The organism is Saccharopolyspora gloriosae (assembly GCF_014203325.1).
GTDB lineage: Bacteria > Actinomycetota > Actinomycetes > Mycobacteriales > Pseudonocardiaceae > Saccharopolyspora_C > Saccharopolyspora_C gloriosae.
Map to the genome: position 1 here is coordinate 5566817 of NZ_JACHIV010000001.1, position 922746 is coordinate 6489562.

Sequence of the window (922746 nt, forward strand, 5' to 3'; positions counted from 1 at the left end):
GCCTGCCTCGCGGCCGAAGGCCGTGCCGTGGGCGGCGAAGCCAGCCTGCCTCGCGGCCGAAGGCCGTGCCGTGGGCGGCGAAGCCAGCCTGCCTCGCGGCCGAAGGCCGTGCCGTGGGCGGCGAAGCCAGCCTGCCTCGCGGCCGAAGGCCGTGCCGTGGGCGGCGAAGCCAGCCTGCCTCGCGGCCGAAGGCCGTGCCGTGGGCGGCGAAGCCAGCCTGCCTCGCGGCCGAAGGCCGTGCCGTGGGCGGCGAAGCCAGCCTGCCTCGCGGCCGAAGGCCGTGCCGTGGGCGGCGAAGCCAGCCTGCCTCGCGGCCGAAGGCCGTGCCGTGGGCGGCGAAGCCAGCCTGCCTCGCGGCGAAGCCGTGCCCGTATTCGCGCAGCGAATAGCCCACGCAAGCAAGGTGACCACCCGCGGGTTCTCAGTCGGTCTCTCGCGAGGACAGCTTTTTCCCTCGTGGCGGAGCCACTCGGGAAAAAGATCCCGCAGCGAGAGACCGACTGAGGTTCCGCTACCCGGACACCCCAGCAACACCAGCCGTGGAAGCAATCAGTAAACCCGACATTCCACGCACCACCGAAACCACACGCCCAGCCGGGGAAGGCTCTAAAACCCCCACGTCAAGCCGAACCCGACTAGGGCCGCAAAAGCGCGGGGCGGGGTTCTTCAGGTGAGGGCTTTGACCACTCGGGAGGGGCTGGGGCGCCCGAGGTGTTCGGCCAGCCAGGTGCTGGTGGCCGCCAAGGCCCGGAGGTCTACGCCGTGGTGGATGCCCAGGCCGTCGAGCATCCAGATCAGGTCTTCGGTGGCCAGGTTGCCGGTGGCGGACTTCGCGTAGGGGCAGCCGCCGAGGCCGCCCGCCGAGGAGTCCACGGTGGTCACTCCTTGGCTGAGTGCGGCGTAGGTGTTCGCCAGCGCTTGGCCGTAGGTGTCGTGGAAGTGCACCGCCAGCTGCGAGACCGGCACGCCCGCCGCGGTGAACGCCCGCAGCACCGACTCCACCTGGCCCGGGGTGGCGACGCCGATGGTGTCGCCGAGCGAGAGCTGCGCGCAGCCCATCTCCAGCAGCCGCCGACCGGCCGACACGACCTGCTCGACCGGCACCGGCCCTTCCCACGGGTCGCCGAACACCATCGACAGGTACCCGCGCACCGCGATCCCCTCGCCGACCGCGCGGTGCACCACCGGCTCGAACATCGCGAACTGCTCGTCCAAGCCCCGGTTCAGGTTGCGCCGGGTGAAGGACTCGGTGGCGGCGGCGAAGATCGCGATGTCGCGCACCCCCGCCTCCAGCGCCCGGTCGAGGCCGCGGGCGTTGGGCACCAGGACCGGGTACCGCACCCCGTCCCGCTCCTCCAGCCCGGCGAGCACTTCGGCGGCGTCGGCGAGCTGCGGCACCCACTCCGGGCGCACGAAGCTGGTGGTCTCCACGATGCTCAGCCCCGCGGCGCCGAGCCGGTGCAGGAATTCGAGCTTCACCTCGACCGGGACGACGCCCTGCTCGTTCTGCAGCCCGTCGCGCGGACCGACCTCCCAGATCGTCACCGCGTCCGGCAGCCCGGCCGGCTCCGGCGACGGCACCCGTGCGGGCAAGCCCAGGTCCAGGGTGCTCATCGGCGTTCCCACCTCTCCTGGTCGTCCTGCTCGGACTCGTCGTTGACCTCGCGGTAGAGCAGCGTGTGCACCCGCTCCACCTTGGGGATGTCGTCGAACTCCAGCGGCTCGTCGGACGCCGACTCGACGATCAGCGTGCCGCAGCCGAAGAGGCGGTCCACGATGCCGTGGCTGAACCGGACGCTGTTGATGCGCCACATCGGGATGTCCACACCGGTGCGGGTGAACACGCCTTCGCGCACCATCAACCGCCGCGAGGTGACCACGAAGTGGGTCGTGCGCCAGCGGACCAGCGGCGCCAGCGTCCACCAGATGATCAGCACCCCGCCGACCGCGCCGAGGGCGATCCACAGCGGCACGTTCCAGGGCAGCTCGGCGGCCAGCGCCGCGAGGTAGGAACCCCCGCCGACCACGATCAAGAACAGCACCACCGGGACGACGAGCATCTTCCAGTGCGGGTGCGTGTGCACCACCACGTACTCGTCTTCACTCAGCAAGCCGTCCGGATATGCCACCGGAGATCCCTCCCTCAATCACCACCGTCGATCACGCTACCCGCCCGGGATGCGTCGCGGGACGCGCTGCGCAGCGGGTCGAGCGGCGGAACCCGGGCGGCGGTCCGGGTGCGCGGTCGCTGCTCGGCGACCCTGCCGCTGAGCAGGACGAACGGGTCGAGGACGTGCCGGGCGTCAGCTCGGGCGGAGGTGGACGACGTCGCCCGCCGAGACGGGGGTGCTGGCGCCGTCGACTCCGCGCACCACCAGGCGTCCGCCCACGTCGATGTCGGTGGCCGTGCCGAGCAGGTCGTTCCCGCCGAGCTCCACCCGGATCCGCTGCCCGAGCGTGCCGCACAACCGCTGGTAGCGGTCCAGCAGGCCGCTCGCCACCACGTCCCCGTCCGCCGCGCGCCACAGGTCGTCGGCGGCGGCGAGCGCGGTGAGCAGGCGGACCGCGAACTCCTGGCGGTCCACGGCGACCCCTTGCTCGGCGAGCGAGGTCGCGGGCAGCCCGCCCGCTCCCTTCGGCAGGTCGTCGGCGCCGTGGTGGACGTTGACGCCCATGCCGAGCACGATTCCGAGGCCTTCGGCGGTGCTGACCGCTTCGGCGAGGATGCCTGCGGCTTTGCGCCAGCCGTCCCCGTCGCCGAGCAGCAGGTCGTTGGGCCACTTCAACGTCGCGGACACCCCGAACATGTCCCGCACCGTCTCGGCGAGCGCGACACCGGCGATCAGCGGCAGCCACGCGAGCGCGCTCTGCGGCACCGCCTCCGGGCGCAGCACCACGCTGACGTGCAGGCCGTAGCCGCGCGGCGAGATCCACGAGCGCTGCAACCGGCCGCGACCGGCCTGCTGCTCCTCGGCGAACAGCACCGTGCGGTCGGCCGCGCCCTCGCCGACGGCGGCGACCAGGTCCGTGTTCGTCGACCCGGTCACGGTGACCACGTCGAGCGCCGAGTACGGACCCTCGTCCACCAACCGCCTGCGCAGGTCCGTCACGTCGAGCAGAGCAACCATTCCCCCAGGTTACGAGCGCTCACCGCCCGGCCCGCCACCGACCTGGGCCACCGCCCCCCGAACGCGGCACGGCCGCGGCGCCGAGTGCGCGCCGCGGCCGTGCCCACCTCGCCCCCGCTCCTGACCAGCGGGTGCGGGCGTCGATCAGTAGGTCAGGCCGAAGCCGAGCGGGAACAGCGGCTGCTGGCCGTCGCCCGCGTTGATGGGCTGCTGGTCGAACGAGCCCATCCAGGTCATCGGCAGCTTCCCGCTCGGGGCGTGGTCCCCGAACAGCACGTCGGCCACGCCCTGGCCTTCGGTGCCGGGCAGCCACGACGCGAGCAGCGCGTTCCAGCCCTCGACCTCACCGCCGATGTCCAGCGGACGCCCGGACACGGTCACCACGACCACCGGCACCCCGGATTCGCGCAGCTTCGCGATGGTGGCGAGGTCCTCGTCGTCGAGCTTGAGGTCCTCGGGCCGGTCGCCTTCGTACTCGGCGTAGGGGGTCTCGCCGACGACCACGACCGCGGCGCCGTAGCTGTCGTCGATGCCTTCGCCGTCGCGCGAGTAGGTCACCTCGGTGTCCGGAGCGGCCTGCCGGATGCCGTCGAGGATCGTGGTGCCCTCGGTGATGTCCCCGCTGGAGCCCTGCCAGGTGATGGTCCAGCCACCGGTCTGGTTGCCGATGTCGTCGGCGTTCTTGCCCGCCACGAACAGCTTCCCGCCGTCCTTGGACAGCGGGAGCACGCCGTCGTTCTTGAGCAGCACCTGCGATTCGCGGACCGCCTCGCGGGCCAGCTCGCGGTGCTCGGCCGAACCGACCGACGGCAGCAGGTCGCGCTGCGCGAAGGGGTTCTCGAACAGGCCCAGCTCGAACTTCTTGGTGAGCACCCGGCGGTTCGCGTCGTCGATGCGCTCCATCGGGACCTGGCCGGAGTCGACCTCCGCGCGCAGGTACTCCAGGAACAGCTCGTGGTTCTCCGACATCATGATCATGTCGAGCCCGGCGTTGACGGAGTCCCGCACCTCGTCGCGGGTGAACTCCTCCTCCTGGCCGTCGATCTTGTCGATCGCGTCGTAGTCGGACACGACCAGGCCGTCGAAGCCGAGCTCGTCCTTGAGCACGTCGGTGACCAGGTAGCGGTTGGCGTGCAGCTTCACGTCGTTCCAGCTGCTGTAGGACACCATCACCGAGCCGACGCCGCGGTCGATCGCGGCCTGGAACGGCGGCAGGTGCACGTCGCGCAGCTCCTGCTCGCTGAGCTCCGCGTTGCCCTGGTCGTCGCCGCCGGTGGTGCCGCCGTCGCCGATGTAGTGCTTGGCGGTGGCCAGCACCGATGTGGGCGAACCGCCCAGCTGCTCGCCCTGCAGGCCGGTGACCGCGCTCGCCATGGCCGTGACCTGCTCCGGCGTCTCGCCGAAGGATTCGTAGGTGCGTCCCCAGCGGTCGTCGCGCGCCACGCACAGGCACGGGGCGAAGTCCCAGTCGATGCCGGTGGCGGCGACCTCTTCGGCGGTGGCGGCGCTGATGCGCTGCACCAGGTCGGGGTCTCCCGCGGCGCCGAGGCCGATGTTGTGCGGGTAGATCGTGGCGCCCTGCACGTTGTTGTGCCCGTGCACCGCGTCCACGCCGTAGATCAGCGGGATGCCGAGCGGCGTGTCCAGGGCGGCGCGCTGGTAGGCGTCGTACATGTCCGCCCACGCCTCCGGCGTGTTCGGTTCCGGAGCGGACCCGCCGCCGCTGAGCACCGAGCCCACCCGGTGCTTCGCGGCCTCCTCCGGAGGTGCCGCGACCCGTTCGACCTGCACCATCTGGCCGAGCTTGTCGTCCAGGGACATCCGCGACATCAGGTCGTCGACCCGTTCCGGGATGGGCGCGGTGGGGTCGCGGTAGTCGATCGGGTCGGCCATCGCCGGCGCCAGGCCGGTGGTGAGCAGTGCGATCGTCGCCAGTCCGGCGGTGGCCAGCGACGATCTCCGCAAGCGGTTGCCCCGCATCCGTTCTCCTCCTTGAGAGCGTTCCGAGCGCGCGTTCGGCGATGAAGCCCGCGCTCCGGCCAACCTATGGGAGCGCTCTCACGCCTCCTACCTCCAAACGGAGCCCGCTCTGGACCGATTTCGGGCCGGAGTGAACGGACCGTTCGCCCAACGGGATGGGACCAACGGTCCGTTCACTCCCAACCCGAACTGAGTCAACGGCCCGTTTGCCCAATCCCATGGGACGAACGGTCCGTTCACTCCCGCGGCCACACTTTCGGCAGTGGTCTGGACATGATCTCGGCACCTAAGCTGCCGTGAAGATCATCGGAGGTGGCCGTGCCGACATTCGCTTCCCCGCGCCGAGCACCGGCGCTCCTGCTCTGCGGCGCGCTGCTGGCGCTGACCGCGACACCCGCCCTCGCCGCGCCAGGAGCACCGGCCGACGCCGCGCGACCGGCACCCGAACCGCGCAGCCAGCCCGTCTTCGCCGACGAACCCGTGCGCGAAACGGTGTGGGTCGACACCGGGCTGGACGGCGACGGCGACGGGACGACCGACCGGGTCGCCGCCGACATCGCCCGGCCGCGGACCGACGCGCCCACTCCGGTGATCATGGACGCGAGCCCCTACTACTCGTGCTGCGGACGCGGCAACGAGAACGAGCTCAAGACCTACGACGACGAGGGCCGCCCGGTCGGCTTCCCGCTGTTCTACGACAACTACTTCGTGCCGCGCGGCTACTCGACGGTGCTCGTGGACCTGGCGGGCACGAACCGCGCGCAGGGCTGCGCCGACGTCGGCGGCGCCTCCGACGTGACCTCGGCGAAAGCCGTGATCGACTGGTTGAACGGCCGCGCGAAGGGCTACGACGCCGCCACCGGCGGAGCCGAGGTCGGCGCCGGCTGGTCGACCGGCGACGTCGGCATGATCGGCAAGTCCTACGACGGCACGATCGCCAACGGCGTCGCCGCGACCGGCGTGGAAGGCCTGCGCACCATCGTGCCGATCGGGGCGATCAGCTCCTGGTACGACTACTACCGCTCCGACGGCGTCTCCTTCGGCGCCGACCCGAGCGGGCTGGCCGAGACCGTCGAGGACGGTGGCAGGCCGGAGTGCGCCGCCGTCAAGCAACGGCTCGACGAAGGCGCCCCGGCCAACGGCGACGTCACCCCGCTGTGGACCGAGCGCGACCACGTGCCCGACGCGGCGAACGTGACCGCGAGCGTGTTCGCGGTGCACGGCCTCAACGACCTCAACGTCAAGACCATCCAGTTCGGGCAGTGGTGGGACGCGCTGGCCGCCCACGACGTGCCGCGCAAGGTGTGGCTGAGCCAGACCGGCCACGTCGACCCCTTCGACTTCCGCCGCGCCGAGTGGGTGGACACGCTGCACCGCTGGTTCGACCACGCGCTGCTCGGCATGGACAACGGCATCGACGCCGAGCCCGCCGCCAGCGTCGAACGAGCCCCGGACGAGTGGTCCGACGAGCCCTCCTGGTCCGGCGAGACCGCGGCTCCGACCGCGCTGCACCCCGTTCCCGGCGAGACCGACGGGCTCGGCGGGCTCACCAGCGCCCCCGCTCCCGCCGACGCGCGCGCCTCGTTCACCGACGACCCGCGGCAGGACGAGTACGCCTGGGCGCAGCAGCCCGACCAGGCGTCCCCGGCGCGCTCGCTGTTCACCAGCGCCCCGCTGCAGGAGGACCTGCGGCTGGCGGGCACCGGGTCGATCTCGGTGACCGCGAGCCCGTCCACCTCCAGCGCGCACCTGTCGGCGGTGCTCGTCGACTACGGCCCCGCCACCACCCGCGACCACCTGGGCGACGGCGAGGGCATCCGCACGCTGGAGACCGAGTCGTGCTGGGGCGAGAGCCGCGACGGCGACGACGCCTGCTACCGCGACACCGAGGCCACCACGGCCGACGTGGACTACCGGATCGTCTCGCGCGGCTGGGCCGACCTGGCCAACCACGAGTCGCTGGAGCAGGAGTCCCCGCTGACGCCCGGCGACCCGCACGAGATGACGTTCCGCCTGTCCACCGCCGATCACGTGATCCCCGCCGGGCACCGGCTCGGGCTGATCATCGCCGGTACCGACGGCGCGTTCATCACCGCTCCGGACGAACCCGGCCGGGTCGACCTCGACCTGGCGGGCACCGCGGTGTCGCTGCCGATCGTCGGCGGATCCGGTGCCGCGGTGAAGGCCGGGCTCGACGCCCCCGCGACCGGCACCGCCGCGGTCCGGCCGGAACGCGCACCGGCCCGCCCCGAGATCCACCTCAACGGCGGCTCCTTCACCGGCTGAGCGGCGCGAGGCCTGCCCGGCACCCCGCCGGGCAGGCCCGCTACCGCAGGATCAGCCCGTGACCAGGGACAAGCCGTAGGCGCTGAGCGCTTCGCCGACCGGCTGGAAGTACGTGGTGCCGCCCGACGAGCAGTTCCCGGAGCCGCCCGAGGTCATGCCCTGGGCCTGGTTGCCGCTGATGAACGAGCCTCCGGAGTCACCCGGTTCGGCGCACACGTTGGTCTGGGTGAGCCCGCTGACCGCGCCTTCCGCGTAGCGCACCGTCTGGTTCAGCGCCTGCACGGAACCGCAGTGCCACCCGGTGGTCGACCCGGAGCGGCAGATCGACGAGCCCGCGGGCGCCGTGCCGTGCCCGGTGACGACCCGCGCGCTGCCGTTGTACATGTCGACCCACGGCCGGGCCGTCCAGCTGCTGTTCGCCGACACCCACGCGTAGTCGTTGCCGGGGAACGAGGAGCCCTGGAAGGAGCCGAGCGCGGCCTGGTTGTATCCGGAGGCCGAGGTCCCCGGGGTGCCGCAGTGCCCGGCGGTGACCATGCCGAAGCCGCCGCTGGAGGTCCGGACGGGGAACCCGACCGAGCAGCGACCGCCGCCCATGTAGAACGCCTGGCCGCCGACCAGGTCGTAGAGGGTGCGCGGCGCTTCGGCGACCTCGTCGACCCGGATCGGGGCGTCGGCGGCGACGTCGGCGAGGTAGGTCTCGGTGGCCGCGTCCCTGGCGCCTTCGCGGACGTTGACGACGACGGTGTTGGCGATCTCGTCGACGTACCAGCCGGTGACCGACGCGGGCGCGGTGCTCTCCGCGCTGTCGAGCTCCGCTTTGACGGCGTCGAGTTCGCCGCTGCTGTGCGCCACGACCCGGGCTTGCGCTCCGGTGGAGCGCACTTCGGCGAGCTTCGCGGCGTCGGTGACGCCGACGACGAGCTTGCCGAGTTCGGCGTCGAAGTGCGCGCCGCCGAACGCCGCGCCCAGCGAGCCGCGGACCTGCTGGTCGATGTCCCGCGCCGCGTCCTCCTGGGCCAGCCGGGTCTGCGCCTGCTGCGCGGTCAGGCCGAAGTCGCGCTGCATGGCCGTGATCAGTTCGGGGGATTGCGGTGGGGGCGCGGCGACGGCGGGCATCGCCCACGCGGTCACGGTGCCCGCGGCGAGCAGCGCCGCACCTGTCAGCCGAAGGGTTCGCTTGCGACTCATCGTTGGTCTCCCTCGATATCCGCGATGACGGGTGGAGCCGGCCCGCGTGCTCGGACGTGATCGGCGTTCGAGCGCGCGGGAACGCGGACGGACGTCCGCGATGTGGGGGGAAGTGCTGACCGGCCGTTGGGGCGGGCCGGGTTCCGGAAGGAAGTTGATCCACGTGGAACCGAGCTGGTCGTTCGCGGACCGGTGAGCGCCGCCGGTGTCCGCAAGAAGGACATTAGGAATCTTCCGCCTGAACCAGGCACCGCCATTAGAGCTATGCCGTTCACTGGGAACGCACGAAACCGCACCGCACAGGCTTGTGCTCGGCGGTCGGCGACGGCACGGGGAGGCGAGCGCGGCACCCGGGATCGCCGCGGTCGGCGCCGACTACAGTCGGCCCGTGCGTTTTGTGCTCGCTTCCGCGTCCCCCGCCCGCCTCGCCGTGCTGCGCGCCGCCGGCATCGACCCCGTGGTGCGCGTGTCCGGGGTGGACGAGGACGCCGTCGCCGCCGCGCTGACCGCCCCCGCGCCGGGCGAGCTGGTCACCGCGCTGGCGCTGGCCAAGGCCGAAGCGGTGCTGCCCGACGTGGACGGGGACGCCGTCGTCGTCGGTTGCGACTCGATGCTGTCCATCCACGGCGAGGTCGTCGGCAAACCGGGCGAGCCGGAGATCGCGGCGAAGCGCTGGCGGGCGATGGCCGGCGGCACCGGGGAACTGCTCACCGGGCACGCCGTGGTGCGGTTGCGCGACGGCGAAGTGGTGGCGCGCGCGCACGACCACAAGGTCACCGTGGTCCGCTTCGCGGAGCCGAGCGAGGCCGAACTGGAGGCCTACGTCGGCACCGGGGAACCGCTGCGCGTCGCGGGCGGGTTCACCCTCGACGGCCTCGGCGGCTGGTTCGTGGAGGGCGTGGACGGCGACCCGTCGAGCGTGATCGGCATCAGCCTGCCCCTCACCCGCGGCCTGCTCTCCCAAGTCGGCATCAGCGTCACCGACCTCTGGACACCCCAACAGCACTGACCGCCCGCGATTTCTCGCGAAATTGAACGCGCCCGGCGCGTCGGACACCCCTGTGGACAACCGTCGTAGCCGCTCACCGCGGGTGCCGGGGCCGCGGAAGGCGGGTTTCACCCCGTTCAGGTGGTGCAATTTCTCGCGAAATCGCGGGAATGGTCCACAACGTGACCGCGGGCGTGTCGGACGAGCCGCCCAAGATCGAATGCTCGGGCGGGGCGCGCTCGACGAGCCCGGGAGCCGGAGCCGGGGCGTCCACCCCGCACGGAACCGCTGGTGAACGTGAACACAATTCGGTTAATTCGGGATGGTCTGGACCGAGCACCGGGTTACAACTGTTCGCGATGGGAGCTCAGCGGCGTTATCTGACTTCACGCCTGCACGTCGATCTGCGACGGCAGGCCAGCAGCGTCTGTCCCTGACCGGACCTCCCCGGCCGGTGATCCACCGGCCGCGCGTCGCGGTCGCCGCAGCCTGAAGTCCCAGCGCGCTCCGCCGCGGCACCGCCTCCAGCGCACCCTCCCCCGGCGCCACCACGCGTCGCCTCGCGAACCTCAGGAGATCCCTGTGTCCACCACCCCTGCGCCGGAACGGCGACGACTCCGGTTCAACCCGAAGTACTTCGCCGTGGCCGTCGTCGCCTCCCTCGTGCTCGGTGCGCTGCTCGGCTGGATCGCGAAGTCGACCGGAGCCGAGTGGCTGATCACCACACTGGACACGATCGGCTCCACGTTCACCAACCTGCTCACCTTCACCGTGCTGCCGCTGATCTTCACGGCGATCGTCGTGGGCATCACGAGCCTGCGCGCCGTCGGCGGCGGGCGGACCGCGGCCCGGCTCGGCGGCAAGACCGCGCTCTGGTTCGCGATCACCTCGCTGATCGCCGTGGTCATCGGCCTCGCCGTCGGGCGGATCATCCAGCCCGGTCAGGGCCTGGTGCTCGAACCCGACCCGGAGCGGCTGAAGTCGATCGGCGAGAAGACCCAGGGCTCCTGGCTCGACCTGATCAACGGACTGATCCCGAGCAACCTGGTGAGCGCCTTCTCCGAGGGCGAGACGCTGCAGGTGGTGTTCGTCGCGCTGATCATCGGTGCCGCCGCCTACAGCCTCGGCGACACGGCGAAGCCGTTCGTGGACTTCAACCGCTCGGCGTTCGAGGTCATCCAGCGCGTGCTGGGCTGGATCATCCGGCTCGCTCCGCTGGGCACCCTCGGCCTGATCGGCAACGCCGTGGCCACCTACGGCAACGAGTTCTTCGCGCCGCTGCTCAAGCTCATCGGCGCCACCTACCTGGGCTGCGCGCTGGTGCTGTTCGTCGTCTACCCGGTACTGCTGCGGTTCGTGGCGAAGGTGAGCCCGGCGACGTTCTTCGCGAAGGCGTGGACGGTGCTGCAGTTCGCCTTCGTGTCCCGCTCGTCGAGCGCGAGCCTGCCGCTGAGCAGGCAGACCGCGGAGAACCTTGGGGTCAGCAGCTCGTACGCGAACTTCGCGGTGCCGCTGGCGACGACGACCAAGATGGACGGGTGCGCGGCGATCTACCCGGCGGTGGGCGCGATCTTCATCGCGAACCTGTTCGGCATCCAGCTGGGGCCGGTGCAGTACCTGACGATCGTGGCGGTCGCCGTGTTCGGTTCCATCGCCACCGCCGGGGTCACGGGCTGGTTCACCATGCTCACCCTCACCGTGAGCGCGCTCGGCTTCCCGCCGGAGGTCGTGGCCACCGGCATCGCCGTGGCCTACGCCGTGGACCCGATCATGGACATGGCGCGGACCGCGACGAACGTGGCGGGCCAGATCGTGGTCCCCACCGTCGTCGCCCGCGGCGAGGGCCTGCTCGACGACGAGGTCCTCAACGCGCCGAGCGCACCTCCGCTGCTGGCGTCGGACCGCGCCGCCACCGCCTGAGGCGAGGTGCCCTCCGGTCGCCCGGCCGGAGGGCACCGCCGTCCTGCGTCCGGCCGCCGGAGAACTGCTCCCGCACCGGCGGATCCACCGCGGGACGGCGCCTAGGATGGCGAGGTGCGTGAGAGGGACAAGAACCTGCGGATCGGCGATGCCGAACGGGAAACAGCGATCACGCTGCTCGGCGACCACCTCAGCTCCGGCAGGCTGGACCTCGTCGAATACGACGAGCGCTGCGCCCGAGCCGCCGCCGCCCGCAGCAAGGCCGATCTCCGAGCGCTGTTCACCGACCTCCCCGCCGCCGGCGCGGCGCCCGCCGGAACCTGGTCCCCGGACAAGGCTCCCGCGCGGCCACGTCCCCGCACGGAGATCCTGCTCGGACTGGGCGGCGCGGCGCTGCTGCTCGTCCTCGTCGCGGTGACCCGCGATCTCTGGCTGCTGGCGTTCCTCGGGGTGTTCGTCATCGCATGGGCGCTGCGCAGGCGATGACGACTCGCGGCGCGCGACGGAGTTCACCCGAGACCGACGCCGCCTTCGTTACGGTGAAGCTCATGCAAAGCTCGCGGACCGCCACAGCGCGGAGCGGCCGGACGTCGGCCGGGCGGCTGGGCGGAGTGTGCGCGGCAGGACTGCTCGCCCTCTCCGGATGCGGAATCCTCCGGTCCGAGCCCGCCGCGGAGACACCGGCCCCTGCCCCGCCTCCGCCGCCCATCCCCACTTCGAGCACGCCGCCGCCTCCGCCGCCCCGGCCGTTCGAGCTGACCATGACCGATGTGGACCCGTGCGAACTGCTCACCGAGGACCAGCGCGGGCAGCTCGGGTTCAACCGGGACCCGCTGGCCGACACCGAGGGCGGTTTCGGCGACGCCCCCACCTGCAGCTTCCGCAACACCACGGCGAAGGTCGGGGCGCGGCTGTCGCTGATCACCACCGAGTCGATGAGCGTGTGGACCGACGACACCGCCCAGGTGCAGGCCACGCCCGTCGTGATCCACGGCTTCCCGGCGCTCGTGATCAAGACGCCCGACCTGGACCTGTCCTGCAACGTGGCCGTGGACGTCGCCGAAGGCGAACACCTCGACGTGCTCTACCGCGACGACGGCGGACAACCCGCCCCGCCGCTGGACGCCCTGTGCGCCGGGGCGCAGCGCGTCGCCGAGGACGCCGTGACCTCGCTGGCCGACCCGGCGCCGGAGACCTCGGACACGTCGGCGTCCTCCGAGGACGCCGCGGAGTCCACGACCTCCGAGTCCTCGGAGCCACTGGTCACCCCCCGACCGACGGACTGAACGCGCGCACGAGCGCCAACGTCGTGCCGCCGATCAGCCGATCGGCGTTGATACTCACCGCGTTTGGAGCACTCCCCACCGTGACGAATAGTGATTAGAGTGAGCGCGGACGTTTTACCCGTGGGAGGGAAACCCCGTGCCGCTGTATTCGCCGTCGGGGGACGGCTCGCCGGATTACACCGCGCCATCGGGACCACCCGGCGCCGGTGGATCGATGCGGGTCGAGCCCACCGCCATTCCGGGCCTCGTGAGCGCCTTACAGTCCTCGCTGGACCAGGTGGGCGTCGAGATCGAGCACGCCATCACCGAGCTGCGCATCCGGCCGTGGGCCGGGGATCCGATCAGCAGCACCGCGGCCGAGCAGTTCAACCAGCGCTCCGTCGGCGGCGACCAGGACGCGCTGACCGCGCTGTGCGGCTACCGCGACCAGCTGCAGTCGGCCGCGGAATCGCTGCAACTGGCCAACCAGCACTACCAGGACACCGACGACGTCAACGCGGTGCGCCTCGGCGGAGGGTGCTGACCGTGACCGGTGCGATGGGAGGCGGAACCCGATGAGCGATCATCGCTGGCAGGGCTACCGCCACGAAGAGCTCTACGAGCAGATCCACCAGGGACCGGGTGCGGACGGTTCGACGGATTCGGTGCGCCGCTGGAGCGAGCTGACCCGGACCCTCGGCAACATCGACGGCGATCTCGCCGCGGCGCTGAACTCCGCCATGTCGGGCTGGCAGGGCGACGCCGCCGAGAACGCGCGCGGCGGGATCCGGCCGCTGGGCGACTGGGCGTTGCAGGCCCAGCAGGCCGCCGAGCTGATGCGGGACCGCACCGAGCAGCAGGCCACGTTCGTCGGCAAGGCGCGCGCGGACATGCCGCAGCCGCAGCCGACGACCACCGAGGACCCCGGTAGCGCGATCACCGGTCTGGTGCACCTGTTCGGCGGGCAGACCGACTACGAGGTCCAGGAGGCGAAGCAGAACGCCGCCGAGCAGCGCGCGTTCGAGGTGATGCGGACCTACGAGGCCTCCACCCAGGCGAACACGACCTCGCTGGCCTCCTTCACGCCGCCGCCGCAGGTCGTCGTCGACGGTCCGGCTTCCTCCCCCGGCGCCCCGAAGGCGTGGCAGCAGCCGGGCATCACGATCAGCTGGGGCGGCACGCCGGTGCCCGCTCCGCGCGCCGCACCGGGTTCCACCGCCGGCGTCCAGGGCTCGCGCAGGCAATCCGGGCGCGGCGGCGGGCGCGGCGCCGAACGCGGCCGGACCCACCCGACCGGTTCGGGCGGTGGCCGGACGCGGCGCCGCGACGACGACTCGGTGGACCGCGCGGTGACCGAGCGGGTCGGCGACGGCACCGGATTCTTCGACGAACCGCAAACCCTGTCCCGCCCGGTCATCGGCGGGGACCTCGACCGATGATCGACGGCGCCGCCCTCGCGGGGGCGGGCCCGGTCCGGTTGTCCGCGTTGGAGTTCGACGTGCTCGTCGAGCACTTGGGACTGGACACGATGCCGCTGGTGCTGCGGGTTCCGTCGCCGGGACGCACCTGGTCGGAACGGGCGGAGCTGGCGGAATCGGTGTGGCGGGCGCTGGGTTCGCGGCGGCTCGGCGATCGCCGCGACCTCGATCCGGCGCTGGAGCGGATGCTGCGGCTGCTCGCCCATCCCCGCTCCGAACTGGACGGGCGGACCTGGTTCGACCGCAGCGTCCGGGTGCTCGCGGCGTCCGGCGTGCCGGACGGCAGCGGCGCGGACGCGGTGCTGGTCGTCAAGGACGAGGACGCGCTGACCTTGCGGCCGGTGTCGGCATCGGGACTGGCGCGGGAGGCGACCTCGGTGCTGCCGGTCCTGGCGGCCGGACCGGGACGGTCGGTGACGGTGCGCAGCGCGGACCTCGACGAGGCCGCGGCCGGGACCGGCGGGAACACCGAGGCGTTGGAAGGCGAACTGGTGCGCCGCGGCGTGCGCGGCGACGACGCGGAGATGCTGACGTCGATGGTCCGCGAAGCGGGAGCGCGCGGTCAGTTCGGCGCTGCGGCGCGTGACCGGCTGGGCCGCCGGGTGCGGGCGCAGCGGGTCGTCGGCTTCTTCGACACCCCGCACGGCCGCTACGCGCAGCTGCGCCGCGACTCCCCCTCCGGCGATTCCTGGAGCACGATCGCCCCGGCCGATACCCGCCGCATGACCGCCCACGTCGAAGAACTGCTCACCGACCTCAGCTGAACGAACGCAGCGGACCGCCCGTCCACGAAGGACGAACGGTCCGCTGCGCGCCCGATGAGCCAGGAAGGGCCTTCGTCAGCTGCCCTGCCCCATCAGCGGCGGAGCCGCTGAGTAACCAGCCTGGGCCCTCAGTGAGAAAGCCGCTGACGGCTGCCTTTGATCTTGCCACTCCAGGTGAGCGACGTCGTTGGTCCTTTTCCTGTCAGCGGCGGAGCCGCTGAGCAGTGACCGGCTTGGAACGACCACCGGCGGTTCTCAGCGGTTTCCTCGCGAGGACGGCTTTTTTCCTCGTGGCGGAGCCACTTGGAAAAAAGATCCCGCAGCGAGGAAACCGCTGAGGTTCCGCTGAGCGACCCCTTCGCAGGCCGCCCAGAACATGACTAAGCGATCGGTTCGGTCAGTTCTGTTCGGACTTCTGGTGCTGCTGAGCGCTTCGCGTCCGCGGCCTCGTCGTCGGGCTGCGTCTGCGAATCCCGCTCCGCTTCGACGCGCGCGGTGTACACCTCGACCTCGCGGGCGATGCGCGCCTCGTCCCAGCCGAGCACTTCCGCCATCAGGCGAGCCACCGCGTCCGCCGACTCGACGCCGCGGTGCGGGTACTCGATGGAGATGCGGGTCCGCCGCGTCAGCACGTCCTCCAGGTGCAGCGCGCCCTCGTGGGTGCACGCGTACACGACCTCGGCCTGCAGGTAGGCGGACGCGGCCGGGACGGGCTTGAGCAGTTCCGGCCGGTCGATCGTGGGCGCCAGGACCTCGTGCACCTGCGAGCCGTAGCGGTCCAGCAGGTGCCGGATGCGGTACGGGTGCACGCCGTGCGCGGTCGCGATCTGGTCGGCCTGGTTCACCAGCGCGTGGTAGCCGTCGGCGCCGAGCAGCGGGACCTGGTCGGTGATCGAGGAGGCGACCCGTCCGGACAGGTCCGGAGTCACGGCGTCCACCGCGTCGGCCGCCATCACCCGGTACGTCGTGTACTTGCCGCCGGCGATCGCCACCAGGCCCGGGGCGACGCGGGCCACCGCGTGCTCCCGCGAAAGCTTCGAGCTCTCGTCGCTCTCGCCCGCCAGCAGCGGGCGCAGCCCGGCGTACACGCCTTCGATGTCCTCGTGCTTGAGCGGCGTGGCCAGCACGGTGTTGACGTGCTCGAGGATGTAGTCGATGTCCTTCTTGGTCGCCGCCGGGTGCGCGAGGTCCAGGTTCCAGTCGGTGTCGGTGGTGCCGACGATCCAGTGCCCGCCCCACGGGACGACGAACAGCACGGACTTCTCGGTGCGCAGGATCATCCCGGCTTCCGAGACGATGCGGTCGCGCGGCACGACGATGTGCACGCCCTTGCTGGCCCGCACCCGGAACCGGCCGCGGCTGCCGGACAGGCGCTGCAGCTCGTCGGTCCACACGCCGGTCGCGTTGATCACGGTTTGCGCGCGGACCTCGGTCTCCTCACCGGTCTCCACGTCGCGCAGCTGCACGCCCGCGACCCGGTCGGCTTCCCGGAGGAACCCGGTGACCTGGGTGGAGGTCGCCACGACCGCGCCGTAGCGGGCGGCGGTGCGGGCCACGGTCATGGTGTGGCGGGCGTCGTCGGACTGCGCGTCGTAGTAGCGGATGCCGCCGATGAGCGCGTCCCGCTTCAGCGCGGGCACCATGCGCAGCGCACCGGCCCGCGACAGGTGCTTCTGCCCGGGGACGGAGCGGGCGCCGCCCATCGTGTCGTACATCAGCAGCCCGGCCGCGGTGTACGGGCGTTCCCACACCCGGTGGCTCAGCGGGTACAGGAACGGCACCGGCTTGACCAGGTGCGGGGCGAGGCGCGTGAGCATCAGCTCGCGCTCCCGCAGGGCCTCGCGGACCAGGGAGAACTCCAGCTGCTCCAGGTAGCGCAGGCCGCCGTGGAACAACTTGCTGGAACGGCTCGACGTGCCCGCCGCGAGGTCGCGCGCCTCCACGAGGGCGACTCGCAGTCCGCGGGTGGCGGCGTCCAGCGCGGCGCCGGCGCCGGTGACTCCGCCGCCGATCACGACGACGTCGAACTCCTCCGACCCCAGCCGTCGCCAGTTGCGCTCCCGGTCGCCCGGACCGAGCCTGCCCTGGGCCTCTTCCGAGGCGCGGGTGGCATCGGTGGCACCGGTCGTTGCGGATGATTTCTCGTCGTGGGACACCTGGCGTCCTCCTCGCTCGAATCGCGATCACCGCCGACCCGCGCCCCATCGGCACGTTCCGCGGTGGTCATCATGCCCGGCCTGCGCCTTGCACGCCTGCCGCGCCATTGCTGCTCGGACCTGCTGCGGCCAGGTCCTTCTTCGACGTTTCCGCATGGATGTCGCCGGTCCGCCGGACCGTCGCCCCGCGTTGCACGAGGACCTCGATCTCGGCGTCCGGCGTCGCCGAATCGACGATCACCATGTCGAACTCCTCCGCGGGCGCGACCGCGTGCAACGCGCGCCTGCGGAACTTCGTGTGGTCCACGTAGAGCACTCGGCGGCTGGCCGCGGCCAGCATCGCCTTCTTGATCTGCACCATCTCCTGCTGCGGGTAGCAGCAGATCCCGTCGGTGACCGCCGAGACGGACATGACCGCGAGGTCCACCCGCAGCCCGCGCAGCGCGTCCAGCGCCATGCCGCCGACGAACGCGTCGGCCCAGGGCAGGTAGTCGCCGCCGATGGAGATCAGGTGCACGCCTTGGTGCGCGGCCAGTTCACCGAACACCCCTCGATGGTTCGTCACCACGGTCAGCGGCGCGCGCTCCGGCAACCGCCGGGCCAGGTAGACGCCGGTGGTCGAATCGTCGAGCACCAGGGCCTGGCCCGGTTCGATCAGCTCGGCCGCCGCCGCCGCGAGCTCGTCCTTCTCCGCCTCGTTCTGCTGCATCCGGTATTCCGAGGCGGCCTCGTAGAGCAGCGAGGACGCCGCGGAGACGTAGCCGCGGTTGCGGTGCACGAGGCCTTGCGATTCCAGATCGGCCAGATCCCGGTACACGGTCATGGCGCTGGCGCCCACCGTCGCGACCAGGTCGTCGATGCGCAGCGAGCCCTCGGCCATCACCAGCTCGGTGATCCGGCGTCGCCGGTCCTGCTGCTTTCCGGACGGGCGTCGACCGGACGTAGCGGACATCGTCGTCCCCCTCACCGCCGTATCCCCTGCGGGGACTTCCACCATTGGATGCCCATCCTCCTGGCCGAACCCGCGCCCGACCGTCGCGCCTCGCGGCACGAGCGCCGCTGACTTCGGCTTCACCGTACATCGCGATAAAAACACCATCGCAAAGCTATTGCAATGTTTGTTTTCACATGCCTAATGTGACCGTGTTCTCCGGCGCGTCCGGCCGCCGGAGCGGCTCCAACGGAGGAGGTCGACGTGCCCATGCCCGCAACCGGGACTCGCCGCCGACCCGTGATCCGGCACCCTCGCCAGGCCGACCGGAACCACTCCGCCCGACCGATCGCGACGCGCCCTCCCGCGCTACCCGCACGCCGGACGATCAACGCACACCCGACCGCGCCGATGGCGCCGCGACGAGGGGACCTGGGACATGAGTCTGGGTGAGATCTTCCTCTGGGAATTGATGGGAACCGCCGTGCTGACCCTGATGGGCTGCGGGGTGGTCGCCAACGTGACCTTGCGCAAAGCGCTGGGCAACAACGGCGGCTGGCTGCTGGTGAACTTCGGCTGGGGCTTCGCCGTGTTCGCGGGCGCGAGCATCGCCGAACCGACCGGGGCGCACATCAACCCGGCCGTCACGCTGGGCCTGGCCGTCGACGGGCAGGTGCCCTGGAGCCAGGTGCCGGTCTACATCGTCGCGCAGCTGATCGGCGGCACGCTCGGCGGCGTGCTGTGCTGGGCCGCCTACAAGCTCCAGTTCGACACCCACGACGATCCCGAGGGCACCCTCGGGATCTTCAGCACCGCCCCCACCGTGCGGAACACGACGTGGAACCTGGTCACCGAGATCATCGCCACCTTCGTGCTGGTGCTGTGGATCATCCAGACGCCCGGTTCCGGGCGTGGTGACGACGGCGCCTTCAGCTTCGGCAACGACGCGCTCGGCTACGCGGCGGTCGCGTTCATCGTGATCGGGCTCGGTGCCTCGCTCGGCGGGCCCACCGGCTACGCGATCAACCCGGCCCGCGACCTCGGTCCGCGCCTCGCCTACGCGCTGGTGCCGATCCGCGGCAAGGGCCCCGCGGACTGGGGCTACTCCTGGATCCCGGTCGCGGGCCCGATCATCGGCGGCGTCCTGGCGGGCGCGCTGGCACTGGTGCTGCCCGCGACCTGAGCGCGCTCCCGTTCCGCGCGAGCGCACGCCGCGCGGAACGGGGCCGCCCGCCGCGGTCCGGGGCGGCCGATCGGCGCACCGCAGGTGGCGTCGGAAGGCTGCCCCGCCGGCCTGCGCGGGTGACACTCACCCCAGGCCCACCACGCACATCTCGGAATCCATCGAAAAGGACGACATCATGGCCTCCTACGTCGCCGCGATCGACCAGGGCACCACCTCCACCCGCTGCATGATCTTCGACCACGGCGGCCGGGTGGTGGCCGTCGACCAGGTCGAACACCGGCAGATCTTCCCGAAGGCCGGCTGGGTCGAGCACGACCCGGAGGAGATCTGGAGCAACACCCGCCAGGTGTGCGCGGGCGCCCTGGCCAAGGCCGACCTGGTGACCTCCGAGATCGCCGCGGTCGGCATCACCAACCAGCGCGAGACGACCGTCGTGTGGGACAAGACCACCGGCAAGCCCGTCTACAACGCCATCGTCTGGCAGGACACCCGCACCGACACCATCGTCGGTGAGCTCGCCGACGAAGGCGGGCAGAACCGCTTCCACGCCAAGACCGGCCTGACGCTGTCGCCGTACTTCTCCGGCACCAAGATCCGCTGGATCCTGGACAACGTCGACGGGGTGCGCGCCCGCGCCGAGAAGGGCGAGCTGCTGTTCGGCAACATGGACACCTGGGTGCTGTGGAACAGCACCGGTGGCCCCGACGGCGGCCTGCACGTCACCGACCCCACCAACGCCTCCCGGACCCTGCTGATGGACCTGGAGAAGCTGGAGTGGGACGAGGACATCTGCCGCGAGATCGGCGTGCCGACCTCGATGCTGCCGGAGATCCGGTCGTCGTCGGAGGTCTACGGGCACTTCCGCGAGCGCGGCGTGTTCGGCGGGCTGCCCATCGCCGGGATCCTCGGCGACCAGCAGGCCGCGACGTTCGGGCAGGCCTGCCTGTCGCCCGGTGAAGCCAAGAACACCTACGGCACCGGTAACTTCCTGCTGCTCAACACCGGAACCGAGCCGGTGCTGAGCAACAACGGGCTGCTCACCACGGTCGGCTACAAGATCGGCTCGAACGACACCGTGTACTGCCTGGAGGGCTCCATCGCGGTCACCGGGTCGCTGGTGCAGTGGCTGCGGGACAACCTCGGGCTGATCGGCACCGCGCCCGAGATCGAGCAGATCGCGCGCAGCGTCGAGGACAACGGCGGCGCTTACTTCGTGCCCGCGTTCTCCGGCCTGTTCGCCCCGCACTGGCGTTCCGACGCGCGCGGCGCCATCGTCGGGCTCACCCGGTTCGTCAACCGCGGTCACCTGGCCCGCGCGGTGCTGGAGTCCACGGCGTTCCAGACCCGCGAGGTCATCGAGGCCATGAACGCCGACTCCGGGGTGCCGCTGAAGTCGCTCAAGGTCGACGGCGGCATGGTCGGCAACGAGCTGCTCATGCAGTTCCAGGCCGACATCCTCGGCGTCCCCGTGATCCGCCCGACGGTCAGCGAGACCACCGCGCTCGGCGCCGCCTACGCCGCCGGGCTCGCCGTCGGGTTCTGGGCCGGGGAGGACGACATCCGGTCCAACTGGGCGAAGGACAAGCAGTGGGACCCGGTGATGCCGGAAGAGCGCCGCGCCCACGAGTACGCCCAGTGGCAGAAGGCCGTCACGAAGACCTTCGACTGGGCCTGAGGACCGGCCTCGAAGACGGGATTCGAGGTTGCACCGACCGCCGGCGGGCCGAGTGCCCGCCGGCTCGCGGCTCCTCGGTGCGCGGGCGCCCTCCGCACCGGGGAGCCGCCTCATCCCCTCGGCTGCGGCCAGGTCATGTCGGTCGTGACCGTCATCGGCTCGCCGGTCACTTCGATGCGGCGCGGCTCGTTCGGTTCACCGCTGGACATCACGACCAGCACGACCCCGATCAGCGCGGCCACCGCGACCGCCCAGGACACCGACACCTTCGGCATGCGTCCCCCTCAGCCCGCCGGCACCGTGCCGGCCCGCTACCAAGGTCGCCGAAGTCGGCCGACTCGTTACTCCGGCCGCCTCGGCAGGCCGGACGCGGTCAGCCGCCACACCAGGTGGGTGCCGGAGCCCGCCGGTGCGAGCTGGTCCTCCGGAACGGGACACCGGTCGACCTCGATGAATCCCAGGGACTTCGGGATCGCCCCGCTGCGCGCGTTCGCCTCGTCGTGCCAGATCTCCAAGCGGTCCGCGCCCAGCCGGAAGCCCTCGTCGATCAGCGCGATCACCGCCCGGCGCATGATGCCGCGCCCCTCGAAGTCCCGGTGCAGCCAGTAGCCGATCTCCAAACCGCCGGGCCCGATCCGGCTCATCAGGCCGGCCGCCCCGATCACCTGCTGGTCCGGGCCGAGCACCGCGTAGTTGAAGGCCGTGCGCTGCGCCCAGTCGCGGTCGTTCTTGCCGACGAAGTCGGCGGCCTCCTTCATCCCGTAGCCGGGCTTCGCCCACGGCAACCACGGCCCCAGGTGCTCCAGCGACTCCGTCACGAGCCGCAGGACGACACCGGCGTCCTCCAGCCGCCACCGGCGCAGATCCACTCCATCGTGGTGCAGTTTCTCGTGCGGCTCCATGCCGCAGGAGTCTGCTGCACTCCGCCCCCGAGCGGTACCGGTTTTCCCACGCCCGCCCCGGCCGGCTCCGTCCGGCGGGACGACCGGCGAGAACCGACCGCCCCTCACCACACCGCGTAGGGGCCGATCTTTGATCCTCGTCCTGTCAGCGGCGAAGCCGCTGAGCAGCGACCACGCACGCAGCCGGACCACCCGCGGGTTCTCAGCGGTTTCCTCGCGAGGACGGCTTTTTCCCTCGTGGCGGAGCCACTCGGGAAAAAACTGCCACACCGGCCAGGGGCGCAGCGAGGAAACCGCTGAGGTTCCGCTGAACGACCACCTACGCAGGCCATTCCGAAAGAACCTGCTCGACGACGTCGGCTGCCGTGCGGGCACCACCGGCTTCCTGGATCTCCTGCCGGATGGCCCGGGACCTGGCGAGCAGCTCCGGGTCGTCGCACACCTGGTCCAGCGCCGCACGCAGCGCCTCCGGGGTCGCCTGCTCCTTCGGCAACCGCACCCCGATGCCGAGCTGCTCGATCCGCTCGGCGTTCGCGAACTGGTCCGCGGCCTGCGGAATCGCGATCATCGGCACGCCGGAGTACAGGCCTTCCATCGACCCGCCCATGCCGGCGTGGGTGATGAACACGTCCGCGTGCGACAGCACGTTGAGCTGCGGCACCCACCGGTGCACCTCGACGTTCGCGGGAATCTCCCCCAATTCCGCCGGGTCGACGACCTTGCCGATGGTGAGCACCACCTGCCAGTCGAGACCGCCGAAAGCGGCCAGGCAGGAGCGGTAGAGCTCCAGCTGATCGGTGTAGGCGGAGCCCATCGAGATCAGCAGCACCGGCCGCTCGTCGGACGGTTCCCATGCGCCTTGGGAGGAACGCTCGGTCAGCATCGGCCCGACGAACGTGTACTCGTCGGCGACCGAATCGCCGTTGTACTGGAACGAGCGCGGAATCGCGACGACGCAGCGCTCGGGATCCATCGTCGCGAACGTCATCGGCACGCCCTGCGCGGCGAAGAACTCGTCGGCGCGGGCGTGGACCGCTTTGAGCTCCGGGGTGTCCTGCGAACCGAAGACCTCTTCGATCCCTTCGAACCGCACGTGCGTCGAGGACAGGCAGATCGCCGGGACGCCCCACTGGTGCGCGAGCACCGGCGCTTGCAGTGCGCCGATGTCGTAGACGATCAGGTCCGGCCGGTCCTGGTCGTAGGCGGTGGCGAGCTGCGCCCGCACCGCGATCATCTCTTCGACGAACAGCAGCACGGCGGCGGCCTGCTCGTCCGGCCACTGCTCTTGGGTGGCCGCGGAGGGCAGCGTCGACTCGTAGCGGACCGGCGTGGCTCCGACTTCGGCCACCTGCGGCACGAAGTCCTCGGTCACGGCGTAGGTGACGCGGTGGCCGCGAGCGGTCAGCTCGGCGACCAGCCCCAGGCCCGGGTTGATGTGGCCGTGCGCGGGCACCGCCATGAAGGCGATGTGCGCACGCTCGTTCGGCACGTGATCCATTCTGATCCACTCCACGATTCGGGAAGCCGTCCCCGCGCGCGGGGACGAGCTCGGAATGTCGGCGAGCACCTGCGCGTCGAACCGGCCCCGGAAAGCGGGCGGCGCGCGGCGCGGTTCAGCCGCAGGCGGCGAACTCGCGCGGGCACGTCACGGGTGACGTTCTTCCGCAGGTGGGCGGAGATCAGAGGTAGAACTGGTGCCAGAACATGCCGGAACCGTAACCGGGCCGCACCGGGGCCGTCGCGTCATTTTCGCCGCTGCGCCGACCAGCGGTGACCGGTTCAGGCGGTGCGCTCGGCGATGGCGTCCTCGACCATGCGGCGGGTCTGCCACAGCTCGTTGCCGTTGACCTCGTCGCGCAGCGCGACCAGGTCGGCCATGGTGGCTTCCGCCGGTCGTCCCAGCTTGTCGAGGCTCTTGAGCAGCCCCAGCTGGGCCAGCGCCATGCCGCGCGGTTCCCGGATGGCTCGGAACTTCCCGTGCGCGTCCCGGTAGGTGCGGGCGGCGTCGCCGTACCGGCCGGCCCGGAAGTGCACGTTGCCGCGCATCTTGCGGTTGTAGGCCAGCGCGCTGGAGAGGTCCATCCGGCGGCAGGTCCCTTCGGCGCTCGTCAGCAGCTCCAGCGCCTGCTCGTGCTCACCGCGCAGCGACAGCACGTCCGCCTGCCCGCGCAGCGCCCACGCGTGGCCGCGGTCGTCACCGGAGTTCGCCGCGACGTGCGCGGCTTCCTCGAACCGCTGGGCCGCCGAGTCGAGGTCCCCGGTGTTGCGCTCGATCTGGGCGAGTCCTTCCAGCGCCCACACGATGTGCCGGGATTCCTCCCGCTTGCGCGCCTCGGTGAGCACGTGCTCGTGCAATCCGCGCGCCTGCTCGAAATCGCCCTGGATTCGCACCGTCTCGGCGACACCGGCGAAGGTGTAGCCGTAGGCGACGATGTCCCCCGCCGCCGCGGCCAGGTCCCGCCCCTGGCTGAGCCAGCGCAGCGCCAGGTTCAGCTCTCCCCGCTGGCGCGCCAGCGTGCCCCCGCTCCACAGCGCCCACGCCCGCGCGGCGGTGTCGCCGGCGGTGCGGGCCGCGCGGTAACTGGCCTTCCAGGCGAGCTCGGCCTCTTCGAGGTGCCCCAGCCTGCGGCAGGATTCGGCGACGGCCAGCTTCGCCTGCGCGACGTCGAGGGCCGTGCCCTGCTCGGACGCCCACTGCTCCCGGATTCGCGCCTGTCCGAGGACGTCCTCGTAAGCCGTGTTCACGGACATGTCCTGCAGCGCGCCCTGGTATTCCGGTGCGAACGCCTTGTTGCCGTTCATTCGAGTCCGCCTCACTTGCCTGATCGCCGATGCCCGGCGTTGTCGTCACCGATACGGGTGGCCACCGCTGATGCCTCGTGGCAGTGGCCACCCGCGTCCCTCCGCACCCCTTGCACGAATGAATCTAGGTGCGGGCACGGGCCGTGCGGATCGGCCGAAGTGGCGCGGTTGAAGTCGATCGATAGGCCGTGGACGCGGATCGTTCTCATACTTTCGGCCCGAGTGCGCCGACCCCTCGATCGTTCGTGGCCGAGGCGGACGCCCGCCCCTGGCGGAGCACGCCTGGTCAGGCACCCGGCCGCTGATCGGCGGGCAGCGCGCACGCCGGTGTGGACCCCGGCAGCCGGTAGCGGTTCGCGGCGATCCACCGGTACGCGAACGCGGCGAGCGAACGCAGCACCGGCAGCGACAGCAGCGTTCCCGGCACCGACCACGGGAGGCCGCAGTGCCGGAGCAGCGCGGCGACCGCGTCCGCGCCACCGCGCACGCGACCGCGTTCGCCCACCCAGAGCACTTCGTGCCGGGCGCGCTGCTCGGTGGTGCCCAGGGCGGCCAGGTCGGCCTCCTGCCACGCGACGATGCGCGCTCGCAGCGGCAACTTCTCGGCGAGCCGCACGCTGCGGGTGCAGAACCCGCAGTCGCCGTCGTAGATCAGGACCGGTGTCGCCATGTTCCACGCCTCCCGCGCTCCAGCGTCCCCGTTCCGGGGACGCCCGTCGATCCCGCGGCGGGCACGAGCGGGGTCAGTCGAGGTCGTCGTGGCGCATCAGCTGGCGCCCGGCCTCGGTCAGCGAGCCCGACAACGACGGGTACACCGAGAACGTGTTGGCCAGGTTCTCCACCGTGACCTGGTTCTGCACGGCCAGCGCGATCGGCAGCACCAGTTCGCTGGCGTTCGGGGAGACGACGACGCCACCGATGACCACACCGGTCTGCGGTCGGCAGAAGACCTTGAGGAAGCCTCGGCGCAGCCCTTCCATCTTGGCCCGCGGGTTCGTCGCCAGCGGCAGCGTCACGATCCGCGCGGGCACGTCACCGCAGTCGATCGCCTGCTGGCTGATGCCGACCGTGGCGATCTCGGGGTGGGTGAACACGTTGCCGGCGACCGTCTTCAGCTTGATCGGGCTGACGCCTTCGCCCAGCGCGTGCCACATCGCGATGCGCCCCTGCATGGCGGCGACGGAGGCCAGCAGCAGCAGGCCGGTGCAGTCCCCGGCCGCGTACACGCCGGGCACCTTCGTGCGGGACACCCGGTCGACCTTGACGTAGCCGCCGCGGTCGGTCTCCAGGCCGAGCCGTTCGAGGCCGATGTCCTCGGTGTTGGGCACCGATCCGACCGTCATCAGGGCGTGACTGGCCTCCACCTGCCTGCCGTCGGCGAGGTGCACGACCACGCCCTTGTCGGTGCGTTCGACGCGCTCGGCGCGAGCGTGCTTGACCACCTCGGTGCCGCGCTCGGCGAAGACCTCTTCGAGCACTCCGGCCGCGTCGGCGTCCTCGTGCGGCAGCACGCGGTCCCGGCTGGAGATCATCGTGACCTTGACGCCCATCTCGGTGTACGCGGAGGCGAATTCCACGCCGGTCACCCCGGAGCCGATCACCGCGAGGTGCTCGGGCAGCTCCGGCAGGTCGTAGAGCTGCCGCCAGCTCAAGATCCGCTCGCCGTCGGGCACCGCGCCCGGCAGAACGCGCGGAGTGGCGCCGGTGGCGATCAGCACCACGTCGCCGATCAGCTCCTCGGAGCCGCCGTCGGCCCGCTCGACGCCGATGTGGTGCTGGGCCATGCCGTGTTCACGGTCGGTGAACCGGGCCCGACCAGCGATGATCTTGACGCCTTCCCGGCGGACCCGAGCCCGGATGTCCGCGGACTGCGCCAGTGCGAGCCCCTTGACCCGGCCGTGCACCACGGCGACGTCGACAGCGACGGATTCGGGACTGGTGCGGATGCCCAGCTCGCTCACGTCACGCGCGGAGGAACGCGCACCCGCGGAGGCGATGAACGTCTTGGACGGGACGCAGTCGTAGAGCACGCACGCGCCACCGAGCCCGTCCGGTTCGACCAGCGTGACGTCGGCGCCGTTCTGCGCGGCGACGAGGGCCGCCTCGTAACCGGCCGGCCCACCTCCCATGATCACGATGCGGGTCACTTCGCGTTCCTCCAGAAATCCGAGCCTTGTGGGCGCCGCAGCCACCCTATGTCGCAGGCGTCGCCGACGATTCGGGCGGTACCCACCGGTTCGTCGCGTTCCGATCACGACTCGCCGTCGACGGTGACGCGGTCCACTCCGACATCGGGCGTATCGATCGCTACCCTGTGGGGCGTGCCGCTGTACGCCGCGTACGGGTCCAACATGGACCCGGCCCAGATGACAGAGCGAGCCCCGCACTCCCCCTTGGCGGGAACGGGCTGGCTGATGGACTGGCGGCTGACCTTCGGTGGTGAGGACTACGGCTGGGAAGGTGCGCTGGCGACGATCGTCGAGCACCCCGGCGAGCAGGTCTTCACCGTGCTGTATGACGTCAGCCCCGAGGACGAACGCCAGCTCGACCGTTGGGAGGGCTCCGAGCTGCGGATGCACAAGAAGCTGCGGCTTCGCGTGCAGACCCTCGACGGCCCGGTGCTCGCCTGGCTGTACGTGCTCGACGCCTACGAGGGCGGGTTGCCCTCGGCCCGCTACCTGGGGGTGATGGCCGACGCCGCGGAAGCGGCGGGCGCACCCGAGGACTACGTGGCGAAGCTGCGCACTCGGCCCTGCGGCAACATCGGACCGTGATCGGCTCGCCGCCGTCGAGCGATCCGGTCGCCACATCCCGCGTGTGATAATCACACCGACGGCACACGTCGTGGGTGAGGTGGGTGTGGCCCAGGTCGACGGGACGGTCTCCCAACAGCAGCGGCGCGAGCAGATCCGGCAGGACGTGCTCGCCCACGGCCACGTGCGCATCGAACAGCTCGTCGAGGAGCACGGCGTCAGCGGGATGACCATCCACCGCGACCTGGACCTGCTGGAACGCCAGGGCTGGCTGCGCAAGATCCGCGGCGGCGCCACCTCCACGCCGGGTTCGCTGCTGGCGAGGTCGGTGGGCGCGCGACGCTCCGACGCCGCGGACGCGAAGGCCCGGATCGCCCGCCACGCGCTGCGCCACATCACCTCCGGCCAAGTGGTCGCGATCGACGACAGCACCAGCGGGCTGGCGGTCGCCGAACTGCTCGCCCCGGCGGCTCCGCTGACCGTCGTCACCAACTTCCTGCCGGTGATCAACCTGCTCAGCGGGCAGGACGGGCTGCACGTGATCGGCCTGGGCGGCGATTACCACCCGGGCTTCGACGCGTTCCTCGGCCTGCACGCCGCCGACATGGCGGACACCTTGCGCTCCGACGTGCTGCTGCTGTCGACGACCGCCGTGGTCGACGGGCACTGCCTGCACCGGTCGCAGGAGACGGTGCAGGTGAAGCGGGCCCTGATGCGCACCGCAGCCACCCGCGTCCTGCTGGCCGACCACTCCAAGTTCGAACGCCGAGCCGTGCACGAACTGGCGCCGCTGACCGATTTCGACCTGGTCATCGTGGACGCCGACACCCCGCCCGCGGTGGTCGAAGGCCTGCGCGGTCGCGGCGTGGCCGTGGAGATAGCCGAGGCCTGATCCGGCGTCCGGGCGAACTACCGGGCTCGTTGCAGCCGTTCCACCGCGGCGGGCACGTCGGCCAGCGAGAACACCGCGATGTCGGGCTCGTCGAGCTGCTCCCGCGTCGGATCGGGCGGTGCCTCCCCGCGAACCACCCAGACCGTGCGGATCCCCAGCCGCTGCGCGCCGCGGACGTCGGAGTCCAGCCTGTTGCCGACGTGCACCGCGTGCGCCGGCGACACCCCGGCCCGGTCCAGTGCGTGCTGGAAGATCGCCGGATCCGGCTTGGCGGCGCCCACCAGCTCCGAGATGGCCCAGTAGTCGATGAACGAGGCCACGCCGTCCCGGCGCAGCGCGTCCACCACCAAGGCCCGCTGATTGGCCACCACGGCGATCTTGTAGCGCTCGGAGAGCTCGCGCAGCGCGGGCAGCACATCGGGATGCAGCGCGGAGGGCGGGTAGAACCAGTAGCTCTCGGCGCGGTCGGACAACCGCTGCCGGTCCCCCTCGCGCAGGAAGCGCTCCGCCATCGCCGTGCGCAACGAGCCTTCCTGCGACTGCCGCCGCGCGTCGTAGACGCGCTGGAAATCCGCTTCGAGCAGCACTCCGCCGTTCTCCGCGACCAGTTCGCAGGTCGCCCGCAGCAGGGCTTCCCGGTACCAGGAATCGTCGTAGATCGGCCCGCCCACGTCCAGCAGGACCAGTTCGATCCGCTCGCCCGGCGTCCTGGGCGCCACCGCGGACCCCGGCCCGGAGTCCGCGGGCGCGGCGGCCCGCTCCGGAGCCGGGAGCTCGCCGGGGGACTTCTCGCTCTGTCGTGGCACTTCGCGTCCTCCTCGTCCCGCGGCCCTGCTGGATCCGCACGCCGAAGCGGCGGACACCGACGTCGGCTCGGGCCGGAATGCCGGGCTCCTCGCTGAACATAACGCATTCGAATGCGGTCATCACAGCCGTTCGTGTGATGTTCGGGAGCCGGTTCACGACCGGCCTCCGGTGGGCAGGGCAGCCTCGATGCGGGCCACGACGGGAATGGCTCCGGACGGGCCGAGTCGGGCCAGCTCCAGCAGTTCGGCGGCGCGCCGGGTTCCGCGCCGATCGCGCCGTCGCGCCACCTGCTCGGTCACGACCGCGTGGAACCGGACCGCGGCCGAGCCCAGCGCTGCCAGCGCCTGTTCCAGGCAGGCCAGCGCGGTCCGGCGCTCACCCGTGCAGAGCATCTCCGCGAGGGCGGCGTCCAGCGCGTACACCCGGAGCCCGTCGAGTTCGATCACGTCGGCCTCGCGGACCCAGGTCTGCTTGATCGCCAGGTCCGGCGCCGGGCGGAGCTGGCGGTCGTAGGGCACCGCGACGTGCACCGTCCGGTCGGCGATCGCCTCGGTGCAGCCGTGCATGGCGACGGCGGTCGGGCCGCTGAGCACCGCGTGCGGTCCGGCGCGCAGCAGCGCGGCCTCCGCTCGCGCCAGCGGGTCCCCGGCTCGTTCGGACGGCAGCACCACGCCGGACCACGGCTCGATCCACCGGCCGTCGTCCAGCGCCGCTCGTAATCCGTCCGCGCCGAACGCGCGTTCGGCGCTGGACCGGCGAAGCGCGCCGTGCAGCGTTGCGCCCGGGACCTCGGAGGCTGGCCGGGGCGCGGCACCTCGATCGGTGCGGCCGGGTGGTGCCGGCCCGCGCCGCTCGGCGGGGATCTCGGGAGGAGCCGTGGGAAGCAGCAGGTTCGCGGTCATACCTATAAGAGGGCGCGAACCCCGGAACTGATACATCTCGTTCGAGTGAACGCCGCGGCGGAACTCCCGGCCCCGCCGCGCGTTCGACTCGCGAGGACGTCACGGCCGGACCGGACGCCTCGCCCGACGCGTCACTTGGTCAGCGCCGCCAGCGCCGTCCCGACCATCACCCGGATGCCGACCAGCAACGCCCGCTCGTCCAGGTCGAAGGTCGGCTGGTGCAGGTCCCGCGCCCGCGCCTGTCCGGAACGCACGCCGAGCCGCACGAACGAGCCCGGCACGTGCTCCAGGTACCAGCCGAAGTCCTCGCCGCCCGAGGACTGCGGAGTGCCCGTGACCGCGTGCTCGCCCAACGCGGCCTGGATCGCCGCGGACATCAGCTCGGTGCTCGCCGCGTCGTTGACCACGGGCGGCACACCGCGCCGGTGCTGCAGGTCGAAACCCACGCCCAGCGGCGCCAGCAGGCCCGACACGAGCTCCCGCGTCAGCGGCTCCAGCTCCGCCCACGTCCCCCGATCGCCGGTGCGCAGCGTGCCGGTGAGCACGCCGGTCTGCGGGATCGCGTTCGGCGCCTCCCCCGCGTGCACCGCGCCCCAGGTGAGCACCGTTCCGGTGCGCGGGTCGACGCGGCGGGACAGCAGCGTCGGCAGCCCGGTGATCACGGTGCCCAGCGCGTGCACCAGGTCCGCGGTCAGGTGCGGCCGCGAGGTGTGCCCGCCGGGCGAGTTCAGCCGCAGCTCCAGCAGATCGCTGGCGGAGGTGATGGCACCGGCCTTCACCCCGACGCGGCCGACCGGCAGCCGCGGATCGCAGTGCAGCCCGAAGATCTGCTCCACGCCGTCGAGCCCACCGGCGGCGAGCACGTCGAGCGCGCCGCCCGGCATGACCTCCTCGGCGTGCTGGAAGATCAACCGGATCCGGCCGGGCAGCTCCGGCCCCGTCGCCAGCGCCAGGGCCGTGCCCAGCAGGATCGTCGTGTGCGCGTCGTGGCCGCAGGCGTGCGCCACGCCGTCCGCGGTGGAGGAGAACGGCAGCCCGGTCGCCTCGGTCAGCGGCAGCGCGTCGATGTCGGCGCGCAGCGCGATGGTGCGGCGCGGCTGCGCGTTCTCCGGCCCGAGGTCGCAGAGCAACCCGGTGCCGCCCGGCAGCACGCGCGGGCTCAGCCCGGCCGCGGTGAGCCGCTCGGCCAGGAACGCGGTCGTGCCGTGCTCGGCGCGGGAGAGCTCCGGGTGGGCGTGGATGTGCCTGCGCCACGACAGCACGTGCCCCGCGTTCGCGGTGAGCCACGCGTCGAGCCAGGCCGGGCCCCGTCCGGCACCCAGGTCTTCCAGCGCGCCGTGACCATCGGACCCCACGCCGGACATGGTGTCGCCGCTGTCGCCGATCGGCTCGCCGGGCGGCCTGGCGCCCAGCTCGGCCTCCCGCCACGCGTCCGCGTCGTCCAGGCCGCCGTTGTTCGCTGTCTTGCGCGGCTCGGGGCCGCGAGAATCCACTACCGTCACGCCACGCCTCCCGACGTGTGTTGCCGTCGCGCCGAGCCCGGGTCGGCCCCGGATCCGGCGGCGTTGTGCTTCCCGGTTCGCACCGGGCGGTCTTCGGCCGAGGCCGCGAGCCGCGATCTCAGGCCGGGTTCGGTCGCCGCCGCCACGGCCGTCCACGCCATCGCCACCGCCGCGTCCAGCACGGCGCGATCGGCCGACGGCGACGCGCACGCGGCGGCGAACTCGGCCTGGTGGGTCACCGCGTCGCCGCAGTCCAGCGCGATCATCGGGTGGATCGCGGGCAGCACCTGCGTCACGTTGCCCATGTCGGTGCTGCCGATGACCCGTTCGGCCTGCTCGGCGCGAGGAACCGGCCGGCGCCCGAGTTCGGTGATCGCCGCGCGGTACGCCTCGGAGAGCTCGTCGTCGCAGGACAGTTCGGCGTACACCGGGGATACCTGCACGACCTCGTGGGAGCAGCCGGTCGCCGTCGCACCCGCCTCGAAGCAGGCCCGGATGCGGTTCTCCAGGCGCTCCAAGGAAAGCGACTCGGCGGCGCGCAGGTTGTACATCGCCGCAGTGTGAGCGGGAACGACGTTCGGCGCGGCGCCGCCTGCGGTCACGATACCGTGCACCATCTGGCCGGATTCGAGGTGCTGGCGCAGCAATCCGATCGCGACCTGGGCGACGGTCAGCGCGTCGGCGGCGTTCACGCCGAGCTCCGGAGCCGCCGCCGCGTGCGCCGCTCTGCCCGCGTAGCGCACTTCGAGGTCGTTGATGGCCAGCGACCTGGGCGCGCAGATCTCCTCCGGGCCGGGGTGCACCATCATCGCCATCGCCAGGCCGTCGAACGCGCCTCGTTCCAGCATCAGCACCTTGCCGCCGCCGAGCTCCTCGGCCGGGGTGCCGAGGACGCGGACGGTGATGCCGAGTTCGTCGGCGACCTCGGCCAGCGCCAGCGCGGCGCCGACGGCCGCCGCGGCGATCACGTTGTGCCCGCAGGCGTGGCCGAGTTCGGGCAGCGCGTCGTACTCGGCGCAGATCCCGATCACGAGGTCGCCGTGGCCGCGTTCCGCGGAGAAGGCGGTGTCCAGCCCGGCGACGGGCGCCTGGACGGTGAAGCCGTGCTCGGCGAGCAGCGCGCTCACCTCGGCGGCGCTGCGGTGCTCGGCGAAGGCCGTCTCGGGCTCCGCGTGCAGGCTGCGCGCGAGTCCGATGAGCGCGCGCTCGTGGCGCCGGACGGTCTCCCGGCAGGTGGCGCGGATGTCGGAGCGCGGTGCGGCCTCGCGGGCGGATGGGTCCTGGTTCATGTGGCGACCATCCTGCACGATTCCGGAGCGCTGAAGCCGCAGTGCCCGCGACGGTCCGCCAGCCGGTCGGCGGATTGCGCTCAGCGGCACCGTGTGATCAGCCGCGGGATAGAAGTTCCACATTCAACTTCTTCGCGGGCTTTCCGAACTCCGCGCACACATCCGAGTGCGCCGTACCGGAAGCAGAACTCCGTTGCGAAACGCAATGCGGGACAGGAGAGGCACGGGAAAGCGGAACTCGCCGAAGGCCACGGGCGGACCCGAACGATTCCGCGGTCAGCGCCGGCCAGCGCGGCTGCTCGACGGCGATTCCCCAAGCGGCGGAACGCTTTCCGCCGCCGGACCACTGTCGCCGCAGGCCTGGCGCGGCATCCGAACAAGGGATGTCCACAGCGCCGAAGGCGGGCTGAAAGAGGGTGTGGGCCGGCACCGGTCGGGGGGCTTCCCGGTGCCGGCCCACGTCTGCGAGGGGTCACGACCCCAAGTAGTGCACCGTCCCGCCGGGAGTGCGGAGTGCGCCGAACCCGGCTCGCACATCCCGTGCAGTTGTGAAAATCCCACAGGTTAGCCCGCCAGGTCTAGTCCATAGCGGGAAATCTTCGAAAAGAATGCCGAAAACCGACCCCGTTGCCCTTTTTCCCGGAGCACCGCGTGAGGGGTTGCCCTACCTTTTCCACTTGAAGCTGAGGATCGGGCGCTTGCGGGCCTTCCGGGAGAACAGCACCGCCGCGATGAGCACGAAACCACCGATGCCGACCGCCAGCCGCTGCTTGTCGTCGAACGCGCTCTGCTGGTCACCGTTGAGGTCCGGCCCCGGCGGGGCGGTGGGCTCCTGCGCGACCAGCGCGGTCGCGGCGACCGGTGCCTGCTCGGTCGCGGCGACGGCGGTGCCACCGGCCGCGGGCGAGAGCAGGAGGACCCCGCCGAGCGTCAGGACCGCGAGCAGTCGCCCCATGCGTGCCATCAGCACTCCACACCTTTCCACGCAGCGCTACGCGGCGACGGGCCGCCGCACCAGGCCATTTGATCACATCGCGACCGGTGGACGCTCGCGTCCGGGGCAGGTTGCCCGGATCGTCGCAACGCCTCCGGTCAGGCCGTGATGTACGTCGAGATCCCCTGCTTCGCGCACAGCGCCTTCTCCCGCTCCTGCGGCGTGGACGCGCAGCCGTAGCCCTCGAAGTTCGCGAACCGGCCGCTGCCCTGGTACTCGTCCGCGGGCAGCGAGAGGTACTTGGTCATCACCCGCTCCGCCTCGGCGCAGCCCAAGGTCTTGCCCGACTCGTTCTCCGCGAACAGCCGGTACGTGACGCCCGCCCGGTTCGTGATCTCGCCGCAGTCGGTGTCGCCGGTGTCGGGCGGAGCGGTCGATTCGCCGGTGTCGGACGTGGGCGTCGTCGACGACGAATCACCGGTGGTCACCGACGTGGTGGCGGGGGCCTCGCCGGTCGCCGAGGGCTCCGCGGGGCCGCTGGGAGCCGCGTCGGCGGTGGGCGGCGGCGGTTCGAGGGCCTTCGGCAGGGTCACCACCGCGGGCGGCTGCTGGGCGGGCGCGGACTCGGGTGCGGCGCCGCATCCCGCGAGGCAGAGCCCCGCGATCATGGATCCGGCGATCAGTCGGGCACGCATGGTCGCTCCTCGTTCACTGGGTCCGCCCTGCCAGGAAGGAGGACGCGCGGCGCACCCGCCGAGTTCACCGGAAGTGGGGCGGGCCACAGCCGATCCCCTCGGGGCGCTGTGCCCAGGAACGGTACCGGCGACCGCACCCGGCTCGGCGTTCACCGCCGGTCTTGCTCGCGGCCGATGCGCTCGCCCAGGTCGTCGACGACCAGGTTCTCCCGGCGGATGCTGTCGGTCCGGTACGCCGCGCGCCCCACCAGCTGCGCCAGCACCGGCGCGGTGAGCATCTGGAACAACGCCACCAGCCCCAGCGCCAGCGAGTAGTGGAAGTCCAGCTGCAGGGCCGTGCCGATGAGGATCAGGATCAGCCCGAGCGTCTGCGGTTTGGTCGCGGCCTGCAGCCGCGCGGTGACGTCCGGGAAACTCAGCAACCCGATCGCCCCGAACAGGCAGGACAGCGCGCCCACGATCAGGCAGCAGGCGGAGACCACATCGAGCTGGTTCACCGGTACGGCTCCTTCTTCTCGACGAGGCGGGCCGCGCTGATCGAACCGATGAACGTCAGCAGCGCGAACGCCGCGAGCAGTGCGATGTTGGAACCGTCGCGCAACCAGCCCATGCTCACGCAGGTCCCGGCGACGATCAGCGTCAGCAGCACGTCCAGCGCCACGATGCGGTCCAGCGTCGACGCGCCCAGGATCAGCCTGATCAGCGTCAGCAACCCGGCGATGCACAGCAGCGCGAAGGTCACGACGAACACCACGTCCATCAGGATTCCTCCTTGATGCCCGCGTCCCGCGCGACGCGTCCGACGATCTCGAGCTCGCTCGCGGAACCGACGGCCCGGACGATGCGGCGTTCCAGGCCCAGCACTTCGCGCCGCACCGCGTCCTCGCCCCCGGCCCGCATCCCGAGCGCGTAGACGTAGCAGATGCGGTGCCCGCGGTCGATCTGCATGACGAACTTGCCGGGCGCCAAGGACACGGCGTTGGCGACCATCGCGGTCAGGTGGTCGGAGTCGGTCAGCAGCGTCACCTGCACGATGCCCGCGGTGGTGCGCGGCCCGTGCCGGACCGCCTGCCACGACACGCGCACCGTGGAGATGACCAGGTCCGCGGCGAGGTAGCAGATCAGCCGCAGCAACGGCAGCGGACGCGCCACCATGTGGGTGGTGACCGAGGGCAGCGGGAACATGGTCGTCACGAGCAGGGCCACCACCACGCCGAACACGAGCGTGCCCAGGTCCAGCGTGCCCCACAGCAGGATCCACACCGCGGTCAGCCACAGCACCAGCGGCAGGCGGCGCAGCGTGCGGCGGGCGAATCGGGTCATCGCGCACCTCCCAGCACCGCTTCGCGGTAGGTCTCGCCGTGCATCAGGTCGTCCGCGGCCCGCTCGCTGACCCCGGCCAGCGGCCCGGCGAACAGGGCGATCACGACGCTCGCGGTGACCAGCACCCCGGTGGCGGCGACCATCGGGCGGGTCGAGTTGCCGGTACCGACGACCAGCTCGTCGTCGGGGTCCGGGTCGGGTTCCGGCGCGCGGACCTGGCCCCAGAACGCCCGCGTCCACACCCGCGCCATCGCGTACAGGGTGAGCAGGCTGGTGAACACCACGCCGCCGGTCACCGCGTACGCCGGCCAGGTCCCGGCGCCCGCACCGGCCTGCAGCAGCGCCAGCTTCGCCACGAACCCGGAGAACGGGGGCACCCCGGCGAGGCTCAGCGCGGGCAGCGCGAACAGCACGGCGATCATCGGCGCGGCCTTCGCCAGCCCGCCCATCCGGCTCAGCGCCACCGTGCCGGTGTGCCGGGTGATCAGACCGCTGACCAGGAACAGCGTCGCCTGCACCGTGATGTGGTGCACCACGTAGAGGATCACGCCGGTGAGCCCGATGACGTCGTAGACGCCGAGCCCGAACAGCATGTACCCGATGTGGCTGACCAGCAGGAACGACAGCATCCGGTTGAGGTCGTTCTGCGCGAGCGCGCCCAGCGCCCCGACCAGCATGGTGATCAGCGCGATCACCAGCATCAACGTCCACGGCTGTTCGTGGCTGAACACCAGGGTCTGGGTCCGGATCAGCGCGTAGATGCCGACCTTCGTGAGCAGCCCGGCGAACACGGCGGTGACCGGCGCGGGCGCCGTCGGATAGCTGTCGGGCAGCCAGAAGTGCAGCGGCACCATGGCCGCCTTCACACCGAACACGATGACCATCAGCAGGCCCAGCGCCACCTGGAGGCCTTCGGGCAGCAGCGCGACCTTGTCGCCGAGGTCGGCCAGGTTCACCGTCGCGGTCGCCGCGTACACCAGCGCGATCATGGTGATGAACAGCAGCGACGAGGTGAGGCTGACGATCACGTAGGTCATGCCCGCGCGCACCCGGCTGGCCGTGGTGCGCCGCGTGATCAGCACGTACGAGGAGGACAGCATGATCTCGAACGCGACGAACAGGTTGAACAGGTCGCCCGCGAGGTAGGCCAGCGACACCCCGGCGCACAGCACCAGGTACATCGGGTGGAACGTCGTGCTGGCGCGCTCCCGGCCGTAGTCGGTGAGCCGCTGGCCGATCGAGTAGATCAGCACCGCGAAGGTCACCACCGCCGAGACCACGAGCAGCAGCGCGGAGAGCCGGTCGGCGATCAGCGTGATGCCCGCAGGCGCCGCCCAGCCGCCGACCTGCAGCACGACGGGGCCGGTGCGGTCGGTGGCGTAGAGCAGCACGCCGGCGTCGACGATGATCGCCGCGAGCACGACGAGCCCGATGATCCGCTGGAAGTCGGCGAACCGGCCGAGCGCGAGCGACATCCCCGCGGCCGCCAGCGGAAGCAGGACGGGCAGGGCCACGAGGACGGTCACTGAGTGGCCTCCCGTTCGAGTTCCTCTTCTTGGGCCTCGTCCTCGGACTCGGCGAGCCTGCGCTCCAGCCGCCGGATGCGGCGGTCCTCGACGTCGTCGCGGACTTCGTCGTGGCCGAGCAGCACCCACGAGCGGTAGGCGAGCGCGAGCAGGAACGTGGTGAGCGCGAAGGTGATGACGATCGCGGTCAGCGCCATGGCCTGGGGCAAGGGGTCGGTCATCTGCTCCGGTGCCGCGTCACCGAGGATCGGCGCCCGCCCCGGCGGTCCCCCGGCCAGCTGCAGCAGCAGGTTGGCGCCGTGCCCGACGATCACGGTTCCGATCAGGATGCGCATCAGCGAACGCTGCATGAGCAGGTAGAACCCGGCTGAGTAGAGCGCGGCGAGCACCACGGCCATCGTGAAGTTGACGGTGAGGTCGTCGGTCATGCCTGGCCCCTCTCCGCCGCCGCCGCGTCGGCTTCGACGCCGGATCCGAGGGTGCGCAGCAGGTCCAGCACCACTCCGATGATCAGCAGGTACACGCCGATGTCGAGCACGATGCTGGTGACGAACTTGATCTGCCCGAGCAGCGGGACGCCGATCTTGTAGATGGCGCTCTCCAGCAGTTCGTTGCCGAACATCAGCGGGACGAACCCGGTGAGGGTGGCGATGGTGAGGCCGAGCCCGATCAGCACCGGTGGGCGCAGCGAGATGATCGCGCTGTCGTCCATCCGGCCGCCCGCGAGGTAGCGCAGCGCGAACGCCTGCCCGGCGACGAGGCCGCCGCTGAACCCGCCGCCCGCGCGGTCGTGCCCGGCGAACAGCAGGTAGATCGACAGCACCAGCACGGTGGGGAACACGATGCGGGCCGCGAGTTCGAGCAGCATGGCGCGTTCCCGGCCGTCCCGGGGGAAACCGGACAGCAGCCAGCGCTCCCGCGGCGCGTCCCACCCCGTCCACGGCCCGCGGTTGCGCTGGCCGTTCTGGGGAGCGGTGATCCTGGGGTCGGTGGTCATTCCTGCACCTCCTCGTGGCGGTGGCCGTTCCCGCTGAGCACCGCGCCGGGCTTCTCGGCGGACGCCACCGCGGCGGCACCTCGGGTGCTGCGGCGCCTGCGGTCGAACCGGGAGGCCAGCACCAGGCTGGCGACGCCGGTGGCGGCGACGGCGAGCACGGAGATCTCCCCGACGGTGTCGAACGCGCGGAAGTCGACCAGGATCGCGTTCACGACGTTCGTCGCGCCCGCGCCCTTCTCGGACTGCGCGATGAAGTCGGCGCTGACGTCCGGCGGCCGTTGCCGGGCGGCGCTGAACAGCACCGCCGCGAGCGCGATGACCACGCCGCCCGCGACCGACAGGGCCAACTTCGGCCAGCGCAGCGACCGCGCCGCGTCGCCCTTGGTGAAGCGCGTGGGCAGCCGCCGCAGCACGAACACGAACGCGACCATCGTGAGCGTCTCGACCAGGAACTGCGCCAGGGCGACGTCCGGTCCGCCGTCGACGATGAACAGCCCGCCGATGCCGTAGCCGATCACGCCGACGACCAGCACGGCGGTGAGCCGCCGCTTGGCCCGCACCGCCGCGATCGCCGCGATGATCACCAGAACGGCCAGCGGCACTTGCAGCAGGTTGTGGTAAAGCCGCATGTCATCGGGGATGTGCGCGTGGTAGAGCAGCACCGAGCCGGGAACCGCGAGCACGGTGAGCAGGATGATCGCCAGGTACGTCGGCAGCGAACCGACCTGCGTCCGCCCGGTGACGCCGACCGCCGTGCGCTCCAGCAGCGCCATCATCCGCTCGTAGCCGCGTTGCGCGTCGAGCAGCTTCGGCAGCCGGTTGCGCACCGCGGTGAGGCGGGCGCGCGCCGCGTGCGCCCACAACCCGGCGGCCACGGCGAGCACGGAGAACAGCAGCGGCAGCTCGAAGCCGTGCCACAGCTCCAGGTGGGGCGCGTCCGCGCCGGCGCCGAACACCGCCGCGTAGGAACCGGCGAGCTCGTCGGTCAGCGGGTAGCCGACGCCGAGCACCACGCCCGCGAACGCGGGCACCGCGGCGGGCACCAGCAGCAGGGCGTTCGGCGGCTTCGCCGCGGTCGGGTGCACGCCCGGCTTGTCGCCGAACGCGCCCCACAGCAGCCGGGCGCTGTAGGCGACGGTGAACACCGAGCCGAGCACCAGGACGAAGTCGACGAGCAGCCCGCCCCCGCCGGTGCCGAGGAACGCGCCGAACGCGGCCTCCTTGCCGAGGAAGCCCAGCATCGGCGGCAGGCCCGCCATGGAGGCGGCGGCGAGCAGCGCGATGATCGCCAGCGCGGGCATCCGGCGGCCCAGGCCGGACAGCTCCCGCACGTCGCGGGTGCCCGCCTGGTGGTCGACGGCGCCGACCACCAGGAACAGGGTGGCCTTGAACATGCCGTGCGCCAGCAGCATCGCCGCCCCGGCCAGCGCCGCCGCGTAGGTGCCCTGCCCGACGAGCACCATCAGGAACCCGAGCTGGCTGACGGTGCCGTAGGCGAGCAGCTTCTTGAGGTCCGTCTCGTGCAGCGCGCGCCACCCGCCGACGACCATGGTGAACAGGCCGAACACCAACGTCGGCACCCACCACTGCGGCACCCCGACGAACACCGGGCCGAGCCGGGCGACGAGGAAGATGCCCGCTTTGACCATCGAGGCCGCGTGCAGGTAGGCGCTGATCGGGGTGGGCGCGACCATCGCCGTGGGCAGCCAGTTGTGGAACGGCATCTGCGCGGACTTGGTGAGCGCGCCGACGAGGATCAGCGTCGCCGCGACCGCGAGCTGCGCGCCGCCCGGCGGCTCGTCGATGATCTCCGAGATCCGGTAGGTCCCGGCGGCTTCACCCAGGACCACGAAGCCCAGCAGCATCGCCAGCCCGCCCATGGTGGTGATCATGAGCGCCTGCAGCGCCGAACGGCGCGACTCGCGGCTGATGCCCGCCTGCCCGACCAGCAGGAACGAGCAGATCGTGGTCAGTTCCCAGAACACGTACACGGTCAGCAGGTCGTCGGCGAGCACCAGCCCGAACATGGCGCCCGCGAACGCGAGCAGCAGCGGGGCGGAGCGCCGGGCGTCACCGCTGCCCGGCTGGAAGTAGCCGATCGAATAGACCAGCACCAGCACGCCGATGCCCGCGACGAGCAGCGTCATCAGCAGCGCGAGCGCGTCGAGCCGGAAGGTGAACTCCAGGCCGAGCAGCGGCGCCCACGGGATCTGCTCCACGACGGCGTCCCCGCTGAGCACCGAACCGGAGCGCGCCAGCACCCAGGTCAGGGCCGCGGCGGGGGGCACGGCGGCGATCGCGAATGCCGCGCGCGTGTTGCGCCGGGCTACCGCCGGCAAAGCCAGAGCCACCAGCAGATGGACGAGGACGAACGCGGACAAGGGCACCTCCTCGGCGAGCCGGTGATCAACGACCGTGGACCAGGCGACCCCGTGGAATTGTTCGTCACTCACGCTGCGCCCACCATCGCGCGACCCCACCGACGAGCTGATGGGGCCTCCAGGACACTCTCGACGGCCCGCCCGAAGGCGGATGCCGAGTGGTGCGTGACGGGGTCGCCGAACGGTTTGCTCCCGCTGGCGGTGGTCCCGGCCGCGCCCAACTTATCCGAATCGCCCCGTCCGGCCATAATCCCGAGCCGCGGCGCCCGCTCGCGGACGAAGCCCGTCCGGAGGGGTTTTTCGTTGCGACGAAATAATCTTGGACACCTGCGGTGGCCACGGGGCGGAACCGCCCGCGTGGGAAACTTCACTACCGGTAACACCGCTACCCTGCTCACCGGGCCCTTTCGATCACGCTGAGTGATACGTGCTGTTGGTCGACGAAGGGCCGGGTTTCGACCGAGCACGACGGCGCTGGATGGAGAATGAGCGCGTGCCCACCACTGAGGAAGAGACCTCCGCAGGCGCGGATCGGCTGATCGCCGACCGGTACCGGCTGGAACAGCGCATCGGCGGCGGCGCCATGGGCATCGTGTGGGCCGGCACCGATGAACTGCTGCGCAGGCCGGTCGCCGTGAAAGAGGTCCTGCTGCCCAAGGGCATGCCCGAGGGCGAGGCCGCCGAACTCCGCGAACGCGCCCTGCGGGAAGCGCGGGCCATCGCGCTGGTCACCCATCCGAACGTGGTGACGCTCTACGACGTGGCCCGGCACGAGGGCGAACCGTTCGTCGTGATGGAGCTGGTGCCCTCGCAGAGCCTCGCGGCGGTGCTCAGCGAACACGGGGCGCTCGGCGACCCGCAGCTCGCGCTGGTCGCCGACGGCGTCGCCGCCGCGCTCGACGCCGCGCACCGGGCCGGGATCGTGCACCGGGACGTGAAACCCGGCAACGTGCTCATCGGCGACGACGGCCGGATCAAGCTCAGCGACTTCGGCATCTCGCGCAACGTCTCCGAGCACACCATCACCAGCACCGGGATCATGCTGGGCACTCCCGCGTTCATCGCGCCCGAGATCGCGTCCGGGGAGGCCGTCACCGACGCCGCCGACCTGTGGGGCCTCGGCGCGACCCTGTTCGCCGCGTCCGAGGGCGCGGCGCCCTACGGCACCGACGACGATCCGCTGGCGACGATCACCTCCGTGGTGCGCGGCCCGGTGCCCGCCGCCCACCGGGTCGGCCCGATCGCGGAGATCATCGCGAGCCTGATGATCAAGGACCCGGCGCAGCGGATGTCGGCGCAGGAGGTGCGCAGGCAGGTGCAGGGCCTGCTGCCGCCGTCCGGTTCCCGCCCGTTCGAGATGCTGCTCGACCCGGACGCCCCGACGGTGCGGGTGCGCAAACCCGCGAGCACCGCGCGCAGCAGCACCGAAGCGCAGGCCGAGCAGGAGCCGGCGCAGCTGGCCGCCGACCCGGGGCCGTTGCCGTTCATGCTGACCGATCCGCCGCCCGCGCCGCGCAAGCGCTTCCGCTGGGCAGCGGTGGCGCTGGTGCTGGCGGCCGTCGTGCTGTTCGCCGGGTCCGCCGCCGGCGGATTCGCGGCGACCCGCGTGCTCGCCGGACGCGACGTGCTGCCGCAGCTCGACCGCCCCGCGCCCGTCAACCCCACCACGCCCCGGCTGGCCCGCTACGTCGACGAGGCCGACCGCACCGAGGACGGCCGCGGCTCCTTCGAGGTCACCGCACCGGAGGGCTGGTCGTCGTTCCGCGGCAGCCGCAACCAGCCCACCGAGAGCATGATCGTGTACCTGGTGTCGCCGGACGGGGCCTCCGAGGTCGCCGTCGAACGGTTCCAGGACTACTACGGCGACGGCTACACCTCGCAGGACTACGTCGACGTGCTCGAGCAGCGCTCCGCAGGCCAGCACGGCCGGTTCTCCTTGGAAGTGGACGAAGCGTCCGGCGCCGTCGAGAGCACCAGCGGGGAAGCGGACCGTCACCTGCGCTACACCAGCAGCCAGGGCGGACTGATCGGCCCGGCGTCGACGGCCGAAGGACGCGTCACCACCTCGCAGGTGATGCCGCGCGGCGGTGACCTGTGGGTGCTGCGCGTGACCAGCCCCGGTGATCGGCCCGCCGACAACGACGAACTGTTCACCACCGCGCTCAACAGCTTCCGGCTCACCGGGGCCTGAGCGCGGCGAGCGGTGCGGGAAAGACGGCGATCCCGGGTTGCTCCGGCCACCCACCCGGCGGCCGGGAGATGACTACGCTGGTCGATCGTGACGTCTTCTTCGACCTCTGATCCGTTCGCCACCGCCAGCGCCGCCGCGGCCGCTCTCGCCGAGAGCACCGGAGCGGCCCACCACGACCTGGCCGTCGTGCTGGGCTCCGGCTGGCGACCCGCAGCCGAAGAGATCGGCAGCCCCGGCGCCGAAGTGACCATGTCCGACCTGCCCGGTTTCGAACCGCCGAGCGCGAGCGGGCACAGCGGGCGGATCTGGTCGGTGCCCGTCGCGGGCAAGCAGGTGCTGGTGTTCCTGGGCCGCACCCACCTCTACGAGGGCAAGAGCATGGACTCGGTCGTGCACGGCGTGCGCACCGCGGTCGCCGCCGGATGCCGGACGGTGGTGCTCACCAACGCCGCCGGCGGCCTGCGCGAAGGCATGTCCGTGGGGCAGCCGGTGCTGATCAGCGACCACGTGAACCTCACCGCCCGCTCCCCGCTGGTCGGCCCGCACTTCGTGGACCTCACCGACCTGTACTCGCCGCGGCTGCGCGGGATCGCCCGCGAGATCGACGAGTCGCTGGAAGAAGGCGTGTACGCCGGGCTGCCCGGACCGCACTTCGAGACCCCGGCGGAGATCCGCATGCTGCGCGGCAACGGAGTGGACCTGGTCGGCATGTCGACCGTCGCGGAGGCCATCGCCGCGCGAGCCGCGGGCGCGGAGGTGTTCGGGCTGTCGCTGGTGACGAACCTGGCCGCCGGGTTGTCCGGTCAGCCGTTGAACCACCAGGAAGTGCTCGACGCCGGGCAGGAAGCAGCGGGCCGGATGGGCAAACTCCTCCACGCGTTGGTCGAACGGTCTTGAGAGTGCCCGCCCGGTTGGTTTGGGCGTGTGGTCGGGTGGCGGAACCTCAGTGCCTTCCTCGCTGCGGGATCTTTTTCCCGAGTGGCTCCGCCACGATGGAAAAAGCTGTCCTCGCGAGGAAGGCACTGAGAACCCGCGGGTGGTCGGCTCTTTGACGTGGGCTATGTGCTTCGCACATCCAGGCACGGCCTGCAGCCGCAAGGCAGGCGTGGCTTCGCCCGCCCAGAGCGCGGCTTCGCCGTAAAGCACGGCTTTGCCGCGGGGCTTTGCTTGGCGGGGTGGTGTTTTGGAATCGCACTTGGGCCGGGTGGCCGGTCCCTATTGGAGGATGTGACGTCGTGGTCACCGGTCAGCATCTTGATCAGGGGTTGGTGGACGCCGCTCGGGACTGGGTCGACGGCGACGTCGACCCGGTGGCTCGGGGCGAGCTCACCGAACTGCTCGACGCCGCCTCCGCCGGGGACTCGGCGGCGGCCGACGAACTCGCCCAGCGCATGTCCGGCCTGCCGACCTTCGGCACGGCCGGCCTGCGCGGCACCGTGCGGGCCGGGGCGAACGGCATGAACCGGGCGGTCGTCGTGCGCACCACCGCCGGAGTCGCGCGCTGGCTGCTCGACCAGGGTCACCGGGGCGGGATCGTCGTGGTGGGCCGGGACGCGCGGCACGGATCGCGGGAGTTCGCCGAAGACACCGCCGGAGTGTTCGCGGCGGCCGGGTTCGACGTCCGCGTGCTGCCCGAGCCGCTGCCCACCCCGGTGCTCGCGCACGCGGCCCGCGCGCTCGACGCCGTCGCCGGAGTGCAGATCACCGCCTCGCACAACCCGCCGCAGGACAACGGCTACAAGCTGTACCTGACGGGCGGCACCCAGCTGATCGGCCCCGCCGACACCGAGATCGAACAGCACATCGCGCGCAGTCCCGCCGCGTCCGCCGTCCCCCGGGCACGGACGTGGTCGGTGCACGAGCGGGCGCTCGCGGACTACCTGGCCCCGGTGGCGGCGCTGCCGCGCGGTACCGCGCGCACCCTGCGGGTGGCCGCGACCGCGCTGCACGGGGTCGGGGCGGGCCCCCTGCAACGTGCGCTGGAGGCGGCGGGCTTCACCGACGTGCACTGGGTGGCCGAGCAGTCCGCGCCGGACCCGGACTTCCCCACTGTCGGCTTCCCGAACCCGGAGGAGCCGGGAGCCACCGACCTGCTGCTGGCGCTGGCCGCGGAGACCTCGGCGGACCTCGCGATCGCACTGGACCCGGACGCGGACCGCTGCGCGCTCGGCATCCGGGACCGGGACGGCTGGCGGATGCTGCGCGGCGACGAGACCGGCGTGCTGCTGGGCGAGCACGTCCTGTCGACGCTGGACCGCTCGGCCGCCCCGGATCCGCTGGTCGCGACCACGATCGTCTCGGCGACCATGCTGCGCTCGATCGCGGACCGCCACGGCGTGCGCTTCGACGAAACGCTCACCGGCTTCAAGTGGCTGGTCCGCTCCGGCGACGGCAGCGGAACGGGGCTGGTCTACGCCTACGAGGAAGCGCTGGGGCACTGCGTCGACCCGGAGCGGGTCCGGGACAAGGACGGCATCTCGGCGGCGGTCCTTGCCTGCGACCTGGCGGCGACGCTCAAGGCGCGTGGACGCGGCCTGCCGGACCTGCTCGACGAGCTCTCCACCGAGCACGGCGTGCACCGCACCGGGCAGGTGTCGGTGCGCGTCACCGACCTCGACGTGATCGCGGAGACGATGCGGCGGCTGCGCGCCGACCCGCCGACCGCGCTGATCGGGACCGAGGTGTCGGTCCAGGACCTGCTGCCGGACACTGACGCGCTGCTGATCACCGGCGCCGGTGGGCTGCGCCTGGTGGTGCGCCCTTCGGGCACCGAACCGAAGCTCAAGTGCTACTTCCAGGTCGTGGAAGCCGCCGAACCCGACCTGGCGACCGCCGAGCAGCGCGCGGACGAACGGCTGGCGCTGCTGCACGCCGCGGTCTCGGTCCTCGTCCGCCCGGACGCCTGAGCCGGGACGCACGCCCCCGTCCCCCTTGCCGCCTCGAGAACAGCGGAGTCGCCCGATGCCCAGGTTGCTGATCGTCCACCACACCCCGTCACCGGGGATGCAAGCCATGTTCGAGCAGGTCGTCGCCGGGGCGACGACCGACGAGATCGAAGGCGTCGAGGTGGTCCGCAAGGCCGCGCTGGCGGCGACCGCCTCCGACGTCCTGGACGCGGACGGTTACCTGCTGGGAACCCCGGCGAACCTCGGCTACATCAGCGGAGCCCTGAAGCACTTCTTCGACACCGTCTACTACCCGTGCCTGGACTCGACCGCGGGTCGCCCGTTCGCGTGCTACGTGCACGGGAACGAAGGCACCGAAGGTGCTGTGCGCGCCATCACGACGATCACCACGGGACTGTCCTGGCGGCAGGTCGCCGAGCCGCTGTGCTTGTCCGGCCAGCCCGACTCGGCGGGCCTGTCCGCGTGCTGGGAACTGGGCGCGACGGTCGCCGCGGGGCTCGCGCCCTGACGTTCGGACGCCGCATTTCCGATCTTGCGCCCGGCCATCGGGACTCCCGTGCGATCTCCGCTCGAACGAGGGCGCGCGCGTGGATTTTCCCACAGCAAAGCCGAAACCGCCCCTGTTGATCTTGATCGAAGATCACCCGGTAAGGTGATCAAGGCCGTCGGGACGCGCACCCGCGCGGCGAACGGGACGCCCTGGATGACGGCCCGCCTTCCCTCAACTGTCGTGTCGAGTTCAGGGCGTCCCCCTCGAAGCGAACCCCGGGCCCGAGCAAGCCGGCGCCGCCGCGCCCGCTGCTCCCGCGAAACCTGCCCTGACGCGGGACAACCGCTCACCATACCGACATTCGACCAGGTCACCGGCTACGCGTTACCCTTTCACGGTGAGTGAGGAAACGATCGAACTCGAACTCGACGACTCCGGCGTCTCCGTTGATCTTCCGAAGCCCGCCCACCCGCGGGACCAGGTCCACGGAGTGCCTTACCGGCCGGTCGAGTTCCGCGACGACGATCTGCCGACCGCATTGGAACGGTCCGCCCGCTGGCTGCGCGAAGCACAGTCCTGGTTGGGCGAGCCCGTAGATGTCATCGCAGTCCACCTGGACTACGACGACCGCAAAGGTGCGCCGTACTACGAATTGAAGTTGCTCTGCAACGAAGAAGACCTGGCCGGCGCACCACTCGCCCTCCGCAAGCATGAAACGGATCACGTCGAAGACTGATCGCTGACGTCATCCGCCCACCGTGTGGCCCGTTCCTCCGGGAGCGGGCCACACTCCGGGGTCAGCTCCCGCTGCGGCGCCCCTTCCAGGACACGGTTCCCCGCAGCACGCGGACCGCGCCGTCGAGCAGCACACCGCCGAACAGCGCTCCGGTGAACGGGGCCAGCGGCGCCAGCTTCGGCTCGGCCCGCATGTAGCGCGCGGTGTGCGCGTGCGCGACGCCCTGCGCCGTCCAGCCGAGCGCGCCGAGCGCCGCCAGCAGCGGCCGGCGGCGGCGAACCCCGACGGCGACCGCGGCGGGCGCCGCCAGCGACAGCGCGATCTGCCCCAGCCCGCCGCCCAGCAGCACCGGCACCGACTGCCGGGTGCCCGCCACGAAGCTCTTCCGGAACGACGCCCAGCCCTGCGAGAACGGGTCCATGCCGGTGGTCGTCACGTGATCGAGCCCGTCCACCATGCGGGTCACGCCACCGTGGTCGCGCACCGACGTGGCGATCGCGATGTCCTCGTTGCGCAGCGCGGCCAGCGAACTCCAGCCGCCGATCTTCTCGTAGTGCGAACGGCGCAGCAGGATGCAGTGCCCGATCGCGAACGCCTTGCTGCCGCGACCGTCCGGGGCGGCGTTCTCCCCGATCATCTGCAGTCCCGGCGGCATCAGCAGCGGCCAGGCCGCCGAGCGGTCGGCCGGGGGCCCGCCGGGCGTGGAGACGAGGTCGGCGTCGACCGCGTCGGCCGTGGCCAGCAGCCGCGACAGCAGGTCGGGGGCGAGCACCGTGTCCGCGTCGACGAACAACAGCCACTCCCCCGCTCCCGGCGGCCCGGCGGCTTCGACGCCGACGTGCATCGCGTGCACCTTGCCCGCCCAGCCGGGCGGCGGACCGTCGACCCGCACGACCCGCACCCGATCGTCGACCGCCGCGTGGGCGCGGGCGATGTCGCCGGTGCCGTCGGTGGAGCCGTCGTCGACCAGCACCACGCGCAGCGCGGACGGGTCGCCGTCTCCGTAGGTCTGGGAGCGGATGCCGCGCAGGCAGTCGTCGAGGACGGCGGCCTCGTTGCGCGCGGGGACGACGACGGTGACCGCGGCCGGGATGACGCTGCGGGGCGGAGCCTCGTGCAGCGGTACGAGCGATCGGACCTGGCGCACCGTGCGGAGGCTGCGATAGCTCGCCCCCGCGACCGCGCCACCGAGTAGAGCGGTCACGACGGCGGTTCTACGTGGAGCCACCACCCCAGCCTGCCACGAAACGGGCGAAACACCTGAGATCGCCCACGCGAACACCTCGGGAACTTCACGAGTCCGGCCGCGGTCGACGTTCCCGCGCCGACGGCGGGGTTCAGCCCTTGGGCTTGGCGGAACGTTCCAGGAAGTCCGCGACCTCGGCGATCTCCCGCCGGTCCCGGCCGACTTCGCGGACCAGGGTGAGCGCTTCGTCCTCGTCGGCCTCGATCCACCAGCCGTTGACGTCGCACATGGCGACCGCGGCGATCCAGCCGAGGCGCCAGTTGCCCTCCAGCAGCGGCCGGGTGCGCACCAGGGAGTCCAGCAGGGCGGCCGCTTTCAGCCACAACGTCTCGTAGGCGGGCACTCCGAGCACCTCGGCGCGCGGCCGGTACGCGGCCGAATCGAGCAGGCCGCTGTCCCGCACGACCAGGTCACCTCGCGTGACGGCGGTCGCGAGCAGCAGCAGATCGGAAGCGTCGAGGTATACGAGCACCGATCAATAATCGATCATGCGGGTCCGAGTTTGTCCAGCAATCCCCGGTAATGCGGCAGCACCCGCTGCATCACCTCGCCGAGCTGCTGGTCCTTGCACTGCCGGGCCCACCGTTCGGCGAGCGCGGAGCGCACGATCTCCTGCTTCGAGCGACCTTCGGCGGCGGCGAGCTCCGCCAGCCGATCGCTCTCCTCGTCGGTCAGCCGCAGTGTCATCGCCATGGCCCGGATGGTATCTCGCTGATACCACCCGGACCAAGGTGTCGTTCTGCCTCTTTTCCCAGCGTGGGAGTGGTGCTACACGGCGCCGTACTCGCGGTCCCCGGCGTCGCCGAGACCCGGCACGATGAAGCCGGACTCGTTGAGGCGCTCGTCGACGCTGGCCGTCACGACCCGCAGCGGCAGCCCGGATTCCTCCAGGTGCTGGATGCCTTCCGGCGCGGCGAGGGTGCAGATCGCGGTCACGTCGGTGGCACCGCGCTCGACGAGCAGGTGGATCGTGTGCAGCATCGAGCCGCCGGTGGCCAGCATCGGGTCCAGCACCAGCACCGGCAGCCCGGAGAGGTCCTTCGGCAGCGACTCCAGGTACGGCGTCGGCAGCAGCGTCTCCTCGTCGCGGGCGAGCCCGACGAAGCCCATCTGCGCCTCCGGGATCAGCCGGTGCGCCTGGTCGGCCATGCCGAGCCCGGCGCGCAGCACGGGCACCAGCAGCGGCGGGTTCGCCAGCCGGTAACCGGTGGTGCGGGCGACCGGCGTGTGGATCGGCGCTTCGGCGACTTCGGCGTCGCGGGTCGCCTCGTAGATCAGCATGAGGGTGAGTTCTTGCAGCGCTGCCCGGAAGGCGGCGTTCTCCGTGCGCGCGTCGCGCATGGTCGACAGCCTCGACTTCGCCAGCGGGTGGTCCACGACCCGAACGTCCATGGCCGAGCACACTAACCGGCACGGGTCTCGCCCCGAGCAACGGCGACCGCCCGATGTGCGCCACGTCCCGCCGAACCATCCGCGCCCGGACGGCAGCGCTCCGGCCCTCTCCCGCGAACGGCGTACGCCCACTCGAACGAGTGACGGTAGGAGCGCGCGTGCCGGGTAGTCCGGAATCGATGCGCATACCGGCACGTGCGCGTCCGCCCGGCGCGTCCGCGCGCCGGAACCCGTCACCGGCGGAGGTGTTTCCCATGAAGGCAGTGGTCTACCGAGAGCCGTTCGCGGTCGCCGTCGACGAAGTCGACCGTCCGAGCATCCAACATCCCAACGACGTCATCGTGCGCGTCACCTCGACCGCGATCTGCGGTTCCGACCTGCACATGTACGAAGGACGCACCGCCGCCGAACCCGGCATCGTGTTCGGGCACGAGAACCTCGGGATCATCGACGAGGTCGGCGCCGGCGTCGTCGGCCTCAACCGCGGCGACCGCGTGGTGATGCCGTTCAACGTCGCCTGCGGGTTCTGCATGAACTGCATGGCGGGCGACACGGCGTTCTGCCTCACCGTCAACCCCGGCTTCGCGGGCGGCGCCTACGGCTACGTGGCGATGGGGCCCTACACCGGCGGGCAGGCCGAGTACCTGCGGGTGCCGTTCGCCGACTTCAACTGCCTGGTGCTGCCACCGGACTCCAGCAAGGAGACCGACTACGTGCTGCTGGCCGACATCTTCCCCACCGGCTACCACGGCTGCGAACTCGCCCAGGTGTCCCCGGGCGAGACCTGCGTGGTCTACGGAGCGGGCCCCGTCGGGCTGATGGCCGCGTACTCGGCGCTGCTGCGCGGCGCGTCCCGCGTGTTCTGCGTCGACCGCATCCCGGAGCGGCTGGCGAAGGCCGAGCAGATCGGCGCCGTCCCGATCGACTTCAGCGCGGGCGACCCGGTCGAGCAGATCAAGGACCGCACCGAAGGGGTCGGCACCGACAAGGGCATCGACGCCGTCGGCTACCAGGCGCAGACCGGCGACGCGTCCGGCGAGGAACCGGCCGTGGTGCTCAACTCGCTGATCCACACCGTGCGGGCCACCGGGAGGCTCGGCGTGCCGGGCCTGTACGTGCCCGCCGACCCCGGCGGACCGGACGCGAACGCCAAGCAGGGCATGCTGCTGGTGGCGATCGGGAAGATGTTCGAGAAGGGGCAGGTCATCGGCACCGGGCAGTGCAACGTGAAGCGCTACAACCGGCAGCTGCGCGACATGATCACGGCGGGCCGGGCCGCGCCGAGCTTCGTGGTCTCCCACGAGCTGTCGCTGTCCGAGGCCCCCGACGCCTACACCAAGTTCGACCAGCGAATAGAGGGCTACACCAAGGTCGTCCTGCACCCGTGAGCACACGCCTTGTCCGCGAGCTTGTCCTGCGTAGCGGGTCCGGTAGCGGAACCTCAGCGTTCTTCTCGCTGCGGGGTCTTTTTCCCAAGTGGCTCCGCCACGAGGGAAAAAGCCGTCCTCGCGAGAAGGCCGCTGAGAACCCGCCGGTGGTCGGCCTGCTCAAGCCGGTCACTGCTCAGCGGCTCCGCCGCTGACAAGACAAGACGGAACCCGAAGCTCGCACACCCCAAGACAGGCGGTCGGTGGTCGCGCGCTCGGCGACCCGCTGCGCAGGCCCAAGATCCGAACGATCACCCGGGCGAAGGCATCGAGGGTGGGCCGGTGCTGACTTAGACTGCGCGCATGGTCGAACCACTGCCGACGTCGTCGTCGGGTGAGCAGCGCGCGGGCTCGTTGCCGCCTGAGCTCGCCGAGGCCACCAGGGATGAGAGCTCGCTGCGGCGGTTCCTGCACGGCCTGCCCGGAGTGGACCAGGTGGGGCTGGAGCAGCGGGCCGCGGGCCTGGCCACCCGCAGCATCAAGAAGGACGCGAAGACCTGGGCGATCGACGCGGCGATCGGCATGGTCGACCTGACCACGCTGGAAGGCGCCGACACCGAGGGCAAGGTCCGCGCGCTGGCGGCGAAGGCGCGCCGGCCCGACGCCGACCACCCGGACGTGCCTGCGGTCGCCGCGGTGTGCGTCTACCCGGACCTGGCGGCGACGGCCGTCGAGGCGCTGGCCGGGTCCGGCGTGGGCGTCGCGTCCGTCGCGACCGCGTTCCCCTCCGGGCGGTCCTCGCGGCAGGTGAAGCTGCACGAGGTGGAGCTCGCGGTCGCCGCGGGTGCGTCCGACGTGGACATGGTGATCGACCGGGGCGCGTTCCTGTCCGGCCGCTACGGGCAGGTCTTCGAGGAGATCCAGGCGGTGAAGGCGGCGTGCGGCTCCGCGCACCTGAAGGTCATCCTGGAGACCGGCGAGCTCGCCACCTGCGACAACGTCCGGCGGGCGTCGTGGCTGGCGCTGCTGGCCGGGGGCGACTTCATCAAGACCTCCACCGGCAAGGTCTCTCCCGCTGCGACGTTGCCGGTGACGACGCTGATGCTGCAGGCCGTGCGGGAGTGGCGGGACAGCACCGGGCAGCTGCGCGGCGTGAAACCGGCGGGCGGCATCCGGACCACGAAGGACGCGATGCGCTACCTCGTCGCGGTGCACGAGGTGGCCGGGCCGGAGTGGCTGACCCCGGAACTGTTCCGCTTCGGCGCGTCGAGCCTGCTGGGGGATCTGCTGATGCAACGACGAACGCAACGCACCGGCCACTACTCGGCCGCGCACTACGTGGCGGTGGACGCATGAGCTTCTGGGAGTATGCGCCCGCGCCGGAATCGGCGTCCGTGGCGAACCTGCGCGACCGGTACCGGATGTTCGTCGACGGCGAGTTCGTCGACGGCGCGGGCGATCCGCTCACGACGATCAACCCGGCTACCGGCGAACCGCTCGCCGAAGTCGCCACCGCCGCACAGTCCGATGTGGACACCGCGGTCCGGGCGGCGCGACGCGCCTTCGAGCGGACCTGGGGGCCGATGCCCGGCTCCGAACGCGCGAAGTACCTGTTCCGCATCGCCCGGCTCATCCAGGAACGCGGCCGGGAACTGGCCGTGCTGGAGACGCTGGACAACGGCAAGCCCATCAAGGAGGCCCGCGACACCGACATCCCCACCGCCGCGGCGCACTTCTTCCACCACGCGGGTTGGGCCGACAAGCTCGGCTACGCCGGGTACGGCCCCGATCCGCGACCGCTGGGCGTGGCCGCCGGGATCATCCCGTGGAACTTCCCGCTGCTGATGCTGGCGTGGAAGATCGCTCCGGCGCTGGCCTGCGGCAACACGGTCGTGCTCAAGCCCGCCGAGACCACGCCGCTGACGGCGCTGGTGTTCGGCGAGCTGTGCCAGGAGGCCGGGCTGCCCCCGGGCGTGGTGAACATCCTGCCCGGCGCCGGTGACGTGGGCTCCCGGCTCGTCGCGCACCAGGACGTGGACAAGGTCGCGTTCACCGGTTCCACCGCGGTGGGCAAGGAGATCCAGCGCACCCTCGCCGGTACCGGCAGGAAGCTCACGCTGGAGCTCGGTGGCAAGGCCGCGAACATCGTGTTCGACGACGCGCCGCTGGACCAGGCGGTCGAGGGCGTCGTCAACGGCATCTTCTTCAACCAGGGCCAGGTGTGCTGCGCCGGCTCCCGGCTGCTGGTGCAGGAATCCGTCGCCGACGAACTGCTCGGCAAGCTGCGCGCCCGGATGGAGACGTTGCGGGTGGGCGATCCGCTGGACAAGAACACCGATGTCGGAGCCATCAACTCCGCGGAGCAGCTCGCCCGCATCACCGAGCTCGTCGCGGCCGGGGAGGCCGAGGGCGCGTCGCGCTGGAGCAGCTCGTGCCCGCTGCCGGAACGGGGATTCTTCTTCTCCCCCACCGTGTTCGAGCAGGTGCAGCAGTCCATGCGCATCGCGCGGGAGGAGATCTTCGGCCCGGTGCTGTCGGTGCTGACCTTCCGCACCCCGGGCGAGGCGATCAGCAAGGCCGACAACACCCCGTACGGCCTGTCCGCGGGCGTCTGGACGGAGAAGGGCTCCCGCATCCTGTGGGCAGCGCAGCAGCTGCGCGCCGGCGTGGTGTGGGCCAACACGTTCAACCGGTTCGACCCGACCGCGCCGTTCGGCGGCTACCGGGAATCCGGGTTCGGCCGCGAAGGCGGTCGCGCAGGTCTGGAGGCATACCTTGACGTCTGAGCAGCACGAGACCGGCCGGGTCGCGGTGGCCAAGACCTGCAAGCTCTACGTCGGCGGGAAGTTCCCCCGCTCCGAGTCGGGCCGGGTGTACCCGGTGCGCGCGGCCGACGGCGCGCTGCTGGCGAACGCGGCGCTGGCCTCCCGCAAGGACGTGCGGGACGCGGTCGCCGCCGCGCGCGGTGCGTTCCCCGGCTGGTCCGGCGCCACGGCCTACAACCGCGGGCAGGTGCTGTTCCGCATCGCCGAGGTGATGGAGGGCCGCCGCGCCCAGTTCGGCGCGGACGTCGCCGCCGCGGAGGGCCTCGGCGCGGACGAGGCCGCGGCGGTGGTGGACGCCGCGATCGACCGGGTGGTGTGGTTCGCGGGCTGGACGGACAAGATCACCGGAGTGCTGGGCGCGGCGAATCCCGTTGCGGGGCCGTACTTCTCGTTCAGCGTGCCCGAGCCGACCGGCGTCGTCGGCGTGCTCGCCCCGCAGGACTCCTCACTGCTGGGCCTGGTCAGCGTGCTCGCCCCGGTGCTGGCGGCGGGCAACACCGCCGTCGTCGTGACGAGCGCCGAGCGCCCGCTGCCCGCGATCACGCTGTCCGAGGTGCTCGCGACGTCCGACGTGCCGGGCGGCGTGGCGAACCTGCTCACGGGCACGGTCGCGGAACTCGCGCCGCGGCTGGCGTCACACGCCGACGTCAACGCCCTCGACCTCACCGGAGCCCCCGCCGACCTGCGCCCGGAACTGGAACGGGCCGCGGCGGGCACCGTCACGCGCGTGCTCCGCACCGGCCGCGCCGAACCGGACTGGACCGCCGCCCCCGGCCTGGAACGCCTTCGCGCCTTCACCGAGCTCAAAACCGTCTGGCACCCGGTGGGCACCTGACCGCTCGCCGTCGCGCGGCGGCGAAGCGCGGTACTCGCCCGGTGCGGCGTTCGGGCGAGCGCGGCCTGATCAGCACCTCGCGGGCCGCAGCCCGTGCGGCCCGCGAGCCGGGTGCCGCGCTCAGGCCGGAGGGACGACCCGGCCGCGCCGGATCGCGGCGAGCAGCAGCAGGACCGCGCCCGCGAGCAGCACCGCGCCGAGGGTGATCGCCGCCCATCCCGGCAGCTCGAACAGCACCGGCGCCTCGCCGAGCAACCGGTCCACCACGTTCGTCCCCGCGATGGCGAGCAGGCCCGCGACCACCGCACCGGCCAGGTACCAGCGCCTGCCGCGCAGCGCGGTCGCCGAGCGGAACGCCGCGCCGACGGCCACCACGATCAGCAGCAGCATCCACACCGCTCCGACCGCGTCGGCGAGCACGAACGGCACCGGCCCGCGGAAGCCGTCGATGAAGAACTCCAGCCCGAACAAGGTCAGCGCGGCGGTGCCGAGCGCGCCGGCGAGCACGGCGGGCCGGGACAGCTTCGCGGGGTCGCCGTCGAGCTGCGCGGCGACGTGGGCGGCGTACTCGCGCGGGGTGCCGAAGGCCTCGACCGGGTCTTCACCGGATTCGGCGAGGTGCGTGTCCACCTCGGCGAGCACGTCCCCGACACGAGCTCCGGAGATCTCGTGCATCCGCAACGCGATCAGCAGTTCGTCCCGGTACTTCTCGGTCTCGATCGTCATCGCCCCGTCCCCCGTTCGATCACCGAGCTCGCGTTCTTCGCGAACTCCGTCCACTTAGGTCCCTGTTCGGCGAGCACCGCGCGCCCCTGTTCGGTGAGGGCGAAGAACTTGCGGCCGGGGCCGCTCTCCCCCGCCCGCCACTCGGTGCTCAACAGCCCGTCGGCGGCCAGCCGGTTGAGCAGCGGGTACAGCGTTCCCGCTTTCATGTCCGGCAGGCCGGCGTCGGCAAGTCGTTGCAGCAGCAGGTATCCGTAGCCCTCACCGCTCTCGGCGAGCAGCGCCAGGACCGCCAGGTCGAGGACGCCGCGCAGCCATTGGGTCTGCCGCGCGTCGGGCTTCTTCTCAGGCACAACACGAAGGTAGCACCTACTAGTTGGTGACACAAACTAGTAGGTCGACAGCGGGGACGTTCGGACAAAGAGAACCGCCCACCCGGGGCGATCCGAGTGGGCGGCGATTCGAAGAGCTGTCCGCACCGGCGACACCCCGCGCCCCCGACCGGAGCGCGGACCACCGGCGGCGTCAGCGGATCTGCCAGTCCAGCCTGCCGTCTTCGGTGACCGTCGGGTGGCTGTGCCCGGCGGAGGCTCCTTCGGTCAACGACCGGTGCACGTCGGTGAGCATCGCCGAGATGCTGCGCCACTCCGGGCGCTGCACCTGCCCGGCCTCCTGCTCCCACTCCAGCACGCACCCGCGCAGCGGTCCCGGCCGCAGGTCCACCACCAGTTCGTCGGCGAACCCGTCCCCGGCGATGGGAATCCACGCCGGGTGGTAGCTCGACCCCGGCGCGCCCGCGTAGTAGTCGCAGGCGGGCCGTTCCCATTGCGCCGCCCAGGTCTTGCGGTGCCCGCTCCACACTTCCCACGCGCGCTGCGCGCTGTAGGGCGTGTAGAACGGCGGCAGCACATCGGCGAGGACGTCACCGTCGGTGCCGCCGCAGCTGGTCCACCACTCCCGCAGCTCCTCCGGCAACCGGATCTCGAATTCCGTTTCCAGCTCGGCGAAATCCGGCGGCGGGGAAGGCGGAAGCAGGGCCGCTGCGGTCACCGGCGCGTGCTCACCCAACCAAAGCACGATTCTCGTCCACAGCTCCGTGACATCCATTCGAACCATGATCGACGGGGCGGCCGGACGCCGGTACCGCCAACCGTGACCGCGCGCCGCTGCTCACCTCGGACGACCGCTCGAACCCATTCGGTTGCGACGGCTCTCGACAAGGTCGATACGGTAGGCAGCCCGACCGGACGGCAGGCGTGCGTCGGGCAACCCGTAGGCTTCGCGGACGTCTGGTTCGGCGACCGGAGGTAGGAAGATGGCGCAGGACATCGTCCCCATCGAACTGGGGCTTCCGCAAGGTGACGTGGTCACCCTGTGGGCACCGCGATGGCGTGAGGACGGCGAGGACTGGGAGGCCTTCCTCGGCCACGAGGAGGACCTCTACGCGTTCCCCGACGCCGCGAGGCTCGCCGCGTTCGTGCGCACCGCGCACGAGCACGACCTCGACGATCACCCCGCCTGGCACGTGGTGCCCGCTCTGTCCGCGGTCGAGCTGAACCCGGACGAGGACCACCAGTTCGACCTGGTGGGCGTGCCCGAGCTGGTGGCCGACACCCCGGACGTCTGGGCGATCAACGAGCTGCACGACATCGTGGAGATCGCGCGCTCGCTGGCCGACGTGTGCGAACTGGACACGGTGCACGAGGTGCTCGACGCCGCGGACGGCTTCAGCCTGCTCGACCAGGGCACGCTGGTGTTCACCGGCAAGGACGGCCAGAAGCGCTGGTCCGAGCTGTGCGCCGTGGTCGCCGAGCGCTGGGACGAGCTGCTCGACGCGCTCGACTCCGTCGTGAGCACCCCCGAGGTGCCCGCGGACGCCGTGGCCACCGCGGAGACCGAGCTCGCCGAGGCCCTGGAGCACGACGAGGCCGAGCAGACCGACTCCGAATCCGATGTGGACCCGGTGGACGAGGACTCCGAGCCCGGCTTCTGGGGTGAGATCGGCATCGACCCGATCCGGATCATCACCGGCCAGGGCGAGTTCTACTCGCTGCGCTGCTACCTCGACGACGACCCGGTGTTCCTCGGTTCCGACGGGCGCATCGACGTGTTCGGCTCGCCCCGCGCGCTCGCCCGGTTCCTCGCCGAGGGCGAGGCGCTGGAGGACAACGACCTGGCGCGGGTCGCGACCTGGCCGCAGGTGACGCAGCGGGCGACCGGCGGTGAGCTGGAGATCGAGGTCGACCCGGACAACAGCTACGTGCTCACCGGGCTGGACGACGACCTCGCCGCCGGCCCGTCCGAAGTGGACCCGAACCAGCTGGACCTGGCCGAGGAACTGCTGCTGGACGCGGCGACCTGGGCCGACGACAAGACCGTGGACGAGGCGTTGCAGCCCTCGGAGCGGCTCGGCTGGCTGGTGTCGTTCGTGCTGCGCCCGAACCCGAACCGGCTGCCCCCGAGCCCGCCGTTCGACACCGAGGTGGAGGTCTGGCGCGAGCTCGTCGCCCAGTTCGAGGACCAGCGCCTGCGCAAGCACTGACCTCACGACGCGCGAACGGGCCGCCCGATCAGATCGGGCGGCCCGTTGCTCGTTCGTGCCCCGAGATCACCCCATCAGGGTGGCGTACCCGGGCTTGATCGCGTCGTTGATGATCGCCAGGCGGTCGTCGAAGCCCAGGAACGACGACTTCATCGCGTTCACCGTGAACCACTGCATGTCCGCCCAGCCGTAGCCGAACGTCTCGTGCAGCGCGGCGAATTCGCTGGACATCGTGCAGTGGCTCATCAGGCGGTTGTCGGTGTTGACCGTGACGCGGAACCGCAACCGGCTCAGCAGCCCGATCGGGTGCTCGGCGAGCGAGGCCGCGGCCCCGGTCTGCAGGTTCGACGACGGGCACATCTCCAGCGGGATGCGCCGGTCCCGCACGTAGGACGCGAGCCTGCCCAGGTGCACCTCCCCGTCCTCGTCGACCTTGATGTCGTCGACGATCCGCACGCCGTGCCCGAGCCGTTCCGCGCCGCAGTGCTGGATGGCCTCCCAGATGGAGGGCAGCCCGAAGGCCTCACCGGCGTGCACGGTGAAGTGCGCGTTGCGCTGGCGCAGGTACTCGAAGGCGTCGAGGTTCCGAGTGGGCGGGAATCCGGCCTCCGGGCCCGCGATGTCGAAGCCCACCACCTCGGCGTCGCGATAGCGCACGGCCAGTTCCGCGATTTCCGCGGAACGCGCGTTCTGCCGCATCGCGCAGAGAAGTGTTCCGATCCGGATAAGTTTCCCTTGCGATTCCGCACGCCGTTCCCCTTCGCGGAATCCCTCCTGCACGGATTCCACGATCTCCGGCAGGCTCAGCCCGCCTTCCTGGAACAACTCCGGCGCGTAGCGGACCTCGGCGTAGACCACCCCATCGGCCGCCAGGTCCTCGACACATTCGGCGGACACCCGGCGCAGCGCATCGGCGGTCTGCATCACCGCCACGGTGTGCGCGAACGTTTCCAGGTACCGCTCCAGCGATCCGGAATCCGCCGCTTCTCGAAACCACGAACCGAGGGTTTCCGCGTCCTGGTGCGGCAACCCCTCGTATCCGGCGTCAGCGGCCAGGTCGATCACGGTCTGCGGGCGGAGGCCACCGTCGAGGTGGTCGTGCAGCAGGACCTTGGGGGCCAATCGGATCGTGTCCAAGCTCACCGGTGTTGACATGGCACTACGTTACAACCCGGCCACGACGGCTCCGCGCGGGCGGCGAGGGCCGAAAAACCACCCGAATGCACGTCGCCACAGAAGTCACCCGGATAGCCTAAGCGCAACCCCAGCGCCCTATTGACATACAAGAACGCTGGGCTGAACGGCCTAGTGCCCGGCCATCATTCAGAGTGACGCTTCACGGTGCGCTAACTCAATGTATCCGGGGGTGGCTGGGAACGCGGGAAACGACTAGCTACGCTCCATTGGTCCTCCCCTGCCCCTCGACGAAGGACGTCCGAGCCGTGAACGAGAACATGTCCTTCGACCGCATGCGGAACATGCTCACGCGTGCGGCCGAAATCCGCGAGAGCGAGCAGCAGCAGATTTTCGACGCACTCGACGAGATCCACGCCCGGATGTCCCCGCTCGAATCGCTGGGTTCCGTCCGCAAGCGGTTGTCCGAACTCCCCGACCGCACCGAACTCGGCGTGCTGACCGAGCGGGTCGACGAAGCCCTCTCCAAGATCGACGCCCAGGACGGGGTCATCGGTGACGTCAAGCTGGCCGTGGACGGCCTGTTCGACAAGCTCGCCAAGCCCTTCGCCCAGCTCGACGGCCGCCTCGACGGCGTCTCCGGACGCTTCGACGGCGTCGCCGGCCGGATGGACGGGTTGGAGGACAAGCTCGCGCACATCCACAAGCGGCTCGACGAGCTCGGCGGCCACCTCGACAAGCAGGACACCCGGCTGGAAGCCATCCCGGGTTCGGTGACCGGCCAGGTCCGCGAGCGCATCGACGGCCTGGAGACCAGCCTGCGCGGCCGGTTCGCCGAGATCGACGAGGGCGTGCACGAGCACCTCGACGGCACCCGCGAATCCCTGCAGCGCGCGGTCACCGAGACCGGCAGCGGCGTGCAGGGCGCGCTCACCGAAGCCGTCACCGGCAGCCGCGACCAGCTGCAGACCGGTCTCGACGCGCTCGCCGAGCGCCCCGCGGTCGACCCGACCGAGAAGCTCGACAAGCTGGCCGAGCGCCTGGAGCAGCTCACCGAGCGGCTCGACCGCGTCTCCGGCCGGTTGGACAACGTCGAGGACAACGTGCACACCCGCATCGAGGCGGTCGAGCAGGGCGTCAGCACCCGGCTCGACACCGTCGAGGAGGGCGTCAAGTCCGGGCTCGGCGAGCTCGGCGGCACGCTGGCGCAGAACCTGTCGCAGATCAGCGGCACGCTCGCGTCGCGGCCGGACTCCGACGCGGTGGACACGATGGTCCGCCAGGCCAACGAGGAGACCGAGCGGCGCCACGCCGGTCAGCTCGACGAGGCCATGGCCACGTTCGCCGAGCTGATCCTCGGCGGCAGCGGCCCGTCCAGCCCGCCGCCGCCCACCACGCTGCCCCGCCAGCAGCGCGGGCGCGGTCGCTCGAAGAGCGCCAAGCGCGACGGCGACGCCAAGGCGCTGGGTTCGGACGACTCCTCCGACGAGGGTTACGCCGCCGAGAGCGCCTGACCCCGCAGCACCGAGCAGGGCCGCGGTTCCCACCGGGAACCGCGGCCCTGTCGCACGTCCGGCACCGGATCTTTCGAAGTGAACGGACCGTTCGCCCAATCTGATCGGACGAACGGTCCGTTCACTCCACCCCGGAGCACCGACGACGGTTTGAGTGAGCGGACCGTTCGCCCGATCTCGTTGGACGAACGGGCCGTTCACTCACCTCGCTTCGCGGGTCAGGGGCGGATCGTGTCGAGGATCAGCGGGGTGGCGGCGGGAGCCTCGGCGGTGATGGCGACGGCTTCGGCGAGCGCTTCGCGGGCGGCGGGGAGCTTCTCGGGGGTGTCGGTGTGGAGTTCGAGCAGCGGGGCGCCCTCGGTGACCCGCTCCCCCGGTTTCGCCAGGCAGCGGATGCCCGCGGCGTGCTGCACGGCGTCCTCCTTGCGCGCCCGGCCCGCTCCCAGCCGCCAGGCGGCCAGCCCCACGGCGTAGGCATCCAAAGTGGACAGAACACCGGTCGCCGGAGCCGCGAAGGTCTCCACGTGCGCGGCGGTGGGCAGCTCCGCGTCCGGGTCGCCGCCCTGGGCGCCGATCATCGCGCGCCAGGAGTCGTAGGCCTTGCCCGAGGCCAGCACCTCCGCCGGATCCACGTCGGACAGGCCCGCGTGCGCCAGCATCTCCCGCGCCAGCGCCAGCGTCAGCTCCACGACGTCCGCCGGGCCGCCGCCCCGCAGCACCTCGACGGACTCCGCCACCTCCAGCGCGTTGCCCACGGCGGATCCCAGCGGCACCGACATGTCGGTGAGCAGCGCGCTGGTGCGGACGCCGTGCGCGGCGCCGATCGAGACGAGCTCGTCGGCCAGCGCCCGCGCCTGCTCCAGGTCCTTCATGAACGCGCCGGACCCGCACTTCACGTCGAGCACCAGGGATTCGGCGCCCTCCGCGATCTTCTTGCTCATGATGGAGCTGGCGATCAGCGGGATGGACTCGACGGTGCCGGTGACGTCGCGCAGCGCGTAGAGCTTGCGGTCGGCGGGCGCGATGCCCTCGGTGGCCGCGCACACCACGGCGCCGATCTCGGCGAGCTGGGCCCGGATCTCGGGCGCCGAGAGCCGGGCGCGCCAGCCGGGGACGGACTCCAGCTTGTCCAGCGTGCCGCCGGTGTGCCCGAGCCCCCGGCCGGACAGCTGCGGCACCGCCGCGCCGCAGGCCGCGACCAGCGGGGTCAACGGCAAGGTGATCTTGTCCCCGACACCGCCGGTGGAGTGCTTGTCCACTGTGGACCGCGGGACGCCGCTGAGGTCGAGCCGTTCCCCGGAGCCGATCATCGCGGCGGTCCAGCGGGCGATCTCGGCGCGATCCATGCCGCGCAGCAGGATCGCCATCGCCAGGGCGGCCATCTGCTCGTCGGCCACCGCGCCGCGCGTGTAGGCGTCGACCACCCAGTCGATCTGCTCGTCGTCGAGCCGGTCGCCGTCCCGCTTCGCGCGGATCACGTCGATCACCGAGTGCGCCATCAGCCAGATCCCCTCACCGCGCCCGGTCCTGCGCCGGGTGCTGGCCTGATGAGATCACCTCGCCCCCGGACTTGTCGCCCGCGTCGAGAACCCGCCGCGCGGGCGTCAGAGCTCGAAGGCGTCCGGCAGGACCTCCCGCATCGGGATGATGCCGCGCGGGGTGTCCACCAGGCAGTCCGGACCGCCGAGCTCGTAGAGCAGCTGGCGGCACCGCCCGCACGGCATGAGCAGCTCGCCCTGCCCGCTGCGGCAGGCCACGGCGACGAACCGGCCGCCGCCGGTGAGCCGCAGCTGCCCGGCCATCGTGCACTCGGCGCACAGCGTCACCCCGTAGGACCCGTTCTCGACGTTGCAGCCGACGACGAGCCGCCCGTCGTCGCAGACCGCCGCCGAGCCCACTTGGAGCTTCGAATAGGGGCAGTACGCCTTCGCCGCGGCCTCCACGGCCGCCGCGCGCAGCGCCTCCCAGTTGATCGTCTCCATGTCCACTCCTGATCTCGTAGGCTCTCCGGTCGAATGTCGCACTCGCCCCCGCCGCGCGGGGCGGCGACACGGTTCCCGGCGGTATTGGAAGCCGCCTGGAGGCGGACTCCGCGTTTCCCACCGGAATTCGCCGACCCGATACGCGGCGCACGTCCGGTGACATGGCTCTCGAAAACAAGACTTGACGCTGCCGCTCTCGCATTGCGCCGGTGTCACGAGTTGATTTCTACATCGATCCACCAGCCTGGGGCCTTTGTCTGGTCGATCACACAGAGCACAGGCGAGTAGGCCGCAAGGATGGCGCGGGTCTAGCATCCGAGAAGTCCAGGCCCTAGTTCAGGTGGCCGGTGACGGGCGTACGAATGATGACGACTCGGACCGGTCGTCACGTTCCCGAACGGGCCGTCAGTCCACCAGCGACGTTGGAGGCCTTCCACCATGGCCAGCACCACCGCCTCCGCGGCGGAGGCCCCCCAGCGCGAGGGCAACCCTCGTGCCAAGGGATCCCTCTACCGCGGTGATTTGGGCATGTGGTCGTGGGTAGCGCACCGCATCACGGGCGTGCTCACATTCTTCTTCTTGTTCGTGCACGTGTTGGACACCGCTCTCGTGCGGGTATCGCCTGAGGCGTACGACACGGTCATCGAAACCTACAAAAGCCCGATCATGATCCTGTTCGAACTGGGTCTGCTCGCGGCGGTGCTGTTCCACGCGTTCAACGGCATCCGCGTCATGCTGGTCGACTTCTGGGCGAACGGACCGAAATACCAGAAGCCGATGCTCTGGACCGTTCTGGTGTTGTGGCTGGTGCTGATCGTTCCCGCCGCCATCAGCATGCTCACGCGCGCCGTCACGGAACTGTTCGGGGGGCACTGACCCATGACCACCATCGACGCGCCGCTGTCGGTCGACAAGCCGCGGTCCCCGCACCGCCCGGCCGCCCGCCGCAGCAACTTCGAGCTCTACAGCTGGCTGTTCATGCGCCTGTCGGGCGTGCTGCTGCTGTTCCTGGTCCTCGGACACATGCTGATCATGCTGTTCCTGGACGGCGGGGTGCACCGGATCAACTTCGCGTTCGTCGCGGGTCGCTGGGCTTCGCCGTTCTGGCAGTTCTGGGACCTGACGATGCTGTGGCTGGCCGGCCTGCACGGCGGCAACGGGCTGCGCACCGTGATCAACGACTACTCCCGCAAGGACGCCACCCGGTTCTGGCTGAAGATGCTGCTGTACGTCTCGGTCCTGCTCACGGTCGGTCTGGGCACCTTCGTGCTCTTCACCTTCGACCCGAACATCGGCTGACGACACAGCGCAGGCTTCGAGGCCCCGCACTGAGCGGACGGCCTCGCCAGCGGCCCTAGGAGGCGACCATGCAACACCACAAGTACGACGTGGTCATCGTCGGCGCCGGCGGCGCCGGGATGCGCGCGGCGATCGAGTCGGGCCAGCGGGCCCGCACCGCCGTGCTGACGAAGCTCTACCCCACGCGCTCCCACACCGGCGCGGCGCAGGGCGGCATGTGCGCCGCGCTGGCCAACGTCGAAGAGGACAACTGGGAGTGGCACACCTTCGACACCATCAAGGGCGGCGACTACCTCGTCGACCAGGACGCCGCCGAGGTCATGGCCAAGGAGGCCATCGACTCGGTGCTCGACCTGGAGAAGATGGGGCTGCCGTTCAACCGGACGCCCGAAGGCAAGATCGACCAGCGCCGGTTCGGCGGGCACACCCGTGACCACGGCAAGTCCCCGGTCCGCCGGGCCTGCTACGCCGCGGACCGCACCGGCCACATGATCCTGCAGACGCTGTACCAGAACTGCATCAAGCACGGCGTCGAGTTCTTCAACGAGTTCTACGTCCTCGACGTCACCATGAGCGAGGACGAGAACGGCGAGCAGGTCTGCACCGGCGCCGTCGCCTACGAGCTCGCCACCGGCGAGATCCACGTCTTCGAGGCGAAGTCCGTCGTGTTCGCCACCGGCGGTTTCGGCAAGGTCTTCAAGACGACGTCCAACGCGCACACCCTCACCGGTGACGGCATGGGCATCATCTACCGCAAGGGCCTGCCGCTGGAGGACATGGAGTTCTACCAGTTCCACCCGACCGGCCTGGCCGGGCTGGGCATCCTCATCTCGGAGGCGGTCCGCGGCGAGGGCGGCATCCTGCGCAACGCCGACGGCGAGCGGTTCATGGAGCGCTACGCCCCGACGATCAAGGACTTGGCGCCGCGCGACATCGTCGCCCGCTCCATGGCTCTGGAAGTGCTGGAAGGCCGCGGCGCCGGTCCGAACAAGGACTACGTGCTGCTCGACGTCACGCACCTCGGCGCGGACGTGCTGGAGCAGAAGCTGCCGGACATCACCGAGTTCTCCCGCACCTACCTGGGCGTGGAGCCGACCACCGAGCCGGTGCCGGTGTACCCGACCGCGCACTACGCGATGGGCGGCATCCCCACCAACATCGTCGGTGAGGTGCTCAAGGACAACGAGACCACCATTCCCGGCCTGTACGCCGCCGGCGAGTGCGCGTGCGTCTCGGTGCACGGCTCGAACCGCCTGGGCACGAACTCGCTGCTGGACATCAACGTGTTCGGCCGCCGCGCCGGCATCGCCGCCGCGGACTACGCCAACGCCCACGAGCACGTGGAACTCCCGGAGGAGCCCGCGAAGCTCGTCGAGGGCATGGTCGAGCACCTGCGCACCGCGCACGGCGGGGAGCGGGTCGCCACGATCCGCACCGAGCTGCAGGAGACGATGGACGCCAACGCCTCGGTGTACCGCACCGAGGAGACCTTGAAGACGGCGCTGTCGGACGTGCAGGCGCTCAAGGAGCGCTACGGCCGGATCGCGGTGCACGACAAGGGCAAGCGGTTCAACTCGGACCTGCTGGAGGCCATCGAGCTCGGCTTCCTGCTGGACCTCGCGGAATCGCTGGTGAACGCCGCGCTGGCGCGCAAGGAGTCCCGCGGCGGGCACGCCCGCGAGGACTACACCGCGCGCGACGACACGAACTTCATGCGCCACAGCATGTCGTACAAGCAGCTGCCCGACGCCGAGGATCCGAACGCGCCACTGGGACTCACCGGCTTCCAGTCCGACATCCGGTTGGACTACAAGCCCGTCGTCGTGACCCGGTACCAGCCGATGGAGCGTAAGTACTGATGACCGCAACCGTCACGAACACCGAACAGACCACGGACCTGCCTTCGGACGCCCCGCCGATCCCCGAGGGCGCGACCATGGTCACGGTCCGCATCCAGCGGTTCAACCCCGAGGTCGACGAGGACCTGCACTGGGAGTCCTTCCGGATCCCGGCGCTGCCCAGTGACCGCGTGCTGAACCTGCTGCACTACATCAAGTGGTACGTCGACGGCTCGCTGACGTTCCGCCGGTCGTGCGCGCACGGTGTCTGCGGCTCGGACGCGATGCGCATCAACGGCGTCAACCGGCTGGCGTGCAAGGTCCTCATGAAGGACCTGTTCGCCAAGAACGGCGAGACGACGATCAGCGTCGAGCCCATCAAGGGCCTGCCGGTGCACAAGGACCTGCTGGTCGACATGGAGCCGTTCTTCGAGGCGTACCGGGCGATCAAGCCGTACCTGGTCACCTCGGGCAACGAGCCGACCCGCGAGCGCACCCAGTCCGTCGCGGAGCGCGCGCGCTTCGACGACACCACCAAGTGCATCCTGTGCGCGGCGTGCACCACGTCGTGCCCGGTGTACTGGTCGGAGGGCTCCTACTTCGGGCCCGCCGCGATCGTCAACGCGCACCGGTTCATCTTCGACAGCCGCGACGAGGCCGCCGAGGAGCGCTTGGACATCCTCAACGACGTGGACGGCGTGTGGCGCTGCCGCACCACGTTCAACTGCACGGACGCCTGCCCCCGTGGCATCCAGGTCACCAAGGCGATCCAAGAGGTCAAGCGGGCCTTGATGTTCCGCCGCCGCTGACCCCGCGCAGCACTCCCGGAAGCGCCCGCCTCCCCCGGAGGCGGGCGCTTCCGCGTCTCCGGGGCCGGTCAGCGCGGGGCGTCGGTGAAGCGTTCGTGGCCTACGACGCCGAGGAGTTCGAGCTTGGCGTGGCCCTCGGTGCCGGGGGCGGCGGTGAGCACGAGCAGCGCCTGGGACTGGTCCTCGGTGAACAGGATCTGGCAGTCCAGTTCGATCGGGCCGAGTTCGGGGTGCAGCAGGGTCTTGTGGTCGGCGAAGCGCTTCGCGACCTCGTGGCGCTGCCACAGCTCGGCGAACTCCGCGCTCTCCCGCTGCAACGCCCGCACCAGGTCACCGGCGGCGGAGGCGTCGCCCATCATCCCGTAGCCGGCACGCAGGTTCGCGACCTGCGCGCGGCTCTGCCGGTCGCGGTCGGCCTCCGGGTACATCCGGCGCTCGTGCTCCGGGGTGGTGAACCAGCGGTAGACCTCGCTGCGGGACAACCCGGTGTAGCCGGAGCGGTCGCCGAGCAGGGCGACGGCCAGCCGGTTCTGCACCAGCGTCTCCCCCAGCGCGGACAGGATCAGCGCGGGGGTGTCGTCGAGCCGGTCCAGCACCCGCAGCAGCGCGGGCGCCACGTGCGTCGCCGCGACCACCGGCGTGGGGGCGTTGTGCCCGGCCACGCGGAACAGGTAGTCCCGCTCGTCGTCGGTGAGCCGCAACGCCCTGGCCAGCGCGGTGAGCAACTGCGCGCTGGGATGCGGGCCGCGGCGCTGCTCCAGCCGCGTGTAGTAGTCCGTGGACATTCCCGCCAGCGACGCCACCTCCTCGCGCCGCAACCCCGGAGTGCGCCTGCGGGCGCCCGGGGGCAGGCCGACGTCGGCGGGGCGCAGCGCCGCCCGGCGGCGGGACAGGAAGGTGGCGAGCGCGGCGCGGTCCATGTCCCCAGCATGGCCCCGGCGGGCGGCGCCGACCAGGGACCGCGGATCCCCCGATGACCGGTCTCTGCACGGGGCGCCACGGCCCGCTGAGACTCGTGGCATGCACATCAACGGCAACACCGTCTTCATCCCCGGCGCCAGCAGCGGCATCGGCCTCGCCCTCGCGCTGCGCCTCCAGGCCAAGGGCAACACCGTGATCATCGGCGGGCGCCGCGAGGAACTGCTCGATCGGATCGTCGCCGAGCACCCCGGCCTCGACGCCGTGCGGATCGACACCCTCGACCCGGCGAGCATCCGCGACGCGGCCGCCGAGGTGCTGGCGCGGTACCCCGAGCTCAACGTGCTCGTCCCGATGGCGGGGATCATGCGCGTCGAGGACTGGCGCAAGCCGGCCGGTTTCCTCGAATCGGCCGAGGACGTCATCGCCACCAACGTGCTCGGCCCGATCCGGCTCATCGCCGAGTTCGTCGAGCACCTGCAGACCCGGCCGGACGCCACGATCCTCACCGTGTCCTCCGGGCTCGCGTTCAGCCCGCTGCGCGCCACACCCAGCTACAACGCGTCGAAGGCCGCGATCCACATGCTCACCGAATCGCTGCGGCTGCAGCTGGCGGGCACCAGCGTGCGGCTGCAGGAGCTCGCGCCGCCCGCCGTGCGCACCGAACTGCTGCCCGGCCACCAGGAGAGCGCGCACGCGATGCCGCTCGACGAGTTCGCCGACGAAGTCGTGTCGCTGCTGGAATCCGAGCCCGAGGCCCGGGAAGTCCTGGTCGAGCGGGTGAAGTTCCTCCGCTACGGGGAGGCGCGCGGCGACTACGACCAGGTGGTGGCCGCGCTCAACGCCGCCGACCCGCACGGCGACTGAGCAACGGACCGGAGGAGAAGACCATGCCGTTCGCGAACCTGAAAGTGCCCGCCGGATCGCTCGACGCCGAGCAGAAGGAACGGCTCGTGCACCGCGTCACCGACCTGTACGCCGAGATCTACGGCGAACGGGCCCGCGCCACCACCCTCGTTCTCGTGGAGGACGTCGCCGACGGCGGTTGGGGGATCGGCGGGGACGTGCTGACGCTCGCCGCGCTGCGCGGCGAACCGCGGGCGGGCTGACCGCGCCGATCAGCCGCGGGTCGCGCGCAACGCCCGCCAGCCGAGCACGCCGATGGCGGTGCCCAGCACCAGCGACACCGCGGCGATCACGAAGTGCACGTAGAGGAACGGCGTGGGCGAGCCCGCCTGCCAGGAGTTCTCGCTGATCCAGATGTTGCGGAAGAAGGTCGGCCACAACAACCAGGACCAGACGCCGAAGGCGAGCAGGAGCAGGGCGGTACGGCGGGAGAGCGTCACGCGACCCAGTATCGTCCCGCCCTGGTCGCGGGCTCGCGCACCCCGGTCGGCAGGTGGGCCAGGTCTCCCGGCGGCCCGCTCGGGCGGTGGCCGGTGGAGCGGCTCGTGATGATCTCCGTGGACCGGGGATCATCGCGCCGCCGCGTTCGCTAGCCTGAGCTCGTGCCCGTGAGAGCTCACCGCCCGGTCGCCCCGGTCCGCACAACTCCCCCGTCTCAGCCGAGGAATCCGGCATTCACGCCGAATGCCTCGGAAGCGGGATCGTTCGCGGATCGGCGCAGATCGCCTTCGGACCACCGGCCGAGCTCGACGGGCCTGCGGCTCGCCGTCGCGGGATGCGCCGCGCTCCTGCTGCTGGGTCCCGTGCCGCTGACCGCGACGGCCGCCCCCGCGCAGGCGCCGGGCGGCGGTTGCCCGAACGCGGCCGCGCCACCGGCTGCCGTGGACACCTCCGAGGTGCCGCCGCCGGGCGTGCCCGCCCCGGAACCGCTGCCGATCCCCGCGGAACCCGTCGGCGGCCCGCGGCTCGCCGAATGCGGCGAGGTCCGGCCGCCCGATGTCCCGCCCGCGCCGATCGACCCGGTCGCCTCCCAGTCCTGGGTGCTCGCCGACCTGGACACCGGGGAGGTCGTGGCGGCGCGCGACCCGCACGCGCGGCACCGCCCCGCTTCCACGATCAAAGTGCTCACCGCGCTGGTGACCATTCGGGAGCTCGACCTGGACGAGCGGATCATCGCCACCCAGGCCGACGCCGACCAGGAGGGCAGCCGGGTCGGGCTCGAACCCGGCGTCGTCTACACCGTGCGGCAGGTGCTGGCCGGGTTGATCATGCAGTCCGGCAACGACGCCGCGCACGCGCTCGCGATGAAGCTCGGCGGTGTCGAGCAGACCGTCGGCAAGATGAACGCGCTCGCCGCCGAGATCGGCGCGCTCGACACCCGCACCGCCACACCGTCCGGTTTGGACGGTCCGGGCATGAGCACCTCCGCCTACGACCTGGCGCTGATCTTCCGGACCGCGATGCGCCACCCCGAGTTCGCGAACGCCGAGGCGACCCGGGAGATCCAGCTGCCCGGCAAACCGGGCGAACCACCGATCCCGGTGGAGAGCGACAACGCCGTGCTGTGGAACTACCCGGGAGCGCTCGGCGGCAAGACCGGCTTCACCGACGACGCGCGGCACACCTTCATCGCCGCCGCCGAACGCGACGGCAGGCGGCTCGTCGCAGTGCTGATGCGCGGCGAGAACAAGCCCGTCAAGCAGTCCCAGCACACGATGCACCTGCTCGACTACGGGTTCTCGCTACCGCGCGACGCCGCGGTGGGCGAGCTGGTGACCGAGCCGTCGCCGACTTCGGAGGCCGAGCAGGAACCGGAACCGCAGGCCGCGGCCGCCGCGGACGAACCGTCGTCCCCCTTGTACGGCACCGTCGGCGGACCGCTGACCCTGCTGGCCGTCGCGGGCATCGTCGTCGCCGGCGCGTTCGCCGTGCTGCGCAGGCGCCGCGCCAAGCTCGCCGCCGCCCGCCGTGCGGCCGACCGCACGACCGACCACCCCTGATCCGCGCGCTGCCCGGCCGAGAGTTGGGTTTCGAAGCGGAAACGGCCCCCCGGCCCGGTTCGGGGCAAGGCCGGGGGACCGCGCGCCCCGTGCGGTGGCCACCGCACGGGGCAGGAGCCGGTGACCGGTTCGGGGTCGCACCGCGAGGGCGGCCCGTAGGTCAACCGGGCTCACCCGCCACCAACTCCTATAAACGAGAATGCCGGGTCTAGCTTCAGAACGAAGCAGTGCGACTACCCGAGTACTACCTAGCCCGTCCGAGTGATCACCGCAGCGCGGCAGCGCCGGGCATTGAACTCGCCGCTCCAGACGAACAGCGTCCTTGATCCTTGTCTTGTCAACGGCGAAGCCGGTGAGCAGCAACCACCCTGCCCACCGGCACCGCAGCGGGTTCTCAGCGTTCTTCTCGCGAGGACAGCTTTTTCCCTCGTGGCGGAGCCACTCGGGAAAAAGATCCCGCAGCGAGAAGAACGCTGAGGTTCCGCCACCCGCCCCCTACGCAGAAAAACAACGACACGGAGGATCAACGACGGCGTCGGAGGCTCCAGCCGAGCAGAGCTCCCAGGCCGAACAGGCCGATCGTCGTCGCGCCGCCGGACTTCCGGACTCGCACTTGCGGGCGGATCACGGCCGGTGGGGGCGGTTCCGGGAGGGCGCGCCGTTCGTTCTCGGCGGCCGAGGCCGTCCAGGCCGTGACGAACAGGATGAAGCGCGACGTCAGGTACGCGAACACGAGCAGACCGAGGATGGGGCCGAACGCGGCGGCCGCGGGCGAGCCGGTGACGCTGCCCAGGTAGATCACGCCGACCTGCTTGAGGACTTCGAAGCCGACCGCGGCGAACAGGCCGCCCCACATCGCGCTGCGCAACGTCACCGGGGTGCGCGGCAGCCGCGCCAGCACCCAGGTGAACACCAGCCAGCCCGCCAGCAGCGAGAGCAGGATCGTCAGCACCGACAGCACGATCCGCGCGGGCACCGTGTTGCCGATGCCGAGCAGCCCGAACAGCGCGCGCCCCGCGCCGCCGCCGAGCGCGCTGAGCCCGAACGAGAGCGCCATCGCCAAGCCCAGGCCGAGCAGCGACAGCAGGTCGGAGCCGAGCCGCTTCAGCATCGGCGGGGCCTGCTGGTCCTGGCTCCACTGCGCGGTCAACGCTTCGCGCAGGTTCGTCATCCATCCCAGCCCCGAGTACAGGGCGACGAGCAGACCGATGATCCCGACGGCGCCCGCCTGCTCGATCGCCTGCCCCACGACCTGGTTGAGCATGCCGCTCATCTGCGGGTCCGGGACGGCTTCGGTGATCGAGCGGCGCAGCTCGTCCAGCAGGTCGGGGTTGCCGCCGAGCACGAATCCGGCGACGGCGAAGGAGATCATCAGCAGCGGGACGAGCGCGAGCACGCTGAAGTAGGTGATCGCCGCGGCGTAGTAGTCGCCGTACTGGCCTTGGTAGCGCGCCGCCGCCCGGATCAACCGGTCCAGCCACGGGTGGTCCCGCCGCAACCGTTCCAGCTGGCCGGATACGCCCTCGCCGGGTGTGGCGCTGCGCGCCGGTTGACTGCGATCCGTCACGGATTCACCTCCAGGCCCATCCGGGACTGCCCCGAACGGGCCTGAGGCTACCGCCGAATGATCTCCTCAGCGCAGAGGCGGCAAGAAGCCGACGCGCTCGTAGGTGAGCCGCAGCGTCTCGGCGGCGACCTCCCGCGCGTGCTCGGCTCCTCGGCGCAGCACCTTGTCGAGCTCCGCGGGGTCCGCGAGGTAGCCGTTGACCTTCTCCTGGAACGGCGTCGCGAATTCGACGAAGGTCTCGCCGACGGCCTTCTTCAGGTCGCCGTACCCCTTGCCTTCGAACTCGGTCTCCAGGTCGGCGATGGTGCTGCCGGTGAGCGAGGACTGGATCGCGAGCAGGTTGCTCACGCCCGCCTTGTTCTCCGGGTCGTAGCGGATTTCGCGCTCGTTGTCGGTGACCGCGGAGCGGATCTTCTTCGCGGAGCGCTTCGGCTCCTCCAGCAGGTCGATCACGCCGCTCGGCTGCGACTTGCTCATCTTCGCCGACGGGTCCTGCAGGTCCTGGATCTTCGCGGCTTCCTTCGGGATGTGTGCGGCGGGCACGGTGAAGGTGTCGCCGTAGCGGGAGTTGAACCGCTGCGCGAGGTTGCGGGTGAGCTCCAGGTGCTGGCGCTGGTCTTCGCCGACGGGGACCTGGTTCGCCTGGTACAGCAGGATGTCCGCGGCCTGCAGCACCGGGTAGGTGAACAGCCCGACGCTGATGTGGTCGGCGTCCTGGCGGGCCGACTTGTCCTTGAACTGGGTCATCCGCCCGGCTTCGCCGAATCCGGCGAGGCATTCCAGCACCCAGCTCAGCTGGGCGTGCTCGGGGACGTGGCTCTGCACGAACAGGGTGGACGCGTCCGGGTCGATCCCCAGCGCGAGCAGTTGCGCCGCGGACACGCGGGTGCGCTTGCGCAGCAGCTCCGGGTCTTGCGCGACGGTGATCGCGTGCAGGTCGACGACGCAGTAGAAGGCGTCGTGGTCGGCCTGCATCCGCACCCAGGACCGCAGGGCGCCCAGGTAGTTGCCGAGGTGGAAGGAATCGGCGGTGGGCTGGATGCCCGACAGGACGCGGGGACCGCGTCCCGTCGCCGAGTCGCCTGCTGCGGAAGTGCGCGGGTTCTGGGTGGCCGAGTCGTCGCTGCTCACCCGTTGATTCTCGCAAGGTCCGCCGGGTCGGGGGGACCGGGTCGCGCATGTTCGCGGCGGGAACGCCGCGCGGTCAGCCCTTGCGCTGGTTCTCGGGCTGGATCTCGATCTTCTTGCGGCGGAGCACGCCGGCGAGCATGCCCACGACGCCGAAGCCGATGGCGGCGAGCCCGACCGGGGCCGTCGCGACTTCGAAGAAGTTGTCCTGCGCGAGGATCCGGCCGCTGCCCGCGGCTTGCGCCGTCGCGGTACCCAGGATCGTGGTGGCCATCAACAGCCCCAGCACCAATCCTCGCGTGGTCATGCGAGCAAATCGGCTACGCACGAGCGTTGCCTCCCTTAACGGTTAACCCGTACGGGTCATCGAACTCTCGACCCGGTTGCGGACCGTACCGATCGCGAGTGAACACCACGATCGCGTTGCGTAAACCGGTCACAACGCAGAGATCCTATTTACCCCCTGAAGCGTGGCCGCAGCGGGTACCCGAAGCGGCGATCATCACTGATCGCAGCTGGTGAGCCGGACTTGCTCGCACGATGCGTTGAATTAACACGATTCGACCGGTGACCAGTGCCATACCGTGCAAGGCGGCAAGACCGGCAAGGGACTGAGCCGTCCGGCCCAGGGACGGGCCCCGAATCGGCAGAGCCTTCCGGACGGACGGCGCGGGGCTCCGCTCCGCGCGCCCCGGCCGCTCCGGGGGTCGCGGCGAACCTCGCCGAACGTCACCCGAAGCACACCTGGTCGCCGTCGGATTACTCCTTTTCGCCCTACCCAAGTTCCCCGAACGGGCGGAGTATCCGACGATCATTCACTGATCGCTCGGTACGAGTGTGCCGTGGGAGGACACGTGTCACCACATCGATCGACATCGCGAATGCCTGGGAAATCCCTGCGCATCGCGGGTTCCGCGTTGGCGCTGAGCCTGCTGGTCCCGGCCGTCGCCGCCGTCCCGTCCAGCCTTCCCGAGCCCAGCGCGACGGCCGCCGCGTCCGCGGCGCCCGCGCACTTCGTGGTGCTGGGGCCGACCGGCGACGGACTCCGCACCACCGAGGACTCGGTGCGGGCCGTCGGCGGGACCGTGGTGCAGAGCTGGCCGCAGATCGGGGTGGTCGTGGCGACCGCCACCGATCCGGGCTTCGCCGCCGCCGTGCGCGCGCAGCCCGCGGTGGAGCAGGCGGGCGCGAGCCGCAACCTCGCCGAACAGCTGCCGCCCGCCCCGCCGAGCACCCGGCTGGAGACCTTGGAGGGCACCGCCGACGCCCGCCCCGCCGCGATCAACGGGCAGGAGCCGCTGGAAGCCGACCAGTGGGACCTGCCGCTGATCAAGGCCGATCAGGCGCACGCGATCTCCCAGGGCAGCCCGGAGGTCACCGTCGGCGTGCTCGACTACGGCATCGACCCGGAACACCCCGACCTGAAGCCGAACCTGGACCTGGCGAAGTCGGTGAGCTGCGCCGAAGAGGGCATCCCGAACACCGCCGTGGAGGCGTGGGCACCGGAGGACGAGACCCAGGCGCACGGCACGCACGTCGCGGGCACGATCGCCGCGGCCCGCAACGGAGTCGGCGTGGCGGGGGTCGCGCCGGACGTCGGCCTCGCCTCGGTGCGCGTGATCGACGACGACGGGTTCATCTATCCCGAGTACGCGGTGTGCGGGTTCATCTGGGCCGCCGAGCACGGTTTCGACGTCACGAACAACTCGTACTTCGTCGACCCCTGGTACCTGTGGTGCGAGAACGATCCGGACCAGCGCGCGGGCGCCGAAGCGGTGCGCCGCGCCGTCGCCTACGCGGCGGGCCACGACGTGGTGAACGTGGCCGCGGCGGGCAACAGCGGCTGGGACCTCTCGCAGCCGATCCACGACACGAACAGCCCGAACAACGGCGGCCCGGTGCAGGACCGGCAGACCGGGCACGACTGCACCGTGCTGCCGGGCGAGCTGCCCGGCGTGGTGACCACGTCCTCGGTCGGCGTGGACTCGGTGAAGTCGTACTTCTCCAACTACGGCCTGGGTTCGACGACGGTGACCGCACCGGGCGGCGACGCGAAGCAGCTCCCGCCGACGCCGTCGGCGAACGGCCGCATCCTCTCCACCGTTCCCGGTGGCGGCTGGGGCTGGATGCAGGGCACGTCGATGGCGTCGCCGCACGCGGCGGGCGTGGTGGCACTGCTGCGCAGCACCCACCCGGAGTGGAACGCGCCGCAGACGACGGGCGCGCTGTCCGGCCAGGCGGACGCGCTGCCGTGCCCGACGGCCTACGACCCGGACGGCGACGGCAAACCGGACGCGGTCTGCGAGGGCGGTACCACCGGCGCCGGCTTCTACGGTGCCGGACTGATCGACGCCCTGGACGCCGTCAGCTGACCGGACGCCGGTGCGCCTTCCGGAAGGAAGGCGCACCGGCACGGCCTCTTTTGATCCTTGTCTTGTCAGTGGCGAAGCCGCTGAGCAGCGACCACCAAAGCAAAACGACCACCAGCGGGTTCTCAGCGGTTTCCTCGCGAGGACAGCTTTTTTCCTCGTGGCGGAGCCACTTGGAAAAAAGATCCCGCAGCGAGGAAACCGCTGAGGTTCCGCCACCCGCCCCCTACGCAGGTCCTTCCGACGGGGCCATCAAGCTCCTGGCGCCACCCAGCCGCGCCGCTCTCCCTCGTTGATCAGCTCTTGCACCGCCGTCCACAGCGGAGTCGACGCCTCGCCGATCACGGCCTTGCGCTCGCGCACCACGTCCGCGGTGACGCCGGGAGTGCGCCACGTCCCGCCGCCGGTGAGCCAGTTCAGCAGCAGCGGCTGCACCCGGTCGATCGCCTTGGCGAAGCGCGCCTCCGGGGTGCGGCGGGCCTCGAACTCGTCCCACAGCTCCCGGAAGCGGCGCTCCTGGTCGTCGGGCAGCAATCCGAACAACCGGTCCGCGGCGGCTTCTTCGCGCTGCTGCTGGCTCTCCCGGCCTTCGTCGTCGTAGAGCGGGGTGTCGCCCGCGTAGATCTCGATGAGGTCGTGCACGACGACGAGCTCGATGGTGCGGCCGACGTCGATCGGCTCGTCGGAGTGCTCGGCCAGCACCGACACCATCAGGGCGAGGTGCCAGGAGTGCTCGGCGTCGTTCTCCCGCCGGTCGGCCGCGGCCAGCGGCGACTGCCGGAGCACCGTCTTGAGCTTGTCCACCTCGGCCACGAACACCAGCTGCTCCCGCAGCCTCCCGACGACGGAGCCGGGCAACGGGCTGCGCTGGGCGATCAGTTCATCTTCGGATTCCACCCGCCCAGATTGGCCACCCCGGCACCGGCGATCAACACCCGCGCGGTCCTCGTCGCCGAATCGGCCGCGCTACTCGCCGATGCGTCCGTCGATCCGTTCGCGCAGCAGGTCGGCGTGGCCGTTGTGCCGGGCGTACTCCTCGATCATGTGCACGAGCAGTTCGCGCAGCGTCCGCACGCCCCTGTCGTGCCCGACGAAGTCGAGATCGGTCTCGGCCGCGAACCGCTCGGCGAACGCGACCTCGTCGCGCCAGGCTGCCCACGCGTCGTCCACCACGGCCGGGTCCGCCACGGCACCGTCGAAGTCGCCGTCGGGCTCGGTGGCGGACTGGTAGCGCTTGGGCACGTCCTGCCCGGCGAACCGGCGGCGGAACCAGCCGCGCTCCACGTCGGCCAGGTGCCGCAGCAGCCCGAGCAGCGACATGGTCGACGGCTCGACCGCGCGGCGGGCCAGCTGCTCGGCGTCCAGGCCCTCGCACTTGATCTGCAAGGTCAGCCGCTGGTAGCGCAGGTACTCCACGAGCGTCGACCGCTCGTCCCCCGGCGGCGCGTCGCTGTCCCGAGGGTCGACCGCGGGGTCCAGGAACAGGTCGGCGCGGTGCTGAGGCGAGGTCATCCCCCGATCCTCACCACGCCCCACCCCCCGATCAACCGAATTTCCGCGCGCACCCGCGGTACCGATCGAACGCAGGCCCCGGCTGGGGCGGTCAGCGGTCGTAGGTCGTTGTGACCGGGGCGTGGTCGCTCCAGCGCTTGTCGTAGGACGGGGCCTTCTCGACCCAGGACTCGGTGGCCAGCTCGGCCAATCCGGGAGTCGCGACCTGGTAGTCGATGCGCCAGCCGGAGTCGTTGTCGAAGGCCTTGCCGCGGTAGGACCACCAGGAGTATGGGCCCGGCCCTTCGGGATTGCGGGCGCGGAAGACGTCGACGTAGCCGAGTTCGTCGAAGACGCGGCTCATCCATTCCCGTTCCTCGGGCAGGAAACCCGCCGACTTCTGGTTGGCCTTCCAGTTCTTCAGGTCGACTTCGCGGTGCGCGATGTTCCAATCCCCGCAGACGAGCACCTCCATTCCCGCCGCACGCGCGCGTGCGCGCAGGGATTCGAGGTAGGGCAGGAATTCCGCCATGAACCGTTCCTTCTCGTCCTGGCGTTCCGTGCCCACCTCCCCGCTGGGCAGGTAGAGGCTGGCGACGACGAGCCCGGGGAGCTCGATCTCGGCGTAGCGCCCGCTGTCGTCGAATTCGGCGCTGCCGAAACCGATCCGGGACGCCGAGGGTTCCACTCGGGAGTACAGCGCGACGCCGCTGCGCCCCTTCGCGGAACTGGGCGCGAGCAGCGGGAACCAGCCTTCGGGCTCGCGGACGGCGGCCGTGAGCTGGTCCGGTTCGGCGCGGGTCTCCTGCATGCAGATGACGTCGGCCCGGGTTCCGGCCAGCCACTCGACGAATCCCTTTTTCGCGGCGGCGCGCAATCCGTTGACGTTGACGGTCGAGACGGTGAACACGACGAGGAGCGTAACGATCGGCACCGACGAACCGACGTTGCGTTCGACGCGGCACTGCGGGGACACTGCTCGCGCATTGACGCAACTGGGGAATCACCGACATGTTGATCATGAGATACTGCACCCGCCGGATCGCCTCACAACTTTCGTAGGTAGTGCGATGCGGTGAGCTAGACTGCCCTGTCGGGCAACGGTGCGTACCGGAGTCATGACGATGTGTCGATGGAAACGACCGTGTGGAAAGCGGGAGGTCTGGACGTGACCACGGATGGTGCCGCGACCGGCGGCCCCACCGCTCGCCGGCTGGTCCTGGGGAGCCAGTTGCGCCGGTTGCGCGAAGCCAGCGGCATCTCCCGCGAGGACGCCGGCTACGAGATCCGCGGCTCCGGCTCCAAGATCAGCCGCCTGGAGCTCGGCCGGGTCGGGTTCAAGGAACGCGACGTCGCCGACCTGCTGACCCTCTACGGCGTCACCGACGAGTCCGAGCGCGGCTCCTTCCTCGAACTCGTCCGGCAGTCCAACCAGCCCGGCTGGTGGCACCGCTACAGCGACCTCGTCCCGTCGTGGTTCCAGGACTACGTGGGACTGGAGGAGTCCGCTTCGCGGATCCAGACCTACGAGATCCAGTTCGTGCCCGGCCTGCTGCAGACCGAGACCTACGCGCGGGCGATCTCCAGCCAGGGCAGGCCGGAGGCCGTCGAGGACGAGGTCGAGCGCCGCGTCCGGCTGCGGATGCACCGGCAGCGGCTGTTCACCCAGCCGAACGCCCCGCGACTGTGGGCGGTCATCGACGAGTCGGTGCTGCACCGGCCGATCGGCGGCGTGGAGGTGCTGCGCGAGCAGATCGACCACCTGCTCGAAGTGATCAAGCTGCCCACCATCTCGTTGCAAGTACTGCCGCTCGACCTGGGCCGGTCCGGGGCCGAGGGAGCGTTCACCATCCTGCGGTTCGCCGAGCAGGAGATCCCGGACATCGTCTACCTCGAGCACCTCTCCGGCGCGCTGTACTTGGACAAGCCGGAGGACGTGGAGCTCTACAGCAAGGTGAGTCACCGGCTCGCGGTCGATGCGCAGACCCCCGAGGCGACCCGGAAGACCTTGCACGCCGCCCGCAAGGCGCTCCACAAAGAGATTTAGGTCACACTTCTCCGAAGAGTGTTACGCGCCTGTCGCCGATGGCGCATCGTGCACACCGCCGTAAGCAGGATTAATCTGCGATTGCGGTGGTAGCACTTCGACTCCGCGTGATCATCTCTGCGCGGAACGTCACCGACCCTCGCTCCCGTGCGTCTGCACGTGCATTCATCATTCCAACGTTCAGTGATACGGTCCTTGCACGATCGAATGCACGTGCAGTTGGTCGTTGCAAGCAAGTCGGGGAAAGGCTGGGACCTTCGATGCCGGAGATCCGAAACGGAATGACCGCAGGACACCTGCCCGACGCCGCTTGGCGCAAGAGCGCCTACAGCGGATCGGTCGGCAACTGCGTGGAGCTGGCCTCCCTGCTGGACGGGGAGATCGCCGTCCGCAACTCGCGCTACCCCGACGGCCCCGCCCTCATCTACACCCGAGACGAGATCGCGGCCTTCCTGTCGGGGGCCAAGGACGGCGAGTTCGATGACCTGATCGTCTAGCCCCTTCACGTCTCACCAGCATTCGACCAGCGTTCGCGCATAACCCTCGGTGGCGTCATGAAAGACATAACGGACGGCTTGCAGGCACTCATCGCCCGCGACTTCCACTTCGCGCACCCCCGTGACTCGAACGGCACGTTGATCGCCGTCGTCGGCATCCGGGTGCACCACGGCGTGATCGACATCGTTCAGCTCTACGGCGAGGACGACGCCGACGCGGCACGCATCCCCGGCGACGAACCGGACGTGCTTTTCCCGAAGACCGTCTTGTGGCGGACCACGGGACAGGCCGGCGACGTCATCGAAGCGGCGCTGGCGCTGGAGAACCCGGCGGCGGAGCCCCCCGCGCAGACCAAGGGCTGCTGGGTTCCGACGAACACCGGGCGTTCGGCCTGGCTCGCCGCCTCCGCCTGAAGTCACCGGACCGGCGCGGGCCAACGCCGTCCCCGTCGGCCCCGGTTCCACGCAGGACGTTCGCCGAAGCGCGCCGGTAGGCGATCCGCGCGGCTCCCCGGAGTTCTCCCGGGTCGAGCGCGGGATCGCCGCCACGGCGCGGAATCCCTCCCCGTCCGATGCCGTCGGGCGTCGGGAATCCGGCCGGGTCGGCCGGTCGGCGGGAGGTCGAGGAAAGGTCGCGATCGGACCAACTCTCGTTGAACTCCGCGGCGCCGCGGTGGCGCGACGACCGCTCGAATCGAGCGAATCTCCCTGACATCGCTGGTCGTGCGCGCATCGAGCGGGTGGAGCGCATGCCGGACGCGACCGGACCGTGCCGCACACTCGATCATGAGCGCGGCACCCGCACCGTTCGGCCTCGGCCATCCGGCGGAGGCGGCACTCCGCCCGCCCGGCGACCCGGTCGCCCGCCGCCGCATCGGCGCAGGCGTGCGCGCCGGGGCTGTGAAACCCCCGGCACGGCAGGGATTCCGGCGCACCACCGGCGCGCCGGGCAAGATCCGGAATGAGGCGTTCGAGCAACTTCGGGTGCACTCGAACGTCCTAAGAACAGCACTCACCCGGCACGCCGCGGTGGCCGGTCATTCCGGCCGATGGGCCGATCCGCCCGGCCGCCGCGATGGGTGAACGTGTCGGACGACCGGCCGCAGCAGCGACCGGACCAGCGGCGAGGAGGACGACATGTCCGGAGGAATCCCGGTGAGCGGCGGCGCGGTCGTCTCGCGGGTCACCAAGCGCTTCGGCCGACCGGGCCGGGAGACCACGGCGTTGGACTCGGTGGACCTGCGCATCGCGCCGGGGCGGTTCACGACGGTGATCGGGGCGGCGAACTCCGGCAAGTCGGTGCTGATGCGCTGTCTGGCCGGGCTGGAACGGCCGACGTCCGGTGCGGTGTTCGTCGAGGGCACCGACCTCGCCTCGCTCGGCGAGCTCGACCTGACCGAGTTCCGCCGCGAGCGCATCGGCATGCTCTTCCAGCAGAGCAACCTGCTGCCCGAACTCACGGCGCTGGACAACGTGCTGCTGCCGTTCGACATCGCGGGCACCCGCCCCGATCCGGCGCTGCTGGAACAGGTGCTGGACGTGCTCGCGGTGCGGGATCTGCTGGAGCAGCGCCCGACGCGGATGTCCCCTTCGGAGCGGCACCGGATCGCGCTGGCGCGGATTCTGGCGCAGCAGCCCGACATCGTGCTCGCCGACGAGCCGATGAAGTCGCTCGACGCGGTCACCGCCCGGCACCTGCTGCGGATTCTGCGCCGCTGCTGCACGGAATTCGGCCGGACGGTCGTGCTTTTCTCCGCCGATTCGACCTCCGCCGCTTACTCCGATCGCATCGTGTCCCTCAAATCCGGCCGAGTCACAAATGATCAAGAACGGCCCGCGGATTGCCCTTGCTGCCCGGACGGCGGAGTTCCCGAGATCGCATGAGCGCGGGCTCGTCGAACTGATTCGGTCAAGCGCTCGCCCTTCCCGCGACGGCGAACTCCGGTCGCTCCGGCGCCGCGCACGGCCGGTGCGACGACCGCTCGGCACCGGGAAATGCGCGGTGAGCTGGCCCGGAGCAATTCGCGCTCACCACCTCGTTCCGAGCGCGGGGTATGACCGACGACACCGTTCGGTAAAAATGCGATCATGGGTGCCGCGCGGCGCGCCAGGAAGGCGCCCGCGTGGGAATCCCCCACCGACCGCCGCGCCGAGGTACCGCCTCCTTCCGCGAATCCGGCGGCCCGCCCGCTGAATTCCCGGTGAAGACGACGGCGTGACCGCCCGGCGCAGAACGAGAGCTGTTGATGCCTGAACAGGTTCCCGGACCCATGCGAGTGCGCGACCTGTCCGTCGAGGCGCACGGCTCGACGGTGCTGATCCTGCACGGAGACGGCGACGAGCCGGAACGCCGGGTGTTCCAGGGGATTCCGGTCGCGCCGGGGGACGGACTGGTGCTGGCGTCCTCGATCGCGGTGCGCACGAGCTCCTTCCGCAGCGCGCTGCGCCACGCCTGCCGGATGGCGTTGACGGCGGCGGCCAAGCAGCGGATCGATGACTCCGCCGAACCGCGCCTGTGGCTGGCCGTGTCCGGGCTGGGCCGCGGTGACGGGCGCGGCAAAGCGGTGGCGCAGAAGATCGCCCGCGAGTTCTCCGCGGAGGTGTTCGCGCCCGACGGGCCGCTGACCTTCGTCGCGGGCGGGTCGATCTTCGCCGGAGCCGATCACCACCGGTGGATGCGGTTCGTCGAGGGCGGCCCCGGTGAGTTCCACAGCGCGCGCTACCCGCAGCCGGACTGGGAATCGCAGCTGCCGCGCGGCGAAGTGGCCGACGGCGGCCTGCAGACCCGCCCGGTCCCGGCGGGCCTGTCGGTGAGCGCGGACGACGTGCTCAGCCATTCGGTGGCGGTCTCGGCGTGGCACCCGCGGCTGGTACTGGGGTCGCCGGGCGGCGATCTGATCGCTCCGCACCAGGTCGCGGCGTTGCTGCGGCGGTTCCCGAAACCGCTGCTGGACCGCATCCAGCTGGTGCCCGCCGATCCGCGCACCGCGTCCAGCCAGTGGCTGCGCAAGCTCGCCGAACTCGTCGAGCACGACGTCGTGAGCGCGACCGGCCTGGTCCGTCACGACACCCGCACCGAGTTCGTCTACATCGCCGACGAGGCGGGCAATCCGCTGTGGCAGCCGTTCCCGGCGATGCTGCGCTACTCCCCCACCGGCACGACGACGCCGGTGCTGGCGGGGCCGCCGCCGCGCGGCTGGACGCCGGGTCCGCTGGTGTACCGGTGGGGCGGAGCTCCCTCGCCGCGGCCGGTTCCGCAGGAGATCGTGGCGAAGGTGGTGCCGTCCGGGCTCGCGCTGCTGCCCGCCGCCGAACTGGGCAAGCCCGGCGCGGCGGATCGGCTGGCGTTCGAGTCGAACCGGTTCACGGTGGCGCTGGGCTGGCCGTGCGCGCCGGTGCCGGAGGGCACCCAGGTCGCGCTGTACCGGCTGCTGGCCGGGTTGGCACCGGAGCAGTCGGCGCGCCTGCGGGTGCTGGTGCTCGGGGTGGCCGACGAGCGGATGCGCTCGGAGATCCTGTCCGCCGCGGGCGAGTGGGCGCCGCGGGTGTCGTTCCCGTCGGTGCTGACGGCGCCACTGGTGGCGCCGCAGCACGCGCGTGCACGCGGGTACGGGTCGGAGGCCGCGGCCGAAGCCGCCGCCGCTGAGGCCGCCGGGACGAGCGGCGGTGCCATCCGGCGGGCTTCGGAGGCCGACGGGGAGTCCGGCGCGGGCGGGTCCGCTCCGCCGGCGGGCTCCGGCGAGTCCACTGAGGACTCAGCTGAGCCGACGGCTCCGGACGGTTCCGAGGCAGGTTCTCCGCAGGAGCAGGGCACGACCGGTTCCGGCGCGGAAGCCGCCGCCAGGGCGGAGCAGGCCGTCAACGGAGTCACGCCCGTGGTGCCGCCCGCGCCGAACACCGTGTCGGCCTCCGATCCGGTGTCCTCGGCGACCGTGCGGTTGTCCCGGTCGTTGATCCAGACGGCGGTGGCCTCGTCCGCCGTGGCGAGCACCGCGGTCGCCGCGCAGGTCCCGGCGACGTCCTCGGCGAAGTTCACCAAGGTCCCGCGCACTCCGGTGAGCGCGTCGGCGGTGAGCGGCGGCGCGTCGGCCGCGAGCGGTTCGGCGGGCCGCGGCGCGGCGGACGCCGTGGCCGGCGGTGGCGCGGCGACCGAGCGGCCCGCGAACCGGCCCGCGGTCACCGCCACGGCGAGCGCGGACGCGGAGGCCGGAACTACGACCGGTGCCACCGCGAACGGTGCACCGGCGCAGGCCGCCCGCCCCCGCGAGGCGTTGCCGAAGCGGGAGCCGGGCGCCTCGCCGTTGTCCCGCGAGTCCGCGAAGCGCCGCGCTGCCGCCGCCGCTCGGCTGGCCGCCGCGCAGGAACGAGCCCGGCGCGCCACGTCCGCCGACGCCGCTCCCGAGCCGGAGGCGACGGCCTCGGGGGACGCGGCGCCCGGCTCCGGCTCCCCGACGACCGCCGCAGAAGCGGCACCAGAACCCGTTGCCGTGGAACAGGTCGCGGCAGAAGCGGTTGCGGCGGAACCCGTTGCTGCGGAGCGGACGCCGCCTGAAGCGGAGACCACCGCCGCGTCCACCACGGGCAGCGGAGCTGCCGCTGCGGCGGCGGGAGAACCGGCGGAAGCGGACCGCGGACCACACTCCACGCCGGCCGGAGAACGCTCGGACTCGGCGACGGCCGCGGAACCCGCCGACGCGAGCACCGAGGCCGCTGAGCAGGCATCCACACCGGCCGAGCGGGCCGCGCCTGGTCGGTCCACATCGGACTCAGCTGATCCGGGCACGGTCCGGATTCCGCACCTCGGAGCCGCCGCGAGCACCGAGGCCGTCGAGCAGCCGTCTCCGCAGGTCGAGCGGGCCGCGCCTGGTCGGTCCACATCGGACTCAGCTGATCCGGGCACGGTCCGGATTCCGCACCTCGGTGCCGCCGCGAGCGCCGCCGCGCCCGACCCGACTCCGGCCGCCGAGCAGACCATGCGAATCCCCGTCGTTCCCGCGCAGCCGCCGATGACGCCCACGGCCCCGCCGGTGCCCCCGGCCCCGCCGATGACGTCCTCGACGATGCCCGTCACCTCGTCCGGACCGGTCGGCAGGTCGCAGCCCGCGCCGAGCCGCCCCGCGCCACCGGCCCCCGCCGAGCGGGCGGCACCGCCCGCCGCGGAACCGGACGCGGCGCCCACCCAGGACGCCACGGCGAGCGCGACTCCCCGCACCGACGAGGAGGCACCGGGCCAATCCGGCGGAGAGCCGCCCGCCGAACCCGCACCGGCGTGGCTCCCCGCCGAAGCACGACCCGAGTTCGGGCCCGACCACCAGAGCACCGAGGCGCAGCGGACCGCGTTCGCCCGCCTCGTCGGCGACGCGTACGAAGCCGCGCTGCCCTCGGTGAACACGGCGCTGGCCACGTTCCCCGCGCTGCGCGAGGAGCAGCTGCAGGAGGCCAAGAGCGACTTCGTCGCCGTGCACGTGTACCTCGGCGACGGCGATTTCGGGGCGGCCACGGTGAACGCGGTGCTGCGGCGCGGCATCATCACCGAACTCGGCGACTACCTCGCCTGCACGCTGTCCGGGCTGCGGCGGCTGCCGGTGCACCGCGGGCCGGTGTTCCGGCTGCTCGACGCGGAGGTGCTCGACGCCTACCGGCCGGGTGCGCTGCTGACCGAACCGGCGTTCCTCAGCGCCAGTTCGGCACCGGAGATCGCCGCGCCCGCGCGCTCGGAGCACCGCACCGACGTGATCATCTGGTCGCAGTCGTCCCGGCGCACCTCCGCGTTCCACCGGCTCGGGCTGGTCGACGAAGTCGTGTTCCCCGCGGGCAGCCGGTTCCGGGTGCTGGCCGTGGACCGGCCGGACTCCGACGACCCGCCCGCGCTGCTGCTCCGCGAGCTGCGCGCCGACGAGGACCCGGCGCCCGGCGAGCTCACCGACACCGATGAGGCGATGCTGCCCCGGTTGCGCCGCGCGCTGGACCGGCGTCGGCGCAGCGAGCCGCAGGAGCTCACCGGCGACGCCCTCAACCGCATCACGACACCCGTCGGCCTCGTGCCGAACGACTGAGCGGTCGCGCTAGTCGGCCACGGCGCGCGCGAGGTTCCCGGCGATCTCCGCGAGGTGCTTGCGCAGCTCGTCGGGGCCTTCGACGGTGAGCGGCACGGCGGCGGTGGACATCGCGAGCACATCGAGCGTGATGTCCTCGATGGTGTCCGCGGTGAGCCGCACCGCGCAGCTGCCGTCGTCGAGCTGCCGGACGCTGCCGGGCAGCGGGCCGCGCAGCACGGCGTGCACGCTCTCCGCCGGGGCCTGCACGGTGGCCTCGACGGTGTAGCGGTGGGGAGCGTCGGCGAGCGATCTGCTGACGTAGGCCGCGGGGCTCGGCGCGGGCAGCTCGCGGGGCTCGAAGCCGCGCCCGGTGGGGACGGGGCCGGTGAGCCGGTCCAGCAGGAACGACCGCCACTCGGCCCGGTCCAGGTCGTAGCCGACGAGGTACCAGCGGTGGTGACCGGTGAGCAGGTGGTGCGGTTCCACCCGCAGCTCGGCGTCGTCGGCCTCGCGCGTCCGGCAGGTGACCACCTCGTGGTCGCGGCAGGCCGCGGCCAGCACCGCCAGCACCTCCGGGTCGACCCGCCCTCGCCCGTCGCCCGGTGCCGCGGCGGAGGTGCCGCCGAGCGCACTGACCCGGTGGCGCAGCCGCGCGGGCAGCACCTGCTCCAGCTTCGCCAGCGCCTGCGCGGAACTCCGCTCGACCCCGGTGACGGCGCCGCTCGCGGCGGTGAGCAGGGCCGCGGCGATGGCCACCGCCTCCTCGTCGTCGAGCAGCAGCGGCGGCAGCGTCGCCCCGGAGGCGAGCCGGTAGCCGCCCGCCACCCCGGTGGTGCCTTCGACGGGATAGCCGAGTTCGCGGAGCCGTTCGACGTCGCGGCGCACGGTGCGCCCGGTGACGCCGAGCCGGTCGGCCAGTTCGGCTCCCGGCCAGGCACGCCTGCTTTGCAGCAGCGACAGCAATCGCAGCATTCGCGCGGGCAGATCCAAGCTCATGTCGTCACGGTGGCACGATTCGGCGAGCGCATCCGGCGATTGGGTGATTCCGTCCCCTTCGACCCCGATCGACCGCCCGAACTTCTCTCCCCGAAACACCGGCGAGGCCACTCCCGCTAACACGATCCCGCGCAGGAACTACCGCTCCCGCGCGGCACCGAAGACCCGTTCCCGCAGTTCACAGGGGCCGTGGAGTGCGGATTGCGAAGGGATTTCCCGCCCGATTCCCCGTGAAGCGGCGCGAATCGCCCATTCCCGGAGGATTCGTCCGCGAGTTCGGTTCCGGGAGCCGTGCGCGTCCGCGAGGAGAACGGCGTTTCCCGAGTCGGATCACCATTGCGGACGACAGAAGTCCGCGATCCGGTGGAGTGAACGGACCGTTCGTCCAATCCCGTTGGACGAACGGTCCGTTCACTCCGGAGCAGGCCCGGCTCAGCCGGCGCGGGCCGGTTCTGGGTCCAGCAGCGGGGTTTGCAGCATGCGGACCGTGCGGCGGCGGTTGACGAACTGGGCCCGGCCGGGCGGCAGCGTCTTCGGTCGCAGGTCGCCGAGGAACTTGCCCTCGTCCTTCGGGCAGGACATCAGCATCGCCGGGGTCCCGAGCTCCCACATGCGGCGGATCACCTGGTCCATCATCGCCCGGCTGGCACCCGAGGTGCTGCGCGCGATGATCAGGTGCAGGCCGATGTCCGACGCCTGCGGCAGCAGCGAGGTCAGCGACTGCAGCGGGTTGTTCATGCCGCTCTGGATCAGCTCGTGGTCGTCGACGATGATGTAGAGCTCACCGCCGTGCCACCAGTCCCGCTTCGGCAGCCGGTCCGGCGTGATCTCCGGGCCGGGCAGCCGCTTCGTGAGCAGCCCGGTGGCCTCGTCGACCGTGGTCCCGAAACCGTCGCCCGCCACCGAATAACCCAGGTGGTAGTCGGCGGGCACCGAGTCGTAGAGCTCGCGGCGCAGGTCGGCGAACATGATCCGCGCCTGCTTCGGCGTGTAGTGCGCCGCGATCGATTTGGCGATGTGGCGCAACATGTTCGTCTTGCCCGACTCGGTGTCGCCGAACAGCATCAGGTGCGGCGTGACGTCGAAGTCGTGCCACAGCGGCGCCAGGTCCACGTCGTCGATGCCGAGCGCGATCTTCGGCAGTCCCGCCACCCCCGGCTGCGGGGCGGGCAGCTCCGAGATGTGCACCTCGGCGGGCAGCAGCCGCACCGGCGGGGCCTTCGGGGCGCCGGGCACGGCCATCGCGTCCACCAGGTCCTGCACCGAGTCGGCCAGGTCGTCCACCGACGACCGCCCGTCGATGCGCGGCAGCGCGATCTGGAAGTGCTGCTTGTCCATGGTGAGGCCGCGGCCGGGCTGGTTCGGCACCTTCGCGGCGAGCCGCGAGTTCACCTCGGAGTCGATCGGGTCGCCCAGCCGCAGCTCCAGCCGGGTGCCGAGCACGCCGCGCAGCCACGCCCGCATGTCCGACCAGCGGCCGGAGGTGATCACCAGGTGGATGCCGTAGGTGAGGCCGCGGGTGGCGATCTCCTGGAACCGGTTCTCCAGCTCCTCGAACTCCTGGCGCACGGTGTGCCAGCCGTCGACGACGAGGAACACGTCGCCGTACGGGTCCTCCTGGAACTTGCCCTGCCTGCGGGCGCGCCGGTAGGACACCATCGAGTCGAGGTTGTTGTTCTGGAAGAACAACTCGCGCCGCATCATGAGGTTCATGACCTCCTGCACGGTGCGCGAGACCCGGTCCCGGTCGAGCCGGTTCGCGACGCTGCCGACGTGCGGCAACCCCACCAGCGGCGCCAGCGATCCGCCGCCGAAGTCGAGGCAGTAGAACTGCACTTCGCGCGCGCTGTGGTTGAGAGCCAGCGCCGCGATCAGCGTGCGCACCAAGGTGCTCTTGCCGGCCTGCGGGCCACCGGCGACGCCGATGTGGCCCTCGGCGCCGCTGAGGTCGATGGTCAGCAGTTCGCGCCGCTGCTGCGCGGGCAGGTCGATCAGGCCCAGCGGCACCCGCAGGCCGTCGGAGGTCTTGCGGTCGGCGGCGCGCACCCCCGACTCGGGGTCGTCGAGCAGCGGCGGCAGCAGTTCGTCCAGCGTCGGCGAGAACCGCATCGGCGGCAGCCACACCTGGTGCGCGGCCGGTCCGACGCCCTGGAGCTTCTCGATGAGCACGTCCACCACGGACAGCTGCGATTCGCCTTCGGGCTGCTCCTCCGCGGGTTCTTCGGTGCGGCGCACCCGCGGCTCGATGAACTTGCCGCTGAACGCGACGAGCTGCTCCTCGATGACCTCGCGGCTGCGCTGGCGGCGCGGCGTGCGGTACGGGCCGGAGACGTAGGCGGCCTTGAACCGCATCAGCGTCTGGGTGTCCGAACGCAGGTAGCCGTTGCCCGGCCCCGAGGGCAGCTCGTAGGCGTCGGGCACGCCGATGACGGCGCGGGAGTCCATCGCGGAGAACGTGCGCAGGCCGATCCGGTACGACAGGTGCGTCTCGACCTTGCTGATGCGGCCCTCGTCGAGGCGCTGCGAGGCCAGCAGCAGGTGCACGCCGAGGCTCCGGCCGAGCCGGCCGATCATGGCGAACACGTCGATGAACTCGGGCTTGCTCACGAGCATCTCGCTGAACTCGTCGACGACGACGAACAGCGACGGCATCGGGTCCAGCGGCACCCCGGAGCGGCGGGCCTTCTCGTAGTCGCGCCGCGAGCTGTAGTTGCCCGCCGAGCGCAGCAGTTCCTGGCGCCGGTTCATCTCACCGGTCAGCGCGTCCTGCATGCGGTCGACGAGTTCGAGCTCGTCGACGAGGTTCGTGATGACCGCCGAGGTGTGCGGCAGCTTCTCGAACCCGAGGAACGCCGCACCGCCCTTGAAGTCCACCAGCACCAGGTTCAGCTCGTCGGACGGGTGCGTGGTGACCAGGCCCAGCACCAGCGTCCGCAGCAGTTCGCTCTTGCCGGAGCCGGTGGCGCCGACGAGCATGCCGTGCGGCCCCATGCCGTCTTCGGCGGATTCCTTGATGTCGAGCTCGATGGGCGTGCCGTTGCCCGCGATGCCGATCGGCACCCGCAGCCGCTGCCAGGCGGAACGCCCGCGCCGCAGCCGGTCGGTGTCGAAGGTGCGGGCGTCGGAGATGCCCAGCAGCGTCGTCAGCTCGTAGTCGGTGGCCAGCGGTTCGCTGGTGTCGTTGGAGGTCCCCACCCGGTTCGGCGAGATCGCGCGGGCCAGCGAGGACGCCGCCGCGAAGCTCATCGCGTCCGGGCGGCACAGCGGTTTGGTGCTCTCCCGCCCGGCGCGGTCGAAGTTCACCGTGCGGATCTGCTCGGAGTCGACCTCCAGGTGCAGCACGGAACGGCTGGCCTGCCACTTCAGCGCGCCGTCCATGTCGATCACCACGGCGTTGCGGTAGCCGGCACCGGCGAACCGGTGGCCCGCGGGCACGGTGACGCCGTCGACGACGATCACCACGAAGGACTCGCTGGCGGTGACCGGGGTGGACGGTTCGAAGCGGGGGCGTTCGGTGAAGACCTCACCGCCGAGCATCCGCTCCAGCTCGGTGACGTTGTCGGAGATCATCCGCAGTGGACCGGCGCCGTCGCGGCGGTCGTCGTCCTGGGCGTGCGGGAGCCACTTCACCCAGTCCCACTCGGGGCGCTGCTCGTCCCCCGCGCACACCGCGATCACCAGGTCGCTGGGCGAGTGGAACGAGGCCAGCTGCGCCAGCATCGCCCGCACCAGGGCGCGCTCGGCGTCCGGCTCACCCCGCATCTGCACCCGCGCGAACCCGCGCAGGTACACGGCGATCGGCGCCGACGGCAACGTCGTGTAGGCGCGCAGGAACCGGCGCAGCGCGTGCGCCGCCAACGGCTCCAGGTCCTCCACCGGCTTCGTCTGCGGCGGCACCATCTTCACCGCGGCGCGCTGCGGGCCGAGCCCGATGCGCACCTCGCCGAAGTCCTCGTGCGCGGCGCGGCGCTCCCAGAGCCGGTAGCTCAGCACCAGCGACCACAGCGAACCCGGCGCCGGGTGCACCCAGGTCGACGCGCGGTGCTGCTCACCGAGGGTCTTGCGGACCTGCCTGCGGGTCTGCGCCAGGTAGCGCAGGTAGTCGCGGCGATCACCGGTGAGCTGGTGCTTGCGGTCGGTCTGCGCGCGCAGCAGCTGGCTGACGAGCATGAGGATCATCGCGGTCCCCATCAGACCGCCGCCGACGTACATCATCGGACCGGACGCGCGGCCCGGTTGCATCATCATCATCATCATCGCGCCCGCCATGAGCGCCATGGGCAGGTACATCAGCACCATGCTCAAGCTGCTGCTCTGCGGTTGGGGCAGCGACGGCGGTTCCTGCAGGTCCACCTGGTCGGTGGGCATCGCGGGCCCTACTCGACGGGCGGGCCTGCGGAACAGCGTTGTGCTCAACGCATGTCTCCCTCTGGTGCGGGGTTCCCCTCCGATTTGCCCCCGGAAGACCACGGCCGCGCGCGCATACGCGTGCGCGGATTAGGTTTCCGAGTTGTCACGGTCTCGGCCAGCCAGCCAGGAAGGAAACCGGACACCAACGTGGAAGACGCCACCAAGAATGTCACAAACCAGCTTTGCAGGCTACGACTGGTCGTCCGGGACCGGTCCGTGGAAATGGCGTTGCCGACCGACGTAGCGTTGATCGACCTGCTGCCCGCGATCCTGCACCACGCGGGCGGTGACCTCGCCGACGAAGGCGTGGAACACGAGGGCTGGGTGCTGCAACGACTCGGCAAGGCCCCGTTCGACGAGAACCGCACCACCTCGGAGCTGGGGCTGCTCGACGGCGAAACGGTCCACTTGCGACCGCGCGCCGCGGCCCTGCCGGAGATCGATTTCGACGACCTGGTGGACGGGATCGCCGAGCAGACCTCGATGCGCCCGGACGCCTGGACCGACCGGTTCAGCCGGTGGATGCTGCTGGCCTTCGGCGGTGTCGCGTTCCTGCTCACCGCGGCGACGCTGCTGATCCCGGGGCCGCCCGCGCTGGCCAGGACCTTGTTCCCGGCGGTGGTGGTGGTCGCGCTGCTGCTGGCCGCCACGATCCTGTCCCGCAGCCGCGGTGACGGGGTCACCGCGACCGTGCTGGCCTGGGTGGCGGTGCCGTTCGCGGCGATCACCGGCTGGATGCTGCCGCTGTCGATCGACGCGACGTCCGGCGTCGGAGCCAGCCTGGCGTGCGCGCTGGTGCTGGTCGTGGCGGTGCTGGTGCTGGGCATGCTCGGTACCGCGGAGGCGGGCCTGCTGTTCATCGGCGGGTTGTTCGTGAGCGTCATCGGCGCGATCACCGCGCTGATCGGCGCCTTCTCCCCCGCCGAGCCGCACCAGGCGGCGGCGATCGGCGTGGTGCTGAGCACGGTGGTGCTGGGCTTCGTGCCGACGACCTCGTTCCGGCTCGCGGGGCTGAGCCTGCCCGCGCTGCCGACCAGCGCCGAGGAGTTCGGCGAGGACACCGATCCGGTGCCGCACCAGGTCGTGGTGCAGCGCTCGGCGATGGCGAACCGGTACATGAGCTCGCTCTACCTGTCGCTGGGAACGCTGCTGCTGGTGCTCACGACGGTCGTGCTGGCCGCGGCGAAGATGTGGCCGATGATCATGATCGCGGTGCTCGGCGTGGTGCTGCTGCTGCGGTCCCGCCACATCGACGGCGCCCTGCAGCGCTGGGCGCACCTGGTGCCCGCCGGGTGGGCGCTGGGAGCGGACCTGTTCCTGCTGGCCGCGGGCGTCGACCCGTTCTCCCGGATGCTCTACGTGACCAGCGCCGTGCTGCTGGCAGGAGTCCTGCTGGTGGTGGCCGCGGCGACGCTGCCCGGCCGCAAGCTGCGCCCCTACTGGGGCCGAGCCGTCGACATCTTCGAAATGCTCACCGCGATCTCCCTGCTCCCCCTCCTCCTAGCAGTCCTCGACGTCTACATGTACGTCCGCGGCCTGGCCGGATGACGGACCGATCTTCATCTTGTCAGCGGCGAAGCCGCTGAGCAGCGACCACCAAAGCAAGCCGACCACCCGCGGGTTCTCAGCGTTCTTCTCGCGAGGACAGCTTTTTCCCTCGTGGCGGAGCCACTTGGGAAAAAGATCCCGCAGCGAGAAGAACGCTGAGGTTCCGCCACCCGGACACCAGAGCACAACGACTCCCGCACCTCGGAGATGAATAATGCAGTCGCGGCGTGACCAGGTGCAGGCCTACTTCTTCGTCGTAGGCAGGCTGATCTCGGCGATGATGCGGGGGCGGCCGGACGATCCGGCGACGCCCACGCGGCGGTTCGTGATGGGCGCGGTGATCGGCACCATCATCGGTTGCCTGGTGGTCGCCGGTTTCGGCGTGTACGGGCTGATCCGGCCGGGCGGCAAGACGTCCTGGCAGGAAGCGGGCGCGATCATCGTGGAGAAGGAGACCGGTGCGCGCTACCTCTACATCGACGGTTCGCTGCGCCCGGTGCTGAACTACTCGTCCGCGCTGCTGGCCGCGAACAACCCCTCCGGCGGTTCGGTGAAGCTCGTGTCGCAGGCCTCGCTGGAAGGCGCCCGCCGCGGCGCGCCCATCGGCATCCAAGGCGCGCCCGACTCGCTGCCCGACGCCGAGAACCTGAGCACCGCGCCGTGGGTGGTGTGCGCCGCGACCGAGACCGCGCCCTCCGGTGCCGAACAGCCCATCACCGATCTGCAGGTGCGCCGGCCGACGGGCACCGTGCTCAACGACGACCAGGGCGTGCTGGTGTCCACCCCGGACGGCGTGACCTACCTGGTGTGGCAGGGCAAGCGGCTGCGGCTGCCACCGGAATCGCTCAACGCGCTGGGCTACGCCAAGCACACCCCGTTCCCCGTCACCAGCGGCTGGATCAACACGCTCACCAGCGGCCCGGACCTCGTCGCCCCGGACGTGCCGGGCATCGGCACCAGCCTCGGGACGGTCGGCGGGCAGCCCGCGCGGGTCGGGCAGGTCTACGAGATGAACAACCCGGTGCTGGACACCAGCGACTACTACGTGCTGCGCCAGGACGGCTTCGCCCCGCTGAACCAGACGATGGCGAGCCTGCTCGTCAACGACCCCGGCACCGCCGCCGCCTACGGCGGGCAGAAGCCCGAACTGATCGAGCTCGGCATCGAAGCGCTCTCCGAGCAGCCCACGTCCGCCGCCGACAGCGTGCCCGAAGGATTCCCGTCGGTGCCGCCGCAAGTGGAACGCGTCGACGTCGGCGGCAGCACCCGGCCCTGCGTGGCGTTCGGCGTGAACAAGGGCAACACCGTCACCACGAAGATCGGGCTGGTGCCGCGCAACGAAGCCACCGGCAAGGGCAGGCCGCCCTCGGGGACGGCGGAGAACGCGCTCGCCGACCGGATCACGGTGCCGCCGAACCAGGGCATCCTGGCGCGCGACCTGCCGACTCCCGGCGTCGCCGCGGGCACCAACTACCTGATCTCCGACCTGGGGGTGAAGTATCCGTTGGCGACGCCGGAAGTGGCGGGGGTGCTGGGGTATTCGGGGGCTGCTCCGATGGCCGTGCCCAGTGCGTTGCTGAATCTGTTGCCGTCTGGTCCGTCGTTGGATCCGGCTTCTGCGACTGTCGAACAGCCGTTGGGCGTGACGCCTGCTTCTAACTGAGACTGCCCGCCCGGTCTTTTTGGGCGGGTGGTCGGGTGGCGGAACCTCAGCTTCCTTCTCGCTGCGGGATCTTTTTCCCAAGTGGCTCCGCCACGAGGGAAAAAGCCGTCCTCGCGAGAAGGAAGCTGAGAACCCGCGGGTGAGCGGCTTCTCGACGTGGGCTATTCGCTTCGCGAATACAGGCACGGCCTTCGGCCGCCAGGCAGGCTTGCTTCGCCGCCCGAGGCACGGCTTCGCCGTCAGGCACGGCCTTCGGCCGCGAGGCAGGCGTGGCTTCGCCCGCCCACTGCACGGCTTCGCCGCTCACCGCGCGGCTTTGGTTGTGGGGCTGGTCGAGCTTTGGTGGTTCGTCGGGCCGGGGGGTCGGGGGTTTCGGTGTGTGGTGGGGGTTGGTTCGTTCGGGGGGTTGCGGGGGTGTTGTTGCTTCTCGTTCATGTGCGGGTTGTCGTTTTGACACCGGCGGGGCGGGGGGGGCGCTGCGCGAACTGAGGGATACCCCTGGACGGAGCGGTTTCGGTCGGGTATGGCGCCGAGGTGTGCTCGTCGGTGATGGACTGGACCTCGTCACCAAGAGCGTTTCCTCCGCTGCGGCGGCCACGTGAACCGCTCCCACTACAGACCAGAACGAGGTTGACATGGCCGGGCAGACCAGGCTTACGCAGTCCCAGCTCAACCAGCTGTCGCAGCAGCACATCGAGACCAAAGAGTCCGTCAACAGCCAGCAGCAGAACCTGGCCGCCAGCATCAGCGCCCTGCTCGGCGCCAACAAGGGCGACATGATGATGGCCCTGCAGCGGACTCACGAGGCCTGGGACGCGCAGTGCAAGAGCATCACCCAGAACCTGCAGGGCATGGCCGAGGCCGTCAAGCAGGCTTCGCAGATGACCGGGCAGCGCGACGAGGAGTCCGGCCAGGCCGTCGGCAAGATCGAGGTCCCCGGGATGGCCAGCCACCTCGGCTGAGCCCGTACCGGCTGATCCGTCAGTCCTTCTTTCTCTTTCCCAGCACGGCCGATTGACGAGGAGACTTCGATGGCCGACGAAATCCAGTACCAGCACGCGGCGATCCAGCAGGGCATCGACGACATGAAGCGCGTCACCCAGCAGATCCGCTCCCAGGTCGACGGCCTGCGCCAGCAGACCCAGCGTTCGCAGGAGTACTGGGAGTCCAGCTCGGCGGAGAGCTACAACGTCCTCTCCAACGACATCACCAAGGACTTCGAGAACATCAACCAGATGCTGGAGCAGCTCAGCATGGCGGTCGGCCAGGGGCAGACCGACATGCACGACATGGACGCCAAGGCTGCCAAGAACTTCCAGTGATCCGACCTGCCAGGTCGATCGCGGTGGCGCCATGATCATGCCGCCACCGCCCATCGTGGATGACGTGCGGTGCCGGAGTGGGGATCCGCTTCCGGCACCGCATCCACGCGGCACCACCGGGGCGTGCGCGCCCCGCAGAGACTTCTGACATCGCCAGATTCGCGGCCCGAGGATAGGGGAGCGTTCCACCATGGCCGAAGACAAGACAGCTCTGGACTTCGCCGAGGTGCGCAACTCCGGCACTGCCATCGGAGATCTCGCCTCCGATGTGAACGGCTTCTCCGAGCTCAACGACATCAACCCGCAGCCCGGTGAGTTCGAAGTCGGCAGCTGGCTCAAGACCCTCGTCACGGGCCGTCGCGACGCCCTCTACGAGCACTGCAACGAGTTGCAGCAGACCCTCCAGGAGGTCTCCCGCAAGCTCAAGGAGATCGCCACCGAGATCGAGGGCGTCGACCAGAACAACGCCGACGCGGTGAACAAGCTCAACGGTGAGCTCTCCGGCACCGTCGGCGAGATGCAGAGCCGGATCAGCAGCGTCGCGCCGGGACTGTCCGCCGACGCGTCCAGCGGGATGATGGGCACCTACGCCGGCATGGAAGGCATGCCCGCCGACGGCATGACCACCGAGGGCCAGACCACCTACCCCGACCAGGCGACCGGCGGCTACGCGCCCAGCGGCATGACGCCCGGCTACATGCCGGCGAACGCTCCCACCATGGGCGTGCCGATGGGGCAGATGCAGCCGACGACGCAGGGCATCCCGGCGAGTCCGGGGATGCCGGCTCAGCCGCTGCAGCCCACGATGCAGGGCACTCCGGCTCAGCCGCTGCAGCCCGTGCGCGCGACCGAGGCACGCCAGCCGCTCGAACCGATGCAGGCCGGCAGGCGCCTCTCCACCGAGGCCGAGCCGCTGGAACCGATGCAGCCGAGCAGGCGGATCGCCACCGAAGGCCAGCAGCCCCTCGAACCCCTGCAGCAGGCGCGGGTCGGCACCGTCCAGCACCCCGTGGAGCCCGCGCAGCAGGGCGAGCGGATCGCCACCGAACCCCTGCAGCCCCGGCACTTCACGTCGGCGGAGCCCGCGCAGTTCACGCCGATGCAGCAGGGCGAGCCCGCGCAGTTCACGCCGGCGCAGCCCACCATTCCGGCCGAGCCCGCGCAGTTCACCCCGCAACTGCAGGGCGAGCCCGCGCAGTTCACGCCGATGCAGCAGGGCGAGCCCGCGCAGTTCACGCCGGCGCAGCCCACCATTCCGGCCGAGCCCGCGCAGTTCACCCCGCAACTGCAGGGCGAGCCCGCGCAGTTCACGCCGATGCAGCCCACCATTCCGGCGGAACCCGCGCAGTTCACCCCGCAGCAGCAGGGCGAGCCCGCCGAGTACGTGCAGCAGACACCGCTCGAGCCCCGGCAGTACTCGCAGTTGCAGCCGCAGATCCAGGGCGAGCCCGCCCAGTACCAGGAACCGCTCCAGCCGCTCTACCGGCGCAACGCCGGCGAGCCGCAGGCGTGACGTTCCCCCTCATCTCAACCTGAACAACGCGAGTTCCCACCCCACCTGGTCTCGGCCCGGACGCGCGGACCTCCCTCAGCGCGCCGGGCACCGCCAACGTTTTCGGTTCCCCGGGGACTCCTCGCAACACGACTTGGAGAATCCGTGGCCGACACGCAGGAAGACGAGACCTACACGGACTCGTTGTTCGACAACCCCGAGGACAACTGGGACGACCACAAGAACGACGACGGCAGCCGCGACTGGTTCTCGCCGGAGGAACTCGAAACCGACGGCGAGGACTACGACAACGTCTCGGCGAACGAGGACTACTTCGACGACAACGTCGAGAACGCCGACGACTCCTCGCAGGAGATCCTCGACAGCGACGAGATCCCGGACGAAGAGGCCTCCGACGACACCCAGGACGAGCTCGACGACGCCCTGGAGGACACCGGCGCCGCCGACGAGACCTTCGAGATCGAGGACGCCGAGGCTCCCGACACCGACGAGGAGTCAACCGGCGAGGAGTCCACGGGCAGCGGCGGCCAGCAGGGCACCGGCACGGGGAGCCAGACCCCGCCCGCGCCGATGGAGGACTACGGCAGCTTCTCCATGCAGCAGGTCATCAAGAGCCTGAACGGGGAACCGAGCAGTCTGCAGGCCGCGGGCGAGTCCTTCAAGACCATCACCCAGCGGCTCGACGAGGCCAACCAGTCCTTCAAGGAGCAGGTCGGCAAGCTCGGCCAGTCCTTCCAGGGCGCCGCGGGCGAATCCTTCGGGCAGTACGCGGAGAAGCTGCTCAGCTCCGCCGACGAGGTCGTGACCGCGCTCAAGGACGGGCGCTACGCCGAAGGCCTCCAAGAGGCGGGCGACCAGGCGGCGCGGGCCAAGGCCGCCGTCGTGCCGCTGGTGCAGGCCTACCTGAAGGCCTCGGCCTGGGCGGACGCGTTCAACTCGATGGCCGGGCAGCTCAAGGGCGCCGAAGCCGCGGCCGAAGTGTGCGTGAAGACCGCCAAGAAGATCCTCGACTCTGCTCGCGAGGTCGTCAGCTCCCTCGCCGACAGCTACCAGTCGACCGGTTCGGCGCTGACCCCGCTGACCACCCAGCTCCCGATGACCTCCTCGGCCGGGGGCTACGGCCCGTCCGGGACCGGGTCGGGTTACGGGTCCGGTGGTTACGGCTCCGGCGGTTACGGCCCCACCGGCACCGGGTCGGGCTACGGGTCCGGCGGCTACGGCAGCGGCGGCTACGGCTCCGGTGGCTATGGCCCCACTGGCATGGACACCGGCGAAACCGGTTACGGCACGGGCGAAACGGGCCAGACCGGCTACGGCACCGGCGAAACCGGCTACGGCACCGGCGAAACCGGCTACGGCACCGGCGAGACGGGCTACGGCACCGGCGAAACGGGTTACGGCACCGGCCAGACCGGCTCGGGCACGGGCTCCGGCACGGGTTCCGGCGAGACGGGCTACGGCACCGGCCAGACCGGCAGCGGCACCGGGTCCGGCACCGGCAGCGGGACGGGCAGCGGCACCGGTTCGGGCACCGGCAGTGGCACCGGCTCCGGCCAGGGCGGCGTCGACCCGAACGCGATCGGCGGGGCGCTCAACGAGGCGACCAGCGGCGCCGAGCAGATGGGCCAGGAAGCGCTGTCCGGGCTGGCCGGTGCGGGCGACACCGGCAGCGGGACCGGCGGCGACCTGGGCTCCGGCACCGGCAGCGGCACGGGTTCCGGTACCGGCGGCGAGACCGGCGAAACCGGCTCCGGGACCGGCGAGACCGGTTCGGGCACGGGCGGCTCCGGCGGCGGCTTCATGCCGGGCGGCATGGGCTCCGGCACCGGCAGCGGTACCGGCTCCGGCACGGGCGGCAAGAAGCCCGGCGAGCAGTCCGGTTCCGGTGGCGAACAGGAAGCGAGCGTCGACCCGAACGCGATCGGCAACGCGCTGGAAGGCGCCACCAACGGCGCGGCGCAGGCCGGGCAGGAAGCACTGGAGGGGCTGTCCGGCAGCGGCGGTTCCGGTTCCGGCGGCGGACTGCCCGAGACGAGCTCCGGTTCCGGGTCGGGCGGCTCGGGCGGCGGACTGCCCGAAACCAGCTCCAGCGGCGGCGACACCGGCTCGGGCAGCGGGGACACCGGCTCCGGCAGCGGCGGATCGAGCATCGACCCGGGTGCCGTGGGCGACGCCCTCGACAGCGCCACCAGCGGCGCCGAGCAAGCGGGGCAGGAAGCCCTCGAAGGCCTCACCGGCGGCGAATCCGGCTCCGGCACCGGCGGGCTCGGCAGCTCCGGTTCCGGCGGCGGGCCGGGCTCCGGCGGCTCCAGCGGGTCCGGGGGCAAGGGCGACGAGCCGAGCATCGACCCGAACGCGGTCGGCGACGCCCTCGACAGCGCCACCAGCGGTGCCGAGCAGGCCGGGCAGGAAGCCCTGGAAGGGCTCACCGGCGGCGACTCGGGCAGCGGCAGCGGCGGTTCCGACTCCGGCTCCGGCGGCGGCGAGTCCGGCAGCGGCTCCGGCGGCGAGAGCGGTTCGGGCGAGGATTCCGGCTCCGGCGAGGATTCCGAGGAACCGAGCATCGATCCCGACGCGGTCGGCGACGCCCTCGGCGACGCGACCGACGACGCCGCGCAACTCGGCGAGGACGCGCTGGAAGGCCTCCAGGGCTCCGGTGGCGAAGGCGAGGGCGAGGACGGCGAGATGCCGACCAACCCGGACGGTTCGCCGATCGAGGTCTCCTCGGACAAGGCCAGCGACATCGTCGACGACATGGCCGAGCAGGCCCGCGAGGACGGCCAGGCCGCCCTGGACGAGATGTTCGGCGAGGACGCGGCGGGCTCCGAGGAGGCGCAGGCCCTGCTCGACGACGTCGTGGAGCAGGCCCGGACCGCGGGCGAGGAGGCCATCGGCCAGCTCGGCGCGGACGGCGAGCCGCTGTCCTACGACGAGATGAGCGACGTCGTCGACGGCGTGGTCTCCGCCAGCGACGAAGCGGCCGACCAGGCGATGGCCGAGCTCACCGGCCAAGAGGCGATGTCGCCGCTGAGCAAGGACCTCAGCGACTTCCTCGCCCCGGCCGAGGACACCATGCACACGATGGACGACCTGTCCGCCGATGCGGGTGCGGCGCTCGACGACATCGGCGGCGCGGCCGGTGGCGGCGTCGGCGGTGGCGGCGGGGCCGGTGTCTCGCTGCCCGACGCCGGTGGCGCGGGCGGCGTGTCCCCCGACCTCGCCCAGCCCGGTACGACCACGACCAACGCCGCGATGGACCCGAACGTGCCGAGCGCGCAGCCCGACATGGCCGCGGCGCGCGCCGCGGGCGGTGGCATGGGCGGCGTCGGTGGCGGCGCCGGTGCCGGTGGCATGCCGATGATGCCGCCGATGGGCGGCATGGGCGGCGCCGGTGCGGGTGGCGGTGCCGGCCAGAACCGGGAGTCCAGCACCTGGCTGGTGGACGACGGCAACTCCTGGCACGAGGACGGCAGCGAGGCGGTCTCCCCCGTGCTGGGCCGCGAGGGATAATCCGGTGTGGACTGATCAGGCCCGCGGCAACGTTTTCCCGACCGAGGAGCGATTTCGATGAGCACGCCCGATGTCCAGGCGGACCCGGCCTCCGGTGGTCAGGCCCCGCTCGGCGACGGAACCTCCGTGCCGGGAGACGTGCAGCCGCAGCCCGATCAGCAGCCCCCGCCACCGGCGGGACCGCCGCTGGAGTCCACGGCGCAGATCCTGGCGACGGGCAACCCGCAGCAGTTCTACGCGGACGGTCAGCGCTTCGACCAGATCGCGGGGCGGCTGCGGGGCCTGTCCGACGGGTTCCGCAGCGAGCTGCGCCGCGTCGAGCAGTCGTGGCGCGGTCCCGGCGCGGAACTGTTCCAGGACGCCGCGCAGAAGATCACGCAGTCCATCGAGCGGCTCATCGACACGATCAGCGCGCCCGCCTACAGCTCGGTGATGAACCAGCTCGGCGACGCGCTCGCCGAGGCGCAGCGCCAGGTCAACGACGTGCAGACGCAGCGGCAGCAGGGCAGGGACGCGCTGGCCGCGAACCCCGCAGCGGCGGGAGATCCGGCCGCGCAGGCCAACCAGCAGCAGCAGGAGACCGCGCAGGGCGAGCACGCCAACCAGGTGTTGCAGCAGCTCGCGCTGACCTACCAGAACCTGGGTTCGCAGCTGCGGGTGCTGCCCAGCCGCAACTCCTCCGGCGGTGCCGCCAACGACGGCGGCAGCGGAGCGTCGGCGAGGTCGGCGGGCACCATGTCGACCGGCGGACCGGCCACGATGGACTCCTCCGGAACCGCGGGGACCATGATGGCCCCGATGTCGGTCGGGACCACGACGCGGATGTCCGGCGACGGCAGCGTTCTCGGTCGCGAGTCGGCGGGGACGTGGGGCGCGCCGTCGGCCGACGATTCGGTCGTGGAGAGCGCGGGCCTGACCGATTCCGGCGTGCTGGCACCGCAGTCGGGTTCGGCGGCGCCGATGATGGGCGCGTTCGGCGCGACCGGCGCGGCCGGGTTCGGCGGCGCGGCATCGCAGGCCAAGCGTCGCTCCACCTCCTCCGGCGGCTCCGGCGCTTCCGGCGACTCGGGTGCCGGGGAGATGACGACGTTCGGGATGCCGGCTTCGATCGGCGGCGGCGAGCGCGCCACGACCTCGTCCTCCGACGGTGAGCGCGGCGGCAGGCCCTCCACCGAATCGCTCTTCGAGCAGCGGCGGCAGCACTGGGCCGAGACGCTCGGCCAGCCCGGCACCGACGAAACGACCGGCGAGGCGGGGCGCACCGCTGAGGCGACGGCGTTCGGCTCCGGTGAAGCGGCCGTGCCGGGTCTGCCTCCGGGCACCACCGGTGGTCCGGCCGTGCCGCCGGGAGCTCCGGCCCCGGGTCTCGAAGGCACGCACCCCGCCGCGCACGCACCCGCCACCGGCAGCGCCTCCGCCGGTTCCGCAGGGACCGCGGGCGGTCCGTCGGCGAAGCTGCCGTCGCTGCCGAACGTCACCGGCGGCCTGCCCGCCACCTCCGGGTTGTCGGCGTCGCCGTCGCTGCCCGGATCGACCTCGTTGCCCGGGGTGGAGACGGCGGGGGCTTCGGTCCCGAACGGCGCGTCTTCGGCCGTGCCGCGCGGAGTTCCCGGCGCCGGGATGCCCGGCGGCGTTCCGGGCGCCGCGGGCGGAGGCATGGGGTCGCCGATGATGCCGCCGATGGCGGGCATGGGAGCGGGCATGGGCGGCGCGCTCGGTTCGCGCGGGAACCAGGACCGGGACCGCAACACCCTGCAGCAAGAGGACGAGGACGTTTGGGACGCCACGGACGGGCTCTCCGGCGGAGTCCTGGGTCGAGACTGACCCGCCGCCCACCCGACAGCGATTGGAGAACGACCATGACTTCCGGATTCTCCGGGGGCGGGATGCCCGACCTCGGCGCGGCCATCGAGGCCTTCGAGCAGGAGCAGGCCAAGCTCGCCGACTTCCAGCGCAAGCTGTCCGAGACGACCACGGTCGTCGAGTCGAAGAACCACATGATCACCGTGACGCTGGACGGCAACGGTGAGCTCTCCGACCTGAAGTTCAACACCACCGCGTACCGGTCGATGGCGCCCGCCGAACTCGCCTCGGCCGTCACCGAGGTCCTGCAGCAGGCCCGGCAGCAGAGCCTGAAGACCATGCAGGAACTGATGGGCGGCTCGCCCGTGCCCGGTTACGAGCTCGACGAGCTGGCCAGCGGCGAAGCCGATCTGGCCGCGGTGCTCGGCAAGGTGATGGAGCCGTCGCTGAACCTCGTGCGCGAAGCGGGCGGCGACTCGCCCGCCGCGGCCAAGCGACCGGCCGAGCACAACGATGACGACGACGGCTGGGAACGCCGCTAAGGACCGCTCGGGGAGGGTGTTGGATCATGGCAACAGATGAGGTGTACCTCAACGTCCCGGAAGCCGAACGGGTCACCAAGGGGCTCGCCGACGGCGTGGACAACCTCGGCAACGCGATCGACGAGCTCAAGGCCGCGTTGCAGCGCGACCACGGGTGCTGGAGCGACGACAAGATCGGCAAGGGCTTCGAGTCGTCCTACCTGCAAGGCGCCACCGACACCCAGGACGGGTTGACCAAGCTCGCGAAGTCCCTCAAGGAGTTCGCCGACGAGGGATTGCCCGCCGTCATCAAGAACGTGGAGGACTTGGACTCCCAGTACGGCGAAGCCGTGGACAGTTACGGGGATGCCTTGTCCGACTACCAGCGCCACTCGGAGCGCTGAGCACTCCTTCCTGACCGACCGTGACTACCTGACGCCTTAAGGACGCGCGATGCCCACAGAACTCCCAGCAGGCCTGCAGAAGGCGCTGGAGATCGTTGGTGGGCAGCCGTGGCCGGAAGGCGACGAGGCCGGTCTGAACCGGATGGCCGACGCCTGGCAGACGGTCGCCCAGCAGATCGAGGTCTTCGACGAGGTCCTGCAGCGGTCCGTCGACGGGCTCAACGAGGCCATGCGCGGCGAGTTCGTCGACGCCTACACCCAGTACGCGGCGAACGAGCTGAAGCCGATGCTGGAGCAGCTGCGGTCCAGTTCCGAGGAGCACGGCAACCTCGCGAAGAACACCGCGGCCGACATCCAGTACTCGAAGATCATGATCGTGGTGCAGCTGGTGATGCTGGCCGCGACGCTCGCGCTGTCTTGGATCCCCGGCATCGGGCAGGCGCTGGTCGCCGCCGCGGCGGCCACCGCCCGCGCGGTGATCATGCAGATCATCAAGCAGGTCTTGATGAACATCGCCATGGGCATGGTCATCAACACCGCGATCGAGGTCGGCCTGGACGCCGCCATCCAGGGCATCCAGATGCTCACCGGCCAGCGCACCGAGTGGAACGAGGAGTTCACCAAGGGCGCCGCGATCAGCGGTGTCGTCGGCGGCGCCGCCGGTGGTGCGGCGGCCGGCCTGGTCAAGGGCATCGGCGAGCACATGGCGGGCGGCTTCATCAAGAAGGCCGCCGACGACATCGCCAAGGGCGCCGACGGCAAGAGCGTCCCCGACGTGAAGAAGATGGGGCCCGCCACCGAGAAGCTCGCCGACATGGGCGGCGGCGCGCAGAAGTTCGCCAACAGCGGCTGGGGCAAGGGAACCTACGACGTCACCTTCGCCACCGGGCAGGGCTTGGGCGCGCTCGCCGGTGACGTGGCCGGTCAGAAGTTGGGCGGCGATCCGAAGGGTCGGCCCGGCGAGGCGGAGGACCCCGCCAACCCGTACGCGTTCACCTCCGGCTTCCTCGGCGGCCTGCAGGGTCGCGGTGGTGGTCGCGGCGGTGGCGGCACCGCCTACGGGAAGTCCGGCGAGCACGTCGACACGGGTTCGCTGGACGGCCTCAGCGACCTCAAGAACATCGGCGACGTCGATGTGAAGCTGCCCGACACGGAGTCCTCGTCCCCCGGGGACACCGGCACGGGCAACGAGAAGGGCACCGGCGGCAACGACTCCGAAACCGGTGTTCAGGAGCACCTCGACGCGCCGCCGACCTACGAGCAGTCCCAGGCCGACTACGGCCAGAGCGACGGCGACACCACCGGCACGGGGAACACCGGCACCGGGAACTTCACGGGTACGGGGAACTTCACCGGGACTGGTCAGGGTCAGAACTCTGGCCAGGGTCAGAACTCTGGCCAGGGCCAGAACTCTGGCCAGGGCCAGAACTCTGGTCAAGGTCAGAACTCTGGCCAGGGCCAGAACTCTGGTCAAGGTCAGAACTCTGGTCAAGGTCAGAACTCTGGCCAGGGTCAGAACTCTGGTCAAGGTCAGAACTCTGGCCAGGGTCAGAACTCTGGTCAAGGTCAGAACTCTGGCCAGGGCCAGAACTCTGGTCAAGGTCAGAACTCTGGCCAGGGCCAGAACTCTGGTCAAGGTCAGAACTCTGGCCAGGGCCAGAACTCTGGTCAAGGTCAGAACACCGGCCAAGGCCAGAACACCGGCCAGGGCCGCGACGGAGGAATCCAAACCACCGGCGGCGACAACACATCGACGACCGGCAACACCGACAACAGTTCCACTACGCCGTCGCAGCAGACGGACTCCAACACCGGACATGCGACCGAGTCCGGTTCGCGTGACTTCAACGAGTCCGGTTCGCGTGACTTCAACGAGTCCGGGTCTCGCGACTTCAACGAGTCCGGGTCTCGCGACTTCAACGAGTCCGGTTCCCGTGACTTCAACGAGTCCGGTTCCCGTGACTTCAACGAGTCCGGTTCCCGTGACTTCAACGAGTCCGGTTCCCGTGACTTCAACGAGTCCGGCTCGCGTGACTTCAACGAGTCCGGCTCGCGTGACTTCAACGAGTCCGGTTCCCGTGACTTCAACGAGTCCGGTTCCCGTGACTTCAACGAGTCCGGTTCCCGTGACTTCAACGAGTCCGGCTCGCGTGACTTCAACGAGTCCGGCTCGCGTGACTTCAACGAGTCCGGTTCCCGTGACTTCAACGAGTCCGGCTCGCGTGACTTCAACGAGTCCGGCTCGCGTGACTTCAACGAGTCCGGTTCCCGTGATCTCGGCCAGTCCGGCTCGCGTGACTCGGTTCGCAATGGGTCGCCTGATACCGAGCTCAACAGCGCTCCGGTTCAGGAGCGGACGGGCGTCGGGGTGGATCAGGCTCCGCCGAGGGCGGTGCAGGACTCGCCGGGTCAGCAGTCGAACCAGCCCGTCACCGGTGTCGTCGACGGCGGCACCACCGACCGCGACGTCTCGCCGAACGAGGCGAACCGCGAGCAGAGCGCGGACGTCGATTCGCGGCAGAGCGAGACCGCGAACCTCCCCGCGCAGCCGCCTACGAGCAGCATCGGCGACGGCGGCCTCACCAACGACACGACGCAGCAGTCCACGACTCCCGTCCCCCAGCACGTCGACCAGGGGACGAACGGCCAGAACTCCGGGCTCGTGGACGGCGGAGCTTCCCGCGGCCAGAGCGATCAGTCCTCGACGGTCGATCGGAACTCCTCGGTCGATCAGTCCTCGACGGTCGATCGGAACTCCTCGGTCGATCAGAACTCGACGGTCGATCGGAACTCCTCGGTCGATCAGAACTCGACGGTCGATCGGAACTCCTCGGTCGATCAGAACTCGACGGTCGATCGGAACTCCTCGGTCGATCAGAACTCGACGGTCGATCGGAACTCCTCGGTCGATCAGAACTCGACGGTCGATCGGAACTCCTCGGTTGACCAGAACTCGACGGTCGATCGGAACTCCTCGGTCGATCAGAACTCGACGGTCGATCGGAACTCCTCGGTTGACCAGAACTCGACGGTCGATCGGAACTCCTCGGTTGACCAGAACTCGACGGTCGATCGGAACTCCTCGGTTGACCAGAACTCGACCGTCGACCGGGATTCCGGTGACGATGGCGCGGTCACTCCGGTGCAGGAGCATTCGAACGCGCCGCTGGGCGGAGTCGCACCCGTGCACGGCGGCGGGAATCCGACGCCGGCCCCGCAGACCGGTCAGACCGGTCAGACGGGAACGCCGAACGCGAACACGGCGAACACCCCCAACCCGAACGCGACCGGCACCCCGCACACCCCGGCGCAGCAGCCCGCCGCGAGCGGGAAGCCCAACGTCAGCACCGAATCCGGCGGCAGCACCACGCGCACCGGCGGCGACCAGCGCCCGGAGACCTCCAGCACCACCAAGGACAACGCTCCGAGCGCACCGGGCAAGAACACGCCCACGCACACCGCCCCGACCCCGTCGGCCACCGCGCCGCCGCGCACCGCGACCGCGACCCCGGAGACCGGGACGACCGCCGGCCGCCGCGGCGGCGACGGCGTCACGCCCGTCGTGCCCCTCGGCGGACCGGAAACGCGCGGCCCGCTCGGCCGCAACGGCGAACCGGACGCTCGGAACAACCGTGGCGATGACGCCGCGAAGAACGATCCGCCGAAGGGGCCGCCGCGCGATCCCAAGGGGGACAAGCCGTTCCGCGAGCCGTCCACGTGGCAGGACGCCCGCAAGAGGACGCCGTGGACGGAGGTCCGCACCGAACGGTTCGACCCCGGCGTCCACGGGTTCAAGGGCCCGAAGTCCGGTCTCCTCGACGGCGCGGGCACGATGATCCGCTACGACCACCGGCGCATCCCGCTGGGCGACGGCGGCCACGTCTCCGAGTTCACCGTGCGACTGGGGCTGCGCCCCGGTGAGGACGGGATCACCCGCGCCGACATGCAGGCCGTCGCCGACCGGGTCCGGAACTCGCTCAACACCGAGATCAACGGGCACTACCGCCTCGGCAACGGCGACCAGTTCCACGTGAACGTCGAGTTCACCCGGAACGACCCGCACGCCGTGGTCGACGTGGTGAACCTGGTCAGCGACGCGGAAGCGCAGCGGGCCGCCGAGAACGGGATCACCAAGCACAGCAACACGACGCAGGGCGCGTGGGGCAAGGACGAGCCGCGCGCGACGCTGGTCCACGAGGTCATGCACTTCCTCGGGCTCGGCGAGGGCTACCGCGACAAGTCGATGCTGTTCAACCGGGACAACGAGCCCGGCGTCATGGGCCTCGACGCGTTCAAGGGCCGCAAGGGCAGCCCGGACGAGGCGGTCGCGCCGACGCTGACGCCCAAGAACCTCGACCAGATCTCCTCCGTGCTGGACAACAGCCGGAGCCCGGAGCGCTCGCCCGGCACCGAGACCCAGTCCCGCGACACCGACCCGACCGAGCACCGGCCGGCGGCGACTCCCCGCGACCGGGTCCCCGCACCTCCCCCGAGCGAGAACCCGGCCGCTCCGCTCACCGACGTCCGGAACACCCGCACCTACGGCCCCGGCCAGTTGGAACGACCGCGCAGCAGCCACCAGCGGCGCCTCGAAGCGTCGGTCCCGAGGGACCGCTCCGGTGCTCCCGCGCTGTTCCCGAACCCGCGTGGCGCGACGTTCGCGCTGGCCGGGCCGGTGCGGGCGCTCAACCGCTCCAACCCGCGCAACTCCACGTTGACCGACGCGGGCAGCGCGGGCTGGGTGCAGCAGATCAACCCCGGCCCGCCGCGCGGCGGCAGGCGCACGAACTGCTTCGACAGCGCGCTGTCGTTCCTGTCGACCTGGTACGGCCGCCCGACCGTGGCGGCACCGGTGTACGACGCCCACAACAACATCAACCCGAACGCGGTCGAGCAATCCGGTTCACGACGCGGCGGCGACTGGCTCAACGCCGGATGGCGCACCTCGTCGGAGCCGCGGGACGTGACGCTGGGCGCGGTGGCGAACCGGCTGACCAGCCACGGGCACGGCTCGTCGGCGATCGTGATCTTCCAGCGGCCGAACGGGAACGTGCACGCCGTCAACGCCGTCAACCACAACGGCGACGTGCTCTGGGTCGACTCCCAGTACGGCCGGGTGGACCGCCGTCCGATCTACGAAGGCGCGCAGTTCATGTCGATCGAGCTCGACCCGTACGGGCGGCCGATCGACCGGGTCACTCCGCTGCACGAGCGCAGCCTCGGCTTCGAGAACCTCAACCTCGACGACGATGCGGGTGGTTCCGGTTCCGGCGGCGGTTATGGCGGCACCGATCGCGGTGGCTACGGCGGCACCGATCGCGGTGGTTATGGCGGCACCGATCGTGGCGGTTATGGCGGCACCGATCGCGGTGGCTACGGCAGCAACAGGGACGCCTACGACGGCGGCGGCCGTGGCGGCCGGGAACGCTCCAGCCGGAACTACGACGGCTACGAGCAGCGGGAATCCGGCCACCGCAGGCACCGCCGTTCCAGCCACTACTACGAGCAGCCCGCACCGGCGCCGGTCCAGTACTACTCGACGCCCGCACCGCCACCGCCCCCGCCGGCGCAGTACTACGCCCCGCCGACGAGCGACCCCTACTCGGGTTCCACTCGCGACTCGTACTACCCGTCCAGGTCCTACGACCCGTACTACTCCGGCGGTCACCGCTACTCGTCCGCGCCGTCCGAGCTGAACAGCGACGGCGCGACGACCGGGGACCGGTCCGGCGACTCGTTCGTCGCCCCGGACACCACGACGGAGGACTCGGCGCGCCAGCCGTCCACCGCGCCGCGGGACGGCGAGGCCGATCCGGGTGAGACGCCGGGCCGCAACGCCTTCGAGATGGAGCGGCCGTCCGAGGCGGACCTGCTGGACGCGTCGCGCGACACCACCGAGTCGGACCGGACGCCGGAGCCCGAGGGCCGCAGAGCTTCGGAGATCGAGCGCGAGACGCCCACCGCGCGCGAAAGCCTCGACCAGAGCTGGAACCGGTTGGCTCCGGGCGAGAACCTCTCGCCCGACGTCATCGAGCGCACCTACGGCATCCCCACCGAGAACCAGCAGCGGCTCCAGAGCTACGCCGACCGCCACAACCTGGCCATCGACGTGCGCCCGACCAACCCGGACTCGGTGCGGCTGCTCAAGGACGGCGCCTACCCGAAGCCGATCGACATCAAGGCCAAGACGATCAACGAGCTGGACGTGCAGCTGGGCGCGCCCGCGCACGGCATCGGCTCGGTCGGCTTCTTCGCGCCGCGGATGCCGGAGGGCCTCGACCCGGTGGACCCGGCCGCGGACGCGTTGCAGGCGCGGTCGGACTTCCGCCTCCGCGAGTACCAGGAGCTGTCCGACAAGATGCGGCTCCTGGAGCACCAGGGGCAGTACCGGGTGGTCGACGGCCAGGTCCGCACCGGGCCGGAACTGATGCGCGGCGACCGGCCGGTGGGCGACCTGCCGGTGGCGGGCGACCACGACGTCTTCAACATCCGGGACGCGAACGACGGCCGCGTCCTGCCGGATTCGGCCTACCAGGACCACGTCCGGCAGATGGTCGACGAGGACATGGGCGTGCAGCACGGCGCCCACCGGTACTGGGAGACGCTGCCCGGCACCTACGAGCGCAACATCTACGACCTGATCATCGGCAGCCACGACATCGGCGGGGAACCGCTGGTCCGGTTCGCGCCGGGACGCCCGCCCGAGGCGCTGCACTCGGACCTGCCGGACGTGCCGCAGGCGGCGTCCGACTTCGGCGACTCCATGAACGGCGCCGTGGACCGGATCTTCGGGTCCGACGACGGGATCTTCGACGGCGACATCACCGTCGACGACGGCGCCGGGAACCGGCCCGCGGTCGGACTCGACCCGGTCGACGCCGACGGCGCCGCACCGCACCACCTCCCGGGCGGCCGGACCGGCGATCCCGTCGGCAGCAGGTCCGAGGACTCCACCCGCCAGGACGGCAGGCCCTCGCGCTCGCAGCGGTGGCGGTCGGCGACGACCGACTTCTTCCGCGACATGAGCAAGCTGTTCGACTCGAACGGCTCCGCGCGGGTGCGGGCCGGGGAGTCGTCCGATGCTCGAACCACCGCGGAACCCGCCGGGCGCGCCGCGGAGACCTACGAGCTGCAGGACCTGCCACCGCGCTCCGAGGGCGCGCCGGTGCGCCGCCCGGACGAGTCCGCAGTGGACGGTCGCGCCGTCGACGAGGTCGCCGTCGAGCAGCCCACGCGCGAGCAGGACTCCGACGCCCAGGTCCAGGAGCGCGGCCCCGCCGAACAGCGGGCGGACGCCGAGGGCGACCTCACCCGTGACGACGACTCCGCGCTCAGCGACCTGGAACTGCCCGAGCTGCGGGCCGAACTCCTCGAACGGGAATCGGGCGAGGGCACCGGGAACCGGTCCGACGGCGACGGCGTCGTCCGAGACGACGGCTCCTCGATCTACAGCGACGACCTGGAACTGCCGGAACTCCGGCCGGACCAGAACCGCGATCCGCTCGACCTCGCCGAACAGGGACTCGGCGACGGCCTCGTCCGAGACGACGGCTCCTCCGTCTACAGCGACGACCTCGAACTCCCCGAACTCCGGCCGGACCAGAACCAGGACCCGCTCGACCTCGCCGAGCAAGGACTCGGCGACGGCGTCGGGAACCGGTCCGAGGACGGGCTCACCCGCGACTACGACAGCGAGTCCGTCTACAGCGACGACCTGGAACTGCCGGAACTCCGGCCGGACCAGAACCAGGATCCGCTCGACCTCGCCGAACAGGGACTGGGCGACGGCCTCGTTCGCGACGATGCCAGCGAGACCGGCACCGGATCGGCCCGCGGCGACGACCTCGACCTGCCGGAGATCCGCGTCGAGGACACCTCGCAGAGCGACGGCCGCCAGAGCCGGGACGACGCTCCGGAGGACCGCGCCGGGGACCAGAACCGCGACCAGCAGAGCCGGGACCAGCAGAGCCAGCAGGATCGCGACCAGCAGGACCAGCAGAACCGGGACCAGCAGCAGGACCAGCAGCGCACCGAGCAGGACGGTCGCGAGTCCCGCGCCCCGGAGCGCTCCGGCGACGCGATCATCACCATCGACCCGCCGGTGGACACCACCCGCACCTCGTTCACCTCCCCGGTCGGCGAACGCACCCAGCACCTGCGGGACCTGCGCAACATCGGCGCCGTCAAGGCCGACAACGTCGAGGGCGGCACGCTGCGCGCCGACGTGGACGAGATGCTCACCGACCTGGGCGTGCCGCAAGCGCGCCGCGAACGGCTGCTGCACGGCCTGTCCAACATCACCCTCGAAGACAAGTGGACGCCGCTCAACGGCAGCCGCGGCCTGGTGCTCAGCGACGGCCAGGGCAAGGACGCCATCGAGATCATCGCCAAGGCCCGCCCCGGCGACGACACCTCCACAGTGGACACCTCCACGGCCGGCACCTCGAAGACCGACGGTTCCACGGCCGGCACGTCGAAGGCGGGCGGTTCCAAGGCCGCCGAACCGGCTGAGGGCTCCGCCGCGAGCCGCGCCGTGAACGCCTCCGACCCCACCAAGAGCGACGGGCAGCCGAACCCCGGTCCGCGCGACCCGCGGATGAGCACCGTCAAGACGGGGCCGAACAAGGAAGTCGCCAAGTCCTCCCAGGAGGTCTCGGCCACCACCTCACGCGACGCACCGTTCACCTTCAACGCGATGTTCCCGCGCGGCACCGAGACCGCCTTCCGGACCTTCGAGGCGATCGGCGGGTTCCAGGGCCTCACCTCGCAGCCCACGGCGAGCACCGGCGCGAAGACCGAGCTGGGCACCGGTTCCAACCACACGCCGGTCAACAACTGGCGGCAGAGCAGCCACGACCTGCTGCACGACGTGACCGTCCGCACCGGTGACGGCCGGACCGACCACCGCGCGGGCCGCCACCAGGGCGACACGCGGCTGAGCTCGCCGGAGATCCTGCGCGACTACGGCAAGAACACCACCGACGTCACCGGAGTCCCGGAGCGCAGGCCGCGCGCGACGCTGTTGCAGGGCGGACAGGCCCTGTTCGACAGCGTCGCGGGGACCCTCGATCAGCATCCGAAGTGGCGCGGCCGCACCGACGAGATCGGTTCCGAGCTGCGCCACGACGTCGAGGAACTCGTCAGCGGCGGAAACCTGTCCCGCCACGGCGACGTGCTGCTCGACGGCGGCACCCTCGTGAAGGACGTGAAGTTCCACGACGCGTTCGGCGAGCACTCCGCGCGGGTCGAGATCACCGCCACGCAAGGCACGTCCCGCCTGTCCACCGCGGACCTCGACCCGGAGGCTTCGACCTCGCGCGGCGACGGCGATTCCGGCACCCCCCGCGACGAGGCCGAGTCGTCCCGCCGGTCGGAGCCGGAAACCGACGAATCGGGCCAGCCCAAGCCGCCGAAGCGATCGGACACCGAGGTGTCCGAGAAGGCCGACGAAGAGTCGAAGATCGTCTCGCAGGAGATCGGCCGCACCACCGAGCAGACGACCACCACCGGCGGCAAGCACGCGACGGACCTCACCGGCACCGGCGCGTTCGGGATGAACTGGAGCCTGGGCGAGAAGGCCTCCGACCCGGGCAAGCCGAGCTTCTCCTACGGCGACCGGGCCGACCTCCGGCCCGAGTTCCACGGCGGTCGCAGCGCCAGCGACGAGCACGGCACGACCCGCACCTCCGGGACGACCAGCAACACGTTCCGCAGCGACCACGGCGCCTTGCAGACCCGCCGCACCGACCTGACCTACGACGTCCGGGTGCACTTCGACGACCAGCACCGCGGCGCCGACGGCGAGCCGGGCGCGCACAGCGCCGAACCGGCGCGGGGCAGCGCGACCACCTTCACCGTCGAAAGCGACGGGACCCCCGCGAGCAGCGGGCGGAACTCGTCCGACGTGGCGTTCGCGCCGCAGAAGGTGCTGGGCGCGGCGGAATCCCGGTTCACCCGGGTCGACGAGGTCTCCCAGCAACTGCGCGAGATGCTTCCCGACGGGGTGCTCAGCAAGGACGGCGCGGGCTGGCGCGGGCACATGCCGAACGCGGTGCTGCACGCCGTCGGCAACGTGCTGGGCGACAAGCCGCACGTCACCGCCAACGAGTCGCTGGTCCACGAGCTGGTGTCCGACTCCGGGTTCACCTCGCACTCGGCGGACCTCAACGGCGACGGCATGTCGTTCCTGCTGACCCGCGACGTGCACGCGGGCACGGCCTCACCGAACGACCTGGTGCGAGTGCTGATCGAGGCGGTGCCCCGCGAGGACGGCGGTACGCGCAGCCTGCCCGGGTCGGACACGACGCTGCGCGGTGAGTCCTCGACGACCAGCAAGACCGCGCACAGCGACACCGTGACCTCGCACAACACCGCCGGCTGGGGCGTCACCGGTCGTGGCGGTTTCGGTTCCACGCAGACGGTGCGGGCGTTGGAGGGCAACGCGGGCACCGATCACAAGTTCGGCGGGAAGCAGACCGCGCTGGAGTCCTCCACCGGCCACGAGCACGGCCAGGGCTGGAAGGCGCACTCCGGCACCCAGGAACACTCCCGCGGCGTCGACTACAAGATCACCGTGTTCGGGGCGGACTCCCCGACGACGCGCACCGTCGAAGACGCCCAGGTCACCACCGAGACCGGTGGGCGCACCCACTTCACCGGACGGGACCCGCTCGCCCTCGACGGCGGTTTCGAACGCGTCGACCACGACGCGCCGCAGCGCCCGGCGGAGTGGCAGGCCGGGCAGCTGCCGCACCACTTCGTGGTGCACGGCCTGGACCTCCCGGAGGGCGCCGGTTCCCGGCTGCGGGAGGACCTCGGGGACTTCGGCGACAACGCCCACATCGCCGACCACCAGCTGCACACCTTCAGCAGCCACGACAACGTCGCCGCCAACCTCGACCGCGCCACCACCGGCACCTACGGCACCCCCGTCCACCGCTACGGCGAAGGGGAGTTCCTCGGCTTCAAGGACCGGCTCGGCGATGCGCGCATGCAGCTGGCGCTGAGCAACCCGCGCGTCGGGGCGCCGGCGGAGAACGTGACGCTGACCTTCACCGACAAGACGACCGGATCCACCGGCCACGGCGCCGACACCGTCACGCAGCACAGCGGGAACGCGGGCGCCGCCCTGACCGTGGTGCCGCACCAGCGGGTGTGGGCGGGTCCGCAGGGCGGCTACTCCTACGCCCGCGGCGGCGTCGAGGGCGACTCGGTGAAGTCGGAGTTCGAGCAGACCACGACCCGCAAGTACCGCGGCCCCGCCTACCTCGTCACCTACGACAGCACGATGCTGCTCAGCGGACGCGACGTCGACCACGTCGGCGTCAACGCCTACGACGGCAACGGCATCGGCGACTGGCAGCATTCCCAGGCGCACCACGGCAATTCGGTGCAGGTGTGGGTGCCCAAGAGCGAGATCGACCAGGTGGGCCTGCCGCCGGAGCGCGTCGCGGAACTGCGCGCGCAGGACGACGGCACCGGTTCGAAGGACTCCGACACCGGCGACGCGGGCACCAGGAACGCGGCCGAGGACTCCGCCGTCAAGGACCCTGCCGCCGAGAACACCCCGCCGGAGAACCAGGGCCGGTCGACGGACGCGAAGGGCAAGCGCGTCGCCTTCGAGTCCCCGGAGCGTTCCGACGTCGGCGAGACCTCGCGAGACGGTCAGCGCGCGGAGGACCAGCGCTCCGAGGACCGCGCCGAACCGTCCCGCGACAAGGGCAAGGAGCCGGAACGCCCCGTCGAGCAGGATTCGGACTCGACGCAGAACCGGGCGCCGCAGAGCCGACCGCAGATCGACGAGCACAACCCCACCAGCTTCTCCCCCGAGGTCACGACCCGGCTGCTGGACGGCGTGAAGCAGGCCCTCGACCTGGTGCCGCCCGCCGATGTGCCGCCGAACGTGCTGCGCCGGTTCTACGAGGCCATCACCAACGAGACCATCGGCCACAACCTGCGCTCCGCCTACGAGCACACCCTCGAAGGCATCAGCAAGGCCGCGTTCGGCAAGAGCGACCGGCTGGCCAGGGAGCAGCTGCTCGCCGACATCACCGGAGACATCTCGCCGCGCGGCCTGCAGGGCCTCTACGCCGACCTGAACGGGCCGGGCAAGACCTGGTCCACCACCGTGCGCGGGCCGCTGGGCTCCTACGACGTCTCGCTGAACCTCAAGGGCACGCCGTCCACGGGCCGGCTCACCGGGATCGAGCAGGGCTGGTCCAACGAGCACACCACCAAGACGAAGATCACCGAGGAGCACTCCGCCACCGCGAAGCGCACCCATGATCTCGCCGCGGGCGTCAGCATCCCGACCTTCCCGGACCACACGACGATGCGCGGTCCCGGCTGGGCGACGGGCACCGGCCTCAGCTTCTCCTCGGAGAGCAAGCAGGTCACCGGCGACGTCACCGAGACGACGCGCTCGCACACCACCTCGGGCGACGCGGCGCGCTACACCCGCGACCTGGACCTGGACCTGACCGTCAACAAGACGGCCCACGCCGGGCGCGCGCCGCGCACGCTGACCTTCGGCCTGCTCGGCTGGGCGGCGTCCGGCGGGTCGCCGAGCACGCACGCGCTGGGCACCATCCCGGACGCGGTCAACTCGTACGTGCCGCTGCGGGATCTCGGCGCCGGTACGCACACTCCGCACGACCCGATCTCGACGCTGCCGGAGAACCACCACTCGGTGGCGAACTCGCGCAACGTCGGCGGCGTGGTCGACGACATCCTCGACGGCGTGCAGCCCGGTGAGCCGTCCACCCGGACCCGCCACGAAGTGCCGCGCGAGGCGACCTGGACCCGGCAGACCGTCAACACCGGGGCCTCCAGCGCCGCGTTGTCGGCGAACCTGCCCGCCGCGATGGGCGACGGCTACCGCATCGGCGGGCTCGACCACGACAACCACTACAGCGCGGGCTACGGGCACGGGAACCCGTTGAAGTCCCTCAACTTCCAGGTCGAGAGCCTGGAGAACGCGCACGTGCAGCCCGTCGGGGAGCCCTCCCCCGGCAAGGAGATCACGCTCGACGAGATCAAGAAGAGCACCGGCAAGGAAGAGCACAAGTCCGGGCCGAGCTGGCGCGCGCCGAACATCCGGGTGCCGCTGACGATCTTCCCCACCCAGCACGCCCAGGGCAGCTGGGAGCCCGGCGTGAACGTGCGGACCGCGCCGACCGCCGGTCTCAACGCCCCGTCGCTGGAGTGGAAGCACAAATCCCACAACGACTACGAGGGCAAGCAGTCCGAGACCTGGAAGACCTCCAAGGGCGAGACGTACCTGGTCACGGCGGACGCAAACTGGAAGATCACGCCCGAGTACCGGGACGCCACCCACGGCGACGGGCCGCGCACCGCGCGGGACACCGTCTACGTCCGCACCGACGCCGACGGCCTGCGCGCCATGGGCCTCGAACCACCGCACCTGGACGACGACGCGTCCTCGGTGCACACCGAGCTCTCGGCCGACCGCGACGGCGACGGCACCGGCCGCACCGGCGAGGAGACCACCCGCAGCACCGAGGAAACCGCTCGCGGCGGCGAAGAAACCTCCCGCAAGAGCGAAGAGAACACGCGCGACGGCGAGGACACCCGCAGCGACGAGCAGACCTCCCGCGAGAACGACCAGAACACCCGCAGCATCGAGGAGACCGCTCGCGAGGGCGAGGAATCCTCCCGCCGGAGCGAAGAGAACACGCGCGACGCCGAGAACAGCCGCAGCGACGAGCAGACCTCCCGCGACACCGAGCAGCAGCCGCGCGAGACAGGGGAAACGGCGCGCGACGCGGAGGAGACCGCTCGCAACAGCGAGGAATCCTCCCGCCGGAGCGAAGAGAACACGCGCGACGCCGAGAACAGCCGCAGCGACGAGCAGACCTCCCGCGACACCGACGAAGTCGCCCGCGACAGCGAGAGCGTCCGCGACGGCGGGGAAACGGTCCGCGACGGTGGCGAGACCGCGCGCGACGGCGACGGGACGTCCCGCGGCGGTGAGCAGAACGGCACGGTCCGGTCCGACTCGCGCTCGACGCGTTCCGAGGACCGCGGCCCCGACTCGCGCGGCACCTCCCCCGCCCGCGACGGCGAGGTGCTGGTCGAGGACCCGGCCCGCGACGGCACCCGCGACTCCGACACCGAGAGCTCCGACGGGGAGTTCTTCGACGCCCGCGAGCGGCTCGACGACGACAGCGACGGCGAATTCTTCGACGCGCGCGAAACGCTCGACGACACCACCGGCGACGAGTTCGTCGACGCGGGCACCACCGTCGACAACGGCATCGAGCACCGCGGCTCCGCGGCGCCGCGCACCGCCCTGGACGACACCGGCGCGGAGAGCTCCGGGCGGCGCGCCTTCGAGCTGGCCGACGAGCTGGAATCCGGCGGGATCCTCGCCCAGCACGAGCAGTCCGACCCGCGACCGCCCGGCGCGTTCCCCGACGACCCGGTCGCCACCGACCGCGGCCCCGGCCTCGAAGGCGACGGCGAGGCCTTCGAGCTGGAGTCCACGCGGTCCGAGCAGAACTCCGACGCGGTCATCTCGGCAGAAGACCGGGCGGCGCGGGAATTCCTCGACCAGCCCGGCGACGCGCGCACCGACCACGTGCGCGACCTGCGCCGGATCGGCGCCGTCAAGGCCGACTCGGTGGACGGCACCGCGCTGCGCGAGGACGCGCGGCGGCTGCTCACCAACCTCGGCATCCCGCAGGTCCGTCGCGACCGGATGCTGCACGGGCTGTCCGACATCACCCTCGAGGACAACTGGGTGAGCCTCAACGGCAGCCGCGGCGTCGTGCTCAGCGACGGCCACGGCCGCGACGCCATCGAGATCGTCGCCCGCGCCCGGCCCGGCGATGACACCTCCGCGACCCCCGCCGCTCCCGGCGCGACGGCGCCGCGCAACCCGGTGCTGGCCTCGCTCAAGGCCTACGACGGCAGCACCGGGAAGTCCTCGCACGAGGTCTCGGCGACGCCCGCCCGCGACGGCTCGCTGTCGTTCAACGGGATGATCCCGCTGGGCACCGGCAACTTCTTCCGCTCGCTGGAGCTGGGCTTCGGCATCAAGGGCTTGACCTCGCAGCCCAGCGAGACCACCGGGGTGTCCTCGGAACTGCCGAAGTCGGCGACGGTGACGCCGGAGAACCAGTGGCGCTCCAGCACCCACGACCTGCGCCACGACGTCACCGTCCGCACCGGCGACGGCCGGCAGTCCCGCGCCACCGGGCAGCAGCAGGGCGGCACGAAGCTCAGCACCCCGGAGATCCTGCGCGACATCCGCAGCAACGAGTTCGACGCCACCGGGCAGCCGGAGCGGCGACCGCGCGCGATCTCGTTGCACGGCGGCCAAGGGCTGTTCGACGGCGTGAAGGAAGTCCTGGACCGGCACCCGAGCTGGCGCGGCCAGTCCGACGTGCTCGGTTCGGAGCTGCGCGCGGACCTCGGTGACCTCGTCGACGACGCCACGCTCTCCCGCGAGGGCGAGAAGCTGCTCGACGGCGGCAAGATGGTGCGCACGGTGAAGTTCCACGACACGGCCGGTGAGCACACCGCCCGGGTGGAGATCACCGCGACACCGGGCGAATCGCACGGTTTCCGCGCGCAGCTGCCGCGCGACGAGTCCGACACCGACCCGACCGGCACCGACCCGACCGCCTCCGGCACGGACCGCGGCGACGGCACCACCGGCGACCGGACCGGCGACGGGGTCGACCGCCGCGACTTCGCCGCTGCCGACCGGCGGCCTTCGAAGGTCGTCGAGCAGGACATCGGCCGCAAGACCGAGCACGTCAACACCTCCGGCGCCAAGCAGTCCCTCGGGCTCTCCGGCATGGGCGCGGGCGGCATGCACTGGAGCACGCGCGAGGACCCGACCCAACCGGGCAAGGACAGCTGGTCGTTCGGCGACCGCTTCGACCTCCGCCCCGAGGGCCACGCGTCCCGCAGCGCGAGCGACGAGCACACCACCACGCACACCGAAGGCACGGCCAGCAACACCTTCCGCAGCGAGAGCCGCACGCTGCAGGGCCGCGACACCGGCATGATCTTCGACGTCGAGGTGTTCTTCGACGACCACCACCGGGGGACCACCGACGGCGCGCACGGCGAACGCCTCGGCCGCCCCGTCGACGGGCACGCCACGACGTGGACCATCGAGGAAGGCGCCCGGCCCGCGCACGACGACAACGCCGACCCGAGCCTCGCCTTCGAGCCGCAGAAGGTGCTCGGCGGCGCGGCGACCCGGTTCACCCGCGTCGACGACGTGCGGACCGAGCTGCGCTCGATGCTGCCGGACGGCGTCCTCGGCACCGAGGGCGGAGCGAGCCGGCACCTGCCGGACCAGGCGCGGCACGCGGGTGCCCCGTGGCTGAGCGAGAACCGCTACACCGCCGCGAACGAAGCGCTGCTCAACGACCTCGTCTCCGACTCCGGGTTCACCTCGTACTCCGCCGACCTCAACGGCGACGGGATGTCGTTCCTGCTGCACCGCGGTGAGCACGCGGGCACGGCCTCACCTGACGACGTGGTGCGGGTGCTGATCGAGACGGTGCCGCGCACCGAGGACGCCGGCCAGGCCGGGCCTTCCGATCGCAGCGGCGCGACGCGCGACGGCGGTGAGTACGCCTCCGACTCGATCCTGCGCGGCGAGTCGAAGACGAGCACCACCACGGCGCACAAGGACTCCGTGAAGTTCGACAACGGCTTCGGCGGCAGCGCGACGCTGCGCGGCGGCTTCGGCTCCACCGCGGACGCGCCGCGCACCCTGGAAGGCACCTTCGGCGCCGACGGGCACGTCAAGTCCACCGGGCACACGCTGGAATCCTCGACCGGCCAGGAGCACAGCCAGGGCTGGAAGACCACGCCCGGCACCCGCGAGCACACCCGCGCCGTCGACTACAAGATCACCGTGTTCGACAAGGACGGCGCCGGGCAGCCGCACTTCGTGACCGGCGGGCACGCGATCAGCGAGACCGGCGGCACCACGAAGTTCACCGGCCGCGAAGCGGGCGACAGCGGCTTCACCTCCGTCGACCGGGACGCCCCGCGCCGCCCGGCGGGCTGGCAGCCCGGACAGCTGCCGGACCACTTCGCGGTGCACGGCCTCGACCTGCCGCAGGGCACCGGCAACGAGATCGGCCGCAACCTGCTGGGCGAGTTCGGCGACAACGGCCACATCGCCGCCCACCAGCTGCACACCTTCAGCAGCCACGACAACGTCGCCGCCAACCTCGACCGCGCCACCACCGGCACCTACGGCACCCCCGTCCACCGCTACGGCGAAGGCGAATACCTCGGCTTCCAAGACCGCCTCGGCGACGCCCGCATGAACCTGGCGCTGAGCAACCCGCGGGTCGACGCGCCCGCGCAGCAGGTCACGCTCACCTTCACCGACACCACCAGCGGCTCCATCGGCCACGGCAATAGCAGGGACACCTCCGGCTGGAGCGCCAACGCCGCGCTGGCACCGACGTTCGTACCGCACGACCGGGTGTGGACCGGCGTCAACGGCGGCTACTCGCACGGCCGCGGGGAGAACGTCGGCGACTCGGTCACCAGCGGCTTCGAGAACACCACGAAGACGAAGTACCGCGGCCCCGCCTACCTCGTCACCTTCGACAGCACGACGCTGCTCGGCGGCCGGGACGTGCAGCACACCGGGGCGGCCGCCTACGAGGGCTATTCGGCCGGCGACTGGAAGCACGCCGAAGCGCACCGCCAGGAGTCGGTGCAGGTGTGGGTGCCCAAGAGCGAGATCGACCAGGTGGGGCTGCCCCCGGAGCGGGTCGCCGAACTGCGCGCGCAGGACGACTCCGCCCGCGACACCGAGACCGGCCGGCCGCGCGAGGACGCCCGCGACGCGGAAGGGTCGAAGCAGGACCGGGCCGCCGACAACGAGCTGTCCGAGAAGGCGCGCGGCAAGCTGCCCGCGCGCGACGCCGAGGACGTCGCGGAGAGCTCCCGGACGCCCGAGACCGCTCCCGAGCCCCCCGCCCGGTACGGCAACGACGACAACGCCCCCGCGCGCTTCCGCCCGGAGGTCACCGACCGGCTGCTGCAGGGCGTCAAGCAGGCCCTCGACGGCGTGCCCGCCGACCAGGTCCCGCCGGGCGTGCTGCGCCGGTTCTACGACTCGATCGCCGCCCAGACGATCGGCCGCGCCGAGCAGCTCGTGTTCGGCAGCAGCGAGCAGCGCGCCCGCGACCAGCTGCTGCACGAGATCTCCTCGGACATCTCCCCGCGCGGCATGAGCGGGCTGTACTCCGACCTGCGCGGGCCGGGCAAGACGTGGTCCACCACGGTCAAGGGCCCGTTCGGTTCCTACGACCTGTCGCTGAACCTGTCCGGGCGGTCCTCGGTCGGCCGCCTCGACGGCGTGGAGCAGGGCTGGTCCGACGAGCACACCTCGAAGGCCACCAGCGGCACCGAGCACACCGTCAAGACCACCCGCAAGCACAACGGTTCGCTCATGGTCAGCCTCCCGACCTGGCCGGATCACCTGACGGTCCGCCAGCCCGGGTTCGCCACCTCCACGAGCATCACCGGGACCTCCGAGCACACCCGCACCGAGGGCTCCAGCACCGAGACGTCCCGCACGTACCACTCCAGCGGGGACATGGCGCGCTACGCCCACGACCTCGACCTGGACCTGACGGTCACCAAGACGGCGCACGCCGCCCGGCTGCCGCGCACGCTGACCTTCGGGCTCGCGGGCTGGCTGGCCTCCGGTGCGGAACCGACCACGCACCACCTGGGCACCATGACCGACGCGGTGCACACCCGCGTCCCGGTCGACGAGATCGGCGCCGGCACGCACACCGAGCACGACCCGATCACCGAGCTGCCCGCGGTGCACCACTCCACGGCCCGCTCCGGCGAGGTCGGCAACGTCGTCGACGACATCCTCGACGGCGTGCGCACGGGCGAACCGGCCGGCTCGCAGGCCCGGTACCAGGTGCCGCACGAGGCCACCTGGACGCGCCAGACCGTCAACACCGGCGTCGCCGCGGGCGCGCTGTCCACGCACCTGCCGGAGGCGATGGGCGACGGCTACCGCATCGGCGGCCTCGACCACGACAGCCACTACAGCGCGGGCTACGGGCACGGGAACCCGTTGAAGTCGCTCACCTTCCAGGTAGAGAGCCTGGAGGACGCGCACGTCCGGCCGGTCGGCGAACCACCGCGCCACGGCAAGGAAATCGTGCTCGACGAGATCAAGAAGAGCACCGGCAAGGACGAGAGCGTCCTCGGCCCGACGTGGAGCACGCCGGACGGGCGAGCACCGCTGACGCTGTTCCCCACCCCGAAGGACAACGGCTCCTGGATCCCCGGCGTCAACGCGCGCAACGCGCTGCAGGTCGGGGTGAAGGGCCCGACGCTGGACTGGCAGCGCGGCGAGAAGGCCGAGTACGAGGGCAAGCAGTCCGAGGACTGGAAGACCTCCGACGGGCAGACCTACCTGGTCACCGCGCGGGCGAACTGGAAGATCACGCCCGAGTACCAGGACTCCACCCACGGCGACGGGCCGCGCACCGCGCGGGACACCGTCTACGTCCGCACCGACGCCGACGGCCTGCGCGCCATGGGCCTCGAACCGCCGCGGCGCGACGACGACTCCTCCTCCGAGTCGAGCGAGGACGGCTCCTCGCAGTGGGCGACGACCGAGGACGAGTCGAGCGGGTCGGAGAGCTCCGCCTCGGAGCGCTCCGGTTCCGGGAAGAGCTCGGACAAGAGCTCCAGCGAGCAGGACGGCAGCTCCAGCACGAGCTCCAGCACGAGCTCCCGCAAGAGTTCCAGCGAGTCCGACCGCGACTCCAGCTCCGAGTGGACCACCACCGAGGACGGCTCGACCACGTCGCGCTCCAGCGACGACGAGTCCGGGACCGGCACGGACCGCTCCTCGGACTGGGTCACCACCGACCGCTCGTCGGACTGGGTCACCACCGACGACGAGTCCTCCTCGCAGCCGTCCGACCGCAGCAGCCGCGACTCCTCGCAGCGGACGCGGGATTCCTCCGTCGAACGCACGGACTCGGAGTGGACGACCACCGACGACGGTTCCTCGCTGCGTTCCGGCGAGAGCGTGCAGCGGCCGTTCACCCCGGACGACAGCGGCTACGACGCCGACTCGGAGCGCTCCACCAGCCCCGAGCCGGACGACGCCTCCTCCACCCGCACCCGGCGGGATTCCGAGCAGGAGTTCTTCGACGAGCTCGCCGACCTCGAATCCGGTGTCGTGCGCGACGACCCCGGTGTCGTGCGGGACGATTCCGGTTCCGTCCGCGACGATTCCGGTTCCGTCCGCGACGATTCCGGTTCGGTGCGCGAGGATTCCGGCACCGAGTACTTCGACGCCCAGGAGCGGTTCGACTCCACCGGCGACGAGTTCTTCGACGCCCGCGACACCTTCGACAACGACACCGACCACCGGGGCGCGGCGGCGCCGCGGTCGCGGGGCACCGACGAGCCCGCGACCCCGCTGTCCACCGCGATCCCGCCGGGCTCGCAGGTCGACCCGGCCACGCTGCCCGGTGTCGTGGCGTTCGCCGACAAGGCGCACGACAGCGTGCGCGACGGGCTCGCCGAAACCGACCCCGCCGCGCGCCGCACCCACTTCGACGGCGCGCTGGAGCACCTGCGCACCCTCGACCGGGACTGGCGCGGGCTGCGCGCGGTCACCAGCTCCTACCAGGACCGGTTCGGCACGAACCTGGCGGCGGACCTCGCCGAGCTCGGCGGCCCCGAGCGCAAGGCCGAAGTGGATCACGCGATGGGCGAGGTCCTGTACCCGGTCGCGAGCCAGGCGCAGGTCGCGCAGTGGCACGAGGCCCTGAAGAACACGACGTTCGAGAGCCACGAGCACGGCACCGTGCCGATCCGCACCGACCACCCGGACACCGGCGCCGACCTGCGCGCCCACCTGTGGTCGCTGGAACTGCTCAAGCAGGGCGCGATGCCCAGCAAGATCTTCGTCGGCCGCTGGGACCCGCCGCTGGTGATGACCTCGGAGCACGCGAACGGCTCCAAGCCGGGCAAGCCGGGCACCGTGGGCTGGGCGTTCCACGTGGCGCCGGTGGTGCGGATGGACCTGGGCAACGGCCAGGCGCGCCCCGTGGTGCTGGACCCGACGCTGAGCGCGCGACCGCAGAGCGTCCCGCAGTGGCTCGCGCAGATCGGCGTGGACCCGCGCGACGGCCGCAACAGCATCTACACCGACGTCGCGAACGTGCAGCGCGACATCGACGCGGACGCCCAGACCCACCCGTGGACGGAGGCCCCGGACGGCACGCTGCTGCCGAAGGGCCGCGCGCTGGTGGCCTTCACCGGCGTCAACGCCCTGCAGTTCCCGGAGCCGGGCAAGGTGCGCATCCCGCCGGAACTGGGCATCACCGACGGCATCGTGCGCCGCCACCAGGACTCCATCGTCGAGCACAACCGCTCCGCCGAGGTGAAGGCGCGCGTCCGCGAGGCGATGGCGGCCCGCGACGCGCAACGGGCGAACGACGAGGCGCGGGCGAACGACGGAAGCCCGGCGCGGCCCGACGCCCCGCCGCAGCGGCCCGCCGAGGGCGACTCGGCCACCCCGGCGCGGGAACAGTCCGATGTGGACGCTTCGGCGCGGCGCGCGGACCAGGACGGCGACTCCCGCACCGGCGACGCCCAACGGACCGAGGAATCCCAGCGGACCCAGGACCGGGCCGAGGACTCCGACAGGACGCAAGAGCGGACCGAAGACTCCCGCCGCACCCAGGAGCCGACCGAGGAATCCCAGCGGACCCAGGACCGGAGCGAGGACTCTCAGCGGACCCGACAGCAGGCCGAAGACTCCCGCCGCTCCCAGGAGCCGACCGAGGGCTCCCAGCGGGCCCAGGACCGGGCCGAGGACTCCGGTGACCAGGCGCGCGCGGATCAGGAGCAGGCGCAGGCCGAGCGCTCCGGCGACTCCGCGCGTACGCAGGACGCCGACGCCACCCCGGCCGCGCAGGAGCGGACCGGCACTCCCGAACCGCAGCGCGCCGAGCAGCCCGCGCGCACCGGTGAGTCCGCCGACACGACCCGGACCGAGCAGCACACCGACTCCGAGCGGACCGCCGACACCGCGAGCCCGGAGCGCACCGCGGCGGCCCGCGAGCAGGACGCCGCGGCCACGCCGGACCGCTCGACCGAGCAGGCCGGGCTCACCGAGGGCGTCGACCGGATCGACCTGTCCCGCGAGCAGCAGCCCGAGTCGGTGGCGCCGTCGACGACGACGCCCGTCATCCCGAAGACCGAGTCGTACCCGTGGCAGCTGCCCGCGGTGATGTCCTTCGCCGCCAAGGCGCACGACGACGTCGCCGCCGGGCTGGCCGCGACCGACCCCGCCGTGCGGCAGCGGCACTTCGACGGCGCGATGCGGCATATGGACGTGCTGCAGCGCGACTGGCGCGGGCTCCACGCCGTGGGCAACTCCTACTCCGAGCAGTTCTCCCGCAGCCTGTTCGACGACCTCAACGAACTCGGCGGTCCGGAGCAGAAGGCCGAGATCGACCGGGTCATGGGCAACGTGCTGTACCCGGTGGCGACGCTGGAGCAGGCCGCGCAGTGGCACGAGGCGCTCAAGGACACGACCTTCGAGAGCCACGTCCACGGCACGGTCCCGATCCGCACCGACCACCCCGAGTTCGGCTGCGACCTGCGCGCGCACCTGTGGTCGCTGGACCTGATGAAGATGGGTGCGAGCCCGAGCAAGATCCTGGTGGGCCGCTGGGATCCGCCGCTGTGGCTGACCACGCCGAACGCGACGGGGTCGAAGCCGGGCAAGCCGAACTCGGTGCAGTGGTCCTACCACGTCGCACCCGTGGTCCGCGTCGACATCGGGGGCGGCAAGTCGCGCCCGATGGTGCTGGACCCGGCGACCGGTGACGGGCCGCAGTCCGTGGAGGCGTGGCTGGGGCGGATGAAGCTCAGCCCGGACGCCGAGACCGGGCTCAACCCGCGCGATCCGTCGTCGGTGACCATCTACTCCGGTGAGCCGGGCAGGATCCAGCAGCTGATCGACGCCGACCACGCGAAGAACCCGTGGGCGACGGCGCCCAACGGGGCGATGGCCCCGAAGGGCCGGGCAGTCGTGGTCGCCACCACCGCGAACGCCTTCCAGTACCCCGAGCCGGGCAGGCTGCGCATTCCGCCGGACATGACGATGACCGACCTCATCGTGCGGCGCAGCCAGGACAACATCGTCGAGCAGAACCGCACGGCGGAGGTCAAGGCCCGCGTCCGCGAGGCGATGGCCGCCCGCGAGGCACAGCGCCAGGGCGGCGAACCCTCCCGGCCCACCGGACCGTCCATGCGGTCGGCGGAGCCGGTCGAGGTCGCGCGGGATTCCGACGGGTTCTTCGACTTCGACGAGGCGGGCTGGGACCGCGACACCGAACCGGCCGCGAACCCGCGTCCGCTGCCGGACTCGTTCGACCCGGACGCCTACCTCCGCGCGGACACGAACCTGGCCGACGGGCCCGCGTTCGACGACCTGGGCAACCCCCACACCGACGCCGAGCGCTCGGACGCCGAGTTCCAGGAAGCCGACCGCACCGCCGAGCAGCAGGACGTCGCCGACGCGCCGCGCGAACCGGCACCGGTCGTCGAGGACACCACGCCGTCCTCCCCGCTGGCGGCGTTCCTGTCGCCGGAGCCGCAGTCCGCGCTCGCCGGGTTCCTCGACCCCGCCGAGACGACCTCGCCCGCCCAGCGCACCGGCGAACCCGAGCCGAACGCCCGGCCCGAGCAGTCCACGACCGAAGCGCCCGCCGAGCACCGGCCGCAGCCGCGCAGCGAGACCACCACGCCGCCGCGCCCCGCGCTGGCGACCAGCAGCGCCGACCCGGCGGCACCGCGCACGCGGGCTCCCGGCGACGGCGCTCCGGAGCGCTCACCGTCGCCCGAGGACCTGTGGAACTCCGGCCCGATGCGCAGCGCGCTCCCGCCGATCGACCCGTTCGCCGCGCAGACCCCGCTGCAGATCGACCCGGCGAACGTCACCCCGCTGCGGCTGACCGGGGTGGACGAGCACGGCAACACCGTCACGTTCACCTCGAACGACGTGGTGAACCGCGTAGTGCGCAGCAGGGACGGAGACATCGGCGTCTCCTACACCCGCGAGACCACCGACACCGCCCGCTGGATGGCCAACGGCGACCACGGCCGCATCATCCGGACCCTGCCGGGCGAGAGCACCGAGCAGGCCACCGCCGCACCGCACCGCACCGCCACCGAGCACGCCTCGGCGTGGAACAGCGGCTACCGCGACGCGAACGTGCGCCGGCTGTTCCTGGAGGCCGACGCGCACCGGGACGGATTCACGCTGCCGCTGCACGACGGGCGGTCGGTGCGGGTCGGCGGCGACACCTACGGCGCCGTGGTCCGCGACGGGATCGCGTTCCGGGACTTCGCCGAACCGGGCCGCAAGCACCACTTCGTGCTGCTGTCCGGGAACTCAGCGAACGGGTCGGCGAGCGCGCCGTTCCACAACTCGATGGTCGACCGGGGGCTCAACCCCGTCACCTTCGCACCGCGCGGCGACCTGTCGACGACGGGCGCCGGTGACGAACTCACGATCGGCGTGCACGACAACGCCGGCTGGGAAGCGGCGGGCAGCTCCAACCCCGGCCCGCGCTCCGCGTACGCCAAGCACGACGTGCGGACCATCAAGTGGTTCGAGCAGCACCTGCCCGACTCCCGGATCCCGCGCGGCACCGAGGAACGTCTCGCCGGAGTGGTGCGCGACGGCACCGACACCGTGAAGAAGTTCCACACGCACCACGTCAGCTCCGACGCGCTGCTCAAGGACGGCCGGAACATCGGCGTCACGCTCGCCGCGAAGACGCAGGACCGCAACCTCGACAAGGCCTGGGCCAACGGCCTGCAGCCGATCACCGAGGTGCTGCGCACCCAGCCCGGCGAGGACGGCGTGCCGTTCGCGAAGAACACCCCGGACCGCAAGGCGCCCGCTTCGTGGCAGGACGACTACGCGAAGGGCCTCGAACCGAACTTCGTGACCACGCACGGCAACACCAAGGCGTTCCAGATCAACATCGACGAGCGGGGCAAGCAGACCTCGATCGAGGTCTCACCGGAGGTCTACGCGCGGGTCCTGGTCAACAACGCCGACTTCCAGGCGATGTACGGGCGCAACCCGGAGGGTTCGCTGGTGCACGTGGTCTGCCGCACCGCCACCGGTGCGAACCTGACCCGGCTCACCGACGCGCTGACGCACTACGGCATCCGCAACACCGGGCACGCCGCGCTGGACAAGGTCGGGATCACCTACGACTCCGACCACAAGCCGAACCTCTCCGTCGCGAACAACGCGGGCTGGGCCAGCTACCGCACCGGCGAGCAGGTGCGCCAGCACCCGGAGACCCGCTACCCGGAGGGCGCCGCGAACACCGCCCAGCAGCCCGGCGAACCGGCGGGCAGCGGTCGCGGCCTCACCGAGCAGCAGGCCGGCCCCGCGGACCGCGGCGAGCCGGACGCGGGCGGCGAGCGGCGGAACGCCGACGGCGAGCAGGACCTCGCCGCCGAGGGCACCGGGGACCGGCGTCCGGCCGAGCACGAGGGCACCGCCGACCAGGCCGGCGCGGCGCGGCGGGAGGACTCCCCCGCGCGCGAGGAGGACGTCTTCGTCGACGCCCGCGAATCCCTCGACGACGAGACCACCCCGCTGCTGGAGTCCACTTCGGACACCGAGGTCGCGGCCGGTCCGCCGCGCACCGGGGACGCCGTCATCGACATGCGCGACGATCCGGCCGCCGCCGACCGCCACGTCCAGGGCGACGACCCGACCCGCGCCCCCGAGCTCGGCCCGGTCACCGAACGCACCCAGCAGGTCCGCGACCTGCTCGACCGCAACGCCGTGCGCGCCGACGAGATCAACGGCGACGCCCTGCGCGCCGACGCCCGCCGGGCGCTGGAGCAGGCGGGAGTGCCCGCGCAGCGGATCGAGCAGCTGCTGCACGGCCTGTCCGACCAGGAGCTGACGAACGACTTCACGGCGCTCAACGGCGAGGGGCTCACACTCACGTCGGGGATCGGCGCGGACGCGGTGGAGCTCACCGCGCACGCCCGGCCCGCCGACCGCAGCGGCGGCGAAACCGACACCACCCGGATGCCTGACGCGGGCGACAACAAGATCGACAACGGGTCCGGCGGCTACGGCAAGACCAAGCGCGGCGTCGGACTGCCCGGCGGCCCCGGCAGCGGGTTCGGCACCCGCGCCGGACTGCCCACTCCGCACGGCGTCACGATCAACCCGGCCGTGAACGTGAAGGGCCTGACGCCGCAGGCGAAGTGGAAGGCGGGCAGCAGCGAAGAGCTCCAGCACGCCACCTCCATCGACCCGACCGGCGACCGCACCGCCAGCACCCACGACCTGCACCACGCCGTCACCGTGCGCCGCAACGACCAGCCGCCCGTGCACCTCACCGGCCACCAGGCCGACGGGGCGGCGCTGAGCACGCCGGACTCGCTGCGCGGTCTCGAACAGCGCCCGGCCGACGAGTGGGGCGACCAGGACACCGGGCCGCGCTCGGCCTTCCTGCGCGGCGACGCGGAGCTGTTCGCGAAGGCGGCGGCGCTGTTCGACCGGCACCCCGACTGGGCCGGGCAGGCCGACCGCATCGGCGGCTCGGTGCGCGGCACGCTGCACGACATGCTGGGCAGCACCAACCTCACGCACCGGGGTGACGCGCTGCTCGACGGCGCCACCACCACCGAGGCGGTGTCCTTCCGCGACGACTCCGGCCGCACCCGCACCGCGAACATCGACCTCCAGGTGCACCGCGGCGAGAGCCGCCCGCTGACCACCGAACCGTCGAACGGCGGCAAGCAGCCCGAGGGCAAGCTGACGCACAAGACGGGCCTCAAGGACGAGCAGTCCGTCAAGAGCACCGCCAAGCAGCCGCTGGACATGACCGGGCGGCTGCGGCTCACCTACAACATGACCGAACCCGCCGAGGGCGCCGACGGGACGCGGCTCGACGCGCGCGGCGTCGTGCAGGGCAAGCGGTCCAGCCACGAGAACCACACCGCCGCCACCGCCGACGAGCTGCGCACCGACCACGTGTGGGAGAGCAAGGGCGGCGCGTTCGGCGGGCGCAGCACCGACCTGACCTACGACCTGCGGGTCCGCTTCGACGACGGCAGCCAGCACAGCGACCGGCACCAGGTCACCGACGGCGCCACCACCTGGCGGCCGGACACCGGACCGGCGCCGGTCTCGCCGTCGACGACGACGCAGCCGATGCCCGCGCGGTCCGTGCTCGGCGCGGCCGAGACGGTGTTCCCCAACGTGGCCGCGGTCGGCGGCGCGCTGCGCGAGATGCTGCCCGAGGGCGTGCTGCGCTCCGGCGACGCCGACGCGAAGGCGCACATCGCCGACAACGAGACCGTGCTCGCCGACTTCGTCTCCGACCAGGGCTTCACCACCCGCTCGGCGGACCTCAACGGCGACGGCCTGTCGCTGATGTTCACCCGCGACACGCACGCCACCGCGGGCAGCCCCGACGACCTGGTCGGCGTGCTCATCGAGGCCGTGCCGCGCGCCGAGCAGGCGTACGAGCCGGGCTCCGGCTACGGCACGTTCGACCGGCCCACGGCGCCGGTGGACCAGAACGGCACCGGCCGCAACGTGCCGGGCACGACGCTCAAGGGCGAGTTCACCGGCAAGAACACCGTCGAGCACAGCGACGGCGCGAAGTCCGCCACCGCGCTCGGCGGCGGCGGTGGCCTGCGCGGCGGCCTCGTGTCGGACGGCTCGACCCGCACCGTCGACCTGCACGGACAGCACGTGCAGCGGGTGGAGGACTCCCGGACCACGCTGGAATCCTCCTCGGGCACCGGGCGCGGGCACGGCTGGAAGTCGTCCGACGTGCGCTCCGACCAGGACCTGGTGGACTACCGGATCACCGTGACCGGCAAGGACGGCGTGCTCGACCAGCGCATCGTCGACGGCGGCGTGGCCACCACCTACACCGGCGGCAAGCTCGCGCCGAGCAGCGGCCCGCGCGCGGCCCGCGACGACGCCGACGGCGCGTTCCGCGAGGTGCGCCACGACTCCCCGCGGCGCCCCGAGGGCTGGCGTCCGGGCGCGCTGCCCGACCACTTCGCCGTGCACGCGCTGGACCTGCCTTCCGGGCTGAGCAAGCAGATCACCGGCGAGCTGCTCGGCGGCCTCGGCGAGCACGGGCACGTCGCGCAGCACCAGGTGAACCGGTTCGCCGGGCGGGAACGCCTCGCGACGAACCTGGACGGCGTCACCAGCGGCACCTACCGGACTCCGGTGCAGCGCTACGCGGGCGGCGGGCTGCTCGGCGCCGAGGACCGCCTCGGCGACGCGAAGATCTCCGCCGCGCTGAGCAACCCGCGCATCTCCGGTCCGCCGCAGAAGGTCGAGCTCAGCTTCATCAGCAAGACCAGCGGCGCCACCGGCCACGGCACCGAGAACGCCACCGGCCACGACTCGACCGTCCGCGCCCGCTACGCCGGGCACCAGCCCGGCCAGCAGTTCACCGCGATGCCGATCACGGGCTACACGAACTCGCCGTCGAACGCGGCGGGCCGCTCCGCCGCGCACGAGTTCGAGCACACCACGACCACCACCTACAAGGGCCCGGCCTACCTGGTCACCTACGACACGAGCACGCTGCTCGGCGGCCGGGACGCGCACGACGGCGACGCCGGCGGCCCCTGGAAGCACAGCGAGGCGCACAAGGCCGACTCGGTGCAGGTGTGGGTCCCCACTTCGGAGATCGACCAGGTCGGGCTCTCCGACGCGGACCTGCCGGACCGCGCCGCCGACGAGTCCACCTTCGAACCGTCCACGTTCGACGCCGACGGCCACGCCCCGGCGACGATCCGCCCGGAGGTCACCGAACGACTGCTCGACGGGATCAGGGAAGCGCTGCGCGAGGTGCCGCACGACGAGGTGCCCGCCTCGGCGCTGCGCCGGTTCGGCGACTACCTGTCCGGGCTGGCCGAGCCGCTGGTGTTCGGTTCCGCCGACCAGCACGCGCGCGCCGACCTGCTCAACCAGAGCATCCGCGACATCGCGCCGCGCGGCCTCGGCTCGCTGTACTCGGACCTGCGCGGACCGGGCAAGACCTGGTCGACGACGGTGAAGGGCCCGCTCGGCGCCGTCGACGTCACGCTCAACCTGAAGGGCCGCCCCGGCCCCGGCACCTTCGACGGCGTCGAGAGCGGCTGGAGCGACAAGCGCGAGACGAAGACCACCGACAGCGAGACCACGACCACCACCACCGGCCACGCGCACCGCATCGCGCCGATGGTGCTGGCCCGCGGGCACACCACCGACGGGACCGGCGGCGCACTGCTGGCGCAGCCCGGCGTGACGCTGAAGTCCGAGGGCAAGCTCACCGAGTCGACCAGCACCGACAGCTCCCGCCAGGTCACCACCAAGGGCGACGTCGCGAAGTTCCGCCACGACCTCGACCTGGACCTGACGGTGCAGAAGACGGCGCACGCCAACCACGCGCCGCGCACCCTCACCGGGGGCCTCGCCGACCTGCTCCTGCCCGAGCACCCCGCGGTGACCCGCTCGCTGCCCACCGCGAAGGACGCCGTGCACACGCACGTGCCGGTGGCCTCGCTCGCGACCGGCGAGCACCAGCCGGGGCGGATCGAGTCGCTGCCCAGCGGACACCGGCAGACCGCGGCGAACTCGGACGCGGTGCACTCCGCCGTGCAGGACGTGCTCGACGGCAGCATGCCCGGCGAGTCCGGCCGCACGCCGCCGCCGGTGCCCGAGCGGGCCACCTGGGCGCGGCAGGCCGTCAACACCGGCACCAGCACCAGCGCCCTCTCGGCGCACCTGCCGGCCGCCATGACCGAGCGCGGCCACCGCGTCGACGGGCTCGACCACGACAGCCACTACAGCGCCGGATTCGGCCACGGCGACCGGCTGAAGTCGCTCACCTTCCACGCCGACCTGGCGGACGCGCACGTCACCAAGCTCGGCGACGACGGCGGGTTCAAGAGCAAGGAATCCACGACGATCGCCACCAAGGAGCAGCACAAGAGCGGTCCGGGGTTGAAGCTCAACGCCCGGGTGCCGCTGGACTCCTCGGCCGACCCGCGCGCCATCGCGGGACGCGCCGGCGGCGCGAACTACCGCAACGCGCCGCAGCTCACGCTCGCCGGGCCCGCGTTCGACTGGACGACCACCACGAAGGCGGACTCGAAGACCAAGCAGCACGAGAGCGACCGCAAGTCCGACGGCCCGATGTACCTGGTGCGGGCCACCGCGAACTGGACGATCACGCCCGAGTACACCGGCAACGCGCCCGCCGAGTGGAGCACGCCGCGCACCGCGCGGGACCGCGCCTACATCCACACCGACGAGGACGGCCTGCGCGAGATGGGCCTGCGGCCCCCGCGCGAGCAGGGCCCGGAGGCGCCGCGGACGGAGGACTCCCCGTCCACGGCGGCGGATCGCGCGCCGGACCAGTCCACTTCGGACACGCGGACGGACTCCCCGGTCCGCGCGGACGAAGGCGCCCAGCGCCCCGACGACGGCCAGCGGTCCGAGGACGGGCAGCGGTCCGACGACGGCCAGCACACCGACGACGGGCAGCACGCGGAGACCGTCCAGCGCGCCGAGGACGTCCAGCAGTCCCGCGACGGTGAGGACTCGCCGACCGCGACCGAGCCGCGCGACCGCGCTCTCGACGAGGACGACTCCCCTGCCTCGCTGGAGGACTACGAGTACGGCGACTCCGACGCGGAGTACGGCGCCACCCACACCACCCGCGCCGACCGGCAGCCCCGGTACCCGGACGGCTACGGCGACGGCAGCTACTACCAGAGCTACCCGCAGGGCTACGGCTCCGGATCCCACTACCCCACGACGGGCTACGACCAGTCGGCCACGCCGGGCACCACGGTGCCGGTCGCCCGGTACACCGACCCGAACCTCAAGATCAACGGCTGGGACAATCGGGGCAAGAAGATCAAGTTCCGGCTGAGCGAGATCTACTACCGCCCGCTGCCGGGCAGCGACGACAGCACCACGGGCGTGTCCTTCCACCGCACCACGAACTACTCGCTCAACGCGAACTCGGCGACGTTCGTGCAGACCCTGCCGGGCGAGACGCCCGCGCACGCGTCCGGGCGCACCAAGCGGCCCGACCACCAGTGGAACAACGGGCGCACCTTCTTCGCCGAGATCCCGCGCGACGGCGAGGACTTCAAGCTGGTCCTCACCGACGGCGCCGCCGCGTCGATCTCCCCGGAGACGCTGGGCACGGTGCTGGAGCAGGTGACGCAGTTCGACCGGTTCGGCGACACCGACGCCCGGTTCCGGGTGGCGCTGCTGACCTCGTCCAAGGCCAACTTCAAGGGCGTCGCCGACCAGCTGCACAAGGGCTGGTTCGACGGCACGGTGCTGCGCAACCGCGGCGCCGTCTCGCAACTGCCCGACGGCCGGTTCGGCGTCGAGGACAACCAGGGCTGGGCCGGTTACCGCGGCACCAGCAAGAAGACGCTGCACGGCACCTACGGGTCCGGCAACGTCCGCAACATCAAGTTCTTCGAGCGCTACCTGCCGGGCTCGACGGAGATCCCCGACGCGGAAGTGCCGCTGACCTCCACCGACAAGGAATACCGGCCGATCGAGTTCACCCAGGACGAAGTCGTGCGCAACACCAGCTCCGTCAAGACCGCCGGGTTCACCCGCATCAACGGTGTCAACTTCTTCACCAAGCAGGGCGAGCTCGACGGCGAGAACCACATCGCCTCGGAGATCGACCGGATGCGGTACATCGTGCGGACCTCCCCGGGCGAGCCGTTCCGCAACGTCCGCAACCGGTACCTGGACAAGATCTTCAGCGAGGACCCGGAGCAGCGCCTGGCCCGCGTCCCGTGGAAGGTCGACGAGCGCGTCGTCTACGACGCGAAGCGCGACCGCACGCACGACGCCGACGTCGGGCCGAGCCTGATCAGCACGCACGGCAACGACGAGGAGATCGCCCTGCACCTGCAGCGGGGCAAGACGCGCACCGAGATGTGGCTGCCCGGCGACACCTACCTGAAGCTGCTGGTGCAGATGCCGGAGTTCCAGAAGATGTACGCCGCCAGCCCGGAGAGCGAGTTCCTGCTCACCAGCTGCGACACCGGCGCCCCCGAAGGCAAGGTGTTCATGGCGTTCCTGAACCAGGCCCGGACCTTCGGGATGGGCAACATGTTCTATTCGGGGCGGGACTCGGTGTCGGTGCGCTCGACCCGGAAGGCGGCGTTCATCTCGGTGGACAACAACCAGGGCTGGATGTCCGGCTCCGTGGAGAACGGCCGCATCAAGCGCGCCTTCCACAAGTACACGACCTACAGCACCGAGCCCGCCGCGGAGTGAGGCTCGGCCCCGGCCGCGAGCAGGCGGGGTGGCCGCACGGGGCAGACTTGAGGTGTCGCGGGCCGCGGCGCGCGGCGAGAACGGCGATCAACGGGAGAGTTCGGTGCACGACGACAGCACGGCGCCTGGTGCGGGCGACGCCGAGCAGCGGTGGGCGCTCGTCCTCGACCCGGCGTGGCAGCCCACCGCCGAAGGCGAGGCCCCGCCGATCGAAGCGGTGCTCGGCGCCTGGGCGCTCGACTCCGACGGTGTCACCGGGCCGTTCCGCGCCAACCCCGGCTACGTGCCCTCCGGCCCCGGCTCGCCCACCGACCCGGTGGACGCGGCGGTGCGCGGCGCGGCGCGCGGCGAGCACGACGAGGCGGCCGTGCTGGCCACGATGCGCGACGCGCTGTTCGGCATCGCGCTCGACGAGCAGGGCGCGGCGATCGTGGCGCCCGCTCCCGACGACGTGCCCTCGGTGCTGGTGACCACTTCGCCCGCGCACACCTGGCGGGTCGACGCGCCCACCTGGCAGGAGATCACCGCGAAGGACCTCGCCGACTCGCTGCCCGCCGAGGGCGTCGACCTGCTGCTCAACCCGGGCGCTCCGGAGTCGATGCGGATCGCGGCGATCGCGTTCAAGACCGTCGTCGCCGACACCGACCCCGTCGTGCTCGGCGATCCGCCGTTCCCGGCCTGAGCACTCCCCGAAAGGACCCGGCATGGCGGACACCTCCCCCACCGACACCGCGCCCACGGACACCGGCAGGGACCAGTGGGCGCTGCTCGTCGACCCCGGCTGGCAGCCGGAGGACGAAGACGCCGAGGTACCGGAGTCGGCGATCGTCGGCGCGTGGCTCGTCGAGGCCGACGGCACCACCCGCACGTTCCGGGCGAACCACCTGTTCCAGCCGTCGAGCCCGGACGTGCCGACCGATCCGGTGGACGCCGAGCTGAAGCTGGTGCTGCGCGGCGAATCCGACACCGCGTCGCTGCTCGGCACGCTGCGCCCCGCCGAGCTCTGGATCGCCGTGGACGAGCAGGGCGCCGCGATCGTGACGCCCGCCCCCGACGACGTGCCCTCGGTGCTGGTGGCGACCGCGCCCGTGCAGGCCCAGCAGCTGGAAGTGCCCGGCTGGCAGGAGATCGGCGCGACCGAGCTCGCCGCGGAACTCCCCGCCGACGGGGTCGACGTGCTGCTCAACCCCGGCGGCGCGGCCTCGGTGCGGATCGGCGCGCAGGAGTTCCGCGACGCCGTCGCCGACGAGGACGCCGCCGGGCAGCCGGTAGTGACCACGTCCGCGACGCCGGAGGCGGCACCGGCTCCGGCGGCGCGGGCGGACGGGCCGAATCCCGGCGACCCGGCCGCCGAGCACGCGCCGGCCACCGCTCAGCGGGCCACCGCCGCCGCACCGCCCGCCGCGACGGGCGAACCCGCGCCCGCCACCGCCGAGCACTTCGCGGCCGACCTCGCGGCCTGGCGGCCCATGACCGCCCCGGACGCCGAGCAGCCGCCCTACCCGGCCGAAGAGCTCGACGGGTTCGACGACCCGCTGCCGCCGCCACCGTCGTTCCCCGGCAAGCACTGACCCCCGACCCCGCCCACGACCGCAGGAGCACCGATGGCAGCCGACGACACCCCGAACCAGGAAACCGAGGACCAGTGGATCCTGCTGGTCGACCCGGCCTGGACCCCGGAATCAGACGACGCCAGGCCACCGGAGGAGGCGGTCGTCGGCGGCTGGTTCGTGCCCGCGGACGGCACCGCGCAGCGGTTCGAGCCGAACCCGAACTACGAACCGTCCTCGGAGGATTCGGCGACCGACCCGGTCGACGCGACGCTGCGGCTCGTGGTGCAGGGCCAGGCGGAAGGGGACGCGCTGCTGGCGACCTTGCGGGACGCGGTGCTGAGCATCGCCGTCGACGAGCAGGGCGAGGCGATCGTCGTGCCCTCCCCGGACGACGTGCCGTCGGTGCTGGCGGTGACCGCGCCCGCGCACTCCGCCCGGCTCGACGTCCCGAACTTCCGCGAGGTCAGCACCCGGGAACTCGCCGAAGCGCTGCCCGACGAAGGCGTGGACGTGCTGCTCAACCCCGGTGCCCCGTCCTCGATGCGGCTGCTCGCGAGCGCGCTCAAGGAAGCGGCCGGTCCCGCCGCCGCGCCCGCCCCAGAACCCCCGTTCCGCGCCGAACCCTGACCCGCACCGCGCCGAACCTCGTTCGAGAGCCCGCGATTTCGCGAGGAATCGAACGCCCCCGGCGAGTCGGACACCCCTGTGGACAACCGCCCGCACTGGTCATCGGGGCCACGGATCGAAGGGTTCACCTCGTTCGGGGGATTCGATTTCTCGTGAAATCTCCGAATTCGTCCACACCGTGACAGGTGACGTCCAGGAGGTCAGCCGGGGTATTCGCCGGTGAGCATGGCAGCTGCCAGCTCCACCCGGGAGCGGTAGCCGATGCGGGCGAACATCCGGGTCAGCCTGCCCTCGACGCTCTTCTCCGTGGCGCCGAACACCACCGCCATCTGGCGGTTCGTGAGGCCCTCCGTGACCAGCACCGCCAGCAGCCGCTCGTTCTCCGCGGTCGTGGCGCCCCTGCTCGGGATCGGCACGTTGTGGTCGCGCATCACCTGGCGCAGCCGCGACCGCAGCAGCAGCGCGCCGAGCCCGTCGGAGAGCCGGTACGCCTCGGGCAGCAGCTCCGCGGTCCGGTAGCCGGCCTGCGCGAGCAGCGTGAACAGCAGCGTCGTCTCGTACGGCTGGCCGCGGCGCCGCGCCAGCACCACCGCCTGCTCCGCCGCCGCGGTGTCGCCGAGCACCCGCATCCGGGTCAGCAGGTGCGCGATGCGCGCCTTGCCGGTGCCGAGCCGCTCGGCGAGCTTCTCCAGCCGCAGCAACGCTTCCTTCGCCTCGTCGACGTCGCCGCGCTCGTTCGCGCGGACCGCGACGTGCGCCCAGATGTGCTCGGTGCCGAACGCGACCCCGTCCGCTTCGGCCCGCGCCAGCCCGGTGCGCAGCGCTTCGTCGGCGGCGTCGAGCTCGCCGAGCACCTGCGACACCCGCGCCTCGGCGAAGTCGAACAGGTACCGCATCGGCCCCGCGCGGCCCGTTTCGATCATCTGCCGGGCGCGGCTGAGCATGCCGCCCTCGGTGTGCAGCAGCGCCGCGCCCAGGTACATCATCGGCTGCCCCATCGGGCGGGACAGGTTCGGCGCGGTCGCCATGGTGCGGCGGGCGGTGGCCATCGCCCGGAACCAGTCCCCGCGCATGAACTCGATCTGGAACTGGTCGGTGCCCGAGAGCAGAGTCGTCTCGAACTCGTTGCGCCGCAGCAGTTCCATCGCCCGGTCGAGTTCGCCGAGCCCCAGCAGCATGTTCGTCTGGTGGCGGATCTCCTCGAAGTGCTGGTCCGGCACGTCCCGGGCGCGCCACAGCTCCGGGCGGTCCACGAACCGGAACAGCTCGGTGGTGTCGCCCTGCGACACGGTCGCGCCGATCAGCGCGATGTTGCCGAAGTCCTCGGTGATCGGGTCGCCGCCGGTCCACACCTCGCGCTGCTCCTCCAGCAGCGCCGCGCACTCGCCCCATCGCCCCAGCATCCCCAGCGCCACGATGCGGGCCACCACCCGCTGCGCCGGACCACCGGGCAGCGGCTGGCCGGTGCCGTCGGCGATGCGCGCCAGCTCCGCGCAATCCCCGGTGGCGGCGGCGGAGACCAGGTAGATCACCTCGGCCTGCTGCAGCAAGGTGAACGGCAGGTCCTCGGCGTGGCGCCACAGCAGCAGCCGGATGCTGTCGGCGGCCTCCGCCGCGCGGTAGTGCATGGTGCAGGTCCCGGCGTGCGCGAGCAGCGTCAGCGCGCGGGCCTGCGGCTCGGTGACCTTCTCCGTCGCGGAACGCAGCCAGCGCACCGCCTTGCCGCCGTCGTCGAACATGGCCTGCACGCCGTGCGCGAGCAGTTCCTGCCCGGCGCGCTGCGGATCGATCAGCTTGCCCGCGTCGACGAGCCGATCGGGCAGGTAACCGGGATCGTCGGTCTCCGCGCTGCCGTCCCACAGCGCGGTCACCGCGAGCGCGGCGAGGTTGCGGCGCTCGAACGGCCCGAGGCTCGCCTCCAGCGCGGCCCGCACCATCGGCACCCGGAACCGCCAGCCGGCGCCGGAGGGCACCAGCACGCGCAGGCGCACCAGCCGGTCGATGCTCTCCCGCACGGCGTCCCGCTCGATGGCCGCGGAGTCCGCGATCAGCGCGGGGGCGGCGGTGCCGAGCGGCGCGAGCACGCTCATCGCCCGAGCGGTCGCCCATTCGACGTCGCCCGCGTCGCGCACCGGCAGCAGCAGCGGATGCCTGCCGGAGATGACGGGCCGCTCGTTGGTGCGGACCAGGTACGCGTGCCGGTCCACGACGCGCAGCGAGCGCGCTTCGCGGTGCCCGGCGAGTCCCGCGACGAGCGCGGCGGGCAGGCCGCGGCTGGCCCGGTGCAGTTCGTCGACGAGCGCCGCGTCCGGGTTGGCGCGCACCGTCTCGGCGATGATCTGCTGGCTCTGCCTGCGCGTCAGCGGGCGCAGCGTGACGGTCCGGGCCAGGCCCGCGTCCCGCAGCCGCCGCAGCGGCGCGGTGACGGCGTCGCGGGCGACGTCGGTGCGCACCGTGAGCACCATCGAGATCGGGCTGCCCGACATGTGCTGGACGAGCGGTTCCAGCAGGGCCGCGGTGGCGTCGTCGAGCCACTGCGCGTCGTCGATCAGCACCACCAGCGGCAGGTAGCGGCGGGCCGCGGAGAACACGGCCATCGCCAGCTGGGTCGCGGTGGAGGGCGCCGCCGCCGCGCTCGGCGAGCCGCTGAGCCGGGCCACCACGCCGAGCACGGAGGTCCGCACGCCGGCCGCGCTCGGGTCGGGACCGTCCAGATCGGACAGCAGCCGGTACAGCGCGCCGAAGGCGGTGCGCCGGTCGTGCTCGCTCGCGTTGAGGTTCAGCACCCTGGCGCCGGCGAGTTCGCCGCGCAGCGCGTCCAGGACGGCGCTGCGCCCGCTGCCCGCCTCGCCGGACACGACGGTCAGCGGCGGACCGCCGCGCTTCGTGGAACCGACCAGTTCCGCGATGATCTCTTCGCGGCCGTGCAAGCGAGCGGTGAGCGCCTCGGCGGCGTCCACGCCGAGCGCTCCGGCCTCGGTCGTCCCGCTCTTGCCGACTCTTCTCGCGCCGTCAGCCACCGGTTCCTCTCCTGACCTTGCGGGCAGGGTGACACGTACTGCCCCGGACGAGCACAAAACGTACCCTTGCACGACTGCGCACAGTGCACGTGCTCATCATTGTGGGTTACCCGAGGGATGTCCCTCGACCTAGGTCGGAGTAATAAACAACACGAATGGCTTAAGCTTCGCGGCGACTAGGAAGGGGCGAGCGGATCGGTGGCGCGGCGAGCCCCGCAGCCCCTTCCCCTGATGTGAAGTCGGTCCCCCAGCGTTGCGGCAGCAGCCGACCGGAGAGAGGACGGATGGCCAGGGAACGCGTGACGGTGTTCGGCCGCGACGAGCAGTGGGCGGCGATCGAATCGGCCGTGCAACGGCCAGGTGGCACGTTGCTGATGCTGCGCGGCAAGCCCGGCGAGGGCAAGACCGCGCTGCTGGACGGACTCACCCACGGCTGGCAGCGGCAAGGTCTGCACGTGCTGACCGCCGACGCGGCCGACCACAACGGACTCGGGGCTCTCGACGCCCTGCTCAACGGCGTGCGCGCGCACCTGGAACGCGGCCGGGACCCGCAGCTGCTGGACGCCGTGGCCGCCGCCGCGAAGCGCCGCCGCGACCTGGAGCTCTCCCCGCAGCAGGCGCTGCTGCCGCTGGTGCACGAGCTGGCCCGCACGATCGGCCTGATCGCCGCCCGCGAACGCACCGTGGTGATCATCGAGGACGTGGACCGGTGCGGCCCGCTGCTGGCCGCGGCGCTGCTGCCGCTGGTGCAACGGATCCGCGCGGTGGGCGCGGCAGTGATCACCTCGGCGCGCGCCCAGGACTTCCCCACCGCCGTCCCGGCCCAGCTGAGCAACCTCGCCGAGACCGTGGTGACGCTGTCGCCGCTGTCGGAGTCGAGCATCGCGGCGCTGGCCGCGCGCTGGAGCTCCGCCGCGGGCCGGGCGACCCTGGACCAGACGGTCGTCACCGCGCTGCGCACCGGACTCGGCCCGCTCTACGGCAACCCCGGCACCCTGCTGTCCACCGTGGACGACCTGCACGCCCGCGGCAGGCTGGTGCTGATCGACGAGCACTTCTGCCTCACCCCCGTGCACGAGCCGATCGCGCTGCCAGCCGAGCACGAACTGGTCCACGCGGTGCGCAGCGACGGCGACGGCACCGAACGCGTCGCCTCCGTCATCGCGGCCATCGACCCGGTCGGCGTCGACGACCTGCCGATGCTCACCGCTGCCGCCGCCGTCGGCCTCGACGAATCCGGCCAGGTCCTGGACCGGCTGGTGGAGACCGGAGTGCTCGCCGTCGACGAGCGCGAACGGCTGCGGTTCACGGTGCCCGCGCTGGCCGTGACGCTGCGCCGCCGCGCGGGCGCCAAGCGGCTGCGCGCGCTGCAGACCGCGCTGGCGCGCCGGATGCTCGCCCAGCTCGAACGGGACGTGCCGGTGGACCGCACCAAGCTGGCCGACCACATCGTGCAGGCCGGCCCCGGACTCGACGGGCAGCTCGCCGCCGGGGTGCTCATCGAGGAGGCCGACCGCGCCGCCGCGCACGCCCCCGCCCGCGCCGCCCGCTGGTACCAGGCCGCGCTGCGCCACCTGCCCGCCGAGGACCAGCGCTGGCCGCGGCTGCTGCGCGCCCTGCTGCGGCTGCGGATGTCGCTGGGCCAGTACCGCGAGCTCACCGAGGACGTCAGCCTCGTCGCGCCCGCCGTGCTCGCCGCGCCCTCCTGCGGCGACCAGGACAAGCGGGAGAGCACGACGCTGCTGGTCACCGTCGGGATGTGCTGGCTCTCGGCGCTGCTGCACGACGAGCGCGCCGCCGAACCCGACCGCTCCGCGCGGCTGTTCGAGTCGCTGGGCACCGGTTCCCGGTTCGACGCCGAGATACGCCGGTTCTGCTCGGCGATGTTCGGCGGACGCGTCGGCGAAGCCGCCGCGCTGCTCAACACCATGTTCGGCGTGCCGCCGGAACCGGGCGAGCAGCACCCGGTGGACCTCGGCGAGGTGCTGGTGCTGCTGAACGCGCTCACCGGCAGCGACACCGAGTTCCAGCACGCCTGGTCGGTGTGGCAGCGCCGCTGCCCCGAAGGCACCGCCGTGGACCCGCAGGAACTGCGGGAGGCGGGCGCGATGACGGACTACGCGACCGCGCTGGAACTCATCCTCGGCGACCGCTACGGCAAACCCAGCCGCGGCAGCGTGCTCTGCTACCAGAAGGTGCTGCGCGCCTACAACGCCGGCGAGTGGGACACCGCGCTGTCGCTGACCCGGCACTGCGAGACCGACCACCCGCCGGGCCGCGGCGCCCCCGCCCGGCACCTGTCCCGCGCGATCGCGGCCGAGATCTGCTCCGAACGCGGTGATCACCGCCGCGCCGCCGAATGGCTCGACCGCATCCCCCGGCTGATGGCGGGCGGGCACATCGTGGCGTGGGTGCGCTGCGGCGTCCGCTACCGCGCGGGCGACGTGACCACCGCGCTCGACGAGGGCTGGCAGGACTACCTGCGCTACCGCGACCAGGGCGCCCCCGCCGGGCTGGAACGGCTGCTCGGCAGGCTCGTCGCGTTCGCGCTGCGCGAAGGCGACGAGCCGCGCGCGAAGGCCCTGCTCGACGAGCTCGCCGAACTGGACGAACGGCTCGGCACCGCCACCTCGCGGGAGACGCTGCTGCTGATGCGGGGCGTGGTGACCCGCGACGCCGAACTCGGCGAGCAAGCGGTCCGGCTCGCCCGGGTCCGCGGCGCGCAGCCGCAGATCGCGCTCGGCTGCCTGCTGGTCGGCACGGTCAGCCCCGATCCGCAGCCGTGGCTGCACGAGTCCTACGTGCTGGCGAAGCGCTTCCGCTCCACCCGCGGCCGCGGCCTGGCGCAGGAGGTGATGCGCGAACGCGGCGTCACGCTGCCCCGCGCCCGCACCCGGCAGGCGCCGTTCTCCACCACCGAGATCCGTATCATCGATCTTGTCAGCGACGGTTTCACCAACCGGCAGATCGCGATGACCGTGCAGGTCAGCGAGAAGACCGTGGAAAGCCACCTGACCCGGCTGTTCGCCCGCACGGGCTGCCGCTCGCGGGTGGAACTGGCCGCCGCCTCCCTGGAAGGTCGGCTGCTCGCGCGGACCGGCTCGTGACCGCACCTGAAGGAACGCAGATGATCTCGGTCTCCCCGGCCATGCCCGGTAGCTTCCGCACCCTCACCGACGCCGTGTCCGCCGCCGGCGAGGGCGGGGTGATCAGCATCAGCGCCGGGCGTTACGAGGAGAACCTGGTCCTGACCAAGGCCGTCACGCTCACCGCGGAGGACGGGCCGGGGACCGTGGAGCTCGTGTCCCGCCAAGGCGCCGCGATCGCGCTGGCCGCGCGGACCGCGACGCTGTCCGGCATCACCATCCGCGGCGAGGACGCCGAGCAGGCCGCGATCGTCGCCGGCGAGGGCAGGCTCAGCCTCACCGAGTGCACCGTGGAAGCGGGCTCGTGGGCGGCGCTGTACGCGTTCGGCAACGGCACCTTCGCCATGCGCGGCTGCCAGGTGCGCAACCCCGAGGGCGCCGGTGTCGTCGTCACCTCCGCGGCGGGCAGCACCGTCGAGGAGTGCGTGTTCGAAGACCTCGGCACCTCCGGCATCGTCGTCGCCGACCAGGGCGTGCTCTCCGCCCGCGGCTGCCGCACCGGGCGCTCCGGCGGCAACGGGATCTGCCTCAACGGCCAAGCCAAGATCACCGTCGAGAACGTGGTGCTCAGCGACGCCACCAAACCCGCCATCGCCGTGGAGCAGCAGGCCTCGGCCACGCTGCACAACCTCGCGGTCCGCGGCACCACCGGCATCGGCGCCTACCTCGCCACCACCGGCGAGGTGCGGCTGGAGGAGTGCGCGTTCGAGGACACCGCGGCCGACGGGGTGCTCATCTCCGAGCAGACGAAGGCCACGCTGCAGCAGTGCACCGTGCGCCGCGCCTCCGGCCACGGCATCCGCACCACCGACGGCGCCACCGGTTCGTTCACCGAGACCACCGTCGCCGAGGTCGCCGGGGTGGGCGTGCTGCTGGCGGACCGGACGAAGTTCGACTGCGACCGCCTCACCATCAGCGGCAGCGACGGCACCGCGCTCAGCGTCACCACCGGCACCGAGCCGGTGCTGCGCCGCGTGCAGGTGCAGGACTGCTCGGGAACGGGCGTGGAGATCAGCGGCACCGGACGCGCCCGGCTGGAGCACGCGGAGATCGACCGCTGCGGCGGCGTCGGCGTGCTCGTCGCCGACAGCGCCCGCGCCGAAGTCCAGGGGTGCAGCGTGCGGGCCGCCGCCACCTCCGGGTTCGCCGTGAACCACACCGCCCACGCCGTGTTCGAGGACTGCGACGTGTACCGCAGCGGCGCCGACGGGATGTTCATCGGCCAGGAGGGCCAGGCCACCCTGGACCGCTGCCGGCTGCGCTCCAGCAACGCCAACGGCCTGCACATCACCTCCTCCGGCCGCGCGCAGCTCACCGGCTGCGAATTCCTGGAGAACGAGGGCGACGGCATCCGGGTGCACACCGAGGAAGAGGTCGTGGTGCGCCAGTGCCACGCCAAGGACAACGGCGGCGCCGGACTGCGCCAGCTGGTGCCGACGGCGACGCTCACCGTCACCGAGATGTCCAGCAGCGGCAACGGATTCCCCGACGCGCACGGCACCGCCGGGGGCGCGCCGACCGCGACGCCGCCCGCCGCCGCCCCCGCGCAGGCCGGGTCCGCCCCGGCCGCCGCGCAGCCGCAGCAGACGAAGGCCGGGGTCTCCACCAACAGCGCGCCGCTGGACGAGATGTACCGGCTCGTCGGCCTCGAAGGCGTCAAGCGCGACGTGGCCAGCCTGGTGAACCTGAACAAGATGGCCAAGCGCCGCCAGGAAGCCGGGCTGTCCGCGCCGCCGATGAGCCGCCACCTCGTGTTCGCGGGCGCGCCCGGCACCGGCAAGACCACCGTCGCGCGGCTCTACGGCGCGGTGCTCGCCGAACTCGGCGTGCTCAGCTCCGGGCACCTCATCGAGGTCGCCCGCGCGGACCTCGTCGCGCAGATCATCGGCGGTACCGCGATCAAGACCACCGAGGCGTTCAACACCGCGCTCGGCGGCGTGCTGTTCATCGACGAGGCGTACACGCTGAGCTCCGGGCAGGGCGGCTCCGGACCGGACTTCGGCCGGGAGGCCATCGACACGCTGGTGAAGCTCATGGAAGACCACCGCGACACCGTCGTGGTCATCGTCGCCGGGTACTCCAAGGAGATGAAGGAGTTCATGGAGACCAACCCCGGTCTCGAATCCCGGTTCAGCCACACCATCGAGTTCGCCAACTACGCCGCCGACGAACTGGTGACGATCGTGCGCCAGAACTGCCACCGGCACGACTACCAGCTCGACGAGTCCGCGGCCGACGCGCTGCACGAGCACTTCGAGAAGATGCCCAAGGACGGCACGTTCGGCAACGGCCGCACCGCGCGCAAGACCTTCGAGTCGATGGTCGCCCGGCAGGCCACCCGGCTCGGCTCGATGGCCGACTCCTCCACCGCAGACCTCACCCGGCTGCTCGCCGAAGACCTGCCCGGTCGCTGACCCCGGCCGTTCCGCTGCGCGCGGTGATCACGCGCCCAGCGGAAGGGTGAATCCGATGGGGCAAACGGGCTGCGTCCGCGCTGCCGAACGGCGGGGGCGGCCCGTCACCAGGCATGATCAAATCGACGGGCGACGATCGGAGGGAAGGTCATGGAGGAAGTGGTCCTGCTCGCGGAGGACGGGCACGCCATCGGCACCACCGACAAGGCGACCGTGCACCACGCGGACACGCCACTGCACCTGGCGTTCTCCTGCTACGTGTTCAACACGCGCGGTGAGTTCCTGCTGACCCAGCGGGCGTTGAGCAAGGCGACCTGGCCCGGCGTGTGGACGAACACCTGCTGCGGCCACCCCGCGCCCGGCGAAACCCCGCGGGACGCGGTGCTGCGCAGGCTCGGCGAGGAACTCGGCACCCACGTCCCCGACGTCGAACTGGTGCTGCCCGGCTTCCGCTACCGCGCGGTCATGGGCAACGGCATCGTGGAGAACGAGATGTGCCCGGTGTTCCGGGTGATCGCCGACGTCACGACCGACCCCAACCCCGCCGAAGTCGAAGCGGTGCGCTGGGTGCCGTGGGCGGAGTTCTCCGCCGACGTGCTCGCCGGGACCGCGGACGTGTCGCCGTGGAGCGCCCTGCAGATCACCGAACTCACCAAGCTCGGGACGGATCCTGCGAAGTGGGCGGTAGGAAACCCCGCCGACCTGCCCCCCGCGGCTCGTGAGCCTCTTCGGGCTGGTTGATTTCACGGCTCTTTTTGCTTTGGTGGTCGGGTAGCGGAACCTCAGTCGGTCTCTCGCTGCGGGATCTTTTTCCCAAGTGGCTCCGCCACGAGGGAAAAAGCTGTCCTCGCGAGAGACCGACTGAGAACCCGCGGGTGGTCGGCTTTGGACGTGGGCTATTCGCTGCGCGAATACAGGCACGGCCTTCGGCCGCAAGGCAGACTTCGCTTCGCTCGCCCCAGGCACGGCTACGCCGCCCAAGGCACGGGGCTCGGGTTTGGTGAGATCGGGCTCTCTTCGGGGTCGGGGTGGTAGTGGGGTTGTTAGCTTCGGGTGGGTCGTCCAGTGGAAGTGAGGGGTCATGACGGGGATCGCCGATGACACCGGGGCCTGGATCAGGCGGTTTCACCCGGCTGCCGCTCCGGGGCCGCGGCTGGTGTGCTTCCCGCACGCCGGTGGTGCCGCCTCCTACTACTTCCCGATGTCGAAGGCGCTCGCGCCCGACGTCGAAGTGCTCGCCGTGCAGTACCCGGGCAGGCAGGACCGGCGCGCCGAGCCGTGCCTGACCAGCGTCGAGGAGATCGCCGAGCGGGCGCTCGACGGACTCCGCGGCTGGGCCGCCGAGGGGCCGCTCACCTTGTTCGGGCACAGCATGGGCGCCTCCGTCGCGTTCGAGGTGGCCCGGCGGCTGGAAGCCGGCGGCACGCCCGTGCGGGCGCTGTTCGCCTCCGGACGCGCCGCCCCGCACCGCACCCGCAACGAGGGCGTGCACGCCCTCGACGACCAGGACTTCGTCGCCGCGCTCACCGCGCTCGACGGGAGCACGACGGCGGTGCTGGCGAACGAGGAACTGCTGCGGATGGTCATGCCGTCGCTGCGGGCCGACTACCGCGCCGCGGAGACCTACACCTACCGGCCCGGCTCAGACGTGAGCTGCCCCGTGGTGGCGCTGATCGGCGCGGACGACCCGAAGGTCACCGCGGACGAGGCGAGCGCCTGGCAGGAGCGCACCAGCGGATCATTCGAACTGCACACGTTCCCCGGCGCGCACTTCTACCTGAACGCCGAAGCCGAAGCGGTGCAGCGCGTCATCCGCAAGCACGTGTGACCTGAGCCACCACACCCTGGAGTTCGAGCGCACTGCAAGGCGCATCCTCGGGACGTGGACGAGCGGCGAACGACCCGCGAACACCTCGCGGCGCTGGACGAGCGCCTCCTGGCGCTGGCCGACCACGTCGAACTGGTGGCCATGGCCGACCGCTACTTCAGCCTGCTCGACGAGCAGGAATTCCCGCCCGGCTGGGCGGACTCGGTGTTCACCGCCGACGCCCGCCTGGAGTTCCCCGGCCGCCTGTGCCGCGACCGGGTCGCGATCGCCGAGTTCCTCAGCCGCGACGCCGAACGCTACGACCGCACGCAGCGCCTCGGCACCGGCCACCTGATCACCGTCCACGGCGGCACCGCGTCGCTGCGCTGGAACTCGATCGAGACCGGCGCCCTCCCGGCCGGCGACGAGGACCGCTACCGCAGCATCGGCGGCCGCTACCGCGCCGACGCCCGCCGCACCCCCGACGGCTGGCGCCTCACCAACCTCTTCCTCCGCCTCATCTGGACAAGACAAGAACGCTGAGACTTTGATCTCGGCTTGAGCAGTGGGTCGCTCAGCGGAACCTCAGCGGTTTCCTCGCTGCGGGATCTTTTTTCCAAGTGGCTCCGCCACGAGGAAAAAAGCTGTCCTCGCGAGGAAACCGCTGAGAACCCGCCGGTGGTCGGCTTGCTTTGGTGGTCACTGCTCAGCGGCTCCGCCGCTGACAAAGACAACGACCAACAAACGCCACTCACCTGGACAGGCAGTGAGCTTCCGCCACCCGACCCACCAGGCAAGCCGCCCCCGGCGAACCCTCAACAAGCCCGAGCTGACGCCAAAGCTTTGAGGAGCATTTCCTCGTATTCCGCCGTCGGGTCGGAGGCGAGCACGACCGCGCCGCCCGCGCCGACCCGCCAGTCACCGCCGGAGCGCACGAGGGTGCGGATCACGATGTTGAGGTCCGCGTTCCCGTTGCAGCTCAGGAACCCGAGCGCGCCGGAGTAGACGCCGCGGGCGGTGCCTTCGAGCTCGTCGATCAGCTCCATGGTGCGCAGCTTCGGCGCCCCCGTCATGGAGCCGCCGGGGAAGCACGCGCGCACGCAGTCCAGCGCGTCGCGGCCGTCGGCGAGTTCGCCGCGCACGGTGGAGACCAGCTGGTGCACGGTCCGGTAGCTCTCCACGTCGCGCAGCACCGGCACCTGGACCGATCCGGGCCGGCACACCCGGCCGAGGTCGTTGCGCAGCAGGTCGACGATCATCAGGTTCTCCGCGCGGCTCTTCGGGTCGGCCGCCAGTTCGGCGCGCGAGCGCTCGTCCTGCTCGGGGGTGTCCCCGCGCGGCGCGGTGCCCTTGATCGGCTTGGCCTCGGCGATCCCGTCGCTGATCTTCAGGAACCGCTCCGGCGAGGAGCACGCGACCTCGACCGCGCCGAACGAGAGGAAGGCCGAGTACGGCGCGGGGTTCAGCGCCCGCAGCCGCCGGTAGGCGTCGAACGCGCTGCCGCGCGGCGGGATCGCGGCCGAGGTGGTCAGGCAGATCTCGTAGCTCTCCCCCGCCAGAAGGTGTTCCTGGCAGCGCGCCACGTCCCGGCGGTAGGCGTCGCGGTCCAGCAGCGGCGCGACGTCCGCGCCGCCGCCGGTGTCCGGGGCGGGCAGCGGCCGCAGCCGCGCCAGCGCGCTCTCGGTGCCGGTGAGCCAGCGCCGCGCGTCGTCCACGCCGGACCCGGGTCCGCTGAGCGCCACCAGGTAGGTGGTGCGCTGTTCGTGGTCGACCACGAGGAACCGGTCGGCGAACACCCAGATCGCGTCCGGGGTGTCGGCGACGTGCCGGTTCGGGGAGCCGCATTCGGCCTTGAGCTCGTACCCGAAGTAGCCGACGTAACCGCCGACGAAGTCGAACGGCAGCCGCGGGGCGTGCACGTGCCGCCGGGCGAGTTCCCGCCGCAACCGGTCGAAGATCGACTCCTGGCCGGGGCCGACGCGGTGGCGCACGACCTCGGCGAGCGGGCCCGCGGCGTCACCGAGGTAGGAGAACCGGGACAGGCCGGGCCGCACCCGCGAGCTGTCCAGCCAGAACGCGTCCGCCGACGCCGCGTGCAGCTGCGCGAACGCCGCTTCCGCGTCGACCTCCCAGGGCAGCGTCGCGACGTGCGCGGTGTAGTGGATCGGCTCCTCGCCCTCCGCCGCGCGGGGTTCCGGCGCGGCGTGCCGCGCGGCCCCGTGCGGCGCCGCCACGACGGCCCGGTCTTCGCAGGCGAGGCGGCGGAAGTTCCGCAGCAGCAGGGTGCCGAGCTCCGTTTCGATCGACTCCGGGTGGAACTGCACGCCCCAGCGCGGCAGGGTGCGGTGCCGCAGCGCCATGAGCACGTCGTCCTCCGCCCACGCCAGGGCTTCCAGCTCCGGCGGCAGCGGTTCGGCCACGCACAGCGAGTGGTACCGCACGGCGTCGAACTCGGCGGGCATGCCGTCGAACAGCGCGTCCCCGGTGTGGCGCACCGTGCTGCGGTGCCCGTGCCTGGCCTGCGGGGCGCGCACCACTTCACCGCCGTCGGCGACCGCGATCCCCTGGTGCCCCAGGCAGACCCCGAGCACCGGCACGCTCGCCTTCCGCAGCACGTCCCGGCACACGCCGAAGTCCCGCGGCCTGCGCGGATCGCCCGCTCCCGGTGAGAGCACGACGGCGTCGTAGCCGTCCAGGTCGAGGTCCGCCGCGTCCACGTCGTTGCGCACGACCGTCGGCACCGTCCCGCTCACCTCGGTGAGCTGGTGGAACAGGTTGTACGTGTACGAGTCGTGGTTGTCGATCAGCAGGGTCCGCACCGCGCCATACTCCCCGCTCACCACCCCCGCCGGCCGCTGACGGCGGCCAACCCCACATCTCCGGTGCCCGCCCGCACACGCGGCGCCACCCGGCGTGCCGCCCGGCTCCTGGTGCCCGACGAAGATCAACGGCACACTTCTGCTGTGACCGAAACTGGAATCGCCCTGTTCGACGAGGACTACTGGGACCGGGCCGCCGAGGTCGAGCGGAGCCTGCGCGAGCAGGCCCCGGTGCACCTCGCCACCCCGAAGTCCGGCACCCCGCTGTGGGTGATCAGCCGCTACGCCGACGCCCGCGCGGCGCTCAACGACCCGCGCTTCTCGAAGGATTCCGACCGCCTCAACGCGGTCATCCTGAGCAAGCTGGACCAGCCGGAGGGCGAGCTCTCCGGCCTGTTCTCCAAGCACATGCTCAACTCCGACCCGCCGGACCACACGCGGCTGCGCAAGCTGCTGGCGCGGGACTTCACCGCCCGCCGCATCGCGAACCTGCGCCCCCGGGTGGAGTCGTTGGTGTCCGGCCTGCTCGACGAGCTGCCGACGGGTGAACCGCTGGACCTGATCGAGCGGTTCGCCTTCCCACTGCCGATCACGGTGATCTGCGAGCTGATGGGCGTGCCGGAGGCCGACCGCTCCCGGTTCCGCGGCTGGACGTCCGCGCTGATGGAGCCCGCGCGCCACGGCGACGGCCTGACCGCTTCCCGCGAGATGGCGGCGTTCTTCGTCGACCTGTTCGCGGCGAAGCGCGCGAACCCCGGCGAGGACCTGATCTCGGCGCTGACGGTCGCCTCCGACGACGGCGACCGGCTCTCCGAGGAGGAGTTGCTGGCCACCGCCTTCCTGCTGATCGTCGCGGGCCACGAGACCACGGTGAACCTGGTCGGCAACGGCGTCCGCTGGCTGCTGGAGTCCCCGCAGAAGTGGGCGGCGCTGCGCGAACGGCCGGAGCTGCTGCCCCGCGCGGTCGAGGAGGTGCTGCGGTTCGACGGCCCGCTGCGGATGGCCACCCACCGCTTCACCACCGAGGACGTGACCGTCGGCGAGGTGACCATCCCGGCGGGCGAGCTGGTGATGATCAACCTGACCTCGGCGAACCGGGACTCCGCGCAGTTCGAGCACGCCGACGAGCTGGACCTGGACCGCGCGCACTCGGGCCACATCGCCTTCGGCCACGGCCTGCACCACTGCCTCGGCGCCCCGCTGGCCCGCCTGGAGGGCGAGGTGGCGTTCGCCGAACTCACCCGCCGCTTCCCGTCGGCCCGCCTCGCCGTCCCCGGCGAAGACCTGCACCGCGGCACCAGCCTCGTCATGAACGGCTACCGAACCTTGCCGGTGGTCCTCACCTGAGGTGACTCGGCGGGAATTTCCGGTTCTTCCCGGCATTTCCCGGCCCGCTCGGCATCTCCCCGCGCTGTGCAGCCATTCAGGCGAACCGGACATATCACCCACTTGATTCGGGGAATCGCTGCTAACGTCGACCCGGTCGAAAGCCGCTGGGGAGCCGGTCGAGCGGGCCGCGAAAGCGTTCACCCGAAACCCTCGATCACAGCGCGAGCACAGGGGGATCAACGAGATGCCGTCCGCGAACATCGCCTCCGCGAAATCCGAACAGCCGAGAGGCGACCGCTGAAGCGGAGCGGAATCGTCGAGTTCGATTCATCGACTCGATCGGCAGCACGCGTCATCCGGTTCACCACCGCAGGAAAACCTGCCGGACCTCGCTGAGCCACCACCTCGGTGCGCTGGGAAAACCACCGCCTACGACCTGGCGGACTTCCGCGCTCTCCGGCGATCGACCAGAAGGAAACGGTTCCAACCTGCCCCGAAGGGAAACACCATGCGTCGCCATGCCCTGATCGCACTGGTCGCAATCATGTTCACGATGGGAATCACCGGAAGCGCCGCCGCGGACTCACCGTGGAATCGGGATTCCATCGGGCGCAACGGAAAGGTCACCATCAGCATCACCGGCGATTCGACCCGGTACTCGGTCCGCGGATACGCGAACGAGCGCTTCTTCGGGCACATCGACATCTGGGGTCCGGGCTGGCGCGTGAACGGCAAGGACGGCTGGTCGCCCAGCACCTCGGTGTCGGGCAAGTACGGGGCCGGAAAGGTCTGCGCGCAGGGCTTCGAAAAGCGCGGTGACGGCACCTACTTCTCGGTCGGCTTGCCCTGCAACCAGGTGAAGTGACGACCCGCCGGGGCGGGCTTCCGCCCCGGCGCTCCCCTGCCGCAGGCAACCTGCTGCGGTCTTCCCGCGTTCCCCCAGGTAGGACGATCACTGGGGAGCCGGTATGGGACGCACGGGATGGATCGGGGTCGCCGCGGCGGCACTGCTGGTGGGCACCGCGCCGCAGGCGGGGGCGACGACGTGGACGCTGGAGCCGCTGCCGGAGCGCGACACCTCCGCGACGCTCACGTCAGCGGCGAGCGGGGACGGCACGACCTGGGCGTTCGGCTCGTGGAGCACGTCGATGCCGCAGCAGCACAGCCTCGCCTACCTGCGGGATCCGCACGGCTGGACGGAGGTGCCGACGCCGGACATCGGCCGCCTCGACGACGCCGTCGTGGTGGCGGCCGACGACGTGTGGGCGATCGGCGCGGACGCCAAGTACGGCATCGGCTCCGCCCTGCACTGGGACGGCGAGCGGTGGGCGGAGGCCCCGTTCACCGCGACCGGCGGCCGCGACGGGGCGCGCGGCATCGACGCGTCCGCCACCGACGACGTGTGGGCCGTCGGCTCGTCCTACGACGACGGGGCGGGCACCGGGCGCGGCCTGGCGCAGCACTGGGACGGCGCGGCGTGGCGGGACGTCCCGGTTCCGCAGCGCACTGCGAACTGGACGTTCTCGGACGTCACCGCCGCGGCACCGGACGACGTGTGGGCCGTGGGCAACGACGGCGGCTACCAGGCGCAGGGCCTGGCGATGCACTGGAACGGCCAGGAGTGGACGGAGGTCCCGGTTCCGGACGTCGAGCTCGGCGAGCTGCGCGCGGTGCGGCTCACCGCAGTGCAGTCCCTCGCCGCCGACGACGTGTGGGCCACCGGCAACGTCCACGACGCCTCCGGCGGCACCACCACCTACGAACCGCTGCTGCTGCACTGGGACGGCCACGAGTGGTCCTTCGCCGACGCCGCGCGGGACGCGGGCGCCCGCGGTGACCTGGTGCGCGCCGGGGGCGGGCTGTGGTCGCTGGGCGAGCGGCTGCTGCACTTCGACGGCACCGGCTGGCAGCAGCAGGACGGGCCGCCCGCCGGCGTGCCCTCCGGTGGCGCCGAACTGGCCGACGGGCGGTTGCTGACCGTCGGCGGCACCGGCGGCTACCCCGACGTGGCACCGTTCGCGGCGGTGCGCCAAGGCTGACCCGACGCCGGGCGGCCGAGGTGGCCGCCCGGCGTCCGGGCCTTTCGGCCCGGGAAAGCGGGCCGTTGTCCTCTCACCCCCGCGCCCCGCGCCCGCCAAGCTCAGCGGACACGTCCGCGCACGAGCCGGGAGGGGACGCCGTGCACCGCTACGAACAACGCCTGCTCGCGGAGATCGAGAACCGGCTCACCATCGACGACCCGGAATTCGCCCGCGCGTTCTCCGACGACGAGCTGGCCACCGCCACCCCCGGCCGGGGACGGTTGGTGCTGGGCGTGCTCACCGGAGTGCTCGCCGTGATCTGCCTGCTGATCAACGACGCCGCCGGTTTCGCCCTGTGCACCGCCCTGTCCGCCGCCCTGATCACCACGAGAACGTGGCACCTCTGGTCCTCCTGAGGCGACGGCGGCCTCAGGCTCGTTCCAGGTCTGATTTCTTCGCGTAGACCCAGCGGTGGTGGTAGGAGACGGGGACGAAGGTCTCGGAGCCGCTGATCACGGTGTGGTTGTCCGGGTCGTCGAGCTCGTCGTAGGTCGCGTAGTAGTCGAGGGCGTCCGTGGGCGTTCCCGTGACGTACACCTGGCCCGCCGGGATCGTGTACGGCAGCGGTTCGAGCACTTGCGGGTCGATGCCGCCGGGGTAGTCCGCGGCGTCGGGCAGCGGCCTGCCGTAGGTCGGGATGCCGTCGCGGACGGGCGTGCGGAGGTCGACGTCCGAGGCGGGCGTCGTGTTCTTCCCGTCGGGGTCGTGCAGCCACGCCTTCCGGCCGTCGAACCAGATGGCGAGCCAGCCACCGGAGCGCTCCGCGACGGCGTACTGCCGTCCGGTCGTGGCCTTGTCTCCCCAGTCGTCGATCCGGGTCGTGCCGGGGCCGCCGTCGGGGTGCAGCACCTCGGAGCTCAGCAGCGGGGCGTGGGCGCGGGGTTCGGTGCGCAGCGGGAGGAAGTTCGCGGGCTGCGCGGGCAGCACCTGGCACTCCTCGTCGGGCGGGCAGCTGGTGACCTCGGGGCGGTTCGAGTCGAAGTCGGGGTCGATGGTGACCGCGTCCGCGTCCTCGCCGCTCGCCGCCGAGGGGGCGCCGATCAGGTCCATGTAGTGCGTCCAGTCCCAGAAGGGGCCGGGGTCGTAGTGCTCGCTGCCGGCCTTCGCCGCCGTTTCGGCGGTCACCTCGTCGTGGCCGAGGATGTGCTCGCGGTCGAGCGGGATGTCGTACTCGTCGGCGAGGTGGCGCACCAGCTTCGCGGACGCGCGGTACATCGGTTCCGTGTACCAGGTGCCGCCTTCGGCGGCCCAACCCTCGTGCTCGATGCCGATGGAGCGCATGTTGCGCTCCCAGCTGCCCGCGTGCCACGCCATGTCCTCGACGGGCACCATCTGCGTGATCTCGCCGTCGGAGGAGCGGATCACGTAGTGCGCGGCGGCTCCGTGCGCGGGGTTCTGGAACGCGGTGATCGTCGACTCGTAGGAGATCTCGGTGTCGTGGATGACGATCGAGTCGATGCCGACGTCGTCGGGCCGCTGCGCGGTGTCGTAGTTCCCGTAGCCCGCGGTGGGGTCCTCCGGGTCGGTGGGCTCGTAGGCCGCGGGGATGTACCGGCAGTCCACGTCCGCCGGGCAGTCCACTTCGGACTCGTCGACGCCGGGCGCGGGCGGTGCGGCCGGTTCCGCGTCGGCGACCTGCGCGAACGCGAGGCGCTGGCCGGTGGAGGTGGTGCGGGCCCGGCCTTGGCCGAGCACGTCGTACACGTCGTCGGCGAAGGCGCGGGCCGCGCTCGTGTCCGGGTCGCCGCTGAGCTCGGCGACCGCCGGGTACCAGTCGCCGACGGTCTCCGGAAGCCGGCCGTCGGCCCCGGTGGCGCGTTCCGCCAGCAGCGCCGCCCCGCCCCGGATGTTCGCGGCCGAGTCCGTCTTGAGCCGCGCCGGATCGGCGTCCACCAGTTCCGCGGCTTCGGTGAGGGTGTGCAGCGCCGGATCGGCTCCGAGCTCACCGAGCTTCGGGTTCCGGTCGCGCAGTTCCTGCTCGCTGAGCTCCACGAGGTGCATCGGGCCGTAGCCGCCTGCCCTGCTCTGCTCGCCGTGGTGGTCCTCCCACCGGGTGAGCTGGAAGGAGACCGCCATCAGCAGCGACTGCGGCACGCCGAACTCGGTGGCGGCGGACTCGTAGGCCCGCTGCTGCGCGGTGTCCGGGCCTTCCGGCGCGGCGGCGAGCGCGGTCGTCGCCGCGGGCGCGGTCAGCACCGCGGACACGGCCAGCACGGTCGCCGCGCGGGACGGGCGCCGCGGGCGCACGGCCCTGGCGTCGTTCGTTCGTCTCATGTGGACCTACCAGGTTTCCGGGGGCTCGCGCCCGCGAAGCGGCGACCCGGTGCGGCCCGGCGCCGAGGCGTGCGCCCGCGCGGTTCGCTCGCGAATGCGATCAGCCTACCGAGCCGAGACCACCACTCGCGGGCACGAAACAGGAACGAAAGGGCAGCGGAAGTGCCCGTTCGGATTTTTTCGAACCCGCGAACAACCCCGTTGCGGGGCAGACGTCTTACGGGGTGAAAAGAGCACGGGATGCCCGTGCAGGAACGAGAAGGGGGAACACCACCATGTCGCTCACCAAGACCCGCAAGCTCGGTGCCACCGCAGCCCTGTTCAGCGGCGCGCTGCTGCTGGTCGGGTGCGGCCAGGCCACCGGTTCGGTCCCGGAGGGCGTGTCGAACGCCGCGGTCCAGCAGGGCGGTTCCGCGGAGGACATCTCCGCTTCCCCGTGCTCCGCCGAGGACTACAAGGTCGACCTGATCCCGCAGCCGGACCGCGCCGGCGTGTTCCTGATGGCGGTCACCAACAACTCGGACGAGACCTGCCCCGTCTCCGGCTGGGCCTCCCTGACCCCGGAGAACATGGCCGGTGAGCCCATCGACGTGGCTTCCGAGAACGTCGAGATCCCCGGCGGGCCAACCGAGATCTCGCTGGAGCCGGGCCGCACCGCGTTCGCGGGCGTGCACATGGAGCTCGGCGACAAGAACGAGATCCCCACCGCCACCGGGTTCAAGGCCGGATTCCAGGACACCTCCGGTGAGGTCAACGTGAACATCGACAGCGGCGACCAGGAATACCTCGAATTCCCGATCGAGTCGATGCAGATCGGCACCCTCCAGCCGTCCGCGCAGGGCGTCACCTTCTGATCCATCCCGGTTCTCCACCGGCGTTCTTCGACGATTCCCGCAGTACCACCGCAATTCGCGGCGGGACCCGTGCTGCCCGGAAAACGGCCGCGCCGGAATTCGTCCCGCGAAGCCCCCGTTCGCCTCGCCCGACATCGGGCGTCGCGTCGGGGGCTTCGGACGTGCCTGGTCAGCGCGCGGCTTCGGCGGAGCCGAGGCGGTGGTTGATCTCGGCGAAGTGCGCGGTCATCGCATCCCGGGCGGCGGCGGAGTCGCCCGCGCGCAGGGCGTCGACGATCGCGGTGTGCAGGCGCACGGTTTCGGCCTTCTCGGTGTCGCCGGGCGCGCTGAGCACGGCGTGCGCGGTGCGGTAGGAGTCCCAGAAGACGTCGACGAGCTGGCCGATCAGCGGGTTGTCGACTCGCGCGTAGAGCACGCGGTGGAACTCCCGGTCGGTCTCCGGGTCCAGCTCGGTCTCGCCCATCGCGGCGCACAACGCGTCCAGTGAGTCCAATGTGGACTCGTCGAGCTCACCGGCGAGGCGGCCGACGACGCCGACCTCGATGAGTTCCCGCACCTCGATGAGGTTGCGCAGCCCGGCGAGGTCGTCGGCACCGCCCGCGACCGCGCGGAAGGTCAGCGACGGTGACAGCACCCGCAGCGACGCGTCGCCGACGACGGTGCCGTGGCCGTGGCGGACGTCGACGATGCCGAGCGCGCGCAGCGAGCGGACGGCTTCGCGCACGCTGTTGCGGGACACGCCGAGCAGTTCGATCAGTTCCAGCTCCGTCGGCATCGGATCACCGGGCCGCAGTCCGCGGTCGTGGATCAGCTCCAGGACCCGCTCGGGCAGCGGGTCCAGCACCGGGCGGCGAGTCGTGCCGATCGCCACGTCTGTCATCGGGATTCCGCCTCGCACTGTCGATCTCGGGGGTTTACAGGCCGCGAGGGGCACTCTACAGTTCCGGCGACACAGACGTCCAACGTCTGATGTCCAATGTCCGCACACCGAGGTGCGACATGCTCAGGAACTGAGGTGACCCATGCGACGTGCCGCCCCGACCGGCACCGGGAACGTGCCCTGGTACCGGCAGCTGGATCGAACGCAGTGGAAGGCGTTCGCCGCCGCCTGGATCGGCTACCTGCTCGACGGCTTCGACTTCGTGCTGATCACGCTGGTGCTCACCGAGATCAAGGCGGAGTTCGGGCTCACCACGGTGCAGGCGGCCACGCTGATCTCGGCGGCGTTCATCTCCCGGTGGATCGGCGGCCTCACCCTCGGGGCGCTGGCGGACCGCTACGGGCGGAAGTCCGCGATGATCGCCAGCATCGTGCTGTTCTCCGTCGGCACGCTGATCTGCGGTCTCGCGCCGACCTTCGGAGTGCTGTTCGCGGCGCGGCTCATCGTCGGGCTCGGCATGGCCGGCGAGTACGGCGCCAGCTCCACCTACGTCATCGAGTCCTGGCCGACGACGATGCGCAACAAGGCCAGCGGATTCCTCATCTCCGGCTACTCCATCGGCACCGTCGTCGCGGCGCAGGCCTACAGCCTGATCGTGCCCGCCTTCGGCTGGCGCGCGCTGTTCTACATCGGGCTGCTGCCGATCCTGCTCGCCGTCTGGCTGCGCCGGAGCCTGCCCGAGTCGCGGGACTGGTCCGAGCAGCAGGAGACCGGCACCGCCTCCCCGTCGGTGATCGGCATCCTGTTCACCGGGCGCCGCGCACCGCTCAACGTGATGTCCGGGCTGGTCGCGCTGGGCGCGCTGATCGCGATCTTCACGCAGGCCGCCGGATCGGTCTGGCTGATCGCGGTGCTGGGCGTGCTCACCGCCGCCGTGTTCGTGTCGTACATGGTGCAGTTCACCGGAGCGCGCTGGCCCACCGGCCTCACCGTGCTCGTCATCGTGTTCACGGCGTTCCTGTACTCGTGGCCGATCCAGTCGCTGCTGCCGACGTACCTCAAGACCGACCTCGGCTACACCGCCACCGAAACCGGCAACGTGCTGTTCTTCGCGGGTCTCGGCGCGGCCGTGGGCTGCTGCGTCGCCGGGTTCACCGGCGACTGGCTCGGCACCCGGCGCGCCTACTGGATCAGCCTGCTCGTCTCGCAGGTCGTCATCTTCCCCGTCTTCGCCATCGGCGGCAGCAGCCTGCTCGCGCTGGGCGCGCTGCTGTTCGTGCAGCAGATCTTCGGCCAGGGCATCGCGGGCCTGCTGCCGAAGTGGATCGGTGGCTACTTCGACGTGCGCCACCGCGCCGCGGCGCTCGGGTTCAGCTACAACGTCGGTTCGCTCGGCGGCGCCGTCGCCCCCGCGCTCGGTGCCGCACTGGCCGGCAGCCTGAGCCTCGGCACCGCGTTGGCCACGTTGTCGTTCGGCCTGACGTTCGTCGTGCTCGTCCTCATCGCCGTGGACGCGCCGTCCCGGATGCAGCGGTGGCTGCGGCCCGACGCGGTGTGGACGACCGACGCCGTCGACGGCGCCGAACTCCGCGCCGCCTCCTGATCCCGCTCCCGACATCGCAAGGAGAGACATGGAACTCCGCAACGGAGTCATCCCCCCGATCTGCACGCCGCTGACCCCGGAACTGGAGGTGGACACCCGTTCGCTGGCGCGGCTCGTGGAGCACCTGCTGGCGGCGGGCGTCGACGGGGTGTTCGCGCTCGGCTCGACCGGTGAGATGGCGTTCCTGACCGACGCGCAGCGCGAGCAGGTGCTGCGCACCGTCGTCGACGCGGTGGCCGGCCAGGTCCCGGTGCTCGCGGGCGCCATCGACACCACGACGCCGCGGGTGCGCGAGCACGTGCGCGCCGCGGAGCGGACCGGGTGCTCCGGCGTGGTGGCGACCGCGCCGTTCTACGCGCGCACCCACCCGGCGGAGATCGAGCACCACTTCCGGTTGCTCGCCGAGAGCACCGAACTCCCGCTCTACGCCTACGACATCCCGGTTTCGGTGCACTCCAAGCTGAGCTCCGAGCTGCTGCTGCGGCTCGCCGCCGAGGGCGTGCTCGCCGGGGTCAAGGACTCCAGCGGCGACGACGCCGGGCTGCGCGGGCTGCTCGTCGGCCGGAAGGCACGGGGTCTGGAGTCGTTCAGCGTGCTCACCGGTTCCGAGCTGACCGTGGACACGAACATGCGGATGGGCGCCGACGGTTCCGTGCCGGGCCTGGGCAACGTCGACCCCGACGCCTACGTGCGGCTGAACCGGCTGTGCGCGGACGGCGAGTGGGATCGGGCGAAGGCGGAGCAGGAGCGGCTGATCGAACTGTTCGCCCTCACCGCCGTCGGCGACCCGAACCGGATCGGTGCGAGCTCCTCGGCGCTGGGCGCGTTCAAGGCCGCCCTGCACCTGCGCGGCGTCATCGACTGCCCCGTCACGGCGCCGCCGCAGCTGCCGCTCACCGCCGACGAGGTGGACGGCGTCAAGGAGCGGCTGGTCGCGGCGGGATTGCTGTGACCGAGGTCGTGGGCGTCGACATCGGCGGCACCGGCATCGCCGCGGCCTTGGTGACCGGCGACGGGCGGATCACGGCGCGCTCCTCGGTGCCGACTCCGGCCACCGAGGGCGCGGGCGCGGTGCTCGACGCGGTGGCCGCCGCCGTCGGCGAGCTCGGCGGGTCGTTCGCCGCGGCCGGGGTGGGCAGCGCCGGGGTGATCGACCGCGCGTCGGGCCGGGTGCGCTCGGCCACCGATTCCCTCGCGGGGTGGGCGGGCACCGACCTGCGCGGCGAGCTCGCCGCGCGGCTCGGCGTCCCGGTCACCGTCGACAACGACGTGCACGCCCACGCGCTCGGCGAGCTGTGGACGGGTGCGGCGGCCGGGAAGCGCCACGTCCTGTTCGTCACGGTCGGCACCGGCATCGGCGGTTCGCTCATCATCGACGGCCGCCCGCACCACGGCGCGCACGCCGTGGCAGGCCACATCGGGCACCTGCCGATCCCGGCGGCGGCCGGAAAGCCGTGCCCGTGCGGCGGTTCCGGGCACGCGGAGGGCGTCGGCAGCGGTCCGGCGCTGCTCGCGGAGTACCTGGAGCGGGGCGGTTCCGCGACGGCGCTGCCGGAGGTCGCCGCGCTCGCCGAGTCCGGTGACGCGGTGGCCGCCGACGTGCTCGCCCTCGGCGCCGCGGCCACCGGGCAGCTGCTCGGCGGGCTGGTCAACGCCGTGGACCCGGAGCTGGTGCTGGTCGGCGGCGGCGTCAGCTCCTGCGGGCCGGTGTGGTGGAGCGCGCTGCGCGCCGCCGTCGCCGCCGAGGTGCTGCCCGCGGTGCGCGACGTGCCGGTCGTGACCGGCGGGCTCGGAAGTGATGCCGCGGTGCTCGGCGCCGCCCGGATGGCTTGGGACGAACTCGGATGAACGAAGTGCTCGACAGGTTGCGCGGACGGCTCGTCGTCTCGTGCCAGGCGTATCCCGGAGAGCCGCTGCGCGACCCGGACTCGATGCGGCGGATGGCGCTGGCCGCGCTGCACGGCGGCGCGGCGGGCATCCGCGCCCAGGGCCTCGACGACCTGCGGCTGATCCGCGAGTCGGTCGACGTGCCGATCATCGGCTTGTGGAAGGACGGTGCGGAGGGCGTCTACATCACGCCGACCGCGGACCACGCCGCCGCCGTCGCCGGGACCGGCGCGGACGTCGTGGCGTTCGACGCCACCGACCGGCCACGCCCCGACGGGAGGCCGATCGAGGACACCATCGCGGCGATCCACGACGCGGGCAGGCTCGCGATGGCCGATGTGTCCACATGGGACGAAGGAGTGCGGGCGGCGGAGCTGGGCGTGGACGCCGTCGGCACCACGCTGTCCGGCTACACCGGGGCGGGCCCGAAGCCCACCGGTCCGGACTTGGACCTGGTCGAGGGCCTGGTCGCCGCCGTCTCGGTGCCGGTGATCGCCGAGGGTCGCATCCACACCCCGCGGCAGGCGGCGGAGGCGATGGGCCGGGGCGCGCACGCGGTGGTCGTGGGCACCGCCATCACGCACCCGACGACGATCACGAGCTGGTTCGCCGACGCCGTCAACGGCTGATCGTCGCCGGGGCTCGCCGCGATTCGGCGGCGGGCTCGGGGTCGGCGATCTCGGGATTCGCGTTCTCGGAGTCGGCGGACTCCGGTTCGGCCCGCGACCGGCCGACGAAGAACCACAGCGCACCGCCCAAGAACGGCACGAACGCCAGCGATCCCCACAGCAGCTTGCGGCGACCGCCGAGGCCGGGTTCGACGACGACCCCGGCCAGCGTGCTCAGCGCCAGCAGCACCGCCATGCCGACCACGAGCTGTCCGAGGACGCCGAGACCGGCCGCTTCGAAGAAGTGGGTGAAGGTGTGCATGGGACGCTCCGTTCGCAGTGCTCCTCACCGGCTGGTCACCGGCGGGACCACCTTCGCAAGCGGGGCGCATCGGCCACGTCCGCCGATCGACTTGATCGCCCGGCCGAAAGTCTTGATCCACCGGCCTGATGGCCGAGCCGGGTGGCGATCATCGGAGGACGACTCGCCTGCGGGCGTCGGCGCGGCCGATCACGAACCACAGCAGGCTCCCCAGGAACGGCGCCATGAAGGCCACGATGACCCACACCAGCTTCATGCCGCCGCTCAGCGCGGAACCGAGGATGCTGATCAGCGCTCCGATGAACAGCAGCGCGTACGCGGCGAGGATGACCAGCGGGAAGTTGATCGCCAGTGCGGCGAGCACGCTGTCTTCGGAGATGAGCTCGGCCTGCTGCTGAGCGATCAGGGACATCATCGGGGGGCTCCGTTCCGAGTGGTTCTGCCGGGGCGTCCGCCACCGACGAGAACCACTCTCACAGCCGACGCCCTCCCCCACTTCGGCTGATCGGCCCGACCCCCCTTGACCGAAAGGCTGACCCCCACCCCGCTCGGATTCCCGCACCACAGCGAGGAATCCGAGCGGATCGGGCCGTTTCGGAAGGACCGGATGACCAACCCGCCCAGCACGACCGGAAACCTTCGATCGATGTCCGGTCAGCATCGAAGCCGCTGAGCGGCGAACCCGGATCAACTCACTTCGTGTTCTGCGACCGTCCAGGCTCGGGTCTGGTCGCTGAGGGTGATGCCGAGGCCGGGGCGTGCGGAGAGGTGCATCCGGCCGTCGGCGATCTCCAGGTGTTCGTTGAACAGCGGGTCGAGCCATTCGAAGTGCTCCACCCACGGTTCGTGCGGGTACGCGGCGGCGAGGTGGACGTGGATCTCCATCGCGAAGTGCGGTGCGAGTTGCAGCTTGCGCTGCTCCGCCAGGGCCATGACCTTGAGGAACTGGGTGATGCCGCCGATCCTGGGCGCGTCGGGCTGCACGACGTCGGCGCCGCCGGCGCGGATGAGCTCGGCGTGCTCGGCGACGCTGGCGAGCATTTCACCGGTGGCGATGGACGTGTCGAAGGTGGACGCGAGCAGCGCGTGGCCCTCCGCGTCGTAGGCGTCGAGGGGTTCCTCGATCCACACCAGGTCCAGCGGTTCCAGCGCCCGGCACATGCGGCGCGCGGCGGGCCGGTCCCACTGCTGGTTCGCGTCGACCATCAGGGCCACCCCGTCGCCGACCTTCTCCCGCACGGCGCTCACGCGGGCGAGGTCGGTGCCGTGGTCGGGGTGCCCCACCTTGAGCTTGATGCCGCCGATGCCGTTCGCGACGGATTCCGCGGCGCGGTCCACGACCTCCTCGATGGGCGAGTGCAGGAAGCCGCCGGAGGTGTTGTAGCAGCGCACCGAGTCGCGGTGGGCACCGAGCAGCTTCGCCAGCGGCAGGCCGGCTCGCTTGGCCTTCAGGTCCCACAGCGCCACGTCGAACGCGGCGATGGCCTGGATGGACAGCCCGCTGCGGCCGACCGACGCGCCCGCCCACACGAGCTTGTCCCAGATCTTGCCGATGTCGCTGGGGTCTTCGCCGATCAGCACCGGCGCGATCTCGCGGGCGTGCGCGAACTGCCCCGGTCCACCGGCGCGCTTGGAGTAGCTGAAGCCCACGCCCTCTTGGCCGGAGGCCGTGCTGATCTCCGCGAACAGCATGGCGACCTCGGTCATCGGCCGCTGCCTGCCGGTGAGGACCTTCGCGTCGCTGATCGGCGTCGCCAGCGGCAGCGTCACCGAGGAGATCTTCACCCGGGTGATCCGGTCGAGGGTGGCGGACGAGGTCATCGGAACGCTCCGTTCAACTGGGATGGACGGCTTCGGGCTTCGGGAGGTCAGGCCGCGTCGAAGGTGATCCGCTTGATCGGGCCCATCACGGCGAAACCGACCAGCGCGAGCAGTCCGTGCGCGGCGACGAACCACAGCGCGACGGTGAAGGACCCGGTGGCCTGCACGGTGTAGCCGATGACGATGGGGGTCACGATGCCCGCGGCGTTGCCGAACGCGTTCATCGTGGCGGCCACGAAGCTCGACGCCTGCGGCGGCGCGATGTCCGTGGTGATCGCCCAGCCGAGCGCTCCGATGCCCTTGCCGAAGAACGCCAGCGTCATCAGGGCGACGATCAACACGCTGCTGTCGGTGAGGTTGCACAGCCCGATGCTGGTGGCCAGCAGCATGCCCACCACCGACGGCACCTTCCGGGCCGCCGTCAGCGAATACCCGCGCCGCAGCATCCCGTCGGAGAGGAAGCCGCCGAGCAGTCCGCCGCCGAACCCGCACACCGCGGGCAGCGCCGCCACGAACCCCACTTCGAGCAGCGACAGGCCGCGGCCCTGCACCAGGTACACCGGGAACCAGGTGATGAAGAAGTAGGTCAGCGCGTTCACCGCGTACTGCGAGAGGTACACGCCCCACAGCGCGCGGGCCGCGAAGATCTGCCGGAACGTGGCCGCGTTCAGCGGGGCGCGTTCCTGGACGGGCGCCGCGCCCCCGCCCTTCGGGGCGTCCAGGTCGACGATGCCGCCGCCCGAGCGGATCTTCTCGAACTCCTCCGGCGAGACCCGAGGATGGTTGCGCGGCGAGTCCATCCACCGCAGCCACAGTGCGGCGAGCGCGAACCCGAGCACGCCCAGCATCACGAACACCCAGCGCCAGCCGAACTCGTGGGTGATCCAGCCCATGATCGGCGCGAACAGCGCGGTCGCGAAGTACTGCGCGGAGTTGAAGATCGCCGTGGCCCGGCCGCGTTCCGCGGTGGGGAACCAGGCCGTCGCGACCCGCGCGTTCGCCGGGAACGCGGGCGATTCGAACGCCCCCAGCAGCAACCGCAGCACGAAGATCACGGTCACCGCGACCAGCACCGGAGTCGTGATCAACCCGACGAAGCTCACGGCCAGGGTCACCAGCGTCCACAGCACGAGGCTGAACGCGTAGACCCGGCGGGCGCCGAACAGGTCCAGCAGCATCCCGCCAGGCAGTTGCGCGATCACGTAGGCCCAGCTGAACGCCGAGAAGATGTAGCCCAGCTGCACGGTGCTGAACCCGAGGTCCGCCTGCAGGCTGCTGCCGGTGATGGACAGGCTGCTGCGGTCGGCGTAGTTCACCACGGTGATCACGAAGATCAGCGCCAGCACGAGGAACCGGGTGGGGATGCGCGGACGGGCGGGTGCGCGCTCCGCCGTTCGCCCGGCCGCTTCCGTCTCGCTGTCAGACATCGTCGTCCTCCACTGTGGAAGGCGAGCCGGTCGTCCCCTGGGGAACTCCCGATCGCGGGGTGCCAGCAGACTAGGCGCGCACGACGATGCTCTTCTAACACCGATTCGGCATCATCCGATACCTGATCCGCATCACCGCCAGTGGCAGTTCCCGGACCCGCCGACCGGCGCAATCACCATCGCCAGCACCCCGCGTCCGGAGCAGCGGAACTCCCCCACCGAGCCGACCCGAACCCGAACTGCTCCGATCAGGTGATCCACCCCGAACGCGAAAACCCAGCCCGCACAAAGGGTTCCCGGCGGTCGCGCGAGCGACCCAGCCGACCTCCGGCATGAACAGAACCGCCCAGCCCCAGAAGCGGACGCCCGCCACGAGCTCCCACACTGGCCACCGAGTGCTCAGTCGCCGACCGGTCGCGCGTCGGCTTCCTTCGACGCACCCCGGAAGCGGCGGAAAAGGTCGGAAATCGAGGGGCCGCCCGCGAAGCACCACACGGCGATCACCGGGTCGCACAGGGCGCAGCCGAACGAGGAGTGCTCGGCGAACGGGATGATCGGGGTGCCGTTGAGGTGGTGCAGCACGTCCCACGCCGTGTGCAGGAGCCACGCGATCCCGATGAACGTCCACGAGCTCAGTCCGCGGTAGGCCACGTAGGTCAGCACGGCGGTGAAGGCGAACTCCCAGAGGCCCAGGCCGCCGCCACTGAGGTAGGCGGCACCGGCTCCGGCGACCACGATCGCGTTGAACGGGCGGCGGTGCCGCTCCGGGATCAGCGAGTTCAGCAGCACGTACAGGACGCCGATGAGCAGCGGCGCGATGATGGACATGGCCCGACGCTATGCCGCGACCACCGCCCCCGAGCAGTGGCGACGACGACAGGAACCGCCGGATTCCGGCCAAGTCCGGGACGTGCCCCGAAGCAACGCGGCGTGCTTCCCACTCCCCGAACCCGATCATTCGGCAGCCCGAGGACGCTGCAGGAAACCGCCTCACAGCAAACGGGACCGGCATTACGAATGCAGGATTTCCTACCTGAAAAGAGCATGTGTTCGCTGGTCTCAGTAGTGAAAGGTGAGCTCGGGAGGTAGGGCATGCCGGGGGAGCAGAGCCGAGGGAAACCGCTGCCGCAGCAGCAGTCAAGTCCACCACGGTGGGATAACACCGACACCGTGCCGATACCGGTGGTACGCGCACCGATGGCACCACCGCCCAAACCGTTCGCAATGCCTCCGACGACGGCCACGCGAGTTCCGGGAACACGCCGGACGTTCTTCGTCGGTATGGCTGGTGTCATCGCCACGGCGGCCACCTTGTGGTACACGGCCGCCACCAGTTCCCGTGACGAGCGCAGAAGCGCACGCGAGGAGGAACAGCACGACCAGGAGTTGCCTCCGCGATCCGGGCCAGCCGTCGCTCTCCACGATGTATTCCAAGACGAGTTCCTCTACGGCTGGAGGACGTCGTATGCGATGCCGGTGCGACTGCTCCCAACGGAGTTCCCGTCCAACAACGACCTGGACGCTCAACGAACCGAGGGATACCAAGCGATGCTCGCAGCAGGGGGAGCACCCTGCGGGCGAACTCGAGTGAACTTCGTGATCGAGAGTCTTCGGCGGACGTTGCTCATCCGAGGCATCCGTGTGCAGGTTCGCCAGCTCGGGCCGCCGTTCGCGGGCACGTTGTACGCGCCGATTCCGCTTGGCGGTGGACCGGGACAGTTCAGTGATTCCGCGCTCACGGGTGTCGATCTCGATGCGCCTCGGCCAGCGGTACGAATGCTTAAGGAAAGCTTCTTGTCGGATAGCGGGGACCGGCAACGTGCAGTGCGCGACGGGCTGCCGTTGCGGGACCCGTTTCCCGCAGGTCAGCTCACCCTCGGACCATACGACCAGCAACTCGTGTCAGTACTGGCCCAAGCACGACGCGGCGCTTATGAAATGCGGCTGTTCCTCGACGTGCTCGCCGACGGCGAGCGTCACACTGTCGAGATCACGTCCGAGTACGGCCGGTTCTTCCTCACTGCCCCGGCCAGCTCGTACGAATCAGTGTTGATCGAGTCGGTGCTCGATGACGGCCGTGGAACGCTCGTTCATACGAAACCAGGAGTGTTCACTGGCGATTCGTTCTTCACTGGCTAGCACTCCCTCGCAATCAGCACTTTCCGAGCAAGACCCACCGCTCAGCCCGGGGTGGCGATCCGGTCGAGCCATTGGGCCAGCAGGGCGCGTTCGGGGGCGGTGAGCTCGGTCAGTCCGTCCAGTCCGGCTCGCAGCGTCAGGGCCGCGCCGACCTCCGGCGGGGCGTCGCGCTCGGGACCGGGGCCGACGATCGCGGAGATCGCCGCTTCCCGCGCGAGGTCGCCGAGGCCGGGGTCCCGGTCCGGTGCCGCGGTCGCGATGAGCTCCCAGGTCGTGCCCGTCGCCGCGGCGTGCACCAGCCGGTTCGCGCGCGGCTCCGGGACGCGGAGCCGGCCGTCCCGGGCGATGCGGCGGATCGGGCCCGCGAAGATCTCCGCCGCCCGCCGCCGCGCGTTCGATCCGCCGCCGGGACGTGCCGGGGCGTGCGCTGCCGCGTACACGGCGGGGTGCTCGATCCCGAAGCGCACGTGCAGGTCCCAGCCGCGGCGCAGGTCCTCGACGGGATCGCGGCGGGCCGACCACGATTCGCGCCGCACGTAGGACGCGTAGACGTGCTCGGTGACGGCGTCGAGCAGACCGCCCTTGTCGCCGAAGAACCGGTAGATCGTCGGGGCCTGCACGCTCGCGGCCGCGCAGACCGCGCGGGTGGTCATGGCGTCCGGTCCGCCCTCGGCGAGCAGCGCGGACGCCGCATCGACGATCCGCCCGCGAACCCCGTCCGACACGAGTACCGATGCTAGTTCCCCCGCGATCGCGGCGGTAAGGCCGATTTTTCCCCGTTTCCCGGTCTCCGGCACCGAACGCGTCGGCGATGCGCACGTCCGGGCGGATCGGTGCGATCTCGCGGGTTCGAGTGCTCCGGCACGAAGGGCTTGCGGCCCTGAGGGTCCGGGCCGACGGCCGATCGTGGCAACGCTCAGCTCCGCTCCTCCCGACGGGACGAGCGCCGGCCCGCGCGCTGTTGTGCGGGCGGGTAGTGGGTGGTGCTGTTCGGTGTTATCAGCCGGTGCGACGCGTCAGGGGATGAGCAGGACGCGGCCGAAGGCGGCGCGGCTCTCGATGTGGCGGTGCGCGGCGGCGGCCTCGGCGAGCGGGAACTCCTGGTCCAGCACGACGGTGAGCTCACCGGACGCGACCCGCTCGACGAGCCGCTCGACGACCGTCCTGACGCGAGCCGGGTCGTGCTCCATCTCGCCGCCGAAGTAGACGCCGTTGAGGGAGGCGTTCTTGAACATCAGCGGCCCGAGCTGCGGCGGTCGCGTCTCCCGACCGGCCTGGCCGACCCAGCTGATCCGCCCCCGGTAGGCGAGCGCGCCCACGCTGCCCTCCAGGGTGCTCCCGCCGACCGAGTCGACGACGAGGTCGACACCGCGCCCGTCGGTGAGCTCGCCGACCCGCTCGGCGACGTCGGTGTCCTTGTAGTTGATGGCGTGGTCCAGGCCGAGTTCGGTGAGCCGGGCCAGCTTCTCGGCACTGGAGGCCGTGCCGATCACCGTCGCCCCGGCGGCCTTCGCGAGCTGCACGGCCGCCAGGCCCACGCCGCCCGCGGCGGCCTGCACGAGCACCGTCTCCCCCGCCTGCAACCGGCCGAACTCGAACAGGCAGTCGTCGGCGGTGCCGAACTCGACGGGAACGCCCGCGGCGAGCCGCAGGTCCAGCTCGTCGGGCACCGGGTAGACCTGCCGCTCCTGCACTACGGCGAGCTCCGCGTGCGAACCGGCGAACATGATCGCGACCACGCGCTGGCCCGCGCGCACCGAGGTCACTCCCGCACCGACGGCCTCGACGGTGCCCGCCGCCTGGTAGCCGACGATGTGCGGGGCGGTCTCGAACGGCGAGCCCTGCCGGTGCAGCAGGTCGCCGCCCTGCACGCTGACCGCCGCGACGCGCAGCAGCACCTCACCGGCTCCCGCCACCGGGTCCGGGACGTCCTCGTAGCGCAGGACTTCGGGGCCGCCGTTCTCGTAGTACACCGCCGCCTTCATGCCGGCCTCCTCGTGGTCGCGTGTTCCCCAGGGACATCGGCGCGCCGGCCCCGCCTCGTCAGCGCGGAGCCGCTGAGCAGCGCCCACCTCGACCAACCGGCGCCGCAGCCGGAACATTCCCGCTCGTCCTAAGTGGACTCCCCTGCTGCCGCGCCGAACCGGCGTGCCAGGCGCGCGAAGGCCGCCGCGAGCTCGGGCGGCCCGACTACCTCGACGTCCGCGTCGTACCTGCCGATCGTGGCGGCCAGGCCGACCCAGGACCACGACCCCAGCACGAGCCGGCAGCGCCGCGGACCGAGCTCCTCGACCACGCCGTCGTGGGCGAAGCGCGACACCGCGTCGGCGGGCAGGTCGAGGATCACCTCACCGCGGCAGGGCCACCCGGCGGAGCCCATGAACTTCTCGGTCACGAAGTCCGCCACGTCCCCACCGGGCAGCTCGCGCGGGGTGAAGCGGGGGCCGGTGGGCGTGCGCGGCGCGATCCGGTCGACGCGGAAGGTCCGCCAGTCCTCGCGGTCGAGGTCCCACGCGACGAGGTACCAGCGCCCGCCCCAGGTCACCAGGTGGTGCGGCTGCACCCTTCGCGGCGGACCGTCGTGCCGCGGCGCCGAGGCCGGGGTGTAGTCGAACCGCAGCACCTCGCGGGCGTGCACCGCGGCTCCCACCGCCACCAGGACTTCCGTGTCGACCTGCGGATACGTCCCGGTCCCGGCCCGTTCGACGGCGGTGACCCGCAGGGCGTCGATGCGGTGGCGCAACCGGGCGGGCATGACCTGGCGGACCGTGCTCAGCGCCCGAGCCGAGGCCTCCCCGATGCCCGCCCCGGTACCGGTGGCGATCTGCAGGGCGACGGCGAGGGCGACGGCCTGCTCGTCGTCGAACAGCAGCGGCGGCAGTTCCGCTCCCGCCTCCAGCCGGTAGCCGCCGTCGGGTCCTTTGACGGCCAGGATCGGGTACCCGAGTTCGCGCAGGCGCTGGACGTCGCGGCGCACGGTGCGCTCGCTGGTGTCCAACCGCTCCGCCAGCAGCGAGCCGGGCCAGTCCCGGCGGGCTTGCAGCAACGACAGCAGCGCGAGCAGCCGAGCGGAGGTTCCGTGCATGAATCCGATGATGCCCGCAGAAGCGGACGGTACCTGGCCGCTACCCCTGCGAGAGTCGTCCCGAACCACGACGACGACCCGAAGGATCCGATCATGACCGCCACCACCCCCGCCGTCGACGAGCGCGCCGACCTGCTCGCCGAACTCGCCGCCGCCCGAGCAGCGCTGATCACCACCACCCGCGGGCTCAGCGACGAGCAGGCCGCCGCGCGCCCCACGATCAGCGCGCTGTGCCTGGGCGGCCTGCTCAAGCACGTCACGAACGTCGAGCGGGGCTGGCTGCGCTTCGTCCTCGAAGGACCGTCGGCGATGAGCTTCGCGCTGCCCGACGGCGTGACCTGGGACGACTTCATGGCCGGCACGGCGAGCGAGTACCCGCAGTGGGCCATCGACCGGCAGCGGGAGTTCCAGGTGCTGCCCGGCGAGACGCTGGCGGGCATCGTCGAGGACTACGAGCGGGCCGCCGCCGAGACCGAGCGCATCGTCACCGACCTGCCCGACCTGTCCGCGACGCAGCCGCTGCCGGAGGCGCCCTGGCACGAGCCCGGTGGCCGCCACAGCGCCCGCCGCGTCCTGATCCACGTCATCGCGGAGACGACCCAGCACGCCGGGCACGCGGACATCATCCGCGAAACGCTCGACGGTCGTTCGGCGTGACCGCCGGGGAGCACGAGGTGGTCGCGGCGTGTTGACCCGGCTGTCCGCGCGGGCGCTCAACCGGGCCGCGCTCGCCCGCCAGCTGCTGCTGGAGCGGGCAGAGCTCGGGGTCCTCGACGCGGTGGCGCACCTCGGCGGCCTGCAGGCGCAGGAACCGCAGGAGCCGTTCCTCGGCCTCTGGTCCCGGCTGCGCGGGTTCGACCCGGCGGTGCTCTCGGACCTGCTGACCGAGCGGCGGGTGGTGCGAACGCACCTGATGCGCCGCACGATCCACCTGGTCAGCGCCGCGGACGCGGTGGCGTGGCGGACCCGGCACGGCGCGATGCTCCGCCAGCGGCTGCTCGGGGTGTACCGCCGGGAGCTCGACGGCGTCGACCTCGACGAACTGGCCGCGGCGGGCCGGGATCTGCTGGCCGACGACGAGCCGAGGTCGATGCCGGAGCTGGGGCGCGCGCTCGCCGACCGCTGGCCCGCCGCCGGACCGCGGGCGCTCGGAGAAGCGGTGATCGTCCTCGTGCCCGCCGTGCAGGTGCCGCCGCGCGGGCTGTGGCGGGCGAGCGGGGGCGCGCGCAACGTGCTGCTGTCCTCGTGGCTGGGGCGCGCGGTCGATCCGGCACCCGCGGACGGGTCGGATCCGGCGGGGGTGGCGCTGGTGCGGCGCTACCTGGCCGCGTTCGGCCCGGCCGCGACGGCGGACCTGCGCGCTTGGTGCGGAGTGGCCGGGCTGCCCGCCGCGGTGGCGTCGGTCCGGGGTGAGCTGGTCGCCTTCCGCGACGAGCGCGGGCGCGAACTGCTCGACCTCCCCGATGCGCCGCGGCCCGATCCGGACGTGCCCGCGCCGGTGCGCTTCCTGCCCGCGTTCGACAACGCGATCCTCGGCTACGCCGATCGCAGCCGGATCATCGACGACGAGCACCGCGGCCTGTCGGTGGCCGGGCGGCGCGCGGTGCTCGTCGACGGCCGCGTGGCGGCCACCTGGTCGTTCGAGGACGCGACCGTGCACGTCAGCCCGCTGCGCGACTTCTCCCGACCGGACCGCGCCGAGGTCACCGACCAGGGCCGGGAGCTCGCGTCGTTCCTGTCCGACGGCACGAGCGAGGACGTCCGCATCTCGGACTGACCGCCGGGGGCGCGGACTCCGCGGAGCCCGCGCCCCCGCCTCACTCGCTGTGCTCGGCGCCCTTCCCGGTCTGGCCGACGGTGCCGTGCGCCGTGGAGCGGCCCGGCTGCGCCGGAGCGCTCGGCCCCACCGGCGAACCGGTGCGCTTGTGCTCGGACACCTCCGGCATCTGCTCCTGCGAGCCGGACGAGGGCGTGGCGCCGTGCTCCAGCTCGTCGAGGCGGCTGCTGAGCAGCGTGGTCACCGGCACCCGATCGGCGTGGGCGCGTTCGTGCTCCAGCAACGTCCGGATCTGGTCCGCGTCCAGCGCGCGCATCCGGTGGCGCAGCGTCCCGATCGGCAGTTCGTCGTAGTCCGGCAGCGGAAGTCCTTGCTCGGCCAACAGAATCTCCTCACATCAGCGGTGGAGCTCGGGGTGGGCGCGATCAGGACGGCACGACCGGCACGACCCACCCGTCGTCGGCCGCGCTCCAGTCCGCTTGACGGCTCCAGCCCGCGGCGCTGAGCTCTTCGTCGGCGTGCTCGGGCTTCGACTTCTCCGCCGGCAGCTCCAGCTTCGTGACGGGCGTTCCGCGGTCGTCCCGCACGATGACCACCGGAGCACCGCCCGCGTTCGCGGTGATGAAGTGCGCGTTGTTCGCCATGATGTCCGCGTCCCCTCCGTGCTCGGCGAGTCCTTCCACCCCCGCCTACCCACCGAGCCGAACACCTATTCCTCGGGGCGATCCGACCCGCGCCGTTAGGGCGGCGGTCGAACCACTTTCAGGAGATCCCGCATTCCTGCGGAAATCAGCGGCGAACGAAACGGAACTGCCCCTATCGCCACCACATCGCGATGGTTTTAATTTCGATCCACTGTGGAGTAATTGACCTGAGCAGGACTCCGATCCACCTGCCCTTTCGGGCAATCCTGCGTGCCGGAAAAACCGAATCCGCCCGACACGGCGCCGCCATCGAGGCACTACGCAACGTGGCTGATTAATCGATCTATTGGTATGCTTGCAAGCAAGGCACACTCGAGCAACGATCATCGATCACTGAAAGTAATCGCACTTTCGGGCATCTGAACGAAAGCGGACTCCAACCGCAGTTCAACGAACCACCCCGGTGCGGCACAGTGGTGAAGCTTCTCCGCCATCCGAGGTGGGGCGGAGAAGCGGCAGATCCTGGTAGCGGCCCGCCCCGCAATGACGCGGTGACCCTGCCATGGGAGAACGAGGGCGGACTCATGACCGGACACGCATTGTTCATCGGTGTCTCCGAGTACGAATCGGACGGATTCGACTCCTACCCCACCGTCGGAGAATCGGCGCGCAAGCTGCACGACCTGTTCGACGCCAGCTCCCTGTGGGACGCGAGCCGCTTGGTCGAGAACCCGATCCGCGGCCGGTTCATGGACGAGCTCCGCTCGACGCTCGACGAGTGCGGGCCCTCGGACTCCGCGCTCGTCTACTTCTGCGGCCACGGTGATCTGCCCCCGTGCGGGCGCACCAGCCGACCCGAACTGCACCTGGCGCTCAGCGACAGCAAGCCGCACGACGCATCGACCCAGCTGCCCGTGCACCACGTCTACGAAGCGCTGGAGACGTGCCTGGCGAGCAAGAAGGTCTTGGTCCTGGACTGCTGCGAGTGCGGTCAGGTGCCGATGCTCAGCCACGTCGACGTCGAGATGCCCGAGTTCCGGGACGAGCGGACGTGGGTGCTCAAAGCACTGCGCTGGGGGGAGTCCTACGCGAAGGCGATCGATGGCGACCGCGGCGTGTACACCGCGTTCAGCGGCGCGCTCATCAAGATCCTCGACGGCGGACTCCCCGACGCGAGCAACCTGCTCGACATCGACGAGGTCTTCACCGAACTCGAGCGGAACCTGCACCGAGACCGTCACCCGGTGCCGGACATGATTCGCCGCGGACGAGGGTCGCTGGCACTGCTGGAGAACTCTTCACCGGAAGCCAAGCAGCGGATCCAGGACGAGCTGGAGTCCGCGAGCCTTTTCGAACTCGCGGCGATGTTGGACGGCGGCGCGGACCTCCCGGCGCCGGCGATCGAGCAGCAGCTGCGCGCCCGGCTGCGCACCAGCGAGAACGCGATCGACCTGGCGCACCAGCTGCACGAACGCCCGGCCCTGCACCGGGGCCTCGCCGACGTGCTCATGACCGGCGCCGAGGACGTCGCCGGAGATTCGGCCCGCCAGCTCTCGCGCAGCGCCTGCCCGGACTGCGCGCACTTCGCCCAGGTCCTGCTGGAGCGGGCCGTCGAGTTGGACGCGAACCGGTTCGCGGAGTTCCACCGAGCACTCGTGGCCGGGGAACCCGAGGTCACCCGGCTCGAACAGGACCTGGCGGGACTGGTCACCGGAGAACGCCTCGCCGCGCTGGTGAGCGAGCCGGAGGAACCGGCGGCCGAGGCGGCCGACCGCCTGCTCGGCCTGTTCGCCGCGGAGCGCCGGATGACCGACCTGCAGGAGGTGCTGACCGCGCTGTACGCGCGGGGCGAGCAGTTCGCGGTGGAGACCGTGCTGGCGAACGTGGCGCTGGGCCGGTCCGCGGTCGACGCGGCGAAGTTCGCGCAGCTGCAGCGGGACGCGGCGGAACGCGAAATCGGCAAGCTCGTGGTGCGCAAGCGGTTGCCGCAGGACGTCGCGGCCTACGTGGCCGCGTTCGACCTGCGGTCCGAGTCGGTGATGCGCGGCCTGCTGGCGGTCGCGGTGAAGACCTCGTCCTCTCACGACCTGATCCGGTTGGCGCGCGCGCTGCGGTCGCGGGGTTTCGCCGACGCCCCGGCGATCGTCATGGAGCGGGCGCTGCACGACGGTGCCCCGCCCCAGGACGTCTGCGACCTGCTCGACGGCCTCGCCGGCAGCGCCCCCGACCAGCGGACCGCGATCGAGGAGCTGTTCCTCACGCACCTGCGCGGCGCCTCGGTGGAGGAGCTGGAGACCTATCTGAGCCGCAAGGACTTCCTGGGCCGCTCGGACGCCTTGGTGCGCGACGTCGTCGCCGACCGCCCGATCGACGACGTGATCGCGCTGCACCGCCACGCCGCCGACGAGGACGCCGAACTGGCCTGGAACATCACGCACGCGGTGGCGGGCAGCCGCAAACCCTCGCACCTGGTGCAGTTCGCGCTCGCGTGCCCGCGCTACGCCGAGCAGCTGTTCACCGCCGTGGGACGGCAGCGCGACGGTGACGACATCGGTCTCCTGCTGCGGAAGTGGCACGAAGACGTCGACGGGCTCCGCCACAGCGTTCCGCTGGCCACCTGGTTCGCCGCCGTGGTGCCGCCGGAAGTCCTGCTGGACGCACGGGAGTTCCTGGTGGGCCTGGGCAAGAAGGAGTCGACGAAACCGGTGGACGACGTGCTCCGGATGGTGCTGCACGAGCACGCGCTCCGGTTGGCACCTCAGGAGCTCGCGGCGTTGCTGGTCGCCCTGCCCGCGCCGAGCTCGCGCAAGCTGTCCGAGATCACCGTGCCGCTGGTCCGGAAGCTGGACGAGGAGTTCAAGGACTTGCCGGTCCAGGAGCAGAGCGAGGAGCCCGGCGAGGACGCGGTGACGCTCACCTACCTGGCCCGGGTGGTGGCGGCGGTGTCGCACTACGACCATCCCGTCGCCGAAGACCTCGTGGCGCGGATCGACGGCGCCGTCTACAACCGGGACGACGCGGCGCTGCACCGGCGGTATGCGAAGGAGCTGGGCGAGAGCGGTGCGCCGGGGCGGGAACGCGACTTCAGGCGTCGGATCGATTCTTGAGCCGGATGAAGGATTCGGCCTCCCGCACACCGACCCGGTGGAACAGGAGGCCCGCCGCCCCTGCGGCCACCGCCAGCGCCACCGCGGTGATCCCGTAGAGCAGCGGATCTTCGAACCGGAAGAGGTCCTCGCGCCCGAGCATGAACTCGACGAATTCGGGGCGGCCCTCCTCCTTACTGGTCGGATCCGACAGGAGGTACCGGATCACCAGGTGGCACCAGGCCAGCGCCAGGAGCACCGCGAAGTAACCGAGCAGCCAGCGGGCCCGCCGCAGGTGCTCGGCCCGGTTGCGGTCGGTCTCCGAGCGCCGCGACCAGAACATCGCCGCCGCCACCACTGCCATCAGCGCGTAGGCCCACAGCAGCGTGATGAAGCCCGTGTAGAACGCGATCACCGTGCTCACGACGAAGCTCACCGGTGCCAGCAGCCGGCCACCGCGCGGACCGGGGAACATCTCCGCCTTCCACGACGCCTGGTAGGCCACGGCCGCGTAGGAGTAGACGAACAGGTAGATCACGCTCTTGGCGTCGGTGATCTCCGACCAGTCGCCCAGGCTCGTCATCAGCACCAGCACCGCGACGCCGAACAGGTACACGACGAACAGCACCTGCAACGAGCTGCGCATGGTGAGCCGCGGCAGCTTCAGCACGCTCTGGTCCGCAGAGGTCTTGAGCACGATGGCGGCCAGGTAGATGAACAGCAGGGCGTTGGTCAGCGGGGACAGGACGCTCACGACCGCTACCAGCAGGGATTCCGGGGAACCGGGCTCGGGGGCGCGCCAGGCGTCGTGCACCCCGACCGTGTACACCAGCTGGAGCAGGAGGTAGATCACCGTCGCGATGATCAGCGCACCGTAGATGGCGAAGCCGCGGTGCTCCTTGCCGGCCTTGTCGCCGTTGTCCACCGGCCCCTGGAACCCGGTGAACGCGAACATCATCCCGGCTGCCGTGATCACCGGGATCAGCATGGTCAGGGCCATGTCCTGGTCGGCACCGGTCGGCGCGGGAAGGATCAGGTAGTGCACGCTCGCGGCGCTGAGGACGAGCGCCACCAGCAGCACCGCTTTCGCCACGCTCAGCGCCAGGTTCAGCCGGAGCATCAGGCGAGCGCCGACGACGTGGATCGCGAACAGCCCGCTCAGCACGGCCCACGCGGCCAGCGCTCCCCCACCGGTCAGCGCGAAGCCGCCGTCGCTGCGCGGGTAGGACAACGTCACGCCCTCGAAGGTGCGGTCGAGCGCCAGCACCGCGACGAGCGCCCCGGCGGGAGGATTTCCCGCGTACATGGTGAACAGTCCGGCGTTGATGATGGTGCCGACGACGCGGCCGCTGCGGTCCTGCGCCCACCACGCCAACCCGCCCGACCGCGGATCCGTGCGGGCGAGCCGGACGACGATCGCGGCGACGGCGAGCACCACGACCAAGCCGACGAGCCACGGCAGGACGACGAGGTACACGGGGGAACCGGACTTCGAATACACCTGGTGCATCTCGGGAACCCCGGAAAGCCAGGCAGCGCCCAGGACGCCGCCCAGCGCCAGGGCCAACTGCTGTCCCCTGCTGAGCGCGACCGGTTCTCCGCTGTCGTCGTTCCGGTGCACCACACGGCTCCCAGTGCGTAGACGGATCCGAGTCGGCGACTCCGATGCCGCCAGGAGTGATCCATGTTACTGGCGAGCTTCGTCCGGTCGATCTGCTTTCTCCGATCGGATCGGCCCGTTCGTCGCACGTTCGGCGGTCGCGCGGAGGACGCCGGCGGGGTTCGTGGAGCCGTCAGCCGGAGGTCCCGTTCTTGAGCCGGATGAAGGATTCGGCCTCCCGCACACCGCTGCGGTAGAACAGCAGCCCCGCGACCACCGCGACCACCGCGAGGACGCTGGTGACGATTCCGTCCACCAGCCCGTTCTCGAACGGCGGCAGATCGCGGGATCCGCGCAGGAGGTCGGCGAGCGGGCCGGGGTCCGCGGCCAAGGAGTACCGGACGACGAAGTGGCACCCGCTCAGCACCAGCAGCACCGCGAAGTAGCCGAGCAGCCACCGGGCGCGGCGCAGGTGCTGGGCCCGGTTGCGATCCGCTTCCGCGCGGCGGGACCAGAACATCAGTGTCGCGACCACGACCATCAGCGCGCACGCCCACAGCAACGTGGGGAATCCGGTGTAGAACGCGATCACGGTGACCGCCGCGAAGCTCACCGGCGCCAGCGCGCGGCCCCCGCGGGTGTCGAGTCGCGAGTGCTCCAGGACGTTCTGCCGCCACGACGCCCGGTAGCAGACGGCGGCGTAGGAGTAGACGAACAGGTAGAGCACGCTCTTGGCGGCGGTGATCTCGGAGATGCCCGCCCACATCAGCACCAGCAGGCCGAACCCGAACGCGAAGATGACCAGCATCGGCTGGAACGACTTGCGCTTGTTGAAGCCGGGCAGCGCGAGCACTCCCTGCTCCGCGGAGGTCTTGAGCACGATCGCGGCCAGGTAGAGGAAGACCAGCGCGTTCGTCAGCGGCGGCAGGACCGTCGCGACGACCCGCAACGCGAACGGCCAGCCCGATCCGGGATCGGGCAGGTGCCAGTTCCCGGCAAGTCCCTCGGCGAACACCAGCTGGAGCCCCGCGTAGAGCAACAACGAGATGATCAGCGCGCCGTAGACGGCGAAGCCGCGGTGGTCCTTGCCGGACTTGTCGCCGTTGTCCACCGGCCCTTGGAACCCGGTGAACGCGAAGATGATCCCGGTCGTCGCGGTCACGGTGAGCACGGCGAAGACGGCGTCACCATCCTGGCCCGGGTTCGGGAGGATCAGCACGTGGGCGAACGCGGAGACGCCGATGAACACCAGCAGCAGGAGGACTTTCGCCGCGCTGAGCACCACGTTCAACCGGAGCATCGCGCGGGCACCGAGGACGTGGACCGCGAACAACGCGCTCAGCAAGCCCAGCGCGAGCAGCCCGATGCGCCAGTCCGCCACTTCGCACGTGCCGTCCTCGGACGTGCACCACCGCCAGCCGAACGCGTCGTTGAGCGCGGTCGCGGCGGCCAACGCCCCGGCGGGCGGATTCCCCGCGTAGACGACGAACAGTCCCGCGTTGATGATGGTGCCGACGACCCGGCCGCTGCGGTCCTGCGCCCACCACGCCAACCCGCCCGAACGCGGATCCGTGCGGGCGAGCCGAACCACGATCGCGGCCACCAGCACGAGCACGGCGAACCCGACCAGCCACGGCAGCACGCCGAGGTAACGGTGCGGACCGGTCACCTGCGCGACCTCGGGAATGCCGATGATCCAGCCGGACCCGAGGACACCTCCCAGGGCCAGAGCCAACTGCTGCCACTTGCCGAGCGCCACCGGTTCCCCGTTGCCAGCGTTCCGGTGCACCACACGGCCCCCAGCGCGTAGAAGGATCGGCGACTCGGCCGAGATCGATCGATGCTACCGACGATCCTCTTGCTCGCGAACGATCTTTCGTCGATCTGAGCGCGGGAAAGCTCGGGCGGGGGCGTTAGCGGACCAGGGGGCGCCCTACTGGAGCAGCGCCCGCTGCTGCGGGGTGGAACGGGTCAGCCGGGGTCTTCCTCGGATTTGCGGCTGTCGACGATGAGGGCTTCGGCTCGGACGAGGACGTCGATCTGGGCGGGGTTGTAGAGGTCGCGAATGGCCTTGCCGAAGGTCCGCTGGGCGTGGCGGACGCCGCCGGGGGCGTCGGCGTGGATGTCGCGCAATCCGGGGTTCGCCTCTTCGACGTCGCGGATGTAGGGGGCGAGGCGTTCGGCCAGCCGCTGGCGGGTGTCGTCGTCCGCGTCGGCGGTCAGCTCCTCGAACTCCTTGTCCGCGGCGTCTCCGGGGGCGTTGCGCAGCAGGTCGCCGTAGGTCTGCAAGCCCTGCGGGCCGAGGACCCTGGTCATGACCACGACGAGGGAGCGGTCCGCGTCGGAGAGCCCTGCGTTCGCGGCGACCGGGGCGAAGTCCGCGGGCAGGTCGGTGGGCGCGGACTTGCTCAGGATGAGGCCGAGTTCGATGCGGGCTCGCTGGAGCCGTTCGATGGTGGCGGCCAGTTCGGCGTCGAGGGTGCGCAATGCCTGCTCCGGGTGGTCGTCGGCGTCGCCCATGGCGGCGATCTGGGACAGCGAGAAGCCGAGGTCGGTCAACCGCTTGATGCGCAGCACCCGAACCAGGTGGGCCACGCCGTACTGCTTGTAGCCGTTGGCCCGCCGCTCGGGCTCCGCCAGCAGGCCGACCTCGTGGTAGTGCCGCACCGCTCGCAGGCTCGTCCCGGCCAGCTCAGCGATCTCACGCGTGCTCCATCCCACGCCATCACCTCGTTCGTAGAGCGTTCCGCCGACGCGGTCGCGCCGACGGGTTCCAGTGAAAACCGTGCCGTTGCGGCACGGTCAAGCGCGCGAGCGCCGAAGCACCGCGCACGAACAGGCATAACCCAGAAATGTGACCCATGACACTCTGCCGGGATCTTGAGCATGCCGTTGCGGCACGGCTTCTCCTGGTTCGCAGCTCACCCCACACCACGGCACACCGGGAGATCAGCGATGACCACGATGGACCGCATCGACGACCGCACCGACGAGACGACCACCGCACCGGCCTTCGAGCAGAAGCAGACGATGCTCGACCACCTGGGCGGTCCTTCGGGGATGGTGTACACGACGCTGCCGGTCGTCGTGTTCGCCGCGACCGTCCCCTTCGCGCCGCTGCCCATCACCATCGGGATCGCGGTCGCCGTGGCCCTGGTGCTCGCCGGAGTGCGGCTGCTGCGCGGGGAGAAGGTCTCGGCGGCGCTCGGCGGCGTGTTCGGCGTCGCGGCTGCGGGCGGCATCGCCGCGTGGACCGGGTCGGCCAACGACTTCTTCCTGATCGGGATCTGGGCCAGCCTCGCGGGCGCCGTCGTCACCCTCGCCTCGCTGCTGGCCCGCAGGCCGATCACCGGGCTCGCCTGGAACGCCCTGCACGGCGGCACGCACCACTGGCGCGAGGACCGGCCGTCGCTGCGCGCGCACTACATCGCCACGCTCGCCGCGACCGCCGTGTTCACCGCCCGGTTCATCGTCAAGGAATGGCTCTACCTCGCCGACTCCACCGGCTGGCTCGCGTTCGCGAAGGTCGCCATGGGCACCCCGCTGACGGCGCTCGCCGCCGTGGTCGTCGTCTGGGCCTTCCGCCGCACCACCAAGCGCCTCCTCCACCAGTCCTGACGTGCCCCGCGACGTCGCCGTCGCGGGGACGTCGCGGTGTACGGTGTTGTTGATCACCACCAGCCCTGAGCGCCGTGCGGAGGAACGAACCGATGAACGTCGACGATTCCTCCGCCGGCCGCACGGACGCGGCCTCCGACGGCACTTCCCGTGCGGACGCCGAGCGGATCGAGGTGTCCCGGTACGTCCCGGCCCCGGCAGGCGTGATCTTCGCGGTCCTCGCCGACCCGCAGGGCCACGTGGACATCGACGCGTCGGGAATGCTCATGGACGCTGAGGGTCGGCCGGTCGAGCAGCCCGGCGATCGGTTCCTGGTCCACATGAGCCGGGAAGCGCTCGGGGACCTCCCGTTGGGCGAGTACGACGTCGAGGTCGTCATCACGAAGCTCACCCCAGGCGAGGAGATCGCCTGGACCGTCGAGTCCCCGGGCCGGACGAACGTCCGCCACATCTACGGCTACCGGCTGGAACCCGCCGAGGACGGCACCCGCGTCACTTCCTACTACGACTGGTCGGAGGTCGACGAGGCGCACAAGGAGCGCTTCACCTTCCCGGTGGTCCCCGAATCCGCCCTCAAGTCCACCCTCGGCATCCTCGACCGCACCGCCCGCCGACGGCTCCGATCCGCCACCTGACCGGACGAGGTCGGCGGGCGCGGGCCGATTTGGAAGTGCGACGCAGAACGTCCGGGCACCGCCGATCCGAGCTCAGCGCTTGCGGGCCGCCGCCGCCATCATCACGGTGCCCACGGCGAAGGCGGCGCCCAGCGCTCCCCAGCCGGTCAGCGCGCCGCGCAGCACGACGACGGTCATGAACGGCGGGCCGACCGCGAACTGCACGGCCTGGCCGAAGTCGAAGGCGCCGAGGTAGGCGCCCATCGAACGCTCCGGCGCGAGGCGGTAGGACAGTTCGAACGCCGACACCGAGTGCATGTTCTCCCCCACCGTGATCAGCACGACCGCCAGCACCACGACCAGCAGTACGACGTCGGCGGAGGCGTTCTCCGCGGTCAGGAACAGCGCCGCCGCGGCCAGCAGCGGGACCAGCGCGCGGATCGCGGTGCGGCGCGCGGCGGGGATGGTGCGGGTCCACCGGGTCAGCGGCACCTGCAATCCCACGGTCAGCACGGTGTTGATCGCCAGCAGCGGCCCCACCCAGCCGTCGGCCAGCGGGGTCCTCGTGATGATCCACAGCGGCAGCAAGGTGAACAGCACCGAGTCGTGCAGCAGCAGGATCGCGTTGCCCGCCACCAGCGTGAGGTAGCGGGAATCCTTGAGGACCGCCTTGCGCCGCTCCGGGGATTCGACCGCTACCTCGTCCGGTTCGGGCACCGGTCCGCGTCCGCGCCGGATGAGCACCCGCACGACGGCCAGCAGCACCAGGAACGACAGCGCGTTGATCGCGAATCCGGTGAAGTACGCGGCGTCGGTGCCGATGGAGACGACGACGCCGCCGAGCAGCAGTCCGACGCTCATGCCGATGTTGCGGGCGGTGCGCAGCACGGCCATGGCGCGGCTGCGGTTCTCCGGGCGTTCGGCCTGGAGCAGGAACAGCTGCTGGACGGGCGCGCTCGCCCGGTCCGCCAGGCCCAGCACGCAGAGCAGGACCGCGTAGGCCCAGAACGAGGACACGAACGGGAACGCCGCGTACCCGACGGTCCGGACCAGCAGCAGGAACGTCCACACCCCACCGGCCCCGATCCGGTCGGACAACCACCCGGCCGGGCCCGGCGAGGCGAGCGCGATCAGGTTCGCGGCACCCACCACAACACCGACCTGGACCGGGTCGATCCCCAGGCGCACCACCACGTACACCGGGATGAGCACCAGGAACAGGCCGGTTCCCAGCGCGTCCACCAGCCCGCCGCCAGCCAGGACCAAACCCCGGCGGCTTCCTCGGGCGACATGCGTCAACTGCACGACAGAGACCTCTCAACACCGCGATCCCCGCGCCGAAAACCCGGCCGGGCCGCGCCCTCTCGGGGCAGACGTGAATGCTGTCATTTCCCCGGAACGGCCCGGAATCCGGGCGGCGCGCGGTGCGAGCGGCTTCGCCGAACGCCCCGCGATGCGCGGCGCGACGTTCGGCGAGCCGGACGAATCAGCGCGAGAAGCGGCCGGCCTTCACGGCTAACAGGAACTCGCTCCAGCGAGCGGCATCGATCGCCACGTACCCACCATCGCGGTCCTTCGTATCGCGGACCGCAGCACTTGAGCCGAGCTTGCCGACCTCGATGCAGTTGGAAACCAGGTGCGAGCGGGTGGACTTTCGCCAGTTCGTGGGCGTGACGTTCACTGCATCTCCCCTTCCAGATCACCGACCGAAACGACGGCGAGCTTCGCCGAGTGAGGTCAGCGCGAGTAGCGGCCGGCCTTGACGGCGGTGAGGAACTCGTTCCAGCGGACGTGGTCGGTGGTGAAGTGCCCGGCGGCGCGGTCCTTGGTGTCCCGCACGCCGATCACGGCCGGGGTGACCGCCACCTCGACGCAGTAACCCCCGGAGTTCGACCGGGACGACTTGCGCCACTTCGCGTCGTGAAGATCCACTGTTGGCCCCTTCTCGTGTCCGCGGTGGTTTTTGTAGGCATAGCGCTCGGTTTGCAGCGGCTCCGGGTCAGGTCAAGTTCAAAGCACGCCACCTCCGAAGCGAACGACTTGATGCCAAGTCTCCGGAAGCGCAGGGAATCCGGGCGATGCGGCGCGTCCCGGCGGACCCGGCTGCGCCGAACGTCCGCCGTGAGGACGCGACACTCGGCGAGCCGGGCGAATCAGCGCAAGAAGCGGCCGGTCTTGACAGCTAACAGGAACTCGTTCCAGCGATCACCGTCGACCGCCACATACCCGGCGGCGCGATCCTTGGTGTCCCGGACGGCGGCGCCGGGGCCGAGCCTGCCGACTTCGACGCAGTTGGTCTGCTGGCCTGATCTGCTCGACTTCCGCCATCCAGTCGGCGTTCGTGAAGTCACCGAGCCTCCTTCAGATTGTCGATTCGCTCAGCGATGAATTCGATCGACTGCTCGGTCGACATCGCTATGTTCGTCAAGTCTTGAACCGCGTTCAAGTACTCGTTGGCTATACCTGAGTTCGTCAACGACGCGGACGACCGGTAGTGCTCCATGTGCACGATCGGATTGGCTTTGGCGAACTCGTAGACGGTGAAAGAACCCATATGAGCGGGGTGCCAGCGCGTGGCTCCACTGCGCACCACCCGAACATCCACGTTGGGGCGCTCGGACATGTGGATCACATGTTCCAGCTGCTCCACCATGACCTCACGACCACCGATCAGCTCCCACAACGCGGATTCGGCCAGAATCGCGGTGAACCGAGGCGCATTTTTCTTCGCCAGGATCTCCCGGCGACCCACCCGCATGAGCACCAAGGTCTCCACCTCGTTGAGCGGGAGACCGTGCATGATCGCTCGGGCATAGTCAGCCGTCTGGAGCAAGCCGGGTATGACGCCGGTAGCGATGTCGCTGATGTTCGTAGCGGTGCGCTCGAACTCCACCAGCATGGTGAGTTCTTTCCGGGAACCACTCTTGGTGGTCGAAAGCCAATCTTCCTGGTCGGCGTCGCGCGCCATCTCGACCAATCGATCGCGTTCGGCCGCTGACACCCCGAGAGCAGTCAAGTACGTGGCCACGAGCTCTGGCTTCGGGACGATCTCTCCGGTCTCGTAGCGCTGAAGCTTGACGTGGTTGGTTTCGAGATCTCGCGCGAGCGCTCGCATGCTTCTGCCTGTGGCCTCACGCGCTTCGCGCAATTCGGCGCCCAGCGCTCGCGCTTTGGGGGCTCCGCCCGTGGTACGCCGCATGTACCAAGTCTAAAGGTAGACGATCTCACCCAGAGTCACCTGATCGAATCATTGCGTTACTGGTACGCGTAACACATGATGTTTCAGTAACACACCGGAGGTGGGCGATGGATGTTCTGATCTGGGCCGCGTCGTGCGGGCCGGTGGATTCGCGGTGGCACGTGGTGCGGCGGTCCGACGGCGGCGCGTTGCCCGCGCCGTGCGGGGCGTTCGTGTACGGGCCGGTGCACCTGCGGCGCGGCGCCTGCCCGGACGGCACGTTCGATCGGGACGCCTGCCGGGAATGCGTGGCGGTGAGCGATGCCTGACCGGCACTTCTGGCGTCCCGGCGGGGATGCGGTGCGGCACGCGTTCCGGGGGCGCCGCTGGTGCGGCCAGGTGAGCGAGACCTCGGTGTGCGGCACCGGCGTTCGGCTCACCGCCGATCCGTCCGAAGAGGACTGGGTGATCGCCCCTACCTGCACCGACTGCAACGCGGTGCTGCGCGCCGAACTCCCGGGGCCGGAGCCGGGCCTGTTCGGTTGAGGCCCTCGCAGAATGAACTCAGGTCGTAGTCCTGTCAGCGGCGGAGCCGCTGAGCAGCGACCAGCCAGAGCAAGCCGCTGAGGTTCCGCTGAGCGACCAGCTACGCAGGTCACTCCGATATGACTCCTGAACTCCCGGGCCGAGCGGACCCCTCCTCCCCGATTCGCTCGCAGCCCGGGTGGCCTCCCGCCCGTCGCGGCGCCGGAAACCCCGACCCGGCCCGCGCTCCGGGAGGCCGAGCGGGGGCGCACCTCGTCCTGGTGCGCCCCCGCTCACTCCAGCATCGTCACGAATTCGTCCACTGTGGTCGGTCGGGAGTCCCAGCCGAGTTCGCCCGCGAGGCGGAACAACTGCGGTAAGCGGTGCGGGGCGGTGTCGGTGAAGACCTCGGCGGGAGCGCCGTCGGCGACCAGCTCGCCGTCGGTGAGCAGCAGGACCCGGTCGAAGTTCTCCACGCAGAAGTCCATGTCGTGCGTGGTGGCGATGACCGTCCGGCCCCGCTCGGCGAGGTCCGCGAGCACCGCGCTGAGCACGTCGAGCGCGAACGCGTCCTGGCCGGTGGTGGGCTCGTCCAGCACCACCACCGGAGTGTCCATCGCCAGCACCGACGCGATGGCCACCAGCTTCCGCTGCGCGGGCGCCAAGTGGTACGGGTGCGCGTCCGCGAGCTCGGTCAGCCCGGTCGCCGCCAGCGCCGCCGCGACCTGCGCGTCCGCCTCGGCCGCCGAGCGCCCCAGGTTGCGCGGCCCGAAGCGGACCTCGGCCGCCACCGTGCGCGCGTGCAACTGGTCCGCGGGGTTCTGGAACACGAAGCCGACCTGCGCCGCGAGCGTCGAGATCGGGTACTCGGCGGTGTCCCGGTCACCGACCAGCACCCGGCCCGAGGTGGGGCGCGCGAGGCCGTTGAAGTGCTGCACCAGCGTCGTCTTGCCCGCCCCGTTGGGGCCGATGACCGCGACCCGCTCCCCCTGGCGCACGGTCGTGGAGATCCCGCGCAACGCGGTCACGTGCTCGTCGTACTGGTGGGTCAGGGACTCGACCCGGATGTCTGCCCGCACGGCGGGGCCTCCTCGACACGTCGTTTTCCCCGGTGCCGCCGGGGTTCCGGGTCAGCGGGGGTGGATCGGCTCGGGTGCGGCGAAACCCGCGGCGGCTTCGTCGAACAAGACCGGCAGCGGCCGGTCCGCGGGCCACCGGCCGCGTTCGGCGGCCTGCCGCGCCGCTCGGGTGTACCGGGTGGGCGAGACGCCGAAGCCGGGCAGCCGCTCGTCGGTGAACACCTCGTGCGGAGTGCCGTCGAGGGCGATCGCGCCGTCGGCGAGCACGACGATCCGGTCGGCCAGCTCGACGAGCCCCGCCACCTTGTGCTCGACCAGCACCACGGTGATCCCGCCCGCGCGCAGTGCCGCCAGGGCGCCGAACACGAGCGCGGTGCTGGCCGGGTCGAGCTGCGAGGTCGGCTCGTCGAGCACCACCACCTTCGGCCGCATGACCAGCACCGCACCGATCGCCACCAGCTGCTGCTGGCCGCCGGAGAGGCTGAACGGCGACCGGTCCGCCAAGTGCGCGATGCCCAGTTCGGCGAGCACGGCGTCGATCCGCTCGACCATCTCCGCCCGCGGCACGCCGAGGTTCTCCAGGCCGAACGCGAGCTCCTCGCGGACGGTGAACTTGGCGCCGGACATCTGGTTGAACGGGTCCTGCACGACCAGGCCCACATCGGTGACCGCCTCGGCGAGCGCAGTGGTGGCCATCGAGCGGCCCGCCACCCGCACCGCTCCGGTGAGGGTCCCGCCGGTGACGTGCGGGACCATGCCCGCGATCGCCGCCGCGAAGGTGGACTTGCCCGCCCCACCCGCGCCCACGACCCCGCACACCTGGCCCTGCGGCACCGACAGCGCGATGCCGCGCAGCGCCGGCTCGGCGGTCTCCGGGTAGGTGAAGCCGACGTTCTCGAACTCGATCACCGGGCGACTCCGACGACGTTGGCGACGACGGCGGCCACCGCGACCGCCGCCATGAGCAGTCGCGCCACCCGCTGCGCCGGGGAATCGGCGAGGGCGAGCAGCGCGGTGCGGCGGTGCGGGGCGCCGAACGCGCGCGCCTCCATCGCCACCGCGCGGGCCTCCAGGTCGGCCAGCGAACCCAGCAGCAGCGGGCCGATCAGCGGCAGCAGCGTCCGCACCCGGCGGCGCAGGCCGGTGGTGTCGAGGCCGCGCGCCTGCTGGGCGCGCAGCACGTTGCGGGCGCGGGCGCGGAACGCGGGCACGATCTGCAGCGTCGCCGACACCACGTAGCTGGTCTTCGGCGACAGGCCGCGTTCGACCATCGCGCTCATCAGCGCCCCCGGATGCGTGGTGAGCAGCAGGAACAGGAACGCTCCGAGCATCGCCACCAGCCGCAGCGAGGTGAGCGCCGCGAAGGACAGCCCCTCGGCGGTGACCGCCACCGGCCCCCACGCGGCCAGCACCGTGGTGCCCTCGGGGAAGAACAGCCCTTGCAGCAGGAACACCGAGATCACCAGCGGCGCCGCGAACAGCGGCAGCAACCGGGCGTAGGTGCGGCCCACCCCGGCGACCACGACCGCGGGCACCAGCACGAGCAGCACCAGCAGCAGCGGCGCCCAGAACACCGGGATCGCGAACGCCGTGGTGGTCACGGCCAGCGCGAGCGCCAGCTTCGTCACCGGGTTGAGCCGGTGCACGGGCGAACCGCCGTCCTGGAAGAACATCACCGCGCTCATGCGCCCACCTCCGCGGCGGCGCGCCGGTCGCGGCCGAAGACGCCGTGCTCCCGCGCGAACGGGAACCGCTGGCGCAGCCGGGCGGGCAGCGCCGACAGGACCGCGTAGGCCAGCAGGCAGACCACGACCTTGTCCAGCGGGTCGGCGATGAGCCCGTTGATGGTGGCGGCCTCCAGCATGCTGTTGCCGTAGGCCTGCAACGTCCCGATGACCACCGACTGCCCCAGCTGACCGCTCGCGTTGCCGAAGACGAACGCGGTGGTCGGCGCGGACACCATGCCGGCGACCACGCCGATCAGCGCACCGGCCACGACCACCGCGGGCGCTCGCCGGAACAGGCCGAACCGGGCGAACAGGCCCACCAGCGCGCCGACGGAGGCGGCGGTGACCGCGTAGGGCAGCGAACCGGGGTTGATCGTCATGCCGACGGTGATGCTCGACAGCGCCCCGCACGCCGCGCCCGCCGCGGGCCCGGCGAGCGCGCCGACGAGCACCGTGCCGATGGAGTCCAGGTGCACCGGCAGGCCGCTGATCCGCACCACCTGGCCGATCACGATGTTGAGGGTGATGGCCACCGGGAACAGCGTCACCGTGGAGGTGGAGAGCCGGGCCATGGCGCCGCTGACGATCAGCAGCGACCCCGCCAGGTAGCCGACGAGGGCGAGCAGCGCCGCCGAGCCGCCGACCCCGTGCGGGGACGTCGGCCGGGTCGCGATCAGGGACGCGTAGGTGAGCACGACCACGGCGGTGCCGAGGGCGGTGCGCGCCCCCGGCGACAACCGGATCGGCGGCGCGAAGCGGAGTGCGGTCATGCGCTCGGGCGGCCTTCCTGCCAGAGCACCGGGCAGTACTCGGGATCGGAGTAGTCGGGCACGCCGTCGGCGGTGCGGCGCACCAGCTCGTCGTGCTTGTAGGTGGTCTGCCTGCTGTCGGTGGCGAGCCGGTGGTCGCGGTAGGCGTTCGAGCCGTCCTGCATGTGCATGGAGATGGCCCGGCGCGGCCGGTCGCTCACGTTGGGGCCGCTGCCGTGGTAGAGGCGGCAGTGGTGGAAGGTCATGTGCCCCTTGGGAATCGTCATCGGCACCTTGACCACGTCGGCGTCGTTGCGCCGGGACGCTTCGGCGAGCAGGTGCTCGCGCTGCTGGTCGCCTTCGACGGCGGCGTGGCCCTTGCGGCTGTCCCAGCCGCGGAACTCCGACCACCGGTGGCTGCCGTCGACCATGGTGATGGTGCCGAGCGACTCGTCGCAGTGGTGGAACGGGATGAACGCGGTGATCAGGTCTTCGGAGCTGCAGGACGCCCAGTAGTACTTGTCGAAGTGCCAGGGCACGATGTTCGACTTCTCGCCGGGCTGCGGCGGCTTGTAGAGCAGGGTCGCCTGGAACATCCGGATCAGGTCGACCTGCGCGAGCCGCGCCGCGGTCGCCGCGATCTCGGGTTTGCGCAGGATCGCGGCGATGGCGTCGCTCTCGTAGTGCACGTAGTCGTTGTTGCGCTGCACGTCCCCGTCGGCGGCGGTCCAGTAGGACAGCTTCGCCGGGTGGTGCGGCAGCGTTCGGTCGCGTTCCCCGGCGTAGTAGCGCTCGCTCGCGTCGACGAGGGTGTCGACCTCGTCGTCGGTGAGCAGCTTCGGGGACAGGTACCAGCCGTGTTCGGCGTAGAACCGGACGTCGTCGGCGGAGGGCAGCAGCGCCGGGTCCGGGTCGAGCGAGGTGGTGTCGGGCACGGTTCTCCTCTCAGGGGTCGCGCGGGGCGGGTGTCCCGCGCCTGCGCGCGCTCGGCGGCAGCGGGGGCGCCGCACCGGTGCGGCGGGCCGGGCGGGGCGATCTCGTCGCCGCCGAACCCGGATCGGCTCAGCGGGCGGCGGGCCGCCCGGCGCGGAATGGGTCGCCGGGAAGATTCCCCTGATCTGCGAAGATGATCACGAGCGAGGAAACTAGCACGGCCCAAATATGCGCCGCAAGCACGCTAGACACCCCATAATTGCCAAGGCAACAACATTTACACGGGATCACCCACATGGATCAACAGTGCTGATATCGACGCCATCACGCGATCCCGCGAAAACCAGGACGAATTGACCGGCAAGACCAGAACGAGGTCTTTCCACACTGTTCCCGACTACACCTCCACCCCGCCCGGACGCATCATCATCGCCCGTTTTGCCCGGTAGACATGGTCTTTGACGTGGAAAGCAAGTACACGAACGGCCGAACAACCCTAGTAATATCACCAAAGTTCTGGTGCTGGAATCGAGACCAGAAGGGTTCATAACGACAGTTCGACCACATCAGATCGTGCACGTCAGCACCGATCCCCTCCTCATCGCGGCGAAATGGTGAAATCACCATTCCGGCCGCTATGCCCACGCCCTCGACCGGTGGTATTCACCGCCGGTCCGATGAGCGCGGGCGCACTCGCGGAGGGCACAACCACAGCACCGAGCGGAGCACCGTGTCTGAATTCGATTCCTTCGCCGACGCCTACACCACCGGACTTCGCGAGATCCTGGAGGGCGGTTCCGCCGTGCCCTCGGTGCGCGACCCGCACTCCAAGGCATCGGACTTCGGCCAGAAGGACCGCCCCTACCAGGAACTGATCGCCCACTCCTTCCGCGTGCGCGACCCCCGCAGCTCGCTCGCGATCAGCCCGGCGCTGCCGGTGAACCTGCCCTACTGCTTCGGCCTGCTCGCCTGGTCGCTGGACGGGCGCAACGACGTCGACACCCCCGCGCACTACCGGCGGGGCGCGCACGAGTACTCCGACGACCAGCACACCCTCAGCGGCGCCTTCGGCCACCGCCTGATCACGTCCTCGGGGAACCAGATCGGAGCGGTCGTCGAGCGCATCCGGCAGGACCCCGCGCACCGGCGCACCTTCGCCCTGGTGCTCGAACCCGAGGACAACTTCCGCCAGTCCCGCGAATACCCGTGCGCGGTGGGCGTGCAGATGTTCCTGCGCGACGACCGGCTGAGCTGGATCACCGTGATGCGCGCGCAGCAGGCCCTCACGGTGCTGCCCTACGACGGCTTCCTGTTCATGCTGATGCACCAGTGGGCGGCGGCGCTGCTCGGCGTGGAACCCGGCCCCTACATCCACCAGTCCGGCACGTTCCACTTCTACGACAACGAGATCGAGCTGGCCCGTTCCGTCGCCGACGGCCCGATCACCGCCGGATCGCTGCCCGCGCTGCCCGATACCCCGGAGCAGGCCCAGGCCGCTGTTCGCGAGCTCGTCGACACCGAGCGCGGCGTCCGCGAGGCCGTGGCGGCGGGCGACACCGCGGCGCTGGACCGGTTCGCCGCCACCAAGGCCGAATCCGACTTCGCCGACGTGGCCCGCGCGTGCCTGACCACCTTCGCCTACCGCAAGCTCGGCGACTCCACCACGACGGTGGACTCCCCGGCCGCCGCGGCCGAGGTGCGCGACCTGATCACCGCGCTGTGACCGCCCCGGTCCGAAGCACCGAGGGGAGTCCGAAGTGGACGTAGTCGTGCGCGACCCGCTGCTGCCCGAACCGGTCCCGGCCGATCCCGCAGGCCGGCTCGGCGACCGGCTTCGCCTGCGCCGCAACGCATTCACCGCCGCCGAAGGCGACCAGGAGGCGGCGCTGCGCTTCCCGGTGCTGGCCGCGCTGGTCCCGGTGGCCACCAACCGGGGCGGCGAAGTCGCCTACCCCGGCGACCCGATGTGCCTGTACTCCGCCCTGATCAGCACCGTCGAACGGTCCGCGCACCGGCGCGCGACCGGGCTGCCCGAGCAGCCCGACGTCGACGACGTGTACCCGGACTGGGGCCACTACCCGGACGTGCACTACCGGCGCAGCCAGTCCGGGCCGCGCACCGGGCTGGCCGCCGAGAACCCGACCACCGACGGCAAGGTGTTCGACCCGCGCATCTGGGACGCGGCCGCGCGCAGCGCGTTCCTCGCCCAGCTGCGCGCGCTGCGGCCGAAGGTGCTGCTGCTCAGCGCGGTCTCCGCCGGCCACCGGTACGCGCTGGAGATGGCCGCGGACGCCAAGCGGGAAGTCCCCGAGTGCTTGGTGGTGCTCGGCGGCAGGCACGCCGACGAGACCATCCGGGAGGAACGCGGCTCCGGCCTCGTGCAGCTGTCCTGGAGCAGCACCGTCGAGGTGCAGCGCGACGGGCGCAGCGACCGGGTGGTGGACTTCGTCGTCGCAGGCGACGGAGCTCCGCTGCTCGACCTGCTGCTGCAAGCGGTCGGGCTCGTCTCCGAACCCGGCTTCGCCGGGACCGACGTCGACGCGGTGATGGACGCGCTGGCACCGCTGGCCGCCACCCGCGCGGACCTCGCCGGAGTCGGCAACATCGTCGGCTTCGGCACCCGCGACGTGCTGGTGCAACCGGTGCGCGGCCGGGCGCTGAGCCGGTCGGAACTGCCCTCGCCGTACGAGGCGTTCTCCATCCGAGCCCGGTTCGGGGTCTTCGAACAGGCCGGTTCGTCCCCGCACGGCAGCCGGACCGCGCACATGATGACCTTGGACGCCTGCCCGTTCAAGTGCACCTTCTGCTCGGAGAGCAGCGCGATGAAGCGGCTGCCCACCCGGTTCGCCATCACCGAATCGCAGGAGGTCGCCCGCCGGGTGCGCACCCTCGCCGACTGGGGCGCGGAGGCGCTGTTCTTCGACGACCCCGTGTTCTGGGGCGGCAACTGGACGGCGATCAACGAGTTCTGCCGGGACCTGCTCGCGCTGGCGGAATCCCACCGCCCGCTGCGGGAACTGGAGTGGGGCGCGCAGCTGACCGTGGACGTCGTGCTCAACAAGGCCAAGCGCGACGAAGTGGCCGCCGGGCTCGACCTGATGCGCGAAGCCGGATGCACCTACATCTACATCGGCATCGAGTCGATGTCCGAGCAGGTCATGCGGCACGTGAAGAAGAACCTGCTGCGCCGCAACCCCGAACCGTGGGTGGGCAAGGTCCGCGCGGCGCTGGAGACGATCCGCGACCACGGCATCCGCGTCGGCAGCTCCGTGCTGTTCGGCCTCGACGGGGAGGACCGCGACACCATCGCCGAGACGATCGAGCAGATCGGCCTGCTCATCGACGACGACCTGCTGATCATGGCCAGTCCCAACATCCTCACCTACCACCCCGGCACCGGCGTGGCCCAAGAGCACGGGCAGGACAAGCTCGACTACCACTCCCGCCGGGAGAACACCCCGCCGTACACCTTCTTCGAGGAGGCCTACCCGGAGGTGGTCTCGAAGCTGCTCACCGAGGACGACATCTGGTACATCCACGAAACCGCCGAACGCCGCTGGGGAAACGTCCGCAACAGCGCCATCGACGAGAGCGGCGTTTCCGTCGGGTGATCTGCGTAGCGGGTCCGGTAGCGGAACCTCAGCGGCCTTCTCGCTGCGGGATCGATTTCTGATGTATGCCATACACGGCGAAATCGCTGTCCTCGCGAGAAGGCCGCTGAGAACCCGCCGGTGGTCACCTTGCTCAAGCCGGTCACTGCTCAGCGGCTCCGCCGCTGACAAGACACAGACCAAGAACACGCTGCAAGAACGACTGATGTTCGAGAGGGATGCGCGATGCTGGAACAGACTCTGAATCCGCCGCTGGAAGTGGATCGCGGCAGCTACTGGGCGCCGTACTTCACCTACTTCCCCGCCATGTCCCGCTATCTGCCGACCGGCGTGTACGCCCAGCAGGTGCGGCCCAGGGCGTGCGTGCTCGGTGCTTCGGACGGGAAGTTCGCGCTGCCGCTGCTGCGCGCGGGCTGGGAGGTCGTCGGGGTGGAGACCGACGAGCTGTTCCTCGACGGCGGGGAGCTCGACCTGGTCGACGGCCGCCACGAGGTGGTGGGGCTGCGCAAGCGGCTCGCCGACGAGGGCCTGGAGGACCGCTGCACCATCGTCGAGCAGGACTACATGACGCTGCCCGCCGACGGCGAGTTCCAGTTCGTCATGGGCAGCGGGCTGTGGTCGATGCCACCGAACCGCCACCACACCCTGCAGGCGCTGTTCGACCACGCCATGGGCATGGTCGCGCCGGGCGGGATCTTCTTCGCGGACTGGCTGATCGGGCTCAACCCGGAGGAACGCGCCTGCGGCTACTACCCCGGCTTGGAGGAGATGGGGCGCATCGTCGCCCGCGACGGCTGGGAGGTCTTCGAGAACACCGACCTCGGCATCTACGGCGAGAGCCACCTCGGGTTCGAGCAGTGGCACTACCACCGCTACGCCGCGATCGTCGCGCACCGCTTCCACGCGGCGGCCGGATGACACCGGCACCACCGCGCCGGGTGTGGGTGCTCGGCGGTTCGGCCAGCGGCAAGACGACGTTCGCCACCGAGTTCGCGGCCGTCGCCGGCGCCCGGCACGTGGAGCTGGACCGGCTGCACTGGCAGCGGGACTGGACGCCGCGGCCCGCGGCGGAACTGCGCGCGGAACTCGGCACGGCGCTGCGCGAACCGACCTGGGTGGTCGACGGGCAGTACGCCGTGGCGGTGGACGACTTCGCCGCCACGGCGGACTGCGTGGTGTGGCTCGACCCGCCGCTGCGCGTGTCCTGGCCGCGGCTGCTGCGCCGCACGATCCGCCGATACGTGCGGCGGGAGGAGCTGTGGGCGTCGGGCAACCGGGAGACGTTGCGCAGCGTCGTCGGCCCGCGCTCGATCCTGTGGTTCGCGCTGCGGCTGCGGCGGCGGATCGAGGAGGCCAACCAGCGGCTGTTCGACGAGCTCGACGGCACCGGCCCGGTGCTGGTGCGCAGCCGCACCTCCGACCCCGCCGCGCTGGCCAGGCGGATCGGCCGCGGCGATGTCGGCTGAGCGGATCGTCGAGGCGGTCGCCACCGACCTCGACGGCACCCTGCTGCGCTCGGACGGCACCCTGTCCGAGCGCTCCGCGCGCGCCCTGCGCGCCGTCGCGGCGGAACTGCACCTGGTGTACGCCACGGCTCGTCCGCTGTGGAGCGCGCGGGAGGTGCTGCGGGACGCGGCACCGGGCGACCTGATCTGCTCCAACGGCGCCGTGGTCGCCGACACCGGATCCGGGCGGATCGTGCGCACCGTCGCGATGCCCGCCGAGCTCACCGCCGCCGCCGTCGCCGAGCTGACCCGCCGGTGCCCCGAAGCGGTGTGGGCGCTGGACCGGGTCGAGGACCGGGTGCTCTCCCCCGGCTGGCCGGACGTCCTGGCCAGCGCGTCGGCGCGGGTGCACCGGGCGGAGGCCGTGCCCGCCGGGTTCGGCGTGCTGTGCCTCATGGTCGTCGGCTGCCCGCCCGAGATCGGCCGCGAGGTCGCCGTCGAACTCGGCCTCGGCTGCACCTCCTCGACCTCGGGCCTGCTGGAGTTCTCCGCTCCCGGCGCGGACAAGCGCACCGCGCTGCGGTGGGTGCTGGCCCGGCGCGCAACGACACCGGACGCCGCGATCTGCTTCGGCGACGCCCCCAACGACCTGGGCATGTTCGAGGTCGCGGGCACCGCCGTCGCCGTCGCCGGGGCCTCGCCCGAAGTGCGGCGCCGCGCCGACGCGGTGGTCGGGGGCAACGACGAGGACGGCGTCGCGGCCCATCTGGAAGAGTTGATGATCACACACCGCCGCACCCCAGAAGGACGACCGATGAAGCTCACCGCCTACGACCGCGCCGCCGAAGTTCCGGGGCAGGTGTGGGATTCCCTCCGCGAGCGGGCCACCACCTATTCGGCGTCGGGCTGGCTGGGCGTGCGCGAGGAGGAGCTGCCGGAGACCGCGGCGGCCCGCCACCTGATCGCCGCCGACGACGAGGGCGCGGCAGCCGGGCTGGAGACCTACGCCTTCACCGAACCCCCGCACCGCCTCTACGCCCCGACCTTCCTACTCGACGGCATCGTCGACGACGAGCGCGCGCAGGCCTACGAGCGGCGGCCGTACGTGATCGGCGCGGGCTGGTCGGAGTTCCGCGGCCAGCTGCCGGTGCGCCCGGGACTCCCGGCCGCCGACCGCGCCGCCGCCGTGGAGGCCCTCACCGCCGACACCCTCACGTGGGCCGTCGACCGGGACGCCGACCTGCTCGGCTACCTGTTCCTGCCGCTGGACCAGGCGCTGGAGGTGGCCCGCGCGCACGCCGACGCCGAGCCGGTCGTGGTGCTGCAGGACGTGGAGAACGTGCTGCGCACCGACTGGTCCTTCGACGACTACCTGGCTTACCTGCCGCGCAACCGCCGCACCCGGGTCCGGCGCGAGCTGCGCGAGTTCGCCGAGAGCGGGCGCACCATCCGCGAGGTGGAGCTGGCCGAGGTCGTCGACGTGATCGCCCCGCTGAACAACGCGCTCATGCAGAAGTACGGCCACACCTGGTACAGCCTGGAGCGCGCGCTCGACGTCTACCACCGGCAGGCCCGGCACCTCTCCGCCGACAGCTCGGTGCTGCTGGTCGAGGACGAGGGCAGGCCCGCCGCGTTCGCCCTGCGCTACCGCCGCGACGACGGGATCTACTCGCGGGTGGTCGGCTTCGACTACGACCTGCCGAACCGGGCGGACTACTTCAAGGTCCTGATGTACGAGGCGGTGCGCACCGGTGCCGAGCGCGGCATCGCGGAGATCGGCCTGGGGCTGGGCACCTACGAGGCCAAGCTCGGCCGCGGCGCGCAGCCGGTGCCGCTCTACAGCGTGTTCGCCGGTGTCCGCGAACCGCTGCCCGCCGCGCCGGACGCGGTGGCCGCGCACAACCGCCGCAAGGTCGACGAGTTCGCCGAGCAGTTCGGGCGCTTCGTCGTGGGCGGCGCGGACTTCGAGGCGTGGCTCCCGGAGAACCACCGGGCCTGACGCCCGCTCGGCCGGCGGTGCGCGCCCGTCCGAACGGGCGCGCACCCGGCCTCGCGTGACTGTCCACTCAGGACGAATGCGGTCTCGCCGCCGCGGCCCGGTGCTGCCCGAAAGCAGTGGCTCGGGATGGCCGCGAAGCCGATCACCCGCCCGCCTCGAATCCTCGACTCGGCACGTGACCGGGATGAGCCGCCCGACGCGCACCACCAGCAGCGTCGCGGTGACGTAGTTGGTCGACGCCGTCGACCGCGCTCGGCATCTCCAGCACGCGGCCTGGAGGGCTCCAGCGCCTGGGCGACGATGCCGGTGTTCGCCGCCGGGATCATCGTCGTCCAGGTGGTGTCGAGCAGGCTCTGGCTCGCCCGCTTCCGCTACGGCCCGCTGGAACGGGCTTGGCGCTGCATCACCTGGTGGGACCTGCAACCGATCCGCCTGCGAGCGTCCGCGAACTGACGGAGCTCCCCGCCGGTCTCACCGGTCGGGGTTCGCCGCCGCGAGCCTGGCCCGGATGGCGTCGACCAGCAGCCGCAGCACGTCGTCGAACGGCGGGATCCAGATGCCGAGCGTCTCCGGGGTTCCCACGGCGGCGGCGAGCTCGTCGGCGGGCGCGTTCGACAGGCCACCGACCACGGCGGCCGTCGTGGCCGCCCCGAGGACCTGCTGGGAGATCGCGCTCGCTGCGATCGCCCGGTCCTGCTCGGTGCCCCCGGCCTCGCGCAGCGCGGTGATGATCCGCTGCGCCAGCGCCAGCGCGTTCGGCCCGATCAGCGGTCGCGCTCCCGCGAACTCGGCGGCCCAGGTGTGGGCGACGAACGAGTCGTAGTACTGCTTCGCGACGCGGAAGACGACGTCGTCCCACGGCACGTCGTCGCCGGGCAGCGCGCTCGCCGCTTCGGCCAGCACGTGGTCGACCGCCAGGTCGATGAGATCTTCGCGGCGCTGCACGTACCAGTACAGGCTCGTCGCGTGCACGCCCAGTTCCGCCGCGACCTTGCGCATGGTCAGCGCGCTCGCGCCGTCGCGGTCGAGCAGCGCGACGCTCGCGGCGACGATTCGGTCCCGGCTCAGCGATGACTCCGAGCGGCGGGGACGTTGCGGGCGGTAGAAGACGCTGTCCGGCTGCTGCTCGGACGGTGTTTCGGACATGGGTCGAGCATAATCGAGACCTACACTGTTGGAGTTCTCTCCTACAGTGTATGTTGATCGTCATGATCACCGATGAGCACGCGCCCCAGCGCCCCGCCGGCACCGTCGACCCGGCCCGCGCCACGACCCTCCCGGCCCGCGGCCTCGCCGCCTACTTCCTGATCGCCTTCGGCTTCTCCTGGATCCTGTGGTGGGCGAGCACCGCGGTCCCCGGCGTGGACCCGATGGCGTTCGTCATCGTCGGCAGCTTCGGCCCGGCGGTCGCCGCGGTCGTGGTCACCGCCGCCCTGCACGGCAGAGCAGGCGTGGGCGCCCTGTTCCGGCGGTTCTCCCCGCGCGGTCGAGGCTGGTTCCTGCCCTACCTGATCGCACTGCTGCCCGGCGCGTTCGTCCTCGCCTCCGGCCTGATCCCGGTGCTGCTGCGCGGAGCCCGCATCGACGAGGTCGCACTGGCACCCGCCCTGGCGAGCCTGCCCATGACCTTCCTGTTCATCGCACTCGCCGGCGGCGGCAACGAAGAGCTCGGCTGGCGCGGCTTCGCCCTCCCGCGGTTGCAGTCCGCGCTGCCGCCGTTCGCCTCGAACGTGGTGCTCGGCATCATCTGGGCCGTGTGGCACGCCCCGCTGTGGGAGATCCAGGGCACCTCGCAGGCGGGCATGTCCATCCCGATCTACGTGCTGCTCGTGGTCGGACTCTGCGTCGCCTTCGGCACCGTCCACAACGTCGCGCGGGGCGGACTGCTCGCGATGGTGCTCGCCCACGCCGCCGTCAACACCGCCTCCGGGCTCAAGGCCGCCGCGCTCGGTTCGACGGGCGAGGCCGACGCGGTGATCGCGATGACCGTGCTCTGCCTGCTCATGCTCGCGTTCACCAAGGGACGCCTGGGCCTGCCCCGCCGCGAGAAGACCGAGCAACCCGAGTCCTGACCGGCCGCCCGCGCGCAGCGGCGACCGGACGAGCAGGCCCACCCGGCGGGAACTCCGAGTGGGCCTGCGGTGCGACCGGGTTCAGCGAGGCTCCGCCCAGGGGCTCGCGAGCGGCAGCGGAGCGGAATCCGCTCAGCCCTGCCCCTGCACGACGTCGGCGACGAGCCGGCCCGTCTCCTCGGGCAGCTCCACGTGGAAGTAGTGCGCGCCCAGACCGACGGGCACGAGGTGCATCCGATCCCCGAGCCGCTCGACGGCCTCCGGTGCGATCTTCTCCCCGACTCCGAACACCGTGATCGGATGCCGCACCTCGCTCAGCGCCGCTTCCATGTCCCACGCGATCAGGCCTTCGAACGCCTTGGTCCCGGCCGGTTGCCGCACCGACGACATCTTGGCGAAGTACGACTCCTTCAGGCCGGGATCGGTGTCCACCGGCGAACTCGCCTCGACCATGCTGCGCACGAACCCGGCGAAGTCCTCGCGGAGGGGCCGCAGCAGCCCTCCGGCCTGCTCCTCGTCCAGCGCGCCGAACACGAACAGGTAGTGCAGCGCGTCGAGGGCGACGATGCGGGTGACCACCTCCGGACGCAGCCGAGCGACCTCCACGACGACGGCGCCGCCCAACGAGTGCCCGACGACGACGCACTCGTGCACCGACTCCGCGTCGAGCACCGCCACCACGTCGCGGGCGAACTCCTCGACCGTCCAGACCTCCCGCCCGGAACGCGACTCGCCGTGCTCGGCGAGATCGACCGCGATCACGCGGTTCTCCTCGGGCAGGAACCCCGTCAACTCGTCGAACTCCGTCCGATTCCCCGCCCAACCGTGCACGAGGACCACGGCCGAACCCCCCACCGGCCCGCTGACCGTGTAGCGAATGGTCGTCTCCCCCGACCGCCGAACCTCGCGGTTCTCCGAATCCCTGCGCACTTGCGCCATGAGCACTCCTGAAATCGGTCCCTCGTGCCGGTGATCCACCCCGACGCTAGGCAGGCCATCACCACCGGTCAACGAAGCCCGAAGAGCGGGACGATCAGCGGCACCACCGGAATCCGCCGACCGCGCTTCGGAAATCGCCACGACCACCGCGCGTCGCCCACGGCAGCGGTCCGGAGCGCGCGGGCGACGCCTCGGCCCCGACTGCCCCGGGACGACGATGTCGTCGCTCCGCCGGTGCCGGTAGGGTGGGCCACCGGTTGAGCAGTCAGCCTGATCATGCACGCGAGTAGTCGCCGCTGATCACAGGCCTGGCTGCCCTCTTCGGGTCGCGTTCCCGCTGCGGACGTGTCCTCCCAGGCCGTGATGCGGCTGCGCCTCGACGAGCGCCGAGGAGGATCCCGTGACCGGTTCGCCTGCATCGTTCGGGCCCACGCCCGTCCGCGCCGGGAGAGCATCGACCGACTTCACCAGCACGCCCGAACCAGCGACGGCCCGTCCACCGCGAAGGCCGGGTCTGCGGCAGCGCGTTTCACGACCGGACCCGGACACGATCGTGCTCGCGGTCGACGGGGACATCGACGCCGGGACCGTGCGGAGCTTCGAGGAAGTCCTGCTGCCGCGGCTGTCGGCGACCGCTCGACTGCTCGTGGTGGACCTGAGCGAAGTCGGATTCCTCGGGCTGGCGGGCCTGGAGGTCCTGCGGCACGCGCGGTTGCGCGCGCTCAGCACCGGGTCGCGACTGCGGCTGGTGGTCCGCGGCCACGCAGTGCCCCACGCGCTCGACCGGACGGGCGTGGGCGCGGAGCTGAGCTGCCATCCCACCCTGGACGCGGCGTGCGCCTCAGCGCGCTGAAACCGGCCGCTACGGTGCTGGTCCGGAGGAGGAGAGGACCGCATGCAGCAGAACGAAGCTGAGGGCACCACCGCCTGGCAGGCCCAGCTCGACGAGATCACCGGCTCCCTGGAATCGCTGGCCGATGCCATGGATCGCGAGGACAGCCTCGACACGCTCCTCCACCGGGTCTGCGATCAGGTGCTGCGGGCGATTCCGGACGTGGACATGGCCGGGGTCACGCTGGAGACCGAGGACGGCCCCAAGACCGGCGCCTGCACCGACGAGACGACCTTCGAAGTCGATCTGGAGCAGTACCGAGCGGGCGCCGGGCCGTGCCTGCACGCCGCGGAGTCGGGTGAGATCGTGCGGGTCGACGCGGAGGGAGCCCGGCAGCGGTGGCCCGAATTCGCGGCGGCCGCGCGCCGCCTCGGAGTGGGCAGCTACCTGTCCGCGCCCCTGTTCATCGATTCCGAGTACCGCGGCGCGCTGAACCTCTACTCGTCGCGCGACCACGGGTACCGCGAACTCGACGAAACGGTCCTGGAGCTCTACACCACCGCGGTGGAGGGGCACCTGCGGACGTGGCAACGCTATCTGGCGACCCGCAGGCTGACCGAGCAGTTGCGCACCGCCCTGGACTCGAGACCCGTCATCGACCAGGCGAAAGGAATCCTCATGGTCTTGCACGGCTACGACGCCGACCAGGCTTTCTCCTGGCTCGTCAAGCAATCGCAGAACACCAACACGAAGCTGCGGGACGCCGCCGAGCGCATCGTCTCCGAAACCGTCACCGCGCGCTCCAACGGGACGAGCGGCTAGCCGCTCACGTCCCGGCCGGGGGGGAGCTCCCCCGCGCACGCGGGGAGGGGTGCATCCGCTGCTGTGCCGAACGGATGCACCCCTGCGCGCTGCCCGGCAGGGCACGGCTTCCGGCTGAACCACACCCCACCTCGGTCGGCCCCGCCCCGGGAACAACGCCGACTTGCCATGCGAGTTTCCCGATCACCCCGCTCCTACACGTGGTTCGGCGAGATCGGACCGATTCGGCGCACGACGAGTCGATGTTTGAACACGAGCCCGTCCGGGCACATCGATGTCGGACCGCCGGTTGAACGCCACGGCCGGCTGCCGGAACACCTGATCTGAGCGCGAATCCCGCGCCACACCGCTGCGCCCGGCCACCACGGGCGATTGCGGCTCACGCAGCGAGCTGTACCGGCTCGACCCGGCGCGCGGCCGTGGGCCTCCGAAACGGGATTCGCCGCGGGTTCTCGACCTCATCGGCTCAGCGGACGGACCTCCCTCATCGGACGCGCCGGCACCGAACCACGACTCACCGCCAGGAAAGGAAACCCATGCAGTACAAGGAATTCCTCGCACACCTGCGCCAGCACGGCGGCCCGCAGGACGACGACCAGGCGGATGCCGCGGTCAAGGTCGTGCTCGCCACCCTCGGGCAACGCTTGGCGGGCAACGAACCGCACGACCTGGCCGCTCAGCTGCCCACCGAACTCAAGCAGCCGCTGCTGCAGCACAACGGCGAAGCGGAGGTGATCGACGACGTCGACGACTTCCTCCGGCGGGTGGCAGACCGCGAAGGTCCCGGAACCACCCCGGAACGAGCGCGGGAGCACGCCCGAGCCGTGTTCGCCACGCTCGCCGGCTTCGTGAGCGCGGGCGAGATCGACGACCTCCGCGCGCAACTGCCCGCCGGATACGCGGCGCTGCTGCCCTGACCGGCGCCGGTCGAGCGAAACCGCCCGCGACCGGCCTTTCCGCCGCACGACCGAGCCCCCGTCGGTGACCGATCACCGGCGGGGGCTCCTGCGCGTGCAGCGGCACGTTTCCCCTCGCCACGCTACGACTCCGCGCAGGCAGCGGAGGTTCAGCGGCACCGGTCGGTCGGCTGGCGGCCCGGCCGATCGGCCGGGGAGCGTCCCCCGTGGGAGCTACGGGCAGGTGTCCACCTCGTGGTGATGATCTCGGCGCCCTGCGCGCTTAGCGTTCAGCGCAGCCGCAGCGCAGCTCGCGAAGTCGTGAAGGAACGCCGGATTTCGCCGCGCTGCACGGTGATCCGGCTTTTCCGATCTTTCTCCCGTGGAGGACAGCATGATCCGCACTGGCAAGGCGTCCGCTCTGATCGCACTGTGCTGCGCCGTGGCCGGTGCCGGGCTGGCCGGGTGCGGCGACGGCGCGCGAGCCGGGTCGATCCCCGGCGCCGAGGCGTTGCTCGACGACGAGGACCTGTTCACCGGGGCGAAGAAGTTCGACGTGGACGGCCGGTCGGTGAACGTGTCCTGCTCCGGTGTCGCGGTGCCCGGCAGGCCGGTCGTCGTCCTCCTGCACGGCGGCGGTGACGGGCTGGACGCGATGGCCGACCTGCAGCGGACCCTGGGTGAGAAGGGCCGGACCTGCTCCTACGACCGGCTCGGCGCGGGCGCCAGCGACCGCCCCGACGGGCCGCAGACCTTCGAGGACAGCGGGAAGGTGCTGACCGGGGTGATCGACCGGGTCGGCGTGGGCGAGCCGGTGGTGCTGGCCGGGCATTCGCTGGGCGGGCTGATCTCCGCCCGGTACGCCCCGGAGCATCCGGACGAGGTCGCGGGCGTGGTCCTGCTGGACGCCACCTCCCCGACGCAGACCGCCGACCTGGAGCGGGAGATCCCCGCGGACGCCACCGGCCCGGCCGCGGAGCTGCGCGACCAGAGCCTGGCGATCTTCCGCGGCGAGAACCCGGAGCGGCTGGTGATGCCCGACGGGGAGGTGGCCTCCGCCGGGGACATCCCGATCGAGGTGATCCAGCACGGGAAGCAGTACCTCGCGGCCGTCCCCGAGTACGGCCCCGGACTGGAGAGCGCCTGGGCCGCGGGCCAGCAGCAGTGGCGCGCGCTGTCCACCCGCAGCGAGGCGAGCACCGCCGTGAACAGCGAGCACTACATCTACCGCGACGAACCCGCGGTCGTGGTCCGAGCGATCGACCGCGTCGTCGCGCAGGCGGCCGAGGACGAGCTGTTCGGCTGACCGCCCGGGGAGATCAGGTCGCCAAGCCGTGCCGGTAGGCGTAGACGACCGCTTGGACCCGGTCGCGGAGGTCGAGCTTGGTGAGGATCCGCGAGACGAAGGTCTTGACGGTCTCCTGGCTGATCACGAGGCGCGCGGCGATCTCGCCGTTGGACAGCCCGTCCGCGATCAGGCGCAGGACCTCCAGCTCTCGAGGGGTGAGCGGGAGGTCCTGCGGCTCGCCGTCGACCGGCCGGATCCGGGCCGCGTACTCACCCACGAGCCGGCGCGTCACCTCGGGGGCCAGCAGCGCCGTGCCGGTGGACACGGTCCGGATGCCGTGCAGCAGCTGGTCCACCGGGGCGTCCTTGAGCAGGAATCCGCTGGCCCCCGCGCGCAACGCCTCGTAGACGTACTCGTCCAGGTTGAACGTGGTCACCACGAGCACCTTGACCGGCCGCGCGACCCCGGCACCGGCCAGCAGGCGGGTGGCCGCGATGCCGTCCAGCACCGGCATCCGCACGTCCATCACCACGACGTCCGGCCGCAGCCGACCGGCGAGCTCGACCGCGGCCTTCCCGTCCCCGCACTCGCCCGCGACCTCGATGTCCGGCTGCGCGTCCATGATCGTCACCAATCCGGTGCGGACCAGCACCTGGTCGTCGCACACCAGGACCCGGATCGGCGCGCTCACGACGCGGCTCCGCCGGGGATGCGGGCCTGCACGACGAAGCCGCCGCCCGCGCTCGCACCCGCGCTGAAGTCGCCGCCGAGGACGTCGACGCGGTCGCGGAGACCGGCCAGTCCGCGCCCACTGCCGCCGGGATTCCCCGGCAGCGCACCGGATCCGTCGGTGCTGACCTGCACGGCGATCTCCCCCGCGCCGTGGCGGACCCGCACGGAGGTGCGGCTGCCGCGGGCGTGTTTGAGGGCGTTCGTCAGCGATTCCTGCACGACCCGGTAGGCCACGACGTCCGCGCTGCCCGTCGCCGCTTCGCCTTCCTCGGTGAACTCGACGGGCTGTCCGGCCCGGCGGGTCTGCTCCACCAGCGCCCGGATCTTGCCGACGTGCGGCGACCCGGCGTCGTGGTCGGGGTGGAGCACGTCGAGCAGGTGCCGCAGATCGGTGATGGCGCTCCTGCCGGTGTCGGTGACGGTGGTGAGGGTCTGGTCGAGGCGCTCCGGCGCGGCCGTCAGGTACCGCGCCGCCTCGGCCTGCACGACCATCGCCGTCACGTGGTGGGTCACCACGTCGTGCAGTTCCCGGGCGATGCGGGCGCGTTCGGCGGCGCGGGTCTCCACCGCCACGCGGTGGCGGCGTTCGGCCTCCAGCGCGCGCGTGGACCGCACCCACGCCCCGATGCTCCACGCGATGACCGCGAGCACGTAGAACAGCACGTACCCGCTGGGCGGTTCCGGCGCCCCCAGCCGGACGAGCACGGCCACCAGCCCCAGGTACGTCGCGGTCAGCACGACGCACGCGGTGCGGCGGTGGTGGTCCAGGTGCACACCGGCGCTGATCAGCGAGAACGTCAGCGCGGTCCCCGCGACCATGTGGTAACTGCCCACTTCGGCGATGAGGAATCCCAGCACCACCAGGGCGAGCGACGCGCCCGGCCACCGCCTGCGCCAGGCCAGCGGCCAGCACTCGAGCGCGAGCGCCACGGCGGCCACCGCGTCGAAGGGACGTCCCGGCAGGTTCCCGACCTGCGTCTCCTGCCCGCGGAACATCGGCAGCAACGACGCGACGATCAGCAGCAGCGCGAGCGGGAAGTCCCGGGCCACCACGGGCTGCCGGTGCCACCACGCCCGGACGCGCCGCACCTTGATCATGGCGAAAGATTAGCGGTAGCGGCGGTGGCCCCGGCACGTCCGCGGCGCTGGGCCGAGCCGCCGCGCCGCCGGACCGGACCCGCCCTTCACCGCGCCTGATCCGGTTCGCGGCCCTCAGCCACGAATCGCGACCCGGCGCCAGAGCGGCATCGTCACGACGATCAACGCGCTCGCGATGGTCGCTGGCATCGGTACTTCCCAGGCGCCCAGCAGCACCCTCGCCACCAGGTATCCGATCAGCAACCCGAACGTCACGAGCCGCCCCAGCACCAAGTTGAGCATTCCCACCCCGACCGACCGCGTGGTGATCGAGCGCCCGCCTCCCCGCGCGGCGGCGAAGCCCTTCCAGCGCGGCAGCACTACGAGGATCACCACGCTCGCGATCAGGACGTAGGTCAGCTGCGTGCTCAGATCCGGGCGGAGATCCGTACCGGCACCGACCCCCAGGACCACCACCGCGAACACCCGCAGCAACCAGTTCGGTTTCGGCCTCCCGCTCGCCGCCGACGGGCGGCGTTCAGCGATCTCGTCGTGCACCGACTGCGTCCGCATCTCGAAACTCCACGTGATCGGCAGCGGCGAGCTCGGTGCTCGCCACGGGCTCTTGTACCGGCCCGAGCAAAACTATCCTCTAACTTTCCATTTGGCAAGTGCTTTCTTGATTGTCGGCATCGACACGGCCTGCATGGACACGACTTCAGCAGGTCACGGCGAGAGAGCCCTGACCGCCGCCGACCCGCTCCTTGCGCCCGTTTCTCGTCAGCGGAGCCACCGGCCGCCCGGGTCTTCGCACCGGACGACCGGCACCTCCGGCGACTCGGCCGAGCTCACCGCTCCCGACCTGACCGGCTCGGCCGACCCGACGACATCGTGTCCCCGGCCCTCCTCCGAGGTGATGCCCGTCAGCGGCGCAGCAGCGCGACCAGCGCGGCGGTGTCGTGCCTTCGGAACCAGGCGACGACGCACACCAGGACGAGCGTGACCGCCGGGATGGCGGCCAACCCCGGGTCCTCGACGGCCATCAGGACCGTCGCACCGATCATGAGGGGAACCTGGCATACCGAGGCGAGCCCGCACAGGCGCGGCACGAGCAGCGCGATCGCCCCGGCGAACTCGAGCCAGCCGACGACCACCATGCCCGGGATGCCGAGCCCGATCAGGTCGAACGGACCGACGGCGATCGGATCTCCCAGCATCTTCGGCAGCGCGATCAGCGCGAACGCGATGGCCAGCAGCACCTGCAGCACCCACAGGGCGGCGGTGGCGGCGGCCGGGCGACTCCGGGTGGCGGGCGATGTCGTGGTCATGGCGGTTCCGTTCATTCCGTGGCGACCGCGAACCGGTCGCCGTGCTCGATGGGTGCGAGTGGCTCGGCGCGCCGAGCTCGTGGGACAGGTGGACATCAGGCGGGAGGGCGCTGCTCCGCCAGGCGGCTGCGGAGCCGCTGCTGGAGCGCCCCGAGCTGCTCGGCGTCCGCGCGGACGCCGGCGTGCGGGAGGAGCTCGTCGGCGCCGTACCGGGGGATCACGTGGAAGTGCAGGTGGAAGACGGTCTGCCCGGCCGCCGCCTCGTTGAACTGGACGACCTGCACGCCCGCGGGGCGGAGCTCGTCGGTGAGGGCACGAGCGAGGCGCTGCACCACGTGCACGACCGCGGTGAGTTGCCCGGGGGTCGCGTCCAGCAGGGTCCGCGGCCGACCGCTCTTCGGGATGACCAGCACATGCCCCGGCGACTGGGGGAAGACGTCGAGGAAGGCGAGGACCTCCTCGTCTTCGTGGACGACGTGCGCGGGCTCCGCACCGCGGATGATCTTCGCGAAGGGGTTCTCGGGGTCGTAGTTCTCGGTCATCGGCGGCACGGCCTTCTCATCTCGCAGGGGCGGGGTGCGGGCGGGAGCGGCATCCCGCCTCCCTCCGCTGCTCGTCGCCGCGATTAGAGGCCGTGCCGTCGCGGCATGCTCAACCCGGAACAGCCCGTGCATGACGGGCATCACTCGCGCCGCGGCGCGACAGGCCCGTGGGCGGCGCTCAGGCTCGCCGGTGGCACGCCCGAGAACGGCAGGCGGGTGGCGCGCCGTCGCACCGCGGTCGCGCCACGGCCGACGCTCTCGGGGATCGACGGATCAGGAAGGGACTGCGGCAGGCGCGGTCGCGCGAAGCGGTCGAGGTGCGGGTGAAGCCGCCGCGCAGATGTTCTCCCGCGAGGGCCGCGCCGCGATCACCGAACCGGACCGCCGAACGGAGGCCTCCTGCCGATCGGCGCGCTGCACCAGCACTTCCTCGACAAGGAGGCGCCGTTGCGGGCGGTCGCGCCGACGCCGCCCACAACTCGAACGCGATGTTCGCGAAAACCTCGACGCCGTCCTGCACCGCGACGGCCCGCGCGGGCCACCGGCGCCGCGGATCACCAGCACGCGGGCGGCGGCGTCGGGGCGGACGGCATGGGCGACGTGCGGGCTCGACGGTCGCGGCGCTACCGGTCGCCGCCATCCGGCGCGTCGGGCGCAGCGGTCGAGCCGGAAGTGCTCAGGCTGTCCCACACCCGCATGACGTGGCCCACCGCCGCGTCGATGGTGCGCCGAGGAACGCCGTCGCGGGCTTCGGTGGAGATGCCCCACATGAAGCCGGCGAAAGCCGAGGCCAGCTCGGAAGGGTCGCACTGGGCGGGAAGGTCTCCGGCGGCGACGGCTCGTCGGATGCACGCGGTGAGGTCGCGGCGGACCAGTGCTCTGCGGTCGGCCAGTAGCGCGCGGGCCTGGTCGTGATCCGCCGCCCCCGCCGTGGCGGACAGCACCACCAGGCACCCGCTGGGGTGGCTCGGATCGGTCTGCATGGCAACGGACTGGCGCAGGATGCGCTCAACCGCCGTTCTAGGCGGAAGTTCCTCGTCCGCGACATCGTCGGTGACCTGGCCGAAGGAACTGTTGTAGCGCCGCACGACGGCGTCGAAAAGCCCCTGCTTGGAGGAGAAAGCCGCGTAGAAGCTCGCCGAGGAGATGCCCATCGCCGCGCGCAGCTGGGCCAGCGACGTCGCTTCGTAGCCGTGCTCCCAGAACAGCAACATCGCCCCGTCCAGGGCGCTGTCGAGGTCGAACTCCCGCGGCCGTCCCGTACGCGCCATCAGCCCTCTCCTCCCACCACTTCCAGACTAGACGATCCACAAGAAGCTTGACAGCCGTTCGCGGCTCGCCTCTACTTGTGGAGTGATTAATCCAGAATTGGTTCCGGCAGCCGCCAAGGCGGATCGGGAGCCGAACCACCCGAGGGACGAGAACAGGAACAAGTTGCCGTGGCCAGCCCTTTTGGCCATGGCCCTGACCGGATTCGTCATCATCATGACCGAGACGCTGCCCGCGGGTTTGCTCCCCGAGGTCTCCTCAGGACTGGCCGTGAGCGAGGGGGCGGCCGGTCAGTTGGTCAGCGCGTACGCGCTCGGCACGGTCCTCGCCGCGATCCCGGCGATAGCAGCGACGCGGAGCTTGAGCCGCAAGCCCCTCCTGGTGCTGGGCATCGCCGGGTTCGTCGTCGCGAACGCGGTCACCGCGCTGTCCGGCGCGTACTCGCTGACGCTCGTCGCACGGTTCGTCGCCGGCGCGTTCTCCGGACTGCTGTGGGGGATGATCCCCGGGTACACCCGCCGCATCGTCGCGGCGGAGCGAGCCGGGACCGGCCTCGCGGTGGCGATGGTCGGCACGCCGGTGGCCCTGTCGATCGGCACGCCGCTGGGGACCTTCGCCGGTGCGCTGATCGGCTGGCGGTGGACGTTCGCCGCGATGTCGGTGCTCGCGGTCGCGCTCGTGGTCTGGGTGCTCATCGGTGTGCCGAACGCTCCCGGGCAGCCGTCCGAAAATCGCACATCACTGCTGCGAGTGCTGCTCATCCCCGGCGTCGCACCGGTCCTCGCCGTGGTGCTCGGGTGGATGCTGGCGCACAACATCCTCTACACCTACATCGCCCCGTTCCTGGCCTTCACCGGTGTCGGCGGGCGGGTCGACGTCGTGCTGCTGATCTTCGGTCTCTGCGCGCTGGCCGGGATCTGGTTCACCGGAACGCTCGTCGATCGAGCGTTGCGCCGGCTCGTGCTCGTCTCACTGGCCGGGTTCGGCCTGGTCGCGCTCGGTCTCGGCGTCGCGGGCGGCGTGCCCGTCGTGTTCTACCTCGCCGTCCTCGTGTGGGGCCTGACCTTCGGCGGTGCTTCGACCCAGCTCAACACCGCCGTGGCTGACGCGGCGGGCGACGAGACCGACATCGCCGCCGCAATGGTCACCACCGCCTGGAACCTGGCGATCTTCGGCGGAAGCGCCCTCGGCGCGGTCCTGCTGGAGACGGACGACCCCGGATCGTTCCCGTGGGCGCTGCTCGTGCTGATCGCGGCGAGCCTCCTGGTCGCGCTCTTCGCCCGGCGGCACGCCTTCACACCCGGACCGCGCTCCGGCGACTCGGCCACCTGATCCGGCCGCACCGAACCACCTACCGGAAGCACGAACAGGAAACGCGAGGAGAGAACATGTCCACCGCTCTGCAGATTGGCCAGCCCGTCGGGGGATTCGGCTCGGTGTCCGGAACTCCCGGCTTGCCCGATGGCTTCGAGGAGGTGTTCGCCAGCCGGCTGGTCAACGTCGACGGCGTGCACCTGCACGTCGTCACAGGCGGGGACGGGCCGCCGGTGCTGCTGCTCGGAGGCTGGCCGCAGTTCTGGTACCAGTGGCGGCTGATCATGCCCGCGCTGGCGGAGGATCACACCGTCATCGCCGTGGACCCGCGCGGTGCCGGGCTGTCGGACAAGCCCGCCGAGGGCTACGACTCGGGCACTCTCGCCCGCGAGACCCACCGGCTCATGCAGGTGCTGGGCTACGACCGGTTCGCCATGATCGCCCACGACGTCGGCGGGTGGACGGCGTACGCCATGGTCGCCGACAACCCCGGCCCGGTCACCCGGCTGGCGATCGCCGAGATGCTCATCCCCGGCATCTCCCCCTCCCCGCCGCTGATCCCCGAAGACCGCTGGTCCAGCGACTTCGCGTGGCACTACAACTTCAACCGCACCACGGACATCAACGAGCGGCTGGTCGAAGGACGCGAACACCTCTACTTCGGCCACCAGTTCGCCACCAAAGCGGCCACACCCACCGCCGTCCCCGCCGCAGTCGTCGACGTCTACGTCCGCGCGCTGAGGATCCCCGGCGCGCTGCGCGCCAGCTTCGAGTTCTACCGGGCCATCGACGAGATCGTCGAACAAAGCGCACATCGCAAGAAGACACCGGTCGAGATCCCCATCCTCGCGATCTCCGGCAGCGCGGGAGGCCTGGACGTCGCTGCCGAGATGCGGGTCGGCGCCACCGACGTCACCGGCGTGGTCCTCGACGGCGGCCACTACATCTCCGAGGAAGCACCCGAAGCCTTCCTCGCGGCCGTGGAGACCTTCCTCAGGCGGTAGGTGCGCCTCCTTCCGCAGGCCGTCGCGGGGTTGGCGCCAGTGCGGTCCTGGCACACCGGGCGGAGCCACGGCGCGCCAGGACGGCTGCCCGGAAACGACCGAACCGTTCCCGCGGCGCAGCACCCGGTCAACCGGCGGTCGAACGATCGCACCGGCGAGCCGCACCGAAGGCCCCGAACGCGCCGCACCTCGACCACGGCGAAAGATCAGCGGCGGTGGCCGTTCTCCTGCTCCGCGCGAACCGACGGACACGCACCGGATCCGGGCGGCTCGCCGCCCTCAGCCACGAATCGCAGCCCGCCGGAGCGGCGTGGTCTCGATGCTGAAAGCCCCGGCAGCTCAGCGATCGAGAGCCACCGGTTCCGGGTTCCGAGGTTCGGGCGGCGTGGCCGGGACGTGGGTGCGCAGGAAGGCGAGCTGGTCGGCGATGACCTTCTCGAATTGCGGGCCGACGTAGATGTCGAAGTGCCCCGCGGGATAGCGGACGACCTGGCCACGGCGCGCCCTGGCGGCGTGGCGCAGGGTCGCCGCGGCCGGGGCGACGGTGTCGTCGTCGCAGACGCAGAAGAGGATCGGGCAGCGAACCTCGGGGATTCGTCGACCCGGGGCGTAGAACGGGATTTCCATCGCCACGCGTGCCGGCACGTCGTTGCGGTACTCCGCCTCGGTGAAGCCCGACGCCTCGAGCAGTCCTGTCACGCCATCAACGACGTCCGCAGCGTCCATCAGCCCGACCTGACCAGTGCGGGCGGCGACCTTGACACGCGTCGGCGCTCGGCCGAAGAGCCGCCCGAGCTGATCCTTGGCCGCGGCTGCGACCAATCGTGCGAGCGCTCGCGGCGAGATCTGCCGAGCGGAGACCAGACCGTCGGTGAAGGGGCACTGCGCGATCGCGGCGACCACGCCCGGATCGGCGGCAGCGGTGGTGATGGCATGCCCGCCGCCGAACGAGGTGCCCCACAGCACGACGCGGTCGCCGTTGACCTCGGGGAGCGCGCGGGCACATGCGACCGCGGCGAGCCAGTCCTCGCGCTGCCGGCGAACGCTGAGCAGTTCTCGTGGCTGCCCGTCGCTGTCGCCGAAGTGGCGGTAGTCGAAGACCAGGCATGCGTACCCCGCGGCCTGGAAGTACTCCGCGAACGCCGCGAGTCGCAGCGCCTTCACCGCGCCGAGGCCGTGTGCCATGACCAGCACCGGCGGCGGGTCGGCGGGCGCGTCGGTGTCCGGCAGGTAGAGCCATGCGTGGCACGTACCGGTGCCGGACGGAAAACGCAGCTCACGGCGTGCGGGCGGAGCGGTGTCAGTCATCGCGCGAACCTTTCTTGATTGGTATTCAAGAAAGGTGACGTGTTCTTGACCGTCTGTCAAGATGGAGTCGTGCCCCGCAACCGCCGCCCAGTGCCCAAGGAGCAGAGACGCGACGAGCTGGTGGCCGCCGCGGCGGAGCTCTTCGTCCTCGACGGCTACGAGGCCACGTCGATGAGTCGCCTCGCCAAGCAGGCCGAGGTCACCCCGAACACGCTCTACTGGTATTTCCGGGACAAGGACGAACTCCTGGTGGCCGTCGCCGAGCGCTACCTCCGCGCCTTGCTCCACGAGCACGCGTCGCTGGCCGACCGACCGCTCGCCGAGCAGTTCCTGTGGCTCGTCGAGCGCCTGCGCCCCGTCCGCCACCTGGTCTCCACGGTGCACAGCCGCGTTGCCGTCTCGGATGCCGTCCGCTCTTGGCACGACAGCTTCCACCGCACCTTCGAGGAGATCTTCGAACGCCGGCTCACGAGCCCGTTCGCCGCCGAGCACCGCGCCGGCGAAGTCGCGGCAGCGACCTTCGCGCTCGAGGGCGCGATCACCCACGACCTCGACGACACGACGACCCGCCGACTCTGCGAAATCACCGCCGACCGCCTCCACCACGCCGCCGCGCTCAACCCCGCGACGAGCGCGAACCCGTGAACGGCCTACCGCGCTCAGTCGACGCGCGTTGCGCGCCGCGGCCCTGACTCCGATACCCGAGATCCGGCAAGGTCGCGTCGACGCGGCATCTCGACGAAGAAGGGCATCTCGCCTCTCGCCGAATCGCTGTCGCACGGCGACCCCGGTGCGTCCGGGATCAACGGGGGCGCGTGCTCGGCGGTGTCGCGATCGAGCAACCCCACGCCTCGACAAGGGGCGGTTCCCACAGGGAACCACCGGCACGGCCGCATTTCACGTCAATCAGCCAAGATCAACGCCTCCCGATCCCTCCCGGACACGCAAGAACCCCCGCCGGTGAAGATCACCGACAGGGGCTCTGACCTGTGTGCGCGATACTGGGATCGAACCAGTGACCTCTACCGTGTCAAGGTAGCGCTCTCCCGCTGAGCTAAACGCGCCTGTTGAGTTGTGCTCGCCGTGGCGTGCGGGAACAGCATAGCGGAGGCGAGATCAACAGCCGCGCGGGCCCCGGCGGAACCGGGGCCCGCCGCTGGCGAAGCCGGTTCAGACCTCGCGCTCGAAGGTGATCAGCAGGCCTTCGACGCCGTCGGGACCGAAGCGGCCCTTGACGTCGGCGCCGGTGATCTCCTTGAGCCGCCAGCCCTCGGCGGCGTGCTCGTTGAGGATGCTTTCGAGCTTGTCACCGGACATCTTGCCGCCGAGCCACTTCTCCCAGAGCTCCACGACCTTGTACTGGTACGACATGCGTTCCTCCTCGGCTTCGGTCCCGCGCAGATCCCCTAGGTGGACGCGCGGGACGCTCGGAGGTTCCGAACGCGAAAACGCCACTCCCACCCCGGTTCGGGGCGAAAGTGGCGTCCGGTTACCGACAGCGGAAGATCAGCGGTCGGCCATCTTCTTCTGCAGGTTCTCGTCCAGCGAGGCCAGGAACTCCTCGGTGGTCTGGTAACCCTGGTCGCCGCCGACGAGCAGCGCGAGGTCCTTGGTCATCTTGCCGCTCTCGACGGTCTCGATGACGACCTGCTCCAGGGCGTTCGCGAAACCGGTGACCTCCGGGGTGGAGTCCAGCCGGCCGCGCTGGGCGATGCCGCGGGTCCAGGCGAAGATCGACGCGATCGGGTTCGTCGACGTCGGCTTGCCCTGCTGGTGCTGGCGGTAGTGGCGGGTGACCGTGCCGTGCGCGGCCTCCGCCTCGACCTTGCCGTCCTCGGTCATCAGGACCGAGGTCATCAGGCCCAGCGAACCGAAGCCCTGCGCGACGGTGTCGGACTGCACGTCACCGTCGTAGTTCTTGCACGCCCAGACGTAGCCGCCCTCCCACTTCATGGCCGTGGCGACCATGTCGTCGATGAGGCGGTGCTCGTAGGTCAGGCCCTTGGCGTCGTAGTCGGCCTTGAACTCGTTCTCGAAGACCTCCTCGAAGACGTCCTTGAAGACGCCGTCGTAGGCCTTGAGGATCGTGTTCTTGGTGGACATGTACACCGGGAACTCGCGCTCCAGCCCGTAGCGGAACGACGCGCGGGCGAACTCCTCGATGGAGCGCTTGTAGTTGTACATGGCCATGGCCACGCCGCCGTCGGTCGGGAACTGCGCGACCTCCTGCTGGATCGGCTCGGAGCCGTCCGCGGGCGTGTAGGTGATGGTGACCGTGCCCGGCCCCGGGACCTTGAAGTCCGTGGCCTTGTACTGGTCGCCGTGCGCGTGACGACCGATGACGATCGGCTTCGTCCAGGTCGGCACGTAGCGTGGGATGTTCGAGATCACGATGGGCTCGCGGAAGATGACGCCACCGAGGATGTTGCGGATGGTCCCGTTCGGGCTCCGCCACATCTTCTTGAGGCCGAACTCTTCTACTCGGGCCTCGTCGGGGGTGATCGTGGCGCACTTGACGCCGACGCCGTGCTGCGCGATGGCCTTCGCGGCGTCCACGGTCACCTGGTCGTTGGTGGCGTCCCGGTGCTCGATGCCCAGGTCGTAGTAATCGAGGTTCACGTCCAGATAGGGGTGGACCAGCTTGTCCTTGATGAAGGACCAGATGATCCGGGTCATCTCGTCGCCGTCGAGCTCGGCGATCGTTCCCTGGACCTTGATCTTGCTCATGTGGCGGGGTGCTCCTCTCGCGAGATGCAAGCGGTACAAGCGTACTGCTATCGGTATCGATTGTGCCCCGCCCCCGCCTCCGGCGACAGCGGCATGAGACGAAAACGCCCACCCGGCCATCGAGGACGAGATCACCTTCTAGTCTTTCGGGGGCAACGATCACGGGGGAGGCTGCATTGGCGACGGGACCCACACACGCCATGAGCGGGCTGGCGGCCTGGTCGGCGGTGACCGCGCTCGCCGACACGCACCTCATCGGGCAGCTGTCGCCGAAGACGTGGGTCGTCGGCGCCACGCTCGCCTCCGGCGCCGCGCTGCTGCCGGACATCGACCACCCCAAGTCGACCGTGGCCAGCACCTTCGGCGCCGTCTCCCGCGGGGTGTCCTCGCTGTTCAGCGGGATCAGCGGGTTCATGTACCGGCTCACCCGCACCAAGCGCGACAGCGACCGGGAGGGCACCCACCGCGGGTTCACCCACACCGTGGTCTTCGCGATCCTCGCCGGGCTCGTCACCACCGCCATCGTGCAGAGCAGCAACGGCACCGCGCTCGGCGTGCTCATGTTCGCGTTCGCCGGGCTCGCCGTGCGCGGCATCATGCACACCTGGAGCTCGCAGAAGGACGCGCTGCTCATCGCCGTGGCCTCGCTGGCGCTCACCCTGGCCTGCTGGTATTGGGCCGGGGACCAGCCGACCGAGGCGGCGGCGTTCGGGGTGGCGGTGATGCTCGGCTGCGTCGCGCACTTCATCGGCGACGCCATCACCGAGCAGGGCTGCCCGATGCTGTGGCCGGTGCCGCTGGACGGCAAGACGTGGTTCCCGGTGGCGCCGCCGAAGGCGATGCGGATGCGCACCGGCGGCAAGGTCGAGATGGTGCTGGTCGGCCCGGCGATGACGATCATCGCGGTGGTGCTGGGCTCGGTGGTGCTCTACCGGGTCGGGGCCGCCCCGTGGGTCGCGACGCTGAACCTGCCGCCCGAGATCATGAGCTGGCTGCCGCCGCGGCCGTGAAGTGACGCAAAACGCCCACACCGGCACGAGTCGCTCGATAGGGTGACGGACGGGCGGCGCGCGGGCGCCGACGGGACACCGGAGGAACCGATGCGAGCCGGTAAGCAGCTCATCGTCGCGGCAGCGCTGGCACTGCCGGTGCTCGCCGGGTGCGGCCAGCTCCAGGAGACCCAGGAGCAGCTCGACCAGGCCCAGCAGGGCCTGGACAAGGCCTCCGCCTGCCTCGACGCGGTCGACGTCGCCGGCTACACCCCGAACCTCGCGGACCTCGATCGGGCGCAGGACGACGCGCGCGCCAAGGCCGACGAGATCGGCGCCCTCGCGCAGCGGGTCGGCGACAAGACGCTGCAGGACGACCTGCTCGACGTGCAGGCCTCGCTGGAGCAGGTCGCCACCGGCCAGGTCAACCTGCAGAACGGCCTGAACTGGTCGCAGCAGCACCTGGAGAAGACCACCGCCATCGCCTCCACCTGCTCCGACGTCACCGGCGGCTGACCGCCCTCGCACGAAGATCGCCGCTGGTCAGCGGCCCGCGAGCACTGCGGCGCGGGCCGCCGGTCACCTAGCCTGGACGCGGAGGTGAGGGTGATGAGAGCAGCGATCGGCGATCAACTGCACGTGCACAGCCGGACGGTCGAGGAGACCGACCGCACCGGGCTGATCCTGGAGGTGCGCGGCACGGCCGGCGCACCGCCGTACCTGGTCCGCTTCGACGACGGGCACGAACGACTCGTGTACCCGGGACCGGACTGCATCGTCGAGCCACGGCGCGCGCAAGAGGCCTGACCCGCCCGGCGAAGGTGCCGTTCGACCCGGACGGCACCGCCGGGCGCGTTCACCAGGGCTCGGCCAGCAACGAGTCGATCTCCGCCCGGAACAGCAGTTCCGGATCCACCCCGGTTCCCGCGAACTGGCCCTGCACCTCCAGGCTCAGCACCCCGTACAGCCGGGTCCAGGCCAGCACCCCGCGCCGCAGCGCCGCTGCAGGCAGCTCCTCCCCCGACCGCTTCGCCCGCAGCGCCGTCAGCTGCCGGTCCAGCGCGGTGCGCCCCGGCGGCAGATCCGCGGGCACCAGCTCCGCGAACAGCGCTTGGAGCGTGCGCAGCGCGCGGTCGGCGAGTTCGTAGGTCTCCTCCGGCGCGGCGTAACCCGGCACCGGCGTGCCGTAGAGCAGCAGGTAGCGGTGCGGCTGCGCCAGCGCCCACCGGCGCCATTCCAGCGCGACCTCCCGCAGCCGCCCGGCGGGCGCCTTCTTGCGGTGCTGCTCGGCCGCCGCCTCCACCGCTTCGGCCATGTCCCGGTACGCGTCGACGATCAGGGCGCTGAGCAGCGCGTCCCGGTTCTCGAAGTAGCGGTACAGGGCGGGCCCGGTGATGCCCATGCGCTTGGCGATGGCGTTCAGCGAGATGCCCGCGGGGCCGGATTCGGCGAGCTGGTCCAGCGCCACCTCCTTGGCCTCGGCGCGGGTCTGGTCCCGGTAGCGCTCGCGGGGGCTGCGCTGCGGTGCGGGCATTCGTCGACCTCCCAGTTGACGCCGTGATGGTAACAGGTGCATCCTTGCGTTAGAGGTTCTAACGTTCACTACTAGCTATCACGGAGATGGCTCATGGAGACCGCCACGATCACCGGCCGCGAACTCGTGCTCACCGGGCTCGGCGACCCGCAGGACGTGCTCACCAGCAGGGAGACCGCGCACTCCGCACCCGCCGCCGGACGCGTGCTGGTCCGCGTCGAAGCGACCGGGCTCTCGTTCGCCGAAGTGCAGATGCTCGGCGGGCGCTACCCGATGCAGCCCGCCTTCCCCTTCGTCCCCGGCTACGACCTCGTCGGCGAAGTCATCGCCACCGGCCCCGGCGTCACCACCTGCCTGCCGGGGCAGCGCGTCGCCGCGCTCACCCGCACCGGCGCCTGGGCCGACCACGTCGAGATCGCCGCCGACCCCGCCGTCGTCGTACCCGGCGAAGTCCCCGCCGACGAAGCCGTCGCGCTGGTCACCAACGGCGTCACCGCCTGGCAACTGCTGCACCGCAGCGCCCGCGTGCCGCGCGGCGCGACCGTGCTGGTGCACGGCGCGGGCGGCGGCGTCGGCAGCACCCTGCTCCAGCTGTGCCGCCTCGCCGGCGTGCGCGCCATCGGCACCGCCTCCGGGCACCGGCACGAAGCGCTGCGCGAACTCGGCGCCGACCTCGTCGACCACCGCACCGAAGACGTCGGCCGGCGCGTCCGGGAACTCGCGCCCGCCGGAGTGGACGCCGTGTTCGACCCGCTCGGCCCCGACAGCCTCGCCCGCTCCTGGGAACTGCTCGCACCCGGCGGGCGGCTCCTCAACTACGGCAGCGCGAGCACCCTCGACGACGACACCACGTGGTGGAAGCCCTACGCCGACGTCACCCGGCTCATCGCCCGCTGGGAAGCGCTGCGGCTGCTCGGGCGCACCGGCGGACGGCGCGCTCGGATGTACTACGTGCGGACCGGCCGCCGCTACCGCGACGACCTCAGCCGACTGCTGGCGCTGCTCGCCGACGGTGCGCTGCACCCGCTGATCTCGCACCGGATCCCGCTCGCCGACGCCGCGGACGCGCTCGCGCTGCACCGGTCCGGCGCGGCCACCGGCAAGATCGTGCTGCTGCCGCAGCAGGGCTGAAACCGCCCAGGCGCAACGAAAACCACCCGAGCGGCCTCCTCGCGACGACGGCGAGGAGGCCGCGAGGTTCCGCCCGCGGACCGATCTGGATCACGAAAAGGCGGCAGGTTCACCAGCCGCACCGCACGCCTGATTAGGGTGGGCGCGGCGTGACGTCAGGCGAGGAGGCGGTGACGAGTTGCACGACGACCAGGCCACCGAGACCCCTGCCGACCTCTCGGAGCTGCTGGCGAGAGCCTCCGGCGTCGCACCCTCGGTACCGCTGCCCGACGGCGAACTGCTCGCCGAGCAGTCCACCCGCGCCACCGGCGACGAACCGCCGCTGTGCTGGATCAGCCACGACCGCCCCGCACCCCGGCTGCTCGGCGCGCTGCGCGGCGACCACCGGCGCACCGGGCTCTGGCCGCTGCTGCTGTGCGATGACACCGAGACCTACGGCAGCCGGTGCACCGTCGGCGTCGTGCCACCGGAACCGCTCGAACACATCGACCTGTGGCGGGCCGAGGACGTCATGCTGCGGATCTGGGACGGGCTGTGCCGCGCCGACGACGACCTCGGACCCGCCTACGACATGGACTCGCTGGCGCCGTTCGACGCGAACTGCCCCGAACTCGCCCCCGCCGGGAACCTGCTGGCGGACCCCGACATCCTCGCCAACCAGCAGGCCGCCCGGTTCGTCGACGACGAGACGCGGCTCGGACTCGTACCCGTGCGGCGCGGCTCCGACGTGCTCACCGTGCTCGGCTGGTCCGGCGCGGCCAACCACGTGTCCCGCACCGCCGGGCTCTCCGCGCTGCTGCGCAGCTGGGAAGACCGCTTCGGAGCGCGACTCCTGCGACTCGGACCGGACCGGCTGGACGTGAGCGTCGCCGCTCCCCCGCAGGACCCCGCGCACGCCACCTCGGTGGCCGCCGAACACTGGGCGTTCTGCCCCGACCGAGTCCTGCAGGACTCCGGCAGCATCGCGTCCTACGCCCGCGAAATCCGCGGTCGGCGGACTTGGTCCTTCTGGTGGGAGTAGAGCGCTGGGCTCATTCTGCTTCGGTGGTCGGGTAGCGGAACCTCAGCGGCTTCCTCGCTGCGGGATCTTTTTCCCGAGTGGCTCCGCCACGAGGGAAAAAGCTGTCCTCGCGAGGAAGCCACTGAGAACCCGCCGGTGGGCGGCTTCTTGACGTGGGCTATTCGCTGCGCGAATACAGGCACGACCTTCGGCCGCCGGGCAGACTTCGCTTCGCTCGTCCAAGGCACGGCTTCGCCGCTAGGCACGGCCTTTGGGGGCACGGCTCGTAGGGAGTTCGGCTGGGAGGCGTGACTCCGCTGCTCAGAAGGCGAGGGGGCCGCCGACGATGGTGACGGCTACTGCCATCAGGACCAGGCCGAAGCCGCCGTAGAGGATGAGGTCGACCGTGCGGGAGCGCACTGCGAGCAGGCCCACCTGGTCGCGCGTCAAGAACGCTCGTGCCGCCGCCGCTAGCAGCAGCGCCAGGCTCAGCAGCATCGAACCCTCGCGCCAGGCGTGCATCGCCACCCGCAGGAAACCGATCGCCGCGACCAGCAGCACCAGTGCGAACGGCACGTGCACCGCCCACTTCGATCGATCACCGAAGCGTTCGTTCATGCCGGCCTCCCACGCTTGCCCGAAGTGCCGGGTAATCGTAGAGCCCAGCCCGCGATGACCGTCCGAACCTTCAGCCGACATGGCGCTCCGCGGCCTCCACGACGTTGGTGAGCAGCATGGCCCGGGTCATCGGCCCCACCCCGCCGGGGTTCGGCGACAAGTGCCCGGCGATCTCGGCGACCTCGGGGTGCACGTCCCCGGCGATGCCCTCGTCGGTGCGCGTGACGCCGACGTCGAGCACCGCGGCGCCGGGCTTGACCATGTCCGGGGTGATCAGGTGCGGCCGGCCCGCGGCGGCCACCACGACGTCCGCGCGGCGCACCTCCGCGGCCAGGTCCGGAGTGCCCGTGTGGCACAGGGTCACCGTGGCGTTCTCGCTGCGCCGGGTCAGCAGCAGCCCCAGCGGGCGCCCCACGGTGATGCCGCGGCCGACGACGGCGACGTGCGCGCCGTCCAGCGCGACCTCGTGGCGCCGCAGCAGCTCCACGATGCCGCGCGGCGTGCACGGCAGCGGCGCCGGTTCGCCGAGGACCAGGCGGCCCAGGCTGATCGGGTGCAGGCCGTCGGCGTCCTTGTCCGGCGCGACCCGCTCCAGCAGCGGACCGGCGTCGAGGTGCGCGGGCAGCGGGAGCTGCACGATGTAGCCGGTGCAGGCGGGGTCGCCGTTGAGGTCGTCGAGCACCGCCTCCAGCTCGCCCTGGGTGCTCTCGGCCGGGAGGTCGCGGCGCAACGAGGCGATGCCGAGCTTCGCGCAGTCGTTGTGCTTGCCGCGCACGTACGACTGCGAGCCCGGGTCGTCACCGACCAGCACCGTCCCCAGTCCGGGAGTGACGCCGCGCTCGGCGAGCCGGGCGACGCGCGTCCGCAGCTCGTCGTAGATCGCGTTCTTGGTGGCCTTGCCGTCCAGGATCGTGGCGCTCACGGTGCCAATCGTGGCAGACGTGGCCCCGGCCGGATCACCGGCCGTCCGGCCCGTGCTCAGGCGCGCGCGGTGCGATCCGGGATGGAGGCGACGGCGACCGCGACGAAGGTGAGCCCGACGCCGATCACCGTGGTCACCGGGACCGCGGTGCCGGGCGCGGGCACGAACAGGTCGAGCAGCAGCGCGCCGAGCAGCTGCCCGGCCACCATGCCCATGCTCAGCACCAGGACCCCCGTGCGGTGCACCAGCGCCGCCGCGCCACCGATCACGAAGATGCCCAGCACCCCGCCGATGTAGAGCCACGGCTGCGCGGGCAGCCCGGACGGCAGGCCGCGCGCCGCGACCTCCACCAGCCAGGCCAGCAGCAGCCCCACCGCGCCGACCCCGAAGTTGATCACCGCGGCGGCGGCAGGGGACCCCGCGGTCTGCTTCACCCGCCCGTTCACCGCCTGCTGCCACGCCACGCCGATGCCGGCCAGCGCGGGCACCAGGATCAGCCAGCTCGCGCCCGACCCGGTCAGCTCGTCCCACACGGCCACGAGCACCGCGATCACCGCCAGCACCGCGCCCACCACGCGCGGCGAGGTCACCCGCTGCGGCCCGGCCGGGCCGAGCCCGACCCGGTCGACGACCAACCCGCTGCCGACCTGGCCCGCCACCACGGCCACCGTGAACAGCGCGACGCCCAGCGCCGCCGCCGACAGGCCCTGGCCGAACACGAGGAACCCGCCCGCGACCCCGCCGAGGCACTGCCACCAGCGCAGCCCTCCCCCGCGCAGCGCGTCGCGCACCGCGCGCAGGCCCGCCCGCGCCACCGGCATGAACGACGTCGCGATCAGCAGCACGACGAGCCCCGAGCCGAACGAGATCAGCGCCGCCGCGAGCCCGTCGTGCAGCTGCGCGCCGAGCGCGCCGTTGAGCCGCGACTGCACCGCCAGCACCACGCCGACGACGACGGCGCCCAGCATGCCGAGGCCTCGGCTGCGCGCGGCGGAACGGGAACCGGAATCGGGTTGAGCGCTCACGTGGCGGCAGTCTCCTCCGCGCACGGCGCCGGACGCGAGTTCCGGACGCTGGGGTGTGCCACGAGGCACACCGCCACCGCCGCCAGCACCGCCCCCATCGCGGCGGCCGCGGCCGGGCCGGACACGTCCAGCAACGCGCCCGTCGCGGGCGCCGCGATCGCCGAGCCGACCATGCCCGCGCTGGCCAGCCAGCCGAACGCCTCCGCCCGCCGCCCCTCCGGCGCGAGCTCGCCGAGCCGCGCGTTGGTCGCCGCGAACATCGGCGCGATCGCCAGCCCGCCCACCAGCAGCACCGCCGTCACCAGCCACGGCGAGCCGGGAACGGCCACCGGCGGCAGCACCGGGACGAGCGCGACGATGCCCGCGACGGCCAGCGCGCCGCGCAACCACACCCGCGGCCGACCGGCCGCCGCGCCCAGCAGCAGCCCGCCGACCAGCGAGCCGATCGCCCACGCCGCCGCCAGGTAGCCCGCCAGCTCCGGGGTGCCGCGCTCCCGCGCCCAGCCGACGATCAGCAGGTCCACGGTGATCACACCGCCGATCATCAGGCAGCCGAAGCCGAGCAGGAGACCGAAGCCCGGCGCCGCGAGCAACGACGCCCCGCCCCGGTCCGCCACCTCCGGCGGCACCGCCCGCAGCCCGGCCCGCCGCAGCGTCGCGGCGAACACGGCTGCACCGAGCGCGCCGAACGCGCCGCACCACAGGGTCGCCGCGAACGCGCCCTGCGCGGCCACGGCGAACGCGGCGAGGATCGGGGCGGCCACAAAAAGCAGCTCCTGCGCGGTCGCCTCGACGGCGAACGCCGCCTGCCGGGCGGGGCCGTCGGCGATCCGCACCCACATGGCCCGCCCGACCTGCCCGGAAGGCGGGAACGACAACCCCGTGGCGAACGCCACGGGCAGCAGCAGCCACCACCACGACGCGGGCAACCAGCCGCCCGGCCGCGCGAGCAGCGCGATCAGCCCCAGCCCGAGCCCGTAACCGCAGCCCGTGATCAGCAGCACCTTCGACGGCCCCGACCGGTCCGCGGCGCGACCCCGGAACGGTCCGGCGACGGCCTGACCGACGGTGATCGCGCCGCCGACGACGCCACCCGCCGCGTACGACCCGGTCCAGTCCGCGATCAGGAAGGTGAGCACCAGGTTGATCGCCGGTTGGTGCAGCCGCGCCAGCAGGCAGGCGCCGAGCAGCGCGAAGGCGTGCGGGACCTGGGCGAGCAGCAGGTAGGGGCGCAGCACTCGGATCACTGTGCCGGGGCGCACCTGTGACGGCCACCGAATTATCGTTCACCGGATCACACCTGGTGGTGTGATGTCGCTCGGAGCATCCACAAGGCAGGCTTTGGAGCTCGGAACAGCCCACCCGACGATCACCGCCGAGCTCACGGCGCCGAACCATTGCACCGAACTCACCCGGGAAGACACACCACGATCGACCCTTCGAGTAGCGTTTTCGCGGGGTGGGGTCGGTGTGCCTGGATGAGAGGGGGAGGATGTCACCCATGTCGCGTCCGACAGCGATCAGTCCGGAAGAGCAGGAACAGATAGCCCGCAGGATCGGCGTCCTGCTGTTGCAGGCCGCACCTGAGGACTGGCAGCAGATCACGGTCGAGTACCGCGCCACGGGCGAGTACCAGGATCTGCTCGGGGAGGTCGCCGCCCAGGACGGGGGCACCGAACCGTGGGAGCCGCCCGAAGAACTATGGGCGATCTTCGAGCACCTCCGCGAGGGCATGTACCGGCCCGATGTGGGTACCTGGCTCAGCGCGCTCTACGTGGTGGAGCGGCCGTCGAGCTACCGCATCGACATCAACTTCGACGCCGAGCCGCAGTGGCAGCGCCCGCTGCCGCGCGCCGCGTACGTCGACGAGCTGCGCCGCTACCCGCGCACCGACGACAACGTGCCGGACTGGATGCGGGGGAAGCTGGACGCCGCGACCGCCCCGGCGGACCCGGCCGGTCCCGGACCGGCCCAGCAGCAGGCGCCCGCCCCCCAGGCGCCGGCCGCGCAGGCTCCGGTCGCACCGCAGCCGACGGGACAGGTGCCCGCCGCCCAGGAACGCCCCGCCCCGGAACAGGCCGGGCCCGAGCTGCCGGTGCGGGAACCGTCCCGTCCCGAGCAGCACGCCCCGGAGCAGGCTCCCGCGTTCGGCGCCGCCGCCGAGCAGGCCCGCCCCGAGCCGCCCGAAACGTCCACTTCGGACGAACCGGGCGCCGGGTTCCGCACGGCGCTGGTGTTCGACGACTTCGACGAGCAGGGGCGCCCGCTGGTGGCGACCCGCGCGCCGGTGCACCAGGACGAGGTCGGCGCGCTGCGCCACTACCTGGAGAACGCGCCGATCGTGCTCGCCTCGCGCGACAACGACGACGACCTGCTCGACCCGAACGCGCCCGCATCGGTGCCCTCCACCTGGCACACCGACGGCGTGTGGGTGTGGCCGGGCGCGGTCCCGTACTACCTGGTGCAGTACGGCGTGCCGCCGCAGCCGGAGCTCGTCGAGCACGTCCGCTCCCGCCGGTTCGCCCTCGCCGAGGTCGACGACCGCACTCGGGACGCGGCCGTGCGCGAGCTGTTCGACCAGCCGGACTTCGACCAGGCCGACGCGACCGGCCAAGCCGGCTACGACGACCAGGCCACCGGCGAGACGCCGCGCGTGGAGGAGGACTTCGCGGTGCGGCTGCCCGCGCCCGCCCAGGCGCGCGAGGACTCCCCGGCCGAGTCGTGGCAGGACGCCCCCGCCGACGCGAACGCGTTCGCGGCTCCCCGCCCCGACACCGGCTTCGCGGCGAGCACTCCGCTGCTCACCCACCGCGACGAGCTCTCCGAGCAGGCCCCGGCCGAGGCGGACCTGCCGCTGCTCACCCACGATTCGGAGCCGCTGATCGACCACGACGCGGAACGCGTCGAGCAGGCTCCGGCCGGGCTGGACCTGGGCGACGCGGACGAGGAACCCGGGTCGCGCCACGGCGTCGACGCCGACGAGGACCTCGACGAGACGCAGGCGATCCTGGCGCGGCTGCACGACCGGCTCACCGAGCTGGGCGTCGACGGCCACGAGTACCGCATCGGCAGCCACTCCGCCGACGCGCGCTGCCTGCTGCGCGACGAACCCGGCTGGGTCGTCACCGCGGGCGAGGACGACCTGCACGGCGACCTGCACTTCGAGCACGCCGATCAGGCGGCGGCGTTCCTGCTCGGCAGCCTGCTGCTGTCCAGCACGGCGCCGCTGCCCGCCGCCGAGGACCAGCGGCGGCGTTCGCTGCCGGAGGCCGCGGTGGACGCGCCGGAGGTTCCGGAACCGTCCGCGCCCGAGCCCGACGTGGCCCGCGCCGCGGAGCCGGAAGCCGAGGCCCCCGCCGCCGTCGGCGGTGCCGCGCTGGTCTCCGGTGCCGCCGCGGGATTCGCCGCCTCGTCCGACGAGCGCAGCGGTTCCGGCGGGTCCGGCGGGTTCGCCGCGTTCGGCAGCACGCCCGAATCCCCTGCCGACGGCCTCTTCAAGGACCACCGGGAGGAGCCGGACGACGCCGCGGCCAAGCCCGCCGAGTTCGAGACCGCGGGTGCCGAGTCCGGCCCGGCGGAGGACCGCTCGGCAGGCGCTCAGCGCGAAGCGGCGAACGCCGAACCGGACGCGGGGGCCGAGGCCCAGCGCGCCCCGATCGGTGACCTGCCTCGCCGCGGCAGCACCCCGCCCGAGCCGGCGCAGCGCCAGCCCGAGGCGGGCACCGGCGGGCACTTCCTGTTCACCGCGAACCAGGGACCGGCCGAGGCGGAATCCGCCGACGGCGGCGACTTCCAGACCGCCGCCGCTCCCGACGCGGAGGCGACCCGGTTCCAGCCGCTGCCGACGGTGCAGCCCGGCTCGAACGTCAACGGCGCCGCCCCCAACGGCGCGGCCTCCAACGGCGCGGCGCCGAACGGTTTCGCCCCGACCCCGCAGGGCCCCGGTCAAGGCCAGGCGCCGCAGGGTCCGGGCGGACCGCAGGGCCCCGGCCCGCAGCAAGGCCCCGGTGGCCAGCAGGCACCGGCGAACCAGCCGTTGCCGCAGCGCGGCGGTCCGCGCCCCGAGCAGGACCCGGCCGGACGCCCGCCCGCGGGCGGCCCCGGACCGCAGGGCCCGCACGGCGGCCCGGGTGCCGCTCCGACCGGGGGCGCCGAGCGCCGTCCCGGCCCGCCCGGACCCGGCATGGCCGGTCCGCCGCGGCAGGGACCGGGCCCGCAGGGACCGCAGGGCGAGCCGCAGGGCCGCCCCGGCGGGCCGATCAAGCGCCCGCCGCAGAACGGCCCGGGTGAGCAGCAGCAGCAGCCGCACCCCCAGCAACAGCAGCAGCCGGCCGGGAACATCCAGCCGCTGCGCGGCGAACCGCCGTTGACGCTGTACCGGGACCGGCGGACCCTCGTGCTGCAGCCCGGCACCGAGCTGGACCGCTTCGGCGACCCGGCGGGCAACGTCACCTACGCCGCGCACACGCCGTACAGCCAGCGTTCGCTGCCGCCGCAGTGGTCCACCCGCCAGTACGCGGCGTTCCGCGTGCAGCGGCCGGTGCAGGCGCTGCGCGGCACGGCGGTCCCGTGGTTCGAGCAGCCCGGCGGCGGCACCGCCTACGTGCTGCCCGGTTCGGTGAACGACCTCCTCGCCGACGGCACCTTGCAGGAGATCAACGACGCCCAGCGCCCACCGAACGAATAACCCAGCAGCACAACGAGAACCGGCACCGCCTTGGGGCGATGCCGGTTCTTTCTTGCCTTAAAACCCCAGCGCCGTAAGGACAAAACGAGCAAGCCCGCCGCACCCCGGCCAACCCGCGCAGCGTGCGCCGAGGCCCCACCTGCCCACAACCGAAAGCCGTGCCCTAGCGGCGAAAGCCGTGCCTCAGGCGGGCGAAGCCGTGCAGTGGGCGGCGAAGCCACGCAGTGGGCGGGCGAAGCCACGCTTGCTTTGCGGCGTAGCCGTGCCTGTGGGCGGGCGAAGCCACGCCTGCTTTGCGGCGTAGCCGTGCCTGTATGTGCGAAGCACATAGCCCACGTCAAAAAGGTGACAACCCGCGGGTTCTCAGCCGGTCTCTCGCGAGGACAGCTTTTTCCCTCGTGGCGGAGCCACTAGGGAAAAAGATCCCGCAGCGAGAGACCGGCTGAGGTTCCGCCACCCGACCCCCAAAGCAAAACGACCGGCTCACTCCACGCGAAGCCCCATCGACGTGGCGAAGGCTAGGGCTGTTTGCATGTCTACTCGTGCTCCGGTGAGGGAGCTCTGCGCTAGGCCGTCCGCGTCGATGCGGGCTCCGCGCAGGTCGGCGTCGTCGAGCTTCGTGCCGAGCAGCCGCGCGCCGACCAGGTCCGCGTCCCGGAGGTCGCAGCGGCGCAGGTCGGCTTCGCTGAGGTTGGCCTCCCGGAACCGGATGCCGCGCAGGTCGACCTTGCGCAGGTCGGCGCGGCCCATCCCGGCCAGCGTCAGGTCCGTCTCGCGCAGCACCCACTGCCGCAATCTGCAGTCCACGAACGACGATCCGAGCAGGCTGCACCCGTCGAAGCTGGAATCGCGCAGCACCGCGCGGGTGAACCGGCACGATCGGAAGGCGGTCGCCCGATGCCGCGACTCGGCGAAATCGGTGCGGGTGAAGGTGCATTCGGTGAACACGCAGTTGCGCGTGCGCAACGCGCCGAGGTCGGCGTCGGTGAAATCGCACTGCTCGAATTCCCGGCCGTCCCATTCCGCACCGGTCAGGACCGCGTCGGTGAAATCCTCGCCGATGGTGCGTTGCGCCTCTGCCATGCGCCCAGCTTCGCAGAGCGCGCTCGGAACCGGACCGGTCACCCGTGGTCGTCGCAGTGCGCTGGGGGTGCTCCGAGCGGTGCAGCGGGGTGCGCGGATGAGAATTGATCAGATCGGCGGTTGCAATCCCGGCAACCGGCCCGCTCCGCCGCAATGGGGGCAGCTGCGCCACTCGCCCATCGACATGCCCGTCTCGGTCTCCCGCGTGGCTTGGATGACGTACAGGCGCGGTTCACTCACTTTGCGGAACCCCGCGCAGCTAAAGCACACGGTGTTCGGCCCTTGCTCGAATCCAGGCCCGTCCTCGCTCATGCCGACATCTTCACACGGACGGCCGATCCGTGAGACCGGATCAAGATCGCCCGCATTCGAGTCCACCATTCGGCGGAGCGGAAGAAAGATTAATCCGGCCGAGAATGAATGGCGGTTACGGAACGACCACCACGGGACGCACCGCTTCCACGACGAGCGTCGCGGGAACGGTGCCGAGGAGTCCGCCGCGCCGCCGGGACCGGCCCACGACGATCAGGTCGGCCCGGTACTGCTCGGCGACCTGCTCCAGGCCCACCGCCGGATCACCGCGGTGGTGCACGAAGTCCCAGTCGATGTCGATGTAGCGCAGGTGCGCCACGACCTCCTTCTTCAACTCCTCGACGAGGCTTTCGGCGGCTTCGCTGGCCACCGCGACCCCCATCGGGGACCAGTAGGCCACCCCGCCCACCGCCTCGACGTACACCAGGACCAGGCGCGCGCGTTCGCGACGGGCCAGTCCGGCCGCCCACGCGGCGGCGTGGAAGCTCGCGGGGCTGCCGTCCATTCCGACGACGATGCCGCCCAGCCCGTCTTTCCCGATTTCGAACTCACGCTCGGTCTTGTCGCCTTCGGCCACGCCGGAATGGTAGTAGCAGGCCCGCCACGTCCCGACGACCATGCGCCACACTCGGGGCGTGACGACCTATCGCAGCAGCTTCGAGCACGGCGAATCCGCGCACTCCGAGGTCGAGCGCCGGGCGCTGGACGCGGTCGACCTCGACGGAATCCTCCAGGACCTGCGGGAACTCGTCGCCATCCCCAGCGTCGGCGGCACCACCGGCGAGCAGGACGCGCAGCAGTGGTGCGCCGACCGGCTCCGCGGCCTCGGGCACCGGGTGGACCACTGGCGGATCGATCTCGACGAGCTCACCGCGCAGCCCGGCTTCCCCGGTCAGGAAGCGCAGCGGGACGCGGCCTACGGGTGCGTCGGCGTCGCGGGCGACGGTGATCCGGCGCTGGTGTTCTGCGGGCACACCGACGTCGTGCCGCCCGGCGACCTGGATCGCTGGCCCGATCGCGACCCGTACGCGCTGCGCGTGCGCGACGGCATCGCCGCCGGGCGCGGTACCTGCGACATGAAGGGCGGCATCGCGGCGTTCCTCGGCGCGCTGCAAGCGCTGCGCACGGCGGGGATCTCGCTGCGGCGGCCCGTCGGGGTGCACGCGGTGGTCGGCGAGGAGGACGGCGGGCTCGGCGCGTTCGCGACCTTGCGGCGCGGGCACCGGGCCGCGGCGTGCGTGCTCGCCGAACCCAGCGGGGGCACCATCGTCGCCGCCAACGGCGGATCGCTCACGTTCCGGCTGGAGATCAGCGGTCAGAGCACGCACGGCTCCACCCGGCTGCGCGGGGTGAACGCCGTCGACGGGCTGGCCGGGCTGCTGCCCGCGCTGCGGGAGCTGGAGGCGCGGCGCAACGCCGACCCGGACCCGCTCGTCGCGCACCTGGAACTGCCGTACCCGCTGTCGGTGGGTGTGGTCCGGGCCGGGGACTGGGCCAGCACGGTGCCCGACCTCGCCGTCGCCGAGGGCCGGTACGGGGTGCGGCTGGACGAGGACCTCGCGCAGGCGAAGGAGGAGTTCACCACCGCCATCGCGCGGGCCTGCGCCGACGACCCGTGGTTCGCGGAGCACCCGGTGCGGGTGAGCTGGCCCGGCGGCGTGTTCGCCAGCGGGCGGCTACCGAAGGGGCATCCGCTGCTGGAGGAGACCCGCGGCGCGGTGCTCGACGCCGGTGGCGCCGAGCCCGCGGTGCTGGGCGCCCCGTACGGCACCGACCTCCGGCAGTACGCCGCGGCCGGCGTCCCGACGCTGCAGTTCGGCCCCGGCGACATCGGCTACGCCCACGCCCACGACGAGCAGGTCTCCGTGGCCGAGCTGGAGCAGGTGGCGCGCACCTACGTCCTGCTCGCCCTCCGCCGCTGCGGCACGACCTGACCCCGCCCCGAAAGCACCACCCCTGTGTACAACTCCACGATCAAGGCCCCCGAAACACCCCCGCCCACCCGGCCACACCTTGTTCAACCACCCGCAATTTCGCGAGAATTTGCGAGGCAGCACCGACCGGCTCACCCGGAACTTCCACCCGAAACCGCAGATCAGTGGGCTATTGAGTGATCTTCGGCGGCGGTGGGGCGTTTCAATTTCTCGCGAAATTGCTGGAGTTGTCCACAGGGGCGTGAGGTGTCCACAGGGCGTGGGGTCACGGGCGGGGTCAGCAGAAGTCTCGGGAGGTGGAGGGGACTCGCATGTCGAGGCGCTGGAGGCGGTCGGCTCGGAGGTTCACGACGCCCTCGGTGCGCTCCACCGTCCCGCGGACCAGCAGCGCGGCACTGCCGCGGGCCACCGAGCGGTAGCGCGCCCACAGCCCCGGCGAGCACACCACGTTGATCATCCCGGTCTCGTCCTCCATGTTCAGGAAGGTGATGCCGCCCGCCGTGGCCGGGCGCTGCCGGTGCGTCACCGCACCCCCGACCAGCACCCGGCTCCCGTGCTCCACATCGGACAGACCGGCGGCCGGGACCGCCCCCAGCTCGTCCAGCCGGGAACGCAGGAACTGCACCGGGAAGCTGTCCGGGGACACCCCCGTCGCCCACACGTCCGCGGCCGCCAGCTCCACCCCGTCCATGCCGGGCAGCACCGGAGCCGCCGCCGTCACCGTCGTGCCCGGCAACCGGTCCGGACGGTCCCCGGCGGCGGCCGCCGCGTTCCACAACGCCTCCCTGCGGGACAAGCCGAAGCAGCCGAACGCCCCCGCCGTGGCCAGCGCCTCCATCTGCGGCGCCGTCAACGACACCCGCCGCGCCACGTCCACCAGATCCGCGAACGGGCCGTGCTCGGCGCGCTCGGCCACCAGCCGCTCCGCGACGCCCTCGCCGACGGTGCGCACCGACGCCAACCCCAGCCGCACCGCCTTCCCACCGTCCGACTCCGGGTCCGCCTCCAGGTCGGCCCGCACCCGGCTCGCGTTCACGTCCGGCCCGAACACCCGGACCCCGTGCCTGCGCGCGTCCGCGGCCAGCGACTGCGGCGAGTAGAACCCCATCGGCTGCGCCTTGAGCAACGCCGAGCAGAACGCCGCCGGGTAGTAGCGCTTGAACCAGGCGCTGGCGAACACGAGCAGCGCGAAGCTCAACGCGTGGCTCTCCGGGAAGCCGTAGTTGGCGAACGCCAGCAGCCGCGCGTACACCCGCTCCCCCAGCTCCTCGCCGATGCCGTTGGCCGCCATCCCCTCGAACAACCGGTCCCGCAGCCGCCGCATCCGCTCCCCGGAGCGCTTCGCGCCCATCGCCCGGCGCAGCTCGTCGGCCTCCGCCGCGGAGAAGCCCGCGACGTCCACCGCCAGCTGCATCAGCTGCTCCTGGAACAGCGGGACGCCCAAGGTCTTCGCCAGCGCGCCCTCCATCAGCGGGTGCTCGTACTCCCACTCCTCCAGGCCGTTGCGGCGGCGGATGTAGGGGTGCACCGAGCCGCCCTGGATCGGACCGGGGCGGATCAGCGCCACCTCCACCACCAGGTCGTAGAACTCCCGCGGCTTCAACCTCGGCAACGTCGCCAGCTGGGCCCGGCTCTCCACCTGGAACACGCCGATCGCGTCGGCGCGGCGCAGCATCTCGTACACCGCGTCGTCGGCCAGGTCCAGCTCACCCAGGTCGACGCGGCGGCCGTGGTGCTCGGCGACCAGGTCGATCGCGTAGTGCAGCGCCGAGAGCATGCCCAGGCCCAGCAGGTCGAACTTCACCAGGCCCGCCGCGGCGCAGTCGTCCTTGTCCCACTGCAGCACCGTGCGGCCCGGCATCCGCGCCCACTCCACCGGGCACACCTCGCTCACCGGCTGGTGGCAGAGCACCATGCCGCCGGAGTGGATGCCCAGGTGCCGGGGGAACCCGATGAGCGCGTTCGCCAGCTCCGTCACCTGGCTCGGGATCTCGTCGTCCGGGGGCAGCTCGTGCCAGCTCTCCACCTGCTTGCTCCACGCGTCCTGCTGCCCCGGCGAATGCCCCAGCGCCCGCGCCACGTCGCGCACCGCCGACTTCGGCCGGTACGAGATCACGTTCGCCACCTGCGCGGCGTGCGTGCGGCCGTGCTTGCGGTAGACGTACTGGATCACCTCTTCGCGGCGGTCCGACTCGATGTCCAGGTCGATGTCCGGCGGGCCGTCCCGCTCCGGCGCCAGGAACCGCTCGAACAGCAGCTCGTAGCGCACCGGGTCCGCGTTGGTGATCCGCAGCGCGAAGCACACCGCCGAGTTCGCCGCCGAACCCCGGCCCTGGCACAAGATGTCCTGCTCCTGGCAGAACCGCACGATGTCCTGCACCACCAGGAAATAACCGGGGAAGTCCAGCTGTTCGATCACCGCCAGCTCGTGCTCCAGCTGCCGGTAGGCGGCCGGGCTCCGCTGCGGCGGGCCGTAGCGGTCCAGCGCTCCCCGCATCGTCAGCTCCCGCAGGTGCCCCGCCTCGGTGCGCCCCGGCGGGACGTCGAACGGCGGCAGCCGCGGCGCCACCAGGCGCAGGTCGAACGCGCACTCCCGGCCCAGTTCCGCGGCGGCGGCCACCACGCCCGGGTAGCGGGCGAACCGGCGCTCCATCTCCGCCCCGGAACGCAGGTGCGCCGCCGCCGACGGCGGCAGCCAGCCGTCCATCGCGTCCAGGCTGCTGCGCGCGCGGATCGCCGCCAGCACCGACGCGACCCGCTCCCGGCTGGGGGTGGCCAGGTGCGCCGCCGTGGACGCCACCGCCCGCAGGTCGTGGCGCCGCGCCAGCTCGTACAGCGCGTCGTTGCGCACCGAATCCTCCGGAGCTCCGTGATCGGTCAGCTCCACCGCCACGTTGTCCGCGCCGAACAGCGCCACCAACCGGTCCAGTTCCGCCGACGCCGCCGACATCCCGCCGGACTCCCACGCCGAGCGCACCGCGCCCTTGCGGCAGCCGGTCAGCACCAGCCAGTGGCCCGCGGCCTCCGCGGCGAGTTCCGCCAAGTCGTACTGCGGCCGGCCCTTCTCCTGCCCGCGCAGCTGCGCGGTGCTGATCGCCCGGCACAACCGGCCGTAGCCCGCCGGGTCGCGGGCCAGCACCAGCAGGTGCCGGTCCGGCGGGTCCGGTTCCCCGGTGCGCCCGCTCGCCCGCCCGCCCGCCGGGCCGAGGCTCAGCTCGGAGCCGAACAGGGTGCGCATGCCGTGTTCGGCGGCGGCCTCCGCGAAGCGCACCACCCCGTACATGCCGTCGTGGTCGGTCAGCGCCACCGATTCCAGCCCGAGCCGGGCCGCTTCGGCGACCAGTTCCTCCGGGTAGCTCGCGCCGTCGAGGAAGCTGAAGTGCGAGTGCGCGTGCAGTTCGGCGTACGGCACCGCCGCGACGGCGGGTTCACCGCCGCCCGCGTAGGGCGCGCGGGCCCGGGTCCAGGCCGGGCTGTCCCCGCCGTCGCCGGGGAAGGACTCGTCGCGTGGCAGGGTTCCCTTGCCGGACAACGCCTTTTCCAGTTCCGACCAGGACTGCGGCGGATTGAACCAGCTCACCTGTACACCCCTTGCACCCACCACTCGTCGTTCTCGTGCACCAGCAGCAGGGCTACTTCGCCCTGCTCATCGGGATCTCCGCCCGCCGCGGCCTGCGGCCCGCCGGTGGCCCCGGAGCCAGGCGAGTTCGCATCGAACTCCGCCCCGGACCCGTCGTCCGGGCGCGAGGAGCGGCCGCCCCGGTCGTGCGCACCAGGTCCGGCCGGTTCCGCGTGCCGGTGCCCGCGTCCGGGCGACGGCCGCTGCGGGGCCCGACCGCTCGGCAGGTTCCGGACCGGCGCGACGGTGCCCGGCTCCGCGCGGCCGGTCTCCCCGGCCGGGGCCAGCACGACCTGCATCCGCGCCACCGTTCCCGGCGAGACACCTGCCCCCGCCACCTCCGGCCCGGCACCCGAGGCGGACGCCGCCGGACCCGCCGCGTCCGGGGCGCCGCGAGGCGGGTCCCACCAGCGCTCCCGCAGCGGCCACGGCCCGGCCCAGCCGACCACCGTCCGCGCGCGTCCCCGCACCAGCACCCGGTGCGGCGGTGCGGTCAGCTCCAGCCGGGAGGTGATCCGCACCGGCTCTCCCGCCGCGTCCAGGACCGTCGCGGGCCACGGCGACTCGGGCAGCACCGACGGCGACGGCGCCGGAATCCGCCCCGGCCACGGCCGATCCGGTTCCCGCTGCGGGCGACGCTCCGCGCCCCACGGCACCAGCGTCACCCGATCCCGCGCGTCCCGGCCGCCGGACGGGATTCCCACCAGCACCTGGTCCGGGCCGAGCAGACCTTGCACGCGCACGAACGCCCTGCCCGCACGAGCATCGGCTGCGCCGGTGGCCGAGCGCATCAGGTCCAGCTGGAGCCCGCCCGCGCCCACGACCTCCTCCGGGCACAGCTCCAGCACCGCCACCCCTGAGGTGGGGCGGGGTTCCCGCGAGCGGGCGCTGAGCCAGCCGTCGAGCTGCCAGCGCACCCGGTCCACGGTGTCGGCCGGGGTCAGCGGCTCCGCGCACCGCCACACCCGGTGCAGCTGTTCGCCGTTCTCGGTCCGCGCCGAGATGCCCAGCCGCGTGCAGGCGAGACCGCGCTCGCCCAGCAGCAGGTGCAGCCGTTCCGCCAGCGACTTCGCGGCGAACGCGGCGGCGTCCACCCGGTCCACCGGTGGATCCAGCCGCTCGGTGACCGCCAGCTCCGGCGGCGGGCGCCGCCGATCCGGCGGGCGTTCTTCCTCGCCGCGCGCGGCGCGCTGAGCCAGCAGCGCATCGGCGCCGAAGCGGGTCGCGACGTCACCGGGCACCAGCGCGGCGAACTCGCCGAGCGTGCGGATGCCCAAGCGGCGCAGCAGATCCACCAGTTCCGCCCGGTCCGTCGTGAGCCGCTGCGCGGGCTGGTCGATCTCGGCGATGTCGAGCGGGGCGAGGAACTCCCGGCTCCCGCCCGGTGCCACCAGCACTCCGCGCCGAGCCGCGAGCACTCCGGCGAACAGCCCGTCGGCCGCTCCCACCTGGCATTCCACCCCGGCTCGCGCGGCGACCTGGTCGACCAGCCGTTCCGCGGCGGCGTCCTCCGACCCGAAGTACCGCGCCGGCCCGCGTGCCGGGACCGCCACCAGCCCCGGGCGCACGATCTCCACGCCGGGCGTGAGCTGCTCCACCGCCGCCACGACCGGCTCGAACAGCCGCGCGTCCCGCGCGGGGTCGTGCTCGGACACCGCGAGCTCCGGGCACCGCCCCTGCGCTTCCCGGCGCCGCATCCCGCGCCGCACTCCGGCGTCCCGCGCCGTCGCCGAACAGGCCAACACCCGGTTCGCGCTGAACACCGCGGCGGGTGCCAGCGGGCCGAGCCCGTCGGCCAGCGCCGCGGCGACCACCGGCCAATCCGGGCACCACACGAGGAACCGCCGCACCGCGCGACCGGGCCGCGCATCCGGCTCCACCGCGCCCGGATCGGCGAAGCCCTCCACTGCCCGGCCGGGAGAGGAACGGCCCGCGACGTCATCCGGCACGGTCGCCACCCGCCACCGAACGCAGCGCCCCGCGTCCTCGGTCGGTCCGCGCGGAGCCGCCCGGCATTCCCGGGACCACCCAGCCGTCCGAAGCGTCCGGACCGCTTCCGCCCTCCGCGCCTCGACCGGCCAGGCCGTCCTGCCCGTCGCCCGGAATCCGGACCGGCGGCTCACCGACCTCCGCGTCCGGCACCGGCGACGCCACCGGTCCACCTCGGCCCGGCAAGAGCAACCGGCACGAACGCGGCCGGGAAGCCGCGCCTCGACCGCTCGCCCCCACCGTGATCTCCCGCTCCCGCAGGTGACCATGGCCCTGCCCGAGGCCGTGCCAGCGCGCCTGCGTGCAGCGCAACCGCACTTCGGCCCCCGGCCAGGAACCGAACGGCAGCAGCACCGCGCCACGGTGCCGAGCCCGCGTGGACAACCGGCGGGCATCGGCCTCGGTCACCAGCCCCGGTCGACCGACCACCACCAGGTCCACCCCGTCGAGCAAGGCGGAGATCACCGCGACCGGGTCGTCGCCCGGTCGCGGGACCAAGGCCAGCCGGGACAGCTCCACCCCGGCCTCGGCCGCCGCGGCCAGCCCGAGACCGGGCAGCCCGACCACGGCCGCCCAAGATCCCGCCGCCGTCGCCTCGGACAGCAAGGCGAACAGCAGCGAAGTCGATTCGTGCACCGCCACCGTGCTGCCACGGCGCAGGCCTGGCCATGGCAGCACGGCGGCGAATTCCGCCCGCGTGGGCAGCACCCGTCCCGCAACGGGATCGCCGCCCACCTCTGCGGCCGAGGAGGCCACGGACACCCCGTGAGCCGTGGCCACCCCGTCCAACGCCACCAAGGGCGTACTCGCGGACATCCGCTGTCTCCCCACCTCGTTCGCAGGGATGCCCGACCCCTTCTCGGGCATCCACGTCCGCTGTGGGGAGACAGCGGAGAGGTCGTGTCGTCTGCACCCGAACGACACCACCCCGTGGAGCAACCGCCCCCCGACGGCGATCGCTCCAGAGTTCTTCCAGTTCTTCCAGTCCTTCCGGCGGCCCCTCGCTCGCGGACCACCGCTGTTGCCGTTGCACCCCTTCCTCGACATCACCCGTTGACGATCACCCGTCGTTCCCGCACGCCCCCGCGACGCGGGGGAACCTCCGGATTCCAGCGGGCCGAGAACCCCGCGTCCCGGACCACCCAGGCCGTTCCCGGCCTTTTCCAGAGATCGAACTTGCGTTCGATTGACCTAAGTAAACCCTGGCCACAGCGCCGCCGTCAAGGCGTTCACACCAAAGAGCGAACACAAGTTCGATAACCGCAGGTCGACGTCGCACCGCCCCGTCCAAGCCCCCCGGCCTCGCCCCGGACGGACCCATCCTGCACCCGAACACCGACAATCCCGCCCACGGCGAAGCCCCGCCCGGACGTCCCCGGCGCACGAAAAAGGGGCGGCACGGGATTCCCGTGCCGCCCCTCCCCGGAGCCCTTCTTCTCACCGCTTCCAATCAGCGGCGAAGCCGTGCCTGGCGGCCGAAGGCCGTGCCTTGGGCGGCGAAGCCCGCCTGCCTTGCGGCCGAAGGCCGTGCCTGTATTCGCGCAGCGAATAGCCCACGTCGAAAAGCCCTCACCCGCGGGTTCTCAGCTTCCTTCTCGCGAGGACAGCTTTTTCCCTCGTGGCGGAGCCACTTGGGAAAAAGATCCCGCAGCGAGAAGGACGCTGAGGTTCCGCCACCCGACCACAGAGCAAAACGAGCCGTGAAACCCCAGCTCAGTGCGCGAAGTGTCGGGTGCCTGTCAGGTACAACGGCACGCCCGCCGCCTCGCACGCCTCGATGGTCTCGTTGTCCCGCACCGAACCGCCGGGCTGCACGATGGCCCGCACGCCCGCCTCGATCAGCGCCTGCGGCCCGTCGCCGAACGGGAAGAACGCGTCGGAGGCGACCACCGAACCGCGGGCCCGCTCACCGGCCCGGGCCACCGCCAGCCGCGCCGAGTCGACCCGGTTGACCTGGCCCATGCCGACACCGACCGTGGCGCCGTCATCGGCCAGCAGGATCGCGTTCGACTTCACCGCGCGGCACGCGCGCCAGGCGAAGCTCAGGTCGGCCAGCGTCGCCTCGTCCGCCGCGGACCCCGCCGCCAGCGTCCAGTTCGCCGGGTCGTCGCCCTCGGCGTCGATCGCGTCGGACTGCTGCGCCAGCACCCCGCCGGAGATGGCCCGCATCTCGATCCGGCCCGACCGCGGCGGCTGCGCGGTCAGCACGCGCACGTTCTTCTTCCGCGTCAGCACGTCGACGGCGCCGTCGGCGTACCCGGGAGCGACGACGACCTCGGTGAACACCTCCGCGATCTGCTCCGCCATCGGCACCGTCACCTCGCGGTTCGCCGCGATCACGCCGCCGAACGCGCTCACCGGGTCGCACTCGTGCGCCTTGCGGTGCGCGTCGGCGATGTCGTCGGCGACGGCGATGCCGCACGGGTTCGCGTGCTTGATGATCGCCACGCAGGGCTGCGCGTGGTCGTGCGCGGAGCGCCACGCGGCGTCCGCGTCCACGTAGTTGTTGTACGACATCTCCTTGCCGTGCAGCTGGGCCGCCGCGGCCAGGCCCGTCGCCTCGCCGCCGGAGACGTAGAGCGCGGCGGCCTGGTGCGGGTTCTCGCCGTAGCGCAGCGCCGAACGCCGCTCCCACGTCTCGCCCAGCCAGCCGGGGAACGCCGAGTCGTCGCCCGTCGGCACCCGGCTCATCCACCCGGCCACGGCCACGTCGTAGGACGCCGTGTGGCGGAAGGCCTCCGCGGCCAGCTCCACCCGCTCGGGCAGGGTGAAGCCGCCCGCGCGCACCTGCTCCAGCAGCCACTCGTACTTGCTCGGGTCGACGACCACGGCGACGTTGCCGTGGTTCTTCGCCGAGGCGCGCACCATCGCGGGGCCGCCGATGTCGATCTGCTCGATCACCTCGTCCGGGCCCGCGCCGGAGGCGACGGTCCGCACGAACGGGTACAGGTTCACCACGAGCAGGTCGAACGCCGGGATGTCCAGTTCCGCCAGCTGCTCGGCGTGCTCCGGGCGCCGGAGGTCGGCGAGCAGGCCCGCGTGCACCCGCGGATGCAGCGTCTTGACCCGGCCGTCCAACGCCTCCGGGAACCCGGTGAGCTCCTCGACGGGGGTCACCGGCACTCCGGCGTCGGCGAGGGCGCGCGCGGTGCCGCCCGTGGAGACGATCTCCACGCCGGCCGCGTGCAGCCCGGTGGCCAGGTCCAGCAGGCCGGACTTGTCGGACACGCCGATCAACGCCCGGCGCACCGGCCGCCGTTCCTGCGAGTTCTGGGTCACGGGATTTCCACCTTCCGTCCCTGCACGGTCCAGCCGTGCCGCGCGAGCTGTTCCAGGGTCTCGACCAGCAGCCGCCGCTCGACCGCCTTGATGCGTTCGTGCAGGCTCGCCTCGTCATCGCCGGGCAGTACCGGCACGGCCTCCTGCGCCAGGATCGGGCCGGTGTCCACGCCCGCGTCGACCACGAACAGCGTGCAGCCGGTGACGCGCACCCCGTAGTCCAGGGCGTCGCGCACCCCGTGCATACCGGGGAACGCGGGCAGCAGCGCCGGGTGGCTGTTGAGGTAGCGACCGCCGAAGCGGGCCAGGAAGCGCTCACCGGCGAGCTTCATGAAGCCCGCGGACACGACCAGGTCCGGTTCGTAGGCGGCGCACGCCTCGGTCAGCGCCTCGTCCCAGTCCTGCCTGGAGGCGTGGTCGGCGACGCGGCGCACGAACGTCGGGATCCCGGCGCGCTCGGCTCGGGCGAGGCCTTCGATGCCGGGCCGGTCCGCGCCGACCGCCACGATCCGCACCGGGTGCCCGGCTTGCGCGGTGGCGTCCAGCATGGCTTGCAGCAGGGTTCCGGAACCGGAGACCAGCACGAGCACGCGGGCGGGTTCGGCGGGGCGGAACCGCGTCGGCCCCTGCGCGGCCGGATCCGGCCCGGAGGCGCCGGGGGCAGGGTCCGGATGTGCTGCGGAGGCCGCGTTCGATGCGGGGGTGCTCAGCTCTGACTCCTGACAGTGCCTGGTCACGATCTCACCGAGCAGCGTAGGCGGCGGGCCCGTCCCGGACTCGGCCAGGTCCGGCGCGAGTGGCCCAGCCCTCACCGGCTCAGCGGTCGTCGGCCCGGGGTTCGGCGCCGGAGGACGGCGCGCCCGGCTCGGGCTCCGCGTCGTGGTCGTCGCCGGGCCGCTCGTCGACGGCGGGCCCCTCGTCGGCGTAGAGGTCCCCGGACCAGGACACCACCGGTTCGGCGGCGTCGGCCTGCTGGGCGCGCAGGACCAGGTCGGCCCATTCCGCCTCGTCGACGTCGAACTCGTCGGCTTCGAGGTCCACTTCTTCCAGTTCGGGAGCGTCCTGGTCCTCGTCGGCGTCGTTCTCGGCGTCGTCCTCGTCTGAGTCGTCCGCCGTTTCGGAGTCGTCCGCCGCGTCGTCCGCCACCTCGTCGACGACCTCGTCCGCCACGTCGGGCTCCGGCGGCGCCTCCGCGTCAGACTCCGCCGCGGGGGACGCCGGATCGGCCGGGAACAACCACATCGCGGGCAGCGCGGGGACCAGCACCCAGCCGAAGGTGACCAGCGCCGAGAGCACCGGATGCAGCGAGATCGGGTCGAATCCACCGCCACCGGCGCTGCCACCGGTCGCGGCGGCGACCACCAGCACGCCGCTCGCCGCGACCAGCGCGGCGAGCGCGACCGACGCCGACCGGTGCGCGCCGCCGAGGTCGCGACCGCAGCGCACGCCCACGAACACGCCCGCGGCGACCGGCAGCAGCACGACCGCGGACCACCACCACGCCGCGTCCCCCGGCGGGAGCGCCACCAGCAGCGGGAACTCCGGAACCGGACCGGGCGACGTGCCGTAGAAGCGCACGGCCAGCTCGCCGACGCCGATCCCCGGCCCGGCCGCGAACGACCACCCGGCCACCATCGCGTTGGGCAGGTACAGCAACGACAGCAGCAGCATCCCGAACACGTCCCCCGCCGAGTCCGCCCTGCTCAGCAAGTCCCCGACGCGCGGCGCGGACAGGAACAGCGCGATCACCGCCACCAGCGCGCCGGCGCCCAGCAGGCACGCCCAGGCCAGCAGGCCACCGCGGAGCCCGGCGCTGATCGTCGGACCCGCGAGCCGCCGCAGGGCGGCGAGCAGCTCGCCGTACCGGCAGGCCCCGGCCGCCGAAGCGGCGGCGGCGATCAGTCCGCAGCGCAGGAACGCCCCCGGCACCGACGCGTCGACGACTCCGCCGAGCAGCGCGGCCAGCGCCGCCCCCAGCACCGCGTGCGTGAAGCCGACCACGCCGATCACCCGGACCGCGTCGCGGGCACCGCTGAGCTCGTAGCGGCGCAGGAAGGCGGCGGTGATCGCGGCGATCAGCAGGCCGAGCGCGATGGTCGGCAGGAACGGCAGCACCGACAGCGGCGCGCCGAGGATCAGCAGCGGCACCTGGTGGGCGGCGAGCCACCCCGGCACCGCGGCGGCCAGCAGGGCCGGCAGCGCGACGTCCGCACCGCGGGCGGTGCCGGTGGCGAGCGCGAGCAGCGTCGCGGCCAGCAGGTAGCCGATCAGGGTCGTGGTGACCACGACCAAGCCGAGGCGCCGCGCCCCGATCCGGTCGCGGTGCTCCTCGTCGGGCTCGGGCACCAGGTCCGGATCGGGCAGCGATTCGATCAGCGGCATGCGGCCGAATCTCGCACCCGGCTCCGCGCGCACCGCCCATGACTCGCCGCAGCGTCCGCCCATCGGGCGACGTCGATCACGCTGCGTCCAGGCCGGTTCCGGAACGCGCGAAGGGCGCCGCCGCGAATGCGGTCGGCGCCCTTCGGCTCGCGGACCCGGTCCGCGCGATCGAACTAGTGCGAGGAACCCGGGTACGGCATCTGCCGCGTGCCCTCGGGCCCGTCGGGGACCTGCGACTGCGGGCCGGAGGCCGGGCCGGGGTCACCGGTGGCCGAGCCGCCCGCGGGGCTCTCCGGGCCCTGCGGACCGGGGCCACCCGGACCGCCCGGAGCACCGGGACCGCCGTAGCCGCCCGGCGCGCCCGGTCCGCCGTAACCGCCCTGCGGGCCCGGACCACCGGGGCCGCCCTGACCGGGGTGCCCGGGACCGCCCTGCGGTCCGGGACCGCCGGGGTGTCCGCCGGGCGGCGGCTGGCCGGGGCCGCCCTGCGGCCCGCCGTAACCGGGCTGACCGCCCGGCGGCGGTCCCCACTGCTGCTGGGGCTGGCCGGGCTGCTGCCCGAACGGCGGCTGGCCGCCGGGGCCGCCCGGACCGGGCTGGCCGGGGCCGCCGAGCGGCGGGAACGGACCGGTGTTCGGGCCTTGCTGGCGTCCGCGCGGCTCGGGCTTCTTGCCGCCGCCGACCGCGACGACCTCGGCCTCGGCGAGCACCAGCACGACGACGGCGACGGCCTGCACGAGGGCCAGGACCAGCTGCACGATCACGACGGCGCCTGCGAGTCCGCCGACCACGGCCTGCAGCAGCGCCAGCACGCCGTAGACCGCGAGCGGGGTGGCGGCGACCAGGGTGTTCGGGGACTTCGGCAGCTTCCGCATCCCCATCAGCACGGCGGTCGCGATGATCGCGAGACCGGCGGTTCCGGTGATGAGCCCGGCGGCGGCCGGGTCGAAGAAGCCGAGGACGTACGCGACGATCCCGGCGCCCGCGGCCACGAGGGGCAGGACGGACTTGATGTCGGTGCCGCCCGCGTCACCGGGCTGCGGCGTCTCCGCACGAGGAGGCCCTGCGTGCGGAGGTGCCTGCTGGTGGGGCGGGGGCGCACCGTAGGGCGTGGACATGATTGAGAGGACTCCTCCTCGCCGAGGGTCAGGAGAACGCAAGTGTCACTTGGAAGAGTGACACTCGAAACGGTATCGGACTGTGATTCAGCCGCCGAACGGGTACGACGATCCGCGGTCGTCCGCCCGAATCGCTCGGCCGAACCGCGCCCCGGCGCGTTCACCCCGGTCACCACCCGCGCGGAGCCCGCAGGGGACCGGCCGAGACGTGGCCCATCGCGGCGGCGGGCGCTCCCGGTTGGCAACTGTGGAGAAGTTCACCGCCGCGGCCCGGAACACGACCGGCCCCATGACCTCGGACGACGGGCCGGAACGACCGGGGCCGGGCACCCGAATAAGGTGCCCGGCCCCGGTCGTGAAGCGGAAAGTCAGCCCTTGACGATCTCGCGCATGAGGTTCGCGGTCTCGCTGGGGGTCTTGCCGACCTTGACGCCGGCGGCCTCCAGAGCTTCCTTCTTCGCCGCCGCGGTACCCGACGAACCGGACACGATGGCGCCCGCGTGGCCCATCGTCTTGCCCTCCGGCGCGGTGAACCCGGCGACGTAGCCCACCACGGGCTTGGTGATGTTGGCCTTGATGTAGTCCGCGGCGCGCTCCTCGGCGTCGCCACCGATCTCGCCGATCATCACGATCGCCTCGGTCTCCGGGTCGTCCTGGAACGCCTGGAGCGCATCGATGTGCGTGGTGCCGATGATCGGGTCACCGCCGATGCCGACCGCGGTGGAGAAACCGATGTCGCGCAGCTCGTACATCATCTGGTACGTCAGCGTGCCCGACTTCGACACCAGGCCGATCTTGCCGGGGCCGGTGATGTCCGCCGGGATGATGCCCGCGTTGGACTTGCCGGGCGAGATCACGCCGGGGCAGTTCGGCCCGACGATGCGGGTCTTGTTGCCGGTGGCGTTCGCGTGCGCCCAGAAGTACGCCGAGTCGTGCACCGGGATGCCCTCGGTGATGACCACGGCGAGCGGGATCTCGGCGTCGATGGCCTCGACGACCGCGTCCTTGGCGAACTTCGGCGGCACGAACAGCACCGACACGTCGGCGCCGGTCTCCTTCATCGCCTCGGCGACGGTGCCGAAGACCTTGAGCTGCTTGCCCTCGATCTCGACGGTCTGCCCGGCCTTGCGGGCGTTGACGCCACCGACGATGTTCGTGCCCGACTTCAGCATCCGCGCGGTGTGCTTGGTGCCCTCGGACCCGGTGATGCCCTGGACGATGACCTTGCTGTCGTCATTGAGGAAGATGGCCATGGGTCACGCCCCCGCAGCAGCAAGTTCGGCGGCCTTGTCGGCCGCGCCGTCCATCGTGTCGACCAAGGTGACCAGCGGGTGGTTCGCCTCGGCCAGGATGCGCCGGCCTTCCTCGACGTTGTTGCCGTCGAGGCGGACGACCAGCGGCTTGGTCGCGTCGTCGCCCAGGATCTTCAGCGCCTGCACGATGCCGTTGGCGACGGCGTCGCACGCGGTGATCCCGCCGAAGACGTTGACGAACACCGACTTCACGTCGCTGTCGCCGAGGATCACGTCCAGTCCGGCCGCCATGACCTCGGCGGACGCGCCGCCGCCGATGTCCAGGAAGTTCGCCGGCTTGACGTTGTTGTGCGCCTCGCCCGCGTAGGCCACCACGTCCAGCGTGGACATGACCAGACCGGCACCGTTGCCGATGATGCCGACCTCGCCGTCCAGCTTGACGTAGTTGAGGTCCTTGGCCTTGGCCTTCGCCTCCAGCGGGTCCTCCGCCTCGGCGTCGACCAGACCGGCCTGCTGCGGCTGCCGGAACGAAGCGTTCTCGTCCAGCGTGACCTTGCCGTCCAACGCGATGATCTTGCCCTGCGGGTCCTTGACCAGCGGGTTGATCTCGACGAGCGTGGCGTCCTCCGAAACGAAGGTCTCCCACAGCTTGACGATCACGTCGACGACCTGGTCGGCGACCTCGGCCGGGAACTTCGCGGCGTCGACGATCTCGCGGGCCTTGGCGGCGTCCACGCCCTGGATCGGGTCGATCGCGATGCGCGCCAGAGCCTCGGGCTTGGTCGCGGCGACTTCCTCGATCTCCATCCCACCCTCGACCGAGGCCATCGCCAGGAAGTTCCTGTTGGCGCGGTCGAGCAGGAAGGAGAAGTAGTACTCGTCGGCGATGTCGGAGGCGGTCGTGATCAGCACACGACGCGTCACGTGGCCCTTGATGTCCAAGCCGAGGATCGCCTCGGCCTTGGTCTGGGCCTCGTCCGGCGTCTCGGCCAGCTTCACGCCGCCGGCCTTGCCGCGGCCCCCGGTTTTCACCTGGGCCTTGACCACCACGGGCCCGCCGAGTTCATCGGCGGCTGCCTTGGCCTCTTCGGGGGTTACGGCCACGGAACCGGGCAGCGTCGGCACTCCGTGGGAAGCGAAGAGTTCCTTCGCCTGGTACTCGTACAGGTCCACTCGACTCTCCTGCGACGTCGGTGTCGGACTCGGCGACGATAGCGACCTGCGAGGACCGCCGGTGCGCCGCACCCGGTGAACTGGCTCACCTCATTGGCCCGATCGCCGCAGGTGAATGCATCCAGACCGGCTATTTCACCGAGTTGAAACCGCTGGATGCGGCGCGTAAGTGACGAACGGAACACCTCTTCAGGACCCGTCAAGGGGACCCAGAACACAATTTCCCCGGTTTTTCCGGAGCAGTGAGGTTCCGTCGGAGCACGCCGAACCGACCGGTTCGTCTCCGCCGCCGCCCACGCGGTCCGCGACGGCGGCCCCGGACCGCGACCGCGAGCCTCACCGCCCGCCTTTGATCTTGGCTTTCCGGCCGAGCAATGTTCTTGATCCGTGTCTTGTCAGCGGCGAAGCCGCTGAGCAGCGACCAGCTTGAGCAACCGGCACCGCAGCGGGTTCTCAGCGGTTTCCTCGCGAGGACAGCTTTTTCGCTCGTGGCGGAGCCACTCGGCAAAAAGATCCCGCAGCGAGGAAACCGCTGAGGTTCCGCCACCCGACCCACTACCCAGGCCAGGGACCAAGGGTCAGTCCCGGCGAGCGGCGAGGATCGCTGTGATCAGCAGGGTGAGGATCGCGGCCAGGGCGAACCACAGCCCCAGCGCGGGGGAGCCGCCCTCGGTGCGGTCGGCGGTGAGCGGGAACTCCAGGGCGCGCGCGGCCATCACCAGCGCCGCGCCGCCGAGCAGCGCCACCGCCCGCGCGGGACGGCTGCGGGCCGCGAGCACCGCGGCGATCAGCACCGCCGCACCTGCCCCGATCAGGCCCCACGAGGTGGTGCCGAACTCGGTGAACACGCCCGGCGCGGTGTAGCCGGGAGCGGCGAGCACCGGCAGCAGGACAGCGGCCAGGCCCAGCAGCGCCGAGATCCCGGCGGGCACCGCCACGACCGGCCGCCAGTCCCGTTCGGTGAGGTCCACGTCGTCGCGCTCCACGCCGCCGGCGAGCGCGGCCACGATCGCGGCGAGCACCGCGAGCACCATCGCCGCCCCGGACGTCCACGCCCCCGGGCCCGCGGTCGCCCCGGCGACTTGGGTGGAGGTGAGCACGGTGTCCAGCGCGGCGGCGCCCGCCAGCGGCAGCATCGCCCAGGCCACGGTCAGCGCGGGGCGCAGCGCGGTGGCGGTGCGCGGCACGAGCAGGCCCGCGCCGAGCAGCACCAGCACGACACCGCCGGGCCACAGCAGCCGCGCGGGGTAGAGCGAGGGGTCGTCGACCCAGCTCGGCATCTCCAGGTGCGGCAGGAGCGCGGAGGTGATCGCGAGCGCCCCGGCGGCCAGCGCCAGCACGCCCGAGGTCCGCAGCAGCTTCGTCAGCGCGGGCAGCGCCACGTCGCCGCGGTCGCGGTCGGGATTGCGCCCGCCCACCACGGCGAGGGCCACCAGCGCCACCGCCGCGGCCAGCCCGAGCACCGGGCCCCAGCCGAGCTGGAGCCGGGGCAGCACGGCCACCGAGAGCAGCGGTGGCACCACGGCGGCGGCCAGTCCGGCGGCGAGCCCGAGCAGTCCGCCGCGCACCAGCTCCGGATCGGTGGCTCCGGCCGTGAACGCGGCGGCGGCGGGCACCGCGATCGCCAGCAGCAGGCTGCCGACCGCGACCGCGACCGGTGCGTCCACGACGGACTTGGCCAGCAGGTACGGGTCGTCGGAGATGAACGGACCCATCAGCAGGCCGACCGCGGCGACGGCCGTCGCGCACAGCACCAGCGCGAGCAGGCCCTGCCGTCGAGCTCCGGCGGCGGAGGCCGCCCCGGCCTCGCCCGCGCGGGGGGAATCGTGCGGCGCGCCGTCGCTGACGGGAAGCCCGCTGAAGGGATCACCGCCGAACGAGGTGCCGGCGGTGTGCTCGAACAGGCCGCGTCCCGCGATCAGCGCGAGGACGCCCGCGACGAGGGTGAGCACGTGCCCGGCGAGCAGCACCCAGGTGCCGAAGGCCGGGGCGAGCGGGTCGAGCGTGTCGGGCAGCAGCAGTTCCGGGCGGGCGGCGAGGCCCGCGTCGACGACGAGCTGCGCATCGTGCGCGAGCCTGCCGGGCGCGAGCACCGCGGGCCCGAGCAGCACGGCGGCGGCCAGGGCGGGGCGAGCGCGCCGGGACAGCCCGGCGAGCACGGCGGGGATCAGCGCCAGGAGCAGCAGCACCGGCCAGGCCTGGAACGCCGCGGGCATGTCCGGCACGACCAGGCCCAGCAGCGGGGCGAGCCCGGTGAGCAGTGCGCCGAGGGCGGACAGCGCGATCGCCGCGGTGAGACCGGTCGGGGGGCCGCCGGGTTCGGGTGCCGCCGGACGGCTCATCTGCGCCTCCGAGGTTTCGAACGGGAGATCGGGCCGTGCGCTCACCGCGCCGACGCTAGCAACCGATCTACCGGGTTCCCCCTGGGGTTCAGCGGATCGCTACGGACGGTCGCGGCGGATCGGCCACGGGCGGCGGTTGCGCCCGCCCCGCGACGATCCCGGTGCCGTCGGGAATAACGGAGGTTCTTAGCGCGCTCGTACGACTTGAGGCCTCGGAAGGGTCATCGGGGTTGAGTGCATTGCGCTGTTTTTTCTGTGACTTGCGCCACACTCAGGCGTGTCTCGCTACCGGGCGAAGCGGAACGACCCCGTTTCCATAGTCCAAATGGGAGCGACTTCCTCGATCACGAACCGGCAGGCAGTGCCACTCGGTAACCCCGCCGGGATCGCCGTTTCACCGTGCGCGACCACCCGCGCCGACCTCCGCATCGCCACTGTCCGTGAGCGAACGGCCACTGATCGGGATTTGCCCCTAGGGGATCAGCCTGGTTACTGTCCCCCGGTCCGTTGTCACGGTCCGATCACGACTGCCGGTTACCCCGACCGGCGCCCCGGAACCCCGTCCGGGAGCGTGTTACGGACTCCCCGAGACGGAAGGGCAGGCCTTGTCTCGACACCGCTCCCCCGGCGGCGCCCCGATCGCCGAGGAGTCGTCCCCGCACGATCCCCCGCATCAGCGCCAGCGGCGGTTCTCCACCCCACCTTCGGTCATTCGCGGACGCCTGGTCGTCGCGGCCGTCGCGGCAGGCGCTTTCGCCGCCGCCGGTCAGTCGATGGCCAGCGGCGAGCCCGCTCCGGACCAGGACGGCATCAACCCGATGGCTTCCGGCCAGGACGCCGCCGCCTCGTTCGGCTCCGTCGTCGGTGACTCCGGCGGCGGCATGGGCGGCTCCGCCCCGGCGCCGGAGATGCTCCCGGTCCCCCGGGCCAGCAGCGCCGGCTCCGAAGTCGAGAAGCTGGCCAAGAGCGAGCGCATCTCCGAGCAGCGCGCCGAAGAAGAAGCCGAGCGGATCGCCGCTGAGGAGGAGGCGAAGCGGCCGAAGGTCGTCGCCCCCGCCGAGGGCTCCTTCACCTCCGGTTTCGGTGGCCGCTGGGGCACCACGCACTACGGCATCGACATCGCCAACAGCAAGGGCACCCCGATCGTCTCCGCGCAGGACGGCGTGGTCATCGAGGCGGGTCCGGCCAGCGGCTTCGGCCTGTGGGTGCGCGTGCAGCACGACGACGGCACGATCACCGTCTACGGCCACGTCAACACCATCACCGCCAGCGAAGGCGAGAGCGTCAAGGCCGGCGACCAGATCGCCACCATGGGCAACCGCGGCTTCTCCACCGGCACCCACCTGCACTTCGAGGTGTGGAACGCCAGCGGCAAGAAGATCAACCCGATGCCCTGGCTGAGCGCTCGCGGCGTCGACGTCAGCTGATCTCCCGCCATCCGAGCGGATGGCCCGTCCGACCGCACCCGGTCCGATGCGCCATCCGCTCGACGCGGCAGGGGTAGCCATCCGCTCGACGCGGCAGGGGTAGCCCTCCGCTCGTCCGTCAGGGCGGGCATCTCCTCGCGGAGGAGTTCGGAGAGGCGGCGCTTCTCGGCCAGCCGCCTACTGCGCGACGAGTTCGGACTCCAGGTGGCCCGCTCCGCGTTCACCGCGCCCCGGATTCATACGGCTTCTTCATTCCACGACTTCGTGCAGCAAACGTAGCGTCGGGTTCTCACCGAAAGCACACTTCTGCTGGGAGAACCGTCATGACCCGCGAGAAGGCCGACTTCACCGGTGCCCGAGCGACCATGCTCGCCACCCTCTACGGCCGGGCGCTGCACAGCCGCACCGAGAACCCGGTGCTGCACGACCCGTACGCGGAGGAGGCGGTCGCGCGCATCGACCACGACTTCTCCACCACGGGGTTGCGCGGTGGGGACGCGCTGTCGATCGCGCTGCGCGGTCGCACGTTCGACGACCTGACCGCGGCCCGGCTCGCCGCCGACCCGGAGGTCACGGTGCTGCACCTGGGCTGCGGGCTCGACAGCCGCGGGCAGCGGCTCGCGCCGCCGCCGAGCGTCGAGTGGTACGACATCGACTTCCCCGAGGTCATCGACCTGCGCGACCGGATCTACCCGGCGCGGGAGCACCACCACACCATCGGCTCCCCCGTCACCGCCCCTGATCTGCTCGACGGCATCCCGAACGACAAGCCCGCCCTGGTCGTCGCGGAGGGCCTCGTCATGTACTTGGAGGAGGCGGAGGGCGTAGCGCTGCTGCGGCGGATCACCGAGCACTTCCCCGGCGGCCACCTCGTCTTCGACGTCCAGAGCCCGCTGGCGGTGCGCTGGGCGCACCGCCTCAACGGAGCGGTCCGAGCGGCCGACGCCCGCTTGAAGTGGGGGGTCCGCAGCGGCACCGAACTGGAACGAGCGGTCCCCGGCCTGTTCCTCGACGAGGAGATGACCTTCTTCGACATCCCCGGCCTGGAACGCCTCACCCCCACCAACCGAGCCCTAGTCCACACCCTAGGAAAAATCCCGACCTTCAGAAAACAAGCCCTAATCCTCACCATGCACTTCAACTAACCCCCCACCCAAAAAAGCAAAGCAGCACCCCACGACCAAGACAAAGCCAAACCGTTACGGCGAAGCCGTGCAATGGGCGGGCGAAGCCACGCCTGCCTCGCGGCCGAAAGGCCGTGCCTAGCGGCGAAGCCGTGCTCTGGGCGGCGAAGCAAGCCTGCCTTGCGGCGTAGCCGTGCCTGTATGTGCGAAGCACATAGCCCACGTCAAAAAGGTGACGACCCGCGGGTTCTCAGTGGCTTCCTCGCGAGGACAGCTTTTTTCCTCGTGGCGGAGCCACTTGGAAAAAAGATCCCGCAGCGAGGAAGCCACTGAGGTTCCGCCACCCGACCACCAAAGCAAAACGAGCCCAGAGAACTCAAAGCTTAGTAAGCGGAACGCTGCCGATTAGCATGAGACGGACCGTGCCCGAGCTGCCGAAGTCGATGGTGGCCGTGGCGCGCGGACCTTCGCCTTCGGTGGCCAGCACCGTGCCCAGGCCGTACTTGTCGTGCGTCACCCGGTCCCCGGCGTCGAGCTTGATCGACACCGTGTTCTTCCAGCCGGGCGCTCCGGTGCTGCGCAGCCCGCGCGCGGCCACGGAGGCCTGCGCCGAGTCCGAACCGCCCCGGTCGAAGCCGCTGCGCCCGCCCCACGTGCTGCGCACTTGCGGCGCGGAGCGTTCCGGTTCGATGCGGCGCCATTCGAGCAGTTCTTCGGGGATCTCGCCGAGGAACCGGGAGGCGGGGTTCGTCATGGGCTGGCCCCACGCGGAACGCATCAGCGCCCGGGACAGGTACAGCCGCTGCTGGGCGCGGGTGATGCCGACGTAGGCGAGCCTGCGTTCTTCCGCGAGCTCCGCGGGGTCGCTCAGCGCCCGCATGTGCGGGAAGATCCCGTCTTCCCAGCCGGTGGAGAACACCACCGGGAATTCGAGGCCCTTCGCGGTGTGCAGCGTCATGAGGGTGACCACGCCGTCGCCGGATTCGGGCAGCGAGTCGGCGTCGGCGACGAGCGACACGCGTTCCAGGAACGCGGACAGCGAGTCGTCGGCGGGCAGGCCCAGCGCCTGTTCCTCGGTGTCCTCCACGGCCGGTTCCGGCGGCGCGACCACGGCTTCCGCGGAGGGGTCGGTGGTCTCGGCGTTCACTTCGCCCGCTTGCGGCGCGCGGGCTTCGGTGAATTCCCTGGCGACCGTGACGAGTTCCGTCAGGTTCTCCACCCGCGTCGCGTCCTGCGGGTCGTCGCTGGCTTCCAGCTCACCGCGGTATCCGGTGCGTTCCAGCACGGCGTCGAGGACTTCGGCCACGTCGGATTCGCGGGCCACTTCGCCGAGTTCGTCGAGCAGCGCCACGAATCCGGCGATCTGCTTCTGGGCGCGCGTGGCCAGCGCCGGGATCCGGTTCTGCGACGCCAGCCGCAGCGCGGCGGCGAACGAGATCCGCTGCTGGTCGGCGTGCGCGGCGACGACGGCCTCCGCCCGGTCCCCGATGCCGCGCTTGGGCACGTTGAGGATCCGCCGCAGGCTCACCGTGTCGTCCGGGTTGTCCAGCACCCGCAGGTAGGCCAGCGCGTCCCGGACTTCGCGGCGCTCGTAGAACCGCACGCCGCCCACCACGCGGTAGGGCAGGCCGAGGCGGATGAAGACCTCTTCGAAGACCCGGGATTGGTTGTTGGTCCGGTAGAACACGGCGATGTCGTTGAAGGTGACTTCGCCGTCGTCGACGAGCCGGTCGATCTCGCCCGCGACGAACGCGGCCTCGTCGTGCTCGTTGTCGGCGACGTAGCCGACGATCGGCGCACCGTCGCCGGCGTCGCTCCACAGCCGCTTGTCCCGGCGGTTCGGGTTGCGGCGGATCACCGAGTTGGCCGCGGTCAGGATCGTCTGCGTGGAGCGGTAGTTCTGCTCCAGCAGGATCGTGCGCGCCTGCGGGTAGTCCCGTTCGAACTCTTCGATGTTGCGGATCGTCGCGCCGCGGAACGCGTAGATCGACTGGTCGGCGTCGCCGACGACGCACAGCTCGGCGGGCGGGGTGCCGAGCTCGGTGTCCGCGGTGCCGACGAGCTCGCGGACCAGGGCGTACTGCGCGTGGTTGGTGTCCTGGTACTCGTCGACCATGACGTGCCGGAAGCGGCGCCGGTAGTGCTCGGCGACGTCCGGGTGGTCCCGCAGCAGGTCGACGGTGCGCATGATGAGGTCGTCGAAGTCCATCGCCTGCGAATCGACGAGCCTGCGCTGGTAGGCGGCGTAGACCTGCGCGACCTTGCGCTCCATGTCGTTGCCCGCGCGCTCGGCCGCTTCTTCCGGCGTGACGAGCTCGTTCTTCAGGTTCGACACCTGGATCGAGAGGGTCCGCGCGGGGTAGCGCTTCGAGTCGAGCTCCAGTTCCCGGCCGATCATCGTGATCAGCCGCTTGGAGTCGTCGGAGTCGTAGATGGAGAAGTTCGACGACAGCCCCAGCGTCTTCGCCTCGCGGCGCAGCACCCGCACGCACATCGAGTGGAACGTGGAGACCCACATCGCGTTCGCCCGGCGCCCCACCAGGTCGCCGACGCGTTCCTTCATCTCGGCGGCGGCCTTGTTGGTGAAGGTGATCGCCATGATCTGGCCGGGGTGGACGCCTTGCGCCAGCAGGTGGGCGATGCGGCTCGTGAGCACCCGGGTCTTGCCGGAACCGGCGCCCGCGACGATCAGCAGCGGCGAACCGGAGTGCACCACGGCGTCGCGCTGCTGCGAGTTCAGGCCCGCGAGCAGGGCGTCCGGCGCGTGCCCCGCCGGGCCGGAACCGGACTCGGAGGAACCGTCGTGCGGAAGATCGAAGAGGGTGCTCATCGCCGGTCCACGTTACCGGCAGCCCCCGACAGCCCCCGCCCGCGCCCGGCCGCCCGGACGCGCCGGAGATGATCCCACCTACCGGGAGCACCCTCCCGGCTGATGGCCGACGGGTTGCGGGTTGTGGCAGACTGGACGACGTGCTGACGCGGAAGCGCATCTCTTGCGCGAACTTTTTTTACGGGCGGACCGGGATTCCGACGCCCGTAGCCGTGTGAGCGCACACCACTACGACGCCCCGGAGTCCTCGGACTCGGGGCGTTTCACATGTCCGGTCCGGGGTGGGGGCCGATTCGGAGGACGAGTCATGAACGCCGCTGTGGACGGTGACCAGCACCAGCCCGAACCGACCGACCCCGCGGACGCCGCGCGTCCGGCCACGGAGGTCATCTCCGGCTTCCGCGAGGAGATCGACTACCTCGACGCCGAGATCATGCGCCTGATCAAGCGCCGCGCCGAGGTCTCCCGGCAGGTCGGCGAGGCCAGGATGGCCGACGGCGGCCCCCGCATCGTCTACAACCGCGAGATGGACGTGCTCGCCCGCTACCGCGAACTCGGCCCGGAGGGCCGCGAACTCGCCATGATCCTCCTCCGCCTGGGCCGCGGCCGACTCGGACGCTGAACCGACCGCGAAGTCGCACACGACCTGACGTGCGAATTCAGGCTTTGAGCCTGCCCCGTGCCGTAGGCCGCGAAGCAAACCTGCCTCGCGGTCGAAGGCCGTGCCTCGCGGCGAAGCCGTGCAGTAGGCGGCGAAGCGAGCCTGCTTTGCGGCGAAGCCGTGCCTGTATGTGCGAAGCACATAGCCCACGTCCAAAAGCCGCCCACCAGCGGGTTCTCAGCGTTCTTCTCGCGAGGACAGCTTTTTCCCTCGTGGCGGAGCCACTAGGGAAAAAGATCCCGCAGCGAGAAGGACGCTGAGGTTCCGCCACCCGACCACCCAAGCAAAAAGAGCCGTGAAACCCCCACCTCAGTGAGCAGTCCAGCCGCCGTCCATGGGGAAGGAGGAACCGGTGACCGAGGCGGTGTTGGGTCCGCACAGCCAGTAGATGAGGTCTGCGACCTCGTCGGGTTCCACGAGGCGTTTGACGGGGGTCCGGGCCAGCAGGACGTCTTCGACCACTTGCTCTTCCGGGACCCGGTGCAGTTCGGCCTGCTCGGCCACTTGGCGCTCGACCAGCGGGGTGCGTACGAAGCCGGGGCAGATGCAGTTGGAGGTGACTCCGTACCCGGCCGCTTCGACGGCGATGGTCTTGGACAGGCCTTCCAGCCCGTGCTTGGCGGCCACGTAGGCGCTCTTGTACGGCGAGGCGCGCAGGCCGTGCACGGAGGAGATGTTGACGATGCGGCCCCAGCCGCGTTCGTACATCCCGGGCAGGGCCGCTCTGGCCAGGCGGAACGGGGTTTCCAACATCACCTTCACCAGTTTGGTGAAGGTCTCCGGCGGGAACTGGTGCACGGGTGCGACGTGTTGCAGGCCGGCGTTGTTGACGACGATGTCGGCGTGCTCGCCCAGCGGCGCCGCCGCGTCCGGGTCTTCCAGATCGACGATGCGGACTTCGGCGCCGATCTCTTCGGCGATCAGCTGCACGGCTTCGGCTTCGCGGTCGACGACGATGACGGTCGCGCCGCCTGCGGCGAGGCGGCGGGCGGCGGCGGTGCCGATGCCGCTGGCGGCGCCGGTGACGACCGCGCGCTTGCCGGCGAGGGAGTACGGGTCCGGGAGGCCAGGAGACGGGGAACCAGCCGGTCGATCACTCATAGCCTGAGAACCTATGCGTGATGCCGATCTCAATCCAGTGGATCGGCACAACCGCTTTCGAGGCCTGCGGCACAACCCCAGCTCGGCGGCGAACTTGCCCGGCGGGGCCTCAGGGGAATCACCCATACCGGACGGGAGCGGGACAGGGCAGACTGGAGGCATGGGTGCACTCATCGGGATCGTCGCATTGCTCGTGACCTTGGTGGCGGTCGTCGCCGCCGTCGGGCACGGCGCTTATTTGGGGATGCTGACCTCGGCGGCGAAGAAGCGGCCCGGCGGTCAGCCCGTGGTCGACTTCGCGCGCAAGCGGCTGCCCGTCGCGGGCGCGACGGTGGGCGTCACGCTGCTGGCCCTGCTGATCTCCACCGGGACGAGCGTGGGCGCGGACGTGTTCGCGATCCTGCTCGGCGCCGGTGGTGGCGCGGCGTCGCTCAAGGCGTTGCAGACCAGCCAGTCGAAGTTCCGCAACAACGACTACTGAGCCGCGCGGACCGTTCCGCCGCCGGGCGCGGTCCGCTCCGACCAGGAGCGGGCCGCCGTCCGGAGTCGAACTCACCTCGATCGGCTCCACCGCGATTTCGCAAGATGAAATCCGCGAAGGCCCGTAGCTCGTTCGGGCGATCCTCGCCGCAATCACCGCCTCGTGTGACGCGCGGGACGGGCGATGCTGCCTAGCCTCCCCGACCATGACCCTTTCGGCGGTGCCGCGTCCGGCGGCGCCCTCCGCGCCGGCGTCGGCCGGTGCTCCGGCCGCTGATCGCCCCGGCCCGTCGTGGCCCGCGCAGGATCCGGCCGGTGCGGACCGGAGCATCAGCTGGAGCGGCTTGATCGAGCAGCCCGCTCCGGGCGCGGGACCCCACCGGATCCGGGCCGTGAGCGCCTGCACCGCGGACACCGGCAGGCACGACCCGTTCGACTTCACCGGCACCGGTGCGCTGCCCGCGCTCAGATCGGTCGTCCCGGTGAGCTCCGCCGAACCGTCCCCCGAGGGCGCCGATGATCTTCCCGGTGCGGACCCGTTCAGCGACACGACGCCGGTGGGCGGGCTGCACAAGTTCGACCTCGGCATGGTGCCCGCCTCCGTCACGCCCCCGCGCTCGTCGCGGCGCGCCGCGTGGTTCGCGGTGGCGTCCTCCGGTGCCGCGTTCGGCGGCCTGCTGCTGGTCGCGACCACGCTGGTGGGGCCGACCACGTCGATCGAGGGCCTGCAGCTGCCCGGGATGCCGCGCGCGACGCACTTCCCCGCTCCCGCCCCGGAACGCGTGATCGCCGGACCGTCCGCGCCCGCCGAGCCGTCACCCACGTCGGCGCCCGGCCACCCGCCGCGGCCGGCGGGAGCACCGCTGCCGCCCCCGTTCCCGCACCTGCCACCAGCCCCCGCGGAGCGACCGGCCGCCGTCGCGGCACCGGAGTCCTCCGCCGCGCCGGCTCCCGCACCCGAACCGCCGGGAGCGGCGGCACCGGAGCAGTCGTCGACCGTGCCGTCGCCGTCCCCGTCGATCAGCTATCGCGGGGAGCTGCTGACGCTGACCGACCCGCGGACGGTGGCGGCGCGCTCCGGGAACTACTTCGCGGCGGTGCGCGGCGGCGACCTCCGAGCGGCGTACGCGATGACGACGGGGCGCCTGCACGACGGCGGCTTCGCGGCGTTCGCCGCTCCGTACCGCGACGCCGCGTCGATCGAGGTGCTCGACGTGTCCGCCTCCTCGTCGAGCACGGTGACCACGCTGCGCATCACCGGGGCCGACGGCGCGGTGTCGCAGCAGCAACGGCGCTTGCGCTTCACCTCGGGCGACGACCCGCGGATCTACGCCGACGACGCCGTGACCTGATCAGCAGAGCTACTACCCGGAGTGATCGGTTGGGCTGTTCGAGGCGTTCGCCCAGCCGGGCCCAATCCCTTTCAGGTGAAGTCGCACTAAGAACCACCCGGGCACGCTCAGTGAGGAGTAGGAGTGCATCCAGAGCCGCCGTGTGACACCCGATCCGGCTACGCAGGACTGGCACTCGGTCGGCCTCGACCCGAAGGAGGCTCGGCGAACCGAGATGCGGCACCGAAACCCCACCCCGAGGGGAAGCCGTCACACGGACCAGGACGAACCGCAGGACACCGCAACGCGCACCGACCGGTCCCCGGAATCCGCCGCGCTCCCGCCGACGACGTGGCTCCCGTGGCGCTGGACCGGGCGGCACGAGCAGTGCCGATGTCACGCCGAACGCGCCGCGGACGAGTCGAGCGCCGTCACCGCGAAGGACAAGGACACCGAACCACTCGTCCTGCGCCCCGTCTTCATCGAACCGAGCCTGTCCGACCGGACCACCATCCCGGGTTACGGCACCGTCGCGGAACTGGTGCGGCGCAAGCCGAAACCGCTCTGGTTCGCACCGCAACCGCTGCGGTTGAGCGCGGAGGAATCGGCCCGCACCGAGCAGCTCGTCAACGACCTGCTCGACACCGACGAACCGAGCTTCACCCGGCCGGAATCACCGGCTGCCCGCGTCCTGGTCGGCACGCTGTGCACCGCGCTGATGGTCGGAGCGGCGGTCGCGACGGCCACGCTCACCGGGGGCGTTCCGCCCGGCGACGACGGCACCGCGCGCTCCCCTGGGCCGGAGGCGTTCGCGCCCGGCCTCGCCGTCGAAGCGGAACGACCGGCCCACCCGGCGGCGGCGCTGATCGACCCGGCGGCGGGCAGCGAACGCGCCGCGGTGGCGGCGGCCCGCGAGTTCTACCGCCGCCTGGACCGCTCCCCGGAGCTCGCCGAGCGACGACTGCTGGCGGACGTGCCCACCAGCGGCCGCGCCCCTTGGCGGGACGTGACCCGGGTGCGACCGCTGCGGGTGCGCGCGGACTCCGCGCACCAGGTGCTGGCCACCGTCGAGGTCGCGCACCGGGACGGCTCGCGATCGGTGCTGCGCCAGCGGCTCGGCCTCGGCGCGACCGGCCGACCGGACCGGATCGGAGTGGAAACGCTGTCGCTGCAGCACTTCCCCCGCTGACGGCGCTTCCCGGCGGCGGGCGTACCGTCGAGGTGGCAATCACAACAATGCGACAACGACGTTCCGACGTCCGTCGCCGCCGAGTCCGCTGCCGGGTCCGTTCCGGCACGAACCGGACACCGGCCGCACGCGCGGTGCCGGTGCGGGCACGCTCCGCCGCCGAATCGAGCGCTCCACGTGTGGACTGCGGAAACACTTCGGGCGGCAGGAGCGATCAGACCTACGACGGCAGCTCGCAGGACGCCGCAGGAGATCGGTACCGCCGATCTCACGACTTCGGGTCTACGGCGCGAAGGCGTCGGCTAGGCTGCCGTACCGCGGCCAGTTACGGCCCCCGGCCGAACCGGGTCGCGCTGAACGAACGTGTTACTTGTCGGAGGGCCGAACCGGTCCGCTCAAAACGCCGATGCCCGACGGGGCGGTGCCGATCCGGAAGTGTCCGGGTGGAATCCGCGCCGAGCGGGCATCGATAGCAGTACGGGGAGACGTCGGTGAGCGACGAAGGTCGCCTGGTCGCCGGACGCTACCGAGTGCAGCGACGCATCGGCAGTGGCGCGATGGGCGTGGTGTGGGAATGCATTGACGAACGCCTGCATCGCACTGTCGCGGTCAAGCAGTTGTTGCTGCAGCCCGGATTGGACCCGGGTGAGGCCGAGGAAGCGCGGCAGCGGGCAATGCGGGAAGGCCGCATCGCGGCGCGCCTGCAGCACCAGCACGCGATCTCGGTCTACGACGTAGCCGAGGACGAAGGCCAGCCAGTGCTGGTCATGGAGTACCTGCCCTCCACCAGCCTGGCGGCGATGATGTCCGACCACGGGCCGTTGCCGCCTCGGGAGGTGGCTCGAATCGGTGCTCAGGCGGCAGCCGCGCTCGGTGCCGCGCACGCGGCGGGAGTGGTGCACCGCGACATCAAGCCGGGCAACATCCTGCTCGGCGACAACGGCACGGTGAAGATCACCGACTTCGGCATCTCACGCGCCCAGGGCGACGTGCAGGTGACGAAGACGGGGATGCTGGCGGGCACGCCCGCCTACCTGTCGCCGGACGTCGCGATGGGCCAGGAGCCCTCCGGTGCCTCCGACGTGTTCTCGCTGGGCGCGACGCTCTACGCCGCGATCGAGGGCAGGCCGCCGTTCGGCTTGAACGAGAACACGCTGGCGCTGCTGCACTCGGTGGCCGCGGGCCGCATCGAACCGCCGCAGCAGTCCGGCGCGATGGCCCAGCCGCTGATGGCGATGATGCAGGTGCGCGTCGAGGACCGGCCGGACATGGCTCAGGTCCGGGAGATGCTGCTGGCGGTCGCCGACGGCAACGCGGTCACCTCGGTGCCCACGATGGCCGCGCCGATCCCGCCCGCGATCAGCCCGGAGCACGGCGGCAGCAGGCCGGACCTGCAGCCGACCAGCGTCGTCGGGCACGACTACGGCAACGGCACCGCCTACTACGACGAGGATCCGTACGGCGCGCAGGACTCCAATCCGCGCACCGCGTACCTGGGTGGTGCGGATCCGCGCAGCGACGTGGCGCTGGAGGACCGGCCGAGGCGCAGCAAGCGCCCGGTGGTGATCTCCGGCATCGCGCTGGCCGCGGCGGCCGTGGTCGCGGTGCTGGTGACGTCGGCGTTCCTCAGCGGCGGCAACGACCCGGGGCCGACCGGCAACCAGACCGGGACCAGCGAGCAACCGCAGATCCCGGTTCCGCCGCCGCAGACCACGGCGTCCTCGGAGAGCCAGACCTACGAGGAGGAGACCACCTCGGAGGAGACCTCCAGCCCCACGACGTCCTCGCAGCCGTCGTCGCAGCCGTCGACGACGGAGCAGCCGACCTCGACGCAGTCGGAGCCGACCGAGACGTCCGACGACAGCGACGACCAGCCGACCTCCACTCAGGAGACCGGCGCGAGCGAGACGAACTCGCCGCAATCGGGCAACGTCACCGCGTACCGGCTTCCGGGCTGACCGGCCCAGGTGGGGTCGTTCTCCGGGCCGGGGACGGGCATCTGCGGATGCGCGTCCCCGGCCCGGTGCGTTTCGCCCGGGTCGGTTCGCGCACCCGGACCTAGTGCGTTCGGCAGTCACCGCACCAGTAACGTGAACCCGATGAGCACGAGCCGGTCCGGGGGGCCCGGTCTAAGCCGCCACCACTGCAGCATCAGGAGAGACCTGTGAGCGCCGAGGGCCGTTTGATCACGGGCCGTTACCGGTTGGAAAAGCGCATCGGCAGCGGCGCCATGGGAATCGTGTGGCGCGCGGTCGACGAGCGGCTGCACCGCACGGTTGCGGTCAAGCAGCTGCTGCTCCAGCCCGGTTACACCGATGAGGAGACCGAGGAGGCGCGCCAGCGCTCGATGCGCGAGGGCCGCATCGCCGCCCGGTTGCAGCACCAGAACGCCATCGTGGTCTTCGACGTGGCCGAGGACGAGGGCCAGCCGGTGCTCGTCATGGAGTACCTGCCGTCGCAGAGCCTGGCGACCGTGCTCAGCGAGCAGGGCGTGCTGCCCCCGCAGTCCGTGGCGCGGATCGGTTCGCAGGTCGCGGGCGCGCTCGCGGCGGCGCACATGGCGGGCATCGTGCACCGCGACCTCAAGCCGGGCAACATCCTGCTCGGCGACAACGGCATCGCGAAGATCACCGACTTCGGCATCTCCCGCGCCATAGGCGATGTCGCGGTGACCAAGAGCGGCATCCTCGCCGGCACCCCCGCCTACCTGTCCCCCGAGGTGGCGCTGGGCCGCGACCCGGCTCCCGCCTCCGACGTGTTCTCGCTGGGCGCCACGCTGTACGCGGCGGTGGAGGGCGAGCCCCCGTTCGGCACGGACGAGAACGCGATCAGCCTGCTGCACCGGGTGGCGCGCGGCCAGGTGGAACCGCCGCGCCAGGCGGGGCCGCTGGCCCCGGCGCTGATGCAGCTGCTGCTGCCGGACCCGGTGGACCGGCCGACGATGGCGCAGACCAGGAGCATGCTGCTCGCGGTGGCGGAAGGACGACCGCTGCCCGGCGGGTCGACGCCGTCCTCCGGCTGGCAGCGCCCGGCCGCGGCGCCGCAGCAGGGCAGGCAGCGGGAGGCCCCGGCGACCCGGGTGGGCGCCCCGGTGCCCGCGGGCTCCGGCAATCCCCCGACCCAGGTGGGTCAGCCCGCGGTGGCCGAACCGGCCGGTGGCGGTTCCTCGTCGCGCAAGGCGGTGCTGCTGTGGGCGGCGGCGCTGCTGGTCGCGGTGCTGGTGGGCGTGCTGACCGCGAGCGCGTTCGGCTCCGGTTCGGATCAGCCCAAGCAGTCGCAGCCGACTCCGATCGCCTCTCCCCCCTCTCCCGAGCCGGTGACGACGACGGCGCCGCCGACGACCTCCGCGCCGACGTCCTCGGCTTCGCCGACGACGAGCAGCACGTCCAGCTCGGCCACCTCCAGCAAGGAGGACGACGACGAGCAGCCGTCGAAGGACGAGATCGAGGACGTCGTGAAGACGTACTACTCCTCGGTGCCGGACGACCTGGACAAGTCCTGGTCGCTGCTGGGGCCGGGGTTGCAGTCGGTCGGCAAGGACACCTACAAGGCGTTCTGGCAGTCGATCGACGACGTGAAGATCGTGTCCGGCCCCAAGTCCGCGGGGTCGAAGGTGCTGGTGGTCCTGCAGTTCGAGAAGGACGGCAAGACCAGCAAGGAGCGCCACGTGCTCGGCATGGTCGCCCGGGACGGCAAAGCGCTGATCAACAGCGATTCCCGGATGTGAGCTCAGGCTCCGGCGGCGGCGGTCAGGGCCGCCAGCAGTGAGCGCGTGGCCGGTTGGTCGGCCACGGTTTCGCGCGTCGCGACGTGGATGCGGCGGATCGGTTCCGGTCGGCGCACTTCGCGGACGACGACGCCCGGGTGCAGGACGCGGGTGGCCAGGCGCGGTTGCAGGCCGACGCCCAGCCCGGCGGCGACGAAGCCCTGCGCCGAGTAGTCCCCGCCGGTCTCCAGCGCGATCCGCGGCGTGAACCCGGCGGCGCCGAAGGCGTCCCGCAGCGATTCCGCGCACGGCCCCGCGCGCATGGCGTCCCCGAGCACGAAGGGCTCGTCGGCGAGCCGGGCGAGGTCGATCCGCTCCTCGTCGCACAGCGGATGCCCGAGCGGCAGCACCAGGTGGTACGGCTCGTCCACGAGGTGTTCGACGCGCACGCCGTGCGCTCGCGGCACGTCGCGGCCGACGACGATCACCGCGAGGTCGGCTTCGCCGGTGGCGACTTCGCCGAGGATCCCCTCGTCGATCATCTTCAGGTCGAGCCGCACCTCGGGCCGCTCCGCGCGGAACTTCGCCACTGCGGGCGGGATGAGCCCGACACCGGCGGTGTTGAAGTAGCGCACGCGCAGCACTCCGGTGCGGCCCGCGCGCAGGTCGGCGAGGTCGGCGTCGGCGTCGGCGAGCAGCCCGGCGAGTTCGGTGGCGCGTTCGGCCAGCAGCCGCCCGGCCGCGGTGGGGCGCACGCCGCGGCCCACCTTCTCCAGCAGCGCGGTGCCCGCTTCGCGTTCCAGCGTGGTGATCTGCTGGCTGATCGCCGAGGGCGTGTAGCCGAGGTTGGTGGCGGCACTGCTGATCGAGCCGCCGGTGACGACGGCTCTGAGGACCTGCATCCGGCGGGCGTCGAGCATGGACCCGACACTACAGCAGATCTGAAGTGTTCGTTCATTTTATTTCGATTGTGCTAATCGATCGTCCGCCGGATCGTGGTGTTCGCGGCCGCACGCTCACACCACTGCTCCGCCGACCGTCCGCGGGACGGGGCGGACCCACGAAGGGACGAACGATGAACCATCCGGCGAGCTACCTGCGGGTCGGCGCGTTGGCGCTGCTGTGGGGAGCCAGTTTCCTGCTGATCAAGCTCGCGCTGACCGCGCTGTCACCGGTGCAGGTCGCGTTCACCCGCATCGCGCTCGGCGCGGCGGTGCTGGTGGTGCTGTGCGCGCTGCGCGGCATCCGGTTGCGCGGCGATCGGCGGCTGTGGGCGCACGTCGCGGTGGCCGGGTTCTTCGCGAGCGCGCTGCCGTGGGTGCTGTTCAGCATGGCCGAGCGCACCGTGGATTCCGGGCTGGCCGGGGTGCTGAACGCGACGACGCCGCTGTGGACGATCCTGTTCGGCTTCCTGGCGGGCACGCAGCGCGACGTGCCGCCGCGGATGCTGGCGGGCCTGGCCATCGGGTTCGGCGGCGTGCTGCTGATCATGGCGCCCTGGGACGCCACCGCGAGCGGCATCGGGCTGCTGGCCTGCCTCGGCGCGACGGCCAGCTACGGCATCGCCTACGTGCACATCGGCCGGAACCTGACCGCGTCGCGCGACGGCGGACCCGCGCCCGTGCCGCTGGCGACGGCGGGCATGCAGCTCGTCGCCGCCACCGGCATCGCGGCGTTCGCGCTGCCGCTGGACGGTCTCCCGCCGGTGCGCTTCGACCTGGTCGCGCTGCTGGCGGTCGCGGTGCTCGGCGTGTTCGGCACCGGAGTGGGTTTCGCGCTGAACTACCGCCTGATCGCCGACGAGGGCCCCACCGCGGCGGCGACCGTCACCTACCTGATGCCGATCGTCTCGGTGCTGCTGGGCGCCCTGGTCCTCGGCGAGCAGATCGGCCCCCGGGTCGTGCTGGGCATCGCCCTGGTCCTCGCAGGCGTCGCCCTCACCCGCCGCACCAACCGCCCCAGCCCCCGCCGCCTGCCCCCCGCCGCCCGGGTCTTCACGGACCTCACCACCAACCACCCCATGAAGTGACCCCGAACCACCCACGCCGAAGGCCGCGCAGCGAGCGGACAAACCCCGCCCACCCCGCGGCAGAAGGCCGTGCCTAGCGGCGAAGCCGTGCAGTCGGGCTGCGAAGCAAGCCTGCCTTGCGGCCGAAGGCCGTGCCTGTATTCGCGAAGCGAATAGCCCACGTCCAAAAGCCGACCACCCGCGGGTTCTCAGCTTCCTTCTCGCGAGGACAGCTTTTTCCCTCGTGGCGGAGCCACTCGGGAAAAAGATCCCGCAGCGAGAAGGACGCTGAGGTTCCGCCACCCGACCACAGAGCAAAACGACCGGCTCGGGCCCACCGCCCACCAAAGCCGAACGAGGCTCAGACCAACCGTCGATCCGTAGCCCAACGCGAGAGTTCGTACCTGTTGGAGAGCTGGGTCTTGCGCAGCACGCTGGACACGTGGGTTTCGACGGTCTTCACCGAGATGAACAGCTCCGACGCGATCTCCTTGTACGCGTAGCCGCGCGCGAGCAGCCGCAGCACGTCCCGTTCGCGCGGGGTGAGCAGGTCGAGTTCGGGGTCTCCGATGGGCGCGGAGTTCGGCCCTTGGGAGAACGCGTCGAGCACGAACCCGGCGAGCCGCGGCGAGAAGACCGGGTCGCCCGCCGCGACCTGGCACACCGCGTCGGCCAGTTCCCGCCCGGAGATCGTCTTCGTGACGTAGCCGCGCGCGCCGCCGCGGATCACGGCGATGACGTCCTCGGCGGCGTCGGAGACCGACAGCGCCAGGAACACCACGTCGGGGTGGTCGCCGCGCACTCGGCGCAGCACTTCGGCGCCGCCGCCGTCGGGCATGTGCACGTCGAGCAGCACGACCTGCGGCTCGTAGTGGGCGATGCCCGCGACGGCCTCCCCGACGGAACCGGCTTCGCCCACGACTTCGACCTGGTCGGGCGCGGTGGCGAGTTCGGCGCGCACGCCGGAGCGGAACAGCGCGTGGTCGTCGACGAGGAACACGCGAACCGGGGCCCGGTCCGTTCCGTCGCTGGTCATGAGTCCTCCTCCGTCGACCACCGCTGCGGTCGGCTCATCAGCTGGTCTTCCTGGGCATGTCCATCTGCACTTCGGTGCCCGAGCCGGGTGCGGTCTTGATCCGGACGGAGCCGCCGTTGCGCTCCATCCTCCCCTTGATCGAGTCGGCGAGCCCGTGCCGATCGTCGGACACCCGTTCCGGGTCGAAGCCGGCGCCGCGGTCCCGCACGAAGATCGACACCCGGTCCGGTTCGACTTCCGCGTAGACGCTGACCTCGCCGACCCCGGCGTGCTTGGCGGCGTTCACCACGGCCTCCCTGGCGGCGGCGAGCGCGGCGGTGAGCGGCTCGTCGAGTTCGCAGTCGCCGACGACCACCTGCTGCACGGTGATCGCGAAGGCGTCCTCCACTTCGCCGCAGGCCCTCGTGAGCTGCGCGGACAGGGTCTGCGGTGGCGCGTCGCCCGGTTGCGCGGGGCCGGCGGGCCGGTCGCCGTCGGCACGCCCGTAGCCGTCGGGGCCGTAGAGCCAGGTCCGCAGCTCGCGTTCCTGCCCGCGGGCCAGCCGGCGGACTTCGCGTTCCGAGTCGGCCTGCTTCTGGATCAGCGCCAGCGTCTGCAGCACCGAGTCGTGCAGGTGGGCGGCGATCTCGGCGCGTTCCTGCGAGCGGACGCGACCGGCGCGCTCCACGTCGAGGTCCCGCATCAGCCGCATCCACCACGGCACCGTGAGCACGGCGGCACCGATCAGCGCGGTGATCGTGGACAGCATCGCGAACTGCAGGTCGCTGGCGGTGGCCGAGCCTCCCAGGAACACCACCGCGCCGATCACCACGAGCGCGGCGCCGGAGATGATCCGCACCATCGCGGCCCGTCCGCCACCGCCGCCGAGCACCGCTCCCGCCATGCCGGAGCGGGCGCCCTCCCGCCAGCGCCGCCGCTGCGATTCGTCGGCTTCCCGCCACACCACGGCCGCGCCGACGAGCGCGACGCCGAGCGGGCCGGTGAGCCAGCCGGGCAGGATGCCCAGCAGCCCGACGGCGACCGCCAGGCCCAGCCCCAGGATGATCAGCCCGAGCCCTTGCTGGCGTTCGCGGTCGGTGACCGGGGGTTCGGCTCCGGCGCTCTGCGGCACGAAGATCCACAGCAGTCCGTAGGCGAAGACCCCGGCGCCGCCGAACGCGGCGAGCACCGCGAACGTCGCCCGCACGCTCAGCACCGACACGCCCAGGTGGTCGGAGATCCCGCTGCACACCCCGGAGACCAGCCGCCCGCCGCGGCGGCGGTACAGCTTCGGGCCGGTCTCGCGGACGCCGTGCGCCGAGTTCGGGCCGTGCACCACGTGCCCGAACGGCACGGTCGGCGCTTCCTGCGCGGAACCCGGAGCGTGCGGTGGGGCCGACGGCGCGGGGCCGTGCGGAGCGGCGGTCGCGGCGGTGCGCGACCGGTGGAGCGCGCGTTCGTGTTCGCGCTGGGACCGGGTTCTCACACCAGTGATGGTCACACGCGCGCAAGATCAGCTGCATCGGGGAATTCCCAGGGCGTTCGGGGCGCCCCTCAGGGGCGTCCCCGATGCGTCGGCGATCGCGGCGGCTCGATAGTGGGTGGCATGAACGGCAACGACAGCGTCGGCGACACCCTGCGCGAGATGTGGGAGACCCGGCCGACCCGGCCGCGGCAGGGCCGCAGGCTCACCGGGGTGTGCGCCGCGATCGGCCACCGCTACGGCATCGATCCGGTGCTGGTGCGGGTGGCGTTCGTGGTGGCGACCATCCCCGGTGGCGGCGGCCTGGCCCTGTACCTGGCGCTGTGGGGGACGCTGCCCAACGCGGCACCCGTCGAGGAGCGGCACCGGCTGCTGCGGGTGCTCGGCCTGATCTCGCTGGTGGTCATCGGCATTCCCACCGCGCTCGCCATGCTCTACCCGCACGGCTGGCTCGTGTTCGCGGCGGCCATCGGCGGGCTGTACCTGCTGCACCGCAACCAGCGCGAGCAGGCTCCCGCCGTCGCGTCGACGCCGCCCGCGGCGGCACCGGTCGGCGAGAACACCTGGGTCTACCCGAGCTCGCCGCCGCGGACCGAGCCGCCGAGCTGGGATCCGCTGGGGGCCGCGCCGTTCGCGTGGGACCTGCCGGAGCCGTCGCAGGAAGCGGAGGCGCCGCAGCCGAAGCGGCCGTGGATCGGCTGGCTCGCGGTGGGCGTGGCCGTGGTGGCCTTCGTCGTGGTGCTAGCGGTGGGCGGCAGCGCGGCCGCCGCGTTCGCCGTGGCGCTGGGGGTGCTGGGCGTCGGCATGCTCGCCGGGGCGTTCCTGCGCGGCAGCCGGATGCTGATCGCGTTCGCGCTGCCCGTCGGCGCGCTGGCCCTGCTGCTGGGGGCCGTGGAGGACGATCAGCACTCGGCGGACTCGGAGTGGAACCCGCCGCGCAGCCAGCAGATCGTGGCGACCAGCTCGGACGGGTTGCAGGAGTACTACGAGCACATCCCGAACGGCCGGATCACCCTGGACCTGCGGCAGCTGCGGCTCACCGGGGACGAGCGGATCGAGACCGGCGCGAGCGTCGGCAACGGCCGCGTGGAGGTGCTGCTGCCCCCTGGTCTCGACGTGACCGCGACGTGCACCACGAGCAGCGGCGCCGTGGACTGCCTGGGCAACCGCCAAGCAGGCGGCCAGCACAACCAGCTGGAGATCAACGATCCCGGGGTGGACGGCCCCGGAGGCGGACACCTGACGCTCGACCTGTCCGCCGACAACGGAAACGTGGAGGTGCGCCGTGGCTGATGACGCCCGCGATGAAACGAGCTCGGCCCACCGCCCGGACACCCCGCTGCTGGTGGCGGGAGCTCTCGCGCTGACCGTGTCGGGTTCGGTGTTGTTCGGCGGCTCGCAGGACTTCTGGATCGAGTGGTCCCTGGCGGGCGCCGCGGTCCTGGTCGGCATCTTCCTGCTGATCGCCTCGATGCGGCGCCGGGACCGGTGAGCTCAAAGCCTGTCTTTGACCTTGCCGTGCCAGATGAGCGTCGTTTTGGTCCGTGCCTTGTCAGCGGCGGGGCCGCTGAGCAGTGACCAGCCAGAGCAACCGGCACCTCTCAGCGGCCTTCTCGCGAGGACAGCGATTTCGCCGTGTACGGCGTGCATGAGAAATCGATCCCGCAGCGAGAAGCCCGCTGAGGTTCCGCCACCCGCCCCGCCATGCGGGCCGAGTTGAAAAACGGTGCTCTACGCTGCCATCCGATGTCTGCCTCGACCGCAGTGCAGGCGAAGGGGGAGGAAGCGGATGAGCGTGCCCGGCGGGCGGCCGACGCTGGAGGACGTGGCGGCTCGGGCGGGGGTGTCGCGCGCGACGGTGTCCCGGGTGATCAACGACTCGCCGCGGGTGAGCCCCGAGGCGCGCGACCAGGTGGCCGCCGCGGTCCGCGACCTCGGCTACGTGCCCAACCGCGCGGCCCGCGCGCTGGTCACCCGGCGCACCGGCGCGGTCGCGCTGGTGCTCTCGGAACCGGAGAACAAGTTCTTCGACGACCCGTTCTTCGCCTCCACGGTCCGCATCGTCTCCCAGCACCTCTCCGCCGGGGACAGCCAGATGGTGCTGCTGATGGTGCACCGGCCGGACGATCACGCGCGGATCGCCCGCTACCTGGCCGCCGGGCACGTGGACGGCGCGCTGGTGCTCGCTCCGCACCGCGACGATCCGCTGCCGGAGGCGGTGCGGGAGCTGCCGCTGCCGGTGGTGTTCGGCGGCAGGCCGTGGATCCCCGAGCACGGCCTGCACCTGGTGGACCACGACAACGTGGGCGGTGGCAGGCAGGCCACCGAGCACCTGCTGTCGCTGGGCAGGCGCGGCGTCGTGACCGTCGCGGGCCCGCAGGACGAGTACGCGGGCCTGGAGCGGTTGCAGGGGTGGCGGGAGGCGACCGGGGTTGACGACGCGGCGACGGCGCTGCGCGCCGAGCCCGGCGGGTTCACCGAGCAGGGCGGCGAGCGGGCCATGGCCGCGCTGCTGGCCCGGGTGCCGGACCTGGACGCGGTGTTCGTGGCGAACGACCTGATGGCGAAGGGCGCGCTGCGGGCGCTGCGCGCGGCCGGTCGACGGGTGCCGCGGGACGTGGCGGTCGTGGGGTTCGACGACCAGCCCGCGATCGCGCCGCACACCGATCCCCCGCTCACGACGATCCGGCAGGACCCGGCGTTGCGCACGGTGCACATGGTGGAGCTGATGCGGCGGTTGATCGCGGGCGAGCGGGTCGCGCCCGGCCGGGAGATCCTGCCCGTGGAGCTCGTCCGCCGGGACTCCGCGTGATCGTCCGATCGGGTGGTCGAATTCCGTTCTCCCCGCATCGGGAGCGGCGAAAGAAGATCATCGAATCGGGCATTCGAATGGACGCGCGGGGCATTGTTTCCGGCCAATACTGGCAATAACGGTGATAATCGATTCGCCGAATCGCACAACCGGGTTCCGATGACCGTCCAATAGCGGCCGATCGGCGTAATCAGCCCGGGACTGCATCGATATAGCCTTTACCGGAACGTTTCAGGTGAGCAGCCTGTTCCGTTGAGAGCGCTCTCACCCTTCAACGTCCCCCCGCGAAGGAGATTTTCGTGTCCCGAACCGGTTTCAAGGCGGCAGCAGGCAGCACGCTCGCCGCGCTTTGCCTGTTCCCGTTCGCCACCGCCTCGGCCACCCCCGCGCCGGCCGCCCCCGCGGCGCAGCCGAAGGCCGAGGTGTTCTTCGACGACTTCTCCGGTGCCGAGCTCGACCGCTCCAAGTGGCAGGTCGAGGTCACCGGGGAGAACTTCGGCACGGTCAACCAGGAGCAGCAGGCGTACGTCGACTCCCCCGAGACCATCTACATCGAGCACGACGACGCGTCGACCGGTGCCACCAACGGTGCGCTGGCCCTGCACGCGCGCAACACCCCCGGCTTCCAGGCTCCCGACGGGAACACCTACGACTTCCAGTCGGGCCGGGTCAACACGAAGGACAAGTTCGAGTTCACCCACGGCAGCTACTCGGCGCGGCTGAAGCTGCCCGAGGGCGGCACCAGCCCGGGTCTGTGGCCCGCCTGGTGGTCGCTGGGCGCGAACATGGACGAGGTGGGCTGGCCGCAGAACGGTGAAGTCGACATCATGGAGAGCGTCGGCGAGCCGTGGACGAGCGTCGCGCTGCACGGTCCCGAGTACCACGGCGACACCCCGATCGCTGGCCAGCAGCAGTTCGAGGGCATGGACCCCGCGGACTGGCACACCTACAAGGTGGACTGGACGACCGACGGATTCATCTTCTCCGTCGACGACAAGCAGATCTACGAGATCACCCGCGCCGAAATGGAGCAGAACGGCTGGACTTGGGTCTACGACGACCCGCAGTTCATGATTCTGAACTTCGCCACCGGCGGACAGTTCCCGAACGGCGTCAACGGCGTGACCGAACCCTATTTCGGACTGCCGCAGGAATCGGTCGACAAGATCAAGTCGGGCAATGCCCGCTACTTGATCGACTGGGTCCGCGTCGAACAGTGATTCCCGATCACGTGCGTCGTGATCCGCGCCCACGACGCCCGTGAACCGGGTGGAGGCGTCGCCCCGGTACGTGCCCGGTCCGATCCCGGCCGCACCGCGGGCCACGCCCCCGAACTTCTGAAGTGAACGGACCGTTCGTCCAAGCTGCTTGGACGAACGGTCCGTTCACTCATGTCACCCGAGGACGCAGAACGGCCCGCGCGATGTCCGCGCGGGCCGTTCGCCTCACTTCCGGAGCCGGGTCACTCCCACTCGATGGTGCCCGGCGGCTTCGACGTCACGTCGAGGGTGACCCGGTTGACCTCGGCCACCTCGTTGGTGATGCGCGTGGAGATGCGCTCCAGCACGTCGTAGGGCAGCCGCGTCCAGTCCGCGGTCATCGCGTCCTCGCTGGAGACGGGCCGCAGCACCACCGGGTGGCCGTAGGTGCGGCCGTCGCCCTGCACGCCCACCGACCGCACGTCGGCGAGCAGCACCACCGGGCACTGCCAGATGTCCCGGTCCAGCCCGGCCGCGGTGAGCTCCTCCCGCGCGATGGCGTCGGCCGCGCGCAGCGTCGTGAGCCGGTCCGCGGTGACCTCGCCGATGATCCGGATGCCGAGGCCCGGCCCGGGGAACGGCTGCCGGTGCACGATCGTCTCCGGCAGGCCCAGTTCGAGCCCGACCCGGCGCACCTCGTCCTTGAACAGCGCCCGCAGCGGCTCCACCAGCTGGAACTGCAGGTCGTCGGGCAGGCCGCCGACGTTGTGGTGACTCTTGATGTTCGCCGCGCCGGTGCCGCCGCCGGACTCGACGACGTCCGGGTACAGCGTGCCCTGCACCAGGAAGTCCACGTCGCCGTCGGCGTCGGCGACCAGGTCCCGCGCCGCCTTCTCGAAGCTGCGGATGAACTCCCGGCCGATGATCTTGCGCTTCTCCTCGGGGTCGGTGACCCCGGCCAGCGCGTCGAGGAACTGGTCGACGGCGTCCACCGTCACCAGCTTCACCCCGGTGGCGGCGACGAAGTCCCGCTCCACCTGCGCCCGCTCGCCCGCGCGCAGCAGCCCGTGGTCGACGAACACGCAGGTGAGCTGCTCGCCGATGGCCCGCTGCACCAGCGCACCGGCCACCGCCGAGTCCACCCCGCCGGACAACCCGCAGATGGCCCGCCGGTCGCCGACCTGGACGCGGATCGCCTCGACCGTGTCGTCCACGATCGACGCCGTCGTCCACTGCGGCTTGATGCCCGCGATGTCCTGCAGGAACCGGCGCAGCACCTCCTGGCCGTGCGGGGAGTGCGCCACCTCCGGGTGGTACTGCACGCCCGCGAGCCGGCGCCGCCGGTCCTCGTAGGCCGCGACCGGAGTGTCCTTGCTGCCCGCGGTCACGGTGAAGCCCTCGGGCGCCTTGCTGACGGAGTCGCCGTGGCTCATCCACACCGGGTGGTGGCCGGGCAGGTCCTCGTGCAGCGTCCCGCCGTCACCGGTGATCTCCAGCTCGGTGCGCCCGTACTCGCGGGTCCCGGTGTGCTCCACGGTGCCGCCGAGCGCCGCGGTCATGGCCTGGAAGCCGTAGCAGATGCCGAACACCGGCACCCCCGCGTCGAACAGCGCCGGGTCCACCTGCGGCGCGTCCTCGGCGTACACGCTCGCCGGACCGCCGGAGAGCACCAGGGCCGCCGGGTCGCGCCGGACGATCTCCTCGACGGGAGTGTCGTGCGGCACGACCTCGGAGTAGATCTGCGTCTCGCGGACGCGGCGGGCGATCAGCTGCGCGTACTGGGCGCCGTAGTCGACGACGAGCACAGGGCCCTTCCCCTCGCGCGGCGGACCTGCTGCCGAGGACTGTTCAGGGCTGTTGGCGATACCGGACACGTCGTCGAAACCTCCAGGCGAATGCGTGCGCTGCACCCATCATCCCAGCTAGCCCGCACCACCCGGCCAGCGGCTCCGCCACCTGCCGAGCTCACGCGTCCGGCCGCCACCGCGATCACACCAGCGGCAGCCGCAGGGCCGCGGGAGCGTCGGCGGGCACCGCCGGGCTCTTCGGGGCGACCGGCTCCATCCGCCGGTAGCCGTCGGCCTGCGCGGCGCGCCGGTCCGGCTCGCCCTTGTTCGGCCACATCGAGAACGCCCGCTCCGCCTGCGCGGTGATCGTCAGCGACGGGTTGACCCCGAGGTTCGCGGTGATCGCCGAGCCGTCCACGATCGACAGCGTGGGGTGCCCGAACGCCCGGTGGTACGGGTCGACGACCCCGTGCTCGGCGTCCTCCCCGATGGCGCAGCCGCCGATGAAGTGCGCGGTCATCGGCATGTCGACCAGTTCGCCCCAGGTGCCGCCCGCGATCCCGCCGATCTTCTCGGCGACCCGCTCGTTGGCTTCCTCGCCTGCGGGGATGAAGCTGGGGTTGGGCGCCCCGTGCCCTTGCCGGGAGGTGAGCCGGGAGCCGAACAGGCCGCGCTTGACGCGGGTGATCAGCGAGTTGTCCAGGCTCTGCATCACCAGCAGGATGATCGTGCGCTCGCTCCAGTTGCGCACGATCGCCATCTTCAGCGCCTTCACCGGGTCGTTGCGCACGAACCGCAGCCACTGCTTCCAGCGCGGATCGGGCTGGCCGCCCTTGGTGGGGAAGGTCTGCAGCAGGCCCATCGCGTTGCTGCCCTTGCCGTAGCGGACGGGTTCGATGTGGGTGTCCTCGTCGGGGTGGAACGACGAGGTGATCGCGACCCCGCTGGAGTAGTTCTGCTCGCCGACCTGCGGCACCTGCGCCCCGATGATCGCCTCGGAGTTCGTGCGGGTCAGCTCACCCAGCTTCGCCGACAGCCGCGGCAGGTCGCCGCGGTCCCGCGCTCGATGCAGCAGGTTCTGGGTGCCCCAGGTCCCGGCGGCGACGACGACCTGGTCGGCGGTGAACACCGAGCTGCCGAAGGCGGTCTTCGCCCCGGTGCGCCGGGTCCCGATCCGCCAGCGCCCGTCGCCGCCTTCGGCGAGCCGGTGCACGGTGGTCATCGGGAACACCTCGGCGCCACCGGCCTCCGCGAGGTGCAGGTAGTTCTTGACCAGGGTGTTCTTCGCCCCGACCCGGCAGCCGGTCATGCAGGCGCCGCATTCGGTGCAGCCGGTCCGGGAGGGTCCGGCGCCGCCGAAGTACGGGTCGGCGACCGTCTCCCCCGGCTTGCCGAAGTGCACGCCCACCGGGGTCGGGTGGTAGCTGCCGCCGACGCCCATGTCGGTGGCGACCTGCTTCATCACCACGTCCGACGGCGTGGTCGTCGGGTTCGTGACCACGCCGAGCATCCGGCTGGCCTGGTCGTAGTGCGGGGAGAGCTCGGACTCCCAGTCGGTGATGTGCGCCCATTGCGAGTCGTTGTAGAACGGCTTCAGCGGCCGGTAGAGCGTGTTCGCGTAGACCAGCGAGCCGCCGCCGACCCCGGAGCCGGCCAGGATCAGGCAGTCCCGCAGCAGGTGGATGCGCTGGATGCCGTAGCAGCCGATCTGCGGCGCCCACAGGAACCGGCGCAGGTCCCAGGAGGTCTTCGCGAACTCGTCGTCGCTGAAGCGCCGCCCGGCCTCCAGCACGGCCACCCGGTAGCCCTTCTCCGTGAGCCGCAGCGCGGCGACGCTCCCGCCGAAGCCGGAACCGATCACAACGACGTCGTAGTGGTGGGGCCCTCGTTGACCTTGAGCACCGTTGCTGGAAGCCATGCGGACACGTTAGCCGTCATTACTCGCGGGTAGCCAGAGTTTTCGACTACTCCACCAGGCGGAATCGCACCTCCGGCACAGCAGACGCACGACCTACCCCACGAACGACACCACGAGCCTTGAACCGACCAGCCCGCGAACCCAAGATCAACGAACCCACACCTGCCCGCCCCCCGACCACAGTCCCGCGCATCGCGGCGAAGCCGTGCCTCGGGCGGGCAAAGCCACGCCTGCCTCACGGCCGAAGGCCGTGCCTTGGGCGGCGAAGCCGTGCCTTGGGCGGCGAAGCCACGCCTGCCTTGCGGCCGAAGGCCGTGCCTGTATTCGCGCAGCGAATAGCCCACGTCCCAAAGCCGCCCACCCGCGGGTTCTCAGCGGCTTCCTCGCGAGGACAGCTTTTTCCCTCGTGGCGGAGCCACTCGGGAAAAAGATCCCGCAGCGAGGAAGCCGCTGAGGTTCCGCTAAGCGACCACCAAAGCAGAACGAGCCGTGGAAGCACTCAGTGAACCCGGCATTCCACGCACCACAGCAACCACACGCCCAAACCCGGGAAGGCTCTCAAACCCGACACCACACGCCAAGCCGAGCAAGACTCCAAAGCCCGGCCACCAGAGCAACCCCCCGGCGATCACCGCCGCAAACTAAGACCGACCTTCTGGAATTCCTTGAGTTCCGAGTACCCGGTCTTCGCCATCGAGCGGCGGAGGCCGCCGAACAGGTTGATGGTGCCGAACGGGTCGCTGCTCGGCCCGAACAGCAGCGTTTCGAGGTCGGCGCCGGCGCCGGTGAAGCCGACGATCTCGCTGCGCGGCAGGTTCGGGTGCGCGGCGGCGGACGTCCAGTAGTAGCCCTGCGCCGGTGCCTCTTCCGCTTCGGTCAGCGCTTCGCCCAGCATCACCGCGTCGGCGCCGCACGCGATGGCCTTCGCGATGTCGCCGGAGTAGGACAGCGCCCCGTCGGCGAGCACGTGCACGTACCGGCCACCGGTCTCGTCGAGGTAGTCGCGGCGCGCGGCGGCGGCGTCGGCGATGGCGGTGGCCATCGGCACTCCGATGCCCAGGACCTGCGTGGTCGTCGCGGAGCGGGACTGGCCGAATCCGACGATCACTCCGGCGGCGCCGGTGCGCATCAGGTGCATCGCGGTGCGGTAGTCGCCCACGCCGCCTGCGATCACCGGCACGTCGAGGTCCGCGATGAAGCGCTTCAGGTTCAGCGGTTCGCCGTCGCGGGCGACGTGTTCGGCCGAGACGATGGTGCCGTGCACCATGAGCACTTCGACTCCGGCGGCCAGCAGGTCGGGGGTGAGCTCTTCGGCGTGCTGCGGGCTGACCCGCGCGGCGACCGTGACCCCGGAGTCCTTGATCTCCTTGATCGACTGGGTGAGCAGGTCGCGGCGCAACGGAGCCGCGTGCAGCTCCTGCAGCAGCGTGATGGCGGCGGCCGGGTCCTCGTTCTCCTCGGCGGTGCGCACGACTTCGAGCAGCTTCTCCTCGACGTTGGAGTGCCGCGCCCAGAGCCCTTCGGCGTTGAGCACGCCGAGGCCGCCGAGCTCACCGACGCGGATCGCGGTCGCCGGGGACACCACGGCGTCCGTCGGGTGCGTCACCAGCGGGATGTCGAACCGGTACGCGTCGATCTGCCAGGCCAGCGACACGTCCTGCGACGAACGGGTCCGCCGGGACGGGACGATCTCGATGTCCTCCAGGTCGTACCCCCGCATGGCCGTCCGGCCCATGCCGATCTCAACCAGATCCCGCACGTCAAGTCCTCCCTACCAGCACCACGGCACTCCAACGGAGCATTCTCTCTACTCCGGGCTCGGACCTCGCATCCGCCCCGGTCTTTCGGCTCCGGCGCCCGGTGCGTTCAGGCGTGCGGGGCAAGGCCCGCGACGGTCAGCCGGAACAACCTGTCGGCTTCGGCGGCGGCGTCGGCGCGGTGTTCGACGGCCAGCACGATGCCGACGATCACCGTGATCAGGTCGGCGAGGGCGATGTCCGCTCGCACCGCACCGTCGCGCACGGCGCGGTCCAGCAGCGGTGTTCCCGCTTCCTCCAGCGCTCCGGCGCAGGTGTTGCCCTGGACGGGGTCGGCGTCGGGTCCCGCGTAGGACAGCGCGACCGCCAGGCCGCGGACGGTGGCGCAGTAGGCGACCACTTCGTCGAGCCAGCGCAGTAGCGCGTCGCGGCCGTCGGGCGCACCGGTCAGTTCGGCGGCGCGACGGCTCAGCGCGTCGATGCGGCTGTGCGAGACCGCTTCGAGCAGGGCGCGGCGCGTGGGGAAGTGCCTGCGCACGGTCGCCGATCCGACTCCGGCGGTGCGGGCGATCTGCTCCAGGGACGCTTCGGCGCCGCGGGCGGCGACCTCTTGTTCGGCCACGGCGAGGATGCGGGCGTGGTTGCGCCGGGCGTCCGAGCGCTGCGCGCCGGTCACGGCGTCACCTCCTGCTTCACAAAACGGCGGGGTCCGCCGTATCGTACGGGAACACAAACGGCGGGCCCCGCCGTTTTTCTCCCGAGGAGCAGCATGCCGACCCAACCCGCACCCGTCCTGGTCTCCGGCGCCACCGGCAGGCAGGGCGGAGCCACCGCCCGCGCCCTGCTCGCCGCGGGCGTTCCCGTCCGCGCCCTGGTGCGCGACCCCGAGACCGAACGCGCCGCCGCGGTGCGCGCGCTCGGAGCCGATCTGGTGACCGGCGACCTCCGCGACCGCGACTCCCTGGCACCGGCGGTCGACGGCGTCCGCGCGGTCTTCTCCGTGCAGATGCCGGAGCTCACCGAAGACGGATTCGACTTCGACGGCGAGGTCGCCCAAGCCACCAACCTCGTCGAAGCGGCCCGCGCCGCCGAGGTGGCGCAGTTCGTGCACACCTCGGTCAGCGGCGCCGGTCAGCACACCGAGGTGCCCGGCATGGCCGAAGGCCGGTGGGGAGTGGCGCGCAGCCTGGGCGCCAAGAGCGCGATCCAGGACCGGGTCCGCGAAGCCGGTTTTCCCAGCTGGACGCTGCTCAAGCCCGCCTTCTTCATGGCGAACTTCCTGCCCTCGATGGGCTTCCTGTTCCCGCGCGGCGTCGAAGGCGGCCTGGTCAGCGTCCTCAAGCCGGACACCCGCCTGTCCCTGATCGCGACGGCGGACATCGGGGCCGCGGCGGCCGCCGCGATCGCCGAGCCGGCGCGGTTCCACGAGGTCGAACTGGAACTGGCGGGCGACTTCCTGCCGATGGAGCGGATCGCCGAAGTACTCTCCGGCGCGCTCGGCGTCCCGCTGACGGCCCCCGACATGACCGAGGCCGAAGCACTGGCCGCCGGGATGCCGGGCATGGGCGCCACCCACGACTACCTGAACGCGGTCGGCCAGCCGGCCCGCCCCGAGTTCGCCGCCGAACTGGGCCTGCCCACCACCGCGGTCGAGCAGTGGGCGGCGGAACACCTGCGCGCGGGCGCGTGACCCGCGAGCGAGGGGCTCGGGAACCGATCGGCTCCCGAGCCCCCGCGCCTCACCGGGTCGTGTAGTTCGGCGCTTCCACCGTCATGGTGATGTCGTGCGGGTGCGACTCCTTGAGCCCCGCCGCCGTGATCCGCACCAGGTTCGCCCGCTGCAGCTCGGCCACGGTGGACGCCCCGGTGTAGCCCATCCCGGACCGCAGGCCGCCGACGAGCTGGTCCACGACCTGCGACAGCGGCCCGCGGAACGGCACGCGGCCCTCGATGCCCTCCGGCACCAGCTTGTCCTCGGAGAGCACGTCGTCCTGGAAGTAGCGGTCCTTCGAGTAGGACTTCGACTGCCCGCGGGTCTGCATCGCGCCGAGCGACCCCATGCCCCGGTAGACCTTGAACTGCTTGCCGTTGACCAGCACCAGGTCACCGGGCGACTCCGCGGTGCCCGCGAGCAGGCTGCCGAGCATGACGCTGCTGGCCCCGGCCGCGATCGCCTTCGGGATGTCCCCGGAGTACTGGATGCCGCCGTCGCCGATCAGCGGGACACCGGCCGGGCGGCACGCCTGGTCGGCCTCGTAGATCGCGCTGATCTGCGGCACGCCCACCCCGGCCACGACGCGGGTCGTGCAGATCGAGCCGGGCCCGACGCCGACCTTCACCGCGTCCGCCCCGGCGTCCACGAGGGCCTGCGCCCCGGCGCGGGTCGCGACGTTGCCGCCGATCACGTCGACGGAGTGGCCCAGTTCCTTCTTCAACGTGGCCACCGTCTCCACCACGGCGCGGGAGTGGCCGTGCGCGGTGTCCACGATCAGCACGTCGACTCCGGCGTCGACCAGCGCCATCGCGCGCTCGTGCGAGTCGGCGCCGACGCCGACGGCCGCGCCGCACAGCAGCCGGCCGTCCGGGTCCTTGGTGGCGTTGGGGTACTGCTCGGTCTTGACGAAGTCCTTCACCGTGATCAGCCCGCGGAGCTTGCCCGCGTTGTCCACGATCGGCAGCTTCTCCACCTTGTGCCTGCGCAGCAGGCCGAGCGCGGCTTCGGCGGTCACGCCGACCTGCGCGGTCACCAGCGGCGCGGGCGTCATGATCTCGCGCACCCGCCGGGTGTGATCGGCTTCGAACCGCATGTCGCGGTTGGTGATGATGCCGACGAGGGTGCCGTCCGGGTCGGTCACCGGGACCCCGGAGATCCGGAAGCGGGCGCACAGCGCGTCCACCTCACCCATCGTGTCCTCCGGCGAGCAGGTCACCGGGTCGGTGACCATGCCCGCTTCGGAGCGCTTCACGACCTCGGCCTGCGCGGCCTGCTCCTCGACGGAGAGGTTGCGCTGCAGGATGCCGACACCGCCCTGGCGGGCCATGGCGATCGCCATCCGCGCCTCGGTCACGGTGTCCATGGCCGCGGACACCAGCGGCACCCGCAGCCGCACGTTGCGCGACAGCTGGGTGCCCGTGTCGACGCCGCTGGGGATCACATCGGACTCATCGGGAAGCAGCAGCACGTCATCGAAGGTCAACCCGAGCGTCGCGAACTTCGCAGGGAATCCGGGGGCGGTCAGTTCGCTGGTCATGGCGAGGCGGTGTGCCTTCCTGCAAGCAACGGTGTGGTTACCGAAGGTTCCGGGCGGGGGCGCATCGGCGATACCGGGCCACCGGAAACGGCGGTTCGACGACGTCCCCGGCGCGAGCGGCAGGTGCGATTCACCCATGATAGAGACCCGCTGGTCAGGGATGGTCAGCGGTGGGGCGCCCGCGCGTGCGCCCCCGCGCGGGCGCCCCGAGCGGGAGTGCAGGTCGCGGTGGGCGGTACCGTGCCGTCCGTGCCGCACGATCCGCTTCCCCCAGACCCGTTCGCGGGAGACCCGGACGATCCGAGCAGAGCGCTCGACGACCAGGACCCCGAGTTCGGCCCGCCGCTGGGCGAGGACGAACGAGCCGAACTGCTGTCCGATCTGACCGACCTCGCGGTCTACCAGGCGTTGCTGGAGCCGCGCGGAGTCCGCGGCATCGTCGTGGACTGCACCGACTGCGGCGAGCCGCACTACCACGACTGGGAGCTGCTGCGCTCCAGCCTGGAGCAGCTGCTGCACGACGGTCGGATGCGCCCGCACGAACCGGCTTTCTCCCCGGACCCCAGCGACTACATGAGCTGGGAGTACTGCCGCGGCTTCGCCGACGGCGTCACCGAGACGGAGAACGAGAGCAGCCGCTGACGGTGCGCTCGACCGGTTCCCGCAGCGATGCCGCGCGCCCGCGGCGGCCCTGATCCGGCACTCTCCCGCCCTGGTCCGGCGCGCGCCGGAGTTCAGCCACGAACGGGATTCATCCCGAACTCCGCCGAAAGAACGGATCCGCGCCCTGGTGGACGCGGATCCGGATGTTCAGTTCGGCCGGGGGAACAACCCGCCGCCGTGGTTCGGGTCCGAGGTGGAACCGTCGGTGCTCCCGCTGGAGGGCACGTCCGTGCTCCCGCTGGTCTCGCTCGGCTGCGTGGTCGGCTCCGTCGGCTCCTGCGAGGAGCTCGGCGTGCTCGGCGACGTCGGCGTCGGCAGGTCCGTCGGCGGCACCTGCGGGTGCGACGGCGGCGGCGGCTCCACGGTCGTCGTCGGCACGTGGTCCGAACTCGACGTGGACTCCGAGGTCGACGGGTCGGACGGGTGGGAGCCTTCGAACTGCTGCCGCAACGCCTCGTGCTGCGCTTCCAGCTCCTTCAGCCGGTCGCCGGCGTCCTGCATCGTCCGGCGCGCGAGTGCGAGCGAGGCCCGCGCATCGCTGCGCTGGCCCGAGTTCCACTGCTCCTCGGCCTGGTCGAGCTGGTCCTGGGCTTGCGCCGCGGCCTTGGACTCCTGCGCGTGGTCGGTGTAGAGCACCTGCGCCACACCCCACAGCATGTCGCCGGGCATCGCGTCCCGCGCCGCCAGGCCCACACCGGTGAAACCGATCATCAGCACCGCCGCGGCCGAGGCCACCGGAACCAGGTGCCTGCGGCGGGACTTGCGCCGCGGACGGCTGCCCGCGGCGATCGCGGCGACGGCGGCGTCGGTGTCCACGAGGTCACCGATCGGGGCCGCGTCGACCTCCCGGCGCCACGCGACGAGCAGCGACTCCAACCCGGGCCCGGTGTCCGCGGATTCCGCGGGCACGCTCGGGTTGGTGCCGCCGAGCGCGTCGAGCAGCGCGTCGTCGGCCTGCAGTTCGGAGAGGTTCAGCGGCTCCGCGCCGACCTCGTCGGGATCGATCAGCCCCGCGGCGGTCGCCTGCGCGGTGTCGGCGGCGGCATCGGTCGCCAGCGGGCGCTGCCGGAAGTCCAGGACGGTGGCGCCGGCGCTCACCGGCTCCGCCTCGAACTCCTCCTCGGGGCGCGCGATCGTCGACTCCGCTGCCGCGTCGTCATCCGCGCCGTCGACCCGCGCGGCGGGTTCGTCGTACGTGGCCGAATCGGCCGAATGGCCGGTAGAGTGGTCCTCGGCGTCCGGCACCGGACCGTCGGTGACCCCGGCGGCGTTCGACCCGGCTGCCACCGAGGTGGCGGAGTCGGACTCTCGATTGTCGATCAGCTCGGCTCCCTCGCCAGCGGCGGGCACGGCCGGAGAGTCCTCCGAAGCACGTGTCTCGCCCGCACGGTCGTCCTGCCGGCCGGAATCGACGGGAACGTCCGAGGTGTGCTCCCTTTTCGGGGAGCGCTCGGGCTCTTCCCGCTCGACCATTCAGACCACCTCCTCCGCGGACAGCGTCTTGCGTAGCCGGGCCAGTGCGCGGTGCTGTGCCACCCGCACCGCTCCCGGAGTCGAACCGACCGCTTCGGCGGTTTCCTCCGCGGACAACCCGACGACCACCCGGAGCAGCAGGATCTCCCGCTGCTTGGCCGGGAGGACACGCAATAGCTGCGCCATCCTGCCCGAAAGCTCACCTTGCATGGCCCGCTGCTCCGGTCCAGCCTCGGACTCCGGGGTGTCCGGAACGTCCGCCACCGGTTCGGAGCGGTTGCGGGCCGACGCTCGGTGCGCATCAGCCACCTTGTGTGCGGCGATGCCGTACACGAACGCCAGGAAAGGACGACCCTGGTCCCGGTAGCTGGGCAGCGCCGTCAACACGGCGAGGCACACTTCCTGGGCGACGTCATCCGCCGAAGCGAACGACCGTTCGTTTCGTCCTACCCTGGCGCGGCAGTACCGCACCACCAAAGGACGGATTTCGGCCAGCAAGCGCTCGATCGACTGACGATCGCCGTCGACGGCGGCGCCTACAAGTGCGTCCAGCCCGTCCCCCACGTTGCTCATCGCAGACAGCAGCCCTGGTGTTACGCGTTCAAGCGACTCGGATTTGCCCGGCGAACATCACGTGCTCCGCACGCAGCGCCGAGGTCACCGTACCGGGAAAGGACAGATCCCTGAACAGGGAGTGGGGGCCAGCGGCGGTCGTTGTCACGTAACCATAACTACCAGATATCCACCCGAGCATCGTCCGCCCAGTACGGAACTCGCACTGATCGACGGATGGTAAGGGCGGACGCGGCGACCGCGATCGACTCCCGGCTCGACCTGGCCGGGTCATGAGACGTGTCCGTCGCCACGTCCCGGTGCGATGCACCGGGGCATGGCGACGGAAGTCCTGCCGACACCGCCGAGCCCGAACGGCGGCGTCGAGGTGAACCGGGTGGCGGCCGAGGGCCGCGTTCCGGCGAGGGGCGTCACACAACAGGAAGGAGCTCCCACGGAACCTCCGCGGATCATCCGTCGAGCCCTCGCGCGCGAGAACTCGGTCGCCGGGCCAGGCCGGGCGCCGGAACCGTCCGGGACGTGCGCCCCGGAACCGGTGCGGCGCGGGGCACGGTCCGCCGCCCGCGGGCGATCGGCGCACGTGGCGCTCCGACCGGAACCCGGATGATCGAGCGAGCAGGTGGGCATCCGTGGCAGTCCGTTCGGCTCAGGCGACCAGTCCCCGGCGGAACCCGTGCGCCACGGCCTGCGCCCGATCCCGGACTCCCAGCTTGCGGAAGAGCCGGCGGGCGTGGGTCTTGACGGTGTCTTCGGACAGGTAGAGCTCGCGGCCGATCTGGCCGTTGCTCTTGCCCTGGCTCATCCCCCGCAGCACTTGCAGCTCTCGCTCGGTGAGCTGCACGCCCGGGTCGGACGGCTGCCGCGGCGCGGGGACGGACGTGCTGGCCAGGGTGTGCGCCAGCGCGGCGACCAGTTCCGGCCGCGAGGCGTCCCAGCGCAGGTATCCGCGCGCACCACCGGCGATCGCCGCCGCGATGCTGCCCGCGTCGTCCGGCGCACCGAAGACGATCACATTGGCTTGGGGATGAGCGGAGACGAGCCGTCTGGTGGCCTCGACACCGTTCGGCACCGCTCGCTGGGTGCCGACCAGCACGACGTCCACCGCTTGCCGCGCGAAGCGGGCGAGCAGCTCATCACCGTGGGCTACGCAATCAATCCGACTCACTCCGGGGACAGCAGACATCACGCGAGTGAGTCCTTCCCGGACGCTACGTCGGTCATCGCAGATCAGGACCGTCGTCACGGGAACTCCTTCCTGCAGGCGGGTGACGTTCCACTTCCCCTATCGGACGCAGCGGGGCGGACCTTGACACGATCTAGTGCTGAATCCGTCCAGAGATCGGCTCACGCCACCCCATCGAGATATTCACCGGAACGGAGCAGGGGCCGACGCGGGCACGCACGCCTTCCTACGTCACCCGCCGATTAAGGCCCATACCTGCGATGTTCACCCGTGCGTGGGCCTGCCGAGCGATCCGCCACCCGATCTCGCGACACCCGGCAATCAACTGACAACGTTCGAATGTGATTTGCGTCACGTTCTAGTCGAGAACGGTCCGGCCGATCAGTTCCGCCGCGCTCTCGAGCGAAGCGACCGTCTCAGCGGGAGCGGGTAACTTGCCCGGAGCCCATCCGGCGCCCATCGCGAGGACCACGGCGCGCTGCCGCTTGATGGGCAGGTCGGACAGCAGCGCGGGCGCCGCGTAGTGCGGCTGATCGGCCCACAGCACGATCACCGCGGGCGCCGCCCGGCGCACCGCCGCGTGCAGGCCCTCCGGCGGCAGACCGGCTCCGAAGAGGCGATGACCGATGCCGCGCGACGCCAGCTCCGCGGCCAGCGCGACCAGCTCCAGCTCCTGCTGCTCACCAGGCGCCGGCGCGAGCAGCACCGGGCGCGGATTGCTCGGTTCGGGCGCGCGGGCCAGCACCGCCCGCAACGCCGTCGACGCGTTGTCGGTGAGCAGGCGTAACGCCTCCACTCCGACACCGGTGTGCTGCCAGCGCTCGCCGGCCGCGGTCAGCACCGGGGACAGCACCTCCCGCCAGGTGGCGAGCACGCCCTGCGCCTCGATCGACTCCGCGAGCAGGCGCTGCTGGTGCCAGGCGTCCAGCGCGAGCACCGCGCGGCCGAGCCCGCGGGCGCGCGGTCCGGCGCCGGTGAGGCGCAGCCCCCGCCCGCCCGGGTTGGACGTCGACTCGACGGCCGGGGGTTCGAGGGGGTCCAGGACGCCGGAGATGAGGACGGGCTCGGCCGGCGCGGGCGGAGCCGCCTGCGCGCCGTCGTCGGCATGGCGCGGCAGCGGCGGAGTGGCCGCCAGCGCGTAGCGCGCCGCTTCCGCCGGGGAGGCGCCGCGCAGCAGCGCGCGCTGCATCTGCTCGAGCCGCGCCACGTCCTCCGGGCCGTACCTGCGGTGGCTGCCGGAGGCGTGATCGGTCGGGCCGAGCCCGTAGCGCCGGTCCCAGGTGCGCAGCGTCGCGGGAGCGACGCCGAGCCTGCGCGCGACGGCGGCCACCGTCAGCCGCGGTTCCTCCGGGGTGGAGCCGAGCACTCCTGCGGTGAGGTCGGACTCGGCGTCGGCACCTCGCGCACCGGAGGCTTCCACCTCGGGCGCGCGGTGGTGCCTTCCGGTGTCCGCCTGAGCACCGTCGTCGGCAGGCCGTTCCCCCGCCTCGCGGGCGATCTTGCGGCGGGCGTCGTCTCGATCTTCGTCGGCGTTCGCCGCGCCGCGGGGGAAGGCCGGGCCGTCCAGGTGGTCGGCAAGTCGTGGATCAACCTCCCGGGCAGCGCCGTGCTGCCCGGACAGGGGTTCCTCCCGCATGGTCACGCGGTCATGTTCCGGATCGAGACGGCCGGTGGCAAGCGGGCACTCCCGGATGCCACCGGTCAGAGATCACCCGTCAGTGAACAGCTTTCGGCGCGAAAGGGGTTGAACAAGTATTGGCGCGGTTCTACCTTGGATCATGCGAGGCCACGGCAGCCGCCGTGGCGGGGAGGGGATCCACCGGTGGGAGGTGGTTGTCGCAATGGCCGACACTCGACGTCTTCCAGGCCCGAACGCCGATATCTGGGACTGGCAGATCAAGGGTTCGTGTCGCGGAATGGACAGCGCGTACTTCTTCCATCCCGACGGCGAACGCGGCCCGGCAAGGGCGCGGCGTGAGGCGAAGGCGAAAGAGGTGTGCCAGCACTGCCCGGTTCTCGATCAGTGCCGTCGGCACGCGCTGGCAGTGCAAGAACCCTATGGAATCTGGGGTGGGCTCTCCGAGTCCGAGCGCGAAGTGATCATCAAGACCCGCAAGCGCAGGGTGGCCGCAATGGCCGGATGAGACGCGACCGCCGCGACGAACGGCGGTGGCGGCGCCGCACGGGCAGGCCGAATCGGATGACTGCGAGGGGCGTCATCCGCGGCGGCCCCCGAGGCAGGCGTGCAAAAAGATCAGGGGCGGCACCGCGAAGGTGCCGCCCCTGATCTCGTGTTGCACCCCTGAACCGGAGCCCCCGGACGGGCGCCCCGGTTCAGCGGGGGTCAGTGCGAGTGGCCGTGACCGTGACCGGCCGGCTCCTCTTCCTCCTCGGGCTTCTCCACGACGGCGCTCTCGGTGGTCAGCACCATGCGCGCGATGGAGGCCGCGTTGGCGACCGCGGAGCGGGTCACCTTCAGCGGGTCGACGATGCCCGGCTCGAGCAGGTCGCCGAAGGCCAGGGTCGCGGCGTTGTAGCCCGCGCCCCAGTCCAGGTCGCGGACCTTGGAGACCACGACGGCGCCTTCCTGGCCCGCGTTGCTGGCGATCCAGAACAGCGGGGCCTCCAGCGCCTTGCGGACCAGCCGCACGCCGGTGGCCTCGTCACCGGAGAGGCCGAGGTCGCCCTCCAGCGCCTTGGCGGCGTGGATCAGGCTGGAGCCACCGCCGGGCACGCTGCCCTCTTCGGCCGCGGCCTTGGACGCGGCGACCGCGTCCTCGATGCGGGACTTGCGCTCCTTGAGCTCGGTCTCGGTGGCGGCACCGACCTTGATCACCGCGACGCCGCCGGCCAGCTTGGCCAGCCGCTCCTGCAGCTTCTCGCGGTCCCAGTCGGAGTCGCTGGCCTCGATCTCCTTGCGGATCTGCTCGACCCGCGCCTGCACGTCGTCCTTGGCGCCGTGGCCGTCGACCAGGATGGTGTCGTCCTTGGTGACGGTGACGCGGCGGGCGCTGCCCAGGACCTCGGGACCGGCCTCGGAGAGCTTGAGCCCGACCTCGGGGGCGATGACCTGCGCGCCGGTGACGGCGGCCAGGTCGTCCAGGAACGCCTTGCGGCGGTCGCCGAAGTACGGGGCCTTGACCGCGACGACCTTGAAGGTCTTGCGGATCGCGTTGACGACCAGGGTGGACAGCGCCTCGCCCTCGACGTCCTCGGCGATGATCAGCAGCGGCTTGCCGTTCTGCGCGACCTTCTCCAGCAGCGGCAGCAGGTCCTGGATGTTGGAGATCTTGTCCCGGTGCAGCAGGATCTGGGTCTCCTCCAGGACGGCTTCCTGCCGCTCGGAGTCGGTGACGAAGTACGGCGAGACGAAGCCCTTGTCGAACTGGACGCCCTCGGTGACCTCGAGCTCGGTGGCCAGCGTCGAGGACTCCTCGATGCTGATCACGCCGTCCTCGCCGACCTTCTCCATCGCCTCGCCGACCAGCGCGCCGATGTTCTCGTCGCGGGAGGAGACGGTGGCGATCTGGGCGATGTTGTCGCGGCCCTTGACCGGGGTGGCCTTCGCCTTGAGGGCTTCGACGACCGCGTCGGTGGCGGCCTGGATGCCCTTGCCCAGCGAGGCCGGGTTGGCGCCGGCGGCCAGGTTGCGCAGGCCCTCCTTGACCAGGGCCTGGGCCAGCACGGTGGCCGTGGTGGTGCCGTCGCCCGCGACGTCGTTGGTCTTGGTGGCGACGTTCTTGGCGAGCTGGGCGCCGAGGTTCTCGTACGGGTCCTCGAGCTCGATCTCGCGCGCGATGGTGACGCCGTCGTTGGTGACCTGCGGGCCACCGAACTGCTTGTCCAGCACGACGTGCCGGCCGCGCGGTCCGAGGGTCACCTTCACCGCGTCGGCGAGCTGGTTGACACCGCGCTCCAGCGCGCGGCGCGCCTGCTCGTCGAAGGCGATCTGCTTAGCCATGTTTCAACAGCCCTTCAGCATGGGTGTTCAGGTGCCGGTCGCGAACGTCCCGGCGCGAGCTCCGACCGACCCGGCGCATCGCCCGGCCGGAGGCCGCGAGCGCTCGCGGGGCCGGGGCGTTGGTCCGGTCGGCTGTCGCCTGGGTGGGACGTCGGGGCGGCGGAGTCGCCGCGTCGCCGAGTGGCGTGCGGGGCGTGGCGTCCGGCCTGGGACAAACCACCGCCCCGGCGGTCCCGGAGGCGGGACCACCGGGGCGGTGGGGTGCGCATGGTGCGGAAGTCGTCAGTTGACGACGGCCAGCACGTCGCGGGCGGAGAGGATCAAGTACTCCTCGCCGTTGTACTTGACCTCGGTGCCGCCGTACTTGGAGTAGATGACGACGTCACCTTCCTGCACGTCCACGGGGACGCGGTTGCCCTTGTCGTCGACGCGACCCGGGCCGACGGCCAAGACCTTGCCCTCCTGGGGCTTTTCCTTGGCGGTGTCCGGGATCACGATGCCGGACGCAGTCGTCGTCTCGGCTTCGCTCGCCTGGACAACGATCTTGTCCTCAAGCGGCTTGATGCTCGCCACGGTGTGACCTCCACCTTCTGGGGCCTGCGTAAGCGTTGGCTCTGGTCTGGGTGACGGCTCCGTGGCTCCCCGTCGTCGCGGGTGCCGGGGCGCTGCGGCGCCGTGCTGATTGGCACTCTACCCAGCCGAGTGCCAAGGCTCAACCACCGGGCACCCGTTCAGCCGTCACTCGAAGGCGGACATCGGACGAGCGGGGCTTTCCCCGAGCTCCCCGGATCCTGCCGGAGCCGTCGCGATCTCCCGGAGCCGGCGTTCCGGGAACGCGCCCGATCGCGCCCCTCGCGCCCCTCGCGCACCGCTGCTCCGAAGGGGTGACGCCGGTGCCGCGAGACGGAAACGGCTCGCGCGGGGGCCTCCGGATCACCCGCGCGATCTTGCGCCCGGAGCGGCGCCGATCTTCGCCGGGAGAACCGGCCAGGTGAGCGGGCGGGAGCCCGCGCGAAGCGGGCCGGGCGGCGGCGCGGCGCGGTCGCCGCCGACCGGCCCTGATGCCGATCTTCGCAGGTAGATCGGCATGCGGGAAATGTCACCGGAACCCGATGGCGGTTCACACCATCGAGGCAATGTGGCTTAGGTTCTGCCGCATGGCTCCGACGAAGCCCACGAATCGCCCGTGGGAACGCCGCCCTCGCCCATCCCGTCCTCCCGGTCCGTCCGGGCCTCCCGGCCGGTCCGGCTGGCGCCCTCGCTGACCTTCCTCCCGTTCCGGTTCGCACCGGCCCCGGGAGACCTGCAGCGCGGGCGCGGTGATCAACAACCCGTCTTCGCCAGAAGTTAACCGGATGCCCACCGGGCGCGGATACCTTTCCACTCGTTCGAGTGAAGCCGAAAGCAGGACACAGCCCTGTTCGGCGTGCTCACGCACGCCTCGACGGCAGCCACCGACGTTCTGGGAGGACCGCCCGAATGCCCGACCCCACCACATCCCGATCCGTTTCCCGCCGGGCCGTGCTGCTCGGCGGCGCCGCCGCGGTGAGCACCGCCGCGCTGAGCGGAGCCGCCTCGGCCGGACCGCTGTCGCTGCCCGGCGCGGGCACCGGCAGGCTCGCCGACCCGTTCACGCTCGGCGTCGCCTCCGGTGATCCGCTGCCGGACGGCGTCGTGCTCTGGACCCGCCTCGCTCCTGACCCGACCGCCGACGACGGTGGCGGCGGCATGCCGGCCAAGGTCGTCCCCGTGCAGTGGGAGGTCGCCGAGGACGAGCGGTTCAGCCGCGTCGTCCGGCGCGGCGAAGCGCAGGCCGCGCCCGAGCTCGGGCACAGCGTGCACGTCGAACTCGACGGGCTCCGCCCCGGCGCCGAGTACTACTACCGGTTCCGCGCCGAGGGCGCCGTCTCGCGCACCGGGTTCACCCGCACCGCGCCCGCGCCGGGCTCGATGGACCCGCTGACCATGTGCTTCGCGTCCTGCGCGCACTTCGGCCAGGGCCACTTCACCGCCTACCGGCGGCTGGCCGAGGACCAGCCCGGCCTGGTCCTGCACCTCGGCGACTACCAGTACGAGTACGCCGCCGACGCCGACGACGTGCGGAAGGTGCTCGGGCCGGAGACCCGGACGCTGGCGAACTACCGGCAGCGGCACGCCCAGTACAAGACCGACGAGGACCTGCAGCTCGCGCACGCCGTGGCGCCGTGGATCGTCGTGTGGGACGACCACGAGACCGAGAACAACTGGGCCGACGAGACGCCGGAGAAGCCGGATTCCGGTTTCCTCGACCGGCGCAAGGCGGCCTTCCAGGCGTACTACGAGAACATGCCGCTGCGGTCCACGGCCAAGCCCGAGGGCATCGACATGCGGCTGTACCGGCGGTTGCAGTGGGGCGGCCTGGCCACGTTCCACATGCTCGACACCCGCCAGTACCGCGACGACCAGCCCTGCGGCGACGTCGGCAACGTGGACTGCGCGCAGCGGCTGGAGCCGGACCGCACGATCACCGGCGCCGAGCAGGAGCGCTGGCTGCTGGACGGGTTCGCGAACTCCGCGGCGCGCTGGGACGTGCTGGGCCAGCAGGTGTTCTTCTCGCGCCTGGACAACGACCTGACCGACGGCGTCGCGTTCAGCACCGACTCGTGGGCCGGTTACGTGGCGAACCGGGACCGGATCGCCGCCGGGCTCGGGCAGGTCCGCAACGGCGTGGTGCTCACCGGGGACGTGCACCGGCACTGGGCGGCGGAGGTGCAGGCCGAGCACGAGGACACCGGCTCGGCAGTGGTCGGCACCGAGCTCGTCACGACCTCGATCACCAGCGGTGGCGACGGGGACGACGACGCGAAGGACGCGGTGCTCGCGGAGAACCCGCACATCAAGTTCCACAAGAACCGCCGCGGCTACGTCCGCACCCGCTTCACCGCGGACGAGCTGCGCGCCGATTACCGGATCGTCCCGGAGGTGACGAAGCCCGGTGCGGAGGTGCGCACCGAACGCGGCTTCGTGGTGGCCGACGGCGAGCCGCGGCTGAAGCCGGCGTGAGCCTCGCGGGTGCCGCCCGGCGGCGGGCGGCACCCGTTCGGCCGCTGCACCGCGCGGGCCGGTGGCACGGCACACTTGCCTGATGCGTGGGCGATGGTGTGCGGCGGCGGGTCTGGGCGCGCTGGGCGCGCTGCCGTCGGTGTGGGTGCGGGTGCGCAGCTCGGGCCGGGTGCGGACGCTCGCCGACGTGCCCGCGACGGAGGCCGCGCTGGTCCTCGGCGCCGGGGTGCGGCGCGACGGGCTGCCGAGCCGGATCCTGCAGGGCAGGCTCGTCGTGGCCGTGGAGCTGTACCGGGCGGGCCGGGTGCGGTGGATCCTGGTCAGCGGCAGCCCGCGGTCGCGCGGGTACAGCGAACCGGTCGTGATGCGGGAATTCCTGGTGCGCAACGGGATTCCGGAGTCGGCGATCGAGCTGGACGAGTCCGGTGTGGACACCTGGGCGTCGTGCCGGAGCGCGGTCGCGGCGTTCGGCCTGCGGCGGGTCACGGTGGCGACGTCGAAGTTCCACCTGCGCCGGTCGATCGCGTTGTGCCGCCGGGCCGGGATCGACGCGTTCGGCGTGGGCCACGACGCGGCGGCGGACGGGCTGCGGCGGGTGTCGGCGCGCGGGGCGCGGCGCGAGTTCCTGGCCGTGACGAAGGCGTTCTGGTTCAGCCACTGATCGGCCGAGCATTGACCGAGGTTCGCAACGAACTGACTCGATGATCAGTTCCGAGCCCTGGACCACACCACTCCCCTCGCCTTCCTGTGCCTTCCGCTAGCGAGAACGCCACTTCCCCGCCGCGCCGTCGCACCCCGGACGGAGCATTGCGAATATCGCAACGCCCCTGCTAGCGTCGCCGCGCTACGGGCCGCCGCGAGCGGACCACGACAGGGGAGGGCGCATGAACGAGGAAGTGATCGTCACCGCCGCGCTGACCGGTGCCGGCGACACCGTCGGCCGCAGCGAGCACGTGCCGGTGACACCCGAGCAGATCGCGGAGTCCGCCGTGCAGGCCGCGAACGCGGGCGCCGCCGTGGTGCACATCCACGTGCGCGACGTCGAATCCGGCCAGGGCTCCCGCGAGGTCCCGCTGTACCGCGAGGTGGTGCGCCGCATCCGCGAATCCGGCGTGGACGTCGTGATCAACCTGACCGCGGGCATGGGCGGCGACCTGGTGATCGACCCGGACGATCCGCTCAAGCCGGTGGACGGCACCGACCTGGTCAACGGGCTCGACCGGTTGCCGCACGTGGAGGAGCTGCTGCCGGACATCTGCACGATGGACTGCGGCTCGCTCAACTTCGGCGAAGGCAGCCAGCTCTACATCAGCACCCCCGACATGCTGCGCGCCGGCGCGAAGCGCATCCAGGAGCTCGGCGTGAAGCCGGAGCTGGAGATCTTCGACACCGGCCAGCTGTGGTTCGCCACCAAGATGATCGAAGAGGGCCTGATCGACGCGCCGCCGCTGTTCCAGCTGTGCATGGGTATCCCGTACGGCGCCCCGGCCGACCCGGGCGTGCTGCAGGCGATGGTGAAGATGCTGCCGGAAGGCGCGAACTGGGCCAGCTTCAGCATCGGCCGCAACCAGTTGCCGTGGGTCGCGCAGTCGGCGCTGCTCGGCGGCGAGGTCCGCGTCGGGCTGGAGGACAACCTCTACCTGAGCAAGGGAGTGAAGGCGACGAACGCGCAGCTCGTGGAGCGCGCGGTGACGATCGTCGAAGGCATGGGCGCGCGGATCGCGACCCCGGACCAGGCTCGGGCGAAGCTCGGGTTGAAGCGGAGGAACGCCTGATGGGGGCTCCGGTGGAACCGGAATCGGTGCGCCACGTCGCGTGCGTCGGCGCGGGCGTGATCGGCGGCGGCTGGGTGGCGCACTTCCTGGCCCGCGGCTACCGGGTGACCGCGTGGGATCCCGCGCCGGACGCCGAGCAGAAGCTGCGGCGGCTGGTCGACGCGGCGTGGCCCGCGCTGACCGAGCTGGGTCTGGCGCCCGGCGCCTCCCGCGACGCGCTCACCGTCACGTCCACTTTGGACGAAGCGGTGGCGGGCGCGGAGTTCGTGCAGGAGAGCGCGCCGGAAGACCTGGAGCTCAAGCAGGACCTGCTGGCGCGGATCGACGCGGCGACCCCGGCGGGCGTCGTGGTGTCCTCGTCGACCTCCGGCTACGGCATGACGGAGATGCAGCAGCGCTGCGCCACTCCGGAGCGGCTGGTCGTGGGGCACCCGTTCAACCCGCCCTACCTCATCCCGCTGGTGGAGGTCGTCGGCGGCGAGCGGACCGCGCCGGAAGCGGTGCGGTGGGCGTCGCGGTTCTTCGAAGTGGCGGGCAAATCCGTCATCACGATGGACCGGGAGGTGCCCGGCTTCATCGCGAACCGGCTGCAGGAGGCGCTGTGGCGCGAAGCGCTGCACATGGTCGCCGAAGGCGAGGCGACCGTGGAGCAGATCGACGCCTCCATCACCGAGGGGCCCGGCCTGCGGTGGCCGTTCCTCGGACCGTGCCTGACCTTCCACCTCGCCGGCGGTGAAGGCGGGATGGCGCACATGCTGGACCACTTCGGGCCGTCGCTGAAGTCGCCGTGGACGCGGCTGGAGGCGCCGGAGCTCACCGCGGAACTGCGGGACCGGATGGTCGAGGGCTGCGAGGAGACCGCCGACGGCCGCAGCATCGCGGACCTGGTCGCCGACCGGGACCGGGCCGTGATCGCCGTGCTGCGCGCGGTGCGCGAGGTCCGAGGGGGCGGCGCGTGAGCGGTGAGTTCCGGCAGCGGGTCCGGCCCGAGTGGATCGACTACAACGGGCACCTCAGCGAGGCGTACTACGTGCTGGTGTTCGGGTTCGCCACCGACGCGGTGATGGACCGGCTCGGCTTGGACGCGGAGTACCGCACCTCGACGGGCCGCTCGCTCTACACCGTCGAGGCGCACGTCCGGTACCTGCGGGAGGTCGGGCCGGACTCGGAGCTGATCGTCACCTCCCGCGTCGTCGGCGGCGGGTCGAAGAAGCTCGTGCTGTGCCACGAGATGGCGGTCGGCGGAGAGGTCGTCTCGACCGAGGAGCTGCTGGCGCTGCACGTCGATTCGGCGGCGAGCAGGGCCGTCCCGTTCCCGGACGAGGTGGCCCGGCGGATCGCCGACGCCACCGAACCGGCTCCGCCCTACGCGGGCCGCGCCATCGGCTGAGCCGGGCGCTGATTTTTCGAAGTGAACGGATCGTTCGACCAATCCCGTTGGACGAACGGTCCGTTCACTCGCTCCCCTCCCCGGCTCGATTCGCCCACGGAGCACGGCGTTCGGGAGGGCTTTCGCCGGGTGAACGGACCGTTCGTCCAAGCGGATTGGACGAACAGGCCGTTCACTCACTCCTGAGATCCCGGCGCCGTCGCCGTCCGGAGCTCTTTCCGGAGTGAACGGACCGTTCGACCAATCCCGTTGGACGAACGGTCCGTTGACTCGGTTCGCCGCCCGGGTTCGGGTGTGCGGGCATGAGGGCGTTCGGGGTGCGGGGGTTTGGGGTGAACGGACCGGTCGCCCGATCCGGTTGGGCGAACGGGCCGTTCACCTCGCTTCGCGAGGGCGCGCACGGGCCTGTGCGCTGGGCCGTTCGGCGGAGCTGGGCTGTTCGGGCGGAGATCACGAACGGCCGTTGACCGGTTTGCCCGGGACGGCCAGGATCACCCGGCGAAGGCTCGGCCTTCCACAACAGAACACTCGCAGCATCGGGCACCAACGGAGGGCTCATGCGGTCCGCGCGCCACCCCCAGCTCATCCCGGCAGGAAAGTCCGCCCGCGTCCGGGCGTTGACGTCGCTGGCCGTGCTGCTCGTCGCGGCGGGGCTGCTGAGCCCGCCCGCGCAGGCCGCGCCGGTGGACGGCCCGAGCGATCCGGCGGCCGTCGAGTCCTACTTGGACGATCCGGAGCGCACCGGGGAGAACCAGGAGCGGCCGCACGCGCTGCTGCGCCCCTACGCCGACGCGGAGCAGGCGTTGCGCGCCGCCCGCGACGACTTGGACGCGGCGGCCGACGAGCCGACGCCGTGGACGTTGCCGTTGAACGGCCCGTGGCACTTCGGCTACGCCGACCACCACCGGGACCTGCCCGCCGGGTGGCAGCACGGCCGCGCGGACTGGCCGGAGACCGAGGTGCCGGGCGTGTGGCAGCAGCAGGGCCACGACCGCCCGATCTACCGGAACGTGCCGTCGGAGGTCGCGCCCTACGACCCGCCGAACGTGCCGGACGACGTGAACCCGACCGGCGCCTACGTGCGCGAGTTCGAGGTGCCCGACGACTGGGACGGCCGACGGCAGCTGCTGCGCTTCGAAGGCGCCACGAGCGGCTGGTTCGTGTGGGTCAACGGCCGCTACGTGGGTTACGACCAGGGCGGCTACACCCCGGCGGAGTTCGACGTGACCGATCATCTCGCGCCGGGCCGCAACACGATCGCCGTGCAGGTGCACCGCTGGGGTTCGGGCAGCTACCTGGAGAACATGGACTTCTGGCACCTGTCCGGGATCTTCCGCGACGCGCACCTCTACAGCGTGCCGCGCACGCACTTGGAGGACGTCACGATCCGCACGGAGCTCGACGACGCCTACACCGACGCGACGGTGCGGCTGGGCGTGGACGTGCGCAACGACGCGGGCACGGTCGGCGCGCACGAGGTGCGGGTCGCGCTGCACGACCCGGAGGGCCGCGTGGTGGACCGGTTCGCGCAGGGCGTGGACGTCACCGGTCCGGGCGCCTCGGTGGAGCTGGACCGCCGCGTCCGCGCGCCCCGGTTGTGGAGCGACGAGACGCCGGAGGTCTACACGGCGGTGGTGCAGCTCGCCGACGCGCAGGGCCGGGTCGTGCACACCACGCAGCAGCCCGTCGGGTTCCGCGAGGTGGAGGTGCGCGACGAGCAGTTGCTGCTCAACGGGAAACCGGTGGACCTGCGCGGCGTGAACCGGCACGAGCACGATCCGGAGACGGGCCGCACCGTGAGCCGCGACCGGCAGCGCGAGGACGTCGCGCTGATGCGGCAGCACAACGTCAACGCGGTGCGCACGTCGCACTACCCGAACGATCCGTACTGGTACCGGCTGGCCGACGCGAACGGCCTGCTGCTGGCCGACGAGGTCGACGTCGAGACGCACTACCGCGAGGACTGCACGGCGACCGGCGATCAGGACTGCCTCGCCGACCGGCCGGAGTGGCAGGCGGCGTTCGCGGACCGGTTCGAGGCGCTGCTGGAGCGGGACAAGAACCACCCGAGCGTGATCATGTGGGACACCGGCAACGAGGCGGGGCTGGGCGCCGCGCACTACGCGATGGCCGAGCACGCGCACGCCACCGATCCGACGCGGCCGTTGTACCACCAGTCGAACTCCCCCGACGGCGACGCGCCGTTCGCCGACGTGTGGGGGCCGCGCTACCCGTCGCCGAAGCACCTGCGCGAGATCGCGGAGCGGACGACGAAGCCGGTCGTGATGGGCGAGTGGCTGCACGCGATGGGCAACAGCCTCGGGCACTACGAGGACATGTGGCGCACCATCCGCGAGGACCCGTCGTTGCAGGGCGGTTTCGTGTGGGACTGGGTGGACCAGGGCTTGGTGCGGCCGCTGCGGATCGCGCCGGACTCCTCCGGCAACGACGTCCCGGTGCACTACGGCGGCGATCCGAAGCCGGTGCCGGGCGTGTCCGGGCAGGCGGTCGAGCTGTCCGGGCTGGACGACTGGGCGGAGGCCTACCGCGATCCGGCGCTGGAGATCACCGGCAAGGCCGTCACCTTGGACGTCCAGGTGAAACCGCTGTCCTGGCAGGGATCGGGCACGTACCTGTCCAAGGGCGACAAGCAGTGGGCGTTGCAGATGCCGGACGCCGGGCACGTCGAGTTCTTCGTCTACGGCGAGGATTCGTGGCACACGGCCCGCGTCGAGGTGCCGGACGACTGGTGGGGGAAGTGGCACCGGCTCACCGGCGTCTACGACGGGTCGCAGGTGCGGCTGCTGATCGACGGCGAGGAGGTCGCGGCGCAGCCGTACTCCGGCGAGATCGCGTCGAACACGATGTACACCGTGTCGGTGGGCCGCAACCAGGAGAAGCACGCGGATTCGTTCGCGGGCCGCACCGCGCACGCCGTGGTGGACTCGGCGCGGATCTACGACCGGGCGCTCAGCGATGCGGAGCTCGCGGCCGATCCGGCGCGGGAGGCGGCGCTGGCGCTGAACTTCGACGAGGAGCGGCAGCAGGGCACCTTCCACGACTACGGCTCGTCGAACTTCCTCGCCAACGGGCTGATCAACGCGGATCGCACGCCGCAGCCGGAGCTGGCGCAGCTGGCCTACAGCCACGCCCCGGTTCGGTTCGAGGACGCGGGGGCACCGGGCCGGTTCACCGTGCGCAACTTGAACCACACGCTGTCCACCGCGGCCTACGACCTCAGCTGGCGGCTGGTGGAGGCGGGCGAGGAACTCGCGAGCGGCACCCTCGACGTCGAGGTCCCGGCGGGCGGGGCGGAGCAGGTGCGGCTGGACCTGCCGCAGGCGGGGAAGACGGAGCGGTTCCTGGAGTTGCGGGCGCGGCAACGCGCCGACGCCCCGAGCCTGCCCGCGGGTCACGTGGTGTCGGCCGAGCAGCTGCCCGCGGGCGGCACCGACCCGGCGCCCGCACCCGTCGAGGGTTCGACGCCCGGCCGGGTCTCCGTGGACGGCGCCACCGTGTCCGGGCCTGATTTCCGCTACGAGTTCGACGAGCGGACGGGTGCGCTGAGCTCGATGGACTCCGGTGGCGTGCAGCGCTTGGTCGCCGGGCCGGAGCTGGACGTGTTCCGGGCGCCGACGGGCAACGAGTGGAGCGACTGGAGCGGCATCGAACCGGAGGCGAAGTTCCGCGCGGCCGGGCTGGACCGCCTGGTCACGCAGGTCCTCGGCTTCGACGCCACCGCGCTGCCGGACGGCCGGGCGCGGATCACCATCGACACCCGTTCGGCCGCGCCGGACGTGCCCGGTGAGGGGTTCGGCAGCCGCTGGACCTACACCGTGGACGGGTCCGGGGCGGTCGCCCTGGACCACACGGTGGAGGCGTTCGGGCCGCTCACGAGGGCCTTGCCGTGGCTGCCGAGGGCCGGGTTCGCGCTGCGGCTGCCGGAGTCGTTCACCGACTTCGACTGGTACGGGCGCGGTCCCGGCGAGTCCTACCCGGACCGGTTCCACTCGCAGCCCGTGGGGCGCTGGTCGTCGACGGTGGACGAGCAGTGGTTCGACTTCCTGCCGCCGCAGGACAACGGCGTGAAGATCGGCACGGCGTGGGCGCTGCTGTCCGGCCCCGACGGCGGGCTCCAGGTGTCCGGCGAGGACTTGGCGGTCGCGGCGGAACGGCACTCCAACACCGAACGCACCGACTTCGCCCACCAACTGCGCCAGGACCCCTTCGTGACCTTGCACGTAGGCGCGGTCACCGGCCTCGGCGACACCCCCGTCCCGGTCCAGGACCAGTACCGAGTCCGAGCCGACGTCCCGCACACGACGTCCGTCGTCCTACGGCCCAGCTGATCGGGGAGTCGCGCGGTCGGGCGTGTGGAGCGGCTTTCAAGCCTTCCCCGGTTCGGGCATGTGGTTGTAGTGGCGCGGTGGAAGGTCGTCTCTACTGAGTGCTTCCACGGCTCGTTCTGCTCGGGTGTCCGGGTAGCGGAACCTCAGTGGCTTCCTCGCTGCGGGATCTTTTTTCCAAGTGGCTCCGCCACGAGGAAAAAAGCTGTCCTCGCGAGGAAGCCACTGAGAACCCGCCGGTGGTCGGCTTTGGACGTGGGCTATTCGCTGCGCGAATACAGGCACGGCCTTCGGCCGCAAGGCAGACTTCGCTTCGCTCGTCCACTGCACGGCTTCGCCGCTAGGCACGGCCTTCGGCCGCGAGGTTCTCGTGGAGCAGCACCCCGGAAACCCTGGTGACCAGCGTTGACGTAGTCTTTTTCGCTGTGCTCGTCATTGCGTTGGACACTTCTACGCCTGCGGTGACCGCTGGACTGGTCGCCTTGGACGGCGGCGGGCCCCGGCCTCTCGCGCAACGCGTGACGGTGAACGCGCGGGCGCACGGCGAACTGCTCACGCCGCACTTGATGGCGGCCGTCGCGGAGGCCGGTCACCGGCTCGCCGATGCGGACGCGATCGTGGTGGGCTCGGGGCCGGGGCCGTTCACCGGGCTGCGCGCGGGCATGGTCACCGCTGCCGCGCTCGGGCAGGCCTTGGACGTGCCGGTGCACCCGGTGTGCAGCCTCGATGCCATCGCCGCCGCCGTCCCGGACGGCGCGGCGGGTCAGGGCGTCGTCGCCGACATCGGTGAGCCCGGCGCCGCGGTGTCGGGGGCTTCGGCCGGCGGTTTGCGGCTGCTCGTCGCGACGGACGCGCGGCGCAAGGAGGTCTACTGGGCCGCTTACGGCGCCGATCGCGAGCGGCTCACGGGCCCGCACGTGCACCGGCCGGCGGACGTGCCCGCTGAGATCGACGGGCTGGACTTGGACTTCGCGGTCGGTGAGATGGCGGCGCCGCACCGCGAGGTCTTCGGGCTCGACGTGCTCGGCACCGAGTACCCGACTCCCACGGGCCTGGTCGCCGCGGCGCGCCACGACCTGCAGAGCGGCGCGGAGCCGACGCCGCCGGTCCCGATGTACCTGCGGCGCCCGGACGCCACCGCGCCGGGCCCGCGCAAGCAGGTCAGCCCGGATGATCGGCGGGGAACGGCATGAGCGCGCCGTTCGTGGCGAAGCTGCGCCGCAGCGATTTGAAGCGGTGCGCCGAGCTGGAGCAGGTCCTGTTCCCCGGTGACGACCCGTGGTCGCTGGAGTCGTTCGTGGCCGAGATCGATCGCGGGCACTACTACCTGGGTGCTTACGACGCCGACGAGAACTTGATCGGCTACGCGGGCCTGTCCTTGGCGGGCAAGCCGCCGGAGGTGGACGCCGAGGTGCACACGATGGCCGTCGACCCGGCGCAGCAGGGCCGGGGCGTCGGCGCGGCGCTGCTGCGCAGGCTGCTGGCCCGTGCCGATGAGCACCGCGCCACCACGTTCCTCGAGGTGCGCACCGACAACGACCCGGCGATCGCGCTGTACCGCAAGCACGGGTTCGAGATCGTCGGCCTGCGCAAGCGCTACTACCAGCCTTCGGGCGCGGACGCGCACACGATGCGCAGGCCCGCGGCCGATTCCCCCACCGCGGAGGGAGGTGGTCCGTCGTGACCACCGACCGGATCGTGCTCGGCATCGAGAGCTCTTGCGACGAGACGGGTGTCGGCTTGGTGCGGCTCGGCGCGGACGGCTCGGTCGAGCTGCTCGCCGATGCCGTCGCTTCCAGCGTCGACGAGCACGCCCGCTTCGGCGGGGTGGTTCCGGAGATCGCGAGCCGAGCGCACTTGACGGCGATGACGCCGACGATGCGGCGCGCACTCGACGAATCCGGACTCGAACTGTCCGATGTGGACGCCATCGCGGTGACCGCGGGGCCGGGCCTGGCGGGGGCGCTGATGGTCGGCGTCGCGGCGGCGAAGGCCTATTCGGTGGCGCTGGACGTGCCGCTGTACGGGGTGAACCACCTCGGCGGGCACGTCGCCGTGGACACCTTGCAGCACGGGGCGCTGCCGTCGCGGTGCCTGGCGCTGCTGGTCTCCGGCGGGCACAGCCAGCTGCTGCTGGTGGAAGGCGTCGCGGAGCGGATCACGCAGGTCGGGTCCACGATCGACGACGCCGCCGGGGAGGCCTACGACAAGGTCGCCCGCATTCTCGACCTGCCCTATCCGGGTGGTCCGCCGATCGACAAACTGGCGCAGCAGGGCGATCCGAAGGCGATCGCGTTCCCGCGCGGGCTCACCGGCCCGCGCGATTCGCGGCACGACTTCTCGTTCTCCGGTTTGAAGACGGCGGTGGCCCGCTGGGTGGAGACCGAGCAGCGGGCGGGCCGGGAGGTCCCCGTCGCCGACGTGTGCGCCTCGTTCCAGGAGGCCGTCGCCGACGTGCTCACCGCGAAGGCCGTGCGCGCCGCGCAGGACCTCGGGGTGGACACGCTGGTCATCTCCGGTGGTGTGGCGGCGAATTCGCGGTTGTCGGCGCTGGCCGCCGAGCGCTGCGCGGCGGCGGGCATCACGCTGCGGGTGCCGAAGCCCCGGCTGTGCACGGACAACGGCGCCATGATCGCCGCGCTCGGCGCGCACGTCGTCGCCTCGGGTGCGAAGCCGTCGCCGTTGGACCTCGCCGCCGCGCCCGACCTTCCCGTGGACACCATCGTCGTGAACTGACGTGCCGAACGGGGAGGGGCCGGTGGTGGACAGCGACGTCAGGGCGCTCGACGATCCGGTCGGCGAGTCGCTGCGCGGCCACCACGCCCACCTGGCCCGCCGGGTCGGTTCGGCCGCGACCTACTTGCCGGACGTCACGACGTTCGCGGCGGTGCCCGCCGATGCGGGCGCGGCCGAGTGGGCGGACCTGGCCCGGTTGCTCGGCAGCGGGGCGCTCGCCGACCTGTTCAGCAGCCCGGCGACGCCGCCACCGGAGTGGGAACCGGTCTTCTCCCTCCCGGCGCGGCGGATGGTCGGCCCCGCCGACGGCGTCGCGGACGCCGAGCCCGCATCCGCGGTGGAGCTCGGTCCGGGCGACGTCGCCGACATGCTCGACCTCGTCGCCCGGACCGAGCCGGGACCGTTCTGGGCGCGCACCCGCGAACTCGGCACCTACTTGGGCGTCCGCGACGAGCACGGCGCGCTGGTCGCCATGGCGGGTGAACGGCTCCGGCCGCCCGGCTGGACGGAGATCAGCGCCGTCTGCACCGCCCCGGCGGCCCGGGGCCGCGGCCACGCCGCTCGCCTGGTGCGCGCGCTCGCCGCCCGCATCCGGTCCCGCGGCGAACGCCCCTTCCTGCACGTCACCGACTCCAACACCGCCGCCATCGCGCTCTACGAACGCCTCGGTTTCACGATGCTGGAGCCGGTGACCTTCCGCGGTTTCCGGGTTCCCTGACGGTCAGCCCTCGGCGCGTTCCACCGGGATCCAGAGTTCCGCGTCGGCGTGCTCGCCGTCCTCGGAGAGCCGGGTGCTGAGCAGTTCCGGGCCGGGCCTGCTGCGGTACGGGTTCGACGGGAACCACTGGGTGAACACGTCCCGCCACAGGTACTGGATCGACTGCGGCATCGGCCCGGAGCTCTCGAACACCGCCCACGTCCCGGCGGGCACGCGCAGCGAGTCGAGGTCATCGGGACCGGCGGCGCTCGCCGCCACCCCGTGGTGGTAGTCGAGCGTGGTCCCTTCCGCCCGGCTCTCGTCGAGGTCGTCGGTGGCCGCGATGATCCCGGCCGGTTCCTGGTCGGACAACGCGGCGATGCGCCGCAGCTCGTCCGCGCCGATGCCTTGGACGTGCTCGACGATCGCCGGGTTCATCCCCTCGTGGACGAGCGGGACCCTGGCCTTCTTGCCGACGATGAAGAACTCGTCCCGTTGCGCGATCCGGTATCGCATGTCGCTGCTCCCTTCGACGATGAGCCGGAAGGAGATCCGCTGCTGCGAACGCAGCACGGCACCGTCGCGCCGCGCCTCGCCGGGCCCGACGCCGTGCATCGCGCGGAACGCCCGCGCGAACGCCTCACCGGAGCCGTAGCCGTGGCGCACCGCGATGTCGAGCAGCGTGCGCGTCCCGCCGAGCACTTCGGCGCCCGCGCGGGTGAGCCGCCTGCGCCGCACGTACTCCGACAGCGGCATCCCCGCCAGCGCGGAGAACATCCGCCGGAAGTGGTGCTCCGACGTCGCCGCGATCCGCGCCGCCTCGGCCAGGTCCAGCTGCTCGTCGAGGTGCGCCTCGATGTGCTCCAAGGCCTCGTTCAACCGCTCCAGCACCGGGATCTCCTTCCCTCGTGCTCACCACGCTAGGAAGCCACCACCCCACCGCACCCGACATCGGCGTGCCCGATGCGGTCGGGTGCACGTGGGCGGACCGCCCCGTCCGGACGAACGGTCCGTTCACGCTGGCGTCGGCCCTCGTTCCAGCCTGGTGCAGCGGTGCCGGTCAGTCGCTCAGGCGAGCCACTTCGCTGTGACGTGCCCGGCGAGGACGGGGAGCAGGGATGCGGCTTCCCGGATGCAGCGCTGGGGGTCGGGTTCGACGTCGGTGAGGGCGAAGACGTCGGCGAATCCCGCTTCCCGCAGGCGTTCCGGCGCGAGCGTGCAGCGCCCGGCGACGGCGATGACGGGGATTCCGGCCGCCGCCGCTCGTTCGGCGACGACGGCGGGGCCCTTGCCGTGCAGGGTCTGCTCGTCCACCGAGCCTTCGCCGGTGATGACCAGTGCGGCGCCGGGCAGCGCCGCGTCGAAGCCGACGAGTTCGAACACCAGGTCCGCACCGGGTCGCTGCCGCGCGCCGAGCACGGCGAGCGCCGCGTAGCCGACTCCGCCCGCCGCGCCTGCGCCGGGTTCGGCGGCGGCTTCGCGCCCGCCCGCGCGGGTCACGGCACCGGACCAGCTGCGCAGCGCGGAGTCGAGCAGCCGGACCTGGGTGGGGTCGGCGCCCTTCTGCGGCCCGTACACGTGCGCGGCGCCGTGCTCCCCGAGCAGCGGGTTGTCCACATCGGACGCGAGCACGATGTCGGCTTCGGCCAGGCGCGGATCGAGCCCGGAGAGGTCGACCTCGGCGAGCTCGACGAGCCCCCCGCCGCCCGGCGGCAGCGGCCGCCCGGCGTCGGCGAGCAACCGGGCGCCCAGCGCGGCGACCATGCCCGCGCCGCCGTCGGTGCAGGCGCTGCCGCCGACACCGAGCACGATGGTGCGGGCTCCGGCGTCGAGCGCGGCGCGGATCAGCTCCCCGGTGCCGAAGCTGGAGGCGGTCATCGGCGCGAGTTCCCGCGTGGGCAGCAGCGCCAGCCCGGATGCGGAGGCGAGTTCCACGACGGCCGTGTCGTCGCGCAGCGCGAACTCGGCGGTGAGCGGTGCGCCCACCGGGCCGGTGACACGCGCCTGCATGCGGCGGAATCCGGTGGCGATGGCGGCTTCCACGGTGCCGTCGCCGCCGTCGGCGATGGGGGCGAGCCGCACCTCCACCCCGGGCAGTCCCGCGGCGAGCGCGCTCGCGACATCGGGGGCGGTCAGCGACCCCTTGAACTTGTCCGGCGCGATCAGGACGGGACCGGGCACAGCGCTCTCCCTCGGCTCACGGTGGTTACCCGCACATTCCACCCGACTCGCCCGATCAGCGGAACCCCATCCGGTCGCGTTCAGCGGACTGGGATGCCCTGCGCGGCACCGCTTCCGGCTGCGGGGTGGCCGGTGTTCTCCGGCCCGTACAGTGTGCGCACCGGCACCCGCTCCTTCCGGAGGCCCGCATGCATCCGACCGATCCGCAGGTCACCGCGGAGTTCACCACCGAACCGTTCCACGGCGAGGGCGAGCCGCCGCAGCACGCGCTGGCCGCGCGGGACCGGTTGCGCGAGGCGGGACTGGAACCGGATTTCGGCCCGCTGGGCACGTCGGTCACCGGGGCCCGCGACGCGGTGCTGCCCGCGATCTCCCGCGTCCTCGATTCAGCGCTGGCCTCGGGCGCGCACCGCATCACCCTCCAGGTCACCGTCGACGAGACCTGACCACCTCCGGGGACACCCGCGATTTCGCGAGAAGTTGAACGCGCCCCGCGTGTCGTACACCCCTGTGGACAACTCGTTCCCCCTGTTCAACGTGCGCCTCGCGGCCGTGAAGCGACGGGCTCGCCTCGTTCGGGTGGTTCAATTTCTCGCGAGATCTCCCGAGTAGTCCACAAGGTGACCGCGGGGCCGGCTGGGTGCGCGGCCGATCCTTGGTGGCTCCGAACACCGGTGGGCGACCGGGTGGCGCGGAGTCCTTACGCTGTCCGGGTGCATCCGCTCGCTTCCGCGATCGCGCCGTTGCTGGCGCAGCTCGGCGCCACCTCGGTTCCCGTCGAGGACCGGGAACCGAGCGACGTGCTGCTGTACTGGGAGGGCGAGCCCGCCGTCGCCGTCCGCCTGCCGGGCGCGGAGCTGACCAGCGCCCTGGACCGGCTGATCGCCGAGGTGGAGGCAGAGCTGGGCGCGGCGCTGCCGGAGCTGCCGAGGGCGGACAAGCAGCGCGCGGTGCGGCTGCTGGAGGAGCGCGGCGCGTTCACGTTGCGCAAGTCGGTGGAGTCGGTCGCGAAGGCCCTCGGAGTCAGCCGGTTCACGGTCTACAACTATCTGAACCGCGAATAACAGCCTCCCCCACCTGCAACTTCAACAAAGTGTTGACACCACTGGGTGCTGGTCGTAGCTTTTCGTCTCATCCGAGCGCGATGGGAACACCATGTCAGCACCCGACCGGTTCAACGGCCTGCCCAAGACCGAGCTCCTGCTGGAACTGCGAGCCTGCCTCGACGTCCCGCGCTGGGCGCAGCGGCTCTCCGACGCCCGCCCTTACGCGACCGCCGCGGACGTCCTAGCCCGAGCCGATGCCGCCGCCCGCGAACTCACCTCCGACGAGATCCACACCGCGCTCGCCGCGCACCCCAGGATCGGCGAGCGGGCCGACGGCCACGACACGTCCTCGACCTGGTCCCGCTCCGAGCAGTCCGGGGTGAACTTCGGCGATGATGCGCTGAAGTCCGCGCTGCGCGCCGAGAACGCCGAGTACGAACGCCGGTTCGGCCACGTGTACCTGGTGTGCGCGAGCGGCCGCAGCGGTGCGGAGCTGCTGGAGGTCCTGCGCTCCCGCATGCACAACGATCCGCGCACCGAACTGGGCGTGGTGGCCGACGAGCTGCGCAAGATCGCGTTGCTGCGCCTGGAGAAGGTGATCGCATGAGCGCCGTCACGACGCACGTGCTGGACGCGGCGCTGGGCCGCCCGGCCGCCGGGATCGCGGTCCGGCTGGAGGGCGCGGACCTGGTGGCCGACGGCGTCACCGACGGCGACGGCCGCATCGGCGACCTCGGCCCGGACGCGCTCCCGGCGGGCGACTACCGGCTGACGTTCGACATCGGCGCCTACTTCGCCGCGCGGGGCACCGACACCTTCTACCCGCAGGTGCAGATCACCTTCCGCATCGCCGATCCCGCTCAGCACCACCACGTTCCGCTGCTGCTGAGCCCGTTCGCCTACTCCACCTACCGAGGGAGCTGATCGCCCGATGGGCATCGTGTTGGGACCGAACCAGTACGGCAAGGCAGAGATCCGGCTCGTCGCGGTGGACCGCGACGGCGACCGCCACGGCATCCGCGACCTCACCATCGGCACGTCGCTGCGCGGCGAGTTCGACTCCACCCACCACACGGGCGACAACGCGAACGTGCTGCCGACCGACACCCAGAAGAACACCGCCTACGCGTTCGCGAAGCAGGCCCCGGTCGGCGAGATCGAGGATTTCGCGCTGCGGCTGGGAAAGCACTTCGTCGACACCCAGGAACCGGTGCGGGGCGCGCGAATCCTCGTCGAGGAGCACGCGTGGGAGCGCATCGAGGTCGGCGGTTCCGGCCACGACCACTCGTTCCGGCGCGGCAGCGATGAGAAGCGCACCGCCGCGGTCACCTTCGACGGCGGCACCGCGCACGTGGTGACGGGCTTGAAGGACCTGGTGGTGCTGAAGTCCACCGGCTCGGAGTTCTGGGGCTACCCGAAGGACGAGTACACGACGCTGCCGGAGACCTCGGACCGCATCCTCGCCACGGCGGTCACGGCGCGCTGGCGCCACCTGGGCACCGACGTGGACTGGGCGGCGAGCTTCGACTCGGTCCGCACGACGTTGCTGGAGGCGTTCGCGACGACGCACAGCTACGCGTTGCAGCAGACGTTGTACGCGATGGGCGAATCAGTGCTGAAGCAGCATCCGAACGTGGCGGAAGTGCGGTTGTCGCTGCCGAACAAGCACCACTTCCGGGTTGATCTGGAACCGTTCGGATTGGCCAACGACAACGAGGTCTTCTTCGCCGCCGACCGCCCGTACGGCCTGATCGAGGGCACCGTGACCCGCGACGACGTCGAGCAGGCGCCGATGGCCTGGTACAGCACCCCGGAGTTCTGACCCGCCCCGATTCGCCCGCGGGTGAATCCTCGTTGATCCGGTCGCCCGCGGGCGAATCCTCGTTGATCCGGTCGCCCACGGGCGGACCACCGTCGATCCGATCGCCCGCGGGCGAACCCGCCTTTCACCGAGCCGTTGTTCCGGCACCGATTCCACATCCGATCAGCCGATTCGTGCTGCCTTGGAAAGGACGAGGATCGGCGCCGGAGAATTGATCCGGCGGACACGCGCCGAAATCCGCGGAAAATCGTCGCCCGGTAGGAAATCAGCCGAATCCCTTCCCATGGCCGAGGAGTCCTCGATGGCCTTCAAGAAGCACGCCGGCACCGATGTCCACCCGGTGGACGAACTGCCCGCCCCCGGCAGGCTGGTGGCCTACGGCGTCCAGCACGTGGCCGCGATGTACGCGGGCGTCGTCGCGCCACCGCTGATCATCGGCGAGGCGCTGGGGTTGTCCGGGGTGCAGCAGACGCTGCTGATCGGGGCGAGCCTGCTCACCGCCGGGCTGGCGACCTTGTTGCAGTCGCTGGGGATCTGGCGGATCGGGGCGCGGCTGCCGTTCGTCAACGGCGTCACGTTCGGCTCGGTCGCCCCGATCCTGGCGATCATCGCGCAGCCCACCGGGGAGAACCCGCTGTCGGTGGTATACGGCGCGGTGCTGGTGGCGGGGGCGCTGGCGTTCCTGGTGGCGCCGTACTTCTCGCGGCTGGTGCGGTTCTTCCCGCCGGTGGTCAACGGCACCGTGATCACGCTGATCGGGTTGTCGCTGATGCCGGTGGGCATCGGGTGGATCGCGGGGCAGGATTCGGCGGCTGCGGACTACGGCTCGCCCGGCCGCATCGCGCTGGGCGCGGTGACCTTGGTGCTGGTGCTGCTGTTCAACCGGTTCCTGCGCGGGTTCTGGAACCGCATCGCGCTGCTGATCGGCCTGGTCGCGGGCACGGTGATCGCGTGGCCGTTCGGCTTGGTCGACACTTCGACGTTCGAGCAGGCGCCGATCTTCAGCCTGCCGGTGCCGTTCGCGCTGGGAGCGCCGAGCTTCAGCGTCAGCGCCACGCTCTCGCTGTGCGTGGTGATGCTGGTGGCGATGATGGAGAGCACCGCGGACATGATCGCGCTCGGCGAGATCGTGGACCGGCCCGCCGATGAGCGCACCATCGCCGCCGGGCTGCGCGCCGACGGCGCCGGTAGCGCGCTGAGCGCCGTGTTCGGCGGGTTCACCTGCAGCGCGTTCGCGCAGAACGTGGGGCTGGTGGCGCTCACCCAGGTCCGCAGCCGGTTCGTGGTCGCGGCCGGTGGCGGCGTGCTGGTGCTGCTCGGCTTGTTCCCGGTGGTGGGCGCGGTGGTCTCGCTGGTGCCGCAGCCGGTGCTGGGCGGGGCGGCGCTGGTGCTGTTCGGGTCGGTCGCCACCAGCGGCATCCGCACCCTCGGGCGCGCGGATCTCGGCGACCCGTTCCAGGCGTTGATCGTGGCCGCGTCGCTGGGCATCGGCCTGGTTCCCGTGGTGCAGCCCGATTTCTACGCGCAGGCCCCGGACGCGTTGCGCACGGTGCTGGATTCCGGCATCAGCACGGGCTGCTTGGCGGCGCTCGCCCTCAACGCCCTCTTCCACCGCCGCGCGCCGGAGCAGCCCGCTGATCACGCTGCGCCGCTGCGCGCCGATCCGGGTGAGTGATCTTTCCTCCTGATCGGATGAGCCGTCCTCCTGACCGCGCGCCGGGTGGACGGCTCGTCCGAGCGCGCAGGCGGATCTCCGGCTACCGCGAAACCGGTCGTCCGCCCGCTGAGAGGCACGATCGGGTGTCACTCGTGGGGTGAATGTGTCCAGCGAGGCGCACGGGGCGCCGGTGCACTGGTGCGGTCACCGAAGGAGGGGCCGTGCCGCGAAAGTGCCGACACATTAGCTTGACCACTGCCATTCTGCTGCTGCTCATGTCACCGACCGCCCTGGCGCGCGAGCGAACGGAGGGAGCGGACGCGGCCCGGCAAGTGATCTCCCGGAACTTCCCCGATCCCGACGTCTTCACCCACGGCGGAACGCACTACGCGTACGCGACGAACACCGCCGGGTACAACGTGCAGCTCGCCACCGCGACCGACGCGACGGGATCGTGGGAGCAGCGGGCCGACGCGCTGCCGCAGCTGCCGCCGTGGATCGGCCCGTCCGAAACGGGCAGCCTCAACGTGTGGGCGCCGGACGTGAGCGCCCGCGACGACGGCACGTTCCTGCTGTACTACACCGCGCACCACGCGCCCTCCGGCCGCCAGTGCATCGGCGCCGCCGTCGCCGGTTCCCCCGAGGGGCCGTTCATCCCGACCGGGCCGGATCCGCTGATCTGCGCTCCCGGCCAGGGCGACGTGATCGACCCGAGCAGCTTCGTCGACGACGACGGCAGCCGCTACCTGCTCTACAAGGACTCCCGCGGCACCCGCGCCCGCAGCGGCCCGTCGACCATCCACCTGCGTCCCGTCGCCGCCGACGGCCTCACGCCCACCGGTGCGGACGTGTCGCTGCTGCGCGCGGACCGGCCGGAGGAATCCGGCGTCGTCGAAGCGCCCACGCTGCTGCGCAGGCCGGGCGGGTACGTGCTGCTGTTCTCCGGCAACACCTTCGACAGCGGCGACTACTTCACGAACTACGCGACCTCGTCGAGCCCGACGGGTCCGTTCACGAAAGCGCCCGGTGCGTTGCTGAGCAAGGAGATCCTGGGCGGCGCGGTGCGGAATCCGGGCGGCCAGGACGTGTTCGACGACGGCGGGCTCATCGCGTTCCACGGCGACCTCCCGGAGCCGCCCGGTGATCGCGGGCTGTGGATCGCGGAACTGAGCTGGGACGGCCTGAATCCCGTGCTGTCGCGGGAAATTTCCTCTTGAACGATCATGGGAATCCACCCGATCGTGCACTGCTCGATGAGTTCTGCGCGGACACCTCCCCGGCTATCGTTCCGATCAGTCCCCTCCGATGGCGCGCGATCTCCTTGCGAGGCAACCGGATGGGGCAAGGGAGGGAGCGGACCCGATGTCCTCTGAGGACATCGGGTCCGTTTTATCCGTTCAACACTGCTCCGTTCGCAGCAATTCGCTGAACCGAACAGCGGCTTCTGGACTCGGTCATGTATCGGGACGAAACGTCGATCGTCAGGCTGTCGTTAATCGCCTGAACTTTTCGCCGAAACCCAGGAGCAGCCCATGCGTTTACGGGCCCTCGCAGTCACGGTCGCCGGCCTGACGGCATTAGCCACGCCGTCCGCCTCCGCAGCCACCACCAACGATCCCTTGGCCGGCCAGCAGTGGGGCCTCGACCAGATCCACGCCGAGCAGGCGTGGCAGACCAGCACCGGCGCCGGGCAGGTCATCGCCGTCGTCGACACCGGGGTCGACCTCGGCCACCCCGACCTGCAGTCCCAGCTCGTCCCGGGCGCGACGTTCGCCTGCGGCGGCGCTCCCGCGCCGTGCGGCAACGGCGACTGGGTCGGCGGTGACGGCGTCGGTCAGGACACCGACGTGCACGGCACCCACGTCGCCGGGATCGCGGCCGCGGCCGCGAACAACGGCATCGGCGGAGCGGGCGTCGCCCCCGACGCGAAGATAATGCCGGTGAAGGTGCTGGAGAACGGTTCCGGCGCGTTCAGCGAGATCGGCGCGGGCATCCGCTACGCCGCCGACAACGGCGCCAACGTGATCAACCTGAGCCTCGGCGCGCAGCCCGGCACCCAGCTGCTCACGCTGCTCGGCATCGAAGCGGACGCGAAGGACGCCATCGAGTACGCCCGTTCGAAGGGCGTCGTGGTCGTCGCCTCCGCGGGCAACGAGACCGCGCCGCTGTGCGACACCCCCGCGTGGGAGAAGGGCGCACTGTGCATCGCGGCCACCGACCGCGAGGAGAAGAAGGCCTCCTACTCCAACTTCGGCCTGAAGCTGGACATGAAGGCCGTGTCCGCGCCCGGCGGCGCGGGAGACGACGTCTGCGCCGACGACGTGATCTCCACCGTGCCGCGAGGCATGGGCACGCCGAAGTGCGGCCAGCCCGACTACGACGCGCTCGCGGGCACCTCGATGGCCGCCCCGATGGTCGCCGGTGCCGCCGCGCTGCTGACGGCGCAAGGTCGTTCCGTGGACCAGGTGGAGCAGGTCCTGATGGACACCGCGCACACCCCCGGCAGCGACAACACCGGGCAGTTCAGCCTGCTCACCGGGCACGGCGTCATCGACGCCGCCGCCGCGGTGAACGCGCCGGTCGTGCCGCAGCCCTGATCCGGTAGGTGGGCGGCCCCGCATCGGGCGGGCCGCCCACCGCCCGCTCACCGGTCGAAACGGCCGGATTTGAGCGTGTGCAAGAAGAATCCCCACTGCGCGGCCGGGACGGTGAAGTGCCCGTCCTCCGGCGCCTTGGAATCCCGCACCGCCGTGGACCCTGGTGACAGCGCGACTTCGACGCAGTTGTAGTCGCCGCTCCACGTGCTCTTGCGCCACTTCAGTTCAGCCATCTCCGAGCCTCTCCGCGACCGCCGAGATCATGTCGTCGGAAGTTGTCGCATCCAAAGCATGTTTGCCCAGCCCGTTGCACACTTCCACAAACGGTTGCACTGCTGAAGTTTCAGTGACGAAGACGCCGAAGCTGCGAGCTTCCACGAACACGTAGGGCGTCCCGTCCGCCAACTCGTAGAGCGTGAACGAACCGCGCAGCCCCTCGTGCGGCACTGCATCGAACGGCAGGACTCGGATCGCTACGTTATCCCTGCGCTGCACGGCGATGAGGTGCCTCAGCTGCTCTTGAGCGATCCTCGCGTTCGCAAGCGTTCGCCAGAGCACTGCCTCGTCCAAGAACATGGCGACTTTCGGCGCTCTCGGCTTCGACAGCACCGCTTGGCGCCCAAGTCGAGTAGCGACTTGCCGCTCCAGATCAACACCGGGAGCGAGGGACGACCCCAGGATCAAGCGGGCGTAATCGGCGGTCTGGGCGAGTCCCGGAACCAGCGCCAACTCCACCGCCGTGATCTCCACGGCCTCCCGTTCCAGGATCATCAAGCTCGTCACCTGGTCCGGTACGTGCTCGGTCGCGAGCCAGGCAGCGTTGTCCTTCGACTCCCCGACCCGCTCGATGAGCTCCTGCTTCTCGTCGCCGACGACGCCGAACACCGCGCAGAGCGCGCTGACCTCTTCGCGGCTGGGCGACCTGCTGCCGAGCTCCGTGCGGTTGATCGAAGCCGGTGAGACACCGAGCGATTTCGCCACCGATCGGGTGGATAAGCCCCTGCTTTCCCGGAGTTTGCGCAGTTGCACGCCGAGCCCCAATTGGCGCAGCTTGTCCGCGTGCCGCATCCGGTCACCTCCGCATTCGCCGATTCCTCTCGCCGAGCAGTGAGACGACGAAGCCACCGGCACCCATCGTGAGCTGCGAAGTCTCATCTTGGCGGAAACACAAAATAGCGATCTACCTTTCGTTTCGTCAGCGGTTCCGCTGGTGATCGAACCGAAAGGAGGACGAAATGGCGCTGCCCCACCCTTTCCGATGCCCCAGACCGGTGGCGTTCTGGATCGTCGGGCTGGCGCTGTACCTGCGCCACGCGACGCCTTCCCGGCCGGGCGCGCTGCCCGGCGGCGAGCGGGCCGCGACGCTGTGCGGCACCTGGATCCGCGTCCCCTTCGACACCCCGCCACCGCGCCGCCCCCGATCCGAGCAGATCACCGAACGGTGCCCGCAGTGCGCCGACATCGCCCGCACCCACGACTACCTGCTGCTCACCTGGGACTTCTGACACGACACCGGAATCCACCGGTCTCCGAACCCCGGCCCGTTGCGGCACCTCCCCGACACCGCACCGGACCGGCCGGTGGCCGGGCGCTCCCCCACTCCGTCGCGCCCGGCCACCACCCCCACCGCCGGTGAGTGAACGGACCGTTCGCCCAATCCCACTGGACGAACGGTCCGTTCACCCGCCCCCGGCCCGCCCTCGCCGGGCCGCCGCGAGCCGATCGAAGTGAACGGACCGCTTGCCCAATCGGATTGGACGAACGGGCCGTTCACTCGGAACCAGGCGTCCACGCCGTGACGGGTATCGGATGAAGTGAACGGACCGCTTGCCCAATCGGATTGGACGAACGGGCCGTTCACTCCAGCTTCGTTGGACGAACGGGCCGTTCACTCGTGTCCCGCGCCGGGGTGGGCTCCGCTCGACGGCAGCGCGGTCCGGTATGACCGATCTTCGCGTAGCCTGGCGAGGAGCTGATCTCGCCAGATCGTCCGCGGCGAGGTCACGCCCCGGCACCGGACGCAGGAGAATCCACAATGGACTTAGGCAAGCTGTTCAGCTCCCTCTCGCCCGCCAAGCACGACCACCGCTCCTCCCGCGACAGCAGCGACCGCCGCAGGCACCACCGCGGGCGCAGCCACTCCAGCAGCGACCACCGCCGCCGTCGCCGCGACAGCTCCAGCCGCAGCGGATCCGGCCGCCGCCGCCACCGCAGCCGCAGCTGAACGAGCCCGGACCAGCCGAGCCCGCGAGTCCGGCGCCACCGCGCCGGGCTCCGGCCGAAACACCCCGCACCTGCGAACGAAACGGTGGCCCGTGGCCGTTGACGCGCCGAGTTCCTACTACGGCGAAGACGACGACTGGGGAGCTCCCGGCCCCGCCCTGGAAGCCGGCGAGCACCTCGCTCCGGGCTATCGCGTGCTCTCCCTGCTGCGGCGGGGAAATCGGCTCGACGTCTACGACCTCTGGAGCGAGGAGCGCGGCTGCCGCTGCGTCGGCAAGACCCTGCGCCCGGAACGCGCCGAGGACACCACCGCCGCCGGGTGGCTGCGCGGCGAAGGGATGCTGCTGGGCTCCCTCACCCATCCGCACCTGGTGCGCGGCTACGAAACGGTGCTCAGCAGCGAGCCCGCCCGTCCCGTGGTGATCACCGAGACGCTGCCCGGCGCGACGTTGAGCTACCTGCTCGACCAGCACGCGCGGCTGCGGCCCGTCGACGCGGCGATCCTCGGGATCCAGCTGTGCTCCGTGCTCGGCTACCTGCACCGCCAGGGCTGGGCGCACCTCGACGTGAAACCGTCCAATGTGGTCTCCGCGGGCGGGCGGGCCGTGCTGCTCGACCTGAGCCTCGCCTGCCGCATCGGCGAGCACAACACCGCAGGCACCTTCGACTACCTCTCGCCCGAGCAGGCGCGCGGTGGCGAGATGACCGCCGCCACCGACGTCTGGGGACTCGGAATCACCTTGTGGGAGGCCCTTTCCGGCGCACCGCCGTGGGTCGACGTCTCACACCGGCAACGACGCGAGGACGGCTCCCGGCACTACCCGCAGCTCGACGGCGCACCGCCGCCGCTGCGCACCCGCCGCCGCCTGCCCGCCCGGCTGTCCCGCACCGTCGACGCCTGCCTGGCCCCCGACCCGGCCGCGCGCCCGAGCATCGACGAGGTCGCCACCCGCCTGATCACCTGGTCCGGCATCGACCCGACCGCCTGAGCGGGGACTGTCAGCGCTTGCGGCGGAACGCGATGGCGCAAGCCACGCCGATCGCCGTGAGCGCGAGCTGACCGCCCAGGACGATGCGGTTCACGCTCACCGCCGGATGCCAGACGGCGCCCTCCGAGGTGACCGCCCACGCGCCGACGGGCCGGGCCACGGCGCCGACTCCCCCGCCGGTTCCCCGCTTCTTCCTGCCGCCGAGCCCACCACCGGTGCGGACCTGCGCGACCGGCACCAACGTCGTGTCGCCCTGCTGCACGACCGGCCCGAAGACCTGGTCCTCCCGGAGGCGAGCGGCGAGCGCGGACAACGCGTCCTCGGTCGCGGCGAGCTCGTTGTCGTTCCCGGCCATGGCCCCTCCTCGAACGATCACCCGTCCCGCCAACCCTAGCCGCCCACCACCCCCACCAGACCCCCTTCAGCCCGACGCCCCTTCCGGACGAACGGCCCGTTCGCCCAACGGGATCGGACAAGCAGGCCGTTCACTCCGCCCCGACTCGCCTCCGACCCGCGCTTCCGGATCAAGTGAACGGACCGTTCGTCCAATCCTGTTGGGCAAACGGTCCGTTCACTCCACCCCGATCCGCCCCCGACCCGCGCTTCGGGAACGGACCGTTCGTCCAATCCCGTTGGGCAAACGGTCCGTTCACTCCATCCCGATCCGCCGCTGACGCGTGGTTCGAGTTCGGGTGAACGGACCGTTGGTCCAATCTCGTTGGGCAAACCGGCCGTTCACTTCATCCCGGCGCTGCGCGGGTGGGCTACTTCGAGTCGACTCGGCCGAGCGGGGTCGGGGTGGCCGCCAGGTCGGCGCACGCCTCCTGCCAGGAGGGGTCGCCGGGGTGCAGCGTCGAGCGGAGGTAGGCCGTGGTGAGCCGCCGGACCGCCTCCACCCGCTCGGGGTTCTCGTCGGTGGTCTCCGCGACGTCGTACCCGGACACGCCGCCGAGCCCGTGCCCGGCGCCGAACAGGGTGAGCAGCGATTTCGGGCCGGGCGCGAGGAAGTACGGGTCGGCGTGCCACTGCGGGCCGCGAACGGTCAGGTGCTCGGAGGCGTCCGCGTCCCCGGCGACGACCAGCGCGGGAGCGGCCATCTCGGCGAAGTCGATCCCCAGGAAAAACGGGTAGTTCTCGGCGACGAACTCGGTCACGGCGTCGCCGCCCCGGCCGGGCGCGGCGAGCAGGACGCCCGCCTTGATCCGCGGCTCGGTCAGGTCCACCACCGAGCCGTCGGTCGGGTCGGTGAGCCGCGAACCCAGCAGCATGCTCGCGGTGTGCCCGCCCATGGAGTGCCCGGCGACGGCGACCTTCTCCCGGTCCAGCCGCCCGCGCAGCTGCGGGACGGCGTCCTCGATCTCGTCGAACCGGTCGAGGACGGCCGACATGTCCAGCACCCGCGACCGCCAGTGCAGCGGCGCGTCGGGCTCGTCGGTGTCGAGCCGCAACGTCGTCGAGCTCAGGTGGGTCGGCTGGATCACGACGAAGCCGTGCGCGGCCCAGTGGTCGACGAGCGGCGCGTAGCCGTCGAGCGAGGAGAGGTGGTGGGAGTGGCCTTGCCCGTGCGACAGGAGGATCACCGGCAGGCCGGTCCCGGTGACGGGCGCGGAGACCCGCACTTCCAGGTCCACCGGGCGGCCCGGCACCGGCAGCACCACCGGGCGGACCGAGAGGACGGGTGCGGCGTCGGCCGCGTGGGTCGAGTCGTTCATGGTGCGCGTCTTCCCTTCGATGGCCGCCGCACCACCTCGTCGCGGGTCGGCGGCCGCTTCAGCACACCAAAGCGGAGCACTGTTCCGTTAAATATACGGAGCAGTGTTCCGCTTCGTCAACGCGGACGCGCCCGCGCAAGAAAACCGCCCGCCCGGCGCAACGGTGCACCGGAACGGGCGGAGTGGGACCTCCGACCCGGCGAGCGATCAGCCCGCCAGGTCGCGGCAGGTCAGAGGCGGGCGAGCGCCCGGAGTCCGGGCTCGTCGATCGTGGTCATCGCCTGCGCCTCAGCGGCGTCGATGGCCCCGCCGTCCAACGCGCGGACGAAGGCCGATGCCATCGCGCGGGCCGTGGCGGGCTCGTCCAGGACCGCGCCGCCGCCCGCGCCGACGTAAGCGGCGAGGCGGTGCGCCTGCGCGGGCGCCGTCTCGCGGAACGCGGCGAACACCGCCGCGTACCGGCTCACCAGCTGCGCCGGATGCAGGTCCCAGCCCTGGTAGAAACCGTGCGCCAGCGAACGCCGCACCAGGTCGTAGTGGTTGCGCCAGCCGTGGTCGCGCTGCTCGCCGACGGGCAGCACGTTCGTCGACCCGTCGGACAGGAAGATCCCGGTGCCCGCCGCGGCCACCTGCATCGCGTGCCGGGCGAAGTCGCAGGAACCGTGCGCCAAGTGCTGGTGGGTCGCGGTGAGACCGCAGCTCGCGGTGTAGTCGTAGGTGCCGAAGTGCAGACCGCTGACCCGCCCGGCACCGGCCGCGATGAAGCGCGGCAGCGCGAACCGGCCCGAACCGTCCACGATGGACTGAGTGGTCTCCACCTGGATCTCGAAGCGCAGCGACCCCGCCGCCAGGCCCAGCTGCTGCTCGAACAGCTCCAGCAGCTCGACGAACACCTCCACCTGCGCGACGTCGACGACCTTCGGGAAGGTCAGCACGAACCCGCTCGGCAGGCTCCCCCACCGCTGCAACAACGACGTCAGGAACACGTCGAGGGTGCGCACCGACCGCGCGCGCAACTCCGCGTCGTCGAAGGACTTCACGCGGAGCCCGAAGGTCGCGGGCTGCTGCCCGTCGCGCAACCAGCCCGCGACGACACCGGCCGTGCGCTCGGCGTCGGCGTCCTCCGCCTCGTCACCGGGCGCGCCGTAGCCGTCCTCGAAGTCGATCCGCAGGTCCTCCACGGCCGCCCCGGCCAGCTTCTGGCGCACCCGCGGATGCACCGCGTCGGCCACCGGACCGTCCAGGCCCAGCAGGAACGTCAGCGAAGCGGGCTCCGGCAGGTGCTCGTCGAACGTGCCCAGCGCCGTGTCAGCCCACTGCCGCAAGGTGCCCGAGTCGACCGCGCCCGCGGGCACGTAGCAGGTGTGCACCGGTTGCCGCGCGGCACCGGCTCCCGGATACCGCCGCGCCATGTCCTCGTCCACGGCCGACAACCGGGCCAACCGCGACTCGACCTGATCCGCGTTCAACGACGTCCGCACACACACCTCCGGCGAGAAAGAAGCCCTTGCACCTTGAACTTTGATCGTCGTCCGCCCGTGGCGGAGCCGCCGGACGTGAACGGATTCCCACGGCGGAAGAGGGGGCGGCACGACACCGCCCCCTCTTCGAAACGCCCGATCAGATCCGCTCGTACGCGGGCAGCGTCAGGAAGTCCACGAACTCGTCGGCGACCGCGACCTGCTCGAACAGCTCGACGGCCTGGCCCAGGTTCTCCGTCGGGAAACCGTTCTCGGCGCGCAGCGCCTTCTCCGTGTCGGCCAGCACCTGGCGCACCAGGTCGACGGTGACCTGCTCGCCACCGGCGAGGACCACGTCGTTGTGCAGCCACTGCCAGATCTGCGAACGAGAGATCTCGGCGGTCGCGGCGTCCTCCATCAGGTTGTGGATCGCCGCGGCACCGTTGCCGCCCAGCCAGGACACGATGTAGCGGACGCCGACGTCCACCGCCGCGCGCAGGCCCTCGATGGTCTTCTGGCCCGGCGTCCGGTTCACCGACAGCAGGTCGTCGGCGGTGACCGAGACGTCCTCGCGCTTGCGGTCGATCTGGTTCGGCTTGTCACCGAGGACGCCGTCGAACTCCTCGAAGCAGATCTCCACCAGACCGGGGTGCGCGACCCAGGAACCGTCGAAACCGTCGCCGGCCTCGCGGTTCTTGTCGTCGTGGACCTTGGCCATCGCCTTGTCGTTGGCCTCCGGGTCCTTCTTGTTCGGGATGAACGCGGCCATGCCGCCGATCGCGAACGCGCCGCGCTTGTGGCAGGTGCGCACCAGCAGCTCGGTGTAGGCGCGCATGAACGGCGCCGTCATCCCGACCGTGTTGCGGTCCGGCAGGATGTACTGGTCCGAGTCGCGGAACGTCTTGATGACGCTGAACAGGTAGTCCCAGCGACCGGCGTTGAGGCCCGCGGAGTGGTCGCGCAGCTCGTAGAGGATCTCCTCCATCTCGAACGCCGCCGGGAAGGTCTCGATCAGCACCGTGCCGCGGATCGTGCCGTGCGGGATGCCGAGCTCCTGCTGGGCGTGGGTGAACACGTCGTTCCACAGCCGCGCCTCGAGGTGGCTCTCCATCTTCGGCAGGTAGAAGTACGGGCCGCTGCCCCGGTTCACCAGCTCCTGGGCGTTGTGGAAGAAGTACAGCCCGAAGTCCAGCAGCGCACCGACGATCGGCTTGCCGTCGACCAGCACGTGCTTGTCGTCGAAGTGCCAGCCGCGCGGGCGCACCAGCGGCACCGCGTGCTGCACGTCGTCGCGCAGCTTGTACTGCTTGCCCTCCGGGGTGGTGAGCTCGACCTGCTTGCGCACCACGTCGTAGAGGTTGACCTGGCCGCTGACCACGTTCTCCCAGTGCGGGGTGTTCGCGTCCTCCAGGTCGGCCAGCCAGATGCGGGCACCGGAGTTCAGCGCGTTCACCGACATCTTGCGGTCGGTCGGGCCGGTGATCTCCACGCGCCGGTCGGCGATGTCGGCCGGGGGCGTGGCGACCTGCCAGTCGGACTCGCGGATCTCCTTGGTCTCCGGCAGGAAGTCGAGGCGGCCGTTGCGGGTGGCCTCGTCCCGGCGCTGCACGCGGCGGGCCAGCAGCTCGTCCCGGCGGGCGCCGAACTTCCGCTGCAGACCAGCGACGAAGTCGAGAGCCTCCTGGGTGAGGATCTCGTCGCCCCGCTCCACGGAGCCGCCGAGCACCTGCACGCTCGTCGCTGGGGTCGTGTCGGACATGGAAGCCCACCTTCTCTCGGGTACCTGCGCTCGCCGCCGCGCCGGGTCACGCCCGGTAGCGCCACAACGCTTCAGTGCTTTTCTGCATCGTGGATGTTAGTTTCCACGTATGGCCCGAGGCAACATGAGCTCGGGCACCGCCGACTAGAATCGATCACCAGGCCGACCTCCGAGGCCGACGAAGGGACCGCAGCGATGACCGGGCCACGCCGTGCCAACCAAGGCGGAGGGGTGCAGTCCATCGAACGCGCCTTCGACCTGCTGGAACTGATGGCGGACGCGGGCGGCGAAGTCGCGCTCTCCGAACTCGCCGAAGCCTCCGGGCTGCCGCTGCCGACCATCCACCGCATCATGCGCACCCTCGTGACCAGCGGATACGCCCGGCAGCAGCCGTCGCGGCGGTACTCGCTCGGGCCGCGGCTCATCCGGCTCGGCGAAACCGCGAGCCGCTCGCTCGGGTCCTGGGCGCGCCCCTACCTGGCGGAACTCACCGAAGCGACCGGCGAGACCTCGAACATGGCCGTGCTCGACGGCGACCAGATCGTCTACGTCGCGCAGGTCCCGTCGCAGCACTCGATGCGGATGTTCACCGAGGTCGGCCGCCGGGTCGACGTGCACGCCACCGCCGTCGGCAAGGCCGTGCTCGCCGACCTCGCCACCGACACCGTCGCGCAGCTCCTCGGCCGATCCGGGATGCGGGCGCAGACCGAACGCACCATCACCACCGTCGCCGCCATGCAGGACGAGCTGGGGCGCGTGCGCGAACAGGGCTTCGCCATCGACGACGGCGAGCAGGAAGTGGGCGTGCGCTGCTACGCCGTGGCGGTGCCCGGCGCCCCCGCCGGAGCGGGCATCTCGATCAGCGGCCCCGAAGGGCGCATGACGCGGATCGCCACGGACACGATCGTCCCGCTGATGCGACGGCTCGCCAAGGACCTCAGCGCCGAACTGCGGACCGCCTCACACAGCGCTTGAGGCCTCCGCGTCCGCCGAGGTCTCCGCGTCCGCGCGGGACCGGCGACGCCGCACCACGAGCACGATCGACCCGATCACCGCGGCGACCAGCACCACCGGCAGCCCGGCCAACCCCACCGCGGACGAGACCTGGTCGAACGCCGCCCCCGCGATCCGGCCGAGCGTGACCAGCAACGCGGCCCAGGCGAACGCGGCCGGGACGTTCACGGAGCTGAACCTGCGATGCGAGACGCCCGCGCGCCCGGCCAGGCGGGGCATCAAGGTGCGCACCACGCTGAAGAAGTGACCGGTCGCCACGGTCGCCGCCGCACGGCGGTCCAGGAACGTCAGCAGCCGGCGCACCCGCTCCCGCCCGATGCGCTGGATCAGCTTGCGCTCCAACCGGTTCGGCGGGTCGAGCAGATCGGCCGAACCCGCCTCCCGGTCCAGCAACCGGAGCCTGCGAGCCCGCAGGAAACCCCACTGGCAGCCCAGCGCCGAAGCCGCACCCGCCACCAGCACCGCCACCCACGGGTTCGCGACGCCCTGCCGCGACAGCAGCCCCAGCGCGAGCAGCGTCGGCGAACCGGGCAGGAACAGCCCGATCGGCGACCCGGACTCCATCGCCAGCACCACCAAGGCCACCGCGAACAGCCCGTACACCGGCAACCCCGACAAGAACTCGATCACCGATGTGCCCTTCCGCGCCCGAGCGATGTGCGAGCTCAGCCTACGGCCGGATCACGACCCCCGAATTACCGGCGGTCACCAGCCGCCACGTCCCGGGGAAACCCCGTTCCACCCCGAACGAGGGATCTCACCACCCGCAGCAACCCCGCAATTTCGCGAGAAATCAAACCCCCACCACTCCCGCAAAACCCCGAACCCCAGCAATAACCCCAGATCAAGCCACGTAGCTGCCCAGGCATCCACTTCGGGGGCTCGCAATTCCTCGCGAAATCGCGCGAGTCATCCCAGGTGAGGAGTTCGTCCCCAGCCGTTCGGGGAGGCCGAGGAAGGGGGATCAGGTGTGCCAGCGGTCGCCGTGGGGCTCCAGGACGACCTCGCGCACGTCGTCGGTACGGCGGTGCAACCGGATCATCAAGTACTCGTCGGCCAACCGCGCCGCGACCTCGGCACCCCACTCCACGACCACGACCGCATCGGTGAGATCGGTGTCCAGGTCCAGGTCGTCGATGTCCTCCAGCCCACCGAGCCGGTACGCGTCGACGTGCACCAGCGCCGGACCGTCCCCAGCCGGGTGGTGCACCCTGGCGATCACGAACGTCGGCGAGGTGACCTGGCCGGTCACGCCCATGCCCGCGGCGATCCCCTTCGCCAGCACCGTCTTGCCCGCGCCCAGCGGACCGTCCAGCACGACCAGATCACCGGCGCGCAACCCGGCGCCCAGGCGGCGGCCGAAGTCCAGCGCCTCCTCCGGAGTCGCCAACTCGGCGGTGGACGCCACATCCGCGCTCATGACCGGCCGCTCACTTTCTTCTCCCCGTTCGAGATCCGCTGCGCCGCGCGCTTCACCAAGCCAACCAGGTGCCCGGTGACCAGCTCGTGCTGCTCCAGCATCGCCATGTGCCCGGCGCCCTCGACCCGCACCAGCTCCGCCTCCGGCAACTCCCCGGCGATCACCTCGGAGTGCGAGAACGGCGTCATCCGGTCCAGATCGCCGCTGAGCACCAGCACCTCGGTGTGGCGCAGCCCGGCGAGCGCGGCCTTGCGATCGTGCGACCCGAGCGTCTCCAGGAAGTCCGTGACGACCTCGACCGTCGTCGCGGAGATCATCTTGTTCATCAGGTCCACCAGCGACGGGCTGACCTCGCGATCGCCGAACGACAGCGCCCGCACGATGCTCCACGCCAACTGCCCGCCGGTGCGGCGCACCCGCTCCACCAGCTCCGGCTGCAGGCCCGCCAGCACACCCAGGCCACGGGTGAGCGGGTTGTTCCGGGACAACCACGGCTTCGGCAGGCCGGACGCGCCGATCTCCCCGGCGGACGTGCTCATGAACGCGACCGCGCACACCCGGTCGCGGAACAACTTCGGCTGCTGCTCGGCCAGCGCCATGATCGCCATGCCGCCCATCGAATGCCCCACCAGCACCACCGGACCGCGCCGAGCGGTCGCCCGCACCACCGCGTCCAGATCCTTGCCGAGCTGTTCGATCGTGCTGTTGCGCCGCGACGAATGCCCGGACCGGCCGTGGCTGCGCTGGTCGTACTGCACCACCCGCACCCGCGGATCCGTCATCAGCGGCAGGTCGCGGCGCTGGAAGTGCCAACATCGCGAATCCAGCGCGTAGCCGTGCACCAGCACCACCGTGAGATCGGCGTGCCCGCCGTCGGCTGGCTTGATCTCCTGCACCGCCAGCGGCACGCCGTCATCGGCGGCCACCGTGGACTGCCGGTCCGGCCGCAACCGCCCCAGGCTCTCCTGCGCGTACAGGTCGTCCTCGTCGTGGCGCTGGGTCGCGATCCGCGAGCTGTGCGCGGCGACGCCGACGGCCGCCCCCGTCACCGCCGCGCCCAGCACCCCGCTGGACCAGGCGAGCGCCTGCCACACCGGTCTCATGTCGCCACCTCCGTAGGGGTGCGCGTCACCCGCGGCCGGAACATGCCGGTGACGATCTCGTAGTGGATCGTGCCCAGCTTGTCCGCCCACTCCGCGGCGGTCGGCGCACCCTGCTCACCAGGGCCGAACAGGACGACCTCATCGCCCACCGCGACCGGATCGTCGTCGCAGCACACCACCAGCTGATCCATGCACACCCGGCCCACCACCGGCCTGCGGCGCCCGGCCAGCCACACGTCCATCCGGCCGGACAGGTTGCGCGGCACGCCGTCGGCGTAGCCCACCGGCACCAGCGCCAACGTGCACTCGCGGTCGGCCGTCCACAGGTGGCCGTAGGAGACGCTCTCGCCGGGGCCGACGCGCTTGGTCAGCACCACCTCGGAGCGGAACGTCATGGCCGGGACCAGCCCGTGATCGCCCGCGTGCGGCACCGGGTCCAGCCCGTAGGCGGCGATGCCCGGCCGGACCAGTTCGAAGTGCAGGTCGGGGCGGGTCAGCAGCGCCGCCGAGTTCGCCAGGTGCCGGATCGGGGTGAGCCCGGCGGCGCGCGCCTGCTCGTAGGCGTCCTGGAAGCGGGCGGCCTGCGCGTCGATCGACGGGTGGCCCGGTTCGTCCGCGCACGCCAAGTGCGACCAGACCGCGGCCACCTCCAGCACGCCCGACGCCTGCGCCTTCGCCGCGCGCTCCACCAGCGCCGGCCACAGCTCCGGCGGGCAGCCGTTGCGGCTCAACCCGGTGTCGATCTTGAGGTGCACCTTGGCGACCCGGGACCGCGCGTGCGCGGCGGTCGCGATCGCGTCCAGTTCGGCGGCCGACGACGCGGCGAGCTCCACATCGGCCGCGACGGCCGCGTCGAAATCGTCACCCGGGACGTGCAGCCAGCACAGCAGCGGAGCGGTGATGCCCGCGGCCCGCAGCCGCAAGGCCTCCCCGATGGCCGCCACGCCCAACGCGGAAGCACCGGCGTCGAGCGCGGCGCGGGCCACCACCTCGGCGCCGTGGCCGTACCCGTCGGACTTCACCACCACCATCGTCCGGGCGCCCGAGCGCTGAGCCCGTTCGGCCAGCAAGGCGACGTTGTGGCGAAGCGCATCGACGTCAATGCGCAGGTCGGCGCGGTGCGCGGGCTGCTCAGTCATGGCGCCGACATCGTCGCACACGCATTGCCGATCACCGCCTGGTTGTGAAGCAGACCCTCATCACGTTCCTTGTATACCACCCTGGGAGACCAGCTGATCACCCTCCGTGCGCATTGCTGCTCCCAGCGCCCTGCGCACGGCGGCTCAGGTTCGGAGTGAACGGACCGTTCGTCCAATCCCGTTGGGCAAACGGTCCGCTCACCCCAGCCCGCCCCACGCGACGTGAGATTCCAGCTCCAGGTGAACGGAGCTCCCGTTGGGCAAACGGTCCGCTCACCCCAACGCCCACGCGGATCGCCGCACAGCGCACGCCCCTGATCCGAGTGAACGGCCCGTTCGCCCAATCCCATTGGGCGGACGGGCCGCTCACCCCCGACCCCGAACCGAGTCAACGGACCGTTCGCCCAATCCCGTTGGACGAACGGGCCGCTCACCCAGCCCGCGTGATCACCACACGGCGCGCGCTCTGAAACGAGTGAACGGACCGTTCGTCCCATCTCGTTGGGCGAACGGTCCGTTCACTTCAGCGGCGGGGCGGTGCGATCAGGTGGAGCGGAGGGTGCGGATCGCCGCCGGGAGCGCCGCGAGCAGGGCTGAAGCCCCGATCGGCGCACCGGCCTCCTCGCCGGCACCTCCGAGGGCGGCGAGCTCGGCGGCGAGGGCGTGCGCGTGCGCGGCGAAACCGCAGGCCAGCCACGGGTCCATCCCCGTGGCCAGCAGTGCCCCGATCAACCCGGTGAGCACGTCGCCCGACCCGGCCGTCGCGGGCCACGCGTGCGTCGAAGGGTTGACCAGCACTCGGCCGTCCGGAGCGGCGATCACCGTGGTGTTGCCCTTGAGCAGCAGCACCACGTCGTCGCGCCGCGCCACCTCCCGCGCCGCGGCGACCCGGTCCGGGCCCACCTCGCCCGCGAGCCGCTCGAACTCACCGGCGTGCGGTGTCAGCACCACCGCCGCGTCCGGCTCCCGCGCGTCCCACAGCGTCGGGTCCTGCGCGAACAACGTGATCGAGTCCGCGTCCGCGCACACCGGGCGCCCCGACTCCAGCACGTGCCGCAGCACCTCGCGCCCGCTGGCCCCGGTGCCGATGCCCGGCCCGACCGCCCAGGACTGCACCCGTCCCGCGTCGGCGACCGACCCGGTCGCCACCACCTCCGGCCATCGGGACCGCACCACGTCCGCGGCGGGCCCGGCGTAGCGGACCATGCCCGACGTCGCCTGCACCGCCGAGCCCGCGGCCAGCACCGCCGCACCCGGATACGTCGCCGACCCCGCCGCGACACCCACGACGCCCTGCGAGTACTTGTCGTCCGACGCCCCCGGCACCGGCCATCCCGCGCCGACGTCCGACGGCTCCAGCACGTGCAGATCAGGCTCGGGAAGATCATCGCCCAGGCCGATGTCGGCCACCACGACCGAGCCCGACAGCACCGCGCCCGCTCCCAGCACGTGGCACGGCTTGCGCCCGCCGAAGGTGACGGTCAGGTCCGCGTCGACGGCGGGCCCGTCCACCGCCCCGGTGATCGGGTCGACGCCGCTGGGCAGGTCGACCGCCACGATCGGCGCTTCGACCCGAGCGACCAGCTCGGCCGCCACCGGGCGCAGGCTCCCCCGCGCCGAAAGACCGACGATGCCGTCGATCACCAGGTCCGCGCGCTGCACCGCGTCCGTCGCGGCGGCCCCGATGCCGGCGGTGTCCGCGCCCGGCCCCGACGCCTCCACGACCCGGCCGCCCGCGCGGCGCAACGCCGCCAGCCCGGCCGGGTGCGCCTTGTCCGGAGCCAGCAGGACCGCGGTGACCCCGGCTCCTCGGCGGCGCAGCTCGGCACCGGCCCACAGCGCGTCCCCACCGTTGTTGCCCGCTCCGACCAGCAACGTCACGTGCCGGCCCGCGGTCGCTCCGGTCGTCTCGGCCAGCAGCCGCGCGCTGTGCGCGGCGACGGCGAACGCGGCGCGGCGCATCACCAACGGCTCCGGGGTCCGGGCGAACACACTGCGCTCGGCGGCCCGGATCTGATCCGGCGTCCACACTCCCTGCACGGAGACCTCCCACTCGCGGTTGCTGCCGTCTTACCCGATCACCGCGCCCCTGTCGCGCCACCCACCGCACCGACACCGTCTCCGAGTGAACGGACCGTTCGCCCAATCCCGTTGGACGAACAGGCCGTTCGCCCAATCCCGTTGGACGAACAGGCCGTTCGCCCAATCCCGTTGGACGAACAGGCCGTTCACCCCACCTCACCCTCCGGCCGGACAGGAACCGGACGGGAGTGAACGGACCGTCTGCCCAATCTCATCGGACGAACAGGCCGTCCACCCCGGCTCACCCCCCGAACCGAGCGAGAACCGGTTCGAGTCAACGGACCGTTCGCCCAACCTCCTTGGACGAACGAGCCGTTCACCCCAGCCGGAGAGCGGCAGCGGTTCCGAGTGAACGGACCGTCTGCCCAATCCCGTTGGGCGAACAGGCCGTTCGCTCGGGAGCGAGTTCGCCTCGGCGGTCCGCGAAAGCCGGACGGGCCGCTCGACGCTGTGGTCGAACGGCCCGTCCGGAGGCGCGAAGCGGCGGTGGTGATCACTCCACCGTGACGGATTTGGCCAGGTTGCGGGGCTTGTCCACGTCGTAGCCGCGGGCGCGGGCGATCTCCGCGGCGAGCACCTGCAGCGGCACCGTCGACACCAGCGGCTGCAGGAGCGTGGCCACCGCCGGGATCTCGATCAGCTCGTCCGCGAACGGGCGCACCGCCTCGTCGCCCTCCTCGGCGATGACGACGGTGCGGGCACCGCGCGCCTGGATCTCGCGGATGTTGGACAGCATCTTCGAGTGCAGCAGCGCCCGGCCCTTCGCCGACGGCATCACCACGACGACCGGCAACCGGTCCTCGATCAGCGCGATCGGCCCGTGCTTGAGCTCGCCCGCGGCGAAGCCCTCCGCGTGCATGTACGCGAGCTCCTTGAGCTTGAGCGCGCCCTCCAGCGCCACCGGGTAGCCCACGTGGCGCCCCAGGAACAGCACCGCCTTCGAGTCGGCGAGCTCGCGCCCGAGCGTGCGCACCTGCTCCACGGTGGACAGGGTCTGGCGCACCGCCTGCGGCATCGCGGCGAGCTCCTCGAACTCGCGCGCCACCTCGTCGGAGTACTTCGTGCCGCGCGCCTGCGCCAAGGCGAGGCCCACCAGGTAGTTCGCGGTGATCTGCGCCAGGAACGTCTTCGTCGCCGCCACCCCGATCTCGGGTCCGGCGTGCGTGTAGAGCACCGCGTCCGACTCGCGCGGGATCTGCGCGCCGTTGGTGTTGCAGATCGCCAGCACCCTGGCCCGCTGGGTGCGCGCGTGCCGCACCGCCTCCAAGGTGTCCGCGGTCTCCCCGGACTGCGAGATCGCCACGACCAGCGTGTCGCGGCCCAGCACCGGGTCGCGGTAGCGGAACTCGCTGGCCAGCTCCACCTCGACGGGGATGCGGCACCAGTGCTCGATGGCGTACTTCGCGAGCAGGCCCGAGTGGTAGGCGGTGCCGCAGGCGACCACGAAGACCTTGTCGATGTCGCGCAGGTCCTGCTCGGTCATCCGCTGCTCGTCGAGGACGATGCCGCCGTTGACGAAGTGCCCCCGCAGCGTGTTCTCCAGCGCCTCGGGCTGCTCTTCGATCTCCTTGAGCATGAAGTAGTCGTGGCCGCCCTTCTCGGCGGCCGAGAGGTCCCAATCCACGGTGAACGGCTTCGCCTGCACCTCGGCGCCGTCGAAGTCGGTGACCCGGTAGCCGCCGCGGTCGATGGTGACGACCTGGTCCTGGCCGAGCTCCACCGCGTCGCGGGTGTGCTCGATGAACGCCGCGACGTCGGAGGCGAGGAAGTTCTCGCCGTCGCCGACGCCCACCACCAGCGGCGAGGACCGGCGCGCGGCGACGATCTTGTCGGGCTCGTCGGCGTGCGTGACCAGCAGCGTGAACGCGCCTTCCAGGCGACGCGCCACGGCGCACACGCTCGCGGTCAGCTCACCCGCGGTCGGACCGGAGGCGTAGGCCGCGGCCACCAGGTGCGCCGCGGTCTCGGTGTCGGTCTCGCTGGCCATCTCGACACCGGCGGTCTCCAGCTCGGCGCGCAGCGCGGCGAAGTTCTCGATGATGCCGTTGTGCACGACCGCGACCTTGCCCGCGGCGTCCCGGTGCGGGTGCGCGTTGCGGTCGGTCGGCGCGCCGTGCGTGGCCCACCTGGTGTGGCCCATGCCGCTGGTCGCCGTGAACCGGGAGCCGTCCTGCCCGGCGAGCTTGCCCTCCAGGTTCGACAACGCGCCCGCGGCGCGTTCGACCGCGAGACCACCGGAGCCGTCGAGCATCGCGACGCCCGCCGAGTCATATCCCCGGTACTCCAGCCGCCTGAGCCCGTCCAGCACCACGTCCAGCGCCTGACGATGTCCTACGTAACCCACGATGCCGCACACCCGAGTCAGCGTAGCCACCGCCGCCGAACACCTCAGAACGGGCACGGCGCCCGCACCTGACGGTGCGACCCGGCACCTCGGTCCCGGGGAGATCGTTCTCGGACGATCATCGGCGCTGGTCAGCGGATCGAGGCGGGATTCGGCGTGGTGAGCGCGGCGGAACGATCGCCGCACCGGCACTCGAACGAAGGCGGTCCAGCGGCCCGGGAGAGCCGGTGAATCTCACCCGAGGCGTCCGCCACGTCACGGGCCGTCCGCCTCGCGTGGGCGAGCCCACTGCCGCGTCGGCTACCGTGACCCACCATGGCGCGGAATGCCAAGAAGGCGTTGGAAGAACTGTCCCACCGCGGACCGCACGAGGTGCTGCACGGCGACCTCGCGCTGGTCGGCCTGCCCGGCATCGTGTGCACGCCGCGCAGCGGCCGCGGGCTGCCCGCCGTGGCGTTCGGCCACGGGTGGCTGCAATCGCCCCGCCGGTACACCGGGTTGCTGCGCCACCTCGCGTCCTGGGGCATCGTCGCCGCCGCTCCCGGCACCCAGCGCGGCCCGCTGGCCTCGCACCGGATGCTGGCCTCGGACCTGCGCACCGCCCTCGACATCTGCACCGGCGTGCGCCTCGGCACGGGCGACATCAGCGTCGACGACGGCAAGCTCGGCGTCGCGGGCCACGCGCTGGGCGGCGGGAGCGCCGTGCTCGCCGCGGCCGACGACCCGCGGGTGCGGGCCGTGGCGACGTTCGCGGTGACCGAGACGATGCCGTCGGCGCTGGCCGCCGCGCACCGCGTCACGGCACCCGGGCTGCACCTCACCGGCGGGAAGGACCTGCTGGCACCGTCCGTCGCGAACGCCGAACCGATCGCGGCGGCGTGGGGCGGGCCGGTGCAGCTGCGCGACCTGCCCAAGGCCAGCCACCTCGGGATCACCGAAGGCAGGCACTGGACGGAACTGGTGCTGCACGGCAAGGCCGAATACCGCACCCAGCGCACGACCCGCGCCTTGATCACCGCGTTCCTGCTGCGCCACCTCAACGCCGACAAGCGGTGGGACGCGCTGCTCGACGGCGACGTCTCCGGTGCCGCCATCGACCAGGAGCACAGCCGGACGGCGAAGCAGCTCACGGCCTGACCGGGGTCGAATTCCGCACGGTCGCGGCGAAACGGCCCGCCGCGGCGATCACGTCGGCCACAATCACCGGCATGAGCGCGCCGCAGCCAGGACCCCACGGTTTTCCGCACGCCGCCCCGCCGCAGCAGGGCCATCCGCAGCAGGCGTACCCGGTGCAGCAGGGCTACCCGCAGGCACCGAGGCAAGCCCAGTGGACCTACCCGCAGCAGCCGGGTTTCCCGGCGCCGGGCGGACCGGCGAAACCCGCGTCGAACGGCCGCGCATCACCTTCGCCGTCGTGCTCTGCGTGCTCGCGCTCTTCTTCGTCGAAGAGGGGATCACGTCCATCGTGAGCAGCGCCGCCGCGTCGAGCATCGTCTTCGACGGGCAGACCCAGGTGGGCGTGAACATCGCGCTGTCGATGCTGCGCGGCGTCGGGATCGTGCTCGCCGGCGCGTTCGCGCTCACGGCGGCGATCCTGCACTTCGCCCGAGCACGCGCCGCCCGGGTGTTCGCCGTGCTCACGGGCGGCGCGGCGGTGCTCGGCTTCCTGCTCAACGCGGCCTACGAAGTGCACACCGTCGCCACCACGCACCTGCGGCTCAACTTCGACGACATCGTCGACACCCGCTTCGTGATCGTCCTGGTGCTCGGCGCGATCATCGCGGGCCTCTCGTTCGTCCCCGCGATCAACGGTGGCCCCGCGGCTCGACCACCGATGCCGCAGGGCTACCCGCCGCAGTACCGCTGACGCGGCTGCCGTTCACCTCAACCAGCTGCGGTTCGAGAAGTCGTCGTCCTCGTCGTCGAGGACCGGCCGCCGCCGGGCCGCGGGGCGCGGAGCGGGACGCGGCGGCGGCTGCTGCCAGCCCTGCTGCGGCGGCTCCGGACGGCTCTGCGGAGGAGGTTCCGGCCTGGTCTCCGCGACCGGTTCCGGCCTGCCCGCTGGGGCGGGCCGCGGGGCCGGGTCGGTGTACTCCTCTTCGTCGTCCTCGATGCCGACGTCGATCTCCGCGACCCGGTTGCGCTCGGCGTTCTCCCGCTCCGTGCGCTCCCGGATGCGCTCGGCCATCTTCTTCGCCGTGGCGACCGTGCTCTCGATGGCGGCCGTGGCCTTGTCCGCGCTCTCCCTGGAGCTCTTGGTGAGCTCGTGGCTGCGGTTCACGTCGTCGCTGACCAGCCGGTTCATCGATTCCCGGAACGCGCGCGCCTCCGGTGTCTCGGTGCTCATCTCAGGCGGTCCTTCCCCGCGTCACGCTCATCCCTGCCGGTCCTCACCGAGCACCGCCCGGTGCCGGGCACCGGAGTCGTCCACCACGTCGTCGAACAGCTGCCCCTGGGTGCGCCACGGGCTGGAGTTCGTCCGCTCCTGCTCACCGCCGCCGCCCTGCTGGCCGCCGCCCATCGCACCCATGCCGCCCATCATTCCGCCGCCCATGGCGCCGCCACCGGACTGCTGCTGACCGCCCTGCGCGGCGGCCGGGTCGGACATCGTGCCCATCCCGGTCGCCCCCTGCGGGCTGCCGGAGGCCGCGTCGTCCGCGCTGGCCAGCCCCGTCGCGCCCGCCTGCGGCGGTGGGCCGCCGAACGGTGACGGGTGCTGCGCGGGAGGTTCGGCGCCGAGGTCACCGGCGAACAGCTGCCCGGACATGCTCGCGAACGAACCGGACACGCCTTCGCTGGTGAACGCGCTGGCCAAGCCCGCCGACTGCGAGCTCGTCGGCGCCGGACCGTCGGGAACCTCGGGGGCGCTCGTCGCCGACGCCGCCGGAACCACCGGCTCGGTGCCGCCCGACGCCGGAGCGTCGAACCCGCCGACCTGCGGCGGAGTTCCCACCGGTGCGGACGGATCGAAGCTCGCGCCGGGGTCGCGTCCGACCGGAGCTCCGGCCGCGTCCGGCCCGAGGGGCTCCGCACCGGGCATCGCGGGCGGAGCGGGCGGAGCGGGCGGAGCGCCCGGCACGGCTCCGGGAGCGGCGGTGCGGGCGTCGGGTGCGGGCTGGTCGTCCGCGCCGAACTCCACGGTCTCCTGGATCGGCGGCCGGCCACCGCCGGCGTCCACCTCGACGTTGATCGAACCGTCCGGGGCACGCTCCAGGGTGATCGTGCGATCGCCCTCGTGGATCACGGCCTTGCCGTCCTCACCCGGCACCACCGGGATGCCCGGCTGCGGCGGCTGGCCTCCTGGGAACGCGGCGCCCGTACCGAGCGGGGCGCCCTCCTGACCTGGCATCGCGCCCGGCGTCGGGTTGGTCCCCACACCCGGCATACCTGGCTGGCCCGGCATCGCACCCGGCGTCGGATTCGTCCCCACACCAGGCATACCTGGCTGACCGGGCATCGCACCCGGCGTCGGATTCGTTCCCACGCCCGGCATGCCGCCTTCCGGGCCGAACCGCACGTCGTAGGTCTTGGGCTTGCCGTCCTCGCCGATGACCGTGACCTGCGAGGTGCCCTGCTGGTCCGGCTCCTGGATCTGAACGGCGTCCTGACCTTCGCCGATCGTCTCGACCTCCGGAGCACCCGGCCCGGCCGCGCCGGGCTGCGGCATCCCCGGCACCTCGGGCATCTCGGGGGCTTCGGGCATCTTCGGGGCTTCCGGCATCGCCGGAGTCTCCGGCATCGCCGCCGCTCCACCCGGCGAGCCGCCGGGGGATACACCGGGCGAACCTCCCGGCGAACCCCCTGGAGAACCACCGGGCGAACCTCCCGGCGAGCCGCCGGACGGAGCGCCTCCAGGGCCCTGCTGACCAGGACCTTGCTGGCCAGGCCCCTGCGGCCCGGCACCGTCCTGCGCCGGGCCGGGGTTGCTGAACGGGTTCTCCTCGGCCTTGCCGAGTTCCTCGTTCAGCTTCTTCCACGTGTCATCGACCGCGGTCTTGGTGTCGGTGCACTTCTTGTCGAAGTTCTCCCACTCGTCCTCGACCGCCATGGCGAAGCCGTCGGCCATCTCTTGCGCCTTCTTCTTCGCCGCCTCCTTCGTGGCGTCGTCAGCGTCCCCGCAGTCCTCATTGATCGGGATCTGCCAGATCGCCGCGACCTTGCGGATCACCTCGTCGTCATCGCTGCCGTTGGCCAGGTCGATCGTGGTGTCCCAGTCCTTGGTGCTCTTGCCGCAGGTGACCTGCTCGCGGCGCTTCTCCAGCTCCAGCACGTAGCGGGACTTCTCCCGGCACAGGTCGCCGAGGCCCTTCATCGCCGCGGTGGTGCTCTGCGCCGCCGTGCTCACCCTGTTGATCACGCGCTCGTTGACCGTGGGGGTGAACTTGTCCGCGAAGAACTGCTGCGAGCTCTCCGATGCCGCACCGCTCCAGCCGCCCCACAGCCGGCCGAGGCGCGTCGACATCTCCTCGTGCGCCTTGCGCATGCCCTTCTCGGCGGCGTTGAGGTCCTCGGTGCCCCGCGCGAACTTCGCGAACTGGATGCCGCGCTGCTCGTGGAAGCGATCTTCGGCCTGCTTGACCTGACCGACGCCGACGCGCTGGTTCTTGATCGCCCCGATCCGGTGGTACACCGGCAGCAGGTCGCGGAAGAAGCGCAAACCGGCGTTGCCCGCGTCCAGCAGCTCGTCCGAGGAGTCGGCTCCCGCGCCGCCCTTCTCCCCGTTGTCGGCCGCGCGCTGGGTGCCGTCGATCGTGGCCTGCCCGCCCTTGATCGCCTCGTCGTGCTTGCGGTCCTTCTCCCCCGCGGCGTCGGCCTGCTTCTTCGCTTCCTCGTAGGACTCCTGGAGATGTTCGTCCGGGTCCCACGTGGTGAAGCCCTCACCGGAGACCCGCCAACCGCTGTCGTCGTACTTGTCCATGTACGGATCGAGAGCGGAGGTGTCCTCGAAGAAGTTCCGCTGGCGGTAGATCAGCAGCAGGTTCCGCTTCGCCTCGTCCGAGACGTCGCCGTTGTCCAGGAGCGCCTTGACCTCGTCGACGGTCGGCTGCTTCTCCTCCGCCATCAGTTGCTCCCCGACTTGCCGACGGTCTCCGATGCGTCCGCGTCGGACCAGTCATAGCCCTGGCCGGTCTGCTCCAGCTTCTGCGAGAAGTCGTCCATCGCCTCGGCCATCGACGTCACGCACTTCGCGAGCTTGGCCATCGCGTCCTGGTACCCGCCGAACGCCTGCTGGTGCACCCGGCCGAAGTCCCCGGCCCCCAAGCCAAGGTCGGCGATCTTCGCGGCGTGCTCGTCGCGCACCGGATCCGCCGTGCCCCTGATGCTGCTCGCGGCGGCGACCAACTCCCCCGAGTTCGTCCCGAAACCTGCCATCGTTGCCCCTCCTCGCACTCCACGCCCCCACCGGATCGCAACGTTGCGACGTCAGGTGGCAACGCCAGGTTCCTCACCCTGGCAGCTGAGCGCGGCGAACGGGCCGAATCCGATGATCTCCTTGCATACGCGAAGGTTCAGCGCGGCGGATACGGCCCCTGCGGCGGGTAGGGCTGCGGCATCTGCTGCTGCGGGAACGACTGGGACGGCGGTGGCTGCGGCGGAAACCGCTGCGGCGGCGGTGGCTGCGGGAACGGCTGAGCGCCCGGCCCCTGCGGATATCCGGGCGGCGGCCCGTACTGCGCGGCGGCGCCGCCGAGCTTGACCTTGACGACGAGCGCGGCGGTCAGCGCGCCGGCACCCCCGCCGACGAGCAAGCTCACCAGCAGCATGATCACGTTCATGAGTCCCCCTCTTCTCCGCGCACAACGTATCGGAGGGCGCACGCGGACCACCGGCGGCTCGACGCGGCTCAGGACCCGCGGAATCGCCGGTGGCAGGAGGTTCGGCTCAGATCGAGATGATCAGCATCGCGAGGATCACCGCCAGCGCCATCCCGGCCAGCGGCAGCAGCACGATGACGAACAGATCCGCGAACCGCTCCCCGCGCATCTCAGGCCCCCGCTCAGCCGTGCCTGCGGGAACGGCGGTTGACCCACCACTGGCCGCCGTCGTGCACGGCGTTGAGGGCCTTCGTCCCGGCTATGCCGAGAGCGGAGAGCACGAGGACGGCAGCGACCAGGCCGATGGCGACAAGCCCGACGAGAACGGCGACAACGATGGCACCCATGTGAGCACCGTCTCACACTTTGGCCGATCAAGGGAGACTCAGATCACAAGATCACCGGATGGCAGCAACGACTTCGGCCAGACGCCGCGCCGTGGCGTCCGCGACCTCTTCGCTGGGCGCCTCCACCATCACCCGGACCAGCTGCTCGGTGCCGGACGGGCGCAGCAGCACCCGGCCCTTCTCGCCCAGCTCGGCCTCCGCCGCGGCGACCGCCTCGGACACCGACGGCGCCGCCACGGCCAGCGAGCGGTCCACGACCTTCACGTTCACCAGCACCTGCGGCAACCGGACCATCGTGGTGGCGAGCGACGCGAGCGTCTCGCCCGTCGCGGCCATCCGACCCATCAGGCGCAGCGCCGTGAGCACGCCGTCGCCGGTGGTGGCGTGGCCGGGCAGCACCACGTGACCGGACTGCTCGCCGCCCAGCGAGAACCCGCCGGCGCGCAGCTCCTCCAGCACGTAGCGGTCCCCGACCTTCGTGGTGCGCAGCTTCACGCCGTGGTCGCGCATCGCCAGGTGCAGCCCCAGGTTGCTCATCACCGTCGCGACCAGGGTCTCGTCGGCGAGCTCGCCGGACTCCTTCATCGCCACGGCCAGGATCGCGAGGATCTGGTCCCCGTCGACGACCTCGCCCGCGGCGTCCACCGCGAGGCAGCGATCCGCGTCACCGTCGTGCGCGATGCCCAGGTCGGCGCCGTGCTCCAGCACCGCCGCCCGCACCTCGTCGAGGTGGGTCGAGCCCACGCCGTCGTTGATGTTGAGCCCGTCCGGGTCGGCGTGCAGGGCCACCACGTCGGCGCCCGCCCTGCGGTACGCCTCCGGCCCCGCGCTGGAAGCCGCGCCGTTCGCGCAGTCCACCACGACCCGGATGCCGTCCAGCCGCTGCGGCGTCGCCACCAGCAGGTGGTCCACGTAGCGCTGCACCGAGTCCGGCACGTCCCGCACCCGGCCGACGTGCGACCCGGTGGGCCGCTGCACGTCCTCGTGCAGCCGCGCGGCGATCTCGTCCTCCACCGCGTCCGGCAGCTTGTGACCACCGGCGGCGAACAGCTTGATCCCGTTGTCGGGCATCGGGTTGTGCGAGGCCGAGATCATCACGCCGATGTCGGCGCCCAGCTCGCCCACCAGGTAGGCCACCGCGGGCGTCGGCAGCACGCCGACCCGCAGCACGTCCATGCCCGCCGAGGTCAGGCCCGCCGTGACCGCCGCCTCCAGCATCTCGCCGCTGGCCCGCGGGTCGCGGCCCACCAGGGCCACCCTGCGACGCGAGTCGTCCCGGTCGTAGAGGACGCGGGCCGCCGAGGCCGCCACGGACAACGCCAGTTCCGGCGTCAGGTCCGAGTTCGCGAGGCCGCGTACTCCGTCGGTGCCGAACAGCCGGGACATGTGCAGCGAATCCTCCTGGATCGACGGCAGAGCCATGCCAGGCCCGAACCCGGCATACAAAAAGACCACGGGAGCAGCCCCGGCGTCGCGCGGACGCCACGGCTGCTCCCGTGAATCGTACGAAAGGTCAGCGCTTGCTGTACTGCGGAGCCTTGCGGGCCTTCTTGAGGCCGTACTTCTTGCGCTCCTTCTCCCGCGGGTCGCGGGTGAGCATGCCGGCCTTCTTCAGCGCCGGGCGGTCATCGGCGTCGAGCTCGATGAGCGCACGCGCGATGGCCATGCGCAGCGCACCGGCTTGACCGGAGGGGCCACCGCCGTTGAGGTTCGCGTGCACGTCGAAGCCTTCGGCGCGCTCCACGAGAACCAGCGGTTCCTTCACGATCTGCTGGTGCACCTTGTTCGGGAAGTAGTCTTCCAGCGCCTTGCCGTTGAGCTTGAACCCACCGCTGCCGGAGGTCAGGCGCACGCGGACGATGGCTTCCTTGCGGCGGCCGACGGTCTGCACGGCGCGGCCGGACGGGATCGGCGCGAACTCCTGAGGCGCGTCTTCGACCTCGGTCTCGACGTCCGCCTCAGCGGTCTCGGCGAAGTTCTCGCCGATGTTCTCGACGACGTCCTCGCCGACGGTCTCGATAACCGGAGTCTCTTCCGGCTCAGGAGTGGTCACTGGCTGGTCCTCGGGTCCCTCGGTCACTTCTCGACCTTCGCGTTGATCTGGTACGGCTGCGGGTTCTGGGCCTCGTGCGGGTGCTCCGGGCCGGCGTAGACCTTGAGCTTCTTGCCCATGGCCCGGCCGAGCTTGGTCTTCGGCAGCATGCCCTTGATGGCCTTCTCCAACACCCGCTCGGGGTGCTGGGAGTCCAGAACCTGCCCCAGGGACTGCTTGCGCAGACCGCCCGGGAAGCCGCTGTGCCGGTAGTGGAACGCCTGGTCGCGCTTCTTGCCGGTCAGCGCCACCTTCTCAGCGTTGACGATGACGACGAAGTCGCCGGTGTCGAGGTGCGGGGCGTAAGTCGGCTTGTGCTTGCCGCGCAGCAGCAGGGCGGCCTGGGTGGACAGCCGACCGAGCACCACGTCCTCGGCGTCGATGACATGCCAGGCGCGGGTCACCTCGCCGGCCTTGGGGCTGTACGTGCGCACGGATCTACCTCGTCGTCGTTCGCGTCGGAATCTCGGTGCGGACCCCGTGTGTTCCTCTGGGGAGCCCATCGGAACCGTGCCGGGTCGGAAGCCCCGGTCTGGCCGGGGAACCGGCACGTCCTGGGTGTCACCAGAGACCTGTGGCCCCGGTTCGGCCTCGGCTCTCGCCGGGCGTTCCGTTGGGCCGGTCACCGCTCCAACACCGCAGTCGCGCACCGCACAACAAACAATCAGGGTACTCGCTGGCGAAAAGACCCACCGATACGGGGTCCCCCTCATCGGGAAACGCCGTCGACGTGTCTTGTCGCCGAGTGGATGCTACCGGGCGCCTCGGACGCTCCGGACACCCGCCCACCGGAACACCACCGACCCCGGGCCACGGAGGCGCACGGGGTCGGCGACGAGCACGGCGGGAAGATCAGCCACCGAAGCGGCCGGCGTTCTTCGCCTCACCGGCCTGGTAGGAGTCGTTCGCGGCGTTGACGGCCATACCCATCTTCGCGGCGATCTCGATCATGTTCTGGGCGGCCTTGTCCCACTCGTCCTGCGCGGCGCGGTACGCCTCCTGCGCCTGACCCTCCCAGGACGCGACGAGCGGCTTGAGCATGTTCTCCAGCTCGTCCAGCTCGGCCTGGATCTTGGTGGCGGCGCCGCCCAGGTCGTCGGCGGCCTGGCTCAGCTGGCCGAAATCAACCCGAATTTCCATGGTGAAGTCCCCTCACGTGAAGTGGTCGGAAGAAGGTGGAGAAAGAACGTCGGAGGCGAGCTCAGCCGCCGAGCATGCCCTCGATCTTGGAGATCTCCTGGGCCTGCTCCTCCTCGTTCTGGGTGTACGCCTGACCCGAGGTCTGGATGTTCTCGCTGATCTCGCCCAGCTTCTGGTTGATGGTCTTGGCGTTCTCGTTGAACGCGTCCATCAGGCGGCGGAAGACGTCGGACGCGCCGCCCTTCCAGGAGGTCAGGACCGGCTGGATCTGGCCCTCCAGCGTGCTGACCGCGGTCTCGACGTTGCCCCGAACCTCTTCGACCTGGCCTGCGGCCTTCGCCATCAGGTCCGCGTCGGTACCCATCCCGCTCATAGGTGGCCCCCTTCATTCGTTGCTCGAAGATCGATGAACCTACGACGCAGACATTGCCATGTTCGGTTCCGCCCTGTCCCGGCTTTTTCGCAAACGGTTGCTCCTGTGAACGAAGAACGCGGAACCCGCAGGTCAAAAGCCATTAGCGAATGCGAAATGGAGGCGAGCAGCTCGGCAGAACTCGATTCGCGCGAGTGATTTGCACAAGCGATTTGCACCCGCTATCGATTCTTCCCTCTCCCGCCCGTGCGAGAAAAGGCCCGCACCGGCGCACCGGGGTCAGCCGCCGACGGCGAGCGACGAGACGACCTGCTCGCAGGCGGACTCGACCTGCTGCTTGCCCGCGCCGGTGTAGCGGCATCCGACGCTGACCTGGAAGTGCCCCCGGTGCAGCACGAACCACTCCACCGTCGCCCTCGGCAGCGACTCGCGGTAGTACACGACGTCCTCGCCCGCGTACGGCAGCCGCTCGTCGAAGTCCGAGAACCGGCCGCCGTCGGCGTTCAAGCGGTCGTACTGCGCGCGCAGGTCGGCGACGGCGCGGGAACGCCCCTCCTCGGTGTCGTAACCGAGGTCGCCCTGCTGCACCAGGATCAGGTCGTCGCCCCCGGTGGGCGGCGCGATCACCGTCTGCCACAGCTGCGGGTCGCCACCGGTCTGCTGCCAGTCGCCGGGGTAGTCGAAGGCGTACTCGTACTGCGCGACGTGCCGAGCGGGCGGCTCGGCCTGCCCGCTGGTGGCCTGGACGGCCAGCAGCACCGCCACGACCACCACGGCGAGCGCCGCCACCGCGCCACCGGCCAGCACCCACGGCCGCGCCGGTCGCGGCGGCGGAGCGGGGGTGTGGAACACCGGACGGGTCCGATCGCTGCCGCCGATGACGACGGTCGAGGCCCGGCTCAGCGAGTCGTCCGCCGGGGCGGGCCGGGGTGCCCAGGCCTGCTGCGGCCCGCCCGCCACCGGGCGGCGCACGGTGGGCGCGTTCGTGCCCCGGTGCCCGCCCGCGGGAGCGAGCCCGCCGGTGCGCTCCGGGTCGAGCCGCACCGCGCGCAGCGCGCCCCGCGCCACCACCGTCTCCGGCTGGTCCAGGGTGGTCGGCAGGACGCCGGTGCGTTCGTGGATCAGCCGGGCCACCAGCGGGATCCGGCTGGAACCGCCGACGAGGAACACGCCCGCGAGCCGCTCCCTCGGTACCTGCCCGTCGTGGAGCGTGGCCGTCACCAGGTCCGCGGCCTTCGCCAGCGGCGCGGCCACCAGCCGCTCCAGGTCGGCGCGGGTGACGTGCGCGTCGGAGAACGGCGGCGGCATGGGCACGTCGGTGTAGGTGTGCCGGGACAGCGTCTCCTTCGCGCCGCGCACGTCCTGGCGCAGCACGCGGCGCCGGCGCCGGTCGGCCATCTCCCTGCCGTCGACGAGCTTGTGCCACGCGGCCGGGTCCATCCCGGACACGACGGCTCCGATGTGCTCTAACAGCGCCTGATCGATGTCGGCGCCGCCGAAGTTCGGGTCGCCCTTGGTCGCCAGCACCCGGAACGCCTGGCCCTGCTTGCACACGACGCTCGCGTCGACGGTGCCGCCGCCGAGGTCGAGCACGGCCAGCGCTCCCCCGTCGGGCAGGCCGTGCCCCGCGGAGTGGAACACCGCGGCGGCCACCGGTTCGGGGACCAGCACCAGTTCCTTCGCCAACCCGGCGGCGGCTTGGCGCAGCACGCCCGCGCGGACGGCGCCCCAGTCGGCGGGATGGGTGAGCACGAGCAGGTCGACGCCCGCGCCGCCCGCGAAGCGGCGGGCCTCGCCCACCGCGCGCTGCAGCACGGAGCGCACCACGTCGCCGACGCGCAGCACGCTGCTGCCGAGCAGCAGTTCGCCTTCGTCGATGCGGCGCTTGGGGTGCGGTTCGAACCGGGACGGGTCGACGGCCGCCTGCCGCTCCGCCTCGTGGCCGACGAACAGGGTGCCGTCGGCCGCGGCGAACACCGCCGACGGCACCAGCGGCTGGCCGTCGACGACGACCACCTGCGGTTCACCGCCGCCGACGGAGACCACGGTGCACGTGCTTGAGGTGCCGAAGTCGACCGAGACGTGCAGGGACACCCACTACTCCTTCGCGCACCGCCGCGCGGTCGTGGCGGTGTCTTCGCCGGGCCGCTCTCGCGGCGGGACGAACCGTGCGCGAACCCAGATTCCCCCGAACGGTTCGCGCGAGTCGGGGCTCCGATCCCGAATCCACCGAGCACCCTAGAGGCCGAGGGTGCGCACGGTTCAACAGTCTGCCCTCGATCGGGTGGCTTTCGCGACCGGCTCTTGACGCGATGCCCCGATTGTTCCGGAGCGGTGCGACGCGGAATCGCTGTCGTCTGCCGTCCGGTGCCGACTCGCAGGCTACCGGTCCCGTCGGAGACGACGATGCCGGTCGGAGCGGGGAACAAACCGCTCCGACCGGCATCGATGAAGCGGGTTCACGCGTTCCTGCGCGCTCGCGCGGTGAATCCAGGACGCACGTCGTCCGCTACCGCGGACTCAATCGGAATACTTGATCTCGGCCAGGAAAGTGCGCCATTGCTCGCGCCGGAAGCACAACACCTCGGTCTGATCCTTCGAATCCCGCACATCGACCCGCTTCGCGAGGGACCCCACCTCTACGCACGCCGATTGGCTACCGCTGTAGCTCGATTTCCGCCAACGTCCCGTCCCCATGTGCAGTGCCCTCCCAGCACTCGTACCTGCGCGCATAAGCCGCCACGAGTTCCATTGAACAATTCGGACTCAGCGCCGTCCGGCACAGCCTAGAACGAGCGTGCTGAAAGGGCGTTACGTCTTCCGGGTCATCCAGGAAAGCTCCGCAGCGGCGCTGTTCCAGATGGACGACCGGTCTGCTCCGGAGGAACTCCAGCAGCAGGAAGGGGCCGTCCATGCCGGTGTGCGCGCCCGCCGAGAACGGCACCACCTGCACGGTGACGTTCGAGGCCTCGCAGGCGTGCAGCACGGCGCGCAGCTGAGCGGCCATCACCGCAGGCCCGCCCACCGCGCGGCACAGCGCGGCCTCGTCCAGCAGGACCAGGTAGCGCACCGGATCCGCGCGGTTCAATATCCGCTGCCGGGACAGGCGCACCGCGATCAGGCGGTCCAGCTGCTCGACGGCGACATCGGTGGCGGCGAACAGGGCGCGCGCGTAATCGGGAATCTGCAGCAGGCCGGGAATGAGGACTTCGGAGACCTCGGTGATGCTCACCGCGCGGTTTTCCGCATCGATGAGTTCGGTGAGCTGCGTGGGCAGTCCGATACCGGATTCCCACCAGACCGGCTCGTCGATGTCGTACGCGAGCCGAAGCAGTCGATCCCGGTTCGCGCCGCGCACGTCGACCGCATCCAGGAATGCCCGCACCGAATTCGGCGCGAGGCGGCGGCGTGCCGTCTCCATCCGGCTGACCTTCGCCTCCGAACAACCGATCAGATCACCGAGCTGACGCAATGTCAGACCGGATTGCTCGCGGGCGACGCGCAATTCCTTTCCTAGCGCTCGGGCGCGGGGGGTATCCGGCATGGCCCACACCCTAGGCGCGACGACCGGCGAAGATCTTCGCTCGATCGTGTCATTCACCGAGAGCGACGAAGAACCTCCCCCACCGCGCGGATGGGGGAGGTTCTCGTTGCTCACCAGTGCGATCCGCCGATCACTCCGGCTGGATGTGCGCCGCCTGGATCAGCTGCGGGCCGCCGCGCAAGGTGCGGCTGACCATCATGCCGCGCCCCGTCGGCAGCTGCCGCGACTTGACGTTGCCGACCAGCTGGCCGTCGTCCTTGTTCGCGCTCATCGCGAGACCGGGCGCCGAGACCTCCCGCATCTTGCCGATGATCGGCTCGAACAGCGCCCGGCTGGCGTTGCCCGAGTTGCGGGCGATCACCATGTGCAGCCCCACGTCGGAGGCCTGGGCGACGTACTCCGCCAGCGGTGCCAGCGGGTTGTTGCCCTGGGGCGAGATGAGCTCGTAGTCGTCGACCACGATGAACAGGTCCGGCCCCTTCCACCAGGAGCGGTTGCGCAGCTGGTCCTGCGTGACGTCCGGTCCGGGCATCCGCTTCTTCAGGGCCGCGCCCACGTCGCGCACGTTGTTCTTGAGCTGGTCGACGCTGACCGCGTACTCCATCAGGTGCGGGGTCTGCACGACGCCCAGCATCGTCCGCCGCACGTCGACCAGGAGGATCATCGCCTCCTGCGGCGTGTAGCGGGTCGTGATGCCTTGCACGATGGTGCGCAGCAACGAGGTCTTGCCCGACTCGCGTTCGCCGAACGCGTAGAAGTGCGGCTCCGCCTTGAAGTCCAGGTAGACCGGGTTGAGCCCGTCCTCGTTGATGCCGATCGGCACCAGGTGCGGCCGGGGCTGCTGCTCCTTGGCGGGCAGCTGCTCGTAGGGCAGCAGTTCCGGCAGCAGGCGGACCTGCGGCGCGGGCCGCCCCTTCCAGGAGCTCTTGACCCGGTTGACCAGGTCGGCGACGCCGTCGGCGAGGTCCTCGTTGTAGAGCTCCCACGCGGGCCGCGGGTTCGGCGAGCCCTCGGGGGTGCGGCCCTCCTGCTCGGCCTTCTCGAACTCGGCCACGCGCGCGGCCTCGGCCTTGACGCGTTCGCTGAGCTGCTCGCTGTCCACTCGGGGCAGTGCCGTGAGGAAGTGCAGGCCCGTCGGGTGCAGTCCGCGGCCGGGGCGGCCGACCGGGACGATCTTGGCGATCTTGCGGTCGAACTCGGACTCGCCGGGGTCACCGAGCCGCAGCTCCATCCGGGTGCCGAGCGCGTCCTTGAGCTGGGGGCGGATGCCCGCCCACCGGTTCGCCGCGAGGAACACGTGGACGCCGAACGCGAGGCCCTGCTGGACCAGGTTGTTGATCTCCGGTTCCAGTGATTCCAGTTCGGACTCGGCGCGGAACGCCTCCCAGCCGTCGATGATCAGGAAGACGTCGCCGTACGGGTCGTTGGTGATCTCGCCGCGGCGCTTGCGGTTGCGGAAGTCGGCCATCGAGTCGATGCCCGCCTCCTGGAACCGGCCTTCCCGAGCCGTCACCAGCGACTTGATCTCGGCGATGGTGCGGCGCACCGTGTCCAGGTCACGCCGGTTGCCGTAGGCGCCGACGTGCGGCAGGTTCCGCAGCGCCGAGAGCGACCCGCCACCGAGGTCGATGCAGTAGAACTGCACCTCCTGCGGGGTGTGCGAGAGCGCCATCGAAGTGATCATGGTCCGCAGCAGGTTCGACTTGCCGGTCTGCGGCCCGCCGACCACGGCCCCGTTGCCCTCGGAACCGTTCGCGAACTTCAGGATCAGGTGGTCCTGGCGCTGGTTGTAGGGCACGTCGACCAGGCCGATCGGCACTTCCAGCTTGCCGGCGCCCGCGGACCCGGCCGCGGTGTACCCGCGGTCGTCGGTCGCTTGCAGCGGCGGCAGCAGGCCGTCCAGCGTGGGCGGCGCGTCCAGCGGCGGCAGCCACACCGAGTGCGCGGGCGGTCCCGCGCCCTCGACCTTCCTGATCACGAGCTGGAAGTCGGTGGGCGCGAGTTCGTCCACCTTCTTCTCCTTGGGCTCCTCCGCCACCGGGGTCTCCGGCTCCGGGGGCTTCTCGATGAAGTCCGGGATGAAGAAGCGCGGGCGCTTCTCGCCCGTCACCGGCGAGGCGGCCTGGCCCATCGGGCGCCGGCCGCTGGTCTGGTGCAGGTGCCCGGAGACGTAGGAGGCGCGGAAGCGCTCCATGCCCTCCGGGTGCTTGAGGTAGCCGTGCCCACCGGAGGCAGGCAGGTCCGCCGCGTCCGGGATGCCGATCGCGGCGCGGGACTCGGAGGCGTTGAACGTCTTCAGGCCGATCCGGTAGGACAGGTGCGCGTCGAGGCCGCGCAGCTTGCCCTCCTCCAGCCGCTGGGACGCCAGCAGCAGGTGGACCTGCAGCGACCGACCCACTCGACCGATCTTGGCGAACAGGTCCGCGAACTCCGGCTTCGCCTGCAGCAGCTCGCCGAACTCGTCGATGACCACGAACAGCGCGGGCAGCGGCTCCTGGGCGTTGGCGTCGCCGGCCTCGTAGAGCTTGCGGTAGTCCCAGACGTTCTTGGCCTTCGCCTTGTCCAGCACTTCCTGCCTGCGGTTGGTCTCCCCGGCCAGCGCGTCCTGCATGCGGTCGACCAGCGTGGAGTCGTCACCGAGGTTCGAGATGCTCGCCGACACGTGCGGGGCGGACTCGAAGCCGTTGAACGTCGCACCGCCCTTGAAGTCGACGAGGACGAAGTTCAACGACTCGGAGGAGTGCGTGGCCAGCAGGCCCAGCACGATGGTGCGCAGGAACTCGGACTTGCCGGAACCGGTCGCGCCGATGCACAGGCCGTGGGGCCCCATGCCGTCGGAGGCCGTCTCCTTGATGTCCAGGTGCACGATCTCGCCCTGCTCGCCGGGGCCGATCGCGACCCGGTACAGGTCCTCCTTCGGCCGCGGGCGCCAGGCCTCGTTGAGGTCGAAGGTCACCGGGTCACCGGCGAGGCCGAGCTGCTCGATGTAGTTGAGCTGGGTGGTCAGCGGCTCGACGGCCCCGCTGTCCTCGACGGCCGAGGCACCGGCCGCGATGCGGTACGGCGACATCAGGCGGGCCACCGCGGTGGCCTCCTCCATGGTCAGCGAGTCCGGCTCGCCGAACCACTCCACGCTGCCCGGACCGCGGGCGCCGATGCGGTCGGCCTCCACCACGATGCGCATGCCGCGGCGCTGGGTGATCTGACCGAGCACATCGGACAGGTCGATCATCGTGACGCCGGCGAGTCCGCCTTCGACGATCAGCTGCTCCTCGCGGCTGATCTCGGCGTCGTCGAGCAGGATCACGATGTGCGGCTGGCCTTCCGGCGGGGCCGCGTTGCGCTGGAACCGGGCGCGCTCGGCGAGCTGCTCGTCGAGCATCTCCTCGATGCCCCACAGCGACCCGGCCATCAGGCGCATCGGGCCGATGCCGTCGGTCTCGGTGGGGTGCTGGGCGTGCGGCAGCCACTTCACCCAGTCCCACTCGGTGCGGGCCCGCCCGCTGGAGGCGACCGCGATGATCACGTCGTTCGGCGAGTGGAAGGTGGCCAGCTGGGTCAGCATCGCCCGCGCGAGCCCGCGGGTGAGCGCGCGCTCGCCCTGCAGGCCGACGGCGGCGAAACCGCGCAGCGAGGTGGCGATCGGCAGTTCCGACACCAGCGAGTGGGCGCGCACGAAGCGGCGCAGCGCCAGCGTGGTGATCGGCTCCAGCTCGTCGACCGGGCCGGTCTGCGGCGGCACCAGGCGGGTCTCCAGCCGCTGCGAACCGCGACCCACCCGGACCTGGCAGAAGTCGTTGTCGTTCGGACGCCGCTCCCACATCCGCCGCGTGCCGTTGGCGACCGACCACAGCGTCTGCGGGTCGGGGTGCACCCACTCGCGCGCGAGCCGCTGCTCGTCGGCCGCTTCGCGGGCGCGGTCGCGCATCTGACCGAGGTAGCGCAGGTAGTCCTTGCGGTCCTCGTTCATCTCGGCCTTCTTCTGGCCGCCGTCCTTGCCGCCGCCCGCGATCATCCCGAAGGTCGACACGAGCATCATCATCGGCATCATCATCATCATCGGGTTGTCCTTCGCCCGCTGAAGCATGAAGACCATCATCCCGAGGGATGCCACGATCATGACGCCCGGAAGCACCTTCTGGACGATGTTGCCCGGAATCACCCGGGGGATCTCGGGTGGCGGTTCGAGGTGCACCTCGCCGCCCGGAGGCCTCGGAGCGGCCATGCGTGGCGTTCGCTTGAACTGCAGCGTGCTCACCGGAGGCAGCAACCTTTCAAGTCGTAGCAATGTGGAGCGGCGGGCTCAGTGGCGACGCCCCTACTGCCGCAGGCGGCATTCTGTACCGTCCACGGCACTGACTTCAGCAGGACCCAGGGCGTTCCGGTTCGTCCGTGACCAACCGGATACGAACCCGTTGGCACGAGTTCGACCAAACCCTTCACTCCCGCGTGGTCGGTGCGGCCATACTAGGGGCGCTCTTCGGCCGGGCGGGCCGCTTTCGGCGAGAAAAGCCGCACTTGGCCGGATCGAGGCGCAGAAGGACCCAAATGCAAGGACCTAGGAAGTAGGGGGCCTCAGTGGCGACCGGGACCACGGTGTTCAGCCGCGTGACAGTGGTGGCGCCGAATACTCGCATCGACTTGGCGCTGCCCGCCGACGTCGCGGTGGCGGACTTGCTGCCGATGCTGCTGGACATGGCCCGCGAGGGCAGCGTCGACGGCGGTTCGCGACACGGCGGCTGGTGCCTGGCGAAGCTCGGCGACGAGCCGTTGGACAACAGCCAGACGCTGGCGTCGCTGGGCATCGTGGACGGTGATCTGCTCCAGCTGCGGCGTCGTTCGGACAATCCGCCCCCGCCGCTGTACGACGACGTCGTGGACGCGCTCGCGGAGGCCGAGCCGGGCAGCTACCGGCCGTGGACGAAGGAGACGGCGGCCAAGATCGGGCACACCGCGGGCGTGCTCGGGCTCGTCGCCGCGGCGGCGTCGTTAGGGCTCGCCGGCCAGTTCGGCGGCATCCTGTTCCACGTCATCACCGCGATCGTCGCGGTCGTGGTGGCGGTGTTCGCCACCGGCATCGGCTCGGTCGTGACGCGCGCCTACGGCGCCGCGACGACCGGCACCGTGATCGCCGGGGCGGGCGCGTTGCCGATGGCCTTCGTGGCCGGGCTCAACGCGGTCCCCGGCAACGACCTGCGTCCGGCGCTGCTGCTGGCCAGCGCGCTGGTCCTGATCTTCGCCGCGATCTCGCTGATGGTGATCGGCACCGGCATCGTGACGTTCATCGCCGCGGCCACCGTGTCGGCGTTCGCGGTGCTCGCGTTCATCGCCACGCTCCTGCTGCCCAGCGGTGCCAGCGCCGCCGGTGTCGCGGCGGGCGCGGGGGCCGTCGGGCTCGCCGGGATCTCGCTGCTGCCGAGGCTGACCATCCAGCTCGCGAAGCTGCCGCTGCCGCACGTGCCGGGCAACGCCGACGACCTCAAGGAGGACGAGGGCTTCCCGGACTACCGCATGATCGAGCGCCGCACCGGCCTCGCCCACCAGTACATGACCGGCCTGATCATCGGCTGCGGCCTCACCGCCGCGCTCGGCGCGATCCTCGCCGTGACCGTCCCCGGCGGCGGGGTCTGGGGCGCGCTGTACGCGATCGTCGTCGCCGCGGTGCTGCTGCTGCGCGGGCGCAACTACGCCAACGGCAGCCAGGCCGTGGCGCTGCTGCTCAACGGCCTGCTCGCCGCCGTCGGCGTGGCTGCCGGGCTGCTGGTGCAGACCGCGCTGATGCCGGTGGCCGTGGCGTGGGTGTTCCCGCCGCTGGTGCTGCTCGGCGTGCTGGCGCTGGTGTTCGGCGTGGTGTTCCCGAACCGCCGGTTCTCCCCGGTGCAGCGCCGCACGGTGGACATCCTGGAGGCGGTGCTGATCGCGCTGGTGCTGCCGCTCGCGCTCGGCGTCATGGATCTGTACATGACCATCCGCGACCTCAACATCTCTCTCTGAGGGCGAATTCGATGCGCTTCAACTCGCGTGGCGGGAAGCTGCGGTGCGGCCTGGCGTTGATCTCCGTGCTCGGCCTGACCGCGCTGGGCCCCGCCCAGCCGGCCATGGCCGATGAAGTGGAGTTCCAGCCGCCGCCGCTGTCCCCGGCGACTCCGCCGTCCGGTCCGCTGTCGGTGAGCGGCAACTTCGAGCCGACCCAGGGCTGCATGCAGGCCAACACCAGCGGTTCCTCCGTCGAGGAGAAGCCGTGGAGCCAGCTCGTGCTCGGCTTCGAGCAGGCCCACGAGGAGGGTCTGACCGGCGCGGGCAAGACGGTCGGCGTGATCGACACCGGGGTGAACCCGCATCCTCGGCTCAACCTCAACGGTGGCGGCGGCAGCGCCGTGCCGGACGGCGGGGCGAACTCGGACTGCGACGGCCACGGCACCGTGGTGGCCGGGATCATCGCCGCCTCGGAGGACCCCAGCACCGGTTTCGTCGGGGTGGCGCCGCAGTCGACGATCATGTCGCTGCGCCAGTCGTCCTCGCTGTTCCAGGACAAGGCGCAGAACAAGACGATCGGCGACACCCGGACGATGGCGCAGGCCATCCAGTACGCGGCCGATCAGAACGTCGACGTCATCAACATCTCGCAGTCGTCGTGCCAGTCGATGGCCGCGGCGATGGCCGACGGCGGCGGCTACAACAACCTGCTCTACAACGCCGTCAAGAACGCCTACGACAAGAAGATCGTCATCGTGGCGGCGGCGGGCAACACGCAGGACAGCTGCCAGAAGAACCCCAGCGGCAACCCGACGACGGCCGTGCTGCCCGCGTGGTTCGACGAGTACGTGCTGACGGTCGGTTCGATCGGGCAGCAGGGGCAGCCGTCGGAGTTCACCGTTCCCGGCCCGTGGGTGGACGTCGCGGCACCGGGCGAGGACCTCGCCGCGCTCGACCCCGGCAGGGGCGGCTCGGGCGTGGTCAACCAGCTCGCCACCGGTCCGCAGGGCGAGCCGGGGCCGATCCAGGGGACCAGCTTCGCCGCGCCCTACGTGTCCGGGCTGGCGGTGCTGATCAAGGAGAAGTTCCCCGAGCTGTCGGCCAAGGAGGTCATGGATCGGATCGAGAAGACCACGCTGAGCCCCGGCGGCCCGAACGGGCGCAACGACATCGTCGGGTACGGCATGATCGATCCGATGGCGGCGCTGAGCGACGTCGTGCCCGCCGAGCACGGCAAGCAGCCCGCACCGGCCAAGCCTGCCCGGCTCGGTGCGGACGCCATCCCGCAGACCGACTGGGCCGCGATGACGATCGCGGTAGGCGGCTCGCTCGGCGGCATCGGCGCGGTCCTGTTCACCGCGTTCCTGCTCAACGCCGTGCGCACCGTCCGCGCTCGCCGCGCGGGCGACGACGAGGACTGAGCCCGCGAACGACGAAGGCCCGGCGGAGTCCCCTCGGACTCCCCCGGGCCTTTTCGCGTCCGCAGCCGGACTCCCGCCCGATGTCACGGTGTGGACGATTCCGCCAATTTCGCGAGAAATTGAACCACCCGGACGAGGCGAACCGCCCGATCCCGCCCCGCACACCCCCTCCTGAACAGCCAGAACAGTTGTCCACAGGGGGTGTACGACACGCTGGTCCCGTTCAATTTCTCGCGAAATCGCGGGACTACGGGTGCTTCTCCTGCTGCTTCTTCTTGGTGTCGCCGAGGACGGGTTCGGCCGCGGGCGCCGGGGTGCCGAACAGCTCGGACGGGTCCGCTTTGGCGCGGGGGCGCTTCGGGCGGCGTTGGCCGCCGCCCGCACCCGCTCCGGCCATGCCCGCCATCGGCATCATGCCGCCGACCATGCCGCCACCGGCCATCGCGCCGCCGGTGGCCGCCGCCGCGGGACCGGCCGCGGGGACGGCGTCGGCGCCGTTCGTGGCGTCCGGATCATCGGCCTGCGCGGAGACCGTGGCGGCGGGATCGTCGGCCTGGGCTGGAACGGCGGTGTCCGGTTCGTCGGCCTGCGCTGGAATCGTGGCGGCCGGTTCGTCGGCTTGCGCGGCGACCGTCACGGCCGGAGTGGGGTCCGCCGAGTCGCCGGGCGCCGGTTCCGCAGCGGTACCGGTCCCGAAGTCCGTCCACAACGGACTTCCCGACACCGTGGCGAGGTCGGGTGCGGACGGCAGCGCGTCCTCCTGCTCGGCGCAGAACCGGCCGAAGGCGGCCATCGTCTCGGTGACGGACTCCGCCAGCCCGGCGGCGGGGCGCCGGATCCGCATGAGGTGTTCGCGAGCCGCCGGCAGGTCGGAATCCGGTTCGCGCAGCGCCGCGTGCACCGGCCCGGCCACCGAAGCGATGAGCTCCCGCATCTCCCGGCCCAGCACCCGCAACGACTCGGCCACGCCGTCGAGCTCGTCGGCCAGCGCGGTCACGGCGACCGCCAGCTCGCCGCCGCGCGCGCCGATCCGGCGCACCTGCGCGACGAACGCGTCGGAGTCCGCCCCGTCCCAGCAGCCGTCGATGCCGCTGACCTGATCGGACACCAGGGACATGCTCGGGTGCAGCACGGACGCCGCCGCCCGCCAGGACTCGGCGGCGGGTCGCAGCTGCTCCCCCGCCCCGGTGGCGACGGCGAACTCGGGCCCGAACGGGTCGGGCACTTCGAGGATTCCGATGGCCTGGCGCAGGAATTCCAGCTGCACCAACACGTCCTGCCGGTCGATCTCGAACGCGGGCTCGGCGGGCGGCGCGGCCTCGGCGACCGGCGGCTCGACCGGAACCACCGGGTCGCCTTCCGCGTCCGCGGGCTCCGATCGCACCGCCGCGCGAACCGTCCACAAGTCGTTCGACTGCAACATCCCGGAGTCCCCCGGGTCCGCCGACGCCATCACGCCTCCCCCTCGCGACCCAGCTCTGCGGCGTGGTCCTCGTCGTCGGCCTCGTGCCGCGCGAGCACCGCGGCGAGCTCGTCGCCCGCGTCCGCTACGGCGTGCGCGGTCCCGAAGATCCGCTGCCGCAACGCCCCGACGAGCCGGTCGTAGGGCTCCGCGGCCGCCGCGCCCCAGGCGCCGAAATCGGCACCGCTCGGCGCCGCGCCCCGTTCCCGGCCGGCTTCCCCGACCGCGGATCCGGCCGCCCGCAACGCTTCCGCGTGCCGCGCCAGCTCGTCGGTCTCGATCCGGATCCCCGCCATCCGGCACCTCCCAGTAGTCGTCGTCCCCGGCCCCGAGGGCCGGAAAGCGGTCCGCCCGCAGATCCGAGTGGACCTGCGGGCGGACGCACCATCCCTGGGACGGGAACCGAGGCGCAACGGTTCCCCCTACGAATCAGCTACCGGTCGCGGAACTCCCGGACTGCTGCTGGGCCTGGGGATTCGGCGGCGGTCGGTTCACCCCGCCCGGCGGCACCGGGACGGAGTCGTAGACGTAGCTCGCCTGCGCCGGGTCGAGCAGGTCGCCCTTGGGCAACGTGCGCAGAATCCCCGACGGACCCGCCTGCAGCCCGACCGGACTGTTGATCACGCCGAGCCCCTGCGCGGTCGCGGCGTCCTTGATGCCGTAGATCACGCCCTGGTCGGAGACCAGGTACAGCGGGCCCGAGTCGGAACCGGCCTCGTTGGACGCTCCCCGCACGACCGCGGCCTTGCCCGCGGGCATGAAGAAGTAGTCCACCTTCGGCCCGGTCCCGTCGTGCTGGGCCAGCTTCACCGGGGCGGTCTTCGCGGGCGACTTCTCGCCCGTGGTGACCGTGATGTGGTGCTGCCCGTTGATGTTGCGCCAGCTCACGCAGGACGTCGCCGCCTGCTGGAAGTTCAGCGGCTTCGGGACCACCGTCGGGAACGCGTCCATGTCGAGCTTCTGCGTGTCCGCCGTCGGCGCCTCCGTGATGGTGCCCGTGGAGTTCGGGATCTCCTGGCTGCCGCGCTTGCTGGCGTGCAGCACCGCCGCCGCACCAGGGCTGATCTCCTGCTTGCCCTCGGGCAGCAGCGCGTAGAACTTCTCCGGCGCACCGGCGACGGTCTGCTTGACCACATCGCCCGAGTCGTACGGGTTCTGCATGTAGCCGACCGGACCGCTCGGAGCCTCCGGGATCTGCAGCGCGGGCGCGTCCGGCACGGAGTTCAGCATGTTCGTGCTGATCGTGCGCGGGGTCTGCCCGTTGAGCCCGTAGATGTCCATCACGGCCTGCTCGGAGCGGTCCACCTGGGCCTTGACGGCCTTCGTGTTCGGACGGCCCGGCAGGTTCTCGACCCGGTAGATCAAGTACTCCTGCCCGGAACTGGCGTCCTGCACGAACAGCGACTCGTCCGGCGCCAGTTCGGTGCCGTGGTCGGCATCGCCGCCGATGACCGTGGTCTCCACCTTGGTCGACCGCTGCGCCTGGTCCGCGTCGACGTTGTCCCGGACCTGGCCGACATCGCAGATCGCCCACGCGGGCTCGGCGATGTTGCCGGGATCCGGCAGGTAGTTGGGGGCGTTGACCATGCCGGTGCGGGGACCGCGCGGGAAGTCGGCCAGCGCCGACTCCTTCACGGTGGTCGCCTGCACGGCCTGACCGCCCTGGCCGCCGCCTTGCGCCATCACCAGGAGCTTCGCCGACGCCATGTTCAGCATCGGGATCAGCCGCTTCTGCGCCGCGTCGTCGGCGGTGACGACGTACACGCTGCCGCTCTCCTTGCCGACGACGATCGACCCCGGATCCGGAACCGAGCCCTTCCCGCCGAACAGGCCCCAGACCAGGAACCCGATCAGCCCGATACAGGCGAGGATGGCGCCGGCGACGGTCGCGCGCTTATGCGAGCCCATCGGATCGTGCAGCATCACCGCGTCTTTGCGCACCAGCGCCGATTCCATGCGGCGAAGGACGAACTGATACGCCTGAACCTGTGACTTCGTTGTGGGTGTTGATGCCATTCTTCGCCTACAGCTCTCCCGTCCGAGGTACGGTTCCGCAGGATAGCCGTAGAGAGGCGCCGCACGGGTCCGGTTCGATGGAACCCTTCCGCATTCTCTGGGAACGGCTGCCGAATGACCTGGTTGGCGCACCTACCGCGTGCGCACTACCTGCGAGGGGAAGAGACCGAACGGATGTCCGTCAGTACGCAACATCCGGCCCAGCCGAACGCCTCCGGTACCGGCGGTGGTCGTACGCGCATCCGAGCGCGTCGGCGCACCATCGGGGCCAGCCTCGGGGCGATGCCGGTGGCCAACATCGTCGTCATCGAGGTCGGCCTGGCGCTCGGCCTGATCCTCGTGTTGCTCAACGAGATGCTGTGGCCGGTGGCCGCGGGCGTCGCCGCGCTCGCGCTGATCATCGCGCTGCTGCGCAGGCGCGGGCGCTGGTTCACCCAGTGGTTCGGCCTCGTCCTGGACTACCGCACCCGCAGCCACACCCGCCGTTCCGTGCCGCCGTCGGACGACGTCAGCGAGTTCGCCGAGGACAAGAACGGCGACGGCATCATCGGTCCGGATGAGAACCACCGGGTGGCGCTGCTGCGCATCCTGGTGGAGGACCTCGTCGTCGCCCGCGGCCAGGACCACGACCGCAATCCCGTCGGATTGTCATGGCACAACGGCAAATGGACCGCGGTGCTGATGGTCGACCCGACGCCGCCGCTGCTCAACCCCGCCAACTCCGCGCCGAACCTGCCGCTCGGAGTGCTCACTCCGTGCTTGGAGGACCGGGGCGTGGTGCTCGACGCGATCCAGGTGATCTGGCACTGCTACCCGGGCAGCACCGCGCTGATGCCCGACTCGCCCGCGCTGAACTCCTACTTGGAGCTGATGGGCAATTCCTCCGCCGCCGCGCGTCGCACCACGTGGGTCGCGGTGCGGCTGGATCCGCAGACCTGCGCGAAGGCCATCGGGGAACGCGGCGGCGGCATCATCGGCGCGCACCGGGCGCTGATCGGCGCGCTGTCCCGGGTGCGCAACGCGCTCGCGGGGCAGGGCATCGTGACCCGGCCGCTGGACCCGGACGAACTGCTGCAGGCCGGGGTCGCCTCCGCCGAGCTGCAGGACGCGCTCGGCACCCAGCGCCCGATCGGCTTGAAGGAGCGGTGGAGCGGCGTCACCGCGGACCGCTTCAGCCACTCCAGCTACGCGATCACCGGCTGGCCGAACCACATGAGCGAGAGCATCAACGCGCTCACCGGGGTCCGGGGGCGCTCCACGAGCATCGCGCTGTCCATCGCACCGACCGGTGAGGACGGTGAGGTCGGGCTGCGCGGCCTGGTCCGGATCAGCGCGCGGAGCCCGGAGGCGCTCGGCACCGCCGACCACCAGCTGCGCAACATCAGCAACAAGCTCAACCTCACGCTCACCCCGCTGCGCGGGATGCAGCTGGCCGGGCTGACCGGAACGCTTCCGCTGGGAGGTGCGGCATGAGCCGGACCCGCACGCTCGACACTCCGGGCAACAGCACCGGTACCGCCCCGGAATTCCTGGTGCGGCCCGAGATGCTCGACCTGGTCGCCCCGCCCGGGGACCGCGGCGGCATGATCATCGGGGCGGGGCCGAACCGCGAACCGATGACGGCGTCGATCCTGCGTCCCGAACCGACGCGCCTGGTCACCGTCGGCGGCCTGTACCTGGCCCGGCAGATCGCGCTGCGCGCCATCGCCGCCGGCGCCTGGGTGCACGTGGCGACGGGGCGGCCCGCGGCGTGGCGGGCGGTGGAGCAGGCCGCCGGGCGCACCCCGGACGGCAAGCCCGCACCGGTGTTCAGCTTCCGCAGGCTCGCGCCGTACGACCTGCCGCGCGGCAGCGAGGACGCACCGCTGCTGATCATCCACGACGGCGGCGCGGTGCCGCAGGAGATGTTCGCGCCGCGCACCCCGTGGCAGACCACGATGTACGTGCTGCCCTACCTGCACCCGCAGGCGGGCAGCGGGACCGCGGCGAACGCCGCCGACCTGATCCTGCTGCAGCGGTTGCCGTTGCAGCAGGCGCAGCTGGCGGCCCGGTTCTGGTACTTCGAGCCGCAGCGCCGGCAGCAGCAGATCCAGCAGCTCACGCAGCTCTCGGACGACAGCGTGATCGCGCTCGGCGACATGATGTGGCGGCCGATCACCCTGGTCAGCGGCGCGAAGGAACGCGAGATCCTCGGTCCCATCCGCCGCGGCGACTGAGTCCACACCGCACCGCAGCACGGCCCGCGCCTCCGCGAAGGAGAGCGCGGGCCGTTCTTCGTTGCGGGGCAACGCTGCGCGCCTGCCAGCGGCGACCCAGCACGCGGGTCGGCCACCGGCGGGTTCTCAGCGGTTCCTAGTGCGGACGGCTTCCTCGTTCGGAGCACCGGTCTTCACGTCGAGGTCTTGATCTCGCCGTAGCGGGCGAGGGCTTCCTGGCGTTCCACCCCGTGCTCGACCATCGGCGGCGGGTACCCGTTCGGCGGGCCCTCCGGCAGGGTCCACGGCTGGTGGGTCCGCTTCGCGTCGAGACCGCGCAGCTCCGGGACGTGCTCGCGGACGTAGCTCCCGTCCGGGTCGAACTTCGTTCCCTGCGTGATCGGGTTGAAGATCCGGAAGTACGGGGAGGCGTCGGTGCCCGAACCGGCCGCCCACTGCCAGCCGTGCTGGTTCGACGCGAGGTCCCCGTCGACGAGGTGCCGCATGAAGTGCCGCGCACCCCACCACCACGGCAGGTGCAGGTCCTTGACCAGGAAGCTCGCCACCACCATCCGCACCCGGTTGTGCATCCAGCCCACCGCGAGCAGCTGCCGCATCCCCGCGTCGACGATCGGGAAACCGGTGCGGCCCGCGCACCAGTCCTCGAACCGCTCCCACGCGTCGTCACCGGTGTCCAGCCGCATCCGGTCGAACCGGGTGTCGAAGTTGTGCCGCGCGCTGCCCGGCCAGTTCCACAGCACGTCGGCGTAGAACTCGCGGAACACCAGCTCGTCGCGGTAGCTGCTCGCGCCGTCGCCGGTGCTGCCGTCCAGATCGGCGAGCAGGGTGCGCGGATGCACGCAGCCCCACCGCAGGTACGGGGACATGCGGCTGGTGCCCGCGCGGTCCGGGCGGTCCCGGTCCCCGTCGTAGCCGGTGAGCGCGGAGTCGCGGAAGTCGTCCCAGCGCTCCAGCGCGGCCCGCTCCCCCGCGGGCGGCAGCACGGTCCCGCCCAGGTCCTCGTCCTCGGGGATACCGGCGGCGCGCACCTTCCGCGGCAGCAGCCAGTCCACCGCGGACTCGTCGGTGTCCGCGGGAGCGGGCCTGCCGTGCTCTTCCCAGGCTCGCCGGAACGGCGTGAACACCTTGTAGGCGGTGCCGTCGCGCTTGGTGATCCGCCCCGGCGTGACCGCGTACGGCGAACCGGTGACGACCCAGTCGACCCCCAACGCGGCCCGGACCCGCTCGTCGCGTTCCCGGCCGTAGGGCCCGGCGTCCGCGGAGACGTGCACGGAGTCGGCGCCGACCTCCGCGACCAGCTCGGGCAGCACCTCCGTCGGGTCTCCGCGCAGCACCAGCAGCCGGCCGCCGATGCTCGCGTCGAGCTCCCGCAGGCAGCGGTACAGGAAGGTGCGCCGAACCGGGCCGGACGGCGCGAGCAGCGCCTCGTCCAGCACGAACACCCCGATCACCCGGCGACCGCCGTCCCCGGCCGCCGCCAACGCCGGATGGTCGCGGACCCGAAGGTCACGCCGGAACCACAGGATCGCGGGTGCGCTCATGCCCGCCGACCCTACGCACCGCGTCGGGACGTGGCCGGGCACGAGTCGGCCCCGGGACCGGCTGGGGAGCCGGGCACCGGGGCCTGGACGGAACGAGCGGGCCGATACCCGCCGCGGCCGGAGCCGCTAGGACGATTCAGCTTTCGATTCAGCTCCGCCGAAGACGAGTCCCGTCGAGCCCGCACGGCTCGCGGGGCGCGCCCGCCGGCGGCGCGGGCTCAGCGCTCGCCGATGGACCGGTAGGAGCGCTCCGCCTCGCCGGTGTAGACCTGGCGCGGGCGGCTGATCTTGCGGGCCGGGTCCTCCAGCATCTCCCGCCAGTGCGCGATCCAGCCGGGAAGGCGGCCGAGCGCGAACAGGACGGTGAAGTACTTCGTCGGGAAGCCCATCGCCTTGTAGATCAGGCCGGTGTAGAAGTCGACGTTCGGGTAGAGCTTGCGCTCGACGAAGTAGTCGTCGGCCAGCGCCTTCTCCTCCAGCTTGAGCGCGATCTCCAGCAGCGGGTCGTTCGCGCCGAGCTTGCCCAGCACCTCGTCCGCGGTCTTCTTGATGATCGCGGCGCGCGGGTCGTAGTTCTTGTAGACCCGGTGCCCGAAGCCCATCAGCTTGACGCCGGGCTCCTTGTTCTTCACGCGCTCGACGAACGAGTCGACGTCACCGCCGTTGGCGTGGATGCCTTCCAGCATCTCCAGCACCGCGCTGTTCGCACCGCCGTGCAGCGGGCCGAACAGGGCGTTGATGCCCGCGGAGATCGAGGCGAACAGGTTCGCCTCCGAGGAGCCCACCATGCGCACCGTGGACGTGGAGCAGTTCTGCTCGTGGTCGGCGTGCAGGATGAACAGCAGGTCGAGGGCGCGGGTCAGCGCCGGGTCGACCTCGTAGGGCTCGGCGGGGAACCCGAAGGTCATCCGCAGGAAGTTCTCCACCAGGCCCAGCGAGTTGTCCGGGTACAGGAACGGCTGGCCGACGGACTTCTTGTAGGCGTAGGCCGCGATGGTGGGCAGCTTCGCCAGCAGGCGCACCGTGGAGAGCTCGACCTGGTTCTGGTCGAACGGGTCCAGGCTGTCCTGGTAGAAGGTCGACAAGGCGGAGACCGCCGACGACAGCACCGGCATCGGGTGCGCGTCGCGGGGGAAGCCGTCGAAGAACTGCTTGAGGTCCTCGTGCAGCAGGGTGTGCCGCTGGATGCGGTCGGCGAACTCGTCGTACTGCGCCTGCGTGGGCAGCTCGCCGTAGATCAGCAGGTAGCTGACCTCGATGAAGTTCGACTTGGCGGCCAGCTCTTCGATCGGGTAGCCGCGGTAGCGCAGGATGCCCGCGTCACCGTCGATGTAGGTGATGTCGGACTTGCAGGCCGCGGTGTTGACGAAACCCGGATCGAGCGTCACCAAACCGGTCTGCGACAGCAGCTTCCCGAGATCAACACCGGCGGAGCCTTCGGTCGGCTCCGTCACCTGCATTTCGTGCTCGCCACCGTCGTAGCGCAGCGCGACGGTACGTTTGGCGGTCGCGTCGTCGGGCATTCGGGAACCTCTCGCGCTCGTGATGGGGGCTGGCGCTCCGCCGACGACTGCGCACTTCCCGGCACCGCAGTGCTCGAGCAGCGTGGTCGGTCGCGCGCGTGCGCCGGTCGGGGGTTTCCGGACCGCCGCAGCACCACCCCGTTGGGGTCCTGTCACGTGCCACGCTAGACCGCTCCAGGCCCCTCGCGCAGCAATCGTGTTAGCCCTTTTGGGCAGGTGGGACCACGATCACATCACCGATCAGCCCGGACGCCGGGTGCCCGGCACCCGACTGCCGCAACCGGCCCTCCGGCGCTGCTCCTCCGGCGCCGCCGCGGCGCGGACCGGTGATCCACCGCCTCGCACCCGCGTCCGGAATGCCCGAACCGCAGGCCCCGGCGCTCCCGGGCGCGGCGGAGCTGCCCGCGGAGAACGCCGGGGCCTGCGGTTGCGGGCCGGTGTCAGACGAGTTCGGCGGAGGTGGGAGGTTCCGCTCCGGGACGGGAGACGGTGATGGCCGCCGCGCGGGCGGCGAAGCCGAGCGCCTCGCGCCACTGGTCGTGGGTCAGGCCGCGCACCGCCTCCGGGGAGAGCGCGTCGGCGCGGTGCAGCCAGGCGAGCAGCGCCGCGTGCACCGTGTCCCCGGCGCCGATGGTGTCGGCGACCTGGGCGCGCACGCCGGGCACCTCGACGAGCTCACCGTCCCCGACCAGTGCCGTGAGCCCGTCCGCGCCCTTGGTGAGCACCAGGCCCGCCGGTCCGGCCTGCTGCCAGCGGCGCAGCGCCGACTGCAGGTCCTCGTCCCCGGCCAGCCACTCCGCGTCCTCCACCGACAGCTTCAGCAGGTGCACCGACGGCAACCAGCTCTCGAAGCGCTTGCGGTAGGCGGCGGGGTCGGCGATCAGGTCGGCGCGGATGTTCGGGTCCAGCGCCACGAACCGGCCGCGCTCGGCCTCCCGGAACAGCACCGCCTCGTAGGTGGTCGCGCCCGGCTCCAGCACCATGCCGAGCGTGCCGAACGAGACCGCGGTGACCTCGTCGGACAGCGGCCCGGGGTCGGCCACGAAGCGCGCGGCGGTCCCCTCCGTGTGGAAGCTGTAGCGCGCGGAGCCGTCCTCGCTGAGGCCGACCACGGCCAGCGTCGTCGGCTCCGGCCCGCGCCGGACGAGGTCCGTGCTCACCCCGGAGTCGACCAGCCGCTCCAGCAGCTTGTCGCCGAACTGGTCGGTGGACAGGGTGGCGTGGAAACCGGCGGGCACGTCGAGCCTGCCCAGTGCGATCGCCACGTTGTACGGGCCGCCCCCGAGGCGGGGGTGCAGCGGCCCCAGTTCGCCGCCTGCCGTGGCGGAGTCCGGGACGAGGTCGACGAGGGCCTCTCCACCGATGACGATCACGATTCCTCCGTGCTGGGTGCTGACGTGCTGAACTTCCGTTCCGGCCGGGGCCGGACACCGCGCCCGCGGCATCGCCGCCGGCCGGTCGGGGATCACGGACCAGTGTGCTCCGCGACAAGTGGGGTGATCCGTGAATCGTCGGCGACCGGTTCGAACAGGCCGCCCATCAGGAACTGGGACAGTTCGGCGAAGGCCTCCGCGTCGGTGAGGCCGGTGCGTTCGGCGATCTCGCCGCGCTGGATGGCGCCGATGGTGCCGCTGACCATTTCGGCGACGAAGGCGGCGTGGACCTCGCGGAACACGCCGTCGCGGACGCCGTCGCGGATGTAGCGGCGCATGTTCTCGGCGGCGGCGCGGGCGTTGGCCTGGTAGGTCGCGCTGGTGGCGGCGTTGGCGGCCATGTCGGCGATGAACCGCCGCGACGCCGGGCGCAGCTGTTCGGCGGCGGCGTCGAGGTAGGCGCGCATCCGGGCGCGCACATCGGTGACCTCGGCGACGGAGCGCTCGATCCCGGCGGTGGCGTTCTTGAAGAACTGCCCGACGACCCGGACCGCGAGCTGCTCCTTGCTGCCCGCGAGCGTGTAGAGCGTCGACTTCGAGCAGTGCAGGCGGGCGGCCAGGTCGTCGAGGGTGAAGCGGGCGAACCCCTCCTCCAGGAACAGCGCGCACAACCGGTCGAGCAGGTCGGCGCGGCGTTGTTCCTGGGTGCGCGCGGTGCCGCGGCGGGCCGCTCCGGCGGTCGCCTGGTCGGCGCGCGCGGCCGGGTCGGGGGCGTTCATGCGCACGAGACTGCCACAGCGCGGGACCTCGGTGGGTCTCCGGGCCTGGCGCGAAACGGACATCGACAGTACTCTGACGAGTCCTGCAGTACTGCTATCAGTACCGTTGATCCATCCCGGTGTTCGCGACCCGCGGACCCGTTCGACGCGAACCACCACCCCGGCTCGCCTCCCACCTCGGTTCCGCCCAAGGAGCGCCACCATGGCCGTCGACCGCCTCTTGCCCAGCCAGGAAGCCACCGACCTGCTCGAGCTGACCGCGGAGATCGCCCGCGACGAGCTCGCCCCCGCCGCCGCGAGCGCCGAAGAGCAGGAGCGCTTCCCGCGCAAGGCGTTCCAGCTGCTCGGCGCCTCCGGCCTGCTCGGCCTGCCCTACCCGGAGGAGCACGGCGGCGGCGCCCAGCCCTACGAGGTCTACCTCCAGGTGCTCGAAGAGCTCAGCAGCGCCTGGATGACCGTCGGCGTCGGCCTGTCCGTGCACACCATGTCCTGCTACCCGCTCGCCCACCACGGCACCGCGCAGCAGCGCGAACGCTGGCTGCCGGAGATGATCGGCGGGGAGCTGCTCGGCGGCTACGCGCTGTCCGAGGCGCACGCCGGTTCCGACGCCGCCGCGCTGAGCACCCGCGCCGAGCGCGACGCCGACGACTACGTCGTCACCGGCAGCAAGTCGTGGATCACGCACGGCGGCGTGGCGGACTTCTACACCCTGATGGCGCGGACCTCCGACGACGGGCCGCGCGGCATCAGCTGCCTGCTCGTCGACGGCGGCACGCCGGGGCTGTCGGCGGCACCGCCGGAACGCAAGATGGGCCTCACCGGCTCCCCCACCACGGAGCTGCGGTTCGAAGGCGCCCGAGTACCGGCGGAGCGGCTCATCGGCGACGAGGGCCAGGGCTTGTCCATCGCGCTGGACGCCCTCGATTCCGGCCGGCTCGGCATCGCCGCCTGCGCCGTCGGGCTCGCCCAGGGGGCGCTGGACCTCGCCGTGGACTACGCGCGGCAGCGCACGCAGTTCGGGAAGGCGATCATCGAGTTCCAGGGCGTGGAGTTCCTGCTCGCCGACATGGCCGCCGCCGTGCAGTCCGCCCGCGCCGCCTACCTGGACGGGGCGCGGCGACGCGACGCGGGCCGGCCGTTCGGGATGCAGGCGTCGGTGGCGAAGCTCGTCGCCACCGACGCCGCGATGAAGGTGACCACCGACGCGGTGCAGGTCCTCGGCGGCGCGGGCTACACCCGCGACTTCCCCGCCGAGCGCTACATGCGCGAAGCGAAGGTCCTCCAGATCTTCGAAGGCACAAACCAGATCCAACGCATGCTCATCGCCCGCCACGTTCGATCTTGTTCTGCTCGGGTGTCCGGGTAGCGGAACCTCAGCTGTCTTCTCGCTGCGGGATCTTTTTCCCAAGTGGCTCCGCCACGAGGGAAAAAGCTGTCCTCGCGAGAAGACAGCTGAGAACCCGCCGGTGGTCCGGCTGCGTGCGTGGTCGCTGCTCAGCGGCTCCGCCGCTGACAAGACAATGCCTGCCTGGCGCGCGGCTTACCGAGGTCGGACGAGCGAGCCGCTCAGAACGGACGCAGGCCCCACTGCGCTATCCAGTCCTCGCCGGGGGCGAGGGTGATGAGGTCGGTGCCGGAGTTGAGGGCGTCCGGTGGGCAGGTCATGGGTTCGATGGCGACGGCCCGGCCGCGGCCGGGGAACTCGTCGTTCGTGTAGACCTGCACCCACTTGAACACCGGGTCCGCCCACAGCTCCACGCCGTGCCCCGAGGGGTCGGTCAGCGAGTGCCGGACCAGGGAGTCGCCGGGCGCGGGGACGGCGCCGCCGAAGGCGGTGTCCAGCAGCACGCCCGCCAACCTGCGACCGCGGCGGAAGTCCTGCTCGTCGCCTTCCAAGGCGCGCGGCGGGCGCACCGGCAGCAACCGCTCCGGGTCCACCGGCAGCACCGTCGCCGCCGCCAGCCGCAACGTGCAGTCGTCGGTCTCGGCCAGCCCGGCGCGCGGGTACGGGTGCACGCCGACGCCGAACGGGACGGCGCGCTTGCCCAGGTTCTCCACGGTGTGCGTGACGGTCAGCCCGGCATCGTCCAGGGCGTAGCCGATGGAGGTCAGCAGCGGCACCGGCCAGCCCGGCTGCGCAGGGACCATCGCGTGCAGCACGATCGTCGACTCGGCGTGCTCCACCACCGTCCAGGCTGTGTGCCGGAGCAGGCCGTGGATGGCGTTGTGCCGCTCGGGTTCGGTGAGCGCGAGCTGCTGCGGCTCCCGCTCCAGGGTCCACGTGCCGTCGGCGACCCGGTTCGGCCACGGCACCAGCACCGCACCGGCGCCGCCAGGCGGGCGCTCGTCGGCGTCGTAGGTCTCGGAGTACGCCACCCCGTCGACGTCGTAGGAGCGCAGCGCGGCGCCGACCTCGGTGACCACGGCGCGCGCGGCGCCGTGCACGATCTCGAACTGCCTGCCGGTGGCCGCGACTGGATCATTCACACCGACCACTCTAGAACGTGCGCGCCGCGGCCGTGGCCGACGCGAAAAAGCCCCGCCCCGCGGGTTTTCACCGCGGGACGGGGCTTCGGGGTCCTTCCAGAATGATCTTCTGATCGGTGTCTCGTCAGCGGCGAAGCCGCTGAGGTTCCGCTGAGCGACCCGCTGCGCAGGTCATTCTGAAAGGACTCCTTCGGCGAGACCGGTTACTTGGCCAGCTTGTCCGGGTCGAAGTCGACGCGGCCGGCGATCAGCCGGTTCACGCCCCAGAACACGACGCCGATGAGCAGCAGGGCCCCTGCGACCAGGTATTCGGCGACGGGACGGCCCGACAGCGGGCTCGCGAAGAACAGGCACAGCACGGCGCCCAGCGCCGGAATCCACGTCGGGGCCTTGAAGTGCTTGTGCTCCACGACGTCCTTGCGCAGCACCAGGACCGCGACGTTGACGATGGCGAACACGACCAGCAGCAGCAGCGAGGTGGTGCTGCCCAAGTCCTCGATCTCCAGCAGGCTCACCAGGACCACGGCCAGGATGCTGGTGAACAGGATCGCGACCCACGGCGTCTGCCGGGAGCGGTGCACGCGGCCGAACACCGACGGGATGATCCGCTCGTTCGACATGCCGTAGACGAGGCGGCTGGCCATCAGCATGTTGATCAGGGCGGTGTTGGTGACCGCGAACAGCGCGATGATGGAGAACAGGATCGGCGGGAACCACGGCGCGGCGGCCTTCACGACCAGCAGCAGCGGCGCGTCGGTCGCCGCGAGCTCGTCAGTGGGCACCAGCGTCGAGGTGATCACCGCGATGATCAGGTAGATGGCGGCGGTGATGGACAGGCCGAGCAGCAGCGCGCGCGGGAAGACCTTCGCCGGGTTGCGGGTCTCCTCGGCCATGTTCACCGAGTCCTCGAAGCCGACCATCGCGAAGAACGCCAGCGCGGTCGCCGAGGTGACGGCCAGCAGCGGGCTGGACTCGGGGTTGAACTCCAGCAGCCTGCCCGGGTCCGGCGCGACCGCCGGGTCATTGGAGCCGCTGATCAGCGCGTAGGCGCCGAAGAGGATGACCAGCAGCAGCCCGCCGAGCTCCACGCAGGTCAGCACCACGTTCATCTTCACCGACTCGCCCACGCCCCTGAAGTTGATCAGGGCCAGGACGATCAGGAAGGCCAGCGCGACGACGATCGCGGCCGGACCCACGCTGGGGAAGATCTCCTCCAGGTAGTTGCCGCTGAACGCCTGCGCCGCGGAGGCGGCGGAAGTGATGCCGGAGCACATCACGGCGAACGCGATGATGAAGGTGATGAAGTGGATGCCGAACGCGCGGTGCACGTACAGCGGCGCGCCACCGGCCTTCGGGTACTTGCCCACCAGCTCCAGGTAGCTGCACGCGGTGAGGAACGCGACCACGAAGGCGACCACGAACGGAATCCACAGCGCGCCGCCGACCTTGCCTGCGACCTTGCCGGTCAGGGAGTACACCGTGGTGCCGAGGATGTCTCCCACCACGAAGAACAGGAGCAGTTTCGGCCCCATGACCTGCTTCAGGCCGGGCTGCGCACCGTCGGGCGCCTCGTTGTCCATGGTCGTGTCGTTGGCCATGGCAGGAAAGTGTGCCGGTTCAGCTGGGGCGATCTTGGGGCACCCCTGGTAGAACGCCTGCGCCACCGGACGCACCGGGTGCGGCCGAATGTCGCAGTGACAGTCCGCGGCCTGCGCTTTTCACGTCGCGCGGTGATCGGATCGCCGACCCGATCGGCAGATTCCGCGGCCGGATCGGAACCGGACCGTCACCGCCTCCCGCAGCACCGCGCGTTCGCTGCTCCGATCCGGTGAGATCGCGGGCCGCTCCGCGACGGCCGCCGCAAGAGGGTCAGGCCGTCGGCGCCCGGTACCGCCAGAACGCGGGGATCAGCAGCGCCGCGGCGAGCGCGCACACCACGACGAGCACGCCGCCCGCGGCGATGGTGGCCTGCGCGCCGATCGCCGCGCCCCCGCTGCCGTGCAGCACGTCCGCGAGCCGCGGGCCGCCCGCGACGACGACGGTGAACACGCCCTGGATGCGCCCGCGCATCTCGTCGGTCGCCGCCGCCTGCAGCATCGAACTCCGGTAGACCATGCTCACCAGGTCCGCTCCGCCGCCGATGGCGAGGAACAGCACCCCGAGCCACAGCGAGTCCGCCAGCCCGAACCCGATGATCGCCACGCCCCACACGAGCACGCCGATGGTGACGCCGACGCCGTGGCGCAGGATGCGGTGCAGCCAGCCGGACAGCACCCCGAACACGAAGGCGCCCAGCGGGATCGCCGCGTACAGCCAGCCCAGCGCCGCGCCGCCGCCCGGCGGGTCGCCGTAGACGCGCTCGGCCAGTTCGGGGAACAGGGCGCGCGGCATCCCGAACACCATCGCGATGATGTCCATCAGGAACGACGCGAGCAGCACCGGGTGCGTGGCGAGGTAGCGGAACCCGTCGATGACGGAGCGCAGCCCGGCCTTCGTCGGCGCCCCTTCCAGCGGCGGCAGCGCGGGCAGCCGGAACACCGCCCACACCGCGACGGTGAGCGCGAGCGCGTCCACCAGGTACAGCACCGACAGCCCGAGCAGCGGCAGCAGGACACCGGCCAGCAGCGGCCCGACGACTGATCCGAGCTGGAACACGGTGGAGCCCAGCGCCTGCGCCGAGGGCAGCAGCGGGGCCGGAATGATCCGGGCGATGGCGGCGCTGCGCGTCGGCATGTTCACGGCGAAGCAGGTCTGCTGCAGCGCGAACAGCACCAGCACCAGCCACACCGAACCGGTGCCGCTCGCGGCCACCAGCCACAGCAGGATCGCGGTCGCGGCGAGCCCGCTGTTGGTGACCAGCAGCAGCTTCCGGCGGTCCACGATGTCGGCGACGGCGCCGCCCCAGAGGCCGAACACCAGCAGCGGCACCAGGCCGAAGATCCCCGCGAGGCCCACGTAGGCGGAGTTGCCGGTGAGGTCGTAGAGCTGCTTGGGCACCGCGACAGCGCTGAACTGCGCCCCGACGGAGGTGACGATGCTGGAGGTCCACAGCCGCCGGTACGCCGGGTACTGCAACGGCCGGGTGTCGAGGACGACCTTGCCGAGCACCGATCGCCAAGATCGCCGGGTTTCCGTAGCGCGCCCGCTGTCCTCGTCCACGAAGGGCCACCCTAGCCATGAGCCTGGCTAAAGAAACCATCCGTTGTGACGCACCCGACGCCCCGCACCACCATCCAGGTGAACCCCCGAACCCACTCCCCCCAGCACGCCCACCCCAAGCCGAACAGGGCCAGCGGCCGAAAACCAAGCACCACAAGAAAAACCGAACCCACCCGCCCGGGAGGCCGTGCCTCCCAGCAGCAAAACCACCCCGCCTCACGACCGAAACCCACACCTAGCGGCGAAGCCGTGCCTCGCGACCGAAGGCCGCGCAGTGGGCGAGCGAACCCACGCATGCGTAGCGGCCATGCCCCGCGGCAAGGCCGTGCAACGAACGGCGAAACAAGCCTGCTCAGCACCGAAGGCCGCGCCGAGCGGCAAAACCGTGCAGTGAACGGCGAAGCCGTGCTTGCCTAGCGGCGAAGCCGCGCCTTGGGCGGGCGATAGCCACGCCTGCCTCGCGGCCGAAGGCCGTGCCGTGCGGCGAAGCCGTGCCTTGGGCGGCGAAGCCACGCCTGCCTTGCGGCCGAAGGCCGTGCCTGTATTCGCGCAGCGAATAGCCCACGTCCAAAAGCCGCCCACCCGCGGGTTCTCAGCGGCTTCCTCGCGAGGACAGCTTTTTCCCTCGTGGCGGAGCCACTCGGGAAAAAGATCCCGCAGCGAGGAAGCCGCTGAGGTTCCGCTAAGCGACCACCAAAGCAGAACGAGCCGTGGAAGCACTCAGTGAACCCGGCATTCCACGCACCACAGCAACCACACGCCCAAACCGGGGAAGGCCTTAAAACCCGACGCCACACGCCAAGCCGAACCCGGCTCCACAACCGCGGCTCACGGAGCCAACCGCTCCACGGACCAGCGTTCGTCGTTGCGGCGGAAGCGGAGCCGGTCGTGCAGCCTGTCGGGCCGCCCTTGCCAGAACTCCACGGCTTCGGGCCTGATCCGCCAGCCGCCCCAGTGCGGCGGCACCGGCACCTTCTCGGCGTCGGCGAAGCGGCGTTCGATGCCGTTGAGCGAGGACTGCAGCGCGTCGCGCCCGGTCACGACGCGGGATTGCGGCGAGGCCCACGCGCCGAGCTGGGAGCCGCGCGGGCGCACCGCCCAGTATTCGGCGGTCTCGTCGCTGCTGACCTTCTCGACGGTGCCGCGCACGTTGACCTGGCGTTGCAGCGTGAGCCACGGGAAGGTCGCGGCGGCGACGCGGGTCGCGGTGAGGTCGTGGCTCTTCGACGAGGTGTAGTTGGTGAAGAAGACCACCCCGCGTTCGTCGAATCCTTTGCACAGCACGGTGCGCGAGGAGGGGAATCCGTCGGCGTCCGCCGTCGCGAGCACCATCGCGTTGGGCTCCGGCACCTCCGACCGGACGGCCTCGTCGAACCAGATCCGCAGCTGTTCGTGCCAGGTGTCGGCGAGCAGGCCCTCCTGCAGGGAGCCAGCCTCGTAGGACACCCGCATGGACGACAAAGTGCCGGTGCTCACGGTGCTTTCGGACATCCGTCATTTCCTCCCTGACCCGACTGGTGTGCCTGTTGATCGGCGGCGCCGGAGGATACGAGCCGAACCGGTCGGCGCGGCAACCGCGGTGCGCCACGGGCACCGCTATGACGGTAAACGGCTTGGGAACGCACGCCGAACCGGTCGAAACGTCACGATCGATCCCGCAAACGATGCAGTGACGGCGAGCACACTCGAATGGCAGCAGGTTCAGGGCCGGTTCGTCCGGTTCCGTGCGGGCGCGCTGACCGCGATGTCGCCGTCCGGGTTGTCATCCGACGCTTCCGGGGGTTGCACTGCTGCTTCCGGGTGGTGTTGGAGTGCTCGGGTGAGTCTGCGCCGCGCGGTGACGACGTCGGCGGCGAGCGCGGTCGCGAGCGCTCCCCCGGCGGGCAGCGGCACCAGGGACCACCACGGGCCGCTGCTCGGGGTGGCCGGATCGGTGCCGCCGAGCAGGGTTTCGGTGCCGAGCACGCGGGCGCCCGCGAGGTGACCGGCGCTGTCCGCGAGCGGTCCGGGCCCGAGGTCGAGGTGCTGGCGCAGCAGCGGCACGCCGTCGCGCACGAGGTCGGTGGTGGTGCGCAGCTCTCCGGATGGTTCGCCGTGCCTGCCGAGCACGAGCACTTCGCGGCAGCGCAGCCGGGCGTCGGCGGCGAGGTCGGCGCGGAACGCGGCGCGGTGCTCGGCGCGGGCGGTCACGACGGTCGTTCCGGGCCGGTAGTCCACGCTGCCGCCGGCGCCGATCTCCATCCGCACGTCGGCGCTGCTGGCTCCGCCGCACCGGCCGGGCAGCGCGACGGTGGCGGCGGTGCCGCGCAGCTGCAGCCGCGCGCCGGGTCCGATGTGGACGCGCAGCCGCAGTTCGTCCCCGCCGAGCGGGGCGGCCGCCGAGCTCACCAGGTGCACGATCGCCCCGTCCGCGCCTGCGACGGCCGCGCGCCGGTGCACCAGCGTCAGCGGGGCCGCGCAGCGCAGTTCCCGCACGACGCTGCGGCCGCGCGCGTCGAGCTCCACCCGCAGCACCGCCGAGGCCTTCACCGCGAGCCCCGCCTCACCGGGGGTCCTGGCCGGGACCGCCGAGCCGCGCCCGGACCCAGGCGGAGACGTCCGGGGCGTTCGGGGTCTCGGTGAGCGATTGCGCGATCACCGGCAGCTCGCCGCGCATCCGGTGCGCGTCGGCGAGCATCACCGCCATGTCGGCGCCGACGCGCTCGGCGAGGTCCACCTTGTTGATCACGAGCAGGTCGGCGGTGGTGACGCCGGGGCCGCCCTTGCGCGGCACCTTGTCCCCGCCCGCGACGTCCACGACGAAGATCTGGTCGTCGGCGAGGCCGCGGCTGAACACGGCGGTGAGGTTGTCCCCGCCGCTTTCCACGATGACCAGTTCCAGTCCCGGGTGCCGGTGTTCGAGGCGTTCCACCGCGTCGAGGTTCGCGGTGATGTCGTCGCGGATCGCGGTGTGCGGGCACGCCCCGGTCTGCACGGCCTCGACGCGGTCCGGGTCGAGCACCCCGGCGGAGCGCAGGAAGTCGGCGTCCTCGGTGGTGTAGATGTCGTTGGTGACCACCGCGAGCCGCACTTCGGCTCCGAGCGCCCGGCACAGCGCGGCGGTGAGCGCGGTCTTGCCGCTGCCGACGGGGCCGCCGATGCCGAGCCGGAACGGCCGGCCGAGGCGGCTCACCGCGGCGTGCGGGTCGGGTCCGGCGGAGGCCGGGTCGAAGTCGACCTCGTGGGTGTGCCCGTGGCCGTGGTCAGGAGGCAAAGAGACGCACCTCTTCCTGGTGGTGGCGGTCGTGCGATTCGGCGAGCAGGTCCAGCGCGGGCGAGCCCGGCGCGGGCAGGTCGGCCGGGTCGGCCCCGGCGGTCGACGCCGCGGTGTCGGCGATGCCGGCGATGTCGGCGGCGAAGTCGGCGACGACGGCGTTCACGGCCATCGGGTCCAGGCCCAGCAGCCGCACGCCCGCCGAGGACGGTCCGCTGATGGCGAGGTACCCGGCGGTCAGCGCCGCTTCGCGGGGCGCGGCTCCGGCGGTGGCCGCCAGCACGCCCAGCACGATCGGGTGGTGCGGGCGCGGGGTCGCGGCGATCAGGTCGTCCAGCGCCGCCGACGGCCACGCCACCGTCCCGGACCGCACGGTGCCCCGCCCTTGCGCGCGGGAGGCCGCGCGCTGGGCCGGGGAGGGGGTGCGCGCGTCGAGCTCCGCGTCCAGCACCGCCCAGTGCCCGCGGGGAACGGCGCGGTGCGCGGCGTGGGCCGCGGCGGCGGCGAACACCGCCTGCACCGCGCCCGCGCCGCGCAGCCTGCCGTGCAGGAACTCGCGCAGGCTCGGCACGTCGGTGAGCAGTCCGCGCGCGGCGGCCTCCTCCACACCGCCGGAGTGCACGTGGCCGCCGCCGGGGAACCGCGCGTCGGCGAGCGCCAGCACCGCGAGTCCCGTCATCCGCCGCCTCCGATCAGGTCAGAACAGGAAGTACCGCTGGGCCATGGGGAGTTCGCGCACCGGCTGCGGTTCCACCAGATCACCGTCGATGCGCACCGCGAAGCTGTCCGGGTCCACCTCGATGTCCGGGGTGGCGTCGTTGAGCAGCATCGACGCCTTCGTCACCTGCCGCGTGCCGCGCACCGCGACGAGTTCCCGCTCCAGCCCGAGCCGGTCGCCGAGCCCGGAGTCCACGGCCTCCGGCGCCACGAAGTGCACACCGGCGCGAGCGGCGGCCCGGCCCGCCGCACCGAACATGGGGCGCCCGAGCACGGGCTGCGGCGTGGGGATCGAGGCGTTCGCGTCACCCATCTGCGCCCACGCGGGGAAGCCGCCCTTGAACACCACGTCCGGCCGGACGCCGAAGAACTTCGGTTCCCACAGCACGAGGTCGGCGAGCTTGCCCACTTCGACCGAGCCCACCAGGTGGTCGATGCCGTGCGCCCGCGCCGGGTTGATCGTGTACTTCGCGAGGTAGCGCCGGGCGCGCAGGTTGTCGGCGGCGCCGTCGCCGGGCAGCGGGCCGCGCCGGTCCTTCATCACGTGCGCCGTCTGCCAGGTCCGCACGATCACTTCGCCGATGCGCCCCATCGCCTGCGCGTCCGAGCTGATCATGGAGATGGCGCCGAGGTCGTGCAGCACGTCCTCGGCGGCGATGGTGCTCGGCCGGATCCGGCTCTCCGCGAACGCCAGGTCCTCCGGCACCGCCGGATTCAGGTGGTGGCACACCATCAGCATGTCGAGGTGCTCGTCGATGGTGTTCACCGTGTGCGGCCGGGTCGGGTTCGTCGAGGACGGCAGCACGTTCGCGGCGGCGGCGACCCGGATGATGTCCGGCGCGTGCCCGCCGCCGGCGCCTTCGGCGTGGTAGGCGTTGATGGAGCGGCCGTTGATCGCCGCGAGCGTGGACTCCAGGAATCCGGTCTCGTTGAGCGTGTCGGTGTGGATCGCCACCTGCACCCCGGAGCGTTCGGCGCAGCGCAGCGCGGCGTCGATCACCGCGGGCGTGCAGCCCCAGTCCTCGTGCAGCTTCAGCCCGCCCGCCCCGGCTCGCAGCTGCTCGTCGAGGGCGTCGCCGCGCACGGTGTTGCCCTTGCCGAGCAGCAGCAGGTTCACCGGCGCCTGCTCCAGCGCGGTGAGCATCCGGCCGAGGTTCCACGCGCCCGGCGTGACCGTGGTGGCCTTGCTGCCCTCGACCGGGCCGGTGCCGCCGCCGATGAGCGTGGTGAGCCCGGAGGCGATGGCGGTGTCGATCTCCTGCGGGCAGATGAAGTGCACGTGGCAGTCCACCCCGCCGGCGGTGAGGATCTTGCCGCCGCCGCCCACGACCTCCGTGGACGGCCCGATGACCAGCGCCGGATCCACCCCGTCGGTGATGTCCGGGTTGCCCGCTTTGCCGATGCCGACGATGCGCCCGTCGCGCACGCCCACGTCGGCCTTGACCACGCCCCAGTGGTCCAGCACCACGACTCCGGTGATCACCAGGTCCGGGGTGCCTTCGGCGCGGGTGGCCGCGGATTGGCCCATCGACTCGCGGATCACCTTGCCGCCGCCGAACACGGCTTCCTCGCCTGATCCGGCGGGCCCCGTGCTGCGGTCCTCGGTGACCTCCACCAGCAGATTCGTGTCGGCGAGCCGGATCCGGTCGCCGGTGGTGGGCCCGAACAACTCCACGTAGCGGGCGCGGTCCACGGACGGAGTGCTCACGCGTTGCCCTCCCCCACCGCGCCGTAGCCGGGATCGCCGGGCGCGGCGTCGCGCGCGTCCAGCTCCCCCGCGTACTCCTTGCGCAGCCCGCGCACGATCCGCGCGCCGCCGATCGGCACCAGGTCGACCTCCCGGTCCACGCCGGGTTCGAACCGCACCGCGGTGCCCGCGGGCACGTCCAGCCGGTGCCCCCACGCGGCCTCCCGGTCGAACGACAGACCGGAGTTGGCCGCGGCGAAGTGGTAGTGCGAGCCGACCTGCACGGCCCGGTCCGCGGTGTTCACCACGACCAGCCGCACGCGTGGGCGGCCGGGGTTCAGCGGCACCGGCTCGGCACCGGGCAGCACCTCTCCCGGGATCACGGGATCCGGCATGACGCCTCCCTGCTCATCGAGAACGACTCGGGCCCGGACCGCGGGCCCGCACGGCCCACGTCGAGGAGCCGACCACCAGCGCGGAACGCCCCTACGAGATCGGGTCGTGGACGGTGACCAGCTTGGTGCCGTCGGGGAAGGTGGCCTCGACCTGCACGTCGTGCAGCATCTCCGGCACGCCGTCGAGCACCTGGTCGGCGCGGAGCACGTCGCGCCCGGAGCGCATCAGCTCGGCGACGCCGCGCCCGTCCCGCGCGCCCTCCACGACGTGGTCGGTGATCAGCGCGACCGCTTCCGGGTGGTTCAGCCGCAGGCCCCGGTCCAGGCGTTCCCGCGCGAGCCGCGCGGCCAGGTGGACGAGGAGCTTGTCTCGCTCGTGCGGGGCAAGGTGCATGACACCTCTGTAGCACGGTCACCCGAACGCCGAGTGCCGATCAGCGCGGGAATTGATCCTGGTTAACACCCTTTTCGCGGGATTGTCACAACCGTCCCGCACCGGAGGCCGTGTGATCTTCGCCATCGGGACCGTCCGCACCGATTGCCTCCGCCCGCGCGCCGGGTGCAGTGTTACCGGCACAGCACAGGCTGCGACCGATCGCATTCGTGCTCATGCACCCCGCCACGTCCCGCCGAGCGCCGCAGCGCGCCCGGCCATCCGAACGACTCAACGAGGAGACGAGGCAATCATGGGCACCAGCACAGGCGGCTCCGACTTCCGCCCCGGCCTGGAAGGCGTCGTCGCGTTCCAGACCGAGATCGCCGAACCCGATCGGGACGGCGGCGCGCTGCGCTACCGCGGCGTCGACATCGAGGACCTGGCGGGCAAGGTCTCCTTCGGCGACGTGTGGCAACTGCTGGTCGACGGCCGCTTCGGCCGGGGCCTGCCGGACGCCGGAACCGCCGAGCTGCCGGTGCGCACCGGCGACGTGCGCGCCGACGCGCAGGCCGCGATCGCGATGCTCGCGCCCGCGCACGGGTTCGAGCCGCTGCTGGACATCACCGAGGACACCGCCCGCGACCAGCTCGCGCTGACCACGACGCTCGGACTGTCCTACGTGGCCCAGTCCGCTCGCGGCACCGACCTGCCCGCCGTGCCGGCGGCACGCGTCGCCGAGGCCGCGACCCTCACCGAAGCGTTCCTCACCCGCTGGCGCGGCGAACCCGACCCGGCCCACGTGCAGGCGCTGGACGCCTACTGGGTGTCGGCGGCCGAGCACGGCCTCAACGCCTCCACCTTCACCGCCCGCGTCATCGCCTCCACCGGCGCCGACGTGGCGGCCAGCCTCTCCGGCGCGGTCGGCGCCATGTCCGGTCCGCTGCACGGCGGCGCTCCGGCGCGGGTGCTGCCGATGCTGGCCGAGGCCGAGCGCACCGGCGACGCCCGCGGGGTCGTCGAGTCCATCCTGGACCGCGGCGAGCGGCTGATGGGCTTCGGCCACCGCGTGTACCGCGCGGAGGACCCGCGGGCGCGGGTGCTGCGCAACACCTGCGAGCAGCTCTCCGCTCCGCGCTACGAGGCCGCCGCCGAGCTGGAGCGCGCCGCGCTGTCGGTGCTGCGCGAGCGGCGCCCGGACCGGCCGATCGAGACGAACGTGGAGTTCTGGGCGGCGGTGATCCTGGACTTCGCCCAGGTGCCGACCGAGATGATGCCCGCGATGTTCACCTGCGCCCGCACCGCGGGCTGGTCCGCCCACGTGCTGGAGCAGCAGCGCACCGGCCGCCTGGTGCGCCCGTCCGCGCAGTACGTCGGCCCGGAGCCGCGCTCGCCGCAGCACGTCGAGGGCTGGGACTCGGTCAAGTTCCTGCCGGTCGCGGTCTGATCCCGCCCTCCGGCCGCGCGGGGCTCGTGCGGAGTTCGCCCTCCGCACGAGCCCGCGGGAACGCTCCGTGACGGAGCGGCGGCGCCCTGTCACTACGCGTATCGATCTCGGTACAGTGGCGGCATGAGCGGGGACAGCAGCCGCGAGGCCGCCATCGCGCGGGCCGAGGAACTCGAAGCGGACGCCGAGCACAGCGGCGAACGCACCGATGACCTGGTCGAAGCCGCGAGCTACTGGCGCAACGCGCACGAACCGGATCGGGAACGCGCCGCGCTGCTGGCCGCGATCGACGCCGACTCCGGTGATTCGCTGTTCGACCCGCGCGCCACCTACGCCGAGATGCTGATGCGGCGCGGCCAACGCGCCGAAGCCGACGCGCTGCTCAACGAGCTCATGGACGATCTCACCGCCCGCGAGCACACCTACATCGCCGCCTCCACCGCCTACCAGCACGCCGGGGACACGGCGGCGGCGTTGCGCTGGCTCCACATCGGCATCGGCCGCCTGATCCCGGACGTGACCGACCCCGATGCCGATCTCGGCGTCGACGACCCGGGCGTGGAGCTGCTGCGCATGCGGCGCGAGATCCGCACCGGTCTCGGCGAGCAGCCCGACGACCTCGACCGCGCGCTGGACATGATCTCCGACGCGGCGTTCGACCGGGACCTCTCCGAGGCGTTCTTCGAGGAGGTCGCGGACCGGCACGACGTGGTCGTGCTGCACTGGCCGGCCGACGCCCTCGCCGAACTCCGCAGCCGCGAACCGGAGCTGCCCCTCCCCCAGGACCACGACGCGCACCTGCTGGAACTGCAGCGCGAGATGCTGCTCGCCGACCGCGACGGCAAGCGCGCGACCGTCGTGGACGGCTCCGCCGACGGCTACGCCGCGTTCTGCGCCGAGGTCGACCTGCCCACCGGTGCCGCGGGCTCCCTGGAGCAGTACCGGACCGATCTGCTGCTGCGCGGCGAATGGCGCAGCTGGCCGCCGGAGCGCAACGCTGCGTGCTGGTGCGGATCGGAGCGCAAGTACAAGAAGTGCTGCGGCGCACCCGGCCGCACCGATGCCTGAAATGCCTGGTCACACGGCCTAGTTTCGATCACCTGAAGGTCCGGTTGCTGGCCAAAGCGCCTCCCGCGCAGTAAGTTGCCAAGCGGCTCAGGCACCTGCGGCGCACCCGGAAATTCACCTTTCCGACCCGTAGCCGCAACACGCACCGAGCCCTGAACCGGCAACGGCGCCGGTCACCGAGGCGACCGGGGGTCCGCCGAACCCCATCGTCCCCACGCAGGCGTTCCCCGGGAGCGGGGCACCCGTGCGACAAGCCGACTCGACAACACCCGGAGGCGCCGGAATGACGCAGGCCGAAACCGACCCGACCACCTTGAAGCTGCCCAGCGAGCTCAGCCCGTCCGACGGCCGCTTCGGCTGCGGCCCGTCGAAGGTCCGCGACGAGCAGCTCGCCCGGCTCGCCTCCGACGGCGCCGCCGTGATGGGCACCTCGCACCGGCAGAAGCCGGTCAAGGCACTGGTCGGACGGGTCCGCGAAGGCTTGGGCCAGCTGTTCTCGCTGCCCGAGGGCTACGAGGTCGTGCTCGGCGTCGGCGGCACCACCGCGTTCTGGGACGCCGCGACGTTCGGCCTGGTGCGGGAGAAGTCGCTGCACCTGACCTACGGCGAGTTCTCCCAGAAGTTCGCCAAGGCCACCAAGGGCGCGCCGTTCCTGGCCGACCCGGTCGTCGTGTCCGCCGACCCCGGTGACGCCCCGGCTCCGGTCTCCGACCCGAGCGTCGACCTGATCGGCTGGGCGCACAACGAGACCTCCACCGGCGTGATGGTGCCGCCGACCCGCCCCGCGGGTTCGGAGCAGGCGCTGATCGCGGTCGACGCGACCTCGGGCGCGGGCGGGCTCCCGTTCAACGCCGCCGACGTGGACGTCTACTACTTCGCGCCGCAGAAGTCCTTCGCCTCCGACGGCGGGCTGTGGCTCGCCGCGATGAGCCCGGCCGCGATCGAGCGGATCGGCGAGATCGGCGCTTCGGACCGCTGGGTGCCGGAGTTCCTGTCGCTGCCGACCGCGCTGGACAACTCCCGCAAGGACCAGACCTACAACACGCCCTCGGTGGCGACGTTGTTCCTGCTCGCCGACCAGATCGACTGGATGAACTCCCAGGGCGGCCTGGACTGGTGCTCGGCGCGGACCCGCGAGTCCTCGCAGCGGCTGTACCAGTGGGCGGAGGCCTCCAGCTATGCCACGCCGTTCGTGCAGGACCCGGCGAAGCGCTCGCAGGTCGTGGTCACGCTCGACTTCGACGACTCGATCGACGCCGCCGCGATCGCCAAGGCGCTGCGCGCGAACGGCATCGTGGACACCGAGCCGTACCGCAAGCTGGGCCGCAACCAGCTGCGGGTCGGCACCTTCCCCGCGATCGAGCCGGACGACGTCACGGCGCTGACGAAGTCCATCGACTGGGTGGTCTCTCAGCTTTCCTGAGCGCGGCGCGCCTGTCTCACGAGGTCGCCCGCGCACCATGGCGACCGGCACATCCGTGTCACCCGAACTGGCTGTTGATCACTTGCTGTGATCGGAATAGTGGTCGGATTTCGCCAAGTGTTCGCATGTCGACCGCTATTCAGGCAAGATCGGGTAGGGAGAGGATGGTCACGAAGCGACACCGAACCCGGCGTGGCTCCTCCGTCAAGAGGGCACGCCGGGTTACGGTCACAGCTTGGTGACAACGACCGGGGAGGCTGGCGTATGCGCGCGCTGCGGGTTGTCGGGCTTGATGAGGACGGTGAGACCGTCATCTGTGAAGACCCCGAGAACGGCGACCGTTTTTCGGTGCCCGCCGACGAACGGCTACGTGCCGCCGCGCGCGGTGACCTGACCCGTCTCGGCCAGGTGCAGATCGAGATGGAGGCGCAGATGCGCCCCCGCGAGATCCAGGCCCGGGTGCGCGCGGGCGCCTCGGTCGAGGACGTCGCCACCGCCGCCGGCATCCCGGAGCAGCGGGTGGAGCGCTACGCCTACCCGGTGCTGCTGGAGCGCGCGCAGATCGCCGAGCGCTCGCAGCGCGCCCACCCCGTCCGCGAGGACGGCCCCGACGTGCAGACCCTCGGCGAGGTCGTCGCGCACACCTTCGGGATGCGCGGGCACGACTTCACCGACGCGAACTGGGACGCGTGGCGCGGCGAGGACGGCAAGTGGGTCGTCCGGCTGCACTGGCAGGCCGGTCGTTCCGAGAACCACGCGCACTGGGTGTTCCACCCGGGTGCGCACGGCGGCACCGTCGCGCCGCTCGACGACCACGCGGTGGACCTGCTGGACCCGTCGCCGAACCGCCCGCTGCGGACGGTCCGGCCGGTGACGGCGCTGGCCCGCGAGGCCCTGGAACTGGACGAGTCCGAGGAGGAAGCGGTCGAGGACGAGGCCGCCACCCCGCCTCCGCCGGCACCGCCGAAGCAGGCGAGCCCGGTGATCCCGTCCCTGGACCTCGAACCGACTCCCGCGCCGTCCGAACCGGAACCGGAGCAGTCGGCACCGCTGGCCGAGCAGGCCGGTGAGGACGACCTGGAAGCGGTGGAGGACGAGGCCGCGCGCAAGACCGAACCGGCGCGCAGGCGCAAGAACCACCCGATGGTCCCGTCCTGGGAGGACGTCCTGCTGGGAGTGCGCTCCCACCGTTGACGCACGTGCGCGAGGCCCCTTCGCCGACGGCGGTGCCGTCCGGAGGGGCCTTTCGCGTGTGCGCGCTCGACCGCCGCGACAGCCTGGAGGAGATCGCCATGTCCGAGCCCCGTCCGCCGTTCCCGCCCTTCGACGAGGAGACGGCGGCGCGGAAGGTCCAGGCCGCCGAGGACGCCTGGAACACCCGCGATCCGCACCGGGTCAGCCTCGCGTACACGCCGGATTCGGTCTGGCGGAACCGGGACACCTTCGTCACCGGCCGCGAGGAGATCGTCGCGTTCCTCACCGCCAAGTGGGAGCGCGAACTGGACTACGCGCTGCGCAAGAGCCTGTGGAGCTTCACCGGTGATCGCATCGCGGTCCGGTTCCAGTACGAGTGCCGCGATCACGACGGCCAGTGGTGGCGCAGCTACGGCAACGAGCTGTGGGAGTTCACCGGCACCGGCCTGATGCGCCGCCGCGAAGCCAGCATCAACGACGTCCGCATCACCGCCGCCGAACGCCGCTGGTTCGGCCCCCGCCCAGCAGACCAGCACGGCGAAGACATCCCGCTCGCGTGAGGCGTCAGGGCCTGCCGGACCGGGAGGCTGCCTTTGATCTCGTCGTTGCGGCCGGGCAGGGTTCTTGATCCCTGTCTTGTCAGCGGCGAAGCCGCTGAGCAGCGACCCAGCACGCAGGTCGACCACCCGCGGGTTCTCAGCGGTTTCCTCGCGAGGACAGCTTTTTCCCTCGTGGCGGAGCCACTCGGGAAAAAGATCCCGCAGCGAGGAAACCGCTGAGGTTCCGCCACCCGCCCCACCTGGCAAGCCGAGTCGACGATTCCGATCTCGATCAGCCCAGCAAGGAGAGCAGCAGTGCCAGCCAGGCTAAGAGGACTCCGCCGGCTGCTCCGAAGGCGACCCAGCGCCAGACGGGGACTCGCCTGCCCAGCCAGATCGACGGGGCGAAGCCGCCGACCACGACGGCGTTGACCAGCAGCGCCAGCACCAGGCTCACCTCGGCCAGGCCGCGGCTGACCACCACCAGCGAGACCGTCACGATCGCGGCGATCACCACGCTGATCGTGATCCCGGTGGCCCACGGCACCGGTTCCGGCGGTCCGTCGGCGGGTGCCGCCCGGCGGACCCGGCTCATCCGGCCGCGGGAGGGGTCCCAGTAACCGACCTCGCCGCCGGTCTCGGCGGCGAGCCGCGCCGCGAGCTGACGGCCGCGGCGCGACATCAGGACCGCGGAGGTCTCGCCGGAGATGTCCTGGTCCGGCGGCACCGTGTGCACCACGTGCGCCCACTCGTGCAGGTCTTCCACCAGCGTCGAGGGCAGTGCGAGCCGCGCCGGGTCGTACTCGTGGACGGCTCGCCGCTCCTGATCCTCGGTCGCGGCTCGGTTGACGAGCACGGCGCGTCCTCGGCGCACCCGCAGTTCCCACCGCGAGCGCTGCGCTGCTCGGGTCATCGTGCTCCGCTCATCGCGTGGAACACGATCGCACCGGCGGTGGCGACGTTGAGCGAGTCCACTTCGGGGTTCATCGGGATGCGCACCGGCAGGTCCGCGGCGGAGATGGTGTCCTCCGCCAGGCCGGGCCCTTCCGAGCCGAGCAGCACCGCGACGCGGCCCTGGTCGAGCCCGGCGTCCCGCAGCGAGGCGGCCGTGGCGCGCGGCGTGAGCGCGGCGATCCGGTAGCCGTGCTCGGTGAGCGTCCGCAGCCCGCCGGGCCAGGCGTCGAGGTGCGCGAACGGGACGCGCAGCACGTGACCCATGGACACCCGGATGCTGCGCCGGTAAAGCGGGTCCGCGCAGCCCCCGCCGAGCAGGATCCCGTCGATGCCGAGCGCGGCGGCGTTGCGGAACAGCGCGCCCAGGTTCTCGTGGTCGCCGACCCCTTCGAGCACCGCGAGCCTGCGGGAGCCGCTGATCAGCTCGTCGGCGTCGACGGTGTGGGCGCGGTCGGCGACGGCGAGCACGCCGCGGTTGAGGTGGAAGCCGACGATCCGGCTCATCACGTCCGCGGACACCTCGTACGCGGGCACGTCGACGCCGGTGAGGTGGTCGGCGAGCGCGTCGAGGCGCTTGCGGACGCCGAGCAGCGCGCGCACCGGGTACGGGGAGTCGAGCAGTCGTTCGACGACCACGGTGCCTTCGGCGATGACCAGGCCGCGGCCACCGGGGCGGTCCGGGCGGCGGTCGGCGGTGGCGAGGTCCCGGAAGTCGTCGACCCTCGGGTCGTCGACGTCGGTCACCTCGTGCACGCGTGCCACGCGTGCATTTTGGCATTCCGCATCGCCCCGGCCGGAACGGTGTCGCGATCTTGCCGGGCCGCGGCCCGTGATGATCGAGCTCACAACGGTCGGGTGTGGGCGCTGGGCATAACGGGGACTCCCACATTGTTAGTTGCAGAGAGCAAACTGTCGTCGTCGCCCGTCTCGTTCCGGAGGCCCGGGCGACGCCCGGAACTCTGAGGCGTCCGGCTCGCCCGCGAGCGATCGCGACGCGGTGAGGCGGTTCGCAGGTGGCGTGCCGGGGGGCGCCCACCACCGACCGCACTCGCACCGATTCCGCCGGGCCGCAGCACGTCCGGTGGCAACCCGATGAGGAGACCCATGTCCACCGCCGAGGACACCACGATCGATGGGGCCCAGCGCCGGTTGGGGAGCAAGACCAAATTCGCGCTCATCCTCGGTGGGCTGACGGCTTTCGGGCCGCTGTCCATCGACATGTACCTACCTGCGCTGCCGCAGCTGACCACGGAGCTGGGGGCCACCGAGTCACAGGCGCAGCTGACGCTGACGGCGGTCCTGCTCGGCCTCGCGCTGGGCCAGCTGGTCGCCGGGCCGATCAGCGACTCCGTCGGCAGGCGGCGCCCGCTACTGGTCGGGCTCGCCGTGTACATCGTCGCGTCGGTGCTGTGCGCGCTGTCCGGGTCGATCTACGCGCTGGCGGGCCTGCGGCTGTTGCAGGGCGCGGGCGCCGCGGCGGGCATGGTGATCGCCCGAGCGGCGGTCCGCGACCTGTACTCCGGTGTGGAGGCCGCCCGGTTCTTCTCGTCGCTGATGCTGGTGACCGGGCTGGCGCCGATCTTGGCGCCGGTCGCGGGCGGGCAGATCCTGGCGCACACCACGTGGCGCGGCGTGTTCGTCGTGCTGACCGCGTTCGGCACGCTGCTGCTGCTGGTCGCGGCGTTCCTGCTGCCGGAGACGAAGCCGAAGCAGTGGCGCCAGCCCGCGAACCTGGGCAGCACCTTCCGGACGTTCGGTTCGCTGCTGGCGGCACCGTCGTTCCTGGGCAACGCGCTGACCGGCGGCCTGGGCATGGCGGCGATGTTCGCCTACATCTCCGGTTCGTCGTTCGTGCTGCAGAACATCTACGCGATGTCGCCGCAGACCTACAGCATCGCGTTCGGGGCGAACGCGATCGGCCTGGTGCTGGCCGGGCAGGTCAACGCGCGGCTGGTCGGCCGGGTGGCTTCGGAGGCGCAGCTGCTGGTGGGCGCGCTGCTGACCTCCTCGGTGGCGGGCGCGGTGCTGCTGTCGGCGGCGGTGCTGGACCTGCCGCTGCCGTTCCTGCTGGGAGCGCTGTTCGTGATGGTCTCGGCGCTGGGCTTCGTCATGCCGAACACGACGATGCTGGCGCTGGCCGACAACCGCGAGGTCTCCGGGAGCGCGTCGGCGCTGCTGGGCGTGTGCCAGTTCATCGTCGGCGCGCTGGCCGCGCCGCTGGTCGGGCTGGGCGGCACGGGGTCCGCGGTGCCGATGGCGCTGGTGATGTTCGGCGTCGTGGTGGCCGCGACCGCCATGTTCCTGACGCTGGGGCGGCGCGGGCTCAATCGCACGGAGGTCGTCGCCAGCTCCGCCGAGGTTCGCCACGGCACCCCGGCCGAGGCCCCGGCGGAGCCGGACCGGACCGGTTCCGACCGCTGACCTCGTGGTCCGCCGCGCGCGCGTCGTGCACCCCACGCAGGTGGACGACGCGCGCGGGCGAGGAAATATCGTGCGGCCCGGAGTCGCGATCACGCCCGGCTCCGGCACGGCTGTGCCGCCGACCTCCGACCGCACGCCGCACCCCGCTCCGGTGAGAGCTCCGGGAGGTGCGGGCCGGGCACGCGCCCGGTGAGGACACGACGACCGAAGGCAGGGTTTCCATGGCCCCACTGGGCACCACCGACCTCGACGTCCACCCGATCTGCCTGGGCGGCAACGTCTTCGGCTGGACCGCCGACCGCGACGACTCGTTCGCCGTGCTCGACGCGTACGTCGCCGCGGGCGGCAACTTCATCGACACCGCCGACCTCTACATGGCCTCCGCGCCCGGCAATTCCGGCGGCGAGTCCGAGACGATCATCGGCGAGTGGCTGCGGGCTCGCGGCAACCGCGGCCAGGTCGTCATCGCCACCAAGGTCGCGAAGCTGCCGGGCCGCCGCGGCCTGTCCCCCGACAACATCCGCGCCGCCGCCGAGGATTCGCTGCGGCGCCTCGGCGTCGACCACATCGACCTGTACTACGCGCACGAGGACGACGAGTCGGTGCCGCAGGCCGAGACGATGGCGGCGTTCGACGGCCTGGTGCGCGAGGGCAAGGTGCGCCACCTCGCGGCCTCGAACTTCACCGGTGACCGGCTGGCGTCGGCGCTGGCGGCCTCCGACCGCGAGGGCCTCGCCCGCTTCCAGGCGGTGCAGCCGCACTACAACCTCGTCGAGCGCGCCGAGTACGAGACCGATCTGGCCGAGCTGGTGGCGCGGGAGAAGCTGCCGGTGCTGCCGTACTTCGCGCTGGCGAAGGGATTCCTCACCGGCAAGTACCGGCCGGGCGACACGTTCTCCGACAGCCCGCGCGCGGATGCCGCGCGTAGTTATCTGGACGAGCGGGGTGTCAAGATCCTCACCGCATTGGAGGAGATCGCAACGCTGCGTGGAGTGCCGGAGGCGTCGGTGGCGCTGGCCTGGCTGCGCGCCCGCCCGTCGATCGCGGCCCCGATCGCCAGCGCCCGCAACACCGATCAGCTCACGGCGCTGCTGGTAGCGGCCGAGCTGGAGCTGACCGGAGCGGAGCTGGAGAGGCTCACCACGGCCTCCGACTGAGGTCTGGAAAGTCACTTTTCCCGCTGGTCAAGTGCGGTATTCGAGTGCTCGCTCGAACACCGTTTTGGACGCTGGTCCGCCGGGTACCGATGTGTCACGGTTGGTGTCCACCTAGCCGGCGTGCTGGCCGACCGAGCAGGGAGACGGCATGGGGAAGCACGTGACCAGTCGGGCTTTCACTCCTGTGGACCGGCAACGCTATCGAGACAAGATGCAGCGCGGCCTCGACGCGTTGGCGCGGATGCTCGCCGAGGGCAACTTCTCCTTCCCGCACCAGCAGATGGGGCTGGAGATGGAGCTGAGCCTCGTCGACGAGCGGATGGAGCCGTCGATGTCGAACGCGGTGGTGCTGGAGAAGATCAACGATCCTTCCTTCACCACCGAGTTGGGCCAGCACAACATCGAGCTCAACGTGCTGCCCCGCGCGCTCGCCGGGGACGGCGCGCTGGAGCTGGAGCACGAGCTGCGCAAGGCGCTGCTGCGCGCGGACGGCAAGGCGCAGGACGCGAACGCGAAGCTGGTGCTGATCGGCACGCTGCCCACGTTGCAGCGCGGGCACTTCGACCCGGGCTGGTTGTCGCACAACCCGCGGTACTCGCAGCTCAACGAGCAGATCTTCACCGCCAAGGGCGAGGAGATGCTGCTGGACATGGAGGGCGCCCCGCTCGGCGACGGCGGCCCGGAACAGCTCCGGTGCTACGCGGACTCCATCGTTCCCGAATCCGCGTGCACATCAGTGCAACTGCATCTGCAAGTGGCACCCGAGGACTTCGCCGCGCATTGGAACGCCGCACAATGCCTGGCCGGAGTGCAGCTGGCGATCGGCGCGAACTCCCCGTTCCTGCTCGGCAAAGCGCTCTGGCACGAGACGCGGGTGCCGCTGTTCCAGCAGGCCACCGACACCCGGCCGCAGGAGCTCAAGAACCAGGGCGTGCGCCCGCGGGTGTGGTTCGGGGAACGCTGGATCACCTCGATCTTCGACCTGTTCGAGGAGAACGTCCGCTACTTCCCCGCCCTGCTGCCGGAACCGGAGGAGGAGGACCCGGTGGCCGCGCTGCAGGCCGGGCGGGCGCCGACGCTGGCGGAGCTGCGGCTGCACAACGGCACCATCTGGCGGTGGAACCGCCCGGTGTACGACCTGGTGGACGGCGTTCCGCACCTGCGGGTGGAGAACCGGGTGCTCCCGTCGGGACCGAGCGTGCCGGACGTGATGGCCAACGCCGCGTTCTTCTACGGCGTGCAGCGCGCGCTGACCGAACAGGACCGTCCAGTGTGGACTCAAATGTCGTTCGCCGCGGCGGAGGAGAACTTCTACACCGGTGCCCGGCACGGCATGGACTCGCACCTGTACTGGCCGGGCGCGGGCTGGATCACCCCGGATGAGCTGGTGCTGCGCCGCCTGCTGCCGATGGCGCACGAGGGCCTGCGGCTGTGCGGGGTCTCCGACGCGGCGCGGGAGCACACGCTCGGCGTCATCGAAGCGCGCTGCCTGCGCAAGCAGACCGGCTCGTCGTGGCAGCGGGACGTGGTGGCGCGGCTGGAGCAGCGCGGCCACGACCGGCAGGCGGCGCTGACGGGAATGCTGCGGCGCTACGTGGAACTCACCGACGCCGGCGAACCGGTGCACGACTGGCCCGTGGAGTGAGGCGCGAAAACCCCTGTGCGCGGGCCTTCGGTCCCGGTGATTGAGATCAACCCCGCCCGGACTGCGGCGGCCGGACAGTTGCTACTAGATTTGCCATTGCTAGGGACTGTCAGCGATACGCGCACAGGGAGACGCTCAATGGCTCAGTACGTGCTGCCCGAGTTGGATTACGACTACGCGGCGCTGGAGCCCGCGATCTCGGGTGAGATCAACGAGCTGCACCACAGCAAGCACCACGCGACTTACGTGAAGGGCGCCAACGACACGATCGAGAAGATCGCGGAGGCGCGGGACAAGGGCGACTTCGGGTCGATCGTGGGGTTGGAGACGACCCTGGCGTTCAACCTGGCGGGGCACTCGCTGCACCTGGTGTGGTGGAAGATCCTCTCGCCGAACGGTGGCGACAAGCCGACCGGTGAGCTGGCGGCGGCGATCGATCAGGACTTCGGTTCGTTCGACAAGTTCCGCGCTCAGCTGGAGGCGGTGTCGACCACGATCCAGGGCAACGGCTGGGGCGTGCTGGCGTGGGACCCGGTGGGTCAGCGGTTGATCACGCAGCAGCTGCGCGACCACCACTCGAACCTGTCGATCGCCACGACGCCGCTGCTGGTGTTCGACATCTGGGAGCACGCGTACTACCTGCAGTACAAGAACGTCAAGGCGGACTACGTCAAGCAGCTGTGGAACGTCGTGAACTGGGACGAGGTCGGCAAGCGCTTCGCCGACGCGCGTGCCGGCTACAACGGCCTGCGCCTGCCCACCGCTTGATCCCGCCGCGCCGGGCACCGGCGCACCGCGGACGCTCGACACTTCGGGGCCTTCCTCTCGGGAAGGCCCCGAAGTGCTGTCCGGGGTGGTGCCGGAGCACCGCGCGTAGTGCTCCGGCGACGCGGGTCCGAACGCGAACGAACCCCGCCTCCCGGAGGAAGCGGGGTTCGCTCTGTTCCCGAACTGACTGCCGCTCCCACCACGAAGCGGACATGTATTAGGTTAGCCTAACCTCCCAGGCTCTGCAACCCCCGATCTCCGCCCCCGCCACAGCAGCAGTCCGCAACCCACCGCGGCCAGCAACGAGGCGAGCCCGCCCAGCAGCACCGGCGACCGCGGCCCCAGCACCTCCGCGAGCCAGCCCGAGGCCAGCCCGCCCAGCGGTTTCCCGCCGAGGAACAGCAGCATGTAGAGGCCCATCACGCGCCCGCGCATCGACGGGTCGACGCTCAGCTGCACGGTCGAGTTCGCGCTGGTCGTGAAGGTCATCACCGCCACCCCGACCGGGATCAGCATCACCGCGAACGACCAGTAGCCCGGCATCAGCGCGCCCACCGCCTCCAGCAGCCCGAACGCGGCGGCGCCGAACACCATCAGCCGCAGCCGCGAGCCCTCCTTGCCGCTGCGGCGCGCGGCGAGGGTGGCGCCGGACAGCGTGCCGACCGCGAGCATCGTGATCAGCAGTCCGTAGCCGTCGGCGTCGCGGCCGAACACGTTGCGGGCGATGACCGCGAAGGTGCTCTCGAAGTTCATGCCGAAGGTGCCCACGCAGAACACCAGCACCATCACCGCGACCAGGTCGGGCCGCCGCCGCACGTAGCGCAGCCCGGCGAGCACCTGGCCGCGCTCCTTCGGCACCCGGTCCGGGCGGTGCAGCTGCGCCGCGTTCATCAGCAGCAGCCCGCCCACCACGGCGGCGGAGCTGATGCCGTTGGCGAGGAACACCCAGCCGGTGCCGACGGCGGTGATGAGCACGCCCGCGATGGCGGGGCCCACGATGCGCGCCAGGTTGAAGGTCATCGAGTTCAGCGCGACGGCATTGGTGAGCTGCGACGGCCCCACCATCTCCACCACGAACGACTGGCGGACCGGGGCGTCGATCGCCGCGAACGCGCCGAGCACGGCGCACAGCGCGTACACGTGCCAGAGCCGCACGACCCCGGACACGTCGAGCAGGCCGAGCAGCAGTCCGCACGCGCCCAGCGCGATCTGCGTCGCGATCAGCAGGCGCCGCTTGTCGAACCGGTCGGCCGCGGTGCCCGCCCACAGCGTCAGCAGCAGCGTCGGCAGGAATTGCAGCGCGACCGCCACGCCGAGCGCGCCGGCGCTGCCGCCGGAGAGTTCCAGCACCAGCCAGTCCTGCGCGGCCCGCTGCATCCACGTGCCGGTGAGCGAGACGACCTGACCGGAGGCGTAGTAGCGGTAGTTGCGCACCCGCAGCGAGCCGAACATGCCGCCGCCGGAGCCCTCCCGGCCTGGCGGAGCGGCGAGCTCGCCGGTGGTGGATGTGCGGTTCGCACCGTCCGGGCCGTGCCCTGACGGGTGCAGCGATTCACCTGACACCGCCGACGTGCTCAGCTCCCCTCTAGCGCTCCGAGATCCGTTCCATGATCTCGGCGGCGCGACTCAGCGTCGCGCGCTCTTCCTTGGTCAGCTCGGCGAGCTGGATGTCGAGCCAGCGCTCCCGAGCGGAGATCTCCTCATCGATGCGGGCGCGGCCCGCGTCGGTGAGGTCGACGACGGCCTGCCGCCCGTCGGTGGGATGCGGGGTGCGCACCACCAGGCCGAGGTTTTCGAGGGCGGCGATGACCCTGGTCATCGACGGCGGCTGCACGCCTTCCTTCGCGGCGAGCACGCCCGGTGTCATGGCTCCGGCCTTGTGCAGGCAGGACAGCGCGGACAACTGGGAGAGCGTGACGACGGAGTCGGTGCTCTGCGCCCGCAACCTGCGGTTGAGTCGGACGGAGGCCATCCGCAGCCGAGTGGCCAGCGTGCGCTCACGTTCAGCGATCTCGGACACGTCGTTAGTCTACCAAACTATTTGACGACAAATCGGACGATCGACCCATGGTCGGGCGCGATGCGCGGAGCTTAGGGGACTCGACGTCCGACGATCACCCGAGGTGGCGAATTCGTACCCGATCGTCAGCCGTTGACGACTTCCGCCCCGGTCGATCTTGTCAGCGGCGGAGCCGCTGAGCAGTGACCACGCTCGCAGCAGGACCACCGGCGGGTTCTCAGCGGCCTTCTCGCGAGGACAGCCCGTTTGCCCAGTAGGCGGCTACTTCAAAACGGGATCCCGCAGCGAGAAGGCCGCTGAGGTTCCGCTACCCGGACACCTCCGCGAAGCAAGCTCAACAACGGCTTTCAGCCCGCGAACAGCGCGGAGACCGGGTCGGCGACGAAGTACAGCACGAACGCGGCCGAGACGACCCACATCAGCGGGTGCACGGTCCGCACCTTGCCGGTGGCCGACTGGATCAGCACGTAGCTGATGAAGCCGACGCCGATGCCGTTGGCGATGGAGTACGTGAACGGCATGACCACGATCGTCAGGAACGCGGGCAGCGCGATGGTGAAGTCGGACAGGTCGATGTCGCGGATCTGGGCCAGCATCATCGCGCCCACCACGACCAGCGCGGGCGCGGCGGCTTCGACGGGGATCACGCTGTAGAGCGGGGTGAGGAACATGGCGGCCAGGAACAGCAGCCCGGTGACCACGTTCGCCAGCCCCGTGCGGGCGCCTTCGGCGATGCCGGAGGCCGATTCCACGAACACCGTGTTGGAGCTCGCCGAACCCGCACCGCCCGCGACGGCGCCGACGCCCTCGACGGCCAGCGCCTTGCCGATGCCGGGCAGGTTGCCCTTGCGGTCGGCGAGCCCGGCTTCCTTCCCGAGGCCGGTCATGGTGCCCATGGCGTCGAAGAAGTTCGCCAGCACCAGCGTGAACACCAGCATCGCCGCGGCCAGCGCGGGCAGCCGCGTCCACGCGCCGAAGGAGATGTCGCCGACGAGCGAGAGGTCGGGGAAACCGAAGATCTGCTCCGGCGGCGCCGGGTAGCCGAGGTTCCAGCCCTGCGGGTCGGTGCCCTCCGAGGGGCCCGCGTGCACCAGGGCCTCCACGGCGATCGCGACCAGGGTGTTGATCACGATGGCGATCAGGATGCCGCCGCGGACCTTGCGCGCCACCAGGATCGAGGTGAGCACCAGGCCGAACGCGAACACGGCGGTGGGCCAGGACGCGATGGAGCCGTCGATGCCCAGCCCCACGGGCACGGTGGTGTTCGCGGCGTCCGGCAACCGGCGAACGAACCCGGCGTCGACGAGGCCGACGAAGCTGATGAACAGGCCGATGCCGACCGCGATGGCCGCTTTCAGCTCGGGCGGCACGGCGTTGAACACGGCGGTGCGGAACCCGGTGGCGACGAGGATCAGGATGATGATGCCGTCGACGACGACCAGGCCCATCGCCTCCGGCCAGCTCACCTGCTGGGCGATGGTGACGGCGAGCAGCGTGTTGATGCCCAGGCCCGCGGCGATGGCGAACGGGTAGTTCGCGACGAGCCCGAACAGCAGCGTCATGACGCCCGCGACGAGCGCGGTGCTCGCCGCGACCTGCGGCACCGTGAGGATGTCGCCGAGCACGTCGCGCTTCGCCGTCGGCGAGTCCGCGGAGTAGCTGCCGAGGATCAGCGGGTTGAGCACGATGATGTAGGCGACGGTGACGAAGGTGACGAGCCCGCCGCGCAGTTCCCGGCTCAGCGTCGAACCACGCTCGGTGATCTTGAAGTAACGGTCCAGCACCCCGGTTCCGCCCCGAGCTCCCGATTCGTTCCCACTCGCCATGCGTGGATCTTCGGGACCGCGATCCGATCCCGCAACCGGCTGCGCGTCGGGTTTACCGGAACGTTCCCGCGACTGCTCGGAGCCGCTGTCCGGCCCGGTGGGCGAATCGTCCGGATTCCTGTCCGCCATCACTACCTCACCCTGCTGACGACTACCGGGGTAGCCTGCCCGACGTGACCGAAGACAGCGCACGCACCCCCGCCTCACCAGCGACGACGACCGCCGAGGCGCCACGCACCGTGCCCGCGCTGCCACGCAGGCTGGCCCAGCCCACGCCGGTCGTGCTGGCCGGGACGGGGATCTGGCTCGCGGGCCTCGTGCTGTTCGCCGTCACCGCCCCCGGCGGCTTCGAGTTCTGGACCTGCGTAGCCGGGTTCGTCCTGGGCTTGACCGGGTACGGAGTGTTCCGCTGGCAGCGCAACGCGTCGCGCCGCGGCTCCCGCGGGGCGTGGAAGGGTTTGTCCGGTCTGGACGGATAGTGCGATACCGGAAAGGTGCTCTCCGGAAGTGGTCCATTCGCTAGTCTGCTGCTCGCGAAGTACCTACGACTGGGGGAGCAAGAAGTGGCGTTCAAACTCGATGTCGATCGCCTTGAGTTCGCCGTCCTCGCCGGCTGGGCGGGCCTGAAGCGCTTACCGCCGGTCGTCCAGTTCAGCCACTACGGCACGCCGGTGCAGGACATCAACGCCGAGCTCGACGCGGCCGACGCGCGGTGCCGCCAGCGGGGGCTGGTGAACCGCGCGAACCAGGTCAGCGACGAGGTGTGGGACCTCATCGGGATCTACCCGACCACCGCCGTCGAATACGACCTGCGGTTCTCCGCGAAGAAGGGCACCGAGCTGCGCGCGGCGATGTCGCAGTCCGGCCAGGTCGCGGTCCGCACCGTCATGCACGGCGACCGCTACGTCCTCGAACGCGTCCGCGCGGAGGACACCGTGCCCGCGCTGGCCTCGGTGCTGCCCGAGCACCCGCCGCTGAAGATGAAGCCCGTCAACGTGGACCTCACCGAGATGCGCGCCGTCATGGCCGACGTGCAGAAGAAGGGCCAGACCGACCCGCGCGCCATCGAGCAGGGCCTGCGCACCCGCGGCATCGACGTGACGGGCTTCCGCAAGGCCACCGAACTGCTCGACGGCACGAAGCTCGGCGCGGGCCAGATCGGCGTCACCGTGTGGAACGCGCAGCGCAAGGAGTTCCGCGGCGACCACACCGTGCAGGTCGTCGACGTCGAAGGCGGCCGGGTGTCCATCTACAACTCCGGCAACCAGCGCATGGTCGCCGGAGCCGACATCGGCACCTTCCGCCGCGTCCTCGGCGACCTCACCACCGCCGCGCAACGCCGCTCCACGTGGTGACCTCCCGAGCGCTGGGCCGAACGCGTGATCGCGCCCGCGCGCGGGGAACGAGATGCGGCGTTGTGACGTCGTATCGGTGCACTGCACAGGCGTGATCTGGCAAGCTGAGGCCTGATCACGGATCAACGTGACACTAGGGGGTAAGACAACATGGCCACCATCAACACGACGGTGAACAACGGGGGCGTCAGCTCCGGGGCGTCGTTCTCCGTCGACACGGACGCCATTCCGGGGATGATCGCGAAGTACGAGGATGCTCGCGGCGAGCTCGACGAGATCCTCAACAAAGTCAGGAACTCAGGCGTCCTCAAGCCTCCTGGTGATGACGAGGTGAGCAAGGGCGCCGCCGAGTCCATCAAGAAGCTCATGGGGAATTCCGAGGGCGGTATCACGCAAGTTGTCACCGCTGCCCGCAAGCACATTCAAGACCAGATCAATCAGCTGAAAGCGGCCCAAAAGGACTACCAGTCCGCCGACGACGCAGCCACTCCGACTCAGGCGTAAGGAATTTTCTGTGCTACGACGTACCAGCGTGCTCACCGCATCCCTCCTCATGCTCACCGCGATCTCCTCGTGCGCAGTCGGCGGCGAAGGGGAGCAGCAGCCTCCGCAGGCCGCGCCTAGCACGGAAAACATCGATCCTGCACTGGCAGTCGAGAATCCGAAGAACCTCAAGGGCGTTGCGGACGCCTGCCAGTTGCTCACTCCGGAGCAACGCACCGCCCTTCAAGTCGATGGGGCTCCAGAGCAGGCTGACAGCTTGTACAAGGAGCCTGCGTGCAGCATGGAAGGCGACATGCTCACAGCACGCATCGAGATCAACTCAAATCAAGGTGGCATGACGGCCACGCACGAACGCAAGGACAACTTCGACAATTTCGAACCCACTGAGGTCGCCGGGTATCCGGCAGCGCTGGTGAACTTCTCCGATTCGCTGTGCTCAGTGATCGTCGGAGTCTCCGACACCCAGTCTGTCGATGTCTATTACGCAATGAACTCAGGCGGCGCCCCCGAAATGAACGACGGGTGCGGATACGCGAAGAAGATCGCCGCCGAAGTGGTCCAGAACATTCCAGCCGCCTGATCCGAGGTCAGGCGCAAGGCCGAACAGGATGATGCAACATGGTCCCCCCTGCGATACCGATCATGGTCGGCGTTGCGCTGGTAGCGCCGTCCGATTCCGGCAACATCGACGAGATCATGCAAAAGGTGGGGTTCAACCACCCGGAGAAGTACAAGCAGATCACCGAGGGCGCCGGGCCCGAAGAGATGACCCGTGCCGCCGACGACCTGAAGGGGGCGATCAGCGAGCGCTTCGGAGCCGCACTGGAACTACTCGAAACGGCGAACCGAGACGCGAACGTCGCTTGGCAGGGCCAAGCCGCTGAGCAGTTCGGGAACTCGACCAAACCAATGACGAGCTTCCTCACGAACGCTCAATCGACGTCGCAATCCGCCGGTGGTTCGATCGAGCGGCAGGTCGACGGGTTCCTCACGGTCCGGAACTCGATGCCGGAACCGAAGAAGGTCGACGCGACGGACAGCCTCATTGAAAAGGGCGGCGCCTGGCTCGTCGGCGGTGAAACGGACCTGCAGCAGCAGGAACGCGAGGCCACCGAGGCGGCCGAGGCCGCGAAGCAGACGTACTCGACCTACGACAACACGATCCGTCCCGAGATCCAGAACCCGCCGCGGTTCGACCCGCCGCCGGGGCAGAGCGGCGACCAGGGGCAGAGCTCCTTCGATCGCAGTGGGGCGATCAACTCGCCGATGGGCGTCGGATCAGGCGGTAGTCCTGGTGCTGGCGGTAGCGGCGGTGGGATCGGTGGCGTCGGTGGTGGTTCAGGGTTCGGGCCTGGTGGTTCGAGCTTCCCGGACACGCCTTCTGGCAGCGGTTCGTCGTGGGCTCCTGGGACCAGCCCCTCGACGATGCCGGCTCCGGCGTCGCTCCCCAGTGCCGGTGGTGGCGCCGGTGCGGGTGCCGGGGCCGGTGGTGCCGGGCTCGGGATGATGCCGGGCGGCATGGGCGCCGGTGGAGCCGGTGCGGGCGCGGGTGGTAGCGCCGGTGCGGGCGGCATGGGCGCTGGCGGTCGTGCTGGTGCCGGGGCCGGTGCCGCGAACCAGCCTGGTGCGGGTGGCCGTTCGGGCATCGGCACGCCGGGTGGCGGCATGGCCGGTGCCGGTGGTGCCGGCGCGAAGGGCGCCGGGGCCGGTGGTCGTGGCGGCATGGGCATGGGCGGCGGCATGGGTGCCGGTCGCGGTGGCCAGGGCGGCGAGGACGACGAGCACGAGCACCCGAGCTGGCTCGAGGAGCAGGACGACGTCTGGCTCAACGACATGCCGCGCACCGCTCCCCCGGTCTTCGGGGAGTGAGCTAGGGCGAACGCTCGACGGCGTTGAGGGGCCGCGCACCGATCAAGGTGCGCGGCCCCTTCGCTCGGGTCATCGCACCGATCGGTCCCAGGTGAGGGTGGGAGGTCTCGTGTCGGACAGCGGGTCTGCGGGGAACTCGGCGGGCCGCACGAACTCGACGCGCTGCACCGGCAGGGGGTTCTGCTTCGCGTTCGGTTTGCCGTCCTCACCGAGAACTTCGGTCTGCTCGCGGAAGTGATAAGCGGGCAGCAATGTCTCGGGGTCGAGGTAGTAGGCCATGTTCGCCCCTTCGCCAGGCCCATTCCCTTGCATGTAGGGAAGTTCCTCCGCTGTCAGCCCGGTCTTCTGGAACGACCAGGTCACTACCTGAAAGCCCCAGTACAACCCTCCGGTATTCACTGGTTCTGCACGAACCGGAAGCCGGACGAACCTCTTGCCGCCGATATCGACCAGCTCCGGTTTGCCCGCCTGGAAGAAGCCGGAGTACCTGGTTGTCAGGTGTGTGATCATGGCGTCGCTCTGCGGCGGCGTGAGTCCGCCAGGGATGATTCCGTCGCCCGCGTAGGTGGCATGGCGCCGCAGCCGACACCCTCCGCTGTCGGGATCATGCCAGCCGTTCCGGTAGCTGGCCCAGCTGTACGAGGTGTCACCGACGCATCGCGCTTGGATCGTTCCTTCGTCCGCGTCGAGCGAAGTCTTGATGTACTGCTTGGATCGATAGTCGACGATCGTGTCGTCCCCGTACTCGACCACGCCTGCGACGTAAGCAGCTTTGTCTTGGTAGGTCTCCTCTACGGTTCGGACAACAGGTTCCTGGGACTGCCGCTCGAACATCTCCCAGAAGAGCGCGTCCGGGTCGATCTCGTTGATGGTGGAGGCGTTGATCTGTGTGGACGGGTCCCATTCCGGCCGACCTTCGTCGGCTTCGGCCGCGCCCGACCGCAGCGCGTAGATGCCGATCGACACACCGATGAGGCACAACACCACGATCACGACGCCGAAGACGATCAGACCTGTGCGGCGCTTGCGCGGAGGTGGCTGCTGCCACTGCGGTACCGGCTGCTGCCAGCCACCAGGGAAGTATTGGCTGGGCGGCCCGCTCTGTCCGACCGGCGGCTGTTGTCCCTGCCAAGGTTGTTGACCGTTCCACGGCTGCTGGCCGTTCGGCGGGTAGGGCGGTGTCATCTCGTGGGGTCCGATTCTCCGAGGTCGTGATCGTCGATCAGCACAGCACGCGGTGAGGTCGTGCCGAGGGCGAATGCCCGATTTCGTGGGCAAGTCCGCATCGCGGCCGTCGGCTATTAACAATCACTCGTTGCTCGGGAACGGGACGATGCGGTGATCACCACTGCGGGCTTCGACGGAGCAGACCGAGCAGGTCGGGCGGCCGTCGCGGGGGCCGACGTCGGCCGGGTCGGCCATGACTCCGCACAAGCCCACGGCTTGCACCGCGCCGACCGGGATCACGTGGTTCTGGTAGCCGAAGGCGGCCCAGCAGCCTTCGGGCTCTTCGCTCTCTGCCGGCATTCGGGGTTCTCCTCGGGTTGGGAGGGTGACCGAGCGGGAGGGGAGGTGGACCCGCCCGGCCACCCGACGAACCGGTGTGGGGTCGGGGGTCACCACGACCGGTCCGGGTCATCGGTCCGCGATCAGCGCGGACGGTTCGCGAGCACGCGCCAGCAGTCCATGCAGGTCGCTTCCTGGATCCACGCGAGCTCGTCGGCGATGCGCTGCAGTTCGTCGGTGCTCACCACTACGCCGCACAGCGCCTTCACGAGCTCACCCGGTTCGGAGCTGCGCGCGACCAGGTCGAAGGCGTGCCGACCACCACCCACCGGCTGCCACAGCCCCACCTTCGCCCCGTTCGCCAACATGCTCGCTCCTTCCCAGAACTCAACATCGACTCGCATAAATGCTCACATCGCATCTATGCGATTGACTAGGTATCGTTCGAGTGGACCCCCTGGAGTGACACGCAGGACCTGACGAAACTGGCGAGCATGATGATCAGCCCAACTGTGCGCGGCCGAGTGCTGGCGAAAAGGCTCTACCAACTTCGCGAACAAGCCGGGTACACACAGACGGCAGCGGCGGCTGGGCTGGATTGGAAGCAATCGAAGGTCAGCCGCATTGAGGCGCGCGAACAGAAGGTCAGCGTGGCCGATGCACATGCCCTTGCAGCCTTCTACGACGTCACGAAAACGGAGCGAGATCTTTTGGTCACCCTCGCCCGTGACTCGAAGAAGCAGGGCTGGTGGCAGTCGTACGGCGATGTCATGCCTACGTGGTTCGACACCTATGTAGGCATGGAAGCCGAGGCATCGTCACTGATGACCTACGAGTCCGAGTTCATCCCGGGCCTGTTGCAAACCGCGGACTATGCCCGTGCCACCACTAAAGCGACCGTGCTCGATGCCGACGTTGAGGAGATCGATCGGCAAGTTGAACTTCGTCTGCAGCGACAGCAGCGGCTGCGTGGGTCGGACGCTCTCACCTTGTGGGCGATCATCAGCGAGGCGGCGCTGCGACGACCGGTGGGCGGCCAGGCTGTTTTGCACGAGCAGCTCATTCACCTCGTTGCTCTCGCCGAACAGCCGAACATCACCGTGCAAGTGATGCCCTTCGCGGCGGCAGGCCACCCTGCGCTCGGCCCTTTCGTTCTCCTCAGTTACCCGGAAGAGTGGCATCCAGACGTGGTGTACCTGGAAACCCAGGCTGGCGCTCAATGGGTTGAGGAACCCGTGCAGGTTCGCAAGTTCTGCGTGGTGACCGAACACCTGCGAGCGCACGCCATGGATCCGAGCGATTCGGTGCGCGCCTTGCGCGAGCGGGTAGGAGATCTTGGTCGGGATGTTCAGTCAGTGGCGAGTGTCGAGCAGAAGCGCAGGACAAGGTAACTGCGTCGAGGTGGGGTTCCGCGCATCCACCTACAGCGGCCCGCAGGGCAACTGTGTGGAGGTCGGCTGGCGGAAGTCCACCTTCAGCAACGGAGCCCAGAACTGCGTCGAGGTCGGCGGTTCTCCCGAGGTCGTCGGCGTGCGGGACACCAAAGATCGGGACGGCGGGATGTTGGTGTTCGAGCGCCAGGCGTGGCACCGGTTCACCCGGTCACTGCGAGGCTGACGCGCTTCTTGCATGAACGGACCGTTCGTCCAATCCCGTTGGGCGAACGGTCCGTTCACTTCGTCAGCGCAGGAGCGTGACCGCTTCCGGATCCGCCAGCAGCGCGGCCAGCGCGAAGCGGGTGTCCCAGGTTCCGGCCGCCCAGGCGAGGGCGCGGGCGAGGCCGTCGGGGGTGCGTTCGGCGTGCACCGCGCCCGCCTCGTCGACCCACCAGTGCACGCGCTGCTCACCGGCGCGGGTGCTCACGCGGAGTCCGTCGTGCAGGGTGACTTCGCCGCGCGGGACGGCGATCCCCAGCAGCTCGCAGGCTCCGGGGACGCGGCCGACCTCGGCCCACTTCTGGGCGCGGCCCTCCCCCAGCACCCGCATGGTGCTCTCCTCGGAGGCCAGCGGGAGGTCGAGCAATTCCGCTAGCGCTTCGGCGTCGAACTGGTCGGGGCCGCCGCCCGCGACGACCAGGGGTGCTTCGAGCACGCCGAGCATCCACGGTTCGTCGAGCACCACGGCCCGTTCGGCGCTGACCACGGCCCCGGAGATGGACCGCACCGACTCGGGCGGGCCGGTGAACCCGGGGGCGATCACGCCGTCGGCGACCGCGTTCGCGAGTTCCCGGTGGGCGCGCAGGGCCGTGCCGGCGCGGACGGCGCGGTCGGGATCTCCGAGCCTCGCGACCAGGTCCGCCGCGTCGTCGGGGTCGTCGATGCGCAGCGCGCCGCGCACGCCCGCGAGCCGCAGCTGCGGTTCGCTCAGGCCGACGTCGGGCACCGGGTCGTAGATCCCGGCGATCTCCTCGGCGCCCGCGAGCCGCCAGGAACGCGGCGGATGCCCGGCGAGCAGCGCGAAGCGCGACAGCCACCACGCCGGGTGGCCGTGCGGGTCGTCGAGCGCCTGGGCTATGTCGGTGGAGGCGCTGAGCAGGCGGATCGCCTCCGGCCACGCCTCGTCGGCGACCAGGTCGAGATCGCGCACCGAGGTGAACCGGGCGGGCGGCCACGCTCCATCAGCCGCGAGCTCCTGCTCGCGCCACCACTGCTCGCTGTCGGCGAACCGGTCGTCGGGGTCGATGGGGTCGTCCTCGACGTGCAGGGCGAAACCGTCGAGCACCCCGATCGACCGCAGCAGGCCGCGCGGCCAGCGGGCGGCGAACGCCGCGTCGAGCACGCCGAGCGACGCGTCCGGGCCGATCTCGTCCGGGTCGAGCACGGACAGCAGCGCGGCGTCGGGCAGCAGCAGCTCGTCCGCGCGGCGCATCTCGCCGTCCTGGTCAGGCAGCGCCAGTGCGTTCAGCCAGTCGTGCGCGTGGGAATCGCGCACCAGGCCGAGCACCGATTCGGTCAGCGGCAGCACGTCCGCCCCGGCCTGGGCGTCGGCGACGCTGCCGCGGACCGCCTCCGCCAACGGCGGGGCGTCGAGCAGTTCCGCCGGGCCCGCGCGGTGCGCGCCCAGCTGCTCCAGCAGCGGGTGCGCCGCGTCGGGATGTGCGATGCGCAGCCCTGAGATGTCCAGTGTGGACAGCACCGCGGCGGGGCCGGAATCGCCGTCGCCGTCGGTGAGCAGCACATCGCGGACACCGGTGATGGTGCGGCCGTCGGCCAGCGGCACCGGCAGCGCCGCGAACTCCTCGCGGGCGCGCAGATCGGTGCGCTGGATCGGCGCCAGCGCGTCGTACAACCGGTGCCACCACGACGCCGGGCGCTCCAGCCCGGACACCGCCTGTACCAGGTCCGCCGAACCGAGCCGCCGCACCTCCAGCGTGCTCAGCGCGCGCCGCTGCCGGGCGTCCGACAGGTCCGCGGCCAGCAGGCCGGGCACCACGTCGGCCAGCAACGACACCAGTTCCGGCGAGTAGTAGTCGAGCACCGCCGCGCCGTGCGGGGCGACGGAACCGCCCGCACCGCCGGGCAGCCACTCCGTCACGCGCAGCCGGTCCAGCACGCCCTGCCGCAGCTTGCCGTCCACATCGGACAGCGGGAAGCCGGGCAGCGGGACCAGCGCGGTGCGGTGCTCCGCGGCGACCTTCGCGACCAGGTCCGGGTAGCTCTCGGCGGCGAACGTCAGCACCGAGTCCACCGCGGGGGAACTCGCGACACGGCGGCGGTCCGCCTCCACGGGCAGGCCCGCCAGCAGGCGCGCGGGCAGCGACAACCGCTCCTCGGTGGGAGTCGGGGCGTGCAGGATGTCCTCGGCCAGCGGGATCGGCACGTCATCGGGGTCCAGCGGCACCGCCCAGCACGCCCACCACTCGGCGCCGCCGCGCGCCTCGGCCCCCATGCCCTCCAGGGCGAACTCGCCCAACCGGCCGGAAACCCGGTGCAGCAGCCAGCGATCGCTGCGGTGCGGACCGTGCACGACCGACCGCGACGCGCCCTGGTCCTCGCGGCGCCACGTCTGCGCGCCCACCCGGATCTCGCGCAGCGCGGGCAGCGCCAGCAGCAGGTCCGAGGCGTGCTCGGCGAAACCCGCCAGCAGCGCGTCACCGTCCACATCGGACAGAACGGGGAGCCGGACCTCGGTGCTGAAGCCCTCCGGCGGGGTCTCCTCGGTGGGCCACGCCAAGCGCAGCACCGGGACGCCGCCCTCGCGGGACTCGATCTCCTTCGCCGGGCCGGGCAGCTCCGCGGCCTCCGCGCGAGTGCGCTCCGCCGAGAACTCCACGGCACCCGAGGTCGACACCACGCGCGGGCGGTCCGTGACCGCCAGCACCGCGGCGAAACCCACGCCGAACCGGCCGACCGTGGCGCCGTCGCGCTTCGCCGACGCGCGCAGCGAGGCCAACGCCTCCACGCCCTCCGCCGTCAGCGGCGCACCGGTGTTCGCGAGCCGCAGCTCGCCGTCGGTGAACGCGACCCGCAGCACGCCGTCCGCACCGGCGGCGTCCGCCGCGTTCTGCGCGAGCTCCACCAGCAGCCGGTCGCGGTAGCCGCCGAGGCGCAAGTCCTCCTCGGCGTTCGCGTCCTCCCGGAACCTCGTCGGCGAGGACTCCCAGGACTGCAGCACGGCCCGCCGGAGCTCGGCCGTGCCGAAGACGTCGTGACCGGTCACCCGCGCGACTCGAAGTCCAGCGTGGTGTCGTCGTAGACGACCTCGGCGATCGGCACCGTCGACGAGGTGTCCACCTCGGCCTCCGAGTGCGCGCCGCAGCCGAACTCCACGTGCACCACGCGGCCGTCGGCCGGGGCGACCTCGTTGCCGCACACGCCGAACGCGGCCTGCATCGACCCCGCCAGCGGCAGGAAGAAACCGCACGTGCCGCACGCGCCGGGGGCCAGCTTCGCGATGTCGCTGCCCGGACCGAACTCGCCGTCGTGCCAGCGCTCCGCCGCGGCCAACCGGCCCTCGAAGCTCAGCACCCGCTTGCGGCCCAAGCCGACCTCGTGCGCCAGCGCCTCGACGGACTCGTCCGCACCGGACAGGAAGCCCTCGGCGAGCCGCGTGTCGTCCGGGGAACTCGGCAGCAGGTCGCCCGCGCCCAGATCACCCGGCCGCACCCGCTCGTTCCACGGCACCCACGCGGGAGCCGTCAGCGCGTCCTGGCCGGGCAGCAGCACCACCTCGCTGACCGTGACGGGCTCGCCCGGACCGGCGATGGCGACCGTCACCGCCCAGCGCCAGCCGACGTAACCCGGGTAGTTCGACTCGAAGTAGTGCGTGGCCGCGTCCGGACCCTCCGGCTCCACACCGGCGTGCGCCCCGACGGGGGCGTCGTCGGAGTCCACCGTCAACATCGGTGAACCGCTCGGATCGGTCGCGGGACCGGCCTCGCTCTCCGCTGCGGCGCGGGCCGTGTCGACGGCCGCGGCCAACGTCGGGTCGAGCCGGGCCGGTTCAGGCTGGGTCCCCGTGGACTCGCCGCTCGGCTCCCCAGGAACTCCGAGCGGAGCGTCCGGGTCGGTGGTCGGAGCAGGCATAGGCGTCACGTGCTCGATTGTGCCGTACGGGGTCGGTGCGGTCGCCGCCCGTGTCAGGCTTTCGGGGTGCGAACCGGAGATCTCCCCAGGAGAACTGTGCTGGGCAACCGTCTGTCCACAGGTGTGATCATCGTGAGCCTGTTGGGCGGCCTGGGGTTGGCTGCGTGCTCGACGGACGTACCAGGCCAGGACGAAGGCCAGGACCACCGCGAGCACACCGATCAGAGCATTGGGCACGCGCGCAGCGTGCCACACCTTCGAGCGATGGTGACCCGCGTGCTCCCGCACGACCGCTCCTCGTTCACCCAGGGCCTGGAACTGTCCGGCGGGACGCTCTACGAGGGCACCGGTCAGCACGGGCGTTCGGTGCTGCGGGCGCTGGACCCGGACACCGGCCGCGTGCTGGAGGAGGAACGTCTCCCCACGGAGCTCTTCGGCGAGGGCATCACCGTCGTGGGAGACCGTATCTGGCAGATCACCTGGCAGGAAGGGGTTGCGCTGGAACGTGATCGGGAGACCCTGCGGGAACTGCGCCGAGTGGACTACGAAGGCGAGGGCTGGGGGCTCTGCCACGACGGGACGCGGCTGGTCATGAGCGATGGCGGCTCGCGGCTCACGTTCCGCGACCCGGCGACGTTCGCCCCCACCGGCTCGGTCGAGGTCACGCTCGAAGGACGGCCGGTGCCGGAGCTCAACGAGCTCGAATGCGCCGGCGGGCAGGTGTGGGCGAACGTGTGGGGAAGCGAGCGGCTGGTGCGCATCGACCCGGCGTCCGGCCAGGTCAACATGGTCGTCGACGCCTCGGGGCTGCTGCCGTGGACCGAGCGGTCCGGGACGGACGTGCTCAACGGCATCGCCGCCGTGCCCGGCACCGACGAGTACCTGCTCACCGGCAAGCTGTGGCCGCACGTGTACCGGGTGCGCTTCGTACCCGAGTGATCGGTCCACACCAATCGGCGGAGTTCTCCACAGCCTCGTTCCGGTGAGGACGTGACGACGCCTCAGTTGTGGAGAACTCACGTGATCACGGAGGTTGTCCACAGGTCGGGGTTCGCTGTGGACAACTCCGATCGGCGTGTCGGACGCGGCGTCCTCCACCGGTGGGCTGAGCAGCCGAGCAACGGGCGCGATCGAGGTTTCGCCTAGGGCAGGATGAGCGCATGGGGCTCCGACGCAACGGGCACGCCGACGAGGAACCGGCCGGACGGCCCGGCTGGGGAGCCGGACGTCGCGGCAGGCGCTCCCGGATCCCGCAGGACTTCGGCGACCGGCGGCGGCGCGACCAGCGAGCCGACGATCACGAGGCCGCGTCCCGCCGCCCCGCCGACGCCGAAACCCCGGCAGGCCCCGGCGAGCCCGAGCACCCGGCCGACGAGGAGCGCGGCGGTACCGAACGCGCCGCGAGCGCCCAGCACACCGCCACCACCGAGCACGCGGTGCGCGACGAACCCCGCGACCGGACCTCCGAGGACACCGCGCCGGGCGAGGACACCCGCTCCGGACGCGGCCGGTGGGACGCCACCGATCCGCCGCGCAAGCTCACCATCACGCGGGTCGCCGCCTGGCGCGGGCGCCAGCTGACGCGGCGGGCGATGCGGCTGTTCTTCTCCGCCGCGCACGCCGACGGCGCCGCCGAATCCGGACTCGCCCGCTTCACCTACGCCGTGATGCTGAACTACGCGGTCGACGCGGCGATGGCCGTGGCGCTCGCCAACACGCTGTTCTTCTCCGCCGCCACCGGCGAGAGCAAGGACAAGGTCGCGCTGTACCTGCTGATCACCGTGGCCCCGTTCGCCGTGATCGCCCCGGTGATCGGCCCGGCGCTGGACCGGCTGCGCCAGGGCAGGCGCACCGCGCTCGCGGTGTCCTTCGGCGTGCGCGTGCTGCTGGCGGCGGTGATGGCGCTGAACTTCGACGGCTGGCTGCTGTACCCGGCGGCGCTGGGCTGCATGGTGCTGTCCAAATCGTTCGGCGTGCTCAAGGCGGCGATGACTCCCCGGGTGCTGCCGCGGGCGATCAACCTGACCACGGCGAACTCGCGGCTCACCACGTTCGGACTGGCCGCCGGAGGCGTCTTCGGCGCGGCGGCCTCCGGATTCGCGTGGCTGCTGGGTTCGCCGGGGGCGCTGTGGTTCATGGCGGCGCTCGCCGCGTTCGGCTCCTGGCTGTGCCTGCGCGTCACGCCCCGGGTGGAGAGCTCGGCGGGAGAGCGGGACGTGGCGGGCAAGCGCAAGCGCACCCCGCTGAGCCCGCACGTGGTCGTCGCGCTGTGGGGCAACGGCGGCATCCGGGTGCTCACGGGATTCCTCACCCTGTTCGCCGCGTTCGTGATCAAAGAGAGCACCCGGCAGGACCCGTTCCTGCAGCTGGTGCTGCTCGGCGCGGTAGGCGGCGCAGCCGGGCTGGGCAGCTTCGCAGGCAACGCCGCCGGTGCCCGGATGCGGTTCAGCGCCCCGGACCGGCTGATCGTGAGCTGCCTGGGCGCCGCGCTCGCGATCACCGTGTGCGCGGCGGTGCTGGCGGGCGTGCCGGTGGCCGTCGCGGTCGGGCTCGTCGGGGCGACGGCGAGCGCGCTGGCCAAGGTGTGCCTGGACGCGGTGGTGCAGCGCGACGTGACCGAGCGGGCGCGGGCCTCCGCCTTCGGCCGCTCCGAGACGATCTTGCAGCTGAGCTGGGTGTTCGGCGGAGCGCTCGGCGTGCTGCTGCCGCCGGTGTGGTGGATCGGGTTCACCACGACCGCCGCGATCCTCGCGCTCGTGCTCACCCAAACGATCATCGTGGGGCGCGGCGGCAGTCTCGTTCCGCGACCGCGCCGCGGCCACATCCCCCGACCGGGCACCGAACGGGTTCCGGCCGGGCCGTAGGCTCACGGCGTGCATCGTGGACTGAAGTCGCTGCTGCTCGCGGCTCCGCTGGGCATCGCCGCGCTGGCCGGATGCTCGGCGCCGGCCGACCCGCAGGTCACCTTCTACTCGCATGGCGACGCGATCGAGGTCGCTCCCGCCCGGTTCTGCGACGCGACGGGCGAGCAGTGCTCCCCGCCGCCCGCCGACCCGGTGGGCGAACTGCGCGTACCCGAGAAAGCGCCGCTGCAGATCTCGGTGCCCGGTGACGTGGCCGCCACGCCGTGGCAGGTCGCCTACATCTACCGCGGCACCAACGGCGAGGAGATCGACGGCCGCACCCCGGTGTTCACCCCGGACACGCGCCACTCCTACACCCTGCGCGTCCCCGAGGACGGCACCCGCCTGGAGCACGTCGAGGTCCAGCAGTACTCGGCCGTCCTCACCGCGGGCGCCGAAGGCGGAGTCGACTTCGGCATCTCCGGAACCTGGGTCCTCGACCCCCGCTGACCAACCGAGCCTTGGAGCCGAGCTTTGGAGTCCCGCTCGGCTTGGCGTGTGGCGTCGGGTTTTAAAGCCTTCCCCGGTTTGGGCGTGTGGTTGCTGTGGTGCGTGGAATGCTGGGTTTACTGATTGCTTCCACGGCTCGTGTTGCTGGGGTGTCCGGGTAGCGGAACCTCAGCTTCCTTCTCGCTGCGGGATCTTTTTCCCAAGTGGCTCCGCCACGAGGGAAAAAGCTGTCCTCGCGAGAAGGAAGCTGAGAACCCGCCGGTGGTCGGCTTCTTGACGTGGGCTATTCGCTGCGCGAATACAGGCACGGCCTACGGCCGCAAGGCAAGCTTGCTTCGCAGCCCACTGCACGGCCTTCGGCCGCAAGGCAGGCTTCGGCCGCAAGGCAGGCTTGCTTCGCAGCCCACTGCACGGCTTCGCCGCCAGGCACGGCCTTCGGCCGCGAGGTGGGGTTGCTTCGCGGCCGAAGGCATGGCTTCGGCGCTGAGTACGGCGCTAACCCAGCCACACGCCCGAACCGGGGAAGGCTCTACGACCCGACGCCGCACGTCGGGCGACCCTTCGCTCCCGGATCAAGCCCCCGGATCGAGCTCGCGGGCGACCGCGCGGACGACTTCGCCGATGCGCTTGGACACCTTGCGGTCGGGGTACTTGCCGTGGCGCAGGTCGGGCAGCACCTTCAGCTCCAGCAGTTTGATCATGTCGTCGACCATCCCGTGGAGTTCGTCCGCGGGGCGGCGCCGGGCTTCGACGACCGACGGGGGCGGGTCCAGCAGCTGGATCCGCAGCGCCTGCGGTCCGCGGCGGCCCTGCGCCATGTCGAAGTCGACGCGTTGACCGGTCTTGAGCGATTCGACGTCGGACGGCAGCGCGGAGGACCGCACGTACACGTCCTCCCCACCGTCCTGGGTCACGAAGCCGAAGCCCTTGTCCGCGTCGTACCACTTGACCCTGCCGGTCGGCACTGTCCTCACCGTTCCCTGTCGATGCCCTGCCCGCGCGTTCCACCTCGGGGCCCGAAGCGGGCGAGCCGGAAGCGAGCGGGTCCCTCTGGTCGTCATCGTGCGTCGTGCCGAGGACGCGATCCGGCCCTAGCACAACAAAAACGCCCCGGAACACCACACTGCCGAGCGTTCCCAGGACGCGTCGACTCCAGGATACCCGCCCGGAACAAGACATCACCGCCCCTTTCACCCAGGGCCGCCCGCGCATCGACCGGCAGCGCCGTGCGCAGGCGTTTCTCCCGCGTTCCCGCGCAGCGGCGGCGGAGCGACACCCGGTCGGCCGCGTCCGGCCGGGCGAGGTCCCGCCCACACCCGGGCCGAGCGGGCGGGTGCAGCGCTTACGCTGATCGGCATGAGCGCCGCGCCGTCCCGTTCGATCGTGCTGCCGCTCGCGGTGGGCCTGTTCGCCGCGGGCGTGCTCGCGGTGGTCGTGGTGTTCGGGCTCTACGCGACGGGCATCGCGGACTTGCCGCTGTGGTTGAACCTGGCGACGCTGCTGGCCCCGCTCGGGTTGATCGTGGGCGTCGTGGGGGCCGTGGCCCGCACCCGCCGCCGCTGATCAGCCTGCGCGCGCGGCGAGCCAGGCCGGGAATTCGGTGAGGTCGGCGAACACCACGTCGGCGCCCGCTTCGACGAGCTCGTCTGCCCGGTAGGGCCCGGTGGCGACGCCCACCGCGACGGCTCCGGCGGTCTTCGCGCCGACGATGTCGCCGAGGTGGTCGCCGACGTAGATCGAGGCACCTTCGTCGATCAGCACGTCGCCCTTGGCGGCGGCGAACACGTCGCCCGCGAGCCGGTCGACCTGCCAGTCGAGGGCTTTCAGGTGCAGTTCTGCGTTGCGCTCGAACTTGCCGGTGACGACGAGCGCGCGGCCGCCGTGGGCGCGCACGGCCGCCAGGGCTTCGTCGGCGCCGGGCATCGGCCGGGTCACCGGGATGACGACGTCGGGGTACAGCTCCCGGAACCGGGCGACGAGGCGGTGCACCAGTTGTTCGTCGAACCCGTAGGTGCGCAGCACGTCGGGCAGCGGCGGGCCGAGGTTGGCGGCGAAGTGCTCGCCGTCGACGGGCACTCCGAATTCGTCGCGCAGCCGGTCGAACACGGCGATCATGCCTGGCCGGGGGTCGATGAGGGTCAGGTCGAGGTCGAATCCGACGGTCGCAGCAGTCACGGGTGCAGGCTAACGGGGGAACGCGGGAGTCCGGTCGCCCTTGACGCGGAACTCTTGGGTACCGAAAATCGGTGTGTAACGTGACTCACACCTCTCGGGCGAGCTGGAGCAGGCCAATGACGACCACCACGCACAGCAGCAAGCACCGCGACGACTTCCACTCCCTGCGCCCCGGCGGCCTCAACTGGGATTCCCTGCCGCTGCGGCTGTTCACCAAGGGCAACGCCAAGTTCTGGAACCCCGCCGACCTCGACTTCACCCAGGACGCGCAGGACATGGCGGGACTCACCTACGACGAACGGCGCAGCGTCGCCGGACTCTGCGCCGAGTTCATCGCCGGGGAGGAAGCGGTCACCCAGGACCTCCGCCCGTTCCTGTCCGCGATGGCCGCCGAGGGCCGGTTCGGCGACGAGATGTACCTGACCCAGTTCATGTACGAGGAGGCCAAGCACACTCAGGCCTTCCGGCTGTGGATGGACGCGGTCGGCCTCAACGAGAACCTCAACGAGTACGTCGACGACAACCCCGGCTACCGCACGATCTTCTACGACGTGCTGCCGACCGTGCTGCACGCGCTGGACACCGATCCGGGGCCGCGCAACCAGATCCGGGCGTCGGTCACCTACAACCACGTCGTCGAGGGCTCCCTGGCGCTTACCGGGTACTTCGCGTGGAACAAGATCTGCCGCGGCCGGGGCCTGTTCCCCGGCATGCAGAAGCTCATCGGGCACATCGGTGACGACGAGCGCAGGCACATGGCGTGGGGCACGTTCACCTGCCGGCGCCACGTGGCCGCCGACGAGAAGAACTGGGACCACGTCGACGAGATGATGCAGGAGCTGCTGCCGCACGCGATGGAGCTCATCCAGTGGGTCCCGGCGGACGCGCCCGAGGTGCGGCCGTTCGAGCTCGACACCGACGAACTGCTCACCTACGCCACCGACCGGGCGAGCCGCCGCCTCGGCGCGATCTCCTCGGCCCGCGGCACTCCGCTGGCCCAGATCGACGTGGACGCCTCCCCCGAGCAGCTGGAGGACCAGTTCGGCGCCGAGGACGAAGCCGAACTCGCCAAGGCTTGACACCCGCCCCGGAGTCCCCGCAATTTCGCGAGAAATTGCGGGGACTCCGGACTTGTCCACAGCCCTCACAACCTTGTTGAGCAGGTACTACGCCGATCTAGTGGCGGGTCGGCTCGTTCAATTTCGCGCTAAATTGCGCGAGTTCTCCACACCTGAACGAGCTGTGGAAGAGGGGTGGCCGTTGGCGGTCGCCGGGAGTGCTCGGCGACCGCTCGTGGATGGTCCGATCCCGCCCCGCCACCGCGATCTTCGCGGCACACTGGCGAGGTGACGGAGCACGGCCGGGACCGCAACACCAACCGCGGCACCGTCGGCGGTGACCTCGTGCAGGTCGGCGGCGATGTGCACGGTGATCTCATCGTGCACCCGGAACCGCCGGCCCCCAGCGGATCGCCGGAAGCGTCGGCGCGGGAGCTCGCACGCAGGGTGGCCGCGCTCAGCCGCGAAGAAGGTGAGCGGTGGGGACTGGACGATCCGGGGGCGCTGCCGGTGCGCTGGCACCCGGCGCCGGAGGCCCTGGTCGACCACTGGGACAACGTTCAGCGCGACGAGGCGCGGCCCCGGTCGTTGACCGGTTCCTTCACCGAGATCCGGCGGACCTACCGCGACGTGCACTCGGAACGGCTGGTGGTCCTGGGCCGTGCCGGTGCGGGCAAGACCGCGCTGGTCCACCGGCTCATCCTCGATCTGCTGGCGGAGCGCGGTCGCGCCGGGCGGGTGCCGGTGCTGTTCGGTCTCGGCGACTGGAACCCCACCACCACCGGCCTGCGGGCTCGGCTCGTCGACCTGCTCGAACGCGACCACCCCTTCCTGGTGGGCGGGAAGGCCGCCGCGCTCGTCGAGGACGAGTGGGTGCTGCCCGTCCTCGACGGCTTCGACGAGATCCCCGTGCGCTCCCGACGTGAAGCCGTCCGCGAGATCAGCAGGTTGGCGTCGCCGGTCGTCGTGACCAGCAGGCGGGACGAGTACGCCGACGCGGTGGGCGCGGACCGAGCGGTGCGCGGCGCCGCAGTGATCGAACTCGACGACCTCCGCCCGAGCGAAGCCGCGCACCACCTGCGCCGCGGCAGCGGGAAGGCCCGTGCCGCCGAGTGGGCGGCGGTGTTCGAGCACGTGCGCTCCGAACCGGACGCACCCGAGAGCCGGAACCTGGCCGCGGCCCTCACCACCCCGCTCTTGGTGGCACTGGCCCGGACCGGCCACGACGACGCGGACCGCGACCCCGCCGAACTGCTCGACCCCGACCGCTTCCGCACCCCGGAACGACTCGAAGAACACCTGCTGAGCGTCTACCTGGACACCCGGTACGACCCCGTCCGTCGCCCCGGGCGGTGGCGCCCGGACCAGGCCCACCGCTGGCTCCGCCGCCTCGCCGCCGACCTGGTCGTGCGAGGCTCCCACGACCTCGCCTGGTGGCGGGTACCGGCGGCGCTGCGCCGCCGCACCCGGGTGCTGGTCACCGCCGCCTCGTTCGCGCTCTGCTTCGGGGCGCCGGGACTACTGCTCGGGCTCTGGGCCGAGCTCACGGCGGTGTGGTTCGGGGTCGGACTCCTCACCGGCCTCAGCGCGGAGCTGCGGACCTGGTACTCGGGCGAGCACGAACCGGAACGGGTCCGGCTGCACCTGCGGCGACCGAGCTCCAAGCGGCGGCCACGGGGCCGCAGGCTGGTGCTGTGGTTCGCGCTCGTCTTCGTGATCGCGATGCTGTTCGGAGGTGCGGTGGCGTTCGCCGGCGGCTTCAGGAACGGGCTCGTGGCCGCCACCGCGTTCGCGGCCACGTTCGGGCTGGCGGGCACGATGCGGATGATCCGCGACGATCGGGCTCGGCGAACGACCCCGCTGCGGACGCATCCGCTGCTCAGCGTGCTGGTCGTCGTGCTGGTGGCCGTACTGGAGTCGGTGTTCGCGGCGGGCGTGGTGGCCGTGACCGTGGCGGCGTTCGCTCCCGGCATCGCCGCGGAGTCGGTCGTGGCGCTGGCCGGAACGCTCGCGGGCGCCTTGGCGAACGGGTCGGTGTCCGCGCTCGGCGAGGATCAGGCCGACGACGCGACGGACCCGTGGCAACTGCTGCGCGCCGACCGCGCGGTCGCCCTCGGGCGTGCGGCTGTGCTCGTGCTCGCGACCGGGCTCACCGCCGTGGTCGCGGGCGCGGTGACCGGCCACCTCGGATACGGGCTGACCTTCGGAGCCATCGCCGGGATCATGCTCGCGGCGACGCGGGTGGCGCTGTCCGCGTGGGGCGGCTGGCTGCTGTTCGCGCGTCTGTGGCTGCCGCTGACGGGGCGGCTGCCGTGGCGGCCGAAGCGGTTCCTCGACGACGCCTACGACCGGGGCGTGCTGCGCAGGGCGGGCGCGGTCCACCAGTTCCGCCACGCCCGCCTGCGCGACCACCTCGCGGGCACCGACCGGTGAGGCTCAGTCCTCCAAGCCGAGCAGGTCCTTCGCCTGCTGGCGCATCTCGACCTTGCGGATCTTGCCGGTGACGGTCATCGGGAAGTCGTCGACGACGTGCACGTAGCGGGGGATCTTGTAGTGCGCGAGCTTGCCGGTGCAGAACTCGCGCAGCGCTTCCGCCGTGAGCTCCGGCGCCCCGGCCCGCAGCCGCGCCCACACCATCAGCTCCTCGCCGTAGCGCGCGTCGGGAACGCCGATGACCTGCGCGTCCACGATGTCCGGATGGGTGTAGAGGAACTCCTCGATCTCCCGCGGGTACACGTTCTCGCCGCCGCGGATCACCATGTCCTTGATCCGCCCGGTGATGCTGACGTACCCGGCGGAGTCCATCACCGCGAGGTCGCCGGTGTGCATCCAGCGCGCCTCGTCGATCACTTCGGCGGTCTTGTCGGGCTGCTCCCAGTAGCCCAGCATCACCGAGTACCCGCGGGTGCACAGCTCCCCCGATTCGCCGCGCGGCACGGTGAGCCCGGTGACGGGGTCGACGACCTTGACCTCCAGGTGCGGCCCGACCCGGCCGACGGTGGACACGCGGCGGTCCAGCGAGTCGTCGGCGCGGGTCTGCGTGGACACCGGCGAGGTCTCGGTCATGCCGTAGCAGATGGACACCTCGGTCATGCCCATCCGGTCGATGACCTGCTTCATCACCTCCGCCGGGCACGGCGAGCCCGCCATGATGCCGGTGCGCAGCGAACTCAGGTCGAAGGTGTCGAAGTCCGGGTGGTCGAGCTCGGCGATGAACATCGTCGGCACCCCGTACAGCGAGGTGCAGCGCTCGGCCGAGACCGCCTCCAGGGCCGTGCGCGCGTCGAAGCCCTCCGACGGGATGATCACCGCCGCGCCGTGGCTGGTGCAGGCGAGGTTGCCCATGACCATGCCGAAGCAGTGGTAGAAGGGCGGCACGATGGCGACCCGGTCCACTTCGGAGTAGCCGCAGAGCTCCCCGACGAAGAAACCGTTGTTGAGGATGTTGTGGTGCGACAGCGTCGCGCCCTTCGGGAACCCGGTGGTGCCCGAGGTGTACTGGATGTTGATCGGATCGTCGGCGCCGAGCTCGGCCTGCGCCGCGGCCAGCCGCGCCGCATCCCCCGCCCGGCCGCGGTCGAACAGCGCGTCCCAGGTGGCGTCGTCGAACAGCACGACCTGCTCCAGGCCGGGGCAGTTCGGGCGCACCTGCTCGATCATCTCGGTGTACTCGGAGGTCTTGAACCGCTGCGCCGACACCAGCATCCGCACCCCGGCCTGGTTGAGCACGAACTCCAGCTCGTGCAGCCGGTACGACGGGTTGATGTTGACCAGGACGGCGCCGATCTTCGCCGTCGCGTACTGGGTGAGCGTCCACTCCGCCCGGTTCGGCGCCCACACGCCCACCCGGTCACCCTTGCCGATGCCCGCCTCCAGCAGGCCGAGGGCCAGCGCGTCCACGTCCGCGACGAACTCGCGGTAGGTCCAGCGGCGCCCTCGCGCGTGCTCCACCAGCGCGTCGGAATCCGGCACGCGGGCGGCGACGCGGTCCAGGTTGCCCCCGATGGTGTCGCCGAGCAGCGGCACCTCGGAGATCCCCGAGTCGTAACTGGGTTCTGCTGGTCGAACGGTGTCCACAGTGCCCTCCCCGACGCTGGGTATGACGCGGAGCACTCATGATTGCGCCCGAACCGCAAAAAATCGAGGGGTCCCGGCGGCTCGTCCCGACGTCTAGCCGCCGCGGTGCTTGTCGCTGATCGGCCGGAAGAGGAGGAAGTACGCCAGGACCCCCAGCGGCGGTGCGAGCCACAGGTTGCCGACGCCGAACCGGAGCCCGTCGGGGTGCAGCAGCACGGATATGGCGAGGTTCAGCACCGCGGCCGCGATCGACACGGACACCGCGGCGACCATCGGGTGGTCCACGATCCACCGGTCGATCTTGCGCACGTCCCCCACCTTCCCCCGTCACAGCCGCACGGTCATGATCAGCCCGCAGGTCCGCTCACCCCGCGCCCCGGGAGGCGTGCGGGACGTCGCCGTCGACGGTGGTGGTCCGCCCGGTCTCGACGGCGTGCTCGGCGCCGTCGACGACCAGGACCAGCCGACGGTCGTTCCGCTGCAGGATAGGAGAAGGACCGTGCTCGCTCTGCGCCGGCGGCGGTGCTGCACCGGGGCCTCTGCTCCGAACGGCCCGCGCACGCGATGTCGGCGGCCGGAGCGCTGGACTTCGTGGCGAACCTGCTGTTCCTGCTCGGCCTGGGCGTCGCCGCCGTCGCCGTGAGCCTGCTCGCGCTGCCCTGAGCCGTAGGCTGCCGGAGTGCGCATCTACGTCGTGGACTCCTTCACCGAAACCCCGTTCAGCGGCAACCCGGCCGGAGTGGTGCTGCTCGACGCACCCGCCTCCGAGACGTGGATGCGGTCCGTGGCAGCCGAGATGAAGCACGCCGAGACGGCGTTCGTGGTGCTCGACGGCACCGAACCGAAACCGCTGCGCTGGTTCACCCCCACCACCGAGGTCGACCTGTGCGGGCACGCCACGCTCGCGACCGCGCACGTGCTCGGCGGCGACCAGCGGTTCAGCACCCGCAGCGGCGAGCTGATCTGCACCGACGCCGGTGACGGCTGGATCGGGATGGACTTCCCGGCGAGCGCGCCGAGCCCGGCGGACGGCCCCGCCGACCTGGCCGAGGCGCTGCCCGGCGCGACCGTGCGAGCGGTGCTGTCGACCTCCGACGACCTGCTCGTGCGGGTCGGCTCGGCCGCCGAAGTGCGCGCACTGGAACCGGATCTGGAGCGCATCGGCGCCTGGCCGCTCCGGGGCGTGATCGTCACCGCCGAAGGCGACCGGGACGGGATCGACTTCGTCAGCCGGTTCTTCGCCCCCGCCTCCGGCATCCCGGAGGACCCGGTCACCGGCTCCGCGCACTGCAAGCTGGCCCCGTACTGGGCGGCCGAGCTGGGGCGGGCGGGCGCGGAACTCGTCGGCGAGCAGACCTCGGCGCGCGGCGGCTTCGTCCGCGCCACCCCGCACGGCGACCGCATCGCACTGCGCGGCCGGGCCGTCACCGTCCTCGAAGGCGACCTCAAGGTCTGAGGGAAACCTCACCGCCTGTCTTTGATCTCGGCTTGAGTTGCCGGCCACTCAGCGGAACCTCAGCGGTGCTCGGCCTGCTCAAGCCGGTCACTGCTCAGCGGCTCCGCCGCTGACAAGACAACGACCAACAACGCCACTCACCTGGAAAGGCAAGATCAAAGACGGGAAACCTCAGGGGAGTACCTGAGCCCCCGACCGGATGATCATGGCAAGCTCGGACGCATGCAATTGCTGTTGAACGTGATCTGGTTGATCTTCGGCGGGCTGTGGCTGGCCCTGGGCTACGTCGTGGCGGGCCTCGTCCTCGGCATCACGATCATCGGGATCCCGTTCGCCATCGCCTCGTTCCGGATGGCGAACTTCGCGCTGTGGCCGTTCGGGCGGCGCCTCGTCGACGAACCCGGCGCGGGCGCGTTCTCCTCGATCGGGAACGTGCTGTGGCTGCTGCTGGCCGGCTGGTGGCTCGCGCTCGGGCACATCGTCACCGGCATCGCGCAGTGCGTCACGATCATCGGGATCCCGCTGGGCATCGCCAACTTCAAGCTGATCCCGGTGTCGCTGTTCCCGATGGGCAAGCAGATCATCGACTCCGACGACCGGCTGCCCACCCGGGGCTGACCAGGTGAACGGCCCGTCCGACCGGACGGGCCGTTCACGTCCGGGCTCAGGCGCCGAAGGGGTCGGCGGTGTGGCCGACCAGGTCGCCCACCGAGTTGATCACCTTCGTGGGCCGGTACGGGAAGAGCTCCGCGGTGTTCTCGTCGGAGATCCCGGTCAGCACCAGGATCGTCTGCAGGCCCGACTCCAGGCCGGAGCGCACGTCGGTGTCCATCCGGTCGCCGATCATCAGCGTGTTCTCCGAATGCGACCCCAGCGCCCGCAGCGCCGACCGCATCATCAGCGGGTTCGGCTTGCCCACGTAGTACGGTGCCCGGCCCGTGACCCGCTCGATCAGCGCGGCCACCGCACCGGTCGCGGGCAACGTGCCCTCCCTGCTCGGACCCTTCTCGTCCGGGTTCGTGGCGATGAACCGCGCACCGTTCTCCACGAGCCGGATCGCCTTCGTGATCGCCTCGAAGCTGTAGGTGCGGGTCTCGCCCAGGATCACGTAGTCCGGGTCGCGGTCGGTGAGCACGTAGCCGATGTTGTGCAGCGCGGTCGTCAGACCGGACTCGCCGACGACGTGCGCACTGCCACCCGGACGCTGCTTCTCCAGGAACTGGGCCGTCGCCAGCGCGGAGGTCCAGATCGCCGACTCCGGGATGTCCAGGCCGGTGCGGTGCAGGCGGGCCCGCAGATCTCGCGGGGTGAAGATCGAGTTGTTCGTGAACACCATGAACGGCAGGCCGTGCTCGCGGAGCTCGGCCAGGAACCGATCGGCTCCGGGCACCATGTGCTCCTCGTGCACCAGCACGCCGTCCATGTCCATCAAGTACGTCCAGGGCGCTTCCTCAGTCACGCCCCAGATGATCCTCCGGACACCGGGTGGATGGCTACTTCGGCGGCCTTAACCACGAAAAACACGTCATCACCTGCGGACATCCCCAGGTCGGCGACGGCCGCCGGGGTCACGTCGGCGGCCAGCACCACCGGATCCGGCGTGCGCGTCTCGGCGCGCAACCGCACCACGTCACCGCGCGGCTCCAGCGCGTCGATCCGCACCGGCACCGCGTTGCGCGGGCTGGCGTGCGGGCGTTCCCGGTGCACGGCCACCGCCGACGGCGAGAACACCGCCGCCGCCTGCTCCCCCGGCTCCAGGTCCTCCGCGGTGCGGCCGGTGACGGGGATGTCGCCGAAGACGAGCCCGCCGTCGGCGGCGGCACCGGTGAGCAGGTTGAGCCCGGCGATGCGGGCCGTGAACGCCGCCGCCGGGCGGGTCAGCACCCGCCGCGTCGGGCCCTGCTCGATGATCCGCCCGTCCACCAGCACCGCGACCCGGTCGGCCAGCACCACGGCGTCGAGCACGTCGTGGGTGACCAGAACCGTCGGCTGCCGCTGCTCCCGCAGGACCCGGTGCAGCAGGCCGCGCACGGCGGGCGCGGCGTCCACGTCCAGCGCGGCCAGCGGCTCGTCCAGCAGCAGCAGGCTCGGCGCGGCGGCCAGCGCGCGGGCGAGCGCGACGCGCTGCGCCTGACCACCGGACAGCTGCGCCGGTCGGCGGTCGGCGAACTCGGCGGCGTCCACCTCGTCCAGCCAGCGCCGAGCGGTCTCCCGAGCAGCGGCCTTGCCCGCACCGGCGGCGCGGGGGCCGAACGCCACGTTCTCCAGCACCGACATGCGCGGGAACAGCAAGGCGCTCTGCGCCAGCAGCCCGACACCGCGCCGGTGCGTCGGCACGTGCTCCGCGCGGTCGGTGTCGCACCAGACGTGCTCGTCCAGGCCCACCCGGCCGCGGTCCGGCACCAGCAGGCCCGACAGCACCGAGAGCAACGTCGACTTGCCCGCGCCGTTGGGGCCGAGCACCGCCAGCACCTCCCCCGGCGCCACCGCCAGCTCCGCGTCGAGGGTGAACTCGGGGCGGGCGAACTCGATGCGGGCGTGCAGACCGGTCACGCGCGTCCCTCCACTGCCTTCGTCCCCGCCAAGCCGATCACCAGCAGGGCCAGCGCCACCAGCAGCAACGACATCGCCACCGCCGCATCCACATCGGACTGCGCGGTGGTGTAGACGGCCAGCGGCAACGTGCGGGTGGTGCCCTGCAGGCTGCCCGCGAACGTGATCGTCGCGCCGAACTCGCCCAGCGCGCGGGCGAACGTGAGCACCACGCTCGACCCCAGCGCGGGCAGCAGCATCGGCACCGTGACCCGCCGGAACGTCAGCCACGGGCCCGCGCCCAGCGTCGCCGCCACCTGCTCGTAGCGGGCGTCGGCCGAGCGCAGCGCCCCCTCCAGCCCCACCACCAGGAACGGCATCGCCACGAACGTCTGCGCCAGCACCACCGCCGCCGTCGTGTAAGGCAGCCGCAGCCCGGCGTCGTCGAGCAAGCCGCCCAGCGGACCCGTCCGTCCGAGCAGGTACAGCAGGGCCAGTCCGCCCACGACCGGCGGCAGCACCAGCGGCAGCAGCACCACCGCCCGCAGCACCCGCACCCCGCGCAGCCGCGCCCGCGCCAGCACCACCGCCAGCGGGCCGCCGAACACCAGCGACAGCACCGTCGCCACCAGCGAGGTGCGCACCGACAGGTCCAGCGCGTCCACTGCCGCCGAGCTCGTCAGCAGCGCGGGCAGCCGCGCCGGGTCTACGCGGGTGAGCAGGCCGAGCACCGGCAGCACGATCAGCGCCAGCGCGAAGGCGGCGGGCACCCACAGCACGGCGGGGAACCCCGCCGAGGGCGCCCGCCGCGTCCGGCTCCGGCTCATTCGGTGCCGAAACCGTGCGCCGTCAGCACTTCCGCACCGACCGGGCCGCGCACGTAGTCCAGGAACTTCGCTCCGAGCTCGGGTTCCGGGGCGTCCTTGAGCGAGACGATCGGGTAGTCGTTGATCGCGCGCTGCGCCTCCGGGAAGTCCACGCCCTGCACCTGGTCGGCGGCGGCCTTCGCGTCCGTGACGTAGACCAGCCCGGCGTCGGCCTCGCCCGCGGTGACCTTGCGCAGCACCGACTTGACGTCGTTCTCCTCGCTGGCCGCGTTGATCCGCAGCCCGGCCGCCTGCTCCACGGTCCGCGCCGCCGAACCGCACGGGACCTGCGGCGCGCACTGCACGACGAGCCTGCCCGGCGCGTTGAGGTCGGCCAGCGAGGCGATGTGGTCCGGGTTGCCCTTCGGCACCGCGATCGTCAGCTTGTTCGTCGCGAACACCTGCGGCTCGGCGCCGGTCACGCCCGCCCCGGTCGCCTTGTCCATGTTCTTGGTGTCCGCCGACGCGAACACGTCGGCGCGGCGCCCCTGGGCGAGCTGCTCGACCAGCGTGGACGAACCCGCGTAGTCCAGCTGCACCTTCACCCCCGGGTTCTCGGCCTCGAACCGCCCGGCCAGCTCGTCGAAGGACTCGGTGAGCGAGGCCGCGGCGAGCACCGTGACCGTCCGCTCGCCCTGCGCCTGCCCGGTGCCGCCCGTCGAACACCCGGCCAGTAACAGCACGAACCCGGCGAACGCCGCGACAACTCTGGGTTTGACCACGTCAGCCTCCCGGTGTCTCCACCACGACGGCGGTCGATTTGACCACCGCCACCGCCAGCACTCCCGGTTCGAGCCCCAGTTCCCGCACGGCCTCGGTGCTCATCAGCGACACCACCCGGTGCGGGCCGCACTGCAACTCGACCTGGGACATCACCCGGTCCGAGACGACCTCGGTGACCAGCCCGACCCAGCGGTTGCGGGCCGACCTGCCCACCCCGGAGGGGTCGGGCACGGCACGCGCCTGGTCACGGGCGAACTCGGCGAGGTCGGCGCCGTCCACGACGAGGCGGCCGGAGCCGTCGCGCGCGGTGGGCAGTTGACCGCCGTCGGCCCAGCGGCGCACGGTGTCGTCGCTGACGCCCAGCAGCCCGGCGGCTTCGGAAATCCGGTAGTGCGGCACAGTCGTGCAGATTACTGCCGCAGCTGCGGCTGAGACAGTGTCATCGAACACGCAGTTGCGTCCCGGTCACCGTCCGGTGTGGATTTCCGCAGGTGAGGAATCCGCCGTACTGGCAGGAGAAAGCCGGGCACGACGATCGAAATACCCCTCCGGGCAGGGTTAGGCTCGAACGGTGACCGCAGTGGACCTGGGCATCCCGGCCGTGCGCCCCGCGACCGACACGTCGACCCGTCCGGACACCCCGGCCTTGATCGACCGGTTCGGCCGCGTGGCCACCGACCTCCGCGTTTCCTTGATCGACAAGTGCAACCTGCGCTGCACCTACTGCATGCCCGCCGAGGGGCTGCCGTGGCTGAAGCGCCAGGAGATGCTCGACACCGAGGAGATGAACCGGCTCATCCGGATCGCCGTGGAGACCCTCGGGGTCACCAACGTGCGGTTCACCGGCGGTGAACCGCTGCTGCGCCAGGACCTGGTGGACGTCATCGGCGCCACCAGCGCGCTGACCGGGAACCCGAAGACCTCCTTGACCACCAACGGGATCAACCTGCACCGCCACGCCGACGCGCTGGTCGAGGCAGGGCTGGACCGGGTCAACGTCTCGCTGGACACCCTGCGCGCCGACACCTTCCACCAGCTGACCCGCCGCGACCGCTTCGACGACGTGCTCGACGGGCTCGCCGCGGCGAAGGCGACGGGACTGGAACCGGTCAAGGTGAACGCGGTGCTGCTGCGCGGCGTGAACGACGACGAAGCGGGCGACCTGCTGCGGTTCTGCCTGACCGAGGGCTACCAGCTGCGGTTCATCGAGCAGATGCCACTGGACCCGCAGCACGGCTGGGACCGCGACCAGATGATCACCGCGGACGAGATCCTGGAACGGCTGGGCGAGGAGTTCACCCTCACCCCGCACGTCGCCGAACGCGGTTCCGCCCCCGCCGAGCGCTGGCTGGTGGACGGCGGACCGGGCACGGTCGGCGTGATCGGGTCGGTGACGCGGCCGTTCTGCGCGGCCTGCGACCGCACCCGGCTCACCGCCGACGGGCAGCTGCGGTCCTGCCTGTTCTCCACCACCGAGACCGATCTGCGCGGCCCGCTGCGCGACGGCGCCGGGGACGACGAACTAGCCCGGCTGTGGCAGGAAACGATGTGGGCCAAGAAGGCCGGGCACGGAATGGACGACGACGGGTTCGCCCAGCCGTCCCGCCCGATGAGCGCGATCGGAGGCTGACCAGCCATGACGGTGCAGTTCGACGACACCCCGACCGCGCTGGCGGTGCGGGTGCGCTACTTCGCCGGCGCCAGGGCCGCGGCCGGCGTGGCCGAGGAGACCCTGCGCGTCTCCGCGGGCTCGCCGGGCCCGGTGCGGGCCTCCGACGTGATCGACGCGGTGCTCGGCGCGCACGACGAGCGGCTGGCGAGCGTCGTGCCCGCCTGCAGCTTCCTGCTCAACGGGGTCGCGGTGCGCGACCGCTCGACCTCGGTCGATGACGGCGATGAGCTGGACGTGCTGCCGCCGTTCGCGGGTGGCTGAACGGCTGCGGCGTTCGAGTTCTTTCCTTATTGATCCGCCCGCGCAGGCGCGCGTGCGCGAATACAACACTCCCCGGCGTGTCTGACACACTCCCCCGGGTGACTTTCCGGTGTGCGTTCGAGTGACTCCGCACCGCTGCCCGACGGCGCCCCCGGCGACCGTCTCTTGATCTTCGAACCGGTCCCGCGACTCCGTCCGCGATCTCGCCGAGTCGATCACTCGACCGAGGTCGACATTGACTCAGAGTCACGCCGCTTGATCAGTCAGTGATCGCGAAATCCGCTCGATCCACGCCTGATCCGGACTCGATTCAGAGCACCCCGGGAGTTACGAGCACTCAACGAGCAGGTTTCCAGGGCGCCGAAGAGGTGAGCCACGCCTCACTGACGGTGATCGATCTCAGCCCGGAAACGACTTGATAACGACGCTCTGATCAGCAAGAACGATCGAGATCGGACACCCCCGAGTCATCGTTACTGTGACGACCGTCACATATGCTCAGATTTCCGCTTCGGCGATCGGTTACGTAGTGTCGCTCTCCGGTCGGCCCCGAACCGATCAGCAAGGACCACGGAAGCCCGCAGCGCCGAACCCTGTCCGGCGGGCTTCCCACCCCCGAAAGAAACCAACCGGACAGGGGCGGGGGAACCACCACTGGGCGCCCCGAACGCCCTAGGGGTGAAGCCGGCTCCCGAGCCGGCCGGGCTGCCTCTCAGTCCGAACCCGACAGCTCACCTCGCAAGCGCGGCAGGAGAGGGAAATGACTCGCTACGAAGGCAAGCACCGCAAACCTTCCACCGCCGGCATCGCCCGCAACGCCGCCCGGCTGGCCATCGCCGGTGCCGTGGTCGCCGCCCCGATCGCGATCGCAGCACCCGCCAACGCCGCCGACTGGGACAAGCTCGCGCAGTGCGAGAGCAGCGGGAACTGGAGCGCCAACACCGGCAACGGCTTCTCCGGCGGACTCCAGTTCACCCCGTCCACCTGGGCCGCCTACGGCGGCACCCAGTACGCGTCGAACGCCAAGGACGCCAGCCGCGAAGAGCAGATCGCGGTCGCCGAGAAGGTCCTCGCCTCGCAGGGCTCCGGCGCCTGGCCCGGCTGCACCGCGAAGACCAGCTGGACCAGCGGCAGCACCAGCAGCAAGTCCAGCAGCTCCTCGGAGAAGAGCTCCTCCTCGAAGAAGAGCGAGACCAGCTCCAAGAAGTCCACCAAGAAGTCGACCGTGAAGTCCGGCGGTGCCGACTACACGGTGCAGACCGGTGACACCCTGGGCAAGATCGCCAGCCAGTACGGCGTGAACTACCAGGACATCTTCGAGCGCAACAGCCACGTGCTGGACGACCCGAACATGATCTTCCCGGGCCAGCAGCTCGACATCAAGTGATCACCCGGCCAGGTCCCTGACCTGGCGTGGAGTCGGACGTCCGGCCCGTTCCCCCGTGCGGGCCGGCCCGACTCCCAGACCCGGGACCCTGCCGCCACCCCCAGCGGCAGGGTCCCGTTTCACTTTTTGGGGGTTGCACGGCTCTTTTTGCTTTGGTGTCCGGGTAGCGGAACCTCAGGTGTCTTCTCGCTGCGGGATCTTTTTCCCAAGTGGCTCCGCCACGAGGGAAAAAGCTGTCCTCGCGAGAAGACACCTGAGAACCCGCCGGTGAGGACTTCTCGACGTGGGCTATGTGCTTCGCACATACAGGCACGGCCTCCGGCCGCAAGGCAGACTTCGCTTCGCTCGTCCAAGGCACGGCTTCGCCGCGAGGCACGGCCTTCGGCCGCCAGGCAAGCGTGGCTTCGCCCGCCCACTGCACGGCTTTCGCCGGCAGGAACGGCTTCGGCCGCGAGGCGGGTGCGCTTCGCCGCCCACTGCATGGCTTCGCCGCTTGGCCTGCCTTTGGCCGTAGGGCGGGTGGGGCTTCGCCCGCTTTGGGCCGGAGGGCAGGCTGAGTGATCTGGGATCGTTGCTTCGCTGAGATCTGGATGTGCCTGGAACGCTCAAGGACGGGCGTCAGCGAGATCGACCGGGACGCGAGGGTCCTTGGGCTGGAGGTCGTCGCGCGGGGCGTAGAGACCGTCTCAGGGGCAGTTGACCCATTCCTCGGTGGTGTCGGTGAAGACCTGGCGCTTCCAGATGGGGAGGCGGCGCTTCACCTCGTCGACCAGTTCGGCGCAGACCGCGAACGCTTCCTTGCGGTGTTCGGCGGCTACCGCGCAGGCCAGCGCCACGTCGCCGATGGCCAGCAGGCCCACCCGGTGGGCCACTGCCAACGCCCGGACCCCCTCGTGGCGACCGGCCAGCTCGGCGGCGACCTCGCGGATCACCTCTTCGGCGCTGGGATGCCCGACGTACTCCAGCTCGGTGACGCCCCGGCCCCCGTCGTGATCGCGCACCACACCGCCGAAGGTGACGACCGCGCCCGCGGCCCGGTCCTCCACCAGGCGCGCCACGTCCTCGACCAGCAGCGGGCGGTCGGCGACCTCGGCGAGCAGCACCGCCGCGTGCTCGCGGACCGGCTCCGAGGTGGCCTCGGCGGCCGGATCGACCTCGCCGCCGGGCACGTGATCACCGCCGTGGAGCTGGTCCACCGCGTGGTCGAGCACGCCGTCGAGCACGCCGAGCCCGTCGGCGACCCCGCCGCGCGAACCCGGCAGGTTGACGATCAGCGTCCGCCCGCTCACACCGGCCACGCCGCGGGACAGCACGGCCGTCGGCACCTGCGGCAGCCCCGCCGCGCGCACCGCGTCGGCCAAACCGGGGATCTGGTGGTCCAGCACCTCGGCTGTGACCTCGGGCGTGCGGTCGGTCGGGTTGATCCCCGTACCGCCGGTCGTGATCACCACCGTGATCTCGGCGGCCACGGCGTCCCGCAGCGCCCGGCCCACGGGCTCCCCGTCCGGCACGACCACCGGATCGCCGACCTCGAAACCGCGCTCGCGCAACCACTCCACGATGACGGGGCCGGTGCGGTCGGTGTACACGCCTGCCGCGGCGCGGTTCGACGCGGCCACGACACGAGCGGAGCGGGCTGGCATGGGCGGAACTCCTTGCGATCGCGGGCAGGCACGACGGGGACGTCACGTCGCCGCGCCGAACTCCAGACTACGAGCCGCCACCGGCAGCGGGACGATCAGTCCTCGCGAACCCAGGTGCCCGTTTTGCCGCCTTCCTTGCGCTCGACGCGGACGGCGTCGAGCACCGCGGCCGGATCGACCGCTTTGATCATGTCGTGCAGCGCGAGGCCGGCGCCGGTGACGGCGGTCAACGCCTCCATCTCGACACCGGTCCGGTCGGTGGTGCGCACCGTGGCCGTGATCCGGACCTCCGCGTCACCGAGGTCCAGCTGCACCTTCACACCGGACAGCGCGATCGGATGGCACAACGGGACCAGGTCCGGCGTCCGCTTCGCCGCCATGATCCCCGCGATCCGCGCGGTCGCCAGCGCATCGCCCTTGGGCAACCCGTCCCGCCGCACCAGCGCGAGGACTTCCGCGGTGGTTCGCACGACCCCGGTGGCCACGGCGGTCCGGGCGGTCGCCTCCTTCGCGGAGACGTCGACCATGCGAGCCGCCCCCGACTCGTCCACGTGCGTGAGCTCGTCCTGCGCCATACCGCAGAACCTTACGGCCCGCCCTTGATCTTGCCTTCCCAGGTGAGCGGCACCGTTGGTCCTCGTCCTGTCAGCGGCGAAGCCGCTGAGCAGCGACCCAGCACGCAACCGGACCACCCGCGGGTTCTCAGCTGCTTCCTCGCGAGGACAGCTTTTTTCCTCGTGGCGGAGCCACTAGGGAAAAAGATCCCGCAGCGAGGAAGCAGCTGAGGTTCCGCCACCCGACCACACGCCCAAACCGACCGGGCGGGCACTCCGGGCTCAGTAGTCGAGGTCTTCTGCCATTGACCAGGGCATCGAGGAACCGCCGTGCGAGGGCTGCTCGGTGCGGCCCGCGATGGCGGCCTTGCGGACGGCTTCGGCGACGGCCGGGGCGACCGTGGTGTCGAAGACGCTCGGCACGATGAACGACGGGTTGACCCGCTCCTCGCCGTCGACGACGTCGGCGATCGCGTTCGACGCCGCGATCATCATGTCGTCGGTGATCTCGTGGGCGTGCGCGTCGAGCAGGCCGCGGAAGAAGCCGGGGAACGCGAGCACGTTGTTGATCTGGTTCGGGTAGTCGCTGCGGCCGGTGGCGACGACCTTGGCGTGCTGCTGCGCCTCCAGCGGGTCGATCTCCGGGTCCGGGTTGGCCAGCGCGAACACGATCGCGTCGTCGTGCATGGTGGCCACGTCGTCGCCGCTGAGCAGGTTCGGCGCCGACACCCCGATGAACACGTCGGCTCCGTTGACCGCGTCGGACAGGGTGCCGGTGCGCCCGTCGACGTTGGTGCCCGCCGCGATGGAGCGGAGGTTCTCGTCCTCGTCGCCGCGCCCGCTGTGGACGATGCCGTCGATGTCCACGGCGATGATGTCGGCGGGCTTCTTGTGCTGGAGCAGCCGGATGATCGCCGAGCCCGCGGCACCGACGCCGCAGACCACGATGCGGCAGTCCTCGATGTTCTTGCCGACGACCCGCAGCGCGTTGCGCAGCGCGCCCAGCACCACGATGGCGGTGCCGTGCTGGTCGTCGTGGAACACGGGGATGTTCAGCTTGTCCCGCAGCCGCGCCTCGATCTCGAAGCAACGCGGCGCGGCGATGTCCTCCAGGTTGATGCCGCCGTAGACCGGCGCGATGAGCTCGACCGCGCGGATGATCTCCTCGGTGTCCTGGGTGTCGAGGCACACCGGCCAGGCGTTGACGCCGGCGAACTTCTTGAACAGCGCCGCCTTGCCCTCCATCACGGGCAGCGCGGCCTCCGGGCCGATGTTGCCGAGGCCGAGCACGGCGGAGCCGTCGGTGACCACGGCGACCGAGTTCCGCTTGATCGTCAGCCGCCGGGCGTCCTCGGGGTTCTCCGCGATGGCCGTGCACACCCGCGCCACGCCGGGCGTGTAGGCGCGGGAGAGGTCGTCGCGGTTGGCGAGCGCGACCCGCGAGCTCACCTCGATCTTCCCGCCGAGGTGGACGAGGAAGGTCCGGTCGGAGATCTTGCGGACCTTGACGCCGGGCAGTTCGCCGAGCCGGTCGGTGATGTCGCTGGCGTGGTCGGCCGACAGCGCGTTGCAGGTGATGTCCACGACGATGCGGTCGGCGTGCGATTCGACGACGTCGAACGCGGTGATGACACCGCCCGCCCGGCCGATGGCGCTGGCGAGGTCGCCCGCCGCGCTGGCCGACGGCGGCGCCTCCACTCGGACCGTGATCGAGTAACCCGGACCTGGAACCGGCATGGCCACACCCCTGTCGCGCGCGAAGTTTCAACTTGAACGCCGGGCCCGAAGCACACCACTCGGGGCTGGGGCAAGATCCAGCGCCCACCAAAGCCATTGAACTTCACCCGGCGGAGAAAAAGCCTAGAACTTTCTCAAGTGTGATTGACGTCCGGCACGGTTACCGACGGGTCGGTCTTGACAACGAGCTCCCCGAACGCACGAAAGCCCCGGATCCGCGCGGGATCCGGGGCCGGTGCGCGAGCGGCCGAAGCCGCCCGAAGTCACTTGTTGATCTTGGTGACGGGGTGCTCGTACGGGAACGTGCCCTCGTCGAAGGGGAACGTGACGTCACCGAACGGCGACAGCGCGCCCTGCTTGTCGGCGACCAGCTCGCTGACCGGGTGCTCCCCGTCGCCCACGTGCGGCCACGTCGGGTCGATGCGGTCCTTCTTCGCGTTGCCACCGGCCACGGTGATCCTCCGGAAAGTCGTCGTGGGCGTACGACCCCCAGTTTGCCCGATCCGGCGGCGCGATCGAACCCCGCCCTGCCCGATACGACGCGAATCACCCGCCGTCGGAGCGCCCGCTCGCGGCACCCGGCGCTCGCCGTGCCTGATCACTCACGATCCGAGGGCTGCGCAGGGGGGACTCGGTATCGTGGCGGGGATGGCTTCACTCGCGGACTCCCTGCGGGCACGCGGCGACGAGGACCTCACGGCCTTGCTGCGCATGCGGCCCGACCTGGCCACGCCCCCGCCGGCGGACACGTCCGTGCTGGCCACCCGCGCGGGGGTGCGCTCGTCGGTGGCGCGCGCCTGCGAGGACCTGGACTCGTTCGCGCTGTCCACCTTGGAAGCCCTGGTGCTGCTGGACGCGGATTCGGCGCCGGTCCCGCTGGACGCGGTCGCCGAGATGCTCGGCTCGGGCGTGACCCCGCAGCGGACCCGGCGGGCCGTGGAGGAGCTGCGGCGCCGCGCGCTGGTCTGGGGCGAGGACGCCGAGCTCGCCGTGGTGCCCACCGCGCGGGAGGCGCTGCCCGCGTTCCCCGCCGGGCTGGGCCGACCCGCCGACGACCTCACCCCCGACGCCGCGGACGCCGCGCTCGCCGAACTCGACGAGCAGGAGCGGGACCTCGTCAGCAAGCTCGCCGGCTCGCGGCCGATCGGGCGCACCAAGGACGCCGGGCGCGGGATCACCGCCGACGAGGCGGCGACGCCGGTGCAGCGGCTGCTCGCGAAGGGCCTGCTGCTGCGCCGCGACACCGAGACCGTGGAGCTGCCCCGCCAGCTCGCGTTCGCGGTCCGCGGCGCCGACCCGATGGGGCCGGTGGAGCCGGAGGAACCGCTGCTCGACCTCGTCGCCCACGACCAGGCCACGGTGGACTCCACCGCCGCGGGCGAAGTGCTGGAACTGCTGCGGCACCTGGAGTCGATGCTGCACCTGTGGAGCGAGGACCCGCCGGACGTGCTGCGCTCCGGCGGCATCGGGGTGCGCGACATCCGCCGCGCCGCGAAGGAGCTCGACGTCGACGAAGCCCGGGTGTCGCTGCTGGTGGAGCTGGCGGTGGCCGCGAACCTCCTCGCCGCCACCGACGGCGGCGAACCGCGGTGGACGCTCACCTACGGCGCCGACACCTGGCTCGCTTCCGGACCGGAGCAGCGGTGGGCACCGCTGGCGAAGAGCTGGGTGGAGCTGCCCCGGCTGCCGGGCCTGATCGGGGCGCGCGACGAGAAGGACCGCCTGCTGGGCCCGTTGTCCGAGGAGTTGCGCCGCCCGCTGGCGCCCCGCGACCGGCACCGGATCCTCGGCCTGCTCGACGAACTCCCCGGCGGGCACGGGGTGCGCGCCGCCGACGACGCGGCGGCCGTGCTGGCCTGGCGCGCTCCGCGCCGCGGTGGCCGGCTGCGCGACGACCTGGTGCGCTGGACGCTGCGGGAGGCGACGGCGCTGGGCGTCGTCGCGCTGGGCGCGCTGTCGAGCGCCGGGCGCGCGGTGCTGTTCGACGACGCGAGCACGGCGGCGCAGGTGCTGACCTCGGCGCTGCCGGAACCGCTGGACCACGTGCTGGTGCAGGCGGACCTGACGGTCGTCGCGCCCGGCAGGCTCGAACCGGACCTGGCCGCGGACATGAACCTCGTGGCCGATGTGGAGTCCGCGGGCAGCGCCACCGTCTACCGGGTCGGCGAGAGCAGCGTACGCCGCGCGCTCGACGCGGGCCGCAGCGCCGACGAGCTGCACGCGCTGTTCCGCGACCGGTCCCGCACCCCCATCCCGCAGGGCTTGACGTACCTGATCGACGACGTGGCGCGCAGGCACGGCAGGCTCCGCGCGGGCACCGCGTCGGCCTTCCTGCGCTGCGACGATTCGGTGCTGCTGGCGGAAGTGCTGGCCAGTCCCGGCATCGGCGAGCTGGAACTGCGCCGCATCGCGCCCACCGTGCTGGTGAGCCCGCTACCGCTGGTGGAGGTGCTGGACGGCCTGCGAGCGGCCGGGTTCGCCCCCGCCGCCGAAGGCCCCGACGGCCAGATCCTGGACCTGCGTTCCGACGGCCACCGGGTGCGCGGTCGCGCCAGGACGACTCAGCAGGCGGCGCTGCCCACCCCGCCCGGCGAGGAGCAGCTCGCGGAGCTCATCGCGCAGCTGCGCTCCGGTGACCGCGCGGGCTCGGTGCGCAGGGGCAGCGCCATGAGCCCCGAGCGCGGCAGGCCCAGCGCCGAGGCGACGTTGCGGTTGCTGCGCGACGCCGCCGCCCAGCAGCGCAGCGTGTGGCTCGGCTTCGTCAACTCCAACGGCGTGTCCAGCCAGGTCGTCGTGCAACCCGTCAGCGTCGGCGGCGGAGTCCTCCAAGGCGTCGACAGGGGCAGCGGCGAACCGGGCCGATTCCCCTTGCACCGCATCACATCCGTAGCGGTCGTCGAGGACTGATCACCGCAGCTTGAGCTTGTCGAGGGCCTTCGGATTCGTCTTCGCGCCACGGTTCACGGAGTGGGCGATGCCGTTGTAGACGAGGTCCCACAGGTCCCGGTTGGCCTGGATCTCCCGCAGGTTGATGGAGAGCTCGGTGCCCTTCCGGTCCGCGAGCTCCAGATCCCACGACAGGCCGCCGCTGGTCCCGACGATTTGAACCTTCGTCAGCTCGTAGACGTCGACATGCCCACCCTTCACCGCGAACCAGTCCGCACCGGCGGAGATTCCGTGCTTCTTGCCGTAGAAGTAGAAGACGACCGGACCGCTCAAGATCAGCAACCACATCCACCAAGTGGACATCCACTCGATTCCCCAGTCGCGCAAAGTCGCGTACCCGATCCCCAAGACCGAGACGATGCATCCGGCACCGACTGAGGCCCACACGGTTCCCTGGTACCACTCCAGCAATTGGCCACGCCCCTCGGGAGCGGACGGATACTTCGCCCTGCTGGACACATTTTTATCGGTGTACCCCCCGGAACCGGCCACCGGAGCACGGGGAGGCCGTGGTTCACCGGACTTCGGATTCGGTTTCGGCGCCACCTGCGGCAATTTCAGACCCCATCCTTCACGACAAGACCGGAGTTGGAGCGGTCAATCCGGCCACACCTCGTCAACGACAAACCCAACTCCGACACCGACCACTCCTCCTAGGACCACGCCGACCGGTCCAGCGACGCAAGCACCAACCGCTGCACCAGCGGCAAGCGATGAGGCTCCGCCCACCACAGCTTGTGTCGGGTCTTTTCCCGAAGTGACGTCCACGCCGACGCCGATAGACGTGAAGATCAAACCGGCTACCGGTATCCGCTGGCCGACTTTCACAGCCCCTTTCAGGACCGGGCTAGGCCCCTTCAGGTCCCTGGGAACCAGTTTGGTGTCGACTCGCTTGATCCCCGCCTTCACCCGGTCCGGGAAGCGGTCGATGACCCTCGCGGAGCGGGTCGCCATGGCGTCGTTCAGCGCGGCCTTGGCGTTCACCTCGTTGGTGACCTGGATGCCGATGGCCTTGGACCGATTGGCGAAGCTGAGGTCGGTGCTAGCAGCGAGCTTCGAGGCACGTTCGGCCTTGCTCATCGCCGTTTCGGCGAACTCCTTGAACTTGCTGGTCCGCACCGCGACGGCGGCGGTGGCCCCGCTGGTCATGTCGGTGAGGGTCAGTGCCAGCTTCGCCGGGTCGAAGGTGCCGGACAGGAATCGAACCAGCACGTGCTGGGAATCGGTCTCCTTCTTCTTGGCTTCCTTGACGATCTGGCTCGCCTGCGCGTAGGCCTGCGCCTTCTTCTCGAAGGCCGCGGCCGCCTGCGTCGCCGCCGCGTGGTCCTGCTTCTGCTGCTGCGTGGCAGGGCGGTCGGCGGGCAGTGTCTCGGGCGCCGCGGGCGCTGGACCGGGTTCCTGGATCTCGTAGCCCTTGATCGCCAGTCCGCCCTCGGTCGCGACGTCACGGGCGCGCTGCATCTGAACTCGGACAACGATCCGGCCAGATTGTCCACGATCTTCCCCGCCTGGTCGAGCACGGCCCGGAACGAATCGCCTGCCTGTTCGCGCCAACCGGTCTCGGAATCGCCGCGCACCCCGTGAAGCCGGTCGCCGGTGGTATCGGCGTGCTCGGCCTGTCCGCGCAGCCAGCCGCAGGTCGCGGTCAAGCTGTCGGGGTCTCCTTTTACTTCGGTGTCGAGTCCCACCGTCTCCCCCTGCGCTAGCGCGGCTGTTCGGCTTGCAGCTGCTGCGCTTTGAACGCGGCCGCCTGCTCGTAATCGGTCTCCACATATGCAGTGCGGCTCTCCGCAACTGAATCGCCCAGGGCGCCCACGTCCACGACGGCGTTGCCCAACGCCTCAGCCAGCACTGCGATCGCGCCGTCAACAGCGCCGGTCACCGCGCCTGCCCGCGTCTCCGGTGGTTCGGAGGCTCCGCCTTCAAGATCCGCGCTCGCACCGCGAAGCTTCGCGGCGAGCTCAGCCAGCAACGCCGGGTCGGCGTGCAGCCTGCTCATCGCGCCCCCTCCTGGTAGCGGGTGCGGCGTTCGTCCACCGGCAGCGCCGCATCCCACAGGATCACATCCGCTCCCGAACGAGCTCGAAGATCGTCGAGCTGATGCCCACGCACCGCGACCCAGGCTTGTCCGTCGCCGCAGCCGTCCACGAGTCCGCGCAGCGAGGTGAACGCCAGCAACGCACGGTCGCCTTGAGCCGTGTCGCGCAGCTCAAGCGTCACTTCCTCGTCCTGCCGGGTGACTCGCTGAGACGGCAGGTACACCGTTTCCGGTACTTGTTCCTCGGCTTCGTCGGATTCGATGTGCTCGGCTCCGAAGACCGCCGGTGCAGCCTGCTCGTGTTTCCCGCATCACGTGCCGGTCGCCATAAACCACGAACGCGTCTCCCTCCCCTGTCGGCGCGCCGCACGCACGATATCGCCCGTACCAGGCGATTTGCGGCACCTCCCCGTGCCTCACCTGATCAGCCCAGCGGATCACTTCCACCGTGGTGTGGATCAGCTTCGCCGCTGCCCCTTGCGATTCGATCCGTCACGAGGATTCGGGATCGGTATCCGGACCGACACCGCTGCCGAGGACGTCGGTGTCCACGCGGGACGGGATGGGCGGGCCGATCGGAGCGGGATCGTCAGGGGCGGCCATGCGGGCTCCTTCTGCGGTGTGGGTGGGGAGCCCGGCCCTCGCGCCGGGGAACGCGAGGACCGGGCGAACGGTCCGAAGCCGGTCGGGGAAGAGGGGGGGCGGCATCGGACCGGATCAGGGGGTCAGGTCGGCCAAGTCGGAGCCGAGTCGACGACCTGCCCGGCGGACTCTTCGGCGGGGTAAGGGCCGAGAGTTAGGCAGACTGTGCAGAGCTCTCGGCCACTGGGGAGGTCGCGCGGGACGTCGAGTCTGCGGTGCACCGGGCCGCGCACGAAGTGGCCGCATTCGCCGATCGCCGAGCCGCTGCCGGTGACGCCGATGATGCGGTGCCAGTGCGGCTCGTACGCCGCGGCCATCCAGCCGAAATCCCGCACGGTCACGCGAAACTCCCTTGTTCGCAATGCTTTCCCGGCTTGCTCGAACTCGGATCAGCGACTCGGGGTCACCCGAGGCGGACACGGCTCCGGCGCCGGTGCAGCTCCCGCCAGTAACGGCGGGAGTGCCGCCGGGTGCGCCATCTCGACCAGGGTTTGACCATGGCCGAAACGTAGCCGATTGAAATTTCATTCAGCAATCGCTCGATCGAGCGATCATGTTCATGGAACATTTCATGGCAAGATCCACGGGCATGAACAACTCCTGGCCCGCCGTCCGCCGTGTGCAGGTCGGCCTGATCCTGCGGAACCTGCGGCGCGAATCCGGGGTGAAACCGAAGGAGATCGCCGAACGGCTCGACTGGTATCCGAGCAAGCTGACGAAGGTCGAACGCGGCGATCTCACCGTGTCGGCGGCCGAAGTCGACGTGCTGCTCGGCATGTTCGGCGTCACCGAAAGCGAAGACACCACCCGGCTCCGCACCCTGGCCAAGGAAGCCCGGCGACGCGATCAGCCGGCGCGGGTGCCGGACTGGGCGGCAACGTACGTGGCACTGGAAGGCGCGGCGACGGAGGTCAAGATCTACGACCCCGAGGTCATTCCCGCGATGTTGCAGACCGAGTCGTACGCACGGGCGCTGCTGTCGAACCCGCTCGACGAGACCACCGACCCGGAACCAGCGGTGGCAGAACGAGGTTCACGAGCGAATCGGTTCACGGATGACGGCCCGAAACTATGGGTGGTACTCGGCGAGGCTGCCATGCATCGCCAGGTCGGCGGACGGGACGTGCTGCGAGAACAACTCCAGCACCTTCGGAAAATGGCCGCACGCCCGAACATCACGTTGCAACTGCTGCCGTTCGCGGCGGGTGAGCATGTCGCGCTTGGCAGTTCGTTCACCCTGATCAGCCTGTCTGAACCGCCAGCGACCTTCGCCTACTTCGAAGGCCTGACCGGGGCCGAGTACATGGACAAGCCAGTGCACACGGAGGCGCACGAAAAAGCTTTCGACAGCCTGCGCATGGTGGCATCCTCGGACCGGGAAACGGCTCGGATGCTAGAGCGCCGAGTCAAGGAGTTGAAGCAAGCGACGGAGTGAGCATGAGCGACGCGACCGACGAAATCTGGCGCAAGGCAACGAGGTCGCAAGGCGCGCACAACTGCGTCGAGGTCGCTCTCACCCGCTCGACCACGGCGATCCGAGACAGCAAAGCCCCCGAAGCAGGGCACCTGACGGCGAATTCCACGCAGTGGTCCGCTTTCCTCAACGCGCTCAAGAGCGGCATGCTGGACGGCTGATCAGCAGCCTCGCAGCGTTCAGCCCGCTTGGGCGAGCGGAACGATCCGGTCGAGCTCGTCGCGGATGCGGTCCTTCTCGACTTCGAGGTCGTAGTGTTCCTGCAAGTTGAGGAAAAAACGCTCCGTCGTGCCGAAGTAGCGCGCCATGCGCAGGGCGGTGTCAGCGCTGATGCGCCGGGCGCCGCGCACGATCTCGTTGATCCTTCGCGCGGGAACACCGATGTCCTTGGACAGCCGGTACTGACTGACACCCAGCGGCCGCAGGTACTCCTCGTTGAGGATTTCACCCGGGTGCACCGGGTCCGTGACGCGTTCGTCGCTCATCGCAGGCCTCGCATGGTGGCATCCTCGGACCGGGAAACGGCTCGGACGCTGGAGCGCCGGGTCAACGAGTTAAGGCAAGCGACGGAGTGAGCATGAGCGACGCGACCGGTTACAAGTGGCGCAAGGCATCCCGGTCGCAAGGCGCGAACAACTGCGCCGAGGTCGCACTTTCCCGCTCCACCAAGGCAATCCGAGACAGCAAAGCCCCCGAGGCCGGGCACCTGACAGCGAACACCGCGCAGTGGTCCGCGTTCCTCAACGCGCTCAAGAGCGGCGCGCTGGACGGCTGAGCCGACGCCGAGGAACGCGGTCTCCCCGTGGACCGCGTTCCGGCTGTCAGCTCTTGGCCTGGGACTTCGACGACGAAGCAGGCATCGACAGGCGCTGGCGCATCGCGTGCTCGACCAGCGTGATCAGCGCCGTCTTGGTGGACTCCCGGTTGCGGGCGTCGCAGGAGATCATCGGGACCGACTTGTCGATCGTCAGCGCCTCCCGCACGTCCTCCATGTTGTGGTGCAACATGCCGTCGAACGTGTTCACCGCGACGACGTACGGCAGCTGCCGGTCGTCGAAGAAGTCGATCGACGCGAACGCGTCCGCGAGGCGGCGGGTGTCGACCAGCACGATGGCGCCGATCGCGCCCTTCACCAGGTCGTCCCACATGAACCAGAACCGGTGCTGTCCGGGCGTGCCGAACAGGTACAGGATCAGGTCGGAATCGAGCGAAACCCGGCCGAAGTCCATCGCGACCGTGGTGGTGACCTTGCCGGGCGTCGCGGTGAGGTCGTCGACACCCACGCTCGCCTCGGTCATCACCGCCTCGGTGGTCAGCGGCATGATCTCGGAGACCGAGCCGACGAAGGTCGTCTTGCCGACCCCGAAACCGCCGGCGACGACGATCTTGGTCGAGGTCTTGCCGCTGCTTTGATTTTGCATGATCGCCCGGGGATCAGAGCTTCCGGAGGCCACTGAGCACCCTCTCCAAGAATTCCATCGACGGTCCGTCTCCCACGACCATTCCGTTCTCGTGGATGAGGACCAAGCCGAGTCCGGCCATGTCACCGATCAACACCCGCACCACACCCAGAGGCAGCCGCAAGTGGGCCGCGACCTCGGCGACCGACCGGGCCTCCACGCAGAGCCCGCAAATGGAGCGGTGCTCCGGCGTCGCCGGGTTGCTTTGCCCCCGGCCACGCTCGCTGGTGGAGACCAGCGTCTCGATAGCAAGATCATAATCGGTCCGCGTGCGGCCCCTCGTTCGGGCATAGGGTCGCACCAACGAGCCCGTGTCCTGCATTTCCCCGTGATCCGACGGACCACCGGGGATCGCGGGCATCGATCCGGAGATCGACGGCAGCGACTGCGACACGGGCGGCAAGGACTGCGACAGGGACGGCATCGAACCCGACGGCGGGCCGCTGTCGTGGCGCCCTTGCCCGCGGGAACCGCTCCCGGCCTGCGAATCCCAGCCCCGAGAATCCCAACCGGACGACTGCCGGCCGTGCGCGCCCGCACCGGGCGAGCTGTGGCCGTAGGGCAGGTCCAGCGGTGAACCCTGGTCCTGCGGAGCAGGGTTCGACGGTCCCGGCACGGAACCCGACGACACCGACGGCATCGAGGACGACGACATCCCGGAACCGAACAGGTCGGCTCCGGGTCCGCCGAACAGCGCACGGCTGTAGTCGGAACCGCCCGACGAACCGGGCCACGATTCCGGTTGCCCGCCGCGCGGATCGTCGACGAAGTCGTCCTGCCAGGAGTCGGCTCCGCCGCCGCGGTTGTACATCCGGAACAGGTCGCCGTCCCAGTTCGGATCGGGACCGGAGTTCATGACGAATCCCCCTCACACGTCGCCGATTCGAACGGCACGGCGAGAATCATCGCCGGACCATGCCCTGCAACTGCGCGCGCAGTTCGGGCGTGAGCTGCTTGCCGACCCGCTCCACGAGCAGGGTCATCTCGTAGGCCACCAGGCCGATGTCGGCGTTCGGAGCCGCCAACACCGCCAGGCAGGACCCGTCGCTGATGGACATGAGGAACAGGTAGCCCTGCTCCATCTCCACGACGGTCTGCGTGACGTCGCCCGCCTCGAAGCAGCGCGCTGCGCCCTGCGTGAGGCTGACGAGCCCGGAGGCGACCGCGGACAGCTGCTCGGCGCGATCCCGCGGCAGGCCCTGCGAACCTGCCAGCAGGAGGCCGTCCGCGGAGACCACGACGGAGTGCGCGACGCCGGGAACCCGGCGCACGAAATCGGTGATCAGCCAACTGAAGCTGTTCTGGCTCATGGGTTGCTGGACGGACCCGGTCACTCCTGCTCCTCGGGACGGCTCGGGGTCGAGCGGGGCGGTTCGGTCGAGACTGGTTCTGCCTTTGCGTGCCTACCACGCCGGACGCCGCTCTGGAAGTTGGACATCCGTCCACGAACGGCATCGGCCGAACGCGGTGCGGCAGGTTTCGTCGGCATCGGAGACTGCGTTCGCGGTGCTGCGGAGCCCGGTACCAGGTTCGACTTCGGAACCCGCTTGGGCAGCCCCGCCGCGGTGGTCTCCTGGGTTTGGCGGGTTTGCGCCACCAATGCTTCGGCGGCCTGCCAGCCCACATCCGCCGAACCCCAGCCCGGATCGGGCGGCGTGGCAAGGATGTGCCCGCCGCTGTCCGAACGGCCCGGCGTCGACGTGTCCGCACCACCGGCCGCGGGGTTCTCCCCGCCGACGGCGCTGAACCCGCTGGTCGCGTCGAGCGCATCCGAGCCGCTGATCGGCTCGGGATCGTGCTGCTCCATCGCCTCCCGACGAGCCCGGCGGCCGGTGCTCGCACCGGTGTCCGCCGTCGCGCCGGAGTCCGCCTGGGCGTCGGTGGAGGACTCGGCGGACCGAGTTCCCGAACCGGACGAGTCCAGGCTGAGCGACCCCGCGCTGGGCGCGGTCGCTTCCGGCGTCGGCTCGTCGCTGCCCTCGCGGAACCACTGCGAGAGCACCGCCTCGTAGATCGGCAGCCGCTCCGTCGGAGCGTCGTCGCCCTCGCGGCGGGCCTGGTGCGCGTAGCCCAGCGGCGGCGGGCTCGAAGCCGCCCCCGCCGACGGCGCCGCATCGCGCGGCTCCTCCGCGGGCAGGCCGGCGTCCCAGTCGAAACCGTTCGGCGGACGCGTGATCTGCTGCGTCTTCTCGGCCTCGTACGGGCTGTGGAACAAGTCCTGCGGTTCACCCTGGACACGGCCCAGCGTGGTCGTCACGTCCTCACCCAACTGCGGCGCGTCCAATCCCGGGGGGGCTCCGCACTGGCCGTCGAAGTCCGCGTCGGCGCGGGACTCCTCGTCCGGCCACACCTCGGAGCTCTGCTCCGCGGCCGGGCGGTTCACGGCGGTGGGCGGCTCGGCGTCCGGCCGGACGGCGGCCTGCTCGGCGGTGTGCCAACGCGGCACGTCGCTCACGCCGAACGCATCGCCCGACGCGACGCGGAACGAGTAGTCGCCGGGCTCGTCGCCCGCCGGCTCGTCCTCGGCCCCGTCCTGCCACTGGACGTCCTGCTGCTCGACCTCCGGTTGACGCGCCGCCGCCGGTTCAGGGCTCTGCGGCTCGTCCTGCGGTTCGAGCGCGGGCTCCGGCTCGTCCTCCTCGGTGATCCACACCGGGGAGACGTGCGTCTTCTCGATGCCGCCGTGCCCGTTGCTGCTCACCGGCACCTGCGTGGTGCGGGAGGGCTCCGGGTCGGTGCCGGACGGCTCCACCGGCGGCAGCTGCGACGCCGAGTCCGCCGGGCGGCCGTTGGAGGCGGCCCCGCCGAACGCGGCGGCCAGACCCAGGTGGGTGCCGGTGTCGGTCGCGTCCCGGTCGTCCGCGGAGACCCGCTGCACGTCGGGCATCGGCCGCGGACCGTCCGGGGTCAGCTGCACGACGAACTCGCCGGAGAGCCGCACGCTGGCGGTCACACCGCCTTCGAGGTCGCCGTTGTTGCGCAGGTCCACCCGGATGTCGTGGCGGCGGGCCAGCTGCCCGACCACGTACAGGCCCATCCGGCGGGACACCGCGACGTCGATCTCCGGGGGCCGGGTGAGGCGCTCGTTGATCTCGCCGAGCTCGGCGGCGTCGATGCCCACGCCGCGGTCCCGGATCTCCAGCACCAGTTCCTGCCTGCGGTAGGCGGTGCGGACGGTGACGTCGGTGTCCGGGTTGGAGAACACCGTGGCGTTCTCCAGCAGCTCCGCCACCAGGTGCACGAAGTCGTTGACCACGCGGCCCTGGATGCCCAGTTCCGGCGAGTCGGCGACCGAGACGCGGGTGTACTGCTCCACCTCGGACACGGCGGCGCCGACGACCTCGGTCAGCGGGACCGGCTGCATCATCCGCCGCGTCAGGTCGGTGCCACCGAGAATCAGGAGGTTCTCGTTGTTCCGGCGCATGCGGGTCGCCAGGTGGTCCAGCTCGAACAGGCTGGAGAGCTGGTCCGGGTCCTGCTCGTCCTGCTCCAGCCGGTCGATCAGGGACAGCTGCCGCTGCACCAGGGTCTGACTGCGGCGGGCCAGGTTCACGAACAGGTCGTTGACGTTGTTCCGCAGCAGTGCCTGCTCGGAGGCCAGGCGCAGCGCCTGCGAGTGCACCGCGTCGAACGAGCGGGCGACCTTGCCGATCTCCTCCCGGCTGTAGACCGGGATCGGCTCGATGTGCGTGAGCGAACCCGAGCCCGGACCGGAGTCCGTCAGGATCGAACGCACCGCCTCCGGCAGCCCGCGGTCGGCCACGTCCAGCGCCGAGCGGCGCAGCGTGCGCAGCGAACCCAGCAGGGACCGCGCGATGACCAGGGCGACGGCGAGCGCCACGACCAGGGCCAGCAGCGTGGCGACGCTGATCGCGATGGTGCGCTGCTGGGCTCCGGAGGCCGCGTCGTTGGCCGCTTCCTCCAGGCGCTCGTGCAGCGTGCCGCCGACCTTGTCGATCAGGTCCACGCTGTTGTTCGCGACCGCGTCCCACTCCTGCGGGTTCAGGCCGCTGAGCGACTGCTCGGCGCTGTCGAAGGCCAGCGCGGTCTGCGACATGCTGTTCGCGCGGTCGACGTCGGCACCGGTGACGGTGTCCCGGTACAGCTGCTGCTGCGGTTCCGTGGCAACGGCGTTGAAGTCGCTGATCGCCGTCTGCAGCTGTGCCTCGGCGGCGAGCAGCTGGCGGTTCTGGTCGGTGCGGAACTGGCCCGCCCGGATCGCGTCGTTGAGCAGCGCGGCCCGGACCGAGGCCGCTTCCTGCGCGTCCGCGACGGCGTTGGTCGCCAGCGTCAGCCGCAGCAGGTTGGAGTCGCCGATGTTGCTGACGCTCTGCTGACCGAGGTCGAGCAGCGCGCTGATGCTCTGGCTGTAGGTGCGCAGCACGCCTTCCGGCGGGTACTGGGTCGTGTCGACCGAGTCGCGCAGGCTCTTGAGCCGACCGTCCAGGTTGCCCGCCGCGATGCGGTACGGGGCGGCGACGTCGGAGTCGTTCTGCCCGATCAGGCCTTGGAACTCGCCGAGTTCGGTGTCGACGGCGCCGCGGGCCTCCTCCATCGGGACCCGGTCACCGGACCGGCCGGCGGCGACGTGGGCGACCGCGAGGTCGCGTTCGCGCTGCAAGGCGTGCGTCAGGTCGTCGGCGGCCTTCTCCAGGTGCACCTGCTGGTGCGTCCGTTCGAGCAGACGGGCTTCCCTGAACCCGTCGTAGATGTGCAGGCCGCCGAAGACGACCGCACTGATCAGTGGGATGAGCAGGACCGCTAACAGCTTGGTGCGCAGTCGCCAGTTACTCAGTCGCCAGTCGCCGGGACCACTGTCCTGACCGGACCGCGGATGCGCGGAACCCAGGTCCAGCGAAGCACTTTGACTATCGGTGCCGAGCAACTGACCTTCGGTGCCGAGCGCCTCGCCCATGTGGTGGATACCGGCGTCCGCCTGCTCCGTGCGGCTCAGGCGCTCGCGACCTGTGTCTCCTCGGGCCACTCCAGGCTTCCTCTTCCGACAGCAGCGGAGGCTCGCACCGCTCACGAAAAATCTACACTTGCACCGCGCTCAGGATCGAACCTGCAGCTCAGCAGGCCGAATCTCGCCACGGAAGGCGGACCGGCACCCGTTGTGACGGTACCGGGACGCCCAGCGTTCCAGCGCAGCACAGGGTACTTGCGACGACCGTCGACGGGGAAGTGGGTAAGGACACGGAAGGTAACGTACCCGGGCGCTGCCTTCACTCCAAAGAGGAGCATCGGCAGTCTTGACCTAGCCCATCACTCACCGTGTCCGTCGCGCGTTCCGGATATCCGAAACGCCCGACCTACCACCCGTTCGGGCTATCACCTAGGCTCACGACCGGCTCTGCGGCTCCGCGAGTCCCGGTCGATCGACGACCGCCGTACTACAAGCACTGAGAGCACCTTAGAGCCGAGCTCATCGACACCGTCGCCTGGGTGATCATCATCCGTTCGACCAGCGACGACAGTGCCGCCGTGGGCCGTTCGCAGCACGTGGTACGCCCACCTGCCGACCGGCGCCCGGACCCGCTCGGCCCGAGCCCGCGACACCGGGACATCCACGCCGTTCAGCGAGGAGAGACAGTCAGGATGCGCACCGCCTCCGGCAGCGAGACCCGCCCCCGCCGCGATCCCTGCGCACCGCCGGAAAGGAGCTGACCGGTGGCCCGACTCGCTCGCGGCCTGGCCGGACTGGCCGGCCTGCTGGTGCTCTGGGAGCTCTGCTGCGCGCTCGGCGTGCTCGACGCCCGCTTCATCCCGCCGCCCTCCACGGTGGGACCGCGCATCGTCGAACTGCTCGGCACCGACGCGGAGTTCGCGCTGGACACCATCGCGACCATCCTGACCTTCCTCATCGCGCTCGGGCTCGCCGCGCTGATCGCGATCCCGCTGGGCCTGCTGCTGGGCAGCGTCCGCCCCGCCCGGGTCGCGGGCCTCACCGTCGTCGAGTTCCTGCGCCCGCTGCCCGCGGTGGCGCTGCTGCCGCTGTTCATGCTGCTGCTCGGCTCCGGCCCCGAGACCAAGATCGTGCTCGCCACCTACGCCGCGCTGTGGCCGATCCTGTTCAACACCATGTACGCGCTGGACGAGATGGACCCGCTCTACACCGACATCGCGCGGTCCTTCGGCTTCGGCAAGGTGCGCACCATGTTCACCGTGGCGCTGCCGCACGCGGCGCCGTTCATCGCCACCGGCATCCGCATCTCGGCCTCGATCGCGCTGGTCGTCGTGGTCGTCGTGGAGCTCATCGCGGGCGGGGCCCGCGGCGTGGGCACCTTCATCCTCGAAGCGAGCAGCGGCGGCGGGCAGATGGACCTGGTGCTCGCGGGCACGGTCATCGTCGGCGCCATCGGATACCTGATCAACTCCGGGCTGCAGCAGGCGCAACGCCGGCTGTTCGGCTGGACCGAGAGCCGGGAGGAACTGTGACGCTACTCCGGAACTTCCTGGGCAAGTGGGGTCTGCTGCTGATCGCGGTGGTGCTCTGGGAGCTCGCCACCCGCGCCGCGGGCAACGTCTACTTCCTGCCGCCGACGGAGATCGTGGCGCACGCCTGGGAGATCTGGCTGACCGGGCCCGCCTCGCAGCTGTGGCTGACCGACGCCGTCTTCCGCGACGTGCTGCCCAGCCTGGGCAGGCTGTTCGGCGGCTGGCTGATCTCCGGCGTGATCGGCGTGGTCGTCGGCATCGCGCTCGGCCGCTCCCGCACGGCCACCGAGTACGTCGGGCCGCTGCTGGACTTCTGCCGCTCGCTGCCGACCCCGGCGCTGGTGCCGCTGTTCCTCGTGCTGTTCAGCCTGGGCACGCCGATGCAGCTGGCGACGATCATCTTCGGCACCGTGTTCACCGTCGTGCTCAACACCGCCGACGGCGCGGCCTCGGTGGACGCCGTCAAGCAGCACACCGCCGCGGCGTTCCGCATCGGGCGCTGGCAGTGGTGGACGCGGATCGTGCTGCCCGCCGCCGCACCCAAGATCTTCGCTGGGCTGCGGGTCAGCCTCTCGCAGGCGCTGATCCTGATGGTGGTGTCCGAGATGGTCGGCGCCAGCTCCGGCCTCGGCTTCCAGCTGATCTACGCGCAGCAGCAGTTCGAGTTCCCCGACCTGTGGGCCGGGATCGTGCTGCTGGCGCTGCTGGGCTACCTGCTCAACACCGGCCTGCTCGCGGTGCAGCGGCGCGCGCTGAGCTGGCAGCAAGTCTCCGACCAGCCCGCTCAAGCGAAAGGATGACCGTGAGCACCATGCTGGAAGTGACCGGGCTCGGGCACACCTACCCCGGGAAGCAGCGGCACGTCGCCATCGAGGAGCTGGGCTTCGCGGTGCGCACCGGCGAGCTCACCTGCATCGTCGGCCCGTCCGGCTGCGGCAAGTCGACGCTGCTGCGCATCATCGGCGGACTGCAGCGCCCGACTTCGGGCAGCATCGCGCTGCGCGGCACCGAGATCGACGGCGTGCCCGAGGACCTCGCCGTGGTGTTCCAGGACTACAGCCGCTCGCTGTTCCCCTGGATGACGGTGCGCGGCAACGTGGAGTTCCCGCTGCGCACGCGCTCGGTGAACCGCCGGGAACGCGCCGAGGAGGCGCTGGCCTGGGTCGGGCTCTCGGACGCGGCGAAGAAGTACCCGTGGCAGCTCTCCGGCGGCATGCAGCAGCGCGTCGCCATCGCCCGCGCGCTGGCCACCCGGCCGGCGCTGCTGCTGATGGACGAGCCGTTCGCGTCCGTCGACGCGCAGACCCGGTTCGAGCTGGAGGACCTGCTGCTGTCGGTGCGCCGGGAGTACGGCAGCACGATCCTGCTGGTCACCCACGACATCGACGAGAGCATCTACCTGGGCGACCGGGTGCTGGTGCTGTCCAAGTCGCCCGCGACGGTGGTGGCGGAGCTGGACGTGCCGCTGGGCTCGCAGCGGGACCAGATCGGCACCCGCGCCTCGGCGGAGTTCGTGCGGCTGCGCAGCCACGTGGCGCGGCTGCTGCACTCGCCCGCGGCGACCGCCGACCCGCGCGCGGCGGTCTCCGGCGGCGCCACCGCGGAGTGATCCCGGCCACCTGACGACGCGACACCCGCCGCCCGCCCCTCGGCGCGCGGCGGGCACATCGCTTCGGAACGTGATCGCCGAGTCCGGTGAATTCTGGTCCCGGACGCCATTCACGGCCCCGAATCCGAGTACTTACTCGGAAGTAGTGATCACTCTCCGAATACGGGCTCCGGGTGAATCATGAAAAGACTGGGGAAAATCCCAGAATTGCCGTCCGCACCCGGAGCTCGGATTGTTCGCGAGGGATTCCCCCCGAATTCGGGAATTCGATCAGTACAGTTTCCGGCCGCTCGGCGCGACCGGGACGTGCAGCACCGTCGGCCCCGGTTCGGCCAGCGCCGCGCGCAGCTCACGGTCCAGCTCCGCCAGGTCCTCCACCCGGCGCGCCGAGCAGCCCAGCCCGCGCGCGACCGCGACGAAGTCGATGCCGCCGAGCGCGACACCGGGCATCTTGCCGTCGGAGCCGACCTCGCCGAGCACCCGCACCGCCGCGTACTCCTCGTTGTCCAGCACCAGCATCGTCAGCGACGCGTGCTCCTTGGCGGCCGTCCACAGCGCCTGGATGCCGTACATGCTGGCGCCGTCACCGATGATGCCCAGCACCGGACGGGACGGGGCGGCCAGCGCCGACCCGACCAGCGCGGAGATCCCGTAGCCCAGCGAACCGCTGGCCCCGGCGTGGAAGTCCTGGTCGGGCGAGTGGAACGGCAGGTGCCGCTGGATCGTCTGCTTGTGCGTCGGCGCCTCGGTGACCACCACGGCGTCCGCGGGCAGCAGCTCGTGCACCAGGCTGATCACGTGATCGGCCTGCGGCGGGTTGGTCAGCTCCGGCAGTTCCGGGCGCTCCCAGGCCGTGGCGGCGGGCCGATCGGACGGCGCGACCTCGCCCAGCAGCTGCCGCAGCGCCGGGGCGAGCCCCGCGTGCACGCCCCGCAGGTGCTGGGTGCGGGCCAGGATCTCCGGGTCGTCGCTGATCACGTAGCCCTGCGGCCTGCGGTGCTCCGGTTCGCCGCGGTAGACGTGGTAGGTGAACGCGGGCGCCCCGAACACCGCGACCAGGTCGTGGTCGCGCAGCGCGGCGGCCACCGCCGGTTCCGCGGGCTGCAGGAACCCGGCGAACTGCGGGTGCGTCTCCGGGAACGAGGAGCGCGAGACCATCGGCGAGATCCACACCGCGGCGCCGGTGCGCTCGGCCAGCTCCACCAGGTCGGCGACGGCGCCCGCCTCGATGACGGCGGGCCCCACGACGAAGGCGGGGCGCTCGCAGTCGCGCAGCGCGGTGGCGAGCTCGGTGATCACCGCCGGGTCCGCCGCGGGCGCGGCGACGGGGTGCGGGGCCGTGACGGGCTCACCCGGCTGGTCCCAGTCGTCGGCAGGCACGGACAGGAAGACCGGGCCGCGCGGACCTTGCATCGCCAGTTGGTACGCCCTGATCAGCGCCAGCGGAACGTCGGCGGCGCGGGCGGGCTCCAGCGACCACTTCACGTACGGCTTGGGGAACTGCGCGGCTTCGGTCGCGCCGAGGAAGGGGTCGTGCGGCAGCAACCTGCGGTCCTGCTGGCCGGCCAGCACGATCATCGGCGTGCGGTTGCGGTAGGCGCCGAACACCGCTCCGAGCGCGTGCCCGACCCCGCCGGCGGAGTGCAGGTTGACCAGCACCGCGTTGCCCGTCTGCTGGGCGTACCCGTCGGCCATCGAGGTCACGACGGACTCCTGCAGCCCGAGCACGTAGCGGAAGTCGTCCGGCCACTGGTCCAGGAACGGCACCTCGGTCGTGCCGGGGTTGCCGAAGACGGTCGTCAACCCGAGATCGCGCATAAGGCCGCGCGTGACGTCGCGCACGGTCGGCCCACCTGAAGCCTCCATCAGCATTCTCCTCAGCAGCGGCCGCACATTCACATATTTCCCTCAATGCGAGAAAAAAGCGTCGCCGACCGACATCGTGCTACACCGAGCCCCAATGTAATTACAGTTGGTCACGGGGAACTAGATCACCTTGACACGCTCGGGTAAGTGCGATTCCAATCCTATTGCAGCCTGTTTAGCAGGCCAGACGTGGGCTTCCGGCGCGCCACCCCGCTCGGGCACCTCCGTCCCCCTTTACGCACGCTCGCCCGAGGAGGCACCCCCGCATGCCGAGCAGACCGACCGGATCCGCATCTCGCGGAAGGCGCCGCGCGACCCGCGCGCTGCTGTCCATTGCCGCCATCGGCATCACGACCTTCACGCTGAGCGGCTGCGGTCTGCTCAGCGGCTCCGACGGGGCGAGCGGCGACAGCAGTGGTGGCAAGCTGGAGAAGGACACGGTCGTGGTGGGTTCGCTGCCCGCGCTGTCCCAGGCTCCGATCGCGGTGGCGCAGGCCAAGGGCTACTTCGCCGACGAGGGCCTCACCGTCAAGGTGCAGCCGGTCTCCGACGGCCCGGCGGCGCTGACCTCGCTGATCTCCGGTCAGAACGACGTGAGCCTCGGCAGCTACACCGCGCCGATCAAGGCGCAGGCCACCGGCGCGGCCGACCTCAAGATCATCAGCGAGATGATGATCTCGGTGCCGAACACCATGAACATCATGGTGCTGCCCGGGTCCAAGATCAAGAAGCCGGAGGACCTGGCCGGCGCCAAGATCGCCTACAGCGCGCCCGGCGCCATCACCGACATCGGCACCAAGGCCGCGCTGCAGGACCGGGGCATCAACGTCTCCGACGACCAGTTCGTGCGCTTCGGCTTCCCCGACATGCTGCCCGCGCTGCAGAACGGCCAGATCGACGCCGCGGTGATGACCGAACCCTTCATCACCCAGGCCGCCAAGAACGCCGGCGCCGTCTCGATCATGGACGCGTTCTCCGGCGGCACCGCGGACTTCCCGGTGGCCGGCGCCATGACCACGGCGAAGTTCGCCGAGGAGAACCCGGAGACGCTGAAGGCCTTCCAGCGGGCCGTGCAGCGGGCGCAGGTGGCCGGGCAGAACCGCGCCGAGGTCACCCCGCTGCTCCCGCAGTTCGCCAAGATCACCCCGGAGCTGGCGCCGATCGTGGAGCTCGGCAAGATCCCGACCTCGATGGACGCCTCCCGGCTGCAGCGGGTCGCGGACCTGATGCAGCGCTTCGGGCAGATCGACAAGAAGGTCGATGTCTCCACGATGCTGGTCCAACCGCCTCCGTTGGAGCAGAATTCGACCGGTGGCGCGTGATCACGCACCACTAGGCAGCTGAAGCCGGATCGCCGGCGACCGGGGCGGGTCGCCGGCGAACTGCTGTCGGTCCCCGTGCTCCGCCCGACGAGGAGGCCCCGGCCATGTCCGCTTCACCTCGACGGTTACCGGCCAGGCCGCTGTCCCGGCGCGGCCTGCTCGCCGCGGCGGGCTCCGCCGCGCTGCTCACCACCAGCGGCTGCGGGCTGCTCGGCCGCGCGCGGGACGACGGCGGGAACGACCGCGTCGAACAGGCCACGATCACCGTGGGCACGCTGCCGACCACGGAGTACGCGCCGCTGGCGCTGGCCGTGCGGCGCGGCTACTTCCAGCACGAAGGCCTCCAGGTCGAGATCACCAAGGCCACCGACGGCAGCGCCGCGCTCACCTCGCTGATCAGCGGCGAGTACGACGTGGCCCTGAGCAGCTACGTGCCGCTGCTGACCGCGCAGTCCCGAGGCGCGGCCGACCTGCGCATCGTCGCCGACGCCGGAGCCGCCGCGCCCGGCACCGCCGTCGTGATGGTCCCGCCCGACTCACCCGTCCGCGGGCCCGCCGACCTGGTGGGCCGGGTCGTCGGCGTCAGCGCCATCGGCACCGTCTCCGACCTGCTGGTCAAATCCGCGCTGCACGACGCGGGCGTGCCCACCGACCGCGTGGAGCTGGCGCCGATCTCGTTCCCGAACATGCCCGCGGCCCTCGCGCAGCGGCGCCTCGACGCGGCGCTGGTCACGGAACCCTTCATCACCATCGCCACCCGCGAAGGCAGCGCGCGCACCGCGTTCGACACGGCCGTCGGGCCCGCCGAAGGACTGCCGCTGTCCGGGTACGGCGCCACCGCGCGCTTCGTGCAGGACAACCCGCGCACGGTCGCCGCGTTCCAGCGCGGCCTCACCCGCGCCACGCTGGAGGCCAGGGACCGCCGGACGGTGGAGCCGCTGCTGCCCGACGTCGCGCGGATCTCCCCGGAGGTCGCCGCCGAGACGGAGCTGGTCACCTACCGCGCGGTGCCCGACGGCACCCAGATGCAGCGCGTCGCGGACCTGATGCACAGCTTCACCTTCATCGATCATCCGCTAGACGCGACAACGCTCATCGCTTCTGGGGCTTGATGGCTGCTCGTTCTGCGTAGGGGTTGGGTGGCGGAACCTCCGTCGTCTTCTCGCTGCGGGATCTTTTTCCCAAGTGGCTCCGCCACGAGGGAAAAAGCTGTCCTCGCGAGAAGACGACGGAGAACCCGCGGCGGTGCCGGTTGCGTGCTGGGTCACTGCTCAGCGGCTTCGCCGCTGACAGGACGATGGTCGTCTGAGCGGCTGGGCGGCGGCTGCGGGGGTACGTCGTCAGTAGAGGTGGCGTTGTTCTGCTCCTACCTTGATGTGGAGCAGGTGGGGGCCTTGGGTGAGCGTGGTCAGGGCCTCGGTTAGCTCCGCGGGGGTGCTGATCGTGGTGGCGGGGCAGCCGAGGCTGCGGGCGAGGGCGGCGAAGTCCGTGCCGCCCAGCTCGACGCCGGGCAGCTTGCGCCCGCCGCCGGCCTCGCCGAGCACGGCGACCGCCGCGTAGCGGGCGTTGTCCAGGATCGCGAACGTGACCGGGGCCTGCTCGCGCACCGCCGACCACACGGCCTGGATGCCGTACATGCTGGAGCCGTCGCCGAGCAGCGCCAGCACCGGCCGCGACGAACCGCCGATCGCCGCCCCGACCGCGGCGCCGATGCCGTAGCCCAGCGCCCCGGAGGCGCAGGCGAAGAAACCGCCGTCCCGCGAGGTGATCGGGAAGTGGTCGTGCAGGTCGTTGCGGTGGCTCGGCGCCTCCTCGACCACCACCGCGTCGGCGGGCCACGCCGCGCGGAGCTCGGCGAGCACGTAGGCGGCGCTCAGCGGCGTGCTCGCCGCCGGGCGCGGCGGCCCGGCCGCCCGCGCGGGCTCGACGCGCTCTCCCGGTGAGCCGGGGCCGACGAGTTCGGCGACGCCGCGGACCGCGTGCGCCACGGTGCCCAGCACTCCCCTGCCGCGCCGGGCGCGGGCGAGCACCTCGGGATCGTCGTGCACGAGGAACATCTCCGGCAGTTCGGCCTCCGCCTCGCCCCGGTAGACGTGGTAGGTGAACGCGGGCGCACCCCACACCACGACGAGGTCGTGGGCCGCGAGCTCGGCGGCCAGCAGGCGCCGCTCCGGCTGCAGGAAACCGGCGAACCGCGGGTGGTCCTCGGGGAACGAGCAGCGCGGCGACAGCGGCGCCGTCCACACCGCGGCCCGGGTGCGCTCGGCGAGCTCCACCAGCTCCGGCACCACCCCGTCGTGGTCGACGGCCGGTCCGACGACGAAGGCCGGGCGCTCGCTGCCGTCCAGCGCGGCGGCCAGCTCCGCGACCGCGTCCGGATCCGGCGCGGGACCGGGGGTGACCGGGCGCGGCGGGACGTCGGAGGCCGGCCGGTCCCAGTCGTCGGCGGGGATGGAGACGAACACCGGGCCCTGCGGCGGGGTCATCGCCACCTGGTGCGCGCGGGCGATCGCGGCGGGCACGTCGGCCGCGCTCGCCGGCTCGTAGCTGAACTTCACGTACGGCTTCGGGAAGGTCGCCGCGTCCGTCGCGCCGAGGAACGGCTCGTCGAACACCAGCGTCCGGGTCTGCTGCCCGGCAGTGACGATCATCGGGGTGCGGTTGCGGTAGGCGGTGAACACGGCGCCCAGGGCGTGCCCGACCCCGCCCGCCGAGTGCAGGTTCACCAGCACCGGGGCCCGCCGCACCTGCGCGTACCCGTCGGCCATCGCGACCACCACGGACTCCTGCAGGCCCAGCACGTAGCGGAAGTCGTCCGGCCAGTCGGTGAGGAAGGGGACCTCGGTGGTGCCGGGATTGCCGAACACGGTGGTCAGCCCCAGCCCGCGCAGCAGTTCCCGCGTGACGTCCCGGACCGTCCGCTCACCCATTACCGACCTCCCGAATCGACTCCCGGATCACCCCAGCACACCCCGCACGCGCCGGTCCACCGGACGAGATCACCGCAGCAGCTCGAAGCAGAACGTCTTCGGCGGGTCGTCGAACACGGCGTAGTTCTCGGCGTCGGCCGGGCAGACCGCTTCGCCCGCGGTGCTGTCGGCGGCCACGACGATCTCGACGGTGGCCGCCGGATCGCCGCACGGGACCTTGGTGTCGATGCCCATCGGGATCGAGATGCCCGCGCTGTTCGCGCCCGGGACCTTCTGGCAGTCGCCGGTGGTCACGTCCGGGATCAGGCACAGCCTGGTGGAGCCCTGGGTGATCTCGGAGTAGTCGCCGTCGCAGCTGTCGTGGTTCCGCTTCGCCTGGACGACCCGGTGGTCGGAGTCCGCGGTTCCGCAGGCGGTGGTCTCGAACGCGAGGTCGTCCTGGGAGTCGTCGGTGATGGCCACGCACTCGCCGACCTCCGGGATGCCGCCGCTCATGCCCGCGAAGGACCGGCCGACGGTGAGCAGGACGCCGATGAGGAGGAACCCGGCGCAGCCGAGCACGCCGCCGAGCACGCCGCGCTTCTTCTTCGGCGGCTGAGCAGGCTGTTGTGGACCAACGGGGTCCGCCTGGGGATAACCCTGTGGACAACTCTGCTGTCCGTGGTCCACTTGTGGATAGCTCGGGGCCTGCTCCCCCGGCTGCACTCCGAGCTGCCCGGCGGCCACTCGCTGGTACCCCAGCTGGCCGTGGCCCGGTTGCCGCGGCGTGCCCAGCGGGAACGACCCCTGCGACGGCGCTGCCGGGAGTCCCGCCGGCGGCCCCCACCGCGTCGGCCGCCCCGGCGACTGCCGAGGATGCCCCGGTGGGTACTGACCTTGCGGCGGAACGCTCACGGCATCTCCTAAATGATCTACGTGCCGAGCGGGAAACCTAGCCGACCGCCACCTCGGCCAGTCCGGAAACCCGCGAATCGTTCCCAGAACCACCCCGTTCCGCCACCGGGTGGCCACTCAGCGGGAGCACGGTCGGACCGAACGCGACCAGTGGAATACTGGAGGACGGTCCGGCCGTTGTTCCGCACGCCGATCACCTGCGCAAAGAGTCGTCCAGCCCGAGGAGCCGCACCCGTGACCGACGGACCGCTCATCGTCCAGTCCGACAAGACCCTGCTGCTCGAAGTCGACCACGCCCAGGCCGACGAGGCCCGCAGCTCCATCGCGCCGTTCGCCGAGCTGGAACGCGCCCCCGAACACGTGCACACCTACCGGATCACCCCGCTGGCGCTGTGGAACGCGCGCGCCGCGGGGCACGACGCCGAGCAGGTCGTGGACGGCCTCGTCCGCTTCTCCCGCTACCCCGTGCCGCAGCCGCTGCTGGTGGACATCGTCGAGACGATGGGCCGGTTCGGCCGGCTGCAGCTCGCCCAGGACCCGGCGCACGGGCTGGTGCTGATCTCGCTGGACCGGGCGGTGCTCGAAGAGATCCTGCGCAACAAGAAGATCATCCCGATGCTCGGCGCCCGCATCGACGACGACACCGTGGCCGTGCACCCCAGCGAGCGCGGCAGGCTCAAGCAGCTGCTGCTCAAGATCGGCTGGCCCGCCGAGGACCTCGCGGGCTACGTCGACGGCGAGGCGCACCCCATCGAACTCGCCGAGGACGGCTGGAGCCTGCGCGACTACCAGCGCCAAGCCGTGCAGTCGTTCTGGGCGGGCGGCTCCGGCGTGGTCGTGCTGCCCTGCGGCGCGGGCAAGACCCTCGTCGGCGCCGCCGCGATGGCCGAAGCGGGCGCGACCACGCTGATCCTCGTCACCAACACCGTCGCGGGCAGGCAGTGGAAGCGGGAGCTGATCGAACGCACCTCGCTCACCGAGGAGGAGATCGGCGAGTACTCCGGCGAGAAGAAGGAGATCCGCCCGGTCACCATCGCCACCTACCAGGTGATCACCCGCAAGTCGAAGGGCGAGTACAAGCACCTGGAGCTGTTCGACTCCCGCGACTGGGGCCTCGTCGTCTACGACGAAGTGCACCTGCTGCCCGCCCCCGTGTTCCGGATGACCGCCGACCTCCAGTCCCGCCGCCGCCTCGGCCTCACCGCCACCCTGGTGCGCGAGGACGGCCGCGAAGGCGACGTGTTCTCGCTGATCGGCCCGAAGCGCTTCGACGCGCCGTGGAAGGACATCGAGTCCCAGGGCTGGATCGCCCCCGCCGACTGCGTCGAGGTCCGGGTCACGCTCACCGACAACGAACGGCTCCAGTACGCGACCTCCGAAGCCGAGGAGCGCTACAAGGTGTGCTCCACCGCGCGCACCAAAGCCCCGGTCGTGCGCGCCATCCTCGACCAGCACCCCGGTGAGCCGGCGCTGGTCATCGGCGCCTACCTGGAGCAGCTGCACGAGCTCGGCGAAGCGCTCGACGCCCCGATCATCGAAGGCTCGACGAAGAACAAGGAACGCGAGAAGCTGTTCGACGCCTTCCGCAACGGCGAGATCAGCAGGCTCGTCGTGTCGAAGGTGGCGAACTTCTCCATCGACCTGCCGGAGGCGTCGGTGGCGGTGCAGGTCTCCGGCACCTTCGGATCCCGCCAGGAGGAGGCGCAGCGGCTGGGCCGGTTGCTGCGGCCGAAGACCGAACGCAAGCAGGCGCACTTCTACTCGGTCGTCTCCCGCGACACACTGGACACCGACTACGCGGCGCACCGGCAGCGGTTCCTCGCCGAGCAGGGCTACGCCTACCGCATCGTGGACGCCGACGACCTGCTCGGACCGGCCCTGCCCGATGTCGGCTGAGCCGCACCCGCGCCCGCGCGACGCGGGACCCGAATTCGGTTGCGGCACCCGCCGCCACGACGCAGGAGCGAGGTCGTATTTTCGTGGTCGTCGGTGAAACCACCCGTGCCTCAGACGGCACCGGTTACCGTTGCGACAGCACACGCAGCACTGGAGATCGGATGACCACCGAGAAGCACAACACCGCGATGGGTGGTGCACACCGGTTCATCGGGCTGGCGGAGAACCTCGAACGTCACGCGGGCACCCCCACGGCCGCGGAGCCGCCCAACGTGCGCGGCGAGAACCGCGGCTACGGGCTGGTGTTCTTCCACCTGGAGCAGTACCACCTGAGCACCGTGATCAGCTCGGGTCTGCGGTTCCAGCCGCTGGGCGCGGACCCGGCGCAGGAGCTGGCGTGCACCGTCTACAAGGAGCAGGCGGAAGCGGCCCGGCACCTGGTGGACGTGACGTCCGAACTGCTGGTGCAGAGCGGCACGCACCTCGTGCCGGACCAGATCGTGCCGAACGAGAACCCGCTGCTGCCGGACACCGAGTTCTACGGCGTCCTGGCCAGCGGCCACCCGCTGTTCCCACCGGAGTTCACCCGGTTCACCGATCCCGACGGCACCGAGCAGCTGCAGGTGTACACGCTGCTGCCGGTGACCCTGGGCGAGCTGAACTACATCCTCGACAACGGGGTGACCGCGCTGCGCCAGCAGTGGGCCCGCTTCGAGGTCGACGTGTTCGACCTGGGCCGCCCCAGCGTCGCCTGACGCCGCGCGGAACCCGATCGCACCGGCCTCCCGCGCGGGGGCCGGCGCTTCGCGTCGTGCGCCCCACGACGTCCTGGCACGCACCTCCCGCGTCCGCTCGGGTCCGCGGGAAGGCCGCTCCGGCGAGACGATGACGCGGGCACCCGAATTCGGGAGGAACGCCGTGGTGACGGCCGAGCCGGAAGGACCAGACATGACCGCGAACGGGTCGACGATCAGCTTGGCCGAGCTCGACGCGGTCCGCGTGTACGGCCTACCCATGCGCACCCGGTTCCGCGGCATCACCCGCAGGCAGGGCGTGCTGCTCGGCGGCCCGGCCGGGTGGGGCGAGTTCTGCCCGTTCGAGGACTACGACGACGCCGCGTCCGTGCCCTGGCTGGCCGCGGCGCTGGAAGCCTGCGCCGGTGACTGGCCGGAACCGGTGCGCGACCAGGTGCCGGTGAACTGCACGGTGCCCGCCGTGGACGCCGCGAAGGCGCACGCGATCGTCGCCGCCTCCGGCTGCACCACGGCGAAGGTCAAGGTCGCCGAACGCTCCCAGACCCCCGCCGACGACGTCGAACGCGTCGCCGCCGTCCGGGACGCGCTGGGGCCGACCGGGGCGATCCGGGTGGACGCGAACGCCGCCTGGGACGTGGACACCGCCATCGCCCGCATCGCCGAGCTGGACCGGGCCGCGGGCGGCCTCGAATACGTGGAGCAGCCCAGCCCGACCATCGAGGACCTCGCCGCGGTGCGCCGCAAGGTGCAGGTGCGCATCGCCGCCGACGAGTCCATCCGCCGCGCCGAGGACCCGCTGAAGGTCGCCGTCGCCGAGGCCGCCGACGTCGCCGTGCTCAAGGCGGCCCCGCTGGGCGGGGTGCGGCGCGCGCTGCGAGTCGCGGAGGCGTGCGGGCTGCCGTGCGTGGTGTCCTCCGCCGTGGAGACCAGCGTGGGTCTCGCCGCGCAGCTCGCGCTGGCCGGGGCGCTGCCGGAGCTGCCCTTCGCGTGCGGGCTGGGGACCATGTCGCTGCTGGACGGGGACGTGGTCAGCGACTCGCTGGTGCCGCGCGCGGGCGTGCTGCCGGTGCCGCGGCGCGCTCCGCTGCCGGACCCGGCGCGGGTCGCCGCCGCCACCCCCGGCGCCGAGGACCAGCGCCGCTGGCTAGACCGCCTGGTCCGCGTGCACACCCTCCTCACCACCCGCTGACCCACCCGGTTCGAAGTGAGCGGACCGTTCGTCCAATCCCGTTGGACGAACAGTCCGCTCACGCAACCACCCCACTCGACCGGCGAGCAGTCGACCCAGATGAAGTGAACGGACCGCCTGCCCAATCCCGTTGGACGAACGGTCCGTTCACTCGAACCCGCCTCGCGAGCGCTACGCCCCTGGGAGCAGTGGTTCACCGAGTGAACGGACCATCTGTCCGAACCCGTTGGACGAACGGTCCGTTCACTCCCTTCGGGTCGGGGTGGTGGGCGGGATGGTTGGGTGGAAGCATGACCGGCTCCGCGCAGTCCCTGCCCCACCTGGTCCGCTGCTGGCAGCGCGGCTGGGGCGTGGCGTGCGGCCTGGCTCCGGCGGATGAGGCGGACGGGGCGCTGCACGTGCTGTCCGGCAAGCCGGGCCGCCACCTGGAGAGCCTCGTGCTCGACGCCGACGGGGACCCCGGGGCGCTGCGCGCGCTCGCCGCGCAGGTCGCCGGTTCACCGCACCCGGACTGGCTGACGGTGCCGACGACGGCGCCGCGCGAGGTGGCGGAGGTGCTGGGCGAGGAAGGGCTCCGGCTCGCCGCCGAGCAGGAGCACTTCATGACGATCGACCTGCGCGAACACCCGGACCTCCCGGTCGCCGCCCCGTACGCGGTGTCGCTGGACCGGGACGGGCCGATCCTCGACATCCGGATCGTCGACGAGCACGACCGTCCCGCCGCCCACGGCGTCATGGTGGTGCTGGACGGGGTGGCCGTGGCGCACAACATCGCCACCTACCGCACGCACCGGCGGCGCGGCCTCGGCGGCGCGGTGATGAGCTCGCTCGTGCGCGCGGCGATCGGACTCGGAGCGGAAACGGGCCTGCTCACCGCCAGCAGGCAGGGCCGACACCTCTACACGGCGCTGGGCTGGGCGAACCGCGCGGGAGTCGTCAGCGCGGGCACGCGCGAACCCCGCAGGTGACCCCGCGCCTCACGCGCGACGGCGGCGGAGGCGGCGCAGCAGGAGTCCCACGACGAGCACGGCGGCGGCGACGGGCAGCGCGCGCTTGAGCACCGGGGTGCCCGCGGCGCCCAGCAGGTCGATGGCCTCGTCGTTCGGCACGGTGCCACCGGTGATCACCGAGTCGGCGCGCTCGGCGGGGCGCTGGGCGGCGGTGGTGGAGGAGGCCACCGCGTCGGCGGATCCGGCCCGCTCCGAGGCGGGCGAAGTGACCCGCCACGCGGGAGTGCGGCCGACCCGCGCGGCCTTCGCCGCGGCGGACGCCTCGGCCGCCGCGGTCGGGTGCTCGCCGTTCGTCGGCTGCCCGGCGGTGGACTTCGCGGACGTGGCGTCCTTCGCGTCACCGGCCGCCTCACCGGACTTGGCCGCTTCACCGGACTTCGCGGTCTCGCCCGGCTTCGCGGCGCCGCCGGTCGTGCCGGACTTCGCCGCCGGACCCGACCCGGTCGCGCCCGCGGCGCCGGTGTCCTCGCCGGTGAGGCTCCGGGCCAGGTTGCCCGCGAACTGGTTCAGGATCTTGCCGCCCACCTCGGACATCAGCCCGCGCCCGAGCTGAGCCGGTTTGCCCGTCACCTTCAGATCCGTGTCGACCTGCGCCGAGGTGCTGTCCCCGTCCGCGGTGAGCGTGACGGTGACGGTGGCCGCCGCGGTGCCGTTGCCGCGGGAGTCCTTGCCGCTGGCGTCGATGACGACCCGGCGCCCCGCCTCGTCGACCTCCTTGAACGAGCCGGTCCCCTTGTACAGCAAGGAGATCGGGCCCAGCTTCACCTTCACCGAACCGGCGAAGTCGTTGCCCTCGGCGCTGCTGAGGGTGGCGCCGGGCATGCACGGGGCGACCCGCTCGGGGTCGATGATCGCCGGCCACGCCACGTCGACCGGGACCGGAACGGTGAAGTGGTGCTGCATCTGCACGGGACAAGTCCTCCTGGTAGATCGCCGCACGGTGTGCGGGGCGAAGCTCCGCGGGCGTGCGCGCCGGATGCGCACGGCGACGTGGCCCCGACCGGCGACCACCCGCGCCAGTCTCCCCGCGCACGCCGCCGTGCACCAGGGAGGCCGGTGCGCCGCAGGACGCACCGACCCGTCCATTCCTACACCCCGGCGGCGGCGGACACCGCGCGCCCGGTGAGCACCTCGGCGAGGTGCTCCCGGTAGTCCACGTCGGCGCTCGCGTCGGCGGTGGGGCTGGTGCCGTCGGCGGCGTGCCGGGCTGCCTGCCTGATCGCGTCCGCGGTGGCCGGGGCTCCGACCAGCGCCCGTTCCACGCCGGAAGCGCGGATCGGGGTGGCGGCCATGTTGGTGAGCCCGACGCGCGCCTCGGCGATGGTGCCGCCGTCGACTCGGACGGCGGCGGCGACACCGACCATCGACCAGGCCTGGGCGACCCGGTTGAACTTCTCGTAGTGCGCCGACCAGCCCGTCCACTTCGGCAGCCGCACCTCCACCAGCAGTTCGTCCGGTTCGAGGGCGGTGGTGAAGAAGTCCACGAAGAACTCGGCGGCGGGCACCGCGCGGCGCCCGCCGGGTCCGGCGAGCACCATCTCGGCGTCCAGCACCAGCGCGGGCGCGGGCAGGTCCCCGGCCGGGTCCGCGTGCGCGAGCGACCCGCCGAACGTGCCGCGGTGGCGCACCTGCGGGTCGGCGACGGTGCGGGTGGCCAGTTCGAGCAGCGGCAGGTGCTCGTGGACCAGCGGGTCGCGGGTGATCTCGTGGTGGGTGGTCATGGCGCCGATGGCGATGCGGTCGCCGTCGGCGCGGACGCCGCGCAGCTCCGGGATCTTGCCCACGTCGACGACGAGCTGCGGGTCGGCGAGCCGCATCCGCAGCACCGGCAGCAGGCTCTGCCCGCCGCCGAGCACCTTGGCCTCGTCACCGGCCTGCTGCAGCGCCAGCACCGCCTCTTCCACTGTGGACGGTGCGACGTAGTCGAATGCCGCCGGGATCATCGGGTCCCTCCCTGAGTCATCGAACCCATGCCGCCACCGGATTCCGGCGCGGTGGCACCGGAAGCGCGCGCCCCGGTGATCGCCCGCCACACCCGCTGCGGCGAGCAGGGCATCTCCACGTCGGTCACGCCGAACGGCCGCAGCGCGTCCACCACCGCGTTGACCACCGCCGGGGTGGAGGCGATCGTGCCCGCCTCCCCGACGCCCTTCACGCCCAGCGCGTTCGACGTCGCCCGCGTCTCGGTGCGGTCGGTGGCGTACTCCGGCAGGTCCACCGCGGACGGCACCAGGTAGTCCGCGAGCGTCGCCGTGGTGAGCGTGCCGCCCTCGTCGTGGACGGCTTCTTCGAACAGCGCCTGCGCGATGCCCTGCGCGAGCCCGCCGTGCACCTGGCCCTCCACGATGAGCGGGTTCACGACCGCGCCCACGTCGTCCACGCACGCGTACTTCCGGATCCGCACCCGACCGGTCTCGGTGTCCACTTCGACCGCGCACAGGTGGGTGCCGTGCGGGAACGAGAAGTTCTCCGGGTCGAAGGTCGCGTCGGCGTCCAAGCTGGGCTCCACGCCCTCCGGGAGGTCGTGGGCTGCGAACGCGGCCAGCGCCACCTCGCCCAGCGCCGTGGCCCGGTCGGTGCCGCGCACGCCGAACCGGCCCTCGGTGAACTCGACGTCGTCCTCGGCGCACTCCATCAGGTGCGCGGCGATCTTGCGGGCCTTGTCGATCACCTTGTCGGCGGCGGCGACCACCGCCATGCCGCCGACGGCCAGCGACCGCGAACCGTAGGTGTCCAGGCCCTTCGGCGAGCTCTGCGTGTCGCCGTGCAGCACCGCGACGTCCTCGAACGGAACGCCCATCCGGTCGGCGACGATCTGGCTCCACGCCGTCTCGTGGCCTTGGCCGTGCGGTGAGACGCCGGTGACGACCTCGACCTTGCCGGTGGGCAGCACCCGGATCGCCGCGTGCTCCCAGCCGCCCGCGCCGTAGGACAGCGAACCGAGCACGCGGGACGGGGCGAGCCCGCACATCTCGGTGAACGTGGAGATCCCGATGCCCAGCCGCACCGTCGCGCCGCGCCGCGCGCGTTCCGCCTGCTCCGCGCGCAGCTCGTCGTAGCCCAGCAGCCGCATCGCCTTGTCGGTGGCCGCCGCGTAGTCGCCCGAGTCGTAGGTGAGCCCGGAGACCGTGTCGAACGGGAACTCGTCGCGCTCGATCCAGTTCTTGCGGCGCAGCTCCATCGGGTCCATGCCGAGTTCGGCGGCGAGCTCGTCCATCATCCGCTCGATGCCGAACGTGGCCTCCGGCCGGCCCGCGCCGCGGTAGGCGTCGGTGGGTGTCTTGTTGGTGAACACGTTCGTGCAGCTGAAGCGGTAGGCGGGGAACTTGTAGATCCCGTTGAACATGAACGCGCCCAGGATCGGCACGCCGGGCGTGACGAGCCGCAGGTAGGCGCCCATGTCGGCCAGCAGCTCCACCTTCAGCCCGGTGACGGTGCCGTCCCGGCGGGCCGACAGCGACAGCCGCTGCACCTGGTCGCGGCCGTGGTGGGCGGCGACCATCGTCTCGGAGCGCGTCTCCGTCCACTTCACCGGCACGCCGAGCCTGCGGGCCAGCAGGAACGCGATGATCTCCTCCGGCGTCACCTGGAGCTTGCCGCCGAACCCACCGCCCACGTCGGGCGCGATGACGCGGACCTGGTGCTCCGGGACGCCCAGCGTCATCGCCAGCATCAGCCGCAGGATGTGCGGCACCTGGGTGGCCGACCACATCGTGAACTGCTCACCGGTCGGGTCCACGACGACCGAGCGGGGTTCCATGAACGCGGGGATCAGCCGCTGCTGGCGGAACGTGCGGTCCACCCGCACTTCCGCGTCGGCCAGCGCGCGTTCCACGTCGCCACCGGTGCCCGCCTCGGCGGAGTCGAAGGTCCAGGTGGCGCTGCGGTTCGTGCCGAGTTCTTCGTGCACCAGCGGGGAATCCGCAGCAGCGGCGGCGGTGATGTCGAGGACGACGGGCAGGTCGTCGTAGTCCACGTCGATCGCGTCCAGCGCGTCGCGCGCCTCCGCTGCGCTGCGGGCGGCGACGACGGCGACGGCCTCACCGGCGAAGTGCACCGCGTCGACCGCCAGCGACGGTGCCTGCGGGGCCAGCATGTCCTCGGTGATGGGCCACGCGCACGGCAGGCTGCCCTGCTCGTCGGCGAGGTCCCGGCCGGTGAGGACGGCGCGGACTCCGGGCATCCGGCGGGCGCGTTCGGTGTCGATCGAGGCGATCCGGGCGTGCGCTGCGGGGCTGCGCAGCACGGCGAGGTGCAGCATGCCCGGCAGCACCATGTTGTCGGTCCAGCGAGTGCGACCGGTGATCAGCCGGGCGTCCTCCTTGCGCTTGCGGGGGCGGCCGAGTTCCGGCTCCGCAGTGGCGGTCATGGGCGCGTCACCTCCGCCTGCTGCTCGCCGGTGCGCTGCCGCGGGGTGTCGTCGGTGTGCTCCATCGGTGGTCCGGCTCCCGGCTGCATCCGCTGCGCCGCGTCGCGGACGGCCCGGACGATGTTCTGGTAGCCGGTGCAGCGGCAGAGGTTGCCTTCGAGTCCTTCGCGGACCTGCTGGTCGTCCGGGTCCGGTGTTTCGGCGAGCAGGTCCAGCGACTGCATGATCATGCCGGGCGTGCAGAACCCGCATTGCAGCGCGTGGTTGTCGTGGAACGCCTGCTGCATCGGGTGCAGCTCGCCGTCGCGGGCGAGCCCTTCGATCGTGGTGATGTCGTGGCCGTCGGCTTGGACCGCCAGCACGGAACAGGATTTGACGCTGTGCCCGTCCATGTGGACGGTGCAGGCTCCGCAGTTGCTGGTGTCGCAGCCGACGACGGTGCCGACCTTGCCGAGCCGTTCGCGGAGGTGCTGGACGAGCAGTGTGCGGGGTTCGACGTCGTCGGTGTAGTCGGTGCCGTCGACGTTGACGGTGATGCGCGGCATCGGGCCTCCAGAGGACGGGCCGCGGGAGCGCGGGCGTTCGGGAACACGATGACCCCGTTCGAGTGACGGGCGTCACGTCCCCGAGCCTGCTACGCCGCCCCGCCGCAGGCAACCCGGTTCCCATGGCCGGGTGATCCCCGCTCGCCGAGATCTCGACGCGCGCACCGGCCGTTGATCCGCCGACCTCGGCGAACCCGTCAGAAGAGAACGTTCTCCGGCGTCGGCTGGAGGGTGCCAACCCGGAGGCTCCGGACCGGCAGGCGCGGGTAGGGATCACCGGCACCTTCGACCGTGGTCGGCGACTTCCCGGTCATGTCCGCCGGAGTCGCATCGAAGCCGACGGCGGTGAAATCGGTGTCGCCGTACTCGACGCGCACCCCGGAGTAGGCGGTCCCGCCCGGTTCGAGCTGCTGGTCGGCCACCGGCGGGGCGGGGACTTCGACGTAGCCGGTCGGCACCTCGATCGGCGTGCCCTTCGCCGTCACGGGCGTCAAGCGCACCCAGCCGCCGAGCAGGCAGCGCTCCTCGGAGGTGTTGCGCAGTTCCAGCAGGAACGAGCCGGGATCGGCCTGGGCCCGCAAGGTGACCGCGAAGTCCTCACCCGAGCAGTTCGACGCGGAAACGTCCCGCGGAGCAGGGTCCACCGTTGCGGTCGCGGCGGCCTGACCGGTCCCCGTGGTCAGCAGCGCCCCGGCGCACAGTGCCAGGGCAGCGGTGGTGAAGCTCCGCATTCGTCCGTCCCCTCTCGGAAGTCTTTCGCGTGCATTCCTTCCGAGGGACGCGCGGAATCCGCTGCGGTTGCTCCCGCAAGGGGGCGGGAACAACCAGGCCCGGCCGCCGGTGGTCAGCGGTGGATCGGGCCTTCGGTCTCGGCGAGGCGGGCGCCCTGGCCGCCCCAGCGCAGCGCGATCAGCTCCGCCGCGATCGAGACCGCGGTCTCCTCCGGAGTTCGAGCCCCCAGGTCCAGGCCGATCGGCGAGGACAGCCGGGCCAGGTCCGACTCGGACACACCGTTCTCGCGCAGCCGCTGCATCCGGTCGTCGTGGGTCCGCCGCGACCCCATCGCGCCGACGTAGCCGATCCGCTGCCGGAGCGCGAGTTCCAGCACCGGCACGTCGAACTTCGGGTCGTGCGTCAGGACCATCACCGCCGTCCGCGCGTCCAGCCGGCCCGCCTCGGCCTCCGCGGCGAGGTACCGGTGCGGCCAGTCCACGACCACGTCGTCCACGCCGGGGAACCGGCTGCGGGTGGCGAACACGGGCCGCGCGTCGCACACGGTCACCCGGTAGCCGAGGAACGAGCCGATGCGCGCCATCGCGGCGGCGAAGTCGATCGCGCCGAACACCAGCATCCGCGGCGGCGGTTCGAAGGAGTTCACGAACACCCGCATGCCCTCGCCGCGCCGCTGCCCCTCCGGTCCGTACTCCAGGACTCCGCTGCGCCCGCTGGCGAGCATGCCCCGCGCGTCGTCGGCCACCGCGTCGTCGACGCGTCGCTCCCCGAGGCCGCCGCGGGTGCGGTCGTTCCACACCAGCAGGTGCGCCCCGATCCGGGCGGCGTCGGGGTGGTCGACGACGGTCGCGACCGCCACCGGCTCCTCCGCGCGCACCGATTCGGTCACCGCGTCGAAATCGGGGAACGAGGCGCGATCCACCCGCTCCACGAACACGTCGAGGATGCCGCCGCAGGTCAGCCCCACGGCGAACGCGTCGTCGTCGCTGACGCCGTAGCGCTGCAACGCGGCCGGTTCCCCGTCGAGCGCCGCGGTGGCGCGTTCGTACACGGCGCCTTCCACGCAGCCGCCGGAGACGCTGCCGACGGCCTCCCCGGCCTGGGTCACCAGCATCGATGCGCCCGGCGGGCGTGGTGCGGACCGGAAGGTCGCCACCACGGTGCCGAGGCCGACCGCCTCACCGGACTCCCACCGCTTGGCCACCTCATCGAGCACGTCACGCACGAGCCACCTCCGCTGTTCCCGGCCTTTCCCGGGTTTCCGGCCTTTCCCCAGCCATGGACTTCTCAGCGCCGGTGACCCCCGTCGCATTCCCGAGGCGCAGCACCCACGACCACACCCGTTGCAACGAATCGAGGCTGTGCCCGGCGACGAGCCCGTCCAGGTGCGGCAGCGCCGCCACGATCCCGGACTGCACCGGCGCGTACCCCTCGTGCCCGGCGTGCGGGTTCGCCCACACCACGGCGCGGGCCAGCCGCCGCAACCTGCGCAGCTGCTCGTCGAGCAGGCTCACGTCGCCGCGCTCCCAGCCGTCGGAGAACACCACGATCACCGCTCCCCTGGCGACCCCGCGCTGCCCCCACCGGTCCAGGAAGGCCCGCAGCGTTTCGCCGAGCCGGGTGCCGCCGGAGAAGTCCGGCACCGCCTTCGACGCCGCGCGCAGCGCGTGCTCCGGGTCCCGCTGGCGCAGCTGCCGGGTCACGCGGGTCATCCGGGTGCCCAGCGTGAACACCTCGGTGCTCGCCGGGGCGCGGCGGGTCACCACGTGCGCGAAGCGCAGCAGCGCGTCCGCGTACGGGCTCATCGAGCCGGACACGTCGATCAGCAGCACCACCCGGCGCGGCCTGCGGGCCCGGCGGTGCCGGACGAGGCGCAGCGGTTCGCCACCGGTGCGCAGCATCGTCCGCAGCGTCGCGCGGGAATCCAGCGGTCCGCGTCGCGAACGGCTCCACCGCACGGCGGGACGGCTCGGCGGGTCCGGGCGCAACCGCGCGAACAGGCGCCGCAGGTGTTCCCGTTCGGCCGCGCCGAGATCGGCCAGGTCGCGGTGGCGCAGCACCTCGTCGGCGCTGGCCGCCGCCTTGATCGGGTCGTCGTCGGCGGCGTCCTCGTCGGCCTCCCCGGAGGCGAGCGCCGCGATCCGCGTCCGGCGCGGCGCGCTCGGCACCTCGGCGGCGGGCGGCGGTGCCGCGTCGAACCACGAGGTGAACGCCGCGTCGTAGCGGGCGAGGTCCTCCGGGTCGGAGCACAACGTCAACCGGCCCGCCCAGTACACCGCGGACCGCTCGGCGAGGCCGGTGTGCTCGGTCGCGGCGAGGAACGCCTGCACCCGGTCGGGCCCGCACGCCATGCCGGAGTACCGCAGCGACCGGGCGAACCCGACCAGACCGGTGAGCGTGTCCATTCCCCCATTGTGCCGCGAAAAACGCGTCCGGAGGACGCCTGATCGGCAGGACGGGCGGAGTCGCGCTCGCCCGGCACCGGCGGAGCGCTCGAACGCCGACGCCCTCGGCCGTCCCGCTCGCCGCGACGAGCGCGCAGGTCAGGACCCGGTTCGGCGAGTCAGGGCCCACCGGCGCGGAAGGACCTCAGTCCCGATCGTCCGGTTCGCCGAGGATTCCCGAGGCGCGGACCCGGTCGGTGTCCTCGCGGTACTTCAGGACGGCCCCCAGCGTGGCGGCGGCCGAGTCCGCGTCGAAGGTGTCGTCGTCCAGGGCCTGCAACGCCTGCGCCCAGTCCAGCGCCTCGGCGACGCCCGGTGGTTTCACCAGGTCCAGTTCCCGCATCCGCTGCACCGCTTCCGCCACCTGCCCGGCCAGCCGCGGGCGCAGGTCCGGCAACCTGCGGCGCAGGATGCCCACCTCGCGCTCCAGGTCCGGGTGCTCCAGCCAGTGGTAGAGGCAGCGGCGCTTGAGCGCGTCGTGGACTTCGCGGGTGCGGTTCGACGTCAGCACCACCACCGGCGGGACGGTGGCGCGGACCTCGCCGAACTCGGGGATGCTCACCGCGTATTCGGACAGCACCTCCAGCAGGAACGCCTCGAACTCGTCGTCGGCGCGGTCGATCTCGTCGACCAGCAGCACGCACGGCGCTTCCCGCAGCGCGCGCAGCAGCGGGCGGGCCAGCAGGAATCGTTCGGTGTAGAGCGAGGATTCGGCGGCATCCGCGTCCAGCGCGCCCTCGGTGGCGGCCTCCAGGGTCCGCAGGTGCAGCAGCTGCCGCGGGAAGTCCCAGTCGTAGAGGGCCTGCGACGCGTCGATGCCCTCGTGGCACTGCAACCGGATCAGGTCCACGCCCAGCGCCTTGGCCAGCGCCTGCGCGAGCGCGGTCTTGCCGGTCCCCGGCTCCCCTTCGCACAGCAGCGGGCGCCGCATGCTCAGGGCGAGGAACGCGGCGGTCGCGATCCCCGCGTTCGGCAGGTACCCCGCATCGTCCAACGCCGCGGCCACCGCGCTCGGGGACCACATCCCCACCTCACCGTCATCACCCACACCACGAGCGTAAGCGAGCCCCCGCTCACTTCCACCATCCCGCCGAACGTTGTTCAACCTCCGCCAATTTCGCGAGAAGTCGAAGGACGACCCATCCCGGCGTGCTCCCCTCCGACCGACGATCCCCCCTGGCCACGACACCGCGCTCGGGTCGAGATCGAGGCCGTTCGCGTGCGAACCTATTTCGATTTCTCGCGAAATCGCGCGAAATCCGACACGCCGGGGGCGTCAGGCGGCGGAGGGACGGGTGATGTCGGTGAGGTCCACGTTGCGCTGTTCCCAGCGGTCGTAGAGGGCGTCCCTGCCGTAGCGGGCCACCAGCTGCGACTCGGCGCGGGTGATCGGCAGCAGCGTGATCAGCTGCAGCACCGGCGTGCCGTCCTCGTCGAGCAGCACGTCGAACTCGTCGGCGAGGTAGGGGTGCGGCGCGGCGAGCGCGCCCGCGACCTCCGTGCCGGGTAGCAGCGCCCGATCGTTCATGATCAGCGCGCCGTAGCCGACCCGGCTGTTCGACTCGGTGAGCAGCTCGGCGATCACCGAGGTCAGGTGCCGCCCGTACCGCTCCTGGTCGGCGTGCACCGTGCACAGCACCTCTTGCGGCAGCGGCGCGCCCGCGGTGTGCTCGCGCAGGCCGCTGGTCAGCAGCGACACGTACGGGCCGGAGTGGTGGTCGCAGTACACGAGGTGGTAGTCGCGTTCGCGCCCCTCGGTGTCCCGGCTGTCGGCTCCGCGCACGGTGCCGACGTACTTCTCGACGTGCGCGGGAAACCCGCTGAACCGGCTCATGCCGCCACCCCTTCCGTCGAGCCGATCATGTCACGCGCCCGCGCGGAGCCCGGGGCGCCCTGAGCCCGCGCGGTGGGCGAGGTCGGGGTTCGACCGGGGGCGTCCCGGAGGTTCGCGGGCCGCTCGCCCGGCAAGCTGGCGACCATGACCGAGACGACGAACCACCGCTTCGACGAGACCACCGCCCAGGTCGATGCCCCGTCCGCGAGCACCGCGACGGCGGCTCCCGGCGCGGAGCACGTGCCGGGAGCCGAGTCCACCGGCCGCGATCAGACCACCGGCACCACGAACGGCGCCGCCGCGGAACCCGCGTATCGGCGGTTCCGGCGGCGGCGCGACGGGCTGATCGCCGGGGTGTGCGGCGGCGTGGGCGACCTGCTGGGCGTGGACGCCACCCTGGTCCGGGTGGGCCTGGTCGCCGCCACCATCCTCGGCTTCGGTTCGGGAATCCTGCTCTACCTGGTCTGCTGGGTCCTCGTCCCGCAGGACTGAAGGAGATCAGGGCAGCTGCGGCGCCTCCCGGACGAAGACGTCGAGCACCCCGTCGGCGAGCCGGACGGCGCCCTGCGGCCGGGTCTCCCCCGGCACCGTCTGCACCTGTTCGGCCCGGCGGCCCAGCTCCGCGGCGGCGGCGAACCGCTCGTCGGCGACCGCCTGGTTGCCGTCCTGGCGCGCCTGCAGTCCGTCCACCGTGGTCACGAGCGCGTCGCCCCACAGGTCGGTGGCCTGCAGCCAGGGCTCGGAGTCGGCGGCGAAGTCCTTCGGCGCCGAGGACCGGATCCGTTCGGGCGCCTGCGCGATCTGCTGGGCGTAGTCGCGCAGCCCGGCGAGGGCCTTCGCCCGATCGCCCCCGTCCCACTCGCCGCGGAACTCCTCCAGCCGACGTTCCAGCTCCGGCGCGGGCGGCTGCCACGGGGAACCGTTGGCCAGCGGCGACATGCTGTTGAGGTCGAAGAACACCAGCAGCGCCCGGGTGGTCTCCGGGTCGGCCGCCGACGCAGGCCGCAGCGCCGCCGACGGGTCCGTCGCCAGGTAGCGGGCCGCGGCGCGGTGCGCGCGCTGCGCGTCGAAATCGTCGTCGTTCCAGGCGAAGTCGGCGGCGCCGACCTCGACGACCTTGCTGGCCGCGGCCTGGTTCATCGGGTTCACCACGTCGCCGACGAGCTGTTCGCTCAACCCCGGTTCGCGTTCCCCGTACGGCCCGAGCAGCAACCGGCCGACGGACTTGTTGAAGTCGTTGACCGGGTAGTTGTCCCAGAGGAACACCTTCCGGCCCCACACCTGCGCGGCCTTCTCCGCGTCCGAGACGGTGATCTGCTCGGGGATCACGCCGTCCCCGGTCCACATCACCACGACCCGCGGGTCGAGCCCGTCGCGCAGCGCCGTCTTGTACGCCGAGTCGTCGTAGTCGGAGTACTCGGTCGGCACCGTCTGCAGCGGCTGCGCGCCGGGATGGGTGTCGATGAATTCGCGCTGCACCCGGCTGAGCAGTTCGGCTTGCGCGCGGCCCGCGGCGGCTTCGCCCGGTGCGCCGTAGCGCTCCTGGTCTTCGGCGCAGTTCCAGCGGGTGTAGGAGATGTCGTCGAACGGCACGGAGAAGTCCCGCACCCCCGAGTCGTACACGGCCTGCAACTTCGCTTGCAGCGCTTGGAAATCGGCGGGGTCGTTGTAGCAGATCGACGTTCCCGGCGAGAGCGCGAAGGTGAACTTCACGTGGTGCGCCCCGGCCTGGCCGATGAGCTGCTTGACCTCGTCGAGCTTGTCCGCCGGGTACGGCTCGCGCCAGCGCTCCCGGTGGTACGGGTCGTCCTTCGGCGCGTAGATGTAGGTGTTGAGCTTGACGTCGCCGTAGAACGCGAGCTGGTCCATCCGTTCGGCGTGCGTCCACGGGCTGCCGTAGAAGCCTTCGATCGAGCCGCGCAGCGGCATGTTCGGCTGGTCCACGACGCCGACCCCGGCGATCCGGCCGGGCGAGGCGAGCTGGCGCAGCGTCTGCACGCCGTAGTAGGCGCCGGTCGCGTCGTCCGCCCCGAGCACCACGCTGTCCTGCCCGCCGCGGGCCGCGAACACGTAGCCCTCTTCGGGCAGCGAACCGGGGGCTCCCCAGCCGTTGGCCTGCAGGCCCTTCACGATCCCCGGGGCCATCCGGTCACCGATCCGGACCAGCAGTGTCGCGTCCTCGGCGGCCGCGCCGGGTTCGCGCACGACGACGTCGGAGGCACCGGCTTCGCGCAGCACGCGCTGCGCCAGGTCCCGGGTCTGCGGGTCGACGAACGGGTCGACGACGAGTTCGACCTTGCCGCGCACCGCCACGTCGTCGCCGAGCCGTTCCGCCTTCTGCGGCTGCGGCACCACTTCCGGCACTCCTTCGGCCGGGTAGGACGCCGGCCCCGATTCGCCGCCGGTCGGGGGCTGCTGCGGAGGCGGTGCCGCCGCATCGGTGCAGCCCGCGGCGATCAGAGCGGCGCTGAGCAGCATCGCCGCCGCACCACCGACCCGGCGCCACGCACCTGAACTGGCCATCCGCCCGAACCTCCTCAACCCGTAGTACCCGGAACACGCGGCACTCAGGAGATCACACCGCCCCCGCGATCGCCGTGACCTGACCGGCTTGCGCCACCGATTCCCACCACCGCCACCCCCGGAATCCCCCGTTCGACGCCACACCCAGCACCGTCCCTCACCCCAAGGCGACAACCCCCACGAAGACCAACGAAGCAAAACCCACCGTCCCCCACCAAGTCCCTGCCACGAGCGAGCGAAACCACCCCTCCCTCGACAAAGCCGCGCAATGCGCGACAAAGCCCACCTGCCTCGCGGCGAAGCCGTGCCTGGGCGGCGAAGCCGTGCCTGGGCGGCGAAGCCAGCCTGCCTTGCGGCCGTAGGCCGTGCCTGTATTCGCGCAGCGAATAGCCCACGCAAGCAAGCCGACCACCCGCGGGTTCTCAGCGTCCTTCTCGCGAGGACAGCTTTTTCCCTCGTGGCGGAGCCACTCGGGAAAAAGATCCCGCAGCGAGAAGGACGCTGAGGTTCCGCTACCCGGACACCCCAGCAACACCAGCCGTGGAAGCAATCCCTAAAGCCGACCTTCCACGCACCACCGAAACCACACGCCCAAACCCGGGAAGGCTCTAAAACCCGACGCCGCACACCAAGCCGAGCGGGACTCCACAAACCCAGCCACACACCCAAGCCGGGCAGGCTCTAAAACCCGACCCCCCACGCCAAGCCGAGCGAGACTCCACAACCCAACCCCCACGCCAAGCCAGGGAGACTCCAAAGCCCCCTAGACGCGAAGAAGGGCCGCCCCCGCAGGAACGGCCCTTCTTCGTGCGATAGCTGGGATTCAAGAATCCCGGGTATCGGCTTGGGTCACATCATGCCGCCCATGCCACCCATCGGGTCGCCACCGCCGGCGCCCGCGCCAGCGGACTCCTTCTCCGGCTTGTCCGCGACCACGGCTTCGGTGGTCAGGAACAGCGCGGCGATCGACGCGGCGTTCTGCAGCGCCGAGCGGGTGACCTTGGTCGGGTCCGGCACGCCGGCGGCCAGCAGGTCCTCGTACTCGCCGGTCGCGGCGTTGAGGCCGTGTCCGACGGGCAGGTTCTTGACCTTCTCGGCCACGACTCCGCCTTCGAGACCGGCGTTGATCGCGATCTGCTTCAGCGGGGCCTCGACGGCCAGCTTGACGCTGTTGGCACCGGTCGCTTCGTCGCCCTCGAGCTTGAGGCCGTCGAACGCGGACACGGCGGCCTGCAGCAGGGCCACGCCGCCACCGGCGACGACACCCTCCTCGACGGCGGCCTTGGCGTTGCGGACCGCGTCTTCGATGCGGTGCTTGCGCTCCTTGAGCTCGACCTCGGTCGCCGCGCCGGCCTTGATGACGGCCACGCCGCCGGCCAGCTTGGCCAGCCGCTCCTGCAGCTTCTCGCGGTCGTAGTCGGAGTCCGAGCGGTCGATCTCGGCGCGGATCTCGTTGACCCGGCCGGCGATCTGCTCGTCGTCGCCCGCACCTTCGACGATGGTGGTCTCGTCCTTGGTGACGACGACCTTGCGGGCCTGGCCCAGCAGCGGCAGGTCAGCGGTCTCCAACTTGAGGCCGACCTCTTCGCTGATGACCTGGCCACCGGTCAGGATCGCCATGTCCTGCAGCATCGCCTTGCGGCGGTCGCCGAAGCCGGGGGCCTTGACCGCGACGGACTTGAAGGTGCCGCGGATCTTGTTGACCACCAGGGTGGACAGCGCTTCGCCCTCGACGTCCTCGGAGATGATCAGCAGCGGCTTGTTGGCCTGCATGACCTTCTCGAGCAGCGGGAGCAGGTCCTTGATGTTGGAGACCTTGGAGCTCAGCAGCAGGATGTAGGGGTCGTCCAGCGACGCCTCCATCCGCTCGGTGTCGGTGACGAAGTAAGGCGAGATGTAGCCCTTGTCGAAGCGCATGCCTTCGGTGAGCTCAAGCTCGAGCCCGAAGGTGTTGCTCTCCTCGACGGTGATGACGCCTTCCTTGCCGACCTTGTCCATCGCCTCGGCGATGAGCTCGCCGATCTGACGGTCACCGGCCGAGATCGCCGCGGTGGAGGCGATCTGGTCCTTGGTCTCGATTTCCTTGGCGCTCTTGAGCAGCTGCTCGGCGATCGCCTCGGTGGCCTTCTCGATGCCCCGCTTGAGGGCGATCGGGCTGGCACCGGCGGCGACGTTGCGCAGACCCTCGCGCACCAGCGCCTGGGCCAGCACGGTGGCGGTCGTCGTGCCGTCACCGGCGACGTCGTCGGTCTTCTTCGCCACTTCCTTGACGAGCTCGGCCCCGATCTTCTCCCAGGGGTCCTCGAGCTCGATCTCCTTGGCGATGGAGACGCCGTCGTTGGTGATGGTCGGCGCGCCCCACTTTTTCTCGAGCACGACGTTGCGGCCCCTCGGCCCGAGCGTCACCTTGACGGCGTCGGCGAGGGTGTTCATGCCGCGCTCAAGACCACGGCGGGCTTCCTCGTCGAACGCGATCATCTTGGCCATTGCGGTGTGGTCCTCCACCTATCTGGACGCCACGAAAGGCAGGTACACCCCGTGGCAGGACTCTGTGCTCGGCCAGGCTCGGTGCCCGCGACGGACGACCGGTCACGCGAAGCCGTCGTGTGGCGACGCGCGGACGGCCTCACCGTCCCGACCTGGCACTCAACTGCGCTGAGTGCCAGATCCAGGTTTAGCACTCCCGCACGGCGAGTGCAAGCCGCTCAGGTCGGGCACCGCCCCGGCCAGCCGCTTTTCCCCCGTTCGAGCCGCGGGCGGGCCATCCATCGGGTGGCCAACGCCATGCTCACTCGGTGACGGTCGGGACCTCGGTGGGCAGCCTGCCCGGATCGTAGGACGAGGAGTTCTCCGCGGAGCGCGGGGCGCCGCCGGAGCCACCGGAACCGCCGCCCGCCGAGGACGCCATCGCGATGAACACGATCACGAGCACGATCGCGGCGATGGCGATCAGCAGCGGCACCAGCCACTTCACCGAGCCGCCGCCCTTGTTCGTGGCGAACGAGGAGGACTGCGCGGGCATCGGCGGGCGCAGCCGCACCGGGTCGCCGCCCGGACCGGACGGCGGGCGCGGCGGCTGGTACTGCGGCCCGTACGGACTCGGCGGACGCGGACCCTGCGGCAGCGGCGGCGCCTGCTGCGGACCGGTGCCCGGGTTCGGCGCCGGGGCGGGCTGCTGCTGCGGAAGCGGGCCGGACTGCTGGGCGAACTGCGGGCCGGACGGCGGGCCGACGGTCGGCATCGTCTTCTTCGTCGGCGCGTCCGGGGGCGCGTTCAGCGCGGCCTTCGCCGCCGCCATCAGCTCCTTGCAGGTGTCGTAGCGCTGGTCGGGCTTCTTCGACATGCCCTTGCGCAGCACCTCGTCCAGCCCGACCGGCAGCGACATCAGCGACAGCGCCGACGGCGGCGCGGTGCTCAGGTGCCCCTGGATGACCTCCTGCACCTGCCCCTGGAAGGGCGGGCGGCCGGTGAGGCAGGCGAACAGCATGCAGCACAGCGCGTACAGGTCGGTGCGGCCGTCGACGGGCTCGCCGCGCAGGTGTTCCGGTGCCGCGTAGGTCGGGGAACCGAGGAAGTCGCCGGAGCTGGTGCGGTGGCCGGTGGCGCCGCGCCGGGTGAGCCCGAAGTCCGCGAGGTACACGTGCTCGCTGGAGGATTCCCGCGAGGTCACCAGCACGTTCGCCGGCTTCAGGTCGAGGTGCACGAGACCGCGCTCGTGCAGCATGTCGAGCGCCTCGGCGACCTGGCTGAGCAGCTCCAGCGCGCGCGGCGGCGAGATCGGGCCGTCCTTGATCAGGCTGGCCAGGTCCGATCCGTCGACCAGCCGCATCGCGATGTAGAGCATGCCGTCGACCTCGCCGAAGTCGTACAGCGGCACGATGTTCGCGTGGTCGATGGCCGAGGTGTTGCGGGCTTCGTCGACGAACCGCTCGCGGAACTCGGCGTCACCGGTGATGTGCTCACCCATGATCTTGAGCGCGACCTTGCGGCCCAGCCGGGTATCGGTGGCGCGGTACATCACGCTCATACCGCCGCGGCCGAGGACTCCGTCGATCTTGTAGTGGCCGAGGCGGCGCCCGGTGAGGTCTTCCGACACGCGAAGCAGCCTAACGTCCCGCGATCACCTCCGTCTTCGGGTTCCGCGAGTCCGATCTCGCATCGATGCGGACTCGGCCCGGAACGCCCAGTGGCCCGCCCCTCGAAACGGGGCGGGCCACTGGGCGACGAGCTTCAGACCTTGCGGACGCCGTCAGCCTGGCTTCGGCCGTCACGCCCCGCCTTCACTTCGAATTCGACCCGGTCACCTTCGGCGAGGGTGCGGAAACCGGACATGTTGATCGCGGAGTAGTGCACGAACACATCTGAACCACCATCGGTGGCGATGAAGCCGTACCCCTTCTCCGAGTTGAACCATTTGACCGTGCCGACCGCCACGGCGTCCTCCTCATTGAAATGTGACGCACGGCGCCCCGATAAAGCGCCGATGGAGCACGGATGACGCTACCGGAGCCGGACCGATTCGTCCGCTGTCGACCATTGCGACTTTTCCGCTAAATACTGCTCCAAAAGAGTGGATTTACCCGCGACTGCGAGTAGTGGACCGCATTCCACTACACCGAATCGAGGAGTGGAAAATCCTGGAATATTCCACGGTATTCGACTTCGGAAAACCGCCGCTCGCTTTCACCGCGGCATGCCGAACGGGCGAATGCGGCGGTCAGGAACGCGGCGAGCCCGACCCCTGCGACTGCAACCAGGTCGCCATCGACCGCGGATCCCGCGTCTGCACCAGCACCTGCCCCGGGCCGGCGAAATCGAACACGAGGCCCTCGCCGGTCTTCAACGACTGCGCCACCCCGTGGCCCAGCTGCCGCAGCCGCGTCTGCACGTTCTCGCCGTAGGCCACCACGTGCCCGGTGTCGACGGTGAGGAACTCCCCCGGCTGCAACGTCATCACGTCCAGCGCGCCGTAGCAGGCCAGCACCAGCGGCCCCTGACCGCTCGCGTGGCGCAGGAATCCGCGCTCCCCGCCGAAGAGGTTCTTGAACCCGGCCCACTGGTCGTCGAGCTGCACCCCGGCCGCCGAAGCCAGCCACGCCGCGCTCGCCACGCACCAGCCGTGGCCGTCGAGCTCCAGCACGTGCAGATCACCCGGCAGCGCGGGGGCGACGTCGACCCAGCCGCCCTGCTGTCCCGCGGTGCACGTGGCCCCGCCGGAAGAACCGCTCCTGGTCAGCGACTTGAGCAGGCCGCCGCCGCGGGCTTCCACCGCGACCCCGTAGCTGGTGGCCAGCATCGAACCGGTGGCGATCCGGGCGGGCTCCCCCGGCGCGAGCAGCAACCGGGCCACTCCGAACGTCGGCGTGTGCCGGTTCCGTACCTGCACAGCAGCTCCCCTCCACCGCCCCGCTCACACGATCGCTGGCAGTCTGCCACGCGCGCCGAGGCGACTTTCCGCACGCCGGTGGCGACAGCCCGGTACCCGATGACCGATGATCGTGCGGTGCCCCACGCAACTGGACCTTCCGGCCTGACCCCGGTGCGCGAGCACCAGGCCTGGGTCGCGACGCTGCTGCCCCCGGCGCCCGTGGAATCCCGGCCGCTGACCGACTGCCTCGGGCTGGCGCTGGCCGAGGACCTGGTCGCGGCGATCCCGCTGCCGCCGTTCGACAACTCGGCGATGGACGGGTACGCGGTGCGGTCCGTCGACGTCACCGAGGCGAGCCCGCAGCACCCCGTGCAGCTGCCGGTGAGCGAGGACCTGCCCGCGGGCCGGCTGGACAGCCCACCGCTGCTGCCCGGCACCGCGCACCGGATCATGACCGGCGCCCAGGTGCCGTCCGGGGCGGACGCGGTCGTGCCGGTGGAACGCACCGACGGCGGCACCGCCGAAGTGCAGGTGCAGGCCTCCGCGCAACCCGGCGCGCACGTGCGCCGCGCCGGGGAGGACGTGCAGGTCGGCACGGCGGTGCTGGCGGCGGGCGCCTCGCTGGGCCCGACCCAGCTGGGCATCGCCGCCGCCGTCGGAGCCGCACGGCTGCCGGTGCGCAGGCCGATCCGGGTGCTGGTGCTCTCCACCGGATCGGAGCTCGTCGAGCCCGGTTCGCCGCTGCGGACCGGCCAGATCTACGAGTCGAACGGCCTGATGCTGGCCGCCGCGGTGCGCGACGCGGGCGGGAAGCCGGAGCTGCTGCGCTTCGTGCCCGATGACGTGGACTCGTTCCACGCCGCGCTCGCTCCGCACCTGGAGACCACGGACCTGATCATCACCTCCGGCGGGGTCAGCGCCGGGGCCTACGAAGTGGTCAAGGACGCGCTGTCGGGCAACGGCGTCGAGTTCACCAAGGTCGCGATGCAGCCCGGCATGCCGCAGGGCGCCGGGCACTACCGCGGCGGACCCGCCGTGGTGACGCTGCCGGGCAACCCGGTCAGCGCCATGGTGTCGTTCGAGATCTTCGTGCGGCCCGCGCTGCGGCGGGCCGCGGGGCACCGCGACGCCGAACGCCCCTCCCGGCAGGCGACGCTGACCCGTCCGCTGGAGATCCCGGCCGGCAAGCGGCAGTACCGCAGGGCGCTGTTCGACGCGGCCGACGGGACGGTGACCCCGCACGGCGGCCCCGGTTCGCACCTGCTGTCCGCGATGGCCACGGCGAACTGCCTGCTCGAGATACCGGAGGAGATCACGGAACTGCCAGCCGGTTCCACTGTGGACGTACTTCTGATGGATTGACGTCCGGCTGTTTTCCGCTAAGACTGCCAGCGCACTTCCGGTGTTCCCGCTCACGGAGCCGGATCGCGGGCAAAATCGTCCCCTCACTCAGGAGTTTCAACACCGTGCGTGGCCCCTGGCGCGCCGCCCTGGCGCTGGCGTTGCACATCGGCTTCTTCGCCGTCCCGGCCTGTTTGGTTCTGGGACTGCTGGCGATAGCGGCGTACACCGTCCGCCTCGACTTCGGCGGCGGCATGCGCGCCGGGCTCGCCGCGGTCCTGGTGGCCGCATTGATCGGCGTCGGCTGGCGGACGGTGCTGCGCAGACGGGAACGTCCGCGCGGCGTGGAGCTGACCCGCTCCGCGCAGCCGAAGGTGTGGAAGATGATCGACTCGATCGCGTCGGGGTCGGGCGCCGCCTCGCCCGACGACGTGCGGGTGACCTCGCAGCCCACCGCCCGGCTGCGGGAGGACACCGCGCTGCTCGGCCTCAAGGTCCGGTCCCGGCACCTGGAGGTCGGCTTACCCCTGATCGCCGGGTTGTCCACCAGCGAACTGCGCGCCGTCACCGCCCGCGAGCTGGGCCGCACCGTCGGCGCGAGCAAGCTGGTCGTGCTGGCCGACCGGGTCGACACCAGCGTGCGGCGCACCGCGAACGGGCTCACCAGCGGCCCGGTGAAGTGGCTGTTCACCGGTTACGCCCGCGCCTACTCGGCGATGGCCTCCGGTGTCGGCGACGAGCTGTGGTTCGGCGCGGACACCATCGCGGTGAAGGCCGCCGGCAAGCGCGCGGCGGTCACCTCGCTGCGCAAGATGAAGGCGGTCGAGCTCGGCTGGCGCGACTACGCCGAGCAGTACCTGAGCATGGCCACCAAGGTCGAGCACACCCCCGACCTGCTGCTGGGGTTCCGGGCGTTCATGGACCACCCGGAGCGCAAGCCGCAGCTCGCGGAGCGGGTCAAGCAGGCCCTCGCCGAGGAGCGCGACGTGCGCCCGTCCACGCGGGACCGCGTGGAGGCGATGAAGCGGCTGCGCGGCGGCGACCGCGAACCCGAGGAGCATCCGGCGTTCGCGCTGCTGCGGGAACCGCGCAAGAGCGTGCCGGAGCTGGAGAACAAGCTGCTGATCGACGGGCTCGGCCCGCGGCTGCCGTGGCCGGACCTGGCCCGCAAGGCGGGGGCCGCGGAGGTCGCCCGGCAGGCCGGGCTGCTGAGCTCCGCGGTGGCGCAGAGCGGCCTGGAGTGCCCGCCCGCGATCGGCGGCGTGCTCGCCGCCATCCACCGCGGCGAGGGCCCGGATCTGATCAACCCGGTGCTGAACCCGGGGTTGAACCCGGATCGGGTGGACGAGGCCGTGGTGGACACGCTCACGGAGCTGCTCGGCGGTGCCGTGGTGGACGCGCTGGTGTGCGCGGGCCGGGCGCAGCACGAGCTGGACTGGGCGGGCGACTCGGTGGTGCGGCTCAGCGGTGGCAGGCCGCTGGACCCGGATCGGCTGGTGCGGCCCGCGGTGGCGGATCCGCGGCTCGTCCCCGGCCTGCACCGGGCGCTGGTGGATCTGGGCGTGCCGTTGCAGCACGCCAGGGAGCCCGCCGCGGAGCCGGAGCCGTCGGTGTCGGGGATCGTCAGCCCGGTGCAGTACGCGGGTGAGCGATACGACCTGCTGGTGACCGACCGGGGCCTGGTGTTCCTGCCGAGCTCGGCGAGCACGGCGCGGCGGCTGCTGGCCGGGGCGTCGGCGCGGGTGCGGCAGTCGGAGCTCGACGAGCTCGACGAGCTGCTGGTGGCCCCGGTGGAGCGGCTGCGGAGCAAGCAGGACGCGCAGTGGGTGGACAGCCGGGACGTGGCGGCGACGACGTTGACCCAGGAGCGGTCCGGCTGGTCGTTGAAGCTGGAGCTGTACCTGGACGACGCCTCGTCCTCGACGGTCCGCTCGGACGCGGTCGAGCAGGGCGAGGACGACGTGGCCGTGCTGGTCGTGGGCAGCACCGCGGACACCGATGAGCGCGGCGACCCCTACGGCGGTCTGGGCGAGCTGATGGGCGCTCGGATGCGGATCGACGACCACCGGGAGCCCTCGGACGAGTGAGGGATGCGGCGGCGAAAATGTCACTCTCGGTTACAAATCTCGACCCGCAATGTCCTCCAATAGCGGCTACGTAGTTCGTGTGAGCTCAATTACACTGGAAACTGCGTAACAACCTGTCGATCGACTCCGTCTCACTAGACGTCAGCCCCCTCTCACCAGGGAGGGAGCGGACACCGGGCTCCGTGTGCCGTCGGGGGGTGCACGGGCCCACATCGGGGACCGTTTGGCGCCAACGGGGAGGCGCCTTGCGGTTGGTGCCGGGGTGGCACCGGCGCTTCGGGGGCGCCGGGCCACCCCGGCACTTTTACGTCCACCCCCGCTCACCTGCGGCTGAGCCCGCCCGCCCCGCGGCCACCGGGCTCGCGACCCACCGCGACGCGCCTCCGTGCGAGCGCCCGCCGAGCGGTCCGCCACCCGCCGGAAGCCCGCCGCGGGCGGCCTCCCGGAGCGCCCGCGCACCGCCTCACCCGTTCAGAGCAGGCATAGCGCCCCGGAACGCTCCCCACCGCGCATCGCGAAGTCCACGACGTGACAGGCTCCGCACCTGCCCGCGACGCCGCGGGCGGCCAAGGACATCGTCAGCACCGCGAGGCGACCACCGATGATCGACTCCGCCCCCTGGCGCAGCCGCCGAGGGCACGTCGGCGATGCTGTACCGACACGGCCGCAGCGCAGCAGACGCGCCGCGGTCACGACCTCCGACGCAGGGGTGTAGCAGCTCGATGAGCACCCAGACAGAACCCGGCACGTCCCCCGCCAGCGGCAACCCGCTCGCGCACCTCGCCAAGCTGGCCCGCGACACCGTGCCCCCCATGCACCCGGCGGGCAAGCCGTTCGTGCTCGGCGCCGCCGTCGCCACCCTGCTGCTGCGCCGCGCGTGGCGGCCCGCGGGCGTGCTCGGCGGCATCGCCACCGCCTGGTGCGCGTGGTTCTTCCGCGAACCGCAGCGCGTCACCCCGGCCCGCGACGGCATCGCCGTCGCCCCCGCCGACGGCACCGTCGCGCACGTGGAATCCGCCACCCCACCGCCCGAACTCGGGCTCGGCGACCGGCCCATGACCAGGGTCAGCGCGTTCCTCACCGTCTTCGACGTGCACGTGCAGCGGCTCCCAGCGACCGGCGAGATCGTGCACGCCGCCTACCGGCCCGGCAAGTTCCTCTCCGCCGACCTCGACAAGGCCAGCGAGGACAACGAACGCAACTCGCTGCTGCTGCGCACCGACGACGGCCACGAGCTCGCCGTGGTGCAGATCGCCGGCCTGGTCGCCCGCCGCATCGTGTGCTGCGTCGGCGACGGAGACCGCGCCGAAGCCGGACGCACCTACGGGCTGATCCGCTTCGGCTCCCGCGTGGACCTCTACGTCCCGGCCGGCAGCCGGATCCTCGTCGAACCCGGCCAGCGCACCGTCGGCGGCGAAACCGTGCTCGCCGAACTCCCCACCGGTGGCGAGCGGGCATGAACGGCGCGCGCCTCGCCCCGCCCGGCATCCGCCTGCTGCCCAACGCCATCACCGTGCTGGCGATGTGCTCCGGGCTCTCCGCGGTGCAGTTCGCGCTGAACCACCAGCTCACCGGGGCCATCGCCGCCGTCGCCGTCGCCGCCGTGCTGGACGGGCTCGACGGCCGCATCGCCCGGCTGCTCGACGCCTCCACCCGGATGGGCGCCGAGCTCGACTCGCTGTCCGACGCGATGTCGTTCGGCGTGGCCCCGGCGCTGACGCTCTACGCGTGGCAGCTGCAGGACAACCGGGCGGGCTGGATCGCGGCGCTGATCTTCGCGGTGTGCATGATCCTGCGGCTGGCGCGGTTCAACACCCTGCTCGACGACACCGAGCAGCCCGCGTTCAGCAAGGAGTTCTTCGTCGGCGTGCCCGCGCCCGCCGCGGGACTCCTGGCCCTGCTGCCGCTCGTGCTCACCGCGCACTTCGGCTACGCCGGCTGGTGGGCGCAGCAACCCGTCGTGATGGTGTGGATGGTGGCCGTGGCCGCCCTCGCCGTCAGCCGGGTGCCCACGCTGTCGCTGAAGACCGTCAAGGTCCCCCCGCGACTGATGGCGCCGCTGCTGGTGCTGGTGGCCGTGCTGGCCGCCGGGATCATCATGTTCCCGCTGATCTCGCTGGCCGTGGCGCTGCTGGTGTACCTGATCCACATCCCGTACGCCGTGTACCGGCACCGCTGGCTCGTCCGGCACCCCGAAGCGTGGGCCGCCGCGCCCCGCGAACGGCGCGCCATCCGCAGGCGCACCCAGCGCCGCCTCGGACTGCGCCCACCGCACCCCCGGCGCGCGCTCGCGGGCGCGCGGCAGCGGATGCGGCGGGGACGCAACCGCGGACCGGACGGCCCCCGCCTGAGCTGGCGCCGCCTCGGGCTCCGCGGGAATCGTTCTCGCTGAGACTGCCCGCCCGGTCGTTTTGCTCGGGTGGTCGGGTGGCGGAACCTCAGCGTCCTTCTCGCTGCGGGATCTTTTTCCCAAGTGGCTCCGCCACGAGGGAAAAAGCTGTCCTCGCGAGAAGGACGCTGAGAACCCGCGGGTGGTCGGCTTGCTTGCGTGGGCTATTCGCTGCGCGAATACAGGCACGGCCTATGGCCGCAAGGCAGGCGTGACTTCGTCCGCCCAAGGCACGGCTTCGCCGCAAGGCACGGCTTCGCCGCAAGGGCAGGCGTGACTTCGTCCGCCCCAGAGCAAGGCACGGCCTACGGCCGCAAAGCAGGCTTGCTTCGCCGCCCAGAGCACGGCTCCGCCGCAAGGCACGGCTATGCCGCGAAGCACGGCCTACGGCCGCAAGGCAGGCTCGCTTCGCCGCCCAAGGCACGGCCTTCGCTAGGCAAGTGGGCTTCGTCCGCTTGCTGCTCGGCTTCGCTTCCTTCGTTCGGTGCGTTGGTTCGGGCCGGTAAGGGGTGCCCGCTGGCTTCGGGGTGGGTTTGCGGGTGAGGGGTGGGGTCGGGGACGGCTAGGGTCGGTGGTGTGCCGTCCTTGACCTTGAACGTTCGCTTGTCGCCGTCCGCTGCCGACACCCGTCGTGGTGTGGTGCGGTTGCACCCGGAAGTGCTCGACGCGTTGGGGTTGCGGCCGTGGGACGCGGTGGCGCTCACCGGGGCTCGGGTGACGGTGGCGTTGGCCGCCGCCGCGGACCGCGGCGGGCCGGCGGGCGTGGTGCTCGTCGACGACGTGGCCCTGATGAACCTGGGACTCGGTGAAGGCGCCGAAGTCGGCGTCGCGCCGGTGCGGGCGACCCCCGCTCGGCGGGTCACGGTGGCCGGTTCCCGGCTCGCCACCGCCGCGGCTCCGCCGGAAGTGATCAGGCTGGCGCTGACCGGCAAGGTCTTCCGGCCGGGGGACACCGTGTCGCTGCTGCCGCAGGACCTCGCCCCGTCGACGGCGGCCCACGCCGGGCAGGTCCGCAGCAGGCTCTCCGCGTCGATCGGCACGACCTGGACCAACGAGCTGATCACCATCGCCGCCACCGATCCGGACGGCCCCGCCACCGTGCAACCGTCCACTGTGGTCACTTGGCGCGGCTCCCCCGAACCCGCCCCGAGCGCGCCCGCCGAACCCGAGGAAGTCGGCCCCGCCGCACCTCCCTCCCCGGTGGCGCCCACCGAACCCGCCGTCCCCGTCAGCGACCTCGCCGGATCGCGCGAGACCGCGAACCGGCTCGCCGAATGGCTCCGGTTGTCGTTCGAACAACCGGAACTGCTGCACCGGCTCGGCGCCACCGCCCGGCTCGGCGTGCTCGTCAGCGGCCCGTCCGGTGTCGGCAAAGCCACCCTGGTGCGCTCGGTCGCGGCCTCCGTGTCCGCGGAACTCGTCGAAGTCACCGCGCCCAGCATCGCCGCCCTCGAATCCCGCGGCGCCGCCCGACGCCTCCAAGAATCCCTGGACCGCGCCACGGAGATCGCCGCGAACGGCCGGAACTGCGTGCTGCTGCTCACCGACGTGGACAGCCTGCTGCCCGCCACCGAACCGCCGCCCCTGGCGACCGTCGCGCTCGACGCGCTCACCGCCGCGATGAACGCCGAGCGGGTCGCCATCGTCGTCACCAGCGCACAACCCCAATCCGTCGACCCCCGGCTGCGCGAACCCGGCCGGATCGACCGGGAACTGACCATCGGACTCCCCGACTCCGCGACCCGCGTGGAACTGCTGCGCGTGCTGCTGCGCAACACGCCGCTCGCCGCCGACGTGGAACTCGGCGAACTCGCCGAACGGACACCGGGCTTCGCCGCGGCCGACCTGGTGGCGCTGTGCCGGGAATCCGCGGTGCGCGCCGCGCTGCGCCACCGCGACAACGCGGCCGAACCCACCCTCTCCCAGCACGACCTCATCGCCGCGCTGTCCTCCGTGCGCCCCATCTCGATGTCCACATCGGACGACCTGCGCACCGGCGGGCTCACCCTGGACGACGTGGGCAACATGGTCGACGTCAAGCAATCGCTCACCGAAACGGTGCTGTGGCCGCTGCGCTACCCGGACTCGTTCACCCGGCTCGGCGTGGAACCACCGCGCGGCGTGCTGCTGTACGGGCCACCGGGCTGCGGCAAGACGTTCCTGATCCGGGCGCTCGCGGGCAGCGGACGGCTCAACGTGCTGTCCGTCAAAGGCGCCGAACTGATGGACAAGTTCGTCGGCGAATCCGAACGAGCCGTGCGCGAACTGTTCCTGCGCGCCGCCAACGCCGCCCCCACCCTGATCTTCCTCGACGAAGTGGACGCACTCGCACCGCGACGCGGCCAATCCAGCGACTCCGGCGTCGGAGACCGCGTCGTGGCGGCGCTGCTCACCGAACTCGACGGCGTCGAACCCATGCGGGACGTGGTGGTGCTCGGCGCGACCAACCGCCCCGAACTCGTCGACCCGGCCCTGCTGCGCCCCGGCAGACTGGAACGCCTGGTCTACGTCCCGCCGCCGGACCAGCACGCGCGGGCGGAAATCCTGCGCTCCGCGGCGAAGAACACCCCGCTCACCCCCGACGTGGACCTGGCTGCGGTGGCCGCCGACCTCGACGGCTACTCCGCCGCCGACTGCGCCGCCCTCGTCCGCGAAGCCGCGCTCACCGCGATGCGCGAATCCCTCGACGCCGCCGAAGTTTCCGCCGCGCACCTCGACGCCGCCCGCCGAGCAGTCCGCCCCTCGCTGGACCCCGACCAACTAGCAACCCTGCAGTCCTACGCTGATTCACGTCGTTGAGGGTTTGAGCCGGTCGTTTTGCTCGGGTGGTCGGGTGGCGGAACCTCAGCCGGTCTCTCGCTGCGGGATCTTTTTCCCAAGTGGCTCCGCCACGAGGGAAAAAGCCGTCCTCGCGAGAGACCGGCTGAGAACCCGCGGGTGAGCGGCTTTTTGACGTGGGCTATGTGCTTCGCACATACAGGCACGGCCTACGGCCGCAAGGCAAGCGTGGCTTCGCCCGCCTACTGCACGGCTACGCCGCGAGGCACGGCCTTCGGCCGCCAGGCAGACTTCGCTTCGCTCGTCCAAGGCACGGCTTCGCCGCCAGGCACGCAGGCGGGGGTTTGCCTGTCTGGGGCGCGGTTTCGTTGGGACGGGGGCTTTGCTGGAGCGGGGGTTACTTGCCGCCCTTGCCTAGGCCCTTGTAGTCGTTGGTGATGATGGCTATTACGCCGGGGCTCGCGTCGCCGACTCCTTCGAAGCGGGGTTCCGCTCGGGCCTGGAACGCAGCGGCGACCTCCTTGGCCTGCGCCTCCTCGGCGGTGCCGGGGCGGTAGTAGACGGTCGTCGTGGGGATCGTGCCGCGCGCGTAGTTGCCGACCTCCGGGACCTCGTAGCCGACGCTGCGGAAGTCGTCGGCGGCCCGGTGCGCCAAGCCCTTGATGGTGCTGTTGTTGTAGACCCGCACGACGATGTGCTGCCGGCCGTGCTCGGCGTCCGGCGCTTCCGGGCGCGGCTGGTTCACCGGCGGGGCCTGCGGCTCGGGATCCGGCAGCTGCGGCGGCTCCTCGGCGGCGGGCGGCGGCTGCGCGATCGACGAGGACGGCGGCGGTTCCTCGGAACTCGCGGGCAGCGGCGGCAACGGCGGCAGCGGCGCCTCCGTCTGCTGCTGATCGACCGGCGGCGCCGCGGCGTCATCCGAGCCGCCGGAGACCAAGGTCGTCAGGCCGATCACGGCCGAGAGCGCGCCCGCTCCGATGAGGGCGTAACCGCCGATCTTCGCGGCGGACGGGCTGGTCGGGGGTTCCCCGGAAGTCATCAGTGCCACTCGATTCCCAGTCGGCGGGCCTGCCGGGCACGCTGCCGACTCGCCCGCACCTTGCGCAAACGTTTGATCAGCATCGGATCCACCCTGGCCGCCGCCGGGTCGTCCAACAGGTTGTTCAGCACCTGGTAGTACCGCGTGCCGGACATGTCGAACAGCTCGCGGATGGCCCGTTCCTTGCCGCCCGCGCCCTTCCACCACTGCCGTTCGAACGCGAGGATGCTCAGCTCGCGATCGCCGAGCTCCCGATCGGCCGAGGCACCCGCCGCCCGTTCCGCGAACGCCGAATCGTCCGATGTGGACGGTTCGGCGGGAACTCGCGGCAGCGGCTCGGTGGGCGGGTCGACCGGCCGCAAGTGCCTGCCGGGCACCGGTTCCGGAGCCGCTTCGCGCTGCCCGTCGGTACGCGCCAATTCCTCGCACTGCCGGGCGATCTCGTGCACGGTCAGCATCTGGGCGGCGTCCATCTGGCTCCTCGCGTCGCGATCCGGGGACCCCCGCGTTCGCCGGAATCACACGCGTGTGATTCCGCCCCCATTACATCACGCGTCCCCGAAGGCCGTGCGCGGCCAACACGCCCTCGGCGGAGATCCGCGAACCGCCCGACGAAGATCACTCCGATGGGCGTCGCGCGCCGCGCGAACGGCCACGCCCGAGGCGGGTCGCGGCGGCGTACCGATATCCTCCGCCGCATGGCTGTTCACCCGATCCGCATCGTGGGCGACCCGGTTCTGCACCACCCCACCCGCCCCGTCGAGCACTTCGACGAGGCGCTGCGCACCCTGGTCGACGACATGTTCGAGACGAACACCGCCGCCAACGGTGCCGGGCTCGCAGCCACCCAGATCGGCGTCGACCTGCGGGTCTTCGTCTACGACTGCCCCGACGACGAGGGCGTGCGGCACCGCGGCGTGGTGGTCAACCCGACGCTGGAGACGAGCGCGATCCCCGAGACGATGCCGGACCCGGACGATGACTGGGAAGGCTGCCTGTCGGTGCCCGGCGAGGCGTTCCCGACCGGGCGGGCGAGCTGGGCGAAGGTCACCGGGTTCGACGTGGACGGCTCGCCCGTGGAGGTCGAGGGCACCGGGTTCTTCGCCCGCTGCCTGCAGCACGAGACCGACCACCTGGACGGCTACCTGTACTTGAACCGGCTGATCGGGCGCAACGCGCGCGCGGCGAAGAAAGCGGTCAAGCGCAACGGCTGGGGCCTTCCCGGCCACTCCTGGGACCCGGCGGTCGAAGGCGACCCGTTCGCCGACGACGAGGACTGAGCCTCACCGCGGGAAGTCCTGCGTTTCCAGCGTGACGTCGAACGGCGACGGCAGCTCGATCGGCTTCCCGAACGGGACGGCGTGCGATTCCCGGTAGGCGTCGCCATCGGGTTCGGAGAACAGCGTGACCGTGGGCCAGCGCGGCGCGAAGCGGTCGATGAGCAGGTACAGCGGAATTCCGGCCTGCGCGTACGCCTTGTGCTTGGCGCCGCGGTCGGTCTCGGCACCGCTCTTCGACGTGATCTCCACGGCGAGCAGGGCGTCTTCGCCCGGCAACACGACCGCCGGTGTCATTCGCTCCCGCAAAGCCACCAGCAGAAACGTCTCCCAGGACGATTCCTGGAGCACCGGTGCAGCACTCACAACGCGATCACCTCCTGTGCTGGTGTCGTCGCGCACTGTAACCTCCAGGTCTGACAAGAGTTCGTTTTCCCTGCTAGACAGCCTATCCCTGATCCGCCGCGCCGTCATCGACCCGAATCGGGGCTTGGCAGACCGTGGCGGCGCGGCTAACGTCGGCGCCGACAACTGATCGCGGGAGCTCGCACCGGAAGCGGGCTGAGAGGGCGGCTGGATCATCCGATCCGGGGCCGCCGACCGCCTGAACCTGACCGGATAATGCCGGCGTAGGGAGTGAACGGCCATGGCCGACGTGCGTCCCCCTCTGTCCACTGCGGACTCGAATGCCACCGGGACCGGTGTGACCACCGGGCCGATCAGCGGTTCCCGCAAGGTGCACCGCGAGGTCGGCGGCCTGCGGGTGCCCGCCCGCCGGATCGAGCTCAGCAACGGCGAGCACCTCGACGTCTACGACACCTCCGGGCCCTACACCGACGACACCGCGACCATCGACGTCCACAAAGGACTCCCGGAGACCCGCGCCGGCTGGTCCGCCGAGCACCGGACGCAGCTGGCCTGGGCGAAGGCGGGCGTGATCACCCGCGAGATGGAGTTCGTCGCCGCCCGCGAGGACCTGCCCGCCGAGCTGGTGCGCGACGAGATCGCCCGCGGTCGCGCGGTGCTGCCCGCCAACCGGTGCCACCCCGAGAGCGAACCGATGATCATCGGGAAGAAGTTCCTGGTGAAGGTCAACGCGAACATCGGCAACTCGGCGGTGACCTCGTCGGTGGAGGAGGAGGTCGAGAAGATGGTGTGGGCGGCCCGCTGGGGCGCCGACACGATCATGGACCTGTCCACCGGCAAGCGCATCCACGAGACGCGCGAGCGCATCCTGCGCAACTCGCCGGTGCCGGTCGGCACCGTGCCGATCTACCAGGCGCTGGAGAAGGTCAACGGCGACCCGGCCCGGCTGACCTGGGAGATCTACCGGGACACCGTGATCGAACAGTGCGAGCAGGGCGTCGACTACATGACCGTGCACGCCGGAGTGCTGCTGCGGTACGTGCCGCTGACCGCGCAGCGCGTCACCGGCATCGTCTCCCGCGGCGGCTCGATCATGGCCGCGTGGTGCCTGGCGCACCACCGCGAGAGCTTCCTCTACACGCACTTCTCCGAGCTGTGCGAGATCCTGCGCGACTACGACGTCACCTTCTCCCTCGGCGACGGCCTGCGCCCCGGCTCCATCGCCGACGCCAACGACCGCGCCCAGTTCGCCGAACTGGAGACGCTCGGCGAGCTCACCCGCATCGCCCGCGAACACGACGTGCAGGTGATGATCGAAGGCCCCGGCCACGTGCCGATGCACAAGATCGCGGAGAACGTGCGGCTCGAGGAGGAGCTGTGCGACGAGGCGCCGTTCTACACGCTGGGGCCGCTGACCACCGACATCGCGCCCGCCTACGACCACATCACCTCCGGGATCGGCGCGGCGATGATCGCGCAGGCCGGCACGGCGATGCTCTGCTACGTCACGCCGAAGGAGCACCTCGGACTGCCCGACCGGGACGACGTGAAGACCGGGGTGATCACCTACAAGATCGCCGCGCACGCCGGTGACCTCGCCAAGGGGCATCCGCGCGCTCAGGAGTGGGACGACGCGCTGTCGAAGGCGCGCTTCGAGTTCCGCTGGACCGACCAGTTCCACCTGGCGCTCGACCCCGACACCGCGAAGGCCTACCACGACCAGACGCTGCCCGCGGAACCCGCGAAGACCGCGCACTTCTGCTCGATGTGCGGGCCGAAGTTCTGCTCCATGAAGATCACCCAGGACGTGCGCGACTACGCCGAGAAGCACGGCCTCACCAGCGTCGAGGCGATCGAGGAAGGCATGCGGGAGAAGTCCGAGGAGTTCACCGGCTCCGGCGGCGAGGTCTACCTCCCCATCGTCAACTGACCGGAGTGAACGGACCGTTCGTCCCATCCGGCTGGACGAACGGTCCGTTCACCCGCTTCCGAGCACCCGCGGCGGCGCTCCCGATTCGAGGTGAACGGACCGCTTGCCCAACGGGTTCGGACGAACGGTCCGTTCACTCGCTTCCGGGCACGGCGGGCAGTGCTCGGGTGTTTCGCATCGGCAGGTTCCACACGGGCCGGATCGTCGGCGGGAAGGGGTCGTAGCATGGGCCGGATGCACGCGACACCCGCCCACCTGCGACAACCGGCGCACGACACGGCGCCGCCGACGGCGCTGACCATCGCCGGTTCCGACTCCGGCGGCAGCGCCGGCATGCACGCCGACCTCCGGGCCTTCTTCTCCTGCGGGGTGCACGGCATGACGGCCGTGACCGCGGTGACCGTGCAGAACACCGTCGGCGTCACCGGGCTCGTGGAGATCCCGCCGGAGACCGTCGCCGCGCAGATCGCCGCCGTCGCCTCCGACATCGGGGTGGACGCGGCGAAGACCGGGGTGCTGTCGTCGGCGGCGACGATCGAAGCCGTCGTCGCGGTCTGCGACGAGCACGGCATCGGGCGCACCGGCCGCACCCCGTTCGTCGTCGACCCCGTCGCCGCGTCCCGCAGCGGTGAGCCGCTGCTGCGCCCGGACGCCCTCGACGCCCTGCGCTACCAGGCCTTCCCGCGCGCCACGCTGGTGACGCCGAACCTCGACGAGGTCCGGCTGCTCACCGGCCTGGAGGCGCGCAGCCGGGACGACCTGCTGGACGCGGCGAAGGCGATCCACGACTTCGGCCCCGACTGGGTGCTGATCAAGAGCGGCCACCTGCTCGACGACCCGGAGTGCGTGGACCTGCTGTTCAACGGCACCGACGCGATCCCGCTGCCCGGCCCGCGCTATTCGACGGAGCACACGCACGGCGCGGGCGACGTGTTCGCCTCGGCGATCACGGCCGCGCTGGCGAAGGGCGCGTCGATGCCGGACGCCGTCGCCGCCGGCAAGCGGTTCGTGACGCGCAGCGTGGAGCACGCGTACCCGCTCGGCTCGGGCGTGGGGCCGGTGTCGACGTTCTGGCGGGTGAGCCCGCGCTCGCTCTGATCCGGCGGACAGACGCGTAGTTGAGACGGGCTCGACCACGGAACAGGCCGAAATCGAGACTTGAGTTACCGGATCGGGTGATTTTCAACGCCACGGGTAACTCACAAGGCGGGTTTCGTCGACATAAAGCGTGAGGCATGCGGCAGCCCCCGCCGGTGAGCACCGGCGACGCGCGCGCTGCGCCTGCCCCCCGCACACGCAACGAGAACGTCAGGAGCGAAGCGACCGCCGTGGCAGCATCCGGGTGGACGACCATGAAGAACCGGCTGATCGCCGGGCTGAACACCGAGGCCGGTGCCCCCGACCTCAGACAACGCCAGTACGCAATGGCGGTGCTGGTCACCGCGGTGGCCGCGACCGCCGTCGGCTGGCTGCTCGACCTGCGCACGCCCGCGCTCATCGGCGGGCTCACCGCCGTGTTCGCGCTGGTCGCCGCCGGGGGCCAGTCGCTGCGCTCGGACCTGCACCGGTTCTCGTGGTTCGGGCCCGCGCTGGTGCTGGTGATGGCGGTCGGGCCGCTGCTGGACGGCATCCCGGTGCTGGCCGGGCTGCTGGTCGCGGCGGTCGTGTTCGGCTCCGGCATGCTGCCCGCGCTCGGCGAGCAGTACCGGGTCAGCGGCCAGACCTTCGCCGCCGCCACCCTCGTCGCCACCACCACCGGCATCGGCGCCGGGCAGCCCGCGTGGATGCTGTTCCTGTCCACCGCGGCGGGCGCGGTGTTCGCGCTGGTCCTGCGCGTGCTCATCGGGATCGGCGACCCCACCCGCGCCACCCGGCACGCCGTGTCCCGCACCCTGCTCGAACCCGGTCCGGGCGTGCTGGAGATCGCGGCGAGCGCGTGGCGCGCGGACGGCTCCAGCACGTGGCTCGGCCAGGTGCTCGCCGGTGCCGCCCGGTTCCGCGCCGCCCGCGAAACGCTGCTGGCCCAGGCGCAGCAGGCGGATCGGGTCGAAGCGGAACGCCTGCACCGCATCGTCGTCGAAGCGGACCTCGTCGCCGCCGAACTCGCCCGCGCCGTGCGCTCCCGCGCGTGCAGCGGACTGCCCGCGATGGCGCGCGTCGACCCGGCGCAGGCCGTCGTCGCCGAAGGCGGGCGGCAGGACCTGCCCGAAGCGGTGCGCGGCATGAACGAGGGACTCGACCGCATCCGCGGCGCCGTCGTGCAGCGCACCGAGGCCGCGGCCAGCCCGCCCGCTCCCGGCGGCCGCCGCCAGCGGGCCCTCGGCGGGATCAAGGCGCACCTGTCGCTGCGCTCCTCGCTGTTCCGGCACGCGCTGCGCTGCACGCTCGCCGTCGGCGTCGGCATGGTCATCGTGCTGCTGCTGCACGACCCGTCGGCCTCGACGCTGCTGCTCGGGCTGTACGTGGTGCTCGCGCCCGCCGCTCGGGACAGCATGAACGGCGCGCTGGAACGCACCGGCGGCGCCGTGCTCGGCGTGGTCATGCTGTCGGTGCTGATCACCGTGCTGCCCGGCGTCTACCTGCTCGTCCCGGTGGTGGTCGCGGGCATGCTGCTCGGGGTGGAGCGGTTGCGCACCGACTACCAGGTGCTGCTGAGCTCGCTGATCGTCGTGACCGTGATCGACCAGGCGATGCGGCTGGACCGCCCGCTGGCGAACATCGCGATCAGCTTCGCCTCGAACACCGCCGTCGGCGCCGCCATCGCGCTCGGCGTGGGCTACATCAGCTTCATCGTGCTGCCCAGCAGCATGGTCCCCGACGTGCGCGGCGCCATCCGCTCCACCGTGTGGTCGGTGTCGGAGCTGCTGCGCAGCGTGCGCGCCGCCGGTCAGGGCCACGACGTGCACGCCGCGATGCGCTCCGCGCACGTGCTGGCGCTGCGCCGCACCCAGGACCTGCTGGGCATGCCCGCGCTGCTGGACGACCCCGAGTCCGACGAGGACAAGGACGCGACGCGGGCGGCGGCGACCGCGCTGGACGCGCTGCGCCAGGACGTGGCCACGCTGGCGTTCCGCCCCGAGAACGAGCGGGCGGTCGCGGTGCCCGCGCTCAAGGCGGTGGACCAGCTGCTCAGCGGGCGGAGCACGGCGAAGATCCCGGACATCCAGTCCACCGGCGCCCCCGCCACGGAACTGCTGGCCAGCTCGCTGGTCGAGAACGCGCTGCACGCCCGCGCCGCCATCGACCAGACCCTCGGCAACGAACCCTGGAAGAGCTACACCATCAACTTCGTCCGAACAGAACGCCTCAGAATCCGCTGACCCCGAAAGCCCCCGCCTTCCCAGCGGAACCCTGCCGTGGGCGGCGAAGCCGTGCCGTGGGCGGCGAAGCACGCCTGCTTCGCGGACGAAGTCCCGCCTGCCTCGCGGCGAAGCCGTGCAGTGGGCGGACGAAGTCCCGCCTGCCTCGCGGCGAAGCCGTGCAGTGGGCGGACGAAGTCCCGCCTGCCTCGCGGCGAAGCCGTGCAGTGGGCGGACGAAGTCCCGCCTGCCTCGCGGCGAAGCCGTGCAGTGGGCGGACGAAGTCCCGCCTGCCTTGCGGCGAAGCCGTGCAGTGGGCGGACGAAGTCCCGCCTGCCTTGCGGCGAAGCCGTGCCCGTATGTGCGAAGCACATAGCCCACGTCAAAAAAGTGGCCCACCCGCGGGTTCTCAGCCGGTCTCTCGCGAGGACAGCTTTTTCCCTCGTGGCGGAGCCACTTGGGAAAAAGATCCCGCAGCGAGAGACCGGCTGAGGTTCCGCCACCCGACCACCCGAGCAAAACGACCGGGCGGGCAATTCCCCCTCAAGAACGTGCGGGGCTGGAGGCGGTGGCCCAGAAGCGTTGGGGAATCCGGCCCGCACCGACGGCGAGCCGACCGGCCTCGACGGCGGACCGCATCGCGGCGGCCATCCGTTCCGGGTCTTGGGCGCGGGTGACGGCGCTGGCGAGCAGCACCGCGTCGCAGCCCAGTTCCATCGCGAGCGCCGCGTCGGAGGCGGTGCCGATGCCGGCGTCGAGCACGATCGGCACGGTCGCGCGGGACACGATCATCTCGATGTTGTGCGGGTTCCGGATGCCGAGGCCGGTGCCGATCGGCGAGCCCAGCGGCATCACGGCCGCGCAGCCGGCGTCGGCGAGCCGGGTCGCCAGCACCGGGTCGTCGTTGGTGTAGGCGAGCACCACGAATCCTTGGTCGACGAGCTGTTCGGCGGCGTCGAGCAGTTCCACCGGGTCGGGCAGCAGGGTGTCGTCGTCGGCCACGACTTCCAGCTTCACCCAGTTCGTCTCCAGGGCTTCCCGCGCCAGTTGCGCGGTGAGGACCGCTTCCGCCGCGGTGCGGCAGCCCGCGGTGTTGGGCAGCGCTTCGATGCCGAGCCGGTGCAGCAGGTCGAGCACGCCGGTGCGCCCGCCCGCGTCGGCGCGGCGCATCGCGACCGTCGTGAGCTCGGTGCCGGAGGCCAGCAGCGCGCGTTCCAGGACGGACAGGTTCGCTGCGCCCCCGGTTCCCGTGATCAGCCGCGAGCCGAACTCGCGCCCGGCGATCACCAGTGGATCGTCCACGTCAGCCTCCTTGCACCGCGGTGAGCACTTCGACGGCGGCGCCGTCGTGCAGTTCGGTGGCCGCCCAGGAGGCCCTGGGCACCACGGTTCCGTCGATGGCGACGGCGACTCCTCGTTCGGGCACGCCGAACTCGGCCAGCACCGCGGCGAGCGTGGCGTCCTCGTCCACCGGCCGAGCCGATCCGTTGATCACTACTTGCACGGTTGCCCTCCTCTGTCGTGGGAAACGGGCCGCGCGCCTCGCCCGGGGTCGGCGGCGGTCGCGGTGGGTTCCGCGCCGGACAGCGCCGCGAGCACCGCGTCGGCGGTGATCGGTGCGAGCAGGAAACCGTTGCGGTGGTGCCCGGTCGCGGCGAGCACGCCGGGTTCCAGCTCGCCGATCAGCGGCAGGTTGTCGTGCGTGCCGGGCCGGTGTCCGGCGATGGCTTCGACCAGCGCGTACTCGGCGAGGCCCGGCACCAGCCGTTCCGCGTCCGCGAGCAGGTCCCGCACTCCGCCGACGGTGACGTCGAGGTCGTAGCCCGCGTCGTACTGGGTGGCGCCGACGACGAGTCCGCCGTCGTCGCGCGGCACCAGGTAGACCTGCCTGCCGTGCACCGGTCCGCGCACGGTCCGGGTCGGGGGCGGCAGCGCCGTGGCGCGCGCCCGCAGCCGCAGCACCTCCCCCTTCACGGGCCGGATTCGCCCGGTCAGCCCGGGGTGCAGCTCGCCGGAGCGGGCGCCGGCGGCGATCACCGCGACGTCGCAGTGCGCGGTGCCGTCGGCGAGTTCCACCGCGCCGGGCCGCACCCGCAGCGCCCGCCCGTCGCGGAAGTCGACGCCCGCCGCTGCCGCCGCCTTCCGCAGCGCGGCCAGCGCCACCCGGTTGTCCACGGCGAGGTCGCCCGGCACTTCCAGGCCGCGGCGCACGGCTGGGCCGAGCGACGGTTCGGCGCGGCGCAGTTCCCGGCCGGTGAGCCGGGTGACGCTGCGCCCGCGGGACGCGAGGTGGTCGGCGAGCATGTCCAGTTCGGCGCGGTCGGCGCCGTCGACGCCGACGACGAGCGTGCCTTCCCGGCGCAGTCCGGTGGGCAGGCCGGAGTCCGCGGCCAGTTCCGTGGCGAACTCGGGCCAGCGCCGCAGCGAGTCGGAGCCGAGTTCGAGCAGTTCCTCCTCGCCGGGGGACGCTTCGGCGACGGGCGCGAGCATGCCACCTGCGACCCACGACGCGGCGCGTTCACCGGCGTCGACGAGCTGGACGCGGTGCCCCGCGCGCGCGGCTTTCCACGCGACGGCGAGACCGATGATCCCGCCGCCCACGACGGTGACGGCTGACTGCTGCGACATCTACGCTCCCTGCGCCGGCATGACCCGGATCAGGTTCGACGGTCGGGGCGGTCGCCCCCTCTCAGTCCGGTTCTTCTCCGGACTCCCGTGCGGACCACCACCCACCGTACTCACTCCGCCAGGTGAGGTCAGCATCCGGCCGGTGCCCTCCCCCGCTGCGGATACCCTGGGGGCATGCCCGGATTGGACGGTTACGGCATCCGCACGCGGCTCGCCGACGCACGGCTGTACCTCTGCACCGACGCGCGCGGGGAGCGGGGTGATCTGGCCGAGTTCGCCGAGGCCGCGTTGTCCGGCGGCGTCGACATCATCCAGCTGCGGGACAAGACCTCCGGCGGCGCGCCGTTGGAGGCGCGCCAGGAGCTCGCCGCGCTGGAGGTGCTGGCGGAGGCGTGCGTGCGGCACGGCGCACTGCTGGCGGTGAACGACCGCGCGGACGTGGCGCTGACCGCGGAGGCGGACGTGCTGCACCTGGGTCAGGACGACCTGCCGGTGCCGGCGGCGCGGCGCATCGTCGGCGACGAGGTGGTGATCGGCCGTTCCACGCACGACGTGGTGCAGGCGGACGCGGCGGCCACGGAACCGGGCGTGGACTACTTCTGCACCGGCCCGGTGTGGACGACGCCGACGAAGCCGGGCCGCGAGGCGGCGGGGCTGGAGCTGGTGCGCCACGCCGCGGAGCACCGCGGGCACGGCAGGCCGTGGTTCGCGATCGGCGGCGTGGACCACGCGAACCTCGCCGAAGCGGTCGCGGCAGGCGCGGAACGAATCGTCGTGGTCCGCGCGATCACCGAAGCCGAAGACCCCCAGTCCGCCGCCGAATCACTCCGAGCAGGCCTCCCGACCTGACGGCGAGCGTTCTTCCAGCTTCGGCCCCCTTTCCGAAGTGGCCCCGCCACGAGGCGTGGTCGTTGTCCTGTCAGCGGCGAAGCCGCTGAGCAGCGACCACCCTGCCCACCGGCACCGCCGCGGGTTCTCAGCTGCTTGCTCGCGAGGACAGCTTTTTCCCTCGTGGCGGAGCCACTCGGGAAAAAGATCCCGCAGCGAGCAAGCAGCTGAGGTTCCGCCACCCCACCACCCGAGCAAAACGACCACGACAACATGCAAAACGAGCTGCACCTCGTGGGGCTGAGGTGCAGCTCGTTCTGGGCTGGATCAGGCGTCACCCGGATCTGAGGGGCAGGTCCGGGCCCCCTGGCTCACTGGGTGAGCAGGGTGAGGCCGTAGGCGTCCAGGATCTCGTTGACCGGCTGGAAGTACGTGGTACCGCCGTTGGTGCAGTCGCCCGAACCACCGGAGGTCACGCCCTGCGCCTGGTCGTCGGACAGCCACGAACCGCCGGAGTCACCGGGCTCGGCGCACACGTCGGTTCGGGTGAGGCCCTCGACGGTGCCTTCGGCGTAGTTCACCGTCTGGTTCTTGGCTTCGACGGTGCCGCAGTGCCAGCCGGTGGTGGAACCGGAGCGGCAGATCGAGGCGCCTTCGGCGGCCTCGGTCGAACCGCCGACGCCGACGGTGCCGCCCGCGTAGTCGTTCACCAGCGGCTGGGGGGTCTCGCCGGACGCGGTCTCCACGTAGGAGTAGTCGTCGCCCGGGAACGAGGAACCGGCGAAGGTGCCCGACGGCGTGCTGGTCGTGTCGCCCTCGCTACCGCAGTGCCCGGCGCTGACGAAGCCGCCTTCGACGGAGAAACCGATGGAGCAGCGGGCGCCGCTGCCGATCATGTAGGCGTTGCCGCCGACCACGTCGGCGAGGATGCGCGGGGCTTCCTCGGATTCGACGACCCGCACGGCCTGCTGGTCCACGCCGGTGGAGCGCACGAACTCGGTGGCCGTGGCGGCCGAACCGGTGGCGGCGGTGAGCACGACCGAGTTGGCGGCCGAGTCGAGGTACCACCCGGTGACGCCCTGCGGGGCCTGGTGGGCGTTGAGGCCGTCCACGACTCCGCCGAGCTGCGCGGTGCTGTACTCGACCAGCTTCGCTTCGGCTCCGGCGGCCCGAACCTGGTCGATCAGGTTCGCGTCGGTGACGCCGACGACGAGCTTGCCCAGGTCGGCGTCGTAGCGGGAGCCGCCGAACGCCTCGCCGAGCGAGCCGCGCAGCGTCTGGTTCGCGGTGTTGGCGATGGCCTCGCTGTGCAGCCGGGCCTGCGCCTGGTCGGCGGTGAGGCCGAGGTCGCGCTGCATGGCTTCGAGCTGGGTGGCGGCCTTCTCCGGCGCGGGTGCGACGGTGGCCGAGGCGGGCATGGTGAAGGCGGCGACGGTTCCGGCGGCCAGCACGATCGTCCCGGCCACTCTGGCCGCGAGCTTGCGCGTCATAGGTTGGTCTCCCTACTCCTTGAGGTGGGGCTCAAAGATCCCGACGGGGAGCAGTATTGGTGGGGACCACCGATCCGCACATCCTCCTTTCGCCGCATCAATCGACGAAGAAATCCCGGTTAACCCGCTTTTGAGCGGGATAACCGGGAATCATCACCATCAGCTGCTATTCGATCACGGAGCGTCGACCCTTTCCCGCTGCCCGATCTCGCCGCCGGGAACGTCGGCTCCCGACTCCTGCGGCTGTTCGGCGCCGGTGGTCTCCCCGGTGGCCGGGGCTTCGGATCCGCCGGTTTCGCGGGTCGGTTCCGTCGCGTCGCTCTGCCCGGATTCGCCGGGCTCGCCGGGCGCGGTCTGCTCGCCGCCGGACGGCTCGGATGAGGTGGAGGTGCTGGGTTCCGACCGCCGCGTGGAGCTCGGTTCCGCGGACTCCTCCTGCTGCGGCGCGCGCGCTTGCTCGCCCTGCTTCGCCGCCGGGGTGAGCACGCGGCCGATGGTGGTGCCGCGGTCGCCGCCGGAGAGCGGCTTGCCGAGGACCCCTTCGAACCCGGTGATCACCAGCATGCCGAGCCCGAACATGAGCGCGCTGGTCACGGCCACGACGCCCCAGCGGATGCCGCGGCCGACCCGAGGCGCGGGTTCGGTCACCCGCTCCTCGACGGCCTCGACCTGGCGGGTCGCGTCGTCCTTGTTCGCCGCGTCGTTCCAGGCGAGCATCCGGGTCCTGGCTTCGGCCTCCGCCGCGCCGGTGTCCATCCGCCTGGTCGCGTCGGGGTCGTGTTCGACCTGCTCACCGCCCGGCCACTGCATCGCGCCGGGCACCTGGATCTTGCGGGTGGCCTCCTCCGCGGGAGCCCGGGGCGGCGTGGTGCCGGTGATCGCGCGCTCGCGCGGGCGCGGCGGCGGTGGCGCTTGGAGGGTCACCTTGGTGGCGCGCTTGAGCGCCGCGCGGGCGGCGAGGACGTTCGGCTTGTCCTTGGTGGTCTCCAGCTTCTCCTTGGTGGTCTCCAGCGAACGCTGGTACAGGGCACCGCCGACGGTGATGACGACGCTGGTCAATCCGGCACCGAACACGGTGCCCGCGACCCCGAGGTACGACCCGAGGAACGCGGCGGTCACCGATGCGAGGGCGCCACCGGTGACCTGAGCGCCGGACAATTCGATCTTCTTGGATTTCTTTTCCGCGGCCTCGTCGTTGTCGTCGGCTCCGGTCGCCCCCCGTTCGGAATTCCCCTTCGCCATGTGGCTCCTACTTACTTCGGCGCGCTCTCTCTGACTCCGTCAACGGTTGATCTCGCCGCGATTCTCCCGATCGTTGCGCTTTCGTGATAACTGCCACTTCGGGTAACGCGGTAACGGCGCGGTTTCCACGAAGATCAGTGCGGAATTGAGCACTATGGACGATCGAATTCCGAACCGGGCGGACGGCTGTTCGGCGGCCTTGCCGCGCCGCAGGTCAGCGGACCGCTGGGCGGATGCGCCGGGATCGGCCATGATCGCGGTCATGGACTTGGTGACACCGCAGGACGTCGAGGCCGCTCAGCGCCGCATCAGCACCGTCGCGGGGCCGTCGGCCGTGGTCCGCACCCCGCTGCTCCCGCTGATCGGGATCGAGGACCGGGAGATCTGGGTGAAACCGGAGAACCTGCAACCGACCGGCGCGTTCAAGATCCGCGGCGCGCTGAACGCGATCGCCGCGCTGCCGGAGCCGGTCCGGGCCCGCGGCGTCGTCGCCTACTCCAGCGGGAACCACGCCCGCGCCGTGGCCCACGCCGCGCACGCCTTCGGCGTCCCCGCGACGGTGGTCGTGCCGCACACCGCACCGGCCGCGAAGATCGCCGCCGCGCGGGAGCTGGGCGCCGAGGTCGTGGCGGTGGACGTGGCCGACCGGGAGAGCACCGCGCAGCGGATCACCGCCGAGCGCGGAGCGACGCTGGTGCCGCCGTTCGACGATCTCGCCGTCATCGCGGGCCAGGGCACCGTCGGCCTGGAGATCGCGGCGGACCTGGAGGTGGACGTGGTGGTGGTGCCGGTCAGCGGCGGCGGCCTGCTGTCCGGGGTCGCCACGGCCATCCGCGCGCGGCGGCCCGCGGCGAAGATCATCGGCGTGGAGCCGGAGCTGGCGGCGGACGCGCGCGAGAGCCTGCACGCGGGCCGCCGGGTGTCCTGGCCGATCGAGCTGCGCACCCGCACCGGCGCCGACGGCCTCACCGCGCAGCCTTCCGAGCTGACCTTCCGGCACCTGCTGGACCGGGTGGACGACATCGTCACCGTCTCCGAGGCGGAGATCGACGCCGCCGTCGCTCACCTGGCTCGGCGAGCCCGGATCGTGGCCGAGCGCAGCGGTGCCGTCTCGGTCGCCGCCTGCCTGCACCGGCGGCTGCCGCCGGGCCGCACGGTCGCGGTCGTCTCCGGCGGCAACATCGACGCGGGAGAGCTCGCGAACCTGCTCACTTCGGAGGGTTGAGGCGGGCGACGAACTTGTACCGGTCGCCGCGGTAGATCGAGCGGACCCATTCGACGGGTTCACCGGCGGCGTCGAAGGAGTGCCGGGAAAGCAGCAGCATCGGCAGGCCCACGTCGGCGCCGAGCGTCTCGGCCTCCTCCGGGCTGGCCAGCGCGGTCTCGATGGTCTCGTCGGCGTGCCCGAGCTCCACGCCGAAGTGCTCCCGCAGCACCCGGTACAGCGACCCGCCCGATTCCAGCCGGGTGGTCAGGCCCCGGAAGCGGGACAGCGCCAGGTGCGTGGTCTCGATGGCCATCGGCTCCCCGTCGGCGAGCCGCAACCGCCGCAACCGCAGGGCCGTCGCGCCCGGACGGGTGCCGAGCAGGGTGGCGAGCTCGTGGTCGGCGGGTTCCTCCACGACCTCCAGCAGCCGGGAGGTGGGCTGGCGGCCCTGGGCGCGCATGTCCTCGGTGTAGCTGGACAGCTGCAGCCGCTGCGCGACCTTCGGCTTCGCCGCGAAGGTGCCCTTGCCCTGCACCCGCAGCAGCCTGCCTTCGACGGTGAGTTCGGCGAGCGCCTGGCGCACCGTGGTGCGGGAGACGTCGAACTCCGCGGCCAGCGCGCGCTCGGTCGGGATCGGTGATCCCGGCGGCAGCGAGCGCAGCATGTCCAGCAGGTGCTGCTTGAGCCCCCAGTACTTGGGTTCGCGCTGCGCGCGCACCGGGGTGTCCGCCCCGCCGGACACCGACGTTTCCAGCATCTGTCCTCCTACCGCCGAGCCTCGCCCTGACGTGGTGGCCGCGACCGCGTCTCCCGCGCACGGCCCGGTGGAGCCCTCACCCCGCACGAGCGGTGGCTCCGGGCGGCTCACCGCACACCGCGCCAGGACTGTCCAGCATGCCTGAACAACGGCACGATCATCACGTTCTCCCCAGTTTTCCCACATTGGTGATCTTGAGGCGAACGCCGGGTGGCAGCAGGAGTGTCACACGGGTCACTCTCGGGAAAGCGGCACGTTCGCTAGCATTGGTCTAGACCTAATCGGCCGAGTGAGAGGCACCCATGAGCGAGGCGAACCCCGGCCAGAGCATGCGAGCCGAGATCGACGAGCAGCCGCGGATCTTCGCCGACCTGCTCGCCGGCACCGACATCGCCGCCGTCGCGGCCACCATCGCGCAGCGCAAACCGCGCTTCGCGCTGCTGGCGGCCCGCGGCTCCAGCGATCACGCGGCGCTCTACGCCAAGTACCTGATCGAAGTCCTGCTGCAGCTGCCCACCGGACTCGTCTCGCCCTCCACCACCACGCTCTACGGAGCGCAGCCCGACCTCAGCGACGTGCTGCTGCTGACCGTCAGCCAGAGCGGCGGCTCCCCCGACCTGATCGAGGTCACCGACTCGGCCCGCCGTCGCGGCGCCACCACCGTCGCGATCACGAACACGCCCGGCTCCACGCTGAACTCCACCGCCGAACTCGCCGTGGACATCCGCGCCGGCCAGGAGCAGGCGGTGGCCGCGACGAAGACCTACAGCGCCACCCTGCTCGCGCTGTACCTGCTGATCGACGCGGTGCGCGGCGGCACCGGCCAGGACGCCGCGGCCCTGCCCGACCTGGCGCGGCGGACGCTGGACGAGAGCTCCGACGCGGTGGCCGAGGCGGTGCACCGCTACCGGTTCGCCGGGCGGCTGGTGACCACCGCCCGCGGCTACTCGCTGGCCACGGCGCTGGAGGCCGCGCTGAAGCTGGCCGAGACGAGCTACCTGCCCGCCCGCGCCTACAGCGGAGCGGACCTGCTGCACGGACCGGTGGCCGCCGTGGACGCCGAGACGGCGGTGCTCGCGGTCAGCGGCGAAGGCAAGGGCGGCGCGGCGATGCGCGACGTGCTCGACGCGGTCCGGGAGCGCGGCGCCGACGTCTGCACCCTCGGTTCCGGACCGGCCGCGGCGCACCACATCCCGGTGCCCGCCTGCGCCGAGGAGCTCGCGCCGGTCCTGGAGATCCTCCCGGTGCAGCGGCTCGCGCTGCGGCTCGCGGTCGCCCGCGGCGGCGACCCGGACCGGCCGCGCGGGCTGTCCAAGGTCACCCGCACCCGCTGATCCGTTCCGGAGCCACTCGTCTTTTCGGACGAAGCACCGGCCCCGATCCCGCCATTGGTGCCGAGACCTGCCAAAACGGTCCCGAACGGCAAACCCGCTGCGTCTGGCCCGTGCGCAGCGGAAAAGTAGGAGCCCGCCTCACCGAGGGGGCGGGGTGAGGCGGGCAGCGTCAGATTACGCCGAACGGGTCACAAATGACCACCGCTGAGATGGAGGAAAACGCGACCGGCCCGCGATCAACTCGGATCACCGGCCGTGATCGGGACGAGCCGGTCGGCACCGAGCCGGGTGATCAGAGCTCGTAGACCTGGCGCGCGGTGCCGTCGAAGATCGCCGTCCGCTCCCGCTGCGAGAGCCCGCCCACCAGCTGCGCGGCCAGCCGCAGGACCTCCCGGTAGGAAGCCGCCGACGTGCACACCGGCCAGTCCGAGCCGAACATCAACCGGCCCGGCCCGAACGCGTCCAGCACCACCTCGACGCACGGCCGCAGCACCTCCACGTCCGGCGGTCGCTGCCCGGACTCGGTGACCAGGCCGGAGAGCTTGCACAGCACGTTCGGATGTTCCGCCAGCCGCCGCACCAGCGACTCCCACCGCCGCGCATCGCCGTCGACGGGCGGCTTGCCGCAGTGGTCCAGCACGAAGGTCAGCTGCGGGAACTCGCCCACCGCCTTGATCGCCGCGGGGAGCTGGTGCGGGCGCACCAGCAGCTCGAACACCAGCCCGGCGTCCTCCACCGCCGCGAGCCCGCGCAGCACGTCCGGCCTGATCAGCCAGTCCGGGTCCGCTTCGAACTCGACCGGGTGCCGGATGCCCTTCAACCAGCGGCCCGCCGGGTGCGACAGCAGCGCGCCGAGCCGTTCCCGCACGCCGCGCGCGGTGAGGTCCACCCAGCCGACGACCGCGCCGATGCACTGCACCGAATCGGCCAGCACCAGCATCTCCGGCGTCTCGTCCGGGTCGGCGACGGTCTGCACCAGCACCGTCGTGTCCACCGAGGTGCCGCGGATCGCGTCGGCCAGGTCGGAAGGCCGGAAATCGCGGTGCAACGCCTCCCGCTCGGGCCCGGTGATCCACGGCTGGTCCCGGACGTCGATGTCCCACAGGTGGTGGTGCGCGTCGACGGTCATCGCTTCGTCCTTCCCCGGCCGCATCGGCCCCGACGATCGATCCCACAGTGTGGCCCGTGCCCGCTGCCCGGCTCGGCGCAGGGCCGGGATGACCGGCCGGTGAACGCGCCGATCACCCCCGCGATGCCCCTGCCCTCCGGTACAACGGAACCCATGCGGGACCTAGTGCTCGGCCTCGACATCGGCGGTACCTCCAGCCGCGCCCAGGTCGGCGACCTGAGCGGCCGGCTCGTGGGCAGCGGCGACGCGGGCGGCGGCAACCCGAACTCGCACCCCCCGGAGGACGCCGTCGCGCAGGTCACCGCCGCGGCCCGCGCCGCGCTCGGCGACCTCGACGGGAGCGCCGTGGGTTCCGCGGTCCTCGGCATGGCCGGGGTGAGCGCCATGACGGATCCGCGGGTGGCGGGACTGTTCGAGCAGGGCTGGAACTCGCTCGGCCTGCACTGCCCGGTGCGGATCGTCAGCGACTGCGAGGTGGCGTTCGCCGCGGGCACCGCCGCCGGTGCCGGGACCGTCCTCATCGCCGGGACCGGCGCCATCGCCGCCCGCATCGAGGGCCACCGGGAGGTGGCCTCCGCGGGCGGGCACGGCTGGCTGCTCGGCGACGAGGGGTCCGCGTTCTGGCTCGGCAGGGAAGCCGTCCGGCACGCGCTGCGCACCCTGGACACGGGAACCGCGCCGGAAGGGCTCGCCCGCGCCGTGCTGGTGACCGCGCTCGACGGCGAACCGGGCGACGAGCCGGTCCGGGTCCGCAAGCAGCTGATCACCGCGGTGAACGGGGCGCCGCCGATCCGGCTCGCCGAGCTCGCGCCGCTGGTCACCGCTGCCTGCGCGGACGGCAACCCGGCAGGCGCGGACATCGTGGGGCGCGCTGCCGTCGAACTCGCCGGCACGGCCGTGCGGGCCGGGGGCTCCGGGCCGGTCGTGCTGGCCGGTGGGCTCACCGCCGAGGGCAACCCGGTCGGCACCGCCCTGCGCGCGGAGCTCGGCGCCCGGCTGCCCGGCACGCCGCTGCACCTGGCCGGGCCGGGCGCCGCCGGTGCGGCCTGGCTCGCCGCCCTCGACCTCACCCCGGACGCCCCCCGCTACCCGGGCATCTGAGCGGCCCCGGGCAACGCCGACGGCCCGCGGCTCATCCACACCCCCACCGGCAGCACCGGAGCTGTGGACGGATCACGCCGCTGGGGGGACTACTTCCGCGATTTCACGAGGAACCAAACGCCCCCCACCCTCGCCCCGCACCGGCGAACACCCCTGGTGCGCTGGCACTTCGCCCGCCGCCGAGCCTCGTCGCGGTGGACGTTCGGCTCTGATTCCTCGCGAAACTGCGCGAGATTTCACGAGGTTCGACCGGGTTCGGAGGGCTTGGAGTGGTGGTCAGTGCGGTCGGGTTGTCCACATCCGTGACGGGGATCGCCAGGGCTCGGCGGCGGTCAGTCGTCGCCGTCCGCCGCGGAGCGGAGTTCGCCGCTCGCGGCGGTCGCGGGTTCGTCCGCGACCCGCGGGTGGCGGATCCCGGCGTGGTCGGCGGGCAGGGCGCGTCGCAGCACCCACCAGCTCCCCGCGATGCACACGGCCACCAGCGGCCAGGTGAGGATCGCCTGCGCCGCGCTCAACGCCAGCACCGCGCCGCCCAGCCACAGCGGGATGAACACCAGCAACCGCACCACGTACTGCCCGACCCACACCCAGCTCGCCAGGCTGTAGGCGCGCAGCAGCGCCGGATCACGCCGCCAGGTTCGCCCCTGCCCCAGCAGGGTGCCCACCACGACGCCCAGCAGCGGCCACCGGGCCGCGATGCTCACCATCCACATCAGGGCGCTCACGGCGTTGGTGACCAGCCGCGCGAGGAAGAAGTCCGCCGCGTTGCCGGTGTAGAGCGCGATCACCGCGCCCAGCAGCACCGCCAGCAGGCTCACCAGCACCGCCAGCGGGCGGGCGCCGTTGCGCAGCCGCCACCCGCCGAGCACCGCGCCGACCGCGACGGCCGCCGCGCCACCGGCGGCGATGGACTCACCGCCGAGGTACCAGCCGAGCCCGAACAGCACCGGCGGCAGGCTCGCGTCCAGCGCGCTCGTGCGTCCGCCGAGCAGCCGCATCAGCGAATCCCGCTCCGCACCTGGTTCCGGGACGCCCGATTCCCGGCCGCCCGATTCCGCGGCGGTGCGCGCCCGCCCGGTCTGCCGATCCCGCATCACACCTCCAGCCTGCCGCACCGGCGGCCGTCGACGCACCCACCGATCGGTCGCCGCGACGAATCACACCGAACGACGCCCCGCGGACCGCGGCTCAGTCGTGGGCCACCAGGGAGAGGAGATCGGCCAGGCGGTCGACGATCGCGGCCCGGTCGGCGGGAGCGCAGGTCAGCACGTCGCGGCCGTCCGGGGCCGGCTCGCCGAACAGCGTGAACCGGCCCAGGTCGTTGTCGAACCAGGTCAGTCCGGGGTGCGCGGCGGCACCGGCCCGCCGGTCGGCCCCGGAGACCAGGAAGTGACCGATCCGGTGCCGCGGCCGGCTCATGATCTCCTCCAGCGCCCGGGGCCGGGCGGTGCGCTCGGCCCGGACCGGTTCGCCCACCGCCGCCGGGGCCTGCGGCAACAGGTCCGCGCACACCTCCGGCAGGTCGTGCGGGTCGAGGAACTCCAGGTGCAACCGGCGCCCGTCGAGCACTCCCACCACGCCCACCTCACCCGTCGCGACGACGCGCGCGGCGAGCCGCTGCCCGCTGCGCACGTCGACCAGACCGGCGGCGGCGATGGACACCTCGGACCCGCACAGCAGGTACAGCGCGTCCTCGACCTCGGGTTCCGGGCGGCCGTCGACGGCGAGGCCCGAGGATTCCAGCTCTCCCCACACCTGCCGCACCAGCCGGGCGCGTTCCTCGGCGGACTCCTCCGGCCGGGACAGCTCGAACGGGTACTGCCGGACGTCCAGGTTGAGCTGCTCGCCGAGCACATCCACGGCGGGCAGGGAGAGGGCGATCGTGTCGACCATCGGCTGTCGTATCTCACCTTCGGTACGGCGGGCTCGCGCGGAGCCCGCCGGTGAACCAGGGGATCAGAGCGCGGCGCGCGTCAGAAGTCGCGGTATCCCGGCGGGGCTTCGCCGAGCACCGGGGGCGCCACCAGGCGCCCGCTGCCGTACTCCTCGTCGTAACCGTCGTCGGCTTCGAGCAGGAACTGCGGGCCCCGCTCGTTCGGTCCGGATTCGCCCGGCCGGTAACCGCCGGTGCTGTACTCCTTCTCGCGGGACTCCTGCTGGACCTCGTCGGACGCCGCCCAGGACGTGCGGCGGGAGCCTCGCCCGCGCGAGGAGGACGTCCGCGCCTTGGAACCCATCGGGCCGAAGCCGCCATCGGGACGCGACTCGTAACGGTCGATCTGCCGCTGCGGAGGCTGCTGCGGCTCGGGCCGCTGCTGGTTCGGCTGCTCCCCGCCGCGCTGGTCGGGCCGCTGCTGGTCGGGGCCCTGCTGCGGCGCCGGCTGCGGCGACGGGGGCTGCTGCGGCGGTTGCCCAGGCTGATGCTGGACGGGCTGCTGCGGCGGTTGCGGCTGCCCGGGCTGCTGCGGCGCTGGTTGCTGCCCAGGCTGCGGCTGCCCGGGTTGCGGCTGCGGAGGCTGCTGTGTCGCCTGCTGTGGTGGCGGCGGGGGCGGCTGCGTCCCGGGCATCGGCGGGCGGGCACCGGCCCCCGGCGGCGGACCCGCCGGGATCGGCGGACCGTCCGGACGCGGCCCGGCGGGCGGCGGCCCCGGACGCGCGGCGGGAGGCCGCTGCCCGGCGTCGGCGCCAGGAGGCGGCATCGGCATGCCACGCGGCGGCGACATCGGCTCCGGGCCACCGGGCGGCGGACCGGCCTCCGGCGGCATCGGCGCTCCGGCGGGCGGCGGTGCCTGCCCCGCTCCGGGCGGTGGCATCGGCATGCCGCGCGGCGGCGACGCCGGTTCCGCTCTGGGCGGCAACGGCATGCCGCCCGACGGCGACATCGGCTCGGTCCGCTGGACGGCCTCCGGCGGGAGCGGTGGGCGACCGGGCGGCACCTCGCGGGCGGCGTCCGGGTGCGGCTCCCGTCCGGGAGCGCGCTGCGGCATCGGCGGTGGGCCCGCGCGGTGCCCCGGCTGCTGGTCCGGGGCGAGGCGCGGCGGACCCGCCGCGGGCACACCGGGCCGCGGCGGGTCCTCGACCTCACCGGGTGGCCCGATCAGGCCGCCCGGCGCGGCCGGGGCCTCCGGCAGGCCGAACAGGTCCTCGGGTTCCGGCTGCTCGGGGTCGGCGTGCCGCCGCCCCGACCGGGTCTCGGGCCGCGGTGGCCGGTCCTGCTCGTGCGCGGGCGGTCCGTGGAACACCGGCGGCGGCCCGGACTGCTGCGGCCCGGCCGGAGGCGGCCCGGCGAGCTGCGGCCCGGCCTGCTCCCCGTGCTGGCCGATCGCGGGCCCGGCGGGCGGCGGGCCGACCGGGAGCTGCCCGGAGGAGTGCGGCACGGGGCCCGGCTCACCGGCGTGCGGCGGCGCGGGGGGCTCCGGCACGGGCAGCCGTCCCGACGTCGGTCCCGCCGGGGCGGAACCCGCGTCGAGCTCGGACGGGCGCGGCGGCACCTGCGGCAGCGGGCGCGGTCCGGCGGCTGGCCGGGTGCGGTCGTGCGGCGACTCGGGCGGGCGGCTCGGCTGCCGAGGCGGTTCGTCGGCGGCCGCCTCGGTTCCGGGCTGCGGCAGCGCTCCCGTCAGCGGTCCGGAGAACCCGCTGGGCCGGTTGCCGTCCCGCTGGTCGGCGGGGCCTGCCTCGGCGGGCCGGGGCGGTTCCGCGGGACCGGCCAGATCACCGGAGAGCGCGGAGGTCCCCCCAGCCGGTTCCGGTCGTTCCGGCTGCACCGGCCGCGGCCGGGGCGCCGGCCTGCGCCGCTCGTGCACGAATCGTTCGCCGAGCCGCTCGATGCGCTCCCAGAGCGCGAACGGGTCGGGTTCGGCGGCGAGCGCCGCGAACTCGGAGCGCAGGTCGAACCCGCCCGGCCGGGCGGGCGGGCGGGGTGCGGCGGGGCGGCGAGCCTCGTCGTGCCGCGCGGGCGACTGGTCCGGGTGGAGCTCGCCCGCGCGGAGTTCGCCCTGGGGCGCCAGCTCCCCGACCGATCCGAGCACGCCGCGCACCGGCATCCCGGGGCGTTCCGGGGGCTGCGGCCGGGACGGCGGCGGGTCCGCGGACGGCGGCCCGCTCGGAGGCGCCGGGCGGCCCGGTCGCCGCGGCCGGTCGGCGGCCCGCGCCGGGTCGGCCTGCGGTGGCTGCTCCGGGGGCCGGAGTTCGCCGGGCCCGGGTGGCACGGGGAGCTCGCCGGAGGATTGGAGGTCGCCGACGCGCCGGAACTCGGGCGAGGACCGGCGCGGTTCGCCGTGCGCGCCGTCAGCACCGGGCGAGTCCGCCGCGTCGTGCGGCGTCCCGTCACCGGACTCCCGGAAATCCCCGGACATCAGGTGCTCACCACCGAGAAGCGATTCGGAATAATGGGACTCTTCGGAAATCAGGGATTCCCGGGAAATGACGGTCTCACCCGCCGAAAAGGATTCATCGACCGGACGGGAGCCGAATTCGGGCGGCGAGGGCCGTTCGCTCCGGAATGCGGCGTCGGGCCCGAGTTCGCCGCCGATCCGGGCGGCACCACCGGATCCGTTCGCCTGCCGCGCCGGGGGCGCCGGGCGTCGCGTCGCGACGCCGGGCGCGGGTCGTCCCAGCTGCCCGGCGGGGGCGGAGTCACGGCGCCCGGCGTCCCGCGCCGGAGGCAGGTGCCGGGGGGCGCCGCCCGGTTCGGCCGCCCGGCGCGGCGCGGCGGGCGGCGGATGACCCGCCGGTCCCGGCGCCGCCGGATTGTGCGGTGACGTCACTTCTCCCCCAGCTCTCGGATGCACTGCGGTCGCCGCGGGCCCCTCGCCCGGACGTGCCGCATCAGTGCGACGGGCACCGTCGTGACGACGTGCCCGGTCCTGCCGTCGTTGCCCACTCAGGCACCTGTCACCTGGTGGTCCGCGCCGGTGGCAGTCGGTCGCGCCAGGGGCCGGATGACCACTGCGGCGACGGTGTCCCCCACCTCGCGCAGGGTCGCCACCTGCGTCGATCGCGACATCACGAGCCCCCTCGTTCCTCCTGTTACCGCCGAGCGACATTAGCAGTCGCGTTCGAGGCGTACCGTCGTTTCCCGGTAAGCCACCTTTATTCACGCGGGTGCACGCGCGTGCCATCCATCGCCCCTGTTCGGCAAGGTGCGGCGTGTCCCACATCCGGCGGGATCGTGCCGCCGGAGTGGGCGCGCGCCTGCGCGGAACAAAATCGAGACGTTGAGGTGCCGTTAATCACTCGTCCGTAACCGACGGTGGCGTAGGTCGTCTTCGGAGGATCAGTGTGTTCTCCGGGCGAAGGACAGCAAGCGCAAGAGGAGGGCCGATGAACGGCCGGGAGTACACGGGTGGCGGAGCGCGGCGGGCGAACTGGCCGAGCTTCGTGGCGTTGGGCGACAGCTTCACCGAAGGGCTCGCCGACCCGTCCCCCGGCGGCGGGTGCCGCGGCTGGGCGGACCGACTCGCGGAACACCTGACGGCGCAGAACCCGCGGCTGCGGTACGCGAACCTCGCGGTGCGCGGCAAGCTGCTGCGCCAGATCACCGAAGACCAGGTGCCGCAGGCGCTGGAACTGCGGCCCGCGCTGGTGTCGCTGGTCGGCGGCGGCAACGACATCATCCGTCCCGGCAGCGACCCGGACGAGCTGGCCGCGATGTTCGACGACGCGGTGACCCGGCTGCACGCGATCGGCTCGGACGTGCTGATCGGCACCGGATTCGACACGTCGACGACGCCCGTGCTGCGGCGCGTCCGCGGTAAGGTCGGCACCTACAACGCGCACTTGCGCGCCATCGCCGACAAGCACGGGTGCTACGTCGTGGACCTGTGGTCGATGCGCGTGCTGCAGGACGCGCGGGCGTGGAGCGACGACCGCCTGCACCTGTCCTCGGAGGGACACCGCCGGGTGGCGGTGCGGGCCTGCGAGGCGCTGGGCGTCGAGATCGACGACGACTGGCGCACCCCGTGGCCGGAACTCCCGACGCGCCCGTGGCGCGTGCAGCGCGCCGAGGACATCCAGTGGGCGCGGGAACACCTGGCCCCGTGGATCGTCCGCCGCCTCCGAGGCCGGTCCAGCGGCGACGGTCGCGGCCCGAAGCGCCCGCAGCTCGAACGCCTCTGCACCAACGCCGGCCGAACAACCGACCACGAATCCCCCCACCCCCGCTGACTTCGCGACGAAGCCGCGCAGGTGGGTGGGCGAAGCCACGGTTGTGGAGTCGGGTTCGGCTTGGCGTGTGGGGTCGGGTTTTAGAGCCTTCCCGGGTTTGGGCGTGTGGTTTCGGTGGTGCGTGGAATGTCGGGTTTACTGATTGCTTCCACGGCTGGTGTTGCTGGGGTGTCCGGGTAGCGGAACCTCAGTCGGTCTCTCGCTGCGGGATCTTTTTCCCGAGTGGCTCCGCCACGAGGGAAAAAGCTGTCCTCGCGAGAGACCGACTGAGAACCCGCCGGTGGTCGGCTTTGTGACGTGGGCTATTCGCTGCGCGAATACAGGCACGGCCTTCGGCCGCAAGGCAGACTTCGCTTCGCTCGCCCCAGGCACGGCTTCGCCGCGAGGCAGCCCGACGCCGCACGTCAAGCCGAGCGAGACTTCCCACCTCGGCTGAGAAAGACGAAGTGCGGACCTCTGGAATCCCCCAGTCCAAAGGTCCGCACCCACCCCCACGTCCTCCCGGATCGCTCCGAGCGCCCCGGGCTCGGAGCGTCCGCCCCGACCGTCGCCCGTTGGCACGGGCTCGGCCGGGACGGCCGGGCGGCAATCCCCCCTCGGATTTCCCCCAGTGCCACCCGGTGCGGGCCGTTCATGACGCTGACCCGCACGAAAGGCACTTTGGCAGTCCGGGCTAGACATCGGCTAAACGTCGGCTAAACGTCCACAGTGGACACCATGTGAGCTGCCGCGGAGTCAGGCGCCGATGTCGTCAATGGACTGCAGCCGGGACTTGGCCTGCGCGGCGCGCGGTGACCCGCCGGTCTCGTAGATCGACAGCGCCGTCTCCCACCGGGTGCGGGCCACGGAGCGATCACCGCGGGACTGCGCCACGTCGCCCAGCCCCATGTACGCCGACGCCTGGTGCATCGCCGACCCGCAGCGCTGCGCCACGTTCAGCGCCTCGTGATGGTAGCCCTCACCCTCGTCGAGCCTGCCCGATTCGATGCTGACTTCGCCGCAGTTGTTCAGCACCATCGCGAGGGTTTCGAGGTCGTCGGCCTCGCGGTACATCACCTCGGCCTCCAGCAAGTGCTCCAACGCCTCGTCGAGCCGCCCGTTGGCCTGCTCGACCTGGGCGAGGTTGTTCAGCGCACCCGCCTCCCGGTAGCGGTCGCCGAGCGTGCGGTAGGCGCGCAGCGCGTCCCGGCAGTGCACCTGCGCCTCCGCGTAGCGCTGCATCCGGAACAGCACGGCACCCATGTTGACCTGCGCCAACGCCAGCCATCCAGCGTTCCCGGTGGCGACGGCGCAGCGGTAGGAGTCGGCGTAGTGCGCCAGCGCCTCGTCGTGCTTGCCGGTGCGGGCGTAGGCCACGCCGAGCCCGGCGGGCATCAGCACCTGGCCGACGGGGTCGGCGGCGAGCCGCGCCGATTCGAGGCCGACGGTGTAGATCTGGATCCAGTCCTCCCACGGGCAGCGCACCACCAGGTAGTTGAACTGGCAGCGCACCAGCCGCCACGCGTACTCGTGCAGGCCGTGGGAGTGCGCGGCGCGCACGGCGGCGACCAGGTTGGGCCACTCGGAGTCGAACCAGGCCAGCGCTTCGGTGCGGTTGCGGATCTCGGGCTGCTCGATGGTGGAGTCGCCGGAGAGGTCGAGGTCGTCGCGGGCGGGCCGCAGGAAGCGGCGCGCGTGGTCGGCGACCACGAGGTAGTAGTGCAGGAGCCGGGTGAACGCCTTCTCGTCGCGTTCGGCGAAGCCGGCGCCGTCCTGCTTGCCGTCGCAGGTGGGCGCGGTGAGCAGTTCCCGCGCGTAGAGCCGCAGCAGGTCGTGCATGCCGAACCGGTCCACTTCGGACTCGGTCACGAGGTGGGCCAGCGCGAGCGCCCGCAACCTGCGGTATGCGCCGGGCGGGTCCGTTTCGCACACGGCGGCCACGGCGTGCGCGGTGAACGTGTGCCCCGGTACCAGGCCGAGCTGCCGGAACGTGGCGGCGTGCACGGGGTGCAGGTTCCGGTAGGAGATGTCGAAGGCGCGGCGCACGCTGGTGTCGGCGTCGTCGATGTCCAGCGCGTGCAGCCGGTTGCTCTCGTCGGTGAGTTCGCGCACGAGGCCCGCGATGCCGCGGGCGGGGTTCGCGGCGAGCCGGGCGGCGGCGATGCGCAGCGCCAGCGGCAGCCCGCCGCAGAGCTCGGCGAGTTCCCGCGCGGCCTCGGGTTCCTCGGCGGACCCGTCGATGCCGCCCGCGCGGTCGAGCAGCGCGACGGCGGATTCGGTGGGCAGCGTCTCCAGCGGCAGCACGCGGGCGCCGCTGCGCACGACGAGCCCGTCGAGCCTGCGCCTGCTGGTCACCAGCACCAGCGAGCGGGATCCGCCGGGCAGCAGCGGCCGGACCTGCTCGGAGTCGCGGGCGTTGTCGAGCAGCACCAGCACGCGCCGGTCGGCGAGCAGCGAGCGGAACAGCGCGGCCCGGTCGTCGAGGTCGACGGGGATGGCGTCGGCGGCCACGCCGAGGGTCTTGAGCATGCTGGTGAGCGCTTCGCCCGGGGACAACGGCGCGCGTTCGGAGTCGAATCCGCGCAGCGAGGCGTAGAGCTGGCCGTCGGGGAACGACGCGGCGACCCGCTGCGCCCAGGTGATCGCGACGGCGCTCTTGCCGACTCCCGCGGTGCCGGTGAGCACGGCGAGCAGCGTGGTGTCGCCGCGGTCGCGTTCGACCATCCGGTCCAGCAGCGCCATTTCGCGTTCGCGGCCGACGAACCCGGCGACGGCGGGCGGCAGTTCGGCGGGGACCGGGCCGACGGGGGCGACTTCCCGGTCGGCTTGCCGCTGGGTGCCGCTGAGCAGGGCTTCGTCGTCGCGCAGCAGCCGTTCGTAGAGGGTGCGCACTTCGGGGCCGGGGTCGATGCCGAGTTCGTGGGAGAGCCGTTCCCGCAGCGCGTGGTAGCGCGCTTGGGCTTCCGCGCGGTTGCCCGCCCGGTACCCGGCGAGCATCAGCAGGTAGGTGAGCCGTTCCCGCAGCGGGTGCTGGTCGACGAGGGTGGCCAGTTCGACGACCAGCCGGTGGTGCTTGCCCAGTTCCAGCTCGGCGGCGATGCGCTCTTCCAGGGCGAGCAGCCGCAGTTCGTCGAGGTTGGGCCCGACCATCTGGTGCAGCCGTTCGGCGACGATGCCGGAGAGCACGGGGCCGCGCCACAGCTGGAGGGCTTCGGTGAGCAGCGCCGCCCTGGCCGCGGGGTCCTTGCCGTGCGCCTCGTTGATCAGCGTGCGGGCGCGGTGCGCGTCGACGCGCTCGGGGTCGATGCGCAGCAGGTAGCCGGGCGAGCGGGTGAGGATCTCGGGGCGCCCGGCCGCGTCGGCGTCGCCGTGGCCGTGCAGCAGCCGCCGGATGCGGGAGATGTAGCCGTGCACGATGGTGCGGGCGGTCGCGGGCGGCTCGTCCCCCCAGAGGGTGTCGATGAGCCGGTCGATGGAGACGAGCTGGTTGGGTTCCATCAGCAGGCAGGCGAACGCTCCGCGCACGGAGGCGGAGCCGAGCTGCAGCGGCGCCCCGTCGTAGCGGACTTCGAGCGGGCCGAGCACGCGGAAGGTGAATCCGGCGGTGTCCGGACCGGCGTCCTCGCGGCTGGCGCCCCTCCGATCGGGCGTTGCGTCCTGCCCCTGCATGCCCCTCGACACCTGCCGTTCGCTGCGTGTTCGATCCTCGTCAGTTTCGGTCACTCGGACTCGCGGAGTCCACTCCCGGCGAAGCGGACACACGGTAGCGATCTTCGACCGGCGCCCACCGGTACCATCCGAGGCGTCACCCGATCGGCCGAACGTGATGGCGCGACCGTCGAGCCTCCGGCAGACGCGCCGATCACCCGACCGGGGCGCGCCGCGGTGTCCGGAAAGTTGATCATTCACGCATCCGGCGCCGGATGCCAGGGTGTCGGGCCGCACGCGGCGACGACGTCCGCGGTTGCCGGATCGCCGCCGCGCCCGCCATACCGCCCAGTAGAGTCGGGCACTGATCGACCGCCGCCGAAGCAGTGCCCGAGAAGGAGATCACCGCGTGCCCCCACCGTCCACAGTGGTCGATCGGGCCGTGGGCTGCCTGCTCGGCGGGGCTCTCGGCGACGCGCTCGGAGCACCGGTCGAGTTCCAGCAGCTGGACGGGATCCGCGCCGAGCACGGCGAGCAGGGCATCACCGAGCCGCCTCCGCAAGCCCTGTTGGGCGACGCCACGCAGATGACGCTGTTCACCGGCGAGGGCTACCTCAGCGCGTGGACCCAGGGCAACAACGGCGGCCAGTGGCGACCCGTCGAAACGGTCACGGCCGCCTACCGCCGCTGGCTGATCACCCAGCAGGAGTCCAAGCCGCCGCCGGGCGCGACCGGTCTGCTCGCCGAGGGCGAGCTGTACGCGAGCCGCGCGCCCGGGCTCACCAGCTTGCGCGCGCTGGGCGAACCGGAGCTCGGCAGCCCGGACCGCCCGCGCAACAGCTCGAAGGGCTGCGGCGGCGTGGACCGCAGCACGCCGGTCGGTTTCGCCCCCAGCGCGACCATCGCCTACGGGCTCGGCTGCCGGCTCGCCGCGCTCACCCACGGCGGCGGCGGTGGCTGGGCGTCGGCGGGCACGCTGTCGCTGATCGTGCACTTGATCGCCGTGCAGGGCAGGCGGTTGCCGGACGCGGTGGACCAGGCGACGGGGCGCGTGCTGCGCGACGACGGGGAGACCGCGGGCCTGCTCGCGGAGGCCTCCACGCTGTCCCGGCTGGGCGCTTCCGTCTCGCACGTGGAACGGCTCGGGCAGGGCTGGATCGGCCCGGAAGCCCTGGCCATCGGCGCGTACTGCGCGCTGGCGCTGCCCCGGCCGGAGCAGTTCCCGGACGCGCTGCGCCTGGCCGCGAACCACTCCGGGCACAGCGACAGCACGGCCGCGATCACCGGCGCCATCCTCGGCGCCCGCCACGGCACCGCCGCGCTCCCCCGCCAATGGCTGTCCCGCCTGGAACTGGCCGACGTGATCGAACGCATCGGCCACGACATCGGAGCCTCCTGCACAGGCGAAAAGTTCAACGAACGCCGCTACCTGGGCCTGGACCCACCCCCCGCCCCCTGACCTTCGCCCCAGCCCTGCCCAGAGACCAGGAAGCGACCAAAGCCCCTGCCTCCCGGCAAAGCCGTGCTCTGGGCGGCGAAGTGCTCCTGCCTGGCGGCCGAAGGCCGTGCATTGCGGCGAAGCCGTGCCCTGGGCGGGCGAAGCCACGCCTGCCCGGCGGCCGAAGGCCGTGCATTGCGGCGAAGCCGTGCCCTGGGCGGACGAAGCCACGCCTGCCCGGCGGCCGAAGGCCGTGCATTGCGGCGAAGCCGTGCCCTGGGCGGACGAAGCCACGCCTGCCCGGCGGCCGAAGGCCGTGCATTGCGGCGAAGCCGTGCCCTGGGCGGACGAAGCCACGCCTGCCCGGCGGCCGAAGGCCGTGCCTGTATGTGCGAAGCACATAGCCCACGTCAAAAAGCCGACCACCCGCGGGTTCTCAGTGCCTTCCTCGCGAGGACAGCTTTTTCCCTCGTGGCGGAGCCACTCGGGAAAAAGATCCCGCAGCGAGGAAGGCACTGAGGTTCCGCCACCCGACCACACGTCCAAACCGACCGGGCGGGCACTCATGCCTTACGAGCTAGCCCGGCGAGCATTCGGGAGCGTTCCGGGTCGCCGGTGAACTCCTCCTGCCCATCCGGCCGCCACTGAGGCGCATAGACCAACCCGGGCTCCACCATCGCGAAGTCCCCGAAGAACGCCCGGATCTCCGAGTGGGAGCGGAGCTGCCCCGGGTGGGTCGACTGCTCGTAGGCTTCCACGAGCCGCCGGTTCTCCTCTTGCTCCTGTTCGGTCGCGTCGGAGGTCGTCCAGTGCGACACGGCGAGCAGCGAACCGCTGGGCAGCCGTTCCCGCAGCGCGTCGAGCGCGCCGTGCGGGCCGACGGCGTCCTTGGAGAAGTGCAGCATCGACAGCATCAGCATGCAGATGGGTTCGTCGAACCGGATCACCCCGGTGTCGTCCAGCAGCGCCCACATCCCGCCGGGGTCGGCGATCGGGTCGGCGCGCAGCGCGCGGTGCCGTCGCGGGTCGCCTTCCCGGTCGAGGATGAGTCCGCCCAGCGACTGCACCACGGGGTCGTTGTCCACGTAGACGACGCGCGTGTCGCCGGGGTCGCGGGCTTCGGGCGCGGAGCTCCAGTGCAGCTCGGCGACTTCGTGCACGTTGCCGACGGTGGGCAGGCCGGAGCCGAGGTCCAGGAATTGCCGGATGCCGGAGTCGAGGGCGTAGCGCACGACCCGGTTGAGGAAGCGGCGGTTGGCCCGGCAGTAGGCCTTCATGCCGGGGACGATCTCCACGACGCGCTGTCCGAAAGCGCGGTCGATCTCCCAGTTGTGCGCCCCGCCGAGGTACCAGTCGTAGACGCGCGCCGCGCTGGGCGTGGTGACGCTGTCGCGCATGTCGGAGGGCATCGCCTCGACGGGGTGGTGCAGTGTGCTCATCCGCTCTCCTGGACCGCCCTGTCAGCGGGTGACGCCATGGAACACCGTCCACGATCACTCATCGGAATCAGTATTCCAACCCTTTCGGGGGCTCAAGCAATGTGTTCAGGATGAGCATGACCCCGGAGAGGGGTCGAACGCGAACCGGCCCGGCCGCGTGTCGCGCGACCGGGCCGGGCGGTGCCGCGTCAGCGCACGACGGCGCTGGGGTCCCGCGCGGCGACGAAGCTCGGCCGCGGCCGGTCCGCCGCGAACGGCGCCACCGGCGCGTTGCGCACGCTGTTGAACACGATGAAGATGTTCGACCGCGGGAACGGCGTGATGTTGTTGCCGGACCCGTGCATCGTGTTCGAGTCGAACCACAACGCCGACCCCGCGTACCCGGTGAACTGCTCGATCCCGTGCTCGTAGCCGAGCCGGGTGATGTCGTCCTCGCCCGGAACCCCCACCTTCTGCTCCTTCAGCGAAGATTTGTAGTTCTCCCCCGGAGTGCGGCCCACGCACGACACGTAGGTGCGGTGCGCGCCCGGCATGACCATCAATCCGCCGTTGAACGGATAATTGTCGGTGAGCGCCACCGACAGGCTCACCGCGCGCGGCGCGGGAAGGCCGTCTTCGGCGTGCCAGGTCTCGAAATCGGAATGCCAGTAGAACCCGCTGCCCTTGAATCCCGGCATGTAGTTGATCCGGCTCTGGTGCACGTAGACCTCGGATCCAAGGATCTGCCGCGCCCGGTCCAGCACTCGCGGGTCGCGCACCAGCTCGGCGATCAGCTCGCTGGTGCGGTGCACCTCGAACAAGGACCTGACCTGGCCGGAGTCCTTCTCCACGACGGTGCGCTCATCGGCCCGGACCTCGGGGTCCTTGGTGAGCCGATCGAGTTCCTGCCAGTACTTCTGCACTTCCGCCGGGGACAGCAGACCCGGCACGGTGTGGAATCCCTTGGCCTCGTGCGCGGCCAGGTCGGTCCGCGTCGCCGGTCCGGCGCGCACGCCGGACCACACGACGGGATCGGTGCGTTCGATGAATGCGGACTCGGTGCCGCGCCGAGTCGGATAACGGTCCTGAGTCGTCACATCCGCGACGGTCATCAGTTGCGCCTCCTTCGCGAATTACCGCCGGAGCGCCCGATTCCACGTCGGAATCGGGCGCCATTTCTCGGTTCCTCGGTCGGTGGCCGTTCCCCTCGTCGGGGGATACGTGTCGCACACCGCGGCAGGCAACCAGACAGTTCTGGGCTACCCGACCGCCGCGGTCATTACGCATGCGTTCCGGCGAGGTTTCCCGGACGGGCGCGGCAGGCATGAAAAACCGCCCACGGCCGCGGGCGGCGGCTCGTGGGCGGTGCGGCGGGAACGCCGGGTCGATGCCCGGTCAGTCCTCCACGATCAGCGGGTACACGCCGTTCTCGTCGTGCACCTCGCGGCCGGTCACCGGCGGGTTGAACACGCAGACCGTGCGGATGTCGGTCTTGGGACGGACCTGGTGCTTGTCGTGCTCGTTGAGCATGTACAGCGTGCCCGGCTTGAGCTGGTGGATCTCGCCGGTCGACTTGTTCTCGAGCTCGCCTTCACCCTCGTACACGAACACGGCTTCGATGTGGTTGGCGTACCAGAAGTCGTTCACGGTACCGGCGTAAAGGGTGGTCTCGTGCACCGAGAAGCCGACCTTCTCCCTGGCCAGCACGATGCGCTTGCTGCGCCAGTTCTCGGTCTGGATGTCGTCGTCGGTGTTCTCGACCTCTTCGAGGCTGCGGACGAACACAATGCCCTCCTTCGTGGTGCCGGTGGTGCCGTACGAGACGGCCGGCCCGGAAGTGCGGGACCGGCCGTCGCGTGCGTTGTTGGATCAGGCAAGCACAGCTTGCACCGAATCGACGATGATCTGAAGCCCCTGTTCGAGCTCTTCATCCGACACGGTCAGCGGCGGCATGATCTTGATCACTTCGCTCTGCGGGCCGGAGGTCTCCAGGATCAGCTTCCGGTCGAACGCCGCCTTCGAGATCTTGCCCGCGGTCTCCGGGTCCTCGAACCCGAGGCCGCGCGCGAGGCCGCGGCCCTTGGCCTGGGCGCCCTCGTACTTGTCGGCGATCTCGCCGATGACCTGGCCGACGCGCTCGCCCTTGGCGATGGTGCTCTTCTGCAGCGCGTCGTCGCTCCAGTAGAGCTTCAGCGCCTCGGACGCGGTCACGAACGCGGGGTTGTTGCCGCGGAAGGTGCCGTTGTGCTCACCGGGCTCCCACACGTCGTGCTCGGATTTGATCAGCGTCAGGGCCAGCGGCATGCCGTAGCCGCCGATGGACTTGGACAGGCAGACGATGTCCGGGGTGATGCCGGCCTCTTCGAAGCTGAAGAACGGGCCGGTGCGCCCGCAGCCCATCTGCACGTCGTCGACGATGAGCAGCATGCCGTGCTTGTCGCACAGCTCGCGCAGGCCGCGCAGCCACTCCGGGCGGGACGAGTTGATGCCGCCCTCGCCCTGCAGGGTCTCCACGATCACCGCGGCGGGCTCGTTCAGGCCGGAGCCGCTGTCCTCGAGCAGCCGCTCGAAGTACAGGAAGTCCGGGTACTGCCCGTCGAAGTAGTTGTCGTAGGGCATCGGCGTGGAGTGCACCAGCGGGATGCCCGCGCCGCCGCGCTTCATCGAGTTGCCCGTCACCGACAGCGACCCGAGGGTCATGCCGTGGAACGCGTTGGTGAAGCTGATGATCGACTCGCGGCCGGTGATCTTGCGGACCAGCTTGAGCGCGGACTCGACCGAGTTGGTGCCCGTCGGCCCGGGGAACTGGACCTTGTAGTCCAGCCCGCGCGGTTTGAGCAGCTTCTCGTCGATCGTCTCCAGGAACTCCCGCTTCGCGGCGGTCGCCTGGTCGAGCCCGTGCGTGACGCCGTCGCGCTCGATGTACTCGATGAGCTTGCGCTTGAGCCGCGGGTTGTTGTGGCCGTAGTTCAGCGCGCCGGCGCCGGCGAAGAAGTCCAGGTAGGGCGTGCCGTCCTCGCCGTAGAGCCAGCTGCCACCCGCCTTGTCGAACGTCGTCGGCCAGGTGCGGCTGTAACTGCGGACCTCGGATTCGAGGCTTGCGAAGATATCGTTCACGATCCTCCGTTCGCGGCGGCCGAAGCGGCCACCGGCTGCAAATCGGTCATGGTCCCCGCCGGGGAGACCTGCCGGTCGGAACTCGTTCGTCTGTGCGGCGCGGCCGGCGGATGACCCCGCCCCCGCACGTTCCCCGCGCCACCGGCTCCCACCGAGAGCCGTGCGGGACGTGCTCGCGCTAGTCCGCCGGACGTGGCGCCGCGGCGGCCTCACCTGCCACGACACCGGGGGCCGCGAACGGGCCGATCCGGTAGAGGTCCTCGCCCAGGTGCGCGTCCGGGAACAGCTCGGCGCCGAACAGCTCGCTGCGGGCGAGCTCGGTGCCGCGGTCCCTGGCCAGCGCCGAGAACAGCTTGATCGAGGCGGTGTTGTCGGCGGTGATGGTCGTCTCCAGGTAGCGGACGCCTTCCGGCACCAGCCGGTCGAGCAGGTGCCCGAGCAGCTTGCCCGCCACACCGCGGCCGCGCTGCGAGGCGTCCACGGCGACCTGCCAGACCATCAGCACGTCCGGGGCGTCCGGGCGCAGGTAGCCGGTGACGAAACCGACCACGTCGCCGTCCTCCCGCGCCACCGCGGTGGTGTGCGCGAAGTCCCGGCACCACAACAGGTACGCGTAGGACGAGTTCACATCGAGCACCTGCGAATCACGAGTGATCCGATAGAGTGCGGGACCGTCCGCGACGACCGGAATGCCGATCTCACCGGAAGCGGAAGAACCACTCCCTGCATTCCGTCCGCCATTCGGTCCGTCGCCGTTATGGCTGGGTTTGTCGCCGGTCATGCTTTGCCAACTTAACAGAACATCGGTAACGCGTCAGGTACGCGACCGTTTCCTGGCGTCACTACCAGGCGATACTCGATTTTACACGTGATGAGCACGACAGGATTGTTGCGCCGCGCATCAACGCAGTGATAACGATCTAAGACGCATAGTGATCGAATATGCGAATCACGGGCGTGACCAGCGAAAACGCCCGTCGCAGCTGCACGTCCGGGCCCGGACTCGATTGCCCGGCCACATTTTTCACGGACCGCTCCGGGAATTGCGATCTTCATCCGGCGATCGACCACCCCGGGTGCACGGGCTCTCACTTTCCGCCACCGGAACGCACACGTCCGGGGCCGCCGTGGCGGCCCCGGACGCGGGGTACTGCTGGAGAGCCTCAGGCGAATCAGACGCCGGCGGTCTCCTTGATCCAGTCGCGGTACTCGGTGACGTTCGTGTACGCCGTCGAGGTCGCGCGGTCGCTCGTGGAGGCCACGCCGACCTGGGTGCCGTTGGAGAACATCGGGCCGCCCGAGTCGCCACCGGCGGTGATGCCGTTGACGCGGTCGGCGCAGACCGCGGTGCCGCCGCGGTAGTCGGTGCAGGCGATGTCGGTGACCTTGACGTCGGCCACCTTCAGGTTCTCGGCCTGGCACTGGGCCTCGGGCTGGTCGGTGCAGGTCGCGCCCCAGCCGTAGACCTGGACGGTGTCGCCGTTGTTGACGTCACCGGTGGAGCCGAGCGGCGAGAACTCGACGTTCATCGGGGTGTCGACGTTGACCAGCGCGAGGTCGACGCTGTCGTGCACGTGCACGCCGCCGGCCTTGGCCTTGACCTCCTGGCCCTCGTGCTGGTTCAGGCTGCCGACCTTGAAGCTGATCGCGTCGCCGGCGCCTTCCACGCAGTGCTGCGCGGTGAGCACCCAGTCGGCGGAGATGGCGGTCGCGGTGCAGGCCTCCTGGCCGTCGTTGAGCAGGCGAACGGCCCAAGGAGCGTCCGTGGCCTCCTCGCCGTCGATGATCATCGGCTGCATGTCGATGGGGGCGGGCGCCGCGGGGGCGGCGGCCTGGGCGGGAACGGCGAAGGCGGCGGCGGCCAGGGCCAGGCCCGCCGCTCCGGTCAGCACTCGTGCCAGGGACACGCTGATCTCCTCTGGGTAGCAGCGGCAACGCTGTGGGGACGGTCAAGTGGTCCCATGACCTCACCCGAACGGGTAATGGGTCAACCAATTGGTCACTATTCGCCACCACATCCCAGCTTTTAGACCTGATCGAGATGCGCCGTTCGATTGACCACACCAACATTCGAATGCCCACTATGGGCCTCGGCCGCACCCCGCCGTCAAGGGTCCGGCGGCCGTACTCCACGAACCTCGGGGGCTCTCATGGAGATCACGTCGTACCCGCCCGGCACGCCCTGCTGGGTGGATCTCAACACCGCCGACCCCGGTTCGGCCTCGGAGTTCTACGCCGAGCTGTTCGGCTGGACCGTGCACGACTCCGGTCCCGAAGCGGGCGGCTACCTGATCTGCCAGCGAGGCGGCAAGCCGATCGCGGGCATCGGCCCGCAGGACGAACCCCGGCAGGGCCCCACGTTCTGGACCACCTACGTGGCCACGACCGACGCGGACGCCTCCGCCGAAGCCGTCCGGAACGCGGGCGGCCAGGTGCACCTGAACCCGATGGACGTGTTCGACGCGGGCCGGATGGCGCTGTGCTCGGACCCGACCGGCGCGGCCGTCGCGCTGTGGCAGCCGAACCAGCACCCAGGCTCGACCGTCGTCAACGAGCCCGGCACCCCCTGCTGGCACGAACTGGCCACCCGCGAACCCGACCGCGCCACCGAGTTCTACCGCGCGGTGTTCGGCTGGGACGCGGCACCGCAGGCCGTCGGCGACACCGAGTACCGGCTGCTGCGACTGGGCGGCCGAAAGATCGGCGGGATGATCCGGATCGACGAGAGCTGGCCGGCCGAAGTGCCCGCGCACTGGCTGGTGTACTTCGCCGTCCCGGACACCGACCGCGCCCTCGCCGACGTCACCCGCCTCGGCGGCGCCACCGTCGTCGACCCGGTCGACATCGAACCCGGCCGCTTCGCCGTGGTCCACGACCCGGCGGGCGGCATCTTCGGGATCATCCACCTCAACCCCGCGGGGTGAGCTCGGCCGCGATCGAGCGGTGGATCAGCCGCGCCCGAGCAGCGGATCCGGCTGCGACAGGGCGCGCAGCCAGGCGGCGGCGCGGCACTCCCACCGCTCGATCGCCCACTGCTCGGACAGGCGCCGCCCGGCGAAGCAGATCGACGGCACCCCCAGCAGGACGACCACGACCACCATCATCGAGTCCACGTTCTCTCCTCACTCCACGCACCGCGTCGGCGGTGACGAATCGACACGACGCAACCGAAGCTATTCCGCCTCCGGACGCGATTACCACGGTCGGCGGAGCACTCGCCAGGAATCCGCCAAGCCCGGCCTTTCCGCCAGGCGAAGCGCCACCCGCGGAATTCCCGCCACGCTGGCGGGAATGTGGCGAAAAGCCAGGTCGATCCCGCGCTTTCCCGCCTTCCGGCGCGGTTCATTGACGAGATCAACTCCCGCCCTTTAGTCTCCGCGCGAAACTGAGGGGAACAATGGGGAACGACGACAGAACCCGCAAGAATGCGGGAAAGGCGCTGGCGTCGCTGCACAAGGGGCTCGGGGTGCGGCGCGCGGACCTGCACGCTCGCCTGGGACCCGAGCTGCGCGGCATCTTGCGGATCACCGGGACGGACGCGGCGGGCGTGCAGGAGCAGCTGGCGCGGTGGCTGGACGCATGGCTGGCGAAATTGGCCCCCGAGCTGACCCGCATCGCCGAGGTGTCCTACAACCTCCCGCCGCACCAGGGGCTCAACGGGCTCACCTACGGCAAACGCGTCGCGGCGCTGTCGGCCGAGCTCGGCGCGGGGTTCTCCACGCGCACCATCGAGCGGCGGATGGACGAGATCATCGAGCACCTCCAAGGGTGCCTCGACCAGCAATGCCGCTCGCCGAAGGCGCCCGAGCCCGGTACGGCGCGACAACTCGAACCCGCGCCGGGCAACGCCCTGGCACCGCGGCCCGAGCCGGGGCGCGGCGGGGTCGACGATGCGCTGCGGGCGCTGCACGATCCGCGTTCGACGGTGCGCCGCGCGATCGACTGCTTCCTCGCCCACGACGTCCACGTGCCGTGCTCGCCCGCGGGCGGGCTGGCCGCGGTCCGGGCGGCGGGCCGCAGCACGTGGGTGTGCGCGTTCACCCGGGCGGACCTGCTGGAGGACTACCGGCGGGCCTCCTCGGCACCGTGGGCCACCGGGTCCCACCGGCTGCTCGGAGCCGACCTGGTGCGCACCGCGACGCGGACTTCGGATCCGATGGGAATTCTGCTGAACCCGTGCGCCGGAGAACCGATGGCGCTCACCGGGACGATGAGCATTCCACCTGTGCTCACCGCCGAGATCCGCGAAACGCTGCGGTCCGAGTAGGCCTCGTCCCCGACCTGGATGAATCAACGGATGGATTCCCGCTATTCTCCGGCCATGGCCGAGCTGGACGATTCCGCGGGGCGGCTTTTCGCCTCTCCGGAAGAACTGCACCGGAGCGCGAACACCGCGCAGCACATCATCGACGACTTCCGAGAACAGACCGTTCGCAAATTTCAGCTCAACCCGGAACAGGCGGGGAACGACGAATTGACCCGGGCGCTCCAGGCCTTCCAGGAGGACTCCTCCCGAGCCGGCACCGAACTCGCCGGCGAAGCGGCCGAACTCACCGACCGGCTGCGCGCCACCGCCGACGACTACGCGCGGATCGACGCCGACCTGGAACGAGCGCTGATCACCGCGCTCGACCGCGGCTAGCCCGGAGCGAACGCGGATGATCCAGCCACCCTCCGATGAGCCGCCGCTGCCCGGCAACGCCCCGGGCATCGTCACCGAATGCGATCGGCTGCGGACACTGGCCGACCACCTCGACCAGACCGGGCGCGCGCTGCGCGACGTGCGGGTCGAGTCGTGGTCGGGACGAGCCCGAGATCGCTTCGACGCGGCCCAGTACGAGCTGAGCAAGCGGTGGCGGCAGTCCGCCGACGCGCACTACGCCGCCGCCGACGCGCTCGGCGAGTACCAGGTGACGCTGGAGAACCTCCAGCAGCTCGCGCGGTCCGAGGCCGCCGACGCCGCGGGCGACCCGGTGCGGCAGGCCGCCGCCGCGGAGCTGATCCGCCGCTGGCGGATGCAGCAGGACGAAGCCGGGCGCCGGGCGGCGCGCGCGATCCTGCGCGCCGGTGAGGACCTGGCCACGCTGCCGCCGGTGCTGCCCGAAGCCGCTCCCCCGCCGCCGCTGCGGGCGCTTCCGCCGCCGGCACCCGCAGCGGAACCTCCGCGGGGAGCCGAGCCCGAACCCGAGCCGGAGCCCGCTCACGCGCCCGAGCCGGTGGAGGTGCCCGACGCCGCGCCACCGCTGGTGCTGGAGTCGTTGCACCCGGACACGACGGCGCACGACCTGCACGCCTACCAGCGCGAACTGCTCCGGCTCAACGAGGACGTCCTCGCGGCGTGGGCCGACCCGGGCCGCCGGTTCGCCATTCCGATCCCGTGACGTGCCGCGTTGCAGCCGTTCGGCGGGACTCGTCACGGGACGTGCTCACGAGCCGTCGCCCGGTCGGGTAGTACAGAATCGACCTTCGATCACCGATCATCAGTAGGCGAAACGACCCGTGCCCCCGGTCGCACGACCGAACCCGGTGCTCGCGCCGCAGGTGCGTTCGCCGCGGGGCGCCGCCGGGAAACCCACCGACACCGGCCCGCCCCCCGCGCCGGGCATCCCCCGACCACCTGCCGAACCGGTCGAGTCCAGCACCACCCGAGCTCAGCGCCTTCGGAGCGGAGCCGCTGAGGGGACTCGAACCCCTGACCGTCCGCTTACAAGGCGGGTGCTCTACCAACTGAGCTACAGCGGCGCGCACGGCCACGCCGTGCGCGCACATCGTAGTCGGCGCCGGGCCGCGACCGGCAGGCGGCCGGTGCCGGTGCGGCCCCTCGCCCGCGGGCGCGCGGGGCAGGTGTCAGGCTCGTGACGGACGACACCAACAGGACGTGCAACGGCTGAGGCGTGCGGGCCGATGGCCGAGGGGACGATCAACACGATCGCCGCGAGGTGGCGAGCAGGAAGGTAGGTCTGCGGTGGGAATCACGCAGCGCGCCCGAGGTGTGCTGCGGCGGCGCGAGCCGGCCGAGACGGTCGGGACGCGCAACGCCGTTTACGGGCCGGCACTGCCCGAGGAATCAACGGTCCATCTGGTGATGGACCTGGGGCTGCGCATCGGCGAGGTCCAGATGGCCAGCGGCGCGGGCGCCTCCGACGTGACCGCGACGATCATCGGTGTGGTCAGCGCGTACGGCTTGCCGCACTGCGAGGTCGACGTGATCTACACGTCGATCACCGTCTCCTGCTACCGGGGCACCGAAGAGGTGCCGATCACCTCGCTGCGCGTGGTGCGCAACCGGTCCATCGACTACACGCGGCTGTCCGACGTGGAGGACCTGGTCCGCAAGATCACCGCCGGTTCGATCTCCGCGTCCGAGGCCTACGCCGAACTGGACAAGATCACCTCCGCGCCGCACCCGTTCCCGCGCTGGGTGGCGACCCTGGCGTGGGCAGGGATGGCGGCCTCGCTGTCGGTGCTGCTCGGTGGCGGCGATCCGCGGCTGGCGCTGGTGGCCGCGGTGGCGACGGCGCTGGTCGACCGGATCGGCCGGATGCTGAACAAACGGGCGCTGCCGTTCTTCTTCCAGCAGGCGGTGGGCGGCGTCATCGCCACGAGCATCGCGCTGGCCTGCTCCGAACTCGACCTGCTGGCGAGTCCGGCGCTGGCGGTGGCGGCGAGCATCATCGTGCTGCTGTCCGGGATGACCGTCGTCGGTTCGATGCAGGACGCGATCACCGGCTACAACGTGACCGCCGCCGGGCGCATCGCGGAGCTCGCGCTGATGTCGGCGGGCCTGATCGCCGGAGTGGTGCTGGCGCTCTACACGGGCGTGGAGATCTTCGGCGCGGTCAACCAGGGCAGCGACCTCCGGGAGGTCGGTGCCGCGCAGATCGACTCGTCGCAGCCGCTGATGATCCCCATCCAGGTGCTGGCGGGCGCGTCGACCTCGGCGTGCTTCGCGCTGGCCAGCTACGCCCCGCCTCGCCCGCTGATCATCGCGGGGCTCGGCGGCGCCGTCGCGGCGGGCGTGTCCGGACTCCTCGTCAGCGACCTGGTGGGGGTGCACCCGGTGCTGGCGGGCGCGATCGCCACGACCGTCGTCGGTTTCGCCGGTGGCATCACCACCCGGCACTTCGGGATTCCGACGCTGGTGATCGCGGTGTCCGGCGTGGCTCCGCTGCTGCCCGGCCTGGCCACCTACCGCGGCCTGTACGAGATCGCGGTGGCGGGCAACCCCTCGGGCATGTCGACCCTGATGGTGGCCGCGGCGACCGGCCTGGCCCTGGGCGCGGGCGTGGTGCTCGGCGAGTACCTCGCCCAGCCCGTGCGGACCCGCCTGGGCAGGCTCGAACGCCGCATCGCGGGTCCCCGCCTGTCCGGTCCGCTGCGCCCCACCCGCCGTCGGCTGGAGTGAGCACCGCGAGCCCGTTCACCACCCGGTGAACGGGCTCGCCCGCCGGGCCCCGGCTCCGCGACGGCCCGGTGGACCTGCACCTGTCCCGGCCGAGCGCGCGGGAGTCTCCTGAGCACGAGCAGGACCAGCCGTGACACCAACGAGAAGTGAGCAAGGACTCGGGGGTCGTTGGCCCACACGAACGACGCGGGCGATGAGCAGATTGACTAGCCTCGCCTGCGGGTAGTGAGTGATCCGGGACGGACCCCCGCCAGGGGGCCCAGCCGCGGAAGAGCACCAAGCCGTCGGCGCAGCCCATCCCGCCCGAGACAGCAGAGTCTCCCGAGGAGGCAACACCGGTGACCAGCGGCAGTACCCGTGCGGATTTCGTCGTCGTGGCCAATCGGCTCCCGGTCGATCTGGAGAAGCTGCCGGACGGCACCGAACGCTGGAAGCACAGCCCCGGGGGCCTGGTGACGGCGCTGGAGCCGTTCCTGCGCGCCCGGCACGGCGCGTGGGTCGGCTGGCCCGGAGTCGCCGACGTCGACGTGGAACCGTTCACCGACGAGGACATGCGGCTGCACCCGGTGCGGCTTTCGGCGGACGAATTCCAGGACTACTACGAAGGATTCTCGAACGCGACGCTGTGGCCGCTGTACCACGACGTGGTGGTGCCGCCGGTGTTCGACCGGTCGTGGTGGGAGGCGTTCCGCCGGGTGAACCGGCGCTTCGCGGAAGCCGCGGCGGAGGTCAGCGCCGAGGGCGCGACGGTGTGGGTGCAGGACTACCAGCTGCAACTGGTGCCCGCGATGCTGCGCGAACTGCGCCCCGACCTGCGCATCGGCTTCTTCCTGCACATCCCGTTCCCGCCGGTGGAGCTGTTCATGCAGCTGCCGTGGCGCACGGAGATCGTGCGCGGGCTGCTCGGCGCGGACCTCGTCGGATTCCACCGTCCGGGTGGTGCGCAGAACTTCCTGTGGCTGGCGCGGCGGCTCGCGGGGTTCGAGCCGAGCCGCGGCCAGGTCGGGGTGCGGTCCCGGCCCGGCGTGGTGCAGGTCGGGGATCGCGCGGTGCGCGTCGGGGCGTTCCCCATCTCCATCGCCTCCTCGGAGCTGGACCAGATGGCGCGCAGCAAGGAGATCCAGCAGCGCGCCAAGGAGATCCGCGCTGAACTGGGCAATCCGCGCCGGATCATGCTCGGCGTGGACCGGCTCGACTACACCAAGGGCATCGACGTGCGGCTGCACGCGATGCACGAGCTGCTCGCCGACGGGCAGATCCGGGCCGAGGACGTGGCGATGATCCAGATCGCGACGCCCAGCCGGGAACGCGTCGAGCACTACAAGCAGATGCGCGAAGGCATCGAACGCGAAGTCGGCCGGATCAACGGAGAATTCGGCCGCGTGGGTCACCCAGCAGTGCACTACTTGCACACTTCGGTGGACAAGAAGGACTTGGTGGCGTTCTACTGCGCCGCCGACGTCATGGTCGTGACGCCGGTGCGCGACGGGATGAACCTGGTGTGCAAGGAATACGTGGCCTGTCGCCACGATCTGGGCGGCACCCTCGTGCTCAGCGAGTTCGCCGGGGCCGCCGCGGAACTCACCAGCGCGTTCCTCGTCAACCCGCACAACCTGGACGGGGTCAAGGACGCCTTGCTCTCCGCCCTCGACATCGACCAGGCCGAAGGCCGCCGTAGGATGCGAGCATTGCGTAGGCAGGTGCTCACGCACGACGTCGATCGCTGGGCGCGATCGTTTCTGGAAGCACTGGGGACACCCCCGACTGACTAGCGCGAACATCGCGTGATTCCCGATTTTCCGGGAACCGCACACAATGATCGATCACCGGCGACGAGCAGTGAACCCGACTCGCACGCTCGACACCGAATCGGTCATGTAGACCCATCCGACCGCCCCAGAGGAGTATGGCGTTGACCGCCGAAGCTCTCCCCGCCGAGCTGCGCCGCACCATCGTCCAGCTCGCGCGCACCCCTCGACTGCTGGTCGCCTGCGACTACGACGGCACTCTCGCCCCGATCGTGGCCGACCCGAACGCGGCGAAGCCGTTGCCCGAATCGGTGCACGCCTTGCGTTCGCTGGCGTCCCTGCCCGCCACGACCACCGCGGTGATCTCGGGCCGGGCACTGCGCGACCTCGCCACCCTGTCCCGGCTGCCGTCCGAGGTCCACCTCGTCGGAAGCCACGGCTCCGAGTTCGACGTGGGCTTCGTGCACGAGCTCGAACCGCAGGCCACCGAACTGCGGACCGCGCTGCAGCGCGGCCTGCAGGACATCGTCGCCGGCAACGACGGGGTGTCGCTGGAGGCCAAGCCGGCCAGCGTCGCGGTGCACGTGCGCCGGGCCGACGCCGCCGTCGCCGAACGAGTGCTGGACGAGGTCCGCTCCGGGCCCGCAACCTGGGACGGCGTGCAGGTCACCGAGGGCAAAGCGGTGATCGAGCTGGCCGTCGTGCAGACCGACAAGGGCAACGCCCTCGACGCGCTGCGCCACCAGGTCGGCGCCACCGCCGCGATCTTCCTCGGCGACGACGTCACCGACGAGAAGGCCTTCGCGCGGCTGCACGGCCCGGACCTCGGCCTCAAGGTCGGCGAGGGCGACACGCTCGCGCAGTTCCGCGTCGCCGACACCACGCAGGTCGCGACGGCGCTGGCGTTCCTCATGGAAGAGCGCCGCACCTGGCTCTACGGCGAGCAGGCTCCGCCGATCGAGCGGCTGACGATGCTGTCCAACGAGCGCACCGTCGCCCTGCTCACCCCCGACGCGCGGCTGACCTGGATGTGCCACCCCGGTCCGGACTCGGCGGCCGTGTTCGCCGACCTGCTCGGCGGCCCCGGTGCCGGGCACTTCTCGATCCGCCCGCACGGCGGCAACGGCGCCCCGCGCAGTCCGCTGCCGCTGGGCCAGCGCTACGTGCCGGGCACCATGACCGTCGAGACCCGCTGGTCGCGACTGCTGGTCACCGACTACCTGGAGCACGGGGTGGACGGGCACCGCACCGACCTCATCCGGGTGATCACCGGCGAGACCACGGCGAGCATCGAGTTCGCCCCGCGCCCCGAGTTCGGCCAGGTGCCGGTGCGGCTCGTGCCGGAGTCCGGCGGACTGCGGGTGATGGGCACCTCGGAGCCGATGGTGCTGCGCTCCCCCGCGATCCAGTGGGAGATCACCTCCGACGGCATGCACGAATCCGCGCGCGCCGTGGTGGAGGCCTCGGACGACGCCCCGATCGTGCTGGAGCTGCGCTGCGGCACGGAGGACCTGGACCCGTCGGAGCAGACCGAGTCCGAGCGCCGCGACGCCGCCGACGTGTACTGGTCGGACTGGCTGGAGACGCTGACGCTGCCCGCGCTGGAGCGCGACCTGGTGGGCCGCTCCGCGCTGACGCTGCGCGGGCTGTGCAACACCGACACCGGCGGCATCATGGCCGCCGCGACGACCTCGCTGCCCGAGGAGATCGGCGGCGTCCGCAACTGGGACTACCGCTACTGCTGGCTGCGCGACGGCTCGATGACCGCGCAGGCCCTGGTCACGTTGGGCTCCACCGACGAGGCCGAAGGCTTCCTGAACTGGCTGCACGGCGTGCTGGAGACGCTGCCCGGACCGGAGCGGCTGCACCCGCTCTACTCCTTGCAGGGGACCAGCCTCGGGCCGGAAGCCGTGATCGACAGCCTGCCCGGCTACGCCGGTTCGCGTCCGGTGCGCGTCGGCAACCTCGCCGACCAGCAGGTCCAGCTCGACGTGTTCGGTCCGGTCGTGGAGCTCGTCTCGCACCTGGCCGCGGCGCGCGGCGCGCTGCGGGACCGCGACTGGGAGCTCGTGAAGGCGATGGCCGGGGCGGTGTCGCACCGCTGGTTCGAACCGGACCACGGCATCTGGGAGGAGCGCGACCAGCCCCGCCACCACGTCTACTCGAAGGTGATGTGCTGGGTCACGCTGGACCGCGCGGTCAAGCTCGCGGAGCAGTACGGCCGGGAGCCGGAGTCCGGTTGGAACGCGCTGCGGGACGAGATCTCGCAGGACGTCATCAAGAACGGCTGGCAGCCGGACGTGCAGGCGTTCACCACCGCCTACGAGGGTTCCGACCTGGACGCGGCCTCGCTGCACGTGGGCCTGTCCGGGCTGATCGACCCGTCCGACGACCGGTTCCGCGCCACGGTGACGGCGATCGAGTCGGAGCTGCGCAGCGGCTCCACCGTCTACCGGTACCGCCGGGACGACGGGCTGCCCGGCGACGAGGGCGGCTTCCACCTGTGCGCGGCGTGGCTGATCGAGGCGTACCTGCTGATCGGCCGCCGCACCGAGGCGGAGGAGCTGTTCCAGCAGATCGTCGACACGGCGGGCCCGACCGGTCTGCTCGCCGAGGAGTACGACCCGATCGCGGAGCGCTCGCTGGGCAACCACCCGCAGGCGTACTCCCACCTGGGCCTGATCCGCTGCGCCCAGCTGCTGTCCCAGTGACGCGCTGAGCCGCGTTGTGCACGCGAACGGGCCGTTCACCCCACCCGGGTGAACGGCCCGTTTCGCTGCGCACCCCGCCGATTTCGCGCGAAATCGAACGCCCCCCCACTCCCCTGAGCGCCACCACCTCCGCAGCTCGGAGCGGCTTTTCGGCGGTTCGCGGCGTGGGGGTCCGCTCAAACTTCTCGCGAAATCGCGGGAGTTGTCCACAGCGGGGCGATTCGTCCACAGCACCCTCGCGGGGCGGGCGTGGCCTCGGTGGAGCCGGTCGATCGCGCTGCGTGGCGGGGTCCGAACTCCGGGCGGATTTCCGATCACGATTTGCGGCGAAACCGCCGTTCGGGTCGAACGCGGCGGTTACGCTCCGGCGCAAGTCAAGGCACCTGTGCGGGAAGCCGCACGGACATCTGGGGGATTCACGTGACCGGACTGACGATCGCGATCGTGCTCGTCGGCGTCGTCGTCGCGGTGGCGAGCTGCGTGATGCTGTACCGACGCATGCGCGCCGCGCCGAACGAGACCGCGCGCCCGACCGACCCGTTCCACACCGGCGACCAGGATTCGCTGCGCGGCGACCCGCGCGCCCTGAAAGCGGGCGACATCGTGGAGATCCGCGGCCTGAGCTACACCGTCCGCGGCACCCTGCGGCTCTCCGAAGGCGGTTGGGGCTGGGCGGAGCACCTGCTCGACGACGCCAAGGGCACCCAGGTGTGGCTCGCGATCGAGGAGGACCCGGACCTGGAGCTCACGCTGTGGACCCCGGTCGACGACGCCGGTGAGCCCGGCGCGAAGCACCTCGAGTTCGGCGGTCGCAGCTACGAGCGGGAGGAGTCCGGCTCGGCGACGTTCCGCAGCGAGGCCACCACCGGCCTCGCCGAGCAGGGCTCCGTCCGCTACCAGGACTACGAGGCGAGCGACGGCGCTCTGCTGGGCTTCGAGTCCTACGGCGACTCGGACTGGGAGGCCGCCACCGGCGAGGAGCTCAGCCGGTACGACGTGCGCATCTACCCCACCGCGATCTGACGGGGGTGGCTCGATGAAACGCGGCTTCTGGTTCGTCCTGGCGGGCATCGTCGTCGTCATCGCGTTGGCCGTCGCGCTGATCGCGACCCTCGGCGGCGGCTCCGGCCCGCGCGGGTACGTGGCGGGCCACTACCACCGCGCCTCGTCGCTGGACATCCGCGGCGACAGCGACAACAAGGCCTACACCAGCCCCAAACCGGTGCCCGTGGTGGCCCGGGAGATCACGTCGCGCTGGCGACCCCAGTCGCAGCAGACCGACGCCAGCGGCGTCTACCTGCGCTACTCCGACGACGCGGTGATCATCCAGCCGCGCGCGGCGGGCTCGGTGATCCACGTGATGGACGTCGACCGCGCCTACCGGCACTACCACTCGCACGTCGGCCACGCCTGGGGCGGATTCGGCATGCGCGGCGAGACCTTCCGCGGCGGCGGTCCCGGAACCGGGAAATGACCGCCGCGCACGACTGACCACCCGCCTCCGGGCACGCGCCTCGAACCGGCCCCGGCCGAAGGCGCTCCCCACACCGGGTCTGCCACCGACCCACCCGACGAGAAGGGCGAAACGACCTTGCTCCAGGAACTGCTCTCCGGACTGCTCGCGGCCGTCGCTTACGGCGTCATCGGCACGCTGATGATGGCGCTCGGCTACCTGCTGGTGGACCTCGCCACGCCCGGCAGGCTGCGCGACCTGATCTGGGTGCGGCGCAACCCGAACGCCGCGTTGCTGCTGGTGTCCGGCCTGATCGGGGTGGGGATCATCCTCACCACCGCCATCGCCGCGAGCGCCGACGACCTCGTCGCCGGCCTGGTCGGCACCGTCGTCTACGGCCTGCTCGGGCTGGTGCTGATGAGCCTGTCGTTCCTGCTCATCGATGCCCTCACCCCCGGCAAGCTGGGCGACGAGCTGTCCTCGGAGACCCTGCACCCCGGCACCTGGGTCTCGGCCGCCGCGCACGTGGTCATCGCGGTGATCATGGCCGCCGCCATCTGGTGACGCCGGCGAAGGCCGGGCGCGAGCGGTCCGCTCCCGCCCGGCACGCCCCGCACCTCGACTCCGGCAAGGAAGCTGGTCGCCATGTCCACCAGCGCTGACACCCCTCCCCGCACCGAGGACGACGGCACCACCGAGCCGCCGGCGCGGCCCCGCAGCCGGGCGGCCCGCACCGCGGTGCTGGTGGCCGTGTTCCTGTGCGCGGCCTGCGGCCTGGTGTACGAGCTGGCACTGGTCGCGCTCGGCAGCTACCTCATCGGCGACACCGTCGGGCAGGCCTCGATCGTGCTGTCGCTGATGGTGTTCGCGATGGGCGTGGGCGCGCTCGCCGCGAAACCGCTGCAGCGCTGGGCCGCCGCCGCGTTCGCCGCCGTGGAAGTGCTGCTCGCGCTGCTCGGCGGCCTCAGCGTGCTGGTGCTCTACGCCGCCTTCGCGTGGCTGAGCCTCTACACGCCGGTTCTGATCGTCACCGCCCTCGTGCTGGGCGCCCTGATCGGCGCGGAGATCCCGCTGCTGATGGTGCTGCTGCAGCGCATCCGCAAGCAGGACGCGGGATCGGCGGTGGCCGACCTGTTCGCGGCGGACTACGTGGGCGGCCTGCTCGGCGGCCTCGCGTTCCCGTTCGTGCTGCTGCCGCTGTTCGGGCAGCTGCAGGGCGCGCTGCTGGTGGGGATGGTGAACGCGGCGGCGGGGCTGGGCCTGGTGCTCACCGTGTTCCGCCGGGAGCTCTCGAAGCGCGCGACGCTGCTGCTGGTCTCCGCGTCGGCGCTGGTGGGGCTCGTGCTCGGCGGCGCTTATCTGCTCGCGGACGACTTCGAGGTGACCGCGCGGCAAGCGCTGTACAAGGACCCGGTGGTGCAGTCGCTGCGCACGCCGTACCAGGAGATCGTGCTGACCGAGTCGTCACCGTTGGAGGGCGACCCGGACACCCGGCTCTACCTCAACGGCGATCTGCAGTTCAGCTCGGTGGACGAGTACCGGTACCACGAGGCGCTGGTGCACCCGGTGCTCGACGGGCCGCGCTCGCACGTGCTCATCCTCGGCGGCGGTGACGGCCTGGCGCTGCGGGAGGTGCTGCGCTACCCGGACGTGCGGGACGTGACGCTGGTGGAGCTGGACCCGGCGGTGCCGCGGCTGTCCCGGACGGATCCGCGGGTGTCGGAGCTCAACCGCGGCGCGTTCGAGGACCCGCGGGTGCACCTGGTCTCGGCGGACGCGTTCAGCTGGCTGCGCGACAACCGCACCCGGTTCGACGCGGTCGTCGTGGACATGCCGGACCCGGATTCGACGGCGACGGCGAAGCTGTACTCGACGGAGTTCTACGGCCTGGTGCGCCACGCGATGGCCGAGCACGCGCGGGTGACCGTGCAGGCCGGCTCCCCGTACTTCGCGCCGAAGGCGTTCTGGGCGATCGAGGCGACGATGCGCACGGCCGGGCTGAGCACCGTGCCGTACCAGGTGTCGGTGCCGAGCTTCGGCGAGTGGGGCTTCCACCTCGCCGCCGCGGGTCCCCCGCCGCCGCTGCGGCTGCCCGCCGACGCGCCGCCGCTGCGCTCGCTGGACGACCGCACGCTGGCCGCGGCCACCGCCTTCCCGCCGGACCGCGATCGGCTGCCCGGCCTGGAGCCGTCGACCCTGATGCACCCGACGATCCTGCGGTACGTCCAGGGCGAGTGGCGCAACTACTGACCGGAGCTCGCTCGGCGGCGGCCGAGCAGCCGCGCTCGGCTCACGGGCCGAACCAGCGTTCTTCCGCCGAGCGCGGCGGAGCGGCGGTGCTGCCGGTGACGAGCTGCGTTTCCAGCACGACGTCGCGCGGCCTGCCGGGCTCGCTGGTGTCCAGCAGCAGGCGGCCCGCCGCGCGGCCCTTCTCCAGCACCGGCTGGCGCACGGTCGTCAGGCCCACCCGGTCCGCGTCGTCGATGCCGTCGAAGCCGGTGACCGTGAGGTCGTCCGGCACCCGCAGCCCGCGGCGGCGGGCCTCGTCGAGGGCGCCCAGCGCGAGGATGTCCGAGGTGCAGATGATCGCGGTGATCTCCGGGTCGATCTCCAGCAGCTGAGCCGCGGCGGACGCGCCGGATTCCGTGGTGTGGTCGAACCGCTCCACCACCGGCACCTGCGACCAGTCGACGCCGGCTTCGCTGAACGCCGCGGCGAGCGCGGTCAGCCGGGAGCGCTGCACGTGGAAGCTCGCGTTCGCCTGCCGGTGCACGGAGGCGATGCCGTCGTTGCGCCCGCGCGCCAACCGCATGCAGGACACCCCGATCCGGCGGTGCCCGAGCCCGATCAGGTGGTCGGCGAGCACCTTCACCGCGCCCTCGTCGTCCGGGCCGACCCAGTCGAGCTGGTCGATGCGCGGCTGGTCGCAGACCACGACCGGCACGGGGCGTTCCAGCACGGCGGCCAGGTGCGGGTCGTCGTCGGGCACCGAGTACACGACGAACCCGTCGACACCGGCGCGGTGCACCGAGGCGACGTCTTCGCGCTCCGGGCTCGCCGGGATGAGCAGCAGCCCGTGCCCGGCGTCTTCGCAGGCCAGCGCGAGGCCTTCGAGGAAGCGTATGGCGCCGGGGTCGCGGAAGGCGTAGGAGAGGTTCTCGGTGAGCAGCAGCCCGACCGCCCCGGCCTTCCGGGTGCGCAGCGAGCGCGCCACCGGGTCGGGGCCCGGGTATCCGAGCCTGCGTGCGGTGTCGAGCACCCGCTTGCGCAGCTCCGGCGAGAGCTGATCAGGGCGGTTGTACGCGTTCGACACCGTGGTCCTGGAGACCCCGAGCTCCGCCGCGAGCGAAGCCAGCGTCGCAGGCCGTCGGGCATTCGTTGACCGAGCCATGGAGGAACCGTAACGGTTCAGTACCCGGGGGTGAAGCCGCCGGAGATGCAGATCCCATTGCCGATCGGCAACGATCACCCTCCGCGCTCGAATGATCACGCACCGAACCGGTTCTCGAAAACCAGTGACCTTAACGCGGTTAAGCGATACGTTGTCGCTTAACCCGAGTCAGTGAAAGGTGCGTCGCATATGTCTGAGGTCGCTTACGTACAGGCATCCCGCCTCTATCCCGGCAACCCGCCGGTGCGAGCGGTCGACGCACTGGACCTCGAAGTCGCCGACGGTGAGTTCCTCGTGCTCGTCGGACCGTCCGGCTCCGGCAAGTCCACCGCGCTGCGGATGCTCGCGGGCCTGGAGGACGTCGACGAAGGCGCCATCACCATCGGCGGCGAGGACGTCACCAACACCCCGCCGAAGGGGCGCGACATCGCGATGGTCTTCCAGTCCTACGCGCTGTACCCGCACATGACGGTCGCCGACAACATGGGCTTCGCGCTGAAGCTGCGCAAAACCCCCAAGGACGAGATCCGGGCCAAGGTCACCGAAGCCGCCAAGATGCTCGACCTGGAGAAGTACCTGGACCGCAAGCCCAAGGCGCTCTCCGGCGGCCAGCGCCAGCGCGTCGCCATGGGCCGCGCCATCGTCCGCGAACCCAGCGTGTTCCTGATGGACGAGCCGCTGTCGAACCTGGACGCGAAGCTGCGCGTGGAGACCCGCGCGAACATCGCGGCGCTGCAGAAGCGGCTGTCCACCACCACGATCTACGTCACCCACGACCAGGTCGAGGCCATGACGATGGGCCACCGGGTCGCGGTGCTCAAGGACGGGCTGCTGCAGCAGGTCGCCAGCCCCCGCGAGCTGTACGAGAACCCGCGCAACGCGTTCGTCGCCGGCTTCATCGGCTCCCCCGCGATGAACCTCAAGACGGTGCCGCTGTCGGCGGGCGGCGCCGAGCTCGACGGGCAGACGATCCCGCTGACCCGCGCGGCGCTGTCCGCCGCGGACGGACTCAAGGAAGTGACCTTCGGGGTGCGCCCCGAAGCGCTGAGCCTGGTCTCCGGCGAGGACGAGAAGAGCATGGACATGGTCGTCGAGCTCGTCGAGGAGCTCGGCGCCGACGCTTTGGTGCACGGCAGCATCCAGGTCAACGGCTCGCCGGAGCGGTTCGTGGTGCGCACCGACGGCCGCACCCCGCCCGCGCTGGGCCAGCAGGTGAAGGTCGCGCTGCGCGACTCCAGCGAAGTGCACCTGTTCCGCCCCGACGACGGCACCCGCCTCACCTCCTGATCAGCTCCCTCCGCACACCCGATGCCCCCGCCCAGGCGGGGGCATCGTGCGTTCCGCGTCCGGGCGGCGGTGAACGGACCCTTCGTCCGATCCCGTTGGGCGAACAGGCCGTTCACCCCCCCACTCGATGACCGCACCCCCACCTCAGCGCGCTGCCCCGGCGGCGCCACGGCCGCGTTTCCGAGTCAACGGCCCGTTCGTCCAATCCCGTTGGACGAACGGGCCGTTCACCCCACCCGGCCGAGCACGCGGCGACCCTGCATTTCGAGTGAACGGACCGTTCGTCCAATGCCATTGGGCAGACGGTCCGTTCACCCACGAACCCGCCCACCCGGCCGAGCACGCGGCGACTCCGCTTTCCGAGTGAACGGCCCGTTCGTCCAATGCCGTTGGACGAACGGGCCGTTCACCCCCACCTGTCCGCCTCGGTGCGCGGCTGCTCGTCGCGGGGCGGTCACACGGACGGGGGTGACTCGGCCGGGCGGCTGGATCGGTGGAAGGTGCGGGCGATAATGCGAAGCGTTGTCATGTTCACACCTCTCGGCTCACCCGTTCGATGGTTCGGCCCAGTTGGCACGGCGTACGCTGCACATGACAACGGTTTCCGTTTGCGGTCGTCGAAGGTCCCCCGGCCCCGGCGTCCCCACCTCACGGTGCGTCCCCGAGGAGTGCGTTCATGACCGTCTTCACCCGACGTGCCCGCCGCGGCGGCACGGCGCTGGCCGGCCTCACGGTCGCCGCGCTGACCGCCACCGCCTGCGGCGGCACGGGCTCCGATCAGGCCGCTGACGACGGCGAGCTGACGGTCGTGGCCACCACGAACGTCTGGGCCTCCGTCGCACGGGCCGTCGGCGGCCCTGGCGTCGAGGTCGAGTCGATCATCGACGACCCGGCGGCGGACCCGCACTCCTACGAGAGCAGCCCGCAGGACGCGGCGAAGGTCGGCGACGCCGACCTGGTGCTGCTCAACGGCGGCGGCTACGACGAGTTCGCCGAGCAGATCCTCGACGGCACCGGCGCGGGCAAGCCGACCGTGCAGGCCGTCGAAGGCGAGCACGAGCACGCGGAGGAACCCGCCGCGGACCACGAGCACGGCCACGAGCACGGAGGTGCACCGGCCGACGAGCACGCCGAGGCCCCCGCCGGTCACTCCGACGCCCACGCCGACGAGCACGCCGGGCACGACCACTCCGTGAACGAGCACGTCTGGTACGACCTGCACGTCGTCCGCGAGACCGCGGACCGCGTCGCCGAGGAGCTCGGCAAGATCCAGCCCGAGCGGGCCCAGGAGTTCCGCGACAACGCCGCGCGGTTCGGCGAGCAGATCGGCGGCCTGGAAGGCCGCGTCGACCAGATCGCGGCCACCGAGCACGGCAAGAAGGTCATCGTCACCGAGCCCGTGGCGCACTACCTCGTGGAGTCCGCCGGGCTCACCGACATCACCCCGCAGTCCTTCGTGCACTCCGTCGAAGCGGGCAACGACCCGGCCGCGGCCGCCGTCGCGGAGATCCAGAACGCGGTGAACTCCCGGCAGGCCGCAGCGGTGATCTACAACCCGCAGACCGAATCCCCGGTCACCGAATCGGTCCGCAAGGGCGCGGAGCAGAATCAGACCCCGGTCGTCGAGATGACCGAGACCCTGCCGCAGGATCAGGACTACGTGCGGTGGATGGACGGTCAGATCTCGGCGCTGCAAGCGGCGCTGGCCGGTCGCCCCTGAACGGGCCCCGCGCCGCACCCCGAACGACCCGCACCCCACCACTGATCCGAGAGCCACCGTGGAACCCAGCACCGACACCGCAGCACCGGACCGCAGCGTCCCGGTCACGTCCGGCCGCGACCCGGCGGTCCGGCTGCGCGAAGCCAGCCTCGCCTACGGTTCCCGGGTCCTGTGGGACCGGCTCGACCTGGACGTGCGCCCCGGTGAGTTCCTGGCCGTGCTGGGCCCGAACGGCTCCGGCAAGACGAGCCTGCTGCGCGTGCTGCTCGGTTTGCAGCCGCTCAGCGGCGGTGAGGTCCACGTCGCGGGCGAGGCGGTGCGGCGCGGCAGTTCCCGCATCGGTTACATCCCGCAGCAGCGCTCGGTGGACCCGACGCTGACCGTCCGCGGCAGCGACCTGGTGGGGCTCGGCTTGGACGGGCACCACTGGGGCGTGGGCTTCCGGCGGCGCAAGGACCGCAAGCGGCGCGTCGAGCGGGCGCTGCGCTCGGTGGAGGCCACCGAGTACGCGCGGATGCCGCTGGGCCTGCTCTCCGGTGGTGAGCAGCAGCGGCTCCGGGTGGCGCAGGCCCTGGTCGGCGAGCCGGACGTGCTGCTGTGCGACGAGCCGCTGCTGTCCTTGGACATCGCGCACCAGCGCAACGTGAGCAGGCTGATCGCTCGGCAGGCCAAGGAGACCGACGCCGCGGTGCTGTTCGTGACGCACGAGATCAACCCGGTGCTGCCGCTGGTCGACCGGATCCTGTACTTGGTCGACGGCCGGTTCCGGATCGGCACCCCGGACGAGGTGATGACGTCGGCGACGCTCTCGGAGCTGTACCGCTCCGACGTCGAGGTGGCGCGGGTCGGCGGCAGGCTCGTCGTCACCGGCACCGATGAAGTCGATCACCACCACTGCGCCGCGGAGACCTCATGAGCACCCTGACCGACGCACTCGGCCGGTTCTTCGACTTCGAGCTCACCGCCGACCTGCTCGGCTACCCGTTCGTGCAGCAGGCGCTGCTGGCGGCGGCGGCGCTGGGCCTGGTCTCGGGCGCGCTGGCACCGCTGGTGGTGGCGCGGAAGATGTCGTTCGCGGTGCACGGCACGGCGGAGCTCGCGTTCACCGGCGCGGCGGCGGCGCTGCTGTTCGGCGCGAGCGTCGGGGTGGGCGCGCTCGGCGGCGCGGTGGTCGCCGCGCTGCTGCTCGGTTTCCTCGGGCAGCGCGGTGGCGAACGGGACTCGGTGATCGGCGCGATCCTGTCGTTCGGCCTCGGTCTCGGCGTGCTGCTGCTGTGGATGAACCCGGAGCGCACCGCGAACAAGTTCAGCCTGCTCATCGGCCAGATCGTCGGCGTCGACTCGGCCGACGTGGCGCTGCTGACGGGCAGCGCGGCGGTGGTGCTGCTGGTGCTCGCCGTGGTGTACCGGCCGCTGCTGTTCGCCAGCGTCGACCCCGATGTGGCGGCGGCGCGCGGGGTGCCCGCGCGGCTGCTCACCCCGCTGTTCGCGGTGCTGGTGGGGGTGGCGACCGCGCTCGGCGTGTACACGGTGGGAGCGCTGCTGGTGCTGGCGCTGATGGTGACGCCCGGTGCGGCGGCGGCGCGGATCACCGCGAGCCCGCTGCTGTCCACGGTGCTCGCGGTGGTGTTCGCGGAGGTCGCGGTGCTGGGCGGCATCGTGCTGTCGCTGGCGCCCGGTGCCCCGGTGAGCGCGTTCGTGACGATCTTGTCGTTCGTGATCTACCTGGTCTGCCGCGCCGTCGGCACCGTCCGCCTGCGCCGCGCCTCCCGCACTCCGGCGCCCGCCGCGGCCTGACGCTCACCGCCGGGCGTCGTTCACTCCACCCGAGGCCGCGGGTCGTCAGCGCGGGTCGGCGGCGAGGATCGCTCCGACCTGGTCGGCCACGGCCGGGTCGAGCAGGTCGTAGCGCCCGCCGGAGACGAACCGCTCGGAGAGTTCGAAGGTCACCACGTCGCCCTCCGCGAGCAGCGCCCCCGTCTCCTGCGGCCGCTTCGCGATCTCCTCCGGGTGCACGATCGCGATGTCGGCGAACGTCGCGGCGAGGTACGGGCTGGCGAACTGGGTGAACGAGTCGCCCACCATCCGGGTCGGCGCGTCGACCATGCCCGGTTTCGGCGCCGATTCCAGCCGCAGCGGCTCGTGGAAGTCGCTCGGCTGGAACCGCGTGTTGTCGGCGCCCCCGTCGGGGGCCAGCGAGTACGCCCGGATCGGCACGGTGCGGCTCTGCCCGAGCTGGTCGGGGATGTCGGCGGAGTGCGGGTACTCCCTGCTCGGCAGCAGCTTCCACCCGGCCGTGCTGCCCGGCCGGAGCCGCTCGGCGAGCTGGTAGACCATCGTGATGCCGCCTTCGTGGGTCCAGTGCGTGTCGATGTCGTGGTAGATCGCCCGCCCGTTGCGGTCGGCGGCGTCCCGCAGCGGTTCCCGCATGTCGACGGCACCGGTCGCGGTCGGCAGCCGCCGCCAGAACTCCTCCCGGGCTTGCGACGAGCAGTCCTCGCCCGCGTAGTGCTCCGGCAGGTTCGCCGGGTACATCGTCGACTTGTCCGGCGCGATGACCAGTTGGAACTCCCGCCCGGACGCTTCGACGACGCTGCGCCACCGCCGCAGTCCCGCGATCACCTCGTCCAGGTCCCGCTTCGGCGTGCACGGGTACGCCACGTCGTGCCCGAGGTAGAGCCAGCCCGCCTTGCCCTCGATGACCTTGGGGAACACGTTCTCGTTCAGCGGCGGACGCGGCTGCTGCTGATCGCTGCCGGTGCCGACCGGCGAGCTGTGCGCGCCCGATTCCAGCCGCGCCTGCTCCCCGAACACGCCTTGGCTGATGCCGTGCACGGACCGGACTGCCTGCCCGCGGAACGGCAGGTTCTCGGCGGCCCACGGGCTCAGCCCGGTGAGGAACCCCCAGCCTTCGGTGATGCCGGGGAACTCGGCGAGCGGCCGGTTCTCCAGCTGCTCCGCCCGCGCCCCGAACACCCAGGTCGTGGCGGGCGCGGTGAGGAACAGCAGCGCGCACACCAGCGCCGTGAGCTGCCGTCTGCCGTGCCGCGGCCGGTGCATCGGGTGCTCGCGCGGCAACCACGACTCGTGGACCGCAGGTAACTCCGTGGGTTCCGTCATGGACACGCCGCTCACGTTAGCCGCGCCGCTTCCCGCCCGTGCGCGGTTCCACGAGCGTCACAGCACACCCACCCCGCACAACCGAGCCACCACTGTTCTCCCTTCCGGCATGAAGCGTTCGGTCGCGGTCAGAACTGGTAGTACAGGAACGGGCTGAAGGAGCCGGTGGCGACGAGCAGGCCCGAGTAGGCGAGGCCCGCGGTCATGACGCCGATGCGCAGGGCGTTGGCGGGGCGGGAGCGGACCGACTCCAGGAACGGGCCGGTGCCGGTCGACGCGGGCAGCGCCACCACGACGAGCGCGACCAGCAGGAAGAACACCCGCTGGTGCGTCACGGATGCGGCGACGATGTCGGTGAGCCCGGACAGGTCCGGCAGCAGCATGTGGCCGATCATCGTGAACGCGGTGCCGACGTCCGGGGCGCGGAAGAACACCCAGCCCACGACGACCAGCAGCAACGTCGAGACGCGCCTGCCGAGCAGCGCCCAGCGGCCCGCCGGGGCGGCGTCGTGGCCGGTCGCGCGTTCGATCACCAGCAGCGCGCCGTGGAACAGGCCCCACACCAGGTACGTCCAGGCGGCGCCGTGCCAGAAGCCGGTGAGCACGAAGATGATCGTGAGGTTCAGGTAGGTGCGGCCGGTGCCGCGGCGGTTGCCGCCGAGCGGGATGTAGACGTAGTCGCGGAACCAGCGCGACAGCGACATGTGCCAGCGCCGCCAGAACTCGGTGACCGTCACCGAGGAGTAGGGGCGGGCGAAGTTCTCCGGCAGCCGGAACCCCAGCATCCGGCCCAGCCCGATCGCCATGTCGGAGTAGCCGGAGAAGTCGAAGTACAGCTGGACCGTGTAGCCGATGGCGCCGAGCCAGGCCACGGCGAAGCTCATGTCCTCGGCCGGGGTCGCGAAGCAGGCGTCGACCATGGGGGCGAGCGTGTCGGCGACGACGACCTTCTTCGTCAGTCCCCACGCGAACCGGGGGAACCCGGCTGCGATGTCGTCGAGCCGGTGCGTGCGGGGCTGCGGCAGCTGGTCGGCGATCTCCCGGTAGCGCACGATCGGGCCGGCCACCAGCTGCGGGAACATCGCGATGTAGGTGACGAAGGCGACGGGGTTGCGCAGCGCGGGCCGCTCGCCGCGGTACACGTCCACGACGTAGGAGATGTGGTGGAACGTGTAGAAGGAGATCCCGATCGGCAGCGCCAGTTGCAGCACCGGGAAGTCGCCGCCGAACCACCGGCCCAGCGTCGCGAGCTGCTCGGTGGCGAATCCCGCGTACTTCCACACCACCAGGACCAGCAGGTTGAACGACACCGCGCCGATCAGCACGGTCCTGCGGTGCGGGCGCGGTTCCCACTCGTCGGGTTCGAGGGAACGTCCGGCGAAGAAGTTGACCACGATGCACGTCAGCAGCAGCAAGGTCGTGCCGCCCGCTCCGCTGGCGTAGAACACCAGGCTCGCGACCGCCACGATCGCGTTGCGCGCGGCTCGGGGTGCGACGAGCACCGCGATCAGCACTAACGGCAGGAAGTACCAGAGGAACAGCGGAGTCGAAAAGTACATCGGTGTTGGGCCTCGCGGTGCTGGGAGGCCCCGGCCTCCCGATCGTGTCGGGTTCGGAGCCTAGCCGAGCGGTGCACCGCACTTGCCGCGAATGGTTCAGCTCGAACCGCGTACAAGCGCCGCCCCGGTTACCTACTCTGGGTTTCATGACCGCTCCGCCCCCGCCGGGCTGGTACCCGGACCAAGTCGACCAGCGCTACGTGCGCTGGTGGGACGGCAGGCAGTGGACCCAGCACGTCCAGCCAGCGCGCCCGCCGCAACCGCCGCCGCAGCCGGGCGGACCTCCGGGAGCGCGACCGGCGGGGCAGGGAGATGCCTCCCCCATCGAGTTGGCGCTCGGCGGCACCGGGGATTCGGATTCCGTCCGCCACCAGGCGCAGCAGCAGGCCGGCGTCGGCGGGACCGTGGCCGGTGGCGGTGGCACCTTGTTCAGCGAGCCGGTGCTGGTGGTCAACCAGAAGGCGAAGCTGATCGAGATGGCCAACGAGTACGCCGTCTACGACCAGCACGGCGGGCAGCTCGGTTCGGTGGTGCAGACGGGTCAGAGCGGCGTGCAGAAGGCGTTGCGGCTGTTCACCAAGCTCGACGCCCTGATGACGGTGCGGTTGGAGATCCGCGACGCCGGGGGCGCACCGGTGCTCACGATGAACCGCCCGGCGACGATGTGGAAGTCGACCGTGCACGTCCAGCGCCCCGACGGCACCCCGGTCGGCGACATCCGGATGGAGAACGCCTTCGGGAAGCCGCGGTTCGCCTTCGAGGTGGACGGCAGGCGCATCGGCGGCATCACCGCCCAGAACCTGCGCGCCTGGGACTTCAAGATCACCGACGAGCGTGACGAGCACATCGGCCAGATCAGCAAGACCTGGCAGGGCCTCGGCAAAGCCATGTTCACCACGGCCGACAACTACGTCCTCCAGCTGCACCGCCCACTACCGGACCCGCTGATAAGCCTCGTGGTGTCCGCAGCCCTGACAATCGACACAACCCTCGGCCAAGCCCAGAAGTAATCCCCCCGGCGAGCAACCCCCGTACACCGAAGCCGCGCCTTGGGCGGCGAAGCAAGCCTGCCTCGCGGCCGAAGGCCGTGCCTCGCGGCGAAGCCGTGCCTTGGGCTGCGAAGCAAGCCTGCCTTGCGGCGAAGCCGTGCCTGTATGTGCGAAGCACATAGCCCACGTCAAAAAGGTGACAACCCGCGGGTTCTCAGCTGCTTCCTCGCGAGGACAGCTTTTTCCCTCGTGGCGGAGCCACTCGGGAAAAAGATCCCGCAGCGAGGAAGCAGCTGAGGTTCCGCCACCCCACCACCCGAACAAAAAGACCGGGCGGGCAGTCTCAGCGGGAAAAAGTACGGGTCCGACGGCGGCGGGCTACTTCGGAAAGTACAACCCCCGCAGCAACAGAAGCGTTCAACGACTCCACCTGCCCCGCCATCGGGATGGACACCGTCTGATCGCAGGTGTCCCGCACCAGCCGGGACAGTCCGCGCCCTTCCGATCCGACGACGACGACGAGCGGCCCGGTGGCCAGTTCCAGCTCGTCGGAGGTGATGTCGGAGTCGGCGTCGAGCCCGATGACCATCAGGCCTTCGGATTTGAGGTCCTTGAGCGTCCGGGTCAGGTTGACCGCCATCGCCACGGGCAGTTGCGCGGCCGTGCCCGCGCTGGTGCGCCACGCGACTGCGGTGATTCCGGCGCTGCGCCGCTGCGGCAGGATCACGCCGTGCGCGCCGAACGCGGCGGCGGAGCGGATGACCGCTCCGAGGTTGCGCGGGTCGGTCACTCCGTCCAGCGCCACCAGCAGCGGTGGCATGCCGGAGTCCTGGGCGTGGGTGAGCACGTCCTCGGGGTGCGCGTACTTGTACGGCGGCACCTGCAGGGCGACGCCTTGGTGCAGCGCGCCGCCGGTGATCCGGTCGAGTTCGGTGCGGGGCACGTCGAGCACGGAGATGCCCTTGTCGGACGCGTTGCGCACGGCGTCCTTGACCCGGTCGTCGGTGTCGATGCCCTGCGCCACGTACAGCCCGGTGGCCGGGACGCCGGCGCGGAGGCATTCGGCGACGGGGTTGCGCCCGGCGACCAGTTCCGGCAGTTCACGCTGCTCGCGCTGCCTGCGGTTCTGCTGTTCGGTCTTCGCCTTGGCCGCGTCGGCCCGCTTCTTCGCGGGGTGCGGGACGCGGTCCTTGGCCTTCGGCGTCGGGCCTTTGCCTTCGAGCCCCTTGCGACGCTGGCCGCCGGAGCCCTTCACCATCCCCTTCTTGGAGCCCGGCTTGCGGGTCGCCCCACGGCGCTTGTCGTTGCCTGCCAACGTTCGTCACCCGTCCTTGAGTGTCCACATCGGACCGTCGGGTGTGTCCTCGACGGCGACGCCGGAAGCCAGCAGCCGGTCCCGCAGCAGGTCGGCGGTGGCGAAGTCGCGCTCCGCCCGAGCCTTCTGCCGCTGCTCCAGCAGGCCGTCCACCAGCTCTGTCAGTGCTCGGCGCGCGGCGTCGTCGGCACCTGATTCCTCGGCCCACTGCGGGGCGAGGGGGTCCAGGCCGAGCACATCGGTCATGGCGCGCACCGAGGCCGCGGCGGTGCGCGCGACCTGGTCGTCACCGGTGTCGAGCGCGGCGTTGCCCTCGCGGATCGCGGTGTGCACGGCCGCGAGCGCCTGCGGGGTGGACAGGTCGTCGTCCATCGCCGCCGCGAACTCGGGGCGCACTTCGCCGGGTTCCACGCCGCCGGTGCGCTGGGCGACGCGGCGCACGAAGGATTCGATGCGCCGGTAGGTCGCCACCGCTTCCTGCAGCGCTTCCTCGGAGAACTCCAGCGTCGAGCGGTAGTGCGGGCCGACCAGGTAGTAGCGCAGCTCGCTGGCGCGGGCGCGCTGCAGCACCGCGGGAATGCTCATGGTGTTGCCGAGCGACTTCGACATCTTCTCGCCGCTCATGGTCACCCAGGCGTTGTGCAGCCAGTACCGCGCGAAGGGGTCGCCGGCGGCGTTGGACTGCGCGAGTTCGTTCTCGTGGTGCGGGAACACCAGGTCCAGGCCGCCGCCGTGGATGTCGAACTCGCCGCCCAGGTAGTAGGTGGCCATCGCCGAGCACTCCAGGTGCCAGCCGGGGCGGCCGTCGCCCCACGGCGTCGGCCAGCTCGGCTCGCCGGGCTTCGCGGCCTTCCACAGCGTGAAGTCGCGCGGGTCGCGCTTGCCGCCCGCCGCGGCCTCGCCCTGCTGCACTTCGTCGAGGCGCTGGCCGGACAGCCGCCCGTAGGACTCGCTGAAGGAGCCGACGGAGAAGTAGACGTCGCCGCCCGCGCAGTAGGCGTGGCCCTTGTCGACGAGCCGCTGGATCAGCTCCACCATCTGGCCGATGTGCCCGGTCGCGCGCGGCAACGCCGACGGCGGGAGGCAGCCGAGCTGGTCGTAGGCCTTCTCGAAGGCGCGCTCGTGCGTGGCGGCCCACTCCCACCAGGGGCGGCCCGCCTCGTCGGCCTTGTTGATGATCTTGTCGTCGATGTCGGTGACGTTGCGGACCAGCCGCACGTCGTACCCGGTGCGCAGCAGCCAGCGGCGCAGCACGTCGAAGTTGAGCCCGCTGCGCACGTGGCCGATGTGCGGCACGCCCTGCACGGTGGCCCCACAGACGTAGATCGACGCCACTCCGTCGCAGCGCGGGTGGAATTCGCGCGTCGTGCGGGTCGCGGTGTCATGCAGGTGCAGGCTCACGCCTCGATGGTACGGGGATACCTCGATCGTGAACCACGACAGGGGGCTTCTCGTCAAGGCTTGGCTAGCGGCGCTCTCCTGGTCGGACCGTCTCGGAGCGGGCTCAGCCGATCATGCTCCGGTCGTGGGCGCGGGCAGCACGCCGTGCTCGGCGACCGCCGCGAGCAGCGCATCCGGTCGTTGCGCGGTGGGCAGCGGTTCCACGATGGACACCGCGCAGCCGACCGCGGCGGCCCCGCCGTCGGCCTCCTCGCTGTCGCCGATCATGAGCGCTTCCTCCGGCGCCACGCCGATCCGCTCGCAGGCGCGCAGGAACAGCTTCGGGTCCGGCTTGATCACGCCTTCGACGTAGGACATCAGGTACTCGTCGACGAGGTCCAGCACGCCGAGCTTCGCGAACGCCGGGCGGATGTCGAACGCGATGTTGCTGATCACTCCGATCAGCACGCCCGCTTCGCGCAGGTCGCGCAGCACCTGCGCGGTGTCCGGGTAGGGCGTCCAGGACAGCGGGTCGACGAGCCGGCCGTAGAGGGCCTCGGCCTGCTCCGAGGTGCCGACTCCGGACAACCGCAGCACTTCGAGGTTCGACTTGCGGTGCATCGCGGGGTCGAGGTCGCGCTGCTCCCAGGCGTCCAGGAACTCCGGTTCCATCCGCACCGAGTTGCCGGTCGGCGCGGTGAGCCTGCGCAGCAGTTCCGTCTGCGCCTCCAAGTCCAGCGGATCCCCGCTGCCGTCGGTGAGCCCGGCGAGCCAGGTCTCGTCCTGTTCCAAGCGGAACAACGTGCCGGAGTAGTCGAAGAACACCGCGCGCAAGCTCACGGAACCCACCGTACTGGCCGCGACCGGCATGGTCCGCAGATCGCGGCCGATCTCACGCCGCGACCGGTCGCGGCGCTCACCACCCGCTCAGCAGTGCCCGGCGTCGTCCCGGTACATCGGCGCGACGATGCCGAACACGCACGAGGCGGTGCTGATCCAGAGGACGACGGCGGCGAGGCTGAGCGCGGCGGGACCGCCACCCGCCCACAGCAGCATCGAGCAGGGCCAAGCGATCAAGGGCTGACCGACCACGGTCCTGCGCACCCAGCGATTGCGTTCGATCACCATGGGTCGAGCATGACCCCGGGTGAGCGCCACGGCCAGGGTGCGCACCCCGAGCTTTCCCCGACTTATCCCCCTGGTGGCGCGGAATTAACCGAATCCGCAGGTCAAGCCACCGAGAAGAGCAATGCGGTGGCCACCGCGGCGACGCCCTCGCCGCGTCCGGTCAGCCCGAGCCCGTCACTGGTCGTGCCGGACACCGACACCGGGGCCCCGAGCACGTCGGAGAGCACCCGCTGCGCCTCGTCCCGGCGCTTGCCGATGCGCGGCGCGTTGCCGATGACCTGGACCGTGGCGTTGCCGACCTGATATCCGGCCGCGGTGATCCGGGAGAGCACTTCGGTGAGCAGCTCAGCGCCGTGCGCCCCGGCCCACCGGTCGTCGCCGGTGCCGAACACGGCGCCCAGGTCGCCGAGGCCCGCCGCCGAGAGCAGCGCGTCGCACAGCGCGTGCGAGGCGACGTCGCCGTCGGAGTGCCCGCTGCACCCGTCGACTCCGGGCCACAGCAGCCCGGCGATCCAGCACTCGCGGCCGGCTTCCACGGGGTGCACGTCGACGCCCTGCCCGATCTTCGGCAGTGGTGCGGTCACCGGGGTTCTCCGATCGGTTCGACCGCCAGCACCGACTCGGCGACCGCCAAGTCGAACGCGGTGGTGATCTTCAACGCGTGCGGGTGGCCGGGCACGGTGCGCACCTCGCCACCGATGCGTTCGACGAGCCCGGCGTCGTCGGTGGCGGCGTCGCCCGCCGCGTCGTAGGCGGCGCGCAGCACGTCGAGGCTGAAGCCTTGCGGGGTCTGGACGCTGCGCAGCTGCGAGCGGTCCACGGTGGCGGTGACCGCGCCGCCCGCGTCGACCTGCTTGATCGTGTCGGCGACCGGGAGCACCGGGATCACCGCGGAGGCACCTGCGCGCACGGCGTCCACCACGTCGGTGATGACGACGGCCGGGGTGAACGCACGCGCCGCGTCGTGCACGAGCACCACATCGGCATCGGGAACCACGCGTTCGGCGACCGCGAGCGCGAGCCGGACCGACTCGGTGCGATCCGCGCCACCGGGCACCACGTGCACCACGGCCGGATCGAACTCGCCGAGATCGCGTTCCACGACCTCCACCTGGTCGGGAGGAGCCGCGACGACCACGCGGTGCACGCGGCCGGAGTCCAGCAGACCGCGGACCGCGCGCACCAGCAGGGATTCACCCGATACCGGGACCAGCGCTTTCGGCATTCCGGCTCCGAGGCGCACACCGCGCCCGGCAGCCGGAACGAGAGCCACCACGTTCACGTTGAGCAGGACCCGCCGATCACACCGCCGTGGCGAGAACTTCGTCCAGCAGGGACTCGGCCTTGCCCTCGTCGGTTCCTTCGGCCAGTGCCAATTCGCTGACCAGTATTTGCCTCGCCTTGGCCAACATGCGCTTCTCACCCGCGGACAGGCCACGGTCCTTCTCGCGCCGCCAGAGGTCGCGCACCACTTCGGCCACCTTGTTCACATCGCCGGAGGCGAGCTTCTCCACGTTGGCCTTGTACCGCCGGGACCAGTTCGTCGGTTCCTCGGTATGCGGGGCACGCAGCACATCGAAGACTCGATCGAGACCCTCTTGACCGACGACGTCCCGAACACCGACGATCTCGGCGTTGTCAGCGGGAACGCGAACGGTCAAATCACCCTGCGCGACCTTGAGGACGAGGTACTGCTTTTCCTCGCCCTTGATCACACGGGTCTCTATTGCTTCGATGAGCGCGGCGCCGTGATGCGGGTAGACGACGGTCTCTCCGACCTTGAAAACCATGTGTCCTCTGCCCCTTTCGCTGCGCCCAGCTTAGCATGCGCGGCAACCGAGCCTCGACCGGCTCCCGCGTGTCGTCGCAGGTCAGGACGCGATCGGGGGTTGACAAACAGCCTCCGGGCGTGCATCCGGAGGGTAGCCGGCGCCCCCGTTTGATCCACTGTGGACACCCTCCGAACACGGTTCACGACCCGGGATCGGGAACCGATGTGGGGTCTGCCTACTGGTCACGAGAACCGGACCATTAAGCTCCATCGCGGTCGTCCGGCTATCAGGAAGGACACTGCCACCGTGAGCCGCCCTCAGCACCACACCTTTCGCGTGCGGTTGACCTCGGCCGCCCTCGGCCTGGGTGCCGTCGTCGCACTCGCCGGCTGCAGCGCGGGTCAGGTCACCGAGACCGACACGCAGGTCGCCGCCGTCCCAGGCGGCAGCGGCGATGCCAACGGCATCGGCGTCCGCAACGCGACGCTGTCCTTCCCCGAGAGCGGCGCCCGCTACGCCGCCGGTTCGTCCGCCCCGCTCGCGGGCGTGCTGATCAACGACACCGGCGAGCTGGACCGCCTCGTGCAGGTCAACAGCACTTTCGCGGGCTCGGTCGAGGTCGGCAAGGAGCGGACGCTGCCCTCGCGGACCGCGCTGCACGCCTACGGCGCGGACAACGCGCACGCGAGCGGCACCCAGCAGCGCGAGGTCTCGATCACGCTGAAGGGCCTCACCCAGGACATCACGCCCGGCGTGACGATCCCGGTGACCTTCGTGTTCGAGAAGGCCGGTCCGCTGACCGTGCAGGTGCCGATCGGCGAGGACTCCACGCCGCGCCCCGACACCGGTGGCGAGGAATCGCACCACTGATCTCCGGCGCTCAGCCGTCGAAGCCGAGGCCGCCTTCGGGCGGCCTTCGGCATGTCCGGGCCCGTTCCGGCAGGTCGCAGCCTCGGTCCGACACGCGGGCGTGTGTCGGACCGTGGCGCGTCGGGGCTGCCGGATAGCCTCGCGATCGTGCCTCCCAAGAACACCCGCGCCGCCCGGCCCGCCTTCCGCTGCGCCGAATGCGGTCACGAGGTCGCGAAGTGGGTCGGCCGCTGCCCGAAGTGCCACGAGTGGAACACGATGGACGAGGCCGCCCCGGCCAAGCCCGCGCTCGCGAAGATGGCCCCGGCGACGCCGTCGACCTCCGCCCGCCCGATCGGCGAGGTCGACCTCGACTCGGCGCGAGCGGTGCCGACGGGCATCGCGGAGCTGGACCGGGTGCTCGGCGGCGGCATCGTGCCCGGCGCGGTGATGCTGCTCGCGGGTGAGCCCGGCGTCGGCAAGTCGACCCTGCTGCTGGAGGTCGCGCACCGCTGGGCTTCGGCCCGCACCGGCGGCCCGTCGCTGTACATCACCGGTGAGGAATCCGCGGGCCAGGTGCGGCTGCGCGCGGAGCGCACCGACTCGCTGGACCCGGAGCTGTTCCTGGGGTCGGAGAACGACCTGTCCGCGGTGCTCGGCCACGTCGAGCAGATCAAGCCGGGCCTGCTGATCGTGGACTCGGTGCAGACCGTGCAGTCCCCCGACGTGGACGGCACCCCCGGCGGCGTGACGCAGGTGCGCGCGGTCACCTCCGGGCTGGTGGCACTGGCGAAGGAACGCGGGTTGCCGGTGGTCCTGGTGGGGCACGTGACCAAGGACGGCGCCGTCGCCGGGCCGCGCGCGCTGGAGCACCTGGTGGACGTGGTGCTCAACTTCGAGGGCGACCGGCACTCCTCGCTGCGGATGCTGCGCGGCATCAAGAACCGGTTCGGCCCGGCCGACGAGGTCGGCTGCTTCGAGCAGCGCGACGACGGCATCGCCGAGGTCACCGACCCGTCCGGCCTGTTCCTGAACCGGCAGGAGGCGGCGGTGCCCGGCACCGCGGTCACCGTGATGGTCGAGGGCAAGCGCCCGCTGCTGGCCGAGGTGCAGGCGCTGGTCGCGCCCACGCAGATGCAGATCCCCCGCCGCGCGGTCAGCGGGCTGGACTCGGCCCGGGTGTCGATGACGCTGGCGGTGCTGGACAAGCGCGGCCGCATCCGCACCGGGGAGAAGGAGGTCTTCGCCGCGACGGTCGGCGGCATGAAGGTCACCGAACCCGCGGCGGACCTCGCCGTGGCGCTGGCCATCGCCTCCTCCTCGCTGGACGTGCCGCTGCCGCCGAACATGGTGGTGATCGGCGAGGTCGGACTGGCCGGGGAGATCCGCCGGGTGAGCGCGGTGGGGCGGCGCCTCGCGGAGGCGGCGCGGCTGGGCTTCGACCGGGCGCTGGTGCCGCCGGACTCGGGCCGGCTTCCGCCGGGCATCAAGGCGACCGTGGTGCCGGACCTGCAGACCGCGCTGAAGTCGCTGCGGTCCCGCTGATTCCGAGCCGGGGAGGACAGGTGGCGGAAAGCGTCCATCCCGAGCAGCTGCGCGCCACGCTGGCGTGGCTGGCACCCGGCACGGCGCTGCGCGACGCGTTGGAGCGCATCCTGCGCGGGCGCACCGGTGGGCTGGTCGTGCTGGGCCACGACCGGACGGTGGAGTCGATCTGCGACGGCGGTTTCCGGCTGGACGTCGAGTTCAGCGCCACCCGGCTCCGCGAGTTGTCCAAGATGGACGGTGCGGTGGTGCTGTCCACGGACGCGACGCGCATCCTGCGCGCGAACGTGCAGCTGGTCCCGGACCCGACGATCCCCACCGACGAGTCCGGCACCCGGCACCGCACCGCGGAACGCACCGCCATCCACACCGGCCACCCGGTCATCTCGGTGAGCCAGTCCATGAGCCTGATCAGCGTGTACATCCACGGCCACCGGCACGTGCTGTCCGGTTCACCGGAGATCCTCTCCCGCGCGAACCAGGCGCTGGCCACGCTGGAGCGCTACACCGCGCGGCTCGCCGAGGTGACGCACGCGCTGTCCGCGCTGGAGGTCGTGGACTCGGTGACGCTGCGGGACGCGATGACCGTGGTGCAGCGGCTGGAGATGGTGCGCCGCATCTCCGACGAGATCGAGGGCGCCGTGATCGAGCTGGGCCGCGACGGCCGCCTCATCGAGCTGCAGCTGGACGAGCTGGTGGGCGGCATCGACGTGGACCGGGAGCTGGTCGTGCAGGAGTACCTGCCGACGGCGGGCGGGGTGCCCAGCACGGAGCAGGTCGACGCGGCATTGGCGAAGCTGGACGCGACGGCGCTATTGGACCTGACGGCGGTGGCCCAGGCCTTCGGCTATCCGGGCGGGACCGAGGACCTGGAGGAGCAGTTGCGTCCGCGCGGCTACCGGCTGCTGGCGCGGGTTCCGCGGCTCCCGGCCGCGGTCAGGAGGGCGCTCGTGGCCGAGTTCGGTTCGCTGCGCGCGCTGCTGGCGGCCGACGTGGCGCAGCTGTGCGCGGTGGAGCACGTCGACGAGTCCCGCGCTCGCCTCATCCGCGACGCCCTCATCCGGCTCGCCGACGCCTCCACCACGGACCACTACCTCTGACCGACCGTCCCTGATCCCGGCTTGAGCGGCGGGCCGGGCGGCGGAACCCCACTGCCTGCCTTTGATCTCGTCTTTCCAGGTGAGCGACGTCGTTGGTCGTTCCACTTGTCAGCGGCGGAGCCGCTGCGCGACCCGCTGCTCAGGCCGAGATCAAGGCGGGCGGTCAGCCGGTGATCTTGAACGGGACCGGCTGGCTGATCAGGCCTTCCAGGCGGGCTCCGACGACGTAGTCGCCCGCGACGGCGGTGTCGTGCTCGGCGGCGCACTGCTTCGGGGTGGCGTCGCGGGTGGAGGAGACGCCGGTCCACTCGATCTCGTTGCGGACCGACTCGCCCGGTTCGAGCAGCGGGGTCTCGTTGGTGGATTCGACCTGGCAGTCGTTGCTCGACCAGAACCGGGTTCCGTCCGATGTGGACACGACGATTTCGCGGAGCATGCGGTTGGTGTCCCGCACGCAGGACTTCGAGCTCGCGTTGGTGAGGACCATGCGCAGCGCGATCGGCTCGCCCGCCGGGTAGCTGTCGTCGACCGGCTCGGCGGCGAGCCGCAGGTCTTGGTCGGCGCACGGCGGCGGGGGCGGCGGTGCGGCCGGAGCCGGGGGGCCGTGCGGCTGCGCCGGCGGCGGCGCGGCCTGCGGGGCGGGCTCGGCGGCGGTGCGCTCCGGAGCCAGGGCGCCTGCCAGGATGGCGACCCCCCACAGCACCAGGGCGATGACCAGCAAGATCGCGCCGATCGCCAGGGCGCGGCGCCGCCAGTACACCTCGCGGGGAAGCGGTCCGATGGGGTCCAGCACGATCCGACACTAACCCGGCGATACCGCCGAAAAGCCCAACGCGAGCGCACCCGATCAGGTGCATTGATCCGGATGATCAGTGGCTCCGAGTAACCCCTTCGAGTGATCTTGCGCGGGCCCGAGGGTGCCGGTACCGGCCCGGTCGCGTGCTGGCAGGATCGGAGCCGAGATGACGACGATCGCCTGGGACCCCACCGAACTGATCGACTGGTTCGAAGCCGAAGCCCGCCCGCTGCCGTGGCGCGCGGCCGGCGTCACCGGCTGGGGCGTGCTGGTCAGCGAGACCATGCTGCAGCAGACGCCGGTCAACCGGGTCGCGCCGATCTGGCAGGAGTGGATGGCGCGCTGGCCGCGGCCGTCCGACCTCGCCGCCGCTTCGCAGGCCGAGGTGCTGCGCGCCTGGGGCAAGCTCGGCTACCCGCGCCGGGCGCTGCGGCTGCACGAGGCCGCGGGGGCGATCGCGGCGAGCCACGGCGACGTCGTTCCGTCCGATGTGGACACCCTGCTGGCACTGCCGGGCATCGGCGCCTACACGGCGCGCGCGGTGGCGGCGTTCGCCTACGGCCTGCGCGCCCCCGTGGTGGACACGAACGTCCGCCGCGTCGTGGCCCGCGCGGTGCACGGCGCGGGCGACGCGGGACCGCCCTCGACCAAGCGCGACCTGGCCGACGTGGACGCGCTGCTGCCCACCGACGACACCGGCGCGGCGCGGCTGTCCGCGGCGCTCATGGAACTCGGCCAGGTGGTGTGCACGGTCCGCTCCCCCGCGTGCGAGCGCTGCCCGATCGCGGCGGACTGCGCGTGGCAGCACGCCGGTCGGCCGGCGTACGCGGGACCGCCGAAGAAGGTCCAGAAGTTCGCCGGGACCGACCGGCAGGTGCGCGGCAAGCTGCTCGACGTGCTGCGCGGCTCGGAAGGCCCGGTCACCCGCGACCTCCTCGACGCCGCGTGGTCCGACGCCGGGCAGCGCGACCGCTGCCTGGATTCGCTGCTGGTGGACGGATTGCTGGAGCAGACCGCGGACGGCCGGTTCGCGCTGCCCGGCGAGCACTGACCGACCCGAACGGAGCGAACCGTGGCGCAGACGCTGACCGTGCTCTTCGACGACGCGACCGAGACCAGGCTGGGCGCGCTGCGCGATTCCGTGGCGACGGCGGGAGTTCCGGTGACCGAGGGGCGCCCGAGCGTGGCGCTGGCCGCGGCGAGCACCATCCCGGCGGGCACCCGCAAGGCGCTGCGCGCGGAGCTCGGCGCGCTGTTCCTCCCGGACCTGTGGTTCTACACGCTGGGCACGTTCCCCGGTGAGGACGCGGTGCTGCTGCTGACCGCCGTGGTGGACGCGGAGCTGCTGGCGGTGCACTCGGCGGTCCACGACGTGCTGGCGGGCAAGGTGGCGAACCCGTCGGCGTACCACTTCCCCGGCGCCTGGATCCCGCACTGCGCGCTCACCCCGGTGCTGAGCGGGGAGCAGCTCACGGCCGGGTTCGCGGCGTTGCGCTCGACCTCCCCGGTGCGGGCGGCGGTGTCCGAGGTCGCGGTGCTCGATTCCCGCGGCGGCGAGCCGGAGGTCCTCGTCTCGCGCTGACGCGGGCCGGTCGGGCAAGCCCCGGAACGGGTGATCCGGAACCGCCTTCCCGCCCCTGCGCGGCACGGCCGTTCCAGCCCTTCGACCAGCACACTCACTCCATCCACAGTGGACTACTGCGGGTATCGGCCCGAGTTGCTCTTGCCCAGGTGAGGGGCCACTTTGGACCGGCAGCCTGTCACGCGGTGTGAGGAGCGAGATGGATGTCGACGGCGTGAGCATCGTGGCGCGCGGGATCACCGCCACCGGCCCGGAGGGCATCGTCTTCGAGAACGTCGACGCGCGCGTGTACCCCGGCGAACTCGCGGTGATCCTCGGCGAAGGCGGCACCGGCCGCACCTCGCTGCTGCTCGCGCTGTCCGGCCGGTTGAAGATCGTCGCGGGCCGCATCGAGATCGACGACGCCCCGCGCCGCGCGAGCCTGGTGCGGCGGGCCATCATCCCCGCGCGGCTCTCCCCCGGGTTCGAGCTGGAGGGCAGGCTGCGGGTCCGCGAAGCCATCCGTGAACGCCGGGTCACCTCGCGGGTCACCGCACGCGCCGTGGACAGGGCGATGGCGGCGCTCGGCCTGGACGTGGACCGCGCCGCGCTGATCGACGAGCTGTACCCGGACGACCGGCTGCTGCTGGCGATCGCGCTGGCCACCGCCGGTGAGCCGCCGGGGATTCTGGTGGACGACGTCGTCGCCGGGCTGCTTCCCTCCGGGCGCAACCGGGTGTGGTCGGCGCTGCGGGCCGTGGCCGACACGGGCATCACCGTGCTGGCCAGCTCGACCGAACCCACTTCCGAAGCCGACGTGCTGATCCGGTTGCCGTACAACATCGTCGACTTCGGCGACGACACCACCGGGCTGCCGCTGTTCAGCACCGCCACCGGCGAGGACGTCCGATGAAGGCGATCTACCTCGCCTGGCTGGAGCTGCGCCGGTTCCGCGGCCCGTGGCGCAGGTTCGCGCCCGCGGTGCTGATCCTCATCCCGCTGCTGTACGGGGCGCTGCTGCTGTGGTCGAACTGGGACCCCTACGGCCGGATGTCGGAGATGCCGGTCGCGGTGGTCAACTCCGATCGGCCCGCCGACCACAACGGCGAGCAGGTCAACGCGGGCGAGCAGTTCGTCCAGCAGCTGCGCACCACCGACACCTTCCAGTGGCACTTCGTCGACCCGAAGACCGCCCGCAGCGGGCTGGAGCAGGGCCGCTACTACTTCACCATCCAGGTCCCGCAGGACTTCAGCACCCGGCTCGCGAACTCGACGCGCAGCGCCCCGCAGCGCCCGGCGGTATTGCTGACCAGGAACGACGCCAACGGCCACCTGGCGGGGATCATGGCCGACACGGCGCGCTACGAGCTGCAGAACCAGATCAACGCCGCCGCCTACGCCGCCTACGCGCGGGGGCTGTACGGGGATCTCGGCGAGGTCCGCGGCAAGCTCGGCACCGCCTCGGAGATCTCCGAGCAGCTGGTGCAGGGCACCCAGCTGAACAAGCAGAGCACGGGGGCGCTGGCGCGGGGGCTCACCGGAGTGCGGGACGGCACCGGCCGGGTCTCCGGCGGGGTGCGCGACATCGCGGGCGCCTCCGCGCAGCTCGACCAGCGGCTGTCGTCGATCACCGAGTTCACCGGGCGGCGGCTGCCCGCCACCACCGAGGCGCTGCTGGACACCAGCGGCGCGACGGTGCGCGACCTCAACGCGGTCACCGGCGGCACGGCGGCGGCGCAGCGCCAAGCGGAACGTTCCGCGGGGACACTGGCGCAGCTCGCGAACCGGCATCCCGAGCTGCGCGGCGATCCGCTGTACCGGTCCGCGCTGGCCGACGCGCGCCGGCTCGCCGCCACCACGACCAGCGTCCACGACGCGGCGGCGGACGCGCTGGGCAGCGCCGCCGACACGCAGGACCGGGCGTTGGCGCTGCGCGACGAGCTGGAGCCGCTGCAGCAGGACGTCAGCGACATCGACGAGCCCGCGACGCGGTTGCGGCTGAGTTCGGCGGAACTCACCGGCGGCGTCGGCGGACTCACCCACGGCGTGAACACGCTGGTCGCGAACATCGGGGTGGCGCAGACGAGTTCGGGCCAGCTCAATGACGGCGCGCGTCGGCTCGCCGATCAAGTGCGGGACAGCCTCGACCGGATGCCCCCCGCCGGGCCGACGGAGGTCGCGCGGGCCTCCTCCGAGCTGGGCACGCCGTCGGTGGTCCGGGCCACGACGCTGAACTCCGCCGACGTGTACGGCCGCGGGGTGGCGCCGTTGTTCTTCGCGATCGCGCTGTGGGTGTTCGGGTTGTTCGCGTACCTGCTGTTCACGCCGTTGAACCAGCGCGCGCTGGGCGGGCGCACGAATCCGCTGTCGGTCGCGATCGGCGGCTGGCTCCCGGCGGCGGCGCTGGGCGTGATCGGTGGCCTGGTGCTGCTCGGCGCGATGGACCTGGCGCTGGGACTGGATCCGGTGGACCTGCCCGCCGCGGTGGGGCTGACCGCGTTGGGGGCCGCCGCGTTCACCGCGATCAACCACGCCCTGCGCGCCGCGTTCGGCGCGGTCGGCGGGCTGGTGTCGCTGGCGCTGCTGCTGGTGCAGATCACCGCCTCCGGCGGGCTGTACCCGCTGGAGACCGCTCCGGCACCGATCCAGGCGGTGCACTCGGCGCTGCCGATGAGCTACCTCGTCGACGGGCTGCGGGTGGCGTTCACCGGTGGGGAGCAGCAGCACCTGATCTGGGACGCGATCGTGCTGGGCGGCGTGCTGGTCGGGTTCCTGCTGATCACGTCGCTGGTGGTGCTGCGGCACCGGACGTGGACCATCGGCAGGCTGCACCCGCAGATCGAGTTGTGAGCCGGGCGCGTCCCGACCGGTGGGCTCCGCCGCCGCGCTGCTGTCCACCTCCCGGCGGTATCCGTAGGCTGGGTACATGGCTGTTGTGAAGATCAATGCGATCGAGGTCCCCGAGGGCTCCGGCCCCGAGCTGGAGAAGCGGTTCGCCGGTCGGCACGGCTCGGTCGAGGACTCACCCGGTTTCCTCGGCTTCGAGCTGCTGCGCCCCGTCGAGGGCGAAAACCGGTACTTCGTCTACACGAAGTGGGAGTCCGAGGAGGACTTCCAGAACTGGGCGCAGGGCCCGGCGAAGGCCGCGCACACCGGCGAGCACAAGAACACCGTCGCCACCGGTTCGAACCTGCTGGAGTTCGAGGTCGTGCAGGAGAAGCACAAGGACGCGTGACGCGCAGGTGAGCACCGCGCCGGCCGATGAGGTGGGCGCGGCGCCCGCCGGAACGAACGATGAGGAGCACCGGGCGGTGAGTTCGGAATCCGTCGCCGCCGCGGCGAAGACGATCTCCGAGGCGGAGGCGCTGCTGGTGTGCGCCGGAGCCGGGATGGGCGTCGACTCCGGCCTGCCCGACTTCCGCGGCGACACCGGTTTCTGGCGGGCCTACCCGCCGTACGAACGGCTCGGGCTGAGCTTCGCGGAAGTCGCCGACCCGGTGCACTTCGCCGAGGACCCCGAGCTGGCCTGGGGCTTCTACGGGCACCGGCTGGGGCTGTACCGGGAGACGGTGCCGCACGCGGGCTTCGAGGTCCTGCGGCGCTGGGCGGAGCGGATGCCGCGCGGGGCTCGGGTGTTCACCTCGAACGTCGACGGCGGGTTCCAGCTGGCGGGGTTCGCGCCGGAGCACGTCGCCGAGTGCCACGGCAGCATTCACCACCTGCAGTGCCTGGAGCCGTGCACCGACGACGTGTGGCCCGCCGACGACGTCTCGGTGCCCGTCGACGCGGCGACGATGCGCGCGCGGTCACCGCTGCCCGCCTGCCGGAACTGCGGCGGAACGGCGCGGCCGAACATCCTGATGTTCGGCGACCGGGACTGGGTGCCCGGCCACGCGCAGCCCCGGCTGGACGAGCTGCAGGCGTGGCGGCGGTCGCTGCGGGCGGCTCGGCTCGTGGTGGTGGAGCTCGGCGCGGGGACGGCGGTGCCGACGGTGCGCAGGCACGCGGAGCTGGCCTCGGCCGCCTCCGGTGCGCTGATCCGCATCAACCCGCGGGAACCGGAGGTCCGCCACGGCCGCGGCACCTCGATCCCGGACGGCGCGCTGAGCGCGCTGCGCGCCATCGACGCGCTGCTCTGAGCGCCGGGGTTCACTTACCCACCCGAACGGGAATGATCACGCACGGCGACGACCACCCCGGCCGCCATTCCCCCTGCTCAACGAGATCGCCCCCACTCCGACCGCACCTGCACCCGGCGTGAACAGCGACAATTTCGCGATAAATCGATTCACCCGGGGACAAGCGAACGAAAGTTCGACCACCGAGGGTGATCGGGCTCAGTTCGGGATCACGACGTGGGCGCGGACCGCGCGGTGATCGCTGCCGGGCACGTCGAACACCGCGTAGTCCTGGGTCACCAGGCCTTCGCTGGTCAGCACGTGATCGATGGTGGCGCGCGGCATCCACCCGGCGCCCCAGGTCGGGGTGAGGCCGCCGCCGGTGACCTCGGCGGCGTCGGCGTAACCGCCGCCCAGCAGCGCGCGCAGCGGCGAGTGGTCCAGCGTCGCGTTGAAATCCCCCGCCAGCACCCGCGCCGCGCCACCCGGCCGCGGCAGCGCGGTGAGCTCGCGCAACCAGCCGTCGGCGGTGTCCGCGCCCATCGGGTAGATCGGGTGCACCGCGACGAACTCCACGTCGCGCGGGCCCGGCAGGTCGATCAGCGCGGACGGCTGCGCCAGCGACGTCGGCGGCACCAGCGCGAGCTCCCGCAGCGGATACCGCGAAGCGATCCCCGTGCCGTCCGCCCGCGGCCCGCTGTGCAGCACCCGGTGCGGCAGCAGCTCCGCGAGGCCCGCCCGGTCCAGTTCGGCGACGGCCTGCGGGGTGAGCTCCTGGAGGCTGAGCACGTCGATCCGGCCGTCGCGCACCAGGTCCACGACGCGATCCGCTTGCGCTCGCCCGAAAAACAAGTTGACCGACAGCACCCGCAGCGGCGAGCCTTGCACCGGCGTCGGCGAATCCGGAATCGCCCTGGGGAGGACCAGGATCGCCAGCACCACCGTCAGCAGGCCGACTACGAGCGTGGTCAACCACCGCCGCAGCACCAGGCCCAGCACCGTCAGCACCGACCCGACCGGCACGGCGTACTGCAAGGTCGCGACCAGCGCGATCGTGTAGCGGTTCGCCGTGTCGAAACCCAGCAACGCGGGCGTGGCCCAGCCCGCCGTACCGAGCACCGCCAACACGAACAGCGCGGTGACGAGACCGCTCTTGCGCCGGCGCGGCGCGGAGTCGATCTCGGGTTCGGCCACCGCCGTGTCCATCCAGCACCCCCGGTGTCGCGCGGCTCACGCGGGCTGTCAGCGCGCTGTGCGCGGCCTGCCAGCGATACCCCCGATGGTGGGGAGCATAACGAATCGAGGAGGCGGCATGTCCTACGCGATCCAGGCGGAAGGCCTGGTGAAACGCTTCGGCGCGACGACCGCGCTGGACGGGATCGACCTGGCCGCGCCCACCGGCTCCATCCTCGGGGTGCTCGGACCGAACGGCGCCGGCAAGACGACCGCGGTGCGCATCCTGGCCACGCTGCTGCGGCCCGACGCGGGGCGCGCCACGATCGCCGGTCGCGACCTGCACCGCGAAGCGGTGGCGGTGCGCCGCAGGATCGGGCTCACCGGCCAGTACGCGTCGGTGGACGAGGAGCTCACCGGGGTGGAGAACCTGGTGCTCATCGGCAGGCTGCTGGAGCTGTCCCGGCGGGACGCGCGGGCTCGCGCGGCGGAACTGCTGGAGCGGTTCGGCCTCACCGACGCGGGCGGGCGCGCCATCAAGACCTACTCCGGGGGCATGCGCCGACGGCTGGACCTGGCCGCGAGCCTCGTCGGGAGGCCGGAGGTGCTGTACCTGGACGAGCCCACGACCGGCCTCGACCCCCGCAGCCGCAACCAGGTGTGGGACATGGTCACCGCGCTCACCGGCGAAGGCGTCACGGTGCTGCTGACCACGCAGTACCTGGAGGAGGCCGACCAGCTCGCGGACCGGATCAGCGTCATCGACCACGGCCGCGTCGTCGCCGAAGGCCGCGCCGACGAGCTCAAGCGCCGCACCGGCAAGCAGACCCTGCAGGTGCGTCCCAGCGGTGCCGAGGACGTGCCCGAGGTGCGGCGCATCGTCGCCGAGCTCACCGGGACGCAACCGGCCACCCACGACGAGGGCGGCCTGATCACCGCGCCGGTGGACGACCCGGTGCTGCTGTCGACCCTGGTGCGCAGGCTCGACGACGCGGGGATCACCGCCGACGAGCTCGCCCTGCGACTGCCCAGTCTCGACGAGGCGTTCCTCGCGCTGACCGGGAAATCCGCCGAAGAGGAGACCGCGGCATGACCAGCACCCTCGAACGTTCCACCGGTTCGACCTCGGCGTCCCCGCCACCGCGGGAGCGCATCGGACCGCTGAGCACCGTGCGGCACGGCCTCACGCTGGCCGGGCGCAGCGTGCTCAAGATCCGCAAGTCCCCGGAGGGGCTGCTCGACGTCACGCTGCAGCCGATCCTGTTCCTGGTGATGTTCGTGTACCTGTTCGGCGGCGCGATCGCCCAGGACACCGGCGCCTACCTGCAGCAGACGCTGCCGGGCGTGATGGCCATGAACATGATCTTCGGCAGCCTCGGCACCGGGATGCAGCTCAACACCGACATCAACAAGGGCGTGTTCGACCGCTTCCGCAGCCTGCCGATCGCCCGGTCCGCCCCGCTGATCGGTGCCGTGTTCGGCGACATCGTGCGCTACGTCGTGTCCGTCGTGGTGCTGCTGGGGGTGGCGACGCTGATGGGCTTCCGCATCGAGACCGGGCCGCTGCAGGCGTTCGCCGCGTTCCTCGTCGCGCTGGCCTTCGCGCTGTCGATGTGCTGGATCACGGTGTTCCTCGGGATGCTGATCCGCAGCCAGCAGGCGCTGCCCGGTGTGGCGATGGCGTTCATGTTCCCGCTGACGATGGGCAGCAACGTGTTCGTCCCGACCGAGACGATGCCCGGCTGGTTGCAGACGTGGGTGCAGATCAACCCGGTCACGCAGCTCGCCGACACCGCCCGCGGGCTGATGATCGGCGGGCCGGTCGCCGGGCCGTTGACGGCGACGGTGATCTGGATGGTGGCCCTGACCGCCGTCTTCTTCCCGTTGGCTATGTGGGCTTATCGGCGTCGGGTTTGAGTGGGGGTCGTTTGGCGGAACCTCAGCCGGTCTCTCGCTGCGGGATCTTTTTCCCCAGTGGCTCCGCCACGAGGGAAAAGCCGTCCTCGCGACAGACCGGCTGAGAACACGCAGGTGGGCCGGTTTTCGACGTGGGCCATGTGCTTCGCACATACAGGCACGGCTCCGCCGCAAAGCAGACTTCGCTCCGCTCGCCCACGGCACGGCTACGCCGCGAAGCACGGCCTTCGGCCGCGAGGCAGGCGTGCTCCGCAGCCCAAAGCACGGCTACGCCGCGGAGGCACGGCTTCGCCGCAGGGCGCGCTGGCTCGCTCGGCACGGCGGGTTCGGCGATAGGCGGGTCCGGTCGCTGCGGGGTTCGCTCTTCGCGGGGCTCTACCGCAGCGTTGTCCGCGCGGGACTCCGCTGGGAACCCGCCGGGGGCGGTTTGCTGGGAGGGGCGCTGCTCTGCGGCTTCGGCTGGTGAGGCGGGCGTTCAGGTGGCGCCTAGGGTCGTGCGGAGGGCTGCGATGGCGGCTTCGCGGTCCAGGGTCGCTCCGGAGTCGAACGCCGCGGCGTGCTCGGCGGTCGTGTCCCGCAACGCCGCCCGGACTCGGCGGACGTCGGGGTCGCCCTCGTCGAGGACGCCGCGCAGCACGGCGGCGAGGCCGAGGCAGCGGGCCGCGCCTCGCGGATCACCGGTTTCCAGCCGCCAACGGGCCGCGCATTCCGCCACGGCCGCGGCGGCGGGCATGTCGCGCGTCCCGAAGCCGCCTTCCAGCGCCTTGGCGAGCAGCGCCGGGACCTCCTCCGGCCGCGCCTGGTCGAGCAGCAGCCGGACGCGGTGCAGCAGCAGCACGTGGCGCATGCCCGAGAGCTCGTGGTCGTCCACCGGCACCTGATCCGCCTCGTCCAGGTGCCGTTCGGCCTCGTCGAGCCTGCCGGACAGCCGCGCCTGCTCGGCCAGCCCGCCCGACGCCCACACCGCGAACCACGGCCGGGTCCGCTTCGCGATCGAGCGTGCCTGTTCCAGGTCGGCCCGACCCCGTTCCAGCTCCCCCGCGCGGATCCGCTCCATCCCGATGCGCAGCACGATCGGCGCCAGGTCCGCCTGGGAGCGCAGCTGGCGGACGGCGTCCACCGACTCCTCCAGCACCTCGACCGCGCCCGCGTGATCACCGCGCAGCGAGCGGAACCCGGCGAGGCTGTTGACCGTCTGCGCCCTGCCCCACCTGTCGCCGATCGCCCGGAACGCCTCCGCCGCCGTGCGCATGTGCTCCTCGGCGGCGCGGGGATCGCCGCTGTGCTCCGCGCTGAACGCCCGCCCGAACATCGCCGAGGCCCGCACCCACGGGTCCGGGTGGGCCTCGGCGCGCTCGATCACGCGGCGCACCTCGTCGAACTCCCCGGCCATGAGCCACGCCCCCGCCTCCAGCAGGCCCGCGTGCCGGTAGCGCGCCATGGCGTCGGTCTCGCGCGCCGCGCGGGCCGCGGCGCGGACCCGGTCCGTCCAGCCCGCACCGGTGTCCGCCACCATCCTGCCGAGTCCCACAGCGGCCCTGGCCTGCGGTGACGCGGGGCCGGGCAGTGCGGCGACGGCGGCGAGCCGAGCGGCGGCGTCGTCGTCGAGCGCGGACATCGACCAGTACCAGGCCAGTGCCGCACCGAGCCGGAGCCCGCTGTCGGCGTCGCCCGATTCGACGGCCCAGTGCAGCGCGGCCAGCAGGTTGTCGTGATCGGCGTCGAGCCGATCCATCCAGTCGATCTGGTCCCGGCCGTAGAGCCACGGCTCGGCTTCCTCGGCCAGCGCCAAGAAGTGCGCGAGGTGCGCGGCCCGCACCCGCCGCGGATCGGCCTCGGCCGCGCAGCGCTGCCAGCAGTACGCCCGCACCGTCTCCAGCATCCGGTAGCGCGTGCCCTGCTCGGATTCGACGACGGTCACCAGCGATTTCTCCACCAGCGACGAGAGCACGTAGAACACGTCCGCGGCGGGCAGCTCCGCCTCGTCACCGCACACGGCGGTGATCGACTCGGCGCGCACCGCGCCGGTGAACACCGCCAGCCGCCCGGCGAGCAGCCGTTCCCGCTCGGTCAGCAGATCCCAGCTCCACTCCACGACGGCCCGCAGCGTGCGGTGCCGCGGCATCGAGCTGCGGTTCCCGCCGGTGAGCAGCCGGAACCGGTCGTCGAGGCGCTCGGCGATCTGCGGCAGGCTCATCGACCGCAGCCGGGCCGCGGCGAGTTCGATGGCCAGCGGGATGCCGTCGAGCCCGCGGCACACCTCGACCACGTCGGCGGCGGTGCGGTCGGTGAGCGCGAAATCGGGGCGGGCGGCGCTCGCCCGGTCGAGGAACAACCGGACCGCGGCGGAGTCGGCGGGGTCGGTGCCGTCGCCGGGCAAGGCCAGCGGGCCCACGGGGAGCAGCTCTTCGCCGGTGAGCGCGAGCGGTTCCCGGCTCGTGGCCAGGACGCGCAGCTCGGGGCACCTGCCGAGCAGGTCGTGCACGAAGCCGGCCGCGTCGTCGATCAGGTGCTCGCAGTTGTCCAGGACCAGCACGGTCGGCTCGGCCGCCAGCACGTCGGCGAGGCGTGCCGCTCCGGGCGTGTGCTGCGCCTCCAGCAGCCGGGTTTCGCGGAGGCCGAGCGCGGCGAGCGCCGCGGAGGCGAGGTCGCTGCCGTCGCGCACCGGGGCGAGCTCGACGAACCACACCCGGCGGTCGGCGATGGCGGCGGCGCTCTCCGTCGCGAGGCGGGTCTTGCCCGCCCCGCCGGGGCCGAACAGGGTCACCAGGCGGGAGCGGGCGAGGGCCTCGTCGACCTGCGCGATCTCGGCTTCGCGGCCGACGAAGCTGCTCAGCCGGGCGGGCAGCCCGGTGTGCTGGGGCGCGGGTTCCGCAGGCTGCGCCGCGCGAGCGGCGGCGGGGTGCGGATCGCCGCGCAGCAGCGTCGCGTGCAGGTCGCTCAGCTCGGCGGACGGGTCGACGCCGAGGCGGTGGGCGAGGTCCGCCCGGTGCGCCTCGTAGGCGGCGAGCGCGTCGGAGCGGCGGCCCGCCGCGCGCAGCGCGCGCATCCGCAGGGCGGTGAGCCGTTCGCGCAGCGGGTGGCGGGCGCAGAGGCCGTCCAGTTCGGCGATCAGCTCGCCGTGCCCGCCGAGCCGCAGGTCGGCGTCGATGCGTTCTTCCAACGCGGCCAGCCGCGTCTCGTCGAGCCGCGCGATGTGCGGTGCCGCGAACGGGGAGTCGGTGAAGTCGACCAGCGCGGCGCCCCGCCACAGCGCGAGCGCTCCGCGCAGCGCCGTGCCCGCCGCCGCGAGGTCACCGGCGCGCAACCGCGCCCGGCCCAACGCCACCAGCCCGTCGAAGCGGTGCACATCGACCTCGTCGCGGTCGAGCGGCAGGCGGTAGCCCGCGGTGCCGGAGCGCGGTTGCGCGACCTCGGTGACGCGTCGCGCCCGGGACACCAGGGACTGCAGGGCGTTGAGCGCGCCGGCGGGCTGGCGCGCGCCCCACAGGTCGGCGATCAGGGTCTCGGTGGGCACCACGTGCCCGGCGTCCAGCGCGAGCCTGGCCAGCAGGGTGCGCACGCGCGGGCCGCCGACCTCGATCGGGAGGCCGTCGGCCGCATGCAGCCGGAACGGCCCCAGCATCGCCACTCGCACCTGCCCAGCTTCGCAGAGCCCACCGTCGGAACAGGTGCGCGACTGAGCCAGGCAGGTCCGGAACTGTCCTCACCTGTGGACAACTCCCGCCCCGCGCCCGATGTCCCGGTCGCCATTCGACATGCTCGCCGCGTTCGCACTGGCCACGACGCCAAATGCGCCGATCACCAGGGCTTCTCCCGCATGTGGACAACCCCTCTCCGCGTGCTGCTACGCAGGACCGCGACCGGGAGAGAAGGGATGATCCCTCCAGTTGTCCACAGGTTTCATCCACAGGAAGCCGACTTGTCCACAGCGCGTGGATGAGCGATGAGGATCACACGGCGCGATACCGGGGCGGCCTGGAATCATGGAATAACGGACATACCGCATGGTTGTGCTCGGCGTCGGACTACCGAGCGCACGACGGGTCCGCGACCTGGCCGTTCGGCTCAGCCGCCCGATGTGCGGCCGCGCGGTGGCACCTCCCCCTGAGGTGCCCGCTCTGCCGAGACCCCTTGACGATCGTTCGGAGCCTCGATGCACTCGACCGCACTGGCCGCTGCCGCCGCCGAGCCGACCGGGTTCACCGGTTGGGTCGTCAGCGTGATGGAGACCCTCGGTGGTCCGGGCGCCGGACTGATCATCGCGTTGGAGAACGTGTTCCCACCGATCCCCAGCGAACTGATCCTGCCGCTGGCCGGGTTCACCGCCAGCCAAGGCGACATGAACATCGTCTCGGCGGTGCTGTGGACGACGATCGGGTCGGTCGTGGGCGCGCTGGTGCTCTACTGGCTAGGCGCGTCCCTAGGCCGGGAGCGGATGCGCCGGATCGCGGCGAAACTGCCGCTGGTCAAAGTCGCCGACGTGGACCGCACCGAGGCCTGGTTCGCCAAGCACGGCGTGAAAGCCGTGTTCCTCGGCCGGATGATCCCGCTGTTCCGCAGCTTCATCTCGCTGCCCGCGGGCGTGGAGAAGATGCCGCTGCCGACCTTCGTCCTGTTCACCGCCCTGGGCAGCCTGATCTGGAACACGCTGTTCGTGGTGGCCGGCTACCTCCTCGGCGAGAACTGGTACCTCGTCGAGCAGTACGCGGGCGTGGTGTCCAAGGTCGTGGTCGGCGCCGTCGTGCTCGCGATCGGCTACTTCATCGTGGCCCGCCTTCGCCGCGACCGGGCCGAACAGGACTTGGCCGACGACATCACCGAAGAATTCCCCCGCGTCGACCCCTCCGAAGACGCCACTCAACAACTCCCCCGAGTCCGCTGACCCCCAGACCCGCCCGGTCGTTTTGCTCGGGTGGTCGGGTGGCGGAACCTCAGCGGCTTCCTCGCTGCGGGATCTTTTTCCCAAGTGGCTCCGCCACGAGGAAAAAAGCCGTCCTCGCGAGGAAGCCGCTGAGAACCCGCCGGTGGTCGGCTTCTCGACGTGGGCTATGTACTTCGCACTTACAGGCACGGCCTTCGGCCGCGAGGCAGACTTCGCTCCGCTCGTCCACTGCACGGCTTCGCCACGAGCCACGGCCTACGGCCGCAAAGCAGGCGTGGCTTCGCCCGCCCACTGCACGGCTTCGCCGCAAAGGCATGGCCTACGGCCGCCAGGTAGGCGGGGCTTCGTCCATCCTGCTGCATGGTTTGCCGGGAGGTACGGCTGTTGGCCGTTAGGTAGGTAGGCGTGGCTTCGCTCGGCCTGTCGGCCCCGGATACGAAGCGGCCCCCGCACCTGGGTGCGGGGGCCGCTGGTCGGATCAACGATCCGAGATCACTCGTCGGAGGTGTTGTCCGAGGACGACTCGTCCGAGGAACCGCCCGAGGACGCCAGGTCCACCGGCGGCGAGTCCGGCACGGTCGACGGGCGCGGCTCACCGCGGAAGGTGAACACCGCCTCGTCGTCCTTGCCTTCGCCGTCCCAGTTCTCGACGTCGACGATGACGATCTGGCCGGCCTCGATCTCGCCGAACAGGATCTTCTCGGACAACCGGTCCTCGATGTCGCGCTGGATGGTGCGGCGCAGCGGCCGGGCACCCAGCACCGGGTCGAAGCCGCGCTTGGCGAGCAGCTTCTTCGCCTTCGTCGTGAGCTCCAGGGACATGTCCTTGCCCCGCAGCGCCTTCTCCACACGACCACCGAGCAGGTCGACCATCTGGATGATCTCGTTCTCGGTGAGCTGGTGGAAGACGATGACGTCGTCGATCCGGTTGAGGAACTCCGGACGGAAGTGCTTCTTCATCTCCTCGTTGACCTTGGACTTCATCCGCTCGTAGTTCGACTCGGACGAACTACCGGCGGAGAAGCCGAGGCCGACGGCCTTCGAGATGTCCTGCGTCCCGAGGTTCGAGGTGAAGATCAGCACCGTGTTCTTGAAGTCCACCGTGCGGCCCTGACCGTCGGTCAGCCGACCGTCCTCCAACACCTGCAGCAGCGTGTTGTAGATCTCCTGGTGGGCCTTCTCGATCTCGTCGAACAGGACCACCGAGAACGGCTTGCGGCGGACCTTCTCGGTGAGCTGACCGCCCTCTTCGTAGCCGACGTAGCCCGGAGGGGCACCGAACAGCCGCGACGCGGTGTAGCGGTCGTGGAACTCGCCCATGTCGATCTGCACGAGCGCGTCGTCGTCGCCGAACAGGAACTCCGCCAGCGCCTTCGACAGCTCCGTCTTACCCACACCGGACGGACCGGCGAAGATGAACGAGCCCGACGGGCGCTTCGGGTCCTTCAGACCGGCGCGCGTGCGGCGGATCGCCTGGGACACGGCCTTGACCGCGTCGTCCTGGCCGATGATCCGCTTGTGCAGCTCGTCCTCCATGCGGAGCAGACGGGTCGTCTCCTCCTCGGTGAGCTTGAAGACGGGGATGCCGGTCCAGTTGGCCAGCACCTCGGCGATCTGCTCGTCGTCGACTTCCGCGACGACGTCCAGGTCACCGGCCTTCCACTGGGTCTCGCGCTCCTCCTTCTGCCCGAGGAGCGTCTTCTCCTCGTCGCGGAGGCGCGCGGCGCGCTCGAAGTCCTGGCCGTCGATGGCCGACTCCTTGTCCCGGCGCACGTCGGCGATCTTCTCGTCGAACTCGCGCAGGTCCGGCGGAGCGGTCATCCGGCGGATGCGCATCCGGGCGCCGGCCTCGTCGATCAGGTCGATCGCCTTGTCCGGCAGGTAGCGGTCGTTGATGTACCGGTCCGCCAGCGTCGAGGCCGCGACCAGTGCGCCGTCGGTGATGGACACCCGGTGGTGCGCCTCGTACCGGTCGCGCAGGCCCTTGAGGATCTCGATGGTGTGTTCCAGCGAGGGCTCGCCGACCTGGATCGGCTGGAAGCGGCGCTCCAGCGCGGGGTCCTTCTCGACGTACTTGCGGTACTCCTCGAGCGTGGTGGCACCGATGGTCTGGAGCTCACCGCGGGCCAGCATCGGCTTGAGGATGCTCGCGGCGTCTATGGCGCCTTCTGCCGCTCCCGCTCCGACGAGGGTGTGGATCTCGTCGATGAACAGGATGATGTCGCCGCGGGTCTTGATCTCCTTGAGCACCTTCTTCAGGCGCTCCTCGAAGTCACCGCGGTAGCGGGAACCGGCGACCAGCGAGCCCAGGTCCAGCGTGTAGAGCTGCTTGTCCTTCAGCGTCTCGGGCACCTCGCCCTTGACGACCTTCTGCGCCAGGCCCTCGACGACGGCCGTCTTGCCGACGCCCGCCTCGCCGATGAGCACCGGGTTGTTCTTGGTGCGCCGCGAGAGCACCTGCATGATGCGCTCGATCTCCTTGTCCCGGCCGATGACCGGGTCGAGCTTCGACTCGCGCGCGCTCTGCGTCAGGTTCCGGCCGAACTGGTCCAGCACCAGCGACGACGACGGAGTGCCCTCACCACGACCGCCGGCCTCGGCGGGCTCCTTGCCCTGGTAGCCGGAGAGCAGCTGCAGCACCTGCTGGCGCACCCGGTTCAGGTCCGCGCCGAGCTTGACGAGCACCTGCGCGGCGACGCCCTCGCCCTCGCGGATCAGCCCGAGCAGAATGTGCTCGGTGCCGATGTAGTTGTGGCCGAGCTGCAACGCCTCCCGCAGCGACAGCTCCAGCACCTTCTTGGCCCGTGGGGTGAACGGGATGTGACCGCTCGGGGCCTGCTGGCCTTGGCCGATGATCTCCTCGACCTGCTGCCGCACGCCTTCCAGCGCGATCCCCAGCGACTCCAGCGCCTTAGCGGCGACACCCTCACCCTCGTGGATCAAGCCCAGGAGGATGTGCTCGGTGCCGATGTAGTTGTGGTTGAGCATCCGGGCCTCTTCTTGGGCCAGGACGACCACCCGCCTCGCGCGGTCGGTGAACCTCTCGAACATTCGCACTCCCTGACTGCTGCGCCGGCGGTGTTGTACCGGGACACGGCTCCTGCTCGCCGATGCCCGCGATGGGTTCAGCACTCTGGGGTCCACTGTAGTAGCCGCACCCCTGCGGAGTCCGGACCCGCTGGTAGCCCGCTGCACCCGTTCGCCGTCTTGCTTACCGTCCAACGAGCTGCTGGCCTGCGACATTCCATTCGGACACGATCGCGGGCCGATGTCCGCTCAGCGCGAACAAGGCCCGTTCCCGCAGGGCCAGCACACCCGTTCGGGTGTCCCCGGTCGATCTAATCTCGCACGCTGGACTTCGCTCTGCCACCGATAGGTACCACCATCGGAGTACCGGTCACCGGATCCGGGATCACCCGAGCGTTCAGTCCGAAAACGTCGGCGAGCAATTCCTCGGTGAGCACGTCGCCCGGCGCGCCCTCCGCGACGATCGCGCCGTCGCGCATCGCCACCAGCCGGTCCGCGTAGCGGGCCGCCAGGTTCAGGTCGTGCAGCACCATCACCACGGTCCGGCCGCTGTCGTCGTGCAGCCTGCCGATCAGGTCCAGCACCTCCACCTGGTGTGCCAGGTCCAGGTACGTCGTCGGCTCGTCCAGCAGCAGCAGGTCGGTGCCCTGCGCCAAGGCCATCGACAACCAGGCTCGCTGGCGCTGGCCGCCGGAGAGCTCGTCGACGGCGCGCTCGGCGAGGTCGCCGATGCCGGTCAGCTCCAGCGCCTCCGCCACGGCCCGCTCGTCGTCCGAGGACCACTGCCGGTACCAGGCCTGGTGCGGATGCCTGCCGCGCGCGACCAGGTCCGCGACCGTGAGGCCCTCCGGTGCCTGCGGCGACTGCGGCAGCAGGCCCAGCACGCGGGCGACCTCCTTCGTCGGCATCTTGTGGATCCGCTCGCCGTCCAGCAGCACCTGCCCGCCCTTCGGCGGCAGCAGCCGAGCCAGCGCGCGCAGCACCGTGGACTTGCCGCAGCCGTTCGGGCCGATGACGGCGGTGATCGTCCCGTCGAGCACGTCGATGTCCAGGCCGTCGACGACGACCCGATCGCCGTAGGCGAGCCGCAGCTCCCGCCCCTGGAGGCGCTGCCGCGGCGAGGCGGACTCGGCGTCCACCGCCTGGCTGGGTGTGGACACGGGTGAGGTCATGCGCGGTCCTCCCGGTACCGACGGATGAGCAGGTAGATCAGGTAAGGCGCACCCAAGATCGCGGTGACGATCCCCACCGGCATCTCGGCCGCCCCGAACGCCGTCCGGGACAGCAGGTCGGCCGCCACCACCAGCGCGCCGCCGAACACCAGCGACGCGACCAGCGGCGGCCGCGAGGACCGGGAAAGCCGCAGCGCGATCTGCGGTGCCGCGAGCGCCACGAACTGCACCGGGCCCGCCGCCGCCGTCGCGATCGAGGCCAGCACCACGGCCGCCAGCAGCAGCACGCCGCGCGCCAGGTTCACCCGCACCCCGATGCCGCGGACCGTGTCGTCGTCGAACTGCAGCGCGCCCAGCGAGTGCGCCCCCACCAAGGTCATCGGCAGCAGCACGGCCAGCGCGATCGCCGTCGGCACCACGTGGTCCCAGCCGCGGGCGTTGAGGCTGCCCGTCAGCCACACCATGGCCCGCCCGGCGTCGTTGACGTCGCCGACCGTGAGCAGCCAGTAGATGGCGTTGCCCGCCAGCGCGGTGATGCCCACGCCGACCAGCACGATCCGGTACGAGTCGACGCCGCCCCGGTACGCCAGCCCGTAGATCGCGAACCCGGCGAGCAGACCGCCGACGAGCGCCACCACCGGCAGGCCCACCGCCTCGGCCAGGCCGCCCAGCGCGCCCGCGGTGCCGCCGAACACGATCACCAGCACCGCCGCCGCGCCCGCACCCGAGGTGATGCCGAGCATGTCGGGGCTGGCCAGCGGGTTGCGCGCCACGGCCTGCGTGATCGCCCCCGCCAAGCCCAGCGCGGCGCCCACCAGCACCGCCGTCAGCGCCCGCGGCATCCGCAGGCCGAACACGACGTACTGGTCGGCGTAGTCACCGCCGCCGAACAGGGTGACCAGCACCTGCCCCGGGCTCAGCTGGTACTCGCCGAGGCCGATGTCGAGCAGCACGCCGCCCAGCAGCACCACCAGCCCGCCGAGCAGCACCAGCATTGGGCGCACCCGGAAGACCCCGGAGACGCGGCCGAGCCGCAGCGGCGATCGGCCGGGCACCTGCTGGGGGGCGTCGAGAACCCGTGTCACAACCGCACCAGCTTCCTGCGCCGCACCAACGCGATGAAGAACGGGGCGCCGACCATCGCCAGCATCACCCCGACCTGGACCTCCGCGGGCCGCGCGACCATCCGCCCCACGACGTCGGCCAGCAGCACCAGCGACGACCCCAGCAGCGCCGAGAACGGCAGCAGCCAGCGGTGGTCGGCCCCGGTGAAGTACCGCGCGATGTGCGGCACCACCAGGCCGACGAAGCTGATCGGCCCGCACACCGCGGCGGACGCGCCCACCAGCACCGCGATCGCCAGCACGCCGAGCCGCCGGGTCCACTGGACGCGGTGCCCGAGCCCGCGGGCGACGTCCTCGCCCAGCGCCAGCGCGTTGAGGCCGGAGGCGTTGGCCAGCCCCAGCACCAGCCCGGCCACGACGAACGGCAGCACCTGCCAGATCACGCCGGGGTCGGTGACGGCGATCGAGCCGACCTTCCAGAACCGGTAGGTGTCCAGGCTCTCCTGGTCGCTGAGCACCAGCGCCGAGGTCGGGGCCTGCAGCAGGGCGCTGATCGCCATGCCCGCCAGCGCCAGCGTCACCGGCGTCGCGCCCGCGCCGCCCATCGAGCCGATCGCGAACACCGCCAGCGCCCCCAGCAGCGCGCCGGCGAAGCCGAACCAGATGTAGCCGTAGAGGCTGCTGATGCCGAACGAGTACACGGCCAGCACCACGGCCAGCGCCGCGCCCTGGGTGATGCCGAGGATGCCGGGGTCGGCGATCGGGTTGCGGGTGTGGCCCTGCATCAGGGCGCCCGCGAGTCCCAGCGCGGCGCCGACCAGCACGCCGACGACGGTGCGCGGTAACCGCAGGTCCCAGACGATCAGCGAGTTCTCCGAGCCGGCCGGGGCGACCAGCGAGGTCCACACGTCGCCGAGCGGGATGGACTTCGCCCCGATCGCGACGCTGAGCAGGCAGCTGACGACGAGCACGCCGAACAGCACCGCCAAGCCCAGCAGCCTCCGTCTGCGGCGAGCTCCGAGCCGGGGCGCCGGTTCCGGCGCGGCCTCGCGCTCGGTGCCGGGCGGGCTCCCGACGGTTCCGCTGCGGCTCAAGGTCCCACTCCCCGCTCGTCCGGTCCGCCACTGGCCTCGAAGTTAGGTTAGGCCGCCCTAAGGCTAACCGACGGCCCCCGCCGGACGGACCGGTCCGCGGGAGGCGATGAGCGTTCCGCTCGTCACTTCCGGCGGCCCGGAGCGGGCGAGAACGCGTTTCCAGTTGATCAGCATCGATTCCGAAACGGATCAACCGAGGGATTTCCCTAGCTCGGGCGACTGATCGCCAGTAGCGCGACGGCAATCTTGCGGCGCACCCGGTCTCGCGAAGGATGAAATCCCGGTGGTTAGCGCCGAACGGAACGGAGGCTCATGAAACGCGCTCACGTAACACCCGCCGCAGCGATTTCACCGCGGGCCGCCGGATACCCCGGACGGCGATGTTCGCCGAAAACGCGGACGCCCCGACGTCCGGAAGTCCGGCGCCGGAACGGCGCGAAAAACGCCCCGCCGCGGAACATCATCGGCGCGGCACCGGCAAACGACCCGGGCGGCAAAACCGACCGGAGCGACAAACAGGGGCCCGGCGCGAACACCGAAGGTCACAATCCGATCTGCGAACGACGGCCGCGCCCGGCCCGGTCATCAGCATTCCTGGCGCGCGCGAACATCGGATCCGGTGCGGCTGGAAGGAAGATTCGGGATGCGGCATCCGGCGCAGCGGATCTGATCGCGCGAACGCGGCCGGCGATGACAGGGATCCGGATGTCCGCGTTCGGTGACCGCGCGTAGATCGGCGACTCCGCAACGCAGTGCGCGCCGATGCGGTGAAGTGTTCCGGGCCGGAGATCCGCGAACGATCCCGAACAACACGCAGGGGGCACCGGGAATCCCGGCACCCCCTGATCGCGTCAGTACGGCTTCAGTTCGCCTTGTGGTACTGGTCCACGATGTCCGCGGGGATCCGGCCCCGGTCCGAGACCTTCAGGCCGCGCTTGCGGGCCCATTCCCGGATGGCCTGGTTCTGCTCCCGATCCGCACTCGTGGAGCCGCCCGCGGCGCGACCGGCCGCGGCGGGACGCGGGCCGGGCTTCTTGCGACCTCCCGCGCGGCGAGCGCTGGAGACGTAGCCCGACAGCGCGTCGCGCAGCTCGCTCGCATTGTCGTTGGAAAGGTCGATCTGGTACGAGACGCCGTCCAACGCGAACTCGACCGTTTCATCGGCCTGGCCGCCGTCGAGATCGTCGACAAGCGTGACCGTAACCTTCTGCGCCATGATGGCAGTCCTCCCCGGAGTTTCCGCAATAAACGCCGATGACGGCGCGACTCTGCCGAGACCGCTCTGCCGAGAGCTTCCCGGGTCCGGCTCTCCGCCCCGGGCCACACCGACTGCCCTTACTGCACTTCCCGGCGGCCGCCCAATCCGAGCGCGCCACCGGGTACTCCGGTCGACCTTGCAGTGAGCCCTTCGGCCTTCTGCCGGGTTCGTCGGCCGGTGCTCGAGACGGCACTGTTCGAGCCGCCCCACGACCGACCTGATGGAGTTCGACAGAGTGAGACAGTGCCCAACAATAGCCGTCATCGAAGCCTTCACCGAACATTGTCACGGTCAGGTTAGCGCAGCCACTCCACAAACGCACTCACCCCGCCGAGGAAAAACCTAGGGGTCTCCCCGGATCGGGTCATTCCGGGCGTCCGGCTGAAGCGGATCGAGCACCGCGTTACGCACTCCGACGCACTACATCTGCGGTGCCGCCCCGACATTCCCGCACTCCGCGTCCACAACATTCCGCACTCATCGGCAAGCAGAAAGTGCGGACTCACCGCCCGGGACCTCGGTCGCCGCCGACTCTTCGACCGCCGCATCCCGCTCTCCCGGCAAGCCGACAAGAAGTATCGACCGCCGCGTCGCCGACTAGTCGTGAGCACTTAACGACGTCCGGCATCGGGATTCCGCTTTCCCACCGCCACCCCTCCGAGCGGGAACGACGCGTCGCGAAAAAGAACCGGACGGGCGGTTCTCCGGCGAGTCGGCGCTCCAGGAAGGGCGGTCAGCGGAAGTTGCGGTCGTAGACCAACCGCAGCCCGAGCAACGTCAGATCGGGCACGTGATGGGTGATCGTCTGGGATTCGGCGACCACCAGCGGCGCCAGACCACCCGTGGCCAGCACCACCGCCGTGCCGCCGTGGGTCGATTCCAGTTCGGCGACGATTCGCCGCACCAAGCCGTCCACCTGGCCCGCGAAGCCGTACAGGATCCCCGATTGCAGGCATTCCACGGTGTTCTTGCCGATGACCGAACGGGGCCGGGTGAGCTCCACTTTGCGCAACTGGGCGGCCCTGGAGGCCAGCGCGTCCAGCGAGATCTCCACACCCGGCGCGAACGCCCCGCCGAGGAACTCGCCCTTGGCTGAGATGACGTCGACGTTCGTGGAGGTGCCGAAATCGACCACCACGCAGTTCGTCGCGTGCAGGTGGTGCGCCGCCAGCGTGTTGATGACCCGGTCCGCGCCGACCTCCTTCGGGTTGTCGACCAGCAGCGGAACACCGGTGCGCACCCCCGGTTCCACCACGACGCGCGGAACGCCGTCCCAGTAGCGCCCGAGCATGACCCGCAGCTCGCGCAACAACGACGGGACGGTGGACAGCGCGGAGATGCCGGTGATCCGCTCGGCGTGCTCGCCGAGCAGCCCGCGCACCGTCAGCGCCATCTCGTCGGCCGTCATCCGCGGCTCGGTCCGCATCCGCCAATCCCGGACCAGGCCGCCCCCCGAGTCCTGCGACTCGGTGTCGTACAGGCCGAGGGTGATGTTCGTGTTGCCGACGTCCAGCGCGAGCAGCACCGGCTACCTCCCCGTTTCGCAGCGCACGGGCCCGGTCAGGCCTCGGGTGCGGCCAGCAGCGCGTCCAGCTTGGCGGCGTCGTCGGTCTCGGCCTCCTGCTGGGCCGTGGCGGCTCCGCTGGACAGGCCGGACCCCTCCGGCGCGGCGGCCGGGTCGACCCCGCGCTCCAGCACCGTGTTGTCGGCGTCGACGAAGATCACCTTCGGCTGGAAGGAACGCGCCTCCAGCTCGTCCATCACGCCGTAGGCGATGAGGATCACCAGGTCGCCCGGCTGCACCAGGTGCGCCGCGGCCCCGTTGATGCCGATCACCCCGGACCCGCGCTCGCCGGTGATCGCGTAGGTCTCCAAGCGGGCGCCGTTGGTGACGTCGACGATCGTGACCTGCTCGCCCTCCAGCAGATCGGCCGCGTCCATCAGCTCGGCGTCGATCGTCACCGACCCGACGTAGTGCAGGTCGGCCTGGGTGACCGTGGCCCGGTGGATCTTGGACTTGAGCATGGTGCGGAACATCGCGGACTACCTCCCCCACCGCCCGGAGCGGTCGGAATTCGAAGCCTGTACCTGTGGGTGCGGCGCACACCGGACGCGGCGCCGCGGGATCACTCCGGCGCCGGGCCCAGCTGCACGAGCGCGTTGTCGATGAGCCGCGTGTCGCCGACCTCCGCCGCCACCAGCAGCCGCGCCTCGCCCGCGTCCGGCACCGGGCCGAGCTCGACGTCACGCAGCTCCAGGTAGTCGACCCGCACCAGCGGCTCGGAATCCAGCACCGCGCGCGCCGCCGCCAGCACCGCGTCCGGACCCGCCGGACCCGCGTGCACGCCGGCCGCCATCGCCGCGGACAACCCCAGCGCCGCCTGCCGCTGCTCGTCCGAGAGGTAGGCGTTGCGCGACGACAGCGCCAGCCCGTCGGCCTGGCGCACGATCGGCACGCCCTGGATGCGGCTGTCGAAGTTCAAGTCCCGCGCCATCCGGCGGATCAGCACCAGCTGCTGGTAGTCCTTCTCCCCGAACAGCGCCAGATCTGGGCGCACGATGCCGATCAGCTTCGCCACGACGGTGAGCATCCCGTCGAAGTGCCCCGGCCTGCTCGCGCCCTCCAGCTGCTCCCCCAGCCCGCCCGCGGTGAGGCCGACCTGGCGGTCCGGGGCGTACATGTCCGCAGGTTCCGGCGCGAGCACCAGCTCCACGCCCTCCTCGCGGCACAGCTCCAAGTCGGCCTCGAACGAACGCGGATAGCGGTCGAGGTCCTCGCCGGGGCCGAACTGCAGCGGATTCACGAAGATCGACACGACGGTCACCGCGGCAGGCACCTTCCGGGCCGCGCGGATCAACTCCAGATGCCCCTCGTGCAGCGCGCCCATAGTCGGGACCAGCGTGATCGGGCGGCCCGTGGCGCGCAGCGCGCGCGTCACCTTCGCCAGCTCCGCCGGGCGGCGGTGCACCGTGAGCTCCCGCGCGGTGTAGCCGGGGCCCGCGCCCACGTTCTCGGCTGTGCTCATCGCTGCTCCTCGTCGAGCGCCTCGTGTACTTCGGTGACCGTTCGGGAATCGAGCAGACCGGCCTTCTCGGCGCGCTCCGCGGTCCGCTTCGCCATCGCCACGTACCCGGCCACCATCTCCGGCGCCGTCGCGCGCAGCGATCCCAGGTGCGCGCGGATCGTGGAGAGATCGCCGCGCGACACCGGCCCGGTCAAGCCCCGGTCGCCGAACCGCAGCGCGTTGTCCAGCGACGCGGACAGCACCGGCGCCAGCACCCGGTCCGGGATCTCGATCCCCGCCTGCCGCAGCAGGTCCGCGGCCTCGTCGACCAAGGTGATCAAGTGGTTCGCGCCGTGCGACAGGGCCGCGTGGTACAGCCGCCGGGACCCCTCCGGGACGCGGACCGGTTCACCGCCGAGCTCCAGCGCCAGCACCTCGCCGACGTTCCACGCCGCCTCGTCCTCCGGTGCCGTCACCGCCACGCACGCCGTCGCGAGCCGCTCCACGTCCTCGGCCCGGCCGGTGAAGGTCATCGCCGGGTGCAGCGCCAGCGTCAGCACGCCCAGCTCCGCGGCGGGCTCCAGCACGGCCGCGCCGTGCGCACCGCAGGTGTGCAGCAGGATCTGCCCGGAACGCAGCGAACCCGTCGCCGCCAAGCCGCGCACCAGACCGGGCAGCACGTCGTCGGGAACGGCGAGAACGACCAGATCGGCCGCGTCGGCGACCTCGTCGGGCGGGCGCACCGGCACCCCCGGCAGCAGCTCCTCCGCGCGGCGCAACGACGCGTCCGACACCGCGGACACCGCCACCACCTCGTGCCCGGCGCGCGTCAGCGCCGCCCCGAGCACCGCACCGACCCGGCCCGCGGACACCACTCCGACCCGCAGCCGAGGTCCTGCAGACATCGCCACGTCGTCCTCCCAACCGTTCCAGTCCCGCAGTCGGGTACCGGACAGCAGCGCGAGACTAGCCGTCGGGTTGTGCGGGGTGCTTGGTTGGGTGGTGAGAACCACCTGGGGTCGTTTTGCTCGGGTGGCCGGGTGGCGGAACCTCAGTCGGTCTCTCGCTGCGGGATCTTTTTCCCAAGTGGCTCCGCCACGAGGGAAAAGCTGTCCTCGCGAGAGACCGACTGAGAACCCGCGGGTGGTCGGCTTCCTGACGTGGGCTATTCGCTTCGCGAATACAGGCACGGCCTCCGGCCGCAACGCAGACTTCGCTTCGCTCGCCCAAGGCACGGCTTCGCCGCTAGGCACGGCCTACGGCCGCGAGGCAGGCGTGGCTTCGCCCGTCCAGAGCACGGCTCAGGTGGGGCTTCGTCCGCTCCAGCCGCACGGCTCGCTCGACACGGCCTTTGGCCCGGGGTCTCCCGTGCTGGCTACTGCCTCGGGGGGTGGGGTGGGGGGTTCTGGCGGTTCGGAGGTTGTTGCGGGGGGCGGCGCGAGGTGGGCTGGCCCGGTTGCTGGGGTGCCTGGTTGGGGTTCGGTTGAGGTGGGCGGTGTCCCGGGGCGGGGCGGGGCTGTTGCTGCTGCGGGGACTGCCGGGGGGTGGGCTGGCGCCGCTGGTCGGGCTGGGGGGCGAGGTCCGGGCGGGAGGACTCCGCGCGAGCCGCCTGCGGGCGCTCGGGCTGGGGCTGGGCGCTCTGCGGCTCGACGGGGCGCTGCGGGCGGGAACCGGGGCGGCGAACGCTCTGCGTCAGCTCGTGGATCTTCACCCGCGCCGTCTGGAACGCCTCCTGCGACCCCACCGCCGAACGACGGGCCGCCTTCAACTCCTCGATCAGCTGCTCCCGACGCGCTCGCCGCACCGCGCTCGTCGTGCGCCCCTCCGCGGCCCGGTGCTGCAGGAACGCCAGCTCCGTCACCGCGATCTGGTAGTCCCGCACGGCCTTCGCCGGCTCCGGCCCCGCGCTCTGGCGCACCTTGCGCAACCAGCCCTGGCGGCCCGCCAGCGACGCCAGCATCTCCACCTCGCTGCGCGGGATCAGCCCGGCGCGCTGCAGCACCGGGAGCTGGTCGGCGACGATGCGCTGCTCGCGCTTGCGCTGCCAGACCACCAGCCAGCCGGTGCCCGCGAAGATCGGCAGCATGATCAGGAAGTACACGTTGAGGAAGCCCGTGCCGCCCAGCAGCGTCGACGCGTTCCACGCGGCGTGCAGCACCACGGCCAGCACGAACCCCGCCGCCGGCCACAGCAGGCGCTTCGTCGTGTCCGTCGTCCGCGAAGCCAGCCCGATCCCGATGCCGACCATCGAAGTGAACAGCGGATGCGAGAACGGCGCCAAGATCCCGCGCAGGATGAACACCGCGACGACCCCGCCGGTGGCGCTGCCCCAGCCGCCCTCCGAGAAGGCCTTGCCGAAGTACAGGATGTTCTCGGTGAACGCGAAACCCGCCGCCGTCAAGCCCGCGTAGACGATGCCGTCGACGAGGCCGTTGAACTCCGACCGCCGCCAGAACCACAGCGACACCACGAACAGCGCCTTCGCGGCCTCCTCCACCAGCGGCGCCATCACGGCCCGCTCGAAGAAGACGTGCTCGCTGGGCCCGAACAGCAGCTCGCCCAACCCGATCACCGACCCGTTGAGCAGCAGCGAACAGCCGGTCGCCCCGCCCGCGCCCCACAAGAACGCGCCGAGCATCAACATCGGCGGCTCCGGTTCCCAACGGTCGATCCACACGATCGCGGCGAACACCACGCCGACCGGGATCAGCGCCGCCAGCGCGCCCACCAGCGCGGGCAGCACCCCCACCCTGGAGGTCGCGACACCCACCATGACCAGGCCGATGACGCCGAGCAGCAGCAGCCCGGCCACCGGCCAGCCGACCGCGGAGTGCTTGCGGGTCTGCAACCTGCGCGCGCCGGAGAGGTCGGGCACAGGACCGGGGAGATCAGGTGTGGACACGCCCGAAACCCTAGAACGCGACACTTCGCCCCCACACCGCCTGGGGCAGGATCCGCTCCCCGCGGCTCAGCCGCGGCGGCGGCGACGGCGCTTCGACTCGGGCGGCGCCCCGGAATCGCCGTAGGCGGCGAGCAGGTCCACGACCGACGTGCCCTCGGTGTGCGCGCCCGCCTCGACCTGCCGGGTCGGGGTGCGGCGCTCCGAATCGTCGGACGCCTCCGGCTCGGGCCGCTGCGGGGCGGCCTGCTGAGCGGGCTGCGGCGCCGCGGAATCCGGCACCGCCGGCGGCCGGGCGACCTGGGGCTGCTCCGGGCGAGGCTGCTCCGGCGGCGGAGGCCCGGCAGGCGCCGGGTGCGCCACGGGGGCCGCCTGCTCCGGCTGGACCGGACGCAATCTGTCCGAAGTGGACTCCGGCCACGCGCCCTGCGTCCCCGACTGCGCCGGGCGCTGCTTGCGCGCCTCGGCCGCCTGCCGCGGAGCGGGCCTTCCCTGCTGCGGCCGGGACTTGCGCGGTTTCGACGGGCGCGGCGGCTGCTCCACCGGAGCCCGGTGCGGCGGCTGCTCGTGCGGCTCCGGATGCTCGACCTGCCCCTGGTAACCGGCCGGCAACTGCCTGCCACGCCCCTCCGGGTGCTGGATGATCCGCGGCTGCGCGCCCGTGTCACCGGAGGCGAACCGCGGCTGCTCACCCGTCGCGGGACGCTCCGGCAACGAACGCACCCGAGTGGACTCCGCCCGCAGCGCGACGCGCTCGAACAGCACATCCCCGCCGAGCATCTTCTCCAAGTTCTCCCGCAGCGCCCGCAATTCCGCCTTCAACGCCTGGATCTCGGCGTCCGACTCCGCCGCGGCCGTGCGACGCGCCTCCGCCTCCGCCGTCGCCTCGAACTCGCGGCGAGCGGCGATCTCCCGCTCCAACTCGATCTCGTAGACCCGCTGGCGCTCCGCCTCCCGCTCAGCGGCCTCCGACGCCTTCCCCCGCAACTTCGCGACGCCGAACGCGCCCAGCAACGCGGCCCACAACGCGGCCACCAGCCCCAGCTTGAGCACGCGGGAATCGTTGCTCAGCACCAGGATCGCGGTCGCGGCGGCGGCGAGGACCAAGGCGCCGACCCACAACACCGACGGACGCTGGTCAGCGGCTGCGGAACGGCCGGGGGCAGGCATGCCCCCACGGTACCCGGCCTTTACCGGATCGAGATCCGCAGGATGGTTGGGCTCCTTTTGCTCTGGTGGTCGGGTGGCGGAACCTCAGTGCCTTCCTCGCTGCGGGATCTTTTTCCCTAGTGGCTCCACCACGAGGGAAAAAGCTGTCCTCGCGAGGAAGGCACTGAGAACCCGCGGGTGGTCGGCTTTTCGACGTGGGCTATGTGCTTCGCACATACAGGCACGGCCTTTCGGCCGCGAGGCAGGCGTGGCTCTCGCCCGCCCACTGCACGGCTTCGCCGCGAAGCACGGCCTTTCGGCCGTAATGCAGGCTTTGCTTCGCCGCCTGAGGCAGGGCTTCGCCGCACGGCGCGGCCTTTGGTCGCGAGGCTGGCGTGGCTTGCTCGCTCTACTGCACGGCTTCGGCGCGAGGCGGGGGCTTGGTTCCGGTGCTCGGGGTTGGGGCGGTGGAGGTCGTTGTTCGCTTCGTGGGCGAAGGGTCAGTCTTCGTCTTCGTAGGGGTCTTCCGGGTCGTCGGGATTGCGGAGGCAGTGTTCTAGCCAGAGGCCTGCTGCGATCAGGGCGGCCGCGCTGATCAGGCCTATCAGGGAGGCGGTCATGTCTTCGCGGGCGGCCTGGACCGAGTCCTGGAGCGGGAGCAGGTGGCCGAGCAGGCCTGTCCACACGCCGCACATGATCGCGCCGGCCATCGAGGACGCCTTCGCCAAGGCGACGGCGCGGGCCGCGGGCAGCGCGTCGACCGGTTCCGTGCCGGGCTTGCGCTGGATGCGGGGGCGCAAGGTCAGCGCCAGCACCACGTCGACCACCGCGATCAGCAGCAGCGTCGCGCCCGCGGGCGCGGGCAACCGGGGCAGCGCGCCGTAGGCCGACCGGGCACCGACGTACGCCAAGGCCGCCGCGATCAAGGCGGCCACGACCAACTGCCGCGCCTGCGTGAACGTCATCCGATCCTGCTGCCGAGGTGCCACGATTCCAGCATCGCACTTCGCGGGAACCGGACGGCAAGGCACCGGCCGACGATCCGCTCGCGAAAAGGACTTGAGTCTCCCCCGACTGGAAGGCCGAAGGTCTCACTCGTGGACGACACGCAGCGCTACACGATCGGAGAGCTCTCCCGGCGCACCGGGCTGAGCGTGAAGACCATCCGGTTCTACTCCGACAGCGGCGTCGTGCCGCCCACCGACCGCACGCACTCCGGGTACCGGCTCTACGACGTGACAGCGATGGCGCGGCTGGAACTGGTGCGCACCTTGCGCGAGCTCGGAGCCGGGCTCGACGAAGTGCGCCGAGTCCTCGCCGAGGAGACCACGGTGCGGCGGCTCGCCGAAGCGCAACTGGACCTGCTGGAGGACCAGATGCGGTTGCTGCGAACCCGCCGCGCGGTGCTGCGGGCGGTCGTGCACCTGAACCGATCGACCGAAGAGGTGAAACTCATGCACAAGCTGGCGACCATGTCCGACGCGGAGCGCAACCGGATCATCGACGACTTCTGGGACGAGACCATCGGCGGGCTGGAGGTGAACGAGCAGTTCGCCGCTTGGATGCGGTCCGCGAAACCGGAGCTGCCGGACGACCCGAGCACCGAACAGGTCGAGGCGTGGATCGAACTCGCCGAACTCGTCGGCAACCCGGACTTCCGCGCCACGGTGCGGCGGCTGTGGGAGCAGCAGGCCGCGCAGCAGGGGGGCGGGGACGCCACCCCGGTGCAGACGAAGGAGGAGGCCGCGCGCTGGTGGACGCTGTTCGAAGACGTCGAGCGGGCCGAGGAGGCCGGGCACTCCCCGGATTCCGAGCGCGGCCGTGAACTGGCCGAGCACGCCGCCGAGCTCTGGGCGCGCCAGCAGGGCGCGACCGACGGTCCGGCCGCGCGCGCCGAGCTCGCGGACAGCTTCGGCGCGCCTTACGACGAGCGGCTGTCCCGGTACTGGGAACTGCTGGCGATCATCAACGAGTGGCCGCCGCACCCCACCACCGAACGGCAGGCGCACTGGCTCGCCGACGCCGTCCGCGCCACCCTGCCCTGATCGCGGCAGGGAACACGGCACCGATCCGGCTCGGGCGGAGCGGATTCCTGGGGGTGTCCGCGCCGGCCGGGCCGAACGGCCCGCTCGACCGACCGGTCGAGCGGGCCGTTGCGCCGGTTCAACTCAGGCGCAGGTCGTCTCGCCGGTGCACGGCGTCCAATTCCGCGGCGGGCAACGCCCGGACCAAGTCGCCCACCGGGCCGTGGCCCGGCAGCACCGCGTCAGGGTCCACCACCGACCACGGGATCAGCACCGTCGCCCGCGCGGGCGTGCCGGGATGCGGCAGCAGCAGCTCCGGGTCCTCGCTGCGCACGCCGTCCACGGTGACCACGTCCACGTCGAGCGTGCGCGGCCCCCAGCGGAGCTCCCGCACCCGCTCCGCCGCGCGCTCCAGCTCCTGGCCGCGGCGCAACCAGCCCCACTCGTCCACGTCGGCGGACGCCACGACCAGCACCGCGTTGAGGAAGTCCGGCTGGTCGGTGACGCCCCACGGCGCCGTCTCGTAGACCGGGGAGACCGCCACGACCGCGTCGCCGAACCCGTCCACCGCGGACCGCAAGTGCGCCAGCCGGTCGCCCAGGTTCGACCCCAGCGACAGCACCGCCCTGCTCATCGGCGCGCTCAGCCGTTCCGCGCCGCGCGCCGGGACCGGCGCATGGTGACCGCGACGTCCGCGAAGGTCAGCGGGATCGGCGCGGACGGCTTGTGGATCGTGACCTCGGCGGCGTGGGCGCGCTGATCGGTCATGATGCCGTCGGCGATCTCCGCGGCCACCGTCTCGATCAGGTCCCGCGACGGCCCGCTCACGACGTCCGCCGCGCGCTGGGCCAGCTCGCCGTAGTGCAGCGTCTGCGCCAAGTCGTCGTCGGCCGCCGCACCGGCCAGGTCCACCCACACCGTGATGTCGACCAGGAACTCCTGGCCGTCGCGCTTCTCGTGCTCGAACACGCCGTGGTTGCCGCGCACCCGCAACCCGGTCAACGTGATCCGGTCAGCCAACGGTCCCTCCGGTGTTCCACGCCGCGGTCACCGCGACCGCGTCCAGCGAACTGCGCACGTCGTGCACCCGCACCGCCCACGCGCCGCGGTCCGCGGCCAGCGCCGAGACCACCGCCGTCGCCGTCTCCCGGCCCGCCGGGGCGCGCGGAGTGCCGTCGCCGTCGGCCAGCAACCTGCCGAGGAACCGCTTCCGCGAGGCGCCCACCAGCACCGGGAAGCCCAATCCGACGAACTCGCCCAGCCGGTTCAGCAGCGCCCAGTCGTGCTCCCCGGTCTTCGCGAAGCCCAAGCCCGGATCGAGCACGATCGCGTCCTCCCGGACGCCCGCCCGCAACGCCGCGTCGACCTGGGCCAGCAGCTCCGAGCGCACGTCGGCGACCACGTCGCCGTACTCGGCCAGCGAATTCATGTCGCGGCTGTGGCCGCGCCAGTGCATCAGCACCCACGGCAGCCCGGTGTCCGCGGCGACCCGCGCCATGTCCGGATCGGCCAGCCCGCCGGACACGTCGTTGATCACCGAGGCGCCCGCTCCGGCGGTGGCCGCGGCGACCTCGGCGCGGGTGGTGTCCACGCTGACCGGCACCCCGCAATCGACCAGCTCCGCCACCACCGGCAGCACCCGCTCGATCTCGATCTCGGCCAGCACCCGGTCCGCGCCCGGCCGCGTCGACTCACCGCCCACGTCGATGATGTCCGCACCCGCCTCGAACATCTCGACGCCGTGCGCCACCGCGGCCTTGCGGTCCAGGTAGCGGCCACCGTCGGAGAACGAATCGGGCGTCACGTTCAGCACGCCCATCACCGCGCACCGGCCGGGCCGGGGAAGCAGCACGCTCATCACGAACCCCTGATCAACGACAACGCCTCGGCTCGGGACGAGGCGGAGCTGCGGAAGATACCGCGCACCGCGGAGGTCGTCGTGGTCGAACCCGCCTTGCGCACCCCGCGCATGCCCATGCACAGGTGCTCGGCGTCCACCACGACGATCACGCCGCGCGGCTCCAGCTTCCGCGCCAGGGCATCGGCGACCTGCGAAGTCAGCCGCTCCTGGACCTGCGGGCGCTTGGCGTAGAGGTCCACCAGCCGCGCCAGCTTCGACAGGCCGGTGACCCGGCCCTTCTCGTTCGGGATGTAGCCGATGTGCGCCACGCCGTGGAACGGCAGCAGGTGGTGCTCGCACTGGGAGTACATCGGGATGTCGCGGACCAGCACCAGCTCTTCGTGCGCCTCGTCGAAGGTGCGGTCGAGCACCTCGTCCGGGTCGGTGTAGAGCCCGGCGAACAGCTCCTGGTAGGCGCGGGCCACCCGGGCGGGCGTGTCCCGCAAGCCCTCCCGGTCCGGGTCCTCCCCCGCCGCGAGCAGCAGTTCGCGGACCGCCGCCGCCGCTCGTTCCTGGTCGAAAGCCGGTCGATCGAAACCGGTATCACCCGGCCGGGACTCGTCCCGTCCGGACTGCTCACCGAGATTGCTGATCACGTGTCGCTCCTCCACCGGCTCACACCGAACCGAGAAAGGGCACCGTCGACGTGCGACGGTGCCCCTTCTCGGTCTTGTCGCTCTCGGCGCGAGGCGGTCAGCGCCCGCCTTCGCCCTTGTCGTCTCCCCGCTGCTCCGATTCCGGAGCCTGCTGGGACTGCTGCGCGTCGGGCTGCTGGGCGCCGGACTGCTGGTCGGCACCCGCGTCCTGCCCCGACTGCGGCGTGCCCGGTGCCGCGGTGCCCGCTTGCGGGGCCTGCTGCGCACCGGCCGCGGGGTTCTGCTCCGCGGGCTGCTGCTGCGACCGCTCCCAGGACGGGACCCACTGCTGGTACGGCTGCTGACCGGCACCGCCCGGCGCCGTCGCCGGCGTCCAGCCGGGCGGGGCGCCGTAGTTCGGCGGCACGGCCTGCGGCTGGCCGTACTGGCCCTGCGGCTGGCCGTACTGCTGCTGGCCCTGCGGGTACTGCTGGCCCTGCTGCGGGTACTGGCCCTGCGGAGCCTGCTGCTGCCCCTGCGGGTGCGGGAACTGGACCGTGCCCTGCCCGCCCTGGGGCTGCTGGCCCTGGTTGTACTGACCCGCCGGGACGGCGCCCGCGGGCACCGAACCGTTCGGACCGGGAGCAGGGGCCTGCGGTGCCTGCGCCGGTTCGGGCGCGGGCGGGGGCCACGGCTCGCCGCGCTCGATGGCCAGCTCGCCCGGAGTCTTGATCGGCGGCTTCTCCGACGGGGTGCGCCCGCCGAAGTCGTTGAACGCCGTGATCCGGGGCCGCTTCTCGACCCTGGCGAAGATCCGCTCCAGGTCCTTGCGGACCAGCGTCTCCTTCTCCAGGACCTCCATCACGAGATCGTCGAGCACGTCGCGGTAGGTGTTGAGCACCTCCCACGCCTCGGTGTGCGCGGCCTCGATGAGCTTGCGCACCTCTTCGTCGATCTCGTGCGCGACCTCGTGCGAGTAGCTCGCCTGCTGCCCGGCGGAGCGGCCCAGGAACGGGTCGCCCTCCTCCTTGCCGTACTTGACGGCGCCGAGCCGAGCGGTCATGCCGTACTCGGTGACCATCGCGCGGGCGATCTTCGTGGCCTGCTCGATGTCGCTGGAGGCACCGGTGGTGGGCTCGTGGAACACGAGCTCCTCCGCGGACCGGCCGCCGAGCGCGAACACCAGGCGCCCGATCATCTCCGAGCGGGTCATCATGTCCTTGTCGTCCTCGGGGACGACGAGCGCGTGCCCACCGGTGCGGCCGCGCGGCAGGATCGTGAGCTTGTAGACGGGATCGACGTCCGGCATCGCCCAAGCGGCCAGCGCGTGCCCGCCCTCGTGATACGCGGTGATCTTCTTGTCCCGCTCCGAAATGATCTTGCTCTTGCGGCGCGGGCCGCCGACCACGCGGTCCACCGACTCCTCCAGAGCCGCACCCGTGATCAACTGACCGTTCTCGCGGGCCGTGAGCAGCGCGGCCTCGTTGACCACGTTCTCCAGGTCCGCGCCGGAGAACCCGACGGTCCGCTTGGCCAAACCGTCCATGTCGGCGTCCTGCGCCAACGGCTTGCCCTTCGAGTGCACGTCCAGGATCGCCTTGCGGCCGCGGATGTCCGGCGCCGACACGGGGATCTGCCGGTCGAAGCGGCCCGGGCGCAGCAGCGCCGGGTCCAGGATGTCCGGGCGGTTCGTCGCGGCGATCAGGATGATGCCGCCGCGCGAGTCGAACCCGTCCATCTCGACCAGCAGCTGGTTCAGCGTCTGCTCGCGCTCGTCGTGCCCGCCGCCGAGGCCGGCACCGCGCTGGCGGCCCACCGCGTCGATCTCGTCGACGAAGATGATGCACGGCGCGTTCTGCTTGGCCTGCTCGAACAGGTCGCGGACGCGGGAGGCGCCGACACCGACGAACATCTCCACGAAGTCCGAACCGGAGATCGAGTAGAACGGGACGCCGGCCTCACCGGCGACCGCGCGGGCCAGCAGCGTCTTGCCCGTACCGGGCGGACCGTAGAGCAGCACGCCCTTCGGGATCTTCGCGCCCAGCGCCTGGTAGCGGCCGGGGCTCTGCAGGAAGTCCTTGATCTCGTGGAGTTCCTCGACGGCCTCGTCGGCGCCGGCGACGTCGTTGAACAACGTCTTGGGCATGTCCTTGGTGAGTTGCTTCGCCTTGGACTTGCCGAAGTTCATCACCCGGTTCCCGCCGCCCTGGACGTTGTTCATCATCCACATGAGCAGCAGCACCAGCAGACCGATCGGCAGCAGATAGATCAACATCTGCGTCCAGAACGAGTCCTGGGTGACCTCGGTGTTCCACTTGTCGACGTTCGCCTGCCGGATGTCGTTGACCACCGCGTCGGTGGCGCCGGCAGGGTACTGCGCCATCAGCTGATTGCTGTTGGCGAAGCTCTGACCCTGTTTCAGGTTCAGCAGGACGCGTTGCTCTTTGTCCTGGATGGTCGCCTCGGCTACCTTGCCCTCGGAAATCTGCCGGAGAGCTTCGGAGGTCGAGACCTGCTGATAGGCCTTGGTCTCATCGAAGAGCACGCTGAGGCTCATTATCAGCGCTAACACCGCCAGGATCCAAAGCAGCGGGTTACGGAGCAGGCGCTTGAGGTCCATTCACTTGCGGCCGGCGGTCGGCCTCGACCCTCCCTGACTTCACTTCGGGCAACGGCACCGGTGAACGGCGCACGAACCGTCGCCGCCGTCAACCCCCTCGGACCAGCGTACCGGCCGCCGCGAGCGCGCCACCACGCCGAGCGTTGTGCAGGTCGACAAGCCTACCCCCGAACGGAACCGGACCTTTCCCACACCTGCTCCCAGCAGGCGCGCTCCTCACCGGCCGGAGGTGTACACCTTCGGATCGAGGGTGCCGATGTAGGGCAGATCACGGTAGCGCTCCGCGTAGTCGAGCCCGTAGCCCACGACGAACTCGTTCGGGATGTCGAACCCGACGTAGCGGACGGGCACGTCCACCTGCACGGCGTCCGGCTTGCGCAGCAGCGTGCACACCTCCAGCGAGGCGGGGTTGCGCGAAGCCAGGTTCTTCAGCAGCCAGGACAGCGTCAGGCCGGAGTCGATGATGTCCTCGACGATCAGCACGTGCCTGCCCGCGATGTCCCGGTCCAGGTCCTTGAGGATCCGCACCACTCCGGAGGACGAGGTCGACGAGCCGTACGAGCTCACCGCCATGAACTCGAGCTGCGTCGGTCGCGGCAACTCCCTGGCGAGGTCGGTCATGAACATGACCGCGCCCTTGAGCACGCCCACCAGCAGCAGATCGCCGCCTCTGGCGTCCTGGAAGTCCTCGGCGACCTGCTTGGCCAACTCGGCCGTCTTGTCCTGGATCTGCTGCTCGGTGATGAGCACTGAAGCGATGTCGCCGTCGTACACGGACCGGCTTCCCCTCTCGCTGTTGGGTGCACGTTCACCCGCCGCTCACCGGCCCGGCGGTTCCCCGTCCACCACGTTCCACCTGAAGCCTGCCATGCGCCCGGCGCAGCACAAAGCCGCCCGGCAGCGCACGAGGGCCCTGACCGCGCCACGCACCGGCCAGCGCGTCCGCCGCGCGGAGGTGGGCGTCGGAGAGCTCGGCGACCCCGCGCTCCAGCAACCACCCGCGCAGCACCCTGCGGCGCACCGCGGGCGGGTGCGCGGCCAAGGCCGCCGCATCCAGCTCCGCACCCCGTTCCACCTGCGCGCGAACGGTCGCGGCGACCTCGTCGAGGGCGTCGGCGTCCTCCCGCAGCTGGCGCGCGGTGCGGGCCAGCGCGCTCGCCACGCCGCCCTGCAGCACGTCCTCCAGCAGCGGCAGCACCTCTGTGCGCAACCGCACACGGGTGAACCGGCTCTCGCCGTTGTGCGGGTCCTGCCACGGACGCAGGCCGGCCTCGGCGCAGGCCCGCACCGTCGTGTCCCGCGAGACGCCGAGCAGCGGGCGCGCCCACGGCCGGTCCCACGGGCGCATGCCAGCGATGGAGCGGGCGCCGGAGCCGCGCCCGAGGCCGAGCAGCACGGTCTCCGCCTGGTCGTCGAGGGTGTGCCCGAGCAGCACGGCCGCCCCGGCGGGCCGGGCCCGGTCGAGCTCGGCGTACCGGGCTCGCCGCGCCGCCGCTTCCGGGCCGCCGGGGCCGGTCACCCGCGCCGCCAGCACCGCGACGTCGGCGAACCCGAGCCGCGCGAGCTGATCGGCGGCGCGCGCGGCGACCTCGGCGGAACCGTCCTGCAAGCCGTGGTCGACGACCCGGGCGCGGACCCGCAGCTCCTGCTTGCGGGCGCAGTGGGCGGTCGCGGCGGCGAGCGCGAGGGAATCCGCTCCGCCCGAGCAAGCCACCACCAGCGGCGCGTCCCGCACCTCGGCGGTGGCGGCGAGGAAACCCCGCACCGCGGAACGGACCTCGAGCATCGCGGGCCCCGCCTCGACGGGCGCGCGACGATCAGAAGCGGAGGTCACCGCCCCATTGTGGTCCCCGGCGGACGCGCACCGGGCGCTCGGTCCGCCGCTCGCCCCGAAGCGGAGCGGGCTTTCACCCGTGGACGCGGCGCAGCCAGGCGGCGGGGTCGGTGGTCTCGGCGCGGGTCGGCAGGTGCTCCGGTGAGGTCCACACCGCGTTGAACCCGTCCATGCCGACCTCCCGCACCACGTGCCGGGTGAACGCGGCGCCCTGCGCGTACTGGCGCATCTTCGCGTCCACGCCGAGCACGCTGCGCAGCAGCCGGTCCAGCAGGCCGCCGCCTTGGCGGCGTTCGGTGAACCGGCGGCGGATGGTCGCCACGCTGGGCACCACCTCCGGGCCCACCGCGTCCATCACGTGATCGGCGTGGCCTTCCAGCAGGGTCGACAGCGCCAGGATCCGATCGAGCGCGGCGCGCTGCCGGGGACCTTGCAGCAGCTCCACCAGGCCGAGCACGCCAGGACTGGACTGGGCGTCGGGCCCCGCCCGCACCCCGCGCACCGCGCCGGGCAGCCTGCTCAGCAGCTCACCGGGCGAGGAGTCCAGGTCGGACAGCAGCATGCCGAGGCTGTCGGCGAAGTGGTCCCGCAACCACGGCACCGCGTTGAACTGCAACCGGTGCGTCGACTCGTGCAGGCACACCCACATGGTGAAGTCGTCCGCGGGCACGTCCAGCGCCTGGCGGGCCGCGACGATGTTCGGCGCCACCAGCAGCAGCCGCCCCGGCCGGGTGCCCTGGTCGCTGGGCAGGAACGGGTCGTACTGCCCGAGGACCTTGGTGCCCAGGTACGACAGCACCAGCCCCGCTTGCACGCCCGCGCCGCGCACGCCGAGCCCGCCGAGCAGGTCGCTGCCGGTGGAACGGGAGTTCAGCGCGATACCGGTGAGCTCGGAGAGCCCGCGCGCCGCGGCCCGCACCCACTCGGTGCGGTCCACCACGTCGCCTTCGAGCACCGGCAGGTCCAAGCCGAGCCCGGTCAGCTCCCGCACGTGGGTCTCAGCGGCGACGCTCGCCCTGCGGAGCTCGCGCACCGCGTGCGCCGCCTCCGACCGGGAGACCTCGGGGCCGGTCTGCATCAACCGGCCCGCGGTGGCCGCGGCGAGGTCCCAGTCGAGCGTCCGCCGCGCTCCGTCCCGGCTGTTCGGTCGGGGCGGCAGCGTGGCGGATCGCGAAGTCACGAAACCGACCGTACTCCGGGTGAGCTGGGCCGCGACACCGCTGCGGCGGCGCGTCCGGTCAGCGGCATCCGCACTGCTGGATCGCGCCCGCGACCTCGTCGAGGGCGGGCCGGACCGAGTCCGGGGCGGCCGTGCTGTTGGACATCAGCGCGAACACGAGCAGCCTGCCGTCCTGGGTGAGGATCGTGCCGGAGAGGCTGTTCGCCCCGTCCAGCGTGCCCGTCTTCGCCCGGACCCAGCCGCGCCCGTCGCCATCGCCGTAGCGGTCGGCGAGGCTGCCCGAACCGCCCGCGACGGGCAGCCCGGTCAGCAGCGCCCGCAGCTTCGAGCTCCGCTGCGAGAGCCCGCCGTCGCGCTCGGGCGCGGTCGCGGTGGCCATCAGGTCCGCCAGCACCTTCGCCGGGATCCGGTCCTGGGTGGACAGGCCGCTGCCGTCGGACATCTGCACGCCGGTGAGGTCGACGTCGTTGCGCTGCAGCACTTCGCGCACGGCCTTCACCGAACCGGCGAAGGACGGCTCGTTGCCGGTCTTGATCGCGACCTCGCGGGCCAGCGCTTCGGCGAGCACGTTGTCCGAGTGGATCAGCGTGGTCTCCATCAGCTTGCGCATGGTCGGCGAGTCGACGGAACCCAGCGCCTGCGCGTTGTTCGGCGCCGTTCCCTCCGAGACCGCCGACGACGGCACCCCGAGCCGGGAGGCGAGCTCCTCGCCCGCCTTCGCCGCCGGCGAGAGGGTGCGCGTTCCGTAGTCGTCGGTCGGGTCCGCGCGACCTCCGTCGGCCATCACCGACTCCATCGGCGCCATGATCCCGGCCGGGATGTCCTCAGGCAGCCAGCCGGGAGCAGTCGACTCGCCCCGGTAGCGGCTGGTGTCGACCTGGATCGACGTGACCTGGCCGCCCGTCGCGGCCCGCACCTGCGCGGCGAGGTCGTCGAAGCGCGCCGCTCCCGGGTACACCGACTCCTCGCCCGCGGGCAGCGTCGTGAGGGTCGGGTCGCCGCCGCCGACGAGCACCACGCTGCCGGGCTCGGATCCGCGCACCACCTTGGTGGTGAACCGCGCGTCGTGGTCGAGCTCCAGCATCGCCGCGCTCATCGTGAGCAGCTTGCCGGTGGAGGCGGGCATCATCGGCCGGTTCTGGTCGCGTTCCCACAGGGTGCGCCCGGACTGCACGTCGACCACGGCGCCCGTGACGGGGGCGAGCACGGGGTTCGCCAGCGGCTCGCTCACTGCGGCCTCCACCCCGGACCGGCCGGGCTCGGGCGCGCTGGTGCCCACCGGGCGGATCGACGGGGCGAGCCGCACCGGCGCGGGAGCGTCGGCGAGCCGCGCGGCGTTGAGCCCGCTGATCAGCGCGGGCACCCCCACCGCGAGCCCCGCTCCGAGCACGACCACGGTCAGCACCGCCAGCAGCACCGTCGCCGGCTTGCGGCGCGGCGCGGGAGCGGCCGGGCGCTCGTCCTGGTGGTCGTGCTCGTCGTGGTCCTGCTCGGGTTCGGGCTGCGGTTCGATGCGCTGCGGCGTCGCCCGGTGCGCGTCCTGGTGCGGCTGCTGCTGGAAGGAAGCGGGCGCGGCGAAGTCCTGCGGCTGCGCGGGCGGCGGCGGGCTCGGCTGCTGCGGCGGCGCCGGTCGGGGCGGCGCGGGCCGGGCCTGGGCGGACTGCCGGGCCTGCGGCGCGGGAGGCGGGCCGGTGAAGTCGGGGCGGCGGAACTGCTGCGTCCGCTCCGCGTCCGACGGTCCCGGCACCGGAGGCCGCGCGGGCTGCGGCGGCGCCGGCGGGACGATCGGAATCCGGGTGGTCGGCGGGCCCGGGTCGAACGCCTGCGGTCGCTGCGGCCCGGGAGTCTGCGGGCCGGGCCGGTCGTCGGTGGCGGGGCCGTCGCCTTCGCGGAACGCCTGCGGCGACTCCGCGCGGCCGTCGGTCCGGCGGGAGTCCTCCGGCTGGCCCGCCTGCTCGCGGCGCCGGGTCTCCTGTTCGAGGTCGGCGAGGCTGAACCGCTGGGTGTCCTCGATCCGCCGGAACTGCTGGGTCTGCTCGACGGGCGCGGGGCCGATCGGGGTGCCGGCGTCCGCGGTGAACGCCGAGTCCACGGCGGGCGGCGGCTCGACGCGCGGCCGGGAATCGGTGGACGAGGGCGGCGACGCGGCGGCGTCCGCGGTGAACGCGGAGTCGTCGCCGTCGGACTCGGGTTCTTCGGGTTCCGCTTCGACGCGCGCCTGCTCGGCGGTGGGCCACTCGTCGCGGTCCGCGCGGCCGGTCTCGGCGGCGGTGTCCGGCGCCGGGCGGTCCCGCGGCGCGTCCTCGCGCTGGTCCTCGCGCCGCAGGTCGACGCGGGCGGTCGCGTCGGTGGCGGTGCCGAAGCGGCCGGTGGCGACGTCCGCGGTGGCGTCCCGCGACTCCTCGTCCGCGTCCCGGCGGTCGTCGACGTCCCGGCGGTCGTCGACGTCCCGGCGGTCGTCGACGTCGCGGCGGTCGTCGACGTCGGCGGTCGCGTCCCGCTCGGTCTCGACATCGTCGGTCGCGTCCCGGTCAGCCTCGGCGTCGGCGGGCGCATCGCGGTCGTCGACGTCAGCGGGGGCGTCCTGGTCGGCGTCGGAGGGCGCGTCCTGAGCCGCCTCGGTGGTGGTGCCGGTCGCCGAGTCCGCGGCCTCCGGCTCGGCGGCGGGCGCCGCCTCCTGCGCCGCGGTGTCGTCGCGGCGCTCGGTGTCCGGCCGGTGCTCCGCGATCGCCCGCCGGTCGAGGCGCTCGGTCGCGGGTCCCGCGTCACCGCGCGACTCGGTCTCGGTGACCGGCTCGGTCCGGGAGTCGCCGGTGGTCCGGGGCTCGTCCGGGGACACCGCCCGCTGCGGGCCGGTCGTCTCGACGTCGTCGGTCGGCTCGGCCTGCGCTGCCGTCGCGGTGTCCACGGCGGAAGCGCCGGGCGCCTCCGGTTCGGCGGCCGGTACCGGCCGCTGCGGCCCCGTGACCTCGACGTCCTCGACGCGATCGGCCGGGACCGCGGGCTGCGGGCCGGTGACTTCGGCGTCATCGAGGGCTTCCGGTGCTGCGCCGGTCCCATCGGCGGGAGCCTGCTCGGCGGGCTCAGCCACCGCGCTCTCGTCCGCAGCGGTCCCGAAGGTCGCGGTCCCGGAGGTCGCAGGCTCGGGTGCCGCGGTCTCAGAGGTCGCGATCTCAGGGGCTGGGGGCTCGGGTGCCGCGGTCCCGGACGCCGTGTCCTCGGTCTCGGGCGCCGCCGTCGCGGCGGACCCAGCGGCCGGAGTCTCGGCGGGCGTGGTCCCGGTCGACGTGGTCTGGGCGGCCGTGGTCTCGGTCGACGTGGTCTCGGTCGACGTGGTCCCGGTCGACGTGGTCCCGGTCGACGTGGTCTGGGCGGCCGTGGTCTCGGTCGCGGTGGTCTCTGGCCAGGCGCCCGCGCCGATCCAGCTCGGTCGGCCGGAGCCGCCGGGCCGCTCCGAATCGCCCTGGTCCGGCTCCTGCTCCGCCGCTTCCGGTGCGGGTGGCTCGTCCTGCGCGGCCGTCTCCGGCCGGGACGAGTCGTCGCCGACCTCCGACGAGGCCGCCGGTCGCTGATCATCGTGCGTCCGCCCGGGTTCCTGCTGGCCGGCGGAGCTCGCGTCCTCCGAGTCGCCGGTGGGCGCGGGCTCGTCCGAGTCCGTCGTCGACTCGGCTTCCGCCTCGGCGGGACGCTCCGCCTGCGCCGGTGCACCGGTCGCGTCGGTTCGGGTGCCGTCCTGGGCGGAGGCCTGGTCCTCCCCGGCGTCCGAGCCGGTGGTGGACGAGGTGTCGTCCGGGCCGGTCGTGCCCGAGTCCGCCGCGGTGGATGCCGCGCTCCCCGATTCCGAAGTCCCGGAGTCGGCAGCGGTCGCGTCCGAGGACTCCGCCTTCGAAGTCCCGTCCTCCCCAGCCGTCGAGTCCGCGTTCTCCGGCTCACCGGCAGCGGAATCGGACTTCTCGGATGCGGAGGAATCGGTGGCAGCGGCGTCGGAGGTCTCCGATTCGTCCTTCGAACCCCCGGTGCCCTGCCCTGCCGAATCCCGGGTCTCCGCGGTCTCCGCGCCCGAGATCATTCCCGTGACCCGGGACCCCGTGGTCTGCCAGCCGGAGAAGTCGTGCGCGGCGGCCTGCCGCCCGGCGTTCGGCTCGACCGAGCCGACGAAGCCCACCGCTCGGGCCACCGGCGCGGTGCCCGGCGTGCTCGGCGCGTCCTCGTCGAGGGTGCCGCGCACCGTCGACCCGCTGCTCATCGCCGCAGCCGTGTCCGAGCTCGCGTCCGACGAGTCGTCGCGCTGCTCGGCCACGCTCGACGAGCCCTGCTCAGCGGATTCCCCACCTGACGCGGCGTCCTCGTCCTGCGCCCGCGCGGCGCCCTCGGCCGCCACCGAGTACGCAGGCCGTCCGTCCGGCTCCGCGGAACCGCCCTCGGTCGTGCTCTCATCCGGCCGTTCCTCGGGCTCGGCGTCACCGCTGCCGACCGCACCCGCGGCCCCAGCCTCCGAATCGCCCTCGGCCTGGTCGTCGTCCGGAGTCGCGGAACGACTCGTCCCGGACTCGGCCGCGGAACCACCGGCCGTCGATCCGCCGGAACCGGCACCGCTCGCACCGGAATCGCCGGGCGAACCGGCCCGCTCGACACCAACGGGCTCGGCTTCCTCAGCGCCGGAACCACCGTCCCCGGATCCAGCCGCCCCGGTCTCAGCATCCCCAGCTCGCGATTCGTCCGCGGAATTCGACGGTTCCACCGCGGTCTCGTCGGCCTGCTTCGAAGACGACCGCCCGGAATCCCGATCGCCGTCCGCCCGATCGGCCTTCTCGTCCTGGTCGATCCGGACCGTGCCCGTGATCGAGGCCCGCGCGGACGCCTTCTCGGTGTTCCCGCCGGTCGACGTGGTCTCGGCACCGGACGCTTCAGTGTTCACCGGCTGTTCATCGCCGGAAGAGGCCGACTCGTTCCGCTCGCCCCCGGCGGAAGCACCCGCCGCCTCAGCGGTCGTCCCCTGGTCCTCCACCGGAAAGCCGGGATCGTCGCCCGCGGACTCCTCCGCCTGGTGCTCCGTCGGCCAAGGCTGCTCATCAGCACGCGCGCGATCCCGCTCGGGATGCTCGGCGTCCGCGCTCCGCCCCTGCTCATCGCCCTGCGAACCCGCCGTTGAGGCGGCCGCTTCCGTGGCGGGCTGCTCGGTGGCGTCGGGCTCGGACACCTCACCCCTGAGGCTGTGGGGTTCGGGCACGGGCTTCCTCCTCGACGGTTCGCAAGACTGCCAGATGCGAGCTGCCGCACTGCGGTGGGGCTCGGCGCGCGGCCGTGGTCCACACTAGACGTGGTCGTGCCGCATCACGGGCGGCCACTCCGACGTGTGAGCCTGCCGCTCGACCTCGGGTGACGCCGTGCGGTGAACGACGAAATCATCGCAGGTCAGGACACTGACGATGTACGGGACCGGGATGCGGGACCGGCCTGGCAACGGCGGCCGGACGGTCGGGCACAGTCTCGACGAGCAAGCTGGCGAGAACGAGTGAGGAACCGCGTGGACTTCGACGTCACCATCGAGATCCCCAAGGGGAACCGGAACAAGTACGAGGTGGACCACAAATCCGGCCGGATCCGGCTGGACCGGACGTTGTTCACCGCCACCCAGTACCCCGCCGACTACGGCTTCGTCGAGGACACCCTCGGCGAAGACGGCGACCCGCTGGACGCCCTGGTGCTGGTGCAGGAGCCCACCTTCCCGGGATGCCTGATCACCGCGCGCGCGGTCGGCATGTTCCGGATGCGCGACGAGAAGGGCGGCGACGACAAGGTCATCTGCGTCCCGTCGGACGACCCGCGCCAGGAGCACCTGCGCGACATCCACCACCTGGCGGAGTTCTACCGCCTGGAGATCCAGCACTTCTTCGAGGTGTACAAGGACCTGGAGCCCGGCAAGAGCGTCGAAGGCGCCACCTGGGTCGGTCGCACCGAAGCCGAGGCGGAGATCAAGCGCTCCTACGAACGAGCCAAGGAACAGGGCCACTGAGACCCGGATCTTCCTTGGAACGGCCTGCTTAGCGGGTCGCTCAGCGGAACCTCAGCGGCTTCCTCGCTGCGGGATCTTTTTTCCAAGTGGCTCCGCCACGAGGAAAAAAGCTGTCCTCGCGAGGAACCCGCTGAGAACCCGCCGGTGGTCGGCTTGCTCTAGCCGGTCACTGCTCAGCGGCTTCGCCGCTGACAGGACGAGGATCAGAAGATTGCACCGAAGGCCCTTCCCGGATCGGGGAGGGCCTTCGTCGTGGGGTCAGCGGGGTTGGTGGCCGAGGGCGGTGGAGACGTCCATGGCGGCGGCGCGGACTCGGTCGCCGAACTCGCGCAACCGGGTCATGTCGTGCTCCAGGGCGAGCGTCGAGACGCTTACTCCGCCGACGACGGCACCGGAGTGGTCGCGCACGCAGGCGCCGGTGCAGCGCACGCCGAGCTCGTTCTCCCCGTCGTCGAGCGCGTACCCGGCGGCCCGGACCTCGTCGAGCTGCGCGTGCAGCTCGCGCTGGGTGGTCAGCGAGTTCGCGGTGCGCGCGGGCAGGTCACCGGCACCGATGAGCTCCCCGACGGCGTCGGCGGGCAGTTCCGCCAGCACCGCTTTGCCGATGGCGCTGGTGTGCCACGGCAAGTGCATGCCGATCCGCGAGCCCATCCGGTACGGCTTGTCCGGCTCGACCTTGTGCACGTACAGCAGCTCACCGCCGAAACGCATCGCGAAGTGCACGGTGCAGCCGGTGTCGTCGCGCAGCCGCACCAGCGCCGGATCGGCCTGCGCGGCCGGATCGAAGCGGTAGAGCACCTTTCCCGCCAGCGCGAGCACCCGGTCCCCGGTGCGGTAGCCGGTGTCGTCGCTGTGCGCGAAACCGGTCTCCACCAGCACCTGCAGCAGCCGGTGCACGGTCGACTTGGGCAGGCCGGTGGCGGCGGCGAGCTCGGTGACGCGGCCGTGGTCGGCGAGCGCTTCGAGCACGCGCAGCGCCTTGCGGACCGCGCCCGGCCCTTCGGTGGTGCTGGTCACCGGGCCATCCAACCACCGTCGACGACGAGGACGTGCCCGTTGACGTAGTTCGACGCGTCCGAGGCCAGGAACACCGCGGCCCCGGTGAGGTCGTCCGGTTCGCCCCAGCGCCCGGCGGGGATGCGTCCGCGCAGCTCCGGCTCGCGCTGCTCGTCGGCCTGCAGCACGGCGGTCTGATCGGTCCGGATGTAGCCGGGCGCGATGGCGTTGACCTGCACCCCGCTCGACGCCCACTCGTTGGCGAGCGCCTTGGTGAGCCCGGTGACCGCGTGCTTGGCCGCCGCGTACGCGGGCACCCGGACGCCGCCTTGGAACGACAGCAGCGAAGCGATGTTGATGATCTTCCCGTGCCCGCGGGCCAGCATCCGCTCCCCGGCGAGCCTGCTGAGCAGGAACACCGCGTCGAGGTCCACGTCGAGCACTCGCCGCCAATCCGCGTAGGACACCTCGGCGGCGGGTTCCCGGTGGATGATCCCGGCGTTGTTGACCAGCACGTCGACCTGCCGCTCGGCGAACGCCGCGCGCAGCCGCTGCTCGGCCGCCGCCGGGTCCGCGAGGTCGACGCCGACGGCCTCGGCCTCGGCACCGCGCCGGCGCACCTGCTCGGTCACCTCGTCGAGCGTGCCCTCGCGCCCCAGCAGGACCAGACCGGCACCGGCTCCGGCGAGTCCTAGGGCGATCGCCCGGCCGATCCCGGTGCGCGCACCCGTGACGAGCGCGGTCCGCCCGCGCAGCGAGAACAGTTCAGCGCTCATGCCCACCCCTACCGCAGTTCCGCGACGGCCACGTGGTCCATGTCGTCGAACGACTGGTTCTCCCCGGCCATCGCCCACACGAAACCGTACCGGTGCGTACCGGCTCCACTGTGGACGGACCAGCTGGGCGAGATCACCGCCTGCTCGTCGCCCACCACCAGGTGCCGGGTCTCGCCGGGCTCGCCCAGCAGGTGCAGCACCCGGTGCTCGGCGGGCAGGTCGAAGTACAGGTAGCACTCGGTGCGCCGGTCGTGGGTGTGGGCGGGCATGGTGTTCCAGACGCTGCCCTCGGCGAGTTCGGTGACGCCCATGACCAGCTGGTCCGAGGCGATTCCCGCCGGGTGCACGTACTTGCGCAGCTCGCGCACGTTCGCGGTGACCTGCGCGCCGAGCCGCGCGGGTTCGGTGTCGGCGTGCCGCGCGACCCGCGTCGGATGCGCCGCGTGCGCGGGAGCGGAGACCAGGTAGAACCGCGTGCCGTCGCCGCGGAACGCCACCTCGCGGGTGCCTGCTCCGACGTACAGGCAGTCGCGGTGCTCCAGGCGGTGCTCGGTGCCGTCGGCGATGACGGTGCCCGGCCCGCCGAGCGCGATCACGCCGAGTTCGCGGCGCTCGCAGAAGAACTCGCCGCGCAGCGCGGGTTCCGCGGTCAGCTCCAGCACCTGCCCCGGCCCGGGAACGGCACCGCCGAGCACCACCCGGTCCTGGTGCGAGTGCACGGTGCGGATCTCGCCGGGCGCGAACAGGTCGGGCACCAGGTAGTGGGCGCGCAGCGCGTCGGTGTCGAAGCCGGGCACCTGGTCGGGGTGCGTGGCGTGCCGGTTCTCCATGCGGAGCCTCCTCGTTCAGGACCGGGCGGACCGGCCGTTCGCCGGGAATTGGGCCGGGCGGCCGATAGCCAGTCGACGGTGATCGGGGTCACCATGGCCGTCACCGAATATGGAACCCCGTTCTGCTTTTCGGAACAACCCGCCGTTCGGCGGGTCTGTGGAGGTCACCGTGCCGCCCTACCACCAGAGCCCCGATCCCACCGGCTCCCTGCTGCTGTCCGCGCTGCTCGCGCTGCTGCCCCTGGTCACGCTGCTGTTCCTGCTCGGCGGACTGCGTTGGAAAGCGCACTGGGCCGGGCTGGCGACCCTCGGCGTGGCGCTCGTCGTCGCCGTCGCGGGCTACGACATGCCACCGCTGCTCGCGCTCGACGCCGGGCTGTACGGCATGGCGCAGAGCCTGCTGCTCATCCTCTGGCTCACCTTCAACGCCATCTGGATCTACAACCTGACCGTGCACAGTGGACACTTCGCGGTGCTGCGCCGGGCGTTCGGCACGCTCGGCGAGGACATCCGGGTGCAGTCCATCGTCATCGCCTTCTGCTTCGGCGCACTGCTCGAAGCGCTCGCCGGCGGCGGCGGACCGGTCGCGATCTGCGCGGTCATGCTCATCGCGCTCGGCGTCTCCCCGCTCAAGGCCGCCGCGCTGGCGCTGGTCGCCGACACCGCGCCCGTCGCGTTCGGCGGCATGGGCAACCCGATCACCGTGCTCGGCGAGGTCACCGGCCTGCCCGCCGCGGAATTCGGCGCGGTCGCCGGGCGCCAGGTATCGGTGCTCGCCGTCGTCGTCCCGTTCGTGCTGCTGCTCGTCGCCGACGGGCGCCGCGGCGTGCGGCAGGCGTGGCCCGCCGCGCTGGTCGGCGGGATCTCGTTCGCCGCAGCGCAATTCCTCACCTCGAACTACCTGTCGTACCAGCTCGCGGACATCGTGGCGGCGATCGTGTCCGCCGGTGCGATCCTGCTGCTGCTCCGGGTGTGGCGCCCCGGCGAACCGGTCACGGCGGCGCTGCTCCCCGACGACCGGGACGCAGACGCGTCCGGCGCTCCGGCGCCCACCGAACCCGCGGCGCTCACCACGACCGCCCGCCCGCAGGCCGAAACGTCCGCGCCCGCAACGGATTCCCGCGCCGAAACGCTGCGCGCCTTCGCCCCCTACGCGATCATCGTGCTGGTCTTCGCGCTCGCGCAGTTCGACTCCGTGAAAGCACCGCTGAAAACGCTGACCTGGAGCTTCGACTGGCCCGGTCTCACCGTGCTCACGGCCGCCGGCACTCCCGTGGACACCGAGTACGAGTTCGCCATCGGCTCCGCCACCGGGACCCTGCTCCTGCTGTCCGGCCTGCTGGCGCTGCCGTTCCTGCGGGTGCGCCCGAAGGACGCCGTGCTCGTCTACGGCCGGACGCTGCGGCAGTTCGGCTGGGCCATCCTCGCGATCCTCGCCGTGTTCGCGCTGTCCTACGTGATGAACCTGTCCGGGCAGATCACCACGCTCGGCGTCTGGCTCGCGGGCACCGGGGCGTTCTTCGCGTTCCTCTCGCCCGTCGTGGGCTGGTTCGGCGTCACCATCACCGGCACCGACGCGGGTGCGAACGCGCTGTTCGGCGGCCTGCAGACCACCGCCGCCCAGCAGATCGGCGCGGACCCGGTGCTGCTGGGCGCGGCGAACTCCTCCGGCGGCGTGATGGCGAAGATGATCTCGCCGCAGAACCTGGCGATCGGCACCGCGGCGGTGGGACTGGTCGGACGCGAAGGCGAGCTGTTCCGCCGCGTCTTCGGCTGGAGCCTCCTGCTCCTGCTCCTCATGTGCACCCTGGTCTACCTGCAGTCGACCCCGGTACTGAGCTGGATGCTCCCTTGAGCGCCTGCCCTTGATCTCGACCTGCGCAGGGGGCGGGTGGCGGGTTCTCAGTGGCTTCGCCGCTGACAAGACAACGACAAATACCCCCGCTCACCTGGAAAAGACACGGGCGCCGAGAACGAGCCTGAGGGGAGTGAACGGACTGTTCGTCCGGTCTGATCGGACGAACGGTCCGTTCACTCCGCGCTCCACCCTGCCGTCGGCGGCGTCCTCCCCCAATTCGGGGTAGGGGGACGACACCGCCGCACCGCAGATCATCGTCGCCGCGCGGTGATCTCGCCGGATCACTGCTGCCGGCGCGGCACCGCGGCGACGAGCACGCCGCCGAGCAGCAGCAGACCGGTTCCGGTCCAGAACAGCGGAATCGTGTAGTACGCGCCGCTCGTCTTCGCCAGCGGCGGGGCGGCGGCACCCTGCGCGGGCGGCGCCGGTGCGGGCTGCTGCTGCGCGGGAACCTCGCACACCACGCCGCCTTCCGGCGCTCCCGCCCGAGCCGTCTGCTCGCCGAAGGTCACGTGGGCCAGCGCCGCGTCGGGCATGCCGAGCGCGGTCCCGGGCAGCAGCTTCAGGTCGAACAACCGCGCACCCGCCCGCATTTCGGTGCCCTGCGCCTCCTCGGTGAGTTCACCGATGCTCAGCCGCAGCACGCCGATGTCGAGCACGCGCTCGTTGAGCGCGGGCCCCACGACCGGCAGCTCGCCGGGCGCGCCCGGCAGCCCGATCGGCAGGTCCGCCGTCGGATTCGCCGCGTCGATCACCACGAGCTCCCGGCCGCCCTGCGACACCCGCAGCACCGGAGCCTCGTAATCCACAGTGGACGTTTCGGGGTCGCCCGTGGCGGTGACCGTCAACTTCGGCTCGCTCACCACGTCCACGCGCAGTTCCTGCGGAGTGCCCGACAGCAGCCGCACGCTCGCCAGCTGCATCGCCGACGTCGCCCGCACCGCCTTGCCCGCCGAACCCGGCACGTCGACGAGTTCGATGCGGGACTGCGCGCGCACCGCGTCCGGCACGTTCAGCAACGATCCCGCGCCCGATTCCGTCGGCGCACCACCGGAAAGCAGCCCGCCGAGCCGCGCGAGCGACCCCGGCATCTCCCCGGCGAGCGCCGCCTCCGGGGCGTCCCGCTGCTCCGCGGGCAGCAGCTCGGAGACCTGTTGCGGCCCGTCCGGCAACGCGGGCAGCACGTTCACCGCGGACAGGCTCCCCAGCGAACTGCTCGCCTCCGAGATCGGCGACACGCACGGACCGAGCCGGTCGTCCCACCGCGCGTGCGCGCTCCCCTCCAGCAGACCGAGCTTCACCAGCGCATCAGCGGGCGACGCGGGCGGCCGCACCCCGGTCACCGTCGGCTCCGCGTGGTCCGGCACCGCCGTCTGCACCACCGACGCACCCGGAACCTGCGGCGAATACCCGCCGATCGCGGCACCGAACGGCGCGGCCTCGGCGGTCGCCCGCTCGTGCGCCAGGTACGCGCCGGAGTCGGCCTTCGACTTCGCCAACCCCAGGCCGAGCTCGATCAGCGACTGCTTGCGCAACGCGTCCTCGTAGGCCGGATCGTCGAAGATGCTCTCCCCCGGAACCGTTCCCGGCAGCACCCGCACCACGCCGATCCCGGTGCCCACCTCCGCGGAGATCGGCCCCGGCTGCACCGGCACCTCCAGCGCGGGTGGCTGATCCGGGTCCACCGGCGTCGGCACCGGGGTGGTCTGCGCGAACGCGGCGGGCATCCCCAACCCTGCGACGGCCAGCGACACCGTCGTCACCGCGGTGAAACGACGCAGCGGTCGAACTGATCGCATCCGTATGCCCTCCATCGGCACATCGGTGACGAGCGTCACCGCACATATCAACGACGGCCCCCCGTCCAGGTGACGCTGATCTTCGCCGCAACCGGTGACGCCGCACACCGGCAACCCCTCCGCCGGACGCCCCCACCGGACCCGCTACACTCGTCCCCGCAACGCCGCCTTAGCTCAGTCGGCCAGAGCGACGCACTCGTAATGCGTAGGTCAAGGGTTCGATTCCCTTAGGCGGCTCGCTGAGAAGACCGCAGGTTCACTCCGGTGACCTGCGGTCTTTCTCGTTCGGCACCCGCATCCGCGGTGAGGGCCGCTCGCCGCCGGGCCCATCCGAACATCATCCGCGCACCGGGCCGCGCTCGATTCCGGAGAACCCGAATCACACCCGGAACCACTCGGGGAATTTCGAACGCCTTCCCGCGGGGCGACCGGCCACTACCGCGCGCGCAACCACCCGACGATTTCCGGAACGACACCGAAGTACCGAACTGAACTGCTGCAACGCCGTTCTGACCCGAAAATCGCGACACCTCGGAACCAGCCGGAGACCACAATTTTCCCGAGTTTCGAACTCCGCCGTCCGATCGCCCATCCACGCATTTCGAAAATCGATTCGCGGCACCGTTCGCACACCGAACCGGCGGACCGGATCGACGAATCCCACCTCCACGGCCGAGCCGTTCGCGACCGCTCGCGGCACCACCACCCCCACCGGACATCCCTCTCCCCACCCGGCCCACTGCACCCCGGACGCCCCTATAGCAGAGGGATCGCTGGGCTGATCGTGGCCCACGTGATTGGGCCGGACGGACGCGCTGCCACAGTGGAGAACCCCGATCCGGGGCGAGTAGTCGCGGCGACTGAGCACTTGCGCCATCGACTGTTATCACTGGCAGGTTTCGACGAAGATGCCTCGCGGTCGACCTGCGGTGATCACAAGGCGTAACAGGGTGTAGGCCGAACAGCCCATTCAGCTATCACCCGACCGGTCGATTGTCGTCGTACTTGGGGAACTACTTCGATCACAGTGACGCCGGAAGGATCGATGTGATGGAGCGTTGGGACGCGGGCACGGGCATCATTGGGGGCGGGGTCATCGCCGGGGAAACCCAACCGCAGGACTGGGAGCGCCGAATCAGCGAGCTGTCCGAACAGCTCTACCGAGCGCGACTGCTGCAACGACTTCTACTGATCTGGGCCTATCCGGGGAACGTGGCCCTCACCGGGCTCTCGATCTCCGGGATCGTGCTGCTCACGCCCCCGATAGCGGTATCGGTGGCGGCGGTGGCGATACCCGTCGGCTCGGTCGCGGTATCGGCGCGCACCGCCTACCGGCACCACTTCGCGGTGCGCTCGGTGGCCGCGGAGCTGCGCGAGTTCGAGCGAGCGCACCGCGAGCACCAGCTCGACGAGTGGAACGCCGGCGACCTGCTCGGCATGCGCAAGCGCTACCGGGCCGAGCTGCCGGACGTGATCGAGCGGTACCGCACCGAAGCAGGCAGCCACCGCTGGAAGGACCAGCTGCTGCAGACGGTGGTCATCTCCGGATCCATCATCAGCGCCACCGTCACCGCGGCCTCGGCCGCCGTCGTCGGCGCGCGCTGGGCCGCGGTGGCCATGAGCCTGCTGGTGGCGGTCGCGGCGGCGTTCGGCGGCTACTCGAAGTACCGGGAACGCGCCGCGAGCCTGCAGCAGACGGCCGATGTGCTGGAACGCGAATACCATTCGGTCGAATTACGGGCCGGGCGCTACAGCCGGTTCGACGACGAGAGCGACGCGTACGCCGAATTCGCCGACACCGTCGAGTCGTTGCGCGAAGAACAAGCCAAGCGCCAACAACACCTCAACCAGTCCGTGGACGTCACTTCCATCGTCGGACAGTAATTCCAAGATCACCCCACTCACACGAACGTGTCGCCCGCCGGTCACTCCGCACACTGCCAGTCGATAATCCGCGGCTGTCGTGATCGCTGATTAGTGGCCGGTCCCGGCTCCGTACGCTGCGACCTCTGGCGCACAGGTGAGCGCCTGTGCAGAGAGGAGCAAGGCGATGAAACGCAGCCTCACCACGGTCGCCGCAGTGCTGGCGGGCGCCGGTGCCGTCGGATTCTCCGGTACCGCCCAGGCAGCCCCGCAGTTCCCGGCCGAGCTGCCCGTGGACAACGGAATCGCGCAGACCGCCTTCCACGGCGCCGGAACCCTGCACGGCGTGCAGCGCACCGTCGGCGACGTGGTGCGCGCACCGCAGGCGCTGGCCGCGCAAGCCGGCGAGGCCTCCGGCCGCACCGGCGAGGGCAACGTCATCGGCGACACGCTGCACGACCTGTCCCAGGCGCACACCCACCCGGTCAACACCCAGGGCGCCACCATCCCGCTCGGCGGCGTCATCCCCGCCTCGAAGGCGCGCGCCGGTGCCACGCCGATCGACGGTGTCACCCAGGCCCCCGCCACGCGCGGCATCACCGACTTCGTCGACACCACCGGCAACGCCATGCTCGATCTGATCAACCAGATCCCGCCGGAGCAGCTCAACGCGAACAACAACATCTCCGCCGAGAACGGCGAGCCCGGCGCGGCGGGCACCGCCGGCCAGGACGGTGCCGACGGGAAGCCCGGCGGCACCTCGTCCGCCGTGAACACCCCCACCACCAAGCCGACGACGGCGGGCACCCCCAAGGGCGGACTGCTCGACCTGAGCAACGCCGGCGGCGCGGTCGGCAAGCCGCTGGCCGACGGCCTCACCGGCACCCCGCTCGCCGGGCTCGCGGGGCTGCCGCAGGGCGGCGGCGCCTGAGACGGCCCGAAACAGCCACGGCCCCCGTGCTCTGGGAGGAGAGCGCGGGGGCCTTTCCCGTTCCAGGGCGGCCGAACGAACCCGCTCAGCCGTGGTGCAGGGTCGCGACCATCGCCTCCACCGCGATGATCGGCTTCACGTTCTGGGTGAGCGCGGTGCGGCACTCCAGCACCGCCTCCAACCTCCGCAGCGCCGACTCCGAGGTCCACTGCGCCGCGGCCCTCGACACGTCCGAGGCGTAATCGGGGTGGTTCAACGGAGCTCCCGAACCCGACCGGGAGACCAGCACGTCGCGGTAGAAACCGGCCAGGTCCACCAGCGCCAGGTCCAGCGCGTCCCGCTGCGAGCGGGTGGCGCGGGACTTCTGCCGCTTCTCCAGCTCCTTGAGCGCGGCGTTCGCGCCGCGGGTCGCCGACGCGGTGCCCTTGCCGGTGCCGCCCGCACCCATCGCGGTGCGCAGCTCGTCCTTCTCGGCTTCGTTGCGGTCCTCGTTCGCCGCGACCGCCTCCGACTCGGAGGACTTCACCAGGCCGCTCGCGGCCGTGAACACGTCGGAGAACCGGCGCAGACCAGCCGGAATGCTCAGCACCTTGTCCCGCCGCTCGCGCGCGGCCGGGTCCGTCGCCAGCCGCCGCGCCCGCCCGATGTGCCCACCGCACACCGACGCGGCCCACTGCGCCATCCCGTCGTCGACGTCGTCGCGTTCCCGCAGCACCTCGGCGATGGACGCGGCGAGCGGAGTGCGCAGCTGCATCGCCCGGCACCGCGACCGGATCGTCACCGGCACGTCCTCCGGGTGATCAGAAGGCGCGCACAGCAGGAAGACCGTGCGGTCCGGTGGTTCCTCCACCGCCTTGAGCAGCGCGTTCGCCGCGCCCTCGGTGAGGCGGTCGGAATCCTCGATCAGCACCACCCGCCACTGCCCGGTGGTGGGGCGCCGCGCCGCGGCCTGCACCAGGGCCCGCATCTCGCGCACCGAGATCGTCAACCCCTCCGGCACGACCACCCGGACGTCGGCGTGCGTGCCCGACATGACGGTGCGGCAGGCGGAGCACCGGCCGCAGCCCGGCATGGCGTCCGCCTCCGTGCACTGCAGCGCGGCGGCGAACGCGCGAGCGGCCACCGATCGCCCCGAACCGGGCGGGCCGGTGAACAGCCACGCGTGCGTCATGGCTCCGGCGGGCGCGGGCTCACCGCGCACCTGCAGATGCGCGGCCTGCGCCGCGGCGAACAGCGTGCGCACGGCGACGGGCTGGCCGACGATGTCCGCCCACACCCCGGTGGCCGGTGGCACGGTGCCTTCGACCGGGTCAGGGGACTGCGTCATCACGTCACCTCCGGGCAGCGTCGACTCGCACTGTACGAGGCCGCACCGACACGAGATCAGCGGGTCGCGGCCCGTCCTCGGGAGAGGATCGGAGCAGCGGCGGCGCCGAGCCGCGGCTCAGCAGGCAGGGGCTCGGCTCAGGCCCCGCCGGTGGACGAGGTGCTGCGCGTCGACGAGGAACGGGACCCGCTCGCACGCGACGACGGGCTCTTCGCCGACTTCGACGCCGTGGACTTGGACGCCGTGGATTTCGACGCGGTCGACTTGGACGCGGTCGACTTCGACGCCGTGCTCTTGGTCGCGGCGGACTTCGACGCCGACTTCGTCCCGGTGCTCTTCGTGCCGGACGCCTTGGACGCGGTCTTCGTGCCGGTGCTCTTCGTCGACTTCGACGTCGTGCTCTTCGCGGTCGACTTCGCGGGGGCCTTCTTCTTCGCCGGAGCCTTCGCCCGCCGCTCCGCGATCAGCTCGACCGCCCGGTCCATCGTCAGCGACTCGACGTCATCGCCCTTGCGCAGCGACGCGTTCGTCTCGCCATCGGTGACGTACGGACCGAACCGCCCGTCCTTGATCACCAGCGGCTTGCCGGTGTCCGGCTCGTCGCCGAGCTCGCGCAGCGGCGGCGCGGCGGCACGGCGACCGCGCTGCTTGGGCTGGGCGTAGATCTTCAACGCCTCGTCCACGGTGATCGTGAAGATCTGGTCCTCGGTCTCCAGCGACCGCGAATCGGTGCCCCGCTTCAGGTACGGCCCGTAGCGGCCGTTCTGGGCGGTGATCTCCTCGCCCGACTCCGGGTCCTTGCCCACCACGCGCGGCAGCGACAGCAGCTTCAACGCGTCGTCGATCGTCACCGTGTCCAGCGACATCGACTTCAACAGGCTGCCGGTGCGCGGCTTCGACTTGTCGCCCTCCGGGAGGATCTCCGTGACGTACGGGCCGAACCGGCCCTCCTTCGCCATCACCTCGTGGCCGGACTCCGGGTCGGTGCCGAGGCTGCGGCCCTCCATCGGCGTGGCGAACAGCTTCTCCGCGACCTCGGAGCTGAGCTCGTCCGGCGGCAGGTCGTCGGGCAGGTTCGCCCGCTGCGACTCCTCCGAGCTCAACGGGCGCTCCAGGTACGGCCCGTAGCGGCCCACCCGGACGTAGACCGTGCGGCCCTCGTCGTCGGTGAACATCGGGATCGAGTTCACCTCGCGCGCGTCGATCTGCTCGACGCTGGAACCGACCAGCTTCTTCAACCCGCCGGCGCGGCCGATCGAGTCGCCCGGACCGACCTCGCCGCCGAAGTAGAAGCCGGACAGCCACTTGGTGCGCTGCTGGCGCCCCTCCGCGATGCGGTCCAGCTCGTCCTCCAGCGCGGCGGTGAAGTCGTAGTCGACCAACCTGCCGAAGTGCTGCTCCATCAGGCCGACCACGGCGAACGCCACCCAGGACGGGACCAGCGCGGAGCCCTTCTTCCACACGTAGCCGCGTTCCTGCACGGTGCTGATGATCGACGCGTAGGTGGAGGGACGGCCGATGCCCAACTCCTCCAGCGCCTTCACCAGGCTCGCCTCGGTGTAGCGGGCGGGCGGGTTCGTGCTGTGGCCGTCCGGCTCCAGCTCGGCGGCGGTGATCGGCTGGTCCTTCGTGAGCTGCGGCAGCCGCGACTCGGCGTCGTCGGCGACACCGCCCGCCTCGGAGTCCACCGACTCGACGTAGGCCTTGAGGAATCCGGCGAAGGTGATGGTGCGGCCGGACGCGGCGAACGTGCACTCCTCACCGCTGCCGGCGGTGCCGGTGATGCGCACCGACAGCGTGGTGCCCTTCGCGTCCGCCATCTGCGAGGCGATGGTGCGCTGCCAGATCAGCTCGTAGAGCTTGTAGCCGTCGGTGTCGAGCTCCTTGGCGACCTGGCCCGGCGTGCGGAAGCTCTCCCCCGCCGGACGGATCGCCTCGTGCGCCTCCTGGGCGTTCTTGACCTTGCGGTTGTACTGGCGGGGCTGCGGGGACAGGTGGCTGTCGCCGTAGAGCTCCCTGGCCTGGTTGCGCGCCGCGCTGATCGCCGTCTCCGACAGCGTCGTCGAGTCGGTACGCATGTAGGTGATGTACCCGTTCTCGTACAGCCGCTGCGCCGTGCGCATCGTGCGGTCCGCCGAGTAGCGCAGCTTCCGGCTCGCCTCCTGCTGCAGCGTGGAGGTCATGAACGGCGCGTACGGCTTCCGCGTGTACGGCTTCTCCTCGACGCTGGAGACGCTGAGCCGGGCATCGGTCAACGCGTCCGCGAGGCGCCGGGCCTCCTGCTCGTCGAGCGGCCGGGCGTCGGCGTTCTTGAGCCGCCCGTCCGGGCCGAAGTCCCGGCCGGTGGCGACCTTCGCGCCGTTCACGGTGACCAGCCGCGCACCGAAGCGCGGCGGCTCGGCGGCGGAACCCGCGTCCATGGTGGCCGAGATGTCCCAGTACGAGGCGGGCACGAACTTGATGCGCTCCCGCTCGCGCTCCACCACGATCCGGGTCGCCACGGACTGCACGCGGCCCGCCGAGAGCTTCGGCATGACCTTCTTCCACAGCACCGGGCTGACCTCGTAGCCGTACAACCGGTCCAGGATGCGGCGGGTCTCCTGCGCGTCGACCAGGTCCTGGTCCAGGTCGCGCGGGTTCGCGGCGGCGGCCTGGATCGCCGATTCGGTGATCTCGTGGAACACCATCCGGCGCACCGGCACCTTCGGCTTCAGCGTCTCCATCAGGTGCCAGGCGATCGCCTCGCCCTCGCGGTCGCCGTCCGTGGCGAGGTAGAGCTCGTCGACTTCCTTGAGAGCGTCCTTGAGCTCGCTGACGGTGGACTTCTTGTCCGCGGTGACCAGGTAGAGCGGTTCGAAGTCGTTCTCGACGTCCACGCCCAGCCGCGCCCAGGACTGGCCCTTGTACTTGGCGGGCACGTCGGCCGCGCCGCGGGGAAGATCCCGGATGTGGCCGCGGGACGACTCCACCACGAAGTTCGACCCCAGGTAGGAGGCGATCTTGCGAGCCTTGGCCGGGGACTCGACGATGACCAACCGCCGACGTCCGGAGTCCGCCCCACCGGAGGACCCCGAAGCCCGGCCGTTGTCGCCGCTCTGCTTCGCCCGTGTCGACCCAGCCACGCTTACCTGCTCTCTTCTCGCGGAGGCGTCCGATCCGCCAGTGTGCACCGCATGCCGTCCCAGGTACCGCACCCAGGGAGGCACAGCGTGGCACACAACACGCCTGCACTCGCGTCTTCCGTCCCGTACGAACGTATCGGGTAGCGCTCATGTTCCGTTGTGTGACCTGCCGTGACCTGTGGGGTGATCCTCAGGACACCAGCGGCCACGTTCGCTCGATCGCACCATCGGGTGTCGGGCCGACGAGCTCGGCGAGGCGTTCGATCCGCCGCCTGCCGGTGACCCGCAACGCCGGCCCGCCCGCTCGTGGCCCCATGCACCGCGCGGGCAGCCCGGCCTTGGCCAGCGCCGCCGCCAGCGGCTCGTACGTCTCCGGGGCGTGCGGGTCCAACCCGAGCAGATAACCCCCCGGCACCGGCCGGCCGGCGGTCAGCGCCCACAACCGCAGCGCGGCGCCGTCCGGGGCGAAGCCGGCGGGCACCGACTTCACCGCCCCGCGCAGCCACTGACCGGCGAGTCCGGTCAGGTCGGAGCGGAACGCGGTGCGGACCAGCGGATGGCCCTCCTCGGAACGTCCCAGCTCGGCGGCCACCCCGCGCTCACCGCACGCGCGCACCAGCGACCGGGCCCGCCAGTCGTCGACGACGACCACGGACAACCGGGCGGCGGTACCGCGCCCGAAACCGACCGCTTGTCCCGGGCCGCACAGCAACCCCGCGAGGTCGGCCACCCGGGGGTGGCGAGCCTCGGCGGAGTAGAAGGACAGCTGGTCCACGATCCGTGATCGTAGAACGTCCGTTCGAGCTTGACCAGGGCCTCCGCCCGGACGAGCGATCGATCGACCTCGTCCGGGCGATCTTCGCGACTCGACGACCGGCGCCGGGCCGGAGCGGATCACCGGTGCTCAGCACCGGTCCCGCGCCGCCCGATCGATCAGCCCGGAGGCTGCTGCTGAGGCTGTTGCTGCTGCTGTTGCTGCTGCATCTGCTGCTGCTCGACCGCCGACTTCGTCAGCTCCTGGCACTCCGGGGCCTTCATGGCGGCGTCGTTGAGCTGCTGGTTCTTGGAGAACTCGGCGAACTGGGCGCTGAAGTCGAGCTGCTGGCCCTTCTTCAGCTCGTCCTGCACCCCGGTCATCCCGGCGGTGAACGCCTGCTCGTTCGAGGTGTCGACCTGCTCGGCCTTGCCCTTCGCGGTCGTCAGGATGTCGCGCACCTGGGTGAACCCGTCCTTGAAGGTGCCCGCCACCTGGTCGGCGCCCTCGATGGGCGAAGGGCCGATCTGCTCCAGGCCCGTCACCGTCTTGTCCGCGGCGTCGTACGCGGCGGTCATCTGCGCGACCGACGTGGTCTTGAAGGTGTCGGTGTTGGTCTTGTCCACCTGCGGCGCCTGCTGCTGCGACGCGGAGAAACCACCGACGAGACCGCACAGCTTGCCGGTCCAGGCCACGCCGTCCGCACCGGCCTGCGCCCCCTGGGGCTGCTGCTGTTGCTGTTGCTCCTGCTGCGGCGGGGGCGGCTGGGCGGGCTGCTGCGGCTGCTCGTTGGAGCAACCGGCCAGCGCCAGCGGGACGGCGGCGAGCACCGCGACGGACGTCGAACGGATATTCATGCGCATTCCCTCAGGTTGTTTCACCGTGCTCCCCGACTGTCCCGCATCCGCGGGGCCGCCTCCGGAACCGGGGGCCCTCCGGCTCCCGTTCGCGCTGCACAACCGGGATGAATTCGCATTCCGCGAAATTTCCCGGAATGCGGGAAAACGGTCGTGAGAACCGAAATGGGGCGCCCGGCGATTCGCCGGGCGCCCCATCAGCGGGTCGCACCTAGGCCGCGCCGTTGACGATCTTGTCGTCGTCCGCGGGAGCGTCCGAGATCGCCGTGCTGCGGCGCTTGGACACCACGATGGCGCCCACGATCACCGCGGTCGCCAGGACCGCGATGGTGATCCGCACCGGCACCGAGGCCGAATCGCCCACGGTCAGCGTGACCACCGCCGGAGCGATCAGCACCGACACCAGGTTCATCACCTTCAGCAGCGGGTTGATCGCCGGACCGGCGGTGTCCTTGAACGGGTCGCCGACCGTGTCACCGATGACCGTCGCCGCGTGCGCCTCGGAGCCCTTGCCGCCGTGGTGACCGTCCTCGACCAGCTTCTTCGAGTTGTCCCAGGCACCACCGGAGTTGGCCAGGAAGATCGCCATCAAGGTGCCCGTGGCGATCGCACCCGCCAGGTACCCGGCCAGCGGACCGACCCCGAGGCCGAAGCCCACCGCGATCGGCGCCAGCACCGCCAGCAGGCCCGGCGTCGCCAGCTCGCGCAGCGAATCGCGGGTGCAGATGTCGACGACCCGGTGGTACTCCGGCCGGGTCGAACCGTCCATGATCCCCGGGTTCTGCTTGAACTGCCGCCGGACCTCGTAGACCACGGCGCCCGCGGCACGGGACACGGCGTTGATCGCCAGCCCGGAGAACAGGAACACCACGGCCGCGCCGATCACGATGCCGACCAGGATGTTCGGCGCGAACACCTGGTAGGACGCCGCCGTGATCTCCGCGCCGACCTCGCGGGCCGCCTGCGTGATCGCGTCCTGGTAGGAGCCGAACAGCGCCGTCGCCGCCAGCACCGCCGTGGCGATGGCGATGCCCTTCGTGATGGCCTTCGTCGTGTTCCCGACCGCGTCCAGCTCGGTCAGGATCTTCGCGCCGTCGCCCTCGAACTCGCCGGACATCTCCGCGATGCCCTGCGCGTTGTCGGCCACCGGACCGAAGGTGTCCATCGCGACGATCACGCCGACCGTGGTCAGCAGACCGCACCCGGCCAGCGCGATCGCGAACAACGCCACCGTCAGCGTGCTGGAGAGCAGGAAGGCGCCGAACACGGCGACCCCGATCACCAGCGCCGTGTAGACGGCGGACTCGAACCCGACCGACAGGCCGGTGAGGATCACCGTGGCCGCACCGGTCTGGGAGGACCTGCCGACGTCCTGCACCGGGCGGTGCTCGGTGGCGGTGAAGTAGCCGGTCAGCTTCAGGATCACCGCGGCGAGCAGGATGCCGATGACCACCGCCACGAGCGCGATCAGCGCCGGGCTCCCGGAGCTGGCGCGGACCTCCTCGGACACGCCCGTCAGGGCCGAGAACGAGGACGGCAGGTACAGCAGCGCCGCCGCGGCGCACAGCACCGCCGAGATCGCGGCCGAGATGAAGAAGGACCGGTTGATCGCGGTCAGCGCGCTCTCCGTCGCCTTGGCCTTCGTGATGTACACGCCGATCACGGCGGTCACCACGCCGATCGCGGGCACGATCAGCGGGAACAGCAGGCCCTTGAGCCCGAACGCGGCGGTGCCCAGGATCAGCGAGGCCACCAGCGTCACCGCGTAGGACTCGAACAGGTCGGCCGCCATGCCCGCGCAGTCCCCGACGTTGTCGCCCACGTTGTCGGCGATGGTCGCCGCGTTGCGCGGATCGTCCTCCGGGATGTCCTGCTCGACCTTGCCGACGAGGTCGGCGCCCACGTCGGCCGCCTTGGTGAAGATGCCGCCGCCGACACGCATGAACATCGCCAGCAGCGCGGCCCCGAAGCCGAAGCCCTCCAGCACCCTGGGCGCCTCACCGGCGTAGACCAGCACGACCAGGGAAGCGCCGAACAGGCCGAGGCCGACGGTGGTCATGCCGACGACGCCACCGGTGCGGAACGCGACGCGCATCGCCTTCTCCCGGCCCTCGCCGGGATCGTTGGACGCCGCCGCGACCCGCACGTTCGCGCGGGTGGACAGCCACATGCCGAGGTAGCCGATGGCCGCGGAGAACGCCGCGCCGAACAGGAAGAAGATCGAACGCCCGATGCGTTCACCGGTGCTGTTGGCGGGTAGTACGAACAGCACCAGGAACACGATCACGGCGAAGCCGCTCAGCGTCCGGAACTGCCGGTTGAGGTACGCGGCGGCACCTTCCTGCACCGCCTGCGAGATCTGCTGCATCTTGGCCGAACCCTGGCCGGCCGCCAGCACTTCCTTGATCAGCACGTAGCCGAAGGCGAGCGCCGCCAACGCGATGATCATGACCACGCCGACGATGGCGTAGTCGGAGCCGCTGAGTTCGAGTGCTCCGGGGGCGTTCTGAGCGAGGTCCATCCGGTGCGTCGAGCTCGGTGGTGCAGCGCCCTGGGCGACCCAGCCGGGCTGGACCGGGGACAGCAGGGACATCCGTCCTCCTCGGGTGTGGCTCGGTGGCACGCCGGAGGGGCGGTAGTGCGTCCACTCCGACGCTCGGTACGGCCTCGCCCGCGGCGCGGTCCAGCAAGGTCCGCCCGCGAGCGCTGTCGTGGCCGCGAAGTCTATTCAGGCCTGACGTGTCTTACTTCACGATGTGATACGCGCCTCTCCACGACGTGCTGCTTTGTTATCTGCGAATCGATCCAGTTTGGACTTGATCACCCGTTCAGCCACACTTCTATGTGGACCGAACGGGTTACTTCGTGTATCGCGTGTCGCTGGCCGGATCGATTCGGCGTGTCGCCTCATCGGCGGTTCCGCGACGAGCGATCGGCGCGGAGCCCGCCCGCGCGCACGGGCGGGCTCCGCGCGTCCGGTGGACACCTCACACCCGAACGGCCCCCGCACGAGCCCAATGCCAGCGCGTCGGCGGCCGAGTCCACCCGAACGAGATCATCGAGCGCCGTCCGCACCGAGCGCGTGCAGTGCGGGAACAGCGTTGTGCGACGCTCGACGGTGTGAACTCGGCGCACCGGAACGCGGGCAGGACGAGCCGCGGGAAGCGGCTGCTGGACCGGGTGCTGGCCGGGGTGCCCGCCGACGAGTCGCCGCTGCGTCACGTCGAACAGCTCCCCGACCGCCCCGCGCGGCACGCGGACTGGCCCGGTTGGGCTCCCGACGAGCTGATCAGCGCGCTGCGCGCCCGCGGCGCCGAACGTCCCTGGACGCACCAGGCCGAAGGCGCCGAAGCGGCGTGGGGCGGCGAGCACCTGGTGGTCGCGACCGGCACCGCCTCCGGCAAGTCGATGATCTACCAGCTGCCGGTGCTGTCCCGGCTGCTCACCGACGAGCGGGCCACCGCGCTCTACCTGTCCCCGACGAAGGCGTTGGGGGCCGATCAGCTCCGGACCATCACCGAACTCGGCCTGGACGGGATCCGCGCCGCCGCCTACGACGGCGACACCCCGCACGTCGAGCGGGATTGGGTGCGGGCCCACGGGCGCTGGGCGTTCACGAACCCGGACATGCTGCACCACGGCGTGCTCGCCCGGCATTCCCGCTGGGCGCGGTTCTTCCGGAACCTCGCGTACGTGGTCGTCGACGAGTGCCACACCTACCGGGGCGTGTTCGGCTCGCACGTGGCGCTGCTGCTGCGGCGGTTGCGGCGGATCGCCCGGTACTACGGATCGGAGCCGGTGTTCGTGCTCGCCTCCGCGACGGTGTCCGATCCGGCCTCGCTCGGGGAGCGGCTGATCGGCAGCGCGTGCCGCGCGGTCACCGAGGACGGATCGCCGCGCGGCGCCCGGACCGTCGTGCTGTGGGAGCCGCCGCTGCTGGAGCACGTCGCGGGCGAGAACGACGCCCCGGTCCGGCGGTCGGCTGGTGCGGAGACGGCCCGGATCTTGACCGAGCTGGTCGTCGAGGGTGCTCGCACGCTGGCGTTCATCCGGTCCCGGCGCGGTACCGAACTGGCCGCGCTGGCCGCGAGGCGCGCGCTGGCCGAGGTGGACGACGAGCTGGTGGGCAAGGTCGCCGCTTACCGGGGCGGTTACCTCCCGGAGGACCGGCGGAAGCTGGAGCGGTCGCTGCTGACCGGGGAACTGCTCGCGGTCGCCGCGACGAACGCGCTGGAGCTCGGCGTGGACATCGCGGGCCTGGACGCGGTGGTCGTCGCCGGTTATCCCGGCACGCTGGCCTCGTTCTGGCAGCAGGCGGGCCGGGCCGGGCGGGACGGCGACGATGCGCTGGTGATCTTCGTGGCCCGGGACGATCCGCTGGACACCTACCTGGTGCACCACCCTCCCGCCGTGCTGGACCGGCCGGTGGAGTCGACGGTGCTGGACCCGGCCAACCCATACGTCCTCGAACCGCACCTGGCGTGCGCGGCGGCGGAGTTACCGCTCGACGAGGCGGCGTTCGAGATCTTCGGCGGTGCGCCCGCGCGCGCCGCGACCGAGGCGCTGACCGAGGCGGGCGTGCTGCGGCGCCGGCCGCACGGCTGGTACTGGACCTCGCGGGAACGTCCGCACCGGGAGGTGGAGCTGCGCGGGTCCGGCGGGCAGCAGATCGCCGTGGTCGAAGGCGACTCCGGGCGGATGCTCGGCACCGTCGACCCGGAATCGGCGTGCGCGACGGTGCATCCCGGAGCGGTGTACCTGCACCAAGGGCAGTCGTTCGTCGTCGACGAGCTCGACCTCGACGACGGGCTGGCGCTGGTGCACGGGGAGAACCCGGACTGGACGACCTCGCCGCGCGATCTGGTGGACATCTCGGTGCTCACCACGGTGCAGGAGCGGCATCCGGCGCCGGGGGTGACGGTCTGCCTCGGCGATGTCGAGGTCACCTCGCAGGTCGTCGGCTACCTGCGCACGCTGCCGTCCGGCCAGGTCCTCGACCAGGTTCCGCTGGAGCTGCCCGCGCGCAAGCTGGTGACCCGCGCCGTCTGGTACACGATCTCCGACGAGTTGCTGACCGACAACGCGCCGGGGGGCGCCGGGCTGGACCCGGCGCGCATCCCCGGCGCGCTGCACGCCGCCGAGCACGCGGCGATCGGCCTGCTGCCGCTGTTCGCGACCTGTGACCGGTGGGACATCGGTGGTGTCTCCACTGCCCTGCACGAACACACGGGGCAAGCCACTGTGTTCGTGCACGACGGTCACCCCGGGGGAGCCGGCTTCGCCGACCGCGGCTTCGCCGCGTTGTTCCCCTGGTTGGCCGCGACGCGGGAGGCGATCGTCTCCTGCGACTGCCCGGCGGGTTGCCCGTCCTGTGTTCAATCGCCGAAGTGCGGGAACGGCAACGAACCATTGGACAAGGCGGGGGCGGTGGCTGTTCTCGACGTGCTCTCGACCGCGCACGGGGGAGTCGCCGGGCAGGGCTGAGGGCCGACGGCGGATCGGGTGAGCGAGGGGGTTCGCCGGTCCCACTCGCTCCCGCCGCCGGCCCCTATCGGGGGTGCCCCTGGACGGGTCGGGCGTCCAGTGCCTTGCGACTCGGTTCGCGGTCGTCGCGGGGTATCAGCCCGCCACGACGAGTTCTGCCACGTCTGGGACGGCGTCCGCACCGGCGCGCAGGGCGTCACCGATGATCTCGGGCGACGGCAACCGCCACCCGCAGACCTCCGGCTTGACCCTCCAGTGCACGACGCCGTGGTGGAAAGTGCTCGGGGGAACCGGCAGCCAGCTGCCGGTGCTGTGCCTGCGAACCGCTCCCGCCGCCACGAGCTCGGGGCACGCCGCGGTAGCGGAACCACCGGCGGCGAGGAAGTACCAGCGGGCGTCGGGGGTGGCCACGATCGGGACCGGAACGCCCAGCGAGCGCAGTGCCCGCGCGGCGCGCCTGCCCAGCTCGGGGCCGGTTTCGAGCGCTTCGACCTGCTCACCGGTCGCGACGAGCAGGCTGTAGGGCTCCTCGGACCACCAGTTCGCGACCTGGCGCACGTCGGCGCCGAGCCGCTCCTGCCAGTCCGCGTGGACGGGAACGGGGTGGGTCGCTCCGCTCGGCCGCGCAGCCTCGGAACCGGACCAGACGGGAACACCCGCCTCGTAGCCGGCCGGGTACGTACCGGGCAGCACCGACCAGCCGCGGGATGCCAGCTCGATGGCCTGCACCCGCAACTCGATCCGGAAGGCGCTCGCCCATCCGGAGACACTGGCCTCCACAGCAGCACCGGCCCCTCCGGAAGCGTTCGCTCCGGAAGCACTGGGCCGCCTGTCCGCTGACCAGTCCATTACCTCTCCTCACCTGACCGTGGCGGATGCTTTCGCACCGGCGGGTCGCTGCACCGCGACCGTTCACCTGAGACCGACCACGATGTCGGGATCTCCTGCTCGCTTCCGCACCATCAATCAACGTCATCCCACCCACCCCCGTACACCCCCCATGTCGACGACCGGTCGCTCAGCGGCGACGAGCGTGCGGGTGCTGAGAGGGGCGCTGATATGCCGGAGTGTCGGTTCCCGGCCGCTCGTTCGCGATCATCGGTCGCTGGACCGGGAAGCGGGACCGCTCAACGCCGTCCCGCGACCGTCAGCGACGCACGGGACCTGCCCTCGATCGCGCCGTGACCTGCGTCGATAGCAGCTCCGCCCCGAGTCCCGCGCGGGTTGCGACGACGATCCGGGCGTCCGGCCCGTCGAGCGCGCAGTCGAGCAGCCGCACCCGCATCGCGTCCGCGACCGCACCCGCCGCCGCGCAGGCGTGCTCGGAACCGCGCGGAGCACGCGCCGCCGCCCCGAGCGCCGCGAGATCCGCGGCTCCTTCGGCCCGATGCCGCGCCAGCATGGCTGATCCGAGCACCAGACCGAAACCCGCGATCGCGACCAGCCCGAGGGTGAGCACCGCCGCGAGCACGGTGGCGACTCCGCCCTCCCGCCGCTCCCGCCGCTCCCGCCGCTCGGTCCGCTCGTGCCGCTCTCGCCGCTCGGCCCGGCGGTGGACGGCGGGCGCGCGTCGCGCCGCGCCCGCCGCACCGCTGGTCACGGCACCGCCTCCGGCCGCACGGGTTCGACGCTCCCGGATGCCTCCACCCCCGGTTCGACGACCGCCGACGCACGGCTGCGACGCCAGCCCTCCGGAAGCAGTCCCGTGCCGGGCGGCGCGGTGACCTCCGCCGTGGCCAGCTCGGGCCCGGTGGAGATCGTCAGCGTCGTGCCCGCCGGGGCGAGTCGCGCCACCGCGGCACGAGCTCCGTCCCGGTCGCCGCGAGCCGCCAGCCGGGCCGCTTCGACGGAGGCGTCGATGCAGCGCAACTGTCCCAGCAGCGCGCTCATCGCGGACACCGCGAGCAGGAACACCGCGACCACCGCACCGATGCCCAGCGCCGCTTCGACGGTCACCGCACCACCGTCCCGAGCGAGCCACGCTGATCCGCGGACCGTTCGGCCGGGCCGATCAGGGGCGGCCGTCGGACCGCGCGCGCTGCGGGACGAGGTCGCCGGGGCAGTCACTCGACACCGCTCTGCAGTGCGCGCTCGACGAGCGAGGTGAGCGCCGCGGTCACCGAATCCCCGGTCACCACGGTGTAGAGCAACCCGGCGAACGCGGCCGCGGCGACGGTCCCGATCGCGTACTCCGCCGTGCTCATCCCTCCGTCGCCGCACAGCAGCGCTCGCCAGCGCCGTCGAGCGAACTCGTTGCCGAACGCCACCCAGGCCAGCGGCCCACCGCCGCGTGCTCGGACCACCCTCACCGTCGATTCGGCCGTTCGAATCGCCATCGCACTCTCCTTGCTCCCACCGGCCGGTGCGGCCGGTCGTCCGTCGCCGAATTCCTTCGGCCTCGCCGCTGTTCCCGGACGCGCACGACCGGGTCCAGCAATCCAACAGTCCACAATGGACGAACTGCGGGCATTCATCACCAGGACATCGGCAGTCGTTGCACCATGCCCACCACCACCGGAAGCACGCCCAAGCACAGGAAAGCGGGCAGGAAGCACAGCCCCAGCGGGGCGGCGACCCACACGGCCGCCCGCTGCGCCCGCGCCTGCGCGCGGTCGGCCAACGCCGTCCGGGCTTCGGCCGCGAGATCGGTCGCGACCTCGGCCAGCGCACTGCCGGTGCGTGCGGTCCGCCGAGCCGCACGCCCCAGTTCCGCGGTGCCGGGATGGCGCAACGCCGGTTCCCACGCAGCGACCGGGTCGGCCCCGAGTTCGAGCAGCCCCGCCACTTCCCGCAGGGCCGCGCTCGCGGCACCGGTGAATTCCGCCGCCACCGCGCGGACCAGCACCACCGGCGGCAGGCCCGCGCGCATGCCGGCGGCGAGCAGGTCCCAACCGGCCGCCAGCACCAGCGGATCCACCGGGTCCGGCCGGACCCGACGCGCGGCGCGGCGCAGCCACCAGAACACTGCGGTCGCGACCGCGAGGCCCACCACCGGCCCGCCGGCCAGCGCACCGAGCACGCCGCCGGCGACTGCCGCGGAAACCACCGCCTGCCGCTCGCCGAGCCATCTGCCGGGGAACTGCAACCGGTTCGCCCTTCCGGGGCTCGGCGGCAATCGCGCCCGAGCTCGACGACGCGGAACCGCGAGCAGCGCGACCCCGCACAACGCCATCGCCCACGGCAGCAACGGCCCGGCGAGCGGGAACGCCGCGAACGGCAGTCCCGGGTGTGCGCTCATGGCCGCACCACCGACTCGGTCAGCCGCACGGTCCACACCACACCGGCGCACAGCAACGAGACCCCGGCGACCAGCAGCGCCTGCCCGAGCAACCCGTTCGCCAGAACGGCGAGCGGATCCGCCCCGGACGCCTGCCCGAGCGCCAGGCCGAGCAGCGGCAACCCGGCCAGCACCGCGGCCGTCGAGCGCGGGCCGGCCAGCTTCGCCTCGACGTCGTGCGCGAACGCCACCCGGTGCTCAAGATCGCGCCGCACCGAGTCGAGCAGTTCCGCCAGCGCGACGCCGTGGCGATCGGCCAAGGCCCACGCCCGGCCCGCTCGTGCCAGCGGCTCCCCGTCCCGCTCGGCCGGGGCGGATCCGGCGGCCGTGATGAGCACCGCCGCCGCGTCACCCCCGAGCCGCGCGGTCGCGGCCAGGTCCCGGAACACCCCGCCCACCGCGGGATCCGCTTCCGCAGCGGCGCCTTCCGCGGCGGCGGCCGGATGCGATCCGGCGCGCAGTTCCGCGACGAGCAGCCGGAGCCCGGCGGCGAGCGCAGCCGCGCGGGCCAGGCGTCGTCGATCGGCGCCGCGCCCCCGCCACCACCACAGCCCGACCGCGGCCGCGGCTCCGGACGCCAGCAGGCCGCCGACCCCGGCGAGCAGCGCCGCGACCACGATCCCGCACGGCACGACGATCGGTACCGCGCGGACGCGCGACGAACCGCGTCCCTCCCCTGGCGCGTTCGCGGGCCGCATCGCGGCGAGCCGAGTTCGGGCTCGTTGATCCGGCCAGCTCAACAAGGCCGCCGCGGGCACCAGCAAGCTCAGCACGGCACCGCACCTCCCCGGGACCGCAGCAGTGCCAGCAGGTCCGGGCGCCCGTCGCCCCATCCGGCGGCGTGGTCCCAGGCGGGCACCACCCGCACCAGGTCGTCCTCGCGGCGCAGCACGCCGACCGCAGCGAGGTACCTGCCGCGGCCGGTGGAACGCCGAACGTGCAGCACGACCTGCACGGCCGCCGCCAGCTGGCTGTGCAGCGCCTGGCGGGACAGCCCGCCCAACGCGGCCAGCGCCTCCAGCCGGGCCGGGACCTCGGCCGGGGAGTTCGCGTGCACAGTGCCGCCACCCCCGTCGTGTCCGGTGTTCAAGGCCGCCAGCAGCTCGCAGACCTCGGCGCCACGCACCTCGCCGACGATCAGCCGGTCCGGCCGCATCCGCAGGGCTTGGCGGACCAAGTCGCGCACCCGGATCTCACCCGCGCCCTCGACGTTCGGCGGCCTGGTGAGCAGCCGGACGACGTGCGGGTGTTCGGGCCGCAGTTCCCCCGCCTCCTCGACGCAGACGATCCGTTCGTCCTGGGGCACCTCGCCCAGCAGCGCGGCGAGCAACGTCGTCTTGCCCGCGCCGGTGCCACCGGTGACCAGGAACGCCAGCCGGTGGCGCACGATCTCCCGCAGCACCCCGGCGAGCTCCTCGTCGAACGCTCCGAGCCGGCGCAGCGCGGCGACGTCGTGCGAGGCCGGTCGCAGCACGCGCAGCGACAGGCAGGTGCCGCCCGCGGCGATCGGCGGCAGCACCGCGTGCAGGCGCACCGCCTCACCCGCCTCCGCGCCGGGCAACCACGCGTCGACCCAGGGTTGCGCCTCGTCCAGCCGCCTGCCGGTGGCGACCGCGAGCCGCTGGGCGAGCCTGCGCACCCCGTCGTCGTCGGGGAACGTGACCGGGCAGCGGCGCAGGCCGTCGCCTCGATCGACCCACACCTGGTCGGGCGCGGTCACCAGCACGTCGGTGACCCGCGGATCCCGCAGCAGCGGTTCGAGGACCCCGGCACCGAGGAATTCCTGTTGCAGCGCGCGAAGAGCGGTGAGCAGATCGGTGTCGGCGACCAGCCCGCCGGATTCCTCGCGCACCGCCGCGGCGACCGCGGACGGGCTCACCGGCGCACCGCTGCCCGCGAGGCGGCGCCGCACCCGCTCGATCAGCTCGGTGTGCACGACGCCACCGCCCGTCCGGACGCGAGCTCGTCGAGCGCGCGGAGGAGGTCGCCGGCGGTGCGCACGATCGGACCGCGGCTGCCGGACCTCGTCGCGCACAACCCGCCCCGGTCGACGGCGGACGCCAGGCTCGGCTGCGCCCGCAGCACCGACAGCACGTCGACGCCCACGGCCCGCTCGATGTCCTCGACCAGCAGGCCGCCGGGCGCCGGGCCGCGCACCACGGCGCACACCGGTCCGGCGGAGTGCTCGCGCACCAGCTCCGCGGTGCTCGCGGCGGCGGCGCACGCGCGGACCTCCGCCGGTACCACCATGATCGTGAGATCCGCCCGCCGCAGCACCGCCGCGGCCGGTTCGGACGGCGCTCGCGGTAGGTCGCACACCACGGTCTCCCCCGCTCGGCGTCCCGCGTCCAGCACGGCGCGGACCGAGGTCGCGGTCAACCCGTCCGACGAGCCGTCCCGGTCGCAGGACAGCACGGTGAGCCGGCCCGATCCCAGGCGCCGACCGGGCAGCGCCTCGTGCAGCGCACCGGACGGGACCCGGCCGCCGCTGATGGTCAGCCCGGACCAGCGCAGGCCGCAGGTGCGTTCGACGCCCACGGTCAGGTCCAGCCCGCCGCCCGCCGGGTCGCAGTCCAGCAACAGCGAGCGGGCACCACCGCGAGCGGCGGCCACCGCGGTCGCCGCGGCGAGGGTGGAAGCACCGGCGCCACCGGTTCCGCCGAGCACGGCCAGCACCCGCCCGGCACTCGATGACCGGACGCCGTCGACGAGGTCGGTGAAAAGGTCGACGAGGCGGAATTCCTGACCTGGCAGGTCGAGCAGCGCGTCGGCTCCGACTTCGAACGCCGGTCGCCACAGGGATTCCACCTGTCCTCTGGTCAGCAGCACGACGCCCGTTCTTCGCGGAAATCCCGCGGCCAACGCCTCCTCCGCGGCGGGCCCGTCGAGCAGGATGAGCGCGGCGTCCCGCCAGTGGCCGCCCGCCCCGTTGGCGCCGTCCCGTCTGCGCAGCTCACAGCCCGCCACGGCGGCGAGGCGGGTGACGTCCTCGGCGAGCGCGTCGTCCTGGGTGATGAGCATGGGAGTGGTCGTGGACATGCGCGGACCCCGTTCGAATCACGATGATCGCGGGGCCGGAAGTGTGCATCCGGTGAATTCCCGCTCGCCTTCAACGGTGACCCAGCCGGAACGCGTCGTCGATCCCCAATTCGCAAATCTGTGGATGAATCGAAGGCCTGTGGATAACCCGTCCCCCGGTCCAGTGAAGCCGAAGGTGAAGAGTTGTCGAAAACGAACCCCTGGTCAGCGAAAATCGCACATGCACACCTGTCGGACAATGTCATGCGCAGCACGAGGAGACCGGTGACGAACGAAAAGAGAAGCGCCCGCGGCACACTTCGGGCAAAGTCGCGAAGCGGTTCGGGCGAAGCCCGCCAGGGGCCGGAGCGGCAGAGCCGTCGAATGCGCCGAGCCGGTCGGCGGGACGGGGAGAATAAGGACGACCCCCGTCAGGGGGGAGGGACGGGGGTCGTCGAGAGTTCAGCTCCGGGGGGTCGAGCTGAACTCATCCGGGGCTCCCGGACTCCCTAACTGTAGCGCCCCGCGACCCCCACACGCGCCCCGTCCATTAGGAGGAACGTCGGACTCCGGTCGCACCCCCGAAAACTCCGCGTGCAGGGCATCGGAACCACGCGCACGCCTGACTCACCCCACCCGGGAACCCCGTTCGACACCCAGGGTGACTGATGCATTCGGCGGAACGTGCAGCCGTCCGGACACCCCCGGGGTTTCGTATGCTGTGCGGCGTGACAGCGCCCGCGAACCCTCCGGCCGCCACCGAGCCTCGGGCGGCAGCGTTCTTCGACCTGGACAAAACGGTCATCGCGAAATCGAGCACGCTCGCATTCAGCAGGCCGTTCTTCCAAGAAGGCCTCATCAACCGCAGGGCGGTGCTCAAAAGCGCCTACGCGCAATTCGTCTTCATGCTGGCCGGTGCCGACGCCGATCAGATGGACCGGATGCGCGCGCACATCACCTCGCTGTGCGCCGGATGGGACGTCGAACAGGTCAACGCCATCGTCGAGGAAACCCTCCACGACATCGTCGATCCGCTGGTCTACAAGGAAGCCACCCAGCTGATCACCGAGCACAAAGAGCAGGGCCACGACATTGTCGTGCTCTCCGCTTCCGGGCAAGAAGTCGTAGCTCCGATCGCCACCCTGCTCGGGGCGAACCATTCCGCCGGCACCCGGATGGTGGTCACCGACGGCAGGTACACGGGCGAAGTGGAGTTCTACTGCTCGGCGGAGAACAAGGCCGCGGCGGCCCGCGAACTCGCCGAGGCGCACGGCTACGACCTCACCGCCAGCCACGCCTACTCGGACTCGGTGACCGACCTGCCGCTGCTGGAGGCCGTCGGCCACCCGACCGCCGTCAACCCGGACCGCGGCCTGCGCAAGGAGGCCGCGCAGCGCGGCTGGCCGTCCCTCGCGTTCGAGCAGCCGATCTCGCTGCGCGCCCGCTTCCCCACCCCGTCCCGCGCCGCGGTCACCGCCGCCGGGGTCGGCGTCGGAGCCGTCGCCGCCGCCGGTGCGGCCTGGTGGGGACTGCGGCGCTTCCGCCGAGGTCGCTGAGCAGCGGGAACAACACCCGAAACGACCACGGGCCAGGGATTGCCGCGGTCCGCGCCTAGGGCTACAAAGGAGGTGCGGACCCTGGCTCGGCCAGGGACGGTGCGGAGGAGAAGCACCGTCCACCCCGGACCGGGCTCCGTGCGTAGAGACGGAGCACCCACGCGCTGCCGCCACGTGAGGCCGGTCGTCGACGGGGTTGCGTACCGGGACGCCGGACGCCTAGCCCGGAAGTTACGACATTCGTGCACGCTTGGTAACCCGTCCACCACGCGAAAGGCGGCGCTCGCCGAGGCGGGCGCCGCCGTTCATGCGCCAGGCCCGGCGCGGACCCTCGCTCCGATGAGCTGATCAGGGATTTTCCCCGCCACCGCCGCCGAATGGCGTTGACCGGGCAAAGGCATGTGGGTAGCTTCCGGATTCCACCCGCGTTGTGGTGGACGACTTTCCGCCCTCGCCCGCCGACCCCGAACCGGCGCCCCGCCACGGGACTGTGGGCAACAGCCCCAGGAGGTCCCCCGTGGGCTCGAAGCAGTCCCGCCGGATCACGGCGGTCCTCGGCAGCGCGGTCGCCGTGCTCGCCGTCGGCGGCGGCCTGTCCGCCGCGGGCGCCCAGGAACCGGCCGCCCCCACCGTGCACAGCGAGGTGGACCCCTCCGTCAAGGCCAAGGTGCAGGCCATGACGCTGGAGCAGAAGGTCGGCCAGCTGTTCACCACCTACGCCTACGGGCGCTCCGCCGACTCCCCGCACCCGGAGAACAAGGCCGAGTTCGGCGTGGACACCCCGGCTCAAGTGGTGCAGCGCTACCACCTGGGCGGGCTGATCCACTTCAACTGGACCGACAGCCTCCACGACCCGGAGCAGATCGCGGAGCACTCCAACGGCGTGCAGCGGGCCGCGCTGTCCTCCGGGGCCGAGGTGCCGCTGCTGATCTCCACCGATCAGGAGCAGGGCCAGGTGACCCGGATCGGGGAGCCCGCGACGCAGCTGCCCGGCAACATGGCGCTGGGCGCGGGCCGCAGTCCGCAGGACGCCGCGGCGTCCGCCCGGATCACCGGTGGGGAACTGCGCGCGATGGGGCTGAACCAGGACTTCGCGCCGAGCGGGGACGTGAACGTGAACCCGGCGAACCCGGTGATCGGGGTGCGCTCCTTCTCGTCCGATCCGGCGCTGGCCGCGCAGCTGTCGGCGGCGGCGGTGCGCGGCTACCAGGAACCGGGCGCGGAAGGCGTCTCCGCGGCGATCAAGCACTTCCCCGGCCACGGCGACACGAACCAGGACAGCCACACCTCGTTGCCGGTCATCGAGCACACCCGCGAGCAGTGGGAGCAGCTCGACGCGCCCCCGTTCCGCGAGGCGATCGCCGCGGGCGCCGACGTCGTGATGAGCGGGCACATCGTGGTGCCGAAGCTGGACGACTCGGGTGAGCCCTCGACGCTGTCGCCGACGGTGCTCACCGGGATGCTGCGGGACGAGCTGGGCTTCCGGGGCGTGATCTCCACCGATTCGCTGCAGATGGACGGGGTGCGCCAGCAGCACTCGGACGCGGAGATCCCGGTGCTGGCGCTGCAGGCGGGCGCCGATCAGCTGCTGATGCCGCAGAACCTGCCGGTGGCGATCGACGGCGTGCTGGGCGCGGTGCGCTCGGGCGCGTTGACCGAGGACCGCATCGACGCCAGCGTCGAGCGGATCTTGGAGATGAAGCGGGTGCGCGGCGTGCTCGACGCGCCGTTCGTCGACCCGGCGAAGGTGGACGAACTCGTCGGCAGCGCCGAGCACCGCGAACAGGCGCAGCGGATCACCGACCGCACGACGACGGTGCTGCGCAATGACGCGAACGAGCTGCCGCTGCGGGATCCGGGCCGAGTGCTGGTCACCGGCGCGGGGGACGAGGCGACCAAGTCGCTCGCCGAGCGGATCGGGGCGCGCGGGCCGCGGACGACCGCGCTGCCCACCGGCATGGCGCCGACGCCCGAGCAGATCGCGCAGGCCGTGGACGCGGCCAAGGGCCACGACACCGCCGTGGTGCTCACCAACGCGGCGTGGAACGAGGACAACGCACCGCAACGCGTGCTGGTGCGCGAGTTGCAGGCCTCCGGCGTGCGGGTGATCGCGGTCCCGGTGCGGGACCCGTACGACGCCGCCTACGTGGAGTCGGTGCCGACCTGGGTGGCGACGTACTCGGACAAGCCGGTGGCGATGGAGTCGCTGGCGCGGGTGCTGCTCGGCGAGATCGGCCCCACCGGGAGGCTGCCGGTGCCGGTGCCCGATCCGGACGCCCCCGGGACGGAGCGCTTCCCGTTCGGCCACGGATTGAGCTGGTGACCCGATGCCGCTGAACAGGCGGGGATTCCTGACGACGACCGCGCTGACCGCCCCGCTGCTGGGTGCGGGCACCGCGTGCGCGGCGGCGCCGGACGATCCGGCGACCGGGCCGGTGCGCACGGGCGCGGACGTGCTGGCCGCGGAGGGCTGGCAGCGGCTGGCCGGACGCAGGCTCGGGGTCGTCACCAACCCCACCGGGGTGCTGGCGTCGCTGGAGCACGTGGTGGACGCGATGCACGGCACCGAGGGGGTGGACATCGCGGCGGTGTTCGGCCCCGAGCACGGTTTCCGGGGAACGTCGCAGGCCGGCGGTTCGGAGGGCGACGTCACCGATCCGCGCACCGGCATCCCGGTGTACGACGCGTACGGCGCGGACGTGGCGACGCTGGCGGGCATGTTCCGCAAGGCCGGGGTGCAGCGGGTCGTGTTCGACATCGCCGACGTCGGCGCCCGCTTCTACACCTACATCTGGACGATGTACGAGGCGATGCGGGCGGCCTCCCAGGTCGGCGCGGAGTTCGTGGTGCTGGACCGGCCGAACCCGATCGGCGGGCACCAGGTGGCGGGCCCGGTCCTGGACCCGCGGTTCGCCTCCGGGGTGGGACTGCTGCCGATCGCGCAGCAGCACGGCATGACGATCGGCGAGCTGGCGAAGATGTTCGACGCCCAGTTCCTCGACGCACCGCTGGGCGACCGGTTGCAGGTGGTGCGGGTCGAGGGCTGGCGCGGTCGCGGCGCGCAGCCCGCGGTGCCGTGGGTGCCGCCGAGCCCGAACATGCCGACGCCGGACACCGCGATGGTGTACCCGGGAACCGGGTTGTTCGAGGGCACGGTGCTGTCCGAAGGCCGGGGCACGACGCGCCCCTTCGAGATCATCGGCGCTCCCGGCATCGACTGGCGGTGGGCCGAGGAGTTGAACGCCGCCGGGCTGGAGGGCGTTCGGTTCCGCGAGACCTACTTCGTACCGACGTTCTCCAAGCACGCGGAGGCGACCTGCGGCGGTGTGCAGCTGTACCGGCACGGCGAGCTCGACGCGGTGCGGGTCGCGATCACCATGCTGGTCTCGGTGAAGCGGCTGTACCCGCAGGTGTTCGGCTGGCGCCCGGACGGCATGTTCGACAAGTTGGCCGGTACCGACCGGGTTCGCACCATGATCGACGCGGGCGCGGGCGTGGACGAGATCGTCGGCTCGTGGAACGCCGAGCTGGCCGGGTTCCGCCGGTCGCGGACACGGTATTCGCTGTACCGGTGACGTTCGAGGGGTGAGGTCGTGATGCGCAGAACGCTGTCGGCGCTGGTCTTGGCATCGGTCGCCGCGGCCACCGCGAGTCCCGCGTGCGCTTCGGCACCGGAGGGCCCGGGAGGCCGGTTCGACCGCCCGCAGGAGGGCTTCGCGTCCTCGGACACCGTGCTGCGGCCCGGTTCCGCGCAGGAGGCGGGTCTCGACGCGAGGCCGATCGACGCGGCCATGCGGCGCATCGCGGCGTGGACGGAGGTGACTCCGGGGCGGCAGCACCCGATGTACGCGGGAGCGGTCGCGCTGCTGGCGCACGACGGCGTGGTGGTCCGCCAGGACGCGTTCGGCCGGGAGATCCGCTACGCCGACGGCCGGGGCACCGAACTGCCGCCGCAGCAGCAGGAGCCGATGCGCCCGGACACGATCTTCGACGTCGCCTCGATCACGAAGCTGTTCACCTCGATCGCCGCGTTGCAGCAGGTCGAGGACGGCGGGGTGGAGCTGGACGCACCGGTCGCACGGTACCTGTCGGAGTTCGGCGTCAACGGCAAGGAAGCGATCACCGTGCGCCAGCTGCTCACGCACACCTCCGGTCTGCAGGCCGAGGTGCAGCTGTGGAAGCTGCCGCCGCACGAGCGGATTCCGCACGTCATGAACCTGACGCCGCAGCACCCGCCGGGGTCGGGGTACGAGTACTCCGACCCGAACATGATCACGCTGGGCTTGCTGGTGGCGCGCGTGGCGGGTGAGCCGCTCGACGAGGTGGTGCGCCACCGCATCACCGAACCGCTGGGCATGGTCGACACGGGGTACAACCCGCCCGCGGACAAGCGGGACCGCATCGCGGCCACCGAGTTCCAGGCGGACCCGCCGCGCGGCATGGTCCGCGGCCAGGTGCACGACGAGAACGCGTGGTCGCTGGGCGGTGTCGCCGGGGAGGCGGGGATCTTCTCCACCGCGCACGACCTGGCGATCCTGGGGCAGGCGCTGCTCAACGGCGGCACCTACGGCGAGGCCGAGGTGCTCGACGAGGACTCGGTGGATCGGATGCTCACCGACTTCAACGGCGGTTTCCCCGGCAACTCGCACGGCTTGGGGTTCGAGCTGGACCAGCGCTGGTACATGGCCGGGCTCAGCAGTCCCCGGACCGCGGGGCACACGGGCTACACCGGGACGTCGCTGGTGCTGGACCCGCTGTCGCGTTCGGTGGTGGTGCTGCTGACGAACCGGGTGCACCCGTCGCGCGAGTGGGGTTCGAACAACGAGGCCCGGCAGGCGCTCGCGCAGGGCATGGCGGAGTCGCTGGCGGTGCGCCCGACGCGCGGTTCGCGGGAGTGGGCGGCTCCGGCGGCGGCGCCGGCGACGTTGACGACGCGCGAGCTGGGGCCGGTCGCCGGTCCCGCGGAGGTGACCTTCGATTCGTTCGTGGACACCCAGCGGGACGGCGACGGGGTCGACGCGCTCACCGTCGAGTCCAGCGCGGACGGCGGCAGGTCGTGGCGCCGCGTGCCGGTGACGGCGGCGGGCGCGGGTGCGCCGGACGGCCCGCAGCAGGAGCTGGCGGGGTCCGGGCACCGCGCGTGGTGGCAGGTGCGCGGCACGGTGGACGCGCAGCCGGGGCAGCGGGTGCAGCTGCGCTGGCGCTACTCCCCGGACGACCAGTACGTCGGGCGCGGAGTGCTGCTGGACGGCATCTCCGTCGCCGACCAGCGGCGCACGCTGCTCGACGGCGAGCGCGAACCCGGTGGACTCGTCGCCCAGGGCTGGCGGCAGGTGGACCGCTGACGCCGCTTTCCCGAACGGGGGAACCGCGCCGCGACGCGGAATAGCCGTCGCGAGCGCGGTGTCGTTCCTGGTGTTCGCAGTCGAGCGTCGGGAGGCAGTGCCATGTCCGTGATTCCCCGGGAACTGGAAGAGATCCTCGGCAAGCGCGCCTTCGCGCACGTCGCCACGCTCGGTCCGCGCGGCGAGCCGCAGTCCAGCCCGGTGTGGATCGACTGGGACGGCACGTACCTGAAGTTCAGCCAGACCACGACCCGGCAGAAGTTCCGGAACCTGCAACGGGATCCGCGCATCGCGCTGTCCGCGCACGACCCGGACGACCCGTACCGCTACGTCGAGATCCGCGGCCGGGTCGTCGGAGCGGAACCGGATCCGGAGAACGCGTTCATCAACAAGATGGCGAAGAAGTACACCGGCGAGGACGTCTACCAGTGGGGGCAGCCCGGAGATGAGCGCGTGGTCGTGCTGGTCGAACCGGAGCACGTACCGGGCTGACGGTCAGTTGGATTCCGGACTGGGCAGGTGCGGGCCGAGGTAGCCGATGTGGACGGCGGCGGTGGGGCCGCGGGTGTCGTCGAAGTAGTGCAGCCGGGGCGCGACGCCGCCACTGCGGTCGATCTTGACGTGGGCGCCGAAGAACGCGTGACCGGAGGCGTCGACCTCGGGCGGCACCGGGAAGGTGCGGGCGTTGCGGAACCGCGGGGTGTTGACCACCATCTCGGTCTCCCCCGAGGCGACGGAGGTCGCGCTGATCCCCCGCTCGCCCCCGTGCACCCGCACGTAGTGCGCGAAGCCGCGCAGGTCGAGACGGCCGTGATCAGTGGCGGCGGCCCGGTCACGCGCGTAGGAGTCCAGCAGGACCAGCACGTTCCAGGTGCGCCGCAACCACTGCGCGCTGCGGCGGTGTCCGTCCAGTTCGGACGGTTCGACCTGGGGGCCGACGCGCAGCGCGGGCAGGTCGCGGCGGACGGCGGTGAGCAGATCGGCGAAGTCCGCGGGGTCGGGTGCCCCGGTCGGCGGGGCGTCGCCGGGGTCCCCGTCCTCGACGGAACTCCCGCCGTCGCTGGAAGTTCCGCCCGCACCGGGGTCCTCGTCCGCGACGCGTTCCCGCTCGGCGATCCGGTGGCGCAGCCGGAGCAGCTCGTCCTCGACGTCGTCCAGCTCGGCCGCGTACAGCTCCGCCTCAAGTTCGGCGTCGCGCGCCGCCCGCCACGCCGCCGGGACCGAACCGGACCGCAACGCCTCGTCCGCCTCGTCGCGTTCCCGGCGCAACCGGACCGCCAGCTCCGCCAGCCGCCGCCGGGAACGCTGTGCGCGCTGCTCCCGCCCCCGCAGCCGTTGCGCGCGGGCACGCCGTTCGGCGAGCGCTTCGGCGGCGGAATCCGCCTGGTCGCGGGCGACGTCCTCCTGCTCGGCGGCGGCGCTGAGCCGGTTGCGCAGCACCCGCGCACCGCCGTCGTCCGCGGCGGGCAGCCAGTGCAGCATCCCGCCGCGGGCGTCCGCGGTGACGCGCCGGTCGTGCATCGGATCGAACAGCAGCGCCTGCCACGCCTCACCGGTCATGCGGATGGCGCCGCCCGCGCGCCACGTGCTCACCCGCAGCACCGCGTCCACCAGTTTCCGCCAGTCACCGGGCCGGGCGAACCGGTCCTGCGGGATCACCGGATCCGGTTCGTGCGCCACCCACCACGGCGGCAGGTACAGGCGCGCGGCGCGGGCCGGGATGCGGCGGTCCGCGGGCAGCAAGGCGTTCACCCGGTCGCGGACGGAATCGTCGGCGGGCAGCAGCCCGCACAGTCCGCGGGTGGCGTTGCGGAAGCGCACCAGCTCCGAGGGCAGCGACCGGCCGAAGTCGTCGTTGTAGACGAGCACCGGCGAGTCCCGCATGCCCTCGGCGAACGTGTGCACCAGGAACTCGACGTCGTCCAAGCCCACCAGCGGGTTCTGCTCGGTCAGCGAGTACACCCCGCGTGAATCCCGCAGCCCGCCTTCGAGCAGGCCCAGCTTCTGCACCGGGGTGACCTGGTCCCTGATCGACCAGGGCCGGGCGGCCTCCGCGTACACCCAGAACGCGTTCCCGCCGTCCGCGCCGCGGGACACCACGAGCGACGCGCGCACCGCGGCGGAGCCCTGCCCCCAGCTCACCCGCCAGCGCCGCGGCAGGTCACCGCCGGGTTCGCGACCCGCGTCGATCAGCCGCAGCTCCCCGGATTCGTGCGACCGGACGAGCCACCGCTCGGCGTCGCGCAGCGAAGCGTCGGCGTGCCCCGCCGCGCAGAACGCGGTGCGGCGCAGCGGTGCCGGACCACCGGCGTCCCCGTTCACGGCGCACCGGCCGCGAGTTCGGGTCCGACGTGGCCGACGTGCACCACGCCGGTGGGCCCGGCGGTGTCGTCCAGGTAGTGCAGCACGCACCGCGGATCACCGGCGTGGTCCAGCCGCGCGAACTCGGGGAACGGCGCCCACCCGGACGGATCGACTTCGGACGGCACCCGGAAGGTGACGGCGGCGTGCTCGACCGGCGACGGCACCCCCGGCGCGATCCCTTCGGCGCGCAACCGCTCGGCGAGCGAAGGGCCGGGTGCGGCGGCGTGCGCGGCGAGCAGGTCGAGCACCTGCCGGCACCGCCGCGCCCGCGCGTCGTCGAGGCGCTCGATCTCCGCGCCGACCCCCGGGCCGAAGCGCACCCCGGCGGGTTCCACCGGCCGGATCGGCTCGGGCACCGCGGCGCGTCCGAGCGCGGTGTGCGACCGATCCTCCGCGCCCCGCAACCGTTCCAGCTCCTGCTCCCGGTCGGCCAGCCGCCGCGCAGCGGCCCGCGCCGAGCGCACCGCCGCGTCCTGCCTGCCGCGAGCGACGCCGAGGGAGGTGCCCGCGAGCCGTTCTCGCGCGACGTCGCGTTCGGCGCGCAGCCGCAGTGCGGCGCTCGCCAGCCTGCGCCGGGACCGCTCCAGCCCGGCGAGCCTGGCGGTGGCCTGGTCGATCTCCGCGTTCAGCCCGCTCACCGCGTCCGCGCGCCGGGCCGCGGCCTCCTTCGATTCCGCTTGCCGCGCACCGGCTCCCTGGATGCGCTGGCGCAGGTCGGACTTGTCCGCGCCACCGGCGACCGCGAACCACCGCTCCCCCGGCCCGGCCGGGGTGTCGGCGACCCGCTCGTCGTGCCAGGCGGTGGTGAACAGCATCGACCACAGTTCGGCGTCCGCCGTGCCGGTCTCCCTGCGCCGCGACACCCGCAGCGCGAGGTCGACCGCCTCCGGCCACGCCCCGGCGCCTTCGGCGTCCACTTCGGACATCCGGGGGTCGTCGCGCTCGGCGGACCAGGCGCTCGGGAGGAACAACCTGCCGCCACGCCACGGGATCCGCAGCCGCTCCGGCAGTTCCGCGGCGAGCCGCCGCGCCACGGCGTCGCCGATGAACACCATCGACGCGCAGCCCATCGTCGCCTTCCGGAACTCCGCCGACCGGCGCGGCACCACCAGCGGGCTCCCCGGTTCCCGGTCGACGTGGCGCACCAGCACCGCCGTCTCCCCGCGCCGATCCCGCGTGGCCGCGAGCAATCCCGCCACGTCCTCCGGGTCGTCGCGCAGCGTGGAACCGGTGACGGCGAGACCGCTGCGCGGATCGGCCAGGGGGAACCGCGCCAGACCTGCCCGGATCAGCGGCGACGGCACGCCGTGCCCCCATCCGGCGGGACAGCGGGCGGCGAACCACAACCGCACCTGCTCGTCCCGCGCGAGCAGCACCAGCACCGCCGAGACCGGGTCGCCGTCGCGCTGCCACGTCATCCGGTGGCGCAGCGGGGCCGCCGGGTCCGCGGGGTCCAGCGCACCGCGGTCGTAGAGCCGCAGGGCACCGGCCTCGTGCTGCTGGAGCAGGAACTCGGCGTGCTCGGCGACGGACGTCGAGACCGACCCGGTCGCGCAGAACAACTCGGAGCCGAGGTCCGCTGGCCCGCTCATGTCACCCCGCTTCGCACCGTCGGCGCCTCTGCGCAGGGTAGCGAATCCGCGGTGCAACCCGGCGGGCGCCGAACACCGTCCCCCCGATGACAGGGCTCCACGCGCCCAAACCGGCAAGATCCCGAACATCACGGAGATACCCGCATTGACCTGCGCAGATCGACGTTAGTAAGTTTCCCACATGGCCATTGACGACGCCCCCGCCGAAGCCGGTGCGACCAGCCCCCTGGTCCGCATCCGCTCCCTGCTCCCCGGTCTGGCCAAAGCCGAGCAGCGGGTGGCCAACATCGTGCTGTCCGCGCCCGCCTCCATCGCGCGGCGCAGCATCACCGACGTGGCCGAGGCCGCCGGCACCAGCGAGACCACCGTGACCCGGTTCTGCAAGGCCATCGGCGTCGGCGGCTACCCGGACCTGCGCATCGCCCTCGCCGCCGACACCGCGCGCACCTCCAGCCGGGACCGCGACCTGGGCGGTGACATCGAGCCGGACGACCGGCTGGACCAGATCATCGACAAGGTCGCCTACGCCGACGCGAAAGCGGTGGAGGAGACCGCGGGCCAGCTCGACGCGGACGCCCTGTCCGCGGTGGTCGACGCCGTCGCGCAGGCCCGCCGCATCGACGTCTACGGCGTCGGCGCCAGCGCCTTCGTCGCCCTCGACCTGCAGCAGAAGCTGCACCGCATCGGCTTGACCTGCTTCGCCTGGTCGGACACGCACGCGGCGTTGACCTCGGCGGCGCTGCTGCGCGACGGCGACGTGGCGCTCGGCATCTCGCACACCGGCGCCACCACCGAGACCATCGAGGCGCTGCGCGAAGCGGGCCACCGCGGCGCGGTCACGGCGGCGCTCACCAACTTCAGCCGCTCCCCCATCACCGAGATCGCCGACCACGTGCTCACCACGGCGGTGCGCGAGACGACCTACCGTTCCGGGGCGATGGCCAGCCGCATCGGCCAGCTCACCGTGATCGACTGCCTGTTCATCGGCGTGGCGCAACGACGGATCGACGACACGAAGGCAGCGCTGGAAGTCACCTACGAGGCGGTCGGCGCGCACCGGCTCGGTGCCCGCCCCGATCGCCGCAGGCACAAGGAGGACGGTCGATGAGCCGCAACACACCGGCGGACGAGCCCGCCGTGCGAGTGAACGCGCCGACGGAGCGCACCAACGACCGGACCAGGGACATCGACCTGCTGCCGACGCTGGACATCCTGCAGGTGCTCAACGCCGAGGACCGCACCGTGCCGGAGGCCGTGGGCCGGGCGCTGCCCGAACTGGCGCGGGCGGTGGACATGGCCGTCACCGCGCTGCGCGGCGGCGGGCGGGTGCACTACGTCGGCGCGGGCACCTCGGGGCGGCTCGCGGTGCTCGACGCGGCGGAGCTCATCCCCACCTACAACGTGCCCGCGGACTGGGTCGTGGCGCACCAGGCCGGTGGCAGCGGCGCGTTCCAGAAGCCGGTGGAGAACGCCGAGGACGACACCGAATCGGGCGCGGCGGCGATGCGCTCGGCGGTGACGAGCTCGGACTTCGTGCTCGGGCTGACCGCGTCCGGCCGCACGCCGTACGTGCTGGGCGCGTTGCGCGCGGCCCGCGAGATCGGGGCGGGCACGGCGTTGATGTCGGCCAATCCCGAATCGGCCGCCGACGCCCCCGCCGACCTGGCGATCGCGGTGGACACCGGCCCCGAACCCATCGCGGGATCCACCCGGATGAAGGCGGGCACCGCGCAGAAACTGGTGCTCACGTCGTTCTCCACGGCCGTGATGGTCCGGATGGGACGTACCTACTCCAACCTGATGGTCAGCCTGCTCGCGACGAACGCGAAGCTGCGCGGACGCACCGTGGGCATCCTGCGGGAGGCCACGAACGCCTCCGAGGACGACTGCGCGGACGCGCTCGGCGCCGCGGGCGGCGACCTCAAGACCGCGCTGGTGCACCTGCTCACCGGCGCCGACGTGGAACGCGCCGCCGCCGCCCTCGCGGTCTCCGACGGCCAGGTCCGCGAAGCCCTCCGCTCCCTGTCCGGCTGAAGATCCAGCGTGGGTCAGGACATTCCGGTGGCGACGTGGCTGAAGGCTTCGAGCAGGCGGTCCCAGAAGCGCTCGGTGTCGAGGACCGTCGCCACCTCGGCGTTGTGCCGCGCGGCCGGGGCGGCGAAGTCCGTGACGGTCATGCCCGAGGTGAACCGGCCGTGGATCTCCACGTCGACCCGCGCGGGCACCGTGGTGAACAGGCCCGGATCGAGCGCGTAGGCGACCGCGCAGGCGTCGTGCACCGCCGGTCCGTGCTCCCGGTAGTGCGGGTGCCGCCCGTAGAAGTCCAAGATCGGCGAGAGCAGCTCCGACTCCAACCGGCCCAGCACGGCGAACCGGTCGCGCACGTCGGCGGTGGCGCGGGCCTGGGCGGTCAGGTCGAGGCCGATCATCGTGGTGCGCCAGCCCGCGTCGAACACGACCGCGGCGGCCTCGGGGTCGGCGAGGACGTTGAACTCCGCGGCCGGGGTGCGGTTGCCGCGCGTGTACGAGCCGCCCATGATCACGAACTCGCGCGCCCACTCGACTATCCGGGGTTCCTTGCGCACCGCCAGCGCGATGTTCGTCAGCGGCCCCACCGCGAGCAGGCTGATCTGCCCGGGCGCGGCGGCCAGCTCGTCGATGAGGAAGTCGACCGCGTGCCGGTCGACCACCGGGGTCGCGGCGGCGGGCAGCACGACGCCGCCGAGCCCGTTGCCGCCGTGCACCTGGTCGGCGAGCACGCCCTCCCGCACCAGCGGCCGGTCGGCGCCCGCCGCGATCGGCACGTCCATGCCGTAGAACTCGGCGAGGCACCGCGCGTTGTTCGTGGTGTGCGCCAGGCCCACGTTGCCCGCGACGGTGGTGAGCCCGACGAGTTCGAGCTCCGGGCGGCCGTGCGCGAACGCGATGGCCAGCGCGTCGTCGATACCCGGATCGCAGTCGATCAGGACTTTCTTGGGCACGTCCGCTCCTCGGCGTTTCCAGCACGATGCGCGCGGCGCAGCTCCCGGCTGCGCCGCCGCTGACGACACGACGATCGGGGAAGCGCCCTGCGCGGGCTCCTCGCACCGACCTCGGATCAGGCTTCGACGGCGTCGGCGATGGACTTCGCCTCGCGCGCGCCGGTCTCCAGCGCCGTGCAGCAGTGCACGATCCACCGCGCGACCCCGTCGGGTTCGCCGGTGGCGAACGCCGCCGCCGCGGCCTCGTAGTCGGCCTGCCGCCGGAAGTACGCGACCTCCGGGACGACCAGGCCCTTCGGGTCGAGTCCGCTGCCGATCACGCTGAGCCGCGCGGCGGCCCGCGCCACGATGCCGTCGACCTCGCCGAACGGGGCCAGCGCGAGCAGCTCTCCGTGCACGACGGCCGCCTGCACGGGGCCCGGCACGACGCCTTGGGATTTGCCGCCCGCGTCCGCGACCACCTGGGAGAGCAGGTCGAGCCTGCCCGACACGGCCTCGTCGGCCCGCGGCCTGCCCAGCCGCTCCGGGTCACCGGGGAGGTCCGCGGCGGCCAGCACGTGCAGCCGCGCCAGCGCCTGCAGCGGCGCGCGCTGCCAGGTGGGCAGCAACGGCCCCAGCGCCTCCGCCACGCGCAGCGCGCCCGCCAGCAGCGGGTCGCTGACCTCGCCGCTGTCCGGGATCTCGGTGGCGCCACCGGCGACGGCGGCCGAGGCGCGCGCGGCTCGCACCGAGGCCTCGGCGCTGGTCGCGGGCCAGCCGCGGCGGTTCGCCGGGTGCCGGTGGATCTCGTCGATCGCCGTCCGCGCGGCGGCGACCGCGTCGGTGACACCGGGCAGCTCCAGCAGCGGGAGCAACGACTCTTGGGCACTCACGGGGCTGGACGCTACCTGCCGGTCGGTGCGGCGAGCGGACAACCCGTGTTCGGACGGCGCTCGACCCCTCGTCACGGCGGGTCGCCCGATCGTTTGGCAACTCGATTGCAACGTTTTCGGCTTGAGACTGACTCCCTGGTGCGGGGCTCGGGGGAACACCTCCTCCGGCCGAATTGGTCCACACCGATTTTTCCGGCTCTGTCGGAGTGAGCCCCATCGCATTACGGTCTAGAAGACATCAGCCGTCCGCCAGCAGGGAGGTTCCCCGCAATGAGCCAGCCCGACGGGCCGAGCAAGACCCTGGACAACCTGCTCACCGAGAGCAGGACGTTCCCGCCGCCGGCGGAGTTCGCCGCATCGGCCAACGCAACGTCGGAGATGTACGACAGGGCGGCGGCCGACCGGGAGGGGTTCTGGGCCGACCAAGCCGAACACCTGCACTGGGACACCAAGTGGGAGCAGGTCCTCGACTGGTCCGACGCGCCGTTCGCGAAGTGGTTCGTCGGCGGCAAGCTCAACGTCGCCTACAACTGCGTGGACCGCCACGTCGACGACGGCAACGGCGACCGGGTCGCGATCCACTGGGAAGGCGAGCCCGGCGACAGCCGCGAGATCACCTACGCCGAGCTGCAGCGCGAAGTCAGCCGCACCGCGAACGCGCTCGCCTCGCTCGGCGTCGGCGCCGGCGACCGCGTCGCCATCTACCTGCCGATGCTGCCCGAAGCCGTGTTCTCGATGCTCGCCTGCGCGCGCCTCGGCGCGCTGCACAGCGTCGTGTTCGGCGGCTTCTCCTCGGAAGCGCTGCGCGCCCGGATCAACGACGCCGAGGCGAAGGTCGTCATCACCTGCGACGGCCAGTACCGCCGCGGCAAGGCCGCGCCGCTGAAGGCCAACGTCGACGAGGCCGTGCAGCACACCCCGAGCGTCGAGCACGTGCTCGTGGTCAAGCGCACCGCCACCGACGTGCAGTGGAACGAGCGGGACAAGTGGTGGCACGACGTCGTCGAGCCGCAGTCCGACCAGCACACCCCGGAGGTGTTCGACTCCGAGCACCCGCTGTTCATCCTCTACACCTCCGGCACCACCGGGAGCCCGAAGGGCATCCTGCACACCTCCGGCGGCTACCTCACCCAGGCCGCCTACACGCACCGCAACGTCTTCGACCTGAAGCCGGAGTCGGACGTGTACTGGTGCACCGCCGACATCGGCTGGGTCACCGGGCACACCTACATCGTGTACGGGCCGCTGGCCAACGGGTCGTCGCAGGTCATCTACGAGGGAACGCCGAACAGCCCGCACGAGGGCAGGCACTGGGAGATCGTGCAGAAGTACGGCGTGACGCTGTACTACACGGCGCCGACGACGATCCGCACGTTCATGAAGTGGGGCGCGGAGATCCCGGCGAAGTACGACCTGTCCTCGCTGCGCGTGCTCGGCTCCGTCGGCGAACCGATCAACCCCGAGGCCTGGATCTGGTACCGGGACAACATCGGCGGCGGCAAGGCCCCGATCGTGGACACCTGGTGGCAGACCGAGACCGGGGCGATCATGATCTCGCCGCTGCCCGGCGTCACCGCGACCAAGCCCGGTTCGGCGCAGGTCGCGCTGCCGGGCATCTCCGCGAAGGTCGTCGACGAGACCGGTGAGGACGTCGGCCCCGGCGGGGGCGGACTGCTGGTCCTGGACAAGCCGTGGCCGGCGATGCTGCGCGGCATCTGGGGCGACGATCAGCGCTTCAAGGACACCTACTGGTCGAAGTTCGCCGACCTCGGGTACTACTTCGCCGGTGACGGCGCGAAGTACGACGAGGACGGCGACGTGTGGCTGCTGGGCCGGGTGGACGACGTCATGAACGTCTCCGGGCACCGCATCTCCACCACCGAGGTCGAATCGGCGCTGGTGTCGCACCCGACGGTCGCGGAGGCCGCGGTCGTCGGCGCGAGCGACCCGACCACCGGGCAGGGCATCGTCGCGTTCGTGATCCTGCGCGGCAACGCCGCCGACGGCTCGGGCGGGGAGGCGGCGCTGAAGGCGCTGCGCGACCACGTGTCGCACGAGATCGGCCCGATCGCGAAGCCGCGGCAGATCATGGTCGTGCAGGAGCTGCCGAAGACGCGCTCCGGCAAGATCATGCGCAGGCTGCTGCGGGACGTCGCGGAGAACCGCGAGGTCGGCGACGTCTCGACGCTGGCGGACTCCTCGGTCATGGACCTCATCTCGAAGGGCCTGAACAAGTCCTCCGACGAGTGACATCGCACCGCGCTGAGAAGGCCCGGTCTCCTGCGCGGGACCGGGCCTTCTCGCGCGCGTCGCCGCCTCCCCGTGAAGCATCGAGATGTTCGACACGGCGGTGGGCCGCGCCGTGGCTGTTAGGGTCGCTCGCAGGGTGTGCCGGGAAGTCTGGTCGGCGAGGCGTCAACGTGCTCGCGACCGGAAGGCTTACCGATGACCGAACCCGAATCCGAATCCGCCCCCGACGGCGCGCGCTCCAAGGTCTTCGACTTCGCCGAGTACCTGCGCACCGAAACCGTCGGCGGCATGGTCCTGCTGGTCGCGACGGCCCTCGCGCTGATCGCGGCGAACTCCCCGGTCAGCGGCCTCTACGAAGGCGTGCGGGACTTCTCCGTCGGACCGCACGCGCTGCACCTCGACCTCACCGTCGGCGAATGGGTCAAGGACGGGCTGCTGGCGATCTTCTTCTTCGTCGCCGGGCTGGAGCTCAAGCGGGAACTCGTCGTCGGGGAACTCGCCGACCGCAAGACCGCGACGCTGCCCGTGCTGGCCGCGTTCGGCGGCATGGTCGTGCCCGCCGCGATGGCCTTCGCCATCGGGTACGGCGCCCCGGGCGCCGGCCAGGCGTGGGCGATCCCGGTGGCGACCGACATCGCGTTCGCGCTGGGCGTGCTGTCGCTGACCGGATCGGGGATGCCGACCGCGGCACGGGTGTTCCTGCTCAGCCTCGCCGTCGTCGACGACCTCGGCGCCATCATCGTCATCGCCGTGCTGTTCACCGACGGGCTGAGCGTGCTCGCGCTGCTCGCGGCGGTCGTGCTCTGCGCCGCCTACTGGTTCGCGCAGCGCAAGCGGATCACCACCCCGTACCTCTACCTGCCGCTGGCGCTGGCCACCTGGGTCGCGGTGCACAGCAGCGGCATCCACGCCACCATCGCCGGGGTCGCGCTCGGGCTGCTGACCAGGGTGCGGACCGATCCGGACGAGACCGCCTCGCCGTCGATGCGGCTCGAACACCGGCTGCAGCCCTGGTCGGCCGGGCTGATCGTGCCGGTGTTCGCGTTCTTCGCCGCCGGGGTGCCGGTGAACGGCGAAGCGCTCGGCGCGCTGTTCCACGACCGCATCCCGATCGCCGTGATGGCCGGGTTGTTCTTCGGCAAGTTCCTCGGCATCTTCGGCACCTCCTACCTGGCGGTGAAGCTCGGGCTCGGTTCGCGGCCCGCCGGAGTCACCTGGCGGGACCTGTCGGCGCTGGCGATGCTCGGCGGCGTCGGCTTCACCGTGAGCCTGCTCATCGCCGAGCTGTCACTGGCCGGGGACGCGGCCGAGCGGGCCAAGACGGCGGTGCTCATCGCCTCCGCGCTCGCCTCGCTCGTCGCCTCCGCGATGCTGCTGCGGCGCGGTCGGCGGGCCGCCCGTGAGCGGAACTGAGCGGTCTCGGAGATCACTCACCGATAACACCCGAGGAGTCTCACTCGGTCACCGTTCGGGGGGCGTGGCACGATGGCGGGCGTGAACAGCGCCCAGAAGAACCAGCAAGGCAGCAGCGACGGCGCAGCCTGGTCGGCCGTCACGTCCCTCCCGCTGTCCGAAGAGGGCACTGGCGCGGGCAGCGAGCAGTCGATCGGCGCCCTCGTGCGCGACGCGACCGCGCACCTGTCGACGCTGGTCCGCGCGGAGATCGAACTGGCGAAGGCCGAAGTCACCGGTGAGGTCAAGAAGGGCGTCAAAGGCAGCGTCTTCTTCGTCCTCGCGCTGGCCGTGCTCGGCTTCAGCATGTTCTTCCTCTTCTTCACGCTCGCCGAAGGCCTCAACGCGCTCGGCATCTGGCGCTGGGCCTCCTTCGGGATCGTGTTCCTGCTGATGCTGCTCGTGGCCGGTCTGTTCGGACTGCTCGGCTACCTGCGAGTGCGCAAGATCCGAGCGCCGAAGCGCACCATCGCGACGCTCAAGGACACCAAGCAGCTCACCAAGCGCCGCGGGCAGGACTCGGCCCACGAGGCCATCACGAGCTAGCGCGAACCGGGACGTCCCGCGCGGACGTCGAAGGGATCGACGCCAAGGCCAGGTGCACCCGGTGCGAACCGGGTCCCTGGCCTTTCACGCGTCCGCGGCGCGGAGTTCCGCGGCGAACGCCTCAGCCGGTGCACTCGCCGGTGGGGACCGGCGTCGTCAGCGACGAGGCCTCCGCGACCTCGTCGGACACCTCGTCCGCGGTCAGCGCGAAACCCGTCTCCGGGTCGTCCACGGCGGCGCCGAACACGACGCCCACCACATCGCCCTCCGGGTCGATCAGCGGACCGCCCGAGTTCCCGCTCTGCACCTTGCCGCGCACCGTGTAGACGTCCCGCACCACGGTGTTCGCGTCGTAGATGTCCGGGCCGCGCAGGTTGATGCGCTGGCGCAACCGGCCCGCGGACGCCGTGTACGGGCCGTCCAGCGGGTAGCCAAGCGCGATCACGCTGGCGCCGGGCGGCACCTCCGCCCGGTCCAGCGGCATCGCGTCCGCGTCCAGGTCCGGTACCGCCAGCACCGCCAGGTCGGTCGCCGGATCGAACATCACCACGTCCGCGGAGAACTCACCGCGGCCCACCTCGATCGCCACCCGATCCGTGCCGGCCACCACGTGGGCGTTCGTCATCACCCGGTTCGGGGCCACGACGAAGCCGGTGCCCTCCAGCGCCCGCGCGCACGAGGCCGCGCGGCCCCGCACCTTCACCACGCTCGTCTGGGCGTTGCGCACCACGTCACTGGCGGCCAGCGCCTGGTCCGGCGGGTCGATCGCGGCCACCGGAGTCTTCGAGAACGGCTCCAGCGCGTCCGGGAACCCGCTCACGCCGAGCATCCGGCGCAGGTCGTCCGGCAACGACTTCACCGCCGGGGGCATGACCGAGTCCACCTGGCTGAGCACCTGCGACCGGGTGATCGCCGACGCCAGTCCCGGCATCGCCGTGGCCGAGGTGAACGGCAGCGCCACCAGCCAGGCGACCACGAACACGGCCACGCACTGCAGCACCGCACCCAGCACGTTGTCCACGCCGGTCAACTTCGGCGAGGTGATCCGGTCCCGCAGCTCCCGGCCCGCCCACATGCCGAAGGTCTCGCCGAACGCCACCAGCAGCACGACGATGCCCACGCCGAAACCGATCCGGGCCGGTTGGCTGTCCAAGCGCTCCAGCAGCAGCGGCGCCACCCGCAGCCCCACGATCGCGCCGACGAACACCCCGAGGAACGAGAACAACGCGGTGACCAGGCCGTTGCGCGCACCGGACACGGCGGCCAGCAGCGCCAGCGCCACCACCAGCAGATCGACCCAGTTCACCGAACACCCTTCCTCCGCGTCCCGCCCCCTACCGGCACGACCCGATCAGCTCACCATCACCGGTCGAAGCCGACGTCGGCAGCCTCCTCCGCGGCCCGCCACGCCTCGTCCAACTCCAGCATCTCGGCACCCTCCCAGCTCTCGGACCAGCCCCCGAGGTCGAGCACGCCGGACAGCAACGCGCCGGTGAACCCCCAGACCAGCATCCCCGGCACGAGGAAGGCGGGCCCCCGCCGCCCGTCCCGCAGCCCCACCAGGACCCGGTTCGCCGGATCCGCGAGCCACGACAGCGGCACCCGCGCCACCGCTCGAGTCTCCCCGAGGTCGACCGGGGCCACCGGAGACGGTTCCCGCCAATGCGCGAGCACCGGTGTCACCCGGAAACCGCTGTGCGGAACGTGCAGCTCCGGCAGCGTCGCCAGCGGCCGGATGCCCTCGGGCAGCACGCCGACCTCTTCCTGCGCCTCGCGCAGGGCCGCGTCGACCGGGCCCGCGTCGGTGTCGTCGATCGAACCGCCCGGGAAGGCGACCTGGCCGGGGTGCGAGCTGAGCCCGTCCGCGCGGCGCAGCAGCAGCACGTCCGGGCCGTCCGCGTGCTCGCCGAACAGGATCAGGACCGCCGCCGGGCGGGCGCTGCGCGGCGGCCGGAGCCGCGGCCAGCCGAAGTGCCCCTGGTCGATGTCGACGCTGCGCCGGACCAGCGGGCGCAGCCACTCCGGCGCGTCCGCTCCGTCGACCACGCGGTCCGTCACGACCGGCCTCCCAAGGTGCGGCGGACGGCGGCGTCCACCGCGTCCGCGGACTCGAACACCTCCGGCGGATCGATCCGCCGGACCTCACCGCCCGCGGTGATCACGAAGCTCGCGGGCAGCACGTTCGGCACCCGCAGCGCCGACCGCACCGACCCGTCCGCGTCGTGCACGGCGGGGAACCGCGCACCGAGGTCGCGCAGCAGCTCCAGGCCGCCCGCCTCGTCGCTCTGCACCTGCACGCCCAGCACCGGGATCGAGCCGGGGCGTTCGGCGTAGGACTGCAGCGCGGGCAGCTCGGTGCGGCACGGGCCGCACCAGGTCGCCCACACGTTGACCAGCGCGGGCCGTCCCGCTAGGGCGGCGCCGACGTCCACCGGGCGGCCGTCGGCGAGGCAGGTGCCGGTCGTCCCGGCCAGCTCCGCGGGACCGCCGGGCCGCGGCGGCGGGCAGGGTTCGAGCCCGGCGCGCAGCGCCGGATCGACCGGCGGCGCCGCGCGCTGCTCCGACCCCGGCGGGCTCCCGGCCTGCCCGCCGCCGTCGCCGGACCCGCCCGGCCACAGGGCGACCACGGCCAGGCCCGCCAGCACCAGCACGACGACCGTCCACTGGATCTCGCGGCGGAACTCGCGCAGACCCCGCCACCGGCTCACGCGTCCGGCTCCTTCGCCGCGGCCTGCTCGACGGTCTTCTCGTCCAGCTCGTCGGCGACCCCGGCCAGCTCCAGCAGCCGCGGCGCCTCCGGGCCGCGGACCAGCTTCGCCGCGGCCTGCGGCTCCTCGGGGCCCGCGCCGAACGCCGGGCAGTCCTTCGCCAGCAGGCACGCGCCGCACGCCGGCTTGCGCGCGTGGCACACGCGGCGCCCGTGGAAGATCACGTAGTGCGAGAGCATCGTCCACTCCTTGCGGGGGATCAGCTCGCCGATCGCGTGCTCGACCTTGACCGGGTCCTCCTCCGCCGTCCAGCCCCAGCGGCGCACCAACCGGCCGAAGTGCGTGTCGACCGTGATGCCGGGGACGTCGAAGGCGTTGCCGAGGATCACGTTGGCGGTCTTGCGGCCGATGCCCGGCAGCTTCACCAGGTCCGCCAGTCGCGGCGGCACCTGCCCGTCGTGCTTTTCCACGAGCGCGGCGCCCAAGCCCATCAGGGAGTTCGCCTTGTTCCGGTAGAAGCCGGTGGAGCGGATCAGCTCCTCCAGCTCGGTCCGGTCGGCGCCCGCGTAGTCGGCGGCCTCCGGGTAGCGCGCGAACAGGGCGGGGGTGACCTGGTTGACCCGCTTGTCCGTGCACTGCGCGGACAGGATGGTGGCCACGGCCAGTTGCAGCGGGTCACCGAAGTCGAGCTCGCAGTGCGCGTCCGGATAGGCTTCGGCGAGGGTGCGGACCATGCGCCGCGCCCGCCGGACGAGCCCGGTGCGCGTCTGCTCGCGGGACGTGGCGCGACGGGCCGCGGGCTTCGCCCGAGCGGGTGCAGCGGAGCGCCCCTGCGCCTCCCCGCCGGTCGTCTTCGCTGGTCGCGAACGCGAAGAGCCAGCGGAACCCGTCTCGGCGGCGGCGGATCGGGTGGGCGCCGACCGGCCCGCCGAGGGCTGATGTGAGGATGATCGACCAGGCTGAGAACTGTCGTGGGCTGGCTCCGGCACTCCACCAGAGTACGGACCACGGCGACACCCGAACCCGACCCCATCGACGGGCAACCCACCCCCGGTTGCGTCCGTCTCGAAGGCATGAGCGAGGATTCAAGCATCATGACTGCCTGGTTCGTTATCGTCGTTCCGCTAGTGATCATGTTCTTCACGCTCTTCATGGAGCGCGTGGAGGCACGCCTGCGGCACGTCGCGGTGCAAGAGAACGAGGTTGAAGAGCTGCTGGAGAACGCCCGGCCGGACGAGGTCCGGGCGCTGTTCCGGCAGGGAATTGGACGTGCGCTGGAGCTGTTCCAGCTACGCAGGGTGGGACGCGCCGGCAAGCTGCGAACTCGCCGTTCCCGCGACCAGTCTTAAACTCAACTGGTAGTGATCGGCGGCACAGTCCGGCGCCCGTGCACGCGGGTGCCGCTTCGAACGAGCCGCCGCGTCTCAACATGGAGGGACGAGGTGGACGAGACTCTTTCCCGCGCCGGAATCTTCCAGGGCGTGGAACCGGCCGCAGCGGAGGCGCTGACCCAATCGCTGGAACCGTCCGAGTTCCCGCGTGGACACGTGATCTTCGCCGAGGGCGAGCCGGGCGACCGGCTATACATCATCCAGAACGGCAAGGTCAAGCTCGGGCGCAAGTCCCCGGACGGCCGCGAGAACCTGCTGGCGATCATGGGGCCGTCGGACATGTTCGGCGAGCTGTCCATCTTCGACCCGGGCCCGCGCACGTCGACGGCCACCACGGTGACCGAGGTGCGCGCGCTGACCATGGACCGCAGCGCGCTGCGGCAGTGGATCGGCACCCGCCCGGAGATCGCCGAGCAGCTGCTGCGGGTCGTCGCGCGCAGGCTGCGCCGGACCAACGGCATGCTCGCCGACCTGATCTTCACCGACGTTCCCGGTCGCGTCGCCAAGGCGCTGCTGCAGCTCGCGCAGCGCTTCGGCAGCCAGGAAGCGGGCTTGCTGCGGGTCACCCACGACCTCACGCAGGAAGAGATCGCGCAGTACGTCGGCGCCTCGCGGGAGACCGTGAACAAGGCGCTGGCCGACTTCGCGCACCGCGGCTGGCTGCGGCTGGAAGGCAAGAGCGTGCTGATCCTCGATCCCGAGCGGTTGGCCCGCCGCGCACGCTGAGCCGCCGCACGGCTCGCGCGTCGGCCGGTCACCGACCGGTTCGCCGTAACGCGCGTCGCCTGATGGGTTCGCCTGAGTTCGAACCCCTCAGTCGGCGCGCGTTTTCGCGTGTCCACGTCCGGTTTCCCACAGGAGGCCCTCCACGGCCGCCACGCACGCGTGGGCGGCCCGTAAGCCCGCTCCCGCCGCGCGGGCCGCGCAGCGGGCGGCTCAGCGCCCCACGTCCCCTCCGAGCCCGCCGCGGAGGCGGTGCGTCGAGCCGCGGATGCAAGCGACCGGCGTCGGACACGCCGAGTGACCACTCATGTAGGGGACGTTGTACCCGGTTTCCGCGGTGCGGCCCGGGGGCACACTGGTGTCACGAGGAACGACGGCGATCGGGAATAAATTCACCGGGCTCGTGCAACCCGACCTGAGATCGCAACGTCTTACCTAGAGAAGGACTCGAAGTCCAGCGGCCTCGCTCCCCTGGCGGGAGCCTCCCCAGCGGGGAGGGCGGCGAAGCCGCACAACAGCACAGACCACCTCCGGTACCGGGTTCGGGGCCGACGATCGGAGGTCAGGAAAGCGTGGTTGGTCGGGGGACGGGCCGCGCAAGCGAAAGGACTGGAGCGTCGCGTCGGGGGCGACGCCCCAGTCCTTTCGCATGTCGGCAGCCCTCCTGATCGCACGCGCGGTCGTGGCGACGGAGAACACCATCAATCGACTTGGTACTCGCGTCCCACCACCCGGATACTGGTACGCGTGTCCCATTCGATCACGCTGGCCGACTACCGAGCTGCGCTGCGCACACCAGGAGCCACCGCTCCCGTCCTGACCTCCCTGCTGGGGCGGCTGCCGATCGCCATGATCGGCCTGGCCTTGATGCTCTACGTGCAGAAGGAGACGGGGAGCTTCGCCATCGCCGGGCTCGTCTCGGCCGGTGAGCTGGTCGGCGTCGCGTGCGGCTCGGTCGTGCAGAGCCGGGTGATCGACCGGATCGGGCCGAGCCGCCCGATGCTGGTGATGTCCGCGGCGCTCGCGCTGCTCACCACCGCCGAGATCGCCGCCATCGAGGCGGGCGCGCCGGTCGCGGTGCTGACGGTGCTCGGGTTCGCCCTGGGCCTCAGCCAGCCGACGGTCGCGCCGGCTTCCCGCGCGTTGTGGTCGCAGCTCCTGCCCGCCGGAGCCGCCCGGGACGCCGCCTACTCGTACGAGGCGATCAGCATGGAGGTGTTCTTCATCCTCGGCCCCGGCCTGGCCGGGCTGCTGGTCGCGCTGCCGTGGCCCGGGACCGGTGTCGTCGCGGGTTCCGCCTGCATGATCATCGGCAGCCTCGGCTTCGCGGCGACGCCCGCGGCCCGCGGGCTCCGCCCGCAGCGCACCGGCCCGCGCGGCGGGATGCTCGGCGCGTTCCGCGCGCCCGGGATGCGGACGGTGGCGCTGGCCGCGCTCGGCTTCGGCGTCCTCATCGGCTTCGTCGAGGTCGGCGTGCCCGCCTCCGCGGTGCAGGCCGGGGCGCCGAACGCGGGCGGCCTGCTGCTGAGCGCGCTGTCGGTGACGTCGGTGGTGTTCGGCGTGCTGTACGGGATGCGGCCCTGGCCGCGGCCGATGCACCTGCGGTTGCCCGCGCTGCTGCTGGGCTTCGCCGGGCTCGTCGCGCTGCTGGCCGTGCCGGGGTCGCTGTGGGGGCTGTGCCTGGCGCTGCTGCTGGCCGGGTGCCTGATCACGCCGCAGTCGACGGCGCACTCGGTCGCGCTGGACCTGGCCGCGCCCGCGGGCACGGAGACGGAGGCGTTCGGCTGGGTGGTGACGGCGGTGACGCTGGGCTCGGCGGTCGGCCAGTCCGTCAGCGGCAGGCTCGTCGAGACGTCCGGACCTCCGACCGCGTTCCTCGTCGCCGGCCTGGTCGGCGCCCTGCTCGCAGGCGGCCTGTGGCTGCGGCGCGGCACGCTGCTACCCACCCGCGAACCCGCGCTGGCCACCACCTCTTGAGACGGGCGCAGGCGGTCAGGGGCGGCCTTTGACCTTGCCTTTCCAGGTTTTCCAGGTGAGGGATGTCGTTCGTCGTTGTCCTGTCAGCGGCGTAGCCGCTGAGCGGCGACCACGCACGCAACCGGACCACCGGCGGGTTCTCAGTGGTTTCCCCGCGAGGACGGCTTTCTTCCTCGTGGCGGAGCCACTTGGAAAAAAGATCCCGCAGCGAGGAAACCGCTGAGGTTCCGCCAAGCGACCCACTGCTCAAGCCATGACCACCCGCCAGGTCACTTCAGCGTTCGTCGAGTTCCTTGAGGTAGGTGAGTTGGGCTTCGACGCTCCACTCCGCCGCGGTCCACACCGAGGGGTCCACGTCGGCGTAGACGATCTCCACGACCTCGCGGGCCGTGACGCGCGGGCCGTTGTTCCGCACCACCTCGCGGATCTGGCCGAGCCGCTGCTCCCGGTGCGCCAGGTAGCCGGTCGCCGCCGCCGCGACGTCCGGCAGCTCCGGGCCGTGGCCGGGCAGCGCCGCAACGCCCGCGGGCAACGCCGCCAAGGCGCGCAGCGTCGCCAGGTACGACCCCAGGTGCCCGTCCGGGTGGGCGACGACCGTGGTGCCCCGGCCCAGGATGCTGTCGCCGGTGAACACCACCGACGCGCCCTCGTGCTCGGCGCGGAAGCAGACCGAGTCCCTGGTGTGGCCGGGAGCGGCGAGCACTTCGAGCGGCACTCCCGCCGCGTCGACGACCTCGCCGTCGGTGAGCGGTTCCGCCCCGGCGCACAGCTGCGGGTCCAGCGCCCGCACGGGGGCTCCGGTGCGGGCCGCCAGCTCCGCCGCGCCCTCCGAGTGGTCGAAGTGGTGGTGGCTGAGCAGGATCAGCGACACCGGGCCGTGCTCGACGATCCGCTCCAGGTGCGCACCGTCGTCGGGCCCGGGGTCGAGCACGGCGCGCTCGTCGCCCGCGCCGATCAGCCAGGTGTTGGTGCCGTCCAAGGTCATCGGGCCCGGATTGGCGGCCAGCAGCACCGAGGCGAACGGCGTCACCGGCCGCAGCTCGCCGTAAGCGGGGTGGGTCACGGGTCTCACTCCTCGTCCGGGTCGGCGCGGTATCCGGGGTCGCCCGGCAGCACGACGCGCCACGCGCCGTCGCGGTGCACCAGTTGCGGCAGCACCTTGCCCAGCGGGCGCTCCAGTTCCAGCGCGGCGTCGACGCTGCCGCAGGCGCCGACCTCCGACAAGGTCACCCACGTCGGCGGCAGCAGGCCGCAGCGCCGCTGCCGCCAGTCCTCCAGCGCGTCCTCGGGAGTGCGCCAGTACGCGTCCACGGCCTCCGTGGTGACGGCGTCGGCGCGCTGCCCGGCGGGCATCGCCGCCAGGAAGAACCGGGTGTCGTACCGGCGCGGTTCGGCTTCCGGGGTCACCCAGTTCGACCAGGGCCGCAGCAGGTCGGCGCGCAGCACCAGGCCCGCGTCGGCGAGGAACCCGGCCAGCGACAGCTCCTTGGAGACCAGCCTCGGCCGCGCGCCCGCGTACGGGCAGGTGTCGGCGACGACGGACCCGGCGTCGGGCCCGGCCAGCAGGACGCCCGATTCCTCGAACGTTTCGCGGACCGCGGCGCACACCAGGGCGCGGGCGGTCGCCTCGGAGCATTCGAAGCGCCGCGCCCACCACTGCGGCGGCGGGCCGCTCCAGGCCACCGACGCGTCCGCGTCGCGGGGGTCCACGCCACCGCCGGGGAAGACCGTCATGCCACCGGCGAACGGCATGTTCTCGACCCGGCGTTGCAGGAACACCTCGGGCCGGTGCTCGCCGTCGCGCAGCAGCACGACCGTCGCGGCGTCCTTCGGGGTCGCCGGGCGCTCGGGCCGTTCGGGAGGGACGAACCCGTCGGGCAGCGTGAGGTCCTCCGGCAGTCGCACCATGCCGGTCACCTTAAACCGAAGAACATTCGCGAACACCCCTGTGATCAAGATCAACAAATGGGGTGGAGCCGCACCGTTTCCCCTGTCACCCGCCCACATCCCGGCCCCCACGGTCTGCGCGATGATCGGGACACGGGGACGATGACCGAATGAGCGAAGCACTGCGGGTCGGGATCGTCGGAGCGGGGCCGTGGGCGAGGCGCGTCCACGCACCCGGCTTGCACGCGCACCCCGGGATGCGGCTGGCCGCCGTGTGGTCGCGGCGCCCCGACTCCGCGAAATCGCTCGCGTACCAGTACGACGCGGACGTGGCCGACGACTACGACTCGCTGCTGTCCGCCGTGGACGCCGTCGCGTTCGCCGTGCCACCGGCGGTGCAGGGCGAGCTGGCGGTCCGAGCGGCCCGCGAAGGCAAACACCTGGTCCTGGAGAAACCGCTGGCCGGCGACGTGCCCGCCGCGGAGGCCGTGGCCACCGCGGTGCGCCAGAGCGGTGTGGCGGCCCTGCTGATGCTGACCCGCCGGTTCGCGCCCGAAGTCCGGGACTGGCTCACCGGCCTGGGACACCTCGGCGGCTGGACCGGCGGCACCGCGCAGTGGCTCGCGGGCGGACTGCTCGCCGGGGACTACGCGGCGACGCCGTGGCGGCAGGAACGCACCGGGGCGCTGCTGGACGCGGGCCCGCACGCGCTGGACCTGCTCGACGCCGCGCTGGGCCGGATCAACCGAGTGCACCACGCGCGGCGGGACAAGTCGGACACCTGGCAGATGGCCTTCGAGCACGCCAGCGGCGCCAGCAGCACGCTCACCTTGTCGCTGCGCGTACCGGTGCAACCGGCGCTGATCGAGTTCACGCTGTACGGCACGAACGGGAAGTCGCAGCTCACCGGCAGGCGCACCGCCGCGCACGAGTGCTACGCGCAGCTGCTCGACGAATTCCTCGCGATGATCCGCTCCGGCCGCACCGCCCACCCCTGCGACATCCGGCGCGGCCTGCACCTGCAACGAGTCCTCGACGGCGTCCAACGAGCCGCCAACTGACGTCCCCGGCCTGTTTCAGCGGTCGGGTAGCGGAACCTCAGCGTTCTTCTCGCTGCGGGATCAATTTTTCGAGCGGCTCCGCCACACGCAAAATTGCTGTCCTCGCGAGAAGAACGCTGAGAACCCGCGGGTGGTCACCTTGCTCTGGTGGTCGCTGCTCAGCGGCTTCGCCGCTGACAAGCCACCGCTGATCAAGATCACCTGGGTTTGCCGTCTATCGGGGGGAAGCCGCCGGTGGCGGAGCCGCCGGGCATGGTCGTGTTCCACGCGTCCTGGCCCTGGGCCTGCGCGCCGCCCGCGCCGTTGGCCACCGGCTGCGCCTGCTGCTCGCCCGAGCCGCCGCGGTCCTGTTCCCGCTGCGCCAACTCCTCGTGCAGCTTGCGCAGCAGGTTGCGCTCCCGGTCGGTGAGCTTCGCGTCGACCGCGGCGGGGACGCGGGTGTTCTTCCCGCCGCCCTGCTGCTGCGCCTGCTCCCCGGACTTCGCCTGCTCGGCGTCCGGCGCCTGCAGGTCCTCCGGGTTCACCGGGCGTTGCCGCAGCGTCGGCTCGGCGCCCTTCTCGGGCGCTTCGGCGACCGCGGTCTCCCGCACCGGCTCCGGGCGGAGCTGCTCGGGCGCCGGTTCCGGACGGGGCGCGGGGCGGGCGGGCTCGGGACGAGCCTTGGCCTCGCGATGCTCGGGGCGGTGCTCGGCCCGAGGCGGTTCCGGACGAACCGGCTCGGGGCGAACGCGTTCCGGGCGTGCCGAGTCGAGGGAGACGCTGTCAGGAACCGGGGCCTCGACGCGTCTTCCCGGCCCCGCGGCTGGCTCACTCGGAACGTCGCCGCCTCCGGGCTTGCTCCCCGCGGTGGCCCGCGGTGCCCGCGCGTGGTTCGAGGAACCGTTCGGGATCGCCACCTGCGCGACCAGGTCCAAGTGCACCCGGCGCGCGGTGGCCAGCGCATTGCGGTGGTACGGCGGCAGGTCCATCCCGCTGCTGAACACGTCCACCGAGCAGCCCACGCCGGCGCGCCGCAGCGCCTCCAGCAGCTGGTACCCGGCGGCGGTGACCGAACCGTCGGCGCCGACCTCGGCCAGCAGCACCCGACGCGGCACGGCGCCGTAGGTCACGCCCGCCGGAGTCGTCCGCCAGGTGCACCACAGCGCCCGCACCCCGTGCAGGCGTCCCGCGATCGGCGCGATCGCGTCCACCAGCTCGTGATCCGACCGGTCCGCCTCGTGGTTCTCGCTGAACCGGTGCCCTTCGTCCTGCACCGTCTCCACGACGTGCAACCGGTCGGCGGGCGAGTGCGGCGAACCGGATTCGTCCAGCGCCCGGCGCAGGTGGTACTGCTCCGTCGAGGTCACCGGGATGCGGCCTGCCAGCAGGCAGCCGATCAGGAACTCGGCGGCCGAGTCGAGCTGACCGATGCCGAGCATCTCGCGAACCGAATTGACGGCGTCGTCGTCCACCCGGCCGGTCAGGGCCAGCAGGAGGTTGTGCAGGCGTTCCACCGGCCCCGCACCCTCAGCGACGTCCACCACGAATGCCTCCTTCTAGGATGCCTGCACCGGCACCGTCAGCCACGATGTCCCACGAGTTCGTCGGCGCCCAAGCACACCAGCGCCGACTCGGCGAGCGCGGCGCGGTGGTAGGCGGTCGGTTCCACCTCGGGTGGCAGCACCTCGACGCACGGCTCGGTGTCCCCGAGCGCGCGCAGGATGCGTTGCAGTTCGCTGGTGAGCTCCACGGGGTCCGCGGAGCCCGTCACCAGGATGATCCGCTTGGGCCGCGTCCCCGGCAGGTGGCGCCAGGAACTGCGGGTCTCGCGCACGCCCTGCCTGCCGCGCAGCGTCGCTCCGAGCACCAGCACCGCGGGGTCGCCCTTGTCGTCCACGTGGGACTCCGCGCGGAAGGTGTACCGGTCCGGGTCCGCGCCCGGCAGCACCGCGTGCACCACGGACGGGTCGGCTCCCAGCGGCAGCAGCGCCTCGGCGAGCCTGCGGTGGTCCGCGTCGGACAGCGCGACGCGTTCTCGCACCAGCGTCGCGGGCAGCGAGCGCGCGAGCACATCGGCGGCGCCACCCGCCAGCCAGTCCCGATAGCGCCAGAGATGCCGATCCGGCAGCCGCCCGGCAAGTCGAAGCAGCAACTCGTGGCACAAGAGGTCCGTTTCGCGTACCGCCACGTCGCCCCCTCCCAGCTTCGTTCGCTCGTCACCCGGTGCGAGCGACACTCGCACCCCTCACGCCGCGAGCACTCGATCAGGGCAGACCCTCTCTCGCCGCGTAGCGGATGAGCAAGCCCGACCGATCACTCGCCGGTATTGATACCGCCGTTCGGGTGACCCGCGTGTGATCACTCGAAGTAGCGGCGCCCGAAGCGTACTGGTTGGTAGAGCGCTCCCGGGGCGTACCTGGCAAGAAACTCGGGCAACCCCCAGTCGAGATCCGGACCAATCGGTCCGGGCGGCCGGCGCCGGAACGGGAAAGGGCCGCGGTGCCAACGCACCGCGGCCCTTCGTCCCGCGTCGAGAGTCCGTTGTGGACCGTCGACCGACGAGCGTCCGCGAACCGGAATCCGTTCGCAGACGATCGATCACGCGACCTCGACGATCATCTCCACCTCGACCGGCGCACCGACGGGCAGCTCGGCGACGCCGACGGCGGACCGGGCGTGGATGCCCGCGTCGCCGAAGATCTCCCCGAGCACCTCCGACGCACCGTTGATCACACCGGGCTGCCCCGTGAAGCCCTCCGCGGAGGACACGAAGCCGACGACCTTCACGATCCGCACGATCGCGTCCAGCCCGACCAGCGCATCCACCGCCGCGAGCGCGTTGAGCGCGCACGTGCGGGCGTGCTCCTTCGCCTCGTCCGCGTCGACCTCCGCGCCGACCTTGCCCGTCGCGGCGAGCTCGCCGCCGACGAACGGGAGCTGACCGGAGGTGAACACCTGCGATCCGCTGCGCACCGCGGGCACGTACGCCGCGACCGGCGTCGCGACCTCCGGCAGCTCGATGCCCAGTTCGGCCAGCCGCTGCTTCCAGGCGCCCACGGTCAGGACTCCTTCGAGCGCTTCAGGTAAGCGACGTGCTGCTCACCGGTCGGCCCCGGCAGGACGGAGACGAGCTCCCACCCGTCCTCACCCCACTGGTCCAGGATCTGCTTGGTCGCGTGGGTCAACAGCGGCACGGTCGCGTACTCCCATTTGGTCATGCCCGCCAGCGTAGAGACGCCTCGCCAACGACGCGCCGCTGGCCCGCACCGCCGCGCTCCCCGCTCGGGGACGCCCGCCCCACTCCCGAGCGCGACCGAAATGCGACCGAGGATTCACACGTTCGCGCCTCGTGGATCGCCGGATCGGGCTAGCTTCCGTCCCATGGAGACCTGGCGAATCGTGGCGATCGCGCTGACGCTCGTCATCGGCACCCTGCTGATCATGGACTCGGTCGGCAAGATCCGCGGTGAGCGGGCGCGGCGCCGCACCCGGCGCCTGCGCACCGGCGTCCGCGGCGTGGTGCTGCTGGCCGCGAGCACGGCCCTGGTCGCCACCGTGCTCCCGGCGACCGCGGTGTGGGCGCTGCTCGTGGGCACCGCGCTGATCATGTCGGTCCGCTTCGTCATCGACTGACCCGCGCCGGGACGACCGCGCCGCGACGGCGTCATGATCGCCCGCGCCGTTCGTCCCCCTCATGGAACGCCCGCGGTGAGCCGTCGGCGTGCGCGCAGGACTACTCAGACCGGAGCCCGCCGGACCGTCCCGCGTCTGAGCACTGCGCATCCGCGGCTGCGTAGAAATGCCGAGGCGCGACGAGGAGATGGCTGCTACGTGCGGGAGACAGCACCCCGGAACCCCGCCTACGCTGATCGTGTGACCGGATGGAACGCCGAACTCGACGACGCTCGGCTGCACATCGTCAGCGGCAAGGGCGGCACCGGCAAGACCACGGTCGCCGCGGCGCTGGCGCTGGCGCTGGCGACCGGAGGCCGGCGAGTGCTGCTGGTCGAGGTCGAAGGCCGCCAGGGCATCGCGCAGCTTTTCGACACCGCACCGCTGCCGTACTCCGAGGAGACGATCGCCGCGGCGCCCGGCGGAGGTGAGCTGCGGGCACTGGCCATCGACGCGGAACCGGCGCTGCTGGAGTACCTGTCGATGTTCTACAACCTCGGCTTCGCCGGCCGAACGCTCAAGCGGATGGGCGCGATCGAGTTCGCCACCACCCTGGCCCCCGGCCTCCGGGACGTGCTGTTCACCGGCAAGGTCAAGGAGTGCGTGGGGCGCACCGACGAGCACGGCCGCCACGTCTACGACGCGGTCGTGCTGGACGCGCCGCCGACCGGGCGGGTCGTGAAGTTCCTCGACGTCACCCGCGCCATGGCCGACCTGGCGAAGGTCGGTCCGATCCACGGGCAGAGCGAGGGCGTGGTGCGGCTGCTGCACTCCGCGGAGACCGTGGTGCACCTCGTGTCGCTGCTCGAAGACCTGCCGGTCCGGGAGACCTTGGAGGCCGTCGCCGAGCTCGACGCCGCCGATCTGCGGCCCGGCGCGGTGCTGCTCAACCGCGTGCGCCCCGGCCACCTGCCCGCCCGCTCGGTGGCGGCGGCAGCGGCGGGCCGGGTCGACGCGGACCGGTTGCGCTCCGGCTTGGAGGCGGCGGGCGTGCAGGTCGACGACGACCTGCTGGCCGGGCTCACCGACGAGACCGTGGAGCACGCGGTGCGCGCCCAGGCCGAGCGGGAGGCCGAGCAGCGGCTCGCCGCCACCGATCTGCCGAACGTGGCGCTGCCCGATCTGACCGCCGGGATCGACGTGGCCGAGCTCTACGAGCTGGCCGAGATCCTCACCGAACACGGCGTCGGGAGACCACGATGACCGCCCCCGCCGCGCTCGACGTCGACGCGCTGCTCGACGACCCGGAGAACCGGATCGTGGTGTGCTGCGGATCCGGCGGCGTCGGCAAGACCACCACGGCCGCCGCGCTCTCGGTGCGCGCCGCCGAACGCGGCCGCAAGACCGTCGTGCTCACCATCGACCCGGCTCGTCGGCTCGCGCAGGCGCTCGGCATGCGGGAGCTCGACAACCAGCCGCGCCAGGTGGTCCTCGACGACTTCGAGCCCACCGGTGATCTGAACGCGATGATGCTGGACATGCGGCGCACCTTCGACGACATGGTGCTCGCGCACGCCGGGCGGGAGCGGGCCCGGCAGATCCTGGAGAACCCCTTCTACCAGACAATTTCCACGTCGTTCTCCGGCACGCAGGAGTACATGGCGATGGAGAAGCTGGGCCAGCTCGCGGCTTCCGGCGAGTGGGACCTGATCATCGTGGACACTCCGCCGAGCCGATCCGCGCTGGACTTCCTGGACGCGCCGCAACGGCTGTCCACGGTGCTCGACGGCCGGTTGATCAAACTGCTGTCCTCCCCCGCCAAGGCGGGCGGCAAGGGGCTCCGCAAGATCGTCGGTGCCGGGTTCGGGATGTTCTCCAAGGCCGTGTCCACCGTCATCGGCGGCCAGCTGCTGTCCGACGCCTCGGCCTTCGTGCAGGCCTTCGATTCGACGTTCGGCGGGTTCCGGGAACGCGCCGACCACACCTACCGGCTGCTGCGCTCCCCCGGCACGTCGTTCGTCGTGATCGCAGCGCCGGAGCCGGACGCGTTGCGGGAGGCCTCGTTCTTCGTGGAACGGCTCACCGCGGAGGGCATGCCGCTGGCCGGCCTGGTCGCGAACCGGACGCATCCGGTGTTCGCCGAGCTGACCGGCAGCAGGGCGCTGTCGGCCGCCGAAGAGCTGGATTCCGCCGGGAACTCGCCGCTGGCGGCGGCCGTGCTGCGGGTGCACGCGGACCGCGTCGCGGTCGCCGACCGGGAACGCCGGATGCTCGCCCGGTTCACCCGCGCGCACCCGGAGGTGTCGTGGGTGGGCGTGCCCGCGCTTCCCGCAGATGTGCATGATCTCGACGGCTTGCGAGAGATCGGCCGCCGACTCGCAGTGGAATAATCCAAAAATTCTACCCAGCAGGAATCCGCAGCTCGGTGATCACAATCCACCGAAATCCGGTCCGCTGAACGAGTGAACCGGGATTCCGGGCGGCTCGAAGAATCGAGCCGCCCGGCCCGTGCTCACGACGGGCGAATCAGCCCACCTGGTACTCGTCGATGTCCGCGTAGTCGTCTCGCGCGGCTTCCAGAAGCTCACGCCAGTTGCGGACTTCCGGCCGTCGGCGCAACAACGCGCGCCGCTCCCGCTCGGTCATTCCACCCCAGACACCGAACTCGATCTTGTTGTCGAGCGCCTCTCCGAGGCACTCCGTCCGCACCGGGCAGCCGAAGCAGATCATTCGCGCTTTGCGCTGCTCAGCTCCCCTGACGAACAACTGGTCCGGATTTTCATCCCGGCATGCTGCCTGAACACGCCAGTCCCCCTGCTCGAACATAAGGCTCCCCCAGCTCCTCACTGGATCGTCGGCGACCGAATTTCGTCCGGAGCCCCCCGGCACCGGATGCTGCGACGCATGTCGCGCCGCAACGATGCTGTCGCTGGACGTGGACGAACTTTAGAGCCCCCCGGTTCCATAACCAACCAAGGGTTGTCGCTCCGTTATCTTTGACCCTCATCACATCGGGCGGAACCCACCAAAGACGGCGTGTTGATGTCGGTAAAACCACTTAGTCTTGCCGTCGTGCGTGTCCGGGACAGCTTGCTGAAGCTCTTCGGCCTGTGTGTGCTCGCAGGAGTTCTCGTCGCCGGGATGCTCTTCCCGGCCGCGGGAGCCCTAGGGGTGGTGTCCAACCGCGCTGGTGACGCGGTGAACAACATCTCCTCCGAGCTGATGACGCAGGACCCGCCCCTCGTGACCACGGTCACCGACCGGGCGGGTGTGCCGATCGCCTACCTATTCGATCAGAACCGGACGCCCGCGGCGCCGGATCAGATCTCCGACTCGATGAAGGCCGCGATCATCGCGATCGAGGATCGGCGGTTCTTCGACCACGAAGGCGTCGACTGGGCGGGCACCGTGCGCGCCGCGATCACCAACCAGATGTCCGGTGAGATCGCGCAGGGCGGCTCGACGCTCACCCAGCAGTACGTGAAGAACTACCAGGTGCACGTGGTCGCCGCCGACGACCCGATCAAGCAGGCCAAGGCCGTCGAGCAGACCCCGGCGCGCAAGCTGCGGGAGATCCGCATCGCGCTGCAGCTGGAGAAGCGGCTCGGCAAGGAGGAGATCCTCGCCCGCTACCTGAACGTGGTGCCGTTCGGGAACCAGACCTACGGCGTCGCCGCCGCGTCCCGGGCCTACTTCAACACCACCCCGGACAAGCTCGACGTCCCGCAGTCCGCGCTGCTGGCAGGCATCGTCAACAGCCCCAGCGCCCTCAACCCGGAGACGAACCCGCAGGAAGCGACCCTGCGGCGCAACATCGTCATCGACACGATGCAGGCGCAGCACCGGATCGACCAGCGCACCGCGGACGCCGCCCGCGCCGCTCCGCTCGGCATCGTCTCGCCGGTCAACGCGCTGCCGAACAACTGCGTCGGAGCCGGCCCCGCCGACGGCTTCTTCTGCAAGTACGTCATCGACTACCTGCAGAACGCCGGGTTCGCCGAGCAGGAACTGCGCACCGGCGGCTACACGATCCGCACCACGCTGGACCAGAAGGCGACGAACGCGGCGAAGGCCGCCGCCGAGAAGCACGTGCCCAAGGACACCAAGGGCATCGCGAACGTGATGGCGGTCGTCGAACCCGGCAAGGACAAGCACGAGGTGCGCGCACTGGTGGCCAACCGCGACTTCGGCAACGACGCCGAACGCGGCCAGACCTCGTACGCGCTGCCCAGCGGCGTGGCGAAGTTCGGTGCCGGATCCGTGTTCAAGGTGTTCACGGCGGCCGCCGCCTTGGAGAAGGGGATGGGGATCAAGAACACCATCCAGGCTCCGGGCAACTACACCTCGACCGTGTACCGCAACGGTTCCGCCCCCTACACCGTCGGCAACGCCGAAGGCGTCAACCCCGGCCCGCGGACCTTGCAGAAGGCCCTCGCCACCTCGCCGAACACCGCGTTCGTCGCGCTGGAGGAACGGGTCGGCCTGGATCAGACCGTCGACATGGCGACCCGGCTGGGCATGCGGCAAACGCTGCTGCACTCGAACTTCAGCGGTGATCCGATGGCGCCGAACGGGGCGAACGGGCCGGCGATGGGCGACGTCGTCAAGGAGAAGAAGATCGGGGCGTTCACGCTCGGCTTCGGGCCGACCAGCCCGCTGGAGCTGGCGAACGTCTCCGCGACCCTGATGAGCGGCGGCACCTGGTGCCCGCCGACGCCGGTCGACCAGATCGTCGACCGCAACGGGAACCCGATCTCGATCACCGAGGACCCCTGCGAGCAGGCCGTCGACGAAGGCCTCGCGAACGCGATGGCGGTCGGCATGAGCCAGGACGACCAAGCGGGCGGTACCGCCTACGGCGCCGCGAACAACGCGGGCTGGACCCGGCCGATGGCGGGCAAGACGGGAACCACCGAAGCCCACCAGTCCGCCGGGTTCATCGGTGCCACCCCGCAGTTCGCCGGTTCGGTGCTGACGTTCTCCGACGGGAACAACCCGCAGGGCATCTGCGACAGCACGCCACCGGCGCTGTGCGGTGCCAACGGCGGCAACATCTACGGCGGCAAGGTGCCCGCGCGCACCTGGTTCGACGCGATGAAACCGATCCACGAAGGGTTGCCCACGGCCCCGCTGCCGGAGGTCACCGACCGGTACGAGAACGGCGGCGACGAGTTCCAGGTGCCCAACGTCGTCGGCATCAGCGCCGATCGGGCCAAGCGCGCGCTGGAGAAGGCCGGGTACAAGGTCGAGCAGCGGTCGGTCAACAGCGAACGCCGGAAGGGCTCGGTGACCAGCCAGACCCCGCGCGGTTTCGCCCTGCCCGGCGAGACGGTGACGCTGTCGGTCAGCACCGGCTACGTCCCGCCGCCGTCGCCCGCTCCGAAGCCACCGCCGCCCCCGCAGCAGCCGCCCCCGCCGGGCGAGCCGGGACGGCCGCCGGGCGAGCAGCAGCCGGATCCGCCGTTCATCCCGATCCCGCCGGGCATCTTCCCGCCGTGACCCGCTGCCTACACTCGGCGGTTGTGACGGACACGCAGGTGAGCACGCGGCGCGTGCGCTCCCGGTACCGGTTGCTCCGGGTCTCCGAGGTCGAGCGGGTCACCCCGCGGATGGTGCGGGTGGTGCTCGGCGGGGAAGAGCTCGCCGACTTCGACAGCACGGGCAGCGATCAGCGGATCAAGCTGTGCCTGCCGCGGCCCGGCCAGCCGACCCCGCTGGGCCGCGACCGGGCGGAGGTGTTCGCGCTGCCGCGCGAGCAGCAGCCGAAGCAGCGCACCTACACGGTCCGCTGGTTCGACGCGGCGCGGCGGCGGCTCGCGATCGACCTGGTGGTGCACGACCACGACGGCCCCGGCTCCACCTGGGCGAGCACCGTCCGGCCCGGTGATCAGATCGTGGCGGTCGGGCCGAGCCCGTCGTACCAGGCGGATCCGGCGGCGGACCGGCTCGTGCTCGCCGGGGACGAGACGGCGCTGCCCGCGATGCTGGCGATGGTCGCCGAACTGGACGAACGCGCTCGGGTGCAGGTGTTCGCCGAGATCGCCGACGAGGCGGAGCGCCAAGAGGTCCGCACCCGGGCGGACGTGACGTGGACCTGGCTGCACCGGGACGGCGTTCCCGCGGGGCGCAGCACGGTGCTGGCCGACGCCGTGCGGGCCGCCGACCTCGGCCCGCGGCCGGACGTGTGGGTGGGCGCGGAAGCCGAGGCGGTGCACCACATCCGCGAGCACTGCCAGCGGGAGCTCGGGCTGGACCGCCGCCGGGTGTACGCGCTGGCGTACTGGCGCCGCGCCGACCCGGCCTGATCGGGCGGCGGGCTCGTCGCGGAGGGCTCGCGGGACCCGATCCCCGAGCGCGAGGGCGGCCCGCGCGCTCGCCCGGCGGGCCCCATCCCGAGCGTCGTCGGCCCACCACCGGCCGTAGGCTGGAAGGCGTGAACAAGCTGGGTCGGATCATGCTCGCCGGCGGCGCCGTGGGTGCCGCGACCTTCGGTTACGCCGCAGGTGTGGAACGAAGGCACTGGACGCTACGACGCGCCACCGTCCCGGTGCTCGCCGAAGGTGCTCCCGAGCTGCGCGTCCTGCACATCTCCGACCTGCACATGATGCCGAACCAGCGGTCCAAGCAGCGCTGGGTCGCCGCGCTGGCCGAGCTGGACCCCGACCTGGTGGTCAACACCGGGGACAACCTCGCCCACCCGCAGGCCGTTCCCGCCGCGCTGCGCGCGATGGGCTCGCTGCTGGACCGTCCCGGCGTGTTCGTGTTCGGCAGCAACGACTACTACGGCCCGAAGCCGAAGAACCCCGCGCGCTACCTGCTGCCGTCGGCGAAGACGAAGCGGATCCACGGTGATCCGCTGCCGTGGCGGGACCTGCGGGCGGCGATGACCGAGCGCGGCTGGGTGGACGTGACGCACCGCTGGCACGACATCGAGATCTCCGGCATCCGGATCCACATCGCCGGCCTGGACGATCCGCACCTGAAGCGGGACAAGTACTCGAAGATCGCGGGCACGCCCCCGCAGGAGTCGCAGCTGAGCCTGGGCCTGACCCACTCGCCGGAGCCGCGGGTGCTCGACGCGTTCGCCGACGACGCCTACGACCTGGTGCTCGCCGGGCACACCCACGGCGGCCAGCTGCGGGTGCCGGGCTACGGGCCGATCGTGACGAACTGCGAGCTGGACCGGGCGCGGGCGCGCGGCGCGTCGACGTGGGGCGACCGGATGCACCTGCACGTCTCGGCGGGCCTCGGCACCTCCCCGTACGCGCCGGTGCGCTTCGCCTGCCCGCCGGAGGCGACGCTGTTGACGCTGGTCCCGCGTTCGAAGGGCGGCTCGCTGAAGTCCACCGGCCTGTTCGGCAACCCCCCTTCCGGGGCACGCGCGAACATCCGCTAGACTTCCCTTCAGCGGCGGACAAGTACCCGAGAAGTTCCCGCTGAGTGATCGGGGTGTGGCGCAGCTTGGGAGCGCGCTTCGTTCGGGTCGAAGAGGTCGTGGGTTCAAATCCCGCCACCCCGACAGGTAAAGGGCCTGGTCAGGACTCCAGCAGGAGTTCCGGCCAGGCCCTTTTTCGTGTTCGGACCGCCTCTCGGGAGACCCCCGGGAGACGAATCGTCTCCCGTGCTCCCGGTGGCTTCAGGGGACCGGGTCGAAGGGGGCTCGGTCCGGCTGGCAGATCGTGCCCTCGGCGGGCAGCGCGCCGTCGGCGAAGTAGGCGTTCAACGCCCCGTCGATGCAGGCGCTCTCCCCGCGGGCGCCGTGCCCGAACGAGTCGAGCGTGAGCAGCCGGGCGTCGGAGAGCAGCTCGGACACCTTCTGCGCGTCGTCGTACGGCGTGGCCGGATCACCCTGCCGGTTGCCGATGACCAGCACCGGCCCGGCCGTCTCCCGATCCCACGGACCCGTGTAGCGGTCCGGGTCGGGTCCGCCGGGCCACTGCGCGCAGGCCAGCGACATGTACGTCCAGAACCGGCCGAAACCGCGGCCGACCTCGTCGGCACGTCGCGCGTAGTCGGACCACACCCGCGGGTCGTGGGGGTTGCTGCTGTCGTTGCACATCACGCCGAGCATCTGCTCCTCCCCCGCTGCGCCCCCTCGCGGAGCGGAAGGAACCGGCACGACCGGTGCTCGCTCGGCGGTGGCGCCGGGCAGGGAGAGTTCGTGCAACTGCTGCAGGAATTGCGCGAGCATCGTCGACACCGAGGCGCTGTTGAGTCCGCGCCATGTTCTGATCACGGCCGTCTGATAAGTGATCTCCCTCGAGGTCCCGTCGGGCTGGGGGAGCGTGACGGGCTGGATCAGCAGCCGGTCCAGCAGCGCGTCGTACTTGCCGAGCAGATCGGCACCCGGCTCCCGGAAAGCGCAGCGCTCATCTGCCGCGCACGCGTCGAGGAACGTGCGCAGCGCCCGCTGGGCCCCGCCGTAGGCGCCCATCCGGAAGCTGAACGGTTCGGCCGCCGCCTCCGGCCGGTATCCGGTGGTCCATTCGATCGGGTCGGCCACGGCGTCGATCGCCACCGATCCGACCCGCTCCGGGAACAGGTTCGCGTACACCGTGCCGAGGTGGCTTCCGTAGGAGATGCCGTAGTAGTCGAGCCGGTCCTCCCCCACCGCCGCGCGCAGCAGGTCGAGATCACGAGCCACGTTGGCCGTCGAAACGTGGTTCAGCAGCGGCCCCGCGTTCCGGGCGCACTGCTCGACTCCGCGCGCGGTGTCCTCGACCACGGCCCGTTCCTGTTCCGGGGTCACGGGAAAGGTGTCCATCGCTTGGAAGCCGTCGCCGGGCTCGGTGAAGCAGCTCAACCCGGCGCTCTCCCCGACGCCGCGCGGGTCGAAGCCGACGATGTCGAACCGCTGGTGCAGGTCAGGAGTCAGTTCCGGCGCGAACCTGCCGCTGCCTCCGGGGCCGCCGGGGTTGTAGAAGATCGTGCCGAGCTTGTGCTCCTGATCCACCGCGGGCAACCTGCCCACGGCAAGCCGAACCCGCTCCCCCGCCGGGTCCTGATAGGACAACGGCACCTCGGCCGTGGCGCATTCGTAGCCGGGCGCGAGCTCGCACGGTGCCCAATCCAGCGCCGGGACGGCCGCCCCGTTGGTGCGCAGCGGAGCAGGTGCCGCCCCCGCGTCGGACGGTCCCGCGAACGCGGCCGGGGTGAGCGAGCCCGCGACGAGCGTGGCGACGAGCACCGCCGTCCCGCGCGCTGAGTGCCGCTGCTGCATGTGTTGTTCCCTCTCGGTCGAGATGCATGCGGAAGTCGATCGAAGGGAACGTTCGCAGCCGACGAGCAGCGCGCACCTCATCCGGCGGGCCGTCCGGGGTCGGCCGATCGGCCGGAACGCCCGACGGAACGCGGAACGCGATCTCGGCCGGGAGCGCCGGGGCGGCGCGGCGTCGGTGGGATCGGGCAGGATCGGCGGGGTGAGCACCTACCCAGACGCGAAGATTCCGGAAGAGCTGTTCGACGACGCCGAGCGGGAGGCTCGGTGGCGGGCGCGGTTCAGCGCGCCGCGGGTGTCGCTGCCGGACTGGGCGCGGGACGCGCCGGGGCGCAACCTGTACGTCTCCAACTCCAGCGGCACCTGGGAGTTGTACGCGTGGGACCGGGATTCCGGGGAGCACCGCCAGGTCACCGACCGTCCGAACGGGACGTTCCACGGCACGCTCTCCGCCGACGGCACGCGCGTGTGGTGGTTCGACGACACCGACGGCGACGAGTTCGGGTCGTGGGTGAGCGAGGACTTCGCCGCCACCGGCGGGAAGGCCGAGGCCGCGCTGCCCGGGGTGCACGCCGGCTACCCGGCGGGCCTGGAGCTGGGGCCGACGGTCACCGGGGTCGGCATGTCCACCGACGACGGCGTCACGGTGTGGGTGGCGCGCTCGGGCGGTGCGCCGGAGGTCGTCTACGAGCACGAGCAGGACGGCGGGCTGTCCTCGCTGTCCTGGGACGAGAGCCTGCTGGTGCTCTCGCACTCCGAGCACGGCGACAGCAGGCACCCGGCGCTGCGGGTGCTGCGGGTGGACGGCGCGGAGACCGTCGCGGACAAGTGGGACGGGCCGGGCCTGGGCCTGGACGCGCTGGACTTCGCGCCGGTCGCGGGAGATCCGCGGCTGCTGGTGCTGCACGAGCGCCACGGCCGCGAGGAGCTGCTGATCTGGGACGTGCTGGCCGACACCGAGCGGGAGATCGACCTGGGGCTGCCCGGCGAGGTCTCCGCGGACTGGTACCCGGACGGCACCGCGCTGCTGATCGCGCACACCCACCACGCGCGCACCACGATGCACCGCTACGACCTGGAGGCGGGCGAGCTGACCGAGCTGTCCACCCCGGCCGGGACGGTCGGCAACGCGTCGGTGCGCCCGGACCGCTCGGTGGAGTACTCGTGGTCGTCGGCGGCCACGCCGTCGCTGGTGCGGACGTTGAGCGCGGACGGTGCCGACGAGGTGCTGCTGACTCCTCCCGGTGAGCGCCCACCGGGGTCGCAGCCGGTGACCGACGTGTTCGTACCGGTGCCCTACGGCCCGAACGACGCGGTGCACGCGCTGGTCTCCCGCCCGGCCGACGCCGACGGGCCGGTGCCGACGGTGTTCAACCTGCACGGCGGCCCGCACGCGGCGGACGAGGACCGGTTCTCGGCGTACCGGGCCGCGTGGCTGGACGCGGGCTTCGCCGTCGTCGAGATCAACTACCGGGGTTCGACGGGCTACGGCTCGGCGTGGCGGGACGCGATCGAGGGCAGGCCGGGCCTGACCGAGCTCGCCGACGTCGCCCACGTGCACGACTGGGCGGTCCGCGAAGGGCTCACGACGCCCGCGTTGAGCGTGGTCGCCGGGGCTTCGTGGGGCGGCTACCTGACGTTGCTGGCGCTGGGCACGCAGCCGGAGCGCTGGGCGGGCGGCGTCGCCGGGGTGCCGGTGGCGGACTACGTGTCGGCCTACGCCGACGAGATGGAGCCGCTGCGCGCCTACGACCGCGCGTTGTTCGGCGGTTCGCCGGAGGAGATCCCGGCGGTGTACTCGGAGTGCTCGCCGCTGACCTACGTGGACGAGGTGCGCGCTCCGGTGCTGGTGCTGGCCGGGGACAACGATCCGCGGTGCCCGATCCAGCAGATCTTGAACTACCTGGACCGGCTCGTCGAGCGCGAGGTGCCGTTCGAGTTCTACCGCTACGACGCGGGCCACGGCTCGCTGGTGGTGGCGGAGACCTTGCGGCAGGTCGCGGCGGAGATCCACTTCGCGCGTCGCGCCGTCGGCCTCGGCTGAGGTGTCGCCCGGCCCGCCCTCCGCTCTCAGCGGTTGGCGGGCCGGTGGTCCTCGCCGTGGAGACCGCGCGGCTCAGTCGGCGAGCGCCTCCTCCGGTTCGAGGAACTCGCGCAGGTCGGCGCGCAGCTGCGGGGTGTCCTCGTGGCCGTGCACCGCGACCGCGTGCGCGACGGCGGCCTGCACCACCTCGTCCTCCTCCCCGCTGATGGTGAGCGTGCAGCCCACCTCGCTCGGGTACTTCCGGCAGTCCGCCACTTTCCTGGTCATGACCGACTCCTCTCCGAGAGCGCTGCGCCCGACCGTGGCCCCGCCGGATGTTCGGGGGAAGAGGACTTGGTCACGGCCGTCCACGCGCGTGCAGCGGATCGGTGAGCCCGGCCGGCCAGGGCCGGCGCAACCGCACCGTCGGCGCGTCGTCCGGCACCGGAGCGGACAGGTCGCCGCTGAGCACGCGGCCCGCCGGGACGTCGTGCCGGACCGGCCAGGCCGCCACGGCGTCGAGCCGCGACGTCGGCTCGCCCCCGAGCACCACGACCCGATCCGCGAGTTCGGCCAGCTCCGGATCATGGCTGATCAGGATGGTCGTGCGGGTGCGGGCCAGCGCGCGCAGCGGGGCGACGACCTTGCTCTTCGACGCCGCGTCCAGCCCGTTGGTCGGCTCGTCGAGCACCAGCACCGGGGTGCGGCGCAGCACCGCGCGGGCGATCGCGATGCGGCGGCGCTGGCCACCGGACAGCAGCGCGCCCCGCTCGCCGAGCATCGTGTCGTAGCCCTCGGGAAGCGCGCGGACGAACTCGTCGGCGTCGGCTTCCCGCGCGGCGGCGACGACCTCGGCGCGGGTGGCCTCCGGCCGCGCGAACGCGATGTTGTCCGCCACCGTCGCGTGCAGCACGTCCGCTTCCTGCGGCACCAGGCCGATCTGGTCGCGCACCGCGTGCAGCGGCAGCCGGGTGAGGTCCACGCCGTCGAGCAGCACGCGCCCGGCCTCCGGGTCGTAGAACCGCAGCAGCAACCGCGCCAGCGTCGACTTCCCCGCCCCGCTCGGCCCGGTGATCAGCACGAACTCGCCCGGCCGGACTTGCAGCCGGAAGTCCCGCAGCGCGGGTTCGGTCGCCTGCGGATAGCGGAACGCGACCCGGTCGAACTCGACGGCGCGTCCGGACCGGCTCGGCGGCAGCCCGGCGGTGCCGATCGGCGCGTCGGCCACCGCGGGCCGGGCGTCGAGCAGTTCGATCAACCGCTCCGATCCGGCGCGGGCGGCGGTGACGGCCATCGTGATGCGGCCCAGGTCCTGCAGCGGCGGGTACAGGTAGCCGATGTAGGCGGCGAAGGCCATCAGGCCGCCGAGGGTGATGCGCTCGGCGGAGATCTCCCAGACCCCGACGCCGATGACCAGCAGGATGCACACCGTCTCGACCATCGTCACCAACGGCGGGTACAGCGCGGACAGCCGCGCCTCGGCCAGCTTCGCGCGGAACCAACGCGTCGAGGCGGCGCGCAGCTTCGCGTCCTGGTTGTGCTGCTGGTTGCCGGCCTGCACCAGCTCGACGTGCGAGAGCCCTTCCGCCACGACGGTGGCGATCTCGCCGTTGCCGGCGCGCTCCTCGCGGGACGCGGTGCGCATCCCGGCGGAGAAGCTGCGGGCCACCAGCCAGAAAGCGGGGGCGAGCGCGAAGGACAGCAGCGCCAGGTCCCAGCGCAGGTACAGGGCGGCTCCGGCGTAGAGCACGACGCTGAACAACGCGGTTCCCGTCTCCACCATTCCGGAGGCGACGAGCCTTTCCACCGCTTCCACATCACCCGACAACCGGGCCACCAGATCACCCGTTCTCCGGCGCGCGAAGAAATCGGGCGACAATCGTTGGACGTGCGCGAAAACGTGCGCTCGCAAGCGCACCAGGAATCGTTCGGCGGCGCGCGTGGCGAGATAAGTCCCGCCGAAGGAGGACGCCGCGCCGAACGCCGCGATGCCCAACCAGGACAGGCCCGGCGTCCAGAACGCGTCGAGGCTGCCCGCGGCCAGCGCCTCGTCGGTGATCAGCATGAACATCCAGATCGCCGCGGTGTCGGCCAGCGCGGCCAGCACCAGCAGCGCCGCCGCCACCAGCAGCCCACCGCGTTCCGCCCGCAAGAACGGGCGGAACCGGGCGAACACCTCGCGCAGTCCCGGCGCAGCGGTCATCGTTCACCTCCTCGGAGTCCCAGGAGGGCCGGCGGCGATGCGGACGCCGCCGGCCGCTCCGGAACCGGTCACTTCCGCGGCGGCTCGCCCGGAGCGGGGCGGTGCGGACGCGGGAAGTGCGGGCGCTTACCGGGAACGGGAATGGGGAAACCCATCGTGCGACCTCCTGGTCGTGATTTATTCTCTTTCGCCGGTTCCGTTCGGATCCGACGAGAACGAACCTACCGACGCCATTCCGCCGAATTCGACGCGAAAGCACTGCCAATCGACTGGGAACCGGCTGGACGAAAACCCGACGCCCGGTCGGAATTCGAATTCACAGCGCATTCCCACCCGGCGCCGAGCCAGCTCCCAGGCGGCGCCGGTAGCGACGTGTGCCACGTCGCACGCCGAGTGACGCACAACGCGGAATACCTGCGCGTGCAAGTGTGTCGGTACAGGTATGAGCCATCTCTTCGACCCGCTGAAGCTGGGCGACACCGCGATCCGCAACCGCGTCTGGGTCTCCCCCATGTGCACGTACTCCGCCGTGGACGGCCTGCCGAGCGACTGGCACCTCGTGCACCTCGGCCAGTTCGCCCTCGGCGGCGCCGGGCTGGTCATGGCCGAAGCGACCGCCGTCGCACCGGAAGGCCGCATCAGCGCGGGCGACGCGGGCCTGTGGAACGACGAGCAGGCCACCGCCTGGCGCCGGGTCACCGACTTCCTGCGCGAGCACGGCGCCACCCCCGCCGTGCAGCTGGCGCACGCGGGCCGCAAAGCGTCGACCACCGCGCCCTGGGAAGGGGGCGCGACGCTGCCCGAGTCCGACGGCGGCTGGCGGACCGTGAGCTCCACCTCGAACGCGTTCGGCGAACTCGCCGCCCCGCGCGCGCTCACCGAGGACGAGGTCGCCGCGCTGCCGCAGCAGTTCGCCGACGCCGCGCGCCGCGCCGACGAAGCAGGCTTCGAGGTCATCGAGCTGCACTTCGCGCACGGCTACCTGGCGCACCAGTTCTACTCACCGCTGATCAACGATCGGACGGACCGCTACGGCGGCGACTTCGACGCCCGCACCCGAATCCTGCTGGAGATCGTCGACGCGGTGCGCGCCGTGTGGCCGGAAGGCCGCCCGCTGCTGGCCCGGCTGTCCGCGACGGACTGGGTCGAAGGCGGCTGGACCGGGGACGACTCGGTGCGGCTGAGCCGGTCGCTGGCGCGGCACGGCGTGGACCTGATCGACGCGTCCACCGGCGGTGCCGTCCCGGACGCGCAGATCCCGGTGAGCTCCGGCTACCAGACCCGATTCGCCCGGCAGATCAAGATCGAGGCCGAGGTGCCGACCGGCGCCGTCGGCCTGATCACCTCGCCGGAGCAGGCCGAGGAGGTCGTGACCTCGGGTTCGGCGGACGCGGTGCTGCTGGCCCGCGAACTGCTGCGCGACCCCCACTGGCCGCTGCACGCCGCGGACCGCCTGCGCTCGGCGAACCTCTGGCCCAAGCAGTACGAACGCGCTCGGCGGGGGTGAGGGGGTGAGGGGGTCGTTCTGCTTTGGTGTCCGGGTAGCGGAACCTCAGCTTCCTTCTCGCTGCGGGATCTTTTTCCCAAGTGGCTCCGCCACGAGGGAAAAAGCTGTCCTCGCGAGAAGGAAGCTGAGAACCCGCCGGTGAGCGGCTTTTCGACGTGGGCTATTCGCTGCGCGAATACAGGCACGGCCTTCGGCCGCAAGGCAGACTTCGCTTCGCTCGTCCACTGCACGGCTTCGCCGTTGGGGGCTTCTCCTGCACATGAGGACGGCCGGGGGTTCGCTCGTGGGAGCGGACGCCCGGCCGTTCTTCGGGTCCGGTCAGGACTCCGTCAGCTGGGCCTGCCACATCCAGTGGGACTTCTCCAGCTCCTGGGCGATGCTGATCAGCAGGTCCTGCGAGACCAGGTCCGTCTTGTCCGTTTCGTCGATCCGGGCGCGGAGGCGGCCGATGAGCGTTCCCAGCGCCTCCACGATGGCGGCCACGATCTCGCGGTCGGTGTGCCAGCCCTGTTCGAGAGTCGGCAGCCCGGAGTTCTTCGACACCGTCGACGCCCGGCCATCGGCCGAGACGCCCAGCGCTGCGGCGCGCTCCGCCACGTCGTCGGCGAAGCCGCGAGCGGCCGTGACCAGCTCGTCGAGCTGCAAGTGCACGTCGCGGAAGAACCGGCCCACCACGTTCCAGTGCGCCTGCTTCGCCACCAGGTGCAGATCGATCAGGTCGACCAAGGTGCCCTGCAGCGCCTTGCCGGTGATGTCCTTGTCGGAGTCGTTGAGCGGGCTGGTGATCGGAGATTGGGACGCGGTCATCACGTACCTCCTCGTACCGGGTGCGCAGTCGGTTCGGGTTCCACCTGGTGGGTACCCGGCGCGCCGCGGATCAATCACCGCCCGGCGAAAGCGCAGGTCAGCCGCGGTGCTCGGCGAACTCCACGAGCTGAGTGCCGATCATGCGCAGCGTCCCGGCGAGCTTCGGGTCCGAGCACTCCCCGTCCGGCCCGAACCGGACCTCGCTGGAGTTCACCGCCGCGCCCAGCGGCGTCGGCCACCCGCGCAGCGAGTGCACCACCGAGCGCAACGCCTGCAAGGTCGTCACCGAGGCCTGCCAGCCGTACGCCGCGCCCACGCAGCCGACGGCACGGCCGTCGAAGTACGGCCGCTCGTCGTCGCGCAGGTCCTCGACGTAGTCGACGGCGTTCTTCATCAACCCGGAGATGGTGCCGTGGTAGCCCGGCGAGGACAGCACCACGCCGTCGGCGGTGCGCAGCGCGGCCACGAGTTCCTTCGCCGCGTCGGTCCGTTCGGCGACGTGCGGGTCGTAGAACGGCAGGACCAGGTTCTCGCCACCGATGGCCCGCACCGTCGCGCCCGCTTCGCGCGCCCCGTCGAGGACGGCGTGCATGGCGCGCTCGGACTGCGAGTCCGGGCGCACCGAACCGCCGATTCCCACCACGGTCACGGTCATCGTTCGATCCTTCCATCAGACGGCGCCCGATCCCACCCGGACGTTGATCACGCTACGACCTCCAGTCAGCTCCAAGTCAAAGGTTCGAGCAGGTGTCCCGGGCCACAACTACTTGCTAGTAGCCTCACCGGCACGGTCCGTTCCCGGGAGGTCTTCACCCATGTCGAAAGTCGTCGAACTGATCCCGCCGAAGCTGCGTCCCCGCGTTCTCGGCGCCGGGCTGCACGCGGCGTTCGCGCTGCCCCGCCCGCTGCGCCGGTTGATCGCGGGCGCCCCGCTGCGGCTCGACGGCCAGGAGCTCTCCCTCGACGCCCAGCTGCTGCTCGCGATGCAGAAGCTCACCGGCAGCACCCGGCTCTCCGCCGACACCCCCGAGCTGGCCCGCGAGCAGATGACCCAGTCCAGCGGCATCGTCAACCGCGCCCCGCTGACCGGCGTCGCCGTCGGCGAACGCAGCATCCCCACGCCGAACGGGGAGCTCGCGGCCCGGTTGTACCGGCCGCAGGAACTGACCGAGCACAGCCCGCTGCTGGTGTTCTTCCACGGCGGCGGCTGGGTCATCGGCGACCTCGACAGCCACGACGACCTGTGCCGGTACTTCGCCAAGACCGCCGGGGTGCGGGTGCTGTCGGTGGACTACCGGCTGGCCCCGGAAGCGCGCTTCCCCGCCGCGTTCGACGACGCGCTGGCCGCGTTCCGCTACGCCGTGGACAAGGCGGGCGAACTGGGCACCCGGCCGGACCTGATCGCCGTCGGCGGCGACAGCGCGGGCGGCAACCTCGCCGCAGCCGTCTCGTACCACACCACGCGGCAGGCGGAGCGCGCTCCGGCGTTCCAGCTGCTGATGTACCCGGCGGTGGACGCGTCGGTGCGGCGCCGCTCGCGGGAGCTGTTCGGCGACGGGCTGCTGCTGACCGACGGCGACATGACCTGGTTCCTCGACCAGTACACGGGGCCCGCCCTCGACCGCACGGACCTGCGGCTGTCGGTGCTGCTGGCCGAGGACCTCAGCGGCCTGCCGCCGGCGCACGTGGTGACCGTGGGGTTCGACCCGCTGCGCGACGAAGGCGAGGAGTACGCGCGGCGGCTCGCGGAAGCCGGTGTGCCGGTGGTGGCCCGCCGCTTCGACGACCTGATCCACGGCTTCGGCAACCTCCGCCAAGCAGGCACCCGCTTCAACGAAGCCCTCAGCGAAATCGCCGGAACACTACGAGCAGGCCTCTCCCTCAACACCCCCACCAAGTAACCGGCGGAGCGCTCACCGTCTTATCAGCGGCGAAGCCGCTGAGCGGCGACCCAGCACGCAGCCGGACCACCCGCGGGTTCTCAGTCGTCTTCTCGCGAGGACAGCTTTTTCCCTCGTGGCGGAGCCACTAGGGAAAAAGATCCCGCAGCGAGAAGACGACTGAGGTTCCGCCACCCGCCCCACCACGCAGGCCGAGGGGAAATCTCCTCAGGAATCCAGCATGGTGCGTAGGCGGGTTAGCAGGTCTTCCCGGGAGGTGGCTCCGAGCCGCTGCTTGATCCGGCCGATGTGGTGCTCGACCGTCTTGGCCGAGATGAACAGCCGCTTGCCCACCTGCTTGTAGGTGAGGCCGGACAGGACCAGTTCGGCCACCTCCCGTTCGCGTTCGCTGAGGAGGTTCTGCTCGCCCTGCTCGCCGACCGACCTCGGCCGGGCGGGTTTGCCCTGCAGGGAGCGGGCGCATTCGAGCAGCGCCAGCATCGTCGGGCGGTCGGCGGTGCGCAGCGCGGCCTGGCCCGCGAGCCGGGCTCCGTCCCAGGTGAGCCCGGCCGCGTGCAGTCCGCGCGCGGCCTGCTCGGCCTGGTCCCGGTCGACCTCGCCGGCGAGCACGCCCAGCCAGGTCTTCGCGGCGGCGGCCATCGCGGCCGACATCGGGTTGTGCGCGGCCATCGCTTCCAGCGCCGCCACGTGCGTGCGGGCGCTGTCGGCGTCCTCGCTCACGACCGCGGCCTGCAGGCACTTCCACCGCAGCAGGCCCGACCACAGCGGCGGGTCGCCGAGCTCGCCGAGCAGGGCGAACGCGGCGCGCAGGTGCGGTTCGACCCAGTCCTGGTCGTGCAGCCGCGCGCAGGACACGGCGAGTTCGCCGAGCGCGAGCAGCCCGAACAGGTCCGCCGGGTGTTCGGCGATGGCCTGGCGGGCCCGGCCGCGCACCGCGTTCAGCGCGGTCGTGTCGTTGTCGCGGTTGGCGATCCCGGCTTCGATCGCGGTGGCCAGCAGCCGGTCCCGCGCCTGCAGCGAATCCGGCGAGCACACCGCGGCGTCCAGCGCGGTGCGGGCCGCGGGGGTGTCCCCGCGGGCCAGCGGGATCCACGCCGCGAGCAACCGGTGGCGCACCGCCAGCATCGGTCCGCCGCTGCCCGCTTCGATGGCACGCCCCACCACGGAGGACGCGACGTCGAGCTCACCGCAGTGCAGCGCCGCCAACGTCGCGATGGCCGCGGGCGTGTCCGGGACGAGGGTGGCGCCCCCGACCGGTTCGGCCAGCGACGCGGAGCGGGTCAGCTGGGACAGCGCGGTCACGGCGCTGCCGGTGATCGATTCCCGGAGCCCGTCGACGAGCTGGTCGGTCGAGCCGGACAGCGAGGTGGGCGGCCCGGGGTCGGTGACGGAGCCCAGCAGCCCTTCCGCTTCGGCCAGCCGTCCCGTGCCGATCAGCGACACGGCGGCGTAGGCGCGGTCGCCGGGCCAGCGCAGGTGCTCCGCCGACCAGCGGCACAGCTGCGCGGAGCGGGCCGGCAGCCCGCGGTGCGCGAGCACGCTCGCCGCGACCTGCACGCCCAGCGCCCGGTCCGGCACCGATTCGTCCACGATCACCGCGTCGGCCAGCCGCAGCGCCTCGTCGAAGTTCCCGGCGATCGCGGCGGCCCTGGCGCGGCGAGCGGCCAGCCGCGCGGGCGGGGTGCCCGCGGAGACGGCGGCGTCGAAGAACCGCGAGGCGAGTTCCGGCGCCTGCTCGGCCGCTTCCACCCCGGCCTGCTCGAACGCCTCGGCCAGCGCGTCGTCGGCGGTGGCGGCCGTTTCGGATTCCAGGAAGGGGCGCAGCAGCCCCAGCACCGGACGTCCCCGGTCGAGCTGCACGCGCACCAGCTTGCGCACGATCCGCAACCGCTGGTCGACGGGGGTGAGCAGCTGCACGGCCTTGCGGACCAGCGGCAGCAGCTCGTCGGAGCCGTCGGTCAGCCCGCTCGCCCGGATCGCCGACAGCGCGGGCACGACCGCGGCCGGGTCGAGTTCGAGCAGCCAGGCCAGCACGTCGGGGTGCGCGGCGGCGCCGACGGCGATCGCGGCGGCGCACGCGCGGCCTTCCGCCCCGAGGCCGTCGATCTCCTGCTGGACCTGCTCGACGACGCGCGACGGCACGCCGCGCCGGGTGAGGTCGTGCGGCGAGAGGTCGGCGAGCACGCCCTCCACGAGGCGCGGCACGCCGCCGGTCTGCGCCAGCAGCCAGTCCAGCCATTCGGCGGGCGGTTCGGAGCCGAGACCGCGTTCGACGCGGGCGGCGAGGTCGTCCCGGGCGTACCCGGTCAGCACGACGGGCGGCGCGGTCCGGCCCAGGGCGTGCACGAGCTCGCTGAGCTCCGCGCCGCGCGGCCACGGCCGGTAGGCGACGATCAGCCGGGCCCGCGGGTGCCGTGTCAGTTCCCGCACGGCGCGCAGCGCGGAGTCGTCGAGCCGGTGCGCGTCGTCGACGATCACGGCGGTGGTCTCCGGGTCGACTCCGGCGGCGCTCGCCGAGACCGGTACTCCGGCGGCCCGGTAGGCGGCGGCGAGCTCGTCGAGCAGGGTGGTCTTGCCGCAACCGCCCGCCGCCTGCACGCCGACCTGCACCGGCGCGGCGGGGGCTTCCGCGATCGACTCCCACAGCCGCACGGCGCGCAGGCCGGTGACCAGGTCTGGGACGGTCGCTGTCGGGTGGTTCACAGGAATCCTCGGTTCACGGAGACCTCGTTTCACGGGTCACTCGGCAGGGGCACTCGGAGAGACGGGCGCGGGTGGTGCGGCTCAGCGCTGCTGGCTGGTGATCGGGCTGGCCGGTTGGGTGCCGCCCACGCCTTGCACGAGGGTCAGCACCAGGCCACCGATGATCAGCAGCGCCGCGGCGCTCAGCTTGAGGATCTTGAACAGTCGTTGCCGGTCTTCGTCCGGCGGTTCCAGGTACATCGGTTCGACCTGCACGGGCGGCCGGACGGGGGCTTCGCGCTCCGGTTCGCCGTCGATGACGTCCAGGCCGCCGGAGCCCGGACCTTCGACGCGCATCAGCACGCTCGTCTCCGCGACCGACGCGGCCTGGTCGCTCACCGAGGACAGCACTCCGACGGCCGAGACCGCCGCGCCGCGGGCCGCGACGAGCTCCGGCGCGGCGTCGACCTGCGGGGTCCGTTCGAGCCGCTCGGCGACGAGCTGCTTGGCCATCGGGGTCCGCATCGTGCCGCCCGCGAGCACCAGCGCCGAGAGGTCCTCCGGGCTCACCGCCGCGGACTGCACGGCTTGCAGCAGCAGCTCCGGAACGCGTTCCAGGTGCGGGCGGGCCAGCTGTTCGTAGCGGGAGCGGGAGATCGCGAAGTCGGTGCGCAGGTTCGGCAGGTCCACGCGGACGGTCGTTCCCGGGTGGTGGGACAGAGCTTCCTTGGCCCGGACGCAGTCGGCGCGCAGCCCGGCGAGCGCGGCGCGGTGCTCGGGATCGGCCGGATCCATCGCGTCGAGCTGGGAGCCGAGTTCGGCCCGCAGGTGGGCGAAGACCTCGTCGTCGAGGTCCTGCCCGCTCGGGTGCCCGGAGTCCAACGAGGACCCGAGCACGTCGAAGCCGGGAGCGCGGCGGCGCAGCACCGTCGCGTCGAAGCCGGTGCCGCCCACGTTGGCGACCGCGACCGCGTCCTGCTCGGCGACCTGCTGCTTGCTCGCGTAGTCGAGCGCCACGGCCAGCGGTTCGGGCACCAGCGTGAGGTCGCGCAGGCCGAGACCCGCGAGCGCTTGGCGCACCAGGTGGCTGCGGAACGGTCCCCACGCCGCGCTGTGCGCGACGGTGATGTGCTCGGCCGGGTGGCCGAGCTGCTGGGCGACGTTGTCGGCGACCCACTCGACCACGGCCGCTACCAGTGCTTGCGCGGTGACGAACTCGCTGCCGACCAGCAGGGGGGCGTCGTCGCCGACCTGGCGGGTGAATCCGCGGACGACCCACTCGTGGTGGGTCAGTTCCTGCCTGCTCGCCGGTTCCCCGGCGACGAAGGAGCCGTCCTGGACTCGGCACAGCACCGTCGGAACGGTGTGCCCGGTGGAGCTCAGCGGCAGCGGGGTGGCCGCACCCCACCTGCCGCCTTGGCGCCGCGCGATGGCGGCGGAGGTGGCCGTGGCCCCGACATGGATCCCCAGGACGTAAGGCATGCAACCCCTTCCCGTGATCACCTTCCGGGTCATCGGACGGTACTCGGGCCGCACGGCCGGGGAAGTCCGGTCACGGGGTCGAGCCGACCGCCCGATGACACTCAGGGCGGTGACAACTTAGCGCGTGTCCGATCACAAAGCGCTGACGGATCCCCCCATGCGTCCCCTAACCGAGCCATGGGCGCATCCCCTAATAGTGTTCGCACTCACTAGGAGTCGTACCCGATGGCCGCGAGCACAGCCCGCAGTAGCGTGCTCGCTGGGAGTGAGGGATCGGGCACGACCTTCACTCGGTCACACGTAACCGAGTTCCGCTGAGTCAGGAGAAAGCGTCATGATCCACTCTCAGCCGGATGATGCCCCGGATCGTGCCGAGACCCCCACTTCCACCCCGGGGGCGCAGGACGCGCCCAGCCAGCCGGACGGCCCGACGCTGTACGAGTTCCTGACGCGGCTCGTCACCAGCCCGGACGCACAGGCGGCCTTCGACGCTGATCCGCGCGCCACGCTGGATCACGCCGGACTCGGGGACATGAGCGCGACGGACGTGCTGCAAGCATCGTCGCTGGTGCTCGACTACGCGCCGGTCGAGATCGCGGATGAATACGGCCGCTCGCTCCAGAGCAGCGTCGAGAAGTTCGCCGCGAGCACCCAGCATGTCGCGATCAACGAATTGCATCCCGCACAGCCACACGAGCAAGAGATGGAACTGAGCATGCTGCCTCCGCACAACACCCCGGCCCCCTCCCCCGAAGCTCCCGCCGGTGACACCAACATCGACATCGAGCAGAACGACTCGCACAACCTGATCAGCGTGCACGACGTGCTCAGCGGCAACGACGTCGCCAACGGCGTCGGCAACGTCGTGGGTGACACCACCTCCGACGCCACCAACACGGTCGACAACACCGTCAACACCGTTGGCGACGTGACCGGCGACGTGACCGGCACCGTGGGCGACGTGACCGGCACGGTCGGCGACGTCACGGGCGCCGTGGGCGACGTGACCGGTGCCGTGGGCGACGTGACCGGCGTTGCCGGTGACCTGACCGGCGCTCTGCCCGCCGGTGCCCCCGCCGGGATCGAGGGTGGCGCCCTGTCCGGCGTCGCCGGTGGCGCGCTGGACACCGTGGGCGACGTGGCCGGCGGCGTGCCGGTCGCCGGTGACATCGCGGGCCCGGCCGTCGACACCGTCGGTGGCGTGGCCGGTGGCGCCGTGGGCACCGTCGAGGGCGTCGCCGGTGGAGCCGTCGACACCGTCGGTGGCGTGGCCGGTGGCGTCGTGGGCGGCCCGGTCGCCGACGTGACCTCCGCGCTGCCCGCGCCGGCCGACCTCCCGGTCGTCGGTGACGTGGCCGAGCAGCTGCCGGTCGACGACGTGGTCTCCCACCTGCCGGCCCCGAGCGACCTGCCGGTCGTCGGCGACATCGCCGGCCCGGCCGTCGAGGACGTCGCGGGTGCGGCCACCTCGGCGCTGCCGCTGGACGGCCTGCTCTGATTCCAGGCCCCCGGGCTTGATCAAAGCGAATTGACCCGAAAGCCGGGTTCGCACTCCTCGTGCGAACCCGGCTTTCGCGTTACCACACCACAGTCCTGACACAAGTCACCCGCTCGGGTTTCTCTTCTGCCACTGAACGGTCCACAATCGCTCCTGTGATCGAGACGGCGATGGTGGAACTGATCGATCGCGCGACTGCCGAATGCGCCGAGCAGCAGCGCCCCGACCTGCACAACCGACTACGGCAGATCCGCACGCGCGTCCTGGACCCAGCCCAGCTCGTACTGGTCGTGGGAGAACCGAAGCAGGGCAAGAGCGAACTGATCAACGCGTTGGTCAACGCCGCCGTGTGCGACTCCGGCGAAGACGCCACCACGCTCGTGCCCACTCTGGTGCGCCATTCCGAGCACCCCACCGCCCAGGTGATCGAGCAGGAACCGACGAGCGGGCACGCCACCCTCGACCGGTTCCCGGTGCCCGTGGAGCAGGTGCGGGAACGCATCGACCAGGCCATCAGCAGCGGCAGGCCGGTCAGCCGCGGCGAAGTCGGCATTCCGCGCGCCGTGCTCAAGGACGGCCTGGTGCTGATGGACACGCCGGGCGTCGGCGCCACGTCCGCCACGCTCACCGCCCGCACGCTCGGCGTCGTCGCCGAAGCCGACGCGCTGCTGATCGTCTCCGACGCGACCCAGGAACTCACGCACAACGAGCTGAGCTTCCTGAAGAAGGTCACCAAGCTGTGCCCGAACGTGGCCGTCGTACAACCCAAAACAGACATAACGCCGCATTGGCGAAAAGTGGTGGAAGTCAATCAACGCCACCTCGCGGGCGCGGGCATCAACACCAAGATCTTTCCGGTGTCTTCCACGATTCGGATGCAGGCGATGCACGCGAAAGACGCCACGCTCAACACCGAATCCGGATTTCCGCAGCTGGTCGAATACCTGCGCGGCGAAGCACTCGGGCAGCACGATCAACTCACCCGGCGGCTCGTGGCGCAGAACGTCGCCGACGCGGTCGACGAGCTCAGCGAAACGTTGAAAGCGGAACTCACCGGACAAAGTCCGCGAACCGCCGCGGAAACGCTGATCGAACTGGAAACCGCCCAACGCCGCTCCGAAGATCTGCGGCGGGTCACCGGGCGCTGGCAGAAGACGCTCAGCGACGGCGTCGGCGAAATGTTCGCCGACATCGAGTTCGACTTCCGGGAACGCAGCTGGGCCATCACCGGCCAGATCGCCGAGACGCTCGAAGAAGCCGACCCGGTGGTCGTGTGGGACGACTTCGTGGAGTGGCTCGACAACGCGCTCATGACCGCCATCGAGGAGAACTTCGCCTGGCTCGAAGGACGCCGCGAGCAGCTGCGCGACCGGGTCACCGACGAATTCCTGCGCGAGCACCCCAGCATGCGCCCGCAGATCGAGCAGGTGTCCATCCCGGACCCGTTCGACCAGGTCACGCCGTTGAAGAAACCCAGCAACGGCACCTACAAGCAGCTCGACCAGGTGCTCACCGGGCTGCGCGGCTCCTACGGCGGCGTGCTCATGTTCGGCCTGATCACCAGCATGGCCGGGTTGCCGCTGATGAACGTCGTGTCCATCTCCGCGGGCCTGCTGCTGGGCAGCCGCAGTCTCAACGAGGAGAAGGACGCCCGGCTGCGCCGCCGCCAGGCCGAGGCCAAGACGACCGCGCAGCGCTACGTGGAGCACGTCGTGTTCCACGTGAACAAGGAGGCCAAGGACGCCATCCGGGCCACGCACCGCGCGCTGCACCAGCACTTCACCCAGCTCACCGAGGAAGCGCAGTTGGAGATCAGCAAGGACATCCAGAACATCAAGCGCGTCGCCGAGCGCAGCGCCGTCGACCGCGAGGACCGGGCCCGCGAGATCCGCCGGAAGCTGGAAGAGCTGGCGCTGCTGCGCAGGCGCGCCGGGATGCTGACCGCGAACCGCATCACCGCGGCATGAGCAGGCCGGACACCCCCCAGGACGGCCTGCTGGAGCGGTCCCGCGCGCTGCTGATCCGCACGATGACGTTCTACCGGGACGACCCGCGCACCTCGGCCTGGCTGCGCGGGCGGCTGGAACGGCTCGAGCAGCCGCTGCGCATCGCGGTCAGCGGGCGGGTGAAGTCCGGGAAGTCGACGCTGATCAACGCGTTGGTGGGCCAGCACCTCGCGCCGACCGACGCCGAGGAGAGCACCCAGGTCAACACGTTCTACCAGTACGGGCCGGAACCCCGGATCACCGTGCACACCCCGCACGGGGCGGTGCAGAACGTGCCGGTGACGACGCTGGACCCGAGCACGATCCGCGACCTGCAGCGCTGGCGCCCGGACGAGGTGTCGCGACTGGTGATCGAGGCCCCCGCGCCGGGCCTGCAGGCCATCACGCTGCTGGAGACGCCCGGGGTGTCGTCCTCGGCGATGCAGGACACGGGCCGCTCGGCGCTCGCGCAGATCCTGTCCGAGGCGGACGCGCTACTCTACCTCACGCGCTACCCGCAGCAGACCGACGTGCAGTTCCTGCAGTCGGTGCACGAGTTGCAGCTCGCGCGGCGCGCGCCGATCAACACGATCATCACGTTCTCCCGCGCCGACGAGATGGGCAACGGCGGCAGCGGCGCAGTGGCGGCGGCAGAGCGGATCGCGCTGCGGTTCCGCGACGAGCCTGCGGTGCGGTCGTTCACGCAGTACGCGATCCCGGTGATCGGGCTGCTGGGGCAGGCCGCGGCCACGTTCACCGAGGCGGACCTCGCCGCGCTGGTGGCGTTGCGGCAGTTGCCGGAGAAGGCGTTGGAGACGCTGCTGCTGTCCTCCGACCGGTTCTCGAACAACCCCACGCCGGAATCGGTGCCGCCGAGCGTGCGCCAGGACCTGATGAACCGCTTCGGGCGGTTCGGCCTGGCCCAGGCGTTCACCGCGCTCGGCGAGGGCATCACGGACCACAAGCGGCTGAGCGCGACGCTGCTGGAGGCGAGCAGGCTCAACGACCTGCAGGAAGCGGTGCACCAGCAGTTCATCGAACGCCAGGACGCGCTGCGGGCGCGGTCGGTGCTGCTGGCGGTGGACATGGTGCTGCGGGCGAACCCGCGGCCCGGCGTGCAGCAGCTGCGCGGGGAGTTCGAGCGGCTGCTGTCGAACGCGCCGGAGTGGGAGGAGATGCGGCTGCTGTCGGCGTTGCAGTCCGGTCAGCTGAGCTTCCCGCGACCGCTGCAGAACGACGCGCGGCGACTGCTGGGGTCGCACGGCCCGGGCGCGGCGGCCCGGCTCGGCCAGGAACCGGACACCCTGGAGTCGATCTTGGCGGACGAGGCGGGCGCGGCGCTCGCGCGGTGGCGCGACCAGGCGGTGAACCCGCTGCACGACCGAGCCCACCGCGACGCGGTCCGCGTCGTGCTGCGCAGCTGCGAACGGCTGATCGCGTCCCGAGTCCAGCCCTGAGAACCCGCCCGTGAGCTTGCCGCGCCAAGCAAGCGACATCACCGACCATCGTCCTGTCAGCGGCGAAGCCGCTGAGCAGTGACCAGCAAAGCAACCGGCACCGCCGCGGGTTCTCAGTCGTCTTCTCGCGAGGACAGCTTTTTCCCTCGTGGCGGAGCCACTAGGGAAAAAGATCCCGCAGCGAGAAGACGACTGAGGTTCCGCCACCCGCCCCCTGCTCAGGCCAAGATCAAAGACAGCCCTGGGCCCTCGGATCCAGGTCCGGACTCGCCGGTCCGGACCTGGATCCTTGTGGTGGGAGCCGCAGTCAGCGGCCAGGGGCGCGACCGGATCGGGCGCCCCGGTTCGGGTCGGCGAGCTGGTCGCCGGTCGGTCGTGCGGCGGAACGGCAGTCCGGGCACACGCCCCAGTACACGACCTCGGCCTCGTCCACCGCGTACCCGGCGGAGTCGGACGGGGTCAGGCAGGGCGCGGCGCCGTGCACGCAGTCGACGTCCTCGGTCCGGCCGCAGCGGCGGCAGACCAGGTGGTGGTGGTTGTCGGCGGTCCTGGCCTCGAACCTGGCCGGGTGACCGGCGGGTTCGATCCTCCGCAGCAGTCCGGCCGCGGTGCACGCGCGCAGCACGTCGTAGACGGCCTGCGTGGAGACCCCGCCGAGCTCGGGTCGCACCGCGCTCACGGCTTGGTCCGCGGTCGAGTGCGGGTGCCCCGCCAGCCAGCGCAGCACCGCGACGCGGGGCTTGGTGACCCGCAGCCCGGCGTCGCGCAACCGGCTGCGGAGGGCGACCGCGTGGCCGTCCGCAGCGTCGGTGTGCCCGGTACCGGGATCGCTGTGCTGGTTCATCGCACCAGCAGTATGCCACGAACAAACTGGAACCAGTCAAAACAATGCCGGTCCGGTGTCGATCCGCGGCCGAACGCGGGTGGTCAGAGCTCCAGGGTGCGCAGCGTCCGGTGCAGCTGGTCGACCAGCGGGCGGCGGCGGGCGAGCAGCTCCGCCGCGTCGGCGTCCGGGGCGACGACGCGTTCGGGCCGCACCAGCTCGGACGCGGATTCCAAGGAGTCGAGTTCGCCGAGCGCCCGCCAACCCAGCAGCACCGCACCGAGCCCGGACCCGCCGCTGCTCTCGGCGAGTTCCAGCTCCATGCCCAGCGCCGCGGAGATCGCGGCGGCCCACACCTCGCTGCGGAACCCCCCTCCGGTCGCCCGCACGGCGCGCACGTGCGCGCCCGCGTCGTGCACGGCCTCCTTGACCAGCGCCAGCTGCTGCGCCACGCCCTCGACGACCGCGCGGGTCATCTCGGCCCGCCCGTGCGACCTGCGCAGCCCCACGAACGCCCCGGTCAGACCCGGCTCCCACCAGGGCGCCCGCTCCCCCAGCAGGTACGGCAGGGCGAGCAGCCCTTCGGCGCCCGGTTCGACGGCCAGCGCCTCGTCGAGCAGGTCGGCGACGTCGACGCCGAACGTGTCGGCCGCCCACTGCCCCACCACGGCACCGTTGCTCACCGCGCCGCCGATCACCCAGAGCCCGTCGGCGAGGGCGTAGCTGAAGGTGCGGCACGCGTCGTCGACACCGGGCCGTTCCCGCACCACCCGCAGCGCCCCGCTGGTCCCGAGCGACAGCGCGGCCACCCCCGGACTGGTGGCACCGACCCCGAGGTTCGCCAGCGGCCCGTCGCCGCCGCCGAGCACCACCGGCAGCCCCTCGGGCAGTCCGGTGGCCGCGGCCATCCGAGCCGTCAGCGGCAGCGACTCGGTCGGCGCCTTGATCTCGGGCAGCTGCTCGGCGCGGACTCCCGCCACCGCCAGCGCCGGCTCGTGCCAGTCCAGCGAGTGCATGTCCTGCAGCCCGCTGCCGGAAGCCAGCGAGTAGTCGGTCACGAACTCGTCGACGAACGCCCCGAACACGAAGTCCTTCAGCGCGCCCCAGCGCTCGACCCCGGCGGTGAGGTCGGTGCGCTGCCCGGTCAGCCAAGCGAGCTTCACCATCACCGACTGGGTGTGCACCGGCGTGCCGGTGGCCCGGTGCAGCTCGGCGGCGGCCCCGGACTCGTCGGCGCGCAGCCGCTTCGCGACCTCGGCGGCGCGGGTGTCGGCCCAGTTGAACGCCGGCGTCACCGGTTCCCCGGCCGAGTCCAGACCCACCAGGGTGTGCATCGCGGTGCTGAACGAGAGCGCCCGCACCTCGTGCCCCTGCTCGCGAGCCCAGGTCACGCATTCGGTGAGCGCCTCGATCGCCGCGTCCCGCACCTGCCGCGGGTCCTGCGTCGCCTCGCCCGTCTCGTCGGTCCGCAACGGGTAGCCGCGCTCGGTCTGGTGCAGCACCTCGGCGTCGCGGGTGGCGGCGACGACCTTCGTCGCCGTGGTGCCGAGATCAATGCCGAGAACGACCGGTGCGGAGCTCATGACCCCAACCTAACCGGGCCGGTCCCGAAAACCGGAAACCCGGTTCCAGGTCATGGCGGACGTCCGGACGAGGCCCAAAGCAAGCCGGCCAAGTCGAAGTCGAACGCATCACGCCACACCATGCGAACGCCGCCCACCTCCGGGGTGGTCCCCCAGTGATGAACCAGAACCGGTGACGATCGGAAATCGAAGCCCCCGAGATCGATCGTCGAGTAGCACGGGATCTCCGCAGCGGCGTACTCGGCGCGCTTCGTCACAAGATCCCGGTCGCGGGAGCCCGGTTCGACGATTTCGACCAGACCAAGCACGTCGGCGGCGGTCAGGTAATCGATGTTCACATCGATCAGCTCGGCGGTGGTGATCACGACGTCGGGCAGGCGCACCGTCGGCGGATCGGCCGCGGAGGTGATCAGCGGAGGTCGGTAGACGACCTCCAGCGCATCCGGAATCCGGGCCGACAGCTCGCGGCACACCTTGATGACCGCGCGCTGGTGCAGTGGACGAGACCTCAGCGGGACCGCATGCCCGTGTTGGATCTCGAAGCGGAATTCGCTCTCCGGCAAGGCGAGCCGGTGGGCGAAGGTGGGCACGTATTCGCTATGCGTCGTGTTGGTCATGCCTGATACATCGCCACCAGACGAACAGAACTTCAGACCGGCAGAAGATGAACACACGTTCGAGCGAACTGGCGTTCGACACTGAATCCGCCAGGCAAAAGAAGGGCGCCTTCCTCCCGGCCAGGAGGAAGGCGCCCGTCAGCGAGGTCGCGAGGTCACTTCACCAGCGTCTCGGCGATCTCGTAGGTGTTCAGCGCCGCACCCTTGCGCAGGTTGTCCCCGCACACGAAGAAGTCCAGCGTGTTCGTGAAGTCCAGCGCCTGGCGCACCCGCCCGACGTAGGTCGGGTCGGCACCGACGACGGCCGCCGGCGTGGGGAACTCCAGCTTGTCCGGGTCGTCCTGCAGGACGATCGAGGACTGCGCCTCGAACACCCGGTGCGCCTCGGCCACGCTCACCTCGCGCTCGAAGACCGCGTGCACGGCCAGCGAGTGCGTGGTCACCACGGGAACCCGCACGCAGGTCGCGGAGACCTTCAGCTCCGGGATGCCCAGGATCTTGCGGGACTCGTTGCGGACCTTCAGCTCCTCCGAGGTCCACCCGTCGTCCTTGCGCGAACCGGCCCACGGCACCACGTTCAGCGCCAGCGGCGCCTTGAACGGCGTCTCCTCCGGCAACCCGGCGGCGGCCAGCGCCTCGGCGACGTCGCCGCCGCGCGCGCCGACCTGCTTGCCCGCCAGCGCCTCGATCTCCGCGTGGAGCCGGTCGATGCCTTCCTGACCGGCGCCGGAAGCGGCCTGGTAGGAGGACACGACGAGCTCCTTGAGCCCGAACTCGCGGTGCAGCGCACCCAGCGAGGCCATCATGGACAGCGTCGTGCAGTTCGGGTTCGCGATGATGCCGCGCGGCCGCTCGTGCACCTTCTCCGGGTTGACCTCCGGCACCACCAGCGGCACCTCGGGGTCCATCCGGAACGCGCCCGAGTTGTCCACGGCGATCGCGCCGCGCTCGACGGCGATCGGCGCCCACTCCGCGGAGATCTCGTCCGGCACGTCGAACAGCACGATGTCCACGCCGTCGAACGCCTCCGGGGCGAGCTCGACGACGGTGCTCTCCTGCCCGCGCACGGTGATCTTCTTGCCCGCCGAGCGCGCGGAGGCGATCAGCCGGATCTCGCCCCACGGCACGGAGTCGCGGTTGTTGATGATGTCGATCATCACGGTGCCGACGGCGCCGGTGGCGCCGACGATCGCAACGGTGGGAGCCATCAGCGACCACTCCCCGCGTACACGACCGCCTCTTCGTCGCCACCGAGCTCGAAGGCGCCGTGCAGCGCGCGCACCGCGTCCTCCAGCTGGGTGTCCCGGATCAGCACCGAGATGCGGATCTCCGAGGTGTTGATGATCTCGATGTTCACGCCCGCGTTGGACAGCGCCTCGCAGAACGTCGCCGTCACCCCGGGGTGCGAGCGCATCCCCGCGCCGACCAGCGACACCTTGCCCACGTGGTCGTCGTAGACGACCTCTTCGAAGCCGACCTCGGACTTGATCTTCTCCAGCTCGGCGACCGCCTCGGCGCCGTTGTCGCGCGAGACCGTGAACGTGATGTCGGTGCGCCCGGAGCTGCTGCCCGAGACGTTCTGCAACACCATGTCGATGTCGACCTCGGCGTCGGCGACCACGCGGAAGATCTTCCCCGCGACGCCTCGGTTGTCCGGCACACCGCGCACGGTGACCTTGGCCTCCGACCGGTCGTGCGCGACGCCGGTGATCATCGCCTGTTCCACGGAAAGGTCCTCCACTGAGCCGGAAATGAGCGTTCCGGGCTTGGGTGAGTACGACGAGCGGACGTGCAGGGTGACGCCGTAGCGGCGGGCGTACTCGACCGCGCGCAGGTGCAGCACCTTCGCGCCGGTCGCGGCCAGCTCCAGCATCTCCTCGTAGGTGACGTGCTCCAGATGCTTCGCGTCCGGCACGATCCGCGGGTCGGCGGTGTAGACACCGTCGACGTCGGTGTAGATCTCGCACACGTCGGCGTTCATGGCGGCAGCGACGGCGACCGCCGTCGTGTCCGACCCGCCGCGGCCGAGCGTGGTGATGTCCTTGGTGTCCTGCGCGACGCCTTGGAAACCGGCGACGAGCACCACCTGCCCCTCGGCGAGCGCTTCCTGTACTCGACCTGGGGTGACGTCGATGATCCGCGCGTTCTGGTGCGCCGAAGTGGTGATCACCCCGGCCTGCGAACCGGAGAACGAGCGGGCCTGCTCGCCGAGCGCCTCCACGGCCATCGCGACGAGCGCGTTCGAGATCCGTTCCCCCGCGGTGAGCAGCATGTCCAGCTCACGCTCCGGCGGGGCCGGGTTGACCCGCTGGGCCAGGTCGAGCATCTCGTCGGTGGTGTCACCCATCGCCGAGCACACGACGACCACGTCATTGCCCGCTTTGCGGGTCTCCACGATGCGTTCGGCGACCTTTTTGATCCGGTCGGCACTTTCCAGCGAGGAACCGCCGTACTTCTGGACGACGAGCGCCACGTGAAACTAACCTCCTCGCGCCGTTCCTCGGGTATGGGTGCCCGGAGGAAGCGGTCGTCCCGGGTGCGGGGGTTGTCCCACACTGACGCCGGTGGACGAAGAGCACCAGCGCGGTCACACCGAGTCGATCGGCGTGCCGGGGAGCCCCGCGACCAGCGAGAAGCAGCTTCGACCTGGCTGGTCGAGCGGTCCGTGCCTGGTCGCTCCGCTGCTGCGCCAGCCTACCGAACCGTTACCGCCCAGACCCATAGCCGTGACTGACGACTAACCTGTCAGGCCGGTTTGTCGACAAGGGCGGAGGAGCGGTTTGTCCACCACTCCGGAGGCCGTCGGGCCGCATCGTTCCCGAGGCGGGAACATGGCCGACGACCAGCAAGAACGTCCCGTCGAACGGTGGTGGGAACGGGCCCGCGACGGGGCCGAGGACCTGGGTGCCCGGTGGGCCTTCCTGACACCCGGTGTGGTTTACCTCGCAATCCGCCTGTTCGGGCTGCTGGTGCTCGCCTGGCTGTCCGCGGCCAACGACGAAGCGCTGTCGGACAACCTCAGCGCGTGGGACGGCGAGTGGTACCTGGAGATCGCTTCGCACGGCTACGGCGGCGTCGCGAACAGCATGGTCGACGGGCACGGGAACCGGAATCCGGAGACGCCGCTGGCGTTCTTCCCCGGCTACCCGCTGCTGGTGCAGCTGCTCGACGTGGTGCCGGGGATCAGCCTGGCCGGGTCCGCGGTCACGGTGAGCCTCATCGCGGGGATCGTCGCCGCCTACGGCCTGTTCCGCATCGGGCGCTCGGTGGGCGGTACCGCGGGCGTGGGGCTGCTGCTGGTGGTGCTGTTCGCGGCCTCGCCGATGGCGGTGACGCTGTCGATGGCGTACTCGGAGGCGCTGTTCTGCGCGCTGGCCGTGTGGGCGCTGGTCGGGGTGCTGGAGCGGAACTGGCTGCCCGCCGGGTTGTGCTGCGCGGCTTCCGGCCTGGTGCGGCCGACGGCGACGGCGTTGATCGGCGTGGTGGGGCTCGCGGCGCTCGTCGCGCTGTACCAGCGCAAGGACGGCTGGTGGCCGCTGCTGGGCGCGGTGCTCGCCCCATCGGGCATGGCGCTGTACCTGGGCTGGGTGGCGGTGCAGACCGGTTCGCTGGGCGGCTACTTCGCGTTGCAGCAGCGCGGCTGGTCCACGGCGTTCGACGGCGGCGTGGCCACCGGCAAATTCATGATCGAGTCGTTGACGCAGTACAAGTCGGTGCTGGAGACGTTCACCGTCTGGATCGTGCTGGCCGCGCTGGTGCTGCTGGTGCTGTGCATCCGCTCCCGGATGCCGTGGCCGCTGGTGCTGTTCGCGTTCGCGGTGCTGGCGATGGATCTCGGCTCGGACGGGCTGATGTACTCGAAGGTGCGGCTGATGCTGCCCGCGTTCCCGCTGCTGATCCCGGTGGCGATCGGGCTGGCGCACCGGCGGGCCACGACGGCGGTGTGCTCGGCGGTGCTGCTGGTGTGCTTCGGCGCCTGGTTCGGGGCGTATTCGCTGACGGCGTGGGAGTACGCGATCTGAGCCGCCGCCGGTGCCGCTCCGCTCGGCGGAGCGGCTGACCCCTGCGAGCCGCGATGGAAGGATCGAGTCGTGACCGAGGATTTCGAGGTACCGGACGGGAAGCGGGCGGAGTCGTCCGTCCCGCTGCATCCGCTGCTGGCGGCCCGCTGGAGCCCGCGGGCGCTGGATCCGGACGCGGAGCTCGACGACGCGCGGTTCCGGGCGCTGTTCGAGGCGGCGCGCTGGGCGCCGTCCTGGGGCAACACGCAGCCCGCGCGGTACTTGGCCGGACGCCGTGGCGAGGCGACGTTCGACCGGATCCACGGCACGCTCTCGCGCGGCAACCGGGGCTGGGCGGAGTCGGCGTCGGCGCTGGCGATCGGCGTGGCCCGGACCCTCGACGACGAGGGCGAACCGCTGCCCTACGGCGAGTACGGCGTGGCGCTGGCGACGCAGAACCTGGTGCTGCAGGCGGTTGCGGAGGGTTTGGTGGCGCATCAGATGGCCGGTTTCGACCGGGACGCGGTGCGCGCCGAGTTCGACGTCCCGGCGGGCTTCGATCCGGTGGTGGCGATCGCGATCGGCCTGCCCGGATCGGCCGAGGGGTTGCCGGACCGGTTGCAGGAGAAGGAACGCGCTCCCCGCTCCCGGCGAGCGCTGGCGGAGCTGGTGTTCACCGACCGGTGGGGCGCTCCGCGCTTCTGAGGCGACCGGTTGCGCGTGGCCGTTCACCTGACATTTCCCACGGGAATCCGCGAACCCCATCACCCCCGTGACGTGGGAGGACGACCCGTCCGGCGGTGTTCATCGACGTTTCGCCAACTGGACGGGGCAGTGACGCGCAGTCGATCAATGCGGTATGAATCTCACTCGTGTGGACGAGCACGAGAGTGGCGGCGGAGGCGCTGGACCGCGCCGACGAGCTCGCCACCCTGCGCGCCCGCTACGCGCTGCCCGGCGGGATGATCCGGGTCGACGGCACCAGCGGCGGCCTGCGCCCGAGGTCGACGTCCGCGCGGCTGCGGGAGTTCGTGGAGCACCGCTGGGACCACACCGGCTGGCCGCAGGTCGACGACGGCCTGCGCAGGCAGGCGCGGCTGGCCGCGTCCGCCGTGGCGCCGCTGATCGGGGCGCTGCCCGCGGAGGTCGCGGTCGCCGATTCGACCTCGATGAACCTGTTCAACGCCCTGCGCTCGGCCGCCGCGCTGCGCCCGCAGCGGCGGGTGCTGGCGATCGGGCGGAACTGCTTCGCCGCGGACCACTACCTGGCGCGTTCGGCCGCCGACTTCGCGGGCTGCACGCTGCGGATGGTCGACGACGTGGCCGAGCTGCCCGCGCTGCTCGACGAGCAGGTCGCGGTCCTCGCGATGTCGCACGTCGACCCGCTCTCCGGCGCGGTGCGGGACGCGGCGGCGATCACCGCGGAGGCGCATCGCCACGGCGCGCTGTCGTTGTGGGACCTGAGCCATTCCGCCGGCGCGGTGCGGGTCGACCTGCGGGCGTGGGAGGCGGACTTCGCCGTCGGCTGCGGCTACCGCTACCTCGGTGGCGGTTCCGGGGCTCCGGGCTATTCGTTCACCTCGCAGCAGCGGCGGGAGGAGCTCGCGGCGGTGCAGCGGTGCGGCACGTCGTTCCCGGCGATGCCGCCGACGTTCGCGATCTCGGACCTGCGCGCCGGGCTGGCGGCGCTGGGCGGCGCGACGCCCGCCGCGCTGGCGACGAAGTCGGCGGGACTGGCCACCTACTTCCTGCGCTGCCTGCGGGAACTGCCCGCGGACGTCGCACCGGTCCCGGTGACGGAGGGCTCCCGCGGCGCCCACGTCTGCGTGACCCACCGCCACGCCCACTACGTGGCCCAGGAACTGCTGTCCCGCGGCGTCATCGTGGACCTCGCCGAGCCCACCACTATGCGGTTCAGCTTCGCACCGACCTGGCTTCGCTACGTCGACGTGTGGGAGGCCGCCGACCAGTTGCGGGCCGTCCTGCAGGACCTCGCGGAACGCGTGCGCCCGTGAGCGCGTTCCGCATCCGGTTCCGGTGGCGCAGCCTCAGCGGACGAGCGGGTCCGAGGGCGCGGGCACGGGTCTTCGAACTGGCCGCGGTGGACTGCTTCGCGGACCGCCCGCGGGATCGCGCGAGCGCGGAGATCCCGCTCAGGACACGACTTCGGTGTAGACGTCGGTGAGGCGGTTGCGGAGGGTGTGAGCGGGCGCGTCCGGCTGGATGCGCAGCTGGCGGGCGGCGGTGCGCATCGTCGAGACGATGCGCTGGGTGTGCTCCAGCCGCAGGTCGTCGCCGCCGCGCTCGATCAGCAGCGCGCGTTCGGTCGCGGCGTCCACCAGCCGTTCCAGCACGATGATCGACGGCCACCACACTTCGGCGGCGCGTCCGACCGAGGCGGGCTCCATCAGCTGCTGCTGCAGCGCGGTCCGCAGGTCCGACAGCTCCCGGTAGGTGCGGCGGCGCAGCGCGGACCGGCCCTGGACCCGCCCGGCCATGGACAGCGACACGTACTCGGAGACGGTGTCCACCGCGTCGGCGAGCCTGCCCGCCAGCGCCGGGCTCCGTCCCGGCGGCCACATCAGGTAGCCGATGACGAGCACCAGCACGCAGCCGAGCAGCGAATCCACCAGGCGCACCCGGGGCAGCTGGTCCACGAACAGGTCGCTCTGGTGCATCTGCAGCAGCACGATCATCGTGACGACCATGGTGAACAGCCCGTAGTGCCTGCTCAGCGCCTCGGGGACGAACGCGGCGACCAGCACCGTCGCGATCGCGAGCCCCCACCCGGACGGCACCGCCAGCATCACGAGTCCGGCGATGAGCACGCCGACCAGCGAGCCGATGCCGCGCAGCACGGTGCGGGCGAACACGGACCCGGAGTTCGGCTTGAGCACCAGCGCCACGGTCATCGCGATCCAGTACGAGTTCTGGAACTGCAGCGCGATCCCGATGCCTTCGGCGACCGACAGGCACAGCACCATGCGCAACGTCAGCAGCCACCCGGTGCGGCCGATGCTGATGTTGCTGCGCCACAGCCGCAGGCGCTCCCACGCGCCGAGCCGTTCCCGGTAGTCCGGCAGGTCTGCGTCCTTGGCGCGGCGCCAGGAGTCGATGAGGTCGGCGAGTCCCTGGTCCAGCGCGTGCACCATGATCGAACCGGAGGCGGCGGGCCGGTAGTGCGGCACGGTCGTGCCGTCCCGCACGCAGCGCGCGACGGTGCGCATCGCCTCCAAGGTGGGTTCGGCGGGCCGGATCCGGGCGTGCGCGAGCGCCACCGACGCCTCCACGACGGGGGTGGCGCGGGTGAGGATCACGTACAGCCGGTCGTGCACCCGGCTGCGGGAGATGGAGGCACCGCCGACGAGGATGTCGTGGGCGTTGTCGAGCGCCTTCGTGAGGTCCTGCCGAGCGGTGATCGCGGCATCGGTCCCGGCGGCGTCGAACAGCCGCAGCAGCGCCTCGAAGACCCGCGCGACCGCGCCCCGCGCCGGGGCGGACCGGCGGAACGGCCAGGTCGCGGCGACCATCACCAGCAGCAGGACCTCGCCGGCGACGAACCACGCGATCTGCTCCCCGACGGGGATGCCCGCCGTGACGTGCCCGGTGGCCACGACGCAGAACGTGAGCATCTGGGCGCCCGCCGCCGCGCACAGGTCGTTGACGCGGCTGGAGAGCACGGACGGGATCGCGACCGCGACGACCACCACGGCCGCCCACAGCGCCGTCGGGGCCAGCGCTCCCGCGGCGAACCCGAACCCGCCGCTGAGCACGGTGAGCCCGACGCGGCGGATCCGGTACCGGTAGGAGCCGGTGAGGTCGGAGAAGCTGGCGCACAGCGCGCCGACGGAGACGAGCACCGCTTCGTCGAGCCGGTCGAACGCGATGCCCGCGAGGGTGGGGCCGCCGATGCCGAGGGCGGCGGCCACGATGCGGGTCCAGTCCAGCGGCAGCGGAGCCGGGCGCAGCATCCGGAACAGCCACGCGGGCAGCAGCGCGTGCGAGTACCTGGTGGGTGCGGCGAGCGTTTCGGTCCGTGTCACGCACATCCCTCTCGCTGGTGGGGAATCCGCGCTCCACGCCGAGCGGCTGAGTGCGTGCATTGTCACGCCACTTCGCCACCGGTGGTTCAGCTCAGTGCAAGCATCACACGTTGCGGTGCATCACATCACCGGGTCGGGGTCAGCCGAAGGCCCTGATGATCCGGACCGCGATGGAGGTGATGATCAACCAGAACACCGCGGCGATGCCGAAGTTCACCAGCACGGCCAGTTGCGGGTTCTCCGGCGTGAACAGGTTCGAGAACCCGAGCGCGAGCGGCTGGGACCAGTCGGCCACGAAGCGGGTGATCCCGTTGTCCGGATTGGCGCCGCCGACCGTGAGCACCACGTGCACGGTGAGCACCAGCGCGGCGAGGGTGCCGATCCAGCGGACCACCGAGGCGAGCACTCCGACGACCTGCGCGCGGGTCTTCGCCCAGTCGTACGACTTGCGCAGCCGCCGTCGCCCGCCGCCTGCCCGGTCGCCGTCCTGCTCACCGACGGTCGTTCCACCGACGTTCTCCGACATGCCCGGAAGTGTGACACGCGACAACCCCCGAGAACTACCGCCGGGTAGCTCCCGTAGCTGGCTCGTGACCTGCCGCTCACCGAGCGCATCCGGGCCGGTGCTCAGCCGAACACGCGGGCCAGGAGGCTGGCCACCAGGACCCAGAACGCGGCGGCCAGGCCGTAGTCGAACAGCAGCTGGAGCTGGGCGTTGGTCGTCTGGATCAGGCCGGGGAAGAACAGCGCCAGCGGCTCGGCGGCGCCGCGCACCGAATCGGCCAGCCCGTTCTCGCTGGGCAGGTGGAACAGCACCAGGACGATGTGCAGCACCAGGATGACGGCGAGCAGGAAGCCCGCGCCGTTGATCAGGGTGGCGACACCGGAGCGCCCCTTTTTCGCAGCCATGATCCCCAGTCTGCCCTCCCCGGCGACCAGGCCATTCCGCCGCATGGCGGTCGCTGCCGACCCAGCATGTGGGATAGCGGGTTGCGTCCCGGGCACCTCGTGCGGTTAACCTGGCGGACGTGGCACGCGTTCTCCTGCTTCGCCGCCGCGACGGGGTCAGTTAGACCGGCCCCTCGTCGCGGGGTAGCAACCTGTCGGTCGTCTGGTTCGAATTCAGACACCCACCAGCAGGAGACAACGCAGATGACTTCCGCGCAGGAACCGCAAGCACCGTTCGCGGGCAAGGTTCGCACCCCGTCCCGCCCGGCCCCTGCCGATCAAGCTCCGTGGAACCCGCAGCGCGGTTCCTCGATGCCCGTTCACCGCTACCGCCCGTTCCACGAGCTGGTCGAAGACGTATCGCTGCCGGACCGCACCTGGCCGGACCAGCGCATCACCCGCGCCCCGCTGTGGTGCGCGGTCGACCTGCGCGACGGCAACCAGGCTCTGATCGACCCGATGTCGCCCGCCCGCAAGCGCCGCATGTTCGACCTGCTGGTCAAGATGGGCTACAAGGAGATCGAGGTCGGTTTCCCGGCGGCGAGCCAGACGGACTACGACTTCGTCCGCGAGATCATCGAGGACGGCGCGATCCCCGAGGACGTGCGCATCCAGGTGCTGACGCAGTGTCGCCCGGAGCTGATCGAGCGCACCTTCGCCTCGTTGGAGGGCGCGCCGCGCGCCATCGTGCACGTCTACAACTCGACGTCGATCCTGCAGCGCCGCGTGGTGTTCCGCGAGGAGCGCGAGGGCATCAAGAAGATCGCCAAGATGGGCGCCGAGCTGGCGTTGGAGTACGCGAGCAAGTACTCCGACACCGACTTCCGCTTCCAGTACTCCCCCGAGTCCTACACCGGCACCGAGCTGTCCTACGCCGCCGAGGTGTGCGACGCGGTCACCGAGATCTGGCAGGCCACCCCGGACAACCCGGTGATCCTGAACCTGCCGGCGACGGTGGAGATGGCCACGCCGAACGTCTACGCGGACTCCATCGAGTGGATGCACCGGAACCTGGCGCGCCGCGACTCGGTGATCCTGTCGCTGCACCCGCACAACGACCGCGGCACCGGCATCGCCGCCGCCGAGCTGGGCTACCAGGCGGGCGCCGACCGCATCGAGGGCTGCCTGTTCGGCAACGGCGAGCGCACCGGCAACGTGGACCTGGTGGCGCTGGGCATGAACCTGTTCAGCCAGGGCGTCGACCCGCAGATCGACTTCTCGGACATCGACCACGTCAAGCGCACCGTGGAGCACTGCAACCAGCTGCCGGTGCACGAGCGCCACCCGTGGGGCGGCGAGCTCGTCTACACCGCGTTCTCCGGCAGCCACCAGGACGCCATCAACAAGGGCCTGGAGGCGGTCCGGGTCGAGGCCGAGCGCGCGGGCGTCGACGTGGCCGACAACGAGTGGGAGGTCCCGTACCTGCCCATCGACCCGAAGGACGTCGGCCGCAGCTACGAGGCCGTGATCCGGGTGAACTCGCAGTCCGGCAAGGGCGGCGTCGCGTACGTGATGAAGAGCGAGCACCAGCTGGACCTGCCGCGCAAGCTGCAGATCGAGTTCTCGAAGCTGGTGCAGGCCCGCACGGACTCCGGCGGCGGCGAGGTCTCGCCGGACGCGATGTGGCAGGTGTTCTCCGAGGAGTACCTGGAGCCGCGCACCCCGCTGGAGCTGGTCTCCCGCTCCCTCAGCGGCGAAACGGGCCACGAGACGGTGACGGCGAAGGTCGTCGTGGACGGCACCGAGCAGGAGATCACCGGCTCCGGCAACGGCCCCATCGCCGCGTTCGTGGACGCGCTGAGCACCATCGGCCACGACGTGCGCGTCATGGACTACAACGAGCACGCCCTCACCGCGGGCGACGACGCGCGCGCCGCGTCCTACCTGGAGTGCGCCGTCGGCGACGAGATCTTCTGGGGCGCGGGCATCGACACCTCCACCGTCACGGCTTCGCTGCGCGCGGTCGTCTCGGCGGTGAACCGGGCCCACCGGTGACCACCGGCTGAACCCCTCCGCGAGGAAGAGCCGCGCCCGCACCCGGAAACGGGGTGCGGGCGCGGCTTTTCGAGGTAGATCGCTCCGCTGAGACTGTCCAGGTATACGACCGGGTCGTACAAGGTCGCGAAGTCGAGCATGGTGAACGCGGTGCCCATCGCGGTGTGGGTAGCCAACGCGGCGATCTTCGGGAGCGGGCCGGATGCGGACGAAAGCGCTCACCGGCAAGCCGAGCACCGCGGGGGGAAACGAGTTCTGCCTGTGCCGCCCCGCTTGAGAGCCCTTCCGGCCTGCGCGTCCCGCTCACGGGCCTGGGCGGCGGTGGGGTGAACGGATCTCCCCTGCGGTGGCGGAACTTCGAGCGCGACATCCTCGTGTCCTCGGTGGCCTGCGCGGCCTTTCCAGCGGACGACTTTCAAACTAGTTTTAAAGTATGGCTGCCACGGTCGAAACACCATTCTCCGAGCTGATCAACCACCCGAAGGCCACGCTCGCGAAGCTCGACACCCATCCGGCTCACACGATGCGCCTGCGCCGCCGCGGCGACGAGGACCTGATGTTGACCACAGCCGCCCATGCCGCGCAGGAGACCGAGCTGGTCTCGGCGACCACGCGCATGTTCGTCGCCATGATGCGGCACGACAAGGCGGCGCTGAGCCTGCTGGTGGACGTCGTTCCCGAAGCCTTCCCCTGGGTGCGCTTCCTGCCCGCCGAAGACGTCCGAGCCTTTGTCGTGGAGCTGGTGGAAACTCTGCGCGCAGCTGAATCGGTCGACAACCACGCCCCGGTTGTCCAGGTCATCACGGAATGGCGGCACACCGCCGAGGTACACGCCGACCCCGAGCTGTTCTCACAGCTGACCAATGATGCCGAAGACCACGGTACGGCGACCATCCCTCCGGGCGCATGAACCAGACGAGGCGCAAGCACCGAGTCGCTCCCCCTGCTGGGCCGGACAAGTGGGAGGTCCGTTGCGGAGACAACAAGGCAGGAAAGGGCTGGGACGAACTGCGCCAGGCCGCGCCGGCCAATACCCGGTGGGCTTGGGAGCAGATGAGCTCTGCTCCCGCGCCGTCGCCGCCGACACCGCGCCACCATCCCATGAAGGGATCACTGCGAACCGGCACGTTCGAGGGTCGAACGCTGCCGCTGTGGCAGCTCGAGGTCACCGGGGCCGCCCGGGTCTGGTACCTGCTGGACGTGGATCGGGCGACCGTGTGGGTCGTCGGTGCGGGCACCGCGCACCCGAAGGCGACCGAGTGATGATCAGGAGTCCGGGCGGCGGTGGGCGCCGACTCCTCTGGGGTCGACGAGGTCGCGGAGGTCGCGGCCGCCGGGTTCGAAGGTGGGGAGACTGCCGACGAGGATCGTCTCGCCCGGGGTGAACGGATCTCCCTTGCGGTGGCGGAACTTCGAGCGCGGCATCCTCGTGTCCATGATGGACAGGCCGGTCAGCCAGGCGGAGAGGCCGCGGTGGTTCGCGGTGCACCACACCGCGATCGCGGTGCCCGCGATGAAACCGGCCGCCACCCGGTTCAGCTCGCCCGGACCGAGGTCGGCGAAGCCGATCAGCAGCACGTACTGACCGCTGCCGAACAACAACCGGATCAGCAGCCGCGCCTTGCCGGGCAGCGCACCGTCGGGCAGCGCCGGTCGCAGCAGCACCGCGCGCTGCCCCAGCGTGCCGCCGCTGCCGATCAAGGTCGGCACCAGCAGCACCAACGCCCCCGGCAGCCAGGCGTTCAACACGGCCCGCGCGGGCTCCGGCAGCGCCACCGACGGCGACGCCCCGGTGGTCAGGACCAGCACCGCCACGGCCGCGCCGTGCAGCGCGGCGCCGGTCAGCGTCACCGCCGCCGCATCGCAGGCCATGCCCAGCAAGCGGCGTCCCGGCGTCACCCGGCGCGGCGTGAGCGGGCGCTCAGGGGGCTTCCCGCCGACCAGTTCCAGCACCGGCGTCAGCAGCAGGCCGAACGCGGCGCCCGCCGTGTTCATCAGCAGGTCGTCCACGTCGAACAGCCGGTACGCGCACGGGTAGAGGAACCAGACCCCGGTGAGCTGCGTCGACTCGATCAGCAGCGAAGCGCCGAACCCGACCGCGATCGTCCCGAACCGGCCGAACCGGAACAGGTGCCGCACGAACATGCCCAGCGGCACGAACAGCGCCACGTTCAGCAGCGCCTGCCCCACCATCTGGTCCCGCACCAGCGCACCCGCACCCCAGCTGGCGGCGCGGACGTCGTCGAGGAAGTGCAGCGGAACCAGTTGCGGCGCGTACTCGTCGGTGGCGCAGAAACCCGGCGACACCTCGGGAAGCGGCAGCAGGGTGTAGGTCATCAACGCCCAGCAGTGCACGACGAAGCCGAGCACGACCACCAACCTGCCGACGCCGATGTCGCCGCGCCAGCGGTATTCGCGAGCCACGAACGGGACGAACAGCAGCACCGCCAGCAGGACGCCGAACACGATCGCCGTCACCGCGGGCGTCACCCGGTCGATCAACTCCACTCCTCGAAAAACTCGGCGCCTGGCGGAGGGCGCTCGCTCGGCCGGGCGCCCGGCATTCTGCGCCGCCCCACCATTTCGCACCGTGCGCCGAGATCCCATCCATCCGTGTCGAATGACGCAATCCCGCCGCCGACCGCAGTGCGCGCACACCCGATCACCCTCCGCAGGAATTCACGTCGTCGCTGGCAGGAGCGTCGGAATTCGCATTTTCGAGCGGGCGCGGGGAGCCGGATCATGCATAGCGCGGCGAGACGCCGAACAGCGCAACATTCGATTCGCGGAATCCGCCTTCCGGACTACCGGTACCGCCGGGCGGACCGTCCCCACCGGCGCATCCACTCAACTAAAGGAGGTAGTCGCGGACGATCATGAAGGGCGAAAATGCCATCGCAGCAAAAGGTTGCTGTGATCAGACTCACCCCTGGGGATATTCGGGAGAGCGGCCGGTGGGCCTCCGGCCTGTCGGGGCCGGCCGCTTTCCCAGCGCGACGCTCCGGGTCGCCCGCCCGGCCGGTTCGCGAAGTTGATCACGATTGCCACCCGATCGGTCCACGCCACTTGTCGCTTCCCGCCGCGCGCGGTTCAGTCGTCCTTTGCCGCACTGGCTCCCGGATCAAGCCCGAGGTGGACTGGACGACATGCTGCCGACCGACGACCACAGCGAAGACCTCCGATGGCGGATTCCCTGCCGTGACTCGGGGGGCGAGAATCGCACCGTGTCGGTCCTGGTCATGGGCGATCGGGTGGCCGTCGTGCTCCCACCCGGCGACACGCTGATCTTCGACGCGGACGAGGCGGACGATTTCGCGGCGCTGCTGGACAAGGTGTCGACCTTCACCGAACCGTCCGCCTGAACCCGCGGGAGCGCTCATGGCCCTGATCGACGCGGACCTGAGCTTCGACCCCCGCGACCCGTACTTCCCGCTGCCCGGTGAATCCGGCGACGTCCGCTGGGCCGTGCAGATCTTCACCACCGGCAACGGGTACGCCCTCGACCCCGCGAGCACCCGGTTCCACGACGGGCACCTGCGCTGCGACCGGCTCGCGCTGCTCGGCGGGCAGCGCACCGCCGAAGGCGGTGCCGACATCGACGTGCACCGGCGCGGCGACCGCGTCGAGTGGTCCATCGCCGTCCGGCACGCGGAACCGGTGAAAGCGGTGAAGCTGCTGCTCGCCGGGCTCGGCGACCTGCCGTGGTGGGCGGCGAACACCGGACGCGGGCAGGAGCACGGCGCCGGCGGACGGCGCTTCCAGCTCGACTACCCCGGCCCGGACTGGGCGACGCCCTGGGCGGCGAGCGGCGAAGTGACGCTGAGCGTGCGCGATCCGCTGGTGCGGCGCCAGATCCTGCACGTGCACCGGCCGGCCTACGCGCCCGGCAGGATCGTCGAGCTGGTGCACGTGCCCGCCGCCTCCGCGCGAACGCCCCGGTACCAGGTGCCGCCGATCCTGCTGCGCCGCAACGTGTCCGTCCCCGACGACGACCTCGACGAGCACCTGTCCTTCGTGGAACGCGCGCACCGGCTGCAACCGTGGGAGCGGCGCCGCGACGTGCCGGACTGGCTGCGGGACGTCGCGCTGGTCGTCACGCTGCACGGCCAGCACTGGACGGGGCACGTGTTCAACACCTTCCCCGCCATGGCCGAGGCGCTGCGCTTCGTCACCGGGCACATCGAGCCGCACCGGGTGCTGGCGTACCTGCCCGGCTGGGAAGGCCGCTACTACCACGACTACCCGCGCTACCGGCCCGGCGCGGACCTCGGCGGGGAGCGGGGGTTCCACGAGCTCACCGACGCCGCCCGCGCGCTCGGGGTGCGGCTGATGCCGATGTTCGGCGGCCACGGGGCCAACGTCGCGCAGTACGCGGATTGGCGGAGCTCGGTGTTCCAGAACGACACCGGGCGCTACGTGGAGCTGCTCAACCGGCCCGACTGGGACGGGGACCGCACCGGCGAAGGCGATCAGGTCTTCCTCAACCCCGGCGAGCCGGGATTCCGGTCGCACCTGGTCGATTCCGTGTCGGCGATCGTGCGGGAGTTCGGCGTGGACGCGGCGTTCTTCGACACCGTCGGCTACTGGTTCAACGATCCGCGGTACGAGCTGGTGGACGGCTACCGGCGGCTCGCGGGGGAACTCCGGCGGCGGCACCCGGAGCTGCTGCTGGCGGCGGAGGGCTGGTGGGACGCGTTGTCAGGCCTCTTCCCGCTGAGCCAGCAGTGGTTCGGCGTGGACCGGGACCTGCGCACGCCGCAGGTGCTGACGCGGTACGCGCGCACCACCGGCCACCTCGCGGAGGGCACTCCGGGGCCGGGCAGCACCGGGGTGCACGAGAAGGGGTTCGTGCCGCGGCCCGCGGACGTGGCGCGTCCCGGCCACATCCCCGTCGTGAGCATCGCCGGGGACACCCTCCCCGACCACGCCCCCGAGGTGGCCGCCATCGCCCGCTGGGCCCGCGAGCACGGCGCACCCTGATCCGCGACCGCGCTCGGGTGACCCCGCAATTTCGCGAGAAATTGAACACCCCCGCGTGCCGGACCGACCACCAGGCAGAAGATCACCCCAGCTCAGAAGCGAAACCTCGGCTTCGGTGAGCGGCGGCGCCGCGTTCGGGTGATTCGACTTCTCGCGAAATCTCGCGACTCGTCCCCAGCCGTTCAGGTGGTGATGGCCGTGGATTCGGCGCGGAGGGCCGCGAGGACCGCGTGCACGGCGGGACGGCCGGAGCCACCTCGGCGGGTGAGGGCCTCGACGTTGCGACCGGCGCGCACGCCCGCGAGCGGGCGCATCACCAGGTTCGGGTTCTCCACCAGGTAGCGCGGCAGCAGGGCCACGCCGTGTCCGGCGGCCACCAGCGCCTCGGTGATGCGGAAGTCGTTGACCCGTTGCACCACCTCCGGCCGCGTCCCGGTGCGCACCGCGAGCGAACGCAGCACGTCGTCCACGGGGAACCCGACGTTGACGCCGATCCACGGCTCCCCCGCCAGTTCCGTGAGCTCCACCCGCGCGTTCCCGGACAACCGGTGTCCCGGCGGCAGCGCCACGTCCAGCGGTTCGCGGTAGAGCGAAGTGATCTCCGCGCGCCCCGCGTCGAACGGCGGCGCGTGATCATCCCGGTGGGTCACGACCACGTCGAAGTCCGCGAGCAGCCCCGGAACCTCGGCCGAGGTCATGTCGACGTCGCGGAACTCCAGGCGCAGCTGCGGCTCGGCCGCGAGCCGCCGCAGCAGTCCGGGCAGCACCAGCAGCGCGCCGGACGGGAACATCGCCAGCCGCACCGTGCCGCGCGGCGCGGACCGGAAGCTGTTGAGCTCCGCGTCCATCCGGTCCATCGCGGCGAGCACCTCGTCGGCCCTGGTCACCAGCGCCCAGCCCGCGTCGGTGAGCCGCAGCCCCCGCCCGGCGGGTTCGGTCAGCGGCACGCCCGCCTCCGCCTGCAGCGCCCTGATCTGCTGGGAGACGGCGGAGGGCGTGTAGTCCAGCGCCTTCGCGACCGCGGTCACCGTTCCCCGATCGGCCAGCTCGCGCAGCAACCGCAACCTCCGCACTTCCATGAAGCAAAGCTACATGGATGGTGCAGACAATATTGCTTGTCCTTCACAGAACAGCCGAGCACGCTCGCAAGCGTGAACGCCAGAGACCGTCTCCTCGCCGTGTTCGTGGCCGTGCTGTGGGGGATCAACTTCATCGCCATCGACTTCTCGCTGCGGTGGTTCCCGCCGATGTTCTTCGCCGGGCTGCGCTTCGCGGTGATCGCGGTCCCGACGCTGCTGCTGGTGCCGCGTCCCGACGTGCGGTGGCGGTGGCTGCTGGGCTACGGGCTCGGCTTCGGCACCTTGCAGTTCGCGTTCCTGTTCCTCGCACTGGAATCGGGGATGCCGACCGGGCTCGCGTCGCTGGTGCTGCAGGCGTCGGCTCCGTTCACCGTGCTGCTGGGCGGAATCCTGCTGCGGGAGAAGATCCGCGCGACGCAGGCCGTCGGCATCGTCGTGGCGGTGCTCGGCATGGCGGTGATCGGCTGGCACCGGGCGCAGGCGGCGGCGCTGCTGCCGGTGGTGCTCACGCTGTGCGGAGCGCTCGGCTGGGCGTTCGGCAACCTCTGCAACCGCCAGGCGAAGGCGTCGGACCCGCTGCGCCTGACGCTGTGGATGTCGATCGTGCCGCCGCTGCCGATGTTCGCGCTCTCCGCGCTGGTCGAGGGTCCGAGCCTCGGGTGGCGCGCGCTCGCCGGTTCGTTCACCTCCGCCACGGGCTGGGCCGCCCTGGGCGGACTGGCGTTCACCGCGGTGCTGGCGACGGTGCTCGGTTCGGGGATCTGGACGGCGCTGATGGCGCGGCACCCGGCGAGCACGGTCGCCCCGTTCTCGCTGCTGGTGCCGGTCGTGGGGGTCAGCTCGGCCTGGCTCGTCCTGGGCGAGCGGCCACATCCCGTCGAGCTCCTCGCGGGCGCGGTCGTCATCGCCGGGGTCCTGCTCGGCAGCCTCCCGCCCCGCTCCACCCCCACCCCCTTGCAACCGACCGGCACCACCGAACCGGAACCCGCACGCCCCGCATGAGCCCCACGACGCCCGGAAAGTGGAATTGCAGATGCTGCAGATAGCAGTAAGCTGGCAGTGGGCAGAGGAGGCACCATGACCCTGATGTTCGAGCTGGCACGGCCGGACGCCTCAACCCGCGAAGCCTCGTCGAGGCTGCAGCGGGGCGTCGAGGAGGTGGTCGACTCCCGGCAACAGCATTCCGCCACGCTGGTCTTCGTCGTCGACGGACGGCAGGTGCACTACGAGGTGCCTGCAGCAGTGCTCGACGCGCTGCTGCACACCGCTCGCGAGCAAGCCGAAGGACATCGCGTCCGCATCATCGCGCCCGACGCCGAATCCGAGATGACGCCGAACGAAGCGGCCGGCTACCTCGGGATCTCCCGCCCGCTGCTGGTCAAGTTGCTGGACAGGGGGACGATTCCCGCTCGCAACAAACCAGGGAGCTCGCACCGCATGATCGCGGTCGCGGACCTCGACGCTTACCTGGAGAACAAGACGTCCAGGCAGAACAGGCTCTCCGACGCGATGGACACCATTGCCGAGCAGGACCTCTACCTGCCGTAGCAAAGAACGACGGTAAACCGTGGCCGACGACGAACGGGTGTTCCCCGATACGAACACCCTGTACCCCTATTACATCTGCGACCTGCTGCTGCGGTGCGATGTCGAGGGCCTGTTCGAGATCAGGTGGACCGAGGACCTCTTGGCCGAGATGATCCGGGTACTGCCCCGCTCCGGGCGCAAGAGCGAGACTGCGGTCAAGCGGCTCTGCCAGGCGATTCGTGAGGCGTTCCCGGACCGGGAAGTGCCTCGGGGCGAGTACGAACATCTGATCAACGACATGCCCGGCGCCGATCCCGACGACCGGGTGCACTCGGCAGCTGCCATCGCGGGCAGCGCGACGGTACTGCCGACCAGGGACCGCAGAGGATTCCCACACGATCAGCTCGTGCTGTGGGGACTACGGGTCACCGGCGTCGACGAGTTCCTGTGCGAGCAGTTCGATCAGTTCCCCTACGACCTCGTACGCGTGCTAGACGCTCAGGTGGCGAGTTTGACCAGGTCTCGGCTCAGCCGTCCGCAACTGCTGAGCGCCTTGCGGATGAACGCACCGCGATCGCCGACCGCGTCCAGCACCACCTCGCAACGAGCTAGCGAATCCTCGCGAGGTGGCTCGTCGAGCGGAACCTCGGCGACGCCGAAGCCGCCGACGTCCGCCCGAACCGGCCTGGAGCCGTCGAGAGCGCCACGTCAGGTCGCTGGTTCGGTGGTGGGGAGGGGGGTCACGTCGGGGGTCTGCTCGGTGGCGGGGTGCAGGAGGCCGTCGCGGATGGCTTCGGCGTGGTGGCAGGCGACGCGGTGGCCGCCGCTGATCGTGCGCAGCTCGGGGCGTTGCGAACCGCAGCGGTCCGGGTTGCTCCACGGGCAGCGGGTGTGGAACCGGCAGCCCGCCGGTGGCGCGGCGGGTGAGGGCAGGTCGCCGGAGAGCAGGATCTGCTCGCGGCGGTCCTCCACCTCCGGATCCGGCACGGGCACCGCCGACAGCAGCGCGCGGGTGTACGGGTGCAGCGGCTCGGCGTAGAGGTCGTCCGAGGCCGCCTCCTCCACGAGCCCGCCGAGGTACATCACGCCGACCCGGTCGGCGATGTGGCGCACCACGGCGAGGTCGTGCGCGATGACCAGGTAGGTGAGGCCGAACTCGCCCTGCAGGTCTTCGAGCAGGTTGACGACCTGCGCCTGCACGGACACGTCGAGCGCCGAGACCGGTTCGTCGGCGACGATCAGCTCCGGGCCCACCGCGAGCGCCCGCGCGATGCCGATGCGCTGGCGCTGGCCGCCGGAGAACTCGTGCGGATACTTGCGCAGCGCGGAGACGGGCATGCCGACGGCGGTGAGCAGTTCGCGGAGCCTCGTCGCCGTCGCCTCCCGGCCGCGGTCGAGCCCGTGCGCGCGCATCCCCTCCACCAGCAGCGCCTCCACGGATTGCCGCGGATCCAGCGAGGACAGCGGGTCCTGGAAGACCATCTGCATCCGGCGGCGCATCCGGCGCAGCGGTTCGCCCTTCATCGCGGACAGGTCGGTGCCGTCGAACACGACGCTGCCCGCGGTGGGCCGCTCCAGGCGCAGCAGCGCTCTGCCCAAAGTGGACTTCCCGCAGCCGGATTCCCCGACCAGGCCGTAGGTCTCGCCGCGCCGGATGCTCAGCGACACCCCGTCGACGGCGTAGACGTGGCCCACGGTGCGGTCCAGCACGACGCCGCGCTTGATCGGGAAGTGCACGGCGAGGCCGGTGACCTCGACCAGCACCTCGGGGTCCGGCCCGGCGTCGCTCCCGGTGGATTCGTTCGTCATGACAGCTCCGCAGTGCTCACGGCGTTCTCCCGGACCGGGTTGTGGCAGCGCAGCAACCGCGCCCCCACGTCCACGCTCACGTCCGGCGGCTCCTGTTCGCAGATCTCCAGCGCGTTCGGGCAGCGCGGGCAGAACGCGCAGCCGGTGTCCCACGGGATGTTGTCGCTCACCGACCCGCGGATCGGCGAAAGCCGTTGCCCCCGCGGCGAATCCAGCCGGGGCACCGAGGCCAGCAGCCCGGCGGTGTAGGGGTGGCGCGGCCGGGCGAACAGCTCGTGGCGGGTAGCCCGTTCCACGACGCGGCCCGCGTAGAGCACGTTGACCTCGTCGCACAACCCGGCCACCACGCCCAGGTCGTGCGTGATCATGATCAGCGCCGTGTCGGTGTCGGCGACGAGCTTCGCCAGCAGGTTCAGGATCTGCGCCTGGATCGTCACGTCCAGCGCGGTCGTCGGCTCGTCGGCGATGAGCAACCGCGGCCGGCACGCCAGCGCCATCGCGATCAGCGCGCGCTGCCGCATGCCGCCGGAGAGCTGGTGCGGGTACTCCTTGAGCCGCCGGGTCGGGTCCGGGATGCCCACGCGGCGCAGCAGGTCCGACGCCTCCGGCATCGCCTGCTTGCGGCTGAGGCCGCGGTGGCGCTCGATCACCTCGGAGACCTGCAACCCGATTGGCACCACCGGGTTCAGCGAGCTCAGCGGGTCCTGGAACACCATGCTCAGGTCCCGCCCGCGCCGCCGGTCGAGCTCCTTCTTGCCGAGCGCCAGCAGGTCCGTCCCGTCGAACCGCACCGAGCCGGTCACCTCCGCGCCGCGCTGCGGCAGCAGGCCCATGATCGCCAGCGAGGTGACGGACTTGCCGCACCCGGACTCCCCGACCAGGCCGACGGTGCGGCCCGGTTCGACGTCGAAGGAGATGCCGTCGACCGCCGTCATCGGCGGCTCACCCCGGCGCGCGAACACCACCGACAGGTCGCGGACTTCCAGCAATGCCATATCCGAGGTCCTCACACGGGAAGGTCGGCGATCAACGTCGCCGCTTCGGGTCCAGGGCGTCCCGCAACGACTCGCCGACCAGGGTGAACCCGAGGGCGACGAGGATGATGCAGCCCGCGGGCCAGAACGCCAGCTGCGGATGCGAGTCGATGACGTCCTGCGCACCGCCCAGCATCTGGCCCCACTCGGGAACCGAGTCGTCGGCCGCGCCGAGCCCCAGGAACGACAGCGCGGCGGCGTCGATGATCGCCACCGCCAGCACCAGCGTGGCCTGCACGACGACCGGTCCGAGCGCGTTGGGCAGCATGTGCCGGAACACGATGGCGCTCTCCCGCACGCCCAGCGCCCGCGCGGCGAGCACGTGATCGCTGGCGCGCTGCGCGAGCATCGTGCCCCGCAGCAACCTGCCGAAGATCGGCACCTGCACGATCGCCACGGCCAGGATCACCGTGAACTGGCTCTGCTGCGCGAACAACGCCCCGATGGACACCGCCAGCAGCAGCGACGGCACCGACAGCAGCACGTCCACGGCGCGCATCACCAGCGCGTCCACCCAGCCGCCGAACGCGCCCGCCAACAGCCCGAGCACCAGCCCGCCGCCGAGCCCGATCACGGTGGCCAGCAGCGCCACCAGCAGCGTCTGCTGCGAGCCGAGCAGCAACCGGGAGAACAGGTCCCGGCCGTACTGGTCGCCGCCGAGCGGATGTCCGGGCTGCGCGGGCGGAATCGTGTTGTCCGCGCGCGACACCTGGTTCTCCAGCAGGTGCAGTCCCGGGTCGTGCGGCGCCAGCAGCGGTGCCAGCAGCGCCAGCAGCACGAACAGGCCGATGATGGTGGCTCCGACGAGGAACACCGGGCTGCGCCGCACCCGCCGCCACGCGGAGGCGACCAGGCTGACTCCGATGTCGGGCGCCGCTCCGGCGAGCTCGTCGATGCGCGTCTTGCGCGTGGTGGGGGTCGTCATGGTCACCTCGCCCGCAATCTGGGGTCGATCAGCGCGTACGAGAGGTCGACGAGCAGGTTGACCAGCACGTACACCATCGCCGCCGCGAGGATCACCACTTGCAGCACCGGGAAGTCCTTGCGTTCGAAGCCGACGGCGACGGCTTGGCCGATGCCCGCGATGTTGAACACCCGCTCGGTCAGCACCGCGCCCGCCAGCAGCGCCCCGGTCTGCAGGCCGATGGTGGTGACCACCGGGAGCATCGCGTTGTGCAGCACGTGCCTGCCGCGGATCACCATGGCGCTGAGGCCCTTCGCGCGGGCGGTGCGCACGTAGTCCTCGTCGAGCACGTCGAGCACCGCCGCCCTGGTGATCCGGAAGATCACCGCGAACGGGATGGTGGACAGCGCGATCGCCGGCAGGATCAGGTGCACGAACGCGTTCCACGACGCGTCCCACTCGCGGGTCAGCAGCCCGTCGAGGATGTAGAAGCCGGTGACGTGGGTGGCCTGGATCCCGGTGTCCTGCCTGCCCGACGCGGGCAGCACGCCCAGCTGCACGGCGAACACGAACTTCAGCAGGAACGCCAGGAAGAACACCGGCACCGCGACGCCGACCAGCGACCAGGTGATGCTGATGTTGTCCCACCAGCCGCCGCGGCGCCGCGCCGCGAGGTAGCCGAGCGGAATGCCCACGGCCACCGCCAGCAGCAGCGCGAACAGCGAGAGCTCGATGGTCGCGGGGAACCGGGTCAGGAAGACCTCCAGCGCCGGCGCGCCCCGCTCCACCCCGGTGGAGGTGCCGAAGTCACCGGTGAACGCGCGCAGCAGGAACTTCCCGTACTGCACCCAGATCGGCTGGTCCAGGCCGAGCTGCGACTCCAGCTGGGCGCGGGCCTCCGGGGTGGCCCGGTCGCCGAGCAGCGCCGAAACGGGCCCGCCGGGCAGCATGCGCAACCAGCCGAACAGCAACATGGACAGGACGAAGACGACGAGCACCAGCTGTGCCAGTCGCCGGATCGTGTAGCGGAGCAAGCGTCCCCCGTTGAGCGGTCGTGAACTGCGGAGCGGGGGCCGGACGCGACCGCGGGACCCGCGCGGTCACCTGCGGACGGGTGCGCGTCCGACCCCACCTGGTCACCCGGTGACGCTGACCCCGGCGAACTCCTCAGCGGTCAGCGGCGAGGGGACCAGGCCCTGCACCCGCTCGCTGACCACGATCGCCGGCGGCGAGTGCGACAGCGGCACGGCGGGCAGGTAGTCGCTGAGCAGCTTGCGGTTGACCTCCTGGTAGAGCGCCTCGCGGCGCGCGTCGTCGGGTTCCGCGTCGGCGGTCCGCAGCTCCGTCGCGAGCTGCTCGCCCCACGGGGACGCCGCGGTGTAGAAGCGGTTGTCCGGGGTGCCGAAGAACGTGCCGATGAAGTTGTCCGGCGTGTTGTAGTCGCCGGTCCAGCCCAGCAGGAACACGTCGGCGCGGGCGTTGTCCACGTCGTCGATGTAGCCGCCGTTCCACGGCTTGCTCACCGCGTTCACCGTGATCCCGGCTTCGCGGAGGTCCTCGGCGAGCGCGTTGAAGATGCCCTGCGGGTCCGGCATGTACGGCCGGGTGACCTCGGCGGGCCAGTAGAAGTTCAACGTCAGGTCCGACGCCCCCGCCTCGGCGAGCAGCTGCTTGGCTCGTGCCGGGTCGTGCGGGTACTGCTGCACGTCGTCGGCGTAGCCGTCGACGGTGTCCGGGTAGAACTCCTTCGCGACCTCGGCGCCTTCCGGCAGGTTCGCCTTGACCAGGTTCTCCCGGTCCACCGCGTGCGCCAGCGCCTGGCGGACCCGCAGGTCCCGCAGCGCCGGGTTGTTCTTCTGCGTGATGCCCAGGTACATGATGTTGAACGGGTCGCGGACCTCGACCTTGTTTCCCGCGTCGCGCAACGCCTTCAGGTCGGCGGCGTTGGGGAAGTCGTAGGCGTCGATGCCGCCGGATTCGAGTTCCTGCTTGCGCGTCGTCTCGTCCGGGATGATCCGGAACGTGAGGTCGTTGAGCTTGGCCTTCTCGCCCCAGTACTCGTCGTTGCGCTCCAACCGGATCGCGGCGTTGCCCGAGTCGTAGGAGGCGAACTTGAACGGCCCGGTGCCCGTGGGGTGCGCGCTGGCGTACTCGGGGTAGGCGAAGCTGTCGCCCACGGCCCGCACGTCGTTGGCCTTGTAGCGCTCCATCGCCGTCGGCGACTGCATGCTGAACGACGGAAGTCCCAGCAGGTCGGGGAACTTCGAGGTCGCGCGCGTCAGGTGCACCGTGGCGGTGGTGGCGTCCGGGGACTCGCACGACGCGTACAGCGAAGGCTTCGCGCCGTCGGAGAAGCCGCCGAAGTTCTCGATCCAGTAGTACGACAGCGCGTTGTTCTGGCCCGCGCCGGTCTGGTCGTACCAGCGCTCGAAGTTCTTGCAGACGGCCTCGCCGTTGAAGTCGGTGCCGTCGTGGAACTTCACGCCCTGGCGCAGGTGGAACGTCCAGGTCTTGCCGTCGGGGCTGTGCTCCCAGCGCTCCGCGAGTTCGGGTTCGACGTCCGCGGTGCCCTCCTTGAACCCGACGAGACCCTCCATGATCTGGCGGGTCACCCGGAACGTCTCCCCGTCGGACGCGTAGAACGGGTCGAAGAGGTCCGGGGCGCCGGCGGCGCCGAAGGTGAGGCTGCCGCCTTCACCACCGCCTTCGCCGCGCTGCGATTCGGCGCATCCTGCCGCTGCGACCGCTAATGCGCAGGTGAATCCCACTACGGCGGTCCGACGCCGGACGCTGGTCGAACGGAGCGGCCTCGACGGAGCTCTCATCTAAGCACCTCGATGTGTCTCAAGTCTCACATTGTCGAGAACAGTAGTCCGCCGCGCCGCCCCTTTGGAGTAGTTGAGGTTACGATCTCGCTACTCGCGCGGGCTTCGCGCACTTCTTTTTCCCGCGAGTTCCCGAAATACTGGGAATTCGGCCGCCGCTCTCGCAGCGCGTCCTCATTTCGGACCGATCACGTCCGCTGACCTCGAAAGATCCTCGATGACCCCGGCAGATGATCCGAGGACGATCAATTAACCCGGACGGCGCAACGAATTGTGGACCGTTCACCTGAACCGCGATGCTCGGCGAGAAGCCGGAAACGAGCACCGGCGAAGATCGAATTGCGTCCCGTCGCGGGATCAGCCCGGCGGACGGGCGTGGACGTCGGCGCGGGCTCGGGTGCCGTCCGCGGCGAACCACTCGCGCTCGAAGCGCTGCCAGCGGCGCAGTTCACGACGGGAACCTTCACCGTCGCGGGCCACGGCGCGCTCCAGCCGCAGCGACTCCGCCGCCTCCACCCAGACCGCCGTGGACAGATCGGGTGCTACCTCAGCGCGAGCAGCGGAAACCCCTTCCAGCACCAGGATTCGCGGCACCGCCACCTCGACGCGAGCCCCGAGCACCGGCCGCCCGCCCGGCCACTCCGTGCGCCGGTAGCTCCCGGCGCGCCCCGCCCGCAGCGGTTCGAGCACGCCGTCCCGCAACCGGGGCCACCACTGCACGGGCTCGTCCCACGTGGCGAAGTCATCGGTGCGGATCAGCCGCACCCGGCCGGATTCGGCGCCGCCGTCCAGGCGGGCCACCAGCAGGTCGGCGAACGTGGACTTGCCGGAACCCGACGGCCCGTCCACCGCCACGAGCCGCACCCCGCCGAGCCGGGCCGGAGCCGCCCGGGCGTGCTCGGCCGCCGCGACGACGGCCGCCGCGAAGTCGCTCATCGCGCACCACGCGGCGAGCACCGCGCGGGCGGGCGCACGTCCCGCCCGCGCGGGCTCACATCGACCGGCGCCCCGACAGGGCGCGCCCCAGCGTCAGCTCGTCCGCGAACTCCAGGTCACCGCCCATCGGGAGCCCCGAAGCCAGTCGCGTCACGTTCAAACCGGGGAAGTCCCGCAGCATCCGCACCAGGTACGTCGCCGTGGCCTCCCCCTCGGTGTTCGGGTCCGTCGCGATGATCACCTCGGTGATCTCGTCGGTGCCGATGCGCGTCAGCAGCTGCCGCACCCGGAGCTGGTCCGGCCCGATTCCCGACAACGGATCCAGCGCCCCGCCGAGCACGTGGTAGCGGCCCTTGAACTCGCGGGTGCGCTCCACCGCGAGCACGTCCTTGGGCTCCTCCACCACGCACACCAACGACACGTCGCGGCGCGCGTCCTGGCAGATCCGGCACTTCTCCTGCTCGGAGACGTTGCCGCAGACCTCGCAGAACATCACGCCTTCCTTGACCTTCTGCAGCACCTCCTGCAGCCGGGTCACGTCCGCCGGTTCCGCCGCCAGCAGGTGGAAGGCGAGGCGCTGGGCGCTCTTCGGACCGATGCCGGGCAGCCTGCCCAGCTCGTCGATCAAGTCCTGGACCGGACCTTCGTACACTGTGGACGCTCCGTCACATGCCGGGCAGGCCGAGGCCGCCCAGTCCCTGACCGCCCAGCGCGCCGGTCACCGGACCCATCTTCTCGGCCTGCAGCTCCTGCGCCGCGCGGTTCGCGTCGCGCACCGCGGCCACCACCAGGTCCGAGAGGGTCTCGGTGTCCTCGGGGTCGGCGGCCTTCGGGTCGATGTCGACCGACTTCAGCTCGCCCGTGCCGCTGACGACCGCCGTCACCAGGCCGCCGCCCGCGGTGCCGGTGGCCTCCGCGTCGGCGAGTTCCTGCTGCGCGGTCATCAGCTGCTGCTGCATCTGCTGCGCCTGTTCCATGATCTGCTGCATGTTCGGCTGGCCACCCGGTTGCACCGTGGTCCTCCCAGAGCTGTTCTTGGTCACCGCTGGAGTTCGCCGCGTGGCGTTCGCACCCGGCGTTCCGGTCGCGTGACCGGTCCGAACCCAGCGTGGGCACGTGCCCGAACCGGGCACACCACCAGGGTAGTCGTGCCCCGCCGCCACCCGGCGCAACCACCCAGCATGTCCCCCACGCCGCCCACCGACCGCGGTGAACGGACCGCTTGTCCAACGGGATCGGACGAACGGGCCGTTCACCGCACCACGCACCCTGCACCTCGGAGATGCAGTGAACGGACCGTCCGTCCAACGGGATTGGGCGAACGGTCCGTTCACCCGGACCCGCAGCCCGGGGCGACGGCTCGGTTGAGCTTCCGAGGCCCTGGCAGGGGTGGAGTGAACGGACCGCTTGTCCAACGGGATCGGACGAACGGGCCGTTCACTCGAAACCGGCGCGGCCCCAGCGGACGGCACCTCCGCGTCGTGGTGTGGAGCGGATGGGGTGAACGGACCGTTCGTCCAACGGGATTGGGCAAGCGGTCCGTTCACTCACGGGGCCGTGCGCTGCCGGTTCCGCTGCGCGCCGGAATCCGCCATCGGGATGCCGAGGCGCCGCCGACCACCGTAACGATCGAGGTGTTGATCATCACCTACCGGTCGATCACCGCGGCGGGTGTGCGTGACAAGGTGAGCGCATGGCGGTGGACATGGTGCGGTTGCTGGAACTGGCGAGCTGGCGGGCGTTCGACGTGGACGAGGCGGGACGAGTGCTCGCCGGGTCAGACGAATCGGGCTCCACCCAGCTCGTGGAGCTGTCCCCGAACGGCCGCGTCACGGCGCTCACCGCCCTGTCCGGTGCCGTCACCGGCCGCTACCTGCCCGGTGAGCGGGCGGCGATCATCCAGCACGACACCGGCGGCAACGAACGCGGCCAGCTCTCCCTGATGCGCCTGGACCGCCGCCGCACCCGGCCCGCCGAACTCGGCGACCTCCAGCCGCTGGTGCGCGACCCGAGGTACGTCCACCGGCTGCTCGACGTGCTGCCCGGCCGGCTCGTGTACTCCACGAACAGGCGCAACGGGGTCGACTTCGACGTCGTCATCCGCAGCGCCGTCACCGGCGAGGAAATCGTCGTCTACGACGGCGGCGGCATGGTGCAGGAGGTCGTCGCCTCCCCCGACAGCCACTACCTGGCGCTGACGCTGCCCGGCGCGCAACCGATGTCCGACCGGATCCTGCTGGTCGACACGATGCCCGCCACCGCCGACGAGCGGTTCCGGCCCCTCACCGGCCTCGGCGAGCACACCCGCAGCACCCACATCCGCTGGCTGCCCGACGACTCCGGGCTGATCGTGAGCACCAACGCCGACCGGGACCGCACCGGTGTCGCCCGCCTCGACGCGCGCACCGGGCAGCGCACGTGGCTGGTGACCTCCGAGGAGCACGACCTGCTGGGCTGGTTGTCCCCGGACGGGCGCACGCTGCTGGTGCAGACCAACGAGGACGGCGCCGCGAGGCTCGCGCTGCACGACGCGCGGACCGGGGAGCTGCGCCGCTCGGTGCCGCTGCCCGGCGACGGGTGGTGTTCGTTCCCGCTGCCCGCACCGGTGTGGTCGCCGGATTCGCGGCTCATCGCCCTCTCGTTCAGCTCGCCGGAGGTGCCCGGCGACGTGCTGGTGATCGACGCCGAGCAGGAGGCGCCGCCGATCACGATGACCGACTCCGCCGCCGCGCTCGCCGGTGAACGGCTCGCGACGCCGACCGCGCACCGGGTGCCCGGCGCCGAGGTGCCCTGCTTCGTCTACGAACCCGCCGAGCCGACCGGCTCCTCCGTGCTGATGATCCACGGCGGCCCGGAAGGCCAATCGGTGCGCACGTTCAACCCCGTCGTGCAAGGACTCGCCGCGCAAGGGCACACCGTGCTGGTGCCGAACGTGCGCGGCTCCACCGGCTACGGCAAGAGCTGGTACAGCGCCGACGACGGGCGCAAGCGGCTGGACTCGGTGCAGGACTTGGCGGCGTTGCACGAGTGGCTCCCGCAACTCGGCCTCGACCCGGCCCGGTCGGCGTTGTGGGGCGGTTCGTACGGCGGGTACATGGTGCTGGCGGGCCTGGCCTTCCAGCCGCGGCGGTGGGCGGCCGGGGTCGACATCGTGGGCATCTCGTCGCTGGTGACGTTCCTGGAGAACACCTCGCCGTACCGTCGGGCGCACCGGGAGCGGGAGTACGGATCGCTGGCCGACGACGCCGATTTCCTGCGCGAGGCGTCGCCGCTGACGCACGTGGACGAGATCTCCGCGCCGCTGTTCGTGATCCACGGGGCGAACGACCCGCGGGTGCCGCTGTCGGAGGCGGAGCAGCTCGCGGAGGCGGTGCGCCGCAACGGCGTCGAGTGCGAACTGCTCGTGTTCGACGACGAGGGCCACGGCTTGGCGAAGCGCTCCAACCGCTTGAACGCCTACCCCCGCGCCCTGGCGTTCCTCACCCGCCACCTCATCTGACCCCCGCGCGCCCACTCCCGGAGTGAACGGCCCGTTCGTCCCATCCCGTTGGACGAACGGTCCGTTGCCCTGCCCAAAGCACCCTCCCGACGCAGACCCGATGAGAGTGAACGGACCGTTCGCCCAATCCCATTGGACGAACAGGCCGTTCACCCCGCCCAGAGCACTCGCCCGCGCCGTCGGGACCCACTGGTGCGTGAGTGAACGGACCGTTCGCCCAAACCCGTTGGACAAGCGGCCCGTTCACTCCGTCGACCTTGAGCCGCGCCGGAACGCCGATCGCGGCGGCAGCGCCTCGGTTCGGAGTGAACGGACCCTTCGCCCAATCCCGTTGGACGAACAGGCCGTTCACCCTGCCCAAAGCCCGTCCCGACGCAGACCCGATGAGAGTGAACGGCCTGTTCGTCCAATCCCGTTGGACGAACGGGCCGTTCACTCAGTCGCGAGCGTGGTGGCGGCGGTGTGCTCGGGAGCTGCGGTTCCGCGCACGAGAAACGGCGCACGCCCGGATCCGGGCGTGCGCCGTTCTTCTTGCTGCTGCGGGATGTGCCCCGGTCAGTCGTCGATCTTGCGGGCGCCGAGTTCGGCGGCGAAGAGCTCGACGGCCTCCTCCTCGCGGTCGCGGCGCGGAGCCGCTTCGGCCTCCGAGGCCGGGGAGGAGCCCGCGATCATGGCTTCCTCGTCCTCGTCGTCCGGCGGCGGTGCGGGCGGGAGGGCGTCTTCCGGTGGCGGCTCGTCGTCCGGCGGCGGCTCCGGCGGCGGCGGGATGTCGTCGGAAGACGACCGCGCACGGCCGTTGGCCCCGGACGGCCGCGCGGGGCGCTCCGGGGCGGATTTGCGCTGGCCACCGTTGCCGGAGTCCGGCGCGGGCTGCTGCGCCTGCGCTTGCTGCCGGGCGGCGCTCGGGCGGCTGTAGGTCGGCGGAGCGGCGGGCGGCGGCGGTTCCTTCTTCGCACCGTTGCCGGCCGAGCCCGCACCGGCGGGGCGCTGCGGAGCGGGCGCGGACCCTGCTTCGACGCACCGCACCTCGTAGTCCGGCCCCGCGCCGAGCACCTCGCTCATCGCCTCGCGCACGAAGTCGATGCGGCGCTGCTGCGCGAACTGCTTCACCAACCCGGAGGTGGGCATCGTCAGCACCAGCGCGCCGTCGACGTAGTCGTGCACCGTGGCGTTGAGCAGCAACGCCTGCGTCGGCCGATTGCGCTGCGCCACGGCCCGCAGCAGGTCCGCCCACACCCGGCGCACGTCGGCGGCGCCGAAGCCTGCGGAGTGCGCGGCGCCCGGTTCGGCGACGGCGGGCTCGGACGGTTCGGACTGCGGGGGCGCGGCAGCGGGGCGAGCCGGTTCCTGCGACGCGGCGGGAGCGCTCGGGCGTCGATCCGCGTCGCCGTTCGCGGCGGGCGCCGGGGCGGCGGGCTGTTCAGCGGGAGCGGCGGGTTGCTGCTGCGCGACCGGCTGCTCGGGCTCCGGTTCGCGCTGCTCGTTCGCGGGCCGCTGCTCGGCCGCCGGCCGTTCGACCGCAGGCCGTTGCTCGGCGGGCTGCTCGGCGGCGGGCCGCTGCTCGGCGGCGGGTTCGCTCGCGGCCTTCGGCGCGGCGGCCGGCGCCTGCCGGTCCGCGCCGTCGGAGCCGCCGGACGCCTGCCGGTCGCTGGGCCGCTGGAACACCCGCCGACCACCTGCCGGAGCCGCCTCCGCAGCGGGAGCGGCAGTGGCAGCGGGAGCGGGAGCGGGAGCCGAGGGAGCAGCGCCGGATTCGGCCGGAGCCGCCGGGGGCGCCAGCGTCATCCGCCGCTCGACCTGCTCGACGCGTTGCAGCAGCGCGCTTTCCGCCTCGGACACGGCGGGCAGCATCATCCGAGCGCACAGCAGTTCCAGCAGCAACCGAGGAGCGGTCGCCCCGCGCATGTCCTGCAGCCCGGTGTGCACGATCTCCGCGTACCGGGACAGCGTGGCCGCGCCGAGCTGCTCGGTCTGGCTCTGCATCTTGGTGAGCTCGTCGCCCGCCGTGTCGATGAGCCCGCGGGTGCCCGCGTCGGGCACGGCGTGCAGCAGCACGAGGTCGCGGAGCCGGTCGAGCAGGTCGGCGGCGAAGCGGCGCGGGTCGTGCCCGGCTTCGACGAGCTTGTCCACGGTGCCGTACACCGATCCGCCGTCGCCTGCGGCGAGCGCGTCGACCATGTCGTCGATCAGCGCCACGTCGGTGACGCCGAGCAGCGCCACGGCCCGCTCGTAGGTGACGCCTTCGTCCCCGGCCCCGGCGAGCAGCTGGTCGAGCACGCTGAGCGTGTCGCGCGCCGAGCCGCCGCCCGCGCGGATCACCAGCGGGTACACGGCCGGTTCGACCTGCACGCCTTCGTCGCCGCAGATGCGTTCGAGCAGGTCGCGCATGACGCCGGGCGGCATCAGCCGGAACGGGTAGTGGTGCGTCCGGGACCGGATGGTGGTGAGCACCTTGTCCGGTTCGGTCGTGGCGAACACGAAGATGAGGTGTTCCGGAGGTTCCTCGACGATCTTCAGCAGGGCGTTGAAGCCCTGCGTGGTGACCATGTGGGCCTCGTCGATGATGAAGATCCGGTACCGCGACTGGGCGGGCGCGAAGAACGCCCGATCGCGCAGTTCGCGGGTGTCGTCGACGCCACCGTGGCTGGCCGCGTCGAGTTCCACGACGTCGACGCTGCCGGACCCTTCCGGGGCCAGCGCCACGCACGAGTCGCACTCACCGCACGGGTCCGGCGTCGGGCCTTGGGCGCAGTTCAACGACCGGGCGAGGATGCGCGCGCTGGAGGTCTTGCCGCAGCCGCGAGGCCCGGAGAACAGGTAAGCGTGGTTGATGCGCTGCGCCGACAGTGCGGTGCGCAGCGGTTCGGTGACGTGCTCTTGGCCGACGACCTCTGCGAAGGTCGCCGGACGGTACTTGCGGTAGAGGGCGAGCGCCACGGTCGAGACCCTACGCGGTGGCACCGACAGCCCGGATCGGGGCGGACCAGGATCGGGACGCGGGTGCGGCGGCCGGGGAAAAGTAAGCGGGACCCCGCGCACCCGCCAGAGCCCGCTTACCCTTGCTGCCTTCCGGCCCTGGGGGAGTTCACAGGATGGACGTCGCACGGAGTCCCACCAAGAGTCTAACGCGTCCGCTCCGAGGCTGTGAACGCTCCCCCATCGGGGTCGCTGTCACGCTCACCACCTGGGCCGGTGATCGCCTGTTTCGCCTGTTTCGGGCATGATCTGCGGCATGTCTCAGCGGATCACTTTTGCCGGTCGCCGGGTCCTCGTCCTCGGCAGCGCGGTCGCGGCCCTCGCGCTGACCGCGTGCACGCCCCCTGGCGAGCCGTCCTCCCAGCCGCCCGGTCCGGGCACGCCTCCGCCGCCGGCGGAGCAGACGCAAACCGGTGGCGGCGACGCGAAGACCGGTTCGTTCGAAGGCACGCTGGCGCAGCCCGGCGGCCAGGGTTCGGCCTTCACCTACAACCCGGCGCTCGCGCCGGCGGGGGCGAAGGTCAAGGCCACCGTCGAGGGCTCCGAGCAGTCCACGGTGGTGGACTTCGAGGTCACCGGCTTGCAGCCGAACCGCGGTTACGCGGTGCACGCGCACGTCAACGCCTGCGGCCCGACGGGCGACGCGGCGGGACCGCACTTCCAGAACAAGCAGGACCCGGCCGCCTCGCCGCAGAGCCCGTCCGCGGACCCGGCGTACGCCAACCCGCAGAACGAGATCTGGCTCGACCTGCAGACGGACGCGCAGGGCGCGGGGCAGGCTTCGGCGAACGTGCCGTTCGGCATCACCGGCGAGCGCGCGCCCAAGTCGATCGTGATCCACGAGGAGTCCAACACGAACACCGCCGCCGGCCAGGCCGGCAAGGCCGGTGGCCGCGCGGCCTGCTTGAACATCGAGTCCTGAGCCCGGAGGCCGGTCGGCGCGGGGGAACTCGCGCCGACCGGCCCGCACGCTCCGGCGGCCGCCTCGCCGTCGCGGGATGCGGCGGGACATCGCGGGTATCCGATGAGTTCCACGTCCGCCGGGGGTCTACCCGGTGGAACGTGAGCCAGAGCTCTCCAGGAGGCCCGCCATGCGCATGATCTTCGTGAACCTGCCGGTCAAGGACGTGCAGCGTTCGAAGGCGTTCTTCGCCGAACTCGGCTTCGGCTTCAACGACGAGTTCTCCGACGAGAAGACGATCTGCATGGTCGTCGAGGAGAACATCATGGTGATGATGCTGGAGCACGACCGCTTCGCCGAGTTCGTCAACGGCGACATCAGCGACGCCACGACGACGACCGAGGTCCTCAACTGCCTCAGCGTCGAGACCCGCGACCAGGTCGACGACCTCGTCGCCAAGGCCATCGAGGCGGGCGGCAAGCCGTGGAAGCCGAGCTCCGAGATGGGGCCGATGTACGGCGGGAGCTTCCAGGACGTCGACGGCCACGTGTGGGAGCTGATGTACGCCGGGAGCTGAACCTCTCGTGACCGGGCGTTTCCCCGTTCAGCGGTGGGCGGAACCGGCGGAGATCGTCGGTGGTGGCGGCTAGCCTCGGCCTGGACTCCGATCGGAAGCCGAGGACCCCGTGCCGCTCGAACTGGACCCCGAACTGAAACCGGCGATGGAGGCGTACTTCGCGAACCGCCCCGCGCCCGAGGCCCGCGGCGACGCGCTCGCGATCCGACGCCAGATCGAGACGGCGATGAGCGCGGCCGCCGCGCTGCCGCCGGTGCCGGGCGTGTCCAGGAGCGACTTCACCGCGACCAGCGCCGACGGCGCCGAGATCGCGCTGCGGTGGCTCGCCCCGGACGGCGAACGGTCCGGCTCGGCGGTGGTGTGGCTGCACGGCGGCGGGATGGTCTTCGGCGACGTCGATCCGTGCCTGCCGCAGGCCGCCCGGCTCGCCGCCGCCTCCGGGGTCCCGGTGCTCGCCGTGGACTACCGGTGCGCGCCCGAGCACCCCCACCCCGCGCCCGTCGAGGACGCCTACGCGGCTTCGGCCTGGCTGCACGAGCACGCCGCCGAGCTGGGGGTCGACCCCGCGCGCATCGCGATCATGGGTGAGAGCGCGGGCGGCGGTCTCGCCGCGGGCGTCACGCTCCTGGCGCGGGAACGCGGGTTGCCGCTGGCCCGACAGGTCTTGATCTACCCGATGCTCGACGACCGCAACATCGAACCGGACCCCGAGCTGGAATCGCTGGCGACCTGGTCCTACGACCGCAACTTCACCGGCTGGCACGCGCTGCTCGGCGACCTCGCGGGCACCGCGGACGTCCCCGCGATCGCAGCGCCCGCCCGCGCCGACGATCTCAGCGGCCTGCCCCCGGCCTACGTGGACGTCGGCGACCTCGACATCTTCCGGGACGAGGACATCGAGTACGCCCGCAGGCTCGCCGCCGCGGGCACGCCGGTGGAACTGCACGTGCGGCCGGGGTGCCCGCACGCGTTCGAGAGCGCCGTCCCGGAGGCGGCCGTGGCGCAGCGCTCGCAGCAGGATCGGATCCGGGTGCTGCGCGCGCTCTGAGCGGTGTCGCGCCCGCGCGGTCGATCTTCGCCGCCGCTGGTCAGCACGCGGGGGACCCCTGCACGAGCTGATCATCGGCCTCACGTACACTTCCGCGTGGAGGATTGGCCGAGCGGCCTAAGGCGCACGATTGGAAATCGTGTTGGGTTAATAGCCCTCACGGGTTCGAATCCCGTATCCTCCGCCGATCGGAAGGCCCGGTGCTCAGCGAGCACCGGGCCTTCCGCGTTTCGCGGACCCGGATCCGCACGACCCCGGCGCCCACCGAACGCCGTGGCGCGACCTCGGCTCGGGCCGCTGCGGCATCGCCCGCGCCGCTAGGCCGAATCGCCCAGCTCCTGCACTTCACCTTTCGACGCGTCCCGCTGCGGTTGCCCCATAACTCCCCCCTTCGTCACCCAGTGACCACAGCGTACTCACTTTGAGTGACCCCTAGTAGAGGAAGTTCCCAGGAGCGGTGAACCAGTCGAAGATCGTCTTGCCCAGCGGGGACGGCCTCGCACAACATCGAGCCCCGGAGCGGACGAAGGCGCACCGGGGCTCGGCTCACCCGAACTCTGATCAGGCCGCTTCGATGGTCACCGCACCGACCACGGTCGGCGTCGGGACCACGTCACCGTCCTCGCGAATCCCTTCCAAGTGGAATTCGACGGCCTCGCGCATGAGCAAGACGCATTCCTGATAAGTGGCGGCCGCTGCGGCGACTCCGGGGAGGTCAGGAGCCCAGGAGCTGAAGCCCCCCTCGTCGTCCCGCTCGACGAGCACGAGATATTCGCTCACTACGGCCTCCGATCGAGTCCAGCCTGCTTCAGGATGCTCGCCTCGGTGCGCGGGTGCAACGTATCGCTGGGCTTTCCGGCTACCGTCACCTTCCCCGGCTTGACCGGGTGCTGATACTGGCGATGACTGCCACGGGTTCGTTTCAGCACCCAACCGTCCGCCTCGATCCACTTGAGCAACTCCCCCACTTTGAACGGCAACGGCGATCCTCTCGCTCGCGGTGAGATACTCGAATCTCCGCGAAACTCTGATCACCCTTGTATCGGGTCTCACCTCCCGGAACCTGAGCGGCGCCACCTGATCGAAGTCCTTCTTTTCCTTGCGTTCCAAGGAAAACCAAGCGGCGGATCACCGCATGCGGATGAGTTGGGGGTCGTGGTCGCTGGCCTGGTCGGCGAACTCGGCGTTGATGTGCACGACGTCGTAGTCGACCTCGCCGACGCCGGGGGTGATCAGGACGTGGTCGAGGGCTTGGGCGTTGCCCTCGTAGACGTAGCTGTAGCGCTCGGTCGGCGGCAGCGACGCCGCGGGCGACGACAGCAGCCCTCCGTCGGTCAGCGCGGACACCGCCGGGGAGAAACCGAAGTCGTTGAGGTCGCCGGTGACCAGTACCTTCGCCTGCGGGTCGATCGCCACCAGGTCGGCGACGAACCCACGCACCAACCGGGCCTGCGCGATCCGCTGCTGTTCCGAACCGCGCACCGGCGGCTGCACACGACCGTGCAGCGGCTGGTCGCCGCCCTTGGAGGTGAAGTGGTTCGCGACCACGAACACCTGCTCGCCGCGGAAGGTGAACTCGCCGACGAGCGGCTTGCGACTGGCCCGCCACGCGTCGTCGGCCGGCGCGATCCGGCCGGGTGAGGCGCTCAGTGCCGCGCGCTCACCGGATTCGACGGCCTCCACGGGAGTTCCCGCGTCCCCGCCGGGACGGTCCACGAAGGACACCCGCGCCGGGTCGAACAGGAACGCCACCCGGATGTTGCCGCCCGGTTCGCCGCCGTCGGCCCCGTCGACCGGGTCGATCTGCCGCCACTCGTAGTGCGGCCCGCCGGCCGCTTCGATCGCGTCGGCGAACCGGCCCAAGGTCCGGTCCGCGGTGACCACGCCGTCGTCGGTGGCTCCGGTGTCGTCCTGCACCTCCTCCAGCGAGATCACGTCGGGGGCGGCGAGGTTCGTGGTCACGCCGTGGGCGAGCCGGTCGAACTTGCCCTGCTCGTCGGTCGCGGAGAGGTTCTCGACGTTGTAGGTCGCCACCGCCAGCTCGTCCTCGCCCGGCGGGCGGGTGACCTCCGGGCGCACCCCGACGGGCCGGTGCTCGCCCAGCGCCGTCGCCGCCAGCAGATAGCCGCCGAAGCGGCTGTAGTCCAGCGGGCCTTCGGTGCGCCCGGCGAGCTGATCGCCGACGTTCGCCGCCGGAGCGGGCGCGCCGATCGGTTCCACCTTCAACCGCCCCGAGTTCTGCTGGTCGTAGCCGGTGTAGGTGGTGGTGCCGCGCTCGCCCGCGTTCTGCCCGGGCTTCGAGGTGACGGTGAGCGCGCCGTAGGAATCCGCTGGCCCGACGACGCGGGCGTCCTCGACGGCGATGGCCATGTGCTCGCGGGACTCGTAGAAGTCCAGCGCGAACCGGGCCGGGTCCAGCGGTAGCGCGTCCAGCTCGCCGTCCGGCGCGTACGCCTCCGGCACCGAATCCGGGGTGATCGGTTCCGCCGCGGGGACCGGCGCGGTGCCGGTGACCTGCCACGTCGCACCGGCGAGCTCGGTGACCGACTGGTTCGGCGTGGTCTCCGGCTGCTCGCCGTCACCGACCGCGTAGTACTCGGCGACGGTGCCGGACACCGACACCGCGTCGCCCACCGCGACCCGCGGCGCCTCGTCGGGGGTGTAGACGAACAGGCCCTCGCTGGTGCGCGGATCACCGTCCGGATTCGGGTCCTGGAACCAGAAACCCGGCGAATTCCCCTCCGGGCGCACCGCCGTGACGACACCCCGGACCCCCGCGACCTCCTGGCCCAACAGCGGGGAAACCCGGCCCGCGCCTTGGACGTCGTGGATCCGGATCTCGGCGGCAGCCGCCGAACCCGGCAGCACCACCAGCACTCCGCACGCGGCCAACGCTCCGGCCAGCGCCTTCGACGATCCGTACACGCCCCACCCCCAGCAGTCGACGATCACAACGCGGCGACGCTACCGGCCGGGGATGACGTTCGTCCCCTTTTCCGGTGGCCGAACGGGAAACCCGCGCGGCGTCGGCGAGCTCCACCAGGCACGGGGCGGACGCCGGTGGCGGATTCCCGCCACCGGCACCGGCCGCCCTACGGCACCCGGATCTGCGGGCGGTAGACGTCGAACCAGGTGGCGATGTCCAGGGCGCGGTCGAGCTTCTCGCGCTCGTAGTCGGGCAGCACCGCCGGCGGCGTGTTCACCGTGACCTCGAACCACTTGCGGTAGATCACCTGGAACATCGGGTGGTCCTGGGCGAGCAGTTCACGGCCCATCGCCTGCAACTTGCCCGCGTAGCCGGGGTCCTGAGTGGACGGGTACGGGCTCTTCACCCGCTTCAGCACCGACTGCGGCAGCACGTCCCGCGTCGCCGCGCGCAGCAGGCTCTTCTCCCTGCCGTCGAAGCTCTTCATCGCCCACGGCGCGTTGTAGACGTACTCGACCAGGCGGTGGTCGCAGAACGGGACCCGCACCTCCAGGCCGACGGCCATGCTGATGCGGTCCTTGCGGTCCAGCAGCGCCCGCAGGAACCGGGTGAGGTGCACGTGGCTGATGACGCGCATCCGCGCCTCGTGCGCGCCCTCCCCCGGCAGCGGCTCGACCTCGGCGACCGCGTCGCGGTAGCGGTCCTTCAGGTACGTCATCAGGTCGATCCCGCGGTCCAGATCCGGGTCGAAGAACTCCGAGACGGCGGGCCCGCCATCGTCCTCGGAGGCCTCACCCGCTGCCAGCACCGGCACCATCCACGGGAAGATGTCGGCCTGCTGCGCCACGGGGTCGTGGAACCACGGGTAGCCGCCGAACAGCTCGTCGGCGGTCTCCCCGGACAGCGCGACCGTGGAGTGCTCGCGAACGCCCTGGAACAGCAGGTACAACGACACGTCGGTGTCGGCGGCTCCGACCGCGAAGTCCTTCGCCGCGATCACCCGCCGCCGGGTGGCCGGGTCGGCCAGCGCCGCGTCGGAGAGCACGATGTCCCGGTGCACCGACCCGACGTGGTTCGCCACGTCGTGCACGAACGGCGAGTCCGGGGTGGCGCGCATGTCGTCGGGCTGGAAGTTGTCGGCGAGCCCGACGAAGTCCACCGAGAAGCTGCGCACCTTCTCCCCCTGCGCGGCCAGCTGCTGCGCGGACAGGGCGGTGAGCGCGCTGGAGTCCAACCCGCCGGACAGCAGCACCCCGAGCGGCACGTCGGCGGTGAGCTGGCGCCGCACCGTGTCGTCGAGCAGCCCGCGGATGCTGCTGATCGTCGTGTCCAGGTCGTCGGGGTGCTCCGCGGTGCGCAGCTTCCAGTACGTGCGCTCGCGCAGGCCCGCGCGGTCCACGACCACGAGCGTGCCCGGCACCACCTCGCGCATCCCGGCCCAGATCGCGTGCCCCGGTGTCTTGACGCCGCCGAGCAGTTCGCTGACGCCGTCGGCCTCCACGACGGGCTCGACGTCGGGGTGGGCCAGGATCGCCTTCGGCTCCGAGCCGAACAGCACGCCGTCCCCGGTCTCCTGGAAGTAGAACGGCTTGATGCCCATCCGGTCGCGCACCATGACGAGCTTCTCGTCCCGCGCGTCCCAGATCGCGAAGGCGTACATGCCGTTGAGCCGGTCGACGAGCGCCTCGCCCCATTCGAGGTAGGCGTGCAGCACCACCTCGGTATCGCTGGAGGTCCGGAAGCGGTGCCCGCGAACGCGGAGTTCTTCGCGCAATTCCGCGAAGTTGTACGCCTCACCGCTGTAGGTCAGCACGACCGATCCGTCGGGGGTGTCGACCCGCATCGGCTGCGCACCGCCTTCGAGGTCGATCACCGCCAGCCTGCGGTGGCCCAACGCGACGTGCCGGTCCAGCCAGATCCCCGCCGCGTCCGGTCCGCGGCAGGCCATCGTTTCGGTCATCGCCTCGACGACGTGCCTCTTCCGGTTCAAGTCGTCGCCGAACGACACCATTCCCGCGATTCCACACATGTTCCGCGCTCCTCCGCCGATGGAGCCTGCTCACCGGCCCCCTCCCGGAGCATTCCGCTTCCATTCTCGGAATTTCACCAAATATCGGCCTCGAGTTCGCGCGGGATTTCCCTGCGCCAGTCGCGATTCCTCGGAATCGGCAGCGCGGACACGCCCGAACGGCGCATCGGACGTTCCACCCGGAAATGCGAGAGCGACCTTCTCGCGGACGCGGAAGCAGATCCGGACGCGCACCCGGCGCCGGGACGCTGCGGCCGGACAGCCGTTCGCCCTCCGCTCGAGCGCCCCGTCCGGGGCACGCGCGCGAAGGGCGACGTCCGCGAGGGATCAGCGACGACTCACGCGACCCACAGCTGAACAGGCGGATTCGGACCGGGCTCCGCGGGACGGTAGCTGCAGCTCGTCCACCGGCCTTCCTTCTTCCCGACCTCGCACGCCTTGGCGGCCAGGTCGTGCGACGGGTAGGTGCGGTAGTACGACGGGGCGGCCGAGGCCGGTCCGGCGAGCGTGAGCATGCCGACCACCACCGACGCCACGAGCAGAGCGCTGCGCTTCATCGAGAAGAGTCCTCTCAGTTCCGGGAAGTGCTTCGCCACCGAACCTAGGACGCCGCGAACCTCGCCCCCGAAAGGATGACGGCTCCACCCGAACAATTAGGGAATCCCTCCGACCAGCCGTTTCTCCACAGCGCCGAAGTATGCCGCTACGGCCGGGCTTCAGCCCCTTTCCCAGCCTGATGAATCGACGAATTGCCTGAACGGGCAAACCTTTTTCCCCGATTTCCTCCGTTCGATTCGCATTGCCGCTCAGTTGCGAATCGCGAGTTCCGCCGCGCCCGTCGCCACCCCGGCGAACCACGGCACGGGCACGGGCACGGAAGATCCTCTGCCCGACCCGACCAACCGCCCCTGGCGCGGCACCGGGCTCACCCCGCTCGGCGACATCGCCGCGAACGGCCGCGACCTGGGCTCGAACGCCGAAGAGCCGGTCCCCTCGCGGAGGGAACCGGCTCTTCGCTGGCGGTAGCGGTGGGATTCGAACCCACGGAGGCTCTCACCTCACGCGCTTTCGAGGCGCGCTCCTTCGGCCGCTCGGACACGCTACCGCCGATAAGGCTACTGGACGCCTGTTCGGCATCCGCAGACGGGGTCAGCGATCAGCGGAACCGCCGGTCCCACCGCCGGAACCCTTGAACTTGTCCTGGACGTCCTGCACGGCGCCGGCCGCCTTGTCCTTCACGTCCTGGCCGGTCTCCTTCACCTTGCCCTCGACCTGGTCGCGCTTGCCGGCGTCGCGGAGCTCGTCGTTGCCGGTCGCGCTGCCCGTGGCCTCCTTGGCCCGGCCGGTCAGCTGCTGAGCTTGGTGCTTGACCTTGTCGAACACACCCATGGGTGACTCCTTCCGCAGGGTTCGTCACCGTGGGAGTACCCCACTTGATCCGCCATCACGCACAGGTGAGGCAGGTCACCGCCTGCCGTCGAAGAACTCCTCCAGCAGCGCGGCGCAGTCCGCGGCGAGCACGCCGCCGACGACCTCCGGGCGGTGGTTGCTGCGGCGATCCCGCACCACGTCCCACAACGAGCCGACGGCGCCCGTGCGCGGCTCCCACACGCCGAACACGACGCGGCTCACCCGCGACAGCACCAGCGCGCCGGCGCACATCGTGCACGGCTCCACGGTGACCGCCAGGGTGCATTCGGAGAGCCGCCAGCCGTCGCCCCACGCGCGGGCGGCGGCGCGCAGCGCCAAGATCTCCGCGTGCGCCGTCGGGTCGGCAGCGGCTTCCCGCCGGTTGTGCTCGCGAGCGAGGATCGTCCCGTCCGGGGCCGCCACGACCGCGCCGATCGGCACGTCACCGGTGCTCAACGCACCGGGAGCGACCTCCAGCGCCGCGCGCACCAGCTCGGTGTCGCGGGCCGTCACTGGTCCAGCTTCTCCAGCACGCCCGCGAACTGCTCCCCGAAGCCGCAGCGCTGAGCGATCATCTCCAGCTGCTCGTCCGGGTACAGGTCGACCTCTTCGATGATCACCAGGAGTTCGCCCTCGGGCAGACCGATGTCGGAGAGGATCGAGAGGTTGCCCTCCGGCCACACCTCGTCGTCGTCCTCATCCGGGGCGTCCGCGCGCAGCAGGTCGAGCACGTCGGCGGCGATGTCGTAGTCCAGCGCCGCCGCGGCATCCGAGAGCAGCAGGTCCACCCCGCCGGGGATCGGGCGGATCAGGACGAAGAACTCGTCGTCCACATTGCACATGCCGAACACCGCGCCGGTGGAGCGCAAGTCGCGCAGCGCCGTGATCGTGGTGTCGAGCCCACCCAATACCGAGCCGTCCAACGCGCTGCACCGCCACCGGCCGTCCTCACGAACAACGGCAACGGCGAAGCCCGCGACCGGCTCCTGCCCTGTCATGCGCCCAACCGTAGAGCGTGCCGGTGCCACCCGAAAGCACTATTGCGCGCTCGTGACCTTCAGCACCGCGATCGGGGGTGCACAACCGCACGACCGGGTGGCCCGCGCACGCACCGGAGTGGGGCAGGATGTGGTCATGCGTGCCGTGTGCGTGATCGGACTGGGATTGATCGGTGGCTCGGTGCTGCGCGCCGCCACCGCCGCCGGACGCCCTGGTTGGGGTGCCACCGCGGGGGCGGACGACGCCGTCAGAGCCGGTGACGACGGCTACGAGGTCACCGGCATCGAGGACGCGCTGCGCCGCGCGGCGACCGAGGACGCCCTGATCGTCATCGCCACTCCGGTGACCGCCGTGCGCGACGTGCTGCGCAAGATCGCGTGGCACGCGCCGGAGGCCCGGCTCACCGACGTGATCAGCGTGAAGGACGCCGTCGACGCCGAGGTGCGCAGCCTGCTGCCCGGCGCCCGCTACGCCGGTGGGCACCCGATGGCGGGCACCGCGTCGTCCGGGTGGGCCGCCGGCGGAGCCGACCTGTTCCGGGGTTCGCCGTGGGCCGTCGCCGTCGAGGAGGGCACCACGCTCGACGCGTGGCGCGACGCGGCCGCGCTCGCGCTGGACTGCGGCGCCCACGTCGTGGCGGTCTCCGCCGCCGAGCACGACTCGGCGGTCGCCCGCATCTCGCACCTGCCGCACGTGTTCGCGAACATCCTCGCCGCCGTCGGCGCCGACGGCGGGCCGCTCGCGCTGTCGCTGGCGGCCGGTTCCTTCCGGGACTCCACCCGCGTCGCCGCGTCCGAACCGGAGCTGGTGCGGGCCATGACCGAGGGGAACCGGGTGGCGCTGCTCGACGCCGTCGACGACGCGCTCGGCAGGCTCGGCGCGGCGCGCGGCTCGCTCGCCTCTTCCGGGGCGTTGAAGACGACCGTCGACGGCGGTCACGCCGCCCGCGGCGAACTCGACCGGCTCAGCGACGGCGAGTGGACGCGCAGCACGGTGCCGCTGCGCGGCGACCGCGATCTGCGCAAGCTGCGCGACCTCGGCGCCCGCGGCGGACGGGTCACCGCGCTCACCGAGAAGGCCGCCGAGGTGGAACTCCCCGCGACCGAATAGGCCCCGCGCGGACCTTTAACGACGCCACCCGTTCGGTCAGCATGGGGCCATGGCCCGCGCCTACGTCCTCGACGCCGCCCGCACCCCGTTCGGCCGATACCGGGGGGCGCTGTCCGGGATCCGCGTCGACGATCTCGCCGCGCTGCCACTCACCGAACTGCTGCGCAGGCACGGGCCCGCGGGCAGCGGACGGCTGGACCCGGCGCGGGTCGAGGACGTGCTCTACGGCAACACCAACGGCGCGGGCGAGGAGAACCGCAACGTGGCGCGGATGGCCGCGCTGCTGGCGGGGCTGCCCACGACCGTCCCCGGCGTCACCGTGAACAGGCTGTGCGCCTCCGGCGGGGAAACCCTGGTGCAGGCGGCACGAGCGGTGAAGGCCGACGAGGCCGAGCTGCTCATCGCGGGCGGGGTGGAAGGCATGAGCCGCGCGCCGTTCGTGGTACCGCGCGCCGACCGCGCCATGCCGGACCGGATGGAGACGGCGTCGACCGCCGCGGGCTGGCGGCTGGTGAACCCGCGGATGCCGTCGGCGTGGACGGTGCCGCTGGGGCACGCCGCGGAGCGGACCGCACTCGACCTGAGCATCACCCGCGACCAGCTCGACGGGTGCGCGCTGCGCTCGCACCGCCGGGCCGCCGCCGCGTGGGACGCCGGACTGCACGACGGCTTCACGTTCCCCGTGACCACGCCGGACGGCACGGTGGTGCGTCGGGACGAATCGGTGCGCCCCGACACCGACCTGCGCAAGCTCGGCAGGCTCGGCCCCGCGTTCTCCCCCGACGGTCCCGTCACGGTGGGGAACTCGGCTCCGCTCTCGGACGGGGCGCTGGCCGCGCTGATCGGCACCGAGCAGCAGGCGGAGCGGCTGGGCGTGCGGCCGTGGGGCGAGCTGGTGGGCTCGGTGAGCACCGGTACCGATCCGCACCACTTCGCGCTGTCCGCGGTCCCCGCGATCCGAGCGCTGCTGCGCAAGCTCGACGTCACCGCGGCCGACGTGGACCTGTGGGAGATCAACGAGACGTTCGCCGCGGTCGTGCTCGCCGTCCTCGAACACCTGCCGGGCGTGGACCGGGAACGCGTCAACGTGCACGGCGGCGCCCTCGCCTACGGCCACCCGCTGGGAGCCTCGATGCCCCGCATCGTCCTCGACCTCTGCCGCCACCTCCGCCACCGCGGCGGCGGCCTGGGCATAGCGGCGGCCTCGGTGGGAGTAGGCCAAGGAATGGCCATCGCCATCAGGGCTTGAGGCCTTCTGCCTGGCCTTCGTAGGTGGTCGTTCTGCGGAACCTCAGGTGTCTTCTCGCTGCGGGATCTTTTTCCCAAGTGGCTCCGCCACGAGGGAAAAAGCCGTCCTCGCGAGAAGACACCTGAGAACCCGCGGGTGGTCGACTTGCTCAAGCTGGTCACTGCTCAGCGGCTTCGCCGCTGACAAAATCAAAAGAGGGCCAGGCGCCCTGCGGCGATCGCCACAGACATCGGCTGCGGGTTTTCAGCCGTTCCGTTCCCGCCGTCGGACACAGGGAAAGGGGCCGTCCATCACGGACGACCCCTTTCCAGGGAGCTGCCGGCCACCACCAGGTTCAGGACCACCCTCGCCAGGTCCCGCCGGTCGGCTTCGGCCGAGCAGCGGAGCGGTGACTACTGCTGCGGCCCTGAGTCCTGATTGCGGAAGTAGTCCTTGCCCTTCTCGGCGGCCTGATCGACCTGCTGCTCGTGGCCGAACTTCTTCTTGGCTGCGTCACTTCCCTTGTCGATGCCTTGTTCGACCTTGTCGCTGTGCTGCTTGCCCATGTTCATCAGCTTGTCCTTGAGGCTGCCGAGTCCCATGACGGCTCCCTTCTCGCGACATCTCAGGTGACCCTCGAAGTTAGTCCTCCTGCCGGGCGAATGCGCGCCGGTCAAGAGCTTCCAGGCAGGTCAGCCACTACGAAGCTGCACTTTCGAGTGACGAGGAGCGGCACCGGAACCGCAGCCGTGACGCACCGTCGCCGACGCCCCGCGGCCCACCGCGCGGAGCACGCGGTCGAAGGCTCTCAGCGAAATCGCTCGACGGGGCTGAGCCGTCTCCGTACTGCTGGAACGGGAAGCGGTACGACTCCTCGACCACGACGGGGGACGATTCATGATCGCGAGCGAGCGTTGGGGACTGCCGGAATCGCAGTTCTGGTTGCGCGGCGAACGACCGGCGACCGCCGTCCAGCGGGACCCCGACACCGGAGGCGCGCACGTGTACGGCCACGCGGAGGCGGTGCGCGTGCTCGGCGACCCGCGGTCCTATTCGTCGAACACGAGCAGGCTGCAGCCCCAGATGCAGGAGTTCGTCGAGGGCGACCTGCTGCAGTGGGATCCGCCGGAGCACACGAAGTTGCGCAGGCTCGTCAGCCGCGCCTTCACTCCGAAAGTCGTCGCCGGACTCGAACCACGCATCACCGAGATCACCCGCGAACTGCTCGACCGCGCGGGCGACCGGCTCGACCTGGTGGCCGACGTCGCCCACCCCCTCCCGTCGATCGTCATCGCCGAATTGCTGGGTGTGCCCGCCGACGAACGCGACCTGTTCACGGGATGGGTCGACGTGGCCCTCGGCGGGACGGAACCCGGAGGTTCCGACTCGGATCCGGAGCAGCGGACGCGGACGGCGGTCGCCATGTTCCGGAAGCTGCGCGACTACCTGACCGAGCACGCCGACGAGCGGCGCGCGCACCCGCGGGAGGACCTGCTCACGCGGCTCGTCGAAGCCGAGGTGGACGACGTGCGGCTGACGCGCGCCGAGGTGGCCCACTTCGCGACCTCGTTGCTCATCGCGGGCCACCTCACCACCACGATGCTGCTGGGCAACACCGTGCTCTGCCTCGACGCCCACCCCGAGCACCAGGCCCGCGCCCGCACCGATCGCCGCGCGCTGCCCGCCGTGATCGAGGAGTCGTTGCGCTTGCTGAGCCCGTTCGCCTCGGTCGCGCGGGTGACGACCGCGGAGGTGGAGCTGGGCGGTCAGCGGATTCCGGCCGACCGGCCGGTGTCGGTGTGGCTCGGCGCCGCCAACCGCGATCCGCGGCGGTTCCCGGACCCGGACGTGTTCGACCCGGCCCGCGACCCGAATCCGCACCTCGGTTTCGGCCGGGGCGTCCACTTCTGCCTCGGCGCCCCGCTGGCCCGGTTGGAGGGCGAGGTGGTGCTCGGTCAGCTGCTCGACCGGTTCCCGGGTTTCGGCACGGTCCCGGAGGACCCGCCCCGCTTCCGCGGGCACCCGAGCTTGACCGGCGTGCAGCGGCTTCCGTTGCGCGCGGTGTGAGCGCTCGGCCACCGCAGGTGCGATCCGCTGCTCGGCGGAAACCGCTTGTCAGCGGGGTGGACGCGGGCTAGCGTGACCAGATGAGCGAATCCGGTCACGTGGACACGACGGTCGGGCCCGCGGCCCGCGCAGGGAAGGACACCGAGTGCCCCGCAACACCGATCGAGCCGACCGGATCCTCGACGCGGCAGGAGAGCTGCTGCTGCGCCACGGCTACCGGAAGGTGACCATCGACGACGTCGCCCGCCAGGCCGGCGTCGGGAAGGGCACCGTCTACCTGCACTGGAAGACCAAGGTCGCGCTGTTCCAGAGCCTGCTCGTCCGCGAGTCGGTCGCGCTGGTCGAGGACGTGCTGGGGGCGCTGCGCGCCGACCCGAACGAGGTCCGCCCGCACCGGTTGCTGCGGCTGGCCTACCTCGTGACCTTCCGCCGGCCGCTGGCGCTGGCGCTGGTCACCGGGGACACCGAGATGCTGGGGGCGCTCCGGGAGCGCGCCGGCTCCGATCGGATGCAGGAGACCAACGAGCGCTTCTACTCGGTGCTCGCCGAGTCCGGACTGCTGCGCGCGGACGTGCCCGACCTCGCCTACACGCTCAACGCCGCCGCGCTCGGGTTCTTCCTGGCCGACGACTACAAGCCCGCGGTCTCCGGCATCGACCGGGAGCTCAAGGCCGATGCACTCGCCCACACCATCCGGCACGCCTTCGAACCGCCGGAACGACCGGACCCGGCCGTGGTGCGCGCGGTCGCGGACCGGATCGACGCGCTGCTCACCGAACTGATCACCGGCTACCGGGAGCTGTTCGACGCGTTGGACGCGGCGAACGCCTCCCGGTGATACCCGTCGACGCTTGATGAAGGGGACATCATGACCGCGATCGAGAACTGGGGATTACCGACATCGCAGTTCTGGCTGCACGGCGAACGGCCCCGCGACCCGGTGCAGCACGACGAGGCGACCGGGCTGTGGAACGTCTACGGGCACCCGGAAGCCGTCCAGCTGCTCGGCGACCCGGTGCAGCACGACGAGGCGACCGGGCTGTGGAACGTCTACGGGCACCCGGAAGCCGTCCAGCTGCTCGGCGACCCGGCGACGTTCTCCTCCGACACCAGCAGGTTGTTCCCGCAGGGCGACGAGTTCGCCGACGGCAACCTGGTGCGGATGGACCCGCCGGAGCACAACAAGCTGCGCAAGCTCGTCAGCCACGCCTTCACCCCGAAGGTCGTCGCCGGGCTCGAACCGCGCATCGCCGGACTCACCGACGAACTGCTCGACGCCGTCGACGGCGCGGACCGGCTGGAGCTCGTCGCCGACCTCGCCTATCCGCTGCCGGTGATCGTCATCGCCGAGCTGCTGGGCGTGCCCGCGAGCGACCGCGAGCTGTTCAAGGAGTGGGTGGACGCGATGTTCACCCGCGACGCGACGCCGTCGCTCAAGGAGCAGACGCCGGAGCAGCAGCGCGAGCTCGACGCGGTGCTCGCCCAGGTCCGCAACCTCACCGAGTACTTGGGCGGGCACGTCGACGAACGCCGCGCGCACCCGCGCGAGGACCTGCTCAGCAAGCTCGTCGAAGCCGAGGTGGACGGCGAGCGGCTCACCCGCGCGGAAGTCGTCAACTTCGCGAACGTGCTGCTCATCGCCGGGCACATCACGACCACGATGCTGCTGGGCAACACCGTGCTGTGCCTCGACGCGCACCCCGAGCACCAGGCCCGCGCCCGCGCGGAGAGGTCCTCGCTGCCCGCCGTGATCGAGGAATCGCTGCGGTTCCTCAGCCCGTTCGCCACGCTCGGGCGGGTCACCAGCACCGAGGCGGAGCTCGGCGGTCAGCGCATTCCCGCCGATCAGTTGCTGATGGTGTGGGCCGCCGCCGCGAACCGGGATCCGCGGCGGTTCTCGAACCCGGACGTCTTCGACCCGACCCGCGACCCCAATCCGCACCTCGGGTTCGGGCGCGGCGTCCACTTCTGCCTCGGCGCGCCGCTGGCTCGGCTCGAAGGGCGCGTCGCGCTCGGCAAGCTGTTCGACCGGTTCCCCGTCCTCGCCACCGATCCGGCCGATCCGCCGGAGTTCCAGCCGAACCCGAACATGACCGGCGTCCGCAAGCTCCCGCTGCGCACCGGCTGACCGGCCGCACCGTTCCCGTCGCGTGCGGCGCCAATCGGGTTGCCGTGCCGAACCGGACCGCGCCAGAGTGCGGAGATGACCGACATCATCAACGCCTTCAGCGCACGACTCCGGGAACTCGACGTGCCGGGAGAGGTCGTCGAGTTCGCCGAACCGGTGCCGACCGCGGCGGCGGCCGCGGAACGCCTCGGCTGCACCGCCGCGGCCATCGCGAACAGCCTGGTGTTCGCGGTGGACGACGAGCCGCTGCTGGTGATCGCGAGCGGCGCGCACCGGGTGGACACCGCGCACGTCGCGCGGGAGCTCGGGATCGGGTGGATCCGCCGCGCCACACCGGAGTTCGTGCTCGACGCGACCGGTCAGCCGGTGGGCGGCGTCGGCCCGGTCGGTCACCCCCGGCGGATCCGCACGGTCGTGGACCGGGCGTTGGCCGAGCACCCGACCGTGTGGGCGGGAGCGGGCAGCGAGCACGCCATGTTCCCGAGCACGTTCGCGGAGCTCCTGCGCATCACCGGGGGAACTCCGCTGCTGGTCGCCGGGCCGGCTGACCGGGCATGAGAAAGGGCCGCCGGTTCGCCCGGCGGCCCTTCGCTCACGCGTCGCGGATCAGAACGACAGGCGGCGGAAGATCACCCGCGGCAGGTGCCGCAGCACGACCATCACCCAGCGCATCTGCCCCGGGACCCAGATGGACTCCTTGCCCTTGCGGACCGCGTCGATGATCGCGGCGCCGACCTGCTCGGGCGTCTGCGCCATCGGGGCGGGCTTCATGCCGGCGGTGAGCTTCGTCTTCACGAAGTTCGGCCGCACGACCGTGACCTTCACGCCCGAGCCTTCCAGGGCGTAGGTCAGGCCGGAGTAGAACAGGTCGATGCCGCCCTTGGCGGAGCCGTAGACGAAGTTCGTCCGGCGGGCGCGCTCACCGGCGGGCGAGGCCATCATCACCAGGTGCCCGTGGCCCTGCTTGCGCAGCTTGTTCGCCAGGTGCACGCCCAGCGACATCGGCGCCACGTAGTTGACCTCGGCGGTCAGCCGCGCCGCGGCCGGGTCGGTCCAGCACTTCTCGTTGTCGAGCTGCACGCCGAAGGCGACCAGGGTGACGTCGATGTCGCCGTCGGCGAAGGCCTTCTCGACGACCTCGCCGTGCGTCTCCGGGTCGGTGGCCTCGAACTCGATGGTGCTGACCGTGCTGCCGGTCTTGCGCAGCCGCTCCGCGGCGGCCTCGACCAGGTCGGCTTCCTCCGGGCGCGCGGCCAGCACGATCCGCAGCGGGCGCTGGTTCGCGTACTGCTCCGCGGTCGCCAGCGCGATGTCGGACGTACCACCGAGGATGAACAGGGACTGCGGGTTTCCAACGGCGTCGATCACAGGGCCAACCTTCGGGACAGATCGGAGTGGAAGATTCCTTGCGGGTCGACGGCGGCGCGCACCTTGCGCCACTCGTCGAGACGGGGGTACATCTGCTGGATCATCTCCGGCGTGGTGCGCGAATCCTTCGCGAAGTACAGGCGACCGCCCGCACCCAGCACCAGGTCGTCGAGCTCCTGGCAGAACCGGCTGAGCCCGTCCTTGATCGGGAAGTCGACGGTGATCGTCCAGCCCGGCATCGCGAACGACAGCGGCGCGCGGCTGCTGTCGCCCATCCGCTTGAGCACGTTCAGGAACGACACGTGCCCGGACTCCGCGATGCGCTTCACCAGCGTGCGCAGCGCTTCGTGCTGGTCGAACGGCAGGATGAACTGGTACTGCAGGAACCCCTTGGAGCCGTAGGCGCGGTTCCACTCGCCGAACATGTCCAGCGGGTGGTAGAAGGCCGTCAGGTTCTGCACCTGACCACGGCCCGCCTTCGGCGTCTTGCGGTACCAGACCTCGCTGAGCGTGCTGAACGTCAGCTTGTTGGCCAGGCCGTTCGGGAAGACGTCCGGGAAGGTCAGCAGCTGCGGGGCGTCGAACTTCAACGGGTCCGCGCGCAGCTTCGGCGGCAGCTCGTCGAGCTTGGCCAGCGAGCCACGGGAGAACGCCGAGCGGCCCAGCTTCGGGCCGGTGGAGATCGCGTCGAACCACGCCATCGAGTAGTCGTAGTTCATGTCGGACCCGTTGGAGAACAGCTCCAGCGTCTCGTCCAGGTCCTTCGTGCGGTCGGCGTCGACGATGAAGTACGCGCTCTCGGTGCGCTTCATCTTCACCTTGGCGCGCAGCACGATGCCGGTCAGCCCGACACCGCCCACCGTCGCCCAGAACAGCTCGGAGCCCTCCCCGTCCGGGGTCAGGGTGCGGACCTCGCCGTCCGCGGTGAGCAGGTCCATCGACACCACGTGGTTGCCGAAGCTCCCGTGCGAGTGGTGGTTCTTGCCGTGGATGTCGCAGCCGATGGCACCGCCGATGGTGACCTGGCGGGTGCCCGGCAGCACCGGCACCCACAGGCCGTGCGGCAGCGCCGCCTTCATCAGCTGGTCCAGGCTCACGCCCGCGTCCACGTCGACCACGGCGTTGTCCGGGTCGATGTCGTGGATGCGGTTCAGCGCGGTCATGTCGATGACGGTGCCGCCCGCGTTCTGCGACACGTCGCCGTAGCTGCGGCCGAGGCCGCGGGCGATCACGCCGCGCTCGTCCGCCTCGCGGACGGCGCGGGCGATGGCGTCGACGTCAGGGGTGCTCAGCACCTGGGCGTGGGTCGGCGCGGTGCGCGCCCAGCCCATCAGCTTCCGGTTCTGCAACGCTGCGGTCACAGGCTCAACCTCCGGGACAGGTCGGAATGGAACACGCCCTCGGGGTCGACCGAGGCGCGGATCTTGCGCCACTCGTGGATGCGCGGGTACATCCGCTCGATCATCTCCGCCGACGTCCGCGACTCCTTGGCGAGGTAGAGCCTGCCGCCCGCGTCGAGCACCAGCTCGTCGAGCTCCTGGCACAACCGGTCGAGGCCGGGCGTGATCGGGATGTCGACGGTCAGCGTCCAGCCCTCGCTGGGGAAGGACATCGGGGCGTCGTTGCCCTTGCCGAAGGTCTTGAGCACGTTCAGGAACGACGCGTGCCCGCTGGCGCTGATCTTGTCGATGGACCGGCGGAACATCGCCTCCTGCCCGAACGGCACCATGAACTGGTACTGCAGGAAACCGTTCGGACCGTAGATCCGGTTCCACTCGCCGACCAGGTCGAGCGGGTGGAAGAACTGGGTGATGTTCTGCACGGCCCCGAACTTCGTCGGCGCCTTGCGGTACCAGACCTCGTTGAAGGCGGTGATCGTGTACTTGTTCACCAGCCCGTTCGGGAAGATCGGCGGCGCCGTCATCAGCTGCGGGGCGTTGAACTTCAACGGGTCCTTGCGCAGCTTCTTCGGCAGGTCCTCCAGCGTCGCGGAGTTGCCCCTGGTCAACAGCGCGCGACCCAGGTTCTCGCCACGCGCCAGCGAGTCGAACCAGGCCACGGAGTAGATGTAGTTGCCGTCGGAGCCGTCGGTGAAGTGCTCGATCAGCTCGTCGAGGTTCTTCGTCTGCACGTTGTCGACCAGGAAGTACGCCGTTTCGACGCGCTTGAGCCGGATCGTGGCCTTCAGGATGATGCCGGTCAGCCCCATGCCGCCGACCGTCGCCCAGAACAGCTCGGAGCCGGTGCCCTGCGGCGACAGGGTCCGCACCGAACCGTCGGCGGTGAGCAGGTCCAGCGACAGCACGTGGCTGCCGAACGAACCCTGCGAGTGGTGGTTCTTGCCGTGGATGTCGGAACCGATGGCGCCGCCGACGGTGACCTGGCGGGTCCCCGGCAGCACCGGGATCCACAGGCCGTACGGCAGCAGGCGGCGCATCAGCGTGTCCAGCGAGACGCCCGCGTCGACCACGACCGTCGCCTCGTCCGCGTCGACCTGGTGCACGCGGTTCAGCGCGGTCATGTCGATGACGGTGCCGCCCGCGTTCTGCGACGGGTCGCCGTAGCTGCGGCCGAGGCCGCGGGCGATGACGCCGCGCGGGCCCGCTTCGCGGACCGCTCGCGCGATCACGTCGACGTCCGGGGTGCTCACGACTCGAGCCGAGGTCGGCGCCGTGCGCCCCCACCCGGCCAGTCGCTGAACCCGTTCGCTGGTCGCATGGTCGTGCTGTCCCGATCCCACCCAGCCGAGTCTATCCGCGGCGCGTCCCCGAGTACGGGCGGGTAGCGCCCCGCTAGCACAGGTGCACCAGGGGGCGCAGAGGTTCACCGCTACACTTTTCGGGGCGACTTGCGGGGCGTTCGCCTCCGGGCCTGCCGTACCGACGCTGTTGCCGACACTTGGGGTGAACCAGTGGCCGTGGCCGAATCCGGCGCAGACGCCGAGCTCAAGAAGCTCGGGCTGTTCCAGCAGCTCTTCCGCTTCGTGGCCATCGGCGGGTTCTGCGCCCTGATCGACGCGGGTACGTACTCGGTGCTGCTGGGCGTGCTCGGGTGGCCGACGTGGCTGTCGAAGTCGATCTCGTTCATCCTCGGCACCACCGCGTCGTACCTGATCAACCGGAAGTTCACCTTCAGCGGTGCCAGCTCCGGCAACTCCACGGCCAAGGCCGGGGCCTTCGCGATCGTCTACACGACCACGTTCTTCGTGAACATGGGTTCGAACGAGCTGCTGTGCTTCCTGTTCGACGCGCGCGAGGCCTGGCAGTTCGGGCTGTTCTGGGTGATCGCCCAGGGCCTCGGCACGCTGATCAACTTCGTGATGCTGAAGTGGGTCGTCTTCCGCGACTGACACCGCGCGAACAGGGCGCGAACGCCCCACCCGCCCGGTGCCGCCGGGCGCACGGGCCGTTCGCGCCCGGCGCTCAGCTCCCGAAGCCGGTGGCCCGGTCGGGCGCCCCGTAGGCGTTGCTGTCGGAGCGGGTGCTCTCCACGTGCGCGGTGGCGACGTGGGCGAAGTTCACCGCGAACTTGCCGCCGTCCGCCGTCGTCAGCAACGTCGTACCGCCGGAACCCATCAGCTCCGCCAGCCGCCCGTCGAGCGTTTCCGCTTCGGTGGCGTCCAACGCGATGTGCAGGGGCTGGGACACGCCCGCCAAGTGCAGGATCAATCCTGGTCGCTTCTCACTCATGCCCCCCAGCGCACCACCGCCCGCGCCCCGGCGGCAGGCGCTTTCACCCTCGGCGGACGCCCGGCGCCCCGTTTTCACCCTGGGCGGACGCGAAGCGGCCCGCCCGACCTGATCCGGTCGAGCGGGCCGCGTCGGACTGCTCCTACTGCTGCGGTTCGTCACCGCCGAGCTGCTTGACGTCGTTGCGGTCGTCGGAGCTGGGCACGTCGCCCGGCAGCTCCACCGTCTTCGTCAGCGGCCCCGGCGTCCACAGGCCCGAATGGGTCTCCTTGCGCACGTCCATCGCGGTCTCCGCGGGCAACGCGTCCGGCTGGTACGGGTCCACCTCGTAGAGCGAACCCCAGTCCCGCGTCAGGTCCCCGCGCATGTACGTCGGCAGTTCCCGCACGCTGGAGCTGACGTTCATCCAGCCGAACGGACCGCCCGCGTCCGGCGAGGACCAGCCCGCGCCGATGTCGCGCACCTCGGCGCCGGCCGAGACCCGGAACCGCGGCATCTCGGCGACGCCGTTGCGGATCCCGGAGATCTGCAGGCAGGGGTGCACCAGCGCCGCCGTCCACTCCACGAACGTGGGGGCGTCGCCGACGACGTCGGTCATGTTCTGCAGCTGCGGCGCGCGCGGCGCGCTCACCGCGAGCCAGCCGTTCGGCGAGACCGCCTGGTCGACACCGACGACGCGCATCTTCGTGGCGCCCTCGGCCTCACCGCCGACGGTGAACCGGTAGTCCCGCCACTGCGGAGCCGGGCCCTGGCCGACGAACTGCCGGTGCATCATCTCGAAGCCCTGCGGGGTGTCCCGGCCGAACTCCAGCACCAGCGCGTTCGCGCCGCCCTCGGCACCCGCGAGGCTCAGCACCACCGGCACCTCGCCCGTCGCCGCGCGCTCCGGCAGGTCGTACCACTGGGTGCGCAGCTCACCGGTGCCGGTGCCCGCCTCGTCGTAGCTGCCCCACACCGGGGCCTTGTCGTCGCCGAACTGGTGCGGCGGGCGCCAGTCCGGCTCCTCCGGGTCGGAACCGTCGCCGACGGGCAGGCCCGGCTTGCGGAAGCCCTCCATCTTCGGCGCCAAGTACTGCTCGGCGTTCTCCTTGTCGGCGTTGCGCTTGGGCACCTCGAAGTCCGGCACGGGCTTGGACGGCTGCTGCCCGGCGACCGGCAACATGCCCGCCTTCGGATCGGGCTCCACGTACACGTAGTCGGACAGGCCGCAGCTGGAACCGGCGAGCTGCTTGATGTTGTCCATGCCCAGGCTGTAGGTGCCCGCCTGCTTCTGGATGACCTTGCCGAAGGTCGCGAGCTCGCCCAGCACCAGCAGCGCGCAGATGATCGCCAGCGGTGCCGTGCCGAGCCGCAGCGCGCGGCTGCGCTTCTCCATGCCGGTCCGGCCGGGTTCGACGCTCTCGACGACCTTCGGGTTCTTCTCGTCCAGCCTCAAGTGCTCGACGAACGCCACGATGCCCGCGATGGCCGCGATGCCCAGCAGCAGCGTGCTCGCGTTGCGGCCGTCGATCGACGGGGCCTTGTCGAACCACGGCACGCCCCAACCGGAGACGTACCACCACGCGTTCGGCCCGGTCGAGGCGAACGCGCAGATCACCATGAGCCCGGAGAAGAACGCCGCCCGGTTGCGCCGCGATCGCAGCACCGTGCTGCTCGTGGCCAGCGCCGTCAACGCGGCGAGCGCCCCGCCGACGGCGGCGAAGATGCCGAAGTGGTGCGACCACTTGGTGGGGGTCAGGGCCAGCGCCACGAACGACAGCGCGGCCACGGCCAGCAGGCGGCGGCTCGGGCCGAGCGCCGCACCGCGGATGCGACCGCGGCGCAGCAGCATCACCGCGCACGTCGCCAGGCACAGCATCACCAGCAGCACCGGGAACCGGCGCACCAGCGAACCGTCCGGGGTGGGGCTGAACAGCAGGTTGTAGCGGTTGAGCTCCTGGTACCAGTCCTCGCTCGGGCCGATCTCGGTGCGCAGGTCCGTGGCGTCCATGATCGACTGCCAGGTCTGGTCCGCGAACACGGCGGCCAGGATGATGAAGCCGCACGCCGCGATCGGCGCCAGCACCGGTACCCAGCCGTAGTCCTTGGCCCGCTGCCGCACCAACCGCAGCAGCGGCTTGAGCGCCGCGATGTAGGGCAGCACCGCGACCAGGCCGTGCGGACCGGCGCCCAGCGCGAGCGCGGCCACGACGAGGCCCAGCGCGGCGGGCATCAGGCGGCCGGTGGCGACCGCGCGCTCCACGGCGCACAGCGCCAGCAGCGAGAACAGCGCGATGACCGGCTCGGCGCGCAGGCCGTTGTTGTAGGGCAGCCAGAACGCGAGGAACACGGCCGCGGCGGCCCAGCCCGCGGCGTTGCTGCGCCGGACCTGCTGGCCCAGCCTCGGCAGCACTTCGCGGCTGATCAGCAGCCAGCTGACCGAGCCCATCAGCAACGCGGGCAGCCGCACCCACGGCGTGGCCGTGGAGATCTGCACCCACATCGAGTACAGCTCGTAGAACCAGCCGAACGGCGCTTCCGGCACCGCGAACCAGCGGTAGTAGTTGCTGATGTAGCCGGCGCTCTCGCGCGCTCGCGCGATGGTGAGGATGTAGCCGTCATCGGAGGTCATCGCGCCCGCGATCCACCAGATGATCAGCGCGCCGAACACCGAGACGTCCCGCAGCGTCGGCTTCCACCAGCCGCGCGGCACCAGCCGGGGCGGGCGTCGTCCCGCGCGCACGTCCAGGCGCCGCAGGCACACGACGGAGCCGATGAAGGCCAGCACCGCCAGGCCGATCACGGTGAGCTTGATCGGCGTCGCGCTGCTCTCGTAGCGGTTGTCGACGCGGGCCTCGAAGGACAGGCCGTCGATGTTGTCGCGGGTCGAGTCGATGTCGGAGAAGATGCCGGTCAGCTGCGGGCGCTGGTCGCCGCGCAGGTTCGCCAGCGTCTCGTCACCGAGCTTCACCTTGGTGCCGGCGACGTCGGAGCGCACCGTGATGGCGCAGTCGCCCGCCGGGACCGGCACCGTGCCGACCTGCTGGCCTTTGGACAGCAAGGTGACCTGGCCGTTGTCGGCCTGCAGGGTCATGCCGGTGAGGTTGCCGTAGTCCGAGTTCGGCGGGTTCGTGCTCAGCAGGTTCGCCGGACCGTTGGTGCGCGCGTCGACGCTGCGCACCGATTCGCACGGCACGTTCGCGTTCATCCACAGCGGCGAGAAGCTCACCAGCGGCGCGGAGACCGACTTGGTGCCCTCGGCGGTGGGCCATCTCAGGGTGTTGATGTTGTGGTCGACCGGCAGGAAGGGCACCGCGATCGCCAGTACGGCGCCCAGCAACCCCAGCACGGAGGCGAACCACCTCAGCTGCTTGGCGGACGGGTCGCGCCGGCTCGCCGCCGGGCGTGCCGGAGAGTCCGCCGCCTGATCCGAGGACGACTCCGATGGGTCGTCCTTGCGACTGCTGTCTTCCTGCCCCTTAAGCACGCCAGGAGAATAGTAGTCCCTGGTCCTGGGACTTCCGGCGCGTTCGACGCGGCCGGAACCGAGATGTTTGCCGACGCTATGAGCAGCCTCGATCGAGTGATTCTCAGGTGTCTCTCAGCGTCCCGTGATCCCCCGTGACCGATCGGTGACCGTCGCAACGGACGGTTCAGGACGCCTCCGCCATCAGTTGAGCGACCCGCTGGTGCGAAGTTCCGATCACCTCGGCGATCACCCGCTGGCTCAAGCCCGCGGAGCGCAACGTCGTGATGATCTCCAAGCGCGCCCGCTCGGCGTTCGCCGCCGCCCGCTTGGACTCGGCCGTCCAGTGCCGCAACTCTTCGACGGGCCGGGTGTACTCGACATCGCCTTGCAGGTACCGCCAGTCGATGCGGAAGGAGTCCGGCTCTCGGTCGGCGAGCCCGGCGATGAGGTCTCGCACCTCAAGGTCGAGCTCCTCGAGGTGATCCACTTCAGTGGCCCCGGCGGGCAGGCCCTGGACGTGCACCACCCAGCTTCGATCCTGCCTGCTCACGTCCACTCGGTAGCTGCCCAGCTGCTCGGAGCTCATCGGTCCTCCAGCCACTTGTCGCCGAAAATGGGAGCCAAACCGGTCTCGATGTGCGTGAGCACGTACCAAGAGATCTCTTTGTTGTGCCCGGTTAAACCGAACCGGGCCACTTCGGCGCCTTCTCGGTCGTAGACCGCGAAGATCCGATGCGAGCCCTTACCTCTGCCCGGGATCTCTTGGATCGTCGTCTTCGCATTTCGGGCCGCGCGCCGCGCGAGACTCAGCACCTTGGCCGGCTTCAGCTTCTTGTTGACCACAGCATACTTCTATCGCAGTGGACACTCAAGTGGCAAACCAACTAGACGCGATCGGGTGACCTTGATCGGCGGAAGATGAACCGTCCCGTTCAGCGGCGGAAGAACTGCTCCCGGCGCCCCTGCCGGACCAGGCGGAGCCACTCGCGGAACGCCTTCAGATCACGGCGCTGGCCGACGAAGTACAGCCCGAACCGCAGGAACTCCAGCGCCCCGATCTTGCGCATCCCCGGCTGCGAGAGCAGATAACCGCGGTTGCGGTAGGTGTAGTAGCGCTTGTTCTCGTCCGACGGGTCCTGCGCGTGGAACCGGCCGCCGAGCATCGGCTTGAACTCGTCCGAACCGTCCGGGTGCACGAACCGCGTCTTGAGCGAGGTGCCGAACGGCAGCCCCGAGCGCACCACGCGGCGGTGCAGCTCCACCTCGTCGCCGCGGACGAACAGCCGGTAGTCCGGCACGCCCACCACGTCCAGCGTGGCCGCGCGGAACAGCGCGCCGTTGAAGAACGACGCGATCCCCGGCAGGAAGTCGGCGTCCCCGCCGGGAGCGCTGAGCTCCTCCGGGCGCCGCTTCCAGGTGAGGCCGCGGCGCAGCGGGAACGCCAGCTTGTCCGGCCGGTTGATGTTCACCACGACCGGCGAGACCGCGGCGAGCTTGCGGGTGCGCGCCACGTCGAGCAGCGTCGCCAGCGCCTGGTCGTCAGCGGGCCGGCCGTCGTCGTCGCCGAGCCACACCCACTCCGCGCCGAGCGCCAGCGCGTGCAGCATGCCCAGCGCGAACCCGCCCGCGCCGCCGAGGTTGTGCCGCGAGGGCAGGTACGTCGACGGGATCGGGCAGTCCTCGACGACCTGCCGCGCCGGTTGGTCCGGCCCGTTGTCGACGACCACCAGGTGATCCGGCACCCGCGTCTGGGTGGCGATCACCTTGAGCGACTCCGCGAGCAGCTCGCGGCGATGCCTGGTGACGATCACCGCGACGACGGAATCTGCGGGAAGTTGCGGCTGCTCGGCGGAGTCGGCGCTCATGGTGCTTTGTCGCTCCCGATCGTGGCGGTGGCCGTGTCACTGACCTGCGCCAGCATTTCCGGACTGAGGTTTTCGAACGGGTCTTTGCCCTTGTAGGACGTCAGCACGCTGCGCAGCGAACCGTGCTCGCGGATCCCGCCCTTGTCCATCCACACGGCCGAGTTGCACAGCTCCATCAGGAACTCGTCCGAGTGCGAGGCGAAGATCAGGATGCCGGAGCGCTTCACGAGCTCCTTGAGCCGGTCGCGCACCTTCTCCAGGAAGTCCGCGTCGACCGCGCCGATGCCCTCGTCGAGCACCAGGATCTCGGGGTCGATGGAGGTGACCACGCCGATGGCGAGGCGCACCCGCATGCCCGTCGAGTAGGTGCGCAGCGGCATGTCCAGGTAGTCGCCGAGTTCGGTGAACTCGGCGATCTCGTCCATCCGCTTTTCCATCTGCTTGCGGTTCATGCCGAGGAACAGACCGCGGATGACGATGTTCTCGTACCCGGAGATCTCCGGGTCCATGCCGACGCCGAGGTCGAACACCGGCGCGACCTTGCCGACGACGCGGGCGCTGCCGCGGGTCGGCTCGTAGATGCCCGCCAGCAGCCGCAGCAGCGTGGACTTGCCCGCACCGTTGTGGCCGACCAGCGCGAGCCGGTCGCCGTGGCTGAGGTGCAGGTCGATGTCGTGCAGTGCCTCGATGATCGGCACCTTGCTGTCGGTGCCGATCTTGCCGCCGGCCTTGCCGAGCACGGCCTTCTTCAGCGAGCGGGACTTCGCGTCGAAGATCGGGAAGTCGACCGCGGCGTTCCAGACGTCGATGCTGACCATCGTTCGATCTCCCTCAGACCCAGTAGGGGACGCGGGCGCGGTAGTTGCGCAGGACCACGGCTGCCAGCAGGAAGCCGACGACGGTGCAGCCCAGGACCCAGTACCAGTGGTACAGGTGCTGGTCGAACCCGATCAACGGGTCGCGGAAGATCGCGATGTAGTGCGACAGCGGGTTGCCGTCGACGAAGATCTGCCGCCACGCGTTCTGGTCGTTGTGCTCGAACTCGAACATGCCCCAGGTGATCGGGGACATGAACAGCGCCATCGTCATGATGCTCTGGATCACCGGCGGGATGTCCCGGAAGCGGGTGGCGATCACGCCGAACAGGGTGGCCACCCAGATGCCGTTGATCATGATCAGCAGCAGCGCCGGGATCGCGACGATGATCGTCCAGTTCACCGGGATCGGCGTCCCGGCCAGCGCGAAGATGGCCAGCAGCAGGAAGTAGATGATCAGGTTGTGCAGGAAGAACAGCGTCTGCCGCCATACCAGCCGGTAGATGTGCACGCTCAGCGGAGCGGGGAGCTGCTTCATCAGCCCCTCGTTCTTGATGAACACCTCGGTGCCCTCGGTCACGCAGTTGCGGATGAACTCCCAGATGATGAAGCCGACCGCGAGGTGCGGCAGCTTCTCCCGCAGGTCCGTGCCGAACAGGCTCCCGTAGAGGATGCCCAGCCCGGTCACCATCACGCCCATGCTGATGGTGATCCACAGCGGTCCGATCACCGAACGGCGGTACCGCTGCTTGATGTCCTGCCAGCCGAGATGCGCCCACAGCTGACGCTGCTTGGCGCCCTCGACGAGGTCGTTGAACGCTTTGGACCAGGTCCGCGACGAAGTCTCGGGCGGAGCCGCTGGTCTCTCGATCGTGCTCGTGGCCTGCACGGTGCGTAAGAGTACCGACAGCGCCCTGGTCACCGGGGAGAGGGAGGCACCCACGCCGACCGGGGCGCACATTCCGGACAGCTCGGGCGCGCCCACCCTCGCTCGCCCGTTCGGGCGCGCGTGCGCCCGCGCAGGCCGTCACCGTTGCGTGAACCCCCGGACGTGCGCGGCCGTCACAGGTACTGGCCGGTCCCCCTCGACTGCGGGGACTGCTCCGCCTCGCCGCCGCTGCCCGCGGGCAGTCCGCGGCGCATCTGCTCCAGCTGCGCCCGCGCCGCCATCTGCTGCGCGAACAGCGCCGTCTGCAGGCCGTGGAACAGCCCCTCCAGCCAGCCCACCAGCTGGGCCTGCGCGATGCGCAGCTCCGACTCCGAGGGCGTCGACTCCTGCGCGAACGGCAGCGACAGGCGTTCCAGCTCCTCGATGAGCTCCGGCGCCAGGCCCTCCTCCAGCTCCCGGATGGAGGACTGGTGGATCTCCTTGAGCCTGCTGCGGCTGGCCTCGTCCAGCGGCGCGGCCCGCACCTCCTCCAGCAGCTGCTTGATCATCGTGCCGATCCGCATCACCTTCGCGGGCTGCTCGACGAGCTCTCCGACGTTCTCCCGCTCGCCCATGCCCTCGGCGGAGGGGTCCACGCCCGAACCGAGCGGTGTGCCCTCCCCCACCACGAAGATCTCGCGCTGCGGGTCCTGTTCGTTCTGGTTCATGCCCCCATCCTGACGCCTGGCGCGCGCATCGGGCGCACGAGGAGCCGGAATGGGCCACCCGGCGGTCATCAAGTCCGGCCCGCTCACTACGGTGTGACCATGGCGTTCGACGTCGCTGCTGTTCGCGGGCTTTTCCCCGCGCTGGGCGACGGCTGGGTGCACCTGGACGCCCCGGCGGGCATGCAGGTTCCCGAGCAGGTCGCGACCGCGGTCTCCACCGCGTTGCGCGCCCCCGTCTCCGGGCCTGGCGGGATCTTCCCCGCCTCGCAGCGCGCCGAGGCCATCGTGGACGCAGCTCGTCGCGCACTGGCCGATCTCGTGGGTGCCGACCCTGCCGGGGTGGTGCTCGGGCCGAACTCCGCCGTGCTGCTGCAACGGCTCGCCGACGGGCTCGGCGACGGCTGGATGATCGGCGACGACGTCGTCGTGTCCCGGCTCGACCACCCGTCCAACGTGATGTGCTGGCAGCGCGCCGCGCAGCGCTCCGGCTGCCAGGTGCGGTGGGCCGAGGTGGACATCGAGACCTGCGAACTGCCCGCGTGGCAGTACCGCGACCTGGTCAACGAGCGCACCAAGGTCGTCGCCGTCACCGCCGCGTCCGGTGCCGTGGGCACCCGCCCGGACGTGCACCAGATCGCCGAGATCGCCGCCGAGCACGACGCGCTGGTGGTCGTCGACGCCTCCGCCGCCGCACCGTTCCTGCCGCTGGACATCACCGCGATGGGCGCCGACGTGCTCGCGCTCAACGCCTCCGCGTGGGGCGGGCCGCCGGTGGGCGCGCTGGTGTTCCGGGACCCGGCGATGATCGACCAGTTGCCGTCGGCGGCGCTGGAACCCGGCTGGCGCGGACCGGACCGCCTGGAGCTCGGCCCGCACGCCTACCCGCTGCTGGCGGGGCTGGTGTCGTCCATCGACTACTTGGCGGGCCTGGACGACGCGGCGATCGGACCGCGGCGGGAGCGGCTGCTCACCTCGCTGAGCTCGGCGAAGGCCTACCAGGCGGGTCTGCTGGCGAACCTCACCGGCGGGCTGCGCAGGCTGCGGCACGTGATGGTCATCGGCGACGCGATGCGCCGGGTGCCGTCGATGGCGTTCACCGTCAACGGCGTGAAGGCCGTCGACGCCATCGAGCACCTCGCCGACCAGGGCGTGTGCGCGTTCGCCGACCCCGGCACGCACGGCGTGTTCGCGGTGCTCGGCGTCGGTGAAGTGGGCGGTGCCGTCCGCGTCGGCCTCACCCACTACACGAACACCTACGAGGTCGATCAGCTCCTGCGGGCGGTCGCCGCGCTCGACTGATCCGCGCCGTTCAGGAGCGGGTGAGCAGGATCTTGCCGTGCACGCCGCCCGATTCCAGCAGCGAGTGCGCGCGGGACGCCTCCGGCAACGGGATGCGGCTGTGCACGATCGGCCGGACCCGCCCGGCGGCGACGTGCGGCCACAGCTTCTCCCGCACGTCGGCGACGATGGCGGCCTTGCCCGTCGGCCCGTCCAGCGGACGTCCGCGCAGGCCCAGCACGGAGATGTGCAGCCGCTTCACCAGCATCCGCCCCAGGTCCAGCTCGGCCTTGCGACCGCCCTGCATGCCGATCACCGCGAGATGCCCGTCCGGCGCCAGCGCCGAGAGGTTCCGGTCCAGGTAGGACGCGCCCATGTTGTCCAGGACCACGTCGGCCCCGCCGAGCCCCTTGACCACCTCGACGAAGTCCTCGTCGCGGTAGCTGATCACCGGGTCGGCGCCGAGCTCCCGGCAGAACTCCCGGCTCTCGGCCGCGCCCGCGGTCGCGGCGACCCGGGCGCCCAGCGCCCGCCCGATCTGGATGGCGCTGGTGCCGATGCCGCCGGAACCGCCGTGCACCAGCAGCAGCTTCCCTTCGGTGAGGCCGCCTTCCATGACCACGTTCGACCACACCGTGCAGGACACCTCGGCCAGTCCCGCCGCGTCGACCAGGTCCACGCCGTCGGGCACCGGCAACAGCTGAGCGGCGGGCACCACGACCCGCTCCGCGTAGCCCCCACCGGCGAGCAGCGCGCACACCTCGTCGCCGACCTGCCAGCCGGTGACGCCCTCGCCCAGTTCGGCGACCGTGCCGGAGCATTCGAGGCCGAGGATCTCGCTGGCGCCCTTCGGCGGCGGGTAGTTGCCCTGCCGCTGGGACAGGTCGGCCCGGTTCACGCCGGCCGCCGCGACGTCCACGAGCACTTCACCGGGACCGGGCCGCGGATCGGCCTGCTCGGTCCACTCCAGCACTTCCGGGTCACCCGGCTCACGGATCGCGATGGCGTACATGGTCACGACCGTAGTCGTTGCCGCCGATCCGGCAATACCGGGAAAAACCGTTCCGCTGTAACCATTATCCGGACAATCTTGACTTCACCGGTGAGAGCTGTCGAAGCTGACCACCACACACTCACCCTTGGGGAGCAGAACGAGATGACTGCTGTGAGATCGGGCCGCCGCTTCGCGGCCGTGTCCGCCGCCTTCGCCGCGGCCCTGGTCGCCGCCGCCCCCGCGTCCGCCGCGCCGACCGATCTGGGGGCTCAGGTCGAGGTCGACGCCGTGCACCGGCACCTCGTCGCGCTGCAGCGCATCGCCGACGGCCACGACGGCAACCGCGCGTCCGGCCGCGAGGGGTACGAGGCCAGCGTGGACTACGTGGCGGGCAAGCTGCGCGGCGCCGGATTCGACGTCACCACGCCGGAATTCGACTACCAGGCCTACTTCCTCGACTCGTTCGCGCTGGCCGTGGCCGGTGCGCCGGTCGACGGGGACGCGCTGGAGTACTCGCCCGCGACCCCGCAGGGCGGCTTGACCGCGCCGCTGTCGGTCGCCGCCGTCGACGACACCCCCGGCTGCGAGGCGGCCGATTTCCCCGCCGACGTCGCCGGATCGGTGGCGCTCGTGCAGCGCGGCTCCTGCACTTTCGCGGAGAAGCAGCAGATCGCCGCGGACCTCGGTGCCGTGGGCACGATCATCTACAACAACGTCGAAGGCCCGGTCAACGGCACCCTCGGCGACCCCGCCGACGCGCGGATCCCGAGCGCGGGCGTGGACCAGGCCACCGGGCAGCGGCTCGCCGAGCAGGCGGGCGCGGAGGTCCACCTGGACGTGCAGTCCCGGTTGCAGGACATCACCACCCGCAACGTCGTCGCCCAGACCCGCACCGGGCGCACCGACAACGTGGTGACCGCCGGGGCGCACCTGGACAGCGTCGCCGAAGGCGCCGGGATCAACGACAACGGCAGCGGCACCGCGGGCCTGCTGGAGACCGCGCTCGCCCTCGGCGGCGCTCCGGACGCGCCGAACGCGGTGCGCTTCGCGTTCTGGGGTGCGGAGGAGTCCGGCCTCGTCGGGTCCACGAAGTACGTGCAGAGCCTCAGCTTCGAGCAGCAGCTCGACATCGCGCTGTACCTGAACTTCGACATGATCGGTTCGCCGAACGCCGGGTACTTCGCCTACGACGGGGACGACTCCGACGGCGTCGGCGCCGGTCCCGGCCCGCACGGCTCGGGCGTCATCGAGCGCGACCTGGGCGCGGCGCTGCTGGCCCAGGGCGTGGAGGTCGAGGGCACCGACTTCGACGGGCGCTCGGACTACGGCGAGTTCATCGCCAACGGCATTCCCGCGGGCGGGCTGTTCACCGGCGGCGACGGCACCAAGACCGAGGAGCAGGCCGCGAAGTGGGGCGGCACGGCCGGGGTGAACTTCGACCCGAACTACCACACCCCGCAGGACAACCTGTCCAATGTGGACAAGGTTGCGCTGGAGCGGAACGCGAAGGCGCTGGCCACCACGATCGGCCAGTACGCGCAGAGCACCGAAGGCGTCAACGGCACCCGCGCCGACCGCGCCGGGCTCCGTACCGCGCAGGCCCCGTTGCCCGCTCTCGGCGACCACGACCGCATCTGAGGCTGGTGAACGGACCGTTCGTCCCGTCCCGTCGGGCGAACGGTCCGTTCAATTCCCGGCGTTCACCTGCGCGTCGCCGAGACCTGTGAGAGTGGCGCCGACACCGGGAGGACTCCGTGAACCGACGCTGCACCACGTTCGCCGCCATCGGCGCCGTCGTCGCCGGCACCGCGCTCACCACCCCCGCGACCGCCGCCGGCGGCGAACCCGCGGTCCGCTTCGCCACGTTCAACGCCTCGCTGAACCGCCCCGCCGCGGGCGACCTGCTCGCCGACCTGTCCACACCGGACGATCCGCAGGCCGCGAAGGTCGCCGAGGTCGTGCAGCGGGCCCGGCCGGACGTGCTGCTGCTCAACGAGTTCGACCACGTCGAAGGCGGCGCGGCCGTGGACGCGTTCCGGGACAACTACCTCGCCGTCGGCCACCACGGCGCCCGGCCCATCGACTACCCGTACAGCTACACGGCTCCCGTGAACACCGGCGTCCCGTCCGGCATGGACCTGGACCACGACGGCGTCGTCGGCGGTCCCGGCGACGCCCACGGCTTCGGCGAATTTCCCGGCCAGTACGGCATGGTCGTGCTCTCGAAGCACCCCATCGACGAGGACGCGGTGCGCACCTTCCAGGGGTTCCGCTGGGCCGACATGCCCGGTGCGCTGCTGCCCGACGACCCCGCCACGCCCGAACCGGCCGACTGGTACTCGCCGGAGGAGCTGCGCGAGGTGCGGCTGTCGTCGAAGTCGCACTGGGACGTCCCCGTCGAGGTCGGCGGCCGCCGGATCCACCTGCTCGCCGCGCACCCCACTCCCCCGAACTTCGACGGCCCCGAGGACCGCAACGGCCTGCGCAACCACGACGAGATCCGCTTCTGGTCCGACTACGTGCACCCGGCGCGCGGCGACTACCTCTACGATGACGCGGGCCGCAGCGGCGGTTTGGCCCCCGGAGCGCGGTTCGTCATCGCGGGCGACCACAACTCCGATCCCGTCGACGGCGACAGCGTTCCCGGCGCCGCGGACCGCCTGCTCGACGCGCACCGGGTGCGCGACCCGGAACCCGCCAGCGCGGGCGCGGTCCAGGCGGCGCACGACCAGGGCGGCGCCAACGCCGAGCACCGCGGACCGGCCCGGCTGGACACCGCCGACTTCAGCGACGACGCCCCCGGCAACCTGCGCGTGGACTACGTGCTGCCGTCCTGGCCGCTGCGCCCCACCGGAAGTGGCGTCTTCTGGCCAGCCCCGCAGGACCCGACGGCACGCCTCAACGACGCCTCCGACCACCACCTCACCTGGGTGGACCTGCGGCCGTGACAGGAGATCGGCCCCGCCGGACGACTGCCGCCCCGGCGCGGCCACGCCTCGACCTGACGGATCGAACCGGTTCCGGCACGAACCCGACTAACCTGGCGGCGTGATCGATGGGAGCGAAGAACGAGTCCGCTGGCTCGACGACGAGGAGATGGCGGCGTGGCGCTCCTACACCGAGGGCAGCGCCCTGCTGGAGCACCGCCTCAACCGGGAGCTGCACGCGGCGCACGACCTGTCCATCGCCGACTACGAGATCCTCGTCCGCCTGTCGGAGCAGCCCGACCGGCAACAGCGGATGAGCGAACTCGCCAAGGACGTGGCGCACTCCAAGAGCCGCATATCGCACCAGATCCGCAGGTTGGAGAACGCGGAACTGGTGCGCCGCAACGATTGCCCCGACGACGGCCGCGGCGTCCTGGCCGTGCTCACCGACCGCGGCGAGGAAGTCCTGCGCGCCGCCGCCCCCTCCCACGTCGCCAGCGTCCGCGAGCACCTGATCGACCTCCTGGAGCCCGCGGAGAAGCAGGTCCTGGCCGCCGTGTTCGAACGAGTCAGAACCCGCCTGCGCGACCACGCCGAGCCCTGACCCGGCCCCCTCCCCGATGTCCTCGCGCCCGCCCGGAGGGCTAGGCTCCCGCCTTGGAAGCGTGGCAGAGCGGCCGAATGCACTCGCCTTGAAAGCGAGCGTCCCGAGAGGGACCGGGGGTTCGAATCCCCCCGCTTCCGCAACGTTTGACCAGCACGAACAGAGCCCGGCGAGGATGAACCCCGCCGGGCTCCGTTGCGCTTGAGCGTCGGTGCGACTGGTTCCGGTCCCGGTTTCCTCACAGCCTCGTCGGACGGGCCCGCGCGGTCGTAGAGCCGTGTCGGCGGGTGGTTGCGAAGACTGCGGCTGTCGTGGCGATCGTGGGTACGGTGAGGAGCAGCAGCGCCGGTTCGCCCGTGCCGCCGAGCAGGTCGGTGTGCAGCACCAGCGCGAAGGTGAAGCTGACGGTGTTGTTCAGAGCGTGGAGGACCACAGCCGTCTCTAGCCCACCGGTGCGCCAGGTGATGAGCGCCGCGCCGACGCCGAGGGTCAGGTAGTTCAGGTTCAGCCACAGGTTGCCTTGGAAGTGGATCGCGCCGAACAACGCTGCCGAGACCACCACGCCGACGACCAGTGCGGTGCGCGGGTTCCGGTTCCAGCTGCTCGCGACGCGCAGGACGAGACCGCGGAACCCGAACTCCTCCCCCGCTGCCTGCAGCGGGGTCAGCAGCAGGGTGACGGCGAGGAGACCGATCAGATCCGCGCTGTTGAACTGCGCGGGCTCGACCGGGGTCACGAGCGAGACGATGGCGATGCAGAGGACCGACAGCGGGCCGGCGAACAGGAACGCCCATCCGAACCGGTCGAACCGGAACCGGGAGACGACCGAGATCAGCGAGCGTCCTCGGACTCCGTAGAGCCAGCGCTGCACGAGCATGCTCCACGGGATGAGCAACGCGATCGAGGCGGCCCCGGCGGCCTGGAAGAGGACCGTGACGTCGTCACCGCCGAGCGTCGGGTTGACCCGCCCCATGGCCAGGTCGGCTTGGGCCGCCAGCCAGGTGATCACCGATCCGAACCCGAACAGCCCGACGACCACCAGCACGATGGCGGCGACGCCACGTCCCACCCGTCGCCGGTCGTGGACCAGGGCCCGGTGGTAGGGGACGCCACCCACGCGGTCGGTGCCGGTCTCCGCGGGGTCGACCGCCCACGGTGCAGCGGTGCTACCTGCCATGCTGTTCTCCACTCCTCGGTCGTCGGTGGCGCGTACGTGTTCGCCGCGACCAAGTGGACACGTTGACGTGACGTCACACTCAAGCCCTGGCTGCGAGGTGATCACCGGCGCAGCGGCCAGCGGAGCGACGGACACGAGTGGCCGGGAGGGCCGGTAATGGCGTGGAGCACCAGGGAACTCGCCGAGTTGGCGGGGACGACCGCGCGCACTGTTCGCCACTACCACCAGATCGGGCTGTTGCCCGAGCCGGAACGACGCAGCAACGGCTACAAGCAGTACGGCGTGACCCACCTGATCCGGCTGCTGCGGATCAAGCGACTCGCCGAGCTCGGTGTCGGTCTGCACACCATCGCCGAGCTGGGCAATGACGAGCATCCGGTGGAGGCGTTGCGAGCCCTGGACGCCGAGCTCGGCGAACAGATGAGCCGGTTGAGCAAGGCACGCGCCGAAGTCACGATGATGCTGGAGGAGCAGCTCGCCACGGATCTGCCGTCGGAGTTCGCGGTGACCGCGGCCGTGCCGATGTCCGACGCGGACAAGCGCCTGACCTCGGTCCTGGGCAGGCTGCTCGATCGCGACGACCGCCAGGTATACGCGGACCTGGTCGCTTCCGATGCGCGCAGTCATGTCGACGACGATTTCGAGGGCCTTGCCGCCGACGCCGGAGAAGCCGTCCGGCACGACCTCGCCGTGCGCATGGCGGCGCACCTGGAGACGCTGCGCGAGCAGCACCCCGGTGTCTTCGAGCTGGGCGCGTCGGATCCTCGACGCTTCCACTCAACCGTGGAGCAGGTCTCTAAGGAGATCTACAACCCGGCTCAACTCGACGTGCTGCGCCGGACGACGGCACTGTTCTGGCGGGGCAAGGATCACGCAGCGACGTCCCACGCCGCACCCCGTCCGGCACGACCGGCCGTCGACGAGTGATCCCGGTGGCCGGCCCGGCTCCGTTGCGTTCGGCCCGGTGCTGGTCTCGGTCGCGACCGCCCGCCAGAGCCGCGGAACCTGCTCGCGTTCGACGGGGATGAGTACTTTCACGGATCCCTGGTGCGGGGTGCGGGTGCCACCATCGCTCAATGATCAACGAAAGGCACGTGCGGCGACCTGCCGAACGCTCGGGGCTCAGCGTGGTGCTAGCGGTGCTGACCGCGTCCTGCTGGTGGGCCTGGATGGCCTGGGACCAGGGGTATCAGACCGACCCGGCGACGGGGGCGGCCAGCGGTCCCTACCAGGCGTGGCAAGTGGTCGGCTGCGTCGTCTGCCTCGTCGCGCTGGGTGTGGGCGCGAGCGTTCGGCTGCCCGCGTGGCTCGTCGTCCCGATCATGCCCGTCGCGTTCACCGCGGCTTGGACTTGGACCGCCGCAGGAGCGGACGACAGCGGTCTCTGGGCCGTCGGTGCGGTGCTGGTCTTCGCCGGCATGCTCGTCGGAACCGGAGTGGTCAGCGGAATCACCGCCTTCGCGCGCGGCGCGGCAGGACGGCGAGGGCGAGCGGTCCCGGCAGGCTGAGAGCGGCCAACCCGCTTGAACTACCCGGAGTCGCCCCGCACATGACCTTGCGAGCGGGACCGGAGCGTCGACTCCCCGCTTCCGCTCCGGTGAACAGCACGAGAAGAGCCCGGCGAGGACGACCCCGCCGGGCTCTTCCGCGCCCCCGCCTCCGCCCGCAGACCTCAGCGCGCGGTGGTCCGCTCGATCCAGTCGCGGTGGGCGGTGAGGTCGGTGTAGATGCCGGGGCCGGTGGCGCACGTCGGGTCGGCGTCGCCGTCGCGGCTGGTCGCGCCGATCAGCCGCCAGTCACCGGGGCGACCCTTGAGCTGCGGGCCGCCGGAGTCGAGGATGCACGCCTGCGCGTTCTCGGTGGGGCTGTCGGTGCACAGCTCGTTGTCCGGGTCGTAGTTCTCGGTGCACCGGTCGTCCGGGACGAGTTCGCTGTCCAGCTCCTGCAGCGTGCTCGGCGGGTCCGGGCATTCGCTGCCGTCCTCGCAGGTCATCCCCCAGCCGAGGAGGCGGGTGCCGGTGCCGATCGGGCCGGGTTCCGCGGCGATCTCGACGGGCTGCGCGTCCACGGGATGGTCCAGCTTCATCACGGCGACGTCGGCGCGGAACGGCTCGTAGGAGAAGTCCGGGTGCGCGATGACCTCGGTGACCTGGGCTTCGGCGCCCTTCGTGCGGTCGTGGTCCCCGATCCGCACGGACAGCTGCTCGGGCTCGACGTTCACCGTGCAGTGCCCGGCGGTCACGATCCAATCCGGTTCGATCAGCGTCGCCCCGCAGTAGTGGTGGCCGTCCTTCTGCACGCTCACCATGAACGGGTAGTCCGCGGTGGCGTCATGACCTCCGATGATCGCCGAAGCGGGTGGCGCCAACACCGCCGTGAGCGCGACCGCTCCCACCGCCGCGAACAGTGCCGCTGTGCCGGGCTTGCCCATCAAATCCTCCTGCGTGCTCCGCGATTCGGTCACACGCAAAGCTAAAGATCCGCCGCGGAAGCGGAATCACCTTCACAGCCAACGTGATCTACTACTTTCGGCCAGCGCGGCGAACGACGGGGAACGGCACGCGACTCGGTGCGAGGTCGTTCTCGTCGCGGCGCGCTTCGCGCGTGGGCCGCAGCGGTGATCGAGCCGGACGGGCCGCCGTGCTCGTCGGACGGCGCCGCAGAGCCGGTGCCCTCGGGGAGCGAGCCCGTCGGTCCGCACGAATGCGGCTTTCCTTTCGATGCGCGGCGCCGCCCGCGGCTCCGCACTGCCGGGCGACTCGCATTCGAATGTCACTCGAAACGGTGAAGTTATGCACCTGAAAGTGGGGCAACCCATTTCCGGCGAATTCGGCGAATCCGCCTGAATCGACGGTTTTCGCTGCTCAGGAACCGGTTCTCGGCATCGGCACCGACACGTACGCGCGTACCTTTCCGTTTGGACTGATCCTCTCGGTGGGTTAGCGTCCGCCAGACACCTGATCGGCGGTATCCGGCGATTCGGTGTCACCCCCGATCGTTCTGCACTTCCCCGAATGCCGTTCCGGCATTCCCTCACCGCATCGCCGCAGCCCGGCATGGCCGGGTCAGGAACCGAGGAACGAGTCATGACAGCGCGAACCCGATCCGCCCGCACCACCCCGGCGCCACGCCGGGTGCTCGGCTGCGCGCGATCGTCGCTGCTGGCCGGTGGCCTCGCGGCGTTGCTCGCCGGGTGCGGGGGCGGTGCGCTGCCACCTGCTCCGGCAGCGGAATCCGCCGCCCCCGCACCGGTTGGACAAGCCGACCGGGTCGACCTCACCGGACTTCCCGCGGCCAGCACCTTCGGCGACATCGACAGCGCGGGGACCGACCCCGCGCCGGACGCCGCCACCGACGGCGTCGTGCTGCGCGTCGAGCGGGACGTGGCCGTGCACGGCACGCCCGGCGGACCTGCTTTCGCCAAACTGCCCGCGATGCAGCTCGGCAATCCCACCTGGGTTCCGGTGATCGCCCGGCATGCCGACTGGGCGCAGGTCCTGCTCCCCTCCCGCCCGAACAGCAGCAGCGGCTGGATCCGCGTCGGCCCGGCGAACCCGGTCACCCAGGCCCGCACGCCGTACCGCGTCGACGTCGACGTCGACGCGAAGCGGCTGGTGGTGCGGGAAGGCGACCGCGAGATCGGCGCCTGGACCGTCGGGGTGGGCTCGCCGGACTCCCCGACACCGCGCGGGCGCACCTACCTGATGGCCGCGATCGAAGAGACGGTCACGGACTTCAGCCCCATCATCCTTCCCCTCGGCACCCACTCCGAGACCTTCAACAGTTACGGAGGCGGACCGGGAACCGTCGCACTGCACGGCTGGCCGGATCCGGCCGTGTTCGGCGAAGAAGCCAGCGACGGCTGTGTGCGAGTACCGCCGGACGCATTACGGCTGCTGAGCACACTGCCGCTGGGAACGCTCGTGTTGCTGCAGTGACGACACGTCGTAGGACCAGCGGAGACGGAACGCGGCGGGAAGGCGGCAGGGACCACGCAACAACCCTGTCGCGACGATGAGCCCGGCCTGACCGGACGACGGAAAGCCGGCCCCACAGTAATCCCGGAAATCGAAACGAAGGAAGTGCGACAGTGCACAACAAAGCACGCTTCGCCGGTGTCATCACGGCGACCGCTGGATTGTTGCTGGCAGGCGCTCCGGCGTTCGCCGACAGCGCGGACAACGACGGGATCAACGTCGGCAACGACAACAACGTGAGCCTGGTTCCGATCCAGCTGTGCGGCAACAACGTCGCGGTCGCCGGAGCCGTCGTCTCCCTGCTCTCCCCGCAGACCAGTGAATGCGTCAACGCGCCGGTCGTCGACCACCCGTCGCACAAGCCGGAGAAGCCCGACCACGAGAAGCCCGAGAAGCCGCACAAGCCGCACAAGCCCGGTCACGGCGGCGGTCACGGCGGCGGCCACGGCGGGGGTCACGGCGGGGGCCCCGGCCCCGGACCGGCGCCCGCTCCCGCTCCGGCACCCGGACCGGCGCCGAGCGCTCCGGCCCAGCAGGTGTCGCCGGCCGAGCTGCCCACCGCGCCCAGCCCGGTGGCCGTCGCGGGCCACGCGGCCGTGACCGGCTGACGCGTTTCGTCCCGTTTCGCACCGTGCCCGTGCCCCGTTCCGACCCTCGCTGTGGTCGACGGGGCACGGGCACGTGCACAGTGGTGACATGTTGATCCGCATCCCCACGCCCGGCGACGTACTCGGAATGGCCCGCTCCACGGTCGGCTGGGCGGTGGAATCCGCGACGACGGTCGCCGCGGCACCGGCTCGGGTGCTGGGTCTGGTGGACGGCGTGGAGGCGCTGCTGGCCAGGGTGAACACCGTCGTCGACGGGGCCGAGGAGATCCTCGCCCGCACCGGCCGCACCGTCGACGAGGTCGAAGAGGTGCTGCGGGAGGCCAAGACCGTGGCCGCCGCCGCGAGCGCCACCGTCGAAGCAGCGGGCGCCATCTCCGCCGAGGCGCGCACCATCGTCGAGAGCGCCGGTTCGGTGAGCGACACCGCCGCGAACACCGTCGCCGACGTGCAGAAGACCGCGGCGATGGCCGACGAGCTCCTGGCGACCTACGAACCCCTCGCCCGGAAAGCGGCGCCGATGGCGCAGCTGTTCGTCGACGAGCTCTCGCAGAAGGAGGTCGACGCGGCGATCCGCCTGGTCGACGAACTGCCGGTGCTCACCGAACACGTGCTCTCCGACGTGCTGCCGATCCTGCGCACCTTGGACAAGGTCGGGCCCGAGATCCACGAACTGCTCGAGGTCACCCACGACGTGCGCCGCGCCATCGTCGGCATTCCCGGCTTCCAGTTCTTCCGACGCCGCGGTGGGGAGAAGGTCGAGGAGGAGTCCGACGAGCGCTCCGAACCGCGCCCGATCGAGGCGATGCGGACCGGCGGCGATGAGACCGGCTCAGGCTCGCGCTGAACCAGCTGGATCTACCACTCGAAAGTGCGATCATGGCGGCTGCGCACGGCGGAATTTCCCACTGCACGGCTAGATTCGCGTGCGGCGTAGTTCACTACGCAGTCGGCGTGGTCGCCCCGGTCCGACCGGCGGTCACTCCTCTCGGGATGTCCGGCGGAGTACTCCCCCTCTCTTCGCCGGACATCACCGTTTCCCGCCGCACGCGGCGAATCTCCTGCGGTGACGGCGTTCCAGCGCGCCACCGGTGAGATCCCGTTCCCGCGATCTCACCGATTCTCGTTGCGCCGCAACGGTTTCCACTCAGTCAAGCATGCCGCCGGCGAGTTCGGTGAGCCGGTTCGCCGCGGTCTCCCACTCGGTTCCGGCGAGTTGCACGGTGCAGAGCGCGACGATCAGCACCCGGCCGCCGCGGCGGACCAGGCCGGTCGTGTGCATCGCGGGGCGGTCCAGGTCGACCCGGTCGTCCGGGACCGTGCGGCGACCGCTCGCGGGTTCGGCCGGGGCGGGCTCGTTCGGGCCCGGCCCGAAACCGGACCAGCCCTGCTTCACCGCTTCCGGAGCCCGCTCCACCGACGGGATGCCGAAGGACTGGTCGAACCCGTCGGACGCGAACGTCTTGAAGCGGCGCAGCTCGTCGAGCACGTACGCGCCGGGAGCTCCCGCCGCGCGCAGGTGGCGGTAGGTCAGGACCACGTCGGCGGCGGTGAACACGGCGTAGCCCCACATGTCCGGGTCGCGGGGCGGTTCGGTGTCTGCGAGTCCGATCTCGGCGACCATCCGGTGGATGATCTCCTCCCGCCCGCCGCGGTCCCAGAGCTCGCTGGCCGCGTCGTCGTCGCTGGCGCGCAGCATCGGTTCGAGCAGCGCGCGGTCGGCCTCGGTGGGTTCACCGCGGCGCAGCAGGTGGTCCAGCGCGATCAGCGGCTTCACCAGCGACGCCGAGCGGAAGCGGTGCCGCGAGTCGCGTCGCCGCAGCACCTCCGAGGTCTCCGCGTCCACGACGAGGTAGCCGGTGCGTTCGCCGTCCGGTCCGTGTTCCGCCGCCATCGCAGGCCCCCGATCTCCACCGCCGTCCGGGCACCGTAGCAACGCGGTCGACCCGTGATCGACGTTCTCAGCCCGCCGGGTGGAAGGTCTTGGCCGCGGCGAGCAGGGTGTCGTTCTCGCCGGTGTCGCCGATGGTGATGCGCACGCCGGAACCGGCGAACGCGCGCACCACGACGCGCTCGGTGAGGCAGTGCTCGCTGAACTCGGCGGCGCGGTCACCCAGCGGCAGCCACACGAAGTTGGCCTGCGTCTCGGGCACCTCGAAGCCGAGGGCCAGCAGCTCGTCCCGGACCCGCACCCGCTCGGAGGCGATCGCGGCGCAACGCGCCCGCAGCTCGTCCTGCGCGTCGAGGGAGGCCAGCGCGGCGGCCTGGCCGACCGCGTTGACGCTGAACGGGACGCACACCTTGCGCAGCGCCTCCGCCACGTGCGCCGGGCCGATGGCGTAACCGATGCGCAGGCCCGCGAGGCCGTAGGCCTTGGAGAAGGTCCGCAGCACGAGCACGTTGTCGTAGCGGGCGGCCAGCTCGACGCCGTCGGGCACGTCCGGGTCGGTGACGAACTCGCGGTAGGCCTCGTCCAGCACGACGAGCACGTCGGAGCGGACCGAGTCGAGGAACCGCTCCAGTTCCGCGCGGCGCACGGCGGGGCCGGTGGGGTTGTTCGGGCTGCACACGAAGACGAGCCGGGTGTCCGGGGTGATCGCGGCGGCCATCGCGTCGAGGTCGAGCGCGTGCTCGGCGGTCAGCGGCACCTGGATCTGGGTGGCGCCGACGATGTGGCTCATGATCGGGTACGCCTCGAACGACCGCCACGGGTAGACGACGGAGTCCTCGGTGGTGCAGGTGATCTGCACGAGCTGCTCGCACAGGCCGACCGAGCCGCAGCCGACCGCGATCCGCGCCGGGTCGACGTCGAGGCGGGTGGCGAGCGCGTCGGTGAGGCGGGTGGCGCCCATGTCCGGGTAGCGGTGCACCTCGCCGGCGGCTCGCGCGATGGCCTCGGTGACGCTGGGCAGCGGGCCCGCCGAGACTTCGTTGCTGGCCAGCTTCAGCGATCCGGCGACGGTGCGTCCGGCGACGTAGGCGGGCAGCTGGTCGAGGTCGGCGCGGATGCGGACGGTCATGCACGGCTCCTTGGTTCGGGCGGCACCACCGCTTCGCCGCTGGAAGTGCCGCCCGACCACTGTAGAACCGGCCGGGGGGCGCAACGCCGCTGGATCGGGCGGGGAGGCGCAGAATCCGTGGGGCCGAGCCCGACTTCCCCGGAGTGATCGCGCACTGCCGACCGGCCACCACTGCTTGTGGACAACTTCGGGATGACTGTGGACAACTCGGTCCGACCCGGTCTTGCCCGACGTGGGAGCGACTGCCGGGACCGCGGTCCGTTGACCTGCCCGATGTCCGCATCGGCCTTGCCCGACGTCGGTACCCGGGTGGCGCCGATCGGGTGTAATACCGCGCACATCCACGGCGGCCCCGCGGCGCTGTTCGGCTGCCGCCCGACCTGGCGCCCGGGACGTTCCGGTCCGCCGCGTCGAGCGCATCACCGCACGTGACGTGTGCACCGCGGGGCGGATCGGAGATCGGCTCGGCGACCTCCGCGAGCTGCGGCGAGGGCCTCCGGGCGGTGGCGACGGTCTGTCAACCGCCCTCCGCCATCCGGATGATCACGTTGACTGCTGTTCACCCATTCCTGGTTACCTGAACGACATGACCGAAACCCGGACCGAGACGCTCGCGCTCACGGACGGCACCGAGCTCCGGCTGACCGTCGCCGAGCCGGAGAACGTCGTGCGCGGCGGGCTGGTGGTGCTGCACGAGGCGCGCGGCGTCACCGACCGGGTGCGCACCCTGGTCGGCGCCCTCGCCGACGAGGGCTGGCTGACCGTGGCGCCGCACCTGTACCACCGCGAGGGCACCGACGAGTTCTCCGACGACCACGCCGAGGAACAAGTGCTCGACCAGGTGCAACGACTATCGGGCGAGTCGATCCTGGCCGATTCCGACGCCTCCTTCGTGTGGCTGACCGACCAGGGCGTGCCCGGCGACCGCCAAGGCGTGATCGGCTTCGACATCGGCGGCTCGGCCGCGCTGGTGGTGGCGGCGAGCCGGAGCCTGGGCGCCGCGGTGACCGTGGCGGGCGGCGGCATCCTGAGCCCGCTGTCCGACGGCCTGCCCCCGCTGGTGGAGATCGCCGGGGAGCTGGCCGGACCGTGGCTGGGCATCTACGGCGCCGCCGACTCCCGCATCCCGTCGGACGAGGTGAACAAGCTGCGCGACGCCGCGGCGACGGCCCGTGTGGCGACCGACGTGGTGCACTTCAGCAGCGGCGAGCACCGCTTCGACACCGATCTGGACGCGGCGGTGGAGGCCTGGCAGCGGGCGCGCAACTGGTTCGACACGCACCTCCGCTGAGCCGCGGCAGGACCCGAGTTGCACACAGGCTGTGGATAAGTTGTCCACAGCCTGTGTGCAACCTGTTTGCGGTGCGCACGAAGGGTGCACTATGGCGTCGAGGCGGTGTCGTGAGTTAGGAAGCTAGTCATGACCTCGAGCACCCACACCGGCCAGCCGCCCGAGCTCCTGTGGAACCCCGCTCCGGAGCACGTGGCGGGCACCCGCATCGCCGAGTTCGGCGAGTGGCTGCGCACCGAGCGCGGCCACGACCTGCCCGACTACCGGGCGCTGTGGAACTGGTCGGTCTCGGACCTGACGGGCTTCTGGGGAGCCCTCGCGGACTTCTTCGACGTCGCCTTCCACGACCGGCCCGATCAGGTGCTCGAAGCCGAGGTCATGCCCGGAGCGCGGTGGTTCCCGGGTGCGACGCTGAACTACGCGGAGCACGCGCTGCGCGGTGGTCCCGGCAAGGCCGACGACGACGTCGCGGTGGTCTTCGCCAGGGAGGACGGGCACGGCTCGGAGCTCACCTTCGGCGAGCTGCGCTCCCGCGTCGCCGCGATGCGCGCGGCGTTCGCGGAGCTCGGCGTGCGCCGCGGGGACCGGGTGGCGGCGCTGGCACCGAACTGCCCGGAGACGCTGATCGCCTTCCTCGCCGCCGCCAGCCTCGGCGCCACCTGGTCGTCGTGCTCGCCGGACTTCGGCGTGCGCGCGGTCGCCGACCGCTTCGTGCAGATCGAGCCGACGGTGTTCGTGGCCGTCGACGGCTACGTCTACGGCGGCCGCACCTTCGACATCAGGTCCACTGTGGACGAACTGCGCGCGGAGCTGCCCGGCTTGGCGGGGACCGTGCTCGTCGACTACGTCGGAGCGGGCGAGCTCGCCGGGACGCACGACTGGTCGGCGCTGCTGGAACGCCACCGCGGCGCCGAGCTCGCCTTCGACCCGGTGCCGTTCGACCACCCGCTGTGGGTGCTGTACTCCTCCGGCACCACCGGCCTGCCGAAGGGCATCGTGCACGGCCACGGCGGCATGGTCCTCGAGCAGTTCAAGATGATCGGCCTGCACGCCGACCTCGGCCCCGGCGACACGTTCTTCTGGTTCACCACCACCGGCTGGATGATGTGGAACTTCCTGCTCGGCGGTCTGCTCACCGGCACCCGGCTGCTGCTGTTCGACGGCAGCCCCGGGCACCCCTCGCTGGACGCGCTGTGGGAACTGGCCGCGCGCCACCGGGTCACCTACTTCGGCACCTCCGCGCCGTTCATCCAGAGCTGCCTGAAGAAGGAGCTGCGGCCCGGCGACGCCCACGACCTGAGCGCGCTGCGCACCGTCGGCTCGACCGGTTCGCCGCTGAGCACCGACGGATTCCGCTGGATCGCCGACGCCGTGGGCGCCGACGTGCAGATCGCCAGCGTGTCCGGCGGCACCGACCTGTGCACCGCCATCGTCGGCGCCGCGCCGACCGTGCCGGTGTGGCTCGGTGAGATCTCCTGCCCGATGCTCGGCGCCTCGGTGCGGTCCTACTCGGAGGACGGCGCCGAACTGCGCGGCGAGGTCGGCGAACTGGTCCTCACAAAGCCGATGCCGACGATGCCGGTGTTCTTCTGGAACGACCCCGACGGCTCGCGCCTGCACGAGGCGTACTTCGACACCTATCCCGGGATCTGGCGCCACGGCGACTGGATCGAGGTCACCGACCGCGGCACCCTGGTGATCCACGGCCGCAGCGACTCGACGCTCAACCGCGGCGGCATCCGGATGGGAACCGCCGAGTTCTACCGCGTGGTGGAGGCGTTCGACGAGGTCGCGGATTCGCTCGTCATCGACACCTCGGGCGCGACGGGCGAAGGCGAACTGCTCTGCTTCCTGGTCCTCGCCGCAGGAGCCCGGCTGGAGGACGTGGAACCGGAGCTGAAGAAGCGGCTGCGCGAGCAGCTCTCACCGCGGCACGTGCCGAACCGGTTCCTGCCGATCGACGAGATCCCGCAGACGCTCAACGGCAAGAAGCTGGAGGTTCCGGTGAAGAAGATCCTCGCCGGTGCCGACCCGGAGCGCGCCGTCAGCCGCGACGCGCTGCGCAATCCGGCGGCGCTGAACCCGTTCGTGCAGCTCGCGAAGGGTTCGCAGGACTGACGGAGATCAAACCCCACCCCCTTTGTTGAGGCGCTGGAGGGCCGTGTAGTCTTTCCGCAGTGGCCAAGAGGACTACCGGGAGGCTTCGCCTAGTCTGGTCTATGGCGCCGCACTGCTAATGCGGTTGGGGGTCACGCCCCCTCCCGGGTTCAAATCCCGGAGCCTCCGCAGGGGTTCCCGCCCAGGCGGGGATCCACAACTGAACAAGCGCCCGTAGCTCAACGGATAGAGCATCTGACTACGGATCAGAAGGTTAGGGGTTCGAATCCCTTCGGGCGCACGTCTGGTCGAGACAGCAGAAACCCCCTACTTAGTCGCAGGGGGTTTCTTGCTTTCCGGGTTCGGTGGAATCACCGCCCGGGACTCCCGGATTCCCGCCGCGCCACCTTTGGCCGATCGGCTCGAACTCACGGGCCGAAGAGCCGAGGCGACCGTCCGCCGACTCCCCTTAGTTTCATGATCGACCGAGCACCGACGCCGCGGCGTCGGGTCGATCACGCGAAGCGAGGAGTGCACATGCGGTTCAGCACCAGGAAGATCTTGTTCTCCGGTATCGCGGCCGGTGCCGCGGTGGTGGCGCTCGGCGGTGCCGCCGCCGCCTCGGGCCACCAGGCCGCGGACGCGCTCCCCGTCGCCCCGGGGCACGAGGGCGAAGGCGAGTACACCGCCGGGAACTACTGGTTGCAGGTGCGCGAGCTCACCGCCGACGGCGAGGGTTTCGGCACCGCCGTCGCGCCCGGCACCACGTACTACTCCAAGACCCTGCACGGGTCGGATTCCTGGAAGCCGACCGTCCTGAAGTTCTCCGTCGGCGAGGCCCCGGAAGCGCCGACCGTGTTCAGCTACCCGATTCCCGCCGAGGGCCTGGGCGTCTCCTGCGTCGCCTCCGGCACCGAGGCCGCGCCGCAGGTGCGGTGCGAGACGACCGACGCCCGCTGATCGGCGACCGCTGATCGGCGGCCACCTTGGCCGAACCGCCCGCCGGGGGGTGCGGGCGGCTCGGCAGGGGTGGACGCGTGCGGCTGGCCGGTGCCCTGGTGGATCACGCCGCCGAGGTCGACGGGGTGACGATGTCCGCGGAGAGCGGGGCGACGACGGCCAGGATCGCGTCCACAGTGGCCGGTTCGACGCCCGCCGCGGCCAACGATGCGGACAGGTGCTCGACGACCAGGTCGAAGTGCGGCTGCCGGATGCCGCGGCCCTGGTGGACCTGCTTCATCGGGGCGCCCCGGTACGGCTCGGGGCCGCCGAGCGCGGCGGCGAAGAACTCCACCTGCCTGCCCCGCAGCCGGGACATGTTGGTGCCGGTGAAGAAACCGGCGAGCTCCGGGTCGGCGAGGACCTTCTCGTAGAACGCGGCGACGACCTGCTCCAGCGCCGGGGTGCCACCGATCTCGTCGTAGATGCTCATGGGCGGTGTCCTTCCTGGGGTGGGGTTCCAGCTCACCCCCACCGCTTTGCCGGCCTGTGCTGCCGCTGTGAACGGGTCGCTACGTTGCGCTCACCCTCGCTATCGAGCGCGGTGAGGACGGCGCGCGATTCCGGTGCCCCGTGGGGCCTGGTTCGTTCCGGGCCGGTTGCAGCGCTGTTCGACGGAACGAGCAGCCGGGCGGCGCGCGGCTCGAACACGGACGGTTGCGACGGAAAGTTGATCGCGCACCGTAGTTCTCAGAGCCGCCATCAGGCCCGGAATCCGGGACGAACTTCCCGTTACCAGCGAAGATCTCGATCACTCCGAGTAACATCAAGATCGTTACTGTTCGGCCGGAAAAGTCCGAAACATGTTGCGATAGGAAACTCGGACTCAAAACGGTAACAGGCTGCAACCTTTCGAACCCCGCCGGCGATCAAGGGGTGACGACTCGAAAGGGGTCAGGAGTGACCGTCACCAAATTCGCCGGAGCCGCCCTCAGCGCCGCGGCCCTGTGCGTCCTGTGCGTGCTGCCCGGCGCCGCGCACGCGCAGCCGATCAGCGAGCTCATCAGCGGGTCCGCCACCACGACCCGCGGCGCCGCGACGACCGCGGAGGGCACCGCGCCGGACGGCCTCCTCCGCAACGCGGTGGAGGGGTCGAGCGAGCAGCCGGCCAGTGCCGCGCCCGAGCCCAGCGGCGCACCCACCACGAGCGCGCCCGCCACCGAGGAGCGGGACGCGCCCGGCGAAGGCGCCATCGACGAGCGCTACTCCGCGCTGCCCCGCGAAGTGAAAGACGCCATCGGCAACCCGCTCGGCGACGAAGAGGTCGAGAGCGACTCGCTGCGGTGGCGGGAGTACGAGCACGCCCGCTTCTACTGGACGCCGGACACCGACACCCGCATCGTGTTCGGCGGCATCCTCGACCGGTTCGTCGCGCTCGGCGGCCACGACGTCATCGGCGTGCCCACCACCGACGAGACCGTCGACGACGGCGGCGCCCGCTACAACGAGTTCATCAGCCTCGACGGGACGGAGACCGCGTCGGCGATCTACTTCACCGGCAAGACCGGCGCGCACCACCTGAGCGGGCCGATCTTGGAGAAGTGGACCGAGCTGGGCGCGGGCGACGCCCTCGGCTACCCCACCAGCGACACCGCGGCCACGCCGGACGGGCTCGGCGCGTACAACCACTTCTCCCGCAGCGGCGGCGCCTCCATCTACCTGACCAGGGACAACGAGACGCACGTCGTGCAGGGCGCGATCCGCGACAAGTGGGCCGCCTCGGGCTGGGAGGCGGGCCCGCTGGGGTACCCGACCACCGACGAGCTCACCGCCGCCGACGACCGCGGCAAGTACGCCCGGTTCGACGGTGACGGCGAGTTCGCCGCCGGGATCGTGTGGAGCCCGGAGACCGGCGCGCACTCCGTGCGGGGCGCGATCGGCGACCGCTACATCGAGTTCAGCGGGCCGAACGGGCTGCTCGGCTACCCGACCACCGATGAGCTGTCCACTCCGGACGGACGTGGCCGGTACGCGCACTTCACCGGAACCGGCGGGGCTTCCGTCTACTGGTCGCCGCAGACCGGCGCCGTCGAGGTCTACGGCGGGATCCGCGCCCGCTGGGCCGAACTCGGCTGGGAGCGGTCCTACCTCGGCTATCCGGTGCGCGGCGAGCACGACGTGACCTGGGGCCGCAGCACCGAGTTCGAACTCGGCCACATCGACTGGCACCGCGCCACCGGGAAGGTCTTCGACTTCCCGAAGTGAGCCGAGTTCTGCGCTGTGCGGCCCGGGAATCGGGCCGCGACGAGCTGAGGTGCGCCTGACGGAGTGGGGTCCGTCAGGCGCACCTCTTCCTTTCTGCCACGTCGGGTCGCCGCACCGCGCGGCTTTCACGAGATCGGCCGTGGCGGCGTTCGAGTGAGATGTCCCTGCCGGTACGGCCGAACCGGTGAACGTCGCCGTCCCCGGCAACCGGCGGCCGCCGCCGGGCGTGTTCCACATCGACAGAATTCCTTGTGGGGCAACAGAAAAGGGGATCGTCGTGAAGACCACTCGCTGGGGAATCATGCTCGCCGCGGCCGTCGTGCCGATCGCGCTCGCCGGGCCGGCCACCGCCGCCGCCGCGCCGGCTCCCGCCGGGCAGGCCGAGCAGCAGGCGTTCACCCCGATCGAGGACCGCTACTGGAACGACGCGGCGCTGCGCGGACTGCTGGGCGACCCCGTCGATTCGCAGAAGACCGACGGGGACACCACCTACCAGCAGTTCCAGTACGGCTGGCTGTTCCACACCGGCGCCACCGGCGTCACCGAGATCCACGGCGACATCGCGGCCCGCTACAACGCGGTCGGCGGCTACGGCGTGCTGGGCGCCGCCGAGTTCGACGAACGGAGCACGCCCGGCGGAGAGGGCCGCTACAACCACTTCGCGGGCAGCGACGCCACCGGCCGCGCCTCGATCTACTGGACGCCGGCGACCGGGGCGCAGGGCGTGTGGGGTCCGGTGCGGACGTTCTGGGAGTCGAAGGGCTGGGAGATCGGCTACCTCGGCTTCCCGACGAAGACGACCTCCGTCACCGCCGACGGGGCCGGGGCCTACAACCACTTCGACGGGCGCGACGACGCCGGCGCCTCGGTCTACTGGTCCGAGTCGACCGGGGCGCACTCGGTGCAGGGCGAGATCCGCAACGCCTGGGCCGCGCAGGGCTGGGAGACGGGTGCGCTCGGCTACCCGACGACCGACGAGCTCGCGGTCGCCGACGGCAGCGGTCGCTACAACGAATTCGCGGGCCAGGACGAGGAACCCGGCGCGGCCTACTGGTCCTGGGAGTCCGGGGCGCACTGGCTGACCGGGCCGATCCTGGAGCGCTGGGACCAGCTCGACCGCCAGGCCGGCTACCTCGGCTACCCCACGGAGAACCCGCACGCCGTCGACGGCGGCACGCAGGTCGACTTCCAGCACGGCTACGTCGTGCTGGACGAGGCCACCGGCGGGGTCTCCGACTCGCCGTGGTGATCCGGCGCTGACGAGCCGGGCCGTCCTCGCGGGCGGCCCGGCTCCGCGCTGCTTCAGCCGAGCTCGGCGGCGAGTTCTCCGAGCAGGTCGGCGAATTCCGCCGGACGGCAGAAGTACCCGGCGTGGCTGGAATCGATCGACCGCACGTCGAACCGCTGCGCGGGCGCCCACGCGTCGGCTTCGGCGATCATGCGGTCCTGCTCGGCGGGCAGGATCGACTCGTCCGCGGTGAACCGCACGAAGGTGCGCGGCACCCGGCCCCAGCGAGCGGCGGTGGCGAACCGGGGTTCCGCGCCGATGCGGAAGTTCACGTCCGGCTCCATGACGTCGATCAACGCCCGGAACTCGTCGTCGGTGCCGTCGGCCATGATCGCGGCCTTCGCCGCGCGCACCAGCTCCGGATCCGAGCTGCGCAGGTTGATCCGGCCCACGCCGAGCCGGGCCGGATCGCCGACCGCCGGCCACGGGATCCGGTCGAACAGGTTGCCCTCGCGCTCCGGCCAAGCCGTGTACTCGCCGATGGAGTCCGAGGCGACGGCGCACCACGCGGACAGGTACACCAGCCGGTCGACGAGCTCCGGGACCCGTTCGGCGACCGCGGTGATCGGGACACCGCCCGCGCTGGTCCCGGCGAGCAGCACCGGGCCGTGCTCGGCGACGCGGCGGACCAGCGCCTCCACGTGGTCGGCGTAGTCGTCGACGCCGACGCCCGCCAGCGCGGAGGGGGCGGTGGCGAACTCGTCGAGGTCCTGCGGGGCCTGGTAGAAGCCGGGCGGGTGGTGAGCGTTCGACCCGTGGCCGGGCAGGTCCGGCGCCAGGCTGCGGTGACCGCGCAACGCCAGTTCGCGCTGCAGCGGGCCCCAGATCGCGGCTGTGCTGGCCGCACCGTGGATCAGGACGATCGTGGCTGACATGGAAACCTCGTTCTCCGCCGCGGAAACAACCGCGCGACGAGTGGTGGGGACGCCGAAGGCGCCGGTCTCGGGCGGAGACCGGCGAGCGCTCGTGCCGAACCGCGGGCGCGGAGTTCGCGCCGAGGCCACCGGGGGTCCCCGTCTTCGGGAGCACCGTCTTCGGGAGCACCGGGCCGAGGTCGGCGAGCGGGCTGCTACGTCAGCTGATCACGTCGTTCAGATTACGGCGCCGTGCAAGCGAATATCCGCGCGCGGCGACGGGCCGCTCGGGACGACGGGACGCCGCTCGTGGTGGGCGCGCAGCGCGAGCAGCGTCGCCAACCGGTGGCAGGCCCACTCCTCGGTGCGCAGCCGGTGCTTGCCCACGTGCTCCGGCTCGTCGACCGGCCAGGCGATCTCCTCGTCCGGCACGACGTCGATCGCCGCCGCGGCCGTCGGGGGCGGCGGCGCGGTGCGGAGCCGGTCCACGGTGACCGTCCCCGGCCCCGCGTGCGCGTGCTCGCCCGTCCCGCCGCGCAGCGGGAGCAGCAGCGCCGGCGCGATCAGCAGCGCCGCGACGACGAGCGCCGCGATCACGCCTGCTCCCGCGCGTCGCGCAGCGCCTTGGCCCGGACCAGGCAGTCCGAGCAGGTCTCGGCGAACCAGTCGCAGTCGGTGGGTTCGGTGACCGTCAGCCGCAGCCCGCACAACGCCTCGCGCGCCTGCCCCGGGTAGGGGCGCTGCTCCGGGGACAAGGCGTGCCGCTCGCCCTGCGCCGGACGCCAGTACGCGACCGGGCCGGCTGACCTGATGAACACCGCGAACCTCCTCGTTCGTCGCCGCGGACGGCGGTGCGCGGCGCGGAACCACCGGGAGGAATCCGGGGCATTCCGGTCCGCCGCGTCGTTCGCGCACCACGATCGACATCCGAAACGAAACCGTGTACCTGAACGATAAAGAGAGTTCATTCCACAAGGAACTACCCATTCGGATGATCTTGATTGCCTTCGGGTCCCGGCACTGGAAGAACTGGTGGTGATCACACAATTCGCTCGAAAGGCCACCGATGAGCATCACCGGCCCGCCCGTCGCCCGGCTGCAGCTGGGCCGGCTTCTGCGGGACATGCGCGAGAGCTGCGGAAAGACCCAGGAACAGGCCGCGATCGCACTGGAATGCACCAAACCGAAAATCAGCAAGATCGAGACGGGCAAGGCCACCATCGGACCGGGAGATGTCCGGCTGCTCATCGACTGCTACGGGGTGGCGGGCGACTCCGCGGACACCGTTGTGCAACTCGCCCGCCAAGCGCGGAAACGGAATCACATTCGCGTTCCCGATTGGGCGCAGCGATTCATCGCGATGGAAAGCATCGCCGCCACGATCTCGACGTACGAGTCGGAACTCGTGCCCGCGCTGTTCCGCACCCCCGAGTACGCGAAGGCCGTCGGGCTCGCCACCGACCCGCGCCGCGACGCCGACGAGCTCGAACGGCTCGTCACCATCAACGCCGACCGCCAATCGGTGCTCAGCAAGGACGAACCGCCGGTGCTCACCTCCGTGCTCAACGAAGCCGTGCTGCGCCGCCAGGTCGGCGGCTGCGCCGTGATGCACAAGCAGCTCGCCCACCTGCGCGACCTCACCGAGCGGCCGAACATCACGGTGCAGGTGCTGCCGTTCGGCACCGGCGCGCACGCCGCGATGGGCACCACCTTCCACCTGCTGCGCTTCGAGCAGCCCACCCCCGGCTCGCTGGTCTACATCGAGAACCTGGTCAACGCCGACTACCTCGACGGGCCCGCCCAGACCGACTGGTACGACACCGCGTTCACCCGGCTCCGCGCGGCGGCGCTGAGCCCCGGCGACACCGCCACCTTCCTCGACGAATCGCTCTGACCGCCGGCGGGAAGACCGGCTCCCCCGGCGGCAACCGGAGCCGGGCCTGACGCGTGCGCAAGAATGATCCCGCGGCGACGGGGAAGATCTTCTTGAGGACGGTGTCGTGGAGCCCAGCAGCCCGATCCGCTCGGACGGAACACCCGGGGAAAGACCGGGGGCGCCGCCGAGCCGTCCGCTCGACGCGCTGCCCGCCCCCGCGGCACGCCGCGCCCGGTGGATCGCGCACGTGGTGGCGCTGCTGCTCGGCGCGGCCGGCCTGAGCTGCGCGCTCGCGCTGCCGTTCGCCCCGGTGTGGGCCGACCGCAGCGAGGTGAGCTGGCCCGCCGCCGACGAACCCGCCGTGTCCACCACCGCCCTGCTCGCCCCGTACCGGCCCGCCCAGTTCACCGCGAACGTCCCGTGCCCCGTGCTGCGGTCCGCGCTGGACCGGCCGGATCCGACGATGGTGCTCGCGACGGTGCCGCCGGGAAGCGACCGCGACGGCCTGCTGCTGAGCGCCGAAGGCGGCACCCCGAAGCTGATCATGGGCGAGCGCGCCGTGGCGCTGCCGCCGCTGCCCGCCGACTGCGACCTCACCGTCCGCGCCGACGCCCAGCGCTCCACGATCACCGTCGGGACGCTGCCGCCGATCGCGCTGCCCGGCGTGCCCGCGCCGGAGATCTTCACGTTCAGCACCGGGCTGCCACCGGAGCAGGCCGCGGAGCTGTCGGTCACGGCCCGCACCTACACCTGGTTCGAGACGGCCCCGACGTCGCTGAAGCTGTCCTTGACCGGGTTCGCGATCGTGCTGGCCGCCGCGTCGTTGCTGCTGCTCATCGCGCACACCCCGCCGACGTGGGCGGGAATCCGGCGAGCAGCCCTCCGTCGCATCCGCTTCGACCTCTCGCTATTACTCCTGATTGATGCCGCTGTCGCCGTGGTGCTGGCGTTGTGGCTGGTCATCGGGCCGATCAGCGACGACGACGGCTTCGCGATGCTGACCATCCGCAACCACGCCGCGACCGGCGACATCGGCAACTTCTACCGCTGGTTCAACGCCTCGGAGGCGCCGTTCACGCTGGTGCAGCACCTGATGCGCTGGGTCTCGGAGTACAGCCTGGCCCCGGCGTGGCTGCGGGTGCCGAGCGTCGTCGCCGGAATGCTCACCTGGCTGGTGCTCAGCCACGGCATAGTCGCCCCGCTGTGCCGGGGCGTCCGGCGGGCCGGGGTGCACCTGCTGACCGCGGTGTTCTTCCTGGCCTGCTGGCTGCCGTTCGACCTCGGCATCCGGCCGGAGGCGTTCGTCGCGCTCGGCACCGCCGCCGTTCTCGCGCTGCTGCTGCGCGCCACCGCTCCCGGCGTGCGGGCTCCGTTCGGCCACCTCGGCGGGGCCGCGCTGCTGGCGGGGCTCACCGTCGCGGTCACGCCCACCGGGATCGCGGCGGTGCTGATCGTGCTGATGTTCGCGCCGCGGATCTGGCGGCTCCTGTTGCTGCCGGGCGAGCTGCCGCGCTGGATGGCGGTGCCGACGCGCGCCGTGCTGCTGTGCTGCCTCGGGTCGGTCGGCGTGGTCGCGATGTTCGCGGACTCCACCTGGACCGGCTTCGCGCGGGCCACCGCGATCCACAACGAGTTCGGGCCGAACCTCGGCTGGTACGAGGAGATCGAGCGCTACTCGTCGCTGCTGGGGACCAGCACGTGGGGCACCGCGAGCAAGCGGCTCGCGGTGCTGCTCGTGCTCGCCGCCGTGCTGCTGGCCGCGGCCGGGGTGCTGCGGCGGCTGCACCGCGCGGTGCGGATGCCGGAACTGCCGCTGCTGATCGGCGCGGTGCTGGCGGTGTTCGCGACGCTGTGGCTGACGCCGTCGAAGTGGACGCACCACTTCGGCGCGCTCGCCGGGGTCGCGCCCGCGCTGGTGGCGGCGACGGTGGTGCTGCTGGCCCGGGTCGGTTCGTTGCCCAACGCCCGCCGGGAGGCCCGGCAGCTCGGCGTCGCCGGTGCGGTGGCCGGTGCCGGGGCGGCTGCGCTGGCGTTCCAGGGACCGAACTCGTGGTGGCAGTACTCGGACTTCGGCGTGCCGTGGTCGGACACGGCGACCCGTCCGCTGGACCTGCCGCTGGACGGTCCGCTGCCGTGGCTGCTGGCGGCGGTGCTGGTCGGCGTCGTCGCGTTCGGGCTGGTGCGGCTGCGGGCGCTGGCGGGGGCGTGGACGCTGCCCGCGACGGCGCTGTTCACGACGTCGGCGCTGGTGATGGTCGCGGTGCTGATCGGCTCGTTCCTGCAGGCTCCCGCGCACGCGGGCGCGTTCTCCGTCGGGCGCTCCAGCTGGGACAGCGTGCGGGCGCGCAGCTGCGGCATCGAGAACGAGGTGGAGACGCTGCCGCTGGCCGAGGACGGCACGCTCGCCCTCACCGCGGGACCGCTGGACGACACCGAGCAGGACGCGCCGGACGAGACGCGCCGCGAACCCGCCGGTTTCGTCGCCAACCAGGGCCGTCCCGGCCGGCCCCCGCAGGAACCGCTGCTGCGCCGCCCGCCGGACGAGCTCGCGCTGCGCCCCACCGGCGCCGAGGCCGAGCCCACCGACGCGAGCCCGCTGATGTGGGACAGCCTCGCCGACGGCCCGCGCACCACCGGCGAGGTCACCACCGGCTGGTTCGAGCTGCCCGCGCTGCGCTCCGGCCAGGAGCTGTCGGTGTGGGTCGCCGGGCGCCCCGAGCAGGGCAACGACCTGCGCGTGGAGTTCGGCCAGAACACCGCGGGCCCCGAAGCCGCCGATCAGGTGCGCGCGCTGGGTTCCCGCGAGCTGCGCGATCCGCCGCCGCGCCAGCTCCCGTTCGACGACCCGCGGATGGGCCGCGCCGCCGACTGGCGCGACTTCCGCCCCTGGCGGCTGATCACCGTCGACGCCGCCGACCTGCCCGCGGGCGCGGACCGGGTGCGGCTGCGCGCCACCGACGCCACCACCGACGAGCAGGGCTGGCTGGCGTTCGGCGGGCCCGCCGTGCGCGACGTGGTGCCGCTGCGCGACGTGCTCGACGGCGGTGTTCCGGCGCTGGTCGACTGGCCGATCAGCTTCCTGTTCCCCTGCTACGTGGACTACCCGCGCGTCTCGCACGGCACCGCCGACAGCCCCGGCCTGCTCATCACCCCGCCCGGCGGGGAGGGCTCGATGGCGTTCGACCCGTCCTACGGCGGCGTGTTCACCGGAGTTCCCGCCCAATCCCGCAGGTGGGAGACGCCGAGCAGGCTGCGCGGCGATCCCGGCTTCACCTGGGGCCACGTGCTGTCGGTGAGCTACGACCTGGACCGCGACGTCTACGACCGGACGACCCGCCGAGTGCGCCAAGGCGGCGCGGACGGCGACGGCGAGTACCCGTTCGAGGAGGGGAACCTGCATCCGTGATCGCGCCCGCCGCACCCGCCGATCCGGTGACGCGCCGAGCCGCCGCAAGCCCGTGATCACCGCGTTCGCCGGGCCGACGCATAACGATCACACGATCTCGGTGCGAAAGTCCCCGCGGATGCGCAAAACTGGCCACGCCGGGCACCTGCGGCGTTCCGCGCCCGGAAGGCCCGCGACGGGTCCCCGGCGGCCGGGCAACCGATCAGCCGCGCTCGGCGTCCACGCAGGGCGAGCGGTGATGAGGGGGAGTCAGGTGGCCGAAACGATCAGCCCAGCGGTGCCGGTGCCGTCGCACCAGCGGACCGAGGAGGCGGCAACGGGTTCGCTCATCTCCTACGTGCTCCCGGTCTACAACGAGCAGGACGGCATCCGCCGCTTCCACCGCGAGCTGATCGCCGCCATCGACACCCGGCCGGACTTCGACTACGAGTTCATCTACGTCAACGACGGGTCCGCCGACGATTCCCTGGCCGTGCTGCGGAAACTGGCCGAGGCCGACCCGCGGGTGCGGGTGCTGGACTTCGCCCGCAACTTCGGCCATCAGATCGCCATCACCGCGGGACTCGACCACGCCGAGGGCGACGCGGTGATCGTGATGGACACCGACCTGCAGGACCCGCCGCGCGTCAGCATCGAGATGATCGACGCGTGGACGCGGGGCGCGGAGATCGTGTCGGCGCGGCGCCGCACCCGCCGCGACACCCGCTTCAAGCGGCTCACCGCGCACTCCTACTACCGCCTGCTGCACAACCTGGCCGAAGTGGACATTCCCGTCGACACCGGGGATTTCCGGCTGCTGGACCGCCGGGCCGCGGAGGAGCTGCGCGGGTTCCGCGAACGCAGCAGGTTCATCCGCGGCATGGTCGCCTCGATGGGGTTCCAGCAGACCGAGGTGTTGTTCGACCGGGACGAGCGAGCCGCGGGCGAGACGAAGTACCCGCTGCGCAAGATGGTGCGGTTAGCCGCCGACGGGGTCACCGGGTTCTCCACCGCCCCGCTGAAGCTGATCACCCGCATCGGGTTCCTCAGCCTCGCGCTGGCCGCGCTGGGCATCCTCTACGCCGTGGCGATGCGGGTGTTCCTGCCGCAGGTCACCGTGTCCGGCTGGACCATGATCATGGTGGTGATGCTGTTCCTCGGCGGCGTGCAGATGCTCTCGCTCGGCGTGATCGGCAGCTACGTCGGGCGCATCTACGACGAGGTGCGCCAGCGCCCGCTCTACATCGTGCGCAAGGTGATCCGGCATGACCAGGGTTGAGCCGCGCCCGCCGAGGCTGCCGCGGCCCAGCCGCGCCCTGGTGCTCTACGGGATCATCGGCGTCAGCGGCGTCACCCTCGACTACCTGGTGTTCCTGCTGCTGTTCAACACCGTCGGCCTGCACGAGCAGCTCGCGAACGCGATCAGCACCAGCATCGGCATCGCGAACAACTTCGCGCTCAACGCCTGGTTGAACTTCCGCACCACGGACCGGTTGCCGCTGCGCTTCGCCCGGTTCTACAGCGTCGGGCTCGCCGGGATGGCGCTGACGTTCCTGCTGCTGCACCTGGGCTCCGCGGTGCTCGGGCTGAACCCGAACCTGGTGAAGGCCGCCGCGATCCCGCTGGTCGTGGTCCTGCAATACCTGATCAACAAGAGATGGAGTTTCGGATGAAGCTGGGTGTCGTGGGCGCCGGAGCCACCGGCCTGACGGCCGCGTTCGACGCGGTCAAGGCCGGCCACGACGTCACCGTGCTGGAGGCGTCGGCCGAACTCGGCGGGCTCGCCGCGTCCATCGAGGTCGGCGGCACCCCGCTGGAGCGCTTCTACCACCACAGCTTCAAGACGGACCGGGCGATCATCGACCTGATCACCGAGCTCGGGCTGGCCGACAAGCTGCGGTTCCACTCCCCCACCACCGGCGTGTACCTGGACGGGGAGCTGCACCCGTTCGGCACCCCGGTGGAGATGCTGAAGTTCCCGAAGTTCTCGATGCTCGACCGGCTGCGGTTCGGCGCGAGTTCCGCCGCGCTCAAGGCGGTCCGCGACGGCTCCCGGTTCGGCTCGGTGCGCGCGCTGGACTGGATGCGCCGCTGGGCCGGGCCGCGCGTCACCGGGACCATCTGGGAACCGCTGCTGACCGGGAAGTTCGGCGACCGCGCCGAAGAGGTGTCGATGGCGTGGCTGTGGGCGCGGATCCACTACCGCACCTTCGGGCTCGGCTACGTGCACGGCGGCTTCGAGCAGGTGTACCGGGCGCTGCTGGACGCGGTGACCGAACGCGGCGGCAGCGTCGAGTTCGGCAAGCCCGTCACCTCCATCCGCCAGCCCGCGTCGGTGGAGGTCAAGACCGCCGACGGCACCGCCTACGAGTTCGACCGGCTCATCGTCACCGTGCCGCAGCCGGTGTTCGCGAAGGCCGCCGACATCGAGTCCGACGACGTGCTGTGGCGCAACCAGTACCTCGGGGCGACGTGCTTCGTGCTGGAGTGCGACCGCAGCGTCATCCCGTACTACTGGCTCAACATCAACGACACCGAGTTCCCGTTCCTCGCGGTCGTCGAGCACACCAACATGGTCGACCGCGCCGAGTACGGTGGGCGCCACGTCGTCTACGTCGGCAACTACGTGCCGCGCGACGACTGGCGGTTCACCACCGAGCCTTCGGAGCTGCTGTCGCGCTACATCCCGTGGCTGCGCAAGCTGAATCCGGACTTCGACGAGTCGTGGATCCAGGACTGGCACTTCTCGAAGGCCGGTTTCGCCCAGCCCGTCGTCACCCCCGAGTACCGCGCGCTGATCCCGGAGCACACCACGTCGATGCCCGGCGTCACGCTCGCCACGATGTCGCAGATCTACCCGCAGGACCGCGGCCAGAGCTACGCGATCCAGATGGCCCACGACGTCATCCACACCCTCGGCCTCGACCAGAGCCCGTCAGCCTGAGCCACCCCGACCGCAGCAGCGACCAACCCACGCCTCGCGGCGAAGCCGTGCCTTGGGCGGCGAAGCAAGCCTGCTTTGCGGCCGAAGACCCTGCCTCGCGGCGTAGCCGTGCTTTGGGCGGCGAAGCAAGCCTGCCTGGCGGCCGAAGGCCGTGCCTGTATGTGCGAAGCACATAGCCCACGTCCAAAAGCCGACCACCCGCGGGTTCTCAGTGCCTTCCTCGCGAGGACAGCTTTTTCCCTCGTGGCGGAGCCACTTGGGAAAAAGATCCCGCAGCGAGGAAGGCACTGAGGTTCCGCCACCCGACCACCAAAGCAAGAAACGCAGAACGCCCCCGGCCGAAGGGCCGGGGGCGTTCCAGTGGAGCGAGGAATTACAGGTAGTAAGCCAGGAACAAGCACCCCGCCAGGCAGGCGCCGAGGACGAGCAGCACCTTGTCCTTCAGCGCCACCTCCTCGGGCTCACCGGCGACGCCCTTGTCGACGTCCACCGCGTACCGCAGGATCGCGATCACCATCGGGATGATGGAGATGATGCCCCAGCGGGACTGCTCGATCTCGCGGATGTCGTAAGCCCACAGGCAGTACGTCATGATCGTGATCGCGGCGGCGATGGCCCACACGAACCGCAGGTAGGAAGGCGAGTACGCCTTCAGCGACTTGCGGATCTTCGCGCCGGTCTCGGCCGCCAGCTTCACCTCGGCGTAGCGCTTGCCCGCCACCATGAACAGCGAACCGAAGGCCACCACGATGTAGAACCACTGGGTGATCTCCAGCCCGGCCGCGGCACCACCGGCGACCGCGCGCAGCAGGAACCCGGAGGCCACGATGCACAGGTCGATCACCGGCTGGTGCTTCAGGCCGAAGCAGTAGCCCAGCTGCACCGCGATGTAGACGGCCATCACCGTCAGCAGCCCGTAGCTCACCCCGGCCGAGATGGCCAGCGAGCCGCCGAGCAGCAGCACCGACACGCCCCAGGCGATCGGCAGCGGGATGAGGCCCGCCGCGATCGGCCGGTTGCGCTTGGTCGGGTGCTGGCGGTCCGACTCGACGTCGATGGCGTCGTTGATGAAGTAGATGCCCGAAGCGGCCATCGAGAACACCACGAACGCCAGCGCCGCGTCCAGCACCACGGACGGCTGCAGCAGCGCGCCCGCCGTGAACGGTGCGGCCAGCACCAGGACGTTCTTCACCCACTGCTTCGGGCGAAGCTCCTTGATCAGTCCGCTGACCAGGCCCGCGGGCGTGCCCGCCTTCGCGGTCACCTTCGCGTGGTAGGCGTCGGAGGACTTGTCCTTCTCGTCCCCGGTGTCCGCCTTCTTCTGCTCGGGTTCCTCCAGCGCGCCGGCGCTGCCGCCGCCCTCGGAGCCGATCGAGCCCTCCGAGTCGGAGTCGACCTCGTTGCGCACCTGGTCCGCGTCGGTCTCGGTCACGGCCTTGCCGTTGCCGGACGCGCCGTTGGTCGCGGCCTCGTCGAGCCCGTTCTCGGGCTCGCTGACGGTCGCGCCCGTCTCGTTCTTGTCAGCCACGGTTCCTCCGCCGTCTCATGAACCGCCGGACGCCCAGCGCCACGGCACCGCCGAGCGCTGAACCGGCGAGAACGTCGCTCGGGTAATGCACCCCCAGAACCATCCGGCTGACCATCATCGGCGGCACCAGCGCCGGAGTCAGCCGCTTGCCCAGCAGTCCTCCGTAGAGGACGGCCGCCGTCGTCGTCGACGTGGCGTGCGAGGACGGGAAGCTCAGCTTGCTCGGCGTCCCGACCAGCACCTGGACCTGCGGGTCACCGGGGCGGCTGCGCCGCACGACCCGCTTCACGCCGATCGACGCCCCGTGCGCGAAGGCTACGCCCGCCGTCGCCGCGACCCACTCGCCGCGCCGCTTGCGGTCCACCAGCGCGCCCACGGCACCGATCGCCAGCCACCCGGCCGCGTGCTCGCCGAACAGCGACATCGCGCGGGCCGCCTTGACCACCGGCGGCTTCGCCAGCGCGCCCTGCACCTTGCGCAGGGCGAGTGTCTCGGTGGTGACTTCCGGCACCGGTTCCCAGGTGCCGGGGATGAACTCCCGCTCCTCGGCGCTCGCAGCGCCGGGAGTCGTCGTAGTCGGTTCAGCAGCCACTTCGTCTCCGGGGTCGGGGCACACAGATCAGGGGGTACTCACTTCTTGTCGAAGGCCTGTTTCCAGGACTCCGGGCTGGTCAGCTCCGGCAGCGCCGCGCGGTAGACCTCGCGCAGCCGCGGCCATTCGCGGGCCAGCTTGCGGTAGTTCGCCAGCGCGCGGAGCCCGAGCCTGCGGAACTCCTCGGGGTCGCGGCGGCGGAACGACACGCCGCTGCCGTCGGCGTTGGACACCGTCGCGCTGTCCAGCGCACCGAGCAGGAACCAGCGGGCGCTGTCGGCCGGGATGTTCAGCTGCGGGCGCTCGCCCGCCGCCTGGTCCGGCTCCTTGAGGTTGTGCAGCAGCGCCTTCGACGCGCGGGCCGCGATGATCGCCGGGTTCACCGGCGGCTTCAGCAGGCCCTCCGCCATGATCGGGTCCGCCGAGGGCGGCGGGAACTCGCGGGCCGAGGGCAGCGTCTTCGCGTCGTCGTAGTGCTTGCGCAGCTCCACCACGTCGGGGCGGGCCGTGTGCAGCGAGTCGAACAGCTCGCCCGGCCCGGCCATGAAGTCCTCGATGGCCTTCTGCTGCACCGCCACCGTGGAGTACTCCATGGACAGCAGGTGCCGCAGCGTCAGCTTCAGGCCCTGCTTGACCAGGACCTGGCGGACCTCTTCCGGGCTGTGCAGCGCGGCCATGACCAGCCGGTTGCGGGTGTGGAAGTAGGCCGTCCAGTCCGTGGCGTCGTTCTTGTCCGTCCACGGCATGTGCCAGATCGCCGCACCCGGCAGCGTCACCGTCGGGTACCCGTTCGCGCCGGCGCGCAGCGAGTACTCCGAGTCGTCGAACTTGATGAACAGCGGCAGCGGCAGCCCGGAGTTCTCGATGACCTCACGCGGGAACAGGCACATCCACCAGCCGTTGTAGTTCGCGTCGATCCGCTTGTGCAGCTTCTTGCTCTTGCGCAGCGGGGTCTTCGCGAAGTCGTAGTCGGTGACCGCACCCGGCGCCGGGCGCCAGATGCCGATGCCGACGTCGACGACCTCACCCATGCTGTGCAGCCGCGAGCGGGCCTGCAGGTTCAGCATGTGACCGCCGACGATCACCGGGTTGGTGGCGGCGCGGGCGAACGCGTTGGCGCGCAGCACGCTGTCCGGTTCCAGCGCGATGTCGTCGTCCATGAGCAGGACCTGCTCGGCGTCCGAGTTGTACACGCCCTCGTACATGACGCGGGTGAACCCGCCGGAGCCGCCGATGTTGGCCTGCTCGATCACCTGGAGCTTGTCGCCGAGCCGCTCGGCGGCCACGTCGAAGCCCTCGGTGTCGCGGATCTTCTGGCCGCCCTGGTCGGCCACGACGACCTTCTCCACCACGTCCATGACCTGGGGGTCCTCCCCCAGCGTCCGCAGCGCGGTGACGCAGTCGGCCGGGCGGATCGTGGTGGTGCCCACCACGACCCGCTGGCGCGGCAGCTCGACGTCGGTGGTCCAGGCCGCCTCGTCGACTTCCAGCGCGCTGTCGTTGGTGAACAGGTCGAACCAGATCCAGCCGCCGTCCTCGAAGGGCTGCAGCGAGACCCGGAACTCCAGCCACGTCCACGACTTCGGGCTGGCGACCGGCGCACCTTCCAGGTGCACGCTGTCGCCGTTGGCCTTCGAGCGGTAGACGTCGAGCCGACCGGCCCCCTTGACCTTCAGCCGCAGCACCACCTCGCCGACCTTCGTCCACCGCTTCCAGTAGCTGGCGGGGAAGGCGTTGAAGTAGGACGCCAGCGAGATCTTGGAGTGCGCGGGCACCTTGATCGAGCGCCGGTTCACGACGGTCGTGGTGCCGGTCTGCGGCTCGTCGATGTAGAGCGCGCGCACGTCCAGCGGGTCCTCACCGCGCGGGAACACCACGCGTTGCAGCACCTGCTCGGGTGCGACCTTGCGGCGACCGCCGGAGCGGACCGAGGTCACGTCGCTGACTTTGCTCTCGCCCGCGGCTGCGGGTCCGGTCTCGGCACGCTTCGCGGCGGCCGAGGACTCGTCGGGGGTCCGGTCGGTCACGTCAGTCCTCCAGCGAGCCGTCCAGCGAACGGCCCTCGGTGAAATAGGGGGTGAGCTTGTTGTCGAACATGCTCAACGCCGAGCCGATCGCCATGTGCATATCGAGGTACTTGTAGGTGCCCAGCCGACCGCCGAAGAGCACGTTGCGCTCCTTGGCCTCGGCCTTCGCCCGCTCCCGGTACGCCTCGAGCTTCACCCGGTCATCGGAGGTGTTGATCGGGTAGTACGGCTCGTCGCCGCTCTCGGCCGCCCGCGAGTACTCCCGGACGATGACCGTCTTGTCCTTCGGGTGCTTGTGCTCCCGCTCGGGGTGGAAGTGCCGGAACTCGTGGATCCGGGTGTAGGGCACCTCTTCGTCCGCGTAGTTCATCACCGGCGTGCCCTGGTAATCACCAGTGGCCACGACCTCCGACTCGAAGTCGAGGGTGCGCCAGCCCAGCTCGCCCTCCGAGTAGTCGAAGTAGCGGTCCAGCGGGCCGGTGTAGACGACCGGCACGTCGGCGGGCAGCTCGCCGCGGACGTCGAAGTAGTCCGTGCTGAGCTTGACGTCGATGTTCGGGTGGTCCGCCATCTTCTCCAGCCAGGCCGTGTAGCCGTCGACCGGAAGACCCTCGTAGGTGTCGTTGAAGTAGCGGTTGTTGAAGTTGTAGCGAACCGGCAGCCGGGTGATGTTCGCCGCGGGCAGTTCCTTCGGGTCGGTCTGCCACTGCTTGGCCGTGTACCCGCGCACGAAGGCCTCGTACAGCGGGCGGCCGATCAGGGAGATCGCCTTCTCCTCGAGGTTCTGCGCGTCGGCGGTCTCGATCTCCGCCGCCTGCTCGGCGACCAGCGCCTTGGCCTCGTCCGGGGAGAACGCGCGACCGAAGAACTGGGCCAGCAGTCCCAAGTTCATCGGGAACGAGTAAATCTGCCCCTCATGACGGGTGAACACCCGATGCTGGTAATCGGTGAAATCCGTGAACCGGTTGACGTAGTCCCACACCCGTTTGTTCGAGGTGTGGAACAGGTGCGCGCCATAGCGGTGCACCTCGATACCGGTTTCCGGTTCCGGTTCCGAATAGGCGTTGCCGCCGATGTGGTCACGTCTGTCCAGCACCAGCACCCGCTTGTCCAGCTGGGTGGCGGCGCGCTCTGCGATCGTCAGTCCGAAGAATCCGGAACCAACAACGATCAGGTCATAGCCTGCGAAGCTCACAGTCGTCGAGGGTAGCGGCCAGCCACCCGCGCCCGGAAACCGCGTTGAGGTTCCCGTCCCGATCCGACTACCACCCGTGTTTTCGCTGGCCATCCGGGTGGCGGTGAGTCCGATCAGGACGGATTGCGCACCACGAACAGTAACATTCCTGCACCCTCCGGAGTCATCGGGTCGATCAATGTCGCTCTGGTCGGCGACGGGCCCGGCGAGTCGGATTGGGTAGTATCAGCGCCCCCACGGCAGCCCCGCGAGCGAGAAGGTGATCCGAAGCGTGACTCGGGCCCGCGACGGCCGGTACCTGCTGGTCACGGCGATCATCCTGGAAGTGCTGGCGATCTGGTTCGTCCACTGGATCGACACTCGTGGCTATATGGACACCGAGATTTACCGCCTCGGTGCCCGAGCGTGGCTGAACGGTTACGAGGTCTACGGCGACGACCTCACTCCGGAATCCCCGGAGAGCGGAACCCTGCCGTTCATCTACCCGCCATTCGCCGCAATCCTGTTCACCCCGCTGTGGTGGTTATCCGAGGACGGCGCGGTGATCGCCGTCGCGGTGATCTCGCATCTGTCGATCCTGGTTACCGCGTATTCGCTGGCCCGTTCCTCGACATATCTGGCACCCCGCGCGGGCCTGGTGGCGGTGGCCACCGCGGCGCTGCTGCCGTTCATGACGATCATCGAGCCGACCCGGGACACGCTGAACTACGGGCAGATCAACCTGCTGCTGATGGCGCTGGTCGCCGCCGACTGCCTGCTGCCGCGCACCCGCTGGCCGCGCGGGCTGCTGGTGGGCGTCGCCGCCGCCATCAAGCTCACCCCGCTCGGCTTCCTGCTGCTGTTCTTGCTGCGCAAGGACTTCCGGGCGATGTCCATCGCGGCCGTCACGTTCGCCGCGACCGTGCTGCTGGGCCTGCTGGCGGCGCCGAACGACTCCGCGGACTGGTGGCTGGACAAGATGTGGTCCACCGGCGAGGAGACGGGCGCGGTGTACGCGGGCAACCAGACGCTGCGCAGCCTGCTCGCCAAGCAGGAGCTGACCGGCGCGCCGCTGGACTCGCTGTGGATCGCGGGTTCGGTGCTGCTGCTGGTCCTGGCCGTGCTGGGGATGCGCTACGCGCTGCACACCCGCAACGTGCCGCTGGCATTGATCATCAACGCGGTGCTGGTGCTGATCGTGTCGCCGATCTCCTGGTCGCACCACTGGGTGTGGGCCGGGCCCGCGCTGGCGCTGATGGTCGCGATGGCCTGGTGGCACCGCTGGTACGGGGTGCTGCTCTACGCCGGGCTCTGCGCGCTCACCGTGCTGGTGGCGCCGCACTGGTACCTGCCCTACACCAACGACCGGGAACTGGACTGGACGTTCTCGCAGCAGGTCGTGGGCAACTCCTACCCGCTGCTCGGGATCGGGTTCCTCATCGCCTGCGCCGTCGCCTACGCGCTGCACCGGCCGCGGCGGCCCGCCGAGCCGCCCACCGAGCAGGTGCCCGCCGGGGTGTAGCCCGGACGCCGTGTTCGCCTCCCCAGCCCGAACACGGCGCACCGTTCGTTCATCGAGTTTTCACGTGCGCACGCCGAATCCGGCGCGCGTTCACCACCAGCGTTCCAGCACCTGGGCCACGCCGTCCTGGCTGTTGCAGGTGGTGATCTCGTCGGCGACCTCCAGCACGCCCGGATGCGCGTTGCGCATCGCCACGGCGTGGCCGACCCAGTCCAGCATCGGGATGTCGTTGGGCATGTCGCCGAACCCGATCACCTCGTGCCTGCCGACGCCGATGTCGTCGGCGACGGACCTGAGCCCGCTGGCCTTGTCCACCCCCGGCAAGGACAGCTCGACCGGGCCGCCCTGCATCGAGCAGGTCAGGCACAGACCGGCGCCGAGCACTTCCTCGACCGCCGAGGCCAGGTCGATGTCGAGCCGGTCCTCGTGCAGCACCATCAGCTTCACCGCGGGCCGGTCGAACAGCTCGCCGTCGTCGACCACCCGGATGTCCCGGTTCGGCCACACGCGGTGGAAGCCCGCCTCCGCCAGGAACTGCTCGGCCACGTCGTCGCGGGCCCGCCGGGTGGAGCGCTCGACCGCGAACGTGCAGCCGGGCAGCGCGTCGCGCAGTTCGCGCGCCGCGTCGCGCAGCCGCACCGGCTCCATCTCGGAGCTGCGCAGCACCTTGTCCGCGGCGGCGTCGTAGACGACGGCGCCGTTGGAGCACACGGCGAGCCCCGCCGTTCCCAACCCCTCCACTATCTGCGGCACCCATCGTGGTGGTCGTCCCGTGACCAGCACGAAAGGGGTGTCGTTCGCGACGGCGCGCACGGTGCGCGCCGTCCGTTCACTCACGCGGACCGAAGAGTCCAGCAATGTTCCGTCCACATCGGATGCGACCAGCGCAGGTTTGTTCACGCCGGACATGCTGGCGAGGCCGTGACCAGCGCGGTGGCCGATCAATTCCGCTTCACCTGAGCGTGTGGATCTTCCCGGTGACCTGCAACACGGACGTGTCGCCGGTCCCGATGCGCGAGAACAGCCCGCACAGGGTCGAACCCTTCCGGGTGGTACCGATACGGTCAGCGGTGTGCGCGTTGGGATTGTGATACTGCCCGAACACCGGTGGTGGGCCGCGGAGCCGCTGTGGCGGATGGCCGAGGAGTACGGCTTCGCCCATGCCTGGACCTACGACCACCTGGGCTGGAGGTCGCTGGTCGACAAACCGTGGTTCGACGCGGTGCCCACGCTCACGGCGGCGGCCACCGCGACCTCCACGATCCGGCTCGGCACCCTCGTCGCCTCGCCCAACTTCCGGCATCCGGTGCACTTCGCGCGCGAGGTCACCGCGCTCGACGACATCTCGGACGGCCGCCTCACGCTGGGGATCGGCGCCGGTGGGCCCGGTTTCGACACGACCGTGCTCGGCGGGCAGGCACCCGCGCCGGCCGGTCGGACCGAGCGGTTCGAGGAGTTCGTCGAGCTGCTCGACAAGATCCTCACCCAGGACAACACCAGCTGGTACGGCGAGCACTACACCGCGGTCGAGGCCCGCCGCGCACCCGGCTGCGTGCAGCTGCCCCGGTTGCCGTTCGTGATCGCCGCCAACGGCCCGCGCGCCATGCGGCTCGCCGCCCGCTACGGGCAGGGCTGGGTGACCACCGGGACCAACGAGGGCGGCGACGACCTCGAAGCCTGGTGGCGCGGTGTGGCGGAGCTGACCAAGAGGTTCGACGACACGTTGGCCGCCGACGGCCGCGCCCCGCACCGCGTGGCGCGCTACCTGCAGGCCGATGCCGCGCCGAAGTACTCGCTGAGCAGCGCCGAGTACTTCAAGGAAGTGGTCGGCCGCGCCGCCGAACTCGGCTTCACCGACGTCATCACGCACTGGCCCCGCACCGAATCCCCCTACGAAGGCACCGAATCCACCGTCGAGGAGATCGCCTCCGAGGTGCTCCCCGAACTGTGATCGTCCCGAGTTCGTCCTTGATCTCGGCTCGCGCAATGGGTCGGCGGAACCTCACCGCCCGCCTTTGATCTCGGTTTTCCACGTGAGCGGTGTTGTTGATCGTTGTCCTGTCAGCGGCGAAGCCGCTGAGCAGCGACCCAGCACGCAGCCGCACCACCCGCGGGTTCTCAGTTGCTTCCTCGCGAGGACAGCTTTTTTCCTCGTGGCGGAGCCACTTGGAAAAAAGATCCCGCAGCGAGGAAGCAACTGAGGTTCCGCCACCCGACCCCTACGCAGGCCAAGCGCTCACTCAGTGCTCGCAGGAGTGGTCAGCAAGGTTGCTCCGACTGCGAGGAATTCGGCGGGCTCGTCGCCGGGCACCACGAGGCGGTGCCAGACCGCGGATCCGAAGCTGGCGCTGTCGCCCGCTCCCAGCGTCACCGAGTCCTGCTCGAACTCCACCCGCAGCCGACCGCTGAGCACGTACAACCAGTCGTGCCCCTCGTGCTGCACCGGCCGCACCCCGCCGCCGGTGGGCGACAGCCGGTAGCGCGCCGCGTACAGGCCCGGCAGCACCGACCTGGGCGTGAGCACCTGCACCGCGAGATCACCGGACTCGACGGTGGGCACCTCGTCACCGCGCATCACGACGGCGGCCGGGCCGGGAACGGCGTCGGTGAACAGCTCCGCCAGCGGCACGTCCAGCACGGCGGCGACCGCCGTCAGCTCCGCCAGCGTCGGGGTGCCGCGTTCCTCCTCGACGTCCGCCAAGCGCTGCTCGCCGACGTGCGCGCCCTCGGCCAGCGCGGTCCGCGACATCTCCCGTTCGGCGCGCAGCCGGCCGACCCGCTCGCCGATCCCGGCGAGCACCCGGCCGACCCGGCCGTCGTCGCGCGAGCCGTGCGCCTCAGCTGATCGATCCGCCACGTCCTCCACCATAAGCGCAGGTACCACGCGTCGCCCCGCACCGGACCGCGGCGGGTCGCGCTCCGGTGTGCGTGCCGGGACCGGCGGGTAGGCCGGAGCGGAAGGAGGTGCGAGATGTCCGAGCGATCCACCGCCCGCGCGCTGCTGCGCGAAGCGGGCACGACCTACGCGGAGCAGGCGGGTGCGCCGCTGACCGACAAGCCGTCGCCGCTGTACCGCCTGCTGGTGCTGTCGGTGCTGCTGTCCACCCGGATCAAGGCCGAGATCGCGGTCGCCGCGGCGCGCGAACTGGGCGAGTTCCCGACGGCCCAGCGGATGCGCGACGCGACCTGGCAGCAGCGCGTCGACGCCTTGGGCCGCGGGCATTACGTGCGCTACGACGAGAGCACCGCGACCGCGCTCGGCCGCGGCGCCGAGCTCGTCCTCGACGAGTACCGCGGTGACCTGCGCAGGCTCCGCGCCGAAGCGGACGGCGACGTGCCGAGGATGCGGGAGCTGCTGTGCGAGGTGCCGAGCCTGGGGCCGGTCGGCGCGCACATCTTCTGCCGGGAGGCGCAGGCCGTGTGGCCGGAGCTGCGGCCCTACTTCGACAAGAAGGCGCTGTCCGGGGCGGAGCAGGCCGGGCTGCCGACGGACGTGGACCGGCTGGCGCGGCTGGTCGAGCCGGACGACTACGCCCGGCTCTCCGCCGCGCTGGTCCGGATCACCCTGGAGAAGGGGCTCCTCCAGGAGATCACCACCCCGGCCTGACCAGGTGGTCGGCGGGCGCCGGGACGGACCCGGCGCCCCCGGATCACGCGACGGGTTCGAGGACTTCCCGGCCGCCGAGGAACGGGCGCAGCGCCTCCGGCACCCGCACCGAACCGTCGGGCTGCTGGTGGTTCTCCAGGATCGCCACGATCCACCGGGTGGTGGCCAGCGTCCCGTTCAACGTGGAGGCGATGGCGTTGGGACCGTCGGCCTCGCGGTAGCGGGTGTTGAGGCGGCGGGCCTGGAACGTCGTGCAGTTCGACGTGGAGGTCAGCTCGCGGTAGGCCTGCTGCGACGGCACCCACGCCTCGCAGTCGAACTTCCGCGCCGCGCTCGCCCCGAGGTCGCCCGCCGCGGTGTCGATCACCCGGTACGGCACCTCGATCTTGGCGAGCATCTCCTCTTCCCAGGCCAGCAGGCGTTCGTGCTCGGCGCGCGAGTCCTCCTCGCGGCAGTAGACGAACATCTCCAGCTTGTTGAACTGGTGCACGCGGATGATGCCGCGGGTGTCCTTGCCGTAGGAACCGGCCTCGCGCCGGAAGCAGGTCGACCAGCCCGCGTAGCGCAGCGGCTGCTCGGCCAGGTCGAGGATCTCGCCCGAGTGGTACCCGGCCAGCGGCACCTCGGAGGTGCCGACGAGGTACGCGTCGTCCTCTTCGAGCCGGTAGACCTCGGTGGAGTGCGAGCCGAGGAAACCGGTGCCCTCCATGATCTCCGGGCGGACCAGCACCGGCGGCACGACCAGGGTGAACCCGGCCGCGGTGGCCTGCGCGGCGGCCATGTTCAGCAGCGCCAGCTCCAGCTGCGCGCCGATGCCGGTGAGGAAGTAGAACCGGGCGCCCGCGACCTTCGCGCCGCGCTCCATGTCGAACGCGCGCAGCCCCAGGCCCAGGTCGAGGTGGTCGCGGACCTCGAAGTCGAACTCGCGCGGCGTGCCCACGTGCTTGAGCACGACGTAGTCGTCCTCGCCGCCGGGCGGGGTCTGCGGCTCGATGATGTTCGAGACCTTCTTCTGCGTGCTCAGCAGCTCCGCGTCGGCCTCGGTCTGCTCGGCCTCGGCCTGCTTGACCTGGGCGGAGAGGTCCTTCGCGCGGGCCAGCAGCTCGTCGCGCTCGTCGCCCTTGGCCTTGCCGACCTGCTTGCCGAGCTGCTTCTGCTCGGCGCGCAGCGTGTCGGCGCGGGACACCGCTGACCTGCGACGCTCGTCGGCGGAGAGCAGCGCGTCCACGAGGGACACGTCCTCACCTCGGGCGCGCTGCGAGGCGCGCACGGCCTCCGGATCTTCGCGAAGCGTCTTCAGGTCGATCACAGCTGGTGAGCCTAGCTGGCCCGGTTCTTCCCGAACCCCGCTGGGGTCGCACCGCGGGTCGAACCGGACCGGGTCAGGAGCCGGGGATGCGGTGCGGGACGAAGGCGGCGCCGTCGTCGGTGATCAGGCCCGCGGTCTCCCGGATGCCGAGGCCCGCCGAGGAGTCGCCGACGACCCACGCGCCCAGTGCGGGCCGCATGCCGTCGAACTCCGGCAGCGGGTCGAACGCCTGGTAGACGTAGCCCTCCTCGCCGTAGAAGCCGCCGGTCTCGGTCTCCCAGCCGGGGGCGACGACGGTGATGTTGTTGCCCTCGCGGCCCAGCCGCGGCTTGCGCACGTACTCGGTGAGCAGGCCGGGCTGGTCCAGGAACGTCGGCAGCAGGTTCGGGTGCCCGGGGTACATCTCCCACAGCACCGCCAGCAGCGCCTTGTTCGACAGCAGCATCTTCCACAGCGGCTCGATCCACTGCGTCGCGGGCAGCGTGTTCACCGCGTGGCGGCCGAAGTCGTCGTCGACCATCCACTCCCACGGGTAGATCTTGACGACCGAGTTCATCGGCGCCTCTTCGAGATCCACGAAGCGTTCCAGCAGCGGATCCCAGCCGATCTCCTCGATCGACATGCCGACGGTGTCCATGCCGGCCTCGGCCGCGGTCTCCTGCAGGTAAGCGGAGGTGATGTTGTCCTCGCCGCTGGTGTCGGAGCTCGACCAGGTGAAGTGCACTTCGCGGGTGGCGAGCTGGTCGCTGATCTCGCCCCAGCGCTCCACGAGCTTCTCGTGGATCGAGTTCCACTGGTCGTCGCCCTCGTGGCACTCGGTCAGCCAGTTCCACTGCACGACCGCCGCCTCCAGCAGCGAGGTCGGCGTGTCCGCGTTGTACTCCAGCAGCTTCGCGGGCCCCGAACCGTCGTAGCGCAGGTCGAACCGGCCGTAGAGGTGCGGATCGTGCCGCTTCCACGACTCGGCGATCTTCGGCCACACCCATTCCGGGATGCCGAAGTCCTTGTACCGCTCGGTCGTGACGACCTGGTCCACCGCGTCCAGGCACATCGACTGGAGCAGTTCGACGTCGGCCTCCAGCGAGAGCACCTCGTCCAAGCTGAACTCGTAGTGCACGCCCTCGTCCCAGTAGGGGCGCTGCGAACCGTCCGCCGCGCGTGCCGGGGTGCCGAACACCAGTCCCAGTTCTTCGACCTTGCGCTGCCAGTCCGGCCGACGCTCGGTTGTCCTCCGACGCACTCGTTCAGCTCCCGCTGCTGCCGCTCTTGTTGCTGATTCCGAAACCGCCGCGCTGGACCGTCTGGCCCTTGGTGTTCTTGATGTTCGCGTCGGCGGGCTTGTTGAAGCTTCCACCGGACACCGTCTGCCCCGGGGTGGGCGCCGGAGCGCCGGGCGGGGTGTAGCCGTACCGGTAGGAGTTGTACCCGCCGATTCCGCCACCGGGCAGGAAGATCGGCATGAAGAACATGCCGCCGGAGCTGTACCCGCCTTGTTCCCGGACGTAGTTCTCGTCGCAGAGGTCGGGGTTCTGGGCCACCTCGCCCTGCTTCTCCGCAGCGCAGTACTCCTGCACCGCGTTCTGCTCCGCGCTGTAGGCCGAGCCCGAGTAGAACGCCGCGACCAGCGCGACCACGCCGACCGTGACACCGCCACCGACCATCACGCGACGACGCTTCTGCGTCTTGCTCTCCTGCTCGGCGAGGGCGGCCTGGGCCTGCTCCTCCTGGCGCTTCTCCGCGGCGATGCGCGCCCGCTTCTCGGCGAGCGTCGGTTCTCGCGGCGTCGTCGATTCGTCCTGGTAGCGCATCCGGCCACGAGCCTGGCCCGCGTCCTGCTGCTCGCCACCTGCGTTCGCCTGCGTCACGTCGTCAGCGGACCCGCCCGTCGAGGGCTGGTCGCTGCGCTGCGGCCCGTCCTGGTCTGCCAATGGTCTGCCATCTTCCGTCATAGCCCACTCCCAGCAGCAACACTACCCACCGTGCCCCCGCACGGGGTACGCCTTGCTGTGACGCAGCCGGACACGAATCGGTTTCAAAGCGATGCGTGAGCGCTTGAGCACACGGCCGGACCGACAGGCATGATGTGATCGATGGCCGAGCGCAGCGACACCCAGAAGCACCGCCGGAAGCCCAACACCCGGCTGGTGATGATCGCCGCCGCCATCGGTGGCGCACTCGTTCTGCTGATCAGCGCCTTGCTGAACACCCCGACCGGCGGTGGCGGCTCCGGCATCGGCGGCCCCGGCCGCGAGGGCGCCTCGCCCGCCACGCCGCCCGTGTTCGAGGCGAAGGCGGGCACCTGCCTGCACTGGACCGAACCGGACGCGAGGGACATCCGCCAGGTCAAATGCGGCGAACGCCACCTCTTCGAGGTCACCGGCAAGGCCGACCTGAACGCCGATTTCGCGAAGACCGCCCCGTACCCGAGCGCCGAGCAGTGGCAACAGCTCAAGCAGGAACGCTGCACCGCGGTCTCCGAGCAGTACCTCCGCGGGCGGTTCGACCCGAACGGGCGGTTCTCCGTCGGCGCCTTCACCCCGAGCCAGCAGGGCTGGGGCGCCGGGGACCGGAAGCTGCACTGCGGTCTCCAGCAGCCCGGTCCGTCCGGGAAGCTCTACGCCAGCAAGGGCAACGTGGCGAGCCAGGACCAGTCGAACACCTACGAGGTCGGGCGCTGCCTCGGCATCAACGGCACCGACGTGTGGGACTCGGTGGACTGCGCGCAGCCGCACTCGGTGGAGATCACCGGCGTGGTCGACCTCGGCACCGAGTTCCCCGCCGAATACCCGTCGGAGGACGACCAGGACGGTTTCCTCGCGACCCGGTGCGGTGAGCTCACCGCCGAGTACGCGGGCAGCCCGACGGCGGTGGCGGACAAGAAGCTCGTGGCCTACTGGGACACGCTGCCGCAGGAGAGCTGGGACGCGGGCTCGCGGGAGGTCAACTGCAAGGCCAGCGCGCAGCTGCCCGACGGCAGCGGGCTCGCGCCGATCACCGGCAGCGTCAAGGGCGACGTGCAGGTCGGCCAGGAACCCGCCCCGCAGGACACCGCGCCGATCGAGCCCGGCGTTCCCGCCGCCGGGGAGCGCTGATCGGCGATGCCGGTGGAGATGACGCGGGTGCGCTTCGAGGAGCTCGTCGCCGACGCCCTGGACCTGGTTCCCGAGCAGTTCGCGACGGCGATGAACAACGTCGTGGTGCTCGTCGAGGACCACAACGAGGAAGATCCGTCACTGCTCGGCCTGTACTTCGGCATCGCGCTGACCGAACGCGAGCAGAGCAACTACGCGGGCGTGCTGCCGGACCGGATCTCGATCTACCGCGAGCCGCTGCTGGAGATGTGCGACAGCGAGGACGAGGTGGTCGACGAGGTGGCGATCACCGTGGTCCACGAGATCGCCCACCACTTCGGCATCAACGAGGACACCCTGCACGCCCTCGGCTGGGGCTGACCGGCCCGCGAGGTCAGTCGGGCAGGTCGTCCCACTGGACGCAGCGCCAACCGGTCTCCGCGCCCGAGTCCGCTTCGAGCACGATGACCCCGGTGTTGGGCAGGTACGCCTCGCTGGAGCGCCGCGCGGAGATCTCCCCGGCCAGCCGGTTCGCGACCAGCCGCACCATCGCGCCGTGGCTCACCAGCACCACCGAGCCGGTCGTGACGTCGTCCAGCACGGGCTGCGCGGAGCCGAAGAACCTGGTCAGCGCTTGGGTTCCGGTCTCCCCGCCGGGCATCGGCCGGTCCGGTTCGCCGTGGTGCCAGCCCTCGTAGATCTCGTCGAACAGCGCCCGGGACCGCTCGTCGCCGAGCCCTTCCAGCTCGCCCACGAAGACCTCGTGGGTGCCGTCGACGACCCGCACGTCGAGGCCGTGGCGGGTGGCCGTCGGCAGCGCGGTCTCCTGCGCCCGCAGCGCGCGGCTGGCGTGCACCGACAGCACCTTCTCGGTGGCCAGCCGGTCCGCGAGGTCGTCGGCCTGCCGCTTGCCCAGGTCGGTGAGCCCGGGGCCGGGCGGGAGCGTGTCGAGCACTCCCCGCACGTTGGACGGCGTCTGGCCGTGGCGCACCAGCACCAGGCGCAGTCCGTCGGCGTGCGCGCGCAACACCGGGCTCATGCGACACCTCCTTCGCGCAGCCGCGCCAGCCAGCGGGCGGATGCTTGGAAAGCCTGTTCGGAAGCGGACGGCCGGACGTTCGCAGGCGAGTGGTCGGCCTTCGGGTAGGAACCGAGGAAGCGGACCTCGCTGCACCGCCTGCGCAGGCCGCTGAGCGCGTCCCCGATCCGCGCGTCGGCCACGTGCCCGTCGAAGTCGAGGAAGAACCGGTACTCGCCGAGGCGGTCCTTGGTGGGCCGGGACTCGATGCGGCTGAGGTTGATGCCGCGCAGCGACAGCTCCAGCATCAGCTCGGTCAGGGTGCCGACCTCGTCGGTGATGACGGCGGCGATCGAGGTGCGGTCGGCGCCGGTCGGTTCGGGCAGCGCGCCCGGCCTGCGCAGCAGCAGGAACCGCGTGATGGCGTCGGGCGTGTCGGCGATGCCGCGGGCGAGGGCGCTGAGGCCGTCGAACAGCTCGATCGCCAGCGGTGCGGCGATGGCCGCGTCCAACTCGCCGTCGGCGACCTCCTTCGCCGCGGCCGCCGTGGACGAGGCCATCCGCACGTCCGCGTCCGGCAGGTTCGCCGCGAGCCAGCCGCGGACCTGCGCGATGGCGTGCGGGTGGCTGGCCACGGTGCGCACCTGGTCTGCGGTGACGCCGGCGCGCACCAGCACGTCGAACTGCACCGGCACGGTCGCCTCGGCCACCGCGATCAGCGGGTCACCGCTGATCAGCGCGTCGAGCGTGGCGGGCACCGAGCCCTCCACTGAGCTCTCCACGGGCACGCCCGCGGCGAGCACCTCACCGGCGCGCAGCGCGGCCAGCGCCTGCGGCACGGTCTCGTAGGGCAGCAGGTCGGCGTCGAAGCCTTCGGTGAGGATCCGGGTCGCCTGTTCGGTGAAGGTTCCCGGCGGCCCCAGGTAGGCGATGTGCGGCACGAGCACCAGCCTACGGCCCGCGCTGAACCCCTCCCCCGACCCCAGATCGGTGATCATCATTCCCCGAAGGTGTGACCTACCCAATTACATTCAGTCGTCCGTTCCTGCGATGCTGTGCGGGTGACCGCGGATTCGGAGCGCTCAGCAGACCGAGCGGAACCGGAGCTCCGGCTCGTCCTCTGCGCCTTGGACGAGCCGCTGACGGCAGCATGGCGCGATGTCGCCACCGACCGCGACAACCTCGACGTCCACCAAGGATCGGTGCTCGACCTGCGGGTGGACGCGGTGGTGAGCCCGGCCAACTCGTACGGGTGGATGCGCGGCGGGGTCGACGCCCTGTACTCGCGCGCCTTCCCGAACGTGGAGGAGTCGGTGCGCAGCGCGGTGCTCGCCTACCACGGCGGGGAGCTGCCGGTCGGTGAGGCGCTGCTCGTGCCCACCGGAGCCCCGTCGCCCGCCTGGCTGGTCAGTTCGCCCACGATGCGCACTCCCGGCGAGGTGCTGCCCTCCGACACCGTGCACCCGTACCTGGCCGCGCGAGCGGTGCTGCGGCTGTGGACGCACGGGGTGCTGGAGAACGGGATGCGGGTGCGCGACGTCGTGCGCACCATCGCGCTGCCCGGCCTCGGCACCGGAGTCGGCGGCGTGAACCCCCGCCTGTGCGCCCACCAGGTCGCCGCGGCCTGGGACGAGGTCTTCGCCCGCGCCGACCAGAACTGATCCACGGCTCAGCACCTTTTCCGGTCAGCTTCTTATCAGCGGCGAAGCCGCTGAGCAGTGACCAGCTTGAGCAAGCCGACCACCAGCGGGTTCTCAGCTTCCTTCTCGCGAGGACAGCTTTTTCCCTCGTGGCGGAGCCACTCGGGAAAAAGATCCCGCAGCGAGAAGGAAGCTGAGGTTCCGCCACCCGACCCCTACACAGGTCACTCCGACGCATTCCGAGCGCGAATGGTGACCTTGGTGGGGGTCGCCTGTTCCAGCGCGCCGCGCACCCGGACCTCCAGGACGCCGCGGTCGTAGTCCGCTTCGACCTGGTCACCGGTCACGCCCTTCGGCAGCCGGAAGCGACGGCTGAACGATCCGCCGCGGAGCTCCCGGACCAGCGCGCGCGGCGCTTCCGGCTCGTCTTCGGCCGGAGCGTCGGCGCGGGTGGTGCGACTGCCGCTGATCGCCAGCGTCCCGTCGGCGACCTCGACCGTCACGTCCTGCTCGACGTCCACCCCGGGCAGGTCCAGCCGGAACACCAGGTCGGCACCGTCCCGCAGCACGTCCGCCGCGGGGGCGAACGCCTGTCCGGAACCACCGCGACCGGCGAAGGCGCCGCGGACCAGCTGGTCGAACTCACGGTCCAGGCCGGTGAACGCGTCCCAGCCACGAACGGCAAGAGCCATCACTCATCACTCCCTCATCGAAGCCGGGTCATCACCGAAGCGGATGCCCGGTCACTGCGGTTACATGAGCCTCAACGACTCAACTTTGCGGATTGTTCCCGGCGCAGCGAAGAAGATTCGATTCGCCGCCCACGACACTCCGCACTGGTCGCTGACCAGGGCTTTTCGCCGATCACCCGACCGGCACTCCGCGCGGAACCGGGAGCACCCCGACATCTCGCGCGAACGGGACGCACCTGGAGTGAAGATCAACAGCAGAGCCGGAGCACCGGCACGCGGCGCGGTACGGTCGGGGCCGCGTCCACTGAGGAGGTCTCATGATCGTCCGCCGTTTGGCCCGTCCGATGCTCGCTGCGATGTTCATCTACGGCGGCATCGGCGCCCTGCGCAATCCCGAAGCGCTCACCAAGACCGCTCAACCCGTGCTGGACCAGACGGTCGGGCGAGTCGAGGACACGCTGCCGGAGCAGGTGCCCACCGACGCGGTGACGCTGGTGAAGCTGGACGGCGCGGTCAAGGTCGGCGCCGGCGTGCTGCTGGCGCTCGGCAAGGCCCCGCGGCTGTCCGCGCTGCTGCTCGCGGGCACCTTGGTGCCGACGACGCTCGCCGGCCACCGGTTCTGGGAGCTCGACGACCCGCAAGAGCGCGCCGGGCAGCAGATCCACTTCTTCAAGAACCTGGGCCTGCTCGGCGGGCTGCTGATCACGGCGGTCGACACCGAGGGCAAACCGTCCGTCGCCTACCGCGCCAAGCACGGCGCCTCCCGCGTGGCGGAGCAGACCCAGCTCAACGTCAAGCAGGCGAAGAAGGCCGCCCGCAAGGCCCGCCGCCGCTGACCCCTCCCGGGCGCGAACGAGACCCGTTCGCGCCCGGCTCAGGGCACCCTTACCTGCACGTCCGGTGGAGTCGGTCGTAGCGTGAGGACGTGCCGGTACGCGTGCTGCTCGTCGATGATCACGAAGTGGTTCGCCGCGGCTTGCGGGACCTGTTGAGCACCGAGCCGGACCTGGACGTCGTCGCCGAGGCCGGCGGAGTCGGCGAGGCGGTGGTCCGGGCGCAAGCCGCGGAACCCGACGTGGCCGTGGTCGACATGCGGCTTCCCGACGGCGACGGCCTCGACCTGTGCCGCAGGCTGCGGGCGTTGCCGGTGCCGCCGCAGTGCCTGGTGCTCACCGCGTTCGACGACGAGCAGGCGCTGATCGGGGCGATCAACGCGGGCGCCGCCGGCTACCTGCTCAAACAGGTGCGCGGACGCGACCTGGTCAACGCGGTGCGCGAAGTCGCGGCCGGGCGCTCGCTGCTGGACCCGGTGACCACCGCGCGAGTGCTGGAGCGGATGCGCCGCGGCGCCGACCGCCCCGCCGACGAACTGGACGCGCTCACCGACCAGGAGCGCAAAGTGCTGGACCTGATCGGCGAAGGCCTGACGAACCGCCAGATCGCGGAACGCCTCTTCCTGGCGGAGAAGACCGTGAAGAACTACGTCACCGCAGTGCTCGCCAAACTAGGCATGGAACGCCGCACCCAAGCAGCAGCCTGGGTGGCCCGTCGGCAGGGGTGACGGTGTTCCTGGGCTCGTTTTGCTCGGGTGTCCGGGTAGCGGAACCTCAGGTGTCTTCTTGACGTGGGCTATGTGCTTCGCACATACAGGCACGGCCTACGGCCGCAAGGCAGACTTCGCTCCGCTCGCCCAAGGCACGGCTTCGCCGCGAGGCACGGCCTTCGGCCGCAAGGCGGGTTGTTCGCTGATCTTTTGATCTTCGTCTTGTCAGCGGCGGAGCCGCTGAGCAGCGACCGGCTTGAGCAAGTCGACCACCGGCGGGTTCTCAGCGGCTTCCTCGCGAGGACAGCGATTTCGCCGTGTAGGGAGCTACATCAGAAATCGATCCCGCAGCGAGGAAGCCGCTGAGGTTCCGCCACCCGACCCGCTAAGCAGGCCGTTCGCAGAAGGGACCCAATCAAAGCGGGACTTCCCAGGTGATTGTGGTGCCGCTGTCCGGGGAGGAGTGGATGACGCAGCTGCCGCCCGCTGCCGCGGCGCGCTCCTCCAGGTGGCGGAGGCCGCGCTTGGTGACGTCGCGGGGGATGCCGCAGCCGTCGTCGACGACCTGCAGCCGCATGGAGCGGGCCGAGCGGCGGATCCGGACCAGCACCGAACGCGCCCCGGAGTGGCGGACCACGTTCGACAGCGCTTCGCGCATCGCGGCGCGGGCGTGGTCGGCGAGCGCGACCGGGACCTCAGTGAGGTCGCCCTCGATCTCCAGCTTCGGCGGCCTGCCGAGCAGTTCCCCCGCGATCTGCACTTCGGAACGCATCGAATCCGCCAGGTCCGGGGCGTGCGCGGGCGTGTCCGGGTCGGCGGACCGCAAGGTCCGCACGGTGGCGCGGACCTCGGCGATGGTCTGGTCGAGCTGGTCCATCGTGTCGGTGAGCCGCGCCGAGTCCTCGGCGGCGAGCCGTCCGGTGAGCTTGCGGTCGAGCACTTCGAGCTGCATCCCCGCCGCGTAGAGCCGCTGCACGATCACGTCGTGCAGGTCGCGGGCGATGCGTTCCCGCTCCTGGTAGACGGCGATGCGCTCGCGGGCGGTGGAGCCCTCGGCGAGCACCAGCGCGAGCCCGGCCTGCGCGGCGAAGCCGGTGAGCACTTCGACGGCGACGCGGGTGAACGTGGGGGCGCCGCGCCGCCGGTACACGGCCAGCGCCCCGAGCCTGCGTTCCCGCGTGCCGAACGGGGCGACCGCGAACGGCCCGTAGATCCGCAGCGAGGACGGCACGTAGGGCGCGGTGAGCGGGTCGTCGATGAGGTCGTCGACCACGATCGGCACGCCGCTGCGGGAGACGCGGGCGGCGGCGGAACGCGCGGAGAGCACGGCGCCGACGGGGTCGCCCGCGGTTTCGGGCTGGGCGGGGTAGGCGGCTTCGACGGTGAGCCTGCCGTCGTCGGCGCGCACCATGACGAGGCCGAGGTCGGCTTCGGCGAGCGCGGCGGCGCGGCGCACCACCATCGGCAGCACCACGTCGGGATCGTCGGCGGACAGCGCCGCCTTGGTGATCTCGGTGGAAGCGGCCAGCATGCGCCGGGCGAGTGCGGAATCCATGGCGTGCACGAGGCTAGCCCTCCGTCCAGGGACTGTCTTGAGCGTGGCTCGGGTGTCCGTCTTGGGTAGCGGGTCATTCAGCGGAACCTCAGTCGTCTTCTCGCTGCGGGGTCTTTTTCCCAAGTGGCTCCGCCACGAGGGGAAAAAGCCGTCCTCGCGAGAAGACGACTGAGAACCCGCCGGTGGTCGTCCTGCTTTGGTGGTCACTGCTCAGCGGCTTCGCCGCTGACAGGACGATGACCGGCAACGGCGGGCGAAGCACTACCCGGGGTGCGGGGTGGCGGTGACCACTCCCCCGTCGCGCACGTGCAGGACGAGGTCGGCGGTTTCGGTCTCGGCGGGCCGGTGCGTCACGTGCAGGACGGTGCGTTCGGTCTCCGCGCGCAGCCGGTGCAGCAGTGCGGTCGAGGTCTCGACGTCGAGGTGCGCGGTGGGTTCGTCGAGCAGCAGCGGGCCGGGGGCGAGCAGCGCTCGGGCCAGGGCGAGGCGTTGCGCCTCCCCGCCGGACAGGGCGGTGCCGCCGGCGCCGACGAACTCGCCTAGCCGCTCACCCCAGCCGGGCAGCCCGGCCAGCCGCAGCGCGTCGGCGAGCTCCCGGTCGTCGGCGCGCGGCGCGGACATCCGCAGGTTCTCCCGGACGGTGGTGGACACCAGGTTCGGTTCCTGCGGGCACCAGGCGGCCTGGCTCGGCAGCCGCGCCGTGCCGCGTTCGGCGGGCAGGAAGCCCAGCAGCAGCGCCAGCAACGTGGACTTGCCGCTGCCGGAGGGGCCGACGAGGGCGACGTGGGTGCCGGGCGGGACGGCGAGGGTGACGCCGCGCAGCGCGGGTTCGGCGGCGCCGGGCCAGCGCACGTCGACGTCGCGCAGGTCGATGCTCCCGTCCGGCGATGGCTCCGGGGTCTCGGTGCCGGTCCCGCCCGCCGCGAGCAGCGGGGCGAGCCGGTCCTGCGCGGCGCGCAGGTTCCGCCACTGCTGCGCGGCGGGCGGCAGGGCCGCGGCGGCTTCGGCGGCGGCGAGCGGGACGAGCGCGAGCAGCGGCGCGAGTTCCGGAGCGAGCCGTCCGGCCGCGACCGCCCCGGCGGCGAGCCAGGCCCCGCCGAGCACGGCGACGCCGATGGCGAGCGCGCTCACCGCGGTGGCGGCTCCGGTGGCGAACGCGGCGCGGCGGGCGCGGGCCGCGAGCCGGGCGTCGGCTTCAGCGAGCTCGGCGCGGCGGGAGGCGTGCGCGCCGAACGCGAGCAGCTCGGCGGAGCCGTCGAGCAGCGCCAGCACCCGGTCCGCGACGTGGCGCCGCCCGGCGGCGACGGCGGTGCTGGCGCGGCGCTCGGCGAACAGCGCCGCAGCGGCGCCGCCGATGCCCGCGACCAGCAACGAGACGGCCAGCAGCGCTCCCGCCGCGGGCAGCACGAGGGTCTGCAGCACCACGGCGGCGAGCGCGACGAGCACGGCGGCCAGCGGCGGCAGGATCACCCGCGGCACCAGGTCGCGGACCGCGTCGACGTCGTCGACGAGCCGCGCGATCCCGTCGCCGCGGCGCAGCCCCGCGGTGCGGGCGGGCCCGATCCGCACCAGCGCGTCCCACAGCCGTTCCCGCAGCGATCCGGCGAAGCGGAACGCGGCGTCGTGCGTGACGAGGCGTTCGACGTAGCGCAGCGCGGCGCGCGACAGCGCGAACAGGCGCACCCCCACGACGGCGACCGTGAGCACGAGGATCGGCGGCTGCTGCGAGGCGCGGGCGATCAGCCACGCCGAGGTCGCGGTCAGCGCGAGCCCGGACAGCAGCGACAGCGCCGCGAGCACCACGCCGAGCAGGGTGCGCGGGGTGATCAGCTCGCGGAGGGTGCCGCGTGCCGGGGGCAGGCCGGGCACGGCGCCCGGCGATCCGTCGGCGGCGGGCTCCGGTTCGGGTCCGGCGGCGTCGATGTCGGGGCGGTGGCTGGCGAGGACCACGGTGGCGCCGCGCTCGGCGGCCCGCTCGATCGCTTTGTCGACTTGGCGCGCTGTCGCCGTGTCGAGGTGCGCGGTCGGCTCGTCGAGCAGCAGCACCCGCGCGGTGCCGCGCAACCGCAGCAGGGCGCGGGCCACGGCGACGCGCTGGCGCTCCCCGGTGGACAGCCCGTCGACCGCGCGGTCGCGCAGGTGCGCGGCGGCGGCCTCGGCGAGCACGTCGGGGATGGCGGCGGCGGTGCCGTCGGGCTGGTCGGTGACGGCGAGTTCGAGTTCGTCGGCGACGGTGCCGCCGGTGAACACCGGCCGCTGCGGCACCCACGCGAGGTGCCCGCGCCAGGCGGCCGGGTCGAGCTCGCGCAGGTCGGTGCCCGCGTACTCGACGGTGCCGCGCTCGGGCCGGGTGAAGCCGAGCAGCACGCCGAAGGTGGTGGACTTGCCGCTGCCGCTGGGACCGATGCCGTCGAACCCGTCGAGCCGCAGCACTTCACCGGGCCGGGCGGTGAAGCCGATCCCGTCCGGCGCGTGCCCGCCGCGCCGCGCCACGGCTAGGTCGCGCACGCGCAGCTCCCCGGCGGCGGCGAGCGGCCCGGCTCCAGTGGAGCCGGCGTCCACATCGGACTCATCGGTGGAGATCACCTCGTCCGCGCGGCGCACCGCTTCCACGCCGTCCTCGCTGGCGTGGTGGGCGGCCCCGGCCGCGCGCAGCGGCAGGTAGCACTCGGGGGCGAGCACCAGCACCATCAGCCCGGTCGCCAGGTCCAGCTCGCCGGACACCAGCCGCAGCCCGATACCGACGGCGACCAACGCCACCGACAACGAGGAGAACAGCTCCAGCACCAGCGCGGACAGGAACGCGATGCGCAGCGTCGCCACGGTGCTGCGCCGGTGCCGCTCGCTGACCTGGCGCACCACGGCCCGCTGCGCGCCCGCCCGGCGGAACGCGGTGAGCACCGGCAGCGCGCGCACCAGTTCGTGCAGCTGCGCCGACAACCGCTGCGTCGAGTCGGTGGCGCGGGCGGTGCGCTGCTCGGTGTAGCGGCCGACGAGCCACGCGAACAGCGGGATCAGCGGCACCGTGATCAGGATCGTCACCGCCGAGACCCCGTCGGAGAGCAGGATCCACGCGCCCACCAGCAACGGGACGACGGCGGCCGTGACCAGCGCGGGCAGGTACTTCGTGAAGAACGCGTCGAGCGAGTCGAGGCCCTTCGTGGCCAGCGCGGTGAGCTCGACCGGCCCGCGTTCCTGGATCCACTCCGGTCCGCGCCGCAGCGCCGAGTCGAGCAGCTTCGCCCGCAGTTCCTCCTTCGCGCCGGCGGCGGCCCGCGCGGAGACGAACTCGGTGGCCCAGCCGAGCGCGGCGCGGGCGACGATCGCCCCGGCCAGCACCGCGAGCCGCCCGGTGATCGCGTCCGGGTCGACGCCGTCGGTGACGACCTCGGCGAGCGCGCTCGCCAGCGCCCACGCCTGCACGATCAGCGCGGCGGCGTTGCCCGCGGCCAGCGCGCCGGCGGCCAGCAGCGCCAGCCGGGCCGACCGCGACAGCCGGGGCAGCGCGCCCAGCGGCCCGCTCACGGCGCGTGCACCGGCGGGATGTGCTGGGTGCCGATGCGCTTGCGGAACACCCAGTACGTCCAGCCCTGGTAGACCAGCACGGCCGGGGTGCCGAACGCGGCGACCCAGGTGATCACGGTGAGGGTGTACGGGCTGGAGGCGGTGTCGGCGACCGACAGCGACCACGCCGGGTCCAAGGTGGACGGGATGACGTTGGGCCACAGCGCGCCGAACAGCGTCACCACCACGCCCGCGAGCGCGATGCCCTGCAGCGCGAACGCCTGGCCTTCCCGCCACGAGATCATCCGGGCGAGCCCGGCGACCGCGGCGGCCAGCGCGACGCCCAGCGGCACCCACGTCCACGGGTCGCCCTGGGGCAGCTGCGCCAGCAGCAGCAGGCCGATCACCGGCAGCAGCAGCGGCGCTCCGAAGCGCAGCGCGAACTTCCGGGCCCGCTCCCGCACCTCACCGGCGGTCTTCAAGGACAGGAACACCGCGCCGTGCAGGAACGAGAAGCCCCACACCGCGAGCGCGCCCAGCACGTTCGGCAAGGTCAGCAGCACCAGCGGGCCGCCGACGCGGTCCCCGTTGGCGTCCAGCGGCAGGCCGAACACGCTCGCCGACAGCACCAGCCCGATCATCATCGGCGCGATCCAGGACGCGGTGACGATCACGACGTCCCAGGTGCGCCGCCACCGCGCCGTGTCGACCTTGCCGCGGTACTCGAACGCGACGCCGCGCCCGATGAGCATCAGCAGCAGGAGCAGCAGCGGCAGGTAGGTCGTGCTCAACAACGCGGCGTACCAGCCGGGGAAGGCGGCGAACGTGGCGCCGATCGCGACGATCAGCCAGACCTCGTTGCCGTCCCACACCGGCCCGATCGTGTTGATCAGCACCCGGCGCTCGCGCTCGTCGCGCCCCAGCACCGGCAGCAGCATGCCGACGCCGAAGTCGAAGCCCTCCAAGAACAGGTACCCCAACCACAACAAGGCGATCAAGGCGAACCAGAAGGTGGGCAGGTCCATCACGGTCTCCAGAAGGTGGCTGAGTTGCTCAGTGGGTCGGGTCGCGGAACCTCAGCGTTCTTCTCGCTGCGGGATCTTTTTCCCGAGTGGCTCCGCCACGAGGGAAAAAGCTGTCCTCGCGAGAAGAACGCTGAGAACCCGCCGGTGGTCGAGTTGCCGAGGTGGTCGCTGCTCAGCGGCTCCGCCGCTGACAAGACACGGCTGACAGCCAAACCGCCCTCCTCGGCTCAGTAAGCGAACGAAAGCGTGTCGTCGTCGGACTTTTCGTCGTCTGGTGGTTCGTGGGGCATCGTCGCTGCTACGCCGCCCTTGACGAAGCGCACGATCAGGAAGATCTCGACGCAGGCCAGCACGCCGTACACGGCGGTGAGGGCGATCAGCGAGGTGAGCATCTCGCCCGGTGTCACCCCGGAGGACACCGCCGAGGCCGTGTACATCCACACGCCGTCCACTCCGGACGGGTTCGGGTTGGGCGCGACGACGAACGGCTGGCGGCCGAGTTCGGTGAAGATCCAGCCGAACGCGTTGCCGAGGAACGGGGTCGCGATGCTCGCCACCGCCAGAGGCGCCCACCAGCGCCCCTTCGGGAACCGGCCCTTGCGGGTGAACCACAGGACCGCGACGGCGCCGAGCGCGGCCATCCCGCCGAAGCCGATCATGAACCGGAAGCCCCAGTAGGTCGCGGGCAGGTTCGGCACGTAGTCGATGGGCTGCCCGGCGAACGCGCCGAGCCGCGCATCGTCCGGGTAGTGCGTGCCGTAGGCGGCCTGGTACTCGGGCACCAGCGCCTGCACGCCCTTGACCTCGCTGGTGAAGTCGCCGTTGGCCAGGTACGACAGGATGTACGGCACGGTGAAGCTCTTGACGTCCTCGCAGTTCTGCCTGCCGACGTCGCCGTAGGCGAAGATCGAGAAGCTGGCGGGTTGCTCGGTGTGGCAGAGCGCTTCGGCGGAGGCCATCTTCATCGGCTGCTGCTCGAACATCAGCTTGCCCTGCACGTCACCGGACAGCGCCAGGCCCGCGAAGGCGATCACGCCGACCCACGCGCCGAGCCGCATCGAGCCGTGCCACAGCTTGCGGTCCTCGTCGTCGTGGCCGGAGTTCCGGTGGTGCTCGGCGATCTTGTAGGCGGCGATGCCGATGAGGAACGACCCGGCCACGGCGAAGCAGCCGAAGATGGTGTGCGGGAACGCGGCGAGCACGGTGTTGTTCGTCATCACCGCCCAGATGGAGTTCATCCGCGGCCTGCCGTCGACCACCTCGATGCCCACCGGGTGCTGCATCCACGAGTTCGCGGCGAGGATGAAGTACGCGGAGGCGACCGTGGCCAGCGAGAACGCCCACGCGCAGGCCAGGTGCACGCCCTTCGACAGCCGGTCCCAGCCGAAGATCCACAGGCCGAGGAAGGTGGATTCGACGAAGAACGCGACGATCCCCTCCATCGCCAGCGGGGCGCCGAACACGTCGCCGACGAAGCGGGAGTACTCGCTCCACGCCATGCCGAACTGGAACTCCTGCACGATGCCGGTGACCACGCCCATCGCGAAGTTGATCATCATCAACTTGCCCCAGAAGCGGGTCATCTTCAGGTAGCGCTCGTTCCCGGTGCGCCACCACGCCGTCTGCATCCCCGCGACCAGCAGGGAGAGTCCGATGGTCAGCGGAACCATCAGGAAGTGGTAGACGGTCGTGATCCCGAACTGCCACCGGGCGATGTCGAGGAGTTCCACGGGGCCAGTCTGCCGGTGCGCGCCGCGCCCGGCTCAGGGGCCGCCGTCCCTCCTGGAGGGGCCCTAGGTCCTGTCCGGACCAGGACTTACGTCCTTCCGCGCCACCGAGGGCTGCGATCTTTCTACCAACCCCGCGCCGAGATCGGAACCCTCCGCGCCGGAGTTCCTCCCCGTCGGCACCCCATCACGAACGGACCTGTCCACACCCCCGCTCACCTCACCCACCCTGTGGACAACTCCCGCAATTTCGCGAGAGATCGAACCCCTCTGCCTCGCAACATCAGCACGGCAACCCCCGACGAGCTGCAAAGACACTCGTCCCGACGGCGCTCCGGCCGACCGAAATTGCGGGAGGTTGAACGGGGTTCGGCGAAGGAGGGGAGGCGGTCCGGGCGTCAGCGGAGGGCTTCGGCGACGGCTCGGGCGGTGTCGGAGACCAGGGGGCCGACCTCGTCGCCGACGAGGGGTTCGAGGGACACCACGCCGACGCTCGCGCGCAGTCCCGGCACGCCCTGGACCGGCGCGGCGACCCCGTAGGCACCGGTGTGCAGCTCGCCGCTGCTGACCACCCAGCGCGGCCCGTTCGGCGGCAGGTCCACGGCGCGTCCCGCCGCGCCGCGCTGCACCGGGTGACGGGTGCCGACCCGGTAGGACACGTGGTAGCTCGTCCACGACGGCTCCACCACGGCGATGGCCTGCGCCTCACCGCCGTCGGCGACGGTGAGGTGCACGGTGGCGCCCACGTGCTCGGCGAGTCCGCGCAGCGCGGGCAGCGACGCGAACCGCAGCTGCGGCAGCACCCGCCCCGCCACCCACAGCACGCCGAGCCCGAGCCGCACCCGGGACCCTTCGCGCCGCACCAGCCCGCGCGCCTGCAACGGCCCGAGCAGCCGGTACACGGCCGCGCGGCTCACCCCCACGGTCGCGGCGAGGTCGCTGATGGTGGGCGCGGCACCGTCGGCTTCGGCGACGGCCTGCAGCAGGTTCAGCCCGCGCTCCAGGGTCAGCGAGGTCTCCTTGGGCGGCGCGGAGTCGTCCCGCCCGCGCGGGCGGTGCGGCAACGGGGACCGAGCGGGGTCGGTGGGTCGGGTCACCGGTCACCTCCAGGTCGCGGACAGCACCGTGCCCGTCACCTCGCTGAGGCCGATCACCGAACCGTCCGGTCCGGGCGCGGTTCCACCGAGTGTGACCCGATCTCCGTCCTGGAGGAAGGTGCGCTGCTCGCCGTCGTCCAGTGTGATCGGTTCGGAGCCGCCCCAGGTCAGCTCCAGCAGGCAGCCGCGCTGGTCCCGCGCGGGCCCGGACACGGTGCCGGAGGCGAACAGGTCCCCGGCCCGCACGGTCGCCCCGTTCACGGTGAGGTGCGCGAGCTGCTGCGCCGGGGACCACGCCATGTCGGCGAACCGGGGCCGGGACAGCACGATGTCGTTGCACCGCACTTCGAGCCGCAGGTCCAGCCCCCACGGGTCGGTCTCGGTGAGGTAGTCGTGCAGCGCGTGCTCCCGTTCGGGCAGCGCGATCCGGGCGTGTTCGAAGGCCTCCAGCGGCGTGATCCACCCGGCGACGGACGTCGCGAAGGACTTCGACAGCAACGGCCCGAGCGGCTGCGACTCCCAGGCCTGCAGGTCCCGCGCGGACCAGTCGTTGACCAGCGCCACGCCGAAGCAGTGCTCCGCGAAGTCCTCCGTCGGCACCCGCGCGGTGGTCTCGCCGCCGCAGATGAAGCCGACCTCCGCTTCGAAGTCGAGCCTGCGGGTGGGTCCGAACGCCGGGTTCCGGTCGCCGGTGGTGCGCCGCTGCCCGCTGGGCCGCGGCACGTCGGTGCCGGAGACGCGCACGGTGCCCGCCCGGCCGTGGTAGCCGATGGGCAGGTGCGTCCAGTTGTCGGGGAGTTCGGCGGCGCCCCGGCGCAGGATGCGGCCGACGTTCTCGGCGTGGTGGCGCGAGGAGTAGAAGTCCACGTAGTCGCCGACGGTGAACGGCAGCACCAGCGTGTGCCAGTCGGTGCGCACCAGTTCCGCACCGGCCGGCGCCGACCCGGCGATGACGATCCCGGTGAGCCGCTCCCGCAGTTCCCGCCACCGCTCCCGCCCGGCGGCCAGCAGTGGATCGAGCGAGTTCGCGCTGACCAGCTCGGCCAGCCGAGGCCCCAGCACGTCCGCGATCCCGCGCAGCGGCAAGGCGTGCTTGCCGACGCGCACGGAGATCACCGGACCTTGCGAGGTCACCAGCACTCCGTAGGGCAGCGTCTGCGGCCCGAACGGCTTGTCGGCGGCGAACTCGGGGTCCTCGATCCAGGTCACAACAGCCCCAGCCCTTCCAGGTCCGTCACCGGACCGGTCAGCGTGCAGGAACCGTAGGAGGCGAACACGTCGCGCACCGCGGTCGCGGCGGCGTCGGACAGCGAGTTCGCCTCGGCCGCGAGGACTTCCCCGTCGTCGCTCGACAGCGCGTCGCGCACGTCGCCGCCGGACAGGCAGCGCGCCGTGGCCACCAGGAGGTTGAGGAAGCCGTGCTGCATGAACCCGGTCTCCGGGTCGGCGCCGCGGATCGCGGCCTGCATGCCCGCGGTGGTCTTGAACGGCACGCTCAGGGTGCTGACGGTGGCGAGGAAGTCGGCGACGACGTCGACGGGCGGCACCGACTCGGAGGTGGGGCCGCCGGTGCGGAGCTTCGGCCAGCAGCCGTGCTCGGCGACGCGCTTGATCCCCTCCAGCCAGCCTTCGGGGCTGCGGCGCGGTTCGACGACGCGGACGACGTCCTCGGGCACGAACTCGGAGACCCGTTCCAGCCACACGTCGTCGACGTCGGAGGGCGCGGGCATCTCGACCATGCGCAGCGCCAGGAGTTCCTGGCGGCCTTCGATGATGGACAGCGCCTTGGGCACGCCGCCGAGGCCGGTGTCGCACACGAGCGACAGCGGCACCGGTTCGGCCGGCTTGGCCTTGGCGAGCTCGGTGATGAGCTCGGCGAGCCGGGACGCCTGGCACAGCATCGGGCCCAGCACCCCCGAGTACTCGCCCGCTCGGGCGGCTAGGTGGTCGTCGACCGCCTGGGCGACTTGCGCGCTCCCCGGTGGGAACAGCGCGGCGTCGTCGACCAGTCGGGCGAACAGGGGCGGGATGCCGCGCGGACCCGGCGCGCGAAGCTCAACAGCGCTTGACACGGCAGACACGCTAATGCCGCGCCGTTCAGTGAACAAAGGTGGCCGATATACGGACGTTCGGCGGTCTCCGGCGGCCCTCGTTCGGGGGATCATCACCGCAGGTGGCGGGCGTTCGCGGTGCCGTTGCCCCGGCCGGGTGGCGGCCTTCGGCCGGAGCGGGCCGTTCCGGTGAACGGATTGATCTTAACCGCCACGCCCCGCCGGGCGATCGGAACGACTTTCCTCCCGATCGTCGCGCAGGCCCGCCCGATCGTCCCACCGCGCCGGGAGGCCGTGATCGGACCGCCGCCCGCGATCACCGGGTCGATCTCGGCGCGGCCCGGAACCCGTCCCACGGCGTGGAATTCACCCTTCGGGACGCGCCGCGGAAATCCGATCAACTGGTAATACGGGTAGCGGCTTTCCCCTGCGGACCTGCTGGGTTAGGCTTACCTAAGTTGGAGGTGAGCGGTGCGCGAGAGGACGACACGTCGCCCGGCCAAGCCGACCCCGGCGGAGCGGGCCAGGACGATAGCTCGACGAGGTGGCAGGGCCGCGTTGATGCCTTCCGGGGAGAGTTCCGCCCGGATCGCTCCGCTGCTGCACCACGTGCATCCCGACGGCACCGCGACGGTGCTGCTCGGCGATGATCACCCGCTGGTCGCGACCGCGTGGCAGGCGCCGCGCACCGAGATCGCCGTGGTGCTGGAGGTCGCCGACCCCACCCCGGTGCGGCTGCGCGAACCGGTGCGCGGGCTGCTGTGGCTGACCGGCCGGATCCGGGTGCTCACGGGCTCGGACGCCCGCGAGGACGTGCTGGCGGTCGCCGAACAGCGCCCGGACAGCCGGTTGCTGGACGCGGGCCACGGGGCGTCGGTGCTGAAGCTGGAGCCCGCGTCGCTGGTGCTGGCGGACGCGGAGGGCACCTGCTCGGTGCCTGCCGCGGAGTTCACCGCCGCCCAACCGGACCCGTTCTGCCTGTTCGAGGACGACTGGCTGCGGCACTTGGAGAGCGCGCACCGGGACGTGGTGGGCATGCTCGCCCGGCACCTGCCGGACGACCTGCGCGGCGGGCACATCCGGCCGCTGGGCCTGGACCGGTTCGGGTTGCGGCTGCGGGTGGAGTCGGCCGACGGCGATCACGACGTGCGGCTGGCGTTCTCGGCGCCGGTGGACAACGCCGAGTCGCTGGGCCTGGAGCTGCGCCGCCTGGTCGGCTGCCCCTTCTTGGCGGGTCAGCGCTCGGCCTGATCAGTCCTCGGAGTGCACGGCGCGCACCGGGGCGATGCGGCCCCGGTGGTAGCGCAGCGGTGCCGTGCCGGGTCCGAGCAGCAGCGCTTCGTCGACCTCGCCGCCGCGGGTGACCGTCCAGAGGAACGCGTGCGCCGCGCGCCACGCCCGCTCCGGGCCGTCGGTTCCGGTGAAGCGCACCAGCAGCGGGTACCGCCCGAGCCCGCCGGGTTCGTCGTGGTCCTCGCACAGCTCCACCAGGACCGCGGCGCGCACTCCGACGAGCCCGGTGGAGCCGATGGGGCCGTCGAGCACCGCGAACGGGTGCTGGAGCTGGAGCGAGGCCAGCACCAGGTCGATGCGGGGTTCGCCGCGCAGGAACACCCGAAATCCGTCCATGCCGCTCCTCCCGGCCGCGTGCGTTCGCGCCGGGCTTGGATGTCGGCGCGGCGCGGATCGTTCCTCGGATCCCGTCCCCGGTTTTGCCGGATTTCCACCGCACGGCGCGGGATGCCGTTTCCGCTGGACGCCGCGCCCCCACCGGTACGGTTCACCGGGTGAGCACTGTGCGCGAGTGGCTGTTCCCGTCCCGCCCGGAGCAACCGGCCCGGCTGACCGATCCGGCGCAGCGGCGGGCGATCGGCATCGAGCTGCTCCTGGTGTTCGCGGTGACGCTCGGCATGTCGGGCCTGCAGAGCCTGCTGTCGCTGCTGGACGCGCTGACCCAGGCCCAGTCGCTGGCGGAGCAGTCGGTGGCGATCAACGCCCCGCAGGCCGAGTCGGGGCTGCTGGACCTGCTGCGGCAGCTCGCGAGCGCGCTGCGGTTGTTCGCGTGGGGCGGGCTGGGGATCTTCCTGCTGTGGCGCGGCGGTGTGGCGCTGCACCGGATCGGCATGGACCGCTCGCGGCCGTGGCGCGACGCCGCGGGCGGCGCGGGGCTGGCGGCGCTGATCGGCGTTCCCGGCCTGGGCCTGTACCTGACGGCGCACGCGCTGGGCCTGAGCCTCACCGTGCAGCCGTCCACTTTGGACGACGCGTGGTGGCGGGCGCCGGTGCTGGTGCTCTCGGCGTTCGGCAACTCGTTCGCCGAGGAGGCCCTGGTGGTCGCCTACCTGCTGACGCGGTTGCGCCAGCTGGGCTGGTCGGAGAATCGCTCGTTGTGGGTGTCGGCGGTGCTGCGCGGCAGCTACCACCTGTACCAGGGCTTCGGCGGTTTCGTGGGCAACGTGGTGATGGGCCTGGTCTTCGGCCGGGTGTGGCAGCGCGCGAACCGGTTGTGGCCGCTTGTGATCGGGCACGCGCTGATCGACGTGGTGGCGTTCGTGGGTTACGCGGCGCTGCGCGGGCACGTCGGCTGGCTGCCCTGATCCTCGCACGATCCGAGTCACCACCCGGACGCAACGAACCGCTGATCGACTCCCGTTCTCGCGCAACGATCGATGTTTTTGTCGGCTGACCAGCGCTGTTTTCGATCGTGGCGACTAGGCTCCGGTATCGACGGCGAACACGGCTGAAGGCGGCATCGTGAACGAATCCGGCAGCACGACCGAACCGCACGTGCGCAGCGAGGTGGGCCCGCTGCGCACCGTCCTGCTGCACCGGCCGGGCAACGAGCTCAAGCGCCTCACCCCGCGCAACAGCGATCAGCTGCTGTTCGACGCGATCCCGTGGGTGGACCGCGCGCAGGCCGAGCACGACGCGTTCGCCGAGGTGCTGCGCGCCCGCGGCATCGACGTGGTGCTGCTGCACGAGCTGCTGATCGAGACGCTGCGCGACCCCCGCGCGCGGGCAGCGGCGGTGCTCAGCGCGGTGGACGAACGCGAGATCGGCACCGACATCGCCGACGCCCTCCGCTCCCACCTGTCCACAGTGGACGAACGGGCGCTGGCGGAGGCGCTGATCGCGGGCATGACGTTCGAGGAGCTGCCCGCCGCCGAAGGCGATTCGCTGGTGCGCCGGATGCACCTGCCGCACGACTTCGCGCTCACCCCGCTGCCGAACCTGCTGTTCACCCGCGATTCCTCGGTGTGGGTGGGAGATCGCGTCGCGGTCGCCTCGCTCGCGATGCCCGCGCGCCGCCGCGAATCCGCGATCACCGACCTGATCTACGCCTACCACCCGCGCTTCTCCCGGTCCGGCCGCGCGTACGGCGCGCACTCGGCGCCCGTCGAAGGCGGCGACGTGCTGCTGCTGGCGCCCGGCGTCGTCGCGATCGGCGTCGGCGAGCGCACCACCCCGGCGGGTGCGGAGTCCTTCGCCCGCTCGATGTTCGCCGACGACCTCGCGCACACGGTGCTCGCGGTGCCGATCACCCAGCAGCGCGCGTCGATCCACCTGGACACGGTGTGCACGATGGTCGCCGAGGACGCCGTGGTGATGTACCCGGCGATCCAGCACTCGCTGACCGCGTACTCGCTGCGCCCGAAGGACGGCGGCGTGGACGTCTCCGGCCCGGAACCGTTCCTGACCAGCGCCGCGCACGCGATGGGCATCGACCGGCTGCGCGTCATCGACACCGGCCTCGACCCGGTCACCGCCGAACGCGAGCAGTGGGAGGACGGCAACAACACCCTCGCCCTGGCCCCCGGCGTCGTCGTCGCCTACGAGCGCAACGTGGAGACGAACTCCCGGCTGGAGGCCGCCGGCGTGGAGGTCGTGCGCATCAGCGGCTCCGAACTCGGCACCGGCCGCGGCGGCCCCCGCTGCATGTCCTGCCCCATCACCCGCGAATCGCTGTAGTCAGGGCCGCGCCCGCTGCCGCAGTTCGAGCAGGTTCCTGGCCTGCCGCCCGCATTCCTCGCAGGTCGGGTCCAGCCAGTCCACATCGGACGGTTCGACGAGCTCGTCCGAGGTGCCGCACAGCGCGCTGCGCACCTCGCCTTCGCGCGGCGGCCGATCCGGGCTGAACGCGTGCCGCTCGCCGCGCATCGGGCGCCAGTACACGACCAGACCTGAGCTACCACCGAGCACGACGATCACCTCTCGTTCCAACGGAATCCACCAGGGAGGACGGCGGCCCCGGCCCCGGCCGGTCGGGGAGGAACCGGTTCCAGGGCCGCCGCCGACGGTGACCCGGAGTGGTCTATCGTCACCGTCTGAACATGAACCTAGGGATGCGCGAGCGAATTAGCTAGCAACTGGCGCGACCTAGACCTGATCGAGTGATCGACTACGAGGTGATGGACGTGGCACCGAGCTCGCCGACCGTCGCGAATTGGGCGCTGGGACGCAGAATCCGCGAGAAACGCGAAGCCGAAGGCCTCGCCGGTGGCGAGAGCGCGAAGCGCATCGGCATCACGCCCGCGTTCCTGTCCGAAGTTGAGAAGGGCAAGAAGAACCTCTCGCCCGACAAGATGGAAGCGCTGCTCGACGCCTACGAGTTCACTTCGGAAGAGCAGGACGAGCTGCGCGAACTCCGCGACGAAGGCAGTCGCCGAGCCTGGTGGACCGGCTACAGCGCCCTGTTCAGCAACGAACTCCTCCGCCTTTTCGGCCTGGAACACGGCGCGGAGAGCATCTGCACCTACGACAACGGACTGGTGAACGGACTTCTTCAGACCGAGGACTACGCACGCGCGATCATCGAATCCGGAACGCCCAACGTCCGGCTTGCCGAATCCGATCGCAGAGTCGAGTGCCGGATGATGCGGCAACGACGACTCACCGGCGATGATCCGCTGCGGCTGCGCACGATCATGACCGAAGCCGCCCTGCGACAGCAGATCGGCGGCCGGCTCACCTTGCGGAACCAGCTGAACCACTTGGCAAACCTCATCGAGAAGCAAGAGGACCACGTCGAAGTGTGGATCGTTCCGTTCGAGGCGACCGGAGGTGACGCCCTCGGCGGTTCGTCCTTCCTGCTGCTGGACTTCCCGAGTGGACGACTCCCGACGATGCTCTGGCAAGAGACCGTGACCTCGACCCGCTTGACCTCCAGTCAACTGGCGGTGCGCGAGTACAGCATCGCCGTTTCCTCTGCGGCCGAGCACTCGCTGAGCAGGGAAGATTCCCTCAAGCTGATCAAGAAGGCCGCCAGTGAGCTTTGAGCCGCTCCTATAGTGAGATCCATGAAGAGGATCGAAGCCACAACGCCGCATGATGCGCTCGGCTGGCGGAAGTCCAGTCGCAGCGCCAACAACTCACACTGCGTCGAGGTCGCCGTGGCCGAGCGTGCGGTCGCCGTGCGCGACACCAAGGACCGCACCGGCGGCACGCTCGGCTTCACCCGATCCCAGTGGACGGCGTTCCTCACCTCCCTGTGAACGCCCCCGCTGAGCCGTTCGATCGGCTGTGTCGGGGCTTCGTGCGACCGTGGGCCGATAGCGTCCGTGACAGGATGAACTCGCAGGTCCGGCCAGGGGGTGTGACGAGGTGAGCACGATGGTCGACGCACGAACCGGCCCGGCGTCCCCGGTTTGGGACGACACCGAGCGAGCAGCACTGATCGCGTTGTTGCGGGAACGCCCGCAACGGATGTCGTGGCCCGACATCACCGCTGAAGTCAGCAGCTCGGGAAGCGCTCGATCGGTGTGGGACGGCCTGGTACCGGGAGACCTCTTCAACACCGAGCCCGCGGCGCTCGCCGAAGCATCCGCGGACATCGAACGGTGGCGCGCCGAAGACTTCCACTTCTCGACCTTCCTCGACCACGAGTACCCGGCACAGCTCCGGGAGGTGCACGAGATGCCGCCGGTGCTGTTCAGCCGAGGATCACTGCGCGCGGCAGACCCAGGAGTATCCGTGGTCGGTTCCCGAAAAGCCTCCGCCCGGGGTTTGCAGGTGGCGAGCACGCTGGCGCGCAACCTCGCGGAGCGGAACATCACCGTGGTGTCGGGACTCGCCAGCGGAATCGACACGGCGGCGCACACGGCGGCACTCGACTCAGGTGGCCGAACCGTCGCCTGCGTGGGGACGGGCATCACCGTCACCTACCCGGCCGAGAACCGCGCCCTCCAGGAACACATCGCGCGGGACGGCCTGGTGCTCTCCCAGTTCTGGCCGGACGCGCCGCCTCAACGCCAGAACTTCCCCATGCGCAACGCCGTCATGTCCGGTTACGGACGGGCCACGATCATCGTCGAAGCCGGTGAGCACAGCGGAGCCCGCATCCAGGCCCGGCAAGCCGTGGAGCACGGCCGCCCGGTGATCCTCGTCGACAACGTCGTCGAGGCCAACACCTGGGCGAAGGACATCGCCCGACGCCCAGGAGTGCACGTCGCATCCGGCACCCAAGAGGTAATGGACCTGGTCGAGGAAGCGCTGAACCCCAGCGTGCCGACCGAAGACCTGGTGGACCAGCTGATTCGCGACCAGGGCGGTCAGAGCCATCGCTGATCTCGAACGACTCGAAGAGCTCGCGGCGCGCATCGGTGGCGGATTCCTGCGAAACACCGTGCGACGCGAAGGGGTCACCTGCCGCGTCTGCACCACGCCGGTGAAGCCCCGATTCGAGCTGTGCTTCCGCTGCAACGAGACCGCCCAGCACGCTCGCCGGTTCGGGGGTGCGCTGGCAGATCTCGTCGTGCCACTCGTCTACGCGATCAAAGGCGCTCAGTCCGGCCACCTCATGCACAACTACAAGACCAGGGCCACCACCCCCGCTGGGACGAAGCAACTGGAATTGCTCTGCCGCCTGGGGTTCGGCTTTCACGAGCGCTGCATCCGGCAGGTGGTCGGCGAACCCGTCACCGCTTGGGCCGTCGCGCCCTCCACTCACACCCCGGCGACCAGACATCTCCTGCACACCGTCGTGCTCCCGACGACCCGGACGTTGAAGCCGCACGGCGGTGCGGTGGGAACGGAGATCACGCTGGTCCCCGGGCCCGAATTCCGCAGAACGCCACGGGAGTGGCTGCCCAGGATGTGGAAGGTGGGTTCGGGCACCGATCCCGCGCGGCACCACGTCCTGCTCCTCGATGACACGTGGACCACCGGCGGCAATGCTCAGAGCGCGGCCACCGCGCTACGCGAAGCCGGGGCATCCGCAGTCACGATCTTGACGCTGGCTCGCTGGCTGGACAGGAACCGCGACTCGGTCCCCGAGTTCATCGCCCGGCACCTCGCACACCGCGATCTCGACCTGCTGCACTGCCCCGCGTCATCAGCCGGCTGCCCGACGCCGTTCTGAGACTCCTCGCGGGGCGCCGTGGCGGTGCGACTGCGGCGTCGAAGGTGCGGATTCGCCAGTGCGCGGATCGAGCACGAGCGGTTCGGCAATGATTACGACCACATCGCGTGGACCGATTTCACGGTGCACTGCCTCGGGGATGTCGAGCCTCCCGGGGAACTGCGGTTCCACACCGGCAATACATCGAGGAAATCGTTCGCGGCCATGCCGATCGCACGTGGGAGACCAACCTCAGGCGCACCGCGCGAGAAGTGGCCGCGGCGCTTGATGCCGACCCCGGCATCCTCGGGCGGTGGGATTGCGGCCTGCGGTGGGCCAAGCAGCACGGGCAGGCCGATCAGGTTTACCTGCTGGTCACCGACGGAGCCGCCGAGTACTCGACGGCCTACGACGGCTCCGAGGAAGCAGCGGCGATCATCTCCCGGCTGCGTACGACCGATCCCCGCGAGGATGCCCGACAGGTCTTCCACAGACCCTGATGAATCCACTTAGGATTGCCTTGCCGCAATAAGGCAAAGTAAACTTAAGGAAGGTTCGGCGAACATTCCCAAGGGTTGCCTGATGAATTGCGAGGTGTCAATTGGAGCGTATTCTTCGAGCCATGACCACGACCGCCAAGAAGATCCAGCCGCGCGAATCCCGTTTCCACCAGCTGCTGCAGGACCAGGTGCGCAACGAACTCACCGCCTCGCAGCAGTACCTCGCGGTCGCGGTGTGGTTCGACAACGAGGACCTGCCGCGCCTGGCCGCGCACTTCTACCGCCAGTCGGTCGAAGAGCGCAACCACGCCATGATGATCGTGCAGTACCTGATGGACAACGACATCAAGGTCGCCATCCCGTCCATCGAAGAGGTCCGCAACGACTTCACCGAGACCCGCGAACTCGTCGCCCTCGCCCTGGAGCAGGAGCGCGAAGTGACGCAGGAGATCGTGACGCTGGCCAAGGCCGCCCGCGACGAAGGCGACTACCTCGGCGAGCAGTTCCTCCAGTGGTTCCTCAAGGAACAGGTCGAGGAGGTCTCGCAGATGTCGACGCTGCTGGCCGTCGTGGACCGCTCCAACGGGAACCTGTTCGACGTGGAGAACTTCCTCGCCCGCGAAGCCGTCGGCGACGAAGGCACCGACCCGACCGCTCCCCCGGCCGCTGGCGGAGCGCTCTGACACCTGCTCCCACCACGAACGACGGCCCCGGCGCACCTCAGCGCCGGGGCCGTCGCACGTCCACCCCCGCGAACCGCGGCTCGGCTCGGTGCGGCGGTCAGTCGGGCTCGCCGGAGGGCTCGGTGGGCTGGGTGCTCGGCTCCGAGGACGGGGCCGAGGTCGGCGGCTCCGAGGGTTCCGAGGACGTCGTGTCCGGTGCCGACGTCGACTCGCGCAGGATCGACAGCCGTTCGCTGGTCGGGTCCGAACCGTACGGCGGCGCCACGCCCGAATCCGGCGAACCGGGCTCCGGCCTGTGCGGTGCGTTCGGGACGAACGTCGAGGTGACGTCCGGGAGCGACGGGTCCCCCGGCGACCGCTCCGACGTGCTCACCACCGGCGGCACCGCCGGGCGCACCGGGTCCGGCGCGGGCCGCGCAACGAGCACCGCGCCGCCGCCCACCAGCACCGTCATCGCCAGCGCGCCGCCCACCGCGGCGACCGTCGTCTGCCGCTTGCGCCGCCGTCGCGCCCCCGCCACCAGCGACCACTCCGCGCCGGTGCGCACCCGCACGTCCAGCCGGTCGTCGGCGAACATCCGGTGCAGCTCGTCGTCGAGGTCGCCCATCACACCCCACCGCCCTCGAAGACCGGGCCGAGCTTGCGGCGCAACGACGCCAGCGCCTTGCTGGCCTGGCTCTTCACCGTTCCCGCGCTGACCCCGAGGGTCTCGGCGATCTCCGCCTCCGACAAGCCCTCGTAGTAGCGCAGCACCACCACCGCGCGCTGCCTCGGCGGCAGACCGCGCAACGCCTGCCACAACGGCTCGTTCTCCAGCCGGTCCGGCGCCTCCGCCGCCGGCACGTCCGGGAACTCCGCCAGCAACGTCTCGCGGCGAGTGCGGCGCCACCGGCTCACGTGCGTGTTCGCCATCGCCTTGCGGACGTAGGCGCGCGGCTCGTCGCACTGCTGGCGGATCTTCGACCAGCGCGCGCCGACCTTCTCCAGCACCGTCTGCACCAGATCCGCCGCGTCGTGCGGATTTCCCGTGAGCGCGTGGCCGTAGCGCATCAACCCCGGCAAGGCGACGCGCACGAACTCCGCGAAATCGTCCTCCGTCGCCATGTCCCCTTGACGTGCCGGGCGTGACCAACCCACCTGCGCCTCGGAAGCGGCGCGCACGGCGGGCAACTGAGCGGTCACGCCGCCTCCCCTCCACGACCTGTGCTGCGGAAGGACACGCCCGATCCGGCCGAGCGGTTGCCGGAACCATCCGAGTTCACTCGGACGGCCCAACGACGCGGGCGCCCGCACCTCGGCGGACGCCCGCGCTCGACGGGTCAGCGCAAGGTGATCTGGCGACCCCGGAGGCCGTCGCGGGAACGGCGCTCGGCGGCGTCCAACGGCGTGGAATCCAGCGAGCTCAGCGCCTCGGCCAAGCGCTCGCCCAGCGCGGCGGCGGGCTCGTTCCACTCGCGCGGGTGCTTGTCGCGGTCCAGGTCCCACACGGGAACGAGGACGCCGTGGGCGCGGAACGAACCGGCGAACTTGCTGTCCTCGTCCAACGCCAGCTCACCGCGCGCCGCGAGGCGGGCCAGCGCGGCCAGCAGCTTCTCCTCCGGCTCCGGGCGCACCCAGCGCAAGTGCGCCTTCTCGCCCGGGTCCACCCAGTACGCCGAGCGCGCGCCCTCGGCCGACAACCGCTCCGTCGGCATGATCGCGGCGTTCGCCCGCTCCAACGACAGCGCGACGTCACCGGTGGCCTCGGTGCCCTCCGGCAGCCACCACGAGAAGTCCTCGTGCAGCACGACCTCCAGCTCCGCGGCCGGGTCGATCAGGTCCTGCAGCCGCGTCGGCACCTCGGCCTGCGCCGGCTCCGGACCCACCACCGGCAGCGACGCGCCCTGCTCCGCCTGCTGCACCCACTCGATCGCGCGGGCCAGGTCGCGGCTCAGATCACCCGAACGGGTCTGCACCTGGAGGCCGACGAAGGCCTGCCCGTCGGTGCGCCGCACCGCGGCCGCCGCCATCGGCAGCACCGAGGCGACGGTGACCTCGGAACCGTCCCGCAACGGCAGCTTCGCCGTCGCCGACGGGACGAACTCGCGCAGCGCGACCAAGTCGCCCTCCGCGGCGAGGCCCTCGAAAGGCCTGGTCACGATCACGTCGGCGGAGCCGCCCGCGGCACCGTGGCACGCCTTGTAGCGCTTCCCGGACCCGCACGGGCAAGGCTGCCTCGGGCCGACAGCTCCCTCAGCGCGCTGGGTCGGGGCCGTTCGCTTCGACACTCGAAGCCTCCTCGCTGGGTGTGATTGGACCCACCGACGCTATCGAGCCGCCCCCGAACCCGACGTTCCGGGTCAACCCACCCGCGGGTTCCTAACCGGGAGAGCCCGCCAGCCGCGCCCGCGTCGCACCCGGCCGGTTCGTCGCCACGAACCGCACCCCGGCGCGGCGGCACAGCTCCACGTCAGCCGCGTCGTCCACCGTCCAGCAGTAGGTGTCCCGGCCGCGCGCCGCCAACCGACGCGCCAACCCCGGATCCCGGCGCAGCAACCGGACGCTCGGCCCCGCCAGATCCGCCCAGCGCGGCAACTCCCCCGCCCGCACCGCGCGCGACGCTCGGTCGAACAGCAGCACCGTCGGCACCCCCGGCGCGTTCGCGCGGAACCGGCGCACCGCCGCCGCCGAGAACGACATCATCACCACCGGCGAATCGTCCTTGTGCGCGGGCGCCGAAATCCCGTGCCGGGCCAGCGCGGCCGTCAGCTTCGCCTCCACCAACCCCCCGTAGCGCACCGGGTGCTTCGTCTCCGCGAACAACCGCACCGGGCGGGACTGCGCCCGCACCAGGCCCAGCAGCTCGTCGAAGGTGAGGATGCGGCGCTGCGACGCGCCGCCCACCGGACTCGCCCGCGGCTCGAAGACCAGGTCGTCCGCGGAATCCGGCAGCTCGTGGTGCCACTGCGCGAAGTCCAAGCGGGACATCGCACCCAGCGTCAGCTCGCTCACCACGCCCCGGCCGGTGGACGTGCGGTCCACCCGGCGGTCGTGCACGCACACCAGGTGCCCGTCGCGCGTCACGCGCACATCGCACTCCAGCGCGTCGGCGCCCTGGTCCAGCGCAACCTGGTAGGCGCCGAGCGTGTGCTCGGCGCGTTCCGCCGACGCTCCCCGGTGCGCGACGACCTCCTGCCCACCCATACCCGGCATTATCCCGTGATCCTGTGTTTCGTTCTCGGCCTGTGCAGTGGTCGGGTGGCGGAACCTCAGTTGCTTCCTTTGATCTTGTCTTTCCAGGTGAACGACGTTGTTGATCGTTGTCCTGTCAGCGGCGGAGCCGCTGAGCAGTGACCAGCTTGAGCACAACGACCACCGGCGGGTTCTCAGCGGCTTCCTCGCGAGGACAGCGATTTCGCCGTGTATCGGACATACATCAGAAATCGATCCCGCAGCGAGGAAGCCGCTGAGGTTCCGCTGAGCGACCCACTGCGCACGCCAAGATCAAAGACAGGCAGTCAGCGCGCGGCGGTGGAGGGGCGGTCCGGGCGTGGTGGCTTCGGGGCGTCCTTGACGCCGAGGACCCGGTGGCGCGGCAGCAGCGTCGGGTCCGGCGGGACGATCAAGATCGTGAGGTAGTTGATCACGCGCATGGTGAGGACCGCGCACACCGCCGCCGCGACGTCCGTCCAGAAGTGCAGCACCACGCCGTCCGCCATGGCCTGCACGCCCCCGCGGAACGACCACCCGAACGCCACCCAGCCGAGCACCAGGCTCACCGCCCACGCGATCCACCAGGCACCCACCAGCCGCGACGGGCGCGGACGGGACTCCAAGCGGCGATCACCCGCGGTCGCCAGCACGCCGTGCTCCAGCTCCGCCAGCGCCGTCCCCGGCGCCACCAGGTTCACGCCCGGCACCAGCACACCCGCGACGACCTGCCACTCCGGCCGGCGCGGCGACACCTCCAGCCGCTGAGCCGACGCCTTGCGCGCCCACAGCAGCCACAGCACCGCGAACACGCCGCTGGTCACGCCGAGCAGCCAGCTCAGCACACCCGCCGTCACCACCAGCGTGTCCGACAGGTCCAGCGCCACCTTCGACAGCGCCGAGCCGCGGCTCATCAGCAGCAGGACGTACCGCCACGCCTCGCCCACCGCTGCCACGCCCGACACCGCGGCCATCAGCCACAACGCCGACCACGCCATCGCCGACAGCCAGGTCACCCGCTGCACCGGATCGATCTGCGGACGCGTCGGCAACGCCAGCGGCCAACGCCAGCCCAGCAGCGGGAAACCCCACCGCGGCACCCCCGGGTACGACGGCGGCCCGGTGTAGCGCCCGGCGGAGCGGGGTCGGCGACGCGGACGCAGGCCGCCGGGTGGAGTGGCGACCCACTCCACCCGCAGGCCCGACGAACGATCCGGTGGCGGAGTCGTCACAGCACGAACGGCTCGGCGCCGGGCTCGTCGGACACCACGGGACGGCCCGAGGCGGACCAGCCGTTCATGCCGCGCTCCACGTTGACCGCGTCCCAGCCGTTCGCGTTCAGGTACGCCGTCACCCGCGCCGAACGACCGCCGGAGCGGCACACGACGTAGACCTGGTCGGCCTCCGGCAGCTCGTCGAGCCGCTGTGGGACCTCGTTCATCGGGATGTGCACGGCGCCCGGCGCGTGGCCGGCGGCCCACTCGTCGTTCTCCCGCACGTCCAGCAGCGCGAAGTTCGCGGTGGGCAGGTCGGCGGGCAGCTCCTCCGGCGGCACGCCGGGTACTTGCATCGGGGTAGTCACGCCCCGATGCTGCCACGCCCGCCGTGGGCCTGTCGTGAGGTGTCGGCGCACACCTCGGGCGAAGTGAACGGACCGTTCGTCCAACCGGTTCGGACGAACGGTCCGTTCACTCGGAAAACCCGATCGGCGGCGAGCACCCGACGCACCCGCCCGATCGGAGCGGGTGAACGGACCGTTCGTCCCATCCCGTTGGACGAACGGTCCGTTCACTCCGGCCGGATCAGTGCTCGGTGGCCTTCTCCGCACCGGCACCGGTGAGGGAGCGGACCTCCATCTCGGCGTACTTCTCCGCGTTGTGCGGCTCCTTGCTCAGGATCGTGCCGAGGTAGCCGAGCAGGAACGACAACGGGATCGAGATCAGGCCGGGGTTCTTCAGCGGGAACCACGCGAAGTCCAGCGACGGGAACATCGCGTCCTCGTTACCGCTCACCGCGGGCGAGAACACGATCAGCACGATGGTGATCGCGAGCCCGCCGTAGATGCTCCACAGCGCCCCGGCCGTGTTGAACCGCTTCCAGAACAGCGAGTACAGCAGCGTCGGCAGATTCGCCGAGGCCGCCACCGCGAACGCCAGCGCCACCAGGAACGCCACGTTCTGGCCGTTGGCCGCGATGCCGCCGAGGATCGACACGATGCCGATCACCACCGCGGTGATCCGCGCGACCTTCACCTCCTGCTGCTTGTCGTCGACCTTCCCCTTCTTGATCACGTTCGCGTAGATGTCGTGCGCGAACGAGGCCGACGCGGTGATCGTCAGACCCGCGACGACGGCGAGGATGGTGGCGAACGCGACCGCCGAGATGAACCCGAGCAGCAGCGGCCCGCCCAGCTGCAACGCCAGCAGCGGCGCCGCCGAGTTCACCCCGCCCGGCGCGTCCTTGATCGCCTCCGGGCCGACCATGGCGCCCGCTCCGTACCCGAGCACCAGCGTGAACAGGTAGAACATGCCGATCAGCCAGATCGCCCACACGACCGAACGCCGCGCTTCCTTCGCGGTGGGCACCGTGTAGAAGCGCATCAGCACGTGCGGCAGCCCGGCGGTGCCCAGCACCAGCGCGATGCCCAGCGACAGGAAGTCGAGCCTGCTGGCCCCGGATTCGCCGTACTGCGCGCCGGGGTTGAGCAGCTTCTCGCCGTCGGCACCGGCCCGCTCCACCGCCGACCCGAGCAGCCCGGAGAGGTTGAAGCCGAACTTCGCCAGCACCCAGATGGTCATCACGAACGCGCCCGCGATCAGCAGCGCGGCCTTGATGATCTGCACCCAGGTGGTGCCCTTCATGCCGCCGACCAGCACGTAGAGGATCATCAGCGCGCCGACCACGGCGATCACGATCGCCTGCTGCGCCTTGCTCTCGATGCCCAGCAGCAGCGCGATCAGGCCACCGGCACCGGCCATCTGGGCGAGCAGGTAGAAGAACGACACCGCGAGCGTGGACAGCGAGGCCGCGGTCCGCACCGGGCGCTCCCGCATCCGGAAGCTCAGCACGTCGGCCATCGTGTACCGGCCGGTGTTCCGCAACAGCTCCGCGACCAGCAGCAACGCCACCAGCCACGCGACGAGGAACCCGATCGAGTAGAGGAACCCGTCGTAGCCGTACACCGCGATGGCCCCGGCGATGCCGAGGAACGACGCGGCCGAGAGGTAGTCGCCGGAGATGGCGATGCCGTTCTGCGGGCCGCTGAACGCGCGTCCCGCCGCGTAGTAGTCCGACGCCGTCTTCGTGTTCCGGCTCGCCCGGAACACCACCACCATGGTGACCAGGACGAACAGTCCGAAGATGCCGATGTTGAGCCACCGGTTGGACGCGGGATCGGGCGCCTGCGCCAGGTGGGGCTGGGCGAGCAAGGGTTGGATTCTGCTGATCACCGCTGCTCTCCTTCGACGCGTTCGCGGATCTGCTCGGCGACCGGGTCCAGGTTCTTGTTGGCGTACCGGACGTAGAGGGTCGTGATGAGGAAGGTGGAGACGAACTGCAGCAGCCCGAGCACCAGCCCGACGTTGATGTTGCCGACGAGCTTGATGCTCATGAACCCGTGGGCGTAGTCGGCGAGCAGGACGTAGACCAGGTACCAGACGAGGAAGACCGCCGATACCGGGAAGACGAACTTGCGCAGCCGTTGGCGGAGCGTGGCGAATTCGGGGCTGTTCTGGGCAGCGGCCCAGGTTTCGGCATCGATGCCGGGACTGGGATCGCTCTGGCCCGTGGAGCTCACGGTTGTCCTCCTGAGTCGGGAGGTCGCACTCACCGGCGCCGTGTGACCTCTGTCTCTAGTCGCCGCGCGAACGCTACGTAGTTCGTCTGATTCTGGAAAGGCCCCGAAAGTGGATTGATATCAATCCGCTGGGTGATCAGAACGGACGCAGACAGCAGAAGCCCACCACGGATAGTGACCTCTGTCACTCGCAACTCCCTCCGGCTTCCCCCAAGCAGGTCAGGCTCGGTCGAGGCCGCCGGGGCGCGCGGTTCGCCCCGTCCGGTTCGCCCGGTACGTCCGAGGGAACCGGATGTCCGAGCACGGCGCCGCCCGAGCGAGCGGGAACGCGGGAAACCCGCTCCGATTCCTCGCGGCAGCGCCGGGGCAGCGCTCCGTGCACAACCGCTGAGCTGCGGTGGAGCCGGTATCTCGCCCTGCTCCGTCCCCCACAAGGGTGGTCGCGGTTCCCGGGCGGGACCTGCGCGGAGCGCGAACCGTCCGCGGACGCCCGCCGAACCCGCTCAGAGGCGGTGCCTGCCACCGGATTCCTTGGTCACCACCGGCTTGCGCACCCGGCCGTCCTGGAACCCCAGGCGGTCCGGCGCGTGCATCCGCAGCATCATCCGCGAGACGCCCTCCGGGACCTGCTGCTTCGTCCCCAAGCTGACCAGCACCATCGCCGCGAACGCCACGGGCACGCTCACCAGCGCGGGCTGGCGGACCAGCTCCCCGAACAGCCCGCCCGGATGCGGCCACACCACGCTCACCGCCAGCGCGGCCAGCACCAGACCGCCCCCGGCCAGCAGGCCCACCGACGCGCCCAGCGCCGTCAGCCGCCGCCACCACACGCCCAGCACCAGCAGCGGGCAGAACGTGGAAGCGGCCATCGCGAACGCCAGCCCGACGCTGCGCGCCAAGTCCTGCTCGGCCACCAGCAGCGCCACACCCGTCGGCACCACCGCCGTGACCAGCAGCAGGACCGGCATGTGCCAGTTCTTGACCCGCTGGAAGTTCGACGCCACCACCCCGGCGACGCTCACCACCAGGCCCGAGGACGTCGACACGAACGCCGCGAACGCGCCCGCGGCCGTCAACGCCGTCAGCAAGGCGCCCAGCCAGTTGTCCAGCATCGCGTGCGGCAGCAGCAGCACCGCGGCGTCCGTCTCACCCGTCACCAGCAACGTCGGCGCGAACAGCCGGGACAGCAGGCCCAGCACAGTCGGGAACAGGTAGAAGGTGCCGAGCAGGATCAGCACGAACAGCGCCGTGCGGCGGGCGCCGTGCCCGCTCGGGTTCGCGTAGAAGCGCACCAGCACGTGCGGCAGGCCCATCGTGCCGAGGAAGGTCGCGAGGATCAGCGAGTAGGTGCCGACCAGCGACGCCGGATCGGCGCTCGCCGGGTGCATCCACGAACCGTTCTCCGCCTCCGCACCGGCCACCACCGGTACCGCGGTGCCCGCGCCGAACGACAACGAGCTGCCCGCGTCGACCTGGTAGTCACCGGGCGGCACCCACACCTCGGCCGTGCCGTCCGGCTGCAGCGGACCGCCCGGAGCGCCCGGCTCCGCGGTGACCCGCAGCCACGTCGGCTCGGTCACCTGCAACGTCACCGAGGTCTCGACGGCGACGTCGGTGTCGCGCTCGAAGACCGGCCCGGGCGCGTTCAACCGCTCCTGCGCGGAACCGCCGAGCAGGAACACGGCGAACAGCACGAACGCCGGGAACGTGATCGCGAACAGCTTCAGCCAGTACTGGAACGCCTGCACCAGCGTCACCGCGCGCATGCCGCCGCTGAAGACGCTGGCCAGCACCACCGGCAGCAGCGCGACCGCGCCCGCCCAGGTCGGCAGCTCGGCGATCACGGCGAACGTCAGCCCGGCCGCCTGGAACTGCGGCACCAGGTACAACCAGCCGATCAGCACCACGAACACGGTGGTCAGCCAGCGCAGCCACGGGAGGTCCAGCCGCACCACGGCGAAGTCGGGCACCGTGTAGGCGCCGGATCGGCGCAGCGGCGCGGCGATGAACAGCATCACCGCCAAGTACCCGGAGGCGAACCCGATCGGATACCACAGCGCGGTCGAGCCGTCCTTGAGGATCAGCCCGGCGACGCCCAGGAACGAAGCCGCCGAGAGGTACTCGCCCGAGATGGCCGCCGCGTTGCGCTCCTCCCGCACCAGCCGCCGCGCGCGGTGCAGGTCCGAGGTGGCGCGCGCATGGCTCGACCCCCACGCGCCGATGGCGAACGTCGCCACCACCACGACGGCGATCCCGCCCAGCGTCCAGAAAACGGAGACCTCCGGCACCGCCGAACCCACCGCTACCGCTCGATCATGTGCAGGAAATCGCGCTCGTGCCGAGCCGCGGCCCGCGAGTACCAGAAACCGAGCAACGCCATGAACGGATAGGGCAACACCCCGAGCACCAGCCAAGGCAACCGGATTCCGGCGATCACCATGTCTCCCAGCGACGGCAGCACGTAGAACAGCAGCGGCAGGCCGAACAGGCCCGCCGCGAGGAGCCCCGTCATCAGCAGCGCGCTGCGCAGCTGCGCGCGCACCAGATAACGGACCAGCACCTCACCGACGCTGGTCTGCTCCTCCAGCTCCATGATCGTACGGGGCACCGGCGCTCCGTGGCGCCGATCGGACAGAACCACGCGCTGCCGACGAGGCCGGCGACCGCCGGGGGCGCTCGCCGACTGCTGCTCCGGCGTCATGCCCCACCGGCCGGGAGGCGGCGGCTCATCCCTGCGACCCCCAGCCCTGCCGCGGCGCGCGCACCAACCGGTCCTTGAGCTCGCGGGTGTGGCGCCTGCTGACGGGCAGCTCCTTCGGTTCCCCGCCGCCGAGCAGCACCGAGTAGCCCGACGAGGACATGCGGAGCTCGCTGACCAGGGACATCGACACCAGGTACGAGCGGTGGATCCGGATGAAGTTGGCGTCGGCCCAGCGTTCCTCCAGCTGCGCCAGCGGAATCCGCACCAGGTGCGAGCCGCCGTCGGTGGTGTGCAGGCGCGCGTAGTCGCCCTGCGCCTCCACCCAGCGCACCGTCTTGCGGGACACCATCTTCGTCGTCCCGGCCAGCTCCACAGGGATCACCTCGTCCTCGTCGGTGACGGGAAGTTCCGCGGCGGGCGCGTCCGGCCGGCCACCGGCGGCGCGTTCGGCCTTGGTGCGCTCGATGTTGCGCAGCGCGCGGTCCACGCGGTCGGCGTCGGCCGGTTTCATGATGTAGTCCAGGGCGCCCACCTCGAACGCCTCCAGCGCGTTCTCCTCGTGGCCGGTGATGAACACCAGCGAGGGCGGCTGCTTGAAGGCGTTGAGGACCCTGGCCAGCTCCATGCCGCTGAGCCCCGGCATGGACACGTCGGCGAACACCGCGTCCACGACGGACTCCTCGCTGTCCCGGGAGCGCAGCTGGTCGTCGCTGCGCAGCAGGCGCAACGCCTCGGCCGCGTCGAACGCGAGGAGGACCCGCGCCACCCGCGGGTTTTTCTCCAGCAGGAACTTCATCTCGTCGAGCCCGGCCATCTCGTCGTCCACAGCCAGCACGACTAAGCCCGAGGCGCCGGGTTGAACATTCGTGTCCGGTTGAATACTCACTGTAACGCCAATCCTGCCGCGCCGGGTGGCGCACTGTCCACGATCAGATCTCTCGGCTCGGTGCACCACGACGACGATGTCGCGGATCTCCGGCCCGCACGTGCGGCGTCGCCGAGCGATGCCGTGGCAGCCGCTGCGCAGATCATCGTGGCATCACTCGGCCGAGCGACACAGGGCACGCCGCCGGGCACGGCTGAGTGAGGTGTGTCACGCCGCGGAATCAACGTACGGTGTTCGACCGGACACGGAGGCGGCGGGGTCGGCGAAACGCGGCAGGCGGCCGTCCGCCGCCGCGCTCCGCCGGGCGCTCACAGTCCGAAGCGGGACCACTGCGCGCGCTGCTCCAGTGCCTCCACCAGCGAGGACGCCGAGGCCCCGAGACCGAGCCGGGCACCGGGACCGCTCGCGCTGAGCCGGGCCAGCAGCGGCTTGCGCGGTTCGACGTCCACGAGGTGCGCCTTCGGGAACTTCTCCTTCACGATGCCGCGCAGCGTGCCCAGGCCGTCGACGAGGCCGAGCTCCTTGGCCTTGGCTCCCGTCCACACCTCACCGGTGAACAGCTCCTCGGTGCTGCTGAGCTTGTCGCCGCGCCGCTCCCGGACCCAGTCGGTGAACTGCTCGTGCAGCTCGTTCTGCAGGCCGTGCAGCCAGCGCACGTCCTCGTCCTTCTCCGGGCTGAACGGGTCCAGCCGGACCTTGTTCTCGCCCGCCGTGTAGACGCGGCGCTCCACGCCGATGCGCTCCAGCAGCCCGTTGAGCCCGAAGCTCGCGCTGACCACGCCGACCGACCCGACCATCGAGGTGCGGTGCGCGTAGATCTCGTCGGCCGCGCACGCCAGCCAGTACCCGCCGGAGGCGGCGACGTCCTCGCAGAACGCCAGCACCGGCACCTCCTTCTCGGCGGCCAGCCCGCGAATCCGGTCCGCGACCAGCGCGGACTGGGTGGGCGCGCCACCAGGAGAGTTGATCGACAGCACCACCGCGGACAGCCGGTCGTGGTTGAACGCCCTGGTCAGCGCCGACTCGGTGGTCTGCATCGAGATGGTGCCGCGGTTGACGGGCCCGGGGGTCGGCGTGATCGTGCCGTGCAACTTGACCACCGCCACCACCGGTCCGCGTTCGGCCCGCTCGGCCAGCTTCGGCGGCAGCTTCGAAGCGAGCTTGCCGGTCAGGACGTCGGTGAACTTCTGCGGTGCGTTGTCGTTCATGCCCCGACGTTACCGGCTTCCCCGCGCCCCCGGCGGGGTTCGCACGACGCCCCAATCGTCCGATCAGCGCCTGGGCTGCGCGGTCGCGCCGGGGGACGGCTCGTCGAACGCGGCCACCGGCAGCGGCAGCACGCCGGGCGCGAACTTCGGCACCCGCATGATCACCTTCATGCCCGCGTTCTCCGCGGTCTCCACGACCAGGCCGTAGTCGTCGCCGAAGGTCGCGCGCATCCGGTTGTTGATGTTGCCCAGGCCCACGTGGGCGCCCGTCAGGTGCGCGTTCGCCAACTCGGCGTCCAGCCGGTTCGGGTCCATCCCGATGCCGTCGTCGTCCACGCTGATCAGCGCCTCCGAGCCGCGGTCCTCGGCGACCACCGACACCGTGCCGCCACCGGGCTTGGTCGCCAGCCCGTGCCGCACCGCGTTCTCCACCAGCGGCTGCAGCGCCAGGAACGGCACCACCACCGGCAGCACCTCCGGCGCGATCTTGAGCTGCACCTTGAGCCGGTCCGGGCCGAACCGGGCGCGCTCCAGGATCAGGTAGCGGTCGATGTTGCGGATCTCGTCGGCCAGCGTCGTGTAGAGCCCGGTGGAGCGGAACGAGTAGCGGGTGAAGTCCGCGAACTCCATCAACAGGTCGCGGGCCTGCTCCGGGTCGTTGCGGATCTGCGAGGAGATGGTGTTGAGCGCGTTGTAGATGAAGTGCGGGGAGATCTGCGCCCGCAGCGCGCGCACCTCGGCGTGCGCCAGCTTCTCCTTCGACTCCTGCAGCTCCGCGAGCTCCAGGTGCGTCGACACGTGGTGGGCGACCTCGCTGGCGGCGCGCAGCAGCCGCTTGCGGTCGCCGCCGCTGATGATGACCAGCACGCCGCGGATCTCCCCGGAGACCTCCAGCGGCACCACGACCCCGTACCGCATCAGGCAGGGCCGCTGGTCGCACAGCAGGTCGGTGTGGTCGACGTACTCCCGCTTGCCGTCGCGCAGCGCCACTTCGATCTTGCCGCGCAGGTCGGCGTAGTGCTCGTTGGCGTCGCCGTCCCAGCTCAGCAGCGTCCCGTCGGCGTCGACCACCCCCACCGCCACGCACGAGAGCAGCTCGCGCAGGTGGGGCGCGGTCTTGTCCGCCGATTCCTGCGTCATGCCCGATCGCAGGAACGGCGCGGCTCCCGTCACGTGGTGCAAGGCCGTCAGCATCGCGTCCTCCACCGAGGTGCTCACCCGGCGCGAACGGCACAGCAGTACGAACATTCCGAGCACGGCGAGGGCGGCGAGCGCGGTCAGCACGGTCCGCTCGGTCAACAGCTCCGGCACGCCCACCAGTATTCTTCCCCGACACTCATAGAATCAAGAAGACTACGCTGGGTAGGCCGATCCCCTCGGTGAGCGGTTGCCGCGCCCTCCGTTCGGCCCCCTCCGCTGAGCCGAACGAACGCACCCGGACGAGATCGGTCCGGATCACTTCAGCAGCCGCGACATCCGCCGGTCCGCGAGCTTCTTCCCGCCGGTCTGGCAGGTGGGGCAGTACTGCAGCGAGCGGTCCGCGAACGAGACCTCCCGCACCAGGTCACCGCACACCGGGCAGGGCAGTCCGGTCCGCCCGTGCACCCGCAGCCCGGAGCGCTTCTCCGCCTTCAACCGCGCCGCGTCCTGGTGCGCCGAGCGCTCCACCGCGTCGGTGAGCACCTCCCGCAGCGACGCGAACAGCCGTCCCGCCGACTCCTCGTCGAGCTTGCCCGCGGTGGCGAACGGGGAGAGCCGGGCGCGGTGCAGGATCTCGTCGGAGTACGCGTTGCCGATGCCCGCCAGCCGGGACTGGTCGGTGAGCACGGTCTTGATCCGCTCGGTACGCCCGGCGAGCACCGCGGCGAACTCGTCCACGGTCACCGCCAGCGCGTCCGGCCCCAGCCGCGCCACGCCCGGCACCTCCACCGGGTCGCGCACGATCCACACCGCGAGCTTCTTCTGCGTGCCCGCCTCGGTGAGGTCGAAACCGGGGCCGCCGAGGTGCACCCGCAGCGCGATCGGCCCGCGCCCCGGCTTCGGCGGGGCGGGCGAGACCGAGTCGGACCAGCGCAGCCACCCGGCGCGCGCGAGGTGCGCCACCAGGTGCACGCCGTCGCAGTCCAGGTCCAGGTACTTGCCGTGCCGGGCGGCGGCGGTGACCGTCCGGCCGTGCAACGCGGAGTACGGCGGATCGGCGGTCTTGAGCACGCTCAACGACGCCACGTCGACCCGCGCCACGGCGCGCCCCACCGCGTGGTCCCGCAGGTGGCGCGCCAACGCCTCGACTTCCGGCAGCTCAGGCACTCCACCAGTCTGCCAAGATCCACCGGTGGCGGCGTCCGATCACTCGGTCGGCTGCAACGATCCGTTCATGTCGGGTTCCGCGTAGAGCTCGATCTGACGAGCGATCTTCGCGGTCTCCTGGCGCACGTTGAGGAAGCCGCGCTGCACGCCGACCCAGCGCTCCGGCTGGTGCTCCTCCTCGTCGCCGGGGGTCTCGGCGATGATCGTCCAAGGACGGTGCAGCAACCAGCGCACCGGGAAGAACAGCACCACCACGAGCAGCGCGAGGATCAGCCAGATCGGGATGTAGACGCCCGGCGGTGTCCACAGGATGAACGTCGCCACCAGCACGATCAGCACGCCGAACATCAGGATCGCGGGCCCTGCCCCGCCGTTGACGTCGTGCTCGAAGTCGTCACCCGCGATCGGGTTCGACCACTCGAGGCTGGAACGCACGTTCCACAGCCTGCCGTCGGAACCCCGAACCACCCGGTTCATCGTCGCCTCCTCGCCCGACGCCGGGCGTTCTCGGATCGGTCGTCTCAGCCGTGCCGCCACTCGTTCCGGTGCCGAGCACCGTCACCGAGCGTGCCGATACCGTATCGCGCCCGTCATCGGCCTGGAGGGTGAAACTCGGGCGGCACCCGGTCATTGTCGATCACACCGGCCGAATGGACCAGCCCCGCCCGGAACCGGCCGCCGAACTCGTTTCGCGTGGTGGCACCGCGGCTCCGCGGGCGCGATCCGCGAATGGCCCGGCCGCGGGCGGCGTCGCTACCGTGGGGCATCGGTCGCCCGCCGCGTGGCGACGATCACCGGGAGGCCTTCGTGGATCTCGACCAGGCTCGTTCGTTCGTCCGGGAGCACCACCGGGCCGTTCTGAGCACGCTGCGCGCGGACGGGACTCCGCAGTTGAGCCCGGTGCTGGCCGCGGTCGACGACGCGGGGCACGTCGTCGTCAGCACCACCGGGGGCAGCGCGAAGGCGCACAACCTCCGGCGCGATCCGCGCGCGTGGGTGTGCGTGCTGCCGGACGAGTTCTTCGGCGAGTGGATCCAGGTCGAGGGCGCCGCGGAAGTCGTCGAGCAGCCGGCGGCGCTGCCGCTGCTGGAGGACTACTACCGCACCGTCTCCGGTGAGCACGAGGACTGGGCGGCCTACCGGGAGGCGATGGTTCGGGAGCGCCGAGTGCTGCTGCGCATCGAGCTCGTGCGGGCCGGACCGAGCCGACGGTGACCCCCCGGCAACGGGGCGCGAACCATGGGTTAAAGTGTTCTCAACAGCGCTTCGAGGGGCGCGGAGATCACTCCGGTGATCGAGCTCCTCAAGGTTCTGATGCGGATGTAGCGCAGCTGGTAGCGCATCACCTTGCCAAGGTGAGGGTCGCGGGTTCGAGTCCCGTCATCCGCTCGCAGAAAGGCCCCGCCGGGTTCGGCGGGGCCTTTTTCGTCGTCGTGGCCGGTCAGCTCTCCAGCTTGAAGCCGACCTTGAGCCCGACCTGGAAGTGGGCCACCTCGCCGTTCTCGACGTGGCCGCGGACTTCGGTGACCTCGAACCAGTCGACCTCCCGCAGCGTCTGCGCGGCTCGCCGCACCCCTTTGCGGATCGCGTCGTCGACGCCCTCCGCGGACGAACCGACGATCTCGGTGACTCGATAGATGTTGTCTGCCATGCCCCGGATGGTCGGTTCGGACACCTCCGCCCGCAAGCCGAACCCGATCTTGGACTAGACCAATCGGCCTCAAGGTCTGGACCAGTAGCCCGCTTCGACCGATCTCCATATTGCCCAGAACGGAGCTATTAAGCCAGAAGGGTGAGAAGTAACTTTTGCGGCACCGATCCAGAAAGGAGCACTCCCATGCTCAAGAAACGTGTTAAAAGCACGATCGGTATCGCAGCGCTCAGCATTGCCGGATTGGCATTGCCGGTTTTCACATCCGGTGTCGCGAACAGCCACGGATTCGTCCAGAGCCCCGCGAGCCGCCAGGAGGCCTGCTCCAACGGGACGCTGAACGACTGCGGCGCGATCCAGTGGGAGCCGCAGAGCGCGGAAGGGCCGAAGGGCTTTCCCGAGGCGGGCCCCGTTGACGGCTCGCTCTGCTCCGCGGGCAAGGAGGGCTTCTCCGAGCTCGACGACCCGCGCGGTGGCCAGTGGCCCGCGACGGACGTCGCCGCTGGTCAGGACTTCCAGTTCCAGTGGAAGATCACGGCCGCGCACTCCACGACCTCGTTCCGCTACTTCGTCACCAAGGACGGCTGGGACCCGAACAAGCCGCTGTCGCGCGACCAGCTCGAGCCGGCCCCGTTCGTCGACGTGGACTACGGCGGCGCCCAGCCGCCGAACACCTACACCCACGACGGCAAGATGCCCGAAGGCAAGTCCGGCCGGCACGTGATCCTCGGCGTGTGGGACATCGCGGACACCGCGAACGCCTTCTACTCCTGCGCGGACGTCAACTTCGGCTGACCCGCTTTTCCGTCCCCCGGCCTTCGTCCCGGCGCGCGATCAGCACGCCGGGACGAAGCTCGTCGGCACCCCTGATTTCGATCTTGAATCGGACCGGGAAAAAGGGGAAATTCGCGGATAGGTGGGAATGAATTCGAATTAGTCGATCATTCATCCCACGGCGGAACTACTCGGCGACCAGGCCGACCGGGCAGGAGACCCCGGTGCCGCCGATGCCGCAGTAACCGTTCGGGTTCTTCGCCTCCGACAGGTACTGCTGGTGGTAGCCCTCGGCGTAGTAGAACTCCCCCAGCGCCGCGATCTCCGTGGTGATCGAGCCGTGGCCCGCCGCGGTCAACGCCGCCTGGTACTGCTCGCGGCTGTCCTCCACCGCCGCGCGCTGCGCGTCGTCGGCGTAGTAGACGGCCGAGCGGTACTGGCTGCCGCGGTCGTTGCCCTGGCGCAGGCCCTGCGTCGGGTCGTGGCCCTCCCAGAACACCCGCAGCACCTGGGGCAGCGCGATCACGGCCGGGTCGAAGACGACCAGCACGGCCTCGGTGTGCCCGGTCAGACCGCTGCACACCTCCTCGTAGGTGGGGTTCGGCGTGTAGCCGCCCGCGTAACCGACGGCGGTGGTCCACACGCCCTCGGTCCGCCAGAAGATCCGCTCCGCGCCCCAGAAGCAGCCCATGCCCACGACCAGCGACTCGGTGCCCTGCGGGAAGGGCGGGACGATCGTGCGGTCGCCGAACACCGCGTGCCGCTCGGGCACCGGGAGCGGGGTGGAGCGGCCCGGCAACGCCTCGTCCGGGTCGATCATGCGGATCCTGTCACCGAAGAACAGCGCCATGCCCCCGATGCTACGCGCGGGATCAGGGGTGGTCGGCCGACCGGGAGACCCTGCCCAGCGGCCGGGTCTCCTCCTCCGCCATCGGCGGATCCGGGCGGCGCGCGGCGTGCCTGCCGCGACGCGGCGGAGCGGGGACGGCGGGTCCGCCGAGGTCGCCGGAGCGGCCGTGGCGCGGCGCGGGCTCGACCGGGTCCTCCGTCGGCCAGAGCTCCGCCGGTTCCGACGCGGGCCCGGCCGGGGGGAAGTTGCGCTCGGTCTCCGCCGCGTCGCCGGGAACCGGCGCCCGCCGGTCGGCGGGGGGCGGGGTGGAGCGTGCCCGCTCGGCGGCGTCCCGGACGGCGGTGCGCTCCGCTTCCCGGTCGCCGGTTCCGGGGTCGTCGTAGTCCCGGTGCCGGTCGCGGTCGCTGCGGTCACGCCGGTCGTACGCGTCGTCCCGGTCGTACTCCTCGTCCAGGTCGTCGTAGTCCCAGTCGTCGCGGTCGCGGTCCCAGTCGTCGCGGTCGCGATCGTCGTCGTCCCAGGCCCGGTCGTCGCGATCCGCGTCGTCGTCGCGGAACCGGTCGCGGTCACCGCGCGACCGGGACTCCGGTGCGATGTAGTGCCGCAGCCGCATCGTCGGCTCCTCGACGAACACCCACGACAACGTGCCCAGCACGTAGGCGATCGGCGCCGCGCACAGCAGCATCAGGTACTGGTTCGCGATGCCCGCCATCGCCAGCAGCTGCTGGACGGGAAAGCCCCACACGTAGACGCCGTAGCTGCCGTTGACGAACAGTCCCGGGACCGTGAGCCGCGCGGGCCAGAAGTGCCCGGCGACCACCACCGCGTAGCTGGCCGCGAACACCATCAGGAACGAGGCGGAGATGCTGTTCGGCATGGCCACGAGCACGGCCAGCGCCGCGACGGCGGCGGTCGGCGACAGCGGGATCCGGTACAGGTTCAGCACGACGCCGAAGGCGAACGCCACCAGGAACGCGACCAGCGATTCCACCGGGACGCTCAGCATCGAGCCCGCGGACTCCGCGCCCGGGTCCTGCTCCAGGTAGCGGTCCCACACCACGAGCGCGGCCAGCGCCACGACCGCCAGCCACCGCCACCGCTGCTTCGCCGCGCCCGCCAGCAGCAGCACGTACAGACCGCCGTAGGCGAGCAGCTCCATCGGCAGCGTCCACAGCGAGCCGTTCACCGCGTCCGGCCACGGATTTCCGGTGAACACTCCGGGAAGTTCGTGCTTCAACGTCAGCAACCCGGCGTTGTTGACGACGTAACCCCAGGTGTCGCGCGCGGCGAAGTACTCCCCCACCGGCAGCGTCGTCACCAGCGGGCCGACGACCAGCGCCAGGCCCAGCGTGACGGTGAGCATCGGCGGCCACAGCCGCAGCACTCGTTTCGCGGCGAATCGAACGGGGTGCGGATCGCGAATCCAGCTCTCCGCGATCTGAAAGCCGCTCATCGCGAAAAAACCCATGAGCACGCCCTCATCGGGCTGCACCGGCCATTCCGGCGGGAACAGCTCGCCCGATCCGGCCAGCGGAGAACTGTGCCCGTAGATCACCAGCAACGCGCCGATCATGCGGATCCACGCGAAACCGTGCGCGGGGTCGGCGAAGCGCTCCGGGTGAGCGTGCTCGACACGCACCGTGCCCACCCGCTTCACCCCCAGGAAGTCACCCTCGAACCCGCCCTCAACACGGAGTAGCGTATCGGGTGACACCGTGATCTCGGCGCCCGTTTCGGCGACCGAGGCCGCGCGCACTGCTCACACCGCCCGGATCGTTATCCGGCCGGTGCATCGCGCGCGCACTGGGGGGTGCAAAATGACGGGCGATCGCACATCGGCAGCGACTCGTGAAAACCGGAAAGGGCGCATCGGTGACCTGGCAAGACGAGCTGCACAATCTCGACGCCGAACTCGCGGCAGGCAGGATCTCCGCCGAGGAGTACCGCTCCCGGCGGGACGCGTTGATCGGCAGGTCGCAGGGCGGACCCGCGTCAGGCGACTTCCCGCAGCAGCCCGGAACTCCTTCCGGTGGCTTCCCCCAACAGGGGACCCCGCCCGGTGGCCAGCAGAACCCGAGCCCGTTCCCTCCCGCGTTCAACTGGGGCGCCGCCGCCGCGCAAGGCGCGCAGGCCGCCCAGCAACCGCAGCAGCCGCAGCCGTCGAACGAGTCCACGCAGGTCGTGCAGAACCCGATGGCGCAGCAGTCGGAGAGCACGCAGGTCGTCAACGTCGGCCAGCAGCAGCCCCAGCAGTGGGGGCAGCAGCCGCAGCCGCAGTGGAACCAGCAGCCGGGTTGGAACACCGGCGAGAACGCCGGTTCGCCCTGGGGTGACCCGGATCAGCCGCCGGCACCGGAGCACGGCGACACCAGCTGGATGCGGCAGGGCCCGGAGGTCTTCGAGGTCGGCGACGGCTCCTCGAAGGGCAAGACCATCGCGGGCATCTCGCTCGGCGCGGTGCTGCTGGTCGGAGTCATCGTCGCCGGCGTCTTCTACTTCACCTCCGGTGGCGACGAGGCGGCACCGCCGCAGCCGACGGAGCAGCAGGCGCCGCCGGTGCCGACGCCCGAACCGCTGCCGGAGCCGCCGGCCGCGAAGCCCGCTCCGGTGGCCACCCCCGAGGTGCTGGTCGCCCCGCCGCCCGGTCAGCCGCACCCGTACAACGGGCCGCTGGACCGCCCGGCGCTGGAGAACAGCCCGAAGGCGGGCGTGCTGCGCGATCCGGTGCGCAACGCCGCACTGCAGGGCGGCTTGATCGACGGCTTCTTCAGCCGCAGCGACGGCGCGGCGACGTCGGTGCTGCTCACCGTGCGGATGCCGGACCCGACGGCGGCGCAGGCCGTGGCGCAGGCCTACTTGGACGACCAGCAGGGCCTCAGCGTCAACGAGGACCTCTCCTACCAGGGCGTCGAGGTGATGACGACCGGCGGCGGCGTGTACCGCACCGCCTACGTCGCGCACGGCTGGGCGATCATCGTCGACGTCAGCGCGCAGGACAAGGCGGCCGCGGAGACGGCGTTCAAGCAGCTGCTCGACCAGCAGCTCGCCCAGACCCCGCCCACGATCCGCGACTGAATTTCCCATCAGCAATTGACTGCTTCCACGGCTTGTTTTGCTGTGGTGGTGCGGTAGCGGAACCTCAGCGGCTTCCTCGCTGCGGGATCTTTTTTCCAAGTGGCTCCGCCACGAGGAAAAAAGCTGTCCTCGCGAGGAAGCCGCTGAGAACCCGCCGGTGAGCGGCTTTTCGACGTGGGCTATGTGCTTCGCACATACAGGCACGGCTTCGCCGCGAGGCAGACTTCGCTCCGCTCGTCCACGGCACGGCTTCGCCGCTAGGCACGGCTTTCAGCCGCAAGGCAGGTGTGCTTCGCCGCCCACTGCACAGCTTTGCAGCGAGGCACGGTCTTCGGTCCGTTCGCCGGGTGTGGTTTTGCCCGCCCGCTGCGCGGTTTTGTCGTGTGGGGGTTGGGAGTTGGGGTTCCGCGGGTCCGCGCAACACCGCAACCACACGCCCACACCGGGGAAGGCTTGGGAACCCGACCCCCACGCCAAGCCGACCCCGGCTCTAGAACCCGACCCCCACGCCGAGTCGACCCCGGCTTCAGGACCCCGCGCTCAGCTCCAGGAGTTCGGCCAGCGCGGCACGGGAGACGTCCGGGCCGAATTGGGCGGCGATGCCCGCCTTTCCGGCCACTGACAGCCGGGACCAGGTCGCGTCGTCGGTGAGCAGCTGCACCGCGGCTTCCGCGAGGCCGGCCGCGTCGTCGGCGATGAGCACGTCCTGCTCCGGTTTGAGGTGCATGCCCTCCATCGCCAGCGTGGTTCCGACGACCGGCACGCCGAGTCCGAGGCTTTCCCCGACCTTGCCCTTCACCCCGGCGCCGAAGCGCAGCGGCGCGAGGGTGACGCGGCTGTTCGCGTACAGCGCGTCGAGGTCTTGGACCCAGCCGTGCACGTCGACGCCGTCGCCGGCGAGCGCCAGCACTTCGCCGGTCGGGTTGGAGCCGACGACGTGCAGCACCGCGTCGGGGCAGTGCTCGCGCACCAGCGGCATGATCTCCCGCGCGGCCCACAGCACCGCGTCCCGGTTCGGCGGGTGGTCGAAGCTGCCGACGAACAGCACGTCGCGGCGTCCGCGCGGGTGCGCGGTCCCGTCCTGCACGTCGTGCACGTTCGACAGCACCCGGACGTCGGCTTCGGGGACGAGTTCGCCGAGCAGTTCCTGCTCCGCTTCGGACACGACGAGGGTGACGTCGCAGGAGCGCACCAGTCCGAGTTCCATCTCGCGGGAGGCGAAGGCCTTGCGGCGCAACGACTTCTCCACGTCGGGTTCTCCCTGTTCCCCGGCCAGCGCCGCTTGGCGCTGCAACCGCAGGAAGTGGACGTCCACGGTGTCGTAGGCGATCACGGCTTGCGGGGCGCAGGTCCGCAGCTCTTCGACGAGGCTCCACGCGACCTGCGGGCGGGACAGCACGGCGAGCGTGATCTCGCTGCCCGCTTCGGCCAGGAACGCCTGCTGCAGCTGCGGTTCCGGCAGCACCGTCACGCCGGCCTGCTGGAGTTCGGTGGTGTAGGGCTCCAGCTTGGCGTGGTTGCCGGGGAAGAACACGACGCGCGCTCCCAGCTGCACGAGCTGTTCGAGCACGCGGCGGATCCGCACCGAGCCGGAGTCGAAGTCGGGGCGCGGCACCTGGTGGTCCTTGACCAGCACGAGCGGTCCGTGGTGGCCGCGTTCGCCGCGTTCCCGCGCGAGCCACAGGTTGCGCGGTGAGGCTTCCGGCAGGTGGTCGGCGAGCGCGTCCCGCCACTTGTCGGCGAACACCTGGCGGTTGAGCTCCTGGTGCCGTTTGACGCCGGTGGACAGGTCGGTGCCGTTGGAGACGCCTTCGTGGTGCACGACCACGGCTTTCGGCTGCACGACGGTGCGGTATCCGGCGGCGCGCACGGCGAACGCGAGGTCGGTGTCCTCGTAGTAGGCGGGCGCGAACCGGGTGTCGAAGCCGCCGACGTCGCGGAACACGTCGGCGCGCACGAGGATCGCCGCGCCGGAGCAGTAGTCGACGTCGCGCAGCACGTTGTGCTCGGAGGCGTTCGGTTCGCCGTTGCGGCCGAGGTTCCAGCCGGTGCCGTCGGACCAGACGATGCCGCCGCACTCCTGCAACCGGCCGTCGGGGTAGACGAGCTTCGAGCCGACGAGCCCGATCCGCTCATCGGAGTCCATTGTGGACATCAGGATGTCCAGCCAGGACTCGGTGACCTCCGCGTCGTTGTTCAGGAAGAACAGGTGCCGCCCGCGGGCGTGCTCGGCGCCGAGGTTGCAGGCGCCGATGAAGCCGAGGTTGCGCTCGGCCCGCACCAGCCGCACGCCCTCGCAGGCCGCGAGCCGCACCGCGCTGTCGTCCGGGGACGCGTCGTCGATGACGATCACCTCGAACGGCACCGACACCAGGTGCCCGGCCAGGAACCGCAGGCACTGCCGGGTGTAGGGCCACTTGCCGTGCACCGGGACGATCACGCTGACCACCGGGTCGTCGCTGCGCGGCACCGAGACCGGCCCCGTTTCCCGCGGCTGCTCGGCCACGACCGCACCCGGCTGCCGACCCAGGGCGAGTTCGTACGCGTCGCGGCGGGCGGTGCCGCGCGGGGCGACGCGCTCCACGACGGTCCGGTACTTGCGCAGCGCGCGCTGCACCAGCGCGGAGTTCTGCGCGACGAGTTCGGCGTTGCGGCTCTCCAGCTCACCGGACCGGCGTTCCGCCTCCGCTGCCCGCTGCTCGACGCGCTCCACCGTGTCCCGCAGCCACTCGATGCGCGCGGCGTCGCGCTCCGCGCCGAGCCGGGCCTCGTCGACCTGGGCTTCGAGGGAACCGAACTCGGCGCGCAGCCGCTGCTGCTCCCGCACCTGCTCGTCGGCGCGGCGCTCCTCGGCCACCCGGAGCTCCTCCAGCCGCCCCACGGCGGCCTTGAGCTCCTCGGATTCCGCGCGGCTGCGCTCGTAGTGCTCGTTGAGCTTGGCCACGTCGGCGACCGCCTCGTCGCGCTGGGCGATGATCGGCCGCACCTCGGTCTCCCCCGCCCGGCGGGCGAGGGTGAGGTCGTCGTCGAGCAGGACGGCCGCGGCGGGCAGCTTCGGCAACCTTCGGTCCGAGGCGACGCCCAGCAGGTAGGTGTGCGGCAGGCCCTGGCGGACCGTCCACGCGCCCGACTCCTCCTGGTGCAGGGTCTGCAACCGGACGCCTTCGATGGCGGTGTCGAGGTCCCCCGGGTCGGACGGGGTGAGCACCGAGCCGACGGCGGTGTTCTGCCGGAACACCGCCACGTGCCGGAACGAGCCCTCCAGCAGCGACTCGAACTGCGGCGCGGTGAGCTCCTTGACGTGGAACGGGTTGTCGTTGCCGTGCTCGTGCTGGTAGACGGCCGTGTCCGGGGTGCTCACGAGCAGCAGCCCGCCCGGTTCCAGCCGGGCGCGGACCAGCGCGAGCACCGCGTCGTGGTCGGCCACGTGCTCGATGGCCTCGAAGCACACCACCACGTCGAACGGCTTCTCGTCGGCCAGCACCTCCGGGTCGGTGATCGAACCGGTGCGGAACGCGATGTCGCGCCCGCCGTAGTGGCGGGTGGCGTGCTCCACCGTCGCCGGGTCGACATCGAGGCCCACGACCTCGGCGCCCTCCGCGGCCAGCAGCGCGGCCCCGTAGCCCTCGCCGCACGCCAGGTCCAGCACCCGCTTGCCGCGGACGAACCGGGCGGCCAGCGCGTAGCGGTGGTAGTGCTCGTAGATGACCTGCACGTCGTCGGCCCAGGGCACGCAACGCTCCCCGGTCCACTCGATCAGCCGGTCGTTGTCGTCATCCATCGCGTCTGTCCTCGACCCCAGTGCCCGTCGTTGCTGTTCACGCGGGTGGCGGGCCTCGGCGGCGCGCGAACGCGCACCGGCCGGAGCGGAACCTGCCCGGACCCACCCGTTCGTGGTGCAGGCTAGCCCGTCGGCACCCCGGCCAGGTGCGGGATGCGGGCAACCCGGCGCACCCCGCATGAGAAAGTTCTCATGCCGGTTTCATCCCCGTTCCAGGTCGCGGCGGCGAAGATGAAGTCATGAGGCCGGTGACCAGATTGCCGCTGCTCATCGCCGCGCTGGCCCTGCCGATCGCCGTGGTGCTGTTCAGCTACGCCGTGACCAACGGACCCCGCAACCCGCAGGTACCCGCCGAAGTCCACGTGGGCGACGTGTCGGGCCCCGGTCAGCCGGGCGGGAGTCCGACGCTCGTGCCCGCGACGACCACGTCGCCGCCCGCCGACCTGCCGCCGCCGGAACCGGAAGATGACGACGACGAACCCGACGACGACCTCGACGATGACGACTGAGCCGCGGCGCAGCGGCACCCGCGTCCCGGCTCGCGCGCAGATCATGGGCTGGATGTTGCTCGTGCTGGTCGTGGTGCTGACCGGGATCGTGCTGCTGGTGTGGCGGTTCCTGCACAACGACGCGATGAACAAGGTGACCGCCTCGTTGGAGCAGGAGGGCGGCGAGTTCGTCAACTTCGCGCAGGTCGGGAGGCACCCGGTCACCGGTGCGCTGATCGCCGAGCCGGGGGCGTTGTTCGACACCTACCTCCGGCAGCAGTACCCGGACTCGTGGGAGGTCATGATCGGCGCGTGGGAGACCCCCACCGGCCTGAAGTGGCACATGCAGTCCCAGGACAAGGAGATCCGGGAGGTCGTGCACGACCCGCGCCTGCTGGACCGGATCGTCGCGGACCCGAACGGGCACGGGACGGCGCAGACCGCATCCGGGCCGCTGCGCTGGATCAAGATCCAGGCCCACACCGACGGCGGGCAGCAGGCCTGGTTCATCACCGGTCACTTCACCTCCGCCGACGTCGCCGAGGTGCACGGGGTGGTGCGCATCCTGGTGCTGGTCAGCGCGTTCGGCGTGCTGCTGGCGGCGGCGTCCTCGTGGGTCGTGGCCGGGGCGATCCTCGCGCCGGTACGCACCGTGCGGCAGGCCGCCGCGGAGATCAGCGAGCACGACCTGACCCGGCGCATCCCGGTGGAGGGCCGCGACGACATCGCCGCGCTCGCCTACCAGTTCAACGCGATGCTGGACCGGCTGGAATCCGCGTTCAGCACGCAGCGCCAGTTCGTCGACGACGCCAGCCACGAGCTGCGCACTCCGATCACGATCGTGCGCGGGCACCTCGAACTGCTCGGCGACGATCCGGACGAGCGCGACGAGGTGGTGCGGCTGTGCACCGACGAGCTGGACCGGATGACGCGCATCGTCGAGGACCTGCTGATGCTGGCCAAGGCCGACCGCCCGGACTTCGTGCACCCCGCCGAGGTGTCGCTCGCGGAGCTGACCAGCGACATCGACGCGAAGGTGCGCTCCATCGCGGACCGGCGGTGGGTGCTGGAGAGCATCGGCGAGGGCGACGTGGTCGTGGACGCGCAGCGGCTCACCCAGGCCGTGGTGCAGCTCGCGCAGAACGCGGTGCAGCACACGGAGGACGGCGCGGAGATCCGCATCGGGTCCACGCTGAGCCTGGGGCGGCTGACGCTGTGGGTCACCGACCGCGGGCCGGGGGTGGATCCCGCCGAGGTGGAGCAGATCTTCGCCCGGTTCGCGCACGGCAGCGGGCCCGGACGCGGCGGTGCGGGGCTCGGGCTGGCGATCGTCGCGGCCATCGCCGAAGCGCACCACGGGCGGGTGCGAGTGCTGTCCGAGCCCGGCGCCGGCGCCACGTTCGGCCTGGACCTGCCCGCTCGACCGGGTGCCGCGCTCGGCCCCGCCGCGCCCGCGACCGCTGAGGAGGTCCCCGCATGAGCAAGATCCTGATCGTGGAGGACGAGGCGCGCATCGCCGCGTTCCTGGAGAAGGGGTTGCGCGCCAACGGTTTCGGCACCGCGGTGGCCGGTGACGGCGCCACCGCGCAGGAACTGCTGCTCAGCGGGGACTACGACCTCGCCGTGCTCGACCTCGGCTTGCCCGGCAAGGACGGTTTCGCCGTGCTGCAGGCCGTGCGCGCGCAGCGGGTCACGTTGCCGGTGATCATCCTGACGGCGCGGGACTCGGTGCACGACACGGTCGCCGGGCTGGAGGGCGGCGCGGACGACTACATGACCAAGCCGTTCCGGTTCGAGGAGCTGCTGGCCCGGGTCCGGCTGCGGCTGCGGTCCTCGGACCGCACGCCTGAGGTGACGGTGCTGCGGGAGGGGCAGCTGTCGCTGGACCTGCGGACGCGGCGCGCGCAGCTGCCGGAGGCGACGGTGGACCTCACCGCACGCGAGTTCGCGATGCTGGAGCTGTTCCTGCGCCACTCCGGGCAGGTGCTGTCCCGGGAGCAGATCCTGTCGCACGTGTGGGGCTACGACTTCGACCCCGGTTCGAACGTGGTGGACGTGTACGTGCGGGCGCTGCGCCGCAAGATCGGCAGTGAGCGCATCCGCACGGTCCGCGGCATGGGCTACCGCCTCGGCGCCTAGGGACTGTGCACGACGGTCTCGTCGGCTCCCTGGCCGCGGGTTCAGGGGCACCGGATTCCTGAGCCGCCGCAGCTGAGTTCGAGGACCGCCGCGAGCGCCAGTCCCGGATCCGGTGGTCCGGAATCACCCTGGGTCGCGGACGCGTCCGGCCGACGCGCCGACTCCCCCGGCACGGGCACCCGAGTTGTGCACACCTGTGGACAACTCCGTCCACACCTGTGCACAACTCGGTCCGCAGTGGGGACCGCACACTCCCCGGACCTTGGGCAACGGAGTTGTCCACAAGCTGTGGAAGAACTGTTTGCGCAGGCCCGTCCGGGAGCGGACCGAACCGGGTCGTCCCCGCGACCGCGCGGCGGTCACCCGTCGAGCGCTCCCGGCACCGGCCGACGACCGACCGGTCGGTCGTCGTGCCCGCACCGGTGGTCCACAGGCCCGGACCGGCCCGGGAGCAGCCTCCACCCCGCCGGACGTCGCAACCCCCGGCTCACCCGATCCAGGCCCGGCCGCTGCCCCACAGTGATCAGGGCTACGGCTCGTCCGATCGGCACCGGGACGCGCCGTCAGCCCACGGGGAGCCGGCCCACGCCGCGCCAGGAGATCCCCGCTCGGCGCAGCACGTCCGGGTCCAAGTGGTTGCGGGTGTCCACCACGACCGGCCCGGCCAGCAACCCCGCCACCCGCGGCCAGTCCAACGCCCGGAACTGCTGCCACTCGGTGAGCACCACGAGCCCGGCCGACCCCTTGGCCGCCTCGTACGGGTCGTCCACCAGCGACACCACACCCCGCAGCGGAGCCTCGTCACCGCGCAGCCCCGGGTCGCACGCCACGAGCTCGGCGCCGCGCGCGGCCAGCAGCTCGGCCACCGCCAGCGCGGGCGAATCCCGCAGGTCGTCCGTACCGGCCTTGAACGTCAACCCCAGCAGCCCGAGCCGGACACCGTCGAGCGAACCGGCCACGCCGACCCCGCACGCGTCGGCGACCTTCGCCACCATCTGCTCCCGCTGCCGCGTGTTCGAGTCGATCGTCGCGCCCAGCAGCTCGAAGTCGAACCCCACCGACTGCGCCACCTGCAGCAGCGCCGCGGTGTCCTTCGGCAGGCAAGACCCGCCCCAGCCCGGACCGGGCTGCAGGAAGGACTGCCCGATCCGCCGGTCGTAGCCCATGCCCTCGGTGACGTCGGAGATGTTCGCCCCCAGCCGCTCGCACAGCTCGGCGACCGCGTTCACGTACGACAACTTCGTGGCGAGGAAGCAGTTCGCCGCGTACTTGACCATCTCCGCGCTCGGCGCGTCCGTGAGCACCGTCGGCGCGCCCAGCCGCGCGTAGAGCGCCGCGACCCGCTCGGCCGCGTCCTGCGACGCCGAACCCACCACGATCCGGTCCGGGTTCAGGAAGTCGTGCACCGCCGAGCCCTCGCGCAGGAACTCGGGATTCGACACCACGGCCACATCGGGCCGGCCGACGAGTTCCGCTACCCGCGCCGACGTGCCCACCGGCACCGTCGACTTGCACACCAGCACGCAGCCGGTCGGCAGCACCTCGGCCACCTCGGCGACGACCGACTCGACCGCCGCCAGGTCCGCGCCGCCGCCCGAACCCATCGGCGTCGGCACGCACAGGAAGACCACCTCGGCGTCTGCCACGGCATCCGCCGAGCCCAGCACGAACTCCAGCCTGCCCGCCGCGATGCCCTCCCCGACGAGCTCGCCGAGGCCGGGTTCGAAGATGCCGACCTCGCCGCGCGCGAGCCGCGCGACCTTCGCCGCGTCCACGTCGCTGCACACCACGCGGTGGCCCAGCGACGCCAGGCACGCACCCGTCGTCAGTCCCACGTACCCCGTCCCGACGACCACGATCCGACGAGCGAACACGGTGCACCTACCTCCGTCGACAGCGTGCGGACCGACCGGGAAATCCCAGGCCGGAAAGCTGACCTCGCGGAAATCGTGGCACATCGCGGATGCCGGGAGCGGCGCTTTGGGAACTGTTCACGCGCTGCTGCTCAGGTGGTGACGCACCGGTGTGCGGCCGTTCAAGCACCCGGCACCGGTCCCGATCAGTACTGCACAAGCGAGCTCAGTACTGCTTAACTACGGGCGAACCGATCCCGCACTGGAGGAGCCTCATGCAGATCACCGGCACCGCGGCCATCGTCACCGGAGCCGCATCCGGGCTCGGCGCGGCCACCGCCCGCGCCCTCGCCGAACGCGGGGCGCACGTGTTCGGCGTCGACCTGCCGGACGCGGTGACCAGCGCGGCGCCCGTCGACGGCGTGACCTACTGCGGCGCCGACGTCACCGACGCCGACCAGGTGCAGACCGCCGTGGACCAAGCCGCGGGCGGCAGCGCGCCGCTGCGCGTCGTCGTCAACTGCGCCGGGATCGGGCCGTCCGCGCGCATCAGCGGCAAGCAAGGACCGCACGACCTCGACCTGTTCCGCAAAGTCCTCGAAGTCAACCTGCTCGGCACGTTCAACGTGCTGCGGCTGGCGGCGCCCGCGATCCGCGAGACCGAACCCGACCGGGAAGGCCAGCGCGGCGTCGTGATCAACACGGCCTCGGTCGCCGCCTACGACGGCCAGATCGGGCAAGCCGCCTACGCCGCCTCCAAAGGCGGAGTCGCCAGCCTGACGCTGCCCGCCGCCCGCGACCTGTCGTCGGCCGGGATCCGGGTGATGACCATCGCGCCGGGCATCGTGGACACCCCGATGCTCGCGACCGTCAGCGAGGAGTACCGCGAAGGCCTCGCCGCGGGCGTCCCCTTCCCGAAGCGCCTCGCCGTCCCCGGCGACTACGCCCTGCTCGCCGTGAACATCGTCGAACACGACTACCTCAACGGCGAAGTAATCCGCATGGACGGAGCCCTTCGCATGGCTCCTAAGTGATCTGTTCTATTTCCGGTCGTTCTGCTTGGGTGGTCGGGTGGCGGAACCTCAGTGGCTTCCTCGCTGCGGGATCTTTTTTCCAAGTGGCTCCGCCACGAGGAAAAAAGCTGTCCTCGCGAGGAAGCCACTGAGAACCCGCGGGTCGTCACCTTCTTGACGTGGGCTATGTGCTTCGCACATACAGGCACGGCTTCGCCGCAAGGCAGGCCGGCTTCGCCGCCCACTGCCCGGCCTTCGGCCTCTGGTGGGTGTGTCAGAGGTCTTCGGTGAACGGGATGGATCGGGCTTCGGGGGAGGTCATCCAGCGGCGGATGGTCCAGGTGGCTCGGACGTCGTCCTCGTTGTACTGGAGGAGCCGGCTGCGCTGGGACGGTTCCTGCTCCTGGCCGTCCAGGCCTACCGCGTCGCGGTACCAGCGCATCGAGTTCTCGCCGCTGGCCTCCGGGTCCCGCCAGGCGAACCCGGCGCTGGGGGCGATCACCTTCAGCCCCTTGCCGTGCGGGCACAGGAACTGGTCGCGGACCGCCGCGAACAGGTCGACCCACTCGTCGGAGCCGATGAACCGGCGCACCTCGGACACCTCGGGGATGCCGGGCTTGCCGGCGAAGCGCTCCGCCGACGAGAGCATCCAGCGGTTCTCCGCGAGCTCGTTGTAGCAGTAGGCGCGGAACGTGAGCCCGCGCGCGTGCGCGCGCTCCCGGACCGCGACGAACCAGCACCAGAACTCGGCGAACGACCGCGCCTCGTCGTCGGAGGGCAGCGGATCCCAGGTGACGAAGGCGCGGTAGCCCTGCTCCTCGTCGACGTCCGCTCCGGACAGCCAGCAGCCCCACATGTAGGCGCCGGAGTCGGCGTAGCTCTCCATGTCCACGTCGATCTCGACGTCGGCGCGCGGCACCCGCAGCTCCCGCACGCGGCGCACCAGCGGGAGGTCGCGCAGCCACGCCTTCGCCAGCAGCACCGCCTCGTCGGCGCGGGCCGCGCCCAGCGAAGTCGCCCGGCCCTGCTCCGGTGTCATCGCGGCCAGGTCGTCGACGGTGCGCACCTGCGCGGCCCGCAGCACCGCCGCGTCCTCACCGCGCACCACCAGGCTCACGTCGCGCGCGTCCCGCAGCTCCGCCGAGCACGTCGGCCACCACGGGCAGCCCTTGCACTCGGTGACCCGGGACGGCTGCGCGAGCGGTTCGGCGCCGGTGGCGGCGGCGGTCGCCACGGCCACCCGGTCGGCGAACCGCGCGTCGTACTCGGCGAGCGCGGTGCGCCCGCCCGGCCAGTTCGGCGCCAGCAGGTCGTGCCAGACGACCAGGTCGCCCTCGACGCCGATGACCCCGCCGACGGGCGTGCCCGGCGCCGCCATCCCGCACGCTTCGAGCAGCCGCACCAGGTGCGCCAGCCGCAGCTGGTCCCGCGGCTGGGCCCGGACCTTGCGCCGCCCGTTGCGCTTCGCCGACTCCGGCAGCGGGCTCTCCAGCGGCGAAGTGCGCGCCCCGCTGCCGGGGTCGGTCGTCTTGTGCCGCACCACCAGCACCGGCGTGTAACCGGAGCCGTTGCGCACCAGCAGGTCGATGCCGCCGAACCGGCCCGCCTCGGGGTTCGCGGGCAGCTGCGCGCCGGAGATGAACCGCACGCCGTCCCGCATCGCCTCCAGCGTCTCCCGCTCGCGCCGGCGCAGGCTCGCCTCGCGCGGGATGCGCGCCCACGATTCGCCCAGCAGCTCGCCGAGCCGGTCGGCGATCGCGCGGCGGTGGTCGGCGGCGTCGGCGACGCGCTGCTCGATGCCCGGATCCATCGGGGCTTTCGGCAGGTCACGGGATTGCGGATCGTTCTCGAGATGCACCCTCCTGCGACAGCGCGTCACTACGCCCGCGTCCAGCAGCACCTCGTTCTCCACGTCCCGCAGCGTAGGCCGTACCCCTGACGATCGCGCCCATCACCCCGGTGACGGAGGACAACCGACGGCTACGCACCGTGCACGACCGGTCGATCACTCCCTCGCTCGGTCAACCGGCACCGGCCGCGCGAACTCCTTACAGTGATCCCCGAGCGAGGTGAACGCCCTGGCCGCGGCATCCGGGACCGGATCGGCGACGGCCGCAGGCACGGCGCGAACCGTGCCGCGACAGCAGGAGGCGGCGATGACGCGAGGCACCGGCGAACCGGCCACCGCAGCACTGACCACGGAGATCCTGAGCACCGAACCGCTCAACGCCCGGACCGACGACTCCGGCGACGACGTGCGTTCGGCCGCGAAGCAGGTCAAGAAGGTGGCGAAGCTGGAGGCCAAGGCCGCCCACGAGCAGACCAAGACCGCCAAGGAGGGGACCAAGGCGGTCAAGCAGGAGGCCAAGGCGACCACCAAGACCGCCAAGCAGGAGGCGAAGTCCGCCGAGAAGGCCGCCAAGCGCGACGAGAAGGCCCGCAAGAAGGGCGAGCACGGCAGGTTCACGCCCGGCGACGCCCGCAAGGCCGTCGGCGTGGCCAAGATCCTCGGTCCGGCGCTGGCGCCCTACGCGTGGCAGGCGTTCACCGCCGCGCGGGACGGTTACGACCGGGCCCGCGCGCGGCGGCTCGGAGTGGCCATGGACGACCTGGGGCGGTTCACCGGGCGCGGTGCCGCGCTGCACGCCCGCATCGCCGGGGACGCCGAGGCGCTGCGCGAACTGCGGACCCGCACCGCGGGCCGCACCGCCGCCGAGACCTCGCTCGTCGAGAAGTTCGCCGACGAGGCCGAGGGCAGGCTCGGCCAGCTGGGCAGCGCGGTGCGAGCGGCCGAACGCATGCCGACGCCGCGCCGCCGCGCCGCGCACCGCGCCGTCGTCGGCGAACTCGACCGCATCGAGGACGACCTGCTGCACCGCCTCGGCATCCCGAGCACCGAGCAGCAGTAGCACCGACGCACGAGAACGGGCCGGTCACCACGCAGGTGACCGGCCCGTTCACGTCGGATCAAGCGGCGTCGGGCGCCGTCACGAAACCGTGCTCGACCATCCAGGCCCGGGCGACGTCGGCCGGGTCGCGCCCGTCCACGTCGACACCGGCGTTGAGGTCCAGCAGCTGCTGGTTGTCCAGCTTCGCCGAGATCGGCGCGAACACGGACTCCAGCTGCGGGTACCGCTCCAGCATCTCCACCCGCGTCGTCATCGCCAGGTTGTAGCGCGGGAAGAACTGCTTGTCGTCCTCCAGCACCTTCAGGTCCAGCGACTGGATCCGGCCGTCGGTGGTGAACACCTCGCCGAGGTTGCACGCCTTGCCGGTGGCCGTGGCCGAGTAGATGGGACCGGTGCTCAGCGTCTCCACCTTGCTCTGGTCCACCTGGAACCCGTAGGCCTCCGCCACGCCCGGCAGCCCGTCGTTGCGGCTGGCGAACTCGCTCTCCACGCAGAAGCTCAGCTCCTGCGGGTTCTGCTGGGCCACCCGCTTGAGGTCCGAGAGCTTCTCCACTCCCAGCCGGGCCGCGTTCTCCTGGTTCAGCGCGAACGCGTAGGTGTTGTCCGCCTTGAGCGACAACGCGAACCAGGTGACGCCGTTGGCCTCGATGTCGAGCTTGCGCACGGCGTCGTACTGGGCCCGCGCGTCCGGGATCGGATCGGTCTTGCCGTTGTAGCTGATCCAGGACGAGCCGGTGTACTCCCACAACAGGTCGATCTGCTTGCTGACCAGCGCGTTGCGGGCGCTGGCGGAACCCGTGATGTTGCTGAGGTCCCGCACCTCGGCACCGGCGGCGGACATCGCGAACTCCGCGATGTAGGCCAGCACGATCTGCTCGGTGAAGTCCTTGGAGCCGACCGTGAACGGCACGCCCTCCAGCTCCGGCACCGGCTTGATCGAACCGGGCCCGACCCGCAGCGGCACCGAGGAGCCCGAACTGAGCCCGCAGCCGGTGAGCGCGGCACCGGCCGCGGCGGCCGAGAAGAGCTTCAACGCGCCCCGGCGGGACAGCTGTGTTCCTCGCTTCATCGCAGCCCCTTCGGTGACAGGTAGCGCTCCGCCAGCCCGCCGCACCAGTCGACGAGCAGCGCCAGGGCCATGGCCAGCACCGCGCCGACGGACAGCACGGTCCAGTTGCTCAGCTTGTAGCCGGTGTCGATGAGCTCGCCGAGCCCGCCGGCGCCGACGAACCAGGCCAGCGTGGCGGTCCCGACCGCCAGCACCAGCGCGGTCCGCAGCCCGGCCAGGATGAACGGCACCGCCAACGGCAGTTCGATGCGCGTGAGCACGGAGAACCCGGACATGCCGATGCCGCGTCCCGCGTCGATCAGCGACCGGTCCACCTGCTGCAGACCCACCAGCGTGTTGCGCAGCACCGGCAGCAGCGCGTACACCGCGATCGGCAGCGTCGCGATCCAGAAGCCGGTGGTGCCGTTGGTGAGCAGGAAGAACAGCACCAGCAGACCCACCGACGGCGCCGCCTGGCCCATGTTGGCCAGACCGATGATCAGCGGGCTGACCCGCCGCGCCCAGGACCGGCTCAGCAGCATGCCCAGCGGCACCGCGACCAGCACCACGATCACCGCCACCGCCACGCTCATCAGCAGGTGCTGCCAGGTGAGCGTGAGCAGGGTCGAGGCGTTGACGTTGCGGCTGACGACGACGTCGTCGCCGCGGCTGAACGCGACCGCGAGCACCACCACGACCAGCACCAGCGCGACCAGGGGCTGCGCGAACAGCCGCAGCCGTTCCGCCGTGCGGGACCCCGAATCCGCGGAGTAGGAACCGCTCATGACGGGTCCCCCGCGGCCGAGGGCTCGTCCGCGTGGTCGTCGGCGTGCTCCTCGCGCAGGTCCTTGATCGTCGTCATCACGGTGTCGATGTCGACGACGCCGATGTACTCGCCGCGGGACCCGGTGACCACGGCGACGCCGTCGTCGTCGGTGAGGATCGCTTCCAGCGCGTCCTGCAGCGTCGAGGCGGGCGAGACGCTGTCCTCCACCGCACGACCCGCGCGGGCCAGCGAGGAGACCGCGCCGGCCTCGCGAGCGGTCGTCCAGCGCAACGGCCGCTTGCGGCCGTCCAGCACCAGGCCGATCGCACCGCGCCGGGTCCCGAGCCGTTCCTGCAGCGCGCTCGGCTGCTCGTCCACACCGGCGGTCGGCACCTGGCCGAGTTCGATCTCCCGCACCCGGCGCAGCGTGAGCTGCTTGAGCGCGGCACCGGCGCCGACGAATCCGGCCACGGTGTCGTCGGCCGGGTTGGCGAGGATCGCCTCGGGCGTGTCGTACTGCAGGATCTCGGAGCGCTGCCCGAGCACCGCGATGCGGTCGCCGAGCTTGACGGCCTCGTCGAAGTCGTGCGTGACGAACACGATCGTCTTGCCCAGGTCGGCCTGCAGGCGCATCAGCTCGTCCTGCAGCACGCCGCGGGTGATCGGGTCCACCGCGCCGAACGGCTCGTCCATCAGCAGCACCGGCGGGTCCGCGGCCAGCGCGCGGGCGACGCCGACGCGCTGCTGCTGACCACCGGAGAGCTGCCGCGGGTAGCGGCCCCGGTACTCGGCGGGGTCCAGGCCGACGAGGTCGAGCATCTCCTCGACGCGTTCCACGGTCCGCTGCTTGGTCCAGCCGACCAGGCCGGGCACCATGCCCACGTTCTCGCCCACCGTCATGTGGGGGAACAGCCCGGCCTGCTGGATCGAGTAGCCGATCTCGCGGCGCAACTTGTCCGGGTCGAGGCCAAGGACGTCCTGGCCACCGATGGTGATCCGGCCCGAGGTGGGCTCGATCAACCGGTTGATCATGCGCATGGTGGTGGTCTTGCCGCTGCCCGAAGGCCCGACGAGCACGACCGTCTCACCGGCGGGAATGGTCATCGTGACCGATTCGACCGCGGCCAGCTTCTGGCCCGGGTACCGCTTGGAGACCTCCTCCAGGCGAATTTCGACACCGTGTCCGCCCGCGCGGTCGGCGGTGTCGGGCTTGTTGTTCTCAGCCACGAATACCTCTCGAAGTCGTCAGGCGCCCGACCAGCACGAACACCGCGTCCAGCAGCAGCGCCAGCACGATCACGCCGAGCGTGCCCGCCAGCGCCATGTTCAGCGCGTTCGCGCTGCCCAGCCCGGACAGGCCGCTGAAGATCAGGTTCCCGAGGCCGGGTCCCTTGGCGTAGGCCGCGATGGCCGCGATGCCCATCAGCATCTGGGTGCTCACCCGCATGCCTGCGAGGATGCCGGGCCACGCCAGCGCCAGTTCGATCTTGGTCAGCACCCGGAACCGGTTCATGCCGATGCCGCGGGCGGCATCCAAGATCGGCTGGTCGACTGTAGACAACCCAACGATGGTGTTGCGGATGATCGGCAGCAGCGCGTACAGCACCAGCGTCACCACCGACGGCGCCACGCCCAGCCCCAGCAGGGGGATGAGCAGGCCGAACAGCGCGAACGAAGGAACCGTCAGCACTGCGCTGGACAAAGCGGTGGCCACCGCCGCCCCGGCGGGGCTGCGGTAGACCGCAACCCCGACCAGGACGCCGACGATGGTCGCCAGCACGATGCACTGCAGCACCATGCTGGCGTGCTGGTAGGAGTCCACCAGCAACTGCTGCCACCTGGAAGCGACGTAATCCAGGAAACTCACGAAGTGGTCGCTCCCGGCGTCGCCTTGTCCTTGCCCTCAGCGTCGTCGTCGGTTTCCTCAGCGGGAGTCGTGACGAGCTGGAATTCGCCGTCGTGCTCCTCGGTACCGGCGATGACGGCCTGCTCGAGGACCTCGGCACCCTTTTCGTCGCGCAACGTCATCTGGTCGCTGCGCAGGTCCTTGGTGAGGGCCACGCACAGCAGCACCATGACGATCGCGAACGGCAGCGCGCCGATGAACGTCAAGTTCTGGATGCCCGTCAAGGCATCCTCCTCGCCGCCGCCGATCACCAACATGATCGCGGCGACCGCACCGGTGGCGGCACCCCAGAAGATGACCACCCAGCGGCTCGGCTCGATCGAACCGCGCTGCGAGAGCGTGCCCATGACCACCGAGGCTGCGTCCGCACCGGACACGAAGAAGATCGCGACCAGGATCATCACCAGCACCGAGGTGATGACGGCCAGCGGCAGGTGCTCGAGGACGGTGAAGGTCTGCGCCTCCGCACCGCCGTCGGCGATGGCGGGGTCGACCTTCGCGGTGCTGATCGCGGCACCGCCGAAGATCGCGAACCAGACGAGGCTGACCACGCTGGGCACCAGCAGCACGCCGCCGATGAACTGGCGGATCGTGCGGCCACGGCTGATCCGGGCGATGAACATGCCGACGAAGGGCGTCCAGGAGATCCACCACGCCCAGTAGAAGACCGTCCAGGTACCCAGCCACTCGTGCATGTCCGCACCGCCGGTGGCACCGGCGCGCGAGGCCATCTCACCGAAGTCGCTCATGTACGAACCGAGCGAGGTCGGCAGCAGGTTCAGGATCAGCACCGTCGGGCCGGCCACGAACACGAAGAACGCCAGCAGCGCGGCGAGCACCATGTTGATGTTCGACAGCCACTGGATGCCCTTGGACACACCGGACACCGCCGAAGCGATGAAGCAGATGGTCAGGATGACGATGATCACCACGAGCAGCGTGGTGCTGGTGCTGCCGATCCAGCCCGCGGCCTCCATGCCCGCCTGGATCTGCAGCGTGCCCAGACCGAGCGAGGCGGCGGAGCCGAACAGCGTGGCGAACAGCGCCAGGATGTCGATCAGCTTGCCGATCGGCCCCTCGGCGTTGCGCTTGCCGATCAGCGGCAGGAACACGGCGCTGATCAGCTGCTTGCGGCCGCGCCGGAAGCTGCTGTAGGCGATCGCGAGACCGACCACCGCGTAGATCGCCCACGGGTGCAGGGTCCAGTGGAACAGCGAAGTCGCCATCGCCGTGCCCACTGCCTCGTCCGTACCGGCCTCGACGGTTCCCGGCGGCGGCGAAGTGAAGTGCGACAGCGGCTCGCTGATGCCGTAGAACATGAGCCCGATGCCCATGCCCGCGCTGAACATCATCGCGATCCAGGACACCGTCCTGAACTCCGGCTTCTCGCCGTCCTCGCCCAGCGGGATGCGTCCGTAGCGGCTGAACGCCAGGAACAGCGCGAAGATGACGAACCCGGTGGCCGCGAGCACGAAGCCCCAGCCGATGTTGGTGACCAGCCAGTCCAGCGCGGCCTTGGAGGTGTTGAGCAATGACTCCTGGCTCAGCGTTCCCCAGGCCACCAGGACGAACATGATGGCGGCGGTGACACCGAAGACGACCCAGTCGGTCCTCGGTTTACCGATGAACTCCGGTTGACCCGGTAGTTCCGTTGGGTGGCCCGATGAGCCACCTTCTCGTTGATCTGCTTCAGTCGACACAGGTTCCGGCGCCCTACTCGCGACGCCCCCTCCTCTCCGTACCTCACGTCACGACGGCCCGGAACACCTGTTCACCTGTCACTATCTGCTCGTGCAGGGGTGATTCCCGGCCGTCTGCAACCCATAAACCGTGACCCATTCGGCGGATCAAGGCAAGCTCACCTGCGCACAGCGTGGCCGAACCGACACCTAGACTGGACTTCCGTGGCGATCCGTTCCGCTCCTGCGCAAGGCGCTGGTCGCGCCCTGCGCGGCCTCGGCTTGACCGCCACCTCATCGTCACTATCGGTAGCCGCGCATGCGGCAGCCGGTGGTTCCACACCTGACCTCGGAACCACCATCGTGATCACCACCTTGTTGTCCGCCGCGGGTGTCGCGCTCGCCGATCGCAAGCGCGGGTTGAGCAGCATTGTAGGGGCAGTCGGCGCCGGACAGGTGGCCCTTCATTTATTTCTGCAGCTAGCAGGCTCACACCACGGCTCCATCGGGCAACCGGGGCTGCCCTTGGATCCCACGGCGATGACCCTGGGTCATGTGCTGACCGGGCTCCTGGTAGCGGTCCTGCTGCACCGCGCCGAGGATGCACTCTTTGTAATCGTTTCAACCGTACGACTGACTCTTACTAGTAGGACGCCCGAACCGCTACCGCCTGTGACGACACGCCCGGCGGTCTGCATCCCGGCCGAGTCGGTGCTCCTGATCGAACAGCTGATCCAGCGGCGGATCCACGGACTGCGGGGCCCTCCGGCGCAGTCGCCCCGGCCGCTCGGGTGACACCGAATTGGCGGCCGGATCGTTGCTCCCCCGTATCCGCGGTGCCCGATTCGCGCTTTTCGTTGTCCGCGTGTCGAATCGCACCGATCACGCCTTTCAGGAGTCACAGATCTCCATGTCGACATCTCGATCCGCCCTCCGATCCACCGCGGTCACCGCGGTGCTCGGATTCACCGCCCTCGCCGGCGCGGGCAGCGCCGCCGCGCACGTCAGCGCCGAACCGGAGCAGGCCGAGCAGGGCGGCCACGCCAAGATCGCGTTCCGGGTGCCCAACGAGCGCCCCGACGCGGGAACCGTCCGCGTGCACGTCTCGCTCCCGCTGGAGCACCCGCTGAGCTCGGTGCGCACCAAACCGCTGCCCGGCTGGACCGCGCAGGTGGAGAAGGTGCGGCTGGAGCGCCCGGTGGAGGTCGCGGGCGCCCAGGTCACCGAAGCCGTCGCCGGCATCACCTGGACCGCGCGCCCCGGCACCCGCATCGCCCCGGACCAGTTCGAGGAGTTCGAGGCGACCCTCGGCACCTTCCCGACCGGCACCGACGAACTGCTGCTACCCACCGAGCAGACCTACGACAGCGGTGAGGTCGTGCGCTGGGACCAGCCACCGGCGCCCGACGGCTCCGAACCGGAGCACCCGGCCCCGGCGCTGGCCCTGGTCGCGAGCGAAGGCGGCGGCCACGGCCACGGCACCTCCGCCGGCGGGGACGGCGAGCACGGCGGCGCGGAGCACGGCGAACCCGCCGCCGGCGGCGGAGACGACACGGCTCGCGTGCTCGGCGGCGCCGGACTGGCCGTCGGGGCGCTCGGACTCGGACTCGGAGCGGGCGCGCTGGTGCTCGCCCGCCGCGGCACCAGGGGGAACGCATGAGGCGGCTGCTCACGATCACCGCGTTGACGCTCACGGCGCTGCTCGGCGCGGCCGGACCGGCGCTGGCGCACAACACCCTGGTCGGCAGCGACCCGGCGGAGGGCGCCCGGCTGGCGACCGGGCCGAACGAGGTCCGGCTCACCTTCGACCAGCCGGTGCGCGCGGGCGAGGGCTACAACACGCTCAACGTCGTCGGCCCGGACGGCACCTACTGGACCGAAGGCGAGGTGCGGGTCGAGGGCACCTCGGTGGTCGCGCCGGTGCTGCCGCTCGGGCCCGCCGGGACCTACACCGTCGGCTACCGGGTGCTGTCCAACGACGGCCACCCCGTGCCCGGCAAGGTCACCTTCACGCTGACCGAACCGGGCGGCGGCACTCCGGCGCCGCCGCCTGCCGCGGACCAGGCCGAGTCCGACTCCGCGGGCGGCATGCCGATCTGGCCGTGGATCGCGGGCGCGGTCGTGCTGGTCGGGCTGGGGCTCGTGCTGGCCCTGCGGTTGGGCAGGCCGAAGAGCTGACCGCTCGGCGGAGGCGGGTCGCTGCCGCGGCGGCCCGCCCCGTCGTCGGCACGAGCGCGGCGTGGCACGTTCGGCGGTACACCGGGAACCGGCGCGAACTAGAGTCGATCGGTGTCGCCGAACGGCGCCCGACCGGTCTTCAGCCGGAACGAACTCAGCGGTCGTTTTTCCGCAGTGCGAAAACGGGGGCCTGTCGCCGAACGGTCATTCGCGCTCGGTGAGCTGCTGGACGGTGGGCGCCGACAGCGCCTCCAACCGACCCAGCGCGCCCTTGCCGCGCCGCTCCAACTCGCGCCGGCCGATCCAGCCGTAGGAGTAGTGCCGGTAGGCCTGGCTCAGCAGCACCAGTTCGGCGAGGTGGTCGACCGCGCGCCGCTGGGCCTCCCCCGTCAGCTGGGGGACGAGGCGGACTTCGGTGTTCACCACCTCGTCGAGCACCCGAGCCGAGTGCACGGCCTTCCGCCCGCGCCACGTGAGCTTGCGCCGCATTCGCGCGGCGTTCCTGGTAATCACGTCCATCCGGGCCCCCCGTGCCGCAGACACTCACACTTACGCATTACTGGTGACCTAGCTCGTCACCAAGAATCACCGATGTGGCCCCTACACGTCGATGAACTTCGCCCGATCGTACGCATAAACCCACTCACTTGTACGGCTCCCATCGTGCCGCCGTGTCGCCCTCGCGCATCGAGCGCAACCGGCTCCGCAGCTGATCGCGCACTCCGGGATTGCTGCGCAGGATCGGCAGCACGCTGACCGTGATCTTCAGTTCGCGCAGGTCGCGCAGCACCTGGAAGCCGGACCACGCCGTCACGTCGAAGCCGTAGACCTCCGAGAGCCGGTGGTACCGCTCGGCGGGGGCACCCAGCCGGAGCATCCCCACCGCCATCGGCGTCAGGTCCCACTCCGGTTGCCCCACGCACAGCGAGTCCAGATCGCACAGCAGCGGACCGTCCGGACCCGAGATCAGGTTCCCCAGGTGCGCGTCCCCGTGCACCACCGACGGCGGCAACGGGAAGTCCAGCGCTTCCAGCCGGCCCTCGACGTCGTCGCAGCGCTGCTCCAGGAACGCCCGGTCCGCCGCGTCCAGGTCCTCCGCGTCGGCCAGCCGCCTGCGCACGTCGGGCATCGGCCGCCACTCGGGCAGCGTCGAGGGCAGCGGCAGGTCGTGCACCTGCCGCAGCAACCGGCCCAGATCGGCCCCGTCCGGAGCGGGGCCCGCCTCCGGGACCGCCTGCCACAACGTCGCCAGGTGCCCGCCGGTGCGCACCGGCTGCGGCACCCCCGGCAGCAGCCGCACCGCGGGGACCTCGTGCTCCGCCAGCAGCCGCCCGGCCTCCACCACGTTCACCGCGCGGTACGAGAACGAGGGCGCGAGCACGATCCGGACGATCACCGGGTGCTCCCGCAGCAGGAACACGCCGTTGTTGACGAACCGCACCAGCCGAGCGCCGCGGGAGTCCAAGCCCGCGGCCGCACAGATCTCGGCCAGTGCCAAAGCCAGTTTCGGCCGCGTGTAGCGGCCCTCCGCGGAGCGCGTCCGCGAAGTCATCGAGGTCCTGCCCGGTCGTGCCGGTGCAGCGCACCGGGGAAACCCGGCCGCCGGGACCGCGATCCGCGCTGTCCGCCTCGCACTCGACTCACGCCTCGCGGAAGCGGCGGATCTCTTCGGACAGGTCGCGGGCATCGGAGTTCATCCGGTGCCGCCCGGCCTCCAGCTCCAGCGGCTTGAGGCGGTCGGAGACGCGCGCCGACTTGACCTTCTCGCCGATCTGCAGCGCCGACCGCCCGACCTTGATGCCCTCCTGCAGGTCACCGGCCCGGATGTGGTTGGTGGCCTGCAAGCTGAGCCCGAAGACGTGGGTGCGCTGCATGTCCGCGCCGTACGCCTCGTTGCACTTGATCGTCTCGGCGACCGCGAGCGGCGCGTAGCGATCCGGGTCGAACACGGCCAGCGCGTCGTGCGCCGAGCCGATCATCCCGTGCAGGTCGTTCTCGTTGAAGAACCGCACCCAGTCCGGCGCCTCGGCCACGTTCGCCCTGGCGAACTCGTCCTTGGTGCGCCCGACCATCTTCTGCACCTGTTCGGGCTTGTTGAGCATCCCGTAGGCCCAGGCCTCGTTCGCGCACAGCACGGCCACCGTTAACGAGGAACCGGACTCCTGCGCGGCGATCTGCCCCAGCTGGAACAGCTTCAGCGCCTCGTTCGGCTCCTGGTAGTGCAGGTAGACGCGGCCCATCCGGTACAGCACGCTGGCCACGAGGCTGTCGTCGTCGGCCTGCTTGGCGAACTCCAGCGCCTTGCCGAAGTGGCCGCGCGCAGGGTCGAGCAGACCGGTGTCGAAGGAGGTCCAGCCGGCCAGGCTGTGCATGTCCGCCAACGACACGTAGAGCTTTCGCTTGACCTGATCGGACGCGTTCGCGTCGAGCAGTTGCTGCGCCCAGGAAAGCTGGGCGACCACGGCGTCGCGGCAGGTGCCGCCGCCGTAGCGATAGTCCAGGTCACGCAGCGCCTTGGTGGCCGCCTGGATCTGCTGCACGTCGGTCATGCCGATGCGCATCGGAGCAGGCGTCTGCACGTTGCTCGGCACCCAAGTGCTCTCCTCCGCCCCGAAGACCGCGGCACCCATGGTCACCGCCGCCGCGTGGGACAGGAACTTCCGACGCTTCACCGACTCGTCCTCCTCAGCCTGGGGGCCGCTGTTCGTCTTCGCGACCCTCATTGCCGTCGCCCCGTCGTAGGCGAGGCCCATGTACCCCCTCGGTATCCCGAGGCCGTCGGCGATTCGGGCCAGCACGTCATAAGCCATGACCTGGCGGCCCTTCAGGATCTCCGAGACCTCGGACTGCGACTGGCCCGTCGATGCCGCGATCTGGCGCTGCGAAACCCCGATCCGGCGCAGTTGCCGGTAGATCTCGCTGACGTTCCGCGCCGCCAACGCGTCCCGCATCTCACGGCCGTCCCAGACGTCTCGTGTAACGGGCGAGCCGTTCGAACCGATGGTGTTCATTTAGACCCCCTCACACTCTGCACGGGCGTCGGTCGCAGAGTAAGGGCACTTCGACAAGCCGGTGAAGTGCGTATCGGCAGAGGTGATCGGCAGGGGTGAAGTCCGCCGACCGTTCGTCGTCGCCGTTGAGCCGGTCATCGCCTACCGGCTACCGCCCGCGATCGACGCGTTCCAATCTAGTCATCGGTAGCAACCGAGTACGGAGAGGAACCCGATCGGCATGGGCGGCATCGAGGAGTCCGGATCCCGGACCGGCGTGGAGGTCACCGCGCAAGCGGCGGTGCCCGGCCAGGCCGGGCCGAAGCCGGAATCCGCCGACCGACGCCGGTGGTGGCGGGTGCTGTGTCGCGACGTCGTGCACGTCCGCCGCTACCTCACCGTGCTGGTCAACCGGGACAGGGTGGTTCTCGTCGGACCGCCCGGCCGCACCGTGGTGCTGTCGACCGATGGAGTCGGCGAGTTGAGCAACGCATTACGGCGGGCCGCTGATCAGGCGAGAGAGTGACGGTGAGGTTGCGGTGGACGAGATATTGGGTCAGGTGCTGCGCAACGCGGTGTGGGAGCGGCTCGACGTGCTGAGCGAGCTGGCGAACCGCGCGGACGCCCCGTCCCTGCTGTCCGTGGCGCGTTCCGAACTCCCCCGGCTCACCGAGGGATGGCGAACGCTGCTGGCCGCGCACGACACCGACGACAAGGGCAACTGCATCGAGTGCTCGTCCCGTTGGCGACCGCGGAGCGCACCGTGCTCCGTGTGGCGCTCGGCTTACGAGCACCTGGTCGCGGGCGCCCTCGCCCCCCGTCCCGCACGGCACCAGCGCCCGGCGCACGAGCTGCGCCCGGCCGCGCCGGTGCCGTAGACCGGCGGTCTCGTTCTCGTCCGGGTCAGCATCACTCCCTCCCCGAACCGGACGGGTCGAGAACCGCCCCGGTGGCCGGCGAACCGTCGCCGTGCACCCCCGACCACGGCAGTGGTCGCCGGCCACCACGAACTTCCAATTCCACAGTGGACGTGCGGCGGGTCCCGGCGAGCTCCGGAGACCGCCGCCGCGCGCAGTCTTCCGCGGGCCGGTGCTGTAGAACTCCCCTCCCCCGACCGGTATCGGTCCGCGGATTCCAACGACCTCGGTCCCCTTCTCCCCGAAGGGGGGCCGGGGTGGACGAGGGGTCCCGGTGCTCGTTTCCCCGGATGAGCACCGGGACCTTTCTTGTCACCAGGCCCGGCGGCCGATCACTTCCGCCGCAGCCGCGCGGTGGCGGCGAACTCCGGGTCCAGCCGCATGCCGCCGCCCGCACCGAGCCGGGTGTGCTCGGCGGGCACCACGAACCACGGTTGCCGCGGTCCGATCAGCGGCGAGTACACCGGCACGAATCCCCTGTCCTGCAACGAGACCGCGAAGTCGGCGCCGAGCTGCCCGCGGCGGTCCAGCGCGCCGGTGCCCTGCCACGGCAGCAGCCCGGACCCGCCGAGGTAGGTGAACCCGCAGCGCCCCGGCCGGGCCGCGCTCACCGTGAGCCGCACCCGGTTCGGGAACAGCAGCTCCTCGTAGCCGAGCTCTTCGTCCACCCGCATCGTCGCCAGGTAGCGCACCACGGTGTGCCAGGCGCGGCGCAGCACCTCCACCCTCGACCGCCGCAGCATCGGCGGCACCGCCGTGCCGTCGAGGTCGTAGACGTCGGCGTACACCGCCCGCGCCCACGCGACCCGCTCGATCCCGGCGGGCACCGACAGCGGAACCGAATACACCACCGACATCAGCATTTCGCGGAACATCTCGACCGACGGCGCCACCGCCGGATCGGCCCCCGCCGCCCGCTGATCCACTCGGGCTAGGGTGCGCAGCGGTCGCTCGGCGATGTCCAGCCCGCGCAACGCGTCGGTGAGCAGCCGCCGGTGCCGCGCCGCGCGCTCCGCCCGCTCGGCGGGCAGGTCCACGTCCAGCCGCCGGGCCGCGACCGCGTCCACCTCTTCGATGACCGCGGTCTCGCCGAGCCCGGCCAGATCGGCGTACTCGCGCAGGATCGAGCTGTAGGTCCCGGTGATCGACAGCGGCCGGGGCCGGAAGTGCCTGCCATCGGTGAGGATGCGGAACCGCAGGCCCGGTGGGTGCACGGCGGTCGCAGCGCGCTGCATCTCGCGCAGTCGCACCACACCGCCGAACTCGGCGAGGTCCGGCAGCGGTCCGGACGCCTTCAACCCGTTCAAGCACTGCTTGATGGGGAAGCCGAGCAGCACCACGTCGATCGGCCGGTCCTCGCGCAGGAACGGCTCGACGTCGCGGCGCAGGTGCTCGACCTGGTAGTTCGACCGGGCCCCCTTGAGGAACTGCTTGCGGCTGAGCACGTGGTGCAGGGCGTGCACGACGCGGTCGAGCCGCTCGGACTCGGGCACCGGCCCGGTGAGCCCGAACCGGTCGCGGGCGGCGCGGGCCAACCGGTCCGCGGCCCGGTCCGCGTCGGCGAGCACGGTGTGCGCGAGCTCCAGCGCCTCGTCGCGGTTCAGCCGCACCGCCCAGCGCCGCGCCGATCGGTTCGCGCGCAACGCGCCGATCTGCAGTTCCTCCAACGAATGCGCGTGCGAGAGCAGCCCCGGGCCCGACCCGCCGCTGCGCGGCCGCGGCTCGGTCTCGAAGGTGGCGATCGCCGGAGCGCGGTCCGGCACCGGCTGCCCCGGGCGTCGTTCGACGACGAGGCCCGGCACCTCGACCGCGATCGCCAGCGCGGCCGGGTACTCCTTGGTGAGCGCGATCCGGTTGGCGTGCATGTCGTCGAACACGGCGATCACGTCGAGCTCGCCGAATTCCCGCAGCCGCGCCACCTTCAGCTCCGGGATGGGCCGGGTCCGGTCGTCGGGCATGCACAGCAGCGGCGCGTCGGGGACTCCGGCCGCTTCGAGCACGGCCGCGGTGTGGTCGCGGACCCGTTCCCTCCTGCCGGTGCAGAACACGACCTGCCCGCCCGCGTCCCGCACGTCCCACACGAACCGGGCGAGCCCGGCGTTGACCTCGTCGGTGCGCAACCGGTTCCAGGGCCGGGCGAAGGCCCGGAAGAACTCGGCGTGCACCGCCCGCCAGTCCACCTCCGGGTACTTCTCGTGCAGGCCGGTGAGTTCGAGGAACGTGTGCCAGGTCGAGTCGGCGTAGGTCGGCAGCACCGGCAGCGAATCCGGGTCGGCGAGCTCCGGAATGCCGTTCGGCGCCCCGGCCCGGGGCCCGGATACCGCGCGGGTCGCTTCGACGGTGCGGCGCAGCGGGATGATCCCGCACAGGTCGAGGTCGATGACCACGGCCGGTTGCGGCAGCTCGCGGTTCCAACGGCGGCGCCGGGTCCGGTCCTGCACGGTGTCGAGCACGTGGCGCAGGATCGTGTGCTGGTCGGCGTCGACGTGGTGGACGTGGGGCCGCAGCTCGGTGCGGGCGAGCAGCCGGGCGGTGGGCCGGTCGAGGTGGCGCAGCTCCTCGGCGAGCACCCGGTCGATCGCGGCGCGCACCGAGTCGCCGCGGGGCGGCGAGTATCCGATCCGGCGGAAACCGTCGGCGAGGTCCGCGAACACCGCGAGCAGGGTGCGGGCGGCCTCGCGGGCGGTGTGCTCGTCGGGGGCGGGTGCGGCGGTGGCGGTGATGACGCGGCCGGTCGCCTCCAGCTCGGTGGACAGCTCGAAGGCGAGCGCGTCCGGTGCCGCGAACAGCGCGGTGCGCCGCACTTCCAACGCGTGCCGGAACGCCCGCAGCGGTGGTCGCACGAAGTGCTCCACGAAGAACCGGAGTTCGTGCTCCCGGTGCGCGAAGCGGTTGTCGATGACCAGCCGCAGCAGACCGGGCGCGCCGTCCGGTCCCGGAGCCAGCAGGGCGTCCGGGCGCACCGCGACGGTGCCACCGGGATGTTCCGGGTGCGGCGGGGCCGGCAGCGCGCCGGTACCGCGCGCGACCGCTCCGCCCGGAGCTCGCCGCGCGGACTCGGGCACCAGCGTGGCGCAGTGCATCCGCAGCAGCGGATCGTCGAGCACCGTCCGCGTCAGCGGGTCCTCGCCCGCCGCGGCGCCGGACCCGGCCGGGTCGGCGGCGCCGAGGGTGCCGGTGAGCCGCGCCAGCCAGCCGGGGTCGTAGCGTCGTCGCCTGCGCCGCAGCCGGACCAGCAGGCGGTAGAGCTCGGCCCAGGTCGGTTCGGCGCCGAGCGGCACTCCGCTGCCCGCGCCTTCGCCGACCAGCCGGAACGCGCCCGAGCGCCACCGCACCCGCAGGTCGTAGCCGCCGTCGCGCAGCAAGCGGTCCGCCTCCGGAACCGACAGCGGGGCCCACAGGTCCTGCGCGGGCCGGTCCGTCCACATCGGATCGGGTGGTACCTGGTCGAAGGTGGTCGAGGCCGGTCGGGTGACCGGCGTGCGCGCGGTCACCGGGCGGTCGGGCGAGGTGCCGGAACCTGGCCCGCGCGGCTGCCGGGCGGAGCGGGGTGGACGTGCGCGGCCGGTCTGGCGGTGGCGGGACGGGCGGCGGCGGGGCTCGGCACGAGCCGAATCCGTCCGGCGGCCCGTCCCGGCGCGAAGTCGCGGGGAGTTCGGATGCGGGGAGAACGAGGCGCGACGCCGCAGTAGCTCACGATCACCTTTCCGTCACAGCTCGAATCGATTCGCCTCACGCTAGATAGTGACTATGTGCGTCGGCAACGTGACCGAATGCATACGCCATGCAGTAACTCCGCCCCGATCGCAGTGACTTGGAACACTATGAGGGTGATCGGGGTGCGCAAGCCACCCCTTCCACCGAGCGGGACCGCCCCGCGCAGCGGCACCCCTTCGGTGGACACCGGGCCCGGCGAGTCCACTGCCTGCACCGACGCCGCGAGCGGCACACTGGAGCGGATCGACCGAGTGCGCCGTACCGTCGTCGGGCACCACCCCGATCCCCCACGACGCCCGGCACTCGGGCCGGAAGCCCGGTTCCCGCTCGGCTCCTCCGCCGTCCGCGAACCGGTGAACGACGAACATGATCTCGATGATTGAGATGATCTCGGACGCAACCGCCTGGGATGATCTCGCGGCGAGGCCGTCTCGGAAGCTCGGGACCGTCCGCGGCGGAGCACCGCCCCGGACGCTCCGCCGGCACGGCCCGCACGAGTGATCAAGGAGTCGCCTTGCCCGCCGAAGTCGCCCCCCTCCGCCGCAAGCCGGTCCAGCAGCGCAGCACCCAGCGCGTGGAGAAGATGCTGGAATCCTGCGCCCAGCTCATCGACGAACTCGGCTACGAAGGGGTCACCACCACCCTGATCGCCGAACGCGCCGGTGTCGCCGTCGGATCGCTGTACCAGTTCTTCCCCGACAAGCGAGCCGTCGTGCAGGAACTCACCCGGCGCAACCTGAACCGCTTCGTCGACGTCATCGGCGAACGCTTCGCCACCAGCGACCTCGCGAACTGGTGGGACGCCGTGGACACGGTGATCGACGTCTACATCACCATGCACCGCGACGTGCCCGCGTTCAGCAGGCTGCACTTCGGCGACGTGGTGGACCTGCGGCTGCTCGACGAGAGCAAGGACAACAACGCCGTGATCGCCGAGAAGCTCATCGCGCTGCTCAGCGAGCGGTTCACGCTGGACGAGCAGCACCTGCTGCTGCCGCTGTCGGTGGCCGTGGAAGCCGCCGACGCGGTGCTGAACCTGGCGTTCCGGCGCGATCCCTCGGGCGACTCCGAACTCGTCGCCGAGACCAAGGAGCTCGTGCGCGGCTACCTGGCGAACCGGATGCCGGATCAACCGAACGACTTGGCTTCGCCCCGGTAGGTCGGCACCGTGGCGACCACCTGATCGCCCTCGACCAGGTGGTAGTGGTCGAACCGCTCGGCGAGCTCGCCCGCCTTGGCGTGGCGCAGCCACACCCGGTCGCCGAGCCGCAGGTCGCGCGCGGCAGCGCCGGACACCGGGGTCTGCACCTCGCCGGCGCCTTCGGCCGCGGTCAACCGCAGCCCGCGCGGCAGGTGCACGCCCGGCGCTCGACTGGGCCCGGTGGGGCCGGAGGCGATGTAGCCGCCGCTGAACAGCGTCGCGAACGAACCGCCGGGACGGCGCACCACCGGCAGCGCGTAGAGCACGGCGGGCCGCGGCCGGAACGCCCGGTACGCGTCGAACAAGGTGGGGCCGATGAGTCCGGAGCCCGCGGCGATCTCGGTGACGCTACCGTCGGCGCCGGTGCTCTCGATGCTGCCGGTGCCGCCGCCGTTGACGAACTCCAGCGGCGCCACCGCGCGCACCGCGGCCACCGCCTCCGCGCGGCGCTCGGCCAGCTCGGCCGCCGACCGGCGCTGCATCCAGCGCAGCACCGCGGCCAGCAGCGGCTTGCCGGGCGGGGCGTCGCCGAGGCCCGCGATCTGCCCTTCGTAGGCCATGATCCCGACCAGCCGGAACCCGTCGCGGCCCACGATCCGCTCGGCGAACCGGCGGGCCTGGGCCGGGGTGTGCACGGGTGAGCGGCGCGGGCCGACGTGCGCGAGCCCGCCCGGCACCGGATGCCAGGCCGCGTCCAGCTCCAGGCAGACCCGCAGCGGTTCGCGGTCCGGGCCGACGACGGCGTCGATGTGGTCCAGGTGCGCCGCGGAGTCGACCAGGATCGTGATGGCGGCGGCAGCGGCCGGGTCGGCGGCGAGTTCGCGCAGGCCGCGCCGGTCGATCGTCGGGTAGGCGACGAGGATGTCGTCGGACGCGCCTTCGCGGTGCAGCCAGAGCGCCTCCGGCAGGCTGTAGGCCATCAGCCCGGCGAAGCCCGGCGTGTCCAAAGTGCGGCGGAGCAGTTCCCGGCAGCGCACGGACTTGGAGGCCACCCGGATCGGGGTGCCCGCGGCGCGGCGGCTCAGGTCGGCGGCGTTGTGGCGGAACGCTTCGAGGTCGACCACGGCGAACGGCGGGTCGAGATCGCGGGTCGCCCGGTCCAGGCGGTCGCGTTCGGCGCTGTCGGACGCCGCGGGCTCGGGCAACGGGTCTCCTGCGGAGGGCGCGGGTGTGGGGGGCACTCACCCACGGTAGGCGGAGCGGGGTTGTTATGTGAATCTCATTCACATACTTTCTTGCGGCACCGCCCCGAACCGGACCGCCCGGCCACCGCCGGACGACGCACCCGGCCCGGCCACGCGCCTCAGGAGGTCTGTGATCATGCCGCGACCAGGCTGGACGAACTGGGCGGGAACCGTCGCCCGCACCCCCGCGGGCACCGCGCGCCCTCGCGACCCGGCCGAGGCCGCCATCCAGCTGCGCGCCGCCGCCCGCGGTGGCCGCACCGTGCGACCGCTCGGCAGCGGGCACTCGTTCACCGGCGTCGGCGCCCCCGCCGACGGCGCGCTGGCCCTGGACCTGGCGCACTGGTCCGGCATCGAACGCGTCGACCCGCCCTGCGTCACGGTCCGCGCGGGCACCCCGCTGCACCGGCTCAACCGGGAGCTCGGCGAACTCGGGCTCGCGCTGCCCAACCTCGGCGACATCGACCGGCAGACCGTGGCAGGCGCGATCTCCACCGGCACCCACGGCACCGGCGCCGAGCTCGGCGGGCTCGCCACCCAGGTCACCGAGCTGGAGCTGCTGCTCGCGGACGGCACCACGCGGCGCTGCTCGGAAACCCACGACAAGCAGCTGTTCGACGCGGCCCGCGTGAGCCTCGGCGCGCTCGGCGTGCTGACCCGCGTGACCCTGCGCTGCGTGCCCGCGTTCCACCTCGTCGCCGACGAACGGCCGGAACCGCTCGACGACGTGCTGGCGCGGTTCGACGAGCTCGCCGACGGCAACGACCACTTCGAGTTCTACTGGTTCCCGCACAGCACCCGGACCCTGGTCAAGCGCAACAACCGGCTGCCCGCCGGGCAGGAACCGAGCCCGCTGAGCCCGCTGCGGGAGTTCTTCGAGTACGAGCTGATGGAGAACCGGGCGTTCGGCGCGCTGTGCCGCCTCGGCCGCGCCCGGCCCGAACTGGTCCGCCCGCTCAACCGGTTCTGTGCGGCGACCTGGTCCGCCCGGCACTACAGCGACCTGGGCCACCGGGTGTTCGTCACCCGGCGACGGGTGCGGTTCGCGGAGTCCGAGTACGCGGTGCCGCGCGCCGAGCTGCCCGCCGTGCTCGCGGAACTGCGGGCGGCGGCCGAGCGGCTGGCCGACCCGGTGATGTTCCCGGTGGAGGTCCGGGTCGCCGCCGCCGACGACATCTGGCTGTCCACGGCGCACCGGCGCGCGTCCGCGTACATCGCGGTGCACCAGTTCACCGGGATGCCGCACCGCGCCTGGTTCGACGCCTTCTCGTCCATAGTGGACTCCGTCGGCGGCAGGCCGCACTGGGGCAAGATGCACCGGCTCACCGCCGACGAACTGCGCGAGCGCTACCCGCGATTCGACGACTTCCGCGCCATGCGGGCGGAACTCGACCCCGGCGGCCTGTTCGCCAACCCGTACCTGGACCGGGTCCTCGGGCCCGTGTGAGCGTCAGGCGACCGCCGCGCCGACCGCCTCGACGACCGGCGTCGGCCCGTTGATCAAGGTGAGGGTGCGGCCCGCGGACTTCGGCTCGTCGAGCAGCGCCACCAGCACCGCGGCGACGTCGGCGCGGGTGATCTCGTCCCGGCGGGTCTGCTCGGCCAGTTCGACCCGGCCCGTCGGCCGGTCATCGGTGAGGACGCCGGGGCGCAGGATCGTCCACTCCAGGTCCCGGCCGCGCAGGTCCACTTCGGCGGCCCGCTTGGCGTCGAGGTACGCGCCGAACACCTCGCCCACGTCCGGCGGGTTCGGCGCGTCCAGGCCGATCGCGCTCACCTGCAGGAAGCGCCGCACCCCTGCCCGCTGCGCGGCGTCGGCGAGCAGCACCGAACCCGCGCGGTCCACGGTGTCCTTGCGCGCCACGCCGCTGCCGGGACCCGCGCCCGCGGCGAACACCACGGCGTCGGCACCGGACAAGTGCTCGGCCACCCCGGCGGGGTCGGCGGATTCCAGGTCCAGCACCACCGGTTCCGCGCCGTCCGCGCGCAGGTCGTCGGCGTGCTCCGGATCGCGGATCAACCCGACCGCGGTGTCCCCGCGCTCGGCGAGCAACCGCCCGAGATGGCGCGCGATCTTCCCATGTCCTCCGGCTACCACGACTCGCATGAACCCACCCTAGGCCCGGTGGCCGCCTGAACGCTCCCACCAGGCGGCCACCGAGCCGGCTCCCGCCGCGGCCGACCGCGTCGGCGCCGCGACCGCGCTGCCGGGATCGGCTTCGCGGCGGGCTCGCCGGGGTCGGTTGCGCGACGGGCTAGCCGGGTCAGCTCCGCGACGGGGCGGGCGCTTCCGCCGCGAGCAACTGCTGGTAGACGACCTCGTTCACCCAGCGGGACACCGCGGTGTGCTCGATCGGCGGCGCGTCCGCGAAGGAACGGCCTTCGAGCTCCACCTGCACGTCGTCCGCCTCCGCGCTGAGCACCGCGACGCCGAACTGCCGCGCCCGGATCAGGCAGGTGGACATGAAGTCCTTCGCGAGCGTGACGCTCTTCGGCACGATGATCGCGGTGCTGGTGAACCGGGCGAACGGCACCGCCGCGGTCAGCGCGGTCCGCCAGTGCCGGGCGGGAGCGAGCATGCCGACGAGGTGCGCGCTCGGCGGCGGCACCCGCCCGTCCATCTCGGGCCACACCCACGTGGAGATCTCAGCGCGGTCCAGCACCGGCTCGCTGCCGAAGCACAGCCGCTCGGCGTGCGCGTCCGGGACGAGCTCCGCCACCGGCACCACGTGCCTGCCGAGCATCTTGACCGGCGGCAGCACGGTTCCCGACCAGCCGAGGGCGTCCGCCGACAGCGCGGTGAGCCTGCCGATGGAGGCCGGTAAATCGAGCGGAGATCGTGCGTGGGTAGAGCTGATCCGGACCTCGTTGTCGACCGTGGCACGTCCCGGCATTCCGGTCACGGCTCCCCGCCTCCCTCGATGCACTGGCTGCAACAAAAAGCGCTCAACGCCCGGCATTCGTTCTTCCCAGGCAGTCCGACTAAAACAGGTCGGGAGCGATTCCTCTGCGCTGACGCGGTGGTCCTGCGACCGGCGGCGGCGAGCGGTCGGTGACCGGTCGGTGAGCGGTTGGACGACTTCAGCCCGGCGGTGCGGCCAATCAGGTGACGCTCAGAAGGGGATGGTTCCGGGGTTCGCGAGCGCGGCTCATCCCGCGTCGGATCGCGCGAGATCGTGCTCGGCCAACCGCCTGCGGATCGCCTCCGCCGCCGGCAGCAACGGCTTGACCAGCTTGGAATGCTCCGCCCGGACGCTGCGGGCGACCAGGCCGAGCGCCGCGACGACCGTTCCGGTGCCGTCCCGCACCGGAACCGCCACGGAACAATTACCGAGCGTCATCTCTTCGGACGTTCGCGCGAACCCCCGGCTGCGCACCGCCTGCAATTCGCGGGCCAGCCTGCCGGGTTCGGTGATCGTGTAGGGCGTGTGCCGGGACAGCCCGCGCTCGCAGTACTCCTGCACGACCTGCGCCGGGGCGTGCGCGAGCAGCACCCGGCCCACTCCGGTCGGATGCAGCGGCAACCGGCCACCCGTTCGGGAAACGATCGGTACCGAACGAGGGACGGTCAGCTTCTCCACGTACACGGCATCCCAGTGATCCCGCACCGCAAGATGCACGTTCTCCCGCGTGTTCTCGCACAACTCCTGCATGAACGGCAGCGCCGCCTCCCGCAGCGCCGTGTGCGCCGGGGCGAGCAGCCCGATCTCCCACAACCGCAGGCCGATCGCGTAGCGCCCGTCGTCGTCGCGGTGCAGCGCTCCCCACGCCTCCAGCTCGCCCACGAGGCGGTGCGCGGTCGCCAGCGGAATCGCGGCGCGGCGCGCGATCGCGGTCAGCGTGAGCCTCGTGTGGTCGACGTCGAACGCGGTGAGCACGCTCAACGCCCGCCCCGTCACCGATCGCCCGGAATCCCGGCTGTTGCCCGCCATCACGACCTCCCGGCCGGCTGCCCCTGCGGCCTACCCGGGACCGCACCGTCCGGGCCCAGCCCAGCACAGTCCCGCTCCCCCGCCAAGGGCCGAGCGCCGGAGCGGCCCCGCGGGCACCGGTCTCCGATCCGCGTCGGGCGGCGCCCGCCGTTCCCCGGCCGCTACCGGGACCACGTCGAACGGTCGGCGAGCAGCAGGGCGTTCACCTCCGCCGCGCGTTCCACGTTGGCGAGGTGCGCTGCGTGGTCGACGACCTCCAGCCGGGCGTTGCCGCCGATGCCGTCAGCGATGGCGGCGCCGTGCTCCGGCGGGGTGGCCGGGTCCTCCGCCCCGGAGATCACCAGCGTCGGCGCGCTGATCGACGACAGCGCCCCGCGCAGGTCCGCGTGCGCGAGGACCTCGCAGCACCAGGCGTAGGCCTCGTCGTCGGTGCCCGCGATCATCGCCGCGTAGCTCGCGACCTCCTCCGCGTGGCGCTCCCGGAAGTACGGGGTGAACCAGCGCTCGACGGTCGGCGCCACCAGTTCGTTCGTGCCGTTCTCCCGGGCCGCCCGCGCCCGGTCGAGCTCCGCGTCCCGCCGGTCCAGCCAGGCCGAGGTGCCGCACACGGTCAGCGCGTCGATCCGCTCCGGGGCGTGCGCGCCGAGCCACAACCCGATCACGCCGCCCAGCGAGGCTCCCGCGAACGAGGCCGACGACACCTCCAGGTGGTCCAGCAGCGCCAGCACGTCGCCCGCCAGGTCCTGCACCGAGTACGGCCCCGGCAGCACCGGCGATCCGCCGTGGCCGCGCTGGTCGTAGCGCACGACCAGGTAGTGCTCGGTGAGCGCCGCCAGCTGCGGCCGCCACATCTCGGCCGTGCCGCCGAGCGCGTTCGACAGCACGAGCACCGGCGCGTCCCGGTCACCGTCCACCAGCCGGTTCAGGCCCAGTTCCTCCCAGGTGGTCACGAGGCCCCTCCTTCCGCCGCCGCGGGGCTCGGGGTTCCCCGCTCCGGGCGGATCCACGCCGCCGATCACTATCCGAGACGGGCCGGTTCACTCCACCGATACCTATTGATCCTTCAACGTCCCGATTAGCGTGGCCCGCACCGCGAGCGGCAGGGGAGGCACGATGCGGGAAACGGTGTATTGGCTGGTAGGACCAGGTGCGAAGGTCCGGCACGCGGTGGAGTTCGCCCCCGGCACCTTCCCCGGCGGGCAGCTGCTGCCGACCGTCTGCCACCGCTGGATCAAGGTGCCGTTCGCCGGCCGCGGCGCGGCCATCGACGCGATCACCGACCGCTGCCACGACTGCACCGACTCGGTCCGCCCCCACCAGCCCTGCGAAGTCACCTGGAACGCGTGACGCGGACGGCGACCTGTCAGCAACGCCACACCACTCCGGCTCGGTCACCGACCTGCGGTGCAGGAGGCCCCGGTGCGGGCTTTCGTCCCAGTCGACGCCGCCGATCGGCCCAGCTCGACGATCGGCCGTCTCCCGGGCCGCGGCGCGCCACGCCCGGCCGCGCGAACTTCGCTCTCCGCGAACCATGACGAGCCCCACCGCGAAGATCGGACATTCGCCGCGAACCGGCGTTCCACCGCCCGAGCGAGCGGCGATGCCCCGGACATGACGAAGGGCCCCACCGGATTCCGGTGGGGCCCTTCGGGAGTGGGCGAGGAGGGAGTTGAACCCTCACGTCCTTACGGACACACGGACCTGAACCGTGCGCGTCTGCCATTCCGCCACTCGCCCGTGGCTGATCAAAGCGTATCTTGCCCTGCTCCGACCGTCTGCACCGGGGGTCCGTTCCACCTGGCTGGTGTTCCGCGCCCCGTCGTGCTGGCTGGGAAAGATTAGCACCCGCCGACAGGCCTCCCGCGGCGGGGGTGGCACGAGTTGGGAACTGGTCGGTGTCCCGCCCCGTCGGCCCAGATACGATGGGCGTCGGAGTCGTACGCGTGGAGGGGATCGTCGTGGGCCTCGTGCAGCGCTTCGAGCGCAAGCTCGAAGGCATGGTCGGCAATGGCTTCGCGCGTGTGTTCGGCGGGAAGGTGGTTCCGCAAGAGGTCGCGCAGGACTTGCAGCGTGAGGCTGAAGTCCAGCTGCGCGAGCTCGCGGGGGGCCGGCTACTGGCGTGCAACCACTACGTTGTGCTCCTGAGCCCGTCCGATCACGAGCGGCTCACAGGTGATGAGGCCCGGGTGACCGACCTCCTCACCGACTGCGTTCAGGAGCACCTCACCGAGCAGGGGTGGGACACATATGGTGACGTCGTAGTCTCCCTGGAGCGCTCTGAGACGCTGCACACGGGACAGTTTCGTATCAAGTCGTCCGTCGACCCCGACATCAACCGACGGACGGCAACACCTCGTACCGCAGGAGACCGACCCATGAGCCAGCCACCGGGCCACTATCCCCAGGGAGATCCGTACGGCCAGCAGCAAGGGCAGTACGGCTACGACCAGGGCTACGGCCAAGGCCAGTACGGGCAGGACCCCAACTACGGCTACGGCCAGCAGCCCGGTTACGACCAGGGTTACGGCCAGCAGCAGCCGGGCTACGGCCAGCAGCCGCCGCAGCCGGGCTACGACCAGGGCTACGGCCAGCAGCCGGGTTACGGCCAGCAGCCCGGTTACGACCAGGGTTACGGCCAGCCGCCGCAGCCCGGTTACGACCAGGGCTACGGCCAGCCGCCGCAGCCGGGTTACGGCCAGCCGCAGCAGCCCGGTGGGGGCTACCCGCCGAGCACGCCCGGCGGCTTCCCGCAGCAGCCCGGCTACGACCAGGGCTACGGCCAGCCGCAGGGTTACGACCCCGGTTACGGCCAGCAGCCCGGTTACGACCAGGGCCAGGGCTATGGCCAGCAGCAGCCCGGTTTCGACCAGGGCTATGCTCAGCCGCCGCAGCCGGGATTCGATCAGGGCTTCGGTCAGCCCGGCGGGGCCTACCCGCCGAGCGCTCCGGGCGGATATCCGGACGCACGCCAGCAGACGGCGATGCTCCAGCTCGACGACGGGTCCAACCGGTCGTACACGCTGCAGCACGGTTCGAACGTGATCGGTCGCGGTCAGGAAGGCCAGTTCCGGCTTCCCGACACCGGTGTGTCCCGCAAGCACATCGAGATCACCTGGGACGGCATGTCGGCGATGCTGGCGGATCTCGGTTCGACGAACGGCACCACGGTCAACGGCACTCCGGTGCAGACTTGGCAGCTGGCGGATGGCGACGTGATCCGTGTCGGCCATTCGTCGTTGGTGTTCCGCAGCCAGGGCTGAGCCCCGGCTCACAAGACGGAGTAGGAGCGTTCACAACAAGTGCCAGAGCTGGTGATTCAGCTGACCAGAGCAGGGTTCCTCGCCCTGCTCTGGTTGTTCGTGCTGGCCGCGCTTCGCGTGGTTCGTTCCGATCTGTATTCCGCCTCCGGCATGCGGGTGTCGATGCCGGGGGCGGGTAAGACGTCGAGCAAGCAGGCCCGCGGCAAGAGCAAGGCGCCACGCCAGATGGTCGTGACGCACGGTCCCCTCGCGGGCACCCGCATTTCGCTCGAAGGTCGGCCGATCATGATCGGCCGAGCCGACGACTCCACGTTGGTGCTGGACGACGACTTCGCGTCGACCCGGCACGCACGGTTGTCGCTCCGCGGCACCGACTGGTACGTGGAGGATCTAGGCTCCACTAACGGCACATACCTCGATCGGGCGAAGGTCACGGGAGCCACCAAGGTCCCGCTCGGCGTTCCGATCAAAATCGGCAAGACGGTGATCGAGCTGCGCTCATGACCCTCGTCCTTCACTACGCTGCCCGCAGCGACCGCGGCCTGGTGCGCTCGAACAACCAGGACTCGGTCTACGCCGGCCCACGACTTCTCGCCCTCGCGGACGGCATGGGAGGCCATGCCGCCGGTGAGGTCGCCAGCAAGGTCGTCATCGCGGCGCTGGCGCCGCTCGACGACGACGAACCCGGTGACGACCTGCTCGGGCACCTGCGTCAAGCAGTGCTGTCCGGAAACGGTGCGATCTCCGAGCTCGTATCCCAGGACCCCGACCTCGACGGTATGGGGACGACGCTGACCGCGGTCTTGTTCGCGGGCAGCAAGCTGGGGCTGGTGCACATCGGTGACTCGCGCGCCTACATGGTCCGCGACGGCGAGCTTTCCCAGATAACCCACGACGACACCTTCGTCCAATCGCTGATCGACGAAGGTCGGATCACCGAGGAGGAGGCCGCCAACCATCCGCAGCGCTCACTGCTGCTGAAGGCGTTGACCGGCCATGAGGTCGAGCCCAGCCTCGCGGTGCGCGAGGCGCGGGCGGGCGACCGCTACCTGCTCTGCTCCGACGGCCTGACGGGCCCGGTCAGCGAGGAGACGATGGCCGACGCGCTGCGGATCCCCGATCCGCAGGCCTGCGCCGACCGCATGATCGAGATGGCGTTGCGCGGCGGTGGGCCGGACAACGTCACCGTGATCATCGCGGACGTCGTGGACGTCGAATTCGGCGAGGACGCTCCGATCGTCGGGGGCGCCGCGGGAAACGGAGAGGAGGACCCGCAGCCCGACTCTTCGGCGGCCCGCGCGAGCGCGGCCACCATGCCGAAGCCTCAACAGCAGCGGTACGACACAGCCCCCCCTCCTGACCGGGGCACGCACCGGCGAGGCTGGCTGCGTGCACTCTTCGTCCTAGCCGGTGTGCTCATCGTGCTCGTGGGAGCGGGCTTGGTGGGCCGCTGGTGGCTGCTCCAGCAGTACTACATCGGGGTCAACGACGCCGATGACGTCGTGATCTTCCAAGGCCTCCAGGGCAGCGTCGTCGGTGTGTCGCTGCGCTGGCAGGTCGAGGACTCCTGCCCGCAGGGATCCGCACCGGACTGCCAGCCGATCGGCATCAACGATCTGCAGGAGGCCCGGCGGACCGATGTGCGCAGCGGGATCACCGACGTCAACGGGCTGGACTCCGCGCGCGACGCGATGCGGCGGCTGCGGATGACCGCGCTGCTGCCGCAGTGCGAAGAGCCGGAGCCGACCCCGCCGGCGAACACTCCCCCGCACGACCAGAACCCGCCGGCGAACACGCCGCCGCCGGGGCAGACCTCGGTTCCGGGTGAACCGCCCGCACCGGGCGCTCCCCCGTCGCCGACCGACACTCCGCTCGCGTCGGCGGAGCAGACACCCGGTGTCACTTGCCGGACGGTGAGCTGATGTCGCTGCCGGGTACCTCCGAAGGCACCGGTTCGAGCGCCGTTTCGCAGGTGAACACGCGCCGCGGAACCGAACTGGTGCTGCTGGTGATCTCCGCCGTGATCGTGACCTTCGCGATCATGCTGGTGGAGATCAGCCAGGAGAACACGATCACGCGCCAGCTGTTCTACTACGGCGCCGCCTACCTGGCGCTGTTCGGCGCGGCGCACTTCGCGGTGCGCAAGTGGGCTCCGTACGCCGACCCGTTGATCTTGCCCCTGGTGGCGCTGCTCAACGGGCTCGGACTGGTGATGATCCACCGGATCGACATCGCCAAGGACACCGAGTACGCGGTGCGGCAGATCGCCTGGCTGGCGCTGAGCCTGGTGCTGTTCGCGCTGGTCCTGGCGTTCATCAAGGACCACCGCACGCTGGCGAAGTACAGCTTCACCTGCGGGTTCGTCGGGCTGGTGCTGCTGGCGCTGCCGGGCCTGCTGCCGAGTGCGATCTCCGAGGTCAACGGCGCGAAGCTGTGGATCAAGTTCGGGCCGCTGGGGCAGGTCCAGCCCAGCGAGTTCGCCAAGATCCTGCTGATGATCTTCTTCGCGTCGTTCCTGGTGTCCAAGCGCGAGCTGTTCACCACCGCGGGCCGCAAGTTCCTCAACGTGGAGCTGCCGCGACCGCGGGACCTGATGCCGATGCTGGTGGCCTGGGTCGCCGCGATCGGCATCGGCGTGCTGGAGAAGGACCTGGGCACGTCGCTGCTGTTCTTCGGCATCGTGCTGGTGATGCTCTACATCGCCACCGAGCGCGCGATCTGGGTGGTGCTCGGGCTGTCCCTGTTCGCGCTGGGCGCCTTCCTGGCGTTCCAGACCGTGACCCGCGTGCAGTCGCGGGTGAACGTGTGGCTGGACCCGCTGCACCACGAGGACGGCTACCAGCTCAAGCAGGCGCTGTACGGGCTGGGCAGCGGCGGGATCGGCGGATCCGGCCTGGGCAACGGCAGTCCCGAGACGGTGCCGTTCTCCAACAGCGACTTCATCATCACTTCGATGGGTGAAGAGCTCGGGCTGATCGGCCTGATCGCGATCTTCATGATGTACCTGCTGCTGATGATGCGCGGCCTGCGCAGCGCGCTCGCGGTGCGGGACTCCTTCGGCAAGCTGTTCGGCGGCGGGCTCTCGTTCACCATCGCGCTGCAGCTGTTCGTGGTCGCGGGCGGTGTCACCGGCCTGATCCCGCTGACGGGTCTGACCGCGCCGTTCCTCGCCTACGGCGGTTCGTCGCTGCTGGCCAACTACATCCTGATCGCGATGCTGCTGCGCATCTCCGACGCGGCCCGCAGGCCGCAGACGCCGGCGAAGCCGAAACCGCAGCAGGCCCCGATCGCCGAAGCACACACCGAATTGGTGGAACGTCCCCGATGAACAAGCCGCTACGACGAGTCGCCCTGGCCATGATGGCCATGGTGCTGTTGCTGATGGCCAACGTGACCTACGTGCAGGTCATCCAGGCGGATGACCTGCGCAACGGTCCCGGCAACGGCCGCACGCAGCGCGCCGAGTACGCCAAGCAGCGCGGTCAGATCATCGCGGGCGGGCAGTCGCTGGCGAACTCGGTGGAGACCGGCGACGAGCTGAAGTTCCAGCGGACCTATCCGAACGGGCCGCTGTACGCCCCCGTCACCGGGTTCGACTCGCCGACCTACGGCGCCAACGGCATCGAGCGGGCGATGGACACCATCCTCAACGGCTCCGACGACAGCCTCGCCTTCAACCGGCTCTCGGACATGATCACCGGCCGGGCACCGGCGGGCGGCGACGTGGAGCTGACGATCAACCCGGCCATGCAGAAGGTCGCCTACGACGAGCTGACCGCGAAGGGCTTCCAGGGGTCCGTGGTCGCCCTGAATCCGAAGACCGGCGAGATCCTGAGCATGGTCAACTCGCCGTCGTACGACCCGAACCCGCTGGCCTCGCACGACAACAACGCCGCGGCCGAGAGCTGGCAGCAGATGGAGAACGCCGAGGGGTCGCCGATGAGCAACCGCTCGGTCTCCGAGATCTACCCGCCCGGCTCGACCTTCAAGCTCATCACCACGGCTGCCGCGCTCGACAGCGGCTACCAGCCGAACAGCCAGGTCACCGACGCGGCCTCGATCACGCTGCCGAACACGAGCACGCCGCTGCCGAACTACGGCGGCAAGACGTGCAAGGGCAGCACCCTCACCGAGGCGCTCGCGCACTCCTGCAACACCGCCTTCGCCGAGATCGCGGGCAAGGTCGGCGCGGACAAGATGCGCGAGACGGCCGCGAAGTTCGGCTTCAGCACCGACCTGCAGATCCCGATGACGGTCGCGAAGTCCGACCTCGGCCCGATGTCCGACCAGGCCTCGCTGTACCAGAGCGGCATCGGCCAGCGCGACGTCCGCGTCACCCCGATGCAGAACGCGATGATGGCCGCCGCGATCGCCAACGACGGCAAGCTGATGAAGCCGCAGCTGGTCAAGAGCACGCGGGCCCCCGACATGGAGGTCATCGACGAGCTCAAGCCGGAAGAGATGAGCCAGGCCGTCTCCGCGAACGCGGCCAACCAGATCAGCGAGATGATGTTGAAGTCGGAGCAGAACACCAAGGGCTCCGGCAAGATCTCGGGAATCGACATCGCCTCCAAGACCGGCACCGCCCAGCACGGCGACGCGGCCGACAAGCCGCACGGCTGGTACGTCGCGTTCGCGCCCGCCGAGGACCCGAAGATCGCGGTCGCCGTCATCGTCGAGAACGGCGGCGACGAGGGCGCAGAGGCCACCGGCGGCTCCATCTCGGCCCCCATCGGCCGCGAGGTCATCCGGGCGGGTCTCCAGGGAGGTGGCTGATCCGTGCTGACCTCCGGCCAGTTGCTCGCCGACCGGTACCGGCTGGGTCGGCGCATCGCCGTGGGCGGAATGGGCGAGGTGTGGGAGGCCGTCGACGTCCGGCTGGACCGGACGGTCGCGGTGAAGGTGCTCAAGCCGGAACTGTGCGGTGACGCGGAGTTCCTGCACCGCTTCCGCACCGAGGCCCGCACCACCGCCTCGTTGAACCATCCCGGCATCGCCGCCGTGCACGACTACGGCGAGACCGCCGCCATCCCGGACGGCCCCGAGGACACGGCCTACCTGGTCATGGAACTGGTCGAAGGCGAGCCGCTGGCGGCCGTGCTGGCCCGCGAGGGCCGGATCGCCGTCGAGCACACCCTGGACATGCTGGAGCAGGCGGGCAACGCGCTGCAGGCCGCGCACGAACGCGGCCTGGTGCACCGCGACGTCAAACCCGGCAACATCCTGATCACCCCGACCGGGACGGTGAAGCTCACCGACTTCGGCATCGCCAAGGCGGCGGACGCGGCACCCGTGACCCGCTCCGGCATGGTGATGGGCACCGCGCACTACATCGCGCCGGAACAGGCGCTGGGCAGCGAAGCGAGCCCGTCCAGCGACGTGTACTCGCTGGCAGTGGTGGGTTACGAATGTCTCAAGGGGCATCGTCCGTTCCTGTCCGACAACGCGGTTACCGTCGCGATGATGCACATCCGCGAAGTGGCGCCGCCCCTTCCGCCGGACGTGCCGCCGGGCGCTCGCGCACTGGTCGAGGCGACGCTCGTGAAGGATCCGCGCAGGCGCTACGGGACCGGCGGCGAGTTCGCGAAGGCGGTCGCCGCGGTCCGCGCGGGATTACCGCTCCCGACGCCGGCGACGATGGTGGTCCACCAGCAACCGGCACCGAGGAATGTGGGGGCACCCGCGGGCGGCGTGCCCCCGCTGCATGTCGGGCCGCCGTCCCCGCCGCCGCAGCCCCCGCAGGCGGGGCCGATGGGCAACACCTACCCGCCGGGAGTGATCCCGCCGCAGGGCAGGATGCCGCAGCAGCACCCGCACCAGTCAGGACCGCCCACCTCGGGCATCCCGGTTCCCGCGCCGTACCCGGCCGCCCCCGCGGGCAGGCCCCGGGTCTGGCTGTGGGTCGTGCTCGCGCTGGTGGGCCTGGTGGTGCTCGTGGTGCTCGGGGTCGTCGTGTGGGCCTTGTCGCCCACGCCGGGGCCGGGTGCCACGGGGTCGGTGCTGCTCGGCATCGGCTTCGCGGGGTGGCGGCGGCGCCCGCTGCTCGGCGGACGGCGTCCGGGCGATGCGCCGACGGGAGTACCGGCAGACGCCGCAACCGGTTCTGCGACTATGGGAGTCACTCGCGTGGACCTGTGGCGGTGCGCCGGGAAGCTGACGCTTCTGGATTCTTCGGAACAGATCCGACAGACTGCGCTACGGCGATTCGAACAGGATTGCGCGCGCCACGACGGAGCCGCGTCCCGACGGTCGCAACGGCACCGGCCCACGCACTGCCGGGGCGCTGGTCCCGGTAGCGCGCGGATCGGTGCCGAGACGCGTGCCGTGGCGGCGGGAACCGGGACCGGCGGTTCCGGTGCACCGGAACCGGGAACACACCACGCAGGTCGTCGCCACCGCACGGCGGCGATCGGCAGCACACTGCGGGTCGGCATGATGGGACGATCATTGACGAGGATCGGGACGACGCATCGATGAGCTCACCGCGACTTCTCAACAACCGCTACGAAATCGGGGACACGCTCGGTTATGGCGGTATGTCGGAGGTGCACGGCGGCCGGGACATCCGGCTGGGGCGCGACGTGGCGGTCAAGGTACTGCGTGCCGACCTCGCCCGTGATCCGACGTTCCAGCTGCGGTTCCGCCGCGAGGCGCAGAACGCCGCCGCGCTGAACCACCCGGCGATCGTCGCCGTCTACGACACCGGCGAGACGGACACCGAAGACGACCAGCTCCCGTACATCGTCATGGAGTACGTGGACGGCCGGACGCTGCGCGACATCGTCAAGTCCGAGGGTCCGCTGCCGCCGCGCCGCGCGATGGAGGTCATGGCGGACGCGTCGGCGGCGCTGGACTTCAGCCACCGGCACGGCATCGTGCACCGCGACGTGAAGCCCGCCAACATCATGATCACCCGCTCCGGCGCGGTGAAGGTGATGGACTTCGGCATCGCGCGGGCGCTCGCCGACGGCCAGGCCGCGGTCACCCAGACCGCCGCGGTGATCGGCACCGCCCAGTACCTGTCGCCGGAGCAGGCCCGCGGTGAGTCCGTGGACGCCCGCTCCGACGTGTACGCGGCGGGCTGCGTGCTGTTCGAGCTGCTGACCTCGGAGCCGCCGTTCACCGGTGACTCGCCGGTCGCGGTCGCCTACCAGCACGTGCGGGAGGACCCGCGCAAGCCGTCCGACGTGAACTCGACCGTGCCGGCTTCGCTGGACGCGGTGGTGCTCAAGGCGCTGAGCAAGAACCCGGCGAACCGCTACCAGTCGGCCGCGGAGATGCGCGCCGACCTGGTGCGCGTGCTGTCCGGGCAGCGGCCGAAGGCTCCGATGATCATGTCGGAGGAGGACCGCACCGCGATGATGGCGCCGCCCGCGGCGACCGAGGTGTTCAGCCCGGGCAGGCACCGCTCGCCGGACCGCCACACCGGCACCACCTCCGCCGTGGCGATCGACGACGACGACGGCAGGCGCCGCCGGAGCTGGCTGATCGCGCTGGTCACCCTGGCCTGCGTCGGCGTGTTCATCCTGGTGGCGTGGCTGGCGACCGCCATGTTCGCCGGTCCGGAGCAGCCGCAGAAGACGCCCGTTCCTCAGCTGGAGGGCATGACGACGAGCGCGGCCAGGTCCCAGCTGACCGAGTCGCAATGGCTCTTCGACGTCACCCAGTGCGAATCGACCGCGGAGAAGGTCGGCACGGTCGTCAAGGTGACGCCGCCTCCCGGCACCCAGGTGGTGAAGAAGAACCAGCGGCTCACCGTCTGCGAAGGCGGCGGTCCCGCGTTCGTCCCCGTCCCGGACCTGTACGGCAAGGACAAGAGCGAAGCCTCCACGATGCTGCGCGACCTCGGGCTCGTGCTCGGCCTGGACGACCAGGAGACCGAGGTCGAGGACAGCAACCTGGTCGGCAAGATCGTCGACTGGGACAGCAAGGGCGACAGCGCCGCCCGCGGCACCACGATCAACGTGACCGTCGGCAAGGAGATCGCGAAGTCCCAGGTCCCGGACGTGCGCAGCCTGTCCTACGACCAGGCCAAGAGCAATCTCGAAGCGGCCGGGTTCAAGGTCAAGCGCGAGGAGCGCGACTCGGACCAGGAGGCGAACACCGTCCTGGAGCAGTCCCCGGCGGCGGGCGAGAGCGTCCGGAAGGGCTCCGAGATCACCCTGGTCGTCTCGAACGGCGCGCAGCTCACCATGCCGTCGCTGACCGGCAAGTCGAAGGACGAGGCCGAGAAGGCGCTCAAGCAGATGGGTTGGAACGGCTCCATCCAGGAGCAGGAGACCGAGACCGACGACCTCAGCAAGGACGACAAGGTCATCGGCAGCTCGCCCGCGGAAGGCCAGAAGATCGGCAAGAACCAGACGGTGACCTTGCAGATCGGCAAGTACGACTCGAACCCGAGCACGAGCAACCCGCCCACCTCGGACGGGCTGTTCCCGCCGTTCGGCTGACGGCCGCATCGTCGGAGTGCCCGGAGGCGCTTCGCGGTTCCGGCGCGGTTCGCCCTCGACCCGAGGGGCCCGAACCCGCCGCCGCGAGCCCTCCGGGCATTCTCACGTGCGGGGGTTGCGCACCGCGCGCACTCTGCCTCGCGGTTTCACGTGGAACCGGCGTTCTCCCTGCTCGGCGCAGCGTTGACGATCAAGAACGCTGCGCGGCGGCGGCCAGCGAGCGCATGCCGCGCTCCAGCTCGTCCACCAGCTCCGCGCGGACCGGGTGCCCGGCGGCGGCCATCCAGTTCGCCAGCATCCGGTGCCCGCCGTCGGTGAGCACCGACTCCGGGTGGAACTGCACGCCCTCGATGGGCAGCTCCCGGTGGCGCATGCCCATCACGATGCCGCTACCGGTGTGCGCGGTGACCTCGAAGTCCGCGGGCACGCTCACCGCGCGCACGATCAGCGAGTGGTAGCGGGTGGCCACGAACGGCTGCGGCAACCCGGCGAACACACCCGCCCCGGAGTGCTCGATCAGCGAGGTCTTGCCGTGCAGCAGTTCCGGGGCGCGCTCGACGACACCGCCCCAGGCCGCGCCGATCGCCTGGTGCCCCAGGCACACGCCGAACAGCGGGCGCCGGTCCCGGGCGCAGGTCTCCACGAGCTCCATCGACCGCCCCGCCCGATCCGGCGTGCCGGGCCCCGGGCTGAGCAGGATGCCATCGGCGGCGGCCACGTCCTCGTCGGTGACGGCGTCGTTGCGCCGCACCACGCAGTCCGCGCCCAGCTGGGCGAGGTACTGCACGAGGTTGTAGACGAAGCTGTCGTAGTTGTCGACGACGAGTACGCGCACGCCGCCAGCCTACCGGCGCGGCATCACACCGTGGTGACGTCGTTGAACGGCAACAGAGGTTCCAGCCACGGGAACACCACGAACAGCAGCAACGCCACCACCATCAGCACCAGCACCACCGCTTCGACGATCTTCACCGGTGCGGGTCCCGGGAGGTGCCGCCAGATCCAGCCGTACATCAGGACTCCTCCAGCTCGGGTGGCCGCAGCTCCCGGTGCACCGGGTCCTTCGGGTACTGCTTGACCAGCACGCCGTGCACGATCAGCCGCTGAGCCGCGGAGAACCGCGGGTGGCAGGTGGTGAGCGTGATCAGCCGGGTCTGCTGGTCGGACGGGAGCGCGTCGCGCGGTCGGCCCGGCACCGGGTAGATCACCTCGCCCTGCTCGGGACGCACGATCTGCTGCCCGGACACGCCCCGGTACGGTCCGCCGATCGGGGCGACTCCCGCGCACCGCGGATCGGCGGCCGGGTCCCAGTCCGCGACCTGCTCGCGCATCGGCAGCACGCGGTAGACGTACCAGTCGGTGCCGGTCTCCACGACCAGCGCATCGCACGCGGCGAGCCGGTCGAGGTCGCCGAACGGGGCGCCCTTGCCGATGCGGTGCCCCGCGATCGCGAGGTTGCCCTGCTCCCCGGGCAACGCGGTGCCCGCGTAGTGGCCGGGGCCCGCGGCGAGGGTCTTCGCGTCGGTGCCCTCCAGCACGGTGTAGCGGAAGTCCGGGCCGAACGCCGGGATGTAAAGCTCGGCGAACCCCTCCCCCTCCGTCGCCGGTGCCGGCGGCGCTTCGGGTGCGCGCTGGTCCCACCGCGCGTGCAGTCGATCACTCGCCTCGGCCTGCCGGTGGGCGCTGAACCAGTCGGTGACGTACACGGCGTAGAAGACGAACAGCAGCAGCACCAGCCCGAGGGTGATCAACACCTCGCCGCCGATCCGAATGCCGCCGCGCAGCCGATCACCTCGACGATCCGGCGGTGGGGCCGCCACTACCTCGGACGTTTCCAACGGTATCCCTCTCATCACGACCTGTGCCGCACCGGCGAAGGGGTGTTCGGTCAGGCGCGCGATTACGTTAACGTGTGAGTGGAGAACGAGACGCGTCGTGATCGGTTCCGCTGGCGTGGCCAGGCCCGCTCCGATACGTCGGCCGGGCCGTCCCGGAGCGGCGGACCGGGGGTCGCCGCCGGTCGGTTCCGGAACCCCCGGCGCGTTCACCGCCGCCGAGCAGGCTCGGACGCTGCCGGCCCGCACCACCTGGCGAGGACATCATGCCGAAGTCAAAGGTCCGCAAGAAGGACTCCTCTTCCACTCCGGTCGCGGATCGCCGCACGCCGGTGAAGGCGAAGTCGGTCGGCCCGTCGCACCCGATCTACGTGGTCGTGATGCTCGGCGTGATGCTGATCGGCTTGCTGTGGCTGGTCGTGAACTACCTGGCGGGCGAGCAGATCCCGTTCATGGCGGAGCTGGGCGCGTGGAACTTCGCGGTCGGTTTCTCGTTCATCATCGTCGGCCTGCTGATGACGATGCGCTGGCGCTGAGCCGTTCCGAATTCCGGAACCCGCGCGCGCGTCGTCCCACTTCCGTGTTCGTGATGTTCACGCGCACGTTGGACCCGGGTCACCGAACAACACGCGTGTAAGTCATCCCCAGTGTGGACAACTCCTGTGGACAACTCCGTTCGGTGCAGGTTCGAGACACCACCGAGGTGGCCGTGAACACCTTCCGCGAGTGGTCGACTCCGCTCGGTCTGATCAGCTGCGGGTGGGCGCTCGCCGCGTGCAGCGCCGTCTGGTGGTGGCTCGCCGAGGCGCCCGCCGACCGGCTGTTCGTCGGCGTGCTCACCGTCGTGCTGGCCGTCGCCTCCGGCTGCGGCAGCGTGCTGCGGCCGCGGCTGCGCGCCGACCCGTCGGGCATCGCGCTGCGCGGGTTCACCGGCACCCGCCACCACCCGTGGTCGCAGGTCCGGTTCGAGGTGCGCTCCCGCCAGCGCCTCGGCCTCACGTCGTCGACGCTGGAGCTGGACACCGAGTCGGGTGAGCTCGTCGTTCTGGGCAAGCTGGACCTGGGCGAGGATCCGCAGGACGTCGCCGAGGCTCTGGAGGAACTGCGGGGCTGAAGCGCCGTGGGCGCTCGGACGTCACTGCGGGATGCACCGCATGGGAGTGCAGATCCACTCCCCCAGCTGCACGTCGCGGACGACCAGCAGCACCAGCAACAGCACCAGCAGCCCGCCGAGCGCACCGGCCTGCACGACCGTCCGCCGCTCCCGCGGCGCGTACACCATGGCCGCCGTCGCCGCGCCGCCCAGCACGAGCCCGCCGAGGTGGCCGAGCAGCGAGATGCCGGGCAGCGACACGCTCAGCACGATGTTCAGCGCGATCACGATGAGGACCGGGCGCAGGCTCACCTTCAGCCGCAGCGCGGCCACGGCGATGCCGCCCATCAGCCCGTACACCGCACCGGAGGCGCCCGCGACGGAGCTGTCGAGCCCGTCGAACAGGAACACCGCGGTGCTTCCGCCCAGCAGGGCGAGCAGGTAGACGGCCGTGAAGCGCAGCCGCCCCAGCACCGTCTCCAGGTCCCGCCCGATGACCCACAGGGCCACCATGTTCAGCAGCAGGTGGATCGGGCCGAAGTGCAGGAATCCCGAGGTGAACAGGCGGATCCACTGCCCGCCCGCCACGCCGACCGGCCACAGCGAGAACTGGTTGAACAGGTCCGAGCTCAGGTAGTTCTGGAAGTGGCCGGACTGGATCGCCGTCACGGCGTAGGCCAGCACGTTGAGCGCGATCAGCACCGGCACCACGATCGGCTTGCCGCCGATCCGGGCGCCCGCGACGGTCACGGCCTCGCGGCCACCGCGGCTGCTCTGCGCCAGGCAGTCCACGCAGTGGTAACCGACGGAGGCTTCGCGCAAGCACTCCGGGCAGGCGGGGCGTTCGCACCGGGTGCAGCGCAGCCCGGTCGGGCGGTCGGGGTGCCTGGCGCAGACCCGCTGCTGCGCGGCTTCCTCCGGACCGGCGGGTTGACCGGGGGGAACGCTCATGTCACTCGCCGAGCTCCACGGAGACCTTCTCGATCACGACGTCGGTCAGCGGACGGTCCTGCGCGCCGGTCGCGGTGTGCGCGATGGCGTCCACGACCTCGCGGGACTCCTGGTCGGCGACCTCGCCGAAGATCGTGTGCTTGTAGTTCAGGTGCGGCGTGCGCGCCACGGTGATGAAGAACTGCGAACCGTTCATGTTCGGCCGGCCGGGGTTGGCCATGCCCAGCACGTAGGGCTTGTCGAACTGCAGCTCCGGGTGGAACTCGTCGACGAACTCGTAGCCGGGGCCGCCGCGGCCGGTGCCGGTCGGGTCGCCGGTCTGGATCATGAAGCCGTCGATGACCCGGTGGAAGATCACGCCGTCGAAGAACGGGCCGGAGCGCTCCCCGCGCGCGTTCGGGTTCGTGTACTCCTTGGTCCCCTCGGCGAGGCCCACGAAGTTGCCGACGGTTTTCGGCGCCTGGTTCGGGAAGAGTTCGACCCGGATGTCGCCCTGCGAGGTGTGCAGGGTCGCGGTCACGGTCTTCCCGACGAGCGATCCGTTGTCTTCAGCCACGCAACCCATCCTGCCATCGGAAAGCGGGAACCACGTGCCTGGGTGCAGTATTGGTGGTGATCGTCGAATGCCGGTTACCGTCGGCACGGCAGGACGACCGGTGAACGCCGGCCAAGGAGGCACACGATGGACGAGGTGGAGGCGATGGCCCGAACTGGTGAGAACGTGGGCAGGGCGGTCGGCACGGGGGTGCGCACCGCGCGCGAAGGTGCCGTCCGAGCGGGCAAGGCGGGTCGCAGCGCGACCAAGCAGTACATCGCCCGCGCGGAGCAGGAGCTCACCGAGCGCGGGCTCGCGCCGGAGCACCTGCCGGAGCTGCTCGCCCAGAAGGCCACCGGGCTCTCCCGCGAGGACCTCGCCGCGCGCAGCCGCAAGGCGCGCAAGCAGTGGGAGAAGACCCGCAAGGACTGGGACAAGAAGACCGCGAAGTCGCGCAAGCGGCTGGCGAAGAACGCGGAGCAGGCCCGCAAGGAGCTCGCGGCCCGGATCGACCCGACTCCGAAGCCGCGGCGCAAGTGGCCGTGGGTGCTGCTGGTGCTGGCCGCGCTCGCCGGGGTGGCAGTGGTCGCGCTGTCGCGCCGCCCGGAGGAGCTGCCGATCGCCGAGGCGGAGGACTTCCCGACGCACGAGGACGGGCTGTCCCGCAACCCCGGTGCGCGTCCCGACGCGGATCGCTGAGCACGAACCGACGCGGCGGCGCCCTCCTGGGTGCCGCCGCGTCGTCGTCTCCGCCGGGTGCCCGGCGCGCGTAATGTCGATCTAGTGACTGATGCGAACGCACCCCAGCTGACTCTGGACCACTCGACCTTCGTCGAGGCCGCCCCGGAGCAGATCTACCCCTTGATCAGCGACATCACCCGGTTCGGCGAGTGGAGCCCGGAGAGCACCGGCGGCGAGTGGCTGACCGGCGCCCCCGGCGAGGTGGGCTCCCGGTTCCGCGGGGACAACAGCAACGGCGACCGCACCTGGTCGAGCGAGTGCGAGGTCGTCGCCGCCGAGCCCGGCAAGCGCTTCGCCTTCGGCGTGCTGACCGGTTCGGAGCGCACCGACAACTCCGTGTGGTCCTTCGAGGTCGAGCCGGAGGGGTCGGGCTCCCGGCTCACCCAGCGGTACGTGCTGCGCGAGCTGACCGGCCCGATCAAGGAGTTCCTCGCCCAGCAGGAGGACGGTGGCGCGCAGTTCATCGCCACCCGCACCGAGGTGCTCCGCGACGCGCTGCGCCAGACCGTCGAAGGCGTCAAGAAGAGCGCCGAGCAGAACTGAGCGGCAGCCGGTGGCGCCGCTCGGAGCGGCGCCACCGTTCGCTCGCCTGCGCAGGCCGAGATCAGAGGTCCGCCTCCGCGCGTTGCGGTGTGCGGACCAGCGCGATCCCGACCGCTCCGAGCACGCCGACCGCCGCGTACGCGTAGAAGCCCCACGGGTAGGCGATCCCCGCGGTGAGCAGCGCGCCGCCGAGCAGCGGCCCGCAGATCGCCCCGATCCGCCCGACCCCCGACGCCCAGCCGAGCCCGGTGGCCCGCGCTTCCGCCGGGTACGCGCGGCCGATGTAGGCGTAGACGAGCACCTGGGCGCTGAACACGAACGCCCCGGCGAGGAACACCACCACGTACACGCCCGCCCCGGGCAGCCGGATGCTCAGCGCGGCGAGGAACACGGCGGCCGCCGCGAACCAGACGACCGTCACCGGCCGGATCGAGGCGCGGTCGGCCACGTACCCGGCGACGACGAGCCCGACCACGGCGCCCAGGTTCAGCGTGAGCAGCAGTCCGAGGGCCGCGCCGAGCGGATAACCGGCCGCCCGCATGATCTCCGGGAGCCAGGTGTTGAGGCCGTACACCAGCAGCAGGCCCATGAACGCGGCCATCCAGAACGCGAGGGTGCTGCGCGCGAAGCCGCCGCGGAACAGCGAGGCGACGGTGTCCAGGCCGCCGCGGAGTCCGGCTCCGGCGGTCGCGGAACGCTCGAACGACTCCGATTCCGGCAGGTAGCGCACCATCAGGGGCACCAGCAGCAGCGCCGGGGCCGCGCCGAGCAGGAACATCCACCGCCAGCCCAGCGAGGGCAGCACCAGGATGCCGAGCACGGCTGTGAGCACGGCGCCGACGTGGTAGCCGGTCATGATCGTGGTGCTGGCACCGCCGTTGCGGCCGGGCCGCGAATGCTCGGTGACGAGCGCGATCGCGGTGGGCACGCAGCCGCCGAGGCCCACCCCGGCGAGGAAGCGCAGCCCGCCGAAGATCAGTAGCGACGGCGCGGCGGCGCACAGCGCGGTGAGCAGCGAGAAGCTGATCACCGAGAGGATCAGCGCTTTGCGCCGGCCGATGACGTCGGTGATGGTGCCGATGGCGAGCGCGCCCAGGACCATGCCCAGCAGTCCCGCCGTGGAGGCGAGCGAGGCGGTCGCGGGGGTCAGGCCCCATTGGCCGAGGTCCAGCAGCGTCGGCAGCACGCTGCCGAGCACCACCAGGTCGAACCCGTCGAGCAGCACCGCGCTCCAGCACAGCGGCACGACCCACCCGGCGTGCGCGGCTCGTCCAACGTCGATTCCGATAGCCACGCCCGTCCTCCGTCGAGTCGGTGATCGTTCGCACTCGTTGCCGCCGGATGCTGCCGCTCCGGCCGCACCCCACCCCCCACTCCCCTTCCGCTCAACGAAAGCCCCGCGCGAACCGCGCACCGGATTCCCCCGGCCGCCACCCGCACCGCCGGGACGCCGACCGCCGGAGGAGAGCGCCGCTCACCACCTGTATTCGATCTTGTCTTTCCAGGTGAGCGGCGTAGTTGGTCGTTGTCTTGTCAGCGGCGAAGCCGCTGAGCAGCGACCAGCTTGAGCAACCGGCACCGCAGCGGTTCCGCCACCCGACCCCTACAGCAGGCCGGGGACGAGGGCAGTCGGTCAGCGCTGGTGACGTTCGATCAGTTGGGCGAAGCCGTCGAGGTGCCGGGCCAGTCCGTACTCGAAGAGGGCGTCGACGTCGTCGACCACCGCTTCGGGCATCGTCGCCAGCAGCGGGAACCGGTCGCCGCCGACCATCCGCCGCGCGCGCGGCCGGTGTGCCGCTCGCCAGTTCTCCAGGGGCACGCCGGTGCTCTGCTCGGCGTCGGTCTCGTCCGCCGCCGATGCCGCGGCGGAGAGGACGAAGGCGTGCAGCGTCAGCGCTTCGCGCACCCGCGTCTCCATCGGGAGCCCGAGCCCGTCGAGCGCGCGCAACGTCCACTCGGTGTGCGCCATCATGTGCGGCGCGAAAGTCGGCCGGGTGAAGGACACGACCCGCGGCAACCAGGGGTGCCGGCGGAACAGCCGCCGCCCCTCCCGGGCGATGTGCTCCAGCTTCGCCCGCCACCCCGGTGGCCCGTGCGCGGGCAGCACGATCTCGCCGAACGCGCGGTCCGCCATCCGGAACAGCAGTTCGTCCTTGCCCGCGACGCTGCGGTAGAGCGACATCGGCCCGACGCCGAGGTGGGCGGCGAGCCGCCGCATGGACACCGCGTCGAGCCCTTCCGCGTCGGCGATGGCGATGGCCGCGTCGAGCAGCCGCTCCCGTTTCTCGGGGGGCTCGTCGGCGCCGGGTCCGGGTGCGGGCGAGCTCGGCTGCCTGCGCGGGCGCGCGCTGACCACGGTGCCCGAGCCGCTCCTCGGTTCGACGAGGCCTTCTTCCCGGAGCACCGCGGCGGCCTTGGTCGCGGTCGCGACCGCCACTCCCCAGCGCCGGGCGAGGTGCCGGATCGACGGCACTCGATCGCCGGGCCCCAGCTCGCCGGATTCGATGCGCTTCCGGATCTCGGCCGCGATCGCGCGGTACGGCGGGCTCGTCCCCGGTGCCATGGCTCCCCCTTCGCGACGACTCCGATCACGGACACCGTACTAGTTCACTTTTCGCGGCGAGCTAGTGCGCTTTCTCCCTTCTCACTGCACAAAACGGCGATGATCACCGCTACCTTGGCCGTCGAATCGATACGCCGTACGCACTGCTAGCCCGAGCCGACCGGGCGAAGTGCCGACGACGGCAGAACCAGGGGGAACCATGACCACCCGCAGCGTCCTCATCTCCGGAGCCGGGATCGCCGGACCGACGCTGGCGCACTGGCTGCGCCGCTACGGGTTCGAACCGACCGTCGTGGAACGCGCACCCGCCCCGCGCACGGGAGGACACGTCGTCGACATCCGCGGCACCGCGCGGGAGGTGGCCGAGCGGACCGGCATCGTCGCCCGGGTCCGCCAAGCGCACACCGGCGCGCGGGGCATGGCGTTCGTCGACAGCGCGGGCAACCGGGTCGCGACGCTGGGAACCGACGTGTTCGGCCACTCCGGCGGCCCGGTCGCCGAGCTGGCCCTGCGCCGGACCGATCTCGCGCGGATCCTGCACGAGACCACCCGCGCCGAGGTCGAGTACGTCTTCGGCGACTCGATCACCGCGGTCGAGCAGACCTACGGCGGTGTCCGGGCCACCTTCGAATCGGGCGGTGCGCGGGACTTCGACCTCCTGATCGGCGCCGACGGGGTGCGCTCGGAGGTCCGCCGCCTCGTCTTCGGGCCGCACGAGCGCTACCTGCACGACCTCGGCTGCTCCCTCTCGCTGTTCACGACGCCGACCGAGCTGGACCTCGAGGGCTGGCAGCTGATGCACACCGTCGCCGCCCGGAACGGCCGGCCCGGCAGGACGGCGGGCCTCGTGCCGCTGCCCGAACCGGGCAGGTCGCTCGCCGGTTTCTTCTGGCGCGGCGCCCCCGAAACCCACGACCGGCACGACGTCCAGGCGCAGCAGCGCATCCTCACCCGCCACTTCGAGCAGGACGGCTGGGAAGTGCCGGGGATGTTGTCCGCGCTGCCGGACGCGCCGGACTTCTACTTCGACCGGGTCAGCCAGGTGCGGGTGAACACCTGGTCACGGCACCGCGTCGCGCTCCTCGGCGACGCCGCCTGCTGCGCCTCCCCCATGTCGGGCATCGGCACCAGCCTCGCGCTGGTCGGCGCGTACGTGCTGGCCGGGGAGCTCGCCGCGGCCGACGGTGATCACCGCGTCGCCTTCCCCGCCTACGAGCAGGCGATGCGCCGGTTCGTCGACCGCGCCCAGGAGTTCGCCCGCGGAGCGGGCGACGGCGGGCTGATGCCGGACTCGTCCCGGCAGCTGCGGAGGCGCAACCGCTCCGTCCGGCTGCTGCCCTACCTGCCGAAACGGCTCGTCGCCCGAGGCATGGAACGCGTCGCCGACACCGTCGAGCTCAAGGACTACGCGGCACCGGCGCGACTCTGAGCCGGGCCGCGATCGGGCGGGAGACCACTTCGATCTCCCGCCCGGCGAGGGCGCGCGGTGGCTCCTGCGCCCCGGTGGCGTCACCGGCGCACGGCACCGCGTCGTCGCTCCGGAGCCGCGCTTCCGGAGTGCCCCTGCGCGACGATCTTCAGTCGCGCGACCGCGTGAGAACGATGACGATCTCGTGTGTGTGCCCGCTGCCGAGCGCCGGGGCGATCGTGCCCACCGCCTGCCAGCCGTGGCGCCCGAGTTCGTCGAGCTCCTTCTCAAGCCCCTCGTAGTCGAAGCCCTTCCAGGTCTGCTTGCACTTCAACACCTTGTGTTCGAACGATGCGCTCATGGATCGCCTCCTTGAGCTCCAGGGCACACCGTGACCTCACGTCACACTCAAGGATCAACACCGGTGACATGAGGCACACCAGAGCCATGGCCTCGGACTCCGGCGATCAGAACCAACCGCCACAACGCCCACCAGGGACGATCATGGCCGCGCCTACGCATCGGCGAGGTCAGCCCATCAGGAAACGCCAAGCCCGACGACGAAGAAAAGACAAGATGCTCTGACCGGCTATACCCACAGCGGCGACCAAGAAAGCGCACTCGCCCTCGAACCGCTGGTCAAAGAGCAGGCCGGGACCCCTCCCAACAAGAGAAGCCCCACAAACCCCAGCCACCGCACCGTGGGGGCCTACGGGGGCTCGGCCCCCGTACGAACAAAAAGGAGCCGGGAAGACGCAAAGCGTCGACCAGACTCCTCAAGTGGAGACGAGGGGAATCGAACCCCTAACCCCCGCCTTGCAAAGGCGGTGCTCTGCCAATTGAGCTACGTCCCCGTGGGTGCCGGAGCACCCGGCCGCCGGAACTCCACCGCTGTCGTACGAGCGTACTCAGGCGACCACATCAGGGTCGGGACAGAGATCCGCGGCCGCAGTGGCTGGTCGGCAGGGCCGACCGGTGAGCCGAAGGTCGGCTCACACCTCGCCGGCGGTGGCCTCGCGCCAGAGGTCGGCCTCGGCCTTGGCAGCGCGGTTGCGGCGGACGACGAACAGAACGGCACCGGCAACGACGGCGAGTGCGAGAAGCTTCTTCATTTCCGGTCGCCTCCTAGAACGGGGCACCCGCGGACCGCGGGCATCGGGGAAACATCCTTGACAGGAAGGGTGGGCCTAGAAGGACTTGAACCTTCGACCTCTTCGTTATCAGCGAAGCGCTCTAACCGCCTGAGCTATAGGCCCTTGGTGTGACTCGAAGATTACACGACGCCCGGCGTCCGCCACGAAGGGGGGTCCGGGCTCCGGGGCGGCGATCGCGCGGATCGCCGCCCCGGAACGGATCACTCCCGCTCGGACAGCGTGACCTCGACGCCACCGGCGAAGTCGGCGGCCACGTTGTAGATGAACGCGCTCACCGTCGCCAGCGCCGTGAACAGCACGATGTTGATCGCACCGATGATGGAGGCGACGCCGAACACGCGGCCCGCGCTGATCAATTCCTCGCTGGCCGCGTCCTCCGGCGAGGTGAGCTCGGTGAACGTGCCGTTCAGCGAGTCCCACACGCCCATGCCGTCGAGCACGCCGTAGAGCACGGCGACCGCGATCATCCACACGAAGAACATCGCCACGCTGAGCACCAGTGCCAGCTTCAGCACCGACCACGGGTCGAGCCGCTTGACCTGCAGGCTCGCCCGCCGCGGTCCCCGGCTGGGCCGGCGAGCGCTGGGCGTCTGCGCGCCCGGACGAGCCGCCGCACCGAAGTTCACCGCGCCGCGCCCGTCCGAGGAGCCCTGCGAGGGGATCTCGGTGCGGACGGTCTCCTGGTCGTACCCGCTCGTCGGGATGCCCTGGGTCTGCGCGGTGTCGAAGCCCGGTGTCGCCGGAGCTTCGGCGTGGCCGTCGGCCGCACCGGTTCCGGCGCCGGTGCGCTGCCACGGCGGCGGGGTCTCGGTGCCCTCGAAGGTCTCGGACCCGTTCGGCTTCGAGGCCGTGTCGCCGTTGGCCCCGTCGGCCGCGGCCGACACCTCGCCGTCGCTCTGCGCGGCGGCGTCGGTCTGCCCGGTCATCACCGAGGTGTGCTGGGAGTTCTGGCCGGTCGTCTGGTCGGCGTCCTGGTCACCCGGGTGCCCCTCCGGACGCTCCGGCTTCTCGGAAGATGTCACGAGAGATCCTTCATGATCGTCATCGGCGGTCGCTACTTCGTCGGCTCAGGCCCGGCGGCGTCCGGATCGGCGGCCTCGTCGGCGCTGCGCGCGATGGCCACCACCGAAGTTCCGTCGCCCAGGTTCATCAGACGCACCCCCTTCGTCTGCCTGCCTGCCTTGCGAACCTCCTTGGCGGTGGTCCGGATGACGCCGCCGGTGGAAGTGATCGCATAGAGCTCATCGTCCAGGTCGACGATGAGCGCCCCGACAAGCCTCCCACGTTTGCGGTCGTACTGAACGGTGAGCACACCCTTGCCGCCACGGCCCTGGACCGGGTAGTCGTCGATCTCGGTCCGTTTGGCGTAGCCCCCGTCGGTGGCGACGAGGACGAAGCGACCGGCCCGCACGACGCCCATCGCGAGCAGCTCGTCACCGGTGTTGAACCGCATGCCGAGCACGCCTGACGTGGCGCGTCCCATGGGGCGCAGCGCCTCGTCGGTGGCGTGGAACCTGATCGACTGGCCCTCGGCGGAGACCAGCAGCAGGTCGTCCTCCTCGGAGCACAGCACCGCGCCGACCAGCTCGTCCTCGTCCTTCAGGTTCACCCCGATGAGTCCACCCGAACGGTTCGAGTCGAAGTCGGTGAGGCGGGACTTCTTGACCAGGCCGTTCTTGGTGGCGAGCACCAGGTAGGGCGCGGCGGTGTAGTCCTTGATCTGCATGACCTGGGCGATGTGCTCGTCGGGCTGGAACGCGAGCAGGTTCGCCACGTGCTGGCCGCGGGCCGTGCGGTTGGCCTCCGGCAGGTCGTAGGCCTTCGCCCGGTACACCCGGCCCTTGTTCGTGAAGAACAGCATCCAGTCGTGGGTGGAGCACACGAAGAAGTGCGACACGATGTCGTCCTGCTTGAGCTGCGCGCCCTGCACTCCCTTGCCGCCGCGCTTCTGCGCCCGGTACAGGTCGGTGCGGGTCCGCTTCGCGTAGCCGGTGCGGGTGATCGTGACGACGACGTCCTCGTCGGCGATGAGGTCTTCCATGGAGACTTCGCCCTCGTAGGGCACGATCTTGGTGCGGCGGTCCTCGCCGTACTTGTCGACGATCTCCATGAGCTCTTCGCGGATGATCTGCCGCTGCCGCTCGGGCTTGGCGAGGATGTCCTTGTAGTCCTCGATCTCCAGCTCCAGCTCGGCGAGCCGGTCGACGATCTTCTGCCGCTCCAGCGCGGACAGCCGCCGCAGCTGCATCTCCAGGATCGCGTCGGCCTGGACCTCGTCCACGTCGAGCAGCGCGATCAGGCCGGTGCGGGCCTCGTCGACGGTGGGCGACCGGCGGATCAGCGCGATCACCGCGTCCAGCGCGTCCAGCGCCTTGACCAGGCCGCGCAGCACGTGGGCGCGTTCCTCGGCCTTGCGCAGCCGGAACCGGGTGCGCCGGACGATGACCTCGATCTGGTGGTTGACGTAGTACCGGATCACCTGGTCGATGCGCAGCGTGCGCGGCACGCCCTCGACCAGCGCCAGCATGTTCACGCCGAACGTGGTCTGCAGCTGGGTGTGCTTGTAGAGGTTGTTGAGCACGACCTTCGGGATCGCGTCGCGCTTCAAGGTGAACACGATCCGCATGCCGCGACGGCTGTTGGACTCGTCGGCGATGTCGGAGATCCCGCTGATCTTGCCGTCGCGGTGCATCGCCGCGATGTTCTCGATCAGGTTGTCCGGGTTGACCTGGTACGGCAGCTCGGTGACGACCAGCGAGGTGCGGCCCTTGGCGTCCTCCTCGACGGAGACGACCGAGCGCATCTTGATGGAGCCGCGACCGGTGCGGTACGCGTCGGCGATCGCGTTGGTGCCGAGGATGAGGCCGCGGGTCGGGAAGTCCGGTCCCTTGACCCGGCGGATCAGCTCCTCGAGCAGCGTCTCGTCGTCGACGTCGGGGTTCTCCAGCAGGTAGACGACGCCGTCGGCGACCTCGCGCAGGTTGTGCGGCGGGATGTTCGTCGCCATCCCGACCGCGATCCCGCTACCACCGTTGACCAGCAGGTTCGGGATGCGCGCGGGCAGCACGTCCGGTTCCTGCGTGCGGCCGTCGTAGTTGTCGGAGAACTCGACGGTGTCCTCTTCGATGTCGGCGAGCATGTGCATCGCCAACGGCTTCAGCCGCGACTCGGTGTACCGCATGGCCGCGGCCGGGTCGTTGCCCGGCGAACCGAAGTTGCCCTGACCGTCGATGAGGGGGTGGCGCATCGCCCACGGCTGCGCCAGGCGGACCAGGGTGTCGTAGATCGCCGAGTCGCCGTGGGGGTGGTAGTTGCCCATCACCTCACCGACGACGCGGGAGCACTTCACGTAACCGCGGTCCGGCCGGAAGCCGGAGTCGTACATCGCGTAGAGCACCCGGCGGTGCACCGGCTTGAGCCCGTCGCGCACGTCGGGCAGCGCCCGCGCGACGATCACGCTCATCGCGTAGTTGATGTAGGAGTTCTGCATCTCCTGCTGGATGTCGACCGGTTCTACGCGGCCGCTCTCCGGCGGCAGGATGTCCGTCACGAGTGGAGGTTCCTTTCAGGCGAGTTGGGCGGGTTCCTGCGCCGGCGCGACGCGGGAGCGCGAACTCCCGGGGTCGCGGCATGCCAGGCGCTGCGGCCTGGTCACGGCGCTCGATCCCGTTCGAGCGCGTTCGGACGAGGCGAGCCGTGCGGAAGGATCTTTGTTCGGTGTCTTGTCAGCGGCGAAGCCGCTGAGCGGCGACCACCAGAGCAACCGGCACCGCGGCGGGTTCTCAGTGGTTTCCTCGCGAGGACGGCTTTTTCCCTCGTGGCGGAGCCACTCGGGAAAAAGATCCCGCAGCGAGGAAACCACTGAGGTTCCGCTGAGTAACCACCTACGCAGACCATTCCGAGCGGTCCCAGGGTCAGACGTCGAGGAAGCCGACGTCCTTGGCGTTGCGGACGATGAACGAGCGGCGCGCCTCGACGTCCTCGCCCATGAGCACGCTGAACAACTCGTCCGCGGTGGCCGCGTCGTCCAGCGACACCTGCATCAGCAGCCGGGTCTCCGGGTCCATCGTGGTCTCCCACAGCTCCTGCGGGTTCATCTCGCCCAGACCCTTGTAGCGCTGGATGCCGTCGTCCTTCGGCAGCTTGCGCCCGGCGGCGGCGCCCGCCTCCAGCAGTCCGTCGCGCTCCCGATCGGAGTAGGCGAACTCGGGCTCCGCGCGCGGCCACTTGATCTTGTACAGCGGCGGGCGGGCCAGGAACACGTGCCCGTTCTCGATCAGCGGGCGCATGAACCGGAACAGCAGCGTGAGCAGCAGCGTCCGGATGTGCTGGCCGTCGACGTCGGCGTCGGCCATCAGCACGATCTTGTGGTAGCGCAGCTTCGCCAGGTCGAACTCGTCGTGGATGCCGGTGCCCAGCGCGGTGATGATCGCCTGGACCTCGTTGTTCTTGAGGACCTTGTCGATCCGCGACTTCTCCACGTTGATGATCTTGCCGCGGAGCGGCAGGATCGCCTGGAAGCGCGACTCCCGGCCGTCCTTGGCCGAACCGCCCGCCGAGTCGCCCTCGACGATGTAGAGCTCGCACTCCTCCGGGTTGCTGGACTGGCAGTCCTTGAGCTTGCCGGGCAGGCCGCCGATGTCCATCGCGCTCTTGCGCCGCACCAGCTCCTTCGCCCGCCGCGCCGCCATCCGCGCCTGCGCCGAACCGACCGCCTTGTTGATGATCGTCTTGGCGTCGGCGGGGTTGCGCTCGAACCAGTCGTTGAGCCACTCGAAGGCCGCGGTCTGCACGAAGGACTTGACCTCGGTGTTGCCCAGCTTCGTCTTCGTCTGGCCCTCGAACTGCGGCTCGCGGACCTTCACCGACACGATCGCCGCGAGGCCTTCGCGGACGTCGTCGCCGGTGAGGCTGCCGTCCTTCTCCTTGAGGAGCTTCTTCTCCTTCGCGTAGGCGTTGACCACGCGGGTCAGCGCCGAGCGGAAGCCCTCCTCGTGAGTACCGCCCTCGTGCGTGTTGATCGTGTTCGCGAAGGTGTAGACCGACTGGTTGTAGCCGGAGTTCCACTGCATCGCGACCTCCAGCTCCACCCCGGTGCCGGAGGCGTTGAAGGCGACGGCCTTGCGGTGGATCGGTTCCTTCGTCGCGTTGATGTGCTTGACGAAGTCCTCCAGCCCGCCCGGGTAGTGGAAGGTGCGCTCCTTGGCGCGGGCCGCCTGACCGCCCGCGTCCTCGCCAGACTCGTCCTCCTCGGCGAGGCGCTCGTCGCGCAGCACGATGGTCAGCCCCTTGTTCAGGAAGGCCATCTCCTGCAGGCGCCGCGACACCGTCTCCGCGTTGTAGCGGGTGGTCTCGAAGATGTTCGGGTCCGCCCAGAAGGTGATCGAGGTGCCGTTCTTCTTGGTCCCCTCGCCCTTCTTCACGTCGGTGACGGGCTTGGAGTCCTCGTAGCGCTGCCGCCACACGCTGCCGTCGCGGTAGATCTCCGCTTCGAGCGCGCTGGAGAGCGCGTTGACGACCGACACACCGACACCGTGCAGACCACCGGAGACCGCGTAGGAGTCCCCGCCGAACTTGCCGCCCGCGTGCAGCACGGTCAGCACGACCTCCAAGGTCGGCTTCTTCTCCACGGGGTGCATGTCCACCGGGATGCCGCGGCCGTCATCGGTGACCCGCACACCGCCGTCGGCCAGCAACGTCACCTCGACGGTGGTCGCGTACCCGGCCATCGCCTCATCGACGGAGTTGTCCACGACCTCCCACACGAGGTGGTGCAAGCCGCGCTCACCGGTCGAACCGATGTACATGCCGGGGCGCTTGCGGACGGCTTCCAAGCCCTCCAGCACGGTGATCGACGACGCGCTGTATTCGTTCTTCTTTGATGCCACGGGCCTCGGTGTCTCCTCGAACCGGCAGTGTGTCGGGTGGCCCGGCCGTCCTACGGCCGCCTGCGGCACCCGCGCACGGGAGCCCGGCCACAGCGGGCGCGGCTCGTCGTCCGGCCCGGCGCACGCGCGCGACCGGCGGTCGAACGACGGTGCGGACGTAGGGACCGGGCGTTCGGCGACGCGAGCTGCCGCACCCACCCAATTGATTCTACTGGGTCTCCCTGACAGGAGTGCGGCAAGGACACCCCTGAATTCCTCACAGAGCCGATAACTCGGATCGGGATACCATCCGAGACCCGTGAGCACGTCCGCGCGGCTCCTGCGCGGGCTCGCGCGAGCCCGCGGGCTCAGCCGTAGGTGTCCCGCGGGCCGCGCCCCGGCACGTGCCGCGGCCCGTGCCGCCAACTGGGTGCCGCCGGCCCCTGCACCTTGATCTTGCGGACCACGCCTTTGCCGACGCCGTCGGCGATGCGCTGCAGGATCTGCCGCTGCAGCAGGCGCAGCTGGGTCGCCCAGGCCGTCGACTCGGCCTGCACGGTCAGTTCTCCGTCGGACAGCGCGACCGGTTTGGTGTGCTCGGCGATGTCGCCACCGACCAGGCTCGTCCAGCGGGCGAAGACGTGACCGCCGGAGAGCCGGTCGTTCCACCCGTGGTCCGCGGCGATCCGCGAGGCCAGCCTGCCCAGCGGCTGCGGGTCGCGGTCGTCCGCTCCCGGCCCCGACCAGCGGCGGCGCCGCCGGGAACCACCGGCCCCGATGACGCTGCGCTTGGTCCGGCGCTTGGCCTTCGACTTCTCCTTGGCGGCCTGCAGCGCGGCCCGCGCCAGGTCCGATCCGTGCAGCTCAGCGCCGTCGGATCCGAGGGGCGTCGCGCCCGCCGCCGAGTCCTCGGAAGCGGTGGATCGCCCTGCGTGCTCGCCCGATGTCATCGAGTTATCCACACCATCCACAGCCTTATCCCCAGTTGTGGGTAACTTCGGGGAGGGCCCACTCACCCTGCGTGTTTCACCTGGCCGAGGGCCTGCCGACCCGTCACTCGACACGGCTGACCTCCCCGTCCCGAACGTCGAAGCGGGTACCGGCGAGCTCGGCGGGCACGTCCTCCCCCACCGCGGCGGTCACCAGCACCTGCTCGGCGTCCGCGACCAGCTCGGCCAGCCGCGAACGCCGCCGCCGGTCCAGCTCGGCGAACACGTCGTCGAGGATCAAGACCGGCTCCGCGCCATCCTCGGCGAGCAGGTGGTACGAAGCCAGCCGCAACGCCAGCACGAACGACCACGATTCGCCGTGGCTCGCGTAGCCCTTCGCCGGCAGCTCCCCGAGCACCAGGTCCAGGTCGTCGCGGTGCGGTCCGACCAGGGACACGCCCCGCTCCAGCTCCTGACCGCGCACCCGCTCCAGCTCCACGAGCAGCGCGGACTCCAGCGCGGCCCGGTCGGCCCGCGGCCCCATCGGCACGCCGTAGCCCTCCGGGAGCGAGTCGCCGAGGCTGCTGCGGTACCGCAGGTCCGCGACCCGCCCGGCGGGTGCGCTGTCCGTGCCCGTCTCGGCGACGCTGGCATAAGCGCTGGTCACGTGCGGTGCGATGTCGGCGACGAGGTCGAGCCGCGCCGCCAGCAGGTCCGCGCCGTGCTTGGCGAGGTGGCCGTCCCAGACCTCCAAGGTCCGCAGGTCCGGCGCCTGACCACCGCGCCGCGCGCCGCCCGCCGACTTCAACAGCGCGCTGCGCTGCCGCAGCACCCGCTCGTAGTCGGAGCGCACCCCCGCGTACCGCGGCGACCTCGACACCAGCAGCTCGTCCAGGAACCGGCGCCGCTCCCCCGGATCACCGCGCACCACCGCGAGGTCCTCCGGCGCGAACAGCACCGTCCGCAGGATGCCCAGCACGTCGCGGGGCTTGCCGGGCGCACCGCGGTTGATCCGCGCGCGGTTCGCCTTGCCCGGCGTGATCTCCAGGTCGACCAGCAGCTCCCGGCCGCCGTTGATCACCGAGGCCCGCACGAACGCCCGCTGCGCCCCGTAGCGCACCAGTGGCGAATCGCTCGACACCCGGTGCGACCCGAGGGTGGCGACGTAGCCCAAGGCCTCGACCAGGTTCGTCTTGCCCTGGCCGTTGGAGCCGACCAGCACGGTCGCGCCGGGTTCGAAGGTCAGGTCGGCCTGCGGCCACGAGCGGAAGTCGGTCACTTGCAGATGTCGGACGTACAAAGCGCTCCCACCGGATCGGGTCGCGCGAGCGGGACGCGCGCGGAACCGGCCGCAGCCGGGGGCGGCCCGGCCGGGCACGTGGTGAGGTGACCCGCGCGGGATCACCTCACCGACATGTCACCGTGTCGACATGGCGACTCGGCGACTCAGCCCTCGTTGGTCTCCACCGCGTGCCCGCCGAACTGGTTGCGCAGCGCGGCGACGGCCTTCATCGCGGGCGAGTCGTCCTGCCGGGAGGCGAACCGCGCGTAGAGCGCGGCGGTCATCACCGGGGTCGGCACGGCGTTGCGCACCGACTCCTCCACCGTCCAGCGGCCCTCGCCGGAGTCCGAGACGTACCCGCGCAGCTTCTGCAGCTCCGGGTCCTCGTCCACCGCGCGCACCAGCAGGTCCAGCAGCCAGGAGCGGACGACGGTGCCGCGGCTCCACGCCTTGATCGTCGCCGGCACGTCGGTGACCACCTCGGAGGCGGCCAGCAGCTCGAAGCCCTCGGCGTAGGCCTGCATCAGGCCGTACTCGATGCCGTTGTGCACCATCTTCGCGTAGTGCCCGGCGCCGACGGGGCCCGCGTGCGCGAAGCCCTCCTCGCGCGGACCCTCCGGGCGCAGCGCGTCGAAGATCGGCAGCGCGCGCTCGATGTCCGCGGCGTCGCCGCCGGCCATCAGCCCGTAGCCGTTCGTCGCGCCCCACACCCCGCCGGACACGCCGACGTCGACGTACTTCACGCCGTGCTCGGCGAGCAGGGCCGCGTTCGCCTGGTCCTCGGTGAACCTGGAGTTGCCGCCCTCGATCACCAGGTCTCCTTCGGAGAGGACCTCGGCGAGGGCGGTGATGGTCTGCTTGGTGGGTTCACCGTGCGGAACCATGATCCACACGATGCGCGGGCCGGTCAGCCCGTTCGCCAGGTCGGCGATCGAGGCCACGTCGCTGACCTCTTGGTTCCGGTCGTAGCCGACGACCTCGTGCCCGGCGGCCCGCAGCCGCTCGCGCATGTTGAAGCCCATTCGGCCGAGACCCACAAGTCCCAGTTGCACCGGATCTTCCCCTTCGAGACTGGTTGTTGCCCGAGCCTGCCGTTCCGGCGCGACCCGGTGTCGCACGTGATCGGCGCCCGCGCGGATCGCGGCGAGCGCCGGGACCACCTCAGCCCGGCAGGCGCACCGGCATCAGCAGGTAGAGGTAGCCCTCGACCACCTCACCATCCTCCCCGACCGGTTTGAGCAACGCGGGGCGGTTGGATGTGGTGAACAGCATCTGGGCGCGGTCGGTCTTGAGCGCGCCCAGGCCGTCGAGCAGGTACGTCGGGTTGAACGCGATGGTCAGCGGCTCACCGGCGAGCTCCACCGGGAGCTCCTCTTCGGCGCTGCCCTCGTCGTCGCCACCGGCGGTCAGGCGCAGGCCGGAGTCGGAGAACTCCAGCCGCACCTGGGTGCCGCGCTCGGCGACCAGCGACACGCGCTTGATCGCTTCGACGAGCGGGGCCACGTCGATGATCGCGGTCGCGGCGGTCTCGGACGGCAGCAGCTGGCGGTACTTGGGGAACTCCGCGTCCAGCAGCCGGGTCGTGTTGCGCCGGGTCGTGCCGGACAGGCCGAGCAGGCCGTCGCCGGAGGCCAGCGAGATCTCGACCTTCGCGCCGGAACCGCCGAGGGTCTTGGCGGACTCGGCCAGGGTCTTGGCCGGGACGAGGATCGCGGTGTCGTTGATCGACTCGTCGGGCTCCCAGGTGAACTCCCGCATCGCCAGCCGGAACCGGTCGGTGGCGACCATGGTGAGCCGGTCGGCGTTGATCTCCATGCGGACGCCGGTGAGCATCGGCAGCGTGTCGTCCCGGCCGGCCGCGACCGCGACCTGGGCGACGGCGGCGGAGAACAGGTCGCCGGGGACCGCGCCGGCCCGCTCCGGCATCGCGGGCAGCTCCGGGTAGTCCTCGACCGGCATCGTCGGCAGGCTGAACCGGGAACTGCCGCAGGTGATCGTCACGCGCGAACCGTCGACGGTGATCTCGACGGGCCGGTTCGGCAGCGACTTGGTGATGTCGGCCAGCAACCGCCCGGAGACCAGCGTCTTGCCGGTGGAGTCGATGGAGGCCTCGGTCGTGACCTGGGCGGACACCTCGTAGTCGAAGCCGGAGATGGTCAGCGCTTCGCCGGAGCTCGCGTCCAGCAGCACCCCGCCCAGCACCGGGACCGGCGGCCGCGACGGCAGGCTGCGCGCGACCCAGGCGACGGCGTCGGCAAGACCGTCACGTTCCACGCGGATCTTCATCGATGTCCTTTCGGTTTCGGCCGAGGCCGGCTGCCGGGGAGAACGCTGCTGGCGCCGTGGGGGCGGCCAGCTCCGGGAGTGCTGTTGCTGCGTGCGGGGCTTTCGGAGGTCGGAGTTCCGCGACGTCGCTCGGGTGCGGGCCGCCTGAGACGGGCGGCACCTGGTTCGAGGCGCTTCGGAACTCGTCCCACGAGATGGCCGGGAGCTCGGGGCTCCGCTTCGCCACGACCATCGCGGGAGTCCCACCGTAGAGCGTTCGGCGTGATCGCCGCATCCGGGTCCTGGCTCTCGAAGCGGTCGGTTCGGGCCGCGGAGCCGAAGTTGTCCACTTGTCCACCGCCCCTCTCTCTTCTTTTTTTCTTCATTCAAAAGAAAAGAAAAGAGAGCAGTAGTAGTAAGGGTTGTGGGTTGTGGGGATAACCCTTGTTTTGGCAGCTCACGGCACCCGTTCAGCTGTGGATGGGGACTGGGGGTAACCGGTGGATGGTCTGAACGGGTCGTGGACAACTTGTGACCGCTCCGAGGTTGTCCACATTGAGCCCATGTTGTCCACACCTCCATCCACAGCTGACCCCCCAGTTGTACCCAGCCTCTGCGGATGAACCGGTGTTTCGGGCACCTCCACCGATCGGGTTGTGGGCAGATCTGTGGGTTTCCTGTGGCCAACCGGGGGATCGCCTGTGGGCAGGTCGGGGATCGTTGTGCACAGGGTGTGCATGGATTGGGGAAAACTCCAGGTCATACCTGGGGACAGCCGAGCTGTGGACAGCTCGGCCGCATCGAGGGTTTTCTGGCGAGGGGTGAGGGCAAGACCACTTCGCCTGTGCAGAAAAGTCGGCGTCCGCGAACGGCCCGCGTTCAGGTTCGGGCGCTCGATCCGTCGTGCCGCGTGCGCTGTGCGTCCAGTCGTGCGCGAAGCGTGCTGATTTCGGGTTCTCCACAGGCGCGCGCCGGCCGCCGGTGGCCGCACGGGGACCGGCGAGCGGTCGTTCGGGCCCGGTCGACGGTCGGATCTTTCTGCCGGAGCGGGGTGGAGCGACCTCGCAGGCTTGGCAGAAAGGTGCGGCGTCCGCGCTCGCGTGGGGAGGTCCCGGCGCGATGCCGCGAGCGAACGCCTCGGCGCCGGGGTAGGCGAGCCCGCGGGAGAACGCGACGAATTTTCTGCCGAGGCGGCCTGGTCGCGACCGGGGGCCCCGACAGAAAGATTCGGCGGATCCGGCCGGGAGGATCGGTCGCGGCGGCTCGGCCGGGCAGCACGCCGGCCGCGGCCATCCGAACCGCTGCCCGAGCGCTACGAGCGCCGTTCGGGGCGGACGTCGGCGGGCCGACGCCCGGCGACTTGAAGCAGTGACGTGCAGCGACTCAGTGATATCACTGAGACGTGCCGCTCAATGTTCCTCCGGGAGGGCCGCTGATCCGCTCAGACACCGCCTGAAAAGGCTCCTGAGCAGGCATGACGTGGCGAAAGGGCGATACTCGAACCAGCCGACAGCGCAGCCGCGAAGACCGCGCACCGCGCCGGGCGGGGCCGCGCGACGACGGTTCAGCCGCGCGACTGCTGCTTGATGCGGGAGGTCAGCTCCTGCACCTGGTCGTAGACCCGGCGGCGTTCGGCCATTTCCTTGCGGATCTTCTTGTCCGCGTGCATCACCGTCGTGTGGTCTCGGCCGCCGAAGCTCTGACCGATCTTCGGCAGCGACGAATCGGTCAGCTCCCGGCACAGGTACATCGCGATCTGCCGCGCCTGCGCCAACGCCTTCGTCTTGCCCGGACCGCACAGGTCGTCGATGGTGACCGCGAAGTACTCCGCCGTCACGGCCATGATGGTCGGCGCGGTGATCTCCGGGGTCTGCGAATCGGGGATCAGGTCCCGCAGCACGATCTCCGCGAGCTGCACGTCCACCGGCTGCCGGTTCAACGACGCGAACGCCGTGACCCGGATCAGCGCCCCCTCCAGCTCGCGGATGTTGCGCTCGATGCGGGCGGCGATGAACTCCAGCACCTCGGCGGGCGCGGCCATCCGGTCCTGCGCGGCCTTCTTGCGCAGAATCGCGATGCGCGTCTCCAGCTCGGGCGGCTGGATGTCGGTGATCAGGCCCCACTCGAACCGCGTCCGCAGCCGGTCCTCCAGCGTGCGCAGCCCCTTCGGCGGCCGGTCGGAGGACACCACGATCTGCTTGTTCGAATTGTGCAGCGTGTTGAAGGTGTGGAAGAACTCCTCCTGAGTTCCTTCCTTGCCCTCCAAGAACTGGATGTCGTCGACCAGCAGCACGTCCACGTCGCGGTAGCGGCGCTGGAACGCCACCTGCCGGTCGTCGCGCAGCGAGTTGATGAAGTCGTTGGTGAATTCCTCCGTGGACACGTACCGCACGCGCATCCCGGGGAACAGCCGCTGGGTGTAGTGCCCCACGGCGTGCAGCAGGTGGGTCTTGCCCAGCCCGGACTCGCCCCAGATGAACAGCGGGTTGTAGGCGCGAGCCGGTGCTTCGGCCGCTGCGACCGCCGCCGCGTGGGCGAACCGGTTCGAGGCGCCGATGACGAAGGTGTCGAAGGTGTACTTCGCGTTCAACCGGGTCTGCGAGGTCGGCGGCGCGTGCTTCGGCGCGGTGAACGGCTGGCCCGGCGGGTGCTGCTCGGCGTGCTGCCCGCGGCCGAAGGTCGGCCACACGTTCGCCTCGGTCGGTGTGGAGTCCTCCTGGTCGGCGGACTCCTCCTCCACCTCGTCCTCGTCCTGCTCGGCGACGGGGTCCTGCGCCGTCGGCCACTGCTCGGCGTAGCGCTCCGGCTCGGCCCGGCCTTCGGTGGAGTACTGCGGCTCGGCCGAGTACTGGGACTCCTGGCCGTACTTCGGCTCGGAGGGGTATTGGGACTCCGGCGAGTAGGACGGCTCCGGGCTGTACTTCGGCTCCGGCGCGTACTGCGGTTCCGCGGCGTACGGCGTACCGACCTGCTTCGCGGGAAGCGAACCGCTGATCGAACCCTGCGCGGAGTTGCCGAACGCCTCCGGCCGGCGGGACTGCGCGGAGTAGGCAGTGGGGCCGCCGGCGATGTACGGCGAGGAGTCGTAGGCGATGCCGAACCCGGCGGGCCGCTCGGCCGCGGTCTCGGATCCGGTGCGGGCCGGGGTGTCGGGGCGTGCTTCCGGCGCGGCCAGCGGACGGGTCGGCGCGGGCACCGCGGTGTCGACCTTGACCGCGAGCGAGACCTCCCGGCCCAGCCGGCGCGAGAGCGCATCGGTGATCGGGTCGCGCAGCGCCCGCTCGATCGCTTCCTTCGCGAAGTCACTGGGAGCGGCCAGCAGTGCCGTACCATCCAGCAGGCCGATCGGCCGGGTCACGCGCATCCAGGCGCGTTGTTGCGGCGACAGCGTGCCGGAGGACAACTCCAGCACGACCTCGTCCCAGACCCGACCAAGCTCGGTTTGGTGGTCGGACACCCCTGCGCTCCCCTCGCCGGCACGTGACCCGCACCGTGACTCCCACACCTGTTGCCAGTGCGGCGCTGCCGGCGCGGGGTGATGATGAACTGGCTCCGCGAACGCCCGGGACAGGTATCCACAGAGTTATCCACAACTGTGCATGAAGGTACGGCAGCGAACCTCGGACATCCCCCCTGGGGCCCCGCCGCGGCTGCGATCCAGGTGACGCTCGGTGCCGACAGCTCCCACACCGCCGGGCGCGCATCGCAGGAGGGACAACCTAACAAGGCCGAGATCACCTCACAAGGCGGGTGTTCGCAGGCGTCGGGAGCCTCGCCGAGCACCCCGGTGACCGGGTATCGGAGCAGGCGGCGTAGCCTCGTGCAGTCCCCCGCCGCACGAGCGGGAATGTCGCCGCGCTTGGATTTCGCCAGATCTCCGAGCACAGTGCGCGGGGCACCACCCGGTGTCACCGCGTGCAGACTCCCCTCGTTAGCGGGGGTGAGCTCGACACGATGGCCGCTACGGCGGGCGGGGACATCTTGACCGAGCCATCGGGCCGAGCACGTGCCTGTTCCAACGGGCCTGAAGTAACGGGGAGATCCACCGTGAGCAAGGGCAAGCGCACCTTCCAGCCGAACAACCGTCGCCGTTCCCGGAAGCACGGGTTCCGGCTTCGCATGCGTACCCGCGCCGGTCGCGCCATCGTGTCCGCGCGTCGCCGCAGGGGCCGCAGCTCGCTGACCGCCTGATTAGCGGCCAGTGCTGCCCGCGGTCGCCCGGCTGACCACTAGCCAGGAGTTTCGCCTGGCGGTCCGTCGTGGCCGCCGTGCGGGTCGTGCCCGGCTGGTGGTGCACCTGCTGACACCGAACGCGGTGGCTCGGACCGAGGTCCGAGCCACCGCGGCCGGTTCCGCACGTCCTGAGGTCGGCGCGGCGCCGAGCGGGTCGGATCGAGATCGCCGGGATTCGGCGGTGGACGACTCCGATCGTGCGGCGCGTCCGGAGCCTGCTCCGGGGCGCTCCACCGAGGCCGCGCTGCCCGACTCGGGCGGTCCTGGTGCGGAACCAGCGGCGTCGTCCGCGGAGAACTCGCGGCCGACTTCGGACATCGAACCCACTCGGGATACCGGCGAACCGGCCCGCGTGGGTTTTGTCGTGAGCAAAGCCGTGGGCAACGCGGTGCTGCGGCATCGGGTGACCCGGCGGCTCCGGCACCTGATGCGTGACCGCCTTCCACTGCTGCCCGCTGGCACACTGGTGGTGGTGCGGGCACTCCCTCCAGCCGCGAACGCACCGAGCCGTGATCTCGGATCGGATCTTGACGCGGCGCTGCGCAAACTGCGCGTGGCGCAGCCCGGCGGTCCGGTGGCGAGTTCCAGATAGCGGCGGAGGCCCCGGATGTCGGAATCGCATGACCACGGCGGACCAGCACGGCCGAGCCCGGCCGCCTGGCTGCTGCTGGGGCCGGTGCACGTGTACCGAAAGATCATCTCGCCGCTGCTCCCGCCGACCTGCCGGTTCTACCCGAGCTGCAGCGCCTACGCGGTCGAAGCGCTGACCGTGCACGGAGCGCTCTACGGCAGTTGGCTCACTGCGCGGCGGTTGTTGCGCTGCGGCCCATGGCACCCCGGCGGCCTCGACTTCGTCCCACCTCGGCGGGACCGCGCCGGGCGCTCGGCGGCCGAGCCGGGCGAAGCGCCCCGACCCCCCGCGGAGGACTAGTGCTCGACTTCATCTACTACCCGGTCTCGGCGATCCTCTGGTTCTGGCACGAGATCTTCGGCTTCGTCCTCGACCCCGCCAGCGGGTACGCCTGGGCGCTGTCGGTGGTGTTCCTCGTCTTCACCTTGCGAGCGCTGCTGTTCAAGCCGTTCGTGCACCAGGTGCGGTCGATGAAGAAGATGCAGGAGTTCGCCCCGCAGGTCCGCTCCCTGCAGGAGAAGTACGGCCACGACAAGCAGCGGCTCGCGCAGGAGATGCAGAAGCTCCAGCAGGAGCAGGGGTTCAACCCGATCTCCGGTTGCCTGCCGATGCTGGTGCAGGTGCCGGTCTTCATCGGCCTGTTCCACGTGCTCAACGGGTTCCGCCCCGGCGCGGAGTCGAACTTCGTGTTCGGCAAGGAGGAGGTCGCCTCCTTCGTGTCCGCCGATCTGTTCGGCGCGAAGCTGTCGAACACGATCAGCCAGACGCCCGAGGTGCTCGCGGCCTTCGGCACGGACCGGACGTCGATGCTGATCGTCGGTGTGCCGCTGATGATCGCGGCGGCGATCGCCACCCACTTCACCTCGCGGCACTCGGTGCAGCGCCAGACCGCTGAGGCGGCGCAGAACCCGCAGACCGAGATCATGAACCGCATGGTGCTGTGGGTCTTCCCGATGTTCGCGATCATCGGTGGCCCGTTCCTGCCGCTGGCGATCCTGCTGTACTGGCTCGCCAACAACTTCTGGACCTTGGCCCAGCAGCGGATCGTCTACACCCGCATCGACCGCGAAGAGGCCGAGTCCGCGGCTGCGGCGACCGTGATCGACGGGACCGCGGTCACCACGACCGCCTCGGAGGCGTCGACCACCGCGGCCCCGACGCCGGAGATCGCTCCCGCTCCCGCTCCGGCTCCGGCGAGCGACGCGGAGCGGACGACCGCGGAACCGGGCGAGCCAGCCCGCGGCGAGGAAGCCGAGGACGCCTCCCCTGCGCCGGCCGCCACCACAGACCAGCCCGGTGATGCCCCCGGGGTGCTCGAAGACCGTTCCCGCGACAACCGGCCAGGCGAGTCCCGCTGATCGACGTCGCGTACCCCTGGAGAGGAGACGCCCAGTGTCTGAAACCGTGCAGGAACCGACCAAGGTCGAGGAGTCGGCGGAGTCCACGCCGAACGCCGACCAGGAGCGCAGCAATACCGAGACCCTGCTCGTCCAAGAGGGCGACGTGGCCGGTGACTACCTGGAGCGGCTGCTCGACCTGCTGGACTACGACGGTGACATCGACCTCGACGTCGAGGCCGGCCGCGCGGTCGTGAGCATCGAGGGCGGCGGCGATCTGGAGAAGCTGGTCGGCTCGCGCGGCCAGGTCTTGGAGGCGCTGCAGGAGCTGACCCGGCTCGCGGTGCAGCAGGACACCGGGGTGCGCAGCCGGCTCATGCTGGACGTCGCCGGGTGGCGCGCGGGTCGGCGCGAGGAGCTCAGCACGCTCGGCCGCACCACGGCCGAAGAGGTGCTGGAGTCGGGCAACGAGGCGCGGTTGCGTCCGATGACCCCCTTCGAGCGGAAGATCATCCACGACGCGGTCGCAGCGGTGGACGGCGTGCACAGCGAGAGCGAAGGCGAAGAGCCGAGTCGCAAGGTCGTCGTGTACAAGTCCAGCTGACCCACTGCCCGCGTGGCGACGCGGGTGCTCGATCAGGACGCCCGGCCGGGATCTCCCGGCCGGGCGTCTTCTTGTCCGCGACCCGTTCGCGTGTGAACCGAACCCGTTGTTCGTGGAGCCCGGCGACCACTTCCGGTCGCCGAGTCGTCTCCCGTCACTCCCCCGCCGCCTCGTGTCGTGCCCGCATCCGACCGCGCCGTCTGGGCGTCCCGGTTTCACGTGAAACGGCGCCATCGCTCCCCCGGGACTGCGTTTCACGTGAAACCGCGGAGCTCCTGTCGGGCGCGTTTCACGTGAAACCAGGTGCGAGAGCAAGAGCGACTTCGGGCTGAGATGATGAAGGGCGTCGCGCGGACCCCTTGATCCGGTCCCGTGTTTCACGTGAAACCAGAGCGCCGCCCGTTGAGCCCGTTCCACGTGAAACAACTCCGTACCGACTTGGTGGACGCGCCCCGTTCCACGTGAAACAACGAGAACAGGATGGAAGACTGTGATCGCAGCAGAAGGTGATCCGATCCCGGTTCCGGCGGCCGCTCAAGCGGTCTTCGGCGATCGTCTTCCGGGAGCGGAGCGGTTCGCCGCGATGCTCGCCGAGCAAGGTGTGCGACGCGGACTGATCGGCCCACGCGAACTGGACCGACTGTGGGACCGCCATCTGTTGAACTCTGCGGTACTCGCGGAGTTGCTGCCACCGAATTGCCGTGTCGTGGACGTAGGCTCAGGGGCAGGGTTGCCGGGCATCCCGCTGGCGATCGCTCGCCCCGATATCGAGCTGGTTCTGCTGGAGCCGATGGCTCGACGAGTGGCATGGCTGCGGGAAGTCGTCGAGGAACTGGATCTCTCCGTAGAGGTGGTGCGTGGGCGTGCCGAGGAAGGCCCGGTGCGTGATCGGCTCGCCGATCAGGACGTGGTCACCGCTCGGGCCGTGGCACCGATGGAGCGCCTCACCGCGTGGTGCCTTCCCCTGCTGCGTCCCGGCGGGCGGCTGCTCGCGTTGAAGGGATCCACCGCTGCGGAAGAACTGGAACGCGATGCGGCCGCGATTCAAGCGGCCGGTGGCAGCCACGGTGAAGTGAAGTCGTGTGGCGATGAAGTGCTCGATGTACCGACGACGGTCGTCGTCGTGGAGCGGGTGTCCCAGAAAGCGCCCGGTCGGCGTCGTGACGGCGGCCGTAGAGCGAGGAAGGATCGTGGACGGTGACGGAGTCGAACGGAGCGGATCGTGTTTCACGTGAAACGAAGGGGCGCGTGATGGGTTCCATGCGTTTTCCTTCGGGAGCGGAAGAGCGCGTTCAGCAGGTGAATGAAGCATTCCCCGCGGATGGCGTGGGCTGGACTCCGATCATGGAAGAAGCTCAACGGGCCACCCGGGTGCTGCACCCCGAGACGATGCAGCTGCCCCGACCGGACCGGCGGCGGATCCTCACGGTCGCCAACCAGAAGGGCGGCGTGGGCAAGACGACGAGCACGGTGAACCTCGCGGCCGGATTGGCGGTGCAGGGGCTGAAGGTCCTCGTGATCGACCTGGACCCGCAGGGGAACGCGAGCACCGCGCTCGGCGTGGACCACCGGTCCGGCGTCCCCTCGGTGTACGAGGTGCTGCTCGGCGAGATCAGCATCGCGGACGCGGCGGCCGTGAGCACCGAGTCGCCGAACCTCTACTGCGTCCCGGCGACGCTCGACCTGGCCGGCTCCGAGATCGAGCTGGTGTCGATGGTCGCGCGGGAGGGGCGTCTCAAGGAGGCGCTCAAGTCCGACGCGATCGAGCAGATCGCCCCCGACTACGTCTTCATCGACTGCCCGCCGTCGCTCGGCCTGCTCACGGTGAACGCGATGGTCGCGGCGCACGAGGTGCTGATCCCGATCCAGTGCGAGTACTACGCGCTGGAAGGTCTCGGGCAGCTGCTCCGCAACATCGAGCTGGTGCAGGCGCACCTGAACCCGGCGCTGTGGGTCTCGACGATCCTGCTGACGATGTACGACGGTCGCACCAAGCTGGCGGATCAGGTGACCAACGAGGTCCGCGGCCACTTCGGCGAGCTGACGCTGCGGACGGTCATCCCGCGCAGCGTGAAGATCTCCGAGGCGCCGGGCTTCGGGAAGACGGTGCTGAATTACGATCCCGGTTCGCGGGGTTCGATGAGCTACCTGGATGCGGCGAAGGAGATCGCCGAGCGGGGTGTGGAGAGGAAGACGGCATGACCGAACGCAAGGGTGGTTTGGGGCGCGGTCTCGCGGCGCTGATTCCGAGCGGACCTCCTGCCGAAGACGGCGGCTCTTCCACCGGAGTCACCGTCCGCGGGTCCGGCTTCACGCCACCCTCCTCCCCCATCTCGGGGGATGGTGCGAGCGCGCCGGAGCCGGTTTCACGTGAAACGAGCGGCGGAACGGTGGCGGGCGCGACGTACCGGGAGATCGTGACCGCGTCGATCACGCCGAACCCCCGGCAGCCGCGGCAGGTCTTCGACGAGGAGGCGCTGGCCGAGCTGGAGCACTCGATCCGCGAGTTCGGCCTGATGCAGCCGATCGTGGTGCGTGAGGTCGAGCCGGATCAGTTCGAGCTCATCATGGGTGAGCGGCGGTGGCGCGCTTCGCAGCGCGCCGGCCTGGAGGTCATTCCGGCGATCGTCCGGGAGACCCAGGACGACGCGCTGCTGCGGGACGCGCTGCTGGAGAACATCCACCGCGTGCAGCTGAACCCGCTGGAGGAAGCGGCGGCGTACCAGCAGCTGCTGGACGAGTTCGACGTGACACACGACGAGCTGGCCGAGCGCATCGGCCGGAGCCGTCCGGTCATCACGAACACGATCCGCCTGCTGCGGTTGCCGATGCCGGTGCAGCGGCGGGTCGCCGCCGGGGTGCTCTCGGCGGGACATGCTCGCGCGCTGCTCGCCTTGGACGACTCGGGCGGCCAGGAGGAGTTGGCCTCGCGGATCGTCGCCGAGGGCCTGTCGGTGCGGGCGACCGAGGAGGCGGTGACCCTCAAGAAGAGTGAGGGCCCCGCGAAGGAGAAGCCGGCTCCGCGCAAGCAGCTGCAGTCCCCCGGCCTCCAGGGGTTGGCGGAGAAGCTCTCGGATCGCTTCGACACGAAGGTCAAAGTGGATCTGGGGAAGCGGAAGGGCCGGATCGTCGTGGAGTTCGGGTCGGTGGACGACCTGGAGCGGCTCGCCGAGTTGTTGTTGCCCGGAGAGGCCGAAAAGCTCCGTGAGATCCGCGAAGGATGACACCGGGGCCTTTCGTCACGGTGACGATCAATATTTTGGGTGATATGTCGGTATCTGCGACGTAGGTCGACCGCGGATCCCGACGGGCCTTCGATGCCGCGAATCGCCGCGGGTCGCTCGCCGATCACGCCGACGACGTTCCGCGTCGGCGCCCCGCCGGTAGCCGGGTTCGGCTCGGCGGTGGAAACGAACAAAGAAGAGCCGCCGATGTAACGAGACATCGGCGGCTTGCTTCGGAGCGGCTCCGGTCGACCCCGGGCGGCGACCACTCCCCTGTTGCGTTGTTTCACGTGAAACGCGGCGCCGTCGTTCCGGTCGCCGCGCGCGGATCAGTTCCCGCGCGTGATCGCCTTCTCGACGAGACCGGCGAACACCTCGCCGAGCGAGCGGTCCGCAGCCTCCACGGCCATCGGGAACAACGACGTCTCCGTCAGGCCGGGCGACACGTTCACCTCCAGGAAGTGCGGCACCCCGTGCTGGTCGATGATCGCATCGGTCCGGGACACGTCACGCAGCCCGAGCAGCTTGTGCGCCGCGACCGCCAGCTCCCCCGCGCGGGCCGCGACTTCGGGCGCCAGGTCGGCCGGTGCCTCGTAACTGGTGAGCCCGGCGGTGTAGCGGGCCGTGTAGTCGTACACGCCGTCGGCCGCTTCGATGCGCACCGCGGGAAGCGCCTCCGGGCCGTCCGCGGTGTCCACCACGCTCACAGCGACCTCGACGCCTTCGATGAACTGCTCGACGAGCACGGTGTCGCCGTAGGCCAGCGCGCCCACCATCGCCGAGGGCAGCTCCGAGGCTTCTCGGACCACTCGCGCCCCCAGCGCCGAACCGCCCTGATCCGGCTTGAGCATCAGCGGCAGACCCAGCTTGCCGACCAGCGCGTCCAGCACGGCTTGGGCGCCGAGCTCGCGGAACGTGGCGTGCGGCAGCACAACCCAGTCCGGGGTGCTCAGGCCGGCACGGGCGAGCTCGGCCTTCGCGGTCGGCTTGTCCCAAGCTCGGCGGCACGCCCGCTGGTCGGTGCCGACGTACGGAACGCCGAGCATGTCCAGCACGGACTGCACGGCACCGTTCTCACCTTCGCCGCCGTGCAGCGCGATGATCACGGCGTCCGGCCGCTCGTCCTGGATTCGCGTGACCAGCCGGGAATCGGCGTCCCACTCCCCCACGGTCATGCCGACGGAGCGCAGCGCGGTGGACAGCCGACGTCCGGAGCGCAGCGACACCTCGCGCTCGTGCGACAACCCACCGGACAGCACGGCGACCCAACGATCGGACATTGGTCGAACACCCCTGAAAGTAAGAGTCCACTGCGCACCAGGTGCGCAGTGGACCGATCGAATCGTGCGGCAGGAACGAGGTTACGCCGTGTCCGGAGAGGGAGCTTCGGGGCCGGAGACCGAGCGCTGCGGCACGCTGCCGAAGGTCCGCACCAGCTCCATCTCGTCGGTGAGCGTGTTGGCGAGCCTGCGGACGCCCTCACGGATGCGCTCCGGCGTCGGATAGCAGTAGGACAGCCGCATCTGCCGCGAGCCCAGCGCGTCCGCGTAGAAGCCGGTGCCCGAGGCGTAGGCGACCCGCTGGGTCACGGCCCGCGGCAACATCGCCTTGGTGTCCACGCCTTCCGGCGCGGTGAACCACACGTAGAACCCGCCGTCGGGCTTGGTCCAGCTGCAGCCTTCCGGCATGTGCTGCTCCAGCGCGCTGAGCATCGCGTCGCGGCGTTCCCGGTACTGCTCGCGGAAGGTCTTGATCTGGCCCTTCCAGTCGTGCGTGCTCAGGTAGCGGGACACGATCATCTGGTTCAGCGTGGGCGGGCACAGCGTCGCCGACTCCGCGGCGAGCACCAGCTTCTCGCGCACCGCGTGCGGGGCGAGGACCCAGCCGACGCGCAGTCCGGAGGCGAAGGTCTTGGAGAACGAACCGAGGTAGACCACGTTGTCCGGGTCCAGGCTGCGCAGCGCCGGGTAGGTCTGGCCGTCGAAGCCCAGCAGCCCGTACGGGTTGTCCTCCAGCACGAGGATGTCGTGGTGGCGGCAGATCTCCAGGATCTCGGCGCGGCGCTGCACGGCGAGCGTGACGCCGCCGGGGTTGTGGAAGTTCGGGATGGTGTAGAGGAACTTGATCCGCTCACCGCGGCTGGTGACCTCGGAGATCGCGTGCCGCAGCGCTTCCGGCTGCAACCCGTCGTCGTCCATCGCGACGTGCACGACCTTCGCCTGGTAGGCGTTGAAGGAGCCGAGCGCGCCGACGTAGGAGGGGCCTTCGGCGAGGACGACGTCGCCCGGGTCGCAGAACAGCCGCGTGACCATGTCCAGGGCCATCTGGGAGCCGACGGTGACCATCACGTCGTCGGGATGCCCGGTGATGCCTTCCATGGCCATGATCTCGCAGATCTGCTCGCGCAGTTCCGGAACGCCGTGCGCCGAGCCGTACTGCAGCGCGGCCTGCCCGTCGACGGAGATCAGCCGGGAGACCTCGGTGGCCAGCGAGTCCAGCGGCAGCGCGGCCAGGTTCGGCATGCCGCCGGCCAGCGAGACGACCTCGGGGCGACTCGCCACGGCGAACAGCGCCCGGATCTCCGATGCGGTCATGCCTGCGGTGCGCTGGGCGTACCGGTCGCGGTGCGCGTCGAGGTTGCGCGCCGCTCCCGCCTGCTGGACCGCTGCCTCCTGCTGGGGGCTCGGCTGCGGCTGATCGGTCGGGTTGCTGCCGTGATCGGACATTCCGCGCTCCGGTGGATCGGGTGTGCGCTGTAGTGATCGTCTCCTGTTACCACGAGGTGACGGTCGCGCGAGTCTATCTGTGCTATCGCGTCCGGCGGTCGCTTGTGTAACGGGCGCCTCGCACAAACCGGCTTGACGGTAACCCATCTCACCATTTCGGGGGGCACTGGGAAGGGTGAGGAGCTTCCGGCGGCAGGAGGCGGCGGCTTATCCTGGCCACGAGCCCCACCTGCCATGCGTGGGTTCTTGGCGGATTCGCAGGAGGTCAGGGTGTCGCGACGCGTCGTAGGCGTCACGCTGGACAACCTCGACCACTTGCCACCGAAGTGTCGTCGCTGCGTGTTCTGGGAACTCGCGCCGCACATCCGGGAGCAGGCCGAGGAGTTCGGCGAAACCGGCCTCGAAAAAGAGGCCTGGGTGTCCAACGTGCTGCTGGACTGGGGATCCTGCGGCCGCGTGCTGTACGTGGACGACGTGCCTGCCGGCTATGCGCTGTACGCCCCGCCCGCCGCGGTGCCGCGCGCCGCCGCGTTCCCGTCCGGCCCGGTCAGCGCGGACGCGGTGCTGCTCACCGCGTTGCGGGTGATCCCGGAGTTCGAGCACGGCGGGCTGGGCCGGGTGTTGCTGCAGAACGTGGCGAAGGATCTGACCAAGCGCGGAGTCCGCGCGATCGAGGCGTTCGGCGATCTGCACGAGGACGACGAGGGCTGCCTGGTCCCGGCGGGATTCCTGCAGCAGGTCGGGTTCAAGACCGTCCGCCAGCACCCGAAGTGGCCGCGCTTGCGGCTGGAGCTGCGCACGGCGATCTCCTGGAAGGAAGACGTCGAAGCGGCTCTGGAGCGGCTGCTGAGCACGGTCTCGGTGAAGACCGCCGAGCCCGCGCTCGGCTGACCGTCCTTGTTTGATCTTGGCTTGAGTAGCGGGTCGGGCGGCGGAACCTCAGCGGCTCCCTCGCTGCGGGATCGATTCCTCATGTATGCCGTACACGGCGAAATCGCTGTCCTCGCGAGGAAGCCGCTGAGAACCCGCCGGTGGTCGGTTTGCTCTGGCTGGTCGCCGCTCACAGGACAACGACCGACGACGCCGCTCACCTGGAAAGGCAAGATCAAAGACAGGAAGTGAACCCGCCGGAGCCCGCGCCGTGCGGCGCAGGCGGGCCAGACGTCGTCCTCAGGCGCCTTCGGCTCGGGTGAGTTCGTGGCGCAGCAGGTCGTCGAAGGTGAAGGTGCCCGTCGGCTGGTCGTCCTTGCCGAGCAGGTAGAGCCGTTTCACGGCGACCAGCAGGCCTTCGGCGATGATGTCCCGGAACGCGGGGTCGAGCAGCCGCCGCCGGTCCTCGGGGTTGGTGAGGTAACCGATCTCGGTGCGCACCGCGGGCATCCGGGTGAGGCGCAGGACCTCCCACGTCTTCGGGTGGATGCGGCAGTCGAGCATCCCCGTGCGCGCGACGATCTCGCGCTGCAGGAAGCCGGCCAGCGCCTCCCCCACCGTGGAGGTGGTGCCGTTGCCGGTGCCGAAGTGGAAGCTCGACACGCCCTGCGCCGCGGGCGCCGAGTTGGCGTCCATGTGCAGCGACAGGAACAGGTCGGCACCCGCTTCGTTGGCGAACCCGGCGCGGTCGGCCTCCGGCGGGCAGGAGTGCGGCCCGCGCGTGATCAGCGCTTCCATCCCGGTGGCGACCATGCGGCCTTCGAGCCTGCGGACCAGGTCCCAGGCGAGGTCGGCTTCGTTGACGCCGCCCACGGTCACGCCGCGGTCGGTGCCGCCGTGACCGGGGTCCAGCACGATGCGCTTGCCGCGCAGCAGCGGACCGGAGCGCCGGACCTTCTCCTGCTCCCGCAGGTAGACGGGGCGACCGCCGCGGACCTTCGGGGCGAGCTGCTTGAGCGCGCGCAGCGTGTTCGGGCCGCAGATGCCGTCGTTGCCGAGCCCGTAGTCGCGCTGGAAGCTGCGCAGCGCCTGCTCGGTCTGCCACCCGAAGATGCCGTCGGGCCTGCCCGCGTCGAAGCCGAGTTCCAGCAGCCGCTCCTGCAGCGCGAACACGTCGTCGCCGCTGATGGGCTTGGACACGAGGTAGGCCAGGGACCGGTCGCCCAGGCGCCAGCGCGCGTCGATCAGGGCGCGGTAGGTGGCGGGGCCGACGACGCCGTCGGTGATCAGGCCACGTCGCTGCTGGAAGACGCGCACCGCGTGTTCCACCGCCGCGTCGAAGTTCGCGGGGCCGGTGGCGGTTCCGTTTGGGGGGGCCGGTAGGAGACCCAGCGCAGCAAGGGTGTTCCTGATCTCGGCAACGGCCGGACCGACGTCACCGCGGTGGAGCAGCTGCATGCACTCCTCGCTCGATTCAGGCGCCGGTGGTGGATCCGGCGCGTAGGACGGTCGTACTCCCCCGATGTCCACTTCTGGGTGGATGGGTTCGGACGGGAACCCACCGGCTCATTGTGCCTTGCCTGCAATGCAGCGGCGCTGCGGGCCGCTCGCAGGCGCCCGCGCATGGGATGACCTCCCACGCTTCGCCGAGAACGGCGAAACCCCGCACATCTCCGCGCGGTGGCGGGGATCTGCGGGGTTCCGGCTCGGTGCGCGGCGGTCAGCGCCGCATCACAGGTAGTCCTTCAGGTCTTCCAGCAGCGCGGCCTTCGGCTTGGCGCCGACGATCTGCTTGACCGGCTCGCCGCCGGAGAACAGCAGCAGCGTCGGGACGCTCATCACCTGGTAGTCGCGGGCGACCGACGGGTTCTTGTCGATGTCCAGCTTGGCGATCGTGATGCCCGGGTTCTCGTCGGCGATCTCCTCCAGGACGGGCGCGACCATCTTGCACGGGCCGCACCAGGTCGCCCAGAAGTCGACCAGGACGGGCTTGTCGCTGCCCAGCACGTCGTCCTTGAACGAGCCGGCGTCCACGGTCACGGTGTTCTCGGCCATGTCATCTCCCTCGGTGTGAATTCAGGTCGGTCCAGCGCTCAGCGCGCCGCGGCGGTCTCGGTCGCAGGTGCGTAGCCACCGCCGACGTGTTCGGCCGCGACGTGCGCGGACTCGCTCACCTCGTGCTCGGCGAGCCACCGCTCGGCGTCCATCGCCGCCGAGCAGCCGGAACCGGCGGCGGTGATGGCCTGCCGGTAGGTGTGGTCGACGAGGTCGCCCGCGGCGAACACGCCGGGGATGCCGGTGTGCGTGGTGGGCTGCTGGACGGCGACGTAGCCCTCGTCGTCGACCTCGACCTGGTCGCGCACGAGTTCGCTGCGCGGGTCGTGGCCGATGGCGACGAACATGCCGGTGACGTCGAGCTGCGAGTCCTCACCGGTCACGGTGTCGTGCAGCTTCAGGCCGGTGACGGCGTTGTCGCCGAGCACCTCGGTGACCGCGGCGTTGGTGCGCCAGCGGATCTTCTCGTTGGCCTTGGCCCGCTCCAGCATGATCTTGGAGGCGCGGAACTCGTCGCGGCGGTGGATGATCGTCACCGAGTCCGCGAACTTGGTGAGGAACGTGGCCTCCTCCATCGCGGAGTCGCCACCGCCGATGACGGCGATGTGCTGCTCGCGGAAGAAGAAGCCGTCGCAGGTCGCGCACGCCGAAACGCCGTGGCCGAGCAGCTTCTCCTCGCCGGGGATGCCCAGGTAGCGGGCCGCCGCGCCCATCGCCAGGACGATCGCCTTGGCGCGGTACTCGACGCCGTTGGCGGTGACCTTCTTCACGTCGCCTTCGAGGTCGATGTGCTCGACGTCCTCGGCGCGCAGCTCACCTCCGAACCGCTTCGCCTGCTCCCGCATCTGCTCCATGAGATCGGGGCCCATGATGCCGTCCCGGAAACCGGGGTAGTTCTCCACGTCGGTGGTGGTCATCAACGCACCACCGAACTGCGTTCCCTCGAAGACCAAAGGCTGGAGTTCGGCCCGTGCGGCGTACACCGCAGCGGTGTAACCGGCGGGGCCGGAGCCCACGATGATGAGGTTGCGGACGTCGTCGGTCACCGCGCCCCTTTCGTTGTCGCGTGCCGCCCGCCGCGCTGAACGCGCGAGCGTACTCGGGTCAACGCGATCCTAGGCGCGTGTGTTCCCGGCTCCGCCGCGCGTGACGAGCCTGACCCGCTCAGCCTCCCAGGGTGCTGTCGGAGATCGTCGCGGGGCGGTCCGGGCCGCAGTCCTGGCCGACGACGAGGATGCGGAACCGGCCGATCCCGCCGCCTTGCAGCACCAGCGCCCTGGCCGGTTCGCCGTCGATCGTGACTTCGCGGGCGCCGAGCGGATTTCCGCTGCTCACGCCGTTGGCCTGCAGGCAGCCGAGCAGCTGTTCGGGGTCGGCGAGCGCGCCGTACTGCTCGGAGCCGAGCGCTTCGCCGAGCCGGTCCGCCGGGAAGGCGTCTCCGCGCAGCGCCAGCGGCGGCGGACCGTCCTGGGGCGGCGGCGCGGCGGCGTTGTCGGTGTCCCCCTGCAGGATTCCGCCGGTGCCGAGCACCACGATTCCCGTCACCGCGGCGGCCGCGGTGAGCAGGCCCGCCGTCCAGCCCGCGCGCTTGCGCCTGCGCCGGCGAGCGGCGGCGAGGTCGAGCACCGGAGCGGGTTCGGGTTCGACGGGCTGACCCGCGGTTCCGGCGGAGTTCGGGTTCTCGCCCTCGGGTGCCATGGCCCAGGAACGCAGTTCCGCCTCGAGCGCTTCGTCCAGCTTGGCCGCGACGTCGTCGGGCACGGTCGGAGCCGGCAGCTCCGCCAGTTCGGCGCTGGTGGCTTCCAGCGCGGCGAGCAGTTCGCTCGCCTCCGGGTCGGCCTGGATGCGCGGCAGCAGCTCGTCGGCCACGTCCTGATCGAGCACTCCCGCGTGCAGATCGGCCACCAGATCCAGCGACCACGGTGGGCCTTGCGGCGTTTCGGGGCGCCGTTGTTCGCCGCTCATCGTCCCTCCCGTCGACGCTTGGCGTTGGCGTCATCTGGGACGTTCGCATCCGCACTCGGGTTCCGCAGGTGTCCCAGAAGTTTCGCCAGCTTCACCCGGCCGCGGGCGCAGCGGCTCTTCACGGTGCCCTCGGCGACGCCGAGGATGGCGGCGGTGTCGGACACCGAATAGCCCTCCACGTCGACCAGCACGATCGGCGCGCGCTGCTCCTCGGGGAGGGCGGCCAGCGCGTCCTGCACGGCCATCCGGGTGTCCTGCTCCTCGATCGCGTCGCGCGGAACGGCCGGCTCGGCCGGCCCGGTATCGGGCAAGGGCACCGTCGGTCTCGCCTGGCGCCTGCGGATCCGGTCCAGGCAGGCGTTCACCACGATTCGGTGCAACCAGGTGGTGACCTGGGATTCCGCTCGGAACGATCCGGCGTTGCGGAACGCGGAGATCATCGCATCCTGCAGCGCGTCGGAAGCGTCCTCGTGATCGCGCATGGTGCGCAACGCGACCGCCCACAACCGATCGCGGTGCCGGCGGAACAACTCGGCGAACGCGTGTGGGTCACCGCTGGTGTGCGCCGCTATGAGGTCGGCGTCCGATCTGACGGGGGCAGACACGTCTGAGCACTCTACTGATCGTGAGGTCGCCCACGATCACCGCGCCGCGGCCCGCGCGGGACCAGGACCGGGTTCGGTCCCGCGCGAACCGGAGGCGTGCTGCTCAGGCCGCCGTGCCGGAGATGCTGATCTCGTTGATCCGGGTCTGGAACTTGCCGCCCGACGGCGAGATCTGCGTCAGCCACACGATCACGTTCTGGGTGGGCTGCGCCGCGTCGATCGGGATCGTCGTCTTGCCCGCGGCCAGCGTCTGCTGCCCGAGCAGCGGGCTGGAGTCGAAGTTCGGGCTGGTGCCGTCGGCCGCCCGGATCTCCACCACGGTGCCCGCGCTGGGCGAGTCGATGACCACTTCGCGGACGGTCGTCGGCGCCGAGAAGCTGAGCACCGTGCCGGTGCCCGACTTGAACCCGTTGCCGAACTGGTCGTTGTAGGAGTCGGTCGCCCAGGACGTCGACGGGTCGCCGTCGAACAGGTTGCCGATCTTGCCGGGGCTGTCCGGGGTCTGCTCCTTGACGAACGGGGTCCCGCCGGTGACCTGGACCGGGACGGCCTGGTCCGGGGTCGGTGCGGGCTGCTGCGCGTTGTCGTCGCCCAAGGTCACCGACGGGCCTTCGGCCTCCGGGTTGCCCGCGAACATGCCGATGAGGTTGGCGACGATCCAGCCGACGACGAGCAGCGTGGCCACCGCCAGGGCGCCGACGCTGATCGCCAGCTTCTTGCGCTTGACCTTGTCCGGCTTGGGGTCCTGGGTGCTCCAGACCTCGTTGGTCTGCGTCGCGCCGCCCGCGGGTCCGGACTGCACGGCCGAGGACGAGGCCTCGAACGTGGCGTGCTGCTCCAACACCCGCAGCACCGCTGCACCGGTGCGGACGCCGCCGGTGGTGCCGTGCGTGTCGGGGCTGCCGAGGGCGCGCAGGGCGACCGTGGACAGCTCCAGCGGCACCGTCGGGCGCAGCGTGCGCGGCGCGACGATGGTGCCGTCCGGTCCGGTCGGCGCGGTCGCCAGGCCTTCGGGGGCGGAGTCCAGCGCCCAGCGCCCGGTCAGCAGCAGGTACAGCGCGGCACCGAGCCCGCGCACGTCGTCGCTGGAGCTCGCGGTGGACAGCGGCCCAGGGAAGGCCATCCGGATGTCGCCTTCCGGCGTCACCCGGATCCGCTGCGGGTGGTCCGCGCCGAGCACCAGCCCGGCGTGGTGCGCGGCTTCGACAGCGGCGGCCAGCGGTTGCAGCAGCCGCGCCGCGGTGCCCGGCTGCAGCGGCCCGTCCCCGATCAGCTCGATCAGGTCGGTGCCGTGCGTCCATTCGGCGATGACGACGCCGAGCACGCCCTGCGGGTCACCTGGTGCTGGTGTCACGACGTCGAGCACCCGCGCGACGCCGACGTGGTTGAAGGTGCTGGCGTGCATCGCGCGTTCCAGCGTGCGCCGCGCGCTCGTCGCCGCATCCGATTGGGAGCGGTCCCCGGTCAGGATGGTCAGCGCGACATCGCGTCCGAGCACACCGTCCTTGGCCCGCCACAGCTGCGCGTCGCACCGGGGATCGGTGCCGACCTTCTCCAGCAGGCGGTATCGGCCGTGGTCGAGTACCGCGCCGGGGGTCAGCTGTTCGGCGTCGTCCGCCGTCGAATCGCCCGCGTCACGTTCCGGCATCGCTTGCCTGGTCGGTTTGCTGCTCACCTTCCCTCTCCCGCTCCTCCCGCTCCAGCCGGGGGGCACTGAACACCCCCTCCCCACGGGAGAAGACTTCCGCCCCGAGGGTACGTGACGCCAATGTCAACGACGACGCAGCAGAGCGGTGAGCCGCCCGATCGCAGGCTCCAGTTCCCGCACCCGGAGCAACGCCATCAATCCGAAGATGATCGCGAAGCCCACGATCGTGCCCGCCAGCAGCTGCAACCAGCCCGTTCCGGCGCCAGCGGGACCGGGGATCAACGCGTCCACGCCCGTCGTGGCGCCCCAGGCCGCGAGCCCGCCGAGCACCGACGCGAGCAGCGTCTTGCCCAGCGTCGCCAAGAACTTCGCGCTGCCCAGCGGACCCAGGCGCCGCCGCAACCACGCCTCGCCGACGAGCCAGCCGACGACGAAGCTGAAGGAGTTCACGAAGGCCAGGCCGTAGACGACGTCCTGCGGCGACAGCACCAACGGCGTGAGCAGCGCCATGACGACCTTGGCCGCGGTCATCACGACCATGATCAGGGTCGGGGTGCGGGCGTCCTTGAGGGCGTTGAACGTCCGCATCTGCATCATCGTGATCGCGTACGGCAGCACGCCGAACGACGAGACGGCGATCGCCAGCCCGACGCTGCTCGCGTCCGTCGCGGAGCCCTTGAGGCTGAACAGCGCCAGCGCCAGCGGCACGCCCAGCACCGTCATCACGGCGCTGATCGGCATCAGCGCGACGGTGGAGAGCCGGTTGCCCAGCGACAGGTCTTGCACGACCCGCGGGTAGTCGTGGTCGGCGGCGGCCGAGCTCATCCGGGGCAGGATGGCGGTCATCACCGAGAACCCGATCACGCCGTACGGCAGCTGCAGCAGCATCCAGGAGTACGTGTAGATCGAGTAGGAGCCGGCGTCGGCGGCCGTGGCGACCTTGGTGAGCGCGATCAGACCGACCTGGCTGACGGCGACGTAGCCGACCATCCACAGGGTCAGGCCGCCGAACTCGGACAGCCGCGGGTCCCATTCCCAGCGCCAGCGGAACGTGAACCCGGTCCGGCGCAGCGCCGGGATCTGGATCAGCGACTGCACGGTGACGCCGAGCGTCACCCCGATCCCGAGGGTGAGCAGGTGCGCGTCGTCCATGCGCACCGGGTCGACGGAGATCCGGCCGGGCAGCGAGGCGTAGACGCCGAGCGTGGCGAGCACGACGAGGTTGTTCACCACCGGCGCCCAGGCCGGCGGGCTGAAGATCTGCTTCGACTGCAGGATCGCGCCGACCAGCGCGCTGATCCCGTAGAAGAAGATCTGCGGGATCAGCAGGTAGCTGAACGCGGTGACCAGCGCCGGGTTCGACGAGTCCCCGTCGGAGATGAACAGCCAGGTGAGGGCGGGCGCGGCGATCACCGAGATCGTGGTGCCGACGATCAGCAGCACCGTGGAGATGGTCAGCAGCCGCTGCACGTATGCCTCGCCGCCGTCGGCGTCGGACTTGGCGGCCCGGACCAGCACGGGGACGACGACGCTGGTCAGCACCCCGCCGAGCAGCAGCTCGAAGATGCTGTTCGGCAGCGTGTTGGCGACGGTGAACGAGTCGTTCTCCACGCCGAAGCCGATGATCAGCGCGAGCAGGATCTTCCAGCCGAAGCCGGTGATGCGGCTGATGAGGGTGGCGATGGCCATCGAGCCGCTGGCGCGCAGCAGGGACTTGCCGCCGCCGGAGCCGCCGGTGGGCCGCAGCACCCGGGTCTGCTCTTCGGCCTGCTCGGCAGCCTGGTCGAGGCCGGGTTCGGGCAGCACGGCCGGGATGGGCTGCGTCTCGGCGGCGTGCCAGCCGGGCGGCGGCGTGGCGCGGTGCGGCACGGTCCCGCGTTCGGCGGACACCGGCTGCGCGGCGCGCGGCGCCGGTTGCGAGCGCGGCGGCCCGCCCGGTTCGACGCGCGGGATCTGCTGCGTCCGGTCGTCGGCGGGGGGCATGGGGCCGCCCGCGCCGGGACCTGCCGCGCCGGGACCTGCCGGCCCCGCCCGCCGTGCTTGCGCGTCGCTGTCTCGGTTCACTGCCTGTGCCCTTCACTCACCGCCTGCGGCCACGCGCGGGACGTCACTCCCGCGTGTGGCCGGACCAGGATGTCAGCTCGGGCCGCGGTCA

Annotated in this window: 789 protein-coding genes, 13 tRNA genes, 1 other RNA gene, 3 pseudogenes and 3 riboswitches (1 of these 809 running past the window's edge); of the genes and pseudogenes, 359 read left to right on the forward strand and 447 right to left on the reverse strand. The window is 71.4% G+C overall.

What is annotated here, in order from left to right; all coding sequences use genetic code 11:
• Positions 1 to 666: 666 nt before the first annotated feature.
• The 4 genes from BJ969_RS24225 to BJ969_RS24240 all read right to left on the reverse strand — a co-directional run bounded on the left by BJ969_RS24225 (position 667) and on the right by BJ969_RS24240 (position 5108).
• Positions 667 to 1614, reverse strand: a complete 948-nt coding sequence (locus BJ969_RS24225; protein WP_184482408.1) for a hydroxymethylglutaryl-CoA lyase — start codon at positions 1612 to 1614, stop codon at positions 667 to 669.
• On the reverse strand, positions 1611 to 2129 hold the full coding sequence (locus tag BJ969_RS24230; protein ID WP_184482411.1) for a PH domain-containing protein: 519 nt from the start codon (positions 2127 to 2129) through the stop codon (positions 1611 to 1613). The genes BJ969_RS24225 and BJ969_RS24230 overlap by 4 nt, the downstream gene beginning before the upstream one ends.
• A 174-nt stretch (positions 2130 to 2303) precedes the next feature.
• A complete protein-coding gene (locus BJ969_RS24235; RefSeq protein ID WP_184482414.1) occupies positions 2304 to 3128 on the reverse strand; it encodes a biotin--[acetyl-CoA-carboxylase] ligase in 825 nt (274 codons plus the stop codon).
• Between the two features lie 144 nt (positions 3129 to 3272).
• On the reverse strand, positions 3273 to 5108 hold the full coding sequence (locus BJ969_RS24240) for a glycoside hydrolase family 3 protein (RefSeq protein ID WP_184482417.1): 1836 nt from the start codon (positions 5106 to 5108) through the stop codon (positions 3273 to 3275).
• A gap of 357 nt (positions 5109 to 5465) precedes the next feature.
• Here BJ969_RS24240 and BJ969_RS24245 point away from each other — a divergent pair, with 357 nt between their 5' ends.
• A complete protein-coding gene (locus BJ969_RS24245) occupies positions 5466 to 7394 on the forward strand; it encodes a Xaa-Pro dipeptidyl-peptidase (RefSeq protein ID WP_246458441.1) in 1929 nt (642 codons plus the stop codon).
• Positions 7395 to 7445: 51 nt separating this feature from the next.
• Here the strand turns inward: BJ969_RS24245 and BJ969_RS24250 are convergent, their stop codons facing one another.
• Complete coding sequence (locus BJ969_RS24250) at positions 7446 to 8585, reverse strand: S1 family peptidase (RefSeq protein ID WP_184482420.1); 1140 nt, start codon at positions 8583 to 8585, stop codon at positions 7446 to 7448.
• Between the two features lie 388 nt (positions 8586 to 8973).
• On the opposite strand from BJ969_RS24250, the gene BJ969_RS24255 reads away from it, so the two are divergent.
• From BJ969_RS24255 to BJ969_RS24285, 8 genes are all read left to right on the forward strand, one after another.
• Complete coding sequence (locus BJ969_RS24255) at positions 8974 to 9594, forward strand: Maf family nucleotide pyrophosphatase (protein ID WP_184482423.1); 621 nt, start codon at positions 8974 to 8976, stop codon at positions 9592 to 9594.
• A 338-nt stretch (positions 9595 to 9932) separates the two neighbouring features.
• The gene (locus BJ969_RS31065; protein WP_425503615.1) at positions 9933 to 10010 is read left to right on the forward strand and encodes a putative leader peptide; all 78 of its coding nucleotides are present in this window, start codon (positions 9933 to 9935) and stop codon (positions 10008 to 10010) included.
• A gap of 145 nt (positions 10011 to 10155) precedes the next feature.
• Complete coding sequence (locus BJ969_RS24260) at positions 10156 to 11493, forward strand: cation:dicarboxylate symporter family transporter (RefSeq protein ID WP_184482427.1); 1338 nt, start codon at positions 10156 to 10158, stop codon at positions 11491 to 11493.
• 114 nt (positions 11494 to 11607) lie between these two features.
• Positions 11608 to 11979, forward strand: a complete 372-nt coding sequence (locus BJ969_RS24265; RefSeq protein WP_184482430.1) for a DUF1707 domain-containing protein — start codon at positions 11608 to 11610, stop codon at positions 11977 to 11979.
• 62 nt (positions 11980 to 12041) lie between these two features.
• Positions 12042 to 12779: a DUF3558 domain-containing protein gene (locus BJ969_RS24270; protein ID WP_184482433.1), complete on the forward strand. Its 738-nt coding sequence runs from the start codon at positions 12042 to 12044 to the stop codon at positions 12777 to 12779.
• A 247-nt stretch (positions 12780 to 13026) separates the two neighbouring features.
• Complete coding sequence (locus BJ969_RS24275) at positions 13027 to 13302, forward strand: hypothetical protein (protein WP_246457091.1); 276 nt, start codon at positions 13027 to 13029, stop codon at positions 13300 to 13302.
• Positions 13303 to 13333: 31 nt separating this feature from the next.
• Positions 13334 to 14197, forward strand: coding sequence for a PPE domain-containing protein (locus tag BJ969_RS24280; protein WP_184482439.1), 864 nt, complete (start codon positions 13334 to 13336; stop codon positions 14195 to 14197).
• Positions 14194 to 15000 (forward strand): ESX secretion-associated protein EspG, encoded by an 807-nt coding sequence (locus BJ969_RS24285; protein WP_184482441.1) that lies wholly within the window; start codon positions 14194 to 14196, stop codon positions 14998 to 15000. The genes BJ969_RS24280 and BJ969_RS24285 overlap by 4 nt, the downstream gene beginning before the upstream one ends.
• 380 nt (positions 15001 to 15380) lie before the next feature.
• On the opposite strand, the gene glpD is transcribed toward BJ969_RS24285, so the two are convergent.
• Positions 15381 to 17042 carry a glycerol-3-phosphate dehydrogenase gene (gene glpD / locus BJ969_RS24290; protein WP_221316805.1) on the reverse strand — a complete coding sequence of 554 codons (1662 nt, stop codon included), beginning with the start codon at positions 17040 to 17042 and terminating at the stop codon, positions 15381 to 15383.
• Positions 17043 to 17226: 184 nt separating this feature from the next.
• On the reverse strand, positions 17227 to 18108 hold the full coding sequence (locus tag BJ969_RS24295) for a DeoR/GlpR family DNA-binding transcription regulator (RefSeq protein WP_184482447.1): 882 nt from the start codon (positions 18106 to 18108) through the stop codon (positions 17227 to 17229).
• Positions 18109 to 18526: 418 nt separating this feature from the next.
• Between BJ969_RS24295 and BJ969_RS24300 the strand changes: the two genes are divergently transcribed.
• The gene (locus BJ969_RS24300) at positions 18527 to 19270 is read left to right on the forward strand and encodes an MIP/aquaporin family protein (RefSeq protein WP_184482450.1); all 744 of its coding nucleotides are present in this window, start codon (positions 18527 to 18529) and stop codon (positions 19268 to 19270) included.
• Positions 19271 to 19448: 178 nt separating this feature from the next.
• Positions 19449 to 20948 (forward strand): glycerol kinase GlpK, encoded by a 1500-nt coding sequence (gene glpK / locus BJ969_RS24305; protein ID WP_184482453.1) that lies wholly within the window; start codon positions 19449 to 19451, stop codon positions 20946 to 20948.
• A 110-nt stretch (positions 20949 to 21058) separates the two neighbouring features.
• On the opposite strand, the gene BJ969_RS24310 is transcribed toward glpK, so the two are convergent.
• From BJ969_RS24310 to BJ969_RS24335, 6 genes are all read right to left on the reverse strand, one after another.
• Entirely contained in the window at positions 21059 to 21223 is a 165-nt protein-coding gene (locus BJ969_RS24310; RefSeq protein WP_184482456.1) for a hypothetical protein, read from the reverse strand.
• Between the two features lie 66 nt (positions 21224 to 21289).
• Positions 21290 to 21850 carry a GNAT family N-acetyltransferase gene (locus tag BJ969_RS24315; RefSeq protein ID WP_184482460.1) on the reverse strand — a complete coding sequence of 187 codons (561 nt, stop codon included), beginning with the start codon at positions 21848 to 21850 and terminating at the stop codon, positions 21290 to 21292.
• A gap of 319 nt (positions 21851 to 22169) precedes the next feature.
• A complete protein-coding gene (locus BJ969_RS24320) occupies positions 22170 to 23309 on the reverse strand; it encodes a macrolide family glycosyltransferase (protein ID WP_246458444.1) in 1140 nt (379 codons plus the stop codon).
• A 320-nt stretch (positions 23310 to 23629) separates the two neighbouring features.
• Complete coding sequence (locus BJ969_RS24325; protein WP_184482466.1) at positions 23630 to 24652, reverse strand: tetratricopeptide repeat protein; 1023 nt, start codon at positions 24650 to 24652, stop codon at positions 23630 to 23632.
• Positions 24653 to 24938: 286 nt separating this feature from the next.
• Complete coding sequence (locus BJ969_RS24330) at positions 24939 to 25322, reverse strand: thiol-disulfide oxidoreductase DCC family protein (RefSeq protein ID WP_184482469.1); 384 nt, start codon at positions 25320 to 25322, stop codon at positions 24939 to 24941.
• Between the two features lie 73 nt (positions 25323 to 25395).
• Positions 25396 to 26799 (reverse strand): NAD(P)H-quinone dehydrogenase, encoded by a 1404-nt coding sequence (locus BJ969_RS24335; protein ID WP_184482472.1) that lies wholly within the window; start codon positions 26797 to 26799, stop codon positions 25396 to 25398.
• Between the two features lie 174 nt (positions 26800 to 26973).
• Here BJ969_RS24335 and BJ969_RS24340 point away from each other — a divergent pair, with 174 nt between their 5' ends.
• Positions 26974 to 27426, forward strand: a complete 453-nt coding sequence (locus BJ969_RS24340) for a gamma-glutamylcyclotransferase (protein ID WP_184482475.1) — start codon at positions 26974 to 26976, stop codon at positions 27424 to 27426.
• A 70-nt stretch (positions 27427 to 27496) separates the two neighbouring features.
• Positions 27497 to 28297 carry a DeoR/GlpR family DNA-binding transcription regulator gene (locus BJ969_RS24345; RefSeq protein WP_343071582.1) on the forward strand — a complete coding sequence of 267 codons (801 nt, stop codon included), beginning with the start codon at positions 27497 to 27499 and terminating at the stop codon, positions 28295 to 28297.
• A gap of 17 nt (positions 28298 to 28314) precedes the next feature.
• Here the strand turns inward: BJ969_RS24345 and BJ969_RS24350 are convergent, their stop codons facing one another.
• The 13 genes from BJ969_RS24350 to mbhE all read right to left on the reverse strand — a co-directional run bounded on the left by BJ969_RS24350 (position 28315) and on the right by mbhE (position 40653).
• On the reverse strand, positions 28315 to 29103 hold the full coding sequence (locus tag BJ969_RS24350; protein ID WP_343071583.1) for an HAD family hydrolase: 789 nt from the start codon (positions 29101 to 29103) through the stop codon (positions 28315 to 28317).
• A gap of 153 nt (positions 29104 to 29256) precedes the next feature.
• Positions 29257 to 30006: a hypothetical protein gene (locus BJ969_RS24355; protein WP_184482478.1), complete on the reverse strand. Its 750-nt coding sequence runs from the start codon at positions 30004 to 30006 to the stop codon at positions 29257 to 29259.
• Positions 30007 to 30137: 131 nt separating this feature from the next.
• Positions 30138 to 31370, reverse strand: a complete 1233-nt coding sequence (locus BJ969_RS24360; protein ID WP_184485745.1) for a M20 family metallopeptidase — start codon at positions 31368 to 31370, stop codon at positions 30138 to 30140.
• A gap of 134 nt (positions 31371 to 31504) precedes the next feature.
• Positions 31505 to 32797, reverse strand: a complete 1293-nt coding sequence (locus tag BJ969_RS24365; protein WP_184482481.1) for an amidohydrolase — start codon at positions 32795 to 32797, stop codon at positions 31505 to 31507.
• A 664-nt stretch (positions 32798 to 33461) separates the two neighbouring features.
• Positions 33462 to 33761 carry a hypothetical protein gene (locus BJ969_RS24370; RefSeq protein WP_184482485.1) on the reverse strand — a complete coding sequence of 100 codons (300 nt, stop codon included), beginning with the start codon at positions 33759 to 33761 and terminating at the stop codon, positions 33462 to 33464.
• A 128-nt stretch (positions 33762 to 33889) separates the two neighbouring features.
• The gene (locus tag BJ969_RS24375; RefSeq protein ID WP_184482488.1) at positions 33890 to 34426 is read right to left on the reverse strand and encodes a hypothetical protein; all 537 of its coding nucleotides are present in this window, start codon (positions 34424 to 34426) and stop codon (positions 33890 to 33892) included.
• 149 nt (positions 34427 to 34575) lie between these two features.
• The gene (mnhG, locus tag BJ969_RS24380; RefSeq protein WP_184482491.1) at positions 34576 to 34923 is read right to left on the reverse strand and encodes a monovalent cation/H(+) antiporter subunit G; all 348 of its coding nucleotides are present in this window, start codon (positions 34921 to 34923) and stop codon (positions 34576 to 34578) included.
• The gene (locus BJ969_RS24385) at positions 34920 to 35186 is read right to left on the reverse strand and encodes an MrpF/PhaF family protein (RefSeq protein ID WP_184482494.1); all 267 of its coding nucleotides are present in this window, start codon (positions 35184 to 35186) and stop codon (positions 34920 to 34922) included. The genes mnhG and BJ969_RS24385 overlap by 4 nt, the downstream gene beginning before the upstream one ends.
• Positions 35186 to 35749, reverse strand: a complete 564-nt coding sequence (locus BJ969_RS24390; protein ID WP_184482497.1) for a Na+/H+ antiporter subunit E — start codon at positions 35747 to 35749, stop codon at positions 35186 to 35188. The genes BJ969_RS24385 and BJ969_RS24390 overlap by 1 nt, the downstream gene beginning before the upstream one ends.
• Positions 35746 to 37275 (reverse strand): Na+/H+ antiporter subunit D, encoded by a 1530-nt coding sequence (locus BJ969_RS24395; RefSeq protein ID WP_184482499.1) that lies wholly within the window; start codon positions 37273 to 37275, stop codon positions 35746 to 35748. Before BJ969_RS24395 ends, BJ969_RS24390 begins: the two co-directional genes overlap by 4 nt.
• Positions 37272 to 37703, reverse strand: a complete 432-nt coding sequence (locus BJ969_RS24400) for a Na(+)/H(+) antiporter subunit C (RefSeq protein WP_184482502.1) — start codon at positions 37701 to 37703, stop codon at positions 37272 to 37274. Before BJ969_RS24400 ends, BJ969_RS24395 begins: the two co-directional genes overlap by 4 nt.
• Positions 37700 to 38272 carry an MnhB domain-containing protein gene (locus tag BJ969_RS24405; protein ID WP_184482505.1) on the reverse strand — a complete coding sequence of 191 codons (573 nt, stop codon included), beginning with the start codon at positions 38270 to 38272 and terminating at the stop codon, positions 37700 to 37702. Before BJ969_RS24405 ends, BJ969_RS24400 begins: the two co-directional genes overlap by 4 nt.
• On the reverse strand, positions 38269 to 40653 hold the full coding sequence (mbhE, locus tag BJ969_RS24410; RefSeq protein ID WP_184485747.1) for a hydrogen gas-evolving membrane-bound hydrogenase subunit E: 2385 nt from the start codon (positions 40651 to 40653) through the stop codon (positions 38269 to 38271). The genes BJ969_RS24405 and mbhE overlap by 4 nt, the downstream gene beginning before the upstream one ends.
• 493 nt (positions 40654 to 41146) lie before the next feature.
• Here mbhE and BJ969_RS24415 point away from each other — a divergent pair, with 493 nt between their 5' ends.
• From BJ969_RS24415 to BJ969_RS24435, 5 genes are all read left to right on the forward strand, one after another.
• On the forward strand, positions 41147 to 42844 hold the full coding sequence (locus BJ969_RS24415) for a serine/threonine-protein kinase (RefSeq protein ID WP_343071585.1): 1698 nt from the start codon (positions 41147 to 41149) through the stop codon (positions 42842 to 42844).
• A gap of 87 nt (positions 42845 to 42931) precedes the next feature.
• Positions 42932 to 43741, forward strand: coding sequence for a purine-nucleoside phosphorylase (locus BJ969_RS24420; RefSeq protein WP_184482512.1), 810 nt, complete (start codon positions 42932 to 42934; stop codon positions 43739 to 43741).
• A gap of 338 nt (positions 43742 to 44079) precedes the next feature.
• Entirely contained in the window at positions 44080 to 45750 is a 1671-nt protein-coding gene (locus tag BJ969_RS24425; protein WP_184482515.1) for a phosphohexomutase domain-containing protein, read from the forward strand.
• 55 nt (positions 45751 to 45805) lie between these two features.
• The gene (locus BJ969_RS24430; RefSeq protein WP_184482518.1) at positions 45806 to 46258 is read left to right on the forward strand and encodes a flavodoxin family protein; all 453 of its coding nucleotides are present in this window, start codon (positions 45806 to 45808) and stop codon (positions 46256 to 46258) included.
• Between the two features lie 379 nt (positions 46259 to 46637).
• Complete coding sequence (locus tag BJ969_RS24435) at positions 46638 to 46976, forward strand: hypothetical protein (RefSeq protein ID WP_184482521.1); 339 nt, start codon at positions 46638 to 46640, stop codon at positions 46974 to 46976.
• A 61-nt stretch (positions 46977 to 47037) separates the two neighbouring features.
• On the opposite strand, the gene BJ969_RS24440 is transcribed toward BJ969_RS24435, so the two are convergent.
• The 4 genes from BJ969_RS24440 to upp all read right to left on the reverse strand — a co-directional run bounded on the left by BJ969_RS24440 (position 47038) and on the right by upp (position 49614).
• The gene (locus BJ969_RS24440; RefSeq protein ID WP_184482524.1) at positions 47038 to 48180 is read right to left on the reverse strand and encodes a glycosyltransferase; all 1143 of its coding nucleotides are present in this window, start codon (positions 48178 to 48180) and stop codon (positions 47038 to 47040) included.
• A 133-nt stretch (positions 48181 to 48313) separates the two neighbouring features.
• Positions 48314 to 48694: a Fic family protein gene (locus tag BJ969_RS24445; protein WP_184482527.1), complete on the reverse strand. Its 381-nt coding sequence runs from the start codon at positions 48692 to 48694 to the stop codon at positions 48314 to 48316.
• 14 nt (positions 48695 to 48708) lie between these two features.
• On the reverse strand, positions 48709 to 48915 hold the full coding sequence (locus BJ969_RS24450) for a ribbon-helix-helix domain-containing protein (protein ID WP_184482531.1): 207 nt from the start codon (positions 48913 to 48915) through the stop codon (positions 48709 to 48711).
• A gap of 75 nt (positions 48916 to 48990) precedes the next feature.
• Complete coding sequence (upp, locus tag BJ969_RS24455; protein WP_184482534.1) at positions 48991 to 49614, reverse strand: uracil phosphoribosyltransferase; 624 nt, start codon at positions 49612 to 49614, stop codon at positions 48991 to 48993.
• A 254-nt stretch (positions 49615 to 49868) separates the two neighbouring features.
• On the opposite strand from upp, the gene BJ969_RS24460 reads away from it, so the two are divergent.
• The 4 genes from BJ969_RS24460 (at position 49869) to BJ969_RS24475 (ending at position 54641) form a co-directional block, all read left to right on the forward strand.
• Positions 49869 to 51002, forward strand: coding sequence for a glutathione-independent formaldehyde dehydrogenase (locus BJ969_RS24460; protein ID WP_184482538.1), 1134 nt, complete (start codon positions 49869 to 49871; stop codon positions 51000 to 51002).
• Positions 51003 to 51344: 342 nt separating this feature from the next.
• Entirely contained in the window at positions 51345 to 52337 is a 993-nt protein-coding gene (deoC, locus tag BJ969_RS24465) for a deoxyribose-phosphate aldolase (RefSeq protein ID WP_184482540.1), read from the forward strand.
• Positions 52334 to 53767: an aldehyde dehydrogenase family protein gene (locus BJ969_RS24470; RefSeq protein WP_184482543.1), complete on the forward strand. Its 1434-nt coding sequence runs from the start codon at positions 52334 to 52336 to the stop codon at positions 53765 to 53767. Before deoC ends, BJ969_RS24470 begins: the two co-directional genes overlap by 4 nt.
• Positions 53757 to 54641, forward strand: a complete 885-nt coding sequence (locus BJ969_RS24475; protein ID WP_221315932.1) for an aldehyde dehydrogenase family protein — start codon at positions 53757 to 53759, stop codon at positions 54639 to 54641. The genes BJ969_RS24470 and BJ969_RS24475 overlap by 11 nt, the downstream gene beginning before the upstream one ends.
• A gap of 120 nt (positions 54642 to 54761) precedes the next feature.
• Here BJ969_RS24475 and BJ969_RS24480 read toward each other — a convergent pair whose 3' ends face one another.
• From BJ969_RS24480 to BJ969_RS24490, 3 genes are all read right to left on the reverse strand, one after another.
• Positions 54762 to 55367, reverse strand: coding sequence for an HAAS signaling domain-containing protein (locus BJ969_RS24480; protein ID WP_184482546.1), 606 nt, complete (start codon positions 55365 to 55367; stop codon positions 54762 to 54764).
• The gene (locus BJ969_RS24485; RefSeq protein ID WP_184482549.1) at positions 55364 to 55717 is read right to left on the reverse strand and encodes a helix-turn-helix transcriptional regulator; all 354 of its coding nucleotides are present in this window, start codon (positions 55715 to 55717) and stop codon (positions 55364 to 55366) included. The genes BJ969_RS24480 and BJ969_RS24485 overlap by 4 nt, the downstream gene beginning before the upstream one ends.
• A 172-nt stretch (positions 55718 to 55889) precedes the next feature.
• The gene (locus BJ969_RS24490) at positions 55890 to 56441 is read right to left on the reverse strand and encodes an SMI1/KNR4 family protein (protein ID WP_266092632.1); all 552 of its coding nucleotides are present in this window, start codon (positions 56439 to 56441) and stop codon (positions 55890 to 55892) included.
• A 238-nt stretch (positions 56442 to 56679) separates the two neighbouring features.
• Here BJ969_RS24490 and BJ969_RS24495 point away from each other — a divergent pair, with 238 nt between their 5' ends.
• Positions 56680 to 57906 (forward strand): primosomal protein, encoded by a 1227-nt coding sequence (locus BJ969_RS24495; protein WP_184482592.1) that lies wholly within the window; start codon positions 56680 to 56682, stop codon positions 57904 to 57906.
• A gap of 66 nt (positions 57907 to 57972) precedes the next feature.
• Here the strand turns inward: BJ969_RS24495 and BJ969_RS24500 are convergent, their stop codons facing one another.
• Positions 57973 to 59061: an adenosine deaminase gene (locus BJ969_RS24500; protein ID WP_184482595.1), complete on the reverse strand. Its 1089-nt coding sequence runs from the start codon at positions 59059 to 59061 to the stop codon at positions 57973 to 57975.
• A gap of 287 nt (positions 59062 to 59348) precedes the next feature.
• Between BJ969_RS24500 and BJ969_RS24505 the strand changes: the two genes are divergently transcribed.
• Positions 59349 to 60554, forward strand: coding sequence for a hypothetical protein (locus BJ969_RS24505; protein WP_184482597.1), 1206 nt, complete (start codon positions 59349 to 59351; stop codon positions 60552 to 60554).
• A 218-nt stretch (positions 60555 to 60772) separates the two neighbouring features.
• On the opposite strand, the gene BJ969_RS24510 is transcribed toward BJ969_RS24505, so the two are convergent.
• A complete protein-coding gene (locus tag BJ969_RS24510; protein ID WP_425503577.1) occupies positions 60773 to 62053 on the reverse strand; it encodes a thymidine phosphorylase in 1281 nt (426 codons plus the stop codon).
• 105 nt (positions 62054 to 62158) lie between these two features.
• Entirely contained in the window at positions 62159 to 62536 is a 378-nt protein-coding gene (locus BJ969_RS24515; protein WP_184482600.1) for a cytidine deaminase, read from the reverse strand.
• Between the two features lie 438 nt (positions 62537 to 62974).
• Here BJ969_RS24515 and sdhC point away from each other — a divergent pair, with 438 nt between their 5' ends.
• From sdhC to BJ969_RS24535, 4 genes are all read left to right on the forward strand, one after another.
• On the forward strand, positions 62975 to 63412 hold the full coding sequence (gene sdhC / locus BJ969_RS24520) for a succinate dehydrogenase, cytochrome b556 subunit (protein WP_184482603.1): 438 nt from the start codon (positions 62975 to 62977) through the stop codon (positions 63410 to 63412).
• 3 nt (positions 63413 to 63415) lie between these two features.
• A complete protein-coding gene (locus tag BJ969_RS24525; RefSeq protein ID WP_184482606.1) occupies positions 63416 to 63835 on the forward strand; it encodes a succinate dehydrogenase hydrophobic membrane anchor subunit in 420 nt (139 codons plus the stop codon).
• 68 nt (positions 63836 to 63903) lie between these two features.
• Complete coding sequence (sdhA, locus tag BJ969_RS24530; protein WP_184482609.1) at positions 63904 to 65694, forward strand: succinate dehydrogenase flavoprotein subunit; 1791 nt, start codon at positions 63904 to 63906, stop codon at positions 65692 to 65694.
• Complete coding sequence (locus BJ969_RS24535) at positions 65694 to 66482, forward strand: succinate dehydrogenase iron-sulfur subunit (RefSeq protein WP_184482612.1); 789 nt, start codon at positions 65694 to 65696, stop codon at positions 66480 to 66482. The genes sdhA and BJ969_RS24535 overlap by 1 nt, the downstream gene beginning before the upstream one ends.
• Before the next feature lie 68 nt (positions 66483 to 66550).
• Here BJ969_RS24535 and BJ969_RS24540 read toward each other — a convergent pair whose 3' ends face one another.
• Positions 66551 to 67402 carry a helix-turn-helix transcriptional regulator gene (locus BJ969_RS24540; protein WP_184482615.1) on the reverse strand — a complete coding sequence of 284 codons (852 nt, stop codon included), beginning with the start codon at positions 67400 to 67402 and terminating at the stop codon, positions 66551 to 66553.
• A 100-nt stretch (positions 67403 to 67502) separates the two neighbouring features.
• Here BJ969_RS24540 and BJ969_RS24545 point away from each other — a divergent pair, with 100 nt between their 5' ends.
• The gene (locus tag BJ969_RS24545; protein WP_184482618.1) at positions 67503 to 68267 is read left to right on the forward strand and encodes an SDR family oxidoreductase; all 765 of its coding nucleotides are present in this window, start codon (positions 67503 to 67505) and stop codon (positions 68265 to 68267) included.
• A gap of 23 nt (positions 68268 to 68290) precedes the next feature.
• Positions 68291 to 68509, forward strand: a complete 219-nt coding sequence (locus tag BJ969_RS24550; RefSeq protein WP_184482621.1) for a tautomerase family protein — start codon at positions 68291 to 68293, stop codon at positions 68507 to 68509.
• Between the two features lie 9 nt (positions 68510 to 68518).
• Here the strand turns inward: BJ969_RS24550 and BJ969_RS24555 are convergent, their stop codons facing one another.
• Entirely contained in the window at positions 68519 to 68746 is a 228-nt protein-coding gene (locus BJ969_RS24555) for an SCO4848 family membrane protein (RefSeq protein ID WP_184482623.1), read from the reverse strand.
• A 363-nt stretch (positions 68747 to 69109) separates the two neighbouring features.
• Here BJ969_RS24555 and BJ969_RS24560 point away from each other — a divergent pair, with 363 nt between their 5' ends.
• Positions 69110 to 70306: a D-alanyl-D-alanine carboxypeptidase family protein gene (locus tag BJ969_RS24560; protein WP_343071586.1), complete on the forward strand. Its 1197-nt coding sequence runs from the start codon at positions 69110 to 69112 to the stop codon at positions 70304 to 70306.
• A gap of 523 nt (positions 70307 to 70829) precedes the next feature.
• On the opposite strand, the gene yhjD is transcribed toward BJ969_RS24560, so the two are convergent.
• From yhjD to BJ969_RS24575, 3 genes are all read right to left on the reverse strand, one after another.
• Positions 70830 to 71873 (reverse strand): inner membrane protein YhjD, encoded by a 1044-nt coding sequence (gene yhjD, locus BJ969_RS24565; RefSeq protein WP_184482626.1) that lies wholly within the window; start codon positions 71871 to 71873, stop codon positions 70830 to 70832.
• Between the two features lie 66 nt (positions 71874 to 71939).
• Positions 71940 to 72923 carry a tryptophan--tRNA ligase gene (gene trpS, locus BJ969_RS24570; RefSeq protein ID WP_221316819.1) on the reverse strand — a complete coding sequence of 328 codons (984 nt, stop codon included), beginning with the start codon at positions 72921 to 72923 and terminating at the stop codon, positions 71940 to 71942.
• Between the two features lie 154 nt (positions 72924 to 73077).
• On the reverse strand, positions 73078 to 73308 hold the full coding sequence (locus BJ969_RS24575) for a hypothetical protein (RefSeq protein WP_184482632.1): 231 nt from the start codon (positions 73306 to 73308) through the stop codon (positions 73078 to 73080).
• Positions 73309 to 73882: 574 nt separating this feature from the next.
• Here BJ969_RS24575 and BJ969_RS24580 point away from each other — a divergent pair.
• Positions 73883 to 75373 (forward strand): S8 family peptidase, encoded by a 1491-nt coding sequence (locus tag BJ969_RS24580; RefSeq protein ID WP_184482634.1) that lies wholly within the window; start codon positions 73883 to 73885, stop codon positions 75371 to 75373.
• Positions 75374 to 75622: 249 nt separating this feature from the next.
• Here the strand turns inward: BJ969_RS24580 and BJ969_RS24585 are convergent, their stop codons facing one another.
• The 3 genes from BJ969_RS24585 to BJ969_RS24595 all read right to left on the reverse strand — a co-directional run bounded on the left by BJ969_RS24585 (position 75623) and on the right by BJ969_RS24595 (position 77771).
• Positions 75623 to 76267 (reverse strand): HD domain-containing protein, encoded by a 645-nt coding sequence (locus BJ969_RS24585; RefSeq protein ID WP_184482637.1) that lies wholly within the window; start codon positions 76265 to 76267, stop codon positions 75623 to 75625.
• Between the two features lie 69 nt (positions 76268 to 76336).
• Entirely contained in the window at positions 76337 to 76882 is a 546-nt protein-coding gene (locus tag BJ969_RS24590) for a DinB family protein (protein WP_184482640.1), read from the reverse strand.
• A gap of 91 nt (positions 76883 to 76973) precedes the next feature.
• Positions 76974 to 77771 (reverse strand): exodeoxyribonuclease III, encoded by a 798-nt coding sequence (locus tag BJ969_RS24595; protein ID WP_184482643.1) that lies wholly within the window; start codon positions 77769 to 77771, stop codon positions 76974 to 76976.
• Between the two features lie 222 nt (positions 77772 to 77993).
• On the opposite strand from BJ969_RS24595, the gene BJ969_RS24600 reads away from it, so the two are divergent.
• The 6 genes from BJ969_RS24600 (at position 77994) to BJ969_RS24625 (ending at position 85461) form a co-directional block, all read left to right on the forward strand.
• Positions 77994 to 78908 (forward strand): helix-turn-helix domain-containing protein, encoded by a 915-nt coding sequence (locus BJ969_RS24600; protein ID WP_184482646.1) that lies wholly within the window; start codon positions 77994 to 77996, stop codon positions 78906 to 78908.
• A gap of 260 nt (positions 78909 to 79168) precedes the next feature.
• Complete coding sequence (locus tag BJ969_RS24605; RefSeq protein WP_184482649.1) at positions 79169 to 79405, forward strand: DUF397 domain-containing protein; 237 nt, start codon at positions 79169 to 79171, stop codon at positions 79403 to 79405.
• A 57-nt stretch (positions 79406 to 79462) separates the two neighbouring features.
• Positions 79463 to 79819: a hypothetical protein gene (locus tag BJ969_RS24610; RefSeq protein WP_184482652.1), complete on the forward strand. Its 357-nt coding sequence runs from the start codon at positions 79463 to 79465 to the stop codon at positions 79817 to 79819.
• A 372-nt stretch (positions 79820 to 80191) separates the two neighbouring features.
• Positions 80192 to 80488 (forward strand): hypothetical protein, encoded by a 297-nt coding sequence (locus tag BJ969_RS24615; RefSeq protein ID WP_184482655.1) that lies wholly within the window; start codon positions 80192 to 80194, stop codon positions 80486 to 80488.
• Positions 80489 to 80542: 54 nt separating this feature from the next.
• On the forward strand, positions 80543 to 81289 hold the full coding sequence (locus tag BJ969_RS24620) for an ABC transporter ATP-binding protein (RefSeq protein ID WP_184482658.1): 747 nt from the start codon (positions 80543 to 80545) through the stop codon (positions 81287 to 81289).
• A gap of 386 nt (positions 81290 to 81675) precedes the next feature.
• Entirely contained in the window at positions 81676 to 85461 is a 3786-nt protein-coding gene (locus BJ969_RS24625) for a hypothetical protein (protein WP_184482661.1), read from the forward strand.
• 9 nt (positions 85462 to 85470) lie between these two features.
• Here BJ969_RS24625 and BJ969_RS24630 read toward each other — a convergent pair whose 3' ends face one another.
• The gene (locus tag BJ969_RS24630) at positions 85471 to 86439 is read right to left on the reverse strand and encodes a helix-turn-helix transcriptional regulator (protein WP_184482664.1); all 969 of its coding nucleotides are present in this window, start codon (positions 86437 to 86439) and stop codon (positions 85471 to 85473) included.
• Positions 86440 to 86871: 432 nt separating this feature from the next.
• Positions 86872 to 90855 (reverse strand): type VII secretion protein EccCa, encoded by a 3984-nt coding sequence (gene eccCa / locus BJ969_RS24635; protein ID WP_221315933.1) that lies wholly within the window; start codon positions 90853 to 90855, stop codon positions 86872 to 86874.
• 3 nt (positions 90856 to 90858) lie between these two features.
• On the opposite strand from eccCa (BJ969_RS24635), the gene eccD (BJ969_RS24640) reads away from it, so the two are divergent.
• The 13 genes from eccD (BJ969_RS24640) to BJ969_RS24700 all read left to right on the forward strand — a co-directional run bounded on the left by eccD (BJ969_RS24640) (position 90859) and on the right by BJ969_RS24700 (position 137702).
• Positions 90859 to 92397, forward strand: coding sequence for a type VII secretion integral membrane protein EccD (eccD, locus tag BJ969_RS24640; protein ID WP_281398363.1), 1539 nt, complete (start codon positions 90859 to 90861; stop codon positions 92395 to 92397).
• Positions 92398 to 92611: 214 nt separating this feature from the next.
• Positions 92612 to 94060, forward strand: a complete 1449-nt coding sequence (gene eccB / locus BJ969_RS24645) for a type VII secretion protein EccB (RefSeq protein ID WP_184482671.1) — start codon at positions 92612 to 92614, stop codon at positions 94058 to 94060.
• A gap of 635 nt (positions 94061 to 94695) precedes the next feature.
• Positions 94696 to 95022 carry a hypothetical protein gene (locus tag BJ969_RS24650; RefSeq protein ID WP_184482674.1) on the forward strand — a complete coding sequence of 109 codons (327 nt, stop codon included), beginning with the start codon at positions 94696 to 94698 and terminating at the stop codon, positions 95020 to 95022.
• Positions 95023 to 95091: 69 nt separating this feature from the next.
• Positions 95092 to 95382 (forward strand): WXG100 family type VII secretion target, encoded by a 291-nt coding sequence (locus tag BJ969_RS24655; protein ID WP_184482677.1) that lies wholly within the window; start codon positions 95092 to 95094, stop codon positions 95380 to 95382.
• A gap of 190 nt (positions 95383 to 95572) precedes the next feature.
• A complete protein-coding gene (locus tag BJ969_RS24660) occupies positions 95573 to 96895 on the forward strand; it encodes a hypothetical protein (protein ID WP_184482680.1) in 1323 nt (440 codons plus the stop codon).
• 144 nt (positions 96896 to 97039) lie between these two features.
• Positions 97040 to 100405, forward strand: a complete 3366-nt coding sequence (locus tag BJ969_RS24665; protein WP_184482683.1) for a WXG100 family type VII secretion target — start codon at positions 97040 to 97042, stop codon at positions 100403 to 100405.
• Positions 100406 to 100462: 57 nt separating this feature from the next.
• The gene (locus tag BJ969_RS24670; protein ID WP_184482686.1) at positions 100463 to 102229 is read left to right on the forward strand and encodes a WXG100 family type VII secretion target; all 1767 of its coding nucleotides are present in this window, start codon (positions 100463 to 100465) and stop codon (positions 102227 to 102229) included.
• A gap of 35 nt (positions 102230 to 102264) precedes the next feature.
• Positions 102265 to 102750, forward strand: a complete 486-nt coding sequence (locus tag BJ969_RS24675) for a YbaB/EbfC family nucleoid-associated protein (RefSeq protein ID WP_184482689.1) — start codon at positions 102265 to 102267, stop codon at positions 102748 to 102750.
• 26 nt (positions 102751 to 102776) lie between these two features.
• A complete protein-coding gene (locus tag BJ969_RS24680; RefSeq protein WP_184482693.1) occupies positions 102777 to 103133 on the forward strand; it encodes a hypothetical protein in 357 nt (118 codons plus the stop codon).
• A gap of 49 nt (positions 103134 to 103182) precedes the next feature.
• Positions 103183 to 135522 carry a protein-glutamine glutaminase family protein gene (locus BJ969_RS24685; protein WP_184482696.1) on the forward strand — a complete coding sequence of 10780 codons (32340 nt, stop codon included), beginning with the start codon at positions 103183 to 103185 and terminating at the stop codon, positions 135520 to 135522.
• A 103-nt stretch (positions 135523 to 135625) separates the two neighbouring features.
• The gene (locus BJ969_RS24690) at positions 135626 to 136204 is read left to right on the forward strand and encodes a type VII secretion system-associated protein (protein WP_184482699.1); all 579 of its coding nucleotides are present in this window, start codon (positions 135626 to 135628) and stop codon (positions 136202 to 136204) included.
• A gap of 22 nt (positions 136205 to 136226) precedes the next feature.
• Positions 136227 to 137093 (forward strand): type VII secretion system-associated protein, encoded by an 867-nt coding sequence (locus tag BJ969_RS24695; protein ID WP_184482702.1) that lies wholly within the window; start codon positions 136227 to 136229, stop codon positions 137091 to 137093.
• Between the two features lie 33 nt (positions 137094 to 137126).
• Complete coding sequence (locus tag BJ969_RS24700; RefSeq protein WP_184482705.1) at positions 137127 to 137702, forward strand: type VII secretion system-associated protein; 576 nt, start codon at positions 137127 to 137129, stop codon at positions 137700 to 137702.
• A gap of 200 nt (positions 137703 to 137902) precedes the next feature.
• On the opposite strand, the gene BJ969_RS24705 is transcribed toward BJ969_RS24700, so the two are convergent.
• Positions 137903 to 140722, reverse strand: a complete 2820-nt coding sequence (locus BJ969_RS24705) for an AAA family ATPase (RefSeq protein WP_184482708.1) — start codon at positions 140720 to 140722, stop codon at positions 137903 to 137905.
• 284 nt (positions 140723 to 141006) lie between these two features.
• Between BJ969_RS24705 and BJ969_RS24710 the strand changes: the two genes are divergently transcribed.
• The 5 genes from BJ969_RS24710 (at position 141007) to BJ969_RS24730 (ending at position 148632) form a co-directional block, all read left to right on the forward strand.
• On the forward strand, positions 141007 to 143829 hold the full coding sequence (locus BJ969_RS24710) for a LuxR family transcriptional regulator (RefSeq protein ID WP_184482711.1): 2823 nt from the start codon (positions 141007 to 141009) through the stop codon (positions 143827 to 143829).
• A 20-nt stretch (positions 143830 to 143849) separates the two neighbouring features.
• Complete coding sequence (locus BJ969_RS24715; protein ID WP_184482714.1) at positions 143850 to 146282, forward strand: right-handed parallel beta-helix repeat-containing protein; 2433 nt, start codon at positions 143850 to 143852, stop codon at positions 146280 to 146282.
• A 150-nt stretch (positions 146283 to 146432) separates the two neighbouring features.
• Positions 146433 to 147023: an isopentenyl-diphosphate Delta-isomerase gene (gene idi, locus BJ969_RS24720; RefSeq protein WP_184482717.1), complete on the forward strand. Its 591-nt coding sequence runs from the start codon at positions 146433 to 146435 to the stop codon at positions 147021 to 147023.
• Positions 147024 to 147363: 340 nt separating this feature from the next.
• On the forward strand, positions 147364 to 148110 hold the full coding sequence (locus tag BJ969_RS24725; RefSeq protein ID WP_184482720.1) for a thioesterase II family protein: 747 nt from the start codon (positions 147364 to 147366) through the stop codon (positions 148108 to 148110).
• A gap of 54 nt (positions 148111 to 148164) precedes the next feature.
• On the forward strand, positions 148165 to 148632 hold the full coding sequence (locus BJ969_RS24730) for a nuclear transport factor 2 family protein (RefSeq protein WP_184482722.1): 468 nt from the start codon (positions 148165 to 148167) through the stop codon (positions 148630 to 148632).
• Positions 148633 to 148904: 272 nt separating this feature from the next.
• On the opposite strand, the gene pabB is transcribed toward BJ969_RS24730, so the two are convergent.
• Positions 148905 to 150908: an aminodeoxychorismate synthase component I gene (pabB, locus tag BJ969_RS24735; RefSeq protein ID WP_184482725.1), complete on the reverse strand. Its 2004-nt coding sequence runs from the start codon at positions 150906 to 150908 to the stop codon at positions 148905 to 148907.
• A gap of 144 nt (positions 150909 to 151052) precedes the next feature.
• Between pabB and BJ969_RS24740 the strand changes: the two genes are divergently transcribed.
• From BJ969_RS24740 to BJ969_RS24755, 4 genes are all read left to right on the forward strand, one after another.
• Positions 151053 to 152255, forward strand: a complete 1203-nt coding sequence (locus BJ969_RS24740) for a cytochrome P450 (protein WP_184482728.1) — start codon at positions 151053 to 151055, stop codon at positions 152253 to 152255.
• A gap of 535 nt (positions 152256 to 152790) precedes the next feature.
• Positions 152791 to 153102, forward strand: a complete 312-nt coding sequence (locus tag BJ969_RS24745) for a hypothetical protein (RefSeq protein ID WP_184482731.1) — start codon at positions 152791 to 152793, stop codon at positions 153100 to 153102.
• Positions 153103 to 153205: 103 nt separating this feature from the next.
• Positions 153206 to 154276, forward strand: coding sequence for a hypothetical protein (locus BJ969_RS24750; protein ID WP_184482735.1), 1071 nt, complete (start codon positions 153206 to 153208; stop codon positions 154274 to 154276).
• Between the two features lie 140 nt (positions 154277 to 154416).
• Entirely contained in the window at positions 154417 to 154674 is a 258-nt protein-coding gene (locus BJ969_RS24755; RefSeq protein WP_184482739.1) for a DUF3040 domain-containing protein, read from the forward strand.
• Between the two features lie 13 nt (positions 154675 to 154687).
• Here the strand turns inward: BJ969_RS24755 and BJ969_RS24760 are convergent, their stop codons facing one another.
• The gene (locus BJ969_RS24760; RefSeq protein WP_184482742.1) at positions 154688 to 156592 is read right to left on the reverse strand and encodes an N-acetylmuramoyl-L-alanine amidase; all 1905 of its coding nucleotides are present in this window, start codon (positions 156590 to 156592) and stop codon (positions 154688 to 154690) included.
• A 275-nt stretch (positions 156593 to 156867) separates the two neighbouring features.
• Here BJ969_RS24760 and BJ969_RS24765 point away from each other — a divergent pair, with 275 nt between their 5' ends.
• On the forward strand, positions 156868 to 157446 hold the full coding sequence (locus tag BJ969_RS24765) for a DUF4232 domain-containing protein (protein ID WP_184482746.1): 579 nt from the start codon (positions 156868 to 156870) through the stop codon (positions 157444 to 157446).
• A 169-nt stretch (positions 157447 to 157615) separates the two neighbouring features.
• On the opposite strand, the gene BJ969_RS24770 is transcribed toward BJ969_RS24765, so the two are convergent.
• Entirely contained in the window at positions 157616 to 158326 is a 711-nt protein-coding gene (locus BJ969_RS24770; RefSeq protein WP_184482749.1) for a FadR/GntR family transcriptional regulator, read from the reverse strand.
• Positions 158327 to 158468: 142 nt separating this feature from the next.
• Between BJ969_RS24770 and BJ969_RS24775 the strand changes: the two genes are divergently transcribed.
• From BJ969_RS24775 to BJ969_RS24790, 4 genes are read left to right on the forward strand one after another with little or no spacing between them, the layout of a single operon-like run.
• Positions 158469 to 159929 (forward strand): MFS transporter, encoded by a 1461-nt coding sequence (locus BJ969_RS24775; RefSeq protein WP_184482752.1) that lies wholly within the window; start codon positions 158469 to 158471, stop codon positions 159927 to 159929.
• 28 nt (positions 159930 to 159957) lie between these two features.
• Positions 159958 to 160881: a dihydrodipicolinate synthase family protein gene (locus BJ969_RS24780; RefSeq protein ID WP_184482756.1), complete on the forward strand. Its 924-nt coding sequence runs from the start codon at positions 159958 to 159960 to the stop codon at positions 160879 to 160881.
• Positions 160878 to 161777, forward strand: coding sequence for an ROK family protein (locus tag BJ969_RS24785; RefSeq protein WP_184482760.1), 900 nt, complete (start codon positions 160878 to 160880; stop codon positions 161775 to 161777). Before BJ969_RS24780 ends, BJ969_RS24785 begins: the two co-directional genes overlap by 4 nt.
• Entirely contained in the window at positions 161774 to 162445 is a 672-nt protein-coding gene (locus tag BJ969_RS24790; RefSeq protein ID WP_184482763.1) for an N-acetylmannosamine-6-phosphate 2-epimerase, read from the forward strand. The genes BJ969_RS24785 and BJ969_RS24790 overlap by 4 nt, the downstream gene beginning before the upstream one ends.
• Here the strand turns inward: BJ969_RS24790 and BJ969_RS24795 are convergent.
• The 5 genes from BJ969_RS24795 to BJ969_RS24815 all read right to left on the reverse strand — a co-directional run bounded on the left by BJ969_RS24795 (position 162435) and on the right by BJ969_RS24815 (position 166822).
• Entirely contained in the window at positions 162435 to 162746 is a 312-nt protein-coding gene (locus BJ969_RS24795) for a hypothetical protein (RefSeq protein ID WP_184482766.1), read from the reverse strand. The genes BJ969_RS24790 and BJ969_RS24795 overlap by 11 nt on opposite strands.
• A gap of 148 nt (positions 162747 to 162894) precedes the next feature.
• Complete coding sequence (locus tag BJ969_RS24800; protein WP_184482769.1) at positions 162895 to 163161, reverse strand: PLDc N-terminal domain-containing protein; 267 nt, start codon at positions 163159 to 163161, stop codon at positions 162895 to 162897.
• Positions 163162 to 163433: 272 nt separating this feature from the next.
• Positions 163434 to 164567, reverse strand: a complete 1134-nt coding sequence (locus tag BJ969_RS24805; RefSeq protein ID WP_184482772.1) for an L-talarate/galactarate dehydratase — start codon at positions 164565 to 164567, stop codon at positions 163434 to 163436.
• A 47-nt stretch (positions 164568 to 164614) separates the two neighbouring features.
• Positions 164615 to 165994, reverse strand: a complete 1380-nt coding sequence (locus BJ969_RS24810) for an MFS transporter (RefSeq protein ID WP_184482775.1) — start codon at positions 165992 to 165994, stop codon at positions 164615 to 164617.
• A gap of 399 nt (positions 165995 to 166393) precedes the next feature.
• On the reverse strand, positions 166394 to 166822 hold the full coding sequence (locus tag BJ969_RS24815) for a DUF6010 family protein (protein ID WP_184482779.1): 429 nt from the start codon (positions 166820 to 166822) through the stop codon (positions 166394 to 166396).
• Positions 166823 to 167581: 759 nt separating this feature from the next.
• Between BJ969_RS24815 and BJ969_RS24820 the strand changes: the two genes are divergently transcribed.
• A complete protein-coding gene (locus tag BJ969_RS24820) occupies positions 167582 to 168133 on the forward strand; it encodes a hypothetical protein (RefSeq protein WP_184482782.1) in 552 nt (183 codons plus the stop codon).
• 41 nt (positions 168134 to 168174) lie between these two features.
• Here BJ969_RS24820 and BJ969_RS24825 read toward each other — a convergent pair whose 3' ends face one another.
• From BJ969_RS24825 to BJ969_RS24835, 3 genes are all read right to left on the reverse strand, one after another.
• On the reverse strand, positions 168175 to 168858 hold the full coding sequence (locus tag BJ969_RS24825; RefSeq protein WP_184482785.1) for a TetR family transcriptional regulator: 684 nt from the start codon (positions 168856 to 168858) through the stop codon (positions 168175 to 168177).
• A gap of 291 nt (positions 168859 to 169149) precedes the next feature.
• Positions 169150 to 170118, reverse strand: a complete 969-nt coding sequence (locus BJ969_RS24830; RefSeq protein ID WP_184482788.1) for a quinone oxidoreductase family protein — start codon at positions 170116 to 170118, stop codon at positions 169150 to 169152.
• Positions 170119 to 170246: 128 nt separating this feature from the next.
• Positions 170247 to 171218, reverse strand: a complete 972-nt coding sequence (locus BJ969_RS24835; RefSeq protein ID WP_184482791.1) for a helix-turn-helix transcriptional regulator — start codon at positions 171216 to 171218, stop codon at positions 170247 to 170249.
• A 93-nt stretch (positions 171219 to 171311) separates the two neighbouring features.
• Between BJ969_RS24835 and BJ969_RS24840 the strand changes: the two genes are divergently transcribed.
• A complete protein-coding gene (locus tag BJ969_RS24840) occupies positions 171312 to 171875 on the forward strand; it encodes a DinB family protein (RefSeq protein WP_184482794.1) in 564 nt (187 codons plus the stop codon).
• Positions 171876 to 171906: 31 nt separating this feature from the next.
• The gene (locus tag BJ969_RS24845) at positions 171907 to 172995 is read left to right on the forward strand and encodes a winged helix DNA-binding domain-containing protein (protein ID WP_184485757.1); all 1089 of its coding nucleotides are present in this window, start codon (positions 171907 to 171909) and stop codon (positions 172993 to 172995) included.
• Between the two features lie 40 nt (positions 172996 to 173035).
• Here the strand turns inward: BJ969_RS24845 and BJ969_RS24850 are convergent, their stop codons facing one another.
• Both BJ969_RS24850 and BJ969_RS24855 read right to left on the reverse strand, forming a co-directional pair.
• On the reverse strand, positions 173036 to 173377 hold the full coding sequence (locus tag BJ969_RS24850; protein WP_184482797.1) for a DUF8129 domain-containing protein: 342 nt from the start codon (positions 173375 to 173377) through the stop codon (positions 173036 to 173038).
• Positions 173378 to 173420: 43 nt separating this feature from the next.
• Entirely contained in the window at positions 173421 to 173678 is a 258-nt protein-coding gene (locus BJ969_RS24855) for a hypothetical protein (RefSeq protein WP_343071588.1), read from the reverse strand.
• Positions 173679 to 174223: 545 nt separating this feature from the next.
• Between BJ969_RS24855 and BJ969_RS24860 the strand changes: the two genes are divergently transcribed.
• Positions 174224 to 176746 (forward strand): caspase family protein, encoded by a 2523-nt coding sequence (locus tag BJ969_RS24860; protein WP_184482800.1) that lies wholly within the window; start codon positions 174224 to 174226, stop codon positions 176744 to 176746.
• On the opposite strand, the gene BJ969_RS24865 is transcribed toward BJ969_RS24860, so the two are convergent.
• From BJ969_RS24865 to BJ969_RS24875, 3 genes are all read right to left on the reverse strand, one after another.
• Positions 176724 to 178346 carry an APC family permease gene (locus BJ969_RS24865; protein ID WP_184482802.1) on the reverse strand — a complete coding sequence of 541 codons (1623 nt, stop codon included), beginning with the start codon at positions 178344 to 178346 and terminating at the stop codon, positions 176724 to 176726. The two genes, BJ969_RS24860 and BJ969_RS24865, sit on opposite strands and share 23 nt — an antisense overlap.
• A 172-nt stretch (positions 178347 to 178518) precedes the next feature.
• Positions 178519 to 180114, reverse strand: coding sequence for an amino acid permease (locus BJ969_RS24870; protein ID WP_184482804.1), 1596 nt, complete (start codon positions 180112 to 180114; stop codon positions 178519 to 178521).
• A gap of 182 nt (positions 180115 to 180296) precedes the next feature.
• Positions 180297 to 181046 carry a MerR family transcriptional regulator gene (locus tag BJ969_RS24875; RefSeq protein WP_184482807.1) on the reverse strand — a complete coding sequence of 250 codons (750 nt, stop codon included), beginning with the start codon at positions 181044 to 181046 and terminating at the stop codon, positions 180297 to 180299.
• A gap of 234 nt (positions 181047 to 181280) precedes the next feature.
• Between BJ969_RS24875 and BJ969_RS24880 the strand changes: the two genes are divergently transcribed.
• On the forward strand, positions 181281 to 181943 hold the full coding sequence (locus tag BJ969_RS24880) for a DUF3159 domain-containing protein (RefSeq protein WP_184482810.1): 663 nt from the start codon (positions 181281 to 181283) through the stop codon (positions 181941 to 181943).
• Positions 181944 to 182035: 92 nt separating this feature from the next.
• Positions 182036 to 182578, forward strand: a complete 543-nt coding sequence (locus BJ969_RS24885; RefSeq protein WP_184482814.1) for an SRPBCC family protein — start codon at positions 182036 to 182038, stop codon at positions 182576 to 182578.
• A gap of 72 nt (positions 182579 to 182650) precedes the next feature.
• Here the strand turns inward: BJ969_RS24885 and BJ969_RS24890 are convergent, their stop codons facing one another.
• From BJ969_RS24890 to BJ969_RS24910, 5 genes are all read right to left on the reverse strand, one after another.
• Positions 182651 to 183823 (reverse strand): MFS transporter, encoded by a 1173-nt coding sequence (locus BJ969_RS24890; RefSeq protein WP_184482817.1) that lies wholly within the window; start codon positions 183821 to 183823, stop codon positions 182651 to 182653.
• A gap of 220 nt (positions 183824 to 184043) precedes the next feature.
• On the reverse strand, positions 184044 to 184238 hold the full coding sequence (locus tag BJ969_RS24895) for a DUF397 domain-containing protein (protein WP_184482820.1): 195 nt from the start codon (positions 184236 to 184238) through the stop codon (positions 184044 to 184046).
• A gap of 56 nt (positions 184239 to 184294) precedes the next feature.
• A complete protein-coding gene (locus tag BJ969_RS24900) occupies positions 184295 to 184489 on the reverse strand; it encodes a DUF397 domain-containing protein (RefSeq protein WP_184482823.1) in 195 nt (64 codons plus the stop codon).
• Positions 184490 to 184710: 221 nt separating this feature from the next.
• On the reverse strand, positions 184711 to 184908 hold the full coding sequence (locus tag BJ969_RS24905) for a DUF397 domain-containing protein (protein WP_184482826.1): 198 nt from the start codon (positions 184906 to 184908) through the stop codon (positions 184711 to 184713).
• The gene (locus BJ969_RS24910; RefSeq protein WP_184482828.1) at positions 184905 to 185756 is read right to left on the reverse strand and encodes a helix-turn-helix domain-containing protein; all 852 of its coding nucleotides are present in this window, start codon (positions 185754 to 185756) and stop codon (positions 184905 to 184907) included. The genes BJ969_RS24905 and BJ969_RS24910 overlap by 4 nt, the downstream gene beginning before the upstream one ends.
• A gap of 107 nt (positions 185757 to 185863) precedes the next feature.
• Here BJ969_RS24910 and BJ969_RS24915 point away from each other — a divergent pair, with 107 nt between their 5' ends.
• Together BJ969_RS24915 and BJ969_RS24920 are read left to right on the forward strand one after the other, a co-directional pair.
• Positions 185864 to 186064 (forward strand): hypothetical protein, encoded by a 201-nt coding sequence (locus BJ969_RS24915; protein WP_184482832.1) that lies wholly within the window; start codon positions 185864 to 185866, stop codon positions 186062 to 186064.
• Positions 186057 to 186281: a hypothetical protein gene (locus tag BJ969_RS24920; RefSeq protein ID WP_184482835.1), complete on the forward strand. Its 225-nt coding sequence runs from the start codon at positions 186057 to 186059 to the stop codon at positions 186279 to 186281. Before BJ969_RS24915 ends, BJ969_RS24920 begins: the two co-directional genes overlap by 8 nt.
• A gap of 272 nt (positions 186282 to 186553) precedes the next feature.
• On the opposite strand, the gene BJ969_RS24925 is transcribed toward BJ969_RS24920, so the two are convergent.
• Genes BJ969_RS24925 through BJ969_RS24945 form a run of 5 tightly spaced genes read right to left on the reverse strand, consistent with a single transcriptional unit; the run spans position 186554 to position 190750 of the window.
• Entirely contained in the window at positions 186554 to 187339 is a 786-nt protein-coding gene (locus BJ969_RS24925; RefSeq protein WP_184482838.1) for an ATP-binding cassette domain-containing protein, read from the reverse strand.
• Between the two features lie 51 nt (positions 187340 to 187390).
• Positions 187391 to 188248 (reverse strand): ATP-binding cassette domain-containing protein, encoded by an 858-nt coding sequence (locus BJ969_RS24930; protein ID WP_184482841.1) that lies wholly within the window; start codon positions 188246 to 188248, stop codon positions 187391 to 187393.
• The gene (locus BJ969_RS24935; RefSeq protein ID WP_184482844.1) at positions 188245 to 189024 is read right to left on the reverse strand and encodes an energy-coupling factor transporter transmembrane component T family protein; all 780 of its coding nucleotides are present in this window, start codon (positions 189022 to 189024) and stop codon (positions 188245 to 188247) included. Before BJ969_RS24935 ends, BJ969_RS24930 begins: the two co-directional genes overlap by 4 nt.
• A complete protein-coding gene (locus BJ969_RS24940; RefSeq protein WP_184482847.1) occupies positions 189021 to 189836 on the reverse strand; it encodes a hypothetical protein in 816 nt (271 codons plus the stop codon). Before BJ969_RS24940 ends, BJ969_RS24935 begins: the two co-directional genes overlap by 4 nt.
• Positions 189833 to 190750 carry a phytanoyl-CoA dioxygenase family protein gene (locus BJ969_RS24945; protein WP_184482850.1) on the reverse strand — a complete coding sequence of 306 codons (918 nt, stop codon included), beginning with the start codon at positions 190748 to 190750 and terminating at the stop codon, positions 189833 to 189835. The genes BJ969_RS24940 and BJ969_RS24945 overlap by 4 nt, the downstream gene beginning before the upstream one ends.
• Positions 190751 to 191478: 728 nt before the next feature.
• On the opposite strand from BJ969_RS24945, the gene BJ969_RS24950 reads away from it, so the two are divergent.
• The 6 genes from BJ969_RS24950 to BJ969_RS24975 all read left to right on the forward strand — a co-directional run bounded on the left by BJ969_RS24950 (position 191479) and on the right by BJ969_RS24975 (position 198256).
• The gene (locus BJ969_RS24950; protein ID WP_221315934.1) at positions 191479 to 192471 is read left to right on the forward strand and encodes a thymidylate synthase; all 993 of its coding nucleotides are present in this window, start codon (positions 191479 to 191481) and stop codon (positions 192469 to 192471) included.
• A gap of 34 nt (positions 192472 to 192505) precedes the next feature.
• Positions 192506 to 194359 (forward strand): radical SAM protein, encoded by a 1854-nt coding sequence (locus tag BJ969_RS30920; RefSeq protein ID WP_184482857.1) that lies wholly within the window; start codon positions 192506 to 192508, stop codon positions 194357 to 194359.
• Positions 194360 to 194584: 225 nt separating this feature from the next.
• Positions 194585 to 195277, forward strand: coding sequence for a class I SAM-dependent methyltransferase (locus BJ969_RS24960; RefSeq protein ID WP_184482859.1), 693 nt, complete (start codon positions 194585 to 194587; stop codon positions 195275 to 195277).
• Positions 195274 to 195825: a P-loop NTPase family protein gene (locus tag BJ969_RS24965; protein WP_184482861.1), complete on the forward strand. Its 552-nt coding sequence runs from the start codon at positions 195274 to 195276 to the stop codon at positions 195823 to 195825. The genes BJ969_RS24960 and BJ969_RS24965 overlap by 4 nt, the downstream gene beginning before the upstream one ends.
• Positions 195815 to 197803 carry a GNAT family N-acetyltransferase gene (locus tag BJ969_RS24970; RefSeq protein WP_184482864.1) on the forward strand — a complete coding sequence of 663 codons (1989 nt, stop codon included), beginning with the start codon at positions 195815 to 195817 and terminating at the stop codon, positions 197801 to 197803. The genes BJ969_RS24965 and BJ969_RS24970 overlap by 11 nt, the downstream gene beginning before the upstream one ends.
• A 126-nt stretch (positions 197804 to 197929) precedes the next feature.
• Positions 197930 to 198256 carry a DUF418 domain-containing protein gene (locus BJ969_RS24975; RefSeq protein WP_184482867.1) on the forward strand — a complete coding sequence of 109 codons (327 nt, stop codon included), beginning with the start codon at positions 197930 to 197932 and terminating at the stop codon, positions 198254 to 198256.
• 18 nt (positions 198257 to 198274) lie between these two features.
• Here BJ969_RS24975 and BJ969_RS24980 read toward each other — a convergent pair whose 3' ends face one another.
• Positions 198275 to 198949, reverse strand: coding sequence for a TetR/AcrR family transcriptional regulator (locus tag BJ969_RS24980; protein ID WP_184482870.1), 675 nt, complete (start codon positions 198947 to 198949; stop codon positions 198275 to 198277).
• 62 nt (positions 198950 to 199011) lie between these two features.
• Here BJ969_RS24980 and BJ969_RS24985 point away from each other — a divergent pair, with 62 nt between their 5' ends.
• Positions 199012 to 199875 (forward strand): CPBP family intramembrane glutamic endopeptidase, encoded by an 864-nt coding sequence (locus BJ969_RS24985; protein ID WP_221315935.1) that lies wholly within the window; start codon positions 199012 to 199014, stop codon positions 199873 to 199875.
• Between the two features lie 132 nt (positions 199876 to 200007).
• Here BJ969_RS24985 and BJ969_RS24990 read toward each other — a convergent pair whose 3' ends face one another.
• The gene (locus BJ969_RS24990) at positions 200008 to 200814 is read right to left on the reverse strand and encodes an alpha/beta fold hydrolase (RefSeq protein ID WP_184482876.1); all 807 of its coding nucleotides are present in this window, start codon (positions 200812 to 200814) and stop codon (positions 200008 to 200010) included.
• Between the two features lie 553 nt (positions 200815 to 201367).
• On the opposite strand from BJ969_RS24990, the gene BJ969_RS24995 reads away from it, so the two are divergent.
• The 4 genes from BJ969_RS24995 (at position 201368) to BJ969_RS25010 (ending at position 204670) form a co-directional block, all read left to right on the forward strand.
• Complete coding sequence (locus tag BJ969_RS24995) at positions 201368 to 201667, forward strand: STAS domain-containing protein (RefSeq protein WP_184482878.1); 300 nt, start codon at positions 201368 to 201370, stop codon at positions 201665 to 201667.
• Positions 201668 to 201709: 42 nt separating this feature from the next.
• Positions 201710 to 202468 carry an ANTAR domain-containing protein gene (locus tag BJ969_RS25000; protein WP_184482881.1) on the forward strand — a complete coding sequence of 253 codons (759 nt, stop codon included), beginning with the start codon at positions 201710 to 201712 and terminating at the stop codon, positions 202466 to 202468.
• A 536-nt stretch (positions 202469 to 203004) separates the two neighbouring features.
• The gene (locus tag BJ969_RS25005) at positions 203005 to 203385 is read left to right on the forward strand and encodes a DUF2267 domain-containing protein (RefSeq protein ID WP_184482884.1); all 381 of its coding nucleotides are present in this window, start codon (positions 203005 to 203007) and stop codon (positions 203383 to 203385) included.
• A gap of 373 nt (positions 203386 to 203758) precedes the next feature.
• Positions 203759 to 204670 carry an alpha/beta fold hydrolase gene (locus BJ969_RS25010; RefSeq protein ID WP_184482887.1) on the forward strand — a complete coding sequence of 304 codons (912 nt, stop codon included), beginning with the start codon at positions 203759 to 203761 and terminating at the stop codon, positions 204668 to 204670.
• A 13-nt stretch (positions 204671 to 204683) separates the two neighbouring features.
• Here BJ969_RS25010 and BJ969_RS25015 read toward each other — a convergent pair whose 3' ends face one another.
• From BJ969_RS25015 to BJ969_RS25040, 6 genes are all read right to left on the reverse strand, one after another.
• Positions 204684 to 205343 carry a response regulator gene (locus BJ969_RS25015; protein WP_184482890.1) on the reverse strand — a complete coding sequence of 220 codons (660 nt, stop codon included), beginning with the start codon at positions 205341 to 205343 and terminating at the stop codon, positions 204684 to 204686.
• Positions 205340 to 206482, reverse strand: a complete 1143-nt coding sequence (locus BJ969_RS25020; RefSeq protein WP_184482893.1) for a sensor histidine kinase — start codon at positions 206480 to 206482, stop codon at positions 205340 to 205342. Before BJ969_RS25020 ends, BJ969_RS25015 begins: the two co-directional genes overlap by 4 nt.
• Positions 206483 to 206596: 114 nt before the next feature.
• On the reverse strand, positions 206597 to 207034 hold the full coding sequence (locus BJ969_RS25025) for a hypothetical protein (RefSeq protein WP_184482896.1): 438 nt from the start codon (positions 207032 to 207034) through the stop codon (positions 206597 to 206599).
• A 350-nt stretch (positions 207035 to 207384) separates the two neighbouring features.
• Positions 207385 to 207789 carry a DoxX family protein gene (locus tag BJ969_RS25030; RefSeq protein WP_184482899.1) on the reverse strand — a complete coding sequence of 135 codons (405 nt, stop codon included), beginning with the start codon at positions 207787 to 207789 and terminating at the stop codon, positions 207385 to 207387.
• A 95-nt stretch (positions 207790 to 207884) separates the two neighbouring features.
• The gene (locus BJ969_RS25035) at positions 207885 to 208331 is read right to left on the reverse strand and encodes an HIT family protein (protein ID WP_184482902.1); all 447 of its coding nucleotides are present in this window, start codon (positions 208329 to 208331) and stop codon (positions 207885 to 207887) included.
• A gap of 623 nt (positions 208332 to 208954) precedes the next feature.
• The gene (locus tag BJ969_RS25040; protein ID WP_184482905.1) at positions 208955 to 209602 is read right to left on the reverse strand and encodes a TetR/AcrR family transcriptional regulator; all 648 of its coding nucleotides are present in this window, start codon (positions 209600 to 209602) and stop codon (positions 208955 to 208957) included.
• A 187-nt stretch (positions 209603 to 209789) separates the two neighbouring features.
• On the opposite strand from BJ969_RS25040, the gene BJ969_RS25045 reads away from it, so the two are divergent.
• Together BJ969_RS25045 and BJ969_RS25050 are read left to right on the forward strand one after the other, a co-directional pair.
• Positions 209790 to 210932, forward strand: a complete 1143-nt coding sequence (locus BJ969_RS25045; RefSeq protein ID WP_184482908.1) for an MFS transporter — start codon at positions 209790 to 209792, stop codon at positions 210930 to 210932.
• A gap of 56 nt (positions 210933 to 210988) precedes the next feature.
• On the forward strand, positions 210989 to 211918 hold the full coding sequence (locus BJ969_RS25050) for an alpha/beta fold hydrolase (protein ID WP_184482911.1): 930 nt from the start codon (positions 210989 to 210991) through the stop codon (positions 211916 to 211918).
• 339 nt (positions 211919 to 212257) lie between these two features.
• Here the strand turns inward: BJ969_RS25050 and BJ969_RS25055 are convergent, their stop codons facing one another.
• Positions 212258 to 213226: an alpha/beta hydrolase gene (locus tag BJ969_RS25055; RefSeq protein WP_184482914.1), complete on the reverse strand. Its 969-nt coding sequence runs from the start codon at positions 213224 to 213226 to the stop codon at positions 212258 to 212260.
• Between the two features lie 69 nt (positions 213227 to 213295).
• On the opposite strand from BJ969_RS25055, the gene BJ969_RS25060 reads away from it, so the two are divergent.
• A complete protein-coding gene (locus BJ969_RS25060) occupies positions 213296 to 213871 on the forward strand; it encodes a TetR family transcriptional regulator (RefSeq protein WP_184482916.1) in 576 nt (191 codons plus the stop codon).
• A gap of 347 nt (positions 213872 to 214218) precedes the next feature.
• Here BJ969_RS25060 and BJ969_RS25065 read toward each other — a convergent pair.
• From BJ969_RS25065 to BJ969_RS25075, 3 genes are all read right to left on the reverse strand, one after another.
• Positions 214219 to 214290: transfer RNA gene (locus tag BJ969_RS25065), tRNA-Val, on the reverse strand.
• 106 nt (positions 214291 to 214396) lie between these two features.
• Complete coding sequence (locus tag BJ969_RS25070; RefSeq protein ID WP_184482919.1) at positions 214397 to 214597, reverse strand: DUF4177 domain-containing protein; 201 nt, start codon at positions 214595 to 214597, stop codon at positions 214397 to 214399.
• Between the two features lie 135 nt (positions 214598 to 214732).
• The gene (locus BJ969_RS25075) at positions 214733 to 215953 is read right to left on the reverse strand and encodes an NADP-dependent isocitrate dehydrogenase (protein ID WP_184482922.1); all 1221 of its coding nucleotides are present in this window, start codon (positions 215951 to 215953) and stop codon (positions 214733 to 214735) included.
• A gap of 176 nt (positions 215954 to 216129) precedes the next feature.
• Between BJ969_RS25075 and BJ969_RS25080 the strand changes: the two genes are divergently transcribed.
• The 3 genes from BJ969_RS25080 to BJ969_RS25090 all read left to right on the forward strand — a co-directional run bounded on the left by BJ969_RS25080 (position 216130) and on the right by BJ969_RS25090 (position 217749).
• Positions 216130 to 216963 (forward strand): metal-dependent hydrolase, encoded by an 834-nt coding sequence (locus BJ969_RS25080; protein ID WP_184482925.1) that lies wholly within the window; start codon positions 216130 to 216132, stop codon positions 216961 to 216963.
• Positions 216964 to 217053: 90 nt separating this feature from the next.
• Positions 217054 to 217458 carry a hypothetical protein gene (locus BJ969_RS25085; RefSeq protein ID WP_184482928.1) on the forward strand — a complete coding sequence of 135 codons (405 nt, stop codon included), beginning with the start codon at positions 217054 to 217056 and terminating at the stop codon, positions 217456 to 217458.
• Positions 217459 to 217551: 93 nt separating this feature from the next.
• A complete protein-coding gene (locus BJ969_RS25090) occupies positions 217552 to 217749 on the forward strand; it encodes a DUF1918 domain-containing protein (RefSeq protein ID WP_184482931.1) in 198 nt (65 codons plus the stop codon).
• 49 nt (positions 217750 to 217798) lie between these two features.
• Here BJ969_RS25090 and BJ969_RS25095 read toward each other — a convergent pair whose 3' ends face one another.
• A complete protein-coding gene (locus tag BJ969_RS25095) occupies positions 217799 to 218476 on the reverse strand; it encodes a TetR/AcrR family transcriptional regulator (protein WP_184482935.1) in 678 nt (225 codons plus the stop codon).
• A gap of 93 nt (positions 218477 to 218569) precedes the next feature.
• Here BJ969_RS25095 and BJ969_RS25100 point away from each other — a divergent pair, with 93 nt between their 5' ends.
• Both BJ969_RS25100 and BJ969_RS25105 read left to right on the forward strand, forming a co-directional pair.
• On the forward strand, positions 218570 to 219607 hold the full coding sequence (locus BJ969_RS25100) for a zinc-binding dehydrogenase (protein WP_184482938.1): 1038 nt from the start codon (positions 218570 to 218572) through the stop codon (positions 219605 to 219607).
• Positions 219608 to 219785: 178 nt separating this feature from the next.
• Positions 219786 to 220628: a DUF4253 domain-containing protein gene (locus tag BJ969_RS25105; RefSeq protein ID WP_246457095.1), complete on the forward strand. Its 843-nt coding sequence runs from the start codon at positions 219786 to 219788 to the stop codon at positions 220626 to 220628.
• 300 nt (positions 220629 to 220928) lie between these two features.
• Here BJ969_RS25105 and BJ969_RS25110 read toward each other — a convergent pair whose 3' ends face one another.
• The 4 genes from BJ969_RS25110 to BJ969_RS25125 all read right to left on the reverse strand — a co-directional run bounded on the left by BJ969_RS25110 (position 220929) and on the right by BJ969_RS25125 (position 224410).
• The gene (locus BJ969_RS25110) at positions 220929 to 221225 is read right to left on the reverse strand and encodes a DUF3017 domain-containing protein (RefSeq protein WP_184482941.1); all 297 of its coding nucleotides are present in this window, start codon (positions 221223 to 221225) and stop codon (positions 220929 to 220931) included.
• A gap of 70 nt (positions 221226 to 221295) precedes the next feature.
• Positions 221296 to 222147 carry a bifunctional methylenetetrahydrofolate dehydrogenase/methenyltetrahydrofolate cyclohydrolase gene (locus BJ969_RS25115; protein WP_184482944.1) on the reverse strand — a complete coding sequence of 284 codons (852 nt, stop codon included), beginning with the start codon at positions 222145 to 222147 and terminating at the stop codon, positions 221296 to 221298.
• Positions 222148 to 222203: 56 nt separating this feature from the next.
• Positions 222204 to 223172 carry a DMT family transporter gene (locus BJ969_RS25120; protein ID WP_343071589.1) on the reverse strand — a complete coding sequence of 323 codons (969 nt, stop codon included), beginning with the start codon at positions 223170 to 223172 and terminating at the stop codon, positions 222204 to 222206.
• Positions 223169 to 224410 carry an MFS transporter gene (locus BJ969_RS25125; protein WP_184482947.1) on the reverse strand — a complete coding sequence of 414 codons (1242 nt, stop codon included), beginning with the start codon at positions 224408 to 224410 and terminating at the stop codon, positions 223169 to 223171. Before BJ969_RS25125 ends, BJ969_RS25120 begins: the two co-directional genes overlap by 4 nt.
• 263 nt (positions 224411 to 224673) lie before the next feature.
• Between BJ969_RS25125 and BJ969_RS30675 the strand changes: the two genes are divergently transcribed.
• The gene (locus tag BJ969_RS30675) at positions 224674 to 227859 is read left to right on the forward strand and encodes a TNT domain-containing protein (RefSeq protein WP_184482950.1); all 3186 of its coding nucleotides are present in this window, start codon (positions 224674 to 224676) and stop codon (positions 227857 to 227859) included.
• Positions 227860 to 228342: 483 nt separating this feature from the next.
• Here the strand turns inward: BJ969_RS30675 and BJ969_RS25135 are convergent, their stop codons facing one another.
• The 3 genes from BJ969_RS25135 to BJ969_RS25145 form a co-directional block, all read right to left on the reverse strand.
• On the reverse strand, positions 228343 to 228942 hold the full coding sequence (locus tag BJ969_RS25135; RefSeq protein WP_184482953.1) for a pentapeptide repeat-containing protein: 600 nt from the start codon (positions 228940 to 228942) through the stop codon (positions 228343 to 228345).
• A gap of 108 nt (positions 228943 to 229050) precedes the next feature.
• Positions 229051 to 229182: a hypothetical protein gene (locus BJ969_RS30680; protein ID WP_281398368.1), complete on the reverse strand. Its 132-nt coding sequence runs from the start codon at positions 229180 to 229182 to the stop codon at positions 229051 to 229053.
• A 187-nt stretch (positions 229183 to 229369) separates the two neighbouring features.
• Positions 229370 to 229831 (reverse strand): universal stress protein, encoded by a 462-nt coding sequence (locus tag BJ969_RS25145; protein WP_243791745.1) that lies wholly within the window; start codon positions 229829 to 229831, stop codon positions 229370 to 229372.
• A 58-nt stretch (positions 229832 to 229889) separates the two neighbouring features.
• Between BJ969_RS25145 and BJ969_RS25150 the strand changes: the two genes are divergently transcribed.
• Positions 229890 to 231188, forward strand: a complete 1299-nt coding sequence (locus BJ969_RS25150) for an ArgE/DapE family deacylase (RefSeq protein WP_343071590.1) — start codon at positions 229890 to 229892, stop codon at positions 231186 to 231188.
• A gap of 277 nt (positions 231189 to 231465) precedes the next feature.
• Here BJ969_RS25150 and BJ969_RS25155 read toward each other — a convergent pair whose 3' ends face one another.
• The 10 genes from BJ969_RS25155 to BJ969_RS25200 form a co-directional block, all read right to left on the reverse strand.
• Positions 231466 to 234768: an error-prone DNA polymerase gene (locus BJ969_RS25155; RefSeq protein WP_184482965.1), complete on the reverse strand. Its 3303-nt coding sequence runs from the start codon at positions 234766 to 234768 to the stop codon at positions 231466 to 231468.
• On the reverse strand, positions 234765 to 236657 hold the full coding sequence (locus BJ969_RS25160; RefSeq protein WP_184485770.1) for a DNA polymerase Y family protein: 1893 nt from the start codon (positions 236655 to 236657) through the stop codon (positions 234765 to 234767). Before BJ969_RS25160 ends, BJ969_RS25155 begins: the two co-directional genes overlap by 4 nt.
• An 88-nt stretch (positions 236658 to 236745) precedes the next feature.
• Entirely contained in the window at positions 236746 to 237612 is an 867-nt protein-coding gene (locus tag BJ969_RS25165) for a hypothetical protein (protein ID WP_246457096.1), read from the reverse strand.
• 897 nt (positions 237613 to 238509) lie between these two features.
• The gene (gene purH / locus BJ969_RS25170; protein ID WP_184482968.1) at positions 238510 to 240075 is read right to left on the reverse strand and encodes a bifunctional phosphoribosylaminoimidazolecarboxamide formyltransferase/IMP cyclohydrolase; all 1566 of its coding nucleotides are present in this window, start codon (positions 240073 to 240075) and stop codon (positions 238510 to 238512) included.
• Positions 240072 to 240665 carry a phosphoribosylglycinamide formyltransferase gene (gene purN / locus BJ969_RS25175; RefSeq protein WP_343071728.1) on the reverse strand — a complete coding sequence of 198 codons (594 nt, stop codon included), beginning with the start codon at positions 240663 to 240665 and terminating at the stop codon, positions 240072 to 240074. Before purN ends, purH begins: the two co-directional genes overlap by 4 nt.
• A 226-nt stretch (positions 240666 to 240891) precedes the next feature.
• The gene (locus BJ969_RS25180; RefSeq protein WP_184482971.1) at positions 240892 to 242457 is read right to left on the reverse strand and encodes a cell division protein PerM; all 1566 of its coding nucleotides are present in this window, start codon (positions 242455 to 242457) and stop codon (positions 240892 to 240894) included.
• Between the two features lie 173 nt (positions 242458 to 242630).
• Complete coding sequence (locus BJ969_RS25185) at positions 242631 to 243575, reverse strand: DUF5336 domain-containing protein (protein WP_184482974.1); 945 nt, start codon at positions 243573 to 243575, stop codon at positions 242631 to 242633.
• Between the two features lie 368 nt (positions 243576 to 243943).
• On the reverse strand, positions 243944 to 244828 hold the full coding sequence (gene sucD / locus BJ969_RS25190; protein WP_184482977.1) for a succinate--CoA ligase subunit alpha: 885 nt from the start codon (positions 244826 to 244828) through the stop codon (positions 243944 to 243946).
• A gap of 3 nt (positions 244829 to 244831) precedes the next feature.
• Positions 244832 to 246001: an ADP-forming succinate--CoA ligase subunit beta gene (sucC, locus tag BJ969_RS25195; RefSeq protein ID WP_184482980.1), complete on the reverse strand. Its 1170-nt coding sequence runs from the start codon at positions 245999 to 246001 to the stop codon at positions 244832 to 244834.
• Positions 246002 to 246579: 578 nt separating this feature from the next.
• The gene (locus BJ969_RS25200) at positions 246580 to 248388 is read right to left on the reverse strand and encodes a hypothetical protein (protein ID WP_184482983.1); all 1809 of its coding nucleotides are present in this window, start codon (positions 248386 to 248388) and stop codon (positions 246580 to 246582) included.
• A gap of 560 nt (positions 248389 to 248948) precedes the next feature.
• Here BJ969_RS25200 and BJ969_RS25205 point away from each other — a divergent pair.
• Together BJ969_RS25205 and BJ969_RS25210 are read left to right on the forward strand one after the other, a co-directional pair.
• Positions 248949 to 249770: a M23 family metallopeptidase gene (locus BJ969_RS25205; protein ID WP_246457097.1), complete on the forward strand. Its 822-nt coding sequence runs from the start codon at positions 248949 to 248951 to the stop codon at positions 249768 to 249770.
• A 323-nt stretch (positions 249771 to 250093) separates the two neighbouring features.
• Complete coding sequence (locus tag BJ969_RS25210; RefSeq protein WP_184482987.1) at positions 250094 to 250915, forward strand: class I SAM-dependent methyltransferase; 822 nt, start codon at positions 250094 to 250096, stop codon at positions 250913 to 250915.
• A gap of 355 nt (positions 250916 to 251270) precedes the next feature.
• On the opposite strand, the gene BJ969_RS25215 is transcribed toward BJ969_RS25210, so the two are convergent.
• Positions 251271 to 253724: a UvrD-helicase domain-containing protein gene (locus BJ969_RS25215; protein ID WP_184482990.1), complete on the reverse strand. Its 2454-nt coding sequence runs from the start codon at positions 253722 to 253724 to the stop codon at positions 251271 to 251273.
• Positions 253725 to 254031: 307 nt separating this feature from the next.
• Here BJ969_RS25215 and BJ969_RS25220 point away from each other — a divergent pair, with 307 nt between their 5' ends.
• Positions 254032 to 254346, forward strand: coding sequence for a chorismate mutase (locus BJ969_RS25220; protein WP_184482993.1), 315 nt, complete (start codon positions 254032 to 254034; stop codon positions 254344 to 254346).
• A gap of 348 nt (positions 254347 to 254694) precedes the next feature.
• Here the strand turns inward: BJ969_RS25220 and BJ969_RS25225 are convergent, their stop codons facing one another.
• Entirely contained in the window at positions 254695 to 255486 is a 792-nt protein-coding gene (locus BJ969_RS25225; RefSeq protein ID WP_184482996.1) for a 3-hydroxybutyrate dehydrogenase, read from the reverse strand.
• Between the two features lie 160 nt (positions 255487 to 255646).
• On the opposite strand from BJ969_RS25225, the gene BJ969_RS25230 reads away from it, so the two are divergent.
• The 5 genes from BJ969_RS25230 (at position 255647) to BJ969_RS25250 (ending at position 262213) form a co-directional block, all read left to right on the forward strand.
• Positions 255647 to 255967 carry a hypothetical protein gene (locus tag BJ969_RS25230; RefSeq protein ID WP_184482998.1) on the forward strand — a complete coding sequence of 107 codons (321 nt, stop codon included), beginning with the start codon at positions 255647 to 255649 and terminating at the stop codon, positions 255965 to 255967.
• 205 nt (positions 255968 to 256172) lie between these two features.
• Complete coding sequence (locus BJ969_RS25235; protein ID WP_184483001.1) at positions 256173 to 257318, forward strand: hypothetical protein; 1146 nt, start codon at positions 256173 to 256175, stop codon at positions 257316 to 257318.
• 214 nt (positions 257319 to 257532) lie between these two features.
• A complete protein-coding gene (locus tag BJ969_RS25240) occupies positions 257533 to 258486 on the forward strand; it encodes a hypothetical protein (protein ID WP_184483004.1) in 954 nt (317 codons plus the stop codon).
• Between the two features lie 491 nt (positions 258487 to 258977).
• Entirely contained in the window at positions 258978 to 260444 is a 1467-nt protein-coding gene (locus tag BJ969_RS25245; RefSeq protein ID WP_184483006.1) for a protein kinase domain-containing protein, read from the forward strand.
• Positions 260445 to 260716: 272 nt separating this feature from the next.
• Positions 260717 to 262213, forward strand: coding sequence for a serine/threonine-protein kinase (locus BJ969_RS25250; protein ID WP_221316839.1), 1497 nt, complete (start codon positions 260717 to 260719; stop codon positions 262211 to 262213).
• Between the two features lie 2 nt (positions 262214 to 262215).
• Here the strand turns inward: BJ969_RS25250 and BJ969_RS25255 are convergent, their stop codons facing one another.
• A complete protein-coding gene (locus BJ969_RS25255) occupies positions 262216 to 263112 on the reverse strand; it encodes a LysR family transcriptional regulator (RefSeq protein ID WP_184483013.1) in 897 nt (298 codons plus the stop codon).
• Positions 263113 to 263267: 155 nt separating this feature from the next.
• Here BJ969_RS25255 and BJ969_RS25260 point away from each other — a divergent pair, with 155 nt between their 5' ends.
• Positions 263268 to 264221 carry a DMT family transporter gene (locus BJ969_RS25260; RefSeq protein WP_184483016.1) on the forward strand — a complete coding sequence of 318 codons (954 nt, stop codon included), beginning with the start codon at positions 263268 to 263270 and terminating at the stop codon, positions 264219 to 264221.
• Between the two features lie 340 nt (positions 264222 to 264561).
• Here the strand turns inward: BJ969_RS25260 and BJ969_RS25265 are convergent, their stop codons facing one another.
• On the reverse strand, positions 264562 to 265236 hold the full coding sequence (locus BJ969_RS25265; protein ID WP_184483019.1) for a response regulator: 675 nt from the start codon (positions 265234 to 265236) through the stop codon (positions 264562 to 264564).
• Between the two features lie 37 nt (positions 265237 to 265273).
• Entirely contained in the window at positions 265274 to 266569 is a 1296-nt protein-coding gene (locus tag BJ969_RS25270; RefSeq protein ID WP_343071729.1) for a PspC domain-containing protein, read from the reverse strand.
• 252 nt (positions 266570 to 266821) lie between these two features.
• Here BJ969_RS25270 and BJ969_RS25275 point away from each other — a divergent pair, with 252 nt between their 5' ends.
• The 4 genes from BJ969_RS25275 to BJ969_RS25290 all read left to right on the forward strand — a co-directional run bounded on the left by BJ969_RS25275 (position 266822) and on the right by BJ969_RS25290 (position 270730).
• On the forward strand, positions 266822 to 267991 hold the full coding sequence (locus BJ969_RS25275; RefSeq protein WP_184483022.1) for a PspC domain-containing protein: 1170 nt from the start codon (positions 266822 to 266824) through the stop codon (positions 267989 to 267991).
• Positions 267984 to 268190, forward strand: coding sequence for a hypothetical protein (locus tag BJ969_RS25280; protein ID WP_184483025.1), 207 nt, complete (start codon positions 267984 to 267986; stop codon positions 268188 to 268190). The genes BJ969_RS25275 and BJ969_RS25280 overlap by 8 nt, the downstream gene beginning before the upstream one ends.
• 297 nt (positions 268191 to 268487) lie before the next feature.
• On the forward strand, positions 268488 to 269510 hold the full coding sequence (locus tag BJ969_RS25285) for a LacI family DNA-binding transcriptional regulator (RefSeq protein WP_184483029.1): 1023 nt from the start codon (positions 268488 to 268490) through the stop codon (positions 269508 to 269510).
• Between the two features lie 299 nt (positions 269511 to 269809).
• On the forward strand, positions 269810 to 270730 hold the full coding sequence (locus tag BJ969_RS25290) for a glycoside hydrolase family 16 protein (protein WP_343071591.1): 921 nt from the start codon (positions 269810 to 269812) through the stop codon (positions 270728 to 270730).
• 242 nt (positions 270731 to 270972) lie between these two features.
• Here BJ969_RS25290 and guaA read toward each other — a convergent pair whose 3' ends face one another.
• From guaA to BJ969_RS25310, 4 genes are all read right to left on the reverse strand, one after another.
• On the reverse strand, positions 270973 to 272514 hold the full coding sequence (gene guaA, locus BJ969_RS25295; RefSeq protein WP_184483033.1) for a glutamine-hydrolyzing GMP synthase: 1542 nt from the start codon (positions 272512 to 272514) through the stop codon (positions 270973 to 270975).
• Positions 272515 to 272698: 184 nt separating this feature from the next.
• Complete coding sequence (locus BJ969_RS25300) at positions 272699 to 274414, reverse strand: FAD-dependent oxidoreductase (protein WP_184483036.1); 1716 nt, start codon at positions 274412 to 274414, stop codon at positions 272699 to 272701.
• Positions 274415 to 275042: 628 nt separating this feature from the next.
• A complete protein-coding gene (locus BJ969_RS25305) occupies positions 275043 to 276173 on the reverse strand; it encodes a GuaB3 family IMP dehydrogenase-related protein (RefSeq protein WP_184483039.1) in 1131 nt (376 codons plus the stop codon).
• Positions 276174 to 276280: 107 nt separating this feature from the next.
• A complete protein-coding gene (locus BJ969_RS25310; RefSeq protein WP_184483043.1) occupies positions 276281 to 276847 on the reverse strand; it encodes an SbtR family transcriptional regulator in 567 nt (188 codons plus the stop codon).
• 93 nt (positions 276848 to 276940) lie between these two features.
• On the opposite strand from BJ969_RS25310, the gene BJ969_RS25315 reads away from it, so the two are divergent.
• A complete protein-coding gene (locus BJ969_RS25315; protein ID WP_184483045.1) occupies positions 276941 to 277861 on the forward strand; it encodes an NmrA family NAD(P)-binding protein in 921 nt (306 codons plus the stop codon).
• A gap of 49 nt (positions 277862 to 277910) precedes the next feature.
• Here BJ969_RS25315 and guaB read toward each other — a convergent pair whose 3' ends face one another.
• Positions 277911 to 279422: an IMP dehydrogenase gene (guaB, locus tag BJ969_RS25320; RefSeq protein ID WP_184483047.1), complete on the reverse strand. Its 1512-nt coding sequence runs from the start codon at positions 279420 to 279422 to the stop codon at positions 277911 to 277913.
• Positions 279423 to 279662: 240 nt separating this feature from the next.
• On the opposite strand from guaB, the gene BJ969_RS25325 reads away from it, so the two are divergent.
• Positions 279663 to 280064 carry a DUF5319 domain-containing protein gene (locus BJ969_RS25325; protein ID WP_184485785.1) on the forward strand — a complete coding sequence of 134 codons (402 nt, stop codon included), beginning with the start codon at positions 279663 to 279665 and terminating at the stop codon, positions 280062 to 280064.
• Positions 280065 to 280232: 168 nt separating this feature from the next.
• Here the strand turns inward: BJ969_RS25325 and BJ969_RS25330 are convergent, their stop codons facing one another.
• The 4 genes from BJ969_RS25330 to BJ969_RS25345 form a co-directional block, all read right to left on the reverse strand.
• A complete protein-coding gene (locus BJ969_RS25330; RefSeq protein WP_343071592.1) occupies positions 280233 to 281435 on the reverse strand; it encodes an anti-sigma-D factor RsdA in 1203 nt (400 codons plus the stop codon).
• Between the two features lie 123 nt (positions 281436 to 281558).
• Positions 281559 to 282131 (reverse strand): sigma-70 family RNA polymerase sigma factor, encoded by a 573-nt coding sequence (locus BJ969_RS25335; protein WP_184483051.1) that lies wholly within the window; start codon positions 282129 to 282131, stop codon positions 281559 to 281561.
• A gap of 646 nt (positions 282132 to 282777) precedes the next feature.
• The gene (locus BJ969_RS25340; protein ID WP_184483053.1) at positions 282778 to 283374 is read right to left on the reverse strand and encodes a response regulator transcription factor; all 597 of its coding nucleotides are present in this window, start codon (positions 283372 to 283374) and stop codon (positions 282778 to 282780) included.
• Positions 283375 to 283672: 298 nt separating this feature from the next.
• Complete coding sequence (locus tag BJ969_RS25345) at positions 283673 to 284950, reverse strand: MerR family transcriptional regulator (protein WP_184485788.1); 1278 nt, start codon at positions 284948 to 284950, stop codon at positions 283673 to 283675.
• A 205-nt stretch (positions 284951 to 285155) separates the two neighbouring features.
• Between BJ969_RS25345 and BJ969_RS25350 the strand changes: the two genes are divergently transcribed.
• A complete protein-coding gene (locus BJ969_RS25350; RefSeq protein WP_184483055.1) occupies positions 285156 to 285458 on the forward strand; it encodes a WhiB family transcriptional regulator in 303 nt (100 codons plus the stop codon).
• A 200-nt stretch (positions 285459 to 285658) separates the two neighbouring features.
• On the opposite strand, the gene groL (BJ969_RS25355) is transcribed toward BJ969_RS25350, so the two are convergent.
• On the reverse strand, positions 285659 to 287275 hold the full coding sequence (gene groL, locus BJ969_RS25355) for a chaperonin GroEL (protein WP_184483057.1): 1617 nt from the start codon (positions 287273 to 287275) through the stop codon (positions 285659 to 285661).
• 282 nt (positions 287276 to 287557) lie between these two features.
• On the reverse strand, positions 287558 to 287848 hold the full coding sequence (groES, locus tag BJ969_RS25360; protein WP_184483059.1) for a co-chaperone GroES: 291 nt from the start codon (positions 287846 to 287848) through the stop codon (positions 287558 to 287560).
• 906 nt (positions 287849 to 288754) lie between these two features.
• Between groES and BJ969_RS25365 the strand changes: the two genes are divergently transcribed.
• From BJ969_RS25365 to BJ969_RS25410, 10 genes are all read left to right on the forward strand, one after another.
• On the forward strand, positions 288755 to 290317 hold the full coding sequence (locus tag BJ969_RS25365; RefSeq protein WP_184483062.1) for an alkaline phosphatase D family protein: 1563 nt from the start codon (positions 288755 to 288757) through the stop codon (positions 290315 to 290317).
• 82 nt (positions 290318 to 290399) lie between these two features.
• A complete protein-coding gene (locus BJ969_RS25370; RefSeq protein ID WP_184483064.1) occupies positions 290400 to 290978 on the forward strand; it encodes a SanA/YdcF family protein in 579 nt (192 codons plus the stop codon).
• Positions 290979 to 291201: 223 nt separating this feature from the next.
• Positions 291202 to 292092, forward strand: a complete 891-nt coding sequence (locus BJ969_RS25375; RefSeq protein ID WP_184483066.1) for a beta-keto acid cleavage family enzyme — start codon at positions 291202 to 291204, stop codon at positions 292090 to 292092.
• A complete protein-coding gene (locus BJ969_RS25380; RefSeq protein WP_184483068.1) occupies positions 292092 to 293051 on the forward strand; it encodes a 3-hydroxyacyl-CoA dehydrogenase NAD-binding domain-containing protein in 960 nt (319 codons plus the stop codon). Before BJ969_RS25375 ends, BJ969_RS25380 begins: the two co-directional genes overlap by 1 nt.
• Positions 293048 to 293482 (forward strand): thioesterase family protein, encoded by a 435-nt coding sequence (locus BJ969_RS25385; protein ID WP_184483070.1) that lies wholly within the window; start codon positions 293048 to 293050, stop codon positions 293480 to 293482. Before BJ969_RS25380 ends, BJ969_RS25385 begins: the two co-directional genes overlap by 4 nt.
• Before the next feature lie 557 nt (positions 293483 to 294039).
• Complete coding sequence (locus BJ969_RS25390) at positions 294040 to 297831, forward strand: glycoside hydrolase family 2 TIM barrel-domain containing protein (protein ID WP_184483072.1); 3792 nt, start codon at positions 294040 to 294042, stop codon at positions 297829 to 297831.
• 422 nt (positions 297832 to 298253) lie between these two features.
• Positions 298254 to 299021, forward strand: coding sequence for a tRNA (adenosine(37)-N6)-threonylcarbamoyltransferase complex dimerization subunit type 1 TsaB (gene tsaB / locus BJ969_RS25395; RefSeq protein WP_184483074.1), 768 nt, complete (start codon positions 298254 to 298256; stop codon positions 299019 to 299021).
• On the forward strand, positions 299018 to 299512 hold the full coding sequence (gene rimI, locus BJ969_RS25400; RefSeq protein WP_184483076.1) for a ribosomal protein S18-alanine N-acetyltransferase: 495 nt from the start codon (positions 299018 to 299020) through the stop codon (positions 299510 to 299512). The genes tsaB and rimI overlap by 4 nt, the downstream gene beginning before the upstream one ends.
• On the forward strand, positions 299509 to 300564 hold the full coding sequence (tsaD, locus tag BJ969_RS25405) for a tRNA (adenosine(37)-N6)-threonylcarbamoyltransferase complex transferase subunit TsaD (RefSeq protein ID WP_184483078.1): 1056 nt from the start codon (positions 299509 to 299511) through the stop codon (positions 300562 to 300564). The genes rimI and tsaD overlap by 4 nt, the downstream gene beginning before the upstream one ends.
• A 22-nt stretch (positions 300565 to 300586) precedes the next feature.
• On the forward strand, positions 300587 to 301282 hold the full coding sequence (locus tag BJ969_RS25410; protein WP_184483080.1) for a GNAT family N-acetyltransferase: 696 nt from the start codon (positions 300587 to 300589) through the stop codon (positions 301280 to 301282).
• A gap of 3 nt (positions 301283 to 301285) precedes the next feature.
• Here the strand turns inward: BJ969_RS25410 and BJ969_RS25415 are convergent, their stop codons facing one another.
• Both BJ969_RS25415 and BJ969_RS25420 read right to left on the reverse strand, forming a co-directional pair.
• Positions 301286 to 302152 (reverse strand): helix-turn-helix domain-containing protein, encoded by an 867-nt coding sequence (locus tag BJ969_RS25415; RefSeq protein ID WP_184483082.1) that lies wholly within the window; start codon positions 302150 to 302152, stop codon positions 301286 to 301288.
• Between the two features lie 177 nt (positions 302153 to 302329).
• Entirely contained in the window at positions 302330 to 303442 is a 1113-nt protein-coding gene (locus tag BJ969_RS25420; protein ID WP_184483084.1) for a glycerate kinase, read from the reverse strand.
• 188 nt (positions 303443 to 303630) lie between these two features.
• Here BJ969_RS25420 and BJ969_RS25425 point away from each other — a divergent pair, with 188 nt between their 5' ends.
• The 8 genes from BJ969_RS25425 to BJ969_RS25460 all read left to right on the forward strand — a co-directional run bounded on the left by BJ969_RS25425 (position 303631) and on the right by BJ969_RS25460 (position 310564).
• On the forward strand, positions 303631 to 303888 hold the full coding sequence (locus BJ969_RS25425; RefSeq protein ID WP_184483085.1) for a thiamine-binding protein: 258 nt from the start codon (positions 303631 to 303633) through the stop codon (positions 303886 to 303888).
• Between the two features lie 267 nt (positions 303889 to 304155).
• A complete protein-coding gene (locus tag BJ969_RS25430) occupies positions 304156 to 304506 on the forward strand; it encodes a helix-turn-helix domain-containing protein (protein WP_184483087.1) in 351 nt (116 codons plus the stop codon).
• A 91-nt stretch (positions 304507 to 304597) separates the two neighbouring features.
• Positions 304598 to 305095 carry a 2-oxo-4-hydroxy-4-carboxy-5-ureidoimidazoline decarboxylase gene (gene uraD / locus BJ969_RS25435; protein ID WP_184483089.1) on the forward strand — a complete coding sequence of 166 codons (498 nt, stop codon included), beginning with the start codon at positions 304598 to 304600 and terminating at the stop codon, positions 305093 to 305095.
• Positions 305092 to 305412 carry a hydroxyisourate hydrolase gene (gene uraH, locus BJ969_RS25440; RefSeq protein WP_184483091.1) on the forward strand — a complete coding sequence of 107 codons (321 nt, stop codon included), beginning with the start codon at positions 305092 to 305094 and terminating at the stop codon, positions 305410 to 305412. The genes uraD and uraH overlap by 4 nt, the downstream gene beginning before the upstream one ends.
• 7 nt (positions 305413 to 305419) lie before the next feature.
• On the forward strand, positions 305420 to 306310 hold the full coding sequence (pucL, locus tag BJ969_RS25445) for a factor-independent urate hydroxylase (RefSeq protein WP_184483093.1): 891 nt from the start codon (positions 305420 to 305422) through the stop codon (positions 306308 to 306310).
• Between the two features lie 301 nt (positions 306311 to 306611).
• A complete protein-coding gene (locus BJ969_RS25450; RefSeq protein ID WP_184483095.1) occupies positions 306612 to 307985 on the forward strand; it encodes a nucleobase:cation symporter-2 family protein in 1374 nt (457 codons plus the stop codon).
• Between the two features lie 230 nt (positions 307986 to 308215).
• Complete coding sequence (locus tag BJ969_RS25455; protein WP_221315937.1) at positions 308216 to 309184, forward strand: glycoside hydrolase family 43 protein; 969 nt, start codon at positions 308216 to 308218, stop codon at positions 309182 to 309184.
• 315 nt (positions 309185 to 309499) lie between these two features.
• On the forward strand, positions 309500 to 310564 hold the full coding sequence (locus BJ969_RS25460) for a S8 family serine peptidase (RefSeq protein WP_184483099.1): 1065 nt from the start codon (positions 309500 to 309502) through the stop codon (positions 310562 to 310564).
• A 47-nt stretch (positions 310565 to 310611) separates the two neighbouring features.
• Here BJ969_RS25460 and BJ969_RS25465 read toward each other — a convergent pair whose 3' ends face one another.
• Both BJ969_RS25465 and BJ969_RS25470 read right to left on the reverse strand, forming a co-directional pair.
• Entirely contained in the window at positions 310612 to 310797 is a 186-nt protein-coding gene (locus tag BJ969_RS25465) for a DUF397 domain-containing protein (protein ID WP_184483101.1), read from the reverse strand.
• Positions 310790 to 311632, reverse strand: coding sequence for a helix-turn-helix domain-containing protein (locus tag BJ969_RS25470; protein WP_184483103.1), 843 nt, complete (start codon positions 311630 to 311632; stop codon positions 310790 to 310792). The genes BJ969_RS25465 and BJ969_RS25470 overlap by 8 nt, the downstream gene beginning before the upstream one ends.
• A gap of 203 nt (positions 311633 to 311835) precedes the next feature.
• Between BJ969_RS25470 and BJ969_RS25475 the strand changes: the two genes are divergently transcribed.
• The 3 genes from BJ969_RS25475 (at position 311836) to BJ969_RS25485 (ending at position 313776) form a co-directional block, all read left to right on the forward strand.
• Entirely contained in the window at positions 311836 to 312069 is a 234-nt protein-coding gene (locus BJ969_RS25475) for a hypothetical protein (RefSeq protein WP_184483105.1), read from the forward strand.
• 530 nt (positions 312070 to 312599) lie between these two features.
• On the forward strand, positions 312600 to 312788 hold the full coding sequence (locus BJ969_RS25480; RefSeq protein ID WP_184483107.1) for a hypothetical protein: 189 nt from the start codon (positions 312600 to 312602) through the stop codon (positions 312786 to 312788).
• A 91-nt stretch (positions 312789 to 312879) separates the two neighbouring features.
• Positions 312880 to 313776, forward strand: coding sequence for a protein kinase domain-containing protein (locus BJ969_RS25485; protein ID WP_184483109.1), 897 nt, complete (start codon positions 312880 to 312882; stop codon positions 313774 to 313776).
• A gap of 10 nt (positions 313777 to 313786) precedes the next feature.
• Here BJ969_RS25485 and BJ969_RS25490 read toward each other — a convergent pair whose 3' ends face one another.
• The 4 genes from BJ969_RS25490 to aceB form a co-directional block, all read right to left on the reverse strand.
• Positions 313787 to 314131, reverse strand: a complete 345-nt coding sequence (locus tag BJ969_RS25490; protein WP_184483111.1) for a hypothetical protein — start codon at positions 314129 to 314131, stop codon at positions 313787 to 313789.
• Between the two features lie 409 nt (positions 314132 to 314540).
• Positions 314541 to 315488 carry an alpha/beta hydrolase family protein gene (locus tag BJ969_RS25495; protein WP_184483113.1) on the reverse strand — a complete coding sequence of 316 codons (948 nt, stop codon included), beginning with the start codon at positions 315486 to 315488 and terminating at the stop codon, positions 314541 to 314543.
• A 230-nt stretch (positions 315489 to 315718) separates the two neighbouring features.
• The gene (locus tag BJ969_RS25500) at positions 315719 to 316969 is read right to left on the reverse strand and encodes a DUF6986 family protein (protein WP_343071593.1); all 1251 of its coding nucleotides are present in this window, start codon (positions 316967 to 316969) and stop codon (positions 315719 to 315721) included.
• A gap of 139 nt (positions 316970 to 317108) precedes the next feature.
• The gene (gene aceB, locus BJ969_RS25505) at positions 317109 to 318707 is read right to left on the reverse strand and encodes a malate synthase A (protein ID WP_184483115.1); all 1599 of its coding nucleotides are present in this window, start codon (positions 318705 to 318707) and stop codon (positions 317109 to 317111) included.
• A 195-nt stretch (positions 318708 to 318902) separates the two neighbouring features.
• On the opposite strand from aceB, the gene BJ969_RS25510 reads away from it, so the two are divergent.
• Entirely contained in the window at positions 318903 to 319682 is a 780-nt protein-coding gene (locus BJ969_RS25510; protein WP_184483117.1) for an IclR family transcriptional regulator, read from the forward strand.
• On the opposite strand, the gene BJ969_RS25515 is transcribed toward BJ969_RS25510, so the two are convergent.
• From BJ969_RS25515 to glmS, 6 genes are all read right to left on the reverse strand, one after another.
• The gene (locus tag BJ969_RS25515) at positions 319668 to 320351 is read right to left on the reverse strand and encodes a VTT domain-containing protein (protein WP_184483119.1); all 684 of its coding nucleotides are present in this window, start codon (positions 320349 to 320351) and stop codon (positions 319668 to 319670) included. The two genes, BJ969_RS25510 and BJ969_RS25515, sit on opposite strands and share 15 nt — an antisense overlap.
• A 334-nt stretch (positions 320352 to 320685) precedes the next feature.
• Positions 320686 to 321141 (reverse strand): tRNA (adenosine(37)-N6)-threonylcarbamoyltransferase complex ATPase subunit type 1 TsaE, encoded by a 456-nt coding sequence (gene tsaE, locus BJ969_RS25520; protein WP_184483121.1) that lies wholly within the window; start codon positions 321139 to 321141, stop codon positions 320686 to 320688.
• A complete protein-coding gene (locus BJ969_RS25525) occupies positions 321138 to 322244 on the reverse strand; it encodes an alpha/beta fold hydrolase (protein WP_184483123.1) in 1107 nt (368 codons plus the stop codon). Before BJ969_RS25525 ends, tsaE begins: the two co-directional genes overlap by 4 nt.
• Positions 322241 to 323383: an alanine racemase gene (gene alr / locus BJ969_RS25530; protein ID WP_184483125.1), complete on the reverse strand. Its 1143-nt coding sequence runs from the start codon at positions 323381 to 323383 to the stop codon at positions 322241 to 322243. Before alr ends, BJ969_RS25525 begins: the two co-directional genes overlap by 4 nt.
• Positions 323384 to 323926: 543 nt before the next feature.
• The gene (locus tag BJ969_RS25535) at positions 323927 to 325423 is read right to left on the reverse strand and encodes an NAD(P)H-hydrate dehydratase (protein WP_184483127.1); all 1497 of its coding nucleotides are present in this window, start codon (positions 325421 to 325423) and stop codon (positions 323927 to 323929) included.
• Positions 325424 to 325958: 535 nt separating this feature from the next.
• Positions 325959 to 327821 carry a glutamine--fructose-6-phosphate transaminase (isomerizing) gene (glmS, locus tag BJ969_RS25540; protein ID WP_184485794.1) on the reverse strand — a complete coding sequence of 621 codons (1863 nt, stop codon included), beginning with the start codon at positions 327819 to 327821 and terminating at the stop codon, positions 325959 to 325961.
• Between the two features lie 303 nt (positions 327822 to 328124).
• On the opposite strand from glmS, the gene BJ969_RS25545 reads away from it, so the two are divergent.
• Together BJ969_RS25545 and BJ969_RS25550 are read left to right on the forward strand one after the other, a co-directional pair.
• Positions 328125 to 328946, forward strand: a complete 822-nt coding sequence (locus tag BJ969_RS25545; RefSeq protein WP_184483129.1) for a dienelactone hydrolase family protein — start codon at positions 328125 to 328127, stop codon at positions 328944 to 328946.
• 190 nt (positions 328947 to 329136) lie between these two features.
• Entirely contained in the window at positions 329137 to 329676 is a 540-nt protein-coding gene (locus BJ969_RS25550; protein ID WP_184483131.1) for a hypothetical protein, read from the forward strand.
• Between the two features lie 12 nt (positions 329677 to 329688).
• Here BJ969_RS25550 and BJ969_RS25555 read toward each other — a convergent pair whose 3' ends face one another.
• The 14 genes from BJ969_RS25555 to eccCa (BJ969_RS25620) all read right to left on the reverse strand — a co-directional run bounded on the left by BJ969_RS25555 (position 329689) and on the right by eccCa (BJ969_RS25620) (position 345379).
• Positions 329689 to 330156: a hypothetical protein gene (locus BJ969_RS25555; protein ID WP_184483133.1), complete on the reverse strand. Its 468-nt coding sequence runs from the start codon at positions 330154 to 330156 to the stop codon at positions 329689 to 329691.
• A gap of 27 nt (positions 330157 to 330183) precedes the next feature.
• Positions 330184 to 332871 (reverse strand): hypothetical protein, encoded by a 2688-nt coding sequence (locus BJ969_RS25560; protein WP_184483135.1) that lies wholly within the window; start codon positions 332869 to 332871, stop codon positions 330184 to 330186.
• On the reverse strand, positions 332871 to 333182 hold the full coding sequence (locus tag BJ969_RS25565) for a type VII secretion target (protein WP_184483137.1): 312 nt from the start codon (positions 333180 to 333182) through the stop codon (positions 332871 to 332873). Before BJ969_RS25565 ends, BJ969_RS25560 begins: the two co-directional genes overlap by 1 nt.
• A gap of 137 nt (positions 333183 to 333319) precedes the next feature.
• On the reverse strand, positions 333320 to 333586 hold the full coding sequence (locus BJ969_RS25570; protein ID WP_184483139.1) for a hypothetical protein: 267 nt from the start codon (positions 333584 to 333586) through the stop codon (positions 333320 to 333322).
• A 221-nt stretch (positions 333587 to 333807) separates the two neighbouring features.
• The gene (locus BJ969_RS25575) at positions 333808 to 333972 is read right to left on the reverse strand and encodes a hypothetical protein (protein WP_184483141.1); all 165 of its coding nucleotides are present in this window, start codon (positions 333970 to 333972) and stop codon (positions 333808 to 333810) included.
• A 51-nt stretch (positions 333973 to 334023) separates the two neighbouring features.
• Positions 334024 to 335358: a phosphoglucosamine mutase gene (gene glmM / locus BJ969_RS25580; protein ID WP_184485798.1), complete on the reverse strand. Its 1335-nt coding sequence runs from the start codon at positions 335356 to 335358 to the stop codon at positions 334024 to 334026.
• Positions 335359 to 335485: 127 nt separating this feature from the next.
• Positions 335486 to 336025 carry a 30S ribosomal protein S9 gene (gene rpsI / locus BJ969_RS25585; protein WP_425503580.1) on the reverse strand — a complete coding sequence of 180 codons (540 nt, stop codon included), beginning with the start codon at positions 336023 to 336025 and terminating at the stop codon, positions 335486 to 335488.
• Between the two features lie 23 nt (positions 336026 to 336048).
• Entirely contained in the window at positions 336049 to 336498 is a 450-nt protein-coding gene (gene rplM / locus BJ969_RS25590; RefSeq protein ID WP_184483143.1) for a 50S ribosomal protein L13, read from the reverse strand.
• 418 nt (positions 336499 to 336916) lie between these two features.
• A complete protein-coding gene (locus BJ969_RS25595) occupies positions 336917 to 337204 on the reverse strand; it encodes a WXG100 family type VII secretion target (RefSeq protein ID WP_184483145.1) in 288 nt (95 codons plus the stop codon).
• A 61-nt stretch (positions 337205 to 337265) separates the two neighbouring features.
• Entirely contained in the window at positions 337266 to 337577 is a 312-nt protein-coding gene (locus BJ969_RS25600) for a WXG100 family type VII secretion target (protein ID WP_184483147.1), read from the reverse strand.
• 279 nt (positions 337578 to 337856) lie between these two features.
• A complete protein-coding gene (locus BJ969_RS25605; protein ID WP_184483149.1) occupies positions 337857 to 339671 on the reverse strand; it encodes a type VII secretion-associated protein in 1815 nt (604 codons plus the stop codon).
• Positions 339672 to 340097: 426 nt separating this feature from the next.
• A complete protein-coding gene (locus tag BJ969_RS25610) occupies positions 340098 to 340310 on the reverse strand; it encodes a DUF397 domain-containing protein (RefSeq protein WP_343071594.1) in 213 nt (70 codons plus the stop codon).
• Positions 340234 to 341235 (reverse strand): Scr1 family TA system antitoxin-like transcriptional regulator, encoded by a 1002-nt coding sequence (locus BJ969_RS25615; protein ID WP_184483153.1) that lies wholly within the window; start codon positions 341233 to 341235, stop codon positions 340234 to 340236. The genes BJ969_RS25610 and BJ969_RS25615 overlap by 77 nt, the downstream gene beginning before the upstream one ends.
• A gap of 16 nt (positions 341236 to 341251) precedes the next feature.
• The gene (gene eccCa / locus BJ969_RS25620; protein WP_184483155.1) at positions 341252 to 345379 is read right to left on the reverse strand and encodes a type VII secretion protein EccCa; all 4128 of its coding nucleotides are present in this window, start codon (positions 345377 to 345379) and stop codon (positions 341252 to 341254) included.
• Between the two features lie 320 nt (positions 345380 to 345699).
• On the opposite strand from eccCa (BJ969_RS25620), the gene eccD (BJ969_RS25625) reads away from it, so the two are divergent.
• Together eccD (BJ969_RS25625) and mycP are read left to right on the forward strand one after the other, a co-directional pair.
• Positions 345700 to 347115, forward strand: a complete 1416-nt coding sequence (eccD, locus tag BJ969_RS25625; RefSeq protein WP_184483157.1) for a type VII secretion integral membrane protein EccD — start codon at positions 345700 to 345702, stop codon at positions 347113 to 347115.
• A gap of 11 nt (positions 347116 to 347126) precedes the next feature.
• Positions 347127 to 348518, forward strand: coding sequence for a type VII secretion-associated serine protease mycosin (mycP, locus tag BJ969_RS25630; RefSeq protein ID WP_184483159.1), 1392 nt, complete (start codon positions 347127 to 347129; stop codon positions 348516 to 348518).
• 247 nt (positions 348519 to 348765) lie between these two features.
• Here the strand turns inward: mycP and BJ969_RS25635 are convergent, their stop codons facing one another.
• The 3 genes from BJ969_RS25635 to eccB (BJ969_RS25645) form a co-directional block, all read right to left on the reverse strand.
• On the reverse strand, positions 348766 to 349971 hold the full coding sequence (locus BJ969_RS25635; protein WP_184483161.1) for a WXG100 family type VII secretion target: 1206 nt from the start codon (positions 349969 to 349971) through the stop codon (positions 348766 to 348768).
• A complete protein-coding gene (locus BJ969_RS25640; protein ID WP_184483163.1) occupies positions 349971 to 350276 on the reverse strand; it encodes a hypothetical protein in 306 nt (101 codons plus the stop codon). The genes BJ969_RS25635 and BJ969_RS25640 overlap by 1 nt, the downstream gene beginning before the upstream one ends.
• 133 nt (positions 350277 to 350409) lie before the next feature.
• The gene (gene eccB / locus BJ969_RS25645) at positions 350410 to 351996 is read right to left on the reverse strand and encodes a type VII secretion protein EccB (protein WP_184483165.1); all 1587 of its coding nucleotides are present in this window, start codon (positions 351994 to 351996) and stop codon (positions 350410 to 350412) included.
• A 174-nt stretch (positions 351997 to 352170) separates the two neighbouring features.
• Between eccB (BJ969_RS25645) and eccE the strand changes: the two genes are divergently transcribed.
• Positions 352171 to 353469 carry a type VII secretion protein EccE gene (gene eccE, locus BJ969_RS25650; RefSeq protein WP_184483167.1) on the forward strand — a complete coding sequence of 433 codons (1299 nt, stop codon included), beginning with the start codon at positions 352171 to 352173 and terminating at the stop codon, positions 353467 to 353469.
• Positions 353466 to 354212, forward strand: a complete 747-nt coding sequence (locus BJ969_RS25655; protein WP_184483169.1) for a hypothetical protein — start codon at positions 353466 to 353468, stop codon at positions 354210 to 354212. Before eccE ends, BJ969_RS25655 begins: the two co-directional genes overlap by 4 nt.
• A 173-nt stretch (positions 354213 to 354385) precedes the next feature.
• Here BJ969_RS25655 and BJ969_RS25660 read toward each other — a convergent pair whose 3' ends face one another.
• From BJ969_RS25660 to BJ969_RS25675, 4 genes are all read right to left on the reverse strand, one after another.
• A complete protein-coding gene (locus BJ969_RS25660) occupies positions 354386 to 355753 on the reverse strand; it encodes a cryptochrome/photolyase family protein (RefSeq protein WP_184483171.1) in 1368 nt (455 codons plus the stop codon).
• Between the two features lie 218 nt (positions 355754 to 355971).
• On the reverse strand, positions 355972 to 357276 hold the full coding sequence (locus BJ969_RS25665) for a citrate synthase (protein WP_184483173.1): 1305 nt from the start codon (positions 357274 to 357276) through the stop codon (positions 355972 to 355974).
• A 440-nt stretch (positions 357277 to 357716) separates the two neighbouring features.
• Positions 357717 to 358649 carry a PfkB family carbohydrate kinase gene (locus BJ969_RS25670; RefSeq protein WP_184483175.1) on the reverse strand — a complete coding sequence of 311 codons (933 nt, stop codon included), beginning with the start codon at positions 358647 to 358649 and terminating at the stop codon, positions 357717 to 357719.
• A 92-nt stretch (positions 358650 to 358741) separates the two neighbouring features.
• Positions 358742 to 359428: a TetR/AcrR family transcriptional regulator gene (locus tag BJ969_RS25675; RefSeq protein ID WP_184483177.1), complete on the reverse strand. Its 687-nt coding sequence runs from the start codon at positions 359426 to 359428 to the stop codon at positions 358742 to 358744.
• 202 nt (positions 359429 to 359630) lie between these two features.
• Here BJ969_RS25675 and BJ969_RS25680 point away from each other — a divergent pair, with 202 nt between their 5' ends.
• Positions 359631 to 360794: an acyl-CoA dehydrogenase family protein gene (locus tag BJ969_RS25680; RefSeq protein WP_184483179.1), complete on the forward strand. Its 1164-nt coding sequence runs from the start codon at positions 359631 to 359633 to the stop codon at positions 360792 to 360794.
• 200 nt (positions 360795 to 360994) lie between these two features.
• On the opposite strand, the gene BJ969_RS25685 is transcribed toward BJ969_RS25680, so the two are convergent.
• The 10 genes and pseudogenes from BJ969_RS25685 to BJ969_RS25730 form a co-directional block, all read right to left on the reverse strand.
• On the reverse strand, positions 360995 to 361915 hold the full coding sequence (locus tag BJ969_RS25685) for an aldose epimerase family protein (protein WP_184483181.1): 921 nt from the start codon (positions 361913 to 361915) through the stop codon (positions 360995 to 360997).
• Positions 361916 to 362118: 203 nt separating this feature from the next.
• Complete coding sequence (locus BJ969_RS25690) at positions 362119 to 363513, reverse strand: APC family permease (protein WP_184483183.1); 1395 nt, start codon at positions 363511 to 363513, stop codon at positions 362119 to 362121.
• Between the two features lie 271 nt (positions 363514 to 363784).
• Positions 363785 to 365074, reverse strand: coding sequence for an MFS transporter (locus tag BJ969_RS25695; protein ID WP_184483185.1), 1290 nt, complete (start codon positions 365072 to 365074; stop codon positions 363785 to 363787).
• Between the two features lie 828 nt (positions 365075 to 365902).
• Positions 365903 to 366565: a pyridoxamine 5'-phosphate oxidase gene (pdxH, locus tag BJ969_RS25700; RefSeq protein ID WP_184483187.1), complete on the reverse strand. Its 663-nt coding sequence runs from the start codon at positions 366563 to 366565 to the stop codon at positions 365903 to 365905.
• Between the two features lie 300 nt (positions 366566 to 366865).
• Positions 366866 to 367603 (reverse strand): annotated as a pseudogene (locus BJ969_RS25705) (urease accessory protein UreD); the annotation flags it as partial.
• 13 nt (positions 367604 to 367616) lie between these two features.
• The gene (gene ureG / locus BJ969_RS25710) at positions 367617 to 368327 is read right to left on the reverse strand and encodes an urease accessory protein UreG (protein WP_184483191.1); all 711 of its coding nucleotides are present in this window, start codon (positions 368325 to 368327) and stop codon (positions 367617 to 367619) included.
• Complete coding sequence (locus BJ969_RS25715; protein WP_184483193.1) at positions 368317 to 369006, reverse strand: urease accessory protein UreF; 690 nt, start codon at positions 369004 to 369006, stop codon at positions 368317 to 368319. The genes ureG and BJ969_RS25715 overlap by 11 nt, the downstream gene beginning before the upstream one ends.
• Before the next feature lie 18 nt (positions 369007 to 369024).
• Positions 369025 to 370752: an urease subunit alpha gene (locus tag BJ969_RS25720; protein ID WP_184483195.1), complete on the reverse strand. Its 1728-nt coding sequence runs from the start codon at positions 370750 to 370752 to the stop codon at positions 369025 to 369027.
• The gene (locus BJ969_RS25725; protein WP_184485804.1) at positions 370749 to 371114 is read right to left on the reverse strand and encodes an urease subunit beta; all 366 of its coding nucleotides are present in this window, start codon (positions 371112 to 371114) and stop codon (positions 370749 to 370751) included. The genes BJ969_RS25720 and BJ969_RS25725 overlap by 4 nt, the downstream gene beginning before the upstream one ends.
• A gap of 103 nt (positions 371115 to 371217) precedes the next feature.
• Positions 371218 to 371520, reverse strand: coding sequence for an urease subunit gamma (locus BJ969_RS25730; RefSeq protein WP_184483197.1), 303 nt, complete (start codon positions 371518 to 371520; stop codon positions 371218 to 371220).
• Between the two features lie 292 nt (positions 371521 to 371812).
• Between BJ969_RS25730 and BJ969_RS25735 the strand changes: the two genes are divergently transcribed.
• From BJ969_RS25735 to BJ969_RS25755, 5 genes are all read left to right on the forward strand, one after another.
• Positions 371813 to 372946, forward strand: coding sequence for a citrate synthase 2 (locus BJ969_RS25735; protein ID WP_184483199.1), 1134 nt, complete (start codon positions 371813 to 371815; stop codon positions 372944 to 372946).
• Positions 372947 to 373069: 123 nt separating this feature from the next.
• Positions 373070 to 374014: an SEC-C domain-containing protein gene (locus BJ969_RS25740; RefSeq protein WP_184483201.1), complete on the forward strand. Its 945-nt coding sequence runs from the start codon at positions 373070 to 373072 to the stop codon at positions 374012 to 374014.
• 283 nt (positions 374015 to 374297) lie between these two features.
• On the forward strand, positions 374298 to 375437 hold the full coding sequence (gene serC / locus BJ969_RS25745) for a phosphoserine transaminase (protein WP_184483203.1): 1140 nt from the start codon (positions 374298 to 374300) through the stop codon (positions 375435 to 375437).
• A 264-nt stretch (positions 375438 to 375701) separates the two neighbouring features.
• Positions 375702 to 376631, forward strand: a complete 930-nt coding sequence (gene sepH / locus BJ969_RS25750) for a septation protein SepH (protein ID WP_184483205.1) — start codon at positions 375702 to 375704, stop codon at positions 376629 to 376631.
• Positions 376632 to 376729: 98 nt separating this feature from the next.
• Complete coding sequence (locus BJ969_RS25755; protein WP_184483207.1) at positions 376730 to 377191, forward strand: nuclear transport factor 2 family protein; 462 nt, start codon at positions 376730 to 376732, stop codon at positions 377189 to 377191.
• Between the two features lie 271 nt (positions 377192 to 377462).
• On the opposite strand, the gene BJ969_RS25760 is transcribed toward BJ969_RS25755, so the two are convergent.
• Positions 377463 to 378083, reverse strand: a complete 621-nt coding sequence (locus BJ969_RS25760) for a DUF2537 domain-containing protein (protein ID WP_184483209.1) — start codon at positions 378081 to 378083, stop codon at positions 377463 to 377465.
• On the reverse strand, positions 378080 to 378886 hold the full coding sequence (locus BJ969_RS25765; RefSeq protein WP_184483212.1) for a TrmH family RNA methyltransferase: 807 nt from the start codon (positions 378884 to 378886) through the stop codon (positions 378080 to 378082). Before BJ969_RS25765 ends, BJ969_RS25760 begins: the two co-directional genes overlap by 4 nt.
• 342 nt (positions 378887 to 379228) lie before the next feature.
• Here BJ969_RS25765 and BJ969_RS25770 point away from each other — a divergent pair, with 342 nt between their 5' ends.
• The 4 genes from BJ969_RS25770 (at position 379229) to BJ969_RS25785 (ending at position 384115) form a co-directional block, all read left to right on the forward strand.
• On the forward strand, positions 379229 to 380545 hold the full coding sequence (locus tag BJ969_RS25770; RefSeq protein WP_184483213.1) for a multidrug effflux MFS transporter: 1317 nt from the start codon (positions 379229 to 379231) through the stop codon (positions 380543 to 380545).
• Between the two features lie 221 nt (positions 380546 to 380766).
• Positions 380767 to 381702, forward strand: coding sequence for an aldo/keto reductase (locus tag BJ969_RS25775; RefSeq protein WP_184483215.1), 936 nt, complete (start codon positions 380767 to 380769; stop codon positions 381700 to 381702).
• A gap of 148 nt (positions 381703 to 381850) precedes the next feature.
• Complete coding sequence (locus tag BJ969_RS25780; protein WP_184483217.1) at positions 381851 to 383347, forward strand: glutamate-cysteine ligase family protein; 1497 nt, start codon at positions 381851 to 381853, stop codon at positions 383345 to 383347.
• A gap of 138 nt (positions 383348 to 383485) precedes the next feature.
• Entirely contained in the window at positions 383486 to 384115 is a 630-nt protein-coding gene (locus tag BJ969_RS25785) for a superoxide dismutase (protein WP_184483219.1), read from the forward strand.
• 222 nt (positions 384116 to 384337) lie between these two features.
• Here BJ969_RS25785 and BJ969_RS25790 read toward each other — a convergent pair whose 3' ends face one another.
• The 3 genes from BJ969_RS25790 to BJ969_RS25800 form a co-directional block, all read right to left on the reverse strand.
• Positions 384338 to 385678 carry an MFS transporter gene (locus BJ969_RS25790; protein WP_343071595.1) on the reverse strand — a complete coding sequence of 447 codons (1341 nt, stop codon included), beginning with the start codon at positions 385676 to 385678 and terminating at the stop codon, positions 384338 to 384340.
• A gap of 22 nt (positions 385679 to 385700) precedes the next feature.
• Entirely contained in the window at positions 385701 to 386087 is a 387-nt protein-coding gene (locus tag BJ969_RS25795; protein WP_184485810.1) for a MarR family winged helix-turn-helix transcriptional regulator, read from the reverse strand.
• Between the two features lie 395 nt (positions 386088 to 386482).
• Complete coding sequence (locus tag BJ969_RS25800) at positions 386483 to 387961, reverse strand: NCS2 family permease (protein ID WP_184483221.1); 1479 nt, start codon at positions 387959 to 387961, stop codon at positions 386483 to 386485.
• Positions 387962 to 388134: 173 nt separating this feature from the next.
• On the opposite strand from BJ969_RS25800, the gene BJ969_RS25805 reads away from it, so the two are divergent.
• The 5 genes from BJ969_RS25805 (at position 388135) to BJ969_RS25825 (ending at position 391689) form a co-directional block, all read left to right on the forward strand.
• Positions 388135 to 388440 carry a DUF2530 domain-containing protein gene (locus BJ969_RS25805; RefSeq protein ID WP_343071596.1) on the forward strand — a complete coding sequence of 102 codons (306 nt, stop codon included), beginning with the start codon at positions 388135 to 388137 and terminating at the stop codon, positions 388438 to 388440.
• 84 nt (positions 388441 to 388524) lie between these two features.
• Positions 388525 to 389316, forward strand: coding sequence for an ESX secretion-associated protein EspG (locus BJ969_RS25810; protein WP_184483223.1), 792 nt, complete (start codon positions 388525 to 388527; stop codon positions 389314 to 389316).
• Between the two features lie 150 nt (positions 389317 to 389466).
• Positions 389467 to 389820, forward strand: coding sequence for a hypothetical protein (locus BJ969_RS25815; protein WP_184483225.1), 354 nt, complete (start codon positions 389467 to 389469; stop codon positions 389818 to 389820).
• Positions 389821 to 389848: 28 nt separating this feature from the next.
• Positions 389849 to 390400 carry a DUF3558 family protein gene (locus BJ969_RS25820; protein ID WP_184483227.1) on the forward strand — a complete coding sequence of 184 codons (552 nt, stop codon included), beginning with the start codon at positions 389849 to 389851 and terminating at the stop codon, positions 390398 to 390400.
• 62 nt (positions 390401 to 390462) lie between these two features.
• A complete protein-coding gene (locus tag BJ969_RS25825; protein ID WP_184483229.1) occupies positions 390463 to 391689 on the forward strand; it encodes a PPE domain-containing protein in 1227 nt (408 codons plus the stop codon).
• Positions 391690 to 391758: 69 nt separating this feature from the next.
• Here BJ969_RS25825 and BJ969_RS25830 read toward each other — a convergent pair whose 3' ends face one another.
• The 3 genes from BJ969_RS25830 to BJ969_RS25840 form a co-directional block, all read right to left on the reverse strand.
• Positions 391759 to 392874: a hypothetical protein gene (locus tag BJ969_RS25830; protein WP_184483231.1), complete on the reverse strand. Its 1116-nt coding sequence runs from the start codon at positions 392872 to 392874 to the stop codon at positions 391759 to 391761.
• Positions 392875 to 392997: 123 nt separating this feature from the next.
• Complete coding sequence (locus BJ969_RS25835) at positions 392998 to 393216, reverse strand: hypothetical protein (RefSeq protein ID WP_184483233.1); 219 nt, start codon at positions 393214 to 393216, stop codon at positions 392998 to 393000.
• A gap of 122 nt (positions 393217 to 393338) precedes the next feature.
• Complete coding sequence (locus BJ969_RS25840) at positions 393339 to 393563, reverse strand: HC3 family zinc finger protein (RefSeq protein ID WP_184483235.1); 225 nt, start codon at positions 393561 to 393563, stop codon at positions 393339 to 393341.
• 126 nt (positions 393564 to 393689) lie between these two features.
• Between BJ969_RS25840 and BJ969_RS25845 the strand changes: the two genes are divergently transcribed.
• Positions 393690 to 394586 carry a helix-turn-helix domain-containing protein gene (locus tag BJ969_RS25845; RefSeq protein WP_184483237.1) on the forward strand — a complete coding sequence of 299 codons (897 nt, stop codon included), beginning with the start codon at positions 393690 to 393692 and terminating at the stop codon, positions 394584 to 394586.
• Between the two features lie 10 nt (positions 394587 to 394596).
• Positions 394597 to 394812, forward strand: a complete 216-nt coding sequence (locus tag BJ969_RS25850) for a DUF397 domain-containing protein (protein WP_343071597.1) — start codon at positions 394597 to 394599, stop codon at positions 394810 to 394812.
• 63 nt (positions 394813 to 394875) lie between these two features.
• Here BJ969_RS25850 and BJ969_RS25855 read toward each other — a convergent pair whose 3' ends face one another.
• Positions 394876 to 397854, reverse strand: coding sequence for a sacsin N-terminal ATP-binding-like domain-containing protein (locus BJ969_RS25855; RefSeq protein WP_184483241.1), 2979 nt, complete (start codon positions 397852 to 397854; stop codon positions 394876 to 394878).
• Entirely contained in the window at positions 397851 to 398720 is an 870-nt protein-coding gene (locus BJ969_RS25860) for a DUF3027 domain-containing protein (protein WP_184483244.1), read from the reverse strand. Before BJ969_RS25860 ends, BJ969_RS25855 begins: the two co-directional genes overlap by 4 nt.
• Positions 398721 to 398819: 99 nt before the next feature.
• Here BJ969_RS25860 and BJ969_RS25865 point away from each other — a divergent pair, with 99 nt between their 5' ends.
• The 3 genes from BJ969_RS25865 to BJ969_RS25875 all read left to right on the forward strand — a co-directional run bounded on the left by BJ969_RS25865 (position 398820) and on the right by BJ969_RS25875 (position 402073).
• Positions 398820 to 399659, forward strand: coding sequence for a glutaminyl-peptide cyclotransferase (locus tag BJ969_RS25865; protein WP_425503617.1), 840 nt, complete (start codon positions 398820 to 398822; stop codon positions 399657 to 399659).
• 221 nt (positions 399660 to 399880) lie between these two features.
• On the forward strand, positions 399881 to 401584 hold the full coding sequence (locus BJ969_RS25870) for an MFS transporter (RefSeq protein ID WP_184483246.1): 1704 nt from the start codon (positions 399881 to 399883) through the stop codon (positions 401582 to 401584).
• Positions 401585 to 401593: 9 nt separating this feature from the next.
• Positions 401594 to 402073, forward strand: coding sequence for a DUF2771 family protein (locus tag BJ969_RS25875; protein ID WP_184483247.1), 480 nt, complete (start codon positions 401594 to 401596; stop codon positions 402071 to 402073).
• A 572-nt stretch (positions 402074 to 402645) separates the two neighbouring features.
• On the opposite strand, the gene BJ969_RS30685 is transcribed toward BJ969_RS25875, so the two are convergent.
• On the reverse strand, positions 402646 to 403038 hold the full coding sequence (locus BJ969_RS30685; RefSeq protein WP_184483249.1) for a cold-shock protein: 393 nt from the start codon (positions 403036 to 403038) through the stop codon (positions 402646 to 402648).
• A 391-nt stretch (positions 403039 to 403429) separates the two neighbouring features.
• On the opposite strand from BJ969_RS30685, the gene BJ969_RS25885 reads away from it, so the two are divergent.
• Positions 403430 to 403636 carry a hypothetical protein gene (locus BJ969_RS25885; RefSeq protein WP_184483251.1) on the forward strand — a complete coding sequence of 69 codons (207 nt, stop codon included), beginning with the start codon at positions 403430 to 403432 and terminating at the stop codon, positions 403634 to 403636.
• On the opposite strand, the gene BJ969_RS25890 is transcribed toward BJ969_RS25885, so the two are convergent.
• On the reverse strand, positions 403637 to 404248 hold the full coding sequence (locus BJ969_RS25890; protein ID WP_343071598.1) for an HAD family hydrolase: 612 nt from the start codon (positions 404246 to 404248) through the stop codon (positions 403637 to 403639).
• A 116-nt stretch (positions 404249 to 404364) separates the two neighbouring features.
• Between BJ969_RS25890 and BJ969_RS25895 the strand changes: the two genes are divergently transcribed.
• Together BJ969_RS25895 and BJ969_RS25900 are read left to right on the forward strand one after the other, a co-directional pair.
• A complete protein-coding gene (locus tag BJ969_RS25895) occupies positions 404365 to 405327 on the forward strand; it encodes a R2-like ligand-binding oxidase (RefSeq protein WP_184483253.1) in 963 nt (320 codons plus the stop codon).
• Positions 405328 to 405594: 267 nt separating this feature from the next.
• Positions 405595 to 407739: an NACHT domain-containing protein gene (locus BJ969_RS25900; protein WP_184483255.1), complete on the forward strand. Its 2145-nt coding sequence runs from the start codon at positions 405595 to 405597 to the stop codon at positions 407737 to 407739.
• A gap of 3 nt (positions 407740 to 407742) precedes the next feature.
• Here BJ969_RS25900 and BJ969_RS25905 read toward each other — a convergent pair whose 3' ends face one another.
• Both BJ969_RS25905 and BJ969_RS25910 read right to left on the reverse strand, forming a co-directional pair.
• Positions 407743 to 409383 (reverse strand): AMP-binding protein, encoded by a 1641-nt coding sequence (locus BJ969_RS25905; RefSeq protein ID WP_184483257.1) that lies wholly within the window; start codon positions 409381 to 409383, stop codon positions 407743 to 407745.
• Between the two features lie 93 nt (positions 409384 to 409476).
• Complete coding sequence (locus BJ969_RS25910; RefSeq protein WP_184483259.1) at positions 409477 to 409692, reverse strand: hypothetical protein; 216 nt, start codon at positions 409690 to 409692, stop codon at positions 409477 to 409479.
• 213 nt (positions 409693 to 409905) lie between these two features.
• Between BJ969_RS25910 and BJ969_RS25915 the strand changes: the two genes are divergently transcribed.
• From BJ969_RS25915 to BJ969_RS25925, 3 genes are all read left to right on the forward strand, one after another.
• Complete coding sequence (locus BJ969_RS25915; RefSeq protein WP_246457100.1) at positions 409906 to 410046, forward strand: hypothetical protein; 141 nt, start codon at positions 409906 to 409908, stop codon at positions 410044 to 410046.
• A 16-nt stretch (positions 410047 to 410062) separates the two neighbouring features.
• On the forward strand, positions 410063 to 410839 hold the full coding sequence (locus BJ969_RS25920; RefSeq protein WP_184483261.1) for a PhzF family phenazine biosynthesis isomerase: 777 nt from the start codon (positions 410063 to 410065) through the stop codon (positions 410837 to 410839).
• A gap of 222 nt (positions 410840 to 411061) precedes the next feature.
• A complete protein-coding gene (locus tag BJ969_RS25925; protein ID WP_184483263.1) occupies positions 411062 to 411457 on the forward strand; it encodes a YccF domain-containing protein in 396 nt (131 codons plus the stop codon).
• A 46-nt stretch (positions 411458 to 411503) separates the two neighbouring features.
• Here the strand turns inward: BJ969_RS25925 and BJ969_RS25930 are convergent, their stop codons facing one another.
• The 5 genes from BJ969_RS25930 to BJ969_RS25950 are packed head-to-tail and all read right to left on the reverse strand — an operon-like array spanning position 411504 to position 415359.
• Positions 411504 to 412268, reverse strand: coding sequence for an HAD-IIA family hydrolase (locus tag BJ969_RS25930; protein WP_184485820.1), 765 nt, complete (start codon positions 412266 to 412268; stop codon positions 411504 to 411506).
• Between the two features lie 26 nt (positions 412269 to 412294).
• Complete coding sequence (locus tag BJ969_RS25935) at positions 412295 to 413392, reverse strand: ATP-binding cassette domain-containing protein (RefSeq protein ID WP_184483265.1); 1098 nt, start codon at positions 413390 to 413392, stop codon at positions 412295 to 412297.
• A complete protein-coding gene (locus BJ969_RS25940) occupies positions 413389 to 414198 on the reverse strand; it encodes an ABC transporter permease (RefSeq protein ID WP_184483267.1) in 810 nt (269 codons plus the stop codon). Before BJ969_RS25940 ends, BJ969_RS25935 begins: the two co-directional genes overlap by 4 nt.
• On the reverse strand, positions 414195 to 414959 hold the full coding sequence (gene modA / locus BJ969_RS25945) for a molybdate ABC transporter substrate-binding protein (protein ID WP_184483269.1): 765 nt from the start codon (positions 414957 to 414959) through the stop codon (positions 414195 to 414197). The genes BJ969_RS25940 and modA overlap by 4 nt, the downstream gene beginning before the upstream one ends.
• Position 414960: 1 nt before the next feature.
• The gene (locus BJ969_RS25950; RefSeq protein ID WP_184483271.1) at positions 414961 to 415359 is read right to left on the reverse strand and encodes a TOBE domain-containing protein; all 399 of its coding nucleotides are present in this window, start codon (positions 415357 to 415359) and stop codon (positions 414961 to 414963) included.
• A 172-nt stretch (positions 415360 to 415531) separates the two neighbouring features.
• Between BJ969_RS25950 and moaA the strand changes: the two genes are divergently transcribed.
• From moaA to BJ969_RS25965, 3 genes are all read left to right on the forward strand, one after another.
• Positions 415532 to 416590, forward strand: coding sequence for a GTP 3',8-cyclase MoaA (gene moaA, locus BJ969_RS25955; protein WP_343071599.1), 1059 nt, complete (start codon positions 415532 to 415534; stop codon positions 416588 to 416590).
• Between the two features lie 6 nt (positions 416591 to 416596).
• Positions 416597 to 416893, forward strand: a complete 297-nt coding sequence (locus BJ969_RS25960) for a MoaD/ThiS family protein (protein ID WP_184483273.1) — start codon at positions 416597 to 416599, stop codon at positions 416891 to 416893.
• A gap of 627 nt (positions 416894 to 417520) precedes the next feature.
• A riboswitch (cyclic di-AMP (ydaO/yuaA leader) is annotated at positions 417521 to 417634 on the forward strand.
• A gap of 19 nt (positions 417635 to 417653) precedes the next feature.
• On the forward strand, positions 417654 to 418280 hold the full coding sequence (locus BJ969_RS25965; RefSeq protein WP_184483275.1) for a transglycosylase family protein: 627 nt from the start codon (positions 417654 to 417656) through the stop codon (positions 418278 to 418280).
• A gap of 686 nt (positions 418281 to 418966) precedes the next feature.
• Here the strand turns inward: BJ969_RS25965 and BJ969_RS25970 are convergent.
• The 4 genes from BJ969_RS25970 to BJ969_RS25985 all read right to left on the reverse strand — a co-directional run bounded on the left by BJ969_RS25970 (position 418967) and on the right by BJ969_RS25985 (position 422666).
• Positions 418967 to 419923, reverse strand: coding sequence for a molybdenum cofactor biosynthesis protein MoaE (locus BJ969_RS25970; protein WP_184483277.1), 957 nt, complete (start codon positions 419921 to 419923; stop codon positions 418967 to 418969).
• A gap of 95 nt (positions 419924 to 420018) precedes the next feature.
• The gene (gene moaC / locus BJ969_RS25975) at positions 420019 to 420498 is read right to left on the reverse strand and encodes a cyclic pyranopterin monophosphate synthase MoaC (protein WP_184483279.1); all 480 of its coding nucleotides are present in this window, start codon (positions 420496 to 420498) and stop codon (positions 420019 to 420021) included.
• Between the two features lie 261 nt (positions 420499 to 420759).
• Entirely contained in the window at positions 420760 to 422214 is a 1455-nt protein-coding gene (locus tag BJ969_RS25980) for an NAD-dependent malic enzyme (protein WP_184483281.1), read from the reverse strand.
• Between the two features lie 263 nt (positions 422215 to 422477).
• Positions 422478 to 422666: a hypothetical protein gene (locus BJ969_RS25985; protein WP_184483282.1), complete on the reverse strand. Its 189-nt coding sequence runs from the start codon at positions 422664 to 422666 to the stop codon at positions 422478 to 422480.
• A 196-nt stretch (positions 422667 to 422862) separates the two neighbouring features.
• Here BJ969_RS25985 and BJ969_RS25990 point away from each other — a divergent pair, with 196 nt between their 5' ends.
• Positions 422863 to 425121: a helicase-associated domain-containing protein gene (locus tag BJ969_RS25990; protein ID WP_184483284.1), complete on the forward strand. Its 2259-nt coding sequence runs from the start codon at positions 422863 to 422865 to the stop codon at positions 425119 to 425121.
• On the opposite strand, the gene BJ969_RS25995 is transcribed toward BJ969_RS25990, so the two are convergent.
• From BJ969_RS25995 to BJ969_RS26015, 5 genes are all read right to left on the reverse strand, one after another.
• Positions 425122 to 425463 carry a hypothetical protein gene (locus BJ969_RS25995; protein ID WP_184483286.1) on the reverse strand — a complete coding sequence of 114 codons (342 nt, stop codon included), beginning with the start codon at positions 425461 to 425463 and terminating at the stop codon, positions 425122 to 425124.
• Positions 425464 to 425757: 294 nt separating this feature from the next.
• Positions 425758 to 426621 (reverse strand): hypothetical protein, encoded by an 864-nt coding sequence (locus BJ969_RS26000; protein ID WP_184483288.1) that lies wholly within the window; start codon positions 426619 to 426621, stop codon positions 425758 to 425760.
• 241 nt (positions 426622 to 426862) lie between these two features.
• Positions 426863 to 427159, reverse strand: a complete 297-nt coding sequence (locus tag BJ969_RS26005; protein ID WP_184483290.1) for a hypothetical protein — start codon at positions 427157 to 427159, stop codon at positions 426863 to 426865.
• Positions 427156 to 427380, reverse strand: a complete 225-nt coding sequence (locus BJ969_RS26010) for an SAV_915 family protein (RefSeq protein ID WP_184483292.1) — start codon at positions 427378 to 427380, stop codon at positions 427156 to 427158. The genes BJ969_RS26005 and BJ969_RS26010 overlap by 4 nt, the downstream gene beginning before the upstream one ends.
• 543 nt (positions 427381 to 427923) lie before the next feature.
• Positions 427924 to 428181: a hypothetical protein gene (locus tag BJ969_RS26015; protein WP_184483294.1), complete on the reverse strand. Its 258-nt coding sequence runs from the start codon at positions 428179 to 428181 to the stop codon at positions 427924 to 427926.
• A 248-nt stretch (positions 428182 to 428429) separates the two neighbouring features.
• Here BJ969_RS26015 and BJ969_RS26020 point away from each other — a divergent pair, with 248 nt between their 5' ends.
• Both BJ969_RS26020 and BJ969_RS26025 read left to right on the forward strand, forming a co-directional pair.
• Positions 428430 to 429275 (forward strand): helix-turn-helix domain-containing protein, encoded by an 846-nt coding sequence (locus tag BJ969_RS26020; protein WP_184483296.1) that lies wholly within the window; start codon positions 428430 to 428432, stop codon positions 429273 to 429275.
• A 2-nt stretch (positions 429276 to 429277) separates the two neighbouring features.
• The gene (locus BJ969_RS26025; protein ID WP_184483298.1) at positions 429278 to 429475 is read left to right on the forward strand and encodes a DUF397 domain-containing protein; all 198 of its coding nucleotides are present in this window, start codon (positions 429278 to 429280) and stop codon (positions 429473 to 429475) included.
• Between the two features lie 18 nt (positions 429476 to 429493).
• Here BJ969_RS26025 and BJ969_RS26030 read toward each other — a convergent pair whose 3' ends face one another.
• A complete protein-coding gene (locus tag BJ969_RS26030) occupies positions 429494 to 429799 on the reverse strand; it encodes a HigA family addiction module antitoxin (protein ID WP_184483301.1) in 306 nt (101 codons plus the stop codon).
• Between the two features lie 92 nt (positions 429800 to 429891).
• Here BJ969_RS26030 and BJ969_RS26035 point away from each other — a divergent pair, with 92 nt between their 5' ends.
• Positions 429892 to 430089: a DUF397 domain-containing protein gene (locus BJ969_RS26035; RefSeq protein ID WP_184483303.1), complete on the forward strand. Its 198-nt coding sequence runs from the start codon at positions 429892 to 429894 to the stop codon at positions 430087 to 430089.
• Positions 430090 to 430135: 46 nt separating this feature from the next.
• Here the strand turns inward: BJ969_RS26035 and BJ969_RS26040 are convergent, their stop codons facing one another.
• Genes BJ969_RS26040 through BJ969_RS26055 form a run of 4 tightly spaced genes read right to left on the reverse strand, consistent with a single transcriptional unit; the run spans position 430136 to position 435758 of the window.
• Positions 430136 to 430735 carry a GTP-binding protein gene (locus BJ969_RS26040; RefSeq protein WP_184483305.1) on the reverse strand — a complete coding sequence of 200 codons (600 nt, stop codon included), beginning with the start codon at positions 430733 to 430735 and terminating at the stop codon, positions 430136 to 430138.
• A gap of 13 nt (positions 430736 to 430748) precedes the next feature.
• Positions 430749 to 431630 carry a DUF742 domain-containing protein gene (locus tag BJ969_RS26045; RefSeq protein ID WP_184483307.1) on the reverse strand — a complete coding sequence of 294 codons (882 nt, stop codon included), beginning with the start codon at positions 431628 to 431630 and terminating at the stop codon, positions 430749 to 430751.
• A 46-nt stretch (positions 431631 to 431676) separates the two neighbouring features.
• Positions 431677 to 432084 (reverse strand): roadblock/LC7 domain-containing protein, encoded by a 408-nt coding sequence (locus BJ969_RS26050; RefSeq protein ID WP_184485825.1) that lies wholly within the window; start codon positions 432082 to 432084, stop codon positions 431677 to 431679.
• A 20-nt stretch (positions 432085 to 432104) separates the two neighbouring features.
• A complete protein-coding gene (locus BJ969_RS26055) occupies positions 432105 to 435758 on the reverse strand; it encodes a nitrate- and nitrite sensing domain-containing protein (protein WP_184483309.1) in 3654 nt (1217 codons plus the stop codon).
• Positions 435759 to 436444: 686 nt separating this feature from the next.
• On the opposite strand from BJ969_RS26055, the gene BJ969_RS26060 reads away from it, so the two are divergent.
• The 3 genes from BJ969_RS26060 to BJ969_RS26070 are packed head-to-tail and all read left to right on the forward strand — an operon-like array spanning position 436445 to position 438821.
• Positions 436445 to 437212 (forward strand): ABC transporter permease subunit, encoded by a 768-nt coding sequence (locus BJ969_RS26060; RefSeq protein ID WP_184483311.1) that lies wholly within the window; start codon positions 436445 to 436447, stop codon positions 437210 to 437212.
• Complete coding sequence (locus tag BJ969_RS26065; protein ID WP_184483313.1) at positions 437209 to 438012, forward strand: ABC transporter permease subunit; 804 nt, start codon at positions 437209 to 437211, stop codon at positions 438010 to 438012. The genes BJ969_RS26060 and BJ969_RS26065 overlap by 4 nt, the downstream gene beginning before the upstream one ends.
• Positions 438013 to 438014: 2 nt before the next feature.
• Positions 438015 to 438821, forward strand: a complete 807-nt coding sequence (locus tag BJ969_RS26070) for an ATP-binding cassette domain-containing protein (protein ID WP_184483315.1) — start codon at positions 438015 to 438017, stop codon at positions 438819 to 438821.
• A 270-nt stretch (positions 438822 to 439091) separates the two neighbouring features.
• Here BJ969_RS26070 and mdlC (BJ969_RS26075) read toward each other — a convergent pair whose 3' ends face one another.
• Complete coding sequence (gene mdlC, locus BJ969_RS26075) at positions 439092 to 440687, reverse strand: benzoylformate decarboxylase (protein ID WP_184483317.1); 1596 nt, start codon at positions 440685 to 440687, stop codon at positions 439092 to 439094.
• A 266-nt stretch (positions 440688 to 440953) separates the two neighbouring features.
• Between mdlC (BJ969_RS26075) and BJ969_RS26080 the strand changes: the two genes are divergently transcribed.
• Both BJ969_RS26080 and BJ969_RS26085 read left to right on the forward strand, forming a co-directional pair.
• Positions 440954 to 442009 (forward strand): ABC transporter substrate-binding protein, encoded by a 1056-nt coding sequence (locus BJ969_RS26080; protein ID WP_184483318.1) that lies wholly within the window; start codon positions 440954 to 440956, stop codon positions 442007 to 442009.
• A 104-nt stretch (positions 442010 to 442113) separates the two neighbouring features.
• The gene (locus tag BJ969_RS26085; protein WP_184483320.1) at positions 442114 to 443121 is read left to right on the forward strand and encodes an ABC transporter substrate-binding protein; all 1008 of its coding nucleotides are present in this window, start codon (positions 442114 to 442116) and stop codon (positions 443119 to 443121) included.
• 228 nt (positions 443122 to 443349) lie between these two features.
• On the opposite strand, the gene mdlC (BJ969_RS26090) is transcribed toward BJ969_RS26085, so the two are convergent.
• Positions 443350 to 444939 carry a benzoylformate decarboxylase gene (gene mdlC / locus BJ969_RS26090; RefSeq protein WP_184483322.1) on the reverse strand — a complete coding sequence of 530 codons (1590 nt, stop codon included), beginning with the start codon at positions 444937 to 444939 and terminating at the stop codon, positions 443350 to 443352.
• A gap of 69 nt (positions 444940 to 445008) precedes the next feature.
• Positions 445009 to 445833, reverse strand: coding sequence for an LppU/SCO3897 family protein (locus tag BJ969_RS26095; RefSeq protein ID WP_184483324.1), 825 nt, complete (start codon positions 445831 to 445833; stop codon positions 445009 to 445011).
• Positions 445834 to 446067: 234 nt separating this feature from the next.
• Between BJ969_RS26095 and BJ969_RS26100 the strand changes: the two genes are divergently transcribed.
• From BJ969_RS26100 to BJ969_RS26115, 4 genes are all read left to right on the forward strand, one after another.
• Positions 446068 to 447729: a DNA repair helicase XPB gene (locus BJ969_RS26100; protein ID WP_184483326.1), complete on the forward strand. Its 1662-nt coding sequence runs from the start codon at positions 446068 to 446070 to the stop codon at positions 447727 to 447729.
• A 161-nt stretch (positions 447730 to 447890) separates the two neighbouring features.
• A complete protein-coding gene (locus tag BJ969_RS26105) occupies positions 447891 to 448484 on the forward strand; it encodes a suppressor of fused domain protein (protein ID WP_184483328.1) in 594 nt (197 codons plus the stop codon).
• 193 nt (positions 448485 to 448677) lie between these two features.
• Positions 448678 to 449673, forward strand: coding sequence for an o-succinylbenzoate synthase (locus BJ969_RS26110; RefSeq protein WP_184483330.1), 996 nt, complete (start codon positions 448678 to 448680; stop codon positions 449671 to 449673).
• 290 nt (positions 449674 to 449963) lie between these two features.
• A complete protein-coding gene (locus BJ969_RS26115) occupies positions 449964 to 450641 on the forward strand; it encodes a GNAT family N-acetyltransferase (protein WP_184483332.1) in 678 nt (225 codons plus the stop codon).
• 9 nt (positions 450642 to 450650) lie between these two features.
• On the opposite strand, the gene BJ969_RS26120 is transcribed toward BJ969_RS26115, so the two are convergent.
• The 9 genes from BJ969_RS26120 to BJ969_RS26160 all read right to left on the reverse strand — a co-directional run bounded on the left by BJ969_RS26120 (position 450651) and on the right by BJ969_RS26160 (position 460607).
• On the reverse strand, positions 450651 to 451586 hold the full coding sequence (locus BJ969_RS26120; protein WP_221316874.1) for an SRPBCC domain-containing protein: 936 nt from the start codon (positions 451584 to 451586) through the stop codon (positions 450651 to 450653).
• Positions 451587 to 451771: 185 nt separating this feature from the next.
• Positions 451772 to 452626, reverse strand: a complete 855-nt coding sequence (locus tag BJ969_RS26125; RefSeq protein WP_184483336.1) for an FAD binding domain-containing protein — start codon at positions 452624 to 452626, stop codon at positions 451772 to 451774.
• Positions 452623 to 455052: a xanthine dehydrogenase family protein molybdopterin-binding subunit gene (locus BJ969_RS26130; protein ID WP_184483338.1), complete on the reverse strand. Its 2430-nt coding sequence runs from the start codon at positions 455050 to 455052 to the stop codon at positions 452623 to 452625. The genes BJ969_RS26125 and BJ969_RS26130 overlap by 4 nt, the downstream gene beginning before the upstream one ends.
• Positions 455049 to 455597, reverse strand: coding sequence for a (2Fe-2S)-binding protein (locus tag BJ969_RS26135; protein ID WP_184483340.1), 549 nt, complete (start codon positions 455595 to 455597; stop codon positions 455049 to 455051). Before BJ969_RS26135 ends, BJ969_RS26130 begins: the two co-directional genes overlap by 4 nt.
• A gap of 197 nt (positions 455598 to 455794) precedes the next feature.
• Complete coding sequence (locus tag BJ969_RS26140; protein WP_184483342.1) at positions 455795 to 456328, reverse strand: DUF4232 domain-containing protein; 534 nt, start codon at positions 456326 to 456328, stop codon at positions 455795 to 455797.
• 113 nt (positions 456329 to 456441) lie between these two features.
• Positions 456442 to 457554, reverse strand: a complete 1113-nt coding sequence (locus BJ969_RS26145; RefSeq protein WP_184483344.1) for an XdhC family protein — start codon at positions 457552 to 457554, stop codon at positions 456442 to 456444.
• On the reverse strand, positions 457547 to 458734 hold the full coding sequence (locus BJ969_RS26150; RefSeq protein WP_184483346.1) for a vWA domain-containing protein: 1188 nt from the start codon (positions 458732 to 458734) through the stop codon (positions 457547 to 457549). Before BJ969_RS26150 ends, BJ969_RS26145 begins: the two co-directional genes overlap by 8 nt.
• Positions 458735 to 458918: 184 nt before the next feature.
• On the reverse strand, positions 458919 to 459797 hold the full coding sequence (locus tag BJ969_RS26155; protein WP_184485828.1) for an AAA family ATPase: 879 nt from the start codon (positions 459795 to 459797) through the stop codon (positions 458919 to 458921).
• 252 nt (positions 459798 to 460049) lie between these two features.
• Positions 460050 to 460607, reverse strand: coding sequence for a suppressor of fused domain protein (locus BJ969_RS26160; RefSeq protein ID WP_184483348.1), 558 nt, complete (start codon positions 460605 to 460607; stop codon positions 460050 to 460052).
• 144 nt (positions 460608 to 460751) lie between these two features.
• Here BJ969_RS26160 and BJ969_RS30925 point away from each other — a divergent pair, with 144 nt between their 5' ends.
• Complete coding sequence (locus tag BJ969_RS30925) at positions 460752 to 461099, forward strand: PspC domain-containing protein (RefSeq protein ID WP_184483350.1); 348 nt, start codon at positions 460752 to 460754, stop codon at positions 461097 to 461099.
• Positions 461100 to 461105: 6 nt separating this feature from the next.
• Here the strand turns inward: BJ969_RS30925 and BJ969_RS26170 are convergent, their stop codons facing one another.
• From BJ969_RS26170 to BJ969_RS26190, 5 genes are all read right to left on the reverse strand, one after another.
• Positions 461106 to 463130, reverse strand: coding sequence for a glycoside hydrolase family 84 protein (locus BJ969_RS26170; protein ID WP_184483352.1), 2025 nt, complete (start codon positions 463128 to 463130; stop codon positions 461106 to 461108).
• Positions 463131 to 463979: 849 nt separating this feature from the next.
• Positions 463980 to 465617 carry a chaperonin GroEL gene (gene groL, locus BJ969_RS26175; protein ID WP_184483354.1) on the reverse strand — a complete coding sequence of 546 codons (1638 nt, stop codon included), beginning with the start codon at positions 465615 to 465617 and terminating at the stop codon, positions 463980 to 463982.
• Positions 465618 to 465918: 301 nt separating this feature from the next.
• Complete coding sequence (locus tag BJ969_RS26180) at positions 465919 to 467226, reverse strand: protein kinase domain-containing protein (protein WP_184483356.1); 1308 nt, start codon at positions 467224 to 467226, stop codon at positions 465919 to 465921.
• Positions 467227 to 467360: 134 nt separating this feature from the next.
• Positions 467361 to 467564, reverse strand: a complete 204-nt coding sequence (locus BJ969_RS26185; protein WP_184483357.1) for a cold-shock protein — start codon at positions 467562 to 467564, stop codon at positions 467361 to 467363.
• A 283-nt stretch (positions 467565 to 467847) separates the two neighbouring features.
• Positions 467848 to 468516 carry a TIGR00266 family protein gene (locus BJ969_RS26190; protein ID WP_184483359.1) on the reverse strand — a complete coding sequence of 223 codons (669 nt, stop codon included), beginning with the start codon at positions 468514 to 468516 and terminating at the stop codon, positions 467848 to 467850.
• 99 nt (positions 468517 to 468615) lie between these two features.
• Between BJ969_RS26190 and moeA the strand changes: the two genes are divergently transcribed.
• The 5 genes from moeA (at position 468616) to BJ969_RS26215 (ending at position 477114) form a co-directional block, all read left to right on the forward strand.
• Complete coding sequence (gene moeA, locus BJ969_RS26195; protein ID WP_184483361.1) at positions 468616 to 469860, forward strand: molybdopterin molybdotransferase MoeA; 1245 nt, start codon at positions 468616 to 468618, stop codon at positions 469858 to 469860.
• 104 nt (positions 469861 to 469964) lie between these two features.
• Positions 469965 to 471926, forward strand: a complete 1962-nt coding sequence (locus tag BJ969_RS26200; protein ID WP_184483363.1) for a M48 family metalloprotease — start codon at positions 469965 to 469967, stop codon at positions 471924 to 471926.
• A gap of 722 nt (positions 471927 to 472648) precedes the next feature.
• The gene (locus BJ969_RS26205) at positions 472649 to 473386 is read left to right on the forward strand and encodes a phosphatidylserine decarboxylase (RefSeq protein WP_184483365.1); all 738 of its coding nucleotides are present in this window, start codon (positions 472649 to 472651) and stop codon (positions 473384 to 473386) included.
• Positions 473383 to 474318, forward strand: coding sequence for a CDP-diacylglycerol--serine O-phosphatidyltransferase (gene pssA, locus BJ969_RS26210; RefSeq protein WP_184483367.1), 936 nt, complete (start codon positions 473383 to 473385; stop codon positions 474316 to 474318). Before BJ969_RS26205 ends, pssA begins: the two co-directional genes overlap by 4 nt.
• Before the next feature lie 573 nt (positions 474319 to 474891).
• Positions 474892 to 477114: an AAA family ATPase gene (locus BJ969_RS26215; protein WP_184483369.1), complete on the forward strand. Its 2223-nt coding sequence runs from the start codon at positions 474892 to 474894 to the stop codon at positions 477112 to 477114.
• A gap of 376 nt (positions 477115 to 477490) precedes the next feature.
• Here the strand turns inward: BJ969_RS26215 and BJ969_RS26220 are convergent, their stop codons facing one another.
• A complete protein-coding gene (locus BJ969_RS26220; protein WP_184483371.1) occupies positions 477491 to 478132 on the reverse strand; it encodes a LytR C-terminal domain-containing protein in 642 nt (213 codons plus the stop codon).
• Positions 478132 to 478464 (reverse strand): DUF3263 domain-containing protein, encoded by a 333-nt coding sequence (locus BJ969_RS26225; protein WP_246458483.1) that lies wholly within the window; start codon positions 478462 to 478464, stop codon positions 478132 to 478134. Before BJ969_RS26225 ends, BJ969_RS26220 begins: the two co-directional genes overlap by 1 nt.
• A gap of 366 nt (positions 478465 to 478830) precedes the next feature.
• On the opposite strand from BJ969_RS26225, the gene BJ969_RS26230 reads away from it, so the two are divergent.
• Complete coding sequence (locus BJ969_RS26230; RefSeq protein WP_184483375.1) at positions 478831 to 479412, forward strand: peptide deformylase; 582 nt, start codon at positions 478831 to 478833, stop codon at positions 479410 to 479412.
• Between the two features lie 3 nt (positions 479413 to 479415).
• Here BJ969_RS26230 and BJ969_RS26235 read toward each other — a convergent pair whose 3' ends face one another.
• Positions 479416 to 479811, reverse strand: coding sequence for a Uma2 family endonuclease (locus BJ969_RS26235; protein ID WP_221315943.1), 396 nt, complete (start codon positions 479809 to 479811; stop codon positions 479416 to 479418).
• 125 nt (positions 479812 to 479936) lie between these two features.
• Positions 479937 to 480062: riboswitch (TPP riboswitch) on the forward strand.
• Here BJ969_RS26235 and thiC point away from each other — a divergent pair.
• From thiC to BJ969_RS26250, 3 genes are all read left to right on the forward strand, one after another.
• Entirely contained in the window at positions 480056 to 481705 is a 1650-nt protein-coding gene (gene thiC, locus BJ969_RS26240; RefSeq protein WP_184483379.1) for a phosphomethylpyrimidine synthase ThiC, read from the forward strand. It overlaps the preceding riboswitch by 7 nt.
• Positions 481706 to 481939: 234 nt before the next feature.
• Positions 481940 to 482803 (forward strand): bifunctional hydroxymethylpyrimidine kinase/phosphomethylpyrimidine kinase, encoded by an 864-nt coding sequence (thiD, locus tag BJ969_RS26245; RefSeq protein WP_184483381.1) that lies wholly within the window; start codon positions 481940 to 481942, stop codon positions 482801 to 482803.
• Between the two features lie 254 nt (positions 482804 to 483057).
• Entirely contained in the window at positions 483058 to 485025 is a 1968-nt protein-coding gene (locus BJ969_RS26250) for an FUSC family protein (protein WP_184483383.1), read from the forward strand.
• A 522-nt stretch (positions 485026 to 485547) separates the two neighbouring features.
• On the opposite strand, the gene thiG is transcribed toward BJ969_RS26250, so the two are convergent.
• The 3 genes from thiG to thiO form a co-directional block, all read right to left on the reverse strand.
• A complete protein-coding gene (thiG, locus tag BJ969_RS26255) occupies positions 485548 to 486306 on the reverse strand; it encodes a thiazole synthase (protein ID WP_184483385.1) in 759 nt (252 codons plus the stop codon).
• A gap of 1 nt (position 486307) precedes the next feature.
• Positions 486308 to 486508, reverse strand: coding sequence for a sulfur carrier protein ThiS (gene thiS, locus BJ969_RS26260; RefSeq protein ID WP_184483387.1), 201 nt, complete (start codon positions 486506 to 486508; stop codon positions 486308 to 486310).
• Positions 486499 to 487632 (reverse strand): glycine oxidase ThiO, encoded by a 1134-nt coding sequence (thiO, locus tag BJ969_RS26265; RefSeq protein ID WP_184483389.1) that lies wholly within the window; start codon positions 487630 to 487632, stop codon positions 486499 to 486501. The genes thiS and thiO overlap by 10 nt, the downstream gene beginning before the upstream one ends.
• Positions 487622 to 487731: riboswitch (TPP riboswitch) on the reverse strand. Its footprint overlaps the gene before it by 11 nt.
• A gap of 75 nt (positions 487732 to 487806) precedes the next feature.
• Here thiO and thiE point away from each other — a divergent pair.
• Positions 487807 to 488481, forward strand: a complete 675-nt coding sequence (gene thiE / locus BJ969_RS26270; protein ID WP_184483391.1) for a thiamine phosphate synthase — start codon at positions 487807 to 487809, stop codon at positions 488479 to 488481.
• A 350-nt stretch (positions 488482 to 488831) separates the two neighbouring features.
• Here thiE and BJ969_RS26275 read toward each other — a convergent pair whose 3' ends face one another.
• The 3 genes from BJ969_RS26275 to BJ969_RS26285 all read right to left on the reverse strand — a co-directional run bounded on the left by BJ969_RS26275 (position 488832) and on the right by BJ969_RS26285 (position 491456).
• A complete protein-coding gene (locus tag BJ969_RS26275; protein WP_184483393.1) occupies positions 488832 to 489950 on the reverse strand; it encodes a S1 family peptidase in 1119 nt (372 codons plus the stop codon).
• Positions 489951 to 490124: 174 nt separating this feature from the next.
• Positions 490125 to 491192, reverse strand: a complete 1068-nt coding sequence (locus BJ969_RS26280) for a hypothetical protein (protein WP_184483395.1) — start codon at positions 491190 to 491192, stop codon at positions 490125 to 490127.
• Between the two features lie 39 nt (positions 491193 to 491231).
• The gene (locus BJ969_RS26285) at positions 491232 to 491456 is read right to left on the reverse strand and encodes a hypothetical protein (protein ID WP_184483397.1); all 225 of its coding nucleotides are present in this window, start codon (positions 491454 to 491456) and stop codon (positions 491232 to 491234) included.
• Between BJ969_RS26285 and BJ969_RS26290 the strand changes: the two genes are divergently transcribed.
• A complete protein-coding gene (locus BJ969_RS26290; protein ID WP_184483399.1) occupies positions 491455 to 492417 on the forward strand; it encodes a threonine ammonia-lyase in 963 nt (320 codons plus the stop codon). The genes BJ969_RS26285 and BJ969_RS26290 overlap by 2 nt on opposite strands.
• Here the strand turns inward: BJ969_RS26290 and BJ969_RS26295 are convergent.
• Positions 492401 to 493156 (reverse strand): GntR family transcriptional regulator, encoded by a 756-nt coding sequence (locus BJ969_RS26295; RefSeq protein ID WP_184483401.1) that lies wholly within the window; start codon positions 493154 to 493156, stop codon positions 492401 to 492403. The two genes, BJ969_RS26290 and BJ969_RS26295, sit on opposite strands and share 17 nt — an antisense overlap.
• A 302-nt stretch (positions 493157 to 493458) precedes the next feature.
• Here BJ969_RS26295 and BJ969_RS26300 point away from each other — a divergent pair, with 302 nt between their 5' ends.
• Positions 493459 to 494490: an SIS domain-containing protein gene (locus BJ969_RS26300; protein ID WP_184483403.1), complete on the forward strand. Its 1032-nt coding sequence runs from the start codon at positions 493459 to 493461 to the stop codon at positions 494488 to 494490.
• Positions 494491 to 494782: 292 nt separating this feature from the next.
• Here the strand turns inward: BJ969_RS26300 and BJ969_RS26305 are convergent, their stop codons facing one another.
• The gene (locus BJ969_RS26305) at positions 494783 to 495619 is read right to left on the reverse strand and encodes an amidohydrolase family protein (protein ID WP_184483405.1); all 837 of its coding nucleotides are present in this window, start codon (positions 495617 to 495619) and stop codon (positions 494783 to 494785) included.
• 153 nt (positions 495620 to 495772) lie between these two features.
• Between BJ969_RS26305 and BJ969_RS26310 the strand changes: the two genes are divergently transcribed.
• The gene (locus tag BJ969_RS26310; RefSeq protein ID WP_246457101.1) at positions 495773 to 496720 is read left to right on the forward strand and encodes an N-acetylglucosamine kinase; all 948 of its coding nucleotides are present in this window, start codon (positions 495773 to 495775) and stop codon (positions 496718 to 496720) included.
• 332 nt (positions 496721 to 497052) lie between these two features.
• Here BJ969_RS26310 and BJ969_RS26315 read toward each other — a convergent pair whose 3' ends face one another.
• From BJ969_RS26315 to BJ969_RS30690, 4 genes are all read right to left on the reverse strand, one after another.
• Positions 497053 to 497814 (reverse strand): DUF3159 domain-containing protein, encoded by a 762-nt coding sequence (locus BJ969_RS26315; protein ID WP_343071601.1) that lies wholly within the window; start codon positions 497812 to 497814, stop codon positions 497053 to 497055.
• Positions 497815 to 497908: 94 nt separating this feature from the next.
• Positions 497909 to 498613 carry an ESX secretion-associated protein EspG gene (locus tag BJ969_RS26320; protein ID WP_184483407.1) on the reverse strand — a complete coding sequence of 235 codons (705 nt, stop codon included), beginning with the start codon at positions 498611 to 498613 and terminating at the stop codon, positions 497909 to 497911.
• A gap of 80 nt (positions 498614 to 498693) precedes the next feature.
• A complete protein-coding gene (locus BJ969_RS26325; RefSeq protein WP_184483408.1) occupies positions 498694 to 501075 on the reverse strand; it encodes a hypothetical protein in 2382 nt (793 codons plus the stop codon).
• A gap of 527 nt (positions 501076 to 501602) precedes the next feature.
• The gene (locus BJ969_RS30690) at positions 501603 to 501725 is read right to left on the reverse strand and encodes a hypothetical protein (RefSeq protein ID WP_281398373.1); all 123 of its coding nucleotides are present in this window, start codon (positions 501723 to 501725) and stop codon (positions 501603 to 501605) included.
• Between the two features lie 317 nt (positions 501726 to 502042).
• Here BJ969_RS30690 and BJ969_RS26330 point away from each other — a divergent pair, with 317 nt between their 5' ends.
• Entirely contained in the window at positions 502043 to 502885 is an 843-nt protein-coding gene (locus BJ969_RS26330) for an SGNH/GDSL hydrolase family protein (RefSeq protein WP_184483410.1), read from the forward strand.
• Positions 502886 to 503620: 735 nt separating this feature from the next.
• On the opposite strand, the gene BJ969_RS26335 is transcribed toward BJ969_RS26330, so the two are convergent.
• A complete protein-coding gene (locus tag BJ969_RS26335) occupies positions 503621 to 506533 on the reverse strand; it encodes an AfsR/SARP family transcriptional regulator (RefSeq protein WP_184483412.1) in 2913 nt (970 codons plus the stop codon).
• A 388-nt stretch (positions 506534 to 506921) separates the two neighbouring features.
• Here BJ969_RS26335 and BJ969_RS26340 point away from each other — a divergent pair, with 388 nt between their 5' ends.
• Positions 506922 to 507971 carry an ADP-ribosylglycohydrolase family protein gene (locus tag BJ969_RS26340; RefSeq protein ID WP_184483414.1) on the forward strand — a complete coding sequence of 350 codons (1050 nt, stop codon included), beginning with the start codon at positions 506922 to 506924 and terminating at the stop codon, positions 507969 to 507971.
• A 542-nt stretch (positions 507972 to 508513) separates the two neighbouring features.
• Here the strand turns inward: BJ969_RS26340 and BJ969_RS26345 are convergent.
• The 6 genes from BJ969_RS26345 to BJ969_RS26370 form a co-directional block, all read right to left on the reverse strand.
• Entirely contained in the window at positions 508514 to 509389 is an 876-nt protein-coding gene (locus BJ969_RS26345) for an SAM-dependent methyltransferase (RefSeq protein WP_184483416.1), read from the reverse strand.
• A 188-nt stretch (positions 509390 to 509577) separates the two neighbouring features.
• Entirely contained in the window at positions 509578 to 510480 is a 903-nt protein-coding gene (gene thpD, locus BJ969_RS26350; RefSeq protein ID WP_184483418.1) for an ectoine hydroxylase, read from the reverse strand.
• 283 nt (positions 510481 to 510763) lie between these two features.
• Positions 510764 to 511153, reverse strand: coding sequence for an ectoine synthase (locus tag BJ969_RS26355; protein WP_184483420.1), 390 nt, complete (start codon positions 511151 to 511153; stop codon positions 510764 to 510766).
• 84 nt (positions 511154 to 511237) lie between these two features.
• Positions 511238 to 512485 carry a diaminobutyrate--2-oxoglutarate transaminase gene (ectB, locus tag BJ969_RS26360; protein ID WP_184483422.1) on the reverse strand — a complete coding sequence of 416 codons (1248 nt, stop codon included), beginning with the start codon at positions 512483 to 512485 and terminating at the stop codon, positions 511238 to 511240.
• A 178-nt stretch (positions 512486 to 512663) separates the two neighbouring features.
• Positions 512664 to 513266 (reverse strand): diaminobutyrate acetyltransferase, encoded by a 603-nt coding sequence (gene ectA / locus BJ969_RS26365; protein WP_184483424.1) that lies wholly within the window; start codon positions 513264 to 513266, stop codon positions 512664 to 512666.
• Positions 513267 to 513657: 391 nt separating this feature from the next.
• Positions 513658 to 514392, reverse strand: coding sequence for a trypsin-like serine protease (locus tag BJ969_RS26370; RefSeq protein ID WP_184483432.1), 735 nt, complete (start codon positions 514390 to 514392; stop codon positions 513658 to 513660).
• A gap of 243 nt (positions 514393 to 514635) precedes the next feature.
• On the opposite strand from BJ969_RS26370, the gene BJ969_RS26375 reads away from it, so the two are divergent.
• Positions 514636 to 515409, forward strand: a complete 774-nt coding sequence (locus tag BJ969_RS26375; protein ID WP_184483434.1) for a VOC family protein — start codon at positions 514636 to 514638, stop codon at positions 515407 to 515409.
• Between the two features lie 24 nt (positions 515410 to 515433).
• Here BJ969_RS26375 and BJ969_RS26380 read toward each other — a convergent pair whose 3' ends face one another.
• A complete protein-coding gene (locus BJ969_RS26380; protein WP_184483436.1) occupies positions 515434 to 515598 on the reverse strand; it encodes a hypothetical protein in 165 nt (54 codons plus the stop codon).
• 284 nt (positions 515599 to 515882) lie between these two features.
• On the opposite strand from BJ969_RS26380, the gene BJ969_RS26385 reads away from it, so the two are divergent.
• The 3 genes from BJ969_RS26385 to BJ969_RS26395 are packed head-to-tail and all read left to right on the forward strand — an operon-like array spanning position 515883 to position 517866.
• Positions 515883 to 516752: an SseB family protein gene (locus BJ969_RS26385; protein ID WP_184483438.1), complete on the forward strand. Its 870-nt coding sequence runs from the start codon at positions 515883 to 515885 to the stop codon at positions 516750 to 516752.
• 54 nt (positions 516753 to 516806) lie between these two features.
• Positions 516807 to 517127: a type VII secretion target gene (locus BJ969_RS26390; protein ID WP_184483439.1), complete on the forward strand. Its 321-nt coding sequence runs from the start codon at positions 516807 to 516809 to the stop codon at positions 517125 to 517127.
• 16 nt (positions 517128 to 517143) lie between these two features.
• Positions 517144 to 517866, forward strand: coding sequence for a putative T7SS-secreted protein (locus BJ969_RS26395; protein ID WP_184483441.1), 723 nt, complete (start codon positions 517144 to 517146; stop codon positions 517864 to 517866).
• A 288-nt stretch (positions 517867 to 518154) separates the two neighbouring features.
• Here BJ969_RS26395 and BJ969_RS26400 read toward each other — a convergent pair.
• Positions 518155 to 518227, reverse strand: a tRNA-Thr gene (locus BJ969_RS26400).
• Between the two features lie 223 nt (positions 518228 to 518450).
• Between BJ969_RS26400 and BJ969_RS26405 the strand changes: the two genes are divergently transcribed.
• The 7 genes from BJ969_RS26405 to BJ969_RS26435 all read left to right on the forward strand — a co-directional run bounded on the left by BJ969_RS26405 (position 518451) and on the right by BJ969_RS26435 (position 528052).
• A complete protein-coding gene (locus tag BJ969_RS26405) occupies positions 518451 to 519890 on the forward strand; it encodes a threonine/serine exporter family protein (RefSeq protein ID WP_184483443.1) in 1440 nt (479 codons plus the stop codon).
• A 338-nt stretch (positions 519891 to 520228) separates the two neighbouring features.
• Positions 520229 to 521662, forward strand: a complete 1434-nt coding sequence (locus BJ969_RS26410) for a trehalose-6-phosphate synthase (protein ID WP_184483445.1) — start codon at positions 520229 to 520231, stop codon at positions 521660 to 521662.
• Between the two features lie 134 nt (positions 521663 to 521796).
• Positions 521797 to 524349, forward strand: coding sequence for a trehalose-phosphatase (gene otsB / locus BJ969_RS26415; protein ID WP_184483448.1), 2553 nt, complete (start codon positions 521797 to 521799; stop codon positions 524347 to 524349).
• Between the two features lie 420 nt (positions 524350 to 524769).
• Positions 524770 to 525372 (forward strand): DUF4178 domain-containing protein, encoded by a 603-nt coding sequence (locus tag BJ969_RS26420; protein WP_343071602.1) that lies wholly within the window; start codon positions 524770 to 524772, stop codon positions 525370 to 525372.
• A 13-nt stretch (positions 525373 to 525385) separates the two neighbouring features.
• Complete coding sequence (locus BJ969_RS26425) at positions 525386 to 525823, forward strand: DUF4247 domain-containing protein (RefSeq protein ID WP_184483450.1); 438 nt, start codon at positions 525386 to 525388, stop codon at positions 525821 to 525823.
• Between the two features lie 117 nt (positions 525824 to 525940).
• Positions 525941 to 526366, forward strand: a complete 426-nt coding sequence (locus BJ969_RS26430; protein WP_184483452.1) for a DUF350 domain-containing protein — start codon at positions 525941 to 525943, stop codon at positions 526364 to 526366.
• Positions 526367 to 526447: 81 nt separating this feature from the next.
• On the forward strand, positions 526448 to 528052 hold the full coding sequence (locus tag BJ969_RS26435; RefSeq protein WP_184483454.1) for a polyamine aminopropyltransferase: 1605 nt from the start codon (positions 526448 to 526450) through the stop codon (positions 528050 to 528052).
• Positions 528053 to 528092: 40 nt separating this feature from the next.
• On the opposite strand, the gene BJ969_RS26440 is transcribed toward BJ969_RS26435, so the two are convergent.
• Positions 528093 to 529193: a LacI family DNA-binding transcriptional regulator gene (locus BJ969_RS26440; RefSeq protein WP_184483455.1), complete on the reverse strand. Its 1101-nt coding sequence runs from the start codon at positions 529191 to 529193 to the stop codon at positions 528093 to 528095.
• A 189-nt stretch (positions 529194 to 529382) separates the two neighbouring features.
• Here BJ969_RS26440 and BJ969_RS26445 point away from each other — a divergent pair, with 189 nt between their 5' ends.
• The 4 genes from BJ969_RS26445 (at position 529383) to BJ969_RS26460 (ending at position 533997) form a co-directional block, all read left to right on the forward strand.
• Positions 529383 to 530480 carry an ABC transporter ATP-binding protein gene (locus BJ969_RS26445; protein ID WP_184483456.1) on the forward strand — a complete coding sequence of 366 codons (1098 nt, stop codon included), beginning with the start codon at positions 529383 to 529385 and terminating at the stop codon, positions 530478 to 530480.
• A 676-nt stretch (positions 530481 to 531156) separates the two neighbouring features.
• Entirely contained in the window at positions 531157 to 532200 is a 1044-nt protein-coding gene (locus tag BJ969_RS26450) for a metal ABC transporter solute-binding protein, Zn/Mn family (protein WP_184483458.1), read from the forward strand.
• Positions 532201 to 532258: 58 nt separating this feature from the next.
• The gene (locus BJ969_RS26455; RefSeq protein ID WP_184483460.1) at positions 532259 to 533116 is read left to right on the forward strand and encodes a metal ABC transporter ATP-binding protein; all 858 of its coding nucleotides are present in this window, start codon (positions 532259 to 532261) and stop codon (positions 533114 to 533116) included.
• Positions 533113 to 533997: a metal ABC transporter permease gene (locus BJ969_RS26460; RefSeq protein WP_184483462.1), complete on the forward strand. Its 885-nt coding sequence runs from the start codon at positions 533113 to 533115 to the stop codon at positions 533995 to 533997. The genes BJ969_RS26455 and BJ969_RS26460 overlap by 4 nt, the downstream gene beginning before the upstream one ends.
• A gap of 45 nt (positions 533998 to 534042) precedes the next feature.
• On the opposite strand, the gene BJ969_RS26465 is transcribed toward BJ969_RS26460, so the two are convergent.
• Positions 534043 to 535320, reverse strand: a complete 1278-nt coding sequence (locus tag BJ969_RS26465; protein WP_221315944.1) for an alginate O-acetyltransferase AlgX-related protein — start codon at positions 535318 to 535320, stop codon at positions 534043 to 534045.
• Positions 535321 to 535448: 128 nt separating this feature from the next.
• Entirely contained in the window at positions 535449 to 536879 is a 1431-nt protein-coding gene (locus BJ969_RS26470; protein WP_184483466.1) for an MBOAT family O-acyltransferase, read from the reverse strand.
• A 146-nt stretch (positions 536880 to 537025) separates the two neighbouring features.
• On the opposite strand from BJ969_RS26470, the gene BJ969_RS26475 reads away from it, so the two are divergent.
• Positions 537026 to 537889 (forward strand): LURP-one-related family protein, encoded by an 864-nt coding sequence (locus tag BJ969_RS26475; RefSeq protein WP_184483468.1) that lies wholly within the window; start codon positions 537026 to 537028, stop codon positions 537887 to 537889.
• 322 nt (positions 537890 to 538211) lie between these two features.
• Here BJ969_RS26475 and rlmB read toward each other — a convergent pair whose 3' ends face one another.
• The 7 genes from rlmB to BJ969_RS26510 all read right to left on the reverse strand — a co-directional run bounded on the left by rlmB (position 538212) and on the right by BJ969_RS26510 (position 543481).
• Complete coding sequence (rlmB, locus tag BJ969_RS26480) at positions 538212 to 539183, reverse strand: 23S rRNA (guanosine(2251)-2'-O)-methyltransferase RlmB (RefSeq protein ID WP_184483470.1); 972 nt, start codon at positions 539181 to 539183, stop codon at positions 538212 to 538214.
• A gap of 6 nt (positions 539184 to 539189) precedes the next feature.
• Positions 539190 to 540584 (reverse strand): cysteine--tRNA ligase, encoded by a 1395-nt coding sequence (gene cysS, locus BJ969_RS26485; protein WP_184483472.1) that lies wholly within the window; start codon positions 540582 to 540584, stop codon positions 539190 to 539192.
• 111 nt (positions 540585 to 540695) lie between these two features.
• Positions 540696 to 541403, reverse strand: coding sequence for an HAD-IA family hydrolase (locus BJ969_RS26490; protein WP_184483473.1), 708 nt, complete (start codon positions 541401 to 541403; stop codon positions 540696 to 540698).
• Between the two features lie 87 nt (positions 541404 to 541490).
• Positions 541491 to 541691, reverse strand: a complete 201-nt coding sequence (locus tag BJ969_RS26495; protein WP_184483475.1) for a hypothetical protein — start codon at positions 541689 to 541691, stop codon at positions 541491 to 541493.
• 101 nt (positions 541692 to 541792) lie between these two features.
• Complete coding sequence (gene ispF, locus BJ969_RS26500; RefSeq protein WP_184483477.1) at positions 541793 to 542275, reverse strand: 2-C-methyl-D-erythritol 2,4-cyclodiphosphate synthase; 483 nt, start codon at positions 542273 to 542275, stop codon at positions 541793 to 541795.
• Positions 542272 to 542973 carry a 2-C-methyl-D-erythritol 4-phosphate cytidylyltransferase gene (ispD, locus tag BJ969_RS26505; RefSeq protein WP_184483479.1) on the reverse strand — a complete coding sequence of 234 codons (702 nt, stop codon included), beginning with the start codon at positions 542971 to 542973 and terminating at the stop codon, positions 542272 to 542274. Before ispD ends, ispF begins: the two co-directional genes overlap by 4 nt.
• Before the next feature lie 19 nt (positions 542974 to 542992).
• Positions 542993 to 543481 carry a CarD family transcriptional regulator gene (locus BJ969_RS26510; protein WP_184483481.1) on the reverse strand — a complete coding sequence of 163 codons (489 nt, stop codon included), beginning with the start codon at positions 543479 to 543481 and terminating at the stop codon, positions 542993 to 542995.
• A gap of 288 nt (positions 543482 to 543769) precedes the next feature.
• On the opposite strand from BJ969_RS26510, the gene BJ969_RS26515 reads away from it, so the two are divergent.
• The 3 genes from BJ969_RS26515 to disA all read left to right on the forward strand — a co-directional run bounded on the left by BJ969_RS26515 (position 543770) and on the right by disA (position 546957).
• Positions 543770 to 544333: a copper chaperone PCu(A)C domain-containing protein gene (locus tag BJ969_RS26515; protein ID WP_343071603.1), complete on the forward strand. Its 564-nt coding sequence runs from the start codon at positions 543770 to 543772 to the stop codon at positions 544331 to 544333.
• A gap of 147 nt (positions 544334 to 544480) precedes the next feature.
• Positions 544481 to 545857 carry a DNA repair protein RadA gene (gene radA, locus BJ969_RS26520; protein WP_184483483.1) on the forward strand — a complete coding sequence of 459 codons (1377 nt, stop codon included), beginning with the start codon at positions 544481 to 544483 and terminating at the stop codon, positions 545855 to 545857.
• A gap of 20 nt (positions 545858 to 545877) precedes the next feature.
• Entirely contained in the window at positions 545878 to 546957 is a 1080-nt protein-coding gene (disA, locus tag BJ969_RS26525; RefSeq protein ID WP_343071604.1) for a DNA integrity scanning diadenylate cyclase DisA, read from the forward strand.
• Between the two features lie 163 nt (positions 546958 to 547120).
• On the opposite strand, the gene BJ969_RS26530 is transcribed toward disA, so the two are convergent.
• Entirely contained in the window at positions 547121 to 547750 is a 630-nt protein-coding gene (locus BJ969_RS26530) for a hypothetical protein (RefSeq protein ID WP_184483485.1), read from the reverse strand.
• 169 nt (positions 547751 to 547919) lie between these two features.
• Between BJ969_RS26530 and BJ969_RS26535 the strand changes: the two genes are divergently transcribed.
• The 6 genes from BJ969_RS26535 to BJ969_RS26560 all read left to right on the forward strand — a co-directional run bounded on the left by BJ969_RS26535 (position 547920) and on the right by BJ969_RS26560 (position 553453).
• Positions 547920 to 548804 carry an HhH-GPD family protein gene (locus BJ969_RS26535; protein WP_221315947.1) on the forward strand — a complete coding sequence of 295 codons (885 nt, stop codon included), beginning with the start codon at positions 547920 to 547922 and terminating at the stop codon, positions 548802 to 548804.
• Positions 548805 to 548825: 21 nt separating this feature from the next.
• The gene (locus tag BJ969_RS26540; RefSeq protein WP_184483487.1) at positions 548826 to 549335 is read left to right on the forward strand and encodes a 2'-5' RNA ligase family protein; all 510 of its coding nucleotides are present in this window, start codon (positions 548826 to 548828) and stop codon (positions 549333 to 549335) included.
• A 199-nt stretch (positions 549336 to 549534) separates the two neighbouring features.
• Positions 549535 to 550227, forward strand: coding sequence for an ATP-binding cassette domain-containing protein (locus tag BJ969_RS26545; RefSeq protein WP_184483489.1), 693 nt, complete (start codon positions 549535 to 549537; stop codon positions 550225 to 550227).
• Entirely contained in the window at positions 550224 to 552164 is a 1941-nt protein-coding gene (locus BJ969_RS26550) for a YhgE/Pip family protein (RefSeq protein ID WP_184483491.1), read from the forward strand. Before BJ969_RS26545 ends, BJ969_RS26550 begins: the two co-directional genes overlap by 4 nt.
• Positions 552165 to 552240: 76 nt before the next feature.
• Entirely contained in the window at positions 552241 to 552549 is a 309-nt protein-coding gene (locus tag BJ969_RS26555; RefSeq protein WP_184483493.1) for an antibiotic biosynthesis monooxygenase family protein, read from the forward strand.
• A gap of 76 nt (positions 552550 to 552625) precedes the next feature.
• Positions 552626 to 553453, forward strand: a complete 828-nt coding sequence (locus BJ969_RS26560; protein WP_343071605.1) for an SIR2 family NAD-dependent protein deacylase — start codon at positions 552626 to 552628, stop codon at positions 553451 to 553453.
• Positions 553454 to 553651: 198 nt separating this feature from the next.
• On the opposite strand, the gene BJ969_RS26565 is transcribed toward BJ969_RS26560, so the two are convergent.
• Positions 553652 to 554638 carry an endonuclease/exonuclease/phosphatase family protein gene (locus tag BJ969_RS26565; RefSeq protein ID WP_184483495.1) on the reverse strand — a complete coding sequence of 329 codons (987 nt, stop codon included), beginning with the start codon at positions 554636 to 554638 and terminating at the stop codon, positions 553652 to 553654.
• Between the two features lie 106 nt (positions 554639 to 554744).
• Between BJ969_RS26565 and BJ969_RS26570 the strand changes: the two genes are divergently transcribed.
• A complete protein-coding gene (locus BJ969_RS26570) occupies positions 554745 to 555698 on the forward strand; it encodes an ATP-binding cassette domain-containing protein (protein ID WP_184483497.1) in 954 nt (317 codons plus the stop codon).
• Positions 555695 to 556522, forward strand: a complete 828-nt coding sequence (locus BJ969_RS26575; RefSeq protein WP_184483499.1) for an ABC transporter permease — start codon at positions 555695 to 555697, stop codon at positions 556520 to 556522. The genes BJ969_RS26570 and BJ969_RS26575 overlap by 4 nt, the downstream gene beginning before the upstream one ends.
• Before the next feature lie 475 nt (positions 556523 to 556997).
• Here the strand turns inward: BJ969_RS26575 and BJ969_RS26580 are convergent, their stop codons facing one another.
• Positions 556998 to 560159 (reverse strand): BTAD domain-containing putative transcriptional regulator, encoded by a 3162-nt coding sequence (locus BJ969_RS26580; RefSeq protein ID WP_184483501.1) that lies wholly within the window; start codon positions 560157 to 560159, stop codon positions 556998 to 557000.
• Positions 560160 to 560678: 519 nt separating this feature from the next.
• Here BJ969_RS26580 and BJ969_RS26585 point away from each other — a divergent pair.
• Positions 560679 to 561407: a DedA family protein gene (locus tag BJ969_RS26585; RefSeq protein ID WP_184483503.1), complete on the forward strand. Its 729-nt coding sequence runs from the start codon at positions 560679 to 560681 to the stop codon at positions 561405 to 561407.
• 492 nt (positions 561408 to 561899) lie between these two features.
• On the opposite strand, the gene BJ969_RS26590 is transcribed toward BJ969_RS26585, so the two are convergent.
• The 12 genes from BJ969_RS26590 to BJ969_RS26645 form a co-directional block, all read right to left on the reverse strand.
• On the reverse strand, positions 561900 to 564458 hold the full coding sequence (locus BJ969_RS26590) for an ATP-dependent Clp protease ATP-binding subunit (RefSeq protein ID WP_184483505.1): 2559 nt from the start codon (positions 564456 to 564458) through the stop codon (positions 561900 to 561902).
• 287 nt (positions 564459 to 564745) lie between these two features.
• Positions 564746 to 565606 carry an ABC transporter ATP-binding protein gene (locus BJ969_RS26595; RefSeq protein WP_184483507.1) on the reverse strand — a complete coding sequence of 287 codons (861 nt, stop codon included), beginning with the start codon at positions 565604 to 565606 and terminating at the stop codon, positions 564746 to 564748.
• The gene (locus BJ969_RS26600) at positions 565603 to 566691 is read right to left on the reverse strand and encodes a FecCD family ABC transporter permease (protein WP_343071606.1); all 1089 of its coding nucleotides are present in this window, start codon (positions 566689 to 566691) and stop codon (positions 565603 to 565605) included. Before BJ969_RS26600 ends, BJ969_RS26595 begins: the two co-directional genes overlap by 4 nt.
• A complete protein-coding gene (locus BJ969_RS26605) occupies positions 566688 to 567764 on the reverse strand; it encodes a FecCD family ABC transporter permease (protein ID WP_184483509.1) in 1077 nt (358 codons plus the stop codon). The genes BJ969_RS26600 and BJ969_RS26605 overlap by 4 nt, the downstream gene beginning before the upstream one ends.
• An 862-nt stretch (positions 567765 to 568626) precedes the next feature.
• Positions 568627 to 568980 (reverse strand): histone-like nucleoid-structuring protein Lsr2, encoded by a 354-nt coding sequence (locus BJ969_RS26610; protein ID WP_184483511.1) that lies wholly within the window; start codon positions 568978 to 568980, stop codon positions 568627 to 568629.
• 775 nt (positions 568981 to 569755) lie between these two features.
• Positions 569756 to 570547, reverse strand: a complete 792-nt coding sequence (locus BJ969_RS26615) for a type III pantothenate kinase (protein ID WP_184483513.1) — start codon at positions 570545 to 570547, stop codon at positions 569756 to 569758.
• A 35-nt stretch (positions 570548 to 570582) separates the two neighbouring features.
• Positions 570583 to 571059: an aspartate 1-decarboxylase gene (gene panD / locus BJ969_RS26620; RefSeq protein ID WP_184483515.1), complete on the reverse strand. Its 477-nt coding sequence runs from the start codon at positions 571057 to 571059 to the stop codon at positions 570583 to 570585.
• An 89-nt stretch (positions 571060 to 571148) separates the two neighbouring features.
• Positions 571149 to 572048 (reverse strand): pantoate--beta-alanine ligase, encoded by a 900-nt coding sequence (gene panC, locus BJ969_RS26625; RefSeq protein ID WP_184483517.1) that lies wholly within the window; start codon positions 572046 to 572048, stop codon positions 571149 to 571151.
• The gene (locus tag BJ969_RS26630) at positions 572045 to 572932 is read right to left on the reverse strand and encodes a Rossmann-like and DUF2520 domain-containing protein (RefSeq protein ID WP_184483519.1); all 888 of its coding nucleotides are present in this window, start codon (positions 572930 to 572932) and stop codon (positions 572045 to 572047) included. Before BJ969_RS26630 ends, panC begins: the two co-directional genes overlap by 4 nt.
• A 470-nt stretch (positions 572933 to 573402) precedes the next feature.
• Positions 573403 to 574929 (reverse strand): PrsW family glutamic-type intramembrane protease, encoded by a 1527-nt coding sequence (locus BJ969_RS26635; RefSeq protein WP_184483521.1) that lies wholly within the window; start codon positions 574927 to 574929, stop codon positions 573403 to 573405.
• A 66-nt stretch (positions 574930 to 574995) separates the two neighbouring features.
• A complete protein-coding gene (locus tag BJ969_RS26640) occupies positions 574996 to 576096 on the reverse strand; it encodes a DUF6779 domain-containing protein (RefSeq protein WP_246457103.1) in 1101 nt (366 codons plus the stop codon).
• A gap of 479 nt (positions 576097 to 576575) precedes the next feature.
• Positions 576576 to 577040, reverse strand: a complete 465-nt coding sequence (locus tag BJ969_RS26645; RefSeq protein WP_184483523.1) for a DUF3180 domain-containing protein — start codon at positions 577038 to 577040, stop codon at positions 576576 to 576578.
• 132 nt (positions 577041 to 577172) lie between these two features.
• On the opposite strand from BJ969_RS26645, the gene BJ969_RS26650 reads away from it, so the two are divergent.
• Entirely contained in the window at positions 577173 to 578120 is a 948-nt protein-coding gene (locus tag BJ969_RS26650; RefSeq protein WP_184483525.1) for a MerR family transcriptional regulator, read from the forward strand.
• Positions 578121 to 578238: 118 nt separating this feature from the next.
• On the opposite strand, the gene folK is transcribed toward BJ969_RS26650, so the two are convergent.
• The 9 genes from folK to dacB form a co-directional block, all read right to left on the reverse strand.
• Positions 578239 to 578733 (reverse strand): 2-amino-4-hydroxy-6-hydroxymethyldihydropteridine diphosphokinase, encoded by a 495-nt coding sequence (gene folK, locus BJ969_RS26655; RefSeq protein WP_184483527.1) that lies wholly within the window; start codon positions 578731 to 578733, stop codon positions 578239 to 578241.
• Between the two features lie 8 nt (positions 578734 to 578741).
• Positions 578742 to 579119 (reverse strand): dihydroneopterin aldolase, encoded by a 378-nt coding sequence (gene folB, locus BJ969_RS26660; RefSeq protein WP_184483529.1) that lies wholly within the window; start codon positions 579117 to 579119, stop codon positions 578742 to 578744.
• Positions 579112 to 579957 carry a dihydropteroate synthase gene (gene folP / locus BJ969_RS26665; protein ID WP_184483531.1) on the reverse strand — a complete coding sequence of 282 codons (846 nt, stop codon included), beginning with the start codon at positions 579955 to 579957 and terminating at the stop codon, positions 579112 to 579114. The genes folB and folP overlap by 8 nt, the downstream gene beginning before the upstream one ends.
• Positions 579957 to 580592 carry a GTP cyclohydrolase I FolE gene (gene folE / locus BJ969_RS26670; RefSeq protein WP_184485848.1) on the reverse strand — a complete coding sequence of 212 codons (636 nt, stop codon included), beginning with the start codon at positions 580590 to 580592 and terminating at the stop codon, positions 579957 to 579959. The genes folP and folE overlap by 1 nt, the downstream gene beginning before the upstream one ends.
• 100 nt (positions 580593 to 580692) lie before the next feature.
• Positions 580693 to 583194 (reverse strand): ATP-dependent zinc metalloprotease FtsH, encoded by a 2502-nt coding sequence (gene ftsH / locus BJ969_RS26675; protein ID WP_184483533.1) that lies wholly within the window; start codon positions 583192 to 583194, stop codon positions 580693 to 580695.
• 216 nt (positions 583195 to 583410) lie between these two features.
• Positions 583411 to 583968, reverse strand: coding sequence for a hypoxanthine phosphoribosyltransferase (gene hpt, locus BJ969_RS26680; RefSeq protein ID WP_184483535.1), 558 nt, complete (start codon positions 583966 to 583968; stop codon positions 583411 to 583413).
• Between the two features lie 34 nt (positions 583969 to 584002).
• On the reverse strand, positions 584003 to 584980 hold the full coding sequence (gene tilS / locus BJ969_RS26685; RefSeq protein ID WP_184485861.1) for a tRNA lysidine(34) synthetase TilS: 978 nt from the start codon (positions 584978 to 584980) through the stop codon (positions 584003 to 584005).
• A gap of 121 nt (positions 584981 to 585101) precedes the next feature.
• On the reverse strand, positions 585102 to 586208 hold the full coding sequence (locus BJ969_RS26690) for a zinc-dependent metalloprotease (RefSeq protein ID WP_184483537.1): 1107 nt from the start codon (positions 586206 to 586208) through the stop codon (positions 585102 to 585104).
• A 58-nt stretch (positions 586209 to 586266) separates the two neighbouring features.
• The gene (dacB, locus tag BJ969_RS30695) at positions 586267 to 591438 is read right to left on the reverse strand and encodes a D-alanyl-D-alanine carboxypeptidase/D-alanyl-D-alanine endopeptidase (RefSeq protein ID WP_184483539.1); all 5172 of its coding nucleotides are present in this window, start codon (positions 591436 to 591438) and stop codon (positions 586267 to 586269) included.
• A 297-nt stretch (positions 591439 to 591735) separates the two neighbouring features.
• Between dacB and BJ969_RS26700 the strand changes: the two genes are divergently transcribed.
• Positions 591736 to 592224 carry an inorganic diphosphatase gene (locus BJ969_RS26700; protein ID WP_184483541.1) on the forward strand — a complete coding sequence of 163 codons (489 nt, stop codon included), beginning with the start codon at positions 591736 to 591738 and terminating at the stop codon, positions 592222 to 592224.
• 258 nt (positions 592225 to 592482) lie between these two features.
• Here the strand turns inward: BJ969_RS26700 and BJ969_RS26705 are convergent, their stop codons facing one another.
• The 3 genes from BJ969_RS26705 to kduI are packed head-to-tail and all read right to left on the reverse strand — an operon-like array spanning position 592483 to position 594826.
• Positions 592483 to 593241, reverse strand: a complete 759-nt coding sequence (locus BJ969_RS26705) for an IclR family transcriptional regulator domain-containing protein (RefSeq protein WP_184483543.1) — start codon at positions 593239 to 593241, stop codon at positions 592483 to 592485.
• Complete coding sequence (locus BJ969_RS26710) at positions 593238 to 593996, reverse strand: SDR family oxidoreductase (protein ID WP_184483545.1); 759 nt, start codon at positions 593994 to 593996, stop codon at positions 593238 to 593240. Before BJ969_RS26710 ends, BJ969_RS26705 begins: the two co-directional genes overlap by 4 nt.
• Before the next feature lie 8 nt (positions 593997 to 594004).
• On the reverse strand, positions 594005 to 594826 hold the full coding sequence (kduI, locus tag BJ969_RS26715; protein ID WP_184483547.1) for a 5-dehydro-4-deoxy-D-glucuronate isomerase: 822 nt from the start codon (positions 594824 to 594826) through the stop codon (positions 594005 to 594007).
• A 169-nt stretch (positions 594827 to 594995) separates the two neighbouring features.
• Between kduI and BJ969_RS26720 the strand changes: the two genes are divergently transcribed.
• Positions 594996 to 596681, forward strand: coding sequence for an L-lactate permease (locus BJ969_RS26720; protein ID WP_343071607.1), 1686 nt, complete (start codon positions 594996 to 594998; stop codon positions 596679 to 596681).
• A gap of 284 nt (positions 596682 to 596965) precedes the next feature.
• On the opposite strand, the gene BJ969_RS26725 is transcribed toward BJ969_RS26720, so the two are convergent.
• Positions 596966 to 598483 (reverse strand): hypothetical protein, encoded by a 1518-nt coding sequence (locus BJ969_RS26725; protein WP_184483551.1) that lies wholly within the window; start codon positions 598481 to 598483, stop codon positions 596966 to 596968.
• Positions 598484 to 598646: 163 nt separating this feature from the next.
• Here BJ969_RS26725 and BJ969_RS26730 point away from each other — a divergent pair.
• The 3 genes from BJ969_RS26730 (at position 598647) to BJ969_RS26740 (ending at position 601277) form a co-directional block, all read left to right on the forward strand.
• A tRNA-Thr gene (locus tag BJ969_RS26730) sits at positions 598647 to 598720 on the forward strand.
• 813 nt (positions 598721 to 599533) lie between these two features.
• The gene (locus tag BJ969_RS26735) at positions 599534 to 600367 is read left to right on the forward strand and encodes a DUF4231 domain-containing protein (RefSeq protein WP_184483553.1); all 834 of its coding nucleotides are present in this window, start codon (positions 599534 to 599536) and stop codon (positions 600365 to 600367) included.
• A 166-nt stretch (positions 600368 to 600533) separates the two neighbouring features.
• Complete coding sequence (locus tag BJ969_RS26740; RefSeq protein WP_184483555.1) at positions 600534 to 601277, forward strand: hypothetical protein; 744 nt, start codon at positions 600534 to 600536, stop codon at positions 601275 to 601277.
• Between the two features lie 85 nt (positions 601278 to 601362).
• Here BJ969_RS26740 and BJ969_RS26745 read toward each other — a convergent pair whose 3' ends face one another.
• The 5 genes from BJ969_RS26745 to BJ969_RS26765 all read right to left on the reverse strand — a co-directional run bounded on the left by BJ969_RS26745 (position 601363) and on the right by BJ969_RS26765 (position 609858).
• The gene (locus BJ969_RS26745) at positions 601363 to 602604 is read right to left on the reverse strand and encodes a DNA polymerase III subunit delta' (RefSeq protein ID WP_184483557.1); all 1242 of its coding nucleotides are present in this window, start codon (positions 602602 to 602604) and stop codon (positions 601363 to 601365) included.
• A gap of 137 nt (positions 602605 to 602741) precedes the next feature.
• The gene (gene topA, locus BJ969_RS26750; protein WP_184483559.1) at positions 602742 to 605726 is read right to left on the reverse strand and encodes a type I DNA topoisomerase; all 2985 of its coding nucleotides are present in this window, start codon (positions 605724 to 605726) and stop codon (positions 602742 to 602744) included.
• Between the two features lie 190 nt (positions 605727 to 605916).
• Positions 605917 to 606501 carry a hypothetical protein gene (locus BJ969_RS26755; protein ID WP_184483560.1) on the reverse strand — a complete coding sequence of 195 codons (585 nt, stop codon included), beginning with the start codon at positions 606499 to 606501 and terminating at the stop codon, positions 605917 to 605919.
• A gap of 158 nt (positions 606502 to 606659) precedes the next feature.
• Positions 606660 to 607337 carry a hypothetical protein gene (locus BJ969_RS26760; RefSeq protein ID WP_184483562.1) on the reverse strand — a complete coding sequence of 226 codons (678 nt, stop codon included), beginning with the start codon at positions 607335 to 607337 and terminating at the stop codon, positions 606660 to 606662.
• Between the two features lie 211 nt (positions 607338 to 607548).
• Positions 607549 to 609858, reverse strand: a complete 2310-nt coding sequence (locus tag BJ969_RS26765) for a sodium-translocating pyrophosphatase (RefSeq protein WP_246458499.1) — start codon at positions 609856 to 609858, stop codon at positions 607549 to 607551.
• A gap of 599 nt (positions 609859 to 610457) precedes the next feature.
• Here BJ969_RS26765 and BJ969_RS26770 point away from each other — a divergent pair.
• A complete protein-coding gene (locus tag BJ969_RS26770) occupies positions 610458 to 612821 on the forward strand; it encodes a DEAD/DEAH box helicase (RefSeq protein ID WP_184483565.1) in 2364 nt (787 codons plus the stop codon).
• A gap of 135 nt (positions 612822 to 612956) precedes the next feature.
• On the opposite strand, the gene BJ969_RS26775 is transcribed toward BJ969_RS26770, so the two are convergent.
• The 8 genes from BJ969_RS26775 to ssd form a co-directional block, all read right to left on the reverse strand.
• Positions 612957 to 613601 (reverse strand): bifunctional DNA primase/polymerase, encoded by a 645-nt coding sequence (locus BJ969_RS26775; RefSeq protein ID WP_343071608.1) that lies wholly within the window; start codon positions 613599 to 613601, stop codon positions 612957 to 612959.
• A 367-nt stretch (positions 613602 to 613968) separates the two neighbouring features.
• Entirely contained in the window at positions 613969 to 614421 is a 453-nt protein-coding gene (locus BJ969_RS30700) for an Rv3654c family TadE-like protein (protein WP_184483569.1), read from the reverse strand.
• Positions 614418 to 614777, reverse strand: a complete 360-nt coding sequence (locus tag BJ969_RS26785) for a TadE family type IV pilus minor pilin (RefSeq protein WP_184483572.1) — start codon at positions 614775 to 614777, stop codon at positions 614418 to 614420. The genes BJ969_RS30700 and BJ969_RS26785 overlap by 4 nt, the downstream gene beginning before the upstream one ends.
• 107 nt (positions 614778 to 614884) lie before the next feature.
• The gene (locus BJ969_RS30410; RefSeq protein ID WP_425503618.1) at positions 614885 to 615088 is read right to left on the reverse strand and encodes a DUF4244 domain-containing protein; all 204 of its coding nucleotides are present in this window, start codon (positions 615086 to 615088) and stop codon (positions 614885 to 614887) included.
• 206 nt (positions 615089 to 615294) lie between these two features.
• Complete coding sequence (locus tag BJ969_RS26795; protein WP_184483577.1) at positions 615295 to 616059, reverse strand: type II secretion system F family protein; 765 nt, start codon at positions 616057 to 616059, stop codon at positions 615295 to 615297.
• On the reverse strand, positions 616056 to 616871 hold the full coding sequence (locus BJ969_RS26800; RefSeq protein ID WP_184483579.1) for a type II secretion system F family protein: 816 nt from the start codon (positions 616869 to 616871) through the stop codon (positions 616056 to 616058). The genes BJ969_RS26795 and BJ969_RS26800 overlap by 4 nt, the downstream gene beginning before the upstream one ends.
• Entirely contained in the window at positions 616865 to 618034 is a 1170-nt protein-coding gene (locus BJ969_RS26805) for a TadA family conjugal transfer-associated ATPase (protein WP_184483581.1), read from the reverse strand. Before BJ969_RS26805 ends, BJ969_RS26800 begins: the two co-directional genes overlap by 7 nt.
• On the reverse strand, positions 618019 to 619137 hold the full coding sequence (ssd, locus tag BJ969_RS26810) for a septum site-determining protein Ssd (RefSeq protein WP_184483584.1): 1119 nt from the start codon (positions 619135 to 619137) through the stop codon (positions 618019 to 618021). The genes BJ969_RS26805 and ssd overlap by 16 nt, the downstream gene beginning before the upstream one ends.
• A 695-nt stretch (positions 619138 to 619832) precedes the next feature.
• On the opposite strand from ssd, the gene BJ969_RS26815 reads away from it, so the two are divergent.
• The 5 genes from BJ969_RS26815 to BJ969_RS26835 all read left to right on the forward strand — a co-directional run bounded on the left by BJ969_RS26815 (position 619833) and on the right by BJ969_RS26835 (position 626509).
• Positions 619833 to 620672 (forward strand): HAD-IB family hydrolase, encoded by an 840-nt coding sequence (locus BJ969_RS26815; RefSeq protein WP_184483586.1) that lies wholly within the window; start codon positions 619833 to 619835, stop codon positions 620670 to 620672.
• Between the two features lie 517 nt (positions 620673 to 621189).
• On the forward strand, positions 621190 to 622995 hold the full coding sequence (locus BJ969_RS26820; RefSeq protein ID WP_343071609.1) for a glycoside hydrolase family 3 protein: 1806 nt from the start codon (positions 621190 to 621192) through the stop codon (positions 622993 to 622995).
• A 4-nt stretch (positions 622996 to 622999) separates the two neighbouring features.
• Positions 623000 to 624247, forward strand: a complete 1248-nt coding sequence (locus tag BJ969_RS26825; RefSeq protein ID WP_184483588.1) for an exo-beta-N-acetylmuramidase NamZ family protein — start codon at positions 623000 to 623002, stop codon at positions 624245 to 624247.
• Between the two features lie 21 nt (positions 624248 to 624268).
• On the forward strand, positions 624269 to 626017 hold the full coding sequence (locus BJ969_RS26830; protein WP_184483590.1) for a serine hydrolase domain-containing protein: 1749 nt from the start codon (positions 624269 to 624271) through the stop codon (positions 626015 to 626017).
• Positions 626018 to 626119: 102 nt separating this feature from the next.
• Positions 626120 to 626509: a PPOX class F420-dependent oxidoreductase gene (locus tag BJ969_RS26835; RefSeq protein ID WP_184483592.1), complete on the forward strand. Its 390-nt coding sequence runs from the start codon at positions 626120 to 626122 to the stop codon at positions 626507 to 626509.
• A gap of 3 nt (positions 626510 to 626512) precedes the next feature.
• On the opposite strand, the gene BJ969_RS26840 is transcribed toward BJ969_RS26835, so the two are convergent.
• Positions 626513 to 628339: a hypothetical protein gene (locus BJ969_RS26840; protein WP_184483594.1), complete on the reverse strand. Its 1827-nt coding sequence runs from the start codon at positions 628337 to 628339 to the stop codon at positions 626513 to 626515.
• A complete protein-coding gene (locus BJ969_RS26845; RefSeq protein WP_184483596.1) occupies positions 628336 to 629973 on the reverse strand; it encodes a hypothetical protein in 1638 nt (545 codons plus the stop codon). Before BJ969_RS26845 ends, BJ969_RS26840 begins: the two co-directional genes overlap by 4 nt.
• A gap of 181 nt (positions 629974 to 630154) precedes the next feature.
• Here BJ969_RS26845 and BJ969_RS26850 point away from each other — a divergent pair, with 181 nt between their 5' ends.
• Positions 630155 to 631081 carry a MurR/RpiR family transcriptional regulator gene (locus tag BJ969_RS26850; RefSeq protein ID WP_184483598.1) on the forward strand — a complete coding sequence of 309 codons (927 nt, stop codon included), beginning with the start codon at positions 630155 to 630157 and terminating at the stop codon, positions 631079 to 631081.
• Entirely contained in the window at positions 631078 to 632007 is a 930-nt protein-coding gene (murQ, locus tag BJ969_RS26855) for an N-acetylmuramic acid 6-phosphate etherase (protein ID WP_184483600.1), read from the forward strand. Before BJ969_RS26850 ends, murQ begins: the two co-directional genes overlap by 4 nt.
• Positions 632008 to 632021: 14 nt before the next feature.
• On the opposite strand, the gene BJ969_RS26860 is transcribed toward murQ, so the two are convergent.
• Both BJ969_RS26860 and BJ969_RS26865 read right to left on the reverse strand, forming a co-directional pair.
• The gene (locus BJ969_RS26860; protein WP_184483602.1) at positions 632022 to 632954 is read right to left on the reverse strand and encodes a nucleoside hydrolase; all 933 of its coding nucleotides are present in this window, start codon (positions 632952 to 632954) and stop codon (positions 632022 to 632024) included.
• 116 nt (positions 632955 to 633070) lie between these two features.
• Positions 633071 to 633826, reverse strand: coding sequence for a Fic family protein (locus tag BJ969_RS26865; RefSeq protein WP_184483604.1), 756 nt, complete (start codon positions 633824 to 633826; stop codon positions 633071 to 633073).
• Between the two features lie 270 nt (positions 633827 to 634096).
• On the opposite strand from BJ969_RS26865, the gene acs reads away from it, so the two are divergent.
• From acs to BJ969_RS26880, 3 genes are all read left to right on the forward strand, one after another.
• Complete coding sequence (acs, locus tag BJ969_RS26870) at positions 634097 to 636076, forward strand: acetate--CoA ligase (RefSeq protein WP_184483606.1); 1980 nt, start codon at positions 634097 to 634099, stop codon at positions 636074 to 636076.
• 195 nt (positions 636077 to 636271) lie between these two features.
• Positions 636272 to 637489, forward strand: a complete 1218-nt coding sequence (nhaA, locus tag BJ969_RS26875; RefSeq protein WP_184483608.1) for a Na+/H+ antiporter NhaA — start codon at positions 636272 to 636274, stop codon at positions 637487 to 637489.
• Between the two features lie 72 nt (positions 637490 to 637561).
• Positions 637562 to 638074: a phage holin family protein gene (locus BJ969_RS26880; RefSeq protein ID WP_184483610.1), complete on the forward strand. Its 513-nt coding sequence runs from the start codon at positions 637562 to 637564 to the stop codon at positions 638072 to 638074.
• 121 nt (positions 638075 to 638195) lie between these two features.
• Here BJ969_RS26880 and BJ969_RS26885 read toward each other — a convergent pair whose 3' ends face one another.
• The 4 genes from BJ969_RS26885 to nth are packed head-to-tail and all read right to left on the reverse strand — an operon-like array spanning position 638196 to position 641516.
• A complete protein-coding gene (locus BJ969_RS26885; protein WP_184483612.1) occupies positions 638196 to 639380 on the reverse strand; it encodes a MarP family serine protease in 1185 nt (394 codons plus the stop codon).
• Between the two features lie 56 nt (positions 639381 to 639436).
• Positions 639437 to 640132 (reverse strand): NUDIX domain-containing protein, encoded by a 696-nt coding sequence (locus BJ969_RS26890; protein WP_184483614.1) that lies wholly within the window; start codon positions 640130 to 640132, stop codon positions 639437 to 639439.
• Positions 640129 to 640782 carry a TlpA family protein disulfide reductase gene (locus BJ969_RS26895; protein WP_343071610.1) on the reverse strand — a complete coding sequence of 218 codons (654 nt, stop codon included), beginning with the start codon at positions 640780 to 640782 and terminating at the stop codon, positions 640129 to 640131. Before BJ969_RS26895 ends, BJ969_RS26890 begins: the two co-directional genes overlap by 4 nt.
• Positions 640779 to 641516, reverse strand: a complete 738-nt coding sequence (gene nth / locus BJ969_RS26900) for an endonuclease III (RefSeq protein WP_184483616.1) — start codon at positions 641514 to 641516, stop codon at positions 640779 to 640781. Before nth ends, BJ969_RS26895 begins: the two co-directional genes overlap by 4 nt.
• Here nth and BJ969_RS29860 point away from each other — a divergent pair.
• The 4 genes from BJ969_RS29860 (at position 641515) to BJ969_RS26915 (ending at position 644873) form a co-directional block, all read left to right on the forward strand.
• Positions 641515 to 641721 carry a hypothetical protein gene (locus tag BJ969_RS29860; RefSeq protein ID WP_221315949.1) on the forward strand — a complete coding sequence of 69 codons (207 nt, stop codon included), beginning with the start codon at positions 641515 to 641517 and terminating at the stop codon, positions 641719 to 641721. The genes nth and BJ969_RS29860 overlap by 2 nt on opposite strands.
• 155 nt (positions 641722 to 641876) lie before the next feature.
• Positions 641877 to 642131, forward strand: coding sequence for a hypothetical protein (locus tag BJ969_RS26905; RefSeq protein ID WP_029621632.1), 255 nt, complete (start codon positions 641877 to 641879; stop codon positions 642129 to 642131).
• Positions 642132 to 642224: 93 nt separating this feature from the next.
• A complete protein-coding gene (locus BJ969_RS26910) occupies positions 642225 to 642899 on the forward strand; it encodes a Crp/Fnr family transcriptional regulator (protein WP_184483618.1) in 675 nt (224 codons plus the stop codon).
• 744 nt (positions 642900 to 643643) lie between these two features.
• Entirely contained in the window at positions 643644 to 644873 is a 1230-nt protein-coding gene (locus BJ969_RS26915; RefSeq protein WP_184483620.1) for an MFS transporter, read from the forward strand.
• 274 nt (positions 644874 to 645147) lie between these two features.
• Here the strand turns inward: BJ969_RS26915 and BJ969_RS26920 are convergent, their stop codons facing one another.
• On the reverse strand, positions 645148 to 645936 hold the full coding sequence (locus BJ969_RS26920) for an MBL fold metallo-hydrolase (RefSeq protein ID WP_184483622.1): 789 nt from the start codon (positions 645934 to 645936) through the stop codon (positions 645148 to 645150).
• Positions 645937 to 645941: 5 nt separating this feature from the next.
• Positions 645942 to 646781: an NUDIX hydrolase gene (locus tag BJ969_RS26925; RefSeq protein WP_184483624.1), complete on the reverse strand. Its 840-nt coding sequence runs from the start codon at positions 646779 to 646781 to the stop codon at positions 645942 to 645944.
• Between the two features lie 149 nt (positions 646782 to 646930).
• On the opposite strand from BJ969_RS26925, the gene BJ969_RS26930 reads away from it, so the two are divergent.
• Positions 646931 to 647821 (forward strand): Gfo/Idh/MocA family protein, encoded by an 891-nt coding sequence (locus tag BJ969_RS26930; RefSeq protein ID WP_184483626.1) that lies wholly within the window; start codon positions 646931 to 646933, stop codon positions 647819 to 647821.
• 197 nt (positions 647822 to 648018) lie between these two features.
• Here BJ969_RS26930 and BJ969_RS26935 read toward each other — a convergent pair whose 3' ends face one another.
• The 4 genes from BJ969_RS26935 to sp36 all read right to left on the reverse strand — a co-directional run bounded on the left by BJ969_RS26935 (position 648019) and on the right by sp36 (position 651018).
• Complete coding sequence (locus tag BJ969_RS26935; RefSeq protein WP_343071611.1) at positions 648019 to 649344, reverse strand: hypothetical protein; 1326 nt, start codon at positions 649342 to 649344, stop codon at positions 648019 to 648021.
• Between the two features lie 35 nt (positions 649345 to 649379).
• A complete protein-coding gene (locus tag BJ969_RS26940; protein ID WP_184483628.1) occupies positions 649380 to 649988 on the reverse strand; it encodes a hypothetical protein in 609 nt (202 codons plus the stop codon).
• A gap of 410 nt (positions 649989 to 650398) precedes the next feature.
• Entirely contained in the window at positions 650399 to 650857 is a 459-nt protein-coding gene (locus tag BJ969_RS26945; protein WP_184483630.1) for an Atu1372/SO_1960 family protein, read from the reverse strand.
• A gap of 2 nt (positions 650858 to 650859) precedes the next feature.
• Positions 650860 to 651018: a Sp36 family protein gene (gene sp36 / locus BJ969_RS26950; protein WP_221315950.1), complete on the reverse strand. Its 159-nt coding sequence runs from the start codon at positions 651016 to 651018 to the stop codon at positions 650860 to 650862.
• A gap of 163 nt (positions 651019 to 651181) precedes the next feature.
• On the opposite strand from sp36, the gene BJ969_RS26955 reads away from it, so the two are divergent.
• The 3 genes from BJ969_RS26955 to bagB all read left to right on the forward strand — a co-directional run bounded on the left by BJ969_RS26955 (position 651182) and on the right by bagB (position 653802).
• The gene (locus BJ969_RS26955; RefSeq protein WP_184483632.1) at positions 651182 to 651433 is read left to right on the forward strand and encodes a hypothetical protein; all 252 of its coding nucleotides are present in this window, start codon (positions 651182 to 651184) and stop codon (positions 651431 to 651433) included.
• 240 nt (positions 651434 to 651673) lie between these two features.
• Positions 651674 to 652675, forward strand: a complete 1002-nt coding sequence (gene bagA, locus BJ969_RS26960; RefSeq protein WP_184483634.1) for an ATPase BagA — start codon at positions 651674 to 651676, stop codon at positions 652673 to 652675.
• Positions 652672 to 653802, forward strand: a complete 1131-nt coding sequence (bagB, locus tag BJ969_RS26965) for an ATPase BagB (protein WP_184483636.1) — start codon at positions 652672 to 652674, stop codon at positions 653800 to 653802. Before bagA ends, bagB begins: the two co-directional genes overlap by 4 nt.
• Before the next feature lie 136 nt (positions 653803 to 653938).
• On the opposite strand, the gene BJ969_RS26970 is transcribed toward bagB, so the two are convergent.
• Positions 653939 to 654238, reverse strand: a complete 300-nt coding sequence (locus BJ969_RS26970; RefSeq protein WP_184483638.1) for a WhiB family transcriptional regulator — start codon at positions 654236 to 654238, stop codon at positions 653939 to 653941.
• 246 nt (positions 654239 to 654484) lie between these two features.
• Between BJ969_RS26970 and BJ969_RS26975 the strand changes: the two genes are divergently transcribed.
• From BJ969_RS26975 to BJ969_RS26990, 4 genes are all read left to right on the forward strand, one after another.
• Positions 654485 to 656911 carry a transglycosylase domain-containing protein gene (locus BJ969_RS26975; protein ID WP_343071612.1) on the forward strand — a complete coding sequence of 809 codons (2427 nt, stop codon included), beginning with the start codon at positions 654485 to 654487 and terminating at the stop codon, positions 656909 to 656911.
• Positions 656912 to 656934: 23 nt separating this feature from the next.
• Entirely contained in the window at positions 656935 to 657717 is a 783-nt protein-coding gene (locus tag BJ969_RS26980) for a siderophore-interacting protein (protein WP_343071613.1), read from the forward strand.
• Between the two features lie 137 nt (positions 657718 to 657854).
• Complete coding sequence (locus BJ969_RS26985) at positions 657855 to 658808, forward strand: metallophosphoesterase (RefSeq protein WP_425503619.1); 954 nt, start codon at positions 657855 to 657857, stop codon at positions 658806 to 658808.
• A 49-nt stretch (positions 658809 to 658857) separates the two neighbouring features.
• Positions 658858 to 658931: transfer RNA gene (locus BJ969_RS26990), tRNA-Pro, on the forward strand.
• A 117-nt stretch (positions 658932 to 659048) separates the two neighbouring features.
• Here BJ969_RS26990 and BJ969_RS26995 read toward each other — a convergent pair.
• On the reverse strand, positions 659049 to 660632 hold the full coding sequence (locus tag BJ969_RS26995) for an alpha/beta hydrolase (RefSeq protein ID WP_184483640.1): 1584 nt from the start codon (positions 660630 to 660632) through the stop codon (positions 659049 to 659051).
• Between the two features lie 199 nt (positions 660633 to 660831).
• Between BJ969_RS26995 and BJ969_RS27000 the strand changes: the two genes are divergently transcribed.
• The gene (locus tag BJ969_RS27000) at positions 660832 to 662673 is read left to right on the forward strand and encodes a prolyl oligopeptidase family serine peptidase (RefSeq protein ID WP_184483642.1); all 1842 of its coding nucleotides are present in this window, start codon (positions 660832 to 660834) and stop codon (positions 662671 to 662673) included.
• Positions 662674 to 662745: 72 nt separating this feature from the next.
• Here BJ969_RS27000 and BJ969_RS27005 read toward each other — a convergent pair whose 3' ends face one another.
• Together BJ969_RS27005 and BJ969_RS27010 are read right to left on the reverse strand one after the other, a co-directional pair.
• Positions 662746 to 662940: a DUF1059 domain-containing protein gene (locus tag BJ969_RS27005; RefSeq protein WP_184483644.1), complete on the reverse strand. Its 195-nt coding sequence runs from the start codon at positions 662938 to 662940 to the stop codon at positions 662746 to 662748.
• Between the two features lie 70 nt (positions 662941 to 663010).
• Entirely contained in the window at positions 663011 to 664855 is a 1845-nt protein-coding gene (locus tag BJ969_RS27010) for an ABC transporter ATP-binding protein (protein WP_184483646.1), read from the reverse strand.
• 442 nt (positions 664856 to 665297) lie between these two features.
• Between BJ969_RS27010 and BJ969_RS27015 the strand changes: the two genes are divergently transcribed.
• Positions 665298 to 666362, forward strand: a complete 1065-nt coding sequence (locus BJ969_RS27015) for an NADH:flavin oxidoreductase/NADH oxidase (RefSeq protein WP_184483648.1) — start codon at positions 665298 to 665300, stop codon at positions 666360 to 666362.
• 318 nt (positions 666363 to 666680) lie between these two features.
• Here BJ969_RS27015 and BJ969_RS27020 read toward each other — a convergent pair whose 3' ends face one another.
• Positions 666681 to 667169, reverse strand: a complete 489-nt coding sequence (locus tag BJ969_RS27020) for a Dps family protein (RefSeq protein ID WP_184483649.1) — start codon at positions 667167 to 667169, stop codon at positions 666681 to 666683.
• A 97-nt stretch (positions 667170 to 667266) separates the two neighbouring features.
• Positions 667267 to 667824 (reverse strand): NADPH-dependent FMN reductase, encoded by a 558-nt coding sequence (locus tag BJ969_RS27025; RefSeq protein WP_184483652.1) that lies wholly within the window; start codon positions 667822 to 667824, stop codon positions 667267 to 667269.
• A 160-nt stretch (positions 667825 to 667984) separates the two neighbouring features.
• On the opposite strand from BJ969_RS27025, the gene BJ969_RS27030 reads away from it, so the two are divergent.
• Complete coding sequence (locus BJ969_RS27030) at positions 667985 to 669070, forward strand: alpha/beta hydrolase (RefSeq protein ID WP_184483654.1); 1086 nt, start codon at positions 667985 to 667987, stop codon at positions 669068 to 669070.
• A 207-nt stretch (positions 669071 to 669277) separates the two neighbouring features.
• On the opposite strand, the gene BJ969_RS27035 is transcribed toward BJ969_RS27030, so the two are convergent.
• Both BJ969_RS27035 and BJ969_RS27040 read right to left on the reverse strand, forming a co-directional pair.
• Positions 669278 to 671773, reverse strand: coding sequence for a LuxR C-terminal-related transcriptional regulator (locus BJ969_RS27035; protein ID WP_343071614.1), 2496 nt, complete (start codon positions 671771 to 671773; stop codon positions 669278 to 669280).
• Between the two features lie 81 nt (positions 671774 to 671854).
• Positions 671855 to 673234, reverse strand: a complete 1380-nt coding sequence (locus BJ969_RS27040; protein ID WP_184483656.1) for an Hsp70 family protein — start codon at positions 673232 to 673234, stop codon at positions 671855 to 671857.
• A 334-nt stretch (positions 673235 to 673568) separates the two neighbouring features.
• Between BJ969_RS27040 and BJ969_RS27045 the strand changes: the two genes are divergently transcribed.
• The 3 genes from BJ969_RS27045 to BJ969_RS27055 all read left to right on the forward strand — a co-directional run bounded on the left by BJ969_RS27045 (position 673569) and on the right by BJ969_RS27055 (position 678174).
• Complete coding sequence (locus BJ969_RS27045; protein WP_184483658.1) at positions 673569 to 674732, forward strand: IniB N-terminal domain-containing protein; 1164 nt, start codon at positions 673569 to 673571, stop codon at positions 674730 to 674732.
• Between the two features lie 155 nt (positions 674733 to 674887).
• On the forward strand, positions 674888 to 676699 hold the full coding sequence (locus BJ969_RS27050; RefSeq protein WP_184483660.1) for a dynamin family protein: 1812 nt from the start codon (positions 674888 to 674890) through the stop codon (positions 676697 to 676699).
• Entirely contained in the window at positions 676696 to 678174 is a 1479-nt protein-coding gene (locus BJ969_RS27055; RefSeq protein WP_184483662.1) for a dynamin family protein, read from the forward strand. The genes BJ969_RS27050 and BJ969_RS27055 overlap by 4 nt, the downstream gene beginning before the upstream one ends.
• 307 nt (positions 678175 to 678481) lie before the next feature.
• On the opposite strand, the gene BJ969_RS27060 is transcribed toward BJ969_RS27055, so the two are convergent.
• The 5 genes from BJ969_RS27060 to BJ969_RS27080 all read right to left on the reverse strand — a co-directional run bounded on the left by BJ969_RS27060 (position 678482) and on the right by BJ969_RS27080 (position 683670).
• Positions 678482 to 679018 (reverse strand): Fur family transcriptional regulator, encoded by a 537-nt coding sequence (locus tag BJ969_RS27060; protein ID WP_184483664.1) that lies wholly within the window; start codon positions 679016 to 679018, stop codon positions 678482 to 678484.
• A gap of 83 nt (positions 679019 to 679101) precedes the next feature.
• On the reverse strand, positions 679102 to 680580 hold the full coding sequence (locus BJ969_RS27065) for a gluconokinase (RefSeq protein WP_184483666.1): 1479 nt from the start codon (positions 680578 to 680580) through the stop codon (positions 679102 to 679104).
• Positions 680581 to 680630: 50 nt separating this feature from the next.
• Positions 680631 to 681197 (reverse strand): Uma2 family endonuclease, encoded by a 567-nt coding sequence (locus tag BJ969_RS27070; RefSeq protein WP_184483668.1) that lies wholly within the window; start codon positions 681195 to 681197, stop codon positions 680631 to 680633.
• Positions 681198 to 681352: 155 nt separating this feature from the next.
• Positions 681353 to 682405: an aspartate-semialdehyde dehydrogenase gene (locus tag BJ969_RS27075; protein ID WP_184483671.1), complete on the reverse strand. Its 1053-nt coding sequence runs from the start codon at positions 682403 to 682405 to the stop codon at positions 681353 to 681355.
• Complete coding sequence (locus BJ969_RS27080) at positions 682405 to 683670, reverse strand: aspartate kinase (RefSeq protein ID WP_184483673.1); 1266 nt, start codon at positions 683668 to 683670, stop codon at positions 682405 to 682407. The genes BJ969_RS27075 and BJ969_RS27080 overlap by 1 nt, the downstream gene beginning before the upstream one ends.
• Before the next feature lie 358 nt (positions 683671 to 684028).
• On the opposite strand from BJ969_RS27080, the gene BJ969_RS27085 reads away from it, so the two are divergent.
• The 3 genes from BJ969_RS27085 (at position 684029) to BJ969_RS27095 (ending at position 687213) form a co-directional block, all read left to right on the forward strand.
• Positions 684029 to 685219, forward strand: a complete 1191-nt coding sequence (locus BJ969_RS27085; RefSeq protein ID WP_184483675.1) for a mannosyltransferase family protein — start codon at positions 684029 to 684031, stop codon at positions 685217 to 685219.
• 69 nt (positions 685220 to 685288) lie between these two features.
• The gene (locus BJ969_RS27090; RefSeq protein ID WP_184483677.1) at positions 685289 to 685903 is read left to right on the forward strand and encodes a nitroreductase family protein; all 615 of its coding nucleotides are present in this window, start codon (positions 685289 to 685291) and stop codon (positions 685901 to 685903) included.
• A gap of 185 nt (positions 685904 to 686088) precedes the next feature.
• The gene (locus tag BJ969_RS27095; protein WP_343071615.1) at positions 686089 to 687213 is read left to right on the forward strand and encodes an aminotransferase class V-fold PLP-dependent enzyme; all 1125 of its coding nucleotides are present in this window, start codon (positions 686089 to 686091) and stop codon (positions 687211 to 687213) included.
• Positions 687214 to 687351: 138 nt separating this feature from the next.
• On the opposite strand, the gene BJ969_RS27100 is transcribed toward BJ969_RS27095, so the two are convergent.
• The 3 genes from BJ969_RS27100 to BJ969_RS27110 form a co-directional block, all read right to left on the reverse strand.
• The gene (locus BJ969_RS27100) at positions 687352 to 689241 is read right to left on the reverse strand and encodes an FUSC family protein (protein ID WP_343071616.1); all 1890 of its coding nucleotides are present in this window, start codon (positions 689239 to 689241) and stop codon (positions 687352 to 687354) included.
• A gap of 139 nt (positions 689242 to 689380) precedes the next feature.
• A complete protein-coding gene (locus tag BJ969_RS27105; RefSeq protein WP_184483683.1) occupies positions 689381 to 689767 on the reverse strand; it encodes a hypothetical protein in 387 nt (128 codons plus the stop codon).
• A 101-nt stretch (positions 689768 to 689868) separates the two neighbouring features.
• Positions 689869 to 690150, reverse strand: coding sequence for a hypothetical protein (locus tag BJ969_RS27110; protein ID WP_184483685.1), 282 nt, complete (start codon positions 690148 to 690150; stop codon positions 689869 to 689871).
• A 243-nt stretch (positions 690151 to 690393) separates the two neighbouring features.
• Here BJ969_RS27110 and leuA point away from each other — a divergent pair, with 243 nt between their 5' ends.
• The 3 genes from leuA (at position 690394) to BJ969_RS29865 (ending at position 693447) form a co-directional block, all read left to right on the forward strand.
• On the forward strand, positions 690394 to 692184 hold the full coding sequence (gene leuA / locus BJ969_RS27115; protein ID WP_184483687.1) for a 2-isopropylmalate synthase: 1791 nt from the start codon (positions 690394 to 690396) through the stop codon (positions 692182 to 692184).
• 433 nt (positions 692185 to 692617) lie between these two features.
• Positions 692618 to 693094 (forward strand): DUF6247 family protein, encoded by a 477-nt coding sequence (locus tag BJ969_RS27120; RefSeq protein WP_184483689.1) that lies wholly within the window; start codon positions 692618 to 692620, stop codon positions 693092 to 693094.
• 191 nt (positions 693095 to 693285) lie between these two features.
• On the forward strand, positions 693286 to 693447 hold the full coding sequence (locus BJ969_RS29865) for a hypothetical protein (RefSeq protein ID WP_246457105.1): 162 nt from the start codon (positions 693286 to 693288) through the stop codon (positions 693445 to 693447).
• A gap of 3 nt (positions 693448 to 693450) precedes the next feature.
• Here BJ969_RS29865 and BJ969_RS27130 read toward each other — a convergent pair whose 3' ends face one another.
• On the reverse strand, positions 693451 to 694686 hold the full coding sequence (locus BJ969_RS27130; RefSeq protein WP_184483693.1) for a VanZ family protein: 1236 nt from the start codon (positions 694684 to 694686) through the stop codon (positions 693451 to 693453).
• Positions 694687 to 695408: 722 nt separating this feature from the next.
• Between BJ969_RS27130 and BJ969_RS30415 the strand changes: the two genes are divergently transcribed.
• Positions 695409 to 695546, forward strand: a complete 138-nt coding sequence (locus BJ969_RS30415; protein WP_246457106.1) for a hypothetical protein — start codon at positions 695409 to 695411, stop codon at positions 695544 to 695546.
• Between the two features lie 16 nt (positions 695547 to 695562).
• The gene (locus tag BJ969_RS27140; RefSeq protein WP_184483697.1) at positions 695563 to 697164 is read left to right on the forward strand and encodes an alpha-amylase family protein; all 1602 of its coding nucleotides are present in this window, start codon (positions 695563 to 695565) and stop codon (positions 697162 to 697164) included.
• A gap of 182 nt (positions 697165 to 697346) precedes the next feature.
• Here the strand turns inward: BJ969_RS27140 and BJ969_RS27145 are convergent, their stop codons facing one another.
• Positions 697347 to 698243 carry a LysR family transcriptional regulator gene (locus tag BJ969_RS27145; protein ID WP_184483699.1) on the reverse strand — a complete coding sequence of 299 codons (897 nt, stop codon included), beginning with the start codon at positions 698241 to 698243 and terminating at the stop codon, positions 697347 to 697349.
• A gap of 72 nt (positions 698244 to 698315) precedes the next feature.
• On the opposite strand from BJ969_RS27145, the gene BJ969_RS27150 reads away from it, so the two are divergent.
• The 3 genes and pseudogenes from BJ969_RS27150 to BJ969_RS31080 all read left to right on the forward strand — a co-directional run.
• The gene (locus BJ969_RS27150; RefSeq protein ID WP_184483701.1) at positions 698316 to 699245 is read left to right on the forward strand and encodes an EamA family transporter; all 930 of its coding nucleotides are present in this window, start codon (positions 698316 to 698318) and stop codon (positions 699243 to 699245) included.
• Positions 699246 to 699320: 75 nt separating this feature from the next.
• The gene (locus BJ969_RS27155; protein WP_184483703.1) at positions 699321 to 699791 is read left to right on the forward strand and encodes a helix-turn-helix domain-containing protein; all 471 of its coding nucleotides are present in this window, start codon (positions 699321 to 699323) and stop codon (positions 699789 to 699791) included.
• A 277-nt stretch (positions 699792 to 700068) separates the two neighbouring features.
• Positions 700069 to 700320: pseudogene (locus BJ969_RS31080) on the forward strand (VapC50 family PIN domain-containing toxin); the annotation flags it as partial.
• Between the two features lie 158 nt (positions 700321 to 700478).
• On the opposite strand, the gene BJ969_RS27160 reads toward BJ969_RS31080, so the two are convergent.
• The 8 genes from BJ969_RS27160 to BJ969_RS27195 all read right to left on the reverse strand — a co-directional run bounded on the left by BJ969_RS27160 (position 700479) and on the right by BJ969_RS27195 (position 708291).
• Positions 700479 to 701579, reverse strand: a complete 1101-nt coding sequence (locus BJ969_RS27160; protein ID WP_184483705.1) for an ABC transporter ATP-binding protein — start codon at positions 701577 to 701579, stop codon at positions 700479 to 700481.
• Positions 701576 to 702574 carry an ABC transporter ATP-binding protein gene (locus tag BJ969_RS27165; protein WP_184483707.1) on the reverse strand — a complete coding sequence of 333 codons (999 nt, stop codon included), beginning with the start codon at positions 702572 to 702574 and terminating at the stop codon, positions 701576 to 701578. The genes BJ969_RS27160 and BJ969_RS27165 overlap by 4 nt, the downstream gene beginning before the upstream one ends.
• A 31-nt stretch (positions 702575 to 702605) precedes the next feature.
• Entirely contained in the window at positions 702606 to 703538 is a 933-nt protein-coding gene (locus BJ969_RS27170; RefSeq protein WP_184483709.1) for an ABC transporter permease, read from the reverse strand.
• 2 nt (positions 703539 to 703540) lie between these two features.
• Positions 703541 to 704551, reverse strand: coding sequence for an ABC transporter permease (locus tag BJ969_RS27175; RefSeq protein ID WP_184483711.1), 1011 nt, complete (start codon positions 704549 to 704551; stop codon positions 703541 to 703543).
• 102 nt (positions 704552 to 704653) lie between these two features.
• Positions 704654 to 706342: an ABC transporter substrate-binding protein gene (locus BJ969_RS27180; RefSeq protein ID WP_184483713.1), complete on the reverse strand. Its 1689-nt coding sequence runs from the start codon at positions 706340 to 706342 to the stop codon at positions 704654 to 704656.
• A gap of 357 nt (positions 706343 to 706699) precedes the next feature.
• The gene (locus BJ969_RS27185) at positions 706700 to 707278 is read right to left on the reverse strand and encodes a uridine kinase family protein (RefSeq protein WP_246457107.1); all 579 of its coding nucleotides are present in this window, start codon (positions 707276 to 707278) and stop codon (positions 706700 to 706702) included.
• 55 nt (positions 707279 to 707333) lie between these two features.
• Positions 707334 to 707930, reverse strand: coding sequence for a recombination mediator RecR (gene recR, locus BJ969_RS27190; protein ID WP_184483715.1), 597 nt, complete (start codon positions 707928 to 707930; stop codon positions 707334 to 707336).
• Positions 707931 to 707943: 13 nt separating this feature from the next.
• Positions 707944 to 708291, reverse strand: coding sequence for a YbaB/EbfC family nucleoid-associated protein (locus BJ969_RS27195; protein WP_184485895.1), 348 nt, complete (start codon positions 708289 to 708291; stop codon positions 707944 to 707946).
• A 680-nt stretch (positions 708292 to 708971) separates the two neighbouring features.
• Between BJ969_RS27195 and BJ969_RS27200 the strand changes: the two genes are divergently transcribed.
• Positions 708972 to 710777: an alpha/beta hydrolase family protein gene (locus BJ969_RS27200; protein WP_184483718.1), complete on the forward strand. Its 1806-nt coding sequence runs from the start codon at positions 708972 to 708974 to the stop codon at positions 710775 to 710777.
• Between the two features lie 555 nt (positions 710778 to 711332).
• On the opposite strand, the gene BJ969_RS27205 is transcribed toward BJ969_RS27200, so the two are convergent.
• On the reverse strand, positions 711333 to 713714 hold the full coding sequence (locus tag BJ969_RS27205) for a DNA polymerase III subunit gamma and tau (RefSeq protein WP_184483720.1): 2382 nt from the start codon (positions 713712 to 713714) through the stop codon (positions 711333 to 711335).
• 82 nt (positions 713715 to 713796) lie between these two features.
• Positions 713797 to 713893: signal recognition particle sRNA small type (ffs, locus tag BJ969_RS27210), an RNA gene on the reverse strand.
• Positions 713894 to 714009: 116 nt separating this feature from the next.
• Between ffs and BJ969_RS27215 the strand changes: the two genes are divergently transcribed.
• The 4 genes from BJ969_RS27215 to BJ969_RS27230 all read left to right on the forward strand — a co-directional run bounded on the left by BJ969_RS27215 (position 714010) and on the right by BJ969_RS27230 (position 716463).
• Entirely contained in the window at positions 714010 to 714675 is a 666-nt protein-coding gene (locus BJ969_RS27215) for a superoxide dismutase family protein (RefSeq protein ID WP_184483722.1), read from the forward strand.
• 169 nt (positions 714676 to 714844) lie between these two features.
• Positions 714845 to 715231: a VOC family protein gene (locus BJ969_RS27220; protein WP_184483724.1), complete on the forward strand. Its 387-nt coding sequence runs from the start codon at positions 714845 to 714847 to the stop codon at positions 715229 to 715231.
• A gap of 109 nt (positions 715232 to 715340) precedes the next feature.
• Positions 715341 to 716279 carry an alpha/beta hydrolase gene (locus tag BJ969_RS27225; protein WP_343071618.1) on the forward strand — a complete coding sequence of 313 codons (939 nt, stop codon included), beginning with the start codon at positions 715341 to 715343 and terminating at the stop codon, positions 716277 to 716279.
• A 98-nt stretch (positions 716280 to 716377) separates the two neighbouring features.
• Positions 716378 to 716463 (forward strand) — tRNA-Ser (locus BJ969_RS27230).
• Between the two features lie 377 nt (positions 716464 to 716840).
• Here BJ969_RS27230 and BJ969_RS27235 read toward each other — a convergent pair.
• From BJ969_RS27235 to BJ969_RS27275, 9 genes are all read right to left on the reverse strand, one after another.
• The gene (locus BJ969_RS27235) at positions 716841 to 717059 is read right to left on the reverse strand and encodes a type II toxin-antitoxin system HicB family antitoxin (RefSeq protein WP_184483726.1); all 219 of its coding nucleotides are present in this window, start codon (positions 717057 to 717059) and stop codon (positions 716841 to 716843) included.
• On the reverse strand, positions 717059 to 717259 hold the full coding sequence (locus tag BJ969_RS27240) for a type II toxin-antitoxin system HicA family toxin (RefSeq protein ID WP_184483728.1): 201 nt from the start codon (positions 717257 to 717259) through the stop codon (positions 717059 to 717061). Before BJ969_RS27240 ends, BJ969_RS27235 begins: the two co-directional genes overlap by 1 nt.
• Before the next feature lie 148 nt (positions 717260 to 717407).
• Positions 717408 to 719204, reverse strand: coding sequence for an endonuclease/exonuclease/phosphatase family protein (locus BJ969_RS27245; protein WP_184483730.1), 1797 nt, complete (start codon positions 719202 to 719204; stop codon positions 717408 to 717410).
• A gap of 167 nt (positions 719205 to 719371) precedes the next feature.
• Positions 719372 to 721234, reverse strand: a complete 1863-nt coding sequence (gene asnB / locus BJ969_RS27250; protein WP_184483732.1) for an asparagine synthase (glutamine-hydrolyzing) — start codon at positions 721232 to 721234, stop codon at positions 719372 to 719374.
• 338 nt (positions 721235 to 721572) lie between these two features.
• Positions 721573 to 721791 carry a hypothetical protein gene (locus BJ969_RS27255; protein WP_184483734.1) on the reverse strand — a complete coding sequence of 73 codons (219 nt, stop codon included), beginning with the start codon at positions 721789 to 721791 and terminating at the stop codon, positions 721573 to 721575.
• A 460-nt stretch (positions 721792 to 722251) separates the two neighbouring features.
• Positions 722252 to 722339: transfer RNA gene (locus tag BJ969_RS27260), tRNA-Ser, on the reverse strand.
• A 44-nt stretch (positions 722340 to 722383) separates the two neighbouring features.
• A complete protein-coding gene (locus BJ969_RS27265; RefSeq protein WP_184483736.1) occupies positions 722384 to 722623 on the reverse strand; it encodes a CsbD family protein in 240 nt (79 codons plus the stop codon).
• A gap of 75 nt (positions 722624 to 722698) precedes the next feature.
• A complete protein-coding gene (locus BJ969_RS27270) occupies positions 722699 to 723157 on the reverse strand; it encodes a nucleoside deaminase (protein ID WP_184483738.1) in 459 nt (152 codons plus the stop codon).
• Positions 723154 to 723642, reverse strand: a complete 489-nt coding sequence (locus BJ969_RS27275) for a tRNA adenosine deaminase-associated protein (protein WP_184483740.1) — start codon at positions 723640 to 723642, stop codon at positions 723154 to 723156. The genes BJ969_RS27270 and BJ969_RS27275 overlap by 4 nt, the downstream gene beginning before the upstream one ends.
• Positions 723643 to 723778: 136 nt before the next feature.
• Between BJ969_RS27275 and BJ969_RS27280 the strand changes: the two genes are divergently transcribed.
• Positions 723779 to 724753 (forward strand): prephenate dehydrogenase, encoded by a 975-nt coding sequence (locus BJ969_RS27280; protein ID WP_184483742.1) that lies wholly within the window; start codon positions 723779 to 723781, stop codon positions 724751 to 724753.
• A 49-nt stretch (positions 724754 to 724802) separates the two neighbouring features.
• Positions 724803 to 726002 carry a thiolase family protein gene (locus BJ969_RS27285; RefSeq protein ID WP_184483744.1) on the forward strand — a complete coding sequence of 400 codons (1200 nt, stop codon included), beginning with the start codon at positions 724803 to 724805 and terminating at the stop codon, positions 726000 to 726002.
• A 392-nt stretch (positions 726003 to 726394) separates the two neighbouring features.
• Here the strand turns inward: BJ969_RS27285 and BJ969_RS27290 are convergent, their stop codons facing one another.
• A complete protein-coding gene (locus tag BJ969_RS27290; protein WP_246457108.1) occupies positions 726395 to 726583 on the reverse strand; it encodes an antitoxin in 189 nt (62 codons plus the stop codon).
• Between the two features lie 295 nt (positions 726584 to 726878).
• On the opposite strand from BJ969_RS27290, the gene BJ969_RS27295 reads away from it, so the two are divergent.
• The 4 genes from BJ969_RS27295 (at position 726879) to BJ969_RS27310 (ending at position 730734) form a co-directional block, all read left to right on the forward strand.
• Positions 726879 to 728048 (forward strand): cytochrome P450, encoded by a 1170-nt coding sequence (locus BJ969_RS27295; protein ID WP_184483746.1) that lies wholly within the window; start codon positions 726879 to 726881, stop codon positions 728046 to 728048.
• A 145-nt stretch (positions 728049 to 728193) separates the two neighbouring features.
• The gene (locus tag BJ969_RS27300) at positions 728194 to 728886 is read left to right on the forward strand and encodes a TetR family transcriptional regulator (protein ID WP_184483748.1); all 693 of its coding nucleotides are present in this window, start codon (positions 728194 to 728196) and stop codon (positions 728884 to 728886) included.
• A 27-nt stretch (positions 728887 to 728913) separates the two neighbouring features.
• Complete coding sequence (locus tag BJ969_RS27305; protein WP_343071733.1) at positions 728914 to 730176, forward strand: cytochrome P450; 1263 nt, start codon at positions 728914 to 728916, stop codon at positions 730174 to 730176.
• A gap of 75 nt (positions 730177 to 730251) precedes the next feature.
• Entirely contained in the window at positions 730252 to 730734 is a 483-nt protein-coding gene (locus BJ969_RS27310; protein ID WP_184483752.1) for a YbaK/EbsC family protein, read from the forward strand.
• 48 nt (positions 730735 to 730782) lie between these two features.
• On the opposite strand, the gene dprE2 is transcribed toward BJ969_RS27310, so the two are convergent.
• From dprE2 to dprE1 (BJ969_RS27325), 3 genes are read right to left on the reverse strand one after another with little or no spacing between them, the layout of a single operon-like run.
• Positions 730783 to 731544, reverse strand: a complete 762-nt coding sequence (gene dprE2, locus BJ969_RS27315) for a decaprenylphospho-beta-D-erythro-pentofuranosid-2-ulose 2-reductase (protein ID WP_184483754.1) — start codon at positions 731542 to 731544, stop codon at positions 730783 to 730785.
• Complete coding sequence (gene dprE1 / locus BJ969_RS27320; protein ID WP_184485905.1) at positions 731541 to 732875, reverse strand: decaprenylphosphoryl-beta-D-ribose oxidase; 1335 nt, start codon at positions 732873 to 732875, stop codon at positions 731541 to 731543. Before dprE1 (BJ969_RS27320) ends, dprE2 begins: the two co-directional genes overlap by 4 nt.
• 26 nt (positions 732876 to 732901) lie before the next feature.
• Positions 732902 to 734284, reverse strand: coding sequence for a decaprenylphosphoryl-beta-D-ribose oxidase (gene dprE1 / locus BJ969_RS27325; RefSeq protein ID WP_184483756.1), 1383 nt, complete (start codon positions 734282 to 734284; stop codon positions 732902 to 732904).
• Positions 734285 to 734455: 171 nt separating this feature from the next.
• Between dprE1 (BJ969_RS27325) and BJ969_RS27330 the strand changes: the two genes are divergently transcribed.
• Complete coding sequence (locus BJ969_RS27330; protein WP_184483758.1) at positions 734456 to 734893, forward strand: GtrA family protein; 438 nt, start codon at positions 734456 to 734458, stop codon at positions 734891 to 734893.
• Between the two features lie 73 nt (positions 734894 to 734966).
• Here the strand turns inward: BJ969_RS27330 and BJ969_RS27335 are convergent, their stop codons facing one another.
• From BJ969_RS27335 to BJ969_RS27370, 8 genes are all read right to left on the reverse strand, one after another.
• The gene (locus BJ969_RS27335; RefSeq protein WP_184483760.1) at positions 734967 to 735233 is read right to left on the reverse strand and encodes a hypothetical protein; all 267 of its coding nucleotides are present in this window, start codon (positions 735231 to 735233) and stop codon (positions 734967 to 734969) included.
• A gap of 142 nt (positions 735234 to 735375) precedes the next feature.
• Positions 735376 to 738699, reverse strand: a complete 3324-nt coding sequence (locus tag BJ969_RS27340; RefSeq protein WP_184483762.1) for an arabinosyltransferase domain-containing protein — start codon at positions 738697 to 738699, stop codon at positions 735376 to 735378.
• Positions 738700 to 738865: 166 nt separating this feature from the next.
• Complete coding sequence (locus BJ969_RS27345) at positions 738866 to 739267, reverse strand: MerR (RefSeq protein ID WP_184483764.1); 402 nt, start codon at positions 739265 to 739267, stop codon at positions 738866 to 738868.
• Positions 739264 to 739524 carry a hypothetical protein gene (locus BJ969_RS27350; RefSeq protein ID WP_184483766.1) on the reverse strand — a complete coding sequence of 87 codons (261 nt, stop codon included), beginning with the start codon at positions 739522 to 739524 and terminating at the stop codon, positions 739264 to 739266. Before BJ969_RS27350 ends, BJ969_RS27345 begins: the two co-directional genes overlap by 4 nt.
• Positions 739525 to 739613: 89 nt before the next feature.
• Entirely contained in the window at positions 739614 to 740546 is a 933-nt protein-coding gene (gene glfT1 / locus BJ969_RS27355) for a galactofuranosyltransferase GlfT1 (RefSeq protein ID WP_184483768.1), read from the reverse strand.
• On the reverse strand, positions 740543 to 741364 hold the full coding sequence (gene wzt / locus BJ969_RS27360) for a galactan export ABC transporter ATP-binding subunit Wzt/RfbE (RefSeq protein ID WP_184483770.1): 822 nt from the start codon (positions 741362 to 741364) through the stop codon (positions 740543 to 740545). The genes glfT1 and wzt overlap by 4 nt, the downstream gene beginning before the upstream one ends.
• 13 nt (positions 741365 to 741377) lie before the next feature.
• A complete protein-coding gene (gene wzm, locus BJ969_RS27365) occupies positions 741378 to 742346 on the reverse strand; it encodes a galactan export ABC transporter permease subunit Wzm/RfbD (protein WP_343071619.1) in 969 nt (322 codons plus the stop codon).
• A 77-nt stretch (positions 742347 to 742423) separates the two neighbouring features.
• The gene (locus BJ969_RS27370) at positions 742424 to 742957 is read right to left on the reverse strand and encodes a bacterial proteasome activator family protein (protein ID WP_184483773.1); all 534 of its coding nucleotides are present in this window, start codon (positions 742955 to 742957) and stop codon (positions 742424 to 742426) included.
• A 99-nt stretch (positions 742958 to 743056) separates the two neighbouring features.
• Between BJ969_RS27370 and BJ969_RS27375 the strand changes: the two genes are divergently transcribed.
• On the forward strand, positions 743057 to 744256 hold the full coding sequence (locus BJ969_RS27375; RefSeq protein ID WP_184483775.1) for a cysteine desulfurase-like protein: 1200 nt from the start codon (positions 743057 to 743059) through the stop codon (positions 744254 to 744256).
• A 10-nt stretch (positions 744257 to 744266) separates the two neighbouring features.
• Here BJ969_RS27375 and BJ969_RS27380 read toward each other — a convergent pair whose 3' ends face one another.
• Positions 744267 to 745247, reverse strand: coding sequence for an NAD(P)H-quinone oxidoreductase (locus BJ969_RS27380; protein WP_184483777.1), 981 nt, complete (start codon positions 745245 to 745247; stop codon positions 744267 to 744269).
• A gap of 144 nt (positions 745248 to 745391) precedes the next feature.
• On the opposite strand from BJ969_RS27380, the gene BJ969_RS27385 reads away from it, so the two are divergent.
• The 4 genes from BJ969_RS27385 (at position 745392) to BJ969_RS27400 (ending at position 748900) form a co-directional block, all read left to right on the forward strand.
• Positions 745392 to 746867, forward strand: coding sequence for a M28 family peptidase (locus tag BJ969_RS27385; protein ID WP_184483779.1), 1476 nt, complete (start codon positions 745392 to 745394; stop codon positions 746865 to 746867).
• Positions 746868 to 746983: 116 nt separating this feature from the next.
• Positions 746984 to 748177 (forward strand): endonuclease/exonuclease/phosphatase family protein, encoded by a 1194-nt coding sequence (locus BJ969_RS27390; RefSeq protein WP_184483781.1) that lies wholly within the window; start codon positions 746984 to 746986, stop codon positions 748175 to 748177.
• A 148-nt stretch (positions 748178 to 748325) separates the two neighbouring features.
• Positions 748326 to 748760 (forward strand): MarR family winged helix-turn-helix transcriptional regulator, encoded by a 435-nt coding sequence (locus tag BJ969_RS27395; protein WP_184485910.1) that lies wholly within the window; start codon positions 748326 to 748328, stop codon positions 748758 to 748760.
• Between the two features lie 55 nt (positions 748761 to 748815).
• Positions 748816 to 748900: transfer RNA gene (locus BJ969_RS27400), tRNA-Ser, on the forward strand.
• A gap of 98 nt (positions 748901 to 748998) precedes the next feature.
• Here the strand turns inward: BJ969_RS27400 and BJ969_RS27405 are convergent.
• Positions 748999 to 749937 (reverse strand): CPBP family intramembrane glutamic endopeptidase, encoded by a 939-nt coding sequence (locus tag BJ969_RS27405; RefSeq protein ID WP_184483783.1) that lies wholly within the window; start codon positions 749935 to 749937, stop codon positions 748999 to 749001.
• Between the two features lie 156 nt (positions 749938 to 750093).
• Here BJ969_RS27405 and BJ969_RS27410 point away from each other — a divergent pair, with 156 nt between their 5' ends.
• Together BJ969_RS27410 and BJ969_RS27415 are read left to right on the forward strand one after the other, a co-directional pair.
• Complete coding sequence (locus tag BJ969_RS27410) at positions 750094 to 750864, forward strand: MerR family transcriptional regulator (RefSeq protein WP_184483785.1); 771 nt, start codon at positions 750094 to 750096, stop codon at positions 750862 to 750864.
• 149 nt (positions 750865 to 751013) lie between these two features.
• The gene (locus tag BJ969_RS27415; protein ID WP_184483787.1) at positions 751014 to 751445 is read left to right on the forward strand and encodes a hypothetical protein; all 432 of its coding nucleotides are present in this window, start codon (positions 751014 to 751016) and stop codon (positions 751443 to 751445) included.
• Positions 751446 to 751609: 164 nt separating this feature from the next.
• Here the strand turns inward: BJ969_RS27415 and BJ969_RS27420 are convergent, their stop codons facing one another.
• Entirely contained in the window at positions 751610 to 752368 is a 759-nt protein-coding gene (locus BJ969_RS27420) for a S1 family peptidase (protein ID WP_184483789.1), read from the reverse strand.
• A gap of 655 nt (positions 752369 to 753023) precedes the next feature.
• On the opposite strand from BJ969_RS27420, the gene BJ969_RS27425 reads away from it, so the two are divergent.
• The 3 genes from BJ969_RS27425 to BJ969_RS27435 all read left to right on the forward strand — a co-directional run bounded on the left by BJ969_RS27425 (position 753024) and on the right by BJ969_RS27435 (position 755366).
• A complete protein-coding gene (locus tag BJ969_RS27425) occupies positions 753024 to 753875 on the forward strand; it encodes a L,D-transpeptidase (RefSeq protein ID WP_184483791.1) in 852 nt (283 codons plus the stop codon).
• Between the two features lie 152 nt (positions 753876 to 754027).
• A complete protein-coding gene (locus BJ969_RS27430; RefSeq protein ID WP_184483793.1) occupies positions 754028 to 754522 on the forward strand; it encodes a hypothetical protein in 495 nt (164 codons plus the stop codon).
• 88 nt (positions 754523 to 754610) lie between these two features.
• Positions 754611 to 755366, forward strand: coding sequence for a hypothetical protein (locus tag BJ969_RS27435; RefSeq protein WP_221315954.1), 756 nt, complete (start codon positions 754611 to 754613; stop codon positions 755364 to 755366).
• Between the two features lie 300 nt (positions 755367 to 755666).
• On the opposite strand, the gene BJ969_RS27440 is transcribed toward BJ969_RS27435, so the two are convergent.
• Together BJ969_RS27440 and hisC are read right to left on the reverse strand one after the other, a co-directional pair.
• A complete protein-coding gene (locus BJ969_RS27440; RefSeq protein ID WP_184483795.1) occupies positions 755667 to 756413 on the reverse strand; it encodes a hypothetical protein in 747 nt (248 codons plus the stop codon).
• A gap of 67 nt (positions 756414 to 756480) precedes the next feature.
• Positions 756481 to 757539, reverse strand: a complete 1059-nt coding sequence (gene hisC, locus BJ969_RS27445; protein WP_184483797.1) for a histidinol-phosphate transaminase — start codon at positions 757537 to 757539, stop codon at positions 756481 to 756483.
• Positions 757540 to 758125: 586 nt separating this feature from the next.
• On the opposite strand from hisC, the gene BJ969_RS27450 reads away from it, so the two are divergent.
• From BJ969_RS27450 to BJ969_RS27470, 5 genes are all read left to right on the forward strand, one after another.
• Positions 758126 to 758830, forward strand: coding sequence for a dienelactone hydrolase family protein (locus BJ969_RS27450; RefSeq protein ID WP_184483799.1), 705 nt, complete (start codon positions 758126 to 758128; stop codon positions 758828 to 758830).
• 129 nt (positions 758831 to 758959) lie between these two features.
• A complete protein-coding gene (locus BJ969_RS27455; protein ID WP_184483801.1) occupies positions 758960 to 760948 on the forward strand; it encodes an acetoacetate--CoA ligase in 1989 nt (662 codons plus the stop codon).
• Between the two features lie 78 nt (positions 760949 to 761026).
• Positions 761027 to 761116, forward strand: a tRNA-Ser gene (locus BJ969_RS27460).
• Positions 761117 to 761155: 39 nt separating this feature from the next.
• Positions 761156 to 761228 (forward strand) — tRNA-Arg (locus BJ969_RS27465).
• 236 nt (positions 761229 to 761464) lie between these two features.
• Positions 761465 to 761887 carry a hypothetical protein gene (locus tag BJ969_RS27470; RefSeq protein ID WP_184483803.1) on the forward strand — a complete coding sequence of 141 codons (423 nt, stop codon included), beginning with the start codon at positions 761465 to 761467 and terminating at the stop codon, positions 761885 to 761887.
• A 103-nt stretch (positions 761888 to 761990) separates the two neighbouring features.
• On the opposite strand, the gene BJ969_RS27475 is transcribed toward BJ969_RS27470, so the two are convergent.
• Positions 761991 to 762359: a group I truncated hemoglobin gene (locus BJ969_RS27475; protein ID WP_184483805.1), complete on the reverse strand. Its 369-nt coding sequence runs from the start codon at positions 762357 to 762359 to the stop codon at positions 761991 to 761993.
• A 467-nt stretch (positions 762360 to 762826) separates the two neighbouring features.
• Between BJ969_RS27475 and BJ969_RS27480 the strand changes: the two genes are divergently transcribed.
• A complete protein-coding gene (locus BJ969_RS27480; RefSeq protein ID WP_184483807.1) occupies positions 762827 to 764131 on the forward strand; it encodes a hypothetical protein in 1305 nt (434 codons plus the stop codon).
• A 277-nt stretch (positions 764132 to 764408) separates the two neighbouring features.
• Positions 764409 to 765380 (forward strand): LGFP repeat-containing protein, encoded by a 972-nt coding sequence (locus tag BJ969_RS27485; protein WP_343071621.1) that lies wholly within the window; start codon positions 764409 to 764411, stop codon positions 765378 to 765380.
• A 53-nt stretch (positions 765381 to 765433) separates the two neighbouring features.
• Here the strand turns inward: BJ969_RS27485 and BJ969_RS27490 are convergent, their stop codons facing one another.
• From BJ969_RS27490 to BJ969_RS30930, 3 genes are all read right to left on the reverse strand, one after another.
• The gene (locus BJ969_RS27490; protein WP_184483809.1) at positions 765434 to 766294 is read right to left on the reverse strand and encodes an alpha/beta hydrolase; all 861 of its coding nucleotides are present in this window, start codon (positions 766292 to 766294) and stop codon (positions 765434 to 765436) included.
• A 216-nt stretch (positions 766295 to 766510) separates the two neighbouring features.
• Positions 766511 to 766870 carry a hypothetical protein gene (locus BJ969_RS27495; protein ID WP_184483811.1) on the reverse strand — a complete coding sequence of 120 codons (360 nt, stop codon included), beginning with the start codon at positions 766868 to 766870 and terminating at the stop codon, positions 766511 to 766513.
• Complete coding sequence (locus tag BJ969_RS30930) at positions 766867 to 767091, reverse strand: HC3 family zinc finger protein (protein WP_184483813.1); 225 nt, start codon at positions 767089 to 767091, stop codon at positions 766867 to 766869. Before BJ969_RS30930 ends, BJ969_RS27495 begins: the two co-directional genes overlap by 4 nt.
• A gap of 248 nt (positions 767092 to 767339) precedes the next feature.
• On the opposite strand from BJ969_RS30930, the gene BJ969_RS27505 reads away from it, so the two are divergent.
• The 5 genes from BJ969_RS27505 to BJ969_RS27525 all read left to right on the forward strand — a co-directional run bounded on the left by BJ969_RS27505 (position 767340) and on the right by BJ969_RS27525 (position 774478).
• Positions 767340 to 768167, forward strand: coding sequence for a helix-turn-helix domain-containing protein (locus BJ969_RS27505; protein ID WP_184483815.1), 828 nt, complete (start codon positions 767340 to 767342; stop codon positions 768165 to 768167).
• A gap of 106 nt (positions 768168 to 768273) precedes the next feature.
• On the forward strand, positions 768274 to 771555 hold the full coding sequence (locus tag BJ969_RS27510; RefSeq protein ID WP_343071622.1) for an arabinosyltransferase domain-containing protein: 3282 nt from the start codon (positions 768274 to 768276) through the stop codon (positions 771553 to 771555).
• 253 nt (positions 771556 to 771808) lie between these two features.
• Positions 771809 to 772813, forward strand: a complete 1005-nt coding sequence (locus BJ969_RS27515; RefSeq protein ID WP_343071623.1) for a glycosyltransferase family 2 protein — start codon at positions 771809 to 771811, stop codon at positions 772811 to 772813.
• On the forward strand, positions 772800 to 773207 hold the full coding sequence (locus BJ969_RS27520; RefSeq protein WP_184483819.1) for a GtrA family protein: 408 nt from the start codon (positions 772800 to 772802) through the stop codon (positions 773205 to 773207). Before BJ969_RS27515 ends, BJ969_RS27520 begins: the two co-directional genes overlap by 14 nt.
• On the forward strand, positions 773204 to 774478 hold the full coding sequence (locus tag BJ969_RS27525; protein ID WP_184483821.1) for an NAD(P)/FAD-dependent oxidoreductase: 1275 nt from the start codon (positions 773204 to 773206) through the stop codon (positions 774476 to 774478). Before BJ969_RS27520 ends, BJ969_RS27525 begins: the two co-directional genes overlap by 4 nt.
• Positions 774479 to 774851: 373 nt before the next feature.
• Here the strand turns inward: BJ969_RS27525 and BJ969_RS27530 are convergent, their stop codons facing one another.
• The 4 genes from BJ969_RS27530 to glf are packed head-to-tail and all read right to left on the reverse strand — an operon-like array spanning position 774852 to position 779820.
• On the reverse strand, positions 774852 to 776006 hold the full coding sequence (locus BJ969_RS27530) for a decaprenyl-phosphate phosphoribosyltransferase (RefSeq protein ID WP_425503583.1): 1155 nt from the start codon (positions 776004 to 776006) through the stop codon (positions 774852 to 774854).
• The gene (locus BJ969_RS27535; RefSeq protein WP_397545402.1) at positions 775999 to 776598 is read right to left on the reverse strand and encodes a phosphatase PAP2 family protein; all 600 of its coding nucleotides are present in this window, start codon (positions 776596 to 776598) and stop codon (positions 775999 to 776001) included. Before BJ969_RS27535 ends, BJ969_RS27530 begins: the two co-directional genes overlap by 8 nt.
• A gap of 38 nt (positions 776599 to 776636) precedes the next feature.
• The gene (locus tag BJ969_RS27540) at positions 776637 to 778625 is read right to left on the reverse strand and encodes a glycosyltransferase (protein ID WP_343071624.1); all 1989 of its coding nucleotides are present in this window, start codon (positions 778623 to 778625) and stop codon (positions 776637 to 776639) included.
• 1 nt (position 778626) lies between these two features.
• On the reverse strand, positions 778627 to 779820 hold the full coding sequence (glf, locus tag BJ969_RS27545; RefSeq protein ID WP_184483823.1) for a UDP-galactopyranose mutase: 1194 nt from the start codon (positions 779818 to 779820) through the stop codon (positions 778627 to 778629).
• A 271-nt stretch (positions 779821 to 780091) separates the two neighbouring features.
• Between glf and BJ969_RS27550 the strand changes: the two genes are divergently transcribed.
• Complete coding sequence (locus tag BJ969_RS27550; RefSeq protein WP_184483825.1) at positions 780092 to 781321, forward strand: glycosyltransferase 87 family protein; 1230 nt, start codon at positions 780092 to 780094, stop codon at positions 781319 to 781321.
• Between the two features lie 90 nt (positions 781322 to 781411).
• On the opposite strand, the gene BJ969_RS27555 is transcribed toward BJ969_RS27550, so the two are convergent.
• Positions 781412 to 782158 (reverse strand): HAD-IIB family hydrolase, encoded by a 747-nt coding sequence (locus tag BJ969_RS27555; protein WP_343071625.1) that lies wholly within the window; start codon positions 782156 to 782158, stop codon positions 781412 to 781414.
• Between the two features lie 235 nt (positions 782159 to 782393).
• Between BJ969_RS27555 and BJ969_RS27560 the strand changes: the two genes are divergently transcribed.
• Positions 782394 to 783272, forward strand: a complete 879-nt coding sequence (locus tag BJ969_RS27560; protein WP_184483829.1) for an LLM class flavin-dependent oxidoreductase — start codon at positions 782394 to 782396, stop codon at positions 783270 to 783272.
• Between the two features lie 285 nt (positions 783273 to 783557).
• Here BJ969_RS27560 and BJ969_RS27565 read toward each other — a convergent pair whose 3' ends face one another.
• Positions 783558 to 784178, reverse strand: coding sequence for a helix-turn-helix domain-containing protein (locus tag BJ969_RS27565; protein ID WP_343071626.1), 621 nt, complete (start codon positions 784176 to 784178; stop codon positions 783558 to 783560).
• Positions 784179 to 784292: 114 nt separating this feature from the next.
• Here BJ969_RS27565 and BJ969_RS27570 point away from each other — a divergent pair, with 114 nt between their 5' ends.
• Positions 784293 to 784928: an endonuclease gene (locus BJ969_RS27570; RefSeq protein WP_184483831.1), complete on the forward strand. Its 636-nt coding sequence runs from the start codon at positions 784293 to 784295 to the stop codon at positions 784926 to 784928.
• A gap of 43 nt (positions 784929 to 784971) precedes the next feature.
• Here the strand turns inward: BJ969_RS27570 and serS are convergent, their stop codons facing one another.
• The 3 genes from serS to BJ969_RS27585 form a co-directional block, all read right to left on the reverse strand.
• Positions 784972 to 786237, reverse strand: a complete 1266-nt coding sequence (serS, locus tag BJ969_RS27575) for a serine--tRNA ligase (RefSeq protein ID WP_184483833.1) — start codon at positions 786235 to 786237, stop codon at positions 784972 to 784974.
• A gap of 73 nt (positions 786238 to 786310) precedes the next feature.
• A complete protein-coding gene (locus tag BJ969_RS27580) occupies positions 786311 to 787477 on the reverse strand; it encodes a glutathionylspermidine synthase family protein (RefSeq protein ID WP_184483835.1) in 1167 nt (388 codons plus the stop codon).
• Positions 787478 to 787481: 4 nt separating this feature from the next.
• Positions 787482 to 788186: a hypothetical protein gene (locus BJ969_RS27585; protein ID WP_246457110.1), complete on the reverse strand. Its 705-nt coding sequence runs from the start codon at positions 788184 to 788186 to the stop codon at positions 787482 to 787484.
• Between the two features lie 141 nt (positions 788187 to 788327).
• Here BJ969_RS27585 and BJ969_RS27590 point away from each other — a divergent pair, with 141 nt between their 5' ends.
• Complete coding sequence (locus BJ969_RS27590) at positions 788328 to 789329, forward strand: septum formation family protein (protein WP_184483837.1); 1002 nt, start codon at positions 788328 to 788330, stop codon at positions 789327 to 789329.
• Positions 789330 to 789335: 6 nt separating this feature from the next.
• Entirely contained in the window at positions 789336 to 789689 is a 354-nt protein-coding gene (locus BJ969_RS27595; RefSeq protein ID WP_184483839.1) for a metallopeptidase family protein, read from the forward strand.
• Between the two features lie 13 nt (positions 789690 to 789702).
• Here the strand turns inward: BJ969_RS27595 and BJ969_RS27600 are convergent, their stop codons facing one another.
• Together BJ969_RS27600 and pheA are read right to left on the reverse strand one after the other, a co-directional pair.
• Entirely contained in the window at positions 789703 to 790347 is a 645-nt protein-coding gene (locus tag BJ969_RS27600) for a histidine phosphatase family protein (RefSeq protein WP_246457111.1), read from the reverse strand.
• On the reverse strand, positions 790344 to 791267 hold the full coding sequence (gene pheA / locus BJ969_RS27605; RefSeq protein WP_184485932.1) for a prephenate dehydratase: 924 nt from the start codon (positions 791265 to 791267) through the stop codon (positions 790344 to 790346). The genes BJ969_RS27600 and pheA overlap by 4 nt, the downstream gene beginning before the upstream one ends.
• A gap of 120 nt (positions 791268 to 791387) precedes the next feature.
• Between pheA and BJ969_RS27610 the strand changes: the two genes are divergently transcribed.
• Positions 791388 to 791987, forward strand: coding sequence for a macro domain-containing protein (locus tag BJ969_RS27610; RefSeq protein WP_425503584.1), 600 nt, complete (start codon positions 791388 to 791390; stop codon positions 791985 to 791987).
• Between the two features lie 203 nt (positions 791988 to 792190).
• Here BJ969_RS27610 and BJ969_RS27615 read toward each other — a convergent pair whose 3' ends face one another.
• Positions 792191 to 792658 carry an Hsp20/alpha crystallin family protein gene (locus BJ969_RS27615; RefSeq protein ID WP_184483843.1) on the reverse strand — a complete coding sequence of 156 codons (468 nt, stop codon included), beginning with the start codon at positions 792656 to 792658 and terminating at the stop codon, positions 792191 to 792193.
• A 317-nt stretch (positions 792659 to 792975) separates the two neighbouring features.
• Here BJ969_RS27615 and BJ969_RS27620 point away from each other — a divergent pair, with 317 nt between their 5' ends.
• Both BJ969_RS27620 and BJ969_RS27625 read left to right on the forward strand, forming a co-directional pair.
• Positions 792976 to 793494: a DoxX family protein gene (locus tag BJ969_RS27620; protein WP_184483845.1), complete on the forward strand. Its 519-nt coding sequence runs from the start codon at positions 792976 to 792978 to the stop codon at positions 793492 to 793494.
• A gap of 89 nt (positions 793495 to 793583) precedes the next feature.
• A complete protein-coding gene (locus BJ969_RS27625; protein WP_184483847.1) occupies positions 793584 to 794219 on the forward strand; it encodes a response regulator in 636 nt (211 codons plus the stop codon).
• Between the two features lie 397 nt (positions 794220 to 794616).
• On the opposite strand, the gene BJ969_RS27630 is transcribed toward BJ969_RS27625, so the two are convergent.
• The 7 genes from BJ969_RS27630 to BJ969_RS27660 form a co-directional block, all read right to left on the reverse strand.
• Positions 794617 to 795756, reverse strand: coding sequence for a GAF domain-containing sensor histidine kinase (locus BJ969_RS27630; protein WP_184483849.1), 1140 nt, complete (start codon positions 795754 to 795756; stop codon positions 794617 to 794619).
• A gap of 261 nt (positions 795757 to 796017) precedes the next feature.
• The gene (gene cydD / locus BJ969_RS27635) at positions 796018 to 799281 is read right to left on the reverse strand and encodes a thiol reductant ABC exporter subunit CydD (RefSeq protein ID WP_343071627.1); all 3264 of its coding nucleotides are present in this window, start codon (positions 799279 to 799281) and stop codon (positions 796018 to 796020) included.
• Positions 799278 to 800285 (reverse strand): cytochrome d ubiquinol oxidase subunit II, encoded by a 1008-nt coding sequence (gene cydB, locus BJ969_RS27640; protein ID WP_184483851.1) that lies wholly within the window; start codon positions 800283 to 800285, stop codon positions 799278 to 799280. Before cydB ends, cydD begins: the two co-directional genes overlap by 4 nt.
• A gap of 227 nt (positions 800286 to 800512) precedes the next feature.
• Entirely contained in the window at positions 800513 to 802015 is a 1503-nt protein-coding gene (locus tag BJ969_RS27645; protein ID WP_184483853.1) for a cytochrome ubiquinol oxidase subunit I, read from the reverse strand.
• A gap of 395 nt (positions 802016 to 802410) precedes the next feature.
• Positions 802411 to 803076, reverse strand: coding sequence for an IclR family transcriptional regulator (locus BJ969_RS27650; RefSeq protein WP_221316946.1), 666 nt, complete (start codon positions 803074 to 803076; stop codon positions 802411 to 802413).
• Positions 803077 to 803112: 36 nt separating this feature from the next.
• The gene (locus BJ969_RS27655) at positions 803113 to 804318 is read right to left on the reverse strand and encodes a fumarylacetoacetate hydrolase family protein (protein WP_184483857.1); all 1206 of its coding nucleotides are present in this window, start codon (positions 804316 to 804318) and stop codon (positions 803113 to 803115) included.
• The gene (locus BJ969_RS27660) at positions 804315 to 805181 is read right to left on the reverse strand and encodes a hypothetical protein (protein ID WP_343071628.1); all 867 of its coding nucleotides are present in this window, start codon (positions 805179 to 805181) and stop codon (positions 804315 to 804317) included. Before BJ969_RS27660 ends, BJ969_RS27655 begins: the two co-directional genes overlap by 4 nt.
• Positions 805182 to 805631: 450 nt before the next feature.
• Between BJ969_RS27660 and BJ969_RS27665 the strand changes: the two genes are divergently transcribed.
• A complete protein-coding gene (locus BJ969_RS27665; protein WP_343071629.1) occupies positions 805632 to 806411 on the forward strand; it encodes a DUF2470 domain-containing protein in 780 nt (259 codons plus the stop codon).
• Here the strand turns inward: BJ969_RS27665 and BJ969_RS27670 are convergent, their stop codons facing one another.
• The gene (locus tag BJ969_RS27670; protein ID WP_184483861.1) at positions 806412 to 806789 is read right to left on the reverse strand and encodes a hypothetical protein; all 378 of its coding nucleotides are present in this window, start codon (positions 806787 to 806789) and stop codon (positions 806412 to 806414) included.
• A 158-nt stretch (positions 806790 to 806947) separates the two neighbouring features.
• Here BJ969_RS27670 and BJ969_RS27675 point away from each other — a divergent pair, with 158 nt between their 5' ends.
• Positions 806948 to 807757, forward strand: a complete 810-nt coding sequence (locus BJ969_RS27675) for a CPBP family glutamic-type intramembrane protease (RefSeq protein WP_184483863.1) — start codon at positions 806948 to 806950, stop codon at positions 807755 to 807757.
• A 190-nt stretch (positions 807758 to 807947) separates the two neighbouring features.
• A complete protein-coding gene (locus BJ969_RS27680) occupies positions 807948 to 809129 on the forward strand; it encodes an arginine deiminase (RefSeq protein WP_184485941.1) in 1182 nt (393 codons plus the stop codon).
• Here the strand turns inward: BJ969_RS27680 and BJ969_RS27685 are convergent, their stop codons facing one another.
• Positions 809130 to 809381, reverse strand: coding sequence for an HC3 family zinc finger protein (locus tag BJ969_RS27685; protein ID WP_184483865.1), 252 nt, complete (start codon positions 809379 to 809381; stop codon positions 809130 to 809132).
• Between the two features lie 170 nt (positions 809382 to 809551).
• On the opposite strand from BJ969_RS27685, the gene BJ969_RS27690 reads away from it, so the two are divergent.
• The 6 genes from BJ969_RS27690 (at position 809552) to BJ969_RS27715 (ending at position 813679) form a co-directional block, all read left to right on the forward strand.
• Positions 809552 to 810436: a helix-turn-helix domain-containing protein gene (locus BJ969_RS27690; RefSeq protein WP_343071630.1), complete on the forward strand. Its 885-nt coding sequence runs from the start codon at positions 809552 to 809554 to the stop codon at positions 810434 to 810436.
• 21 nt (positions 810437 to 810457) lie between these two features.
• A complete protein-coding gene (locus BJ969_RS27695) occupies positions 810458 to 810652 on the forward strand; it encodes a DUF397 domain-containing protein (RefSeq protein WP_184483867.1) in 195 nt (64 codons plus the stop codon).
• A 118-nt stretch (positions 810653 to 810770) separates the two neighbouring features.
• Positions 810771 to 811724: a DNA-processing protein DprA gene (locus tag BJ969_RS27700; protein WP_184483869.1), complete on the forward strand. Its 954-nt coding sequence runs from the start codon at positions 810771 to 810773 to the stop codon at positions 811722 to 811724.
• Positions 811725 to 811911: 187 nt separating this feature from the next.
• Complete coding sequence (locus BJ969_RS27705) at positions 811912 to 812517, forward strand: hypothetical protein (RefSeq protein ID WP_184483870.1); 606 nt, start codon at positions 811912 to 811914, stop codon at positions 812515 to 812517.
• A 251-nt stretch (positions 812518 to 812768) separates the two neighbouring features.
• A complete protein-coding gene (locus tag BJ969_RS27710; RefSeq protein WP_184483872.1) occupies positions 812769 to 812996 on the forward strand; it encodes a hypothetical protein in 228 nt (75 codons plus the stop codon).
• 122 nt (positions 812997 to 813118) lie between these two features.
• Positions 813119 to 813679 carry a ferritin gene (locus BJ969_RS27715; protein WP_184483874.1) on the forward strand — a complete coding sequence of 187 codons (561 nt, stop codon included), beginning with the start codon at positions 813119 to 813121 and terminating at the stop codon, positions 813677 to 813679.
• A 97-nt stretch (positions 813680 to 813776) separates the two neighbouring features.
• Here the strand turns inward: BJ969_RS27715 and BJ969_RS27720 are convergent, their stop codons facing one another.
• The 15 genes from BJ969_RS27720 to BJ969_RS27790 form a co-directional block, all read right to left on the reverse strand.
• Positions 813777 to 814286 carry a hypothetical protein gene (locus BJ969_RS27720; protein ID WP_184483876.1) on the reverse strand — a complete coding sequence of 170 codons (510 nt, stop codon included), beginning with the start codon at positions 814284 to 814286 and terminating at the stop codon, positions 813777 to 813779.
• Positions 814286 to 814861, reverse strand: coding sequence for a SigE family RNA polymerase sigma factor (locus BJ969_RS27725; protein ID WP_425503585.1), 576 nt, complete (start codon positions 814859 to 814861; stop codon positions 814286 to 814288). Before BJ969_RS27725 ends, BJ969_RS27720 begins: the two co-directional genes overlap by 1 nt.
• Before the next feature lie 137 nt (positions 814862 to 814998).
• Positions 814999 to 815946 (reverse strand): DUF5926 family protein, encoded by a 948-nt coding sequence (locus BJ969_RS27730; RefSeq protein WP_184483878.1) that lies wholly within the window; start codon positions 815944 to 815946, stop codon positions 814999 to 815001.
• A gap of 91 nt (positions 815947 to 816037) precedes the next feature.
• Positions 816038 to 816862, reverse strand: a complete 825-nt coding sequence (locus BJ969_RS27735; RefSeq protein ID WP_221315957.1) for a glycerophosphodiester phosphodiesterase family protein — start codon at positions 816860 to 816862, stop codon at positions 816038 to 816040.
• Between the two features lie 314 nt (positions 816863 to 817176).
• Complete coding sequence (locus tag BJ969_RS27740; protein ID WP_343071631.1) at positions 817177 to 818100, reverse strand: DUF4328 domain-containing protein; 924 nt, start codon at positions 818098 to 818100, stop codon at positions 817177 to 817179.
• Positions 818097 to 818438 (reverse strand): rhodanese-like domain-containing protein, encoded by a 342-nt coding sequence (locus BJ969_RS27745; RefSeq protein WP_184485953.1) that lies wholly within the window; start codon positions 818436 to 818438, stop codon positions 818097 to 818099. Before BJ969_RS27745 ends, BJ969_RS27740 begins: the two co-directional genes overlap by 4 nt.
• Before the next feature lie 232 nt (positions 818439 to 818670).
• Positions 818671 to 820203, reverse strand: a complete 1533-nt coding sequence (locus BJ969_RS27750; RefSeq protein WP_246458520.1) for a solute symporter family protein — start codon at positions 820201 to 820203, stop codon at positions 818671 to 818673.
• 110 nt (positions 820204 to 820313) lie between these two features.
• Positions 820314 to 820664: a DUF485 domain-containing protein gene (locus BJ969_RS27755; RefSeq protein WP_184483882.1), complete on the reverse strand. Its 351-nt coding sequence runs from the start codon at positions 820662 to 820664 to the stop codon at positions 820314 to 820316.
• 503 nt (positions 820665 to 821167) lie between these two features.
• Positions 821168 to 822964: a sodium/solute symporter gene (locus BJ969_RS27760; RefSeq protein WP_343071632.1), complete on the reverse strand. Its 1797-nt coding sequence runs from the start codon at positions 822962 to 822964 to the stop codon at positions 821168 to 821170.
• Positions 822965 to 822966: 2 nt separating this feature from the next.
• The gene (locus BJ969_RS27765) at positions 822967 to 823272 is read right to left on the reverse strand and encodes a hypothetical protein (protein ID WP_246457113.1); all 306 of its coding nucleotides are present in this window, start codon (positions 823270 to 823272) and stop codon (positions 822967 to 822969) included.
• 118 nt (positions 823273 to 823390) lie between these two features.
• Entirely contained in the window at positions 823391 to 824200 is an 810-nt protein-coding gene (locus BJ969_RS27770; RefSeq protein WP_343071633.1) for a LytR/AlgR family response regulator transcription factor, read from the reverse strand.
• Between the two features lie 359 nt (positions 824201 to 824559).
• The gene (locus BJ969_RS27775; RefSeq protein WP_184483886.1) at positions 824560 to 825459 is read right to left on the reverse strand and encodes a S49 family peptidase; all 900 of its coding nucleotides are present in this window, start codon (positions 825457 to 825459) and stop codon (positions 824560 to 824562) included.
• A 63-nt stretch (positions 825460 to 825522) separates the two neighbouring features.
• Positions 825523 to 826770, reverse strand: a complete 1248-nt coding sequence (locus BJ969_RS27780; RefSeq protein WP_184483888.1) for a histidine kinase — start codon at positions 826768 to 826770, stop codon at positions 825523 to 825525.
• Positions 826771 to 826914: 144 nt separating this feature from the next.
• Positions 826915 to 827766 carry a DNA-formamidopyrimidine glycosylase family protein gene (locus tag BJ969_RS27785; protein WP_184483890.1) on the reverse strand — a complete coding sequence of 284 codons (852 nt, stop codon included), beginning with the start codon at positions 827764 to 827766 and terminating at the stop codon, positions 826915 to 826917.
• Between the two features lie 39 nt (positions 827767 to 827805).
• Positions 827806 to 828243, reverse strand: a complete 438-nt coding sequence (locus BJ969_RS27790; RefSeq protein WP_184483892.1) for a DUF983 domain-containing protein — start codon at positions 828241 to 828243, stop codon at positions 827806 to 827808.
• A 330-nt stretch (positions 828244 to 828573) separates the two neighbouring features.
• Here BJ969_RS27790 and BJ969_RS27795 point away from each other — a divergent pair, with 330 nt between their 5' ends.
• Complete coding sequence (locus BJ969_RS27795; RefSeq protein ID WP_184483894.1) at positions 828574 to 828981, forward strand: TIGR03618 family F420-dependent PPOX class oxidoreductase; 408 nt, start codon at positions 828574 to 828576, stop codon at positions 828979 to 828981.
• A gap of 101 nt (positions 828982 to 829082) precedes the next feature.
• Positions 829083 to 829155 (forward strand) — tRNA-Gly (locus BJ969_RS27800).
• Positions 829156 to 829207: 52 nt separating this feature from the next.
• On the opposite strand, the gene BJ969_RS27805 is transcribed toward BJ969_RS27800, so the two are convergent.
• Positions 829208 to 829417, reverse strand: a complete 210-nt coding sequence (locus BJ969_RS27805; protein ID WP_184483896.1) for a dodecin — start codon at positions 829415 to 829417, stop codon at positions 829208 to 829210.
• A 243-nt stretch (positions 829418 to 829660) separates the two neighbouring features.
• On the opposite strand from BJ969_RS27805, the gene BJ969_RS27810 reads away from it, so the two are divergent.
• Positions 829661 to 830212, forward strand: coding sequence for a lytic polysaccharide monooxygenase auxiliary activity family 9 protein (locus BJ969_RS27810; RefSeq protein ID WP_246457114.1), 552 nt, complete (start codon positions 829661 to 829663; stop codon positions 830210 to 830212).
• A gap of 166 nt (positions 830213 to 830378) precedes the next feature.
• On the opposite strand, the gene msrA is transcribed toward BJ969_RS27810, so the two are convergent.
• Both msrA and BJ969_RS27820 read right to left on the reverse strand, forming a co-directional pair.
• Complete coding sequence (gene msrA / locus BJ969_RS27815; protein ID WP_184483900.1) at positions 830379 to 831041, reverse strand: peptide-methionine (S)-S-oxide reductase MsrA; 663 nt, start codon at positions 831039 to 831041, stop codon at positions 830379 to 830381.
• 22 nt (positions 831042 to 831063) lie between these two features.
• Positions 831064 to 832689, reverse strand: coding sequence for an acyltransferase family protein (locus BJ969_RS27820; protein WP_343071634.1), 1626 nt, complete (start codon positions 832687 to 832689; stop codon positions 831064 to 831066).
• Between the two features lie 224 nt (positions 832690 to 832913).
• Here BJ969_RS27820 and BJ969_RS27825 point away from each other — a divergent pair, with 224 nt between their 5' ends.
• Complete coding sequence (locus BJ969_RS27825; protein WP_184483904.1) at positions 832914 to 834116, forward strand: flagellar basal body-associated FliL family protein; 1203 nt, start codon at positions 832914 to 832916, stop codon at positions 834114 to 834116.
• A 526-nt stretch (positions 834117 to 834642) separates the two neighbouring features.
• Here BJ969_RS27825 and BJ969_RS27830 read toward each other — a convergent pair.
• On the reverse strand, positions 834643 to 837897 hold the full coding sequence (locus BJ969_RS27830; protein ID WP_184483906.1) for a glycosyltransferase: 3255 nt from the start codon (positions 837895 to 837897) through the stop codon (positions 834643 to 834645).
• A 239-nt stretch (positions 837898 to 838136) separates the two neighbouring features.
• Here BJ969_RS27830 and BJ969_RS27835 point away from each other — a divergent pair, with 239 nt between their 5' ends.
• The 3 genes from BJ969_RS27835 to BJ969_RS27845 are packed head-to-tail and all read left to right on the forward strand — an operon-like array spanning position 838137 to position 840524.
• Entirely contained in the window at positions 838137 to 838406 is a 270-nt protein-coding gene (locus tag BJ969_RS27835) for a hypothetical protein (RefSeq protein WP_184483908.1), read from the forward strand.
• A complete protein-coding gene (locus tag BJ969_RS27840; protein WP_184483910.1) occupies positions 838396 to 839865 on the forward strand; it encodes a sensor histidine kinase in 1470 nt (489 codons plus the stop codon). The genes BJ969_RS27835 and BJ969_RS27840 overlap by 11 nt, the downstream gene beginning before the upstream one ends.
• Positions 839862 to 840524: a response regulator transcription factor gene (locus BJ969_RS27845; RefSeq protein ID WP_184483912.1), complete on the forward strand. Its 663-nt coding sequence runs from the start codon at positions 839862 to 839864 to the stop codon at positions 840522 to 840524. Before BJ969_RS27840 ends, BJ969_RS27845 begins: the two co-directional genes overlap by 4 nt.
• A 563-nt stretch (positions 840525 to 841087) precedes the next feature.
• Here the strand turns inward: BJ969_RS27845 and BJ969_RS27850 are convergent.
• A complete protein-coding gene (locus BJ969_RS27850; protein WP_184483914.1) occupies positions 841088 to 842398 on the reverse strand; it encodes a nucleotide sugar dehydrogenase in 1311 nt (436 codons plus the stop codon).
• A gap of 254 nt (positions 842399 to 842652) precedes the next feature.
• Between BJ969_RS27850 and BJ969_RS27855 the strand changes: the two genes are divergently transcribed.
• Positions 842653 to 843411: an SDR family NAD(P)-dependent oxidoreductase gene (locus BJ969_RS27855; RefSeq protein WP_184483917.1), complete on the forward strand. Its 759-nt coding sequence runs from the start codon at positions 842653 to 842655 to the stop codon at positions 843409 to 843411.
• A gap of 253 nt (positions 843412 to 843664) precedes the next feature.
• Here the strand turns inward: BJ969_RS27855 and BJ969_RS27860 are convergent, their stop codons facing one another.
• Positions 843665 to 845302: a TM0106 family RecB-like putative nuclease gene (locus BJ969_RS27860; RefSeq protein WP_184483919.1), complete on the reverse strand. Its 1638-nt coding sequence runs from the start codon at positions 845300 to 845302 to the stop codon at positions 843665 to 843667.
• Positions 845303 to 845546: 244 nt separating this feature from the next.
• Between BJ969_RS27860 and BJ969_RS29870 the strand changes: the two genes are divergently transcribed.
• Positions 845547 to 846299, forward strand: coding sequence for a DUF6474 family protein (locus BJ969_RS29870; RefSeq protein ID WP_221315960.1), 753 nt, complete (start codon positions 845547 to 845549; stop codon positions 846297 to 846299).
• Positions 846300 to 846357: 58 nt separating this feature from the next.
• Here the strand turns inward: BJ969_RS29870 and BJ969_RS27870 are convergent, their stop codons facing one another.
• Genes BJ969_RS27870 through BJ969_RS27890 form a run of 5 tightly spaced genes read right to left on the reverse strand, consistent with a single transcriptional unit; the run spans position 846358 to position 851644 of the window.
• Entirely contained in the window at positions 846358 to 847368 is a 1011-nt protein-coding gene (locus BJ969_RS27870; RefSeq protein ID WP_184483921.1) for a glycine betaine ABC transporter substrate-binding protein, read from the reverse strand.
• Entirely contained in the window at positions 847365 to 848132 is a 768-nt protein-coding gene (locus BJ969_RS27875) for an ABC transporter permease (RefSeq protein WP_184483923.1), read from the reverse strand. The genes BJ969_RS27870 and BJ969_RS27875 overlap by 4 nt, the downstream gene beginning before the upstream one ends.
• Entirely contained in the window at positions 848129 to 849340 is a 1212-nt protein-coding gene (locus tag BJ969_RS27880; protein WP_184483925.1) for an ATP-binding cassette domain-containing protein, read from the reverse strand. The genes BJ969_RS27875 and BJ969_RS27880 overlap by 4 nt, the downstream gene beginning before the upstream one ends.
• Positions 849333 to 849980, reverse strand: a complete 648-nt coding sequence (locus BJ969_RS27885) for an ABC transporter permease subunit (protein WP_184483927.1) — start codon at positions 849978 to 849980, stop codon at positions 849333 to 849335. Before BJ969_RS27885 ends, BJ969_RS27880 begins: the two co-directional genes overlap by 8 nt.
• Positions 849977 to 851644, reverse strand: coding sequence for a BCCT family transporter (locus BJ969_RS27890; protein WP_425503620.1), 1668 nt, complete (start codon positions 851642 to 851644; stop codon positions 849977 to 849979). Before BJ969_RS27890 ends, BJ969_RS27885 begins: the two co-directional genes overlap by 4 nt.
• A gap of 279 nt (positions 851645 to 851923) precedes the next feature.
• Between BJ969_RS27890 and BJ969_RS27895 the strand changes: the two genes are divergently transcribed.
• The 3 genes from BJ969_RS27895 to BJ969_RS27905 all read left to right on the forward strand — a co-directional run bounded on the left by BJ969_RS27895 (position 851924) and on the right by BJ969_RS27905 (position 853876).
• Complete coding sequence (locus tag BJ969_RS27895; RefSeq protein ID WP_184483931.1) at positions 851924 to 852493, forward strand: hypothetical protein; 570 nt, start codon at positions 851924 to 851926, stop codon at positions 852491 to 852493.
• Between the two features lie 115 nt (positions 852494 to 852608).
• A complete protein-coding gene (locus BJ969_RS27900; protein WP_184483933.1) occupies positions 852609 to 853358 on the forward strand; it encodes a YcnI family copper-binding membrane protein in 750 nt (249 codons plus the stop codon).
• Positions 853355 to 853876: a copper resistance CopC family protein gene (locus tag BJ969_RS27905; protein ID WP_184483935.1), complete on the forward strand. Its 522-nt coding sequence runs from the start codon at positions 853355 to 853357 to the stop codon at positions 853874 to 853876. The genes BJ969_RS27900 and BJ969_RS27905 overlap by 4 nt, the downstream gene beginning before the upstream one ends.
• Positions 853877 to 854080: 204 nt before the next feature.
• Here BJ969_RS27905 and BJ969_RS27910 read toward each other — a convergent pair whose 3' ends face one another.
• From BJ969_RS27910 to BJ969_RS27920, 3 genes are all read right to left on the reverse strand, one after another.
• Positions 854081 to 854365, reverse strand: a complete 285-nt coding sequence (locus BJ969_RS27910; RefSeq protein ID WP_184483937.1) for a hypothetical protein — start codon at positions 854363 to 854365, stop codon at positions 854081 to 854083.
• 154 nt (positions 854366 to 854519) lie between these two features.
• Complete coding sequence (locus tag BJ969_RS27915) at positions 854520 to 855428, reverse strand: phosphotransferase family protein (RefSeq protein WP_184483939.1); 909 nt, start codon at positions 855426 to 855428, stop codon at positions 854520 to 854522.
• Positions 855429 to 855516: 88 nt separating this feature from the next.
• Positions 855517 to 856887 carry a helix-turn-helix domain-containing protein gene (locus tag BJ969_RS27920; RefSeq protein WP_184483941.1) on the reverse strand — a complete coding sequence of 457 codons (1371 nt, stop codon included), beginning with the start codon at positions 856885 to 856887 and terminating at the stop codon, positions 855517 to 855519.
• Positions 856888 to 857107: 220 nt separating this feature from the next.
• Between BJ969_RS27920 and BJ969_RS27925 the strand changes: the two genes are divergently transcribed.
• Positions 857108 to 857392 carry a hypothetical protein gene (locus BJ969_RS27925; protein WP_221317022.1) on the forward strand — a complete coding sequence of 95 codons (285 nt, stop codon included), beginning with the start codon at positions 857108 to 857110 and terminating at the stop codon, positions 857390 to 857392.
• 13 nt (positions 857393 to 857405) lie between these two features.
• On the forward strand, positions 857406 to 857744 hold the full coding sequence (locus BJ969_RS27930; protein ID WP_184483943.1) for a hypothetical protein: 339 nt from the start codon (positions 857406 to 857408) through the stop codon (positions 857742 to 857744).
• Between the two features lie 371 nt (positions 857745 to 858115).
• Here the strand turns inward: BJ969_RS27930 and BJ969_RS27935 are convergent, their stop codons facing one another.
• A complete protein-coding gene (locus BJ969_RS27935) occupies positions 858116 to 861277 on the reverse strand; it encodes an L-tyrosine/L-tryptophan isonitrile synthase family protein (RefSeq protein ID WP_343071635.1) in 3162 nt (1053 codons plus the stop codon).
• Positions 861278 to 862083: 806 nt separating this feature from the next.
• Between BJ969_RS27935 and BJ969_RS27940 the strand changes: the two genes are divergently transcribed.
• Complete coding sequence (locus tag BJ969_RS27940; protein ID WP_184485971.1) at positions 862084 to 862659, forward strand: TetR family transcriptional regulator; 576 nt, start codon at positions 862084 to 862086, stop codon at positions 862657 to 862659.
• Here the strand turns inward: BJ969_RS27940 and BJ969_RS27945 are convergent.
• The gene (locus BJ969_RS27945; RefSeq protein ID WP_184483945.1) at positions 862629 to 863846 is read right to left on the reverse strand and encodes an amino acid deaminase/aldolase; all 1218 of its coding nucleotides are present in this window, start codon (positions 863844 to 863846) and stop codon (positions 862629 to 862631) included. The two genes, BJ969_RS27940 and BJ969_RS27945, sit on opposite strands and share 31 nt — an antisense overlap.
• A 175-nt stretch (positions 863847 to 864021) precedes the next feature.
• Between BJ969_RS27945 and BJ969_RS27950 the strand changes: the two genes are divergently transcribed.
• Positions 864022 to 865332, forward strand: coding sequence for a D-arabinono-1,4-lactone oxidase (locus BJ969_RS27950; protein WP_184483946.1), 1311 nt, complete (start codon positions 864022 to 864024; stop codon positions 865330 to 865332).
• Between the two features lie 3 nt (positions 865333 to 865335).
• Here BJ969_RS27950 and BJ969_RS27955 read toward each other — a convergent pair whose 3' ends face one another.
• The 4 genes from BJ969_RS27955 to pcaD form a co-directional block, all read right to left on the reverse strand.
• The gene (locus BJ969_RS27955; protein WP_184483948.1) at positions 865336 to 865992 is read right to left on the reverse strand and encodes an SDR family oxidoreductase; all 657 of its coding nucleotides are present in this window, start codon (positions 865990 to 865992) and stop codon (positions 865336 to 865338) included.
• Positions 865993 to 866149: 157 nt separating this feature from the next.
• On the reverse strand, positions 866150 to 866779 hold the full coding sequence (locus tag BJ969_RS27960; RefSeq protein ID WP_221316961.1) for a hypothetical protein: 630 nt from the start codon (positions 866777 to 866779) through the stop codon (positions 866150 to 866152).
• 255 nt (positions 866780 to 867034) lie between these two features.
• Positions 867035 to 867817, reverse strand: coding sequence for an IclR family transcriptional regulator (locus tag BJ969_RS27965; protein WP_184483952.1), 783 nt, complete (start codon positions 867815 to 867817; stop codon positions 867035 to 867037).
• A gap of 161 nt (positions 867818 to 867978) precedes the next feature.
• Positions 867979 to 868767: a 3-oxoadipate enol-lactonase gene (gene pcaD / locus BJ969_RS27970; protein ID WP_343071636.1), complete on the reverse strand. Its 789-nt coding sequence runs from the start codon at positions 868765 to 868767 to the stop codon at positions 867979 to 867981.
• A gap of 163 nt (positions 868768 to 868930) precedes the next feature.
• On the opposite strand from pcaD, the gene BJ969_RS27975 reads away from it, so the two are divergent.
• Entirely contained in the window at positions 868931 to 869164 is a 234-nt protein-coding gene (locus BJ969_RS27975; protein ID WP_184483954.1) for a hypothetical protein, read from the forward strand.
• Positions 869165 to 869471: 307 nt separating this feature from the next.
• Here BJ969_RS27975 and BJ969_RS27980 read toward each other — a convergent pair.
• Positions 869472 to 869554: transfer RNA gene (locus tag BJ969_RS27980), tRNA-Leu, on the reverse strand.
• 221 nt (positions 869555 to 869775) lie between these two features.
• Between BJ969_RS27980 and BJ969_RS27985 the strand changes: the two genes are divergently transcribed.
• From BJ969_RS27985 to pknB, 7 genes are read left to right on the forward strand one after another with little or no spacing between them, the layout of a single operon-like run.
• Positions 869776 to 871077, forward strand: a complete 1302-nt coding sequence (locus BJ969_RS27985) for an FHA domain-containing protein (RefSeq protein ID WP_343071735.1) — start codon at positions 869776 to 869778, stop codon at positions 871075 to 871077.
• Positions 871078 to 871116: 39 nt separating this feature from the next.
• Positions 871117 to 871581, forward strand: coding sequence for an FHA domain-containing protein FhaB/FipA (locus BJ969_RS27990; RefSeq protein WP_184483956.1), 465 nt, complete (start codon positions 871117 to 871119; stop codon positions 871579 to 871581).
• Positions 871578 to 872999: a PP2C family protein-serine/threonine phosphatase gene (locus tag BJ969_RS27995; RefSeq protein WP_184483958.1), complete on the forward strand. Its 1422-nt coding sequence runs from the start codon at positions 871578 to 871580 to the stop codon at positions 872997 to 872999. The genes BJ969_RS27990 and BJ969_RS27995 overlap by 4 nt, the downstream gene beginning before the upstream one ends.
• The gene (locus BJ969_RS28000; RefSeq protein ID WP_184483960.1) at positions 872999 to 874405 is read left to right on the forward strand and encodes an FtsW/RodA/SpoVE family cell cycle protein; all 1407 of its coding nucleotides are present in this window, start codon (positions 872999 to 873001) and stop codon (positions 874403 to 874405) included. Before BJ969_RS27995 ends, BJ969_RS28000 begins: the two co-directional genes overlap by 1 nt.
• The gene (locus BJ969_RS28005; RefSeq protein WP_184483962.1) at positions 874402 to 875853 is read left to right on the forward strand and encodes a peptidoglycan D,D-transpeptidase FtsI family protein; all 1452 of its coding nucleotides are present in this window, start codon (positions 874402 to 874404) and stop codon (positions 875851 to 875853) included. The genes BJ969_RS28000 and BJ969_RS28005 overlap by 4 nt, the downstream gene beginning before the upstream one ends.
• A 3-nt stretch (positions 875854 to 875856) precedes the next feature.
• A complete protein-coding gene (locus tag BJ969_RS28010; RefSeq protein WP_425503587.1) occupies positions 875857 to 877554 on the forward strand; it encodes a serine/threonine-protein kinase in 1698 nt (565 codons plus the stop codon).
• On the forward strand, positions 877551 to 879527 hold the full coding sequence (pknB, locus tag BJ969_RS28015) for a Stk1 family PASTA domain-containing Ser/Thr kinase (protein WP_184483964.1): 1977 nt from the start codon (positions 877551 to 877553) through the stop codon (positions 879525 to 879527). The genes BJ969_RS28010 and pknB overlap by 4 nt, the downstream gene beginning before the upstream one ends.
• A gap of 190 nt (positions 879528 to 879717) precedes the next feature.
• On the opposite strand, the gene BJ969_RS28020 is transcribed toward pknB, so the two are convergent.
• From BJ969_RS28020 to BJ969_RS28030, 3 genes are read right to left on the reverse strand one after another with little or no spacing between them, the layout of a single operon-like run.
• Positions 879718 to 880362, reverse strand: a complete 645-nt coding sequence (locus BJ969_RS28020; RefSeq protein ID WP_184483966.1) for an aminodeoxychorismate/anthranilate synthase component II — start codon at positions 880360 to 880362, stop codon at positions 879718 to 879720.
• Positions 880363 to 880385: 23 nt separating this feature from the next.
• Complete coding sequence (locus BJ969_RS28025; RefSeq protein WP_184483968.1) at positions 880386 to 880541, reverse strand: hypothetical protein; 156 nt, start codon at positions 880539 to 880541, stop codon at positions 880386 to 880388.
• A complete protein-coding gene (locus BJ969_RS28030; RefSeq protein ID WP_246457116.1) occupies positions 880541 to 881365 on the reverse strand; it encodes a class E sortase in 825 nt (274 codons plus the stop codon). The genes BJ969_RS28025 and BJ969_RS28030 overlap by 1 nt, the downstream gene beginning before the upstream one ends.
• A 263-nt stretch (positions 881366 to 881628) precedes the next feature.
• Between BJ969_RS28030 and crgA the strand changes: the two genes are divergently transcribed.
• Together crgA and BJ969_RS28040 are read left to right on the forward strand one after the other, a co-directional pair.
• On the forward strand, positions 881629 to 881898 hold the full coding sequence (crgA, locus tag BJ969_RS28035; RefSeq protein WP_184483971.1) for a cell division protein CrgA: 270 nt from the start codon (positions 881629 to 881631) through the stop codon (positions 881896 to 881898).
• Positions 881899 to 882041: 143 nt separating this feature from the next.
• The gene (locus tag BJ969_RS28040) at positions 882042 to 882476 is read left to right on the forward strand and encodes a PH domain-containing protein (RefSeq protein WP_343071637.1); all 435 of its coding nucleotides are present in this window, start codon (positions 882042 to 882044) and stop codon (positions 882474 to 882476) included.
• Positions 882477 to 882497: 21 nt separating this feature from the next.
• Here the strand turns inward: BJ969_RS28040 and BJ969_RS28045 are convergent, their stop codons facing one another.
• The gene (locus tag BJ969_RS28045) at positions 882498 to 883406 is read right to left on the reverse strand and encodes a rhomboid family intramembrane serine protease (RefSeq protein WP_184483973.1); all 909 of its coding nucleotides are present in this window, start codon (positions 883404 to 883406) and stop codon (positions 882498 to 882500) included.
• Between the two features lies 1 nt (position 883407).
• Positions 883408 to 883971 carry a peptidylprolyl isomerase gene (locus BJ969_RS28050; protein WP_184483975.1) on the reverse strand — a complete coding sequence of 188 codons (564 nt, stop codon included), beginning with the start codon at positions 883969 to 883971 and terminating at the stop codon, positions 883408 to 883410.
• 117 nt (positions 883972 to 884088) lie between these two features.
• On the opposite strand from BJ969_RS28050, the gene BJ969_RS28055 reads away from it, so the two are divergent.
• Complete coding sequence (locus tag BJ969_RS28055; RefSeq protein ID WP_184483978.1) at positions 884089 to 884640, forward strand: hypothetical protein; 552 nt, start codon at positions 884089 to 884091, stop codon at positions 884638 to 884640.
• A gap of 84 nt (positions 884641 to 884724) precedes the next feature.
• Positions 884725 to 885225, forward strand: coding sequence for an SRPBCC family protein (locus BJ969_RS28060; protein WP_184483981.1), 501 nt, complete (start codon positions 884725 to 884727; stop codon positions 885223 to 885225).
• Between the two features lie 61 nt (positions 885226 to 885286).
• Here BJ969_RS28060 and BJ969_RS28065 read toward each other — a convergent pair whose 3' ends face one another.
• Together BJ969_RS28065 and BJ969_RS28070 are read right to left on the reverse strand one after the other, a co-directional pair.
• On the reverse strand, positions 885287 to 886519 hold the full coding sequence (locus BJ969_RS28065; RefSeq protein ID WP_343071638.1) for an MFS transporter: 1233 nt from the start codon (positions 886517 to 886519) through the stop codon (positions 885287 to 885289).
• A 339-nt stretch (positions 886520 to 886858) separates the two neighbouring features.
• Positions 886859 to 887788 carry a TetR/AcrR family transcriptional regulator gene (locus BJ969_RS28070; protein WP_184483984.1) on the reverse strand — a complete coding sequence of 310 codons (930 nt, stop codon included), beginning with the start codon at positions 887786 to 887788 and terminating at the stop codon, positions 886859 to 886861.
• A 199-nt stretch (positions 887789 to 887987) separates the two neighbouring features.
• Here BJ969_RS28070 and BJ969_RS28075 point away from each other — a divergent pair, with 199 nt between their 5' ends.
• Entirely contained in the window at positions 887988 to 889217 is a 1230-nt protein-coding gene (locus tag BJ969_RS28075; RefSeq protein ID WP_184483986.1) for an FAD-dependent monooxygenase, read from the forward strand.
• A 148-nt stretch (positions 889218 to 889365) separates the two neighbouring features.
• Here the strand turns inward: BJ969_RS28075 and BJ969_RS28080 are convergent, their stop codons facing one another.
• From BJ969_RS28080 to dnaA, 12 genes and pseudogenes are all read right to left on the reverse strand, one after another.
• On the reverse strand, positions 889366 to 889557 hold the full coding sequence (locus tag BJ969_RS28080) for a DUF4177 domain-containing protein (protein ID WP_184483988.1): 192 nt from the start codon (positions 889555 to 889557) through the stop codon (positions 889366 to 889368).
• Positions 889558 to 889977: 420 nt separating this feature from the next.
• Positions 889978 to 890050: transfer RNA gene (locus BJ969_RS28085), tRNA-Ala, on the reverse strand.
• A gap of 150 nt (positions 890051 to 890200) precedes the next feature.
• Positions 890201 to 890308: pseudogene (locus BJ969_RS29875) on the reverse strand (DLW-39 family protein); the annotation flags it as partial.
• A gap of 70 nt (positions 890309 to 890378) precedes the next feature.
• Positions 890379 to 890452: transfer RNA gene (locus BJ969_RS28090), tRNA-Ile, on the reverse strand.
• Between the two features lie 98 nt (positions 890453 to 890550).
• Positions 890551 to 891372, reverse strand: a complete 822-nt coding sequence (locus tag BJ969_RS28095; RefSeq protein WP_343071639.1) for a DUF3566 domain-containing protein — start codon at positions 891370 to 891372, stop codon at positions 890551 to 890553.
• Positions 891373 to 891404: 32 nt separating this feature from the next.
• Positions 891405 to 893900 carry a DNA gyrase subunit A gene (gene gyrA, locus BJ969_RS28100; RefSeq protein WP_184483990.1) on the reverse strand — a complete coding sequence of 832 codons (2496 nt, stop codon included), beginning with the start codon at positions 893898 to 893900 and terminating at the stop codon, positions 891405 to 891407.
• A 364-nt stretch (positions 893901 to 894264) separates the two neighbouring features.
• Positions 894265 to 896238, reverse strand: a complete 1974-nt coding sequence (gene gyrB / locus BJ969_RS28105) for a DNA topoisomerase (ATP-hydrolyzing) subunit B (RefSeq protein ID WP_184483992.1) — start codon at positions 896236 to 896238, stop codon at positions 894265 to 894267.
• A 347-nt stretch (positions 896239 to 896585) separates the two neighbouring features.
• Positions 896586 to 897167: a DciA family protein gene (locus BJ969_RS28110; RefSeq protein ID WP_246457117.1), complete on the reverse strand. Its 582-nt coding sequence runs from the start codon at positions 897165 to 897167 to the stop codon at positions 896586 to 896588.
• 103 nt (positions 897168 to 897270) lie between these two features.
• Positions 897271 to 898446 carry a DNA replication/repair protein RecF gene (recF, locus tag BJ969_RS28115; RefSeq protein WP_184483995.1) on the reverse strand — a complete coding sequence of 392 codons (1176 nt, stop codon included), beginning with the start codon at positions 898444 to 898446 and terminating at the stop codon, positions 897271 to 897273.
• A 146-nt stretch (positions 898447 to 898592) separates the two neighbouring features.
• Positions 898593 to 899588 carry a phosphogluconate dehydrogenase (NAD(+)-dependent, decarboxylating) gene (gene gnd / locus BJ969_RS28120; RefSeq protein WP_343071640.1) on the reverse strand — a complete coding sequence of 332 codons (996 nt, stop codon included), beginning with the start codon at positions 899586 to 899588 and terminating at the stop codon, positions 898593 to 898595.
• A 1-nt stretch (position 899589) separates the two neighbouring features.
• Positions 899590 to 900714, reverse strand: a complete 1125-nt coding sequence (gene dnaN, locus BJ969_RS28125; RefSeq protein ID WP_184483997.1) for a DNA polymerase III subunit beta — start codon at positions 900712 to 900714, stop codon at positions 899590 to 899592.
• Positions 900715 to 902257: 1543 nt separating this feature from the next.
• Entirely contained in the window at positions 902258 to 904150 is a 1893-nt protein-coding gene (dnaA, locus tag BJ969_RS28130; RefSeq protein ID WP_184483999.1) for a chromosomal replication initiator protein DnaA, read from the reverse strand.
• Positions 904151 to 904740: 590 nt separating this feature from the next.
• Here dnaA and rpmH point away from each other — a divergent pair.
• The 8 genes from rpmH (at position 904741) to BJ969_RS28170 (ending at position 910722) form a co-directional block, all read left to right on the forward strand.
• Positions 904741 to 904884: a 50S ribosomal protein L34 gene (gene rpmH / locus BJ969_RS30425; protein ID WP_184484001.1), complete on the forward strand. Its 144-nt coding sequence runs from the start codon at positions 904741 to 904743 to the stop codon at positions 904882 to 904884.
• 430 nt (positions 904885 to 905314) lie between these two features.
• Positions 905315 to 905518: a ribonuclease P protein component gene (locus BJ969_RS31070; RefSeq protein ID WP_425503621.1), complete on the forward strand. Its 204-nt coding sequence runs from the start codon at positions 905315 to 905317 to the stop codon at positions 905516 to 905518.
• 15 nt (positions 905519 to 905533) lie between these two features.
• A complete protein-coding gene (gene yidD, locus BJ969_RS28145) occupies positions 905534 to 905857 on the forward strand; it encodes a membrane protein insertion efficiency factor YidD (protein WP_184484005.1) in 324 nt (107 codons plus the stop codon).
• A complete protein-coding gene (yidC, locus tag BJ969_RS28150) occupies positions 905857 to 906915 on the forward strand; it encodes a membrane protein insertase YidC (protein WP_184484007.1) in 1059 nt (352 codons plus the stop codon). Before yidD ends, yidC begins: the two co-directional genes overlap by 1 nt.
• A gap of 34 nt (positions 906916 to 906949) precedes the next feature.
• Positions 906950 to 907498 (forward strand): R3H domain-containing nucleic acid-binding protein, encoded by a 549-nt coding sequence (locus BJ969_RS28155; RefSeq protein ID WP_184484009.1) that lies wholly within the window; start codon positions 906950 to 906952, stop codon positions 907496 to 907498.
• Positions 907499 to 907988: 490 nt separating this feature from the next.
• A complete protein-coding gene (rsmG, locus tag BJ969_RS28160; protein WP_184484011.1) occupies positions 907989 to 908699 on the forward strand; it encodes a 16S rRNA (guanine(527)-N(7))-methyltransferase RsmG in 711 nt (236 codons plus the stop codon).
• Positions 908700 to 908842: 143 nt separating this feature from the next.
• Complete coding sequence (locus tag BJ969_RS28165; RefSeq protein ID WP_246457118.1) at positions 908843 to 909700, forward strand: ParA family protein; 858 nt, start codon at positions 908843 to 908845, stop codon at positions 909698 to 909700.
• Complete coding sequence (locus tag BJ969_RS28170; RefSeq protein ID WP_184484015.1) at positions 909697 to 910722, forward strand: ParB/RepB/Spo0J family partition protein; 1026 nt, start codon at positions 909697 to 909699, stop codon at positions 910720 to 910722. The genes BJ969_RS28165 and BJ969_RS28170 overlap by 4 nt, the downstream gene beginning before the upstream one ends.
• A 329-nt stretch (positions 910723 to 911051) precedes the next feature.
• Here BJ969_RS28170 and BJ969_RS28175 read toward each other — a convergent pair whose 3' ends face one another.
• Both BJ969_RS28175 and BJ969_RS28180 read right to left on the reverse strand, forming a co-directional pair.
• Entirely contained in the window at positions 911052 to 912002 is a 951-nt protein-coding gene (locus tag BJ969_RS28175) for a D-alanine--D-alanine ligase family protein (protein ID WP_184484017.1), read from the reverse strand.
• Positions 912003 to 912083: 81 nt separating this feature from the next.
• Positions 912084 to 913448 (reverse strand): aminotransferase-like domain-containing protein, encoded by a 1365-nt coding sequence (locus BJ969_RS28180; protein WP_184484019.1) that lies wholly within the window; start codon positions 913446 to 913448, stop codon positions 912084 to 912086.
• A 270-nt stretch (positions 913449 to 913718) separates the two neighbouring features.
• Between BJ969_RS28180 and BJ969_RS28185 the strand changes: the two genes are divergently transcribed.
• Entirely contained in the window at positions 913719 to 914339 is a 621-nt protein-coding gene (locus BJ969_RS28185) for a GNAT family N-acetyltransferase (RefSeq protein ID WP_184484020.1), read from the forward strand.
• A gap of 279 nt (positions 914340 to 914618) precedes the next feature.
• Here the strand turns inward: BJ969_RS28185 and BJ969_RS28190 are convergent, their stop codons facing one another.
• From BJ969_RS28190 to BJ969_RS28225, 8 genes are all read right to left on the reverse strand, one after another.
• Entirely contained in the window at positions 914619 to 915776 is a 1158-nt protein-coding gene (locus tag BJ969_RS28190; protein WP_184484022.1) for an N-acetylmuramoyl-L-alanine amidase, read from the reverse strand.
• A 273-nt stretch (positions 915777 to 916049) separates the two neighbouring features.
• Positions 916050 to 916373 carry a thioredoxin gene (gene trxA / locus BJ969_RS28195; RefSeq protein WP_184484024.1) on the reverse strand — a complete coding sequence of 108 codons (324 nt, stop codon included), beginning with the start codon at positions 916371 to 916373 and terminating at the stop codon, positions 916050 to 916052.
• A gap of 38 nt (positions 916374 to 916411) precedes the next feature.
• Positions 916412 to 917419, reverse strand: a complete 1008-nt coding sequence (trxB, locus tag BJ969_RS28200; RefSeq protein WP_184484026.1) for a thioredoxin-disulfide reductase — start codon at positions 917417 to 917419, stop codon at positions 916412 to 916414.
• Between the two features lie 118 nt (positions 917420 to 917537).
• On the reverse strand, positions 917538 to 918338 hold the full coding sequence (locus BJ969_RS28205) for a hypothetical protein (protein ID WP_246457119.1): 801 nt from the start codon (positions 918336 to 918338) through the stop codon (positions 917538 to 917540).
• Complete coding sequence (gene sigM / locus BJ969_RS28210; RefSeq protein WP_184484029.1) at positions 918335 to 918943, reverse strand: RNA polymerase sigma factor SigM; 609 nt, start codon at positions 918941 to 918943, stop codon at positions 918335 to 918337. Before sigM ends, BJ969_RS28205 begins: the two co-directional genes overlap by 4 nt.
• Positions 918944 to 919046: 103 nt before the next feature.
• Positions 919047 to 920618: a protein kinase family protein gene (locus BJ969_RS28215; RefSeq protein ID WP_184484031.1), complete on the reverse strand. Its 1572-nt coding sequence runs from the start codon at positions 920616 to 920618 to the stop codon at positions 919047 to 919049.
• A gap of 96 nt (positions 920619 to 920714) precedes the next feature.
• Positions 920715 to 922574, reverse strand: coding sequence for a murein biosynthesis integral membrane protein MurJ (gene murJ, locus BJ969_RS28220; protein WP_184484033.1), 1860 nt, complete (start codon positions 922572 to 922574; stop codon positions 920715 to 920717).
• Positions 922575 to 922727: 153 nt separating this feature from the next.
• A protein-coding gene (locus tag BJ969_RS28225) for a DUF6049 family protein (protein WP_184484035.1) crosses the window boundary here: on the reverse strand, positions 922728 to 922746 show its final stretch. It continues 2267 nt past the right edge of the window; the window shows 19 of its 2286 coding nt (coding positions 2268-2286); its start codon lies off the right edge, out of view — the gene reads right to left on this strand; the stop codon is at positions 922728 to 922730.

Coding starts and splice junctions, on each gene's coding strand:
- BJ969_RS24225 (WP_184482408.1), bottom strand. CDS start 1,614: ATGAGCACCCTGGACCTGGGCTTGCCCGCACGGGTGCCGTCGCCGGAG.
- BJ969_RS24235 (WP_184482414.1), bottom strand. CDS start 3,128: ATGGTTGCTCTGCTCGACGTGACGGACCTGCGCAGGCGGTTGGTGGAC.
- BJ969_RS24240 (WP_184482417.1), bottom strand. CDS start 5,108: ATGCGGGGCAACCGCTTGCGGAGATCGTCGCTGGCCACCGCCGGACTG.
- BJ969_RS24250 (WP_184482420.1), bottom strand. CDS start 8,585: ATGAGTCGCAAGCGAACCCTTCGGCTGACAGGTGCGGCGCTGCTCGCC.
- BJ969_RS31065 (WP_425503615.1), top strand. CDS start 9,933: ATGGGAGCTCAGCGGCGTTATCTGACTTCACGCCTGCACGTCGATCTG.
- BJ969_RS24270 (WP_184482433.1), top strand. CDS start 12,042: ATGCAAAGCTCGCGGACCGCCACAGCGCGGAGCGGCCGGACGTCGGCC.
- BJ969_RS24280 (WP_184482439.1), top strand. CDS start 13,334: ATGAGCGATCATCGCTGGCAGGGCTACCGCCACGAAGAGCTCTACGAG.
- BJ969_RS24285 (WP_184482441.1), top strand. CDS start 14,194: ATGATCGACGGCGCCGCCCTCGCGGGGGCGGGCCCGGTCCGGTTGTCC.
- BJ969_RS24295 (WP_184482447.1), bottom strand. CDS start 18,108: ATGTCCGCTACGTCCGGTCGACGCCCGTCCGGAAAGCAGCAGGACCGG.
- BJ969_RS24300 (WP_184482450.1), top strand. CDS start 18,527: ATGAGTCTGGGTGAGATCTTCCTCTGGGAATTGATGGGAACCGCCGTG.
- glpK (WP_184482453.1), top strand. CDS start 19,449: ATGGCCTCCTACGTCGCCGCGATCGACCAGGGCACCACCTCCACCCGC.
- BJ969_RS24310 (WP_184482456.1), bottom strand. CDS start 21,223: ATGCCGAAGGTGTCGGTGTCCTGGGCGGTCGCGGTGGCCGCGCTGATC.
- BJ969_RS24315 (WP_184482460.1), bottom strand. CDS start 21,850: ATGGAGCCGCACGAGAAACTGCACCACGATGGAGTGGATCTGCGCCGG.
- BJ969_RS24320 (WP_246458444.1), bottom strand. CDS start 23,309: ATGGCGGTGCCCGCGCACGGCCACATCAACCCGGGCCTGGGGCTGGTC.
- BJ969_RS24325 (WP_184482466.1), bottom strand. CDS start 24,652: ATGAACGGCAACAAGGCGTTCGCACCGGAATACCAGGGCGCGCTGCAG.
- BJ969_RS24330 (WP_184482469.1), bottom strand. CDS start 25,322: ATGGCGACACCGGTCCTGATCTACGACGGCGACTGCGGGTTCTGCACC.
- BJ969_RS24355 (WP_184482478.1), bottom strand. CDS start 30,006: ATGACCGCGAACCTGCTGCTTCCCACGGCTCCTCCCGAGATCCCCGCC.
- BJ969_RS24360 (WP_184485745.1), bottom strand. CDS start 31,370: ATGTCCGGCGTGGGGTCCGATGGTCACGGCGCGCTGGAAGACCTGGGT.
- BJ969_RS24365 (WP_184482481.1), bottom strand. CDS start 32,797: ATGAACCAGGACCCATCCGCCCGCGAGGCCGCACCGCGCTCCGACATC.
- BJ969_RS24370 (WP_184482485.1), bottom strand. CDS start 33,761: ATGGCACGCATGGGGCGACTGCTCGCGGTCCTGACGCTCGGCGGGGTC.
- BJ969_RS24375 (WP_184482488.1), bottom strand. CDS start 34,426: ATGCGTGCCCGACTGATCGCCGGATCCATGATCGCGGGGCTCTGCCTC.
- BJ969_RS24385 (WP_184482494.1), bottom strand. CDS start 35,186: ATGGACGTGGTGTTCGTCGTGACCTTCGCGCTGCTGTGCATCGCCGGG.
- BJ969_RS24390 (WP_184482497.1), bottom strand. CDS start 35,749: ATGACCCGATTCGCCCGCCGCACGCTGCGCCGCCTGCCGCTGGTGCTG.
- BJ969_RS24400 (WP_184482502.1), bottom strand. CDS start 37,703: ATGACCGACGACCTCACCGTCAACTTCACGATGGCCGTGGTGCTCGCC.
- BJ969_RS24405 (WP_184482505.1), bottom strand. CDS start 38,272: ATGACCACCGACCCCAGGATCACCGCTCCCCAGAACGGCCAGCGCAAC.
- BJ969_RS24430 (WP_184482518.1), top strand. CDS start 45,806: ATGCCCAGGTTGCTGATCGTCCACCACACCCCGTCACCGGGGATGCAA.
- BJ969_RS24450 (WP_184482531.1), bottom strand. CDS start 48,915: ATGGCGATGACACTGCGGCTGACCGACGAGGAGAGCGATCGGCTGGCG.
- upp (WP_184482534.1), bottom strand. CDS start 49,614: ATGGACGTTCGGGTCGTGGACCACCCGCTGGCGAAGTCGAGGCTGTCG.
- BJ969_RS24460 (WP_184482538.1), top strand. CDS start 49,869: ATGAAGGCAGTGGTCTACCGAGAGCCGTTCGCGGTCGCCGTCGACGAA.
- deoC (WP_184482540.1), top strand. CDS start 51,345: ATGGTCGAACCACTGCCGACGTCGTCGTCGGGTGAGCAGCGCGCGGGC.
- BJ969_RS24470 (WP_184482543.1), top strand. CDS start 52,334: ATGAGCTTCTGGGAGTATGCGCCCGCGCCGGAATCGGCGTCCGTGGCG.
- BJ969_RS24480 (WP_184482546.1), bottom strand. CDS start 55,367: ATGACGATCGAGACCGAGAAGTACCGGGACGAACTGCTGATCGCGTTG.
- BJ969_RS24495 (WP_184482592.1), top strand. CDS start 56,680: ATGGCGCAGGACATCGTCCCCATCGAACTGGGGCTTCCGCAAGGTGAC.
- BJ969_RS24500 (WP_184482595.1), bottom strand. CDS start 59,061: ATGTCAACACCGGTGAGCTTGGACACGATCCGATTGGCCCCCAAGGTC.
- BJ969_RS24510 (WP_425503577.1), bottom strand. CDS start 62,053: ATGGCGCACTCGGTGATCGACGTGATCCGCGCGAAGCGGGACGGCGAC.
- BJ969_RS24515 (WP_184482600.1), bottom strand. CDS start 62,536: ATGGAGACGATCAACTGGGAGGCGCTGCGCGCGGCGGCCGTGGAGGCC.
- sdhC (WP_184482603.1), top strand. CDS start 62,975: ATGGCCAGCACCACCGCCTCCGCGGCGGAGGCCCCCCAGCGCGAGGGC.
- BJ969_RS24525 (WP_184482606.1), top strand. CDS start 63,416: ATGACCACCATCGACGCGCCGCTGTCGGTCGACAAGCCGCGGTCCCCG.
- sdhA (WP_184482609.1), top strand. CDS start 63,904: ATGCAACACCACAAGTACGACGTGGTCATCGTCGGCGCCGGCGGCGCC.
- BJ969_RS24535 (WP_184482612.1), top strand. CDS start 65,694: ATGACCGCAACCGTCACGAACACCGAACAGACCACGGACCTGCCTTCG.
- BJ969_RS24540 (WP_184482615.1), bottom strand. CDS start 67,402: ATGGACCGCGCCGCGCTCGCCACCTTCCTGTCCCGCCGCCGGGCGGCG.
- BJ969_RS24545 (WP_184482618.1), top strand. CDS start 67,503: ATGCACATCAACGGCAACACCGTCTTCATCCCCGGCGCCAGCAGCGGC.
- BJ969_RS24550 (WP_184482621.1), top strand. CDS start 68,291: ATGCCGTTCGCGAACCTGAAAGTGCCCGCCGGATCGCTCGACGCCGAG.
- BJ969_RS24575 (WP_184482632.1), bottom strand. CDS start 73,308: ATGACCACGCGAGGATTGGTGCTGGGGCTGTTGATGGCCACCACGATC.
- BJ969_RS24580 (WP_184482634.1), top strand. CDS start 73,883: ATGCCTGGGAAATCCCTGCGCATCGCGGGTTCCGCGTTGGCGCTGAGC.
- BJ969_RS24590 (WP_184482640.1), bottom strand. CDS start 76,882: ATGACCTCGCCTCAGCACCGCGCCGACCTGTTCCTGGACCCCGCGGTC.
- BJ969_RS24600 (WP_184482646.1), top strand. CDS start 77,994: ATGGAAACGACCGTGTGGAAAGCGGGAGGTCTGGACGTGACCACGGAT.
- BJ969_RS24605 (WP_184482649.1), top strand. CDS start 79,169: ATGCCGGAGATCCGAAACGGAATGACCGCAGGACACCTGCCCGACGCC.
- BJ969_RS24610 (WP_184482652.1), top strand. CDS start 79,463: ATGAAAGACATAACGGACGGCTTGCAGGCACTCATCGCCCGCGACTTC.
- BJ969_RS24615 (WP_184482655.1), top strand. CDS start 80,192: ATGAGCGCGGCACCCGCACCGTTCGGCCTCGGCCATCCGGCGGAGGCG.
- BJ969_RS24620 (WP_184482658.1), top strand. CDS start 80,543: ATGTCCGGAGGAATCCCGGTGAGCGGCGGCGCGGTCGTCTCGCGGGTC.
- BJ969_RS24625 (WP_184482661.1), top strand. CDS start 81,676: ATGCGAGTGCGCGACCTGTCCGTCGAGGCGCACGGCTCGACGGTGCTG.
- BJ969_RS24630 (WP_184482664.1), bottom strand. CDS start 86,439: ATGAGCTTGGATCTGCCCGCGCGAATGCTGCGATTGCTGTCGCTGCTG.
- eccD (WP_281398363.1), top strand. CDS start 90,859: ATGTCTCCCTCTGGTGCGGGGTTCCCCTCCGATTTGCCCCCGGAAGAC.
- eccB (WP_184482671.1), top strand. CDS start 92,612: ATGCAGTCGCGGCGTGACCAGGTGCAGGCCTACTTCTTCGTCGTAGGC.
- BJ969_RS24650 (WP_184482674.1), top strand. CDS start 94,696: ATGGCCGGGCAGACCAGGCTTACGCAGTCCCAGCTCAACCAGCTGTCG.
- BJ969_RS24655 (WP_184482677.1), top strand. CDS start 95,092: ATGGCCGACGAAATCCAGTACCAGCACGCGGCGATCCAGCAGGGCATC.
- BJ969_RS24660 (WP_184482680.1), top strand. CDS start 95,573: ATGGCCGAAGACAAGACAGCTCTGGACTTCGCCGAGGTGCGCAACTCC.
- BJ969_RS24670 (WP_184482686.1), top strand. CDS start 100,463: ATGAGCACGCCCGATGTCCAGGCGGACCCGGCCTCCGGTGGTCAGGCC.
- BJ969_RS24675 (WP_184482689.1), top strand. CDS start 102,265: ATGACTTCCGGATTCTCCGGGGGCGGGATGCCCGACCTCGGCGCGGCC.
- BJ969_RS24680 (WP_184482693.1), top strand. CDS start 102,777: ATGGCAACAGATGAGGTGTACCTCAACGTCCCGGAAGCCGAACGGGTC.
- BJ969_RS24685 (WP_184482696.1), top strand. CDS start 103,183: ATGCCCACAGAACTCCCAGCAGGCCTGCAGAAGGCGCTGGAGATCGTT.
- BJ969_RS24695 (WP_184482702.1), top strand. CDS start 136,227: ATGGCGGACACCTCCCCCACCGACACCGCGCCCACGGACACCGGCAGG.
- BJ969_RS24700 (WP_184482705.1), top strand. CDS start 137,127: ATGGCAGCCGACGACACCCCGAACCAGGAAACCGAGGACCAGTGGATC.
- BJ969_RS24710 (WP_184482711.1), top strand. CDS start 141,007: ATGGCCAGGGAACGCGTGACGGTGTTCGGCCGCGACGAGCAGTGGGCG.
- BJ969_RS24715 (WP_184482714.1), top strand. CDS start 143,850: ATGATCTCGGTCTCCCCGGCCATGCCCGGTAGCTTCCGCACCCTCACC.
- idi (WP_184482717.1), top strand. CDS start 146,433: ATGGAGGAAGTGGTCCTGCTCGCGGAGGACGGGCACGCCATCGGCACC.
- BJ969_RS24725 (WP_184482720.1), top strand. CDS start 147,364: ATGACGGGGATCGCCGATGACACCGGGGCCTGGATCAGGCGGTTTCAC.
- BJ969_RS24745 (WP_184482731.1), top strand. CDS start 152,791: ATGGGAATCACCGGAAGCGCCGCCGCGGACTCACCGTGGAATCGGGAT.
- BJ969_RS24750 (WP_184482735.1), top strand. CDS start 153,206: ATGGGACGCACGGGATGGATCGGGGTCGCCGCGGCGGCACTGCTGGTG.
- BJ969_RS24760 (WP_184482742.1), bottom strand. CDS start 156,592: ATGAGACGAACGAACGACGCCAGGGCCGTGCGCCCGCGGCGCCCGTCC.
- BJ969_RS24765 (WP_184482746.1), top strand. CDS start 156,868: ATGTCGCTCACCAAGACCCGCAAGCTCGGTGCCACCGCAGCCCTGTTC.
- BJ969_RS24770 (WP_184482749.1), bottom strand. CDS start 158,326: ATGACAGACGTGGCGATCGGCACGACTCGCCGCCCGGTGCTGGACCCG.
- BJ969_RS24775 (WP_184482752.1), top strand. CDS start 158,469: ATGCGACGTGCCGCCCCGACCGGCACCGGGAACGTGCCCTGGTACCGG.
- BJ969_RS24780 (WP_184482756.1), top strand. CDS start 159,958: ATGGAACTCCGCAACGGAGTCATCCCCCCGATCTGCACGCCGCTGACC.
- BJ969_RS24790 (WP_184482763.1), top strand. CDS start 161,774: ATGAACGAAGTGCTCGACAGGTTGCGCGGACGGCTCGTCGTCTCGTGC.
- BJ969_RS24795 (WP_184482766.1), bottom strand. CDS start 162,746: ATGCACACCTTCACCCACTTCTTCGAAGCGGCCGGTCTCGGCGTCCTC.
- BJ969_RS24800 (WP_184482769.1), bottom strand. CDS start 163,161: ATGATGTCCCTGATCGCTCAGCAGCAGGCCGAGCTCATCTCCGAAGAC.
- BJ969_RS24805 (WP_184482772.1), bottom strand. CDS start 164,567: ATGACCTCGTCCGCCACCCTCGACCGGATCACCCGGGTGAAGATCTCC.
- BJ969_RS24810 (WP_184482775.1), bottom strand. CDS start 165,994: ATGTCTGACAGCGAGACGGAAGCGGCCGGGCGAACGGCGGAGCGCGCA.
- BJ969_RS24815 (WP_184482779.1), bottom strand. CDS start 166,822: ATGTCCATCATCGCGCCGCTGCTCATCGGCGTCCTGTACGTGCTGCTG.
- BJ969_RS24830 (WP_184482788.1), bottom strand. CDS start 170,118: ATGAAGGCGGCGGTGTACTACGAGAACGGCGGCCCCGAAGTCCTGCGC.
- BJ969_RS24835 (WP_184482791.1), bottom strand. CDS start 171,218: ATGCACGGAACCTCCGCTCGGCTGCTCGCGCTGCTGTCGTTGCTGCAA.
- BJ969_RS24840 (WP_184482794.1), top strand. CDS start 171,312: ATGACCGCCACCACCCCCGCCGTCGACGAGCGCGCCGACCTGCTCGCC.
- BJ969_RS24860 (WP_184482800.1), top strand. CDS start 174,224: ATGACCGGACACGCATTGTTCATCGGTGTCTCCGAGTACGAATCGGAC.
- BJ969_RS24880 (WP_184482810.1), top strand. CDS start 181,281: ATGACCACGATGGACCGCATCGACGACCGCACCGACGAGACGACCACC.
- BJ969_RS24885 (WP_184482814.1), top strand. CDS start 182,036: ATGAACGTCGACGATTCCTCCGCCGGCCGCACGGACGCGGCCTCCGAC.
- BJ969_RS24910 (WP_184482828.1), bottom strand. CDS start 185,756: ATGCGGCGTACCACGGGCGGAGCCCCCAAAGCGCGAGCGCTGGGCGCC.
- BJ969_RS24915 (WP_184482832.1), top strand. CDS start 185,864: ATGGATGTTCTGATCTGGGCCGCGTCGTGCGGGCCGGTGGATTCGCGG.
- BJ969_RS24920 (WP_184482835.1), top strand. CDS start 186,057: ATGCCTGACCGGCACTTCTGGCGTCCCGGCGGGGATGCGGTGCGGCAC.
- BJ969_RS24935 (WP_184482844.1), bottom strand. CDS start 189,024: ATGAGCGCGGTGATGTTCTTCCAGGACGGCGGTTCGCCCGTGCACCGG.
- BJ969_RS24940 (WP_184482847.1), bottom strand. CDS start 189,836: ATGACCGCACTCCGCTTCGCGCCGCCGATCCGGTTGTCGCCGGGGGCG.
- BJ969_RS24960 (WP_184482859.1), top strand. CDS start 194,585: ATGCTGGAACAGACTCTGAATCCGCCGCTGGAAGTGGATCGCGGCAGC.
- BJ969_RS24965 (WP_184482861.1), top strand. CDS start 195,274: ATGACACCGGCACCACCGCGCCGGGTGTGGGTGCTCGGCGGTTCGGCC.
- BJ969_RS24970 (WP_184482864.1), top strand. CDS start 195,815: ATGTCGGCTGAGCGGATCGTCGAGGCGGTCGCCACCGACCTCGACGGC.
- BJ969_RS24975 (WP_184482867.1), top strand. CDS start 197,930: ATGGCCGCGAAGCCGATCACCCGCCCGCCTCGAATCCTCGACTCGGCA.
- BJ969_RS24980 (WP_184482870.1), bottom strand. CDS start 198,949: ATGTCCGAAACACCGTCCGAGCAGCAGCCGGACAGCGTCTTCTACCGC.
- BJ969_RS24985 (WP_221315935.1), top strand. CDS start 199,012: ATGATCACCGATGAGCACGCGCCCCAGCGCCCCGCCGGCACCGTCGAC.
- BJ969_RS24990 (WP_184482876.1), bottom strand. CDS start 200,814: ATGGCGCAAGTGCGCAGGGATTCGGAGAACCGCGAGGTTCGGCGGTCG.
- BJ969_RS25000 (WP_184482881.1), top strand. CDS start 201,710: ATGCAGCAGAACGAAGCTGAGGGCACCACCGCCTGGCAGGCCCAGCTC.
- BJ969_RS25005 (WP_184482884.1), top strand. CDS start 203,005: ATGCAGTACAAGGAATTCCTCGCACACCTGCGCCAGCACGGCGGCCCG.
- BJ969_RS25010 (WP_184482887.1), top strand. CDS start 203,759: ATGATCCGCACTGGCAAGGCGTCCGCTCTGATCGCACTGTGCTGCGCC.
- BJ969_RS25020 (WP_184482893.1), bottom strand. CDS start 206,482: ATGATCAAGGTGCGGCGCGTCCGGGCGTGGTGGCACCGGCAGCCCGTG.
- BJ969_RS25025 (WP_184482896.1), bottom strand. CDS start 207,034: ATGCGGACGCAGTCGGTGCACGACGAGATCGCTGAACGCCGCCCGTCG.
- BJ969_RS25030 (WP_184482899.1), bottom strand. CDS start 207,789: ATGACCACGACATCGCCCGCCACCCGGAGTCGCCCGGCCGCCGCCACC.
- BJ969_RS25035 (WP_184482902.1), bottom strand. CDS start 208,331: ATGACCGAGAACTACGACCCCGAGAACCCCTTCGCGAAGATCATCCGC.
- BJ969_RS25040 (WP_184482905.1), bottom strand. CDS start 209,602: ATGGCGCGTACGGGACGGCCGCGGGAGTTCGACCTCGACAGCGCCCTG.
- BJ969_RS25045 (WP_184482908.1), top strand. CDS start 209,790: ATGGCCCTGACCGGATTCGTCATCATCATGACCGAGACGCTGCCCGCG.
- BJ969_RS25050 (WP_184482911.1), top strand. CDS start 210,989: ATGTCCACCGCTCTGCAGATTGGCCAGCCCGTCGGGGGATTCGGCTCG.
- BJ969_RS25055 (WP_184482914.1), bottom strand. CDS start 213,226: ATGACTGACACCGCTCCGCCCGCACGCCGTGAGCTGCGTTTTCCGTCC.
- BJ969_RS25070 (WP_184482919.1), bottom strand. CDS start 214,597: ATGTCGTACCAGTACAAGGTCGTGGAGCTCTGGGAGAAGTGGCTCGGC.
- BJ969_RS25075 (WP_184482922.1), bottom strand. CDS start 215,953: ATGAGCAAGATCAAGGTCCAGGGAACGATCGCCGAGCTCGACGGCGAC.
- BJ969_RS25085 (WP_184482928.1), top strand. CDS start 217,054: ATGCGAGCCGGTAAGCAGCTCATCGTCGCGGCAGCGCTGGCACTGCCG.
- BJ969_RS25090 (WP_184482931.1), top strand. CDS start 217,552: ATGAGAGCAGCGATCGGCGATCAACTGCACGTGCACAGCCGGACGGTC.
- BJ969_RS25095 (WP_184482935.1), bottom strand. CDS start 218,476: ATGCCCGCACCGCAGCGCAGCCCCCGCGAGCGCTACCGGGACCAGACC.
- BJ969_RS25100 (WP_184482938.1), top strand. CDS start 218,570: ATGGAGACCGCCACGATCACCGGCCGCGAACTCGTGCTCACCGGGCTC.
- BJ969_RS25110 (WP_184482941.1), bottom strand. CDS start 221,225: ATGAACGAACGCTTCGGTGATCGATCGAAGTGGGCGGTGCACGTGCCG.
- BJ969_RS30675 (WP_184482950.1), top strand. CDS start 224,674: ATGTCGCGTCCGACAGCGATCAGTCCGGAAGAGCAGGAACAGATAGCC.
- BJ969_RS25135 (WP_184482953.1), bottom strand. CDS start 228,942: ATGGCAGAGGCGCAACGCACCATCGGCGAGGATTTCACCGACGCGGTC.
- BJ969_RS25165 (WP_246457096.1), bottom strand. CDS start 237,612: ATGTCCGCGAGTACGCCCTTGGTGGCGTTGGACGGGGTGGCCACGGCT.
- BJ969_RS25180 (WP_184482971.1), bottom strand. CDS start 242,457: ATGCCGCTGATCGAATCGCTGCCCGATCCGGACCTGGTGCCCGAGCCC.
- BJ969_RS25185 (WP_184482974.1), bottom strand. CDS start 243,575: ATGTCCACGCCCTACGGTGCGCCCCCGCCCCACCAGCAGGCACCTCCG.
- sucD (WP_184482977.1), bottom strand. CDS start 244,828: ATGGCCATCTTCCTCAATGACGACAGCAAGGTCATCGTCCAGGGCATC.
- BJ969_RS25210 (WP_184482987.1), top strand. CDS start 250,094: ATGACCCGCGAGAAGGCCGACTTCACCGGTGCCCGAGCGACCATGCTC.
- BJ969_RS25215 (WP_184482990.1), bottom strand. CDS start 253,724: ATGAGCACCCTCTTCGATCTTCCGCACGACGGTTCCTCCGAGTCCGGT.
- BJ969_RS25220 (WP_184482993.1), top strand. CDS start 254,032: ATGAACGCCGCTGTGGACGGTGACCAGCACCAGCCCGAACCGACCGAC.
- BJ969_RS25225 (WP_184482996.1), bottom strand. CDS start 255,486: ATGAGTGATCGACCGGCTGGTTCCCCGTCTCCTGGCCTCCCGGACCCG.
- BJ969_RS25230 (WP_184482998.1), top strand. CDS start 255,647: ATGGGTGCACTCATCGGGATCGTCGCATTGCTCGTGACCTTGGTGGCG.
- BJ969_RS25235 (WP_184483001.1), top strand. CDS start 256,173: ATGACCCTTTCGGCGGTGCCGCGTCCGGCGGCGCCCTCCGCGCCGGCG.
- BJ969_RS25240 (WP_184483004.1), top strand. CDS start 257,533: ATGCGGCACCGAAACCCCACCCCGAGGGGAAGCCGTCACACGGACCAG.
- BJ969_RS25250 (WP_221316839.1), top strand. CDS start 260,717: ATGGGAATCGTGTGGCGCGCGGTCGACGAGCGGCTGCACCGCACGGTT.
- BJ969_RS25255 (WP_184483013.1), bottom strand. CDS start 263,112: ATGCTCGACGCCCGCCGGATGCAGGTCCTCAGAGCCGTCGTCACCGGC.
- BJ969_RS25260 (WP_184483016.1), top strand. CDS start 263,268: ATGAACCATCCGGCGAGCTACCTGCGGGTCGGCGCGTTGGCGCTGCTG.
- BJ969_RS25265 (WP_184483019.1), bottom strand. CDS start 265,236: ATGACCAGCGACGGAACGGACCGGGCCCCGGTTCGCGTGTTCCTCGTC.
- BJ969_RS25275 (WP_184483022.1), top strand. CDS start 266,822: ATGAACGGCAACGACAGCGTCGGCGACACCCTGCGCGAGATGTGGGAG.
- BJ969_RS25285 (WP_184483029.1), top strand. CDS start 268,488: ATGAGCGTGCCCGGCGGGCGGCCGACGCTGGAGGACGTGGCGGCTCGG.
- BJ969_RS25300 (WP_184483036.1), bottom strand. CDS start 274,414: ATGGCTTCCAGCAACGGTGCTCAAGGTCAACGAGGGCCCCACCACTAC.
- BJ969_RS25315 (WP_184483045.1), top strand. CDS start 276,941: ATGCCGACCCAACCCGCACCCGTCCTGGTCTCCGGCGCCACCGGCAGG.
- guaB (WP_184483047.1), bottom strand. CDS start 279,422: ATGACCAGCGAACTGACCGCCCCCGGATTCCCTGCGAAGTTCGCGACG.
- BJ969_RS25335 (WP_184483051.1), bottom strand. CDS start 282,131: ATGAGCAACGTGGGGGACGGGCTGGACGCACTTGTAGGCGCCGCCGTC.
- BJ969_RS25345 (WP_184485788.1), bottom strand. CDS start 284,950: ATGCGGGAGGAACCCCTGTCCGGGCAGCACGGCGCTGCCCGGGAGGTT.
- BJ969_RS25350 (WP_184483055.1), top strand. CDS start 285,156: ATGGCCGACACTCGACGTCTTCCAGGCCCGAACGCCGATATCTGGGAC.
- groL (WP_184483057.1), bottom strand. CDS start 287,275: ATGGCTAAGCAGATCGCCTTCGACGAGCAGGCGCGCCGCGCGCTGGAG.
- BJ969_RS25365 (WP_184483062.1), top strand. CDS start 288,755: ATGCCCGACCCCACCACATCCCGATCCGTTTCCCGCCGGGCCGTGCTG.
- BJ969_RS25370 (WP_184483064.1), top strand. CDS start 290,400: ATGCGTGGGCGATGGTGTGCGGCGGCGGGTCTGGGCGCGCTGGGCGCG.
- BJ969_RS25375 (WP_184483066.1), top strand. CDS start 291,202: ATGAACGAGGAAGTGATCGTCACCGCCGCGCTGACCGGTGCCGGCGAC.
- BJ969_RS25380 (WP_184483068.1), top strand. CDS start 292,092: ATGGGGGCTCCGGTGGAACCGGAATCGGTGCGCCACGTCGCGTGCGTC.
- BJ969_RS25390 (WP_184483072.1), top strand. CDS start 294,040: ATGCGGTCCGCGCGCCACCCCCAGCTCATCCCGGCAGGAAAGTCCGCC.
- rimI (WP_184483076.1), top strand. CDS start 299,018: ATGAGCGCGCCGTTCGTGGCGAAGCTGCGCCGCAGCGATTTGAAGCGG.
- BJ969_RS25425 (WP_184483085.1), top strand. CDS start 303,631: ATGCATCCGACCGATCCGCAGGTCACCGCGGAGTTCACCACCGAACCG.
- uraD (WP_184483089.1), top strand. CDS start 304,598: ATGTCAGCACCCGACCGGTTCAACGGCCTGCCCAAGACCGAGCTCCTG.
- uraH (WP_184483091.1), top strand. CDS start 305,092: ATGAGCGCCGTCACGACGCACGTGCTGGACGCGGCGCTGGGCCGCCCG.
- pucL (WP_184483093.1), top strand. CDS start 305,420: ATGGGCATCGTGTTGGGACCGAACCAGTACGGCAAGGCAGAGATCCGG.
- BJ969_RS25450 (WP_184483095.1), top strand. CDS start 306,612: ATGGCCTTCAAGAAGCACGCCGGCACCGATGTCCACCCGGTGGACGAA.
- BJ969_RS25460 (WP_184483099.1), top strand. CDS start 309,500: ATGCGTTTACGGGCCCTCGCAGTCACGGTCGCCGGCCTGACGGCATTA.
- BJ969_RS25465 (WP_184483101.1), bottom strand. CDS start 310,797: ATGGCTGAACTGAAGTGGCGCAAGAGCACGTGGAGCGGCGACTACAAC.
- BJ969_RS25470 (WP_184483103.1), bottom strand. CDS start 311,632: ATGCGGCACGCGGACAAGCTGCGCCAATTGGGGCTCGGCGTGCAACTG.
- BJ969_RS25480 (WP_184483107.1), top strand. CDS start 312,600: ATGGACTTAGGCAAGCTGTTCAGCTCCCTCTCGCCCGCCAAGCACGAC.
- BJ969_RS25490 (WP_184483111.1), bottom strand. CDS start 314,131: ATGGCCGGGAACGACAACGAGCTCGCCGCGACCGAGGACGCGTTGTCC.
- BJ969_RS25495 (WP_184483113.1), bottom strand. CDS start 315,488: ATGAACGACTCGACCCACGCGGCCGACGCCGCACCCGTCCTCTCGGTC.
- aceB (WP_184483115.1), bottom strand. CDS start 318,707: ATGTCCGACACGACCCCAGCGACGAGCGTGCAGGTGCTCGGCGGCTCC.
- BJ969_RS25510 (WP_184483117.1), top strand. CDS start 318,903: ATGACCGGGCCACGCCGTGCCAACCAAGGCGGAGGGGTGCAGTCCATC.
- tsaE (WP_184483121.1), bottom strand. CDS start 321,141: ATGAGCGCGGATGTGGCGTCCACCGCCGAGTTGGCGACTCCGGAGGAG.
- BJ969_RS25525 (WP_184483123.1), bottom strand. CDS start 322,244: ATGAGACCGGTGTGGCAGGCGCTCGCCTGGTCCAGCGGGGTGCTGGGC.
- alr (WP_184483125.1), bottom strand. CDS start 323,383: ATGACTGAGCAGCCCGCGCACCGCGCCGACCTGCGCATTGACGTCGAT.
- BJ969_RS25545 (WP_184483129.1), top strand. CDS start 328,125: ATGGCGCGGAATGCCAAGAAGGCGTTGGAAGAACTGTCCCACCGCGGA.
- BJ969_RS25555 (WP_184483133.1), bottom strand. CDS start 330,156: ATGAGCACCGAGACACCGGAGGCGCGCGCGTTCCGGGAATCGATGAAC.
- BJ969_RS25560 (WP_184483135.1), bottom strand. CDS start 332,871: ATGGCGGAGGAGAAGCAGCCGACCGTCGACGAGGTCAAGGCGCTCCTG.
- BJ969_RS25565 (WP_184483137.1), bottom strand. CDS start 333,182: ATGGCAGGTTTCGGGACGAACTCGGGGGAGTTGGTCGCCGCCGCGAGC.
- BJ969_RS25570 (WP_184483139.1), bottom strand. CDS start 333,586: ATGAACGTGATCATGCTGCTGGTGAGCTTGCTCGTCGGCGGGGGTGCC.
- BJ969_RS25575 (WP_184483141.1), bottom strand. CDS start 333,972: ATGGGTGCCATCGTTGTCGCCGTTCTCGTCGGGCTTGTCGCCATCGGC.
- glmM (WP_184485798.1), bottom strand. CDS start 335,358: ATGTCCCGGCTGTTCGGCACCGACGGAGTACGCGGCCTCGCGAACTCG.
- BJ969_RS25595 (WP_184483145.1), bottom strand. CDS start 337,204: ATGGAAATTCGGGTTGATTTCGGCCAGCTGAGCCAGGCCGCCGACGAC.
- BJ969_RS25600 (WP_184483147.1), bottom strand. CDS start 337,577: ATGAGCGGGATGGGTACCGACGCGGACCTGATGGCGAAGGCCGCAGGC.
- BJ969_RS25610 (WP_343071594.1), bottom strand. CDS start 340,310: ATGCGCGCAGGTACGAGTGCTGGGAGGGCACTGCACATGGGGACGGGA.
- mycP (WP_184483159.1), top strand. CDS start 347,127: ATGCGCTTCAACTCGCGTGGCGGGAAGCTGCGGTGCGGCCTGGCGTTG.
- BJ969_RS25635 (WP_184483161.1), bottom strand. CDS start 349,971: ATGGCGTCGGCGGACCCGGGGGACTCCGGGATGTTGCAGTCGAACGAC.
- BJ969_RS25640 (WP_184483163.1), bottom strand. CDS start 350,276: ATGGCGGGGATCCGGATCGAGACCGACGAGCTGGCGCGGCACGCGGAA.
- eccB (WP_184483165.1), bottom strand. CDS start 351,996: ATGGCATCAACACCCACAACGAAGTCACAGGTTCAGGCGTATCAGTTC.
- eccE (WP_184483167.1), top strand. CDS start 352,171: ATGTCCGTCAGTACGCAACATCCGGCCCAGCCGAACGCCTCCGGTACC.
- BJ969_RS25655 (WP_184483169.1), top strand. CDS start 353,466: ATGAGCCGGACCCGCACGCTCGACACTCCGGGCAACAGCACCGGTACC.
- BJ969_RS25660 (WP_184483171.1), bottom strand. CDS start 355,753: ATGAGCGCACCCGCGATCCTGTGGTTCCGGCGTGACCTTCGGGTCCGC.
- BJ969_RS25665 (WP_184483173.1), bottom strand. CDS start 357,276: ATGCCCGACGACGCGACCGCCAAACGTACCGTCGCGCTGCGCTACGAC.
- BJ969_RS25675 (WP_184483177.1), bottom strand. CDS start 359,428: ATGAACGCCCCCGACCCGGCCGCGCGCGCCGACCAGGCGACCGCCGGA.
- BJ969_RS25680 (WP_184483179.1), top strand. CDS start 359,631: ATGGCCGTCGACCGCCTCTTGCCCAGCCAGGAAGCCACCGACCTGCTC.
- BJ969_RS25690 (WP_184483183.1), bottom strand. CDS start 363,513: ATGGCCAACGACACGACCATGGACAACGAGGCGCCCGACGGTGCGCAG.
- pdxH (WP_184483187.1), bottom strand. CDS start 366,565: ATGTCCGAAAGCACCGTGAGCACCGGCACTTTGTCGTCCATGCGGGTG.
- BJ969_RS25715 (WP_184483193.1), bottom strand. CDS start 369,006: ATGACGGGACTCGCGGTGCTGGCGCTCGCCGACGCGCGGTTCCCCGGC.
- BJ969_RS25730 (WP_184483197.1), bottom strand. CDS start 371,520: ATGCACCTTGCCCCGCACGAGCGAGACAAGCTCCTCGTCCACCTGGCC.
- BJ969_RS25735 (WP_184483199.1), top strand. CDS start 371,813: ATGGGCACCAGCACAGGCGGCTCCGACTTCCGCCCCGGCCTGGAAGGC.
- BJ969_RS25740 (WP_184483201.1), top strand. CDS start 373,070: ATGAGCGGGGACAGCAGCCGCGAGGCCGCCATCGCGCGGGCCGAGGAA.
- serC (WP_184483203.1), top strand. CDS start 374,298: ATGACGCAGGCCGAAACCGACCCGACCACCTTGAAGCTGCCCAGCGAG.
- sepH (WP_184483205.1), top strand. CDS start 375,702: ATGCGCGCGCTGCGGGTTGTCGGGCTTGATGAGGACGGTGAGACCGTC.
- BJ969_RS25755 (WP_184483207.1), top strand. CDS start 376,730: ATGTCCGAGCCCCGTCCGCCGTTCCCGCCCTTCGACGAGGAGACGGCG.
- BJ969_RS25760 (WP_184483209.1), bottom strand. CDS start 378,083: ATGACCCGAGCAGCGCAGCGCTCGCGGTGGGAACTGCGGGTGCGCCGA.
- BJ969_RS25770 (WP_184483213.1), top strand. CDS start 379,229: ATGTCCACCGCCGAGGACACCACGATCGATGGGGCCCAGCGCCGGTTG.
- BJ969_RS25775 (WP_184483215.1), top strand. CDS start 380,767: ATGGCCCCACTGGGCACCACCGACCTCGACGTCCACCCGATCTGCCTG.
- BJ969_RS25780 (WP_184483217.1), top strand. CDS start 381,851: ATGGGGAAGCACGTGACCAGTCGGGCTTTCACTCCTGTGGACCGGCAA.
- BJ969_RS25785 (WP_184483219.1), top strand. CDS start 383,486: ATGGCTCAGTACGTGCTGCCCGAGTTGGATTACGACTACGCGGCGCTG.
- BJ969_RS25795 (WP_184485810.1), bottom strand. CDS start 386,087: ATGGCCTCCGTCCGACTCAACCGCAGGTTGCGGGCGCAGAGCACCGAC.
- BJ969_RS25800 (WP_184483221.1), bottom strand. CDS start 387,961: ATGGCGAGTGGGAACGAATCGGGAGCTCGGGGCGGAACCGGGGTGCTG.
- BJ969_RS25815 (WP_184483225.1), top strand. CDS start 389,467: ATGGCCACCATCAACACGACGGTGAACAACGGGGGCGTCAGCTCCGGG.
- BJ969_RS25825 (WP_184483229.1), top strand. CDS start 390,463: ATGGTCGGCGTTGCGCTGGTAGCGCCGTCCGATTCCGGCAACATCGAC.
- BJ969_RS25830 (WP_184483231.1), bottom strand. CDS start 392,874: ATGACACCGCCCTACCCGCCGAACGGCCAGCAGCCGTGGAACGGTCAA.
- BJ969_RS25835 (WP_184483233.1), bottom strand. CDS start 393,216: ATGCCGGCAGAGAGCGAAGAGCCCGAAGGCTGCTGGGCCGCCTTCGGC.
- BJ969_RS25840 (WP_184483235.1), bottom strand. CDS start 393,563: ATGTTGGCGAACGGGGCGAAGGTGGGGCTGTGGCAGCCGGTGGGTGGT.
- BJ969_RS25845 (WP_184483237.1), top strand. CDS start 393,690: ATGATGATCAGCCCAACTGTGCGCGGCCGAGTGCTGGCGAAAAGGCTC.
- BJ969_RS25860 (WP_184483244.1), bottom strand. CDS start 398,720: ATGCCTGCTCCGACCACCGACCCGGACGCTCCGCTCGGAGTTCCTGGG.
- BJ969_RS25870 (WP_184483246.1), top strand. CDS start 399,881: ATGGGGCTCCGACGCAACGGGCACGCCGACGAGGAACCGGCCGGACGG.
- BJ969_RS25885 (WP_184483251.1), top strand. CDS start 403,430: ATGAGCGCCGCGCCGTCCCGTTCGATCGTGCTGCCGCTCGCGGTGGGC.
- BJ969_RS25895 (WP_184483253.1), top strand. CDS start 404,365: ATGACGACCACCACGCACAGCAGCAAGCACCGCGACGACTTCCACTCC.
- BJ969_RS25925 (WP_184483263.1), top strand. CDS start 411,062: ATGCAATTGCTGTTGAACGTGATCTGGTTGATCTTCGGCGGGCTGTGG.
- BJ969_RS25930 (WP_184485820.1), bottom strand. CDS start 412,268: ATGGACATGGACGGCGTGCTGGTGCACGAGGAGCACATGGTGCCCGGA.
- BJ969_RS25940 (WP_184483267.1), bottom strand. CDS start 414,198: ATGAGCCGGAGCCGGACGCGGCGGGCGCCCTCGGCGGGGTTCCCCGCC.
- BJ969_RS25960 (WP_184483273.1), top strand. CDS start 416,597: ATGACGGTGCAGTTCGACGACACCCCGACCGCGCTGGCGGTGCGGGTG.
- BJ969_RS25965 (WP_184483275.1), top strand. CDS start 417,654: ATGACTCGCTACGAAGGCAAGCACCGCAAACCTTCCACCGCCGGCATC.
- BJ969_RS25970 (WP_184483277.1), bottom strand. CDS start 419,923: ATGCCAGCCCGCTCCGCTCGTGTCGTGGCCGCGTCGAACCGCGCCGCG.
- moaC (WP_184483279.1), bottom strand. CDS start 420,498: ATGGCGCAGGACGAGCTCACGCACGTGGACGAGTCGGGGGCGGCTCGC.
- BJ969_RS25980 (WP_184483281.1), bottom strand. CDS start 422,214: ATGCCGGTTCCAGGTCCGGGTTACTCGATCACGGTCCGAGTGGAGGCG.
- BJ969_RS25990 (WP_184483284.1), top strand. CDS start 422,863: ATGGCTTCACTCGCGGACTCCCTGCGGGCACGCGGCGACGAGGACCTC.
- BJ969_RS25995 (WP_184483286.1), bottom strand. CDS start 425,463: ATGTCCACTTGGTGGATGTGGTTGCTGATCTTGAGCGGTCCGGTCGTC.
- BJ969_RS26000 (WP_184483288.1), bottom strand. CDS start 426,621: ATGCAGCGCGCCCGTGACGTCGCGACCGAGGGCGGACTGGCGATCAAG.
- BJ969_RS26005 (WP_184483290.1), bottom strand. CDS start 427,159: ATGAGCAGGCTGCACGCCGACCCGGCGTTGCTGGCTGAGCTCGCCGCG.
- BJ969_RS26020 (WP_184483296.1), top strand. CDS start 428,430: ATGAACAACTCCTGGCCCGCCGTCCGCCGTGTGCAGGTCGGCCTGATC.
- BJ969_RS26025 (WP_184483298.1), top strand. CDS start 429,278: ATGAGCGACGCGACCGACGAAATCTGGCGCAAGGCAACGAGGTCGCAA.
- BJ969_RS26030 (WP_184483301.1), bottom strand. CDS start 429,799: ATGAGCGACGAACGCGTCACGGACCCGGTGCACCCGGGTGAAATCCTC.
- BJ969_RS26035 (WP_184483303.1), top strand. CDS start 429,892: ATGAGCGACGCGACCGGTTACAAGTGGCGCAAGGCATCCCGGTCGCAA.
- BJ969_RS26040 (WP_184483305.1), bottom strand. CDS start 430,735: ATGCAAAATCAAAGCAGCGGCAAGACCTCGACCAAGATCGTCGTCGCC.
- BJ969_RS26045 (WP_184483307.1), bottom strand. CDS start 431,630: ATGAACTCCGGTCCCGATCCGAACTGGGACGGCGACCTGTTCCGGATG.
- BJ969_RS26050 (WP_184485825.1), bottom strand. CDS start 432,084: ATGAGCCAGAACAGCTTCAGTTGGCTGATCACCGATTTCGTGCGCCGG.
- mdlC (WP_184483317.1), bottom strand. CDS start 440,687: ATGGAGGCTTCAGGTGGGCCGACCGTGCGCGACGTCACGCGCGGCCTT.
- BJ969_RS26080 (WP_184483318.1), top strand. CDS start 440,954: ATGCCGAGCAGACCGACCGGATCCGCATCTCGCGGAAGGCGCCGCGCG.
- BJ969_RS26085 (WP_184483320.1), top strand. CDS start 442,114: ATGTCCGCTTCACCTCGACGGTTACCGGCCAGGCCGCTGTCCCGGCGC.
- mdlC (WP_184483322.1), bottom strand. CDS start 444,939: ATGGGTGAGCGGACGGTCCGGGACGTCACGCGGGAACTGCTGCGCGGG.
- BJ969_RS26105 (WP_184483328.1), top strand. CDS start 447,891: ATGACCACCGAGAAGCACAACACCGCGATGGGTGGTGCACACCGGTTC.
- BJ969_RS26110 (WP_184483330.1), top strand. CDS start 448,678: ATGACCGCGAACGGGTCGACGATCAGCTTGGCCGAGCTCGACGCGGTC.
- BJ969_RS26115 (WP_184483332.1), top strand. CDS start 449,964: ATGACCGGCTCCGCGCAGTCCCTGCCCCACCTGGTCCGCTGCTGGCAG.
- BJ969_RS26120 (WP_221316874.1), bottom strand. CDS start 451,586: ATGCAGCACCACTTCACCGTTCCGGTCCCGGTCGACGTGGCGTGGCCG.
- BJ969_RS26125 (WP_184483336.1), bottom strand. CDS start 452,626: ATGATCCCGGCGGCATTCGACTACGTCGCACCGTCCACAGTGGAAGAG.
- BJ969_RS26130 (WP_184483338.1), bottom strand. CDS start 455,052: ATGACCGCCACTGCGGAGCCGGAACTCGGCCGCCCCCGCAAGCGCAAG.
- BJ969_RS26135 (WP_184483340.1), bottom strand. CDS start 455,597: ATGCCGCGCATCACCGTCAACGTCGACGGCACCGACTACACCGACGAC.
- BJ969_RS26140 (WP_184483342.1), bottom strand. CDS start 456,328: ATGCGGAGCTTCACCACCGCTGCCCTGGCACTGTGCGCCGGGGCGCTG.
- BJ969_RS26150 (WP_184483346.1), bottom strand. CDS start 458,734: ATGGACACGCTCACCGGTCTGGTCGGGTTCGCCCGGTCGCTGCGGTAC.
- BJ969_RS26155 (WP_184485828.1), bottom strand. CDS start 459,797: ATGTGGTCCCCGAGCGCGGTGGCCGCGGCGTTGGACGATGCGGGGTAC.
- BJ969_RS26160 (WP_184483348.1), bottom strand. CDS start 460,607: ATGAGCCGGTTCAGCGGGTTTCCCGCGCACGTCGAGAAGTACGTCGGC.
- BJ969_RS30925 (WP_184483350.1), top strand. CDS start 460,752: ATGACCGAGACGACGAACCACCGCTTCGACGAGACCACCGCCCAGGTC.
- BJ969_RS26170 (WP_184483352.1), bottom strand. CDS start 463,130: ATGGCCAGTTCAGGTGCGTGGCGCCGGGTCGGTGGTGCGGCGGCGATG.
- groL (WP_184483354.1), bottom strand. CDS start 465,617: ATGGCCAAGATGATCGCGTTCGACGAGGAAGCCCGCCGTGGTCTTGAG.
- moeA (WP_184483361.1), top strand. CDS start 468,616: ATGACCGATGATCGTGCGGTGCCCCACGCAACTGGACCTTCCGGCCTG.
- BJ969_RS26205 (WP_184483365.1), top strand. CDS start 472,649: ATGAGCACCCAGACAGAACCCGGCACGTCCCCCGCCAGCGGCAACCCG.
- pssA (WP_184483367.1), top strand. CDS start 473,383: ATGAACGGCGCGCGCCTCGCCCCGCCCGGCATCCGCCTGCTGCCCAAC.
- BJ969_RS26220 (WP_184483371.1), bottom strand. CDS start 478,132: ATGACTTCCGGGGAACCCCCGACCAGCCCGTCCGCCGCGAAGATCGGC.
- BJ969_RS26230 (WP_184483375.1), top strand. CDS start 478,831: ATGGCTGTTCACCCGATCCGCATCGTGGGCGACCCGGTTCTGCACCAC.
- thiC (WP_184483379.1), top strand. CDS start 480,056: ATGGCCGACGTGCGTCCCCCTCTGTCCACTGCGGACTCGAATGCCACC.
- thiD (WP_184483381.1), top strand. CDS start 481,940: ATGCACGCGACACCCGCCCACCTGCGACAACCGGCGCACGACACGGCG.
- BJ969_RS26250 (WP_184483383.1), top strand. CDS start 483,058: ATGAAGAACCGGCTGATCGCCGGGCTGAACACCGAGGCCGGTGCCCCC.
- thiO (WP_184483389.1), bottom strand. CDS start 487,632: ATGTCGCAGCAGTCAGCCGTCACCGTCGTGGGCGGCGGGATCATCGGT.
- thiE (WP_184483391.1), top strand. CDS start 487,807: ATGCCCGGATTGGACGGTTACGGCATCCGCACGCGGCTCGCCGACGCA.
- BJ969_RS26275 (WP_184483393.1), bottom strand. CDS start 489,950: ATGACGCGCAAGCTCGCGGCCAGAGTGGCCGGGACGATCGTGCTGGCC.
- BJ969_RS26280 (WP_184483395.1), bottom strand. CDS start 491,192: ATGGCGAAGGGGAATTCCGAACGGGGGGCGACCGGAGCCGACGACAAC.
- BJ969_RS26290 (WP_184483399.1), top strand. CDS start 491,455: ATGGACTTGGTGACACCGCAGGACGTCGAGGCCGCTCAGCGCCGCATC.
- BJ969_RS26285 (WP_184483397.1), bottom strand. CDS start 491,456: ATGACCGCGATCATGGCCGATCCCGGCGCATCCGCCCAGCGGTCCGCT.
- BJ969_RS26295 (WP_184483401.1), bottom strand. CDS start 493,156: ATGCTGGAAACGTCGGTGTCCGGCGGGGCGGACACCCCGGTGCGCGCG.
- BJ969_RS26300 (WP_184483403.1), top strand. CDS start 493,459: ATGAGCGAGGCGAACCCCGGCCAGAGCATGCGAGCCGAGATCGACGAG.
- BJ969_RS26305 (WP_184483405.1), bottom strand. CDS start 495,619: ATGACCGTCGACGCGCACCACCACCTGTGGGACATCGACGTCCGGGAC.
- BJ969_RS26310 (WP_246457101.1), top strand. CDS start 495,773: ATGCGGGACCTAGTGCTCGGCCTCGACATCGGCGGTACCTCCAGCCGC.
- BJ969_RS26315 (WP_343071601.1), bottom strand. CDS start 497,814: ATGCGGGATCGGCAGACCGGGCGGGCGCGCACCGCCGCGGAATCGGGC.
- BJ969_RS26320 (WP_184483407.1), bottom strand. CDS start 498,613: ATGGTCGACACGATCGCCCTCTCCCTGCCCGCCGTGGATGTGCTCGGC.
- BJ969_RS26325 (WP_184483408.1), bottom strand. CDS start 501,075: ATGTCCGGGGATTTCCGGGAGTCCGGTGACGGGACGCCGCACGACGCG.
- BJ969_RS30690 (WP_281398373.1), bottom strand. CDS start 501,725: ATGTCGCGATCGACGCAGGTGGCGACCCTGCGCGAGGTGGGGGACACC.
- BJ969_RS26330 (WP_184483410.1), top strand. CDS start 502,043: ATGAACGGCCGGGAGTACACGGGTGGCGGAGCGCGGCGGGCGAACTGG.
- BJ969_RS26335 (WP_184483412.1), bottom strand. CDS start 506,533: ATGCAGGGGCAGGACGCAACGCCCGATCGGAGGGGCGCCAGCCGCGAG.
- BJ969_RS26345 (WP_184483416.1), bottom strand. CDS start 509,389: ATGAGCACACTGCACCACCCCGTCGAGGCGATGCCCTCCGACATGCGC.
- thpD (WP_184483418.1), bottom strand. CDS start 510,480: ATGACCGTCGCGGATGTGACGACTCAGGACCGTTATCCGACTCGGCGC.
- ectA (WP_184483424.1), bottom strand. CDS start 513,266: ATGACCGGCGACAAACCCAGCCATAACGGCGACGGACCGAATGGCGGA.
- BJ969_RS26375 (WP_184483434.1), top strand. CDS start 514,636: ATGGAGATCACGTCGTACCCGCCCGGCACGCCCTGCTGGGTGGATCTC.
- BJ969_RS26385 (WP_184483438.1), top strand. CDS start 515,883: ATGGGGAACGACGACAGAACCCGCAAGAATGCGGGAAAGGCGCTGGCG.
- BJ969_RS26390 (WP_184483439.1), top strand. CDS start 516,807: ATGGCCGAGCTGGACGATTCCGCGGGGCGGCTTTTCGCCTCTCCGGAA.
- BJ969_RS26395 (WP_184483441.1), top strand. CDS start 517,144: ATGATCCAGCCACCCTCCGATGAGCCGCCGCTGCCCGGCAACGCCCCG.
- otsB (WP_184483448.1), top strand. CDS start 521,797: ATGGCGTTGACCGCCGAAGCTCTCCCCGCCGAGCTGCGCCGCACCATC.
- BJ969_RS26425 (WP_184483450.1), top strand. CDS start 525,386: ATGAAACGCGGCTTCTGGTTCGTCCTGGCGGGCATCGTCGTCGTCATC.
- BJ969_RS26435 (WP_184483454.1), top strand. CDS start 526,448: ATGTCCACCAGCGCTGACACCCCTCCCCGCACCGAGGACGACGGCACC.
- BJ969_RS26440 (WP_184483455.1), bottom strand. CDS start 529,193: ATGGCTCGGTCAACGAATGCCCGACGGCCTGCGACGCTGGCTTCGCTC.
- BJ969_RS26445 (WP_184483456.1), top strand. CDS start 529,383: ATGTCTGAGGTCGCTTACGTACAGGCATCCCGCCTCTATCCCGGCAAC.
- BJ969_RS26450 (WP_184483458.1), top strand. CDS start 531,157: ATGACCGTCTTCACCCGACGTGCCCGCCGCGGCGGCACGGCGCTGGCC.
- BJ969_RS26460 (WP_184483462.1), top strand. CDS start 533,113: ATGAGCACCCTGACCGACGCACTCGGCCGGTTCTTCGACTTCGAGCTC.
- BJ969_RS26465 (WP_221315944.1), bottom strand. CDS start 535,320: ATGACGGAACCCACGGAGTTACCTGCGGTCCACGAGTCGTGGTTGCCG.
- BJ969_RS26470 (WP_184483466.1), bottom strand. CDS start 536,879: ATGTACTTTTCGACTCCGCTGTTCCTCTGGTACTTCCTGCCGTTAGTG.
- BJ969_RS26475 (WP_184483468.1), top strand. CDS start 537,026: ATGACCGCTCCGCCCCCGCCGGGCTGGTACCCGGACCAAGTCGACCAG.
- BJ969_RS26495 (WP_184483475.1), bottom strand. CDS start 541,691: ATGGTGATCGAACGCAATCGCTGGGTGCGCAGGACCGTGGTCGGTCAG.
- BJ969_RS26510 (WP_184483481.1), bottom strand. CDS start 543,481: ATGGTTTTCAAGGTCGGAGAGACCGTCGTCTACCCGCATCACGGCGCC.
- BJ969_RS26535 (WP_221315947.1), top strand. CDS start 547,920: ATGACGACGATCGCCTGGGACCCCACCGAACTGATCGACTGGTTCGAA.
- BJ969_RS26545 (WP_184483489.1), top strand. CDS start 549,535: ATGGATGTCGACGGCGTGAGCATCGTGGCGCGCGGGATCACCGCCACC.
- BJ969_RS26550 (WP_184483491.1), top strand. CDS start 550,224: ATGAAGGCGATCTACCTCGCCTGGCTGGAGCTGCGCCGGTTCCGCGGC.
- BJ969_RS26555 (WP_184483493.1), top strand. CDS start 552,241: ATGGCTGTTGTGAAGATCAATGCGATCGAGGTCCCCGAGGGCTCCGGC.
- BJ969_RS26565 (WP_184483495.1), bottom strand. CDS start 554,638: ATGGACACGGCGGTGGCCGAACCCGAGATCGACTCCGCGCCGCGCCGG.
- BJ969_RS26570 (WP_184483497.1), top strand. CDS start 554,745: ATGTCCTACGCGATCCAGGCGGAAGGCCTGGTGAAACGCTTCGGCGCG.
- BJ969_RS26575 (WP_184483499.1), top strand. CDS start 555,695: ATGACCAGCACCCTCGAACGTTCCACCGGTTCGACCTCGGCGTCCCCG.
- BJ969_RS26585 (WP_184483503.1), top strand. CDS start 560,679: ATGCACTCGACCGCACTGGCCGCTGCCGCCGCCGAGCCGACCGGGTTC.
- BJ969_RS26590 (WP_184483505.1), bottom strand. CDS start 564,458: ATGTTCGAGAGGTTCACCGACCGCGCGAGGCGGGTGGTCGTCCTGGCC.
- BJ969_RS26595 (WP_184483507.1), bottom strand. CDS start 565,606: ATGACCTCACCCGTGTCCACACCCAGCCAGGCGGTGGACGCCGAGTCC.
- BJ969_RS26610 (WP_184483511.1), bottom strand. CDS start 568,980: ATGGCGCAGAAGGTTACGGTCACGCTTGTCGACGATCTCGACGGCGGC.
- panD (WP_184483515.1), bottom strand. CDS start 571,059: ATGTTCCGCACCATGCTCAAGTCCAAGATCCACCGGGCCACGGTCACC.
- panC (WP_184483517.1), bottom strand. CDS start 572,048: ATGAGCACAGCCGAGAACGTGGGCGCGGGCCCCGGCTACACCGCGCGG.
- BJ969_RS26630 (WP_184483519.1), bottom strand. CDS start 572,932: ATGTCTGCAGGACCTCGGCTGCGGGTCGGAGTGGTGTCCGCGGGCCGG.
- BJ969_RS26640 (WP_246457103.1), bottom strand. CDS start 576,096: ATGCCTGCCCCCGGCCGTTCCGCAGCCGCTGACCAGCGTCCGTCGGTG.
- BJ969_RS26645 (WP_184483523.1), bottom strand. CDS start 577,040: ATGACGTTCACGCAGGCGCGGCAGTTGGTCGTGGCCGCCTTGATCGCG.
- folK (WP_184483527.1), bottom strand. CDS start 578,733: ATGAGCAGGGCGGTGCTGTCGCTGGGGTCGAACCTGGGCGACCGGCTG.
- folP (WP_184483531.1), bottom strand. CDS start 579,957: ATGAGCGTGCTGCTTCCCCGGCCCGGCCGGTGCGCGGTGATGGGCGTG.
- ftsH (WP_184483533.1), bottom strand. CDS start 583,194: ATGGACCTCAAGCGCCTGCTCCGTAACCCGCTGCTTTGGATCCTGGCG.
- tilS (WP_184485861.1), bottom strand. CDS start 584,980: ATGCTCGAGGTCCGTTCCGCGGTGCGGGGTTTCCTCGCCGCCACCGCC.
- BJ969_RS26710 (WP_184483545.1), bottom strand. CDS start 593,996: ATGAGCGCTGAACTGTTCTCGCTGCGCGGGCGGACCGCGCTCGTCACG.
- kduI (WP_184483547.1), bottom strand. CDS start 594,826: ATGGAGAACCGGCACGCCACGCACCCCGACCAGGTGCCCGGCTTCGAC.
- BJ969_RS26725 (WP_184483551.1), bottom strand. CDS start 598,483: ATGCGATCAGTTCGACCGCTGCGTCGTTTCACCGCGGTGACGACGGTG.
- BJ969_RS26735 (WP_184483553.1), top strand. CDS start 599,534: ATGGAGCGTTGGGACGCGGGCACGGGCATCATTGGGGGCGGGGTCATC.
- BJ969_RS26740 (WP_184483555.1), top strand. CDS start 600,534: ATGAAACGCAGCCTCACCACGGTCGCCGCAGTGCTGGCGGGCGCCGGT.
- BJ969_RS26745 (WP_184483557.1), bottom strand. CDS start 602,604: ATGACGCAGTCCCCTGACCCGGTCGAAGGCACCGTGCCACCGGCCACC.
- BJ969_RS26760 (WP_184483562.1), bottom strand. CDS start 607,337: ATGAATATCCGTTCGACGTCCGTCGCGGTGCTCGCCGCCGTCCCGCTG.
- BJ969_RS26765 (WP_246458499.1), bottom strand. CDS start 609,858: ATGGACCTCGCTCAGAACGCCCCCGGAGCACTCGAACTCAGCGGCTCC.
- BJ969_RS26795 (WP_184483577.1), bottom strand. CDS start 616,059: ATGAGCGCACACCCGGGACTGCCGTTCGCGGCGTTCCCGCTCGCCGGG.
- ssd (WP_184483584.1), bottom strand. CDS start 619,137: ATGTCCACGACCACTCCCATGCTCATCACCCAGGACGACGCGCTCGCC.
- BJ969_RS26815 (WP_184483586.1), top strand. CDS start 619,833: ATGCTGTGCGGCGTGACAGCGCCCGCGAACCCTCCGGCCGCCACCGAG.
- BJ969_RS26825 (WP_184483588.1), top strand. CDS start 623,000: ATGCCGCTGAACAGGCGGGGATTCCTGACGACGACCGCGCTGACCGCC.
- BJ969_RS26830 (WP_184483590.1), top strand. CDS start 624,269: ATGCGCAGAACGCTGTCGGCGCTGGTCTTGGCATCGGTCGCCGCGGCC.
- BJ969_RS26835 (WP_184483592.1), top strand. CDS start 626,120: ATGTCCGTGATTCCCCGGGAACTGGAAGAGATCCTCGGCAAGCGCGCC.
- BJ969_RS26845 (WP_184483596.1), bottom strand. CDS start 629,973: ATGAGCGGGCCAGCGGACCTCGGCTCCGAGTTGTTCTGCGCGACCGGG.
- BJ969_RS26850 (WP_184483598.1), top strand. CDS start 630,155: ATGGCCATTGACGACGCCCCCGCCGAAGCCGGTGCGACCAGCCCCCTG.
- murQ (WP_184483600.1), top strand. CDS start 631,078: ATGAGCCGCAACACACCGGCGGACGAGCCCGCCGTGCGAGTGAACGCG.
- acs (WP_184483606.1), top strand. CDS start 634,097: ATGAGCCAGCCCGACGGGCCGAGCAAGACCCTGGACAACCTGCTCACC.
- nhaA (WP_184483608.1), top strand. CDS start 636,272: ATGACCGAACCCGAATCCGAATCCGCCCCCGACGGCGCGCGCTCCAAG.
- BJ969_RS26880 (WP_184483610.1), top strand. CDS start 637,562: ATGGCGGGCGTGAACAGCGCCCAGAAGAACCAGCAAGGCAGCAGCGAC.
- BJ969_RS29860 (WP_221315949.1), top strand. CDS start 641,515: ATGCGCCGCGCCCGCCGGACGAGCCCGGTGCGCGTCTGCTCGCGGGAC.
- nth (WP_184483616.1), bottom strand. CDS start 641,516: ATGGTCCGCACCCTCGCCGAAGCCTATCCGGACGCGCACTGCGAGCTC.
- BJ969_RS26905 (WP_029621632.1), top strand. CDS start 641,877: ATGACTGCCTGGTTCGTTATCGTCGTTCCGCTAGTGATCATGTTCTTC.
- BJ969_RS26925 (WP_184483624.1), bottom strand. CDS start 646,781: ATGGTGCGACTGCCGGAGGACCTCACGCTGCCCGACGGGTTCGTCCCT.
- BJ969_RS26930 (WP_184483626.1), top strand. CDS start 646,931: ATGAGCGAAGCACTGCGGGTCGGGATCGTCGGAGCGGGGCCGTGGGCG.
- sp36 (WP_221315950.1), bottom strand. CDS start 651,018: ATGACCAAATGGGAGTACGCGACCGTGCCGCTGTTGACCCACGCGACC.
- BJ969_RS26955 (WP_184483632.1), top strand. CDS start 651,182: ATGGAGACCTGGCGAATCGTGGCGATCGCGCTGACGCTCGTCATCGGC.
- bagB (WP_184483636.1), top strand. CDS start 652,672: ATGACCGCCCCCGCCGCGCTCGACGTCGACGCGCTGCTCGACGACCCG.
- BJ969_RS26970 (WP_184483638.1), bottom strand. CDS start 654,238: ATGTTCGAGCAGGGGGACTGGCGTGTTCAGGCAGCATGCCGGGATGAA.
- BJ969_RS26995 (WP_184483640.1), bottom strand. CDS start 660,632: ATGCAGCAGCGGCACTCAGCGCGCGGGACGGCGGTGCTCGTCGCCACG.
- BJ969_RS27005 (WP_184483644.1), bottom strand. CDS start 662,940: ATGACCAGGAAAGTGGCGGACTGCCGGAAGTACCCGAGCGAGGTGGGC.
- BJ969_RS27010 (WP_184483646.1), bottom strand. CDS start 664,855: ATGACCGCTGCGCCGGGACTGCGCGAGGTGTTCGCCCGGTTCCGCCCG.
- BJ969_RS27015 (WP_184483648.1), top strand. CDS start 665,298: ATGAGCCATCTCTTCGACCCGCTGAAGCTGGGCGACACCGCGATCCGC.
- BJ969_RS27020 (WP_184483649.1), bottom strand. CDS start 667,169: ATGACCGCGTCCCAATCTCCGATCACCAGCCCGCTCAACGACTCCGAC.
- BJ969_RS27025 (WP_184483652.1), bottom strand. CDS start 667,824: ATGACCGTGACCGTGGTGGGAATCGGCGGTTCGGTGCGCCCGGACTCG.
- BJ969_RS27030 (WP_184483654.1), top strand. CDS start 667,985: ATGTCGAAAGTCGTCGAACTGATCCCGCCGAAGCTGCGTCCCCGCGTT.
- BJ969_RS27040 (WP_184483656.1), bottom strand. CDS start 673,234: ATGCCTTACGTCCTGGGGATCCATGTCGGGGCCACGGCCACCTCCGCC.
- BJ969_RS27045 (WP_184483658.1), top strand. CDS start 673,569: ATGATCCACTCTCAGCCGGATGATGCCCCGGATCGTGCCGAGACCCCC.
- BJ969_RS27055 (WP_184483662.1), top strand. CDS start 676,696: ATGAGCAGGCCGGACACCCCCCAGGACGGCCTGCTGGAGCGGTCCCGC.
- BJ969_RS27060 (WP_184483664.1), bottom strand. CDS start 679,018: ATGAACCAGCACAGCGATCCCGGTACCGGGCACACCGACGCTGCGGAC.
- BJ969_RS27065 (WP_184483666.1), bottom strand. CDS start 680,580: ATGAGCTCCGCACCGGTCGTTCTCGGCATTGATCTCGGCACCACGGCG.
- BJ969_RS27070 (WP_184483668.1), bottom strand. CDS start 681,197: ATGACCAACACGACGCATAGCGAATACGTGCCCACCTTCGCCCACCGG.
- BJ969_RS27075 (WP_184483671.1), bottom strand. CDS start 682,405: ATGGCTCCCACCGTTGCGATCGTCGGCGCCACCGGCGCCGTCGGCACC.
- BJ969_RS27085 (WP_184483675.1), top strand. CDS start 684,029: ATGGCCGACGACCAGCAAGAACGTCCCGTCGAACGGTGGTGGGAACGG.
- BJ969_RS27105 (WP_184483683.1), bottom strand. CDS start 689,767: ATGTCGGAGAACGTCGGTGGAACGACCGTCGGTGAGCAGGACGGCGAC.
- BJ969_RS27110 (WP_184483685.1), bottom strand. CDS start 690,150: ATGGCTGCGAAAAAGGGGCGCTCCGGTGTCGCCACCCTGATCAACGGC.
- leuA (WP_184483687.1), top strand. CDS start 690,394: ATGACTTCCGCGCAGGAACCGCAAGCACCGTTCGCGGGCAAGGTTCGC.
- BJ969_RS27120 (WP_184483689.1), top strand. CDS start 692,618: ATGGCTGCCACGGTCGAAACACCATTCTCCGAGCTGATCAACCACCCG.
- BJ969_RS29865 (WP_246457105.1), top strand. CDS start 693,286: ATGAAGGGATCACTGCGAACCGGCACGTTCGAGGGTCGAACGCTGCCG.
- BJ969_RS27140 (WP_184483697.1), top strand. CDS start 695,563: ATGGCCCTGATCGACGCGGACCTGAGCTTCGACCCCCGCGACCCGTAC.
- BJ969_RS27145 (WP_184483699.1), bottom strand. CDS start 698,243: ATGGAAGTGCGGAGGTTGCGGTTGCTGCGCGAGCTGGCCGATCGGGGA.
- BJ969_RS27155 (WP_184483703.1), top strand. CDS start 699,321: ATGACCCTGATGTTCGAGCTGGCACGGCCGGACGCCTCAACCCGCGAA.
- BJ969_RS27160 (WP_184483705.1), bottom strand. CDS start 701,579: ATGACGAACGAATCCACCGGGAGCGACGCCGGGCCGGACCCCGAGGTG.
- BJ969_RS27165 (WP_184483707.1), bottom strand. CDS start 702,574: ATGGCATTGCTGGAAGTCCGCGACCTGTCGGTGGTGTTCGCGCGCCGG.
- BJ969_RS27170 (WP_184483709.1), bottom strand. CDS start 703,538: ATGACGACCCCCACCACGCGCAAGACGCGCATCGACGAGCTCGCCGGA.
- BJ969_RS27180 (WP_184483713.1), bottom strand. CDS start 706,342: ATGAGAGCTCCGTCGAGGCCGCTCCGTTCGACCAGCGTCCGGCGTCGG.
- BJ969_RS27185 (WP_246457107.1), bottom strand. CDS start 707,278: ATGAGCGACTTCGCGGCGGCCGTCGTCGCGGCGGCCGAGCACGCCCGG.
- BJ969_RS27200 (WP_184483718.1), top strand. CDS start 708,972: ATGGCGGTGGACATGGTGCGGTTGCTGGAACTGGCGAGCTGGCGGGCG.
- BJ969_RS27215 (WP_184483722.1), top strand. CDS start 714,010: ATGTCTCAGCGGATCACTTTTGCCGGTCGCCGGGTCCTCGTCCTCGGC.
- BJ969_RS27220 (WP_184483724.1), top strand. CDS start 714,845: ATGCGCATGATCTTCGTGAACCTGCCGGTCAAGGACGTGCAGCGTTCG.
- asnB (WP_184483732.1), bottom strand. CDS start 721,234: ATGTGTGGAATCGCGGGAATGGTGTCGTTCGGCGACGACTTGAACCGG.
- BJ969_RS27255 (WP_184483734.1), bottom strand. CDS start 721,791: ATGAAGCGCAGCGCTCTGCTCGTGGCGTCGGTGGTGGTCGGCATGCTC.
- BJ969_RS27265 (WP_184483736.1), bottom strand. CDS start 722,623: ATGGGTGTGTTCGACAAGGTCAAGCACCAAGCTCAGCAGCTGACCGGC.
- BJ969_RS27275 (WP_184483740.1), bottom strand. CDS start 723,642: ATGACAGGGCAGGAGCCGGTCGCGGGCTTCGCCGTTGCCGTTGTTCGT.
- BJ969_RS27280 (WP_184483742.1), top strand. CDS start 723,779: ATGCGTGCCGTGTGCGTGATCGGACTGGGATTGATCGGTGGCTCGGTG.
- BJ969_RS27285 (WP_184483744.1), top strand. CDS start 724,803: ATGGCCCGCGCCTACGTCCTCGACGCCGCCCGCACCCCGTTCGGCCGA.
- BJ969_RS27290 (WP_246457108.1), bottom strand. CDS start 726,583: ATGGGACTCGGCAGCCTCAAGGACAAGCTGATGAACATGGGCAAGCAG.
- BJ969_RS27295 (WP_184483746.1), top strand. CDS start 726,879: ATGATCGCGAGCGAGCGTTGGGGACTGCCGGAATCGCAGTTCTGGTTG.
- BJ969_RS27310 (WP_184483752.1), top strand. CDS start 730,252: ATGACCGACATCATCAACGCCTTCAGCGCACGACTCCGGGAACTCGAC.
- dprE1 (WP_184485905.1), bottom strand. CDS start 732,875: ATGGGCTGGGCGCGCACCGCGCCGACCCACGCCCAGGTGCTGAGCACC.
- BJ969_RS27335 (WP_184483760.1), bottom strand. CDS start 735,233: ATGAGTGAGAAGCGACCAGGATTGATCCTGCACTTGGCGGGCGTGTCC.
- BJ969_RS27345 (WP_184483764.1), bottom strand. CDS start 739,267: ATGAGCTCCGAGCAGCTGGGCAGCTACCGAGTGGACGTGAGCAGGCAG.
- glfT1 (WP_184483768.1), bottom strand. CDS start 740,546: ATGAGCGCCGACTCCGCCGAGCAGCCGCAACTTCCCGCAGATTCCGTC.
- wzt (WP_184483770.1), bottom strand. CDS start 741,364: ATGGTCAGCATCGACGTCTGGAACGCCGCGGTCGACTTCCCGATCTTC.
- BJ969_RS27370 (WP_184483773.1), bottom strand. CDS start 742,957: ATGAACCAGAACGAACAGGACCCGCAGCGCGAGATCTTCGTGGTGGGG.
- BJ969_RS27375 (WP_184483775.1), top strand. CDS start 743,057: ATGGCGTTCGACGTCGCTGCTGTTCGCGGGCTTTTCCCCGCGCTGGGC.
- BJ969_RS27380 (WP_184483777.1), bottom strand. CDS start 745,247: ATGTACGCCATCGCGATCCGTGAGCCGGGTGACCCGGAAGTGCTGGAG.
- BJ969_RS27385 (WP_184483779.1), top strand. CDS start 745,392: ATGACTGCTGTGAGATCGGGCCGCCGCTTCGCGGCCGTGTCCGCCGCC.
- BJ969_RS27395 (WP_184485910.1), top strand. CDS start 748,326: ATGGCGGCGTGGCGCTCCTACACCGAGGGCAGCGCCCTGCTGGAGCAC.
- BJ969_RS27405 (WP_184483783.1), bottom strand. CDS start 749,937: ATGGCAGGTAGCACCGCTGCACCGTGGGCGGTCGACCCCGCGGAGACC.
- BJ969_RS27410 (WP_184483785.1), top strand. CDS start 750,094: ATGGCGTGGAGCACCAGGGAACTCGCCGAGTTGGCGGGGACGACCGCG.
- BJ969_RS27415 (WP_184483787.1), top strand. CDS start 751,014: ATGATCAACGAAAGGCACGTGCGGCGACCTGCCGAACGCTCGGGGCTC.
- BJ969_RS27420 (WP_184483789.1), bottom strand. CDS start 752,368: ATGGGCAAGCCCGGCACAGCGGCACTGTTCGCGGCGGTGGGAGCGGTC.
- BJ969_RS27425 (WP_184483791.1), top strand. CDS start 753,024: ATGACAGCGCGAACCCGATCCGCCCGCACCACCCCGGCGCCACGCCGG.
- BJ969_RS27435 (WP_221315954.1), top strand. CDS start 754,611: ATGTTGATCCGCATCCCCACGCCCGGCGACGTACTCGGAATGGCCCGC.
- BJ969_RS27440 (WP_184483795.1), bottom strand. CDS start 756,413: ATGGCGGCGGAACACGGACCGGACGGCGAACGCACCGGCTACCTCGTC.
- hisC (WP_184483797.1), bottom strand. CDS start 757,539: ATGACCGTCCGCATCCGCGCCGACCTCGACCAGCTGCCCGCCTACGTC.
- BJ969_RS27450 (WP_184483799.1), top strand. CDS start 758,126: ATGACCGAAACCCGGACCGAGACGCTCGCGCTCACGGACGGCACCGAG.
- BJ969_RS27455 (WP_184483801.1), top strand. CDS start 758,960: ATGACCTCGAGCACCCACACCGGCCAGCCGCCCGAGCTCCTGTGGAAC.
- BJ969_RS27470 (WP_184483803.1), top strand. CDS start 761,465: ATGCGGTTCAGCACCAGGAAGATCTTGTTCTCCGGTATCGCGGCCGGT.
- BJ969_RS27475 (WP_184483805.1), bottom strand. CDS start 762,359: ATGAGCATCTACGACGAGATCGGTGGCACCCCGGCGCTGGAGCAGGTC.
- BJ969_RS27490 (WP_184483809.1), bottom strand. CDS start 766,294: ATGTCAGCCACGATCGTCCTGATCCACGGTGCGGCCAGCACAGCCGCG.
- BJ969_RS27505 (WP_184483815.1), top strand. CDS start 767,340: ATGAGCATCACCGGCCCGCCCGTCGCCCGGCTGCAGCTGGGCCGGCTT.
- BJ969_RS27520 (WP_184483819.1), top strand. CDS start 772,800: ATGACCAGGGTTGAGCCGCGCCCGCCGAGGCTGCCGCGGCCCAGCCGC.
- BJ969_RS27525 (WP_184483821.1), top strand. CDS start 773,204: ATGAAGCTGGGTGTCGTGGGCGCCGGAGCCACCGGCCTGACGGCCGCG.
- BJ969_RS27570 (WP_184483831.1), top strand. CDS start 784,293: ATGTCCGAGCGATCCACCGCCCGCGCGCTGCTGCGCGAAGCGGGCACG.
- BJ969_RS27585 (WP_246457110.1), bottom strand. CDS start 788,186: ATGACGGAAGATGGCAGACCATTGGCAGACCAGGACGGGCCGCAGCGC.
- BJ969_RS27590 (WP_184483837.1), top strand. CDS start 788,328: ATGGCCGAGCGCAGCGACACCCAGAAGCACCGCCGGAAGCCCAACACC.
- BJ969_RS27595 (WP_184483839.1), top strand. CDS start 789,336: ATGCCGGTGGAGATGACGCGGGTGCGCTTCGAGGAGCTCGTCGCCGAC.
- BJ969_RS27600 (WP_246457111.1), bottom strand. CDS start 790,347: ATGAGCCCGGTGTTGCGCGCGCACGCCGACGGACTGCGCCTGGTGCTG.
- BJ969_RS27615 (WP_184483843.1), bottom strand. CDS start 792,658: ATGGCTCTTGCCGTTCGTGGCTGGGACGCGTTCACCGGCCTGGACCGT.
- BJ969_RS27620 (WP_184483845.1), top strand. CDS start 792,976: ATGATCGTCCGCCGTTTGGCCCGTCCGATGCTCGCTGCGATGTTCATC.
- BJ969_RS27630 (WP_184483849.1), bottom strand. CDS start 795,756: ATGGATTCCGCACTCGCCCGGCGCATGCTGGCCGCTTCCACCGAGATC.
- cydB (WP_184483851.1), bottom strand. CDS start 800,285: ATGGACCTGCCCACCTTCTGGTTCGCCTTGATCGCCTTGTTGTGGTTG.
- BJ969_RS27670 (WP_184483861.1), bottom strand. CDS start 806,789: ATGGACGGATTTCGGGTGTTCCTGCGCGGCGAACCCCGCATCGACCTG.
- BJ969_RS27695 (WP_184483867.1), top strand. CDS start 810,458: ATGAAGAGGATCGAAGCCACAACGCCGCATGATGCGCTCGGCTGGCGG.
- BJ969_RS27700 (WP_184483869.1), top strand. CDS start 810,771: ATGGTCGACGCACGAACCGGCCCGGCGTCCCCGGTTTGGGACGACACC.
- BJ969_RS27715 (WP_184483874.1), top strand. CDS start 813,119: ATGACCACGACCGCCAAGAAGATCCAGCCGCGCGAATCCCGTTTCCAC.
- BJ969_RS27720 (WP_184483876.1), bottom strand. CDS start 814,286: ATGGGCGACCTCGACGACGAGCTGCACCGGATGTTCGCCGACGACCGG.
- BJ969_RS27735 (WP_221315957.1), bottom strand. CDS start 816,862: ATGGGTGGGCAGGAGGTCGTCGCGCACCGGGGAGCGTCGGCGGAACGC.
- BJ969_RS27745 (WP_184485953.1), bottom strand. CDS start 818,438: ATGCAAGTACCCGGCGTGCCGCCGGAGGAGCTGCCCGCCGACCTGCCC.
- BJ969_RS27750 (WP_246458520.1), bottom strand. CDS start 820,203: ATGGTGGTGGTGTTCCGGGCGAGCCGGAACACGAAGACGGCGTCGGAC.
- BJ969_RS27775 (WP_184483886.1), bottom strand. CDS start 825,459: ATGAACGACAACGCACCGCAGAAGTTCACCGACGTCCTGACCGGCAAG.
- BJ969_RS27790 (WP_184483892.1), bottom strand. CDS start 828,243: ATGAACCGGGTGGTTCGGGGTTCCGACGGCAGGCTGTGGAACGTGCGT.
- BJ969_RS27805 (WP_184483896.1), bottom strand. CDS start 829,417: ATGGCAGACAACATCTATCGAGTCACCGAGATCGTCGGTTCGTCCGCG.
- msrA (WP_184483900.1), bottom strand. CDS start 831,041: ATGGCGCTGTTCTTCGGTGACAGGATCCGCATGATCGACCCGGACGAG.
- BJ969_RS27830 (WP_184483906.1), bottom strand. CDS start 837,897: ATGGATGACGACAACGACCGGCTGATCGAGTGGACCGGGGAGCGTTGC.
- BJ969_RS27835 (WP_184483908.1), top strand. CDS start 838,137: ATGAGGCCGGTGACCAGATTGCCGCTGCTCATCGCCGCGCTGGCCCTG.
- BJ969_RS27840 (WP_184483910.1), top strand. CDS start 838,396: ATGACGACTGAGCCGCGGCGCAGCGGCACCCGCGTCCCGGCTCGCGCG.
- BJ969_RS27845 (WP_184483912.1), top strand. CDS start 839,862: ATGAGCAAGATCCTGATCGTGGAGGACGAGGCGCGCATCGCCGCGTTC.
- BJ969_RS27855 (WP_184483917.1), top strand. CDS start 842,653: ATGCAGATCACCGGCACCGCGGCCATCGTCACCGGAGCCGCATCCGGG.
- BJ969_RS29870 (WP_221315960.1), top strand. CDS start 845,547: ATGACGCGAGGCACCGGCGAACCGGCCACCGCAGCACTGACCACGGAG.
- BJ969_RS27870 (WP_184483921.1), bottom strand. CDS start 847,368: ATGAAGCGAGGAACACAGCTGTCCCGCCGGGGCGCGTTGAAGCTCTTC.
- BJ969_RS27875 (WP_184483923.1), bottom strand. CDS start 848,132: ATGAGCGGTTCCTACTCCGCGGATTCGGGGTCCCGCACGGCGGAACGG.
- BJ969_RS27900 (WP_184483933.1), top strand. CDS start 852,609: ATGTCGACATCTCGATCCGCCCTCCGATCCACCGCGGTCACCGCGGTG.
- BJ969_RS27905 (WP_184483935.1), top strand. CDS start 853,355: ATGAGGCGGCTGCTCACGATCACCGCGTTGACGCTCACGGCGCTGCTC.
- BJ969_RS27910 (WP_184483937.1), bottom strand. CDS start 854,365: ATGCGGCGCAAGCTCACGTGGCGCGGGCGGAAGGCCGTGCACTCGGCT.
- BJ969_RS27915 (WP_184483939.1), bottom strand. CDS start 855,428: ATGACTTCGCGGACGCGCTCCGCGGAGGGCCGCTACACGCGGCCGAAA.
- BJ969_RS27920 (WP_184483941.1), bottom strand. CDS start 856,887: ATGAACACCATCGGTTCGAACGGCTCGCCCGTTACACGAGACGTCTGG.
- BJ969_RS27925 (WP_221317022.1), top strand. CDS start 857,108: ATGGGCGGCATCGAGGAGTCCGGATCCCGGACCGGCGTGGAGGTCACC.
- BJ969_RS27940 (WP_184485971.1), top strand. CDS start 862,084: ATGCTGGAATCCTGCGCCCAGCTCATCGACGAACTCGGCTACGAAGGG.
- BJ969_RS27950 (WP_184483946.1), top strand. CDS start 864,022: ATGCCGCGACCAGGCTGGACGAACTGGGCGGGAACCGTCGCCCGCACC.
- BJ969_RS27955 (WP_184483948.1), bottom strand. CDS start 865,992: ATGCGAGTCGTGGTAGCCGGAGGACATGGGAAGATCGCGCGCCATCTC.
- BJ969_RS27960 (WP_221316961.1), bottom strand. CDS start 866,779: ATGCCGGGACGTGCCACGGTCGACAACGAGGTCCGGATCAGCTCTACC.
- BJ969_RS27965 (WP_184483952.1), bottom strand. CDS start 867,817: ATGGCGGGCAACAGCCGGGATTCCGGGCGATCGGTGACGGGGCGGGCG.
- BJ969_RS27975 (WP_184483954.1), top strand. CDS start 868,931: ATGCGGGAAACGGTGTATTGGCTGGTAGGACCAGGTGCGAAGGTCCGG.
- BJ969_RS27995 (WP_184483958.1), top strand. CDS start 871,578: ATGACCCTCGTCCTTCACTACGCTGCCCGCAGCGACCGCGGCCTGGTG.
- BJ969_RS28000 (WP_184483960.1), top strand. CDS start 872,999: ATGTCGCTGCCGGGTACCTCCGAAGGCACCGGTTCGAGCGCCGTTTCG.
- BJ969_RS28005 (WP_184483962.1), top strand. CDS start 874,402: ATGAACAAGCCGCTACGACGAGTCGCCCTGGCCATGATGGCCATGGTG.
- pknB (WP_184483964.1), top strand. CDS start 877,551: ATGAGCTCACCGCGACTTCTCAACAACCGCTACGAAATCGGGGACACG.
- BJ969_RS28025 (WP_184483968.1), bottom strand. CDS start 880,541: ATGTACGGCTGGATCTGGCGGCACCTCCCGGGACCCGCACCGGTGAAG.
- crgA (WP_184483971.1), top strand. CDS start 881,629: ATGCCGAAGTCAAAGGTCCGCAAGAAGGACTCCTCTTCCACTCCGGTC.
- BJ969_RS28045 (WP_184483973.1), bottom strand. CDS start 883,406: ATGAGCGTTCCCCCCGGTCAACCCGCCGGTCCGGAGGAAGCCGCGCAG.
- BJ969_RS28050 (WP_184483975.1), bottom strand. CDS start 883,971: ATGGGTTGCGTGGCTGAAGACAACGGATCGCTCGTCGGGAAGACCGTG.
- BJ969_RS28055 (WP_184483978.1), top strand. CDS start 884,089: ATGGACGAGGTGGAGGCGATGGCCCGAACTGGTGAGAACGTGGGCAGG.
- BJ969_RS28070 (WP_184483984.1), bottom strand. CDS start 887,788: ATGGCACCGGGGACGAGCCCGCCGTACCGCGCGATCGCGGCCGAGATC.
- BJ969_RS28075 (WP_184483986.1), top strand. CDS start 887,988: ATGACCACCCGCAGCGTCCTCATCTCCGGAGCCGGGATCGCCGGACCG.
- BJ969_RS28080 (WP_184483988.1), bottom strand. CDS start 889,557: ATGAGCGCATCGTTCGAACACAAGGTGTTGAAGTGCAAGCAGACCTGG.
- BJ969_RS28110 (WP_246457117.1), bottom strand. CDS start 897,167: ATGACATCGGGCGAGCACGCAGGGCGATCCACCGCTTCCGAGGACTCG.
- dnaN (WP_184483997.1), bottom strand. CDS start 900,714: ATGAAGATCCGCGTGGAACGTGACGGTCTTGCCGACGCCGTCGCCTGG.
- yidD (WP_184484005.1), top strand. CDS start 905,534: ATGTCGGAATCGCATGACCACGGCGGACCAGCACGGCCGAGCCCGGCC.
- BJ969_RS28165 (WP_246457118.1), top strand. CDS start 908,843: ATGGAAGAAGCTCAACGGGCCACCCGGGTGCTGCACCCCGAGACGATG.
- BJ969_RS28170 (WP_184484015.1), top strand. CDS start 909,697: ATGACCGAACGCAAGGGTGGTTTGGGGCGCGGTCTCGCGGCGCTGATT.
- BJ969_RS28175 (WP_184484017.1), bottom strand. CDS start 912,002: ATGTCCGATCGTTGGGTCGCCGTGCTGTCCGGTGGGTTGTCGCACGAG.
- BJ969_RS28180 (WP_184484019.1), bottom strand. CDS start 913,448: ATGTCCGATCACGGCAGCAACCCGACCGATCAGCCGCAGCCGAGCCCC.
- BJ969_RS28190 (WP_184484022.1), bottom strand. CDS start 915,776: ATGCAGCTGCTCCACCGCGGTGACGTCGGTCCGGCCGTTGCCGAGATC.
- trxA (WP_184484024.1), bottom strand. CDS start 916,373: ATGGCCGAGAACACCGTGACCGTGGACGCCGGCTCGTTCAAGGACGAC.
- BJ969_RS28205 (WP_246457119.1), bottom strand. CDS start 918,338: ATGAGCGGCGAACAACGGCGCCCCGAAACGCCGCAAGGCCCACCGTGG.
- murJ (WP_184484033.1), bottom strand. CDS start 922,574: ATGCCCCCCGCCGACGACCGGACGCAGCAGATCCCGCGCGTCGAACCG.